826 protein-coding genes, 12 tRNA genes, 6 rRNA genes, 3 other RNA genes, 44 pseudogenes, 1 riboswitch and 1 other annotated feature (2 of these 893 cut by a window edge) are annotated in these 922,746 nt (G+C 43.5%); of the genes and pseudogenes, 386 read left to right on the top strand and 505 right to left on the bottom strand.

The genetic code is table 11. The annotated features are described in order from the left end of the window. The 3 genes in view from mrdA to rlpA are tightly spaced (at most 16 nt apart) and all read left to right on the top strand, a layout consistent with a single transcriptional unit that may run on beyond the window. Window positions 1-664: the 3' end of a peptidoglycan DD-transpeptidase MrdA gene (mrdA, locus tag Xish_RS13455; protein ID WP_244186053.1), read on the top strand. Its footprint begins 1,247 nt before the window's first position; only the last 664 of its 1,911 coding nucleotides appear in the window; its start codon lies beyond the left edge, outside the window; it ends in the stop codon at window positions 662-664. A gap of 16 nt (window positions 665-680) precedes the next feature. Next, a complete protein-coding gene (gene mrdB, locus Xish_RS13450) occupies window positions 681-1,793 on the top strand; it encodes a peptidoglycan glycosyltransferase MrdB (protein ID WP_099118273.1) in 1,113 nt (370 codons plus the stop codon). Between the two features lie 12 nt (window positions 1,794-1,805). Beyond that, window positions 1,806-2,756, top strand: coding sequence for an endolytic peptidoglycan transglycosylase RlpA (rlpA, locus tag Xish_RS13445; RefSeq protein WP_099118272.1), 951 nt, complete (start codon window positions 1,806-1,808; stop codon window positions 2,754-2,756). Here rlpA and Xish_RS18675 read toward each other — a convergent pair. Then, window positions 2,740-2,877 carry a hypothetical protein gene (locus Xish_RS18675; protein ID WP_167383269.1) on the bottom strand — a complete coding sequence of 46 codons (138 nt, stop codon included), beginning with the start codon at window positions 2,875-2,877 and terminating at the stop codon, window positions 2,740-2,742. The two genes, rlpA and Xish_RS18675, sit on opposite strands and share 17 nt — an antisense overlap. A gap of 56 nt (window positions 2,878-2,933) precedes the next feature. On the opposite strand from Xish_RS18675, the gene dacA reads away from it, so the two are divergent. After that, window positions 2,934-4,142 carry a D-alanyl-D-alanine carboxypeptidase DacA gene (gene dacA, locus Xish_RS13440; RefSeq protein ID WP_099118271.1) on the top strand — a complete coding sequence of 403 codons (1,209 nt, stop codon included), beginning with the start codon at window positions 2,934-2,936 and terminating at the stop codon, window positions 4,140-4,142. A 109-nt stretch (window positions 4,143-4,251) separates the two neighbouring features. Beyond that, a complete protein-coding gene (ybeD, locus tag Xish_RS13435) occupies window positions 4,252-4,515 on the top strand; it encodes a DUF493 family protein YbeD (RefSeq protein WP_099118270.1) in 264 nt (87 codons plus the stop codon). A 118-nt stretch (window positions 4,516-4,633) separates the two neighbouring features. Here the strand turns inward: ybeD and Xish_RS13430 are convergent, their stop codons facing one another. Continuing rightward, on the bottom strand, window positions 4,634-5,557 hold the full coding sequence (locus Xish_RS13430) for a siderophore-interacting protein (RefSeq protein WP_099118269.1): 924 nt from the start codon (window positions 5,555-5,557) through the stop codon (window positions 4,634-4,636). Window positions 5,558-5,746: 189 nt separating this feature from the next. Then, window positions 5,747-7,207: a TrkH family potassium uptake protein gene (locus tag Xish_RS13425; protein WP_099118268.1), complete on the bottom strand. Its 1,461-nt coding sequence runs from the start codon at window positions 7,205-7,207 to the stop codon at window positions 5,747-5,749. A 170-nt stretch (window positions 7,208-7,377) separates the two neighbouring features. Here Xish_RS13425 and lipB point away from each other — a divergent pair, with 170 nt between their 5' ends. From lipB to crcB, 3 genes are all read left to right on the top strand, one after another. Continuing rightward, the gene (lipB, locus tag Xish_RS13420; RefSeq protein ID WP_425275032.1) at window positions 7,378-8,025 is read left to right on the top strand and encodes a lipoyl(octanoyl) transferase LipB; all 648 of its coding nucleotides are present in this window, start codon (window positions 7,378-7,380) and stop codon (window positions 8,023-8,025) included. A gap of 118 nt (window positions 8,026-8,143) precedes the next feature. Then, entirely contained in the window at window positions 8,144-9,109 is a 966-nt protein-coding gene (gene lipA, locus Xish_RS13415; protein ID WP_099118267.1) for a lipoyl synthase, read from the top strand. 15 nt (window positions 9,110-9,124) lie between these two features. Continuing rightward, entirely contained in the window at window positions 9,125-9,511 is a 387-nt protein-coding gene (gene crcB, locus Xish_RS13410; protein WP_099118266.1) for a fluoride efflux transporter CrcB, read from the top strand. A gap of 60 nt (window positions 9,512-9,571) precedes the next feature. Here the strand turns inward: crcB and cspE are convergent, their stop codons facing one another. Together cspE and Xish_RS13400 are read right to left on the bottom strand one after the other, a co-directional pair. Continuing rightward, a complete protein-coding gene (cspE, locus tag Xish_RS13405; RefSeq protein ID WP_047769142.1) occupies window positions 9,572-9,781 on the bottom strand; it encodes a transcription antiterminator/RNA stability regulator CspE in 210 nt (69 codons plus the stop codon). 189 nt (window positions 9,782-9,970) lie between these two features. Beyond that, window positions 9,971-10,456 (bottom strand): methylated-DNA--[protein]-cysteine S-methyltransferase, encoded by a 486-nt coding sequence (locus tag Xish_RS13400; RefSeq protein WP_099118265.1) that lies wholly within the window; start codon window positions 10,454-10,456, stop codon window positions 9,971-9,973. A gap of 1,262 nt (window positions 10,457-11,718) precedes the next feature. Here Xish_RS13400 and proV point away from each other — a divergent pair. The 8 genes from proV (at window position 11,719) to emrB (ending at window position 20,081) form a co-directional block, all read left to right on the top strand. Next, window positions 11,719-12,921: a glycine betaine/L-proline ABC transporter ATP-binding protein ProV gene (gene proV / locus Xish_RS13395; protein WP_099118264.1), complete on the top strand. Its 1,203-nt coding sequence runs from the start codon at window positions 11,719-11,721 to the stop codon at window positions 12,919-12,921. Beyond that, window positions 12,911-14,092, top strand: a complete 1,182-nt coding sequence (gene proW / locus Xish_RS13390) for a glycine betaine/L-proline ABC transporter permease ProW (protein ID WP_099118263.1) — start codon at window positions 12,911-12,913, stop codon at window positions 14,090-14,092. Before proV ends, proW begins: the two co-directional genes overlap by 11 nt. Before the next feature lie 34 nt (window positions 14,093-14,126). Then, complete coding sequence (gene proX, locus Xish_RS13385) at window positions 14,127-15,095, top strand: glycine betaine/L-proline ABC transporter substrate-binding protein ProX (protein WP_425274997.1); 969 nt, start codon at window positions 14,127-14,129, stop codon at window positions 15,093-15,095. Window positions 15,096-15,296: 201 nt separating this feature from the next. Then, window positions 15,297-16,061 (top strand): AzlC family ABC transporter permease, encoded by a 765-nt coding sequence (locus Xish_RS13380; RefSeq protein WP_099118261.1) that lies wholly within the window; start codon window positions 15,297-15,299, stop codon window positions 16,059-16,061. Window positions 16,062-16,105: 44 nt separating this feature from the next. Then, window positions 16,106-16,441 carry an L-valine transporter subunit YgaH gene (ygaH, locus tag Xish_RS13375; protein ID WP_099118260.1) on the top strand — a complete coding sequence of 112 codons (336 nt, stop codon included), beginning with the start codon at window positions 16,106-16,108 and terminating at the stop codon, window positions 16,439-16,441. A 129-nt stretch (window positions 16,442-16,570) separates the two neighbouring features. After that, window positions 16,571-17,086, top strand: a complete 516-nt coding sequence (mprA, locus tag Xish_RS13370) for a transcriptional repressor MprA (RefSeq protein WP_099118259.1) — start codon at window positions 16,571-16,573, stop codon at window positions 17,084-17,086. A 229-nt stretch (window positions 17,087-17,315) separates the two neighbouring features. Continuing rightward, window positions 17,316-18,530 (top strand): multidrug efflux MFS transporter periplasmic adaptor subunit EmrA, encoded by a 1,215-nt coding sequence (gene emrA / locus Xish_RS13365; RefSeq protein ID WP_099118258.1) that lies wholly within the window; start codon window positions 17,316-17,318, stop codon window positions 18,528-18,530. Window positions 18,531-18,539: 9 nt separating this feature from the next. Continuing rightward, complete coding sequence (gene emrB / locus Xish_RS13360; protein ID WP_099118257.1) at window positions 18,540-20,081, top strand: multidrug efflux MFS transporter permease subunit EmrB; 1,542 nt, start codon at window positions 18,540-18,542, stop codon at window positions 20,079-20,081. Between the two features lie 97 nt (window positions 20,082-20,178). Here the strand turns inward: emrB and Xish_RS13355 are convergent, their stop codons facing one another. After that, window positions 20,179-21,228 carry a tRNA/rRNA methyltransferase gene (locus tag Xish_RS13355; RefSeq protein WP_099118256.1) on the bottom strand — a complete coding sequence of 350 codons (1,050 nt, stop codon included), beginning with the start codon at window positions 21,226-21,228 and terminating at the stop codon, window positions 20,179-20,181. Window positions 21,229-21,363: 135 nt separating this feature from the next. Here Xish_RS13355 and Xish_RS13350 point away from each other — a divergent pair, with 135 nt between their 5' ends. The 4 genes from Xish_RS13350 to Xish_RS13335 all read left to right on the top strand — a co-directional run bounded on the left by Xish_RS13350 (window position 21,364) and on the right by Xish_RS13335 (window position 26,771). Next, window positions 21,364-22,035, top strand: coding sequence for a tRNA-uridine aminocarboxypropyltransferase (locus tag Xish_RS13350; protein WP_099118255.1), 672 nt, complete (start codon window positions 21,364-21,366; stop codon window positions 22,033-22,035). 126 nt (window positions 22,036-22,161) lie between these two features. Next, window positions 22,162-24,804, top strand: coding sequence for a bifunctional acetate--CoA ligase family protein/GNAT family N-acetyltransferase (locus Xish_RS13345; RefSeq protein WP_099118254.1), 2,643 nt, complete (start codon window positions 22,162-22,164; stop codon window positions 24,802-24,804). A 204-nt stretch (window positions 24,805-25,008) separates the two neighbouring features. Continuing rightward, entirely contained in the window at window positions 25,009-26,367 is a 1,359-nt protein-coding gene (gene pssA, locus Xish_RS13340) for a CDP-diacylglycerol--serine O-phosphatidyltransferase (protein ID WP_099118253.1), read from the top strand. A 116-nt stretch (window positions 26,368-26,483) separates the two neighbouring features. After that, the gene (locus Xish_RS13335) at window positions 26,484-26,771 is read left to right on the top strand and encodes a YfiM family protein (protein WP_208614821.1); all 288 of its coding nucleotides are present in this window, start codon (window positions 26,484-26,486) and stop codon (window positions 26,769-26,771) included. Window positions 26,772-26,841: 70 nt separating this feature from the next. Here Xish_RS13335 and rrf (Xish_RS13330) read toward each other — a convergent pair. The 7 genes from rrf (Xish_RS13330) to rluD form a co-directional block, all read right to left on the bottom strand. Further along, window positions 26,842-26,957: ribosomal RNA gene (gene rrf, locus Xish_RS13330) — 5S ribosomal RNA — on the bottom strand. 81 nt (window positions 26,958-27,038) lie between these two features. After that, window positions 27,039-29,948 (bottom strand): 23S ribosomal RNA (locus tag Xish_RS13325). A gap of 188 nt (window positions 29,949-30,136) precedes the next feature. Further along, window positions 30,137-30,212: transfer RNA gene (locus tag Xish_RS13320), tRNA-Glu, on the bottom strand. Between the two features lie 83 nt (window positions 30,213-30,295). After that, window positions 30,296-31,838: ribosomal RNA gene (locus Xish_RS13315) — 16S ribosomal RNA — on the bottom strand. Together the 16S, 23S and 5S rRNA genes with 1 tRNA gene alongside form the textbook arrangement of a ribosomal RNA operon. Before the next feature lie 444 nt (window positions 31,839-32,282). Beyond that, window positions 32,283-34,856, bottom strand: coding sequence for an ATP-dependent chaperone ClpB (clpB, locus tag Xish_RS13305; RefSeq protein ID WP_099118251.1), 2,574 nt, complete (start codon window positions 34,854-34,856; stop codon window positions 32,283-32,285). A gap of 129 nt (window positions 34,857-34,985) precedes the next feature. Beyond that, on the bottom strand, window positions 34,986-35,717 hold the full coding sequence (yfiH, locus tag Xish_RS13300) for a purine nucleoside phosphorylase YfiH (RefSeq protein WP_099118250.1): 732 nt from the start codon (window positions 35,715-35,717) through the stop codon (window positions 34,986-34,988). A 4-nt stretch (window positions 35,718-35,721) separates the two neighbouring features. Continuing rightward, entirely contained in the window at window positions 35,722-36,699 is a 978-nt protein-coding gene (gene rluD, locus Xish_RS13295) for a 23S rRNA pseudouridine(1911/1915/1917) synthase RluD (protein WP_099118249.1), read from the bottom strand. A 147-nt stretch (window positions 36,700-36,846) separates the two neighbouring features. On the opposite strand from rluD, the gene bamD reads away from it, so the two are divergent. The 3 genes from bamD (at window position 36,847) to pheA (ending at window position 39,816) form a co-directional block, all read left to right on the top strand. Beyond that, window positions 36,847-37,569 (top strand): outer membrane protein assembly factor BamD, encoded by a 723-nt coding sequence (gene bamD, locus Xish_RS13290; protein ID WP_208614859.1) that lies wholly within the window; start codon window positions 36,847-36,849, stop codon window positions 37,567-37,569. Between the two features lie 446 nt (window positions 37,570-38,015). Further along, window positions 38,016-38,348, top strand: a complete 333-nt coding sequence (gene raiA / locus Xish_RS13285; RefSeq protein ID WP_099118247.1) for a ribosome-associated translation inhibitor RaiA — start codon at window positions 38,016-38,018, stop codon at window positions 38,346-38,348. Window positions 38,349-38,661: 313 nt separating this feature from the next. Continuing rightward, window positions 38,662-39,816, top strand: coding sequence for a bifunctional chorismate mutase/prephenate dehydratase (gene pheA, locus Xish_RS13280; protein WP_099118246.1), 1,155 nt, complete (start codon window positions 38,662-38,664; stop codon window positions 39,814-39,816). A gap of 47 nt (window positions 39,817-39,863) precedes the next feature. Here pheA and tyrA read toward each other — a convergent pair whose 3' ends face one another. Together tyrA and Xish_RS13270 are read right to left on the bottom strand one after the other, a co-directional pair. Then, complete coding sequence (tyrA, locus tag Xish_RS13275; protein ID WP_099118245.1) at window positions 39,864-40,985, bottom strand: bifunctional chorismate mutase/prephenate dehydrogenase; 1,122 nt, start codon at window positions 40,983-40,985, stop codon at window positions 39,864-39,866. A 5-nt stretch (window positions 40,986-40,990) separates the two neighbouring features. Further along, window positions 40,991-42,085: a 3-deoxy-7-phosphoheptulonate synthase gene (locus Xish_RS13270; protein ID WP_099118244.1), complete on the bottom strand. Its 1,095-nt coding sequence runs from the start codon at window positions 42,083-42,085 to the stop codon at window positions 40,991-40,993. A 545-nt stretch (window positions 42,086-42,630) separates the two neighbouring features. On the opposite strand from Xish_RS13270, the gene Xish_RS13265 reads away from it, so the two are divergent. Both Xish_RS13265 and Xish_RS13260 read left to right on the top strand, forming a co-directional pair. Next, window positions 42,631-43,974, top strand: coding sequence for an anaerobic C4-dicarboxylate transporter (locus Xish_RS13265; protein ID WP_099118243.1), 1,344 nt, complete (start codon window positions 42,631-42,633; stop codon window positions 43,972-43,974). Between the two features lie 100 nt (window positions 43,975-44,074). After that, window positions 44,075-44,959 carry an IS982 family transposase gene (locus Xish_RS13260; protein WP_099116568.1) on the top strand — a complete coding sequence of 295 codons (885 nt, stop codon included), beginning with the start codon at window positions 44,075-44,077 and terminating at the stop codon, window positions 44,957-44,959. 137 nt (window positions 44,960-45,096) lie between these two features. Here the strand turns inward: Xish_RS13260 and rplS are convergent, their stop codons facing one another. The 5 genes from rplS to ffh all read right to left on the bottom strand — a co-directional run bounded on the left by rplS (window position 45,097) and on the right by ffh (window position 48,620). After that, window positions 45,097-45,450: a 50S ribosomal protein L19 gene (gene rplS, locus Xish_RS13255; RefSeq protein WP_074023653.1), complete on the bottom strand. Its 354-nt coding sequence runs from the start codon at window positions 45,448-45,450 to the stop codon at window positions 45,097-45,099. A 65-nt stretch (window positions 45,451-45,515) separates the two neighbouring features. Beyond that, a complete protein-coding gene (trmD, locus tag Xish_RS13250; RefSeq protein ID WP_099118242.1) occupies window positions 45,516-46,268 on the bottom strand; it encodes a tRNA (guanosine(37)-N1)-methyltransferase TrmD in 753 nt (250 codons plus the stop codon). A 37-nt stretch (window positions 46,269-46,305) separates the two neighbouring features. Then, entirely contained in the window at window positions 46,306-46,854 is a 549-nt protein-coding gene (gene rimM, locus Xish_RS13245; protein WP_099118241.1) for a ribosome maturation factor RimM, read from the bottom strand. An 18-nt stretch (window positions 46,855-46,872) separates the two neighbouring features. Then, entirely contained in the window at window positions 46,873-47,121 is a 249-nt protein-coding gene (gene rpsP / locus Xish_RS13240; protein ID WP_074020141.1) for a 30S ribosomal protein S16, read from the bottom strand. Window positions 47,122-47,258: 137 nt separating this feature from the next. Then, a complete protein-coding gene (ffh, locus tag Xish_RS13235; protein ID WP_099118240.1) occupies window positions 47,259-48,620 on the bottom strand; it encodes a signal recognition particle protein in 1,362 nt (453 codons plus the stop codon). A gap of 198 nt (window positions 48,621-48,818) precedes the next feature. Between ffh and Xish_RS13230 the strand changes: the two genes are divergently transcribed. After that, window positions 48,819-49,610 carry a cytochrome C assembly family protein gene (locus Xish_RS13230; RefSeq protein WP_099118761.1) on the top strand — a complete coding sequence of 264 codons (792 nt, stop codon included), beginning with the start codon at window positions 48,819-48,821 and terminating at the stop codon, window positions 49,608-49,610. 53 nt (window positions 49,611-49,663) lie between these two features. Continuing rightward, complete coding sequence (locus Xish_RS13225; protein ID WP_099118239.1) at window positions 49,664-50,944, top strand: HlyC/CorC family transporter; 1,281 nt, start codon at window positions 49,664-49,666, stop codon at window positions 50,942-50,944. Between the two features lie 196 nt (window positions 50,945-51,140). On the opposite strand, the gene luxS is transcribed toward Xish_RS13225, so the two are convergent. From luxS to gpt, 19 genes are all read right to left on the bottom strand, one after another. Further along, complete coding sequence (gene luxS / locus Xish_RS13220; protein WP_099118238.1) at window positions 51,141-51,656, bottom strand: S-ribosylhomocysteine lyase; 516 nt, start codon at window positions 51,654-51,656, stop codon at window positions 51,141-51,143. 168 nt (window positions 51,657-51,824) lie between these two features. Beyond that, entirely contained in the window at window positions 51,825-53,384 is a 1,560-nt protein-coding gene (gene gshA / locus Xish_RS13215) for a glutamate--cysteine ligase (RefSeq protein WP_099118237.1), read from the bottom strand. Window positions 53,385-53,581: 197 nt separating this feature from the next. Then, window positions 53,582-53,658, bottom strand: a tRNA-Arg gene (locus tag Xish_RS13210). Between the two features lie 85 nt (window positions 53,659-53,743). Beyond that, window positions 53,744-53,820 (bottom strand) — tRNA-Arg (locus tag Xish_RS13205). Between the two features lie 86 nt (window positions 53,821-53,906). Further along, window positions 53,907-53,983 (bottom strand) — tRNA-Arg (locus Xish_RS13200). Between the two features lie 82 nt (window positions 53,984-54,065). Then, window positions 54,066-54,142 (bottom strand) — tRNA-Arg (locus Xish_RS13195). 7 nt (window positions 54,143-54,149) lie between these two features. Further along, window positions 54,150-54,242: transfer RNA gene (locus tag Xish_RS13190), tRNA-Ser, on the bottom strand. 404 nt (window positions 54,243-54,646) lie between these two features. Then, window positions 54,647-54,832, bottom strand: coding sequence for a carbon storage regulator CsrA (csrA, locus tag Xish_RS13185; protein WP_010845367.1), 186 nt, complete (start codon window positions 54,830-54,832; stop codon window positions 54,647-54,649). Between the two features lie 247 nt (window positions 54,833-55,079). Beyond that, complete coding sequence (alaS, locus tag Xish_RS13180; RefSeq protein WP_099118236.1) at window positions 55,080-57,707, bottom strand: alanine--tRNA ligase; 2,628 nt, start codon at window positions 57,705-57,707, stop codon at window positions 55,080-55,082. A gap of 339 nt (window positions 57,708-58,046) precedes the next feature. Further along, window positions 58,047-59,123: a recombinase RecA gene (gene recA / locus Xish_RS13175; RefSeq protein ID WP_074023644.1), complete on the bottom strand. Its 1,077-nt coding sequence runs from the start codon at window positions 59,121-59,123 to the stop codon at window positions 58,047-58,049. 103 nt (window positions 59,124-59,226) lie between these two features. Further along, complete coding sequence (pncC, locus tag Xish_RS13170) at window positions 59,227-59,730, bottom strand: nicotinamide-nucleotide amidase (RefSeq protein ID WP_099118235.1); 504 nt, start codon at window positions 59,728-59,730, stop codon at window positions 59,227-59,229. Between the two features lie 25 nt (window positions 59,731-59,755). Further along, complete coding sequence (gene lplT, locus Xish_RS13165) at window positions 59,756-60,952, bottom strand: lysophospholipid transporter LplT (protein WP_099118234.1); 1,197 nt, start codon at window positions 60,950-60,952, stop codon at window positions 59,756-59,758. Window positions 60,953-60,956: 4 nt separating this feature from the next. Continuing rightward, on the bottom strand, window positions 60,957-63,107 hold the full coding sequence (gene aas, locus Xish_RS13160) for a bifunctional acyl-ACP--phospholipid O-acyltransferase/long-chain-fatty-acid--ACP ligase (protein WP_099118233.1): 2,151 nt from the start codon (window positions 63,105-63,107) through the stop codon (window positions 60,957-60,959). A 128-nt stretch (window positions 63,108-63,235) separates the two neighbouring features. Next, window positions 63,236-63,766 carry a shikimate kinase AroL gene (gene aroL, locus Xish_RS13155; RefSeq protein ID WP_099118232.1) on the bottom strand — a complete coding sequence of 177 codons (531 nt, stop codon included), beginning with the start codon at window positions 63,764-63,766 and terminating at the stop codon, window positions 63,236-63,238. A 166-nt stretch (window positions 63,767-63,932) separates the two neighbouring features. Next, complete coding sequence (proA, locus tag Xish_RS13150) at window positions 63,933-65,186, bottom strand: glutamate-5-semialdehyde dehydrogenase (protein ID WP_099118231.1); 1,254 nt, start codon at window positions 65,184-65,186, stop codon at window positions 63,933-63,935. Window positions 65,187-65,215: 29 nt separating this feature from the next. Beyond that, on the bottom strand, window positions 65,216-66,319 hold the full coding sequence (gene proB, locus Xish_RS13145) for a glutamate 5-kinase (protein WP_099118760.1): 1,104 nt from the start codon (window positions 66,317-66,319) through the stop codon (window positions 65,216-65,218). A 146-nt stretch (window positions 66,320-66,465) separates the two neighbouring features. Then, window positions 66,466-66,867, bottom strand: coding sequence for a sigma factor-binding protein Crl (gene crl, locus Xish_RS13140; RefSeq protein ID WP_099118230.1), 402 nt, complete (start codon window positions 66,865-66,867; stop codon window positions 66,466-66,468). Between the two features lie 71 nt (window positions 66,868-66,938). Beyond that, complete coding sequence (gene frsA, locus Xish_RS13135; protein ID WP_099118229.1) at window positions 66,939-68,186, bottom strand: esterase FrsA; 1,248 nt, start codon at window positions 68,184-68,186, stop codon at window positions 66,939-66,941. Between the two features lie 15 nt (window positions 68,187-68,201). Continuing rightward, window positions 68,202-68,663, bottom strand: a complete 462-nt coding sequence (gene gpt, locus Xish_RS13130) for a xanthine phosphoribosyltransferase (RefSeq protein ID WP_099118228.1) — start codon at window positions 68,661-68,663, stop codon at window positions 68,202-68,204. Between the two features lie 260 nt (window positions 68,664-68,923). On the opposite strand from gpt, the gene pepD reads away from it, so the two are divergent. Then, window positions 68,924-70,384 carry a beta-Ala-His dipeptidase gene (gene pepD, locus Xish_RS13125; RefSeq protein WP_099118227.1) on the top strand — a complete coding sequence of 487 codons (1,461 nt, stop codon included), beginning with the start codon at window positions 68,924-68,926 and terminating at the stop codon, window positions 70,382-70,384. A 62-nt stretch (window positions 70,385-70,446) separates the two neighbouring features. On the opposite strand, the gene dinB is transcribed toward pepD, so the two are convergent. Next, window positions 70,447-71,502, bottom strand: coding sequence for a DNA polymerase IV (dinB, locus tag Xish_RS13120; protein WP_099118226.1), 1,056 nt, complete (start codon window positions 71,500-71,502; stop codon window positions 70,447-70,449). A 381-nt stretch (window positions 71,503-71,883) separates the two neighbouring features. On the opposite strand from dinB, the gene Xish_RS13115 reads away from it, so the two are divergent. Further along, window positions 71,884-73,122, top strand: coding sequence for a multidrug effflux MFS transporter (locus Xish_RS13115; protein WP_099118225.1), 1,239 nt, complete (start codon window positions 71,884-71,886; stop codon window positions 73,120-73,122). A 5-nt stretch (window positions 73,123-73,127) separates the two neighbouring features. After that, window positions 73,128-75,416 carry an ATP-binding cassette domain-containing protein gene (locus Xish_RS13110; RefSeq protein ID WP_099118224.1) on the top strand — a complete coding sequence of 763 codons (2,289 nt, stop codon included), beginning with the start codon at window positions 73,128-73,130 and terminating at the stop codon, window positions 75,414-75,416. Between the two features lie 79 nt (window positions 75,417-75,495). Here the strand turns inward: Xish_RS13110 and Xish_RS13105 are convergent, their stop codons facing one another. Genes Xish_RS13105 through Xish_RS13090 form a run of 4 tightly spaced genes read right to left on the bottom strand, consistent with a single transcriptional unit; the run spans window position 75,496 to window position 80,179 of the window. Beyond that, window positions 75,496-77,523 carry a chorismate-binding protein gene (locus Xish_RS13105; protein WP_244186051.1) on the bottom strand — a complete coding sequence of 676 codons (2,028 nt, stop codon included), beginning with the start codon at window positions 77,521-77,523 and terminating at the stop codon, window positions 75,496-75,498. Window positions 77,524-77,570: 47 nt separating this feature from the next. Continuing rightward, the gene (locus Xish_RS13100) at window positions 77,571-78,203 is read right to left on the bottom strand and encodes an isochorismatase family protein (RefSeq protein WP_099118222.1); all 633 of its coding nucleotides are present in this window, start codon (window positions 78,201-78,203) and stop codon (window positions 77,571-77,573) included. A 24-nt stretch (window positions 78,204-78,227) separates the two neighbouring features. Then, a complete protein-coding gene (locus tag Xish_RS13095) occupies window positions 78,228-79,013 on the bottom strand; it encodes a 2,3-dihydro-2,3-dihydroxybenzoate dehydrogenase (RefSeq protein ID WP_099118221.1) in 786 nt (261 codons plus the stop codon). After that, window positions 79,010-80,179 (bottom strand): 3-deoxy-7-phosphoheptulonate synthase, encoded by a 1,170-nt coding sequence (locus Xish_RS13090; protein WP_099118220.1) that lies wholly within the window; start codon window positions 80,177-80,179, stop codon window positions 79,010-79,012. Before Xish_RS13090 ends, Xish_RS13095 begins: the two co-directional genes overlap by 4 nt. 525 nt (window positions 80,180-80,704) lie before the next feature. Here Xish_RS13090 and Xish_RS13085 point away from each other — a divergent pair. The 4 genes from Xish_RS13085 to Xish_RS13070 all read left to right on the top strand — a co-directional run bounded on the left by Xish_RS13085 (window position 80,705) and on the right by Xish_RS13070 (window position 87,921). After that, window positions 80,705-82,531, top strand: coding sequence for a non-ribosomal peptide synthetase (locus tag Xish_RS13085; protein WP_099118219.1), 1,827 nt, complete (start codon window positions 80,705-80,707; stop codon window positions 82,529-82,531). Continuing rightward, the gene (locus Xish_RS13080; protein ID WP_244186049.1) at window positions 82,521-86,897 is read left to right on the top strand and encodes a non-ribosomal peptide synthetase family protein; all 4,377 of its coding nucleotides are present in this window, start codon (window positions 82,521-82,523) and stop codon (window positions 86,895-86,897) included. The genes Xish_RS13085 and Xish_RS13080 overlap by 11 nt, the downstream gene beginning before the upstream one ends. Before the next feature lie 24 nt (window positions 86,898-86,921). Then, on the top strand, window positions 86,922-87,311 hold the full coding sequence (locus tag Xish_RS13075; protein ID WP_099118217.1) for a nuclear transport factor 2 family protein: 390 nt from the start codon (window positions 86,922-86,924) through the stop codon (window positions 87,309-87,311). A gap of 139 nt (window positions 87,312-87,450) precedes the next feature. Then, window positions 87,451-87,921: a MarR family winged helix-turn-helix transcriptional regulator gene (locus tag Xish_RS13070; protein WP_099118216.1), complete on the top strand. Its 471-nt coding sequence runs from the start codon at window positions 87,451-87,453 to the stop codon at window positions 87,919-87,921. Window positions 87,922-88,021: 100 nt separating this feature from the next. Here Xish_RS13070 and Xish_RS13065 read toward each other — a convergent pair whose 3' ends face one another. Beyond that, on the bottom strand, window positions 88,022-90,061 hold the full coding sequence (locus Xish_RS13065) for a choline transporter (protein ID WP_099118215.1): 2,040 nt from the start codon (window positions 90,059-90,061) through the stop codon (window positions 88,022-88,024). Window positions 90,062-90,270: 209 nt separating this feature from the next. Here Xish_RS13065 and betI point away from each other — a divergent pair, with 209 nt between their 5' ends. Genes betI through betA form a run of 3 tightly spaced genes read left to right on the top strand, consistent with a single transcriptional unit; the run spans window position 90,271 to window position 94,089 of the window. Next, complete coding sequence (betI, locus tag Xish_RS13060) at window positions 90,271-90,867, top strand: transcriptional regulator BetI (protein ID WP_099118214.1); 597 nt, start codon at window positions 90,271-90,273, stop codon at window positions 90,865-90,867. A gap of 36 nt (window positions 90,868-90,903) precedes the next feature. Beyond that, complete coding sequence (gene betB / locus Xish_RS13055; protein ID WP_099118213.1) at window positions 90,904-92,382, top strand: betaine-aldehyde dehydrogenase; 1,479 nt, start codon at window positions 90,904-90,906, stop codon at window positions 92,380-92,382. A 27-nt stretch (window positions 92,383-92,409) separates the two neighbouring features. Continuing rightward, window positions 92,410-94,089, top strand: a complete 1,680-nt coding sequence (betA, locus tag Xish_RS13050; protein WP_099118212.1) for a choline dehydrogenase — start codon at window positions 92,410-92,412, stop codon at window positions 94,087-94,089. Between the two features lie 122 nt (window positions 94,090-94,211). On the opposite strand, the gene Xish_RS13045 is transcribed toward betA, so the two are convergent. Together Xish_RS13045 and Xish_RS13040 are read right to left on the bottom strand one after the other, a co-directional pair. Beyond that, window positions 94,212-94,652 carry a GNAT family N-acetyltransferase gene (locus Xish_RS13045; RefSeq protein ID WP_099118211.1) on the bottom strand — a complete coding sequence of 147 codons (441 nt, stop codon included), beginning with the start codon at window positions 94,650-94,652 and terminating at the stop codon, window positions 94,212-94,214. Between the two features lie 185 nt (window positions 94,653-94,837). Beyond that, window positions 94,838-95,341 carry a hypothetical protein gene (locus Xish_RS13040; RefSeq protein WP_099118210.1) on the bottom strand — a complete coding sequence of 168 codons (504 nt, stop codon included), beginning with the start codon at window positions 95,339-95,341 and terminating at the stop codon, window positions 94,838-94,840. Between the two features lie 172 nt (window positions 95,342-95,513). On the opposite strand from Xish_RS13040, the gene Xish_RS13035 reads away from it, so the two are divergent. Beyond that, complete coding sequence (locus Xish_RS13035; RefSeq protein ID WP_208614819.1) at window positions 95,514-97,823, top strand: TonB-dependent hemoglobin/transferrin/lactoferrin family receptor; 2,310 nt, start codon at window positions 95,514-95,516, stop codon at window positions 97,821-97,823. A 131-nt stretch (window positions 97,824-97,954) separates the two neighbouring features. After that, window positions 97,955-98,470: a sigma-70 family RNA polymerase sigma factor gene (locus tag Xish_RS13030; protein WP_099118209.1), complete on the top strand. Its 516-nt coding sequence runs from the start codon at window positions 97,955-97,957 to the stop codon at window positions 98,468-98,470. A gap of 95 nt (window positions 98,471-98,565) precedes the next feature. On the opposite strand, the gene nqrM is transcribed toward Xish_RS13030, so the two are convergent. From nqrM to lpcA, 10 genes are all read right to left on the bottom strand, one after another. Further along, complete coding sequence (gene nqrM / locus Xish_RS13025; RefSeq protein WP_167383288.1) at window positions 98,566-98,739, bottom strand: (Na+)-NQR maturation NqrM; 174 nt, start codon at window positions 98,737-98,739, stop codon at window positions 98,566-98,568. 67 nt (window positions 98,740-98,806) lie between these two features. Next, window positions 98,807-99,790, bottom strand: coding sequence for an FAD:protein FMN transferase (locus Xish_RS13020; RefSeq protein ID WP_425275031.1), 984 nt, complete (start codon window positions 99,788-99,790; stop codon window positions 98,807-98,809). 161 nt (window positions 99,791-99,951) lie between these two features. Next, complete coding sequence (gene nqrF / locus Xish_RS13015) at window positions 99,952-101,178, bottom strand: NADH:ubiquinone reductase (Na(+)-transporting) subunit F (protein WP_099118207.1); 1,227 nt, start codon at window positions 101,176-101,178, stop codon at window positions 99,952-99,954. 15 nt (window positions 101,179-101,193) lie between these two features. After that, entirely contained in the window at window positions 101,194-101,790 is a 597-nt protein-coding gene (nqrE, locus tag Xish_RS13010) for an NADH:ubiquinone reductase (Na(+)-transporting) subunit E (protein WP_086107962.1), read from the bottom strand. 8 nt (window positions 101,791-101,798) lie between these two features. Next, the gene (locus Xish_RS13005) at window positions 101,799-102,428 is read right to left on the bottom strand and encodes an NADH:ubiquinone reductase (Na(+)-transporting) subunit D (RefSeq protein WP_074023613.1); all 630 of its coding nucleotides are present in this window, start codon (window positions 102,426-102,428) and stop codon (window positions 101,799-101,801) included. Further along, window positions 102,421-103,215, bottom strand: coding sequence for a Na(+)-translocating NADH-quinone reductase subunit C (locus Xish_RS13000; protein ID WP_099118206.1), 795 nt, complete (start codon window positions 103,213-103,215; stop codon window positions 102,421-102,423). The genes Xish_RS13005 and Xish_RS13000 overlap by 8 nt, the downstream gene beginning before the upstream one ends. Continuing rightward, the gene (locus Xish_RS12995) at window positions 103,208-104,446 is read right to left on the bottom strand and encodes an NADH:ubiquinone reductase (Na(+)-transporting) subunit B (protein WP_099118205.1); all 1,239 of its coding nucleotides are present in this window, start codon (window positions 104,444-104,446) and stop codon (window positions 103,208-103,210) included. Before Xish_RS12995 ends, Xish_RS13000 begins: the two co-directional genes overlap by 8 nt. Before the next feature lie 3 nt (window positions 104,447-104,449). Beyond that, window positions 104,450-105,793, bottom strand: coding sequence for a Na(+)-translocating NADH-quinone reductase subunit A (locus Xish_RS12990; protein WP_099118204.1), 1,344 nt, complete (start codon window positions 105,791-105,793; stop codon window positions 104,450-104,452). Between the two features lie 482 nt (window positions 105,794-106,275). Beyond that, window positions 106,276-107,043 (bottom strand): class II glutamine amidotransferase, encoded by a 768-nt coding sequence (locus Xish_RS12985; protein ID WP_099118203.1) that lies wholly within the window; start codon window positions 107,041-107,043, stop codon window positions 106,276-106,278. A 47-nt stretch (window positions 107,044-107,090) separates the two neighbouring features. Further along, window positions 107,091-107,672, bottom strand: a complete 582-nt coding sequence (gene lpcA, locus Xish_RS12980; protein WP_074020173.1) for a D-sedoheptulose 7-phosphate isomerase — start codon at window positions 107,670-107,672, stop codon at window positions 107,091-107,093. A gap of 253 nt (window positions 107,673-107,925) precedes the next feature. Here lpcA and fadE point away from each other — a divergent pair, with 253 nt between their 5' ends. Continuing rightward, window positions 107,926-110,373: an acyl-CoA dehydrogenase FadE gene (fadE, locus tag Xish_RS12975; RefSeq protein WP_099118202.1), complete on the top strand. Its 2,448-nt coding sequence runs from the start codon at window positions 107,926-107,928 to the stop codon at window positions 110,371-110,373. Window positions 110,374-110,441: 68 nt separating this feature from the next. On the opposite strand, the gene lysA is transcribed toward fadE, so the two are convergent. Further along, the gene (lysA, locus tag Xish_RS12970; protein WP_099118201.1) at window positions 110,442-111,719 is read right to left on the bottom strand and encodes a diaminopimelate decarboxylase; all 1,278 of its coding nucleotides are present in this window, start codon (window positions 111,717-111,719) and stop codon (window positions 110,442-110,444) included. 132 nt (window positions 111,720-111,851) lie between these two features. Here lysA and Xish_RS12965 point away from each other — a divergent pair, with 132 nt between their 5' ends. Beyond that, complete coding sequence (locus Xish_RS12965) at window positions 111,852-112,781, top strand: LysR family transcriptional regulator (RefSeq protein ID WP_099118200.1); 930 nt, start codon at window positions 111,852-111,854, stop codon at window positions 112,779-112,781. Here the strand turns inward: Xish_RS12965 and Xish_RS12960 are convergent. Next, window positions 112,764-113,678: a LysR family transcriptional regulator gene (locus Xish_RS12960; RefSeq protein ID WP_099118199.1), complete on the bottom strand. Its 915-nt coding sequence runs from the start codon at window positions 113,676-113,678 to the stop codon at window positions 112,764-112,766. The two genes, Xish_RS12965 and Xish_RS12960, sit on opposite strands and share 18 nt — an antisense overlap. A 140-nt stretch (window positions 113,679-113,818) precedes the next feature. On the opposite strand from Xish_RS12960, the gene Xish_RS12955 reads away from it, so the two are divergent. Continuing rightward, window positions 113,819-114,703 (top strand): MBL fold metallo-hydrolase, encoded by an 885-nt coding sequence (locus tag Xish_RS12955; protein WP_099118198.1) that lies wholly within the window; start codon window positions 113,819-113,821, stop codon window positions 114,701-114,703. A gap of 211 nt (window positions 114,704-114,914) precedes the next feature. Here the strand turns inward: Xish_RS12955 and Xish_RS12950 are convergent, their stop codons facing one another. Continuing rightward, complete coding sequence (locus Xish_RS12950; protein WP_244186047.1) at window positions 114,915-115,388, bottom strand: prepilin peptidase; 474 nt, start codon at window positions 115,386-115,388, stop codon at window positions 114,915-114,917. A gap of 321 nt (window positions 115,389-115,709) precedes the next feature. Between Xish_RS12950 and rsmE the strand changes: the two genes are divergently transcribed. The 4 genes from rsmE to ruvX all read left to right on the top strand — a co-directional run bounded on the left by rsmE (window position 115,710) and on the right by ruvX (window position 118,503). Beyond that, a complete protein-coding gene (gene rsmE / locus Xish_RS12945; protein ID WP_099118197.1) occupies window positions 115,710-116,441 on the top strand; it encodes a 16S rRNA (uracil(1498)-N(3))-methyltransferase in 732 nt (243 codons plus the stop codon). Window positions 116,442-116,450: 9 nt separating this feature from the next. Further along, on the top strand, window positions 116,451-117,410 hold the full coding sequence (gshB, locus tag Xish_RS12940; RefSeq protein WP_099118196.1) for a glutathione synthase: 960 nt from the start codon (window positions 116,451-116,453) through the stop codon (window positions 117,408-117,410). Between the two features lie 107 nt (window positions 117,411-117,517). After that, entirely contained in the window at window positions 117,518-118,081 is a 564-nt protein-coding gene (locus tag Xish_RS12935) for a YqgE/AlgH family protein (protein ID WP_099118195.1), read from the top strand. Continuing rightward, on the top strand, window positions 118,081-118,503 hold the full coding sequence (ruvX, locus tag Xish_RS12930; protein WP_099118194.1) for a Holliday junction resolvase RuvX: 423 nt from the start codon (window positions 118,081-118,083) through the stop codon (window positions 118,501-118,503). Before Xish_RS12935 ends, ruvX begins: the two co-directional genes overlap by 1 nt. A 105-nt stretch (window positions 118,504-118,608) precedes the next feature. Here ruvX and Xish_RS12925 read toward each other — a convergent pair whose 3' ends face one another. Next, entirely contained in the window at window positions 118,609-119,640 is a 1,032-nt protein-coding gene (locus Xish_RS12925; protein WP_099118193.1) for a type IV pilus twitching motility protein PilT, read from the bottom strand. A 22-nt stretch (window positions 119,641-119,662) separates the two neighbouring features. Here Xish_RS12925 and Xish_RS12920 point away from each other — a divergent pair, with 22 nt between their 5' ends. Genes Xish_RS12920 through hemW form a run of 5 tightly spaced genes read left to right on the top strand, consistent with a single transcriptional unit; the run spans window position 119,663 to window position 123,598 of the window. Next, a complete protein-coding gene (locus Xish_RS12920) occupies window positions 119,663-120,358 on the top strand; it encodes a YggS family pyridoxal phosphate-dependent enzyme (RefSeq protein WP_099118192.1) in 696 nt (231 codons plus the stop codon). A 57-nt stretch (window positions 120,359-120,415) separates the two neighbouring features. Further along, entirely contained in the window at window positions 120,416-121,237 is an 822-nt protein-coding gene (proC, locus tag Xish_RS12915; RefSeq protein ID WP_099118191.1) for a pyrroline-5-carboxylate reductase, read from the top strand. Between the two features lie 32 nt (window positions 121,238-121,269). Then, complete coding sequence (locus tag Xish_RS12910) at window positions 121,270-121,833, top strand: YggT family protein (RefSeq protein ID WP_099118190.1); 564 nt, start codon at window positions 121,270-121,272, stop codon at window positions 121,831-121,833. Between the two features lie 48 nt (window positions 121,834-121,881). Further along, window positions 121,882-122,475 carry an XTP/dITP diphosphatase gene (locus Xish_RS12905; protein ID WP_099118757.1) on the top strand — a complete coding sequence of 198 codons (594 nt, stop codon included), beginning with the start codon at window positions 121,882-121,884 and terminating at the stop codon, window positions 122,473-122,475. Next, window positions 122,468-123,598 carry a radical SAM family heme chaperone HemW gene (gene hemW, locus Xish_RS12900; protein ID WP_099118189.1) on the top strand — a complete coding sequence of 377 codons (1,131 nt, stop codon included), beginning with the start codon at window positions 122,468-122,470 and terminating at the stop codon, window positions 123,596-123,598. The genes Xish_RS12905 and hemW overlap by 8 nt, the downstream gene beginning before the upstream one ends. 49 nt (window positions 123,599-123,647) lie before the next feature. Here the strand turns inward: hemW and Xish_RS12895 are convergent, their stop codons facing one another. Together Xish_RS12895 and Xish_RS12890 are read right to left on the bottom strand one after the other, a co-directional pair. After that, the gene (locus Xish_RS12895) at window positions 123,648-124,199 is read right to left on the bottom strand and encodes a LeuD/DmdB family oxidoreductase small subunit (RefSeq protein ID WP_099118188.1); all 552 of its coding nucleotides are present in this window, start codon (window positions 124,197-124,199) and stop codon (window positions 123,648-123,650) included. Continuing rightward, window positions 124,196-125,494 carry a 3-isopropylmalate dehydratase large subunit gene (locus Xish_RS12890; protein ID WP_099118187.1) on the bottom strand — a complete coding sequence of 433 codons (1,299 nt, stop codon included), beginning with the start codon at window positions 125,492-125,494 and terminating at the stop codon, window positions 124,196-124,198. The genes Xish_RS12895 and Xish_RS12890 overlap by 4 nt, the downstream gene beginning before the upstream one ends. A 223-nt stretch (window positions 125,495-125,717) precedes the next feature. On the opposite strand from Xish_RS12890, the gene Xish_RS12885 reads away from it, so the two are divergent. Further along, on the top strand, window positions 125,718-126,635 hold the full coding sequence (locus tag Xish_RS12885) for a LysR family transcriptional regulator (protein ID WP_099118186.1): 918 nt from the start codon (window positions 125,718-125,720) through the stop codon (window positions 126,633-126,635). 88 nt (window positions 126,636-126,723) lie between these two features. Here Xish_RS12885 and Xish_RS12880 read toward each other — a convergent pair whose 3' ends face one another. The 3 genes from Xish_RS12880 to Xish_RS12870 form a co-directional block, all read right to left on the bottom strand. Further along, on the bottom strand, window positions 126,724-127,503 hold the full coding sequence (locus Xish_RS12880; RefSeq protein WP_099118185.1) for an L-threonylcarbamoyladenylate synthase: 780 nt from the start codon (window positions 127,501-127,503) through the stop codon (window positions 126,724-126,726). Window positions 127,504-127,543: 40 nt separating this feature from the next. After that, window positions 127,544-128,029: a YbhB/YbcL family Raf kinase inhibitor-like protein gene (locus tag Xish_RS12875; RefSeq protein ID WP_099118756.1), complete on the bottom strand. Its 486-nt coding sequence runs from the start codon at window positions 128,027-128,029 to the stop codon at window positions 127,544-127,546. 236 nt (window positions 128,030-128,265) lie between these two features. Next, entirely contained in the window at window positions 128,266-129,210 is a 945-nt protein-coding gene (locus Xish_RS12870) for a siderophore ABC transporter substrate-binding protein (RefSeq protein WP_099118184.1), read from the bottom strand. Between the two features lie 223 nt (window positions 129,211-129,433). Here Xish_RS12870 and Xish_RS12865 point away from each other — a divergent pair, with 223 nt between their 5' ends. Continuing rightward, on the top strand, window positions 129,434-130,195 hold the full coding sequence (locus tag Xish_RS12865; RefSeq protein ID WP_099116796.1) for an IS5 family transposase: 762 nt from the start codon (window positions 129,434-129,436) through the stop codon (window positions 130,193-130,195). A 37-nt stretch (window positions 130,196-130,232) separates the two neighbouring features. Here the strand turns inward: Xish_RS12865 and Xish_RS12860 are convergent, their stop codons facing one another. The 4 genes from Xish_RS12860 to trmB form a co-directional block, all read right to left on the bottom strand. Beyond that, on the bottom strand, window positions 130,233-130,970 hold the full coding sequence (locus Xish_RS12860; RefSeq protein WP_099118183.1) for a DUF2884 family protein: 738 nt from the start codon (window positions 130,968-130,970) through the stop codon (window positions 130,233-130,235). Window positions 130,971-131,007: 37 nt separating this feature from the next. Next, on the bottom strand, window positions 131,008-131,934 hold the full coding sequence (gene glsB, locus Xish_RS12855) for a glutaminase B (protein WP_099118755.1): 927 nt from the start codon (window positions 131,932-131,934) through the stop codon (window positions 131,008-131,010). A gap of 89 nt (window positions 131,935-132,023) precedes the next feature. Beyond that, window positions 132,024-132,350, bottom strand: a complete 327-nt coding sequence (locus Xish_RS12850) for a YggL family protein (protein ID WP_099118182.1) — start codon at window positions 132,348-132,350, stop codon at window positions 132,024-132,026. Then, the gene (trmB, locus tag Xish_RS12845; protein WP_099118181.1) at window positions 132,350-133,069 is read right to left on the bottom strand and encodes a tRNA (guanosine(46)-N7)-methyltransferase TrmB; all 720 of its coding nucleotides are present in this window, start codon (window positions 133,067-133,069) and stop codon (window positions 132,350-132,352) included. Before trmB ends, Xish_RS12850 begins: the two co-directional genes overlap by 1 nt. A 243-nt stretch (window positions 133,070-133,312) precedes the next feature. On the opposite strand from trmB, the gene mutY reads away from it, so the two are divergent. The 7 genes from mutY to Xish_RS12810 all read left to right on the top strand — a co-directional run bounded on the left by mutY (window position 133,313) and on the right by Xish_RS12810 (window position 140,071). After that, the gene (gene mutY / locus Xish_RS12840; protein WP_099118180.1) at window positions 133,313-134,353 is read left to right on the top strand and encodes an A/G-specific adenine glycosylase; all 1,041 of its coding nucleotides are present in this window, start codon (window positions 133,313-133,315) and stop codon (window positions 134,351-134,353) included. Window positions 134,354-134,379: 26 nt separating this feature from the next. Then, window positions 134,380-134,652, top strand: coding sequence for an oxidative damage protection protein (locus Xish_RS12835; protein ID WP_099118179.1), 273 nt, complete (start codon window positions 134,380-134,382; stop codon window positions 134,650-134,652). A 110-nt stretch (window positions 134,653-134,762) separates the two neighbouring features. Continuing rightward, a complete protein-coding gene (gene mltC / locus Xish_RS12830) occupies window positions 134,763-135,836 on the top strand; it encodes a membrane-bound lytic murein transglycosylase MltC (protein ID WP_099118178.1) in 1,074 nt (357 codons plus the stop codon). 162 nt (window positions 135,837-135,998) lie between these two features. Then, window positions 135,999-136,074: transfer RNA gene (locus Xish_RS12825), tRNA-Phe, on the top strand. Between the two features lie 165 nt (window positions 136,075-136,239). Beyond that, window positions 136,240-137,511 carry a tyrosine-type recombinase/integrase gene (locus tag Xish_RS12820; RefSeq protein WP_099118177.1) on the top strand — a complete coding sequence of 424 codons (1,272 nt, stop codon included), beginning with the start codon at window positions 136,240-136,242 and terminating at the stop codon, window positions 137,509-137,511. A gap of 139 nt (window positions 137,512-137,650) precedes the next feature. Then, window positions 137,651-137,857 (top strand): helix-turn-helix transcriptional regulator, encoded by a 207-nt coding sequence (locus Xish_RS12815; protein WP_099118176.1) that lies wholly within the window; start codon window positions 137,651-137,653, stop codon window positions 137,855-137,857. Between the two features lie 108 nt (window positions 137,858-137,965). Further along, window positions 137,966-140,071: an AAA family ATPase gene (locus tag Xish_RS12810; protein ID WP_099118175.1), complete on the top strand. Its 2,106-nt coding sequence runs from the start codon at window positions 137,966-137,968 to the stop codon at window positions 140,069-140,071. A gap of 305 nt (window positions 140,072-140,376) precedes the next feature. Here the strand turns inward: Xish_RS12810 and Xish_RS12805 are convergent, their stop codons facing one another. The 5 genes from Xish_RS12805 to Xish_RS19195 all read right to left on the bottom strand — a co-directional run bounded on the left by Xish_RS12805 (window position 140,377) and on the right by Xish_RS19195 (window position 143,428). Further along, a complete protein-coding gene (locus Xish_RS12805) occupies window positions 140,377-140,583 on the bottom strand; it encodes a PAAR domain-containing protein (protein WP_099118754.1) in 207 nt (68 codons plus the stop codon). Between the two features lie 15 nt (window positions 140,584-140,598). Further along, window positions 140,599-141,465: an IS982 family transposase gene (locus tag Xish_RS12800; protein WP_099118174.1), complete on the bottom strand. Its 867-nt coding sequence runs from the start codon at window positions 141,463-141,465 to the stop codon at window positions 140,599-140,601. An 83-nt stretch (window positions 141,466-141,548) separates the two neighbouring features. Then, a complete protein-coding gene (locus Xish_RS12795) occupies window positions 141,549-142,883 on the bottom strand; it encodes a reverse transcriptase domain-containing protein (RefSeq protein ID WP_099118753.1) in 1,335 nt (444 codons plus the stop codon). Between the two features lie 10 nt (window positions 142,884-142,893). Continuing rightward, window positions 142,894-143,025, bottom strand: coding sequence for a hypothetical protein (locus tag Xish_RS19200; RefSeq protein WP_279625630.1), 132 nt, complete (start codon window positions 143,023-143,025; stop codon window positions 142,894-142,896). A gap of 271 nt (window positions 143,026-143,296) precedes the next feature. After that, entirely contained in the window at window positions 143,297-143,428 is a 132-nt protein-coding gene (locus Xish_RS19195) for a hypothetical protein (protein WP_279625629.1), read from the bottom strand. Window positions 143,429-143,578: 150 nt separating this feature from the next. Here Xish_RS19195 and Xish_RS12780 point away from each other — a divergent pair, with 150 nt between their 5' ends. Continuing rightward, entirely contained in the window at window positions 143,579-144,676 is a 1,098-nt protein-coding gene (locus tag Xish_RS12780; protein ID WP_099116261.1) for an ISAs1 family transposase, read from the top strand. A gap of 252 nt (window positions 144,677-144,928) precedes the next feature. Here the strand turns inward: Xish_RS12780 and Xish_RS12775 are convergent, their stop codons facing one another. Genes Xish_RS12775 through Xish_RS12750 form a run of 6 tightly spaced genes read right to left on the bottom strand, consistent with a single transcriptional unit; the run spans window position 144,929 to window position 152,304 of the window. Then, window positions 144,929-145,726: a hypothetical protein gene (locus tag Xish_RS12775; RefSeq protein WP_244170944.1), complete on the bottom strand. Its 798-nt coding sequence runs from the start codon at window positions 145,724-145,726 to the stop codon at window positions 144,929-144,931. Between the two features lie 24 nt (window positions 145,727-145,750). Next, complete coding sequence (locus Xish_RS12770; RefSeq protein ID WP_099118173.1) at window positions 145,751-147,646, bottom strand: lipase family protein; 1,896 nt, start codon at window positions 147,644-147,646, stop codon at window positions 145,751-145,753. Further along, window positions 147,646-148,446 (bottom strand): DUF4123 domain-containing protein, encoded by an 801-nt coding sequence (locus tag Xish_RS12765; RefSeq protein WP_099118172.1) that lies wholly within the window; start codon window positions 148,444-148,446, stop codon window positions 147,646-147,648. The genes Xish_RS12770 and Xish_RS12765 overlap by 1 nt, the downstream gene beginning before the upstream one ends. Before the next feature lie 5 nt (window positions 148,447-148,451). After that, complete coding sequence (gene tssI, locus Xish_RS12760) at window positions 148,452-150,482, bottom strand: type VI secretion system tip protein TssI/VgrG (protein ID WP_244186045.1); 2,031 nt, start codon at window positions 150,480-150,482, stop codon at window positions 148,452-148,454. After that, window positions 150,463-150,669, bottom strand: coding sequence for a hypothetical protein (locus Xish_RS12755; RefSeq protein ID WP_099118171.1), 207 nt, complete (start codon window positions 150,667-150,669; stop codon window positions 150,463-150,465). Before Xish_RS12755 ends, tssI (Xish_RS12760) begins: the two co-directional genes overlap by 20 nt. Window positions 150,670-150,702: 33 nt before the next feature. After that, the gene (locus tag Xish_RS12750) at window positions 150,703-152,304 is read right to left on the bottom strand and encodes a type VI secretion system baseplate subunit TssF (protein WP_244186037.1); all 1,602 of its coding nucleotides are present in this window, start codon (window positions 152,302-152,304) and stop codon (window positions 150,703-150,705) included. Between Xish_RS12750 and Xish_RS19010 the strand changes: the two genes are divergently transcribed. From Xish_RS19010 to Xish_RS12730, 4 genes are all read left to right on the top strand, one after another. Next, window positions 152,291-153,916 carry a DUF637 domain-containing protein gene (locus Xish_RS19010; RefSeq protein ID WP_244186036.1) on the top strand — a complete coding sequence of 542 codons (1,626 nt, stop codon included), beginning with the start codon at window positions 152,291-152,293 and terminating at the stop codon, window positions 153,914-153,916. The genes Xish_RS12750 and Xish_RS19010 overlap by 14 nt on opposite strands. Window positions 153,917-153,994: 78 nt before the next feature. Further along, the gene (locus tag Xish_RS12740; protein WP_099116347.1) at window positions 153,995-154,756 is read left to right on the top strand and encodes an IS5 family transposase; all 762 of its coding nucleotides are present in this window, start codon (window positions 153,995-153,997) and stop codon (window positions 154,754-154,756) included. Beyond that, complete coding sequence (locus Xish_RS12735) at window positions 154,753-155,019, top strand: hypothetical protein (protein WP_099118168.1); 267 nt, start codon at window positions 154,753-154,755, stop codon at window positions 155,017-155,019. Before Xish_RS12740 ends, Xish_RS12735 begins: the two co-directional genes overlap by 4 nt. 6 nt (window positions 155,020-155,025) lie before the next feature. After that, entirely contained in the window at window positions 155,026-155,457 is a 432-nt protein-coding gene (locus Xish_RS12730) for a hypothetical protein (RefSeq protein ID WP_141553982.1), read from the top strand. 261 nt (window positions 155,458-155,718) lie between these two features. Here Xish_RS12730 and Xish_RS12725 read toward each other — a convergent pair. Beyond that, a pseudogene (locus Xish_RS12725) lies at window positions 155,719-156,520 on the bottom strand (IS5 family transposase). A gap of 84 nt (window positions 156,521-156,604) precedes the next feature. On the opposite strand from Xish_RS12725, the gene Xish_RS12720 reads away from it, so the two are divergent. Continuing rightward, window positions 156,605-157,294, top strand: coding sequence for a DUF769 domain-containing protein (locus Xish_RS12720; RefSeq protein WP_099118166.1), 690 nt, complete (start codon window positions 156,605-156,607; stop codon window positions 157,292-157,294). A gap of 9 nt (window positions 157,295-157,303) precedes the next feature. Beyond that, a complete protein-coding gene (locus Xish_RS12715) occupies window positions 157,304-157,657 on the top strand; it encodes a DUF596 domain-containing protein (RefSeq protein WP_099118165.1) in 354 nt (117 codons plus the stop codon). Between the two features lie 339 nt (window positions 157,658-157,996). Here the strand turns inward: Xish_RS12715 and Xish_RS12710 are convergent. The 15 genes and pseudogenes from Xish_RS12710 to Xish_RS12645 form a co-directional block, all read right to left on the bottom strand. Further along, a pseudogene (locus tag Xish_RS12710) lies at window positions 157,997-158,134 on the bottom strand (DUF4277 domain-containing protein); the annotation flags it as partial. 159 nt (window positions 158,135-158,293) lie between these two features. Then, window positions 158,294-159,211, bottom strand: a complete 918-nt coding sequence (locus Xish_RS12705; protein WP_099118163.1) for an integrase domain-containing protein — start codon at window positions 159,209-159,211, stop codon at window positions 158,294-158,296. A gap of 914 nt (window positions 159,212-160,125) precedes the next feature. Further along, entirely contained in the window at window positions 160,126-160,752 is a 627-nt protein-coding gene (locus Xish_RS12700) for a DUF6445 family protein (RefSeq protein WP_099118162.1), read from the bottom strand. Between the two features lie 82 nt (window positions 160,753-160,834). Beyond that, entirely contained in the window at window positions 160,835-161,395 is a 561-nt protein-coding gene (locus Xish_RS12695; protein ID WP_244186034.1) for a GNAT family N-acetyltransferase, read from the bottom strand. Between the two features lie 197 nt (window positions 161,396-161,592). Further along, a complete protein-coding gene (locus Xish_RS12690) occupies window positions 161,593-162,915 on the bottom strand; it encodes an MFS transporter (protein ID WP_141553981.1) in 1,323 nt (440 codons plus the stop codon). A 6-nt stretch (window positions 162,916-162,921) separates the two neighbouring features. Further along, window positions 162,922-163,587, bottom strand: coding sequence for a TfuA-like protein (locus tag Xish_RS12685; protein WP_099118160.1), 666 nt, complete (start codon window positions 163,585-163,587; stop codon window positions 162,922-162,924). A gap of 3 nt (window positions 163,588-163,590) precedes the next feature. After that, entirely contained in the window at window positions 163,591-164,745 is a 1,155-nt protein-coding gene (locus Xish_RS12680; RefSeq protein ID WP_167383268.1) for a YcaO-like family protein, read from the bottom strand. Beyond that, complete coding sequence (locus tag Xish_RS12675; RefSeq protein WP_099118158.1) at window positions 164,726-167,758, bottom strand: carbamoyltransferase C-terminal domain-containing protein; 3,033 nt, start codon at window positions 167,756-167,758, stop codon at window positions 164,726-164,728. Before Xish_RS12675 ends, Xish_RS12680 begins: the two co-directional genes overlap by 20 nt. Before the next feature lie 54 nt (window positions 167,759-167,812). Continuing rightward, on the bottom strand, window positions 167,813-168,646 hold the full coding sequence (locus Xish_RS12670; RefSeq protein ID WP_099118157.1) for a multinuclear nonheme iron-dependent oxidase: 834 nt from the start codon (window positions 168,644-168,646) through the stop codon (window positions 167,813-167,815). Beyond that, window positions 168,643-169,227: a hypothetical protein gene (locus tag Xish_RS12665; RefSeq protein WP_099118156.1), complete on the bottom strand. Its 585-nt coding sequence runs from the start codon at window positions 169,225-169,227 to the stop codon at window positions 168,643-168,645. Before Xish_RS12665 ends, Xish_RS12670 begins: the two co-directional genes overlap by 4 nt. A 1-nt stretch (window position 169,228) precedes the next feature. Next, a complete protein-coding gene (locus Xish_RS12660; protein ID WP_099118155.1) occupies window positions 169,229-169,489 on the bottom strand; it encodes a ubiquitin family protein in 261 nt (86 codons plus the stop codon). Window positions 169,490-169,507: 18 nt separating this feature from the next. Continuing rightward, window positions 169,508-170,596, bottom strand: coding sequence for a molybdopterin-synthase adenylyltransferase MoeB (gene moeB / locus Xish_RS12655; RefSeq protein WP_099118154.1), 1,089 nt, complete (start codon window positions 170,594-170,596; stop codon window positions 169,508-169,510). Window positions 170,597-170,697: 101 nt separating this feature from the next. Beyond that, window positions 170,698-170,820, bottom strand: coding sequence for a hypothetical protein (locus Xish_RS19190; RefSeq protein WP_255430643.1), 123 nt, complete (start codon window positions 170,818-170,820; stop codon window positions 170,698-170,700). Window positions 170,821-171,012: 192 nt separating this feature from the next. Continuing rightward, window positions 171,013-171,561, bottom strand: a pseudogene (locus Xish_RS12650) (IS630 family transposase); the annotation flags it as partial. A 6-nt stretch (window positions 171,562-171,567) separates the two neighbouring features. Next, window positions 171,568-171,771: an IS3 family transposase gene (locus tag Xish_RS12645; RefSeq protein WP_099118153.1), complete on the bottom strand. Its 204-nt coding sequence runs from the start codon at window positions 171,769-171,771 to the stop codon at window positions 171,568-171,570. A gap of 94 nt (window positions 171,772-171,865) precedes the next feature. Here Xish_RS12645 and Xish_RS12640 point away from each other — a divergent pair, with 94 nt between their 5' ends. Then, the gene (locus Xish_RS12640; protein ID WP_099118152.1) at window positions 171,866-172,900 is read left to right on the top strand and encodes an IS110 family RNA-guided transposase; all 1,035 of its coding nucleotides are present in this window, start codon (window positions 171,866-171,868) and stop codon (window positions 172,898-172,900) included. A 209-nt stretch (window positions 172,901-173,109) separates the two neighbouring features. Here the strand turns inward: Xish_RS12640 and Xish_RS12635 are convergent. The 6 genes and pseudogenes from Xish_RS12635 to xerC (Xish_RS12615) all read right to left on the bottom strand — a co-directional run. Next, window positions 173,110-173,898: pseudogene (locus Xish_RS12635) on the bottom strand (DNA primase); the annotation flags it as partial. Window positions 173,899-173,925: 27 nt separating this feature from the next. After that, window positions 173,926-174,618, bottom strand: a pseudogene (locus Xish_RS12630) (tyrosine-type recombinase/integrase); the annotation flags it as partial. Between the two features lie 313 nt (window positions 174,619-174,931). Then, window positions 174,932-175,018: pseudogene (locus Xish_RS19405) on the bottom strand (RHS repeat-associated core domain-containing protein); the annotation flags it as partial. Between the two features lie 103 nt (window positions 175,019-175,121). Then, window positions 175,122-175,385 carry a hypothetical protein gene (locus Xish_RS18665; protein ID WP_167383194.1) on the bottom strand — a complete coding sequence of 88 codons (264 nt, stop codon included), beginning with the start codon at window positions 175,383-175,385 and terminating at the stop codon, window positions 175,122-175,124. Between the two features lie 397 nt (window positions 175,386-175,782). Then, on the bottom strand, window positions 175,783-175,911 hold the full coding sequence (locus tag Xish_RS19185) for a hypothetical protein (RefSeq protein ID WP_279625626.1): 129 nt from the start codon (window positions 175,909-175,911) through the stop codon (window positions 175,783-175,785). A gap of 29 nt (window positions 175,912-175,940) precedes the next feature. Then, the gene (xerC, locus tag Xish_RS12615; RefSeq protein WP_099118151.1) at window positions 175,941-177,014 is read right to left on the bottom strand and encodes a site-specific tyrosine recombinase XerC; all 1,074 of its coding nucleotides are present in this window, start codon (window positions 177,012-177,014) and stop codon (window positions 175,941-175,943) included. Between xerC (Xish_RS12615) and Xish_RS19180 the strand changes: the two genes are divergently transcribed. After that, window positions 177,013-177,147 carry a hypothetical protein gene (locus Xish_RS19180; RefSeq protein WP_279625627.1) on the top strand — a complete coding sequence of 45 codons (135 nt, stop codon included), beginning with the start codon at window positions 177,013-177,015 and terminating at the stop codon, window positions 177,145-177,147. The two genes, xerC (Xish_RS12615) and Xish_RS19180, sit on opposite strands and share 2 nt — an antisense overlap. Window positions 177,148-177,232: 85 nt before the next feature. Here Xish_RS19180 and Xish_RS12610 read toward each other — a convergent pair whose 3' ends face one another. Next, window positions 177,233-179,947 carry a CHC2 zinc finger domain-containing protein gene (locus tag Xish_RS12610; protein ID WP_099118149.1) on the bottom strand — a complete coding sequence of 905 codons (2,715 nt, stop codon included), beginning with the start codon at window positions 179,945-179,947 and terminating at the stop codon, window positions 177,233-177,235. Window positions 179,948-180,077: 130 nt separating this feature from the next. Here Xish_RS12610 and Xish_RS12605 point away from each other — a divergent pair, with 130 nt between their 5' ends. Next, window positions 180,078-180,419, top strand: a complete 342-nt coding sequence (locus tag Xish_RS12605; protein ID WP_341865771.1) for a helix-turn-helix domain-containing protein — start codon at window positions 180,078-180,080, stop codon at window positions 180,417-180,419. Window positions 180,420-180,495: 76 nt separating this feature from the next. After that, window positions 180,496-180,816, top strand: coding sequence for a SymE family type I addiction module toxin (locus tag Xish_RS12600; RefSeq protein ID WP_099118147.1), 321 nt, complete (start codon window positions 180,496-180,498; stop codon window positions 180,814-180,816). An 89-nt stretch (window positions 180,817-180,905) separates the two neighbouring features. Here the strand turns inward: Xish_RS12600 and Xish_RS19005 are convergent, their stop codons facing one another. The 5 genes from Xish_RS19005 to xerC (Xish_RS12580) all read right to left on the bottom strand — a co-directional run bounded on the left by Xish_RS19005 (window position 180,906) and on the right by xerC (Xish_RS12580) (window position 183,806). Beyond that, window positions 180,906-181,313, bottom strand: a complete 408-nt coding sequence (locus Xish_RS19005; RefSeq protein ID WP_099118146.1) for a hypothetical protein — start codon at window positions 181,311-181,313, stop codon at window positions 180,906-180,908. Continuing rightward, window positions 181,310-181,768, bottom strand: coding sequence for an enterotoxin A family protein (locus Xish_RS12590; protein ID WP_244186030.1), 459 nt, complete (start codon window positions 181,766-181,768; stop codon window positions 181,310-181,312). Before Xish_RS12590 ends, Xish_RS19005 begins: the two co-directional genes overlap by 4 nt. Window positions 181,769-181,913: 145 nt before the next feature. Then, window positions 181,914-182,177 carry a hypothetical protein gene (locus Xish_RS18660; RefSeq protein ID WP_167383194.1) on the bottom strand — a complete coding sequence of 88 codons (264 nt, stop codon included), beginning with the start codon at window positions 182,175-182,177 and terminating at the stop codon, window positions 181,914-181,916. 397 nt (window positions 182,178-182,574) lie between these two features. Further along, entirely contained in the window at window positions 182,575-182,703 is a 129-nt protein-coding gene (locus tag Xish_RS19175) for a hypothetical protein (protein ID WP_279625626.1), read from the bottom strand. A gap of 29 nt (window positions 182,704-182,732) precedes the next feature. Beyond that, on the bottom strand, window positions 182,733-183,806 hold the full coding sequence (gene xerC / locus Xish_RS12580; RefSeq protein WP_099118150.1) for a site-specific tyrosine recombinase XerC: 1,074 nt from the start codon (window positions 183,804-183,806) through the stop codon (window positions 182,733-182,735). Between xerC (Xish_RS12580) and Xish_RS19170 the strand changes: the two genes are divergently transcribed. Further along, window positions 183,805-183,939: a hypothetical protein gene (locus Xish_RS19170; RefSeq protein ID WP_279625627.1), complete on the top strand. Its 135-nt coding sequence runs from the start codon at window positions 183,805-183,807 to the stop codon at window positions 183,937-183,939. The genes xerC (Xish_RS12580) and Xish_RS19170 overlap by 2 nt on opposite strands. Before the next feature lie 85 nt (window positions 183,940-184,024). Here Xish_RS19170 and Xish_RS12575 read toward each other — a convergent pair whose 3' ends face one another. Beyond that, window positions 184,025-186,739, bottom strand: coding sequence for a CHC2 zinc finger domain-containing protein (locus Xish_RS12575; protein WP_099118149.1), 2,715 nt, complete (start codon window positions 186,737-186,739; stop codon window positions 184,025-184,027). A 130-nt stretch (window positions 186,740-186,869) separates the two neighbouring features. Between Xish_RS12575 and Xish_RS12570 the strand changes: the two genes are divergently transcribed. After that, window positions 186,870-187,211: a helix-turn-helix domain-containing protein gene (locus Xish_RS12570; protein WP_341865771.1), complete on the top strand. Its 342-nt coding sequence runs from the start codon at window positions 186,870-186,872 to the stop codon at window positions 187,209-187,211. A gap of 76 nt (window positions 187,212-187,287) precedes the next feature. Further along, window positions 187,288-187,608: a SymE family type I addiction module toxin gene (locus Xish_RS12565; protein WP_099118147.1), complete on the top strand. Its 321-nt coding sequence runs from the start codon at window positions 187,288-187,290 to the stop codon at window positions 187,606-187,608. Between the two features lie 89 nt (window positions 187,609-187,697). On the opposite strand, the gene Xish_RS19000 is transcribed toward Xish_RS12565, so the two are convergent. From Xish_RS19000 to xerC (Xish_RS12545), 5 genes are all read right to left on the bottom strand, one after another. Then, on the bottom strand, window positions 187,698-188,105 hold the full coding sequence (locus tag Xish_RS19000) for a hypothetical protein (protein WP_099118146.1): 408 nt from the start codon (window positions 188,103-188,105) through the stop codon (window positions 187,698-187,700). After that, entirely contained in the window at window positions 188,102-188,560 is a 459-nt protein-coding gene (locus tag Xish_RS12555; protein WP_244186030.1) for an enterotoxin A family protein, read from the bottom strand. Before Xish_RS12555 ends, Xish_RS19000 begins: the two co-directional genes overlap by 4 nt. Window positions 188,561-188,705: 145 nt before the next feature. Next, entirely contained in the window at window positions 188,706-188,969 is a 264-nt protein-coding gene (locus Xish_RS18655; RefSeq protein WP_167383193.1) for a hypothetical protein, read from the bottom strand. 397 nt (window positions 188,970-189,366) lie between these two features. Next, window positions 189,367-189,495 (bottom strand): hypothetical protein, encoded by a 129-nt coding sequence (locus Xish_RS19165; RefSeq protein ID WP_279625626.1) that lies wholly within the window; start codon window positions 189,493-189,495, stop codon window positions 189,367-189,369. Window positions 189,496-189,524: 29 nt separating this feature from the next. Further along, window positions 189,525-190,598: a site-specific tyrosine recombinase XerC gene (xerC, locus tag Xish_RS12545; protein WP_099118144.1), complete on the bottom strand. Its 1,074-nt coding sequence runs from the start codon at window positions 190,596-190,598 to the stop codon at window positions 189,525-189,527. Here xerC (Xish_RS12545) and Xish_RS19160 point away from each other — a divergent pair. Next, window positions 190,597-190,731 carry a hypothetical protein gene (locus Xish_RS19160; RefSeq protein WP_279625625.1) on the top strand — a complete coding sequence of 45 codons (135 nt, stop codon included), beginning with the start codon at window positions 190,597-190,599 and terminating at the stop codon, window positions 190,729-190,731. The genes xerC (Xish_RS12545) and Xish_RS19160 overlap by 2 nt on opposite strands. Window positions 190,732-190,816: 85 nt before the next feature. Here Xish_RS19160 and Xish_RS12540 read toward each other — a convergent pair whose 3' ends face one another. Next, a complete protein-coding gene (locus Xish_RS12540; RefSeq protein WP_099118143.1) occupies window positions 190,817-193,531 on the bottom strand; it encodes a CHC2 zinc finger domain-containing protein in 2,715 nt (904 codons plus the stop codon). Between the two features lie 97 nt (window positions 193,532-193,628). On the opposite strand from Xish_RS12540, the gene Xish_RS12535 reads away from it, so the two are divergent. Together Xish_RS12535 and Xish_RS12530 are read left to right on the top strand one after the other, a co-directional pair. Then, complete coding sequence (locus Xish_RS12535; protein ID WP_099118142.1) at window positions 193,629-194,027, top strand: helix-turn-helix domain-containing protein; 399 nt, start codon at window positions 193,629-193,631, stop codon at window positions 194,025-194,027. A gap of 74 nt (window positions 194,028-194,101) precedes the next feature. Then, window positions 194,102-194,422, top strand: coding sequence for a SymE family type I addiction module toxin (locus Xish_RS12530; protein ID WP_099118750.1), 321 nt, complete (start codon window positions 194,102-194,104; stop codon window positions 194,420-194,422). Window positions 194,423-194,518: 96 nt separating this feature from the next. On the opposite strand, the gene Xish_RS12525 is transcribed toward Xish_RS12530, so the two are convergent. The 5 genes from Xish_RS12525 to xerC (Xish_RS12510) all read right to left on the bottom strand — a co-directional run bounded on the left by Xish_RS12525 (window position 194,519) and on the right by xerC (Xish_RS12510) (window position 197,304). After that, window positions 194,519-194,785: a hypothetical protein gene (locus tag Xish_RS12525; RefSeq protein WP_099118141.1), complete on the bottom strand. Its 267-nt coding sequence runs from the start codon at window positions 194,783-194,785 to the stop codon at window positions 194,519-194,521. Window positions 194,786-194,795: 10 nt separating this feature from the next. Then, window positions 194,796-195,284, bottom strand: coding sequence for an RHS repeat-associated core domain-containing protein (locus tag Xish_RS18995; RefSeq protein WP_141553980.1), 489 nt, complete (start codon window positions 195,282-195,284; stop codon window positions 194,796-194,798). A gap of 127 nt (window positions 195,285-195,411) precedes the next feature. Continuing rightward, on the bottom strand, window positions 195,412-195,675 hold the full coding sequence (locus Xish_RS18645) for a hypothetical protein (protein WP_167383193.1): 264 nt from the start codon (window positions 195,673-195,675) through the stop codon (window positions 195,412-195,414). A gap of 397 nt (window positions 195,676-196,072) precedes the next feature. Then, entirely contained in the window at window positions 196,073-196,201 is a 129-nt protein-coding gene (locus Xish_RS19155) for a hypothetical protein (protein ID WP_279625626.1), read from the bottom strand. A gap of 29 nt (window positions 196,202-196,230) precedes the next feature. Continuing rightward, entirely contained in the window at window positions 196,231-197,304 is a 1,074-nt protein-coding gene (gene xerC / locus Xish_RS12510) for a site-specific tyrosine recombinase XerC (protein WP_099118144.1), read from the bottom strand. Between xerC (Xish_RS12510) and Xish_RS19150 the strand changes: the two genes are divergently transcribed. Continuing rightward, a complete protein-coding gene (locus Xish_RS19150; protein ID WP_279625625.1) occupies window positions 197,303-197,437 on the top strand; it encodes a hypothetical protein in 135 nt (44 codons plus the stop codon). The genes xerC (Xish_RS12510) and Xish_RS19150 overlap by 2 nt on opposite strands. Window positions 197,438-197,522: 85 nt before the next feature. Here Xish_RS19150 and Xish_RS12505 read toward each other — a convergent pair whose 3' ends face one another. Continuing rightward, window positions 197,523-200,237 carry a CHC2 zinc finger domain-containing protein gene (locus Xish_RS12505; RefSeq protein WP_099118143.1) on the bottom strand — a complete coding sequence of 905 codons (2,715 nt, stop codon included), beginning with the start codon at window positions 200,235-200,237 and terminating at the stop codon, window positions 197,523-197,525. A 97-nt stretch (window positions 200,238-200,334) separates the two neighbouring features. On the opposite strand from Xish_RS12505, the gene Xish_RS12500 reads away from it, so the two are divergent. Next, window positions 200,335-200,733: a helix-turn-helix domain-containing protein gene (locus Xish_RS12500; RefSeq protein WP_099118142.1), complete on the top strand. Its 399-nt coding sequence runs from the start codon at window positions 200,335-200,337 to the stop codon at window positions 200,731-200,733. A gap of 74 nt (window positions 200,734-200,807) precedes the next feature. Further along, window positions 200,808-201,128, top strand: a complete 321-nt coding sequence (locus tag Xish_RS12495; RefSeq protein WP_099118750.1) for a SymE family type I addiction module toxin — start codon at window positions 200,808-200,810, stop codon at window positions 201,126-201,128. 96 nt (window positions 201,129-201,224) lie between these two features. On the opposite strand, the gene Xish_RS12490 is transcribed toward Xish_RS12495, so the two are convergent. The 7 genes from Xish_RS12490 to gloB all read right to left on the bottom strand — a co-directional run bounded on the left by Xish_RS12490 (window position 201,225) and on the right by gloB (window position 213,201). Beyond that, window positions 201,225-201,491, bottom strand: coding sequence for a hypothetical protein (locus tag Xish_RS12490; RefSeq protein ID WP_099118141.1), 267 nt, complete (start codon window positions 201,489-201,491; stop codon window positions 201,225-201,227). A gap of 10 nt (window positions 201,492-201,501) precedes the next feature. Further along, window positions 201,502-206,220: an RHS repeat-associated core domain-containing protein gene (locus Xish_RS12485; protein ID WP_099118140.1), complete on the bottom strand. Its 4,719-nt coding sequence runs from the start codon at window positions 206,218-206,220 to the stop codon at window positions 201,502-201,504. Window positions 206,221-206,230: 10 nt separating this feature from the next. After that, entirely contained in the window at window positions 206,231-206,587 is a 357-nt protein-coding gene (locus Xish_RS12480) for a DUF4150 domain-containing protein (RefSeq protein ID WP_099118139.1), read from the bottom strand. After that, window positions 206,580-207,797, bottom strand: a complete 1,218-nt coding sequence (locus Xish_RS12475) for a DUF2169 family type VI secretion system accessory protein (protein WP_099118138.1) — start codon at window positions 207,795-207,797, stop codon at window positions 206,580-206,582. Before Xish_RS12475 ends, Xish_RS12480 begins: the two co-directional genes overlap by 8 nt. A gap of 14 nt (window positions 207,798-207,811) precedes the next feature. Then, window positions 207,812-210,067, bottom strand: a complete 2,256-nt coding sequence (locus Xish_RS12470; RefSeq protein ID WP_099118137.1) for a type VI secretion system Vgr family protein — start codon at window positions 210,065-210,067, stop codon at window positions 207,812-207,814. 974 nt (window positions 210,068-211,041) lie between these two features. Further along, window positions 211,042-212,373: a murein transglycosylase D gene (mltD, locus tag Xish_RS12460; protein WP_099118135.1), complete on the bottom strand. Its 1,332-nt coding sequence runs from the start codon at window positions 212,371-212,373 to the stop codon at window positions 211,042-211,044. Window positions 212,374-212,445: 72 nt separating this feature from the next. Further along, window positions 212,446-213,201 (bottom strand): hydroxyacylglutathione hydrolase, encoded by a 756-nt coding sequence (gloB, locus tag Xish_RS12455; RefSeq protein ID WP_099118134.1) that lies wholly within the window; start codon window positions 213,199-213,201, stop codon window positions 212,446-212,448. A gap of 52 nt (window positions 213,202-213,253) precedes the next feature. Between gloB and Xish_RS12450 the strand changes: the two genes are divergently transcribed. Continuing rightward, entirely contained in the window at window positions 213,254-213,970 is a 717-nt protein-coding gene (locus tag Xish_RS12450) for a class I SAM-dependent methyltransferase (protein WP_099118133.1), read from the top strand. 8 nt (window positions 213,971-213,978) lie between these two features. Here Xish_RS12450 and rnhA read toward each other — a convergent pair. Further along, a pseudogene (gene rnhA / locus Xish_RS12445) lies at window positions 213,979-214,511 on the bottom strand (ribonuclease HI). Window position 214,512: 1 nt separating this feature from the next. Here rnhA and dnaQ point away from each other — a divergent pair. From dnaQ to Xish_RS12410, 6 genes are all read left to right on the top strand, one after another. Beyond that, the gene (gene dnaQ, locus Xish_RS12440; RefSeq protein ID WP_099118749.1) at window positions 214,513-215,262 is read left to right on the top strand and encodes a DNA polymerase III subunit epsilon; all 750 of its coding nucleotides are present in this window, start codon (window positions 214,513-214,515) and stop codon (window positions 215,260-215,262) included. A gap of 138 nt (window positions 215,263-215,400) precedes the next feature. Then, window positions 215,401-215,477: transfer RNA gene (locus tag Xish_RS12435), tRNA-Asp, on the top strand. 386 nt (window positions 215,478-215,863) lie between these two features. Then, window positions 215,864-216,772: an oxygen-dependent coproporphyrinogen oxidase gene (gene hemF, locus Xish_RS12425; RefSeq protein WP_099118131.1), complete on the top strand. Its 909-nt coding sequence runs from the start codon at window positions 215,864-215,866 to the stop codon at window positions 216,770-216,772. Window positions 216,773-217,020: 248 nt separating this feature from the next. Continuing rightward, window positions 217,021-218,094 carry a M4 family metallopeptidase gene (locus Xish_RS12420; RefSeq protein ID WP_099118130.1) on the top strand — a complete coding sequence of 358 codons (1,074 nt, stop codon included), beginning with the start codon at window positions 217,021-217,023 and terminating at the stop codon, window positions 218,092-218,094. A 230-nt stretch (window positions 218,095-218,324) separates the two neighbouring features. Then, window positions 218,325-219,383 (top strand): M4 family metallopeptidase, encoded by a 1,059-nt coding sequence (locus Xish_RS12415; protein ID WP_099118129.1) that lies wholly within the window; start codon window positions 218,325-218,327, stop codon window positions 219,381-219,383. 234 nt (window positions 219,384-219,617) lie between these two features. After that, complete coding sequence (locus tag Xish_RS12410; RefSeq protein WP_099118128.1) at window positions 219,618-219,809, top strand: protealysin propeptide domain-containing protein; 192 nt, start codon at window positions 219,618-219,620, stop codon at window positions 219,807-219,809. A 244-nt stretch (window positions 219,810-220,053) separates the two neighbouring features. Here Xish_RS12410 and der read toward each other — a convergent pair whose 3' ends face one another. From der to trmJ, 21 genes are all read right to left on the bottom strand, one after another. After that, on the bottom strand, window positions 220,054-221,550 hold the full coding sequence (gene der, locus Xish_RS12405) for a ribosome biogenesis GTPase Der (protein ID WP_099118127.1): 1,497 nt from the start codon (window positions 221,548-221,550) through the stop codon (window positions 220,054-220,056). Between the two features lie 162 nt (window positions 221,551-221,712). Beyond that, entirely contained in the window at window positions 221,713-222,885 is a 1,173-nt protein-coding gene (bamB, locus tag Xish_RS12400; RefSeq protein ID WP_099118126.1) for an outer membrane protein assembly factor BamB, read from the bottom strand. A 16-nt stretch (window positions 222,886-222,901) separates the two neighbouring features. Then, window positions 222,902-223,522 (bottom strand): YfgM family protein, encoded by a 621-nt coding sequence (locus tag Xish_RS12395; RefSeq protein ID WP_099118125.1) that lies wholly within the window; start codon window positions 223,520-223,522, stop codon window positions 222,902-222,904. A gap of 14 nt (window positions 223,523-223,536) precedes the next feature. After that, complete coding sequence (gene hisS, locus Xish_RS12390) at window positions 223,537-224,814, bottom strand: histidine--tRNA ligase (RefSeq protein WP_099118124.1); 1,278 nt, start codon at window positions 224,812-224,814, stop codon at window positions 223,537-223,539. 103 nt (window positions 224,815-224,917) lie between these two features. After that, complete coding sequence (ispG, locus tag Xish_RS12385; RefSeq protein WP_099118123.1) at window positions 224,918-226,039, bottom strand: flavodoxin-dependent (E)-4-hydroxy-3-methylbut-2-enyl-diphosphate synthase; 1,122 nt, start codon at window positions 226,037-226,039, stop codon at window positions 224,918-224,920. Between the two features lie 92 nt (window positions 226,040-226,131). Further along, complete coding sequence (rodZ, locus tag Xish_RS12380; protein WP_099118122.1) at window positions 226,132-227,139, bottom strand: cytoskeleton protein RodZ; 1,008 nt, start codon at window positions 227,137-227,139, stop codon at window positions 226,132-226,134. A 116-nt stretch (window positions 227,140-227,255) separates the two neighbouring features. Further along, the gene (locus Xish_RS12375) at window positions 227,256-227,618 is read right to left on the bottom strand and encodes a fimbrial assembly protein (RefSeq protein WP_244186025.1); all 363 of its coding nucleotides are present in this window, start codon (window positions 227,616-227,618) and stop codon (window positions 227,256-227,258) included. Window positions 227,619-227,746: 128 nt separating this feature from the next. Next, window positions 227,747-228,925 carry a dual-specificity RNA methyltransferase RlmN gene (gene rlmN / locus Xish_RS12370; RefSeq protein WP_099118120.1) on the bottom strand — a complete coding sequence of 393 codons (1,179 nt, stop codon included), beginning with the start codon at window positions 228,923-228,925 and terminating at the stop codon, window positions 227,747-227,749. A 242-nt stretch (window positions 228,926-229,167) separates the two neighbouring features. After that, window positions 229,168-229,596 (bottom strand): nucleoside-diphosphate kinase, encoded by a 429-nt coding sequence (gene ndk / locus Xish_RS12365; RefSeq protein WP_099118119.1) that lies wholly within the window; start codon window positions 229,594-229,596, stop codon window positions 229,168-229,170. A gap of 326 nt (window positions 229,597-229,922) precedes the next feature. Further along, window positions 229,923-230,177: a hypothetical protein gene (locus tag Xish_RS12360; RefSeq protein ID WP_244186023.1), complete on the bottom strand. Its 255-nt coding sequence runs from the start codon at window positions 230,175-230,177 to the stop codon at window positions 229,923-229,925. A 132-nt stretch (window positions 230,178-230,309) separates the two neighbouring features. Further along, the gene (locus Xish_RS12355; RefSeq protein WP_099118118.1) at window positions 230,310-230,738 is read right to left on the bottom strand and encodes an enhanced serine sensitivity protein SseB C-terminal domain-containing protein; all 429 of its coding nucleotides are present in this window, start codon (window positions 230,736-230,738) and stop codon (window positions 230,310-230,312) included. Between the two features lie 90 nt (window positions 230,739-230,828). Further along, window positions 230,829-232,124 (bottom strand): aminopeptidase PepB, encoded by a 1,296-nt coding sequence (gene pepB / locus Xish_RS12350; RefSeq protein WP_099118117.1) that lies wholly within the window; start codon window positions 232,122-232,124, stop codon window positions 230,829-230,831. A 156-nt stretch (window positions 232,125-232,280) separates the two neighbouring features. After that, window positions 232,281-232,475 carry a Fe-S cluster assembly protein IscX gene (gene iscX / locus Xish_RS12345; protein ID WP_099118116.1) on the bottom strand — a complete coding sequence of 65 codons (195 nt, stop codon included), beginning with the start codon at window positions 232,473-232,475 and terminating at the stop codon, window positions 232,281-232,283. Between the two features lie 14 nt (window positions 232,476-232,489). Then, entirely contained in the window at window positions 232,490-232,825 is a 336-nt protein-coding gene (gene fdx, locus Xish_RS12340) for an ISC system 2Fe-2S type ferredoxin (RefSeq protein ID WP_099118115.1), read from the bottom strand. A 2-nt stretch (window positions 232,826-232,827) separates the two neighbouring features. Then, complete coding sequence (hscA, locus tag Xish_RS12335) at window positions 232,828-234,675, bottom strand: Fe-S protein assembly chaperone HscA (RefSeq protein ID WP_099118114.1); 1,848 nt, start codon at window positions 234,673-234,675, stop codon at window positions 232,828-232,830. Window positions 234,676-234,798: 123 nt separating this feature from the next. After that, a complete protein-coding gene (gene hscB, locus Xish_RS12330; RefSeq protein ID WP_099118113.1) occupies window positions 234,799-235,320 on the bottom strand; it encodes a co-chaperone HscB in 522 nt (173 codons plus the stop codon). Between the two features lie 42 nt (window positions 235,321-235,362). Then, complete coding sequence (gene iscA, locus Xish_RS12325; protein WP_099118112.1) at window positions 235,363-235,686, bottom strand: iron-sulfur cluster assembly protein IscA; 324 nt, start codon at window positions 235,684-235,686, stop codon at window positions 235,363-235,365. 78 nt (window positions 235,687-235,764) lie between these two features. Further along, entirely contained in the window at window positions 235,765-236,151 is a 387-nt protein-coding gene (gene iscU / locus Xish_RS12320) for a Fe-S cluster assembly scaffold IscU (RefSeq protein WP_099118111.1), read from the bottom strand. 24 nt (window positions 236,152-236,175) lie between these two features. Next, window positions 236,176-237,390, bottom strand: coding sequence for an IscS subfamily cysteine desulfurase (locus Xish_RS12315; RefSeq protein ID WP_099118110.1), 1,215 nt, complete (start codon window positions 237,388-237,390; stop codon window positions 236,176-236,178). A 62-nt stretch (window positions 237,391-237,452) separates the two neighbouring features. Beyond that, entirely contained in the window at window positions 237,453-237,953 is a 501-nt protein-coding gene (gene iscR / locus Xish_RS12310; RefSeq protein WP_099118109.1) for a Fe-S cluster assembly transcriptional regulator IscR, read from the bottom strand. A gap of 214 nt (window positions 237,954-238,167) precedes the next feature. After that, a complete protein-coding gene (gene trmJ, locus Xish_RS12305; protein WP_099118747.1) occupies window positions 238,168-238,905 on the bottom strand; it encodes a tRNA (cytosine(32)/uridine(32)-2'-O)-methyltransferase TrmJ in 738 nt (245 codons plus the stop codon). 124 nt (window positions 238,906-239,029) lie between these two features. Between trmJ and suhB the strand changes: the two genes are divergently transcribed. Further along, entirely contained in the window at window positions 239,030-239,833 is an 804-nt protein-coding gene (suhB, locus tag Xish_RS12300) for an inositol-1-monophosphatase (RefSeq protein WP_099118108.1), read from the top strand. 80 nt (window positions 239,834-239,913) lie between these two features. Here suhB and Xish_RS12295 read toward each other — a convergent pair whose 3' ends face one another. Both Xish_RS12295 and glyA read right to left on the bottom strand, forming a co-directional pair. Beyond that, on the bottom strand, window positions 239,914-241,155 hold the full coding sequence (locus tag Xish_RS12295) for a 3-phenylpropionate MFS transporter (protein ID WP_099118107.1): 1,242 nt from the start codon (window positions 241,153-241,155) through the stop codon (window positions 239,914-239,916). A gap of 90 nt (window positions 241,156-241,245) precedes the next feature. Beyond that, window positions 241,246-242,499 carry a serine hydroxymethyltransferase gene (gene glyA, locus Xish_RS12290; protein ID WP_099118106.1) on the bottom strand — a complete coding sequence of 418 codons (1,254 nt, stop codon included), beginning with the start codon at window positions 242,497-242,499 and terminating at the stop codon, window positions 241,246-241,248. 345 nt (window positions 242,500-242,844) lie between these two features. Here glyA and hmpA point away from each other — a divergent pair, with 345 nt between their 5' ends. Continuing rightward, window positions 242,845-244,050 carry an NO-inducible flavohemoprotein gene (gene hmpA / locus Xish_RS12285; RefSeq protein ID WP_279625659.1) on the top strand — a complete coding sequence of 402 codons (1,206 nt, stop codon included), beginning with the start codon at window positions 242,845-242,847 and terminating at the stop codon, window positions 244,048-244,050. 136 nt (window positions 244,051-244,186) lie between these two features. Here the strand turns inward: hmpA and glnB are convergent, their stop codons facing one another. The 6 genes from glnB to purL all read right to left on the bottom strand — a co-directional run bounded on the left by glnB (window position 244,187) and on the right by purL (window position 254,591). Next, window positions 244,187-244,525, bottom strand: a complete 339-nt coding sequence (gene glnB, locus Xish_RS12280) for a nitrogen regulatory protein P-II (protein ID WP_045971762.1) — start codon at window positions 244,523-244,525, stop codon at window positions 244,187-244,189. 15 nt (window positions 244,526-244,540) lie between these two features. Continuing rightward, window positions 244,541-246,163 (bottom strand): NAD+ synthase, encoded by a 1,623-nt coding sequence (locus Xish_RS12275; RefSeq protein WP_099118746.1) that lies wholly within the window; start codon window positions 246,161-246,163, stop codon window positions 244,541-244,543. A 172-nt stretch (window positions 246,164-246,335) separates the two neighbouring features. Further along, window positions 246,336-247,673: a two-component system response regulator GlrR gene (gene glrR / locus Xish_RS12270; protein WP_099118104.1), complete on the bottom strand. Its 1,338-nt coding sequence runs from the start codon at window positions 247,671-247,673 to the stop codon at window positions 246,336-246,338. Window positions 247,674-247,675: 2 nt separating this feature from the next. Then, window positions 247,676-248,548: a two-component system QseEF-associated lipoprotein QseG gene (gene qseG / locus Xish_RS12265; protein WP_244186021.1), complete on the bottom strand. Its 873-nt coding sequence runs from the start codon at window positions 248,546-248,548 to the stop codon at window positions 247,676-247,678. 5 nt (window positions 248,549-248,553) lie between these two features. Next, window positions 248,554-249,993 carry a sensor histidine kinase gene (locus Xish_RS12260; RefSeq protein ID WP_099118103.1) on the bottom strand — a complete coding sequence of 480 codons (1,440 nt, stop codon included), beginning with the start codon at window positions 249,991-249,993 and terminating at the stop codon, window positions 248,554-248,556. Between the two features lie 710 nt (window positions 249,994-250,703). Continuing rightward, the gene (gene purL / locus Xish_RS12250; RefSeq protein WP_099118744.1) at window positions 250,704-254,591 is read right to left on the bottom strand and encodes a phosphoribosylformylglycinamidine synthase; all 3,888 of its coding nucleotides are present in this window, start codon (window positions 254,589-254,591) and stop codon (window positions 250,704-250,706) included. A 266-nt stretch (window positions 254,592-254,857) separates the two neighbouring features. On the opposite strand from purL, the gene mltF reads away from it, so the two are divergent. Then, window positions 254,858-256,381 (top strand): membrane-bound lytic murein transglycosylase MltF, encoded by a 1,524-nt coding sequence (gene mltF / locus Xish_RS12245; RefSeq protein WP_099118101.1) that lies wholly within the window; start codon window positions 254,858-254,860, stop codon window positions 256,379-256,381. Between the two features lie 69 nt (window positions 256,382-256,450). Here the strand turns inward: mltF and Xish_RS12240 are convergent, their stop codons facing one another. Together Xish_RS12240 and Xish_RS12235 are read right to left on the bottom strand one after the other, a co-directional pair. Continuing rightward, the gene (locus Xish_RS12240) at window positions 256,451-257,299 is read right to left on the bottom strand and encodes a hypothetical protein (RefSeq protein WP_141553979.1); all 849 of its coding nucleotides are present in this window, start codon (window positions 257,297-257,299) and stop codon (window positions 256,451-256,453) included. A gap of 89 nt (window positions 257,300-257,388) precedes the next feature. After that, a pseudogene (locus tag Xish_RS12235) lies at window positions 257,389-257,616 on the bottom strand (transposase); the annotation flags it as partial. A 577-nt stretch (window positions 257,617-258,193) separates the two neighbouring features. Here Xish_RS12235 and Xish_RS12230 point away from each other — a divergent pair. Together Xish_RS12230 and Xish_RS12225 are read left to right on the top strand one after the other, a co-directional pair. Further along, on the top strand, window positions 258,194-260,137 hold the full coding sequence (locus Xish_RS12230; RefSeq protein ID WP_099118099.1) for a hypothetical protein: 1,944 nt from the start codon (window positions 258,194-258,196) through the stop codon (window positions 260,135-260,137). Between the two features lie 238 nt (window positions 260,138-260,375). Further along, window positions 260,376-261,986 (top strand): hypothetical protein, encoded by a 1,611-nt coding sequence (locus tag Xish_RS12225; protein ID WP_099118098.1) that lies wholly within the window; start codon window positions 260,376-260,378, stop codon window positions 261,984-261,986. Between the two features lie 120 nt (window positions 261,987-262,106). Here the strand turns inward: Xish_RS12225 and tnpA (Xish_RS12220) are convergent, their stop codons facing one another. Then, window positions 262,107-262,562 (bottom strand): IS200/IS605 family transposase, encoded by a 456-nt coding sequence (gene tnpA, locus Xish_RS12220; protein WP_099118097.1) that lies wholly within the window; start codon window positions 262,560-262,562, stop codon window positions 262,107-262,109. Window positions 262,563-263,036: 474 nt separating this feature from the next. Between tnpA (Xish_RS12220) and Xish_RS12215 the strand changes: the two genes are divergently transcribed. Both Xish_RS12215 and Xish_RS12210 read left to right on the top strand, forming a co-directional pair. Next, window positions 263,037-264,983 (top strand): hypothetical protein, encoded by a 1,947-nt coding sequence (locus tag Xish_RS12215; RefSeq protein ID WP_099118096.1) that lies wholly within the window; start codon window positions 263,037-263,039, stop codon window positions 264,981-264,983. Between the two features lie 292 nt (window positions 264,984-265,275). After that, window positions 265,276-266,781 (top strand): hypothetical protein, encoded by a 1,506-nt coding sequence (locus tag Xish_RS12210; protein WP_099118095.1) that lies wholly within the window; start codon window positions 265,276-265,278, stop codon window positions 266,779-266,781. 138 nt (window positions 266,782-266,919) lie between these two features. Here Xish_RS12210 and tadA read toward each other — a convergent pair whose 3' ends face one another. From tadA to Xish_RS12180, 6 genes and pseudogenes are all read right to left on the bottom strand, one after another. Next, a complete protein-coding gene (tadA, locus tag Xish_RS12205; RefSeq protein ID WP_099118094.1) occupies window positions 266,920-267,414 on the bottom strand; it encodes a tRNA adenosine(34) deaminase TadA in 495 nt (164 codons plus the stop codon). Between the two features lie 48 nt (window positions 267,415-267,462). Then, on the bottom strand, window positions 267,463-268,116 hold the full coding sequence (locus Xish_RS12200; RefSeq protein ID WP_099118093.1) for an HD domain-containing protein: 654 nt from the start codon (window positions 268,114-268,116) through the stop codon (window positions 267,463-267,465). A gap of 146 nt (window positions 268,117-268,262) precedes the next feature. Continuing rightward, complete coding sequence (locus tag Xish_RS12195; protein ID WP_341865758.1) at window positions 268,263-269,084, bottom strand: DNA-3-methyladenine glycosylase 2; 822 nt, start codon at window positions 269,082-269,084, stop codon at window positions 268,263-268,265. Window positions 269,085-269,254: 170 nt separating this feature from the next. Next, window positions 269,255-269,902, bottom strand: a complete 648-nt coding sequence (locus Xish_RS12190; protein WP_099118091.1) for a hypothetical protein — start codon at window positions 269,900-269,902, stop codon at window positions 269,255-269,257. 167 nt (window positions 269,903-270,069) lie between these two features. Continuing rightward, on the bottom strand, window positions 270,070-270,231 hold the full coding sequence (locus tag Xish_RS18990; protein ID WP_244186019.1) for a helix-turn-helix domain-containing protein: 162 nt from the start codon (window positions 270,229-270,231) through the stop codon (window positions 270,070-270,072). Between the two features lie 52 nt (window positions 270,232-270,283). Further along, window positions 270,284-270,692: pseudogene (locus Xish_RS12180) on the bottom strand (transposase); the annotation flags it as partial. Window positions 270,693-270,855: 163 nt separating this feature from the next. On the opposite strand from Xish_RS12180, the gene Xish_RS12175 reads away from it, so the two are divergent. The 3 genes from Xish_RS12175 (at window position 270,856) to Xish_RS18640 (ending at window position 271,999) form a co-directional block, all read left to right on the top strand. Next, on the top strand, window positions 270,856-271,125 hold the full coding sequence (locus tag Xish_RS12175) for a hypothetical protein (protein ID WP_099118090.1): 270 nt from the start codon (window positions 270,856-270,858) through the stop codon (window positions 271,123-271,125). Continuing rightward, on the top strand, window positions 271,100-271,633 hold the full coding sequence (locus tag Xish_RS12170; RefSeq protein WP_099118089.1) for a hypothetical protein: 534 nt from the start codon (window positions 271,100-271,102) through the stop codon (window positions 271,631-271,633). Before Xish_RS12175 ends, Xish_RS12170 begins: the two co-directional genes overlap by 26 nt. A gap of 228 nt (window positions 271,634-271,861) precedes the next feature. Then, a complete protein-coding gene (locus Xish_RS18640) occupies window positions 271,862-271,999 on the top strand; it encodes a hypothetical protein (protein ID WP_167383267.1) in 138 nt (45 codons plus the stop codon). Here Xish_RS18640 and Xish_RS19400 read toward each other — a convergent pair. Further along, window positions 271,953-272,153, bottom strand: a pseudogene (locus Xish_RS19400) (hypothetical protein); the annotation flags it as partial. The gene Xish_RS18640 and the pseudogene Xish_RS19400 sit on opposite strands and share 47 nt — an antisense overlap. Next, complete coding sequence (locus Xish_RS19145) at window positions 272,095-272,217, bottom strand: hypothetical protein (RefSeq protein ID WP_279625624.1); 123 nt, start codon at window positions 272,215-272,217, stop codon at window positions 272,095-272,097. The pseudogene Xish_RS19400 and the gene Xish_RS19145, both read right to left, overlap by 59 nt. Before the next feature lie 57 nt (window positions 272,218-272,274). Here Xish_RS19145 and Xish_RS12160 point away from each other — a divergent pair, with 57 nt between their 5' ends. Further along, window positions 272,275-273,174, top strand: coding sequence for an IS982 family transposase (locus tag Xish_RS12160; RefSeq protein ID WP_099116351.1), 900 nt, complete (start codon window positions 272,275-272,277; stop codon window positions 273,172-273,174). A gap of 77 nt (window positions 273,175-273,251) precedes the next feature. On the opposite strand, the pseudogene Xish_RS18415 reads toward Xish_RS12160, so the two are convergent. Further along, window positions 273,252-274,418 (bottom strand): annotated as a pseudogene (locus Xish_RS18415) (IS3 family transposase). Between the two features lie 79 nt (window positions 274,419-274,497). On the opposite strand from Xish_RS18415, the gene Xish_RS12140 reads away from it, so the two are divergent. Next, complete coding sequence (locus Xish_RS12140; protein WP_244186017.1) at window positions 274,498-274,800, top strand: phage tail fiber protein; 303 nt, start codon at window positions 274,498-274,500, stop codon at window positions 274,798-274,800. A 158-nt stretch (window positions 274,801-274,958) separates the two neighbouring features. Here the strand turns inward: Xish_RS12140 and Xish_RS12135 are convergent, their stop codons facing one another. The 3 genes from Xish_RS12135 to smpB form a co-directional block, all read right to left on the bottom strand. Next, window positions 274,959-275,471, bottom strand: coding sequence for a hypothetical protein (locus tag Xish_RS12135; RefSeq protein ID WP_099118086.1), 513 nt, complete (start codon window positions 275,469-275,471; stop codon window positions 274,959-274,961). An 891-nt stretch (window positions 275,472-276,362) separates the two neighbouring features. Then, window positions 276,363-276,726, bottom strand: a transfer-messenger RNA (tmRNA) gene (ssrA, locus tag Xish_RS12130). 49 nt (window positions 276,727-276,775) lie between these two features. Beyond that, window positions 276,776-277,258, bottom strand: coding sequence for an SsrA-binding protein SmpB (gene smpB, locus Xish_RS12125; protein ID WP_099118085.1), 483 nt, complete (start codon window positions 277,256-277,258; stop codon window positions 276,776-276,778). A gap of 157 nt (window positions 277,259-277,415) precedes the next feature. On the opposite strand from smpB, the gene Xish_RS12120 reads away from it, so the two are divergent. Together Xish_RS12120 and Xish_RS12115 are read left to right on the top strand one after the other, a co-directional pair. Beyond that, on the top strand, window positions 277,416-277,850 hold the full coding sequence (locus Xish_RS12120; RefSeq protein ID WP_074025116.1) for a type II toxin-antitoxin system RatA family toxin: 435 nt from the start codon (window positions 277,416-277,418) through the stop codon (window positions 277,848-277,850). Then, entirely contained in the window at window positions 277,843-278,133 is a 291-nt protein-coding gene (locus Xish_RS12115; protein WP_099118084.1) for an RnfH family protein, read from the top strand. Before Xish_RS12120 ends, Xish_RS12115 begins: the two co-directional genes overlap by 8 nt. A 54-nt stretch (window positions 278,134-278,187) precedes the next feature. Here the strand turns inward: Xish_RS12115 and bamE are convergent, their stop codons facing one another. The 3 genes from bamE to nadK all read right to left on the bottom strand — a co-directional run bounded on the left by bamE (window position 278,188) and on the right by nadK (window position 281,309). After that, a complete protein-coding gene (gene bamE / locus Xish_RS12110; protein ID WP_099118083.1) occupies window positions 278,188-278,532 on the bottom strand; it encodes an outer membrane protein assembly factor BamE in 345 nt (114 codons plus the stop codon). A gap of 112 nt (window positions 278,533-278,644) precedes the next feature. Continuing rightward, on the bottom strand, window positions 278,645-280,318 hold the full coding sequence (recN, locus tag Xish_RS12105; protein WP_099118082.1) for a DNA repair protein RecN: 1,674 nt from the start codon (window positions 280,316-280,318) through the stop codon (window positions 278,645-278,647). Window positions 280,319-280,430: 112 nt separating this feature from the next. Continuing rightward, the gene (nadK, locus tag Xish_RS12100) at window positions 280,431-281,309 is read right to left on the bottom strand and encodes an NAD(+) kinase (RefSeq protein ID WP_099118081.1); all 879 of its coding nucleotides are present in this window, start codon (window positions 281,307-281,309) and stop codon (window positions 280,431-280,433) included. A 125-nt stretch (window positions 281,310-281,434) separates the two neighbouring features. On the opposite strand from nadK, the gene grpE reads away from it, so the two are divergent. Then, window positions 281,435-282,016 (top strand): nucleotide exchange factor GrpE, encoded by a 582-nt coding sequence (gene grpE, locus Xish_RS12095; RefSeq protein WP_099118080.1) that lies wholly within the window; start codon window positions 281,435-281,437, stop codon window positions 282,014-282,016. A 65-nt stretch (window positions 282,017-282,081) separates the two neighbouring features. Here the strand turns inward: grpE and ung are convergent, their stop codons facing one another. Continuing rightward, window positions 282,082-282,762, bottom strand: coding sequence for a uracil-DNA glycosylase (ung, locus tag Xish_RS12090; protein WP_099118079.1), 681 nt, complete (start codon window positions 282,760-282,762; stop codon window positions 282,082-282,084). 319 nt (window positions 282,763-283,081) lie between these two features. On the opposite strand from ung, the gene grcA reads away from it, so the two are divergent. Together grcA and Xish_RS12080 are read left to right on the top strand one after the other, a co-directional pair. Continuing rightward, a complete protein-coding gene (grcA, locus tag Xish_RS12085; protein ID WP_099118078.1) occupies window positions 283,082-283,465 on the top strand; it encodes an autonomous glycyl radical cofactor GrcA in 384 nt (127 codons plus the stop codon). Between the two features lie 187 nt (window positions 283,466-283,652). Then, the gene (locus Xish_RS12080) at window positions 283,653-284,711 is read left to right on the top strand and encodes a Tle-like phospholipase domain-containing protein (protein WP_244186016.1); all 1,059 of its coding nucleotides are present in this window, start codon (window positions 283,653-283,655) and stop codon (window positions 284,709-284,711) included. A gap of 76 nt (window positions 284,712-284,787) precedes the next feature. On the opposite strand, the gene srmB is transcribed toward Xish_RS12080, so the two are convergent. Next, window positions 284,788-286,128, bottom strand: a complete 1,341-nt coding sequence (srmB, locus tag Xish_RS12075; protein ID WP_099118077.1) for an ATP-dependent RNA helicase SrmB — start codon at window positions 286,126-286,128, stop codon at window positions 284,788-284,790. 142 nt (window positions 286,129-286,270) lie between these two features. Between srmB and trmN the strand changes: the two genes are divergently transcribed. The 12 genes from trmN to acpS all read left to right on the top strand — a co-directional run bounded on the left by trmN (window position 286,271) and on the right by acpS (window position 296,758). Continuing rightward, complete coding sequence (trmN, locus tag Xish_RS12070) at window positions 286,271-287,026, top strand: tRNA(1)(Val) (adenine(37)-N(6))-methyltransferase TrmN (RefSeq protein ID WP_099118076.1); 756 nt, start codon at window positions 286,271-286,273, stop codon at window positions 287,024-287,026. Window positions 287,027-287,305: 279 nt separating this feature from the next. Then, window positions 287,306-287,881, top strand: a complete 576-nt coding sequence (gene rpoE, locus Xish_RS12065; protein WP_099118075.1) for an RNA polymerase sigma factor RpoE — start codon at window positions 287,306-287,308, stop codon at window positions 287,879-287,881. A gap of 45 nt (window positions 287,882-287,926) precedes the next feature. After that, the gene (rseA, locus tag Xish_RS12060; RefSeq protein ID WP_099118074.1) at window positions 287,927-288,574 is read left to right on the top strand and encodes an anti-sigma-E factor RseA; all 648 of its coding nucleotides are present in this window, start codon (window positions 287,927-287,929) and stop codon (window positions 288,572-288,574) included. Further along, window positions 288,574-289,536 carry a sigma-E factor regulatory protein RseB gene (gene rseB, locus Xish_RS12055; RefSeq protein WP_099118073.1) on the top strand — a complete coding sequence of 321 codons (963 nt, stop codon included), beginning with the start codon at window positions 288,574-288,576 and terminating at the stop codon, window positions 289,534-289,536. Before rseA ends, rseB begins: the two co-directional genes overlap by 1 nt. After that, complete coding sequence (gene rseC, locus Xish_RS12050) at window positions 289,536-290,000, top strand: SoxR-reducing system protein RseC (protein WP_099118072.1); 465 nt, start codon at window positions 289,536-289,538, stop codon at window positions 289,998-290,000. The genes rseB and rseC overlap by 1 nt, the downstream gene beginning before the upstream one ends. Window positions 290,001-290,229: 229 nt before the next feature. Continuing rightward, window positions 290,230-292,026 (top strand): translation elongation factor 4, encoded by a 1,797-nt coding sequence (gene lepA, locus Xish_RS12045; RefSeq protein WP_099118071.1) that lies wholly within the window; start codon window positions 290,230-290,232, stop codon window positions 292,024-292,026. A 22-nt stretch (window positions 292,027-292,048) separates the two neighbouring features. Beyond that, window positions 292,049-293,020 (top strand): signal peptidase I, encoded by a 972-nt coding sequence (lepB, locus tag Xish_RS12040; protein ID WP_099118070.1) that lies wholly within the window; start codon window positions 292,049-292,051, stop codon window positions 293,018-293,020. A gap of 228 nt (window positions 293,021-293,248) precedes the next feature. After that, entirely contained in the window at window positions 293,249-293,929 is a 681-nt protein-coding gene (gene rnc / locus Xish_RS12035) for a ribonuclease III (protein WP_099118069.1), read from the top strand. Beyond that, a complete protein-coding gene (era, locus tag Xish_RS12030; RefSeq protein ID WP_099118068.1) occupies window positions 293,926-294,831 on the top strand; it encodes a GTPase Era in 906 nt (301 codons plus the stop codon). The genes rnc and era overlap by 4 nt, the downstream gene beginning before the upstream one ends. A gap of 9 nt (window positions 294,832-294,840) precedes the next feature. Next, on the top strand, window positions 294,841-295,578 hold the full coding sequence (gene recO / locus Xish_RS12025) for a DNA repair protein RecO (protein WP_099118067.1): 738 nt from the start codon (window positions 294,841-294,843) through the stop codon (window positions 295,576-295,578). Window positions 295,579-295,646: 68 nt separating this feature from the next. Then, the gene (gene pdxJ, locus Xish_RS12020; RefSeq protein WP_099118066.1) at window positions 295,647-296,378 is read left to right on the top strand and encodes a pyridoxine 5'-phosphate synthase; all 732 of its coding nucleotides are present in this window, start codon (window positions 295,647-295,649) and stop codon (window positions 296,376-296,378) included. Then, on the top strand, window positions 296,378-296,758 hold the full coding sequence (acpS, locus tag Xish_RS12015; protein ID WP_099118065.1) for a holo-ACP synthase: 381 nt from the start codon (window positions 296,378-296,380) through the stop codon (window positions 296,756-296,758). The genes pdxJ and acpS overlap by 1 nt, the downstream gene beginning before the upstream one ends. A gap of 2 nt (window positions 296,759-296,760) precedes the next feature. Here acpS and Xish_RS12010 read toward each other — a convergent pair whose 3' ends face one another. The 11 genes and pseudogenes from Xish_RS12010 to Xish_RS11960 all read right to left on the bottom strand — a co-directional run bounded on the left by Xish_RS12010 (window position 296,761) and on the right by Xish_RS11960 (window position 308,782). Then, window positions 296,761-297,021, bottom strand: coding sequence for a YfhL family 4Fe-4S dicluster ferredoxin (locus tag Xish_RS12010; RefSeq protein ID WP_099118064.1), 261 nt, complete (start codon window positions 297,019-297,021; stop codon window positions 296,761-296,763). 15 nt (window positions 297,022-297,036) lie between these two features. Beyond that, window positions 297,037-297,165, bottom strand: a pseudogene (locus Xish_RS12005) (IS1 family transposase); the annotation flags it as partial. A gap of 171 nt (window positions 297,166-297,336) precedes the next feature. Further along, window positions 297,337-298,608 carry an MFS transporter gene (locus Xish_RS12000; RefSeq protein WP_099118063.1) on the bottom strand — a complete coding sequence of 424 codons (1,272 nt, stop codon included), beginning with the start codon at window positions 298,606-298,608 and terminating at the stop codon, window positions 297,337-297,339. 291 nt (window positions 298,609-298,899) lie between these two features. After that, the gene (locus tag Xish_RS11995) at window positions 298,900-299,475 is read right to left on the bottom strand and encodes a flavoprotein (RefSeq protein WP_099118062.1); all 576 of its coding nucleotides are present in this window, start codon (window positions 299,473-299,475) and stop codon (window positions 298,900-298,902) included. 34 nt (window positions 299,476-299,509) lie between these two features. Then, the gene (locus tag Xish_RS11990; protein ID WP_099118061.1) at window positions 299,510-300,352 is read right to left on the bottom strand and encodes a metallophosphoesterase family protein; all 843 of its coding nucleotides are present in this window, start codon (window positions 300,350-300,352) and stop codon (window positions 299,510-299,512) included. 43 nt (window positions 300,353-300,395) lie between these two features. Then, complete coding sequence (locus tag Xish_RS11985; RefSeq protein ID WP_099118060.1) at window positions 300,396-300,860, bottom strand: group II truncated hemoglobin; 465 nt, start codon at window positions 300,858-300,860, stop codon at window positions 300,396-300,398. A gap of 72 nt (window positions 300,861-300,932) precedes the next feature. Then, window positions 300,933-301,802 carry a GNAT family N-acetyltransferase gene (locus Xish_RS11980; protein ID WP_099118059.1) on the bottom strand — a complete coding sequence of 290 codons (870 nt, stop codon included), beginning with the start codon at window positions 301,800-301,802 and terminating at the stop codon, window positions 300,933-300,935. 36 nt (window positions 301,803-301,838) lie between these two features. Beyond that, complete coding sequence (locus tag Xish_RS11975) at window positions 301,839-302,975, bottom strand: acyl-CoA dehydrogenase family protein (RefSeq protein ID WP_099118058.1); 1,137 nt, start codon at window positions 302,973-302,975, stop codon at window positions 301,839-301,841. A gap of 2 nt (window positions 302,976-302,977) precedes the next feature. Further along, a complete protein-coding gene (locus tag Xish_RS11970; RefSeq protein WP_099118057.1) occupies window positions 302,978-303,727 on the bottom strand; it encodes a thioesterase II family protein in 750 nt (249 codons plus the stop codon). After that, a complete protein-coding gene (locus Xish_RS11965; RefSeq protein ID WP_099118056.1) occupies window positions 303,717-305,366 on the bottom strand; it encodes a GMC family oxidoreductase in 1,650 nt (549 codons plus the stop codon). Before Xish_RS11965 ends, Xish_RS11970 begins: the two co-directional genes overlap by 11 nt. Continuing rightward, entirely contained in the window at window positions 305,363-308,782 is a 3,420-nt protein-coding gene (locus Xish_RS11960) for a non-ribosomal peptide synthetase (RefSeq protein WP_099118055.1), read from the bottom strand. The genes Xish_RS11965 and Xish_RS11960 overlap by 4 nt, the downstream gene beginning before the upstream one ends. An 888-nt stretch (window positions 308,783-309,670) precedes the next feature. On the opposite strand from Xish_RS11960, the gene trxA reads away from it, so the two are divergent. The 3 genes from trxA (at window position 309,671) to Xish_RS18635 (ending at window position 310,350) form a co-directional block, all read left to right on the top strand. Then, window positions 309,671-309,991 carry a thioredoxin gene (trxA, locus tag Xish_RS11955; protein WP_099118054.1) on the top strand — a complete coding sequence of 107 codons (321 nt, stop codon included), beginning with the start codon at window positions 309,671-309,673 and terminating at the stop codon, window positions 309,989-309,991. A gap of 94 nt (window positions 309,992-310,085) precedes the next feature. Further along, complete coding sequence (locus tag Xish_RS19395) at window positions 310,086-310,226, top strand: FAD-binding protein (protein WP_425274996.1); 141 nt, start codon at window positions 310,086-310,088, stop codon at window positions 310,224-310,226. Then, a complete protein-coding gene (locus tag Xish_RS18635; RefSeq protein WP_167383266.1) occupies window positions 310,213-310,350 on the top strand; it encodes a hypothetical protein in 138 nt (45 codons plus the stop codon). The genes Xish_RS19395 and Xish_RS18635 overlap by 14 nt, the downstream gene beginning before the upstream one ends. A gap of 64 nt (window positions 310,351-310,414) precedes the next feature. Here the strand turns inward: Xish_RS18635 and Xish_RS19140 are convergent, their stop codons facing one another. Continuing rightward, window positions 310,415-310,540 carry a hypothetical protein gene (locus tag Xish_RS19140; RefSeq protein ID WP_279625623.1) on the bottom strand — a complete coding sequence of 42 codons (126 nt, stop codon included), beginning with the start codon at window positions 310,538-310,540 and terminating at the stop codon, window positions 310,415-310,417. Between the two features lie 351 nt (window positions 310,541-310,891). Here Xish_RS19140 and Xish_RS11945 point away from each other — a divergent pair. Then, a pseudogene (locus Xish_RS11945) lies at window positions 310,892-312,265 on the top strand (PTS transporter subunit EIIC); the annotation flags it as partial. A gap of 83 nt (window positions 312,266-312,348) precedes the next feature. Beyond that, window positions 312,349-313,749, top strand: coding sequence for a glycoside hydrolase family 1 protein (locus Xish_RS11940; RefSeq protein WP_099118051.1), 1,401 nt, complete (start codon window positions 312,349-312,351; stop codon window positions 313,747-313,749). Between the two features lie 286 nt (window positions 313,750-314,035). Here Xish_RS11940 and Xish_RS11935 read toward each other — a convergent pair whose 3' ends face one another. Next, a complete protein-coding gene (locus tag Xish_RS11935) occupies window positions 314,036-316,288 on the bottom strand; it encodes a TonB-dependent receptor domain-containing protein (RefSeq protein ID WP_167383265.1) in 2,253 nt (750 codons plus the stop codon). Between the two features lie 253 nt (window positions 316,289-316,541). Continuing rightward, complete coding sequence (gene tal / locus Xish_RS11930) at window positions 316,542-317,495, bottom strand: transaldolase (RefSeq protein ID WP_099118049.1); 954 nt, start codon at window positions 317,493-317,495, stop codon at window positions 316,542-316,544. Window positions 317,496-317,666: 171 nt separating this feature from the next. Here tal and yaaA point away from each other — a divergent pair, with 171 nt between their 5' ends. Next, complete coding sequence (gene yaaA, locus Xish_RS11925; protein WP_099118048.1) at window positions 317,667-318,443, top strand: peroxide stress protein YaaA; 777 nt, start codon at window positions 317,667-317,669, stop codon at window positions 318,441-318,443. A gap of 48 nt (window positions 318,444-318,491) precedes the next feature. Here yaaA and thrC read toward each other — a convergent pair whose 3' ends face one another. From thrC to thrA, 3 genes and pseudogenes are all read right to left on the bottom strand, one after another. Further along, entirely contained in the window at window positions 318,492-319,784 is a 1,293-nt protein-coding gene (thrC, locus tag Xish_RS11920; RefSeq protein WP_099118047.1) for a threonine synthase, read from the bottom strand. Between the two features lie 2 nt (window positions 319,785-319,786). Continuing rightward, on the bottom strand, window positions 319,787-320,737 hold the full coding sequence (thrB, locus tag Xish_RS11915) for a homoserine kinase (RefSeq protein ID WP_099118046.1): 951 nt from the start codon (window positions 320,735-320,737) through the stop codon (window positions 319,787-319,789). After that, a pseudogene (thrA, locus tag Xish_RS11910) lies at window positions 320,719-323,192 on the bottom strand (bifunctional aspartate kinase/homoserine dehydrogenase I). Before thrA ends, thrB begins: the two are co-directional and overlap by 19 nt. Before the next feature lie 26 nt (window positions 323,193-323,218). Further along, window positions 323,219-323,334, bottom strand: a sequence feature (Thr leader region). Between the two features lie 705 nt (window positions 323,335-324,039). On the opposite strand from thrA, the gene arcA reads away from it, so the two are divergent. Further along, window positions 324,040-324,756: a two-component system response regulator ArcA gene (gene arcA, locus Xish_RS11905; RefSeq protein ID WP_099118045.1), complete on the top strand. Its 717-nt coding sequence runs from the start codon at window positions 324,040-324,042 to the stop codon at window positions 324,754-324,756. Window positions 324,757-324,872: 116 nt separating this feature from the next. Here arcA and creA read toward each other — a convergent pair whose 3' ends face one another. Beyond that, a complete protein-coding gene (creA, locus tag Xish_RS11900) occupies window positions 324,873-325,349 on the bottom strand; it encodes a protein CreA (RefSeq protein ID WP_099118044.1) in 477 nt (158 codons plus the stop codon). A 442-nt stretch (window positions 325,350-325,791) separates the two neighbouring features. Here creA and robA point away from each other — a divergent pair, with 442 nt between their 5' ends. After that, a complete protein-coding gene (gene robA / locus Xish_RS11895; RefSeq protein ID WP_099118043.1) occupies window positions 325,792-326,673 on the top strand; it encodes an MDR efflux pump AcrAB transcriptional activator RobA in 882 nt (293 codons plus the stop codon). Here robA and gpmB read toward each other — a convergent pair. Further along, window positions 326,670-327,317 carry a 2,3-diphosphoglycerate-dependent phosphoglycerate mutase GpmB gene (gpmB, locus tag Xish_RS11890; RefSeq protein ID WP_099118042.1) on the bottom strand — a complete coding sequence of 216 codons (648 nt, stop codon included), beginning with the start codon at window positions 327,315-327,317 and terminating at the stop codon, window positions 326,670-326,672. The genes robA and gpmB overlap by 4 nt on opposite strands. A gap of 54 nt (window positions 327,318-327,371) precedes the next feature. Here gpmB and yjjX point away from each other — a divergent pair, with 54 nt between their 5' ends. Beyond that, on the top strand, window positions 327,372-327,899 hold the full coding sequence (gene yjjX, locus Xish_RS11885) for an inosine/xanthosine triphosphatase (protein ID WP_099118041.1): 528 nt from the start codon (window positions 327,372-327,374) through the stop codon (window positions 327,897-327,899). 82 nt (window positions 327,900-327,981) lie between these two features. On the opposite strand, the gene trpR is transcribed toward yjjX, so the two are convergent. Both trpR and sltY read right to left on the bottom strand, forming a co-directional pair. After that, on the bottom strand, window positions 327,982-328,305 hold the full coding sequence (gene trpR / locus Xish_RS11880) for a trp operon repressor (RefSeq protein ID WP_099118040.1): 324 nt from the start codon (window positions 328,303-328,305) through the stop codon (window positions 327,982-327,984). A 54-nt stretch (window positions 328,306-328,359) separates the two neighbouring features. Then, on the bottom strand, window positions 328,360-330,279 hold the full coding sequence (gene sltY / locus Xish_RS11875; protein ID WP_099118039.1) for a murein transglycosylase: 1,920 nt from the start codon (window positions 330,277-330,279) through the stop codon (window positions 328,360-328,362). Between the two features lie 264 nt (window positions 330,280-330,543). Between sltY and ettA the strand changes: the two genes are divergently transcribed. Continuing rightward, window positions 330,544-332,211 (top strand): energy-dependent translational throttle protein EttA, encoded by a 1,668-nt coding sequence (gene ettA / locus Xish_RS11870; protein ID WP_099118038.1) that lies wholly within the window; start codon window positions 330,544-330,546, stop codon window positions 332,209-332,211. Between the two features lie 88 nt (window positions 332,212-332,299). Here ettA and Xish_RS11865 read toward each other — a convergent pair whose 3' ends face one another. The 4 genes from Xish_RS11865 to serB form a co-directional block, all read right to left on the bottom strand. Continuing rightward, entirely contained in the window at window positions 332,300-333,028 is a 729-nt protein-coding gene (locus Xish_RS11865) for an ATP-binding cassette domain-containing protein (RefSeq protein ID WP_099118037.1), read from the bottom strand. A 675-nt stretch (window positions 333,029-333,703) separates the two neighbouring features. Continuing rightward, window positions 333,704-334,930, bottom strand: a complete 1,227-nt coding sequence (nadR, locus tag Xish_RS11860) for a multifunctional transcriptional regulator/nicotinamide-nucleotide adenylyltransferase/ribosylnicotinamide kinase NadR (RefSeq protein WP_099118036.1) — start codon at window positions 334,928-334,930, stop codon at window positions 333,704-333,706. 564 nt (window positions 334,931-335,494) lie between these two features. Next, complete coding sequence (gene radA, locus Xish_RS11855; protein WP_099118035.1) at window positions 335,495-336,877, bottom strand: DNA repair protein RadA; 1,383 nt, start codon at window positions 336,875-336,877, stop codon at window positions 335,495-335,497. A 39-nt stretch (window positions 336,878-336,916) separates the two neighbouring features. Further along, window positions 336,917-337,894, bottom strand: a complete 978-nt coding sequence (serB, locus tag Xish_RS11850; protein ID WP_099118034.1) for a phosphoserine phosphatase — start codon at window positions 337,892-337,894, stop codon at window positions 336,917-336,919. 116 nt (window positions 337,895-338,010) lie between these two features. Here serB and Xish_RS11845 point away from each other — a divergent pair, with 116 nt between their 5' ends. Next, on the top strand, window positions 338,011-338,676 hold the full coding sequence (locus tag Xish_RS11845) for a YtjB family periplasmic protein (RefSeq protein WP_099118033.1): 666 nt from the start codon (window positions 338,011-338,013) through the stop codon (window positions 338,674-338,676). A 7-nt stretch (window positions 338,677-338,683) separates the two neighbouring features. Here Xish_RS11845 and Xish_RS11840 read toward each other — a convergent pair whose 3' ends face one another. The 4 genes from Xish_RS11840 to metC all read right to left on the bottom strand — a co-directional run bounded on the left by Xish_RS11840 (window position 338,684) and on the right by metC (window position 342,393). Further along, window positions 338,684-339,001 (bottom strand): hypothetical protein, encoded by a 318-nt coding sequence (locus tag Xish_RS11840; RefSeq protein ID WP_099118032.1) that lies wholly within the window; start codon window positions 338,999-339,001, stop codon window positions 338,684-338,686. A 319-nt stretch (window positions 339,002-339,320) separates the two neighbouring features. Next, entirely contained in the window at window positions 339,321-340,151 is an 831-nt protein-coding gene (dkgA, locus tag Xish_RS11835; RefSeq protein ID WP_099118031.1) for a 2,5-didehydrogluconate reductase DkgA, read from the bottom strand. Between the two features lie 227 nt (window positions 340,152-340,378). Further along, window positions 340,379-341,050, bottom strand: a complete 672-nt coding sequence (locus tag Xish_RS11830) for a DedA family protein (RefSeq protein ID WP_099118030.1) — start codon at window positions 341,048-341,050, stop codon at window positions 340,379-340,381. Between the two features lie 149 nt (window positions 341,051-341,199). Beyond that, window positions 341,200-342,393, bottom strand: a complete 1,194-nt coding sequence (gene metC / locus Xish_RS11825) for a cystathionine beta-lyase (RefSeq protein ID WP_099118029.1) — start codon at window positions 342,391-342,393, stop codon at window positions 341,200-341,202. A 465-nt stretch (window positions 342,394-342,858) separates the two neighbouring features. On the opposite strand from metC, the gene exbB reads away from it, so the two are divergent. The 4 genes from exbB (at window position 342,859) to Xish_RS11805 (ending at window position 344,991) form a co-directional block, all read left to right on the top strand. Further along, entirely contained in the window at window positions 342,859-343,830 is a 972-nt protein-coding gene (exbB, locus tag Xish_RS11820) for a tonB-system energizer ExbB (RefSeq protein ID WP_099118028.1), read from the top strand. Window positions 343,831-343,836: 6 nt separating this feature from the next. Next, the gene (gene exbD, locus Xish_RS11815) at window positions 343,837-344,262 is read left to right on the top strand and encodes a TonB system transport protein ExbD (protein ID WP_099118027.1); all 426 of its coding nucleotides are present in this window, start codon (window positions 343,837-343,839) and stop codon (window positions 344,260-344,262) included. Window positions 344,263-344,448: 186 nt separating this feature from the next. After that, window positions 344,449-344,709 carry a type II toxin-antitoxin system RelB/DinJ family antitoxin gene (locus Xish_RS11810; protein WP_099118026.1) on the top strand — a complete coding sequence of 87 codons (261 nt, stop codon included), beginning with the start codon at window positions 344,449-344,451 and terminating at the stop codon, window positions 344,707-344,709. A 6-nt stretch (window positions 344,710-344,715) separates the two neighbouring features. Continuing rightward, window positions 344,716-344,991, top strand: a complete 276-nt coding sequence (locus Xish_RS11805; protein ID WP_099118025.1) for a type II toxin-antitoxin system YafQ family toxin — start codon at window positions 344,716-344,718, stop codon at window positions 344,989-344,991. A gap of 43 nt (window positions 344,992-345,034) precedes the next feature. Here Xish_RS11805 and Xish_RS11800 read toward each other — a convergent pair whose 3' ends face one another. The 6 genes from Xish_RS11800 to Xish_RS11775 all read right to left on the bottom strand — a co-directional run bounded on the left by Xish_RS11800 (window position 345,035) and on the right by Xish_RS11775 (window position 349,248). Beyond that, window positions 345,035-345,424, bottom strand: coding sequence for a cytidine deaminase family protein (locus Xish_RS11800; RefSeq protein WP_208605027.1), 390 nt, complete (start codon window positions 345,422-345,424; stop codon window positions 345,035-345,037). Between the two features lie 46 nt (window positions 345,425-345,470). Next, window positions 345,471-345,731, bottom strand: coding sequence for an HPr family phosphocarrier protein (locus tag Xish_RS11795; protein WP_099118024.1), 261 nt, complete (start codon window positions 345,729-345,731; stop codon window positions 345,471-345,473). 72 nt (window positions 345,732-345,803) lie between these two features. Next, complete coding sequence (locus tag Xish_RS11790; RefSeq protein ID WP_099118023.1) at window positions 345,804-347,243, bottom strand: glycoside hydrolase family 1 protein; 1,440 nt, start codon at window positions 347,241-347,243, stop codon at window positions 345,804-345,806. An 11-nt stretch (window positions 347,244-347,254) separates the two neighbouring features. Next, a complete protein-coding gene (locus tag Xish_RS11785; RefSeq protein ID WP_099118022.1) occupies window positions 347,255-347,596 on the bottom strand; it encodes a PTS sugar transporter subunit IIA in 342 nt (113 codons plus the stop codon). 29 nt (window positions 347,597-347,625) lie between these two features. Next, on the bottom strand, window positions 347,626-348,870 hold the full coding sequence (locus Xish_RS11780) for a PTS transporter subunit EIIC (protein WP_099118021.1): 1,245 nt from the start codon (window positions 348,868-348,870) through the stop codon (window positions 347,626-347,628). Window positions 348,871-348,933: 63 nt separating this feature from the next. Continuing rightward, a complete protein-coding gene (locus Xish_RS11775; RefSeq protein WP_099118020.1) occupies window positions 348,934-349,248 on the bottom strand; it encodes a PTS sugar transporter subunit IIB in 315 nt (104 codons plus the stop codon). A 190-nt stretch (window positions 349,249-349,438) separates the two neighbouring features. Here Xish_RS11775 and Xish_RS11770 point away from each other — a divergent pair, with 190 nt between their 5' ends. The 4 genes from Xish_RS11770 (at window position 349,439) to Xish_RS11755 (ending at window position 355,091) form a co-directional block, all read left to right on the top strand. Then, entirely contained in the window at window positions 349,439-351,376 is a 1,938-nt protein-coding gene (locus Xish_RS11770; RefSeq protein WP_167383264.1) for a BglG family transcription antiterminator, read from the top strand. Between the two features lie 415 nt (window positions 351,377-351,791). After that, window positions 351,792-352,448, top strand: coding sequence for an SGNH/GDSL hydrolase family protein (locus Xish_RS11765; RefSeq protein WP_099118018.1), 657 nt, complete (start codon window positions 351,792-351,794; stop codon window positions 352,446-352,448). A 12-nt stretch (window positions 352,449-352,460) separates the two neighbouring features. Further along, the gene (locus tag Xish_RS11760) at window positions 352,461-353,504 is read left to right on the top strand and encodes an acyltransferase (RefSeq protein WP_099118017.1); all 1,044 of its coding nucleotides are present in this window, start codon (window positions 352,461-352,463) and stop codon (window positions 353,502-353,504) included. A 438-nt stretch (window positions 353,505-353,942) separates the two neighbouring features. Beyond that, a complete protein-coding gene (locus Xish_RS11755; RefSeq protein WP_099118016.1) occupies window positions 353,943-355,091 on the top strand; it encodes a porin in 1,149 nt (382 codons plus the stop codon). A 44-nt stretch (window positions 355,092-355,135) separates the two neighbouring features. Here Xish_RS11755 and rdgC read toward each other — a convergent pair whose 3' ends face one another. Further along, window positions 355,136-356,047: a recombination-associated protein RdgC gene (rdgC, locus tag Xish_RS11750; RefSeq protein WP_099118015.1), complete on the bottom strand. Its 912-nt coding sequence runs from the start codon at window positions 356,045-356,047 to the stop codon at window positions 355,136-355,138. 168 nt (window positions 356,048-356,215) lie between these two features. On the opposite strand from rdgC, the gene mak reads away from it, so the two are divergent. The 5 genes from mak (at window position 356,216) to Xish_RS11730 (ending at window position 363,218) form a co-directional block, all read left to right on the top strand. Then, window positions 356,216-357,121, top strand: a complete 906-nt coding sequence (mak, locus tag Xish_RS11745; protein WP_099118014.1) for a fructokinase — start codon at window positions 356,216-356,218, stop codon at window positions 357,119-357,121. A 113-nt stretch (window positions 357,122-357,234) separates the two neighbouring features. Then, window positions 357,235-359,205, top strand: coding sequence for a bifunctional 2',3'-cyclic-nucleotide 2'-phosphodiesterase/3'-nucleotidase (locus Xish_RS11740; protein WP_208614856.1), 1,971 nt, complete (start codon window positions 357,235-357,237; stop codon window positions 359,203-359,205). Window positions 359,206-359,289: 84 nt separating this feature from the next. Continuing rightward, window positions 359,290-359,430 carry a hypothetical protein gene (locus tag Xish_RS18630; RefSeq protein WP_167383263.1) on the top strand — a complete coding sequence of 47 codons (141 nt, stop codon included), beginning with the start codon at window positions 359,290-359,292 and terminating at the stop codon, window positions 359,428-359,430. A gap of 457 nt (window positions 359,431-359,887) precedes the next feature. After that, a complete protein-coding gene (locus Xish_RS11735; protein WP_099118013.1) occupies window positions 359,888-361,522 on the top strand; it encodes an ABC transporter substrate-binding protein in 1,635 nt (544 codons plus the stop codon). Between the two features lie 73 nt (window positions 361,523-361,595). Then, window positions 361,596-363,218, top strand: coding sequence for an ABC transporter substrate-binding protein (locus Xish_RS11730; protein ID WP_099118012.1), 1,623 nt, complete (start codon window positions 361,596-361,598; stop codon window positions 363,216-363,218). Between the two features lie 267 nt (window positions 363,219-363,485). Here the strand turns inward: Xish_RS11730 and Xish_RS11725 are convergent, their stop codons facing one another. Both Xish_RS11725 and sbcD read right to left on the bottom strand, forming a co-directional pair. Continuing rightward, window positions 363,486-367,166: an SbcC/MukB-like Walker B domain-containing protein gene (locus Xish_RS11725; RefSeq protein WP_099118011.1), complete on the bottom strand. Its 3,681-nt coding sequence runs from the start codon at window positions 367,164-367,166 to the stop codon at window positions 363,486-363,488. Between the two features lie 17 nt (window positions 367,167-367,183). Beyond that, window positions 367,184-368,401 (bottom strand): exonuclease subunit SbcD, encoded by a 1,218-nt coding sequence (sbcD, locus tag Xish_RS11720; RefSeq protein WP_099118010.1) that lies wholly within the window; start codon window positions 368,399-368,401, stop codon window positions 367,184-367,186. 307 nt (window positions 368,402-368,708) lie between these two features. Here sbcD and phoB point away from each other — a divergent pair, with 307 nt between their 5' ends. Together phoB and phoR are read left to right on the top strand one after the other, a co-directional pair. Further along, entirely contained in the window at window positions 368,709-369,398 is a 690-nt protein-coding gene (gene phoB / locus Xish_RS11715) for a phosphate regulon transcriptional regulator PhoB (RefSeq protein WP_099118009.1), read from the top strand. 19 nt (window positions 369,399-369,417) lie between these two features. Further along, entirely contained in the window at window positions 369,418-370,713 is a 1,296-nt protein-coding gene (gene phoR, locus Xish_RS11710; RefSeq protein ID WP_099118008.1) for a phosphate regulon sensor histidine kinase PhoR, read from the top strand. Window positions 370,714-370,740: 27 nt separating this feature from the next. On the opposite strand, the gene Xish_RS11705 is transcribed toward phoR, so the two are convergent. After that, window positions 370,741-371,502, bottom strand: a complete 762-nt coding sequence (locus tag Xish_RS11705; protein WP_099116347.1) for an IS5 family transposase — start codon at window positions 371,500-371,502, stop codon at window positions 370,741-370,743. 569 nt (window positions 371,503-372,071) lie between these two features. On the opposite strand from Xish_RS11705, the pseudogene brnQ reads away from it, so the two are divergent. Continuing rightward, window positions 372,072-373,333 (top strand): annotated as a pseudogene (gene brnQ / locus Xish_RS11695) (branched-chain amino acid transport system II carrier protein). A 94-nt stretch (window positions 373,334-373,427) separates the two neighbouring features. On the opposite strand, the gene ggt reads toward brnQ, so the two are convergent. From ggt to Xish_RS11680, 3 genes are all read right to left on the bottom strand, one after another. Then, the gene (gene ggt, locus Xish_RS11690; RefSeq protein WP_099118007.1) at window positions 373,428-375,188 is read right to left on the bottom strand and encodes a gamma-glutamyltransferase; all 1,761 of its coding nucleotides are present in this window, start codon (window positions 375,186-375,188) and stop codon (window positions 373,428-373,430) included. Between the two features lie 200 nt (window positions 375,189-375,388). Then, the gene (locus Xish_RS11685; protein ID WP_099118006.1) at window positions 375,389-375,991 is read right to left on the bottom strand and encodes a peroxiredoxin C; all 603 of its coding nucleotides are present in this window, start codon (window positions 375,989-375,991) and stop codon (window positions 375,389-375,391) included. 182 nt (window positions 375,992-376,173) lie between these two features. Next, entirely contained in the window at window positions 376,174-376,761 is a 588-nt protein-coding gene (locus tag Xish_RS11680; protein WP_099118005.1) for an acyl carrier protein phosphodiesterase, read from the bottom strand. 119 nt (window positions 376,762-376,880) lie between these two features. Between Xish_RS11680 and queA the strand changes: the two genes are divergently transcribed. The 13 genes from queA (at window position 376,881) to pgpA (ending at window position 388,051) form a co-directional block, all read left to right on the top strand. After that, window positions 376,881-377,954 (top strand): tRNA preQ1(34) S-adenosylmethionine ribosyltransferase-isomerase QueA, encoded by a 1,074-nt coding sequence (queA, locus tag Xish_RS11675; RefSeq protein ID WP_099118004.1) that lies wholly within the window; start codon window positions 376,881-376,883, stop codon window positions 377,952-377,954. 380 nt (window positions 377,955-378,334) lie between these two features. Beyond that, on the top strand, window positions 378,335-378,637 hold the full coding sequence (locus tag Xish_RS11670; protein WP_099118003.1) for a hypothetical protein: 303 nt from the start codon (window positions 378,335-378,337) through the stop codon (window positions 378,635-378,637). Then, window positions 378,634-378,987, top strand: coding sequence for a hypothetical protein (locus tag Xish_RS11665; RefSeq protein WP_074021394.1), 354 nt, complete (start codon window positions 378,634-378,636; stop codon window positions 378,985-378,987). Before Xish_RS11670 ends, Xish_RS11665 begins: the two co-directional genes overlap by 4 nt. A gap of 247 nt (window positions 378,988-379,234) precedes the next feature. Next, window positions 379,235-380,359: a tRNA guanosine(34) transglycosylase Tgt gene (tgt, locus tag Xish_RS11660; protein WP_099118002.1), complete on the top strand. Its 1,125-nt coding sequence runs from the start codon at window positions 379,235-379,237 to the stop codon at window positions 380,357-380,359. 139 nt (window positions 380,360-380,498) lie between these two features. Further along, window positions 380,499-380,837: a preprotein translocase subunit YajC gene (yajC, locus tag Xish_RS11655; protein WP_074021392.1), complete on the top strand. Its 339-nt coding sequence runs from the start codon at window positions 380,499-380,501 to the stop codon at window positions 380,835-380,837. A 28-nt stretch (window positions 380,838-380,865) separates the two neighbouring features. Continuing rightward, window positions 380,866-382,713, top strand: a complete 1,848-nt coding sequence (gene secD, locus Xish_RS11650; RefSeq protein ID WP_099118001.1) for a protein translocase subunit SecD — start codon at window positions 380,866-380,868, stop codon at window positions 382,711-382,713. A 10-nt stretch (window positions 382,714-382,723) separates the two neighbouring features. After that, window positions 382,724-383,692 carry a protein translocase subunit SecF gene (gene secF, locus Xish_RS11645; RefSeq protein ID WP_099118000.1) on the top strand — a complete coding sequence of 323 codons (969 nt, stop codon included), beginning with the start codon at window positions 382,724-382,726 and terminating at the stop codon, window positions 383,690-383,692. A 122-nt stretch (window positions 383,693-383,814) separates the two neighbouring features. Next, entirely contained in the window at window positions 383,815-384,264 is a 450-nt protein-coding gene (nrdR, locus tag Xish_RS11640; protein WP_099117999.1) for a transcriptional regulator NrdR, read from the top strand. A 44-nt stretch (window positions 384,265-384,308) separates the two neighbouring features. Next, entirely contained in the window at window positions 384,309-385,415 is a 1,107-nt protein-coding gene (gene ribD / locus Xish_RS11635; RefSeq protein ID WP_099117998.1) for a bifunctional diaminohydroxyphosphoribosylaminopyrimidine deaminase/5-amino-6-(5-phosphoribosylamino)uracil reductase RibD, read from the top strand. Between the two features lie 87 nt (window positions 385,416-385,502). Then, window positions 385,503-385,973: a 6,7-dimethyl-8-ribityllumazine synthase gene (gene ribH / locus Xish_RS11630; protein WP_074021384.1), complete on the top strand. Its 471-nt coding sequence runs from the start codon at window positions 385,503-385,505 to the stop codon at window positions 385,971-385,973. 29 nt (window positions 385,974-386,002) lie between these two features. Next, window positions 386,003-386,419 (top strand): transcription antitermination factor NusB, encoded by a 417-nt coding sequence (gene nusB, locus Xish_RS11625; RefSeq protein ID WP_074021383.1) that lies wholly within the window; start codon window positions 386,003-386,005, stop codon window positions 386,417-386,419. Window positions 386,420-386,520: 101 nt separating this feature from the next. Next, window positions 386,521-387,567 carry a thiamine-phosphate kinase gene (thiL, locus tag Xish_RS11620; protein ID WP_099117997.1) on the top strand — a complete coding sequence of 349 codons (1,047 nt, stop codon included), beginning with the start codon at window positions 386,521-386,523 and terminating at the stop codon, window positions 387,565-387,567. After that, a complete protein-coding gene (gene pgpA / locus Xish_RS11615; protein ID WP_099117996.1) occupies window positions 387,560-388,051 on the top strand; it encodes a phosphatidylglycerophosphatase A in 492 nt (163 codons plus the stop codon). The genes thiL and pgpA overlap by 8 nt, the downstream gene beginning before the upstream one ends. Before the next feature lie 33 nt (window positions 388,052-388,084). Here the strand turns inward: pgpA and pcp are convergent, their stop codons facing one another. From pcp to Xish_RS11545, 13 genes are all read right to left on the bottom strand, one after another. Next, window positions 388,085-388,732: a pyroglutamyl-peptidase I gene (gene pcp, locus Xish_RS11610; protein ID WP_099117995.1), complete on the bottom strand. Its 648-nt coding sequence runs from the start codon at window positions 388,730-388,732 to the stop codon at window positions 388,085-388,087. A 23-nt stretch (window positions 388,733-388,755) separates the two neighbouring features. After that, a complete protein-coding gene (locus tag Xish_RS11605; protein ID WP_244186127.1) occupies window positions 388,756-389,772 on the bottom strand; it encodes a DUF979 domain-containing protein in 1,017 nt (338 codons plus the stop codon). After that, window positions 389,769-390,497 carry a DUF969 domain-containing protein gene (locus tag Xish_RS11600; RefSeq protein WP_099117993.1) on the bottom strand — a complete coding sequence of 243 codons (729 nt, stop codon included), beginning with the start codon at window positions 390,495-390,497 and terminating at the stop codon, window positions 389,769-389,771. Before Xish_RS11600 ends, Xish_RS11605 begins: the two co-directional genes overlap by 4 nt. A 300-nt stretch (window positions 390,498-390,797) precedes the next feature. Further along, window positions 390,798-391,478: a helix-turn-helix transcriptional regulator gene (locus Xish_RS11595; protein WP_099117992.1), complete on the bottom strand. Its 681-nt coding sequence runs from the start codon at window positions 391,476-391,478 to the stop codon at window positions 390,798-390,800. A gap of 252 nt (window positions 391,479-391,730) precedes the next feature. Next, complete coding sequence (locus Xish_RS11590) at window positions 391,731-392,615, bottom strand: IS982 family transposase (RefSeq protein WP_099116568.1); 885 nt, start codon at window positions 392,613-392,615, stop codon at window positions 391,731-391,733. Further along, window positions 392,599-392,850, bottom strand: coding sequence for a hypothetical protein (locus Xish_RS18625; protein WP_167383262.1), 252 nt, complete (start codon window positions 392,848-392,850; stop codon window positions 392,599-392,601). The genes Xish_RS11590 and Xish_RS18625 overlap by 17 nt, the downstream gene beginning before the upstream one ends. A gap of 706 nt (window positions 392,851-393,556) precedes the next feature. Beyond that, window positions 393,557-394,735 (bottom strand): MalY/PatB family protein, encoded by a 1,179-nt coding sequence (locus tag Xish_RS11580; RefSeq protein ID WP_099117991.1) that lies wholly within the window; start codon window positions 394,733-394,735, stop codon window positions 393,557-393,559. A 1-nt stretch (window position 394,736) separates the two neighbouring features. Beyond that, entirely contained in the window at window positions 394,737-396,176 is a 1,440-nt protein-coding gene (nhaC, locus tag Xish_RS11575; RefSeq protein ID WP_099117990.1) for a Na+/H+ antiporter NhaC, read from the bottom strand. A gap of 38 nt (window positions 396,177-396,214) precedes the next feature. Beyond that, window positions 396,215-397,216, bottom strand: coding sequence for a LacI family DNA-binding transcriptional regulator (locus Xish_RS11570; protein WP_099117989.1), 1,002 nt, complete (start codon window positions 397,214-397,216; stop codon window positions 396,215-396,217). Window positions 397,217-397,345: 129 nt separating this feature from the next. Beyond that, on the bottom strand, window positions 397,346-398,020 hold the full coding sequence (locus tag Xish_RS11565; protein WP_099117988.1) for a helix-turn-helix transcriptional regulator: 675 nt from the start codon (window positions 398,018-398,020) through the stop codon (window positions 397,346-397,348). Window positions 398,021-398,390: 370 nt separating this feature from the next. Next, window positions 398,391-399,617 carry an MFS transporter gene (locus Xish_RS11560; RefSeq protein ID WP_099117987.1) on the bottom strand — a complete coding sequence of 409 codons (1,227 nt, stop codon included), beginning with the start codon at window positions 399,615-399,617 and terminating at the stop codon, window positions 398,391-398,393. A gap of 17 nt (window positions 399,618-399,634) precedes the next feature. Continuing rightward, window positions 399,635-401,722: a 2OG-Fe dioxygenase family protein gene (locus Xish_RS11550; protein WP_244186014.1), complete on the bottom strand. Its 2,088-nt coding sequence runs from the start codon at window positions 401,720-401,722 to the stop codon at window positions 399,635-399,637. A 53-nt stretch (window positions 401,723-401,775) separates the two neighbouring features. After that, window positions 401,776-402,945 carry a KamA family radical SAM protein gene (locus tag Xish_RS11545; protein ID WP_099117986.1) on the bottom strand — a complete coding sequence of 390 codons (1,170 nt, stop codon included), beginning with the start codon at window positions 402,943-402,945 and terminating at the stop codon, window positions 401,776-401,778. 176 nt (window positions 402,946-403,121) lie between these two features. On the opposite strand from Xish_RS11545, the pseudogene Xish_RS18985 reads away from it, so the two are divergent. Then, window positions 403,122-403,360 (top strand): annotated as a pseudogene (locus tag Xish_RS18985) (IS1/IS1595 family N-terminal zinc-binding domain-containing protein); the annotation flags it as partial. A gap of 452 nt (window positions 403,361-403,812) precedes the next feature. Here the strand turns inward: Xish_RS18985 and dxs are convergent. The 3 genes from dxs to xseB all read right to left on the bottom strand — a co-directional run bounded on the left by dxs (window position 403,813) and on the right by xseB (window position 406,981). Continuing rightward, on the bottom strand, window positions 403,813-405,678 hold the full coding sequence (gene dxs, locus Xish_RS11535; protein WP_099117984.1) for a 1-deoxy-D-xylulose-5-phosphate synthase: 1,866 nt from the start codon (window positions 405,676-405,678) through the stop codon (window positions 403,813-403,815). 108 nt (window positions 405,679-405,786) lie between these two features. After that, entirely contained in the window at window positions 405,787-406,719 is a 933-nt protein-coding gene (ispA, locus tag Xish_RS11530) for a (2E,6E)-farnesyl diphosphate synthase (protein WP_099118739.1), read from the bottom strand. A 4-nt stretch (window positions 406,720-406,723) separates the two neighbouring features. Then, window positions 406,724-406,981, bottom strand: coding sequence for an exodeoxyribonuclease VII small subunit (gene xseB, locus Xish_RS11525; protein WP_074022853.1), 258 nt, complete (start codon window positions 406,979-406,981; stop codon window positions 406,724-406,726). Window positions 406,982-407,211: 230 nt separating this feature from the next. On the opposite strand from xseB, the gene thiI reads away from it, so the two are divergent. Next, window positions 407,212-408,660 carry a tRNA uracil 4-sulfurtransferase ThiI gene (gene thiI, locus Xish_RS11520; RefSeq protein WP_099117983.1) on the top strand — a complete coding sequence of 483 codons (1,449 nt, stop codon included), beginning with the start codon at window positions 407,212-407,214 and terminating at the stop codon, window positions 408,658-408,660. Window positions 408,661-408,743: 83 nt separating this feature from the next. On the opposite strand, the gene yajL is transcribed toward thiI, so the two are convergent. Together yajL and panE are read right to left on the bottom strand one after the other, a co-directional pair. Next, a complete protein-coding gene (gene yajL / locus Xish_RS11515; RefSeq protein ID WP_099117982.1) occupies window positions 408,744-409,340 on the bottom strand; it encodes a protein deglycase YajL in 597 nt (198 codons plus the stop codon). Continuing rightward, complete coding sequence (gene panE, locus Xish_RS11510; protein ID WP_099117981.1) at window positions 409,303-410,214, bottom strand: 2-dehydropantoate 2-reductase; 912 nt, start codon at window positions 410,212-410,214, stop codon at window positions 409,303-409,305. Before panE ends, yajL begins: the two co-directional genes overlap by 38 nt. A 126-nt stretch (window positions 410,215-410,340) precedes the next feature. On the opposite strand from panE, the gene Xish_RS11505 reads away from it, so the two are divergent. Further along, window positions 410,341-410,832, top strand: a complete 492-nt coding sequence (locus tag Xish_RS11505; protein WP_099117980.1) for a YajQ family cyclic di-GMP-binding protein — start codon at window positions 410,341-410,343, stop codon at window positions 410,830-410,832. Between the two features lie 80 nt (window positions 410,833-410,912). Here Xish_RS11505 and Xish_RS11500 read toward each other — a convergent pair whose 3' ends face one another. The 9 genes from Xish_RS11500 to Xish_RS11460 form a co-directional block, all read right to left on the bottom strand. Beyond that, complete coding sequence (locus Xish_RS11500) at window positions 410,913-412,280, bottom strand: MFS transporter (RefSeq protein WP_099117979.1); 1,368 nt, start codon at window positions 412,278-412,280, stop codon at window positions 410,913-410,915. 142 nt (window positions 412,281-412,422) lie between these two features. Next, on the bottom strand, window positions 412,423-413,307 hold the full coding sequence (gene cyoE, locus Xish_RS11495; RefSeq protein ID WP_099117978.1) for a heme o synthase: 885 nt from the start codon (window positions 413,305-413,307) through the stop codon (window positions 412,423-412,425). Between the two features lie 12 nt (window positions 413,308-413,319). Further along, entirely contained in the window at window positions 413,320-413,652 is a 333-nt protein-coding gene (locus Xish_RS11490) for a cytochrome o ubiquinol oxidase subunit IV (RefSeq protein WP_099117977.1), read from the bottom strand. Beyond that, entirely contained in the window at window positions 413,652-414,263 is a 612-nt protein-coding gene (locus tag Xish_RS11485) for a cytochrome o ubiquinol oxidase subunit III (protein ID WP_099117976.1), read from the bottom strand. Before Xish_RS11485 ends, Xish_RS11490 begins: the two co-directional genes overlap by 1 nt. Next, window positions 414,263-416,245, bottom strand: a complete 1,983-nt coding sequence (cyoB, locus tag Xish_RS11480; RefSeq protein WP_099117975.1) for a cytochrome o ubiquinol oxidase subunit I — start codon at window positions 416,243-416,245, stop codon at window positions 414,263-414,265. Before cyoB ends, Xish_RS11485 begins: the two co-directional genes overlap by 1 nt. A 4-nt stretch (window positions 416,246-416,249) precedes the next feature. After that, on the bottom strand, window positions 416,250-417,215 hold the full coding sequence (gene cyoA, locus Xish_RS11475; RefSeq protein WP_099117974.1) for a cytochrome o ubiquinol oxidase subunit II: 966 nt from the start codon (window positions 417,213-417,215) through the stop codon (window positions 416,250-416,252). A 350-nt stretch (window positions 417,216-417,565) separates the two neighbouring features. Beyond that, entirely contained in the window at window positions 417,566-418,333 is a 768-nt protein-coding gene (locus Xish_RS11470) for a nucleoside-specific channel-forming Tsx family protein (protein WP_099117973.1), read from the bottom strand. A gap of 278 nt (window positions 418,334-418,611) precedes the next feature. After that, on the bottom strand, window positions 418,612-420,141 hold the full coding sequence (gene ampG / locus Xish_RS11465) for a muropeptide MFS transporter AmpG (RefSeq protein ID WP_099117972.1): 1,530 nt from the start codon (window positions 420,139-420,141) through the stop codon (window positions 418,612-418,614). A 71-nt stretch (window positions 420,142-420,212) separates the two neighbouring features. Beyond that, a complete protein-coding gene (locus tag Xish_RS11460; RefSeq protein WP_099117971.1) occupies window positions 420,213-420,800 on the bottom strand; it encodes a lipoprotein in 588 nt (195 codons plus the stop codon). A gap of 249 nt (window positions 420,801-421,049) precedes the next feature. On the opposite strand from Xish_RS11460, the gene bolA reads away from it, so the two are divergent. The 9 genes from bolA to Xish_RS11415 all read left to right on the top strand — a co-directional run bounded on the left by bolA (window position 421,050) and on the right by Xish_RS11415 (window position 431,624). After that, a complete protein-coding gene (bolA, locus tag Xish_RS11455; protein WP_099117970.1) occupies window positions 421,050-421,373 on the top strand; it encodes a transcriptional regulator BolA in 324 nt (107 codons plus the stop codon). A gap of 395 nt (window positions 421,374-421,768) precedes the next feature. Further along, window positions 421,769-423,073 (top strand): trigger factor, encoded by a 1,305-nt coding sequence (tig, locus tag Xish_RS11450; protein ID WP_099117969.1) that lies wholly within the window; start codon window positions 421,769-421,771, stop codon window positions 423,071-423,073. Between the two features lie 272 nt (window positions 423,074-423,345). After that, window positions 423,346-423,969, top strand: coding sequence for an ATP-dependent Clp endopeptidase proteolytic subunit ClpP (gene clpP / locus Xish_RS11445; protein ID WP_074019295.1), 624 nt, complete (start codon window positions 423,346-423,348; stop codon window positions 423,967-423,969). Window positions 423,970-424,112: 143 nt separating this feature from the next. Then, window positions 424,113-425,384: an ATP-dependent protease ATP-binding subunit ClpX gene (clpX, locus tag Xish_RS11440; RefSeq protein WP_099117968.1), complete on the top strand. Its 1,272-nt coding sequence runs from the start codon at window positions 424,113-424,115 to the stop codon at window positions 425,382-425,384. Between the two features lie 208 nt (window positions 425,385-425,592). Further along, the gene (lon, locus tag Xish_RS11435; RefSeq protein WP_099117967.1) at window positions 425,593-427,947 is read left to right on the top strand and encodes an endopeptidase La; all 2,355 of its coding nucleotides are present in this window, start codon (window positions 425,593-425,595) and stop codon (window positions 427,945-427,947) included. A 242-nt stretch (window positions 427,948-428,189) separates the two neighbouring features. Continuing rightward, window positions 428,190-428,465 carry a nucleoid-associated protein HU-beta gene (gene hupB / locus Xish_RS11430; RefSeq protein WP_167383261.1) on the top strand — a complete coding sequence of 92 codons (276 nt, stop codon included), beginning with the start codon at window positions 428,190-428,192 and terminating at the stop codon, window positions 428,463-428,465. Between the two features lie 174 nt (window positions 428,466-428,639). Then, window positions 428,640-430,520 carry a peptidylprolyl isomerase gene (gene ppiD / locus Xish_RS11425; RefSeq protein WP_099117965.1) on the top strand — a complete coding sequence of 627 codons (1,881 nt, stop codon included), beginning with the start codon at window positions 428,640-428,642 and terminating at the stop codon, window positions 430,518-430,520. A 163-nt stretch (window positions 430,521-430,683) separates the two neighbouring features. After that, window positions 430,684-431,067: a ComEA family DNA-binding protein gene (locus tag Xish_RS11420; RefSeq protein ID WP_099117964.1), complete on the top strand. Its 384-nt coding sequence runs from the start codon at window positions 430,684-430,686 to the stop codon at window positions 431,065-431,067. Between the two features lie 149 nt (window positions 431,068-431,216). Continuing rightward, on the top strand, window positions 431,217-431,624 hold the full coding sequence (locus tag Xish_RS11415; RefSeq protein ID WP_099117963.1) for an acyl-CoA thioesterase: 408 nt from the start codon (window positions 431,217-431,219) through the stop codon (window positions 431,622-431,624). Window positions 431,625-431,699: 75 nt separating this feature from the next. On the opposite strand, the gene queC is transcribed toward Xish_RS11415, so the two are convergent. Together queC and Xish_RS11405 are read right to left on the bottom strand one after the other, a co-directional pair. Beyond that, entirely contained in the window at window positions 431,700-432,398 is a 699-nt protein-coding gene (gene queC, locus Xish_RS11410) for a 7-cyano-7-deazaguanine synthase QueC (RefSeq protein WP_099117962.1), read from the bottom strand. Between the two features lie 32 nt (window positions 432,399-432,430). Continuing rightward, entirely contained in the window at window positions 432,431-433,483 is a 1,053-nt protein-coding gene (locus tag Xish_RS11405) for a PLP-dependent cysteine synthase family protein (protein WP_099117961.1), read from the bottom strand. A 122-nt stretch (window positions 433,484-433,605) separates the two neighbouring features. Between Xish_RS11405 and Xish_RS11400 the strand changes: the two genes are divergently transcribed. The 5 genes from Xish_RS11400 (at window position 433,606) to amtB (ending at window position 439,447) form a co-directional block, all read left to right on the top strand. Further along, window positions 433,606-434,079, top strand: a complete 474-nt coding sequence (locus Xish_RS11400) for an Lrp/AsnC family transcriptional regulator (protein WP_099117960.1) — start codon at window positions 433,606-433,608, stop codon at window positions 434,077-434,079. Between the two features lie 56 nt (window positions 434,080-434,135). Further along, complete coding sequence (locus tag Xish_RS11395) at window positions 434,136-435,884, top strand: SmdA family multidrug ABC transporter permease/ATP-binding protein (protein ID WP_099117959.1); 1,749 nt, start codon at window positions 434,136-434,138, stop codon at window positions 435,882-435,884. Beyond that, window positions 435,877-437,646, top strand: a complete 1,770-nt coding sequence (locus Xish_RS11390; protein WP_141553978.1) for a SmdB family multidrug efflux ABC transporter permease/ATP-binding protein — start codon at window positions 435,877-435,879, stop codon at window positions 437,644-437,646. Before Xish_RS11395 ends, Xish_RS11390 begins: the two co-directional genes overlap by 8 nt. Window positions 437,647-437,814: 168 nt before the next feature. Next, a complete protein-coding gene (glnK, locus tag Xish_RS11385; RefSeq protein WP_099117957.1) occupies window positions 437,815-438,153 on the top strand; it encodes a P-II family nitrogen regulator in 339 nt (112 codons plus the stop codon). Between the two features lie 13 nt (window positions 438,154-438,166). After that, a complete protein-coding gene (gene amtB / locus Xish_RS11380) occupies window positions 438,167-439,447 on the top strand; it encodes an ammonium transporter AmtB (RefSeq protein ID WP_099117956.1) in 1,281 nt (426 codons plus the stop codon). Between the two features lie 79 nt (window positions 439,448-439,526). Here the strand turns inward: amtB and tesB are convergent, their stop codons facing one another. Further along, window positions 439,527-440,381, bottom strand: a complete 855-nt coding sequence (tesB, locus tag Xish_RS11375; protein ID WP_099117955.1) for an acyl-CoA thioesterase II — start codon at window positions 440,379-440,381, stop codon at window positions 439,527-439,529. Window positions 440,382-441,003: 622 nt separating this feature from the next. On the opposite strand from tesB, the gene ffs reads away from it, so the two are divergent. Further along, window positions 441,004-441,100: signal recognition particle sRNA small type (gene ffs, locus Xish_RS11370), an RNA gene on the top strand. A gap of 88 nt (window positions 441,101-441,188) precedes the next feature. Here ffs and Xish_RS11365 read toward each other — a convergent pair. The 4 genes from Xish_RS11365 to Xish_RS11350 form a co-directional block, all read right to left on the bottom strand. After that, window positions 441,189-441,392 (bottom strand): HHA domain-containing protein, encoded by a 204-nt coding sequence (locus tag Xish_RS11365; RefSeq protein WP_047766794.1) that lies wholly within the window; start codon window positions 441,390-441,392, stop codon window positions 441,189-441,191. A gap of 47 nt (window positions 441,393-441,439) precedes the next feature. Then, a complete protein-coding gene (gene tomB / locus Xish_RS11360) occupies window positions 441,440-441,808 on the bottom strand; it encodes an Hha toxicity modulator TomB (RefSeq protein WP_099117954.1) in 369 nt (122 codons plus the stop codon). A 642-nt stretch (window positions 441,809-442,450) separates the two neighbouring features. Next, complete coding sequence (locus Xish_RS11355) at window positions 442,451-445,600, bottom strand: efflux RND transporter permease subunit (RefSeq protein ID WP_099117953.1); 3,150 nt, start codon at window positions 445,598-445,600, stop codon at window positions 442,451-442,453. 14 nt (window positions 445,601-445,614) lie between these two features. Next, complete coding sequence (locus Xish_RS11350; RefSeq protein WP_099117952.1) at window positions 445,615-446,814, bottom strand: efflux RND transporter periplasmic adaptor subunit; 1,200 nt, start codon at window positions 446,812-446,814, stop codon at window positions 445,615-445,617. A gap of 142 nt (window positions 446,815-446,956) precedes the next feature. Between Xish_RS11350 and acrR the strand changes: the two genes are divergently transcribed. From acrR to mscK, 3 genes and pseudogenes are all read left to right on the top strand, one after another. Next, window positions 446,957-447,607, top strand: a complete 651-nt coding sequence (acrR, locus tag Xish_RS11345; RefSeq protein ID WP_141553977.1) for a multidrug efflux transporter transcriptional repressor AcrR — start codon at window positions 446,957-446,959, stop codon at window positions 447,605-447,607. A gap of 16 nt (window positions 447,608-447,623) precedes the next feature. Beyond that, window positions 447,624-447,803, top strand: a pseudogene (locus Xish_RS18980) (DsrE family protein); the annotation flags it as partial. Between the two features lie 26 nt (window positions 447,804-447,829). Further along, window positions 447,830-451,267: a mechanosensitive channel MscK gene (mscK, locus tag Xish_RS11335; RefSeq protein ID WP_099117950.1), complete on the top strand. Its 3,438-nt coding sequence runs from the start codon at window positions 447,830-447,832 to the stop codon at window positions 451,265-451,267. Window positions 451,268-451,343: 76 nt separating this feature from the next. On the opposite strand, the gene rsmS is transcribed toward mscK, so the two are convergent. Both rsmS and priC read right to left on the bottom strand, forming a co-directional pair. After that, on the bottom strand, window positions 451,344-451,508 hold the full coding sequence (gene rsmS, locus Xish_RS11330; protein WP_099117949.1) for a pleiotropic regulatory protein RsmS: 165 nt from the start codon (window positions 451,506-451,508) through the stop codon (window positions 451,344-451,346). A 20-nt stretch (window positions 451,509-451,528) separates the two neighbouring features. After that, entirely contained in the window at window positions 451,529-452,071 is a 543-nt protein-coding gene (priC, locus tag Xish_RS11325) for a primosomal replication protein PriC (RefSeq protein ID WP_099118737.1), read from the bottom strand. A gap of 202 nt (window positions 452,072-452,273) precedes the next feature. On the opposite strand from priC, the gene apt reads away from it, so the two are divergent. The 9 genes from apt to Xish_RS11280 all read left to right on the top strand — a co-directional run bounded on the left by apt (window position 452,274) and on the right by Xish_RS11280 (window position 462,682). Next, window positions 452,274-452,825 carry an adenine phosphoribosyltransferase gene (gene apt, locus Xish_RS11320; RefSeq protein ID WP_099117948.1) on the top strand — a complete coding sequence of 184 codons (552 nt, stop codon included), beginning with the start codon at window positions 452,274-452,276 and terminating at the stop codon, window positions 452,823-452,825. Window positions 452,826-452,931: 106 nt separating this feature from the next. Then, entirely contained in the window at window positions 452,932-454,872 is a 1,941-nt protein-coding gene (gene dnaX, locus Xish_RS11315) for a DNA polymerase III subunit gamma/tau (protein WP_099117947.1), read from the top strand. A gap of 48 nt (window positions 454,873-454,920) precedes the next feature. Beyond that, window positions 454,921-455,250: a YbaB/EbfC family nucleoid-associated protein gene (locus tag Xish_RS11310; RefSeq protein ID WP_099117946.1), complete on the top strand. Its 330-nt coding sequence runs from the start codon at window positions 454,921-454,923 to the stop codon at window positions 455,248-455,250. Continuing rightward, window positions 455,250-455,858 carry a recombination mediator RecR gene (gene recR, locus Xish_RS11305; RefSeq protein WP_099117945.1) on the top strand — a complete coding sequence of 203 codons (609 nt, stop codon included), beginning with the start codon at window positions 455,250-455,252 and terminating at the stop codon, window positions 455,856-455,858. The genes Xish_RS11310 and recR overlap by 1 nt, the downstream gene beginning before the upstream one ends. 201 nt (window positions 455,859-456,059) lie before the next feature. Continuing rightward, the gene (gene htpG / locus Xish_RS11300) at window positions 456,060-457,949 is read left to right on the top strand and encodes a molecular chaperone HtpG (RefSeq protein WP_167383285.1); all 1,890 of its coding nucleotides are present in this window, start codon (window positions 456,060-456,062) and stop codon (window positions 457,947-457,949) included. A 170-nt stretch (window positions 457,950-458,119) separates the two neighbouring features. Further along, window positions 458,120-458,767 (top strand): adenylate kinase, encoded by a 648-nt coding sequence (adk, locus tag Xish_RS11295; protein WP_099117943.1) that lies wholly within the window; start codon window positions 458,120-458,122, stop codon window positions 458,765-458,767. Window positions 458,768-458,972: 205 nt separating this feature from the next. Next, complete coding sequence (hemH, locus tag Xish_RS11290) at window positions 458,973-459,938, top strand: ferrochelatase (RefSeq protein WP_099117942.1); 966 nt, start codon at window positions 458,973-458,975, stop codon at window positions 459,936-459,938. A 140-nt stretch (window positions 459,939-460,078) separates the two neighbouring features. After that, window positions 460,079-461,191: an LPS O-antigen length regulator Wzz(fepE) gene (gene wzz(fepE) / locus Xish_RS11285; protein WP_099117941.1), complete on the top strand. Its 1,113-nt coding sequence runs from the start codon at window positions 460,079-460,081 to the stop codon at window positions 461,189-461,191. A gap of 183 nt (window positions 461,192-461,374) precedes the next feature. Then, entirely contained in the window at window positions 461,375-462,682 is a 1,308-nt protein-coding gene (locus Xish_RS11280; RefSeq protein ID WP_099117940.1) for an inosine/guanosine kinase, read from the top strand. A 78-nt stretch (window positions 462,683-462,760) separates the two neighbouring features. Here the strand turns inward: Xish_RS11280 and ybaL are convergent, their stop codons facing one another. Both ybaL and Xish_RS11270 read right to left on the bottom strand, forming a co-directional pair. Next, complete coding sequence (gene ybaL / locus Xish_RS11275) at window positions 462,761-464,473, bottom strand: YbaL family putative K(+) efflux transporter (RefSeq protein ID WP_099117939.1); 1,713 nt, start codon at window positions 464,471-464,473, stop codon at window positions 462,761-462,763. A 233-nt stretch (window positions 464,474-464,706) separates the two neighbouring features. Continuing rightward, window positions 464,707-465,924 (bottom strand): MFS transporter, encoded by a 1,218-nt coding sequence (locus tag Xish_RS11270; RefSeq protein WP_099117938.1) that lies wholly within the window; start codon window positions 465,922-465,924, stop codon window positions 464,707-464,709. Between the two features lie 241 nt (window positions 465,925-466,165). Here Xish_RS11270 and ushA point away from each other — a divergent pair, with 241 nt between their 5' ends. Continuing rightward, window positions 466,166-467,833: a bifunctional UDP-sugar hydrolase/5'-nucleotidase UshA gene (gene ushA, locus Xish_RS11265; protein WP_099117937.1), complete on the top strand. Its 1,668-nt coding sequence runs from the start codon at window positions 466,166-466,168 to the stop codon at window positions 467,831-467,833. Between the two features lie 254 nt (window positions 467,834-468,087). Here the strand turns inward: ushA and Xish_RS11260 are convergent, their stop codons facing one another. The 5 genes from Xish_RS11260 to copA all read right to left on the bottom strand — a co-directional run bounded on the left by Xish_RS11260 (window position 468,088) and on the right by copA (window position 473,076). Next, window positions 468,088-468,393, bottom strand: a complete 306-nt coding sequence (locus Xish_RS11260) for a hypothetical protein (protein ID WP_244186010.1) — start codon at window positions 468,391-468,393, stop codon at window positions 468,088-468,090. A gap of 89 nt (window positions 468,394-468,482) precedes the next feature. After that, the gene (locus Xish_RS18620) at window positions 468,483-468,650 is read right to left on the bottom strand and encodes a hypothetical protein (protein ID WP_167383260.1); all 168 of its coding nucleotides are present in this window, start codon (window positions 468,648-468,650) and stop codon (window positions 468,483-468,485) included. 161 nt (window positions 468,651-468,811) lie between these two features. Beyond that, the gene (ybaK, locus tag Xish_RS11255; protein ID WP_099117936.1) at window positions 468,812-469,288 is read right to left on the bottom strand and encodes a Cys-tRNA(Pro)/Cys-tRNA(Cys) deacylase YbaK; all 477 of its coding nucleotides are present in this window, start codon (window positions 469,286-469,288) and stop codon (window positions 468,812-468,814) included. Between the two features lie 81 nt (window positions 469,289-469,369). Next, a complete protein-coding gene (locus tag Xish_RS11250) occupies window positions 469,370-470,182 on the bottom strand; it encodes a TraB/GumN family protein (RefSeq protein WP_099117935.1) in 813 nt (270 codons plus the stop codon). Between the two features lie 140 nt (window positions 470,183-470,322). After that, entirely contained in the window at window positions 470,323-473,076 is a 2,754-nt protein-coding gene (gene copA / locus Xish_RS11245) for a copper-exporting P-type ATPase CopA (protein WP_099117934.1), read from the bottom strand. Window positions 473,077-473,155: 79 nt separating this feature from the next. On the opposite strand from copA, the gene cueR reads away from it, so the two are divergent. After that, window positions 473,156-473,560, top strand: a complete 405-nt coding sequence (cueR, locus tag Xish_RS11240; RefSeq protein WP_099117933.1) for a Cu(I)-responsive transcriptional regulator — start codon at window positions 473,156-473,158, stop codon at window positions 473,558-473,560. Here the strand turns inward: cueR and Xish_RS11235 are convergent. From Xish_RS11235 to tesA, 5 genes are all read right to left on the bottom strand, one after another. Beyond that, complete coding sequence (locus Xish_RS11235; RefSeq protein WP_099117932.1) at window positions 473,551-474,012, bottom strand: NfeD family protein; 462 nt, start codon at window positions 474,010-474,012, stop codon at window positions 473,551-473,553. The two genes, cueR and Xish_RS11235, sit on opposite strands and share 10 nt — an antisense overlap. Before the next feature lie 18 nt (window positions 474,013-474,030). Next, entirely contained in the window at window positions 474,031-474,960 is a 930-nt protein-coding gene (locus Xish_RS11230) for an SPFH domain-containing protein (protein WP_099117931.1), read from the bottom strand. 49 nt (window positions 474,961-475,009) lie between these two features. Further along, window positions 475,010-475,888, bottom strand: coding sequence for a co-chaperone YbbN (locus tag Xish_RS11225; protein ID WP_099117930.1), 879 nt, complete (start codon window positions 475,886-475,888; stop codon window positions 475,010-475,012). A gap of 71 nt (window positions 475,889-475,959) precedes the next feature. Next, on the bottom strand, window positions 475,960-476,739 hold the full coding sequence (locus tag Xish_RS11220; RefSeq protein WP_099117929.1) for an SDR family oxidoreductase: 780 nt from the start codon (window positions 476,737-476,739) through the stop codon (window positions 475,960-475,962). 67 nt (window positions 476,740-476,806) lie between these two features. Beyond that, the gene (gene tesA / locus Xish_RS11215) at window positions 476,807-477,439 is read right to left on the bottom strand and encodes a multifunctional acyl-CoA thioesterase I/protease I/lysophospholipase L1 (protein WP_208614855.1); all 633 of its coding nucleotides are present in this window, start codon (window positions 477,437-477,439) and stop codon (window positions 476,807-476,809) included. Between tesA and ybbA the strand changes: the two genes are divergently transcribed. Both ybbA and ybbP read left to right on the top strand, forming a co-directional pair. Next, a complete protein-coding gene (ybbA, locus tag Xish_RS11210; RefSeq protein ID WP_099117928.1) occupies window positions 477,410-478,096 on the top strand; it encodes a putative ABC transporter ATP-binding protein YbbA in 687 nt (228 codons plus the stop codon). The two genes, tesA and ybbA, sit on opposite strands and share 30 nt — an antisense overlap. Further along, a complete protein-coding gene (ybbP, locus tag Xish_RS11205) occupies window positions 478,093-480,525 on the top strand; it encodes a putative ABC transporter permease subunit YbbP (protein WP_099117927.1) in 2,433 nt (810 codons plus the stop codon). Before ybbA ends, ybbP begins: the two co-directional genes overlap by 4 nt. A gap of 154 nt (window positions 480,526-480,679) precedes the next feature. Here ybbP and Xish_RS11200 read toward each other — a convergent pair whose 3' ends face one another. After that, complete coding sequence (locus Xish_RS11200) at window positions 480,680-481,957, bottom strand: MFS transporter (RefSeq protein WP_167383259.1); 1,278 nt, start codon at window positions 481,955-481,957, stop codon at window positions 480,680-480,682. Between the two features lie 608 nt (window positions 481,958-482,565). After that, entirely contained in the window at window positions 482,566-483,054 is a 489-nt protein-coding gene (locus Xish_RS11195) for a hypothetical protein (protein WP_099117925.1), read from the bottom strand. A gap of 787 nt (window positions 483,055-483,841) precedes the next feature. Here Xish_RS11195 and Xish_RS11190 point away from each other — a divergent pair. Further along, window positions 483,842-484,825 (top strand): quinone oxidoreductase, encoded by a 984-nt coding sequence (locus Xish_RS11190; RefSeq protein WP_099117924.1) that lies wholly within the window; start codon window positions 483,842-483,844, stop codon window positions 484,823-484,825. Window positions 484,826-484,849: 24 nt separating this feature from the next. Here Xish_RS11190 and dusA read toward each other — a convergent pair. Then, window positions 484,850-485,886, bottom strand: a pseudogene (gene dusA, locus Xish_RS11185) (tRNA dihydrouridine(20/20a) synthase DusA). Window positions 485,887-485,973: 87 nt separating this feature from the next. On the opposite strand from dusA, the gene Xish_RS11180 reads away from it, so the two are divergent. The 3 genes from Xish_RS11180 (at window position 485,974) to Xish_RS11170 (ending at window position 489,696) form a co-directional block, all read left to right on the top strand. Then, window positions 485,974-487,065: a tyrosine-type recombinase/integrase gene (locus Xish_RS11180; protein WP_099117923.1), complete on the top strand. Its 1,092-nt coding sequence runs from the start codon at window positions 485,974-485,976 to the stop codon at window positions 487,063-487,065. Between the two features lie 618 nt (window positions 487,066-487,683). Further along, entirely contained in the window at window positions 487,684-488,418 is a 735-nt protein-coding gene (locus tag Xish_RS11175; RefSeq protein WP_244186008.1) for a phage tail protein, read from the top strand. A 246-nt stretch (window positions 488,419-488,664) separates the two neighbouring features. After that, a complete protein-coding gene (locus tag Xish_RS11170; RefSeq protein ID WP_244186007.1) occupies window positions 488,665-489,696 on the top strand; it encodes a hypothetical protein in 1,032 nt (343 codons plus the stop codon). Window positions 489,697-489,800: 104 nt separating this feature from the next. Here the strand turns inward: Xish_RS11170 and Xish_RS11165 are convergent, their stop codons facing one another. The 3 genes and pseudogenes from Xish_RS11165 to Xish_RS11155 all read right to left on the bottom strand — a co-directional run. Beyond that, window positions 489,801-491,183: a phage tail fiber protein gene (locus Xish_RS11165; RefSeq protein WP_099117921.1), complete on the bottom strand. Its 1,383-nt coding sequence runs from the start codon at window positions 491,181-491,183 to the stop codon at window positions 489,801-489,803. A 26-nt stretch (window positions 491,184-491,209) separates the two neighbouring features. Then, the gene (locus tag Xish_RS11160) at window positions 491,210-492,004 is read right to left on the bottom strand and encodes a phage tail tip fiber protein (RefSeq protein WP_425275029.1); all 795 of its coding nucleotides are present in this window, start codon (window positions 492,002-492,004) and stop codon (window positions 491,210-491,212) included. 278 nt (window positions 492,005-492,282) lie between these two features. Next, window positions 492,283-492,723: pseudogene (locus Xish_RS11155) on the bottom strand (host specificity protein J); the annotation flags it as partial. A 39-nt stretch (window positions 492,724-492,762) separates the two neighbouring features. Here Xish_RS11155 and Xish_RS11150 point away from each other — a divergent pair. The 9 genes from Xish_RS11150 (at window position 492,763) to Xish_RS11100 (ending at window position 496,005) form a co-directional block, all read left to right on the top strand. Further along, window positions 492,763-493,095 (top strand): zinc-finger-containing protein, encoded by a 333-nt coding sequence (locus Xish_RS11150; protein WP_099117920.1) that lies wholly within the window; start codon window positions 492,763-492,765, stop codon window positions 493,093-493,095. Beyond that, window positions 493,092-493,505, top strand: a complete 414-nt coding sequence (locus Xish_RS11145; protein WP_099117919.1) for a hypothetical protein — start codon at window positions 493,092-493,094, stop codon at window positions 493,503-493,505. Before Xish_RS11150 ends, Xish_RS11145 begins: the two co-directional genes overlap by 4 nt. Beyond that, window positions 493,498-493,683 (top strand): hypothetical protein, encoded by a 186-nt coding sequence (locus Xish_RS11140; RefSeq protein ID WP_099117918.1) that lies wholly within the window; start codon window positions 493,498-493,500, stop codon window positions 493,681-493,683. The genes Xish_RS11145 and Xish_RS11140 overlap by 8 nt, the downstream gene beginning before the upstream one ends. Before the next feature lie 138 nt (window positions 493,684-493,821). Continuing rightward, complete coding sequence (locus Xish_RS11130) at window positions 493,822-494,097, top strand: hypothetical protein (protein WP_167383258.1); 276 nt, start codon at window positions 493,822-493,824, stop codon at window positions 494,095-494,097. Next, entirely contained in the window at window positions 494,090-494,626 is a 537-nt protein-coding gene (locus tag Xish_RS11125; RefSeq protein ID WP_099117915.1) for a phage N-6-adenine-methyltransferase, read from the top strand. The genes Xish_RS11130 and Xish_RS11125 overlap by 8 nt, the downstream gene beginning before the upstream one ends. Next, a complete protein-coding gene (locus Xish_RS11120) occupies window positions 494,623-494,847 on the top strand; it encodes a hypothetical protein (protein WP_099117914.1) in 225 nt (74 codons plus the stop codon). Before Xish_RS11125 ends, Xish_RS11120 begins: the two co-directional genes overlap by 4 nt. A gap of 2 nt (window positions 494,848-494,849) precedes the next feature. Continuing rightward, the gene (locus Xish_RS11115; protein ID WP_099117913.1) at window positions 494,850-495,428 is read left to right on the top strand and encodes an HNH endonuclease signature motif containing protein; all 579 of its coding nucleotides are present in this window, start codon (window positions 494,850-494,852) and stop codon (window positions 495,426-495,428) included. Window positions 495,429-495,602: 174 nt separating this feature from the next. Beyond that, a complete protein-coding gene (locus Xish_RS18615; RefSeq protein WP_099117911.1) occupies window positions 495,603-495,815 on the top strand; it encodes a hypothetical protein in 213 nt (70 codons plus the stop codon). Continuing rightward, window positions 495,808-496,005 carry a MerR family transcriptional regulator gene (locus tag Xish_RS11100; protein ID WP_099117910.1) on the top strand — a complete coding sequence of 66 codons (198 nt, stop codon included), beginning with the start codon at window positions 495,808-495,810 and terminating at the stop codon, window positions 496,003-496,005. Before Xish_RS18615 ends, Xish_RS11100 begins: the two co-directional genes overlap by 8 nt. On the opposite strand, the gene Xish_RS11095 is transcribed toward Xish_RS11100, so the two are convergent. The 3 genes from Xish_RS11095 to Xish_RS11080 form a co-directional block, all read right to left on the bottom strand. Beyond that, a complete protein-coding gene (locus Xish_RS11095; RefSeq protein ID WP_099117909.1) occupies window positions 495,991-497,226 on the bottom strand; it encodes a tyrosine-type recombinase/integrase in 1,236 nt (411 codons plus the stop codon). The two genes, Xish_RS11100 and Xish_RS11095, sit on opposite strands and share 15 nt — an antisense overlap. Window positions 497,227-497,686: 460 nt before the next feature. Beyond that, a complete protein-coding gene (gene rimI / locus Xish_RS11085; RefSeq protein ID WP_099117908.1) occupies window positions 497,687-498,130 on the bottom strand; it encodes a ribosomal protein S18-alanine N-acetyltransferase in 444 nt (147 codons plus the stop codon). Further along, a complete protein-coding gene (locus Xish_RS11080; protein ID WP_099117907.1) occupies window positions 498,099-498,509 on the bottom strand; it encodes a DNA polymerase III subunit psi in 411 nt (136 codons plus the stop codon). Before Xish_RS11080 ends, rimI begins: the two co-directional genes overlap by 32 nt. A gap of 130 nt (window positions 498,510-498,639) precedes the next feature. On the opposite strand from Xish_RS11080, the gene rsmC reads away from it, so the two are divergent. The 3 genes from rsmC to Xish_RS11065 all read left to right on the top strand — a co-directional run bounded on the left by rsmC (window position 498,640) and on the right by Xish_RS11065 (window position 500,089). Further along, the gene (gene rsmC / locus Xish_RS11075) at window positions 498,640-499,653 is read left to right on the top strand and encodes a 16S rRNA (guanine(1207)-N(2))-methyltransferase RsmC (RefSeq protein WP_099117906.1); all 1,014 of its coding nucleotides are present in this window, start codon (window positions 498,640-498,642) and stop codon (window positions 499,651-499,653) included. Window positions 499,654-499,869: 216 nt separating this feature from the next. Further along, window positions 499,870-499,956, top strand: a tRNA-Leu gene (locus Xish_RS11070). 46 nt (window positions 499,957-500,002) lie between these two features. Then, window positions 500,003-500,089: transfer RNA gene (locus Xish_RS11065), tRNA-Leu, on the top strand. Window positions 500,090-500,133: 44 nt separating this feature from the next. Here the strand turns inward: Xish_RS11065 and Xish_RS11060 are convergent. The 5 genes and pseudogenes from Xish_RS11060 to Xish_RS18965 all read right to left on the bottom strand — a co-directional run. Then, entirely contained in the window at window positions 500,134-500,367 is a 234-nt protein-coding gene (locus Xish_RS11060) for a DUF1435 family protein (RefSeq protein ID WP_099117905.1), read from the bottom strand. Between the two features lie 161 nt (window positions 500,368-500,528). Beyond that, a complete protein-coding gene (gene phoA / locus Xish_RS11055; RefSeq protein WP_099117904.1) occupies window positions 500,529-501,962 on the bottom strand; it encodes an alkaline phosphatase in 1,434 nt (477 codons plus the stop codon). Window positions 501,963-502,079: 117 nt separating this feature from the next. Then, window positions 502,080-502,418 (bottom strand): annotated as a pseudogene (locus Xish_RS18975) (aldehyde dehydrogenase family protein); the annotation flags it as partial. Beyond that, window positions 502,408-502,698, bottom strand: coding sequence for an aldehyde dehydrogenase family protein (locus Xish_RS18970; protein WP_425275027.1), 291 nt, complete (start codon window positions 502,696-502,698; stop codon window positions 502,408-502,410). The pseudogene Xish_RS18975 and the gene Xish_RS18970, both read right to left, overlap by 11 nt. Window positions 502,699-502,734: 36 nt before the next feature. Further along, window positions 502,735-503,014: pseudogene (locus Xish_RS18965) on the bottom strand (IS982 family transposase); the annotation flags it as partial. 58 nt (window positions 503,015-503,072) lie between these two features. On the opposite strand from Xish_RS18965, the gene Xish_RS18610 reads away from it, so the two are divergent. The 5 genes and pseudogenes from Xish_RS18610 to Xish_RS11020 all read left to right on the top strand — a co-directional run bounded on the left by Xish_RS18610 (window position 503,073) and on the right by Xish_RS11020 (window position 506,704). After that, a complete protein-coding gene (locus Xish_RS18610) occupies window positions 503,073-503,228 on the top strand; it encodes a hypothetical protein (protein WP_167383257.1) in 156 nt (51 codons plus the stop codon). Between the two features lie 23 nt (window positions 503,229-503,251). Beyond that, window positions 503,252-503,659 (top strand): DUF2000 family protein, encoded by a 408-nt coding sequence (locus Xish_RS11040; protein WP_099117903.1) that lies wholly within the window; start codon window positions 503,252-503,254, stop codon window positions 503,657-503,659. A gap of 406 nt (window positions 503,660-504,065) precedes the next feature. Next, a complete protein-coding gene (locus Xish_RS11030; RefSeq protein ID WP_099117901.1) occupies window positions 504,066-505,049 on the top strand; it encodes a quinone oxidoreductase in 984 nt (327 codons plus the stop codon). 81 nt (window positions 505,050-505,130) lie between these two features. After that, window positions 505,131-505,431 (top strand): annotated as a pseudogene (locus Xish_RS19390) (IS982 family transposase); the annotation flags it as partial. Between the two features lie 451 nt (window positions 505,432-505,882). After that, window positions 505,883-506,704: an AraC family transcriptional regulator gene (locus tag Xish_RS11020; protein WP_099117900.1), complete on the top strand. Its 822-nt coding sequence runs from the start codon at window positions 505,883-505,885 to the stop codon at window positions 506,702-506,704. A gap of 44 nt (window positions 506,705-506,748) precedes the next feature. Here the strand turns inward: Xish_RS11020 and Xish_RS11015 are convergent, their stop codons facing one another. From Xish_RS11015 to Xish_RS10975, 9 genes are all read right to left on the bottom strand, one after another. Continuing rightward, complete coding sequence (locus Xish_RS11015; protein WP_099117899.1) at window positions 506,749-507,339, bottom strand: LysE family translocator; 591 nt, start codon at window positions 507,337-507,339, stop codon at window positions 506,749-506,751. A 14-nt stretch (window positions 507,340-507,353) separates the two neighbouring features. Beyond that, the gene (locus Xish_RS11010) at window positions 507,354-508,118 is read right to left on the bottom strand and encodes a thioesterase II family protein (RefSeq protein ID WP_099117898.1); all 765 of its coding nucleotides are present in this window, start codon (window positions 508,116-508,118) and stop codon (window positions 507,354-507,356) included. After that, window positions 508,118-508,513, bottom strand: coding sequence for a cupin domain-containing protein (locus Xish_RS11005; RefSeq protein ID WP_099117897.1), 396 nt, complete (start codon window positions 508,511-508,513; stop codon window positions 508,118-508,120). The genes Xish_RS11010 and Xish_RS11005 overlap by 1 nt, the downstream gene beginning before the upstream one ends. A 12-nt stretch (window positions 508,514-508,525) precedes the next feature. After that, entirely contained in the window at window positions 508,526-509,137 is a 612-nt protein-coding gene (locus Xish_RS11000) for a LysE family translocator (protein WP_099117896.1), read from the bottom strand. Between the two features lie 309 nt (window positions 509,138-509,446). After that, the gene (locus Xish_RS10995; RefSeq protein WP_099117895.1) at window positions 509,447-509,653 is read right to left on the bottom strand and encodes a phosphopantetheine-binding protein; all 207 of its coding nucleotides are present in this window, start codon (window positions 509,651-509,653) and stop codon (window positions 509,447-509,449) included. 19 nt (window positions 509,654-509,672) lie between these two features. Further along, a complete protein-coding gene (locus tag Xish_RS10990) occupies window positions 509,673-510,605 on the bottom strand; it encodes a chlorinating enzyme (protein ID WP_099117894.1) in 933 nt (310 codons plus the stop codon). A gap of 33 nt (window positions 510,606-510,638) precedes the next feature. Continuing rightward, entirely contained in the window at window positions 510,639-512,186 is a 1,548-nt protein-coding gene (locus Xish_RS10985; RefSeq protein WP_099117893.1) for an amino acid adenylation domain-containing protein, read from the bottom strand. A 33-nt stretch (window positions 512,187-512,219) separates the two neighbouring features. Then, window positions 512,220-513,221, bottom strand: coding sequence for a 4-hydroxy-2-oxovalerate aldolase (gene dmpG / locus Xish_RS10980; RefSeq protein WP_099117892.1), 1,002 nt, complete (start codon window positions 513,219-513,221; stop codon window positions 512,220-512,222). Then, window positions 513,218-514,108 (bottom strand): acetaldehyde dehydrogenase (acetylating), encoded by an 891-nt coding sequence (locus tag Xish_RS10975; RefSeq protein ID WP_099117891.1) that lies wholly within the window; start codon window positions 514,106-514,108, stop codon window positions 513,218-513,220. The genes dmpG and Xish_RS10975 overlap by 4 nt, the downstream gene beginning before the upstream one ends. A 389-nt stretch (window positions 514,109-514,497) precedes the next feature. Between Xish_RS10975 and Xish_RS10970 the strand changes: the two are divergent. After that, window positions 514,498-514,584: pseudogene (locus Xish_RS10970) on the top strand (IS1 family transposase); the annotation flags it as partial. Window positions 514,585-514,717: 133 nt separating this feature from the next. Here Xish_RS10970 and Xish_RS10965 read toward each other — a convergent pair. The 3 genes and pseudogenes from Xish_RS10965 to Xish_RS10955 all read right to left on the bottom strand — a co-directional run bounded on the left by Xish_RS10965 (window position 514,718) and on the right by Xish_RS10955 (window position 517,953). Next, window positions 514,718-516,210 (bottom strand): annotated as a pseudogene (locus tag Xish_RS10965) (aldehyde dehydrogenase family protein). Window positions 516,211-516,224: 14 nt separating this feature from the next. After that, window positions 516,225-516,605: a cupin domain-containing protein gene (locus Xish_RS10960; protein ID WP_099117890.1), complete on the bottom strand. Its 381-nt coding sequence runs from the start codon at window positions 516,603-516,605 to the stop codon at window positions 516,225-516,227. A 46-nt stretch (window positions 516,606-516,651) separates the two neighbouring features. Beyond that, on the bottom strand, window positions 516,652-517,953 hold the full coding sequence (locus Xish_RS10955) for an NAD(P)/FAD-dependent oxidoreductase (protein ID WP_099117889.1): 1,302 nt from the start codon (window positions 517,951-517,953) through the stop codon (window positions 516,652-516,654). A 445-nt stretch (window positions 517,954-518,398) separates the two neighbouring features. Between Xish_RS10955 and uriH the strand changes: the two genes are divergently transcribed. Continuing rightward, window positions 518,399-519,349 carry a uridine-preferring nucleoside hydrolase UriH gene (gene uriH / locus Xish_RS10950; RefSeq protein ID WP_099117888.1) on the top strand — a complete coding sequence of 317 codons (951 nt, stop codon included), beginning with the start codon at window positions 518,399-518,401 and terminating at the stop codon, window positions 519,347-519,349. Window positions 519,350-519,413: 64 nt separating this feature from the next. Here uriH and Xish_RS10945 read toward each other — a convergent pair whose 3' ends face one another. Continuing rightward, window positions 519,414-520,190, bottom strand: a complete 777-nt coding sequence (locus Xish_RS10945; protein ID WP_099117887.1) for a sulfite exporter TauE/SafE family protein — start codon at window positions 520,188-520,190, stop codon at window positions 519,414-519,416. Window positions 520,191-520,468: 278 nt separating this feature from the next. Beyond that, window positions 520,469-520,639: a helix-turn-helix domain-containing protein gene (locus Xish_RS10940; protein WP_341865756.1), complete on the bottom strand. Its 171-nt coding sequence runs from the start codon at window positions 520,637-520,639 to the stop codon at window positions 520,469-520,471. Between the two features lie 211 nt (window positions 520,640-520,850). On the opposite strand from Xish_RS10940, the gene Xish_RS10935 reads away from it, so the two are divergent. Next, entirely contained in the window at window positions 520,851-521,063 is a 213-nt protein-coding gene (locus Xish_RS10935) for a helix-turn-helix domain-containing protein (protein WP_099117885.1), read from the top strand. 39 nt (window positions 521,064-521,102) lie between these two features. Here the strand turns inward: Xish_RS10935 and sugE are convergent, their stop codons facing one another. Further along, complete coding sequence (gene sugE / locus Xish_RS10930; RefSeq protein ID WP_099117884.1) at window positions 521,103-521,417, bottom strand: quaternary ammonium compound efflux SMR transporter SugE; 315 nt, start codon at window positions 521,415-521,417, stop codon at window positions 521,103-521,105. 203 nt (window positions 521,418-521,620) lie between these two features. Continuing rightward, a complete protein-coding gene (efp, locus tag Xish_RS10925) occupies window positions 521,621-522,187 on the bottom strand; it encodes an elongation factor P (RefSeq protein ID WP_099117883.1) in 567 nt (188 codons plus the stop codon). Between the two features lie 40 nt (window positions 522,188-522,227). Between efp and epmB the strand changes: the two genes are divergently transcribed. Beyond that, window positions 522,228-523,256: an EF-P beta-lysylation protein EpmB gene (gene epmB / locus Xish_RS10920; RefSeq protein ID WP_099117882.1), complete on the top strand. Its 1,029-nt coding sequence runs from the start codon at window positions 522,228-522,230 to the stop codon at window positions 523,254-523,256. A gap of 168 nt (window positions 523,257-523,424) precedes the next feature. Here the strand turns inward: epmB and Xish_RS10915 are convergent, their stop codons facing one another. The 4 genes from Xish_RS10915 to Xish_RS10900 all read right to left on the bottom strand — a co-directional run bounded on the left by Xish_RS10915 (window position 523,425) and on the right by Xish_RS10900 (window position 526,532). Further along, the gene (locus tag Xish_RS10915) at window positions 523,425-523,766 is read right to left on the bottom strand and encodes a DUF4156 domain-containing protein (RefSeq protein WP_099117881.1); all 342 of its coding nucleotides are present in this window, start codon (window positions 523,764-523,766) and stop codon (window positions 523,425-523,427) included. Window positions 523,767-523,877: 111 nt separating this feature from the next. After that, a complete protein-coding gene (gene groL, locus Xish_RS10910) occupies window positions 523,878-525,524 on the bottom strand; it encodes a chaperonin GroEL (protein WP_099117880.1) in 1,647 nt (548 codons plus the stop codon). 61 nt (window positions 525,525-525,585) lie between these two features. Beyond that, on the bottom strand, window positions 525,586-525,879 hold the full coding sequence (locus Xish_RS10905) for a co-chaperone GroES (RefSeq protein WP_074020370.1): 294 nt from the start codon (window positions 525,877-525,879) through the stop codon (window positions 525,586-525,588). A gap of 131 nt (window positions 525,880-526,010) precedes the next feature. Then, window positions 526,011-526,532 (bottom strand): FxsA family protein, encoded by a 522-nt coding sequence (locus Xish_RS10900; protein ID WP_099117879.1) that lies wholly within the window; start codon window positions 526,530-526,532, stop codon window positions 526,011-526,013. Between the two features lie 332 nt (window positions 526,533-526,864). On the opposite strand from Xish_RS10900, the gene aspA reads away from it, so the two are divergent. The 8 genes from aspA to Xish_RS10860 all read left to right on the top strand — a co-directional run bounded on the left by aspA (window position 526,865) and on the right by Xish_RS10860 (window position 536,511). Continuing rightward, window positions 526,865-528,289: an aspartate ammonia-lyase gene (gene aspA / locus Xish_RS10895; RefSeq protein ID WP_099117878.1), complete on the top strand. Its 1,425-nt coding sequence runs from the start codon at window positions 526,865-526,867 to the stop codon at window positions 528,287-528,289. 139 nt (window positions 528,290-528,428) lie between these two features. After that, window positions 528,429-529,730, top strand: coding sequence for an anaerobic C4-dicarboxylate transporter (locus tag Xish_RS10890; protein WP_099117877.1), 1,302 nt, complete (start codon window positions 528,429-528,431; stop codon window positions 529,728-529,730). A 209-nt stretch (window positions 529,731-529,939) separates the two neighbouring features. After that, the gene (locus Xish_RS10885) at window positions 529,940-531,712 is read left to right on the top strand and encodes a protein-disulfide reductase DsbD (protein WP_099117876.1); all 1,773 of its coding nucleotides are present in this window, start codon (window positions 529,940-529,942) and stop codon (window positions 531,710-531,712) included. A 24-nt stretch (window positions 531,713-531,736) separates the two neighbouring features. Next, a complete protein-coding gene (gene dicD, locus Xish_RS10880; protein WP_099117875.1) occupies window positions 531,737-532,309 on the top strand; it encodes a division control transcriptional repressor DicD in 573 nt (190 codons plus the stop codon). A gap of 129 nt (window positions 532,310-532,438) precedes the next feature. Continuing rightward, window positions 532,439-532,514: transfer RNA gene (locus tag Xish_RS10875), tRNA-Phe, on the top strand. A 165-nt stretch (window positions 532,515-532,679) separates the two neighbouring features. Then, a complete protein-coding gene (locus Xish_RS10870; protein ID WP_099117874.1) occupies window positions 532,680-533,951 on the top strand; it encodes a tyrosine-type recombinase/integrase in 1,272 nt (423 codons plus the stop codon). A 139-nt stretch (window positions 533,952-534,090) separates the two neighbouring features. Further along, complete coding sequence (locus Xish_RS10865) at window positions 534,091-534,297, top strand: helix-turn-helix transcriptional regulator (RefSeq protein WP_099117873.1); 207 nt, start codon at window positions 534,091-534,093, stop codon at window positions 534,295-534,297. A 108-nt stretch (window positions 534,298-534,405) separates the two neighbouring features. Beyond that, window positions 534,406-536,511 carry an AAA family ATPase gene (locus Xish_RS10860; protein WP_099117872.1) on the top strand — a complete coding sequence of 702 codons (2,106 nt, stop codon included), beginning with the start codon at window positions 534,406-534,408 and terminating at the stop codon, window positions 536,509-536,511. A gap of 218 nt (window positions 536,512-536,729) precedes the next feature. On the opposite strand, the gene Xish_RS10855 is transcribed toward Xish_RS10860, so the two are convergent. The 6 genes from Xish_RS10855 to Xish_RS10830 all read right to left on the bottom strand — a co-directional run bounded on the left by Xish_RS10855 (window position 536,730) and on the right by Xish_RS10830 (window position 543,812). Beyond that, on the bottom strand, window positions 536,730-537,002 hold the full coding sequence (locus tag Xish_RS10855; RefSeq protein ID WP_099117871.1) for a colicin immunity domain-containing protein: 273 nt from the start codon (window positions 537,000-537,002) through the stop codon (window positions 536,730-536,732). Further along, entirely contained in the window at window positions 536,999-538,813 is a 1,815-nt protein-coding gene (locus Xish_RS10850; RefSeq protein WP_141553976.1) for an S-type pyocin domain-containing protein, read from the bottom strand. The genes Xish_RS10855 and Xish_RS10850 overlap by 4 nt, the downstream gene beginning before the upstream one ends. A gap of 20 nt (window positions 538,814-538,833) precedes the next feature. Further along, window positions 538,834-539,547 carry a DUF4123 domain-containing protein gene (locus Xish_RS10845; protein WP_244186125.1) on the bottom strand — a complete coding sequence of 238 codons (714 nt, stop codon included), beginning with the start codon at window positions 539,545-539,547 and terminating at the stop codon, window positions 538,834-538,836. Between the two features lie 68 nt (window positions 539,548-539,615). After that, on the bottom strand, window positions 539,616-541,622 hold the full coding sequence (locus tag Xish_RS10840) for a type VI secretion system Vgr family protein (RefSeq protein WP_099117869.1): 2,007 nt from the start codon (window positions 541,620-541,622) through the stop codon (window positions 539,616-539,618). A gap of 44 nt (window positions 541,623-541,666) precedes the next feature. Next, entirely contained in the window at window positions 541,667-543,424 is a 1,758-nt protein-coding gene (locus Xish_RS10835) for a type VI secretion system baseplate subunit TssF (RefSeq protein WP_099117868.1), read from the bottom strand. Between the two features lie 100 nt (window positions 543,425-543,524). Further along, window positions 543,525-543,812 (bottom strand): hypothetical protein, encoded by a 288-nt coding sequence (locus Xish_RS10830; RefSeq protein ID WP_099117867.1) that lies wholly within the window; start codon window positions 543,810-543,812, stop codon window positions 543,525-543,527. 673 nt (window positions 543,813-544,485) lie between these two features. Between Xish_RS10830 and Xish_RS10825 the strand changes: the two genes are divergently transcribed. The 3 genes from Xish_RS10825 (at window position 544,486) to Xish_RS18605 (ending at window position 546,479) form a co-directional block, all read left to right on the top strand. Further along, window positions 544,486-545,355, top strand: a complete 870-nt coding sequence (locus Xish_RS10825) for an integrase domain-containing protein (protein WP_099117866.1) — start codon at window positions 544,486-544,488, stop codon at window positions 545,353-545,355. Window positions 545,356-545,610: 255 nt separating this feature from the next. Continuing rightward, window positions 545,611-545,880, top strand: a complete 270-nt coding sequence (locus Xish_RS10820) for a helix-turn-helix domain-containing protein (protein WP_099117865.1) — start codon at window positions 545,611-545,613, stop codon at window positions 545,878-545,880. Between the two features lie 431 nt (window positions 545,881-546,311). After that, entirely contained in the window at window positions 546,312-546,479 is a 168-nt protein-coding gene (locus Xish_RS18605) for a hypothetical protein (RefSeq protein ID WP_167383256.1), read from the top strand. Window positions 546,480-546,516: 37 nt separating this feature from the next. Here Xish_RS18605 and Xish_RS10815 read toward each other — a convergent pair whose 3' ends face one another. From Xish_RS10815 to Xish_RS10790, 6 genes are all read right to left on the bottom strand, one after another. After that, entirely contained in the window at window positions 546,517-547,545 is a 1,029-nt protein-coding gene (locus Xish_RS10815; RefSeq protein WP_099118731.1) for a tyrosine-type recombinase/integrase, read from the bottom strand. 79 nt (window positions 547,546-547,624) lie between these two features. Further along, window positions 547,625-548,656, bottom strand: a complete 1,032-nt coding sequence (locus Xish_RS10810) for a TraI domain-containing protein (protein ID WP_099117864.1) — start codon at window positions 548,654-548,656, stop codon at window positions 547,625-547,627. A gap of 228 nt (window positions 548,657-548,884) precedes the next feature. After that, entirely contained in the window at window positions 548,885-549,574 is a 690-nt protein-coding gene (locus Xish_RS10805; RefSeq protein WP_099117863.1) for an N-6 DNA methylase, read from the bottom strand. Between the two features lie 101 nt (window positions 549,575-549,675). After that, the gene (locus Xish_RS10800) at window positions 549,676-550,599 is read right to left on the bottom strand and encodes a DUF1281 domain-containing protein (RefSeq protein WP_099117862.1); all 924 of its coding nucleotides are present in this window, start codon (window positions 550,597-550,599) and stop codon (window positions 549,676-549,678) included. An 89-nt stretch (window positions 550,600-550,688) separates the two neighbouring features. After that, the gene (locus Xish_RS10795) at window positions 550,689-550,997 is read right to left on the bottom strand and encodes a TA system toxin CbtA family protein (protein WP_099117861.1); all 309 of its coding nucleotides are present in this window, start codon (window positions 550,995-550,997) and stop codon (window positions 550,689-550,691) included. 16 nt (window positions 550,998-551,013) lie between these two features. Further along, window positions 551,014-551,424, bottom strand: coding sequence for a hypothetical protein (locus tag Xish_RS10790; RefSeq protein WP_244185998.1), 411 nt, complete (start codon window positions 551,422-551,424; stop codon window positions 551,014-551,016). Here Xish_RS10790 and Xish_RS18960 point away from each other — a divergent pair. Both Xish_RS18960 and Xish_RS10780 read left to right on the top strand, forming a co-directional pair. After that, a complete protein-coding gene (locus tag Xish_RS18960; protein ID WP_341865770.1) occupies window positions 551,375-551,695 on the top strand; it encodes a transposase in 321 nt (106 codons plus the stop codon). The two genes, Xish_RS10790 and Xish_RS18960, sit on opposite strands and share 50 nt — an antisense overlap. A gap of 26 nt (window positions 551,696-551,721) precedes the next feature. Then, complete coding sequence (locus tag Xish_RS10780; protein WP_099117860.1) at window positions 551,722-552,009, top strand: hypothetical protein; 288 nt, start codon at window positions 551,722-551,724, stop codon at window positions 552,007-552,009. Window positions 552,010-552,226: 217 nt separating this feature from the next. On the opposite strand, the gene Xish_RS10775 is transcribed toward Xish_RS10780, so the two are convergent. The 7 genes and pseudogenes from Xish_RS10775 to Xish_RS10745 form a co-directional block, all read right to left on the bottom strand. Further along, window positions 552,227-555,409, bottom strand: coding sequence for a type III restriction-modification system endonuclease (locus Xish_RS10775; protein WP_099117859.1), 3,183 nt, complete (start codon window positions 555,407-555,409; stop codon window positions 552,227-552,229). 10 nt (window positions 555,410-555,419) lie between these two features. Next, window positions 555,420-557,255 carry a site-specific DNA-methyltransferase gene (locus Xish_RS10770; RefSeq protein ID WP_099117858.1) on the bottom strand — a complete coding sequence of 612 codons (1,836 nt, stop codon included), beginning with the start codon at window positions 557,253-557,255 and terminating at the stop codon, window positions 555,420-555,422. A 45-nt stretch (window positions 557,256-557,300) separates the two neighbouring features. Beyond that, the gene (locus tag Xish_RS10765) at window positions 557,301-558,092 is read right to left on the bottom strand and encodes a hypothetical protein (protein ID WP_099117857.1); all 792 of its coding nucleotides are present in this window, start codon (window positions 558,090-558,092) and stop codon (window positions 557,301-557,303) included. Beyond that, the gene (locus Xish_RS10760) at window positions 558,079-558,555 is read right to left on the bottom strand and encodes a DUF4391 domain-containing protein (protein ID WP_099117856.1); all 477 of its coding nucleotides are present in this window, start codon (window positions 558,553-558,555) and stop codon (window positions 558,079-558,081) included. Before Xish_RS10760 ends, Xish_RS10765 begins: the two co-directional genes overlap by 14 nt. Before the next feature lie 157 nt (window positions 558,556-558,712). Beyond that, window positions 558,713-559,060, bottom strand: a complete 348-nt coding sequence (locus tag Xish_RS10755) for a phospholipase D-like domain-containing protein (protein WP_208614818.1) — start codon at window positions 559,058-559,060, stop codon at window positions 558,713-558,715. 5 nt (window positions 559,061-559,065) lie between these two features. After that, window positions 559,066-559,303, bottom strand: a pseudogene (locus tag Xish_RS10750) (HTH-like domain-containing protein). 130 nt (window positions 559,304-559,433) lie between these two features. Beyond that, window positions 559,434-559,706, bottom strand: a pseudogene (locus Xish_RS10745) (phage integrase central domain-containing protein); the annotation flags it as partial. 148 nt (window positions 559,707-559,854) lie between these two features. Between Xish_RS10745 and Xish_RS10740 the strand changes: the two are divergent. Further along, on the top strand, window positions 559,855-560,172 hold the full coding sequence (locus tag Xish_RS10740; protein ID WP_099117855.1) for an IS630 transposase-related protein: 318 nt from the start codon (window positions 559,855-559,857) through the stop codon (window positions 560,170-560,172). Here Xish_RS10740 and Xish_RS10735 read toward each other — a convergent pair. Next, a pseudogene (locus tag Xish_RS10735) lies at window positions 560,169-560,829 on the bottom strand (helix-turn-helix domain-containing protein). The gene Xish_RS10740 and the pseudogene Xish_RS10735 sit on opposite strands and share 4 nt — an antisense overlap. A gap of 45 nt (window positions 560,830-560,874) precedes the next feature. On the opposite strand from Xish_RS10735, the gene Xish_RS18600 reads away from it, so the two are divergent. Continuing rightward, entirely contained in the window at window positions 560,875-561,090 is a 216-nt protein-coding gene (locus Xish_RS18600) for a hypothetical protein (protein WP_167383254.1), read from the top strand. Between the two features lie 288 nt (window positions 561,091-561,378). Here the strand turns inward: Xish_RS18600 and Xish_RS10730 are convergent, their stop codons facing one another. Then, the gene (locus Xish_RS10730; protein WP_099117854.1) at window positions 561,379-562,296 is read right to left on the bottom strand and encodes an integrase domain-containing protein; all 918 of its coding nucleotides are present in this window, start codon (window positions 562,294-562,296) and stop codon (window positions 561,379-561,381) included. 310 nt (window positions 562,297-562,606) lie between these two features. Further along, window positions 562,607-562,753 (bottom strand): hypothetical protein, encoded by a 147-nt coding sequence (locus tag Xish_RS18595; RefSeq protein ID WP_167383253.1) that lies wholly within the window; start codon window positions 562,751-562,753, stop codon window positions 562,607-562,609. 486 nt (window positions 562,754-563,239) lie between these two features. Here Xish_RS18595 and Xish_RS18400 point away from each other — a divergent pair. After that, window positions 563,240-563,521: pseudogene (locus Xish_RS18400) on the top strand (IS66 family transposase); the annotation flags it as partial. Between the two features lie 44 nt (window positions 563,522-563,565). Here Xish_RS18400 and Xish_RS10725 read toward each other — a convergent pair. The 5 genes from Xish_RS10725 to Xish_RS10695 all read right to left on the bottom strand — a co-directional run bounded on the left by Xish_RS10725 (window position 563,566) and on the right by Xish_RS10695 (window position 566,313). Then, window positions 563,566-563,979: an Imm63 family immunity protein gene (locus Xish_RS10725; RefSeq protein WP_099118730.1), complete on the bottom strand. Its 414-nt coding sequence runs from the start codon at window positions 563,977-563,979 to the stop codon at window positions 563,566-563,568. Window positions 563,980-564,394: 415 nt separating this feature from the next. Then, window positions 564,395-564,748: an immunity 8 family protein gene (locus tag Xish_RS10715; protein ID WP_099117853.1), complete on the bottom strand. Its 354-nt coding sequence runs from the start codon at window positions 564,746-564,748 to the stop codon at window positions 564,395-564,397. Beyond that, complete coding sequence (locus Xish_RS18590) at window positions 564,745-565,479, bottom strand: TNT domain-containing protein (protein WP_167383252.1); 735 nt, start codon at window positions 565,477-565,479, stop codon at window positions 564,745-564,747. Before Xish_RS18590 ends, Xish_RS10715 begins: the two co-directional genes overlap by 4 nt. Then, window positions 565,476-565,967 carry an IS630 family transposase gene (locus Xish_RS10700; RefSeq protein ID WP_244186112.1) on the bottom strand — a complete coding sequence of 164 codons (492 nt, stop codon included), beginning with the start codon at window positions 565,965-565,967 and terminating at the stop codon, window positions 565,476-565,478. The genes Xish_RS18590 and Xish_RS10700 overlap by 4 nt, the downstream gene beginning before the upstream one ends. A 22-nt stretch (window positions 565,968-565,989) precedes the next feature. Beyond that, window positions 565,990-566,313: an IS630 transposase-related protein gene (locus Xish_RS10695; RefSeq protein WP_099116405.1), complete on the bottom strand. Its 324-nt coding sequence runs from the start codon at window positions 566,311-566,313 to the stop codon at window positions 565,990-565,992. Window positions 566,314-566,689: 376 nt separating this feature from the next. Between Xish_RS10695 and Xish_RS10690 the strand changes: the two genes are divergently transcribed. After that, window positions 566,690-567,562 carry a phosphorothioated DNA-binding restriction endonuclease gene (locus Xish_RS10690; RefSeq protein ID WP_099118728.1) on the top strand — a complete coding sequence of 291 codons (873 nt, stop codon included), beginning with the start codon at window positions 566,690-566,692 and terminating at the stop codon, window positions 567,560-567,562. A 57-nt stretch (window positions 567,563-567,619) separates the two neighbouring features. On the opposite strand, the gene potD is transcribed toward Xish_RS10690, so the two are convergent. From potD to Xish_RS18585, 5 genes are all read right to left on the bottom strand, one after another. Further along, entirely contained in the window at window positions 567,620-568,672 is a 1,053-nt protein-coding gene (potD, locus tag Xish_RS10685; RefSeq protein WP_099117852.1) for a spermidine/putrescine ABC transporter substrate-binding protein PotD, read from the bottom strand. A gap of 143 nt (window positions 568,673-568,815) precedes the next feature. Continuing rightward, complete coding sequence (potC, locus tag Xish_RS10680; protein WP_099117851.1) at window positions 568,816-569,595, bottom strand: spermidine/putrescine ABC transporter permease PotC; 780 nt, start codon at window positions 569,593-569,595, stop codon at window positions 568,816-568,818. Next, window positions 569,592-570,452 carry a spermidine/putrescine ABC transporter permease PotB gene (gene potB / locus Xish_RS10675; protein WP_099117850.1) on the bottom strand — a complete coding sequence of 287 codons (861 nt, stop codon included), beginning with the start codon at window positions 570,450-570,452 and terminating at the stop codon, window positions 569,592-569,594. The genes potC and potB overlap by 4 nt, the downstream gene beginning before the upstream one ends. Beyond that, window positions 570,436-571,551: a spermidine/putrescine ABC transporter ATP-binding protein PotA gene (gene potA, locus Xish_RS10670; protein WP_099117849.1), complete on the bottom strand. Its 1,116-nt coding sequence runs from the start codon at window positions 571,549-571,551 to the stop codon at window positions 570,436-570,438. The genes potB and potA overlap by 17 nt, the downstream gene beginning before the upstream one ends. Before the next feature lie 283 nt (window positions 571,552-571,834). After that, window positions 571,835-572,011 (bottom strand): hypothetical protein, encoded by a 177-nt coding sequence (locus Xish_RS18585; RefSeq protein WP_167383251.1) that lies wholly within the window; start codon window positions 572,009-572,011, stop codon window positions 571,835-571,837. Window positions 572,012-572,212: 201 nt separating this feature from the next. Here Xish_RS18585 and Xish_RS10665 point away from each other — a divergent pair, with 201 nt between their 5' ends. From Xish_RS10665 to Xish_RS10655, 3 genes are all read left to right on the top strand, one after another. Beyond that, on the top strand, window positions 572,213-573,382 hold the full coding sequence (locus Xish_RS10665; protein WP_099117848.1) for an MFS transporter: 1,170 nt from the start codon (window positions 572,213-572,215) through the stop codon (window positions 573,380-573,382). Window positions 573,383-573,453: 71 nt separating this feature from the next. Next, on the top strand, window positions 573,454-573,888 hold the full coding sequence (locus Xish_RS10660) for an acetyltransferase (RefSeq protein WP_099117847.1): 435 nt from the start codon (window positions 573,454-573,456) through the stop codon (window positions 573,886-573,888). Window positions 573,889-574,246: 358 nt separating this feature from the next. Continuing rightward, entirely contained in the window at window positions 574,247-575,185 is a 939-nt protein-coding gene (locus tag Xish_RS10655) for a VirK/YbjX family protein (protein WP_099117846.1), read from the top strand. A gap of 32 nt (window positions 575,186-575,217) precedes the next feature. Here the strand turns inward: Xish_RS10655 and Xish_RS10650 are convergent, their stop codons facing one another. Continuing rightward, window positions 575,218-575,814, bottom strand: coding sequence for a GNAT family N-acetyltransferase (locus tag Xish_RS10650; protein ID WP_099117845.1), 597 nt, complete (start codon window positions 575,812-575,814; stop codon window positions 575,218-575,220). Between the two features lie 339 nt (window positions 575,815-576,153). Here Xish_RS10650 and Xish_RS10645 point away from each other — a divergent pair, with 339 nt between their 5' ends. Beyond that, the gene (locus Xish_RS10645; protein WP_099117844.1) at window positions 576,154-578,175 is read left to right on the top strand and encodes an oxidoreductase; all 2,022 of its coding nucleotides are present in this window, start codon (window positions 576,154-576,156) and stop codon (window positions 578,173-578,175) included. An 88-nt stretch (window positions 578,176-578,263) separates the two neighbouring features. Here Xish_RS10645 and sstT read toward each other — a convergent pair whose 3' ends face one another. Continuing rightward, a complete protein-coding gene (gene sstT / locus Xish_RS10640) occupies window positions 578,264-579,508 on the bottom strand; it encodes a serine/threonine transporter SstT (protein ID WP_099117843.1) in 1,245 nt (414 codons plus the stop codon). 627 nt (window positions 579,509-580,135) lie between these two features. Here sstT and Xish_RS10635 point away from each other — a divergent pair. After that, window positions 580,136-580,804 carry a DedA family protein gene (locus Xish_RS10635; RefSeq protein ID WP_099117842.1) on the top strand — a complete coding sequence of 223 codons (669 nt, stop codon included), beginning with the start codon at window positions 580,136-580,138 and terminating at the stop codon, window positions 580,802-580,804. 240 nt (window positions 580,805-581,044) lie between these two features. Here the strand turns inward: Xish_RS10635 and Xish_RS10630 are convergent, their stop codons facing one another. Next, complete coding sequence (locus Xish_RS10630) at window positions 581,045-581,788, bottom strand: hypothetical protein (RefSeq protein WP_099117841.1); 744 nt, start codon at window positions 581,786-581,788, stop codon at window positions 581,045-581,047. A 160-nt stretch (window positions 581,789-581,948) separates the two neighbouring features. Here Xish_RS10630 and Xish_RS10625 point away from each other — a divergent pair, with 160 nt between their 5' ends. From Xish_RS10625 to Xish_RS10610, 4 genes are all read left to right on the top strand, one after another. After that, window positions 581,949-582,254, top strand: coding sequence for an ElaB/YgaM/YqjD family protein (locus tag Xish_RS10625; RefSeq protein ID WP_099117840.1), 306 nt, complete (start codon window positions 581,949-581,951; stop codon window positions 582,252-582,254). Window position 582,255: 1 nt separating this feature from the next. Beyond that, window positions 582,256-582,657: a phage holin family protein gene (locus Xish_RS10620; RefSeq protein WP_099117839.1), complete on the top strand. Its 402-nt coding sequence runs from the start codon at window positions 582,256-582,258 to the stop codon at window positions 582,655-582,657. Continuing rightward, on the top strand, window positions 582,650-582,943 hold the full coding sequence (locus Xish_RS10615) for a YqjK-like family protein (RefSeq protein ID WP_099117838.1): 294 nt from the start codon (window positions 582,650-582,652) through the stop codon (window positions 582,941-582,943). The genes Xish_RS10620 and Xish_RS10615 overlap by 8 nt, the downstream gene beginning before the upstream one ends. A 192-nt stretch (window positions 582,944-583,135) precedes the next feature. Further along, a complete protein-coding gene (locus Xish_RS10610) occupies window positions 583,136-583,531 on the top strand; it encodes a DoxX family protein (protein WP_099117837.1) in 396 nt (131 codons plus the stop codon). A gap of 129 nt (window positions 583,532-583,660) precedes the next feature. Here the strand turns inward: Xish_RS10610 and Xish_RS10605 are convergent, their stop codons facing one another. Next, on the bottom strand, window positions 583,661-584,557 hold the full coding sequence (locus Xish_RS10605; RefSeq protein WP_099117836.1) for a LysR family transcriptional regulator: 897 nt from the start codon (window positions 584,555-584,557) through the stop codon (window positions 583,661-583,663). Between the two features lie 112 nt (window positions 584,558-584,669). Between Xish_RS10605 and Xish_RS10600 the strand changes: the two genes are divergently transcribed. Then, a complete protein-coding gene (locus tag Xish_RS10600; RefSeq protein WP_099117835.1) occupies window positions 584,670-585,374 on the top strand; it encodes a pirin family protein in 705 nt (234 codons plus the stop codon). Between the two features lie 57 nt (window positions 585,375-585,431). Here the strand turns inward: Xish_RS10600 and rnpB are convergent. Further along, window positions 585,432-585,818: RNase P RNA component class A (gene rnpB / locus Xish_RS10595), an RNA gene on the bottom strand. Between the two features lie 42 nt (window positions 585,819-585,860). Beyond that, window positions 585,861-586,751, bottom strand: a complete 891-nt coding sequence (gene rsmI, locus Xish_RS10590; RefSeq protein WP_099117834.1) for a 16S rRNA (cytidine(1402)-2'-O)-methyltransferase — start codon at window positions 586,749-586,751, stop codon at window positions 585,861-585,863. Between the two features lie 64 nt (window positions 586,752-586,815). Between rsmI and Xish_RS10585 the strand changes: the two genes are divergently transcribed. From Xish_RS10585 to dolP, 4 genes are read left to right on the top strand one after another with little or no spacing between them, the layout of a single operon-like run. Further along, window positions 586,816-588,612: a penicillin-binding protein activator gene (locus tag Xish_RS10585; RefSeq protein WP_099117833.1), complete on the top strand. Its 1,797-nt coding sequence runs from the start codon at window positions 586,816-586,818 to the stop codon at window positions 588,610-588,612. 35 nt (window positions 588,613-588,647) lie between these two features. After that, window positions 588,648-589,031, top strand: a complete 384-nt coding sequence (locus Xish_RS10580; protein WP_099117832.1) for a YraN family protein — start codon at window positions 588,648-588,650, stop codon at window positions 589,029-589,031. A 51-nt stretch (window positions 589,032-589,082) separates the two neighbouring features. After that, window positions 589,083-589,673: a DnaA initiator-associating protein DiaA gene (gene diaA, locus Xish_RS10575; protein ID WP_099117831.1), complete on the top strand. Its 591-nt coding sequence runs from the start codon at window positions 589,083-589,085 to the stop codon at window positions 589,671-589,673. A gap of 11 nt (window positions 589,674-589,684) precedes the next feature. Further along, a complete protein-coding gene (dolP, locus tag Xish_RS10570; RefSeq protein WP_099117830.1) occupies window positions 589,685-590,260 on the top strand; it encodes a division/outer membrane stress-associated lipid-binding lipoprotein in 576 nt (191 codons plus the stop codon). Between the two features lie 21 nt (window positions 590,261-590,281). On the opposite strand, the gene mtgA is transcribed toward dolP, so the two are convergent. From mtgA to arcB, 3 genes and pseudogenes are all read right to left on the bottom strand, one after another. Continuing rightward, window positions 590,282-591,034 (bottom strand): monofunctional biosynthetic peptidoglycan transglycosylase, encoded by a 753-nt coding sequence (mtgA, locus tag Xish_RS10565; protein ID WP_099117829.1) that lies wholly within the window; start codon window positions 591,032-591,034, stop codon window positions 590,282-590,284. A gap of 4 nt (window positions 591,035-591,038) precedes the next feature. After that, window positions 591,039-591,692 carry an isoprenoid biosynthesis glyoxalase ElbB gene (elbB, locus tag Xish_RS10560; protein WP_099117828.1) on the bottom strand — a complete coding sequence of 218 codons (654 nt, stop codon included), beginning with the start codon at window positions 591,690-591,692 and terminating at the stop codon, window positions 591,039-591,041. A gap of 145 nt (window positions 591,693-591,837) precedes the next feature. Further along, a pseudogene (gene arcB / locus Xish_RS10555) lies at window positions 591,838-594,271 on the bottom strand (aerobic respiration two-component sensor histidine kinase ArcB). A 665-nt stretch (window positions 594,272-594,936) separates the two neighbouring features. Here arcB and gltB point away from each other — a divergent pair. The 3 genes from gltB (at window position 594,937) to Xish_RS10540 (ending at window position 601,644) form a co-directional block, all read left to right on the top strand. Then, window positions 594,937-599,394 carry a glutamate synthase large subunit gene (gltB, locus tag Xish_RS10550; RefSeq protein WP_099117826.1) on the top strand — a complete coding sequence of 1,486 codons (4,458 nt, stop codon included), beginning with the start codon at window positions 594,937-594,939 and terminating at the stop codon, window positions 599,392-599,394. 10 nt (window positions 599,395-599,404) lie between these two features. After that, window positions 599,405-600,823: a glutamate synthase small subunit gene (locus Xish_RS10545; protein WP_099117825.1), complete on the top strand. Its 1,419-nt coding sequence runs from the start codon at window positions 599,405-599,407 to the stop codon at window positions 600,821-600,823. A gap of 374 nt (window positions 600,824-601,197) precedes the next feature. Further along, window positions 601,198-601,644 carry a hypothetical protein gene (locus Xish_RS10540; RefSeq protein ID WP_244185994.1) on the top strand — a complete coding sequence of 149 codons (447 nt, stop codon included), beginning with the start codon at window positions 601,198-601,200 and terminating at the stop codon, window positions 601,642-601,644. 127 nt (window positions 601,645-601,771) lie between these two features. Here Xish_RS10540 and sspB read toward each other — a convergent pair whose 3' ends face one another. The 5 genes from sspB to zapE all read right to left on the bottom strand — a co-directional run bounded on the left by sspB (window position 601,772) and on the right by zapE (window position 605,542). After that, the gene (gene sspB, locus Xish_RS10535; RefSeq protein ID WP_099117823.1) at window positions 601,772-602,269 is read right to left on the bottom strand and encodes a ClpXP protease specificity-enhancing factor; all 498 of its coding nucleotides are present in this window, start codon (window positions 602,267-602,269) and stop codon (window positions 601,772-601,774) included. A gap of 3 nt (window positions 602,270-602,272) precedes the next feature. Then, window positions 602,273-602,914, bottom strand: coding sequence for a stringent starvation protein SspA (gene sspA, locus Xish_RS10530; protein WP_099117822.1), 642 nt, complete (start codon window positions 602,912-602,914; stop codon window positions 602,273-602,275). Between the two features lie 426 nt (window positions 602,915-603,340). Then, window positions 603,341-603,733: a 30S ribosomal protein S9 gene (gene rpsI, locus Xish_RS10525; protein ID WP_045959780.1), complete on the bottom strand. Its 393-nt coding sequence runs from the start codon at window positions 603,731-603,733 to the stop codon at window positions 603,341-603,343. Between the two features lie 15 nt (window positions 603,734-603,748). Then, window positions 603,749-604,177, bottom strand: coding sequence for a 50S ribosomal protein L13 (rplM, locus tag Xish_RS10520; protein ID WP_011148147.1), 429 nt, complete (start codon window positions 604,175-604,177; stop codon window positions 603,749-603,751). Window positions 604,178-604,414: 237 nt separating this feature from the next. Further along, window positions 604,415-605,542, bottom strand: a complete 1,128-nt coding sequence (gene zapE, locus Xish_RS10515) for a cell division protein ZapE (RefSeq protein ID WP_099117821.1) — start codon at window positions 605,540-605,542, stop codon at window positions 604,415-604,417. A gap of 349 nt (window positions 605,543-605,891) precedes the next feature. Between zapE and zapG the strand changes: the two genes are divergently transcribed. From zapG to degS, 3 genes are all read left to right on the top strand, one after another. Further along, window positions 605,892-606,290, top strand: a complete 399-nt coding sequence (gene zapG / locus Xish_RS10510; RefSeq protein WP_099117820.1) for a Z-ring associated protein ZapG — start codon at window positions 605,892-605,894, stop codon at window positions 606,288-606,290. Window positions 606,291-606,593: 303 nt separating this feature from the next. After that, the gene (locus tag Xish_RS10505) at window positions 606,594-607,973 is read left to right on the top strand and encodes a Do family serine endopeptidase (RefSeq protein ID WP_099117819.1); all 1,380 of its coding nucleotides are present in this window, start codon (window positions 606,594-606,596) and stop codon (window positions 607,971-607,973) included. A 160-nt stretch (window positions 607,974-608,133) separates the two neighbouring features. Further along, a complete protein-coding gene (gene degS, locus Xish_RS10500; protein WP_099117818.1) occupies window positions 608,134-609,195 on the top strand; it encodes an outer membrane-stress sensor serine endopeptidase DegS in 1,062 nt (353 codons plus the stop codon). Between the two features lie 55 nt (window positions 609,196-609,250). On the opposite strand, the gene murA is transcribed toward degS, so the two are convergent. From murA to mlaF, 7 genes are all read right to left on the bottom strand, one after another. Further along, window positions 609,251-610,513: a UDP-N-acetylglucosamine 1-carboxyvinyltransferase gene (gene murA / locus Xish_RS10495; protein ID WP_099117817.1), complete on the bottom strand. Its 1,263-nt coding sequence runs from the start codon at window positions 610,511-610,513 to the stop codon at window positions 609,251-609,253. Window positions 610,514-610,570: 57 nt separating this feature from the next. Next, window positions 610,571-610,825: a BolA family iron metabolism protein IbaG gene (gene ibaG, locus Xish_RS10490; protein WP_074020576.1), complete on the bottom strand. Its 255-nt coding sequence runs from the start codon at window positions 610,823-610,825 to the stop codon at window positions 610,571-610,573. Between the two features lie 154 nt (window positions 610,826-610,979). Continuing rightward, entirely contained in the window at window positions 610,980-611,330 is a 351-nt protein-coding gene (gene mlaB, locus Xish_RS10485; protein ID WP_099117816.1) for a lipid asymmetry maintenance protein MlaB, read from the bottom strand. Between the two features lies 1 nt (window position 611,331). After that, complete coding sequence (gene mlaC / locus Xish_RS10480; protein WP_099117815.1) at window positions 611,332-611,961, bottom strand: phospholipid-binding protein MlaC; 630 nt, start codon at window positions 611,959-611,961, stop codon at window positions 611,332-611,334. A 33-nt stretch (window positions 611,962-611,994) separates the two neighbouring features. Then, window positions 611,995-612,507, bottom strand: a complete 513-nt coding sequence (gene mlaD, locus Xish_RS10475; RefSeq protein ID WP_099117814.1) for an outer membrane lipid asymmetry maintenance protein MlaD — start codon at window positions 612,505-612,507, stop codon at window positions 611,995-611,997. A 4-nt stretch (window positions 612,508-612,511) separates the two neighbouring features. Next, entirely contained in the window at window positions 612,512-613,294 is a 783-nt protein-coding gene (mlaE, locus tag Xish_RS10470; protein ID WP_099118727.1) for a lipid asymmetry maintenance ABC transporter permease subunit MlaE, read from the bottom strand. Between the two features lie 10 nt (window positions 613,295-613,304). Further along, the gene (gene mlaF, locus Xish_RS10465) at window positions 613,305-614,108 is read right to left on the bottom strand and encodes a phospholipid ABC transporter ATP-binding protein MlaF (RefSeq protein ID WP_099117813.1); all 804 of its coding nucleotides are present in this window, start codon (window positions 614,106-614,108) and stop codon (window positions 613,305-613,307) included. Between the two features lie 232 nt (window positions 614,109-614,340). Here mlaF and Xish_RS10460 point away from each other — a divergent pair, with 232 nt between their 5' ends. The 13 genes from Xish_RS10460 to rnk all read left to right on the top strand — a co-directional run bounded on the left by Xish_RS10460 (window position 614,341) and on the right by rnk (window position 624,857). Further along, a complete protein-coding gene (locus tag Xish_RS10460; RefSeq protein ID WP_099117812.1) occupies window positions 614,341-615,318 on the top strand; it encodes a calcium/sodium antiporter in 978 nt (325 codons plus the stop codon). Window positions 615,319-615,353: 35 nt separating this feature from the next. Continuing rightward, window positions 615,354-616,322 carry an arabinose-5-phosphate isomerase KdsD gene (gene kdsD, locus Xish_RS10455; RefSeq protein WP_099117811.1) on the top strand — a complete coding sequence of 323 codons (969 nt, stop codon included), beginning with the start codon at window positions 615,354-615,356 and terminating at the stop codon, window positions 616,320-616,322. A gap of 37 nt (window positions 616,323-616,359) precedes the next feature. Further along, a complete protein-coding gene (gene kdsC, locus Xish_RS10450; protein WP_099117810.1) occupies window positions 616,360-616,923 on the top strand; it encodes a 3-deoxy-manno-octulosonate-8-phosphatase KdsC in 564 nt (187 codons plus the stop codon). Window positions 616,924-616,941: 18 nt separating this feature from the next. After that, on the top strand, window positions 616,942-617,535 hold the full coding sequence (lptC, locus tag Xish_RS10445; protein ID WP_099117809.1) for an LPS export ABC transporter periplasmic protein LptC: 594 nt from the start codon (window positions 616,942-616,944) through the stop codon (window positions 617,533-617,535). Next, window positions 617,516-618,064, top strand: a complete 549-nt coding sequence (gene lptA, locus Xish_RS10440; protein WP_099117808.1) for a lipopolysaccharide ABC transporter substrate-binding protein LptA — start codon at window positions 617,516-617,518, stop codon at window positions 618,062-618,064. Before lptC ends, lptA begins: the two co-directional genes overlap by 20 nt. A 6-nt stretch (window positions 618,065-618,070) precedes the next feature. Beyond that, entirely contained in the window at window positions 618,071-618,796 is a 726-nt protein-coding gene (gene lptB / locus Xish_RS10435) for an LPS export ABC transporter ATP-binding protein (protein WP_099117807.1), read from the top strand. A gap of 69 nt (window positions 618,797-618,865) precedes the next feature. Next, entirely contained in the window at window positions 618,866-620,305 is a 1,440-nt protein-coding gene (gene rpoN / locus Xish_RS10430) for an RNA polymerase factor sigma-54 (RefSeq protein ID WP_099117806.1), read from the top strand. A gap of 38 nt (window positions 620,306-620,343) precedes the next feature. Further along, on the top strand, window positions 620,344-620,631 hold the full coding sequence (gene hpf / locus Xish_RS10425) for a ribosome hibernation promoting factor (RefSeq protein ID WP_099118726.1): 288 nt from the start codon (window positions 620,344-620,346) through the stop codon (window positions 620,629-620,631). A gap of 177 nt (window positions 620,632-620,808) precedes the next feature. Beyond that, entirely contained in the window at window positions 620,809-621,276 is a 468-nt protein-coding gene (gene ptsN, locus Xish_RS10420; protein ID WP_099117805.1) for a PTS IIA-like nitrogen regulatory protein PtsN, read from the top strand. Window positions 621,277-621,316: 40 nt separating this feature from the next. Continuing rightward, window positions 621,317-622,168, top strand: coding sequence for an RNase adapter RapZ (gene rapZ / locus Xish_RS10415; RefSeq protein WP_099117804.1), 852 nt, complete (start codon window positions 621,317-621,319; stop codon window positions 622,166-622,168). Window positions 622,169-622,185: 17 nt separating this feature from the next. After that, window positions 622,186-622,458, top strand: coding sequence for a PTS phosphocarrier protein NPr (gene npr / locus Xish_RS10410; protein WP_099117803.1), 273 nt, complete (start codon window positions 622,186-622,188; stop codon window positions 622,456-622,458). 549 nt (window positions 622,459-623,007) lie between these two features. Then, on the top strand, window positions 623,008-624,240 hold the full coding sequence (alr, locus tag Xish_RS10405) for an alanine racemase (protein WP_099118725.1): 1,233 nt from the start codon (window positions 623,008-623,010) through the stop codon (window positions 624,238-624,240). Between the two features lie 206 nt (window positions 624,241-624,446). Continuing rightward, window positions 624,447-624,857 (top strand): nucleoside diphosphate kinase regulator, encoded by a 411-nt coding sequence (rnk, locus tag Xish_RS10400; protein WP_099117802.1) that lies wholly within the window; start codon window positions 624,447-624,449, stop codon window positions 624,855-624,857. 50 nt (window positions 624,858-624,907) lie between these two features. Here rnk and pmbA read toward each other — a convergent pair whose 3' ends face one another. Then, window positions 624,908-626,251 (bottom strand): metalloprotease PmbA, encoded by a 1,344-nt coding sequence (pmbA, locus tag Xish_RS10395; protein WP_099117801.1) that lies wholly within the window; start codon window positions 626,249-626,251, stop codon window positions 624,908-624,910. A gap of 197 nt (window positions 626,252-626,448) precedes the next feature. Here pmbA and yjgA point away from each other — a divergent pair, with 197 nt between their 5' ends. Together yjgA and Xish_RS10385 are read left to right on the top strand one after the other, a co-directional pair. Next, window positions 626,449-626,985 carry a ribosome biogenesis factor YjgA gene (yjgA, locus tag Xish_RS10390; RefSeq protein ID WP_099117800.1) on the top strand — a complete coding sequence of 179 codons (537 nt, stop codon included), beginning with the start codon at window positions 626,449-626,451 and terminating at the stop codon, window positions 626,983-626,985. 274 nt (window positions 626,986-627,259) lie between these two features. Further along, complete coding sequence (locus Xish_RS10385) at window positions 627,260-627,997, top strand: class I SAM-dependent DNA methyltransferase (RefSeq protein WP_099117799.1); 738 nt, start codon at window positions 627,260-627,262, stop codon at window positions 627,995-627,997. 122 nt (window positions 627,998-628,119) lie between these two features. Here Xish_RS10385 and Xish_RS10380 read toward each other — a convergent pair. Together Xish_RS10380 and Xish_RS18955 are read right to left on the bottom strand one after the other, a co-directional pair. Continuing rightward, a pseudogene (locus tag Xish_RS10380) lies at window positions 628,120-628,956 on the bottom strand (PfkB family carbohydrate kinase); the annotation flags it as partial. Window positions 628,957-629,065: 109 nt separating this feature from the next. Next, window positions 629,066-629,254 (bottom strand): annotated as a pseudogene (locus Xish_RS18955) (IS1-like element transposase); the annotation flags it as partial. A 636-nt stretch (window positions 629,255-629,890) separates the two neighbouring features. Here Xish_RS18955 and Xish_RS10365 point away from each other — a divergent pair. Both Xish_RS10365 and Xish_RS10360 read left to right on the top strand, forming a co-directional pair. Continuing rightward, entirely contained in the window at window positions 629,891-630,103 is a 213-nt protein-coding gene (locus Xish_RS10365; protein ID WP_099117796.1) for a branched-chain amino acid transport system II carrier protein, read from the top strand. Further along, window positions 630,100-631,413: a sodium-dependent transporter gene (locus Xish_RS10360; RefSeq protein ID WP_099117795.1), complete on the top strand. Its 1,314-nt coding sequence runs from the start codon at window positions 630,100-630,102 to the stop codon at window positions 631,411-631,413. The genes Xish_RS10365 and Xish_RS10360 overlap by 4 nt, the downstream gene beginning before the upstream one ends. Before the next feature lie 246 nt (window positions 631,414-631,659). Here the strand turns inward: Xish_RS10360 and Xish_RS10355 are convergent, their stop codons facing one another. The 3 genes and pseudogenes from Xish_RS10355 to Xish_RS19385 all read right to left on the bottom strand — a co-directional run bounded on the left by Xish_RS10355 (window position 631,660) and on the right by Xish_RS19385 (window position 635,501). Continuing rightward, complete coding sequence (locus tag Xish_RS10355; RefSeq protein ID WP_099117794.1) at window positions 631,660-634,782, bottom strand: autotransporter outer membrane beta-barrel domain-containing protein; 3,123 nt, start codon at window positions 634,780-634,782, stop codon at window positions 631,660-631,662. 342 nt (window positions 634,783-635,124) lie between these two features. Then, window positions 635,125-635,310 (bottom strand): annotated as a pseudogene (locus Xish_RS18950) (enterochelin esterase); the annotation flags it as partial. A 59-nt stretch (window positions 635,311-635,369) separates the two neighbouring features. Further along, window positions 635,370-635,501 (bottom strand): enterochelin esterase domain-containing protein, encoded by a 132-nt coding sequence (locus Xish_RS19385; RefSeq protein WP_099117793.1) that lies wholly within the window; start codon window positions 635,499-635,501, stop codon window positions 635,370-635,372. Between the two features lie 241 nt (window positions 635,502-635,742). On the opposite strand from Xish_RS19385, the gene Xish_RS10340 reads away from it, so the two are divergent. Then, window positions 635,743-636,237, top strand: a complete 495-nt coding sequence (locus Xish_RS10340) for a TIGR00645 family protein (RefSeq protein ID WP_099117792.1) — start codon at window positions 635,743-635,745, stop codon at window positions 636,235-636,237. Window positions 636,238-636,297: 60 nt separating this feature from the next. On the opposite strand, the gene Xish_RS10335 is transcribed toward Xish_RS10340, so the two are convergent. The 5 genes from Xish_RS10335 to Xish_RS10315 all read right to left on the bottom strand — a co-directional run bounded on the left by Xish_RS10335 (window position 636,298) and on the right by Xish_RS10315 (window position 640,858). Then, window positions 636,298-636,783, bottom strand: a complete 486-nt coding sequence (locus tag Xish_RS10335; protein ID WP_099117791.1) for a tellurium resistance protein TerW — start codon at window positions 636,781-636,783, stop codon at window positions 636,298-636,300. Window positions 636,784-636,930: 147 nt separating this feature from the next. Then, on the bottom strand, window positions 636,931-637,857 hold the full coding sequence (locus tag Xish_RS10330; RefSeq protein ID WP_099117790.1) for an HpcH/HpaI aldolase/citrate lyase family protein: 927 nt from the start codon (window positions 637,855-637,857) through the stop codon (window positions 636,931-636,933). Next, the gene (locus tag Xish_RS10325; protein WP_099117789.1) at window positions 637,857-638,936 is read right to left on the bottom strand and encodes a cysteine protease StiP family protein; all 1,080 of its coding nucleotides are present in this window, start codon (window positions 638,934-638,936) and stop codon (window positions 637,857-637,859) included. Before Xish_RS10325 ends, Xish_RS10330 begins: the two co-directional genes overlap by 1 nt. Continuing rightward, window positions 638,929-639,702, bottom strand: coding sequence for an HAD family hydrolase (locus Xish_RS10320; protein WP_099117788.1), 774 nt, complete (start codon window positions 639,700-639,702; stop codon window positions 638,929-638,931). Before Xish_RS10320 ends, Xish_RS10325 begins: the two co-directional genes overlap by 8 nt. Next, complete coding sequence (locus Xish_RS10315) at window positions 639,695-640,858, bottom strand: phosphoribosyltransferase domain-containing protein (RefSeq protein WP_099118724.1); 1,164 nt, start codon at window positions 640,856-640,858, stop codon at window positions 639,695-639,697. Before Xish_RS10315 ends, Xish_RS10320 begins: the two co-directional genes overlap by 8 nt. Before the next feature lie 342 nt (window positions 640,859-641,200). Here Xish_RS10315 and Xish_RS10310 point away from each other — a divergent pair, with 342 nt between their 5' ends. From Xish_RS10310 to Xish_RS10285, 6 genes are all read left to right on the top strand, one after another. Beyond that, window positions 641,201-641,788, top strand: a complete 588-nt coding sequence (locus tag Xish_RS10310) for a TerD family protein (RefSeq protein WP_099117787.1) — start codon at window positions 641,201-641,203, stop codon at window positions 641,786-641,788. Then, complete coding sequence (locus Xish_RS10305; RefSeq protein ID WP_099117786.1) at window positions 641,788-642,948, top strand: TerD family protein; 1,161 nt, start codon at window positions 641,788-641,790, stop codon at window positions 642,946-642,948. The genes Xish_RS10310 and Xish_RS10305 overlap by 1 nt, the downstream gene beginning before the upstream one ends. Before the next feature lie 31 nt (window positions 642,949-642,979). After that, window positions 642,980-643,435 (top strand): tellurite resistance TerB family protein, encoded by a 456-nt coding sequence (locus Xish_RS10300; RefSeq protein ID WP_099117785.1) that lies wholly within the window; start codon window positions 642,980-642,982, stop codon window positions 643,433-643,435. Window positions 643,436-643,461: 26 nt separating this feature from the next. After that, window positions 643,462-644,490, top strand: a complete 1,029-nt coding sequence (locus Xish_RS10295; protein ID WP_099117784.1) for a TerC/Alx family metal homeostasis membrane protein — start codon at window positions 643,462-643,464, stop codon at window positions 644,488-644,490. Between the two features lie 53 nt (window positions 644,491-644,543). Continuing rightward, complete coding sequence (locus Xish_RS10290) at window positions 644,544-645,122, top strand: TerD family protein (protein ID WP_099117783.1); 579 nt, start codon at window positions 644,544-644,546, stop codon at window positions 645,120-645,122. Between the two features lie 629 nt (window positions 645,123-645,751). Then, window positions 645,752-646,102 carry a SymE family type I addiction module toxin gene (locus Xish_RS10285; protein ID WP_099117782.1) on the top strand — a complete coding sequence of 117 codons (351 nt, stop codon included), beginning with the start codon at window positions 645,752-645,754 and terminating at the stop codon, window positions 646,100-646,102. A gap of 60 nt (window positions 646,103-646,162) precedes the next feature. Here Xish_RS10285 and Xish_RS10280 read toward each other — a convergent pair. Further along, window positions 646,163-646,387 (bottom strand): annotated as a pseudogene (locus Xish_RS10280) (SDR family oxidoreductase); the annotation flags it as partial. Between the two features lie 102 nt (window positions 646,388-646,489). Here Xish_RS10280 and Xish_RS10275 point away from each other — a divergent pair. The 5 genes from Xish_RS10275 to Xish_RS10255 all read left to right on the top strand — a co-directional run bounded on the left by Xish_RS10275 (window position 646,490) and on the right by Xish_RS10255 (window position 652,097). Beyond that, the gene (locus Xish_RS10275; RefSeq protein ID WP_244185992.1) at window positions 646,490-646,825 is read left to right on the top strand and encodes a DUF3761 domain-containing protein; all 336 of its coding nucleotides are present in this window, start codon (window positions 646,490-646,492) and stop codon (window positions 646,823-646,825) included. Window positions 646,826-647,420: 595 nt separating this feature from the next. After that, window positions 647,421-648,194, top strand: coding sequence for a protein bax (locus tag Xish_RS10270; protein ID WP_099117780.1), 774 nt, complete (start codon window positions 647,421-647,423; stop codon window positions 648,192-648,194). A 160-nt stretch (window positions 648,195-648,354) separates the two neighbouring features. Continuing rightward, the gene (locus Xish_RS10265; protein ID WP_099117779.1) at window positions 648,355-649,776 is read left to right on the top strand and encodes an MBOAT family O-acyltransferase; all 1,422 of its coding nucleotides are present in this window, start codon (window positions 648,355-648,357) and stop codon (window positions 649,774-649,776) included. Next, window positions 649,763-650,899 carry an SGNH/GDSL hydrolase family protein gene (locus tag Xish_RS10260; protein ID WP_099117778.1) on the top strand — a complete coding sequence of 379 codons (1,137 nt, stop codon included), beginning with the start codon at window positions 649,763-649,765 and terminating at the stop codon, window positions 650,897-650,899. Before Xish_RS10265 ends, Xish_RS10260 begins: the two co-directional genes overlap by 14 nt. Continuing rightward, window positions 650,886-652,097 (top strand): SGNH/GDSL hydrolase family protein, encoded by a 1,212-nt coding sequence (locus Xish_RS10255; RefSeq protein ID WP_099117777.1) that lies wholly within the window; start codon window positions 650,886-650,888, stop codon window positions 652,095-652,097. The genes Xish_RS10260 and Xish_RS10255 overlap by 14 nt, the downstream gene beginning before the upstream one ends. A gap of 73 nt (window positions 652,098-652,170) precedes the next feature. On the opposite strand, the gene gntU is transcribed toward Xish_RS10255, so the two are convergent. The 3 genes from gntU to gntR all read right to left on the bottom strand — a co-directional run bounded on the left by gntU (window position 652,171) and on the right by gntR (window position 655,278). After that, window positions 652,171-653,508: a gluconate transporter gene (gene gntU, locus Xish_RS10250; protein ID WP_099117776.1), complete on the bottom strand. Its 1,338-nt coding sequence runs from the start codon at window positions 653,506-653,508 to the stop codon at window positions 652,171-652,173. Beyond that, a complete protein-coding gene (gene gntK, locus Xish_RS10245; protein ID WP_099117775.1) occupies window positions 653,505-654,062 on the bottom strand; it encodes a gluconokinase in 558 nt (185 codons plus the stop codon). Before gntK ends, gntU begins: the two co-directional genes overlap by 4 nt. A 220-nt stretch (window positions 654,063-654,282) precedes the next feature. Then, the gene (gene gntR, locus Xish_RS10240) at window positions 654,283-655,278 is read right to left on the bottom strand and encodes a gluconate operon transcriptional repressor GntR (RefSeq protein WP_099117774.1); all 996 of its coding nucleotides are present in this window, start codon (window positions 655,276-655,278) and stop codon (window positions 654,283-654,285) included. Between the two features lie 270 nt (window positions 655,279-655,548). On the opposite strand from gntR, the pseudogene Xish_RS19380 reads away from it, so the two are divergent. The 6 genes and pseudogenes from Xish_RS19380 to Xish_RS10215 all read left to right on the top strand — a co-directional run. Next, window positions 655,549-655,779 (top strand): annotated as a pseudogene (locus Xish_RS19380) (IS1-like element transposase); the annotation flags it as partial. A 119-nt stretch (window positions 655,780-655,898) separates the two neighbouring features. Next, window positions 655,899-656,417 (top strand): annotated as a pseudogene (locus tag Xish_RS10235) (IS982 family transposase); the annotation flags it as partial. A 557-nt stretch (window positions 656,418-656,974) separates the two neighbouring features. Continuing rightward, window positions 656,975-657,973 carry a 3-oxoacyl-[acyl-carrier-protein] synthase III C-terminal domain-containing protein gene (locus tag Xish_RS10230; RefSeq protein ID WP_099117773.1) on the top strand — a complete coding sequence of 333 codons (999 nt, stop codon included), beginning with the start codon at window positions 656,975-656,977 and terminating at the stop codon, window positions 657,971-657,973. Further along, complete coding sequence (locus tag Xish_RS10225) at window positions 657,970-658,989, top strand: NAD-dependent epimerase/dehydratase family protein (protein ID WP_099117772.1); 1,020 nt, start codon at window positions 657,970-657,972, stop codon at window positions 658,987-658,989. Before Xish_RS10230 ends, Xish_RS10225 begins: the two co-directional genes overlap by 4 nt. Continuing rightward, window positions 658,982-659,788, top strand: a complete 807-nt coding sequence (locus Xish_RS10220; RefSeq protein WP_099117771.1) for an MBL fold metallo-hydrolase — start codon at window positions 658,982-658,984, stop codon at window positions 659,786-659,788. The genes Xish_RS10225 and Xish_RS10220 overlap by 8 nt, the downstream gene beginning before the upstream one ends. Continuing rightward, window positions 659,785-661,056: a F390 synthetase-related protein gene (locus tag Xish_RS10215; RefSeq protein ID WP_099117770.1), complete on the top strand. Its 1,272-nt coding sequence runs from the start codon at window positions 659,785-659,787 to the stop codon at window positions 661,054-661,056. Before Xish_RS10220 ends, Xish_RS10215 begins: the two co-directional genes overlap by 4 nt. A gap of 296 nt (window positions 661,057-661,352) precedes the next feature. On the opposite strand, the gene nadS is transcribed toward Xish_RS10215, so the two are convergent. Both nadS and Xish_RS10195 read right to left on the bottom strand, forming a co-directional pair. Next, window positions 661,353-661,661, bottom strand: coding sequence for a NadS family protein (gene nadS, locus Xish_RS10200; protein ID WP_099117769.1), 309 nt, complete (start codon window positions 661,659-661,661; stop codon window positions 661,353-661,355). A gap of 1 nt (window position 661,662) precedes the next feature. Further along, window positions 661,663-661,994 (bottom strand): annotated as a pseudogene (locus Xish_RS10195) (type II toxin-antitoxin system RelE/ParE family toxin). A gap of 374 nt (window positions 661,995-662,368) precedes the next feature. Between Xish_RS10195 and Xish_RS10190 the strand changes: the two are divergent. Further along, on the top strand, window positions 662,369-665,488 hold the full coding sequence (locus tag Xish_RS10190) for an inverse autotransporter beta domain-containing protein (protein WP_099117768.1): 3,120 nt from the start codon (window positions 662,369-662,371) through the stop codon (window positions 665,486-665,488). A 231-nt stretch (window positions 665,489-665,719) separates the two neighbouring features. Here the strand turns inward: Xish_RS10190 and Xish_RS10185 are convergent, their stop codons facing one another. Further along, window positions 665,720-667,000 carry a bifunctional O-acetylhomoserine aminocarboxypropyltransferase/cysteine synthase gene (locus Xish_RS10185; protein ID WP_099117767.1) on the bottom strand — a complete coding sequence of 427 codons (1,281 nt, stop codon included), beginning with the start codon at window positions 666,998-667,000 and terminating at the stop codon, window positions 665,720-665,722. Window positions 667,001-667,412: 412 nt separating this feature from the next. Between Xish_RS10185 and Xish_RS10180 the strand changes: the two genes are divergently transcribed. From Xish_RS10180 to Xish_RS10140, 9 genes are all read left to right on the top strand, one after another. Beyond that, entirely contained in the window at window positions 667,413-667,694 is a 282-nt protein-coding gene (locus tag Xish_RS10180; protein ID WP_099117766.1) for a type II toxin-antitoxin system TacA family antitoxin, read from the top strand. Then, complete coding sequence (locus Xish_RS10175) at window positions 667,691-668,212, top strand: GNAT family N-acetyltransferase (protein ID WP_099117765.1); 522 nt, start codon at window positions 667,691-667,693, stop codon at window positions 668,210-668,212. Before Xish_RS10180 ends, Xish_RS10175 begins: the two co-directional genes overlap by 4 nt. An 80-nt stretch (window positions 668,213-668,292) precedes the next feature. Beyond that, window positions 668,293-669,264, top strand: coding sequence for an Rpn family recombination-promoting nuclease/putative transposase (locus Xish_RS10170; RefSeq protein ID WP_099118723.1), 972 nt, complete (start codon window positions 668,293-668,295; stop codon window positions 669,262-669,264). A gap of 189 nt (window positions 669,265-669,453) precedes the next feature. Beyond that, on the top strand, window positions 669,454-670,242 hold the full coding sequence (locus Xish_RS10165; protein WP_099117764.1) for an SDR family oxidoreductase: 789 nt from the start codon (window positions 669,454-669,456) through the stop codon (window positions 670,240-670,242). A 38-nt stretch (window positions 670,243-670,280) separates the two neighbouring features. Then, window positions 670,281-671,525: a styrene monooxygenase/indole monooxygenase family protein gene (locus Xish_RS10160; protein WP_099117763.1), complete on the top strand. Its 1,245-nt coding sequence runs from the start codon at window positions 670,281-670,283 to the stop codon at window positions 671,523-671,525. Window positions 671,526-671,540: 15 nt separating this feature from the next. Beyond that, entirely contained in the window at window positions 671,541-672,080 is a 540-nt protein-coding gene (locus tag Xish_RS10155) for a flavin reductase family protein (protein ID WP_244185988.1), read from the top strand. A gap of 40 nt (window positions 672,081-672,120) precedes the next feature. After that, complete coding sequence (locus Xish_RS10150) at window positions 672,121-672,921, top strand: cyclase family protein (RefSeq protein ID WP_099117762.1); 801 nt, start codon at window positions 672,121-672,123, stop codon at window positions 672,919-672,921. Further along, the gene (locus Xish_RS10145; RefSeq protein ID WP_099117761.1) at window positions 672,918-674,519 is read left to right on the top strand and encodes a phytoene desaturase family protein; all 1,602 of its coding nucleotides are present in this window, start codon (window positions 672,918-672,920) and stop codon (window positions 674,517-674,519) included. The genes Xish_RS10150 and Xish_RS10145 overlap by 4 nt, the downstream gene beginning before the upstream one ends. Window positions 674,520-674,578: 59 nt before the next feature. Beyond that, window positions 674,579-675,475 carry a SphA family protein gene (locus Xish_RS10140; protein WP_099117760.1) on the top strand — a complete coding sequence of 299 codons (897 nt, stop codon included), beginning with the start codon at window positions 674,579-674,581 and terminating at the stop codon, window positions 675,473-675,475. A 149-nt stretch (window positions 675,476-675,624) separates the two neighbouring features. Here the strand turns inward: Xish_RS10140 and Xish_RS10135 are convergent, their stop codons facing one another. Next, window positions 675,625-675,915: a type II toxin-antitoxin system Phd/YefM family antitoxin gene (locus Xish_RS10135; protein WP_099117759.1), complete on the bottom strand. Its 291-nt coding sequence runs from the start codon at window positions 675,913-675,915 to the stop codon at window positions 675,625-675,627. Window positions 675,916-675,992: 77 nt separating this feature from the next. Further along, window positions 675,993-677,105 carry an AraC family transcriptional regulator gene (locus Xish_RS10130; protein WP_099117758.1) on the bottom strand — a complete coding sequence of 371 codons (1,113 nt, stop codon included), beginning with the start codon at window positions 677,103-677,105 and terminating at the stop codon, window positions 675,993-675,995. 350 nt (window positions 677,106-677,455) lie between these two features. Between Xish_RS10130 and Xish_RS10125 the strand changes: the two genes are divergently transcribed. The 9 genes from Xish_RS10125 to Xish_RS10085 are packed head-to-tail and all read left to right on the top strand — an operon-like array spanning window position 677,456 to window position 688,344. Further along, on the top strand, window positions 677,456-679,615 hold the full coding sequence (locus Xish_RS10125; RefSeq protein ID WP_099117757.1) for a thiamine pyrophosphate-dependent enzyme: 2,160 nt from the start codon (window positions 677,456-677,458) through the stop codon (window positions 679,613-679,615). Window positions 679,616-679,630: 15 nt separating this feature from the next. Continuing rightward, window positions 679,631-681,169 (top strand): indolepyruvate oxidoreductase subunit beta family protein, encoded by a 1,539-nt coding sequence (locus tag Xish_RS10120; RefSeq protein WP_099117756.1) that lies wholly within the window; start codon window positions 679,631-679,633, stop codon window positions 681,167-681,169. Between the two features lie 23 nt (window positions 681,170-681,192). Beyond that, window positions 681,193-681,612, top strand: a complete 420-nt coding sequence (locus Xish_RS10115) for an acyl-CoA thioesterase (RefSeq protein WP_099117755.1) — start codon at window positions 681,193-681,195, stop codon at window positions 681,610-681,612. Between the two features lie 50 nt (window positions 681,613-681,662). After that, window positions 681,663-684,023 (top strand): bifunctional salicylyl-CoA 5-hydroxylase/oxidoreductase, encoded by a 2,361-nt coding sequence (locus Xish_RS10110; protein WP_099117754.1) that lies wholly within the window; start codon window positions 681,663-681,665, stop codon window positions 684,021-684,023. 9 nt (window positions 684,024-684,032) lie between these two features. Then, complete coding sequence (locus Xish_RS10105) at window positions 684,033-685,172, top strand: cupin domain-containing protein (RefSeq protein WP_099117753.1); 1,140 nt, start codon at window positions 684,033-684,035, stop codon at window positions 685,170-685,172. A gap of 3 nt (window positions 685,173-685,175) precedes the next feature. Beyond that, window positions 685,176-686,087, top strand: a complete 912-nt coding sequence (locus Xish_RS10100) for a fumarylacetoacetate hydrolase family protein (protein ID WP_099117752.1) — start codon at window positions 685,176-685,178, stop codon at window positions 686,085-686,087. 18 nt (window positions 686,088-686,105) lie between these two features. Continuing rightward, window positions 686,106-687,095, top strand: a complete 990-nt coding sequence (locus tag Xish_RS10095) for a carbon-nitrogen hydrolase family protein (RefSeq protein ID WP_099117751.1) — start codon at window positions 686,106-686,108, stop codon at window positions 687,093-687,095. After that, window positions 687,092-687,847: a maleate cis-trans isomerase family protein gene (locus Xish_RS10090; protein WP_099117750.1), complete on the top strand. Its 756-nt coding sequence runs from the start codon at window positions 687,092-687,094 to the stop codon at window positions 687,845-687,847. Before Xish_RS10095 ends, Xish_RS10090 begins: the two co-directional genes overlap by 4 nt. Continuing rightward, on the top strand, window positions 687,844-688,344 hold the full coding sequence (locus Xish_RS10085; RefSeq protein ID WP_244185980.1) for a MarR family winged helix-turn-helix transcriptional regulator: 501 nt from the start codon (window positions 687,844-687,846) through the stop codon (window positions 688,342-688,344). The genes Xish_RS10090 and Xish_RS10085 overlap by 4 nt, the downstream gene beginning before the upstream one ends. Window positions 688,345-688,416: 72 nt before the next feature. On the opposite strand, the gene Xish_RS10080 is transcribed toward Xish_RS10085, so the two are convergent. The 15 genes and pseudogenes from Xish_RS10080 to mreB form a co-directional block, all read right to left on the bottom strand. Next, window positions 688,417-689,511 (bottom strand): DUF4056 domain-containing protein, encoded by a 1,095-nt coding sequence (locus Xish_RS10080; protein ID WP_208614850.1) that lies wholly within the window; start codon window positions 689,509-689,511, stop codon window positions 688,417-688,419. 35 nt (window positions 689,512-689,546) lie between these two features. Next, window positions 689,547-690,698 (bottom strand): BamA/TamA family outer membrane protein, encoded by a 1,152-nt coding sequence (locus Xish_RS10075; protein ID WP_099117749.1) that lies wholly within the window; start codon window positions 690,696-690,698, stop codon window positions 689,547-689,549. Next, entirely contained in the window at window positions 690,698-691,711 is a 1,014-nt protein-coding gene (locus Xish_RS10070) for a hypothetical protein (RefSeq protein ID WP_099117748.1), read from the bottom strand. The genes Xish_RS10075 and Xish_RS10070 overlap by 1 nt, the downstream gene beginning before the upstream one ends. 187 nt (window positions 691,712-691,898) lie before the next feature. Then, a pseudogene (gene cas2e / locus Xish_RS10065) lies at window positions 691,899-691,991 on the bottom strand (type I-E CRISPR-associated endoribonuclease Cas2e); the annotation flags it as partial. A 233-nt stretch (window positions 691,992-692,224) separates the two neighbouring features. After that, a complete protein-coding gene (locus tag Xish_RS10060; protein WP_099118719.1) occupies window positions 692,225-692,623 on the bottom strand; it encodes a bleomycin resistance protein in 399 nt (132 codons plus the stop codon). A 344-nt stretch (window positions 692,624-692,967) separates the two neighbouring features. Beyond that, the gene (locus tag Xish_RS10055) at window positions 692,968-693,237 is read right to left on the bottom strand and encodes a barstar family protein (protein ID WP_099117747.1); all 270 of its coding nucleotides are present in this window, start codon (window positions 693,235-693,237) and stop codon (window positions 692,968-692,970) included. 4 nt (window positions 693,238-693,241) lie between these two features. Continuing rightward, complete coding sequence (locus tag Xish_RS10050) at window positions 693,242-693,610, bottom strand: ribonuclease domain-containing protein (protein WP_099118718.1); 369 nt, start codon at window positions 693,608-693,610, stop codon at window positions 693,242-693,244. A gap of 83 nt (window positions 693,611-693,693) precedes the next feature. Further along, window positions 693,694-695,139 carry a metalloprotease TldD gene (tldD, locus tag Xish_RS10045; RefSeq protein ID WP_099117746.1) on the bottom strand — a complete coding sequence of 482 codons (1,446 nt, stop codon included), beginning with the start codon at window positions 695,137-695,139 and terminating at the stop codon, window positions 693,694-693,696. Between the two features lie 18 nt (window positions 695,140-695,157). Continuing rightward, the gene (nit1, locus tag Xish_RS10040; protein ID WP_099117745.1) at window positions 695,158-696,006 is read right to left on the bottom strand and encodes a deaminated glutathione amidase; all 849 of its coding nucleotides are present in this window, start codon (window positions 696,004-696,006) and stop codon (window positions 695,158-695,160) included. Beyond that, window positions 696,003-699,815, bottom strand: a complete 3,813-nt coding sequence (gene yhdP / locus Xish_RS10035; protein ID WP_099117744.1) for an AsmA2 domain-containing protein YhdP — start codon at window positions 699,813-699,815, stop codon at window positions 696,003-696,005. Before yhdP ends, nit1 begins: the two co-directional genes overlap by 4 nt. A 72-nt stretch (window positions 699,816-699,887) precedes the next feature. After that, a complete protein-coding gene (gene rng / locus Xish_RS10030; protein WP_099117743.1) occupies window positions 699,888-701,357 on the bottom strand; it encodes a ribonuclease G in 1,470 nt (489 codons plus the stop codon). Then, entirely contained in the window at window positions 701,354-701,941 is a 588-nt protein-coding gene (locus tag Xish_RS10025; RefSeq protein WP_099117742.1) for a Maf family protein, read from the bottom strand. Before Xish_RS10025 ends, rng begins: the two co-directional genes overlap by 4 nt. Window positions 701,942-702,018: 77 nt before the next feature. Beyond that, entirely contained in the window at window positions 702,019-702,507 is a 489-nt protein-coding gene (gene mreD, locus Xish_RS10020; protein ID WP_099117741.1) for a rod shape-determining protein MreD, read from the bottom strand. After that, window positions 702,504-703,504, bottom strand: a pseudogene (gene mreC, locus Xish_RS10015) (rod shape-determining protein MreC). The gene mreD and the pseudogene mreC overlap by 4 nt, the downstream one beginning before the upstream one ends. 108 nt (window positions 703,505-703,612) lie before the next feature. After that, on the bottom strand, window positions 703,613-704,656 hold the full coding sequence (gene mreB, locus Xish_RS10010) for a rod shape-determining protein MreB (protein ID WP_099117740.1): 1,044 nt from the start codon (window positions 704,654-704,656) through the stop codon (window positions 703,613-703,615). A 463-nt stretch (window positions 704,657-705,119) separates the two neighbouring features. Here mreB and acuI point away from each other — a divergent pair, with 463 nt between their 5' ends. The 11 genes from acuI (at window position 705,120) to fis (ending at window position 713,587) form a co-directional block, all read left to right on the top strand. Further along, window positions 705,120-706,094 (top strand): acrylyl-CoA reductase (NADPH), encoded by a 975-nt coding sequence (gene acuI, locus Xish_RS10005; protein WP_099117739.1) that lies wholly within the window; start codon window positions 705,120-705,122, stop codon window positions 706,092-706,094. Window positions 706,095-706,249: 155 nt separating this feature from the next. After that, window positions 706,250-706,702 (top strand): type II 3-dehydroquinate dehydratase, encoded by a 453-nt coding sequence (gene aroQ, locus Xish_RS10000; protein WP_074020503.1) that lies wholly within the window; start codon window positions 706,250-706,252, stop codon window positions 706,700-706,702. A 27-nt stretch (window positions 706,703-706,729) separates the two neighbouring features. Then, on the top strand, window positions 706,730-707,188 hold the full coding sequence (gene accB, locus Xish_RS09995; protein ID WP_099117738.1) for an acetyl-CoA carboxylase biotin carboxyl carrier protein: 459 nt from the start codon (window positions 706,730-706,732) through the stop codon (window positions 707,186-707,188). A 13-nt stretch (window positions 707,189-707,201) separates the two neighbouring features. After that, window positions 707,202-708,551: an acetyl-CoA carboxylase biotin carboxylase subunit gene (gene accC, locus Xish_RS09990; protein ID WP_099117737.1), complete on the top strand. Its 1,350-nt coding sequence runs from the start codon at window positions 707,202-707,204 to the stop codon at window positions 708,549-708,551. Between the two features lie 173 nt (window positions 708,552-708,724). Then, window positions 708,725-708,973 (top strand): AbrB/MazE/SpoVT family DNA-binding domain-containing protein, encoded by a 249-nt coding sequence (locus Xish_RS09985; RefSeq protein WP_099117736.1) that lies wholly within the window; start codon window positions 708,725-708,727, stop codon window positions 708,971-708,973. 2 nt (window positions 708,974-708,975) lie between these two features. Next, entirely contained in the window at window positions 708,976-709,314 is a 339-nt protein-coding gene (gene mazF, locus Xish_RS09980; RefSeq protein WP_099117735.1) for an endoribonuclease MazF, read from the top strand. 116 nt (window positions 709,315-709,430) lie between these two features. Further along, window positions 709,431-709,673, top strand: a complete 243-nt coding sequence (locus Xish_RS09975; protein WP_099117734.1) for a YhdT family protein — start codon at window positions 709,431-709,433, stop codon at window positions 709,671-709,673. After that, complete coding sequence (panF, locus tag Xish_RS09970) at window positions 709,663-711,108, top strand: sodium/pantothenate symporter (RefSeq protein ID WP_099117733.1); 1,446 nt, start codon at window positions 709,663-709,665, stop codon at window positions 711,106-711,108. The genes Xish_RS09975 and panF overlap by 11 nt, the downstream gene beginning before the upstream one ends. Before the next feature lie 26 nt (window positions 711,109-711,134). Beyond that, window positions 711,135-712,016 carry a 50S ribosomal protein L11 methyltransferase gene (gene prmA, locus Xish_RS09965; RefSeq protein WP_099117732.1) on the top strand — a complete coding sequence of 294 codons (882 nt, stop codon included), beginning with the start codon at window positions 711,135-711,137 and terminating at the stop codon, window positions 712,014-712,016. Window positions 712,017-712,299: 283 nt separating this feature from the next. Further along, a complete protein-coding gene (gene dusB, locus Xish_RS09960; protein WP_099117731.1) occupies window positions 712,300-713,283 on the top strand; it encodes a tRNA dihydrouridine synthase DusB in 984 nt (327 codons plus the stop codon). A gap of 7 nt (window positions 713,284-713,290) precedes the next feature. Continuing rightward, the gene (fis, locus tag Xish_RS09955; RefSeq protein ID WP_010847912.1) at window positions 713,291-713,587 is read left to right on the top strand and encodes a DNA-binding transcriptional regulator Fis; all 297 of its coding nucleotides are present in this window, start codon (window positions 713,291-713,293) and stop codon (window positions 713,585-713,587) included. A gap of 314 nt (window positions 713,588-713,901) precedes the next feature. On the opposite strand, the gene Xish_RS09950 is transcribed toward fis, so the two are convergent. Further along, window positions 713,902-714,159 carry a helix-turn-helix domain-containing protein gene (locus tag Xish_RS09950; RefSeq protein ID WP_099117730.1) on the bottom strand — a complete coding sequence of 86 codons (258 nt, stop codon included), beginning with the start codon at window positions 714,157-714,159 and terminating at the stop codon, window positions 713,902-713,904. A gap of 539 nt (window positions 714,160-714,698) precedes the next feature. Here Xish_RS09950 and Xish_RS09945 point away from each other — a divergent pair. The 3 genes from Xish_RS09945 (at window position 714,699) to Xish_RS09935 (ending at window position 716,602) form a co-directional block, all read left to right on the top strand. Continuing rightward, window positions 714,699-715,493, top strand: a complete 795-nt coding sequence (locus Xish_RS09945) for a hypothetical protein (protein WP_099117729.1) — start codon at window positions 714,699-714,701, stop codon at window positions 715,491-715,493. Between the two features lie 271 nt (window positions 715,494-715,764). Beyond that, the gene (locus Xish_RS09940; protein WP_099116405.1) at window positions 715,765-716,088 is read left to right on the top strand and encodes an IS630 transposase-related protein; all 324 of its coding nucleotides are present in this window, start codon (window positions 715,765-715,767) and stop codon (window positions 716,086-716,088) included. Continuing rightward, a complete protein-coding gene (locus Xish_RS09935) occupies window positions 716,057-716,602 on the top strand; it encodes an IS630 family transposase (RefSeq protein WP_341865764.1) in 546 nt (181 codons plus the stop codon). Before Xish_RS09940 ends, Xish_RS09935 begins: the two co-directional genes overlap by 32 nt. Window positions 716,603-716,613: 11 nt before the next feature. Here Xish_RS09935 and Xish_RS09930 read toward each other — a convergent pair. From Xish_RS09930 to Xish_RS09915, 4 genes and pseudogenes are all read right to left on the bottom strand, one after another. Then, window positions 716,614-717,438: pseudogene (locus tag Xish_RS09930) on the bottom strand (IS982 family transposase); the annotation flags it as partial. A 66-nt stretch (window positions 717,439-717,504) separates the two neighbouring features. Continuing rightward, window positions 717,505-717,681 carry a DUF1643 domain-containing protein gene (locus tag Xish_RS19135; protein ID WP_099117728.1) on the bottom strand — a complete coding sequence of 59 codons (177 nt, stop codon included), beginning with the start codon at window positions 717,679-717,681 and terminating at the stop codon, window positions 717,505-717,507. Continuing rightward, window positions 717,668-718,159 (bottom strand): IS630 family transposase, encoded by a 492-nt coding sequence (locus tag Xish_RS09920; RefSeq protein WP_244186112.1) that lies wholly within the window; start codon window positions 718,157-718,159, stop codon window positions 717,668-717,670. Before Xish_RS09920 ends, Xish_RS19135 begins: the two co-directional genes overlap by 14 nt. 22 nt (window positions 718,160-718,181) lie before the next feature. Next, the gene (locus Xish_RS09915) at window positions 718,182-718,505 is read right to left on the bottom strand and encodes an IS630 transposase-related protein (protein ID WP_099116405.1); all 324 of its coding nucleotides are present in this window, start codon (window positions 718,503-718,505) and stop codon (window positions 718,182-718,184) included. 562 nt (window positions 718,506-719,067) lie between these two features. Here Xish_RS09915 and Xish_RS09905 point away from each other — a divergent pair. The 8 genes from Xish_RS09905 (at window position 719,068) to Xish_RS09870 (ending at window position 726,791) form a co-directional block, all read left to right on the top strand. Continuing rightward, entirely contained in the window at window positions 719,068-720,105 is a 1,038-nt protein-coding gene (locus Xish_RS09905) for an IS630 family transposase (RefSeq protein WP_141553971.1), read from the top strand. Window positions 720,106-720,322: 217 nt separating this feature from the next. Next, window positions 720,323-721,084 (top strand): IS5 family transposase, encoded by a 762-nt coding sequence (locus Xish_RS09900; protein WP_099116347.1) that lies wholly within the window; start codon window positions 720,323-720,325, stop codon window positions 721,082-721,084. A gap of 627 nt (window positions 721,085-721,711) precedes the next feature. Next, window positions 721,712-723,241, top strand: coding sequence for an amino acid adenylation domain-containing protein (locus tag Xish_RS09895; protein ID WP_141553970.1), 1,530 nt, complete (start codon window positions 721,712-721,714; stop codon window positions 723,239-723,241). A 4-nt stretch (window positions 723,242-723,245) separates the two neighbouring features. Beyond that, window positions 723,246-723,500, top strand: a complete 255-nt coding sequence (locus Xish_RS09890; protein ID WP_099117725.1) for a phosphopantetheine-binding protein — start codon at window positions 723,246-723,248, stop codon at window positions 723,498-723,500. Window positions 723,501-723,528: 28 nt separating this feature from the next. Continuing rightward, a complete protein-coding gene (locus Xish_RS09885) occupies window positions 723,529-724,470 on the top strand; it encodes a chlorinating enzyme (RefSeq protein ID WP_099117724.1) in 942 nt (313 codons plus the stop codon). Window positions 724,471-724,482: 12 nt separating this feature from the next. Beyond that, window positions 724,483-725,169 (top strand): alanyl-tRNA editing protein, encoded by a 687-nt coding sequence (locus tag Xish_RS09880; protein ID WP_099117723.1) that lies wholly within the window; start codon window positions 724,483-724,485, stop codon window positions 725,167-725,169. Continuing rightward, window positions 725,159-726,070: a DMT family transporter gene (locus Xish_RS09875; protein WP_099117722.1), complete on the top strand. Its 912-nt coding sequence runs from the start codon at window positions 725,159-725,161 to the stop codon at window positions 726,068-726,070. The genes Xish_RS09880 and Xish_RS09875 overlap by 11 nt, the downstream gene beginning before the upstream one ends. Then, the gene (locus Xish_RS09870) at window positions 726,063-726,791 is read left to right on the top strand and encodes a thioesterase II family protein (RefSeq protein WP_099117721.1); all 729 of its coding nucleotides are present in this window, start codon (window positions 726,063-726,065) and stop codon (window positions 726,789-726,791) included. Before Xish_RS09875 ends, Xish_RS09870 begins: the two co-directional genes overlap by 8 nt. A 108-nt stretch (window positions 726,792-726,899) precedes the next feature. On the opposite strand, the gene Xish_RS18580 is transcribed toward Xish_RS09870, so the two are convergent. Further along, a complete protein-coding gene (locus tag Xish_RS18580) occupies window positions 726,900-727,151 on the bottom strand; it encodes a hypothetical protein (RefSeq protein ID WP_167383250.1) in 252 nt (83 codons plus the stop codon). Window positions 727,152-727,295: 144 nt separating this feature from the next. On the opposite strand from Xish_RS18580, the gene Xish_RS09860 reads away from it, so the two are divergent. Continuing rightward, window positions 727,296-727,847: a LysR family substrate-binding domain-containing protein gene (locus Xish_RS09860; RefSeq protein ID WP_099117719.1), complete on the top strand. Its 552-nt coding sequence runs from the start codon at window positions 727,296-727,298 to the stop codon at window positions 727,845-727,847. Between the two features lie 175 nt (window positions 727,848-728,022). Here the strand turns inward: Xish_RS09860 and Xish_RS09855 are convergent, their stop codons facing one another. Then, entirely contained in the window at window positions 728,023-743,673 is a 15,651-nt protein-coding gene (locus tag Xish_RS09855; protein WP_099117718.1) for a non-ribosomal peptide synthetase, read from the bottom strand. Window positions 743,674-746,033: 2,360 nt separating this feature from the next. Here Xish_RS09855 and Xish_RS09845 point away from each other — a divergent pair. Beyond that, on the top strand, window positions 746,034-746,336 hold the full coding sequence (locus Xish_RS09845) for a helix-turn-helix domain-containing protein (protein WP_099117716.1): 303 nt from the start codon (window positions 746,034-746,036) through the stop codon (window positions 746,334-746,336). A 100-nt stretch (window positions 746,337-746,436) separates the two neighbouring features. On the opposite strand, the gene Xish_RS09840 is transcribed toward Xish_RS09845, so the two are convergent. Next, a complete protein-coding gene (locus Xish_RS09840; protein ID WP_099117715.1) occupies window positions 746,437-746,910 on the bottom strand; it encodes a MarR family transcriptional regulator in 474 nt (157 codons plus the stop codon). Between the two features lie 140 nt (window positions 746,911-747,050). Between Xish_RS09840 and Xish_RS09835 the strand changes: the two genes are divergently transcribed. Further along, complete coding sequence (locus tag Xish_RS09835) at window positions 747,051-748,277, top strand: MFS transporter (protein WP_099117714.1); 1,227 nt, start codon at window positions 747,051-747,053, stop codon at window positions 748,275-748,277. A gap of 56 nt (window positions 748,278-748,333) precedes the next feature. On the opposite strand, the gene Xish_RS09830 is transcribed toward Xish_RS09835, so the two are convergent. From Xish_RS09830 to ftsY, 5 genes are all read right to left on the bottom strand, one after another. Then, window positions 748,334-749,467 (bottom strand): glycerate kinase, encoded by a 1,134-nt coding sequence (locus Xish_RS09830; protein WP_099117713.1) that lies wholly within the window; start codon window positions 749,465-749,467, stop codon window positions 748,334-748,336. 130 nt (window positions 749,468-749,597) lie between these two features. Further along, window positions 749,598-750,455 carry an RNA polymerase sigma factor RpoH gene (gene rpoH, locus Xish_RS09825; RefSeq protein ID WP_099117712.1) on the bottom strand — a complete coding sequence of 286 codons (858 nt, stop codon included), beginning with the start codon at window positions 750,453-750,455 and terminating at the stop codon, window positions 749,598-749,600. Window positions 750,456-750,668: 213 nt separating this feature from the next. Continuing rightward, the gene (ftsX, locus tag Xish_RS09820) at window positions 750,669-751,643 is read right to left on the bottom strand and encodes a permease-like cell division protein FtsX (RefSeq protein ID WP_099117711.1); all 975 of its coding nucleotides are present in this window, start codon (window positions 751,641-751,643) and stop codon (window positions 750,669-750,671) included. Continuing rightward, complete coding sequence (ftsE, locus tag Xish_RS09815) at window positions 751,636-752,301, bottom strand: cell division ATP-binding protein FtsE (protein WP_099117710.1); 666 nt, start codon at window positions 752,299-752,301, stop codon at window positions 751,636-751,638. The genes ftsX and ftsE overlap by 8 nt, the downstream gene beginning before the upstream one ends. 6 nt (window positions 752,302-752,307) lie before the next feature. Further along, window positions 752,308-753,855, bottom strand: coding sequence for a signal recognition particle-docking protein FtsY (ftsY, locus tag Xish_RS09810; protein ID WP_099117709.1), 1,548 nt, complete (start codon window positions 753,853-753,855; stop codon window positions 752,308-752,310). A 227-nt stretch (window positions 753,856-754,082) separates the two neighbouring features. On the opposite strand from ftsY, the gene rsmD reads away from it, so the two are divergent. From rsmD to Xish_RS09790, 4 genes are all read left to right on the top strand, one after another. Next, window positions 754,083-754,661 (top strand): 16S rRNA (guanine(966)-N(2))-methyltransferase, encoded by a 579-nt coding sequence (gene rsmD, locus Xish_RS09805; RefSeq protein ID WP_099117708.1) that lies wholly within the window; start codon window positions 754,083-754,085, stop codon window positions 754,659-754,661. Window positions 754,662-754,702: 41 nt separating this feature from the next. Further along, a complete protein-coding gene (locus Xish_RS09800) occupies window positions 754,703-754,984 on the top strand; it encodes a DUF1145 family protein (protein ID WP_099117707.1) in 282 nt (93 codons plus the stop codon). 213 nt (window positions 754,985-755,197) lie between these two features. Next, on the top strand, window positions 755,198-755,824 hold the full coding sequence (locus Xish_RS09795; RefSeq protein WP_099117706.1) for a lysoplasmalogenase: 627 nt from the start codon (window positions 755,198-755,200) through the stop codon (window positions 755,822-755,824). Window positions 755,825-756,015: 191 nt separating this feature from the next. After that, on the top strand, window positions 756,016-758,370 hold the full coding sequence (locus tag Xish_RS09790; protein WP_099117705.1) for a zinc/cadmium/mercury/lead-transporting ATPase: 2,355 nt from the start codon (window positions 756,016-756,018) through the stop codon (window positions 758,368-758,370). Between the two features lie 191 nt (window positions 758,371-758,561). Here the strand turns inward: Xish_RS09790 and tusA are convergent, their stop codons facing one another. Then, a complete protein-coding gene (tusA, locus tag Xish_RS09785) occupies window positions 758,562-758,816 on the bottom strand; it encodes a sulfurtransferase TusA (protein ID WP_099118717.1) in 255 nt (84 codons plus the stop codon). A 166-nt stretch (window positions 758,817-758,982) separates the two neighbouring features. On the opposite strand from tusA, the gene Xish_RS09780 reads away from it, so the two are divergent. After that, window positions 758,983-759,651, top strand: a complete 669-nt coding sequence (locus tag Xish_RS09780; RefSeq protein ID WP_099117704.1) for a 7-cyano-7-deazaguanine/7-aminomethyl-7-deazaguanine transporter — start codon at window positions 758,983-758,985, stop codon at window positions 759,649-759,651. Window positions 759,652-759,850: 199 nt separating this feature from the next. After that, a complete protein-coding gene (locus Xish_RS09775; protein WP_099117703.1) occupies window positions 759,851-760,951 on the top strand; it encodes a glycerol dehydrogenase in 1,101 nt (366 codons plus the stop codon). Between the two features lie 129 nt (window positions 760,952-761,080). Here the strand turns inward: Xish_RS09775 and Xish_RS09770 are convergent, their stop codons facing one another. Beyond that, a complete protein-coding gene (locus Xish_RS09770) occupies window positions 761,081-761,395 on the bottom strand; it encodes a long-chain fatty acid--CoA ligase (RefSeq protein ID WP_244185976.1) in 315 nt (104 codons plus the stop codon). A 978-nt stretch (window positions 761,396-762,373) separates the two neighbouring features. Here Xish_RS09770 and glpT point away from each other — a divergent pair. Both glpT and glpQ read left to right on the top strand, forming a co-directional pair. After that, window positions 762,374-763,726: a glycerol-3-phosphate transporter gene (gene glpT / locus Xish_RS09765; protein ID WP_099117702.1), complete on the top strand. Its 1,353-nt coding sequence runs from the start codon at window positions 762,374-762,376 to the stop codon at window positions 763,724-763,726. 579 nt (window positions 763,727-764,305) lie between these two features. Further along, window positions 764,306-765,382 (top strand): glycerophosphodiester phosphodiesterase, encoded by a 1,077-nt coding sequence (gene glpQ / locus Xish_RS09760; protein WP_099117701.1) that lies wholly within the window; start codon window positions 764,306-764,308, stop codon window positions 765,380-765,382. A gap of 77 nt (window positions 765,383-765,459) precedes the next feature. On the opposite strand, the gene epmA is transcribed toward glpQ, so the two are convergent. Then, complete coding sequence (gene epmA / locus Xish_RS09755; protein WP_099117700.1) at window positions 765,460-766,437, bottom strand: elongation factor P--(R)-beta-lysine ligase; 978 nt, start codon at window positions 766,435-766,437, stop codon at window positions 765,460-765,462. Between the two features lie 571 nt (window positions 766,438-767,008). On the opposite strand from epmA, the gene frdA reads away from it, so the two are divergent. From frdA to frdD, 4 genes are read left to right on the top strand one after another with little or no spacing between them, the layout of a single operon-like run. Further along, a complete protein-coding gene (frdA, locus tag Xish_RS09750; protein WP_099117699.1) occupies window positions 767,009-768,805 on the top strand; it encodes a fumarate reductase (quinol) flavoprotein subunit in 1,797 nt (598 codons plus the stop codon). Further along, complete coding sequence (locus Xish_RS09745; protein ID WP_099117698.1) at window positions 768,798-769,532, top strand: succinate dehydrogenase/fumarate reductase iron-sulfur subunit; 735 nt, start codon at window positions 768,798-768,800, stop codon at window positions 769,530-769,532. Before frdA ends, Xish_RS09745 begins: the two co-directional genes overlap by 8 nt. 14 nt (window positions 769,533-769,546) lie before the next feature. Next, window positions 769,547-769,942: a fumarate reductase subunit FrdC gene (frdC, locus tag Xish_RS09740; RefSeq protein WP_099117697.1), complete on the top strand. Its 396-nt coding sequence runs from the start codon at window positions 769,547-769,549 to the stop codon at window positions 769,940-769,942. A 16-nt stretch (window positions 769,943-769,958) separates the two neighbouring features. Then, on the top strand, window positions 769,959-770,312 hold the full coding sequence (gene frdD, locus Xish_RS09735) for a fumarate reductase subunit FrdD (protein WP_099117696.1): 354 nt from the start codon (window positions 769,959-769,961) through the stop codon (window positions 770,310-770,312). 79 nt (window positions 770,313-770,391) lie between these two features. On the opposite strand, the gene Xish_RS09730 is transcribed toward frdD, so the two are convergent. From Xish_RS09730 to Xish_RS09715, 4 genes are all read right to left on the bottom strand, one after another. Beyond that, window positions 770,392-772,482, bottom strand: coding sequence for a TonB-dependent receptor domain-containing protein (locus Xish_RS09730; protein WP_099117695.1), 2,091 nt, complete (start codon window positions 772,480-772,482; stop codon window positions 770,392-770,394). A 96-nt stretch (window positions 772,483-772,578) separates the two neighbouring features. Then, complete coding sequence (locus Xish_RS09725; protein ID WP_099117694.1) at window positions 772,579-774,357, bottom strand: acetyl/propionyl/methylcrotonyl-CoA carboxylase subunit alpha; 1,779 nt, start codon at window positions 774,355-774,357, stop codon at window positions 772,579-772,581. Further along, window positions 774,354-775,955 carry a 5-oxoprolinase subunit B/C family protein gene (locus tag Xish_RS09720; protein ID WP_099117693.1) on the bottom strand — a complete coding sequence of 534 codons (1,602 nt, stop codon included), beginning with the start codon at window positions 775,953-775,955 and terminating at the stop codon, window positions 774,354-774,356. Before Xish_RS09720 ends, Xish_RS09725 begins: the two co-directional genes overlap by 4 nt. 43 nt (window positions 775,956-775,998) lie before the next feature. After that, complete coding sequence (locus Xish_RS09715; RefSeq protein WP_099117692.1) at window positions 775,999-776,766, bottom strand: LamB/YcsF family protein; 768 nt, start codon at window positions 776,764-776,766, stop codon at window positions 775,999-776,001. A gap of 401 nt (window positions 776,767-777,167) precedes the next feature. On the opposite strand from Xish_RS09715, the gene Xish_RS09705 reads away from it, so the two are divergent. Next, window positions 777,168-777,821, top strand: a complete 654-nt coding sequence (locus Xish_RS09705) for a GntR family transcriptional regulator (RefSeq protein ID WP_167383249.1) — start codon at window positions 777,168-777,170, stop codon at window positions 777,819-777,821. Between the two features lie 70 nt (window positions 777,822-777,891). On the opposite strand, the gene rrf (Xish_RS09700) is transcribed toward Xish_RS09705, so the two are convergent. The 4 genes from rrf (Xish_RS09700) to Xish_RS09685 all read right to left on the bottom strand — a co-directional run bounded on the left by rrf (Xish_RS09700) (window position 777,892) and on the right by Xish_RS09685 (window position 782,888). Beyond that, window positions 777,892-778,007 (bottom strand): 5S ribosomal RNA (rrf, locus tag Xish_RS09700). Window positions 778,008-778,088: 81 nt separating this feature from the next. Continuing rightward, a 23S ribosomal RNA gene (locus Xish_RS09695) occupies window positions 778,089-780,998 on the bottom strand. Window positions 780,999-781,186: 188 nt separating this feature from the next. Continuing rightward, window positions 781,187-781,262 (bottom strand) — tRNA-Glu (locus Xish_RS09690). Between the two features lie 83 nt (window positions 781,263-781,345). Further along, window positions 781,346-782,888, bottom strand: a 16S ribosomal RNA gene (locus Xish_RS09685). Window positions 782,889-783,473: 585 nt separating this feature from the next. Here Xish_RS09685 and purH point away from each other — a divergent pair. Together purH and purD are read left to right on the top strand one after the other, a co-directional pair. Next, window positions 783,474-785,063, top strand: a complete 1,590-nt coding sequence (purH, locus tag Xish_RS09680; RefSeq protein ID WP_099117689.1) for a bifunctional phosphoribosylaminoimidazolecarboxamide formyltransferase/IMP cyclohydrolase — start codon at window positions 783,474-783,476, stop codon at window positions 785,061-785,063. Between the two features lie 31 nt (window positions 785,064-785,094). Continuing rightward, window positions 785,095-786,393, top strand: a complete 1,299-nt coding sequence (purD, locus tag Xish_RS09675) for a phosphoribosylamine--glycine ligase (protein ID WP_099117688.1) — start codon at window positions 785,095-785,097, stop codon at window positions 786,391-786,393. Between the two features lie 41 nt (window positions 786,394-786,434). Here purD and Xish_RS09670 read toward each other — a convergent pair whose 3' ends face one another. From Xish_RS09670 to Xish_RS18575, 7 genes are all read right to left on the bottom strand, one after another. After that, window positions 786,435-787,109, bottom strand: coding sequence for a DUF1481 domain-containing protein (locus tag Xish_RS09670; RefSeq protein ID WP_244185974.1), 675 nt, complete (start codon window positions 787,107-787,109; stop codon window positions 786,435-786,437). A gap of 41 nt (window positions 787,110-787,150) precedes the next feature. Continuing rightward, window positions 787,151-787,423 (bottom strand): nucleoid-associated protein HU-alpha, encoded by a 273-nt coding sequence (gene hupA, locus Xish_RS09665; RefSeq protein WP_010848914.1) that lies wholly within the window; start codon window positions 787,421-787,423, stop codon window positions 787,151-787,153. Between the two features lie 185 nt (window positions 787,424-787,608). Then, a complete protein-coding gene (locus Xish_RS09660) occupies window positions 787,609-788,199 on the bottom strand; it encodes a YjaG family protein (RefSeq protein ID WP_099117687.1) in 591 nt (196 codons plus the stop codon). A 76-nt stretch (window positions 788,200-788,275) separates the two neighbouring features. Next, a complete protein-coding gene (gene nfi, locus Xish_RS09655) occupies window positions 788,276-788,953 on the bottom strand; it encodes a deoxyribonuclease V (RefSeq protein ID WP_099117686.1) in 678 nt (225 codons plus the stop codon). 4 nt (window positions 788,954-788,957) lie between these two features. Then, window positions 788,958-790,022: a uroporphyrinogen decarboxylase gene (hemE, locus tag Xish_RS09650; RefSeq protein WP_099117685.1), complete on the bottom strand. Its 1,065-nt coding sequence runs from the start codon at window positions 790,020-790,022 to the stop codon at window positions 788,958-788,960. A 106-nt stretch (window positions 790,023-790,128) separates the two neighbouring features. Beyond that, a complete protein-coding gene (gene nudC, locus Xish_RS09645) occupies window positions 790,129-790,896 on the bottom strand; it encodes an NAD(+) diphosphatase (protein ID WP_208614817.1) in 768 nt (255 codons plus the stop codon). 30 nt (window positions 790,897-790,926) lie between these two features. Then, window positions 790,927-791,121, bottom strand: a complete 195-nt coding sequence (locus Xish_RS18575) for a hypothetical protein (protein ID WP_167383248.1) — start codon at window positions 791,119-791,121, stop codon at window positions 790,927-790,929. Window positions 791,122-791,124: 3 nt separating this feature from the next. Between Xish_RS18575 and Xish_RS18935 the strand changes: the two are divergent. Further along, window positions 791,125-791,540 (top strand): annotated as a pseudogene (locus Xish_RS18935) (transposase); the annotation flags it as partial. A 157-nt stretch (window positions 791,541-791,697) separates the two neighbouring features. On the opposite strand, the gene Xish_RS09635 reads toward Xish_RS18935, so the two are convergent. The 12 genes from Xish_RS09635 to Xish_RS09580 all read right to left on the bottom strand — a co-directional run bounded on the left by Xish_RS09635 (window position 791,698) and on the right by Xish_RS09580 (window position 803,377). Beyond that, window positions 791,698-793,161, bottom strand: coding sequence for a carboxypeptidase M32 (locus Xish_RS09635; protein ID WP_099117684.1), 1,464 nt, complete (start codon window positions 793,159-793,161; stop codon window positions 791,698-791,700). Between the two features lies 1 nt (window position 793,162). Then, window positions 793,163-794,308: an outer membrane protein assembly factor BamB family protein gene (locus tag Xish_RS09630; RefSeq protein WP_099117683.1), complete on the bottom strand. Its 1,146-nt coding sequence runs from the start codon at window positions 794,306-794,308 to the stop codon at window positions 793,163-793,165. Window positions 794,309-794,367: 59 nt separating this feature from the next. After that, the gene (gene arsH, locus Xish_RS09625) at window positions 794,368-795,039 is read right to left on the bottom strand and encodes an arsenical resistance protein ArsH (protein ID WP_099117682.1); all 672 of its coding nucleotides are present in this window, start codon (window positions 795,037-795,039) and stop codon (window positions 794,368-794,370) included. Between the two features lie 86 nt (window positions 795,040-795,125). Then, window positions 795,126-795,908 carry an ABC transporter permease gene (locus tag Xish_RS09620; protein ID WP_099117681.1) on the bottom strand — a complete coding sequence of 261 codons (783 nt, stop codon included), beginning with the start codon at window positions 795,906-795,908 and terminating at the stop codon, window positions 795,126-795,128. Between the two features lie 4 nt (window positions 795,909-795,912). Next, entirely contained in the window at window positions 795,913-796,719 is an 807-nt protein-coding gene (locus Xish_RS09615; protein ID WP_099117680.1) for an ABC transporter permease, read from the bottom strand. Beyond that, the gene (locus Xish_RS09610; protein WP_099117679.1) at window positions 796,703-797,698 is read right to left on the bottom strand and encodes an ABC transporter ATP-binding protein; all 996 of its coding nucleotides are present in this window, start codon (window positions 797,696-797,698) and stop codon (window positions 796,703-796,705) included. Before Xish_RS09610 ends, Xish_RS09615 begins: the two co-directional genes overlap by 17 nt. After that, window positions 797,698-798,552, bottom strand: coding sequence for an amidohydrolase family protein (locus Xish_RS09605; protein WP_244185973.1), 855 nt, complete (start codon window positions 798,550-798,552; stop codon window positions 797,698-797,700). The genes Xish_RS09610 and Xish_RS09605 overlap by 1 nt, the downstream gene beginning before the upstream one ends. Window positions 798,553-798,686: 134 nt before the next feature. Then, window positions 798,687-799,583, bottom strand: coding sequence for a hypothetical protein (locus Xish_RS09600; protein ID WP_099117678.1), 897 nt, complete (start codon window positions 799,581-799,583; stop codon window positions 798,687-798,689). A 26-nt stretch (window positions 799,584-799,609) separates the two neighbouring features. Next, the gene (locus tag Xish_RS09595; RefSeq protein ID WP_099117677.1) at window positions 799,610-800,566 is read right to left on the bottom strand and encodes an aldo/keto reductase; all 957 of its coding nucleotides are present in this window, start codon (window positions 800,564-800,566) and stop codon (window positions 799,610-799,612) included. Window positions 800,567-800,577: 11 nt separating this feature from the next. Beyond that, complete coding sequence (locus Xish_RS09590) at window positions 800,578-801,591, bottom strand: TauD/TfdA family dioxygenase (RefSeq protein ID WP_099117676.1); 1,014 nt, start codon at window positions 801,589-801,591, stop codon at window positions 800,578-800,580. 125 nt (window positions 801,592-801,716) lie between these two features. Continuing rightward, a complete protein-coding gene (locus Xish_RS09585; protein ID WP_099117675.1) occupies window positions 801,717-802,130 on the bottom strand; it encodes a VOC family protein in 414 nt (137 codons plus the stop codon). Beyond that, window positions 802,127-803,377 (bottom strand): tetratricopeptide repeat protein, encoded by a 1,251-nt coding sequence (locus Xish_RS09580; protein WP_141553968.1) that lies wholly within the window; start codon window positions 803,375-803,377, stop codon window positions 802,127-802,129. The genes Xish_RS09585 and Xish_RS09580 overlap by 4 nt, the downstream gene beginning before the upstream one ends. A gap of 698 nt (window positions 803,378-804,075) precedes the next feature. Here Xish_RS09580 and Xish_RS09575 point away from each other — a divergent pair. The 8 genes and pseudogenes from Xish_RS09575 to thiH form a co-directional block, all read left to right on the top strand. Beyond that, window positions 804,076-804,553 (top strand): annotated as a pseudogene (locus Xish_RS09575) (transposase family protein); the annotation flags it as partial. A gap of 102 nt (window positions 804,554-804,655) precedes the next feature. Next, window positions 804,656-806,038: an amidase gene (locus tag Xish_RS09570; protein ID WP_099117674.1), complete on the top strand. Its 1,383-nt coding sequence runs from the start codon at window positions 804,656-804,658 to the stop codon at window positions 806,036-806,038. Between the two features lie 141 nt (window positions 806,039-806,179). Continuing rightward, a riboswitch (TPP riboswitch) is annotated at window positions 806,180-806,303 on the top strand. Between the two features lie 147 nt (window positions 806,304-806,450). Continuing rightward, on the top strand, window positions 806,451-808,427 hold the full coding sequence (gene thiC / locus Xish_RS09565) for a phosphomethylpyrimidine synthase ThiC (protein WP_099117673.1): 1,977 nt from the start codon (window positions 806,451-806,453) through the stop codon (window positions 808,425-808,427). Beyond that, window positions 808,411-809,085 carry a thiamine phosphate synthase gene (gene thiE, locus Xish_RS09560; protein WP_099117672.1) on the top strand — a complete coding sequence of 225 codons (675 nt, stop codon included), beginning with the start codon at window positions 808,411-808,413 and terminating at the stop codon, window positions 809,083-809,085. Before thiC ends, thiE begins: the two co-directional genes overlap by 17 nt. Continuing rightward, entirely contained in the window at window positions 809,079-809,864 is a 786-nt protein-coding gene (locus Xish_RS09555) for a HesA/MoeB/ThiF family protein (protein ID WP_099117671.1), read from the top strand. Before thiE ends, Xish_RS09555 begins: the two co-directional genes overlap by 7 nt. Then, a complete protein-coding gene (gene thiS / locus Xish_RS09550) occupies window positions 809,861-810,076 on the top strand; it encodes a sulfur carrier protein ThiS (RefSeq protein WP_099117670.1) in 216 nt (71 codons plus the stop codon). Before Xish_RS09555 ends, thiS begins: the two co-directional genes overlap by 4 nt. A 20-nt stretch (window positions 810,077-810,096) precedes the next feature. Then, window positions 810,097-810,867 (top strand): thiazole synthase, encoded by a 771-nt coding sequence (locus tag Xish_RS09545; RefSeq protein ID WP_099117669.1) that lies wholly within the window; start codon window positions 810,097-810,099, stop codon window positions 810,865-810,867. Beyond that, window positions 810,864-811,988, top strand: a complete 1,125-nt coding sequence (gene thiH / locus Xish_RS09540; protein WP_099117668.1) for a 2-iminoacetate synthase ThiH — start codon at window positions 810,864-810,866, stop codon at window positions 811,986-811,988. Before Xish_RS09545 ends, thiH begins: the two co-directional genes overlap by 4 nt. An 18-nt stretch (window positions 811,989-812,006) precedes the next feature. Here thiH and Xish_RS09535 read toward each other — a convergent pair whose 3' ends face one another. From Xish_RS09535 to malT, 6 genes are all read right to left on the bottom strand, one after another. Next, window positions 812,007-812,606 carry a DUF1349 domain-containing protein gene (locus Xish_RS09535; RefSeq protein WP_099117667.1) on the bottom strand — a complete coding sequence of 200 codons (600 nt, stop codon included), beginning with the start codon at window positions 812,604-812,606 and terminating at the stop codon, window positions 812,007-812,009. Between the two features lie 14 nt (window positions 812,607-812,620). Beyond that, a complete protein-coding gene (locus Xish_RS09530; protein WP_099117666.1) occupies window positions 812,621-813,772 on the bottom strand; it encodes an MFS transporter in 1,152 nt (383 codons plus the stop codon). Between the two features lie 130 nt (window positions 813,773-813,902). Continuing rightward, on the bottom strand, window positions 813,903-814,559 hold the full coding sequence (locus Xish_RS09525) for an HAD family hydrolase (protein WP_099117665.1): 657 nt from the start codon (window positions 814,557-814,559) through the stop codon (window positions 813,903-813,905). Window positions 814,560-814,584: 25 nt separating this feature from the next. Continuing rightward, on the bottom strand, window positions 814,585-815,646 hold the full coding sequence (locus Xish_RS09520) for a zinc-dependent alcohol dehydrogenase (protein ID WP_099117664.1): 1,062 nt from the start codon (window positions 815,644-815,646) through the stop codon (window positions 814,585-814,587). Then, on the bottom strand, window positions 815,640-816,893 hold the full coding sequence (locus Xish_RS09515; RefSeq protein ID WP_099117663.1) for a class-III pyridoxal-phosphate-dependent aminotransferase: 1,254 nt from the start codon (window positions 816,891-816,893) through the stop codon (window positions 815,640-815,642). Before Xish_RS09515 ends, Xish_RS09520 begins: the two co-directional genes overlap by 7 nt. 236 nt (window positions 816,894-817,129) lie before the next feature. Then, entirely contained in the window at window positions 817,130-819,844 is a 2,715-nt protein-coding gene (gene malT, locus Xish_RS09510; protein ID WP_099117662.1) for an HTH-type transcriptional regulator MalT, read from the bottom strand. Window positions 819,845-820,212: 368 nt separating this feature from the next. Between malT and malP the strand changes: the two genes are divergently transcribed. Both malP and malQ read left to right on the top strand, forming a co-directional pair. Beyond that, window positions 820,213-822,657 carry a maltodextrin phosphorylase gene (gene malP, locus Xish_RS09505; RefSeq protein ID WP_099117661.1) on the top strand — a complete coding sequence of 815 codons (2,445 nt, stop codon included), beginning with the start codon at window positions 820,213-820,215 and terminating at the stop codon, window positions 822,655-822,657. 9 nt (window positions 822,658-822,666) lie between these two features. After that, complete coding sequence (gene malQ, locus Xish_RS09500) at window positions 822,667-824,808, top strand: 4-alpha-glucanotransferase (protein ID WP_099117660.1); 2,142 nt, start codon at window positions 822,667-822,669, stop codon at window positions 824,806-824,808. A 95-nt stretch (window positions 824,809-824,903) separates the two neighbouring features. On the opposite strand, the gene malG is transcribed toward malQ, so the two are convergent. The 3 genes from malG to malE form a co-directional block, all read right to left on the bottom strand. Next, a complete protein-coding gene (gene malG / locus Xish_RS09495) occupies window positions 824,904-825,794 on the bottom strand; it encodes a maltose ABC transporter permease MalG (RefSeq protein WP_099117659.1) in 891 nt (296 codons plus the stop codon). 12 nt (window positions 825,795-825,806) lie between these two features. Continuing rightward, window positions 825,807-827,363: a maltose ABC transporter permease MalF gene (malF, locus tag Xish_RS09490; protein ID WP_099117658.1), complete on the bottom strand. Its 1,557-nt coding sequence runs from the start codon at window positions 827,361-827,363 to the stop codon at window positions 825,807-825,809. Between the two features lie 90 nt (window positions 827,364-827,453). Further along, window positions 827,454-828,653 carry a maltose/maltodextrin ABC transporter substrate-binding protein MalE gene (gene malE / locus Xish_RS09485; protein WP_099117657.1) on the bottom strand — a complete coding sequence of 400 codons (1,200 nt, stop codon included), beginning with the start codon at window positions 828,651-828,653 and terminating at the stop codon, window positions 827,454-827,456. 436 nt (window positions 828,654-829,089) lie between these two features. Here malE and malK point away from each other — a divergent pair, with 436 nt between their 5' ends. Genes malK through malM form a run of 3 tightly spaced genes read left to right on the top strand, consistent with a single transcriptional unit; the run spans window position 829,090 to window position 832,468 of the window. Then, complete coding sequence (malK, locus tag Xish_RS09480) at window positions 829,090-830,199, top strand: maltose/maltodextrin ABC transporter ATP-binding protein MalK (RefSeq protein WP_099117656.1); 1,110 nt, start codon at window positions 829,090-829,092, stop codon at window positions 830,197-830,199. Window positions 830,200-830,234: 35 nt separating this feature from the next. Further along, window positions 830,235-831,497 carry a maltoporin gene (locus Xish_RS09475; protein ID WP_099117655.1) on the top strand — a complete coding sequence of 421 codons (1,263 nt, stop codon included), beginning with the start codon at window positions 830,235-830,237 and terminating at the stop codon, window positions 831,495-831,497. Next, window positions 831,497-832,468 (top strand): maltose operon protein MalM, encoded by a 972-nt coding sequence (gene malM / locus Xish_RS09470; RefSeq protein WP_099117654.1) that lies wholly within the window; start codon window positions 831,497-831,499, stop codon window positions 832,466-832,468. Before Xish_RS09475 ends, malM begins: the two co-directional genes overlap by 1 nt. A 199-nt stretch (window positions 832,469-832,667) precedes the next feature. On the opposite strand, the gene Xish_RS09465 is transcribed toward malM, so the two are convergent. From Xish_RS09465 to fkpA, 18 genes are all read right to left on the bottom strand, one after another. Then, complete coding sequence (locus Xish_RS09465; protein ID WP_099117653.1) at window positions 832,668-833,951, bottom strand: polysaccharide deacetylase family protein; 1,284 nt, start codon at window positions 833,949-833,951, stop codon at window positions 832,668-832,670. A gap of 106 nt (window positions 833,952-834,057) precedes the next feature. After that, window positions 834,058-838,281, bottom strand: a complete 4,224-nt coding sequence (gene rpoC / locus Xish_RS09460; protein WP_099117652.1) for a DNA-directed RNA polymerase subunit beta' — start codon at window positions 838,279-838,281, stop codon at window positions 834,058-834,060. Window positions 838,282-838,442: 161 nt separating this feature from the next. Then, window positions 838,443-842,471, bottom strand: coding sequence for a DNA-directed RNA polymerase subunit beta (gene rpoB / locus Xish_RS09455; RefSeq protein WP_099117651.1), 4,029 nt, complete (start codon window positions 842,469-842,471; stop codon window positions 838,443-838,445). A 391-nt stretch (window positions 842,472-842,862) separates the two neighbouring features. Continuing rightward, complete coding sequence (rplL, locus tag Xish_RS09450) at window positions 842,863-843,228, bottom strand: 50S ribosomal protein L7/L12 (protein WP_045972989.1); 366 nt, start codon at window positions 843,226-843,228, stop codon at window positions 842,863-842,865. A 63-nt stretch (window positions 843,229-843,291) separates the two neighbouring features. Continuing rightward, a complete protein-coding gene (rplJ, locus tag Xish_RS09445) occupies window positions 843,292-843,789 on the bottom strand; it encodes a 50S ribosomal protein L10 (RefSeq protein WP_099117650.1) in 498 nt (165 codons plus the stop codon). Window positions 843,790-844,125: 336 nt separating this feature from the next. Then, window positions 844,126-844,827: a 50S ribosomal protein L1 gene (gene rplA, locus Xish_RS09440; protein WP_099117649.1), complete on the bottom strand. Its 702-nt coding sequence runs from the start codon at window positions 844,825-844,827 to the stop codon at window positions 844,126-844,128. 3 nt (window positions 844,828-844,830) lie between these two features. Continuing rightward, a complete protein-coding gene (gene rplK, locus Xish_RS09435; RefSeq protein ID WP_074020842.1) occupies window positions 844,831-845,259 on the bottom strand; it encodes a 50S ribosomal protein L11 in 429 nt (142 codons plus the stop codon). Between the two features lie 215 nt (window positions 845,260-845,474). Next, entirely contained in the window at window positions 845,475-846,020 is a 546-nt protein-coding gene (nusG, locus tag Xish_RS09430) for a transcription termination/antitermination protein NusG (protein WP_045959649.1), read from the bottom strand. Window positions 846,021-846,022: 2 nt separating this feature from the next. Then, window positions 846,023-846,406, bottom strand: a complete 384-nt coding sequence (secE, locus tag Xish_RS09425; RefSeq protein WP_099117648.1) for a preprotein translocase subunit SecE — start codon at window positions 846,404-846,406, stop codon at window positions 846,023-846,025. 335 nt (window positions 846,407-846,741) lie between these two features. Then, entirely contained in the window at window positions 846,742-847,926 is a 1,185-nt protein-coding gene (gene tuf / locus Xish_RS09420; RefSeq protein ID WP_099117318.1) for an elongation factor Tu, read from the bottom strand. Window positions 847,927-847,996: 70 nt separating this feature from the next. Then, a complete protein-coding gene (fusA, locus tag Xish_RS09415; protein WP_099117647.1) occupies window positions 847,997-850,105 on the bottom strand; it encodes an elongation factor G in 2,109 nt (702 codons plus the stop codon). A 93-nt stretch (window positions 850,106-850,198) separates the two neighbouring features. Next, entirely contained in the window at window positions 850,199-850,669 is a 471-nt protein-coding gene (gene rpsG, locus Xish_RS09410) for a 30S ribosomal protein S7 (RefSeq protein ID WP_099117646.1), read from the bottom strand. A gap of 98 nt (window positions 850,670-850,767) precedes the next feature. Then, window positions 850,768-851,142, bottom strand: a complete 375-nt coding sequence (gene rpsL, locus Xish_RS09405) for a 30S ribosomal protein S12 (protein WP_010848548.1) — start codon at window positions 851,140-851,142, stop codon at window positions 850,768-850,770. 214 nt (window positions 851,143-851,356) lie between these two features. After that, window positions 851,357-851,644: a sulfurtransferase complex subunit TusB gene (gene tusB / locus Xish_RS09400; protein WP_099117645.1), complete on the bottom strand. Its 288-nt coding sequence runs from the start codon at window positions 851,642-851,644 to the stop codon at window positions 851,357-851,359. 19 nt (window positions 851,645-851,663) lie between these two features. Beyond that, a complete protein-coding gene (tusC, locus tag Xish_RS09395; protein ID WP_099117644.1) occupies window positions 851,664-852,023 on the bottom strand; it encodes a sulfurtransferase complex subunit TusC in 360 nt (119 codons plus the stop codon). Between the two features lie 33 nt (window positions 852,024-852,056). Continuing rightward, window positions 852,057-852,452 (bottom strand): sulfurtransferase complex subunit TusD, encoded by a 396-nt coding sequence (tusD, locus tag Xish_RS09390; RefSeq protein WP_099117643.1) that lies wholly within the window; start codon window positions 852,450-852,452, stop codon window positions 852,057-852,059. Window positions 852,453-852,465: 13 nt separating this feature from the next. After that, a complete protein-coding gene (locus Xish_RS09385) occupies window positions 852,466-853,203 on the bottom strand; it encodes a helix-turn-helix transcriptional regulator (protein WP_099117642.1) in 738 nt (245 codons plus the stop codon). Window positions 853,204-853,680: 477 nt separating this feature from the next. Beyond that, window positions 853,681-854,445 (bottom strand): FKBP-type peptidyl-prolyl cis-trans isomerase, encoded by a 765-nt coding sequence (gene fkpA / locus Xish_RS09380; RefSeq protein ID WP_099117641.1) that lies wholly within the window; start codon window positions 854,443-854,445, stop codon window positions 853,681-853,683. A gap of 245 nt (window positions 854,446-854,690) precedes the next feature. On the opposite strand from fkpA, the gene Xish_RS09375 reads away from it, so the two are divergent. Further along, the gene (locus Xish_RS09375) at window positions 854,691-854,909 is read left to right on the top strand and encodes a SlyX family protein (protein ID WP_099117640.1); all 219 of its coding nucleotides are present in this window, start codon (window positions 854,691-854,693) and stop codon (window positions 854,907-854,909) included. A 125-nt stretch (window positions 854,910-855,034) separates the two neighbouring features. Here Xish_RS09375 and slyD read toward each other — a convergent pair whose 3' ends face one another. Both slyD and Xish_RS09365 read right to left on the bottom strand, forming a co-directional pair. Beyond that, window positions 855,035-855,571, bottom strand: a complete 537-nt coding sequence (gene slyD, locus Xish_RS09370) for a peptidylprolyl isomerase (protein WP_099117639.1) — start codon at window positions 855,569-855,571, stop codon at window positions 855,035-855,037. Between the two features lie 143 nt (window positions 855,572-855,714). Next, window positions 855,715-855,918, bottom strand: coding sequence for a YheV family putative zinc ribbon protein (locus tag Xish_RS09365; RefSeq protein WP_099117638.1), 204 nt, complete (start codon window positions 855,916-855,918; stop codon window positions 855,715-855,717). Between the two features lie 250 nt (window positions 855,919-856,168). On the opposite strand from Xish_RS09365, the gene Xish_RS09360 reads away from it, so the two are divergent. Next, window positions 856,169-858,118 (top strand): ABC transporter ATP-binding protein, encoded by a 1,950-nt coding sequence (locus Xish_RS09360; RefSeq protein WP_099117637.1) that lies wholly within the window; start codon window positions 856,169-856,171, stop codon window positions 858,116-858,118. 334 nt (window positions 858,119-858,452) lie between these two features. Here the strand turns inward: Xish_RS09360 and Xish_RS18795 are convergent, their stop codons facing one another. Beyond that, window positions 858,453-859,346: a LysR family transcriptional regulator gene (locus tag Xish_RS18795; protein WP_208614816.1), complete on the bottom strand. Its 894-nt coding sequence runs from the start codon at window positions 859,344-859,346 to the stop codon at window positions 858,453-858,455. Window positions 859,347-860,635: 1,289 nt separating this feature from the next. Here Xish_RS18795 and murQ point away from each other — a divergent pair. Beyond that, on the top strand, window positions 860,636-861,541 hold the full coding sequence (murQ, locus tag Xish_RS09340) for an N-acetylmuramic acid 6-phosphate etherase (protein WP_208614849.1): 906 nt from the start codon (window positions 860,636-860,638) through the stop codon (window positions 861,539-861,541). 29 nt (window positions 861,542-861,570) lie between these two features. Further along, entirely contained in the window at window positions 861,571-863,037 is a 1,467-nt protein-coding gene (gene murP / locus Xish_RS09335; protein ID WP_099117634.1) for a PTS N-acetylmuramic acid transporter subunit IIBC, read from the top strand. Between the two features lies 1 nt (window position 863,038). Here murP and Xish_RS09330 read toward each other — a convergent pair whose 3' ends face one another. Continuing rightward, window positions 863,039-863,644, bottom strand: coding sequence for a LysE family translocator (locus Xish_RS09330; protein WP_099117633.1), 606 nt, complete (start codon window positions 863,642-863,644; stop codon window positions 863,039-863,041). A 107-nt stretch (window positions 863,645-863,751) separates the two neighbouring features. Here Xish_RS09330 and Xish_RS19375 point away from each other — a divergent pair. The 5 genes and pseudogenes from Xish_RS19375 to crp form a co-directional block, all read left to right on the top strand. Beyond that, window positions 863,752-863,913, top strand: a pseudogene (locus Xish_RS19375) (transposase); the annotation flags it as partial. A gap of 343 nt (window positions 863,914-864,256) precedes the next feature. Further along, complete coding sequence (locus tag Xish_RS18385) at window positions 864,257-864,943, top strand: hypothetical protein (RefSeq protein WP_141553966.1); 687 nt, start codon at window positions 864,257-864,259, stop codon at window positions 864,941-864,943. A gap of 271 nt (window positions 864,944-865,214) precedes the next feature. Then, window positions 865,215-865,433, top strand: coding sequence for a YheU family protein (locus tag Xish_RS09315; protein ID WP_099117630.1), 219 nt, complete (start codon window positions 865,215-865,217; stop codon window positions 865,431-865,433). A 66-nt stretch (window positions 865,434-865,499) separates the two neighbouring features. Beyond that, window positions 865,500-866,369 (top strand): phosphoribulokinase, encoded by an 870-nt coding sequence (locus Xish_RS09310; RefSeq protein ID WP_099117629.1) that lies wholly within the window; start codon window positions 865,500-865,502, stop codon window positions 866,367-866,369. Window positions 866,370-866,794: 425 nt separating this feature from the next. Next, window positions 866,795-867,427, top strand: a complete 633-nt coding sequence (gene crp / locus Xish_RS09305) for a cAMP-activated global transcriptional regulator CRP (protein ID WP_004240730.1) — start codon at window positions 866,795-866,797, stop codon at window positions 867,425-867,427. 63 nt (window positions 867,428-867,490) lie between these two features. Here crp and Xish_RS09300 read toward each other — a convergent pair whose 3' ends face one another. The 3 genes from Xish_RS09300 to ppiA form a co-directional block, all read right to left on the bottom strand. Next, entirely contained in the window at window positions 867,491-868,708 is a 1,218-nt protein-coding gene (locus Xish_RS09300; RefSeq protein ID WP_099117628.1) for an aspartate aminotransferase family protein, read from the bottom strand. Window positions 868,709-868,829: 121 nt separating this feature from the next. Beyond that, window positions 868,830-869,405, bottom strand: coding sequence for an aminodeoxychorismate synthase component II (locus Xish_RS09295; protein ID WP_099117627.1), 576 nt, complete (start codon window positions 869,403-869,405; stop codon window positions 868,830-868,832). Window positions 869,406-869,682: 277 nt separating this feature from the next. After that, window positions 869,683-870,249, bottom strand: a complete 567-nt coding sequence (ppiA, locus tag Xish_RS09290) for a peptidylprolyl isomerase A (protein ID WP_099117626.1) — start codon at window positions 870,247-870,249, stop codon at window positions 869,683-869,685. Window positions 870,250-870,553: 304 nt separating this feature from the next. Here ppiA and darT point away from each other — a divergent pair, with 304 nt between their 5' ends. From darT to yihA, 3 genes are all read left to right on the top strand, one after another. Next, window positions 870,554-871,204, top strand: a complete 651-nt coding sequence (darT, locus tag Xish_RS09285; RefSeq protein ID WP_099117625.1) for a type II toxin-antitoxin system toxin DNA ADP-ribosyl transferase DarT — start codon at window positions 870,554-870,556, stop codon at window positions 871,202-871,204. Beyond that, the gene (gene darG / locus Xish_RS09280; RefSeq protein WP_099117624.1) at window positions 871,201-872,262 is read left to right on the top strand and encodes a type II toxin-antitoxin system antitoxin DNA ADP-ribosyl glycohydrolase DarG; all 1,062 of its coding nucleotides are present in this window, start codon (window positions 871,201-871,203) and stop codon (window positions 872,260-872,262) included. The genes darT and darG overlap by 4 nt, the downstream gene beginning before the upstream one ends. 141 nt (window positions 872,263-872,403) lie before the next feature. Beyond that, window positions 872,404-873,027: a ribosome biogenesis GTP-binding protein YihA/YsxC gene (gene yihA / locus Xish_RS09275; protein WP_099117623.1), complete on the top strand. Its 624-nt coding sequence runs from the start codon at window positions 872,404-872,406 to the stop codon at window positions 873,025-873,027. A gap of 84 nt (window positions 873,028-873,111) precedes the next feature. Here yihA and spfP read toward each other — a convergent pair whose 3' ends face one another. The 5 genes from spfP to Xish_RS09255 all read right to left on the bottom strand — a co-directional run bounded on the left by spfP (window position 873,112) and on the right by Xish_RS09255 (window position 878,610). Then, a complete protein-coding gene (gene spfP / locus Xish_RS19470; protein WP_438361642.1) occupies window positions 873,112-873,159 on the bottom strand; it encodes a small protein SpfP in 48 nt (15 codons plus the stop codon). Window positions 873,160-873,489: 330 nt separating this feature from the next. After that, window positions 873,490-876,282, bottom strand: a complete 2,793-nt coding sequence (gene polA, locus Xish_RS09270; RefSeq protein WP_099118712.1) for a DNA polymerase I — start codon at window positions 876,280-876,282, stop codon at window positions 873,490-873,492. A gap of 409 nt (window positions 876,283-876,691) precedes the next feature. After that, the gene (gene dsbA / locus Xish_RS09265) at window positions 876,692-877,315 is read right to left on the bottom strand and encodes a thiol:disulfide interchange protein DsbA (protein WP_099117622.1); all 624 of its coding nucleotides are present in this window, start codon (window positions 877,313-877,315) and stop codon (window positions 876,692-876,694) included. A 17-nt stretch (window positions 877,316-877,332) separates the two neighbouring features. Further along, a complete protein-coding gene (locus Xish_RS09260) occupies window positions 877,333-878,322 on the bottom strand; it encodes a serine/threonine protein kinase (protein ID WP_099117621.1) in 990 nt (329 codons plus the stop codon). Between the two features lie 18 nt (window positions 878,323-878,340). Continuing rightward, window positions 878,341-878,610 carry a YihD family protein gene (locus tag Xish_RS09255; protein ID WP_099117620.1) on the bottom strand — a complete coding sequence of 90 codons (270 nt, stop codon included), beginning with the start codon at window positions 878,608-878,610 and terminating at the stop codon, window positions 878,341-878,343. A 145-nt stretch (window positions 878,611-878,755) separates the two neighbouring features. Between Xish_RS09255 and mobA the strand changes: the two genes are divergently transcribed. Next, entirely contained in the window at window positions 878,756-879,358 is a 603-nt protein-coding gene (mobA, locus tag Xish_RS09250) for a molybdenum cofactor guanylyltransferase MobA (protein WP_099117619.1), read from the top strand. After that, window positions 879,355-879,903, top strand: coding sequence for a molybdopterin-guanine dinucleotide biosynthesis protein MobB (mobB, locus tag Xish_RS09245; protein WP_099117618.1), 549 nt, complete (start codon window positions 879,355-879,357; stop codon window positions 879,901-879,903). The genes mobA and mobB overlap by 4 nt, the downstream gene beginning before the upstream one ends. 24 nt (window positions 879,904-879,927) lie before the next feature. On the opposite strand, the gene lsrG is transcribed toward mobB, so the two are convergent. From lsrG to Xish_RS09230, 3 genes are read right to left on the bottom strand one after another with little or no spacing between them, the layout of a single operon-like run. After that, window positions 879,928-880,227 (bottom strand): (4S)-4-hydroxy-5-phosphonooxypentane-2,3-dione isomerase, encoded by a 300-nt coding sequence (lsrG, locus tag Xish_RS09240; RefSeq protein ID WP_099117617.1) that lies wholly within the window; start codon window positions 880,225-880,227, stop codon window positions 879,928-879,930. A gap of 4 nt (window positions 880,228-880,231) precedes the next feature. Continuing rightward, window positions 880,232-881,113: a 3-hydroxy-5-phosphonooxypentane-2,4-dione thiolase gene (gene lsrF, locus Xish_RS09235; RefSeq protein WP_099117616.1), complete on the bottom strand. Its 882-nt coding sequence runs from the start codon at window positions 881,111-881,113 to the stop codon at window positions 880,232-880,234. A 46-nt stretch (window positions 881,114-881,159) separates the two neighbouring features. After that, on the bottom strand, window positions 881,160-881,360 hold the full coding sequence (locus Xish_RS09230) for a hypothetical protein (protein ID WP_099117615.1): 201 nt from the start codon (window positions 881,358-881,360) through the stop codon (window positions 881,160-881,162). Window positions 881,361-881,698: 338 nt separating this feature from the next. Between Xish_RS09230 and Xish_RS09225 the strand changes: the two genes are divergently transcribed. The 4 genes from Xish_RS09225 to Xish_RS09210 all read left to right on the top strand — a co-directional run bounded on the left by Xish_RS09225 (window position 881,699) and on the right by Xish_RS09210 (window position 885,168). Then, window positions 881,699-881,815 carry a sugar-binding domain-containing protein gene (locus Xish_RS09225; RefSeq protein ID WP_141553965.1) on the top strand — a complete coding sequence of 39 codons (117 nt, stop codon included), beginning with the start codon at window positions 881,699-881,701 and terminating at the stop codon, window positions 881,813-881,815. Window positions 881,816-881,892: 77 nt separating this feature from the next. Next, complete coding sequence (lsrK, locus tag Xish_RS09220) at window positions 881,893-883,485, top strand: autoinducer-2 kinase (RefSeq protein ID WP_167383246.1); 1,593 nt, start codon at window positions 881,893-881,895, stop codon at window positions 883,483-883,485. 121 nt (window positions 883,486-883,606) lie between these two features. Continuing rightward, on the top strand, window positions 883,607-884,617 hold the full coding sequence (locus tag Xish_RS09215) for an AAA family ATPase (protein ID WP_099117612.1): 1,011 nt from the start codon (window positions 883,607-883,609) through the stop codon (window positions 884,615-884,617). Beyond that, window positions 884,614-885,168: a hypothetical protein gene (locus Xish_RS09210; protein WP_099117611.1), complete on the top strand. Its 555-nt coding sequence runs from the start codon at window positions 884,614-884,616 to the stop codon at window positions 885,166-885,168. The genes Xish_RS09215 and Xish_RS09210 overlap by 4 nt, the downstream gene beginning before the upstream one ends. 160 nt (window positions 885,169-885,328) lie before the next feature. Here the strand turns inward: Xish_RS09210 and gorA are convergent, their stop codons facing one another. Together gorA and Xish_RS09200 are read right to left on the bottom strand one after the other, a co-directional pair. After that, entirely contained in the window at window positions 885,329-886,681 is a 1,353-nt protein-coding gene (gene gorA, locus Xish_RS09205; protein WP_099117610.1) for a glutathione-disulfide reductase, read from the bottom strand. Between the two features lie 205 nt (window positions 886,682-886,886). Beyond that, window positions 886,887-887,729 carry a 23S rRNA (adenine(2030)-N(6))-methyltransferase RlmJ gene (locus tag Xish_RS09200; RefSeq protein ID WP_099117609.1) on the bottom strand — a complete coding sequence of 281 codons (843 nt, stop codon included), beginning with the start codon at window positions 887,727-887,729 and terminating at the stop codon, window positions 886,887-886,889. Window positions 887,730-887,973: 244 nt separating this feature from the next. On the opposite strand from Xish_RS09200, the gene Xish_RS19465 reads away from it, so the two are divergent. Next, window positions 887,974-888,192, top strand: a complete 219-nt coding sequence (locus Xish_RS19465) for a YopJ family acetyltransferase (RefSeq protein ID WP_483050727.1) — start codon at window positions 887,974-887,976, stop codon at window positions 888,190-888,192. After that, window positions 888,189-888,650, top strand: coding sequence for a helix-turn-helix domain-containing protein (locus Xish_RS09195; protein ID WP_244185971.1), 462 nt, complete (start codon window positions 888,189-888,191; stop codon window positions 888,648-888,650). The genes Xish_RS19465 and Xish_RS09195 overlap by 4 nt, the downstream gene beginning before the upstream one ends. A gap of 190 nt (window positions 888,651-888,840) precedes the next feature. On the opposite strand, the gene Xish_RS09190 is transcribed toward Xish_RS09195, so the two are convergent. Beyond that, window positions 888,841-890,451 carry a cyclic peptide export ABC transporter gene (locus Xish_RS09190; protein ID WP_099117608.1) on the bottom strand — a complete coding sequence of 537 codons (1,611 nt, stop codon included), beginning with the start codon at window positions 890,449-890,451 and terminating at the stop codon, window positions 888,841-888,843. Window positions 890,452-890,953: 502 nt separating this feature from the next. On the opposite strand from Xish_RS09190, the gene Xish_RS09185 reads away from it, so the two are divergent. Further along, a complete protein-coding gene (locus tag Xish_RS09185) occupies window positions 890,954-892,051 on the top strand; it encodes an ISAs1 family transposase (protein ID WP_099116261.1) in 1,098 nt (365 codons plus the stop codon). Between the two features lie 191 nt (window positions 892,052-892,242). Beyond that, a complete protein-coding gene (locus Xish_RS09180) occupies window positions 892,243-892,668 on the top strand; it encodes a DUF1090 family protein (protein WP_099117607.1) in 426 nt (141 codons plus the stop codon). Between the two features lie 29 nt (window positions 892,669-892,697). Here Xish_RS09180 and Xish_RS09175 read toward each other — a convergent pair whose 3' ends face one another. From Xish_RS09175 to Xish_RS09165, 3 genes are all read right to left on the bottom strand, one after another. Continuing rightward, on the bottom strand, window positions 892,698-893,234 hold the full coding sequence (locus Xish_RS09175; protein ID WP_244185967.1) for a hypothetical protein: 537 nt from the start codon (window positions 893,232-893,234) through the stop codon (window positions 892,698-892,700). A gap of 617 nt (window positions 893,235-893,851) precedes the next feature. Continuing rightward, window positions 893,852-894,271: a hypothetical protein gene (locus Xish_RS09170; RefSeq protein ID WP_099117605.1), complete on the bottom strand. Its 420-nt coding sequence runs from the start codon at window positions 894,269-894,271 to the stop codon at window positions 893,852-893,854. Window positions 894,272-894,419: 148 nt separating this feature from the next. Continuing rightward, window positions 894,420-895,193 carry a glycoside hydrolase family 19 protein gene (locus Xish_RS09165; RefSeq protein ID WP_099117604.1) on the bottom strand — a complete coding sequence of 258 codons (774 nt, stop codon included), beginning with the start codon at window positions 895,191-895,193 and terminating at the stop codon, window positions 894,420-894,422. A gap of 154 nt (window positions 895,194-895,347) precedes the next feature. Between Xish_RS09165 and Xish_RS09160 the strand changes: the two genes are divergently transcribed. Continuing rightward, complete coding sequence (locus tag Xish_RS09160) at window positions 895,348-896,109, top strand: IS5 family transposase (RefSeq protein WP_099116347.1); 762 nt, start codon at window positions 895,348-895,350, stop codon at window positions 896,107-896,109. Window position 896,110: 1 nt separating this feature from the next. On the opposite strand, the gene Xish_RS09155 is transcribed toward Xish_RS09160, so the two are convergent. The 3 genes from Xish_RS09155 to Xish_RS09145 are packed head-to-tail and all read right to left on the bottom strand — an operon-like array spanning window position 896,111 to window position 897,918. After that, complete coding sequence (locus Xish_RS09155; protein ID WP_099117603.1) at window positions 896,111-896,656, bottom strand: hypothetical protein; 546 nt, start codon at window positions 896,654-896,656, stop codon at window positions 896,111-896,113. 21 nt (window positions 896,657-896,677) lie between these two features. Further along, a complete protein-coding gene (locus Xish_RS09150) occupies window positions 896,678-897,466 on the bottom strand; it encodes a DUF4123 domain-containing protein (RefSeq protein ID WP_099117602.1) in 789 nt (262 codons plus the stop codon). After that, window positions 897,463-897,918 (bottom strand): hypothetical protein, encoded by a 456-nt coding sequence (locus Xish_RS09145; RefSeq protein ID WP_425274995.1) that lies wholly within the window; start codon window positions 897,916-897,918, stop codon window positions 897,463-897,465. The genes Xish_RS09150 and Xish_RS09145 overlap by 4 nt, the downstream gene beginning before the upstream one ends. Before the next feature lie 236 nt (window positions 897,919-898,154). Between Xish_RS09145 and Xish_RS09135 the strand changes: the two genes are divergently transcribed. After that, window positions 898,155-898,463 (top strand): AAA family ATPase, encoded by a 309-nt coding sequence (locus Xish_RS09135; RefSeq protein WP_099118711.1) that lies wholly within the window; start codon window positions 898,155-898,157, stop codon window positions 898,461-898,463. Here Xish_RS09135 and Xish_RS09130 read toward each other — a convergent pair. From Xish_RS09130 to Xish_RS09120, 3 genes and pseudogenes are all read right to left on the bottom strand, one after another. Next, window positions 898,436-898,843 (bottom strand): annotated as a pseudogene (locus Xish_RS09130) (ISAs1 family transposase); the annotation flags it as partial. The gene Xish_RS09135 and the pseudogene Xish_RS09130 sit on opposite strands and share 28 nt — an antisense overlap. 159 nt (window positions 898,844-899,002) lie before the next feature. Continuing rightward, on the bottom strand, window positions 899,003-899,392 hold the full coding sequence (locus tag Xish_RS09125) for a hypothetical protein (protein WP_099117601.1): 390 nt from the start codon (window positions 899,390-899,392) through the stop codon (window positions 899,003-899,005). Window positions 899,393-899,409: 17 nt separating this feature from the next. Continuing rightward, entirely contained in the window at window positions 899,410-900,195 is a 786-nt protein-coding gene (locus tag Xish_RS09120; RefSeq protein ID WP_099117600.1) for an S-type pyocin domain-containing protein, read from the bottom strand. On the opposite strand from Xish_RS09120, the pseudogene tnpA (Xish_RS09115) reads away from it, so the two are divergent. After that, window positions 900,194-900,463 (top strand): annotated as a pseudogene (gene tnpA / locus Xish_RS09115) (IS200/IS605 family transposase); the annotation flags it as partial. The gene Xish_RS09120 and the pseudogene tnpA (Xish_RS09115) sit on opposite strands and share 2 nt — an antisense overlap. 163 nt (window positions 900,464-900,626) lie before the next feature. After that, window positions 900,627-901,664, top strand: coding sequence for an IS630 family transposase (locus Xish_RS09110; protein WP_141553946.1), 1,038 nt, complete (start codon window positions 900,627-900,629; stop codon window positions 901,662-901,664). Between the two features lie 70 nt (window positions 901,665-901,734). Here Xish_RS09110 and Xish_RS09105 read toward each other — a convergent pair whose 3' ends face one another. The 17 genes from Xish_RS09105 to tssF form a co-directional block, all read right to left on the bottom strand. Further along, on the bottom strand, window positions 901,735-901,995 hold the full coding sequence (locus Xish_RS09105) for an immunity protein (RefSeq protein ID WP_099117598.1): 261 nt from the start codon (window positions 901,993-901,995) through the stop codon (window positions 901,735-901,737). A gap of 18 nt (window positions 901,996-902,013) precedes the next feature. Continuing rightward, window positions 902,014-902,997 carry an S-type pyocin domain-containing protein gene (locus Xish_RS09100; protein ID WP_279625656.1) on the bottom strand — a complete coding sequence of 328 codons (984 nt, stop codon included), beginning with the start codon at window positions 902,995-902,997 and terminating at the stop codon, window positions 902,014-902,016. Window positions 902,998-903,056: 59 nt separating this feature from the next. Next, window positions 903,057-903,557 carry a DUF4123 domain-containing protein gene (locus tag Xish_RS09095; RefSeq protein ID WP_099117596.1) on the bottom strand — a complete coding sequence of 167 codons (501 nt, stop codon included), beginning with the start codon at window positions 903,555-903,557 and terminating at the stop codon, window positions 903,057-903,059. Next, entirely contained in the window at window positions 903,554-904,993 is a 1,440-nt protein-coding gene (tssI, locus tag Xish_RS09090; RefSeq protein WP_244185964.1) for a type VI secretion system tip protein TssI/VgrG, read from the bottom strand. Before tssI (Xish_RS09090) ends, Xish_RS09095 begins: the two co-directional genes overlap by 4 nt. 40 nt (window positions 904,994-905,033) lie before the next feature. Continuing rightward, a complete protein-coding gene (locus Xish_RS09085) occupies window positions 905,034-905,357 on the bottom strand; it encodes a type VI secretion system baseplate subunit TssF (RefSeq protein WP_167383192.1) in 324 nt (107 codons plus the stop codon). After that, window positions 905,296-906,693, bottom strand: coding sequence for a VasL domain-containing protein (locus Xish_RS09080; protein WP_099117594.1), 1,398 nt, complete (start codon window positions 906,691-906,693; stop codon window positions 905,296-905,298). The genes Xish_RS09085 and Xish_RS09080 overlap by 62 nt, the downstream gene beginning before the upstream one ends. A gap of 82 nt (window positions 906,694-906,775) precedes the next feature. Then, window positions 906,776-910,387 carry a type VI secretion system membrane subunit TssM gene (gene tssM / locus Xish_RS09075; RefSeq protein WP_099117593.1) on the bottom strand — a complete coding sequence of 1,204 codons (3,612 nt, stop codon included), beginning with the start codon at window positions 910,385-910,387 and terminating at the stop codon, window positions 906,776-906,778. Beyond that, window positions 910,384-911,820 carry a type VI secretion system protein TssA gene (gene tssA, locus Xish_RS09070; protein ID WP_099117592.1) on the bottom strand — a complete coding sequence of 479 codons (1,437 nt, stop codon included), beginning with the start codon at window positions 911,818-911,820 and terminating at the stop codon, window positions 910,384-910,386. Before tssA ends, tssM begins: the two co-directional genes overlap by 4 nt. Window positions 911,821-911,825: 5 nt before the next feature. Continuing rightward, window positions 911,826-912,494, bottom strand: coding sequence for a type VI secretion system-associated protein VasI (vasI, locus tag Xish_RS09065; RefSeq protein ID WP_099117591.1), 669 nt, complete (start codon window positions 912,492-912,494; stop codon window positions 911,826-911,828). Beyond that, the gene (locus Xish_RS09060) at window positions 912,491-913,288 is read right to left on the bottom strand and encodes a Fis family transcriptional regulator (RefSeq protein WP_099117590.1); all 798 of its coding nucleotides are present in this window, start codon (window positions 913,286-913,288) and stop codon (window positions 912,491-912,493) included. Before Xish_RS09060 ends, vasI begins: the two co-directional genes overlap by 4 nt. Beyond that, complete coding sequence (gene tssH / locus Xish_RS09055) at window positions 913,288-915,987, bottom strand: type VI secretion system ATPase TssH (RefSeq protein ID WP_099117589.1); 2,700 nt, start codon at window positions 915,985-915,987, stop codon at window positions 913,288-913,290. The genes Xish_RS09060 and tssH overlap by 1 nt, the downstream gene beginning before the upstream one ends. Before the next feature lie 9 nt (window positions 915,988-915,996). Then, window positions 915,997-916,764, bottom strand: coding sequence for a type IVB secretion system protein IcmH/DotU (icmH, locus tag Xish_RS09050; protein WP_099117588.1), 768 nt, complete (start codon window positions 916,762-916,764; stop codon window positions 915,997-915,999). Between the two features lie 2 nt (window positions 916,765-916,766). Continuing rightward, window positions 916,767-918,119: a type VI secretion system baseplate subunit TssK gene (tssK, locus tag Xish_RS09045; protein WP_099117587.1), complete on the bottom strand. Its 1,353-nt coding sequence runs from the start codon at window positions 918,117-918,119 to the stop codon at window positions 916,767-916,769. 2 nt (window positions 918,120-918,121) lie between these two features. Continuing rightward, window positions 918,122-918,676, bottom strand: coding sequence for a type VI secretion system lipoprotein TssJ (tssJ, locus tag Xish_RS09040; protein ID WP_074024608.1), 555 nt, complete (start codon window positions 918,674-918,676; stop codon window positions 918,122-918,124). Beyond that, on the bottom strand, window positions 918,660-919,955 hold the full coding sequence (gene tagH / locus Xish_RS09035; RefSeq protein ID WP_099117586.1) for a type VI secretion system-associated FHA domain protein TagH: 1,296 nt from the start codon (window positions 919,953-919,955) through the stop codon (window positions 918,660-918,662). Before tagH ends, tssJ begins: the two co-directional genes overlap by 17 nt. A gap of 5 nt (window positions 919,956-919,960) precedes the next feature. Further along, entirely contained in the window at window positions 919,961-921,013 is a 1,053-nt protein-coding gene (gene tssG / locus Xish_RS09030) for a type VI secretion system baseplate subunit TssG (protein ID WP_099117585.1), read from the bottom strand. Then, window positions 920,977-922,746, bottom strand: partial view of a type VI secretion system baseplate subunit TssF gene (gene tssF, locus Xish_RS09025; RefSeq protein WP_099117584.1) — the 3' portion only. It continues 63 nt past the right edge of the window; only the last 1,770 of its 1,833 coding nucleotides appear in the window; its start codon lies off the right edge, out of view — the gene reads right to left on this strand; it ends in the stop codon at window positions 920,977-920,979. Before tssF ends, tssG begins: the two co-directional genes overlap by 37 nt.

Genomic DNA, 922,746 nt, shown 5'->3' with positions numbered 1-922,746 from the left:
ATTCACTGGTATCGATCTGAAAGAAGAAAATCCCGGCAATATGCCTACCCGTGAATGGAAACTCAAACGCTATAAAAAACCGTGGTATCAAGGCGATACGATTTCCGTTGGTATCGGTCAAGGATACTGGACTGCAACCCCTATGCAGATGGTAAAAGCCTTAATGACTTTAATTAACGATGGCGTAGTGAAAACACCCCATTTCTTGATGAATACTCGCGTTAATGGCGAAATGCAACCCTACCTGCCCCCAGTCAGCGAACCTATTGGGGATATTCATTCTGGGTATTGGGAAATTGCTAAAGATGGTATGTATGGTGTTGCCAATGCTCCAAATGGCACAGCGCGCAGAGCTTTTGCCGGTACACCATATAAAGCGGCCGTTAAATCAGGTACTGCTCAGGTTTTCAGTTATGAAACCTACAATGCGAGTAAACTTGCTGAACATTTACGTGACCATAAGCTAATGATTGCTTTTGCGCCTTATGACAACCCGACGGTTGCCGTTTCCATCATTCTTGAAAATGGGGGATCTGGGCCGCCTGTTGGCACTATTGTTCGTCAAATTCTGGATCATATTTTACTCAGGGACAACAAAAACGCCTCTCCTGCCAGCTCCTCTGCTGAAACAGGAGTCAATCAAGCTACCCAGAACAGAAACTAATTAATTGAGTAACACCATGACAGACTCATCAAACAAGGTTCCTTTCTGGACCCGACTACATATCGATATTCCATTACTGCTATGCGTTCTGGCATTACTGGTCTACAGCCTTTTCATTATGTGGAGCGCCAGTGGGCAAGACATTGATATGATGGAACGAAAGATAGGACAGGTCATCATGGGGTTGATTATGATGCTTGTCTTGGCTCAGGTTCCTCCACGCATGTACGAAAATTGGGCGCCTTATCTCTATATTGTCTGTGTGGTTTTGCTCATCTTCGTTGATGTTTTTGGGCAGATTAGTAAAGGAGCGCAGCGCTGGCTGGATCTGGGCATTGTACGTTTCCAGCCGTCAGAAATTGCCAAAATCGCGGTACCTTTGATGGTGGCTCGTTTTATGAACCGAGATCTCTGCCCACCTTCGCTGAAAAATACGGGCATTGCGCTAGTTTTGATCTTTGTCCCTACTCTACTGGTAGCAGCACAACCCGATTTAGGCACCTCTATCCTGATTGCCTCTTCTGGGATATTCATCCTATTTCTGGCGGGAATGAATTGGAAACTCATTGGCATTGCCGTTTTACTGCTTGCCTGTTTCATCCCAATCTTGTGGTTCTTCCTGATGCATGATTACCAACGCGCCCGCGTTATGATGCTATTAGACCCAGAAAGTGATCCATTGGGTAAAGGCTACCATATCATTCAGTCCAAAATTGCTATTGGCTCAGGAGGAATGTTTGGAAAAGGCTGGTTACAAGGCACTCAATCACAGTTGGAATTCCTGCCGGAGCGACATACCGACTTTATTTTCGCCGTTCTGTCGGAAGAGCTGGGATTAATTGGCGTCCTGGTTTTGCTCGTTCTCTACTTGCTGGTTATTATGCGTGGATTGTTTATTGCCACCAAAGCGCAGAACACATTTGGCCGAGTCATGGTCGGAGGGTTAGTACTGATTTTCTTTGTCTATATTTTTGTCAATATCGGCATGGTAAGCGGTATCCTGCCGGTAGTCGGTGTTCCCCTGCCGTTGATTAGTTATGGGGGATCAGCATTAATTGTCTTAATGGCGGGGTTCGGCATTATCATGTCGATACATACGCATCGTAAATTATTGTCCAAAAGCTTATGAGGAAGAAGTTTCATGCGTCAACAATGGCTTATACTTAGCATCGTAGCTGTACTAATATCAGGTTGTACCATAACCGATAACAATCGGACATCTTCTCTTCCCCCTGTTCCGACTCGTGATGTTCTGGGCGCTGAGCCTCAATATGAGCCTTACCATCCAAGTGCCAATCGAGATTATCAGCGGGACGGGCAAACCTATCACATCGTGCAAGATCCTGCTCACTTTACTCAGACAGGCTATGCCAGTTGGTTCGGTGAAGAATCCAATGGAAAACTGACAGCAATTGGTGAACGGGCGAGTCCCTATGCTTTAGCGGCAGCACACCCGACACTCCCTATTCCAAGTTATGTTCGTGTCACCAACTTAAGCAATGGACGCATGATGATTGTCAGGGTCAATGATCGAGGCCCTTACAATAAACCTGGAAAAATCATTGAATTATCTCATGCAGTAGCAGAGCGGCTCAATTTGATGCCACAAAGCAAAGTGAAATTGGATGGCATTCTCGTTTCACCTGATGGTTCACTTTCCGGTTTGGGAACCGAAGGAGCAACGATTGTTAAAAAAAGCTTTGCCTTACCTGAAAGACCTAATCTTATTTCTCAATCTCAATCATCAGCGCCTCCTGCTGTAATGAGCAACTCTGTTGACGAAGATACAGTGAAGCAGTCAGCGGCTGAAAATACAACGAACCAGCCTGTCACGCCATCTTCCACTACATTACCTGCTCCTGAACCAACAAACGGTTACATGGTGCAAGTAGGCGCAATCAGTGCTGAACAAAAGGCCAAAGAATGGCAACAATCATTGAGCCAGCGCTTTAATGTTCAAGGGCGTATTATCCAATTTGGTAACGTCTATCGCGTCCAACTGGGGCCATTCAATAGCCGCCAGCACGCTATGGAATTACAAAAAAAATTGACAGATCAGATGCATCAATCCTCGTTTATTGTTGCTCCCTGATCCATGCGCCACAATCACGATAACGCGAGATAAATAGCATCACCACCTGCTGATATTTTCCTGTCAGCAGGCAGATAAATCTGCTGTACTCAATTTTGTTTAATGTCAGCTTTTTTTTCATTTGTTATTATGTCACTTATTATCAATCCCTCTCTCACGGATGTTATCTAATCAATCATGAAATACATAGTTACTTCCCGTTTTATTAAAAGAGCCACGTTAGGCATTGTTCTGGCTGCCAGCGTTTCCGCATCTGCCTACGCGGATGATAATTTCAAAACCATGATCCCTGGTGTACCAGAACTGGATTCAGAAGCCTATATTCTGATTGATTACAACTCAGGAAAGGTATTAGCCGAAAAGAATGCAGATATCCGCCGCGATCCCGCAAGTCTGACCAAAATGATGACCAGCTACGTTATTGGTCAGGCCATCAAATCAGGAAAAATCAAACCGGAAGATATCGTTACTGTAGGTAAAGATGCCTGGGCAACGGGTAATCCGGTATTTAAAGGTTCATCTTTGATGTTTTTAAAACCGGGTGATCAAGTTTCTGTCGCTATGCTTTCCCGCGGTATCAACTTGCAATCTGGCAATGATGCATGTGTTGCTATGGCTGATTATGTGGCAGGCAGCCAAGATGCATTTGTCAGTTTGATGAATCAATATGTGCAAAATTTGGGGTTGAAAAACACCCATTTTCAAACTGTTCATGGTTTGGATGCCAACGGTCAATACAGCTCTGCCCATGATATGGCTTTGATTGGCCAGGCACTCATCCGCGATGTGCCAGATGAATACGCTATCTACAAAGAAAAAGACTTTACTTACAATAACATTCATCAGCCTAATCGTAATGGTTTGCTATGGGATAAGAGCCTGAGTGTCGATGGCATCAAAACAGGCCATACCAGCGGCGCAGGATATAACCTTGTTGCTTCTGCTACCGAAGGCAATATGCGCCTGATTTCTGCGGTGATGGGCAGCCCAACCTCCAAAGGGCGTGAAACCGACAGCAAAAAATTACTGACCTGGGGTTTTCGTTTCTTCGAAACGGTTTCACCACTGCAAGTTGGTAAAGAATTTGCGTCAGAGCCAATTTGGTTTGGTGATACTGATAAAGTCCAACTGGGTGTTGACAAAAATGTTTACCTGACTATTCCCCGTGGCCGTTTGAAAGATCTGAAAGCCAGCTATGTATTGGACAATACCGAACTGCATGCACCGCTTGCTAAAAATCAAGTTGTTGGAACTATCAACTTCCAGCTTGATGGTAAAACCATTGAACAACGTCCACTAGTTGTGATGCAGGAAGTAAAAGAAGGGGGCTTCTTCAGCCGCATGATTGACTACATCCGACTGATGTTTCATCACTGGTTTGGCTGATCTCTTGAAAGCCAGATATTGAGCCTATATTAAATCAGATATCGTTAAAAATTAGCACGCCACGGCAAATCAACCTCTATGCCGTGGCAAATATATTTTAGGAGCGCCCATGAAAACAAAATTAAATGAACTGCTTGAGTTCCCCTGCTCATTCACCTACAAAGTGATGGGTTTGGCTCAAGCTGAGCTGGTGGATCAGGTTATTGAAGTGGTTCAACGCCATGCACCGGGCGATTACTCCCCTGTCGTGAAACCCAGCAGCAAGGGCAACTACCATTCCGTGTCCATTACCATCAATGCAACACATATTGAGCAAGTGGAAACGCTGTATGAAGAGTTAGGCAATTTGGAATTGGTACGCGTTGTGCTGTAATCATTCCTGCTTCTAGGTTTGTGAAAAAGAAACTCACATTCGCACTCAAACCAATGCAGCCAAACCGATATACTGCTGTCGGGCAGACAGCAGTATACACATTGACTTTCAAAATGATTCAGGAATGATTATCTTTCGGAGACTTAGCCCAATACGCCATAAAATTAATTAATGTCCGATCCAAATGACATTCTTGCAGCAAATAGCGGCGTAGATTTTTTACAACAGAGGATTCCGCTGCAACCCAACCATAAAAATGGTTAGCCTGATCTCCATTTTCAGCCTTTTCCCATATTGTGCCATCTGGTGCAACAGTTTCAGTCAAGGGCTGTTCTTCAATCAGCGCTGATGTCGGCAGGATAATGTGTTCACGTACTGCCTCCAGCAGACGTTCGCCATATCTATACCCTCCTTTAACCTCACGAGGCAACCAAAATACATCGGCGAATTTATATTGCGCTATATTAATGCAATCCTCTGACTTGGGAACTTCAAAAAATGCCTGTACATCAGGTGGATTCTCATTTAGTGATAGTTCCTCAAGTATCCCCAATGCCGCAGGTAAAGCCGTCTCATCCGCAATCAACAACACCTGACGAACCTGTGCCGGCGGCTTCCACTCGCAGCCATCTGCCCCATTTATTGAGCCAGCATTGGAATCAACTTTCGGGGCGACAATCTGTAAAGGAGCGCCTGGATTAGCCTGCTTCAACCAATTGGATACCGGCGTATTTTTACCATGTAAGACAAACTCTACATCCATCTCATTATCTTCGATGCGTAGCGCCCTTAATGTGTATGTTCTCATTACAGGACGTTCTTCTTTAGGGATAGACATGTAGTTACTGTACCAGTCTTTTCCCTCTTTTATCTGTAATGAAGGATTACTTGCCTGAGGGAATAATAGCTTAATTCGTTGATCAGGTGCATGCTGCCGCATTTTATGCACTTCAGAACCTTCGAAAACACAACGCAGAATAGAGGGTGATATCGTAATACGTTCTTTCAAGAACAAGTTAAAAATAGAGTAAGTTGAAGACATAATATTATATTAACAAACAGGTTTGTTATCCCCTTGATTGATAAAATATTATACAACTTAGATCAGGTAGTAATTCAAATCAATATAATAATGATAATTATTTCTATTAACCATTAAGGATATTCCGAAACGACCGTCAATATTTGCAAAACAGAAACCTAAAAAATGATAAATGGGAGAAATTATCACTCAAAAACGCCAAAACGCTTTTGAACATAAAATCAGTATTGGGTAAATTTCCAGCCTTCCCAACAACATAGCTGCACACATCATCCATTTCGCTATAGGATCAAGATCACCGAAGCCTTGCACCGTCGCGCCATATCCTATCCCCATGTTATTAATACAAGCAGCAACAGTGGCAAATGAAGTTATCAAATCATAACCAAGCAAATTCAATGCCCAGATAAAGAAACAACTAAAAAAAACATAGAGGAAAAAGAACCCCCAGACAGAGCGCAGAACTCTTTCCTGAACTACAGATTTGCCAATTTTAATCGTCGAGATGGCATTTGGATGAATGAGCTGGTTAACCTCACTCACACTCTGTTTTGCCAGGATCATAAAACGGAGGGCTTTAATACCTCCGCACGTTGAGCCCACACAGCCACCAAAAAAACTCACTGCCAGCAATAGTAATATTGTATGGGGAGGCCATTGAGCGTAATCAGAAGTCGCCAAGCCATTATCCGTCATCATGGAGCTGGTCATGAAAAAACCGTGAACAAAGGCTTCTGTTACGCCATACATGCCTGAACGGTATAATTCTAACCAGATAATGACAACTATCGCCGCCAGTACCAGTAAGAAAAATTGTAATTCAGCATTTTTTAGCAACGGTTTTAAGCTCCTGCGCGTCAGGGCAACAAAATAGAGCGTAAAATTGACTGCTGACAGAACTGAAAAAATGCCTCCCACCATTTCAATGGCTGCGCTGTCGTAATAGCCAAGACTCTCATTGCGGGTAGAAAATCCCCCCAAAGAAACCGTTGAAATACCATGACAGATAGCATCAAACCACGACATTCCTGCCCCCCAGAAACTGGCCGAACAGAGTCCACCCAGTAACAAATAGACTACCCACAAGCTCTTGGCACTGTCCGCAAGCCGTGGAGTCAACCGCTCTTCTTTGAAAGGACCAGGCATTTCTGATTGATACAGTTTAGCGCCACCAATGCCCAATAAAGGCAAGATGGCAACGGCAAGGACGATGACACCCAAGCCACCAATAAAATTAAGCTGAGCGCGATAATAGAGCACGGACTTAGGCAGGGATGAAACATCATTCAATACTGTAGCTCCGGTGGTTGTAATGCCAGATATTCCTTCAAACATTGCATCCACTAGATTAATGTTTAAACTTTTGTCAAGCACAAAAGGCAACGCACTAAGCAATGAGAACAACAACCAAAAAAGTACAATGATAAGAAATCCATCTTGCGTACTCGGCTGCGCCTTGATTTTACGGGTAAAATACCAGCCTATTCCACCTGTAACCAAGCCAATGACAAATGTCTCAAAAAAAGCAAAAGCACTTTTTTCTTTATAAAACAGAGCCACAAAAGTCGGTAGCAGCATTGAGAGGCTATAAAGGAGCACCAGAAAACTACAAAGATGCCCAACAATCAGAAATTGGTTTTTTTTGACCATTTGTTAGCTCAAAAGGGGATTAAAGGGGAAATCGTCAAAACATATAACTATGATAATATAAAATAAAAATATATTCGTCTAATTAACAATATTATTGTATTAAGGCATTCTCAAACTGGTGGGAATCATCTTACAGCGTTATACTGGCGGGCACTTTTTGTTAATGAATGATGAAATTTCCATTGCAACATAACACCGTTATTTTACGCCAGTTAGGCATTCAGCCCTACGAGCCGGTTTCTGATGCCATGCACCAGTTCACCGAGCAACGTACAGCGGAAACACCTGATGAAATCTGGCTTGTCCAACACGAAAAAGTATTTACGCAAGGTCAGGCCGGCAAAGCTGAACATATACTTGCACCTGGTGATATCCCTGTCGTCCAATCAGACAGGGGGGGACAGATCACTTATCATGGCCCCGGACAGCAGGTCATGTATGTTTTGATTGACTTGAAACGGTCAAAAATTGGGGTGCGTCAATTGGTAACCTCAATCGAAAATACCGTAATCGAAACGTTAGCCCATTTTGGTGTGGGATCATCTGCCCGCCCTGATGCTCCCGGAGTTTATGTCGCAGGTAACAAAATATGTTCCCTTGGGTTACGTATTCGAAAAGGATGCTCTTTCCATGGTCTGGCACTGAATATTGCAATGGACTTGCAACCATTTTTACGCATAAATCCTTGTGGTTATGCAGGAATGCAAATGATCCAACTCAGTGACTTCGTCACCGGAGTGACCGTTGAAGATGTACAACCCATTCTGGTGGAAAAATTCTGTCAGATCTTGGGATTCCAACTCATCGACGAAAGATGATATAATTTTTTAACATTTTTCAAAAAAATTTGAATGGATTTATTTGCCTCGATATTTTTCTCATCACCATCAGGCAGTAAGTCAAAATCTGAAGAATATAACTGGAACCAGCACGATTATGAGTAAACCAATTCAGATGGAACGTGGTGTCAAATACCGCGACGCAGACAAGATGGCTTTGATCCCTGTGAAAACAATCGCCACAGAACGTGAAGCACTCTTGCGTAAACCTGAGTGGATGAAAATCAAACTTCCTGCGGATTCCAGCCGCATTCAGGGTATCAAAGCGGCAATGCGCAAAAATGGGTTGCATTCTGTCTGTGAAGAAGCTTCCTGCCCTAACCTCGCTGAGTGTTTTAACCACGGAACCGCCACTTTTATGATCCTTGGCGCCATCTGTACTCGTCGCTGCCCATTCTGTGACGTAGCCCATGGTCGCCCAAATGCACCTGATGCCAATGAACCTATCAAGCTCGCACAGACTATCCAGGATATGGGGCTGCGCTATGTCGTTATTACATCTGTTGACCGTGACGATTTGCGTGATGGTGGTGCACAACATTTTGCTGACTGTATCACGGCTATTCGTGAAAAAAGTCCATCAATTAGGATTGAAACTTTAGTACCAGATTTCCGCGGTCGTATGGATCGTGCGCTGGAAATTCTGACAGCAACTCCCCCTGATGTGTTCAACCACAATTTGGAAAACGTGCCACGGGTTTATCGTCAGGTTCGTCCCGGTGCTAACTATGACTGGTCATTGAAATTGCTGGAAAAATTCAAAGAAGCACATCCAGAAATCCCGACTAAATCAGGCTTAATGGTGGGATTAGGCGAAACCAACGAAGAAATTTTAGAAGTCATGCGTGATTTGCGTAGCCACGGTGTCACCATGCTGACATTGGGACAATATTTACAACCGAGCCGCCATCACCTGCCAGTGCAGCGTTATGTCAGCCCTGCTGAATTCGATGAAATGAAAGAAGCCGCGTTAGCAATGGGCTTTACCCATGCTGCCTGTGGCCCGTTTGTTCGCTCTTCTTACCATGCTGACTTGCAGGCCAAAGGCATAGAAGTCAAATAATCTGTAGCCACCATCATGATGAATATTATATTTGCTGTATTTATTGGTGGTGGCCTGGGTAGTGTACTACGTTGGCTCATCAGCATCCGCTTGAACACTCCTTCTTCCCCGATTGCCGTTGGTACGCTGACGGCTAATTGTGTTGGCGCATTTATCATTGGATTGGGTTTGGCCTATTTTAACAAAGCCACACATCTCGATCCGATTTGGAAACTTATGCTAACGACAGGGTTTTGCGGTGGGCTAACGACCTTTTCCACCTTTTCTGCTGAGGTGGTTTGTCTATTGCAAGCAGGAAAAATAGGTTTGGCACTGCTCAGCATTTTAGCGAATGTGACCGGTTCATTGTTGATGACAGCACTTGCTTTTGCGGTCATAAACAAAGATCTTATAACTGTCTAAAATTTAATAAGATAAAAAAACCCGTTATCAAAACGGGTTTTCAGAATACGGGATTCGAAATTAGATTGCGACAACGTTTGCAGCAGATGGACCTTTCGCACCCTCAGTAATTTCAAACTCTACTTTTTGGCCTTCAGCCAGAGTCTTGAATCCGCTAGACTGAATGGCGGAAAAGTGTACAAAAACATCTTTACTACCATCTTCTGGAGTGATAAAACCAAATCCTTTGGATTCATTAAACCACTTAACGTTACCTTTAATTTTTGACATTAAAACTTACCTTTAATAAAAAAGACACGAACTCTGTGTCACGTACAGTACAGCAAATAATATAGTCCACTGTCTGCAACATAGATCACGAAACATATAACCGAATGTAAAAAAACACACTTTTTGTTTAATTACATTGATTGATTTTATACGCCAATGGTGATTTCACAAATAAATTAGCGTTTTATTTTAATTCTGTTTACTTTTCACCTTTCTATTCTTTTCATGATCAAGTAACCACCTTTTGATGTCCAGCCCACCGGTATAGCCAACCAATTTACCATCATGTCCAATCACGCGATGGCAAGGCACAATTAATGAAATAGGGTTGCGTGAATTTGCCATACCGACTGCACGACAATAATTTACCGATCCCAACGTGAGTGCCAATTGTTTATAACTCCACATTTCGCCATAAGGAATTTTACAAAGTTGCTGCCAAACACGTTGTTGGAATTCAGTTCCCTGCATACTTAAAGGAACAGTAAACGTTAGTCGTTTCCCTTTAAAATATTCCTGCAACTCTTTCGCGCACTGCTTGGTTATCACACTCTTCGATTCTAATTCTTTCTTTTCATTGACGAAATAGATACTAGTTACTCCTTCATCGTCCGCAGTGATATGTACATAAGGCTTAGGAAATCCTTCTGGAGTATTCTGGTAATGATGATACATAAACTACCTCCATTTAATTTATTATTAAAAATTTCAGTACTAGCCTAAATCTCTCATTCATCAATTTGCAATGATGAATTCGGTTACACATCTGACAATTTGATAAAGAAATCATCGCACCCTCTGACAATTAAAATTATGGCTCTGCCAATAAGTTATGACATTTTATTTTTAATGTCACCCATTTAAAAAATATTAAAACACTACATATAGATAAAAAAATCAAACAAAACACTATATACAATATAATTTTCATAATTAAATTATCTCAATATTATATAAATATGTTAATTTTTATTATCATTAAATAATATAGCATCCAGAAATTTTACTAGAAGTGTTATCATTTATGGCAAACATAACGGTATGCCATTGGTCGATTCCAAGTTAGAAAACCACAATCGAGAACTAATTCACCTAAAAGAGATACACTACACTGTTGCCAATCAACTCAATGGTGAGAAAAAGCCAGTTATATCCAAGTATTAACAACGTTCACTCACAAACTGTGTGAAGATCATTTTACTGTCATTCAACCCTCTGATTCTTTTCATAATATTGATAATTTTCTATTCCTGGCGTGGTGAAATGGCGAATCAAACACAATGAATTTCAATTTGTTATTTCATCAATGAGTAGATATTAAATTCCATATCTATTAACACGTTGTTTAATATAAAAACGCATTAAAAAATGTTCTGAAAATATTCAAAACATAGAAAATATATAAAACAAATATCGAGCACTGGATTTTAATTCCACACTATGTAGTTAATCAATTATAAAAAACAATAAATACAAATGACATATGCTATTGTTATAGCATTATTTACATATCGAAAAACTCCATTTTAAGTCTTAAAAATTGAATTACACTCACTCATAAAAAAAATATATTATGATGTTAATTTAAACATATCAATTTTTCATGGGTTTTCCCATGATTAGAATATTCGCCATTACATACTTAAAGAAAGCATAAAAACCATTATAATCAATGCAATACCCCCAAGTAAATTAACCCATAATGATGACTTTTTTGTTTTCTGAAAAAACTATTTACACAATTGAATTTCATTAAATTAATATTCAAAAATTCACCTCAGCATCCCAATATTATGTCATGGTAAAATATAATTTTTTATTAATAATGCTAAATAAAGGGTTGCCAGTGCATTTTAATATGTTAGGGTATATGTTGGTAAAATATCAGCGGAGTAATTGAACGCAATATATCATCAACAACAGGAAAATATTATTCCATGACTGTTAAACTTGAAGTTAAGAATCTCTATAAAATATTTGGTAATAATCCTGAGCCAGCATTTAAGTTATTAGCATCTGGTCTCAGCAAAGAACAAATACTTGAAAAAACAGGTCTCACCGTCGGTGTTCAAGATGTCAATCTGGCCATTGAAGAAGGCGAAATATTTGTGATCATGGGATTATCTGGTTCAGGTAAATCCACATTAGTACGTCTTCTCAATCGTCTGATAGAGCCTACCAAAGGCCATGTACTTATTGATGGCGAAGATATTTCCACCATCACAGAAACTCAGCTAAGGAATGTTCGCCGCAGCAAGATCAGCATGGTCTTCCAGTCTTTTGCTCTGATGCCGCATTTGAACATTTTGGAGAATACGGCGTTCGGTATGGAGCTTGCCGGCGTTCCCAAAGAAGAGCGCCATCAAAAAGCACTTGAAACGCTACAACAAGTCAATCTCGAAAGCTACGCTCTATCCTATCCCAATGAACTTTCCGGTGGTATGCAGCAACGTATTGGGTTAGCCAGAGCTTTAGCTAACAATCCCGATATTTTGTTAATGGATGAAGCCTTCTCGGCTCTCGATCCTTTAATCCGTGCCGAAATGCAAGATGAGTTACTGCGCTTGCAAGGGGAGCATCAACGTACTGTTGTTTTTATTTCCCACGATTTGGATGAAGCAATGCGTGTCGGTGATCGCATAGCCATCATGCAGGATGGGATTGTCGTTCAGGTCGGCACGCCTGATGAAATTATGAACACCCCCGCTAATGATTATGTCAAAACATTCTTTCGTGGTGTGGATGTTGGACATGTCTTCTCAGCCAAAGATATTGCCCGCCGCCGGCCAGAAACATTGCTTCATGCCGCGACAGGTTTTGGCCCCCGCTCTGCATTGAAAGTGCTGGATAATGAAGACAGAAATTATGGCTATTTAATCGAAAAAGGTCAGAAGTTTATTGGCGTAGTATCTGTCAATTCCTTGCAACAAGCATTGGCAGAAAAGAAATCCATTGAGCATGCCATCTTGGAAAAACCAACTGCCGTTTCGGCAGATATTCCGCTGAACGAATTGATATCCACTGTCGCGCAATCTCCCTGTGCCGTTCCTGTCATAGATGACAATAGTCGTTATTTAGGTGTCATTTCCAAAGGAATATTGCTACAGGCCTTAGATAAGGAGGCTCCCAATGGACAATAACTCCCCACAGACAGTCACTGAACCCTCCAACAGCAGTGATCCTTGGATGGACAGTGGCACCGTTGCTCCTTCATCAAACCACGACTGGCTGAGTACGTCTGCAACCCATGTTCCTCCAGAACACTTTAGTTTTATGTCACCTTTTCAACATAAGCTAATTCCGTTTGACTCATGGGTGACCAATATCATCGATTGGGTTGTCGTACACTTCCGGCCTGTTTTTCAAGTCATCCGCGTTCCAGTCGATTTTGTCCTCAGTGGTTTTGAACAGTTCCTGACAACATTGCCTCCTCCCATCACCATTTTGTTTTTTGCTCTACTGGCCTGGCAAGTTGCTGGTGCAGGAATAGGCATTATTTCTTTAATTTCGCTGATCATGATTGGTGCAATTGGGGCATGGTCAGAAGCGATGATAACCATGGCTCTGGTGCTAACCGCCCTACTGTTCTGCCTTGTCATTGGGCTTCCTCTTGGGATCGGATTGGCTCGCAATGAACGGCTAGCCAAAATTGTTCGCCCCTTACTGGATGCCATGCAAACCACCCCTGCTTTCGTTTATCTCGTTCCCATCGTAATGCTGTTTGGCATAGGTAACGTCCCCGGTGTCATCGTTACCATCATTTTTGCGTTACCTCCCATTATTCGCCTGACAATTTTGGGAATAAAACAAGTTCCATCAGATTTAATTGAGGCCGCCAGATCGTTTGGGGCAAGCCCACGGCAGATGCTGTTTAAAGTTCAACTGCCGTTGGCGATGCCTACAATTATGGCAGGGGTGAATCAAACATTGATGTTAGCGCTTTCTATGGTCGTTATTGCTTCCATGATTGCGGTTGGCGGCTTGGGGCTGATGGTATTACGCGGTATTGGCCGTCTTGATATAGGATTGGCAGCCGTTGGCGGCACCGGAATTGTTATTCTTGCCATTATCCTTGATCGCTTGACTCAATCCTTGGGTAAAGACCATCGAACCAGAGGAGGGCGCTGGTATCACTCTGGGCCAATAGGATTACTGCGCCTGCTTTTTCTCTCAATCCGCTCAATTAAGAAAAAAAACGCTCATCAAAACCCTGCCCATCAAAATAATACACCCAAAGCAATATCCGACCTGGCAACAAAAGGAGGAAGTCACCATGCGCATAATCACCTTATGCAAAGAGATCATGAATAAGGGGAGAATTTTTGCCGCGCTTCTCATGATATTCATGAGTCTCTCATTATCCTCAATAGCATCTGCCACTGATCTTCCCGGCAAAGGTATCAGTGTACAACCGCTACAAAGTACAATCAGTGAAGAAACATTTCAGACATTGATTGTCTGCAAGGCCTTAGAAAAACTCGGCTATGATGTCAAACCTATCAAAGAAGTTGATTATAACGTCGCTTACACCTCCATTGCTTCTGGTGATGCTACATTTATGGCCGTCAATTGGGTGCCGCTCCATGATGCCCCATACAAAGCTGCCGGAGGAGATAACATCTTCTATCGCAAGGGAAGTTATGTTGTAAATGCGGCTCAAGGGTATCTTATTGATAAAAAAACCGCAGAAAAATATCACATCACCAATATCGCTCAATTAAAAGATCCTAAACTTGCCAAACTGTTTGATAGTAATGGGGATGGAAAAGCAGATTTGACAGGCTGTAACCCTGGATGGGGGTGTGAAAGAGCGATCAATCATCACTTAATTGCTTATGGATTGAAAAATACCGTGGAACAAAACCAAGGCAATTATGCGGCTATGATGGCTGACACTATTGCCCGTTATCGGGCAGGTAAACCTATCCTTTATTATACCTGGACACCTTACTGGGTGAGTGATGTACTGAAACCTGGAAAAGATGTCGTCTGGCTTCAAGTCCCCTTCTCTGCTACCGGTGAGGGAGAAACCATCAGTACTCAGTTGCCTAGTGGCCGTAACTATGGCTTCCCCCCCAGTTCCATGCATATCGTGGCGAACAAAGCGTGGGCAGAAAAGAATCCTGCTGCGGCGAAACTTTTTGCTGTTATGACCTTACCTATTGCTGATATCAGTGCTCAAAATCAGTTCATGCATAACACTAAAATTTCAGAAGCTGATATTGAACGCCAGGCTGAAAACTGGATCAAAACACATCAGAAAACGGTAGATGGTTGGCTAAAAGCAGCCAGAAAAGCCGTTCACAAGGCATAAATTAACCTTTCCTTCATCCTGCACCTGGGTAGCTATGAAAATATTAACAAAACTCACAGCTATCCAGTATACACTCCTCTATCATTATCAACTCCTTTGTTCTCAATGATATTATTTAAATAATTTATATATTTTATATTTTCACTTTCATCATATTTTGTTAATGTTGTTTTATCTGTTAACAAAAAAATAAAATACTCCATGCCAATGTCTGATAAATCTGCGTCTGATATACCAATATCTGATACTTCAGAATTCGGGAATACTCTACCAAACAAGGCTTCTTCCTTTAAAGACGGTATTTGGGACAGTCTTCCAATCGCCATTGGTTATATTCCCATCTCTTTTGCATTTGGTTTGAGCGCCACTAAGCTGGGATTTACTCCCATAGAAGCCATATTTTTTTCATGTGTCATTTATGCAGGCGCCAGCCAGTTTGTCATCACTGCTTTACTGAGTGCAGGAATGTCATTGTGGTTTTCTGCGCTAACCGTAATGGCAATGGATATCCGCCATATTTTGTATGGCCCAGCCTTACGTTATCGCATCAAACAAAAATTATCGGAAAAGAAAACTGTTATTTGGGCATTTGGCTTGACTGATGAAGTTTTTGCCGCAGCAACAACCAAATTAATTAAAGACCAGCGGAGTTGGAGTGAAAACTGGATGGTCGCCATTGCAATATGTTCCTGGCTCTCTTGGGTACTGGGCACCGTAGCCGGAGCTATATTGGGTAATGGTTATTTGAGTTCTTATCCAGCTATTGAAGCGGCCATGATATTTATGCTTCCGGCTCTATTCTTAAGTTTTTTGTTAGCATCTTTCAAAAGAGAAAATACCTACTGTAGTATCGCTGCTTTACTAGGCGCATTAATGGGAATCACATTTTTTTCAATCCCTATCGCCATTCTTGCGGGGATCATCAGTGGATGTTTAGCAGCACTTCTGCAAACTAAAAATGCATGATTAATACCTTACATAATTAATATATTACATAATTAGCTCATTATATGATTGATAATAAAATACTTCTTATCGGACTCATTGTAGGCACTGCCAACTTTTTATTCCGCTATCTTCCTCTGCGTCTGGGTACCAATCGCTCACCGACAGCAAAAAAAGGAAAGATGAGCATCATACTCGACAGTATTGGTATTGCATCAATTTGCTCACTCCTTATCGTCTCAAGCATTCCTGACGTCATGAAGGAACACAACAAATTTTTTCCAACTTTAATTGGCTGCCTAACCATTTGTCTGTTTTTCTACAAAACTCGAAGCATCATTATTTCAACACTGTCTGGTGCCGTAGTTTTTGGAATAATATTCAAAGTATTTATGAATTAGGTATCAATATTAAAAGAAATATGATGATAATAAATAACTATAATTGCTAAATTTAACTTTTAATATAGTATTTGTATGGTTTTTAACAAAAGTTACTTTACCGGTTGAAACTAATAAGGTATCTAAACAATGGAAAGTTCATTCACTCCCACAGAAGAGTTACTTAATTGCCGTGTAGCACAGCAAAAAAGCTTGCCCTATCAAGAGATATTACTGACTCGTTTATCCATGCATGTCCAGAGTAAGCTTCTGGAAAATCGCAACAACATGCTGAAATCACAAGGAATCAATGAAACCTTGTTTATGGCTCTGATGATTCTGGATACCAAAGAAAGCCGTAGCATTCAGCCATCAGAACTTAGTGCTGCATTAGGCTCTTCCCGTACAAACGCAACCCGCATTGCAGATGAATTAGAAAAACAGGGCTGGATAGAGAGAAAGGAGAGCCATAATGATCGTCGTTGCCTCCATCTTCACCTCACAGAAAAAGGTTCAATTTTTTTGAACAGTTTACTTCCACCACAGCATGAGTGCCTGATTAAACTTTGGTCTATTCTAGATTCTGAGGAGAAAAAACAGTTAGAAAAATTGATGAGAAAAATTTTGGGGCAATTAGATAATATTGGGGATTGTTTAAGTAAGTGATTGCCCTTCTTCTGGGTGGTTTTGAACCAAGAAAACATGTTATAGCAACATGACCTAAAAAAACTTTTCTATTAGCCTGTATCATTAGATACTTCGTATGGCTAACTATTACCTTCAGGTAATACTTAAACCCATATCGTTCATCTCTTCCAGTAGTGTAAGCGCACACTACTGGAAGCGTGTTTCGTCCTGTCGAGCCACAAGTTAAAAACAAATATGGGGACTCTCCATGAATATTAGTGAGAAAGCACAACTTCCGTCTAGCGAAAAACAATCTCCTGAAAAGGTGAAAACAAAAAATAGTACTAATAAACAGAAACGCCTCCGTATCATTACGTTATTGACGTTTTTTTTCCTTATACTTGGCGCTGGTTACACTATTTACTGGTTTCTCACTTTACGTCACCACCAAGAAACTGATAATGCCTATGTTACAGGTAATCAGATACAAATCATGTCGCAAATTGCGGGCAGCGTCGTGACTGTCAATTTTGACAATACTGATTTTGTCAAAAGTGGTCAGTCTCTCGTCCGGCTTGATCCCCGTGATGCCGAATTAGCTTTGGAAAGAGCTAAAAATGAATTAGCCAATACTGTCCGAGTCACTCACCAACACCTGATCGACAGTGAAAGATATCAAGCTATCATTGAGCTAAAAAAAATTGCACTCAGAAAAGCCCAACATGATCTTAATCGACGGGAAATATTGGGAAATCAAGATTTAATTGGTAAAGAAGAATTGCAACATATGCGTGAAACTGTCTCTGCTGCCCAAGCGGATTTGGATGTCGCAATAGCTCAATATAAAAGCAATCAAGCCATTATTCTGGATACTCCGCTGGAAAAACAGCCAGCTATCGAAAAAGCGGCCTCCGATGTCCGTGATGCCTGGCTCGCCTTACAGAGAACCAATATTGTCAGCCCGGTTGATGGTTATGTCGCTCGTCGTAGTGTTCAGGTAGGTTCTCGTATCAATTCAGGAACACCATTGATGGCAATTGTAACCACCAACAATATGTGGATTGAGGCTAATTTCAAAGAAACCCAACTGGCAAATATGCGGATTGGACAGCCAGCTAAAATCATCAGTGATTTCTATGGTGACAATATTGTCTATACCGGCAAAGTTGCAGGTATCGATATGGGCACCGGTAGTGCCTTTTCCCTATTGCCAGCGCAAAATGCCAGCGGAAACTGGATTAAGGTTGTACAACGCTTGCCTGTCCGTATTGAGCTTGATCCTAAACAATTAAAACAACATCCCTTGCGAATTGGGTTATCAACAAAGGTCATCGTGGATACAACGAACACTGATGGAACTGTTCTGGCAACCACCGAACGTACCCTTCCGGCCTATCAGACCAATGCTTTGACGATAGATATGGCCCCTGCAAACAAAATAGTTACTGACATTATTAATAGTAATGCGGGAAATCAAATTTAAGGGGGGATCATGGTCACAAGAGAACCGCTTGCAGGTACGAAACTCGCCCTTTTGACCATTACTCTTGCAATGGCGACGTTCATGCTTGTTCTCGACTCTACCATTGCCAACGTCGCCATACCGACGATTGCTGGTAATCTGGGTGCGTCAAGCTCACAAGGGACATGGGTGATTACTTCCTTTGGTGTCGCAAACGCAATTTCCATTCCAATTACCGGTTGGCTGGCAAAACGTATTGGTGAAGTGAAATTGTTCCTCTGGTCTACCGCTATTTTTACGCTTTCATCCTGGCTGTGTGGTCTTTCCAATAGCCTCAATATGTTGATTTTTTTCCGTATTATGCAAGGGCTGGCCGCAGGTCCCGTACTCCCTCTTTGCCAGAGTTTGTTACTAAATAATTATCCACCAGCGAAACGGAACATGGCATTAGCTCTGTGGTCAGTGATGATCGTTGTTGCCCCCATTTGTGGACCTATTCTTGGCGGCTATATCAGTGATAACTACCATTGGGGATGGATATTTTTTATCAATATCCCCCTTGGTATCGCAATTATCTTCGTCATCATGCAGCTATTGCGCGATCGGGAAACAAAAACAGAGATCCGCCCGATCGACGTGACAGGGCTGTTTTTGCTAGTCATTGGTGTAGGCAGCCTGCAAATTATGCTTGACCAAGGCAAGGAACTTGATTGGTTCAGTTCCAATGAGATTATTGTTCTGGCTATTACTGCCATTATCACACTGATTTTCCTGATTATATGGGAACTGAACGATGATCATCCAATAATCGATCTATCCTTGTTTAAGCAACGTAATTTTTCCATTGGTACATTGAGTACGAGTCTCAGTTTCATGATGTACTTTGGTACAATTGTCTTACTGCCGCAACTATTGCAAGAGGTTTTCGGTTATACCGCAACCTGGGCTGGCTTTGCGGCTGCGCCTGTAGGATTGCTGCCACTGTTACTGTCACCGGTTATTGGCAAGTTTGGCCATAAGATGGACATGCGCTATATCGTGATATTCAGTTTCATCATATACGCTATTTGCTTTTACTGGCGAGCATATACCTTTGAGCCGGACATGGATTTCGCTGCCGCTGCATGGCCTCAATTTGTTCAAGGACTTGCCCTGGCATGTTTCTTTATGCCGTTGACAACTATTACATTATCCGGATTAGAGCCAGAACGAATGGCCTCAGCTTCCAGCCTGTCAAATTTCACCCGTATATTGTCGGGTTCAATCGGAACATCCCTCACAACCACAATGTGGACACAACGTGAATCGATGCATCATTCGAACCTTACAGAGTACATCAACCCATATAACCCTAATTACCAGCAAATACATCAGCAATTAGCTCAATTGGGCATGAATGATGAACAAATATCAGCTTATCTGGCAAAACAGATCACTCATCAAGGGTTAATTATCTCTGCCAATGAAATCTTTTGGCTTTCAGCGGGTATATTTCTTGTTTTGACATTATTGATCTGGCTGGCAAAACCGCCTTTTTCTGCCGGAGGTAAAGATCACGGGGGAGCGCATTAAACTTGTTACATTGAATCTAGTGATCTTAACGGGAGTGAGTACTCCCGTTAAGAAAAATGCCACAATAACTTAATAAATAAAGGAAATAAGGTTCTGTCTATCTAGCCAGAGCCTTATTCTGACGCCACCATTCCGCCAGCATAATACCAGTTGCAACAGAAACATTCAGGCTTTCTACCCGACCCGTTCCGCCAATAGAAAGACGGATGTCACCATCTTGCCAAATGCTGTCACTTAATCCGTCACTTTCCTGCCCCAATACCAAAACCATTTTTTCTGGTAATGTTGCTTGTGCCAGTGTTGCGCTACCTTTATGACTTGATGTGGTCACAATTGTGTAGCCTTGGTTGCGAAATTTATTCAGCGTAGCCGTGAACCCATCCGCATCAATGCCTTTGATGTGTTCAGCGCCTCCTTCTGCTGTACGAACAGCGGCACCTGATTCCAGCATCGCTGTATCCTGTAAAATCATACCCTGCACACCAAAATGCGCACAACTACGCATGATTGCACCGAGATTATGTGGATTACCTACGTTTTCCAGTGCCAGCACACAATCTTTTGCTGGTGCCTGTTGCAAATAGGTTTCCGCATCCAAACCATTGCGTTTCTTAATCAGGAAACATACGCCACCGTGATGTTCTGTACCTGATGCCTTGGATAGTTCTTCGTTGTCAACTACATGGTAAGCTTTGCGATTTGCCGCCATCCATTTCAAAGCATCGCGGAAACGCGGAGTAACTGATTGAACAAACCAGGCTCGAACAATCGCATCAGGGCGGTTCTGGAACATTGCCTGACAAGCATTTTCCCCATAGATGCGAGTTTCCTCCAAACGCTGACGACGAAGCTGCTCAGGATCAATGCTGCTTTTGCCGCTAATACCTTGATGCTCTGATTCAAGAAATTCACTCTCTGGACGGGAGACTGTTCTCCACGGAGAACGATCACCTGAGCGCTCTGGGCGTTCATTGCCACGACGGCGGTCACCCTGATCACGCCCTTTACCAAACGGACGGTTATCACTCTTACGGCTGTCACTGTTTTTACGACGATCTCCGCCTTTACGGTTATCGTTATTGTCCTCACTATTGCGGACATACATTACTTTGACTTTGCCGTTCTTACCACTATAGGAATCGTTCATTTATTTCTCCAACTGCGTTATGGCGCGAAGATTACCCGATGTAAGCGCCCGAAGCTACCTCTGGTAACGACAATCCATTAAAATATCCGCTAATTTTTTTACTGATTTTATCCACGAACATGTTTGAGTTCTTAAATGAGAAATAACAACGCCGTTTATCAGCTTCGCCAACGTCGCCTTGCCCGCTCTACCCGCCCTTTTCTGGCAAGGGGATGCCGAGTGCAGCGTTGCCTGCATTGTTTATTACCCCAAAAAAAATGTCTGTGTGAAATGATTTCATCTGCAAATGCAGAAAGCCGCTTCTGTCTCATTATGTTCGATACTGAGCCTATGAAACCCAGTAATACGGGAAAATTGATTGCAGATATTCTGCCCGATACACTGGCTTTTCTTTGGTCTAGAACAGAGCCTGATCAACAACTGCTTGAAGTATTGCGTGATCCAACCCGACAACCCTACCTGATCTTCCCAGACAGTTATGCTACGCCTCCTCGTACGGTGTATCAGACGCTCCCCGCTAACCAAAAACCACCGCTGTTCATTATATTGGATGGCACTTGGCCAGAAGCAAGAAAAATGTTTCGAAAAAGCCCATATTTGGATGATATTCCTCTATTGTCTATTAATAATATTGCCAAAATGGACTATTTACTTCGGATACCCTCCAGAACAGAACAACATTGTACTGCCGAAGTCGCGGCTACAGCACTAGAATTGGCAGGAGATATTAAGGCGTCACAATCATTATTGAACCATTTCAACCACTTTCGTAAACAATATCTGGCAGGAAAGTCTAATCATCTGTAGGGATAACTCACAGTAATGCTTGACAATCCGCGCTAAAGTGACTGATGGTGGCTAAAGTTATTCATAGTAATTGTTTAATCAACAGTGATTGTTTATTGATGTGATAACTGATAAGGAACTCCAAGAATGAGCCAGCGCGGACTTGAAGCATTGTTACGCCCTAAATCTATCGCCGTTATTGGTGCTTCTGAAAAGCCAGAAAAAGCCAGTTCAGTGTTGATGCGAAATTTGTTAATGGGTGGATTTACAGGACCTATTCTCCCCGTAACACCAAATAAATATGCCGTTCTGGGTGTGTTAGCCTATCCTTCTATCGATAAATTACCATTACCTCCTGATCTGGCTGTACTTTGTACTCATCACAGTCGCAATTTGTCTTTACTAGAGCAACTGGCTCAACACGGATGCAAAACCGTCATTATTTTATCCTCCCCGCCATCACAATTTACTGAATTGAAACAGTACAGCCAAAAACATCATCTTCGAATTCTGGGACCAAATAGTCTTGGCATCTTAGCGCCCTGGAGCGGGCTAAATGCCAGTTTTTCGCCAATCCCTATTCTTAAAGGTAAACTGGCTTTTATTTCACAATCAGCCGCGATATCTAACACTATTTTGGACTGGGCCAATCACCGTAATATTGGTTTTTCGTATTTTATTGCTTTGGGTGACAGTGTTGATATTGATATTGATGACTTACTCGACTTTTTAGCAAGAGACAGTAAAACCAGCGCCATTTTGTTGCATCTCGAACATATCAGTGATGCCCGCCGTTTTCTTTCTGCTTCCCGAAGTGCTTCACGCAATAAACCTATTCTAATCGTGAAAAGCGGCCGTACCCGGCAAGTTCAGAAATTACTAGGAGAACAACAAAATTTCGATGCTGCTTATGACGCAGCAATTCAACGTGCCGGATTACTGCGTGTACAAGATACACATGAAATGTTCTCCGCAGTGGAAACATTGAGTTTTATGCGGCCATTGCGCGGAGAACGTTTATTAATCGTCAGTAATGGTGCAGCACCTGCAGCAATGGCGTTAGATGAGCTAGTAAGGAGAACTGGTAAACTCGCTATATTAGGTGAGGAAATGATCAAGAGATTGTCTGGTATACTTCCTGATACGCTGCTTTTACGTAACCCATTGGATATCGGTGATGACTCCTCCACCGAACGATATATTGCCGCACTCAGGTTACTTTTAGATAGTCATGATTATGATGCCTTATTGTTAATCCACTCTCCTAGTGCCATATCTTACAGCCAGACTACAGCGGTCCGGGTTATACAAACCATTAAAGAGCATCCCCGTGGAAAATGGCTTCCTATTTTCACTAATTGGTGCGGAGAATATTCTTCGTTGGAAGCCCGACGCCTGTTCAGTGAGGCAGGTATCCCGACTTATCGGACGCCAGAAGGTGCCATTACCGCCTTTATGCATATGGTGGAATATCAGCGAAACCAAAAACAATTAAAAGAAACACCATCCTTGCCCATTGGCATCACATCGAATACGGCTCGAGCCCATGAATGTATACAGAAAGCGCTTGATAACGGAAATATCCAACTGGATACCCATGAAGTACAACCTATCCTCGATGCTTACGGTTTAAATACTTTACCGACTTGGATCGCCCATACCAGTGATGATGCGATCAATATCGCAGAAAAAATTGGCTATCCCGTGGCATTAAAACTTCGCACCCCTGATATTCCACATAAATCAGAAGTTCAGGGAGTGATGCTTTACTTGCGCAACGCTGATGAAGTTAAAGCCGCCACACAAGCGATTATTGAACGTGTTAAACAAAACTTCCCGCAAGCCAGGATTCATGGTTTATTAGTACAAAGCATGGCTAATCGAGCTGGCACCCAAGAGCTGAGAATTGCTATTGAACAAGACGAAATATTTGGTCCTTTAATCATGCTAGGCGAGGGAGATATTGATTGGATGCATGAAACTCAGGCGGCTGTCGCCCTTCCTCCCCTTAATATGGCACTCGCCCGTTATTTGGTTATTCAGGCAATTAAGAGCGGTAAAATAAAATCTGGTGGTTCACTTTTGCCGTTAGATATTCTTGCTCTCAGCCAGTTATTGGTCAGAGTCTCTAATCTTCTGATCGATTGCCCTCAAATTACTCGTATGAATATCCACCCACTGCTTGCATCAGGCAATGAGTTTACTCTACTGGATGTGACAATGGAGTTGATGCCAGTAACAGGTGATCCCCGCAGTAGATTGGCTATCCGGCCTTATCCTAATGAACTAGAAGAAACTATCTATATCAAAGATGATTTTGAATGCTTGCTGCGACCAATCTTGCCGGAAGACGAACCTTTACTTAAAGCATTTATTGGCCAAGTAACAAAGGAAGATCTTTATTACCGCTATTTCAGTGAAATTAGCGAGTTTACGCATGATGATCTCGCAAACATGACCCAAATTGATTACGACCGAGAGATGGCATTCGTGGCGATCCGCCACCCAGCAACAACACCTGAAATTATTGGTGTCGCTCGTGCTATGGCTGATCCCGATAATATCGAAGCTGAATTTGCGATATTAGTTCGATCAGATCTCAAAGGGATTACGTTAGGCTATCAGCTTATGGCTAAACTGATTAATTATACAAGAGAACATGGTATTCAGGCACTAACAGCCATCACTATGCCTGAAAATCGCAATATGATCCAACTTGCGAAAAAACTTGGATTTAGCATTGATATACAGTTAGAAGACGGCATTGTTAATCTTATGTTAAAACTCTAGCAAAAAATAAATTCAATATGCATATTGTGATGAGTGATAAAAAATGCTCACTCCGTGATAGATCGCACACTCTTAAAGCAATCAGCTCAAGAGAGTTAATTCATACTCACAATGAACCAAACTAATGGTATCATCGCCAGATCATTTTGATTCATACACCTTATGATGGTAGTAATTCCATCTAGACTAAGAGAAAAACGCACTGTGATGTTGTCCAAATTTAAACAAGCAAAACACCAACAACACCTTGCACAATTGCCTAAGCTACCGCAATCAGTTGCTGACATTGAGACACTTTATGAATCTAAAGTGTTTCGCAGCACCTTATTAGGACATATAGAAAATGCCCAAAAGCATATTTATATCGCAGCATTATATTTAGAAAATGATGATGCAGGGCGGGATATTCTGACTGCATTATATGAAGTCAAACAAAAACGCCCTGAGCTGGATATAAAAATTTTGGTCGATTGGCATCGTGCCCAACGTGGTCGCATTGGTGTAGAAGCCGCGGCAACAAATGCAGATTGGTACTGCTCTATGGCTGAAAGCTATCCTGATGTCACTATTTCCATTTTGGGCGTTCCAGTGAATACACGTGAAGCACTGGGGGTTTTACATCTGAAAGGCTTTATCTTTGATGATACGGTTATTTATAGTGGCGCCAGTATTAATAATGTCTATCTACACCGCCATGAAAAATATCGTTACGATCGTTATCATCTGCTACATAATGCAAAACTTGCCTCGGTCATGAAGCAATTTATCGATGACAGTATTATTAATGCAGAAGCCGTAAAAAATCTAGCCTGCTACAATCGTCCTCGTAGCCTTGAAATTAAAAATTTGATCCGCCAATTTCGTACTTCATTAAGAAATGCCGAGTACCACGTTGAAAATCAAGCATCAAATGAGGAATTAGCGGTAACCCCCCTTGTAGGATTAGGCAAAAAGAATCTTCTGAACAAAACAATTTGTCATCTTATTTCTTGTACTGAAAACAAGCTGGTTATCTGTACACCTTATTTCAATTTACCAGCAGTGTTAGTACGTGCAATATCTCGCCTGCTCCGCCAGGGAAAACAAGTTGAGATTATTATTGGAGACAAAACAGCTAATGATTTTTATATTCCACCAGAGGAACCATTTAAGATCATTGGTGCGTTGCCTTATCTGTATGAAATTAACTTGCGTAGGTTTACTAATCGGCTGCAAAAATTTATCGATAACCAGCAATTAACTATCCGGTTATGGAAAGATCAAGATAACACTTATCACTTAAAAGGGATCTGGGTTGATAATAAATGGCAATTAATTACTGGTAATAACCTTAATCCTCGCGCATGGGGATTAGATCTGGAAAATGCCATTCTTATTCATGATCCCCACCAAGAGATGAGCGAGCAACGCGCAATAGAGTTGGATTGCATCCGTACTCATACAAAAGTGATTCACAGTTATCAGGAACTAGAAAGTATCCAACTCTATCCTGTTAAGGTACGCAAACTGATACGACGTTTGCGTCGTATTCGAGTGGATCGATTAATCAGTAGGATACTGTAGAATAGATAAATAATTATCGTTTTTTTAACCCCTCTCGCTATTGCCAGAGGGGGATTTTTGTATCTTATTTATCAAACGACTATGATTTAAAAAAATAAATCATGGCGTGAATTACGATGAAAAAAAACATCATCACTCTGATACGAAATATATTAATAATTTCTCCTATCCTCTTGAATACTTCTTGTTCCAATATACGTCAGGCAAATGACAACTGGACAGGAAAAGACAAAGTACAACATTTTTTATTTTCTGCAATTGTAGCTGCCGCGGGCAATGCTTATGGTGATCGTCAACATCGGGGGCATCGCGAAAGTGCACAATTTGGTGTATTACTATCCGTTAGTATTGGTGCAATAAAAGAGCTTTATGATAGCCGTCCATCAGTAACAGGCTGGAGTTGACATGATATGACGGGTGCTGCAAACGCAAAAAAGCCATCCGGTGACGGATGGCTTCTCTGGCAAAATAGATGTCTGGCAGTTCCCTACTCTCGCATGGGGAGACCCCACACTACCATCGGCGCTACGGCGTTTCACTGCTGAGTTCGGCATGGGGTCAGGTGGGACCACCGCGCTCTTGCCGCCAGACAAATCCTGTTTTCAATCCCGAACAAGCTGCTTTCTCTCTGAAACTGTCTTCTCTCATGCCCAAAACACCTTCGGTGTTGTCAGGTTAAGCCGCACGGTTCATTAGTACTGGTTAGCTCAACGTCTCGCAACGCTTACACACCCAGCCTATCTACGTCCTCGTCTCGAACGTTCCTTCAGTGTCCTCAAGGGACAAGGGAAGACTCATCTTAAGGCAAGTTTCCCGCTTAGATGCTTTCAGCGGTTATCTCTTCCGCACTTAGCTACCGGGCAGTGCCATTGGCATGACAACCCGAACACCAGTGGTGCGTCCACTCCGGTCCTCTCGTACTAGGAGCAGCCCCTTGCAATCTTCCAACGCCCACGGCAGATAGGGACCGAACTGTCTCACGACGTTCTAAACCCAGCTCGCGTACCACTTTAAATGGCGAACAGCCATACCCTTGGGACCTACTTCAGCCCCAGGATGTGATGAGCCGACATCGAGGTGCCAAACACCGCCGTCGATATGAACTCTTGGGCGGTATCAGCCTGTTATCCCCGGAGTACCTTTTATCCGTTGAGCGATGGCCCTTCCATTCAGAACCACCGGATCACTAAGACCTACTTTCGTACCTGCTCGAGCCGTCACTCTCGCAGTCAAGCTAGCTTATGCCTTTGCACTAACCTCACGATGTCCGACCGTGATTAGCTAACCTTCGTGCTCCTCCGTTACGCTTTGGGAGGAGACCGCCCCAGTCAAACTACCCACCAGACACTGTCCGCAACCCGGTTCACGGGCCTACGTTAGAACATCAAACATTCAAGGGTGGTATTTCAAGGATGGCTCCGTGCAGACTGGCGTCCACACTTCACAGCCTCCCACCTATCCTACACATCAAGGCTCAAGGTTCAGTGTCAAGCTATAGTAAAGGTTCACGGGGTCTTTCCGTCTTGCCGCGGGTACACTGCATCTTCACAGCGAGTTCAATTTCACTGAGTCTCGGGTGGAGACAGCCTGGCCATCATTACGCCATTCGTGCAGGTCGGAACTTACCCGACAAGGAATTTCGCTACCTTAGGACCGTTATAGTTACGGCCGCCGTTTACTGGGGCTTCGATCAAGAGCTTCGCCTTGCGGCTAACCCCATCAATTAACCTTCCAGCACCGGGCAGGCGTCACACCGTATACGTCCACTTTCGTGTTTGCACAGTGCTGTGTTTTTATTAAACAGTTGCAGCCAGCTGGTATCTGCGACTGGCCTCGGCTCCGGGCGCATGTCCCTTCACCTAACGCCAGCGTGCCTTCTCCCGAAGTTACGGCACCATTTTGCCTAGTTCCTTCACCCGAGTTCTCTCAAGCGCCTGAGTATTCTCTACCTGACCACCTGTGTCGGTTTGGGGTACGATTCAATGTGACCTGATGCTTAGAGGCTTTTCCTGGAAGCAGGGCATCTGTCACTTCAGCACCATAGTGCCTCGTCATCACGCCTCAGCCTTAAAGCACCCCGGATTTCCCTGGGATGCCAGCCTACACGCTTAAACCGGGACGACCGTCGCCCGGATGACATAGCCTTCTCCGTCCCCCCTTCGCAGCCACACCGAGTACGGGAATATTAACCCGTTTCCCATCGACTACGCCTTTCGGCCTCGCCTTAGGGGTCGACTCACCCTGCCCCGATTAACGTTGGACAGGAACCCTTGGTCTTCCGGCGAGCGGGTTTTTCACCCGCTTTATCGTTACTTATGTCAGCATTCGCACTTCTGATACCTCCAGCAAACCTCACAGTTCACCTTCTCCGGCTTACAGAACGCTCCCCTACCCAACAACACCTAAATGTCGCTGCCGCAGCTTCGGTGCATGGTTTAGCCCCGTTACATCTTCCGCGCAGGCCGACTCGACCAGTGAGCTATTACGCTTTCTTTAAATGATGGCTGCTTCTAAGCCAACATCCTGGCTGTCTGAGCCTTCCCACTTCGTTTCCCACTTAACCATGACTTTGGGACCTTAGCTGGCGGTCTGGGTTGTTTCCCTCTTCACGACGGACGTTAGCACCCGCCGTGTGTCTCCCGTGATAACATTCTTCGGTATTCGCAGTTTGCATCGGGTTGGTAAGTCGGGATGACCCCCTAGCCGAAACAGTGCTCTACCCCCGAAGATGAATTCACGAGGCGCTACCTAAATAGCTTTCGGGGAGAACCAGCTATCTCCCGGTTTGATTGGCCTTTCACCCCCAGCCACAAGTCATCCGCTAATTTTTCAACATTAGTCGGTTCGGTCCTCCAGTTAGTGTTACCCAACCTTCAACCTGCCCATGGCTAGATCACCGGGTTTCGGGTCTATACCCTGCAACTTAACGCCCAGTTAAGACTCGGTTTCCCTGCGGCTCCCCTATTCGGTTAACCTTGCTACAGAATATAAGTCGCTGACCCATTATACAAAAGGTACGCAGTCACCCTGATAAATCAAGGCTCCCACTGCTTGTACGTACACGGTTTCAGGTTCTCTTTCACTCCCCTCGCCGGGGTTCTTTTCGCCTTTCCCTCACGGTACTGGTTCACTATCGGTCAGTCAGGAGTATTTAGCCTTGGAGGATGGTCCCCCCATGTTCAGACAGGATACCACGTGTCCCGCCCTACTCGTTGAGCTCACAATAGGCATGTCTTCGGATACGGGGCTTTCACCCTTTACTGCCGGCCTTTCCAGACCGTTCTCCTGACACGCCTATCGCTGATGGCTCTGGGCTCCTCCCCGTTCGCTCGCCGCTACTGGGGGAATCTCGGTTGATTTCTTTTCCTCGGGGTACTGAGATGTTTCAGTTCCCCCGGTTCGCCTCCTTACCCTATGAATTCAGGCAAGGATAGTGCAACGGATTGCACTGGGTTTCCCCATTCGGACATCGCCGGCTGATAGCGCTTCATATCAGCTCACCGGCGCTTTTCGCAGATTAGCACGTCCTTCATCGCCTCTGACTGCCTAGGCATCCACCGTGTACGCTTAGTCGCTTAACCTCACAACCCGAAGGTGTCTTCGGACTGGAGTTTTTGAGAGACTCATCAATGTTATCGTTTAACAACATTGATTGTTTCAAATTTTCAGCTTGTTCCAGATTGTTAAAGAGCAATGATTGCTAAACCGGCTCACCAGCCCGCTTAGCAATCATTTGAGGCATCGTCTTTCACCCGATACCGGAGCAAAGTGGCGTCCCCTAGGGGATTCGAACCCCTGTTACCGCCGTGAAAGGGCGGTGTCCTAGGCCTCTAGACGAAGGGGACTTCAAGTCTTCTTCTCAGACGCTTGCTCATACTGCATTTCATCAGACAATCTGTGTGAACACTCACATTTCACCATCATTGGTTAAGGAGGTGATCCAACCGCAGGTTCCCCTACGGTTACCTTGTTACGACTTCACCCCAGTCATGAATCACAAAGTGGTCAGCGCCCTCCAAAAGGTTAAGCTACCGACTTCTTTTGCAACCCACTCCCATGGTGTGACGGGCGGTGTGTACAAGGCCCGGGAACGTATTCACCGTAGCATTCTGATCTACGATTACTAGCGATTCCGACTTCATGGAGTCGAGTTGCAGACTCCAATCCGGACTACGACAGACTTTATGAGGTCCGCTTGCTCTCGCGAGGTCGCTTCTCTTTGTATCCGCCATTGTAGCACGTGTGTAGCCCTACTCGTAAGGGCCATGATGACTTGACGTCATCCCCACCTTCCTCCGGTTTATCACCGGCAGTCTCCCTTGAGTTCCCACCATAACGTGCTGGCAACAAAGGATAAGGGTTGCGCTCGTTGCGGGACTTAACCCAACATTTCACAACACGAGCTGACGACAGCCATGCAGCACCTGTCTCACGGTTCCCGAAGGCACTTCCGCATCTCTGCAGAATTCCGTGGATGTCAAGAGTAGGTAAGGTTCTTCGCGTTGCATCGAATTAAACCACATGCTCCACCGCTTGTGCGGGCCCCCGTCAATTCATTTGAGTTTTAATCTTGCGACCGTACTCCCCAGGCGGTCGATTTAACGCGTTAGCTCCGGAAGCCACAGCTCAAGGCCACAACCTCCAAATCGACATCGTTTACAGCGTGGACTACCAGGGTATCTAATCCTGTTTGCTCCCCACGCTTTCGCACCTGAGCGTCAGTCTTCGTCCAGGGGGCCGCCTTCGCCACCGGTATTCCTCCACATCTCTACGCATTTCACCGCTACACGTGGAATTCTACCCCCCTCTACGAGACTCTAGCCAACCAGTCTTAGATGCCATTCCCAGGTTAAGCCCGGGGATTTCACATCTAACTTAATTGACCGCCTGCGTGCGCTTTACGCCCAGTAATTCCGATTAACGCTTGCACCCTCCGTATTACCGCGGCTGCTGGCACGGAGTTAGCCGGTGCTTCTTCTGCGGGTAACGTCAATCGCAAGGTGTATTCAACCTTGCGCCTTCCTCCCCGCTGAAAGTACTTTACAACCCGAAGGCCTTCTTCATACACGCGGCATGGCTGCATCAGGCTTGCGCCCATTGTGCAATATTCCCCACTGCTGCCTCCCGTAGGAGTCTGGGCCGTGTCTCAGTCCCAGTGTGGCTGGTCATCCTCTCAGACCAGCTAGGGATCGTCGCCTAGGTGAGCCTTTACCCCACCTACTAGCTAATCCCATCTGGGTTCATCCGATGGCGTGAGGCCCGAAGGTCCCCCACTTTGCTCCAAAGAGGTTATGCGGTATTAGCCACCGTTTCCAGTGGTTATCCCCCTCCATCGGGCAGATCCCCAGACATTACTCACCCGTCCGCCGCTCGCCGGCAGGAAAGCAAGCTTTCCCCCGCTGCCGCTCGACTTGCATGTGTTAGGCCTGCCGCCAGCGTTCAATCTGAGCCATGATCAAACTCTTCAATTAAAAGTTTGATGCTCAAAGAATCTTACTGTTAGTTCGTAATGAATTAACTGTCAGTCACTCTTCAAGACTTTAATCTTTTTTTGCCTTTCGGCTGAGATAGTGTCTTGCGAGTGCCCACACAGATTGTCTGATTAATTTGTTAAAGAGCATTGGCAACCGGCCGTTTCTGCCGGGTTGCGAGGCTGCGTATCTTACGCTTTTCGCCTCCAGAGTCAAGCGATTATTTTCGCTTTTCTCTGCGGCCGTCGTGGCTTGTTTCAGCACATCGCCGGTCAGTGGTGGCGCATTATAGGGAGTTTTCTGGGGCTGGCAATAGTTATTTTAAAAAAAAGCCCCAACCGATTATTTATCACTCAAAAACCCCTGATTTGGTCTTTTTATAATCTACAAAAAGAAAAAAGAGGTGTAAAAAACACCTCTTAAAAACTTTCTACATAATCAATATCATTGTATTGCAACAATACGATTGTCTTCTAACTCTAAAGTCACTAATTTACCTGGAATCAATTTGCCAGAAAGAATTTGTTGGGCCAGCGGATTTTCAATCTCTTGCTGAATAGCCCGTTTCAATGGCCGAGCTCCATATACAGGATCGAAACCAGCTTCGCTTAGTTTTTCCAGTGCTTGAGATGTTATCTCAACCCGATAACCGTGCTCTTCCAAACGCTGATATAAACGTTGCAATTGAATACTTGTAATAGATTTCAGATGCTCTTTTCCTAATGGGTGGAACACAACAACTTCATCAACACGGTTAATAAACTCAGGTCTGAAATGATGACCAACTACTTCCATCACCATATTTTTCATACCTATATAATCCAATGTACCAAAGCGTTCTTGAATCATATCGGAGCCTAAGTTGGAAGTCATAATCACAACTGTGTTACGAAAATCAACTGTTCTTCCCTGACCATCAGTCAAACGGCCATCATCCAATACTTGCAACAAGATATTGAAAACATCTGGATGAGCTTTTTCTACTTCATCCAACAAAATGACAGAATAAGGACGACGACGCACTGCTTCCGTCAAATACCCACCTTCTTCATATCCAACATATCCGGGAGGCGCTCCCACTAACCTTGAAACTGCGTGTTTTTCCATAAACTCCGACATATCAATGCGCACCATGGCATCATCACTGTCGAACAAGAAATTAGCCAACGCCTTACACAATTCTGTTTTACCCACCCCAGTCGGCCCCAAGAACATGAAAGAACCGATTGGACGATTGGGATCAGATAATCCCGCTCTGCTACGACGAATTGCATTCGATACAGCTTCAACAGCTTCATCCTGCCCTATTACGCGCTTATGCAATTCTTGCTCCATGCGCAGTAATTTATCTTTTTCACTTTCCAGCATTCTGGATACAGGGATCCCTGTCCAGCGTGCGAGTATTTCAGCAATTTCAGCATCTGTAACTTTGTTACGCAGCAACTTCATATGACGATTTTCTGCTGTTGTTGCTGTTGCTAGGCGTTTTTCCAATTCCGGAATTTTTCCGTACTGAATTTCAGACATTTTAGCCAAGTCACCGCTACGGCGAGCTTTTTCTAATTCAATACGGGTATTTTCTAATTCAGCCTTGATATTTTGGGTGCCACTAAGTTCAGCCTTCTCCGCTTTCCACTCTTCTTCTAATTCAGAATATTCACGTTCTTTTTCTGCCAATTCTTCGTTTAGCATCTCTAAACGTTTTTTACTGGCATCATCAGATTCTTTTTTCAGTGCCTGCTGCTCAAGTTTTAACTGAATAACGCGGCGCTCAAGGCGATCCAATGCTTCTGGTTTAGAATCCATCTGCATACGCAGGCTTGCCCCTGCTTCATCAATCAGATCAATGGCTTTGTCAGGTAGCATACGATCAGAAATATAGCGATGAGATAGTGTTGCAGCCGCCACAATTGCTGGATCAGTGATTTGGACGTGATGATGCAATTCATATCGCTCTTTCAATCCACGCAAAATAGCAATCGTATCTTCAACCGTAGGTTCTGCCACATAAACTTTCTGGAAACGACGTTCTAAAGCCGCATCTTTTTCTATATACTGACGATACTCATCAAGTGTTGTTGCCCCAACGCAATGCAATTCTCCACGAGCCAGAGCGGGTTTTAACATGTTACCGGCATCCATTGCGCCTTCGGCTTTGCCTGCCCCTACCATGGTATGCAATTCATCAATAAACAGAATGACTGAACCTTCCTGTTTGGTAAGATCGTTCAAAACACCTTTCAAACGCTCTTCGAATTCACCACGGTATTTAGCACCGGCTAATAACGCCCCCATATCAAGTGACAGAACACGTTTGTTTTTCAGACCTTCTGGAACTTCACCATTGACAATACGCTGTGCCAAACCTTCAACAATCGCGGTTTTCCCAACCCCTGGTTCACCAATAAGAACAGGATTATTTTTGGTTCTACGTTGCAACACCTGAATAGTTCGACGAATTTCTTCATCACGCCCGATCACAGGATCTAATTTGCCTTGTTCGGCTCGTTCAGTCAGATCAATGGTATATTTTTTTAATGCTTGACGCTGATCTTCTGCACCTTGCTCATTCACTTTTTCACCACCACGCATTTGTTCTATTGCCTTAGTGATTTTATCCTTGGTTGCACCAGCAGTTTTCAACATGTCACTTAGTGTTCCACGTTCTTCTATCGCTGCCAGGATAAAGAGTTCAGAAGAAATAAAGTTATCGCCTGATTTTTGTGCCAGTTTGTCACACAAATTTAAATAACGTCCCAATTCGCTGGATACCTGCACATCTCCACCATTGCCCTCTACTTTTGGCAATCGGTGCAGAGCCTGATTCAGTTGATTATTGAAGCTTCCCGTATCCACCCCTGCCGAGGCTAATAAGGGACGTACTGAACCGCCTTCTTGATTAATTAATGCACTCATCAAGTGGAGAGGTTCGATGAATTGATTATCACGCCCTAATGCGAGGGATTGGGCGTCAGCGAGAGCAAGCTGGAATTTATTGGTAAGACGATCCAGACGCATAACACCTCCAATACTGGTCAGAATTTGCTACTGGAGACTAGATAAGGTCATTCCTTAAATATTCAAGGTTTTCTGAAAAGTTAATTGGAAACTTACCGCTATACGCCAAAGATCGTCCTGTAAAATAGGTTATCGCAACCAGATTAAAGTTGCCATTCGCCCTGTATTACCATCACGACGATAAGAGAAAAAGGTTTTTTCCTCCGTGACAGTACATGCGGTTCCACCAAAAATCTCTGTGATTCCTACTGACTGCAACTTTAATTTAGCCAGTAAATAAATATTTGCCAGAAATTTATCACCATAAGGCGTGAAAGCTTGTTCCAGATCAGGATTGTTCGTAATGAAAGTTTCTCTGACCTCACTTCCTACCTCAAATTTTTCAGGGCCAATAGCAGGCCCCAACCATGCACAGATCATGTCAGGTTTTGCGCTAAATCGAGACACGGTATTTTCCAACACTCCGGCACATAACCCGCGCCATCCTGCATGGGCTGCTGCGACTTCATCACCAGAAATGCTGCAAAAAAGAACTGGCAAACAATCTGCGGTCATCACAGCACAAACCTGACCAGGTATATTCGTGTAAACGGCATCGGCCTGATTATTCACCAATGGCTGACCATCAAGTGTGATAACATGTGTTCCGTGTATTTGCTCCAGCCATGTAGGTTGCTGCGGCAATTGGGCATACTCAACCAATAGCGTTCTATTCCGCTCCACATATTCTGGAACGTCCCCGACATGATTACCCAGATTCAAGCTATCATATGGAGGATGGCTTATTCCGCCAAAACGGGTAGTACTGCAAGCACCGACATTATCAGGCTGTGGCCAATCAGGAAAAATCAGTGGTGTCATTTACCTACCAATCCATCTCGTCTTTGAAAGTCTCAGCATCCACTTTCATCAATTCAATCAATTTAACCATATCGTCCGGTAATGGGGCATGCCATTCCATCTCAATTCCAGTGATCGGATGGTAAAGACGTAACATGGTTGCATGCAATGCCTGGCGATCAAAATTGCGCATCACTTCGCGAAACTCATCAGAAGCCCCTTTTAAGGGACGAGGGCGTCCACCATACAGAGGATCACCCACCAACGGGTGTTTTACATGTGCCATATGCACACGAATTTGGTGTGTTCTACCTGTCTCTAAACGCAGACGCAAACGAGTATGCGCTCGGAAATGCTCCATAACGCGATAATGGGTAACGGCAGGTTTTCCCATAGGATGTACTGCCATGTGTGTCCGTTTTGTTGGATGGCGGGAAATGGGTTCTTCTACCGTTCCTCCAGCCGTCATACGTCCCAAAGCAACCGCTTCATATTCACGGGTTATTTCACGTAATTGCAAAGATTCTACCAAACGGGTTTGTGCCGGCACGTTTTTTGCCACAACCATTAGCCCTGTTGTATCTTTGTCAAGACGATGAACAATGCCTGCGCGGGGTACATCTGCAATTTCAGGATAGTGATATAGCAAGGCGTTCAACACTGTACCGTCAGGATTACCTGCTCCCGGATGAACAACCAAATCACGTGGTTTATTGATTACTAAAATATCATCATCTTCATAAACAATATTCAGTTCGATATCCTGAGGCTCCCAACGTGCATCTTCTTCAATGATAGCATCAACGAAGATTTCTTCACCGCCCAGAACTTTTTCTTTTGGTTTGTTAATTAATTTACCATTAACTTGAACTTTATTATCCAAGATCCACTCTTTTATACGTGACCTGGAGTAATCAGGGAACAATTCAGCCAACGCTTGATCTAAACGTTGACCAAGCTGAGATTCAGCGACTATTGCATTAAGTCGGATTTGTTGTGCCATATATAACTTCTATATTTTACGTTGAGTTTTGACGGCGAAGCCGTTTCATTTAAAATAGTGTGCTATTGTAACCCCATATTTTGCCGGGAGCTTCACGGACAGTCTCCCAGAAAACACTCAGAGGATAATCAACACGTGATGATTCGCATGAAATATCTGGTGGCAGCGACCACATTGAGCCTGGTTCTATCTGGATGTTCCAGCAATAAGGATGCTGTTCCTGATATCCCGCCATCTCAAATTTATTCAATTGGGCAAGAAAAGCTGCAAGAAGGTAACTATAAAGCGGCTATCAAGCAATTGGAATCCCTTGATAACCGATATCCTTTTGGCCCGTACTCTCAGCAAGTTCAGCTTGATCTTATCTACGCTTATTACAAATCAGCGGAATACCCACTGGCTCTCGCATCCATTGACCGTTTCATGCGCCTGAATCCAACCCATCCTAATATCGACTATGTACTCTATATGCGTGGTTTGGTCTCGCTAGCTTTGGATGACAGCCTATTACAAGGCCTTTTCAGCATTGATCGATCGAATCGTGATCCTGAACATGCCCGTGCTGCATTCCGTGATTTCAACCAACTGGTGCGTTATTATCCAAACAGTCAGTATTCAACTGATGCGACCAAACGGTTAGTATTCCTCAAAGAACGTTTAGCCAAATATGAACTTGCAGTTGTGCAATATTACACTAAACGCAGTGCTTACGTAGCTGTCGTCAATCGGGTAGAACAGATGCTACGCGACTATCCTGATACTAATGCAACTCGGAAGGCTCTCCCTTATATGGAGTTAGCTTATAAAGAATTAGGATTGGCGGCCGAAGCCAATAAAGTAGCACAGCTCATCGCTGCCAACCCCGTATAAAACCTCATCCCATCAAATTTGAAGAGGTGATCGAAAACAGTAGCCAAATGGCTACTGTTTTTTTGTCTATTGTTTTTTCTAATAGCGAAGTTGCCAGGAATATCAATGCTGGAAATGTAATTTATTCTGTTTAGCCAACAAACTGAACGCACTAGCACACTGTGATCATATTTGGTAGCCATGTTTGGCTATATCTGCATTATTTTCACCTTGAAAACAACGCATATTTTGTGACTATAACGCAATTTAATAATTCCATAACTGACAAATAATGGCGTATAACTCCTCCTTCCGCAACAAATATTATCCATATCTTTTCTGGTCATCACAATTCTGTCACTTACTGCCAAAATCACTCAATAAAAGTGATTTAGATCATTCTTTTTATGCAAAATGGCGCTATGCTGAATACATCAAAGACGGAGTAACATCAAAGAGGTAACTATATGTTAGTGAACATTACCAGCAAACAAATGGAAATTACCCCCGCAATTCGTAGCCATGTAGAAGACCGTCTAAGTAAGTTGAGCAAATGGCAAGTCAATCTAATCAGTCCACATATCGTACTATCAAAAGAACCACAAGGATTCTTGGTTGATGCCACAATTGGTACACCGAATGGTACGTTAGTGGCTAGCGCCAAACATGAAGATATGTACACGGCAATCAATGATCTGTTGACAAAATTAGAACGCCAACTCAATAAAGTGCAGCATAAAGCAGAAGCTCGCCGTGCAGACAATAGTGTTAAAGAATCCAATCTCAACTTAGAAGTATAACCATCCCTGATTTTTGTCCTAACGCGCTCAATGGGCGCGTTTTTACTGCCTGTTGACACTCCAAGCTAAATAAGTTAATTAAAATACATTATTGAAACCATAAGATAATGTGCTAGCAGGCTAAATGATTATCAAACCGTGCTTCTTATTTTTCTTTTTTTCACCTTCTCATTAGGAGGTTGATTCGTTTCAAAGAAAATTTCAGAAGACGAATAAGAGCCTCCCATTAACAGGGAGGTTTTTTGTTTTACTGATCATAAAAATATCCACGACGCACAGGCTATACTCATAATAAGAATGTCAGGAACATACTATGGAACGAGATTTAGTTAGTTTACGAAAAGAAATTAGCCATATTGATGCAGAATTGCTGGATCTGCTTGCTAAACGCCGACAATTAGCCAGTGACATCGCCCAGACAAAACTGCACGATAATCGCCCTATCAGAGATAAAAATCGTGAACGAGAATTATTGAACATATTGATTGAGAAAGGAAAGTTACGCGGATTAGATGGGTTTTACATTACCCGATTATTTCAGATGATCATTGAGGATTCTGTTCTTACGCAACAGGCGTTATTACAGCAATATCTGAATCAAACACCTTACGATTCCGCCCGTATTACTTTTCTGGGGCCAAAAGGTTCATATTCTCATATTGCAGCTCGACAATTTGCTGCCCGTCACTTTAATCAGTTGGTTGAATGCAGTTGCCACAAATTCTCAGATATTTTCTCACTGGTTGAAATTGGTCAGGCTGATTATGGCATCCTGCCACTGGAAAATACCAGCTCAGGGGCAATCAATGAAGTTTATGATTTATTACAACATACCTCTTTATCCCTTGTTGGAGAGATAACCCTGCCAATCAACCACTGTCTATTGATTGCCGGACAAACTGACATTTCAAGGATAAAAACCGTTTATAGCCACTCTCAACCTTTTCAACAATGTAGCCAATATCTCAATAAATATCCTGACTGGAATATTATCTACTGTGAAAGCACTGCCGCTGCTATGCAAAAAGTAGCTGAACTTAACTCACCAGAAATAGCCGCATTAGGCAGTGAGGCAGGAGGTACTCTCTATGGATTACATGTTTTAGAAAATAACTTGGCAAATCAGCAAGAGAATAGTACTCGTTTTATTGTTGTTTCCCGCAAATCTATTGACGTGTCCGAGCAAGTTCCGGCTAAAACTACTTTCATTATGTCAACCGGACAGCAAGCAGGAGCGCTGGTTAATGCTCTTATTATACTAAAGAAACATGATATCCCCATGCGTAAATTGGAGTCTCGCCCAATAAATGGTAAACCGTGGGAAGAGATGTTTTACATTGATGTGCAAGCCAATCTGCGCTCCATAAAAATGCAACAAGCATTGAAAGAACTGACAGAAATCACTCGCTTTCTGAAAGTGTTAGGATCTTATCCATCAGAAAATGTCATTCCTATTGATCCTATCTAAAGTAAAAAAACAAAACCGGATGGAAACATCCGGTTTTAAAATAAGATTTATACTCGGTTATCACTAGCCTGCTGCAAAAGCACTCGACTTTCCTTCATAAATCGGGTTGCTTCATTGCCAAACCAATCACTTATCTGGTTAAAACTCGCAATAAAAGCTGATTTATCTTGATGTTCCAATATTTCCAGAGCCTGCCCGAAGCTTTGGTAATATCGACGAATAAGTGCAATGTTTTCAGGGCTAGACATAATAATATCAGCATATAGTTGGGGATCTTGGGCGAATAACCGTCCTACCATCGCAAGCTCTAATCGATATATCGGTGAAGACAGTGAAAGCAATTGCTGTAAATCGATATCTTCTTTTGCAAGATGCCGTCCGTAAGAGAAGGTAGTGAAATGACGCAGCGCCTGGATGAAGCCCATGTTTTTATCATGTTTCTCCGCGGTGATTTGATGCAATCTCGCTCCCCATACCGATATTTGTTCCAAAAACCATTGATACGATTCTGGATAGCGTCCATCGCAATACACAACCACCTGCTTAGCAAAGCTACCTACATCTGGCCCAAACATAGGGTGCAACCCTAAAACAGGCCCTTGATGTACTTCAAGCATCGCATTTAATGGTCTTTGCTTAATTGAGGCTAAATCAACTAAAATACACTGCTCTGGTAAAGGAGGTAATCGACGAATAATCTTCTCTGTCAAATGGATGGGAACACTGACAATGACCATCCCAGCTCCGGCCAATATATGTCCGGCGTTATCCCAATCACCGGCTTCAAGCACCCTGATTTCATAGCCAGACAGCGTCAACAATCGACTGAATAATCTCCCCATTTTTCCTGAGCCACCTACAATAACCACAGGCCCCAAATGAGTACCGAGTTTTTTAAAGCCTTTGTTATTTTCACTGACATAAGACTCACGCATAATACGGCGTAAGATATCTTCAATCAAATCAGGCGGAACTCCCATATTTTCCGCCTCCTGACGACGGGAGGCCAACATAGCTGCCTCCCTATCAGGTGCATAAATTGGTAAACCAAGCTGACTTTTAACTTCACCAACTTTCGCTACTAAATTCATTCTTTTTGCCAGCAAAGATAATAAGGTTTTATCTACCTCATCAATTTGAGTTCTCAGTTGTGATAATTCTGCCGTCATATTGATTATCCTGCTTTTTCCATTATTACATTTCGATTAGCTAAATGCGGAGCAATTTGTTGGTGCAGCTTTCTCAATATGTGCTCCGTAGTTTGCCAGCTAATACAAGCGTCAGTAACCGAAACACCGTATTTCATTTCAGAGCGAAGCTGTTCAGAAGATTGATTGCCCTCATTGATATGGCTTTCCAACATAATCCCAATAATGGATTGATTTCCAGATATAATCTGTTCGGCAACAGAATCTACAACGATACTCTGGCGACGAAAATCTTTATTGGAATTACCGTGACTGCAATCAATCATCAGTGATGGTATCAGCCCTGCTTTAATCATTTGGTTTTCACAATCAGTAACATGTTTTGCACTGTAATTCGGCTCTACGCCGCCACGCAATATCACATGTCCATTCGGATTACCCTGAGTTTGTAGCAAGCAAACTTGGCCTGATTGATTTATCCCCATAAAGCGGTGAGGCATTGCCGCTGCTTTCATGGCATTAATTGCGGTATTCAAATTACCATCTGTGCCATTTTTAAACCCGACTGGTACAGACAACCCTGATGCCATTTCACGATGAGTTTGAGATTCAGTTGTTCTGGCACCAATTGCTGACCAACTAAATAAATCCCCTAAGTATTGTGGATTATTGGGGTCAAGTGCCTCATTAGCCAAAGGCAATCCCATTTCTACCAAGTTTATCAATAGACGACGAGCAATATGTAGCCCCGCATTCATATCAAATGACCCATCCATATAGGGATCACTAATCAACCCTTTCCAACCAACGGTTGTACGAGGCTTTTCAAAATAGACACGCATAACAATATACAGACAATCACTCAATTCAGCAGACAGCGCTTTCAAACGGCGGGCATAATCCAGAGCAGCATCCACATCATGAATTGAACATGGACCACATACCACTAATAAACGAGGATCACGATGCTGAATAATATCAGCAATGGTATTACGCGCGTTTGTGATGGCATGGAGATCATGGCTATCCAACAGGTATTTCTGTTTCAACTCTTTTGGAGTAATAAGAACTTGTTCATCAAGGATATGAACGTTATTCAGAGCGTCTTTTTGCATGATCATTTCTATCTACCTTGTCTGTTTAATGTTTGTCTAAGTGTCTGGTGAATAACATACCATGCACAGTAAAGAATACAATACAAAAAACGTAAACAACCATCATAAACGTAAATTTTAATTTACATTAAAATATTATAAAGGCTATTGGTAGTATGGATATCCTAACAAGCCATTGAATTTTATTTTCACACCAAAATATATAAATAATTTTTAAAGTTAACTCATTGTTAATCTTGATTTACAATAACACAAAAACACAAATACCTTGTTAACCTATTGCAACCTGTTTATTACAAAAACAAATATCTTTAAAAATCAAATATTAAAAATAAGATCTCAATCTCATTTTTATATAAACATTCTAATAATATTAATATGTTCTTTTAATGTTTTTATAAAACTATAAAAAAATATTTATATAAAATCGCTGTACCCAATAGATCTCAAGCTATAACTACTAGCTTGGAAATGAAGGTATAAACCATGCAGATGTAAAAATCTGTACTACCAATTTTTATTTATTTTTCAATTAATTATTAAGGATAGATATGATAACGCTGCAATTTGCCATAATAATCATATGCTTATTGATAGGTACGCGTTATGCGGGAATGGGATTAGGGCTGATCAGTGGGATTGGGCTTTTTATACTGACATTTGTCTTTGGCCTGGAACCAGGTAAGCCCCCCGTTGATGTGATGCTCACTATTCTTGCTGTGATCGGCTGTGCATCTGTTTTACAAACAGCAGGTGGGCTAAATGTTATGATGCAATTTGCTGAACGCTTGCTGCGTCGCCATCCGCAACATATCACCATTTTGGCACCACTAACCACTTGGATGCTCACTTTTCTTTGTGGTACTGGTCATGTGGTTTATACCATGTTTCCAATCATTGGTGATATTGCCTTGAAAAAAGGTATTCGTCCTGAACGGCCAATGGCTATTGCTTCTGTCGCTTCTCAAATGGCAATCACCGCCTCTCCTGTATCTGTTGCCGTTGTTTCTTTGGTGTCAATTATTGCTGCCAGTCATGGTATTGGGCAGTCGTATGGGATCTTGGAAATTTTAGCTGTTTCAATACCAGCATCACTCACTGGGGTAACACTTGCTGCATTATGGAGCTTACGTCGAGGAAAAGATCTTGATCAGGACGAAGAATTTCAGGCGAAAATCAGAGATCCAAAGCAACGTGAGTTTATTTATGGTGGTTCTGACACACTATTGGATCAAATCTTTCCTAAGCAAGCTTATTGGGCAACCTGGATTTTCTTTGCTGCAATTGCCATCGTCGTCTTATTTGGTGCATTCACAGAATTACGTCCTGCTTTCGAAGCACAAGGCATATTAAAACCACTTTCCATGAATCTGGTGATCCAGATGATGATGTTAATTGCAGGTTCCATTATATTGATGACCTGTAAAGTCAAAACCAGTGAAATCGCCAATGGTGCCGTGTTCAAAGCAGGGATGGTTGCGATTTTCTCTGTCTTTGGCGTGGCATGGATGAGCGATACCTTCTTCCACTCACATTTAGGTGAATTAAAATTAGTTCTGGAAGATGTAGTTCAGGCACAGCCGTGGACTTATGCCCTTGTACTGTTTTTGGTATCAAAACTGGTTAACAGCCAAGCCGCAGCCTTAACTGCTATTGCACCAATGGGATTACAGCTTGGGGTTGATCCTAAGATTCTGATCGCTTTCTTCCCTGCTGCCTATGGCTATTTTGTTTTACCTACTTATCCGAGCGATTTGGCTTGTATTGGTTTTGACCGTTCCGGTACAACAAAAATCGGGAAATTTATTATCAACCACAGCTTTCTTTTACCAGGATTGATTGGCGTCAGTGGTGCGTGTACAGTAGGGTATATTTTAGTCAATACGCTGATGTAACTTACGCTAACCCGAATTCTGGATAAGAAATTGACGAGAAGCCTGTTCCAGGAGCAAAGTTTTGGTGCACACCGAAAACAACTCCGAGGGGGAACAGGCTATGGACAAGTTAGTTGAAATTTTCTGTGATGTCGATGATTTTTGCCGTTTTTTCATTCCTCAATGGGAACAATTTTGCCTTGAGAGTGGGCATCGTTTACGCCGCCGACAAGGTCATATGTATCCCAGTGAAATCATGACCATTTTGATCCTTTTTCATATGTCGCATTACCGTGATTTTAAAAATTTTTATTTGAAACATATTTGGCAATACCACCACCGCGACTTCGCCACTTTACTCAGTTATACCCGTTTTATCAGCGTTGCCCCTTCCGTTTTGGTGCCATTATGCAGCTATCTGACTCAATTAAAAGGGAAACCCACAGGCATTGCTTTTATTGATTCCACCAGTTTGAGTGTCTGCCATAACATTCGCATCCCTCGACATAAGGTCTTTGCGGGGATCGCACAGCGTGGAAAAAATTCAATGGGATGGTTTTATGGTTTCAAATTACACTTGGTTGTCAATCATCAGGGGGAAATTCTCGCGCTTAAAGTCACGGCCGGTAATGTGGATGATCGGGAACCGGTTCGCGAATTAACCACAGAATTAATGGGTTCTCTTTACGGCGATAAAGGTTATCTGAGTCAGGAATTGGCGGACGATTTAGCCAACAGCGGTGTCACTTTCATCACGAAAAAACGGCGTAACATGAAAGCCCGTATGCAAGCTGAGTGGGATAAGATAATGTTAAAAAAGCGTTTTATCATTGAAACGATTAATGGCCAATTAAAATTAATTTCTCAGATAGAGCACTCTCGCCACCGAAGTATAAGAGGATTTATGTTGACCGTTTTAGGTGGACTGATCGCTTACTGCCTTAAATTGAAAAAACCATCACTGAAAGTTTTCTACTCAGAAGACGCTGTTCCAATGATGGCTTAAGCAGAATTCGGGTTACGCTAGTAACGTAGTAACCCTTAATCTGGCTTACGACTGCAAAAATAAGTTTCCCGATTTAGAATGTAAAAAGGCCAGCATATAGCTGGCCTTTAATAACTTTCGGATGTAGCAAAAGCGTATTATTTTGCGTTCAGACGCTCTTTAATACGAGCAGCCTTACCAGAACGCTCACGCAGGTAGTACAGTTTAGCTCTGCGAACAGCACCACGACGTTTAACGAAAATGCTGTCTACGACTGGGGAGTGAGTCTGGAATACACGCTCAACGCCTTCGCCGTTAGAAATCTTACGAACAGTGAATGCAGAGTGCAGACCGCGGTTACGAATCGCAATAACCACGCCCTCGAATGTCTGCAGACGCTTTTTAGAACCTTCAACGACCCATACCTTAACTTCCACGGTGTCACCCGGACGGAATGAAGGTACGTCTTGCTTCATCTGCTCTTGTTCAAGTTGTTTAATAATGTTGCTCATAATAACTCTCTTACCCTAGGTAAACTGATATATCAAAGACACCCCTTCGGCGGGATATGTCTGGATTAATTCGTTGCCTGATCTTGATATTCCCGTTGGAATTCAGATAGCAACATCCTTTGCTCGTCAGTCAGAGCTAGGTTTTCTAGAAGTTCGGGCCTTCTCAACCAGGTTCGGCCAAGCGACTGTTTCATTCGCCAGCGATTAATTTCAGCATGGTTTCCCGACAGCAAAACTGGGGGAACTTCCATATCATCTAACACTTCAGGGCGAGTATAATGCGGACAATCCAACAGTCCATCAGCGAATGAGTCTTCTTCTGCCGATGCCTGACGCCCTAATACTCCCGGAATAAACCGTGATATTGAGTCAATCATCGTCATTGCAGGAAGCTCTCCCCCGCTAAGAACGTAATCACCGACAGACCACTCTTCGTCAATTTCGGTTTGGATGATACGCTCATCAATACCTTCATAACGCCCGCAAACCAGAATTAATTTCTCATTTGCGGCCAGTTCACAAACTCCTTGTTGATCGAGTTTGCGTCCCTGAGGTGAAAGATAAATCACCTTTGCACCATCACCTGCCGAAGCTTTAGCTGCATGAATGGCTTCCCGTAATGGTTGCACCATCATCAGCATGCCTGGACCACCGCCATAAGGGCGATCATCAACAGTACGATGCCGGTCGTAAGTAAAATCCCGCGGATTCCAGCACTCAATACTCAACAGGCCATTTTTTACAGCCCGACCAGTTACCCCGTAATCGGTTATTGCGCGGAACATTTCAGGAAACAGGCTAATAACCCCAATCCACATACTGCGTCCCACTCATTTAAACCGTCTTTACCGGAGATTAAAAACCAGGATCCCAATCTACCTCAATGGTTTTGGTAGCGAGATCGACTTTCTTGATAACCTGCCCATCAAGAAACGGAACCAGCCGCTCCTTGATACCGAATGCATCTTTCAGGTTTGCTTTTATTACCATCACATCGTTAGAACCCGTTTCCATCATGTCATGAATGGTTCCAAGGTTATAACCGGTTGTATTTATTACTTGGCAGCCAATAAGGTCTTTCCAGTAATAATCACCTTCTTCCAGTTCTGGTAACTGGCTACAATCCACTACAATTTCACAGTTAGTGAATAAATTTGCCGCATCCCGATCGTCAATGCCTTTGATTTTGACGATAATATCTTGGTTATGGTATTTCCACGCTTCCAGTTCAATGTGCTGCCACTGGCCTAAGCGTTGAATAAACCACGGTTGATATTCAAAAATGTCTTCGGTGTGTTCGGTGGAAGAAAAAACTCTGAGCCAACCACGAATGCCATATGCAGACCCTAATTTCCCCAATACAATTGGCTCAGCAGGGTGCTTTAGGCCAGATTGTTTGCTCATTGTTACCACCGCGACAGATTAAGCTGCTTTCTTAGCGTCTTTGATCAGTGTAGCAACACGATCAGACACGGATGCACCCAGACCAACCCAGTGTTCGATACGGTCTAGATCTAAACGCAGAGCTTCTGCTTTTCCTGAAGCGATTGGGTTGAAGAAACCAACACGCTCAATAAAACGACCATCACGCGCATTGCGGCTATCGGTCACGACTACTTGATAAAACGGACGCTTTTTTGCGCCGCCACGAGCTAAACGAATTGTTACCATAACATCCTCATTAGTTAGCAAAACAACCAGACTCCATCGAGGAATGGAGTCCGGTTGTCCATTTAAAAGCCCGAAAATTTTACTCACTTTGGCGCAAAAAGCAATCCAAAGAACATTTTCTTTCGCAACTTTGTTGATTATCGTCCCATAAATCCCGGTGGCAGCATGCCTTTCATGCCTCGCATCATTTTTGCCAGACCACCTTTCTTCATTTTTTTCATCATACGCTGCATTTCATCAAACTGCTTCAACAAGCGGTTGACATCCTGCACCTGTGTACCTGATCCCATCGCAATACGGCGTTTACGGGAACCTTTGATGATTTCTGGTTTTTCACGCTCTTTGCGGGTCATGGAATTAATGATGGCTTCCATTTTAACCAGAACCTTGTCATCCATTTGGGATTTGACGGCATCAGGGATTTGTGACATTCCCGGCATTTTGCCCAACATGCTGGCCATTCCGCCCATATTACGCATCTGTTTAAGCTGTTCAAGGAAATCGCTTAAATCAAAACCATCACCTTTTTTCAGTTTAGATGCCAATTTTTCCGCTTGGGTACGATCAACTTTACTTTCAAGTTCTTCGATAAGTGAAAGCATATCCCCCATCCCCAGAATGCGGGATGCAATGCGATCAGGATGGAAAGGTTCTAATGCATCCGTTTTTTCACCAACGCCGAGGAATTTGATAGGTTTACCAGTGATATGGCGGATGGAAAGCGCAGCACCGCCACGTGCATCACCATCTACTTTGGTCAGAACAACACCTGTTAATGGCAATGCTTCATTAAATGCTTTTGCTGTATTTGCCGCATCTTGCCCCGTCATTGCATCAACAACAAACAGGGTTTCAACAGGATCAATAGCCGCATGAACCGCTTTGATTTCATCCATCATAGCTTCATCAATATGCAGACGGCCTGCTGTATCGACTAACAATACATCATAGAATTTCAGCTTGGCATATTGGATCGCTTTATTGACAATATCAACAGGCTTTTCCTGTGGATCGGAAGGGAAAAAGTCAACTCCAACTGTTTCAGACAAGGTTTCAAGCTGTTTGATCGCCGCTGGTCGGTATACGTCAGCAGAAACAACCAAAACTTTTTTCTTGTTTTTTTCTTTCAGCAACTTACCTAATTTAGCAACGCTGGTCGTTTTGCCTGCACCTTGCAAACCAGCCATAAGAACCACTGCGGGAGGCTGTGTGGAAAGGTTCAGTTCACTGTTAACCTCTCCCATCGCCTTAACCAATTCATTCTGAACGATTTTAACGAATTCCTGACCTGGGGTCAGACTTTTGTTAACCTCATGCCCCACTGCGCTCTCTTTGACTCGTGCAATAAAATCACGCACGACAGGCAATGCAACATCCGCTTCGAGCAAAGCCATACGAACTTCGCGCAGCGTATCTTTAATATTATCTTCAGTCAGCCGCCCGCGACCGCTGATATTGCGCAATGTGCGCGATAGTCTGTCAGTTAAATTATCAAACATTGTCTCAGCTCAGATATCTACAAGTGGGTCTACCTGTAAGGCAAATTTCGCAAATTATAGCACGATGATTATGTGATCTCTGCAAAGAGATTCCCAAGTATAATTAACAATGGTTGGAGGCTACTCCTGCTAGCGGTATACTTAAATTTCAGTTTCAATCCATACCCAATGGATTTCATTGCGAAAACGATAAACGTTATGCTGATATTTTCAATTATTGCTTTACTTGCCTATCTCATTAGTCTGACGCTCATCGTGCCAGGTTTATTACGCCAACAAAACAGTTATCAAAAACTGGCACTTTCTTTTGCAATTGTAGCGTTAGTCGCTCACGCGATTGCATTAAAATACCAAGTTTTTCGTGTCAGCAGCGGGCAAAATCTTACGTTATTGAATTTAGGCTCAATTGTCAGTTTGCTTATGTGCATCATCATGACAGTTGTCGCTTTCCGTGGACGTGCATGGTTTTTACTGCCAATTGTTTACAGCTTCGCCATGATCAATTTGATACTGGCTAGCATGATGCCGGGAGAATTTATTACTCATCTTGAAGATAGTGTTGAATTATTTATTCATATTGGGCTGGCACTACTTGGCTATGCAACTTTACTCATTGCAGCACTTTATGCATTACAATTTGGTTGGTTGGATCATCAGCTTAAAAAGAAAAAACTCACATTTACCTCTGGTATTCCCCCATTGATGACAATTGAGCGGAAAATGTTTCACATTACCCAAGTTGGTGTAGTTTTACTAACATTGACGCTATGCACCGGCATCATGTATATGGATGATATTTTCAGTAAAGAAAATATCCATAAATCAGTTTTATCTATCGTAGCATGGTTTATCTACGTTATTTTGCTTTGGGGACATTATCATGAAGGATGGCGCGGCAGGCGTGTTATTTGGTTCAATTTGATTGGCGCATTTATTCTCACACTTGCTTTTTTCGGTAGCAGGTTATTGCAGGAAATAATGGTTTATTAATAAGTTAATTTATCTTCGCCAATTTGTTTCATTATATAGGAAGGAATTCTGTTTTGGAAAACGTCTCAACAAGTACACTGATTATAATTCTTGTTGTCATGGTTATTGTTTCAGCTTATTTCTCTGCTTCAGAAACTAGCATGATGACAATCAACCGATATCGCTTACGCCATTTGGCTAAACAGGGGAGTAATCCTGCACGTAGGGTTGAATCTCTGCTGCGTTATCCAGACAGGCTCATTAGTTTGATACTTATCGGCAATAATCTTGTCAATATTTTGGCGTCCTCCCTTGCTACTATCGTTGGTATGCGGCTTTATGGCGATGCTGGTGTTGCGATTGCAACAGGTATACTGACATTCATTATTCTCATTTTTTCTGAAGTGATGCCAAAGACCATCGCAGCGCTTTATCCTGAAAGGGTTGCATTCCCAAGCAGTTTCCTGTTACGCCCACTAGAAAAAATTATGCTGCCCCTTGTTTGGTCATTTAATAGGATAAGTTTGCTATTTATGCGCTGTTTGGGTATTAACACCGCTAATATTCGCAGTGATGCCGTCAGTAAAGACGAGCTACGCACAATTGTAAATGAATCAAATGCCAATCTTTCACGCCGCAATCAGGATATGCTGCTCTCAATATTAGATCTTGAGAAAGTTACCGTTGGTGACATTATGATCCCACGCAATGAAATTGTCGGTATTGATATTAACAATGATTGGAAATCGGTTATCAGGCAACTGACACACTCTCCACATGGACGCATTGTGCTATATCGAGACTCCCTTGATGATGCTATCGGTATGCTTCGGGTGCGTGAAGCCTATCGACTGATGATGGAGAAAAAAGAATTTACAAAAAGAACTTTACTCAAAGCCGCAGATAAAATTTATTTCATCCCAGTTAGCACACCATTAAATATCCAGCTTATTAATTTCCAACGTAACAAACAGAAAGCTGGTTTGATCGTTGATGAATATGGCGATATTCAAGGGTTAGTGACTGTAGAGGATATTTTGGAGGAAATTGTCGGCGATTTTACCACCTCCATGTCGCCAACTCTGGCAGAAGAAGTTCTTCCACAAAGTGACGGAACCGTTTTGGTTGATGGTACAGCCAATATCCGTGAATTAAATAAAGCTTTCGGTTGGGCACTTCCCGAAGATGGCCCAAGGACAATGAATGGAATGATTCTGGAAGTACTAGGTGAAATTCCCAAATTAAATGTTCAAGTGAAGATTAGTGAATACAATTTTGAGGTTCTTGCGGTACACGATAATGTTATCAAGCAGGTTCGTGTCACACCGATGAAAAAAGCACAGAACAAAGCATAAGATCTGATGAATAATCTAATCGTCGTCATACACTCAGGTTAAAAATATCCAACTTCACCGATGGGAAGAATTAAATTTTTGTTAATCATTATCTTTGTCTCCAGTTTTTTATACGTGGACTTTTAAATAATTAAGAAAAAAGAACACAGTACAGGGCTAGCAGAATAAGCTAGCCCTTCAACAAAATAAAGTGGGTTTAAACCTGAAGCTCCACAAGTTTTTCTTCAGGCAACACCAATTCATCGTTATAATTAACACGAACACCAGAATCAAGAATACGCTGAGCAATATCTTGAGCTTCTTTCAGTGAGTGCATTTCATATGTACCGCACTGATAAATGTTCAATTCAGGGATCTGGCTCTGATCTTGAACTTTTAACACATCTTCCATTGCAGCTTTCCAAGCCTCAGCCACTCTCGATTCTTCTGGAATACCGATCAAGCTCATATAAAAACCAGTACGGCATCCCATTGGAGAGATATCAATAATTTCAACACCATCACCGTTCAAATGATTGCGCATAAACCCCGCAAACAAATGCTCAAGTGTGTGAATGCCTCGTTCTGGCATTACTGCTTTATTAGGAACACAAAAACGTAAATCAAATACTGTGATAGTATCGCCGTGAGGCGTTTTCATTTTCTTGGCAACTCTAACAGCAGGTGCAGCCATACGAGTATGGTCAACTGTAAAACTATCCAATAAAGGCATAATACTACCTCCTGAGGTATCAGATTTTTTACGAAATTTTTTCAAATAAATGAAACCATTTCATTTGCGGCTGGTCATAAGATATGAAGACGCGCAAAATTGTTATCATCCCTATTCTCTAAGATATTTTATTTGGCCACCAATGGTGGCCGTTTTCTTTTTTAATGTTTAATGCCCTGCATGAAGTTGTAAATATTCTTCAAAACTCATGTTATCTTGCTGTTCAAGGCCATGCTGACGTGATACAGAAGCTTCACGTTCAACAGAAAAATTTTCATCATTCAAAATTGAATAATGTTCTTCAGTCAATTCACTATGATACTGGCCTGCCAGTTCCAACCCAAAACCTACTATCCCCTGAGATTTCATCTTGTCCAAGACACGCGCTGAAAACGTTAGTGATGGATCTTCAAACATATTAACCAATTCTTTACAAACTGATTGATATTGAGTTCCTGAACAGGCATCCAGAACCTCAGCAACTCGCTCTAAGTCCCTGAATAATTCTTGCCCTACGATCTTAAGCGGCTGTTGTTCAATCCCATAACCAAGGCCAATAGACAACCCAGGCTTGCGCCCTTCTAAGATAACCTTATTCCAGTTTCCACGGCAACATGCAAGTTCCTCATTTCCCATTTCAGGAGCATCAGCCAGAGCACACCATATCAAGAATAAGTCAAGAAAACGAATTTGCGTCTCATCAACCCCAATAGAGGAAAAAGGATTAATATCTAAAGAACGAACTTCAATATACTCTATACCACCTCTCAACAAAGCATCTGAAGGTGATTCTCCCTCTTTTGTGACCCGTTTTGGACGTATCGGTGCGTACAACTCATTTTCAATTTGAAGAACATTAGTATTGAGCTGTAAATACTTATTCCCTTTTTTGATACCGATTGTCGCAAATTCTTCAGATGGTTTATGAATTGCTTTCTTAAGTCCCTCTACATAGGTAAGGAGATGATTAAAAGTAATATTTAGATCACTTTGTGATTTATTGGTATACCCAAGATCACTCATCCTCAACGAAGTCGCATAAGGCAGATAACAAGTCCCTCTTTCTGTCTCCTCAAAAGATAATGCTGTATTTCGCCCACGTAAGAATGAAGAACAAATTGCCGGTGATGCACCAAATAAATAAGGGATCACCCAGCCGAAACGGTAATAATTGCGGATTAAACGGAGGTAACCATCTGAGATCTGCTCCTTTCCTGTTTCAGCGTCTTTAATACCTAACCATGCCTGCCAAAAACTCATTGGCAGAGAAAAGTTATAGTGCACACCAGAAATTGTTTGCATTAGTGCGCCATAACGGCTCTTTAATCCTTCACGGTACAAGGTCTTAAAGCGGCCCAAATTGGACGTACCATATTGAGCCAAAGTGATATTTTCTTCTTCGTCGATAAAACATGGCATACTTAAAGGCCACATTTTTTCATTGCTCAGATTCCGGGCGGTATAGATATGCAAATCTTTAAGGAAAGCAATGGTTCTATCTATATTGCTATCAACAGGGGTAATAAACTCCAATAGAGATTCAGCAAAATCAGTTGTAATCCATTTATGCGTTAAAGAAGCACCAAGTGATTTTGGATGCTCCGTCTTAGCTAAATGACCGTCTGGAGTAACACGCAATGTTTCACGTTCAATGCCACGACAAATACCATTTAATACGGTAGGGTTTGCCTCTAACCATGACAATGCTTTTGATACGTCCGGGATCAATTTGTCCTCCCGTGGAGTTGAAGAGATTATTACTAAAAGTTTACTTTATATGAAACAAGTCAAGTTGTCGCTGATTACATAGAGGGGGTAACGCACCACCGCACAAATTATAAACAGAATTAATGAAAAAATGTTATATTTGAACGGAATGCAAAAAAAGAAAAAACCCCATCCTTAATAAGGAAGGGGTTTTAATCTGGTGCATCCAGGAGGATTCGAACCTCCGACCGCTCGGTTCGTAGCCGAGTACTCTATCCAACTGAGCTATGGATGCGTTGTCAGTTTTCTATTTCTGCTCAGGCATGTTGATTGCCTGACTTGACAGAATTTTGATATCCCAAAATCAGGATATTTAAATATGGTGCATCCAGGAGGATTCGAACCTCCGACCGCTCGGTTCGTAGCCGAGTACTCTATCCAGCTGAGCTATGGATGCGTTGTCGGTTTTCTATTTCTGTTCAGGCGCTGTTGATTGCCTGACTTGACAGAATTTTGATATCCCAAAATCAGGATACTTAAATATGGTGCATCCAGGAGGATTCGAACCTCCGACCGCTCGGTTCGTAGCCGAGTACTCTATCCAGCTGAGCTATGGATGCGTTGTCGGTTTTCTATTTCTTCTCAGGCGCTAATGATTGCCCGACTAGAATTGAGATACCTAAAAAATCGCGGTGTTTAAACTGGTGCATCCAGGAGGATTCGAACCTCCGACCGCTCGGTTCGTAGCCGAGTACTCTATCCAGCTGAGCTATGGATGCATATTAATGGCGGTGAGGGAGGGATTCGAACCCTCGATGCAGCTCTTAACCACATACTCCCTTAGCAGGGGAGCGCCTTCAGCCTCTCGGCCACCTCACCATTTTTAAAACCTGCGACTTAGAATCTTTTGTTAGGCTCTTCGTCGCTGCGATGGCGCACATATTACTTTCCCTGCCTGATAAGTCAAACAGTTTTTCGCAACTTTTTTCCGTTTGGGCATTTAACACGCAAAACGCTTGATTTAACCCCTAAGAGATTGTTTTATCAACAGCGAAATAATCTAAAAACTGTTAAAATTTATGAAAATGATTATTCATCTCTATAGACTCATGAACGAGGCTTTTTCAACAGATAGAAAATAAAAAGACATGAGAGAATAGAATTAGAGTATCAAAAAGAGATAAACATAACAGGGCTAAACAGGAAAGCAGAAAGAAACAGAAAAAAGAAAGGAGTAGAGTAGCGCCCAGGTCTTAAAAAAAAGCATGGACGCCATTCTTGAATTAAAAAGTTGTAGGCTGGGATTTCTCCGCCTGAATCCGTTGATAAATTTCTTCACGGTGAACAGAAACTTCCTTGGGCGCATTTACACCAATGCGAACTTGGTTGCCTTTAACTCCCAGTACTGTGACTGTTACCTCATCGCCTATCATGAGCGTTTCACCAACTCGACGAGTCAGAATAAGCATTCTTTGCTCCTTGAAAATTTAAAAGAGTCGGGTCTCTAGGTTTCCCCGCTATTATCCATCAAACACCGTGAAAACGTAAAGCAATGATATCTACTTAAAGTATAAGCAGTTTTGAACACATTTCCTATATCTATAGGATAGCTAAAATATAAGTATGTGCCCAACATTTCAACAATTTCACAACAAAAAACATCCGGCACCATAAAAAAACACTTTCACGGTGCCGCTGCTGTCACGGCAATACCAACTATAACCGCAATGTTACCCACTCTTCTACACTGGCCAACGCAGAAGAAAGTGCGGTTACATCAGTCCCGCCAGCCTGAGCCAGATCGGGACGACCTCCTCCTTTACCTCCAACCTGTTGGGCAACAAAAGAGATTAAATCGCCTGCTTTTATTCTAGCAGTCAAATCCTTCGTTATACCAACAATTAGACTGACTTTATCACCAGTCACTGTAGAAAGCACAATAATTGCTGATCCTAACTGATTTTTCAGATCATCAACCATCGTTCTGAGCATTTTCGGCTCTATATCACCTAATTGAGTTACCAGTAGACGAGCGCCTTGGATTTCCTTGGCTTGATTAGCCAAAGAGGAGCTTTCCTGAGCTGCTTGCTGAGATTTCAACTGTTGCAACTCTTTTTCCAACTGTTTCGTTTTGTCCAGTGTCGTTTTCACTTTCTCATTCAGGCTACTGATATCACCTTTCACCAAATGAGCGATGTCTTGCAGTAAATCAGCCTGTTGATAGACAGAGTTTAGCGCAGTTTGCCCCGTGATGGCTTCAATACGACGAATTCCGGCTGCTGTACCTGATTCACTAGATATACGTAACAACCCTATATCACCTGTTCGGCTAGCATGAGTACCACCACATAATTCGGTAGAAAAACCTCCCATGCTAAGTACACGTACTTTTTCGTCATATTTCTCGCCAAACAGTGCCATAGCACCTTTCGCTTTTGCTTCTTCCAGCTCCATTAGTTCTGTAACAATTGGGGAATTTTTGCGAATCTCTTCATTCACCAAGTTTTCGACTTGACGGATCTGTTCTGGCTTCATGGACTCAAAGTGAGAGAAGTCAAAGCGCAGATATTTATCATTTACTAAAGAGCCTTTCTGGGCAACATGTTCTCCCAAAATTTGACGTAATGCCGCATGTAATAAATGGGTCGCTGAATGATTCAAACGGATCGCATCTCTGCGTGCCACATCAATTTCAGCATCAACTGCATAATTAATACTCAAACTACCGCTTGTCAACTTACCGATGTGACCAATTGCCTGAGCATATTTTTGTGTATCAACGACTTCGAATACACCATTGTCATTCAACAATTTACCCGTATCACCAACCTGTCCACCAGATTCAGCATAGAAAGCGGTTTTATCGAGTATAATAATCGCTTCTTCACCAGCATGAATTTGCTCAACAGCTTGGCCATTGCGGAAGATAGCGATAACAGTAGCTTGCTGTGAGTTATGTTCATAACCACAAAAATCACTGCGTCCATCAACTTTGATCAGCTCATTGTAATCTGTACCAAAACCACTGGATTCACGGGCGCGACGACGCTGGTTTTCCATCGCTGCACCGAAACCAACTTCATCAACTTTGATATTACGTTCGCGGCAAACATCCGCAGTCAAGTCAACAGGGAAACCATAGGTATCATACAAACGGAAAGCCGTTTCACCGTCGAGCGTATCACCAGATAATTTAGCCAGCTCTTCATCCAGCAACTGCAAGCCACGTTCCAAAGTACGAGCAAACTGTTCTTCTTCAGTTTTTAATACCTGCTCAACCAAAGCCTGCTGCTGTTTCAGCTCTTCACCAGCCGCCCCCATGAATTTAATCAGTGGTGCAACCAGCTTGTAGAAGAAGGCTTCTTTTGCCCCCAACATGTTGCCATGACGGACAGCACGGCGAATGATACGACGAAGTACATAGCCACGGTTTTCGTTGGATGGAATAACCCCATCGCAAATCAAGAACGCACACGCACGGATATGGTCTGCAACAACACGCAGAGATTTATTGGTAAGATCTGTTGCTCCTGTCACTTTTGCAACCGAAGCAATTAAGTTTTGGAATAAGTCTATCTCGTAGTTGGAATTAACGTGTTGCAAGACGGCTGTGATACGTTCCAGCCCCATACCGGTATCAACTGAAGGTTTTGGCAACGGTTCCATAGTGCCATCGGCATGGCGGTTAAATTGCATGAAAACGATGTTCCAAATTTCAATATACCTGTCACCGTCTTCTTCTGGGCTGCCTGGAGGGCCTCCCCAAATATGCTCACCGTGGTCGTAAAAAATCTCTGTACAAGGACCACATGGGCCGGTATCCCCCATTTGCCAGAAATTATCTGACGCATATGGAGCACCTTTATTATCGCCTATACGAATAATTCTTTCTGCCGGAACACCGACCTCTTTATGCCAGATGTCATAAGCTTCATCGTCTGTTTCATAGACAGTAACCCACAGTTTTTCTTTTGGCAGGTTAAACCACCCTTCACTGGTCAGCAACTCCCATGCGTATTTAATTGCATCTTGTTTAAAATAATCGCCAAAACTGAAATTACCCAACATTTCGAAGAAAGTGTGGTGACGGGCTGTATAACCTACATTTTCTAAATCGTTATGCTTACCGCCAGCACGAACGCAGCGCTGAGCCGTTGTTGCTCTAGAATAAGGTCTATTATCCAATCCCAGAAAGACATCTTTGAACTGGTTCATCCCTGCGTTGGTGAACAACAATGTTGGATCATTGGTTGGCACCAACGAGCTGCTTGGTACTATCTGGTGCCCTTTAGTATGAAAAAAGTCAAGAAACGCCTGACGGATCTCAGCGGTGCTTTTGCTCATAATTGTCCCGAAATCAAGCTGAAAAAACAGATCTATGAATGGTTAAGGTGATATATCGCACCACCATTTCAACTCACGAATAAATTAAAGTAGGGTTAAGATAGAGTGTCTTCCATAAGAAGTAAAATCCCATATAAATCCATTCGCCTTCCAGCATTGTAATTCGTCTAAGGATTTTCTGAAAGTCTGTTAGTGACACCTGTTTCAATACGCCTATTTCAAGGATGTTTATTTTCTTTATGAAAACAGGTGTAAAAAAAACCACACCCGATATGGATGTGGTTTTTAAAGGCCAAATTAGCTCTGCATTATGAATAAATACGGAAGTAGAATAATTAATTAAAATTCTTCGTTATTCACTTCTTCACCGTTGTCTTCATAATCAGTCACGTAATCCGTAGCTGCGCTACTGAACTCACCTGTATTATTCAACAGTAAATCACGCAATTTTTTATCCAGTTCGGATGCAATTTCGGGGTGTTCTTTCAAGTACATAGTGGCATTGGCTTTACCTTGTCCAATTTTTTCGCCACTGTAGCTATACCATGCGCCTGCTTTTTCTACCATCTTGTGTTTAACACCCAGATCAACCAATTCACCAAAAGTGTTAATACCTTCACCATAGAGAATTTGGAATTCAGCTTGTTTAAATGGCGCAGCAACCTTGTTCTTGACCACTTTCACACGCGTTTCGCTACCAACCACTTCGTCGCTATTTTTCACTGAACCAGTGCGACGGATATCCAAACGGACAGATGCATAGAACTTCAGCGCATTACCACCAGTGGTTGTTTCAGGATTACCAAACATCACACCAATTTTCATGCGGATCTGGTTGATAAAGATCAACAAGGTATTCGAGTTTTTCAAATTCCCTGCTAATTTACGCATCGCTTGGCTCATCATACGTGCAGCCAGACCCATATGAGAGTCGCCGATTTCACCTTCAATTTCTGCTTTTGGTGTTAATGCTGCAACCGAGTCGACAATAATTACATCAACAGCACCAGAACGTGACAAGGCATCACAGATTTCTAATGCCTGTTCGCCAGTATCAGGCTGAGAACACAACAGATTATCAATATCTACGCCCAGTTTTTTCGCATAAACTGGATCAAGAGCATGTTCGGCATCAATAAAAGCACAAGTTCTGCCTTCGCGCTGAGCAGCAGCAATAACTTGCAATGTCAGTGTTGTTTTACCGGAAGATTCTGGTCCATATATCTCAACAATACGACCCATTGGCAAACCACCCGCACCCAATGCAATATCCAGTGACAAGGAGCCGGTAGAGATGGTTTCAACATCCATTGAGCGGTTTTCACCTAAACGCATGATGGAACCTTTACCAAATTGTTTCTCAATTTGGCCCAGCGCTGCTGCTAGTGCTTTTTGTTTGTTTTCATCGTTAGCCATGTTTACTCCTTCGCAAGCAATGAAGGGGCTGCCTCACTGCTGATAAACTGTTTCTGATACCAAAGTGCCGTATGATTATACTGTATAATCATACAGCATCAAGCTAATTTTTTATGATTTCATCCAATACGATCTTTAAAGAAAAAATGACAGCTTGTAGACGTACAGCATTACGATCACCCGAAAAATGCTGACGATATGTTACAACCTGAATGTTTTCATTAACGTAAAAGGCAAACCCAAACCAAACCGTGCCAGTCGGTTTTTCTTTACTTCCCCCTTCTGGCCCAGCAATGCCACTGACAGCAACAGAAACGTCGGCCTTAGCAACGGTTAATGCCCCTGTAGCCATCTCTTTTACAACCTGCTCACTTACCGCACCAAATTGCGCCAATGACTCTGGCAAGACGCCCAGCATTTCATGCTTAGCATCATTACTGTAAGTCACAAAACCACGATTAAAATAGGCCGAACTTCCTGCGATATCTGTGATCACTTTAGCTATCCAACCTCCTGTACAAGATTCTGCACAGGTCACGGATAATTTTTTCTGTTTTAATCTCTTTCCGAGTTCAATACTAAGCTGATTCAGGATTTTTTCATCCATAACAGGCCTTCAATTCTATAAGAAATTAATTTTTCCGAAGCAGATCCCAAATCCATAGCCCCCCAATTGCCAAAGAAAGCAAGATACCAAAACCAATGCCAACAGTAACAACCGAGGCTCCCGACATAACGGAAACCGAATACAGCCCCAGCATTACCAACATAGCACTATTTTCGCCCAAGTTTTGCACAGCAACGGCTTTACCTGCTCCCATCGAATGCTTTCCATGTTCTTGTAATAGCGCATTTAATGGAACGACAAAAAGCCCACCAAATACTCCAAGGACGATCAAAATTAAGTAGGAAAATACGATTGATTGCTGAGTAGCAAAAAGAATCACCATGAGCCCAATTATGATCCCCGCTGGCATACAGCGACGCACAGTTTTCAATGTAATAAATCGCGCAGCTAAACCTGCGCCAACAATGATACCAATCGCAACTACTGCATTCATCAATGTAGGGATCGTATTGCCATCAATACCCAGTACAACAGGAACCCATGCGACTAACAGGAAGCGCAGCGTAATGCCAGCGCCCCAAAACAGGCTAGTACCTACCAGTGAAAAGCGCGTTTCCTGATTACGCCAAAGTGAAGCACAAACTATCATGAAATCCACCAACATTTTTTTAGGATCCCAACCCTTGCCTTCACGAGCCGCTGCCAAACGAGGTATAAAGAAATTAGATACGACCGCGGTGCCATACAATAAGGCACAAAGCCCTAATGCCAGTACCAAACTCACATCAGAAAGGAAACCGCCAGCAACTGAGCCAATCAGGATCGCTGCAATGGTAGAGGCTTCCATCATGCCATTGGCTTTTACCAAACGCCCACCATCTGTCAACTCCCCTAAGATCCCATACTTAGCAGGAGAATAGGCCGCAGCCCCAATTCCCACTAAGGTATATCCCAGAAAAGGATTCATATCGATACAGATGCTGATAGCACCAAGCAATTTGATACCGTTAGAGAAGAGCATGACACGCCCTTTTGCAAACCGATCAGCAATTTGCCCTACAAAAGGGGCAAATATGATATAAGTCAGGACAAAAACAATTTGCAGTGCTGGCCAACTCCATTCAGGATAAGACTCTGCTTTTAATTGAGCTAAGATAGCAAAAAACAAAGCATTATCAGCAAAAGCAGAGAGAAATTGTGACAACAATACTGCTTTCATTCCGCGGGATAGTAGCGGTTGTGTTTCTACAGTGACATCCATTTCCTTACTCCTGTTCAGCCATTTCTCTTAGGGTGACAAAATCCGGTTTGCCACTACCGAGCAAAGGAAGTTGCCGCACATAACGAATATCTCGTGGAACCGACAACTCAGGCATCCCTATTTCACGTGCCATTCCCAACATTCTATTTCTATTTAGATTGACATCGGTTGTGAACAATACCAGTGCTTCGCCTTTGCTTTGATCACTTCTGGTTGTAACCGCATGTAGAGCATCAGCAGAAACGTGAGAGGCTATTTGTTCCACAGCTTCGAGAGATACCATTTCCCCTGCAAGCTTAGCAAATCGTTTAACTCGTCCTTTGATCGTATAGAAACCCTCTTCATCAATAGAAACGATATCACCGGTATCATACCAGCCAATTTGATTATTCCCTTCTGCGTCTTCGGCAGATGGTGGTTCCAAACGGTCAGGGGCTTCAACTTTCAGATATCCTTTCATGACATTTGGCCCACGTAGCTGTAAGCGACCTCCCCTCTCAATACCCTGTATAGGCAGTAAACGGACTTCCATACCAGGTAAGATCCGCCCGACTGTCCCCGTTTTTGCCGCCATCGGAACATTGATTGCCACTACCGGCGCACACTCCGTCACGCCATAACCTTCCAGAATACGGATACCGAATTTATCTTGCCAAACTCGCTTAGTATTTTCTGACAGTTTTTCTGCTCCGGCTACCACATAACGCAGGCGGGCAAAATCATAAGGATGGGCAAAACGAGCATAATTACCCAAGAAAGTCGATGTTCCAAACAACACGGTACAATTACGGTCATAGACCAATTCAGGAATAACACGATAGTGTAGTGGGCTTGGGTAAAGGAATACACGACAGCCTGTCATTAATGGAGTAAATAGACCAACTGTTAGGCCAAAAGCATGAAACAGTGGTAAGGAAGACATAAAGCGATCCAGCGGAGTAAAATCAGCAACAGTTTTTATCTGCTCAACGTTCGCCAATAAGCTGGCATGGCTGTGAACAACACCTTTGGGTGCACCTTCTGAGCCTGACGTAAATAGGATCAATGCATCATCATCTGGCTTTTGTGAAATCAAAGTGGCTTTGGAAGGAAAAATCAAATGCCACAATATCCAAAGCTTATCTTCCCGCGTGATCGTCTCTTTCAAATCTTCGAGATATACCCAATTGGCTTCAGTCACCTGTTCTGGCAGATGAGTCAATTGCCCCTTTTCCAGAAATTGGCGGGATGTCACGATGGTTTTAATGGTTGCCGCCTGCATGGCATTCTTAATCCCGCTGCTTCCTGCCGTATAGTTCAAAAGAGCCGGTATTCGCCCTTTCAATGAAGCACCATATAGGGTAGCCGCCATCACAGTCGCATTTGGCAACAACAGGCCAATTCGCTCACCTTCTTGTGTAAAACGTTCTAAGATCCGGCTGATTCCCAATATTTTTTTCAGTAATGAGTGATAACTATCTTCTTTAAAATTCACATCTTCAATGCAGGGCTTAAAACGGCCAAACCGTTTTTGCGCAGTTAGGTAAGCGCTAAATAACGTCTCCTTTAGGTGCGTCTGCATTCTCACATCCATCATAATGGCGTGGAGATGTTCTCCTGCTAAACGACGTCGTGTTGTTGAATCAGGGGCATCCGGCATTGGCAGATCGACGGCAGGTAAAATTTTGAGGGTGATTTTCGGAAACCAATGTAGCTTCATAATTCCTTTTAACCGACCAAAAACCGTTTGTTCTGCCCCGTCAATTCGGATTGGTACTACTTTTGCTCCTGATTTCGCGGCAATAAATGCAGCACCATCGTAAATCTTCATAAGGGAACCAGTTACAGTGATCCTCCCTTCGGGAAAAATCACAATCGGGCGTCCTTTATCTACTTCTTTAACCAATGTCCTGACTGCCATTGGGTTGGTAGGATCCAGAGGGACAACATCCGCATAAGACTTGATAAATTTGAGAAAACCACGAGTCGCAATATTAGAATAAATAGCAAATACAGGCTTTATCGGCAGGAATAGCCCAATTAACAGGCCATCCAGAAACGAAACATGATTGGGAGTAATAATACATTTAGTGTGTTGTTGTAGCTGTTTGGTGTCACCTTCAATGGTAATCCTGAAAAGTACACGAATAAGTAACCGAATAAAATTTAAGAGCATATCCATATCTCAAATATAATTAATAAAATTAAAGTGAGTAAGCAGAATGATACTATAAGTTGTACGGGCAATTTGTTATATCAGATTTCCTTGTCAGTTAGAAAATAAACTTAAACATCGTTGATATATCAAATTAATTTGTTTTTCTGGTTTAAAATATAAGATTTAACGTGAGATACGATATATTCCGTTGTAAGATTGGCATCAACAATGAAACTGGCACACTCTTGGTATAGCTGTTCTCTTTCAACCAATATTCCCGCCATTTCTTCTATGATGGACTTCCCTGTTAGGCTAGGGCGCTGTGAGTTCTCTGGATTAAGGGATAATCTCTGCCCCAAAACTGTTGCAGATGCCTGTAAATAAATCACAATACCATTTTGTTGCATATATTGGCGATTCTCAAGCGACAACACCATTCCTCCACCTGTTGAAATGACACATTCACTCTGGCTGACTGCTTTCAACGTTTGGCTTTCTAATTTTCTGAAATGTTCCCAGCCATATTGTTTAACAAGCTCAGCGATCGTCATTTCATTGATGGTCTGGATACTTTCATCGGTGTCAATAAATTTATACGATAGCGCTTCAGACAACAACTTACCTATTGTCGTCTTCCCTGCACCTCGTGCACCTACGATGAATAGAGTTTGTTTCATTTCGTTGTTTTCCCGAAGAGTTTATAAGAATGAACCTAAACACAAAGTGTAGTAACTAAATATTTACACCAGTGTAAAAAGACATTTTTAATGGATCAAAAAGTCACACCTAAAATTAAGTGTGACCCAGCATAGTTCAATAAAATCTAATTAAAGTAGAATATAGTCAACTTCGAGGTAAATAATTACCATAACCAACCCATTTATACGTTGTCAGTGCATCAAGCCCCATTGGGCCTCGGGAGTGTAATTTCTGGGTACTGACAGCCACTTCTGCCCCCAGACCAAATTGCCCCCCATCGGTAAAACGCGTACTTGCATTCACATATACCGCGGCTGAGTCCACATGACGCACAAAATAATCAGCCTGCTGCAAAGATTCCGTCAGGATCGCATCAGAATGGGCAGTGCCATAAGTACGAATGTGCTCAATAGCGCGATCAATATCACTGACAATTTCTACATTCATATCTAAAGATAACCACTCATCACAGTAATCTTCCTCTGCCACTTCAACGACAGTTGCAGGCCCCTCTTGCAGCAATAGCATCGCTGATTTGCTGGCGTGTAATGTCACTCCCTGCTCTTTCATTTTGGTGCTCAAAACTGGCAGGAAATCGGCTGCTATTTTTTCATGTACTAATAATGTTTCCAATGAATTACAGGCACTTGGACGCTGAACTTTCGCATTAGTAATGATTTCCAGTGCTTTTTCAATATTGATGGTTTCATCCACAAATGTGTGACAAACACCAATACCGCCAGTAATCACGGGAATAGTCGATTGTTCCCGGCACAATTTATGTAACCCAGCCCCTCCCCTAGGGATCAGCATATCGACATAACGATCCATTTTCAGCAATTCAGCCACCAACTCACGATCAGGTTTATTGATAGCCTGAACCGCAGCAGCCGGCAATCCACTTTGTTCCAATGCCTGCTGTATAACTTTAACCATAGCTTGATTAGTATGGTGAGTTTCTTTGCCACCACGCAATATCACTGCATTACCTGTTTTCAGACATAACGATGCCACATCAATGGTAACATTCGGGCGAGCTTCATATATTACGCCGATAACGCCCAACGGCACTCGGCGACGGCTCAATTGCAATCCATTATCCAATAATTGCCCATCGATAACTTGCCCTACAGGATCAGCCAAACGGCAGACCTGGCGCACGTCACTAGCAATGGCATTCAACCGTTCTGGTGTTAGTAATAGCCGATCGAGCAGTGCTTCACTCATTCCCTGTTCACGAGCTTGCTTCATATCTTGCTGGTTGGCAGCAAGAATCTCTTCAATCTCTGCCTCCAACAAATCAGCAATGTGATTCAATGCTTGGTTTTTCTGGTTGCTACTCAATTGTGCCAACTGCCACGATGCTGCTTTGGCTGCTTTTCCCATCTGCTCTAGCATGGTGAAATCCTTAACTCACGATCAATTCATTAAATTACGATCAAATCGTCACGGTGAACCGCAACAGCGCCATATTCATAACCCAGTATCTGGCTAATTTGCTGTGAATGATGGCCTGCAATCAGGCGTAATGCATCACTGTTATAACGGCACACACCATGAGCCAAATCTTTGCCCGATAGACTGCGGATACAAATAACTTCACCACGGGAAAAATCACCTTTAACGTTTTTGATCCCTTTTGGCAGCAACGAACTGCCTTTCCCAACAATTGCTGCTTCCGCACCATGATCGACAATAATCTCCCCTGCCGGAGGTGCTCCAAAAATCCAACGTTTGCGGTTTTCCATCGGGCTAGTCAGACCATGAAAACGTGTTCCAACCGATTTTCCTTCAATAACATCAGCAATAACGTCTGGCTTATTACCGGCTGCAATAATAACATCAATGCCAGCCCGTCCGGCCACGCCTGCCGCCTGAAGTTTTGTCGCCATTCCTCCCGTTCCTAAACCCGAAACACTGTCTCCGGCCATCATTTTCAGCTCATCGCTGATATCATGCACTTCAGAGATCAATTTCGCATCAGGGTTACTACGAGGATCAGCGGTATAAAGCCCTGCTATATCGGTCAGAAGCAACAACTTATCGGCACTACCCAAAATTGCAGCCAGTGCAGAAAGATTATCATTGTCACCCACTTTAATCTCTGCTGTCGCAACGGCATCATTTTCATTAATAATGGGAACAATGTGATTATCAAGCAAAGCCTGAAGGGTATCCCGTGCATTCAGGAAGCGCTCACGGTCTTCCAAATCTGCACGGGTCAAGAGCATTTGCCCAACGTGAATACCATAAATAGAGAAAAGCTGCTCCCACAATTGGATCAGGCGGCTTTGCCCAACGGCTGCCAGCAATTGTTTTGAAGCAATCGTTGCCGGAAGATCAGGGTATCCTAAATGTTCACGCCCAGCGGCAATCGCACCAGAAGTCACAATAATAATGCGGTGACCTTTTTCATGCTGTTGAGCACATTGACGAACCAGTTCCACAATATGGGCACGATTCAAACGACGAGAGCCACCGGTCAATACACTCGTTCCCAGTTTTACAACCAATGTTTGGCTGCCATTCATCATATTTCTGCCATTACAGTTAATTTGAAAAAACGATTAGTTTAAAAAAAACCGAAGCTTAAAAAAACAATGTTCAGTTTTAACAGGAGAGAGGCGTTATGCCAACTGGCATAACGCAAAATTTAGCAAAAGCAGGTTAAAAAAAATCACGCTACCACTTGCGTTTGTAGAGTGGCGGTATTTTCAGAGGGGATCAATGTCAGTTTAAGAGTTTCAAAAGAATCAACCAGACGTTTATGGAATGCCTGTAAAGTTGATTCAAGGTGCTCCAGATCGGCCTTCTTTTTGATATTCATGACACTCCATTCGCCATGTTTATCGAATAAACCTATCTGATAGTTGTATACAAAACCTTGCTTCTGTTCTTCTAGCTCTAACCACCATCCCCAAAATTCACGTTTTTCCGGTGCCGCTTTAGCGCTGACACAAACAGCTAAACAGTCAAAGAAAAAATAACCATTTTGGCACTTTAATTCACGTACATACGGCCCTAATGCAGAAAAGCACTTTAACAACCTATTTTTAGAATAACTTGCAGGTAAAGTCATACAAAGGTCTCCTTATATACAGAACACCTTTGTATCAAACAATTAAAAAATATCAAGTGATAAATTTCGCTTTATAAAACTTTATCTTTCAACCATACGCTTATTTCGTGTAATGCTTTATTGAAACCACTATAAACTGATGTAGCAGAAATAGCCCGTAATGAACCATCCATTGATGACATAGCAATTAATTTCGAATCTTTCCTTGGGCTGAAAATATCATCTTCCCAATACACCGACAACATAGGCACAGTACAACGACGACCTAATAACCCTTGATTCTTCAATGAATAACATGCCAGTTCTGAACGCAATCTCTTTGCATCAACGTGATAAATACCTAAGCGACTAGCCAAGACGTCGATATACATTGACGGAATTTTCTGCTGTAATTTTTCATCATGCAGTAATTCATGCACAATCGGGCCGACTACCGATACGCCTTTAATCAGTTTCGGCTCCAGATAGGCAAGTCGAACAGCGATATTTGCCCCAAAACGAAAACCAAATACACCTACCCGAGTATGATCAATCCACGGCACGCTATTTAGCTGTTGTAAAACTTGTTGATGAAGTGCGCATGTATCCTGCGTCAAGGTAAATTTAGCGGAATAACCAACAGAAGGCATATCCACCGTTAACATGGCAAAACCAAGAGGCGAGAAGTGTTCACGAAACAATCGCCAGCAATCACTCTGTACATTATCGAGGCTGGCACAAACTAATATTGTCGGACAAGGTCCTTGTACATGGGAAGGCAGGTGCAATAATCCAGTAACACTTTTCCCCCCTTCCAACTGGAATTCCAGCTTTTTCAATTCATAGTCAGAAAAACGCGCTGCGTTTTCATAGGCTTTATTAGCCAGCACAATGGCCTGATCTGCCAGCTCATCACCGCGCAAATGAGGATAAGCGGCAATACTATATAGGGTTGCAGCTTTTAACCAATATGCTCCGGCTTTTTCCGTATCTTCAGTACGCAATGCTTCCTGTTGCCAGTACATTGCCTGCTGAGACCACTCAAAGGCCCAGTTTCCTTTACGATAGCCGATCACAGTATCCAACAAATGTTCAGTACTGCGCTCGGCATCTGTCACGGCAATCCGACTGAGAACATCTTGAATTTCCAGCGGATTGACTCCCCTCCAGATCCAAGCGAGCCAATTAATCATGCGATACCAACGCTCGCGGCGCTCCCCACCAAGCATACTATCACTGGTAGTTACAGATTGTGGGTGAGTATATTTTACCAGTGTAGAGGTTTCCCGATGTTTAAACCGAGGCTTAAACAGCGATTCTGAAAGGTTTTTTTTCGTCATAACAAAAGAAAAATCTTACTGTTTGTCACAAACTGGTGGAACGAAAACGACGCCCATATCCCATGGCTGCTCAATCCATGTGTTTTGGGGAATGTCAATAACATAATCATCTACAAGAGGGCGACCGGCAGGTTTGGCAAAAATCGTGACGAAGTGAGCTTTAGGATACATTTCACGGATTGCCTGGGCAGTGCCTCCGGTATCAACCAGATCATCAATAACAATGAACCCTTCACCGTCACCTTCCGCTTTTTTTAGTATTTTCAACTCGCGCTGATTATCGTGATCATAGCTGGAAATACAGACAGTATCGACATGACGAATGCCCAATTCGCGAGCCAGTAACGCTCCCGGAACAAGGCCACCACGGCTAACGGCAATAATGCCTTTCCACTGTTCTACGGGAAGTAAACGTTGCGCCAATTGACGGGCATGTATTTGCAACATATCCCACGTTACAACATATTTTTCACTCATAAAGTTAGATCCTGGAGACTAAAGAATATTTCAGAAAAGCGTTTTTTTGCGGAAAAAAGGTTGCGCGAGATTATAGTGATTTGAACCAACAAAAACCAGTAAAAACAAGGTAAGCCCTCATTCTTACTGCCCATTGCTGGCAATAAAATGATATTCTCAAGCATAGCAGGATATTAGGCCAATGCAGATGACAAAAACGCCCTGATGTGTCAAACAGTACCACTTCCTTCTCATTAAGATTCAGTTACAGGAGATTCGCCGTGTCCGAATTATCAACGCTATCCCCACCCTCCTTATGGGATATTTTTGCCCAGATTTGCTCCATCCCTCATCCTTCCTATCACGAAGAGGCTCTCGCATCCCATATTATTGAGTGGGCAACAAGCAAAGACTTCCATGTAGAGCGGGATGAAGTGGGTAATATTTTGATCAGAAAGCCAGCTTCAAAAGGCATGGAAAACCGCAAAGCTGTTGTACTTCAAGCGCACCTTGATATGGTTCCACAAAAAAATAACGATACCCAACATGATTTCACACAAGATCCTATTTGCCCTTATATTGATGGTGATTGGGTTACGGCTGATGGTACAACGTTAGGCGCGGATAACGGTATCGGTATGGCTTCCGCTTTGGCGGTATTGGCGGATGAATCCGTTAAACACGGCCCATTGGAGGTTTTGCTGACCATGACTGAAGAAGCCGGTATGGATGGCGCATTTGGCCTGAAACCTGACTGGCTGCAAGCTGATATTCTGATCAATACCGATTCAGAAGAAGAAGGCGAAATCTACATGGGTTGTGCGGGCGGCATTGATTTTTTCACAACCTTACGACTGTCCCGTGAAGCGCTGCCAGATAATTATAAGACGCTGAAATTAACTATTAAGGGATTAAAAGGTGGTCATTCTGGTGGCGATATTCATCTTGGATTGGGTAATGCCAACAAATTACTGGCTCGTTTCCTGGCTGCGTATTCCAGTGAGTTGGATCTGAAATTAATTCATCTGCAAGGCGGAACCCTGCGCAATGCCATTCCTCGTGAAGGTTATGCCGTGATTGCTATTCCTGCTGATAAAGCCGAAAAACTCAATCAAATAAAAAGCAGCTATCTGGAGACATTGAAAAACGAATACTCCGTCGTTGAACATAAGCTTACTCTCTTGTTAGATGAAACCGAAACATCATCACAAGCGCTAACAGCAGATTGCCAGACTCGCTTCATATCCATGCTCAATAGCATGCCGAATGGTGTTATTCGTATGAGTGATGTAGCCAAAGGTGTTGTAGAAACTTCGCTGAACGTAGGCGTTATCACCATGGACGAAGAGAAAGCCGAGATTATCTGCCTGATCCGTTCACTTATCGAAAGTGGCAAGGTTTACGTTGCTGAAATGCTGCACTCGCTGGCAAAACTGTCTGGCGCAGAAACCGTGACAAGTGGCAGCTATCCGGGCTGGCAACCTGACGCCAATTCTCCAATCATGCATTTAGTACGTGAAACTTATCATCAACTCTTCGATAAGACGCCGAACATTATGGTGATCCACGCCGGTTTAGAGTGTGGACTCTTCAAAAAACCGTATCCTGCTATGGACATGGTTTCTATCGGCCCAACCATTCGGGGTGCCCATTCCCCTGATGAGAAAGTACACATTAAAAGTGTCGGTCAATATTGGCAGCTACTCACTGCAATTCTAAAAGCTATTCCGGCTAAAGAATAATAGAAAGTTATACTGCCTCTCCCCTGCCATCTGCTTGTGGGGGAGATTGTGTTTTTTACACCTTACCATTCCAATAAAAGCTGGCGTTCCAGTTGTGGGTTTTGTAATGTCACATGCAGACCTACCAACCTGACTCCTCGCCCTTCCCTGCGTGTTTCCCAAGCCTGCCTGGCTATTTGAATCAGATCGTGTTTATCCAACATAGGGTGGACATGTTCCTGTGTTGTCAATTGAAAATCATCAAACTTTAATTTGATACCTTGGCGGGCAATGCGGAGATCAGGCTTTACCTTTTCCAGCCGTTTTTTCAGCTCAGGATAAAGTTTTTCAATCAGCTCCACACATTCATGCCATTGATGGATATCCTGCGCCAAAGTTCTTTCTACCCCAACCGATTTACGCAAGCGTTCCTGTGTAATTGGTCTTTCATCAATACCGTGACAGCGTTCCCAAAGTGACAATCCAAACTTACCCAAACTTTTTATTAGTATCAGCTTGTCATAACGTTGCACATCAGAACAGGTTTCCAATCCCATGTCTGATAAACGCTTGGCTGTGACTTTTCCGACACCAGGAATTTTGCGTAATGGCAATGAGTTAACAAAAGCCTCTACTTGTTCAGGAGAAATAACATATTGCCCATTGGGTTTATTGATATCAGAAGCAATTTTGGCTAAAAACCTGACGGGTGCAACGCCTGCGGAAGCGGTTAACTGCAATTCATCAAAAATTATCTGACGAATTTCTTGAGCAATCAACGTGGCAGAACCGTGACAATAATGGCAATTCGTCACATCCAAATAGGCTTCATCTAAAGAAAGAGGTTCAATCAATTCAGTGTAACGGGAAAAAATTTGGCGGATATGTTGAGATATTTCTTTATAATGCGCCATTCTGCCAGGAATAACTTTCAATTGGGGGCAAAGCTTTAATGCCATGGCGGTGGACATCGCACTATGCACCCCAAAACGACGGGCAGGGTAATTTGCCGTGCTAATTACCCCCCTTCGATCAGCGCTCCCGCCAACTGCAACCGGAATATCGCGAAGGGAAGGATTATCCCGCATTTCGATGGCAGCAAAAAAGCAATCCATATCAATATGAATAATTTTTCGCATCTGCTCTCCCCATGCCAAACAACTGTATAAATATACAGAAAGAGATCATGAAACTCTAGCTAATTTTTCAGCAAAAATTCAACAAATTGATTTCTTGGATATCCTTATAGGATAAAAATAATTTCCATTTTGAAATCAAATTTACCCTAAGCCATAGATTTTATGCTATCTTATATTACGATGAAAATGACAACAAAAAACAATAAATATAATAAATAACATATTCTTACAACAATTACCTCATCTAATCAAAAAGGTTGAATAGGATTCAATATCGCATGGATTTTGTCAGCACCACGAAGAGTATAATTTCTATTTTGAAATCATTTTTTTGCGGTGTTATAGTCTTCATAATATTTTTATTATCCGAGATGAATGACAGTGAAAAAATCAGAAAACACAATAAGTAACAGTTATTTAAATCAAACCGCTTCACCTAACCAAAAGAGTGAACTGGGATTCAAACTTGTTCTGGTTCTGGGAATGTTGAGTGCCATTGGCGCTCTTTCAACCGACATATACCTTCCTTTATTCCCCGCCATGTCACATGCACTAGTCACGACTCAGGCTGGTATTCAATTAAGTCTAACTTCCTTTATGGCGGGTCTTGCAATTGGACAATTAATCATTGGTCCCTGGTCGGATGCTATTGGCAGGAGAAAACTGTTATTAGGTGGCATGATTTTGCTAACTGTAGCATCAATTGCTTGTTCATTATCTGCAAATATTGAGATGTTAATCATTAGCCGCTTTTTTCAAGGTGCTGGTGGCGCATCAGGTATTGTTCTGACACGAGCCATTGTTTCCGACCTCAGTTTCGGTAACAAAGCCGCTTACTATTTCAATCTAATGCTGGCAATACAAGGTGCAGCACCAATAGTTGCTCCATTGATAGGAGGAATTGCTGCTTATTTCCCGTGGCAGGTTGTATTTATCTTTATGGCGGTTATTTCACTGATAATTACCACCTTAACGTTCGTTTATGTACCGGAAAGTTTACCGGATAAATCAGCATCTGGTGGCAATAAGAACAGTCTGGTTAAGCAATTTTTAAAACTGTTCAAAAATAGAACCTATATGGGATATACCCTAATATTCTCCTCTACTTTTGGGGCACTGTTTGCCTATATTTCAGCATCACCTTTTATATACCAGTCCATGTTTAAATTCAGTCCTGGATTTTTTTCCATTGTATTTGCGATTAATGCCGGAATTATGATGTTCAGCAGCATACTGAGTGCCCGATGGGTTGAGCGGTTCGGTGCCAGAACGCTTGTCATAATTGGTGTTGTAACCACTTTCGTCTTAGCTTGTTTGCTACTGATTGTGAATTATCTCAGCCTCTATCAGCTTGAGTTAACGACGGCAATTTTCATGATGCTTATGTTTACGATGGCATTTATTTTTGGCAATGCAGCTAGTTTAGCATTAACAGCAGTTCCTGATGTAAGAGGGGCTGGCTCTGCTATCCTCGGTGCTCTTCAATTTGGCGCGGCTTCTTTGACGGCATTTTTAACTGGTCTTGGCAAATCTGTGTCTCTGTTTCCTATATCTATTGTATTAATCGGCTGTGGGATTATCACTCTCTTTTCCCTGATGTTAGTGCGTGTAAGGAGATAAATGAAATGAGAAATCATGAACAAAACACTATTGTAATTCGTGGTGCAAGGCAAAATAACCTTAAGAGTATTGATTTACGTATTCCTAAGAATGTCATCACTGTGTTCACTGGTGTTTCTGGTTCAGGTAAAAGCTCTCTTGTATTCGGTACAATTGCTGCGGAATCCCAAAGACAGCTCAATGATACTTTTCCGCCTTATATTCGGCATCGGTTACCGTACTATGGTCAGCCTGATGTCGATGAGATAAATAACCTTACCACCGCGATTATCATTAACCAAAGGCGGATTGGGGAAAATGTCCGCTCGACGGTGGGTACAGCATCAGATATTTATACTTTATTGCGCCTTTTGTTTTCCCGAATCGGTAAACCCTTTGTCGGGTATTCCAACATTTTCTCTTTCAACCACCCATCAGGTATGTGCCCCAATTGTGAGGGGCTGGGCATTGCCAGTACGATAGATGTAAAAAAACTGCTGAATGAAGACAAATCTCTGAATGAAGGTGCAATCGCATATTCCTCATTTGCACCAGGCACCTGGCGGTGGCGCCGATATGTTCATTCGGGGTTGTTTGATAATAATAAGAAAATCGCCGATTATTCGACAGAAGAACGCCAGCTTTTGCTTTACGCGGATAACATTGCACCGACCACCCCATCCCCTGACTGGCCTAAATCTGCCCGATTTGAAGGACTCATTCCCAGATTCACGCGCAGTTATCTTGTAAAAGATAACAAAGAGTACCAAAGTGAAGAATTTCGGAATATTGTTTCAATGAAACAGTGTCCTGCCTGTCATGGACAGAGACTTAATAAACAGATCCTGTCATGCTCAATTCAGGGTAAAAGTATCGGTGATTGTGTCGATATGCCGATTATAGCGCTGAGCCAGTTTATCGCAACACTGGTTGCTCCTTCAGTGAGCACGCTAATTGATGCCTTAAAAGAACGTTTAGCCTCAATGTGCTCTGTCGGTCTGGGATATCTAAACCTTAACCGTTCAACCCCAACATTATCAGGTGGAGAGTCGCAACGATTAAAAATGGTGCGACATTTAGGCAGCAGTCTCACCGGAATGACTTATATCATTGATGAACCCAGCACCGGATTACATCCCGCCGATATAGCAAAACTTAATACACTGATTCAGCAATTACGTGACAAGGGCAACACTATCTTGATGGTCGAACATGACCCGGATGTCATTAAAATCGCAGATCATGTCATTGATTTAGGCCCCTGTGCAGGTGATAACGGTGGAATTATCACTTATCAGGGCAATCTGAGTGGGTTACGAGCCTCTGGCACATTAACAGGAAAATATCTGTCTCAAACAACCCGCCTTAATCGAAATCCCGAAAAACCACTTGGTTATATCTCTGTCAGAAACGCAACACTACATAATCTTAAAGAGATATCGATAGAGGTTCCGCTGGGAATAATGCTTGCTGTCAGTGGCGTAGCAGGCTCCGGAAAAAGCTCCTTAATTATGGGAGAGGTTGTTCCTCAATGTACAAATGCGGTTGTTATCGACCAAAAACCCATTCATACCTCGAAACGCTCACATATTGCATCGTGGAGCGGTATTTTTGAACACATCCGAGAGCGTTTTGCGCTGGCTAATCACGTGGATAAATCGTGGTTTTCCCCCAATGCGAAGGGCGGATGTCCGGAATGCAAAGGATTAGGCGTGATTGAAACCGATTTGGCTTTTATGGATTCGATATCCTTGCCTTGTGAAGCTTGTCAGGGGCAAAAATTCAATAAAAAAACTTTAAATTATAAATATAAAGGAAAAATGATTGTTGAACTCATGAATATGAGTATTACTCAGGCAACAAATTTTTTTGCGGGAGACAGCCAGATCCAACCCACATTAGAGAATATTCAGAGTGTCGGGTTAGGTTATATGCGCCTCGGTGAATCGCTTGATCACCTGTCTGGGGGAGAGTGTCAAAGACTGAAACTGGCATCTTACCTTAACAATAAAGGTGACGTGTATGTCTTTGATGAACCGACAACCGGTCTTCATCCTTCTGATGTGGAGGTACTTATTACGTTGTTTCGCCGCCTTGTCGAACAGGGAAACTCTGTTTTGATCATTGAACACAATATAGAAGTTATTGCAGAAGCGGATTGGATTATTGATTTAGGTGAAGGCGCAGGGACTGAGGGTGGTCAGGTGATGTTCAGTGGCACACCACAGGCGATGTTTGAAGAGGGTAATTCATTGACCGCAGATTATTTACGTCAACATTGTCGCTCAATAAAACCAGAAAAAATAAAATGCTAATTAATTAAGCGGGACAACCAAGTGTATTCTTCAGCATGTTACATAGATTGTCCCAACAAAGACTCACGATCCTTTTCTTTTAACACATTGATTTTTTAAAAAACTCACCTTCACATCCTATAGAATTATTAATCATCCAATTATAAATAGGAAATGCATCAATAGTTAAAAATGATTCGTTATGGAACTGTATTGATGCCACATTATTAGATTTCAATGCAATAATTTCACTTTTACCTAATCGTTCAAGATAAACCAATCGATTATATTTTGGCGTAAACCAGTGCGGTAATTTGTGCATCGCGGCAAAACTATTATAAAACCCGACATGACAGGTTATATGCTCAATGGCTACTTTATATTGCATTCCTTGTCGTGTTTTGGGAAGCCGTTTGATGGGCAAACCAAATTCAGCACAAATAAGTTGATGCCCCAGACAGGTTCCAATTAGTGGTAAATTCTGTTTTAAACGATTTGTAATCAATGCCCGTCCCGTTGCCATCTTGTCATGACTGACAGCGTTCGGGTCTCCTGGACCTGGACCAATAAACAGAATATCTGTTTTACCTGAATTCATTAATTGCGGCAAACGTGCCCCAGACTCAGACCATGAAACGATCGTTACATTATGCCCGATATAACGTAACTGGTAAGCAATCATCTCAGTAAATGAGTCCTCCATATCAATGAGCGTAATGGAAGGAAGACAATTGGGTGCCAATGCTATTTTTTTAGAATTATCTAACCAGAAAGAAGAAACTTTATGATTACGCTGCTGTAATATTGCAACGATATTACTCAACACAGGTTCAGATAATTGGGTACTAATGGTTGAATTAATGTTTTTTTTCTCATCAAAAAAAGAACTCATTAAACCTCTCAATTTTGCTTTGGTCTCTTCAGCTTCATTTTTCGGAGTTGAATCACGAACAATTGTTGCTCCTGATGTTAATCGGAAATGCCCATTTTTTGTAATATCAGCCGCGCGGATTAATATAGTGGAATCCAGATAGCGTTGGTTATTCTTAACACCAATCATACCGATAACACCACTGTAATAACCACGACCACGCTTTTCCCTGCGCTTAATGACCTGAGACGCATTTTGCACTGGGCTTCCAGTAACGGTTGGTGCAAACAACGACTCTTTCAGGATAGTTTGAATTGTTTGTGATGTTGAACCACGGATAAAATATTCCGTATGTGCAACCTGAGACATCATCTTTAATTGGGGACCAATCACCGTAATATCACTATCACATATACGGCTCATCATTTTCAGTTCTTCATCAACAACCATGAAAAGTTCATTTTGTTCCTTTTTGTCATCAACGAAGTAGTACAAAGCCTGTTCTATCTCTTTTTCTGGATATTTTAACGTGCCACTTATTGGATTCATGGTAACATCTTTACCATCCACCATAATATGTTGCTCCGGACTGCTACCGACAAAATAGCGGTCACCGGTATAAACAATCCATGTCCAATAAGAACCACATTCATTTATCAATAATTGATTAAATAGTGAGAGTACATCTTGTAATGAAAAATCTTCAATATCACCTTCTAAACTTCTCGATATAACGAAATTACTGCCTTCTCCGGCACTAATCTCATCATTGATCACCTGTTCTACAATCTGACTGTAATCCTCGTCTGTAACATCGAAATGTATATTAGCCGCTTTTATTGGCTTGCTACCCTCAATAAATCCCCAGTTATTTATTTGATAACGAGCTTGCGTCTCGACGTTCATGATAAGGACCGGTTCGTTGTCGTTATGGCATGCAAATCCCTTTTCAGCAATCTGATTGAATGGAATGATAATTAATTGAGAAGCGCTTAGCTCTTCAGCCGAAGTGATATCCACTGTGCAAAAACTGTCTGATTTCAATGAAAGAGTCGGTTCTAAAGAAATTGTATCTAGTGCTGAGAGTGAATGGCTGTATTCTATTTTCCCCTCAAGTAATAAAAACGAATCCTTAGCATCAGATAATGGGCGATAAATACAGGCAAAAGGTTTATTCGCCTTTATTAAACGGCTAAAGAGATTTTTCGCATCCTCTGATTGCAGATCTCCCTGTGGTAATTCTTTCAACAACATCATTCCCCCTTAGAATCTGTCTTATCAGGCTTTTTAGTTTCCCTGACGTATTATTTTCTTAGATTTGCAATGATTTGTTCCGTCGATGCCACTACGGCACATATTTCTGCTGCCATCTTCAATGCCTGGTGATGTTTTTCCTTTGAAAAATCCGCCACAGCATCTGAGACCAAGAAGGTTTCGATATCATGTGAATAAGCATCAATCGCGGTAGTCAGACATCCTATATGGGCATATACTCCACAAATGATCAGTTGATTGCGGTTCAAATCCCTTAAATGGTGTAACAGATTGGATTTAAAGAATGCACTGTAACGCCACTTAGTCAGTACAGTTTCATCTTTAGTGGGTGTCAGAAGCGGAATAATTTCCCGATGTTCATCTATTGCTTGCATGCCTTCACCCCATATATTTTTTAATAATCCGCGTTGTTCTGGCGTCATGCTGCCGGGCTGAGCGGTATAAAACACGGGAATATTAAAATTTCTGGCAACACTCAATAGCATACAGATGTTACTAATTACCCCATTTATCGGACTGGTTTCAGCCTCAAAAAAATCTACAAAGTATTTTTGCATGTCATGGATCAACAAAGCTGCGCGATGCCTATCTGGAAGCCAATTTGCTGTAGATTTGGGTAAATCAGCATCATTAGGCAATGAGTACGATAATATCTTTTCCATGTTATATCCCTTGCTGGCTATTCACTAACAGCTACCTAATGCCGCTCCACCATCTACCAGTAAAGTCGATAACGTTGTTTGACTGGATTCTTCACTTAGATAGAAACAAACAGCGGCGGCAATTTCGTCTGGTGTAGCAATCTTGCGTAGTGGGATACCAATGCGAAATTGATCTGGATTACCGTACAATGTGTGGCTTTTATCGGCTTCATTTTCCCACATACTACGCAGCATTGATGTATCTGTTGAGCCAGGAGCAACGATATTGCACCGGACGCCAAATGGAGCTATTTCTAACCCAAGTGCATAGGTAAAGGCTTGAGCAGCCGCTTTTGAAGCACAATATGCGGCCATCATTGCCCTGGGTACTCGTGCAGCATTTGAAGCAACAGTCACGATGCTCCCTTTTTTCTGCTCCTGCATATAACTGGCTGCGGCTTTGCTGACATTGAATACCCCCGTCGCATTAACAGCAAAGATCCGGTTCCATGCATCAATATCGGTGTTTTCAACAGCGGCATGGTGCAATACACCAGCGCCATTCACCAAATAACCGATGGGTCCGAGTTGATTTCTGATGGCAAGAAATGCGCTGTCAACTTGTTGAGGTTCCGCAACATCCACAGGAAAACCGATAATGGATTGAGAATATTCATCGCTAAGCCTGTCCACCAGAGTTTGTAACGCCCCTGCCTGTTTATCAATAAGCGCTAAGATTATTCCCTTCGTCGCCAATCGTCTGGCGATGGCTTCACCGATACCACCACATGCGCCGGTAATCACAGCAACATATTTTTTGTCAAATGTCATAATGCCTCCTGATTAATTGCCCATTGTTTAATAAGTTCAACTGCCTGTATTTTGTTCAATCGTGGATCGCATACGATGTTCGATAATTCGGATTCTTTAGGATTGAAACCGCAACCAAAACACTCAGCGATATCTTCAGCCGTTGTTTCTAAATGAATGCCTGCACAACAAGCATGACGCTTGGCTAACTGGATTTGAAAACTAGCCACTTCATCCACCATCTCGTCAAAAATTCGTTGTTTATTTCCATTCGCTGTTTTTGTTGTATTTCCATGCATGGGATCACACATCCAAAGCACGGGGATACCTGTCTCCAATACCGCATCAATAAGAGGACCGAGTTTATGAATATGTTTATGGCCAAAACGGGTGATAAATGTCAGTCGCCCAGGGATTTTTTGGGGATTGAGTTTTTTGCATAATCCAGTGATTAAATCAGGAGAGACTTTATCGCTGATTTTGCATGCTACCGGGTTATCTATATTTGATAACATCTCAACATGAGGGCTATTTAAATCAAGGGTACGAATGCCGATCCAAGGCCAATGGGTACTACCAAGATATCTCTGTCCATCAGGTGTAGTTCTCAACTGAGAATGTTCGTAGTCTAACAATAAGGCTTCATGGCTTGTCCAGACCTGTAAATTCATATCAGGTCTACTTCGAATGTAATCATCAATCGTAGACAGGGTTTGTGAAGCTGCGTGATAACTGATTAACATCCGTTTGGGATCATTTATTCTGGCATCTGAAACAGGCTCTGGACTATTTATACTGTCGCCACGCCATACAGGTAACGTAGTATTGCGATATTTTTCAATTGCATTAGAGCGCGGTTTTGCATATTGACCCGCGATGCGGCCAACTGTGATCACAGGCTTATTCAGTAAAGTAGAAAAAATGTTTGATAATTCATGTAATAAATCAACTTTTGGAACAACCGATTGTTGATCACATTCGATAATCCGTTCAGCACAATCACCCATTTGAATTATTACCGCTTTGTGTAACCAAACTTTTTCCAATTGATTATAAAAATGTGTCAATTTTTTATAATTAATTAATGGTGGTAGCCTCAATAACTCTTTTTTTATGTAGGACAATGTTACCAGATTGTTCCAAATCGGTTGCTGCCATGAAGAGCCAATAATTTCTAATGTATCCATCTAACTAATACTCCACTTCTAATGAAGGGTAAATTAATAATTCACAATCGAGAGCATATTACTATTAATAACCAGGGCAGTTGCATGAACATTTTTAAATAAAGCAAAGGAAACAAATACGCCCTTAGCTTGTATTTAAATTAAAATGATAAATTTTTACATTGAAAGAGATACAGTTCTATATAAATAGATAGCCATCGATCTCGCGCTGTTCATCATCCGTAATTTACATGTATTATGTCAACTATTTAAATGAATCCATTACTCAACATTTTAATAAGATATTGTTTTTAATGGATTTAAATTTAATGACAACAAAAATACAAACAACATGATTTCTTTTTGTAAACCATTTGACTGTTTTTAGGATTACACTGTAGACTTTGTTTCATCAGTATCTTAGGCAATAGAAATAAACAAAAATGAGTGCACATTGATCAAGATCATTTTTCGAAGACTTCTTAAAAGAGTTATTTAATATATCTTCATTGTTTTAACTCATATAAATATAATGAGGTTTACTACATGATTGAAAAACAGGTTGAACAGTTTCGTACTATACCAAATGCTCTTGGTGAAATAGTAAAGAAATATCCAAATAAAACCGCGTTAATATTTAACTTCGAAACATTATCATATTGTGAAGTTTGGCAACAATCAGCGCAGGTAGCATTTGTTTTACAAAAAATGAAGGTAAAAAAAGGAGATAAAGTAGCAATTAAGATCACTCGCAGCCTTGAATTATATCTGGTGCTGATAGCGGTAATTCGGTTGGGGGCGGTTATTGTTCCGTTAAGTAATGTATTTAACAATAACAGCCCAGAGCAGTATATAGCAGATTGCATCAAGACCGCTGACATCAGTTTACTGATTTCAGATTCTGATAACGCTGAAAGAACTAAATTTAAAACATCGGGTTCACAAGTAACTTACTCATTTATCTCTATAGAAAACATTTTTTCTCAAGCCCGTGATTTAGATTACATACCGACAAGATTTGAAACTATAACCGAAACGTTAGTTGCGACAGACCCAGCAATGATATTGTTGACTTCGGGCTCAACAGGAAAACCAAAGAGTGTGATTATCCGTCATTGTGGGTTAACCCGCCTGGCAATCCCTATCAGCCAGTTAGGTAATACAAACAATGACCGTTATTTGCAGCTAGCAGAGCTGTCATTTGCTGCAAGTGCCAATGAAATTTGGATAAGCCTTCTGACTGGAGCCACACTCGTTGTTTACCCAAACGATGTCCCTGATTTAGCCGAAATCGATAACATTATTAGTCATCAGCATATTTCTATTCTTTCCTTATCTGGTGGGCTGTTCCGGTTATTTGTAGAAGTTTCTCCTAATACTCTACATAAACCTGATTGTGTCATCGTTTCAGGTGATTTTGTTAATCCCAGACTGTTTTCAATGGCAGCCAAGGCAGGTAAGGGGCGTATATTCAATGGTATGGGATGTACGGAAAATTCAGCTCTTACTTCTGTCTATCAGGTGTTACCAGATGAAATACTGGATGCTGATTCCCCCGTTCCTGTTGGTTACCCATTGCCTCTCGTCAATATGGTCGTGCTGAATGATAATTTAGAAATTTGTGCTCCAGATATACAGGGAGAACTTTGTATCAGTGGCGCAGGGCTTGCGGAAGGATATTCAGATCTTGAATTAACCCATGAGCGTTTTGTCTGGCTGGATCTTAATGGTCATCATGAGCGCTATTACCGCACTAATGACCAAGCTAAAAGAGATAAATCCGGCAATATCACACTACTGGGGCGCAGTAACCACATGTGTAAAATTCGTGGTTTCAGGGTCGAAATCACCGGAGTGGAACATACTCTACGTTCACATCCTCAAATAGAAGATGTCATTGTAACTATAGAGCAAACGGATAATGAGCCTCTATTACATGCCTGCTATCTGAGTAAGTCAGGTTCTCTATCTAACATCAATCTTCGCGAATTTATGAAGTCAAAGCTGCCGTCGTACATGGTTCCAGAACGGTTTACACATGTTAATTCTTTGCCAATGAATAAAAATGGTAAACGCGACCGAAATCAAATGGCTCAGCTTATTGTTAATGGGATGCACAAACAACGCGATGACAACATAGAATCCAAAATTCTCTCAATATGGCAAGAGATCACGGGTTATAAGAACCTTGACCCAGCAACTTCGTTTTGGGAACAGGGAGCAAATTCTCTTCACCTAATCAAATTAGCCTCTCTTGTCAGTAAGGCACTTGATATTCCTGTTTCATCTGCCGATGTGTTTTCAGTGAATAGTGTCGAAAAATTAGCAGCCCAGTTTGGAAAAGATGGCCTGGAGAGCAGCAATGGACAATGAATCATTGAACAAAGCCGTAAAGGATATATTGGATAACAAAACATATATACCCAGTACACAAGGGCAAAAAGGGTTATGGTTACTTGATCAGGTGCTGAGCCAACCTGAAAGCTACAATATTCCATTACTGATAGAAATAGAGACTCAGTTAGATCACCGTTTACTGGAAGAGGCAATCACTCAATTTGTTGAAGTCACTCCAGTTTTACGCACACACTTTACATTTAATCAAGATCAGCTTTATCAAGTCATCGAACAACCCTATCACGTTCATATTACGCACAAAACTATCACTGAGGTGAATCACCCAGAAGCAGTTATTCAACAAATGGCGTCAAAACAATATGATTTGGCAAAAGGACCGTTATTCGATATCTGTTTGATAACAGGGGAATTAAAACGGTGTTGGTTGGCGTGTTGTTTTCATCATATTATCGTTGATGCACCATCAGTGACTATTTTTATCAAGAATATTCTCACATGTTATGCGCATTTGGCTGAAAACAGAGAGTTTCATTATCGGAAAATCAGTGCTGATTACTTGGAGTTCACCCAATGGCAAAAAGAACAATTAGCCAAACCTGAAATTTCCATCATGAAAAACTATTGGAAAGAAGTACTTACTCCGTACCCTTCTATGATAGATCTCCCAACTGATTACTCCAGAAAAGAGTACAAAGGAACCAAAGCAGGTTATCGTCATTTGCAACTTAGCCATGATGACACATTGAAAATATCGAAGCAGGCAAGAAATCTTGCAATGACTCCTTTCATGTATATGACGATGTGCTGGCAGTTTTTGCTGTATCGTTTATCTGGTCAAAAAGATATCACCATTGGTATCCCTTTTGCGCTACGGGATAACAGTGAATTTGAAGAAACTGTAGGATATTTGGTTAATACTTTACCGTTCAGATCTCATTTAGATTCAGGTAGTACAGTGAATCAGTTTGCAGTATCAATTCGTAACCGCTTTATTCAGGCACATTTTAATAAGCAATTACCATTTACTGACATTGTTGCAGATGCAGGCCAGAACTTTGGCTTAGATAACCCTGTTTTTCAAACATTACTTGTCAATCTTGATACTATCAATGATGCATTTCAAGATTTCCCTTACTCAATAAAGATCACTGAACAGTATATTCAATCCGCTAAATATGATTTAACCCTATTTGTCGAAACGGGTACATCTCATCGTTTAATTATGGAATTTAATGCCGAGCTATTTGAAGGCAGCACCATTCAATATTGGCTGGAGCTATACAGACAAACCGCTTTATGTATGGGTGAGTGGGGTGAAAAAACGTTAAGTGAAGTTGAAATACTCACTCAAGATGAACAGCTATCCATAGTAAATCGTTCAAGTACTCCATTCGCTGATATGAACAACCCATGTTTTATTGGTGAAATAGAGGAATATGCAAAAATTCATCCGAACAATACTGCATTAATAACACGTCACGGTCACTGGACTTATGGCTGGTTAAATCATCGCGCCAACCAGCTAGCTGAATTTATGCATACCAGTTATACCATCAGCGTTGGTTCACGAGTAGGTTTATTACTAAACCGAAATGAAGATTCTATTGCCGCTTTACTGGCCGTTTTGAAAACGGGGGCATCTTATGTTCCCATTGACCCAAATTATCCCCAGGAACGTATTGAATATATGCTGCGGGACGCAGCAGTGGATTGTATCGTAACCATCCGTGAGTTTGTCACAACATTATCTGCGACCATCCACAAAGTCGTGTTAGATGAAACGGTATTTATACGGGATGTTAACTGGCAATCAGTGCAACGCAAACCGGAAGATGAGTTATATGTCATTTACACTTCGGGTTCAACAGGACAACCCAAAGGAGTGCGTTTACTGAATAAGACACTGTCCAATCTTCTTACATGGCAAAAAGAAATCACTATTTGTGGTGAAGGTGATTGCACACTTCATTATATGTCTTTGTCTTTCGATGTTTCTATACAGGAAATATTTGGCACTTTATGTACTGGTGGAAAGTTATATATCGCAGATGAAGAGGAACGTAAGGATCTGCATCATTTGCAAAATGTCATTGAGTTAAACGAGATCCGCCGGGCATATTTTCCCTATGTAGCACTTCAGCATTTGGCTCAATTAACCGTCACGAATAAAGCCCAACTATCAATGCTTGAGGAAGTCTACTCAACAGGTGAACAACTGGTTCTTACCGCTGACATTAAACAGATGTTTAATGCCAACCGAAGACTGATTAATCTTTATGGCCCTTCAGAAAGCCATGTTTGTTCCGCTTATGTCATGCCAACAGATATCTCTTTGTGGGGAGACAGTGCATCAATAGGATATCCGCTCCCCGGATTTACCCTGCTTGTATTAGATAAACACAAACGTATGGTTCCCGCGGGTGTCGCAGGCGAACTTTGGATTATCAGCGATTTTCTTTCCCCAGGTTATCACAATAAAGATTATGAAACTCAAGCACGATTTTTAACCGAAAACTGGCCTGGTGCACTGAGCCAACATGCTTATAAATCGGGTGATCTCATAAAACTAAAATCCAATGGTTCATTTACATACCTGGGTCGTCTGGATAATCAGTTAAAAATTAGGGGATTCCGGATTGAACCATCAGAAATAGAAGCCGTTATCAATTCATTGGATGGAGTGAAAGTCTCTGCGGTTATTGGAAAAGAAATATCAGCAGATAACAAAATATTGGTGGCTTTTATCGTCACAATTGTGCCATTAGAACGTATTGAACTGCTGACTAGATTACGTAGCTATCTACCGGATTATATGATCCCAAATGAGTTCGTATTTTTGACCGATCTTCCAACTACTCCTAGTGGTAAAATTGACCGAAAAGCACTACATCACATTGAAATATCTAAAATATCGGATGATGTTGAAAAAAACAATATTGAAGAGGTTCTGACTTCAACCGAACAAACAGTCAAATTACTCTGGCAAAAAGTTTTTCCGAACCGAGTCATTAAACTAAGAGATAATTTCTTCAACATCGGAGGGCATTCACTATTAGCAACACAGTTAGTGTATTTACTACGCAAACAATTTAATGTCGATTTCCCGCTCAAATTACTATTCAATACTCCTACCTTACGCGACATGGCCGTTTCGGTTGATACCTATCTGAATAGTGATAAAAAATCAAATAATGAAATAAAAAGTACATTTATTAACGATGCTTTCGTCCAACATGATTGGACGGATACACGCCAATTAACCCCATCAATAAGCGGTGATATATTACTCACAGGCGCCACTGGTTTTTTAGGTATCTATCTGCTTCGCGCTTTACTACAACAACCAACGAGTAAAGTCATTTGTTTAGTCAGAGCCACCGATAATAGTGCAGGATTGAACCGTATCATAAAAAATGCTCATTGTTATGGTATCGATCATGACATTGATTTTTCACGTGTTGAAATTGTGGTGGGAGATATTGCCAAGGCGAAATTTGATTTAACTGAGGCAGAATATCAGTCATTATCAGAAAGAGTTTCTAAAATATATCACGTAGCTGCTCATATTAATTTTGTTCTCCCATACAGTTCTGTTAAGGGAACGAATGTCGATGGTATCGTGGAAGTCATTGATTTTTGTTGTCACCACGAGCGTAAGAAACTGGAGTATATTTCTACTATTGCCGTATTTGCACCGGACTATCCTAAACAACCAATCACAGAAGATAGCCTTCCTGACTACCCAAATTCACTGTCTATCGGTTATACCCAAAGTAAATGGGTAGCTGAGCAATATGTACAGCAGGCCAGAGATCAAGGTGTTGATATCAATATTTATCGGATAGGACGTATATCAGGTGACAGTGTTACCGGTGCATGTCAAAAAGACGATTTTTTATGGCTACAAATTAAAAGCTTTATCCAAATGGGAATTGCACCATATCCTGAATTGCTACGTACTGATTTATTGCCAGTTGATTTCGTCAGTCAGGCCATTGTGACATTATCAACCGCTAATAAGATACATGAGCAACAAAACTTCCATTTATTTCATCCGAAAGGCACTGATTTTACCCCAGCATATCAGGCTATCAAACAAACAGGACATGACATCACAACGGTTTCTGAATCAGCATGGTTAGAAAAACTCGGACACATGGTTGTCAATGGTGATGATGTAGCGCTGGGTTCACTGATCCACCTTTTTAAAGAAGATGCTCTGAATATTGGTCATAGCACCTATAACAACCAAAGCACACACGAGGCCATTAACGCCTTGGGTCTCGATTTTCCAGATATTAATGTCAAAACTTTCTCAAAATTAATCTCTTATTTTATGGATAAAGCAAGCATACCGTCATATAAACCTGAAAGTAAGTAACCCGTAAAACACTAAGGAGAAATAATGTTTAAAGTTGTGTTCGATAAATATATAGAAGCTGTTTTGGAAAAGTCACCAACAAAACTTGCGGCTCTATTTTGTGACGATGGTATCCTGAGGTTACCATTTCGCACCAGTCGCGATACTATTGAGAGCCAGTCACTGATACTTGAGCATTATTCAGCAAGTTTTGGTCAGGCGCCTCTGATTTTTACTTCTGTTCAGGATGTAGAACTGTACCCTACAGATAATCCTGATATTTTTATCGTTGAATATCGCTTGAATGGTAAGACGTTGCCACATAAGAAAGATTTCTATTGCTTATATGTTAATGTGTTTAAATTGAACAACGGTAAAATTAAAGAATTACACGACTATGAGGATGTTCTTAACCGAGCAGCTATTTTCTCTTGATTTTGACTGTTCATAATCGTAAATAAGTGGATATTTACGAGCCTGCCCTATAAAAATCATTTTCCGTTATAAAATTTTATTTATGGGACAGGCGATTAGCTCGGTTTTTTATTCAACATTCAGGTTATAAAGAGTCCACATGAAAACAGATAATCAAGATACTTATGATACTACCGTAACACCTTTTGAAGATGCATTGAGCAGGCTTCAGTGCGTTCTTGTTGCGAGAAGAACCATTACAAATCCTGAGGGTATTTCATGGGCGCAATATGATATTTTACATTTACTTCGACAATATCAGCCGATGAATCCTACGGTGATTGGCGAAAAGCTCGGTTTTACTCGCTCTAAAATATCTAAGATTCTGAGATTGCTAAAAGATAAAGAGCTTATTAAACAAGAAGCAGGGGAAAGCGATAAACGCGAGCTGGTCACTAAATTGAGCCCAAAAGGGCTAAAATTTTTGCAACGAGCCGAGTCCAGCAGACATAACATGGCTGATATTGTAGCGTCTAATATGTCCCAAGGGGAAATCGCCATATTTACAGAACTTTGCCATCGTGCCGCCGATCTTTTGTATGCACAAACACCCGTTCGTGATGAAGATTAAACATTAAGAAGAGAAAATCACGTTTCACAGAAACTGGCTTGAAACGTGATATCGGCTAAATCACTTTACGAAGGCGACGTTTATTTCATATGTTTGTTGATTACCCACTAGGAAAAATCAATGTCTGCCCCGGCGCTTCTCGGTTCAAGTGAATAAAATTCAGATGTTTTTCATAGTGATCAAGAATATCGCTAATAATTTGCTCTTTCGTATAGTCCATCAAATCATTGCCCTGCGTTCCTTCCATAAGAAAAGTTTCTAATCGGTAATAGTAAGATTTGCCCGATCTCGCTCGATAGGTAAATCCAGGCACAGAGTAACGTCGTGGCCAGATTTGATAGATGAAATTCTGTTCATCACCTAAATCAACAATCAATTCTAGTGGATTCAGTCGCTTGTTTTCTTTGGCTGGCAGTGCATTAAACTGCACTTTCGCACCACGCATCACCAACTCTTTAGCAACCTCCAGCATAGCCGGACGACACACCATATCCAGCATTCGCTGGGTGTTTTTCGTGCCAGGAAAATGCATCATGCGGCCGAGGCGCTGCTTCCAGTTCAATGAACCATTGTCATGGATAAGCGTAGGGGATGTATTGTGCAACGAACTGGCTTTGCGGAAATCTTCCACCCGCAAAGACTTATATAGCCCTGCCATCACAAAGAAGATCACAAAACTAAACGGCAACCCCATAATGACCGTGGTATTTTGCAAAGCAGAAATGCCATCAGTCATGAGTATCCCTAACGTTAATACACCAATTGCCACAGACCAAAAAACACGCAACCAATTCGGAGCATCATTATTAATATCACTCAGATTAGAGGTGAAATTTCCTAGCACTAACGAGCCAGAATCCGCCGATGTAACATAAAAAAGTAGTCCGGTAATGGTGGCCACAGAAGCACTAAATGTGAATGCCGGATAAAGTGACAGCAAATTGTAAAAACCTTGTTCTGGGTGTTGTAACACTGTCTCCGCTAATTGACGATTACCATGAAGAATTTCATACAACGCACTGTTACCAAAAATCGATAGCCACAGCAGTGTAAAAACAAATGGAATGACTAATGTTCCCATCACAAACTGACGTATGGTTCTGCCACGGGAAATGCGCGCCAAGAATAATCCGACAAACGGCGACCAGGCCACCCACCATGCCCAGAAAAATAGCGTCCAGTTATTCATCCATTCAGTTGGACGTTCAAACGCAAAACTGTTCAGCGTCATGCCCATGAAACGGCTGATATAATCCCCGATATTCTGCACTAATCCGTTAAGCAGAAACTCAGTATCGCCCATAAACAAAATGAACAAGACCAAGCCGAGCGCCAGCAGGACATTTAATTCAGACAAAAATCGAATGCCTTTGTTTACGCCAGAAGTCACAGAGATAATGGCTATCACCACAGATAATAATATCAAACCGCCCTGAACCCCCAATCCTTGCGGTAACCCGAAAAGAACTTTCAGTCCATAATTCAACTGCACAACGCCAATTCCCAGCGTCGTTGCGATACCAAAAATTGTCCCTATTACTGCCGCAATATCTACCACATGACCAATTGAGCCTTTAATGCGGTTACCGAAAATAGGATAAAGTGCCGAACGGATAGTCAAGGGTAAATTATAACGATAACTAAAATATCCTAGTGCAATTCCCATCAGAGCGTACATAGACCAGCCCGTCAGGCCATAATGGAACAGTGTCCACACCATCGCCTGACGAGCTGCTTCAATCGTTTCTCCTTGACCCGTTGGCGGTCGCATGTATTGCGTAACAGGTTCGGCCACAGAGAAAAACATCAAATCAATGCCAATCCCAGCGGCAAACAGCATAGCCGCCCAACTCAGCAAACTGAATTCCGGCTTAGATTGCTCCGGTCCCAATTTGATTGAACCGAAACGGGAAGCCGCAACAAAAACAACAAACACAATGTAAAGTGTCGCGGCCAGTAAATAGTACCAACCAAAAGTTTTAGATACCCAATTTAGTGTATTTTTTATCCAAACGCTTGTTGCATCTGTGAAAAAAATAGTGAACAGAGAAAATGCAATAATCAGTCCGGCAGAAGTAAAAAAAACGACAGAATTCAGCGTATCTTTCTGGGTGTTTTTTGGACTGTCTTGTGTATTCATAGGCAGTTCCTGAAATTAATAGCATTGAAACACGTGAAAAGCTTAAACCACATAACAACTTGAATTAAATACAAAATTTAAAACACATTAAATAAAATAGCTCCTTTATTGTAAAATTATTGTGATAAAACATATTTAATTTTGATTGAACATTCAATTAAAAAAAAGTTTAATACTGTCCGAATAATTGATTTTCTGAGCATAAAATCATGCCAAAAATTGGAATGCAGTCGATAAGAAAGCAACAACTCATTGATGCAACATTAATCGTTGTAAATGAAGTTGGAATGCAAGAAGCAACTATTGCGCAAATAGCCCGAAAAGCGGGAGTTTCCAACGGTATTATCAGTCACTATTTCAAGGATAAAGACGGCTTACTGGAAGCGACCATGCATTATCTATTGCATCAGCTAAAAATGGCTGTAGCACGCCGATTATGCCTGCTCGATAACGCAACTCCCGCGCAAAGGTTGAAAGCTATCGTCGAAGGGAATTTTGATCCCAGCCAAATCAACAGCGCAGCAATGAAAACCTGGTTAGCATTCTGGGCGAGTAGCATGCATCAACCGAATTTGTATCGGTTACAACAAATCAATGAGCGTCGTTTGTATTCCAATCTTTGTGTTGAATTTAAACGTACCATGCCAAAAGCAGAAGCACGGCTGGCAGCGCAAGGTCTTGCGGCATTGATTGACGGCATTTGGCTGCGGAGTGCACTAAGCCGGAAGGCTTTTGATATAGCAGGGGCATTCAAAATTACTATCGATTACATCGAACAGAAACTCGAACTATCTGATAAGCCCTGACTTATCACCTAATAGATAGACGCTTAAGGAGAATCTATGACCCACTTTGGATTACAAAAACTTTATATCCACGGTGCTTATGTAGATAGCACCAATCCTGATAATACAATTTTTGACGCAATTAACCCAGCTAATGGCAAAGTTATTGCTCAATTTCAGTCTGCCACAGAACAAGATGTTGATTTGGCAGTTGAAAGCGCCAAAAAAGGACAGAAAATCTGGGCCGCCATGACTGCGGTGGAACGTTCACGGATCTTACACAAGGCGGTGAATATCTTGCGTGAACGCAATGATGAACTGGCTGAATTGGAAACACTGGATACCGGCAAACCCTTTTCTGAAACCCAACAGGTTGATATCGTCACAGGCGCCGATGTACTGGAATACTATGCTGGTTTAATTCCGGCTCTTGAAGGCCAGCAGATCCCATTACGTGAATCCTCGTTCGTGTATACGCGCCGTGAACCATTGGGCGTCGTAGCAGGTATCGGTGCATGGAACTACCCTATTCAAATTGCCCTTTGGAAATCAGCCCCCGCTCTGGCTGCCGGCAATGCCATGATCTTCAAACCCAGTGAAGTCACTTCTCTCACCGCCTTGAAGTTGGCTGAAATTTATACCGAAGCCGGTTTGCCAAATGGTGTTTTCAATGTCTTGACTGGCACCGGCCATGAAGTCGGGCATTATCTGACTGTTCACCCTAAAATCGCCAAAATATCTTTTACCGGTGGCATTGTGACCGGTAAAAAAGTTATGGCAAATGCGTCAGGTTCAACCCTCAAAGAAGTCACAATGGAATTGGGGGGCAAATCTCCGCTGATCATTTTTGATGATGCCAATCTGGATCGTGCTGCTGATATTGCCATGATGGCAAACTTTTTTAGTTCAGGTCAGGTTTGCACGAACGGAACACGGGTTTTTGTTCCCAAAACCTTGCTACCACAATTTGAAGCAAAAATTCTTGAACGTGTTAAGCGCATTCGCATTGGTTCGCCTCTCGATCCCAACACTAACTTTGGCCCTCTGGTGAGCTTCCCACACATGGAGTCTGTTTTACGCTATATCGAAAGTGGCAAAAACAGTCATGCCCGTCTGCTTTGTGGCGGCAAGCGCCTGCTGGAAGGCGAACTGGCGAAAGGTGCATTTGTTGCACCAACCGTATTCAGTGACTGTACCGATGATATGTTGATCACACAGGAAGAAATATTTGGACCCGTGATGTCTATCCTGACTTATGAAACAGAAAATGAAGTCATTAACCGAGCCAATAACACACATTATGGCCTCGGTGCTGGATTAGTCACCAAAGATATTTCCCGCGCACATCGCGTGATCCACCAGCTAGAAGCAGGGATCTGCTGGATCAATACCTGGGGAGAATCTCCGGCAGCCATGCCTGTCGGCGGCTATAAACATTCTGGTATTGGTCGGGAAAATGGGCTGGTTACACTACAAAATTACACGCAAACCAAATCAATACAGGTGGAATTAGGTAACTTTGAATCCCTATTTTAATTCACGCCTGAAACAGAGGAGATAACAATGGTTTTTGATTACATTATTATCGGTGCTGGTTCAGCGGGTAATGTACTTGCAACTCGTTTAACGGAAGATCCTAATGTGACGGTTCTGCTACTGGAAGCTGGCGGGCCAGATTATCGATTTGACTTCCGTACTCAAATGCCAGCAGCTCTGGCATATCCCTTGCAGGGAACCCGTTATAACTGGGCTTATGAAACCGATCCCGAACCTCACATGAATAACCGGCGCATGGAATGCGGGCGCGGTAAGGGGTTGGGTGGATCATCACTTATCAATGGCATGTGCTACATCCGTGGTAATCCGCTGGATTTTGATCATTGGGCAACACAATCTGGTCTGGAAGATTGGACCTATCTTGATTGCCTTCCCTATTTTCGTAAAGCTGAATCAAGAGATATTGACGAAAATGACTATCATGGTGTCGATGGGCCTGTCAGTGTCACGACACCCAAGGCAGGTAATAATGAACTCTTTCACGCTATGGTAGAAGCAGGTATTCAGGCGGGTTATCCACGTACTGACGATCTGAATGGCTATCAGCAGGAAGGGTTTGGTCCAATGGATCGCACCGTTACCCCTCAGGGACGCCGCTCCAGTACAGCCCGTGGTTATTTAGATCAAGCACGATCACGCCCCAACCTCACTATCATGACCCATGCTTTGACTGATACCCTTGAATTTAAAGGAAAGACAGCCGTTGGCGTCAATTTTTATCAAGGCAATAGTTCAAATTTAACATTGGCAAAAGCACGTAAAGAAGTTTTACTCTGCGCGGGTGCGATCGCATCTCCACAAATTCTGCAACGTTCAGGTATTGGCCCCGAAGAAATATTAAATGATCTTGGTATTCCTGCGGTGCACGTGTTGCCAGGCGTTGGACAAAACTTACAAGATCACCTTGAAATGTACTTGCAATATGAATGCCTCAAACCTATCTCCCTCTATCCCGCATTGAAATGGTATAACCAACCCCAAATTGGTGCTGAATGGTTATTCAAAGGGACAGGTATTGGTGCCAGCAACCAATTTGAAGCAGGTGGCTTTATTCGTACCCACGAAAAATTTGCCTGGCCAAATATTCAATTTCACTTCCTGCCCGTTGCGATTAACTACAACGGCAGCAATGCTGTCAATCAACATGGTTTTCAAGCTCATGTCGGCTCTATGCGCTCACCAAGTCGGGGGCGAGTTAAAATTAAATCACGGAACCCGCGTCAGCATCCGAGTATTTTATTTAACTACATGTCAACAGAACAAGATTGGCAGGAGTTCCGGGCTGCTATTCGCATTACGCGGGAAATTATGGCGCAACCAGCGCTGGCGCCATATTGCGGACGTGAAATCAGCCCAGGTGTTGAAATTCAAACCGATGAACAGTTAGATGCCTTTATTCGTGAACATGCTGAAACTGCATTTCATCCATCATGCAGTTGTAAAATGGGGACAGATGAAATGGCGGTTGTGGATGGTCAAGGACGTGTGCATGGCATTGAAAATTTGCGGGTGATTGATGCCTCTATCATGCCGACAATTATTACTGGTAATTTAAATGCTACAACGATCATGATTGCTGAAAAAATTGCTGATAAAATCAGGGGAATTTCTCCTCTGCCCCGCAGTCAGGCAAACTATTATGTTGCCAATGATGTTCCTGTCCGCCAACGAGTAAAAAACAGTTAATCAAAATGCATTTTCACAAAAACTGAATAAATCACTAATATGGGAAATTGAGGTATTCACGTAATATCATTTGAACCCTCATTTTTCCCGTATTTATATTACCCATAGCAATAATTATCTTGTTACGATATTAAATTCAAAGTCATAAAGATATGTTCTGCACCTTCTTCCAAATAAATCCCGCCCTGAACTTGATAACCGAGGCTTTCATAAAATGGCTGAGCATGGCATTGTGCAGATAAAACGAGAGTCTCAATGTTATTTCTTCTGCCATAATCTTCAATAAATTCCATAACTTTACGACCTACTCCCTGACCGCGATAGTGTCTCAATACTGCAACACGCCCAACTTTGAGTATGTTATTATCTTTCAGGATCGCCCGTAATACGCCTATTGGTTTTTCACCATCAAATACTACCACATGCAAAGCGATATCATCATACTCATCAATATCAATCTCTGCATCAAATCCCTGTTCATCCGTAAATACTTGTTTGCGAATGGCAAATGCTTGCTGAATTAATTCGGAATTCTGTCTTCCTGTGCTATATTTTATTTCCATTACCATACCCTGATTATAATTTACAAAGTCTACATCTAACCTGCTTTTAGATAGATAAGCAAGTCAAGTTAGGATAAGAAATCAAGACTTGGTTTAGATTGAAAATAATAAGGGTGACCATTTTTAGATCACCCTTATGATGCAATTCACTTTATACCAATAATATCTTGAATTAAGAAGATAAATTAATTTTCTTCTTTTTTATCACCATCATCTTTAAGACCATTGCCTTTAAGGTGATTAATTAAATCATCCGCCTTTTTATCAGCCTCAGACTTTATTTCTTCCGTCTTCAACTTCATGGCACCTGAAAGCTGATCGAGTTTATCATTAGCCTGATGCTGGATATCATCCGTTTTCGCTTTCATAGCCTCCATCACATCACTCGCTGTTTTAGTCGCTTGATTCTGTATATCCGTTACCTTGGATTTCATTTGTTCAGCGGCTTCATTAGATTTATCAATCAAACTATGGTCTTCACGTGAAGCATTTTCCTTTACCTCCTGTGATTTTGCTTTTGCATTATCCGTTACATCCGTGGCTGTTTGTTCAGTCACAGTTTTCTTGTGCACTGCGCTTTCTTCCGTTTGCTGTACTGGATCTTCCGCTTTTTTAGATGCGTCATCACAACCAGCAATCAGTGCCACGATACCTGCCAGGATCAGAGAACCAAGGATCTTTTTCTTCATTGACGAACCCCTTACACTAAGGAAATTTGACTTAAATTTCACCATCGTATGGTATGCTTTCCAAAACCCCATAAGCAAATAAAAATAATTCTCATTTTTATTTGCCTTTTTTGATTTATCAGGTGACTTACTACATTGAAAATATTTCACTTGATCATATTTCAGGAAATTTATGGCAAATAATAGTCAAAAATTAGAAAAACGCCCAATCGCTACCATGATTCAGAAAATTTTAACAGGTACACTTTCAGGGACATTAATATTAGGAGCGGCACTTTCCAGCACTGCTTACGCGATCGAAGATCCCAAAGAGCAAAAATCTGAAAAGAAAAATGAGGTGATAAAATTACCCACACTTTCCGTTGTTGAGAGTTTACACAACAGCACCAGTGCGGGAAGTTCAGTACTCAAAAAGGCGGATATTGACCGAACCCAGGCCGATAATGTTGCTCAGTTACTCGAGCAGCTTCCTGGTGTTTCAATGGCCGGCTCTCCGCGTCCCGGCGGGCAAACGCTGAATATCTGGGGCATGGGCGACCAGGAAGATATCAAAATCACTCTGGATGATGCGCCAAAAGGATTCGAAAAGTATCGTCAGGGTTCCGTCTTTATTGAGCCTGAGTTAATCAAACGTGTCGAGGTTGATAAAGGGCCACACAATTTACTCAACGGAAATGGTGGATTTGGTGGTTCGGTCAAACTTGTGACAAAAGATGCGAACGATTTGTTGCGCCCTGATGAAGATTGGGGTGGCTTTGTCAAACAAAGCTACCACACGAATGACAGGCAGTGGATCAATAGTGGCGCAATATATGGCAGAGATCCTAACGGTTTTGCTGATGGATTGCTCTATGTGAGCAAGCGCAATGGGCACAATATTAAACGCCCTGATGGTACACGTTTTGAGTTTTCACAAAACAACCAAACATCTTATTTATTGAAAACCAACTTTTATCCCAGTGACGCTCACACGGTAAGTTTATCTGCTATGCGATCTGAATCAGATGGCTGGCAACCTTGGGCAGCTAAACGAGATAAAATGAATGTTCCTTCAGCCTACGATATAGAAAAATATGGTTGGGATGGTGCATGGAAGAGAAAACTCGTTTTTCGTAATCAGATTGATCAAAACTACACTGCCAAGTGGAATATCGCTCCAGAGGACAATCCTTGGCTGAACCTGACGATGATTTATGCTTATTCAAAAACTAAGCAAAATGACCATCGTCCAGAAAATGTCATAGCTAATTACAGCTCTTCCATGGGAAACAAAAGCTGGGTTGATTACATCGATAATCTGGTTGATATCAACAATAAAAGCGTATTCTCAACAGGTATGATTGAACACGAATTACTGGTGGGCACTCGCTTGCATAAAAACGAACGCAATGTGCTGATGTTCGATAAAAGCAAAATAAAGTATAAAAACTATAACTATGGTTATTATCAGCCAGGCTATATGCCTGCTGGCGATCAATTCACTTACAGTTTCTATATTCAAGATTCCCTGAAAATAGGCAACGTCACCGTCACACCGGGTGTTCGCTATGATCATGTCAAAAATAGGGGTAAAGAAAATAACGCATCCATATACAACGATAAATCACCAGAAATCAATCATGACTATAGCAGTGTAACCTATACTGGCTGGTCACCCCATTTGGGCATTTTGTGGCAAACCAATAAAAATCTTTCACTGTTTGCTGATGTCAGCCGTACATGGCGTGCACCAGTAGTTGATGAACAATATGAGGTACAAGGGATCGGTAGTCTTAGAGGCTCAAGCCGTAATCTCGATGTTGAGAGAATGACAGGGATACGCCTTGGTGCAATTCTCGACTTCAATAATGTGGTATTTGAAGATGATAGCCTACAAATCCGTACCACCTTATTCCGCAACCGTGGTAAAGATGAGATCTTTAAAAAACGTGGAGTTTACTGTAAAGCCCAAGCTGATGGCTTAGTACCGTACTACAACTGTGAAAAACCACAAGCAAACTATCGCAACCTGTCAGGATATACCATCGAGGGGCTGGAAATAGAAACCTTCTATGACAGCCGCACACTCTTCGGAAAATTATCTTTCTCTACAATGCGTGGCCAGCGTGATACTTCTATGCGCGATCCATGGTCAGAGCATAAAACCTGGCTTGTAGAAATACCACCAACTTCTGCACATGCCATGTTAGGGTTCAAGCTCCCACAATGGCAGATGGTAATGGGATGGAAAGGTGACTTTATCCGTAAGCAAGATCGTTCACCAGAAGATAAAGAGCCACTGGTTAAAAATTGGTCACTACCAAAGAGCAGTGGTTATGCCTTGCACGGTCTGTTTGCAAGCTGGCGCCCTGATTTTATCAAAGGATTTGAAGCACGAGTCACTATCGATAACCTGTTCAACCGTGATTACTCTCCGTACTTAGGAGAGGAAGTCTCAGGTATTGGCCGGAATTATAAATTCAGCATTTCACAGCAATTCTAACTGATACTTAACCCTCCAATACCTAACCCTCTTACCTTAAGAGGGTTAGGTTTCCAAACGCTGCATTGACTTCCTCTCATCAAATACAAATAATAACCATTATCAGTTATATCCTATCAGGCAATATCATTATGGCGGTGCAAAAAAGCACATTTAAGCACAATCAAATCACCCAGAAACTCTATACCGATTACCATCATTGGTTATGCAACTGGATCAGACAAAACAGTGCTTATCCCAATCAGGCTGAAGATCTCGTTCATGAGGTCTTCATCAAATTGATGCAATCTTCGGATCTGGAAAATATCCGCCAGCCAAGAGCTTTTTTAATGACAATAGCACGCAGAACCCTCTCCAATTACTGGCGCAGGAAAAAACTGGAAGACAATTATCTGGACTATGTCAGTGAACAACCTGAAATCTCAGCCAATTCTTCTGAGAATCAACTTATGCTGTTAGAACAGTTAGAAAAGATAGATAAGACTCTGGATGAACTTCCGGCAAAGGTTCGGCAGACATTTCTACTCACTCAACTCCAAGGCTTGCGTTATAAAGAAGTTGCGGAAAATTTGGGTATCTCAATAAGCTCAGTGAAAAATTATTTGCAGCAAGCCCACAAGGAATGCCACCTTTTTAATACACATTGAACAGTCATCCCTGAACAAACAACAAAAAACCCCGCTGTTTATCTGGCAGCAGGGCATTTTTTCTAACAACAAAGTTGCTTGACGGTAAAAAAATATTAAAGAATACGATGCTTCTCCAACTGTGCTTGACGGGCAGTTTCCCTCGCCATGCGTTTTTTACGAGCATCGCAAGGTTCAGGACAATCACACACTTTTTCTACGCCGATGCTTCCCAAGCCACCACAGCTTCCTTGAATGCTTTTGCGCTTAAAAATATAGCCTAACGCCATGCCAGCAAAAGCCAGCAAGAAAAAGATAAAAGTGGCAATAAAGACTTCCACCGCCTTTCCTCCTTTCTTATTTCTTCTGTAAGTATGCCTTCTTAAAGGCGGTATTATAACGCTCTTCAAAACCGTCTTTGGTTTTAACAATCATAAAGACCGGAATATTCAGCTTCTCAGCCACTTCCATGCCCTTCTCTGGTCCGAGTACATCTAAGCCTGTAGAAAAGCCATCAGCGCTCATACAAGTCGGTGCTATCACGGTAATTGAAACCAAATTATGTGTTATCGGCCTGCCGGTTTGCGGATTAATGGTGTGAGAGTAGCGCACGCCATTCTGTTCAAAATAGTTGCGGTAATCACCTGAGGTTGCCACAGACATATTACCTGGTTCAATGATCTCCTGAGCATTTTGAGCCATGCCACTATCCGATGGTTTTTCAATCGCTATCCGCCACGGGTTTCCTTTGCCATTGTTGCCCGATGTGCGAACTTCCCCCCCAATATCAACCATGTAATTTTTGATGTGATGAGATCCCAGATACTCAGCGACAACATCAACACCATAACCTTTGGCGATGGAAGAGAGGTCAACATACAATTCAGGAATGGATTTAATTAAGTTATTACCTTCAACAGACAAATTATCGATCCCCGTCCAGGCTCGGCGAGTTTTTAATTCTTCATCCGTCGGCGCTTTGGTAATACGCCCTTCTGGCCCAAATCCCCACAGGTTTACCAGTGGACCAACCGTAACGTCCAGTGCACCTTCTGTCAGCTTATTGATCCGAATAGCTTCTTTGACCACTTTCGCCGTAGCGGCAGATACTGGAAAAGGCTTGTTCACTTCACGGCTTTGATTAAAACGACTCAATTCAGAATTTGGTCGATAAGTGGACATCTGATCGTTGACTTCTTCCAGCAGACGATCAATCTCTTTTTGCAAGTTTTCGGGGGCAGGTGCAGACGAGTCAGCAACATATTTAACGGAGTAATAAGTCCCCATCGTCTGCCCATTCAGGTTTTGCTGTTCTGAGCCACCACATGCCACCAGCATCATGGTCGTAAACAGCAATGCCACCCAGTTGATCATTTTTTTATTCAGCATAACTTACTCTTTCTGGCTTATTTTGGCTCTTTCTGAATCGTCAGCGCCCACATTTTGTGGGCGCTTGTCGTTAAATCATGTTAGCTGCAACCCCAAATTTATTGGGTATACCATCAGCCACCGAAATCATCCAGCATGATATTTTCATCTTCTACGCCAAGGTCTTTCAGCATTTTAATCACCGCAGCGTTCATGACCGGAGGCCCACACATATAGAATTCACAGTCTTCGGGTGCCGGATGATCTTTCAGGTAGTTTTCATACAGGACATTGTGGATAAAGCCGGTATAACCATCCCAATTATCTTCCGGCAGAGCATCTGACAGTGCCACATGCCATGTGAAGTTCTCATTTTCTGCTGCCAATTGATCAAAATCTTCGGTATAAAACATTTCACGCTTAGAACGCGCACCATACCAGAAAGAGATCTTACGCTTAGAGCTTAACCGCTTAAGCTGGTCGAAGATATGAGAACGCATTGGCGCCATACCCGCGCCACCACCGATAAAGATCATTTCTGCATCAGTATCTTTCGCGAAGAATTCACCAAATGGGCCAGAGATCGTTACCTTATCACCTGATTTCAGCGACCAAATATAAGAAGACATAATACCCGGAGCAACATCTGGGTTTCTTGGTGGTGGTGTTGCAATACGCACGTTCAGCATGATAATGCCGTGCTCTTCTGGATAGTTCGCCATTGAATACGCACGAATCGTTGGTTCTTTGACTTCAGAGACATAACGGAACAGATTAAATTTATCCCAATCTTCGCGATATTCCTCAGGGACATCATAATCAGCATAACGGGCGACATGGGGAGGGCATTCTATCTGAATGTAACCACCAGCACGGAATGGAACCACTTCCCCGTCAGGAATTTTTAGCTTCAATTCTTTAATGAAAGTGGCCTTGTTATCGTTGGAGATAACTTCACACTCCCATTTCTTAACACCAAAGATTTCTTCTGGCAGTTCGATTTTCAGGTCTTGTTTAACATTGACCTGACATGCCAAACGACAACCTTCTTTAGCTTCACGTTTGTTGATGTGGGAAAGTTCCGTTGGCAGGATATCACCGCCACCTTCCCTGATTTTCACGCGGCACTGACCACAGGAGCCACCACCACCACACGCAGAGGAAACGAAAATTCCCTGGTTGGAAAGCATACTCAACAACTTGTCACCGGCGGGAGCAGAGAAACTTTTATCCTCATCGCCATTGATTTCAACTTTAATATCCCCAGTGTTCACTAACTTAGATTTTGCGAACAAAATCATTGCTGTCAGTACCAACACAATCAGGGTAAACATGACTACGCCTAGAATGATTATATCCATGAATTCTTCTCGCCTTTATAGCTGCACACCGGAGAAGGACATAAAGCCCAATGCCATCAAACCAGTGGTGACAAAGGTGATCCCCAATCCTTTCAGACCTGCCGGAACATCCGCATATTTCATTTTTTCACGGATAGCAGCCATCAGAACAATTGCCAGCATCCAGCCCATACCTGAACCGAAACCGTATACGATGGACTCCCCGAAGTTATAGTCACGCTGTGCCATAAATGAAACACCACCGAAAATCGCACAGTTCACTGTAATCAACGGCAGGAAAATGCCCAACGCGTTATAAAGTGCCGGAACATAACGGTCTAATATCATTTCCAGAATTTGTACCAGTGCAGCAATTACCCCGATAAAAGTAATGAAATTCAGGAAACTCAAATCCACCCCATCCATCAGTGCCCCGTCACGGAGTACCAGATTGTAGACGAGGTTATTGGCAGGCACGGAAATTCCCAATACAACTGTTACAGCCACACCAAGGCCAAAGGCCGTCTTAACATTCTTTGATACCGCCAAAAACGTACACATACCGAGAAAGAAAGATAACGCCATATTCTCGATAAAGACGGCGCGGACAAACAAACTAATATAATGTTCCATTTTGTTTGTTACTCCTTCTCAACCTGCGCAGGTTTCAGAGTCCGCAAACCCCAAATCAACATGCCAATAATGAAGAATGCACTCGGTGCCAGCAGGAATAAGCCATTCGGCTGATACCAACCGCCATTCTTGACAGATTCCAGCACCGTAACACCGAACAATTTTCCTGAACCAAACAGTTCACGCAGGAAACCAACCAGCAACAGGATGACGCCATAGCCCAAACCGTTACCGATACCATCCATAAAACTTTCAACGGGTGGTGCTTTCATGGCATAGGCTTCAGCACGTCCCATAACAATACAGTTCGTGATGATAAGACCAACAAACACCGATAACTGTTTGGAAATTTCGTAGGCATAAGCCCGCAAGATCTGGTCTACGACGATAACCAGAGATGCAATAATCGCCATCTGTACGATGATCCGCACACTGCCAGGGATGTAGTTACGAATTAATGAAATGAAAAAGCTGGAAAACGCTGTTACCAGCGTAACTGCAAGGGTCATGACTAACGCAGTTTCCAATTTGGTGGTAACAGCCAGCGCTGAACACACACCCAAAACCTGCAATGCAATTGGGTTATTATCAAACAGAGGCCCAAGCAGGACGCGTTTTATTTCTTTACTATCAGCCATCTTTCAAGGCTCCCTCACGTACTTTTTTCAGGAACGGGCCAAAGCCGTTATCACCCAGCCAGAAATCAAACATGTGCTGAACACCGTTAGAAGTCAGGGTTGCTCCAGACAGCCCATCTACACCGTAAGGGTTATCACCTGCACCGCCACGGACTATCTTAAGTGCCGGAATACCTTGCGGGTTATAGAGTTTTTTACCTACCCACTGCTTGCGCCATTGTGGGTTATCAACCTCACCTCCCAAACCTGGGGTTTCACCATGAGAGTAGTAAGTAATGCCGTGGGATGTGACACCATCGATATCAATGGAGATAAAGGCATACATCATTGACCACAGGCCAGAACCATATATTGGCAGAACCAGTTCCGTCGTTTTGCCATTTTCATCTTTAACCAGATAAATTTCTGCCATATTGGCACGGCGGCGGATCTTCGCCAGATCCTGCTCAGGTAACAAAGCAATACTGGTTTCGTCACTGCGCAGGGCATTATTCAGGTCAAAGTTGCCACGGCTTTTTGCCAACGTTGCAGTTTTCAAATCAAGCAACTCAGGCTGAATACGGCTGCTATAGATTTCTTTAATTTCTGCCGTTGTCATGCCAGGTTTTAGCAAACCAGCCACATCCAAAATATTACGCTGCTTATCCAGCAGCTTCTGCTCCTGTTGCTGCGCTTTCAAACCTACGGCTGAACCAGCAACTACAATCGAACATACAAGGCACAACACAAAAACAACGAGGAATGTTCTGCCGATGCTGTCATTATTTTTTGGTTTATCATTAGCCACGGGCTTTTCTCCGCTTAATATTGGCCTGTACGACCAGATAATCGAACAGTGGCGCGAACAGATTAGCGAACAAAATCGCCAACATCATTCCTTCCGGATAGGCGGGGTTTACGACTCGGATCAAAATACACATCGCACCGATCAGAATACCGTATGCCCATTTCCCCTTATCCGTAAACGCTGCGGATACAGGATCAGTCGCCATAAAGATCATACCGAAAGCAAAGCCCCCCAGCACCATATGCCAGTACCACGGCATAGCGAACATTGGGTTAGTACTAGAACCAATGGTATTAAACAGGTAAGACGTTGCAATCATACCGATCATCACACCAGCAACGATGCGCCATGAAGCGATACGCGCGAACAGGATGATGGCACCACCGATGAAAATCATCAGCGTAGAGACTTCACCAATTGAGCCAGGAATGTTACCAATAAAAGCGTCCATCCAGGTGGTTGGTTGACCGGTAATAGTATTTATCAGGCCATGACTACCCGCTGTAGCCCATTGGGACAAAGGTGTTGCCCCTGAGAAACCATCAGCCGCAGTCCAAACCAAATCACCTGAGATTTGGGCGGGATAAGCAAAAAACAGGAAAGCACGTCCCGCCAAAGCAGGGTTGAGGAAGTTACGTCCCGTACCACCAAAGATTTCTTTCGCAATGACTACGCCAAAAGTAATCCCTAAAGCCGCCTGCCACAATGGCAGTGTTGGTGGAACAATCAATGCAAACAGAATGGAGCTGACGAAAAAGCCTTCGTTAATCTCATGCTTGCGGATAATGGCAAACAAAACTTCCCAGAAGCCACCCACGACAAAGACAACCGCATAAATTGGCAGGAAGTAGCTTGCTCCCAACAGCATTTTACTGCCCCACCCCGCATCCGGTGTTAATGACGCACCAAGATACTGAGCAAGTGCATAATGCCAGTCAGAAGCCAGAATCTGCTGTAAGGCATCGCCATTGTATAAATGAGTCAGAGCAGGTATTGCCTGATTCCCGACATTATACATGCCCCAAAACATTGCGGGAAAAACAGACAGCCACACCAGGATCATCATACGCTTGAGATCGATGGCATCACGGACATGGGCACGGCCTTTCGTCACTGTGCCCGGCGTATAGAAAACGGTGCTCACTGCCTCATAGAGAGGATAATACTTTTCCAGTTTGCCACCGGCCTCAAAGTGGTGCTCTACTTTTTCAAATAAATTTTTCAGGCCCATGAATTACCCTTCCAACTCAATCTTAGCCAGCACTTCACGCAGTACTGGACCGTACTCATATTTGCCGGGGCAAACATAGGTACACAATGCCAAATCTTCTTCATCCAGCTCCAGACAACCCAGCGCCTGAGCGCTATCAGAATCACCAGCAAGCAAGTCACGCAGTAGGTGAGTTGCCATAATATCCAGTGGCATGACACGCTCATAGTTGCCAATTGGCACCATGGAACGTTCCCCGCCGTTTGTCGTGGTTGAGAAAGCAAAACGTTTCTTTTTCAGGAAGTGACCGATGGTGGTGCGGGTGATAGAGAATTTATTAATGCCTGGCGCGATCCAGCCGAACAGCTCTTTTTCCCGCCCTTCTGCAAGCACAGAAACTAACGAATGGAAACGGCCGAGATAATGGCGAACATCATCTGATTGTATACCGCACAATACGGAACCAGAAATAATACGGTTTTCACCCTCTTTCAACTGATTTTGCGTCAATTCCAGCAAATCAGCCCCCAACCGAGTACGTACTAAGCGCGGTGATTTAACCTGTGGACCTGCCAGAGACACCACACGATCAGTATAAAGCTCACCTGTAGTAAACAGCTTACCGATAGCAATAACATCCTGATAACCCAGATGCCAAACCGTTTTTTGGGCACTAACAGGTTCAATGAAGTGAATATGCGTACCCACCAAACCGGCAGGGTGTGGACCCGCAAATTGGTTATAGGTGATTTGAGTGTTATTTCTCACTGTTGGAATATTTCCAGCGCTGTGGCAAACGTGGATTTTTCCCTCTGTCAATGTTGACAGAACATTCAGGCCATCAACAAAAGCCTCTTCCTGAGTTGCAATAACGACTAGTGGGTCAGCAGCCAATGGCTGGGTGTCCATTGCTGTGACAAAGATTGCCTTTGGTGTGGAACCGGGGACAGGGGTACGGCTGAAAGGACGTGTACGCAACGCTGTCCACAATCCTGATGTAAGCAGGTTTTTCTCTACTTGTTCACGACTCAGGCCAGTAAGTTCAGCACGCTCGTAGCGTTCAAATGTGACTTTCTCATCGCCACTCACTTCAATAACAACGGATTGCAAAACACGACGTTCACCACGCCCGATGGTGACAACTTTCCCGCTCGCGGGACTCGTGAAAACAACACCTGGATTCTTCTTATCTTCAAAAAGAATTTGCCCTTTTTTGACATGCTCACCTTCCTTAACCAGCATAGAAGGACGCATTCCAACATATTCTTCACCCAGTAAAGCAACATGGCGAATTGCTGGACCATCTTCTATAACTTGGGCAGGCGCTCCTGCTATCGGGAGGTCGAGTCCTTTTTTAATTTTAATCATAAGATTTGCACAAGTTTATCAGTTAAATCATATACTACAGACTACCTTGCGGTATTCCCGTGAGGTAATGCAGCGACTCTAGTAATACAAAAAACCTTGAGCAATATATGTCTCAAGTTATTCACTCCGATAATCGTTACAAAGTTTCTCTTAATTTTCACCGGCGTAATTCTAACATCTCCCCCACTGACTGTCTGACTAATCAAGTGACTTAGTTCAAGCAAATAAGAATAATTTCTCTGCTAAACCGTCAATTGCTCGATAAAGGCGAGTGTTTCTATCACTTTTCCCTACGTCATGGCAATTTTCAATCAAAAAGTAACTTCACAAGGGCAGAGAGTTTGATAAATCAAAAAGATATTCTGGCAGGAATCTAATGGAAGCTGCACCAAAATAATATTCCTGCCACAGTGAGCGTAATAGGCGGGCGATATGTTGTTAACGTAAAACCTGAAAACCGGTCGCCCTTTTGGAGCAGCGTATCAAACTACTCTCTCTCCAAGATGAAACAGTACGTAATTACCCGATTCAATACGGTGCCAAACCTCATTACCGGTTAAAGGTTGGGTAGCTATCACTGACACGACATCCCCAGACTGAGTGTGCTGCTGAAAATCAATTTCAACATCCTGATCAAGCAACTTAGCCCTGCCGAAAGGAGCACGACGCGTAATCCAATGCAGTTGAGTTGAACAGTAAGCCATAACAAACTGCCCATCTGACAACAGCATATTGAAAACACCTTTTTCCCTCAGTTGATCAGCCAAAGAAGCAATAAATTTAAACACCGCAGGCCAATTGGCAGGCCGTTTAGGATATTTCAACGATAATTGATGTAATATCCAGCAAAACGCCCATTCACTGTCCGTTTCACCCACCGGCCGGTAATTTCCCGTTTTCAGTTTATGGTGTCCCTTAAGTTGACCATTATGGGCATAAGTCCAATACCTTCCCCACAGTTCACGGGTAAACGGGTGAGTATTGGCCAAGGAAACATTACCGCTGTTTGCCTGACGAATATGGGCCACAATGACTTCTGATTTGATCGGATAGCCCTGTACAAATTGAGCTACAGGGGAATGACAACTAGATTGGTGATCTTTAAACGTTCTGTACCCCAATCCCTCATAGAAGGTGATCCCCCAACCGTCCTTATGCGGACCGGTATGCCCACCACGTTGAATTAGACCACTCAGACTAAAAACGATATCTGTTGGCACGTTGGCATTCATGCCAAGTAATTCACACATTGCCTACCCCTAGCCTACTCCCAACGCCGATTACTGACGAACAGCAATCAGGCTTTTACCATTTCTTTTTCAATCAATTGAATCAAGATATGAATCACTTTGATGTGAATTTCCTGAATACGATCTGCATAACCAAAATGTGGTACTCGAATCTCAACATCTGCCGTGCCTGCCATTTTTCCGCCATCTTTACCAGTCAGCGTAATGACTTTCATCCCTTTAGCGCGGGCGGCTTCAACGGCTTTAATAATGTTGCCAGAGTTTCCTGAAGTCGAAATGCCTAGCAGCACATCACCTTTCTGGCCGACAGCTTCAACATAACGGGAAAATACATAATCATAACCAAAGTCATTGCTCACGCAGGATAAGTGACTAGGGTCAGAAATCGCAATGGCCGGATATCCCGGACGGTTTTCACGGTAGCGGCCGGTCAATTCTTCCGCAAAATGCATGGCATCACAATGCGAGCCACCATTACCACAGGAAAGTACTTTTCCTCCTGCCTTAAATGAATCAGCCAGCAAAACCGCCGCTTTTTGAATGGCATCAATATTTGCATCATCATTGAGGAAGTTAGCCAACGTATCTGCGGCTTCGGATAATTCACTGCGGATCAGTTCTTGATACATGTAATTCATACTCCTGAAAAGTCTTCGGGATTAATAATGTCAGTCAACAAGTGTAACGGATTCCCCTATTTGAAAGAAGATATCATCACATCTTGCAAGAATTATCGTTTGCAAAACTAACACGACTTTGTGAGCCAGATTGTAATTAAGATGTAAATATATTGATAAATGCATTTTCCTCATCTAAAAAAGAAGGACACCATAACAGGTCAGACCTCTGACAACTCAACCTGAGATTTACAGGAGTTTTACTATGACCGCTTTCAGCATTATCTTATTTTTAGTCTTGATTGGCGGGCTTTGTTATCACAAAGTCAGCCTGACTCTCAGTAGCTTACTGCTTGTTGCCTATACGTTCGTTATGGGTATCACTGGCCTTTGGAGTTACTGGCTGCTGCTACCACTCGTCATCGTCCTATTTCCTCTTGTGTTTACACCTGTACGTATATCTTTATTCTCTGCGCCTGGCCTAAAAGCCTTCCGTAAGGTTATGCCAAGCATGTCCAAAACAGAGAAAGAAGCCATTGATGCAGGCACTACATGGTGGGAGGGAGATCTATTCCGTGGTAATCCTGACTGGCAAAAACTGCATAACTATCCAAAGCCGCAGTTAACGGCTGAAGAACAAGCTTTTATTGATGGTCCGGTAGAAGAAGCCTGCCGCATGGCAAATGATTTCCAAATCACCCACGAATTGGCTGATTTACCACCAGAGCTTTGGGCATACCTGAAAGAACACCGTTTCTTTGCCATGATCATCAAGAAAGAATATGGTGGCCTGGAATTTTCCGCTTACGCTCAATCTCAGGTATTGCAAAAACTGGCCGGCGTATCAGGTATTCTGGCAATTACTGTTGGCGTACCTAACTCCTTGGGGCCAGGTGAATTGCTGCAACACTACGGCACAGATGAACAGAAAAAACGTTACTTGCCGGGTCTTGCCCGTGGTGAAGAAATTCCCTGCTTCGCCTTGACCAGCCCGGAAGCCGGCTCAGATGCCGGAGCTATCCCTGATACCGGTGTGGTCTGTATGGGTGAATGGCAAGGTGAACAAGTTCTTGGCATGCGCCTGAATTGGAATAAACGTTACATTACCCTTGCCCCTATCGCTACCGTGCTGGGACTGGCATTTAAGCTGTATGACCCTGACCATCTGCTGGGCGATACTGAATCACTGGGAATTACCTGTGCTTTGATCCCAACCAATACACCAGGCGTAGAAATTGGTCACCGCCATTTCCCGCTGAATATCCCATTCCAGAATGGTCCAACCCGTGGCAAAGATATTTTCGTTCCTATCGACTACATCATTGGTGGGACGAAAATGGCAGGCCAGGGCTGGCGTATGCTGGTTGAATGTCTGTCTGTTGGTCGTGGTATTACTCTGCCATCCAACGCAACAGGGGGGTTGAAAAGTGCAGCTATGGCAATTGGTGCTTATTCCTATATTCGCCGTCAATTCAAGCTACCCATTGGTAAAATGGAAGGTATCGAAGAGCCACTGGCACGTATCGCGGGTAACGCTTATTTGATGGATGCGGCCGCAACCATGATCACCAGCGGTATCATGTTGGGCGAAAAACCTTCAGTTCTGTCTGCTATCGTGAAATACCATTGTACACATAGAGGTCAACGTTCTTTTATTGACGCTATGGATATCGCTGGTGGTAAAGGCATCTGTCTTGGGCCATCTAACTTCCTTGCCCGTGGCTATCAGGGTTCCCCCATTGCTATCACCGTTGAAGGGGCGAATATCCTGACCCGTAGTATGATTATCTTTGGTCAGGGTGCAATCCGTTGCCATCCTTATGTATTGGCTGAAATCGCCGCAGCAGAAAGCAACAATGTGAAACACTTTGACAAGGCTTTGTTTGGTCACTTAGGTCATATTGCCAGCAACACGCTGCGCAGCCTGTGGTTGGGTATTACCAAAGGCAGAACAAGCCGTTCACCAGTCAATGATGCTACTCGCCGTTACTACCAACAGATCAATCGCCTAAGTGCCAACCTTGCCCTGCTCTCTGATGTTTCAATGGGGGTGTTAGGTGGCAGCCTGAAACGCCGTGAGCGCATGTCAGCGCGTCTGGGGGACATTCTGAGCCAAATCTTCCTGGCTTCTGCCGCTTTGAAACGCTATGAAGATGAAGGACGCCAGAAAGAAGATTTACCCTTGCTCCAATGGGCAGTAGCAGATAGCCTGAATCAAGCTGAACAGGCCATGAATGATTTGCTGCGCAATTTCCCTAACCGTCTGGTTGCAGGTTTAATGCGGGTAATTATCTTCCCATTGGGACGCGCACATACCGCTCCATCCGACAAATTGGATCACAAACTGGCTCAGATATTACAGACTCCTTCCGCAACCCGCAGCCGGATTGGACGTGGGCAATATCTGACACCCAGTGAACACAACCCTCACGGATTACTGGAGGAAGCGTTGCACGATATCATCGCTGCAGAGCCAATCCATGTTCGCCTAAGCCGCGAAGCCGGCAAAAACCTGAGCTTCACCCGTCTGGATAAATTGGCTGAACAAGCATTGGCAGAGCACAAGATCACTCAGGAAGAAGCCGATATCCTGAAGCGCGCTGAAAACAGTCGACTGCGTTCAATCAATGTTGATGAGTTTGAGCCGGATGCATTTGCTGTCCCCTATTCGGCAAAAAAGTCTGAAAGTCAGCGTCAAAATAAAGCTGCCTGATGCTGACCAAAAAACCTGATTAATGCAAATATGGGATAAGAAACGGGGCACTAACGCCTCGTTTTTATTTAAATGGATTCTAGAGATAACAGCTCTTCAATTGTCTGACGACGACGAATCAGGCGAACTTCTTCCCCAGTAAACAAAATTTCAGGGATCAAAGGACGGCTATTATAATTTGAAGACATAGAAGCACCGTAAGCACCGGTAGCGTGAAAAAGCAGATAATCCCCGACGTTAACATGAGGCAACATACGTGACACAACCTCCCCGCCTTCCAATTGAGTAAACACATCACCAGATTCACATAGCGGCCCCGCGACGATAGTTTCTAACAATGTCGTTTCTAACGATGTGGTTTCCGGTAGCGCATTTACCGGCAACACAGAAATAGGGTGATAACTGCCATACATCGCCGGACGCATTAAGTCATTAAAACCAGCATCCACTAGCACATAGTGTCGATTACCCATAGACTTAACCGCCCGTACTTCCGCCATCAAGATCCCTGATTCAGCAACCAAAAAACGGCCAGGTTCAATTTCCAGCCCAACATGATGCCCCAGATGCTGCTCAATACGTTGACGAGCCTCATGCCACAAGCTGTAATAATGTTCAGTATCGACTGACTCTTCACCATCCTTATAAGGAATAGATAAGCCACCGCCTGCGGAAATGGCTTGAATATCCTCCCCGCACAGCATGACCTGTTCCACCATAGCATTACAGACATTGGAAAGATGCTGATAATCCACCCCTGAACCAATGTGCATATGCAGCCCCACTAATTTCAAACCATATTGATGAATTTTTGCAATTGCCAGAGGGAGATCCTGAAACCAGATCCCATGTTTACTATTTTCGCCGCCGGTATTCGTCTTTTGGCTATGCCCATGCCCAAATCCGGGGTTGATGCGTAACCACACCGGATGACCAGACTGACGTTCACCAATTTGTGCCAACATATCAATAGAACCAACATTGACCGGAATATCCAGTTCAATAACACGCGACAATGTTGCTTCATCAATCACATCCGCCGTGAACACAATCTCTGATTTATCACGGCCAGGTATAAAACCGGCATAAAGTGCTCGCTCAATTTCACCTAATGACACCGCATCAACTTTCACCCCCTGCTCTCTCATCAAGCGTAAAATATGGGTATTGGAACACGCTTTCTGTGCGAACCGAATGACGTCAAATAGTTTTAATTTTTTGATTTGTTTGATAATGCTATCGCCATCATAAAGCCACAATGGTGTTCCGTACTGAATTGGCAAACGGAGTAGATTGTCAGGGGTAAAATGTTTCCCTGAGCCATGAGTAAAAGTCGATATAGTCATTGAAGTACCCCATAAAATCAGCAGATCCTTCATTATTGACAAGAATAAAGCAGGAAGAAAAATATCTATTTAGCCACATTCTATTCATTTATGATATCGTTATGTCTATTTTTCACTCACAGAGACTAAGGCATGCACTCCTGCTCATGGCGACACATTGAAATTTTTCATGCTGTAATGACCACTAAGAACCTGACTGATGCGGCATTATTACTGAAAACATCCCAGCCAACCGTCAGCCGTGAACTGGCTCGCCTTGAACAATTATTAAAATTTAAATTGTTTGATCGAATCAAAGGACGCCTGTTTCCCACTGCACAAGGATTACGGCTATTTGAAGAAGTTCAGCGCTCTTATTATGGACTGGAAAGAATCATCAACGCGGCTGACAGTATCCGGCAATTTGAACAGGCGCAATTGTCCATCGCTTGTCTGCCAATGTTTTCGCAGTCTCTACTGCCAAAAACCTGTTACAGCTTTATCGAACGCTATCCTGAAGCCAAACTGACCATCATTCCGCAAGAGTCCCCCCTATTGGAAGAGTGGCTTTCAGCACAGCGCTATGATATTGGTTTAACCGAACATTTACAGACACCGGCAGGTACTGAGCGAGAAACGTTGATAACTTTAAATGAAGTTTGTGTTTTACCCATTGATCACCCGCTCGGTCAAAAATCACTACTCACGCCAACAGATTTTCACAATCAAAAATTTATCAGCCTTTCGATCACAGACAGTTACAGACAGCTTATTGATACCCTCTTTACTGAGCATCAAATCAATCGCAAGATGGTAATGGAAACCCATAGCGCAGCCTCTATTTGTGCCATGGTTAACGAAGGCATTGGCATATCCATCGTCAATCCACTAACTGCATTGGATTATTTAAATAACAACGCAAAAATTTGTATTCGGCCATTCAGTATCGACATTCCATTCACAGTCAGTTTAATCAAGCCCATACATCGACCATCTTCAGAACCCGTTGAAGCTTTCATTACCCATTTAAAACAGCAGGTTGCACTATTTCCCGAAAAATTGACACTAGCGTTTCAACATTAATTGCTGCCAATGAAGTGATGTGGCAAACCAATCCACCAGAAAATCCAGCAGTACCCGCAAAGGCGCTGGCATATTCTGGCGGCTGGTATAAATGCCATAGATCCCCATTGCTTGAGGTTGGTAATCAGGCAACAACTCAACTAACTGCCCTGACATCAAATAAGAGGAAACTGAATAGTAAGGCTGCATTGCAATTCCTGCTCCCTGCAAAGCCGCCTCCATTAATACGGTCGATTCATTGGCACTTAACGTACCGCTGACGGGGATGGAATAGTGCTCATGCTGTTTTTCAAATACCCATAAACTTTTGCCAAAAAAGTTATAGGTCAGGCAGTTATGTGATGTTAAATCCGCAGGATTATGGGGAATAGATTTTTCCGCTAAATAAGAAGGTGCAGCACAAACAACGGAATGGCAAGTCGATAATGGACGAGCAATCAGATTTGGTTCCAGATTATTGGTAATACGGATCGCCAAATCAATACGTTCTTCTATCAAATTGACAACTTTATTATTCATTTGCAAATTGACAGCAATATGTGGATACATTCGCATAAATTCAGGAATAGCAACTGCCAACGCACTGATAGCCAACGATTGGGAACAGCTCACACGCAATAATCCTCGCAAGGTTTGTGCCTCCAACGCTTGTTGTACAGGCATTTCTTCTACTAATTCCATTAACTTAAGGCTGCGTTGATAAGCACTCTCACCCGCCGAAGTGAGGCCAATTTTGCGCGTTGTACGGTGTAATAAGCGAACTCCCGCCCACTTTTCCATCTCAGCCAAATATCGCGATACCATCGCCCTCGACATATCCAACCGTTCTGCTGCTGCGATTAGGCTACCTTGCTCAACAATCGTAACAAACACCTGTGCTGCGGTGATCCTATCCATTTCGTCTAACCTATTTTTCGCTCTAATTCGATCGATTTATGCAACAAATAGTTGCTTGTTATGCGGTTTTTAAATCGGAATATGCAACTTATCATACATGCCATTCAAGCAAATAAGCATTTTGATATAGGAATTCGACGATGGCTCGCAAAACAACATTAAATATTGCTCTGGCGGCAACACTTTCCTTGGGAATGGCATCACTGGCTCAAGCAACTGATCTCAAACTAGATGTCTACAATTCAGGTGAGAAAGGTGTCTTCCCCGTTTCTTCTGAAATTATTAGTGGTGATCATGAAGTTGTTCTGATCGATGCCCAATTTAAGAAAAATGATGCACAAGAGCTGGTAAAAATGATCCAGCAAACAGGCAAAAAACTAACAACGATCTATATCAGCCAATCCGATCCTGATTTTTACTTTGGTCTTGATGTGATCACCGAAGCTTTCCCAGATGCCAAAGTCATCGCATCACCAGAAACCATCAAAGCAATCAATGAAACCAAAGATGGCAAGCTGGCTTATTGGGGTGGAATTCTTGCAGACCAGGCACCCAAAAAGATCGTCGTACCAGAGCCACTGAAAGGAAATTCTTTCACTGTTGATGGTGAAAAACTGATTGTTGAAGGCTTAGATGGCCCTGCCGCAGATCGTACTTTTGTCTGGGTTCCTAAACTGAAAGCGGTTGTTGGTGGTGTGACTGTTTCTGACAACATCCATGTATGGATTGCGGATACCCAGACCAAAGCGTCACGCCAACATTGGCAGCAGACATTAGATCGCATCAAGAGCCTGAAACCTAAAGCTGTTGTACCAGGCCACTATCTGGGGAATTCATCCATGACGTTGGATTCAGTAACTTTTACACAAAATTATCTGACCACATTGGAAAAAGAGTTACCGAAAGCAAAAGATTCCAATGCACTGATTGCAGCCATGAAAAAACACTATCCCGATCTGGCTGACGTATCCAGCCTTGAACTCAGTGCCAAAGTATTAAAAGGCGAAATGAAGTGGCCTCAGTAAGTTGAAAATATCACGGGCGTTGCAAATCGTAGCGCCCGTATAACAATATTTGAAACATCACCTTAATGAATTTTCTCTATTTAATTTTAATGGTCAAAATTTATTAAATAAAAAATGCCTGGTATCAATTATTGAGATCATAACCTACTGTAGATTAGGCTCCTGTTCTCTCCGCCACTTTTTATTTCTTTCTCCACTTTGCAAATTAATACTATACTCTACCAACACCATACCCCAGCAATATTATCGCAGATAAACATAAATAAGGCCCAAATGCGATAAATTCAGGAAAAGATTTTCTTTTCACTCCAATTATTACAAACCCAAACAATCCAGATAATGAAGCCATCAGCATCAATATTGGTATCATTTCCACACCCAACCAGGCACCGATTGCCGCGGTTAATTTGAGATCGCCATAACCTATTCCTTCCTTATTTAATATATATCGACATAACCAATACAAAAACCACAAAAAAAGATACCCTGATATGGCACCGTATATTGCGCTATTTATCGAAATAAAATTACCATCAATATTAACCAAAAGCCCAATCCATAATAGAGGAAGAGTAATAATATCTGGCAAGCAATATGTTTTAAAATCGATAACAGCCAATAACAATAAGGTACTACAGAAAAACATAATTATTATGTAATCTACGTTAATTAAAATATAACCCATCCTTCTTTTAATCTATGAAAAATTAAAATCCATTTATAAATAACATCCTTGTTACCGTCTTACTCCCTTATTTCCTGACCTCAATCAGGACAAGATGAATACTAATTTTTTATTCCGGTTATTGGCAATAAAAATTTAACTAAAAAAGCAATTACAAAATAAATATGCGAACCAGCTCGCAAGGAAATCTCTTGTATTCCTAAAGCCAAGAGATAGCTTGATCACGCAAACAACGCTCATTTATCATGGCCATAAATCAACTTTGTTATATGGCTGTTTGCGCCATGCCGGAAGAATCCGGGAAAAGAAGGAAAGAAAAATATGCGAATACCCCGCATCTATCATCCTGAGCTACTCGCAACAGGAGCGGAAATTTATTTGAGTGATGATGCAGCCAATCATGTTGGTCGCGTGCTCAGAATGAGTAACGGGCAAGCATTACAACTCTTTGATGGCAGTAATCAGACTTTTGATGCAATAATCACGGAAGCGAGTAAAAAAACAATTAGAGTGACTATCCTTGATGGCAGATTATCTGATCATGAATCACCATTGAATCTGCACCTTGGGCAAGTCATGTCCCGTGGTGAAAAAATGGAATTCACAATCCAAAAATCCGTGGAGCTTGGTGTCAACACGATTACCCCACTCCTGTCTGAACGTTGTGGCGTCAAACTGGATACCGAAAGGTTAGAGAAGAAATTGCAACAATGGAAAAAAATAGCCATTTCTGCCTGTGAACAGTGCGGACGTAACCGGATCCCTGAAATCCGCCCCGTTATGTCACTTGAAAGCTGGTGCGCAGAAAACGATGGCAGCCTAAAATTGAATCTGCATCCCCGTGCCAGCCATAGCATCAATACCCTTCCGCTTCCGGTGGAAAAAGTACGTCTGCTGATTGGGCCTGAAGGGGGATTGTCTGCTGAAGAAATAGAAATGACAGCAAAATATCAGTTTACTGATATCCTGTTAGGACCTCGTGTTCTGAGGACAGAAACTACGGCACTCACTGCAATTACCGCATTGCAAGTACGTTTTGGTGATCTGGGTTAAGGAGAAAAAATGATCAAGCTCGGTATTGTGATGGATCCTATTTCATCCATCAACATCAAGAAAGACACTAGTTTTGCCATGCTGCTGGAAGCACAAAAACGCGGATGGGAAATTCATTATATAGAAATGCATGATCTCTACCTGCATCAAGGAGAGGCTCGCGCCCACACACGTTTGCTCACGGTAGAAGAAAATCCCCAACAGTGGTATCAGTTTGGTAGTGAGCAAGAAATAGCTCTCGATACCTTGCAAGTTATTTTGATGCGCAAAGATCCACCTTTTGATACTGAGTACATCTATGCGACCTATATTCTGGAAAGAGCAGAAGCCAAAGGCAGCCTGATCGTTAATAAGCCCCAAAGCCTGCGCGACTGTAATGAAAAGCTGTTTACTGCCTGGTTCCCGGAATTGACACCCGATACGTTAGTCACCCGCAATGCCAAAAAATTACGCGAATTCCATAAAAAACATAGCGATGTTATTTTTAAACCTTTGGATGGTATGGGAGGCGCTTCCATCTTCCGTTTAAAACAAGATGACGCCAATGTAGGCGTTATTATTGAAACGTTGACTGAACATGGCACTCGTTATTGTATGGCACAAAATTTCCTGCCTGCCATTAAGGATGGGGATAAACGCGTACTGGTTGTTGATGGTGAACCTGTGCCTTATTGTCTTGCCCGTATTCCGGCTCAAGGGGAAACCCGTGGTAATCTGGCGGCAGGCGGCCGTGGAGAAGCACGCCCATTGTCAGAAAGCGATTGGGCAATTGCCCGCGCAGTTGCTCCTGTATTAAAAGAAAAAGGATTAATTTTTGTTGGGCTGGATATCATTGGCGACCGTTTAACTGAAATCAACGTAACCAGCCCAACCTGTGTACGTGAAATAGAAGCGGCATTTCCAGATATTTCTATTACTGGCATGCTGATGGACGCGATCGAAAAACGATTGGAAAAACAGATAGCATAAAAGGCCGAATAACATTCGTTTCCTGACAACATTTGCCATTTATAATGAGAGCCCACATACTGTGGGCTAGTCATTCTTATATTGCCAAAATAATTATCAGAAAACACATGAATCTACAGCATCATTTTCTTATTGCCATGCCTTCACTCTCTGATCCTTATTTCAATCGTTCCGTAGTTTATATCTGCGAACATGATCAAAATGGGGCAATGGGATTAATTATTAATAAGCCGATAGATCGCGTTTCTATCCAAAGTATCTTGCAAAAGTTAGATATCTCTCCTGAGGATAGAGACAATACTATCAATCTCAATCAGCCAGTGATGGCTGGCGGGCCTCTATCTGAGGAACACGGCTTTATTCTACATACGCCACAATCAGGGTTCAGTTCCAGTATTCAGATTTCTGAACACACTATGATCACGACATCCAAGGATATGCTGGAAGCTCTGGGTACATCACGCCAACCGAAAAATATTTTAATGACCCTTGGATACTCAAGTTGGGAAGCAGGTCAGTTGGAAAGGGAAATTATGGAAAACAGTTGGCTGACTGTCAGTGCTGAACCATCCCTGATTTTCAATACTCCTATCGCAGATCGCTGGAGTGAGGCGGCTTCTTTACTGGGAATTAATATTTACAATCTTGCCTCACATGCAGGACACGCCTGATGAAAAATCGCACAATTATTGCTTTCGATTTTGGAACTCGCAGTATTGGGGCTGCCATCGGGCAAGAAATCACAGGTACTGCCAGAGCATTATCCTCTTTCAAAGCCAACGAAGGTTCCCCCAATTGGGAACTCATCGAGAAACTCCTTAAAGAGTGGCAGCCTGATCTGGTCATTGTTGGCCTGCCACTCAATATGGATGGCACAGAACAACCGGTTACTGCACAAGCCCGTAAGTTTGCCAATCGCATACATGGACGTTTCGGCGTACAGGTTGAACTGCATGATGAACGATTGACCACCGTGGAAGCACGTTCTCATCTGTTTGATCACGGTGGCTACAAGGCTCTGAATAAAGGCAAGGTTGACTCCACTTCTGCGGTGATTATTCTGGAAAGCTGGTTTGAGCAGCAGTATAACTAACAGCCATATCAGTCATATCAGTCATATCAGTCATATTCGTAATAGCCATACTCATTATTCAGCATGGCTGTTACCACACGCGGTTTACCTTAAAAAGCGGTTTATCTAAAAAACATTTGCCAGATTGTCCCCCCTCTGTTCTGCCAACAGCCCCAGAGCGCTACGTTGTTGTCGGCTTTGCTCGTAAGTTTGCATACCACAAGCCGCACCAGTCTGCATTAATGATGCTATTTGATGATTTTTGCCTTCTCTTATTAAATGGCTAATAGCCTGATTTACAACCAAAACTTCATGGAGAGCCACTCTACCACCCTTTTGGGCTGGGAGCAGTTGCTGAGAAATAACGGCCTTTAAACTTCCAGCCAACTGACTACTAATCCAGCCTTTTTCTTCTGCAGAAAAAACATCAACCAAGCGGTCTATTGCCTGAATGGCACCACGGGTATGCAGCGTCGACAAAACCAGATGCCCTGTTTCAGCCGCTGTTAATGCCAGCCGAATCGTCTCTTTATCGCGTAATTCTCCCAACAAAATCACATCAGGATCTTGCCGTAATGCACTTTTCAGTGCTGTTTGATAATCAACAACATCCTTACCAATCTCCCTTTGTTGTATCAGGCAGTTTCGGCTTTGGTGAATAAATTCTATCGGATCTTCCAGCGTGATAATGTGTTTACAAACATGGCTATTCAAGGCATTAATCATGGCTGACAGCGTCGTCGTCTTACCGCTTCCCGTTGCGCCAGTCACTAATATCAATCCACTCATCTCCTGCAAAATAAGTTGCTGGATGATATCAGGTGCATAGAGTTGTTCTAATGTCGGACATGTGTTTGCAATCACCCGCAATACTAATGATAAATGAGACTGTTGATAGAACAAATTTCCCCTGAGCCGCTGTTTATCTGGCATGGTTACCACAAAGTCGACATGACCGTGCTTTTGTAACTGCTGTTTCTGCACATCTGATAATATTTTCTCACTCCATGCTATCAGGGTATCAGCTTGAATCTCTGCCAATTGTTTTTGTGGATATAACACACCGTGGATACGCAAAATCGGAACTTGCCCGACACAAAGATGCAGATCCGAAGCATTATGCTTTACACTAAGGGACACCCATTTTTCCATATTCATTTTTTTATCTCCTGAGTCAATTATGAACAATATCGAACAAAATCTTCACGATGTCAGGAACCGCATGACGCTTGCAGCGCAAAAATGCGGGCGTTCTCCAGAAGAAATTACTTTACTTGCAGTCAGTAAAACCAAGCCTGTGAGTGCCATCGCAGAAGCTATAGCCAATGGGCAACGGGAATTTGGCGAGAATTACGTGCAGGAAGGGGTTGAAAAAATTCAACACTTTAATAGCCGTGACGATTTAGTGTGGCACTTTATTGGCCCATTACAATCTAACAAGAGTCGTCTGGTTGCAGAAAATTTTGATTGGTGTCATACCATTGATAGATTAAAAATAGCCCAACGCTTAAGCGAACAACGTCCTGGAAACATGCCACCTCTTAATATCCTGATCCAAATTAATATCAGTGGAGAAGAAAGCAAGTCAGGTATTTTGTTGGAAGAATTAACCGAATTGACCACAACTATTAATGAATTACCTAATCTGGTATTACGCGGATTGATGGCAATACCGGCACCAGAAAGCAATGTTGAACGCCAAATAGCCGTTTTTCGCCAAATGGAACATGCATTTATTGAACTGAAAGCGCAATATCCCCAAGTCGACACGCTATCAATGGGCATGACGGATGATATGGACGCAGCTATTACGTGTGGTTCTACACTGGTCAGGATTGGAACGGCAATATTCGGTGCTCGTCAATACAGGGCTTAATATAGAAAATCACCTTTCGACACCTAAAATTCACCAATTAATAGACGAGATTATCTAATGGAAAATCGTAAAATCACCTTTATTGGCGCAGGCAATATGGCTCATGCCATCATTGCCGGATTAGTCAGGAAAGGTTATCCTGCCGAACTCATCACTGTCTGTTCTCCAAGGACAACTCGCCGTGATGTACTGGCAAAAGAATATGGTATCAACAGCCAAAGCGATAATATCCGTTACGCACAAGAAGCCGATGTCATTGTTCTAGCGGTTAAACCGCAAATGATGGCGGAAGTTTGTGGATCACTGCATTCGCATGTTGATTTCCGTGAAAAACTCGTTCTTTCTATTGCAGCGGGTATTCCAGTTTCCCGTTTTTACACACTCTTGCAGGATAACCTCAATATTATCCGTATCATGCCAAATACCCCTGCACTTGTCGGACAAGGGGTCAGTGGACTGTTTGCGCCTGAGCATATTGAGCAAGCTGATCGCGAGTTTGCGGCATCGTTAATGAGCAGCGTTGGAAAAGTGTGCTGGGTCAATGATGAAAGTGGTATCAACGATATCATTGCCATTGCAGGCAGTGCCCCAGCTTATTTCTTCCTGTTCATGGAATCGATGCAACAAGAAGCGGAACGTTTGGGTTTTGACAGTGAAACTGCCAGAGAACTAGTCCTGCAAGCAGCCATAGGTTCAGCTAAACTTGCTGAAACGCAAAAAGATCTTCCTTTTGCTATCCTGCGTGAGCAGGTAACATCTAAAGGCGGTACAACGGCTGAAGCATTGCGCATTTTTTATGAAGGTAAGCTGCCTGAAATTGTGTCCAATGCCATGCAAGGAGCCATCCGCCGTGCACAGGAAATGGAAAAATTATTTTAATTCAATTGGTTTAATTCAATCAGGGCTGCTACATGCAATTCTTAAACTTCGTCTTTTTCACCGTTCTGGATTTATATATTGCTGTTTTACTGCTACGTGTCTGGATGCAGTGGGTACGTTGTGATTTTTATAATCCATTCTCACAATTTATCGTTAAAATTACCCAACCTGTGGTGCGCCCATTACGCAGAGTCATTCCTGCCATTGGTCCCATTGATACCGCGTCCGTGCTTCTTTCCTACCTGCTGATTATTATCAAAATCTTGTTGCCGATATGGTTAGCCACAGGGCAATTTCTAGTCCCTTCTGGTGCTATCTTCTTGTTTAGCGTGATTGAATTACTGACTGCTGCCGGTAAGCTCGTATTTTGGTTAGTGATCGCTCGCGCGTTATTAAGCTGGATCAGCCAGGGACGCAACCCTGTGGATTATGTCCTGATTCAATTGACTGAACCACTAATGGCACCTATCCGCCGTATTATCCCTTCTATGGGCGGCCTTGATTTCTCTGCCATGATTGTCATTCTTATTCTCTATGCACTGAATGCCCTACGCTACGATGTAATGGGGTGGCTGGCTTCAATATTTGCAGGTTAATTAGATACGTAGATTAATTGGATATACAGGTTAATAAAATAAATGGCAATGCAAAAAGTTGTTCTCGCCACGGGAAATGCAGGGAAAGTACGTGAATTGGCTGATTTATTAGCTGATTTTGGCTTAAACATCGTGGCTCAAACCGAATTAGGTGTGGATTCAGCCGATGAAACAGGCCTCACTTTTATTGAAAACGCAATCATCAAAGCTCGCCATGCGGCAGCAGTGACGGGTTTACCTGCGATTGCCGACGATTCGGGGTTATCGGTTGACGCATTAGGTGGCGCACCAGGCATTTATTCCGCTCGCTATGCAGGCAGTGATGCCTCCGATCAAGCGAATCTGGAAAAATTATTGCAAGTCATGCACGATGTACCTGATGAAAAGCGTCAGGCTCAATTCAATTGTGTACTGGTCTTCTTACGCCATGCAGAAGATCCTACCCCTCTGATATTTCACGGCCGTTGGTCAGGTATGATCACCCGTGAACCGGCTGGAAAAGGCGGTTTTGGTTACGATCCCGTTTTTTATGCACCTGAATTTAACTGTACAGCAGCCGAGCTAACTCGTGAGCAAAAAAATACCGTTTCACACCGTGGGAAAGCATTAGCAATGTTATTGGAAGCCATGCGTAATGCTTAAATTGCCACCTCTGAGTCTTTATATTCATATTCCTTGGTGCGTGCAGAAATGTCCTTATTGCGACTTTAATTCACATGCCTTAAAAGGAGATGTACCGCATCAGGAATATGTTGATCATTTATTGGCAGATTTGCATGCGGATTTACCAATGATTAGTGATCGTGAGGTATCGACGATTTTTATCGGTGGAGGAACGCCTAGCCTGTTAAGCGCTGAAGGTATGCAACGATTGCTCGATGGTGTCAGGGCTTCACTGCCACTCTCTCCGCAAGCAGAGATTACGATGGAAGCCAATCCGGGAACTGTTGAAGCCGATCGTTTCAGTGCCTACCAGCAAGCGGGGATTAATCGCATTTCCATCGGCATCCAAAGTTTCGGTTCAGATAAGCTCATCCGCTTAGGGCGTATCCACGGCCCGGAAGAGGCCAAACGGGCAGCTAAATTGGCTGACGGGCTGGGATTACGCAGTTTCAATCTGGACTTGATGCATGGCCTGCCTAACCAAACACTCAATGAAGCATTGAATGATTTACGTCAGGCTATTGAGTTATCGCCCCCCCATCTGTCCTGGTATCAGCTCACGATTGAACCCAATACCAGTTTTGGCTCTCGCCCTCCGGTTTTACCGGATGATGATGCACTCTGGAATATTTTTTCCCAAGGCCATCAATTACTGACAGAAGCGGGTTATCTGCAATATGAAACTTCGGCCTATGCCAAGCCCGGTTATCAATGTCAGCATAATCTTAATTACTGGCGTTTCGGGGATTATTTGGGGATTGGTTGCGGCGCACATGGCAAAATTTCATTTGCAGATGGCCGTATTCTCCGTACCGTGAAAACTAAGCACCCACGCGGTTATATGCAAGGGCGTTATTTGGATCAACAAAATCAAGTGGATAATGAAGATCGTCCATTTGAATTTTTCATGAACCGTTTTCGCTTGCTGGAACCGATGCCACGCCAGGATTTCAGTGATTTCACCGGATTACCGGAAAGTACTATTCGCCCGCAAATTGACGAAGCACTGGCGAAAGGCTATATCACTGAAAGCGACACACATTGGCAAATCACTAAGCACGGGAAGCTGTTCCTGAATTCCTTACTTGAGCTGTTTCTTTAGAAAAAAACTAAAACTGCACCTTAAAATTCAAGGGTGCAGTTTTTTCATATTATTTAATTCTGCCAGTCGCACGAGCGTAAGAAAATAGCCCACCAGCAGATACGATATTGGCAAGTTCACCAATCGGATCAGTGCGATATTTTTCCCCGTCTTTCAACAGAATGACGGTCTGGTTTTCAATATCAATCTCAATACTGTCTCCCGTGACTAATTTGTCACACAAGCGCTCTTGGGCAGCAACAGGCAACAACTGTCCGGTTGAAACACAATTGCGGAAAAATATACGGGCGTAAGATTGGGCAAGCACCACCTTCACGCCAGAAGCACCCAATGCAGCAACAGCGTGTTCACGCGAAGATCCACAGCCAAAATTCTGCCCTGCCACAATAATCGGATATTTGGCTTTTCCCTTGGTTTCATCAATGAAAGGCAGTGATCCTTCCGGTAATCCACACATCGCCAGTGAAGCCAGTTGAGCGTATCCTTCAGGCGTGGAAGGATTAACCTTGAGATATTCGGCTGAAAGAATCTGGTCAGTATCAATATTATCGGTCAATACATAAACCTCACCCCGAATGATATTTTCCTTTAACTCGCTCATAAAAACTCCTCAGGATTTGTTATGTGACCAGTAATAGCCGCCGCGGCAACAGAATAAGGGGAAGCAAGATAAATATTGGCACGTTTATGCCCCATTCTGCCGACAAAATTGCGATTGGTGGTAGATATAACTGATATTGGATCATTGACGCGGCCAAAAGTGTCTGGCGGTCCACCACAACAAGCTGCGCACCCTGATTCAGCAGAAAGTTTCACTCCGGCATCACTTAAAATCTGGTAGACAGAAATGCCATCAATTTGGGTTGTAATCGTTTTATGAAAAACTTCTTTTGTTGCAGGTACTGCGTAAGTCGGGATTGTCACTTTATGCCCTTTAATAACACGGGCTGCCGCAACAAAATCTTCCAGCTTGCCACCGGTACAAGAACCAATATATGCCTGAGAAATGGCGACATTGGCTACCTGATCAATAGAAACGACATTATCCGGTGAATGAGGTTTAGCAATTTTTGGCTGCATTGTGGAAACATCAATATTTAACATACGGCTGTATTGCGCATCCTCATCAGGATAGACAATTTCAAACGGGAGATTATTTCTTTCCGCTAAATAATCCAAAGTCGCCTGATTGGGAACCATAATGCCATTTTTAGCCCCACACTCAACGACCATATTGCAAATCGTCATGCGCTCTTCTACCGATAACTCATCAATAACGTTACCACCAAACTCTATCGCCTGATAGGTCGCACCATCGACAGTTAACTCTGACAATACAGATAAAATCATGTCCTTAGCCAAAACATGCGCAGGCTTGGTTCCGGTAAAATTGACCCGAATGGTTGTTGGCACCTTAAGAGGGATCTCTCCCGTCCCTAACGCATAAGCGGCATCAGTAATCCCTAACCCAATGGCAAATGCTCCAAAAGCACCCGCCGTCACCGTATGGGAATCTGTGCCCAGTAATACTTCACCGGGACGGGTATGTCCCCCTTCTGCCAGTCCTATATGACACACACCTTTATAATTGGGCGTTCCAACGTCATAAAAATATTTTATATTCTGTTCAGCGGCAAATTCACGCATCACCCGAATGTTCTGATTGGCTTGTGAATCAGCCGAATAGACAAAATGGTCTGGAATTAAAATAAAGCGTTCAGGATCCCATATCTTTGCATCTTGCCCGAACTCCTTTTTAAATACGCTGGCTACACCTGGCGTACAGGGATCGTGAGACATCAGAATATCCACTTTCGCCCAAACCACTTCACCCGGAGTGACTTGTGCACGCCCACTTGCCCGTGCAAGAATTTTTTGTGTAATAGTTTGGCTCATCTCACATTGCCCTCCGAAAGATTAAAACAGACTCAATAGGCTGTCATCCTAACAAGATTACGACTCCTTAACGTAGGGAAATACCATCATATAGTTCACTGTTTCCATTATGGGACAGTTGTTCACAAAATGGGAAACTCTTACCCATTGAATCTGGCATATCACTATAGGATATGTGATATGTTATAGGACAGTTCCCAAGCGTAAATCATCAGGTTATTGCATGAATAATATTGAGAATCTTACTTCAATGGTGATCTTTGCCCGTGTTGTAGAGACACTGAGTTTTACCGAAGCAGCAAGATCGTTAAGGCTATCCAAATCTTCCGTTAGCCGCGAAATTGCACAATTAGAAGTAAGACTAGGCACCCAATTACTCAACCGTACTACACGTAAAATTCAAGTAACAGAAGTCGGAATGAGTTATTACCAATACTGCCACCGGATCCTTACCGAAGCCCAAAATGCTGAACATTTTATCCGTAATTTCCATGAAGAGCCGATGGGAAGTTTACGTTTGATTGCTCCGGTATCCTTTGGTAGCCAATGTATTGTTTCTGCCCTGAATCACTTTATCGCCGGAAATATTCATATCAGTGTTGATCTAGAACTGACCGACAGAACGATTAATATGGAAGAAGATCAATGCGATATTGCGATTATCATCGGGCGCCAAATGCCACAATATCCCCTTGTTATGCCCTTAATTGATATTACTTGGGGACTTTACGCAACCCCAGACTATATCAGCCAATTATCTCCAATAGAGAAACCCGAAGATCTTCCTCGTTACGATTATCTGCTATTTCGTGGCCCTGCGCATACTATTTCCCTGCCATTCCGTAAGGAAAGAAATAAACAGGATATTGAAGTACGCAGCCGATTTCGCATCAATAACAGTGTGGCATTAATGAGCTCCGCTCTGGCCGGAGCTGGTATTGCTTATCTTCCCGATTATGTTACCCATGAAGCGGTGGCAGAAGGGAAATTAGTGCGACTCCTCCCGGAATGGAACATGGATATTTATCAGGCATGGATACTGTTTAAATCAGAAAATACGCTATCTTCGCGTGTGCAACAGTTTGCAAACTCTTTGCAACGCAAGCTAAGGCAAGATTTGGAGAAAGGAAAAAAAGCGTAACGACAGATATCAATGCGGGTACAACAGCACCCGCCAAAGATATTATCTGTCAGAGGTATCAATAGCCATTACTATGAATCAACAATAATTAATAGTAATTACCGTGACGATAATCCCAGGTAGTAAAAATGTCGGACATTATCGCCATAATTTTATGTACATCCAGCCCCTTACGGATTAATACCGGACATGGGGTAATATCGCGCTGCCCCTGTTGCAGAGGAACTAATTGACCATTTTCGTCTACCATTGAAACCATCACACCTTGTTCATAACGGGTTTGTTCGGTTTCATTTGGCTGAATAGATTTAACATAGTCATTGGCGGAGATAATCAGATCAGCGCGTTCTTCTATCCTCTCACCGATACATTCAACCAGTCCGCGGTTCCCCTTGCCTGATGGGTTCGCTGAGCTGGCAAAAGAGAACTTGCCATATTTTTCCCACAGTTCTTTTGCCAGGATTTCACCAGGTTTGCCAAATTTAATGACGAAACAGCTCGTACCACGTCGATCCATCATCAGTTCCTTAGAACCATCATCTGGAATACGGGCTATTGCTTCTTCTTTCCACGGCAAGATACAACCTAACAGTACGTCTTCATCCCAATGTCTTTGATAAAGTTCTTCAATTTCCTCGTTAAGCTGAGCCAGCTCTTTCAACTGCTCCAAAGAACCACATAAAACAACACCGGGCTTGTTACGATTACGCAGCTTAGCCTCAAATTTACGCTCCAGACCTTGCGCATCAGAGGTCATGATAATGTAGCCAACTTTGGTTGGGCAAACTATCATGCCTCCGTCATTAGCGAGGATCTCTACCGCTTCCGGCTGTAACCCATAGTTCCATTGAATTTTTTTGCTGCTCATATTGATACCCCTTACTGGAAACGGAAGAATGATTAATCGGTTAACGCTGGTAGTAGCCGGTAATAGAAGTTGTTGCCAGGGTATTGGCCTGGATCATAAAACGCGCAACGGCATTTGTTGTTTCAGCATCAATTCCCAGTTTCTTTACCGATAAGGCATGTACAGTGAAAATATAGCGATGGGCTTTATCTCCCACAGGTGGACAACAACCACCAAAACCAAACAAGCCATAATCATTTCTGCTCTGAATTGTACCGGTTGGTAATTTGCTACCATCGCTCTGCCCTGCATTTGCAGGTAACGTTTGTGTTTCAACGGGAATATCAAAAGCGACCCAGTGCCAGAAGCCACTACCCGTTGGTGCATCAGGATCATAGACAGTAATCGCAAAACTTTTGGTTTCGGCTGGTGCGCCTGCCCAGGTAAGTTCGGGGGAACGGTTATCACCATTGCCATCAAATTGATTAAATTCATGCTCTTTTTTCAAGAAATCATTATTCTTAAATTCAGTTGAACTAATAATCATGCTTATATCCCCCATTGAATGCCTTTTGAAATATCCTAACGTAGATTTTCTGTACCGCAAGGCCAAACCATCATTTTGCTTGATTGTTTCAGTTTAGGAATAATAAGTGAGTTGCGGCGATAAATAGAGAATAGAATTACCCCGAAATCTCACTATTCAGATCTCAGGGTAAAGGCAGAAAAAAGGAATTTTAATTTTGCGAAATTACAATATTGAGAAATTACAATATTGAGAAATTACAAGGCATCAGCTACTGCATTTACTTGTCGCGTCATACTGTCCACCCCACCACCAGACAAGTACCAGAGGTCAGACTGCAAGTATACTATCTTGCCGTTTTTATAGGCATTAGTTGACTTAACCTGATCATTTTCAAATTGATCTTTTTCCAGTTTACCTGCACCAATGGCTTCACTACGGTCGATAATAAAAATCACATCAGGGTTTGCTTGTGCAATCATTTCCGCTGTGACAGAGCGACTTTTATCTTTGTCTGATTTAGCAGGCAATACTGCACGAGGTGCTTTAATGACGTTGTAAACAATAACTTGATTATTGGGATATAACTCACCCGCATTATGCAGTAATACCAATACCTTGCTACTCGCTGCCTTCGCTTTTTCCTGAGCGGATGTAATCGTTTTTTCTAAATAAGCAGATTGAGTTTTAACATCATCCTGCTTATTAAATAACTCACCTAATAATTTAAAATTATTATCAACGGATGGAAGATAATTTTTACTGTCTGTACTTAAATCTACAGTTGGTGCAATTTTTGCCAAGCGATCATAAAAAGCGCCCTGACGTCCGGTAATGACAATCAAATCGGGTTTTATTTCTGCCAATTTTTCCAAATTTGGCTCTTTCATTCCCCCTGCATTGTGCATACTGGCAGGCACACTATTACGCACATATTCAGGCAGGTTATTAATAGGTAAAGCAACTACGCGATCAGATAGACCCAGTTTCACCATCGAATCGTAAGTGCCGAAATCGAACAAAACAACTCGTTTTGGATCCTTTTTAACCTGAGTTTCACCAGAAAGATGCTTCACCGTAACATAATCACCAGACTGGGCTATTACTGAATTTGGTGTAAATAGCTCCGATGGTTGACTGAATGCAAAGTGGCTGGTGGCAGAAAACAGTGATGCAATAACAATTGGCAGGATTTTTTTCATTGTTACACCTAAATTAAGCCTATTAACAAAAGGTGGCTTGCATTCTAGGTGGCAACATTAATATGTCAATAAAATAAGAATCAATTTCATATTGATTCTTATTTATCTTAAATAATTTTTCTTGGATAGATATAGGGCGTGTTGATGTTTTGTGAGGGATTATTAAACAGCATGATGATTTGGTATAATTACTTTCGCCAAAAAACAACCAGACCTCACCATCATGCCGCGAACTATGTTAACAGATCTCCAATGGAATAAGCTATCTGCGTTAATGCAACATGCGGGTTGGATTTATCACAAACCTGAACACCGTTTGACCGTTGAAGGCATTCTTTACCGAATGAGAACGAGCGTTCCCTGGCGCGATTTACCGCCAGAATTCGGCAAATGGAATAGTGTCTTTCAACGTTTCAATGCGTGGTCAAAGAAAGGGGTTTTACAGCTCATTTTCAAGTGGTTATCTGGGTTTGCTGATAGGGAATGGTTGTTTATTGATGGGAGTATCGTCCGTGCTCATCAGCACAGTGCCGGAGCGGCTTCAGATGATGATGAGGCGATTGGCAAAAGTTGTGGTGGACGTTCAACCAAAATTCATTTGGCCGTCGATAGTTATGGCTTGCCTGTTCATTTTGAATTGTCCGGGGGACAAGTGCATGACATTGTTCATGCTGAAAGTTTAGTCGAACAATCGCCCCCTTCGGACTTTGTGATAGCTGACAAAGGGTACGACAGTCAGGCTTTCAGAAATCATATTGAACAGCAAGGAGCAACGCCGATTATTCCCTACCGGAAAAATAGCCGAAAATCGGATAAACAGATTGATAAATGTTTATATCGTTATCGTCATTTGGTGGAGAATGCGTTCGCTAGGGTTAAACATTTTCGTGCAATAGCAACAAGATACGATAAGCTTGAACGGAATTACGCCAGTATATTGGCTCTGGCGTTTATCATTGTCTGGTTGCCCATGTGGGTTGAATGAATTATGACCTTAAAACATCAACAGACCCTAGTATGATTTACTTAATAGCATTCATAAAGCTAATGCGCTGTTGCTCTAAGTTACTGGCTTTACTACATACTTGCTCTTTTAAACGCTTCAACTCTTGTTCCTGCTTTTTCCATTCTGCATCAAAACCATTTTGCATGCCGCCTAACCCACCGAGGAGAGACATTAACATCTGTTTGCCGTCACCATTTTGATCGCTATTCTTACGGCTCATTTCGTTAATGCTATCCTGCAAAATACCACCAAGGCTCTGTTCAATGAGTTTTTTACCTTCAGGCTCTACCTGTTTAACGGCCTGAGCATTAAAGGCAAAACCATTAGCACGGGTTTCAATCACGCTATCAATTTGTTTAATGAGGCCTGATTCCAATTGAGATAAACGGATACGGATATTACTTTCCTTACCCATTGTTTCGATCACCACTTTGTCCAGCGACTGGCGTGCATTCGTCAAATGACTTAACGCTTCTTTCTTAACCCAAGGCAAATCCTGACGGATAGTCTGTTGATATTGCAGGGCTTTGCTGCGTTGTTCTGTACTTAACGATAACATCTTACCATCTCTGGTTATGGAGCCATCGGGTAATATTTTTAGGTTTCCACTCGCCCCTGTGATCTGGACAGAATTTGGCGTGACAATAATGTCATCATTAAGCGTCGAATGACATTCAGAATTCGCCTGTGCCTGAGTCACAATGACTTGAGACGCAAATAGCAATGATGCAACAATCGTGATCCTGCGTAACATACTTTCTCCTGGTTTCTAAGGTTAAAACACAGACAAATTAAAAAATAGAACGGCCAATACGCCCAGCTAATTTTTCCAGTGCTGCACAACCTGCCAATGAGTTGCCGGATTTATCCAGTTCAGGTGACCATACTGCAACAGTGAATTCTCCTGGAACCACACAGATAATGCCGCCACCAACACCCGATTTTCCGGGCATACCGATCCTGAAAGCAAACTCGCCAGAACCATCGTACATACCACATGTCAACATAAGCGCATTAATCTGGCGAGTTTGTCGCAGGCTTAAAATTTGTTGGCCGGAACCAATCATACGTCCTTGATTAGCCAAATAAATAAAACATTGAGCCAATTCAACACAATTCATTTTCAAGGCACAATATTGGAAATATGTTTGCAGAACCGTAATGACATCATTTTCAAAATTACCGAATGATTTCATCAGGTAAGCTATCGCAGCATTACGACTGGAATGATCCATTTCTGAACGGGCAACGATATCATCATAACAGAGACTTTTTTGCTCAGTGAGGCTGCGGACAAACTCCAGCATTCTATGTTTAGGTGCACTCAAACGAGATTGCAGCATATCGCAAATAATCAATGCCCCCGCATTAATAAAAGGATTACGGGGGATCCCCTTTTCCAGCTCCAACTGTACCAGTGAATTAAATGGCTGCCCCGAAGGTTCCGTCCCCACCCGTTGCCAGATATCCTCTTCCTTATAACGTGTCATCGCCAATGTCAGGCTCAACACCTTAGAAATGGATTGGATGGAAAAGCGTTTTTCTGCATCTCCCGCTTTAAAAACCTGCCCATCGACCGTACAAATGGCCATCGCCAAATTGTTTGCCGGAACTTCCGCCAGAGCAGGAATATAATCAGCTACTCTTCCTTGACCAATCAAAGGGCGTACTTCTTCTAAGATATCTGCCAACAACGAATTAGAGAACCTTACCTTCACCACTTTTTCTCCAGACAAACAGGGACCCCAAGGAGCCCCTGCATACAGCGCTATTTTTTACGTAATACGCTTTTTTTATGCAACGGCGATCAATCCCACCATACATCAAATAATTCTGATGTGATAACGTCTTCCATACCGCGATCTTTCAGCCAATTCTCAACCAATTGGCGATGCTCTTCCGTACATTTGCCGATTTTTTGCAGGCAGACAATACCTTCCCATTGCAAATAACCGCTGGCATCCAGAGCAAGGCCATTTGGCTCGATCAATTCCTCAATCAAGGCATCAACTGTGCTATCGACAACCTCAACGGAGGTATCAGTCGGAAAATTCCACTTTACTGAAAAACCCAATTCTTGAAACTCATCAATACGCAATTTTTTACGCAGACGACGACTACGGTTTTTAGCCATTACTTTATCCTCTCAAACATGAGATCCCATACGCCATGACCTAACCGCTGACCACGTATCTCAAATTTCGTGACCGGACGCGACTTAGGACGTGGCACATAATCACCACTTTCCGATAAGTTGTGATACCCTTCAGCTACGCGCATCACCTCAAGCATATGCTCCGCATATGGTTGCCAGTCGGTTGCCATATGGAAGACACCACCGATTTTCAACTTACTTTTAATTAATTGAGCAAATTCAGGCTGCACAATTCGACGCTTATTATGACGTGCTTTATGCCACGGATCAGGGAAAAAAAGCTGCACCATTGCCAAACTCTGATCTGGGATCATGTTATTCAACACTTCAATGGCGTCATGGCACATCACGCGCAAATTACTGAGATTTTCCTCTTCGGCGGATGCCAGGCACGCCCCAACTCCCGGCGCGTGAACTTCAATACCAAAAAAGTTTTTCTCTGGATTTTCGCTTGCCATTGCGACCAGTGATGCGCCCATACCAAAACCAATTTCCAGTACAATGGGAGCTTCGCGGCCAAAGAGCGCTTCCATATTGAACATTTCTGCCTGATAGTCCACCCCCATCTTCGGCCACACATTATCAAGTGCTTGCTGCTGGCGACTCGTTAATCGTCCTTGCCGACGCACAAAACTGCGGACACGGCGCAATGCCCTGCCATTTTCATTATATTCCGGTGAAATTACGTTATTTATCATGGTACTTTTTGTCAGTTTTAAAAGCCTGTTTTCAGGCGTCTGGGACTTTACATACCGCAGAATTGCCCAAAGAGAGCGCAATTATGCAAAGATGGCTGATTTTATCAAGTTCAGTGTCCATAAGCACAACTTTAATGCTATGTTGCGTAACGCTTCGAAACAAAGTTCGGGTTTACACTGCGGTTACACTATGTTGCAATCCCGCTTACGAAACAATTACCAGATATAAAGACAATTATTCTAATGATGGAAGCTGAGCAATTTTCGCAGGTCGTACTTGAGTGGTATCACCGTTATGGTCGCAAGACTCTGCCTTGGCAGTTGGAAAAAACGGCCTATCATGTCTGGCTTTCAGAAGTGATGCTGCAACAAACCCAGGTCGCGACGGTCATTCCCTATTTCCAGAAATTTATTTCACGTTTTCCCGATGTTGCCTCTTTGGCTACTGCGCCTCTGGATGAAGTTCTCCATTTATGGACGGGTTTGGGATATTACGCACGTGCCCGCAATTTGCATAAAGCGGCACAACAGATTGTAACGTTACACAAGGGCAAATTCCCGACGACCTTTGATGATGTCGTTGCCCTGCCCGGTGTAGGGCGTTCGACTGCCGGCGCCATTCTTTCCCTGTCTCAAGGCAAGCATTTCCCTATTCTTGATGGTAACGTGAAGCGTGTTTTGGCTCGCTGCTACGCTGTTGGTGGCTGGCCGGGGAAAAAAGAAGTTGAGAACCAGTTATGGGATATCAGCACGCGCGTGACTCCTAAGCAAGGTGTCGAATATTTTAATCAGGCAATGATGGACTTGGGTGCTATGGTCTGCACCCGCAGCAAACCAAAATGTGAGTTCTGTCCATTGAATACAGGGTGTATCGCTTACGCCAATCACAGTTGGGCAAACTATCCGGGGAAAAAACCGAAACAAAGCATTCCTGAAAAAACAGCCTACTTTTTATTAATGCAACATGGCGATATGGTTTGGCTGGAGCAGCGCCCACTTTCTGGTATTTGGGGGGGATTGTTTGCTTTCCCACAATTTCCTGATCAGGCATCATTGGAACAATGGCTGAAAAACTCAGGCATTTCTCACAGCAAACTTGAACAACTGACCGCCTTTCGCCACACATTCAGCCATTTTCATTTAGATATCGTTCCTATTAGAATCGATATTTTAACTTTTGATTCCTGCATGGATGAAAGTAAGGGACTTTGGTATAACTTACGCCAGCCGGCAACTATTGGATTGGCAACTCCCGTTGAGTACCTTTTGCAACAACTGGGTTAATTTACCCACTATTTTGAGGATTAATTATGAGCAGAACTATTTTTTGCACTTTTTTACAACGAGAAGCGGAAGGTCAAGATTTTCAGCTCTATCCAGGGGAATTAGGCAAGCGTATTTTCAATGAGATTTCGAAAGAAGCCTGGCAACAATGGATGAGTAAACAAACCATGCTGATTAATGAAAAAAAACTCAATACCATGAATCCAGAAGATCGCAAACTGCTTGAACAAGAGATGATGAAATTCCTGTTTGAAGGACATGACATTAAAATCGACGGTTATACACCTCCGGAACAATAATATTGCTACTCTATTAGTATAGATTGGCATAATAGGAGCCATTTTGTATGGCTCTAATCATAGACGAACCCTCAATATCCAACAGCATTAATATCCAACGGCATTGTAAAATGAAAAGACTGCTGGCTCTGATCCTCCTCGCTCCGCTTTTAATTTCCTGCTCTAGTAAAAAAGACGTTGAATACAGCGAAGAATATGTAAAAGACACCAATGGATTCGATATTTTAATGGGACAATTTGCCCACAATATCGAAAATATTTGGGGTTTGCAGGAAGTATTAATCGCAGGCCCAAAAGATTACGTTAAATATACAGATCAATATAAGACCCGCAGCCATATCAATTTTGAGACGGGAAACATTACGATTGAAACCATTTCCCCGATTGAACCCGCTGAACATTTACGCAAAGCAATTGTTACGACTTTGCTGATGGGAGATGATCCTGGAACTATTGATCTTTATTCCGACGCCAATGATATTCAAATTAGCAAAGAACCGTTCCTATATGGGCAGGTTTTAGATAATAGCGGCGAACCTATTCGTTGGGAATGGCGCGCACGTCATTTTGCTAATTATCTGATCCAAAATAAATTGCAAAAACGCCAATCGGGATTACACATTATTTGGTCAGTCACCATACAGTTAGTTCCTAACCATTTGGACAAACGCGCCCATAAATATCTTCCTATCGTTCGCAAAGCATCCATAAAATATGGCGTTGATGAATCCCTAATCCTTGCCATCATGCAGACTGAATCCAGTTTTAACCCTTATGCCGTCAGCCGTTCTGATGCCTTGGGGCTTATGCAAGTAATGCAACACACTGCTGGACGGGATGTTTTCAAGATGCAAGGAAAATCAGGCCAGCCTAGCCGCAATTATCTTTTCGATCCTGAGAACAACATTGATGCCGGCACTGCCTATCTATCAATATTGCAAAATACATACTTAGGGGAAATCAAAAACGCAACTTCGCGTCGATATGCTGTTATCACGGCTTACAATGGCGGTGCAGGCAGTGTATTGCGCGTATTTTCCAATGATAAAAAGCAAGCAGTTCAAATCATCAATTCAATGGAACCTGGTGATATTTATGCAACTCTAACCAATAAACATCCTTCTGCTGAATCACGTCGTTATTTGATAAAAGTGAACAGTGCACAGAAAAGCTATCGCAGGTAGTTGATAACAAGCTCGTTGATAAAAGAAATAGCAGATGGAGAGGCGCCCCCTCTCCATTTTGTTTAAATTTATAGCTTATCGTGTGAATTAAAAGCATATAAACAAATTTATGCAGAAAGTGTTTGACGGATTAGGCTGAATACGGTTTAATGCGCCCCGTTAGCCCGGATAGCTCAGTCGGTAGAGCAGGGGATTGAAAATCCCCGTGTCGGTGGTTCGATTCCGCCTCCGGGCACCACTTCAACTTCCAGTGAAGTCCAGCCCAGTCAAACAATTCTTAGCAAATCCTGCAAAATCAACATCCATTCTTATTTTTAGGTCTAGTTTCGTCTGTTGCAATCAAGATGCAGCGAAGGGCATAATTCGGGGCACTTACCGTTCGATTACAAGGATGCCCTTAATAATGAAACTAAACGCTCGGCAAATCGAAACTGCAAAGCCCAAAGAAAAAACCTACAAACTTGCCGATGGCGGCGGTCTCTATTTAGAAGTCTCTTCACGCGGCTCGAAGTACTGGCGGATGAAATATTATCGTCCGACCGATAAGAAAGAAGACCGACTGGCGTTTGGTGTCTATCCAGCAGTATCGTTAGCCGATGCCCGCGCTAAACGGGATGAAGCCAAAAAGCTGATGGCACAGGGCATCGACCCCAAAGCAGAGAAAAAAGGCACACCAACACCCGCCAAAGTTAACACCTTTGAACAGGTCGCCCGTGCATGGCACGCCAGCAACAAACGCTGGGGCGACAGCCACCGTCAAAAAGTGCTGCGCAGCCTTGAGCAGTCTATTTTCCCGCATATCGGCGCCCGCGATATTACCACATTACGTACCAGCCAGCTTTTAGCCCCCGTCAAAGCCATTGATGAACAGGGTAAACACGATATCGCCCAGCGGCTGCGCCAGCGTGTTACCGCCATCATGCGTTATGCCGTCCAGAACGATATTCTGGAGTCCAACCCGGCTAATGATATGGCAGGTGCACTCACCACCACCAAATCCCGTCACCATCCCGCCCTGCCCCATGAATGTTTACCTGACTTTCTGGCTCGCCTGTCTGCCTATCGCGGGCGCCTGCTGACCAAGATCGCAGTAGAACTGGCGCTGCTGACGTTTGTCCGCTCCAGCGAACTGAGATTTGCCCGCTGGCAGGAAATCGACCTTGAAAATGCGGTGTGGAAAATTCCCGCCACACGAAAACCCATCAAAGGCGTTCGTTTTTCTGAGCGCGGCATGAAAATGAAAACGGATCACCTTGTCCCATTGAGCCGTCAGGCTGTTTCGCTATTCAAAGAATTGCACGTACTGAGTGGCAACTGCGAAGTGGTATTCCCCAGTGATCATGATACTGCGAAAGTTATGAGCGAAAACACGGTTAACAAGGCATTACGGGCGATGGGCTACGACACTCAAACCGATGTCTGCGGGCATGGCTTCCGCACAATGGCGCGCGGTGCAATGGGTGAATCCGGCCTGTGGAGCGATGACGCCATCGAACGCCAGCTCAGCCATATCGAACGAAACAACGTGCGGGCGGCGTATATTCACACTTCTAAACATCTGGACGAACGGCGGCTGATGGTGCAGTGGTGGGCGGATTATCTGGATGCGAACCGGGAAAAAGCCATTACACCGTATGACTTCGCCAAACCACTGCGTGACAGAAAAAACCGCTAGTACAATTTGCAACCCGTTAATTTTCATCGGGAGAAAAACAATTAACGCTGTTCATTAAGTCTTGCTTTTTAAATAATCCGCCTGTCATCAAACAACGTCCACGATGACATTTCAGGGACTGGGTAACAGGAGAAGTGACATGACAATGGCAGCATTGAAAACAAGCCTGATTCGTTTGCCAGAAGTGCAACGCAGAACGAGTTACAGCAAAGCATGGATCTACAAACTGATTAGCGACGGAGAATTCCCGCAGCAGGTCAAAATCGGCCCACGTTCAGTGGCTTTTATTGAATCAGAGATTGATGACTGGATCGCCCAGCGTATCGCAGAATCACGGGCGGCATAACACAGAAAAGAAGATGACATAAGACACGTAACATAAAAACACAACGCCCCGAAGTGCGACCAACACTACGAGGCGTTTCACCAACAACCATTAAGCAAGGTAAAAATGATGGCTGATACACAGCATACCCAAACTCGTCCCAAATTTACAGTTCAAAAAACATCAGGCAGCCAAAAACCGCTTGATCTTATCCAAACCGTCAAAACCTCGGCTATGTATTCCTGGCAAAATCTGTTGCCCGCTTGTGGTATTGATATCCCCGTAAAGGGAAAACATGGCGCTTGCCCTATTTGCGGTGGTACTGACCGTTTTCACTTTATCGATGATCACCATCATGGCAACTGGCATTGCCGCCAGTGTGATACCCCGAACTATGGTGATGGGCTTGATTTGGTGGCAAGAACCAACGGGATCTCTGTTATTGAGGCGGCAAAAGTTGTCGCTAACGTACTGGCACTACCTTTGCCAGCTCCCAAGCCAGCCAAAGCAACCCATTGTCCAACACAACCGATTGCCGAAAGAGTAGCGGCACTGATGGCGCAAACTGTCGTGGGGCAATCGCCTTATCTGGCTGCAAAGGGTCTGCAACATCTTGATCAGCGGCTACTGTTTGATAATTCGACAGTGCTGGTACTGACAGCACTGGATAAACAAGTCACCGGTGCGCAGATCATTAAACCCAATGGCGAGAAAAAATTCTTCCCCGGTAGCCAGAAAAAAGGGGCGTTTATTCCCTTGACAACGCTGGAAGAGCATCCGGAGACGGTAATTATTACCGAAGGTTACGCCACAGCACTCACGGTTAGCCAGCTCTATAAAGGCACTGTTCTGGCGGCGCTGGATGAGGGCAATTTATCTTCTGTTGCCAAAGCCATTCGGGAACGCTGGCCGGACACCAAAATCATTATTGCCGCAGATAATGACTGGCATCATCCTGACGAACTGGATAAAAACGGCAAACCCAAAGTGAATGTCGGCAAGATCTCAGCAGAAAAAGCGGCGCTGGCGGTGAATGGTTGGATTACGTTACCACCGACAGAACATAAAGCCGATTGGGATGATTATCGCCAGCAATATGGCATTGTGGCAGCAAAGCAGGCATTTTGTGAGGGCTTATTTCAGGTAAGAGAACCGATGAACAGTGACGCAATAGAACCCCGTCGTTATGGCAATGTTGAAAGCATTTACCCTAATCGTAAAACAAAATTACCGTTATCAATCGGCTCAGAAGGCTTTGATGCCCAGCTAGACTACGTGGTTAAAGGTATTATTCCGGCACATTCCTTATGCAGCATTTACGGAGCTAGCGGGTCATATAAAAGTTTTCTGGCGGGTGCATGGGGTTGTCACATTGCCACAGGTAAAGCATGGGCAGGAAAAAAGGTTGCGCAGGGTTCTGTGCTGTACGTGGTCGGCGAAGGCGGGATTGGTGTGCCCCGGCGCATCAAAGCATGGGAAATCGTTAATGGTCAGACGGTTAAAAATATGTATCTGATCAATACGCCAGTCTTTCCGGCCTCGCCTGCCGAAGTGCATGAACTGGTGATTGCCGCCCAACAAGTTGAGTCTGAAACAGGTGAACCGGTACGCCTGATTATTCTGGATACTCTCGCCCGCTGTTTTGGTGGTGAGGATGAAAATGATTCAAAAGATATGGGCGCGTTTGTCCGGGGCTGTGATGAACTGAAAGCTAAAACAGGGGCAAGCATTCTCGTGGTTCACCATTCCGGCAAAGATGAAAGCAAAGGCGCAAGGGGTTCCAGTGCCTTTCGTGCTGCGCTGGATGTTGAATACCGGATCAATCGGGAAGGGAAAAAAGGCGGTGCACTGGTTATAACCTGCACCAAAATGAAAGATGCCGAAGAGCCGGAAAACAAAGCCTATGACATGCGTGTGGTTGAACTCTTTACCGATAAAGACGGTGAGGATATTACCTCACTGGTTCTGGTTGACAAGCCGCGTGATCCGGTTGAAGAGGACAATATTGAACACATTCCCAATAAAACAGATAACCACACAGCACTATGGCAGTGCATTCGATCGCGCACTGCCCTGAAAGAGCCTTGCAACGTTGCCCTTGTGCGTGATGATTTAAAGGCGATGGGAGTGAATGTGAAGAATTTCAGCCGCTGGTTAACCAAGTTAGAACATGATGGACTCATTACCCGCAGCGGGCAGGAAATAACCATTATCAACCAAAACAATGCAGACTAGATAGTGAGTAAAAAAATGAGGAATTACGAGAAAATAGATTGTGATACTCACCGTATTCCTCATTTCTCGCGCATATATGTAGAAAAAGCGAGGAACATTAATTATATTGATTTTTAAAGATAAATTAATCTCCATTCCTCACCTATTTTTACCCTGAGGCAAATAAAAAACGAGTAGAGAATTGAGGAGCAAGTGAGGAATTAAATTGTTTTTTGGCAGGTGTTTTTCGGCTCTCCGTGTTACCGGGCTAATACATTAGCCCGGTAACACGGAGAAGACAAGCGCAGCGCGTCAGTGTGGTTTTATTAAGCGAGAAACTCTTTCTGGCTGGCAATCAGTTTAGCACCACATGCCGTGTGCATTCCTTCGACTGCAATCGCTTTTCCATTATTTTTTAAATTCTCACTGCCCTCGATAATAGGAAAAACTCCCTCGCATTTTGGGCACTCAACTAAATCTGTTTCTCCGGCAACGGGAATTCCTTTGTAAGTATAACCACCTACAGTGGTAATTAACCCGAATTCTGCTTAAGCCATCATTGGAACAGCGTCTTCTGAATAGAAAACTTCCAGTGATGGTTTTTTCAATTTAAGGCAGTAAGCGATCAGTCCACCTAAAACGGTCAACATAAATCCTCTTATACTTCGGTGGCGAGAATGCTCTATCTGAGAAATTAATTTTAATTGGCCATTAATCGTTTCAATGATAAAGCGCTTTTTTAACATTATCTTATCCCACTCAGCTTGCATACGGGCTTTCATGTTACGCCGTTTTTTCGTGATGAAAGTGACACCGCTGTTGGCTAAATCGTCCGCCAATTCCTGACTCAGATAACCTTTATCGCCGTAAAGAGAACCCATTAATTCTGTGGTTAATTCGCGAACCGGTTCCCGATCATCCACATTACCGGCCGTGACTTTAAGCGCGAGAATTTCCCCCTGATGATTGACAACCAAGTGTAATTTGAAACCATAAAACCATCCCATTGAATTTTTTCCACGCTGTGCGATCCCCGCAAAGACCTTATGTCGAGGGATGCGAATGTTATGGCAGACACTCAAACTGGTGGAATCAATAAAAGCAATGCCTGTGGGTTTCCCTTTTAATTGAGTCAGATAGCTGCATAATGGCACCAAAACGGAAGGGGCAACGCTGATAAAACGGGTATAACTGAGTAAAGTGGCGAAGTCGCGGTGGTGGTATTGCCAAATATGTTTCAAATAAAAATTTTTAAAATCACGGTAATGCGACATATGAAAAAGGATCAAAATGGTCATGATTTCACTGGGATACATATGACCTTGTCGGCGGCGTAAACGATGCCCACTCTCAAGACAAAATTGTTCCCATTGAGGAATGAAAAAACGGCAAAAATGGTGAGTAGACCTGCCCAGTCACCCGGGCAGATCCCTCCTCAGAACCGGACATGCAGAACTACCGCATCCGGCTCCCGACAGACCCCAGTCGTCACACCTATTCAGCAAGAATTGAACATTGAATGGACTTTCCAGCTTGAAGGATAACCCAGCACTTTCAGGATCAGAGTCAGCTTTTCCCACGTTAGCCCCCGACGCCCTCCCTTCCGGTTAAACCATCTGTAGAGTACCCGCCTGCTTTGGTAGATAAATTGCCCGACTCGTCTCTGGTTATCAGAAATACCGTGATAATTTATCCAGCCTTTGATAACCCTGATGACGATGGTCAGAACACGCCTTTTGTCAGGTGTATTCAGGTTCTTCCAGAGGAAATCCCTGAGTCCCTTCAATTTGGCGGCAAATCGGTCTTTTCGACTGGTCAACTTCAGTCGCCAGAAACCCTTTCGCGATACCCCCCAATAGCAGGTAAATCCCAGAAAGTTAAACGTAGGTAAGCGTCCGCCAGACTGGTTAGCTCTCATTGCTGCAACGTGACCCGCCGGAATTAATTGCGATTTGTCACTGTGCAACGCCAGACCGTATTTACTCAGTCGTTTCGGTAATATCTTATAAAAGCGTTTTGCCTCACTCAGGAACTCAAAGGTAAACACCCTATCATCAGCGTACCTTACCATTTCTGCCCGACCATGAATGTGTGAACGGCTGATTTCATCAAACCATTCATCTATCACATAGTGCAGGTAGATATTGGCAAGTATTGACGATACGATTGACCCTTGGGGACATCCGCACACATTGTCGGATATCTGTTTACCCTCGATAACGGGTGCCGTTATTAAGACCTTGATGAGTCTGAGGAAACGGCGATCTGATATCTTCTTCCGCAGTAAATTCATCAACTCAATATGAGGTATCGTGTTAAAGTACTGTCGGATGTCAATTTCCACAACCGCCCCATTCCAGTTACGGTATGTTTGCTGTTGTAGTGCCTTCAATGCCGCATGACAATTTAATCCCGGCCGAAACCCGTATGAACACGGCAGAAACAGCGGCTCATAAATTTGGCTGAGAATATCACTGACCGCAAGTTGCACCAGTTTGTCCTCTATGCACGAAATTGCCAGTGGCCGTTGACTACCATCCTCTTTCGGGATCTGCGTGATTCTGGCGGCTTTCGGGCGATACGTCCCTCTGCGTATTCGCAGGATGAGATTGTGAATATTCCCATCAAGATGTTCACCGTAAGCGGATTTTGTCATGCGATCAATACCTACCGCTTTATTCCCGTCAAGCCGTAGGAATTGTCCTTTCAGCATGTCACTGTTCAGCAGATGCCCTAAATTATTGAACACTTGCTGTTTGTTACAGGCTGATTTCTTGCCTATACGCTCAAGTTTTGTTAACCATGGTTGTCCGTCGTTGCTGTGTACGGTCATTGTTTCCCTCTCACGTTCGATCTGTCTGCCAGCCCTTCGCTCCGCGATCATTACTCGTTTCATTACTACTATGGCTGACTCCGACTTCCTGATACCCCTCTCTCAGGCCTTGTGTTTTGGCACTTGTGCCCGATATACTCATTCCCTTGAGAGGTGTCAGGATCTCCTGGGTTCCGCACTGTTCTCTACGACGCCTGAGACTCCGGTGTGTGCTTCTGACTGGAAAAAAAATCGCCAGTGTGCCCATTCAGAAACTATTGCCTGCTGGTTCGACGATACCATCGGCACAACACAATCAGTGAATTTCGGAGTTATCACGTTCACCTATTGGTTTCGGCTCGAATGTTTCGCTGTCTACGCTTCATCTCCTTTGTTACCGCCGGAGATGCAAGACTCGCTACGTAGTGATCTGGCTAATCTTCTACGACGGGACTTTCACCCGCAAGAAACAGTGCAGCTTTTCCCAGCGCACCATCGACATCACAGAAAATTTCAACTAACTTGTCCATAGCCTGTTCCCCCTCGGAGTTGTTTTCGGTGTGCACCAAAACTTTGCTCCTGGAACACAGGGTGAGATCTCATATATTTAGTAAGGCTATTTAGGTTAAATAAAGACCAGAATATAACTTCTTATAGCTCTTTCTCTCATTAAAACGATAAGATCACGCTATTCCATAAAAATAGCGATCGTAATAATGAGTATTTTTAACTTTATCAGTAAGATCGATGACCCGCGTTCTGATATCAATAAAAAGCATGAGTTAATGGATGTGATTTTTTTGGCTTTTGCAGCCGTGTTATGCGGGGCTTCTGGCTGGAAAGCGATTCAAGAGTTTGGTGAGATACAAATTGAGTGGCTTAAAAAATATACGCGCTTTACTCATGGCATTCCTCGTCGTCACTGTATTGCTAATATTATCAAAATGATAGAGCAGGATGCACTGGTTGAAGCCTTTTATGACTGGATCAACCAGCGCCGGGTCAAGGCAGGGAGAAGCCTTATCGCTATTGACGGAAAAACGATGAGAGGCACTTGCAAAGGCACCCTGTTTGAAGCCCTCCATGTGGTCAGTGCTTATGATGTCGAGTCCGGTGTTGCCCTATATCATCGGGTCGCAGAAAGTAAAGGGAAAGAAGGCCCAGTCGCAAGGCAACTCATTGAATTATTGGCGCTTGATGGGGCTGTAGTCACGATGGATGCCCTGCATTGTCAGAAAGAAACCCTTGAGTTAATTACCCAACGAGGCGGCGATTTTATTGTGGGTGTCAAAGGTAATCAAAAAAGTCTGGCTGAGTTTGTTAAATCCCATTTTGCTGCACATTATGAAAGTCATGAACTTGTTGAATTTACAGAAAAAAGCAGTGGTCATGGACGAGAGGAGTTCCGTCATGTTATGCAAATTAGTGCGACGTTGTCAGAAGAATTTCAGGCAAAATGGCCTTCAATACAATCGGTTATCGAAGTGGTCAGTGAACGAAGTGTGAAAGGCCACCCCCCTCACCGTGATTCACGCTGGTATGTCAGTTCACTCCCTTTAGATGCGGAGCTAGCGGCCACGGCAATAAGAAAGCATTGGTCGGTGGAAAATGAGCTGCACTGGGTTTTGGACGTCACTTTTCGGGAAGATGCAATCTCGCTGAAAGATCCTGATGGGGCGGCACAAATGGCCCTTTTTAATCGAATTGCATTAAATGTGATTAAACAAAATACCAGTATAAAGGACAGTCAGGCCGCTAAACGCCGAAGAGCAATGTGGTCAGCGGAATTCCGTAGTCAGCTTATATTTGATTAAACTTAATACAAAGTGGAATCCCGCCCTGTCCTGGAACAGGCTTCTCGTCAATTTCTTATCCAGAATTCGGGTTAATTACTTTTCCACCGTGATCGGTGGTGTCGTTTAATAGAATAACGGCTTTGGTTGCCATATTGAACCTCATGTATGAAAAAATTAGTTATCAATGATTGATATCAACCACAACATCAGAAACTATAAATAAATCATGGAATGTTCTGATGCTGAGGTGGTTTTAATAAATATTAATTACTATTCCAATTGGGATGTATTATTTATTTTCCAATAATCAATAGAATCCCTATCTAAATCAACCTTACCATCAGGATATTCAACTCTGGATGGTTTATTACCTCCTGGTATAATAATTTTTGGCATTTTAGTTTCATCTAAAGTTGGTATGTATTTTATTTTCCATTCATTTTTTTGCTGTAGAATTAATTCAAAAAAGGTTAGTTCCCTCCCAGAATAAAGACCTATTTGATTAGTATTACCTGTAACAAAACTTTTTCTTAAGACTGGATAAATAGTCGGCCTATAATCAATGATATTTTCGAATTTTTTCATGTCACTAGGTTTTCTTGCACCATTGATATATACATTTATTCCAGCCCTACCTCGCGATACAGCATTCTTCATCAGATGGCTAACGTTAGTATACTCAATAGCTAATTCAATATTATCAATCTGCCATTGACACCAACCTCCACCATTAAGAGGTATTTTTTCTTTAAAATAACCTGTTACAGGATCTACTAAAATATTAAATCTGTTCCAGTGATATTTAGGTAGGTGATAGAGTGTTCCACCTGCGGTATTATGAGTCGCAAGACACCTATTTGAAGCATAAATACTGTCTAAATTAGGTTTCGTATTTGGAGGAGCAATACCTTCAACTGTAATCCATTGATTTTTTTCAGGTGGTGAAAATGGTTCAGACTTATCTTTATAAGTCTGCCAGTAACTTGAAATAGTATTAGATATGAATTCACATCCTGTTAAGCACAGGACAAGTGGTAATATTGTTAATAGTCTGAATATTAATTTCATTATTAGCCTCATATTATCCTTTTATCATTTCTCAGAGTAACGTTGTAAGGCTATTGGGCCTCTTTTATCGTTTTTAGTTACTTCTAGAGTTATCATTAATTGATTATCTATTTCTCTTAAGAAATAATATTCTCTGATTTTTTTTCTTTGAAATACTGCGCGAATCGAATGCGGTTCACTTTCAAGAAATGATAAATCTTCCTGCTTCCTTTGCAATTTTTTATCCGGTGAAAGAGTGCACAGTTCTCGCAATCTCTTATCAATATATTCAGCATATAAGGCGCTACTATGGTCAAGAAGGCCTGTCCCACGCTTGCCTGTAGGATTTTCGTCACCTTGAAAAAATGAACGTACCTCTTGCTCTCTGTATTTATCTACTTTGGTCTGTTGTTCAATAAATTCTTTAGTCTCTTTTCTGGTTTTTTCATTTAACTCCGGAAGTAAATACAGTTTTGACTCTGAATTAGGGAGAGCATAAAAGTAAACTAATTTACCATGATGTAAAAAGGACTCATCCTCATGGTTGAGGAATTTGATACTTTTTGCAAAAAGCCAGCTAGCAGGTATTATTGAACCAATAGGTGTATCAAATACCTCGATTGTGTACCCTAAAAATTTAGAATCAGTTTGAAGAGCTATATTATCCATATCTTTTTTAAAGGGTACAGAAGGAACGAAATCATCTTCATTAACATGACGATAGTGAATAATTTCAATGAGTTCCTGCACTGCACTTTGGGTGAATAAACGCGGCATACCGTAGGTATAAAGGCAGGGATTATAGGATTTGAGTTGTGCGCTATGTAACAAGGCGAGGGCACCACCCAAACTATGACCGCAGACGAATAGTTTTTTATTTTGTGTTAACTCAATGATATGTTCAAATACTGTTTTTCCATCGTCTCTTTTAGGTACTTGGATTTCTGTGACAAGATGGAAGGCATCCCAAAAACCTTTATGAACTTTCCCTTTTTCGCTAAAACCACTACATACACCTTGAGGTGTACAGCCTAATTCTAGCGGCTGGAATGTTCCATCTGTGAGAAGATCCTTTGTTTCCGTCATTTCAGTACCACGCCATCCAATAATAACTTCCTTCTTGTTTGCTACGTAAAAAAGTTGGGTGTGACCCTGAGGAATTTTTTGTTTATTTGAGTCAATGTAGACGACCTCAGTATAGCGATCACTAAATGGAACATCATAAACCACTGGGGAAAAAGATTGGTCATTGACCCTATGAGGTGAACGTGACAGATCGAGCAACTGTTTTTGGAAGAGGTTTGTGACTGAACCTAAGTAATTTTCAGTATCTTCGGCATAAGTTAATATACTCATTAGTGAGAGGTTATAAGCATTAACTAATGAATAGTCTTTTTGATGATGTAACAACAAAGACCATGCCCTAAATGGACATATTTCAATAACATAGCGATATTCGCCTAAATATGATGGATAAACTTCAAGGCCCTGTGGTTCACTATCAGGAAAATGGTAGCTTGGAAGAGGATTTTCTTCTTTCCATTTTTCGATAACTGGCATTTTATCAACCAATTCACCAATCTTTGCATAATGATACTTGCGGCCTGATTCCAAGCTCTCTTTAAAAACTGGTGAAATGGCTTTCATGGCTTCGGTAGAGCGAGTGTATTCACTGTTACGCTTCGTTCTCAGTGGGCGTTTTTCCATTTCATCGGCAAGTTCTTGCCCACTGAGAAATAAACGTAAAGGGGAAGCCAATAATTGTTCTTCCCGGATCATACCATTTCCGTCTGTTATTCCTTTGCGCGTGATTTTTCTATTTTTTAATGTATAGGGCATATTGGCTATGGGTTTATTATGTTCATCGACAAGCTGAATTTCTATTTTGTTCTTTAACATGGCCTGACAATCATGACAATAAATCGAATTTGCATTACTCATCAATCTTTCTCCTGTTCTTTTTCTTGTACCATCGCCAACAGATAATCCTGACCAGAGATTTTCTCAACGTATTGGCCCGCTTCAATTCTTTGCTGCAACCACTGTTCTATTCGTAGTTCCAGACTACCCACAGGCTGATCCAGTTGTTTCGCCATTTCACCGTGGTTTTCCCATAAATCATCATAAAGTGAACTACTTAACACTTTCAGACCGTAAGGGGATCGCAACCAGACTGTCAGCAGGTGTTCACCCAGAGTAAACGGGATTTTACTGTTACCTTCACCACAGGCTTCGGGACGGCAAAACCACATCGGCTGTGGTGTGTCGATCATCAGTTCTGTCACCGGTGATAACATCAGGGACCAGTCGCTGACCGTGAAAGCGGGCACCATCGCACCGAAAACGCGGGCGTCCATGATGCGAAACAGCACCTGTTCGCCATTCATCATCACTAACTGGCGGTGTTGCCAGTGAACAAGCTGCTTCTGCCACGACATAGTGCTGCGGTACGCCCAGCCCCAACTGTTATCACTGAGTGCGTGGCGATCTAGTATTTCCCCTATCTGGAATAACCCGTGGCTTTTTGCCTGTACCAGCCATGGGCTTTGTTTCAACATCTTGTGCATTGGTGTACCACTGTAGAGCGGAAATGCTTGTTCGACCCAATCATTGCGATAAAACTGATCGATCGGATTGGGTTGCGCCAGAGAATTGAGAATAAAGAATACCGGGGCATCATTGGGTTTATTCAGCCATGCCTGCCAGCTTGTTGTAGTTTCTGTCATCGTCTCTTCCGTCATTATGATTATTCCTTTTTGGCGGGTTTAATCACCGGACTGACATCCTGCTGAGCCAGTAATGGGCAATATGGATGAGCCGGAAATTCCACCATTGGCAATGGCTCCACCCCCTCCGGTAATTGCAGTGAAACCCCGCGCCCGCTGCCGCCTGAACCTTGCCCAACATTAATCGGTGAGCAGAGAATGCCGCCCGGTGTGACTTTCAGAAAACTGCCGCCCACTTTCAGGGTGATTTCGGCTGCCGCTTCCAGCACCACTTTGCCGCCGCTTTTCAGATGGATTTCCTGTCCGCTGTCAATGACGGTCGCATCCCCGGTCTGAGTATGCTGGCTGCCGGCAATCCGGTGGGAGACATCCCCTTCGGTGGTGATTTTGCGCGAACCGGCGACCTGATGATGGTCATCGGCGCGGATATCGTGGTAACGGTTGTTATCGATGCGGCTCTTCTGGTCATGTTTGATATGCCAGTAGGCATCGTTTTCGATATGTGCAGTCAGGTCTTTCTGGCCATGGAGATAGATTTCCTCACTGCCTTTCGCATCCTCAAACCGCAGTTCATTAAAACCTTTGCCTTTGTGGGTTTTGGTTCTGAAGGTCGTGCGGGTTTTCTGCGCCGGTAAATCCAGTGGCGGGCGGTTCAGGCCGTTATAAACACAGCCGGTAACAATCGGCCGATCAATATCCCCGTTGAGATAGGAAATAATCACTTCCTGTCCGATACGCGGGATGGCCATAAAGCCAAAACCGTTGCCGTTCCAGCCATGTGCCACCCGTACCCAGCAGGAAGCACCGTCATCCGCTTTGTCATAGCGGTTCCAGTGGAAATGCACTTTGATAGCCCCATCTTTATTGACGAAGATTTCTTCCCCCTCAGGCCCAACGACAGTGGCGGTTTCATCACCATCAGCCTGTGGTCTGTAATGGAACGGCGGACGCCAGTCGGCGAGACCATCAATAAAGCTGAAGTGATTACTGAGCGTTGTGCCATCACCACTGCTATCGCCCAGTGCCTGCGGGCAGCGACCGTGATGGCTGATACCGACAATCTGCCAGCGGGCATTGAGCGGCAGGTGTGGGTGACTGATGATTTCGAAGATTTTGCCCGGCATCAGTTTGATGCAGTTGCTGCTGCCGCTGCCGGTCTGTTTCTGGTTATCCAGCGCGTCATGGCGGTATTTGAGAAACGGTTTGGCGGCGGCATCTTTCTGAAAACGGCCGTAACTTTCAAACACGGTATAGGGGGTTTGGGTGCCAAAATCGCGAAACCCCTCGCTGCTTTGCATATGGGAGAGGTGATAGCGGGGATTATCGTAGTTAAAATCTTTGTGAAGGCTGCGTTGCGGACTCATCCCGACACCCAGTCGTACCTGATAAATCGTATCTGTACCCAGCGCGGTTTCCGGTTGCGGGCTGTAAGTCAACGGCAATCCCGCAGTCATGCCTAAATGGCTGTCGCTGAAAAACAGGGTTTCATCCTCGAACCAGAAACTGATGCCTTCTTCTGCTGCCAACCGGCTGAAAAAGGCATAATCCGACTCCCGCTTCTGGGTAACATATTCTCTGTCCTGATGGGGATCGTAGAGTTTCGAATCGGCCCGGACTTTATGTTTTTTCAGTAAGCCACTCAGAATGGCCGGCACATTTTGCTGATGGAAAATACGGCTCTCCTGATTCAGCGTCAGACACCAGAGTGCCGGGCGGACGGTGACGCTATAGAGCGTCTTATTGCCGTCGGTGCCGATCCAGTCCGCGTGGGAGATGATCCCGGTGATTTTGCGTTGCAACAATGGGCCGTGAAAAATTTGCAATACCGCTTCCTGCATCAGCAGCGACGTTAACTTAATCTCTGTCAGTGGCTTAAAGGGATTCAGATTACCGGCTCTGACCAGCGTCAGGTTCAGGGTAAACAGCTCAGATAATCCTTCCTGAAGGGAAAACTCCCCTACGCTGAATGTCCCTTCGGGCAATCCTGCTATCTGAAAAGTAAAGCGTAATCCACTTTTAGCGATGGGAAGTCTATCTGTAATATTCATCATGTTTTGTGGTGCTCCTTGTTGTAATGGGATGATGGCTTACATCTCTGCGCGTGTTGCCCGTTCTGACCAGTGTCAGATTGAGGGTAAAGAGTTCGGATAATCCTTCCTGTAGAGAAAATTCGCCAACCGCAAAGGTGTCTTCCGGCACACCCGCGATACGGCAGGTAAAACGTAATCCACTTTTCATTTTTTATTCCTTATCGGTTATGACATGCATGCCTTACATGGCCGGGCGTAATCCATCGACATGCCAGAACTGCCATAGCACTTCACTGTTGTCCGGCGTAAAAATCTCCAGCATGACAAACGAAGATTGGGTGATAAAACAAGCCAGCGCCTGATTGATTAACCGGCAGAAGCGATACATTTCTCCCTGATTACGATAACAATCAGGGTTCAGCATCAGTGAGAGTAAATGCCCGCGAATGGGGCGCCCCCGCCGCATCCGGTCAGTCAGACTCTCTTCCACCTGTACAATGCCGTCAATGTGTTGCTGGAACTGACGGCTCAAGGGGCGATGGGTGTCAGCATACGGGTCAAACAACCGGAGAAACTGTTTCAGGCTGTCGGTGGCAAACAGCATCATCGGTGGGCTGGAAAGACAGGAGAGCAGCGGCCAGCCGTTATTTTCCTGTAACAATGGCGGATAATCAGTGGTGACCGGCGTGATATTGTGGACGCTGAGATGAGACGGCGAATTTTCTTGCGTCACGGTAATTACGCCTTGTTCCAGCCTCAGTGCCTGCTCATGGTAGCCGATGAAAGAGCACGAGACAGCAATATCCGGCAGATTGTTTGCCGGATTGCCGGCCAAATCAAAAAAGCACAGCCGATGTTGGATACTGCCCAGAAAATCAGATTCAGTCTGGAGCTGGTAGTAAAACGTGTCGGGCTGTGCATCGTCATCGAAAAAACGCCCGGCGGGAACAAACTGCTCAATCGGCAGCCAGTGATAAGGTGTGCCACGCTGCTCACTGTCTTCGGGCTGCACCACCACCTGAACCTCCCGCAGCCTGTACAAGCACACTGATCCCCCCAATGGCAGCGGATAGCAGTGATTACCGGCTTCCAACCGGACAGGCGGGCTGGTCTGGTTTTCCAGATGGATCGCCGGCACACAACCCAACAAAAATGCCCCCTCGACATCCTCCAGTGGCAATTCACCCCCGAAACGCAAAATCAGCTCAAACGTGCCATCGTCATTCAGCGGGACTTTTGCGCAACTGCTGCTGATATCCAGCGTGACAAAGTTATACAGTTGGGATAGTGCATAATATTCCACCAACGGTTGCAGGCCGGAATACGTATTTTTGGGCACAGGCAGCACCGGACTATCAAGCAGATCATGCCAGCCATAAGGAAAACCGCGCAGCTTTCGCTGCTTGCCCTGCGTGTTCAGGCTGACCTCACAAATATGTTGATCCAGCCACAGACTGAGCTGGGCGGCCTTTTCGGTGTCAGTGCCGAGGAAAAAAGATAAGGCTCCGCTTTGCCAGACCGGGGATGCCGTGCCGGTCTGGCACAGGGTCAGGATGATTTCACTGTGAGTGCCCGTTTTCCTGACTGCGCGCTCCTGGACAATCAACGGTTCAATATGCAAAGGACGGCAGGTTTTAAAGTTGATCAACTGCCCGTTAAGGCTGGCAGACACCGATGTACTGATCGGGATCTCGGCAGTGCCCTGATGTTCATCATCCGTGGGCGTAAATTGTACTATTGTCGTCGGTGGAATAGGAGACAGGGCTAACGGCCAGATACGGGAGAGAATGCCGTGAACAATTTCGGGCAAATTATTTGAAGATGCATTGGTGAGGCTCGGCAATACCCCGGGAACCGAATGGCTGAAAGATCTGCGCAATCGTAATGACGTTCAGTGGAGCATGGTTAAGGATGCTTATAGTAGTTGGGACAAGAAAAACCAGAGCCTGAATCCGGTTGTTGGCGCTGTGATTGCGATTGCCGTCGCAGCGGTAACAGCAGGCTCTGGTATGGCTGCCTGGGCGGGAGGGGCTGCGGTGGGAGCGACCGGGGCAACCGGTGCTACGGCGAGCGCAGTTTATGGGGCAACTTATAGTGGCATGATAGGGCTGACTTCGCAGGCAGCAGTTGCCTTAGTTGAAAACCAAGGCAATCTCTCCAAGACACTGGCAGCGCTGGCAAAGCGTGATTCCATAAAATCTCTCGTAACAAAAATGGCGATGGGGGGAGCATTGGCTGGCCTGGATCACTCAATGGGATGGGGAAACATCGCAGGAGAGACCGGGGTTGTTGATCCCGCAAAAGCCCAGCTTCCTTTGGTGAATAATGACTGGATTAAGGTAGCCCAGCGTGTTGCCGCGCATTCCGTCGTGAGTTCAACACTGGGAACAGCCATGAATGGTGGCAGTTTTACGGACAATTTGAAGACGGCATTTTTGAACAATATTGGGGATCAAATTCAGGCGCAAGGGGCCAAACTGGTTGGTGATAACGGGGAAATTTTAGGGCATGCGGGCAAGACGCTCAGTCATGCTGTTGTCTCAGGGATCAGTGCAGAAATTGCAGACGGGGATGTTAAAGGGGCTGTCGTCGGGGCTTTGGCGGCGGAATTTGCTGCAATTACAATGGAAAACAGGTTGTTTGAACCTGAATTCAAAAATGAATCAGCACGTCAACTTCATAAAATTCAGGAAACCCTTGTGGAAAATAAGGTTAAACTTAATACGGCCAAATTTATTGCCGCATTGTCGGGGGCATTAATCAGCCGTACCCCTGAAGGGGTTTATCAGGCAGCTAACACCGCAGAACTGGTTTATCGCAATAACTGGACTGAACATATGTGGTCTTGGCTGGCGCTTGAAAACCAAAAGGACATGCTAGCGGCAGCAAAAGGAGATAAAGCCGCTGCTGAGCGCGTTACAGCCCGACAGGATGCTGCGATTGCTGTGACGGCCGCGGCAGCAGGTGGCTATGCTGCCACTTTTGGCGGTACTCTGCTGGTTGCTAGCTCTTCGCGAATGGTACAGGCAGGGATTGCAGCTCTTGAAGGCTGTAAAGTGGGTTTGGCTTTGTGTCTGAACAAGGTGGGAATTTTTGTTGCGGATACCGTGGCGCCAGAGGCTGCTATAGGAACAGGTGTGTTGACTGGCGTAAAAGTATTAAGTAGTTCCCAAGACGGTGCGAGGAATCTGGCTGAAGGGTTAACTCATGCTTCAAAATCACTGCTGAAAAAGGAAAAACCAAATACCAATGCTTTAACTAGCTTGATAGAAAAAGAAAAACAATATATTGAGGTGCGCCCAGGTCATAAGCAGTCGGAAATTGATGTCGGAAAAGACTTGGGAAGCGGTTGGCGTGGTCAAGTGTCTTTCAAAGACGGTAAAGAGGTTCCTTATGGTACTAAGGGCAGTGTTCGCCCTGATTGGTGTTATAACAATATTTGTAGGGCGTGTTGATGTTTTGTGAGGGATTATTAGATAGCATGATGATTTGGTATAATTACTTTCGCCAAAAAACAACCAGACCTCACCATCATGCCGCGAACTATGTTAACAGATCTCCAATGGAATAAGCTATCTGCGTTAATGCAACATGCGGGTTGGATTTATCACAAACCTGAACACCGTTTGACCGTTGAAGGCATTCTTTACCGAATGAGAACGAGCGTTCCCTGGCGCGATTTACCGCCAGAATTCGGCAAATGGAATAGTGTCTTTCAACGTTTCAATGCGTGGTCAAAGAAAGGGGTTTTACAGCTCATTTTCAAGTGGTTATCTGGGTTTGCTGATAGGGAATGGTTGTTTATTGATGGGAGTATCGTCCGTGCTCATCAGCACAGTGCCGGAGCGGCTTCAGATGATGATGAGGCGATTGGCAAAAGTTGTGGTGGACGTTCAACCAAAATTCATTTGGCCGTCGATAGTTATGGCTTGCCTGTTCATTTTGAATTGTCCGGGGGACAAGTGCATGACATTGTTCATGCTGAAAGTTTAGTCGAACAATCGCCCCCTTCGGACTTTGTGATAGCTGACAAAGGGTACGACAGTCAGGCTTTCAGAAATCATATTGAACAGCAAGGAGCAACACCGATTATTCCCTACCGGAAAAATAGCCGAAAATCGGATAAACAGATTGATAAATGTTTATATCGTTATCGTCATTTGGTGGAGAATGCGTTCGCTAGGGTTAAACATTTTCGTGCAATAGCAACAAGATACGATAAGCTTGAACGGAATTACGCCAGTATGTTGGCTCTGGCGTTTATCATTGTCTGGTTGCCCATGTGGGTTGAATGAATTATGACCTTAAAACATCAACAGACCCTAGTATCGAAGTGAAAAACTATAATATTGGCGCAAACACAAATAATCTGATTAATAATGTTGTACAACAGGCAGTTGAAAGACAAAAAAATCTCCCTGCTGGAATGAAACAACTCATTGTTATTGATATTCGAGGGCAGGTTGTGTCAGAAGCGAAACGGTATGAGATTATTCAAGATATTATCCGAAAATCCAACGGGGTTCTTGGGACACACTCCATCGATTTTAAACGGTGATCATATATGAAACATATAGGATTTCATGGCGGTTGTACTATGGTAGAGCTTGGCTCAAGCTCTGATATGGTTGAATTTTTCAATTTGTTGAATCAAAGTGTTGATGATATGGGAGAGCAAAAACTATTATCTCAGTTTTATCTTCGTTACCTTCCTTTTGAAGATTTAGATAATATGTTGTCATTAATAAAAAATCAGGATAATTTCTCTGGAAATTTATTAAAAAATTTTCAAAATTATTTTGAAGGGCTTGAGGATTGTATAACCTCAGCCCAGGGGTTTTATGAGCACTTTGGCGTTTACAGACCCGTTAAGATAATTGTGACAGATATTCCATATTGTATGACGGAGATACATAGGCCGCTTGAGGAATATGATTCTTTGAATTCAGATGATTCCCCATTCTGGTTACGCTATGAAGAAAAATCAGCCATATAAAGAGGGGAGATCATAACAATTAACTTTTTTGACTAAAAATCGGGTTATTTGCAACAAGATCCCCTATGACGATAGGCTTACGACAACTGGCGCCTAATGTAAACAAAAGGCGTCAGTTTATTACAGTTCAATAAGGCGGTAAAAGAAGCCTTTATTCAGAAACTGCAACAGTATACTACTGCTATTGGTGGACATATATTAGTCGCCGGCTCTGCAAGATTGCTCACTGCGGGGCGTGTCGCTCTTCAAAGCTGTAACAGCCTATTCAGTATTTTTTCTGCGCAGCAACACGACGAGAAATGCCAGATTGACGAACTGAAGGCTGGTATTCAAATATCTCTCACAGTTCTTCCACAATCGTCGACATTTTTCCAGCCAACCAAATGAACGTTCGACAACCTATCGCTTGGGTATCACCTGGAAAGTATGCAATTCACTACGTTTGGCAATTTCGACAGTCGCGCCGAGTATATGATGCACGTTCTCAGCGAAGGCTTCTCCCGTATAACCACCATCGGCTAAAACATTTTTCACCCAACTGAGTGACTTTTTGTGCCGCGTAAAAGCCTCCAGAGCCCCTTTTCTGTCCGTGACATTTGCCGTGGTGATGGTTATTGCGTGAGGTAAACCTTGAGTATCTACCGCGATATGGCGTTTGATGCCAGACACTTTTTTACCGGCATCATAGCCTTTCTCACGCGCTGTATCTGTGTTCTTAACGCTTTGTGCGTCGACGATCACAAACGTCATGTTAGCGTTCCGACCAGAGTTGATACGGGCCTCGCCAACCCGATTTTTTTAATGCCTGCTCCAGCAGGCTAGGTTCTGTTTCTGACGGTTTCTCTTTCCAGAGTTTGAAATAGTAATACACGGTACTTTTGCTGGGGAAATCACTGGGGAGCATATCCCACTGACAACCGCTCTTGAGGATATACAGCAGGGCACAAAACACCTCATACACATCGACTTTCCGAGGACGCGTACGTTTTCGGCTGCTGAGCAACAAGGGTTCAATTTTTTGAAAGGCTTCTCGGCTGATATCACTCGGGTAGGTTTTTCTCATTCCGGCAGGTCACTTATATAGGCACTTATCTTATTTGGGCGGACAGAATACAGGAAAAACAATTACGTTCAAAAAAGATTCCGAATGGGCTCTAAGGCCAATCCTTTGTTATGCCTGAACCAGGCGTCAATTGCAGCTCTTGATGCAGCAGCACCCGAAGCTGCTATAGGTACGGGTGTTTTGACAAGTAGCTCCATCTTGGTTCTGGGCAAAAGCAAAGAGAGCACGCGTGCACTGGCAAAAGCCCTGAATGAATCAGGAGAAACTTTCTCAAAGACGGGTAAATTAGAAGGGAAATCGGTCTCCCAGATCGTTCAGGCTGAAATTAAGAATGATGCGCTGTCAAAACCGACTCTTGATGCCCTGGAATCAATCAAGAGAACACACAAAGAAAACGTGTTTAAAATTTTTGACAGGAACAATACTGAAAGTGAGTTGACGGTCTTTGGACAGAAATTTAAACAAGTGTATGGTGATGGGGGAAGCAACGCATCAGGTACTGTTAAAGTGTTTGAAACCCAAAAATTGACTGAACAGAATATCCGCGCTTATGCTGAAAGTTTAACAGGTGGCGTACCTCTTACGCAAGTTCCTAATAAAACTGGTGTTTATTTTGCTAAGCTTGCTGATGGTAGCACAATAAACCTGCGTGCAGTTTCAGCCAGTGCAGATAAAACCAAGGCACGCTGGACAGTTGATATTATAAAAGATAAACAATTAGGACAGTATCACGGCAAAATTGAAGACATTACGGTAGAAATAAAGTTTAGGTAAGGGGGAAACATGTTGTTTAGCGTAAGCCAGTATAAATTATTTCTGGAAGCATTAGAAGGAAGCTCTCCCGGTACTGTATGGTCTGCAATGAGTGCAAAGAATTTTGGCAAGCCTGATTTTTCTTATAAGGATAAACAAGACTATTTTCTCGAGTTTCTTGAGTTACTCTTAAAGAATGGCAGGATTAAGCTCGCCAAGCATGGTGAATTTCTGGCGGGCACTATTGATGAACAGTTAACCCGATTTCGGGTAGCTTTCCCTGAAACGGAAGAAGAATTATATGATGGGCTATGGTTCGTTTTTGAGGAGTGTCCGGGCGGGATAGTGTGGATTTTAGAAAGCGGTGAGCTGTATTGGACGTAATTTTTTCATTGAGTGATTATAAATAGTCTGTGTATCAGTTGGATTATCAATTCCAGCCATAATATATTGAATTGAATGAGTGACAGTTTTTCAAATCAAGCTGTGTGGATGAAAATATCCCACAGCTTTCTTTTTGTGTGAAAGAATTATAATTATCTGATGATCTCACTTTATTCCCCCACCTTCTGGTTAGTATACTTTCCTAATAAACCAGATTTTTTTGCCAAACCAGAAGATAGTACTACCGTAAATCCAATAGTACTATCGAACCAACTAACACTGAATTTAAGGTCATGCTCTCAATGATTAGATATTGTGATATGCTCCAGCGCCGCATACATCGCCGTGAGAAACGTGGTGGTCAGCGTATTTGGGCATGATGGTTTCAATCATGCGGGGCAACCTTAGCTCATGGCAAAAAGCAAAAATAATTCCAAGATGCTCAAGGAGCTGAATGACAGGCTCTGGCGTAGACATCGCATTTTTCCGGTAAATAGAAGAAATGGATCAAAAATGAATATTGCCGTCAATCATTCAGCATCACTGAGTGTAAAAAATATGATGAAAGTCACACTATATTTAAATCATAAAATTAGTGCGGAATGACGGATAATTTCTTTGGCAGGAAAAAACGCATTATTCAACCTCGTCGTTCTGATAATACACCTGCCGGATATAGCGCCCGCGCCCATCGCCATGCCCTAAATCCATCGCGACCAGGGCCAGCACCTCTCGAGTGCTGAATCCCTGAGCTTTGTAATGTTCGCCGGATTGCTGGGCAAAATGGTAGCGCATACTGTGTGGCGCTTTATTGCCCGTCAGCCCGGCACTGCGGACAACGTACCGGTAACGATCTATGGCCTGCGTGATCGTCGGTTTATCAATCAGTTTGCCGCTGTGTGGATGCATTTCGCGCTCAGCGTAGGCAATGGCGTATTGCAGCGCTGCCCGATCCAGTATCACCGTTGGCCTCGGATGCCCGCCTTTGGTGCCAAACACCACCCGCACAGACGTCTGCCCGTTTTCCAGCGCTTTTTTCCAGGTCGCTAAGGACTTATAGGCTTCTACCGCTTCTTTGGTACGCAGTCCCAGCACCCAGGCCAGTTGCATCACTGCCGCCACGCGCCGATCTTTTTGTTCGACCTGCTGAAAGATTTCTCTGAATGCGGCTGGTGTCAGAGCAGCTTTTGTTCCCTTACGGCGGGTGTTTGCAATTCCCAGCGCCCGGTTGTTCAGCCGCGCATTGTCGGTGGATGCCAACTTGTGTTTTCCGGCCCGCTCCAAAATCATGCGCAGTGCCGACATCTCATTTTGCAGGGTTCGGTGGCTGATAGGGCTGGCTTTGCGTTCAGCAATATAGCGCTCAATGTGTCGGGTTTTCAGGCTGTCCATCTGCCGGAGCCTGATGCCATTGTCTTTCAGAAAGCCAAGAAACTGTCGGGCAATCCGCTCACGATCGGCCACCGTGGCAAAACTCCCACCCGCTTGCCGGGCGTGGGTAATAAATTCTTTTCTGAACCGCTCAATTTTTGAACGTGCTGATTTCTGCGCCATTCCCGCCTCTCCTGCTAACTTGCCGTGTTTTTATTCATTTTTAAACAAATCCCTGCATGTCGGTTCAGGTTCACCGTTCCGTGGTTCGCCAGACAATGTGTAGCAGAGCGAGGGTTATGTTAAGTTTTTGCAGGAGTTCGCTACGTGCTCAGCACGGCGGTGGCATACTCCCCGTTCAGTGCCTGATTCATTCAGGATGAACGCCTCATTATCTTGACGTGATGAATTTCTCCTTAATTTTTACTGCATCAGCCTGCAATCAGGCAATGGGTTGAAAATCCGATTAGACGATCGTTTATCAATCAAACAAAATGGCGGTTAATGGTCTGTTTTGAGTGGTTTCACTGAGTAATGCGGGGTTCAAATCGGCCGTAGAGTCAGGCTCTACGTGCTCTGGACGTTGGCCGCTTTGCGGGACGTTTATCGAGCATTTAATCAGCGTATAGGTAAAAATCGTACAGAATAAATTGAGATTGTGAATATGGCAGGAGCTATTGCTCTGCATGAATGAAAAGCCGGTGCATAACGAGACCGGGAAACTTTCACCGCTAGACGATAGGTTAGGTGTCCGGCGATATCTACTTCCAAAAGTGTGCAGATGTACCGCAATTATGCTCTCCCTTTCAGGCTACAGGAGTTTTTCGCCACCAAATGGATGATCCTTGCAGACGATGAATCATTAATAAATAGGTTATACTGTATCGGTTGAATTGAGCGAGGTCAAATTTTTTTCAATGATGGGGAGTGGAAAAAGCACCATTATTTTTTGATGGAAATGACTTAGCCTTTGTTAATAATCTCAACATACTTTTGGTCTTTATAAGATTATCATTCCACTACACACCATTTTTATTAAATTAGCATCGATGATTTGATTATATTTTCATAATGCAAAAATTCAATCACACTAATATTTATTTATCATAGGTATAAAATTCGAAATGTTGAGTTAATCTACCAGTTTCCATAGAGTCACCAAAAATTCCAGTGGATCCATGAAACACTCTGGCCATAATAATTACAGCACGATTAAATCGCATTGGAATTTCACCAATTTTATCCCAATTATTATCATCCTTAAAGTACGAAAGAACTCTCTTATGAAAATCATCGCCAACGGTAGGGAATCCTTTACTTTGAATTACAGTTTTATTAAAAAAAACCTCTCCTGTTTTTTTATGTTTATAAAAAGCAACCCCTCCTTGGCAAAGAACGTTAGGTGTTAGATATATAATTCCTGAATATTTCTGTTGATCTACATGGACATTATCTAGACGTTTTTTATTATCATTTGCAACAGCAATGCGAAATTTTCCCTGTGCAAATCCATCCGATTTAGGACAGGGGGCACTGACATCTTCATTTATGTATGACATGAGAGTATTTCTAACTATTTCCCAATTTCGTTCAGATGTAGCCTCCATTCCTGGATACGTAGCTCCATTTTTTTGTTTATAATCAAGTGTAAGTGCATGCTTTCTGATTTCAATGGGATTATGATAAAAATCATCGATTACAATAATACTTTGTGATTTTAACATTTTATCACTCCAAAATTAAGAAACACTAATTGCTTTGGGAAAACTAACATGTGTGATTTTTACATTGAAAAAATAATTATAATTAATCTTCAAATACAAAAGAATTCAATACATGATCTTGCCATACTCCATTTATCTTAAGATATGATTTGGCATAACCTTCTTTAATAAACCCAATTCGTTGTAATAAATGAGCACATCTATCATTAGTTGGAAGGTGATTAGCCATTACGCGATGTAGTTGATATTTATTTCTGATATGTTTTAATGATTCTGTTAAAACTTCACGCATCACACCTTTACCCTCAAAACTAGTATCAATTGAGAAACCAAGGTGGCATGCTTGAAAAACCCCAAAAACGAAATTAGTAAAATTGATATTTCCAACTATATCTGATGAATTTTTGGGAGTAAATACAAGTGAAACTCCTTTATTTTCCTCTTGCAGATTCACAGTTGATCGAATACGCTTTTTCACTTCATTTAATTCGTAATATTCGCAAGTCCTTAATGGCTCAAATGGTGCTAATCTATCTTTATTATTCACCAAATATTTCTGAAAGGCATTAGCCATTTCTTCATTGATGTAGTGAATATCCATTTGTTTGGTACTAAATGATGTAATATAATTACTTTTATGCATAATACTTTCCTATTAATTGCGTAATTAAGGATGGTTACTAGAGTTATGTAAAATTAATTAGTAAAATAAATAGTCATAATAAAATAGTTCCTCAAGACAAAATATATACTTAAATATTAAAGGCGATAAAGAACAGGCTATTGTCATACTCTATAAATTAGTTGAAACATAGTCAAAAATTATAGCTAATTTCTTGATTACAAAGCAGGGTTTTCAGTATCTATTTGTGGGGTGATTTTTATATAGAACGTCAAAAGTCCTCCTATCAGTGCAATCACTGCTATTTCTAACAAGATATATGGTGCAGGCTCTGCACCAATACCAGCAAAGGTTAAATAGACAGAATAAGCACCATATAATATAATTACAGTACCTGTTGCGAGACTCAAAGAAAAAGCTCGGATTTCCTCAGGTAAGCGGGCAAGAAAATTACTGATCGCCACGTCTTGACCAATAGTCACGGTCGTTCTAAAAAACAAAACATACAAAATTAATGCTAAAATGCCATTGAAATAAAGATAAAGAAGATAACAAAATCCTGAGAGTATCATCAAACTGACGAAAGAAATCATAATCATCGTATTATCTGAGAACTTTGCGGCTACACGTGGAACTATCACACCTTTAATATAATGAGCTACATCAAATGATATAATAAACAAAAACAAAGGAATTAGATAAGCTCTTTCAACCTGCATTATATTGTATTCTCTGAATTCAGAAATCATGAGATAAGTGTGAACATGAATCATAGAGAAATTTAGAAGAATTATTACTATAGAAAGTTTCAAAAAAATCAAACATTGAGTATGTGATAATTCACGCATATATACAATAAAGTGACGTAATGTACTTTTACGCCTGATGTGAGCGTTCTGCTTTCCGAGATTTTCATGCATACCGTTCAACTGAGGAAAACACCATAGCCATATTCCTAAACCAATAAACATTATAGTTGGAATAAATAATATAATTTCAGCATGTCCTATAGTCCGGTAAAGCACTAATAATAGCAATAAAAAAAGAACAGGAACGATAGAAACAATTTCTTTACCATATCGTTGAGAAAGCAGAAGTGCTTTTGTACGTAGAGTGCGTTCTTCACCATGTTTAATGATTTGATAATCAATCAAATCCTGTAACATTGCTTGATAAGCACCAGAAATCAAAGACATCGCGATGGCACTTAAAAAAGAACTGATAATAAGTAATGTAATTTGATTATCGATATTATCTGCCGTTGCGAGTGACCAGTACAATACAAGCAGGGCAATAGCATTAAACCAGTTCCCTAAAGCAACTGTTTTAAAATGACCTAATCTATCAGCCAGCAATCCAGAAGGGACTTCAAGGAAGAGAGATGAATAGAATGCAATAGAAACACGTAATGAAACCGCTGTACCAAACATACCACCTAAGCTTCCTACTAATAAATGACTAATTTGATTTGATGTTGATTGCATTGCACGCGATATGCTATCTAGATAACCTATGTTTTTTAACCAATTTTGATTTTTCATTTCTTATTACTCACATTTGGCCAAATAAAATTTCACTAAATAATCTATTGCTAATCTGGCATCTTGTTTTTTAGGGTGCATAGTGTCGTCTTTAAATAAAGAATACAGCTGCGCTATGTCTAAATGTGGAGCAATCTTAAACATGGCATCAATCACCCGATCAATGTAGCGTTCGTACCAAATGATTTGTCGTACCAAAGCCATCATCTGACGTTTTTGTAGTGAACTTATCTGCCCTTCTGCCATCAGATAGCAAGCAATATATTCTATATGCACATAAGAGAGCGTGATTTCCTGATAATTATCCGTGTGATATCGCAGAGCCACATCTGCATCTGAGTGATAATACCCGAATAGATATCCCTGAAATATTTGCCCTATTCCTACCATTCCTTGAATGTAGCAGTCTGCAGCGCGCAATGCTCCCATGCTGGAACTACCGAGTAGTATTCCTCCTGCGTTGATAAAATTTAAGCACTCCACTACAGTAATCGACATATTGCTACCAAAAAGGCCATCTGTAATCAGAACCGGCCGACCACTTCCTGACAGCTCCAGTAAATCTCCTGTCTGGATTGGTGGGCGAAATTCAATTATTGCGTCATAACGCTGATCACAGGGTAAGGAAGAACCACCAAATACAACTGGTTTTTGTTTACGAGCAAATAGCACGATTTATTTCCTCCTTCCCGGATTAACATGCCAATCAAATAGCCCTGGAATAATAGCTTTTACCGTATGAAAAGGTACATCGGGCAGAGATAAATCCGTGATATAAATCTGTTCCTTTCCTTCCTCCGCTAGCTTTTGGATTAAAAACTCGGTAGCAGAAGCCAGTGCTATCGGGACATTCTGCTCAGTCGATATATTCACCATTTTATAATGCTTGCGAAATAATTCGCGCAGTACGTAGAAACGTGAATGATTAAAGAAGTTCTTATCATCATACTTTTTCTGCTGACGGCTTAAATCTTCTCGTGAAGCCTGTAAACAGACTACTAGCCCCTGAACTGCTTCCATTAGTGCAGCATCCAGAGCTAGTGTTTCAGTAAATCCAGAGGCGGAACCGGCAACCATAAATTTTGGTCCCATATTGGTTGGATCGTATAAAGCTACATAATAAGTCGGTATCGTACCGTGGATACGTAAGGCGAAACTTTCATACCCTTTGTCAGATAACGATTGCCATAAAGCTTTTGTCGACGGATAATTGATGCTTTCAGGATCTATAATATCTGCACAAATACTCGATAAACAGTTTTGGTAAAATCGGGATGTAATATTGCGTTCAAAGGATTCTAATATAGCAAAACAGATCGCTTCTTCTAAGGTGCCACCACACGCCAGTCCCGAGGTGTGAGCGTGTATATTTACCCGTTGAGCATCCGAACCATGATAAGGAAACTGTACTTCTACAGCAGGTAATAAAATTTCTTTTCCAGTTTGCAACTCGTATCCTGGTATCCAGTCTTTGATATCATACTCTGGATCAAATCCCAGTTGCCGCTGTATGAGACGGTCATAATAATGCGTATTTTGGTGAACAATCAGATCATCACACCAACAAGCACAGTGGCGTTCATAGGCCTCCATTAATGCGCTACAGGTGGCTGTATATAGATTTCGCCCTTTTCCTTGGGTGGTTGATATTTGTCCTTTTTTCAATGTAGTACGAACTGCATTTACTATACTTATGCCAGCAATATCCACAAATTCACCAACAGAAGCTAAGCGCGAGATTCCCAGTTTCTTACGTAATGGTAAAATTAATTTCAGTGCCTCTCGGGTAGAGTAACGGCGAAACCCTAATTCAGTGATGGAGATCGTCACACTCAAATTCCTCAGTAAAATCACGTGCAATATTAAGAAATTTCAATCGAACATAGTGCATCACTGCTTTCCTTAGCTCAGGGCTTAACTCATCATATACAGCTTGGGTATCCGCCAGAGACATTTGCTTCACTAATAGTAAAAGAGCCTGATATAGCGAGGCAGTAATAATTTGATTATTACCTTGGTATTCGTGGCTTATTATATGACGCAGTTGATTTTTCTCTAGACTGCTTTTTAAGCTACAACCAGGGCTCAAACATAACAATCCTGGAACTACTTCTGGAGTAAACGATGGAGCGAATAGTTCGACTATATAGTCACCGAATACCACCGCATCAATATGGGTGGAAAGCAACATTTCGATTGCCTGTTCTGCCCGTTCTACGATAGGTTTTCCACGAACATTAAACGATGTATTCAGTAAAACGGGAAATCCAGAAAGTTTGCCAAATGCGGAGAGCAAAGCATGGATTTCTTCATTATCATTGACAGACACTGTTTGTACACGTGCTGAACCATCTACATGCGCGATAGCGGCAAGTTGCTCCCGGTATTCAGGACGAACTGGCAGCACTTCAAGCATATATTTATAGTCACCTTCACCTTCGAAATAACGACTCAGGTGCTCAGTAGCAACCATCGGCGCAAAAGGACGAAAATCCTCACGGAACTTCACCCAGCGATTGATGAATTTCCATGTATCCATCGAGCAAGGGCTAGCTAGTATTGAACGGGCACCCAACGCACGTGGACCAAATTCAGACCCTTTAGTACAGGAGTAGTAACCAATGATCTGTCCCGCATGTAACCGTTCGGCTAGTGTAACAGTATCAATAGGTTTCACTATTACCCTATCAGCAAATAAGTTAAGGGCTCTGGCAATATCTTCATATCTGTAAACTTTTCCCAGATAATCGTGATTAAAAGCATCACTAAGAATTCGGTTATGCCTTTTATAATAAGCAGCATTAGCGGCACCGATAGAAATACCAGCATCATGTTGAGCTGGGAATAAATAGAAATCACGTAATTGAAAGTTCTGACGCACCTTATAGTTCACTACAGAATTTAGAGCAACACCTCCTGTCATGACAAGAGGTTCATTATTAGTTATGTGGTAATGCTCTAAGCGAGAAAAAATCCCTTTTTCCAGAACGAGTTGTACCGAAGCGGCCAGATCTGCGTAATCCATCACGTTAAGTGTTTTCTTGCTAAATTTTTGCTTCCAAGTATAACCAAAAGAAATACCCTGCGGGCTTTCAATCGCAATCTCCTCAGCAAATTTTGGTATACCATAAGGTGCAAGCCCCATTAATTTTCCAGAAGCGTGCCAAGAATTAAAAACAAGTTGGCTCACAGAGGCATAAGCCTCGCCCAATGAGCGACTTCCAGTTCGAATATTAAATGATGGGCTGTATTCACGGGCTAGCAGCGTATATCCATTTTCACAAAAGGTATAATGAGAAACTACATGCAATTCCGGTTTATACTCTTTAAGTCCAGCATTTAAGTACTCAGAAAACTCTTGCCCAGAGATGAGTAAATCATTTTGTCCTACGACACTACCTCCGGAACCATCCGCTACCACTACATTTCCTCTGGAAAACTTTGACCCCGACCAAGCGGCAAATGCGTGACACAGATGATGGCTAACAACTACAGCCTCTGGAGAGAAGGGGTCAAACAACGAAAAATCTGTACTACAAACAGGCTGATTTAGCCCGATATACTCCGGAGTCATTGATTGAATATTATAGGCAAAACAGCTTACATCTTCCCGCATTAAACCAGCGGCATTCAGACAATAATCTACAGCTAAAGTAGTATTGAGGGATTGGCTTCCATCGTGTTTGACACGGGTTAAACGCTCAAGCTGAATTCCATAACGAATTTTTCCGTTAATCATCACACAAGCAGAAGCATCGTGACTTGCAGAGATACCAACAATAATTTCATCGTCAGGCGCGACAAGTAGTTGCGAGCTAATACATTTTATTACCAGTGTGTTCTGACATGCTACTGTCACATGATCGAGACGTCCTACAACGCATACTGTAATATTAAGGGGGGATTTTTCAAGCAAATGAGCTGGTATTAATAATGTACCTCTTTGCCCTACAATTTCTTGACCATTGATTACGGTTGTCAGGCGTGTTTGTCTGGCAATGGACGCTTGATAAGAAACGACCAATGCAATTTGATTGTTTCTGACGGATGTGTTTGGAGTAAGCGTAAGCAGTATTTCTGCTTCCTTCGAACGCTTCAAAGGAATACTCCATGTTTGAGGCATACATTTTTGCTCTGATACATCATCAAAAAGATATCTACCTTGAAATGCTTGGCTCATGCAAATCATGGCTGCATGTAAAGCATGGCGATCATAGACCATTTGATTTCTTTTTAGCCACGAATGAAGTTTTCCAGCCAGACTGGCGAGATAGACTACTGCCGCAGAGGTACCTTTTGTTGTGGTTAGTGCCCCTTGTTCGTCGTAGGTGGAATAGTCACATTCTTTGACCAAAAACTCGATATTACCCCATCCTAAAGGCGTCATACCTGGAATACTGCCATTATGGCATAATAATCCTACGCCAATAGTTTCACTGCATGACCCAGGAAAACGCTGGCGACCAAAATCATGGCCTACAGAAGCCAAAACATAAGGAGCTAGTGCTTTATCATGGAATGTAGATAATGAGGTATGAATATCTGTAATATATTCATTCTCTGGCAGAGAGTATGCATGTGCTTCTATAGGGCAGATGCCAAAACGCTCATATATATGAGTGCGCAACTCTGAATATCCTTGCTCAAACGCATCCAAGTAGCTGGCTGATATTAAATCCAGAGAGACTTGTGTTGTCCATGGAAAAGGTATTTGTGATAAAATATTAGCGATTTTAGCGGTATGATTATGTAAATTATTCTGTTGAGAAACGTCATTAAGCTTGGATAACTGATTTTTTTTAGCACTATCGATAAGAAGAATAGATGTTTTATCATTTTCCATATACTCATTACCTTTAAATTTGCAACAACCTGATTATCAGCTCTGTTTGTTTATTCAGAATGAAGGGATAAACGCCATTCGTTGACAAATATCTTCAATATTCTGTAAATCTATACGGATCACAATTGGAGTAATTCCCACCCCTAACTCATATGTCACAGCTTTCAGATTTGGGCACTGAGCTAGTGCCTGTTCCAACAGTGGGAAAACACTATCAACAATTGGTTCAGAGTGTGTATCACGGTATCTCCATGAATGGTTTGGGTGTACACTCCCCCCAGCAATATGAATTTCGTTCACTGAGGTCAATGGAAGGCTAGCTAATACATCCGGTGGCTGTAGATCACAATAAATGGCATATGAAAATACGTGGCTGATGTCTAAAACAATATTACAGTCTGTCGCATCAACTAGCCGATGGAAAAACTCACCTAAAGCCATTTCTCCTGCAACAATGCTGAAAGAAGGTATTTCCGCAGAAAAAGGAATACTGGAAACAGACTGAATCGTTTTCACACCTTCAATTGCCATAGAAAGAACGGATTCACAAAGTACTGGCGCAGCAAAATAAGGTAAGTTGTAAGGGCCAATATTCCAGATACCGATATCTTCCAGACACCAGTATGCCTGGAGAGTCTCACTAATGGCATTTTGCCTTACAAGCACATCAGAGCGTAATCCATCAATACCTGCTGGCTCCATTCCAGAAAAATGATGAATGATAGGATATTGAGGATATTTATTACGAAAAGCTTGTGCAACATCCTCATTAGGTATGGCCACGACAGATAAATGACTAATTCCGTTTTGCGCTAATTGTAATAATTTAGTTAAGTCATAACCATAATTATGTGTATAATCAATTCCTAACCCTACTCGTGCATTCATACAACCTCCCGACAGGATAATGCCACTTTGCCACTTTCGTTATGAAAGCGAAGCTTAGCTAATTTATTTTTAAAAATTATTTCCTTGAGAGAATTTATTGTATCTAATTTAGATAGAGTAAAATAACGATCACAGTTAATTTCTTCTGTTATGGATTTTTCATTGTTTCTGGAAATTGTAGAACTCCATGGTGAGTTTATCATTCCAGTAGAAATGCCAGAATAAATACCATCAATAAGAAAAGGAATTTTTTCTTCTTCCATCAAATCTGCATTTGTATAAACAAAGTAGCAAAAGCTTTCAATCAATGTTCTACTATTCCAATTCCAGAAACTATCCGAATCACAATATAAATTTACAAGCTTAAGGAAAAAATCCTTACTAAAAAAGCGTGGAGAAAAATGCATATCTGCATAAAGTACTGTACGTAAATTTCTGCGACGAGCAGCCCGCTCAACTACCAGTCTGTCGTGATCCATTGTAGAATGGATATAATGATACTCTTTTTCCGCGCCTGTAATACAACAATGATCACTATATAGTAGTGATACGTAGGCTTTTTGTAATAACTTAGCATCCATTTCATCCTCCTGAAATAGCTATTTCAAAAGACAAAATGTCACCATCATTTAATGAAGGGTTACTCTCTACTGACATGACATTATTTATAAAAAGAGTAACGAAAGGTTTAAGTTTAAGATTATCGTCTTTAGATATCGCAATCAAAGAAAAAATATCGATATGTTTCTCCTGCATCTCTTTTAATATTTCATAAAGATTATTTGCTGAGATAATAATCTGTCTATTTCCGCTAACAGATTCAGGAAATGATATAGTAATCATATTAATTCCTTCAATTATTTATTGGTTTTGACACAAACAGTCAGTGCGTCTCTTGGTCACTAATAATTGATATTTATTATTTAACAAATCAAGTTTCAATAGCTTTCCATCTAATGTATCACCTATATTTAGAATAACTTTCAATGCTTCATTTGCCTGATGTAATCCTAAAATACCTGGAATAATTCCAACTACACCATTCTCAGAGCATGAGGGGGACAAAGTTGTTGGTGGAGCTTCGGGGTAGATACAGCGGTAGCAAGGAGAATAAGGTTGAGTACGTGCCATTACATGGCCTGTAAATCGTTGTACGGCAGCAGAAATTAATGGTTTATTTGCCTTTACTGCAGCATCATTTATCGCATAACGAGCATTAAAGTTATCTGTACAATCGATGATTATATCGTAATCCTCCAGAATAGGCTGAATATTCTTGGTATTAATGGCAACATCTATGATTTTTATTTTGATGCCAGAATTTAATGCTTTTAGCGTATGAAGGGCTGATTCAACTTTTTTCTTTTGTAACATCGTTTCATTATGGATAACTTGCCGTTGTAGGTTACCTAAATCGACGATATCGTGATCAACAATGGCAATTTCACCTACCCCAGCGGCTGTCAAATAAAGCAGACAAGATGAACCTAGTCCCCCTGCTCCAATGACCAGTATTTTAGACTTCATGATTTTTAATTGTCCATGAAGTCCAATATCTTTTAAGGAGATATGACGCGCATATCGGTTTTTCTCGGTTTGGCTTAAGATTGTGGAGGGTTGTTCTACAGAATTACCTCCTGCTTTCCATGCTTCGAAACCACCCTCAAGAGAATATATATTAACGAAATTCAGTGCAATTAAGCCCAATGCAGCGTATTTTGAACGAAGCCCACTAGCACAAAACAGAACAATTGGATGATCTAGTTCAACTTGTCTGTTTTTTAGCTCAATTTCCAAAAAACCTCGTCCTAGGGTTAATGCTCCGGGAATTGTGCCATTAGCAAATTCATGGCTTTCCCGAACATCCACCAATAGAAAGCTATTAAGTTCTTTTAATGCATTAATTGTTATTGTTTCAACATCTTGAATATCACCCATAATATTGCTCATATTAAAGTCTGTTTTTAGATGAAAAACTAATTTTAATTAAAATTATATGGTTAAGAATTTTAGTCGTGATTTAGACATGGCCGCATCGCGGCCATGTAGTATTATTCTTGCCACTCTTTGTTGGAAACTACACCTGTAATATCTAACAACAATTCATTTTCCGCATCGGAATTTTCTGCATTCAGTTCGGCTACAGCAATTTCCAATTCTTGAGCTTTATCCATTTTATTTTCCTTCTATATATGTTTGTAAGAGTGTAAAAAATGTCAATATACGCACCATTTTACATTTTATGTTGCGAACAAAACCCATGTTAATTTAATGTGTTTTTTTGTCAAAAAAATGTTCTATCTTGTATATGAAATATTGATAAATGATAACGGCATTTCTGATATTGGCTAAATAACTTTTCATAATTATGAGAGTTTCATATTTCCTATCCCTTTCCATTGATTTGCTGAAGCGGCATTTAAAAAAAACTTAACTCTTTTGATCAGCATCCACATATATTGGCAACAATGGTTCCGTGTGACGGTTTCATGCAATGATTGCCATAGCCGCTCTATTTTATTCAGCCAAGGAGAATAAACCGGAAGAAATAACAATCTTACTGTCAGGTTTTGCTTCAGCCATTCCTTGACCAGCCGACTTTTATGAATGCTGTAATTATCCAAAATAAGGGTCAGCGTTTTTGCATGACGGTGACATCTTTTTAACTCTTCTAACATATTGATAAATAAATAAGAGTTTTTCCTGCCAGAACCCGTGTAAAAAATTTCGTGCGTTTGGCTATCAAAACAGCCGGCAAAGTAATATTTTTGGTTCTTTCCCGGTGTGATAATCCGTTTTTGTTGGCCTTTAAGATACCAGTCTGAACCTATTTTAGGATTGAAATGAATATCCACTTCGTCTTCATAAAACACGGGATGTTCTTTTGATGCCCCAAGTAATGCCTGGTTAATTTGTAGCGGTCAAGAACTTCCGGACACCATTTTAGCCTGCTCCCATTGCTTTTCGTATTCAACGGGAGAAATGCCCCCATTAAAACTATGGGGGCGAATGTAATTATAATATCCGCCAAAATATTTCGTGATATCCCGTATTGCATCATGGATATCCAGATAGCCTTCCGGAGGGACCCATTCGCTTTTCAGACTCCGGAATACCCGTTCCATCGGCGAATTGTAGTGATGTGATGGACGCCCCCTTTTTCAGCAGCAAATAGTGCCATCTTTTTTTCCGATGCACTGAATTTCGGGAGAACATCTCATGAATGCGATTAAAGTCATTGGCATTGACCTCGCCAAAAACGTTTTTCAAGTCTGTGTCTGGATGGCGGACGGTTCTGTCGCCTCGAACCGAAAAATTTCACGGCAAAAATTGCTTGATACTGTGCGCACTTTTTCGCCAGGAACCCTCATTGCTATGGAGGCCTGTGCAACTTCTCACTATTGGGGCAGAACCCTTCAGGCGATGGGATTTATCATCAGGCTTGTGCCGACCCAGCATGTTAACGCTTTTAGCCATCATCAAAAAAATGATGCCAATGATGCACTGGCTATCGGCGAAACGGCCTGCCGACCCGGTCTCCATTTTGTTCCGGTCAAGACGGTGGAACAGCAAGATATCAAGGCACTGCGCAGTGCCCGACAACTCATGGTGGAACAACGTACCGCACTCGCCAACCAGATTCGGGCTTTCCTCGCTGAGGAGGGGGTGATCGTTCCTGCTGGTATTCAGAAACTGCAACAGTACCTGCCTGAGATTCTAGAAGAGGAGAGCCATGAGCTGTCCTCTGTACGACGACGTTTGCTTCAGACTTTGGGGGAAGACCTACGGGATCTGAACATTCGCATTCATGAAATGGATAATGAAATAGCGGCACTTTCTCGTCAGCAAAGTGGTTATCACCATCGGCTCACGATCCCCGGCGTCGGTCCTCTTATTGCAGCCGCCTTCGTGAGTGAAGTCAGTGCGCCCCAATTTGCCAATGGCCGGCAACTTTCTGCCTGGTGTGGCCTGGTTCCCCGACAACACAGTTCAGGTGGAAAAAACCGGCTGTCTTCCCTGAGCAAAAATGGAAACCGTCATCTCCGAACGTTAATTATCCACGGTGCTCGTGCCGTGATGCGCTGTGTCCAAAATCGTGATGATTGTCTGGGAGAATGGTTGAGAAAACTGATTGCCCGATGCGGGTTTATGAAAGCCACGATCGTTTTAGCCAACAAACTGACCCTGATTATCTGGCGTGTTCTGCGGGATGAAGTGGATTTTAATATGCAAAAAGCTTTTACTATTAATTAATTGAGCAACAAAAATAGACGCATTATCGAGTTTGCAAACACTGATGAGAAAACGGCTACCGTCCCTGTCATAGCCTGAGTTATACCAAGGTAGTGATATACCGGTGTAGTGATAAGGAAACAGGGTGCGGATGACATCATGGCGCGGATAAATGAGTCCATAATGACGCCGGATATATGGTCGCAAACCGTATCAATTTAGTGCTTGCACATCGTCAGTTCACCATCCGACTGCAACAACTTCAACGCATAGGCCGCCTGCCGCACCCCCTCTTCTTCGGCGATAGCGAGGATTTTATGCTGGAGATGGGTTTCCCCCAGATAGAACAGGCTTTGCCCGGTCATGGCGCTGTACTGGATGCGCTCCTCCTCGGGGATCAGGTTCAGCACCGCCTCCATCAGTGAGGATTTGCCGGCGGCGCTGCTGCTCTGGATAAGTACCGCTAACGGTTTGGGTAACTTTCGGCTCACTGCCGCCAAAAAACCGGCCAGCAAGTTAGTGGATTCGCCGACCACACCGCAGGCCGCCAAGTCAGTGGTGATACGGGCCGTCAGGTACGGATCTTGCAACAAGGCCAGTGCCGCTTCCCGCTCTGCGATCCCCATTTCAGGTACGCGGGGTTCGGTGCCTTTGGCCGGCTGCTGCTGCCATTGTTCGACCGCCAGTAACACCTGCCCCAGTGCCCGCCGGAGGTCGCCTTCGGCCAGTCCCAGCTCAGCGGCAGCCAGCCGGGCATAACTGTTGCGTGAACGCCCGCTCATCAGATCAACCCCGTCGGCGAACAACACGCCGCTTTGCCTGTCCAGCACCTGCGCATTGAGCTTCATGGCAACCGCGCCCGCTTTGACCGCACCCAGCCCGCGCAGGCACCATTGCTGTGTGCCGACTGACACGCGCAGCTCGCCATGCTCACCGGACTCACAGACGACATTTGGCATCACACCGGACGCAGGGTCAGCGGCTAAAGGGGAAGCGGGGGCTGGCGCGGTGTCCGGCTCAGGCGTCTGCCCCAGACTGAGCGGCCTGCCCTTTTGCGAGATAAACAGGTAACCGCTGTCATGGCTGTCTGCCAACTGTGGCCGAACCTGCACCAGATAGCGTGTCAGCCAGCCCAGTGCCCGACCGCCGATGGGCACCACCCGGTCTTTATGGCCTTTGCCCTGATTAACCACCACGACCCCGCGTTCGACGTCGATATCACCCCGCCGGAGCTGGCGCAGCTCCATGCGCCGGAGGCCGCTGCTCCACAGCACTTCCAGCATCACCCGGTTGCGCAGCCCCAGCACGCTCTGGTCGTCAAGGCTGTCCAGCACCTGCGTGGTTTCCCGTTCACTCAGTATCTGGGCAGGCAGCCGCTTCTCTTCTTTCGGCAACACCATCTGTTCGGTCGGGTTGTAGAGGATGTGATGCCGTTGCAGTAGCCAGCGGAACCACAGCCGCAGGGCGATTAACCGTTCACGCTGGCCGTTATGGCTGTAAGGCTGGCCATCGCCCTTGCGGTAAGCCCGCAGGTAGCGCTGCCAGCTTTCCAGTAATACCAGCGTCACCTGTGCCGGATACTGCACGCTGCGCTGTCCGCACCAGTCCACGAACGGTAACAGCCGTTCCCGGTAGCTTTCCCGTGTGCGCGGGCTTTTTCCCTGTGCGACCAGCGTATCGAGGTACGCGTCCAGTTGCGCCCGTAAGGTGGCGTGCAGGGGATTAGGTGGGTTTGTCATGCGGATCCTCCTTCTTTTTTGTTGTATGGGTAGCGAAGAGAGCTGTACGGACGGAACAGTGTTTTTTGGCTGATGCCGACCACTTTGAGGGGAAGCCTTGCTCTATCTGCCTTTGCCGGGATTTAACCATCCCGACTACCTGCCGACAACAAGCCGACTGACAGGCGACCGACTGGGCTTTAACCCCGACCGGATAACGTTATACTGCCCGCTCAGGGAACAATAAGGCCACTCAGGTGGGCGGTATCGCTGTTCCCCCTTGAACCCTGAACACAGTGACAGTATCTTTAGGCTCCCCTTTATTTCCAACCCCGCCTGCCAGACCGTAAGGATCTACCCACTTTGTCGGATTATGCACATACGAATACGGGTTAAACCCGCCCATCAGCCCGATGGGGTCTTAGGGCAGGTTCCGGTGCGGTTATACGGTTTTAAGCGATTTTTTCCTTATCTGTCAGCTTGTTAAAGAACCCCTTTTACCCGTTCCGCCCATTCCCGCGAACCTAAAATGCCGAAGTGCACTTTTGCCCTGTTTTTACGTTTGCCCCGCGGTGCAGTATAGCGCCCCTTTTTCTGATTGATGGGCTGAACAGCTTGTTTTTGTGATGTTTTTCACGGCAACGGGCGAACGTCGCCCAACTGGCTTGGGCGGCGGGCGGCCGTTCTGCGGGGGCGGGTGGCACAGAACCCGCAAGCGGCGCCCTGCGACGCTCCCAGACACGGAAGCCGAAGGTTGTGTTCGGTTTTGCTGAGGGCACTTTACTCAAGGGAAGCCCCCTCCGGGGGCTGCACGGGGCGAAGATGGCGAGCACGGCAACGAGCAAGGCGCGCAGCGACTGCGAGCCGCGCGCAGACAATGCAGCGGGGTCGGGGCGGGGGAGGTAAAACAGCGGAGGCCGCAGGCCGACCTGCCTACAGGGCTGTTGGCCTGAACAACACAAGGCCGCTAAAGAAGACGCTGTTTTGGCCGGACGGGGGCACGGTGTTTTGGTCTGGCGCGGTTTTTGGCAGGGATCGGCTCAGAAGTCTAGAGCAGAAGGCGCCAGCCTTGTGCGGTGCACCCCGCGATGCCGATAAGCGGGGGCGAAGACATAATGCAGATTAGGCGATGTGAGCCGCCCTTCGGCGGTTGGCGGGACACGGTGGCCGCACGGCGAATTTCGCCTAATCTCCCTGCATTATGTTAAATGGGCTTTGGGCAGCCGGCACTGAGTGGTTGGGGACACCGTGGCCGCCGCTGACCATTGCCCATTTACCCCCGCCGGCACCGCAGCCTCCGGGCAGTCCGGCCACGGTCTGCCCCTGCACGGAACCCCGCAGGCTCAACGGGGATTATCGGGCTGTCCGGTACGCTGTGGTTTCGGGTCTGTGCCAGATTCTCCGCGGGCACCGCCTGAGCTGCACTCTGGCGGTTCGGTAGGGTTGTCTGCGTCCGGTTGGGTCTGGGGGGCACGCTCGGCCGGATGGGTCTGGCTGTGCACCTGCCTGAGCTGTTTGATGGCGACCCGCGTATACACCTGGGTGGTGTTGAGTTTCTCATGCCCCAGCATCGCCTGGATATGGCGGATATCCGCGCCATTGTCCAGCATCTGCGTCGCCATGGAATGCCGGAACAGGTGACAGGCGCCCGGCTTGTCTAGCTGTGCCTGATGGCGGATGGCCTTGCCGGCGATTTGGGTCAGGTGCCCCAGACTGAGCGGCCTGCCCTTTTGCGAGATAAACAGGTAACCGCTGTCATGGCTGTCTGCCAACTGTGGCCGAACCTGCACCAGATAGCGTGTCAGCCAGCCCAGTGCCCGACCGCCGATGGGCACCACCCGGTCTTTATGGCCTTTGCCCTGATTAACCACCACGACCCCGCGTTCGACGTCGATATCACCCCGCCGGAGCTGGCGCAGCTCCATGCGCCGGAGGCCGCTGCTCCACAGCACTTCCAGCATCACCCGGTTGCGCAGCCCCAGCACGCTCTGGTCGTCAAGGCTGTCCAGCACCTGCGTGGTTTCCCGTTCACTCAGTATCTGGGCAGGCAGCCGCTTCTCCTCTTTCGGCAACACCATCTGTTCGGCCGGGTTGTAGAGGATGTGATGCCGTTGCAGTAGCCAGCGGAACCACAGCCGCAGGGCGATTAACCGTTCACGCTGGCCGTTATGGCTGTAAGGCTGGCCATCGGCCTTGCGGTAAGCCCGCAGATAACGCTGCCAGCTTTCCAGTAATACCAGCGTCACCTGTGCCGGATACTGCACGCTGCGCTGTCCGCACCAGTCCACGAACGGTAACAGCCGTTCCCGGTAGCTTTCCCGTGTGCGCGGGCTTTTTCCCTGTGCGACCAGCGTATCGAGGTACGCGTCCAGTTGCGCCCGTAAGGTGGCGTGCAGGGGATTAGGTGGGTTTGTCATGCGGATCCTCCTTTTTGTCGTGGCCGCTGTCCGGCAGTACGGTATGACGGGGAAGTTTTATGATATTGCCGGAACAGTGATTTTTAATATTGTCCAACTTGCGGGCTGTCAGCCCTGTCTGGCTGCGGCCTGATAGCCGTTTTATCTCCCCCAACTTGAGGCCAACCTGAACCCAACTTAGGGGCAACTTGCCTTGTTTTCAGCCCAACTTGCACTGATCATACCGGCACGATCAGGCCGCTTAAGTGTGCGCTGTTGCCATCACCGTCCCAGAGCAGTTCGTATTGCAGCAGATGCCCGCGACTGCCGCCGTGGATCAGCAGGTATTCCATCTCAGCCAGCCGCTGGCAATGCACTTTAAGCTGATTGTCGCTCCAGTTCGTGTAAGCCCGGATATCCCGCCGGGTAAAGCGAACGGCATTCAGGGCGCACTGCTGCCCTGCCGCCATCTCGTTCGCCATCTGCCGGATCAGCAATAACAGCTTGCGCGTCTGCGGCGGCATTTCGTCCAGTGTCCGGCCTAAGATTTCATGCGCCAACTGATTGGCGAGCCGGATATCGTCTTTGCTCACTTCAATGTATTCCAGCGTTTTCCCGCGATGTTCTGCCGTTTTGATTTCCCGCTGGTACTGGTGCAGCAACGCTATGCTCTGAATGAGCGTCAGGTATTTCATATGGTCACGGCGGGTACGGGTTTTGTCTGACAGGAACGTCAGTTGCGACGCATACGGATTGACCACATTCAACGGCTTAAGCAGCCGCTGGGCGTTCTGGTGAAGCTGCATCAGATAGTCCCGCTCGTTCCCGGCCAGCAAGCCTTCGAGCGTCTGCTTCTGGCGCTGCAACGCATGGATGGCTTCCGTCTGTTCACGGGATTCATTGACCGTCAGCACCAGACAGCGGTTGAGCAGCTCTTCATCCACATCAATGGCGGTGGTGGTCAGCATCAGCATCACCGGACCTTTGACGGTATAGCTTTTGGTGACGAGGTTGCCGCTCGCCTCATCCTTGCCGGTGCTGGCCATCGTCAGTTCACCATCCGACTGCAACAACTTCAACGCATAGGCCGCCTGCCGCACCCCCTCTTCTTCGGCGATAGCCAATATTTTGTGCTGGAGATGGGTTTCCCCCAGATAGAACAGGCTTTGCCCGGTCATGGCGCTGTACTGGATGCGCTCCTCCTCGGGGATCAGGTTCAGCACCGCCTCCATCAGTGAGGATTTGCCGGCGGCGCTGCTGCTCTGGATAAGTACCGCTAACGGTTTGGGTAACTTTCGGCTCACCGCCGCCAAAAAACCGGCCAGCAAGTTAGTGGATTCGCCGACCACACCGCAGGCCGCCAAGTCAGTGGTGATACGGGCCGTCAGGTACGGATCTTGCAACAAGGCCAGTGCCGCTTCCCGCTCTGCGATCCCCATTTCAGGTACGCGGGGTTCGGTGCCTTTGGCGGGCTGCTGCTGCCATTGTTCGACCGCCAGTAACACCTGCCCCAGTGCCCGCCGGAGGTCGCCTTCGGCCAGTCCCAGCTCAGCGGCAGCCAGCCGGGCGTAACTGTTGCGTGAGCGCCCGCTCATCAGATCAACCCCGTCGGCGAACAGCACGCCGCTTTGCCTGTCCAGCACCTGCGCATTGAGCTTCATGGCAACCGCGCCCGCTTTGACCGCACCCAGCCCGCGCAGGCACCATTGCAGTGTGCCGACTGACACGCGCAGCTCGCCATGCTCACCGGACTCACAGACGACATTTGGCATCACACCGGACGCAGGGTCAGCGGCTAAAGGGGAAGCGGGGGCTGGCGCGGTGTCCGGCTCAGGCGTCTGGCGCCCAAGTGCCACCGTATCCGCCACACCCTGCATCGGCACGGCGCTGTCAAGCAGCAGCGCAAAGGCGGTTTCCGGCTCAGCCACCTGGCACAGATATTCGTTCGCATCCCTGCCCGACGGGAACACCACGCGCAGGGGCGTGATCCCTTTGGCCGCCAGTGCCGCCGCCAGTTTGACCGCGGCATCATTGCCGGCGCTGTCATTATCGAAAGCGATCAGCACCTGCTTAATGCCGTACTGTTCAAAGGCTTGCCAGTGATCAGCCGTGACGCCATGCACCCCATAGGCCGCCGTCACATTGCGCTGCCCCGTCACCCAGAACGACATCGCATCAATCAGCGATTCACACAGGATAAGCGTTCGGGAGGCACCCAGCGCGGCTTCATTCCAGACGCCGTTGTGTGCCCCCGGCAGGTACAGATGGCGGATGATGGACTGGCGCAGGTCGTCGCCGATTTTGCGCCCGTACAGTTCGTGGATTTGCCCCTGTGCATCCATCACCGGCACAACCAGCGAGCCGCGCAGGTGCTCCCGCCCGTTCTCCCGCAGCACGCCGATGGCTTGCAGGCGGCGGCGAACCTCTGCCCCGGCCTTGTATTTACTGGCTGGCAGACGGTAAGCGAGCGTTCGGTTGGCAAAGCCCAGCTTAAAATGGCTGACCAGTTCAGGATGGTTGAGCCGCCGTTTGGACAGGTACGCTTGTGCCTCCGGCGCATTCAGCAACGTATGGTGATAAAACGCAACCACCCGTGACAGCAGCACCTGCTGCCCGATGGCATCACCGGCCAGCTCTTCCGGCTGCACCAGCGGCTCCACGGCCGGATTGTGCCCCAGCACGGCACGCAGGCGCTCCACGGCATGGCGCAGGCTCAGACCCTCGGTGTGCATGACCCAGTCCAGCACCGACCCGCCCGCATCACAGCCAAAACAGTGGTAGAGATTTTTCGCTGGAGTAATGACCATCGAGGGCGTTTTCTCCTCATGGAACGGGCACAGCACGGTCATGTCTTTGCCGCGCTTAAACAACTGCCGCCCCTGCTGCTCGATGATGGCAACTAAGGGAACGGCGGCTTTCAGGTGCTGTAATTCTGCGTCGGGGATGCGAGCCATAAAGTGACCTTCCTAAAATTGCGTCAAGATTCCATTGCTCTTTTATTTAGTATCCGATAAGATACCAATATAAAGCAAGCATTTTTTGGGGGATAGAATGAAGGCAAATTTCTCTGACTGGTTTAATTCAATGAGTATTGCTAACAGACTCATCACCCTTCGTAAGCAAAAAGGCTTATCACAACAGGCATTAGCGGATGCTATCGGCATTCATGTAACACAGATAAAACGCTATGAGGGCGGGATTTCGTTACCGTCTCTGGAAGCGGTTAAGAAGATAGCGCAGACACTGCGAGTCACGACAGATTCACTGATATTTGAAGACGATGAGCTACAACCTGATAGCGATTTAGCCCTACAGTTTCAGGCTATCAACAATATGCAGCCGGAACAGCGGCAGGTGATAAAAGAAGTACTGGAAGGGATGATCATTAAGTATGAAGCTGAACGCTGGTCTTCCAAGATGAAGTAAAAACGATTAACGCAACGTATTCGGGCGGGCACCCGAACACGCTGCTAACCACAAGCAACTAACAAGGAGTTGAATGATGGCTAAGGCGCATTCTAAGCAAAACCGTGCAGTAAATAAAGCCACAAAAACAGAACGTTATTACACCGTGGGATACGTGCCGCAAAATGACAAGGCCAGTGCCCCGCCGGCAATACACCTTAAGGGGCAGTGGCTTAAGGCAGCAGGGTTTGATATTGGTGGCACACTCACCGTCAAGATTATGGAGGGCTGTCTGGTGCTGATCCCCGACAGTGACGAGACTAACAGCCTCAAACAGCAATACCAGCGCCAGCGAGAGCAAATCAGTGAGATTAAGCTCAAAATGCGGGAGCTGCTTGGCGACTACACAAGCCGCTAAGGGCAGGGAATGAGTAGCTCTTAAAAAGAACAAAGCCGGAAGATCTTGGGGATCTTTCCGGCTTAATCTACGCTAAAAAATCAGTTATTTTATTGTAGTGATTCAAACCATTGATAATGAAATATTGCTTGCTCTTCTGGGGTAACACCAACATCTTTATCATCAAAATCAAATATATGAACAATATCTTCAGGTAAACCATGTTGACCCAACGTAGTCTCATAAGCCACTTTACCTAAACCCATATCTCTCTGCATTGCAGAAGGAAACACATTTTTTTTTGCCCCTTTGCAAAGAAAAACTATATCTTTTAATTGGTTTCTTAAATCTATAAAGCATGAAAAATAATCAGTGTCATTTGATTCTGCCAACTGATTGTTATTATGAAATATTCTTAAACAACAATGCCTATCAGGAGAAGTAATCAAATGTAATTCAGCTTCTTCTTTTTTCCCATTTATTATTATGTTGATTTTTCTTTTATCAGCGCCTGTCATTTTCCATACCTCTTTGGATTTAAAATAGTATAATCCCACATCTCACCATCTGCATTAACTGCTCTTGCACCTAATATATTTTCAGATTTAACCCCACCAGGCATTGCAATTTCTACTTCCCCAGGATACGGCGATTTTGAACCTAGCACCTTGTTTACATCTATACCATGATTAGTTTTCATGGTGTACATATAGCCGCTTTTGCTTCCATAATCTGTTGCAAAACCAATAGTTTTACTCGGATCAATAGTGGTACTTATAAAATTGCTTGGAGGATTTTTATTATCTAATGCGTGCAGATACAAATCATTGCTTGGACCTCGTGTTTCAAATCCTTTATCAAAAATTTCAGTGAAGCTTCGTGTATCTCCGCGATACGTTATAAGGTAATCACCTTTATTGCCAACCCCGCCTGCCAGCCCATACGGATCTACCCACTTCGATGGATTATGCACATATGAATACGGGTTAAACCCGCCCAGCAGCCCGATGGGGTCTTAGGGCAGGTTCCGGTGCGGTTATACGGTTTTAAGCGATTTTTTCCTTATCTGTCAGCTTGTTAAAGAACCCCTTTTACCCGTTCCGCCCATTCCCGCGAACCTAAAATGCCGAAGTGCACTTTTGCCCTGTTTTTACGTTTGCCCCGCGGTGCAGTATAGCGCCCCTTTTTCTGATTGATGGGCTGAACAGCTTGTTTTTGTGATGTTTTTCACGGCAACGGGCGAACGTCGCCCAACTGGCTTGGGCGGCGGGCGGCCGTTCTGCGGGGGCGGGTGGCACAGAACCCGCAAGCGGCGCCCTGCGACGCTCCCAGACACGGAAGCCGAAGGTTGTGTTCGGTTTTGCTGAGGGCACTTTACTCAAGGGAAGCCCCCTCCGGGGGCTGCACGGGGCGAAGATGGCGAGCACGGCAACGAGCAAGGCGCGCAGCGACTGCGAGCCGCGCGCAGACAATGCAGCGGGGTCGGGGCGGGGGAGGTAAAACAGCGGAGGCCGCAGGCCGACCTGCCTACAGGGCTGTTGGCCTGAACAACACAAGGCCGCTAAAGAAGACGCTGTTTTGGCCGGACGGGGGCACGGTGTTTTGGTCTGGCGCGGTTTTTGGCAGGGATCGGCTCAGAAGTCTAGAGCAGAAGGCGCCAGCCTTGTGCGGTGCACCCCGCGATGCCGATAAGCGGGGGCGAAGACATAATGCAGATTAGGCGATGTGAGCCGCCCTTCGGCGGTTGGCGGGACACGGTGGCCGCACGGCGAATTTCGCCTAATCTCCCTGCATTATGTTAAATGGGCTTTGGGCAGCCGGCACTGAGTGGTTGGGGACACCGTGGCCGCCGCTGACCATTGCCCATTTACCCCCGCCGGCACCGCAGCCTCCGGGCAGTCCGGCCACGGTCTGCCCCTGCACGGAACCCCGCAGGCTCAACGGGGATTATCGGGCTGTCCGGTACGCTGTGGTTTCGGGTCTGTGCCAGATTCTCCGCGGGCACCGCCTGAGCTGCACTCTGGCGGTTCGGTATGGTTGTCTGCGTCCGGTTGGGTCTGGGGGGCACGCTCGGCCGGATGGGTCTGGCTGTGCACCTGCCTGAGCTGTTTGATGGCGACCCGCGTATACACCTGGGTGGTGTTGAGTTTCTCATGCCCCAGCATCGCCTGGATATGGCGGATATCCGCGCCATTGTCCAGCATCTGCGTCGCCATGGAATGCCGGAACAGGTGACAGGCGCCCGGCTTGTCTAGCTGTGCCTGATGGCGGATGGCCTTGCCGGCGATTTGGGTCAGGTGCCCCAGACTGAGCGGCCTGCCCTTTTGCGAGATAAACAGGTAACCGCTGTCATGGCTGTCTGCCAACTGTGGCCGAACCTGCACCAGATAGCGTGTCAGCCAGCCCAGTGCCCGACCGCCGATGGGCACCACCCGGTCTTTATGGCCTTTGCCCTGATTAACCACCACGACCCCGCGTTCGACGTCGATATCACCCCGCCGGAGCTGGCGCAGCTCCATGCGCCGGAGGCCGCTGCTCCACAGCACTTCCAGCATCACCCGGTTGCGCAGCCCCAGCACGCTCTGGTCGTCAAGGCTGTCCAGCACCTGCGTGGTTTCCCGTTCACTCAGTATCTGGGCAGGCAGCCGCTTCTCCTCTTTCGGCAACACCATCTGTTCGGCCGGGTTGTAGAGGATGTGATGCCGTTGCAGTAGCCAGCGGAACCACAGCCGCAGGGCGATTAACCGTTCACGCTGGCCGTTATGGCTGTAAGGCTGGCCATCGGCCTTGCGGTAAGCCCGCAGATAACGCTGCCAGCTTTCCAGTAATACCAGCGTCACCTGTGCCGGATACTGCACGCTGCGCTGTCCGCACCAGTCCACGAACGGTAACAGCCGTTCCCGGTAGCTTTCCCGTGTGCGCGGGCTTTTTCCCTGTGCGACCAGCGTATCGAGGTACGCGTCCAGTTGCGCCCGTAAGGTGGCGTGCAGGGGATTAGGTGGGTTTGTCATGCGGATCCTCCTTTTTGTCGTGGCCGCTGTCCGGCAGTACGGTATGACGGGGAAGTTTTATGATATTGCCGGAACAGTGATTTTTAATATTGTCCAACTTGCGGGCTGTCAGCCCTGTCTGGCTGCGGCCTGATAGCCGTTTTATCTCCCCCAACTTGAGGCCAACCTGAACCCAACTTAGGGGCAACTTGCCTTGTTTTCAGCCCAACTTGCACTGATCATACCGGCACGATCAGGCCGCTTAAGTGTGCGCTGTTGCCATCACCGTCCCAGAGCAGTTCGTATTGCAGCAGATGCCCGCGACTGCCGCCGTGGATCAGCAGGTATTCCATCTCAGCCAGCCGCTGGCAATGCACTTTAAGCTGATTGTCGCTCCAGTTCGTGTAAGCCCGGATATCCCGCCGGGTAAAGCGAACGGCATTCAGGGCGCACTGCTGCCCTGCCGCCATCTCGTTCGCCATCTGCCGGATCAGCAATAACAGCTTGCGCGTCTGCGGCGGCATTTCGTCCAGTGTCCGGCCTAAGATTTCATGCGCCAACTGATTGGCGAGCCGGATATCGTCTTTGCTCACTTCAATGTATTCCAGCGTTTTCCCGCGATGTTCTGCCGTTTTGATTTCCCGCTGGTACTGGTGCAGCAACGCTATGCTCTGAATGAGCGTCAGGTATTTCATATGGTCACGGCGGGTACGGGTTTTGTCTGACAGGAACGTCAGTTGCGACGCATACGGATTGACCACATTCAACGGCTTAAGCAGCCGCTGGGCGTTCTGGTGAAGCTGCATCAGATAGTCCCGCTCGTTCCCGGCCAGCAAGCCTTCGAGCGTCTGCTTCTGGCGCTGCAACGCATGGATGGCTTCCGTCTGTTCACGGGATTCATTGACCGTCAGCACCAGACAGCGGTTGAGCAGCTCTTCATCCACATCAATGGCGGTGGTGGTCAGCATCAGCATCACCGGACCTTTGACGGTATAGCTTTTGGTGACGAGGTTGCCGCTCGCCTCATCCTTGCCGGTGCTGGCCATCGTCAGTTCACCATCCGACTGCAACAACTTCAACGCATAGGCCGCCTGCCGCACCCCCTCTTCTTCGGCGATAGCCAATATTTTGTGCTGGAGATGGGTTTCCCCCAGATAGAACAGGCTTTGCCCGGTCATGGCGCTGTACTGGATGCGCTCCTCCTCGGGGATCAGGTTCAGCACCGCCTCCATCAGTGAGGATTTGCCGGCGGCGCTGCTGCTCTGGATAAGTACCGCTAACGGTTTGGGTAACTTTCGGCTCACCGCCGCCAAAAAACCGGCCAGCAAGTTAGTGGATTCGCCGACCACACCGCAGGCCGCCAAGTCAGTGGTGATACGGGCCGTCAGGTACGGATCTTGCAACAAGGCCAGTGCCGCTTCCCGCTCTGCGATCCCCATTTCAGGTACGCGGGGTTCGGTGCCTTTGGCGGGCTGCTGCTGCCATTGTTCGACCGCCAGTAACACCTGCCCCAGTGCCCGCCGGAGGTCGCCTTCGGCCAGTCCCAGCTCAGCGGCAGCCAGCCGGGCGTAACTGTTGCGTGAGCGCCCGCTCATCAGATCAACCCCGTCGGCGAACAGCACGCCGCTTTGCCTGTCCAGCACCTGCGCATTGAGCTTCATGGCAACCGCGCCCGCTTTGACCGCACCCAGCCCGCGCAGGCACCATTGCAGTGTGCCGACTGACACGCGCAGCTCGCCATGCTCACCGGACTCACAGACGACATTTGGCATCACACCGGACGCAGGGTCAGCGGCTAAAGGGGAAGCGGGGGCTGGCGCGGTGTCCGGCTCAGGCGTCTGGCGCCCAAGTGCCACCGTATCCGCCACACCCTGCATCGGCACGGCGCTGTCAAGCAGCAGCGCAAAGGCGGTTTCCGGCTCAGCCACCTGGCACAGATATTCGTTCGCATCCCTGCCCGACGGGAACACCACGCGCAGGGGCGTGATCCCTTTGGCCGCCAGTGCCGCCGCCAGTTTGACCGCGGCATCATTGCCGGCGCTGTCATTATCGAAAGCGATCAGCACCTGCTTAATGCCGTACTGTTCAAAGGCTTGCCAGTGATCAGCCGTGACGCCATGCACCCCATAGGCCGCCGTCACATTGCGCTGCCCCGTCACCCAGAACGACATCGCATCAATCAGCGATTCACACAGGATAAGCGTTCGGGAGGCACCCAGCGCGGCTTCATTCCAGACGCCGTTGTGTGCCCCCGGCAGGTACAGATGGCGGATGATGGACTGGCGCAGGTCGTCGCCGATTTTGCGCCCGTACAGTTCGTGGATTTGCCCCTGTGCATCCATCACCGGCACAACCAGCGAGCCGCGCAGGTGCTCCCGCCCGTTCTCCCGCAGCACGCCGATGGCTTGCAGGCGGCGGCGAACCTCTGCCCCGGCCTTGTATTTACTGGCTGGCAGACGGTAAGCGAGCGTTCGGTTGGCAAAGCCCAGCTTAAAATGGCTGACCAGTTCAGGATGGTTGAGCCGCCGTTTGGACAGGTACGCTTGTGCCTCCGGCGCATTCAGCAACGTATGGTGATAAAACGCAACCACCCGTGACAGCAGCACCTGCTGCCCGATGGCATCACCGGCCAGCTCTTCCGGCTGCACCAGCGGCTCCACGGCCGGATTGTGCCCCAGCACGGCACGCAGGCGCTCCACGGCATGGCGCAGGCTCAGACCCTCGGTGTGCATGACCCAGTCCAGCACCGACCCGCCCGCATCACAGCCAAAACAGTGGTAGAGATTTTTCGCTGGAGTAATGACCATCGAGGGCGTTTTCTCCTCATGGAACGGGCACAGCACGGTCATGTCTTTGCCGCGCTTAAACAACTGCCGCCCCTGCTGCTCGATGATGGCAACTAAGGGAACGGCGGCTTTCAGGTGCTGTAATTCTGCGTCGGGGATGCGAGCCATAAAGTGACCTTCCTAAAATTGCGTCAAGATTCCATTGCTCTTTTATTTAGTATCCGATAAGATACCAATATAAAGCAAGCATTTTTTGGGGGATAGAATGAAGGCAAATTTCTCTGACTGGTTTAATTCAATGAGTATTGCTAACAGACTCATCACCCTTCGTAAGCAAAAAGGCTTATCACAACAGGCATTAGCGGATGCTATCGGCATTCATGTAACACAGATAAAACGCTATGAGGGCGGGATTTCGTTACCGTCTCTGGAAGCGGTTAAGAAGATAGCGCAGACACTGCGAGTCACGACAGATTCACTGATATTTGAAGACGATGAGCTACAACCTGATAGCGATTTAGCCCTACAGTTTCAGGCTATCAACAATATGCAGCCGGAACAGCGGCAGGTGATAAAAGAAGTACTGGAAGGGATGATCATTAAGTATGAAGCTGAACGCTGGTCTTCCAAGATGAAGTAAAAACGATTAACGCAACGTATTCGGGCGGGCACCCGAACACGCTGCTAACCACAAGCAACTAACAAGGAGTTGAATGATGGCTAAGGCGCATTCTAAGCAAAACCGTGCAGTAAATAAAGCCACAAAAACAGAACGTTATTACACCGTGGGATACGTGCCGCAAAATGACAAGGCCAGTGCCCCGCCGGCAATACACCTTAAGGGGCAGTGGCTTAAGGCAGCAGGGTTTGATATTGGTGGCACACTCACCGTCAAGATTATGGAGGGCTGTCTGGTGCTGATCCCCGACAGTGACGAGACTAACAGCCTCAAACAGCAATACCAGCGCCAGCGAGAGCAAATCAGTGAGATTAAGCTCAAAATGCGGGAGCTGCTTGGCGACTACACAAGCCGCTAAGGGCAGGGAATGAGTAGCTCTTAAAAAGAACAAAGCCGGAAGATCTTGGGGATCTTTCCGGCTTAATCTACGCTAAAAAATCAGTTATTTTATTGTAGTGATTCAAACCATTGATAATGAAATATTGCTTGCTCTTCTGGGGTAACACCAACATCTTTATCATCAAAATCAAATATATGAACAATATCTTCAGGTAAACCATGTTGACCCAACGTAGTCTCATAAGCCACTTTACCTAAACCCATATCTCTCTGCATTGCAGAAGGAAACACATTTTTTTTTGCCCCTTTGCAAAGAAAAACTATATCTTTTAATTGGTTTCTTAAATCTATAAAGCATGAAAAATAATCAGTGTCATTTGATTCTGCCAACTGATTGTTATTATGAAATATTCTTAAACAACAATGCCTATCAGGAGAAGTAATCAAATGTAATTCAGCTTCTTCTTTTTTCCCATTTATTATTATGTTGATTTTTCTTTTATCAGCGCCTGTCATTTTCCATACCTCTTTGGATTTAAAATAGTATAATCCCACATCTCACCATCTGCATTAACTGCTCTTGCACCTAATATATTTTCAGATTTAACCCCACCAGGCATTGCAATTTCTACTTCCCCAGGATACGGCGATTTTGAACCTAGCACCTTGTTTACATCTATACCATGATTAGTTTTCATGGTGTACATATAGCCGCTTTTGCTTCCATAATCTGTTGCAAAACCAATAGTTTTACTCGGATCAATAGTGGTACTTATAAAATTGCTTGGAGGATTTTTATTATCTAATGCGTGCAGATACAAATCATTGCTTGGACCTCGTGTTTCAAATCCTTTATCAAAAATTTCAGTGAAGCTTCGTGTATCTCCGCGATACGTTATAAGGTAATCACCTTTATTGCCAACCCCGCCTGCCAGCCCATACGGATCTACCCACTTCGATGGATTATGCACATATGAATACGGGTTAAACCCGCCCAGCAGCCCGATGGGGTCTTAGGGCTGGTTCCGGTGCGGTTATACAGTTTTAAGCGATTTTTTCCTTATCTGTCAGCTTGTTAAAGAACCCCTTTTACCCGTTCCGCCCATTCCCGCGAACCTAAAATGCCGAAGTGCACTTTTGCCCTGTTTTTACGTTTGCCCCGCGGTGCAGTATAGCGCCCCTTTTTCTGATTGATGGGCTGAACAGCCTGTTTTTGGGCAGTTTTTCACGGCAACGGGCGAACGTCGCCCAACTGGCTTGGGCGGCGGGCGGCCGTTCTGCGGGGGCGGGTGGCACAGAACCCGCAAGCGGCGCCCTGCGACGCTCCCAGACACGGAAGCCGAAGGTTGTGTTCGGTTTTGCTGAGGGCACTTTACTCAAGGGAAGCCCCCTCCGGGGGCTGCACGGGGCGGAGATGGCGAGCACGGCAACGAGCAAGGCGCGCAGCGACTGCGAGCCGCGCGCAGCCAGTGCAGCGGGGTCGGGGCGGGGGAGGTAAACCAGTGGAGGCCGCAGGCCGACCTGCCTACAGGGCTGTTGGCCTGAACAACACAAGGCCGCTAAAGAAGACGCAGTTTTAGCCGGACGGGGGCACGGTGTTTTGGTCTGGCGCGGTTTTTGGCAGGGATCGGCTCAGAAGTCTAGAGCAGAAGGCGCCAGCCTTGTGCGGTGCACCCCGCGATGCCGATAAGCGGGGGCGAAGACATAATGCAGATTAGGCGATGTGAGCCGCCCTTCGGCGGTTGGCGGAACACGGTGGCCGCACGGCGAATTTCGCCTAATCTCCCTGCATTATGTTAAATGGGCTTTGGGCAGCCGGCACTGAGTGGTTGGGGACACCGTGGCCGCCGCTGACCATTGCCCATTTACCCCCGCCGGCACCGCAGCCTCCGGGCAGTCCGGCCACGGTCTGCCCCTGCACGGAACCCCGCAGGCTCAACGGGGATTATCGGGCTGTCCGGTACGCTGTGGTTTCGGGTCTGTGCCAGATTCTCCGCGGGCACCGCCTGAGCTGCACTCTGGCGGTTCGGTATGGTTGTCTGCGTCCGGTTGGGTCTGGGGGGCACGCTCGGCCGGATGGGTCTGGCTGTGCACCTGCCTGAGCTGTTTGATGGCGACCCGCGTATATACCTGGGTGGTGTTGAGTTTCTCATGCCCCAGCATCGCCTGGATATGGCGGATATCCGCGCCATTGTCCAGCATCTGCGTCGCCATGGAATGCCGGAACAGGTGACAGGCGCCCGGCTTGTCTAGCTGTGCCTGATGGCGGATGGCCTTGCCGGCGATTTGGGTCAGGTGCCCCAGACTGAGCGGCCTGCCCTTTTGCGAGATAAACAGGTAACCGCTGTCATGGCTGTCTGCCAACTGTGGCCGAACCTGCACCAGATAGCGTGTCAGCCAGCCCAGTGCCCGACCGCCGATGGGCACCACCCGGTCTTTATGGCCTTTGCCCTGATTAACCACCACGACCCCGCGTTCGACGTCGATATCACCCCGCCGGAGCTGGCGCAGCTCCATGCGCCGGAGGCCGCTGCTCCACAGCACTTCCAGCATCACCCGGTTGCGCAGCCCCAGCACGCTCTGGTCGTCAAGGCTGTCCAGCACCTGCGTGGTTTCCCGTTCACTCAGTATCTGGGCAGGCAGCCGCTTCTCCTCTTTCGGCAACACCATCTGTTCGGCCGGGTTGTAGAGGATGTGATGCCGTTGCAGTAGCCAGCGGAACCACAGCCGCAGGGCGATTAACCGTTCACGCTGGCCGTTATGGCTGTAAGGCTGGCCATCGGCCTTGCGGTAAGCCCGCAGATAGCGCTGCCAGCTTTCCAGTAATACCAGCGTCACCTGTGCCGGATACTGCACGCTGCGCTGTCCGCACCAGTCCACGAACGGTAACAGCCGTTCCCGGTAGCTTTCCCGTGTGCGCGGGCTTTTTCCCTGTGCGACCAGCGTATCGAGGTACGCGTCCAGTTGCGCCCGTAAGGTGGCGTGCAGGGGATTGTGTGGGTTTGTCATGCGGATCCTCCTTTTTGTCGTGGCCGCTATCCGGCAGTACGGTATGACGGGGAAGTTTTATGATATTGCCGGAACAGTGATTTTTAATATTGTCCAACTTGCGGACTGTCAGCCCTGTCTGGCTGCGGCCTGATAGCCGTTTTATCTCCCCCAACTTGAGGCCAACCTGAACCCAACTTAGGGGCAACTTGCCTTGTTTTCAGCCCAACTTGCACTGATCATACCGGCACGATCAGGCCGCTTAAGTGTGCGCTGTTGCCATCACCGTCCCAGAGCAGTTCGTATTGCAGCAGATGCCCGCGACTGCCGCCGTGGATCAGCAGGTATTCCATCTCAGCCAGCCGCTGGCAATGCACTTTAAGCTGATTGTCGCTCCATTGGGTAAAGTCGCGGATATCCCGCCGGGTAAAGCGAACGGCATTCAGGGCGCACTGCTGCCCTGCCGCCATCTCGTTCGCCATCTGCTGGATCAGCAATAACAGCTTGCGCGTCTGCGGCGGCATTTCGTCCAGTGTCCGGCCTAAGATTTCATGCGCCAACTGATTGGCGAGCCGGATATCGTCTTTGCTCACTTCGATGTATTCAAGTCGTCTGCCGCGATGCTCTGCCGTTTTGATTTCCCGCTGGTACTGGTGCAGCAACGCTATGCTCTGAATGAGCGTCAGGTATTTCATATGGTCACGGCGGGTACGGGTTTTGTCTGACATAAAGGTCAGTTGGTGCGCATACGGATTGACCACATTCAACGGCTTAAGCAGCCGCTGGGCGTTCTGGTGAAGCTGCATCAGATAGTCCCGCTCGTTCCCGGCCAGCAAGCCTTCAAGCGTCTGCTTCTGGCGCTGCAACGCATGGATGGCTTCCGTCTGTTCACGGGATTCATTGACCGTCAGCACCAGACAGCGGTTGAGCAGCTCTTCATCCACATCAATGGCGGTCGTGGTCAGCATCAGCATCACCGGACCTTTGACGGTATAGCTTTTGGTGACGAGGTTGCCGCTCGCCTCATCCTTGCCGGTGCTGGCCATCGTCAGTTCACCATCCGACTGCAACAACTTCAACGCATAGGCCGCCTGCCGCACCCCCTCTTCTTCGGCGATAGCCAATATTTTGTGCTGGAGATGGGTTTCCCCCAGATAGAACAGGCTTTGCCCGGTCATGGCGCTGTACTGGATGCGCTCCTCCTCGGGGATCAGGTTCAGCACCGCCTCCATCAGTGAGGATTTGCCGGCGGCGCTGCTGCTCTGGATAAGTACCGCTAACGGTTTGGGTAACTTTCGGCTCACCGCCGCCAAAAAACCGGCCAGCAAGTTAGTGGATTCGCCGACCACACCGCAGGCCGCCAAGTCAGTGGTGATACGGGCCGTCAGGTACGGATCTTGCAACAAGGCCAGTGCCGCTTCCCGCTCTGCGATCCCCATTTCAGGTACGCGGGGTTCGGTGCCTTTGGCGGGCTGCTGCTGCCATTGTTCGACCGCCAGTAACACCTGCCCCAGTGCCCGCCGGAGGTCGCCTTCGGCCAGTCCCAGCTCAGCGGCAGCCAGCCGGGCGTAACTGTTGCGTGAGCGCCCGCTCATCAGATCAACCCCGTCGGCGAACAACACGCCGCTTTGCCTGTCCAGCACCTGCGCATTGAGCTTCATGGCAACCGCGCCCGCTTTGACCGCACCCAGCCCGCGCAGGCACCATTGCAGTGTGCCGACTGACACGCGCAGTTCGCCATGCTCACCGGACTCACAGACGACATTTGGCATCACACCGGACGCAGGGTCAGCGGCTAAAGGGGAAGCGGGGGCTGGCGCGGTGTCCGGCTCAGGCGTCTGGCGCCCAAGTGCCACCGTATCCGCCACACCCTGCATCGGCACGGCGCTGTCAAGCAGCAGCGCAAAGGCGGTTTCCGGCTCAGCCACCTGGCACAGATATTCGTTCGCATCCCTGCCCGACGGGAACACCACGCGCAGGGGCGTGATCCCTTTGGCCGCCAGTGCCGCCGCCAGTTTGACCGCGGCATCATTGCCGGCGCTGTCATTATCGAAAGCGATCAGCACCTGCTTAATGCCGTACTGTTCAAAGGCTTGCCAGTGATCAGCCGTGACGCCATGCACCCCATAGGCCGCCGTCACATTGCGCTGCCCCGTCACCCAGAACGACATCGCATCAATCAGCGATTCACACAGGATAAGCGTTCGGGAGGCACCCAGCGCGGCTTCATTCCAGACCCCGTTGTGTGCCCCCGGCAGGTACAGATGGCGGATGATGGACTGGCGCAGGTCGTCGCCGATTTTGCGCCCGTACAGTTCGTGGATTTGCCCCTGTGCATCCATCACCGGCACAACCAGCGAGCCGCGCAGGTGCTCCCGCCCGTTCTCCCGCAGCACGCCGATGGCTTGCAGGCGGCGGCGAACCTCTGCCCCGGCCTTGTATTTACTGGCTGGCAGACGGTAAGCGAGCGTTCGGTTGGCAAAGCCCAGCTTAAAATGGCTGACCAGTTCAGGATGGTTGAGCCGCCGTTTGGACAGGTACGCTTGTGCCTCCGGCGCATTCAGCAACGTATGGTGATAAAACGCAACCACCCGTGACAGCAACACCTGCTGCCCGATGGCATCACCGGCCAGCTCTTCCGGCTGCACCAGCGGCTCCACCGCCGGATTGTGCCCCAGCACGGCACGCAGGCGCTCCACGGCATGGCGCAGGCTCAGACCCTCGGTGTGCATCACCCAGTCCAGCACCGACCCGCCCGCATCACAGCCAAAACAGTGGTAGAGATTTTTCGCTGGGGTAATGACCATCGACGGCGTTTTCTCCTCATGGAACGGGCACAGCACGGTCATGTCTTTGCCGCGTTTAAACAACTGCCGCCCCTGCTGCTCGATGATGGCAACTAAGGGAACGGCGGCTTTCAGGTGTTGCAACTCTGCTTCGGGAATGCGAGCCATGTCTTAATCCTTTAAAATGCGTCAAGGTCATTATTGACCTATATAATACAGGTCAATATAATACTTTCAAGCCCAACACTAAAAAAGGACACTTATCATGATGAACAAACACATTAACTGGCTTTGTTCATTTATGACTGATTTTGGTAAACGCCTTGCCACACTGCGCAAGGCCAGACAGCTTACACAGATAGAACTGGCGAATTTGCTAGATATCCAGCCCCGGATGGTCGGACGCTGGGAGCAGGGACAGGTTAAGCCCCAGTTTGATTACATCATTAAACTGGCGCAGTTACTGGAAGTCAGTATTGACCATTTACTGCTGGGTGAAGAAGGTGCAATCGCTCCCGTTTTTGATATTAAAAACAAGAGGCTAAAAGAGTTGTGTAAGCAAGTTGACGGGTTAAAAGCAGAAGATCAGGATGTGATTTGCCGCATTCTGGACATGGCAATCACACAAGAGAAAATTAAACAGGCAATTAATGTAACACGCTGAGATTTAACGCGTTCTGGCTGTGTTGGAGCACAACCAAAACGCTAACCATAACCAACTATTGGAGGTAGTTAATGATGGCTAAGGCGCATTCTAAGCAAAACCGTGCAGTAAATAAAGCCGTAAAAACAGAACGTTATTACACCGTGGGATACGTGCCGCAAAATGACAAGGCCAGTGCCCCGCCGGCAATACACCTTAAGGGGCAGTGGCTTAAGGCAGCAGGCTTTGATATTGGCGGCACACTCACCGTCAAGATTATGGAGGGCTGTCTGGTGCTGATCCCTGACAATGACGAGACTAACAGCCTCAAACAGCAATACCAGCGCCAGCGAGAGCAAATCAGTGAGATTAAGCTCAAAATGCGGGAGCTGATTGGCGGCTACACAAGCCGCTAAGGGCAGGGAATGAGCAGCTCTTAAAAAGAACAAAGCCGGAAGATCTTGGGGATCTTTCCGGCTTTTTTATCATAGATCTTTAATTTAAACAATGAGCTATGAGTTTATATATTTATCTATCTCTTTTTCACATGCATACATTAGGTTAAGCACGGGATTGTCGTAATCACTATAGATTTCTAGATACCCTCTAGTCATATTTTTCACAATATTGGCTTTTAACTCTCCTGACTCTAAAGATAAAAGCGTTTTTTTATAAAGAGTTATAATTGAGTCCAGATTGTTCTCCTGCCTAGATTTTTTTAGTTCTTCCAAATCAAAAATTACATTTTCGATTAAATTTATTAATTCTTTTTTATTCATATTGTTATCTCTATTTTGATGGAATGCCTCTTGTATTTTTTATCCAAGATGGATCCCAATCTCTGGGCAGAAGAATTTGTGTTGCTTCTCCCTTAAGAACTGCTCCAGATTTCATTGTTTGCGGTGCAACTTGGCCCACATGGAGTGTTGTTCCTTTTGGAACCAATATTTGGGCTTCAAATTGTCGGGTATTTTTCCATTCGGGCAAAAGAGCCGCATCGATTTTAGCTTGTATACGGTTAGAAGCTGGAAGATCTGATACGAATGAGCCACCCGGTTTAGCATTACCACCGTAAACGCGATATACATATGTATCTTGAGTTGTGACGACAGTTTTATATTTCCCGTCTTTAAAAGAATCAACTATCCACTGATCTAATGGAGCTTTTTCAATCTCCTTATAAGATTGATTTGAAAACAATTTATCGCAGTCTTTACCCGCTAACCCGAACGGGTCTACCCATCCTGCCGGATTATGCACATACGAATACGGATTCACGCCCCCCATCAGCCCGATGGGGTCTTAGGGCTGGTTCCGGTGCGGTTATACAGTTTTAAGCGATTTTTTCCTTATCTGTCAGCTTGTTAAAGAACCCCTTTTACCCGTTCCGCCCATTCCCGCGAACCTAAAATGCCGAAGTGCACTTTTGCCCTGTTTTTACGTTTGCCCCGCGGTGCAGTATAGCGCCCCTTTTTCTGATTGATGGGCTGAACAGCCTGTTTTTGGGCAGTTTTTCACGGCAACGGGCGAACGTCGCCCAACTGGCTTGGGCGGCGGGCGGCCGTTCTGCGGGGGCGGGTGGCACAGAACCCGCAAGCGGCGCCCTGCGACGCTCCCAGACACGGAAGCCGAAGGTTGTGTTCGGTTTTGCTGAGGGCACTTTACTCAAGGGAAGCCCCCTCCGGGGGCTGCACGGGGCGGAGATGGCGAGCACGGCAACGAGCAAGGCGCGCAGCGACTGCGAGCCGCGCGCAGCCAGTGCAGCGGGGTCGGGGCGGGGGAGGTAAACCAGTGGAGGCCGCAGGCCGACCTGCCTACAGGGCTGTTGGCCTGAACAACACAAGGCCGCTAAAGAAGACGCAGTTTTAGCCGGACGGGGGCACGGTGTTTTGGTCTGGCGCGGTTTTTGGCAGGGATCGGCTCAGAAGTCTAGAGCAGAAGGCGCCAGCCTTGTGCGGTGCACCCCGCGATGCCGATAAGCGGGGGCGAAGACATAATGCAGATTAGGCGATGTGAGCCGCCCTTCGGCGGTTGGCGGAACACGGTGGCCGCACGGCGAATTTCGCCTAATCTCCCTGCATTATGTTAAATGGGCTTTGGGCAGCCGGCACTGAGTGGTTGGGGACACCGTGGCCGCCGCTGACCATTGCCCATTTACCCCCGCCGGCACCGCAGCCTCCGGGCAGTCCGGCCACGGTCTGCCCCTGCACGGAACCCCGCAGGCTCAACGGGGATTATCGGGCTGTCCGGTACGCTGTGGTTTCGGGTCTGTGCCAGATTCTCCGCGGGCACCGCCTGAGCTGCACTCTGGCGGTTCGGTATGGTTGTCTGCGTCCGGTTGGGTCTGGGGGGCACGCTCGGCCGGATGGGTCTGGCTGTGCACCTGCCTGAGCTGTTTGATGGCGACCCGCGTATATACCTGGGTGGTGTTGAGTTTCTCATGCCCCAGCATCGCCTGGATATGGCGGATATCCGCGCCATTGTCCAGCATCTGCGTCGCCATGGAATGCCGGAACAGGTGACAGGCGCCCGGCTTGTCTAGCTGTGCCTGATGGCGGATGGCCTTGCCGGCGATTTGGGTCAGGTGCCCCAGACTGAGCGGCCTGCCCTTTTGCGAGATAAACAGGTAACCGCTGTCATGGCTGTCTGCCAACTGTGGCCGAACCTGCACCAGATAGCGTGTCAGCCAGCCCAGTGCCCGACCGCCGATGGGCACCACCCGGTCTTTATGGCCTTTGCCCTGATTAACCACCACGACCCCGCGTTCGACGTCGATATCACCCCGCCGGAGCTGGCGCAGCTCCATGCGCCGGAGGCCGCTGCTCCACAGCACTTCCAGCATCACCCGGTTGCGCAGCCCCAGCACGCTCTGGTCGTCAAGGCTGTCCAGCACCTGCGTGGTTTCCCGTTCACTCAGTATCTGGGCAGGCAGCCGCTTCTCCTCTTTCGGCAACACCATCTGTTCGGCCGGGTTGTAGAGGATGTGATGCCGTTGCAGTAGCCAGCGGAACCACAGCCGCAGGGCGATTAACCGTTCACGCTGGCCGTTATGGCTGTAAGGCTGGCCATCGGCCTTGCGGTAAGCCCGCAGATAGCGCTGCCAGCTTTCCAGTAATACCAGCGTCACCTGTGCCGGATACTGCACGCTGCGCTGTCCGCACCAGTCCACGAACGGTAACAGCCGTTCCCGGTAGCTTTCCCGTGTGCGCGGGCTTTTTCCCTGTGCGACCAGCGTATCGAGGTACGCGTCCAGTTGCGCCCGTAAGGTGGCGTGCAGGGGATTGTGTGGGTTTGTCATGCGGATCCTCCTTTTTGTCGTGGCCGCTATCCGGCAGTACGGTATGACGGGGAAGTTTTATGATATTGCCGGAACAGTGATTTTTAATATTGTCCAACTTGCGGACTGTCAGCCCTGTCTGGCTGCGGCCTGATAGCCGTTTTATCTCCCCCAACTTGAGGCCAACCTGAACCCAACTTAGGGGCAACTTGCCTTGTTTTCAGCCCAACTTGCACTGATCATACCGGCACGATCAGGCCGCTTAAGTGTGCGCTGTTGCCATCACCGTCCCAGAGCAGTTCGTATTGCAGCAGATGCCCGCGACTGCCGCCGTGGATCAGCAGGTATTCCATCTCAGCCAGCCGCTGGCAATGCACTTTAAGCTGATTGTCGCTCCATTGGGTAAAGTCGCGGATATCCCGCCGGGTAAAGCGAACGGCATTCAGGGCGCACTGCTGCCCTGCCGCCATCTCGTTCGCCATCTGCTGGATCAGCAATAACAGCTTGCGCGTCTGCGGCGGCATTTCGTCCAGTGTCCGGCCTAAGATTTCATGCGCCAACTGATTGGCGAGCCGGATATCGTCTTTGCTCACTTCGATGTATTCAAGTCGTCTGCCGCGATGCTCTGCCGTTTTGATTTCCCGCTGGTACTGGTGCAGCAACGCTATGCTCTGAATGAGCGTCAGGTATTTCATATGGTCACGGCGGGTACGGGTTTTGTCTGACATAAAGGTCAGTTGGTGCGCATACGGATTGACCACATTCAACGGCTTAAGCAGCCGCTGGGCGTTCTGGTGAAGCTGCATCAGATAGTCCCGCTCGTTCCCGGCCAGCAAGCCTTCAAGCGTCTGCTTCTGGCGCTGCAACGCATGGATGGCTTCCGTCTGTTCACGGGATTCATTGACCGTCAGCACCAGACAGCGGTTGAGCAGCTCTTCATCCACATCAATGGCGGTCGTGGTCAGCATCAGCATCACCGGACCTTTGACGGTATAGCTTTTGGTGACGAGGTTGCCGCTCGCCTCATCCTTGCCGGTGCTGGCCATCGTCAGTTCACCATCCGACTGCAACAACTTCAACGCATAGGCCGCCTGCCGCACCCCCTCTTCTTCGGCGATAGCCAATATTTTGTGCTGGAGATGGGTTTCCCCCAGATAGAACAGGCTTTGCCCGGTCATGGCGCTGTACTGGATGCGCTCCTCCTCGGGGATCAGGTTCAGCACCGCCTCCATCAGTGAGGATTTGCCGGCGGCGCTGCTGCTCTGGATAAGTACCGCTAACGGTTTGGGTAACTTTCGGCTCACCGCCGCCAAAAAACCGGCCAGCAAGTTAGTGGATTCGCCGACCACACCGCAGGCCGCCAAGTCAGTGGTGATACGGGCCGTCAGGTACGGATCTTGCAACAAGGCCAGTGCCGCTTCCCGCTCTGCGATCCCCATTTCAGGTACGCGGGGTTCGGTGCCTTTGGCGGGCTGCTGCTGCCATTGTTCGACCGCCAGTAACACCTGCCCCAGTGCCCGCCGGAGGTCGCCTTCGGCCAGTCCCAGCTCAGCGGCAGCCAGCCGGGCGTAACTGTTGCGTGAGCGCCCGCTCATCAGATCAACCCCGTCGGCGAACAACACGCCGCTTTGCCTGTCCAGCACCTGCGCATTGAGCTTCATGGCAACCGCGCCCGCTTTGACCGCACCCAGCCCGCGCAGGCACCATTGCAGTGTGCCGACTGACACGCGCAGTTCGCCATGCTCACCGGACTCACAGACGACATTTGGCATCACACCGGACGCAGGGTCAGCGGCTAAAGGGGAAGCGGGGGCTGGCGCGGTGTCCGGCTCAGGCGTCTGGCGCCCAAGTGCCACCGTATCCGCCACACCCTGCATCGGCACGGCGCTGTCAAGCAGCAGCGCAAAGGCGGTTTCCGGCTCAGCCACCTGGCACAGATATTCGTTCGCATCCCTGCCCGACGGGAACACCACGCGCAGGGGCGTGATCCCTTTGGCCGCCAGTGCCGCCGCCAGTTTGACCGCGGCATCATTGCCGGCGCTGTCATTATCGAAAGCGATCAGCACCTGCTTAATGCCGTACTGTTCAAAGGCTTGCCAGTGATCAGCCGTGACGCCATGCACCCCATAGGCCGCCGTCACATTGCGCTGCCCCGTCACCCAGAACGACATCGCATCAATCAGCGATTCACACAGGATAAGCGTTCGGGAGGCACCCAGCGCGGCTTCATTCCAGACCCCGTTGTGTGCCCCCGGCAGGTACAGATGGCGGATGATGGACTGGCGCAGGTCGTCGCCGATTTTGCGCCCGTACAGTTCGTGGATTTGCCCCTGTGCATCCATCACCGGCACAACCAGCGAGCCGCGCAGGTGCTCCCGCCCGTTCTCCCGCAGCACGCCGATGGCTTGCAGGCGGCGGCGAACCTCTGCCCCGGCCTTGTATTTACTGGCTGGCAGACGGTAAGCGAGCGTTCGGTTGGCAAAGCCCAGCTTAAAATGGCTGACCAGTTCAGGATGGTTGAGCCGCCGTTTGGACAGGTACGCTTGTGCCTCCGGCGCATTCAGCAACGTATGGTGATAAAACGCAACCACCCGTGACAGCAACACCTGCTGCCCGATGGCATCACCGGCCAGCTCTTCCGGCTGCACCAGCGGCTCCACCGCCGGATTGTGCCCCAGCACGGCACGCAGGCGCTCCACGGCATGGCGCAGGCTCAGACCCTCGGTGTGCATCACCCAGTCCAGCACCGACCCGCCCGCATCACAGCCAAAACAGTGGTAGAGATTTTTCGCTGGGGTAATGACCATCGACGGCGTTTTCTCCTCATGGAACGGGCACAGCACGGTCATGTCTTTGCCGCGTTTAAACAACTGCCGCCCCTGCTGCTCGATGATGGCAACTAAGGGAACGGCGGCTTTCAGGTGTTGCAACTCTGCTTCGGGAATGCGAGCCATGTCTTAATCCTTTAAAATGCGTCAAGGTCATTATTGACCTATATAATACAGGTCAATATAATACTTTCAAGCCCAACACTAAAAAAGGACACTTATCATGATGAACAAACACATTAACTGGCTTTGTTCATTTATGACTGATTTTGGTAAACGCCTTGCCACACTGCGCAAGGCCAGACAGCTTACACAGATAGAACTGGCGAATTTGCTAGATATCCAGCCCCGGATGGTCGGACGCTGGGAGCAGGGACAGGTTAAGCCCCAGTTTGATTACATCATTAAACTGGCGCAGTTACTGGAAGTCAGTATTGACCATTTACTGCTGGGTGAAGAAGGTGCAATCGCTCCCGTTTTTGATATTAAAAACAAGAGGCTAAAAGAGTTGTGTAAGCAAGTTGACGGGTTAAAAGCAGAAGATCAGGATGTGATTTGCCGCATTCTGGACATGGCAATCACACAAGAGAAAATTAAACAGGCAATTAATGTAACACGCTGAGATTTAACGCGTTCTGGCTGTGTTGGAGCACAACCAAAACGCTAACCATAACCAACTATTGGAGGTAGTTAATGATGGCTAAGGCGCATTCTAAGCAAAACCGTGCAGTAAATAAAGCCGTAAAAACAGAACGTTATTACACCGTGGGATACGTGCCGCAAAATGACAAGGCCAGTGCCCCGCCGGCAATACACCTTAAGGGGCAGTGGCTTAAGGCAGCAGGCTTTGATATTGGCGGCACACTCACCGTCAAGATTATGGAGGGCTGTCTGGTGCTGATCCCTGACAATGACGAGACTAACAGCCTCAAACAGCAATACCAGCGCCAGCGAGAGCAAATCAGTGAGATTAAGCTCAAAATGCGGGAGCTGATTGGCGGCTACACAAGCCGCTAAGGGCAGGGAATGAGCAGCTCTTAAAAAGAACAAAGCCGGAAGATCTTGGGGATCTTTCCGGCTTTTTTATCATAGATCTTTAATTTAAACAATGAGCTATGAGTTTATATATTTATCTATCTCTTTTTCACATGCATACATTAGGTTAAGCACGGGATTGTCGTAATCACTATAGATTTCTAGATACCCTCTAGTCATATTTTTCACAATATTGGCTTTTAACTCTCCTGACTCTAAAGATAAAAGCGTTTTTTTATAAAGAGTTATAATTGAGTCCAGATTGTTCTCCTGCCTAGATTTTTTTAGTTCTTCCAAATCAAAAATTACATTTTCGATTAAATTTATTAATTCTTTTTTATTCATATTGTTATCTCTATTTTGATGGAATGCCTCTTGTATTTTTTATCCAAGATGGATCCCAATCTCTGGGCAGAAGAATTTGTGTTGCTTCTCCCTTAAGAACTGCTCCAGATTTCATTGTTTGCGGTGCAACTTGGCCCACATGGAGTGTTGTTCCTTTTGGAACCAATATTTGGGCTTCAAATTGTCGGGTATTTTTCCATTCGGGCAAAAGAGCCGCATCGATTTTAGCTTGTATACGGTTAGAAGCTGGAAGATCTGATACGAATGAGCCACCCGGTTTAGCATTACCACCGTAAACGCGATATACATATGTATCTTGAGTTGTGACGACAGTTTTATATTTCCCGTCTTTAAAAGAATCAACTATCCACTGATCTAATGGAGCTTTTTCAATCTCCTTATAAGATTGATTTGAAAACAATTTATCGCAGTCTTTACCCGCTAACCCGAACGGGTCTACCCATCCTGCCGGATTATGCACATACGAATACGGATTCACGCCCCCCATCAGCCCGATGGGGTCGGGCGAGATGTACTGCGCAGTCTCCGGCGAATAATAGCGGAATCGATTATAGAATAAACCCGACTCCTCATCAAAATATTGGCCTAAAAACCGGAAGTTGCAATTAACATGATAATCCGCATGACCGGAGCCAATCGCCTGAAAACGGTCTGACTGCCCCCACGTTCGTAGCCGCTGCGCCCATACCAGTACTCCTTCCTCATTGAGCATCTCGCGCGGGGTGCCCTGATGGTCACTGACAATATAGTGTAGCTTGTCTTGCTCAAAACGCGCTGACGGTGTCAGTGCGCCCGGTTCGTAGAGCCAGCGGATACGCTGCCCCTCTGCTGGAGAACCATCTGCATACAGAGGCGTTTCCTCGATAAGCTGGTCGCCGCTCCACAGGTATTCCTGCCCCATGATGGCATCGGCTCTCGGTGCCAAATCCGGTTTGCCGGCCAGCCACAACTGTAAATTCGCCGCAGCCAGTTTACCATCGTGAATTTTCAGTTTCTGGATACGCCGCCCAAAAGCATCATATTTATACTGCCAGCGGGAGCCATCCGGGGTTTCACAGTGGGTGAGCTGGTTTTGGGTATCCCAGCGGTAACGCCAGATTTGCGGGCGAAAGCCGTCATGCTGTTCGGTTTTTTCCACCAGACGACCATTGTCATCATAGCGATAACGGATATCCCCTTGCTGCACCACGCGCCCGGCTTTCTGCCGCTGCGTAATTTGTGCCATCGCGCCGTAGGCATCTACAGGCAGGTGTTGGTTCAGATTGCCGTTGGCATCATAGGTAAATTGCTCTTCATGCGGACGCGCGCCGTCGAACAGGGTATGCAGTATCTGATCGTTAGTATTGTAACGATAGCGGGTTTGTCCCCAGCGACTGTCGTCAATCACCCGCACATTATGGGCGCGGTCATATTGCCAGCTCCGGTTGACAGCGGTGGCCTGTGGCGGGAAATACGGGTCATTCTGCGCCAGTGTTTCGCGAAACAGTTTAGTGGCCTGTCCCGCCGATTGGTGCGCCAGCAGGCCGGTAGCCGTGTAGCGGCTGGCGAGGATAAAGCCGTCAGCACTTTCACGCACCGTTTCCCGTCCCAGCACATCATACTGGAACGTAAGCGGCGTATGCTGGTTGAGCTGAAAGTGATCCAGATTACCCAACAAGTTATAACCGAAATGCAGGGTATTGCCATCAACACTTTCGCTGATTGGGCGCCCTGTCAGGCTATCCCATTCCCTGATAATTTCCCGTCCATTGATACGTTCGCAGACAGGCAACCCCGTGGCCTTGTCATACTCATATTCCACCACTGCATCGTCATTAGTCGCTTTCACCAACTGGTGACGGATGTTGTATTCGTAAGTGGTCGTAGCTTTAAGTACCAACTTGTCATCTTCCGGCTGCCAGCTTTCCTGCCTGACCAGCAAGCCCGTCGCAGAATAGTGCCAGCGAAGCTGTTGACCATCGGGATACTGCACTTGCGTGCGTCGTCCCAGTTTATCGTACTGATAATCAAGGGTACGCCCGGTAAAATCGGTTTCCCTGATGATTTGCCCTGCGGCATCCCGCTCATAGCGATAGGTTTCACCGGTGGAGGCGGTGACAGAATTCAACCGGGTCAGGCGGTCATAACCAAAGCGTAATACTGTGCCATCGGGGCGGGTCACCTGCGTCAGCAGGTCAAACGCGCCATAGGTGTAGCGGGTGGTACGGCCTTCGCCGTCAGTGACCGCCACCACGCGCCGCTCGCTGTCATAGGCCAGTTGCTGAGTCGTGCCGTCCGGCAGTTCTATTTCGGTCAGGCTACCGTTCAGGCTGGCATGGTCATCGCTGTAACGGTAGTGAGTCTGCTGTTTGAAGGCATCAGTAAGCTGACGCAGTCGCCCCAGTTCATCCAGTTGCAGGCCGGTGGTCTGGCCGTCCGGCGTCATCACCGCCGCCAGTCGCTGTTGTTCATCATAGGCGTAGTGCCACTGACGCCCATCCGGCAATAAGCGCTGACGTAATTCCCCGTGGATGCCGTATTGGTATTCTTCCTTGTGCCCCAGCGGATTAGTCAGTGCCGTCAGATTGCCTTGATCATCATAGTGAAATTGCCAGCGTTCACCGGTGGGCTGGACACTTTCGATGAGCTGCCCGTGTTCGTCATAACCGTAAGCAAAAGTATCGCCGGTCGGCAGCTTCACTTCGGTCAGCGCACCATCAGGGTTGTAATCGAATGTAGTCAGCCCGCCAGCCCGATCGGCTTCCCAGATGATTTGGCTGTGACGCCACTGGCGGCGGGTAATACGCCCCAGCGGGTCAACCTCACGGATCACCAGTCCGTTGTGATCATAGTGGTATTGGGTTTCACCGCCTTCGGCATCCCGATAGGTGGTGATACGTGCCTGATCGTCATAGTGGAAATGGTCACACCAGTAACCTTGGGAGGATGCGGTGCTGAGTACTCGCCCTTGTTCATCATAAGTGAGGCTTAAATCGGTCTGGTCGGTATCGTGCCAACGGATCATCCGCCCCTGCGCGTCATACTCATGCCACAGATGGTTATGCTGGAACGCGTCACATTCATGCAGGTAACCTTGCGGATCATAGTGACAGGTTACCAGCCGCTGCTGTTTCTGCGGTTCGAGATAATCCACCGTCTGGATGTGTTGCCCCTGATAGCCCAGCACCAGCCGGAAACCATCCGTGCGTGTGATTTCGATCAGTTGCGATTGTTTATCGTAGATAAACTGGATCGCGTTCTGGCGGCGATCAGTGATGGCGGACAGTTTGCGGATATTCCCGACGGCATGATTGAAATGGTAGGTAAGCTGGGACTGACGATCAGTGAGTTGCAGTTCGCCCGTCAGCTCCCCCGTTAACACGTAATGCGGAATATGCTGGTTACGGGCGAGGACTTGATCTTCCGGCGTGGTGAAATCGTAGATCACGCCGTCTGCATCGGTAAAATTCACCTTGCCGTCGCTCAACACTAGCTGGCGCGACCAGTCATCTGCCCATTTCGTCCCAAACAGGCCGCTGAATTTGGCGGTGGAGCGATAAGTACGGGTCAGGGTGATGGGCAACAAGCCGGGAATGGCAATCACCGGCCAGACTTGCAGGAAGTCACCGGTGGCCACATCCACAGGCTCGCCTTCTTTCGTACACGTCCCGTTACAACTCCCTTCTTTGTTGCTGGATTTGTTATCAACGGGGTCTTTTTCGGTTTTTTTGGAGTTAGCTGGCGTGGAGTTGGTGGTTTCCGACGACTGGCCTTTGATTTTGGCACCGGCTGCACTTTCGGCGGATTTGGTTTCTTTACTCACCCCCTTGGTTCCAGCTTTGGCTGCGCCTTTTGCTGCGTTTTTAAGTATCCCAGCCCCTCCCATAGCGATACTACCGATATCAAAAGCGAGGGCTCCCCCTTTTTCTGCATCGCTTTTCATTTCCATCTTAATTGCATCAGCATTGACCGCCGCCACGGCCTTTTGCTGAATTTCAGAAATGCCAACAGGAGAGCCGCCCATATATTCCCAGGTTTTTTCGGCGGCAACGGCGGGAGCCGTTGCGACGATCACCATCCCTTTGCCAAGCAATTCCCCCATTTCAGGGATGGTATTCCAGAGCGCTTTTCCTGCCCCGATAGCTGCTTCCCCTGGATTATTCCAGGCTTCTTCCAAATTATGTTTACTCTCATCAATCCATTGGTTGACGTCATCGGCAGTTTCCTGAAACCAGTCAACAGTTTTATCCCACATGCCTTTTTCTGCCTGCGCTTCAGGCTTAACAGCAGGATTAGCCTCATGCGGGGGAGAGCCAGCTTGGGGTGCTTGCCCTACAATGGTTCCTATCGTATTCCCTTCTCCGGTCGGACTATCGTCTCGAGGCTTTTGGGGTAAGGCGGCGTTGGGTTCGGGATAGTCGCTTGCTTCCTTTTCTTCTTCTTCCCATTCTTTCTTTGGAAATTCACCACGTTTGAATTTTTCAACGGTCTCTTGAGCCGTTTTCTTAAAATCCTGAGCGGTCAAATCAGCGTCTGCCTGATTATAGTAAACGTCTAATTCCGGATCGTCGCCGTAATCACCGTAAAAGAACGAACTTTGCCGATATAACGTATCCGCATTACTTAACGCTTTTTCTGCCTCAGCCTGCGTGCGAATGTTAAATTCTTTACAATATTTTTCGGCTCTGACATCGATGCTATCCGGTGTGACGAGTATCGTATCTGACATGGTTCCCTCCTTATGCCCCGTTCATCCAAAATTTATCCCCGTGACGCAGCACCAGCTTATTACCCGCTCGTACCGTGCGGGTATGCTCCTGTGGATGGCATTTGCCGCCCACAGTGCCACTTTTGACGCCATTTGCCACGCCGGCTTGGTCGCCAAGGGTTTGTGGCACAAAGCTCTGGGCAAATACCACCACCGGCTGGCCGTTGGCGCGCACGGTTTTCTCCGGGGCTGAGCTGTCTGCCAGTTTCGCCACCACCGGATAGGGGATCGGGGGTGTAGAGGATCCCATCGGGGTTTTGCACACGTCCGGCAGCATGCCGACAATCATCCAGCTACCCGCAGTGCGGGCGAGGTAGTTATCAGCCATCCATTTTCTCCTCTTCCAGTGGGGCCAATTTGAGCAATGGTGCATCAGGGTTAATTTCAAACCGCGCTTCAGCCACTCTCACAGGTATATCAGCTTTGAAGCTCAGCCGGCAGGTCATGTGTAACGTTTTGGCTTCGCTGTCGAGTATTAACGTATCCATACGCATTGGCACAGGCAGCAGTATGCCGTTGTGCATTCGCAGCAGGATAAAAGGACGATGCCCCGGCAGTCTGACATGCAAGTTTCCGTCAGGTGTCAGGCCGCTCAGAGTGAGGGTGATATCAGTGTCCGGCCAGTCAATCTGCTGGTCAGTCGGCGCGCCGTTCCAGTAACCGAAATCAAAATCTTTCGGCAGATAAGGATGACGATGTGCCAGCCAGTCGGCATCGTAAGTGCCGGCTAACTGGCGGCGGGGCAACCACGGGCGACCGATAAAGCCCATGCCCTGGGGCTGACAGGCCGGTGTATCGGACGGTAACGTGCCATTCAGTTGCGCGGCAAAATGCTGAGCGGTGAAAGGTGCATCCGACCGGATAATGCGCGGTGCTGAGTAACGGGTGAGTCGTTTGGCGTTGGCATACCACGGGGTGATAAACCCCGTTCCCAGCGGATTGGTTTCACAAACGGCATGAGCAACCGGTGCATTTTCCCCATCTGGATGTTGTTGGCGCTGTTCGGGTGTCAGCCGATCACTTTCCTTGAGGTGTTCGCTCGTTTTATCATCTGCCTGAATTTTGCACTCGCCCCCATAGGCATAGCGATAATCCAGTGGCAACGTGGTAAAAGGTTTTGGTTCAGTCAGTTGCCAGTTGCCGCTGGCATCACGAATAAATTCCCGTTCGCCGGTTACGGTCAAAGTTTTGTCGAGCAGGGGCTGGCCCTGCTTGTTTTTTACCTCCAACCGTACGGGAAATTCGCGACAGGGACGGCCATCAGGCGCATACGCGGTGCCGTTAACAATCACGTCACAGCGCGGCTTAAATGGAGCAAGATCACTTTCCTGCAACACCTGCGAAGCATTCATCTGCCCACGGTATTCATCCTGTAAACACAAGGGCGGGGCGGGCAGTAATTCAGCGACATATTCCCCCAGCCCAGTAGGCATCAGTTGGTAGCCGATTTTCATTACCGCAACATGATGCTCGGTATCTTCGACATCCAACATCGAATAGTTCATCACCGCAAAGGAGGTCAGGTTACGAAATTCCATCTCAGTCTGTCCTTTTAGTTCAGGTCGATATCTTTACCGGTGATTTGTATCGGGCCACTGGCTTCAAATTTGAACTCACTGCCTTGCAGGGTGATTCTGCCCTTGCTGTCCATACGCAGGAGGCTGGCTCCGCATTTCAGCTCAATCACATCACCGGCATTGATAGACAAAGTATTGCCGACCACAACGGATTTATGGCTACCGACCTGCTCAGTTTGGCTTATGCCAACGGTGGTATTCATGCTGGCTCCTACAGTCAGGGCATAGACCATACCGATGGTTTCCGTACTAGTCATTTTCACCATTTCTTTTTTGTGCTCATTGACCTTGATGATCTGGTTTTTCTCCACCGTTTCGCTGTGATTTGCCAGTACATGAGTATCACGATTGTTGAGCACTTTGGTGTACATGTCTTTCTGCGCGTGCAGTGCCAGCCGTTCACTGCCCTTGGCATCCTCAAACAGCAGTTCGTTATATCCCTGCCCTTTGTGGGTTTTAGAGCGGAACGCCATCTGGGTTTTACTGCCCGGCAAGGCTCCCGGTGGGATGTTGCTGGCATGGTATGTACGCCCGATGACTATCGGCTGATCAGGGTCGCCGTGCAGGAAGTCCACCACCACTTCCTGTCCGATACGCGGGATGGCCAGCATGCCCCAGCCCTGACCCGCCCACGGCTGGCTGACACGTATCCAGCAGGAGCTTTGGTCGTCGCTCTTACCGTACCTGTCCCACGGGAATTGCAGACGCACACGCCCGTACTGGTCACAGAAGATTTCTTCACCGGCCGGACCGACCACCTTAGCGATTTGTGGACCATCAATCACCGGTTTGGGCAACGGTGCCGGACGCCAGTTCTGGTTCTGGCGAATGAAGGTGAAGTGGCTGTTCAGCGTCGTGCCAGAGCCAGAGCCAGAGCCAGAGCCAGAGCCAGCCGTTTCCAGTGCCTGTGGCTGGCTGCCGCTGTGGGTAGTGGAGACAGTCTGCCATGACTGGTTCAGGTCTTCCCGTGGATGGTTATCAAGAATGAACAGTTTGCCCGGTTGCAGGGCGATGGCATTGCCGCTGCCCTGCCCAGTCACGGCGTCACTGCGCAGTGCCTCCAGCCGGTAGCGGGTAAAATCCTTGCCATGCGCTTCGTCTTTGAAGCGACCCGGATAGTCGTAGTGCTCATAGTACAGTTGTTGCAGATTTTCATCCCGTATCTGCTGGTTAAATTCCGCCGGCCAGGCAGGGTTCTTGAAAGTGTAATCCTTAAGCTGTACCTTCGCTGGGCGCACCTGAGCGCTGTGGGTCAGGCTGCTGACCGCCGGTTCGCCCAGCGTACTGCCTTCCCCCGGCTGATAGGGTAGGCGGATGCCCGGCGGTACTGAACCACAGTCATCGGCGAATACCAGCGTATTGCGCCCGTTACTGCATTCGAAGAAGTAGAAAATACCCTCTTCCGCCGTCAGCCGTTGCAGGAAATCGAAATCGCTTTCCTGATACTGCACACAAAATTCGCGCTCCGGGTGCGGGTGGCGCAGGTTGAACACCACGTCACGGATGCTATGCTCCTTAAGGATTTTGGTAATGATGCCGGTGATGTTGAGTTGCTGAAAGATGCGCGAGTTCTGCCGCAGGGTAGTGCGCCACAGATCTGGTCGGATACTCATCCGGTAAGTGGTTTGGTGCAGGCCGGTGTTGCCCTGTTCAAAGCGGGTGACGATGCCGGTGACGCTGCGCTGTTCGACACCATTCTGCAAAATGCTCAGTGTCGCTGTGCGGTCAAGCACCAGTGGGAAGTCAATGGCGGCGTCGGCGCTCGCCAGCCCTACTTCCAGCGCAAAGGGGTGCGAAAAGTGTTCGTTCAGGCTGAAGTCGGTGACGACAAAGGTCTGAGTCGGCAGGGTGCCCGCCGTCAAGGTGAACAGCAGGCCGCTGGGATCGGCTCCGCCGCCCAGCCCTAATTGCTGGCCGATTTGCTGCAATATTTTGCCTGCCGTCGTGCCACCCGCTGCGGCTTGGACTGCCAGTCCGGCTTTTTGTCCCTGTCCGCCGGCAAAGCCACCGCCCATTCCGCTGATCATGCTACCAGCACCAGAGCCACCGACCGCCTGGCCTGAACGTCCGGCAAAACCGCCCCCCATGCCGCTGATCATACTACCAGCCGCGTGATTGCCCGCGTTCGTCAGCAGGCCTTTGGCTTGTTTTGCCCTTTGTGTGGCTTGCTGTCCTGATTCCAACAGCGCATTTCCTTTCTTCAATTTGGTGAGGTGTTTTTTCACTGACATGGTGTATCTCCCTGAGATAATGACGGAGCGTGATGGAATAGGCTATCCCGCCTGATAGCAACACAGACCATCACATTCGGGCACAAGATTTCAATCTCACTCACATTGTCCCTGACAAATTTGATAATTAAGGGCGCGAAACGCTGTCTTGCGATAATTTGAAGGGACGTTGTTGACCGAATACATCGGCTAATTCGTGGTGAATAAAATGGGGGAAATAATAAATAACGAATGAGTAAAAACCAAATTAAATCCAATGAAATAAAAAGCGGTATCTGACAATAACGGTGTAAAAAGTTAAAATGATTGCCGTTGAAAAATAATATCTTGAGATAGTGTATATGATTAGTGTATCTAACCGATTAATATTTATCCGCAAAAGATGATTTTTCCATAACATGATGAAATAAAAATAAAAAAATAGGCAGCGGTTTTGACAAAATCATGATCATTGCTATTCCATGAGCTAGATCACAAAAAATCTGTTTTTTAGAGGTGAGATTTTTATTTTCTGTCTTTTTATTTAATAAAAAAGAGCGCGGTAATGAATGATATATTTTCATTGAATATATAAACGACATCTATTAATTCAAATGAAAGTAAATGTTGTGATGAACTAAATCCTAAATGGGAATAGACAAATTAATATCTGGTATATTTAGCAATGTGATAATTAAGTCAGTCCAAAAATGATATCTATGCATTGAAGTCAACTGTTGGTACTATCAACCGCATGGCACTATAATCACGACTTGCTGTTTCGAGACAGGGAGTGGACGTTAATGGATATACAGAAGGGAATAGGAGATACTCTTTTATTTTGATAAAGGTATTAGGCAGATTATTTATATTTTATTTTAATGATGACAATTTGTATTTCCTCTTTCTTGGTTCTTATTATCATTTTATTGGTCAATGCAATAAATTCCCTATCCGTTGGGACAGGGAACGATATATTGGAGAGATAAACTCCCTTAATTAAGATAAAGCGTCAGAGCTATACCTGGTTTTATCTCTTTGATTTTTAGGTTTTTATTCCAACTAATTAAATCATTAAGATTCACACCATGACGTTTAGCAATACTGAAAAATGAATCCCCTTTACGCACACGATAGGTAACTGAACCACTGTTATCTATTCTCAGTACTTGTCCAATCTGGAGCCGATCAGCCGTTTTTAAGCTGTTTAGTTTTTGCAACTCTCGGTGAGTAGTATTGAAGCGCTTTGCGATCGCGGACAATGTATCTCCTGCACGAACGGTATAGTGGCTCTGTTGCTGTAATTTATGTGTATTGTGTTTGACCGTCTGGCGGATGTCATTCAAGACGTTTTTATCTGCCAAGGATGCCTTAAATTGATTAACATTCTTCATGGGTAGCATGATGTAATGCGGTCCATAAGGAGATGTCATACCTTGTTTATAGCCTGGGTTATATGCCCTGATTGACGTTAATGATAGCCCTGATAATTCAGCCGCTTGTGACAACATGATTTGTTGCCCTACATCAACCTTTGCCAGTGCATGCTGGTTGTTAGGCTTAGGAAGTTTGAAACCAAACTGTTCGTTATGGCGAATGATATTACTCAGTGCCAATATCTTGGGAACATAGTGCATTGTTTCCCGTGGCAGTGACAACGACCAGAAATCGGTTGGTTTCCCTTGTGCTTTATTGTCTTTGATTGCACGTATAACCCGGCCTTCGCCACTGTTGTAAGCGGCAATGGTCAAAAGCCAATCCCCATTGAATCGTGTGTTGAGATACTCAAGCATATCAAGAGCGACGGTTGTTGATGCCGCAATGTCACGACGGGCATCGTACCATTTATCTTGTTTCAGCCCATAATAACGGCCAGTACTTGGGATAATCTGCCATAATCCTGCCGCCTTGGCGTAGGAAGTAGCATGGGGGTCAAAGGCACTCTCCACTATAGGCAGCAATACCAGCTCCATTGGCATATGTCGATTATCAAGTTGCTCAACTATCCAGTAAATGTATGGTTCTGCACGCAATATTACATTTTGGATATGACCCTTGTGTTTCAAATAGTAATTTTGTTGTTCGCTCACCCTGCTATTATCAGGAATTTCCATCTTCAACTCATCGCGAATATGTCCCCACAAATTTTGCTGGGCTGTCGGACTCATCCTCCAGTTTGCAGTATCTTCTGGTTCTGCAATACCGCTTGTTTTCTGATTCGTTGAAGACATCTTCTGTGCTTGTTGCTGGGAAGGAACCTTTGTTTGCAGGCTCGATTGACACCCAGCAAGAAGAACAGAGGTGAACAAGATTGCTTTTGTCTTCATGTTCTTTTCTGATGCTTGCCTAAAAGGTGAGCAATAATACTGGCCTATTACGTAGAAGACAACCCAATAAAATTAAAATCGATCTTTATAAGACCTTAATTGCTGAAAAATAGCAGAAAGTGGTATTGAATTAGGTTTGATACCGATATTTTTTTGTAAATCAACATCGTGACAATTTAAAAAAACATTGATTTTTTTCTCTGTTTGTAAATTTGTTGGGATCGTTGCCTGGTTATTTTCACGTAATTTAAGAATTTTTTGATAGTAATTGTGAATAATTGGATTGTCAGGTAATACTGCTTTTGCAAATTTCATATTTGCCGCCGTGTATTCGTGAGCACAGCAGATCAATGTATCATCGGGCAATAATGAAATTTTCTCCAGAGAGGAAAACATTTGTTCGGCTGTACCTTCCAATAGACGGCCACAACCGCCGGAAAACAGAGTATCTCCACAAAACAGATAGGGAGCCTGATAGAATGCAATGTGACCAAGTGTATGCCCTGGCAATTCTATGACTCGGAAAGAAAAACTTCCTATCTCAACGGTATTATTTTCATAGACAATGTGAGTTGTTCCTTTGTCTTGTGTTTCTTCAGGGCCGTATACGGGTAATTCAGGATAGTGCTTAAGTAGCCCAGGAACTCCGCCAACGTGATCATGATGGTGGTGTGTCAGCAGAATCGCAGCGGGAATAAGTTGATTTGTTGCTAGACTATCAATGACAGTCTGTGATTCAGCGGGATCGATAATGACACAATGTTTGTTTTCATCACAAAGTAACCAAATGTAGTTATCTGAAAGGGCTGGTATCCTGATAAGCTCCATTATATGCCTCATTTTCATAGTAGGTTTATAAGTAGGTTGAAAGGAAGACGACATGCAATCAGCGCGTTCAATCAAGCAAATAACACTCCCTGCTTCTTGGGCTGAATTACCGTGGGGAGAATATTACCGTATCGCTCTGGAACGTCAATTGGAACCGTGGTGGTCCAAAATCTTTGGTTTTCATTTAGTGAAAATCGGTAACTTAAGCGCTGAAATTGATACTCGTTCCTGTTTGGTCAGCCATCAAGTCAACATAGGGTTACAAGGGCAAAATATGGATGTCATTACTGATCCCAATCACCTCCCTTTTGCAACTAAATCTGTTGATGCCTGTTTGTTGGCGCATATGTTGACTTATAGTATTGATCCACACTGGCTTTTGAGAGAAGTTGATCGGATCATGATAGATGATGGCTGGTTGGTTATCAGTGGTTTTAATCCAGTAAGCATATTAGGTTTCAGGAAAATGATTGCCCCGATATATCATCGGCAATCTTGCAGAACCCAAATGTTTTCAATGTTGCGCCAATTAGATTGGCTACGTCTTCTTAATTATGAAGTTATTCATCATGCTAATTTTCACGTTTTACCGTGGCATAGCGGAAAGCGTTTTGATAACTCCTGTATGTCAATATTTGGTTGTTTGAATGTGATTATTGCCCGCAAACGGACAATACCGTTGACATTAAACCCCATGCGGGCAACATTGATGAAACCAAGATTCAATAATGCGTTGGGGGCAGCAAAAAATATTCACCGACGCTATTAATTGACGGGCTAATTTTCACTTTCGATATAGCCATCATCTGTTTGAGTCGGGTTATTAGCGGCTGTGCGAGCCAGCTCATCACACTGTTCATTCTCCCGATGTCCGGCGTGACCTTTAACCCAACGCCAATCAATGTCATGCAGCGAGATAGCTTTATCTAGCCGCTGCCAGAGATCGACATTGAGAACAGGAGATTTGTCGGCTTTTTTCCAGCCACGTTTTTTCCAGTTATGGATCCATTGAGTGATCCCTTGACGCACGTACTGGCTGTCCGTCGTCAGGATTACGGGACAGGGACGTTTGAGTGCTTCCAAGCCTATTATGGCTGCCATTAATTCCATTCGGTTGTTGGTTGTACGAAAATAACCGCCACTCAAGGTTTTTTCTTGCTGTTGGTAGCGGAGTAAAACGCCATATCCGCCAGGACCAGGATTGCCGAGGCAAGAACCATCGGTGAAAATTTCTACCTGTTTGTTCATTTTTGGTAGACTATTCCTATATTGTCTTTAATCAAAAATCTAAGTCTGACACAAAAAAACATTATGAGCACTGCTATTACCCGCCAAATCGTCCTCGATACCGAAACAACCGGTATGAACAAATTAGGTGTTCACTATGAGGGACACAATATCATTGAAATTGGTGCCGTAGAGGTTATTAACCGTCGTTTGACAGGACGCCATTTTCATATTTATATCAAACCGGAACGGTTAGTTGATCCCGAAGCATTTGAAGTTCATGGGATCAGTGATGAATTTTTGCAGGATAAACCGAAATTTGCGGATATTTCTGATGAATTCATTGAGTTTATCCGTGGTGCTGAGTTGATTATTCATAACGCAACGTTTGATATCGGCTTTATGGATTATGAATTCAGTAAACTGAATCGAAATATTCCACCAACTGCTGAATTTTGTAGCATTACAGATAGCTTGATGTTGGCGAGAAAACTTTTCCCTGGCAAGCGTAATAACCTCGATGCGTTGTGTGAGCGTTACCATATCGATAATGCCAAACGTACTCTTCACGGGGCATTGCTCGATGCCGAGATCCTGGCTGATGTTTATCTGGCAATGACAGGTGGTCAGACATCATTGGCTTTTTCGATGGAAGGGGAAACATCAGGTAGTGCTCAAGTTGCCGAAATCCAGAAAATTACTCGCCCACAGACAGAGCTGAAAATTGTTTATGCTTCCGATGAAGAATTAATTCAGCATGAATCTCGTTTGGATCTGGTGGAAAAGAAAGGAGGAAGCTGTCTTTGGCGGGTAAAACCTGAGCAATTACATTGATAAAAGAGTCGTAAAATGGGGATAAATGCTTTGCTTGGATTAAAAACTGTGCAAGCGAACCATTTTGTTATAAAAAGCGATTGACGGATTTTACTGTAGCCCGTATTATCAGCCCCGTTCTCAACCAGAACACCCCGCGGTGCGGTAGTTCAGTTGGTTAGAATACCGGCCTGTCACGCCGGGGGTCGCGGGTTCGAGTCCCGTCCGCACCGCCAGAATCTATAAGCCCTGAGTTTTTGACTCAGGGCTTTTTCTTTTTGCAGTACCTTTCAAACCAGCTTATAAAAATACGTGGTCAGTGGTGTGTTCCATCAGTTTTTCCACTTCAGCGCGGTGCAGGTCCTCCTTTTTCTTGCAGAGGGAAAGTTGCACTGAACCTACGAGTTTCCATTGTCTAGCGCGACAAGTAGTACTGACCTCGTTTTATTGATCACACATTCACCCTTATTCTTTCCTGTCTTTTCTTTTACACTGTTCTTATCTTATGTCTTGTTTATAGGTTTGTTCAGCGTTCTATATATAAACAATTGCATAAATAAACAAAAAAACTCGTCAAAAAATTAGAGTTATTTAAATAATATCAAATAGTTATAATTTAATTATGAATATACCTAATATATATCAAGTTAAGAATTTTTTCCTCTCATTACAGGATCACCTTTGCAAGCAGCTAGAACAACTTGATGGTCAATCAACCTTCATGGAAGATTGCTGGCAACGAGAAGATGGTGGCGGCGGAAGAAGCCGTGTATTAACGGAAGGTAAGGTTTTTGAAAAAGCCGGTGTGAATTTTTCACATATTTCAGGAGCTTCAATGCCCGCTTCTGCTACAGCTCATCGTCCTGAATTAGCAGGTCGCAGTTACCAAGCGATGGGCGTTTCTCTTGTCATTCATCCACTTAATCCCTATGTCCCAACCAGTCATGCAAATGTACGTTTCTTTATTGCTGAAAAAGAAGGTGAGCCTCCTGTATGGTGGTTTGGCGGTGGCTTTGATCTCACGCCTTTTTATGGTTTCAAAGAAGATGCTATTTATTGGCACACCGTTGCCAAAAATTTATGTCAACCGTTTGGTAGTGATGTTTATCCAAAATATAAAAAATGGTGTGATGATTACTTTTTTATTAAGCATCGCAATGAACCGCGCGGCATTGGTGGCTTGTTTTATGATGATCTAAATACGCCTGATTTTGATACCTGCTTTAATTTCACGCAAGCTGTCGGTAATGGATTCTTATCTGCCTATTTACCTATTGTAGAACGAAGAAAAGATATAACTTGGGGCGATCGTGAAAGACAATTCCAATTATATCGTCGAAGCCGCTATGTTGAATTTAATCTTGTCTGGGACAGGGGAACGCTTTTCGGCTTGCAAAGCGGTGGAAGAACTGAATCTATATTAATGTCCATGCCCCCATTAGTACGTTGGGAATATGGTTACTCTCCAGAAACCAACTCCCCTGAATCTGAATTATATACTTCATTTCTGATCAAAAAAGATTGGGTTTGACAATTACAAGCAGGAATACAAGGAAATTTTCTTTATTCCTGTTTTACTTATTTATTTTAAAAAATTCAACCTGAAAAAAATGGATTATTTATCATAACACTGATAAAAATATTTATTATCTCTCATTAGCAATACCCTGATATAAAAAGTCAATGCTTATACTAATGACTCGCTTATTAATTACGGCTAGTATTCAATCCTGACCAGAAAAACGAACACAATATCTAACAACAAAACAGGATATTATTATGAGCAATAATCAAACCAATATATACAGCTTAATTCCTCCATTTATTCTGGAGTATATCTCTGATGATTGTGATACATATACTAATCAATATGTATTAAAGACATTAGATCATGTTTATCAATTAATGAATGCTCCTGCCGAAGAGACAATTTCTCAACAAGATAAGCAGGAAACTAAAACAGAAATTAACGATAAGCTGCATCGCACTATTTATAATGCTAAAAACAAAGATGATTTTCCAGGAGAAGAGTTATCTCGCAGCGAAGGTATGCCAGAGAGTTCAGATGATTCAGTTAATGAAGCTTATGAATATCTTGGTAAGACTCATGAATTCTATAGAAAAGTTTTCGGTCGCAATTCTCTTGATAACAAAGGAATCAAGTTAGTTGCTACAGTACATTATGGAAAAAATTATCTGAATGCATTCTGGACCAGAAAACAAATGGTATTTGGTGATGGTGATGGAAAATATTTCAATCGCTTTACCTCTGCCATTGATATTATAGCTCATGAGTTAACCCACGGTGTCATCGAGAGCGAAGCGGGGCTGGACTATATCTACCAGTCTGGTGCACTTAATGAATCCATCGCAGATATCTTTGGCATTATGGTAAAACAATATGTTAATAACCAAAAAGTCGATGAATCCAATTGGTTATTAGGTCAAGGTTTACTGGGGCCAAAATTTAATCCAGAAAATAAATCCGAGGTTGGCTTACGCACCTTTATTAATCCCGGAAGCGCATTCTCAGGAGATAAGCAAGTTGGTCATATGGATCAATATGAAGATCTTCCCTTTTTCGTTGATAATGGCGGCGTTCACATATATTCAGGCATTCCTAACAAGGCATTTTATTTGGTGGCGATGGAGTTGGGAGGCTATGCCTGGGAAAAAGCAGGAAAAATTTGGTATGAAACGCTACTGGATAAGCGTTTATCTTCAGATACAGATTTTGAAGATTTTGCCAAACTGACGATTGATAATGCTGAAAAATTATTCAACAAGAAAACATCAGAGATTGTTAGTCAGGGTTGGAAAGAAGTTGGTGTTCTATTTTCCAAAGAAAAATGAAATTAATATTAATAAAATACTAATTCATATTGGGTGCAGTAACATTAAGATAATCCTAAAATAAATAATAAAGGGTTAAGGACGATCCTTTATTATATTCATAAATTAATATGTCATAACCCAACAAAAAACACCTTCCGTTAGTAGAAAATACCATCATTTAGATTAATACTTAATTAAAGTCCCTAGAGATAAAATATACATAACATCTAAAAATCGGGGGTATTATTATGCGTAATAATCAAAAAAAACTAAATAAATCCGGTATCATTCCACCCTATTTATTAGAACATGTTGTTAAAATTTGCGGCCAAACCGATAAAATGTGCATATTAAAAACATTAAATCATGTTTACAATTTAATGAATAGCTCTGCTGAAATGGACGTTTTATTTAATGAGTATCAACCAGGTTATAATGATAAATTAAATAGAACTATTTACGATGCTGAACATAAGGATCAATATCCAGGAGTTAAATTAATTTTAAGCGAAGGAATGGCAGGAGTTGATGATATTGCAGCCTTTGAGGCTTATAATTATCTTGGTAAAACATATGAGTTTTACAAAGAAATTTTTGACCGTAATTCTATTGATAATAAGGGTCTTAAATTAGTTGCTACTGTTCATTACCAAAAAAACTATATGAATGCATTTTGGGATAATAATCAAATGGTTTTCGGTGATGGTTACTCCCCTTATTTTCACTGCTTCACCTCCTGTATTGATATTACTGCTCATGAACTCACCCACGGAGTAACTGAAAGTGAAGCAAATCTTGATTATGCCTATCAATCGGGGGCATTAAATGAATCCATCTCAGATGTATTCGGTATTATGGTGAAACAGTATGCAAATAACCAAAAAGTCAACGAATCTGATTGGTTGATAGGTCAGGGAATATTTGGCCAAGCACTTAATCCAGACAATGATCCTAATGTTGCCTTGCGCTCATTCAAAAATCCCGGGACAGCAAACCCGAAAGATAATCAAGTCGACCATATGGATCAATATCAGGATTTATCCTTCAGAGACGATAACGGTGGTGTCCACAAATATTCTGGTATTCCCAATAAGGCGTTCTATTTATTGGCAACAGAATTAGGAGGATATTCATGGGAGCAAGCTGGAAAAATTTGGTATAATACATTATTGGATAAACAATTATCCCACAAAGCCAGTTTTAATGATTTTGCACTACTAACTGTTGATAATGCTAAGGTATTATTTGGTAAGAAAATTTCGGATATTGTAACTCATTCATGGAAACAAGTCGGAATTTTACTCTAAAAGTTGTAATATTCCTCTAATCATCCAAGACCAAGGAAGGTCTTGATTACATTTATATATTTATCCTCAATTTGACTAAACTAATTATCTTATCTATTCATGTCATATCATAAAAACTCATATCATAAAAAATTTACATCTTTAGTAGTGACTAACATAGGTAGTTTGGCTACTATTTGGATTAGGCTAATTATATGCCAACACGATAACATACAGACAAAATAGGGCATTACCATGAGTAATAATCAAACAAGAAAACAAAATATAATCCCCCCTTATTTATTGGAGTGTATTGCAAAATCCTGTGATGATAATGATAAAAAGTATATTTTGAAAACATTAGATCATGTCAATAAACTCATGAAACAATCAACCAAAGACGACATTCTAAACTCTGAAGGTGAACCTTTACTATGCAAAAAATAAAAAATCTGAACCCTAAAAGTAGTGTTACTCTATGATTTACAATATTTTAATATAAAAAATAAAAATACCTAAATTAATAAAAGAAAATTTACAACAAACTTTTTGATAATCTTAAAATATTTCCATAACTAATTATATTAGTTTCTGAAATTATTCCCACCTCTACTATTGTTAAATTATTCTTTATATATAAAATAATAAAGGGCTGTTTTTAGCCCTTTATTTATATCATTTTTTTAAATAATTACCTTTTTTTCAGATGTTCCATTAAACGCTTACGTTTACGGAGCTGAGATGCCGTTAATGTATTTTTCTTGTCCGCATAAGGGTTAGCGCCTTCTTTAAATTGGATACGGATAGGTGTTCCCATCACTTTCAAAGAACGGCGGAAGTAATTCATCAAATAACGTTTATAAGAATCAGGTAAATCTGTTACCTGATTACCGTGGATAACTACAATAGGTGGGTTATATCCACCAGCATGGGCATATTTCATTTTCACCCTGCGACCACGGATCATTGGCGGCTGGTGATCATCTTCTGCCATGCGCATTATACGGGTCAATAAGGAAGTACTAACGCGGCGAGTTGCACTTTCATAGGCTTCCAGAATTGACTCAAATAAATTCCCAACACCACTACCATGTAGTGCAGAAATAAAGTGAATGCGGGCAAAATCAACAAAACCCAAACGCAGCTCAAGCATATCTTTGACGTGATCTCTGTCTTCCTGACTCATGCCATCCCATTTATTGATGGCAATAACCAGAGAACGGCCACTGTTAAGAATAAAACCAAGTAGAGAGAGATCTTGATCAGAAATGCCTTCACGAGCATCTACTATCAGTAACACCACATTGGCATCTTCAATCGCTTGAAGCGTTTTAATCACAGAGAATTTTTCAACCGTTTCAGTGACTTTCCCACGCTTACGAACGCCCGCTGTATCAATCAAAATATATTCACGGCCATCACGCTCCATGGGAATATAAATGCTGTCACGGGTCGTACCAGGCATATCATAAACGACAACACGCTCTTCGCCCAAAATACGGTTGGTCAATGTGGATTTCCCCACATTAGGACGGCCAACAATCGCAAGTTTTAGAGGCAAAGTTGTCGGATCAAATGCCTCCTCCTCTTTTTCTTGTTCAGCAGAAGCATCCAATTCGGCTTGCTCCATTTCTGCCCAATAAGCTGCGTTAGCCTCTTCTTCCGTTAATTCAACTTCTTCTTCCGTTTCTTTTTTATCAGAAAATGGCAACAACACTCGTTCAATCAATTGTGTTACACCACGGCCGTGAGAAGCAGCGATGGAATAAACATCCCCTAAACCTAGTGAATAAAATTCAGCTATAGAGGTATCAATATCGATACCATCGGTTTTATTCGCCACCAAAAAAGTTGCCTTTTCACGGCTACGCAGATGCTTGGCAATCGAGTGGTCAGCAGGCATCAATCCCGATCTGGCGTCAACCATAAATAGAACAATGTCCGCCTCTTCTATGGCCATAAGGGATTGCGTAGCCATATGCGTTTCTACGCCGTCTTCCGTACCATCGATACCACCTGTATCAATGATGATGAATTCTTGCCCTTCAACCTCTGCCCGTCCATACTTACGATCACGGGTTAAGCCAGGGAAATCCGCTACCAGCGCATCTCTGGTTCGGGTTAATCGGTTAAATAAGGTGGATTTTCCAACATTGGGGCGCCCAACCAGCGCAACGACAGGTATCATTTTCTTGATGCCTCATGACTAGATTTAAATCGATATCCCGCTGAAAGTAACGTCTCAATATTGTTCATCACAGCAAGATACAAAGATACTAAAAAGACGAAACGGCCCCTGTTATGATCCAGGAGCCGTATATTTCGTGTTATTTAAAACACGCTCTGAAAGTTAGCGGGTATACAGATAAACAGTACCGTCCTTCGCTTGCAGCATCAGTTTATCGCTGGCAATAACCGGACGACTCAACAAGCCGGAACCATCAACCTTATTCTGCGCCACGAATTTGCCATCAGCCATATTCAACCAATGCAAGTAACCTTCAGCATCACCAACAACCAGATAGCCATTGTACATTTCCGGTGCTGTCAGGTTACGGTGCAAGAGATCATTTTGCGACCATAATGTCACACCATCACTCTTGCGCAGGGACAAAATACGATCATCTTGATCAACAATGAAAATGTTGTTGTCAGTGACCACCATATCATGCACCGATCCCAGATCACGTTTCCAGATTATCTGGCCTGAACGCATATCCATTGCCACCAAATTGCCGTTATAAGCTATCGCGTAAATAACATTGTCTGAAATGACCGGAGTCATATCAACATCATTCAGGCGATCTATTTCGGTAGAACCTGTTACCTGAGAAATACGCTGTTGCCAAATTAATTGCCCCTCAGACAGCAGAACCGCACTAATACGACCATTGTCACCACCTACAATAGCCGCACCATAGGCCACGGCAGGAGCGGATTCACCACGGACGGATAACGAAGGTGTATCCATGTTAACTGACCAGGCAATACTACCATCGGTTTCGTTTAATGCCTGCAACATACCGTTGCCGGTATGAATCAAGACAAAACCATCACTCACTACAGGGCGGGACAACGCTTCGCCAGCAACCGTTGACTCCCATTCAATCTTACCATCCGTTACATCCAATGCGATGATTTTCGCCTTTTCTGTGCCGACATACAGACGATCACCGGATACCGTCAAACCACCAGAAAGCAGTGCTGGCAAACGGGATGACAATAGACCTGCTTTTTCTGACAGATCCGTTGCCCATATCTCTTTGCCGCTGTCTATCTCAAATGCCTTGACAACACCATGACGGTCAGCAACATAAACTGTTGAACCCTGCCAAGTCGGTGCTAAACGAGAGTAATACTCGCCCGTGCCACTCCCAACGGACTTATCCCAAACGATATGGGGTTTGAATTGATTTTCAACCTTCGGTAACGGTGACATTGTTACCGTATCCTGTTCACTTGAACAACCTGCCAGCAGAACAGAAGCAACCAGCCCAACCAAGAGTGTTTTTCGAAGCTGCATTATCAAGTTGGCTCCCTTAGTTGGATAAATTATCAAGTTTGATTTTCATAAAATCCTTAATTACTTGCGGGCCATCAAGTCCAAGCCCCGTGGAATAGGCTGCACGTGCGCCAGCAGTATCCCCTTTTTTAGCCAGAATATCCCCACGAATATTCTCAACCATAATCTGCCAACCTTTGCCTTTGACCAAATCCAACGTTTTCAATGCAACATCTGTTTTATCTTCCGCCAATTGAACACGAGCCAGACGAAGGTTAGACAATGCTTGCATGTTTTCATCTTGGGCTTTACCGGATGCCGCTAGCAAATTTTTCTCTGCCTGAGTTAAATCATTCTTAGCAACAGCCTGTTTTGCCAGTTCCAGATCAGCCATAACACCATAAACATTGTTCGTCTCATTAGCGAACTTTTCTACGGCAGCAACATTTTCTTTCGACCCCGACGCCAGTGATTTGTTCAATTCTTCAAATACTGCCGCCGTATTATGTAATTGGTTAGTTTGATGAGTCTGCCAGTAACGCCAACCCAACAAAACACCAACGCCTAACACGAGGCCAACAGCAAGGTATTTACCGTTGGCAGAGAAAAAACGCTTGATCGCGTCAACTTGTTCAGTTTCTGTAGTATAAACTTGCACTAGAGTCTCTCTCCTTAGCCTAACAGTTCGCTCAAACGCGCTGCGACCGCTTGTTGTGACAACGTTTCTTGTTCACCGTTACGTAAATCTTTCACTGTAATATTACCGGCCTGAATTTCATCTTCTCCCAGAATCAAGGCAACTTTGGCTCCGTGTTTACTCGCACGTGTTAACTGTTTCTTAAAGTTACCACCACCGTGGTTGGTCATTAAACGTAATTCCGGCAGTTGATCACGGATTTTTTCGGCCAATATCAATGCTGCTTGCTGACTACCTTCACCAAAGGAAGAGAAATAAACATCGGCAACGGTCAGATCAGCAACAAAGTCAGGATTAACTTCCTGCACTAATAAGACCATGCGTTCCATGCCCATTGCAAAACCAACTGCCGGTGTTGCCTTACCGCCCAATTGTTCAACCAAGCCATCGTAACGACCACCAGCACAGACGGTTCCCTGTGCACCCAATGCTGATGTCACCCATTCAAAAACAGTACGGTTGTAATAATCAAGGCCACGAACCAGACGCTGGTTAATACGGTATTGGATCCCTGCACTATCAAGTATCTGACACAGTCCATCAAAGTGCTCTTTTGACTCGGCATCAAGGTACTCAAACAACTCCGGTGCATCATTTAAAAGTTGCTGAATTTCAGGGTTTTTAGAATCCAATACACGCAATGGGTTGGTATACATGCGGCGTTGACAATCCTCGTCCAGCTTCTCTTTGTGTTGTTCAAGGAATGCTACCAGCGCCTCACGATAATTTGCACGGGCTTCTAATGAACCAATTGAGTTCAATTCAAGTGTGACGTGATCAGCAATGCCGAGCTCGCGCCACCAACGTGCTGTCATTAAAATAAGTTCAGCATCAATATCTGGCCCTTGTAAGCCAAACACTTCAGCACCTAACTGATGAAATTGACGGTAACGGCCTTTTTGTGGGCGCTCATAACGGAACATTGGTCCGATATACCATAAGCGCTGTTCCTGATTGTACAGCAGACCATGCTGAATACCGGCACGGACACATCCTGCGGTATTTTCTGGGCGCAGGGTCAAGCTTTCACCATTGCGATCGTCAAACGTATACATCTCTTTTTCGACAACATCGGTTACTTCCCCAATTGCACGTTTGAATAACGGGGTCTGCTCTACAATCGGTGTCCGAATTTCGCTAAAACCATAACCTGACAGCACACGCTTTATCGTAGATTCAACTCGTTGCCAGATGGCCGTTTCAGCAGGAAGACAGTCGTTCATGCCACGAATAGCTGGGATATTTTTTGTCACGTTTTATCTCTTATTAATATTTATATAATGCCGTCGATTATAAAAGCGAACACTTGCAAGGTTCAATCTGCAAGCAAGTCTATATGCTCATATCCCCAATAAATTACTCATCAAGCTGATTGATGTTGATTCGGTTCTTAGCATCAAGGATAGCTGCCTTCGCCCTAATTTTCGCCTCAAGTTGATCAATCAAGTTATTATTGTCAAAACGCTCTTTTTGACGAATGCCATCTTCATAAAAGCCGCTTTTTGTTTTCGCGCCCGTTACACCAAGCGTTGAAACTTCTGCTTCCCCTGGGCCATTCACGACACAACCAATGATAGAAACATCCATTGGGGTGATTAAATCTTCAAGACGCTGCTCAAGAGCATTCACTGTACCGATAACGTCAAATTCCTGACGTGAACAAGTTGGACAGGCGATGAAATTAATGCCGCGTGAACGAATACGCAATGCTTTCAGAATATCAAAACCGACTTTAACTTCTTCCACTGGGTCTGCGGCCAACGAAATACGCAGCGTATCGCCAATTCCTTCTGACAATAAAATGCCAAGACCAATTGAGGATTTCACCGCACCAGCACGAGCGCCTCCTGCTTCCGTAATGCCCAAATGCAACGGTTGATCAATTTGTTGTGCCAGTAAACGGTATGCCCCAACCGCCAGAAAAACGTCAGAGGCTTTGACACTCACCTTAAATTGGTTAAAGTTCAGACGATCAAGAATATCCACATGACGCATCGCCGATTCAACCAACGCTTCTGGTGTAGGCTCACCATATTTTTCTTGTAGATCTTTTTCCAGCGATCCACCATTAACTCCAATGCGAATCGGAATGTTATTATGACGGGCACAATCCACAACCTGACGAATACGCTCTTCGTTACCGATATTGCCAGGATTGATTCGCAGACAATCAACACCATATTCTGCAACTTTTAATGCAATGCGGTAATCGAAATGAATATCGGCAACAAGAGGGACATTGACTTGCTGTTTGATGGACTTGAACGCTTCGGCTGCATCCATTGTTGGAACAGATACCCGAACAATATCAACACCTACACGCTCTAACGCCTTAATTTGATTAACTGTCGCTTCAACATCTGTTGTTCGTGTGTTAGTCATTGATTGCACGGCAATCGGTGCGCCATCCCCGATGGGAACATTACCGACATAAATACGTGTAGATTTACGTCTTTTTATCGGTGATTCATTATGCATTTTTTACATTACTCCCCTACATCCCTGTATTTTTGTTTATAAGATTTACAACTATGCTGTGGTGAATAACTCTGCCAAAACAGTTAGGACATTTATTTCAATGTCAGTTTAGCCGGAATGCCTTTCTTCACGAAGGAACTCAGATCCACAGGTTTTCCCTGAAACTGAATCTTAACTTTGGCAGGAGCGCCAATATTCACCGAGTAAGGTAAATTACCGGAAAGTTTTAGACTATCCCCTTTCTTTTTAGTGCCACTAAACAATATCTTACCTTTAGCGTCTTTGACTGCCAGCCAACATTCATCGCTGAAATCTATCACTAACTCATTGTTGCTCGCCGTACTGATACTATTTATATCGGTCGATGACGGACTCACAACCGCACTATTCACTTCTGCATTGGCAGGAGTTGTATTTTCAGGAGTTGTATTGGTTGCAACCTGATTTGTTGCTGTGGATACCGGTGCACTGGAGGATCCTGGAGCCTTGCTGTTGACTTCTGTACTACTTGCCTCTGCCGACGATGTTTTTGAAACACCAGATTGATCAGTCGCTACAGATTGATTTTCTTTAAGAGGCACTACATTATTTTCCCCGGCATTTGGAGCCAGCCGGTCATTTTCAGAACCTGACTGACTATTATTTTGAGAGATTGACTGTGTGACCATTGAAGACAGTTCTGTTTGTTGTACTTTATAGTTCTGCCACCACCACAGGAATGTCATTCCCAGCAATACAATAATAACAACCCATGTTATCTTCATTAACCAACCATCGCGTTTCTTGCGTTTTTTTCCCGCCGAAAAACTTTGCATAGGTGCCGTTTTTATGGCTCTGGAAGGGATCTGTTTATCCAAGGTACTCAAGATGTCAGATTCAGACACCTGAACCAATTTTGCATAGGCGCGAACATACCCACGAAGGAAAGTTGGTGAAATATTGGGCGGGATATTATCTTCTTCAATATCACGAACAGTGGACAGTTTAAGACACAAGCGATCTGCCACAGTTTGCTGAGAAAGCTCATGTTTTTCACGAGCCTGACGCAGGATCTGACCTGTTGTCAGATTGGCTTCTTCTGGATAAGTTTCAGTCTTCATTAGCAAGGGATACTGGTACTGTTCTGGGTTAACGAATTTACACAAATTAAGTAATATGTTCTATTAACTTAATTTATGTAGCGAAATAATCTAAATATTGCGTTTAACGCAAAAAATCATTTATCACAACTATAACGGTCTGTGCTGCTTTTCATATTTTCTATGACCAATTGTTCAGCTTTTTTATACTGTTTTTGTTCACAAAGAAAATTATGATAGTGACGTACTACGGTATCACTTTCAGCCGCATACTGCATCGCCATTCTGTAATGCTGACTGGCGGTTTCTGGACGGCCTGCATATTGTTCATGCAGTGCCATCCCCAGATGTGCCTCTGAATGATGAGGTTCCGCCAGCAAGATTTTTTGAAAATGATATTTAGCGGCCGGTAAATTTCGTTCCGCCAAATAAGCCTTTCCTAGCTGCAATCGTGTATCTATGGCAACAACCCGATGCGCGCGATGTGTTGATTGTTCCACACACCCCGTTAACAGGACAAAACAAACTATAGACCAAATTATTGATTTCCGTATCATACCATCTTCATTTATAAGGATATGTTAAACTTTGCCAGATTTTTAGCCACTAATCGATATTAAACCAAAAATTAGACTGTTTTTACCTGAATAGGTTCGCCTGCCTGACGTTTTTTCATGGTTCGCTTGGTTCTGTCAATGACATCACCGGCAAGCTGCCCACATGCAGCATCAATATCATCTCCCCTCGTTTTACGCACGATGGTTGTAAAGCCGTATCCCATCAGCACTTTGGCAAAACGATCGATTCTGCTGTTTGAGCTGCGTCCATAAGGTGCACCTGGGAACGGGTTCCACGGGATCAGGTTGATCTTACTGGGAGTATCTTTCAGACATTCGGCCAATTGATGCGCCTGCTCAACACTATCATTGATATGGTCAAGCATCACATACTCCACCGTAACACGTCCCTGATTAGCATTGGATTTTGTCAGATAACGACGCACTCCTGCTAAGAACTCTTCAATATTGTACTTGCGGTTAATGGGTACAATTTCATCACGAATGTCGTCAGTGGGTGCATGTAAAGAAATTGCCAGTGCAACATCTATCATATCTCCCAGTTTATCCAGTGCAGGAACAACACCGGATGTCGACAATGTCACTCGGCGTTTCGACAAACCAAAGCCGAAGTCATCCATCATGATTTCCATTGCGGGCACAACATTGCTCAAATTGAGTAATGGCTCTCCCATCCCCATCATCACTACGTTGGTAATGGGACGGCGACCGCTGGATTTCAGGGATCCTATAATCTTAGCTGCGCGCCAAACCTGACCAATAATCTCAGACACTTTCAGGTTACGGTTAAAGCCCTGCTGAGCCGTAGAACAAAATTTACACTCTAAAGCACATCCCACCTGAGATGAAACACACAATGTCGCGCGATCATCTTCTGGGATATAAACCGTTTCAACCTGTTGATCACCTACAGTAATCGCCCATTTGATAGTGCCATCAGCAGAGCGTTGCTCTTCTGCAATTTCTGGTGCTCTGATTTCGGCAACTTGTTGCAATTTCGTCCTGAGCACTTTGTTGATATCAGTCATCTGCTCAAAATCGTCATAGCAATAATGGTAAATCCATTTCATGACCTGATCGGCACGAAAAGGTTTCTCTCCCATATCGACAAAAAATTGACGCATTTGTTTACGGTTAAGGTCGAGCAAATTGACTTTACCGTTTTTCTTTTCAGGCGTGACAGATACGACGGAAGTTACAGGTGATACGGTTTCGTTAAGTTGGGACATTGTTACATCGCCTCGTTGTTACACTTTCGGCTCTATGCTGATTTTGTTTCAGCATTAAGTTTTCATGCGGTGACTGCCAATTCAATGATCATTCATTCCCTTTGAGCAAGATCGGATTAAAACCATCGAGCCATATTGAATGGACATTGAAATAAAATAATAAACGCCCCACTGAATTAGATCAGCGGGGCGCATCATTGTACAAACTTTACTGTTTATATGCTATATGGCAGCGAAAAGCTTTAGACACGAGGGAAAATTTCATCATCACTGAAAAAGTAAGCAATTTCACGATTCGCAGATTCGGTAGAGTCTGAACCGTGAACCGCATTTTCAGTAAAGCTATCTGCGTAATCTGCACGCAGAGTACCCGCTAATGCGTTATCAGGATTAGTAGCACCCATTAGATCGCGGTGACGTTGAACGGCATTTTCACCTGCCAGAACTTGTACCATAATTGGGCCAGAGGTCATGAACTCCACCAGGCCATCAAAGAAAGGACGTCCTTTGTGTTCAGCATAAAAACCTTCCGCTTGTTCGCGCGTCAAATGCAACATTTTGGCCGCGATAATTTTAAACCCTGCACTTTCAAAACGGGCATAAATAGAACCGATAGCATCTTTCTTCACTGCATTGGGTTTAATAATGGAAAAAGTACGTTCAATTGTCATTGCGTAACCTCTTTGGCACTTTCAACGATGATTCATTTTAATTTTTACGCCCCTAACAAAACTGAAGGGCAATTCTACCCTGTATCAGACAGGGACAAAAATAGGCGTTGATTATAGGAGGAGAGTTTCTGCTTGCCTACAAAAAACACAACTTTTTATTAAAACTTTCTTAGCAAAAATATCATTTTTTAGCATAAATCACATTTTCGCTTTGTTATACACGATGAAAATAACTATTTTATAAAATAATGCCCGTTCAGACGATTAAATCCCAAACAGGCATACTGACCAAGATCATTGAATTAGTGTTTCTCACTCCATATCAATTATAAAACCGTCTCGGTTACACATTGAATAAAAGGCTTAACTTCCTCAGCTCTTTTCTTGCTTATATCCTGTTTACTTTCATCAGAGACTATAAATTTTCCTGTGAACTTTTCTTTAGGATCTTGGGTAGTTTTATCTGACGTAGCAACAATACTGATAGTATATTTGTGTCCCGTCGGTAGCAGGTCTGCACACTCTTTCAGCACTCCCTGACGGGAAGATCCTTGATCTGTTATTTTTTGATTATCCGTCATTGATGTATCAGCAAACGAAGCAGGTATGTAAAATGTGCTCAGCAACAAAAACAAAAAAACATGGATAACACCATGCTTTTAATGAAAAATAATTATATTTAATACCTGATATATCCAAGAGGTTTTTAGTAGTTATTGATTAACAACCGGAATGGTATCACGCAGCCAACTACCTAATTTTCGCTGATAAAAAGGCTCGGTATGATGAATCAAGAAATGGCTGATGCCCCCTTCTTGTTCATCAAGCAGGCAAAAATCGACTGATTCATCCTCATCAAGATATTTGCAAGCCAGTTCACCGGCTTCCTGAATCAACAAATTAGTCTCATTTTCGGTCAATGTTACACTGAATTCCAACCCAATTAATACATTAGGTTTTTCATCCACATTTTTATCATGGGCCATAACTAAAAAAGCCTGCCGAACAGGTTTGTGCTGTTTAAATAAGTCAATGAGTGACTCAATAAGCTGAGTCGGCTGTTCTTCTGGCTGACTTAGAGTAATAAGGCTTCCGCCAGGAACCTCTATTTCAGTAGCGATAGATCCATTTAATAAGCTCATGAAAATCTCCGACGGTACTGTTTGAATTGAAGTTAAGGTTATCGATAAATTCAACAAAAGCTCCCCCCACAAGAGGAGCTGTGTTTCAGTTTATTGTGCTTTTGTCAGCAATAAATTGGCAATGGTGCGTACACCATATCCCGTTGCCCCCGCAGCCCATTGTTCAACAGAAGATTTACGGTAAGTTGCTGAACAATCAATATGCACCCAGCCTTTTTTGTAATTTTCGACAAAGTGTGACAAAAATGCTGCTGCGGTACTTGCTCCTGCCGAATGTGCCGGTGACGAAATATTGTTCAGATCCGCAAAGTTGGATGGCAATTGGCTACGGTGGAATTCAGCCAGTGGTAAACGCCAGAACAATTCATTTTCCTTATCGGCAGCCGCCAATAAGTCAGATACCAGTTGATCATCAAAGCTCAATACTGAGTGGTAGTCATTTCCTACTGCGGTTTTCGCTGCGCCCGTCAAGGTAGCTGCATCAATAATCAGTGGGGCTTTTTCCGCGCTGGCATCAATCAAACCATCAGCCAGAACCAGACGCCCTTCCGCATCTGTGTTCATCACTTCAACAGTTTTACCATTGCGATAGTGAATGATATCGCCCAATTTGAAAGCATTACCACTCACCATATTATCTGCAATGCTCAGGAACAGTTTTACACGATGCTTTAAACCACGGCTGATTGCCAGAGCCAGTGCCCCTGTCAATGTTGCAGAGCCACCCATATCCGATTTCATGGAATCCATAAAATTGGAAGGCTTGATGCTGTATCCACCGGAATCGAAGGTAATGCCTTTACCGACCAGACAGGCAAAGACAGGCGCTTTTGCATCTTTTGTTGGGTTGTAATCTAATGCCAAGAACACGGGATCACGAGAAGAGCCACGCCCGACGGTATATACCCCCGCATATCCCTGTTCACGCAACTCATCCCCTTTGATAATGCGATAACTAACGGCATCACCCGCTACTCCGCACAATAAATCAATAGCTCTCTGGGCAAGTTGTTCTGGCCCCAAATCTTCCGCTGGAAGGTTGATGGTATCACGCACCCAATCAATGAATTTAATCCGTCTTTCTAGCTCCTGTTTTTCCGCCACAGGGAGTTGTGGCCATTCAATTGCGCGCAATCCTTTAGGTGAGCGAAAGCCCAGCCAAAATGACCAACTTTTTTCCAGATCCCAACCATCACCCACTAAAGCAATATTGCGAATTCCTTGCCCGTCAATTTTACGCCCAGCACGTTGAATGGCGCCCAGCTTGCCATTGCCTTTCAGATGGATGGTGATCCCCTGCTCACTTGAGCTAATTAGTGCTTTTTCACCCCAGCAAGCGTTAGCTGGCTCATAAGACAGTGTTATTGGCATGATTTGTTTTGTCATTTTTTCTCACTTCTTATCTTATTTTTTCACTGTTTCACAGTGAGGGTTTATAAAAAAACTGGCAATTGCCAGTTTTCCACTAAATACAGACTATGCCAAACTATTGAGCAAGAATCGGTGAGCTTGCGCTATTTTTTACCTTGGGTAAATTTCACCCTATTCATATTCATCCAACCACACCAATAAGATAGCTTCCAATATTTTTTCGTTGGATTTCTGTGGATCATCATCAAAACCATCCAGCTCACAAATCCATTCATGCATGTCAGTGAAACGCACTGCTTTTGGGTCTAAATCAGGAAATTTATCATACAGTGCTTCGCCAATATCACGACTGTCAGACCATTTCATTTTCTGTTCTCCTGTCAGTGTTCGCGCGCATGGTTAATGGTGTATTTAGGGATTTCAACGACTAAATCCTCATCGACAACTTTGGCCTGACAGCTCAAACGGCTTTCAGGCTCTAATCCCCACGCCTTATCCAACATGTCATCTTCCAGTTCAGAGCTTTCTTCCAGTGAATCAAAGCCTTCCCTGACAATACAGTGACAAGTAGTACACGCACAGGATTTTTCACAGGCATGTTCAATTTCAATACCATTACGTAATGCAACGTCCAGAATTGATTCGCCTTCCTTCGCTTCTAATACTGCCCCTTCAGGACAAAGTTCGTTATGAGGTAAAAATACAATTTTAGGCATAATTAAATCTCATCCACAGAATGACCCGCCAAAGCCCGGCGGATTGATGTGTCCATACGGCGTGCTGCAAATTCCTGCGTTTGCTTGTCCAATTGTTTTATTGCACTTTCAATCGCGTCAGGGGAGGTTCCCTGAGCACTTTCAATTAATACTTGTACGGCAGCATCAATAGAAACCTGCTCTTCTTGACTCAATAAATCCGCATCTTTTTCCAATGCACTGGTTAAACTTTCCAGCATTCTAGCTGCTTCTACTTTTTGTTCAGCTAATTTGCGTGCCTGAACATCCTCCTGTGCATTAGACATGGAGTCTTTGAGCATATGGGCAATTTCTTCATCCGACAAACCGTAGGAAGGTTTCACCTGGATAGAAGCTTCAACACCCGTGGATTTTTCTAATGCACTGACGCTCAACAAGCCATCCGCATCAACCTGAAAGGTCACACGAATGTGTGCACCACCAGCCGGTAATGGCGGAATGCCACGCAGTGTGAAACGCGCCAGTGAACGGCAATCATTGACCAGTTCTCTCTCGCCTTGCACCACATGGATGCTCATCGCACTTTGACCATCTTTGAAAGTGGTAAATTCTTGCGCTTTCGCAACTGGGATAGTGGTATTACGCGGAATGACTTTTTCAACCAGCCCGCCCATTGTTTCCAGGCCAAGTGACAGCGGGATAACATCAAGTAACAGCATTTCGCTGTCTGGCTTGTTCCCCACCAGAATATCGGCCTGAATTGCAGCGCCAACAGCAACCACTTTATCTGGATCGATAGAGGTTAATGGCTCGCGGTCAAAAAATTCGCCTACCATGCTACGTACCAATGGCACTCGCGTTGAACCACCAACCATGACAACTTGCAAAACCTCGTCAACCGTCACTCCGGCATCTTTCAGCGCCCGACGGCAGGAGAGTAATGTGCGTTTGACTAAAGGGGAAATCAATTCGTTAAATTCGGTACGGGTAATACTGCCTTGCCAGTTAGCAATATCGATTTCCACCCTATCAGTTTCGCTCAAGGCAATTTTGGTTTGGGTAGCGATATCCAACAATTGACGCTGCAATCCGTGGTCGTTATCGTTGATCCCAGCCTGTTCACGTATCCAATTTGCTAACAGCGAATCAAAATCGTCACCACCCAGAGCAGTATCTCCCCCCGTTGCCAGCACTTCAAACACCCCTCGGCTAAGGCGAAGAATAGAGATATCAAATGTTCCGCCACCAAGATCGTAAACGGCGATTATCCCCTCTTGACCGGAATCAAGACCATAGGCAATGGCTGCCGCAGTGGGTTCATTCAAGAGACGAAGAACATGCAAGCCCGCTAAACGAGCGGCATCTTTCGTGCCTTGACGCTGGGCATCATCGAAATAAGCCGGAACGGTTATTACAACACCATCAAGTTTACCATCCAAGGTTTCTTCTGCCCGTTGCGCCAACGATTTCAATATCTCAGAAGAAACCTGAATAGGATCGACTAGCCCCGCTACGGTGTTGATCAATGGCAAACCATTTTCACTGGCCTGGAACTGATATGGCAGGTTAGGATAGCGCTGTTGGACATCAGCCAAAGAGCGTCCCAGCAACCGCTTAACTGAACTGATTGTATTGGCAGGATCAGATGCAGCCAGTTGACGCGCCTGCCAACCAACTAGAATCTCTTCTTTGCGATACTGTACAACAGAAGGAAGTAAGTGACGGTTATCACTGTCTGCCAATGTTTCCGCCTGACCGCTACGGACGGTCGCAACCAGAGAGTGAGTTGTGCCAAGATCAATCCCCGCAGCCAGCCGGCGCTGGTGCGGGGCGGCAGATAAACCCGGTTCGCTGATCTGTAATAAAGCCATATGTGCCCCTATAAATCTATATCAGCATAAATCTATATCAGCCGAAATTTATTCAACTGAAATTCATTCAGCCAAAAATCATTCTAAACAATACGATTCAGCTAAAAGTCAGTCAAAAGTCCGCTAAAAATCATCCAACAACCGCTCTTCCAGTTGTTCAACCTGCTGTTGCAATTTATCCAGAAAGCGTAACTTACGGACTGTATCGGCTGCAATTGACCATTCGGCAGCGTTGAGTTGCTGTTCCATCTGCTCACTGCGTGTTTTAATCATTTTATTCAAGCGAGATGAAAAATCGTTCAATTTTGCTTCTGAATCCACACTATGCCCAATGGCATCAAGCTCTTCACGCAATTCCAATTGCTGCATCAAAAAAGCCGTATCCTGCATCGTGTGCTGTTCATTGGATAGATCAAACCCTTGCTGAGACAGCATATATTCTGCGCGTTTCAGGGGATGTTTTAGCGTCTGATAACCATCGTTAATGGTCGCAGCTTGTTGGAGTGCCAGCGTTTTTTCACGTTCTGGCTGGTTGGCAAAACGATCAGGATGAAACTGGCGTTGCAATTCCTGATAACGGGTCGTCAACTGTTCGCGATCAATCGCATAACGAGCAGGCAACCCAAATAAAGTAAAGTAGTCCATAAGTTACTCTTGGTTTCGCAAAATGCGGGTCAAAAAATAAGGTTAAACGTGGAAACTTTCTCCACAACCGCATTCGCTGGAAACATTGGGATTGTTGAATTTAAAGCCTTCATTCAGCCCTTCTTTAACGAAATCCAACTCAGTACCATCGAGGTAAAGGATACTTTTACCGTCAACGATGACTTTCACGCCTTTTTCTTCAAAAACCTGATCTTCTTCATTTATTGCATCAGCAAATTCAAGTACATATGCCATACCAGAGCAGCCGGATGTTCTCACTCCCAAGCGCAACCCGACACCTTTTCCTCGATTAGCAAGAAAAGCCGAAATACGTTGGGCTGCACTTTCTGTCAGAGAAATTGACATACAATACCTCACTTTAAAACCAGTAAAGGTGGATATTGCAGCAATATCCACCAGAATTATTTTCTTTTTGTAAAAAAGTTATTTGGCTTGGCGCTTGCTCTTGTAATCAGCAATAGCCGCTTTGATAGCATCTTCTGCCAAAATAGAACAATGGATTTTTACTGGTGGCAGTTCTAACTCTTCAGCAATCTGCGTGTTTTTAATTGCCTCAGCCTGTTCCAACGATTTACCTTTCATCCATTCCGTTACCAAAGAACTGGATGCAATTGCAGAGCCGCAGCCATAGGTTTTGAAACGTGCGTCTTCAATGATGCCAGCATCGTTGACTTTGATTTGCAGTCGCATGACGTCACCACAAGCGGGTGCCCCAACCATGCCACTACCCACTGTCGGATCTTCGTTATCGAATGAACCAACATTACGTGGGTTTTCATAGTGATCAATTACTTTATCGCTGTAAGCCATGTCGTTACTCCTGAAAACGTCTGATTAATGATGAGACCATTCGATGGTGCTAATATCTACTCCCTGCTTGAACATTTCCCACAATGGAGAAAGATCACGCAAGTGGCCAATCGCGTTGTGAATCAACTTGATTGCATAGTCTATTTCTTCTTCTGTGGTAAAACGTCCCAAAGAGAAACGAATAGAACTGTGCGCCAGTTCATCATTCATGCCAAGTGCACGCAGGACATAAGAAGGCTCCAGACTCGCTGAAGTACATGCTGAGCCAGAAGATACTGCCAGATCTTTCAGTGACATCATCAAGGATTCACCTTCAACATAGTTGAAGCTGACATTCAAAATGTGTGGCGCTCCCTGTTCCAAATCACCATTCAGGTAAACTTCTTCAATATCTTTGATACCGTTCCACAAGCGCAAACGCAAACCACGCAGGCGCTCTGCTTCTGATTCCAGCTCTTCTTTCGCGATACGGTAAGCTTCGCCCATGCCAACGATCTGGTGAACAGGTAATGTACCTGAACGCATACCGCGTTCATGGCCGCCGCCATGCTGTTGTGCTTCAATACGCACGCGAGGCTTACGGCGAACATACAGCGCACCAATTCCCATCGGGCCGTAAAGTTTATGGGCAGAAAAGGACATCAGATCAACTTTTAGCTGGCTGAGGTCGATAGGCAATCTACCAACACTTTGGGTTGCATCAACATGGAAAATGATGCCACGGCTGCGGCATAATTCACCAATGGTCATGATATCCTGAACAATGCCAATTTCGTTGTTGACATGCATGATGGAAACCAGAATTGTGTCTTCACGCAGGGTGGCTTCCAACTCTTTCAGATCAATCAGGCCATTGCTCATTGGCGCCAGATAAGTGATCTCAAAACCTTCGCGCTCTAACTGGCGGCAAGTATCTAAAACCGCTTTATGCTCAGTTTTGCTGGTGATAATGTGCTTGCCTTTCTTCTGATAAAATTTTGCAGCACCTTTAATTGCCAGATTATCTGATTCTGTCGCACCTGAAGTGAACACGATTTCACGCGGATCTGCGCCAACTAAGTCAGCAATTTGATTGCGCGCGATATCAACCGCTTCTTCAGCCTGCCAGCCAAAACGGTGTGAACGGGAAGCTGGGTTACCGAAGACTCCGTCAATAGTCAAATAGTTCATCATCTTTTCAGCAACACGTGGATCGACTGGTGTTGTTGCTGAATAGTCCAAATAAATGGGTAATTTCATTGCTCACATGCTCCGTAAGACACTTTTAATACTTTCATTGCCACATAAGTATTTGCCGCAAGTTACGCACGCAGATTAACGTTAATCGTTTCTTGAAGTCTGCCGTTAGGGCCAGGGGTACGGCGCTTATCGCTATCTTGACGATCAGCAACATCCAATACTTCTTGGTTATTTACTAATTCTTCTAAACTGATGCTGCTCAGGAAGCTTGTGATGCGATCACTAAGGTCACGCCATAAGGTATGGGTTAAACACCGATCGCCACCTTGACAACCTTCTCGCCCCTGACAACGAGTGGCATCAACGGATTCATCAACAGCAGAAATCACTTCGGCAACGAAAATTTCACCGGCATTTCTGCCTAATAAATAGCCGCCACCTGGACCACGGACGCTAGAAACCAGACCATTTTTACGCAGGCGGGAAAACAACTGCTCAAGATAGGAAAGGGAAATCCCCTGACGTTCGGAAATATCGGCTAACGGCACCGGTCCTTCTTGTGAATGCAACGCCACATCTAACATGGCTGTTACCGCATAACGTCCTTTTGATGTTAGTCTCATAACAAAAACTCCGTGGTGAAATATGGATGAAATTGTGGCATTCCTGAGTATTTTAGTCAACTATTTAACCGAGTAATTTAGTCAACTATTATTTGGCTGCCTTTCACTTTTTTTCACCTACTTTTTCACCTACCTATCTCTGACTTTCCCACTGCTATCCGCGATTTTGTCCAACGATATTGATTTTCTACGCTATTTTTTAAATCGCATCAGTTTATTTTTTGTTCCATTTTTCCATAGACGTCAATATACCACGCAAGATATTCAGCTCTTGGGTTTCTGGCCGTGCACGGGTATAAAGACGTCTTAATTTATTCATGATCTGGCCTGGATGCGCTTTGCGAATAAAACCAGATTCTTTCAATACCTGTTCAAGGTGCTGATAAAAACGCTCCATATCTTCAACAGGTGGATATTCTACTTCTTCGTGCTCTGGAGACGTTATTTCTTCTAATTGTTTTTGAGCCACAAGGTGTGCCATGCGAATTTCATAGCTAACCAACTGAACCGCCATCGCCAAATTCAATGAACCGTATTCCGGGTTGGTTGGAATATAAAGGTGGTAATGACACTTTTGCAACTCTTCATTCGTCAAGCCCACTCGTTCACGGCCAAAGATAATAGCAACCGAAGAGTGGCTGGCGGTTTCGACACAACGTTCACCACATTCACGTGGCTCAACCATTGGCCAAGAGAGGGTTCGGGAACGAGCGCTGGTTCCAATGACCAACTCACATCCTGCCAATGCCTCATCCAATGTATTCACGATCTTTGCATTGCCGATAACATCACTTGCACCGGCTGAAAGTGCAATCGCGTGAGAATCAGGCTGGACGAGGGGATTGACCAAATACAAGTTGGTTAATCCCATTGTTTTCATGGCCCTAGCGGTTGACCCCATGTTTCCCGTATGGGAGGTTTCTACCAGAATAATGCGGATATTCTCTAACATAACGGCTTTTAAATTCATTATAAGAGCCGAATATCTTAACACAGCATTAGTCATTTTGACGAACTACTGCTATACTGCGCGCCGATTTGTTTCCGTTCTTTAAAATTCTGGTGGAAGATACCCCATGCATCCGATGCTAAATATCGCTATACGCGCTGCACGTAAGGCCGGCAACTATATTGCCAAAAGCTACGAAACTCCTGATGCTGTTGAAGCAAGCCAAAAAGGCAGTAACGATTTCGTTACCAATATTGATCGTGAAGCAGAAAAGCTGATCATTGACATCATCCGTAAATCTTATCCTAAGCATACGATTATCACCGAAGAAAGTGGTGAACATTTAGGAGAAGAAGGCGATTTCCAATGGGTTATCGATCCGCTGGATGGCACAACCAACTTTATTAAACGTCTTCCCCATTTTGCTGTTTCCATTGCCTTACGTATTAAAGGCCGCACAGAGGTATCCGTCGTTTACGATCCAATGCGCAATGAGCTGTTCACTGCAACTCGTGGTCAAGGCGCCCAATTAAACGGCTATCGTCTGCGTGGTACTAATGCTCGTGATCTGGATGGAACTGTCCTTGCCACGGGTTTCCCATTCAAAGCCAAGCAGCACACTATCCCTTACATGAATGTACTGGGTAAATTATTTGAGCGCTGTGCAGATTTCCGACGCACGGGTTCTGCGGCACTGGATATGGCGTATGTCGCTGCCGGACGTGTAGATGGTTTCTTTGAAATTGGCCTGAAACCGTGGGATTTCATGGGCGGTGAATTATTAGTACGTGAATCCGGTTGTATTGTCACTGATTTTGTTGGTGGCCATAACTACGTCAGCTCCGGCAATATCGTTGCAGGCAGCCCACGTATCGTTAAAGACATTCTATCTGAAATGCGTGAAGAATTGACTGAAGCATTGAAACGTTAATACGTTGATTATAAATTAAATATAATTTGAGCAATGTTGTTTTAGGGCACCTGTCAGGTGCCCTTTTTCTTGTCCTTGAATCAGTGTGGAAGCACGCGCGCTTCAACATTGGGTCTCAGGAACAGAGCCGGTAATGCCACCAGTGCCATAACCCAAAATATGCCACTTCCTATATATTCATACATGAAACCAGCAATCACACTCATAACAGCAATTCCGCCCCCCATTGCTAAAGCAGAGTAAGTTGACTGCAACCGAATGATTTCATTTTCTTTTCTGGCACCAATAAAACGCATCGCAGCCAAATGGCAGACTGTAAAAGTACCACAATGCAGGATTTGAATAATAATCAGCACCGATAATTCGGTTGAAGTTCCCATTAGCCCCCAACGAACGACACCACAAATCCCTGACAGCAACAGTAAATTACGGGCACTCCAACGGCGGAACAGTTGCTTACTGAAAGTAAAGATAACAACTTCAGCCACTACGCCTAACGACCAGAGATAACCAATAGCTGATGGGGAATAACCCGCCTGTTCCCAATAAATGGAGCCAAAACTGTAGTACCCTGCATGGGCAGCTTGCAATAACGTCACACAGATTAAAAACTGCCTCACTGATTTTTCGGATAAAAGCACTTTAAGAGAAACGGCTTTCGTATTTGCGGCCTTAATTTTACCTACCGGCATAATGGAAGGTTTCAACATCATTCCCAATAACATGGTTGTGATGCTGAATATCAAAAAAGCCAGAATAATACGGTGTGTTCCAAATAAATCACAGCCAATCCAATGATTTAAACTGTCAAATGATATATTCCAGCCAAAATTCAGGCTGCTGATTGAGAGATTTATACCATTGGCAGACATCAATATGCCCGTCAACGACGAACTAATAATAAAGGCAATCGAACCCCAAACTCTTACTTTGCCATAATCAAATGTAAATTGTTTTTGCCATGTTCCCGCTAAAGCATCTGATAAAGGGACTAGCGGAGAGAAAAATAAGTTGAAACCAACCATAACAAAAAAAAGCCACATCCAATGGCTACTCACTACAAAGCTCATGGCAAAAAACAATGCCAGCAATGAGAGAAAACGTAATGCGTTAATTAACTTAGAAGGGGTTTTTACCATAGGAGATATAACTAAGCTGCCGATAAAACGTGCAATCAATCCGACACCTAACAATATTCCTATCATTGAGGCTTCAATACCTTCACCTTTTAACCAGACTGCCCAAAAAGGCAAAAATATGCCAAAAGAGAAAAAGTAAGTGAAATAGCCCAATCCTAGCCAAAATGTTGATGGAACAACCATCAAAATGCCCCCCATTTTCTTAATGCAAAAAACCCGCTCAAAACTAACGTCATGAGTCGGGCTTATTACTAATACTACATTTTATTTAAATTATGCGTAAACCGGATATTTTGCGCAGATATTCAATACTTTTTGCTTAACACTTTCTATGGTCGCTTCATCGTTGATGTTATCCAGCACATCACACATCCAGCCAGCCAGCTCACAGGTTTCAGCTTCCTTAAAGCCACGGCGGGTAATTGCAGGTGTCCCGATGCGGATACCAGAAGTGACGAATGGGCTACGTGGATCGTTAGGTACGCTGTTCTTGTTCACCGTGATATTGGCTCGTCCTAATGCTGCATCCGCATCTTTGCCAGTGATGTCTTTGTCCACCAGATCCAGCAAGAACAGGTGGTTTTCAGTTTCCCCTGAAACCACTTTGTAACCACGTTGCAGGAAGACTTCCACCATCGCTTTCGCATTCTTGGCGACTTGATGCTGGTAGGCTTTGAATTCAGGCTCCATCGCTTCTTTCAATGCCACTGCCTTACCGGCAATAACGTGCATCAACGGGCCGCCCTGAGAGCCAGGGAAAACAGAGGAATTCAGTTTTTTGTAAAATTCTTCATCGCCGCCCTTCGCCAGAATCAAGCCACCACGCGGGCCAGCCAGCGTTTTATGCGTGGTTGTTGTCACAACATGCGCATGAGGAACAGGGTTTGGATAAACACCCGCTGCTACCAGACCTGCCACGTGAGCCATATCAACGAATAGATAAGCACCGATTTCATCGGCAATCTCACGCATCTTCGCCCAGTCCACAACACCGGAATAAGCAGAGAAGCCACCGATGATCATTTTTGGCTTATGTTTTTGTGCCTGGGTACGAATATCGTCGTAATCGATTTTACCTTTTTCATCAATACCATAGGGTACGATGTTATAAAGTTTACCAGAGAAGTTAACAGGAGAGCCGTGAGTCAGGTGACCACCGTGCGCCAGATTCATCCCTAAAACCGTATCGCCAGGTTTTAGCAGTGTCATATACACCGCAGCGTTTGCCTGAGAACCAGAATGTGGCTGGACATTAGCATAATCTGCACCAAACAGCGCTTTTGCGCGGTCAATTGCGAGTTGTTCAACGACATCAACATACTCACAACCACCATAGTAACGTTTACCCGGATAACCTTCCGCGTATTTGTTAGTAAGCTGAGAGCCTTGTGCCTGCATTACTCTTGGGCTGGTGTAGTTTTCAGAAGCAATCAATTCAATGTGTTCTTCTTGACGACAAACCTCCTGTTCCATCGCTTGCCACAGTTCGGGATCGTAATTCGCAATATTCATTTCACGTTTTAACATTTGGTTCTCCTGACTCAGCTACATCTCTAAAAAAATACCCCTGAGGGCCAGAATGGCACACAGTGTAAACTCTTTTTATCGAATGAGATAGTCTTGACAAAATAAATTACGCAAACGTTTGCATTATACCTTGGTAGCCCATTAGAAGCTAAATAACCTGCTGTTTCCTGAATGATTACGGATTTATTGCTGATATTTGTGATCCTGGTCGCGATTCACTTTAATTAAAATTCTACTTTTTTGATTTAAGGAAAAATAATTATCTTTTCTCATTCTGGTATATTCCCAAACCCTATAAGTTGCATTTAAAATACAACTTATAAATTTCAGCATTATGTGAAAAAAATTCAGGAGATCCTCATGCTAGATAGTCAGGTTATCGCAACCATAAAATCGACCATTCCGTTAATTGTTTCTACAGGCCCTAAGCTAACTGCACATTTTTACGAACGTATGTTCAAGCATCATCCTGAATTAAAAGATATTTTCAATATGAGTCACCAGATCAACGGTGATCAACGTGAAGCACTTTTCAACGCCCTTTGTGCTTATGCTGGCAATATCGATAATCTGTCAGCACTCTTACCTGCCGTAGAAAAAATCGCTCATAAACACACCAGCCTCAACATTAAACCTGAGCATTATCAAATTGTCGGTACACATCTTCTGGCAACAATTGATGAAATGTTTCATCCTGGTGAGGAAGTTCTCAACGCTTGGGGAAAAGCCTACAACGTGTTGGCTAATGTCTTTATCAATCGGGAAGAGGAAATTTATCAAACTGGTGGATCTTTGGAGGGCGGTTGGCGTGATCTACGCCCGTTCCGTGTTAGCCGGAAGCAGTCACAAAGTGATGTCATCACCAGCTTTGAGTTTGTGCCTGTTGATGGTGGCAAGGTCATGGATTATAAGCCAGGGCAGTATTTGGCGGTCTATATAGAAGATCCGGCATTTGAAAATCGTGAAATCCGCCAATATTCTCTGACTGCCGCACCAAACGGAAGTAGTTACCAGATTGCCATTAAACGTGAACTTCAGGGCAAGGTTTCAAACCACATGCACGATAAGGTACAGGAAGGAGATATTCTGATGCTGGCAGCACCACACGGTGATTTCTTCCTCGATGTGCAATCTGATACGCCAGTCACTCTGGTTTCTGCCGGAGTTGGTTTGACACCGATGATGAGTATGCTGCAACACCTGCATAACCATAATCACGCTGGCTCAGTAAATTGGTTCCATGCCGCAGAGCATGGCGGCCATCATGCTTTTGCCAATGAAGTGAATGAAATTTCCCAATCCATGCCGAATTTGCAGGCACAAGTTTGGTATCGTGAACCAAGGGATGAAGATCAGAAAGGCATACATTACCAATATACCGGACTTATGGATTTATCTCTCGTGAAGGAGGCAGTAGTGGTAGAAGGGATGCAATTCTATTTCTGTGGGCCAGTGGCTTTCATGCAAAATATCGCCAGACAGTTACTGGCAATGGGCATTGATGAGCAACATATCCATTATGAATGTTTTGGCCCACATAAAGTCATTTAATGCGGCTTACCTAATATACAGGATAAGTGATAACGGATTAAAAACCGGACATCTCCACACGCCATCCCCCATTAGGGTGTGGGATAACTGAGAATATTTCCGTTATCACTTTTTTCAGATGATTTTAGGGGCTTGATTAAATTGCTTCTTCGTCCTGCTCACCAGTACGGATACGCACAACACGGGCAACATCGAAAACAAAAATTTTGCCATCGCCAATTTTGCCGGTTTGTGCAACCTGCATGATTGTTTCGACGCAGGTATCAACAATATCATCCGGTACGACAATTTCTATTTTTACCTTTGGCAGAAAATCCACCATATATTCTGCGCCGCGATACAGTTCAGTATGTCCTTTCTGACGACCAAACCCTTTTACTTCTGTCACAGTCATACCAGTGATACCTACTTCAGCCAGAGCTTCACGCACGTCATCCAGCTTGAAAGGTTTGATAATTGCATCAATCTTTTTCATGAAGTTTTCCTGTTATTACCAGTTTTTACGCCCGAAACCAGAAGTAATCGGGTAGCGCCGGTCTTTACCAAAATCACGCTGCGTTATGCGTGGGCCAATAGGTGCCTGACGACGTTTATATTCATTGATGTCAACCAATCGGATCACCTTACGAACAATAGCTTCATCAAAACCATCAGCGACGAGATCAGCCACCGATTTATCTTTTTCAACATACCCTTCGAGAATAGCATCCAGTACGTCATACGGGGGCAGACTGTCCTGATCCAGTTGATTTGGTGCCAACTCCGCTGATGGTGGACGATCAATCACACGCTGAGGAATAGCTGGGGATACTGTATTACGATATTTAGCCAATGCAAATACCATCGTTTTAGGTACATCTTTCAATGCATTAAAGCCACCAGCCATATCGCCGTATAGGGTTGAGTACCCTACTGCCGATTCACTTTTGTTACTGGTGGTCAATACCAGGCGGCGACGCTTATTAGACATTGCCATCAAAATAACTGCGCGGCAACGTGCCTGTAGATTCTCTTCTGTCGTATCTTTTTCTGTTCCCGCGAACATCGGTTCAAGCTGAGCCATAAACGCATCAAACATAGGTTCGATGGAGACAACGTCAAATTCAACTCCCAGCAATTCGGCTTGTTCTCTGGCATCGTGAATACTCATTTCTGAGGTGTAGCGGAATGGCATCATAACCGCCTGCACGTACTCTTTCCCCAAAGCATCCACAGCAATCGCCAATGTCAGCCCTGAGTCAATCCCGCCAGACAAACCAAGCAAAGCGCCTTTAAAACCGTTTTTCTTAACATAATCACGTACAGAAAGTACTAACGCTTTATAAACCTGCGCCAAAGGTGGCAATTGCGGGATCGGATTTGCCATTGGTTCAATATTCATCTCATTGAAACGGCATTGCTCAACCTGTTCCTCAAATGCCGCCATGCGATGGGTTATTTCGCCATTGGCACCAAAGACCTTAGAACAGCCATCAAAGATGAGCTGGTCTTGCCCGCCCACCTGATTGAGATAGATAATTGGCAAATGAGTACGCTGGCAGTGAGACTCAATTAATGTACTGCGGATATTCGGTTTTTCACGATTATAAGGAGAGGCGTTAATCGACAAGATGATTTCTGCACCCGCCTGTTTCAGGGCATCAATTGGGGCGTCAAACCACAAATCTTCACAAATCAATAAACCGAGGTTATAACCCTTGAATGGTATAACACAGTTTCGATCACCCGCTTTGAAATAACGCTCTTCATCAAAGACACCATAATTTGGCAGTAGTTGTTTGAAATAGCGTGCCACAATTTTTCCTTGCCAAAACAAGGAAAGTGCGTTGTAGAGTTTGCCATCCTGTTGCCACGGATGCCCTACCAAAATACCAATCTGAGAGCTGGCTTCTTGCAAACGTACCAATTGTTCGTGACAACGCTGATGTAAATCAGGGCGGAACAACAAATCCTCAGGAAAATAGCCAGACAGTGCCAGCTCAGAAAACATAACCAGATCAGCGCCTTTTACCTGCTGCTCCTGAACTGTCTGCAACATACGCTCACTGTTGCCTTCAATGTCTCCTACCAACCAATTTAACTGGGCAAGGGCAATATTAAGAGTACGACTCATAGAATGCGGCTCTCCTGGGCCATAAATCATCTATCTGCCTTACTGGGTTTCAGCAGCAAAGCAACTCAATCTTTATACCCTGTGTTTTTAAGCTGCCTGTATTTAGCAATTTGAAACTTAGCGGGGTATATAATTTCTGCTTAGTGTAAGAATTTCTGGGGTAGCAGAAAAGTTATTCCTTAAAATCGTTAGCATCCAACTCGTGGCGTGCCAGCAACTTATAAAATTCTGTCCGATTACGCCCTGCCATGCGAGCCGCATGAGTGACATTACCTTTAGTTATCTGCAACAATTTACGCAGATAATTCAGTTCAAACTGCCCACGAGCTTCCACAAATGTCGGTAATGCCGTATTTTCCCCTTCCAATGCCTGGATAACCAGAGCATCACTAATGACCGGCGCCATCGTCAATGCCACACACTGTTCAATGACATTGACTAATTGACGAACATTACCCGGCCAACTTGCTGCCATCAGGCATTTCATGGCCGTGGTGGAAAAGCTACGAACAAAAGGTTTATGGCGTTTGGCAGCTTCACGTAACAGATGATTAGCCAATAGAGGAATATCTTCTGCACGTTCGTTCAAAGCGGGAATTTTCAAATTAACCACATTTAATCGATAGTAGAGATCTTCCCGAAACTCGTTACGCTGCATGGCCTTAGGCAGGTCGCGGTGAGTGGCAGAAATAATTCTGACATCAATATCAATATCCCGATTACTCCCCAACGGGCGAATCTTACGTTCCTGTAACACTCTCAAAAGCTTAACTTGCAACGCCATCGGCATATCACCGATCTCATCAAGGAATAATGTTCCGCTTTGCGCCGCTAAAAATAACCCTTCTCGGCTGCTAACGGCGCCCGTAAATGCGCCTTTGGCATGGCCAAATAATTCAGATTCAAGTAATTGCTCAGGCAAGGCACCACAGTTAATCGCAATAAAAGGCTTCTTCGCTCTGGGACTTACCCGATGAATAGCCTGAGCCAGAACTTCTTTACCGGTTCCACTTTGCCCGTTAATCAGAACACTCACGTCAGATTGAGCCACCATCTTTGCCTGTTCCAATAGACGCAACATCAGAGGGCTTCGGGTGACAATTTTTTCGCTCCATTGCCCATCAATGGCTGGCGTTGATAGTTCCAGCGCATTATCAATGGCTTTGTAAAGGGCGTCACGATCAACAGGCTTGGTCAGGAAGCTAAATACACCTTGCTGCGTTGCTGCCACGGCATCAGGAATAGAGCCATGCGCCGTCAGAATAATAACCGGCATACCGGCATGCTGTTTTTGAATCTCTGCAAACAGTGCCATACCATCCATTTCATCCATGCGTAAGTCACTGATTACTAAATCTACTTTTTCTCTCGCTAGTATGCGTAACGCCTCATAACCACTTTCCGCAGTCGTGACACGAAATCCTTCGCTGGTTAAACGCATTCCCAATAGTTTTAGCAAGCCAGGATCATCATCAACTAAAAGAAGATGGGCGGAATTACGTACCGTCATTACTATTCAGCTCCTTTTTCTTTTGGCTTGTTTTTTGAAGGATTGGCTTCCGCTTTAGTATCTTCGTCTGTTGCGGGTTTGTCTTTCGGTTCTGCGTTATTATCCGATGAAGTATTCGTGTTAGGAGTAACAACACTACTTTGTTCTTGTTTACGGGAGGAAAGTTGGCGTTCAATATCGGTCAGATTTTCCAGTTTGCGGGACATGGAATGAAGCTCATATTCTAAACGTGCTTGTGTTTCTTTTAAGCGATCAATTTTATTATCGCTGTCAAACTGGAAGCGCTGGAATTTAGATTTTTCTTCAGCAAGATTAATTTTCAGATATTGCTGCTCACGCCACAATTGAAGTAATGGCCGCAAAGTGGCAGGGAATTGGATACTATACCGATTAAAGTTTTCCACCATTTTCCGGCGTTCAGTTAATACAGAAGTCGCCCTGCCAATTAAAATACTTTGCTTAAGCACTTGATGCCAATTAGCCGGAATATCTGGGGTAAACCGTTTTGCCATCTCACGAGCTTCTGTTGAAGACAACCGCTCTGAGCAATCAATAAACCTCAGCCAATAAAGCCCATTTTCCAGCGCTGCTGGTTTCGTGATATCCCAGATTGAATCACAATCCTTAAGACGATAATCCGCAACATTCGGTTCTGGCAAGATAGATTGCGCCAGGGTTGCCAAATTGTCTGAATCACTGGTTTTAACGCATCCTGCCAGTAAATAGGGAACAAACAATAGCAATATGGCTCGAAAGCGCAGGGTGGAAGCACGTGCCAGAATAGATGACCTAACAGCCATTTTTTTCATTGGCTTAGTCACAAGATTTCGCTGTTCCATCTCCGTCATAAAGCGGTAAGTAAACCTGTTATACATATTATTTAGTTATTCCCTGCGGTTAATGGCAGTTCGATTCGAAAACATACATCAGAAAAGTCAGAGTCTACCAAGCAAAGCTTTCCCTGCATCTGTTTAATGCAATCTTGCGCGATACTCAAGCCAAGACCACTTCCTTTAACTGCCCCTTTTCGTTGTAATTTTCCTTGGTAAAATGGCTCGAAGATCATACTTTTCTCTAACTCTGGGATGGGCGTTCCTGTATTGGCAATGTCAATTTGAAGGTTTTTTCCCACTTGCTGACTAGAAATCCAAATGTTACCGGATTCAGCGCCATAGTGCACTGCATTGGAGTAGAGATTATCAATCACCCGTGTCAATAAGTCAGGCTCCGCCCAACAATAATCCATATCCAATTGAATTTCTGTATGAATATTTTTTGCCCGTGCCGGCAATTGATGTGATGATACGACACCATCCACAATTTCTTTTAAAGAAACGATCTGATGTTCGGCAGCACCATCCGCTAATTTACGGTTATATTCAAGCAATTGCTCAATGAGTTGCTGCAAATGCTTACTACTACTATCCAAAATACTGACAACTTCTTTTTGGTCTGCCGTCAGAGGCCCTGCAATTTCATCAGCCAATAGCTCCGTTCCTTCACGCATACTTGCCAGAGGAGTTTTCAGTTCATGGGAAATATGGCGTAAAAACTCATGGCGCTGAGACTCTAGCCAAGATAAACGCTCACTTAGCCAAATAATACGTTGAGCCAATGAGCGCAATTCCCGTGGCCCTTTAAAGGCGTCAATCTGATTTTCCAATGATTGCCCTTCTCCGAGCCGATTAATCATCCGCTCAATGCCTTTTACCGGACCAATGATCATACGTGTAAATAAGGCTATCAAGAAAGCACTTAGCAAGAATAAAATGAGGCTTTGCCAACCGAAAAATTGTCCTTTATCAGCGATATCTTTTTGCAGTTGTTCACCACGACTGAAAATAATATTACGGGTTTCCTGTACCAAAAGATTATTAGTCCTGGAAAATTCTTCAAGTAGTTTAGATGCAGCCGCTTCTGGTGCTCCATTACTACATGAAATTTTGCTCAAGCCTGATAATAATTCATTAAATTTCTTCGTATATTCCGCATTAGCCAGCATTGCCATCTGATTACCGAGCATATTCATGTATTGCCGATATTGACGTTGATAAAGCTTTTCTAGCCGACTATCACCTAATACACAGTATTGGCGGTAACTACGCTCCATCTCAAGAGCTACTCCAACCATCGCTTCGCTACGGCGAGCATCCGCCAAAGTTGAACGATTGATCTCAGCCGCCTGAGTACTAAGCTGATCAAGACTTTGGTAAGCCTGATAAGCTAAAACTAATAGTGGTAATAAAACCAGCCAGAAAGCCATGACAACCAATTGGCGCAATGAGCGTGGAAATAAACGCCATTTTTTCAAAGAAATCATCTCATAACCTGTAATGATATTGATGCTACAGTTACTTTTATTTTCTTATTGAAAATGGTCAGAATAATAGTTGAAAACAGAAGATAATTGAAATAACAGGTAATTAGAATATGCGGATGCATACTTAAACATGATGGACAGGCATAACCTACGATAATGATGGCGGGACAGTAATTTTTTTTACCATCCCGCCAGTGAGGAACCTTCATGCTAGTCAATGAACATGTAGGTGGTGCCTCACTCCACGTGTCGCCCTGTGTTTGATAAGGCCCGAAGGCGAGTATCATTGAGTTGGACGGTAGGCACCTTACTTTGGCATCATTCCGGGCTTTATGTGGCATGTTTCCACCTCATTGCGGGCCGACATAAAAAGATGAATGAGCAACTGCTTCATATTATGCACATTACATGCCAACTCGCAAAATTATTTTTACCTAATTGATATTACTGAAAATAAATAAAAATATATACTTATTGCATTTTATTATCGGTATTTCTTCATATTTGATAAGTCTTAGTGTCGCCTATTTATGACACCTCACTCCAGGAAAATATTTTTCAATTTATATCAATCAATTAAGCGTCTCCTTTTTGAGACACCATAAAGCACTGTTGTCGCGATATAGAGACAGTGTCATAGATAATGATTAATAATGCCAAAGCGCAAAGTAAAAAATAAAGGCTCTGATGAATTTTCAGAGCCTTTTCTGTTAACCTAACTGTTTGCGTACATTACGGAAAATACGCATCCACGGGCTATCTTCTCCCCATTCTTTAGGATGCCAAGAGTTGCTAACCGTGCGGAATATCCTTTCAGGATGAGGCATCATCACCGTGACTCTTCCATCAAGACTGGTCACAGAAGTAATACCGTTTACGGAACCATTTGGGTTAGCTGGATAGTTTTCTGTCACTGAACCGTAGTTATCCACAAAACGCAATGCGACCTGCTGGTGCTTTTCAAGCTCCATTAAACTCAGGTTGTTTCTAAACTCCACCAGCCCTTCACCATGAGCCACCGCGATCGGCAAACGAGAACCGGCCATATCTTTCAGGAACAGTGAAGGGCTGTTTGCCACTTCCACTAAGCTAAAACGGGCTTCATAGCGTTCTGAACGGTTACGGACAAAGCGCGGCCAGTGTTCTGTACCTGGGATCAATTCATGCAGATTAGAGATCATCTGACAACCGTTACACACACCTAATGCCAGCGTATCCGGCCTTGCGAAGAAACTGGCAAAATCATCACGTACCCGTGAATTAAACAGAATGGATTTCGCCCAACCTTCACCCGCGCCAAGCACATCTCCATAGGAGAAGCCACCACAAGCAACCAAAGTCTGGAATTGATCTAATGTGATCCGACCATCCAATAAGTCACTCATATGAACATCTACCGCCTCAAAACCTGCTCGGTGGAATGCTGCTGCCATCTCAACATGAGAGTTAACTCCCTGTTCACGCAATACAGCAACGCGCGGGCGCACTTGTTTTGCAATATAGCAAGCCGCAATATCTTCCGCGGGGTCGAAAGTTAATTTCACATTCAAGCCAGGATCATCCACATCCTGTTTTGCCTGATGTTCTTGATCTGCGCACTCAGGGTTATCACGCAGACGCTGCATTTGCCACGTTGTTTCTGCCCACCATAAGCGCAATGTGCTGCGTTTCTGACGATAAACTTCCATATTGCCACTGGAAATCACAAAATCATCACCAGCCCTGGCTTTACCCAGATAGTGCACACATTCATGTAATCCATAATCTGCCAACAGGTTTTCAATTTGCTCTCTGTCAGTTTCACGAATTTGAATTACCGCCCCCAGTTCTTCATTAAATAATGCAGCCAGAATATCTTCATCAAATGCACTGATATCAGCATACAAACCGCAATGGCCTGCAAAAGCCATTTCAGCCAATGTCACCAATAGGCCACCATCCGAACGGTCATGATAAGCCAGCAATTTTTGTTCTGAAATCAAATGTTGGATCGCATTAAAGAAACCCGCTAATTGCTCAACACTGCGAACATCTGCGGTTTTATCCCCAAGTTGGCGATAAACTTGAGCCAATGCCGTTCCGCCCAACGCATTTTGCCCTTTACCCAGATCGATCAGCAGCAACGCATTGTCATCTTGCGTAGATAATTCTGGTGTCACAGTACGACGAACATCTTCTACCCGAGCGAACGCACTGATAGCCAATGAAAGTGGTGAAGTCATTTCACGCTCTTCCCCGTTTTGACTCCAGCGGGTTTTCATTGACATCGAATCCTTGCCAACCGGAATGGTCAGCCCCAAGGCCGGACACAACTCTTCGCCCACGGCTTTGACAGCCGCGTACAAGCCCGCATCTTCACCAGCATGGCCTGATGCTGACATCCAGTTAGCTGATAACTTCACGCGTTTCAGATCTTGTACATAGGCGCAGGCAATATTGGTCAGTGCTTCACCCACCGCCATACGTGCCGATGCCGCAAAATCCAACAATGCAATCGGCGCTCGCTCACCCATTGACATGGCTTCGCCATAATAGCTGTCCAAACTGGCGGTAGTCACTGCACAATCTGCGACCGGGATTTGCCAAGGGCCAACCATTTGGTCACGGGCAACCATACCGGTTATGGAACGATCTCCAATCGTAATCAGGAATGTTTTTTCCGCCACAGCAGGCAAATGTAAGATGCGTTTTACCGCTTCTGCCAGCTCAATGCCCTTGCGAACCAAATTTTGCCCTTGAGCCTGCAAAACTTGCACATTTTTTTGCATCTTTGGCGTCTTACCGAGCAATACATCCAGCGGCATATCGATTGGCTGATTATCAAAATGGGTGTCATTCAGCAGTAAATGCCGTTCTTCCGTTGCTTCCCCAACCACAGCATAAGGAGCACGTTCACGACGACATATTTCTTCAAACAGGGCTAACTGCTCTGGTGCTACAGCCAAAACATAACGTTCCTGGGATTCATTGCACCATAACTGCAAAGGATTCATGCCGGGTTCATCATTAAGAATATTGCGTAACTCAAAACGCCCGCCTCGACCGCCATCATTGACCAATTCAGGCATGGCATTTGACAAACCACCCGCCCCGACATCATGGATAAATAAAATCGGATTTTTATTCCCCAACTGCCAGCAACTATCGATAACTTCCTGACAACGACGCTCCATCTCCGCATTGTCACGCTGCACAGAGGCAAAATCCAGGTCAGCATCAGACTGACCCGATGTCATTGAAGATGCCGCACCGCCCCCTAAACCGATATTCATGCTTGGCCCACCCAACACAATCAATTTTGCGCCGACCGGAATATCCCCTTTCTGAATATGTTCTTCACGGATATTCCCGATCCCGCCCGCCAGCATGATGGGCTTGTGATAACCACGTAACTCTGTACCGTTATGGGAAGAGACTTTTTCTTCATAGGTTCTGAAATATCCTAACAATGCCGGACGCCCAAATTCATTATTGAACGCCGCCCCTCCTAATGGACCTTCCAGCATGATATCCAACGCACTGACAATACGATCAGGTTTACCGAAATCCTCTTCCCACGGCTGTTCAAATCCAGGAATTCTCAAGTTTGAAACCGAAAAACCGACCAGTCCGGCTTTCGGTTTAGCACCCCGTCCGGTTGCACCTTCATCACGAATTTCACCACCAGAACCCGTTGCCGCACCAGGCCAAGGCGAAATTGCGGTTGGATGGTTATGAGTTTCCACTTTCATTAAGATATGAGCAGGCTCTTGATGGTAGTCATAAACACCGGTTATAGCGTCGGGGAAAAAACGGCCAACATGAGAACCTTCCATAACCGCCGCATTATCTTTGTAAGCAGAAAGCACGTAATCTGGCGTCTGTTCAAACGTGTTTTTGATCATTTTGAACAAAGACTTGGGTTGAGTCTGACCATCAATAACCCAGTCTGCATTGAATATCTTATGACGACAATGCTCAGAATTTGCCTGGGCAAACATATACAGCTCAACATCTGTTGGATTGCGTCCCAACTCCTGAAAAGCTTTCAACAAATAATCAATTTCATCTGTAGCCAGAGCCAGCCCTAGTTCAATATTTGCCGATTCCAGTGCTGCCCGTCCCGATTGCAAAATATCAATCTGTTTTAATGGCGCCGGTTGCTGATGAGAAAACAGGGCTTCGGCTTGTTCGAACTGAGTGAAAACATTTTCCATCATGCGATCGTGTAATAATGCTGACAACGTGTGCCATTGCCCATCATCCATGCCAACACTCTGAATATAATAGGCAATCCCCCTTTCTAAACGGACAATCTGGTTCAGTCCACAATTATGGACAATGTCCGTCGCTTTCGATGACCAAGGGGATATTGTGCCTGGACGAGGTGTGACTAAGATTAATTGTCCTTTAGGCTCAAGTTCGGCCAAAGAGGGGCCATATTTTAATAGCTTATTTAATTTCTCTCGTTCATCTCTCGTGATTGGGGCATTAACTTCTGCAAAATGTACATATTCTGCATAAATGTTGGTAACAGGGAGATGTTGATCTTGACACTGGGAAAGGAGCTTAGTGATACGAAATGCTGATAAAGCGGGTGAGCCACGCAGAATTTCCATAATAATAGGTTCTCTCATCTTAGAAGCAAAGCCTGACTGATGCCTCAGGGGAAACTGCAAGCATTATAGAGGAATGTTTCCTCTGACGAAACCGTTTGCGTGGTTATTTATCCACCCTGTAATACATTCAATAAAGTGCCAAAATTGGTTTAATAGGGTTGCACATCCCTCCTTTGTTACGCAAAATTCTCGATTACTGGAAATTTAACCATGCTATTATCTTACACTTCGCACGGTTCCCAATCGTTCTGTAAAGAGATAACTATTTGAATAACATAAAGATAAATTATTTTGTTATCGTAATTATCGCGCTCCTCTCTGCTGCCATCATTGGCCTCAATATCAATTGGCCCAACAAACAGCAGGAGCAGATAAACAAAATTCTGGCACGAGGAGAGCTACGGGTGAGTACCATCAACTCTCCTCTGATCTCTCTTAACAGCAAAAACGAACCAACAGGATTCGACTATGAATTAATCAAACGGTTTGCCGATTATCTGGGGGTTAAACTTGTCATTAAGTTTCGTCCCAACATTAAGCAACTTTTTGACGACTTGGAAAACGATAAGGCAGATTTCCTGGCTGCCGGGCTTATCTACAATAAAGACAGGCTAAATCAAACACGCACTGGCCCTGCCTACGCTTCAGTTATACAACAACTGGTTTATCGCAAGGGGACGACACGTCCACATTCGTTTGGTGATCTAAAAGGCAAATTCATCATCACGGCAGGTTCAGCCCATATAAGCGAACTGAAAAGGTGGAAAGAGAAGTCTTATCCTGAGTTAACCTGGGAAGAAACACCACACAAAAATACACAGCAATTGCTCGAACAACTTTCTGAGGGAAAAATCGACTATACAATCAGTGATTCCCTCAGTTTAGCTTTGCAACAGCGTATTCATCCCAATTTAGCAGTTGCGTTTGATGTCAGTGAAGAGAATCCGCTGACCTGGTATTTAAAGCGCAATAGTGACTATAGTCTCTACTCCGCTATGCTCGATTTTTTCAGTATGTTGACTGAAAACGGTATCACATCACGGTTACAAGAAAAATATTTCAGCCATATCGGTTCATTCGATTATTTCGATACGATTTCCTTTATTCGCGCCATCGATAAACTTTTACCAACCTATCAGCCAATTTTTCAACAATACGCAGGATCACTTGATTGGCAATTAGTAGCAGCTATCGCATGGCAGGAGTCACATTGGGATCCACAAGCCACTTCACCCACTGGCGTGCGTGGTTTGATGATGCTTACGCGCCCGACAGCAGAATGGGCTGGAGTTCACGATCGGCTGGATCCAGAAGAGAGTGTCAAAGGAGGAATGGCTTATCTGGGCTATCTGATGGAACGTTTGCCAAAAACCATTCCTGAAGATGAACGCATTTGGTTTGCCCTTGCAGCTTACAACATGGGATATGGGCACCTTCTTGATGCCCGTAAATTAACCGCTGCGCAAAAAGGTAATCCAGACAGTTGGCTGGATGTTAAAACGCGTCTTCCTCTGCTCAGCAAGAAAAAATACTACGCCAATACGACATATGGTTATGCCCGTGGCTATGAAGCTTATCGCTATGTTGAAAATATTCGACGTTACTATTTGAGCCTGGAAGGATATCTGAGGGCAAAAACCAACCGCAGGAAAGCCGAGGGAAGTGAAGCACCAACAGATACCACCATAATCAACACTCCCCAAGCGGAAAAGGTTAAAACCGACATGGCTGACATTGAAAGTAATCATGCGGAAAACAATAACAAATTTAAAAGTCAAATTGGAGAATAAGAGGCGTTTTACAACTATCACAGACCACAAAAATGGCTTGAAAGGTAAAACGCCTTATAAGATAAATAATTAGTGATTAACGCTGCTATCAGTGTCACTTCCCATATTAATATCAGCAAGAATTTCCGTAATGTGCCAATAGTCTTTACTCTGATCTTGTCTCAAAAAATATTGGTGCCCATCAATAGAGAATGGAATTAAATATTGATAATGAGTATCCCATTGACCTGTTTGTTCAGTACTTGCATCAGGTACTCCTTCTTTAGGAATAGACATATACATAAAGATCCAATAATTAGAGCAAAATCCATGACCTATGTAATAATAATGATCACTGCCAATAAAACATGGAAACTGCGGATTGTAATAATTATTCCAAACATCAGAACCAGCTAAATTACCTATCTTTCCATTTTCATTGAATTCATAAGTAAAAAAAGAAAGATTAGAGCTTGTATGGATGTATATATATTCTTTCCCTTCCATTGAAAAGAAAAATGTTGCCCCGTAGAAATTATCCCAACCATCTTTTTCTATTATTGTTCCCATTTTTCCATTTTGAAGTATTTCTCGTATAATATAAGGAAATTTCCCTTTATTATCTTTATCTTTATCTTTATCTTTATCTTTATCTTTACTATGGAGATAAATAAATTGTCCACCGCCTATTTTATAAGCAAACCCGACATCATAATCACTATCCCAATAGCCACTATCTATGACTTCTTTGTGTCCTTTTTCATCTAGTTTTGCAATTATCCAATAGGAATTATATGTATTTTTTGACGTATTAATAAAATTCTTGGCTAACCCAAAAATATATTGCTCTTTCCCAAGCACAAAAGGAAACATTAAATCATAAAAATTTACCCACTTTTGCCCAGTGGAAGTTTGATCTCCTTGTTGTCCACCTGCCATCAATTGATGCACAGTCACTAGATAACTTTTCATAATTATGAGAGTTTCATATTTCCTATTCCTTTCCATTGATTTTTTTGAAGCTGCATTTAAAAAAACTTAACTCTTTTGATCAGCATCCACATATATTGGCAACAATGGTTCCGTGTGACGGTTTCATGCAATGATTGCCATAGCTACTCTATTTTATTCAGCCAAGGAGAATAAACCGGAAGAAATAACAATCTTACTGTCAGGTTTTGCTTCAGCCATTCCTTGACCAGCCGACTTTTATGAATGCTGTAATTATCCAAAATAATGGTCAGCGTTTTTGCATGACGATGACATTTTTATAGGCTAGGCATACCTCCCAAGCTTTTTCAGATAAGCAAGTTTCTGATCCCACCAATATTTATAGTTTATAGTTTATAGTTTATAGTTTATAGTTTATAGTTTATAGTTTATAGTTTATAGTTTATAGTTTATATAATGAATTCGGTAATTTATATAAATGGGGGGATATTCGGTGATACATCAGGAATGGATAAAAATAAAGCCACTATTGTAGTGTAAGACACCCGTTCTGCTAGTCGAAGTAAATACAGAATTTATGATTTTAACAAAAATACCTTGAAAACAATTACTTACAGGTAATTGTTTTATCTTATCAAGGTAAGATAATATAAAACGAAACAAGGCTTATAAAATATAATAAAATCTTGCCAATGAAAAAAATTATCAACTGATAACTTTTTTTCATTGGTTTTTTATTTTTTATACGACTATGTTGAGCATCAAAGTTGAAATGATTACATAACAAGTAATTTTAAAATTATTTTCATGTAGTAAGTTTTTTTAACGGAATAAAATTAATACAATCTATTAGTAGTAATAATAATAATTCGAGGTGATAAAATGACGGCTAATACTCATATGGATATTTCACTTAAACCGACTGATGATTTATTTATAGGTCAGCAAAGGGAATTTACAGTAACATTAATATCGGATACAGGTATTGATACTGATAAGTCTATAACAGTAAAAAAAGTCAGTAAAAATATAAAATTTGATCAAGATGTTAGTAATCCGATTAAACTTGTTTATGGGGATAAAAGTCTCACTGCAACTGCCGATTTGAGTTTTACGGTGCTTGAGACGGTAGGAAACAACCCAGTATATGATGGTGATAATATTACATTTGAAATAGATACTGATGCAACATCGAATGGAACTGAATTTAATAAAGTGCCTTTCTCAGGCAAAGCTAAGACAGTAAATAATAATAAAATGGAGATTTCAATTAATCAGAAAGCAGATTTAGTGATAGGCCAGAGGGTGAGTTTTACAGTAACATTAAGTGCAGATCAACTTATTTTACCAGACAAACATGTTACTATAAAAAATGCCAGTAAAAATATAAAATTTGATCAGGATATTAATAATCCTATTGCACTTATTTACACAGACGGTTATAAAAAAGCATCTTCCCAATTAAATTTTACTGTGGAAGATCCAAGTGGCGGAACAGTACAAGATGGTTCTGAGATTAAGTTTGAAGTTCATACTGACGCAGCGACTATTGAAGGTGATTTCAACTTTATAGGATTTATAGGCAAGGCGAATGAAATTGATGTTGGCTCGTTAGCTCTTTTTGTTGAACACCCTATCCTACAGATGCAATTAGATGGAAGTCAAAAAAAATACACACCAGTACATGCAACGTTAAAAAATAAAAACACACAGAAATCATTAAAATATACTCCTGTATTTATCACGTCACAACAGCATAATAAAATGGAAGAATTTACCTTTAAGGATGCTGAAAATAACAATATTATTGTCATTGAAAAAGCAGGGCCGAATAAAGGAATTATTATCACTTCAAATGAAAATGGAGTAATAAAATTTAATCTCCATCTTAAAACTTCACTCGTAAGTGTACTTAATTTATCTACTGTTATTTTAAGTAATATAATTAATATTTCGGTCGCAGCTAAGAAAGCAATTTATGCTATTAATTATAAAGCACCGGGTTATCTTAATTCTATAGGTATGCCAAGTATTGAGGGTAATACCCCTGAAGGATTAACAGCACATACTACAGACCCTAATTTCCTAACATCAATAAGTAGCTATGATGGAGTAGAAAATGGTGATATCGTTTTATTTTTTGTTAACGGAAATTATAGTGGGCAGTTTATAACTATCATAGATCAAAAGAAACAGTTAGATAATTATAGTATAGCACTTCCTTATGCCATTTTTAAACAAGGTGAAACATCTGAATTTTCTTATACCGCAGTCAAATTGAATGGCGATGCATTTTATTCTGAACCAATACCAGTAACTTATTTAGGTGGTATTCCTTACGAAGCTAACCAGAATGTTAGTAGAAATTATGAACATTGTTTAGTTCATACCAGTATTGGTGTTGGCCCTGATAATATTATCCCAACTTATAATGGTGTTGCTTATGCCAGCATTATGCAATATCCCGGCCATAAACATAATGGATTATTTATTGAAATTGTTCGTTCTAATATTCAGAATCCTGCTTTAACAGTAAATCCAGTTCCATTAAGTGTAACGGATTTTACTTTAAATATGTATATAGATTCACCGAATAGAAATGTAATGTTAACTTACTACACACCAATTACATTGGATAACATTGGTAGTGATGGTAACAAAGATTCTATTTTCTTCCAGATTCCTTATAAGGATTTGGCTGGTGTAGAATATGGAGGGCTTAGTTTTGATTATCAATTTTACCTAGATGAAAAATTACAGTATGGTGTAGTTTGGAATGGATCTATTGATACCTATGCTGCTCCAGAAGGCGTAAAAAATCACTGATAGTTCAAACTATATAATAATATACTTATTTTAATTCTTATACTTTATAAATTATATATTCCGCATCTACATGTAAATTTTAATTCATTTTAAATATAAAGAAAAATTATAAATAAGGTGCGGAATGCTAGATTAATATTTACTGTATTAATAACTCTAGAAAAAATGAAATAATACGTTTATTTGCATTACTAATGTTTGTCTGTATTTAATATAAATTAAAACATGAGGCGGTAGAATGATAAATAACAGAATGGAAATTTCAATTAATACCAAAGCTGATTTAGTGATATACCAAAGCGTGAGCTTTACAGTAACATTAAGTTCAGATCAATCTATTTTAATGGATAAAACGGTTACCATAAAAAATACAAGTAAAAATATAAGATTAGATCAAAAAAATCCTATCCCCCTTATTTATACAGACGGTAATAAAAAAGCATCTGCCCAATTAAGTTTTACTGTAGAAAATCCAAGTGGTGCGCCTATACAAGATGGTTCTAATATTATATTTGAGATTCATACTGATGCAACGACTAGTGAAGGTGATTTCAATATTGTAAAATTTGCGGGTAAGGCGAATGAAATTGATTTAAATTCATTGACACTTTTTGTTGAACAACCTTTCTTACAAATGCCGCTAGATGGCGAAAAACCGAAATATACGTCAATATATACGATTTTGAAAAATAAAAACACCCAAAAAGTATTGGTAGGAACACCAATATTTATTACATCACAACAGCATAATAAAATGGACGAGTTTAGTTTTAAAGATGAAACTAACACAGTTCCTCTCTTTCTTGAAAAAGTAGGCCATACTGAAGGATTAACTATCACATCGAATAATAACGGGTTAGTGAAATTTTATCTGTACCCTAAAACAACACTAGTAAGTGTAGTTAGTTTATGGAGTTATATTTTAAGTGATGTAGTTAATATTAGAAGTGAAGCTAATAAATTGATTTATATAATTAACTATAGTGAACCAACTTTTTTAAACTCTATAGGTACACCCGATATTTTGGGTTATAGCCCTAGCGGTATATATGCAAATTCAGGACTATCATATTTCATGATATCTATAAGTAGTTATAATCAAGCCTCACCAGGTGACATGATTTTATTTTTCGTTAAAGATTTGGATACTAAAACTACTAATTTTACTGGTTACTCTGCGGTTATTGAAGATCCAAAGAGTCAATTAGATAAATATAGTATAACATTGCCATATTCAATTTTTAAACAACAAGCTAAACCATATGAATTCTCTTATATTGTAGTTAAAAAAGGAGGTGATGCTTTATACTCTGAAACCTTACCAGTCACTTATTTAGGTGGCGTTCCTTATGAACCTATTACAGGTGTTAAAAGAGAATTTGCACCTTGTATAGTTCATGCCAGCATTGGTGCTGGGCCAGATGACATATTACAACCTGATTGGGGTAATTATATTAATTATGACGCCATAATGAGATATCCTGGATATAAATACAATGGATTATTTATTGAGATTATACGTTCTAATAATATTAGTCCTAATGCAGAGACAAATCCCGTCCCATTAGATATAACAGATATTACTCTGACAATGTATATCAATTCAGACAATAACAGTTTCCAAAAATCTTACACTAAACAAATACTCTTATCTCAAATTGGCGGTACTGGCAATGGTAATCCTGACTCTATTTTTTTCCATGTTCCTTACGATGATATCTCTGGTATAGAAGGTCATGGTTATATATATTTTGACTATCAGTTCTATCAAAATCAATTATTGAAACATAGTGTAACATGGACTTCAAATATTGAAACAACCGCAGGCCCTGGTGAAACAGGTAATTAATTAATCATAACCACCCGTATAACGGGTGGTTTGCTCTTGCCCTATAAGGGCTTGTTACCGACTGCGCCTAAATGACGCTGCTTTCTCTTCGTTCAAGCTAAGTGTCTTTGCTGCTTTGGCCTACCCCTTGAAGGGGTCTACATGCTCTTTACTACTCAATTTATCCGAGATTAAATCCGACTTTTCTTGCTCTCTGATATACTTTTGAATTGTCGCTTCATTTAGCCCTACCGTACTGACATAGAACCCTTCCGCCCAAAACTTTCTGTTGCCAAATTTATATTTTAAATTGGCGTGTCTATCAAAGATCATCAACGAACTTTTACCCTTCAAATATCCCATAAAGCTTGAAACGCTTAGCTTTGGTGGAATACTCACCAACATATGAACATGATCTGGCATGAGATGACCTTCGATTATTTCCACACCTTTATACTTACAAAGGTCTCTGAGGATCTCTCCCACACTTGAACGAATATTATTAAAAATCACTTTCCGTCTATATTTCGGCGAAAAGACGATATGGTATTTACACAGCCACTTTGTATGCGCTGAGCTTTGTGCTTTAATGCCCATAAACACCTTTCCTTATTTGAGTTACGAGTATTAGCTTGAACATCTATATCGTAGCGGAAAGGTGTTTTTCTTGGTATAACCTTTGAACTCCACCCGCAAAGCGGGTGGTTTTATGTTTAAGACGCTAACGCGACTTAAACTGGCTAAAGCCATAACAAAACATCATAACCACCCGTATAACGGGTGGTTATGATGTTGCCTTGATAAGATAATATAAAACGAAACAAGGCTTATAAAATATAATAAAATCTTGCCAATGAAAAAAATTATCAACTGATAACTTTTTTTCATTGGTTTTTTATTTTTTATACGACTATGTTGAGCATCAAAGTTGAAATGGTTACATAACAGGTAATATTAAATTTATTTTAAATATAGTAATTTTATTTTTAATAACCATTTCCATAGTAAATTTTTTAAACGGAATGAAATTAATATAATCTATTAATCGTAATAATAATCCGAGGTGATAAAATGACGGCTAATACTCATATGGATATTTCACTTAAACCGGCTGATGATTTATTTATAAGTCAGCAAAGGGAATTTACAGTAACATTAATATCGGATACAGGTATTGATACTGATAAGTCTATAACAGTAAAAAAAGTCAGTAAAAATATAAAATTTGATCAAGATGTTAGTAATCCTATTAAACTTGTTTATGGGGATAAAAGTCTCACTGCAACTGCCGATTTGAGTTTTACGGTGCTTGAGACGGTAGGAAACAACCCAGTACATGATGGTGATAATATTACATTTGAAATAGATACTGATGCAACATCGAGTGGAATTATATTTAATAACGTGAATTTCACAGGCAAAGCTAAGGCCATGAATAATAAAATGGAGATTTCAATTAATCAGAAAGCAGATTTAGTGATAGGCCAGAGTGTGAGTTTTACAGTAACATTAAGTTCAGATCAACTTATTTTACCAGACAAACATGTTACCATAAAAAACGCAAATATAAAATTTGATCAAGATATTAATAATCCTATTAATCTTAGTTACATAGACGGTCATAAAAAAGCATTTGCCCAATTAAGTTTTACTGTGGAAGATCCAAGTGGTACGCCTATACAAGATGGTTCTCAAATTATATTTGAGATTCATACTGATGCAGCGACTAGTGAAGGTGACTTCAACTTTATAGGGTTTATAGGCAAGGCGAATGAAATTGATGTTGGCTCGTTAGCTCTTTTTGTTGAGAAGCCTTATTTGCAAACACCGCTTATCAGTAATAGCAAACCATTAGAGAATAATTTCACGCCAGTATACACGACTTTGAAAAGTAAATCTGGGAAAAAATTAGTTGGTACGCCTATATTTATTACATCCGTAGCTGCACATAAAATGAACGAGTTTAATTTTAAGGATGCTGGCAATATTGATATTATTCCTGAAAAGATTGGACCTAATGATGGGATAATGCTCACTTCAGATGGTGATGGCTTAGTTAAGTTTTATCTACATCCTAAACTAGCATTGGTAGGTACAGTTGAGTTAAAGGCTATTATTCTGGATAACATTGAATCTTTGGCTAAGAAAATAATCTATATAGTTAATTATATTGAACCAGGTTATATGAATTCTATAGGAACACCTGATATTTTTGGTTATGATCCCAGTGGTATATATGCAAATTCAGGACTACCATACTTTATGACATCAGTAAGTAGTTACGATACAGTATCACCAGGTGATACAATTTTATTTTTTGTTAAAGATTTACAGGCCAATAACCTTAAGTTTACTGGTCATAAGCTGCTTATTTCGAATCCTAAAAAACAGTTAGATCAGTATAATATAAAAATTCCTTATTCAATATTTGAACAACAATCTAAACCATATGAATTTTCTTATTCTGTAGTTAAACCAACAGGGGATACCTTATATTCTGAAACACTACCAGTCACTTATTTAGGTGGTGTATTCTATGAACCTGAGCCAGAAGTTAAGAGAAGCTATGATATGTGCATAGTTCATCCCAGCATTGGTGTTGACCCCAATATTGCTATACCACCTGTTAACAGTATTGGTTATGATAACATTATGAAATATCCTGGGTACACCTATAATGGATTATTTATTGAGATTATACGCTCTCAAGGTAATGATTCTAAAGCGAAATTGAATCCAGTTCCATTAGATATAACAGATATTACTCTAAACATGTATATTAATTCAGATAATAAAAATTTCACTAAATCTTATACCAAACAGATTGATTTAAAAGAAATAGGTGGCCCAGGTAATAAAAACTCTATTTACTTTCATATTCCTTATGATGATATTATCGGTATTAATTGGAGGGGTAATATCAGTTTTGACTATCAATTTTTTAAAGATGAAATTATTCAGTATAGTGCTGTTTGGGACGGATATATTGGTACTACACCACCCCCTGGTTCTAATTAATTGAAATATAAAGCAAGCATAATGTAATTTTATAAAAAAATTAACAAAAATGGCCTTGTATTCTAGTGAGTAACTGAACATAAGATAGTTCCTTATTCCTCATATATCGAGGAGTAAGGGAGTGTTTGGTAGTTTTATAAATTTAATTATATCCTTTAGTTTATATACATATTAGACATTGAATTAAATAGCTTTGGTAAGGAAGTTTATTTCCGATAGCATAAATAATTATGGGGTCTGGCCAGCACAGAAAATAAATAAAAAACATAAAATATATGAGAGGAATAAATATATGTCTAGTGATATGACTTTTTCACTGCCAGAAAAGGGTAATTTAATCATAGGGCAGAGTTTTTTGTTTACAGTGAAATTATTATCTGATGAGATCATAGATAGCAGTTCAACAATTTCATTTTTTAATAATAAAAACATTTCTATACCAACTGAAGATATTACCTTAACTCTGGAGAGTGATAATAAAAAGGCTACGGCAACAGTGACTCTTACTGTAATTAATTCTATAGCAGAAAATGAAGAGATTTATTTTAGTGTAAAAACATCATTGAATGGTGTTCAGCAAAAAACATTGCAATATATCTCAAAAGAAATTTACCCTGAGTCATTGAAATTAATCGTGGATAATGAATTCTTATCAGTACCAGCGTCATTTAATAGTTCTCAAATAGGTACTGTATCAACTAAAGTACATACAATTATCAAAGATAAAAATGGGAGTCCATTATCAGGAATTCCGATTTTTATAAAAAGCAGGATATTTGATCAGCTAGAAGAAGTATATATTTATGCTAATGATGGAAGAACTAAAATAAATATTCAAAAACTTTCTCTTTATTCTGGTTTTTCTATAAACTCAGATAATGAAGGGAAGGTGGAATTTTACATATCTCCTATTAAGCCATTACCATTAATTATTTATTTGTCTTCAATAATAAAAATACCAAGCGACTTTTCTGTTTCTGATAGCATTATTTTTATCATTATTGATGATGATGTGGGGTATGATCAACAACCACCTGAAGTGGTTACTGCTATTGACGGTAATTTAACATCGGAAGGAGAAAGAAAATTTTGGATAGATATAACGCCATGTAAAAATTATAAAATTGATGATTTCTTATTGTTTAATGTTAATAGTGAATACAAGTATTACGCTAGAGCCATTGATATAAATGGAGACAATCAATGTTTAATTAAATTGCCATACTTTATTTTTCAGGAAAATAAACCATCACAACTTTCTTATCTTATAATAAGAGGGAATGGAGATACTTTAGCTAAATCCTATCCTGTAAGTGTTACTTATCGAGGAAGACCAAATAAACCGTGGAAAGACATTGATAGAATATATGAATCCTGTAAGGTTTATTCTAGCTTCGATGTGCTTATAGAACAAGATGGCGGTATAAATAATCAAAAAATATCTAACCATACAAATAACCAAGGTGATGCGGGTTTATTTGTCACAATAACAGGAACTAATGATAATAGTGATAATACTAAAGTAAAACTTGGTTCAGAAATTATTCTGACTTTATATATTAACTCTAAAAACAAAACAGTAACTTATCCTTTTAAAAATACAATGCCATATCAACCAGATAATGAAGATGGAAAAACAGCAGTATTGAAGTTTAATATACCTTATGACCTATTAAATAATAATTTGGCATTTCCTGAACATGATGGAGAAATCTTCTTTGATTATCAGGTTGGTGATGATAATGATAGAGATGTGACATATGGTGGTATTTGGTCCGGTCATATTGTTACATTTTAAAATATAATAATGTGGAAACGATATTAAAAAAAAGAATTCAATAAAATTACTTATTGAATTCTTTATTTATACTAGTCGCGACTTGATCTGTCAGTCGAAGCCAGAGCACTCACATATAACTGACTATGGCATTTCCTGTTACTGAGCTTTCATTTTTTTCAACGCCTTATGCTGCTCCCTGCGTTGTTTAAAAAAAGCACTCAACATAGTGGAGCACTCTTCCGCCAACACACCACCGGTAATCTCAATTTGGTGATTCATGCCTGGATGACGCAAGATATCAATCAATGATCCCGCTGCTCCCGTTTTCATATCGCTGGCACCATAAACTAACCGTTGTATCCGGCTGTGTACCATCGCACCTGCGCACATGACACAAGGCTCTAAAGTGACATACAGTGTCGTATTCAACAGACGATAATTCTGCAATTGTTCCCCGCCCCGCCGTAACGCAAGAATTTCTGCATGGGCGGTGGGATCGTGGTCAGTGATTGGATGGTTAAATCCCTCAGCAATCACCTTATTATCTGCTACCAATACAGCACCAACTGGAATTTCGCCCTTTGCTTGCGCTTGCATTGCTAAATCTATTGCCCGACGCATCCAATATTCATCACTAAAATTTTCTGTCACTGCCCATTCTCTTACTTATAAAAATTTCGCCTATTATACCCAGTCCTCTCAATCCGCTACTTCAACCTGAATCTCATCAAGAAAATCATCAAGGAACATTTTCATTCGCTCAGTCCTTTCACTCGCCATTTTTCTACCTGATACAGTCTGAAATCCTGATTCAATTTTAAACAACTTAGTAAAGAAATGATCGATAGTATAAGCCTTATCATTATATTCGCGCTGCTTTGCCAGTGGATCATAAAGGTCATACAATGAAGAACCCATACGGCCAGCGGTGTAAAAACAACGCCCAACACCAATCATGCCAATAGAGTCCAGCCGATCCGCATCTTGCACAATTTTCGCTTCCAATGTTCTGGGAGATAAACCTGCTGAAAAACTATGCGCTTCAATCGCATGGCAGACAGCATTAATCTCCTTCTCGTCCCATGCCAAATCTTTCAGTATTAATGCTGCTTTTTCTGCTGCCATGCGTGAGGCAAGATGTCGGTTTGGTGCATTTTTTTCAACACTCACACAATCATGCAATAGCACAGCGACAAACACTAATCGCAAGTTACCAGATTCCGCTTCACAAATTTGTTTGGCATTTCGCCATACCCGATGAAGGTGAGCAATATCATGCGCACCATCATCACCTTCTATTGCCATAGGTAAAAGCTGTTGCGCCAAATCTTCAAACGGTGAAAAAGATAACATAACCAAAATCTCTCCTATTTCCCCAAACCAGTCCGCTGACTACACTCAAATCACCGAATCATGATGAATCCCAACTTGTAATCCATGTTCTTGCCAGCCGTCTTGCTGCTTGACGAAAAACACCTGACAAAGAAGTTGGAATGATATTAATATCCACTACTGGATTGCTGTTGCCATAAATGCGCCCCCACCAACGCTTTCCAGGGAGAAAAACCTGCCAGCCATTTTTCTGCCTGTTCCGCACTCACTTTTTCTTTTTGGCTGAGCAAATATTGGAGATTACGCCTGACGGCAACATCGCCATGTAGTGAACCATCCAGATAATTGAATCCTCGTAGCAAGGCATAATTAACTGTCCACATGCCGATGCCCTTGATAGCAAGCAAGCTATCTGTCAGCCGTTTCACCCCATTTTCTCCCTCTGGAATATTTAGCTCCAATACCCCAGAGTCAATAAGTTGGCAAACATTCAATAAGGCATTGGCTTTACCTACAGAAAAACCACACTGACGGAGATTATGCTGTGAACATTGCATCACTTGCTTATAATTAGGGTAACACAGTAACCCAGAAGAGTGCTGAATCCCCACTGCCTGAATAAAACGTCGTCTAATGGAAATTGCTGCGCTTAAGCTAATTTGTTGCCCGATTATCGCCCAATTAAGCGCTTCAAAAGGTGTCGCAGACTGATAAATGCGTAAGCCCGCTTGCCTGCTAACCAATTCCCCAATAACAGGATGATCTTGATAGATAGATTCGAATATATCAACGGGTTGTTTCAAACCAAGCATATGGGAAGCTAGCGTCGATAATGCTTGATGTTGTGAAGAGCAATCGTTACCACCATCGATATCAAGCTGTATTTTTGCCTTATTCTCTTCTATTATGATTGTCAAAAGGGCGGGTTTTTCATGCCAAATAATCCCTTTTTTAATTTTATTCTGTTTCACGATTTCAGAAACCCCCATTTCATCCCTTTGGTGGAAGGCTAAAAAATCTCTCGAGTGATAATTGTTAGGTAATATAATTTCAGTTAAACAGCTTGCTTTCATTTAGGTAGCTCCAGAAGACAAACAGAATTAAGCCCACTGTCTAACAGATTTCAAATTTGGATACAATGACAATCAACAAACCCAGTCTACAAAATAACATCATCGATTTTATATTTCATTAACTCTTCATTTAATTTTCGGATTTGATATTTGGATGGGCTTAACATTAATAAATAGATACCAATCCCCATAAGTAATATCATACTTAAAACAACCAAAAAGAAATCTAAAGCACTGCCGATAGTATTATTCAGAGTATCAACTTTAAATAGGAATACAACCAATACAACAAATGCTAACGTGAAAAAATAAGTTGAAAATATCTTTTCAAAACAATAAGAAAAATAATAAGAGGTACTAATGTTAACTTGAACTACGCCAGAATTTAAGACAGTGCATGTTTTTAATTTTTTAAGGAGATCTATATATTCCGATCCCAACCCACCTTGTTTCAACTTGATAAATATACTTCTAAATTTATCAGATTTTATTTTTGTAACATCAAACATTATCTCAGATGCAATTTCATATTTAATATAATCTTTACTCAGCTCATCTAAATAAGCATTGTATTCATTGAGATATTTTATGTATTTTATTGCCCTTCTCTCTCTGAAAACACTCACATCTGCATAAAGCTTCTTTAATACAGACAGAATAATACCAATAAAAGTCCCGATAGTTCCCAAGACCTTCACCATATCATTACCGTACTTTACGATGTATTCAAGCATGTTTTTACTCTAAAGAATTTAAAACATACTTAAGTATATACCATGATAAAAGTTGCATTTGGGGCGGCGCTTTATCATACAGGAGTTGCTGAATTTTTTCTTCCTGAATGGGGGTCAATAGGCGTTTTTCCATGAGGTGGCGACCACGTTGACCTTGCACTAGGGCCTCATTGCCCCTTTTTCCAGGCTCTGACCCAAATACAAATCGTGTTGTAGTTAATACCTAAAGCGGCGGCAATCGTCTGCCGTGAAACGCCTTCCTGATACATCCGTATCACGAGTTGTCGGTTATATTGCTGTATCTCAGGTGAGAGTTGTCGATTAGCCATATCTCATCCATAAGAAAAAGCAGGGATTTTATCACAATATCTAATCATTGGGAGCATGACCCTCAAACACCTTATGCCGGGGAATACGGAGGTTATGACACACGCGCAAACTGGTAGAATCGATAAACGTTATCCTCGAGGGTTTTTCCTTTGAGTTGAGTCAGATAACTGCACAAGGGTATCAAAACGGAAGAGACGACACTGACAAAACGGGAATAACTGAGCAAGGTGGGAAAATCGTGATGATGATATATCCAAATGTGCGCCAGATAAAAATATTTAAAATCAATGTAATAAGGCATTTTAAAGCAGATCAGGATGGTCATGATTTCACTGGGATACATGAGTCCTTGTCTGCGACGCAGGCGGTATCCGTTATCGAGACAGAACTGCGTCCATTAAGGGATAAAAAAACGACAAAAGTCGTCGACATCGCAGAAAATTTCAACTAACTTGTCCATAGCCTGTTCCCCCTCGGAGTTGTTTTCGGTGTGCACCAAAACTTTGCTCTTGGAACAGGCTTCTCGTCAATTTCTTATCCAGAATTAATAAAATGGACACCTCTCCTAAACGGCTTCAGTGAGCCATGCTGAATATATCAGCAAAAACATAAAGAGGTGTCCAATGGAACAAGTAGGCGCACATAATCCCGCACGTCATGAACAAGAATATATATCTAATAATAAATTATTAGATGATCGTCCGAGAAAATCTAAATCATCTGGCAGGGTTAATCCTGATGCCGCTGTTAGCTCACCCAAAGGTGATAAGTGGGGAGCAGCCGAAAACCTGATTGCCACCGAGTGGATTTTCCAGAAGGTGCGGATATCAGTATTACAAAATATATACCGTCAGAAAGGAGAGTGTTATGGGATGGTATCGACATTATTTTAACGATATTTATAAATTATCCTTACAGGAAGCGGTAACAGGTAGCGTGAAGCTTGTGGTCAGTCATGATGAACAATATCATTATTTTTTGGATATACCGAAAAACCAGTCAGGCCCCAGGCTTAATATTTTTGGACATGGAGACCCCAATAGAGCTTCTTTTCAAGGACACTCTGTAGAACGTCCTTTATCTGGTACTGAAATTGCAGGGTTTCCTTGCCGAGAGAAATTACCTCATGCACAACCTTTATCACCAAGCGACCTCGCAGAAAGTATCAAACCACTAATTTTAAGCTATTGCATCCGAAGTATTCGGTTAGTTGCGTGCTATACCGGAAGAACAGGCTTTGCTAGGGCGTTATCTCATTTTACGGGGTTACCTGTTAAGGCTCCAATGCACCATGTTGATGTGATGGAATTTGTTACTACGGGTCGTTACTGGATAATAAAACCACAAGAAGAGTTAGAGGGAGCGGAACGAAATTTCCGTTGGTTTGGGCTTCATCAATAACCACTGTAGTGTATTCGGAATGAGCCATCGAGCGAGAACATCCAATAATACTATATAAATCAGGTGGTTAATCTAATCATCAGCGAAAAAGAGAGCATCCCCACGAAAGATGGGTTTGATGGTTTCATTCAACTACCGATGATTTTCAGGTAGTTCAAAATCCTAGACTGGCGGGATATTTAGATGAATATTCCAAGGCTGCGCATGGCGTGGCTTAGGAGAAAACGCATGAAATATTACGTTCATACTAAAACTGATAATCAGGGTGATCATGAGGTGCACCGTGAAGGATGTAATCGTATGCCACTAGATGAAATCGTCAATTTATTGAAATGTAACGCGATGCTCGACTTTGACATCCTATAACGTTGGCTTGTTGAAGCCAGTCGCGTTGACTTTTACCTTGTTTAAAATTGGCAAAAATACCCAATGTCTGAGAAAGCAGTTTTCTGGCAATTAGATTACTCAAATGCCACAAATCCCGTGCCCAGCACTTCTCGATAGCAAATTGTCCAGCGAGATTCGCTCAAAATAAAAATAAGATTAACGCGATGCTCGACTTTCGAGGTGAGTTGAAATGACATAGCCACTCCTTTATAACTTTAAGTCGCCAAACTGAGAGAAATAAAGGAACAAGGGCTATGTCACAGCAAGATTTTATCATTTGGGTGTTTTGTTGGGTAGACGATAATTTAACAGCGTTACAGCAAGGCACACGATTGAGGAGCCGGGGGATCCCACCTAAGTTGAGTGATGCGGAAGTCATCGCGATGGAAGTGATTGGTGAATTCTTAGGATTTTCAACAGATAAAGGCATTTGGACGTATTTTTGTACCCACTGGCGCGCATGGTTTCCGGGGTTAGGTTCACGCGCTAACTTTGCCAAACAAGCCTCTAATCTTTGGGTTGTCAAACAAAAACTGCAAGAAAAGCTGGCGAGATTATTGGGCGCGTTCGACAAGCCGGTACATATTATCGACGGATTTCCGCTGTCCGTCTGTGGATTCAAAAGAGCAAAAGGCAGTGCCAACTTTAAAGGACAAGCCGATTATGGGTACTGCGCCGCCAAAAACGAAACTTACTACGGCTTTAAAGGGCATCTTATGATAGATGAAACCGGCGTGGTAACGGGGTTTACGCTGACACCCGCCAATGTCAGTGAGCGTGAAGCAACCTGGGATGTAATCGGCCCGATAAAAGGCTATTTGCTGGGTGATAAAGGGTATTTAGGTACTGAATTTAAACAAGAAATGAAAAAAGAAGGCATTGAAATGATAACCCCGGTGCGTGCCAATATGGATGACCCTGTCCCCAGAGAGACGAGAAAGCGCATTAATGCCAGGCGACGTTTAATTGAAACCGTCATTGGCCAACTCGCCGGGCAATTTGCTATCGAAAAGTGCTGGGCACGGGACTTGTGGCACTTGAGTAATCGAATAGCCAGAAAACTGCTTTCTCACACGTTGGGTATTTTTGCCAATTTTAAACAAGGAAAAAATCAACGCGACTGGCTCCAACAAGCCAAGGTTATAGGGTGTTAAAGTCGAGCATCGCGTTAAGATTAAGGAATATTAAAAAAACCTGTCGCCATTTTGCCGCCATTACCAATCTGTAGCGGTCAAGAACTTCCGGACACCATTTTAGCCTGTTCCCATTGCTTTTCGTATTCAACGGGAGAAATGCCTCCATTAAAACTATGGGGGCGAATGTAATTATAATATCCGCCAAAATATTGCGTGATATCCCGTATTGCATCATGGATATCCAGATAGCCTTCCGGAGGGACCCATTCGCTTTTCAGACTCCGGAATACCCGTTCCATCGGCGAATTATCATAGCAGCAGCCCCGGCGGCTCATGCTTTGGATAATCTGGTTTCGCCAAAGTAAGCGGCGGAACTTTTTGCTACTGTATTGACTGCCTTGGATGCCCTTCTATATGGCGCGTTTCCAGCGCATGACTCAGTGCCCGACAGACCAACTCTGCATCCGGTGAGGAAGAGATGGCCATGCCCACCACGCGGCGGGAAAATAAATCCATCACCACCGCGAGGTAACGCCAACCTTCCTGCGTACGAATGTACGTGATGTCCCCGCACCACCGGGTATTTGGGCTAGCCGGGGCAAAATGCTGCTGCAAAAAATCCGGCGACGCCACGTGCTCTTTCCCCGGTGGACGATAACGGTGGGCCCCCGGCTGACGACTTTGCAGGCCGCATTCTTGCATGAGCCGGCGAGCCAGCCAGCGCCCAACCGGGGTGCCTTCATTGATCAGCAAGTGGCTCAGGGAGCGGCTGCCGATGGCCCCCCGACTTTGGTTATACAATTACAATTCACGGGTCCGGATGCGCAGCCGCAGACGCTCTGTATCGACCGGACGTTCTCGCCAATCGTAATAGGCGCTGCGTGACACCTTAAGTGCCAGACAGAGTTCCGTGACCGGCCATTGGGCACTCAGCCGTGTGATCAACGAATAGCACCACTGCGTATCTCGCTCATCAACACGGCCGCCTGCTTTAAAATTTCTTTTTCCATTTCCAGACGCCTGACCTGTTTTTCCAACGCCTGTATCTGGCGTTGTTCGGGCGTTAAGGCTTTACCGGCAGGCGTTACCCCCTGTATTTCGGCCTTATACTGGCGGATCCATTTTCTCAAGGTACTGGCATCAACGGCCAGTGAACGGGCGATATCAATAACCCGTTGATGATGGAGAACAACCTGCTGAACCGCTTCCAGCTTAAATTCAACGGAATAGTGGCGTTTGATCGGTTTCAATTTCATTGTCATACCTCATTGTCATGTTAATAACATTAGCAGGCTTTTGAGGTGTCCGAGATCTTTATACCACTATAATCTCATCAAAAACGTGCTGGGGTTTAATGCTGATGCGGCATGGGGCGGTGTTGATGGTGGGGTTGAGATACCGCTGTGCAAAAATAAATTGCCGTTGATTTGGGTGGATTACAAAGTTCTGCCCGATGGCGCCATCAAATTAATGACCTACCATCGAGAGCACACCAGCGCCCCCACATTCGCCAGAAATACACGAGAGGGTTACGTTGACGGTGACCCGATTGATATCCCCATCGGTCGGTCTATATCTGTCCGTGTCCAGATGCCAGAGAATTCTATCTGGAATCAGCAACAAAGATTATCTGAGTCAAAATAATATAGGGGCACTATGCCCCTTATGCCAGTAGATTCGGTGTGGAATGTGAGGTGGGGGAGGTAGAGGTTGTCACTGATAGTGATCAGGCTGAATAGATGGAATAAGGGAATAATTAACCCGCAGAAAATTGCGGGTTAAGATAATTAATTGGTTAATTGTTATCTATGAAATTTAGTTTTACTAAATTTAGAATCAGGTAGCAAGCGCCTAACATATGGTAACATCAAGTATCGTAATTCTTCTGGGGGTTTGTAGTGCCCACTAGCATTTGACCACATTAATAGTTCGCCTCGATGAAACGATAAGATTCCTGCAAAACGAACAAGCTTTCTGTAGCTTATGGAGGTGTGCCCGTCAACTGCATCATGCCAATGATAATTAGCATCTCGGGCACTTTTTGCACAGTATATGGTGTATGGATCATCAGCAGAAATAATAAATATATATCTACCATCGGCAAGCTTTGCATTTTTAGTAATATAATTTATTAAAAAATATTGTTCAGTTTTCTCTAGAGAGTAAAGTGCTTCAGGTTTAGCCGGACGTTGTAACTCTTTATTTTTTTGTACAGAAAGTAATGTTTCTGAATTTGTCATGTTGTGTTTACTTGATAGAAAGCTCTCAATGAGCTCTTTAAATGTTATTTCATCATCTTTATCACTATCATTCATAAAAACCCCTATCAGTAACAGAGAAACATAACAACGGACACATAAATATTCATATTTTATGCTGGCTATATAACACCGCATAGATATAGTTTACATGCATTACTTATATCATAGATAAACAGATTAGTACGCTATAACTCCCACCCCGCCTGATATCACTTAATTCTCTCCGTTGGATAACATTAGTTAAATCAATCAATTATCTAAATAGGATAATTCTCCTCTTTTAACTCATTGATTCTTCCATTCATCCTCACTTTGGCTCAACCATTACGGAAATCCCAATAGTTGATTTGCGTGCTGGGCAAAAGGATTAAACGTATTGATTTTATTACTTTTACTGGTCGACAACCCCGCTTTCCTTCCGCTTCAAACGGAGGTGTGGGATTTAAAAGCCCATTTATGTTAAAGGGCGGATTTCTGTCCTATAGTGATAGTAGCTTTGTTTCCCACCCCCACCTTGGAGCCAACCTCAATTTCTTTAGTAAAAAACACTCACCTGCCAAATATCATCAAAAAATTTGAATATTTAAAAATACTGTTTATACGTACAGAAATGAACTAGTTCAGCGGGGAATTTTTGCAGTAAATTTCTTGAATAAAATAATGATGACCATTCTTCAATACGAAATCTAGAGAGAACAATCCGAGGGGAAACCAAACCCAAAACAGGCAAAAGTGGCGTGTATTTTTGTTACACTTTTTTACAAATAGAAATATATTCGCTGCGAATAAAAAACACCTCAGAAGGGGAGTCTGAGGTGTCTTAAATTTAACTCCACGTGCATTTCACGTGCACTTTGAAGTCCTTTTACTGTCATGACAGTGACCAATCAACTTTTCTAACTTACTGTTTTTCAAGTTGTTGTCCCTACACTGTCCCACCAAATTTGGTGGAGCTGGCGGGAGTTGAACCCGCGTCCGAAATTCCTACATCCTTGGTACTACATGCTTAGTCTGGTCTTTACATTCGCTTGCCAGCTGCGGACAGACACGCCACTAACAAACTAGCCTGATTGGATTTAACGCTTCAACCCCAGGCAGGGCATCCACGCGATCTCTTTTGGGTTTGACCTCTCTTGATCCCCGTCCTAAGAGCGAAGGCTAGGGAGAGAGGGCTCTGCGCAGGTTATTAAGCTGCCAGTGCGTAGTTTTCGTCGTTTGCGACTATTGTTTTGCGGCTTTTTACGAGGCCAACCGCCCCTCGGCATGCACCTTGGGTTTCGCGAATCCCGTCGAATCCAGAATCAGCCCCAAGTGTATAAAAACAAGTATATCAGAATATTGAGTGATAATGCCAGTGATTAACGCCCAGAATTCTTCATAATTCTCGCTTTGTCTAATTTCCACTCACGTTCTTTGATGTCTGAACGTTTATCGTGCGCTTTTTTGCCTTTTGCAACGCCAATTTTGATTTTGCACCAGGCATTTTTCCAATACATGGAAAGTGCGACGATGGTGTAACCTTCCCGATTGATTCGGCCATACAATGAATCAAGCTCGCGTTTGTTAAGTAGTAGCTTGCGTGATCGTGTCGGATCACAAACTATGTGGGAAGAAGCAACGTTTAAGGGCGTAATCGTGGCACCAAAAAGATAAGCATCACCATCTTTGAGCAAAACATAACTCTCACTGATGTTAGCCTTGCCAGCGCGCAGTGATTTAACTTCCCAACCTTGTAGGGATAAGCCTGCTTCAAATTCTTCCTCAATGAAGTATTCGTGGCGGGCTCGCTTATTCATGGCAATTGTTGCCGAACCGGGTTTGTGTGCTTTTTTCTTTGTCATAATGCGTTGTATTATACTGTATGCGTTAGTGAAAGAAATCTCTTCTGTATGATATTTAGCGATAAGTGCGCATTTATTGTACTAAATGTCATCGGGTTTTTATTTAACCATGTTTAAGTGATACTATTCAGCGCTGTTATGTTTTACAGGAAATGATATGCCACAGATTAGTCGCTCTGCGCTAGTGCCTTACAGCGTGGAACAAATGTATAAATTGGTCAACGATGTGACATCTTATCCAGATTTTTTACCAGGATGTGTGGGTAGCCGTGTAATAAGCAGTAGCAATAATGAAATGACGGCTTCCGTTGAGGTCTCTAAAGCAGGGATCAGTAAGACGTTCGTAACGCGCAATACGTTATTTGATAATCAACGTATCAGTATGCAGCTTGTTGATGGGCCTTTCCGTAAGTTAATGGGAGGGTGGCATTTTATTCCGTTAAGTGAAGATGCTTGCAAGGTTGAGTTGCATCTCGATTTTGAATTTACTAATAAGTTGATTGAATTGGCCTTTGGCAAGGTATTTAAAGAGCTGGCTGGTAATATGGTTCAGGCTTTTACTCAACGTGCACGTGAGGTCTACAGTGTCTGAGATTAATATCGAAGTCGTTTATGCTCTGCCTGAACGGCAATATCTTCGTAATGTGAAAGTACCGCAAGGAGCAACCGTCGAACAGGCGATTGTAACGTCTGGTCTTTTGACATTACGTAATGATATCGATTTGGCTAAAAATAAAGTTGGTATTTATAGCCGTCCTGCCAAATTGACTGATACCTTGGAAGAGGGGGATCGTGTAGAGATTTATCGCCCTCTGGTTGCTGATCCAAAAGAAATGCGCCGTAAACGAGCAGAGCGCGCGAAAAACAATGCGTGATAATGTCTATTTATTCGCCAGACTATCCGCTGGCGAATAAATAAAATACACACTTCACTGATTCTCTGGTAGTGATTTTTCATCCTTGATATCAGTTAGCACACCTTGGTTATCAAAGGTAAGTGTCAGGGTTTCCTGAGTTGCTTTCCCATGGCCTGGTTGTTGGCGGAATACGTAATACCAGGTTTGACTCCCAAACGGATCGGTCAGCATTGGTGTTCCCAAAGTGTAAGAAACTTGCTGCTGAGTCATTCCCTTATGGATTTTTGATACCGCAGCCGGCGTAAGGTAGTTTCCTTGATTAATATCAGGGCGATAAACAATTCGCTCAAACATAGAGCAACCCGCAGTCAGCATAACAAGAGATACAGTAGCGGCAGTCAACAATTTACAGCGCATAGTAATTACATTCCTTTAGGCGTTAGGCCTTCGATAATAATAAACATTAAAGAGATTGAAAACCTCTATGCATTTACCTATGACTGCAATTATACAAGAAAGTTGTCTCAATTTATGCCGCTAACAGCTCTTTTGCATTGGCCAAAGTATTTTTTGTAACCTCACTTCCCGCCAGAAGCCGTGCCAGTTCTTGAAGTCGTGCTTTTTTATCTAATAGTTGCATTTGGGTTTCAGTTTCTTCTCCATCTGTTTGTTTGCTGACATAAAAATGTTGATGTCCGCATCCGGCAACTTGAGGTAAATGGGTGACGCACATAACTTGGGTCGATTCTCCCAATTCACGTAGCAAACGCCCGACAATTGCCGCTGTTGAGCCACTGATACCTACATCGACTTCATCGAAAATCAGCGCCGGAGTTTCCATTTTTTTCGCCGTAATAACCTGAATTGCCAGTGCAATACGGGAAAGTTCACCACCTGATGCTACTTTTGCTAATGGTTGGTGAGGCTGCCCGGGGTTGGTTGTGACATTGAATTCAACTTTGCTGGCTCCATCAATGTTTAAGTGCTCTGCTTCAAAAGTAACATCAATGCTAAAGCGACCATGAGGCATAGAAAGTTGGTGCATACTGTTCGTTATCAGTTGGCCTAATTCTGCGGCATATTTTTGGCGAACATGGTGCAATTTTTCTGCCACAGTCAGGGCTTGCTGGTAATGCAAGCTGACAAGTTCACTAAGGTGGGCACAATCATTTTCCTGCAAAGATAATTGATGTTGTTCTTCCAATAATTGTTGATGTAATGCAGGTAATTCTTCTGGTGCAACATGGTGTTTACGAGCCATGCTGATTTGTTGGGAAATTTTCTGTTCCAGTTCGAATAAACGATTAGGATCCAGTTCCAGTTGATCGCTGTAATGACGTAATTCGTCACTCACTTCATTGATTTGGATCGCCGCTTCTTCCAACATATTAAGCAGACCACTGAGTTTGTGATCCATGCTGGCAAGTTCTGTCAGTTCACTACGAGCATAGCTGAGAAGGCTAACAATGTTCTGTTCATCATTGTCACTTAAAATTTGGAGGATATTTTGGCTAACAGATAAAAATTGCCCGCAGTTTGCCAGCCGTTTGTATTCACTATCCTGTTCTTGATAATCACCTGATTGTGGTGATAGTTCGTTTAGTTCTTTTAGATGATATTCCAGCAACTGCTGGCGTGAGCTCCGCTCAAGAGCTTGTTGTTGGAATTGGGAGAGAGCCTGACAGCTTTGACGCCATTGTTGGTAAGTTTGTTTCATTTCGTGTTGAAGTTCGAAATCGCCCGTATAAATATCCAGTAAGCGCCTTTGGTGACGATTTTCTAACAACAGTTGGTGGGCATGTTGCCCGTGGATTTGGATCAGATGAGAACCCAATTCACGTAATTGAGAAAGTGGTACAGCCGTACCATTGATAAAACCGCGAGAGCGCCCATCAGCGGTAATAGTACGACGCAGCAGGCACTCATTGCCATCATCAAAACTTCCATCAAGCTGGTGATCTATCAGCCATTGGCGGGCAGAAGGGGCATCAGCCAGTGAAAAACGGGCACAAAGATCGGTACGTTGAGCGCCTTGACGAACCATGTTAGCTTCGCCTCGATTGCCAAGACATAAACCTAGTGCATCAATCGCGATGGATTTACCCGCTCCGGTTTCACCTGTGATTGCCGTCATTCCTGAACGGAAATCAATTTCAAGTTCGCGAACGATAGCAAAGTTACTGATGGTCAATTGAGTTAGCATCGTGTCCCTCCTTCTTTTTACTGTATATAAACACGTTACTGTATAAAAACATGTCTGTGCTTCCATACAGTATAAACTGGTTTTTTATACAGTAAAATAGGAAAGTATGTTTTTAGAACATTTTTTTCGACCAGCCCAGTTTTGTACTCAGTGTATTGAAGTAGTTGTAATCTTTTGGATGAATTAGATGCAGATTATAGTCACTGCGTTTGATGATCACTTCTTCACCATCTTGGATTGGCAGGGCAATTTGGCTGTCACAACTGACTTCGTAGTCATTGCTGTTTTGGGCAAATTTCAGGCGAATGCTGCTTTCACTGCTGATAACGAGAGGGCGTGCCGAGAGCGTATGTGGAAACATCGGCACTAGCACGATAGCATCTAAGTTTGGCGTTAATATAGGTCCTCCGGCAGACAGTGAATAGGCCGTAGAGCCAGTGGGTGTTGCTATGATTAAGCCATCTGAACGTTGAGAAAAAGCAAAACGTTCATCAATATATACTTCGAACTCAATCATATGGGCAACTTTACCTGGATGTAGTACGACTTCATTTAATGCAGTACTACGGCGGGATTTATGCCCTGCTTTTGTCACTTGTGCTTCAAGCAGAAAACGTTTTTCGTCTCGATATTTGCCACCTAAAACTTCGGAGAGTTGCTGCAAAGCATTATCGGGATCTAAATCGGTTAAAAAGCCCAAATTGCCTCGATTGATCCCAATGACTTTGATGTCATAACGTGATAACACTCTGGTTGCACCGAGCATATTGCCATCACCACCGACAACAATCACAAGATCGGCAATTTTACCAATTTCTGTCAATCCTCCGGTCTGAGCACCATTTAAATTAATATCTTTCGCGACCTGTCTATCCACAATGACGCAATAACCTTTAGATACCAGCCAGTGGTACAGCACTTCATGGGTGGCCAGTGCTTCAGGGTGACGTGGACGACCGACAATACCGATGCATTTGAATTCATTATTCATTGCTGTTATTTCCTTCAGCATATGGTTTTGCCCTCACAATAATGATTGTTCCCTTGAATCCCGCGTTTTGATCCCCATAATAAAGCTCAAATGGCGAAGATAATACAAAATACGCGGAGATATTCATGAGTAGTAAAGACCAAAAAGTACCTGATGAGCAAGTCGCAGAAAATACAGAAAATGTATTAGAGCAACAAATAAATGCGGAACAGGCAGATGCGCCAGAGACTGAAAATGTTGTTGATCCGCGTGTTGCTGAGTTGGAAGAACAACTGAAACAAGCTCAGGCTAACGAACGTGATGCTTTGTTGCGTGCGCGTGCTGAAATAGAAAATATTCGCCGCCGTACTGAGCAGGATGTAGAAAAAGCACATAAATTTGCATTGGAAAAATTTGTCAATGAACTTCTGCCAGTTATTGACAATTTAGAGCGTGCATTAGATGTGGCTGATCGTACCAATGAAGCGCTACTGCCAATGGTTGAAGGTATTGAACTGACGCTGAAATCTTTTATCGATTCAGTGGGTAAGTTTGGTGTTGAAGTGGTCAGTGACACTAATGTCCCTTTTAATCCAGAAGTGCATCAGGCGATGACCATGATGGAATCCGATCAGCATGAACCTAATCAGGTTATGTTGGTGATGCAGAAAGGCTATACCCTGAATGGTCGTTTATTGCGTCCTGCAATGGTTGCTGTTTCTAAATAAGATTACGGTATCTCGTGATGCAATGCCGCCACAGGAAAGGCGGCATTTTTGTAGGTTAAGATCGGTTATTGGGGCAATTGAGGCTCCCAATCTATTGGAGATAATCCTTGCGTTTCCAATAAGTGGTTGGTCTGTGAGAAATGTTTACAGCCTAAGAAACCACGATGAGCAGATAAAGGAGAAGGATGGGGAGCTTTTAATACATGATGGCGTTGGGCATCAATGAAATGGCCTTTTTTCTGTGCATGAGATCCCCAAAGTAAGAAAATGACGCCGTTGCAATGTTCATTGATTGCTGCAATAACTTTGTCAGTGAACGTTTCCCACCCTAAATGAGCATGGGAATGTGCGTTGCCGCGCTCAACGGTGAGTACGGTATTGAGCAATAATACCCCCTGTTTTGCCCAACTTATCAAACAACCGTGATTTGGGCGAGTAAATCCAGCAATGTCTGATTCCAGTTCTTTGTACATATTAACGAGAGAAGGTGGCGCAGGAATACCCGGCTGTACCGAGAAAGCCAAACCGTGGGCCTGATTCGGGCCGTGGTAAGGATCTTGCCCTAAAATCACCACTTTTACATCAGCCAATTCGGTATAGCGGAATGCGTTGAAAACATCTGTTTGAGGTGGATAAATAGTTTTTCCAGCCTGACGTTCATTGGCAACATAAGCCAATGTATCAACAAAATAAGGCTGTTTCTTTTCATTGCCGATGACATCGTGCCATGTGAGAGGTGCGGACATAGCCAATCCCTTTCTAGATGATTATCAAATGGCTTAAGCTTACCGATTCCCTTGGGATAGGGAAACCCTCAGATCCCAATACACACTTAATTCCCAGAATAAAAAGCTATTTTTATAAATTTTTTTGAAAAAACATGAAAATAATTTCATCCAACTTTGCTATAAAAGATAATTAAAAACATAACGTTATGAATTTACCATCAGTAACCTTATGAAATTAGTTGATTGCAATCAAAGAATCTTCTCATTTGTGCTGGTATACAAGAAATTAGGAATGATGGTTGATTAAATAACCAAGATGATGATGTTGGAGGTATAAATGATTACTGGGATTCAAATTACCCAATCTGACAACGCTACATTGATGAATTCTTTTTGGCTGTTGGATGATGAAAAAAATGAAGCGCGTTGCATATGTGCCAAAGCAGATTACGGTGAAGGACAGATTGTTGCCAAAGAGGAATTGGGGCAATTTGAATATCGTGAGATCCCGTTGGAAGTCAAGCCGACTGTGCGTGTAGAAGGCGGACAACATTTGAATGTTAATGTTCTGCGCCGCGAAACGCTGGAAGATGCGGTAAAACACCCCGAAAAATATCCCCAGCTTACAATTCGGGTATCTGGTTATGCTGTGCGTTTTAATTCTCTGACTCCAGAACAGCAACGTGATGTTATTGCTCGTACTTTTACAGAAAGCTTGTAATTCTTGTCTCAGGCAAAAAATCTAAAGGGAGAGTTGATACTCCCTTTTTTTATTCCCATGTTTTTATTATGTGAATTTATTTTGTTAAATAAAAATTAAATTTGTTTTAATCTTGTTAAAAATTCTGCCGATAGAGAGTTTGGGCGTTTAAACCACACCAAATTTAAATAATCTGTAGGAGAATTTTATGACTTTATCAGTTGATACTAGTTTTTTAAGTAATTTAGGATTTTATTCCTTACAAAAAAATGCTCTACAACCTCAGTCGAATTCTTCAGCTCAGTCACCACCTGACAAAGTTGATCACATTTCTTCCCCAGGCATTTCTCTTTCAGAAAATACCAAACAGGCTAATGCGCTCTATCAATCATTGGTTAATCAATCATTGGCTAATAATTTAAATGCCAGTGCGATGGCAGCCCCTGAATTGAAAGCCAATGATATTGCAGGGAAACAATCTAAATTGGTCGATTATACCTTGACGCTGGTTACCCGTGATGTTTATCGACAAAGTAGTTTAGGGATTGGCGATTATGTGCGCCTATCTGATGAGGATTTATCAAAATTAGGCATTGAACCAGACACACTGAATGATTATTCAACAGGATTCCAGGCCGGCGTATACCATAATAAGGGGTTATATATTGTCTCTTTCACTGGATCGAATGAATTAAAGGATTTCGTGGTAAGTATTCGCCAAGGGCTTGGTTACAATGAAAAACAATATAGTCAAGCCGTAGAATTGGCACATAAGGCGTTAGAAATATTTGGTGAAAATGTCATTTTCACAGGGCATTCATTGGGGGGTGGATTAGCAACCGTGGCTGCATTGGCAACAGGAAAACCAGCAGTTATTTACAATTCTGTTAGTGTTTCTGACTCTACATTGAAACATATGGGAGTCTCACCCGAAGTCGCTCGTGAATTGGCTGACAGCGGCTTGATTCGCCATTATACCGTCCAACATGATTGGCTGGGAAACTTACAAAAAACATTACCAATTCGTCAACCGATGGGGCACGAAATAGAGCTTAATTATGAATATGAATTGGAGAGCATATGGGATGTCATGCTGCCTAATCGATATGGCTTCCATACTTTTAAGGCACATTTTTTGGAGGCTGTTCTCGAATTGATGGCGGAACAAAAGCCTTGGTTAAATAATGCTAATACACTGTTAGCGTCAACTGATGTTACAGATATAGATACCACATCGCAGCAAAGTGAGCAGCATTATACTGTGTAATATTTAGCGCTCAGTCTACCGGAACATGGACGAAGTCATTGTATGGTTTCGCCCATGTTCTACAATCAGTTATTAATTAATCGTTGCTGGATTCAGTTAATTCTGGTCTAGGATTGCCAGAAGCAGCACGACGTTTACCGATATTTTTTTTGTCGCGATGACGAACTTTCACACGGTTTTTCTTCGCTTCGTCGGTTTTCTTCTTCTCTTTGCGTTTTACTAACACTTTTTTGGATGGTTTATAGCCCTTTTTATCGCTTGGCGCTTTGGTTTGTGGGCGAAGCTCATCAACCACCCGTATTTTCATAGGTTCGTTGAGGTAACGGCTGATTTTACCCAAAAGGAGATGATCGTGTGCTTCAACCAGAGCAATGGCTGTTCCTTTACGACCTGCGCGGGCAGTACGACCAATTCGATGCAAGTAAACATCTGCGGTGCGAGGCAAATCGAAGTTAAAGACGTGGCTGACATCCTCGATATCTAATCCACGGGAAGCAACGTCGGTTGCGACCAGAACTTTGACTTTACCATCATTCAAGCGTTTTACAGCATCTGTACGCTTGGCTTGCACCATTTCACCTTCAAGGAAACCCGCTTGAATGCCTGCCTGGTTCAGCCAATCGACAAGTTCGCGGACACGCTCTCGTTTGCGCACGAAAACAATGGACTTAGTCACTTCAGGTTGCTGGAGAAGGTGGCACAGAATGGCTGTTTTATGCTCTAGCGAATCAGCCCGATAGTAAAATTGCTGAATTTTCTTGCGCTCACGGCGGGAAGGTTCGGCATCGATCTCAACAGGATCAGTTAACAGGCGCTCGGCAAAATCACGGATGGATTCCCCTTCCAAAGTTGCGGAGAATAACAACGTTTGTTTGCGCCAGCGGGTTTCACCAGCTATCGTTTCGACATCATTGGCGAATCCCATATCCAACATACGATCAGCTTCATCAAGGATTAGCGTTTCCACTGCGCGGCAGTCGAAATTTTCTTCTTTGATGTATTGCAGCAGACGCCCGGTCGTTGCGACAACAATATCCTGATTCTCACTGAATACTTCCGCGTGATTCATATAGGCAACACCACCAGTGATTGTAGCGATGTCCAAATGTGTATGGGCCGCCAGTTCTTTTGCCTGTTCTGCAACTTGCATTGCCAGTTCACGGGTTGGCGTCAAAATCAGGATACGCGGAGGCCCTGATTTTTTGCGGGGAAAATCCAATAAATGTTGTAATACCGGCAATAAGTAAGCGGCGGTTTTACCTGTACCGGTCGGTGCTGAGCCTAATACATCACGTCCGTCCATAGCCGCAGGAATGGCTGCTGCCTGAATGGCAGTCGGGCGTTCATAGCCTTTGTCGTTCAGTGCTTCAAGCAGGGAGTCATCAAGTTCGAATTCGGAAAAGTTTGTCGCAGTCATCATATACCTCTATTTGGGCCGCCGATTATAAACAGGTTAAGCACATTGTTCATCCTATAAAAGCGTCCAATGAGTCGGTTGCTTTTATCCGCCGGCCATAAGATTTATGCTATGACCCATTCTAATTTCAGTAGATATAGTCATGGCATTAAGAAAGAAACCCGCTTTTCGCCGCGGTGGTTTTACATTTAAACAGTTTTTTGTTGGGCATGATAAATGTGCGATGAAAGTCGGGACGGATGGTGTGTTGTTGGGTGCCTGGGCGCCAGTATATAACAGGACAAGATGTCTGGATATTGGATGTGGCAGTGGTTTGATTGCATTGATGCTAGCCCAGCGTACACAAGACAATACCATGATTGATGCGGTGGAACTGGATGTTCTTGCTGCAATGCAGGCAGTGGATAATGCACAGCAATCACCTTGGTCTTCCCGTATTTCGGTACATCAGCAGGATATTCATGATTTCGTACAACAAAATAAGTCACGAAAAATTAGTTCCCAATACGATTTAATTGTTAGTAATCCACCTTACTTTGAACCTGCTATTTCATGTCGAAATGAAGCTCGCAATCAGGCTCGCTATACGGAATCATTGACACATCAGGGATTGTTGGCGTGTGTACAGGCATTGATTACGCCGACAGGATTATTTTGTCTGGTATTGCCTTATAAAATTGGTGAACAATTTGAAAAAATGGCATCAGGTTTAGGATGGTTTACCCATTTTCGAGTCAATATTCGAGACAGGCAAGATAAGCCGTTGCATCGGCTATTATTGGGATTGTCACAGCAAGAACAGGACGTCCAAGTGAGTGAACTAACGATTCGTTCTTCAGATGGCGCATATACAGATGACTTTCGTCAATTAGTAACAGATTTTTATCTTTATTATTGATGATGTTAGCACTATTGAGATGGTGAATTAAAACTTTCGGTATAATAAAACAAAGGTTTTCTTTTTCTCAGATTAAAATAACGTACCCTGTAAAATAGCGGCTATGATTTAGAAAAGTGCAATACGAAAAGAACAGGTGGTTGTAATTAAAATTACAACTAAAGTTGAACTTCACAGTGAACTAATACTCAAAGTCATGCTTGTTCGGGAAATCAGAACATCATATTGGTTTAATTTAAGTATAAATGTGGAGTTTTACCTCAGGAGAGTGAACCTCGGATGAGCGAGCAGTTAACGGATCAAATGCTGATTGAACGCATTCAGAAAGGCGATCAAAAAGCATTTAATTTGCTGGTGATCAGATACCAGCACAAAGTAGCGAGCCTGATTGCTCGTTACGTACCTCAAGGCGACGTTCCTGATGTTGCTCAGGAGGTTTTCATTAAGACTTATCGGGCACTGTCTTCTTTCCGAGGTGATAGTGCATTTTATACATGGCTGTACCGTATTGCCGTTAATACTGCGAAAAATTATTTAGTTGCTCAGGGACGTCGTCCGCCATCCAATGATCTGGATGCCAATGATGCAGAAAATTATGATACGTCAAGTTCATTAAAAGAAATTTCGAACCCTGAGAATTTAATGTTGTCTGAAGAATTAAAGGAAGTGGTTTTCCGCACTATTGAATCACTTCCAGAAGATTTACGAATAGCGATTACATTGAGGGAGTTGGATGGATTGAGCTATGAAGAGATAGCCGACATCATGGAATGTCCTGTAGGCACTGTGCGTTCACGAATTTTTCGGGCAAGGGAAGCAATTGATAATAAAGTTCAACCACTAATCCAACAATAAATAGTGGAAACAGTGGGACAAAACAATATTGAAGGGTACTTTGGCATGCAAAGAGAAAAACTTTCCGCATTAATGGATGGAGAAGCTCTTGATAGTGAAGTAGTTCATTTGATCTCTGAAGATGCGGTCATGCAGAAACAGTGGGAACGCTATCACCTTGTACGTGATGTGCTGCGTGGTGATGTGGGTGATGTATTGCATTTAGATATTGCGAATCAAGTTGCGTTGGCGCTTGAAAAAGAACCCATTCATATTAATCCAGCGGCTGTTCTGGAGTCTCAGCCAAAACCTGAAACATGGGCTAGTATGCCATTCTGGCATAAAATGCGCACATGGAAGAGTCAAATTGCACAAATTGGTGTTGCAGCTTGTGTATCGCTGAGTGTGATTATCGGTGTCCAGCAGTATAATAGCGATAGCAGTGTTGAAACAGATAACCAATTTGAGGCGCCAGCCTTTAACACATTGCCGGTGATGGGTACAGCCTCAACGGTTGGCTTAGCAACTCCAGCCGAAGAAGAAACTTTCGGCGGTGATCTGAGTATGCAAGTGCGGGAAAGCAATAAACGAATTGATGCGATGTTGCAACAATACGAACTCGCTCGGCGCATTCACTCTGGAAAAAATTATGGTGTTACTCAGGCCAATCAGATTCATGAAGGGCGAACGCCACAACAGTCACAACAGCAGTGATGAAACGTACTTGGGTTGTCGTTTTTTTATTGGCGAGTAGCCTGATAAATCCTTTAAAGGCCTCAGCGCAACAAAGTCACGCTGAGGCTTTGTTACAGGATATGAGTAAGGCAGTTAAAACGCTGAATTATGAGCTTGGCTTCATCATTTTAGAGCAGCAATTTCTCGTTCCCCTGCGTTACCGTCATGCCATTATTAATGGACAGGCTATTGCCCAAATCATACAAATGGATGGCTCACGCAGAGAAATTATTCAGCGCGGTGACCAAATAAGCTATTACGAACCTGGATTAGACTCATTTAGTATCCGTGGCTCTCATATTGTCGATTATCTTCCACCGATCATCTTTGCCGATTTTACCCACTTGCAAAAATTTTATCGTTTTATTGATGCAGGCAGCACGAACATTGGCGATCACCCTGTGAATTTTATTCGCATCATATCGAAAGATAAATCCCGCTATAACTATAACCTTCTGATTGATGAGAAAAATCATCTTCCTCTGTTAATAGACTTATTGGATAAAGATAATAAAACAGTCATTGAGCAATTCCGTGTCGTGTCATTAACTGTGAATGACTATATTAAAACGGAACTGAATGTCATTACTGATCTGAAATTACCTCCTATGTTACTCATTCCTTCTGCTGATAATAAGTTGAAATTTAATTGGCTGGCTAGAAAAATGCCTGACGGTTTTAAAGAAATTTCACGTAACAGCCGGAAGCTATCAGAGACAGAATGGTTAGAATCCATCATGTATAGTGATGGATTATTTAGTTTTTCTGTAAATGTCGTGAATTCAGATAAAAAAGTTGCTGATGAACAACCATTTCGACAAGGCAGAAGAACGGTTTATACTTTGGCCAGAGGCAAAAACAGTATAACAGTCATTGGTGAGCTTCCTTTCGCAACAGCCGAACGAATTGCAGCCAGCGTGACGTTTACGGGAGAAAACTGATGGTTAAAGAATGGGCAACGGTTGTCCGTTGGCACAAAGGTCGGGCACTATTACGTTATGGCTCATCTTCAGGCTGCGGTAGCTGTCAGGCCAAAACAGCTTGTGGTTCTTATTTACTGGAAAAGATAGGGCCTGAAAGCATCCACCAGTTGGAACTGGAAATTTCTCAACCACTCCAGTCGGGACAAAAGGTTGAAGTAGGTATTCCTGAAAGCAGCCTGCTACGTTCAGCTATGCTAGTTTATTTGACGCCATTGCTGGGATTATTTTTGGGGGCAGCACTTTTCCAATTTTGGACGATTGACCAATTATGGATCTGTTTAGGAGGAATGGGTGGTGGAATTGCTGGTTTCTTCATTGCTCGCAAAATTGCTGCGTATTGGGATAATTTGCAAGCATACCAACCTGTTGTGTTACAAATTGGTTTACCTCCTGATTCGATTAAGGTTCTACAGCAAGAATAATCTGTTTTACCATACGAGTTTCAACTTTAATTTATCATTACTGAAAACGATTGAGTCATACTGAAAACGGCAGGCATGGCTAAATTTTCACGGGTTTGGTTTTCACGGGCTTGGCATGTAGAATACAGCTCCTCAGGCCAGTGGCCGAACCAATAAACTGTCGCTTTATGTCCATCAATGTGTCCATAGGCGAATGATTCAGAAATATTAAGGCAAAAAAGATTTAATAATGAAGCAAATAAGAAATTTCTCCATTATCGCCCACATTGACCATGGTAAGTCCACGCTATCTGACCGGATTATTCAAATCTGCGGTGGTCTGTCTGATCGCGAAATGGCAGCACAAGTACTGGATTCAATGGATCTTGAGCGCGAACGTGGGATCACAATCAAAGCACAAAGTGTAACCCTTGATTACAAGGCAAATGACGGACAAGTCTACCAATTAAACTTTATCGATACGCCAGGGCATGTTGACTTCTCTTACGAAGTTTCCCGTTCACTGGCTGCTTGTGAAGGTGCCTTGCTGGTTGTTGATGCAGGCCAGGGGGTTGAAGCCCAAACATTGGCTAACTGCTATACCGCCATTGAAATGGATCTGGAAGTCGTTCCAGTTCTGAATAAAATTGACCTCCCTGCGGCTGAACCAGAACGTGTTGCTGAAGAAATCGAAGATATTGTGGGTATTGATGCAACAAATGCGGTTCGTTGTTCTGCAAAAACGGGAGTGGGTGTACAGGATGTCATTGAACGTCTGGTGAAAGAGATACCGCCACCAGAAGGCGCTCCTGATGCTCCATTGCAGGCTCTGATTATTGACTCATGGTTTGATAATTACCTTGGTGTTGTTTCACTTGTCCGCATTAAAAATGGTACATTGCGTAAGGGTGACAAAATTAAGGTAATGAGTACCGGACAGGTATACAATGCTGACCGTCTGGGTATCTTCACTCCGAAACGCATTGATCGTGATGTGTTGAATTGTGGCGAAGTAGGTTGGTTGGTCTGTGCCATCAAAGATATTCTGGGGGCGCCAGTTGGGGATACACTGACAACAGCCCGTCAGCCTGCGGAAAAAGCATTGCCTGGTTTTAAGAAGGTTAAACCGCAAGTTTATGCCGGCCTGTTCCCAGTAAGTTCTGATGACTATGAAGCATTCCGTGATGCGTTGGGTAAACTGAGCTTAAACGACGCTTCATTGTTCTATGAGCCAGAAAGTTCAACTGCGTTGGGCTTCGGTTTCCGTTGTGGCTTCCTCGGCTTGCTGCATATGGAAATCATTCAGGAACGTTTGGAACGTGAATATGATCTTGATTTGATCACAACGGCTCCAACAGTTGTTTATGAAGTTGAGACAACCAGTGGTGATATTATCTATGTTGATAGCCCATCCAAGTTGCCGCCATTAAACAACATTAATGAACTGCGCGAGCCGATTGCAGAGTGTCACATGTTGTTACCGAAAGAGTACCTTGGTAACGTTATTACACTTTGTGTAGAAAAACGTGGTGTACAAACAAATATGGTTTATCACGGTAACCAAGTTGCGCTGACTTATGAAATTCCAATGGCTGAAGTTGTTCTGGATTTCTTTGATCGCTTGAAATCAACATCTCGTGGTTACGCTTCACTGGATTATAATTTTATCCGCTTCCAGGATTCAGACATGGTTCGTGTGGATGTCTTGATTAACGCTGAGCGTGTTGATGCTCTGGCGTTGATTACTCACCGTGACAACTCGCAATACCGCGGGCGTGAGCTGGTGGAAAAAATGAAAGAGCTGATCCCACGTCAGCAATTTGATATTGCCATTCAGGCTGCCATTGGTACTCACATTATTGCGCGTTCTACCGTTAAGCAATTACGTAAAAACGTCTTGGCGAAATGTTATGGTGGTGATGTCAGCCGTAAGAAAAAGCTATTGCAGAAACAGAAAGAAGGTAAAAAACGCATGAAGCAGGTCGGAAATGTTGAACTGCCGCAGGAAGCCTTCTTAGCGATTTTGCATGTTGGCAAAGATAATTAACACAAGGTCGTAAGGAGTTTAAATGGCTAACACTTTTGCCTTGGTATTAACGTTAGCAACGTTAATTACCGGTATTCTTTGGTGCATAGAGCGATTTAAGTTTGCACCCGCACGTAAGAAAAAACTTGCCCACATTCAGGAACAGGCGACAGGTGCAGAAGCTCAGGAAACTTTGGCTAAAGAACTTAACAAGCCTTCATGGTTTGAGACAATTGCCTCTGTCTTTCCAGTGTTAGCCATTGTGTTGGTGCTGCGCTCTTTTGTTTATGAACCTTTCCAGATCCCTTCTGGTTCAATGATGCCGACATTGCTGATCGGGGATTTCATTCTGGTTGAAAAATTTGCTTATGGTTTAAAAGATCCGATTACGCAAACAACCTTAATTAAGACTGGTGAGCCTAAGCGTGGGGATGTTGCTGTTTTCAAATATCCGAAGAACCCAAGCATAGATTTTGTAAAACGAATTATTGGCTTGCCTGGGGATAAAATTGTTTACGATTACGTCAATAAAGAGCTTCAGGTTTACCCTGGCTGTGGCTGGAATACGGAATGTAAGGGGGATTTACCTGTTACTTACCGGAATGTGTTCCCAAGTGAATGGACAATAAAAGAAGATGTGACACCAGAAGGCTTTCGTATAAGTGGTGTTTATCAAGTTCCTGTTGATGAACCAATAGGGCCGTACACTCTTCGTCAGGACGAAAGAGTCGAAATTTTAGGTGATGTGTCACACCATATTTTGACTATCCCTGTAATACGACGCTTCCCAGGTTTCTCTCAAGAAGGTTTGCCTGCGGGTACTTGGGTCGTTCCTAAGGGGCAATATTTTGCTATGGGTGATAACCGTGACAACAGTGATGATAGTCGTTCATGGGGATTTGTACCGGAGAAAAATCTGGTAGGCCGCGCAACTGCCATTTGGATAAGCTTTGAAAAGCAGGAAGGTGAATGGCCTACTGGCGTGCGTTTCAGCCGAATTGGTGGAATTCACTAATATTTATATATTAGCGCAGCATTAATTTATCTCTCAGTGTAGAATATTCTTTCAAACGAGATGACTGGCTCCTGAAGGTGGTGAATGCTTTGGGAGCTAGTGCAAACGCAACAGTTTTGTAAGGCATACAACAAGGTAACTTGCTGATTGTATTATTACAAATTGTATTGCCTCACAGGTCTGTTGCGTGTGCTTTTATTTGATGAATTCTAACTGAATTGGTAGCACATGAACCCCATAATAGCGAACCGGTTACAATATAAGCTAGGATATAGCTTTAAACAGCACGATTTGTTGCTTCAAGCGTTGACTCACCGCAGTGCCAGCAGTAAGCATAATGAACGTTTGGAATTTCTTGGTGACTCAATCCTGAGTTTTGTCATTGCTAATGCCCTTTACCATCGTTTTCCCCGTGTTGATGAAGGGGACATGAGCCGCATGCGAGCAACATTGGTGCGTGGTAATACTTTGGCAGAACTGGCCAGAGAATTTGAGTTAGGCGAATGCCTGCGTTTAGGGCCTGGTGAGTTAAAGAGTGGAGGACATCGTCGCGAATCCATTTTAGCGGATAGCATTGAAGCCTTAATCGGCGCTATTTTTCTTGATAGCGATATTCAGACAGTCGAAAAGATTATCCTGAATTGGTATGAAACCCGTTTGAATGAAATTAGCCCAGGCGATAAGCAAAAAGATCCTAAAACACGTTTACAAGAATATTTGCAAGGGCGTCATTTGCCGTTGCCTGCATATCTGGTTGTTCAAGTTCGTGGGGAAGCACACGATCAGGAATTTACAATTCACTGTCAGGTCAGTGGATTTGAACAACCTGTCAGAGGAGTCGGTTCCAGTCGCCGCAAGGCAGAGCAGGCGGCTGCGGAACAAGCATTAAAACAACTGGAGCTTGAATGAGCGAAGAAAAAAACTATTGCGGATTCGTTGCAATAGTCGGTCGGCCCAATGTTGGTAAGTCAACATTATTGAATCAGTTATTAGGTCAAAAAGTATCTATTACTTCCCGTAAACCTCAAACGACGCGGCATCGCATCATGGGTATCCATACGGAAGGGGCTTACCAAACCATCTATGTTGATACACCAGGTCTTCATATTGAAGAAAAACGTGCGATCAACCGTTTAATGAACCGTGCAGCGAGCAGTTCTATTGGTGATGTCGAACTGGTTATTTTTGTTGTGGAAGGTACGCACTGGACACCTGATGATGAAATGGTAGTGAATAAATTACGTCATTTGCGTTGTCCTGTATTACTGGCTATTAATAAAGTGGACAATGTGACGGATAAAACCATTCTTCTGCCACATATCGGTTTTCTTAGCCAACAGATGAATTTTATCGATGTTGTGCCGATTAGCGCCGAAAAAAGCATGAATGTTGATACTATTGCTAAAATAGTGCGTGATCATATACCACAGGCAGAACATCACTTCCCGGAAGATTACATTACAGATCGTTCACAGCGTTTTATGGCGTCAGAAATCATCCGTGAAAAACTGATGCGTTTTTTAGGTGATGAACTCCCCTATTCTGTGACAGTGGAGATTGAACAATTTGTTACTAATGAACGTGGAGGTTATACAATCCACGGTTTAATTCTGGTAGAACGTGATGGCCAGAAGAAAATGGTAATTGGTAATAAAGGCAGCAAAATCAAGAAAATTGGCATAGAAGCTCGTCAAGATATGGAAAAGCTGTTCGATATGAAAATCCACCTGGAATTGTGGGTAAAAGTGAAATCCGGTTGGGCTGATGATGAACGGGCGCTGCGTAGCCTCGGTTACGTTGACGACTTATAAGGCTGATTTGTGGACGGCTGGCAGAGAGCCTTTGTGCTTCATGGGCGCCCTTATAGTGAAACCAGTTTATTGCTGGATTTTTTTACTGAAAATGAAGGGCGGGTACGTGTCTTAGCAAAAGGGGCACGCAGCCGTCGCTCCAGTCTAAAAGGTTGCTTGCAACCTTTCACCCCGCTGCTTATTCGTTGGAGCGGACGGGGTGAAATCAAGACATTAAGAGATGCAGAGCCTATCTCACTGGCTCTCCCCTTAACGGGAAGTGTGCTTTACAGCGGTTTGTATGTGAATGAGCTCTTGTCCAGAGTTCTTGAGCAAGGAACGGCATATCCCGCGCTTTTTTTTGCTTACCTCCAGTGTTTACAAGCTCTTGCAGCAAGTGAATACACACCAGAATGTGCATTACGTCGTTTTGAATTAGCGCTACTAACCAATATAGGATACGGTGTAGATTATCTTCACTGTGCAGGAAGTGGTGAATCTGTATCAGATACCATGAGTTACCGTTATCGTGCAGAAAAAGGGTTTATCGCCAGTTTAGTTATGGATCATTACAGTTTTACAGGTTATGAACTCAAGGCGTTGGCAAGTGGCGAATTTCCCGATCAGGCGACCTTGAAAGCGGCGAAGCGTTTTACCCGCATTGCTTTGAAACCTTATCTGGGGGGAAAGCCGTTAAAAAGTCGTGAGCTGTTTCGCCAATTTATACGTAAAAAAACTGATAATCCCAACAAGAAAAATGAAAACTAAAGTAAGCCACTTTTTCGTGATGAAGAGTGTAGACTTTATTGAATATTATGTTATTGCAGGAGCTAAAAATGGCTGAGGTATTGTTAGGTATCAACATTGATCACATTGCAACCTTACGTAATGCCCGTGGGACACAATATCCCGATCCCGTTCAGGCTGCATTTGTTGCAGAGCAAGCGGGTGCAGATGGTATAACGGTTCACCTGCGTGAAGATCGCCGCCATATTACTGACAGAGATGTTCAATTATTAAAAGAAACTATCCAAACTCGTATGAACCTTGAAATGGCGGTAACAGATGAAATGGTGGGGATTGCTTGCCAAATCAAACCTGTTTTCTGTTGCTTAGTACCTGAAAAGCGTCAGGAGGTCACAACCGAAGGTGGATTGGATGTGTTTGGGCAAAAAGAGCATATTGCTGCGGCGGTTAAGACTTTATCAGAAGCAGGGATTTTGGTGTCTTTATTCATTGATGCAGATCACCAACAAATTGATGCTGCTGTCGAAGTTGGGGCACCATTTATTGAGATTCACACTGGTGCGTATGCAGATGCAGAGGGTGAGATACAGCAGGAAAAAGAATTTCAGCGTATCAAAGAAGCCGCAACCTATGCAGCCGCTAAAGGGCTTAAAGTCAATGCAGGCCACGGCTTGACCTACCACAATGTGCAGCGTATTGCAGCCTTACCTGAAATTTATGAATTGAATATAGGGCATGCCATTATTGGCCGTGCTGTATTTAGTGGCTTACCTGCGGCTGTTGCGGATATGAAAACTTTATTGCGGGAAGCACGCCGTTAATGGCCATTCTTGGATTAGGCACAGATATTGTTGAAATATCTCGCATTGAAGAAATTGTCGGGCGTTCAGGTGAGCGTCTGGCAAGGCGTATTCTGAGTGATGGGGAATGGCAGCAATATCAAAAACATAACCAGCCTATCCGCTTCCTTGCAAAACGGTTTGCTGTCAAGGAAGCGGCAGCTAAAGCATTTGGAACCGGCATCCGTAACGGACTGGCTTTTAACCAATTTGAAGTGATTAATGATCCTCTGGGAAAACCCACTTTAAAACTTCATGGCGAGGCAGAAGTGCTGGCTGACAAACTGAAAGTAAAATCTATACATGTCACACTGGCAGATGAACGACGTTATGCCTGTGCGACGGTGATATTGGAAAATTAAATTCAGATCTTATCAGCATGATGTAAGAGCACAAACTTATCCCATAACTGCTCTTCGGTTTCCTGATGGTTAGGGTCAAGGATAATAGTGTTCGTAATCGGGCAAACAGTTTGGCAAGTTGGCTTTTCGTAATGCCCGATACACTCGGTACAGCGTTCAGGCTCAATTTCGTAGATCTCTGCACCCATTGTGATGGCCTGATTAGGGCATTCGGGTTCACACATATCACAATTAATGCAGCGTTTGGTAATTAGTAGTGCCATTTCAACTTCTTTCCGTTATTTTCTGTCAATAAAAGTCCCGATAACTTTGTCATGCATCTCAGGGGATTTTGAATAGCCGAGTGTTTTACGGTTCAATCGTTTAATTCTGTTGCGAAGTGTAAGATTTTCACGCTCGATACGTTGTCCCGCATCGCCTTTACCGTGCTTTTTGACGAATTCTGTTTGTTGACAAAATCGACATTTTACTTCAATCATCGCCATTTAATTTCTCCGAAAAAAAGGGAGTTATATACCACCATCAACGGATTGAATGCGTGACCGTATATACTGTTACCGTCATTCCCATCTGCTTTTTCATATCGATTTTTTCCGCAAGTAAAACCCTAAGAAAAGGCCAACAACCGATAAGGTCATCATGTAGTAGGCCGGTGCCAGTGAGGTGTAGGTCAGTAGCAAAGTGACGAATATCGGCGTCAGTCCACCAAAAATGGCATAAGCCAAATTATATGAAAATGAAATGCCACTGAACCTGACTTCTGGCGGATAGCTTTTTACCATGACAAAAGGAGTTGCGCCAATCACACCCACAGCCAGGCCTGCGAGGGAATAAGCTCTAAATAGTTTAAGCGGTTCATGGCTGATATTGTGGTAGAAAAACCAGGTTGTGGCAGCTAATAGAATGCAACCGATAATCAGCACGATACCTGCACCCCATTTATCGCATAAATATCCTACAGAAACACAGCCAATCGCCAATGAGATGATCGCCAGACTGTTTGCTTTTAACGTTAGTGATTGTTCCAGATTAAAGACTGTCTGCATATAGGTTGGTGTCATCAAGATAACAACGACAATTCCTGCGGAAAGCAGCCATGTCAGCAGCATGGAAATAGAGATGGCGCGTTTGTGATTAAAGACGATAGTTTTTAGTGGTAACTCTTCTGACAATGCTTTGCGTTCCTGCATTTCCTTGAAGACAGGGGTTTCATGCAGCCAACGGCGTAAGTACATGGCGCATAAACCGAAAATGCCTCCTAAGAAAAATGGCAGGCGCCATGCCCAATCCAAGACTTCTTGCCTGGAATAAATTGCAGTAATAATAGTTGCGACGAGAGAACCAAATAAAATCCCCAAGCTCAACCCTGCCGTTAAAACACCACAGGCAAGTCCAATGCGTTTATGGGGAACATGCTCTGCTACAAAAACCCAGGCTCCGGGCACTTCTCCACCAATCGCCGCTCCCTGCATAACCCGCATCAGTAACAGCAGGATAGGGGCAGCAATACCTATAGCATCATAGGTGGGCAACATACCGATGGCCAGTGTTGGTACGGCCATCATCAATATGCTGAGTGAAAACATTTTCTTTCGCCCAATGAGATCGCCAAAATGAGCCATGACTATCCCACCTAAAGGTCGAACCAGATAACCCGCAGCAAAAATACCAAATGTTTGTAGTTGTCTGAGCCATTCAGGTATATCCGCAGGGAAAAAGAGTTCCCCAAGCGCAACAGCAAAAAAGACAAAAATAATAAAGTCGTAAAATTCCAGAGCGCCACCTAAAGCCGCTAAGGACAGCGTTTTATAATCTTGTTTATTTAATGGGCGATTGTGATGTTGTGACATAAGTTACCGATTTATAGTTATAAAATGGGATTTAAGGTGATTATTTTCAATGTCTTTGCCAGATACAAAAATAGATGAAAATAAAACGGATGCTATATTAAAAGATATTTATTCTGCAATTTTTAAAGAGAGCCTATTGTAGTGATATGTAGTTTAGAGGCAAACAGAAGAGGAATTTATGTCTCTATATCAGGGGAGAATTTGAAGAGTACCCATCCAGTCCACATGTTGGATAGCTTTTTGTCAATTAAGGGGCGGAGTACTCTTCCACAACTGTATTAATCTCAGAATTTATTTTGGCAGATGTTGTTTCAGTAGCGAAATAACGGTTTCAATATCCGGTAATGAAGGATGCCCAACCATTCGTTGTAGTGAAACATCAAAATTTTCGTGCCATACGGGTTCAATAACGTGGTAGCCATCATCACGTAATTGGGTGATATTGCGACGTGTTGCTTTTTTTTCCCACATCACGTGTCCCATGACTGGAAAAAACAGCACAGGAAATGTGGAGGCCAGAACCACAGTTGTTAATCGATTGGTTGCACCACCACAAGCAGCAGTTGCAAGCGTGTTAGCCGTTGCAGGTAAAATGGCCATAATGTCATGATCCGCGACAATGCGTGAAGGTTTGTCTGTTGGCCAATCGTGTGGCATCTCTCCGCTAATGATCCGATCGGCATAGAGAGCTACGGTTGAGGCGGGTAAAAAGGTGGTGGCATTGTTTGTCATCAATACTGTTAATGTACAGTTGAACGCCGCCTTAATTGCTGAAAGATATTTGGGGAGGAGGGTGATATCTACTGAACCGGTTGCCCCAATTAAGATCCGAGGTTTTATCTGTGGAATTATTTCATCATTTTTCATCGGTAAATTAGCCTTTTATTATAAAAATAGATGGTTAGCTATACGCGTTAGCGTTCTCCAGCAACCCGTCTAGTTGTACTAAGTAAGAGCTTCTGCCACGCTCTTGCCATTCCCGCGGATATCCCAAAGAGACTTCCAAATGAGCAACATCCTGAATATATTCGAGATTAGGAATGTGTAAGTGTCCATATACCACCATCCGCACCCCTGTTTTTGATGCCCATTGGTGTGTTTTTTCACTGCCACACCAAATGGAAAATTCGCTGTTGCGTAAGGATTCGAGCGGCTTACGGATGATAGGAAAGTGGCTTATCAGTACGATATCTTCGCCATCTGGAATGGTGTTTAAGCGTTTTTCGGTATATTGGATACGTTCCCGACACCAATCGGTAATAGTTCTGTGGGGATAAGTTTTCAGGAAGAACTCGTCAGAGCTGATGACACCACAACGACGAGCGCGCTCTATGGCCTGTTCCGCTGTATAGTCGCAGGTATTTCTAAATGAATAATCGTATAAGGTAAAAACAGGGGCAATGGTAACCGTTGTACCATTCCCCATGTGGTAATGCCGAAACTCATCTTCGGGGGTGAGTACGTTATGCTGCCGGCAGATATTGACCAGATGTTCATAACGCAGTACGCCAGGCAACTTTAATTGATCTTTTGGTGTACACCAGAGTTCATGATTTCCTGGCGTCCAGACGACCTGAGCAAATCGTTGGGAAAGCATACTGATGACCCATATAAAATCTGACTCCTGCTCTGCAATGTCGCCAGCCAGTAGCAGCCAATCGTCAGGTGTCGATGGCCTGAATGATTCGACTATTGCTCTATTTGCTGCATGAGATACATGCAAGTCACTGACGGCCAACAGCATAAGCTCACCTCTCTAAAACTTTACCTATAAGTTTTTGTAAAAATCAGGGAGTTCCTGGAGGAGCTTCTCCCCATCCCCATTTAGGTACGGTTTCTCGACGTGAAGGGGCGGCATTGGGTTGAGAATTGGCCTCAGCCCTGCGTGAACCCCATTCGATGTAACCGGCGAATGCTGCGCGAAATTCAGGATCAGAAGGTAAGCCGATTTCATCAGCAGATTCCATCAACAACTCTACCCATCTCTTTCTTTGTTCAGGTTGGATGCTTCTGCCTCTGTGACGGCTTATCATAACTTTGAAGCCACCACGATCTTTGGTATAGCGATTTTCTCCACCGAGTACTTCTTCCAACCACATGGCGACGTGACCAGGGTGATCGGATTTCATATTTTTAAACAGCGGAGCAAGTAGTTCATCTTTTTCAACCTTGGCGTAAAAGGTGTCCATGAGTTTCATGAGCACCTCACGGCCTCCCATCCATTCAAATAAGGTCGGTGTTTCATTTGCCATAACATAACCTCTCATATGAATATATTTATTGATGATGTTGCGACTCAGGTAACGGCTATTTGTTGATACCCATTACCCTAACTCCAAAGACGCAATGGCCTTGACCTTATCCAGCCGCCCCTTTGGTATGAGATTGCCTTTGTACATTCTGTATGTGTTAAATAGCCCCCTTAGCCCATATTCGTTAGCCAATTGGAGAAATTCGTTGTTATCAGTTTCTGGAACATCGGCCGATACAGGTAAACCATCAGGGATCTGAGCGAATGCGGTAAGAGCTAATGTTTCAACAACTTCAGCGTTATCAGCGAGAAAAGGGCCTATTCGGTAGCCATTTTGAGATCGCCTTATACCAATGACACCGGAAATCCCTGTTCTGGAATAAGTACAAAATCCATAACGTTCTTTTCCCCAGAACCAATTAGCAAGTAATGCCTCTCGATAAACACCAGTGCATTCAGCATCATATTTAATGACTTCATCAATATTGGCTGGCGTAATCAGAATAGCGCCCGCTGGTGGAGTGATTTTTTGCTTGATAAGTCCAGAAAGCCGGACATTACGGTAATGGATGGCAAATCCTCTTTTTTCGTAGAGCTGCGTTCTATCCCAGTTACCATCACAGCCAATTGTGCGGTGTTTTGCATAGTCCATCCCCCGTTTCCATATTTTTCCGGCGCAAACATGATTGCGGAATTCGGGTTTTATGATGAAATTGCCACCGAACGAATAAAAATCTGAATAATTCACTATCGACATTGATGCGATGGGTTGAGCACCACGATAAGCAATAAAAAAAGCCTCTGGATCTACCTTAAAGAAACAGGCTGCATCATCCACATTCATATCCCAGTTTTCGGCATTTGCCCAATTAAGAATGATAGAGTTCCATTGACTGACGTTGACGGATTGAATGAGACACGACTTACTGTTCATCTTATTCATAACCAATATATCCTCTCCACCCGCGTGTACTATGCTTTAAAGTCCAATCGATTTGCTGATGATTTCTTGCAGCACTTCACTGGTTCCACCGTAAATAGTTTGGGCGCGGCTATTCAGCCAATTCTTGCCAGCAATGGAATCGCGCATGTAACCCAAGCCGCCGTGCAATTGCAGGCAACGATCTGCCACTTTCATTTGCAGTTCGGTCGTCCACCACTTGATGCGGGCGGCATCTACTAAACTGAAAAGCCCCTGATTAAAGAGATCGATAGCGTTATCCAGGTAGATTCGGGCAATTTTTACTTCGGTATCTAATTGCGCAAGAATAAAACGGTTGTATTGGAAGGAGCCGATCGGTTGATTGAAGGCTGTTCTTTCTTTCACATATTCCAGTGTGCCCTGCAATATATGTTCTGCACTGGCAACCGCCACGGTTGAGATGCTGAGGCGTTCACGAGGCATTGCTGACATAAAGTAATAGTTACCGAGGTTTTCACGGCCAATCAGATTAGTGACAGGAACCTTACAGTCATGGAAAAAGAGTTCAGCCGTGTCGCTGCCATTCCAGCCAATTTTCTTTAATGGCTCTCCTCTGGTGAATCCGGCCATATCCCGTTCTATTGCCAGTAAACTGATCCCCTGGCCTTGTTGCCCCTCTTCTGTTTTCACCGCGACAACGATCAGATCTGCATTGATACCATTGGTGATGTAAGTTTTGCCGCCATTAACCAGATAGTAATCACCTTGCCGTTTAGCCACAGTTTTGATGTCTGCTGTATTGGAGCCTCCACTCGCCTCCGTCATGGCAATGGCTGCAACTCGTTTTCCACTACACAATTCTGGCAGCCATCTTTTTTTCTGTTCCTGATTACCGAGGGCAAAAATGTAGCTGGCAACAATATCATTGTGAGCAACGATGCCTGGTACAGTGATGCCTGCTTTGATGAGTTCTTCTGTCAGAATGACCGCAAACCGATAGTCGTTTTTACCCAGTCCACCAAACTCAGGGCTGACACTCATACCTAATAATCCTGACTGGCCTAATTTCTCCCAAAAGGTGCGTTCAACCAGCCCATTCTCTTCCCACTTTTGGTGCTCAGGGGCAATTTCACGCTCAAGGAATTCACGACAGGATTTCCGGTAATTATCAAAATTATCAATCTCAATACGCATATTTACTCCAGATTCTTTGTCAGTCTATTTGCTTGAGTTAGCAATATTTGTCTGATGACATCCCAGTGGTGGTACACAGCAAAGTGATCCCCTTCAATATGGATGAGTGAAATATCGTCAGAGGTGTAATTTTTCCAGTCTTCCATGTCTGCCAAAGTGACATAACTGTCTTGAGTGGCGGAAATCAGCACCAGTGGATAATTCACCTGTATATTGGCAAGCCGGGGAAATTGACTGCGTATCAGGTAATCATTGCGCAGTTGCCGGATAATGGGTTTTATCAGCGCAGGTTCGTTCAAGATTGCTGCGGGCGTTCCTTGATCCGCTTTGGTTTTCTGAATCAATTGTTCATCTGTCCATTTATGCCGTTCATCGTTGGGTTGACGATGGGGAGGAACAGAACTGGATACCACGCCAAATAAAGGAGAAGTGCCATAGTTTTTCATGATCGCCTGACCTACAGCGATACTTAGCACGCCACCAAAGCTATGACCAAAAGTGATCCATTCCGTGATACCTTGTGCTTGTTTCTGCTGGAAATCAGCCCAAATATCTGATGCCAGTCGTTCAATCAGGGCCTCAAGATCGTGAATTTCAGGCTCTTTAGCCAGATAACCACGACCAGGGATCGCAACGGGTTGTAAGATCGCAGACTGAGTGACCATGAGATCAGTTAGCCAAGGGCGATAAATTGCTGTTGTTGCTCCTGCATGGGGAAAGGCATAAATCACCCGTCTGCAATTAGTTACCATTTGTCCTCCGCTCGCTGGTGGCTTCTCTCTCTATTAAAAAACTGACAATGCGTTCAGCCGTCATAATGGTTGTCAGATTCGTTGGCATAGAGGGAATGGTGGGGAATAGAGAAGCGTCAGCAACTGTCACCCCCGTAATGCCATGTACTCGGCCATCTTCTTGCGTGGCGCTATCAGGGTCATCATGGGCACCCATTCTGAGCGTTCCAGACGCATGCCAGCCTGGATTAACCAGGTTTTTGATTGCACTGGTCATGATTTCATCGTTATAAATCATGGAGTCAGACCAAAATTGGATGCCATCAAGGAAGGTATCCACTTTCGTGTGGCGTAAAACCTGCCAAATTTTACGTACTCCCCCGACGAGGCGTGCGATATCTGATGGGGAACGGGTCAATGGCAGATCAATTTGCGGTAATACCGTGGGCGTGGCGGAATTGATGAAAACCCGTCCTTGAATCTCTGGGCGCATCAACATGACGGAAGCGCCAACCAGCATTGGATAAGCAACGCGATCTCTGAACCCCGGTACGGTGTCACTGGCGACATTGTTCAGCAAGCCAATTTGCACATCGACTTTTTCGTCATAATCACTTCTAATGCGGGCAGCAATTTGCCGCCACGGTAGTCCTGTGGTACAGACACCAGCTTTAGGCAGTGCCCAGAGCACCACCGAAGCATGGTCAGTTAGATTTTTGCCAACGGCGGGGACTTGCGCAACAACAGGGATACCTAATCGGCTCAGGTGTTCTGGATCACCCACGCCTGAGCGCTGTAATAATGTTGCTGAGCCAATTGCGCCAGCGCAGAGAACAATTTGTCTGGCCTGATAAACCTGCTCTTCTCCCGCCTGAATGATCCTTACCCCTGAGGCGACCGTGCCGTTAAAAACGATCTCCGTGACCTGGGCATCTGTCATCACATGCAGATTTTCTCTATTCAGGACAGGTTCAAGGTATGAACGATAAACATCGACTCGTTCTGCGCCGTTAACAACATTAGCGGGCACAGGGCCGACGGCGGGATCTTCACCGATATTGAGATCATCGACGTAAGGTACACCAAATTGTTCGCAGGCATGGGCAAAAGCCATATCAAGTGGATGTATCTCGCTATTTTTCGGTCTGCGCAGACACATTGGTCCCTGTGAACCGTGGTTATCATTACCGATATAATCAATATCATTCTCCAAATGCTTAAACCACGGCAGAACTTGTTCCCAAGACCAATTAGGGCAACCCATTTGAGTCCACTTATCAAAATCGCTCGGAAATCCTCGCAGGGCAATAGCACCATTGACGGCGGAGGAACCCCCAAGGACTTTCCCCACGCGATAATTGAACGGCTTGCGCTCTTTGTGTTTGCGAGTTTGCTGTTTGTTATTTTGCCCATAAGCAGGAGAAGCCATAAGAGCGGCGAACTGATCATCATTGCGCACATTGGCTTCGTAATCCCAGTTATATCCTTCCAGCACCAGCCTTGACGCATCTCTGAGTGGACTGACAGGGTTGTGTACATCAGATGCGTGGCCCGCTTCGATCAGCAGTACGGACTTCGTGCTATTTTCAGACAAGCGAGAGGCTGCCACGCATCCTGCTGAACCACCGCCTACCACGATATAATCATATGCTTTGGTCATAGCTCATTCACCGCTTGAGATTGGACGATGGTTTCGATGATGCGAGAGAAAGACTGAATATTAGAATTCATGAACAGCCCTTCGATGATGTCCTGTTCACCAACTGGGGTAATATTAAATTCCTGTCTCAGTGCACTCAGTAAACCAACGGCATGGAGTGAATCACCGCCAATATCAAAAAAGCCATCAGTGACATCAAAATCATCGTGTTGAAGTTGTGCTTGCCAGAGTTTCAGGATCTTCGCTTCGATCTCATTAGCGGGTGCAACCGGAGCATCTGCATGTTCTTCGGAATCAGACCAGGGAATAGGCAGCGCTTTACGGTCAATTTTTCCATTACTGGTTAATGGCATATGGGGTAATAAGATGTAATAACTGGGCACCATATAAGAGGGCAAGGTTTTGCGGGCTATTTCCCTCAATTGATCCTGAAAATGGGTCGGCTCATCCAATGTTTCTAGCGCCTCAGGCACAACATAGGAAACGATATGTCGTTGTCCGGTTTTAGCATGAACGGGAGCATCAATGACGACATGGCTGGCATTTTTGTGAGCCAGAAGGCAGGCTTCAATTTCACCTAATTCAATGCGATAGCCATTGATTTTTACCTGATTATCTTCGCGCCCTAAAATTTCTATTAAACCATCGGCAATATATCGTCCTAAATCTCCTGTTCTGTACAGCCGTTCACCTGTGACGGGATGGGTAATAAAGCGTAGTGCCGTTTTTTCTGCATCACCCAAATAACCTTGAGTCACTCCGTCTCCACCAATATAGAGTTCTCCGGTTACCCATTTGGGGCAGGGAAGAAGCCAGTTATTCAAAACATGGAAAGTTTGATTTGCCAGCGGCTTGCCATAAGGAATGCTTTTCCAGTTTTTATCAATTTTTTCAATTGGATAGTGTATCGACCAGATAGAGCCTTCCGTCGCTCCACCGAGACTCATGATCGCAGTATTTGGCAAACTTTCCCGAATACGTTCAGGGAGATCGACCGGTATCCAGTCTCCGCTCATAAGGATTAGCCTTAATTGGGTTTCGGATAGTGCAGAACCATTTCTGTCTACCAATACTTTCACGGGAGCAGGAACACTATTCCAGATCGTAATTTGATGTTTGATCAGCATGTCTAGCCAGACTTTGGGGTCATTAGCCGTTTCTGGCATGGAAAAAATCACCTTTCCTCCTACACCTAATAGCCCGAAATAGTCATAGACAGACAAATCAAACCCGGCAGGCGCGATAGACAACACAACATCTTTTTCTGTTATCTGGAATTTATGGTTAATATCAAATACGGTATTGGCGGCATTACGGTGGGAAGCCATTACCCCTTTCGGCTCTCCTGTTGAACCAGAGGTAAAGATGACATAGGCTAAATCGTCTAATCCTTGCTCTGAAGATATGGAAGACCAACGTGCCGTAGTCACTTGCTCTGTATCCATCGCCTTGGGTATAGAACACTCATCCAGATTGATACGAAGTAAATGTGTAAATTCATCATGTGCAAAAACAGTACTGTCAGTGATAATTCCTTTGGCTGAACAGCGGTTGAGCAAACTCATCCGACGTTCCGCAGGAAGCTGAGGATCAATGGCTACGTAGGCCGCACCTGACATAAGAACACCCAATAAGCCAATAACTAATTCTGGGCTTTGTGGCAGGGAAACAGCGACAATATCATTGGGATGAATTGGAACAGAGGCTCGGAGTTGTTGTGCTACTGCATAGGCTCTGTTGGCCATTTCTGCATAGGTAATTTGTTTTTCGCCCTGAATAAGCGCAATTGCATTGGGAAATTTGCCAGCAGCCTGCAAAATCATCTCATGCAGTAGTTTGAGATCAAATTCGGTATCCGTTGCATTGGCTTTCGTTCTTTCCATTAAATCTGAGGCAGGCAATTTCACCCGTGGTGTGTTTTCATCCCATACTGAATCGTCTTCTGCACAAGTCGTTATCAGCGCCAGATACGCATCCAACATGGTTTCCACCATGCCATCAGGGAATAGTTCATTGACTGTATTCCAGTTAATTTGCACAAGATCATCAACACGAACAATCTGGTTTTCTAACCAGACTTGTGGGGTTTGATTACTGCTATAAACTTGGTTCGCTTCCGTCCAACCGGGATCTGTCACGACATTATCCAAATTAGCCGTCAGGGTATTGCTAAATACTACGGGGGCGGTTGCTGCTCGGTTGCCATGATTTCGGCGGGTCAGCTCTCTTAAAACTTGAACGCCATTGTAAGAACAGTGCCAGCGGTTCGTCATCAAATCAGTCTGGATTTGTACCAAACGATCATTGAGGCTTTCTTCTCCTGTTCCTCCAATTCCCAGTAACATGGGTTGCAGGAAATTGCCGACAACATTTTCAATGCCATCAAAATAGGGGCGACGTCCAAATTGCGTGACAGTCAGTGTAAAAATTTGACGTTTCGACCATTGACGAAGCACTTCTGCGTACATACCGAGAAGTATCGTTTCCAATGTTAATTTGCGTAATTCCGCTTTTTTTCTAAGCGCTAATAATGTTTCAGCAGGAATTTTTCGGCTATAGCGTTTGAATACAGGTGGAGATATTATCTCTGGCGCATTTTTTAATGGTAATTCCGGCGGTTGGGGCAAATGTTCTAGTTGTTGTTCCCAATAAGTTTTATCGCGTAATCCTTGTGGCTGTCCCTGTAGATAACGTTCTAATTTGATATAATTGGGGAAATTTATATTGTCAGGTAGAGCAGGAAGCTTATGGCCTTGATAAACTTGCCACCAGTCACGTAATACCAAACGGACACTATGAATATCGACAAACATCAGGTCGAAATAAATATGCAGACGGGTAATATCATCATTAAGTATTGTTGCCCGTATATCGAATGTAGGTGCTTTATCGACCGGTAATAATTGCATTTCCATTTCCTGTCGAAGTTTTGCCAGCATATTATCTTTTTCTGACTCTGACCACTTTCTACAATCCTGAATAGGAATGATGTAATTTAATGGCGTGGGCAGAATTCGCTGTTGTCCATCTAACGATAAAGTTGCCCTTAACATAGGGTGATATTCAATGATTTTGTTTAATGCATCATTTAATAAATTGATATCTAATGAATTAATATCTAATTCAGTATATAGACAACTGGTTAATCCTCCTAGTTCCAGTCTGGGGTTACGCCCAATTAAATAGGCATATTGAATATCGGTTAATGGAAAATCTTCTGTCTCAATCGTATCTTCTTGTAGCGTTACAGGAATGATAATATTTATTAATGGCAATCTGTTTTGAAGTATTCCATTAACCTGCTTTTTCAAATTTGATAGCTCTACTTCTAAGTTTTTATTTTCTGGTTTATATAATTCAGGGGAGTTAGAAGTTTCTAATCCGCACTCTTGTAGTGCCTGAAGAAAATTTTGCATGCATTATCCCTTGTATTTGATTGATAAGTTAACTTATGTTTTTCTGAGGTTGTTTTTTATCTTTGAAATAAAATAGTGCTGGGAATAGGTTGGAATTCTTAACAAAGAATATTTTTACAATTCACCAGTTTATTTTTGTGAAAATAAACATCATTTACTATCAAATTAATATATTGACTCGTGAGTTTAAAATAAAAACAGTGCATATTCAGACGCCTCATTAATCTTAGTAAGATGTTTAGTTTTATTGACTGGTTTGCTTTCACGCAAAAATAACATGTTTATAACTAAATGTAATATCAAATAATAATATTTTATTAACGATTATTGTTATGTGAAATATATGGATACTGATCAAATTCAAATTGGCAGTCGCATAATAATTCCTGACGCATAACCAAGTTGTTAATCTCCTGTAGGCAAATTAATAACTTTAAGGCAACATATCATTGAGTTATTTTTTTATTTTTTAATAGTTATTACATGAAATCATTGTGTTTATGATTAGCAGATCCTCCATTGGATTTTTCTCTGGTTAAAGTTATCAATCGGAATTTATCTGATTGATTTTTTTATCATTATGTTTATCCAATATCGAATGAATAAATTTTTTGTGATTTATTTTAAGTATTTCAATAACTTATTGTTATTAATTGATAGACTATACCTATCTTTCTGATAGGAAAAGATCTATTGATCTAACTATAATATTCAATATAATAATTGAATTAAGGGTGTTCGAGTATTCTGAGTTAGCAATTATCTTTTACATGGATTCATAAAATGAGTGTTCCAATATCAAAGTTAACAAATATACATGCGCATACCCCCACATTTCATTTATAAGCTGTATTTTAGCAACTTAAAAATTTTTACTGAGGATTCAATATGAATACATTAATTGAATTAACCGAAGATAATTTTAGTAGTGTAGTCAGTTCTAAAGGGATCTGTGTTGTTAGATTCTGGGCACCGTGGTGTGGACCGTGTCGTGCGGTAGCTCCAACATTTAATCAATTATCGATTGATATGAAAGATAGTGCTATTTTCGGGGAAATCAATATTGATGATGCCAATAATATCGCTATGAAATATGGCATTCGCAGCATACCAACGACATTAGTATATAAAGATGGGCAACCTGTAGATTCTCTTGTTGGTGTCGCTTCATTATCACAATTTAAGAATATGGTTTCTCAACATTTGTAGTTCAGGTTGAGTTAAATTTGAGGAGCCTGCCTTACCTAACAGTCCAACCCAATATCATAATTTGCTTTTAATTAGTAAAACAAAGGAGCATTTAATGCCTGTTTATGCGAAAGTATTAATTATAGGAACTGGTTCTGCTGGGTATACTGCTGCGATATATGCAGCCAGGGCAGGTCTTTATCCTGTAGTTTGTCTCCGGTTTGAAACTGGGTGGGCAATTAATGAATACCACTGATATTGAGAATTGGTCAGGAGGGACAACAGGCCCTGAACTGATGTCAAGAATGGATAAGCATGCGAAAGAGTTTATTCCAGAAGTCATTAATGACCATATAGTTTCAATTGATTTTCTGGATTAGCCTAATAAGTGGTTGTTTTATGGCTATAGGTCATAATCCGAATACAGTTTTTTTGCAAAATAAATTAAAGCTGAATAATGCTAAATCGATTCCTGTCAGATATATCTTTGCCATCTAAAAGTGAAAAGAATGTCTCAATATCTTCCAATAACTGCCTAATATCTGGAATAATTTTCTCTTCATTTTTCACTTCGAATATATCCTGTATGTAAATACTATCCCCTAAAGCCCAGCCATCATGTGCTCTGAATCGTCTCAAGCCCGTCGGTTTAAAAAAGGATTTTCGGGTTGGAAAGAGGCCGGAATGAGAATTGAGACAAAGTCTTAATAAATATCTAGCGATCACAATCACATTTTTTCTGATCGAAAATTGAGCTGGCATTAAAAGTAAATAAAATCAAAAACGGATTGTTACTGCGTAGATAGGAAAAACCTGGCATCGGCTTTCTCCACGGTATAGAGACTGACGTTGTCAGGTTTTTTTCATCTGTAGCCAATAGATTTTGCAAGCACAGGCAGTGCGGAAAACGAGGGAAGTGGCATGACATACCTGATATTGACCCAAGAAATCATTGCAGGTGTTGGTGGTAAAGAAAATATTGTCAGTCTCGTTCATTGTGCGACTCGGCTGCGTTTTAAACTACGAGATCGTACACTCGCCGATATCAATAAACTAAAAGCCCATCCTGATATCATTACAGTTGTCGAAAGTGGAGGACAATTTCAGGTTGTGATTGGTAATCAAGTCAAAGAGGTATATCAGGTTATTCAACAAGTGTTGGCATCTTCTGATGAAACATCCTCAAGGCCAGATCCAACTGGCAAGCGAGATAATTTATTTAACCATTTTATCGATATTATTTCGGGTATCTTTACCCCATTCTTAGGTGTAATGGCAGCTTCTGGGATCTTAAAAGGCTTGCTTGCAGTTGCCATTACATTTCATTGGCTGACATCTGACAGCGGTACTTATCGTATTTGGTATGCAGCCAGTGACTCGCTGTTTTACTTTTTTCCTTTATTACTTGGCTATACTGCGGGTAAAAAATTTGGGGGTAATCCATTTATTACAATGGGAATTGGCGGAGCCTTGGTACATCCCATGATCATCTCTGTTTTCGAGGGATCGATGGTTGCTGGCAGCGTAACTGAATACTTTATGGGGATCCCTCTCTCATTTTTGAATTATAGCTCTTCTGTGATCCCAATTATTTTTGCCTCTTGGATAAGTTGTAAAATCGAGAAAAAATTAGATGCACACCTGCCTGCCACTATCAAAACTTTTATTACCCCCCTTGTCTGTCTGATGTTGATTGTTCCGCTCGTGTTTATTGTTATTGGGCCAGTGGCTACATGGTTAAGTCACTCATTGGCTTATGGCTATCAAACCGTATATGGATTTGCTCCGGTTCTGGCAGGAGCCATTATGGGCGCAATCTGGCAAATCTGTGTCATCTTTGGTCTGCACTGGGGATTCGTACCCATTATAATCAATAATTTAACTGTTTTGGGGTACGATACTTTAACCCCGCTGTTGTTGCCTGCCGTCATGGGGCAAACGGGAGCGGCATTAGGCGTTTTTTTACGTACCCGCGATGCTAAATTAAAAATGCTATCAGGCTCTGCGACTACCGCAGGTATATTTGGTATCACTGAACCCGCCGTTTATGGGGTGACCCTACCTTACCGGCGGCCGTTTATCTTTGGCTGTATTGCTGGTGCGATGGGAGGCTCTGTTATTGGTTATTGCCAAAGTGCCGTCTACTCAATGGGACTGAGTAATATTTTTACCTTCACACAAATGATCCCGTCATCAGGAATCGATAATACCGTATGGGGGGCAATGATTGGCACATTGCTGGCATTTATTATTGCGACCATTTTGACGTGGATGTTTGGTCTGCCTGCTGTTACCAATCCGCCTACAGAAGACAATACCGATAAAAACCAGTCTGAATTCCCACAAGCCTTTTAAATGTCCATGAGAGGAGGGTTTGCATGAAACAGTTTCCAACGCATTTTTTATGGGGAGGCGCAATTGCTGCCAATCAAGTTGAAGGTGCTTATTTGACGGATGGAAAAGGTCTTTCCACTTCAGATGTTTTGCCGCAGGGGATTATTGGCCCTGTTGTTGAACGTGATCCTTCGGATGAAACGTTATATCTCAAAGATATTGCTATCGATTTCTATCACCGTTACCCCGAAGATATCGCCTTGTTTGCAGAAATGGGATTTAAATGCTTACGTACCTCCATTGCCTGGAGCCGGATTTTTCCGCATGGGGATGAAAATCAACCCAATGAAGCGGGATTGGCATTTTATGATAGGTTGTTCGACGAAATGACCAAATATGGCATTCAACCTTTGATTACATTATCTCACTATGAAATGCCGTGGACGTTAGTCAAAAAATATGGCGGGTGGGGGGATCGCAGACTGATCGTATTTTTTGAACACTACGCGCGCACGGTATTGACTCGCTACCAGAGTAAGGTGAAGTTATGGCTGACATTTAATGAAATCAATATGTCGCTGCATGAACCGCTGACAGGTGTCGGACTGCCGAGAAACAGCACTCAGTCAGAGATCTATCAGGCTATTCACCATCAATTGGTTGCCAGCGCTAAGGTAGTGAAATTGTGCCGAGAAATCATTCCTGATGCCCGGATCGGTAATATGTTGCTTGGTGGTTTGATGTATCCATTAACCTGTAAACCAGAAGATGTATTGGCAACACTTCAGCAAAATCAAAAGTGGTTGTTTTTTGGCGATGTCCAAAGCCGTGGGAATTATCCTGGCTATATGTTGCGTTATTTTCGTGAGAATGGCATTGAACTTACTATTACAGAACAAGATAGGCATGATCTGAAAAATACCGTCGATTTTATCTCATTTAGTTATTACATGAGCGGTTGTACAACCGCAGATGAAGCGGAATACCAGAAACAACGGGGCAATATCCTGAATATGGTGGCTAATCCTTATTTGCCTAGTTCAGAATGGGGTTGGCAGATAGATCCCCTTGGTTTGCGCACTATATTGAATTTACTGTGGGATCGCTATCAGAAACCCTTGTTTATTGTTGAAAATGGCTTGGGTGCGAAAGATACACTGGAAACGGATGGCAGTATTCGGGATGACTATCGTATTCAATACCTTAAAGAGCACCTTATCCAGGTCAGAGAAGCGATTGAAGATGGTGTGGATATTATGGGCTATACCAGTTGGGGGCCGATTGATTTGGTCAGTGCTTCAAAAGGGGAAATAACCAAACGTTACGGTTATATCTATGTTGATCAAAATGAACAGGGGACAGGTACGTTGGAACGACGTCGTAAGAAGAGCTTTTATTGGTATAGGCAGGTGATTGCCACCAATGGCAGTAGCTTGAGTGAATGATTCTATTCTTGATTCATAAGGTTCTGAGTCTGTTCAGAACCTTTATGGCCTTCAATTATTGATAGCAAAAATCAGTATGTGGACTTTTAACGACGTGCAGATAAAGGTGCTGTTGCGGGGTTGCGGTAGAGCAGATGAAGCAAAGTTATAAAATCATTCTGTACTGCTTTAATCATAGCCTGAGGAGTCTACCATTCTGTTTTCTTTAACAAAAACTTTAATCGTTCCTCAGGCACTTAGTTTCCTTTCTTAAGCAGAGTTCGGGTTATTAAATCAACTTTTTTGCTCAAAAAGTCGCTGTTATACCTAACCTGAATGTACGACCAGGAGAAGGAATATAACCCACATTAATTGGTTGTATATAATATCTGTCAAAAACATTATCCACAGTAAAATCTGCGATTATGTTTTTATTTATAACTAGTGAACTTCTAAAATCAACGATTGTTGCTGGTTTATAGTCAACTGGTGCTAACAATGGAGCAGAACCTCGTCCAACCTTAGCGGTCGGTATCGCTCTTTTATCAAAGTAAGATATTCTTCCACCAATAGACAGTTTGTTGTTAAGGAACCCTTGATTTATATCTAGTGAATAGCTTTTTTTAGGCGGAATATGGTTTGTCGCATAATCAGATGGAAGGTTTTCATTAACACATCCTTTTTCTTTCTTACAAAACTCAATATTTGTATAGTAATTTGCTGATGCTTTTACTGTAAAAGCCTTAATCTTATAGCTTGTCTCCAGTTCAATTCCTTCAAATTTTGCCTTATTGATATTATCAATATGCATTGAAAATTTATCCCATTGCCAGCTACGACTAATATAATTATCAATATTAGAGTTAAAATATCCGACACTCAATTTTAATTCATCATTTGCTATTAAATTTTCAAAGCCAAATGCAGACCCTATTTCAATATTTTTCATGGTTTCATGCTGTAGATTATTATCAGCTTTCATAAAAAATCCATTTGTCCCTTCAACTAGTGAAGGAAATCTTGGACTTTGAGAATAACGGCTATACAGCATTATTTGTTTTATTGGCCTATATTCAACTCCGAAACTATATCCATAAGCAGTTTCATCTTTAGGTATTGATGGGGTATCACCTTTATCTTTTAATGAATAGCCTTTATGTTCAAGAGAAGATAATAAATTAATTTTATTGGTTAATTCATACTGCCCATTAACAAAAATACGGTATTCTTGTCTTGTCCCTTCTCGCTGGTGAGGATGCTGAGACCAAAAACCTTTGGCTGGCCCTGTTTTTTCGGTAAGATAACTCCCTCCCAGAAGTACATTTGTTGGTTTATTATACATGTAAAGTTCTAAGTTATTAGAAAGGTTAATCCCCCATGTATCAGATTTCTTTTCATCACCTAATGTATTTTGGGATGTTTTAGGTCTGTCTTTTAAATCTAAATGCCATAGAGAAAAGTTCAGATCAATTAATGGGTTATTTGATTTCCAATTATAACCAAGTTTATATCTTGCTAAACGAACATAAGCATTTGGTCCTTGTGATACTGGGACCGTAGTTCCTTTATCTATAGTTGTTGTATCTGCAACATATGTTTCACCAAACGTACTGTCATATAGACTGTAAACAGCACTAACTCTGTGCTCATCATTAATCCATGCGCTGGTTTTTAATAAATAAGAACGTGTATTCTCTGATGTATTAGGTACTGCTGCACCTTTAGGATAAATGGTATAACCAGCATCTTGGATAGTTTCGGCTGTTACAGGGCAAGGAGCTATATCGTCATTATCATCATAATACTCATCCGGACATAAATACCCAGGCAACGTATAATTATCTGTACCAAATCCTTTTTTTCCTGAATGATAATTCCCTCTGATGCGTTTTGATACCCCAGCTAAAAACTCGAAATTTTCATCTGCATAAGCAACCACCACACTTCCTGTGTTGTTTTTTCCATTAAATATGTTTTCTTTTTTTGGAGATGGCTCGTCATTCCATGTGTAATTATTATAGTTTGAGTGGTTACTTAAAATACTACCTTTTAGGCGTATACCAAAGTTATCACCTGGAATTAATATATCAGCAGGAGATATTGTTTTCATATTTACAGTACCGCCTATCCCTGTAATACCAGAACCACCATAAAATCCTTTTTTTATATCTACTTCACCGATGAAGTCTGGATCAATATAAGTACGGTTAGATACCCCCTGATAGCCTCGATATAAGGCTGTTTGATTTATAGTATCATCCACACTAGTAGAAATTCTTCCTTGGCCTTGTAAACCTCGAATATTGACATCTATTGCTCCTGATGATCTAGATTCACCAGACAGGACTCCCGACGTACTTTTAAATATATCAGCAGGATTAATGATTATTTGTTTATTTAATTCCTGACTATCTAGTAATACTTCATTACTCTTCTTTAAGTCTAATGAAGAATAAACATACAGAGTATCGCTTGAATGATCGGTAGTTGATTCATTCGTAGCGAAAGAGTAAAGCGGGCTGACTGCAAAAAGCGTTATAAAAAAGTGTGGGTTATTCATAAAATTACTACATTTGTTGATAATAATAACTATTATCATTATGCATTAATAATGATCTTTGAACAACTTATCTTTAGGGAGGACGGGGCGAGGAGGAGGAGGAGGAGGAGGAGGAGGAGGAGGAGGAGGAGGAGGAAGTTGGTTTGATGGCAAGGCAAAAAAACAAACCCCATTAATTTTGAATGGAGTTTGTCGTTAGTTTAAGGCAACCAATTAATCGCCTTTGTGCCAGAAAAAATAGCGTATTGCTAGATTACAGCAGCTCAGCGATCATACTCTCAAGTTTGCCCTGATCTACTGCAAACTTACGGATACCTTCTGCCAGTTTTTCAGTTGCCATTGCATCCTGGTGGTGGTTCCAGTAGAACTCAGCTTCAGTCATTGGCGCTGGACGCTCTTTGATTTCGCCTTCATAACCCAGTTTACGCTCAACCTCGCCTTCTGTCTCAGACAACTCTTTCAGCAGTGCGGGAGAGATTGTCAGGCGGTCACAGCCAGCCAGCGCCAGAATTTCACCAGAGTTACGGAAACTTGCACCCATCACAACCGTGTTGTAGCCGTGCTCTTTGTAGTACTGATAAATTTCAGAAACAGAAATTACACCTGGATCTTCATGTGGTGCGAATTCTTTCTTGTCACCATTGGCTTTGTACCAGTCAAGGATACGGCCAACAAATGGAGAGATCAGATAGGCACCTGCTTCTGCACAAGCACGCGCTTGGGCAAAGGAGAACAGCAATGTCAGGTTACAGTTGATACCTTCTTTTTCCAGTTGTTCAGCAGCACGGATACCCTGCCATGTAGAAGCCAGTTTGATCAGAATGCGATCATTGCTGATGCCCGCTTCGTTATACAGTTTGATCAGGCGTTTTGCTTTCGCTACGCTGGCTTCGGTGTCATAAGACAGACGTGCATCAACTTCAGTAGAGATGCGGCCAGGGATCAATTTCAGAATTTCCAGACCAATATTGACAGCCAATTTATCGCCGGCATCAATAATTTGCTGTTCGCGGGAGTCGCTTTCACCACGTGCCCACTCAATAGCGTCATCAATCAGTTGGCGATATTCTGGAATTTGAGCGGCATTCAAAATCAGGGAAGGATTGGTAGTCGCATCTTGCGGCTGATACAGTTTCATCGCCGCGATATCCCCGGTATCTGCTACTACTGTTGTCAGTTTACGCAGGGAAGTCAGTTTATCGGTCATGTTTAATATCTCATCGTTATACGTAAAATCGTTGGCAATGTTGCCTCGCCATCTTGTGATAATAACATGACCAAGCTCGGCTGTAAGGTAGGAAAATCTTATCACTGAGATTCTCCCCTCTTCATTCTTTTTTGCTAAAGTGGGGAAGGTCTGGATTATTAGGAAAAAATAATGCTTATTACCATTTCACCTGCGAAAACACTCGATTATGCAAGTCCACTCGCAACAGAAAAGTTTAGCCAACCACGATTATTGGCAGGATCTCAACAGCTAATCGAGATTTGCCGGACGTTAACACCCGCGCAAATCGGCAGTTTGATGAGTATTAGCGATAAGTTGGCGGGACTAAATGCTGCTCGTTTTGCAGAATGGCAGCCCGATTTCACGCCAGAAAATGCCCGTCAGGCGATTTTGGCATTTAAAGGTGATGTTTATACCGGTATGCAGGCTGAAACGTTCTCTGCTGACGATTTTGATTTTGCCCAAACCCATTTAAGAATTCTATCTGGCCTGTATGGAGTTTTGCGTCCTCTCGATTTGATGCAGCCTTATCGTTTGGAAATGGGAGTTAAGCTGGAAAATCCCCGCGGTAAAGATCTGTATAAGTTTTGGGGCGATTGTATTACTGAAAACTTGAATGCTGCACTGGAACAACAAGGTGATGATGTTCTGGTCAATCTGGCATCAGATGAGTATTTCAAATCGGTGAATACTAAAAAGCTGGCAGCCAGAATTATCAAACCGGTTTTTCTGGATGAAAAAAATGGCAAATATAAGGTCATTAGTTTCTATGCTAAAAAAGCTCGTGGCTTGATGAGCCATTTTATCATTAAGAACCAACTGACCGATCCAGCTCGGCTAGTGGAGTTCAATCTGGAAGGATATGCTTTCGATGAACCCCTCTCTAAGGGAGATGAATTGGTGTTTAAGCGTTCTGAGCAGAATTAATTTTCGATGTCCCTCCACCCGTAAATGGGGGGAGGGATTAATACCGGATTATTTTGGTGCTCTTGCCATCAAAAATTCACGTAACGTTGAGAAATCAGCAGGCATAAAGTGGGATAATAAATCCAGATCTGCGCGCTCAGCTAACGCTTGTGGCAAGGATAATGGCTGGCCGAGTGTTGCTTCGACGCTTTCCTTAAATTTGGCTGGATGAGCAGTACCCAAGAATAAGCCATATTCCCCTTCTTGTAATTGATCACGCAAAACACGATAAGCGACGGCCGCATGTGGTTCGGAAATATAGCCTTTTGCCGCCAGTTCACGCATGGTGCTTTGAGTGATTTCATCATCCACAACCCCATTTGCTAGTTCACTCAGTGCCCAACTTTTGCGTTTGAACAATTCTTCAATGCGCGGCCAGTTATTAGGTTGGCTGACATCCATTGCATTGGAAAGTGTCGGAATGGTCTGATGTGGCAGCCACTCACCCTCCGCTAAATAACGAGGAACGGTGTCATTAACATTGGTTGCCGCGATAAAACGTTTTACCGACAATCCCAGCGATTTTGCCAGTAGCCCCGCGGTTAAATTACCAAAATTGCCACTTGGGACGGAAATAACTAATTGTTCGCGTTTTTCTGCTGGGATTTGCGCAACCGCTTCAAAGTAATAACAGATTTGAGCCAGCAGACGGCTGATATTGATTGAGTTAGCAGAATTGAGATGTAAAGCCTGTTTCAATTCTTCGTCATCAAAAGCTTGCTTGACCAATGCCTGACAAGCATCGAAATCTCCCTTGATAGCAACCGTATGGATATTGCCACCCAGAGTACAAAAAAGTTTTTCCTGCAATGAACTGATCTTGCCTTCGGGATAAAGGATCACAACCTGTACGTTATTCAATCCATAGAAAGCATGAGCGACTGCGGCGCCAGTATCACCGGATGTTGCAGTTAAAATAGTGACGGGCTTGTCTCCTGCAATCTGGGCAAGAATTTGTGCCATGAAACGGCCGCCAAAGTCTTTGAACGCCAGTGTCGGCCCGTGATAAAGCTCCAATGAAGCAATGTTATCTTCGACAATCGCTACAGGGGCAGGGAAAGCAAAAGCATTTTTTACGCGGGTTGCCAATTGCTCTGCGGAAATTTCATCGCCGATAAAAGCAGAGAGGATGCGTTGGCTACGGCTGACAAAATCTAATTTCAATAAGTCATCAATTTCATTACGGCTGAATTCTGGCAAATCCTGTGGAAAAAAGAGGCCTTGCTGTTTACCTAATCCTTGCTTTACCGCCTGTGAAAAACTGACCTGCTCGCGGTTGTCTTTTAAGTTATATAATTTCATGGTTACTTTACCTGTCGTGCGCCTGCGAGATCCAGACGGCAAATGTGTACAAAGCCTTCATCATTCTGTACGTAATGTTGTTGCAGCCAGTGTGCAACCTCTTCTGCTACAGCTATTTCGTTACAAATTGCAAAAAGTGTCGGGCCGGAGCCGGAAATGCTACACGCCAGCGCCCCTAATTTTTTGACTGTATCACGTGCATTGGCAAATCCTGGTAAGAGTTGTGTACGATAAGGTTCTGCTACAACATCTTGCATTAATTTGGCAGCCAGTTCTGATTGCTGGGTATGGCAGGCATGGATAAAACCAGCAAAGTGACGTCCATGCTCAATGATATCCTTACGGGCATAGTGATTAGGCAAAATTGCACGGGCTTCTGCTGTCGATACTTTGATGCCAGGATAAGCCATTACCCACAGCCAATCATCAAATGTGGGAACAGGCAGACAGGTGGTCTCTTCCTGAGATAATATCAATTGCAATCCCCCCAAATAGCAGGGAGCGACATTATCATAATGAACACCACCGGAAATACGCCCTTCTAATTCTCCCATCATGTCCAATAACTGGTGTTGGTTAAAGGGGCGGCTAGCATATTCATTCAATGCCACTAAAGCGGCGACGACAGAGCAGGCACTGGAACCTAATCCCGAACCGATTGGCATATTTTTCTCTAATGTCATGGCAACGGGCAGTTCTTTTCCCAACCGCTGACAAAAAATCTGCCAGCATTGGTAGACGATATTCTGTTTGGGATCGTCAGGTAATTTGCTAACAAATCGCCCTTTATTATTCAGACTGAAGCTTTCAGCTTCACTTACGGAGACACAATCCCCAAGTAATGAGCCATCAATGGGAGAAACTGCTGCGCCGAGCACATCAAATCCGACGCCAACATTCCCGATAGAGGCAGGCGCATAAACCCTGATAACCATTAAACCCCCAATTTCCATGACAGAGTACGTAATATATCAGCAAAAACGCCGGCTGCCGTTACATCATTTCCTGCGCCATAGCCTCGTAGTACCAGCGGAATGGGTTGATAATAACGGGTATAGAAAGCCAGAGCGTTTTCGCCATTTTTGACCTTATAAAGTGGATCGTTGCCATCAACAGCGACAATTTTCACTGTACAACGGCCTTGTTCAATCAAGCCAACATAACGTAATACTTTCCCTTGTTCTGCGGCTTGTTCCGCACGTTGGCTAAACTCCTGATCCAGTTGTGGTAAACGTTGCAGGAAACTGTCAACATCGCCACTGGCGTCGAACGAGATGGGTAAAACAGGATCAACATGGATATCTTTTAGTTCCAGTTCATAGCCAGACTCTCGTGCTAAGATCAGCAGTTTTCGGGCAACATCCATACCAGAGAGATCATCGCGTGGATCGGGTTCAGTAAAACCTTGCTCTTTGGCCAGCATGGTCGCTTGTGAAAGCGTCATACCTTCATCCAGCATCCCGAAAATATAGGATAAAGAACCCGACAGGATGCCACTGAACTGCACTAATTCATCACCGGCATTAAGCAAATTTTGTAAGTTTTCGATAACAGGCAATCCAGCACCTACGTTAGTGTCATACAGGAACTTACGTTTCGATTTTTCTGCGGCCTGACGGATTTGGTGGTAATAAGCCATCGATAAAGTATTGGCTTTTTTATTTGGGGTAACGACGTTAAAACCGTCGCTGAGGAAGCTCGTATACTGTTCCGCAATCGACTGATTGGAAGTACAATCCACAATGACTGGATTCAGGAGATGGTACTCTTTTTCAAGACGGATCAGACGACTCAAACTAAAAGGCTCAGTGGCTTCTGAGAGTGCCTGCTGCCAGTTATCCAGACAGATGCCTTGTACATCAGTCAACAAAGCGCGGGAATTGGCAATACCACAGACGCGTAGATCGATATGTTTCTGTTTGAGCCAGGTTTGCTGACGGCGTATTTGCTCGATCAACGCACTGCCTACTCCCCCACACCAACAACAAAGACCTCAACGACTTGAGCGGTGTTAAACAGCATTTGGTGACAGAGACGAACCGCCGTAGTCGCAGCATTATTTTCAATGACAGCAGAAATAGAACGTTCAGAAGAGCCTTGTGCAATAGCAACAATGTTGATATTGGCGCGAGTCAATGCGGAAAAAAAGCGGGCAGATGTACCTGGCTGAGTACGCATACCATCACCAACAACAGAGATAATGGCAAGATTGTCGATAGCGTCAATGGGATCAAGCACACCATCTTTCAGCTCCAGATAAAACTCTTCTGTCAGCGCATTGTGTGCTTTTACCCATTCTTTTTGTGGTACACAGAAGCTGATACTGTATTCTGACGAGGATTGCGTGATCAATACAACAGAAATACCTTTGCGTGACATGACGGAAAAGATCCGCGCCGCCATCCCGACCATACCCTTCATTCCTGGGCCGGAAACGTTGAACATCGCCATATGATCCAGATTGGTGATGCCCTTGATCGGCATGTCTTGATCTTTTTGTCCATCATCAATGAGTGCATCGCCAATAAAAGTACCAGGCACATTGGGGTTGGCGGTGTTTTTTATCAGGCAAGGGATTTGAAACTGGGCAATAGGGGCGATAGTTCGGGGATGAAGGACTTTCGCACCAAAATAAGACAATTCCATTGCTTCTTGGTATGACAGACTTTTCAGCAAGCGAGCATCTTTCACCGCCCTTGGATCACAAGTATAAACACCGTCTACATCAGTCCAGATTTCGCAACAATCGGCACGCAGGCATGCTGCCAGTACTGCGGCTGAATAGTCGGAGCCGTTGCGCCCCAGCACAACCAATTCGCCATTTTCATCGCCCGCAGTGAAACCCGCCATCAGGATGATATGGTCAGCAGGAATGTTAAGTGCTGCAATGCGTTTGGAGGATTCATGGATATCGACGGTGGATTCGAGACAATGCCCATGTGCCAAAAGGTTTTTGACCGGATCAATGACAGTCACTTTATGACCACGAGCCTGTAGCACGGATTCCATGATGGCAATCGACAGTTTTTCGCCACGACAGATCAGGGATGCATTAATGCTATCTGGACATTGTTTTAATAAAGAAATACCGTGGAGAGTCTGTTTAAGGCTGGCAAGCTCACGCTCGACTAGCCCTTTCAGGCGCTCATAATCAAACCTTGGTTGTTGCGCTTTCAATCCTGACAACAAATCAGCAAAGATTTGGGTAGCATCGCTCATATTAGAAACAATATCTTGTCCTGCAACTGTTTTTTCAATCATTGCCACCAGATGGTTTGTGATTTTTGCTGGTGCAGAGAGTACTAAGGCAACTTGCCCAAGGGATAACTCATTTTCGGCGATATCTGCAACACTCAGTACACACTGGTGATTCGCAACTGAGGTTCCGCCAAATTTCAATACTCGCATTAACGTTCTTCTCCTGATTTCTGTCCCAAAAAAAAGCCCGTATCTTGTGGGATACGGGCTCAATGTTGTTTTATGTGTATGCGTCAGCCCGCACCGCAACTCATGGTTCCGGTGGTAATCGTGGTTGTAGTAATGGTTATAGTGGTGTTTGCAAGAACCATTTTTTTCGGGCTGATGTAGTGCATAGTTTCCTGTCTGTCTTTTCGATTTACTTGACCCCCTATTGGTTAAATTAAATTGTGGTCAATGTCAAATATTTTTTATGGCAAAAGAAGAAAAAAACATCATTTTCCGTATCGAAATTATTCAAAATATAACCCAAATGGCAAATCATTATTTGGTTAGTTAGGTTATTTATTAGCATTTAATTTTACAAAAAACATATTTTGTAATTATTTTGTCTTTATGATAAAAACGTATCATCTGGATATTTTAGTGTTGAGTGAATCTCTGCAAGCACTCACAATATTTCAACATCCATTAACATAATTTATTCAATTTAATAACAAATAATCTGGATTAAAATTAACAATTACAATTAATGTTAACGTGCTACAATTGATTTTGATATGTATCAACAAAAGTTAGTTTTTTTAGAAGGCAAATGCATTACTAGCTGTTATATTGCTGTTAATAGACTAATATAGAAGCCTCGTTGAAATTGGGTTTTTTCGGGTATGTACCCTCTAGGAAAGCGACGTTAGTTTTTAGCGTAAAACATATCAAAACGTTTATTTCGGGCATAAGCTGGTTTTCTGTCACTCAGAACAAGATCAGCATATTTTCTTTTAATAATAACAGCTTGTGTCATACAGATTCTGTTTTTTAGCGATTTTAGGTAGCAACCATGCAAACCCCGCACATTTTGATTGTTGAAGACGAAATTGTCACACGTAATACCCTTAAGAGTATTTTTGAAGCTGAAGGGTATGTTGTTTATGAAGCCAATGACGGTTCAGAAATGCACAATATTCTGTCAGATAACGATATCAATTTAGTCATTATGGATATCAATCTGCCAGGTAAAAATGGGTTACTGCTTGCCCGTGAATTACGTGAGCAGGCAAATGTTGCGTTGATGTTCTTAACAGGCCGTGATAATGAAGTGGACAAAATTCTTGGTCTCGAAATCGGTGCTGATGATTATATAACTAAGCCATTTAACCCACGCGAATTAACCATTCGTGCACGTAATTTGCTGTCGCGGACAATGAACCTGAGTCATCCAGGTGAAGAGCGCCGCCAGGTTGAAAGTTATAAGTTCAATGGATGGGAGCTGGATATTAATAGCCGCTCTTTGGTTAGCCCGCTGGGAGATCATTACAAGCTGCCGCGTAGCGAATTCCGTGCGATGCTCCATTTTTGTGAGAACCCAGGAAAAATTCAAACCCGTGCAGAATTGTTGAAAAAAATGACGGGTCGCGAATTGAAACCTCACGATCGTACTGTTGATGTTACTATCCGCCGTATTCGTAAACACTTCGAATCGACACCGGATACTCCAGAGATCATTGCGACCATCCACGGTGAAGGTTACCGTTTTTGTGGTGATTTAGAAGACTGATTAATGCCTTTTTATAGGTATATATTCTACATACCGTATCTATCAAAAGCCCCGTATGTCTTATGGCATCAGGGCTTTTCTTTCTTTTGGCTGGTATTTTCCTTAGGATGAGTTATTCACTCTTTCCACGGCATAATCGGTACAGCACTGATTGCATTTTTAGGGGAACCATCGATCACCTTGTCAGAATAAGTTAAATAAATCAGCGAATTACGATTGGAGTCATAGAAGCGTACAACCTGCAATTTTTTAAATACCAAAGAAGTGCGTTTTTGGAAGACAACTTGCCCTTTCTTTGGCGATTTTTTTATCTTATCTGCTAATTCAATCGGGCCAACTTGCTGGCAGGATATGGCTGCATCAGATGTATCTTCTGCCAATCCCAACCCTCCCTTGAGTCCTCCCGTTTTGGCTCTGCTCAGATAACAGGTGACATTTTTAACGTCAGGATCATCAAAGGCTTCTATCACTATCTTGTTATCAGGGCCAAAAAATTTGAATACTGTGTCAACAGAACCGATCTCTTCCGCATGCAGAGCTACCGGAGAAAAGAGTAAGGTAGCCGCTATCGCTATTTTCTTCATTGTTGCCATATTTAAGTCCACTTGAATTAAATAAATACAGTGAAAATATCTATCATTCACATATAATGTAGCGAAATAAATTTTAATTAAATCATTTCCAACATAAATGTATCTGTAATGGAAAATCGTGGCATTATAGCTGAATATGCACCAAAACGAGTAAGTAATGGTCTTTAAGAAGTTATGCTATTGGAATTAAGTCGACATCCAGTACGTCAGCATGAAATATATTTCACATTATTATTCAACATGTTAAATAATTCACCAAGACAATGCTTGACATATTACCGATTCTACTATTAATTTATTCCAAGAAAAAACTTGTTTAATTCATTGATGGTTTGTTGATAGCATCAATGTAATAATTAATATGCCTAATGGAATAATCTTGGCATAAGTTGTTTTTACATTTATATGATTTTCTTTTCGTCTTAATGACTGAGGGAGATGTATGGATCAAACCAACATCATTCGAGACTTGCTGCATTGGGTGGATAATAATCTGGATCGTCCATTGTCTCTTGATAACGTTGCAGCAAAAGCAGGTTACTCCAAATGGCACTTGCAGCGCATGTTCAAGGAGGTTACGGGCCAGGCAATAGGTTCTTATATCCGTGCGAGAAGATTATCCAGAGCCGCCGTGGCATTACGCTTAACCAGCCGCCCTATCTTGGATATCGCTTTGCAATATCGCTTTGATTCTCAGCAAACGTTTACACGAGCTTTCAAAAAACAGTTTGACCGAACACCAGCAGCCTATCGTCGAAGTGAAGAGTGGTGTGCAAAAGGAATATGTCCTCCTATTTTGCTCGATAACAAACCTCTGCCAGAGCACAAATTTGTCACGCTGGAAGAAAAGTCACTTATCGGCACTGAGCACACTTGCAGTTATATGCTGGAGCAGTGGTCAGAATCCTGCAAGAATATGCGTCATGACTTTTGGATTAACTATCTACAGGATGCTGAGGTATTACCACCGAGACTTTATGGATTGCACCATACGACCCTTAGTATGGAGAATGAAGATGAACAGACGGTGTTCTATACCACAGCGATAGAGCCAGAATACGCCACCTTTGATACCAAAGAGAGTCGCCCAGTCGTCTTGCCTGGCGGAGATTATATTTCATTCAGTTATTTTGGTGATAAAGAACAGTTACAAGAGTTTCTTTTTACAATTTATGGTATCTGTTTGCCTACACTCAATATCACTCGCAGAAAGGGATACGATGTTGAGCGATATTACCTTACCAACCTTGAGTGGAAAAATCTTGAGGATGAGTCCCAAAATCATATTGTGGAATTTGAGTATCTCATCCCAATTGAGCGTTAACCTTGTAGTTCATCCAAGGCGGGCATATCCAGATGTGTGATATCGCCCGTTGTTTCCACTATCCAACCTGGAGCCAGCCACGGGCTATCCTGATAATCCACCCGTGAGATAGAACAGTTTCTCAGCCGCAGACGACGTTCTGAATTAGCCGGAAGCCCCAGAATAGAACCGATCAAACTGACGAGTGCGATTCCATGACTGACCAACAGCGGACGGCTACCCGCAGGCAGATTCAAACAATTTTCCAGAGCGGCACGCATACGGGTAGACACTTCATACATTGATTCACCTTCTGGAACCCGCCCATTTGGTGTACCATCAACAAGACTTTTACGCCAAGATTCTTCTTCTGGTGTGAGGGAAGTTAGTTCGCGATTTTCTAGAACACCCATGTGTAACTCTCGCAGGCGTGGTTCCAGTATGACGTCGCAGCCACAGGCTTTCGCGATGATTTCTGCTGTTTGGCGTGTCCGACCAAGGTCACTGGTGATAACATGGGTAATGTTTTCTGATTTAACTCTCAGCGCGACCAAGTGAGCTTGGCGCCGACCAGTTTCAGTCAAAGGACTGTCAGATTGCCCCTGAATACGACGAGCCACATTCCATTCGGTTTCGCCATGACGAACAAGATAGACCTGTAACATAGTTATTTTCCGTTATACTGCATCATGAAATAGTTCAAAGGATAATTTATTTATATGTACCACGTTATTGCAGCAACAACTAACCCTGCGAAAATAAAAGCGATTAGCCTTGCATTCGATGATGTTTTTGGCCCAGGCACTTACCATATAGAAGATGTCAATGTAGACAGTAGTGTACCTCAGCAGCCCATTGGTAATACTGAAACTCGCACAGGTGCTCGTCATCGAGTTATGGCCGCTCGCCAGGTTCGGCCAGAAGCTGATTTCTGGGTTGGGGTTGAAGCTGGAATTGAAGATGACATGACGTTTGCCTGGATGGTTATTGAACATAAACAAATTCGGGGAGAATCGCGTTCCGCCAGCCTGATGTTGCCCGAAAAAGTTTTGGAAGGCATTCGTAAAGGACGCGAACTTGGCCATGAAATGGCTGATGTAACTGGCGTCAATAATATCAAACAGAAAGGTGGTGCGATTGGCTTTTTTACCAATGGTATTCTGACGCGTACCAGCGTTTATCACCAAGCTCTGATATTGGCTCTTGTGCCTATCCATCATGAAATTTACAAAGAGTCGAATAACTAACCTTAACGGTACGTAGTTGTTGGGGGCACGAGTGGACGGCCCCCGCTGCATTATTTAATCTGTTATTTTATCGTGGCTATTGTCAATCAGTTAGTAGCTGATCTGCCAGCCATTTCTTAACATGAGCTGGGGCATTCTTTAAGCTATTGGAACCACGTGTAATTGTCGCAATACCCACGCCTAGCTCATTTTTCAGTTCGCGCTGGTTCATTTGCCCACGCATCAATTCCTGAATAATCCGAACCCTGGTTGATAAAGCGGTACGTTCATCGGGAGTCAATAATAGCTGTAAAATAGAATGTTGCAAATTTTGTTCAAATGCTATTTTTAACAACTCAACCAAAGTGAGCCAGTCATCACCATTTTCCGGGGAAAGCGCCGGATCAATCAAATGATTTTGTGCCATAATCAACTACCATACTATTTAACTAGTACAGTAGCATACCATATTTATCTTAAATTAATAACGCCTTTGCCATTCCGCATTTGTCAGCACATTTGGCACTTTCCCCATAAAATTATGGTAGAACATGTCGTAGGCAAGAACATTTTTGACATAAGAGCGTGTTTCTGCAAAAGGAATGCTCTCAATAAAGGCAATTGGATCGATTTTTCCAGCAGTGTTAGCTAACCAACGTTCAACATTCGCAGGGCCGGCATTATAAGCGGCGCTGGCAAGAATACGATTATTGTCAAAACGCTGATAGACCGACTCCAGATAAGCAGTACCAATTTTAATATTCGTAATCGGGTTCATTAATTGATTACTGCTGGCATAACCCTGAATTTTCTTACTCTTCACGGTATGTTCAGCGGTTTTGGGCATGATCTGCATTAATCCACTAGCCCCTTTGGAAGAACGAGCCTGTGGATCCCAGGCACTTTCCTGACGGGCGATTGCCATAGCATAACTTGGTGAAATATTTTTATCTGACGTGAAATGGGCAAATTCATTTTTCCACGCCATTGGAAAACGTTCTTCAAGGTGATCCCACATTTTCCCCGTAATGGTAGCTTGTACACTGAATGAAGGCCAGTGCTGCTCAAATGCATAACGGGCTAACTGTTCTTGTTTCACGCGATCTTGTGAAGAAACCAGAAGGAGCCATTCTGAGCGTGCCAGATTATCCATATTCCAATACAACAACTCTCGGATACGCTTAATTGTTGGCATATTGGCAATGGAACGATCGGGTCTCTCTGATTTATTGATGATCAGAGGATAGGAAATATGTAATTTTTGAGCTGCTACCATGGGATAAAAACCACGATGTTCGGTCAGCTTACGTAATATGGCTTTGCCTTCTGCGCTTTTCCCTCGATTGAGCAAAATAATAGCACTCCAATATTGCCACTCATCTTGTTGCAACGCTTTTTGCGGCAGCAATGAAATCCATTTTTCAAACCCAGCATGATCGCTATCCCTCAATGCCAAGCGGGCACGTCTCTCAATCAATTTGATAGAGTGTGAATGGCGAATGGTATCATCCCGCCATTTTGCCTGTTCTGGGGTGATGTCTCCCATCAATTGCCATGCGACGATATCTTTTAATTGCTGTCGTTCGACGTCATCCATCTTTTGTGAGCGGGAAAGTGTAGGGATGCTTACTCTGGCAAGTTCAGTATTTGAACGGGCAAATCGGGAAAAGTTCGTTATGATAACGGAGCGGGTGAATTCGGTAGGTGTGGTAGTTGTGGCGAATTTCTCAACGAATGTTGGATCATGTTGTAGCTTCAGTAAATTCGCGCTCAGGCTCTGATAACGCAATGGCAAGCGTTTGGCAAGATAGGCAACAAGTGTGGCATTATTGGCTTTCATTGCTAATTCGATACGTTGCAAAATTAAATTTGCAGACAGGTATCCAGCTTGATCCCAGGCAGTGAGTAGCTTGTTGCAACGATCAGGCAATGAGCTGCCGTTGAGCCAAATTTCTTGGGCGCCTTGCCAGGCGACTTGTTGGTGTCCCGTTGCCCATTGTGCAAAATAATAATCACAGCGCTCTGCAACTGTATTTGGAGGATTGGGACTAAATGCCAGAAGACTGTTCCAATCACCATTGTCTGCCAGTATATTGATAAATCGAGATGCCAGAGAACGTGCTGGTGGCAAGGTAGGGTGAATATTAATAAAATTCTGAACTTGCTGAGGAGTGGTAGTTGCCAGATCCTGAGATAATTGACGATATTCCAGATATGGATACAAGGGATAATTTTTCAGCGTTGGCATCAGACGCGTCACTTCTGCCATATTTTTGGTATCCCATGCCTGTTTTATTTCTTGATATCGCTGACGTTGGGCATCCAAAGAATCAGCATGTGCCGCTCCAGCAACAACAGAAACCATACTCACAGTCATTACAAAATGCTGCCACTTACTCATTGCCACATACCCCTTCGGAAGACTACTATCAGTGCCCAAATGCCCTGAGCCTACATGCTTTGCTCAGGTGCGTTGTCCAAGTGAATTGTTAAGATGCTATGTAATTATAATCATATTATTGATGTGAATTATTACAATTGTCATAACAAATAGAAAATGCTGAAAAAGTGCTATTTGACAAGAGGATAGGTAAAATAAGCCATCCAAGCTCGATAAATATAAACGCTTTTTAAAATTTCTTGATTAATCAAAAGGTAAACTACATTGGCTCAATATGTTTATAGTATGCATCGGGTGGGAAAAGTTGTTCCCCCCAAAAGGCATATTCTGAAAAATATTTCTCTGAGTTTTTTCCCTGGAGCAAAAATTGGTGTTCTCGGCCTTAATGGCGCCGGTAAATCGACTTTACTGCGCATCATGGCGGGTATTGATAAAGATATTGAGGGGGAAGCTCGTCCACAACCGGGTATTAAAATCGGTTATCTACCGCAAGAACCCAAACTTAACCCTGAGCATACAGTTCGTGAAGCAGTAGAAGAGGCTGTTAGCGAAGTTAAAAATGCTCTGACTCGTCTTGACGAGGTTTATGCAGCTTATGCTGATCCAGATGCGGATTTCGATAAGCTGGCAAAAGAGCAAGGAGAGCTGGAAGCGATTATCCAATCTCATGACGGGCACAATCTGGATAATCAGCTTGAACGAGCGGCTGATGCCCTACGTCTGCCTGCATGGGATGCCAAGATTGAACACCTGTCCGGTGGTGAGCGTCGTCGTGTGGCAATTTGCCGTCTGTTATTGGAAAAACCAGACATGCTGCTGCTTGACGAGCCAACTAACCACCTTGATGCTGAATCTGTTGCATGGCTGGAGCGCTTCCTGCACGATTACGAAGGCACAGTGGTTGCGATCACCCACGACCGTTACTTCCTTGATAACGTTGCTGGTTGGATCCTGGAGCTTGACCGTGGTGAAGGTATTCCGTGGGAAGGCAACTACTCTTCATGGCTGGAACAGAAAGATGCACGTCTGGCACAGGAAGCAGCGTCAGAAGCGGCACGCCGTAAATCCATTGAGAAAGAGCTTGAGTGGATCCGCCAAAACCCGAAAGGACGTCAGGCAAAAGGCAAGGCTCGTTTAGCTCGCTTTGAAGAACTGAGTAGCGTCGACTACCAGAAGCGCAATGAAACCAGCGAATTGTTCATTCCACCCGGCCCACGCTTAGGTGATAAAGTACTGGAAATCACTGATCTGACCAAATCTTACGGTGATCGCGTTCTGATCGACAATTTGAGCTTCTCTCTGCCGAAAGGGGCGATTGTTGGGATCATCGGCCCGAACGGGGCGGGTAAATCAACCCTGTTCCGTATGTTGTCCGGTCAAGAACAACCAGATTCTGGCTCAATTACACTGGGTGAGACGGTTAAATTGGCTTCTGTCGATCAGTTCCGCGATAACATGAATGACAGTAAAACTGTTTGGGAAGAAGTTTCTGGTGGTCAAGATATCATGCGCATCGGCAACTTTGAAATTCCAAGCCGTGCCTATGTCGGACGTTTTAACTTCAAAGGCGTAGATCAGGGCAAACGTGTTGGTGAATTGTCTGGTGGTGAACGTGGTCGTCTGCATTTGGCTAAACTGCTACAAGTTGGCGGCAACATGTTACTGCTTGACGAACCAACCAACGATCTGGACATCGAAACTTTGCGTGCATTGGAAAACGCCCTGCTGGAATTCCCAGGCTGTGCAATGGTTATTTCCCATGACCGTTGGTTCCTTGACCGTATCGCAACCCACATCATAGATTATCAGGATGAAGGGAAAGTTACCTTCTTTGAAGGAAACTTCAGCGAATACGAAGATTACAAGAAGCGGACTATGGGGGCGGCAGCACTGGAGCCTCACCGCATTAAATATAAAAAGATCAGCAAATAAGCTAGCCAAAAAATAAACTTGGTAGAAAAAACGGCCTGATATCAGGCCGTTTTTTGTTAATGGTAACTAACTAGTTATTATTAATATATTAAGACACCAAAACTCGTCGTTCCAGCGTGGATTCATAAGTCTTAGTAGCTTTTCCACTGGCTAAAGTGATAACGCTATCTGCATGTTGAATCAGGCGTCTATCTTGGGAGGCAATGACAACTGTACCTTTCTGTTCATGGGCAATAAATTTAAAGATATTAATGAACGTCTGAAACGCCCGACTCTCTAAATTGCGTGTTGGGTCATCTGCAAATAAATATTCAGGTCTTCTGACTATGGCTTTCGCCATTGCAGCCAATTGTTTCTCGTTTTCAGACAATTCCCCTGGATAATAACGGCTTTTATCGCCTAATTTCACAATATCCAGCGATTTTTGCGCGATTTTTTCTGCTTGTTCGCGGTCAAGTGACAATCCATAAGACGTTGATAATAACAAGTTATCTAATAGAGTAAGTTCACTAAATAAGTTGAAGTCTTGGAAAATAAACCCGCTACTTTCATGATGAAATTTTCCTAATTCTGTATCATTCATTAGTTTCAACTTGTTATTATTAATTAATACATCTCCTTGATCTGGTTGTAACATACCCGATGCAATCGACAACATTGTACGGTTAGTCGCTGCCTTCGGCCCTGTTATCAAAGTAATTTCACCTGGTATAATAGAAAATGTGATATTTGAAATCATTTCATGATTAACTGTAGCGCCAGTTAAACCATATGAAATATTGATAACCTCAATCGATTTAAATTGATTCAAGTTCATATTCTCAACACAATTAGGTTAAAAGATTAAAGCTTTTTCCTTAAACATATGCTGTCTAAATTTATTCGTAATAACACTGATTCCTTATGGTATTGTAAGAATAAAAATAGTCTAGATGTGGAAACATCTTCACCAAGGATATACTCATCTTATGTCAATTATTATTTACAATGACTATCTAATAAATGAGATGTTTCTTAGTCTTGGAATAAAAAGTCAAGAATATTAATAAATTATGCTTAAGGTAATAATAAAAAAATAAAAATAGCATAAATTCTTCTATTTTTATTCCACTTTTATAATAAGGGAAAAGTCATTTTATATTTCGTTAATATTTTAATGTTATTTGTTATTACCTCCGCTATTGATAAAAACACCTAGAGTATTTGTGGTTTTTTTAGTAACTAATAAATTTTATATTTATAAATCAATGAGCCTGTTCATTAAATGACTTATTCCCCTGTAATTCAAGTCAAAACAGTAAAATTAAAGTATCAAAAAATATTATTATCACAATTTATTTTATTACATTTGTTAAAATAACCAAAGTAAACATTTAACTCATTGTTAAGGTAGGATAATTATAATTAAATAAAGATTACACTAAATAATAAATTACTATCAATCAATCGTGACAATAATATAAGTGTAATCTATTTTATATAAAAAGGTTATTTATTCCATTAACATCTGTTGAACTAATTCAACACAATGTAGAAAACGTTGATCATAGTCCGGTGAATTGACACAAACATAATCGATATTATTTTTTTTCAACAAACTTTCAAGCAAATGTTGAAATTCTTTGCGATCTTGCTCGCTGCCCAAACTTCTTAAACCATCTGCAACCCACGGTGTGTTGTTTTCTAAAAGAATAACTAAATCAAAGCGATATTCATCAATCATCGCCTGTACAAAAGGATGTTCTTTTCCTTCGTAGCGTTTGCAAAATGCTTGTGTTGTCACAAAATCAGTATCGATAAATACAACTTTATTGGCATATTTAACTGAAAAATCAATGTATTGAGCATGACCTAATGCAATTTTATCATAATCTGAATACTGCAAAGCCATTTCGTCTCCTCCCAGATGGGAAAATACGTATTCACGCCCATATTCCCATGCACTGGTCGTGTTAAACATGTTGGCCAGTTTATTCACTAATGTGGATTTTCCGCTCGATTCTCCGCCGAGAATAGCCACTGTACGTACAAAGAATGGCTTTACTTCTGTCGGAATATATTCCCAATAACGGAAAGGAGCCTGACGGATTTGGCTACCACTAATATTCATAAATGAGCGTTGTGGGTCGATAAGCACAGTTTCAATACCGAAATATTCTTTATAGCGAGGAACATCCTGTGCTTCGCTGGAATAGATGTAATTAAGATTGATGTTTTTTGCTGTCAAAAACGACTGAACACTTTGACTCCACGCTTTCCAGCCATTTGGGTAAGGCTCCATTCCTTGCTCATCAAATGCATGAATATGAATATTTTTCTGATACTTGAATGTTTGCAGCAACCATCTCAGACGGTCACTTACAGTAGGTTGTTGAGACATTGAACTGTTGATGAATAGTTCACGATCTCGCACTTCGTCATAGCAAAGAACAACATGTAACTCATCAACCTGACTGGATGCTCGTTGAATCAAATAAATGTGTCCAGTATGTAATGGGTAAAATTTACCAAACACAATTCCGACTGTTTTCTTTTCCACGGGATACGCTAACCCTAAATATTGATGAAGAGAAGCCAACTTGTGTGCACTAGGACTTTTTATCTTGTTATTAATAAGTTGGCTCAGGTAGCCTTTGGTCATTCCGCTGGCATCAGCAACCTGTTGTAAGGTGTAACCAGCCTGTTTTATCGCCTCTTTTAAATAATCAAATTGACTCATAAAACCTCCCTTTGGTTTAGTATACTAAACAAAATAGCATGCTCATTGTGAAAGGTAAAAACAAAATTGGTTGTTTATTGATTGTTTGGGATTAAATCCCGTTATCTTGACTATAATAAGTGTTTAAAATTGGATAATTAGATATTTATTTTAAATAAAATAGCCAAATGCTAAATTTATAGTTAAATAATAAAAATAAATGACAATGGTGTTTGTCCAATTTTTATTGGATATATTGCTTGGTTTGATTCACTGTATCAATATTTACATAACCATTTGCGGTTTAAATTCCACCAACACCTGACCATCAATAAATCATAAAGTGTGGTGAGAATAGAGAATTTTAAATAATATAGCATCTAACTGTTTGATTTTTTATTTAAATAAAATGAATAAAAATATTTTCCTATAATTTTATTATCCGCCTTGTTTGATGTGCGATGGCAAGCGAGAAAATATTCTGGCAAATTAGGAAAAATACCCAGATTGCTGTTTAATAGATTTCAAGCGGCAACTTGAAATCTATTGGTTATATAGATCTAAAAGGAATAAAAAGAGTATTCCTTAATCCAGCTCATCCAGAACAGATAACGCATCCGCCAGTTTTTTGACGCCAAATACTTTCATTTCAGGCAGTGATTTTTTGGGCATGTTAGCGTGGGGAACAATGGCTCGTTTAAAACCGTGTTTAGCGGCTTCTGAAATACGTTCTTGTCCACTGGGAACGGGACGAATTTCTCCTGCCAACCCTACTTCTCCAAATACCACCAGATCACGAGGCAAAGGCCGATCGCGGAAGCTGGAAACCAAAGAGAGTAATAACGCCAGATCAGCACTTGTTTCTGTTACTTTTACCCCACCTACGACGTTCACAAAAACATCTTGATCAGACATTTGTAAACCACCATGCCGATGCAGGACGGCAAGTAAAATCGCCAGCCTGTTTTGTTCAAGCCCTACTGCTACGCGGCGTGGGTTTGACATCATGGAGTGATCGACCAATGCCTGAATTTCAACAAGCAAAGGGCGAGTACCTTCCCATACAATCATGACCGAGCTACCTGAGGTAATTTCATCACCACGACTCAGGAAAATGGCAGAAGGGTTACTGACTTCCCGTAACCCCTGTTCGGTCATTGCAAAAACGCCTAGTTCATTAACAGCCCCGAAACGGTTTTTATGGCTACGCAGGGTACGGAAACGGGAATCAGTTTCACCATCCAACATGACGGAACAGTCTATACAGTGCTCGAGAACCTTGGGACCCGCCAAAGTGCCATCTTTTGTTACATGCCCGACCATGATAATGGCAACGCCACGTGTTTTAGCGAACCGTGTCAGGTAGGCTGCGGTTTCCCTGACTTGAGCAACACTGCCTGGTGATGATTGAATATCTGCTATGTGCATGACCTGAATTGAATCAATCACCATGAGTTTGGGTTGTTCTTGCTCTGCGACCAGACAAATCTGCTCGATACTGGTTTCTGACAGCATATTCAGTTGATCTGTCGGCAAACCCAGCCGATGTGCTCGCATCGCCACTTGTTGCAATGACTCTTCCCCTGTTACATACAGGGTTTTCATCTGGGTTGATAATAGGCACATAGTTTGTAAGAGCAGGGTACTTTTCCCTGCCCCTGGGTTACCGCCAATCAAAATGGCACTGCCGGGAACTACACCACCACCGAGAACACGGTCAAACTCTTTAAAGCCAGTTGAAAAACGAGGCAATTCTTCCAAACTGATATCAGAGAGTTTCTGTACTTTACTGATCCCTGCGTTTCCGGCATAGCCACTAAGGCGTTCATTACGGGGTGATGAAGTTGAGGCTAAACGTACTTCCGTAATGGTATTCCATGCGTGACATGCGGTACATTGCCCCTGCCAACGGGGATAATCCGCACCACACTCGTTACAGACAAATGCCCGTTTTGCTGCTTTTGCCACTTTGTACTCCCTTAAGGTAATGACTTTTGCCTATGGGCATTAGCGTTCTTCGTGTTTCAAACCACCGCTCAACACACACAGGACGCCCATTAAATCTGCATGTCGGATAGCAACTTTGGCCTGGACGTAAACTTTTGGCTTAGCATGATAGGCGATCCCCAACCCCGCCTTGCGGATCATTTTCAGATCATTGGCACCATCTCCAATAGCGACAGTTTGGCTCAGAGGAATATTTAGTGTTTTTGCCAATCTTATCAGGGTGGTTGCCTTGTATTTCGCATCGACAATCGGTCCTTTGACCTTACCGGTCAGCTTGCCATTTTTTATTTCCAGTTGATTAGCGACTGCGTCAAAAAGGCGTAACTGCTGGCGCAGATTATCGGCAAAGAAAGTGAAACCACCGGAGGCAATCGCAACATGCCAATCCAATGACTGTAATTTGCGAACCAGACTGGTTAGCCCGGGCATAAGCGGAAGTGTTTCCATCACCTGCTGCAAGATTGATGCATCGGCACCTGCTAACTGAGCAACTCGCTCGCGCAGACTTTCTGAAAAATCCAATTCGCCTTGCATCGCCCGCTCTGTGATTTCCGCCACTTTATCACCAACGCCGGCCAGACGGGCAATTTCATCAATGCATTCAATCTGGATAGCGGTAGAATCCATATCCATCACCAATAAACCAGGTGAACGGAGGCGGGGGATCTGCCCCAAGGGAACGACATCCAAACGGCACTCATCTGCCTGACGTTTAATGCGAGGCGAAAGGCTACCGGCAATACGGACAACCTGATAATCATCGATCCGCCATGAAGAAACCACCACAATGGCGGCACCCAATCGGTGCTGGAACTCGCTGATACGCTGTTTATCCAAACCACGTCCATACAGCAACCAGCCGCTATCTCCTGCCCTGTAATCCAAAGGCATGACTTCATCACCACTGAGGGATAAGGGTAATCCGGGCCATTTATGGAGCTCATCCGGTAAATAGCGATAGGCCAGATTATTAGACATGAACATTGACTCCTGTAATTCCATATAATTTGGTGCAGGCAAAAAACGCTTTTCAAACTATCCTATCATTACTGCATCTGGCAACATGTGCTTTCTGAGCATGGGATGAGATAACTATGATAAAACCGAAGCTAAAAATTAGACTGCACAAGACGGCGATTATATTAATATGTATAGCACTGCTGGTGCTGCTGATGCAGGGCGTTTCCTATTTCAGCCGTTCTCAACAACAGGCGCATATGGATCAATTTGAAGATCTAGCGAAAACATTGGCAAAGCAGGTCGCATTCAGCTTGTCTGATTATATGGAGAATGGTAGCAAAGATCTTAATAATAAAAAGATTGTAGCTAACTTAGATTACTTGACCAGCAATAGCCGCATTTTAGATGCTAGTGTCTATCTGGAGAATGGCACACAGATAGCACGCAGTGGTGAACCGATTTCTGTTCGTGAACGATTATCGTTAGAAGGCAAAAAATCCAATAGTTATTTCAACCAACAAATTGTTATGCCGATACCAGGGAAAAATCATCCAAAAGGTTTTCTTCGCCTGACATTGGATACACACCGACTGGCAACTGAGGCCAAACAGGTCGATAACACAACTAACTTACTTAGAATAATGCTCCTGTTATCTTTAGCGATTGGGTTTATTCTGGCTCATAACTTGCTGAAATTATATCCTAGTCGCTGGCAACAATCCCCTTATCTGCTGACTGCTAATACGAAACTTTCTGATGAAGCAGAAAATGAAGAGCAAGGTGATGAACCCCAACGGTAATGTGATATTACCGTTGGTTATTGTGCGGATAACTTTCCTCATTATCAATATTCTTCCCATAGTATCGCTTGAAACAAATGGAATAGAGTATGCCGTGTAGAAGCGTAATCATGACTGCGCCATAAAACACAATCGGCTGATGGGCAACATTAATATGCACAACCGGAATATTGTTAAAACGAAAGATATACATATGAAAGGCCATAGCTACGATTGCAAGTAAGATCCCCGCTGCGTTGTAGTGGATCCGGTGTGACAGCAGGAACCACTTTAAGGCGAAGAAAAAAGGGATAAGCATTAATAAAGAAATAACTATGTAAATCATTATCATTTCCTTAAGTTCTTTGTCTGGAACGTTGATGTAAATATACGGATTGATGCTGTCATAAACACGTTGCGTGTTTCAATTATCTATTTAATACGCCTGTTATTTAGCGTTGTGAAGTAAGTCTATAACATAGTTCATACATAAATAGTAAACATGGTTATTATTAATATTTCTGATTTAATTGATAAATTATAGTGTTGTATGAAAAGGATTTTATTCAGGTTATGTACCTGAACCCTGCTGAAGAACAGAGTTCAGGCTCGTTGAAATGGATTGAGTGAAATGGGCAGATGAATCTATGGGATGGTTTTCCCTGCTAAAATTGATTATAAGTATCGGGATTTGGACCTATCCGTTTCCCAATATCCAGTTCAGCCATAGCTGTTAAGTCTTCTTTTTCCAGCCTGAAATCAAATACATCAAAATTTTCTTTAATGCGGGCTGGTGTAACAGATTTAGGAATGGCAATCATGCCGCATTCAAGATGCCAACGAATGACAATTTGCGCTGGAGTCTTGCCATATTTAAGTGCCAGACGTTCAACCAGTGGAGAATTAAAAACGCCTTTTCCGCCCCGTGATAACGGACTCCAGGATTCGGTTGTAATATGGTGGGTAGCATTCCATGAGTGAAGTTGTCGCTGTTGCAGCAAGGGATGCAATTCAATTTGGTTGATGACAGGAACGACACCTGTTTCCTGTATTATTTTTTGTAAATGCTCGATATGAAAATTACACACTCCAATACTGCGAGTCAGACCTGTTTCTTTCAGTTCAATCAGTTGCCTCCATGCATCAACATAATGATCCTGTTCGGGAACAGGCCATTGAATGAGATAGAGATCAACATAATCTAACTGTAACTTGTCCAGACTCTCTTGTAATGCCGCACGGGCATCCAGATGGCGATCATTCCAAAGTTTGGTAGTGATGAAAATTTCTTCGCGTGGGATATCAGTTTCCTGCAAGGCTTTCCCCACACCTTCTTCGTTATGAAAAATTGCTGCTGTATCAATGGAGCGATAACCGGATTCTAATGCGGTATGGATAGACTTAACAACCTGTTCATTACTTGCTTTCCAAACGCCAAGCCCCAATTGTGGCATGTGATTTCCATCAGCGAGTTTAATAATTGTCTGCTGACCCATTATTACCTCCTTTAGTTAATGAGGTTGTCCATCCCATTCAGGACAAGTTATTCAGCATGTAAAAGTTGAGCACAGCTTAAATAATTGGTAGTCACAGTACCTGTCGGAATGGACTCTGGTTGTTCAATTATTGAGTTGATAATCCAGTCAGATGATAGTTAAGTAAATAAAAAATCAAGTAAATAGAAAAATAGCGTTTTTGCGATGGTGTTAAAACGATAAGCACGTTATTTGTTTTTCTTTGCGGCTCCTTTCTTATGACGCCAATACATCAGCAAAGAAGCTGACAAGCCACTGATCAACAAAATGACAGGCAAAATCATCAAAATGTTCATGACCATATCTTGATGTGCTTTAACGAAAGGGATTTGGTTCAGGATATAGCCAAAACCCACGATAATAATGACCCATAAGAAGCCACTTAACCAGTTAAAAAATTGAAAGCGTTTATTATTTAGGCCAGAAATGCCGGCAAATGTTGGCAGGAGAGTGCGAACAAACGCTAAAAAGCGTCCGATAAGCAGAGCAGACAGACCGTGTTTAGAGAATAACATATTGGCACGTTGGCGATATTGTAAGGGAAGTTGAGCCAGCCAGTTTTTGACAATACGGGTATGGCCGAGCCAGCGTCCCTGCAAATAACCCAGCCAACAGCCCAGACTTGCCGCGATGGTTAGCAGAACTACCGTGGGAATGAAACTCATGACACCTTTGGCAATTAAAGCACCGGAAAGAACCAACAGAGTATCACCGGGTAAAAAGGCGGCTGGCAGTAGTCCGTTTTCCAACACTAGCGTGACAAAAAGGACGCCATAAATAACCCAGATGACATCTGGATTGGCAAGTTGGTTAAAATCATGATGCCAGAGTGCATGCACAATCTCGCTTAACGTTTCCATTGTTTATCCTGTGATTTTTGCGAGTAAAATGATCTGCCTCAGTGTACCGCAAAATGATGAGATAGGGGGGGATTTGATTCAGCATTAAGGGAAACCGTGGCTATCTGCTAATTCGCAATAAAGAGATAGCCATCATTTAAAAGTGAAAGTTAACGAATTGCCAAACGTGCAAAACCGGCTTCCAGATCATCAATCAAGTCTTGTCGATTTTCCAGTCCAATATGGAGACGGAATAAGGTGCCCGTTTTTTGCGGCGAAGGGTATTGACGCAGTCGTTGCAGCATTTCTGGTTGAATTCCCAAAATCAATGACTCAAAACCTCCCCATGAAAAGGCCATCTTAAAATGACTCAGATTATCGAGATAATCTGCAAGTTGTTGAGGTGTAAGCTGGATATTCAGGAGAAAAGAAAATAGTCCGCAGGAACCAGTGAAATCGCGCTGAAAGAACTGATGCCCTGGGCAAGAAGGCAGGGCAGGGTGATAAACTTCGGCAACTTCCGGCCGCTGCGCAAGCCATTTGGCAATTTTGATGCTGTTTTCTTCGTGTTGTTTTAAACGAACCGCTAACGTGCGCAGCCCTCGGTTTGCCATGTATACCGTATCGGGATCGGCAATTTGCCCCAGCAGGTAAGATCCTTCCCTAAGCTGATCCCAACATCGTGCATTGGCAACCGCTGTACCCAGCATTCCGTCTGAATGGCCAATAATATATTTGGTGGCTGATTGGATAGAAATATCGATACCAAACTCCAGAGCCTTAAACAGTACGCCAGCCGCCCATGTATTATCGATAATAATGACAATCTCAGAATTGACTTGTCGAATAGCCCGCACGATGGCAGGAATATCTTGCACCTCCATCGTCAAAGAGCCAGGTGACTCAAGAAAGATAACTTTGGTATTAGGTTGAATCAGTGAAGCAATGTTTTCTCCGATCATAGGATCAAAATAATCGGTGGAAATTCCCATTTTTTTCAAAACATGATGGCAAAATTCTTGTGTAGGTTCATAGGCAGTACCTGTCATTAAGACATGATCACCGGTTGCCACAAATGCCAGAATTGAATGGGTAATAGCTGCCGTTCCGGAAGGATATAGTGCACAACCGGCACCGCCTTCCAGCTCAGACATCGCTGTCTGGAAGGAAAAATGCGTCAGTGTGCCACGGCGCCCATAAAATAACTCACCCTTATCACGGTTTTTCAAGGCTTGCTTTAAGTCTTCAACGGTATCAAAAATGACAGATGAAGTGCGTTGAATCAATGGATTAACGGCACCTTGCGTATATCGTTTCTGTCTTCCGGCACTGACCAATAAAGTTTCTAGTTTTTTTTCTGTCATGGCATCATTCCCCAAGTTATTTCTTGCTTATATCTAAATAGAATCGCTCAAATAATGATTAGAAAGTTAAAAGATTTGGGGCGGTTTTACCAAAGAGATTCGCGCAACTTGACGAAAATTCAAGGTGAGCAGGCGATAGTAAATCAGGATCGATTAACGAAGGAACATCATTAAGTGGTACTTTTTTGTTAAATAGTAATGATAATTACTATCAAATCGCCAAATGTCTGATATCATTTGTAGCGGACTTTTTCCTCTCTTGAGGTAAAAAGCCTGAATCAAGGGGTAAATGAAACCTGTATCTTCCCGAATGCACCTTGCTGTGCAGTTATTAAGCGGTAAGGGGGCGGAGATACAAGGTTGAAAAATGAACCATGACTCAGGAAATATTAGGATTAGCAAGATGAGTAAACGCGATTCACTGCTAAGTAACAGAATCTATAAGAAAGAGAGTAAGGCTAACTGATGCGTAATTTGACAGCTTCTATTCTATTGGCACTCGGATTAACAAGTTCAGCATGGGCTGATACGACACCAGCTCCGCCAGAAAATCAGGCTGCTGCTCAGGTAGCTGCTCCGGCAACACCAGCATCTTCCGCAGCTTCACAAGCGATTGAATCAACAACCGACGCACCATCAACTTCAGATGCGCAAACCATAACGGCTACAGAAACCGTGACGACTGAAGAAACGGTTATGGCACCCATTGAAGAAATTTCTGACAATCTGTCCGGTGGTTTTGCAACGGATCTGTCTGTTTGGGGCATGTACCAAAACGCAGATGTGGTAGTAAAAACTGTTATGGTGGGATTGGTGATCGCTTCTGTCATTACATGGGCATTGTTTTTCTCCAAAGGTACAGAACTCTTAATGGCTCGCCGCCGTTTACGTAAGGAGCAATTGACTTTGGCTGAGGCTGCCAATCTGGATGTGGCAGTGAAAATTGCCGCAGATTTTGGTAATCGCAGCGTCAGCCGTCTGTTATTGAATGAAGCACAGTCGGAGCGTGCTCTGTCTGCTGACAGCATTGACAAGGTTGGAACCAAAGAACGTACTTCGTTCCGCATGGAGCGAGCCGTCGCAGCAATTAGCCGTCATATGGGGCGTGGTAACGGTTACTTGGCGACCATTGGTGCCATTTCTCCATTTGTGGGACTGTTTGGTACTGTCTGGGGGATCATGAACAGTTTTATCGGCATTGCTCATTCACAAACGACTAACCTGGCCGTTGTTGCACCAGGGATAGCAGAAGCACTGTTAGCGACAGCATTGGGGCTGGTGGCTGCGATCCCTGCGGTAGTGATTTATAACGTCTTTGCCCGTGTTATTTCATCATACCGTGGTCAGGTGGGTGATATGGCAGCTAAGGCAATCTTGTTGCTGGGGCGTGATCTTGATTTGGCTGAAAGCAGAACAGAAAAAGCAGAAGCAAGGTAATAAATTATGGCAATACGTCTTAATGAAGATTTAGACGATAGCGGCGAACTGCATGAAATTAACGTTACGCCGTTTATTGACGTGATGTTAGTGCTGCTGATTATTTTCATGGTGGCAGCGCCATTGGCAACGGTAGATATTAAAGTTGATTTACCAGCATCAACCGCTAAACCGCAACCACGACCAGAAAAACCGGTATTTTTGACGGTGAAAGCAGATAAGCAGTTGTATGTGGGAGAGCAGGCGGTTGATCGTGATAATTTGTCTTTGGTATTGGATAAAACCACACAATCCAATAAAGATACGACAATTTTCTTCCAAGCCGATAAAACAGTGGATTATGAAACTCTGATGAGCGTCATGGATTCTCTGCGCAAGGCGGGTTATCTCAAAGTGGGATTAGTGGGGATGGAATCAGTTTCCGCACAATAACTTTTCTTTGCTTACCCAAAATATGAACTGCCCGAATCGTTAATCGGGCAGTTTTGGGAAGTTACTCTCATATTATCTCCTCTGATAATTTTAATTTTGCCTCTATAATTTTTGATCAAGTTACAGATTTGATTATGTATCTCAATTGAGCTACAGTATGTTTATTAACCAACTCAGGGATTCAACATGGCTGCAAATGCATTTGTTCGTGCTCGTATAGATGAAACACTAAAAAATGAAGCTGCTGAAGTGCTGGCTAGCATGGGTTTAACTGTATCTGACTTAATTAGAATTACTTTGACCAAGGTAGCAAAAGAAAAGGCGTTACCGTTCGATATGCGTATTCCTAATGCACTGACTGCAAAAACCATTGCTGATAGTGAAAACGGTATAAATATCCATAAAGCGAAAGATGTTGACGAGCTATTTGACAAATTGGGTATTTAATGAGCCATGAAGCAGCGGGAAATTGAATATTCAAGTCAATTCCAACGAGATTTGAAGCTGGCTCAAAAGCGCCATAAGGATATGAACAAGTTAAAAGATTTAATGAAACTCTTAATTAACAATGAGCTACCTTTGCCAACTATATACAAAGATCATCCTTTGCAAGGGAATTACAAAGGTTACAGGGATGCTCATATAGAGCCTGATTGGATTCTTATTTACAAACTTACTGATAGCCTGATTAGATTTGAAAGAACAGGAACGCACTCCGATCTATTTTAACTGGAACTGCCCGAATCGTTAATCGGGCAGTTTTGGGAAAGCACTAATATTGATTCTTCCAGTCAAAAGGTAATAGTTCACTAAGAGATAAAACCTTTTCTTGCGAGACTTTTACTTCTGCATGGATATTCTCTGGGTTTATCTGGCTGATAAACTCTCGGCACCGGCCACAGGGAGGAATGATATTACCATGCCGGTTGACAGCAATAATCCTGATTATCTGTGTTTCACCTTGCTTTATCATCTCAGCGATGGCACAGTGCTCTGCACAAAACCCCATAGAGCAAGCAGTATCAATATTAATTCCAGTATAAATATGACCAGATTTACTTTGAATAACAGCACCTACATGACCATATTTAATATATTTATTTAATTGAGTTGGGGATATTAGGCGATGTGCCATATGCTCCATTTTGTCAAAAGAAATCATAAAATACTCCTTACTCATGATTAAATGGATTAATAAAGTATATAGCTCAGTCTTTTATATTACGAATAAACTCAATAACTGATTGTGCCATCGCCTTCTCATTATCACCTTCAACCCGAATAATTACTTCCATACCACTTTTGATTCCCATCGACATCACTTTAAACATGCTTTTTAGATTCGCACTTTTATCTCCCCTGATAATTTCAATTTTGCCAGTGTAATTTTTGACAAAATTACAGAGTTGAGCACAAGGCCGCGTATGCAACCCTGAAGGAGCAGTAACAACCACCGGATATTCAATCATAAAAATTACCTGTTTATATATTCTCTATCTTTCAAGCGAAAATTTTGCAATTTATTAGGTATAGAAATAAGATCAGGATTTTTTTAACGAACCACCACGGGTTTGAATAACATTCTGATACCAGTAAAATGAATCTTTTTTATAGCGGGAGAGATCTTTAATGTCTTTGTCTGTCCGATTAACATAGACAAAACCGTATCTTTTTTTATAACCATTGCTGGTGGAAAGCAAATCAATAAAGCTCCACGGATTATAGGAAATCACTTTAACTCCATAATTCATTGCTCGCTTAATGGCATTAATATGTTGTTGAATATAATTAATGCGATAATCATCATGAATAGCGCCATCAGATTCCAGCTTATCATCGGCACCAAAGCCATTTTCTGTGATCATCAAAGGTTTCTGATAACGAGTGTATAAATCACGCAAAAGATATTCCAATCCAATTGGGTCAACTGCCCAATCCCAGTCTGTTGTATCAAGATGTGGGTTTTTATGGATTTGATAGAAATTCGGCTGAATTTCATGCCCATCTATTTGCCCTTTAATGCCTGTTGGATTAAAGCCATCCATGCGTCGTTGAGCACCTTTTTCTGCGGCGGCGGCAGCATGACTGCAATAGTAATTAATTGCCAGAAAATCAGAATAACCTTCTTTAATCAACTCCATATCACCGACTTCGATATGCGGTGCCAGGCCATGATTTTTTAGATAAATTAGGGCTGATTGATTATAGTGCCCTTTCAGGTAGATATCTGTGAAGTAGTAATTACGCAGATCATTGGCATTTTGAGCAGCTAAATTATCTTCTGGTTTACTGGTGAGTGGATAAATGGCGGAATATCCTAAGGCAGCACCGACCAAGCCGTTGGGAACCCATTGATGAACCAATTTGCAGGCAATAGCATGGGCAAGATTCATATGATGATTAATCTGATATTTGATTTGTTCATCATGCAGAAAGTGTTCTGGAATCAGACACTTTTTCGTCCAGAATTGTACAATAATACTTTGTTCATTGATGGTTAACCAATATTGAACTTTCTTGCTAAATTCTTTGATCACAAATTCCGCGTAATAAGCAAAATCTGCCACACTTTGCCGATTAATCCAGCCATGATATTTTTCAACCAGCGCCATCGGCATATCATAATGGTATAGTGTTGGAATCGGTGTTATTCCATTTTTTAACAATTCATCGATAAGGTTATGATAAAATTCCACTCCTTTATCATTAACTTTTCCGATGCCATCCGGAAAAATACGCGACCATGCAATAGAAAAACGGTAAGATTTCAAACCGAGCTCTTTCATTAATGCAATATCTTCTTTATAGCGGTGGTAATGATCACTGGTTATATGGGTATCGGCAAAGCCTGGATTATTATTAATGACATCTTGCTGTGAAAGTTTCTTACCGTATGTTTCCGCAGCACCTTCAACCTGATAAGCACTGGTTGATGCGCCCCAAAGAAAATTCTCTGGAAATAACTCATTATTTTTTATCATGATGTTTTCCTTTATTGACTTTTGTTAGTGATATTATGAATAAATTCATAAAGGCCAATTATCTCTTTTCGCAGATTAAGCTCACTTCGTATGGTCATTAACGTATCTTGAGCATGGATAAACAGTAGATCTAAATAAAAACTTTCCCCTTGAGTCTCTTTTTGAATAATCTCAGTTTGTGCATGATGAGCAGAGAGCATCATTTTTTTGGCTTTCTCCAGATATAAATAGGCATTCTTAAAATCACCAATATGAGCATATTTAATGGCTTCTTCACTTTTTTCTCTTGCATTACCTGCATTGAGAATAATTTCCAGAGCAACGGGGGTTAAAATATTGTCCTCACGATTCATTTTTAAACTTCCTGATGAAATTAAACAATTCAATCTTGTTTACTTGTATTAGCACTTTCTTCCTCAATACGTTTTTTTTCATAAACCTTAAAGAAGGGATACCAGGTGATAAGGAAAACGGCCATAAGTACCACATAACAAATAATCGCTCGCCAGTCTTCCGTAATGATGACACTGGAAAATGGAGCCGGTATTTGACCAACTTGAATCATTTTCGACGGTATATTCAGCCAATCTGAGCGCATGAAAATCCATACGATAATTGGACTGGTAATTGCATTGATCCACATTGGTAGCATCAAGAGTGGATTAAGGACAATTGGCGTACCAAATACCAACGGTTCGTTAATATTGAAAAAAGAAGGACCAATACAGATATAGCCTGTTGTTTTTAGTTCTCTGGATTTTGAAAACAGCATTAAAAGATTCAATGCAAGTGTTGCACCTGTTCCTCCCATGGTAATTAACGCGGCGGTAAATAGGGTTTCATAAGTCACGATATTTGTGGCTGGCTGACCAGCAGCGACCAGCGCAATATTGGCAGTGATCCCAAGCATGAAGATTGGCATTTGCAGACCTGTAAATGTCCAGACGGAAATGCCCATAGACATGGCTATCGCAGGAATCAGCGCCATGAGAATAAAGCCGGGCAGGGTTTGCCCGAATGCAGCGATGGGAGAAAAGAGCGATAATAGTTTGGAAAAAACATCAATATCAAAAGTGAAGACCAACAATGTTCCACTGCCAATGGAAATCAGTATGGGAATAATCGCATGTATCCAACCGACAACGAAATCAGGTAAAGCACTCTCTTTCAATAATCCTAACTTGGTATATAAATGAAAGAGATAAGAAACAAATAGTCCGGTGATAATGCCTAATAATATTCCCGCTGGGCCAAAGCGATCAAAACTGACGAGCATATTACCATCGGTAAATTCTGGCTTAATGAACATCATGTAAACACAAATCGAAGTGAGTCCGGCAATAAGCGTATAGCGAAAGTGATACAGCTTCTCCATCATTTGATTTGCAATCATAAAAGCCGTAATTAAACCGAGCATTCCAAAAGAATAATTGGCAATCTTGCCAAGATCGGGCAAAAACAAAAAATAAGAACGAAATACGTTATAAAAAAAGATAAGTGAACCGGCTAAGATAAAAGGGATGTTTTTTTGCATTGCCCCAGAAATTGCTGCTACCCAAGGCCGTTTGGTAAAATTTTGCATAGCAGGTGCAAATGAGTCAGATAACCAAGACATAAATGCTTGCATTTTGTATCTCTCTTTAATTTTTACTCTAAAATTCCCTGGTGAAATTTAATTTAAATAATTAAGTTAGTTTTTTAGGGTATTTATCGCCAAATCAAGTAATGCTTTACCATCTAATCTTCCATAGATTTCTTGTGGTACCACCATGACAGGAATATGATAACGGTCGGCATGTTTCTGAAACTCTTTTTGCTGTGAAGCATAGTGTGGCCCAAGGAATAAAATATCGATTACAGAAAAATACTCTGCGACTTCACTTTCACTTCTGGCTTCAACAGTGACAGGGATGTCTTTATCTTTTGCTGCATTGCGGGTTCTGGTTGCCAGCATTCCGCTAGAAATACCTGCCCCGCAGCATAACATAATAAATATCTTTTTCATGTAAACCTCTTGTTATTGAGTAGTTCATTGATTGCTATTTTTTATGTGGATACACTCTCTACCATTTTTCTTGTATATTCAAATTAATATTTGCACTCATAGAGGGCAGGTTTTTATTTTTAAATGAAAATATTAACAGTAATATTAAATCATTATTTTTAATTTTATAGTTATTGTTATGGGTATTGTTATGTTAAGAATTAAACTGAAAGATTTATTAGAACACCTATTAACTCAGAAGAACCCTGTTTCAGCATTAAAATTATCTCAAATCTTGGCGGTATCAATAAGATCTGTAAAGAATTACGTTGCAGAAATTAATGGACTGCATGAACAAAAAATTATTATTTCCAGTCGTCAGGGGTATTTGTTATCACAAAATTTATTGTCACAAAATATAGTAAAACAGTTAAATTTACAGAAGAACAGTTTGCCCAAAACATATCAAGAAAGAGCAAACTTTATCATTAAAGCAATCTTGTTATTTAAGAGGAGCAGTAATATATATGACCTAAGCAATGATTTATGTATAAGTGATTCTACGTTAAAGGCATTAGTATATAAGATGAATACATCATTTCAACGCTTCAACGTGAAATTTTTATGTAAAAACAATAGTATTGAAATATTAGGCACTGAACATGATTTAAGAAAATTAGTTTCTTACACGATCTTTGAACAAACGAGCTATCGTTTTATTGACTCAAAAGTATTGGAAAAAATATTTGAGAGAAAGCAAGTTAAAGATGTTATTGAAATAATGACCAACGTTTTTGATAAGTGGGAATTGTATCTTAGTGATTTTTCGTATACTAATCTTATTTTACATTTTCTGATACTGATAGAACGTTTGAAAAAAGGCAGGTATCTGGAGAATCGGGCATTACCTATAGAAAATAGTGATCTAAGATTGATCTCAGATGAATTATGCGACAAGCTTCAACTTTGTTTTGAGATTTTTATTCCTGAAAATGAAAGAAGATCTTGCTATCTTTTTTTGAAAACCAATACAAACCTTAATAAGATAGATAATGAAATTATTGACTTAGTTGGCGTTAAACTTTATCAATTTACCCGGAAGTTAGCTGAATCTGTGCAAGAAAATTATCTGATTGATTTGGCTTCCGATGATTTTATCTCTTTGCTGTCCTTACACTTGTCAGGGCTACAAACAAGGTTGAAACATAAAATTTACACTAAAAATCCCATGCTGGAAATAATCAAAAAGGAGTGCAGAATCGTTTTTGATATTGCTATCTTCATTTCTTTACAGTTAAATAGATATTTCAATAATAAATTGAATGAAGATGAAATTTCCTTCATTGCATTACATGTTGGGGCGGAGTTTGAACGGAAAAAAAGAAATATTACTAAAATTAGAACCGTACTTCTGTGTCCGAGTTATCGTGGAATTGAAAATAAAATTTACCATCAACTATTACGTGATTTTGGTGATGAAATAAATATTATTAAGATTATTTCACAGCCTGCTGAATTGGAAGGTATGGCATTTGAGTTATTGATTACGACAATAAATTTTTCGCCAGAGCGATATTATGAAACTGTTTACATCTCACCTTTTCATTTAAGAGATAAGCATTCTGAATTAATGGAAAAAATTGACACAGCCAATGCAAACCGGAAAAAGGCAACGTTAATCAGAAATATTGATTTATTCTTTGATCCTGAACTTTTTCTTTTTAATCCTAATCTTCGCAATCGAGATGAACTTATAGAAATAGTTTGCCAGAAAATGTTAGCGAAGGGCTATGTTGAAGCTGATTTCATCAACTATGTGTATGAGCGTGAGAATGCCTCTTCGACAGCATTTGGCATTTTCGCATTACCTCATTCGATAAAACTGGATGCGGTGAAAACCTGTATCGCTGTAGTCATCAGCCCAAAAGGTATACGTTGGGGAAAATATGAACGTGTGCATGTAGTATTTTTGAGTGCAATAAATCGGGTAGACAGGACATATTTTGCTGAGAGTTATGATGCATTGTTGGATATCTTCAATCACGATGGCGTTATTGGTGCACTTGGTAAAATCACTGATTTCGAAAAGTTTCAAGATATTTTAATTGAAGATCATCATCATTACATCACCTCATTACCAATAGGGTGAGAATTTAGCCTCGCAATATAATATGTTGAAATAAGTATTATTGACAAATAAAAGGCTGGGAATAGGTATTTTCAGCCTTCATTTTGACAAATATATATTTGTCAAAAGTGTTAATATTTAATTATTTTATAATATATTCGTTTTATATTTTCATTGGTTATTAACTTGTTACTTAAAATAAACTTACACCTGTTGTTTTTTTGCCTCTGCAACATCTTGATTAATTATCAACCGAAACTTCATCAATAATATTTATAAAAAATTACAGAATGATAAGTTGCACACAATCTTTTACGGATTTAACTGTTAATTTCTTTATTGCGGGCAAATACTGTGATGTGGGTATCCTTTTTTCTGGGGAAGATACCTCCAGAAACAACCCGATCATCATTCCAGAAAAAGCAAAGGAAAAGAAATGTCTTATATTCAATCTCATTTGGCGGGGCAAGTTTGGTTCTCACTTGGAGACAGCATAACAGAAAGAGGGTGGTATCAACCCATCGTGACTGAAATGTTAGGGCTAAGAAAATTTGTGAATTACGGCATTGGAGGAACATGTATAGCTCAAAAAGATAAAAATGATAGTTCTGCTATTTGTTTAAGATATAAAGAAATGGGAAACAACCCAGACATCATTACCATATGGGGAGGGGTTAACGATTTTGGCTATAATTTTGGTTCTTATGGAGGAATAGAAATAGGTGACAGTAAAGAAAAAACACCATTAACATTTATTGGCGCTATGCATTTATTGATGACAGGAGTCACAAAGCAATACCCATTATCAAGGATAGGGTTCATCATAACAACACCTGTCTCAATAGAAAGAGGCATGAACAAGAAAAATTTGAAAGGATACTATTTATCTGATTATTGCAATGTTTGCAGAGAAGTGTGTGAAAGCTACTCTATCCCGTATCTGGATTTATTGAAAAACTCCGGTTTTAATGAGGAAAATATAGATATCATGACCAGTAATAGCTCAGGTACAGAGTCCGATGGACTGCATCCATCAAAAATAGGCATGACAAAAATAGCACCTAAAATTGCAAACTTTATGTTATCAATTTAAGAGGAGTTTTGCATGAGAGTTCTAACCATCGATTTATTGAAAATAATTTCTATATTTTTCGTTGTAGTATCTCACGTCACATTATTCTTCTTGTTACGTTATGAGAATGACGTGATTTTATATTTGTATAGACAAGCAGGTCAATTGGGTGTTTCGTTATTCTTTATGTGCAGTGGTTATTTTTTACTAAATAACAAACATGAAAACCAAACAACTTATGTAATTAATAAGGTTAAGAAGATTTTAATTGTATTGTTGTTTTGGTTATCCTTTTATTACATCTATGATAATTTCTTTATTAGTAAATTCACAACAATTACTACTGTCAGTTTTTTAAGCTATGTTAATGTTAGCAGATTTATATCAGATGCTACTCATTTATGGTTTATTTTTGCAATAATCTCTTTGTATATACTAACTCCATTGATACGGAATTCATTTAATCCAGAAAACGCTAAAGGTCTTATAAAGATAATAATTATAATTTTTGTTATTTCCAATTTTACATTATTGAATGCATTGACAGATTATAAATATCACTTTTCCATCGTGCCCTTTGATATTTTACTTCCATTCCAGGTTGAAGGACTTCTCAGTTTCCTGATTGGAGGGTATATAGGGCTTACTAAGCCTAAAATAAAACCTTTCTCCTTTAAACATATAATTCTGTTAGTATTCTCCATCATCTCATTAATTTTACTTTCTTTTATATCGCTCAGGACAGGGATGGCTTTCTTTTATGGGAAGTTTTATAATATCTTTCTCCAGATCTCTTCCGTATGCTTATTTTTATTCTTGGTTAATCTAAGTGTAAGTAAAATATCAAGCATAACAGGAGATATTAGCAAAAACATACTAGGCATATATCTCGTACATAATATTTTTGTTGTTGAAATACACAATGATTTTATCCATAAATTCTTGTTGAAGGAATTTCATTACGTAAATATATATGTTTATATAATAGTGTATTCACTACTCGCTTTTGTTTTGTCATATATGTTATGTGTTTTATTGAGAAAATCCAAGATAACTTCGTCAATCATAACTATTTAATATTATGAATTGATAGGTGCAGAATATTTCCCTGTCGAGGAAGCGCGATAGTATAATACTGGTGACCCTACCGGCAGGGGCGATAGATAATTTTCTGCCATTTTTCGTAGACGGATCCATTTTTTATTACACATCTCATTATTTATAACTTACTGTTTTTAATTAACTATTATCATAATTGATAGTGTTGGGTTATAGAGAGTATCCCTATAATGTGACACTCTTCACAGGATGGCATTTTTTGCTAATTATTGTTAGCAAAAGGTTTCGTTAAATTTTATTATCATCATCACTTGTTACAAATTTAACACTTATTTAACCAAAACAAGTAAAATATTCCGCCCACCTGATTATGTATTATTCCAAAGAAAGTCGTTTTTGGAATATGGACCTCTTGGCGGTAGCTAAATAATAACAAGATGAGTGAGGATTATGATAATGATAACACGCAACGCAATAGCAATGGCAATTCCGGTACTTCTCATTACAGGAGCAGCGAATGCTGCTGAAATTTATAATAAAAATGGTAATAAAATAGATTTGTATGGAAAGGCAGATGTTCAAAGAATTTTCTCCAAATCAGATGCACAGTCTGGTGATGGTTCTGTCGGTCGTATCGGTATTAAAGGTTCAACCCAAATTACGGATATCCTGACTGGCTTCGGGCGCTGGGAATTCAACATGGGTGCTAATGGCACAGAAGTAGAGAGTGGGGCAAATACCAGAACACGTTTGGCTTTCGCCGGACTGAAATTTGGCGAATATGGTTCGCTGGATTATGGGCGTAATTATGGTGTCGTTTATGACGCCAACTCATGGACAGATGCATTGCCAGTATTTGGTGGTGACTCTATGGCGGCTACCGATAACTTCATGATGGGGCGTTCAACAGGCTTATTAACCTACCGCAACACTGACTTTTTTGGTTTGGCGAATGGTCTGAATTTTGCCTTGCAGTATCAAGCTAAAAATGATGGCAGTACTAAAAATAGTCGTAGCGATGTTGCAAAACAAAATGGTGATGGTTTTGGTCTTTCCAGTACTTATGATTTTGGTAATGGCTTTAATATTGGGGCATCATACGGTAACTCTAACCGTACTTCGGCACAAAAACTGGGTTCTGATGCGGCTAAGGTTCTGGCAAAAGGGAATAAAGCCGAAGCATGGATCGTCTCTGCCAAGTATGACAAAGATAATGTCTATCTGGCGGCTATGTATGGTGAAACCCGTAACTTAACCCGATTTGGAAGTGCTGTAGATAACCATACGATGTTTGCCAATAAAGCTCAAAATATTGAACTGACGGCTCAGTATCAGTTTGATTTCGGCTTGCGCCCCTCTGTCGCGTTTGTTTATTCCAAAGGTAAAGATTTGGGTCATGACCTGTCTGACAAGAGCATATTGACAGACAAAGATTCTGAAGATTTGGTGAAATATGTTTCAGTCGGTGCCTTCTATGATTTCAATAAAAATATGGGCACGTACGCGGAATATCAATTCAACCTATTGAAAGACAATGATTTTACCAAGAAAGCGCAAATCAGCACTGATGACGTCTTTGGTGTTGGTTTGGTTTATCGCTTCTAATTGTATTGAACTGCCTCAATCGGTTTGAGGCAGTTCATTTTTGATTACCTTTCGGCCTCGCCGCCCAGCGCATCAATCGTATTTTTGATTAGCGCACTGAGTTCCCCTGTCATTAAAGTAAAATCAGCATCGAATCGTTGGGCAACATCTTCACGATCGATATCATCATTTTGCTCACGTAAAGTTTCACTGAATTTGATGCGTTTGAATGAGCCGTCATCTGACAGCATAAACTGAATGCGTTCTTCCCAATCTAAGGCCAACTTAGTAACATATTTGCCGGATTCAATATGCGCCGCAATTTCGTCTGAGACCAAATCCTGTTTCTTACAGCGAATGACTCCGCCTTCTTCAAGAACGGCTTTTAGCTCGGCTTCATCCATCAGGGCATAACCGGTAGGAAGATCACCTGAACGTACCCATTTAGTTAAGGTCATTTCAATAGGATCAGTGAAAGTCAACGGCACAACCGGCAGAGAACCCAATGTTTTTCTCAGCAATGCCAGATTATCTTCAGCACGTTTTGCGCTGGCGGCATCAACGATGACCAAATGGTTGACGGTATCGATCCAAATATAGGTTTGGCTGAAACGGCTGAATGCCCTTGGCAACAGAGTATGAATGACTTCATCTTTCAATGAATCTTTCTCTGTCTTTTTCAGTTTGCGGTGTTGTTCACCTTCCAGACGGGCTATTTTGGCTTGTAATTCCTGCTTAATTACCGGAGAAGGCAGCATTTTCTCTTCTTTGCGTGCGCAGATAAGAATTTGATTGCCAGCAGCATGGGTTAATGCTTCACCGTGAGCACCCATTGGAGAAACCCAGCCCGTTTTCATCATATCCTGGCTGCCACATGGGGTGAATGCCAATGGACTTAATTGTTTTTCCAGTTCATCCGCCGAAAGGGAGAATTCTCGGTTTAAACGGTAAATCATTAAATTTTTGAACCATAACATGCAGTTACCCCATATTGTTGCTCATTGTGACAAAGGTCATCTTAAAATATAAGGGAGCATGATAACGAATCATATGACGAAGCCCTAGAACTTCATTCGTTTCATATAATCACTGCCTTATTCTCATATAATAAAAAACGTCATCCCGCTAAATAGGAAAAGTAAGCTATGCGTATAGGAATTGATCTCGGTGGAACCAAGATTGAAGTGATTGCATTAGGCGATCAAGGGGAAGAGTTATTTCGCAAACGGGTAGATACTCCCTGCAATGATTATCAGAAAACATTGGCAGCCATCGTTAGGTTGGTTATTGATGCGGAACAAACAACCGGACAGCAAGGAACCGTGGGAATTGGCATTCCTGGTGCAATTTCGCCTTTTACCGGAAAGGTAAAAAATGCCAACTCAGTTTGGCTGAATGGAAAGATATTGGATAAGGATATTGCCACTTTGCTGGGGCGTGAAGTGCGTATCGCTAACGATGCCAATTGTCTGGCTGTGTCGGAAGCCACAGATGGTGCGGGTGAAGGAATGCCAATGGTATTTGCCGTTATCATTGGAACAGGTTGTGGCTCAGGCATTGCATTTGAGGGACGGGTTCATGCTGGTGGCAATGGATTGGCAGGGGAGTGGGGGCATAATCCATTACCGTGGATGGATGAAGAAGATCGCGTATATCAGGATGAAGTACGCTGTTTTTGTGGCAAACCAGGATGTACTGAAACATTTGTATCAGGCACCGGATTTATGACGGATTACTTCCGCTTGAGCGGAGTGCAGAAAAAAGGCCATGAAATCATAGAGGCTTTAGCACAGGGTGATGAGTTCGCGGAGTTGGCGATGCGCCGTTATGAAAGGCGTTTAGCACGGGCGCTGGCACAGGTGATTAATTTATTGGATCCGGATGTCATTGTACTTGGCGGTGGCATGAGCAATGTTGATCGTCTTTACCAGACGTTGCCCGATTTAGTTAAAGAGTGGGTTTTTGGTGGAGAGTGTGCAACACCAATCAGAAAAGCCGTGCATGGTGATTCCAGTGGTGTACGTGGTGCAGCTTGGTTATGGCCTCAATGATACCGTATTTTTGCAACGATAGAGGGCACCAATATATCTAAGAAAATTTCAAGTTGCGCGTCATCGTGAAGAAAGCGCTAAAAAGTTAATTAGTTATCAAGGGGAATAGCATGATGAAAAATATGTTGAAAAGGAAGAACGTGTTGAAAATGTCAACCTTGGCAATCTTGGTGGCATTCAATGTGAACGCGGCAACCGTTGATTTGCGGGTGATGGAGACCTCGGATATTCACAGTAACTTGATGGATTTTGATTATTTTAAAGATAAATCCACGGAACAATTTGGTTTGGTTCGTACTGTGAACTTAATTAAGTCGGCCAAAGCGGAAACAACCAACGCGATCTTGGTAGATAACGGTGATTTGATCCAAGGCAGCCCACTTGCGGATTACATGGTGGCAAAAGGGTTGAAACAAGGGGAGATTCATCCGGCCTACAAATTGATGAATACTATGGGCTATACCGTCGGTAACTTTGGTAACCATGAATTCAACTTTGGATTGGATTACCTGAAACAGGCCATCGACGGTGCTAAATTCCCTTATATCAATGCCAATATCATCGATGCCAAAACCGGCAAAAACTACTTTACGCCTTATATTATCGTTGATACTCCAGTTAAAGATCGCGAAGGCAAAGAGCACACGATTAAGATCGGTTATATCGGTTTTGTGCCACCACAAATCAGTATTTGGGACAAAGCCAATCTCAATGGCAAAGTGGTTGTTAATGACATCACTGAAACGGCGAAAAAATTCGTCCCTCAAATGAAAAAAGAGGGCGCAGATCTGATTATCGCCATTCCGCATTCCGGTTTTTCCCAAGACCCTTATAAAGCGATGGCAGAAAACTCGGTTTACTACCTGAGTGAAGTTCCCGGCATTAATGCCATTATGTTTGGTCATGCTCACGGCGTGTTCCCAAGCAAAGAGTATGCTGGCATCAAGGGGGTAAATGTCGCTAATGGAACGATTAATGGCGTTCCTGCCGTCATGCCAGGACAGTGGGGAGATCATCTGGGTGTTGTTGATATGGTGATCAATAACGATAGTGGTGAATGGAAAGTCGAATCGGCTAAGGCGCAAACCCGCCCTATCTATGACAAAACCCATAAAAAAGCATTGGTTGAACGTGATAATAAACTGGCTGCCATCATTGAAAAAGATCACTTGGGAACTCGCAAATTTGTAAGTAAATTCATTGGCAAAGCTTCTGACAACATGTATAGCTATCTGGCTCTGATCCAGAGCGATCCAACTGTTCAGATCGTCAATGATGCGCAGGTAGATTACACCAAACGCTTTATTCAAGGTGATCCAAATCTGGATGGGCTGCCTGTTTTAGCGGCAGCAGCACCTTTTAAAGTTGGCGGACGTAAAAATGCACCGGCCGATTTTGTGGAAGTGGAAAAAGGTGATCTGACTTTCCGCAACGCGGCTGATTTGTACCTCTATCCCAATACATTAGTAGTAGTGAAAGCAACGGGGGCGGATGTGGTCGAATGGCTGGAGTGTTCGGCGGGCATGTTTAACCAGATTGATCCAAATTCCACTAAACCACAAGCATTACTGAACTGGGATGGTTTCCGTACTTATAACTTCGACACCATCACGGGGGTTAACTACAAGATAGACCTGACTCAACCCGCTAAATATGACACCGATTGCCAGCTCATCAATAAAGGGGCGAACCGTATCAAAGATGTTACTTATCAGGGTAAACCGATTGATCCAAAAGTCACTTTCCTGATCGCCACCAATAATTACCGTGGTTACGGTGGCAAATTCGCTGGAACCGGAGAAGATCATATTGCATTTGCTTCACCGGATGAAAACCGCGCCGTTTTGGCTTCTTACATTTCCAGAATAACTAAAGAAAAGGGCATAGTATCAACCCAGGCTGAAAACAATTGGTCATTTCTGCCAATCAAAACAGATAAAAAATTAGATATACGTTTCGAAACTTCACCATCAGAAAAAGCGGCGAAATTTATTAAAGAACATGCCCAATACCCGATGAAATACTTGAAAAATGATGATACTGGTTTTGCCATCTATCAAATTGATCTGACAGATAAAAAATAAAACTTACTGAATTTAATGGTATTAATGCCTGCTCACCTGCATAGCAAACGGGCAGGCAAACCCTAAATATTAAGAGATAATAAAATGAATTATAAATTACTTCCAATTGCGATTGGTGTTATTGTGGATGTCCGTGTTCTGGGACTGAATGATTTTCATGGCGTACTGCAAGCATCTCAATGGCGCTATCCGTGCGCCTATCGCTATGAGAGCAAAATAATGTGACGGAGATAAAAGATAACACAGTTCGGCGTAGATAAAAGTAATAGATCAAAGATACTGTAAAGGTTGTTTGAACCAGATCATAAGTGCAACGCTAATCATTACGTGTTGCACTTCTGCATTGGAGTAAATTTCAAATTACTCGAATAACTTACCCAATATAATCATCTTCATATCGGTAATAATTATAAGGTAATAGTAATAAGGTAATAGTGATATATGTATTGATTATTTAATAATGAAAACAATTATGGAGACCACTAATATGTATAAAATGCAACAACTTTTCCGAACCCAGTTCTTTAGATCCACATAAGTCTGAGGGAAGTAGTGAGTTTGATATCTTGCGAGATTTTTTTCAACGTTTAGTTGATACCGATAAAGTTAAATAAAGTCATAATTTAAATAAGAATGGCATCGTAATGTAATTATAAAAAAGCAATTAATGGAGATTTAAAATATGAAAAATATCATGGCGGGATTAATGAAAAATAAGCTCTTCCAAATTCTTACCTGCTCGATGGGAATACTATTAACAAACATCACACCCTCTTATTCTGCCGTGGTTCCACCAGGAACGCAATTAGCTGAAAAACAAGAGATTGTGCGCAACAACGGCTCTTTCCCCGCCTCTTTAGACGTACATAAAGTAGAAAGCAATGTTGAATTGAATATTATCCATGATTTCTTTGATGGTTTGGTTTATACCGATAGAAAAGGTCATATCGAGCCAAGATTGGCTGAACGTTGGGAAACGAATGACAACCAAACCTGGTTATTTCATTTAAGAAAAGGCGCTAAATGGTCTGATGGCTCGCCGATTACCGCTCATGATGTAGTATTTAGCTGGCGACGTCTGCTTGATCCAGAAATGGGTTCGCCTTATAGCAGCTATCTTGGAACAGCACACGTGGTTAATGCAAACGACATATTACTAGGCAAGAAAAAAACGGAAGAACTCGGAGTGAAGGCGTTGGATGATTTCACATTGGAAATGAAACTCGATAAACCCGTGGCTTATTTCTTGCAAATGCTAACCCACCCAATTTTGGTTCCAGTGAGTGAAAAAGCGGTTAAAAGATATGGTGACAAATGGACACATCCCGATGTTTTTGTTGGCAGTGGAGCATTTAAGCTATCTGAGTGGAAAGTGAATGAAAATGTTATTGGTGTCAGGAATCCCCATTATTGGGATGATAAAAACACGGTAATTAATAAAGTAACTTATCTTGCTATCACATCAGAAAAATCGGATTTAAACCGCTATCTTGCTGGTGAAATTGATATGACTATGACCATTCCTCTGGATTCCTTTGCATCATTAAAGAAAACATTGGATGATCAAGTTCATATTAATTCTATGCTCAGTACTTACTATTATGTGTTTAATACACAAAAAGCGCCGTTTAATGATGTCAGAGTCAGAAAAGCCTTAAGTTTAGCCATAGATAGAGATGTGATTGCTGATAAGGTATTAGGCATGGGGCAACTACCTGCTTATGATATTCTGCCCCCTAATATCGGTGGTACCACATTAACACCACCAAAATATGCCTCCTGGACACAGGAGCAGCGGATTAAAAAAGCCAAGGAATTGTTGAGCGAAGCCGGTTTTAACGAAAAAAATCCGCTCAAATTTAACTTGCTTTATAACACGAGAGAATCTCATAAAAAACTTGCCATCGCTGTCACTTCAATGTGGAAACAGAACTTAGGTGTTCAAGCCAGCCTACAAAACCAAGAATGGAAAGTGATGTTGGATAATATGCACCAGAACAAGTTTGATATTGTCAGATATGCCTGGACAGCGGATTACAACAGCCCTATGTCTTTTTTGGATACTTTCCTGACAGGAAGTAGTCATAATATACCACAGTATGCTAATAATGCTTTTGATCAGGCAGTGATTAAAGCAGGTGAAACCAATGATATTGCTTATTACCAAAAAGCAATGGACATTTTTAATAATGATACCCCAGTGATACCTATTTATTATTATGTTAGTAATCGCCTGATAAAGCCTTATATTGGTGGATTTTACGTTACCCCAATGGATTATATTTCGACAAAAGATCTCTATATTATTAGACATTGATTATAAATCAATACGCTGTAGAAAAATGTCGTAGTTAAATATAAAAAACAAATACGGTTATGAAGGATTCAATATGAACAAAATAACGATGAATAAAAAGATAAAAGTTCTCTCTTTGGCTATCTCTGCCATGTTTGGGAATATAGCAATATCTTATTCCGCTATTGTTCCTGAAGGAGTAAAACTGGCCGCTAAGCAGGAAATTGTGCGTAATAATGGTTCAGAACCCGCTTCATTGGATACACATAAAGTTTCAAGTGATGTCGAGTTTAATATTATTAATGATTTTTTTGATGGTCTGGTTCAGGTTAATAATCAGGGCAATATTGAGCCAAGATTAGCAGTCAGTTGGGAAACTAATGATAATAAAACCTGGATTTTTCATTTAAGAAAAGATATTAAGTGGTCAGATGGCTCACCCATTACGGCTCATGATGTGGTATTCAGTTGGCGGCGTTTGATTGATCCCGATACTGTTTCTCCTTATGGAAGTTATCTTGAAAATGCTGCTGTAATAAATGCAAATCAGGTATTGACGGGTAAGAAAAAAACGGAAGAGCTTGGAGTAAAAGCGTTGGATGACAAGACGCTAGAGGTGAGACTGGATAAACCTGTCGGAGATTTTCTACAGATGCTGACTCATCCTGTTATGTTTCCAATAAGTGAAAAGGCAGTAAAGCAATATGGTGATAAATGGACCAGACCAGCAGTCTTTGTGGGAAGTGGCCCATATAAACTCTCTGAGTGGGTTGTCAATGAAAAAATAATCGGAGTCAGAAATTCCCTATATTGGGATAATAAAAATACAGTGATAAATAAAGTTACTTATCTGCCTCTCTCTTCAGAAAAAGCAGATTTAAACCGTTATCTGGCGGGAGAAATAGATATTACCAGTACTATTGCCGCAGAATCTTTTCCATCACTGAAAAAAACATTGCCTGATCAGGTACGTATTTCTCCTAAAGCTACCGTCTATTTCTATGAGTTTAATAATAAAAAGCCGCCATTCAATGATGTCAGAGTCAGGCAGGCACTGAGTTTAGCCATAGATCGCGATATCATTGTGGATAAGATATTGGGACAGGGACAATTACCCGCTTATACAATGCTCACGCCAAATATAGGAGGTTTTAATTTTGAACAACCTGATTATGCTTCCTGGACTCAGGTGCAGCGTATTACTAAAGCGAAAGAATTATTGAATGAAGCTGGATTTAATCAAAATAACCCTCTTACCTTTAATCTGCTTTATAACACTCAGGAAGGACATAAAAAAATTGCCATTGCAGTGAGTTCAATGTGGAAGAAAAATCTTGGTGTAAATGCTGCTTTGCAGAATCAAGAATGGAAAGTCATGTTGGATAATATGCATCAGGGAAAATTTGATATTATCCGACGGGCATGGATTGCTGATTATAATAGTCCGATGACATTTTTATCCATATTTTCATCTAATCAAGTTAAAAATACATCCATGTATAAAAATGCTGAGTTTGATAAGTTAGTGGAAAAAGCAAGCAGTAATAATGCTAAAGATTATTATCAGCAAGCATCAGATATCTTAACCAAAGACTTACCTGCTATCCCAATTTATTTTTATGTAAACCATAATATGGTTAAACCTTATGTTGGCGGATTTAATATTAATACAAGAGGTGAATATTTCACGAAAGATCTTTATATCATCGAACATTAATAACCGTAGTAGTTCGTGACATCTGTTAAAAGGAAAAGTAAGGATTGCTTTTCCTTTCAGGGTAATACTATTTATGAATTGGCAGTAGATTAGGCTAACAGTTCATCTTTGAGCTACTATGCAGTAATTTGAAAAATATTGTCGTATAAATATATAGATATAAACACATCGTTATAAATACAGTATTTCTTTATATTTTTCCAGAAGTTTATTTAAACACTTGTAGATATATTTAAATAAACTTCAATATCAATTTGATTTCCAGGTTTAAACCCGAAATTCTGCAGCTAATTGACTGAAACCCAATCCATTCCTTTTTTCCACTTTGATCTGAACAGGGATTCGCTCTTTTAATGCATCTACATGGCTAATTATTCCAATAGTTTTTCCTGATGCATTAAGGTGATCCAGGGCATCCAAAGCGATATCCAGGGTTTCAGGATCAAGCGTGCCAAACCCTTCATCAAGGAACAGGGATTCTATTTGTGTCTTGTTACTCACTAGATCAGACAAGGCAAGTGCGAGAGCAAGGCTGACAAGGAAACTTTCTCCTCCAGAAAGTGTTTTGGTATCTCTCATGGCTTCCGCTTGCCAAGTGTCAACGACTTGTAATTCCAACCCGCTGTCATCTTTGCGTTGCAAGTAGTAGCGTCCATGTAATTTTTCCAATCGGATATTTGCCAGATGTACGAGATGATCCAATGTCAGACCTTGAGCAAAACGGCGGAATTTAGCACCATCGGCAGAGCCAATGAGATTATTGAGATAGCTCCAGTCATCATATGTTTGTTGTAAGAGTGCGATCTGTGCCAGTAACTCGTGTTGGTGTTGGCGGCGAGTTGCATCACTGTTTAATAGGGTTCTGACTTCACCTTGTTGTTGATTATTTTGTTTCAATTTAGCCGTAACGTCGGTCAATATGACGGATAATTGTTGAGGTTCATGTTGATTAAGCAATTGAGGCTGCGTTTCTATATGTCGCTGTAAGGCCACTTCTGATTCATGATGCCGTGTTTTAGCTTGCAATTGTTGCTGTTCAAGTTTTTCTTGTAATTGTTGTAATTTTTCCCGCTGTTCCGGTTCCAATAAGGCATGTTCAAAGGATGATTGATCGGGAAAGCCTTGCTGTTCTAAGCCTGTTCGGAAATGGCTGGCTGCAAGTTTGGTGTTTGCTTCGGCAGTGGTGTGGCTTTTTCCTATTTCACTGGCAGCACCGATTAATTGGCTCATTTTGTTTTGCAGTGTTTGCAGATGGAAAGTGGCATGTTTGTAGGCGATTTCCAATTCATTGTTTTTTTGCTGCAAAGCCTGACGAACGACAATGATGGATTGTTCACCAAATAAACGCTGACGTTCCTGATGAGTTTGTTCTAATAACTGCATTTGCCGCTGCTGTTGTTCATTCAAAGTATGAAGATGAATGGAGAGCTTATTTTTTTGTTTGTCTAGTTCCTCCAGTTTGCTTTGCAAGGCTGCTTGTTCTTTTTGTAGTTGCTGCCACTTTTCTCGTGAATCGTGATAGTTTTTTAATTCTTGTTCACGCTGTTGCAGCCAGTTTTCTGTTTCATGAGAGGCAGGAAGGGCGAAAGGTGTTGATTGTAATTCTGTGTTTAACTGTTGTGCTGTTGCTGCATAGTCGGCTTCTATCTGTTGAGACTCTGCTGTCTTTTCTGCCAATTGTTTTTGCGCTGAATCCTGTTTGAACTTTTCCAGTTCAATACTTTTTTCACAGGCTTGGTATTGCTCTCGGTTGGCAGCAAGTGCTTTTTCGGCTGTTTGATAGTTTTTCTCTGCCTGTAATAGTACTTCCTGTTGAGCTTGGTGTTGGTGATAAGCAGACTGTCGTTGACTGATAAAGTGATTAACCGTCTCTGCCTCCACCGGTAATTCTGTAGCTTGTAACTGCTGGCAATGGTATTCCCATTGTTTAACCAGTTCCGTCAATTTAACATGATATTGTGCAATATTTTGCTGCAATTGTTCGCCATGCTGCTGATGAAGCTGTTGTTTTTGCTGTAGAGTTGTACGATTTTCTTGCAGTTGTTCAATCTGTTGGCGCAGGGTTTTCAAGCGCTCTTCTGAATGTGGTAAGGCAATATTCTGGTATTCATCGATTAAAGGATGATGAACTGAACCGCAAAGCGGGCAAGATTCACCTTCTTTTAATTGTGCCCGTTCTTTTTCCAGACTGACTATCCGCTGTTCCAAACGAATTCGATTAGTGAGATCGTCATAATGTTGTTGCTTGTCTGCCAATTGTTGGTTGAGAGTTGCTATCTGCTCAGGTAAGGCTTTTACCAATACCTGAGATTGGATCAATTGGTTTTGATCCGTTGAGATCGCGGTTTGTAACTGCTGGATCTGAGGAAGCAAGATCTCTAGTTGGTTCTGTGATACCAATTGTTTCTGATAATTTTTTAAATTTTGCTGCAATTGTTCCAATGGGTACTTTTGCTGCAAAGTTGTGAGTTGGTTTGCAGCATCGGTAAAGCTGTTGCGCAATATTTGGCTCTGTTCATACTGTTTAGCCAACTCTGCATTCAATCTATGTAAATAATCGGTTGTATGGGTAAGCTCGGAGGTAATTTGTTGAGTGTTCTGGGTAAGCTGGTCTATTTTTTCTCGTCGCTCTTTCTGGCGGGTGAATAGCTGTTTCCATTCTGGTAGCTTGCTGTCCAAATTATGGTAATAAGGATGCTGCTCATAGTAGGATCCCAAGATCTGTTGTTCGTTATTTAAGGCTGCCATTCGCTCCTGTGTGGCTTGGTATTGGGATAAGATGTCTGTGAAATCACGGTTTTGTCCGGCGATTTCTTGTTCAAGTTTCAGCAGATCTTTAGATTGAATATCAATTTTATGATCGAGCGGCATAATTTGCTCTGAGATGAGCTTTTCTTGCTGAGTTTGATATTGTTGATGCTCTTCCCGCATGCTTTCCAACTGTGTCAGTTGCTGTTCGGCAGGTTGTAGCATTTCAAGTTGTTGTTGGCGCTCATGCTCTATTTTTGTGCGTTGTTCCGTGAGCTTCTGCTTTTCATGGATAGCTCGGTTTTGTGCATCCCATAATGGACGAATTTTTTCTGCTGGCTCACCGGCAGCAAGTTGTTGCAATTGGGGTTGTGCTTCTTGAATAGCTTGCTCAGTTTGTTGCAAAAGTGAAGCATTGCTCACCAGTGATTGTTGTAGTTCATCCTGTCGTAACAGCCACTGCTCGGCTGTTTGCAATGCCTTCACTTGTTGGCTGAGTAAGGTTTCTTCTGCAATAAGTTGTTGTTGTTGGTTTTGGTATGCTTGTTGTTGTTCTGACGTGAGTAATTCAATGGAAGAGGCTTTAGCCTGCTGAATGTTCAGCTCAGATTGTGCTTCTTTATGGCGTTGGTAAATTTCCTGGGACAAAATGCCGTAAATTTCTGTACCGGTTATCTCTTCCAGTAGATCTGCCCGATCTTTATCTGGTGCATTTAAAAATGCGGCAAAATTCCCCTGCGATAAAAGTATGGATTTGGTAAAACGGCTAAAATCCAGTCCAGTTATTTCGGCAATTTTTTCTTTTTTCTCTGGAATTTTATCAGCCAGAATTTTCCCCTCCTTTTTGAGAGCCAATTCTCCTTTTGGGGGTTGGAGTTTGCCATTTGCTTGGTTGCGAGCACGGCGCTGGCTCCAAAATGCCCGATAAGCAATGCCTTTGACTTCAAATTCTACTTCAGCAAGGCACTCTGCGGTATGGCGGGTCATTAATTCATTTTGCGAGGCAGAAATGGTGTTGAGCCTTGGTGTTTCATGATAAAGGGCAAGGCAAATGGCATCCAATAAGGAGGTTTTTCCTGCACCAGTTGGGCCGATAATGGCAAATAATCCATTGCTGGCAAATGGTTCTGCCGTAAAGTCAATTCTCCATTCACCTTGCAGGGAATTGATATTTTTCAGCCGTAAGCTAAGAATTTTCATGGCATGTTCTCTTCATGTTATTGCTGAGAAATATCGTCCAGCGTTTGTTTAAACAGAGTGGTCAGGCGTTGTTTTTGCGCAGGATCGTCGATTTCAGCCAGCGCCAAACGACGTTCAAAGACTTCATCTACGCTTAGCTCGGTAAGTGTTTCTTTATTTTGTGCAGACAGTGACAGTTGGCGAGCGCTTTTGCTACGGCGTAGCAGAATGATCTCAACAGGCAGGCCTTCACTTAGGGTCTGAATGCGTTTTTGGATATCGGGCAGGTAATCTTGGGTTGCGACTTCAATATCCAGCCAAACCGGCCTCTCTCCTTGGTATTCCCTGAAAGAGTGTAATTGCTCTTCGATTTGTTTCAAATTACCACGAATAAGCTGCATAGGCTGATAATGTGGTATCGGTAACAGTGTGATGCTATCGAGTTTGCCTGATTTAAAGTCTACTAAGCAGACGCTTTTCTCCTGTCCCACTTCATCAAAACTGAGCGGAAGAGGGGAGCCGCTATAGCGGATATGCTCTGATTTACCGATGACTTGCGGGCGATGGATATGCCCCAGTGCAATATAGTCAGCAGGAGGGAAGGATTGTGCGGGGAAGGCCTCTAATGTGCCAATGTAAATATCGCGCACGGAATCCGTAGTGGAAGCACCGACTGTAGTGAGATGACCTGTGGCAATAATCGGTAATGGCTGGCCGAGCTGCTCCCGTAATACACAGGCTTGCTGGAAGAGCTTGTGATAGTGTTCGGTGATGGCATCCTGTAACGCCTGCTGTTTTTGTGCGCCAGATTGCCCCGCCTGACTATTGATGATATCCCGTGGACGCAGATAGGGAATAGCGCAGAGAATCGCTCCTGCATTACCATCTCTGTTATTCAGGATCTTTATCTGCTGTGCTATATCTTCGGTTTCAGCATTAGCAATGACGATGGTATTCAGGTAAGAGAGAAGGGATTTTGATTCGTTGAGTGTGGCAACGGAATCATGATTTCCCCCGAGAATAACAAGTTGGCAGCCTGTGGGCTGTAGTGCCACAATGAATTTGTTATAAAGTTCGCGTGCATAGCTGGGTGGGGAACCTGTATCAAAAATATCGCCGGCAATAATGAGTGCGTCGACTTGATGTTGTACGATCTTTTCAATCAGCCATTGCAAAAAATGTTTATGTTCAGCGGCGCGGCTTTTCGTAAAGAAATATTGGCCAAGATGCCAGTCAGATGTATGAATAATTCGCATGATTTTCCCGCCGTTGCCCTAATTGTTTTCTAGCCCGTTACTTCTCGCCTGTTGCAAGTGCAAATTATAATGGCAGCGTGAAGAATGTCCTGTGTAATTCGGTATCCTTTACTGAATTTTCGAGCTACTTCGCATCCATGATGAAATATAACCAAGGTGCAAGATTTTCTTTGGGAACCAATTTGTCTTTTGCTGATTGAGAAGTCTGGGTTTTAATAAAAGTGTCATAAAATTGACGCATAATATTTTGACGCATAATGTCTTAAGGTGAACATCGCTGACTTGAATGTTATTCGCAGGATTAACCATGGTTAAACGTATTTTGGTCGTTGAAGATGAAGTACCGATTCGTGAAATGGTTTGTTTTGCACTGGAGCAAAACGGTTATCAGGCCATTGAAGCCGAAGATTACGATGCAGCAATAAGGCGTTTGTCTGAGCCTTATCCTGATTTGATATTATTGGACTGGATGCTTCCTGGGGGATCGGGAATTCAGCTTATCCGACAAATGAAGCGGGATAATAATACTAAAACGATCCCTGTCATTATGGTCACGGCTCGGGTGGAAGAAGAAGATCGGGTAAGTGGTTTAGATGTTGGAGCCGATGATTATATCACGAAGCCTTTTTCACCTAAGGAATTGATTGCCCGAGTTAAAGCTGTTTTGCGTCGCATGTCACCGATAGAGGCGGAAAACTTTATTGATATGGATGGATTGATTCTAGATCCATCATCTCACCGCGTTTCCAGTCAGGGACAAGATTTGGAAATGGGGCCAACTGAATTCAAGCTTCTCCACTTTTTTATGACTCATCCTGAGCGTGTTTATAGCCGCGAACAATTACTCAACTATGTGTGGGGAACAAATGTTTATGTGGAAGATCGTACGGTTGATGTACATATCCGACGGTTACGTAAGGCGTTGGAGATAGGGGATCACGCTAAGATGGTACAAACAGTGCGTGGTACAGGTTATCGCTTTTCTACCCGCTATTGACTGTCTGGAGTAAAGTCACGTGCTTGAGCGTTTATCTTGGAAAAAATTGATATGGGGGCTTGTGCTTTTTTGCTTGCCCGCTGTTGTTTTGTCTCTTTTTATTGGCCACTTGGCATGGTTGCTGGTTACTGCTCTGTTTTTAGCTCTGGTATGGCATGGCTACAATTTGCTGAAATTATCCGATTGGTTATGGTTGGATCGCAATATGTTACCGCCTGTCGGTCGTGGCGGCTGGGAACCTATCTTTTATGGTATTTACCAGATGCAGCAACGCAATCGCAAACGGCGTCGTGAACTCGCATTACTCATCAAGCGCTTTCGTAGCGGGGCTGAATCATTGCCGGATGCCATTGTGATAATGACCACGGAAGGTAACATTTTTTGGTGTAATCGTCTGGCTCAACATTTACTAGGGTTCCGCTGGCCTGAGGATAATGGTCAGCATATTTTCAACTTACTTCGTTATCCTGAATTCAGTCGTTATTTCACAGCAAATGATTTTTCCCGCCCTCTGTCCATTGAATTGAATAACGGCAATATAATGGAATTTCGCATTATGCCTTATTCTGAGACTCAATTATTGATGGTTGCGCGCGATATTACCCAAAAAAGACAGTTGGAAAATGCCAGACGGGATTTTTTTGCCAATGTGAGCCATGAACTCAAAACACCACTCACTGTACTGCAAGGTTATCTGGAAATGATGGAGGATCAGACGTTCGGCAGTCAGATAAATCAGAAAATCGTTGGTACGATGCGGGAACAGATACGAAGAATGGATGGTCTGGTCCATCAACTGTTGCATCTTTCCAAAATTGAAGGGGGGCCACAAGTGGATATGAATGAAGTTGTGGGTGTTCCCAACATGTTGAGAATATTGCAGCGGGAAGTCTTGGCCTTGGGAAATGAGCAGTACGATATTGTGTTTGATATTGATGAAACACTGAATGTGTTTGGTAATGAAGAGCAACTGCGTAGTGCTATGTCCAACCTTGTTTATAACGCGGTTAGACATACCCCTGTAGGAACACGGATTGAAGTAAGTTGGCGAAACGTTTCTCAGGGTGCTTTGTTCAAGGTGAAAGACAATGGCGGTGGGATAAGTACAGAACATTTACCCCGCCTGACAGAACGTTTTTATCGCGTCGATCGTGCCCGTTCGCGTCAAACTGGGGGAAATGGGTTGGGCTTGGCGATAGTGAAACATGCATTGCAGCACTACAATACTCATCTCGATATTTCGAGCACTTTAGGGAAGGGTTCAGTTTTTAGTTTTTTGTTGGCGTCTCGGCTTATTGTTTCTGCCAAAAAATAGGGTCTGTTGATGTTTTAAGGTCATAATTCATTCAACCCACATGGGCAACCAGACAATGATAAACGCCAGAGCCAACATACTGGCGTAATTCCGTTCAAGCTTATCGTATCTTGTTGCTATTGCACGAAAATGTTTAACCCTAGCGAACGCATTCTCCACCAAATGACGATAACGATATAAACATTTATCAATCTGTTTATCCGATTTTCGGCTATTTTTCCGGTAGGGAATAATCGGTGTTGCTCCTTGCTGTTCAATATGATTTCTGAAAGCCTGACTGTCGTACCCTTTGTCAGCTATCACAAAGTCCGAAGGGGGCGATTGTTCGACTAAACTTTCAGCATGAACAATGTCATGCACTTGTCCCCCGGACAATTCAAAATGAACAGGCAAGCCATAACTATCGACGGCCAAATGAATTTTGGTTGAACGTCCACCACAACTTTTGCCAATCGCCTCATCATCATCTGAAGCCGCTCCGGCACTGTGCTGATGAGCACGGACGATACTCCCATCAATAAACAACCATTCCCTATCAGCAAACCCAGATAACCACTTGAAAATGAGCTGTAAAACCCCTTTCTTTGACCACGCATTGAAACGTTGAAAGACACTATTCCATTTGCCGAATTCTGGCGGTAAATCGCGCCAGGGAACGCTCGTTCTCATTCGGTAAAGAATGCCTTCAACGGTCAAACGGTGTTCAGGTTTGTGATAAATCCAACCCGCATGTTGCATTAACGCAGATAGCTTATTCCATTGGAGATCTGTTAACATAGTTCGCGGCATGATGGTGAGGTCTGGTTGTTTTTTGGCGAAAGTAATTATACCAAATCATCATGCTATCTAATAATCCCTCACAAAACATCAACACGCCCTAGCTTCATGAAAAAATAATAAGTTAAATGAAAGTTCAATGGTAATAATACGGATAAAAAATGGTGCATTAATCGCCATGAATGAAAAACGTACAAATCATATAGTGTGTATTCAATGATAGATAACAATAATCACTGATTTTAAAAATTAGTTTAGAATATTATTCTGGTTTTTGGTTTACTGCTTGCCTTTTTACGATATAAAAGTTTTACTTGGAAGCAGTTGTTGGCGATTCTAGCTGTAATTACTATTATCACTCTGCATCTTGCGATTATCAGTGAAGCTCATGTTGATCACTGACTATTAAATCAGAAACCAGTTTCGCCAGTGAAAATTCAAGTGCTTGCGATAGTTACTGTCGCAGATACATTTCTTTTGGCAATAATATATTAATAATCATTATGGCATATCGTTTATCATCGAAGGATATTTGGGCATTAGGCTTTATGACCTTTGCCCTGTTTGTTGGTGCGGGAAATATTATTTTTCCACCTATGGTTGGCTTGCAGGCAGGCGAGAATGTTTGGATCTCAGCAGCCGGCTTTTTGCTAACCGCTGTTGGCTTGCCCGTTATTACTGTCATTGCTTTGGCAAAAGTAGGGGGGGAATTGAAGCAATCAGCGCACCGATTGGAAAAACTTCGGGTCTGATTCTGGCAACTGTCTGCTATTTAGCTGTCGGCCCTCTGTTTGCGACTCCCAGAACTGCAACAGTTTCTTTTGAAGTGGGTATTGCACCACTTACCGGAACAGGTGAGTTTCCTCTACTTATCTATAGTGTGATCTATTTTGCACTCGTGGTACTGATTTCATTGTATCCGGGCAAACTACTGGATAACGTTGGTCATATATTGGCTCCAATTAAAATCGTGGCGTTAGCCATTTTGGGAGTTGCAGCAGTGTTGTGGCCGGCAGGTAGTCCTATTCCTGCTATTGAAACTTATCGGGAAATTCCGTTCTCAAATGGCTTTGTCAATGGCTATTTGACAATGGATACACTGGCCGCAATGGTATTCGGTATTGTTATTGTCAATGCAGCCCGTTCCAGAGGGGTTGAAGCGTCTTCTCTGTTGACGCGCTATGCCATGTGGGCTGGCTTGATTGCTGGTCTTGGCTTGACGCTGGTATACCTCTCTTTGTTTAAACTTGGGGAAGGTAGTGGCACATTAGTACCTACAGCAGAGAATGGCGCTGTGATTTTGCACGCTTATGTCCAAAATATTTTTGGTAACTACGGCAGCTTCTTCCTCGCGCTACTGATTTTTGTAGCCTGTATGGTGACTGCTGTTGGTTTGACTTGTGCTTGCTCGGAATTTTTCAGCCGTTATTTGCCATTATCCTACCGTGCTCTGGTATTGATTTTAGGCACATTCTCCATGCTGGTTTCTAACATGGGCTTAAGCCACTTGATTAAGTTCTCAATTCCAGTACTGACGGCAATTTATCCACCTTGTATCGCGCTGATATTGCTGAGCTTTACAATCCGTTGGTGGAATAACTGCACACGAATTTTGGCTCCTGCCATGTCTATCAGCTTGCTGTTTGGCATTTTGGATGCAATAAAAGTTTCTGAGTACTTATCCCATTTACTGCCTGAATGGGCGAAGCATTTGCCCCTGGCGGATCAAGGTTTGGCTTGGTTACTGCCTACTTTGCTAACGATTGTTGTGTGCGCCATTTACGATCGCATCGTAGGAGGCGTAAAACTCCCAAAGTATGAAGTGCAGACTGAAGAGAAGTAAAAATAAAGTTTGTTTATGATATAAATGGCGTTATTGGATGATAAAAGGGTGAGCCGCTGAAAACAGCTCACCTTTTTTGTTGATATATTCTGGACTAATAACCAATAGCAGCACCCGCAGGTCGCCGTACATCATTAGAGCCGTAGAGGTAGCCTTCACGGACAATACCCGATAAGGCTGAATCATTGCCTGATGATTGTGGCGTCACACCAGCAGCACCCGGCAATCCAATCATGATTAATTCTGCTGCCCCCCAAGGGGTCTGCTCCACCATTTTATAGCCCATTTTCTCCAGTAAATTCAGGGTATCTTTCGATAAACCCCGTTGCTCATAATAGACTTCGTCAGGTAGCCATTGATGGTGCATGCGTGGGCTGTTGACAGCTTCTTGTGGTGGCATATTGAAATCAATGATATTCAGGGCCGTTTGTAGTGTGATGGAGATAATACGCGATCCCCCGGGAGACCCTAAGACCAGAAATATTTTGTCATCTTTGGTCACAAGTGTTGGACTCATTGATGATAGTGGGCGTTTACCAGGAGCGATTGAGTTGGTTGCACCTTGCACTAGCCCGTACAGGTTTTTCTCACCGACTTTCGTTGTGAAGTCGTCCATTTCATCGTTAAGGAAAAAGCCTGTTCCTGGCGCAATGACCACAGCACCAAAACGTCCATTGATAGTGTAAGTGGTGGATACTGCGTTACCTTCTTTATCTACCACAGAATAATGCGTGGTTTCTGGTTTTTCATGAGGGCCAATGCCCGGCTGAACATTTACTGAAGGCGTGGCTTTGTTGGGTTGGATCTCTTTTCTGATGGATGCAGCGTAGCTTTTGCTCAATAGGCGATCAAGTGGGTTGTGGATAAATGCCGGATCGCCCAGATAGGTATTTCTATCCATATAGGCGTGACGCATAGCTTCTGTCAAGGTATGGATATAAGCCGCAGAGTTGAACCCCATAGATTTAAGATCATAACCTTCAATGATGTTTAATATCTCACATAACGTAACTCCACCGGAGCTTGGTGGTGGAGACGAGATAAATTTGTAGCCACGGTAACTACAGGTGACGGGAGCCGTTTCTGTAATGTGGTAATTGGCAAAATCCGCTGCGGTAATAATTCCGCCTGCTTTTTTTGATGCTTGTTCAACTAATTGGGGAATTTTGCCGTGATAAAAAGCATCCGGTCCATGTTTGGCAATCATATCAAGTGTGTTGGCTAAATCGGTTTGAATAAGCCTGTCTCCTGGTTCAAATGGCGTGCCATCTTTGCGCAGGAAAATACGAGCCGCTTCTGGATTTTGAGCGAAACGCTTCACTGTAGTATCCAGAATGTCGGTATCGCCACGAGTTAGAATATAGCCTTCGCGTGCCAGTTTGATGGCGGGCGCCATGACTTGTTCGCGGGTCAAAGTGCCATATTTTTTCAATGCCTCTTCAAATCCCATGACTGTGCCTGGTACACCAATTGCTTTATAGCCATACAGGCTGGCACCTTTGATAACATTTCCATCTTTATCCAGATACATATCAGCGTTAGCCGCAGCAGGGGCTGTTTCACGGAAATTAATGAAAGTATCTTTTCCATTGGCGAGATGGATAGTCATAAAACCGCCACCGCCAATATTGCCGCAGCAGGGATTAACTACTGCCTGGGCATATCCAACGGCAACCGCAGCATCAATGGCGTTCCCGCCCATTTTGAGAATATCTATGCCAGCCTGGGAAGCAAGATGCTGTGAACTGACAACCATGCCTTGTTTGGCTTCAACAGCAGGCTCAGTGGCAGAATAAAGGGGGGTGGAGATCAGTAGAGTTACGGCGATAAGTGGAATTTTCCATGCTTTGAACATGAGTTGTTCTCCTGAGGATAGGCCAGTTTGTTACTGGTCAACTGTTAATGGAGTTGTGTGAATGTAATATTTTTGTTGTTAATACGCGATTCACCTTATCTAAAGCTCAGGATTTTTGAAAGTAAAAAACCAGCCGACTGGGCGGCTGGTTTGGAATGCTTCATAACATTATGTTATGAACCGATTGAATCCTAACGGGATTACAGCTTATCTGCGTTTTTGGTCAGGTATTTTGCTACGCCTTCAGGTGAAGCGCCCATACCTTCTTCGCCTTTTGCCCATTGTGCCGGACAAACTTCGCCGTGCTCTTCATGGAATTGCAGAGCATCTACCATACGCAGCATTTCATCGATGTTACGGCCCAGTGGCAGATCATTAACCACTTGATGACGGACAACACCATTTTTGTCAATCAGGAAAGAACCACGCAGAGCAACGCCCGCTTCTGGGTGCTCAATACCGTAAGCTTTCATGATGTCACGTTTGATGTCAGCGACCATTGGATATTTGACTTCGCCGATGCCGCCTTCGTTGATTGGAGTTTTACGCCATGCGTTGTGAACGAACTCAGAATCGAAAGATACACCGATAACTTCAACACCACGTTTTTGGAATTCTTCATAGCGATGGTCGAAAGCAATCAGCTCAGAAGGGCAAACAAAAGTGAAATCCATTGGCCAGAAGAAAATAACAGCAGGACGGCCATTCAGGTGTTTTTTCAGATTGAAGTTATTAACAATTTCACCGTTGCCGAGAACTGCGGCAGCCGTAAAGTCAGGGGCTTGGCGGGTGACTAAAACCATAATTGACTCCTGTGATTTTAAAAGATGTTATATAAAAACGGGTTACAGCATAAGGAATTAGGTTATAGCAATAAAGGATAAAATACCAATTAATATAATAGGTTTTAACTATCAATAGTCGACTTTTAATTCCTTTTGGACTACATAAGATAAGACTATTTATGAAAAACTCAAGGCAGTTGCTACTCAAACAGACACTTATTTGACGCGAGTGCCATCATCTCTGGGTAGAACTGGCAAAATAGTGATTCAAAATCAAGGTAATGATTTTCTATGTCCTGATACGATCCAGCCAGTGCGGATAATTTTGGCCGCCTGCGTGCCATGTTTTGCAAGACATTGGCGATGCATGACATATCGGCATAACGGATGAGCAAGTTCTGCGACCAGAGGTAGTTGTTCAATTCCTGAAATTTTTCAGGAGTTGAAGCGAGATGAGGTTCTATATTGTTGTGGGCAATATTAACAAATTCGGGTAGGGAGTAATTTTCTTCAAACTTGTCCCAATGCTGAGAAAGAAAATGATCCCAGATGATATCAAGGGTAATAGGGGCAACGCGACGATATTCTTTGCGAAATAATTTGCGTGCTTCCACGACAAGTGGATGCTTATCCGTAAGGCTGTCTACCCGACGGTGCATACGGATACCCGCTACAATATCAGAACTGAATGCGCCTTCTGGAGAGCCACGGACAAAATCTGCCATCAAATTCCCCAATAAGGAACTTTCCGCCAATGCAGCTAAATGAAGGTGTGCGAGAAAATTCATAGTGAGAGTATACAGTAAAGAATGCACCGTAATATAGTTAAACCAGATGCTTCTTTGTTGCACCCTTGCGCTTGCAGCACTAGACTAGTCCGCCTGTTTTTTTGAATGATACAGATAAAATGCGTGTCGCTGATTTTACATTTGAACTGCCAGAAGAGCTAATTGCTCACTATCCCCAGCCACAGCGAAGTGCTTGCCGCCTGCTTTCCCTTGATGGTGAAACCGGTAATCTGACGCACGGTGTTTTTACTGATGTGCTGGATAAGCTGGAAGCTGGAGATTTGTTGGTTTTCAATAATACCCGCGTTATTCCTGCGCGCCTGTTTGGCCGCAAAGCGACGGGGGGAAAGTTGGAAGTTTTAGTCGAAAGGATGCTGGATGATAAGCGAGTGCTTGCTCACGTTCGTGCTTCCAAGGCACCGAAAGAAGGCACTGAACTGATCCTTGGTGAAACTCAGGATATTAAGGCAACGATGCTGGCGCGTCATGATACTTTGTTCGAAATCCGTTTTGATGATGAGCGTGATGTATTGACCATTTTGGAGCAAATTGGTCATATGCCTTTGCCGCCTTATATTGCTCGTCCTGATGAAGATGCGGATCGTGAGCTATATCAGACAGTCTATAATGAACGCCCAGGCGCAGTGGCAGCACCAACTGCCGGATTGCATTTTGATGAACCTCTTTTGGCTGCCTTACGTGAAAAAGGCATTGAAATGGCCTTTGTCACCTTGCATGTTGGAGCCGGTACTTTTCAACCTGTACGAGTGGAAACCATCGAAGATCATGTAATGCATGCCGAATATGCGGAAGTGCCACAGGATGTCGTGGAGGCAGTACTGGCATGTAAGGCGCGAGGCAACAGGGTTATTGCTGTAGGTACAACATCAGTTCGTTCACTGGAAAGTGCCGCGAGAGCTTGTCAGAATGGGCTGATCGCGCCATTTTTCGATGATACCCAAATCTTTATCTATCCTGGATTTGAATATCAGGTTGTAGATGCACTGATCACCAATTTCCATCTGCCTGAATCCACACTTATCATGCTGGTTTCTGCGTTTGCCGGTTATAAGAATACTATGAATGCCTACAAAGAAGCGGTAGCAGAGAAATATCGCTTTTTTAGTTATGGGGATGCCATGTTTATTAATCGCAATAAAATAGCAGCAAAAGAACGGGTATCAGAAGAGTGAATGCCAGAAGAAACGGTGCCCATATAAATTAAGTGCTTTGCAATAAAAGATTTTAAAATCAAAATACTCTTCATTTCAGCCAGTTACTAGCCTTAAATGCTGTTGCTGGCTGCCATAATTATTGGGCTGTGCCAAGAATGTGACAGCGCCGCTATATTTGGCTAAACCTAAACAGGACATCTACTGCTTCACAGTTTTATACTTACCTATGGGATTCCTTAGATAATTTGTATATACAAAAAATTTTAATTTTGGTATTTATTTTATCTATTAATTACAATATATTAACTAGTTATTCATGAGTCTGTTTGAGTTGTTTTGATCTGTTTTGTGGTGTATTGTGTATATACAAATTAACCATAGGTTAAAGACGCTGTCATATGAAGTTCTTAATATCATCAAATATCAGATTGAAGTTAGCAGGTAAGAATCCACCTGTTAATGAAGAGGATATACTCCAGTGTTTTTCTAATCGGGTTGGGCGTTTTCTTGAGGATACAAGAGAAGACAACAAAACCGACCCGCCAACTAAGTGGTTTATATCTGAAACTGATTACGGTGTTAAATTAAAGGTAGTCTTTATTTATTACCCTGATAAGGGGGTAGCTATAAGAACAGCCTATGCACCTAACGAAGATGAATTGAGAATTTACAGAAAATACGGCCTAGGAACAGAGAAATGAGCAGACAAACTGATAAGCGAACAGACCTGATAGCTTCTACTGATGAGGCATGGGAAAGCGGTGAGCTTGGTTGCAGTGAGGCTCACGTTAAAGTATCTGATGATATCACGGAAGAACTGATTAATGAGGCACTAGACTTACAGCCAATTTCAATCAGGTTAAATAAGTCTCTGATAGAAGACCTGAAAATGATAGCTGATCTTAATGGATTAGGTTATCAGCCGTTAATCCGGCAGGTTTTAAATCGTTTTGTTAATAGTGAGAAAAAACGGATACTGACAGAAGCTCACAGCAAGGCGATGAAAAATGAAAAAAGAAAATCAGCAAATAAGCGCCATAAGGTCGCTTAACAGACATAAATAGTTAACCCGACCCGCTCGCGCGGGTTTCTCATTTCTAACGCCGCTTAACTGCGGTTTTTTTATGCGAAAGTTCGGAGTGGAATGTGATGCAGGTTCGTGCCCAAGAGCAAGGTTAAATTATAGAAATTGACATACTGTATATCACAAGGCTGGCGTGTACAGTGGCTTCATTAGTGTTTAGAATGCATCATTTTATGTCAAGCATCAGACTGTCTTTCTGATGTCTGGAGGTTAAGTGAAATTTGAGTTACAAAAGACGGATGGGAATGCCCGTCGTGGTCGTTTGATTTTTGATCGTGGCGTTGTGGAAACTCCAGCATTTATGCCCGTGGGAACTTACGGCACGGTAAAAGGTATGACACCGGAAGAGGTGGAAGAGACGGGAGCGCAAATCCTGTTGGGGAACACTTTCCACCTTTGGTTACGTCCGGGACAGGAAATCATGAAGTTACATGGTGACCTGCATGACTTTATGCAGTGGCAAGGCCCTATTCTGACCGATTCTGGCGGTTTTCAGGTTTTCAGCCTCGGCGCCATGCGTAAAATCAAAGAAGAAGGGGTTCACTTCCGTAATCCAATTAATGGAACGCCTGTTTTTCTAAGCCCTGAAAAATCCATGGAAATCCAATATGACTTGGGTTCCGATATTGTCATGATTTTTGATGAATGTACGCCATATCCTGCTGATTGGGATTATGCGAAGCGTTCTATGGAAATGTCATTGCGCTGGGCTGCCCGCAGTCGTCAACGGTTTAACGAACTGGGCAATAAAAATGCCTTGTTTGGCATTATTCAAGGCAGTGTTTACGAAGATTTGCGTGATGTTTCCATAAAAGGGCTGGTGGAAATCGGTTTTGATGGCTACGCTGTAGGTGGCCTTGCCGTCGGCGAACCTAAAGAAGATATGCATCGCATTCTGGAACATGTTTGCCCGCAGATCCCGCAGGATAAGCCTCGCTATTTGATGGGCGTCGGCAAGCCGGAAGATTTGGTTGAAGGTGTGCGTCGTGGTATCGATATGTTTGATTGTGTGATGCCAACACGTAACGCCCGCAATGGTCATCTGTTTGTGACCGAAGGGGTTATTAAAATCCGCAACGCCAAACATAAAGAAGATACTTCTCCGTTGGATGAGCATTGTGACTGCTATACTTGCCGCAATTATAGCCGTGCATACCTCCATCACCTTGATCGTTGTAACGAAATTCTTGGTGCAAGGCTGAATACGATACATAATTTAAGGTATTATCAGCGTTTGATGGCTGGCATTCGTCAGGCCATTGAAGAAGGCAAACTGGAACAGTTTGTTGAAACGTTTTATCAGCAGATCGGTAAACCCGTTCCGCCGTTAAATATATAATTTATCGTGACTAATCAGTCTCAATATGTGTAGCATATTGGGCTGGTTTTTGATCGAGCCACTGTCGATTTTCAATAGCTATGTTTTCAATAGCCATATTTTCGACAGTAACATTTTCGATAACAATGAGGGAAATTTGATGAGTTTTTTTATTTCTGAAGCTGCGGCAGCTACTGGTGCATCAGCGCAAGCTCAGGGAAGCCCATATTCTCTGATTATCATGCTGGTTGTTTTCGGTTTGATTTTCTATTTCATGATCCTGCGTCCACAACAAAAACGCACCAAAGAACATAAAAAATTGATGGATTCCATCTCCAAAGGGGATGAAGTACTGACTTCTGGTGGTCTGGTTGGTCGTGTCTCTAAAGTGTCTGATACCGGTTATGTTGTTATAGCCTTGAATGACACCACAGAAATAACTGTCAAACGTGACTTCGTTGCTGCCATTTTGCCGAAAGGTACAATGAAGGCTATTTAATTTTCCGATTTTCCCGAAGGGAACTGCCGTGTTGAACCGTTATCCTTTGTGGAAGTATCTGATGCTGATCGCTGCGATCCTCATCGGTTTGCTTTATGCACTTCCCAACCTTTATGGTGAGGATCCGGCTGTACAAATCACTGGCGCGCGAGGCATCGCCGCCAGTGAAAAAACGCTGGACCAAGTCCGTAATGTTTTAGAAAAAGATCAAATCAAGAGCAAGTCCATTGCATTGGAAAATGGGGCAATTCTTGCTCGTTTCAGTAGCACTGATGTGCAGCTTCGTGCCCGTGAGGCGTTGGTTGCTGCACTAGGTGAACAGTATGTTGTTGCACTGAACCTCGCGCCTGCAACGCCTGTCTGGTTAAGAGCCGTCGCCGCTGAACCGATGAAACTGGGACTTGACCTGCGTGGTGGTGTTCATTTCTTGATGGAAGTGGATATGGAAACCGCGTTAGGGAAATTGCAGGAACAGAACATTGATGGCCTGCGTTCTGAACTGCGTGATCAAGGTATTCCTTATTCTACTATCCGCAAAACGGATAATTATGGCGTCGAAGTGCGTTTCCGTGATGACGATGCACGTTCTAAAGCAGAAAACTATCTTGAACCTCGTCACCGTGATTTGGTGTTCTCCAATGAAGCAAACAGCACGCTGAAAGTGGTGATGAGCGATGAACGTCTGCGTGAAGCCCGTTCTTATGCGGTACAGCAGAACATCACTATCTTGCGTAACCGTGTCAACCAATTAGGAGTTGCGGAACCTCTGGTTCAGCGTCAAGGTGCAGATCGCATCGTGGTTGAACTGCCTGGTATTCAGGATACTGCCCGTGCGAAAGAAATCCTCGGTGCAACTGCAACACTGGAATTCCGTCTGGTCAATACCAATGTAGACCAAAATGTCGTGCAATATGGCCGCATTCCGGCTGATTCAGAAGTGAAATATACCCGTGATGGCAATCCTGTTGTGCTGTACAAGCGCGTTATCCTGACAGGTGACCATATTACCGATTCGACTTCCAGTGCAGACGAGAACGGTTATCCGCAGGTGAATATTTCCCTGGATAGCGCTGGTGGTACAGCGATGTCTAATTTCACTAAAGATAATCTGCACAAGCCAATGGCAACGCTGTTTGTGGAATATAAGGACAGCGGCAAGAAAGATGCCAACGGACGGGCAATTTTAGTTAAGCAAGAAGAAGTTATCAACGTTGCCACTATTCAGGCGCGCTTGGGTAACAGTTTCCGCATTACTGGCATTAGTAATCCGACTGAAGCTCGTCAGTTATCCTTGTTACTACGGGCAGGGGCGTTGATTGCACCAATCCAGATTGTGGAAGAACGTACGATTGGGCCAACTTTGGGCTTACAAAATATTGAGCAAGGTCTTGCAGCTTGTTTGTGGGGGCTGATTGCTTCTGTCGTATTTATGGTGATTTATTACCGCAAGTTTGGCCTGATTGCGAGTTCTGCGTTGTTGGCGAACTTGGTGCTGATCGTCGGTATTATGTCCTTGTTGCCAGGGGCGACACTGACTATGCCAGGAATTGCGGGTATCGTCTTGACCCTTGCCGTCGCCGTGGATGCGAACGTATTGATCAACGAACGTATCAAAGAAGAGTTGCGCAATGGCCGTACGGTACAGCAGGCAATCCATGAAGGTTATAAAGGGGCGTTTTCCAGTATCATCGACGCAAACCTGACTACGCTGATTACTGCCATCATTTTGTATGCAGTGGGGACTGGCTCGATCAAGGGCTTTGCGATCACCACCAGTATTGGTGTGGCGACTTCGATGTTCACTGCTATTGTGGGAACACGTGCAATCGTAAACTTGCTGTACGGTGGCAAGCGTATCAATAAGTTGTCAATTTAAGGAGCACGTTGTGGCACAGGATTATACTGTTGAACAATTAAACTATGGGCGTAAAGTTATCGACTTTATGCGCTGGGACAACGTTGCCTTTGGAATTTCGTTCCTACTGTTGATCGCTTCCATCATTATGATAGGGAGTCGTGGGTTTAACTGGGGGCTTGATTTCACCGGTGGTACGGTTATTGAGGTGAAACTGAGTAAACCGGCGGATCTGGATAAGATGCGTGAGAGCCTGAGCCAGCATGGTTTTGCTGATCCACTTTTGCAAAATTTTGGCAGCAGCCGTGATGTGATGGTTCGTATGCCACCTGTGGAAGGTAATGCAGGGCAAGAACTTGGTAATAAGATTATCTCGGTAATTAACCAGGATATTGATAAAGATGCCACCGTTAAACGTGTGGAGTTTGTTGGTCCAAGTGTGGGAAATGAACTGGCACAGACCGGAGCGATGGCGTTATTGATTGCGCTGATCAGTATCCTGATTTATGTCGGTTTCCGCTTTGAGTGGCGTCTGGCATTGGGGGCAGTGATTGCGCTTGCGCATGACGTGATTATTACTCTGGGTATCCTGTCGTTGTTCCGTATCGAAATTGACCTGACTATCGTTGCGTCGTTGATGTCCGTTATCGGCTATTCATTGAACGATAGTATCGTTGTGTCGGATCGTATCCGTGAAAACTTCCGTAAGATACGCCGTGGTACATCGTATGAAATCACTAACATTTCCCTGACCCAAACCTTGAGCCGTACCATCATGACTTCCGCAACCACATTGTTGGTTGTATTGATGCTGTACATTTTTGGTGGTGAAATGTTGAGGGGCTTCTCACTGGTCATGTTAATCGGTGTTTCTATCGGTACAATCTCTTCTATCTATGTTGCTTCAGCGCTGGCTTTGAAATTGGGTATGAAGCGTGAACATTTGATCCAGCAGAAAGTTGAGAAGGAAGGGGCAGATCAGCCTTCCATTCTTCCTTAATTATTTTGCCTGATCGAGCACTGATATCGCTTAAACACCCTGTGAGTACTTACTGACAGGGTGTTTTTCGTCACCACTTCAAGGTACACTGTTATCCCTTCGGTTAACTGTCAGGAAACGATATGCATTGCCCATTTTGCGCAGCCGTTGATACTAAAGTTATTGATTCCCGTCTGGTAGGGGATGGCTCACAAGTGCGCCGTCGCCGTCAGTGCCTGGAATGTCATGAACGCTTCACTACGTTTGAAGTTGCAGAACTGGTGATGCCGCGAGTCATTAAAAGTGATGATATTCGAGAGCCTTTCGACGAAGAAAAATTGCGTCGTGGAATGCAGAAGGCACTGGAAAAACGCCCTGTCAGCTCTGATGATGTAGAAACAGCAATTAACCATATTAAATCACAAGTACGGGCAACAGGAGAGCGTGAAATTCCGTCCAAAATGATTGGAAACTTTGTCATGGATGCGCTGAAAAAATTGGATAAAGTGGCTTATATCCGTTTTGCCTCTGTTTACCGCAGCTTTGAAGATATTCGCGAATTCGGTGAAGAGATTGCCAGACTACAAGACTAAGGGCTGTAATTTTTATTAAAAACCAGAACACAGACTAACCGCCTATGACACTTGATGAAATATATATGTCCAGAGCGCTGGAGCTGGCGTATCAGGGACGTTTTACAACATCCCCGAATCCGAATGTAGGCTGTGTCATCGTTAAGGATGAGCAGATAATCGGGGAAGGTTTTCATGCACGAGCGGGTGAACCTCACGCAGAAGTTCACGCCCTGCGCATGGCCGGTGAAAAAGCTAAAGGTGCTACCGCTTACGTTACCCTTGAACCGTGCAGCCATCACGGTAAAACCCCCCCTTGTGCTGATGCTTTGATTGCCGCAGGTTTAAGCCGAGTTGTGGTAGCGATGCAAGATCCTAATCCTCAAGTTGCTGGACGTGGCTTGTATAAATTGCAGCAAGCCGGAATTGCCATTGAACATGGTTTGATGATGGGACAGGCGGAATCCTTGAATAAGGGTTTTCTTAAACGTATGCGCACAGGGTTCCCGTACCTGCAATTGAAACTGGGGGCATCATTGGACGGTCGGACTGCATTGGCATCAGGGGAAAGCAAGTGGATTACCTCACCTGAAGCCCGCCAAAATGTGCAGAAATTACGGGCGCAATGTAGTGCTATTTTGAGTTCCAGCGCAACGGTATTGGCAGATGATCCTTCTCTGACTGTCCGCTGGAATGAACTGGATGCAGAAACACAAGCTATTTATCCGCAAGAATTGCTCCGCCAACCCATCCGTATTATTACGGATAGCCAAAATCGTGTCACTCCACAGCATCAGGTAATACAGCAACCAGGGGAATGTTGGTTAGCACGTACTAAGCAAGATCAGGAAAAATGGCCTGATAATACCGAACAGATTTTATTGCCAGCGTATGGTGACGGTGTTGATTTAGTATTGCTGATGATGCAGCTTGGTAAGCGCCAGATAAATTCTGTTTGGGCGGAATGCGGCCCTGCTTTAGCTGGGGCTTTGTTATCGCTAGGATTGGTAGATGAATTGATCCTTTATATTGCACCTAAGGTATTGGGAAATAGTGCCCGTGGATTGTTCGATATCCCTGAATTGCAAAAATTATCGGATGCTCCTGAATTTTCTCTGTTTGATGTTCAACAGATTGGCCCTGATGTGCGTCTTCGCTTACGACCGAACTAGGTGTTTTGATTTTGGGATTGCCCTAAATCAAAAATAATGTGATAAGATCCGCCCCCCTGCGGATCTTAATAAGATATAAGGAAGGCTATGAACGTAATCAAAGGTGTTGTTGCAGCTCCTGAAGCTCGCATTGCCATTGCAGTTGCCCGCTTTAACAACTTCATTAATGACAGCCTGCTGGAAGGAGCTGTTGATGCGTTAGAACGCATCGGTCAGGTTTCTTCAGACAATATCACCGTAGTATGGGTGCCAGGTGCTTATGAATTGCCATTGACGGTCAAAGCGCTGGCTGAATCCCGAAAATATGATGCGGTTATTGCTTTAGGTACTGTTATCCGTGGCGGAACAGCCCACTTTGAATATGTTGCCGGTGAATGTAGCTCAGGCTTGTCCAGCGTGGCAATGTCCAGCAATATTCCTGTTACATTGGGTGTTCTGACAACAGAAAATATTGAACAGGCGATTGAACGCGCTGGAACTAAAGCGGGCAATAAAGGTGCGGAAGCTGCCTTGACCGCATTGGAAATGATCAATGTAATCAAAGCCATTAAAGGCTGAACTTTTTAGTTTTAATTAAGGGGAATTTTGTGAAACCTGCTGCTCGTCGTCGTGCTCGTGAATGTGCTGTTCAGGCAATTTATTCATGGCAATTATCCAAAAACAGCATTGCTGATGTTGAATTGCAGTTTCTGTCAGAGCAGGACGTATCCGGTGTTGATGTCACCTATTTTCGTGAATTGCTGTCCGGGGTAGCAGTCAATGCTACAAAATTGGATGCTTTGATGGCGCCTTATCTTTCCCGTCAGCTTGAAGAGTTAGGTCAGGTAGAAAAAGCCATTTTGCGCGTGGCAATGTTTGAACTAAGCTTTCGTGATGATGTTCCCTACAAAGTGGCTATTAATGAAGGCATTGAACTGGCAAAAATATTTGGTGCTGAAGATAGTCATAAATTCGTGAATGGGGTGTTGGATAAAGCTGGCCCGGCAGCACGTAAGAAAAAGTGATTGCTTGCCAGGAGTTCCCCATTATAACTCAATGATTTTACACATGAGGCCGGAAATCCGGCCTCATGTGCTCATCGTTGGTCACTTTTTGGAATTCTATTATGGCATGTGGTGAATTTGACCTCATTGCACGTTACTTCAATCGCCCTCTCATCCGCCGACGTGATGTAAACCTAGGGATTGGTGATGATTGTGCACTGATGACCGTTGCTGATAAGCAAGAATTAGCGGTAACAACAGATACATTGGTTGCTGGTGTCCATTTCCTTCCTGAGATCTCACCGGAAGATTTGGCGTATAAAGCACTGGCTGTCAATATCAGTGACTTAGCTGCCATTGGGGCAGATCCCGCTTGGGTATCGTTGGCGTTAACGTTGCCTGACGTCAATGAGGATTGGTTAAAACGGTTTAGTGATAGCCTGTTTGAACAATTGAACTATTACGGTATGCAGTTGATTGGTGGGGATACGACAAAAGGTCCCATGAGTTTAACGCTAACCGTGCATGGATTAGTGCCGGCTGGCAGGGCGCTGCGTCGTGCTGGTGCAAAGAACGGTGATTGGATTTATGTCACCGGAACATTAGGTGACAGCGCCGCAGGGCTTGCCTTGTTGCAAGAACACTTGGTCGTGGAAGATCCTGCGATCCACCATTGGTTGGTTAAACGTCATCTCCGTCCGCAACCACGCGTTTTGCAGGGGCAGGCTCTGCGTGATCTGGCTTCTTCCGCGATTGATCTGTCCGATGGATTGATTTCTGATCTCAACCATATTCTGAAAGCCAGCCAATGCGGTGCGCGTATTAATCTGGATGCGCTGCCTTATTCGGAAGCGATGCAACAATATGTTCCCGCTGAACAGGCGTTGACGTGGGCGCTGAGTGGTGGGGAAGATTATGAGTTGTGCTTTACTGTACCTGAGCTAAACCGTGGCGCGTTAAATATGGCATTGGCCCATTCGGGGGCAAGTTTCTGCTGTATTGGGCAAATCAGGCCAGAATCAGAAGGCATCCGCTATTTTAACAATAACAAAGAAATTGAGTTGGATCTGAACGGCTTTGACCACTTTAAAACGGATAAAAAACCGGTAGTACCTTGTCCGACTGCACATCAGGAAGAAAACGATCAAACGGAGGGAACACATGGATGATGCAAAACGCCACTTAAAAATGAGTAATCCGTGGCATTTATTGGCTACGGGATTCGGTAGTGGCTTATCGCCGATTATACCGGGCACAATGGGCTCAGTAGCGGCGATCCCTTTCTGGTTACTGTTGGTGCAGTTACCGACATGGGGAATTTGGTTGACTATTGTATTGGGAACTGTCATTGGCTGTGTGATTTGCCAGAAAGCTGCCGATGCCATGAATGTGGAAGATCCTGGTTGTGTCGTCTGGGATGAATTCATTGGAATGTGGATCACACTAATGGCAATCCCTGTACTCAACTGGCAATGGATTTTAGTTGGTTTTGTGGTATTCCGCATTTTTGATATGTGGAAACCGTGGCCGATTCGCTGGTTTGATCGCTATGTGAAAGGTGGTATCGGCATTATGCTGGATGACATTATCGCAGCAATTTTTGCGGTTATTGTCATCTGGCTGCTGAATTTCTACCAACTGTTCCCCTTCTAAGTTAAATAGCCACTGGGATTCAGTGGCTATTTTTCAGTTTGTTGCCCCGCCTGAGATAGTAATATCTGTTTCATTCCTTAATGCTGACTCAATGGCGATTTTCAAGGCTGCGGTCACCATCTCTACAGCCATACTTGGTGCCCCAGAATGCCTTGTGGCCTGCTCAGGTAAATAAGGGACATGGATAAAGCCGCCACGCATAGCAGGGGGACGTTGGTTCAAATAGTGCAGCAAACCGTACATAACATGATTGCAAACGAAGGTTCCCGCTGTTTGGGATACGGTTGCTGGAATTCCTGCATTATTTAATTCATTGGCTATTGTCTTGATGGGTAGGGTAGAAAAATATGCCGACGGGCCACCGACAATGACAGGGGTATCAATGGGCTGTTGGCCTAAGTTATCAGGAATACGGGCATCGTTAACATTGATTGCGACGCGTTCTACACTGATATTTGATCTGTTTCCCGCTTCCCCAACGGAAATCACTACTTCTGGTTTAACGAGTTCAATTACCGCATAGAGTTGTTCCAGAGAAATGTCGAAAACGCAAGGTAGTTGGCAAACTTCAATATTTGCACCTGCAATTTGACATCCCTGTAATGGCTTTACCGCTTCCCATGATGGATTGATGGTTTCACCACCGAAAGGCTCAAAGCCCGTGACTAAAACAGTTTTCATGGCAGTTCCTTATCGTTGTTTTATCAGAACATGAGGAAATAGAGCAAAAATACATTGGTAAGCAGTAAAACGCACCCTGTGGGGATTTGTGCCTTAATAACGGCATTTCGATCAGGTAGTTCCAATAGGGCTGCCGGAACAATATTGAAGTTTGCTGCCATGGGTGTCATCAACGTACCACAATAGCCGGAGAACATACCGATGGCAGCCATAACGGCAGGATTGCCACCGTGCTGTAAGATCAAAATGGGAATACCAATACCGGCAGTAACAATGGGAAAAGCCGCGAAAGCATTACCCATAACCATAGTCAGCAGAGCCATCCCAAATACATACGCTACCACAGCGATAAAACGATTATCGACCGCAATATAATTTTCGGTTAGGTAGGAAATCACCGTACCTATGCCGGCGGTAGTAAACAGTAATCCAAGCGTAGCCAGAAGTTGTGGCAGGATGAATACACAACCGATGGAGTCAAGCAGGCGGCGAGTCTCCTGTATTGGCTGTGTTATGGCATCGCGGCTTATGCGTAATGCCATAACTAATCCTATCAGGCAGCCGAGGGTAATTGAAAAGAGTGTCACCAGGGTTGAATGATTTCCCTCACCAAAGACTGCTTGTTGTAAGCCTGGAATGTGGTTAAACATCAACACGCCAATGATTGTGACAACGGGGATCAGCAGGACGGGGGAAAATAGTTTATTACCAAGACGATCAGCGCCTTTCAGCCGTTGTGCTGGGGTACTTTGATGATAATTTCCCAGTTGAACTCCACCAAATCCTGCCAATAGTGCCATAAAAACGACCAGCGCACCGATACTAATATGGGCAATTCTTTGGGCATAAGCTTCATCGCTGATCCAGATAGCTATTATATGATGACTCCATTTCCCCATCAGGAAGATTAAACCGTAAAGCGCCCAGAAAAGACCAGTAGTTAAACGGCGAGGATTAGCTTTATCACGCCATGACATGATAGCGACAGCCATCAAGAGTACGCCTGCCAGCACATAGAGATATTGTAATTGAAACATTATTTCTTCTCCTTGTTGTGCAGTATGGTGTGATTTAACGCATTCAGTTCGTTGGCAATTCGATAATCAAGGCGATATAACCGAACTGAATGGATTAGAAAAGCACAAATGGCAGTAGGAAGCCCCCAAAGGGCGATATGTAGTGGTTCGGTGTGAATACCTCCTGATTCCAGCATAAAATTGTGCATAAAGATAACTGCCCCGAAAGCGACAAAAATATCCTCCCCGAAAAACAAGCCGGTATTATCTGTTGCTGCGGACATAGCGCGAATGCGGTGGCGAACTGAATCCGGCAACTCTCCATATTGATTTTCAGACGCCCCTTCTGCCATAGGAGCCAAGAGGGGACGAACCATTTGCGGATGACCGCCTAAACTGGTTAAACCTAATGCGGCAGAGACTTCTCGTATAAACAGATAAACAATCAATAAACGCCCGGTTGTCGCCATTTTGATATGAGCAATGGATTTCTGGGCTCGTTCTTTTAGACCGTGCCTTTCCAATAGGCCAATGATGACTAAAGGGAACAGGATGGTCAGTGTTAAAGTTAGGGTATTAACAAACCCAGAACCTAGCTTCTCCAAAATATCGGCTATCGGCATGTGGGCAGCGATCCCCGTAACAAGGCCAGCAAGGGTGACAACCAAAACCGGATTAAATCTGATAACAAAACCGATGATGATGACCACGATCCCGATTAGGGGCCAAAAGTTGATGGTTTGCTGCATATTTTATTTCCCCTATGGATAAGTATGTTGTTGCTTTATTGTGGGTTCATGTATGCTTATTGTTAATTTATTGATTTAATATTGTTGAACAATAAATAAACTTCGATTAACAAATAAGCAAATAAAATTCGCAATAGGTTGTAAAAATGGAATGCAGATCACTTCTTGGATGAAAAAAGCGTTTATTGGATGAGAAGATTTGTTAATTGGCTTGGAAACCCAAAGGGATAAAACCGATATCCGTGATACCGTATGGGCATTAAATATCGGTATTAACGTGGTGGCTATGACATTTGAAATTCAAACAAAAAGTCGACTTTCAGGACGTAAAAATCTTTCTGGCACATAGAGATCGAAATTATTAAAGCGACAATATTCCTCCAATTGTTGAGCAGAGCTAACACCCGCTTTTTTATATATTTGAGCTGTATAGTTTTCGACAGTACGATAAGAAATATTTAATATTCTACCAATTTGTTTACTGGTATATTTGTGCAAAGAGAGAAAAATAACATCCCATTCCCGTTGGGTAAATAACTGAGTTGGTGGTTGAAACATAATAGAAGCAGGGAGCTTTCCATGATATAAGCGAGTTAATGAATAATCTTGGGCTTTCCATAGGTGATATATAATTCCTATACATTCCCCATTTTCGTGATAAAACGGTGATTTCTCGCAAAAATAAGAGGATAATGTCTTTGTTTCGCCCCAAATATGGGTTTCAAGAGAAATATATGATTTTTCATCTTGCATGACCTTTTGATCATGATGAATATATGCCTTCGCAAATTCAGCACCATCCCAAGGAAGTTCGTCATCGTAAAGCCCTTCAAAATCAAATGAATCAGAAAATCCCTTAATCGAGCTTAACGCTTTGTTACCGTAAACAAAGCATGAATTTTTATCTTTTATTCCCCAGGGATCATTACTTATTGCTAGTGTATTAATTATTTGAGGTGAAATAATGGGTTTATTACTCATATTATTATTCCTTTGTTAAATTTTGAGCATAAAAAAATCAGTCTATTTCTCTACTACCCACGGTGATAAATCTTGCAGGAATATAGCGATCAAATTTCTGTTCTTTGCAGAAATCCTTAAGATCTGTATGGCTTGAAAGATTAAACTTTTGGTAAATTGACTTTATATAATCCACAGTCTCGCCCATGCTTATCATTAATTCCTTACTGATACTTTTTTTATCCTCTGAACGTAAGATAACCCGAATTCTGCTTAAGCCATCATTGGAACAGCGTCTTCTGAGTAGAAAACTTTCAGTGATGGTTTTTTCAATTTAAGGCAGTAAGCGATCAGTCCACCTAAAACGGTCAACATAAATCCTCTTATACTTCGGTGGCGAGAGTGCTCTATCTGAGAAATTAATTTTAATTGTCCATTAATCGTTTCAATGATAAAACGCTTTTTTAACATTATCTTATCCCACTCAGCTTGCATACGGGCTTTCATGTTACGCCGTTTTTTCGTGATGAAAGTGACACCGCTGTTGGCTAAATCGTCCGCCAATTCCTGACTCAGATAACCTTTATCGCCGTAAAGAGAACCCATTAATTCTGTGGTTAATTCGCGAACCGGTTCCCGATCATCCACATTACCGGCCGTGACTTTAAGCGCGAGAATTTCCCCCTGATGATTGACAACCAAGTGTAATTTGAAACCATAAAACCATCCCATTGAATTTTTTCCACGCTGTGCGATCCCCGCAAAGACCTTATGTCGAGGGATGCGAATGTTATGGCAGACACTCAAACTGGTGGAATCAATAAAAGCAATGCCTGTGGGTTTCCCTTTTAATTGAGTCAGATAGCTGCATAATGGCACCAAAACGGAAGGGGCAACGCTGATAAAACGGGTATAACTGAGTAAAGTGGCGAAGTCGCGGTGGTGGTATTGCCAAATATGTTTCAAATAAAAATTTTTAAAATCACGGTAATGCGACATATGAAAAAGGATCAAAATGGTCATGATTTCACTGGGATACATATGACCTTGTCGGCGGCGTAAACGATGCCCACTCTCAAGGCAAAATTGTTCCCATTGAGGAATGAAAAAACGGCAAAAATCATCGACATCACAGAAAATTTCAACTAACTTGTCCATAGCCTGTTCCCCCTCGGAGTTGTTTTCGGTGTGCACCAAAACTTTGCTCCTGGAACAGGCTTCTCGTCAATTTCTTATCCAGAATTCGGGTTAAGATAAGAAAAAGAATTCCCCACTCAATGGTTGTCAATAGATGGCCAGGTGGTGTGAACTCCAGTGTTGTTGGAATAGCCTTATCGCAGTAATAAGAAGTGGAAAAATCTTGATTGGCGATCTTTTGCTCCCCAAGGATCAATGCTTTTTTCCCACATGCGAATTAATTGCGTTGTGATATTATTTGATTTTTTCATATTTTATGCACTAACTATTATGTTATTATTTTAATTGGTTTTTTTATCATATTTGAAATAAGTCACCATATAATATGGCACAACTATCACCCAGTCAAAGATTGGATGTTCATTAGTTTTAATATAGTCATTGTTAATATGAAAAAATAGGATTTTATCAATTTAAAATTTAATGCATGTTACGTTAAACTGATAAAAATGGACGGTATTGTAAACACCCATAATTATTAACATGAAATTAACATTTTAATATTGACTAATTGAAGATAAGTGTTAAATTCTATTTGTTTTTCCTAAGGTAAAAGATGTTCATTAAAGTATTTCATACGCTTCCAATATGCCAAAAAATAACTAAACTCTTTAAGCATGTTATCGATTATAAAAATCTATACGATATCTGTTGTTCTATTTTTAGTGTTTTTTGCCAGCGCCATCTCCAGGGAACAGTCTGTAATAATATAAAAATAAATATTAATAGGATATAAACATAGTAATTTGAATAACTAAAATAAGGAAAAAAATCAAGTGTATATTTTAGTCAATGGTTAGGGTTGATTACCTGAAACTTTTCTGGTGGAAAGTTTCAGGTATGATTATAGAATTAAAACAAGAGTAATGCTTCGGCTACCTTTTTATTTTTATGCATTAGCTTTATGTTGTTAACTGAGACAAACCACTAATAGCCTTTTCAAGGTATTGACGAGGACAACCTAAATTTATTCGGATAAACCCTTTTCCTCTATCACCAAAACTGTATCCCATTGAAACGGCTATTTTAGCTTTTTGTATTAATAGCTGTTGTAAGGTGTTATCATCCAGGCCTAAATTGCGACAATCCAGCCAGGCCAAATATGTACCTTCCGCTTTAGTCATTCGACACCAAGGAACAGAAGACGCCAAAGCCTGTTCGAACCAATCACGATTTTCAGCCAGATAATCTTGCAGTGTATCAAGCCATCTATCCCCATACTGGTAAGCTGCTGTAGCCGCAGTCATAGATAATGAATTAAATACATCTAACCCGTGAGCGTTTAACCGATCATTAAAAGCTTGTCGGAGAGTGGGATCTGGAATAATAAAATTTGATATACGCAGAGATGCAAGCCCAAACGTCTTACTGGCTGAGGTTGCTGCAATCACATGGCTATGCCATTCACTTCCAAGATGCAATATTGAGGTGAATTTTCCCCAAGGTAAAATTAAATCAGCCCAAATTTCATCGGAAATTACCGTCGTGCCGTATCTTTTGCAGAGTATCAATAGCTGGAGTAGTTCATCACGATCCCAACAGCGGCCAGTAGGATTGTGCGGGTTACATAGCAACAGCAAAGGTGGTCTGTGTTGTTCCAATATGTGTTCTAGATGGTCATAGTCAATTTTATAGCCTTCGGGGTCTTCAAGTAGTGGATTTTCAATAACCGCTCTGCCGTTCATAGTAATAATTTTGGCAAATGAAGAATAATAAGGCCCTTGTACAATGACGCCTTCCCCTGGTTTACTCAGCATTTGTATCAGTAAAGCTAATCCAGGTATGACACCTTCTATTGATGTGAACCAGTCCTTGTGTAAAGTCAGCTTATGACGCCTTGAAAACCAGTCTATTGCAGCCTGATAGTAGAGAGCGTTGCGTTCACTATAACCGAAAATACCGTGATCAATTCGGGAGGATAGAGCTTGCAGGACTTCTTTGGGACACTGAAAATCGAAATCAGAAACCCACATTGGTAGCAAGTCCGTTTCATTTAAATGAAGGTAACGATCTAAAAAATCCCACTTAACAGAATCTGTATTATGGCGATCAATTATCTGGTTGAAATCAGGTGATTCCACGTTAAATTTCCTTTTTCTTTGGGGCGTTTTCCGCTGGGGTTCTTGCAATACCGAAACCAGTAAAGCCATAAATAAGAGCCAAAAAGACGGCTGCATAACACTGGATTGCCCAAGGTAGTAGCTCAAGCGTACTGACACCCAATGTTGTAGCCATGTAAATGCCCGCAGAAGTCCAAGGGATCAGTGGTTCGACGACTGTACAACCATCTTCTATGGTTCGTGATAGATTTTTGTTATCCAGTCCCATCCGGCAATAAGCTCCCTTAAACAGTTCTGCCGGAATGAGAAGAGCCAGTTTTCCATCACAGGTTGCGCCAGTTAGCAGAATGGTTGTGGATAGGGTTGCAGCAATGAGTTGGCCGGTTGTGCGAACAGCTTGCAGAAGCCGATTAATAATAATAGTTAACGCGCCAGTGAGTGTTAACGCGCCAGCAAACGCGAATGCACAGAATACAAGTAGTATGGTACTCATCATTGAGAACATGCCACCGCGATTGAGCAGGCGGGGTACATCACTAACGATTCCAGTGATGCTGTGTCCCTGATCAGAGAACATGGAGAGATTGAAACCATCAATTAATGCATTAAGGCCTTGTTTAAGGGTGAACCCCTGAAGACCTATGCCGATTGCAATAGCCAATATACAGGCAGCCAGCATGGTTGGTATCACTGGGCGTTTTGTTATGGCTCCCCACAACACCAGTATTGGAGGCAAAATCAGCAACAAATTGAAGTGATACAGACTTTCAAGAGAGTGCAGGATTTCTGTGATTTTTTCGGGGGTTGCTACGTTACCCGTTAAGCTCGTATGACCAGCAATAAAATAAACAATAGTGGCTAAAATAAAGCTTGGGATAGTGGTGTACATTAGATGTTGAATATGACTGTAAAGATCAGTATCAGCAACGATTGCAGCGAAATTAGTTGAGTCAGATAACGGTGAAATTTTATCACCGAAATACGCACCTGAAACAACCGCACCCGCTGCCGCAGCTAAAGACACATCAAGGCCAGCGGCTACTCCCATTAAGGCAACGCCTACTGTTCCGGCTGATCCCCATGATGTGCCAGTGCAAACTGAGATTAAGCTTGTGATAAAGAAGGCGGCAATGAGTATGTATTGCGGGCTAATCAGCTTTAATCCCCAGTAAACCATATAAGGTATGGTTCCACTGAACATCCAGGTGCCAATTAAGCCACCAACGCAAATGAGTATCATGATCACTGGCATTGCTTTGGCTAGCTTTGCCACAATGGCATCAATAATGTCATTCCAGCGATAGCCTTGCCAATATGCCAAAGCTGCTGCTATTGCTGCTGAAACAAGCAATAAAGATTCGATACGTAGACCGAGTTGACCATAGCCAATAATTAGCAGCAGGAGCATTGCTGCAATTGGCATTATAGCGAGTCCCAGATTCAGCTTTTTCTTATCATCCATATCAAAATCCCAGTCTTATTTACCTTATTTAAATAAAATTATTTTATTGAAAATACGGAGTCTCTTATGACGAGTTCCGCCGAGAACATATTCATTTGTGGGGGTGGCTCTTTTTTAGCACTGAGTTGTAAGGCGAGATTTGCCGCTCGTTGAGCCATTTTTTCAACCGGATTGTGCACAGTCGTTAAGGGCGGATAGAGATATCGGGCAGTGATGACATCATCAAATCCAATAATTGATAGTTGCTCAGGTAAGTTGATTTTCCGCCGATGCAGGTATCTCATCATACCCGCCGCCATAACATCATTGAATGTAATTGCCGCAGTAAAGTTAATGCCGCTGCATAAGAGTTTTTCTGCTGCTTGTTCCCCCCCTTCTTCGTTAAATGGGACGCTAATAACCCAATTGCCAGGGACGGTGATACCGGCATTAGTCATTGCGGCATAGTATCCTTCTAAGCGGAGCCTTCTGTCATCGATAGGTAAATCTGCCGTTACACAAGCAATTCTGCGATGACCATTTTGGAGAAGATAGTCAGTTGCAGTTTGAGCAGCGCTGACATTATCTAACCAGATACACCGATTAGCGATGGCCGGAAGATATCGATTGATAATCACTAATCCTGGTGTATGAGCCGCATAACGTAATATATCTGCATCGCTCATTCTGCTGATATGGGCAACTATTGCTTCACATCCTTGGTTGATTAAAAAATTCAGGGCAGATTTTTCGAGTTCAGCTTGGTGCCCGCCACTACAAACCATGAGTTTGGCTTCTTTTTTTCGAGTAATTTTTTCAACGCCACGAGCCAAGAGAGAAAAGAAAGGATCAGCCAAATTACCAGTCAGTAAGCCCAGCATATTTCCGCATCTTTTCGCTAATGCAAGTGCGGCAGAATTACGGTGGTAGTCGAATTCACGCATCGCTTTTTCTACCCGTTCGCGGGTGACCGGTTCGACATAAGCTGTATTATTAATGACACGGCTAACAGTGGCTACAGACACGCCAGCTCGATGTGCTACATCTTTCATCGTGGCCATGCTGCTTCCTCAGCAATTATGTAAGATAAATATGAAATGGGATCATATTCCAATTTATTTAAACTCTCATGAAGGCCTAAATGACCCTCGTGAGTAAGCGGCAGAGGATTTATCACGTAGATATCACTCCTAATATAGCAAAACATGATCTATAGATTTTAAATAGTTAGGTGGGATATAGAGGTCATAATTACTCTTTTCACAAAGAACCTTCAATTCAATCGCTGAACTAATTGAAAATTTTTCATAGATAACATTAAAATACCTTTCCAGGGTACGATATGAAATTTTCAGCTCGTTAGCAATATCTCTATTACTAACACCACGACAGAACAAAAAAACTATCAGCCACTCCTTCTCTGTCAATATATTGTTAGGCGGGCTAAGGTTAATAGAGATAGAAATGTCATTTTTAATGTAATAATGGACTGAAAAATGATTTATTTCTTTAGCGTGACCAATTATTCCGATACATTGATTATTTTCATCCATTAACGGGTATTTTTCACAGAAATAGGGTCTTAGCTGTTGATCATTATGTTGAAAATAAGCTCCGACAGATGATATTCGTTGCATAGATTGTAAAACCTTACGATCATGTTCTTCAAATAGGTGAACAAGATGGTTAAATGGTGTCAGTAACTCTTTTTCAGTATATCCTGTAACATCGAACTGTTCAGGTAAGTTATTTAACGTCATAAACGCTTTATTTGCATATATAAAACTAAGCTTTTTGTCTTTTACAAACCAAGATTCATGACTTTTGTTCCACATATTTGTTAACTGAGGAGTGATTTGACTCATATATAACCTTCAATAGTGACATATCCGTTATTTTTCAAGTTACTGCTTTGTTAGCTTCACTCACCCCTCAATCATTTCCCTAATCACGATTTTCCTAATTACATAGGTAGCAATCTATATGTTTTTAGATTTTTCCCTGTCGCCGCGAGGTAACTCGAACGCTATTCATCGGTTTTGAACTGATTGTTGTGAACAAAATAACGCATTTATTTCAGTTGGAATGTGAGAAGGGTTTGCTATTCATGTAACCGGTTTCATGGAGTGTAAAAATGTGACTTTAGTAGCTTTTTTTTACTTGTTTATTACTGGAAAAAATCAGCACCGTAGGATAACGATTCCCAATCGGTGCTGGTTATCCGATTTGCAATAATTACACTTTGCTTGTAGTAAAACGCTGTACCCACAACAAGACCAGAACTAATACCGTCAGTGGCAAGCCGTGGAATATTAGAATGACAATGGCAGGTGGCAGCCAGACATAGAACGGGGCGACCAGCAACATTCCTATTCCAAAGCCCGTCATCTGTACCAATGTCAACAAACTGAAAATCGGCAGACGTAAACTTTCCGGTTCACTTTGTGCCCGAGATATTAGGCTCACTTCCGCGATCCCGTCTCCCATTCCTGCCCAGATTGCAAATAGCAATAGCCAGAATACGCTGTTTTGTTGGAAAGTGAGGATAAATCCAGTCGACATCAGGGCGACACCGATAAAGAATAGTTTCTCCATCTTTAATCGGTTGCGGCTGCGTAGCAGGTGGCTGGCTAATCGCGCGCCACTGAATTTTCCTATCGCCCAAGTTGCCAGCAGTAACCCCATGGTGGTACTGGCGTTATCAGGAGTAAGGAGTTTCGAAATGATGGGAAAACCTACGTTATGGGCAGCGCTACCCAATGTATCTGCCAGACTGAGAAATAGCATGCCTGCCAGCATGGGAGCACTGCGCAAACCGTGGCGCAACTCACGCCATTCGTTACTTAGTTCTCTTGATAGTTTCTGCTCTGGCAAGGAGAGGAAACGCAGGGGCATAATCAGGATCGCCGCCAGCAGATAAGTAATGATGTTGACGGTAAATACCATTTCATAGCCGCTGCTTGCGACCAGAAGCCCCGATACAAGGCTGCCAAATACTGCTCCCGTAGCGGCAACAGAGGTAAGCCAGGAATTGGTTGATATGCGTTGGGAGGTATGAACCCAATATGGCAGTTGGCTGTTTAGCCCGATAGCAAACATTGAATTGCCGAAACCAATGCCGAAAGCGATAACCGGTAAGATCAGTAGTTGCTGTGATGTGGGGATCACCAATAACAAAAACAGTAAAATGACACGTACCAGATCAAAAAAGACCAGCGGCCATCTGCCTGTAAATCGTCTGAAAAATGGGGTTCCAATCAAGCTGGCAATGATACCGCCAGCAACCCGACAAGCAAGAAAAATACTGACGTGCATAACGCTGTTACTAAGCAGATAGACATAAGTGGAAAGTGCCACCATATTCAGGAATGCGCCAAAATCAGAAACGAATCGAGCACTGACGATCAATAAGGCATTTAGTCTAGACCAACGCAAATTCAAACTATTTTCCTGGCTTGACATTATTATTCGCTCATTTGTTATTCAGGGATCTGCCGGAAAGTTACCAACAACAAATCCCGAAATGCCTCATTTGTAGGAGATATTTGTCGAACATTGCTTGCCCGATGATAAAGTTGTTTATCGTTTATTGCGAGTGTTTCAAGAAAATGCTCCATTACGGTGTGTAATAAGGGTGGGGCTTCATTGGTGGTTGCGTGAATTTCGGAAATCACCGGCTCTGTGTTGTAGCTTTGGATAAAGTGCATAAAAATCCAATCCTGGCCATCCTGATGAATTCCTGAGGTTGTCGGGCTATCTTTACCGGCCTGCGCTTTTACCCGAAACTGGTGGATATCAATCGCATAGTGGTGTTCTTTCGTTAATTGGTCCCTCAGAATCGCCATATCTGTTGCAAGGACACTTTGCATGATGGGATGGGTGATAAATGCTTCTTTAGCATAGCTGAGTTGATTAGCACCTTTTTTGTATTCAATGTCATAGGTGATGGAAGAACGGTATTCGGTGTCTCGATTTAGTTGAAGTGGATCCCTGCCATCAGGACGATAATAATAGCGCAGAATACACCTTTCCCTATGGGTATAGTCTTTAAAGTTCTGATCCAGAACCAATTCATTCCAATAATCTTTAAAGGTTTTTATTTCTTTTGGATTGCAGGAAATAAGCTTACTGAAATGTGGAATATGACAATAATGTTCATTCATCAAACGTGCCGATATATTTGCAATTTGCATATCCTGGCTGCCTTTGGGAATGGGATGAATAATGGGATGAACGTGTTCTAACATTTTCTGGTGTAGTGCATAGGCATCGGACACATCGTCTACTTTTGCCCAGCACCTGAGCAAGTAATGTTCTTCAGTTTCTGCGTTGATGTAGTAATCAGTGGGTTGGGAAATACATTCGATCACGTTTGGATGATTTTTCATGTGTTCGATGTTTTTAATGCCTTGAAAATACCCGCTCTTGTCTGGGTACATGGCTAGCATCGAATAATGCTGTTTAGCTGTTGTCGCTCGTTGTTGGGCTAGGCTTATCCGCGTATCAATGCCCTGTTCTTGTAAGAGAATGGAGAGATATAGCTGGTACGGATCGAGTCCTGCGATATCACGAAAGGATGAATTCACAAATAGCCCACCAAGGCGTGGATTAATCTCAATCACCACCGGGCCATCTTTGGTCATACGGAATTCAAGATGAGCAATGGCATAGTTCAATCCGACGGCTTGTATGCAGGTTCTGGCATAGTCCCTAATCTGTTCTTGCTCTGCGGGGGAAAATGATACCGGAGGGCAAATCAGCAAGTTTTCCAGTACGGTGTTTTCTTTTTCCGTTAGGATCAATTTTTCATTGATCAATACCGGATGTATTTTATTCTGGCTGATAACACATTCGACAGTGCCTTCCACGCCATCAAGATACTCTTCCAATAGCAGGCTTTTGCCCGGTATGTTGATATGTTTCTCACCCGCTAAAGTAAAACATTCCTGCTTATTTCCCATAAAATCGATATAAATCGAGTGGTCATAGTGGGTTGTCAATGCGCGATAGTGCGCTTTAAGTTCAGGCCAATCATGACATTTTTTGATAAAGGCTGAAGCGGCTCCAAATGGAGGCTTTGCAATTAAGGGATAGCCAATTGTTTTAGCCTGTGAATAGAGTTCTTCTTCGGTGTTGCACAAGGCATGGCGTATTGATCTGACACCATATTTTTGCAGAGTCTGGCGCATCAAGAACTTGTTGTTGCAGACTGTAATCGCAGAAGCAGGCGCATTTGGCAGGCCAATATTGTGACAAACTTCAGCAACAATGCAACCAACTTGGCCGTAAGTAGATGCCTGGCCTGCATAACATAAAATACCTCGCAGAGTGTAAGTCTGCTGCAAGGTAGTGACAAGATCCTGTAAAGCATCTTGTGTCAGTGATTCTAAGTAAAAAACATCATCGCTATCAGTATAGAGACGTTCTGTGTGTTGGCGCCCTTTCAGCGCTGCCGTTAGGCAATTCATTCCCATCTTTTTTGCTGCGGCGAAATGGGGTTCCCGATATTTATAGAGTGGAATTTGGGCATCATCGATATCAACAAACAAAATTGCGTTTGGTTTCATTTGGCATCCTTGAAATAAATAGGTTTTATCATTTGCTGAAAGTAATCAGTAAATTAGTTATCCAGCCATTCACATTGTTCTCGTTGCCAGTTGATAAATCGGTAATAACGTTTGCCATTAATGGATTCAAAATAAGGCATTTCTTCTAGGTTAGTGAATAAAGGCACGGTGAATTTACCTTTCATATGTGGCAGAACGTATTCCGGTAAAGCGATATTGGAAACCCGACGCTTGAGTTTGCGCATAATTGAGATGGCATCGTCGATTGAGGCTTTGTATTCCGAAGAGCCGGGAGAGAATGGCATAAAATGGTAAAGGTAGTAAGGTTTCACGCCTATGCGATATAAGTCGATAAACAATTTGTGGAGGATTTCTTCGCTGTCATTGATGCCACGCAGGAAAGGCATATTGGAAAACACGATCGGTACTACGTTTTGAATGCGGCGCACCGCAGCCTGAAACTCTTCACTTAACTCCAGGGGATGACAGATATGGACACCAAAGGCATTAACACGGTGCTTTTTCAGTGTTTCGATTAGCGCATCGGTAATACGGTAGGGATTGAATGTCAGAGCCCTGGAATGAACACGGATTAACAGGTCTTCTCTGATTTCCCTGATAGCGGACAGCGATTCATCTAATTTATTATCTGTCAGCATCAAGGGATCGCCACCGCTAAGAATGACTTCTTCCACAGAAGGGGTATTTTTGATGTATTCAAGGGATTGTTGGAAGGAAGTTCGACTAGCGTTTGATTTACCTGAATCAACTTTCAATGTCCTTAGTGCTTCAAAGCAAAATTGACAATAGGAGTTACAGGCATTCACCATGCGCAAGATCACTCGGTTGTCATATTTATGCTGGCAAATGGGAGTCTTCATTTCACTATTAAGTTCCCAATTTTCAGATTCCCCATCATAGCCATTGAGCTGCTCTTCATTCCAAAAGGGAACTACTTGCCGCCAGAGGGGATTTGTTGTGATATCGTCAGATTGGTTGGTAGCTAATATCTGGCGGAGATAATAGGGCGTGATTTGGATTTTTTGGCCTTGTAAATTTTGCTGAATGCGTCGGGTTATTTCCTCACTCCATCCACCACAAGCAATACGTAAAGATTTTTCATCACGTATTGCATTTTTTTGCTGCCAGCGCCAATCAGTCCAGTTTTCATTAGAATCAAACAGAAAGTTCTGTGAATGAGGTACAATATTGATAGTGTTCATTAAATTAACCTTAAATTTTAACTTTATGTTTTATTACCTTATTTATATTTCATAACCATTTTAATGGTGTTTTTATTATCACATTTATTTTTATTGTAATTAATAGGGGTTATTTCAGGAGTGAGAGGAATATCGTGAAATGACTGTATTAAATATTGGTATAATTGATTAATTAAAAACACGGGATTGGCAAAGGTGGGCACCAACGTTATCGCTGTGTATCCTGTCATCGGACTTTCCAGCTCGATTATGCTTATCGAGCCTGTGAAGCCGGAATAAAAAAACAAGTCGTTAATCTTGCCATAGCCCTGCATATCAGCATTAATACTGTCGTATGCGTTTTAAAAAACGCCAGCCACGATATGTAACAACTTTACCAATGGGTGAAGTTGAAATTGAATTTATCTGTGAAGTTTGCGTATATAATAATATAAATATATTAATGCAAAATGGAAATAATATATAAAAATTTTTCTTTTTCGTTAATATTTAATAGCGGTACTTGTTGCAGGTTAAATTTATTTAACGTGTATTAACTATCATGAAATTGATCCAGTGGCAAAATATATTTGTCAAGTGATGTAATCAATATACTTCTATTATGAAATAACTTCGTACTCACTTTGCTCCTGTTTTTTTCTACACAACTACTTAACTTGTAGGAATAAGACTTCTCAATTCCTACTCTTAATCAGAAATGAGCTGGTGTATAACTTATCTAATGGGAAGTGAGGAGTGGCTGCATCTGGTTGTCATTATCGACTTGCATTCAAGGAAACTTATTGATAGTCGATAGGTGATTGTATGACTGGCACAATAAGGAAAAAACGGATGAATGACTGAAAAATCCTCACCCGTTCTTATCAGCTATTTAGCCAGATATTTCTCGATATTATTTTGAATACCCGCCGCATCCAGCCCTAAATCAGCATGAAGTTCTTGCTGCGTTCCTTGTGGAATAAAGTTATCCGGTAAACCCAGATTCAATACGGGAACTGATAATTTTTCCTGCATTAGTAGTTCGTTAACACCACTGCCTGCTCCCCCCATAATGGCGTTTTCTTCCAATGTCACCAGCAGCTCGTGGCTGGCTGCAATTTCCAGCACTAGCTCTTTGTCTAGCGGTTTGACAAAACGCATATCCACAACAGTTGCATTCAGGTTTTCAGCCGCTTGCAGCGCATAGGATAATAGTGTGCCAAAGTTCAGGATCGCAATGCGCGCTCCCTGACGGCGGATTATACCCTTGCCGATTGGCAATGTTTCCAGTGGTTGGAGTTCAGCCCCTGTCCCTGTACCGCGAGGATAACGAACAGCAGCAGGACCTGCTTGATAATGATATCCGGTATGCAGCATCTGACGGCATTCGTTTTCATCGCTGGGTGCCATAATCACCATATTCGGGATACAACGCAGGAAGGAAAGATCGAATGCCCCTTGGTGGGTTTGACCATCTGCACCGACAATGCCGCCACGGTCGATGGCAAACAAGACAGGCAGGTTTTGGATGGCGACATCGTGGATCACCTGATCATAAGCGCGTTGCAGGAAGGTGGAATAAATGGCGACGATAGGTTTGTAGCCGCCAATAGCCAAACCTGCGGCAAAAGTGACGGAATGCTGTTCGGCAATCGCAACATCAAAATATTGTTCAGGATATTCGCGGGAGAAACGCACCATGCCGGAACCTTCTCGCATGGCAGGGGTGATCGCCATCAGTTTTTTATCATGGGCGGCTTCTTCACACAGCCAGTCACCGAAGATTTTGGAAAATGTCGGACGAGTATCTGCGCTTTTAGGCAAAGAACCCGTCGAGGGATCGAATTTGGGGACGGCATGCCAACTGATAGGATCCTTTTCCGCTGGTGCATAACCACGACCTTTTTTAGTCATGATATGCAGGAATTGTGGCCCTTTCAGTTCACGCATGTTTTTCAAAGTTTGGGTTAGTGCCAGTACGTCATGACCATCAACAGGCCCGATATAGTTGAACCCAAGCTCTTCGAACAGCGTTCCGGGCACAACCATACCTTTCAGATGTTCTTCCGTTTTTTTCAATAACTCTTTGATAGGAGGCAGGTTGGAAAAAACTTTTTTACCACTTTCACGCAAGGTTGTATACAGTTTGCCTGACAGGAGCTGTGCCAGATGGTTATTCAATGCCCCCACGTTTTCAGAGATAGACATTTCGTTGTCATTGAGAATAACCAGCATGTCGGGATCGATATCGCCGGCATGGTTCATGGCTTCGAAAGCCATGCCCGCAGTAATGGCTCCATCTCCAATAACGCATACTGTCTTACGGCCTTTACCTTCGTGTTTAGCAGCAATAGCCATACCTAAGCCAGCACTAATTGATGTGGATGAGTGACCAACACACAAGGTGTCATACTCACTTTCTTCCCGCCAGGGGAAAGGATGAAGGCCATTTTTTTGGCGAATGGTATCAATGCGATCACGGCGTCCGGTTAAAATTTTGTGTGGGTAAGCCTGATGACCAACATCCCAGACTAAATTGTCAAAAGGAGTTTTATAAACATAGTGGAGTGCGACGGTTAATTCGATAGCGCCAAGGCCGGAAGCAAAGTGACCACTGGAGCGGCTGACACTGTTCAGCAAAAATTGACGCAGTTCATCGCATAACTTTGGCAAAGTTTCTTTGGGTAGCAGGCGAAGCTCCTCTGGAGTTTCTGCCAATGCCAATGTTGGATATTTCGCTATATCAATGCTCATGCTATGCCTGTGTAAAATGCTATATCCGTTAGAAGTTGAATATTAAGAACCCTGTTATTATCAGTGTGTAATTTCTGGGTTCATCCCGTAAGGCGCTTTACCGGTTTTTTAGCTGTTTCTCTCAATGATAAAACCAGCCAATTTCTTTAAGGTTGTGGTGTCATATGACCGTTTTTCCAGTTCTGTAAGGGCGCTGAGCGCTTCTTCATACAGATCCCTGGCTTTTTGTTGGGCTTGTTCTAAACCTAATAATGCAGGGTAAGTATTTTTGCCGAGCTGCTGATCGTTGCCCTGACGTTTGCCGATAACTTCAGTATTGCCAATGACATCCAGAATATCGTCATGGACCTGAAATGCCAGGCCGATGGCTTGGGTATATTGCTCTAGCAAAGGCAGTACTTCACGGCCACGTTGACCTGCACTATAAGCAGCCAATCGGACGGCTGAACGTATTAATGCACCTGTTTTATGTCGGTGGATTTGTTCCAGAGAAGCGAGATCGATCTGTTTACCTTCTGCTTCCAAATCCAATGATTGCCCGCCACACATGCCGGCAAAGCCACTGGCGCTTGCCAATTCAGCGATCATAGCAAGGCGGTCGGACAAAGCCACATTGGGCATATCCTGTTTTGCCAGAATCTCAAAGGCGAGTGATTGTAATGCATCACCGGCTAAAATAGCCTGACTTTCACCAAATTTGATATGGCAGGTAGGCTGCCCACGACGTAAATCGTCATTATCCATTGCGGGTAAATCATCATGGATCAATGAATAAGCATGAATGCACTCTATCGCGATGGCGGCGGCATCAAGACTCTTTTTGGGGAGGCCAAGCATTTCTCCCACGCAGTAAACTAAAAATGGACGCAGCCGTTTTCCACCCAGCACCGCGCCATATTGCATTGCTGTGCCTAACGGGCTGTTTAAAAAGGGCAATGAAGAAAATATTGCTATCAGTTTGTCATTAATATGTTGCTGACAATCGAGCAGTTTTTTTTCAAAAAATTGCTCTTCAAAAGGAGCCTTATAGTGTTCAGACATAAATTTACTCAGCATCGGACGAAAATTCATCAAGAGGCGATTGTGCATCATGGTTCAGTAAAATTTGCACTCGTTGCTCCGCCTGTTGGAGCGTTTTCTGTCCTTGTCTTGCAAGTTGAATACCACGTTCAAATTCATTCAACGCATCTTCTAATGGGAGTTCTCCGGATTCCAGCCGAATCACAATTTCCTCCAGCTCTTTAAGAGAGTCCTCGAATGCTGGCATTTTTTCGGTTGCTGATGTTTGATTTGCTTTAGACATAATGGCTTAACATATGATTATTTAACGAATTACAGCAAAGCAAGTTCGTTACAGAATTGCAGAGTACCCTACTACACCAAGAAAAATAAATCATGTATTACCACTATATTTTTTACAGGTGACATAGCCAGATGGGTGTTATACTCTGCGCCCTATCCAACTGAACACTTAAGAACAATCATTGATATTGTTTGTGATAGTTCAACATTGAATGACTACTATATCTTACTATGAAGTTTATCATTAAATTATTCCCAGAAATTACGATTAAGAGCCAGACCGTCCGGTTGCGCTTTATTAAAATTCTTGCCAGCAATATCCGCAATGTTTTGAAGACGTTCGGAGAAGGTATTGCTGTTGTCCGCCATTGGGATAATATCGAAGTTCGGGTTAAGGATGATAACCTTGGTGCGGAAATTTGTGACGCACTGACACGTATTCCCGGTATCCACCATATCCTGCAAGTAGAAGAGCGGGATTTTCGTGACCTGCATCATATTTTTGAGCAAACTTACGAAACATACGGCCATTTACTGCATGGTAAAACATTTTGTGTTCGCGTAAAGCGTCGTGGTAAACACAATTTTACATCCAATGAAGTTGAACGCTATGTCGGTGGTGGACTGAATCAACATATTGAATCAGCCAAGGTGAAACTAACTAAGCCTGATGTCACCGTGAATCTGGAAATTGATCAGGATAAGCTGGTTTTGGTTAAAGCCCGTCATGAAGGGATTGGCGGGTTTCCTATCGGTACGCAGGAAGATGTACTGTCACTCATTTCCGGTGGATTTGATTCCGGCGTTTCCAGTTATATGTTGATGCGTCGTGGCTGCCGTGTGCACTACTGTTTCTTTAATCTCGGTGGCGCAGCCCATGAAATTGGCGTAAAGCAGGTTGCCCATTATTTGTGGAACCGGTTTGGTAGTTCGCATAAAGTCCGTTTCGTTGCTGTCAATTTTGAACCTGTTGTGGCTGAAATTCTGGAAAAAGTTGACGACGGGCAAATGGGCGTTGTGCTGAAAAGGATGATGGTCAGGGCAGCGTCCAAAGTTGCAGAGCGTTATGGCGTACAGGCGATCGTAACCGGTGAGGCTCTGGGGCAAGTATCCAGCCAGACCTTGACTAACTTAAGGTTGATTGACAATGTTTCAGATACGTTGATCCTCCGCCCCCTGATTTCCCATGATAAAGAGCACATTATTAAGCTGGCTCGTGAGATTGGTACCGAAGATTTTGCCCGTACTATGCCAGAGTTTTGTGGGGTGATATCAAAAAGTCCAACCGTGAAAGCCGTTAAAGCCAAAATTGAAGCAGAAGAAAACAATTTTGACTTTGAGATCTTAGAACGAGTGATTAGCGAAGCCCAGAATCTGGATATCCGCCAAATTGCAGAACAAACCAGCGAGCAAGTGGTGGAAGTAGAAATGGTATCCGCACTTTCTCCTGATGATGTATTGTTAGATATCCGTTCCCCCGATGAACAGGATAATTGTCCGTTAAATATCGGTGGTATTGAAATTCAATCATTGCCTTTCTATAAACTGGGCACCCAGTTTGGTGATCTGCCGAAAGAAAAAACGTATCTGCTTTATTGTGAACGTGGTGTGATGAGCCGTTTACAGGCACTTTATCTGCGTGAACAAGGCTTCGACAATGTGAAAGTGTATCGCCCTTAATTTGTTCCTAAAGAACCAGGCTGCTTACGGAACTGATCCAATAGGCAGCCTGTGTTGTATCTCTCCTTTATAAGGTGAGATGATTATTGAATGTTTTGGTAATTATTAATGCCGGCCGGTAAAACGAGTTGGGCGGCAACTTCTGCGGCTTTTTCTTTTCCTTTCAACAATTCAATCAGTTTCAAGGCGAAGTCAAAAGCAGTGGCAGGCCCTTGGCTGGTCAGTAAATTAACCCTTTCGTCAAAATAAACTCGTTTATCAATCCATTTTTCTGGTGCAATTTTATCCTGCATACTGGGATAGCCGGTCATATTTCCGACAGGAAAAAGTTGATGATATTCCAATACGATCGCCGGAGAAGCACAGATTGCCGCAATGATTTTTCCCTGACTTTGTGCCGCTCGAATTTTTTCTACTACCAGTAAGCTGTCACGAAAACATTCTGCACCTTTTATGCCTCCCGGCAGAATAATGGCATCAAAATCTTCGTTAACGACATTAACCAAGGGGACATCAGCAACGATTTTAACGCCGCGTGAGCAGGTTAATGTAAGGGAGCCATCGGTTTCCGCGCTGGCTACAGTAACATTAACTCCCGCCCGAACAAGTAAATCAATCGTCGTGGCAGCCTCGGTTTCTTCACTACCGTGGGCGAGACAAATAAGGGCTGAGGCACTCATATTCTTCCTCCTTGCGTTTAATGTAATGATAAACAGCACTATTTTCTGCAATTGATAAACCGTGAACACGAGCCCGACGCATTAAAAAACCGGTAATGTAGTCTATTTCTGTATGTCGCTGTGCCCGTATATCTTGCAGCATGGATGAGTAATTTTCAGAGGTTTGCTCAATTACGTTCATGACGTAATCAATCAAGGTTTGTTTGGTTGTATGGATACTATCATGTTCCATAACCTGGTAAATTTCGCCACATAATGTCTGAATTTGTGTCTGGTGATGCCGTAAGTCACCATTTTTGCAATCATAGATGACTGTGAGGGGATTAATGACACAGTTGACGGCAAGTTTCATCCAACTGATGGCATGTATTTCATTGTGCCATGCTACATCGGGCAGGGCACTGTGTAAAATATCGGCCAGATTACTGAGCTTGGCAGCATTGGCTGTTATGGCACCAATATGAGTCATTCCTTGTGACTTATAGTGCACAATACTATTTTTTCGATAGGCTCCGTGCGTCGTTACACCAAGTAAAATGGGGTTGGATAGAGACCTGAATTCTTCTTGGGTTCCCATTCCATTGTGCAATAACAGGATTGGACAATGGGGGGGAAGCTTGTCCGCAAGGTGATTGACTGCGTCAGAAACTTGCCACGCTTTTAAACAAACGAGGAGTAACTTGCTTTCAGCAAGGTGTTTTTCGTCGTTGGCAGGAAATTGTTGATTAAAAGCCCTGCCATTAAAGTTTTCGATCTGGACGGAAATAACACGCTGTGGAACCCTTAGCCATCCCTGAACACTATGATTTTGTTGAGATAGGGCGGCAAGCCACAGTTTACCGATAGCGCCACAGCCAAGAACGGTTATTTTCATATTTCTTCCTGATCTGAAAATAGGGTAGTTGCAAAAAGATAGCTGAACTTCCCGAGTATAGAGCTTTTGCCAATAATGGAAAGCGGTTATCATGCCGATTTATTGATTAGCTGGAGGTGACGGGGAATGCCATCATTTGATATTGTTTCTGAAGTTGATATGCAAGAAGTTCGCAATGCAGTAGAGAACGCACAGCGGGAGTTAAGTAATCGTTGGGATTTTCGTAACGTTCCCGCGAGTTTTGAATTAAACGAAAAGAATGAATCGATCAAAATTGCCAGTGAATCTGATTTTCAGGTGAACCAACTCGTTGATATTTTGCGTGAAAAGTTTGCTAAACGTGGAATTGATGGCTTTGTAATCAATATTCCTGAAAATATGGTTCATAGCGGCAAAACGTACAGTGTGGACGCAACTTTGCTGCAAGGTATTGATACACCGTTAGCGAAAAAGATTGTGAAGTTGATTAAAGACAGCAAGTTAAAAGTACAGGCTCAGATTCAGGGTGAGCAAGTGCGGGTAACCGGTAAAGCGCGCGATGATTTACAAAGTGTCATTGCGTTAGTGCGCGGTGCAGAATTGGGGCAGCCTTTCCAATTTACTAATTTCCGCGATTAATTTTTGTCATTATCACTAATAGTGAATAATTAATCATAGTACGGTGTTTGATAACACCGTACTTGTTATAAATACCCAAGCTATTTATGGGATAATACAAGCTGTTCTAACTGTTCACGATTAGTTAGTTTAGTATCGACTTTGATATACGCACTGAGTTCTTCCGGTGCGATGACAACATCTTTTACGCCGGCTTGCGCCAATATCTTTTTCTCCAATATCTCAGAGTTGTTTAGCTGTTCTGGCAAGATGAGCCTGATACTACTGACATAGGGTGGTTGCCGCAATGTCAGACTGATAATAAACCAGAATGCGGTCAGTGCGATGCCACCTATAAAGACGAGCGATGCACCTTGCCATTCGTAAAGCATTCCTCCAAGGAAACCTCCCAAAGCAACGCCAAGGAATTGGCTGGTAGAGTAAACCCCCATCGCTGTACCTTTGTAACCCGCAGGTGCTTCTTTGCTGATGAGTGAAGGCAAAATAGCCTCCATGATATTAAATGCAAGAAAGAAAATCTGAATGCCTGCAAAGATCCCCCAAAGATGCGATCCCTGAGACCATAAAACGGCTTCAGCTATGAATAGCATACCTATACACAGCAAAAATACCTGTTTCATACGACGTTTTGTTTCTGCGTAGATAATGAAAGGCAGAACGGCGACAAAAGAGATAAGTGTAGTAATTAAATATACTTTCCAGTGTTGTTGTGGAGGAAATCCCACTTTTTCCATAATAAGGGGAAGGGCAACAAAGCTCGACATCAATAAGGTATGCAGGCAGAGAATACCAAAATTGAGTTTTAACAGTTGCGGATCTGAAAGCACACGCTTGAAGCTGCCGCGTGCGATACCCGATTCGCGATTTAGCAAATGCTTGTGTGTATTTGGTACGGCAAACAGAGTGATAAGTATCCCGCAGCCAGCAAGGATTGCAATTGCCCCAAATAAACCATTTAAACCGATTTGGTGGGTAATAATAGGGCCAGCAACAATTGCAAAGGCAAATGTAATGCCGAAACTAATGCCGATAAATGCCATTGCTTTTGTTCGATTCTGCTCACGAGTCAGATCTGAAAGTAATGCCATGATAGCGGCGGATATTGCCCCTGTGCCTTGCAAGGCTCGCCCGATAATGATCCCCCAAATAGAATCGCTTAAGGCGGCAATAACACTGCCTAATGCAAAGATGAGAAGCCCGCCAATGATTAAAGGTTTCCTGCCAATTTTGTCTGATAAAAGCCCAAATGGGATCTGAAATATTGCCTGAGTTAAGCCGTAGATGCCAATGGCAATCCCAATAAGAGCTTCAGTCGCATCACGTAGTGCTAAACCATAGGTCGTCAGAACAGGCAGAACCATGAACATGCCTAACATGCGCAGGGAGAAAACAGAACCTAAGCCCCATGTTGCCCGAAGTTCAAGCGGAGTCATTTTATTATCGTTCATGGATACCTCAAAAAAATCTGGTATGACATTTCAATTAGGTGAGAGCAAACGAAAAAGAAGCGCTTGTAACCGAATAAGTTGTCATTGAATAGAGATAAAAGAAAGGAAAAAAGATGGCAGGGTAAACCCCGCCATCTAAATATTACCAGACATAAGTCAGTAGGTTTTCTGGAGATGCTGTTGAATCTACAGACATCATGACGCTTAATGACATGATAGCGACGATAGAAAACAGAAATAACTTACGGGCCCAAATACGGTCATTAGAGGTTTTATAACCTGATAATGCCATACCCAACCACCAGATACTCACTGCTGCCGCTACGATAAGGTATTTATAACCCGCATAGCCACTGAGAGTCAGCATCAACGTGGCAACCATAAAGGCCAGAATGTACAGGGTGATATGATTTTTCGCGACGGAAATACCTTTAATCACGGGTAATACTGGAATATTGGCCGCCTGATAATCTTTGAGCCGAAAAATAGCAATGGCGTAAGAGTGAGGCATCTGCCACAAGCTGAAGATCAACAGTAAGATCAACGCGCCAGTATCAAAGTGTCCCGCTACTGCACAGTAACCAATCACAGGAGGTGCTGCACCTGACAAGCTACCAACCAGCGTGCCATAAACAGATTTTCTTTTCATGTAGAGGCTATAAACCCCAACATAAATGATAAACCCGATAAGAGCTAGCTGCATTGCTAAGGCATTGGCTGCTACATAGAGCAGCACTATGCCAGCAATACCTAACACTGAGGCGTAAATCAGGCTGATTTTCGGATCGATAAGCCCTTTCACAAGGACCCTTTCTTTCGTTCTTTCCATGATACGGTCGATATCGCGGTCGATATAGTTGTTGAATACACAACCTGATGCTACCACCAGCGATACCCCGACCATCGTTGCAAAGAACAAGGGGTAATCTATTACGCCCTTGGAAGCGAGTAGAAAACCACCAATCGCAGAAATTAGATTTCCGAAAATAATTCCTGGTTTGGTCACTTGCAGGTATTGCTTAATCATTCAAATCAACCCTTAATCAACCATCATATTGATGTTCAGGTTGTACATAATCCACAGGGAGCCAACAACAACGATAGCGATGACCAAGAGTGTGAATATTAAGGCAACTAGGTTCCAACGCTCTTCAGATGATGTATTCATATGCAGGAAGCAGATGAAATGAACAAAAATCTGAACGACAGCCATGGCGAGGACTGTCACCAGAATTGTGCTGTGTGAAGCCGTGCCATCCATCACCATCCAGAATGGGATCACGGTCAGTATGACTGACAGAACAAAACCAATCATATAGGTTTTGAAGCTACCGTGGCTGGCACCGGAATGAGAAGTATTTGGATGACTCATTACATAGCTCCCATCAGATAAACGACAGTAAATACACAGATCCATACAACATCAAGGAAGTGCCAGAACAGGCTCAGGCAGTTCAGACGCATACGGTTCACATCAGTCAGGCCACGACGTGAAACTTGAACCATCAGAGTAATGATCCAAATCAGACCGAAGGTAACGTGCAGACCGTGAGTAGCAACCAGTGCAAAGAAAGCAGACAGGAATGCACTACGGTCAGGGCCAAAGCCTTCTGAAATCAGTTTATGGAATTCATACACTTCCATTGAAACGAAGCCAAGGCCAAGCAGGAAGGTAATGAATAGCCACAAATTAACCTGAGCAACTTTACCTTTGTTCATGCTCAGCATGGCGAAACCATAGGTGATACTACTAAATAGCAGCAGGAAGGTTTCTACCAGTACAAATGGCAGTTCAAAAATATCCTTACCAGACGGCCCCCCCGCAGTGCCATTAACTAACACTGCATAGGTAGCAAACAGACTTGCAAACAGAACCAAGTCACTCATCAGGTAGACCCAGAAGCCAAATACCTTGTTGGCTCCTGTATCGTGGTGCCCATGAGCATCATGGGCGGCTGTGTTGTTAAGGGTTTGAGTCGACATTATTTCACACCTGCCTTTCTCAGTTCTTCATAACGCTGATTTTCAACTTTCTCGACGTCGGCTACAGGGACGTAATAATCAACGTCTTCGTCAAAGCTTTTCACGATGCAGCTAATGATGATGCCAGCGAAGCTTGCAATAGCCATCCACCAGATATGCCAGATCAAAGCAAAGCCTAAGGTCAGACAGAAAGCACTAATGATTACACCGGCACCGGTATTTTTAGGCATATGAATTTCTTCATATTTAGCCGGACGCTTATATTCAGTGCCTTTTTCTTTCATATCCCACCATGCATCACGAGTCTGAATGTGTGGAACCTCAGCAAAATTATAGAATGGAGGTGGAGATGAAGTTGACCATTCCAGAGTACGGCCACCCCACGGGTCACCCGTCAAATCACGGTTTTGGTCACGGTCACGGATACTGACGTAGAACTGGATAACCTGACACAGAATACCCAGGGCGATTAAGACAACGCCACCTGCGGCAACAACCAGCAGAGGGTGGAATTCAGGGTTGATATCCTGGCTCAGACGACGGGTCATACCCATAAAGCCCAGTGCGTACAGCGGCATAAAGGCAACGAAGAAACCAGTGATCCAGAACCAGAATGCACGAACACCCCATTTTTCATTCAGCGTGAAACCGAATGCTTTCGGGAACCAGTAAGTTGTACCTGCGAAGCAGCCGAATACCACACCACCGATGATGACGTTATGGAAGTGGGCAATCAGGAAAAGACTATTGTGCAGAACAAAGTTTGCGCCAGGTACTGCTAACAGAACACCTGTCATACCACCAATGGAGAAGGTGACTAAGAAGCCAACAGTCCACAGCATTGGGGTTTTGAATTCAATACGACCACGGTACATGGTGAACAGCCAGTTGAAGATCTTAACTCCAGTCGGGATGGAGATAATCATCGTGGCGATACCAAAGAAGGCGTTGACATTCGCGCCAGAACCCATGGTGAAGAAGTGGTGCAACCATACAATGAACGACAGGATGGTAATAACGATCGTCGCCCACACCAGAGAGGTATAACCAAACAGGCGTTTTTTCGAGAAGGTTGCAGTAACTTCGGAGAAAATACCAAAGACAGGCAGCACCAGAATATAGACTTCAGGATGGCCCCAAGCCCAAATCAGGTTGATGTACATCATCATGTTGCCGCCCATATCGTTGGTAAAGAAATGGGTGCCCAGATAACGATCCAGAGTGAGCAACGCAATGGTCACTGTCAGGATTGGGAACGCAGCAATAATAAGGATGTTGGTGCACAGTGAAGCCCAAGTGAAAACAGGCATTTTCATCATGGACATACCTGGTGCACGCATGCGCAGGATGGTCACGAAGAAGTTAACGCCTGTCAGCAATGTACCGACACCAGAGAGCTGAAGACTCCATATCCAGTAGTCAACACCGACCCCCGGATTGTACTCCAGACCAGATAGCGGTGGGTATGCCAACCAACCGGTTTGTGCAAACTCACCAACGCCCAGAGAGATGTTGATCAGTGCGACACCGACAACAAATAACCAGAAACTCAAAGAGTTCAGGAATGGGAATGCAACGTCACGAGCGCCGATTTGCAGAGGAACAACAATGTTCATCAGACCGACAACGAAAGGCATCGCCATAAAGAAGATCATGATAACGCCGTGAGCGGTAAAGATCTGATCATAATGGTGCGGGGGCAGGAAACCGGCTTCACCCGCGGAAGCCAAGGCTTGCTGTCCACGCATCATGATGGCATCAGCGAAACCACGGAGCATCATCACCATGGCAACGACGATGTACATGACACCAATTTTCTTATGGTCAACGCTGGTTAACCATTCACTCCAGAGCCATTTCCATTTACGGAAATAAGTCAAGGAACCAACAACTACCAGTCCCCCAAGCAGGATCCCCAACAATGTCACCACAATAATGGGTTCATGTAATGGGATCGCATCCAGTGTTAATTTTCCCCACATGCCTTTATTCCTCAACACCTGAATGAGCCGGCTGACTCATATTCATATTATGACCCGCAGCTTCACCATGTTCTGTTTTGCCGTGACCAGACATACCAAACATACCACCATGGCCCATGTCACCCATGAATTTGGCGATAGTCTCTTGGAACAGTTTTGGTTTTACGCTTGAGAAGTATTCAACTGGATTGTTTTGGCTAGGTTTAGCCAAGTCGTTGAATGCTTGTACGGTATCCAGGGTTTTCGGTGATGCTTTAACTTTCTGCACCCACTCTTCAAAACCTGCACGATCATCCGTCGCTGTTGCAGTGAATTTCATGCCTGAGAAGCCATGACCACTGTAACTTGCTGAGAATCCATCGTATTTACCCGCTGAGTTAGCAATCAGGTGCAATTTTGTCTGCATACCTGCCATTGCATAAATCTGACCACCCAACTGTGGAATGAAGAAAGAGTTCATCACAGAGTCTGAGGTGATTTTGAAGTTAATTGGAACATTTTTAGGGAATACAATTTCATTTACGGTTGCGATACCCTGTTCCGGATAGATGAACAGCCATTTCCAGTCAAGGGAAATAACTTCAATCGTCACCGGTTTTATATCACTGTCCAATGGCTTATATGGATCGAGTTCATGTGTCGTTTTCCATGTAATCGTTGCCAAGGTGATGATAATCAGGATAGGCACGGTCCAAACGACAAGCTCAATTTTATTTGAGTGTGCCCAGTTTGGACGGTAAGTTGCAGATTTATTGGCTTCCCGGTAACGTAAGGCAAAAATGATTGCCATTACAATAGCCGGTATAACAACGATCAGCATCAGGCCAAACGCTGTCAGTATCAGCGTTTTTTGCTCGGCGCCGATCGCCCCTTTGGGATTCATCAATACCATATCACAACCACCTAGCATTAACGTGGCTGCGAGTAGTGACGATAACCCAATAGTTTTTTTGTATTTCATAAGTCTCATTGAGCGACCCCAGATAACAAAAGCTTTATTGTCGTTTCATCAGTGCGGGCATTCTACGGTAAGGTTACCGGAGTGTAAACAATTGTAATAGAAGCAGGTTGGCTTGTGGGCTTTTTATGTTAGAGGGATCACATGTGATTCTAAATTTAACAAAACGTTAATTTCGGCTGGTTATCTTAACCAAAAAATCAAAACAGACAATTAATTTCAAATAACCCTCTATTTTAAAAAGAAAAAATATGATAAAAATCAAAGAAAAATTACTGAAATATACTTTGTTATTGATAGGATAACTATTATTTATCGGTTTCAATGAGCAGCGCCAGGCTGCTCACCGATTAAACTAGTTGCTAGAAGTTATATTTTACACTATAAACAATACCATCCTGCAAAAAGTCTTCTCCCAGTTTGTTATCCGCATAACGGTATTGAATTCCGGTTGTAAAAGAAGGATGTGGAGTCCACCATAGTGCAATAGCACCGTTAATGCCTTCGCGTCCGCCGTTGCCATAACGTTCGTTGCGGTTCAATTCAATTTCATTCCAGTTTGTAACACTGAATTTTTGATCCCAAAGATTGAAATCGTATCCAGCAACCCAGCCTACGACATAACCGTTATTGCCTGAATAGAACGTTTGGTCAACATAATGCAGTGCGACAAAAGGTTTAAACCATAAGCCAGCAATATTAGCATTATAGCCTAATCCATAGAGTGTATTAACTTCATGGAAGTTGCCACCATTTGCTTTGCCTGGCAATGAATAAGTTCCATAAACATGACCATAAAGGTTGAAACCCGTATCACCCAGATAGAAACGACCTGTTGTCTTGAAAGTATAACGCTGGTTATCACCTGGTTGGGCTGTTTTACTGTTAAAAGGATTCTCTAAATCGGCGAAACCGTAGAGTTCGCCCCAGCTAAATCCTGCTCCACCTTCCAGTTCTAAATAAGCAAAATCATCCTTATGTGAGGTTTGTCCGGTTTTATGAGTGGTATGTTTGCTCCAGTCAAGGTAATTCATGCTGACATTGCCAAATCCCCACTGGTATTCCGCGCTGGCTGAAGCAGAAACTAAGGCTGCGGCAACTGCGGTGAGTGTCAAAATACGTCTTTTCATAAATTCCCTTTATATGGTTTTAAGGTGGTTAACGATATTTCGAATAGTTCGAAATAATATGCGTTCAAATAATAATATTTGTTAGTTTAAATATAAATAATTCCACCTTGAAAAAGATGCTGTTCAGACCACAGAATTGTGTTTTTTTACTCTTCTTGTGAAGTTTGTCACTATCTAAACTGGATAAACCAGCAATATAAACTGGTGACAGAAGGCTGAGCTTTGTCAGCCTTCTGCTGTAGGCAGGTGTGAAAAAGGCGTTGAACAGGTACAGTAAACTAAGCGAGCCTACTTTTCTTTAAAGCCAAATAATCTAATATTCCACCTAAAAGAAAGCCCAAGGTTCCAATGATTCCCCCCCAGGATAACAGTGGAGATATCCACTCACCAACTTCATGCAGACATTGTATATATTCTGGCGATATAGTGTACACCAGAGGGACTAAATGAATGATGATAAACAGTACGCTACTGATAATTAACCAAACTATGAACATCAGGGCGGCCAATATCATGATACTAAAAGCGAATTTATAAGCGTTTTTGAATAGTGTTCGAGGTAAAAAATCATCATTTTTCTGGGTATAAGCCAGTGTTTTGCGGCAGACGAACAACAATACAAGCCCCGGTAATCCGATAATAACAGAAAATAGATAGAACATTGGCCAACCATAGGCTTCTGCAAACCACCCTGCTACCGGGCCAACATAAACTCGGCCAACTGCTGATAATGCAGAAAGCAACGCGAACTGTGTTGCTGAAAATGATTTATTACATAAGGTCATTAGAAGAGCAACAAAAGCCGCTGTTCCCATACCACCACAGATATTTTCCAGAAAAATCGCCGCTCCCATTAGGTAAATGTCTTTAGGGGTCACGGCAAGTATCCAATAACCGAAATTTGAAACGGTTTGAAGAATGCCAAAGATCATCAGGGCACGGAACAAGCTTAGCCGATGCATCAAATAACCGCCGTATAATGCGCCGACAATGGTTGCAGCGAGTCCGAGGGTTTTATTGATCATACCGACTTCGGCCGGATTGAAACCGACGCCACGAATAAGGAAAGGTGTACTGAGTGAGAGAGCAAAAGCATCTGCCAGTTTGTACAGCACAATCAGTAGCAGGATAAGCCAGGCATTGTTGCGGTTGAAAAAATCAAACAATGGCTCGAATACCGCCTGATGTAGTGTTTTTGGTGGTGCTGTATTGATTTCCGGTTCTTTGGCTGTAAGCGTGGCATAAACGCCAATCAACATCAGGCCAGCCATAACCCAATACATACTTTGCCAACCAATATAGGTAGCGAGTAACAAGGCTAATCCACCGGAAACCAGCATAGCTAACCGATAACCCAGTACGGAAATAGCGGCACCTGATCCTCGTTCTTCCTGTGATAATAAATCGGTTTTATAGGCATCAAAAATAATATCTTGGGAGGCTGAGAAGAATGCAACAGCAACCGCCAATGCAGCAAGCCACCATAAGTGCTGGGAAGGTTGAAGAAATCCCATTGCTGCAATACTGACGATCAACAAAAGTTGAGTGGCGAGCATCCACCCCCGTCTGCGTCCTAAAAAGGAGGGGGTATATCGATCCATCGCGGGTGCCCAGAGAAACTTAAAAACATAGGCTTGACCAACCAAAGTGAAAAAACCGATAGTTCGGATATCGACGTTTTCGACAGTCATCCATGCTTGTAATGTTCCAGCCGTGAGTGCAAGAGGCAGACCTGAGGCAAAGCCCAGTAATAGAAGGGTTCGATAGTTGCGTAATGCAGATAGGTTTAAGTAACGATGGTTAGTCATGAGCCTCCCAAAATTTTCTGCATACTATCCAATGTTGTCAGAATTAGGCAGAAAGTTTATTCATTGTCCTGTTAATGGACGCTTTGTTTAATAAATGCACTGATTGACGCATCCTGAGCCATGTCTGCGATCACATCAGATAAGACAGTATTTACTGCATCAGCAATTTTAGCGTTTGTTGCTGTCAGTGGTCCTTGAGCACTGTAGCTGGTGCGATAATTTTTGATTTGTTTACTACCATCTTGAGCATAAACAATGATAGATATTTCAGCTTTTGCTGAAATATCATGACGAAGGCTACCTTCTTTCACATTGGCATAGAGTTGATTGACAACGACCTGCAAATTGGCATTAGCGGGAGAACCAATCATATAGCCACGAGCTGCCATTTGCTTTTCCAATGCTTCTTGCAGTAAGAAGCGTAAATCGCGGGAAGGAACCAATGTAACTAATCGCGCATTACGATTAATTTGCGCCAAAGCTTGAGATTGACGATGATCGACCCCACTAATAGTGATAGTGATCGCTTTCATGGTTGGATCGGCTGGTGGCAGAGTAATTTTGGGTTGAATGGCTAAGGTGTTGCCTGAGTCTGCACAACCAGATAACCCAGATAAAAAGAAAAGCGTAATCAATGGAATAAATATTTTCTTCAGCATTTAGGTTTTCTCAATTTAAGATTCGGATACTCAATATTAATACGGGTAGTTTAAACCGCCGTAATCATAGCATTGCCATGGGGAGCGGCATATCCCTGATGATTGAAACACGATTTGCAATATCGTGAGAAATACCTGATGTAAATTCTGTTAAAGAGATTTGGTTATTTCGATGTTATAAATCACGGGAAATAATCTAGAATCAAAGATGTGGTTGATAAATAACCTTTGGTGATTTAGGAGAATGGGATGGTTCGTCAAGAAATAGAAACAAAGTTACAGGCGGCATTTAAGCCTTCTCATCTGGAAGTAATCGATGAAAGTTATCGTCATAATGTGCCTGCGGGCTCTGAAAGCCATTTTAAAATTATTATTATAAGCAATGAATTTGTTGAACAAAGAATACTGAATCGCCACCGCTCAGTATATAGCGCCTTGGCTAAAGAATTAGAGGAAGGTGTACATGCTTTGGCACTTCATACTTATACGGAAAAGGAGTGGGCAGAACTAGCAGACACTGTTTTGGCTTCTCCAGCGTGTCGCGGAGGAAGTACGACAACATCAAATTTGTGATTTTTTGAGCTAATCTCATAGCTTATTTGTCTCTACTTTAATTAATCCAAATTTAATTTTAGCTGACAGCCTTCGGGCTGTATTTTTGTTTATATGCATATTGCATAAACGATAGCATCATAAACAGTATAATGATGTAGTTATTAAGCAACGTTTATCACATAAGTCAACGAATCACGCATGCTTTTGTCTGCAATTCTCGACTCATCCTGTCTGCGTCGCTATAATGCTGCGTCTAAATTTTTAGAATGGTTTCGGGACGCTTCTGATCACAGGGATTCTCGGTTTTTTAATGCGACCGCCCCGGTTCTTAAAGAGTACTGCAATCAGCTTGTTTTAAGCCTTGCAGTCATTCTGAAGTTGACCGAGCACTATGATTTTTTTGAGGTAACAAGATGCAAGTTTCTGTTGAAACCACTCAAGGCCTTGGGCGTCGTGTGTCAATCACCGTTCCTGCTGCCGATATCGAAAAAGCAGTTGACAGTGAACTGGTTAATGTAGCAAAGAAAGTCCGTATCGACGGTTTTCGTAAAGGCAAAGTGCCAATGAATATCGTGAAGCAGCGTTATGGCGCTTCTGTTCTTCAGGATGTTCTGGGTGATCTGATGCAGCGCAATTTCATCAATGCGATCATTGAGCAGAAAATCAATCCAGCAGGCGCACCAAGCTACAAACCGGAACAGTTTAAAGACGGTGAAGACTTCACTTACGCAGTTGAATTTGAAGTTTATCCTGAAATTGAGCTGAAAGGTCTGGAAGAAATCACCGTTGAAAAACCTGTTGTTGAAGTAAAAGATGCAGACGTTGACAACATGCTGGATACGCTGCGTAAACAGCAGGCAGATTGGAAAGAAATTGATGAAGCAGCGGCTGCGGAAGATCGCGTGACTGTTGATTTCACGGGTTCCATTGATGGTGAAGAGTTCGAAGGCGGTAAATCAACTGATTTCGTTCTGGCAATGGGCCAGGGTCGTATGATCCCAGGTTTTGAAGATGGTATCGTTGGTCACAAAGCAGGTGAAGAATTTACTATCGATGTGACTTTCCCAGAAGATTACCATGCAGAAAATCTGAAAGGTAAAGCAGCGAAGTTCGAAATCAACCTGAAAAAAGTTGAACAGCGTGAACTGCCAGAGCTGACAGAAGAGTTCATCAAACGTTTTGGTATTGCTGATGGTACGGTTGAAGGTTTACGCACCGAAGTTCGCAAGAACATGGAACGTGAACTGAAAAATGCTGTTCGTAACAACATTAAAACTCAGGTTCTTGATGGTCTGGTTAAGGCTAACGAAATTGAAGTTCCTGCGGCTGTTATTGATAGTGAAATTGATGTACTGCGTCGTCAGGCTGCCCAGCGTTTTGGCGGCAGCGAAAAACAAGCTCTGGAACTGCCACGTGAACTGTTCGAAGAGCAGGCTAAACGTCGCGTTGTTGTTGGTTTGCTGTTAGGCGAAGTGATCAGCAGCAATGAGCTGAAAGTCGAAGAAGAACGCGTTACTGCGTTGATCGAAGAGATGGCAGCAGCTTATGAAGATCCGAAAGAAGTTGTTGAATACTACAGCAAAAATAAAGAAATGATGAACAACATTCGCAACATTGCTCTGGAAGAGCAGGCTGTTGAACTTGTTCTGAGCAAAGCTAAAGTTTCTGAAAAAGAAACCGGCTTTAATGATCTTATGAACCAAAATCAATTGGCATAAGTTTCATTCATTGATTGCCTGAGATGATGAAACCTCGCACTCAATGAAGTGAACCTAAGTAAACCCGCAGGCGATGCTTGCGGGTTTTTTTTATTGTTCTTGAAAAAAACAGATTTAACCTCATATCCTTTCTTACTATTATGTAAGAGCTTACTACTTTTTATAGGGGAAAAATCCCCTTGTGAGTTAACTTTGGATCATGGTCATCATCGCTTATCTCAAGTAGAATCAGTTATGAATGGCACCAGCGTGAGTTCTATTAGGAGACGGAAATGTCATACAGTGGCAAGCAAGATCAATATGCACCTAACATGTCTTTGGTGCCGATGGTGGTTGAACAAACAGCACGTGGCGAACGTGCATTTGATATCTTCTCCCGCTTATTAAAGGATCGTATTATTTTTCTGACTGGACCTGTTGAAGATCATATGGCGAACTTGATCGTTGCCCAAATGCTATTCTTGGAAGCAGAAAACCCAGAAAAAGATATTCATTTATATATCAACTCACCTGGTGGAGTTATCACGGCAGGCATGTCTATTTATGATACGATGCAGTTTATCAAACCAGACGTGAGCACTATTTGTATGGGGCAGGCCTGTTCAATGGGAGCATTCCTACTGACCGCTGGAGCAAAAGGGAAACGCTTCTGTCTGCCAAATTCCAGAGTTATGATTCACCAGCCATTAGGTGGCTTCCAGGGACAGGCAACTGACATTGAGATCCATGCGCAGGAAATACTCAAGGTTAAAGCGCGTATGAACGAATTGATGGCGCAACATACCGGACAGCCACTTGAGAAGATCGTTAAGGATACAGAACGCGATCGTTTCTTGTCAGCTGAAGAATCCGTAGAATATGGGTTGGTTGATAGTATATTCACCCAGCGCAGCTAATTATTAATAATTACTTTATTACTCCGATGCTACCTTATTCTCTAAGCGTTTTTTGATATTGACGCCAAGTTAGGCGGAGTAATAGCGTTTTTTCTGTTATGCCGGACAGACTGGGATAACAGTTCATAAAGTGAGGTTGACTGATGACAGATAAGCGCAAAGACGGTTCAGGAAAGCTGCTGTATTGCTCTTTCTGCGGGAAAAGCCAACATGAAGTACGGAAATTAATAGCCGGCCCGTCAGTGTATATCTGCGATGAATGTGTCGATTTATGTAACGATATCATTCGCGAAGAAATTAAAGAGCTGGTACCACATCGTGAGCGTAGTGCATTACCTACCCCTCATGAAATTCGCCAACATCTGGATGATTATGTTATCGGCCAGGAAACAGCGAAAAAAGTGTTAGCAGTTGCGGTTTATAACCATTACAAAAGATTACGTAATGGTGATTCCACAAACGGTGTGGAACTCGGCAAAAGTAATATTCTGTTGATTGGCCCGACAGGTAGCGGTAAGACGTTGCTAGCAGAGACATTAGCTCGCTATTTAGACGTTCCGTTTACTATGGCTGACGCCACGACATTAACCGAAGCAGGTTATGTTGGGGAAGATGTAGAAAATATTATCCAGAAACTTCTGCAAAAATGTGACTACGATGTGCAGAAAGCACAACGTGGTATCGTATATATTGATGAAATAGATAAAATTTCCCGTAAATCTGATAATCCATCAATTACTCGCGATGTATCAGGAGAAGGGGTTCAGCAAGCCCTGCTGAAACTGATTGAAGGCACTGTGGCCGCGGTTCCTCCTCAAGGTGGTCGTAAGCATCCACAGCAGGAATTCTTGCAAGTTGATACTTCCAAGATTCTGTTTATCTGTGGTGGTGCGTTTGCCGGTTTGGATAAAGTTGTCAGCCAGCGTTTGAATGTCAGTTCAGGTATTGGTTTTAGTGCTACAGTTAGGGGTGAATCAGAGAAAGCCACAGAAGGTGAATTGCTGTCTCAGGTTGAACCGGAAGATTTAATTAAATTTGGGTTAATTCCTGAGTTTATTGGTCGTCTGCCAGTAGTGGCAACACTGACTGAGCTTAATGAAGAAGCATTGATCCAGATCCTACAGGAACCGAAAAATGCGCTGACCAAACAGTATCAGGCCCTGTTTAACCTTGAGGGTGTTGAACTGGAATTCAGAAAAGAAGCCTTGACTGCCATAGCGAAAAAAGCAATGGCCCGTAAAACGGGTGCCCGTGGTCTTCGTTCAATTGTTGAGGGTGTTTTACTGGATACAATGTACGATCTGCCATCGATGGAACATATAGAGAAAGTTGTCGTTGATGAAACGGTTGTTGAAGATAACTCCGCACCATTATTGATATATAGCAAGCCGGATGCCCAAGTTTCTGGTGAGTGAAGAAAGTGGGGTTGGAAGTATTGATTATCAATATGCATTGAAAAAACAAAATGAGGGGGTTCTCCCTCATTTTGTTTTTTGCAGATATAGGCTATTGAATGTTAGATTCCTGTCCCCATATATTTTGTATTCTTTGAAGTGAAACTCGTGAAAACCGTGTTTCACGAGATTCCTAAAACTGGCGAAAGCTAAACGAAGAGAGAGCTCTATGAATCCTGAGCGTTCCGAACGCATAGAAATCCCTGTATTGCCTCTGCGCGATGTAGTGGTTTACCCACATATGGTGATCCCTCTGTTTGTTGGGCGTGAGAAGTCGATTCATTGCCTGGAAGCAGCAATGGAGCATGACAAACAAGTCATGTTGGTCGCGCAAAAAGAAGCATCTACTGATGAACCGGGGATCAATGATCTTTTCTCCGTAGGTACAGTGGCTTCTGTTTTACAGATGTTAAAATTGCCAGATGGCACAGTGAAAGTTCTGGTTGAAGGCTTGCAGCGTGCTCGCATTACCACCTTGACGGATAATGGCGAGTACTTCTATGCACAAGTTGAACACCTTGAATCCCCTGACGTTGATGAACGTGAGCAAGAAGTTCTGGTAAGAACAGTGATTAACCAGTTTGAAGGTTACGTCAAACTGAATAAAAAGATCCCGCCAGAAGTATTGACATCGTTGCACAGTATTGAAGATGCGGCAAAATTGGCAGATACCATCGCTGCACATATGCCTTTGAAAATAAATGACAAACAGACAGTTTTAGAAATGTCTAATGTTGTTGAGCGCATTGAATATCTGATAGCTATGATGGAATCAGAAATCGATCTGTTACAGGTAGAAAAACGTATCCGTAATCGCGTTAAGAAACAGATGGAAAAAAGTCAGCGCGAGTACTACCTGAATGAGCAAATGAAAGCGATCCAGAAAGAATTAGGTGAGATGGATGATGCACCTGATGAATATGAGACGCTGAAACGCAAGATCGAAGATGCGAACATGCCGAAAGAGGCACGCGAAAAAGCCGAAGCTGAATTGCAGAAATTAAAGATGATGTCTCCGATGTCGGCTGAAGCAACGGTTGTTCGTAGTTACATTGACTGGATGGTGCAAGTTCCCTGGGTCTCACGCAGCAAGGTGAAAAAAGATTTAGTCAAAGCTCAGGAAGTGCTGGATACAGACCATTATGGTTTGGAGCGTGTCAAAGAGCGCATTCTTGAATATCTTGCGGTACAAAGCCGTGTTAGCAAGCTTAAAGGGCCAATACTTTGCTTGGTAGGGCCTCCAGGTGTGGGAAAAACCTCATTAGGTCGTTCTATCGCCCGTGCAACTGGGCGTAAGTATGTGCGTATGGCATTGGGTGGCGTACGCGATGAAGCAGAGATCCGTGGTCATCGCCGTACCTATATTGGCTCCATGCCGGGCAAATTAATTCAAAAAATGTCCAAGGTCGGGGTTAAAAATCCGCTGTTCCTGTTGGATGAAATCGACAAAATGTCATCCGATATGCGTGGCGACCCAGCTTCAGCATTGTTAGAAGTGCTTGATCCTGAACAAAACGTCGCATTTAACGATCATTACCTTGAAGTTGATTACGATCTCTCCGATGTCATGTTCGTGGCAACATCTAACTCCATGAATATTCCTGCCCCACTGCTGGATCGTATGGAAGTTATTCGTCTATCGGGCTATACCGAAGATGAAAAACTGAATATTGCCAAACGTCATCTGTTACCAAAACAGATCGAGCGTAACGCGCTGAAGAAAGATGAATTGACTATCGATGATGGTGCAATTATTGGCATTATCCGTTACTACACTCGTGAGGCTGGCGTTCGTAGTTTGGAACGTGAAATCTCTAAATTGTGTCGTAAGGCGGTCAAAGCATTACTGATGGATAAAAAACTTAAGCACATTGAAATTAATGCAGATAACTTGAAAGATTATCTGGGTGTGCAGAAGGTGGATTATGGCCGTGCTGATACAGAAAATCGAGTTGGTCAGGTAACTGGTTTGGCGTGGACAGAAGTGGGTGGTGATTTGCTGACAATTGAAACAGCCAGTGTACCAGGTAAAGGTAAGTTGACTTATACCGGTTCATTGGGTGAAGTGATGCAGGAATCCATCCAGGCGGCATTGACAGTTGTTCGTGCGCGTGCTGATAAGCTGGGTATCAGTTCTGATTTCCATGAGAAACGTGATATTCATGTTCATGTACCAGAAGGGGCGACTCCAAAAGATGGCCCAAGTGCAGGTATTGCAATGTGCACCGCATTGGTCTCTTGCCTGACGGGTAATCCAGTTCGTGCTGACGTCGCCATGACAGGGGAAATTACTCTGCGTGGTTTAGTTCTGCCAATTGGTGGCTTAAAAGAGAAACTGCTGGCAGCGCATCGTGGGGGAATTAAAACAGTTTTGATCCCAGATGACAATAAACGAGATCTGGAAGAGATCCCACAGAATGTGATCCAAGATTTGGAGATCCATCCCGTTAAGCGTATAGAAGACGTTTTATCTATTGCTTTGCAGGAACCCGTATTTGGCGCAGAAGTAGTATCACTGAAATAGCACAAAAATAGTGAGCTAATCCAAGAGCTGTGCACAAAATTCAGGTTGGTGAGTAAATTCAGGCTTGCCAGCCTTTTTTTGTGTCATTAAGTTAGATTAGTCTAATTATCTGATTAAAAATTTTGCTGTTCCATGATTTCTTGCTAATACTGGAAAAGGATTGATATAACGGCATAACTGCCGTGTTATCTGTTGTAAATCGTTTACTGTAACGATAGTAATATTAAATGGGGATGATGAGAGTGAATAAGTCACAACTGATCGACAAAATTGCTGTTGATGCAAATATTTCTAAGGCAGCAGCCGGACGCGTAGTAGATGCATTCATTTCTTCCGTATCTGGTGCATTGAAAAACGGTGATGATGTCGCTTTAGTGGGGTTCGGTACATTTACTGTACGTGAGCGTGCGGCGCGTACAGGGCGCAACCCCCAGACAGGCAAGGAAATCAAGATCGCAGCAGCAAAAGTACCTGCTTTCCGGGCTGGAAAGGGTTTAAAAGATGCAGTTAATGGTTAATGAGCCGGAAACAGGCTCTGGTTTTTGTTATTGCAATAAACTTCAACTGACTAGGGCGTGTTGATAGGCTAGAATATAAGCGCATCAATTGATTGGTGCGCTTTTTTTCTCTTAGCGTTTGAATTGTCGTAATATGACAGTTTCTTTTTCACTAAAGCGGAGTTTTACGTCTTTATGATGGACAACCTACGCACGGCGGCGAACGGTCCTGTGCTCAAAATTGTGTTGGCTCTAATTATCCTGACTTTCTTGGTGACGGGGGTAACCGGTTACCTGTCAAGCGAAAGTGGTAATTATGCTGCCAAAGTGAATGGCCAAACCATTAGTCGTTCTCAGCTAGAGCAGGCATTTTTACAAGAAAAAAATGCTCAGCAGGAAAAGCTGGGAGATGAATTCTCAACTTTGCTAAGCGATGAACGGATGTTACAACAGCTTCGGCGCCAATCATTGGAGAAACTTATCAATGCTACTTTGATTGAACAATATGCCCGTAAGCTGGGTTTATCAGCAAGCGATAATCAAGTTGCACAGGAAATACGTAACCTACCGTTTCTCCAGACTGACGGTCAATTTGATAACAACAAATATCAGGAATATTTAAGCTGGCTTGCTCATTCAAACATCAGCCCTGATAGTTTTGCGGAACAGGTTCGTCAGGATCTGATCAATCATCAATTAAATCAAATTGTTATAGGTGCTGAAATTGCATTGCCGCCAGAAATAAAACAGGAAGCGGCATTACTTTTGCAAGAAAGAACAGTGCGTTTCGCGACTCTTGAATTGAAGTCAATTGAAGAGAAGCAAACAGTTACCGATGAAGAGCTGAAAAAATACTATGACGCAAATAGTAAAAATTTCACTGTGCCGGAAAAAGTAAAAATCAGTTACATAAAAATGGATGCAGCTAATGAGCTGAAAAATGTCACTGTATCTGATGCTGATATTGAAAAATATTATAAAAACAACCTGGCAAAATACACTAAGCCTGAACAGAAGAAGTATAGCTTTATTCAACAGGATTCAGATTCTGCCGCCAAATCGGTTTTGGATGAGTTAAAAAAAGGGGTTGATTTTAATCAATTAGCGTTAGAAAAATCGACTGACAAATTTTCTGCTCAAAAGGGTGGTGATTTGGGATGGATGGAAGAAAACTCTTTACCTAATGAGCTCAAATCGGCGAATTTGACACAGAAAGGGCAACTTTCTGATGTGGTCAAATTATCTAATGGATATGCAATTTTCCGTTTAGATGATATCAAGCCTCAGGAAGTCAAACCGTTGGCGGATGTAAGCTCTGAAATAGAAAAAATTGTTAAGCAGGAAAAAGCGGTTGATGCGTTCTATGCATTACAGAGAAAAGTGAGTGATGCTGCCGCGAATGATAATGAATCTTTAGCAGCAGCGGAAAAAGCAGCGGGTTATCAAGCTGTGATCACTGACTGGTTTGATCGCGATCATGTTCCGACTGACATTAATTTCAACCAAGTTGTTCAGGCTATTTTCTCTGGCAATTTGATTGATGACAAAGGAGCGACAGGCGTTAATTCTGATGTCATTTCGGTTGAAGGTGACAGAGCTTTTATTCTGCGTGTTGACGACGTGAAGCCTGAGACAGTTCAATCGTTTGAACAGGCTAAACCTGAAGTTACTGAATTGGTGAAACGTCAGAAAGCAGAAAAACAACTTCAAATTGAAAGTGATAAGTTATTGGCTGCTCTGAAAGAAGGCAAAGGTGAGCAAGCATTGAAGGCTGCGGGAATTCAGTTTGAGCAACCTACCGTGATAAAACACCTGTCACAAACCAATCAAGCTACCGACGTGGCATTCACTTTACCTCACCCTAAAGAGGGTAAGCCTGTATATGGGTTAGCTCAAGATGAACTGGGCAACGCTGTGCTTATCCAGTTAGATAAAGTGGCTCCGGGATCTGTTACAGATGATCTGCTCAAACAATATATGGCGGGTTATCAGTATCAGACAGGTAATATCATGCTGGAGTCACTGATAATGAATTTGCGTGATTATGCGGATATCAAATTCGGTCAACTTGAATAAAATTGCGAAGTCACTCGCATCTGTTTTTGCAAAATAGTAATTGAAAAAGGCCACTTTCGTGGCCTTTCGCATATTTAAACCTTGCCTGTTGCCCAGAAATATTGTTGTGGCAATCTTTCTCTCACCAACAAAACATGCATCAATAAAACATGGAGAGATTTACATGAAATATTTAAGGATATTATTCAATTCACTTATGATGGCATTTTGTATCAGCATACCGTTAACTCATGCAGCTACCGTTGATGAATCTACTGATAAAATAGTGAAACAATCTGTTAAAACCACCGTTGAAGACAATAAGGTGGAAGAAGGAGCAGAGCAAGTTTCAGGCCAGCAGATACAAGGAAAGGGTGTTGTTAATATTAATACCGCAAATGCTGAAGAATTAGCGAAAGAACTCAATGGGATTGGAACTAAAAAAGCACAGGCGATTATTGAATATCGTGAAAAATATGGTCCTTTTACAGCAATAGAACAATTACAGGAAGTACAAGGCATTGGTCCGATTTTTATAGAGAAAAATCGGGATAAATTGACTTATTAAATGGTCAGGCCCTCTTGTGAATTAGCGGTAATTTAATCAAGAGGGCTGTGATATCGATCAAGAATAATTGATCAAACGTTATTGTGATTAAATTGTTTTGCTATTGTTACACTTTATCTGGTCGGATGAGTGTAAGGAAAAAAATAGCGATGAGCACGATTATCAAAGTCAGAGGTTACCATATTGATCTTTTCCAGCATGTAAACAATGCTCGTTATTTGGAATTTATGGAAGCAGCTCGCTGGGATCTACTTACTGAAGATGACACGCTGGAGTGGTTAAATCGTAAAAATATTGGTTTTGTCGTGGTGAATATCAATATTAATTATCGTCATCCAGCAATGATTACGGATGAACTGGAAGTGAAATCTTCGATGCGAGAGTTACGTAACAAAAGTGGTACATTTTTTCAAGAAATTATACGCCGGAGTGATAATCAAATTATTGCAGATGCTTTGACTACATTTGCTTGTATTAATTTGAAAACGCAAAGAGCATTAGTTTTAGAAGGTGAATTACGAGAAAGGATGGAAGCATATAAAAACAATGCAGGATAGTTTTTAAGATAAAAATGTTGAATGAGAGGTTCATGGAACCTCTCACGGATAACACTACTGAGGTAAAATTTTTGACTAACTGAGATGTGTTTTGGATTTCATATCTAACATTGTGGTCTGGGCATTGCTTAAATAATGGTTTAGTCCTTTAGCCCTGAGGTGGCAGGCAGCGCATTCACCGCACCCATCGCCCTGAACCCCGTTATAGCACGTAAGGGTTTTATTGCGAACAAAATCCAATTTTTGATAATAATCTGCCAATGCCCAAGTTTCCGCCTTGTTTAACCACATTAGAGGAGTTTCGAAACGGATATCACGAGCGATACCTAGACTGACTGCTTTATTGAGAGCCTTGACAAATTCATCACGGCAATCTGGGTAACCCGAAAAATCCGTTTCACAAACGCCAGTAATAACGCTTTCAGCTTCAACCTGATAAGCATAAATTGCCGCCAGAGTTAAAAATAAAATATTACGGCCTGGCACAAAAGTACTTGGGAGGCCATTTTTTTCACTTTCACTGAAATCAGGTACAGGAATATTGTCTCTTGTCAGGCTGCTGATTGCGAGCTCGTTCAATAAAGTCACATCAAGTACTTTGTGGGCTGCGGCACCCAATTCTTTGCTTATGTGACATGCTACATCAATTTCAGCACGGTGACGCTGTCCATAATCAAAGGTGACACAGTGAACTTCGTCATATTGACGGAGTGCTTGAATTAAACAAGTGGTGGAGTCTTGCCCACCACTGAATACAACAACGGCTCGTTTCATGATACCTGCCTCTGTAAATTGAAGGAGATATGTTACTCATAACCGTTTAACTTGGGTAGTTGTGCTAGATACTGTGTGACATCACCAATATTATTGCGAACCCACTCTGGATTGTAATAAGTATCAAGGTAGCGCTCTCCACTATCACAAAGTAGTGTCACAATTGCTCCTTGTTGGTTGTTATCGTGCATCTTCTTGGCGAGTTGTAAAGCTCCCCAGACGTTAGTTCCTGTTGATGCTCCAGTTTTTCTGCCAATTAATTTTTCAAGCCAATAAATGGTAGCAATTGTGGCAGGATCGGGAACTTGGATCATGTCATCGATAACCGTAGGAATAAAAGAAGGCTCTGCGCGTGGGCGGCCAATCCCTTCTATTTTGCTGCCAGTATTTCCGCAAATATCACGGCGGTTCTGATGGTAGCAATCGAAGAAGACGGAATTTTCTGGATCGACAACAATAAGTTTAGTGTTATACCCCTGATAGCGGATATAACGACCAAGTGTCGCAGATGTACCACCTGTTCCTGCACTCATAACGATGTAAGTTGGTTCAGGAAAAGGTTCTAATTGCATCTGGCGGAAAATACTTTCTGCAATATTATTATTTCCTCGCCAGTCAGTTGATCGTTCGGCATAGGTAAACTGATCCATGTAATGGCCATTAAGCTCTTTTGCCAGGCGTTCTGATTCTTGATAAATCAAGGCGGAATGCTCTACAAAATGGCATTTACCGCCATAGAATTCGATCTCTTGAATTTTGCGTTTAGCAGTACAGGAAGGCATAACTGCAATAAATGGTAAACCAAGTAAGCGGGCAAAATAAGCTTCCGAAACAGCAGTACTTCCAGATGAAGCTTCAATAATCGGCGTTCCTTCCTGGATCCAACCATTAGTAAGAGCATAAAGAAATAGGGAACGTGCCAGCCGATGTTTGAGGCTACCAGTGGGATGAGTGCTCTCATCTTTGAGATAGAGATGAATACCCGGAAATATTGGGGTGGTAAGACGAATGAGATGTGTATCAGCGCTGCGTTGATAATCAGCTTGGATAGCTTTTATGGCATTTGTAGCCCATAAAGACGACATAAATTGACCCTAAATAATAATACTGTAGTGGTATATAGATTACCCTTACATTCGGAGAAATAGATTGTTATTTTTCTGAAATAATCCGTTATATTTGGGAAATATTTCTATAGGATTTAGATATGTTAGATAAAATAGATCGTAAGCTACTGGAACTGCTCCAACAGGATTGTAGTTTATCCTTAAACGCACTGGCTGAAGCCGTTAATTTGACTTCGACACCTTGCTGGAAGCGCCTTAAACGACTTGAAGATGAAGGTTATATTGTTGGCAAGGTTGCCTTGTTAAATGGGGAAAAACTCGGCTTGGGTTTGACAGTGATAGTGATGATTAAAACTCAACAACACAGCAGTGAATGGTATGAACAATTTGTCTCCTTTGTAAAAGAGATGCCAGAAGTCTTAACATTTTATCGAATGGCTGGTGAGTATGATTACCTGATGCACATAGAAGTTGTTGATATGAAAAGTTATGATCGTTTCTACAAACGCATGGTAAATGGGGTATCTGGTTTGATTGACGTTACTTCTAACTTTGCTATGGAAAAGATCAAATATACAACGGCGCTGCCAATACTAGATTCAATAACATCATAAAGATCCCTTTGGTCGGTAGGTGCTAATTCTTTCATTTTTACCTTGGGAATAAATGTGTGAGATTATTTTCACAATTAAGCTGGTATTTTATTAGTGAGTGGCGGCGCTATTTAGGGGCTGTCATTTTCCTCGTTGTGATTGCAGTGCTACAACTTATTCCCCCCCGCTTAGTTGGGTCTATAGTTGATGGCATTAGCACAAAAACAATGACCTTCCGTCAACTATTGATATGGCTGGGGCTAATGCTGTTCATTGCTTTGGCAATTTATGGTCTGCGATATGTTTGGCGTGTATGGTTGTTCGGAGCTTCTTATCGGCTAGCTGTTAAACTGCGTAGTGACTTCTATTGGCGCCTGAGTAGCCAAAATCCTGAGTTTTATTTACGTCATAGAACAGGCGATCTTATGGCTCGCGCAACAAATGATGTGAACATAGTTGTTTTTGCCGCAGGTGAGGGAGTCCTTACTCTGGTTGATTCCTTAGTCATGGGATGCTCTGTCCTAATTGTAATGAGCGTAAATATTAGTTGGCAACTAACATTGTTATCACTAGCGCCGATGCCCATTATGGCTTTGGTGATTCAGCATTATGCGAATCAGCTTCATCATCGTTTTAAATCTGCGCAAGGCGCATTCTCTGCCCTAAATAATCATGCACAGGAAAGTTTGACTGGTATCCGTATGATAAAAGCATTTGGGCTGGAGGAGCTGCAATCCAATCAGTTTGAAGAAGTGGCTATTGATGCTGGGCGTAAGAATATGCATGTTGCACGTATAGATGCACGTTTTAATCCCACCATTTTCATTGCTATCACTATTTCAAATCTCCTGGCTGTTGGTGGAGGGAGCTGGATGGTGGTGCATGGTTCCATGACCCTTGGTGAATTAACCAGTTTTGTAATGTACCTGGGATTGATGATCTGGCCTATGTTGGCATTGGCATGGATGTTCAACATTGTCGAGAGAGGAAGTGCCGCTTATGCACGTATCCGCAGTTTATTGCAGGAACCACTGGTAACCGAAGATGGCATGTTGTCTTTGTCTTCAGAGCGGGGGAGTTTGCAGGTAAATATCAACAAATTTATTTATCCTCAAAGTGATAAACCTGTTTTAGAAAATATCCATTTCCAACTAGAACCTGGTCAGTTACTGGGACTTTGTGGATCAACGGGAGCAGGGAAGAGTACTTTATTGACTTTATTGCAACGGCAATTTGATGTAACCGATGGAGAGATTCTTTTCCAGTCAAAAAATATCTCTACTCTTCGCATGGAAGAGTGGCGTTCACGATTGGCTATTGTCAACCAAACACCTTTCCTATTTTCGGATACGGTTGCAGGTAATATTGCGCTGGGACGGCCTGACGCAACCCAAAAACAAATAGAAGAAGTTGCTCGTTTAGCGAGTGTACATGATGATATTTTGCGACTGCCTCAAGGTTATCAAACGGAAGTTGGCGAGCGCGGAGTGATGCTCTCTGGGGGGCAAAAACAGCGTATATCCATTGCCAGAGCCTTGCTGTTAGATACGGAGATTTTGATCCTTGATGATGCCCTGTCAGCCGTTGATGGGCACACGGAACACCAGATTATGAAAAACCTTAGCCAATGGCGGCAACAGCGCACCGTTATTATCAGTGCACACCGACTGTCGGCATTAACGGAAGCAGATAATATTTTGGTTATGCAACATGGCACGATTGTACAACAGAGCCGGCATAAGCAGCTTATTGCCCAATCAGGCTGGTATTCCGATATGTACCATTACCAACAACTAGAAGCTGCATTGGGTGGAGAAAATGACTAAAACGCATATAGGTAAACCATGGCCATCGTTAAAACGCTTGCTTTCTTACGGTAAAAATTACCGCAAACCGATTCTAATTGCTGTATTGATGTTATGGATTTCTGCATTGGCAGAAGTCAGTGGACCTCTGTTTGTAAGTTATTTTATTGACAATATGGTTGCAACGGGGAATTTACCGCTCGATATTGTCGGTGGACTTGCGGCACTATTTTTGATTTTGCAGCTTATTGTTGCCGTTCTACACTATTATCAAACGTTATTTTTTAATCAGGCATCAGTGGGAGTGGTGCAGATGCTTCGTACTGATGTGATGGATTCAGCATTACGTCAACCATTAAGTGCTTTTGATAATCAACCAGTCGGACAACTGATATCCCGCGTAACAAACGATACTGAAGTCATTAAGGATCTGTTTGTTAATGTGATTCCGATGGTATTTCACTGTATTGCACTAATTGGTGCCATGTTGATAGCCATGTTTATTTTAAATTGGCGTATGGCATGTGTTGCGATCTTAATATTTCCAGCAGTTTTTCTTGTAATGGTTATCTATCAGCGTCTTAGTACCCCAATAATTAGGCGGGTTCGCGGTTATCTGGCTGACATTAACGATGGCTTTAATGAAGTCATTAACGGAATGAGTGTAATTCAACAGTTTCGTCAGCAAGCTCGTTTTGGTGAGAAAATGTTGGCTACCAACCGGGCACATTATCAGGCTCGTATGCAGGCTTTAAGGTTAGATGGCATCTTATTAAGGCCATTATTGAGTTTCTTCTCTGCTGCAACATTGTGTGGTTTGCTGTTATTGTTTGGCATCAAAGGTACTGAGGCTATCGGGGTTGGTGTACTGTACGCCTTTATTAACTATCTTGGTCGATTGAATGAACCACTGATTGAGTTGACTTCACAACAATCCGTGTTGCAGCAAGCCGTAGTTTCAGGCGAACGTGTTTTCGAACTGATGGATAGCCCACAGCAGCAATATGGTAATGATTTGCGAGCGTTAGAAAGTGGCAGAATTGATATTGAAAACTTAAATTTTTCCTATCGCAGTGACAAACTGGTCTTGAGTGATATTAACCTGCATGTTCCATCACACGGATTTATGGCTTTGGTCGGGCATACAGGGAGTGGAAAAAGTACCTTGGCTAATTTGATTATGGGGTATTATCCGTGGCAAAACGGTGAAATTTATCTTGATGGGCGCCCCATCTCTTCGCTTTCTCACGCAGTGCTGCGTAATGGGGTAGCAATGGTGCAGCAAGACCCCGTTGTTCTGGCTGCTTCATTTCTCAACAATATCACATTAGGGCGGGATATCAGCGAAGAGAAAATATGGGAAGTATTAGAATTGGTTCAATTAGCTGACTTTGTTCGTAATTTACCAGATGGTTTGAATTCCTTTTTGGGAGAACAAGGGAATACACTTTCAGCAGGCCAAAAACAGCTTTTAGCAATGGCCAGGGTTTTAGTGCAAACGCCACAGATCCTTATTCTGGATGAGGCAACGGCAAATATTGATTCTGGGACAGAGCAATCAATACAGAGAGCTTTAAGAATGATCCGCCAAAAGACGACATTGGTGGTGATTGCTCATCGTCTTTCAACCATTACTGAGGCTGATTCCATATTGGTGCTATATCGTGGTGCAATTGCTGAGCAAGGTCAGCATCAACAACTATTGGAAAAGCGTGGACGCTATTATCAAATGTACCAGCTCCAGCAAGTTGGTGAGACGTTGAATGAATCAGTGCACGTTTAATGTGCATGTTTAGCATGCGTATAGGGAGCAGATATATTTTCTGTTCCCTTTTTTTATCCCTTCTTTAAAAAGATTTTCGATAACAAACTGATTACACATCATTTTTAACTTTTGGCATATTCATTGCTTATATCCCCTTGTACAGACGTAGCGAAAAACGAGGGAAATATGAAACTTATCACCATCATCATAAAGCCATTTAAGTTGGAGGAAGTGAGGGAAGCACTTGCTGATATAGGTATACAAGGTATGACTATAACAGAAGTAAAGGGCTTTGGACGTCAAAAAGGTCATTCTGAACTTTATCGAGGTGCTGAATACAACGTTAATTTTTTGCCCAAAGTTAAGATTGATATTGCTACCAATGATGAACGAGTTGAAGAAATTATCCATGTTGTTCAGCAGACTGCTTTTACCGGAAAAATGGGGGATGGAAAAATATTTCTTTTTGAATTACAGCATGCCATCCGGATCAGAACGGGTGAAACGAATGATGAAGCACTGTAAATGAGGGTGAAAAATGAAGAATAAATTTTTATCCGTAGTGTTTATTGCAGCTAGTTTTCCTTCGTTTGCTATTGCTGCGGAAAATAATTTCAATAAAGCAGATACGGTATTTATGTTGATAAATACGATACTTGTACTTTTTATGACAATACCCGGCATTGCCCTATTTTATGGAGGATTACTACGCAGTAAAAATATTTTGTCACTAATGTCACAGGTGATTGTCAGTTTTTCATTAGTTTGTGTGCTTTGGATTATTTATGGGTACAGCATGACCTTTGAGGTAGGCAACTCTTTTTGGGGTGGTTTTGGTCAGGTTATGTTGAAAAATATATCCATAACCGATCTAACTGGTAGTTTTTATCAGTTAATTCATGTTGTTTTCCAAGGTGCATTTGCGTGTATTACTGTTGCTTTGGTGGTGGGAGCATTATGTGAAAGAATTCGTTTTTCTGCATTACTGATTTTTAGTGTGTTATGGCTGACAGCGTCTTATATCCCTATGGCGCATATGGTATGGGGTGGTGGCTGGCTCGCTCAGGATGGAGCCTTGGATTTTGCTGGCGGGACTGTCGTTCATATTAATGCAGCAGCAGCAGGATTGGTTGGTGCTTACTTACTTGGGAAGCGCTCAGGCTTTGGGCGGGAAGCATTTAAACCTCATAACCTACCAATGACCTTTATTGGAACATCGATCCTTTACATCGGATGGTTTGGCTTTAATGTAGGCTCGGCTGGTGAAGTAAATGCTATCTCGGCGATGGCTCTGGTTAATACGCTGGCAGCAACGGCGGGATCGGTGTTGTCATGGGTTTTCTGTGAGTGGCTATTTCGCCAGAAACCTTCACTTTTAGGCGCATGTTCTGGGTGCATTTCTGGTTTAGTGGTCATTACGCCTGCTGCTGCAACAGTTGGCATTGGTGGTGCGTTAGTGATGGGGTTGATTGCAGGTATTGCTGGCTTATGGGGTGTGGTAATACTGAAGAGATGGTTACGTGTTGATGATGTTTGTGATGTGTTCGGGGTACATGGAGTATGTGGCATTGTCGGTTGTTTATTGACTAGTGTTTTTACCGCATCTGCTTTAGGTGGAACAGGGTTTGCTGAAGGAATGACAATGCTAAGACAGTTCAGTATTCAGGCTATTAGTATATTGGTTTGTATAGTTTGGTCATCAATAGCTGCTTATATTTCATTTAAGATCGCTGATAAGCTGGTTGGGTTACGTATTAGTGTTGAGTCAGAAAGAGAAGGACTTGATATTACTTCACATGGTGAAAGTGCTTATAACTGAGCACTTTTATTTGTTTGCAAATAGGTATGCCGTAGTAACGGAAAAGTTAATTACGGCATACGGCTATTGATTCAATTCATCATAGCTTACGAATTACGCCCTCTTGAACCGCAGATGCGATAAGCACGCCTGCACGGTTATAGATATGTCCACGGACAAAACCACGCGCTCCTGATACTGATGGGCTTTCAATTGAATAGAGTAGCCAGTCATCCATATTGAAAGGACGGTGATACCACATTGAGTGATCAATCGTGGCTATTTGCATATTTTTCGCCATGAATTTGACGTCATGGGGTTGTAGTGCCGTAGGGAGAAAATTGAAATCTGATGCATAGCCCAGCAAACAGTGATGAATGAATGGGTCTTCTGGCATTTTTCCGTTGCTACGGAACCAGACATAACGCACAGGGACTTGGAATGAATGATGGGGTAGATTTTGAAGAGGAACGAGCTTCATTTCCAAAGGTGGAGTGGAAATCATTTTTTTTAACTTCGTCGGGAATGAGTTAACCATTCTTTTTACAACTTCTTCTTGGGTATCTAACTCTTCAGGATAAGGAACCAGGGGCATAGTATTTTGATGTTCAAAACTTTCTTCATGACCTTGAAAGGATGCTGTCATGTAGAAGATGGGATGACCATTTTGTATTGCGCTGACGCGGCGGGCACTGAAACTTTTTCCATCACGCAAGATTTCAACATCATAAACAATGGGCTTATGGCTATCACCAGGTCGTAGAAAATAGCTATGAAAGGAGTGGAGCATCCTATCATCCCCGACGGTTTGTTTTGCTGCATATAGCGCTTGGCCTATTACTTGTCCACCGAAAACTTGAGGAAATCCTAAGTCTTCACTTTGTCCTCGGTAAATTCCTTCTTCTATTTTTTCTAAATGTATCAAGTTAATTAAGTTTTGTAATGCTTGACTCATAACATGCCTTTATTTTTTTAAGAACATTTGAAAACTATAAATGAGAAGTGATAGATAATAAGTTTTTATTTATTTGAAAATAAATGGATTAAGCTGTAAATAAAATTTACCTTGAGTTTTTATTTTAGTTGAAAATTATCACTGTTAATTTTATCAATGTTTATCAAATAATGCGAACGTATTGTTTTGTAGATTTATCTTTTGATTTGTATCATTATTTTTATTTTAAATACTAAAGGCAGGGAAATTATTATTTAACTTAGGTTAAGGTTGTGAAATTATGTGATTTTTATATGGCATAGCAATGATTCATTAGTGTTATTAAATATATCTGCTGTTGGATTTGTTTGTTTACTGTACGTCTACTGTGAGTTATAGCTTGAACAACATGCTATAGGTATTCTGTTAAGTAAAATTATTAAAGAATAGAATAACTAAAGCTTAAATAGTAGATAGGGAAATTTTCAGTGTCATAACTTTGATTTCCGACACCATCTTTGGTGGTTTTTGCAACGTTATGGGTAATAAACAAGCACTCAAATGAAGTTGCCTTGCTATTTCATAATGTTTGAAAGATAATGACCACCGCTTCGAAATTTGAAGCTAATGTCAATGGGGGCTCTGTTGGTTCTCCCGCAACGTTAACTTGTTAACTTGGTCAGGTCTGGAAAGAAGCAGCCATAGCAAGGGATGCGTGTGCCGGGATGTAGCTGGCAGAGCCCTCACCAATTTCAAGCTCATTATGAGCTGTCCTGTCAGCCGATAATAGCTACCGGCTCAAGTCACTTTCTATCTGAACACTACAGCTTAGCGGACAAATTTCCAAACAGACGATGGGATTTTATCATAGAGCTTATTCATGGTAAGTTCGGCCAAACGGTGATCAGCCGCAGAGTAGAACAATTCGAGTTCATCTTCCGAAAGCTCGTATTTATTTTTTTCAATTACACGCTCCAGTGTTTCAATAGAAGTGCATTTCCTTAAACGCATCAGATAGTCAGTTTTAGTCATAATCGCCTTATCTTATTTGGTATAAAAAATAGTTAGAAATATATTTATCAGATTTTGCTTAGAGCAGCGTTCAAATCATGTAACAGAACATTAGTTAAGTGTTCGTTTGTTTTTTGCCATTTTGTAAGTTCAAGAAAGCTTATCTTATCACTTCCAAACAAATTATATGTTTCATCTAGATAATCATCAATTAAGGTACTCAGAGTGTGATTGTCTGAGTATTTAATTTTAAAGCTCCAGACAAAAGCTGCTATGTGTTCAATCAATTCATTCAGTTTTAAACTTTTCTCGGAGGTCAGGTCATGAATCCAATGATTATCAGTGCGATTCAGGACGGAAAAAGCCTCATGAATTAAATTTTCACATAAGTATTTTAATTCAGCAATATCATGCCTTCTTGGTGAATATTCATCCATAATCACCTCCGTAAACGATGCACAGCTTATTTGAACTAAGGCTTATACATGCTAATTATTATAGTCATTCTTTTAGAATAGAGCCTATCAAAACATGATTATTATTTATTAATGTTAGTGCTCTATTTTACGTATCTGCCAACTAGATTTTTTAACAGTGGTTCATTTACATTTAGTTACGACAAAAATACTAAATTCTGACAAAGCCTCGTTTTTTGCAAGCGCTAGCATTCTACTATGAAGGATAGTCATATCCACAGCATATACTGTGAAATATATTAAATTACACTAATACAGTAGATACTGTAGCAATAGCACAGCTATCATTATAGGCGATTGTATTGCGACTTTCAAAATCAATATAACGTCATTATTACATATGTCACCATCGAGATGGAACACTTTTTACCATTAAAGGTGTAACCAAGATAAAAACAAGGAAAATTACCAATCTATCTTCTGTTTATTATAAAAAACAGAAAATGTTGTCTTTTAAACCTATCTTGTCATTCATAAGTATTTATTTTAATTAGACTATGAATGAGTTTTAACGCAGATATTGTCATCTTGTAATTTGTTGTTCGAAGGATTTTTAGCTGTTAAAAAGGCCACTTATGTGGCCTTTTTAACAGGGTTGAATTTTTAGTGAGGGGTTGAAGTGTGTTCAAACTCCTCATTTTTTTTCGTAAACCGCCGCTTAATGACAACGAAAAATACAGGGACAAAATAAATTGCCAACGATGTAGCTGCAATCATACCACCCAATACTCCTGTGCCTACGGCATTTTGGGCGCCTGAACCTGCGCCATTACTCAATACCAGAGGCATAACGCCAAGCATAAAGGCTAAAGACGTCATTAGTATTGGACGCAATCGCATTCTGGCAGCTTCAAGAGTTGCTTCTATTAAGCCCTTGCCTTCTTTTTCTATCAAATCTTTGGCAAACTCTACGATAAGGATGGCATTTTTCGCAGACAGCCCGATAGTCGTTAATAAACCAACCTTAAAGTAAACGTCGTTATCCAGTCCACGTATTGATGTTGCCAGCAATGCACCGATAACCCCCAGAGGGACGACTAGCATGACTGAGAACGGCACAGACCAACTTTCATATAATGCTGCCAGGCAGAGGAATACAACAATTAATGACAGCGCATATAGAGCAGGAGCCTGATTACCGGATAGACGTTCCTGATAAGACATTCCGGTCCAATCATAACCAATTCCTGGAGGTAACTGTGATGCCAGTTGCTCCATAAGAGCCATTGCGTCACCAGTACTTTGACCAGGTGCTGCTTCTCCCACTATTTCCATAGAAGGAAGACCATTGTAGCGTTCCAGACGTGGTGAACCATAAATCCAGGGATCTTTTGATGCATCTATGAACGCAGAAAATGGCACCATTTTTCCATGGTAGTTACGAACATACAACTTGCTGATATCGCTTGGTAACATACGGTAAGGAGAATCAGCTTGGATATAGACTTTTTTGACTCGACCACGGTCAATAAAGTCATTGACGTAAACACCGCCAAACATCGTGCTCAGGGTTGAGTTGATGTTTGTTGTGGATACAGCCAAGGCTTCTGCTTTTTCCTTATCAATATAAATACGATATTGTTGTGTGTCATTTTGCCCATTAGGGCGGACACTCGCCAGCATATCTGGATGTTGTGCAATCATACCAAGTAATTGATTACGAGCTGCTGTCAATGCAGCATGTCCCAAATTTCCTTTATCAATTAACTGGAAGTCAAATCCACTGGCAGAACCCAACTCTACAATTGAAGGAATATTGAATGCAAAAACGAGAGCTTCCTTGATTTGAGCAAAATTCGCATTTGCTCGAGCAACAATGGCCGGAACCTTATCTTTCGAGTCCTTGCGTAGCTCCCAATCTTTTAAGCTGATAAATGCCAGGCCAGTATTTTGCCCTTGACCACTAAAACCAAAGCCATTAACTGTAAATACAGACTTAACAACATCTTTTTCTTTGGTATAGAAGTAGTCATTGATCTCATCCAGTACCTTTTGTGTCTGTTCCTGAGTGGAGCCTGGCGGTAATTGAACCAACGCCAGTAAAACACCCTGATCTTCTTCTGGCAAGAAAGAGGATGGCAGATTCTTAAATATCCAGGCCATGCCGGCAATCAATATGACATAGATCACCAAGTAACGCCCTGTGCCACGTAACATCCGGCCAATACTATCAGTATAATGATGTGTACTCTTTTCAAACAGACGGTTAAACCAACCAAAGAATCCTGTGTGAGTGCCATGTCCGCCTTTAGCAACAGGTTTGAGCATCGTCGCACACAGTGCCGGAGTCAGGATTAATGCCACCAGCACAGACAATATCATTGCTGAAACGATCGTGATTGAGAATTGGCGGTAAATCGCTCCTGTGGAACCTCCGAAGAATGCCATTGGTACAAATACAGCGGAAAGTACCAGTGCGATACCGACCAGAGCACCTTGGATCTGCCCCATTGATTTTTTAGTGGCTTCTTTCGGTGATAGCCCCTCTTCCTGCATAATTCGTTCGACGTTTTCCACTACCACAATGGCATCATCCACGAGCAAGCCTATGGCAAGTACCATAGCGAACATGGTCAATGTATTGATGGAATAGCCAAACGCAGCAAGAATGGCAAATGTACCAAGTAATACAACCGGAACTGCAATGGTTGGGATAAAGGTAGCTCGGAAGTTTTGCAGAAACAGGTACATAACGATAAACACTAACAGAATGGCTTCTGTCAATGTTTTCACCACTTCGAAAATAGAAATTTTAACGAATGGTGTGGTGTCATATGGATAAACAACAGTCAACCCATGCGGGAAGAAAGGTTGCATCTCATCCAGTGCTTCTTTAACAGCCTTGGAGGTATTCAAGGCATTGGCACCTGATGCTAGTTTGATACCAATCCCTGATGCTGGTTTACCATTGAAGCGACCAATGATACTGTAATTTTCAGCGCCCAATTGAACGGTAGCGACATCATGCAAGCGAATTTGTGAACCATCGGGATTCATGCGCAGCAAAATTTTGCCAAATTCTTCTGCCGAATTCAGACGAGTTTGTGCAATGATCGAAGCATTCAAGCGCTGACCTGGAACCGGTGGTGTCCCTCCTAATTGTCCGGCAGCAACCTGATTATTCTGAGCCCTGATTGCACTAATAACATCCTGAGTAGTGATTTTATAGTTGAGCAGCTTGTCAGGATTGAGCCAGATACGCATGGCATACTGCGTACCAAAGAGTTGTGTTTCACCCACGCCAGCAACACGGCTCAATGTATCTTTAACACTGCCCCCGATATAGTCAGCGATGTCATCTTGAGTCATGGAACCATCTTGAGAGATGAAACCAGCCACCATCAAAAATGAACTGGTGGTTTTATCAACACTAACACCTTGTTGCTGAACTTCTTGAGGCAATAGTGGCATTGCCAATTGCAGTTTATTTTGAACCTGAACTTGCGCGATATCTGGATCTGTGTCTGCTTCAAAGGTCAGCATGATATTCATGTGTCCCGCAGAATCACTGCTGGAAGACATGTACACTAGGTTATCGATACCATTCATATTCTGTTCAATAACCTGTGTTACAGTATTTTGTACTGTTGTTGCGTCAGCTCCTGGATAACTTGCTGAAATAGAAATAGTAGGTGGAGCAATGGCAGGATATTGCTCCACGGGTAATTTCATGATTGCCAGTAGGCCAGATAGCATAGTGATAATCGCTATTACCCATGCAAAAATTGGCCGTTCGATAAAAAACTTAGGCATGAATCACCGACTCCTTATTGAGGCTTTTTTGCAGACTCAGCTTGATTAGCCGTAGGATTAGCATTCAAATCTATTTCCGTCGGCTTGACCGTTATTTCTGGTGCTATTTTCTGCAATCCTGTGACGATTACTTTATCTCCAGCTTTCAGACCCTTTGTCACCAACCACTTGTTACTAATTGCCTGAGTAGCGTTGATATTGCGCAATTCTACTTTGTTATCTTTATCTACAATCAGTACGGTTGCTTGACCACGAGGTGTTCTGGTAACAGCTTGCTGAGGAACCAAAATCGCATTTTTGCGCACACCTTCTTCTAACTTGGTGCGAACAAACATACCTGGCAATAATTCTTCATTCGGGTTTGGGAACACAGCGCGCATAGTGATAGAGCTTGTTGTTTCGTCAACCGTCACGTCAGAAAACTCCAGGTAACCTTCTTGGCTGTATTCTTGCCCTGTGTCAGTTATTAGGCGGATTTTGGTCTTTTTGCTCTCTTTTTGAACTGTTCCTTTTGCAATTTCATTTTTGAGGCGCAGATAGTCGTCACTTGATTGAGTGATATCAACATAGATAGGATCTAACTGCTGAACAATCGTCAGAGCTGTTGGTTGACCCGCAGAAACCAGTGCTCCTTCTGTGACGGTAGACTTACCCGCACGCCCAGAAATAGGGGAGGTTACCTTGGTGTATGCCAGATTGATTCTGGCATTTTCCAATGCAGCCTGAGAGGACTGAACATCTGCTTTTGCCTGAGCATATTCTGAATTTGCTTTATCAAATTCCTGTTTACTCACGTATTGTGTGCCTAGCAAGGATTGATAACGTTCAACGGTTAAGCGGGAAACATTCTCATTGGCTTGCGCTCTGGCTAAGCTTGCTTTTGCTTTGCTATATTCTGCCTGATAAGTCGCTGGATCTATTTGGTATAACGACTCACCAGCAGCCACATCACTTCCTTCTTTATAGTTACGTTTCAGTATGATGCCGCCGACTTGGGGGCGAACCTCGGCAACACGATAAGACGAGGTGCGGCCTGGCAATTCTGTGATGACCGTTAGAGGTTCTGCCTTCAGCGTTACGATACCAACTTCAGGAACATGCTGGCCTGCAGCCCCTTGCTGTGTATTTTTATTGTCATTGCATCCTGAAAGAATGAAACTACCTGAAATTACCAGTAATGTGGCCAGAGGCAAAACTCCCCTGTTTTTTCGCATAAGTAAACCTCAATTTTTCAATGTTGATTCGTTAATCTAACAAGTGAAATCATTACTTCGTTGGTTAATGAGTGCTATAGTACAAACATACATGAATGTATGTAAATCAGCCTCGGTCAAAAACAAAGTTTATGGCACTAAAATGGCACGAAAAACTAAACAGCAAGCAAATCAAACTCGTCAGCAAATCATAGATGCTGCGATAAAAACCTTTTCTGAGCGTGGTGTTTCTGCTACCTCGCTATCCGATATCGCAACTGCCGCTGGTGTAACGCGCGGAGCAATTTACTGGCACTTTAAAAATAAAACAGATCTACTTTCTGTTGTTTGTAGAATGCCAGAGCATAAAATAGACGAACTAGAGAAAGAGTATCAATCAAAATATCCTGATAATCCACTTATTGCATTGAGATATTTATTAATTTCCATGTTAAGAATGATGATTGATGATTATCAGATTCGTCAATTAATGGAAATTTTTTTCCATAAATGTGAATTCGTTGGAGAAATATCTTCGCTAGTAGAGGATATTCGGGAGATCTGTATTTCCGATCACAAGAAGATTGAAAAAATGTTATTTGCTTGTATTCAGTCTGGAGAACTGCCCTATAATCTTGATCTTAGGCGTTCTGCCATCATGTTGAGAGCATTGATGACAGGGATATTTGAGAACTGGTCATTCTCACCGGATAGTTTTAATATTCAAGAGCAATCAGCTCATTTGGTGGATAGTTTCATTGATACACTTAAATACAGCCACCATTTACGGAACAGCGAAGAAAACAAATTTTGAACACGGCGTCCGCAGAGAACTGAAATTGTTCTTAATGTCTGATGCTGTAGCCGCGGGTTTGGCCTGGCAAGCGCCTAAAGAAAGCTATAATTTAAAACAAATGCTGGAAATTTTGATGGCACAAAGTGTCGACGTTAGATTGATCAAAACCTGTACTGATGCCAGAGAAATTAGCGAACTGACATTGGTTGATGGCGCGGCAAATGATGAGTAGATGAGTTCATGGTTTCAGTTAACCGATATTTGGGTGTTTTACTTAATAAGGGGAGTTTGTGTAACAAATTCTCTGCAATACGTTTCTCCGCTATACTGTTTTTTTTCCTGTTACCTCTCTTTTTTTCGGTAAATGCGGCTGCCGGCAGCGATGTTCCAACCCGTAATGATATTCAAAATCAACTTAAGTTCCTGACAGAACGTAAGGAGCATACCGTTGAAGAAAAGATATCGATAGCTGATTTGGAAAAGTCGCTCTCTTTCTTCGATAAAATAGACCAATTGAAGCTAGATTTCGCTCTACTCAGGAAAAATGTGCAAAATGTGCCACAAAAATCACATCAAATTACGGCTGAACTTGAAAATCTAAAAAATAACGATCAGCAGGATGCATATCAGCAGTCACTAGAAACACAGTCCTTAAAGCAGCTCGAATCTAAACTGAATAGCACATGGTATAATTTGCAGCAGGCACAGGAAAATCTTGCCAGCTACAACAGCCAGTTGATTGGGCTACAAACTCAGCCAGAACGCGTGCAAAATGCGCTATTCCGTAACATGCAAAGATTGCAGCAGATTCGCAACCAACTCAATAATGCATTGACTGAACAGTCAGAATTGAGCCTTACCCGGATAGAATTATTGCAGGTAGAACAACTTTTTTTGACTCAGCAAAATGAGTATCAAAAAGAATCTCTACAAGCAAATACTCAGTTACAAGCACTTTTACAGCGGCAACGGGATTATACAACTCGCCAAATTGAACAGTTGGAAAGTAATGTTCAGTCTATTCAAAATGTGATGAGTGGAAAGCGCCTGATTCTTTCTGAAGAAACCGCGAAAGAAGCGCAAACTAAGGATGGTAAAAATTTACATATTCAAGATAACTCATTAGTTCAGGCAGAAATTGAACATAATCGTGAACTGAGTAAACAGTTGATTGCAGCAACACGTGACAATAACCAACTGGCACAGAAAAGTATTCGTATTAAAAACTTTCTGGAGCGAGCCATCCAATCAGAGCGTAATCTTAAAGAACAAATAAAGGTATTACGTGGCAGCCTATTGTTATCACGGATCCTGTTTCAGGAACAGTTGAAAATACCACAGGATGTGCTGACAAAAGATTTACCAACGAAAATAGCAGATTTACGCCTAGAGCAATTTGAAATTAATCAGGAACGAGACCGGCTCTGTCAAGGGAATGACTATGTCAATCATTTATTGAGTAATAACCATTACCAAATAAAAAATGCATCCAATGGAATGGTGGATGAAATACATAATGCTATCAACCAGATATTGGAAGTGCACTGTGAACTTTTAGAGCAGCTCAATAACCAGTTAGGAAATCAGATTACTCATGCCATTAACTTGCAAATGGATCAGCAACAGTTGTTGGATGTTTCTGAATCACTAGAGCAAACCCTTGTCCAGCAAATCTTTTGGGTTAACAGTAACAAACCAATGAATGTGGTGTGGTTGAAATCCTTGCCCGAACTCATTCAAGAAGAACTAAGTCATCTGGAAATTCGCTTAACGCTTAACGGACTGATTACGGGGCTAAAAAACTCTATTCATTTCGTTATTCCTCTTGTATTAGTTGGCCTGTTTTTACGCTGGCAAACCAAAAGCATTAACGAACAGTTGAAAAAAATATCGGGCGAAGTGGGACAGTTTCGTCATGACAGTCAACTACATACCCCATTGGCACTGATGCTGACATTAATTAAAACGTTACCACTTGCTTTTATCATGTTGGCGATAGGTTATTGGTATTCGAAATCAGGTGATGATTTTGGGGATTTGATTTGGGGATTTTCCCGTCAATTGGCGCTTTTTTGGATTATGTATAGTTGCAGTTATCAGATCCTAGTGAAAGATGGAATTGGGGAACAGCATTTCTCTCTGGACAGTGCGGTTTGTCACTTATTCAGAAAAAATCTTGTTCGTCTGTCAATAACACTATTGCCTATTTTGTTCTGGATAACATTGGGGGCTAAATACCCTTTGCGGCTGTCTGATGATGTTATTGGTCAGTGTACAGTATTGATCTGCCTGTTCTTTGTCTTCCTGTTTATTTTTCCATTCTGCCGCTATGTATGGCGCGAAAAAAGCTCACATGTGATCCGTACCATTGTAGTGACCGCATTGACTTTTGCCCCGCTGGTTCTGATGGTATTGATGGTATCGGGATATTTCTACACAACTTTACGTCTGGCAGAACGTTGGCTCTATAGTTTGTATTTACTGTTTCTCTGGCATATCAGTTATCAAGCCTGTTTGCGTGGATTAGGAATAGCAGCGCGTCGCATTGCCTATCGACGTGCTGTTGCTCGCCGTCAATCCCTAACGAAAGAAGGGGCAGAAGGTGAAGTAACGGAAGAACCCCCAATGGCTTTAGATCGCATTAATCAGCAATCATTGCGTTTAACTACCATGGTGCTGTTTCTGATTTTTTTAGGTGCATTTTATTGGATTTGGTCTGATCTGGTGACCGTATTTTCTTATCTTGATGGGATCAACTTGTGGCAGTACAGCACTACAACAGAGCTGGGCAATGTCCTGAATCACGTGACTTTGAAAGACTTGGTACTTTCAATAGCGATGTTGGTCATTTCTTGGGTCATGATGAGAAACTTGCCAGGTCTGCTGGAAGTATTGGTGTTATCCCGCTTGCAGTTGCAACAAGGCTCTTCGTATGCCATTAAAACGATACTGACTTACCTAATCATTGGCGTCGGCGGAATTACAGCATTAGGAACATTGGGTGTTTCGTGGAATAAATTACAATGGTTAGCGGCGGCACTTTCGGTTGGTTTAGGCTTTGGTTTACAGGAAATCTTTGCCAACTTTGTTTCGGGTTTAATTATTTTGTTCGAACGCCCTGTCCGTATTGGCGATACAGTAACGATAGGGAATTATTCTGGCTCTGTCAGTAAAATTCGTATTCGTGCGACGACGATTACAGATTTTGACCGCAAAGAAGTGATTATCCCTAACCGGGCATTTGTGACGGAACGTCTAATTAACTGGACACTTTCCGATACCATTACACGGATTATTATTAAGGTTGGTGTTGCATACGGCTCTGATCTTGATAAGGTCAAAGAGGTTTTGTTAAAAGCGGCAAGTGAAAATGCCCGCGTAATGAGTGAGCCAGGGCCACAAGTCTACTTTATGAATTTTGGTGCCAGTACATTGGATCATGAATTGAGGCTTTATGTTCGAGAATTAGGTGATCGTAGCCGTACTGTAGACGAAGTTAACCGCAATATTGATAAATTATGTCGGGAAAACAATATCAATATTGCATTCAATCAGCTAGAAGTTTACTTACACAATGGGCAAGGTGATAGTTTGCAAGAGGTACAGAAGCCATTGAATGATGAGAACTATCGGTCAGATAAAAAATTTTCATCTGGTGATAAACCATTTTTACCTTAAGCCATTTTCTAGTTTGTTTTTGTTTAAATTGTTTTTCGTTTAAACAAGAAGCCTGAGGAGTAAGCATTAATTAAGCTTATTCCTCAGATTTCTGTGCCTGTTTTTTCAATTTTTCCTGAAGATCGTGTTGGACAATTTCTAGTGCTGCCAATGCGATATCAGGAGAAATTTCGTTACATTCAAGCAGATAAATAAGATCTACTGCCAGTTGTACTTCAGGTGGTGCTTGTTCTAGAGCCATAACGGCTTCTTCCTTTGTGATTAGATTGAATGCTCTTGCTTTTCTATCGACTTCTCGATCCGCATTAATGCCTGACGACAGCGGGCGAGCCTACCAGCCAAGGCGGCAATTTCTTTTTGCAGTTTGTGCTTATTAGTCAGTGTAGTTTGTTTGTTTAACTGCAATTCCCTGTCATCAATCATTGCCATTAAACGACGTTCATAATCTTGATGTTCTGCCAGACGTTGATAAAGATCTTGTTCTTGTGTTCGGCGCCCAAATTTATCTTCTTGTTTTCGTAGAGTTTGGGTTGATATCTCACGTTTAAGTGCCTCAATTTGTGTTACTAAGCGCTCGGCAAGAAATTTCACTTGTTCAATTCGATAATCGCTTACACAGGCTTTCAACTGTTCCATATTTTGTCTGATTTCTTGCAGGTATCCACTGAGTTTATTGCTGCGGTGGTGGAATAATACTTGATCAAAACGGGCGGTAGAAAAAGGGATATCAGGCAGTAAAGCGAGTTCTTTTTCCAGAATATTGACTTGTTTTTCAAGTGCACTTAATAAATTTTGTAGGCCCATAAGCATCTCATTATCATTGATAATCTGTCTGTTAAAGCTTTTAATTAGCTTCGCAAATCCGGTTGCCATAACACCGCATTTGCTAAGATGAAGCTTGACTTACGTCAACAAAATATAAGCAGAGACTTGCTCAGTAGTTGCTTTTTTTCGGCAGTTTGAATAGATTTTACCGTTTTCTTTTTAAATCTGGCTGGCATTGATTATGACCGCTAACGCACAACAACTGCAATTAATTAAAGATAGTATCGAAACAATCCCTGATTATCCAAAAGCGGGAATACTTTTTCGTGACATTACCACATTGCTCGATAATCCAGTAGCTTACCAAGCTACGATAGATTTATTGGTGGCTCGTTATCAGAATAAAGGCATCACGAAAATTGTGGGTACTGAAGCACGTGGTTTCTTATTCGGAGCGCCTGTGGCACTGCGTCTGGGAATTGGTTTCGTTCCTGTTCGCAAAAAAGGTAAATTACCGCGTGAAACACTGAGTGAAACTTACGATCTGGAATATGGTACAGATACATTAGAAATCCATAAAAGCAGTATGCAGGACGGGGATAAAGTTCTGGTTATTGATGATCTGCTTGCAACGGGAGGCACCATCGATGCGACTGTTCGCCTGATCCGTCGTCTGGGTGGTCAAGTTTATGAAGCGGCATTTATTATTGGATTGCCGGATTTAGGTGGCGTTGAACGTTTGAAAAAACAAGGCATTGATAGCTACACCATCGTTGAATTTCCCAGCCACTAATTATTCTTTTTTTGCATTATTGACACATATTGATATATCAGCCTCGCCGTTAGTGGTGAGGCTGTGCTAGCATGATAGGCAGTCATGTTCAATTTCCTCGGTATTCATGAGCTATCAGGTACTTGCCCGTAAGTGGCGCCCACAAATATTTTCTGACGTGATTGGTCAGCAACATGTGCTGACTGCATTGGCGAATGGTCTCGAACATCAACGCCTTCATCACGCTTATCTTTTTTCCGGCACTCGTGGCGTGGGAAAAACTACTATTGCACGTTTGCTGGCAAAAGGACTGAATTGCGAAACGGGTATAACCAAGACTCCATGTGGTCAGTGTACTAATTGTCTTGAAATTGAACAGGGACGGTTTGTGGATCTGATTGAGATCGACGCTGCTTCCCGAACAAAAGTAGAAGATACCCGCGAATTGCTGGACAATGTCCAGTATGCGCCTGCCAGAGGTCGTTTCAAAGTTTACCTTATTGATGAAGTTCACATGCTTTCCCGCCATAGTTTCAATGCATTGTTGAAGACATTGGAAGAGCCACCGGAACATGTGAAATTTCTTCTGGCAACAACCGATCCACAGAAACTGCCAGTGACTATTCTTTCACGCTGTTTGCAATTCCATCTTAAAATACTCGATGTGGATCAAATTAGTAGCCAATTGGAACATGTCCTTAATGCAGAGCAAATAGAAAGCGATGCTCGTTCCCGTCAGCTACTTGCCCGTGCAGCGGATGGCAGTATGCGTGATGCTCTGAGCTTAACGGATCAAGCTATTGCCCTTGGTGGAGGGAAACTGACATCAGATATCGTCAGCCAGATGCTGGGAACGCTGGACGATGACCAACCATTGGCGATGATTGAATCGCTGGTGCGTGCAGATGGTCAACAAATGATGGCTCTGGTGGAACAAGTCGCAACTCGTGGCGTAGATTGGGAAAACCTGCTGGTTGAAACACTATCGCTGTTGCATCGGATTGCTATGCTCCAGCTATTACCCCAACAACCTGCAAGTGATCCTTCTTCAATGGAAGGGCGGTTACGTTTACTGGCCAGATCAATTTCTCCGACTGATTTGCAGCTTTATTACCAAGCGTTACTGGTAGGGCGCAAGGAGCTTCCTTATGCGCCAGAACGACGGATGGGAGTTGAAATGGCATTATTGCGTGCCTTGGCTTTTCATCCAAAAACAGTCACTGAAGAAACATTACCACCTGCGGTGGAACACCCTGTAGCGCCACAATTTTCTTCAAATAATGAAACAAATGAACGCGCTGAGCATGAAATACCACCACCGATGGGCAATGAGTCCTCCATTGCAAACAGCCCAACCGCGAAACTATTGCAAGCGAAAAATTCGCTGACTCGTCAAGGAAGTACGCTACCAAAAAAGCCTGAGCCGGCAGAGTCTGCAAAGGCAAAGCCGGCAAGTTCGGCGCTGGAGCGGTTGGTGATGGTGGCAGAACAGCGGTCTCAATCTCATATCCCTAAAACACAGCAGCCTAAGCCGGTTAATCCGGTAAAAAAAGAAGCTTATCGCTGGCGGGCAACGAATACTGGAGAAGAAAAACAGCACCCAACTGCGACGCCAAAATCGATCAAAGCGGCTTTGGAGCACGAAAAAACAGCAGAGTTGGTTGAAAAGCTGGCCAGTGAATCAAAACAAAGAGATCCATGGGCTGCGGAAATTGATAAACTGCATATTCCAAAATTGGTCCAGCAGGTAGCACTGAATGCATTTAAAGAACAGCTTGATGAAAATCGTCTTTGTCTGCATTTACGTTCAAAGCAGCGTCATCTTAATTCAGCATCGGCTCAGAAAGCGTTGACCGAAGCATTAAGTGAATTGCATGGAAAACCTATTGAACTCATTATCATTGAAGATGATAATCCTGCGGTAAAAACGCCTCTGGAGTGGCGGCAAGCCATTTATGAAGAAAAATTGGCACAAGCGCGTCAATCCATTATTTCGGATAAAACGATTCAAACACTTCAGCAGCTATTCGATGCAGAATTGGATGAAGAAAGTATCCGGCCTGTTTAACTGCCGTAGTGTATTTTTATGCTGTGGCTATAGCGAAGAGAGAGAATTATGTTTGGTAAAGGTGGTTTGGGCAATTTGATGAAACAGGCCCAGCAGATGCAAGAAAAAATGCAGAAAATGCAAGAAGAAATTGCAAATCTGGAAGTTACAGGCGAATCTGGCGCGGGTCTGGTAAAAATCACTATTAATGGTGCACATAACTGCCGTCGGGTTGAAATCGATCCAAGTTTAATGGACGATGACAAAGATATGCTGGAAGATCTGATCGCAGCGGCATTCAATGATGCAGCTCGTCGTATTGAAGAAACTCAGAAAGAAAAAATGGCCAGTGTTTCCAACGGAATGCAATTACCACCTGGGTTTAAGATGCCATTCTAATGCAAACCAGTCCTCTTCTTGAATCCCTGATGGAAGCCCTGCGCTGTTTGCCTGGTGTAGGCCCAAAATCTGCACAGCGGATGGCATTTCATCTATTGCAGAGAGATCGCAGTGGTGGGATGCGACTAGCACAGGCATTGACGCGAGCGATGTCTGAAATTGGTCACTGTCAGGATTGCCGGACATTCACGGAACAGGAACAGTGCACAATTTGCGCCAATCCCCGTCGTCAGCAGAATGGTCAGATCTGTGTAGTGGAAAGTCCCGCGGATATTCATGCCATCGAACAAACGGGTCAGTTTGCGGGACGTTATTTTGTCCTGATGGGGCATTTATCGCCATTGGATGGTATTGGGCCAATGGATATTGGTTTAGATCGTTTAGAAGAACGCTTATCTTCTGAAACCTTGTCAGAAATCATTCTGGCAACTAATCCAACTGTCGAAGGAGAGGCAACGGCAAACTATATTGCAGAAATGTGCTCTCAATATAGTGTGACAGCCAGCCGAATTGCTCACGGTGTTCCAGTGGGGGGCGAACTTGAAATGGTGGATGGTACAACACTGTCTCATTCGCTGGCTGGCCGTCAAAAAATCACAGATTTGTGATTTTGTTCCCAGTGAATGGGGGATTTTAATGGATGGTGGTATGATTATGCCGCCGTCCATAGCCGATTTACCCACTTATCAAATTAATTTTACATTCTTCTTGTTGTCTTAACTTGAAACTTTCCATATTTATCCCCATTTGATGATCATCGTCCGATTTTACATATCTGAACTGGATTTAGATTGAGGTAATAAATGAGTATGAAAGATCAAGAAACCCGTGGATTTCAGTCTGAAGTCAAACAACTGTTGCAATTGATGATCCACTCTCTCTATTCCAATAAAGAAATTTTTCTCCGTGAACTGATTTCAAACGCATCTGATGCGGCTGACAAATTGCGCTTCCGTGCATTGTCGGCTCCTGAACTGTATGAAAATGATGGTGAATTGCGTGTTCGTCTGGCTCTTGATAAAGAACAGAAAACGATCATCATCAGCGATAATGGTATCGGCATGTCCCGTGATGAAGTGATCGATAATCTGGGAACGATTGCAAAATCAGGTACTAAAGCATTTCTTGAATCCATTGGTTCTGATCAGGCAAAAGACAGCCAATTGATTGGTCAGTTCGGTGTCGGTTTCTACTCTGCATTTATTGTCGCTGACAAGGTCACCGTACGTACTCGTGCAGCAGGGGCTCCCGCTGAACAAGGTGTATTCTGGGAGTCAACAGGAGAAGGTGACTACACCGTTGCCGATATTGAAAAAGCAGAGCGTGGTACAGAAATCACCCTGCATCTGCGAGATGAGGAAAGCGAGTTCCTTAATGACTGGCGTCTGCGTTCTATCATTGGCAAATATTCTGATCATATTGCCTTGCCAGTTGAAATCGAAACCCAAACTAAAAACGAAGAAGACGACTCAGTTACCGTTACATGGGAAAAAATCAACAAGGCTCAAGCGCTGTGGACTCGTAATAAAGCTGAAATCAGTGATGAAGAGTATCAAGAGTTTTATAAGCACATCTCCCATGATTTTACTGACTCCCTGATTTGGAGTCATAACCGCGTTGAAGGTAAGCAGGAATACACCAGCCTGCTATATATTCCTTCCCAAGCACCGTGGGATATGTGGAACCGCGAACATAAACATGGCCTGAAACTCTATGTACAGCGTGTATTCATCATGGATGAAGCTGAACAATTCATGCCAAATTACCTGCGCTTTGTCCGTGGTCTTATCGATTCCAACGACCTGCCATTGAACGTTTCTCGTGAAATTTTGCAAGATAGTTCAATCACACGTAACCTACGCAGCGCGCTGACTAAACGTGTATTACAAATGTTGGATAAACTGGCAAAAGACGACGCAGAAAAATATCAGACCTTCTGGCAGCAGTTCGGCCTGGTGGTGAAAGAAGGTCCAGCCGAAGATGGCGCAAACAAAGAAGCTATTGCTAAGTTACTGCGCTTTGCTACAACTCATAATGATAGCTCCGCTCAAACCGTTTCTCTGGAAGATTACGTTGGCCGTATGGCAGAAGGGCAGGAGAAGATTTATTACATTACAGCAGACAGTTATGCTGCGGCGAAGAATAGCCCACACTTGGAACTATTCCGTAAGAAAGGCATTGAGGTTCTGTTGCTGTCTGACCGTATTGATGAATGGATGATGAGTTACCTGACTGAATTTGATGGTAAATCATTCCAATCTGTCAGCAAAGCTGATGAATCCCTAGACAAACTGGCGGATGAAAACAAGGCTGAGCAAGAAGAAGCAGACAAAAAACTGGAGCCATTCATTGAGCGTGTGAAGACGCTGCTGGGTGAGCGTGTGAAAGATGTGAAACTGACCCATCGTCTGACAGATACTCCAGCTATTGTAACCACTGACACCAATGCGATGAGCACCCAAATGGCGAAGCTATTTGCAGCAGCGGGCCAGACTGCACCAGAAGTAAGTTATAACTTTGAGCTGAATCCAGAACATCTTCTGGTTAAGAAAGCGGCTGATATTGATGATGATACTCAATTTGCTGACTGGGTGGAATTGCTATTGGATCAAGCACTATTTGCTGAACGTGGCACATTGGATGATCCAAACCAGTTTATTCGTCGTATGAATCAATTATTATTAGCTGAAAAAGCTTAAATTTATTAAGATAATGATAAAAACCACGCTTCATTTTTCTCTGAAGCGTGGTTTATTTTTTTAGTTAATGCGGAAACGTTTACCTGTTTTCTTGAGCCATCCCCCATTCAAATGGTATGGTGGTACGTTTTCTTTAAATATGAAAAGCAAATAGCAAGGGGATTTACGCAATGCGTATTATTCTACTGGGCGCGCCAGGCGCCGGTAAGGGGACTCAGGCACAATTTATCATGGAGAAATATGGGATCCCCCAAATTTCTACAGGTGACATGCTGCGTGCTGCGGTAAAAGCTGGCACCGAATTGGGTTTGAAAGCAAAAGAACTGATGGATAATGGCAAGCTGGTCACTGATGAGCTGGTCATTGCTTTGGTTAAAGAGCGCATCAAACAAGATGATTGTCATAATGGCTTCTTGTTGGATGGGTTCCCACGCACTATTCCTCAAGCCGATGCCATGAAAGAAGCGGGTATCAAGGTTGATTATGTGCTGGAATTTGATGTTCCTGATGAAATCATCGTTGAACGTATCATTGGTCGTCGTGTGCATGCGCTGTCAGGGCGTGTTTACCACATTAAATTCAATCCACCAAAAGTGGAAAACAAAGATGATGCCACAGGCGAAGAACTGACTATCCGTAAAGATGATCAGGAAGATACGGTCCGTAAACGTCTGGTTGAATACCACGCACAAACTGCACCCCTGGTTTCTTACTATCAGCAGGAAGCACAAGCTGGTAACACAAAATACTTCAGACTTGATGGCACTCGTCAAGTAGTAGAAGTTAGCGCAGAGCTGGTTAACATTCTGGGCGAATGATTGAGATTGAGGGATAATCCCCAAAAGACTTTGAGCTTTTGCTTGAAAGATAAGGGGATATCTCTTGAATTGTTATAACAGGCGGCCTTTATACCGCCTGACTTTTTCTCATTCACCTAGAGAAATTTACTCCATGAAATGTTACATGTAACTATCATTCGTGCTTTATACTAGATTGTCAGTCATTTTAATGGAGCTCTGAGGAATGAGTAGCAAGAAGTATGGTGTCCTATTAGTGAACCTTGGTACACCTGATGCGCCAACACCAGCAGCAATAAGATGTTATCTGGCAAAGTTTCTGAGTGACAGAAGGGTAGTTGATATCCCGCCATTTATTTGGAAACCTATCCTGAATAGTTTTATTCTTCCTTTCCGTTCTTCTCGAATTGCTAAGCTTTACCAAGAAATTTGGATGGAAGAAGGCTCTCCTTTATTAGTTTATAGTCGTCGTCAACAGAAATTGCTGGGTGAAAAGTTGGCGGATATCCCTATTGCTTTGGGAATGACTTACGGTTCCCCTTCTTTATCTCAGGCCGTAGAGAGTTTGTTACAACAAGGTATTGAAGCTCTCATTATACTGCCGCTCTATCCTCAATATTCCAGTACAACTTCGGCAGCGGTTTTTGACGGGATCAGTAAAATATTACAAGAATATCAGACAATTCCTAGCCTGCATTTTATCCGTAGTTATGCCACACATCCTGCCTATATTGCAGCACTAAAGGAAACCATTGAACAGAGCTTTGAAAAGCATGGCCAGCCTGATCGGTTAATTATTTCCTATCATGGTATTCCTGAACGTCTGGCAAAGATGGGTGATATTTATCCACAAGATTGTAAGGCGACAACTAAACTGTTGAGCCAGGCACTGAATTATCCAGCAGATAAAATTGTGATGACATACCAGTCGCGTTTTGGTTATTTACCGTGGTTATCTCCTTATACAGATAAAACCATGGCTTCATTACCGAGCCAAGGTGTGGAACATGTCCAAGTAGTATGTCCGGGGTTTGCGGCAGATTGTTTGGAAACGTTGGAAGAGATTGAGCAACAGAATAAAATTATCTTTTTAAAAGCTGGCGGGAAAAAGTTTGAATATATCCCCGCACTTAATGATAATGACGCCCACATTTCTTTGCTTGAAAAGTTGGTAAATAGTGTCATGAAATAACTTGCAATGGCTGGTTATGGGTAGACATTGATTGTCGTATGATTTTAAAGTTATGGGTTTTTAACCGATGAGTACGATAAGCGAAAAAAAAGCTTGTATATCAAAGAAAAGCAAAATTATTTGGATTGGACATAGAGATAATGAGTAATAAACCTATTAAACACCCCGATTTTTACCAAGAAAATGCAAACTATTATCCTCCAGCGCAGGAGGACGAAATTGATTTGTTTGAACTATTTTCTGTCATCTTCCAATCAAAATATTTGATCATTGCAATATCTCTCACTTTTGCAATTATTGGTTTCGGTATTGCATCATTTTTACCACAAAAATGGACTAGTACAGCCGCTGTAGTGAAACCGGATCTAGAAGAGTTTCAGCCATTAAAAAATGCGTTAACGGATTTACATGTTCTGAATATAGATCCTAAGGTGACAGAAGGATCAATGTATAAGCGGTTTATTGAAAACTATAATTCACGTGTATTGCGTGAAGAATATTTAGTTAATACCGATTACTTTAAGGCTTTGCTCGCTAAGGATAATCATCATTCTGAGCAGGAAAAAAGAAAACTGATCGAGACAATTGTCAATAAAAACATCGAGATGACTTTACCTAAGAAAGAGAAAGATGATGAAATTATCGATGAAGTCAAACTCTCTTTCAGTGCAGGTAATGCAGAAGATGCTTACAATCTATTAAGTGGCTATATCAAATTCGTCTCTTCAGTGGTTCGTGATCAAGTGAAAGAAGAACTGGTTGATATGGTACATCAGAAACTGGAATACTCACAAAAGCTTTATGCCCTCGATTTGGAACGTATCGGCAATATGCGCAGCGTAGATATTGAGCGATTGAAGTATGCGATTTCTCTTGCCGATTCTGCCGGGATTAAAAAGCCAGTATCAAATGGCGGCTCTATGATCAAGGATGACCCAGATTATTCGATTGCGCTGGGTTCTGATGCACTGCAACGTAAGTTACAGATTACTGAAGGAATTACTGATCCAACTAAAATTGATGCGGACCTGCGTAACCGCCAGTTGTATATTAAAAATCTGGAAAAAGTGAATGTGAATACAGTTGATTTTATACCATTCAAGTACATGCAGGAACCTTATGAGCCAACATCAAAAGATTCACCTAAGCGTTTGCTGATTTTGATTGGAGCAGGCTTTATCGGGTTTATTTTATCTATCATGTATGTTCTGTTGCGTCACATGGTACGTAGTCGCCAGAAACAAGAAGCTTAATATTATTGATAACTCATATATGTTATCAATAATATTCTGATAGCTAACGTTTCGACAGCCAATGTTGTAATAGCATTGGCTGTCTTTATTCCTGACGCGGTATTTTTTATTTCTCTCCGGTATTGTGACACACTGTATTATGCTAACATGCCGCATATTTTGGCTTTACAGCAGTAATTAATCATGAAATTCCCTGGTAAACGCAAATCTAAACACTATTTTCCTGTCAGTTTAAGAGATCCTCTGCTCCATCCCATTAAAGAGATGGATACCGAAAATAATCAAGCCTACATTGTTGGTATTGACCAGACATTGGTTGATATTGAAGCCAAAGTCGATGAAGATTTTATCCAACGTTATAACCTAAGCCAGGGACATTCGTTAGTTATTGAAGATGATGTAGCCGAGGCTCTTTACAAGGAGCTGACAGAAAAGGATCTTATCAGCCATGAATTTGCGGGTGGCACTATCGGCAATACTTTGCACAACTATTCAGTGCTGGCTGACGATAAATCTGTCCTGCTTGGTGCGATGTGCAATAACATCCAAATAGGAAGTTATGCATATTGTTATCTCTGCAATACATCCAGTCGTATGGATTTAAATCACCTTCAGGGAGTCGATGGCTCAATTGGCCGCTGTTTTACCTTAGTGACAGAAAATGGTGAAAGAACATTTGCTATTAGCCCAGGATTAATGAACCAGCTTCGTCCAGAAAGCATTCCTGAACATATTATTGCGGAAGCGTCAGCTTTGGTGATCACCGCTTATTTGGTGCGTTGTAAACAGGGTGAGCCAATGCCGGAAGCAACGATGCAGGCCATTGAATATGCGAAGAAATATAACGTACCTGTTGTATTAACGTTAGGAACAAAATATGTCATTGCAGATGATCCGCAGTGGTGGCGCGATTTTCTGGCTGAACATGTTTCTGTGGTTGCAATGAATGAAGATGAAGCTTATGAATTGACAGGTTTCAGCGATCCTTTATTAGCGGCTGACATGGCACTAAATTGGGTGGATTTGGTGTTATGTACCGCTGGGCCTGCTGGATTGTATATGGCGGGTTATACTGAGGAAGAACACAAGCGCCAAACATTGCATCCTCTGTTACCTGGTGCGATTGCAGAATTTAATCGTTATGAATTCAGCCGGGCGATGCGTAAGGTGGATTGCCAAAACCCAATGCGGGTTTATTCCCATATTGAACCTTATATGGGAGGGCCTGAAAAAATCATGAATACCAATGGTGCTGGGGATGGCGCATTATCTGCATTGCTGCATGATATCACTGCCAATAACTATCATCGCATGAACGTACCGAATTCCAGCAAACATGCGCGCTCTTATTTAACCTATTCTTCTTTGGCTCAGGTATGCAAGTACGCGAATAGAGTGAGTTATCAGGTATTAAGTCAGCATTCTCCGCGTCTAACTAGGGGGTTGCCGGAGAAAGAGGATAGTCTGGAAGAATCTTACTGGGGACGTTGATTCTACCAAGCTAATATATTGTTTTAATTATTTTTATTGGATATCCCATGTTATGGGGATATCCTTTTGGCTCGTAAGTTATGTTGATGATAGGCGCGCTGGCGAATGAACTGATGGTGGCTCTATTGGACAACCTTCTTCATATTCAGGTAATGCATCAGCCATTGCCCGTGCTATTTCATGTTCACCAATGATAATGTGGTTAGTGCCGCGCTCCGTAATGTAAGTAACTTCATCATCATAATGTGCTCGAACAATGATATTGATATCTGGCCTGATTTCTCTGACATTCGCAACAATTTCACCAGATTCATAACCATTGGGGATTGTCAGGAATAAAATACAAGCACAATCGAGCCTTGCCAGAGCCATAATCTCTTTATTGACGGCATTACCTATTACGGCACTGATACCCATTTCGCCTAACTCTTCAAAGCGGGCGCGTGTATCTTCAATCACCACGACGGGAAAATTTTTTTCTTGTAAACGCTGACAAAGCTGATTTCCCACTCGGCCATAACCCACGACAATAGCGTGACCACAAATATCGACAGGAATTTGGGTTTCTTCTTCCAATGTTTCTTCGAGTAATTGTTCTTCGATGGTTTCTGTTTTTTCCAAATAGCGATCCAGTAAACTGAATAGAACAGGATTCAGCATGATTGAAATGATGGCACCAGCCAGTACAAGGTTACGGGCTTCCCCATCCAAGAATCCCAGCGTGACACCAAGCCCAGCGAGAATAAAGGCAAATTCACCAATTTGGGCGAGACTGGCTGAAATGGTTAAAGCTGTGCGTCGTGAATGCCCAAACATTCTGACCAGTAGCATGGCAGCTAATGATTTGCCAATGATAATAATGGCAAGGGTTCCTAAAATTGCCAGAGGCTGTTGGAGTAAGACCATAGGATCAAACAGCATGCCAACGGAAACGAAGAAAAGAACCGCGAAAGCATCCCTTAACGGTAAAGTGTCTTGCGCAGCCCGATGACTTAATTCTGATTCATTCAGTACCATACCTGCGAAGAAGGCACCGAGGGCAAATGAAGCATCAAATAATGTCACTGCACCATAAGCAACACCTAGTGCAATGGCAAGTACAGCCAGTGTAAATAGTTCACGGGAGCCTGTCCCAGCAGTTTTCGCCAGTAACCAGGGAATGACACGCCGTCCGACGAAAATCATCAACAAAATAAAGACAACAACTTTTCCAACTGTGAGAGATATCTTTAACAGCAATTGACCCATATTGGCGTTTTGGTTATCCATAATTCCGGCTGCGGCGGGAAGCAGGACTAACGTCAGCACCATAGCCAGATCTTCAACAATTAACCAACCAATGGCAATTTGTCCTCTATGACTATCAACGAGCTGTCGTTCTTCTAGTGCCCTGAGTAATACCACCGTGCTGGCGGTAGACAGGCAAAGCCCAAATACAATACCGTTGAGCAATCCCCAATCAAGTAGCATTGATAATCCAGTGCCTAATAAGGTTGCAACTGCAATTTGGGCGATAGCACCGGGAATGGCAATTGATTTGACGGCTAACAAATCCTTAAGTGAAAAATGTAGACCGACACCAAACATCAGTAAGATCACGCCAATTTCTGACAGCTCTGGAGCTAAAGATGTATCGGCAACAAAACCAGGAGTAAAAGGACCCGCTAGTACACCTGCTACGAGGTATCCTACCAGAGGTGAGATCCTCAGGCGTTGCGCAAGCATGCCAAACAGATAGGCAAGAACAAAACCGCCAACAATGGTCGTGATAAGAGGTGTCGAATGCTCCATCAAGGCTCCTTCTGGGTAGCGAGTATATAAATTTTGTAGTTAGGTGAGGTAATAATATATTTTATAAATAATTAAAGGTTATAAAGAAATATATTGAGTGGTAAAAAAGAGAATGATCTACATAAATACTATTTTAATGTAATTTTATGTATACATTGCCATTATTTACGCTAGTTTACAAAGAAAAAGAGCATCATAAACATGATGCTTATTCGGGGTTTTTCTTATCTTTTTTAAGTGTTCTTTTCTATATTTGGCAAGAATAGCGTAAAAATACCAAGAAGTGGTAGAAAAGCACAAATTTTGTAAACCAATTCTATACTGGTTTTATCTGCAACATAACCAAGTACGGCAGCCCCGATACCACCCATACCAAAAGCCAGGCCAAAGAACAGACCTGCAATCATGCCTGTTTTGCCGGGAATAAGCTCTTGGGCATAGACTAAAATAGCAGAAAATGCAGAGGCCAATATGATGCCAATAATAACCGTTAATATGCTTGTCCAGCATAAGGAGGCATAAGGTAACAACAGGGTAAAAGGTGCAACACCAAGAATTGAACCCCAAATGACATATTTCCGACCTATCTTATCTCCAACGGGCCCCCCAATCAGGGTACCTGCCGCTACGGCAAATAAAAATATAAATAGGTGGATCTGGGCATTTTGCACTGATAAGCCAAATTTCTGTATCAAGTAAAAAGTGTAGTAGCTACTGATACTGGTTAGGTAAAAATACTTGGAGAAAACCAGTAACAGAAGAATGGCAAAAGAATTTATGATAGTTTTTCTAGGCAGCTTTGGCAGGGAATTAGCACGAGAAGACAGCGGGGTTATAACCCGATGCTGCACCTTATACCACTGGCTGACTTGCAAGAGGATTACGATAGCTAACAATGCTGTCAGGGAAAACCAACCGACGTTTCCTTTGCCGTAAGGCGCAATGAAAATAGCGGCTAACAGTGGACCCAATGAACTCCCTAAATTTCCCCCTACTTGAAATAAAGATTGTGCCAGACCATGACGTCCACCTGAAGCCATGCGCGCGACTCGTGACGATTCTGGATGAAAAACGGATGATCCTGTACCGACCAGTGCGGCGGCTATTAAGATAATTGAAAAACTTTCAGCATAAGCTAATAGAAGCAAACCAGATAGAGTAAATCCCATACCGATAGGCAGTGAATAGGGCTGTGGATGTTTATCAGTATACAAACCGATAAGAGGCTGCAATAAGGATGCTGTTACTTGATAGGTCAGCGTTATCATTCCAACCTGAATAAAACTGAGGCTGAATTCAGATTGCAGCAGTGGATAAATAGCCAGAATCAACGATTGAATCATATCATTCAGCATATGGGATAAGCTGATGGCACCAAGAATTGAAAAAACTGTCTGATGTGTTTTTGTTGGTGATGTTGGAAAAGAGGTTGTTTTACTTTTTTCACTCATATTTATTCGCTTATCAATGTCATTATCAACAAAGTGTGTAGGGGAGTTTTTTTAGGCTTGTTGAGTCACTGTTTAATTTTCACACCATAATACATCTTAGATAATTCACAAAATTTTTATTTATATCTATATAATTTGACCGCAATTTCAAAAAGGTGACATCTTTTAAGCCGCGGCTTGAAAGGAGTGAATCATCACTAACATATAACCAATAGAATTTTAAAGTACATGGAGATATCCCATGAAATTATCATTTAAAGCGTCAGTATGTGCCCTTGCTGTTTCTCTATCATTGGCACCGCTAATTGCAAACGCCTGGGAAAAAGATAAAACCTATGACATTACCATCTTGCATACTAATGATCATCATGGTCACTTCTGGCATAACGATTATGGTGAGTATGGTTTGGCAGCCCAAAAAACGGTGGTAGATTCCATTCGTCAGGAGGTTGCCAAGAAAGGGGGGAGCGTATTGTTATTGTCAGGTGGTGACATTAACACTGGCGTACCGGAATCGGATATGCAAGATGCTGAGCCCGATTTTAAGGGCATGAATCTGGTGGGATATGATGCAATGGCATTAGGAAACCATGAATTTGATAAGCCTCTGAATGTCTTGTACCAGCAACAAAAATGGGCAAATTTTCCATTTCTCTCTGCCAATATTTACCAAACCAGTACAGGTAAGCGTCTATTTAAGCCATATGTCATTTTTGATAAACAAGGCGTGAAAATAGCTGTTCTTGGCCTGACAACCGATGATACTGCGAAAATAGGTAATCCAGCTAATTTTCCGGATGTTGAATTCCACGTTCCTGCTGAAGAAGCCAAAAAAGTTATCGAAGAGCTGAAAAAGAATGAAAAGCCAGACGTGATTATTGCGGCAACCCATATGGGACACTATGACGATGGTCATCATGGCACGAATGCACCGGGAGATGTTGAAATGGCACGCAGCCTGCCTGCGGGTTATTTGAATATGATCGTGGGTGGACATTCACAAGATCCGGTGTGTATGTCTGCGGAGAATAAGAACTATAAACAAGTGGATTATGTTCCAGGTACACCTTGTGCTCCCGATCGCCAAAATGGCACATGGATTGTTCAGGCTCATGAGTGGGGGAAATACGTAGGACGGGCTGATTTTCAATTCCGTAATGGTGAATTCAAGCTGGTTCATTATCAATTGATCCCTATTAATTTAAAGAAAAAAGTGACCAAAGAAGATGGGAGTACGGAGCGTGTTTACTATACGCATGAAATTAAACAAAATCCTGAAATGCTCAATTTGCTGACACCTTATCAGGATAAGGGCAGCCGGATACTTAATGTAAAAATAGGTTCAGTAGATAAAAAATTAGAAGGTGATCGCAATAAGGTACGTTTCGTTCAAACAAATATGGCACATCTTGTATTGGCTGCCCAGATGGAACGAACAAACGCTGATTTTGCAGTAATGAGCGGTGGTGGAATTCGTGATTCAATTGAAGCAGGAGATATTACTTACAAAGATGTCCTGAAAGTTCATCCATTTGCTAACCAACTGGCTTATGTAGATTTCAAAGGTAGCGAAGTTTTGCCGTATTTGACGGCTGTTGCAAATATGGAAAAGGATTCTGGCGCCTATGGGCAGTTTTATAATGTGAGTTTTGTGAAGAATGGTAAGGATATCAGTGATGTAAAAATTGGTGGTAAGCCATTGGATTCAAATAAAACTTATCGTATGGCGACGTTGAACTTTAACGCGATTGGAGGAGATGGTTATCCACGGATTGATAATTTGCCTGGTTATGTTGATACGGGGTTTGTCGATGCTGAAGTATTGAAAGGATATATTGAAAAACACTCTCCATTAAAAGACTCTGATTATGAACCGAAAGGTGAGATTCGTATAAATAATAACAACTGAACAATAGATTGTTGTTAGTTATCTGCATAAAAAGACCATCTAAAAGACAGATGGTCTTTTGTTTATTATCAATAAGAAATGTTATGCATAATCTATAATAGGAACGGTTAAAGATTAATAATAATCTAATTATTAAATAGCATAGTAATTAATGAATTATTTTCTCCTTTGGTTGGTAGTTTTTCAAGTCCATGTTTCATATATAACGCTATGAGTTGAGGGGTATTTTCACACTCTAATGCAATAATCCTTCCTCAAATTAATGTTTTTGAAATGTTAATGATATTCTTTGCGTAAAGAAAAATATCTTTAAATCCTATTGGATTTTCATTTAATGAAAAATTTTTAGCTACTTGGCCAATCAAGTAAACTTTTATTGTGTTAGCATTTTTACTGATACCATTAAGTTTTTTTATTTTGGTTTTTGAAATAGCAAAATTGTTTACTAATAACTCCTTAAAGGTTAATGAGAAATAAGCAAGAATCAAACCATTATCATCCAGGATAAGATAAGTCCTGGTTACATCAGCTTGTTCGAATCTAATTGATTTCAAATGCAAAAATGACTCTACATCGCGATTTTTGGGACAGGAAAAGGAGAGTAAATATTTTTCTGTCCGGTCATTACCAAAATCTGATAATATCTTTCTTAGAGTAAGAATTTTCGTTTTAATATCTCTATTGCCTCCTTTTGCTCTGCTTCAAAATCTATTTTTTCAAAATCATCCTTTGGTTTTCTTCTATTAGCCCTTCTAAGCATTTTAATTGCTTTTGGATCAGTGATAACCATTTGTCTAAAAAATGATGAGGTGGCCATTTTATTCCTCTTCTATTTAAATAAACTAAGTTAATTGAAATGGTAATTAATGATTTTTGCGCTGTGAGGAAAGTATATCGGCATTATTACTTATCACAAGGCCCTGTTTTAAAGAAAACAGAGCCAGCTCGAAAAAATTCAACGGGAGTTGCAATCAATTTTCAAAATTTAGCAATTTCAGCAAATGAACAGTTAAGTAATCGGCATAAATCTGTGGGGGACAATTCAATATCTAAACCACGTTTTCCACCAGAAATAAATAGAGTTGGCAAGGTTTGTGCCTGACTGTCAATCACAGTAGGTAGACGTTTTTTTTGCCCTAATGGGCTAATGCCACCCACTAAATAACCCGTTACCTTTTGTGCCAGTTGGGGTTCAGCCATATCTGCTTTCTTGGCCTTGAAAACTTTAGCCACCTTTTTCAAATCGAGTTGCCCTGAGACAGGGGTCACAGCGACAGCAAGATTTTTGGGATCGCCATTTAAAGAAACCAACAATGTCTTAAAAACCTGATTGGCATCTAAACCGAGTTTTTTCACCACTTCATCACCAAAATTATGTTCATTAACATCGTGGACATAAGAGTGAAGTTTGAAATTAATTTTTTGTTTTTCTAGCAAGATAACAGCGGGAGTCATATTTTTTCCTATAACGATCAATTTATAACTGCTTATCTGTAATAAATGGGGATTTTCGAATGAAACAGGCAAATGAAGCTACTATGTTTGTGGTTTTACCAACATCTGCCGTAAGTTATTCTCGCCGTGAAGGTGTAAGGCGCCTACTGCAACCAAATATTTTCCTGCCGGTAAACGATGTAATTGCTCACTCCATTGACGGTTGCGTTCAGACATTAGGGTTTGATAAATCTCTTCGCAGAATGTCATTGGTATTACCTGATTTTGTTTCTCAGATTTGTAATTCATCCACCAACTAATCATAGTTTGTAAAGCACGGGCATTGGTATGCCAATGGACAATGGTATCTTCTAATAAAGAGATCCCCCCGTTTGGCAAATTGGTGAGAAGGTTAACTTGTGCATCAGTTCCTTCCAACTCGATAATGGGTTTATTGATCGCTTTTGCGCTGTTCAATAATTGATAATCGATACCATATTGAGAGTGTAGCCCTAAATATTGGGCTTGAGCAGTCTGTAATATTAATGCAATCTGCCATGATGATAACGGATCCAGCAGTGTGACAGCATGTTGAATTTCTTGGCAATAACGTTGTAAACAATCAAAATTTTCGGGCGATAAACGTTGTGACAACGGGATCTGCTCAGGAAACGTTTCCTTGAAAGGACTATTAGCCTGAGTGATATCTGCTTCGACAATCAGCGCATCTGCTTGCGCTAATTGCTCCAGCAATACCTCAGAAAGTGGGCACATATTTTTAGTACCCATATGAATGCTGCCAACAATATGTAGCTGTTTGTTTTTATTTAAATTGATGTCAAAAGCAGGATAGGGATAATGCCGTTGGGAATTGAATCCCAATATATTACTGAAATATGTCATTAATTTTCCCATATTGCATACTCCAATAGCTGACATTAGGCAGTATGCTAACCTGTTCATAGCCAACAAGAAAGAGGGAAAAGTGCAGGATGAAAAGCTAAACGGAACATGTTTAGCTTTTCATGGGGAAAATAAAATTTTCTGATATTCAGTCAGGATTTAGGCTTGAAGCGCAATAAGCGATTGGCATTACTGACGACAGTAATAGAAGACAGCGCCATGGCGGCTCCTGCAACGACAGGGTTTAATAAAGTGCCCGTGAAAGGGTATAAAATGCCGGCTGCAATTGGAATGCCCAAGGTATTGTAGACAAATGCCCCAAATAGGTTTTGCTTCATATTACGCAATGTGCCGCGAGATAATTCAACTGCATCAGCAACCCCATGCAAACTTTGGCGCATCAGGGTAATTGTTGCAGTTTCTATAGCGATATCACTGCCGCCTCCCATCGCAATGCCGACATCCGCTTGCGCCAATGCAGGAGCATCATTAATGCCATCACCAACCATCGCCACTTTTTTGCCTTCTGATTGAAGTGCCTGAATAGCTGCTGCTTTGCCATCAGGTAGAACACCGGCAATAACTTGGTCAATACCTGCTTCTTGTGCGATAGCATTCGCCGTAGTCGAGTTGTCCCCTGTTAACATAACCAAACGGTAACCTTGGTGATGTAAGCGTTGCAGGGCAGAAACCGTGTCTTGGCGCAAGGGATCGTGGATGGAAAACAGGGCAGCGATTTGCCCATTAGCTGACAGGATAACGGGAGTGATGCCTTTTTCTGCCTGTGTCGCAACAAGTGGCTTTAATTCTGCTGTTTCAATTTGATATTGTTCAAGTAATTGTTGATTCCCCAATAGTAGCGTGACGTCTCCAATTTCTCCTTTAACACCCAATCCTGCGAGGGTACGGAATGTTTGCAAGTCGGGTAATTTTTGTCCTGCTACTTTCAGCAAAATGGCCTTTGCCAGAGGGTGATTTGAACCATTTTCCAAGGCACCAGCCCATAGCAATACTTGCTCTTCGGTGAAACCATTAAAGGTATGGATCGCTGTCACCTGTGGCATACCTTCCGTTAAAGTGCCGGTTTTGTCGAAAACAATCGTATCCAATTGGCTGGCATGTTGCAGGGCATCAGCATCACGCACCAATACCCCGAATTCGGCAGCCCTTCCCACCCCAGAAATGATGGACATGGGGGTTGCCAGCCCAAGAGCACAAGGACAGGCGATAATCAAAACCGTGGTCATGATAACCAGTGCATACATGACTTGTGGGGCGGGGCCGACAAAATACCAAATTGCACCAGCGATCAGGGCGATTGCAACGACAATAGGCACGAATATTGATGATATTTTATCGGCCAATTGGCCGATTTCAGGTTTACTACTTTGTGCCTGACGAACTAGTTTGATAATACGTGCCAAGGTTGTTTGGCTGCCAACTGCATTAGCTTTAAACAATACCTTACCATCCTGAACTACGGTGCCGGCATGGACGGTATCGCCGGTTGTTTTCTGCTGAGGAATGGGTTCACCTGTCAGCATGGCTTCATCCAACCAAACTGTACCTTGAATAATTTCACCATCGACCGGCACACGTTCTCCTGTTGTCAGGCGCAATATCATATTGGGCATCACATCGGTCAGTGGCACTGTTTTTTCACCTTCAGTAGTAACTATCCGCGCTGTTGGTGGTGTTAGATCCAATAATCGCTCAAGGGCTTTGGAAGAGCGTTGGCGAGCGCGTTGTTCCAAGGCATGGCCAAGATTGATCAAACCGATGATCATGGCACTGGCTTCATAATAAAGATGACGAGCTTGGGGAGGAAAAATGTCTGGCCATAAATTGACGCTAATTGAATAAAGCCACGCTACACCAGTACCCAGAGCGACAAGGGTATCCATTGTTGCACTGCCATTTTTTAGGCTTTGCCACGCATTGCGATAAAAATGTCCGCCTGCAAATACCATGACAACCAGTGTTATCAAACCAATCGTTAGCCAAATGGCATGGTTTGCTGGTGTAAGTATCATATTGTCGCCTATCATTCCCCACACCATGACAGGCACTCCAACCACTAGCGCAAGGGCTGATTGCCAGCGAAAACGGCGCATATTCGCTTGTGCCACTTGTTGTTGGCGTTCACGACGCTCTGTTTCATCCTGAATAACCTCAGCGCCATAACCCGCCTTGAGCACAGCTTCAACTAAGGCGTTTGGTGATGCATGACCTGTGACCAATGCGCTTCTTTCTGCAAGATTGACTCTGGCATGTTCCACACCATCAACGGATTGCAGGGCGTTTTGTACTTTGCTGACACAACTGGCACAGCTCATGCCATCCAGCAGAAGTTGGATACTGTCACTATTATTATCACTCGCATCATTTTTGTTGTTGTGATCAACGGAGGTTATTTCTACCGGAGTCGGAGATGTTGCCGCTGCCAAAGACTCCGGAGTCTGTGGAACATGTATTGCCAGCGGCTCAGTTTTTGGGAAATCGGCTTCCGTTGCTAATTTAGCGTGATATCCGGTTTGTTCAACAACATGAATTAAAGCACTGCTATCTGCTGTACCATAGATTTTTGCTGTTTGGGTATCAACTTCTGTGGCGATCACACCTTCCACAGTTTCTAATGCTTTTTGTGTCTTACCGGCACATTTCATGCAATTTAAACCTGACAAACGTAATACAACATCAGGTTGGATGGCAATCTTCGCTTGATAATCTTCCGCAACAATAGCGGCAATCAATTCATCAGATGAAACATTACTGATAATTTTGGCATAATTGAGGCTCACATCTGCCAGTTCAACGCCGGGTATTTTTTCCAGAGCTTTTTTGACCCTGCCGACACAATGCATACAAGTCAGGCCTTGAAGGGCGAGAATGGTGGTTGTGGACATAAAAATATCTCCTGATACAGAGTGATATACTTATCATTAAGGCTAAACCTTCCTGCAAGGGGAAGGTCAAGGGGAAATTATGAATATCAGTGAAATTGCCCGTAAGACCGGTTTAACCAGCAAAGCGATCCGGTTTTATGAAGAAAAAGATCTTATTACTGTGCCCAAACGAGGAGATAATGGCTATCGTTACTATCAGCAAAGGCACATCGACGAACTGATGCTTTTGCGTCAGGCGAAAGAAGTCGGGTTTACGTTGGAGGAGTGTCGCGAATTGCTGAGACTATTTCACAATCCTGACCGTCACAGTGCAGATGTAAAAATGGCGACGTTGCAAAAGGTGGCAGAAATAGAAAAAACGATGTTGGAATTGCAAAAGATAAAGGAAAAATTACTGGCATTGGTGGCTGAATGTCCGGGAGATGATGGGGCTGATTGTCCCATCATTGAGCATTTATCTGGCTGCTGTAAACATCACGGGTGATGGGGAACTGGTCTCACCTTTAATGTGATTCCGTCAACGGCGATGACTTCAACTTCGGTATTGGCTGGAAGCTCTTGGTCACAGTGAACGCGCCAACTGCCATCAGCCAGTTTGACTCGCCCAAAGCCGTTTTCGGTATCTGTGATTAAACGGGTACGTAATCCAATCAACTGGTAGTTTTTCTGATTGAGTGATTTATCACTAGATTGGCGTGGGCGATGGCGTAGCCAGCTACGCCATGCAATAACAGAAAGCAAGGTCAAGACAGCGAACAGCGTGCCTTGCAGTTCCCAACCCATATTAGGGAAAACCCATGTGATCAGGGCAACAACGACGGCTGCACTTCCTGTCCACAATAGATATCCCCCTGTTCCCAGTAATTCCGCAATCAGAAGCAGGCCACCAAAACAGAGCCAAAACCAGGCTGGCTGAGTAGCAATCTGTTCAATCATGGTTATTATCCTGTATGGTTATTTATCCTGTTTGCTCTTCTTGCTTTCGGTAATTAATTCAGCAATACCACCAATAGCGCCCATCAAATTGCTGGCTTCCAGTGGCATCATAATAACTTTGCTGTTATTTGAGGCACCAATATTGGTAAGAGCGTCAGTATATTTTTGGGCAACGAAGTAGTTAATTGCCTGCATATCCCCATTCGCAATCGCGTCAGAAACCATTTTGGTTGCACGCGCTTCTGCTTCTGCGGCACGTTCACGGGCTTCTGCCTGAAGGAAGGCTGACTGGCGCTCACCCTCTGCTTTCAGGATTTGCGACTGTTTTTCCCCTTCCGCTTTCAAAATGGCTGCCTGACGAATACCTTCTGCCTCAAGAATATCGGCACGCTTGGTACGCTCTGCTTTCATTTGCGCGTTCATTGCCGAGATCAACTCTTTAGGTGGACGTACATCGCGGATCTCAATACGCGTGATCTTCACACCCCACGGGTTAGTGGCTTCATCAACGATTGTTAACAATCGGCTATTGATGGAATCGCGTTGAGACAGCATTTCATCGAGTTCCATTGAACCCAACACAGTACGGAAGTTGGTCATGGTCAGGTTGATGATAGACAGTTCCAGATTACTGACTTCATAGGCAGCACGCACGGGATCAACAACCTGAATAAAGCAGACGGCATCAATGGTGACATTGGCATTATCGCGAGAAATAACTTCCTGCGATGGGATATCCAGAACCTGTTCCATCATATTGATTTTACGACCGATACGATCAACGAATGGCATGATAATATGCAGGCCAGGCGTTAATGTACGGGTATAGCGTCCAAAGCGCTCAACAGTCCATTGATAACCTTGTGGAACGGTTTTGACGCAAGTAAAAACGATAGCAACCGCAATAACGATTAAAATAGGTACAGCACCAAAAGAGAGTAAATCCATCACAATTTCCTTATTAACGTTAATTATGGGATATATAAGTTTTATTTACTTAATAGAGTAAAGAGTATACATGACGACGGTATTTAGATGCCAGAACATCTCCAGTACCTAGTGCAGAGAGAATATCCATCATCGTTTTTTTCACTGCACCATCGGCAGCAGAGAGATCCTTCTTCAGAAAACTAAATAACAATTCCAGGGCTTCTTCATTACGACCAACTTCGTGTAATTTCGAAGCCAGTTGTACGGCTAATTCTGCATTTTCTGGCTGAGTTGCCAACTCTTGTTGCAATTGTCGAATCTCAGGTGAATCAGCAGCCTCTTTCTGGGATTTAAGATCTTCAAGTAACTCATGATAGCGTTCATCTTGTGCTTCTAATGGAATGATATCCATTATTTTTTGGGCCTCTTCAAGATGATTGAGTGAAAGGTTCACTTGGGCCAGCAATAGGGTAATTTCGGTATCTTGCGGATTTTCTTGATGGATTGCTTTCAGTAAAGGCAATGCCTCCTGATCCTTACCTTCTACAAGTAGCTCGTTAACTTGCTCTAATGGTGATTTTTCCATTTGAGGAAGAAGAGTGGCAAAAATTTTCCTGATAGCTTCATCTGTCTGAATGCCTTCAAAACCCTGAACAGGGCGAGCTTCTTGTACAAACAGCACGGTAGGCAAGCCACGCACCCCAAACTGTGCCGCGAGATGGGGAAATTGGTCACAATTGACTTTAGCCAGAGCGAATTGCCCTGCATATTCATGGGCTATTTTATCAAGCGTGGTTTCTAATTCATGGCAATGTAGATCCTGTGGAGACCAGAAGTAGAATACGACAAGCTGGTTAAGTGAGTGCTGGACAACTTGGGCAATATTCAATTCATCAATATCAATGATGTGGTCAGTATTGTTGTTTGTGTTCACGGTTGGTTCCATGGGATTTTTCTCTGAGTCGTTGTAAGGTGATTACATGAATAAATAAGACTTGTTTGTCCGTTTTTCAATGTCTATTTACTTTGCCAGCGCAAGATCCTGTCGAGCCATCTCTCAGGGAGTAGACGGCGCATCATTTTTACTACATGAGTCAATAACGTAACGGAATAGCGTAATTTCGGGTTGGGGCTTTCCAACGCATGAATGAGTTTAGAGACGACATCCTCCGGCATCAGCGTGAAACGACGGGCAAGGCCTGGATTCTCAACCGGTTGATCCTGTTGTGTTTGATTAACATTGTGAGTAAAGCGGGTATGGATTGGACCAGGCTCTATCAGGCTGATCTTAATATCTGTTTTTGCCAATTCCCCACGTAAGGCATCTGACCATGCTTCAAGAGCATATTTACTGGCGGCATATGCTCCACGGCCTGGCGTTGAGATTAATCCCATAACAGAACTGGTCTGGACAATCCTCCCTGCGCCATAAGCGCGTATAGCGGGCAGTAGCAGGCATGTTAGTTGGTGGGTGCCAAAGAAATTGGTGGAGAACTGTTTTTCCATCTGTTCGCGAGAGATGCTTTCCAATGGGCCGTATACACCAAATCCCCCATTATTGAATAGCCCAAACAAACGACCGTTGGTTAATTCGATGACTTTCCTGGCGGCACACTCTACGCTTTCTTTATCATCTAAATCCAATTCGATGGGTTCGAACCCCAATTCACGCATATGTGCCAAATCAGAGGGTTTGCGGCAGGCTGCGAGTACACGGTAACCACGCTGGTGGAGGGTTTTGGCCGCGGCTAACCCGATCCCACTAGAACATCCAGTAATAAAAATGGTTTTTTGCATAACTTTACCTGTTCACCTGCATCAATTTATGGAAATAAATGATTTACTGTTAAGAAACATTCTTTACTTAAGGAGAGTTGATGTATGCCGACAATTTGTTGGACATCCAATCAGCAATAAAAGTCTGTGCGGCTTGATTAGGATGTAGCCCGTCATCTTGCATCCATTCTGGTTTGATAGCAACGCGCTCCATGAAAAATGGCAGCAGAGGAATCTGGTTGCGTTCAGCAAGCTCAGGATAAATTTTGGCAAAGGATTCGGTATATCGTTTTCCGTAATTAGGTGAAATTCGGATTTGCATTAACAACGGTTGTGCGCCGGCTTGTTTAATTAAAGTAATGCCCTGCTGCAAATCTTGTTCTATGTTTTGAATGGGAAAACCACGCAATCCATCATTCGCACCAAGCTCTATCAAAACCCATTTTGGATTGTGCTGTTTCAATAATTCAGGCAAACGTTCAAGCCCTTGTGCTGCGGTATTACCACTAATACTGCCGTTAACAATGACCGTTTTTTTGCCGACTTGTTGCCACTGTTTTGCCATCAGTGCAGGCCATGATTGCTCAACTGGCAAACCATATCCGGCACTGAGGCTATCACCTAATATTAGCAGGGTATCTGCCGCCACTGCTCTGGCACTGCATAGCACCAACAATAAAAGGAAAAATACATGGCTGTAGAAAGTATTCTTGAAGTTCATCATCTCACTAAACATGTAGGTCAAGGGGAACAGGTAATTAATATATTGCAAGGTATTGAGTTAGTTGTCGAGCCAGCACAGACAATTGCCTTAATTGGTGAATCAGGTTCCGGCAAATCAACGCTTTTGGGCATTATTGCCGGATTGGATGATGGCAGCGAAGGAGAGGTTCACCTGTTGGGGCAAAATATCAGTAGTATGAATGAAGAGCAGCGCGCGCAATTAAGGGCAGAAAATGTAGGTTTTGTTTTTCAGTCATTTATGTTGATCCCTACTTTGAATGCATTAGAAAATGTCCAGCTTCCGGCACTATTGCGTGGTGAATCGGAAAACCAAAGTCGCGAAAAATCCATTGAGCTGCTCGAACTGTTGGGGTTAGGAAAACGCCTGAAACACATGCCGTCCCAACTTTCGGGGGGAGAACAGCAGCGGGTGGCTTTGGCTCGCGCGTTCTGTACCCGCCCCAAGATTCTGTTTGCCGATGAACCAACGGGTAATCTTGATCGCCAGACAGGGGATCGCATCGCCGATTTGCTGTTTTCCCTCAATCATGATTATGCCACCACGTTGATTTTGGTAACACACGATAGTCAACTTGCAGCGCGTTGCCAGCGTCGTTTACGTCTGGTAGATGGAAAATTGCGGGAGGAAGCATGATCTGGCGCTGGTTTTGGCGTGAATGGCGTACCCCCTCTCTCCTGATCGTATGGTTATCCCTGACTTTAGCGGTGGCCTGTGTGTTGGCATTAGGGCGTATCAGTGATCGCATTGATCAAAGTGTGCATTATCAAAGCCGTGATTTTCTGGCAGGTGATCTTGTCTTAAGGGCTTCATATCCCGTTGATGAAACTTGGTTGCAAAGGGCACAAGAACAGGGATTGACATTAAGTCGCCAAATCTCATTTTCGACCATGACATATGCGGGAGATATTCCGCAACTGGCTCAGGTGAAAGCCGCAGATGAGCATTATCCACTATATGGCGAACTGGAAACCAATCCGCGTGGGTTAAAGCCAGAAAAAGGTTCTGTGTTGGTAGCGCCACGATTGTTGACACTATTGGGCGTCAAGGTTGGGGATAATATTGATGTGGGAGATACCACGCTGCATATTCGTGGGGAATTATTGCAAGAGCCTGACAGCGGTTTCAATCCCTTCCAGATTTCTCCCCGAATTTTAGTCAATATTGATGATGCTCAGGCAACCGGAGCGATTCAACCTGGCAGCCGTTTGACTTACCGTTATATGTTTGCGGGTTCTCCTGCCGCTATCCAATCATTTCAGCAATTCGTTGAACCGCAACTAAAAGCGGATCAACGCTGGCTGACATTGAAACAAGATAATGGTGTCATGGCACAATCTATTGAGCGCGCCCAGCAATTTTTACTGCTGTCAGCTTTGTTGACACTACTGCTTGCTGTAGCGGCAATGGCAGTTTCCATGGCACATTACTGCCGTAGCCGACATAACCTGATTGCTATCCTGAAAACATTAGGAGCAGGGCGTTGGGCCTTGCGTCAATGGATCATTGGACAATGGTTAGTGATATTGCTTGCCGCCATAGTGGTAGGTTCCATTTTAGGAGTGGCTTTTGAATCTGCATTGATTCGAATTTTGGCAGGAATGCTACCTAAGATATTACCGCCAGCAGGAATGTGGCCGTGGGTATGGGCAATAACGGCCTTGTTTGGCATTGCTGTACTAGTGGGTGCTCGTCCTTATCGCCAACTTATGGCTACTCAGCCTTCACGGGTATTGAGAAGTGATGTAACGGCATCCATCTGGCCATTGCGTTACTATTTGCCTGTACTGGCATTAATAATAACAGGAGGACTGGTATTACTGGCAGGCACTAAGCCTTTGTTATGGTCACTGTTAGCAGGAGTACCGATTGTCGCGTTGTTTTTGGCGTTACTGGGGTGGGGAGGATTATGGCTACTGCGTCGCGTAACGTTTCGTCAGTTAAGCCTGCGTCTGGCGGTCAACCGGTTACTGTGTCGTCCCTTTCAGACCATGACCCAATTGGCGGCGTTTTCCCTGTCATTTATGTTGTTGGCTTTGCTAATTATGGCAAGGGGGGATTTATTGAACCAATGGCAACAACAATTACCACCGGATAGCCCTAATTATTTCCTGATTAACATGACCCAGCCACAAACGGCTCAAGTTAATGACTTATTAGCTAAATATCAGGTAAAACCGACCGATTTTTACCCTGTGGTATTGGCACGTTTGACGGAAGTGAACGGACAATCTGCGCTGGAATGGGCGAATGAAAAACACCCTAATAGTACTACCGTGCGTCGCGAACTGAACTTAACATGGAAGGCAGAACTGCCGCCTTTTAATACCTTGATTGCGGGAACATGGCCGCCAAAACCAAACGAAGTTTCTATAGAGCAAGGCGTTGCTGAACGGTTGCAAATTAACTTGGGGGATAAGCTCACATTCACCGGAGATACCCGAACGTTTCATGCCACAGTAAGCAGTATTCGCAAGGTGGATTGGGAGAGCATAAATCCAAATTTCATTTTTATTTTCGCCAAAGAGACGTTGGAAAATCAGCCCAGAATGTGGTTAACCAGCTTTCATTATGAAGGAAATGGAAGGCTGTTAACGGAAATTAACCGCCATTTTCCGACCGTTAGTATGCTGGATATCGGTTCGATACTCAAACAAGTACAAGGCATCTTGCAGCAAGTTAGCAAGGCACTGGAAATCATGGTTGTTTTGGTGATGATTTGTGGCGGATTGTTGTTATTGGCACAAATTCAGGTCGGTATGAGCCAACGACAACTTGAATTGGTGGTATACCGTACATTGGGCGCGAGCAAAAAACTTTTGCGGCGTACATTATGGAGTGAATTTGCCCTGCTTGGGTTTATGGCCGGTTTGGCGGCGGCATTTGGTGCAGAAATCGCACTTTGGTTGTTACAGACTCAGGTCTTTGGTTTTCCGTGGCAGCCACAATGGCAGATGTGGTTCCAGCTTCCCATCGTCAGTAGCTTACTGCTGTCATTATGTGGTGGTTGGTTAGGAATCAGGCTATTACGCAGGCAAGGGCAATATCAGCGCTTACCTGCGTAATTTTCACTCCGCTGATAAACCTCTTTGGTTTATCAGCGATCTATTTGACCAGATATTATCAGGCAAATTCTTCTCTTAACTTGGTTTCGGCAATCTCAGCCATCATTGTGATGGATTCAACCTTGTTTGTCCGTTATTGCAGTTCATTTTTACCTTATTCAGTAGATCGGGTATTTTCAACCACGCGTTTTCTCATTTTATGAGCCGGTGGTTTCATCATTAATGTTACGGCAAGAACAACAAATACGGGGAGGGCAATAATCAGGAATGCAGAGGTAAAACTGCCTGAATAATCTTTGATAGCACCCGCAAAAAAAGGCGCCAGACAAGCCAGAGTGGATATCAGGTTCATGATAGAAAACAGTTCCAGATAAGGCTTGCGGCCAAAGTAGTTAGCGAGTAAGACACTGGAGGCAAGGAAGGTCATGCCATATCCCATCCCGACGCACACCGTGAACGCAATCAAGAATAGCCATGACGAGGCAATACTCAAAGCAATTAAGCCAAGAATAATGATAGCCAGACTACCTATCAGTAATTTCTTCGGATCTATCCATTCCCCGACTGCGCCCCCGATCAATCTGGAAAAGGCATTGATAAAGGCCATTGTACTGAGTAATCCTGCGGCGATGGCTTCGCTGAAACCATTTTCGATAATATGGGCAACCGCAAAACTGTTGACGGTAATGCCACACCATAAAAATGCGGTGTAAGTTGCTGCAATCACATAAAATTGCCATGTCCGTAGTGCCTGACGTGCGGTCCAACGTTGCCTAGTGCGATAAATACTGGGAGTATCCTGATTGCTATGTTTCTGGTTTACGGCCTTGGCGTGAGCAACTTCCCGTTTACCTTCCCGAAGAATGATAATCGTCAGGATAACGAAGATGGAGAGGATAATGGCGGAAATCATCCAATGCATTCGCCATGTTCCCCAAATGCGGCTTGCCAGAAAGTAGATCCACGGGCCAATTACCCCACCTAGTCCACCTATCGTGAAGTAGAAACCAAAAGCCAGGGATTGTTTCTCATATAGTCGTGAAATCACATAGGTGCCTGGTACTGTCGCCAGAAAAGTAAAACCGACACCAATTAAAGCCGTACCAAGAAAATACGATGAAATAGCGTATGTGTGATAAAGATTGTAGAAACCCGCTAAAAAAATCAGCAAGCCGATAAACAGGGTAAAGCGAACGCCAACTCTGCGGATAAATATTGTTGGCAGAAAACTGGATAGCCCGCAAGTCAGGCCAAGCAATGTGAATCCTAGCCCTGCATTTGTCCAACTCCAACCTAGTTCATTAATCATACTCGGCAGGACAACACCCAATGACGTAAAGGTTGTTGCTGTGGATAAAAAATAGACTATGCCTAAAAGTATCAGCAAAAACCACTGATAAGTACGCCCGAATTTGTCGTGTTGAATGGACATTGTGACCCCATCAAGGATATAAACGATTAAAAGCGGCTCTATTTTATGTGTTTATTAGAAAAAGCTGTATCGAATAAACACACTATAGCTAAATTGACTCATGAGAAAGCCAGATGTATCTTTCGCCAATCAAAGCTGATACCGGGGAAATAGTCATATTTTTTAAGTTATTGGTTTTGGCTATCCATTGAGCAAAAAGCATATTCTTTAATGAACCATAGGACAGATCATACCCTGTGATTTTGCTGGCACTGAGATTTGGCACAAACTTATAATAATAGGTGTTACTGCCGCCTTTTTAGAATGCAGCGCTGTTTTTTATTTTTATAAGGTTTTATTTCATATCTTCTTATGCAAGAGTACACCAAAATTATTTAATTATAATTAAATAAAATACATAAATCGTGATAAAAACATTGAGATTAAAATAATTTCATCTTTAGCAAAAGAGGTTAAAAATGTGTCCGGTATTTCTTGACCGCTACATAACAACCGCGGTGGCAGGGATACAACAGTGGTTCACCACCGCGGAATATTATCATGGGTTGTCACATTTGCATCAGATGTTTTGCAATATTCCAACACAATGCCGATTGGCTAAACTTTCCTCAGTTAATTGTCATGGTTAGCTGTTGCTTGTGCTTAGCGGCTAGTCCATCCTTACAAGCCTGTTCACTACCGTCACAGGTAAACTTAATTGGAAGCTGACATATTGGATATGTTTTTAAAAAAAAGGTTCGCCAGACGTTATCTATATCATCGTTACTATGGTCAAATATTACACCGCAGTGGATTGTATTAGAACCTTGAGAATAATCAACAGACCAGACAATATCTTTTGTGTGATCATAGCAACCGCCAAATAGATTATTACTATCTTCTACATCAAAGGAGATATCTTTTTGAGGTTTTAATTTAATGGGAGATGGTCCAGTATCATACATGCAGTCGTAGTTTGTACGTGTAATAGTCACTTCGGCAGTGTTACTATTGTTTATGAAATGCATATTATAATACGCAGAAGAAACAGCGTTGTTTGCAAAAAACATACTGATCAAACATAAACTATATGCTGTGTGTTTTTTAAGTGATTTCATTTTATTTTTCCTCCATATTAATAATAAAATGGGCAGCAAGGCTGAAAGTTTAAAAATAGTTATATATCTTATGGATTTCAAAATTAATCGCAGACCATTTCGATGCAACTTGAAAAACTACGGGGATATTCATCTCCGATACTTTTAAGTATAGCAGGGATAAATGAAAATAAAGTTTGAGTTTGCTTTTTTAATTGGCAGATATGATATTTTCTTTGTTTGATAAAGTTTATTTGTTTTTTGTCAGGAATAATTCTTTATTTAAAGAGAAATGACTTTAGAAGTATATTATAAAAAATATATAAATTATCATAATGATGAAAAATTCATATTTCCTGTTCATTTCCATTAATTTGCTGAAGCGGCATTCAAGAAACTTTTAACTCAAGGTAAGATAATGAACATTCTTTAATCAAAAACAAATCTATTGATTCGAAAGAATAGCTGTGATCTTATACTCTCTTTTTGAGAGAGAAAACCATGCACTTTGACCTTTTTAACTTCAAGCTAGGAAAGAGGCTAAAAATGTGTTCGGTATTTCTTGACCGCTACAATACGCAGTGTGCTGCAAGAGGGGAAAAACGTCAATAAATACTGTAACGACATACAGTCTAATGATTAATTATTTAATATTTATATAAAAATAATAATCATGGACAAACTTCAAAACACAAAGTAAATATATATAGCCTGTAAGGGCTTCAAATATATTAACGCGATTTGCGGTTCTTTCATTGCAAACGCACAAGGCTGCTCCCAATATTTCTAACATAATGAGAGAGTTACTATGGCAAAACACATCGAATTATCCGCCATTGGCGGCCCAGAAGTACTCCGATATTGTGAATTTACACCTACTGACCTTGCTCCTGATGAAGTACAAGTCGAAAACAAAGCCATTGGCATTAATTATATTGATACCTACATACGCAGTGGCTTATACCCACCAGCCAGCCTGCCCTGTGGCTTGGGAACAGAAGCCGCTGGTATTGTCACTCAAATTGGCTCCAGTGTGACATCAATTAAAGTCGGTGATCGAGTGGTTTATGCTCAGTCAGCCTTAGGTGCTTACAGTGAAATACACAATGTTTCTGAAAGTAAGTTAGCACTGTTGCCGGATGAGATCTCGTTCGAGCAGGCTGCTGCATCATTTTTAAAAGGCTTGACTGTTTACTATCTGTTCAATTTAACACATAAGCTCCGGGCAGGAGAAACCATTTTATTTCATGCCGCCGCCGGTGGTGTTGGCTTGATTGCTTGCCAGTGGGCAGAAGCACTGGGTGCGAAGTTGATTGGAACAGTAGGTTCAGACGAAAAAGCGATGCTCGCCAAAGCAGCAGGTGCATGGCAAACCATCAACTATCGTCGCGAGAATATTGTTGAACGTGTTTTGGCTATTACTGGCGGAGAAAAAGTTAGTGTCGTATACGATTCTGTTGGCAAAGAGACATGGCTGGATTCACTGGATTGCCTGAAACGACAAGGTTTGATGGTCAGTTTTGGTAACGCTTCAGGGCCGGTAACTGGAGTAAATTTGGGTATCCTCAATCAGAAAGGTTCACTATTTCTCACCCGCCCTTCTCTTAATGGCTATATCACTACCCGCGAGGAGTTGGCAAAAGCCAGCAAGACACTGTTTGATTTAATTGCCAGCGACAAAATCAATGTGGACGTCCCAGAAAACCAGAAATTTCCACTGAGTGAAGCGGTAAAAGCTCATCAGACACTGGAAAGCCGTGCAACCCACGGTTCCAGCTTATTGATCCCATAATATCAGACAAAACACCTGAGCGGATTACATCCGCTCTGTTACCATTTCCAATGCTTTCTCTACAATCATAATATCAGCGCCCGGCTTATGGGCGTTTTCACTTAAATGACGACGCCACTGGCGTGCCCCAGGAATTCCTTGGAAAATCCCTAAAATATGGCGGGTGATATGTCCTAAATAAGTGCCTTTTGATAATTCTTGTTCAATATAAGGATAAAGCGCCTTAACCGCATCAACCGTATTGGTCACTGGAATTGTTTGGTCAAATAATTCACAATCCACATGTGCCAGAATGGAGGGATTTTGGTAGGCTTCTCGCCCAACCATCACACCATCCATATACTGCAAATGCTGTTTGGCCTCTTCCAACGATTTAATACCGCCATTAATTGATAGCGTCAGTTGTGGAAAATCTTGTTTCAATTGATAAACACGCGGGTAATCCAAGGGTGGAATTTCGCGGTTTTCTTTCGGACTTAAACCAGACAGCCACGCTTTACGCGCATGGATAATAAAATTATCACAATTGCTGTTTTTCACGACAGTATCAATGAAATCACACAGAAACTCGTAGCTATCCTGTTCATCAATTCCGATGCGGGTTTTAACCGTAACAGGGATATCCACTACATCCTGCATTGCCTTAATACAATCAGCTACCAGCGCCGCTTCTCCCATCAGACAAGCACCAAAACGACCATTCTGCACACGATCAGAAGGACAACCCACATTCAGATTGATTTCATCGTAACCCCTTTCCTGCGCGATCTTGGCACACTGCGCCAATGCTTGAGGATCACTGCCCCCAATTGCAGTGCCAATGGATGTTCTTGCTCGTTATAGGCCAGATAATCCCCTTTGCCATGAATAATCGCGCCTGTTGTGACCATTTCCGTGTAAAGCAGCGCCTCTTTGCTTAATAAGCGATGGAAGTAACGACAGTGGCGATCTGTCCAGTCCAACATGGGGGCAACGGAGAAGCGGGAAGACTTAAATATTCTCGCGTTCGTTGATATTACAGTGAATTCATTATATTTTTGTATCTGTATATTTTCGTGCATTTCAGGCTATTTTGGGCTATTTTTGAATTATTAGCACCCCAAACAGAACCCCATTAATTTGGGGACCTGAATAGGAGAGTATTAAAGATGGCCTACTATAGCATAGAAAAGCGCCCACGCGCAGATGGCACTGTTCGCTATCGTTGCACTGTTGGTGTTAAATCTGGTGGTAAATACATCTATAGAGAGAATCGCACATTCGGAAAGCAGTCTCACGCTAAAACATGGGGTGCTCAGCGAGTGGCTGAACTAGAACAAAACGGAATTCCCACGCAGAACGATGCCGAGAATTTAACAGTCGGTGATTTGCTGTACAAATACATCAATGATCCAGCTTTGGGTGGGAAAGCAGGAAGAACTAAAAAATATGTATTAGATATGCTCTTAGATAGTGAATTAGCGAAACTAGCACTTTCAGAGCTATCAGTTAGTCATGTCATTGAGTATTGCAAACAAAGACATTCTACTGGTGTTACTCCGTCAACCATTAATCATGATGTTAGTTATTTAACATCAGTATTAAAATCAGCCAAGCCAATCTATAACATAGACTATGTATCAAATCCTGCATATGAAGCACGTCCTTTACTAACTCAAATGGGGTTAATTGGAAAGTCTCAACGTCGTAGTCGAAGGCCTGCGCAAGATGAGATCGATAAGCTTATTATTGGATTACGTAAACGCAGTAATCATAGAGAAGGTAAAATACCCTATGAAGATATCTTAAATTTCTCAATTTTAAGCTGCATGCGCATAGGCGAGGTCTGCAAAATCAGATGGGATGATGTAGACGAAAAACAGAGATCTGTTGTTGTAAGGGATAGAAAAGACCCAAGAAAGAAAACGGGAAATCACATGTCTGTTCCGTTATTGGGGGAGGCATGGGAAATAATTCAACGTCAACCAAAAACAAGTGAACTAATATTTCCTTACAACGCCAAAAGCGTAACAGCAGGATTTCAGAGGGTCCGCAACGCCCTAGGCATCGAAGACCTCCGTTACCACGATCTACGCAGAGAAGGAGCAAGCCGCTTATTTGAAGCTGGCTTTTCCATTGAAGAAGTGGCGCAGGTCACCGGACATCGTTCACTGAATGTATTATGGCAGGTGTATACGGAACTGTACCCACAATCGTTGCATGAAAAATTCAATAAACTAATGCAGCAGAAAGAAGAGTAATCCCAAGGACAGCAATCCGCCCTTTAACATAAATGGGCTTTTAAATCCCAATTAACAATGTTGATTAGGATTCTCGGCTCACAGACGACCTTTTTTGGAATTTTCCAAATAAGTCTCGTAGTCATTATGTTCAGTGAAGAAGAAGGAACCTCCGAAGCTGGTGGCTCCTTAAACTAAAGAGATCCCTGTAGTTAATTTCCCCAGAATAAAGTTAAACAAGTGCACTGCTGCGATTTCAAATGACGGCTGTGAGCGGTATTTAATCGCTCCGTTTGAAACGGAAGAAGCCAAAAAGACGGGAAATCCCACCCTTAGCTAACATGTTGATTTTGCTCATTTCTCGCTCAGGGCAAGAATTCTGGTTCTCTGACAGAAATAAGAGATATCAAGGGGTTAAGTTAAAGGGGGTAATTATCCTTTTTAAATGCTAGGTTTTATCAGTCAGCCATAGGCAAATAGATTTTGTTAATATGCTATCTGCCATTCTGTGCCATTCTAACCCAAGAAGTCCTATCCAGTATTGATGAACCGATTTTATTGATGTTCACGGGCGGAGTAGTATCCCACCGCCTTCATGTTACTTAGCAATTGTATTGTTGATGAAATGAGGGAATGAATATGCAAGATAAAAAGCCTGACGTAATAGCCTTAGACGATGATGGCCTTGTTGTCGTTGCAACACCGGAATATGTCAAAGATTCAATCAAAGAAGCTATTGAAGAACACGCCCAAGGCCGCGATCACCCATATGCAACTCAGACAGAACCGGGATTCGTTACGTTAAGTAATGATGTTAGCAGCGACAATGAAATGACCGTGGCAACATCCAAAGCGGTGAAAGAAGTGTATGATTTAGCTAATACAGCCAATCAAAATGCCAATAATGCAAATGATAATGCTAACTTAGCCTTGCCTGTTGGAGTTCCCGTTCCTTGGCCGACAGAAACACCACCAGAAGGTTGGTTGATGTGCAACGGTGACTCATTTGATATAGCAAGATATCCAAAACTTGCTATTGCTTATCCATCTGGTGTGCTTCCTGACTTACGCGGCGAGTTTATTCGTGGCTGGGATGAGAGGCGTGGAATAGATAACGGGCGCCAGATTTTATCGGAACAGACTGATGCGTTGCAAAATATTACAGGATCACTCGGAATGGTAAAAGGGGTTGAGGCTCCGCGCGCGAATGGAGCTTTTCAGGCGAGATTTAATACGATTGACTGGGCAGGGCATAACGTAGGATCATTCGCTGCAAACGGTGATTGGAGTTTTGATGCATCTAGGGTTGCTAGAACCGCATCAGAAACCCGCCCCCGCAATATAGCCTTCAATTACATAGTCAGAGCCGCTTAATTCCGAGCAATAGTCTAACCCGCAACTTCCTGCGGGTTTATTATGTCAACCTCATCAATAATAACCACAAGATACAGTTTTAATTTGAAATATATTTTTTATCACATTTCGATAAATTAGCTTTCTTTTCACTTCACAGATTAGGAATATTCCGATCACATATTAGGGGAAGTGATTTAATATCATGAGCCACTTCACCAATGAATAATAAAAGACAAGAAATAGAACTAATTGAAGGGGTAATCAATGGGATCTCAGCAGGCCTTTACCATAAAATCAGAGGATGATTTTTATTCATTTATCAATACGATGATGAGTAAAGAAAACCTTGACTCAGATCAATTTGATTTTCCTGATATAAAATTCATTGGCTGGCCAACTATTAATATTAATGTAAAAGGGGACCCCAGCCGATACAAATCATCCATTACCGCATCTATGCTATTTGGCATCGCTTCATTAACAGAAGAAATCCAAAGGGCGTATGCTGTAGTTAGATATGGCTCGCAGAACCTACAAAGATTAACGAATGCAGATAAACAACTACTTGATATAGTTTATCATATTAGCGAAGGTTCCAGCCAAGCTAACGGAACCACAGAACACTTAATTAACGGAGCGTCCAGCGTGTTTAGAGCAGCGATAGGCAGAATGACAGGAAGACAGGCATTATGTGCTGTTGTTGTCACCATCATTGCTTGCAGTACGGTTGGATGGAAATTAATCGATGAATACTGGAAAACACAAAGAGCTAGCGCCACAATTCAGGCTGAGCTAGTGAAAGCGTCAACTGGAGCTGTTGTTGAGTCCCAAAAAAATGCTTTGGAATTATTGAAAACTGGCCAGACATCAACCAGCAGAGAAATATTAGCACACGGAAGTGATGGGCAGGCTAAATTCTTAAAGCAACTATCACAGGATGTTACTGTTGAAAGTGTTTCTATAGGAAACAGAATTATCAATCGCGAGCAATTAAATACGTATAATCAAAGGCAATCGATTGATAGAGTGAAGATCACAAAAACTGACGAATTTTACATAAAAGGAGTAAGTAGAATCGGTCCTCTCAACCAAGACATTAGCATCACTGTTACTAACGCAAATACAGATGATACCTTTGTAATTAAAACAACCAGTGATGTCACCACTACAAATGAATTGAAAGAATTCACAGATGCAGTAGCTCAAGAGACGTTACTTACAATAAACTATGTTGAAATCAGAGAAAATAATCATATTTCTGTAGGACAGCTTATATCAATAGTTCCTAAAAGCTAACCTTACTTTAGCCCTCCCTTCGAGGGCTTTTTCCCATCACGTCCCACCCCCCCCCTCACATTCCACACCGAATCTGCTGGCATAAGGGGCATAGTGCCCCTGTATTATTTTGACTCAGATAATCTTTGTTGCTGATTCCAGATAGAATTCTCTGGCATCTGGACACGGACAGATATAGACCGACCGATGGGGATATCAATCGGGTCACCGTCAACGTAACCCTCTTGTATATTTCTGGCGAATGTGGGTGCGCCGATGTGCTCACGATGGTAAGTCATTAATTTGATGGCGCCATCGGGCAGAACTTTGTAATCCACCCAAATCAACGGCAATTTATTTTTGCACAGCGGTATCTCAACCCCACCATCAACACCGCCCCATGCCGCATCAGCATTAAACCCCAGCACGTTTTTGATGAGATAGACGCCCTCGGACAGACGTTCAACCGTCGCGCCTTCGGATTCGTCGTTAGTGGTGAATTTACCGGTCGGGTGGATTTGGATAATAGGGGAACCTTTTTTGAGGTAACCGCTACCATCAACGGTGGTATTGCCTGTTGTCCAGACAGTATGATCTGACCAGGTATCGCCACTAATATACCTGACAATCCGCATCGCATCCGCACCAAAGTTAGGGAATATCAGATACTGCTGGTTTCCTTCATTCCAGCGCAGTTTGATGAATGAACCCCATTGTTCATCCTGATGTGACTTAGGCGTGTAACTGTAAAATCCCGTGGGTTGATCCCCGGCAATATTCCAAAGATAACCTGCATCATTGTTACCAAATAAATCATGGGAACCCACACCAAAATCACCCTGCTTGATAATCTGAGTACCGCCATACTTCAACTGCCCATCATCCTTGAGTTCCAGATACTTATTGGATTTGGAGTTCCCGACATAAATATCATTATCGCTTTTTCCCAACCAACCCTGCTTACTCTCATCCCCCACCATTATCCAGTTCCCGGACGAATGGATAACTTTTTTCACTAAATCCTGCGTGTCCGTCAAGCCAAGGTTGCCCACAAACGCCGATTTATTTGGAATATCCGCTCCGTTCTTGTTCTTATCCAGCATCGCCGCCTGCAATGCCCGTATCGACTGCAACGATACTGTTTGGCCATTCGGCAAGGTCACGTTGATTGTCCCATTCTGTGACATCCATTTGTCCATGTTCTGGAGGAACTGGATGATATAGCTGTTAATCGCCACCATGTGCCTGACCCCATCCGAAATGGAATTCGGAACGGTGGTCTGAATCTGGTATTTTACGTTATTCAGGGTGACGGGAATGGTATCGACCAATACCAGCTCGGTATCGGAGTTCACCGCTTGAATCATGTGGATTAAATTGTTGTTGCCTGACCGGATTAATATAATCTGTCCAGAGGCAACGCCGTTGATATTCGCTATAAATTGCGTGCCCGTGCCGCGGACAATAGCCGAGCCGGACACGGTGCTAATAGTGCCTGCATAGTACATGGTTGTGGTTCCTGAGAATGAATTGGTTATGCTTTGAATGCCAGAATAGTTATCATAAATGCATCCCCTTCTTGGTAATATTGAATTGCCCCGGGTACGTTTTTCGGTAATACTCCATAGCCTGTAATAACTGACGGAACATAACCACTCACAGAAATATAGCCATTAGAATACCCGCCCATGCTAGTCGCATATGTCCTCGCCCGACATATTGTGTTCCCATTTAACGCCACCCACGCCTGTTTGCTTGATTTTGCTGAAATTTGCAATGCGGGAATGACAACAACACGATCGAACGGTGACGGTGGTATAGTCAGACTCCCTTCATACATTGTATAAACTTTCACAATGTCGCCAACGATATTATTAACTGACAATGTTCCTTTGATTTTGCAGTCCTCTTCGATGGTGACATTCCTTAGTGAACCTGATGTCGCGTTAATCTCGCCCCTCGCCTTGATATTACCAAACTCAGCAAAACCGGATTTATCAATTTTCCACCCCGCCCGACCCGCAGTATAATCTCTGGATTGGATGTAATTGCCGATTTTGGCGTTAGTAATGCTGCCATTTTCGATAAACCCGTCCCTGATAAACACCTGACCGTTCTTCACCGTCATAAACGGTTCTAATTTGCCGTTAGCTGGGTTAAAAAACGCAAAGTTGTTGGCAGAAAACCCGATATACGATTCCAGATTGCCATTCTTGAATTCACCGCTAATCACCATGCCACCTGCGTTATATTTTGTGCCGTTGCGGTTAATGGTGATGTTGACGCTGTGGATGGCGTAACCGGCATTCTGACTAAACTCCGCCTGCATTTTGCTACTAATTACCGCTGACTGATCTTTAAACTGAGCCTGTGTACGCTGCTCACTCTCAGCCAGAGCCGAATCCACTTTCGTAATGGCCTTTTTGTTTTCTAGTACACTCGCCTTAATGTCGTTCTGTATTTCCGCTTTCACCTCAGTAATTTGTTGCGCCCACGCAGTTTGTGAGTCAGCAAATACCCGATCCAGACGTTTGATTTCGGCTTTGTTCTCCCCATCCTTCACCATAATTTGATAGGCATTCTCTTGATTGGCCACCCCGTTAATCAGGGCAGCTTCGGCCTGATAGTCCAGTTGATCTTGCAAGCGCTTACCCTGTCCAGCGTGATATTGCGTCCATTCACCGAACTCACGCGCCCACCCAATACACGGCCGGAAAACATTTCATCGGCTACCCCGATGATGTAACCAGGCAACGGGATTTTGCCATCCAGTCCCACCGTAAACGTGACCATCCGGTCATATTCGTTGGTGAGCAATACCCATTTACCACGCCGTTGTGCCTCACTTTGGCGGGTACACCCATCCTCTTGTGACTGGATATAGACATTGCAGGTGTGGCGCGGCTCTTGTCCTCCTTTACCATCAGGCACGAGCTGATCACAGTATTGCGCAACGCGGTACAAATCCCATTTTGCCAGACTCAGGTTTTCAGTCTTAACCCGTGTACCGATGCTGAACCGATCATTGATCATCAGGTCGTACAATATCCCATTCCGACACACTGCCGATATTGTGGCAGGCATGTGATGATTGAACATCACCTGAATGTTTTTAAGCGCATCCACGATAACCGCTGGCCTTGGTTATATCACTGCTGGACATGTGGTGCGCGTGTCAGTATTCATCCGGAAACCGATATCCCAATGGGGTCACTGGCGGATAAGAAAACCCGACAGGCCAGAGCATCGGCACATCGGTATTTCGATGATGTCGTGAGGAGTCGTAATTTAGAGCGCACGGAAGCGTATCAATGGTTAGCAAGTCAATTGGACATCAGTTTCAACACCTGTCACTTCGGCTGGTTTGATACTGATATGTGTAAGAAAGCAGAGAGTATATGCAGGAGGTTTAGGCAATGACAGATTACAAATCACTATATGAAGCAAGCCAAAAAGAGATTGAAATCCTTAAAGAAAAAGCAGGTATTACATGGAGCGGAATTCCTATTTCTGAAATTAAAATGCCAGAAATTGCAGGTGACAAGCAAATTATAGAAGCTACTGTTTGGACAGAATTAGACTGTGATCCAAAGAATGGTGAGTTTTCAATTTATATCAAACCATTAAATGGTTCAGCAATTGATAGTGATACGTATGAATTAGTTCATCAAGAAATATACGAGTCTATCTGTAATGGGTCATTGAAAATAAAACCAGAAACTGACTATAGGGTTATATGTTATGAATCTGGTGAGCGTTGCGATGTATTTTGGGGTAAACATTTCATATTACTACCAAAAACTATAATTACGGAGAAATGGGATGACTAATTCAGATTTATGCAGAGAAGCGTTTGAGAAATTTCTTTTAACTGAGTTTCGTTATTCTGAAAATGCATTAGAAAAAGATAGTAATGGGGATTATTTTAACATGCCAGCCCAGATTTATTGGGAAGCATTTAAGGCTGGATGGGAAGCATGTAATGATATTACCCACCCCAACAAATAGCGAGAAATAATATGGATATCATCGACGCAGCGAATGAATTAAATGAGCTGAATATATCTCATGCCCTCCAGAACAGACCACCAGCATTAACCAGTGTCAACGGTATGTGCAGATGGTGTGAGACAGAGGAAGCAACACATGGGGCATTCTGTAGCAGAGAGTGCGGAGAGGATTATGGGCGGGATAGGCGGAAGAATGACAAATACAAACAATGACGACGAAATTCTACAAATACCCAGATATCTATTGCATGAATTGGTTGCCGAATATGACTCAATGGTCAGGCAGTATAAAGAAACATACAAAGGTTATGTAGATATTACAGGTTCCAGATGGAATCTGGAATTGGAATTATATATGAAGCCGTTAAATGAATCCAAGAAAATATTAGGATGGGAAATAAACGATGAGTGATTTCGGAGGCAGTAATACACCCAAAGAACTTCGCGACCTCTGGCAAACCCCACTTCCGTTATTTTTAGCTCTCGATTTAGAATTCAGATTTTATTTAGATGCCGCCGCCGATGCTCAAAACACCCTGTGCGCCCATTATCTCACGGAACGAGATAATGCACTGGAATGTGATTGGGTGAGCTACGGTTCTATATTCTGTAATCCACCCTATTCTAATATTACGCCGTGGGTAGAAAAAGCGGCGATTGAATGCCAGAAGCAATTACAACCAATCGTTATGTTAGTCCCTTCTGGTACTTCTGTGGGTTGGTTTAAATTAGCAAGAGAAACAGCGGATGAGGTCAGATTAATAACAGGTGGCAGGATTTCATTTATTCCAGCGAACTTAAAAATAAAAGTCAGCAGGAATACAAAAGGTTCCATGTTTTTAATATGGCGACCATTTATTACTCCGCGCAAGTTAATAACTACTGTAGATAAAGAACACCTATTCAATATAGGTAATAACGAAATAAGGAAAATGGCATGAAAAACAAATTGGAAGATTTGAATAACCATTTGTTCGCTCAATTAGAGCGGCTATCTGACGAAGATATCCTGAATGAACAATTGGAAATAGAATTTCGCCGTGCAAAATCTATTTCAGACATCGCTACTCAGATAGTCAATAATGGTAAACTGGCGCTTGATGTTAAAAAAGCCATCGGTAATCAAGATGTAGATTCTCTACCTAAATTTCTAGGTGGGTAAAAATGGCTCATAAATACACTGATAAAATGAAAAATTGGATGAGGATTTATTACGGCTTGCCAGTGCCAGAGCTGACTGCTAAATTCAATGAACACTTCTCTGTTAATTACTCCAATAAATCAATTCACAATTTCAGAAAACGATTAGGGTTACGCACCGGACGAACGGGACAATATACAAAAGGTAATATACCTCATAATGCGGGAACCAAAGGATTAATGAAACGTAATTCAGGTTCATTCAAATCAGGTAGTTCGCCTCATAATACCCGTCCAATAGGGTCTGAACGAATTAACAAGGATGGTTATATCTATATAAAGGTGGATAGTCCTAAAATATGGAGACCGAAACATCAAATAATATGGGAAGAGCATCACGGTGAATTACCAGCAGGAAGCATTGTTATTTTCAAAGATGGGGATAAGAAAAATTGTCATATCGATAATTTACTTATGGTTACCCGTCGGGAAAATGTGATTTTAAATAAATTTTACCCCAACACACCTGCTGAGTATAAACAAACCACTACGTATTTAGCACGTATAATGATAGCGATTAATAATAAAGAGAGAGTGATATGAAAGTAACAATTGATGTACCAGATAGCAAAGACATTCCGTTAGCTATCGGCGCAGTTCAGGACCATTTAAAATCACAAGATCGGGAAATAAATATAACCATCCCTTTTTATACAAATACGGGTCGCTCAGGTCGTATCAGAGAATCACATAAAGGCAATATCACGTGTCGTATCTATGACTAGTGAGTTCGAGAACGCAAGGAGGAAGGTGGCGAGGGATTGCCTGAAAGAATTAACCGCCCTGCCCAAATACGACGATACCGCAGTAACCGCAATTCTCGATAAGTACACACCCAAATTTAAACCACTCAACCACATGAAGTTCAGCGCTAAATCAGTGCTGGCGTATTATGTGCGAGTTATTCAGAAGGAGATGAAGGATGAGTAATTTTATGGATACAGAAGAAATCGCAAACTTATTCAGGAGATCTAAATCTACTATCCAACGGTGGAACAGCATCAATGGTAAGACTGGTAAAAAATATAAGCCAGACTTCCCAGACCCAGATGTAAAATCTTGTCCCAACCTCTGGGCTAAAGACAAGATCATGAAGTTTGCAGGACTATCCGGCGATTAATAAAGATACCTTATCATCACCATATACGATAGTTTCAACTTTCGCCCACCATAAGCCATAGGCTTTCCTTTGTTCAGCTATATAGTAACTTTTATCATACACCTGCCAAACACCCGGTAATTTGTGACCTAACATAATTTCAGCAACATGGGGGTCGGTAAAATCAGAAAAGTTCGTTCTGGCGGTTCTTCTTAAGTCATGGAGAGACCAATGTGGGAATTGGTAGCCTAACTTTTTCCATGCAAATCTCATTAAATTGTATGGCAAAGAACTTAATGAGCTTCCTCTTATCTTTTCATTACTTTTATCTTTTGTTATTAAATATTTTGACCCTTTACTCATACCCATTAATTGCCTAATCATCTCTTCTGCTTGAGGGATGATTGGGCGAATTAGCGGCCTTCCCGTAGAAGAGCCAGTTTTATGGCTTTCTGGCGGAATGGTCCATAACTTGTTATCAAGATCAAAATGACTTATTTCAGCATTAATCAATTCACCAAGCCTACAAGCAAAAAGCAGCAGTAATTTAACAAGTAGTTCATATTTTAATGATGCTCTTGATTTTTCTAATGCATGGAACAGAATTTTTATTTCTCCATCTTCCAGCACTCTAGTTCCTTCTCGCTTACTAACCCCTAGATCCTTCCCCGTCATCTGCATCAGAGGCTCACCGAGTATCAATTGCCTCTTTACTCCCCACTTGTGGGCTTGCTTTGTATTTATGAGTATTCTGTCAGCTATTGATTCAGAGTGTACGGCTAGCCCTTCCAATAACTCTAACCAATCATGTAATGTGGTTAAACTGTGCGGCCTATTACCTATTTTTGGAAAGACATGCAGCTCAAAAGAGCGGATTATCCCCACAGCATCTTTTTTGTTTTTTACGCAATATGCCTCATGCCATTTCCTGATAATCCCCTCATTTGTTTCTTCGGTGAAAGCAGTTATTTTTTGCTGCTTTTTTACAAATCTAGGGTTACGATTGGATTCAATTTCCCCCTTGAGCCTAACCACCTCATCTCTGGCATCTTTCAGAGTTGTTGCCGGGTACGTGCCAATATCGACTCTTTCGCCTTTACCACTCCACTGAAATCGAAATTGGAAAATCACCTTTCCTTTTGGGGTGATCCTGACAGATAAACCGTCTCTATCCGATTTAACTATCTGTTTATCCCTTTCTTTCCCAACAACAGACCTAAGCCACGTATCTGATAGCGCCATAACCCACCTTGTACATAATTTTATGCGTCAATGGCTTGTTATAGCATTATGTACAAAACTCTGTACATAAAATTATGTACAACACTCGAAGCGAGTTAGATTCATTTGAAAATAGTCAGAACAAAAATAACACCAAGCTGACCACTTTTACTGAATTGAAAACGGAAAAGTAAGAAAATATGAAAACAGGTGCAAACAATTAAAAACAGATAAAACCAGATCAATGATTGGGGTGAGAAATTATTGCAAAAGTGCGCCGTTTCGCGACTTCCTGCTGAAATGAGGAATTTGACATCAATTAGAATCTTCTGGTTCGTAGGCGGATTGATATCACTTGGAAAGCGCCTCCTGATGGCGCTCTACTTGCAAATCCGTCGTGTTAATCGTGATTGGCGTTTATTTTCGCTGAACTTGGATTTATAAACAATCAGTGATTTTTGGGCTTATTATCCAAATCAACTTAAAACAACGGCAATGCCATAATAATGGCATCTTCCTTACCTGCCGCAGTCGGATAATAATTCTTGCGGATGGAAACTTCATTGAAGCCCATATCTTCGTATAAACGAATAGCAGTCTGGTTAGAACGTCGCACCTCAAGCCACAATGTATTGATCTGTTTTTCAGGTAATATGTTGATGAGATACGCCAACAATGCCCTGCCATAGCCCCGTGATTGATATTCAGGATGAATAGCGATATTAAATAGTGTTGCTTCATCCATGACATACTGTGTTATCGCAAAACCGATAATCTGGTCATTCTGCGTTATCTTATAGTTGAGATAACGTTCTCCCTGATTGGAGTAAAAGGTTTTTTCACTCCACGCAAATGTATGACTGGCCTGCTCTATTTGAAATGCAGCGGGAAGATCAACGGGAGTTAATAGAGAAATATTCTTCATAATGGTAAATTTGTTGCCAAAGAGCGCGTTTTGCATTCCCATCAAGAGATAAGTCATTTAATGCTGGGCTTCTCAAAGAAATCCCTTGTACTGGTAAGGTAATATCAACCCCCAACAGCCAGCTTGGGCAGTAGATTGATCCCGAAAGTAGCTCAACATCTTTGGTCGTGATGCAATATACCGATGAGGCATCGATCCCCATGGCTGTAAAAACATCAGCAAACAATGAATGACTTAAGTCAATGTGATCATGACTAATGATCAATAGACGGGTTGAATCAGGGATGAGGACAGATAATTCGCCTTGCAAAGCCATCGGGCTACGCAAAACCCATTGGGTAATCCCCAGGCGGGAAAGTAATCTGTCACGCTTTGTCATCGTGTTTTATTCCATCTGCCATAAAAAAATAACAGGTAATATATTATCAGAGGGCTTATTCCTGCGCCAACCAGCTTGCCAATACTGCCCGCTGATATTCAAATAAAGATTTATAAGGAGCTATACATAGATGTCAGTATTAACCCCGGCCAGCGAAGTTATCCTGCGCCATCATGAACAATTTCGCTCTCGTCATCTGCTCTTTGCCGGTGATCTTCAGGATAACCTGGCAACGGAAATCGAAGCTGCAAGTGTGCGTGTGCATACTAACCAATATCACCACTGGCAATCGCTGATCCGTCAGCTTGGTGACAATGCCTGGTTTGGCCTTATAGCGGACAGCACATTTATCAGTGGATGTGATACGCTGATTTATTATTGGCCAAAAAGCAAACAAGAAGCGCGTTTCCAACTACGCAACCTATTTTCTATCCTGCCATCCGGTACTGATATCTTTATTGTGGGTGAAAACCGTAGTGGTGTACGCAGTATTGATAAGTTAATGGAAGGCATCGCTACTTTCCGCAAAATGGATACAGCACGCCGTTGCAGCCTGTTTTACGGTCAATTGAAAAACCAGGTTCAGTTTGACCAAAACAATTGGTGGAACAGTTATCAGGTGGAAGATGTCACCGTCAATACGCTGCCCGGCGTATTTAGTCAGGATGATTTAGATATCGGCAGCCGTCTGCTGCTTTCTACTTTCGATGCCCCTATCTCTGGCAGTCTGTTGGATTTGGCTTGTGGTGCCGGAGTACTGGCTACCGTCTTGGGTAAAAAGAACCCCGATTTGTCCCTGACATTAAGTGATGTCAATGCTGCCGCCATCATATCAAGTAAAGCGACCCTGCAAGCCAATAAGCTGACAGGCAATGTAGTCACAAGTAATGTGTATTCTGCCATTGAGGAAAAATTCGACTGGATCATTTCTAATCCTCCCTTCCATGATGGCCTGAAAACCAACCTGGTAGCGGCTGAAGATATGATCCGCATGGCACCAAATTATCTGAAATCCGGTGGTAAATTGCGGATCGTTGCAAACGCTTTCTTACCTTACCCTAATCTACTGGATAATGCTTTTGGCAGCCATAAAGTCATTGCGCAAACAGGTAAATTCAAAGTATATCAAGCGACTAAGAAATAACTGGGGTAGAAAACGCAATTCCTGTGTTGCCTGCCCAAATTTAACGGGCGGGCAATCGCTATTTTCGAACATTTTATTTTTACCTTTGCCAAATACATCGACATGCCGATTTTTACACCAATCACGCGTTTTCTCCCTAAATAATGATTGACGCCAGCCATAAAATCTCTAGAATGCGCCCCCATGCTATTCGTTTAAGCGATAGTATCTGAATACGCGAGGGTGGCGGAATTGGTAGACGCGCTAGCTTCAGGTGTTAGTGTTCTTACGGACGTGGGGGTTCAAGTCCCCCCCTTCGCACCAAATCAGATAGTTATCAATTAAACAAATTAGATAAATGGCAGTACCTGCGAGGGTGGCGGAATTGGTAGACGCGCTAGCTTCAGGTGTTAGTGTCCTTACGGACGTGGGGGTTCAAGTCCCCCCCTTCGCACCACTGTTACATTTTTCTTCTCTTTCTCGTTGTATCCCCAATCTTCCTTAATGTCCCAGATAGCGCAAGCAGGCGAACAGACTGCATATAACGGCAATACCGGCAGGTATTAGTAGAAAATGACGCGCATTACGATGCAGTAACAGAACAAGTGTCAGCAGCATGGCGGCTTGAATGACAAACTTAAATTGTTCTATTCTTGCACCGACTATTTCCAACACTGATACAATCACTACCGATGCGATCAGGCTGGATAACAGTAATCCCCAAAATCCCGTCATACCTTATCCCATCATGTTTTGGCAAAAAACAGTTTTAACTTCCACTTTGCGCTAAACATAGTCAGCCACCCACTATAACAATAATGATTCTCAATACCCTATATGGTAGCGAATTAATCACAAGTTGAAAGTCAATGACAGGGATTATAAGCAAGATATGATTATTTTAGCGCCATTGCATCACGTATGGTAAAGAACAGATCGGTCTGATCAGTCAAACCAACAACATTGGCTGCGTGTGGACCATAAGCGGCAACACGTAGCTGTGTACCGGTATGTTCCTGTCTATCTCCTTCCGAATTACCATAGTTTACGGTCATGATTGCGCCATCTTTTGTAATCAGCGATCGAGTCAAGCCGGGTGATTTGACATCAGGCTCAATGATTTGGCTAGCATGTGCATGATCAGCAGTCACAATCACCAAAGTATTGCCCTGCTCTTTGGCAAACTTAAGGCCAACTTGTACAGCCTTATCCAAGGCTACTGTTTCACCAATTTGTGCACAAGGGTTGGCATTATGATCCTGTTTATCAATCGAAGCGCTTTCCACTTGCAGAAAAAAGCCATTTTCATTCTTTTTCAGTAAATCAATCGCCTTTTCTGTCATTTGCTCCAATGTAGGTGCGTTAGGATCTAATTTAACATTCACTGCACATTTCACTGGCTTTTCATTGATATTACCGTGATAAACCGCTTTTGGCCCTTCCCAGGTGACATCCATATTTCCATCATGGAATAAGCCCAACAAGGGTTGTTGTTGATTAGCATCTTTGACGGCGGCTAATGACTTCTCATCTGTTACCCATTGGTATCCCTGCTCCAATGCTTGTTGCTGCAATGTCTTCCCTTTATTGGCGTCAGCTCTCGATTGCTGGGTAAACGATTTTGCACCACCTCCCAAGGTGACATCTGCACGTGCGGTCAGCAATTGTTCAGTGATAGATCCTTTACCTCCATTTTCCAGAGCATCTGAGGTGCAATACTTTGAAGTTTCTTTAGGGCCGTAGCAGTTACGATGCGTAATATGGGCGTATAAAGCTGCTGGTGTTGCATCCTGAATTTCGGCCGTGGTGATATTTCCCGTTGCCTTGCCGTTCTTTTTAGCCAGCGCCAAAAGAGATTGATGAGGGTTGCCAAAGACATCAATTCCCAATGCCCCATTATAGGTTTTTACTCCTGTTGCCCAGGCCGTGGCAGAAGCCGCTGAATCTGTAACATAGTTGGGTTTCTTCGTCTCCTTGTTTAATGAGTAGTGGGTATATTGCCCCGTGAATGGCAAGGCATCTATCCCTTTAAAGGAACCACCGGCACCTTCGGCATAATTACGGGCAATGGTAATTTCAGAATCCCCCATACCGTCGCCGATAAACAGGATCACATTTTTAGCTCTGTTATTGCTTAATGCAGCCTTAAGCGCTTCAGTTTGATCTTGGGTGAGACGGCGGGCACCGCCAAATTCGGTCATATTGCCTTGGGCTGCACGCTGTTGCGCCATAATGTGATTTGAATCGCCAACAGCCCATACAGGCACTGTAATTCCTGACATCAATACAACCACTGTAGCAAGCAGATTTTTTTGATGATTACGTGACATAGGGTTTTCCTTGCAATCAGATGAATAGGATAAAAAAATCATCATGTTGAGTTGCTCAGATAATAGATATGTCACATGACAATTATTTGAACCTATGGTGACATTATTATGTATCCATCAATAACGCACCATGACTGATTTCAGCTCTGTGTAATGTTCAATAAATGCACTGCCAAACTCACGCCCCATTCCTGAAGACTTCATTCCCCCGAACGGAACCGCAGGATCGACGAACGTATGCATGTTGATCCATAACATCCCCGCTTCAATGCGAGGAATTATACGCATCGCCTTGCTCATATCATTCGTCCATAAGCTGGCAGACAGGCCAAATGGCGTTGCATTCATCATCGTAATTAGCTCTTCCTCATCATCATAACTGAGGAAAGTACCAATCGGCCCAAATGTCTCCTCGTTCATTAATGTGTCTTCAACACGATTGGCTTTAATCACTGTTTTTTTGTAATAGATCAGCCAGCCGATTCAAACAATTTCCTCGCTCCAAAGGAGAAGTTTGAGCCCACACGCCGTGAAAAGCGGCTGAAGCTGCCTGCATTGCCTGATTAACTTCGGTATCTCCACCTTGATTAACCGTGGCTATTACTTCACCAGAAGCCGGGTTAACAATGGAGAAAATTTCATTTTCCTGACCAAGAACAGAGACTCCATTAATATAATGGCCGTGAGAGCGCTGCAAAAAAGTGGTAACAGACTCCAGCAAATTAATTTCACTCATCATCTTTCCCCTGTCTAGTCAGACAATTGCCCATTTATACAAGCCATATAATCGCGCCAGTTTTTCTTGCAGTTTTTGTTTAACAACCCAAAGGTTTGAAGCCTGTTTAGCAAAATTGGCCCGTGAGCCCAGTCCCGGAAACCATTCGCGCCAGTGATGATTAAAGTATGTCCAAATGCCTTTATCTGTTGAAAATCCTAAAAATTCACCCACCACTTCCATCGTGATGGTTTCTGAATCGCCTACCTTGCTGTAACTGCGTTAAATTGTCATCTACCCAACAAAACACCCAAATGATAAAATCTTGCTGTGACATAGCCTTTTGTTCCTTTATTTCTCTATTTTTGACGACTTAAAGTTATAAAGGAGCGGCTATGTCATTTCAACTCACCCTAAAAGTCGAGCATCGCGTGAATTTATTAAAGCACAATAGCTTTGCCCAGCGCACTGTCCATTTCACTATGACCTGCACCGATGCACAAACGTACAAGACAAATATCCTATCGTTAATTAAATATACTGTCACATAACAACACGTAGAGAGATGTTTAAGATGTTTGATACGAAAATTGCCTTTATAGTGCGGGATGACTTACAAACGTGGCAAAAACTGAATGTAGTTGCATTCCTCGCAACGGGTGTTGCCTCATCGGCATCTGAGATTATAGGTACCCCATATATCGATTCTTCTGGTCATAAGTATGGGAGTATGTCTGGACAACCTATGCTTATTTTTGGTGCTGATCTTAAGGCACTTCAAAGTGTTCATAGGAAAGGCTTGGAGAGAGATCTACTTTTAGTTCCTTACGTCTACACAATGTTTTCAACAGGTCATGATGAAGCGAACCGTGAGGTTTTTTTAGCAGAAGATGCTGATAATATGAATTTAGTTGGCCTTGCTGTGTATGGTTCAAAAAAATTTGTAGATAAAGCAATAAAAGGACTATCTCTTCATAAGTAACTATTATGGTTCTGGCGCATTAATCTCTGTCTGGATAATATGGTATTTTTTTATTAGGGAAACTGGAGATGGCCCTGACTCAAAATGCGTTCAAGCTCCTGCATTAGCCTGTTGATATCAGGATCCAGTGCGTTCGAGGGGATCTGACCTACATCTTGAGACGTAATCTGGAAGCAACGATGTCTAAGTGGGAGATTGCCATTTATCATTCCACGTTCTCTCGTTAAGTTCACCGTTTGGTTCCGTTGATTGTTAAACGCTATCAGCGGAGCAAGCCTGAGGTTGGGCATCGGTGGCGAATGGATCAAACGGATATCAAAATCAAAGAACAGTGGAGCTAGCGCAGCCACCAACAACGTACCGTAACCTGAAAAACAATAAGTATAATATAATTAGAGACTTATTCATGGCAAAACATATCGTGTTCTCCGTTAACGGAGGCCCTGAAGTACTCCAATATTGCGAATTTACCCCTGCTAACCCAGCTACTGACGAAGTGCAGGTTGAAAATAAAGCCATTGGTATTAACTATATTGATACCTATATGCGCAGCGGGTTATACCCAACAGCTAATCTGCCCAGCGGTATCGGAACCGAAGCGGCAGGGATTGTCACCAAGATTGGAACCGAGGTAACCTCTTTTAAAGTTGGCGATCGGGTGGTTTATGCACAATCAGGGCTTGGTGCTTACAGTGAAGTTCATAATGTGGCAGAAAGCAAATTAGCACGGCTGCCGGACGCCATCTCGTTTGAGCAAGCTGCTGCATCATTTTTGAAGGGACTGACTGTTTATTATCTTTTCAGACAAACCCATAAAATTCAGGCAGGGGAAACGTTTCTGTTCCATGCCGCAGCGGGAGGAGTGGGGCTGATTGCCTGCCAGTGGGCAAAAGTATTGGGTGCTAAATTGATTGGTACAGTTAGTTCGGATGAGAAAGCAGCTCTCGCCAAAGCCGCGGGAGCATGGCAGACCATCAATTATAAGCGCGAAAATATTGTTGAACGCGTATCGGAAATCACGGCAGGGGAAAAAGTCAGCGTCGTTTATGATTCTGTTGGCAAGACTACATGGCTGGATTCATTGGATTGCCTGAAACGACAAGGCTTAATGGTCAGTTTTGGCAATACTTCCGGCCCAGTGACTGGTGTTGATTTGGGAATACTTAACCAGAAAGGCTCGCTGTTTGTAACCCGCCCAGCGTTAAACGGCTACGTCACTACCCGTGAAGAGCTAGATGAAGCGAGTAAAACGTTATTTGAGCTGATTGCCAGCGGAAAAATCAATGTTGACGTGCCTGAAAACCAGAAATTCCCGCTCAGTGAGGTAATCAAGGCACACTGCATGCTGGAAAGTCGCGTTACTCATGGTTCCAGCCTGCTTATTCCTTAATAACCTGAGCTTCGCTTAAGAAGGGAACTAAAGTGCCTGAGGCACGTGCTAAAGAAAACAAAATCGTGGAGACCCTCAGGCATGTCTAATTTAGAAGAACTTTACTGTTGCATCGATGACTTTTGCCAAAAATTTATGCCTCTCTGGCATCAACTGCTCATTGAAAACGAATTACGTAAACGGCACCGCGAAGCGTCCCTTTCTCTCAGCTCTATCAGCGAAGTCATGATGATCCTCATTCTATTCCATATGAGACATTATCGTGATTTTAAAACTTTTTACAATAAACATGTAAAACAATACCTTACCGACATCCCCCCCGAATTAATCAGTTATACTCGAATGCTCACTCTGGAGAAAAGGGCACTGATTCCTTTTCTTACGATAAAGCGCGTTTCCATTTTTATCCTAACAGTGCAGGTGGAAAGTTGTTTACCTAGATCAATACCGATAAGTGCTGTACTGTTCATGATGATGGCCTCTTCTAAAAGAAAAACACACTGTCAATTTACTGCTATAGGGTGGGAGAAGTCATCTCACTACACATCCTAATGACCGCGTATGGTATAAGCGATAATTCAGCCGATTTATCACAATCGCCGGTAATATAATATCTTATTTCATAACTATATAATTTTGCTTGCTTTTCATGCCAAAATCTACAACCGCTATGCTGCATAACGTGTGCCACTGAGCGTGACGTTCCCGTAACCAATTCACTTCTTAACTACCCGATCATTACTCCATGTAAGGTATTGTAATTAGAATAGGAATTTATTAAAAAATAGTGATTTTTTAATTATTTTACAATATAACTGTCATATGGAGTTAATATGTATGGATTGGCTACATCACGAGATTGGGTATACAGGGCACCCGATACTAGGAAAGTCGAAAGAATAGAAGCTTATTTTTTAAATCATGCCTATTCCCCTCACAGACACGACACCTATGCAATTGGAAAAACCTTATTTGGAGTTCAAAGTTTTCACTATCGTGGCCGCATGCAACACAGCCTTCCTGGTAACACTATTATATTGCATCCTGACGAAATTCATGATGGCGAGGCTGGAACTAGTGCTGGTTTCCATTATCAAATGATATATATTGAACCATCAATGATACAAGAAATAATAAAGGGAAAGCCATTACCATTTATAAAAAATGGGATAACCAAAGATCCTAATATTTTTAGGGCCACACACGCATTATTACAAAATATGGATTGCAGAATAGATCCTATGGAAGAAGATGATGCTCTTTATGATTTGGTTATCTCATTAGTTGAAGCAAGTGGAGCGCCTTTAAACAGAAAGAGAAATTTTGATTATTTCGCTGCGGAAAGAGCAAGAGAGTATATTCATTCAAATTTAGATAAAAATGTAACACTAGATGAACTTGAACGCAACACAAATCGTGATCGCTGGAGTCTTTCGAGAGATTTCAGGTTACTATTCGGAACCAGTCCTCATCGATATATGACAATGCGAAGGTTAGATGTAGTAAAATCCTGTCTAATTGTTGGAGAATCCATTACTGATGCTTCATTGATCGCAGGCTTCTTCGATCAAAGTCATATGGCAAGACATTTCACAAAAACATTTGGAATAACACCAGCACATTGGAAAAATGTAAATAAAGCAAAGTATATTTAAATAAATTAATTTGCGCCCTTTTTTGACAGGGCGCTTTAGATTTATTACGCCAATAAAGATAAAAACAAAATACAACTGAACGCCATAAGAATAACAGAAGCGACTTTATATATTATAAACAATAAGTTCTGAGAAGATTGTTTCCTTATTATTCCACCTAATGAAACCCATAAGAAACCGATAGGAATCACAATCATGATAAATAAAAAAATTAAAAAAGCGAATTCATTTATACTATTAAATGAATACTTAGGTATAAATAAACTAACAAATAAAATAGCTTTTGGATTTAGCGCTGAAGCTAAGACCATCTGTGGGAATGAGATTTTATGTTCATAATATGAAGTCCGACCATATGACCACACCTTAGTTGCCAAGTAAAATATGTAAAATGAACATAAAGCCTTAATTATTTCTGGAAACCAATACACACCTTTAAGTATAGTAGATAGAGATACTCCCCAAACTCCGATTGCCATAATATAACCAAAAACCTCAGCAATAATTAAAGGTGACGCCTTAAAAACACCATTTTTCAATCCTGAAACCAATAGCAATGTATTAGTTGGCCCAGGAATTAAAAGAACAAAACCAATTCCTGTTATCATTGTTAAAGTAGAATTTACCAAAATCATATTCAACTCCACATCTAACTTAGCTTTGCCTTTTCAAATGAAATAATATCATTCAATAATCCATAAAATTTAATAGGATTTTCATTCATGAAGAAATGCCCTCCTGGCAAGGTGAAAAACTTAAACTCACCACTTGTACATCTCTTCCATCCTTGCAAACTCTCAATTGAAACAGAAGGATCAGCATCCCCACCAATAGCATAGATAGGGATATTTACCATTTTATCTTCGGGCTCAATAATGCTTGAAGATAAAATAAAATCGCTACGCAGTAGTTTTAAAGCCATTGTACGAAGTTCTGGATCATTAAAGATAGTACGTGAAATTCCCCCTAAAGAAAGAATATATTCAATGAATTCTTTCTCAGATAACTGGGTAAGAGATTCATTATCAATTTTTTTGCTAGGAGGAATTCTAGCACAGCATATTAGAGACAATATTTTATTATTCCTGACAATTTTTGAACATTCTACTATAGTTTTATATGCTAATGCTGCACCTAAACTATATCCAAAAAAGATGGAAGGGCAATTAAGTAATGGTAACAATTCTGGTAATAGATCATTGATTAAAACATCTGCATCTAAGCATGGTTCTTCACCATATCGACTTTCTCGACCAGGTAAGTGAACTGGGCAAATTTCAACATCGGAATCAAAAAGTTCGTGCCACAAACGATATGATGAAGCACCTCCACCTCCAAATGGAAAACAAATAATTCTAAGTCGATTTTTTTTAACATCATCGAAATGTGAAATCCATTTATTTTTCTGCATCATTATTTTGAACCATTCTTTGTTGATGAAAAATAACAATTCCCTGTTGGAAGTTTCCAATCTTCACGTGTAGGAGTAAAAATATCGAAGTCAATTGTGTCTTCAATACATGTTGCATTATGTGGAATATTAGCAGGTAAATGTAAAACATCACCCGACTTTAAATCAACAACATGCTCTAAATCTTCACCATACTGAAACCGAATATGACCGGTTAATATCCAAGTAAATTGTTCATTTGGATGTGAGTGTGTTTGAACACAAGCACCAGATTTCATATAAAGTTTAACAATAGTTAATTCGTCACCATGAATAACTTGTCTTCCTATAGATTCTGAAACATTCTCTCTTGGTATATCATCCCAATTAACTAAGAAACTTTTAAATATAGAAGACATGATACACACACCTTATATTAAGTTAACACCGACAAAAAAATCATATGCCATAAAAATGGCAACAATAGCCAGCAGCACTCCCATTACTTTATTTATAATATTAAGCCAGGAATCATTTTTTATCTGTTTACCAATAACTACACCAAAGAATGAATAAAGTCCAGGTGCGCCTGCTCCACCAATTGAAATCAATACCGATACCAAAAATATCATTGGCCCTGTAATATGAGCAGCAGGATACATAATCGTAGTGACAGGTAAGACTACAAGCACGCCTTTGGGATTTAACACTTGAATCAAAAAACCATTCCAAAACGTCAGGGTTTTATCAGATCCAATGCTTCCATCTCCTTTATTCAATTGTATATTAGATGTCACCATTTTAAATGAAAGATAAAATGTATACAAAGCCCCAAGCAATGAAATATAAGGAAGATACTTATGAGAGATAATAGCTTCCCCTGCATACCCCAACAATATAAATAACGTTAACATTGCACAGCCTACGCCAATAAAAAAACCAATTGTTTTTTTAAATTGACCTGTTAGACCTGCATTCATACCCATAAAGTTAACAGGACCAGGGCTATACATTACACCAAGCGTATAAAGAAATATTTCCATAAAACCTCTCTAAGTTAATAGATTAAATCAATAAAAATCATTTAATTTACAAATTAAATATCACAAAAATATATTCCCAAAATAATAACAACCATCTGAAACTCAGTCCTATTTTTGTAAATATTTTATATCACAAACTATAGTATACATAGTCACTTATCATATATGTGAAAATTCTCTTAAAACACTAATCACATAACATATTAAAACAAACATAAAAAAATGAGACTCTCACTATTATGAAATGCTATTTAGTAAAAATTGCAACTTTCATGTATATTGAGCATGACAAGCTGCAATTTTCATACATTATTTTATATGGTTATATAAACTTTCCACTGTCAAATATCTGAACAAACTATCTATCGGAACATTTAAGTTCAATTCTGATATAAATCTTTTTCTTATTTTAGTCATAATTAAAGAATGACCTCCGACATCATAAAAATCGTCTTGCTCTGATAACGCTGGATAATTGAGCTCTTCCGAATATATTTTTTTAATTTTATCTTTCATAATTTAACCTTTTATTAAACTAAAATTTAACACCACGATTATTAGTAGTTCTGATTTTATTGTGTTCGTATCGATCCTCACCACTGACTAAAACTGTTGCATAGTTTTCAAGATTAAATGTTTCACCGTGAGCATTATAAGAATCTAGGTTTGGATAAACTCTGACATGTGTAGGCACATATCGACCAGAAATTGCCAAACGAGTTTCTCTGTCAGTAATATTAGGATGAGAGGCATGAGCACATGATGCTGTAAAAATAACGCATTCACCTGCATTAAGTTCCATATCGACGGGGTTAGCACCTTCTGGATCCCAAGAGGGATCAACCTTAAATTCGGAGAAATCATAACCAAAGAAACCTGTATCTGTTTCCATATGGCTATAGTCACCTGAGCGGCCAGTTTTTACATTCTTTTTCTCATCATAATAATATTTATAATGAGAACCTGGCAAAAATCGCATGCAAGCAGTTTCGATTTTTGCTGGAGTAAATGCAGTCCAAACCGTTAAATCAATAAATGCGTTCCAACTAGTTTCTGTAGGTACAATTAACGGATTACCATCAGTATAGCTATAGTCACGAACCTGGTGCCACTCAGTTCCAGTTGCACCTGGGAACTTTGCAAACCATTCAGAACGCCAGCAAAGAAGATCTGGACCAAGAATAGCCTTTAAGTATTTAACAATTGTTGGGTGCATGATATGTTTTGATAACTCAGGAATATCAAAATGCCTATCATAATTCATATTGTTGTCGTACAAAATATGAGAACGGTCATGATTAGCCAATCTGAGTGCTCGTAGAATTTCTCCTGCCTCTTCTGGCTCATAAAGTTTTATTGGCCCAATAAAACCATATTTTTCAAATTTAACAATATCTTCTTTAATATCCTCTGGAATTTCTGCATTTTTCGCTAGACCAGTTGTTGAGGCAAAATTATTACTATTCATTATATTTTCCCATTTCTTAGATTTGTCTTAAGTTCAAATTATTAAATTCGATAATGCGTTTCTATTCACTTTCCCATTTGTAGTCAAAGGAAATGAATCAAGCCATTGAAATTTATTTGGCAGCATGTGCTTTGGTAACTTATTAATGATGCCACTTTTTATTTTCTTTATTTCTGGCCTTAAAGCTTCATCCATATCTGTATAAAGAAAAATGCACAACCTTATGTCCGATTCATTTTCATGATATGGGACAACTATGGCCTCTTTAATTTCACTGTTACATGATTTCACGACACTTTCAATATCTGATAAATTTGTAAGGATACCTCTTATCTTTATCTGATTATCCTTTCTACCAATGCAAATAATTTCTCCATCGTTCCTTATTCTTGCGAAATCACCAGTGCGATATGCATTGACTAATTTTGAGTCAATTTTAATTTTTATAAATCTTTCTGAATTTAACTCACTATTATTTACGTAACCAGCACCAATACCATCTCCAGTAATCACTAACTCGCCAATATCTCCAATATTAACTGAATTTAGTTCTTCGTCTAAAACATATATATTACAGTTAGATACCGCTTCACCTAAAGGTATTCCGTTATTCAAATAGGAATTAAAGTTATTCATAGTATATGACGTTGCTACATCGGTACATTCTGCAACACCATATTGGTGAATAAAATTGCAGAGTCGGTTTTCATTTGCAGTCCAATTTGAAATTCGAGGAACAGAGAGAGCCTCGCCTCCAATAAATAGATGGCGTAGGGATGGCAAACTATTAATGTCTTCCCAAGCTTCAATAATAGAATAAAGAGAGCTTGGTGCAAGATGTAATGTTTTGGCATGGTACTTATTAATCAACTCACCTATTAATATAGGATCAAAGTGCTTACTTTCACTAATAATAAGAGTTGAACCTACATAAAGTGAAGATAACATGCTTCGTTGAGAAATATCAAAGCCAAATGAACTGACTAGTACATTCACAGATTCGCTATCTAATTTGTATTTTTTCTCAAACCAATTTAAAAGATTCGCCCAACCACTATGTTTTACAGCAACAGCTTTAGGTGTGCCAGTTGTTCCTGAAGTAAATACAATATAACAGATGTTATCCTCATCCATATCGATAGCCGGATTTTCATTAGAACAGTTTTTAATATGGCTAAATAAATCATCTGTCAATATTATTTGTTTTTTATCTGACCTAAAGTAATCATGCGTTTCGGAATTAGTAATAATATACCTTAAGTTATCTAGTTGGTTGCTAATAAGAATTAATCTTTCAGATGGATTCATGGGGTCGAAAGGAACATATGCCGCACCGATTTTTAATATAGCAAGGATGCATACCAACGTATTTATACAAGGATAAAAACAAATTCCAATACTATCACCTTTTTCAACACCTAAGGCTAGTAGATGATGAGACAATTTATTGGATAATTCATTTAATTCTCTATAAGAGACAGACCCACTACCCTGTATGACTGCGTTTCTATGTGGCGTCTTAAGAGCTTGCTCCTCAAACATTAAGTGAACTAACTTTGGTTGGAAAAAATCTATAGTCATTATTATACTCCTCACTCAGTTTTCAGATAGATACTAAGATTTATTATTCGAGAGTTTTATTGCCTCTTCTATGATTATATCTTCCTGACCTGCAATTAAATTTCGCCCTGATAAAGAACGATATAAATCAAATTCGTTTACGTTAAATTCTTTTGCTGCACGTTGAACATGGGGTACATAACCTGAGAATAACCCATATAATCCACTTGCAATATTAGAAAATTTAATGTGAGGAGTTTCGTGAGATATAATTTTAATTGCATCAGGTAATGTTTTAGTAATTATTTCAAATGAAGTGTTTATATCAAAGTGATAACGTTCCAAAACAGCAATTAAATTTTCAAGCTGAGTATTACCAGCCCCTGCGCCAAATCCCATAATACAAGCATCGATAATAGATGCTCCCTCTTCAGCTGCCGCTAAAGAATTTGCTACAGCCAAGCCTAAATTATTATGAGCATGAAAACCAACCTGTACGTTTAAATGGTTAACTAATGCCTTAATTCTTTCCCTGACCATTGTAGGAATATAATACCCAGCACTGTCCATCAAAATAATCCCATCAGCTCCGTATTTTTCCATTAAAGAAGCTTGTTCGATAAGAATTTCGGTGGTAGCCATGTGGGACATCATTAAGACGCCAAAAACTAGTTTGTTATTACTCTTACCCTGTTCTATATATCGTAATGTGGTATTTGCTTCAGTACAATGACTGGCAATTCTTAGAACATCTACTCCAACCGATACAGCATCATCTATGTCAGATGATTTGCCAAAACCAGGGATAAAATGAATTCCTAAAAGTGTTTTTTTTAGCTGACTACGTGCTGCAGCTAACATATCAATATCGCATTCTGCGGAATGACCAAGTAAACTTGATGAGGCCCCTAAACCATTGCCATGACCAACTTCCACTATATCTAAATGAGATTCTTCAGCTTTCCTTGCATATGCTTTTATCTGCTCGGTTGTCAACTGATGACGTACAGCATGGTTGCCATCGCGTAAAGTGGAGTCACTAATTAATATCTTCATAAGCAGATCTCATTTTTTAGGTTGAGCTTATATTCTGCAACAGAAATAGCTGCACAATTGATAATGTCTAAATTACCTGCATAAGACGGTAAGTAATCACCACTACCTCTGACACTAACATTAATTATAATTTCATCATTACGAATTATTGGTTCGTACTCCAACTGATAGCCTGGTATATAAGATTGGACAGACTTTATTATTTTTTTTATTTCTTCACTTATTTTTGAAAAACAATCATACTTTGCTTTTACGTATAAAGTCGTTTGCATGTATATTTCTGGTTTTGCCGGATTAATATTCAATATAGCTTTAACTGTTTGAGCACCTGAGAATTTTTTTAATGCACACTCTGTTGTTGTTATATATTCATCAATATTCTGTCTTGTAGCGAGACCTGCACTTTTGGCAGCAATCGTAGATACGACTTCTATATAATCAATATATTGAGAAAATTTTGATATTGCCCAAGCTATAGGTAAACTGGACTGTCCTCCACAAGTGATTAAATTTACGTTTTGTGCATTTTTAGTTTCATCTAAATTAATTGCCGGGACGCATAATTTACCTATTTTTGCTGGGGTTAAATCTATTGCAAATTTATTGTGCTCTGAAAATGTTTTGTTGTGATAGCTATGAGAAATAGCTGATGTTGCATCAAATACTAAATCAAAGTAATCAATATGTTCTTTTATAAATTCAATTCCGTCATATGAAACCTCAACACCTTCGTTTCGAGCTATTTTTATCCCTTCGCTATTCTTATTCCTTCCAACAACGAATGCAATTTCAAATTTGTTATTTTTTTTTATTTTATACATTAAGTCTAGTCCAATACTACCAGGACCGACTATTGCTATCCTTGGTTTTTTCGTTTCTTTATTCATCGAATAGGATATCCTTTAAAAAACTCAAATAATCACTGTTTTTGACAAACATTTACAGTGGAGGTAGTTCATTTTTTATAATGCTAAGCCTCTTTTTTTTATGTGTATTGTATGTTTGTGCAAAGTTGATCAATTGTTACTCTAATGTAGCGAATAACTGGTTTTATTATGCATTTAAATAAGAAAAATTTTAATTTAATACATTGATTTTATTTCAATAAAATTTTTTTGAATAAGTAGAACCTTTGCCAGATTACAAGAGATTTTGTCACATTAGGTCATGTTCGGGTAGAGTGGTGTCCGGAAGTTCTTAACCGCTACATATCAAGGCTTTTCGGCCAAATCCCTATCTTTTTATTTAGTGCAGAATTGATCACCTCCCCACAAATCGAAGGACGATTGGCTATTCCAAATCAAAGGAAATACACGATAAGGTGATAGGGAGTTTCATCGAACGTGAATACTATTCTTTATAGGGTGATCTAACTATTCGAGTCATGACCCAAAAAAGAGGTTCAGTTGATGAGTTGTTTACGGAGCATATTGAATATGTCAAGTTATGTTGATTTTGCTATGATTCCTTATTCCATTGGTGAGTTAACGCATCCATCAATAACGCACCATGACTGATTTCAGCTCTGTGTAATGTTCAATAAATGCACTGCCAAACTCACGCCCCATTCCTGAAGACTTCATTCCCCGAACGGAACCGCAGGATCGACGAACGTATGCATGTTGATCCATAACATCCCCGCTTCAATGCGAGGAATTATACGCATCGCCTTGCTCATATCATTCGTCCATAAGCTGGCAGACAGGCCAAATGGCGTTGCATTCATCATCGTAATTAGCTCGTCCTCATCATCATAACTGAGGAAAGTGCCAATCGGCCCAAATGTCTCCTCGTTCATTAATGTGTCTTCAACACGATTGGCTTTAATCACTGTGGGTGCGACAAAAAATCCCTGCCCCTCCAAAGCATAGCCTCCGTAGACAATTTCATTGCCTTCCTGACGCGCCGTCTCAAACATAGACAGAATTTTTTCGTAATGTTTTTTGTTTGCCAAAGGCCCAATTTCCGTCGATTCATCAAAGGGAGAGCCAATTTTCATTGCAGATAAACGTTCAGAAAGTAATGTCAAAACCGCATCCATGTGAGCGGATGGAATATAAAAGCGCTCCGCAGCCGCACAAATTTGCCCTTGATACACATATCCCGCCTCCAGTATGCCATCAACGATCTTTTCAACTGTCATATCAGACAGAAAAGCCGCTGCGTTCTTGCCACCAAGTTCCAGCGTTGTGCGCTTTAAACCCTGCTCCAAAGCCAATTTCCCCACGCTCATTCCGGTTGGAACAGAGCCTGTAAAAGTGACTTTAGCGCATTGAGGATGATTAATTAGTGAAGATCCAACACGAGCACCTGAACCATTGACGATATTGATCACACCATCTGGGATCCCCGCTTCTTTTGCCAGCTCCGCTACACGGAGCATCGTTAATGGGGTATATTCACTGGGTTTAAGCACAATCGTGCAACCACAGGCTAATGCCGCCCCCAATTTCCAGATCGCAATCATGATGGAAAAATTCCACGGAATAATGCCAACTACGACACCAATAGGCTCACGGAGAGTGAAGGCAGAATATTTTTCCCCGTTAAACGATGGCAATGAAACACTCAGTGTTTCGCCCGTGATTTTGGTCGACCATCCGGCAAAATAGCGTAAATAATCGGCGGATGCCCCCACATCCAGCATACGGGATAATTGAATCGGTTTACCGGAGCAGACACTTTCCAGTTGTGCTAACTCCTCACTATTTTTTTGTAATAGATCAGCCAGCCGATTCAAACAATTTCCTCGCTCCAAAGGAGAAGTTTGAGCCCACACGCCGTGAAAAGCGGCTGATGCTGCCTGCATTGCCTGATTAACTTCGGTATCTCCACCTTGATTAACCGTGGCTATTACTTCACCAGAAGCCGGGTTAACAATGGAGAAAATTTCATTTTCCTGACCAAGAACAGAGACTCCATTAATATAATGGCCGTGAGAGCGCTGCAAAAAAGTGGTAACAGACTCCAGCAAATTAATTTCACTCATCATCTTTCCCCTGTCTAGTCAGACAATTGCCCATTTATACAAGCCATATAATGTTTGACGAAACGTTCACTGGTGATTTCCCACAATACTTCACTCCCTTTTGCCGCAAACCACGAATCGCCTTTATGATATTCAACCATCACCCCAGTTTTGACATCAGTCAGTTTCACTGAACCTTCATACACCGTTGCCATCTCATCAAAGGGATAGGTCATTTTAAATTTGCCCTTAGTGCAGACAAAAATCCCACATGTCAGATTATCCGATGGTTCTCCGTGGATCATAGCTACACTCGCCTGCGGCTCCCCTTCTACCACAACAGACCCAAGATTAGTGACACTGCCAATTGACATTAATTCAGGAAGTGCTTTATCTAACAATAATGGCTTTATCATGATTTTTACCTTTAATTGTTACGTTCCAAAAATGTAAGAAGAAAAACTAACGACGCCCTTTCCAATAACCTGAAGTTTGGTGCCAGGTCTTACCGACAGAGAGCAGTACATTCCTCAGCTTGTCTTTCCCGATAATATTGATGTGTGGAATTGAACTGAGTAGCGAATAACGTTCCGAGCCTTCGCTCATTCCCTCAGCCAAAATTTTGCAGATGATGTGGCTCGGTGTTACACCAAAGCCTGAATAGCCTTGAACATAGAACACATTTTTATGCTGAGGCAGAGAACCAATTTGCGGGAACAGATTAGCGCTGCAACATAATGGCCCGCCCCATGCCAGTTCTACCTTCACATCTTTCAAGTAAGGGAAAGTTTTAAGCATGAGATTGCGATTCCATGCTTTTAAATCGGCAGGAATATACTCCATAAAATGTGTCGCACTGCCATATAACAGGCGATTTTCTTTGGTAACACGGTAGTAATCGATAACTGGGCTAATATCACTGTATGCCCCTCGAATTGGGCTGATCCTGTCAATTAAATCATCCGACAGCTCTTCTGTCATCAGTTGAAAGGCATAGGTGTTGATCGTTTTTCTATAAATAGTCGGTTCGAGTCCATCCAAAAAGCCATTACATGCCCACAGCATTTTACTGGCACGAACCGATCCTGTTACTGTGCGTACTGTTACTCTGGAACCATATTCTACGCTCACAACCTGACTGTTTTCGAAAATTTTAACACCATATTCAGTGGCAGCCTTGGCTTCTCCAAGTAGTAAGTTGAGCGAGTGAACATGCCCGCCTCCCATATGTTTTAACGCGCTGGTATAACGGTCTGAACCAATGATTTTTTTAACATCTGCACCGGTATAAAGCTCAATTTCTGTGTCAGGGGAAGCCGAACGAAATTCCTGTAACCAACTATGCAGGGTCTTATCATGTCGAGAATTCCAGCCAAGATAGGCATACCCCTGGCAAAAGTCAGCCTGAATATCATATTTGGCTATTCGATCACGAATAATTCCAGCGCCCAAATTACTGATTTTAAATATAGTTTCTAGACCATTTTTACCCACGTGGCGCTTGATCTTATCCAAATCATGGCCAATGCCTGTCATCACCTGCCCACCATTACGGCCTGTACCACCATATCCCAAAGTGCGACCCTCCAGAATAGCAATATTGGTGATGCCTTTTTCTGCCAGCTCTAATGCTGTATTGATACCGGAAAAACCTCCGCCAATGATAACGACATCAACATCCAAATCTTCTGTCAGCATTGGAAAACGAAGATCATATTTTTTCGTCGCCGTGTAATATGTTAATGAGTCAAGTTTATTATTCATGTTATACCCCATGAGCATCTGCTTATCCCCTGATGATGTAGGCAGGCAGTTACCTTGCTACTCCTTTTTCAGGGAGTGTTTATCACATTTTTTGAACATTAGTTGTTCAGGTGTATTAACAAAACAATAAAGAGCAAAATATTAATAAATTAACAAAAGTAGACATTCGTGTATTTCATGCCTGATATATATGAAGCATATGTACCTGAAATGCTCAAACCATTTGTTTCTTTCATGTTAATAAAGTCACAGTTTATTGGCATATTTATTAATGAATTGTGACTTTATTACGTTTCTATTTTGTGATGGAGTCGGAAAGAATTTTTTCTGTTAGTAAATTATCCTAAAAGTAAATATTTACATATGTACCTAATAGGTTTCGAGTTATGGTCGATAAAACAGCAACTTGAAAAATGAAGGGTATAATCACTGGAAAGGAATAAATATGCTACCGAAGAAAATCATCCTTGATTGCGATCCAGGGCATGATGATGCCATTGCTCTCCTGCTTGCCCACGGGAACCCCAATATTGAACTGTTAGCTGTAACAACAGTTGTTGGTAATCAAACCCTGAATAAAGTCACCCGCAATGCTCTTTGCGTTGCACGCATCGCCAACATTCATAACGTTCCCTTCGCAGCAGGTTGTCACCGTCCACTTGTTCGGGAGATCAATACCGCCCCAGATATCCACGGTGAAACTGGTCTGGATGGCCCTGTCCTTCCTGAACCTAATATGAAACTGGATGAGCGCCATGCAGTTGATCTCATTATCGATGTGATTATGGAAAATCCGCCCAAAAGTGTGACTTTGGTTCCAACGGCGGGTTTGACAAATATTGCCATGGCTGCACGCAAAGCACCGCAAATCGTTGAGCGTGTGAAGGAAGTGGTATTAATGGGAGGTGGTTATCATAAAGGAAACAGAAGTGCAGTTGCAGAATTCAATATCGTCATTGATCCAGAAGCCGCACACATTGTTTTTAATGAAAAATGGCCGCTGACGATGGTTGGTTTAGATCTCACTCACCAAGCGCAAGCAACACCTGAAATTATTGAGGCAATCGCCCGGATTAAGACTCATTCCGCCCAGTTCGTTTTGGATGCACTGAAATTTTATGGTGACAGGTATCGTGAACATCAGGGATTTAGCTACGCTCCTGTGCATGATCCCTGTGCTGTGGCCTATGTGATCGACCCAGATGTCATGACGACCCAAAAAGTCCCTGTTAATATCGAACTAATGGGAACCCTAACAACTGGAATGACAGTTGCAGATTTCCGCTTTCCACCACCTGAAGATTGCCATACGCAAGTTGCTGTCAAATTGGATCACGCCAAATTCTGGCAATTAGTGATTGATGCCCTGAAGAACATTGGTGAAACAATTTACTGATATTACTAATTTATTCTTTGGCTATTGGGGCGGAGAGATAGCTTCAATAGCCAAAGCATTTCTGTCAAATTAACCGGATGCCCATCAACATAGCGCTACATAAGATCAGGAACAATGTGGCATATTGCAATATCTTGTCAGACAAATGCTTTATCAAATATCTGGCAAAAGGGATAGCCAGTAAAGAACCTAAAAACAGCACCAACGCCAGTTCCCAATTCGTATGATCTCCATAAGCAAAAGCAGACGAGCCGGATAATATCATCGTGATAAAAAGGGAAACTCCGACCGCTTGTTTAATACTCATCTGCCCATAGCGTAACAATAGCGGCAATACCACTATGCCCCCACCAACCCCAGTCGCCCCAAGCACTAATCCAGCCCCTGTACCAGGCAGCAAGAAAGGCTTAATCAGCCCAGGTTGTAATTGTGTTTGGTTCATATGCAACTGCGGCTGACGTATTCGGCGGTAAAAAAGATAAAGGGAAAATAAGATAGCCAATAAAACCAGTAAATTAATTCCCCACTCAAGTTGTACCCGATTATGGCTTAAATAACTCAGCATTGTGACTCCATAACTGGCGAACACCGTACCGGGTATCATAATCAGCAGAATAATCAAAGATTGGCGTAAGGGAATATTGCCCATGCGGAAGTGCATATAAGAAGATGATATTTTCATCAGCATTGAAAGAAGATTAGCCGTCGCGACAGAAGCCAGTGCATCTAATCCAAAAAAATAGGTCAGGATTGGCAAAACTATCACTCCACCACCAACACCGGTAATACTGATAATCAAGCCAACAATCGCCCCAATCGCAAGTTCAGGGATAACTAACATCATTTCGTTCCCAGCTCAAAGATCATTTTCTTACCAAATTTCAGCAAAGACTGCCCATAATATGACAAAAATAAATATCATATTCAAAAATAGAATATATCTCTCAGTTTGGTACTAAGACCAAACGATAAGGGAATATGACTCTTTCAAGCCACCGCTTTATTTGGCTATAACTTTGCAACTGAAAGTAAAGAAGATGAAAATATAGGGGGTTGGTTGCTGAAAATTATCTTTCTAACAACCTGTATTTATTATATTTATTCTCTTAATAATGCGTTTTAATGGGGAGGGTGTATTACCCCAAAGTCAAATAATTCACTGAGTTCAATCTGTAATCCATTTGCTATCACATTAATAATTTCCAAGGTAGGATTCCTGACACCACGTTCAATGCCACTGACATAAGTGCGATCCAGTCCACACTTATCGGCAAAAGCCTCCTGTGACATCCCAGCTTCTCTCCTGAGATACCTAATTCTTTGGCCAAAAAGGGATCTGATGTTGTTCGATTTTTTCATCCGATAAGTATCGATTCATGTTACTTATCCGACCACGGACTATAAGTCACGTTTCAGCTAGAGTTATGCTATGATGTGTGACTTATAGTCTACTGAATACTCATTTACTTTTTAATTAAAAAGATAATTGGAGAGCTTAAGGATGGAAAAAAAAGACTGGCATTCTGCTGATATCATCGCTGAATTGAAAAAACGCGGAACAACACTGTCAGAAGTATCGCGAACAGCAGGGCTGGCGTCATCAACTCTTGCCAATGCATTGCAACGTCACTGGCCAAAAGGCGAACGTCTTATTGCAACAGCGCTAGGACGCACACCAGAAGAAATATGGCCTTCGCGTTATGAAAAGAAATAATTATAAACCCAGCACTACGCTGGGTTTATTTATAAGCAATCAGCTCGCCAGCTTTAAGCCAATAATACCTGTCACAATCAGGCCTAGGCTCAATATCCGAGCGAAATTCGCAGACTCTCCCAACACCATGATGCCGAAAATTGCCGTACCTACCACTCCAATGCCTGTCCATACAGCGTAGGCAGTTCCTGCCGGTAGATTTTTCATAGCATAGGCTAGCAATCCCATACTAACGATCATTGCGCTGATCGTAATTAAACTCGGCACCCAGCGTGAAAAACCGTGGGTATATTTTAAGCCCACCGCCCACACGACTTCCAATAAACCAGCAATCAGAAGGATCAACCAAGACATGTCGTTCCCTTTATATAATGGCAAGTGGGGTCGTCCCCGGTGAGATGACGTTTATCCAGGTCGTCCAGGATAACGGTAAGAAATGAAATTGGATTATAGCCATCTGATCTGATAGCCACAATGATAATACCCAACGAGTTATAACAAAAAAACCGCAACCTCTAGACGAAGAGGCTGCGGTTTTTTTAGAATAGCAAACGTGATTATTTCACGCGAGAAACGTATTCGCCAGAACGAGTGTCAACTTTGATCACTTCGCCGAGCTGTACAAACAGAGGTACTTTAACTACGGCGCCAGTGCTCAGGGTTGCCGGTTTACCGCCGGTACCAGCAGTATCACCTTTCAGACCTGGATCGGTATCAACGATTTCCAGTTCAACAAAATTTGGTGGAGTTACAGCGATAGGACGGCCATCCCACAGAGTCAGAATACATTCTGCCTGATCGATCAGCCATTTTGCACTGTCACCAACGGCTTTCTCATCCGCAGCCAACTGCTCGAAAGTTTCGTTGTTCATGAAGTGCCAGAATTCACCATCGTTGTACAAATAAGTCAGGTTGACATCCATGACATCTGCGCTTTCAACAGAATCTGTTGATTTAAAAGTTTTTTCCAGCAGTTTACCAGAGATCAGTTTACGAATACGAACACGGGCGAATGCTTGCCCTTTACCTGGTTTAACAAATTCACTGTCAAGAATAGCGCACGGCTCGCCATCTAACATGATTTTAAGACCTGAACGGAATTCATTGGTACTATAAGTAGCCATGGAGATCCTCTAATTTTTAACAAAATGGCTTAGCCAAAAAATGGCACACATTATAACCCATATTCACCCTGTCAGAGAAGCCTGGCTACAACAACTCGCGGATGTTATTACTGATCCCAATGAGTTATTACAACTATTATCTTTAAACACACACACGGAGTTACAAGAAGGCAATGAAGCAAAGCGCTTATTTCCTCTACGTGTGCCAAAAGCATTTGTAACACGGATGAAAAAAGGCGATCCCCATGATCCTCTTCTATTACAGGTTCTGACCTCACGGGAAGAGTTTGTTATATCCTCTGGTTTTTCTACTGACCCATTGGATGAACAACGTAGTGTGGTTCCGGGACTATTGCATAAATATCGCAATCGAGCCTTGCTATTGGTTAAAGGGGGCTGCGCGGTTAATTGTCGCTATTGTTTTCGTCGTCATTTTCCTTATTCAGATAATAAAGGTAGTAAAAGCAATTGGCTGCTCGCTCTGGATTATATTGAACAACACCCAGAGCTTGACGAAATTATCTTCTCTGGTGGTGATCCGCTAATGGCTAAGGATCATGAACTGGACTGGTTAATCAGTCGCCTTGAGTCCATTCCACACATTAAGCGGTTACGTATTCATACGCGTTTGCCGGTTGTGATCCCTGATCGAATCACGCTTTCACTGTGTGATCGTCTAGCACAAACTCGTTTGCAGGTGATCATGGTGACCCATATCAACCATGCAAATGAAATTGATGACGCGTTCCGCACAAGTATGATGCGACTAAAACAAGCTGGGGTAACACTGCTGAATCAAAGTGTAATGTTACGTGATGTCAATAATAACGCGGATACTTTGGCCGATTTAAGTAATGCACTCTTTGACGCAGGCATACTACCTTACTACATCCACGTTCTGGATAAAGTTCAAGGTGCCGCACATTTTCTCGTGGACGATGAAGAGGCAAAAGCCATCATGCGAGAATTATTAACTAAAGTTTCCGGTTATCTGGTTCCGAGTCTGACCAGAGAAATTGGTGGGGAACCAAGCAAAACACCGCTGGATTTAGGGCTGGCTCAAAACTAGTGACAGTTGCTGTGCCAATCGATTACTGATTAGGCCAATACTATCATCATTAAAGCTTTTCTAACTGGGCAATGCACAGAAACTAAATGTATACGCAACTCTTGGGTTTCGAAACATTCTTTCTGGGAATTGCCCGAACCATTTTCTACTAACCCCATCGATTAATATCTAGGGGCACTTATAGACCTGACCAACCATTTTGCTATCAAGAGGAACAAAACTCGCCAACAATCCCTCTGATGGACTATTTATGCCATAAATAACATTGCCACCCATTTCAGCCGCTTTATTACGTAAGTCATTGGCTGCACTGCGCATAGAACTGCTTTCATTGCTAACACCATTGAGCCAGTTGCTTTGAGTACCAGTAACTTCACCTAACCGTTGGCATTCACTATTTGGTTGTGTATCCACAAAACGCACATTAGCGCCAGCAGAGGTTAATTGGTGAGTTGTTGTGCACCCCGCTAATAGTAATACTGACGCACCCAACAAAATTTTAATTCGCATAACTTCCCTCATGGGTTATAGGAAAAAACAAAAAGGCGAGCAAGTTTCTCCTGCTCGCCTTTAAGGGCTTATCCTAACGGATGAATAATTCCATCATCAGGATGAACAGCACTACATCATGCCGCCCATTCCACCCATACCGCCCATACCACCAGCAGCACCTAAGTCAGCTTTGTCATCTTTAGGCAGTTCAGTTACCATTGCTTCGGTGGTGATCATCAGGCCAGCGATAGAAGCTGCGAATTGCAGTGCAGAACGGGTTACTTTAGTTGGATCCAAGATACCCATTTCGATCATATCGCCGTACTGTTCAGTTGCAGCGTTATAACCGTAGTTGTCTTTACCTGCTTTCACGTTGTTTACAACAACAGAGGGTTCTTCACCTGCGTTGTCTACGATCTGACGCATTGGCGCTTCCATTGCACGCAGTGCAACGCGAATACCAACGTTCTGATCTTCGTTGTCACCAGTCAGGTCAGTGATCGCGCTAGCAACACGAACCAGAGCAACACCACCACCAGCAACAACACCTTCTTCTACAGCCGCACGAGTTGCGTGCAGTGCATCGTCAACGCGAGCGCGTTTTTCTTTCATTTCAACTTCAGTTGCTGCACCGACTTTGATTACAGCAACACCGCCTGCCAGTTTAGCTACACGCTCTTGCAGTTTTTCACGGTCATAGTCAGAAGTAGATTCTTCGATTTGCTGACGGATCTGAGTAACACGCGCAGCAATTGCGCTTTCTTCACCTACACCATCAATGATAGTTGTGGTGTCTTTGTTGATAACAACACGTTTTGCCTGACCCAGATCTTCCAGAGTCGCTTTTTCCAGCTCCAGACCAATCTCTTCAGAGATAACAGTACCGTTAGTCAGGGTAGCGATATCTTGCAACATTGCTTTACGGCGATCACCGAAGCCTGGTGCTTTAACCGCAGCAACTTTCACGATACCACGCATGTTGTTAACAACCAGAGTTGCCAATGCTTCACCTTCAACATCTTCGGCGATAATCATCAAAGGCTTGCTTGCCTTAGCGACGCCTTCCAGAACTGGCAGTAGTTCACGGATGTTGGAAATTTTCTTGTCAACCAGCAGGATGTATGGGTTTTCCAGTTCAACAGAACCCGATTCTGGTTTGTTGATGAAATAAGGAGACAGGTAACCACGGTCGAACTGCATACCTTCAACAACATCCAGCTCGTCTTCCAGACCAGTACCTTCTTCAACGGTGATTACACCTTCTTTGCCGACTTTGTCCATCGCTTCTGCGATCAGTTTACCTACGGTTTCGTCGGAGTTTGCAGAGATAGTACCAACCTGTGCAATAGCAGTGGAATCAGAGCAAGGTACGGACAGTTTTTTCAGCGCATCAACAGCGGAAACAACGGCTTTATCGATACCGCGTTTTAGATCCATTGGGTTCATGCCAGCAGCAACAGCTTTCAGACCTTCGGTGACGATAGCTTGAGCCAATACAGTTGCTGTGGTGGTACCATCACCTGCCGCATCATTAGCTTTAGAGGCGACTTCTTTAACCATCTGAGCACCCATGTTCTCGAATTTGTCTTCCAATTCGATTTCACGTGCTACAGATACACCGTCTTTAGTGATGACAGGCGCACCGAAAGATTTATCCAGAACTACATTACGGCCTTTAGGACCCAAGGTCACTTTAACTGCATCAGCCAGTACATTTACACCGCGTAGCATTTTGCTGCGAGCATCATTACCAAATTTTACGTCTTTAGCTGCCATTGTGTCTTTCCTTTAAATTCATTCAATTAAGAAGATCTAAGCGTAATAATAAGATTCTCTATTACGCTTCAACAATTGCCAGAATGTCGCTCTCAGACATGATCAATACTTCTTCATTATCGATCTTTTCTGTTTTAACGCCGTAACCTTCATTAAAAATGACGGTATCACCCACTTTTACGTCCAGCGCCTTCACTTCCCCGTTTTCGAGAATGCGACCATTGCCGACTGCCAGAACTTTTCCACGGGTAGATTTGCCCGCAGCGGAGCCTGTCAAAACAATACCGCCAGCAGATTTTGATTCAACTTCTGTACGTTTAATGATAACGCGGTCATGTAATGGACGAATTTTCATTGATAGATCTCCTATAAATAAAGTCCATATCAGGTAAGAGGATTGATACCAGAACCCAACAGAACCAGTATCACGAAGCTACAAATTGGGGCTTGAAATCATGACTTCAAGGGTGGGTAGCAAAAATATTTTCATTTCTTATTGCGTTCGCTGCCAGATTCACCAGAATTCTTTTGCTCAGCGGATTTTTGGTCATCCAATATATGAGAAGCATCATCTTTCCTGCGTTCATATTCTCCCTCAAAAGTCTGCCCGTTCTGACCATGATTACCGGAACCATAAAAAGTATTTGGACGGTAAAACTTAATATGAGGCAATAACTTCGCTGTCAGAAATTTCTGTACCGGAGACAATAACAACAGTAATCCGAGAAAATCGGTGAAAAAACCAGGCAATATCAGTAAAAACCCAGCTATGACCAAAGAAACACTTTTAACAGCTTCTTGCGCAGGACTCTCACCTGCCGCGAGTTTTTGCTGCATAGAAATGAAATTCTTGATGCCCTGATTACGCACAAGGGATACACCAAGACAAGACGTAAGAATAACCAGTAACAGAGTCAACAAGACCCCAACTTCAGAGGCAATCCGAACAAACAGGACAGACTCGATGTAAACCAGAAGGCATATAAGGATAAGCGGGAGCCAACGCACGTGGTTCTCCTTTCATTATTATTGGGGGTTAGATCACATAATATGGTGTTAGATAACACATGTGGGGATAATCGTGATCGTTTTCAATACTTCAAACTCTTAACTTTTTCTCTCCGTAATCGTGACCTTAATCACACATATGCTATTTCATTAATAAAATAGCACTATAAAGTGATCCAGGTTCAAGGCATTTCTCACAAATCCACATATGATCGCGCCAGCAATTTCATGATAAGTGTCTAATATCAGGGAAATTGTTGTCGGCAACATTTTTTTCAACAAACACGTAATAGAACAGTCAAAAAACGTATCCAAATTTTAAGAAGGTTCTCATGTCAAACAACATTCGTATCGAAGAAGACCTGTTAGGTAAACGAGAAGTTCCTGCTGAAGCCTACTACGGTATTCACACTCTGCGTGCGATTGAAAACTTTTATATCAGTGACCGTACCATCAACAATGTGCCTGAATTCATCCGTGGCATGGTGATGGTGAAAAAAGCCGCGGCACTGGCAAACAAAGAACTCCATACTATTCCTGGAAAAGTGGCAGATATCATTGTCAAAGCCTGTGATGAAGTTCTCATTAAAAACAAATGTATGGATCAGTTCCCTGTTGATGTCTTTCAGGGTGGTGCCGGTACTTCATTGAACATGAACACTAATGAGGTGTTGGCAAATATCGGCCTGGAATTGATGGGGCATCAAAAAGGTGAATATGAGTACCTGAACCCAAATGATCACCTGAATAGAAGTCAGTCAACCAATGACGCTTACCCTACTGGCTTCCGTATTGCTGTTTATAACTCCTTGATGCACTTAATTGATTCCATCGAATTGCTGAAAGAAGGCTTCGACAAAAAAGGGGTTGAATTCGACGACATCCTGAAAATGGGTCGTACCCAGTTGCAAGATGCAGTTCCAATGACACTGGGTCAAGAATTCCGTGCTTTTTCCGTGCTGTTGAAAGAAGAGATCAAAAACATCAATCGCACGGCAGAGCTACTGCTGGAAGTGAACCTTGGCGCAACCGCTATCGGTACTGGCCTGAATACTGCACCAGGTTACCAAAAACTGGTCGTTGAAAAATTGGCCGAAGTCACAGGATTGCCTTGCCAACCAGCAGAAGATTTGATAGAAGCTACTTCTGACTGTGGAGCTTACGTTATGGTTCACAGCGCATTGAAGCGTCTGGCGGTTAAGATGTCCAAGATTTGTAATGACTTGCGTCTGCTCTCTTCCGGTCCTCGTGCTGGTCTGAATGAAATCAACCTGCCAGAATTGCAGGCTGGTTCCTCCATCATGCCAGCGAAAGTTAACCCCGTTGTGCCAGAAGTTGTTAACCAGGTTTGCTTCAAAGTCATCGGTAATGATACCTGCGTCACTATGGCAGCAGAAGCTGGTCAGTTACAGCTTAACGTAATGGAACCTGCGATTGGTCAGGCTATGTTTGAATCTATAGCTATCCTGAGCAATGCCTGCCGTAATTTGGTTGAAAAATGTATCAACGGTATTACTGCCAATAAAGAAGTCTGTGAAAGTTTCGTCTTCAACTCCATCGGGATCGTAACTTATCTGAACCCATTTATTGGTCACCATAATGGTGATATCGTGGGCAAGATCTGTGCTGAAACGGGCAAAAGCGTCCGTGAAGTCGTGCTTGAGCGCGGCTTACTGACCGAAACTGAATTAGATGATATTTTCTCCGTTGAGAACCTAAAACATCCAACTTATAAAGCAAAACGTTTTGATGACTAATTAATGATTATAATAACAAGTTCGTCTTAATTATTAAGGCACGCTATTCCAACCGGAAGCGTGCCTTTTTAATTTTCCGCAAACACAAACTATTAACCATAGATTTTCATAATACTAAATAAATGAAGGAGTATTTAACATGTTAGCCGTAGAATTAGCCATCGTTCTGCTGGCCATTTTTTTGGGAGCACGACTAGGGGGAATCGGTATTGGTTTTGCTGGTGGAATTGGTGTCCTCATCCTCGCCGCCATCGGTGTTAAACCAGGCAGTATTCCATTTGATGTTATTTCAATTATCATGGCCGTCATTGCTGCGATATCGGCCATGCAAGTGGCAGGGGGATTAGATTATCTCGTTCAGCAAACTGAAAAATTACTGCGTAAGAATCCCAAATACATCACAATCCTTGCACCAATCGTCACTTATTTTCTGACGCTATTTGCAGGCACGGGAAACATTTCACTGGCAACATTGCCCGTTATTACAGAGGTTGCCAAAGAGCAAGGCATAAAACCATGCCGTCCACTCTCTACTGCCGTTGTTGCTGCCCAGATAGGGATCACTGCTTCGCCGATTTCTGCGGCCGTGGTTTATATGGCGTCTATTATGGAAGGGCAAGGCATCAGCTATATCCACCTCTTAATGGTATTACTGCCTTCAACATTTTGTGCCATCATCCTTATGTCATTTATTATTTCATGGCTTTTTGATGCCAAACTGGCGAATGATCCTGTTTACCAAAAACGCCTTGAAGATGGTTTGATAGAAATGCGCGGTGCCAGCCAGATTCAAATCAAACCCAAAGCAAAATGCTCTGTTCTGTTGTTCCTGTTAGGTGTCGTGAGTGTTGTCATTTATGCCATTATCAATAGTCCAAGTGTCGGCCTGGTTGAAAAACCCCTGATGAACACCACAAATGCGATTTTGATTATCATGCTCAGTATCGCTACTCTCACCACCATTATTTGCTCCGTCGATACCGATGCCATCCTGAACTCAAGCACTTTCAAAGCAGGCATGAGCGCATGTATCTGTATCTTAGGGGTTGCATGGCTGGGGGATACTTTTGTTCAGGCCAATCTCGATTGGATCAAAGAAACCGCAGGCAGTTTGATTCACGCAAAACCGTGGCTGCTGGCAGTTATTTTCTTCTTCTGTTCAGCCTTGCTCTATTCACAAGCAGCAACTGCTAAGGCATTGATGCCAATGGCTCTGGCACTGAGTGTTACTCCATTAACAGCGATTGCTTCGTTCTCTGCGGTGTCTGGTCTGTTTATTCTGCCAACTTATCCAACACTGGTTGCAGCCGTGCAGATGGATGATACCGGAACCACTCGTATCGGGCGTTTTGTCTTCAATCATCCATTCTTTATTCCGGGAACTCTTGCCGTTGTATTGGCAGTCACATTCGGTTTCCTGTTTGGCGGTATTATCTTGTAACTTTACAATTTCGCTTGGTTGACATCGTTACTTCAGGGGCATACCAGCCCCTGAAACTTCCTTCCTTGCCTATCTTTTCCTGTCAAAAACCCAGTATTGTCTTAATATTGAACAAGTAACTTTCTGCTATGGCCGTCATCAGTTATAGTGCAGATTCTAATAAATTTCCCAAATCAAACTCACGATACAGGCAGGTTAAAGATTATCTTATGATGAAACGTATTCTTATGTTGTTTCTATTGTTCAGTAGCATCGCTCTGTCTCCTGACAAAGCTAGCGCACTGTTTGAGCAATCAGGGAAAAGTCTCTACCTTCCTGCTGAGCAGGCATTCATGTTTGATTTTCAGCAACAAGGAAATAAACTCACGCTGAACTGGGATATTAAATCCGGTTATTACCTTTATCGAAAACAATTCAACATCATTCCTAACCAAGAAACATCATTGGGTAAAATTACATACGCTAAAGGTGTAGATCATGAAGATGAGTTTTTTGGCAAGACAGAAGTCTATTTTCAATCGGCACAGATTGATATTCCCATTCTGTCTGCCACCAACGACAGCTCTCTCCAGGTCACATATCAAGGATGTGCAGAAGCGGGTTATTGTTATCCACCTGAGACCCTAAACATACCATTGCAAGCTGTTACTGCCTCCCCCCTATCAAGTAATGGAACCGCGATACCAACCAACATAGTTACAAATAAAGAAGACGTATCCTCACAAGCACCTTTGCAACAGGGAGATATATCATCCGAATCCCATGATGTGCCATTTTCGCCACTCTGGGCGTTATTAATTGGCATTGGCATTGCGTTTACTCCCTGCATACTGCCCATGTATCCGCTGATTTCCAGCATTATTTTGGGTCAAAAACGTCCTGAAAGCCTAAAAAGGATCTTTTGGCTCGCCATGAGTTACGTTCAGGGAATGGCGCTCACTTACACAATACTTGGTTTAATCGTCGCGGCGGCTGGCTTACAGTTTCAAGCTGCCTTGCAAAATCCTTACATTCTCGTAGGGCTGTCAGTGCTGTTTATCTTGCTCGCCTTATCAATGTTTGGTCTATATACACTACAACTTCCTTCTTCGCTCCAAACCCGCCTCGTAGATTGGAGCAACCAACAGCAAAGCGGCTCTTATATTGGTGTATTTGTGATGGGAGCCTTGGCTGGGTTAATCGCTTCTCCCTGCACGACCGCACCGCTCAGTGCTATTTTGCTTTATATCGCTCAAAGCGGTAATACATTGGTCGGCGGCTTGACCTTGTACCTCTATGCCTTGGGAATGGGCTTACCGCTTATCGCCGTCACACTATTTGGTCACAAACTCCTGCCACGCAGCGGCCCGTGGATGCAATACGTTAAAGAGGCTTTCGGATTTATTATATTGGCCTTGCCAGCCTTCCTGCTAGAACGCGTACTTGGTGACACATGGGGCATAAGATTGTGGAGCATATTGGCAGTATCTTTCCTCAGTTGGGCGTTCGCATTAACCTTAAACAGCAAAAACGGCTGGGTGCGGACTTTACAAGCCCTATTGCTAGTTTTGGCACTCATCGCTTCACGTCCTTTACAAGATTGGGTATGGGGAAACCCAGCGGCAGAACAGCAAAAAACCACTTTGCAATTTCAACAAGTCTCTGATTGGCAAGAATTAAGTCAAATTCTGACTGAAAATCATCATCGACCGATTATGTTGGATCTGTATGCTGATTGGTGTGTAGCCTGCAAAGAGTTTGAAAAATATACTTTCAGTGATCCACAAGTACAGGCACAATTAAGCCAATTTCTCTTATTACAGGCAGATGTCACGGATAACGCCCCAAAACAAAAAGAATTGTTGCAAAAAATGCAAGTCTTGGGACTCCCCACGATCTTGTTTTTCGATAAGGGAAAAGAGCTAACTGGTTCGCGAGTCAATGGATTTATGGACGCTCAGCGTTTTAACCAGCATGTACAACAATTACAACATCTACAATAAAAATAATCTGGAAGGAGAACCACCGTGCAACGTGAACATATGCTTAGCCATGTCCTGAATTTATTAGAGCAACATGGCCTGTCAGCGACACTAGAGACACTTTTAACTCCTTTTAATATTGAAACCGACCATATAAAACATTTTTGGCCTGATCGTGAAGCCTTGCTCTACGACTGCCTGCGCTACCACAGTCAGCAAATTGAAATCTGGCAGCGTCAAACCCTGTTGGATAATACCTTAAACCCTGAACAAAAATTACTGGCACGTTACGATGCCCTCAAGGAAAAAGTACGGGAACAGCGTTATCCAGGCTGTCTGTTTATTGCTGCCTGCAGCACTTTTCCTGACGTTGACCATCCAATCCACCAATTGGCCGAATTACAAAAACAAAACTCTTTCCATTACACGGAAGAATTATTACAACAACTTGATATTGACGACAGTAAGCAAGTTGCCCAACAGATGGAACTTATCCTTGAGGGGTGTCTTAGTAAGCTATTAGTGAAAAGAAACCTTGAAGATGTGATCACTGCAAAAATTTTGGCTCAAGATATTCTAACCATCGCAAAATGCCGAAAACATGGGGCATTAAGTTAATAAAAAGTGTCCCTAGCTGAATAACCACACCAAACTGGTATAAAAATACAGCAAACAATCAATTTCTATAGTTTTTTCGCAGAAAGTGTTTGACGGATTAGGCTGAATACGGTTTAATGCGCCCCGTTAGCCCGGATAGCTCAGTCGGTAGAGCAGGGGATTGAAAATCCCCGTGTCGGTGGTTCGATTCCGCCTCCGGGCACCACTTCAACTTCCAGTGAAGTCCAGCCCAGTCAAACAATTCTTAGCAAATCCTGCAAAATCAACATCCATTCTTATTTTTAGGTCTAGTTTCGTCTGTTGCAATCAAGATGCAGCGAAGGGCATAATTCGGGGCACTTACCGTTCGATTACAAGGATGCCCTTAATAATGAAACTAAACGCTCGGCAAATCGAAACTGCAAAGCCCAAAGAAAAAACCTACAAACTTGCCGATGGCGGCGGTCTCTATTTAGAAGTCACTGCTCGCGGCTCGAAGTACTGGCGGATGAAATATTATCGTCCGACCGATAAGAAAGAAGACCGACTGGCATTCGGTGTTTATCCCGCTGTATCATTAGCCGATGCCCGCGCTAAACGCGATGAGGCCAAAAAGCTGATGGCTCAGGGCATCGATCCCAAAGCCGAAAAGAAAGGCACCCCAACGCCTGCCAAAGTGAACTCGTTTGAAGAAGTCGCCCGCGCATGGCACGCCAGTAACAAACGCTGGAGTGACAGACATAGCCAAACAGTGCTGCGCAGCCTTGAGCAGTCTATTTTCCCGCATATCGGCGCACGCGATATTACCACGTTACGCACCAGCCAGCTTTTAGCCCCCGTCAAAGCCATTGATGAACAGGGCAAACACGATATAGCACAACGGCTACGCCAGCGTATCACCGCTATCATGCGCTATGCCGTCCAGAACGATATTCTGGAAACAAACCCTGCTAACGACATGGCCGGCGCACTCACCACCACAAAATCCCGTCACCATCCCGCACTACCCCATGAAGACTTGCCTGACTTTTTAGCCCGCTTATCTTCCTATCGCGGGCGCTTACTGACCAAAATCGCGGTAGAACTGGCGCTGCTGACGTTTGTCCGCTCCAGTGAGCTGAGATTTGCCCGCTGGCAGGAAATCGACCTTGAAAACGCGGTCTGGAAAATTCCCGCTACACGAAAACCCATCAAAGGCGTTCGCTTTTCTGAGCGCGGCATGAAAATGAAAACGGAGCATATTGTGCCCCTGAGCCGTCAAGCAGTCTCGTTATTCAAAGAATTGCACGTACTAAGTGGTAACTGCGAAGTGATGTTCCCAAGCGATCATAATTCCGCGAAAGTCATGAGTGAAAACACCGTCAATAGTGCGTTACGCAATATGGGCTACGACACCCAAACCGATATCTGCGGGCATGGCTTCCGCACAATGGCGCGCGGTGCAATGGGCGAATCCGGCCTGTGGAGCGATGACGCCATCGAGCGTCAGTTAAGCCATATCGAACGAAACAACGTCCGGGCGGCGTATATTCATACATCCAAACATCTGGATGAACGGCGGCTGATGGTGCAGTGGTGGGCGGATTATCTGGATGCGAACAGGGAAAAGCCAATCACACCCTATGACTTCGCCAAACCGCTGCGTGACAGGAAAAACCGCTAGTACAATTTGCAACCCGTTAATTTTCATCGGAAGAAAAACAATTAACGCTGTTCATTAAGTCTTGCTTTTTAAATAATCCGCCTGTCATCAAACAACGTCCACGATGACATTTCAGGGACTGGGTAACAGGAGAAGTGACATGACAATGGCAGCATTGAAAACAAGCCTGATTCGTTTGCCAGAAGTGCAACGCAGAACGAGTTACAGCAAAGCATGGATCTACAAACTGATTAGCGACGGAGAATTCCCGCAGCAGGTCAAAATCGGCCCACGTTCAGTGGCTTTTACTGAATCAGAGATTGATGACTGGATCGCCCAGCGTATCGCAGAATCACGGGCGGCATAACACAGAAAAGAAGATGACATAAGACACGTAACATAAAAACACAACGCCCCGAAGTGCGACCAACACTACGAGGCGTCTGACCAACAACCATTAAGCAAGGTAAAAATTATGGCTGATACACAGCATACCCAAACTCGCCCCAAATTTACAGTTCAAAAAACATCAGGCAGCCAAAAACCGCTTGATCTTATCCAAACCGTCAAAACCTCAGCTATGTATTCCTGGCAAAATCTGTTGCCCGCTTGTGGTATTGATATCCCCGTAAAGGGAAAACATGGCGCTTGCCCTATTTGCGGTGGTACTGACCATTTTCACTTTATCGATGATCACCATCATGGCAACTGGCATTGCCGCCAGTGTGATACCCCGAACTATGGTGATGGGCTTGATTTGGTGGCAAGAACCAACGGGATCTCTGTTATTGAGGCGGCAAAAGTTGTCGCTAACGTACTGGCACTACCTTTGCCAGCTCCCAAGCCAGCCAAAGAAACCCATTGTCCAACACAACCGATTGCCGAAAGAGTGGCGGCACTGATGGCGCAAACTGTCGCCGGGCAATCACCCTATCTGGCTACAAAGGGTCTGCAACATCTTGATCAGCGGCTACTGTTTGATAATTCGACAGTGTTGGCACTGACAACTCTGGATAAAAAAGTCACCGGTGCGCAGATCATTAAACCCAATGGCGAGAAAAAATTCTTCCCCGGCAGCCAGAAAAAAGGCGCGTTTATTCCCTTGACAGTGCTGGAAGAGCATCCGGAGACGGTAATTATCACCGAAGGTTACGCCACAGCACTCACGGTTAGCCAGCTCTATAAAGGCACTGTTCTGGCGGCGCTGGATGAGGGCAATTTATCTTCTGTTGCCAAATCCATTCGGGAACGCTGGCCGGACACCAAAATCATTATTGCCGCAGATAATGACTGGCATCATCCTGACGAACTGGATAAAAACGGCAAACCCAAAGTGAATGTCGGCAAGATCTCAGCAGAAAAAGCTGCCCTTGCGGTGAATGGTTGGGTCACATTACCGCCTACAAAGCATAAAGCCGACTGGGACGATTATCGTCAGCATCATGGTAATGAGGCAGCAAAGCAGGCATTCAGTAAATATTTGTATCAAGTGGGGAAATCAATGAACAGTCACGCAACAGAAAACCACAATTATCACAATGTAGAAACGCTTTATCCAAAGCGTAAGACAAAATTACCCCTATCCGTTGGCTCAGAAGGATTTGACGCTCAGTTGGACTATGTTGTTAAAGGTATTATTCCAGCACATTCCTTATGCAGCATTTACGGAGCTAGCGGGTCATATAAAAGTTTTCTGGCAGGCGCATGGGGTTGTCATATTGCCACGGGTAAGCCATGGGCAGGTAAACAGGTTGCTCAGGGTTCTGTGCTGTACGTTGTCGGCGAAGGCGGGATTGGTGTGCCCCGGCGCATCAAAGCATGGGAAATCGTCAACGGTCAGGCAGTTGAAAGTATGTATCTGATTAATACGCCGGTTTTTCCGGCCTCGCCTGCCGAAGTGCATGAACTGGTGATTGCCGCCCAACAAGTTGAGTCTGAAACAGGCGAACCGGTACGCCTGATTATTCTGGACACCTTAGCCCGCTGTTTTGGCGGCGCTGATGAAAATGATTCAAAAGATATGGGCGCGTTTGTCCGGGGTTGTGACGAGCTGAAAGCTAAAACAGGCGCAAGCATTCTCGTGGTTCACCATTCCGGCAAGGATGAAAGCAAAGGCGCAAGAGGTTCCAGTGCCTTTCGTGCGGCGCTGGATGTTGAATATCGGATCAACCGGGAAGGGAAAAGAGGCGGTGCGTTGGTTATCACCTGCACCAAAATGAAAGATGCCGAAGAACCGGAAACCAAAGCTTATGACATGCGCGTAGTTGAACTTTTTACCGATAAAGATGGTGAGGATATTACGTCATTGGCGCTGATTGACAGACCACGTGATCCGGTTGAGGAGGAAGAAATCGATCATGTTTCCAATAAGACCGATAATCATACAGTATTGTGGCAGTGCATCCGGTCTCGTACCGCCTTAAAAGAGCATTGCAGCATTGCCCTTGTCCGTGATGATTTAAAATCTATGGGCGTGAATGTGAAGAATTTCAGCCGCTGGTTGACCAAGTTAGAGCAAGAGAGATTGATTATCCGCAATGGACAGGAACTTAGCATTGTTAACCAGAATAATGAAGATTAAAAAGTGAGTCATAAAGTGAGGAGCGGTGAGGAGAGGGATTTTACTGCTCACCGTTTTCCTCACTTTTTTCGCATATATATGGAAAAAGTGAGGAGAAAAATGAGGAGCAGGTGAGGAAATATTTTTTCTGGCAGGTATTTTTCTAGCTCTCCGTGCTACCGGGTTAATGTATTAGCCCGGTAGCACGGAGATGACAAGCGCAGCGCGTCAGGTGTTATTTAATCAAGATTATATTTATGCAAAATAGATTTAACCTTCAGTCTTAACTCATTTTCATCAAATTCAGAAGGTCTTCTATCTGAATCAGGATTATACATATCTGCAAAACAAAATATTGAAGAGCTAACCTCATCAACTTTTTTGCCATCAATTACTAATTGATTATTATCTCTTTCATCCATCCATAAAGAAATGTATCTATCTGTAAACTCATCAGCATCAATGTCATGAGCACAAAAATATTTAGCAAGGTTAATCAATTTTAAACTCATCTTAAGGTATCCTTTTCAATATAATTTTCATATTGTGCAGTTCCTGGACTTAATTTCCAACAGGATAAGAACATTCCATCATTCCCTATTACTACAACATTATTTGTTTTAGTATTAAAAAAAACTTTACTGCCATTTTCTAACAAATATGTTCCTTTTTCGAAAGTTTCAGCATCGTTCAAATGTTCTTCAATGGCATCCCTAAACTGAGTTAATGTTTCTTTATTTTTTCTTGTACTGTCAATACCAAAATCTTTTGCATGTTTGAACTTTCGATCTAATTGGCGACGAGTATACTTATCTGAATCAAGCTCTTCAATTTTACTCAAATAAACATAAACCGCCGGCACGCCCTCAATCGGGAAAATCAGAATATAATCTCGGAAATCACTCTCCTGTACCGGTGTAGTCGTCTTCGTTGGCCCGCGGTCTGTTCCATCCGATATTGGCGTTTCTGTTTTGTTCCCCGCCATTTCATTCGGATCTTGCTGCGGGTTACCCATCACACCGTCCCGCCACGTTGGCTGCTCTGGGATTTCCAGGCCGGGTGTTTGACCGGTCATGCTCGGATCATCAAGCGGCACAGTGTTGACATTGATTGGCGTACCACGCTGGTTAAAATATTGAGGTAATTCCTGCGGTGATAATGCCTTATACATTGACGACGCGTTAGTGTACCAGACCAGTATAGGCGAATCCGCGCCATCCTCCCGAAATTCGTATGTTCCCGGTGCGGTTTGCTTCACGTGACGCACTTTAACCGTATCCATACCACTTCCTTCGCGGGTATGGTAACCAACCACCTTCACTTTTCCGCTCTTCTCATCCTCCACAAAACGATAGCGAACACGGGTCTCTGCACGGCCTTTTTGATCAGCCAGTTGTTTCAGTCTTTCGAGCTGGTGTTGAGCCGTGTCACTGTCAGCGCCAAATGCCCGTTTCAGAGCCCCCCAGGCTAACTGTGCCCGGTCCGTCGGTGTGGAAGAGACAATGGCGGCCATGAACAGCTTCTCTTTCTCAGAAATCAGTGGCGGAGCGCTTTCGGTTTCCCATGATCCATCGTTATTACTCGCCGTACCCACTGCCGCACCCAATGCCATCTGCGTTTCCATTGCCTGAAACACCAGCGGATGGGCTTGTGCCGGTGGCACCACTTGATCAAGCAGCCATCCTATCGGCACCATATACCATGGCGGCGTGTTTTTATCCTGCGCCGCAGAAGCCGTTGCGGGTGCCTGCGATGTGGGTGCTGGCAGGTAAACCTGCAATTGACCAAAATTGGCTGCGGGCTCGGTTTCTGTACCCGCATCGGTGCAACCCAAAGGTTGCAGGCAGGATTTTGCAAATACTGGTTTCACAATACGTTCGACGGCTATCACATGCCGGCGGTTATGTTCGGGTATCACCGTGATGCCCGGATATTCGCGGTCAGTGTAATATTTTGTTTGCAGGGCTTCTTCTGTCCAGCCTTCGATCTTCGGCAGTCCATCACTGAGTTCGCCCGGCATAATCGCGGGGGAGGAACCCGATGCTTTTTCATTTTTCACCGCTGCAACAGAATGTTTTTCAACCAATTGGTCGGCCAGTTTCTGCGCATTCACATGCAGGGTCATGGGCAACGGCGATAAATTTTCTTCCCGCAGAACCCCCTGACCATTCGTCACGCCATTGGCCTTGATCACCCCATCCCGGCTTTTCAGGTGATAGGGAATACCGATTAATGGCTTGCCCTGACTATCCAATAACTGAAATTCCAGCCAGTGTTTGAATGTATTGCAGGGAACACAATCTAATCTTCCTGTGTCACTCATTCGGTTAAATCCTTTATTGATTAAGTACGTTGTGCATCAATCTCGCTTCCTGCCAGAAAGTCATGGAGGGTCAGCGCCTGTAAACGTGAACCCTGTTGGCGGTGCTGACGCAGCCATTTTTCAAGGTCACGGATCAAAGTACCTTCGGGAGTATCCCGCTTCAGTGCCAGTTCGCCCTGTGCTTCCCACAGTTCATACATCAGCGTTTTTGCGAGTCCTTCCAGTGCAAAATCGGACTGTTCCCACGCGGCAATCAGGTGCGGCTCCAGTACAAAAGGGCGTTCAATCTGGCTGAACGGGCATTGTGTCGGTCGAAGAAAAACCGTCGGTTCAGGCATATCCACCATCAGCTCAGTGACCGGGTTAAGCAGAGATGTCCAGTCTGTCGGCTGCATCGCGGGCATCAATACCCGCAGAATACGCGTATCCATGAGCCGGAAGACGACCTGTTCATCCCGCAGGGTCACGAGCTGGTGACGTTGCCAGTGATCCAGTTGTGCCTGCCAGCCCGTATCGCTACGGTATGCCCAGCCCCAACTGCCGTCACTGAACGCGCGGTGGTCGAGCAGACGAGCAAACGTGGACAGACAGTCCATTTTCGGCTGAATAAGCCACGGTCCCTGCTCCATCAGGTGAGCAAGCGATGTACCGCTATACAGGGGGAAAGCCTGTTCAACCCAGTTGTTCACATAGAGCGTGTTGACAGGATTAGGCACCGAAAGCGGGTTGATCATCAGGTAAACTGGCGATTTGTCAGATCCGCCCAGCCAGGTTGCCCAGCTTGTTTTTTGGGTAGAATCAGTCATGACTGACCTCCCTGCGGGGATTTAATCACCCAGGCTGCATTCTCCTGAGCCTGCAATGCACAATATTTTTTGACCGGAAATTCCACCATCGGCAATGGCTCCACCCCCTCCGGTAATTGCAGTGAAACCCCGCGCCCGCTGCCGCCTGAACCTTGTCCAACATTAATCGGTGAGCAGAGAATGCCGCCCGGTGTGACTTTGAGAAAACTGCCACCCACTTTCAGCGTGATTTCGGCTGCCGCTTCCAGTACGACCTTGCCGCCACTTTTCAGGTGGATTTCCTGTCCGCTGTCAATCACAGTCGCGTCGCCGGTCTGGATATGCTGGCTGCCGGCAATCCGGTGGGAGACATCCCCTTCGGTGGTGATTTTGCGCGAACCGGCGACCTGATGATGGTCATCGGCGCGGATATCGTGGTAACGGTTGTTATCGATGCGGCTCTTCTGGTCATGTTTGATATGCCAGTAGGAATCGTTTTCGATATGGGCAGTCAGATCTTTCTGGCCGTGGAGATAGATTTCTTCGCTGTCTTTCGCATCCTCAAAGCGCAGTTCGTTAAAGCCTTTGCCTTTGTGGGTTTTGGTTTTAAACGTGGTACGAGTTTTTTGAGCCGGCAAATCCAGTGGTGGGCGGTTCAGGCCGTTATAGACACAGCCGGTGACGATGGGGCGGTCGATATCGCCGTTCAGGTAAGAGATAATCACTTCCTGCCCGATACGGGGTATCGCCATAAAACCAAAGCCGTTACCATTCCAGCCCTGAGCTACGCGCACCCAGCACGAGGCACCATCATCCGGTGGGTCATAGCGGTTCCAGTGAAAATGGACTTTAATCGCCCCGTCTTTATTAACGAAGATTTCCTCACCTTCCGGACCGACCACGATGGCAGTTTCATCGCCATCTGCCAGAGGCTTGTAGTGGAAAGGCGGACGATAATCATCCAGACCGGAAATAAAACTGAACTGGTTGGAAAGCGTGGTGCCTTCACCGGCATCATTTCCCAATGCCTGCGGGCAGCGACCGTGATGGCTGATACCGACCACCTGCCAGCGAACATTAAGCAGTTTATGGGGATGATTTTTTATCTCGAAAATTTTGCCCGGCATCAGTTTGATGCAGTTACTGCTACCGCTGCCGGTCTGTTTCTGGTTGTCCAGCGCTTCCTGCCGGTATTTTAAAAATGGGATGGCGGCGGCATCTTTCTGAAAACGCCCGTAACTTTCAAACACGGTATAGGGGGTCTGGCTACCAAAATCGCGGAAACCTTCGCTGCTGTGCATATGGGAGAGGTGATAGCGCGGGTTTTCGGGGTTGAAATCTTTGTGCAGGCTGCGCTGCGGACTCATGCCGACGCCTAACCGTACCTGATAAATCGTATCTACCCCATGCGCGGTTTCCGGCTGGGGCTGGTATTGCAGCGGTAAGCCAGCGGTCATACCCAGATGGCTGTCACTGAAAAACAGCGTATCATCCTCAAACCAGAAACTGATACCTTCTTCCGCGGCTAACCGGCTGAAAAATGCATAATCGGATTCCCGTTTCTGGGTCACATATTCCCGCTCCTGATGCACATCGTAGAGCTTCGAATCGGCTTTCACCCGATGTTTTTTCAGCAGGCTGTTTAAAATGGCCGGCACATTTTGCTGATGATAAATTCGGCTGTCCTGATTGAGCGTCAGCCGCCAGCAGGCAGGGCGGACGGTGACGGAATAGATTGTCTTATTACCATCGGTGCCCACCCAGTCCGCATGGGAGGTGATGCCGGTGATTTTGCGCTGCTCGGTTGCCCCGTGAAAGATTTGCAGTACCGCTTCCTGCATCAGCAGCGAGGCCAAATCAATCTCTGCCTGTGGTTTAAACGGATTCGGGTTGCCCGTTCTGACCAGTGTCATGTTCAGGGTAAAGAGTTCGGATAATCCCTCTTGCAGGGAAAACTCCCCCACAGCAAAAGTGTCTTCCGGCACACCGGCGATGTGGCAGACAAAGCGTAATCCACTTTTCATGTTAATGTTTTCCTTATGGTTGACGTCATGCGTTCCTTAATCGGTTACATGGCCGGGCGTAACCCATCGACATGCCAGAACTGCCATAGCCCCTTGTGACTGTCAGGGGTGAAAATCTCCAGCATGACAAACGAAGATTGGGTGATAAAACAAGCCAGTGCCTGATTGATTAACCGGCAGAAGCGATACATTTCTCCCTGATTACGATAACAATCAGGGTTCAGCGTCAGTGAGAGTAAATGCCCGCGAATGGGGCGCCCCCGCCGCATCCGGTCAGTCAGACGCTCTTCCACCTGTACAATGCCGTCAATGTGTTGCTGGAACTGACGGCTCAAGGGGCGATGCGTGTCAGCATACGGGTCAAACAACCGGAGAAACTGTTTCAGGCTGTCGGTGGCAAACAGCATCATCGGTGGGCTGGAAAGACAGGAAAGCAGCGGCCAGCCGTTATTTTCCTGTAACAATGGCGGATAATCAGTGGTGACCGGCGTGATATTGTGGACGCTGAGATGAGACGGCGAATTTTCTTGCGTCACGGTAATAGTATCTTGCGTTAATCCCAGCGCCTGTTCATGGTAGCCAGTGAAATAACACGAAACCTCAATGGCAGGTAAGTTGTTTGCCGGTTTACCGGTCAAATCAAAAAAACACAGCCGATGTTGGATCCTGCCCAGAAAATCCTGCTCGGTCTGGAGCTGGTAGTAAAACGTGTCGGGCTGTGCATCATCATCGAAAAAACGCCCTGCGGGAACAAACTGCTCAATCGGCAGCCAGTGATAAGGCGTGCCACGCTGCTCCCTGTCTTCGGGCTGTACCACCACCTGAACCTCCCGCAGCCGGTACAAGCACACCGATCCCCCCAATGGCAGCGGATAGCGGTGATTACCGGCTTCCAACCGGACAGGCGGGCTGGCCTGGTTTTCCAGATGGATCGCCGGCACACAACCCAACAAAAATGCCCCCTCGACATCCTCCAGTGGCAATTCGCCCCCGAAACGCAAAATCAGCTCAAACGTGCCATCGTCATTCAGCGGGACTTTTGCGCAACTGCTGCTGATATCCAGCGTGACAAAGTTATACAGTTGGGATAGTGCATAATATTCCACCAACGGTTGCAGACCGGAATACGTATTTTTGGGCACAGGCAGTACCGGACTATCAAGCAGATCATGCCAGCCATAAGGAAAACCGCGCAGCTTTCGCTGCTTGCCCTGCGTGTTCAGGCTGACCTCACAAATATGTTGATCCAGCCACAGACTGAGCTGGGCGGCCTTTTCGGTGTCAGTGCCAAGGAAAAAAGTTAATGCGCCACTTTGCCAGACCGGGGATGCCGTGCCGGTCTGGCACAGGGTCAGAATAATTTCACTGTGAGTGCCGGTTTTCCTGACTGCGCGCTCCTGGACAATCAACGGTTCAATATGTAAAGGACGGCAGGTTTTAAAGTTGATCAACTGCCCGTTAAGGCTGGCAGACACCGATGTACTGATCGGGATCTCGGCAGTGCCCTGATGTTCATCATCTGTGGGCGTAAATTGTACTATCGTCGTCGGTGGAATAGGAGACAGGGCTAACGGCCAGATACGGGAGAGAATGCCGTGAACAATTTCGGGAAAATTATCTTCCAGCTTGTCCCGCAGATTGGCAATCAAAAACGCAAAGGCTTCGAAAACACGGGCAATATCAGGGTCATGAGAGGAAACCAGAAACTCAGCCAGATGCGGTGACTCTTTCGCGATGTGCTCAGCCAGCTCTCTCAGGTAAGCGCGCTCTTTTAGATAAAGCGATTCTTTGTTGTTTTTCATTGAATTTAACTTGTGTTTTATCAATTAGGCTTCAGTATCATGCTGAATCTCAGCGAGATAAAATGCATAGCTGAACAGAAAAGCACATTTATTCTACACATTAATCAATCAAATTAATTAACGAATTAAATCCAGTTTTTGGCTGGTGCTGGCAGAATATAGGGGGATCATCGGCATATGCACGGTAATTCAGGCAAAAATCAGGCTGGCAGGAATCCTTAACGGTTTGACTCTCGCCTGTCTGACCGTTAATATCTTTCTCTACAAAAATGATCCCTCGCCTGTCAGGATCGCCTTCGGGTGGCGAATGAAAACTCCCGTAGCCTGCAAGGGAGAGCAAGCATTGCGGTACATCTGCCCACCTTTGGAAGCAGATATTGTCAGACATAAACCCCTTGTCTGATAATGAAGGTTTCTTAAACTAAAAATACGCCCAAAAGGTGTTGTTATCTTGTCGCCGAAGGGTGTTGAACGTGGGTTCATACACTGACTTTTCAAATCAACATAAATCCTGTTTATCTTCAATGAACAACTGGATGGCTTTTGCGCATCCGTTCATACTTTTATCTAGCCCTGTCTGAATTATTCAACAGACAATTGTTCTACCGCTAAACCATTAACGCATGACTACCGTTTGACATTGAATCTGGCGGCGTTTTGCTGTACCCGTTGGTATTTCAACACTTGCATAGTCTTTACTGATTGTTTGAAAACTCAAGGCGTCACTTTTTGCGGGTTACCGCTGAAAGTGACGCCGCAACTAAAGGGCAACACAACTCTGACAGGCTCACGCCTGCTTCACCACTCAGTGAATCTGACACTGCATTTTTAGATTGAAAAAGGAGAACTTGACGATATCGAGGCTGGCTTTTCGCCGGTGGGGATGACCTGTTCATACAGGCGGCAGTACCGTGTACTCAACCGATACCCCGCAATACCTCAACTTGCGTTCACTCTGGCGCACAGATATCGATCAAGGGCAAAGCAGGTTTTTCTGTTTTGCCAGAATGGTCGCGCGCCAGAGATTGCATGTTGTCAGGTATAGGTCGCGGGAGAAGCTAATGAGTCGATTGATTAAGGAATTAAAATTTTTTGCCCGGCAAGGCGGCGGCAGCCATAAGACCTGCCATGATCGCATTCAGATCGCCGAACGTTTGGGCGCGTTGTTATTGAGCCTGAATATTCAGGTGAAAAGCCTTAAGAATTTGAAAGCCAAGCATGTGGAACAGTATGTTGATGCCCGTTTGTCTCAGGGGATTGCCAAGCGAACGGTGCAAAATGAAATGGCTGCACTGCGTAATATCTTTCGCATGGCAGGTCGGGAGAAGCTGGAAACCTCGCCGCGTTTAAGCAATCAGGCATTGGGATTAAGCGGCACCAGCCGCGCCGGAACAAAACAAGCGATCCCTGATGCCACGTTTCAGGTTGTTTATCAGAAGGCACTAGAACGTGATGTTGGATTTGCCGTCACACTGAAACTCGCCCGATTGCTGGGATTACGTTCTCAGGAAGCGGTGCAATGCAGTGCTTCATTGAAAAGCTGGCGTAAACAGTTAGAGCAATCAGAACCGAAACTGCATGTTGTCTTCGGTACAAAAGGCGGCCGGCCAAGGCAAACCCGCGTACTGGATATCGCAGCGGTGAAAGAGGCTGTTGAACAGGCGATTGTTATTGCAGAACAACGTGGCGGCAGGTTGATTGATAAACCGGATCTCAAACAAGCCATGAATTACTGGCGGACGCATACCACAAAGATTGGTTTAACAGGCCGCTATTCTCCTCATAGTCTGCGCTATGCGTGGGCGCAGGATGCGCTTAATTTTTACCAACAAAAGGGGTTTAGCCGTCAGGAAGCAAGAGCACTGGTATCAATGGATTTAGGGCACGGTGATGGTCGCGGGCGTTATGTAGAGCGGGTTTATAGCTGTTAAACTTAGCCGTTCAGTTATTGAGTTAGATAAAACAATCAGTTAAAGTATTCCCGCCATTAGCACAATCTAATGGTCAAGGTTTAGCAGCCTTGTGCGCTTATACACTGGTAAGATGTTTTACCAGTGTGCCTGCATTCGCCTTTTCTATGGCGATTCAGGTGGGGGAGACTCACGTCTCGCCGGAGTAAGCGCCGGTCTGCTAACCCTGTCTGAATCGCCACCATCAATATTAATTAATGGAAAGGGGTAGCAGGAATGAATAATAACGTTAGGAATGATTGGCATCAGGCCGATATTATTGCTGCATTACGTAAGCGCGGTACAACCTTAGCGGCGGTCTCTCGTGAAGCGGGACTCAGTTCATCAACATTAGCAAATGCACTCAGCAGGCAGTGGCCTAAAGGCGAGTGGATTATCGCAAATTATCTCGGTATCCATCCCTCAGAAATCTGGCCAAGCCGTTATTTCGATTCTTATACTGGTGAATTATTAGAAAGGAAAGCCCGCTCTAAGCCACAGGAATAACCCGCTTCAATTTGTGATCGATGTCGTAAAAATGAACATTTTTTATATCAAGCCCTGAGTGTAAAATGGCAGCCCAATTTGACCATTTTTAACCCTCACGGCTTTTTTGCTTTAAGATGATTAAAAAGCGCACAATGAATGATATAAATAAGCAAAATCAGTTAGATAAAAAAGAAACGGTAAGCAAAAAAATCTGGGGGCATTAAAAGGGGCATAAAAGGAAAGTCAGGTTATAGACTTTGCATATTCAACGAGTTACAATGTTTTTCGATTCCGCCTCCGGGCACCAAATTTCCATGCGGGTTTGTCCTAGGTTATTAAATTTCCTGACAAAAGCGCGAAAAAGAATCAATAGTTAATTAAATGTTAAAGCCTAATCAGTTCAATTTGTACTGTTTAGTCGATAAGAACATTTAAGACAAGATGACAGGGTGGCTGTTTTATCAGTTGCCCTTTTCTTGTTTAAGGTAATGATTTCAGTAATTGATTCTGATGTCAAGTCAGGTGAAAACTTCACGACGGGATACCGGATCAGCATGAACGCTTTTTTCCATCCCATCACTGTTGATGCAGGGCAGCTCACGCTATCTCCTCCTTAATCCATCCTGCGATCTGCCCTGATTTTTTTAATCCGCTTTATTCCTTCTCACCGGCAGGCTCATCAGAACGATCGGTGTACAATCCCAGCTCCCGCTCCAGTGTTTTCCCCGTCACTTCCATATCGAGATCAATGTACTCCATCGTGGTCGCGACATTACGATGCCCCAGTAATCTTTTCACCAACGGCAGGTTCCGATCCGGCGCTTTCATCAGCGTCGTGGCCACGGTATGGCGAAAACGGTGAGGCGAGACGGCAAAATCACACTCCCTGGACAGCCGACGAAAGAAAGAACGGAGCTGTTGTTTTTCCCGATTGATATCATATTGGTAACGGGAAAGCCGGCTGGGGTGCGGCACACTTAACCGGCTGAGATCGAAAATTGGATCGTGGCCTTCAGCACCGGCAGCCATCGCCCTTGCCACGAGTTGTGCCAGCCAGGGTTTGAGTTGCGGAATAATCGGTATCTCCCATTCGCTGTGGTTTTTACTGCCTTCCAGCCCCAGTTCAATATAATTGCTTTCCAGGTTAATATCCCGCAGCCGCAGGTGCAGTAACTGGTTCTGGCGCATCCCCGTAAAGCGCAATGTCGCCAGCACGGTTGACCAATACCAGGTTGGGTACAGCGCACACCGCCCTCCCCGTGGCATCACGTCGGTTCTTTCTTCTTCCGCAAACTTCCCCATCAACAGGTTAATACGGGTTATCTGCGACTGACTCAAAATCTTCTTCTTTTTCTTCTCTTTTTTAACCACGGCGTGGTTAAACGGGTTGTCGGTGTGGGGCAGCAATTTTTGCGCCATACCGAAATTAAAAATCGCCCGCAGGTGGGCTACCTTATTGTTCCAGGTATGGCTCGACTGCTTTTTTTCCACCAGAAGATGGCGCCGCCACCGCAACACATCCCGGTGAGTGATCTGCGCCGGTGATACCGCTTCCCCCATAAACCGGATAAAACCCCGTGTGACCTTACGATAACTCCATTCGGTATCCGGTCGCAGGATATGTGAAAAAAAGTACTCTTCTAATAGCGCTTCCCAACTGAGGGGTTCTGCTGTGTGCAACATATTATTTTTTCCTCGGCTCATCCTGCCGTTTCCTGTCCAAAAACAATTCGCGGCAATAAAATAAAAATAACTGTTTGAATTATTTATCTTTAAATGATGAATGCAGGTGACTGTCAGGGGCAATACTTTCTTTCTCCCGTTTTGACCATTTGGTCAGTTTCGAGGCAGGGGGGTGACTTTTTCCCTGATTTTGCGGCGAAGACCCATCAGGTGACTGAAATAAGGATAATAATGTCAGGGTATCGTCAGAGGGAGATGGCAGCGGGCTTGTTATATCACTGACGGGAGGCGGAGATGCCGTTTCCGGCACAGAGTTACAGTCGGCAGAGAACGCCGTCTCCGTCACCGGAGACAGCGAAACCGTCGGTTTCACCCACAAAGGGGAATGAACCTGCCCGGCCGCATCCTGAAGTAAGGTATCTATCAGCGGAACAGTGGAGGGACGCCCATTGAGATGCTGCATCAGACAATGCCAGACTGCCGGTACGCTCACCAGCCACATCATGGCTTTTTCTGGTAACAAACAGGCAGCCAGCAACACTTCCTGCGGAACCGACGGTATGTTCTCCGGTGCGCGAAAACGGAAACGAAACGGTTTATCGGGGATACCCATGCCCGGTTGCCAGACATGCCCGTCTTCCAGTTCTCCTTCGAGCTGCCGCAATAACGGCAGGTGGTAAAACAACGCCGCCCAGAACACCACCGCCTGCCACAACAGGCTCTGTGCCGCCTGCGTTTCGGGTGCCGCCCCCGGTGGTAACAGATGCCCTTTCGCCAGCCGCACGGCACAGGTGGTAAATTGCAGCGTCAGGTCGGCAAATCCCCCTGCCCCTGACCAGTCACCTTCCGACGTAGCGGGTACTTGCTGGACACTGCCCAGTAATTGCTTCACCGGTGCAAGATAGAAACGCTGATACAGCCCTTCCGGCAAGGCACTGTTTTGCCATAATTGCTGAAGACACTGGCGGCGCAGGGGCGTTGCCAGTAACTCGTCAGCCGATTGCGGCCGGAAATAGCCCCGGCTGTCACGAATAGCGGCCGGTTGTTGCTCGGGGGATTTTTGCGGTGTGGCAGACTGGCGGGCAAAATGCGATTTAAAACGTTCAAACATGGTCTTTCCTCTTTCGGTTCAAATTGGGCTCAGTGTCGGTGGATCCCAATCGGAAACAAGGAGAAACTCTTTTTGCGAAAATGAAAATTAAACTGACCCGATTCATCCATGGATTCATTTACCGGGTCACTTTAATTCTAATTATAAATCAATGCATTAATACTACTCAAAAGTAAGAAAGCGCCCCGAAAGGCGCATGAGAACAATAGAATAAATACTGAGAAAAATTCAGGCTGCCTGTGGCTGTTGATGCTCCCGTAAACGGTTCGACCAGTTACCCAGATAATGTGCCGGTGTATAGCGGGTTCGCTGACTGCCGCCATCATGCAGGGCATTGCCAATGGTGACCGCGGCCGGAATGCCGGTCAGGGCAAGCTGGATGTAGGCCATCACCGCGGCCAGCGGATCAATATCAATCGCTGATACCCACAGACTGCATAACGGATCATGCCCCTGCGCTCTCAAGACGTCGGCAGCGGCCAGCGTCATACAACCCGCCCCACAGGCCGGCTCGTACAGGGTGACAAAGGGTTTCTCCTGCAAGCGTGCAGAGACATCCTGCAACTGCATCTCCGCCATCATTCTGGCCACGCACCAGGGGGTAAAAAACTGATTAAGTTCTTTATTACCTAAATCAAGCGCCATAAACACACTGCCCAGAAAATCACCGGGTTCCTGCGCCAGTCCCAGCACGGTACAGGAAAAGAGTTCTACAATCCGGTCAACATCCTCCCGTTCGTACTTATTGATGGTTTTCAGGTAATACTGCTCCAGCGCCTCACAATAATGGTATTTATTGTGAATGGCGGTCATTGCACAATTGCAAAAATCCTGAAAAACCTGATAACGACGGTGGTCACGTGCCGTCTGGTTAAACAAAGAAATAAAGTCTTTCTGATAATCGGGTTGAGATGCCATCACCTGTTTTCCCTGAAGAACAAAAAAAGAAAAAGGAAAACGCGTCCCGAAAGGGGAACGTGCTTCCCCATTCGGTTGGTATAGTTTAAATAAGCAATGCGTTACTGCCCAACGGCAATGGCCGGCACGGGCAGGTTCACCGCCCGTTTGTCATCGTTGACCAGATAAAGCGCAGGCCGGTTCTCCCGTCCTGACAGCCCGTTGCCACTGTCCACATGCTCACCCTGGTCATAGCAATCGTAACCTTTGAGGCTTCCTGACGGTTCGCTGTACCAGTGGCGGATTTCACAGTCAAACACCGATGACAGCTCGCCCATCAGTTCGGCCGACGGGGGTGCCCAGGGGGAATCAAAGCGCACGGTCAGGCTGCTGACATGCCGGCGCTCCCAGCGGACATGGTGACCCAACGGCCATTCCATACCGTATTGCGCGTCGTAAAACTGCGCCGGAGTCGCGATGCCTTTGAGCAAGCCACTGTTGCCGTTAATCTCGGTGGCAAGGCAGGTCGGCATTATCATCAGCATATCGCAGGGCTGCGCCGATTCAGGGTAAGTGTTCAGCTTATCCCAGCACGCGCCGATATCGATAGTTTCAGACCAGCCCACCATGCCAAACCAGTCGGTATACTGGCGGGTCAGGAGACGGGTGATAATGTCACGCGCCGGCGCCGGTACATTGTCCCAGCGCACCAGGCTGAGACAGGACTGGCGGTACAGGTTATCGGTCCGTTTAATGTTGTCACTGTTTAACGGCACATTATCCTGCAACAACTTAAGCCACTGTTCAAAGGCCAGGTTCTGTGCCGTCGGCGCCGCCGTGCCGCACACCAGTGCCGGGTAAGGCGCATAGGTTTGCGGTTTAGTCGGTTTCAGTATCCCCGCACAGCCGGCCAGAAACAGCCGCAGGCTTTGCTGTACCGCCTGGCGGTAACGGGGGGGTTCTTCCCCGCAGACCCATTGCTGCATTACGTCAATACACACCGACTTACCGGTGATGTCCAGTTGATTAGTATACCATTCTGCCATGGTCAGGTTCCTCATTGGATGAATAAGCATAAACCGGAGGAACCGCGCCATCAGGGCACCGCTCCCCCGATGGGTGATTGAAAAATAGGTTATTCGGGCTGTGACCCGGTGTCCTGACTGAGCAGCGTTTCGGTAATACCGCTGTCGAAAATCGCCCTCAGTTCATCATGAATACCCAGATACGGTGTACTGCTCTGGATACCCTGCGCATTCAGCCGGGTTAAATCGTATTTATCCACCAACGCATTGATGGCTTCAAAGGGCTGGACGCCACTGGCCATCAGTTCAGCCACCGTGTCAGCATCACACAGGGCCGTATCATTCAGGTTCAGGCCAAAATGCCGTTTCAGCAGCGTGCCGGCAATCACCTGCCAGACGGTTAAACGTAAAGGTGCCATAGTAATATCTCACACGTTAAATACTGACTGTCGTGCTGTGCCGGAGAATATCCTGCACTTCACGGCACTGTTGATAACGGGGCGAAACCCCATGCAGCGACAGTAAGTGCGCCTCATGCCACAATGCCCGGGCGGCCGGGATATTCTGCCAGCTCTGCTCAAATACCGCCGACTGACACAACTGCTGCTGTCGCTTTTCCAGTGACAGGCGCGCTGAGGCCAGCGTCACCGGCTGCGCCCAGACAATTTCGTCATAAAACCGGCCACCGAGCACTTTTCTGTCCCCGGCGTCATAAATCATGACGGTTAACGGAAAAAACACACACACCACCTGACCGGATGGAGTCTCCGACACCGGCCAGTCCCCCAGTAAATGGATAACCTTCAGCCGCTGCACCACCTCCATAACCGAGAAAGCTTCGCTCATTCTCGAAAATACCTTCGTCACCTTAAGCTTATTTACCGAGAATATTAATGCCGATGTTTTTTATACGTGGATGACGCAAGATTTGCTGCCAAAGCTTCCACACGGAGCAGTGATAGTGATGGATAATGCGCCTTTCCATAAACGGAATGACACGACACAAGCGATAGCAGACAGCAGATGTCAACTGGAATGGCTTCCCGCTTATAGCCCGGATTTGACACAAATGGGGCGGAGCAAAAGCGATAAGGAGGCAAAAAAGATGTTCAGTTGATGAGTTGTTTACGGAACATATTGAATATGTCAGGTTATGTTGATTCTGCTATAGTTGTTGAGACAGGTTTTTTACCGGAACAGAATGTATATAATAACCACCATCCACACAGTGTGGTTGAAAATGATGTCACCGAGAGAGTATCGGGCTCTCAATATGGCAAGCTAAAAATGTCCGTTTTAGTGGGGGCAACTACAACCAGTAAGCAAACAAAGCTGAAAAACAGATTTAGCGAGATCAATACCGAGAATTTTATGATACATGATGGACGCTCCCATAAAATGAATATGCTTATTTCATTTTGGTACAATTGACGCCATACGGGACGTCCATCTCATCAGATCGAGTTTGAGCTAATACAGCTGACAGAGAGGGCCGACTGGCGAACTGAATCTCGTACGGTTTATTCCAATGACTTCAAACTTTGCATCGGCCCAAACATACAAGTTGTTTAATGTTTTGAATTTTTTTGAATTCCATATCATTCTCATTCTGTAAAATTGGTAGCCACGATGTGACTACCCATTACATTTATTCTTCTAGGTGTGTTGCGAAAGTATCATAAGAATCAGCCTTGACGAACTTAGCAGGATTCTCAAGAGCATTACCCTCTTTATCTTTCGACAATGCTTCAAAGTGAGCCATACCACAGTTAATTTTTGCCTGTTCAGACGCTCTCAAATCATCGGAGAAGATACTAGATTTCGTTTCTACTACAAAGTAGAGCTGATCATCCATACCATCTTCTTTGTCGATTAAAACCGCCCAATCGGGGTTATAACTGCCTAGAGGGGTATCAATCTTGAACCAAGCAGGTAGTTTTGCATAAAGCTTAACATCAGACGATGCTTCAAGTTTTTCAGCAAATTCGATCTCTGTGTCTGAATCACAAATGATGTAGTCGTAAACAGACTTATTTGCTCCTACCATATTCTTGAGGTAGCCCGTGAGCTCTTCTTCTTGGAACAACTCTTGAGCATAATACTCTTCATCACCGATACGGTGGTAAGTAATACCATCGACAATTGCGAGACGCATTTGTTTACGGATCACTTCACTAGCCAGTTCGATAAAACGTTGAGGGTTATTCTTGAACGCTTCCAGTTTGTCACCTAAGCCAAGCAAGATTTGAACTACGGTCTTACGCGTTAGGTTTGTATTTGACTCTAGATAAGTCACAACATCAGGCAATTGGAAGTTTCTATTACGGTAGTATTGAATCTTTGACTCTTCATCAAATGTTTCAAGTTCCGCTTCTGTTATAGCAACTTTGACTTTCTTGTATTCAAATTTCGCACTCGCTACAGCGACTGACGCACAAATTTCTTTGATACATTTTTCAACTAATTCAGCAACGCTAAAATCTACTCTATAAGTCGTTTTATACTTAATACGATCCCAAAGAGCCTTAAAATCATCGCCAAGAACAACCTGCTTACCATTATCTTCACGCAGAGTTGCCGTCTTCTTCTCTTCATGCTTCTTAATGCTCAAGCCTTTAGACACTTTGGTGAGTGTTGCTAAAATTGCATCAGAGTATTCTTTTACACTGTCCGGAAGACTCACTGAGTTATCAGCTAGATCAGCCTTAAGTGAATCTTGGATCTTACCGTTCTTGTCGATGTAACCTGTATCGGCTAGATGTTGGTAGATCTCTTCTGATTTTTTAGCACCAAGAAACTCTTTTTTATCAAACTCCTTAGAAATAAGGATATTAGCAAATTGATGTTTTTCAATAGCACCAAACTTAATACCTTCTTCTTTCTCAATTTCTTTTTGAAGTTCTGATACAAACTGCTCGTAAGATTCGTTCGCCATAACAGTAAGAGTATTAACTTCAAAGCCGTAAGGAACACGTTCACCCGATTGATCTACTGCTAAACGCAAACCACGACCAATCTCTTGTCGTTTCTTCATTACCGAATTGGTTTCGTTCAACGTGCATATCTGGAATACGTTAGGGTTATCCCAACCCTCTTTCAGTGCTGAGTGGCTAAAGATAAAGCGTAATTTCTCATCAATAGAAAGTAGCTTCTCTTTATCTTTCATAATCAAGTTATAGGCTGATTCATCAGCAGCAGTTTTACCACCTTCACCATTAGCCGCTAACTTAGATTCAGCGAAAAGAGGACTTCCTGTTGCATCTTTTTTCTTGTCTTGAGCAAAATAGCCATTGTGAACTGAACTTGCCAATTCTTTTAAGGCTTGCTCATTCAAAACCAGCTTACCTGAACTATCCTTATCCCAAATAGACGGGTATAAGACACGATACTTTGGTTTTCTAAGTTGTTGAATGAACTCTTCTTCAAACCACTGTGCAAACTTACCTTGGATCGGCACACCATCTTTTGTATAGCCACGGTAGTTTGCTACTTTGTCGATAAAGAACAAGCTAAGAACTTTGATACCTTTCTGACTCATCACTTTAGAGTGATCCATTACATCAACGCCAGTAGTAATTTTTTTGAAAAATTTAAGTTCTTTTTCTAGATGTTCTTCAACAGTTTTAGAGATTTGCAAACGCTTGTAAGTGTCTTGATCAACTTCACCGATTGCTTGTCCTAGCTCGATAATGTCATCACGGCTTGTAAAATCGATATATTCATTACCTTCCTCACAATAAATGTCATTGATTACATATCCTTCGTACACTGTGCGACCACCTGAAGCTTCAAATAAATCCGTTCCACTCTTAACTGTTATTGTCTTACGTGGCTGTAACTTACCCGTTTTGGTTTGAGCATCAATCTCAACCTTCGCTGTGATTGGTGACTTTTTGTTATCGACACTAATCAACTTAATATAAGCTTGATTGTGATGGTCTTTAACTTCCAATGACGCAACTTCAATCTGTTTAACAAGCTGTCGAGCATAAGCATCAATCGAATCAAGCTTATAAAGTAAATTAAACTTTTCAGTCAGTGTTGCTGAATAACGGAATGTGCACAGAGGGTTTAAACTAGCAATTGCTTTTTTACGGTTCGCTGTAGATGCCACGGATTGAGGTTCATCAATCAAAACAACTGGATTAGTCGCTTGAATGAACTCAATTGGCTTCATACCGTTCAATCGATCATCGGTTCGGTGAATCAAGTTTGCAGTAGTTTCTTTCTCTGGATCAATGAAAGACTTACTAAAAGCGTCAATGTTGATTACCATGATCTGGATATAATCATTTGTTGCGAAGTTTCTTACTTGCTCACGCTTAGAAGAGTCGTATACAAAGTAATCATACTGGACATTCTTATACTCTTTTCTAAAATGCTCTTCTGTTATTTGCAGAGATTTATAAACACCCTCTTTGATCGCAACAGAAGGAACAACAATGATGAACTTGGTTAGTCCATGACGTTGATTCAGTTCAAATATGCTACGCAGATAAACGTAGGTTTTACCCGTTCCAGTTTCCATCTCAATTGTGAAATCGAGACTTGGAAGAGCTTGCTTTGATGTTTCAGTTTGCAATAATCCATTAATAATCTGGACATTTCGTGTGTTTTCGTACAATTCTTCTGGCAAAAGAGTAAGAGCGTTTGCAACACCAATATCATTGTTCTTTGCGAATAAGCCTAACTGCTCATTAGCAAGCGTATTTAATGAAACAGAAAAATTAGATTGGAATGTTTCCTGTCCTTCAAATATACCTACTACCGCATTAATCGCATCTTTTTGATGCGCTAGATCAGGATTAAACTTTATCTTCATTTCAGACATAATTTATCCCTTAAATGCTCTTAACATCTTCGATTCCAGCTTGTTTCAAGATCTGAATAGCATTGGTTTTAACTCTATCATCAGCAAAGCCTTCATCTTTGAAAACTACTTGAGTCGTTTCAGGGGCTAACTCAGCTTTCAGCTTGGCGATACCTTCTACCGTTTCAGTCGTGATTTCATCATCTAGGCAAACAATCAAAGCACCTGTACCAACTATAAAGACGGTTTTACCGTTCACAGTTTCAGTTTTTACTGGTGTGGTTAATTCATAGCCATATTTTAGGAAGATTTCATATAAAACATCTTCGCTAGAACGACCATCTTTGATTGACTTGGTAGCTTGTTGAAGCACTTGTTCTAGATTGTCAAAGTCTGCGTCCCAAGTTCTAATATTGGTAGAATCAAGTCTAAATTTCATTGGAATTTTATAACCAAGAGCTTTACTTGCTCTTGAAATTCTTTCGTAAGTAAAATCTGAAATAAACTTGAACTCACTTTTTCCTGTAGGTTCTGGTAATTGAACCGTTATAAATCGTCTTTTTCCATTATCTTTGCTATTTTTTTCCATCACAGCATGAGCTGTAGTACCACTGCCTGCAAAGAAATCCAAAATGATTGAATCTTTGTCAGAACCAATGTCGATAATTCTGTTAATCAGTGATACCGGCTTTGGTGTATCGAATACTTCTTTTGAATCTGGAAAGAGTTTTTTTAGCTCCTGTTTGGCTGTTTGATTATGCCCTACCTCTTCATAAGTCCATAGCGTTAGAGGTGTTACACCATCTTTTACTTCCGTTATAAATTTCTTTAATGAGGGGACATTGTTACCAGAAGCCCCAAACCAAATTCTGTTGTCGGCAACAAGTTCTGCAAACTTTTCTTTACTTACACTCCAACATCTTGATTCAGGCGGTGTTACAATACGTCCAGATGGCGTAGTTATTTCATAATCATTGTTGAGAGAGTAAGTTTTGACTGATAAATCAGTTGACTTCCAGTCACCACGAGGATCATTGTCAGGGTTTTTGTATGCCGTATTTTGTTTATCTGTCCTAGCTAATAAATTTGGTCGCCAGATACTTTTGTTTTTCGCATAGCAGAGTATGAAGTCGTGGTTATCGGACAACCATTTGGCATCATTTTGTGGAGAATATTTTTTCTGCCAAATTATATTATTAACAAAGTTGTCTTCTCCGAATATCTCGTCACATATTTGTTTAAGATTACTTTGCTCACCATCATCTATAGAAATAAATATTGCACCATCTTCTGATAAAAGGTTTCTCGCAAGCTTAAGTCTTGGATACATCATAGATAACCAATCTGAGTGATAGCGTCCTGATGTTTCAGAGTTTGTGCTTAACTTTCTACCAAACTCATCCAACTGACCTGTTTGCTTAAAGTAATTTGTTAAATTATCATGAAAATTGTCTTTATATACAAAGTCTTTGCCAGTGTTATATGGTGGATCTATATAGATCAATTTAATTGATTTATGATATGATTTCTGTAACAACTTTAAAACTTCGAGATTATCGCCTTCTACAAAGACATTATCTGAAAAGAAATCAGAGTTAAAATTCTCAAAAGAAGGTCTTAAAGTTCCATTCGATACTGTTTGTGCAATCTGCCTTGCTCTACTTTTCCCTGCCCAAGTAAAACCAAAACGTTCTTCTTTTTGATCGTATATTTTGGCACCATTTTCTAAAAGAAGAGATCTTAAAGTATCAAAGTCGATCACTCCTTCAGAAAACGCTTCTGGAAAGAGGTTCTTTATCTGTTGAATATTCATTTCTGTAACATTCAAACTAGATGCTTCTTCATTGCTTAATATAATTTTTTCCACATCAACCCCTCAAAACATTTACAAAGCCATTACAAAATATGCACATTACCTAACAGTCAATTTACTTAGCTTATCATTTAAGATGCCAATCTTTTGAAAAGAGTAACCTTCCAACAGAGGTGCAATCCACATACTTTTCCCAAAAGAACTCCAAGTGATGCCCTGATTTTTTTGAAGTCTCATATTGGTCTTCGTGATAATATCCTGAGAAAAGTTCCACCTTGATAAGATACATTGACTATACCGAAAATGTATCATTAATTTTTCATCTATTACTTTACAATTTTTTCTATCAAGAGTTGCCTCAACAACATCTCGATGCATTACTTGTAAGTTATGCAACTGAGTTTTTTCTAGTTCATAGTAAACCTGAGTTTCAATATCAGCAGTTAAATCTAAAGAAATTTGATTATTATTTAAGTTGAAAATCTTAAAATCTCTTCTTTGGATAGCACTATAGATATCATCACCCTTTGGTAATCTAGATGATTTTACAGATACGGATAATGCAAAGCTAGGGACAATTGTAGGTTCATCAGTCATGTTAGCCCAATGATTTAGTAATCTCTTATCCTTCGAAACTGCAACATCCCACCCGGGATCTGGATTTTTAAAATCATCGTTTCTAATCTGGTCATAAGCAATTGCAGCAAAACCCACTTCTCGGAGATACTTACACACTGCAATGGTTGCTACATCTCCCATTATTTTGTCATCTAAGGCTTCCGAGATACCTCTACTATTCATATTTGGTCTATCAATAGAGTTATCAAGCTTTTTACTTGCCCACTCAATAGCTGCCAGCCTATCATTGCCTATATCTTTATAAATTGGCATCCTTTTCACCTACTATAATTATATTTAAAATACTTGTTTTTAAGATTGACAATTCATCTTTAATATTTTTAGCTTTGAAGTTCAACGCTAACTTTTCTTTCATTTGCGTTTCATCCTTAATCTTCTTTTTTATGGCATTAAGTTCTAATTCAAGCTCTTTAATTTTATTAAGGATAAACTTTCGATTAACGTTAATCTCTTGATTAAAAGAATGACTCAATAAGTCATTCTTAAATATATGTGTATTTAGAGGGACATAAGTATGAGACAGGTGGCTTACTTCTAAATTTATAATCATAGAAATAAAATTCTGATACAGTTCAAAAAAATTGATGTTTGATACATTTTTCAGCGAAAAATCGTTCAAAAATTTGTTCTCATTGTTCTTCAAACTTCCAATGTTGAACCATTGACTATTGTAATAATGTTCAATGACCAATTTTGAATTATCTGCCTGACTGATTCGCTTACCCTATTGAAAAAACCAAGTAGCTCTTTCGCTTGTTCAGAGTTAGCGAGGCCGATCATATCAAAACCATTTGTCTCAGTTAGACCTATGCCTTGACCGTTAAATTGAGCACCATTAATCGCTACTGAGTTTGAAGATGAAGAAACGTGCATTATGTGTTGATGAACGCTCCTGCTTGTTTAACCAAACGCACAGCAACTTTTTCCTCTAACCAACGGGCAAACTCTTTTGCTATTGCTTTTTGGTTTAGCTGATTGCGGATTTTGTTTTCTAGTTCTGAACCATTGAGCGAACCAAAAGGTGAAGTGATGCTCTGAGCATCAAACCCTTTGGCTTGCGAGAAGAGCAATCGAGCCGAATCTATCTTATTTAAAGAATCTTTGAGATGATCAAAGGCGTAGATAGAAAAAAGCCCCATCATGACGGAAAGCTTATCATTCAGTTGAATCGTATCGGTAAGTGTATCTGAGACTTTGGTCGTTACGTTATCAATGAGCATAGTGATTAGATTTTCTCCGTAACTAGACCAGCAACTTTGAGTCGAATCGTAAGATTTCTCATCTTGCTAAACTCTGTGCCCGTAGCTAGGTTTAAGACCTAACTCTTCACAGAATTCTCTTGCTGTTATATTGCCTAACTCTTCAGCATACTTAATAGACTGTAAGTGAAGTTCAGCCATAAATCCGTTACGTGGAGCCGAGGTAAGAGCTTGCTTGATCTCTTCTATAATCACTTTGTTCATAATATACTCAATACGATTCATAGAAATGACCTTGGATTCTAGCAAAATTAGCTAAAATTGCTATCACCGAGAGAATATCATGCTCTTAATAGGGACAGTTAAAAATGCCCGTTTTAGTGGGGGCAAATACAATTCGGTGGAGTAATTCAGGTAAGCGTTTCAAATCAAGCGCTGGACGATAGACACGATTGCTTGAAGCAACTGCTCCTGCCATCTCCTGGGCCGGGTTGTAATCGCTCAAACCGCTTTGCACTGCATAACGCATAATCGCATTAGTACGCTGCTGAATACGTGAAGCCACTTCAAGACGTCCTATAGCCTCAACTACTTTGATAGGTACAAGAAGATCGCGCGTGCTAAAACTATCAATACTACGTTTGCCAATTTTTGCAGGGACCTTGTTTACCATTTTGTGTAATCGCCATTTCATTTTTAACTCGCTGCAATATTCTCTCGGAGACAGAATCTTCAATCTGCTGTGTGGATGATATAGCCAAATCATATTAATATGACATAATACCTAACCCCTAGACGACAAGGCATAACACGAGATGGGCTACAGCTTAGATTTTCGAAAGCGGGTACTGGCATACAAAGACAAGCATTCGTTGACTTTCGAACAAACGAGTGCCCATTTTGAAATCTCCATGCGCACCTTGTTTCGGTGGTGCAATAAGATAGAACCTTGCATGACCCGCGATAAACCCGCCACGAAAATCCCTGATGCGGTGCTCATTGCGGATGTCCAAAACTTTCCCGATGACTATCAATGGGAAAGAGCAAAACGTTTAGGTGTCTCACAATCGGCTATTCATTACGCCTTGAAACGGCTTCGGATCACCCATAAAAAAAACGTTATACCAATCTAACTTGAAGATGCAGGTTTTAAAATCTGAAAATTATCAGTCAGTCGAGTCGTGAGCTCTTTCGCTTTTTCTGGCAAAGTGACATGAAAAAAGTGACGAAGAGTTTCACGGAAGGTCTTCGCATCCGGAAAATAGATATTGTTACGCACTTGCTCATTCATATACTTCCACAATCGCTCTATCGGATTCCTCTTTCAGCGCCTTGTAGTCATCAATAAATTGTTGCTGTTTGTGCGCATCGAATTTATGAGGAACACCCTTGGGTTTTTTATAGCTGAAACCTTGCCGGTGAAGCCATTTTGTCATTCCGCCCACGCTGAAAGAAACCTGCCAACGGGCTTGGACATAGGCCACAATTTGGGTTGTGGTATGCATCAAATTGGCGGTCAAATAATCAATCAGGGCGGCGGTTTGTTCGGCAGAGAGATGGCTTTCAGAGCCGCCATTTTCTGGGGTGAGCTTTTCCTGCGCGATAAAATCTTTCAGGTGACGGCTGACCGTACTTTCATGAATACGCAAGGCCTGTGCAATCATCTGAGCAGTCCAACCTTCTGAGGCCAAAAGCACCGCCTTAATGCGATCACAGACTCGACTGTCGCGAGTAGTATCATGCATCAATTCAAGGGCGTGTTTTTGTTCTGGTGTCAGAGGAATTTTCATGGTTGCAAGCATGATCTGGTTTGAATAAGAAATCAAGCATCTTCAATGGCGATTGGTATAAAACACCCTCGCGCTGATCTTCAGGCGCGTCAGGCATTTGCCCACTCTAGTACGGAGAGTTTATCGATCACGAAAGAGTACTGCCCAACTTCTTTCCAACTCTCGTTGCCATTTTGGCCACAGCGTATTAACCACTTCCGCTGTTTCTCATATAACGTACCTTACATGGATTCACATATGTTCATCATACTGACACCCTAGCACTTACCCAATCTGTGGTTATCAGGAAGAATCTCCTCTCACGATTCGATTCCCATTCAGCCTTGTGGCCGAATTTCGTTACATTGTCGGATCCGCTGCTTTATTCAGAATCCTAGGGTCACCTGGTGATACAGGTGGTTCACTTCTCGTGGTGAACAACGCTTCATACGACTTCAGGTCGCACGGGCAAAAATAAGTTAGAGATAGATGATGAATGGTTAGCCAAATGTAAGATTCAGTTGTATTGCACCTACCATAAGGTCAGGTCGTGTATAAATCAGTACACTTTTATTCGCCCTCAATATTCCGGTAATACACCTGCCGGATATAGCGCCCGCGCCCATCGCCATGCCCCAAATCCATCGAGACCAGGGCCTGTGCTTCCTGCTCGCTGAAGCCCTGCGCGGTGTAATGTTCACCAGATTGCTGGGCAAAATGGTAGCGCATACTGTGTGGGGCTTTCTTGCCGCTCAGTCCTGCCCTTCTGACAATATACCGATAGCGATCTATGGCCTGGGTGATAGTAGGCTTATCAATCAATTTGCCGCTACGCCCGGCCTGCTCGCGTTCCGCATAAGCAATCGCGTGTTGCAGGGCTTCCCGATCCAGTATGACCGTTTGTCTTGGACGTCCGCCTTTGGTGCCGAACACCACCCGCACAGAGGTATGCCCGTTTTCCAGCGCTTTTTTCCAGGTCGCTAACGATTTATAGGCTTCGATTGCTTCTTTGGTGCGCAGCCCCAGTACATAAGCCAGTTGCATCACCGCTGCCACGCGCCGGTCTTTTTGTTCCACCTGCTGAAAAATTTCCCGGAACGCGGCCGGTGTCAACGCCGTTTTCATTCCCTTGCGGCTCGTCTCAGCGATACCCAATGCCCGGTTACTCAGGCGGGCATTATCGGGATCAGCCAGCTTGTGCTTTCCCGCCCGCGCTAAAATGGCTCGCAGCACCGACATTTCATTTTGCAATGTCCGGTGATTAATATGGTGAGCTTTCCGTTCAGCGATGTAGCGCTCAATATATTTCACCTTCAGGCTATCCATTTGCCGGAGTTTGATGCCATTATTTTTTAAATAATCAAGGAAATACCGGGCAATCCGCTCACGATCAGCCACTGTCACAAAACTTCCGCCCGCCTGTCGGGCATGAGTAATAAAGGCTTTTCTGAACTGCTCAACCTTTGAACGTGTCGATCCCTGCGCCATTCTCGCCTCTCCTGCTGCTTTGCTTGTGTTTTATTCATTTTTTGAGTCGTTTTTAAAACAATTCCCTGCGTGTCGGTTCAGGTTCACCGTTCCGTGGTGCGTCAGACAATGTGTAGCAGGGCGGAATTGTGTTGAGTTATTGCAGGAGCTCGCGGCGTGCTCAGCACAGCGATGACATGCTCCCCGTTCAGGGCCTGATCAGCTCAGGATGAACGCCTCATTATCTTGACGTGATGAATCTCTCCTTAATTTTTACTGCATCAGCCTGCAATCAGGCAGTGGGTTGAAAATCCGATAAGACGATCGTTTATCAATCAAACAAAATGGCGGTTAATGGTCTGTTTTGAGTGGTTTCACTGAGTAATGCGGGGTTCAAATCGGCCGTAAAGTCAGGCTCTACGTGCTCTGGACGTTGGTCGCTTTGCGGCGTCACTTGGTAATCGCTGCGCTTCAACACAAGTGACGCCGCGCAATATTGAGGACGTTTATCGTGATGAATTGAAAATACAGATAAATGTTGTACTGATGAGAATGGTCTCATTCAACGTAATGACAGGGCCTGTTTTGCTCTGTTGTGTGAATAGCCGGTGATGAATCACACCGGGAAACTTTCATCCTCAGACGATGGGTTAGGTGTCTGATGATATCTGCTTCCAAAAGTGCGCAGATGTACCGCATGACATGCACTCCCTTTCAGGCTACGGGAGTTTTACTTCGCCACTTAACGCTGATCCTTACAGGCAATGGATCATTAGTAACAGTTAAATACCTTATCGATTGGATTGAGCGAGGTCAAATGTTTGTTTGATGGTGAAGTGTGGAGGAAAAAAACATTATTTTCATGATAGAAACAATGGTAGTTTTCTCTGTTTATAATGTAGACAGGCTTGTGGGATGCTCATAATTAATATAACCTATACATTGACACTCTGTGCTGGTTGTGCTGGTGTGCTATCTGAATGATGGTCGGGTTCCGATAGACAACAACCGGACTGGAAAATACGATCCGGGGTGTGGTCGTGGGGCGAGAAAACAGGCTGTTTTCGGGTTCACTAGCCACAGGGCAGCGAGCAGCCATGGTGAGGTGATGAATTTGCTGGAAAGGGAATGGTATGGTCATGATCTCTGGGTCTGGTTACGTGATGCCTTGCACCGATTACCCATCTGGCCAAACAGCCATCGGTTGAATGAACGCCTGCTCTGGCCTGAGAAGCCATTTGGCTAAATTATGAACAAGGTTGGCCACGTTGAAATTCCGGATCTTTATCATTAATACTGCTTGTCGTCATAGGGACTTCTGGAAAGTGTTTCATCAATCTCATTTTGTGCTCTTAATTTCCATGCTGGCTTGAGTTCCCCCATAAGATCTACTATCATCGGAAAAGCAATACGTCTCCCGTCTCTATTTTCAATGCGATGTTTCAGTTCATATTGAAATGCTACTCCATGAACAAAATCAGACATGATCCAATAAAGCAATTCATCCAGTGATGAAGTTACTTTTCTGGAAAATTCGAATCCCCTTTCAGCATAAACATAATTATATTGATTATCGTCGAAAGTAATATGAGGTCTGCCATCTCCCGGAGATCCTGCAAAAATGTGTAGATCTCTATAGTGGAGATTGATTTTTGCGCCTAATTCATTAACTTTTTTTTGTATTTCATCAAACGAAAGCATCATTTTAGTCAACCTCATTAATATATTTATTCCTCAAAGTCTTGTTAGCTGATAAACCTAACAGCCTCAGATGTATGTGTAACAACTTTTGATGCAACATACTCCACCATATGTTCAGTAGCATGTCCGTGTATCCATACTTTTTTCCCGTTTGGTAATGACATTTCAAAAGATTTAGGAATCACCGATCCAGAATACATTGCTTGAGTACCTTTAATGGAGTTGAATGGAGGCAACTGTCCAACCGCTTGAATGAACTCCTGCCCTGGCCTGGGGAACCCGTTTAGCTAAATCCCACTTTGTTCTTATCTGACAAAGCAAGTTGAGATCACCGGACGGTTACAGTCTTACGATTATCCGACTCGTTGAGCACAATCGGCACTAAAAAGAAGCTCCCAGCTCATGGCCGGGATTCTTTTTAAGGTTGATAATCCTCATATTCCCAGGCAAAAACCCGGGAAAGCTTTTGGGCTATTTCCATCCAGTTATTACCTTCACATTGATCAATATAGTCAGTAATTGTCTTTGTGATTTCATTCAGATCATATTTACGTACCAGAAGCATATGCCGCATTAATTCGGGCTGCCATTTATTCTTGCATAGCCATTCAGGTGTACAGATAAGGACCTGATAATCATGTCCACCTGAGTTATCATCTGGTCCAATACAAAGATTTACCCATAACCCAAAAGAACTCTCTTCTTCAGGCTGATAATTATCTAAACTAAAATCAGCTGAATTAACTCCCATCGATTTTAATTGACCTTTCATTTTGTTACATCCATATGCCCATTACTTACTCTTTTACCATCTTTTAATATTTCAAAGTTAGCCTGTATACCAGTATTAGTAAACTCTGCCGGAGTATTTGGTTTTTCTTTGGGAAAACGGTAAACACGAGTACCATCAGCACTCACCCAACCTTTACCATCTGTGGTTAATTTAGCGCCATCACCTACCCATATTTTTCCTAATCGATCAGCTTCTTCCCGTGTTCCTGAACCAACAGAGAAGTTAGGATTTCTTGTACCACTTCCCTTAATTGCAGCCTCTAACCTCTGATCCTGTGAAGCAATATGATTGAGGTTTTGCTTCGTAAGATCCTCTTTCAATTTAGGATAAGTGGCGACATTTTCTGCACCGCTTGTAGTTTTTCCTACGGATTCCGATTTGGCTCCTTTATCAGCATTAGGCAGTGATTTCCCATCAAATTTCCCTGTCTTGGGTGATTTTAATCCCGTACTAACTTCTTTAATATATTTATTGTCTATAAGCCATTGCACGTTAACCCGTTCTTCAAGAGCAGGTAAAATTTGCATTCCGCCTCCCGGATGTTCAAAGGCTGGTGCGATTTTCCCCTGCAATACAGGTAAAGGTTTTATAACTTCATATTCATAGTATTTTTCAGCTCTTGCACCTGGTGCCAGTGCTCTTTGTTCATAAGGCGTTCCCTGAGGAGCTAAGAATGAACCATTAGGCTCACCATATAGCAGAATCATCATAACCTGACATATTCAATATGCTCCGTAAACAACTCATCAACCGAACATCTTTTTTGCCTCCTGATCGCTTTTGCTCCGCCCCATTTGTGTTCTATTGGGTTCAAATCCGGACTATAAGCGGGAAGCCATTCCAGTTGACATCTGCTGTCTGCTATCGCTTGTGCCGTGTCATTCCGTTTATGGAAAGGCGCATTGTCCATCACTATCACGGTGCCGTGTGGAAGCTTTGGCAGCAAATCTTGTGTCATCCACGCATAAAAAACATCGGCATTAATATTCTCGGTAAACAAGCTTAAGGTGACGAAGGTATTTTCGAGAATGGCACCAATGACGTTGATACGGCCTTTTGCGTGCCAGTCATGCGAACCAAAACAGCGTAACCCTTTTTCCGAATAGCCATGTTGACGTGGCATCGACTGAGCAAAACCACTTTCATCCAAATACACAATCGGCCTGCCAGCCCGCTCATAGTCGCTGATGCGCTCGATAAATACCTGACGAGCCTGAAGATCAGCGCGAGGGTGTTTTAACGTTTTTTTTATGGGTGATCCGAAGCCGTTTCAAGGCATAATGAATAGCCGATTGTGAGACACCTAAACGTTTTGCTCTTTCCCATTGATAGTCATCGGGAAAGTGTTGGACATCCGCCATGAGCACTGCATCAGGGATTTTCGTGGCAGGTTTATTGCGGGTCATGCAAGGTTCTATCTGATTGCACCACCGGAACAAGGTGCGCATGGAGACTTCAAAATGGGCACTCGTTTGTTCAAAAGTCAACGAATGCTTGTCTTTGTATGCCAATACTCTCTTTCGAAAATCTAAGCTGTAGCCCATCTCATTTTATGCCTTGTCATCTTAGGTTTAGATATTATGTCATATTGATATGATTTAGCTATAGTACCGACTCTCTGTGAACCTGGTAACCCGATCAGTCTATCGAGACTGTTGAATTAATGAGGACAGAGAGTGCGGATTTTCATCAGGGCTCACTGAAGCCGAATAGATGTTTGCGACTACGTTGTCAAAAAAATTTACTCACCCACTTGAATTAAATCGGTGTCCATATATCGGGTTAAGTAACTAAATGACATAAGTCTCAGATCACTTGTTAATTAAAACAAGCCTTTGAATAACGGTTACCAACACCTTGCCCTCTATGGCTTTTGCGAGCATGATCGCAATACCGTTACTCATTAATCAAACAGCTTACATGCTTACAATCAAACAACTCCAAGTCGCAATCTCAAACCTTTCTATTTGGCGCAAGGGTGATCAACGTGCACCACATAAGCCGTTATTGTTACTGTATGTGCTCTCTCAATATCAGAAAGGCCATGAACGACTGTTTGATTATGGGGAGGAGATCCACCAGCCATTACTGGAGCTACTTAATAACTTTGGCCCAAGACGCAAAAATCATTATCCCTCTTTACCTTTCTGGCGATTGCGTGGTGACGGGTTTTGGGAATTGCAAAATACTGAGCTTTGTACGCCACAAAAAGGCAGCAAGGAGCCACCAAAGCGTGAATTGATTGAATTTGGCATCAAAGGTGGTTTCGACCAACCAAGCTATCAGTTATTACGCAAGAAACATACTGTCATCAATAAACTGGCTCAACAAATCCTGAGTGAGCATTTCCCAGATAGCATACAGGAGCTGCTTGCCAACCAATTGGATTTCTCTTTAAGTGATATCCGCAAAATACGTGATCCCCATTTTCGTCAGCAAATATTGCGCGCCTATAACTACGAATGTGCGATATGTGGCTACAACTTGCGGCATGACAGTACTCCCGTTGGTCTGGAGGCTGCACACATCAAATGGAAACAATACGGCGGCCCTTGTACCGTAAACAACGGGCTTGCCCTTTGTTCGCTGCATCATTCAGCATTCGATATGGGTTCAATCAGTCTTGACAATAATATGCATTTACTGGTTTCAGAAAGTATTAATGGAGGCCCGATGGTAAGGCAACTTTTCTGGGATTTTGCAAAACAGCCAATACTGCTTCCCCTGAATAAAGACTATCATCCGTTGGAAAATTTTATCGACTGGCATCGCAACCAAGTCTTTAAAGAATAACCTTCAAGCATATTAAAAGGGAGCTAAAGCTCCCTAACAATTCAACCTGATTTCAGCTCACTGGCTTGCTTTCAATTTTTGGAAATACTCTTCGTACAGAATATTGGCATTGCCAACATCACTCTGCCATTCGCCTTTCTTGATCACCGCTTCATCTGGGTACAGGGTTTTGTCTTCTGTCATGGATTTTGGCAGTAATTTTTTCGCTTCCAGATTCGGCGTTGGGTAACCAATTTTCTTGGCAACCTGTGCCGCAATTTCAGGACGCAACAAGAAATCGATCAATTTCATCGCGCCATCGACATTCTTGGCATTCGCTGGAATCGCCAGACTATCCATCCAGAAAATTCCGCCTTCTTTCGGCCAGATAATCTCAACCGGTGTACCCGCCTGACGCGCAACATAAGCAGAGCCGTTCCACATCATACCGATATCCGCCTCGCCTTCCATAAATGGGTTGGCTGGGTTGTCAGAGTTAAATGCCAGTACATTGGGCATCAGTTTTCTCAGTTCCTGATAAGCGGCTTCAATCTCTTTTGGATCAGTGGTATTGCCGGAATACCCTAATTTCAGCAACGCCATCTGGAAGACTTCACGCGCATCGTCAGTCAGTACCAAGCTGTTTTTGTACTCTGGTTTCCAAAGGTCAGCCCAAGAAGAGAGGGACTTGGGATCAATATTCTCTTTATTGACGCCAATCGCCGTGGCGCCCCAAATATAAGGGATAGAATAATCGTTATTCGGGTCAAAAGACTTATGAAGCAGGTTAGGATCAAGGTTACGGAAGTTGTTCAATTTGCTGGTGTCGATTTTTTGCAACATCCCTTCTTTACTCATCTTTGAGACAAAGTAAGTGGATGGAACCACTATATCATAAGCGCCGTCTTTATAGGTTTTCAGCTTGGTGTACATGCTCTCATTGGATTCATAGGTGGAATAAATCACCTTAATCCCAGTCTCTTTGGTGAACTGGTTGAGCAAACCAGGCGGAACGTATTCAGTCCAGTTATAGAAATACAGCGTTTTGCCATCATCATCATCAGCGGCATTTACAGAGCCAATGTTTAATGCCATCATCCCAGCGGCCAAAAGATAAAACCACTTTTTCATATCATGTTTTCCACGCAGTGAGTGCGTTTAGTATCGTATATAGGTTCTGCGTGAACCTACCCCCCAAAAAACGGCTATTATAAAAGCCATATTTTGTGGGGTAAAGCCAGTTGTTACGTTGTAGATTGGTGCTTAAAAGAAGATTAAGACTTACCTGTGCGATCACGCATCACAAATTGGCTAATCAGCACTAAAACCAACGACATAAGTAATAAAATCGTTGCCAATGCGTTCACTTCCGGTGAAATTCCCACTTTTACCATTGAATAGATCTTAAGTGGCAAGATCTCATAGCTTGGCCCCGTCACAAATGAGGAAACCACCACATCATCCATCGATAGGGTAAAGCTCAGTAACCAACCTGCCATCACAGCCGGCATCGCCAACGGCAGGATGATTTTTCGCAGGATAGTCAATTCACCCGCACCCAGATCACGCGCCGCTTCCAGCATTTTGACATCGAAATCTTTCAGGCGCGAGTAAACCGTTATAACCACAAACGGCAAACAGAAGGTGATATGCGAAAACAGCAGCGACCAGAATCCCAACGAGACGCCGAGCAGCATAAACAGTACCAGCAAGGAAATCGCCATCACGATATCTGGCGACATCATCACGACAAACAGCATACCGCCAACAAACTTCTTGCCGCGGAATGAGTAACGATACAGAGCCACCGCAGTCAGAGAGCCAATCAAGGTCGCAAATGTGGCGGAAGTTACCGCCATCGTCAGGGAATGGCCTGCTGCTTGAAGCAGGCTATCATTGGAGAACAGTAAGCTATACCATTCGGTGGTAAAACCCTGCCAGCGAATGCCAAAGCGTGATTGGTTAAACGAACTTACCAACAGGATAATAATCGGGATATACAGGTAAGCATAAACGATGGTCATGAAGCCACCGCGCAACAGGCGTCCGATCATTCCAGCTCCACCTTCTTGTTCAGCAGCTTAGCCGCGCGATAATAAACCAACAACATCAGCCCCATTACCAGCGTCAAACAGATACTGGTTGCCGCCCCAAACGGCCAATCGCGGATATTGAGGAATTGGCTCTTAATCACGTTACCGATCAGCAGGTTCTTTGCCCCGCCCATCAAGTCAGCCACGTAGAACAGCCCCATCGCTGGCAACAATACCAGTAAACAACCGGCGATAATGCCCGGCATCGTCAGTGGCACAATGATGCGGATAAAGGTTTGCAATTTCCCCGCCCCCAAATCGCGCGCCGCTTCCAGACAAGATTTATCCAGCTTCTCAATACTGGAATAGAGCGGCATCACCATAAACGGCAGCAAGATATAAACCAGCCCCAATATAACCGCTTCAGGGGTATACATGATGCGCAACGGCTTATCGATAATCCCCACCCACATCAGAAAATCATTCAGATACCCGCGAGTACTGAGGAACATCTTCAAACCATAAATACGGATTAATGAGTTCGTCCAAAACGGTACGATCAACAGGAATAGCATCAGCGGACGCAGTTTCTTCGACATGCGAGCCAAGAAAAAAGCGAATGGATAGCCAATCACCAGACAGCAGAGCGTCGCTACAATCGCCATATTCAGTGAATGCAGCAGCACCTCGGCATACAGCGGATCGAACAATCGGGTATAATTATCCAGTGAAAATATCATCTGCACTAAATTGGCATCATCACGAGTCAGGAAGCTGGTTCCGATGATCATCAAATTCGGCAAAAAGACGAACAGCATCAGCCAAGATACGATGCCCGTAATGACGATATTCTGGAATAGTTTACGCGTCTTCTTCATCGACCAGCACAACCTCCCAGCTTTCTACCCAAGTGACGGCAATTTTCTGGTTCAGGGAATGGTCAACATCAGGATCGTCTTCGTTGAAGAATTCGCTTACCATGACCATCTTGCCATTTTCCATTTCGACCACGGAATCCAATGTCATACCCTTGTAGTTACGCTCACGAACATAACCAATCAGACCCGATACCTGCTCACCGTTGTTGATCTCTTCCACGCGCAAATCTTCCGGACGCAGCAACACGCTCAGTGTTTGCCCGACCGTCACCGGCAACGGCGTGAAAATATCGCACTCGTGACCTTCAACATTGGCGCGTATCCGCTGTTCATCAATACGATGCAACACTTCAGCATCAAAGATATTGATTTCGCCGATAAAGCGGGCAACAAACAGGTTTTTCGGCTCTTCGTAAATCTCACGTGGAGAGCCATCCTGTTCAATGCGTCCGTTACGCATCACCACGATGCGGTCTGACATGACCAGCGCTTCTTCCTGATCGTGTGTCACGAAGATAAAGGTGATGCCGAGCTTACGCTGGAGCGCCTTTAGCTCATTTTGCATCTGCTTGCGCAATTTGTAATCGAGCGCAGACAGCGATTCATCCAGCAGTAAGACTTTCGGTTTATTAACAACCGCACGGGCAATCGCCACACGTTGCTGTTGGCCGCCGGAAAGCTGGGTAGGTTTACGCTGGGCAAACTCTTCAAGCTGAACCATGCGTAATGCTTCCTCAACACGCGGAGCAATCTCTTTTTCCGGTGTTTTCTGCATCCGAAGTCCAAAAGCGACATTTTCAAATACGGTCATGTGAGGGAACAGGGCATAACTTTGGAAAACCGTATTAACATGACGGTGCTCGGCGGGAATATCGGTAATATCCTGCCCTTCCAATAAAATTTTGCCACTGTCTGCATCTTCTAGCCCTGCAATCAGACGAAGTACTGTGGTTTTGCCACAACCGGATGGCCCAAGAATGGTCAGGAACTCGCCATCATTGATTGTCAGATCGAGCTGTGAAATAACTTGTTTACCGTCGAAGCCCTTACTCAAGGCTTTCAATTCAACGAGTGGTGTCAGAGAGGTGTTCTCAGTCATTTATGCTATCATCTATCCCTTGGAATAATGCAGATAGAACCGCCACGGGAAAAGACTGTGTTAGCTAGCAGGAGACATCATTTCTCCGCTAAAGCTCAAAGCCAGTGGCGCCGGTTGAAAATACGAAGCGCGCATCATAAACGCAGTAAGCCCAAATTGAAAGCTGAAACAATGACAATATGTCATTTTTTATTACTATTTTATGAATGATAACGACGTGCTCTATTTTGCTCCGAATTTTACCGGATTGAAATAGTTGATCACAGGACGCTTTCAACCATTTTTAGGGCACATTGATGTTTAATGCAACATGCGGGTTGAATTTATCACAAACCTGAACACCGTTTACCCCTCCCCAATAGCCAAAATAAAAACAGGGGCTGATGCCCCCTAATACATACACCAGACTTCTTTCAGCTCCAACCATAACTTTCCTTTTTCCATAAATCTTTTCATTCATAAGTATCAGTTTTTCTCGTTGTATCTCTTTGTAAGAAAGGGCTATAGTCCGCACCGCTCAAGGTTATTGAGTGACTTACCTATACTGCTTAAATCACCAAGATATATTCCAGTCCTTGGCATATACCGTGACCGCCATTCGGCAAAAATTTGATGACAAGCAGCGCATTTCTGACTGATTTTTTATGTGGAGACGACAGTAGTGAAACTGCTGCGCAAGAATGACAGTGCATTGGTACCTGTCACCGGCTTGACTGTTTTTGCAATTGCTTCTGGTTACCTAATGAGCTTAATTCCTCTGTCGATGGCAAGTTTCAACATTGATACGGTTTATGCTAGTTGGTTAGCGAGTGCTTATTATGTCGGTTTATTAATCGGTTCAATGATGATTGAACCTGTTATTGCCAAAATAGGTCACCGTCTTTCTTTTATTGTTTTTTTGTTGCTTTTATCAGCGACTGTCATTGTATTACCTTTTTTTCCAAATAAAGAAATTTGGTTATTTGTGCGGTGCGTTGCAGGCGTGGCCGTTGCCGGTGTCTTTGTCGTGGTCGAATCTTGGTTATTGATCGGCGATAATCCCAAAGAGCGTGCCAAACGACTGAGCTTTTATATGACTTCCCTTTACGGGGGGACAACGGTAGGGCAATTATTGATTGGGTCTGTCGGCACTCAGGGAACGCTCCCTTTTATGGTGATTTCGGCACTGCTGTTTGTCGCGATTTTGCCTCCATTATTCGTGCGTCATGGTCAGCCTCCGACACTCCAACACCAAAGTGTATCGTTGAGAAAAATCAATAGATTCAGTAAACCCGCGATCGTTGGCTGCATGACATCTGGTATCGTTATGGGCACTATCTATGGTTTAATGCCTCTATCACTAAGCCAAAGTCATTTCAGTACTGATCAAGTCGGTGTATTGATGGCAGCCATTATTTTGGGCGGAATGGTCATACAACCGATTATCAGCAAGCTGTCCGTCATCATGAGCAAAACTTTTCTATTGGCAATGGTCTCATTACTGGGGGTATTTGCTGTAGGAATAACCTATCTCTTTGAACATTACATTGCCATGATAGTAGCATTGGCTCTTTTGGGAATGTCGTCTTTTGCGCTGTATCCCATTGCGATCACCCTTGCTTGTGACAAGCTGGATGCGTCCTATATTGTAGCGGCAAGCCAGGTCATGTTGTTAAGTTACAGTATCGGTTCCGCCATTGGGCCACTGAGCGCAAGCCATTTCATGCTACAGCACTACTTTAAAGCTCAGCACAATGGGTTGATGAGTTTCTTTTTCATTGTGTTATTGGCTACTGCGATTTATATGCTGCTGGCGAGCTTGCGCCGCAAAGATCGTGTATTAGCAAGCTAGTGAAAAAATAAGCTAGCCGAAAAAACATTCAACCTGAAACCAAAAACAGCAGAAAAATTTAGGGATATGAAATGAAAATACAACAAGCCACCAAAGCTGATTTTTTGACACTAATTCAGATTTGGGAAGCCTCTGTACTTGCTACTCATGATTTCTTGCCCAAGGCCATGATTGAGGTTTTACGCCCACAAATCCTTAACGATTATTTGCCCAGTCTCGCTGTTTATAAGGCGATAGATGAAAAAGATAATATCGTCGGATTTATTAGTACCGATCAACATCGAGTCGAAATGTTGTTTATTGAACCACAAGTGCGGGGAACAGGGGTCGGTAAGATGTTACTGCAATTTGCTATCAACGAATTACAGATTAACGAATTGGATGTAAACGAGCAAAATAAACAAGGCGTCGGCTTCTACCAATATATGGGATTTCAGGTATTTTCTCGTTCAGAGCTTGACGGCCAAGGGAATCCATTTCCTCTATTACATATGAAACTGGTTTGAAAAAATCAGAATGTTAAAAAATAATATATAAATAAGATAAATAAATAAAATAAAAATATAATTTAAGGAATAATGTATCAAATAATACTCTTTACTATAAAAATAAATAAATTTAAAGTAATGGCATGTTTTGTAAACATTTGAGTAGAATTTGATAGATCAATGATATAATGCAGTTTGTCTATTCCCATCACCTTTCAAGTTACAGCTTTGTCGGCTACGTCCACTCCCCTTAGTCACGTAGTGTTCTAAACACAGAGTTCGCTATATTCTTGGGGACTTGTTCTCTTGCCACCGTGCTACAACTTGAAATCCAGTGGGTATAAATATTTTTTATTTTTGTCGAGTTTGAGTATTAATGAGTAATTTACAACACCCTTCGTCTTCAGGAATAACGCTGTTTGCTAGTCTTATCGGAAAACGTACTATGCCTGGGATATATTGGCATTCCTCCAGCTACCGCGCTAAATTTGCCCTACGCAGTCTTATGACTCCTGTCTCTACATTAAAACTTTTGAATGGTATCACCAAGACGCCAAATTATTTGGATATTCTGAAAAAACAACCCAGTTGGCCTTGCAAATTGCATCGCCCATACTTAAGCATTAATTTTAAGCGCAACCAGATTGTCGGCGCCCTGAATGATCATTATCAAATACTATTCAAACAGTTAGAGTCTACTATTATTAGTCGGATTTTTGATGTTAATGCTTATTTACTGGCAACCATTCAAGGGAAAAATGAAACATTTCTGATATATGTTGATGCACTGGACAACCTGAATAAAGAAGGTGAACTCTCCCTATATATGACTACCGCGGAGAATGTCACTCTGGCCAAATGCGCTTTCACTTTATTAACGATTGATGGCAAACAGACACTCTTTATTGGTGCACTACAAGGGCCAACTAAAGGGGATAATTCTCTGGAGATTATCCGCCATGCGACTAAAGAATGTTATGGACTATTCCCTAAACGCCTGTTGATTGAGGCGATTTGTCGTTTTGCCGATCATATGAGTTGTGAACAAATCCTGGCAGCCAGTAACGAGACTCATATCTACCGTAGCATCCGTTATTGGCATAAAAAGAAAAATCAGATGGTAGCCGATTATAATTCTTTCTGGGAATCTCTAAGTGGTATCAGAAAGGAAAATAATGAATTCCATCTGCCATCATTCATAGAAAGAAAATCTTTAGATGAGATCCCCAGTAAAAAACGCGCCGAATATCGCCGTCGCTATCAATTACTGGATGAGCTGGAAAACAATATCAAGGCATCCCTGGAGACCGACTGATTTCCTGCTAGAAAGAAATACCAAGTAGACACTCAACGTGGCTTCGTCATTAACCATGTAAGATGCGTTTTAATGGCGGGCCATTCATTAAACAGAATGCTATAAACGCAAGTATCCCTTATCGAACCATCTTTGGCTCGTAAGTGATGACGCAAAATACCATCCAGTTTTGCTCCCAATCGTTCGATCGCCTTGCGGCTTTGGTGATTTAAAAAATGGGTACGGAGTTCCACGGCAACACATTCCAGTTCCTCAAATGCATACTGTAACAGTAAAAATTTTGCTTCCGTATTAATCGCAGTACGTTGAACAGAATGCGCATACCATGTAGAACCAATTTCCAAGCGGGGAATATTCGCATTGATATTCATATAAGTTGTCATACCAACTGCCATCCCCGTTGCGTTATTGATGACAGCAAAAGGCAACATGCTACCCTTGGCATGCAAAGTTAAACGACGTTCAATTTCAGCATGAACATTTGCGGGATCCGGTACACTGGCATACCACAGTCTATGTAACTGTCCATCCTCAATAGCACGAACAAATTCATCATGTCTGGTATGTGACAAAGGTATTAAAGTCACACTTTTTCCGGTTAACGTAACCCAATCTGTTATTTTTTTCATCATGATATTCCTCCATATTTATTTCTATCACACTGATTTTTACCAAAACTTAATTCCGCCATTCTTATTTATCATTGAGGAAGAATATATTCATAGTATGCATAGTTAAAAACATACGACAATCATAAATAGGGGGCATTTATCGCCCCAATAGATTTTCATTAAAGTGCCATTGAAGCTCTATTTCATGATATTTGTCACAATCAATTAACAAAGTAGTTCCAATAACGCGGGAACTGTCTAAATTTGATCATCATCTCATCCGACCACTTGGCTGTTTAACCCCATACGGAAAACAATAATATTTCTTGAGCTACCAAATATTTGATGGAGAATGCAATGAGCAATTACCCCCACCTGCTTGCACCGCTGGATTTGGGCTTTACCACGCTAAAAAACCGTGTATTGATGGGTTCAATGCACACGGGGCTTGAAGAACATCCCGATGGTGCCCAACGTCTGGCTCAATTTTATGCAGAACGCGCTGCGGGAGGAGTCGCACTGATTGTGACCGGCGGTATCGCACCAAACCCGCAGGGCGTTGTTGCTACAGGAGCAAGTGTCCTGAATAGTGAAGGCCACCTGCCCCACCATAAGTTTATTACAGAGGCGGTACATCAGGCTGGGGGAAAGATTGCCTTGCAAATCCTGCATGCCGGACGCTACAGCTACCAGAAAAATTCCGTTGCGCCTTCGGCTATTCAAGCGTCCATTAACCCCTTTATGCCCAGAGAAATGTCTGAGGGTGACATCCAGCAGACAATAAAGGATTTTGCCCGCTGTGCCCAACTGGCACAGCAAGCAGGCTATGATGGCGTGGAAATCATGGGTTCAGAAGGTTATCTCATCAATCAGTTTCTAGTCACACGCACCAATCATCGACAGGATAAATGGGGAGGGGCCTTCGAAAATCGCATGCGTTTTGCGATAGAAATAGTCAAAGCTGTCCGCGCTATTACTGGGAAAAATTTTATCATTATCTATCGCCTTTCCATGCTGGATTTAGTGGAAGATGGCTCTAATTGGCAAGAGATCGAACAACTGGCACGGGAGATTGAAAAAGCAGGGGCATCCATTATCAATACTGGCATCGGTTGGCATGAAGCCCGTATCCCAACAATTGCTACAATGGTGCCCAGAGCCGGATTTAGCTGGGTTACGCAAAAATTAATGGGGAAAGTTAGCATCCCTGTAATTACGACCAATCGCATCAACAATCCTCAGGTTGCCGAACAAGTTCTCAGTGAAGGCTGCGCCGATATGGTTTCTATGGCGCGTCCGTTTCTCGCTGATGCCGAATTCGTACTGAAAGCCGAACAAAACCGCGCTGATGAAATCAACACCTGCATAGGCTGTAACCAAGCCTGTTTGGACAGAGTTTTTGTCGGCAAGCTGACCTCTTGTCTGGTTAATCCACGTGCCTGCCATGAAACTGAATTCATTGCCACTCCGGTAAAATCCCCCAAAACCATCGCTGTCATCGGTGCAGGGCCTGCGGGATTATCCTTTGCTGTCACAGCAGCCAGCCGCGGACACCATATCACGCTATTTGAACGAGAAAACCAAATCGGCGGGCAGTTTAATATCGCCAAACAGATCCCCGGCAAAGAAGAATTCCATGAAACTTTACGCTATTTTGAACGTCAATTAGCATTGAATGGTGTCGAAGTACGCCTTAACCATACTGCAACTATCGAGCAACTTTCATCATTTGACGAAGTTGTCATCGCGACAGGGATTATTCCACGCCTTCCCGATATTGATGGTATTGAACATGAAAAGGTACTGACTTACCTTGATGTATTGAAACATAAACGGCAAGTCGGAAAACGTGTCGCCATTATCGGTGCCGGAGGCATTGGTTTTGATACCGCTGAATACCTGAGTCAAAACGGGCAAAGTACCAGCCTGAGCAGCCATGCTTTTAGCCAGGAGTGGGGCATTGATCGAACCATTATGCATAGGGGAGGATTACGCCCAGAAGGTGCACAGGTCGAGCGTTCCCCACGTAAAATTTATCTGCTGCAACGCAAGGATTCCAAGGTCGGAGATGGCTTAGGAAAAACTACAGGTTGGGTACATAAAACTAGCCTGTTAATGCGAGGCGTGACTATGTTAAACAGCGTTCAATATTTGAAAATTGATGATCAGGGATTGCATATCCGCCGTGGCGATGAACAACAATGTCTGGAAGTCGATAATGTGATTATTTGCGCAGGACAAGAGCCACTGAAAGCCCTCTACCAACCGTTACAAACAATGGGAAAAAGTGTACATATCATTGGTGGTGCAGATATTGCCGCTGAATTGGATGCGCGCAGGGCAATCGCTCAAGGAGCTCAATTGGCGCTTAAAGTGTAGATCAAATCTCAAAGCAAAAATGGTGATAATTTGTATTCAATTCATTATCACCATGCTTATGCCAACTACGCTTAATTCCAACTCATGATTAACGCTGCGCCAGTCGATCAGCCACTGTACGAGACTCTTCGGCCTGACAAGCGGCTGCGGTAAACAGCACATCGGTGGAAGAGTTTAGGCCTGTCTCAGCAGAGTCCTGCAATACTCCAATAATAAAACCTACAGCAACAACCTGCATGGCTATTTCATTGGAAATACCGAACATGCTACATGCCAGAGGGATCAACAATAATGATCCACCAGCAACTCCTGATGCTCCACATGCTGCAATAACAGAAACGACACTCAGAAATATCGCTTGAGGGATGTCTACGGGTATGCTCAGAGTATTCACTGCCGCTAATGTCAATACGGTAATCGTTACTGCCGCCCCCGCCATATTAATGGTGGCTCCCAAGGGGATGGAAACAGAATAAGTATCCTCACTGAGTTTCATGCGTCGGCACATTGCCATATTCACAGGAATATTGGCTGCTGAGCTACGGGTGAAGAACGCCGTTACGCCACTTTCGCGTAAGCAAGCAAAAACCAGAGGATAAGGGTTACGGCGGATTTTCCAAAAGACAATCAATGGGTTGACAATCAGCGCAACGACAATCATGCAACCAATTAATACGGCTAACAGGTGAGCATAACCGAGCAAGGTTTCAAAACCTGTAGTAGCAATTGTTGAGGAAACCAGTCCGAAAATACCAACAGGTGCCAGACGGATAACAACACGTACAAGTTGTGTCACTGCCCCTGACAGATCTTGGAGCAATACCTTAGTTGATTCGTTGGCATGACGTAAAGCAATACCCAAACTAATCGACCATGCCAGAATCCCAACGTAGTTTCCTTTTAATATCGCCTCAATCGGGTTAGCAACGATATTGATCAGCAATCCCCTTAAGACTTCAAAGATATTTGAAGGGGGTGACACATGAGTGTCATTCGTCACCAGAGCCAACGTTGATGGAAACAACAAACTACCAATGACAGCCACAACAGCGGCACAAAATGTGCCTACCAGATACAAGACCAGAATGGGGCGAATATTGCTTTTCTGACCTACCTTGTGGTTCGCTATCGAAGACATGACCAAGATCCACACCAAAACAGGAGCTACCGCTTTCAACGCTCCTACAAAGAGTGTCCCTAACAATTCAACTGACTTAGCTGCGGAAGGTGCCAGCCATGCCAGTACTATCCCTAGTATTAATCCGACAAGGATTTGTTTTACCAGACTTCCTTGTGCAATAGACTGTACAAAGCCTGTTTGTTGTTTTTTCATAGCTTTATCCATAGAGAACGACAAAGAGTAATTGATTGCAATATACAGATAACCTATCAATTGATAACAATTCGATTACATTTGTGTGATCGAAACTGCAATTTTCTCATCTAATACATCCTGAGATATTCATGATGTCATAGTCGTCACCACAAGAAATAAAAAATTAATCTATTAATTCAATCGATTACTAAAAATCGATTTCAACAATAAGCGCAGCTATTTATCTAAAATGAATAGCATAGCGAAATTACTTTCCACTATTAATCAAATAGCAAAAGTGAAATTAACTGACAAGAGATATCAATTTAGCCATTACACACGACAATTACTCGTTAATGCTATTTTGTAAAATTTCATCGGTCGATTAATTAATTGAAATATCTGAATGAATTAATTTTTACATTTAGGTAAATGTTCAATTGGTCAGCAAAATTTCCTGTCTCGATACTGCTGATTTTGTTAAAGTGTGCCAGTCGATCTTTATGCCATCTTGAAGGGATTTCGAGATCATTTTATGACACATGATATTAATGACTTTTGCTTACAACGTAGTTAATAGAAATTAACCATAAATGCACCATAAAAGTAAGATTTAATCCTTAATCCGTGTTTTAGGAACATTTGATGGAAATTGTAACAGACCTTATTTATGCACTCTGGCACCAAGATTACGAAACACTGGCTAATCCATCGTTGGTATGGGTAATCTACATACTACTATTTACCATCCTGTTTCTGGAAAACGGGATACTACCTGCGGCCTTTTTACCAGGCGATAGCCTGCTGATATTAGTCGGTGTTCTAATTGCAAAAGAGACTATGAGTTTTCCTATAACTTTAGTCATTCTCACCATCGGAGCCAGCCTCGGCTGCTGGATCGGATATCTTCAGGGGAAATGGCTTGGCAATACAAAATTGGTTCAGGGCTGGCTGTCACATCTTCCTGCACATTATCATCAACGTGCCCATAACTTATTCCATCGTCATGGCTTATCGGCTCTTCTGATAGGTCGTTTTCTTGCCTTTATCAGGACATTACTGCCAACACTGGCGGGGCTTGCAGGGCTAAAAAATGGACGTTTTCAAATATTCAACTGGCTTAGCGGGTTCATGTGGGTGCTTATTCTAACAACATTAGGTTATGCCCTTGGTAAAAGCCCTCTGTTCCGCCGATATGAAGAATATCTGATGAGTTTTTTGGTTTTGTTACCTGTGTGTCTATTACTCATTGGTTTAATTGGAAGCCTGGCTGTTATTTGGCGCAAAAAGCGCGCTAATAAACCTCTATCATAACGTTTTATTTTCCCTTTAGTTTCCCTGTGGTATGGTCGCGAAATATACCACAGGGAATTGATCTTTTGGTTCATCTAACTTTATCTATTCATCTTTGTCTCACAGCGACAGTCCTACTGTACTGCAGAACGCTTACTTGGTATAGCAGAACCAAAATAATATGACATAACGTTTTAGTATGAATGACAAGACTGCATTACTTATGAAGTAGGTAGGCTACGTCAAATTATGGTTATTCTGCTATATCTCAACCATATTACTTAGTCTATCGTTCGGGAGTATTGTGTTCTCCTTTTTGATGGTAAACTGAATTTTTCCACCTATACATTTTGCTCTTCGCAGAATCCGATAGGAGCAGAGAGGAATATCGATCCAGTTTTGGCTGGCACCGTTGGTTTGCTGGTAGGTCTGGTTTACCACGAACTCTACTTCGTCGGAATCTCTAAGTTTCAGCACATCAGGAGAAAATGGCCCGGCTGCATCATGGCTATCGGTGTTTTGACCAACCCAACCTTGCGTCTCGACAGCATTACCCACACCATAGTGCTCTCCCTGCCTACGGTAATCCTCGACCACATAGGGTTGTACACTATTGTCAGGGGCTTGCCAGTAAACCTTTTCGCGCACACGAACGTTTTTATGTCTCAGGTCTTCCAATACACCAGTACTGCTCGTCCAGATCAAATCGTGAATAATGTAGCCACCGGCACCTTTTCTCATGTTGAGTGTATGGAATCCGATTATCTTGGGAGCTAATAGTTCAAGCAACATAGGGCATTCTCTGATCAAATAGCTCCTCGTTTTTGAGTACTTCTTCCACCGTTCGGGTGATACTTTATTCATCACTGATACCAACTGTTCCACCCGGAAAGTATTCCCCCTACTGACCAGATTGACGACATCATGTAACTCACTATGTCGGATACGCTCATAGTGGGGGTTATCAGTTCTTAAAACTTTTTCAAATTCGGTAAACTGGAACATATGTTTCCTCCTGCAAACTCGTCTGGTTCACTGTCATTCAGCCAAAAAACATTATCACTTAATGTAAATCCGTGACAATTTTTCACCCACTTCACTTTCATCTCTTGATAAAAGCGTCTATGTTTGAAATTCATCCATCGTATATTTAAGGAGACAGGCAATGCCACAAAAGAAAAGCTCTGAAGATCTACGTGCTGAATTACAATCTCTTGCGGATACGCTAGAAGAAGTCCTCAATAGCTCCGGTGATAATTCAAAAGCAGAACTGGAAAAACTACGCAGCAAGGCAGAAAGAACGCTGAAAAATGCGCGTACTACGCTCAGTGAAGCTGGCGATAAGCTAGTAGGTCAAACGAAAGAAATTGCAGGTCATGCGGATAGTTATGTTCGCGAAAATCCGTGGGCTGGTGTCGGTATAGGTGCAGCAGTTGGCGTTGTATTAGGCGTTCTGCTTTCAAGGCGCTAACATGACACAGTCCCCTCACTCCAAAGGCCCAGGAAAAGGGCTCTTTGATACTGTACGGCGAGTAGCGGCAATTGCTGTTCACACAGTTGAAACTCGTATCCAACTCATTGCTGTTGAGTTGGAAGAAGGAACAGCAACACTAGTACAACTGCTACTGCTGGTAGGATTAACATTATTATTCGCGGGCTTTGGCCTGATGTGCCTATTGGTGCTGATATTCTGGGCCACCGATCCAGCCTACCGAATAACGGTAATAGCTATCACTGCTGGAATGTTACTGCTCCTCGCCGTTTTTAGTGCAATATGGACGATAAAAAAGGCTCGAAAACTGACCTTTCTTAACGCGACTCGAGCACAATTGCATGTTGACCGCAAAATGCTGGAGGATGATTCTCATGAATAAATCGGGGTATCACCAGAGAAAATTGCGAAAGCAGCAGTTATTAGAAGAGATCCAGCAACAACGACAATTAATTGCTGCATATAGCCGGAACTGGCTTGAAGTGGCACAACCATACGATAAGTGCTGGCAAACTCTTGTTGCTTTTAAGCCCTATGTCGCCATCGGTTCTGGCCTTGCCCTTCTTTATGGACTCCGCCACCCCAGGCAGGTTTATCGCTGGTCACGTCATATAATCAATATGTTAGGGATCATCAAAATCGTACGAAACACGTTATACAAAAATTAATATCAATGAATTTCCTTCAAAAAAACTGCATGAAATAGTTAATATTCCTTACTATCAACAAATAATCCCTCTCTTTAGAATACCTTCCATCAGATAATGATTAACAAATCGTGCTATTCAGTCCATTTTTTGGACAATAAAATCTAAACAGATACTTTTTTATCGCGACCTGCGGTATTTGAGGAGACAATCATGAAAAAATTTGAAGATAGTGGCCTATTAGTTTCCCGTATTTTAATATCCGTTCTTTTCATTATCGCAGGATATGGAAAATTAGGTGATGCCTATGCAGGAACGAAGGAGTTTATGGAAGCTATGCAAGTGCCAGGAATTCTCTTGCCACTGACTATCTTACTTGAACTGGGGGGCGGAATTGCTGTGATGCTCGGCTTATTGACCCGCACTACGGCTGTGTTTACATTTATTTTCTGTATTCTGACCGCGCTTCTGTTCCATAGCGACTTTTCAAATGGCATGAACATGACTATGTTTTTGAAAAATTTCTCCATCGGCGCAGGCTACCTACTACTGGCTATGATGGGACCAGGGAGATTCAGTATCGACCATGTAATGAAGAAAAACTGGTAATCGAAGAAAAACAGAGCATTACCCTTTTTATAGCCCCTTACGGTGTATTCGCAGTAAGGGGCTTTTGATATTCGCTACATTCGCTTTATTATCTTGGCGGCACACACCTTAACTGTTTTTTCACACAGGTTATTGCCTTGCAAACAATTTAGGAATTTCACGTAAACACCAAGACTTCGCTTCTCCCATACTATCACGCCGCCATGCCATGATAATGTTGGTTTCATGGCTGTATTCCGAACCAATCACCCGCAAACGACCTTCGGCAATATCTTGTTCAATCATAGGGTATGGCATGGTCGCCACTCCCAATCCGGCCAAAAGCGCCTGACGCTTATTTTCCAGTGAACTCACCGTCAAACGTGGTTGTTTATCCAATAACTTAACCGTCAACACCGGACGTTCCCTTGCCGTATCAGCGACAGCTATTCCACGATATTTCACCCGTGTGGCATCAGACAAGGGTTCGGGTTCATGATGAATAGGGTGATCTGCACTGGCAACATAGACATTGTTAATAGAATAAAGTGCCCGTGAATTCACTTCGGCGGAAGCCCTGAAATGAAGATCGGGTGCAATCACAATATCAGCATATCCTGTTTCCAGACGTTCCCAGGCACCTGCTAATACTTCCGTCATTAACGAGAGTTGTGTATTCGACTTCGCCGCCAATTTATCCACGAGAGGAAACAGCGATGCCATTGGGAACAACGCTTCACATACAATAGTCAGGTGTGTTTCCCAACCACGAGCGAGCGCTTCTGCATCGGCTGTCAATTTATCCGCAGCTTCAAGCAATAACCGCCCTCGCTCCAATAGCATCCGTCCAACATTAGTAAATTTCGTGCGATGACCAGAGCGATCAAACAGTACAACATCTAATTCCTCTTCCAATTTCTGCATGGTATAACTCAGCGCAGAAGGAACTCGCCCTAACTCATCTGCCGCCGCAGCAAAACTTCCCCGTCGGTCTATCGCATCCATTACCCGCAGGGATTCCAAAGTAAGCGCACGCTCTTTGCCCATATTTTTCTCAATCAGGAATTTTGAATATAGTCACCAGATTAACTGGCTAACATTTCAACGTCCAGATAATTAAGATCGACAGTCATAGATCTATGGTTAAAGAGATAACAGCATGATAATAATGAGAACAGCAAATCAATGCGGACAAGCCGATTATGGCTGGTTACGGGCTCGCTATACTTTTTCATTTGGTCACTATTTTGACCCAAAATTTTTGAACTACCGGACGCTGCGTGTTCTTAATCAGGAAGTTTTGGCGCCGAAAGCCGAGTTCCAACCCAAATCTTACCCCCATGTTGACGTCCTGAATATTATCCTGCAAGGAGAAGCCCAATATCGGGACAGTGAAGGCAATCACTTCCATGCACGCCAAGGGGACTGTTTGCTATTTTCTGCTCGTCAAGGGAACCGTTACAGTGAGCAAAATACCAACGATATACTCCCATTGACACGGCTACAACTCTGGCTAAATGCCTGTCCTCAGCAAGAAGCACAACCATTACAGCATAGAGTTCTGCCAAAAAATAAGCCGCTGACATTACTGGCCTCTCCTACGTCAGCAAACAATAGCATGCATCTGCGCCAACAAGCGTGGATAAGCTATCTCGCACTTAAACCTCATGACAGCCAAATTCTGCCTTTACGTGGTAAACATGCTTATCTGCAATCCATCAGTGGTAATGCAATAATTAATGGCAACCAAAGCAAGGATGTAAGGATTAAATGTGGGGATGGTGTATTTATTCAGGAAGAGCAGAAAGTGATAGTACAAGCGGGGACGCCATTTCAGGGACTGCTGATTGATTTGGCTGACTAGAAGTTCCCTATTTATAAAGAAAAAGCCCTATAAAGCATCTGCTCTATAGGGCAAAATCTATGAAGTTAACCGATAAGCCGGGTTCTGTCTTGGACAGCCATTCATCTAGGCCAGCACTTGCGCACTGGCTCAAGCAACCTACCCGGGTTCGGTACGGGCCGTACCATGCGAACCCCTATTTGGTCTTGCTCCGGGTGGAGTTTACCGTGCCACGAACTGTTGCCAGTCGCGCGGTGCGCTCTTACCGCACCCTTTCACCCTTACCTGATCCCAAAATTGCTTTTACAAACAAGATTGAGCCATCGGCGGTTTGCTCTCTGTTGCACTAGTCGTAGGCTTTCACCTCCCAGACGTTATCTGGCACCCTGCCCTATGGAGCCCGGACTTTCCTCCCCTTTACTTCTCCCGAAAGAGCGGTAAAGCAGCGACTGTCTGGTCAACTCCGGCGCGGATTATAAGAGGTTTAATATCCAATGTATAGGGTTTTCACACGTCTTCTGCAATTTGTCCCAAGGTCGTGTTTTGATCGAGTGAATAACGATATAAGGCATTTTTCTTCACACCGTGGATCTCTGCCGCCAATGCCGCCGCCTTTTTCAACGGCAGCTCTTTTTGCAATAATGCCAATGTCCGCAAGGCGTCCGGTGGCAAGCTATCCTCGGCAGGTTTATGATACCCTTCCACAATCAGAACCATTTCTCCACGGCGACGAGTTTCATCTTCCTTAATCCATGCCAGAAGTTCACCTGCGGGCATTCCTTGAATCGATTCCCATGTTTTGGTTAATTCTCGTGCCAACACGATATAGCGATCGGCACCCCATACTTTCACAATATCTTCTAAACTGTCCAACAGACGGTGTGTCGATTCGTAGAAAATCAGCGTTCGCGGCTCTTGCGCTAATTCACGCAGGGTATCCTGTCGTCCTTTACTTTTAGCAGGCAAGAAACCTTCATAACAAAAACGATCTGAAGGCAAGCCAGCAGCAGACAGTGCTGTAATTGCCGCACAAGGGCCAGGTAGCGGAACCACATTGATACCGGCTTCACGGCAACGGCGAACCAGGTGATAACCCGGATCGTTAATCAACGGCGTACCAGCATCAGAGACTAATGCGATGCTCGCTCCTTGTTCGAGTTTCGTAAGCAATTGATCTGCTTTTTGCTGTTCATTATGATCGTGAAGTGCGAACATGCGCGCATTAATGGCAAAATGTTGAAGCAACAAGCCAGTGTGTCGCGTATCTTCGGCTGCAATCAGATCGACATGTTTAAGAACTTCAAGAGCACGCTGAGTAATATCCCCCAGATTTCCAATAGGGGTTGGCACAACATACAGCGTGGATGTCGTAACCACTGCTCGATTGGTTTGATTCATTGTTTCATCCGAATGACCGATTTAAAATTGAGCCTCTTTGAAAAAAAACATCACTGGATACAGTATGCTTCCCTCAATTTTTGTGCGTTTAAAAACAGGTTTAATCTATACAGCACTGCTGTCAACTATGATTATTGCAGGGTGTACCATGCCCACACAGCAAGGGCAACCAACTTCTAAGCCTCAGGATAAGATCAGCGCAGAGATTAACCGCTACCAGACCATTATTGGCGCAGCACACAATCAACCAACGTTGGATGTTATCCGTGCTTATATCGCATTGGCATCCTACGCGCCAGATGACGCTGCCCGCCAGAAAAATCTCGATGAGACCTGGCAATTATTGACACAACTCTCCCCACAACAAATGAGTGAATTGGTGATTAATGCCAATGAATATACGTTGCAGGGCTGGCTTGATTTACTCAATACCTATCAGAACAATAAACAGGATCTCGATAAACTTCGCCTCGCTATTCACGATTGGCAAATCCGTTATCCAGACAACCCTGCGGCACACAGTTTACCTATTGCCCTGCAACAAATGCTACAAGAAGCCAGCGGCAACCATGCCACAATTGGGTTATTTCTGCCTTTGAGCGGTTCGGCCAAAATATTTGGTGATGCCATTCGCCAAGGTTTTCTTGATGCCCAAAAAGGATTACCAAAACCATCATTGCCACTGCCAGCAAATGCCACCGATCCAAGCGGTGCTGTTAACGCTGAACCATCTGCCAATCCTGAAAATGCCAACACGGCAGGCGCAGGGAACGGTGGTACTGCTGCAACTGAACCAGAAACAGGTGCGATCACAGATACAGCATCTCCGACAACGACAGCCGTTTCTACAATTAATGATGCTCCTGTCAATGATCAGACTATAAAAGTCTATGACACCAACAACCAGCCCCTTGCCGAGTTGCTGGAACAGGCTAAACAAGATGGTGTCACTCTGGTGATTGGGCCATTATTGAAACCCAATGTGGAACAATTGGCTCAAATTGAAACTCCGCTGAATATTCTGGCGCTCAATGAACTCGATATGCCACAAAAACGGCCGAATATCTGTTATTTCTCACTCTCTCCTGAAGATGAAGCGAGAAATGCCGCCATGCATATCTGGCAACAACAAAAACGCAGTCCCTTAGTGCTGATACCTCGCACTGAATTAGGTAACCGAGTTGTAAAAGCCTTTGCACAAGAGTGGCAAAAGCTGGGGGGGCAGACGGTATTGCAACAATCTTTTGGTACGCTGGATGAAATGAGGCGATCTATGAATCGCGGCATCGGCATTCGTTTGTCGGGTACGCCGGTTATTTCCACAACTCCAGCCACGGATCCTGTCGATGCCGTTTATATTGTTGCAGCAGCAAACGAATTGACACTTATTAAGCCAATGATCGATATGGCAATCAGCTCCCGTAAAAAGCCAGCACTCTATGCCAGTTCACGTAGTAATAAAGCAGGCTCAGGCGCTGATTTTCGTCTGGAAATGGATGGCATACAGTTTAGCGACATTCCATTGCTGACAGGCATTAATGTACCGTTAATGCAGCAGGCAGCCAAGAAATTCACCAATGATTATTCCCTGATGCGTCTCTATGCAATGGGTATTGATGCATGGTCACTGGCTCATCAATTTACGCAAATGCAGCAAGAAATGGAATTTCATTTGAGTGGTGCTTCGGGGGAACTATCCATAATGGATAATTGTACTATCCTGCGTCAGTTACCTTGGATGAAATTCAATAATGGTCGCATAACCCTTGAAAATGCCAATAGCACGGAAGGTCTCGATAACACAGGAAATACCAATAATATAGATGGAACGGCTCAGGGAGAAAGTCCCGGAAGTAAATAACTTTCTGTGATTAAAGATATCGTGGTCATTTCAGGATGAAAAAACCAACAGGCAATAGCTACACATTGGGACGCCACTATGAGCATCAGGCTAAACTGTTTTTGCAAAAACAAGGGCTTGTCTTTGTTGCTGAGAATGTAACAATTCGTGGCGGGGAAATCGATTTGATTATGCGTGACAGGCATACATGGGTATTCGTTGAAGTTCGTTTCCGCCGAAATGCGCAATATGGTGGTGCCATTGCTACAATTACCCAAAGTAAGCGCAAAAAGCTCTTGTATACAGCCGCTGTCTGGCTGTCCCAACGCAATGAATGTCTGGAAACGGCCTCATGCCGCTTCGATGTTTGTGCAATAACAGGACAGAAATTTGAATGGCTGAAAAATGCCTTCACCCTGAATGAGAGTCTATTTCAATAGATCCTCAATTTTCTCGCTAAATAAATAATTCCAATATACATAGGTCATAACGTGCTGGATAGAATTAAAGTCTGTTTTACAGAAAGTATTCAAACTCAGATCGCAGCAGCAGAAGCATTACCCGACGCTATATCACGCGCCGCGATGATGATGGTTCAATCACTGCTGAGCGGCAACAAAATTCTTTGCTGTGGGAATGGTGGCTCTGCCGCAACGGCACAACGTTTTACCGCCAGCATGATCAATCGCTTTGAAACGGATCGACCAAGTCTGCCAGCCCTGTCGTTGAATACTGATAATGTGGTGATCACCGCTATCGCCAACAGTAAACAGCCTGACGAAATCTACGCCAAACAAGTCAGAGCCTTGGGACAAACTGGAGACGTCCTGCTTGCTATTTCTACACACGGGAACAGTCGAGATATTATCAAAGCGGTAGAAGCCGCTGTTACGCGTGATATGACTATCGTTGCGCTGACAGGTTATGATGGCGGTGAACTGGCGGGCTTACTAGGCCCTCAGGATGTTGAAATACGCATTCCCTCACATCACAGCGTCAGGATCCAAGAAGTTCATATGTTGACAATCAACTGTCTGTGCGACTTAATCGACAACACGTTATTCCCTCATCAGGATGAATAAGGAGCCAAGTAATGCGGTTATTTTCTCTATTATTGGTATGTTTCAGTGCAATGTTGTTACAAGGATGTATTGGTGCCGCCGTCGTAGGTTCCGCAGCGATTGCCACAAAAGCCGGTTCAGATCCACGAACCATTGGCCAACAAGTTGACGACACCACGCTGGAAGCCCGTGTCAGCAACGCTATCAGCAAAGACCCACAAATTAAGGCACAAGCCCGTGTGGTCGTGACGGTGTATCAAGGCAAGATCCTTTTAACAGGACAAAGTCCCAATACGGCACTGGCTGAACGGGCAAAACAGATTGCTTCAAAAGTGGAAGGCACTGATGTGGTATATAATGAGATCCGTCAGGGTAATCCTGTTACATTGAGTACAGCATCCACTGATACTTGGTTGACGACCAAAGTACGTTCCAAAATTTTAACCAGTGATGCCGTGAAGTCATCCAGCATCAAAGTGGTGACAGAAAATGGTGAAGTCTTTTTGTTTGGTATCGTCACCCAACAAGAGGGGGCTGCGGCTGCGAAAATTGCCAGCGAAACCAGTGGCGTAAAACGTGTAACAACTGCATTTACTTATCTGAAGTAAAAACCATCAAGGCGGCATTGATCAATGCCGCCCGATTTCACATCTTGTACTCGACTCCCACCTCAAGTTATTTTGCTTTAAGTAATTCATTCCCCCCATTAACTGCATTTGCCGCAAAATCCATTGCTGACGTTGCAGTATGTATCTGGAAGGCGCATTGACTTTATAACGACGAGGGTTTGGCAATACCGCAGCAAGCAATGCAGATTCAGTAGCTGTTAATCGGCAGGCAGGCTTGCCAAAGTAATGCTGAGCCGCTTCCTCCACACCAAAAACACCGTTGCCAAACTCAGCAATATTAAGATAAACCGTTAAGATGCGTTTCTTTGACCAGAGTAATTCCAGTACGGTGGTCATTCCCGCTTCTAATCCTTTTCTTACCCAACTACGACCTTCCCAGAGAAATAAATTTTTGGTTGTTTGCTGAGAAATTGTCGATGCTCCTCGAATTCGCTTTTCATATTTTGTGTTATATGCCATAGCAGTTTCGATAGCCTCAAAATCAAATCCCCAATGTTTTGGGAATTTTTGATCTTCTGCTGCAATGACAGCTAGCGCCATATAAGGTGAAATATGATCCTGATCCATCCACGAGGAACGAGAAACATAAGACAAATTAATTGACATTAAAGCAGAGACTTGTCTCTCTATCATCACCATAGAAAACGGCACTGGCAAAAATGAAAAGGCAATTACAGTAACAAACCACAAAACCGTGATCAATATGGCAATTCTTTTCAGCCAGCGCCACAATATTAAAAAAGGATTTCTCATCCTGTTACTCAATCATTTCCAATATTTTTCTAACCAATTTATCAATTCCTTTTTCTGCCTGAGCCAAAGATTCAGCGAGCATATAAGCGGGCGTTGTTATAATTTTGTTTTCAAAATCAATGACAACATCATCAACAGTGCACTCCACATGTACTCCACCCATTCTCTCTATTTGAGTCACAGTTTCTGGATCATTACCGATGGTTACTTTTATCGGTTTACCTAATATTTTAGGTACCATAACAGGGGCAATACATATGAAACCCATCGGTTTACCTTGCTGATGCATATTTCGCACTATACTCAATAATTCTTTATTTATTTCACAATCTGATCCTTTGGATGCGAAATTACATAAGTTCTTGGCCGCACCAAAACCACCAGGAATAATGAGCGCATCCAGCTCATCAATATTAACTTTGGATAAAGGCTGTATATTTCCGCGTGTTATGCGAGCCGACTCTTCCATCATATGGCGGTTTTCTTGTTTCTCCTCTCCGTTAAGATGATTAATAACATTATGTTGCACTTCATCAGGCGAAAAAAAAGACACTTTGGCACCAAAACGGCTTAAAGAGAGCATAGTGAGAACTGATTCGTGGATTTCACTTCCATCGTACACACCACATCCACTTAATATAACGGCAACAGATTTCATATTCCTCTCCATTTGTAGTAGATTAATGCTTAACCCCTTAGAGGGTTAAACACCAATCTTCATCACAGATTTTAATGAATCTTGTAACAAAAATTCTTATCTTTGCTATGTTGGTACTTGTATTCTATGTGAAAGAATTCTTTAATTACCCGCATCGAAAACAAACATTAGATAAGCGGGTAAACAAGTTTCCCTGGTGTTGGCGCAGTATTAGCGCACCCCAACTTCGGTTGGGGTTATTTTTTTGTAACGCTTGATAGCCAATTTCTTAATATTTCTATATCTTGCTTCCATTCCAACTTTAACTCATCCACCCATTCCTGAACATTATCCCACCATGCAGGTAAATCCGGTGACTGGATCTGCTGAGCCAATTGCTGCAAATGGCGCAATCCTACTGAGCCAGCCGCTCCCTTGATCTTATGCGCCTCCTCCGTAATACCTTTTTGATCTCTGGCAGTCATATTGGAATCCAGCAAGGCAAGGTAATTTGGCATCATGGTTTCAAAAATAACCAGATTGTCTGTGATCATTTTTGGTCCAACCAATTCGATATATTGGTTAAGCATCTCCGTATCCAGCCGTTCTTCATCCTGATTCACAAGGTCAACTTCAACTAAGGTGCTGTCAGAATCAGATCCCTTACCCCAATACTTTTCAATCACGGCAGTCAATGCTTTGACAGATAACGGTTTATTGAGAACATCATCCATGCCCGCATCAAGGTATTCTTTTTTATCCTTTAATACATTGGCCGTCAGCGCGATCAAAGGAGGCAACGATTGGGAAGAGTAACGTTGGTGTAATTGGCGGGAAATATCCAACCCCGTCATATCCGGTAATTGGATATCCAGTAACACTAAGTCATATTCATCAGGATCAAACATTGCCAGTGCATCATAGCCATTCATGGCAACATCCACACTATTCCCCAATTTCTCTAGTACAGAACGGGCTACAATGACATTCAATTCAATATCTTCTACCAGTAAAATATTCAGTGCCGGCAGTGGCATAGTATCTTGTTCGGCCTTCCCTTCTGGATGTTCATCCATAGTCGGGGCGACGACAGACAAGGTAAAGCAAGAACCTTTGCCTAACGTACTTTTCACCACAATGTCACCTCCCATACTAAGGGCAAGGCGCTTCGAAACAGCAAGGCCAATTCCGGTTCCGGTTGCAGGGTGCCCACCAGCGCTGTCTTTAACCTGATAATACATGGCAAAGATTTTTTCCAATTCGTCAGAAGGAATACCAATGCCGGAATCCGTCACTTCAAAGAATAGGCGTTCCTCTTCTTCTTCACGCCAGATACGCACTTTAATTTCGCCTTCAGGCGTAAATTTCACGGCATTACTAATCAGGTTCCACAAAATTTGTCGCAAGCGGGTTCCATCAGTCAGCACTTTTGTTGGTAGTGGCAACTCTGGCTCTAGAACAAATTTAATCCCCTTCGGCTGCGCTAATAAACCTGAAATATTCTCTAAATCTGTCATGAAGCCAGTAAAATCAACCGGTTGGTTATCAAGTTGGATTTTTCGGCGCTCAATTTTGTCTAACTCTATAATATCATTGAAAATATTACCCAAGGTAATGGCACTGACATGGATTGTTTCCAGGTACTTACACTGCTCCGGTGTTAAGTCGGTATCCATCAGAATTCGGCTCAAGCCCACAATGCCATTTAAAGGCGTACGAAGCTCGTGGCTAATCGTAGAAATAAACGTTGTCTTATCCCTGCTGGCGTTTTCCAATGCGTCCTGATAGCGTTTACGCTCCGTTATATCGCGCCCAAATCCCATTAACCCATGTCGCTTGCCAACGCGATCATAAAATGGGACTTTCCTGAGTTCAAAGCAGGCCTTGCGTCCATCGGGGTAAACTAACCATTGCTCGTAGGTCAGGGAGACATTGTGGCGAAATACTTTTTCATCGGTTTCCATCACTTTGCTGGCAATTTCTTTATCATAAACATCGGTCGGCGTCAGGCCGATAAGCTGTTTTTCGCTTTTGCCAGTCAGCAATTCCATCGCCCTATTACAACCGGAAAATTCATTATCTTCATTGCGGTAATAAACTAAGTCAGGAGAAGCATCCAGAAATGAACGCAACAGTACCGATTGTTGCTCAAGCTCAATCTGGGTTTTTTCACGCTGTTCCATTTCCAGTTTGAGTTTATCCAACAAAACCAAATGGGCTTTTTCTGCCTTCTCTCGGTCGCTAATTTCTTGGTTCAATTGGTCGATGTTTTCTTTGAGTTGTAGGTTTAATTTCGCATCACGCTGACGCATTTCTTCAAGTTTTGCGACCAGACTCGATAAGCGCTGGCGGGATTCCTCAAGCTGTTCTACTACAATGGAAAGAAAATAAACTGCCCAGGGGGTAATTAATAAACCAAAAAAGATGGATCGAATTAAATCAATACCTTGTACTTCCCCATGAAGTACAAATGTCACCGCCATCTGCATTGCCATCGCAAGAACAACTAAAACTGATGCAAGTAATATAGAAAAACGTACCAACCCCAGCTTCATCATCAAATCTACATAATATTGGGCAAGTCCTCGAATCAGCTTCATAACAGCTCCCAGTAAAATCTTTTCCAGTAAAGTTACTAGATTGAATCATAAAGTAAAAGAACCCCAACTTCGTTACGGGATATCACTTTTAATTTTTCAAGAAGAATAAAAATGAGAATAATAGGAATAATTATGCAAATAAATTTCACCATCTTTATTTTGATTAAAAAAACACCTATCACTTCTTCTTGCAAACCAGAAAATACACAATATAAATCCAATTTAATCTAGGGATTTAGATAAAAATACCAAAATAGTTGCATTTTAAAGCATATCCAAAATAGATAATGTGGTGATTTTAGTGATATAACTCACATCATTTAAGAGAAATGATCTTAGTCACAAAATACAAAAATCCGCTATTTACCCATAAAAATCAAAAAAATAGATGAAAAATATCAGTAAAAAACGCGATTTAACACGATTTGACCAACTCTGTTTTTACCGTTAAGTTGGGAATTCGCTGAAAATCACCTGTCAGATGATCCTCTGGCTCATATTTATGCAGTGATAGATAACATAACATCATTTTGATTCACCGCTTGTTAATGCCAATAAAACAAGTGGTGTTTTACTGAGGGCGCAAATTAGACGTCTGTAAAAAAATATATATCGATAACCTCGCGAGTGATGTGAGAGTCGGACAGAACTTGGGGAGCTTTACAATGTTGTATGATAAATTGCAGGAAAAAGATAACTGTGGCTTTGGATTAATCGCACATATTGAAGGAGAGCCAAGCCACAAAGTGGTACGCACGGCCATACATGCACTGGCTCGGATGCAACACCGAGGCGCAATTCTGGCGGATGGAAAAACGGGTGATGGCTGTGGTTTGTTAATGCAAAAACCAGACCGTTTCTTTCAAATGATCGCCCGCGAGCAGTCATGGCGGCTCGCTAAAAATTATGCCGTCGGTATGTTGTTTCTAAGCCAGGATGCTAAAGTCGCCCAATTATGCCGTGATATTATTGAAGAAGAATTACAACACGAAACCCTATCCATTGTTGGTTGGCGGGAAGTGCCTATCAATTGCGATATCCTGGGTGATATTGCCCTATCAAGCCTGCCTCGCATTGAGCAAGTTTTTATCAATGCACCTGCCGGATGGCGAGCGCAAGATCTGGAACGCCGCTTGTTCGTTTCCCGACGCCGCATCGAAAAACGCATCACCGACAATGACTTTTATATTTGCAGCCTGTCCAATCTGGTTACGGTTTATAAAGGGTTGTGCATGGCTGCGGATTTACCGCGTTTCTACCCCGATTTAGCCGATTTGCGTATGGAATCTGCCATCTGCTTGTTCCACCAACGCTTTTCAACCAATACCGTTCCCCGCTGGCCGTTAGCACAACCCTTTCGCTATCTGGCTCACAATGGGGAAATTAACACCATTACGGGAAACCGTGAATGGGCTAAAGCACGCGCCTATAAATTCCGCACACCATTGATCCCTGACTTATATACTGCTGCACCTTTTGTGAATGAAACCGGCTCCGACTCCAGTTCACTGGACAACATGCTGGAACTGTTTCTCAATGGCGGTATGGATTTAATCCGCGCAATGCGTTTGCTCGTTCCACCGGCATGGCAGAATAACCCTGATATGGATGATGATCTGCGTGCGTTCTTCGATTTTAATTCCATGCACATGGAGCCTTGGGATGGACCGGCTGGTATCGTTATTTCTGATGGGCGTTATGCCGCTTGTAATTTAGATCGCAATGGCTTGCGCCCTGCCCGCTATGTGATTACCAAAGATAAGCTGATTACCTGCGCTTCTGAAGTTGGTATTTGGGATTACCAACCTGATGAAGTCGTCGAGAAAGGCCGAGTCGGGCCAGGTGAGTTAATGGTTATCGATACCTATGAGGGTCGCATTCTCCACTCTGCCGAAACTGATAATGATTTGAAAAGCCGTCACCCTTATAAAGAATGGTTAGAAAAAAACGTCAAGCGTTTGATTCCCTTTGAAGAGTTGCCGGAAGAGCAGGTTGGGCAGAGAGATTTAGATGATCGCCTGTTGGCAACTTATCACAAGCAGTTTGCCTACAGTCATGAAGAGTTGGAGCAAATTATCCGCGCCCTCGGTGAGAATGGCCAAGAAGCGACGGGCTCCATGGGCGATGACACACCGTTTGCCGTACTTTCCAGCCGTCCTCGCATTATCTACGACTATTTTCGCCAGCAATTCGCCCAAGTCACTAATCCTCCCATCGATCCATTACGCGAAGCCCATGTGATGTCGCTGGCGACCCGCATTGGGCGAGAAATGAATGTCTTTTGCGAAGCGGAAGGGCAGGCTCATCGATTGTGCTTTCAATCACCAGTTCTGCTTTACTCTGATTTTGTACAACTGACAACACATCAGGAATCCTATTATCGCGCTGATACGCTGGATTTGACTTTCAATTCACAGGAAATCACCCTGAAACAGGCTGTATTAGCTTTATGTGAAAGAGCAGAAGAACTTGCCCGCAATGGTGCTGTGTTGCTGGTACTGTCAGATCGCAATATTTCACCTGAACGAGTCCCCATTCCTGCGCCAATGGCAGTCGGTGCGATCCAACACTGTCTGGTTGAGAAGAACCTGCGCTGCGACACCAACTTGATCGTAGAAACCGCCAGTGCACGTGATCCACATCATTTTGCCGTGTTGATTGGTTTTGGCGCTACCGCTGTTTACCCTTATCTGGCTTATGAATCACTGGGAAAAATGGTGGATGATGGCACAATCAATGCGCCATATGCCCGCGTGATGCTTAATTACCGCAATGGCATTAATAAAGGGTTGTATAAGATTATGTCCAAAATGGGCATTTCTACTATTTCTTCTTACCGTTGCTCTAAATTATTTGAAGCCGTCGGCCTGCATTCCGACGTAACAAATATCTGTTTCAATGGTGTTGTCAGTCGTATTGGCGGGGCAGATTTCAGCGATTTTGAACAAGATCTGCGTAATCTTTCCAAACGTGCATGGCTACAGCGCTATCCTATTGATCAAGGTGGGTTGCTGAAATATGTCCATAATGGGGAGTATCACGCGTATAACCCAGATGTTGTCAGCACATTGCAGGCTGCTGTTCACAGTGGTAACTACAGTGATTACCTGAAATATTCCGAACGGGTCAATGGTCGCCCCATTACAACATTGCGGGATCTGCTAGCCCTTTCCCCTAAAGGCGATCCTATCAATATTGACGATGTAGAACCCGCAGAAGCTCTGTTCAAACGTTTTGATACCGCCGCCATGTCCATTGGCGCACTCAGTCCTGAAGCTCATGAAGCACTGGCAGAAGCGATGAATACACTAGGGGGTTTTTCTAATTCTGGCGAGGGTGGGGAAGATCCTGCGCGTTATCATACAAATAAAGTTTCCCGCATCAAGCAAGTTGCTTCTGGCCGATTTGGGGTTACACCCGCGTATCTAGCCAGTGCCGATGTGATCCAGATAAAAGTCGCCCAAGGGGCAAAACCCGGGGAAGGGGGCCAATTGCCAGGAGATAAGGTCACGCCTTATATTGCCAAATTGCGCTACTCCGTCCCTGGAGTGACCCTGATTTCGCCACCACCCCACCACGATATTTACTCCATCGAAGATCTGGCTCAATTAATTTTCGATCTGAAACAGGTAAATCCAAAGGCACTGATTTCCGTCAAGTTAGTTTCAGAGCCTGGCGTCGGCACCATTGCTACAGGTGTCGCCAAAGCCTATGCCGATTTGATCACTATTGCCGGTTATGATGGCGGCACGGGTGCCAGCCCGCTTTCTTCTGTCAAATATGCGGGTTGTCCGTGGGAACTGGGACTCGTGGAGACCCAACAAGCGCTGGTTGCCAATGGATTACGCCATAAGATCCGCCTTCAGGTTGATGGCGGCCTGAAAACGGGGCTGGATATTATCAAGGCGGCTATTTTAGGGGCAGAAAGTTTCGGTTTTGGCACTGGTCCAATGGTTGCTCTCGGCTGTAAATATTTGCGCATCTGTCACTTAAATAACTGTGCCACTGGTGTCGCTACGCAGGATGAAAAACTACGCCAATCTCACTATCACGGCCTGCCAGAAAGGGTTATTAACTATTTCCGCTTTATTGCGCAGGAAACACGCGAATTGATGGCGCAATTAGGGGTGAAAAAATTGACGGATTTGATTGGCCGAACAGATTTGCTGGAAATACTTGAGGGAATCTCTGCCAAGCAAAGTAAGCTTAATCTGGAACCATTGCTGGAAACGGCAGCACCTCATACCGGCAAAGCATTACATTGCACAGAAAGTAATCCTCCTTTTGACCAAGGAACGCTAAATAAATTGATCGTCACCCAAGCTATGCCTTATGTGGAAAGCTCGCAAAGCAAAACGTTCTATTTTGATATCCGAAATACAGATCGTTCTGTTGGTGCCTCTCTCTCTGGTGAAATTGCGGCTCGGTATGGCGATCAAGGGCGGGCTGCCGATCCTATCAAATTGCATTTCAATGGAACGGCCGGACAAAGTTTTGGCGTCTGGAATGCTGCCGGTGTCGAACTGACTTTAATCGGCGATGCCAATGATTATGTCGGTAAGGGAATGGCTGGTGGCTGTATTGCCATCCTGCCTCCTGTCGGCTCAGCCTTTAAAAGCAATGCAGCCACTATTATCGGCAATACCTGCCTTTATGGTGCAACCGGCGGGAAACTCTTTGCTGCCGGACATGCCGGTGAACGTTTCGCGGTACGTAATTCAGGCGCCATCACCGTTATTGAGGGGATTGGCGACAATGGTTGTGAATACATGACTGGCGGGATCGTCTGTGTCCTCGGCAGCACTGGCGTAAATTTTGGCGCAGGCATGACAGGTGGATTTGCTTACGTACTTGATGAATTTGATGACTTCCGCCAACGCGTCAATCCAGAACTGGTAGAAGTTCTCTCAATAGATACTCTTGCTATTCATAAAGAACATCTGCGGGGACTAATCACCGAACATGTCCGTCTGACAAACTCTCAACACGGTGAAAGCATATTGGAAAATTGGTCTCAATGGGTCAATAGATTTGCTTTAGTTAAACCTAAATCCAGTGATGTCAATGCGTTATTGGGGCACCGTAGCCGTTCTTCTGCCGAATTGCGGGTTCAGGCACAGTAAGGAGTTAATCATGAGTCAAAATGTTTATCAATTTATCGACTTACAACGTGTCGATCCTCCTAAGAAATCATTGAAAATCAGAAAAATAGAATTTGTTGAGATTTATGAACCATTTTCTGAAATACAGGCACAGGCACAAGCAGATCGCTGTCTTTCTTGTGGTAACCCATACTGCGAATGGAAATGTCCGGTACATAATTACATCCCAAATTGGCTGAAACTCATCAATGAAGGGCGCATCATCGAAGCAGCAGAATTATCCCACCAGACTAACAGCCTGCCGGAAGTCTGTGGGCGGGTCTGTCCGCAAGATCGCCTGTGTGAAGGTGCTTGTACCCTGAATGACGACTTTGGTGCTGTCACTATCGGCAACATTGAACGCTATATTAGTGACACAGCTATCGCAATGGGCTGGAAACCGGATCTGTCGCATGTCATCCCAACCGCTAAACGTGTCGCCGTGATTGGGGCCGGACCAGCAGGATTAGCCTGTGCAGATGTCCTGACACGTAATGGTGTACAAGTAGTGGTCTACGATCGCCATCCTGAAATAGGCGGCTTGCTCACCTTTGGCATTCCCGCCTTTAAACTGGAAAAAGAGGTGATGATCCGCCGCCGTGAAATATTTTCCGGGATGGGTATTGAATTCCGTCTCAATACAGAGATAGGCCGAGATATCACGCTGGCTGAACTCACCAAAGAATTTGACGCTGTATTCCTTGGGGTGGGTACATATCAATCCATCCACGGTGGACTGGAGAACGAAAACGCTGACGGAGTGTATGACGCCTTACCTTTCTTAATCGCCAACACTCGACATTTGATGGGTTACCCTTCTCTGCCTGAACAGCCTTATGTTGATATGAAGGGTAAACGTGTTCTGGTACTGGGGGGCGGGGATACAGCAATGGACTGTGTCCGTACTTCAATTCGCCAAGGTGCGACCCGTATTATCTGTGCCTATCGGCGGGATGAGGAAAATATGCCTGGCTCTCGTCGTGAAGTAAAAAATGCTAAAGAAGAGGGGGTTGAGTTTCGTTTTAACCTGCAACCCATTAGCGTTGAGATTAATGGAGCAGGACGGGTTTGTGGTGTCAAGGTGGTGAAAACACAACTGAGTGCCATAGATGAAAAAGGCCGTCGTCAGGCTGAAATTATTCAAGGTTCCGAATTTTTGATAGAAGCCGATGCGGTGATTACGGCATTTGGTTTCAAGCCTCACGCCATGAGCTGGCTGGATGGACATCAAGTCAAGCTCGATCAAAAAGGCCGTATTATAGCGCCTGGAACCAGTGATCTGCCTTTCCAGACCAGTAACCCTAAAATATTCGCAGGCGGGGATGCTGTACGTGGTTCTGACTTGGTAGTGACCGCCATTGATGAAGGCAGAAAAGCCGCTTTCGGTATCCTCGACTATCTTGAAATCTAATATTTCATTCTTTTTTCTAATAACTTCTCCGACCTTTTAGTCGGAGAAGATCCCCAAAAATAAAAAACCCAACATTTTTTTATTTTCTTTTACTACCTGATTACTTGTATTTTTGGGATTTATGCGACTATTCTTATACCTTAAAGTTAAATATATCGATTTAATCTCCTGCTCATTATAGCAATACAGTAATAGTGCAATACCGTAATACAGCAATAAGGTTTATTTTTTTCGACAATAAAATTGCTTAGCAAAACTGATTAAATAGACATGAAATAAAAGACCATTAAAGTGATAATAATAGGTAGAAATATATGCGCTTACTCACCCAGATACTCTGCTTCTCTTTTATATCCTTAACAAGTTTGCCCTCAATGGCCAGATTCTCTACTCCTGCTGAAATTATGCAGCAAGTGCAAGAAAGAGGAGTAAATTCTGTTGTAGCAGAGATAAACGCAGAACATGAACAGGACAAAATTATCCAGAATATTGCGACGGGTGATAAACAATGGCTTCAAGTTGCTTTTAAGCTATCCCCTAATATCCACCAAAATTTTTCCCGCCAAATTACTCAGGCTTTATCTGTTGCTTTAACTGAAAATCCTGTAGAAGTATTGTCACTGATACAATCACATCGTTCCCTTTCATTCACTGATATCTGCGATACACCTCCAACGATCAGAGGACTCAGCCAACAAAAAGCATTTACCAAGAAAATGATAGATAGCCTAAGAGTTGTGGAAAAATCTAATAGGGGAGAAAACCAATATAGTATCGAAGCTTGTATATGGGAATTTGAGAAAGCGCTTAGTTACATGTAGAACTAATATTCTAAAAATAAAGGAGATCAATGTCTCCTCTATTTTCATCTCTAACGAAGCCCCTCACCTTCCAAACTGCGGTTTTACTGTCTGCAATTTGAAGTCTATTGGGTATAAGCTTTGACAATTATTTCACGACGCGCAAGGCTGGGCGGCCTTTTGGCGGTTGAGGTGGTTCGTCATCTGGCGAATCATCATCATGAGAAGCTTTTCTATCACGCTGACTAGTATGGAGAAGCACCAGATTATCCGCTGCTGGCATATCCGTTTCTTCTGACTCGGTATTATCCACGTCATAGGCTAATTCTGGCTCAAACATCATTCCTGCGCCATTTTCACGGGCATAAACCGCAATCACAGCCGCCATTGGGACAGTCACTTGACGACCAACACCACCAAATCGGGCATTGAATCTCACTTCATCGTTCGTCAATTGCAAATTGCCAACCGCTCTCGGCGAGATATTCAAAATAATTTGCCCATTTTGTGCATATTCCATCGGGACGTTAACGCCATAAAAGTTAACATCCACAACAATATGCGGGGTCATGTCATTATCCAACAGCCATTCATAATGTGCCCGCAATAGATAGGGGCGGCGTGGAGACATTCGAGTCATCTCCATATATTAACTCCGTGATTGTAAACGCATTTCACGTTCAGCTTCCGTCAATGAGGCCAGGAATGCATCACGTTCAAATACACGTTGCATATAGACTTGAAGATCTTTGGCACCTGGTCCTGATAGCTCAACTCCCAAGACAGACAAACGCCACAGCAGCGGAGATAAATAACAATCCACCAAGCTGAACTCTTCACTCATGAAGAAAGGCATTTCTCGGAAAATGGGCCCAATCGCCAGTAATTCTTCAGCAAGCTGTTTACGTGCAGCATTCGCTTCCTGAATACTTCCTTCCTGAATTTTGTACATCAGGGAATACCAGTCTTTTTCAATTCTATGCATCATCAGACGGCTGGAACCTCGTGCGACAGGATACACAGGCATGAGTGGTGGATGCGGGAAACGCTCATCCAGATATTCCATAATGATGCGAGAATCATACAGGGTCAGCTCACGATCGACGAGAGTAGGAACAGATTGATAAGGATTCAAATCAATCAAATCCTGAGGTAAATTACCCGATTCAACGTGTTCAATCTCTACGCTGACCCCTTTTTCCGCCAGCACAATTCTCACTTGATGGCTAAAAATGTCGGTCGGGCCGGAAAACAGAGTCATTACCGAACGTTTGTTGGCAGCGACAGCCATGAAAACCTCCAAGTTTATCTAAAAAAAGGAACGAACAGCCCTTCCATAAACAGCGGCTATTCTCGCTCATATTCTCATCCTGTTTCGCACTTATTATCCGAGGTTATCCCCCTTTATTTTCTGGCAACAGCTTATTGGCTGTAACAAGAAAATCTCTTGGGATATATTTTACCTCTGCCAAATCGGGCAAACTCATGGATAAGGCAAAAAATTGTTATTAGTCTACCAGATTTTGCACATTTTGTGGGGAAGTACATTGAGATTTAATGATGAAATATTAGAGTCTGGGAATTAATTTCTCAAAAATGCTATTTTTTTACTAAAAATAGAGAATTATAGAAGAGTAAAAGTCTGAAAGAATAAAAAACCCGCCATAAAAATGACGGGTTTTTAACTTTAACCCATTGCCACAGTTGTGGCAATAAATTAACGTTTGGAGAACTGTGGACGACGACGTGCTTTGCGCAGACCCACTTTTTTACGTTCAACTTCACGAGCATCGCGAGTAACGAAGCCAGCTTTGCGAAGTTCAGAACGCAGAGTCTCGTCATAAGCCATCAGTGCACGGGTGATACCGTGACGGATTGCGCCTGCCTGACCAGAAATACCACCACCTTTAACAGTGATGTACAGATCCAGTTTGTTCAGCATATCAACCAGCTCAAGTGGCTGACGAACAACCATGCGTGCAGTTTCACGACCGAAGTAAACTTCGAGGCTGCGTTGGTTGATTACGATGTTACCGCTACCTGGCTTAATGAAGACACGAGCGGAAGAGCTTTTGCGGCGACCAGTGCCGTAGTATTGATTTTCAGCCATTGCCTATAATCCCGATTAAATGTCCAGAACTTGTGGTTGCTGTGCCGCGTGGTTGTGCTCGCTGCCCGCGTAAACTTTCAGTTTACGGTACATTGCACGACCCAGTGGCCCTTTTGGCAGCATGCCTTTAACCGCGATTTCAATGACACGCTCAGGACGGCGGGCAATCATCTCTTCAAAGGTCGCTTGCTTGATACCACCGATGTGGCCAGTGTGGTGATAATAAATTTTGTCAGAACGTTTGTTGCCGGTTACAGCAACTTTTTCTGCGTTAACAATAATGATGTAATCACCAGTATCAACGTGCGGAGTGTACTCCGCTTTGTGCTTGCCGCGTAGGCGACGAGCTACTTCAGTTGCAAGACGGCCTAAAGTTTTGCCATCTGCGTCAACAACATACCAGTCGCGTTTTACGGTTTCTGGTTTAGCTGTAAAAGTTTTCATTAAAGCTTACCCAATTATAAGTTACACGTTGGTGAACACTCGATGTTCAGAAACTGTTTTTGAGGTTCACACGACTCATGTCCAGCAAACCTACCCCTTCGAATAGCCTATGCCGGCACTAATGCAAGTTTTTTGGGAAATAAAAAATCCTGCTGTAACGTGGGGTCGCAAGATTATAGAGAACTCATCATAAAAAATCGACCCCAAATTCAATAATTATCCTAACGGACAAAGAAATCAGGGCAAATGTGGCAGTTTCAGGTATTCCTCACTTTGCATTTCCTGCAATCGAGATAGACAACGTTGATATTCAAACGTCAACAACTCGCCTTGATAAATCTGTTCCATCGGCGCGTCAGCATTAATGATGAGTTTCACTTGACGTTCATAGAATTCATCTACCAAGGCAATGAAACGCCGAGCAGCATTTTCATTCAATGTTGTCATAATCGGCATATCGTGCAACAAGACAGAATGATAAATCTTCGACAAGGCAATATAGTCCAGTTGACTACGCGGATCTTCACACAACGTTTTGAAATGGATTGCCAATACGCCATCAACACTCCTGATTACAGGCATGTCGCGATGATTGATCTCCAATATTGGATTCGGCTCCCCTTCTCGTCCAACTAAACGCAGGAACATATGGCGCATCTCTTGTCGATTTTTTTCTGATAATGGCGTCAAATAGAGATGAGCCTGTGTCAGTGTCCGTAGGCGATAATCTATCCCAGCATCCACATTCATAACATCACAATACTTTTTGATCTGCTCAATGGCTGGCAGAAATCGCGCACGCTGCAATCCATTGCGATATAACTCATCAGGTGGAATATTGGATGTCGCCACCAAAGCAATTCCCCGTACAAACAAAGCTTCCAGCAATGTGCCGAGGAGCATAGCATCCGTAATATCGGACACAAAAAATTCATCAAAGCAGAGTATATCCGTCTGTGCTTTGAAGCCATCCGCAATGATCTCCAAAGGATCTTCATGTCCTTGTAACGTTGTTAACTCTTCATGTACCCGTAGCATGAAACGGTGGAAATGGAGACGCAACTTTCGCTCAGTCGGTAAACTCTGGTAAAACATATCCATCAGCCATGTTTTGCCACGCCCGACACCTCCCCACATATAAAGACCCTGAACAGGCTGGCATCGTTCAGAAGATGGCCGACCAAACAACTTGCCCAATATACCTTTCAATCCACTGGCTTGCGGAGTATGGCTCAGTTGAACATTGATGAGGTCACGATGAATGATATCAAGGCGTTCAACAGTCTTACGCTGTACTTCGTCAGGTTGATACTGACCATCAGACAATGCTGATTGATAGAGAGATGAAGGTGTAATCGGTGACATGAAAATGACAATCCTTAAAATTTTTTATTCTCAGTGTGTATCGTAATTTACGGGTAAGAACTATGCCAATTCCTACTGATTCGAATCAAGATGCATACTTTTGGATAAGAACCTTGCCTACATACTTTGGTAAATCTGTATAAAATTAATATATTAGATTACAGATAAATTAATTAATTAATAATCAATATTCCACTCTGACTAAATTAACGGTTATAGTGGTCATCATGAACCAAGAGCCTATCCCAATAGTTGTATATCCTTGCAAACAGAACTGCCTAATGGGATAAGGCTCTAGAACATTGCAAAAACAATATTGCAGAATAACGATGTTACTAAAGGAGTTGCCATGACTTGGGAATATGCCCTGATCGGATTAATTATCGGTTTTATCATCGGCGCGCTGGCTGTCCGCTTTGGTAGTTCAAAGCTACGCCAACAAAATGCACTACAAGCTGAATTGGAGAAAAATCGGACTGAATTGGAAGAATATCGCAAAGAACTGGTCAGCCATTTCGCCCGTAGCGCTGAATTACTTGACAATATGGCACGCGATTACCGTCAGTTATATCAACACATGGCTAAAAGTTCCAATGAACTGATGCCCAATATGCCCGTACAGGATAATCCTTTCAATTATCGTCTGAGCGAATCCGAAACCGAGAAAAATAAAGTGACTGCTAACATGCCTCCACGGGATTATTCTGAGGGTGCATCTGGCCTATTCCGTCCGACTCAGGATAAATAATTAATGCACTTTGCCGTGGTAACAATAGCTACCACGGCTCCCTTTGGTGACCTTCATCCAAGGGAAAGATTTTTGTTTTTTTATTTTTGATACACGTAAATACCTGTAAAGAAACCCATTGAAAAGACTTTATTAGTGAACTTTGCTGAATAATTGAGAGTCATAACAGCATTGACACAATGATGCTTAAGACCTATCTAACCCTCAGGAATAAGTGATTTCCACAGTAGCAATTCTCCTGACAGGATAGGTCTTTTAAACACAATTTCCTTTTCTAGCTTAGGTATGTAAGAGAACGTATTCATGAAAAGAAAAAATACATTGCTTAGCGCACTCGCTATTAGTATCGGACTGTCTGTAGCTTCAGTTCCAATGGTAAGTAATGCAGCCCTACCTGCTGCAATAACTTCTCAAGAATTACCCAGTCTTGCTCCCATGTTGGAAAAAGTGCTGCCTTCTGTTGTTACGATTCATGTTTCAGGTACAGAGGTACAAAACCAACAGCTTCAATTACCTGAAGATTTTCAGTTCTTCTTTGGGCCGGCTTTTCCCCCCCAAGAACCAAGAAGCCGCCCATTCACGGGTTTAGGCTCAGGCGTGATTATTGATGCTAGCAAAGGTTATATATTAACTAATAGCCATGTCATTAATAATGCAAATAAAATACGCGTTCAATTAAATGATGGCCGTGAATTCTCAGCAAAACTCATTGGACGTGATCCACAAACTGATATTGCACTTTTACGAGTGCAAGATGCCAAGAATCTGACAGCCATCAAGTTTGCCGATTCCGACCAATTGCGCGTTGGAGACTACGCAATTGCAATCGGTAACCCATTCGGATTAGGGCAAACTGTCACATCTGGGATCATCTCCGCTCTTGGCCGTAGTGGCCTTAATCTGGAAGGTCTGGAAAACTTTATCCAGACCGATGCCCCTATCAATCGGGGTAACTCCGGTGGCGCATTGATTAACCTGAAAGGTGAATTGATTGGTATTAACACCGCTATCATCGCACCAGGCGGCGGTAACGTGGGTATTGGTTTTGCCATCCCTAGTAATATGGCCAAAACCCTTTCCGCACAGATTATTGCTCACGGGGAAGTTAAGCGCGGCATACTCGGTATCAAAGGCACCGAGATGACAGCAGACATTGCCAAAGCACTCAACGTTGAAGCACAGAAAGGGGCATTCGTCAGCGAAGTTATCCCTAAATCGGCCGCCGCTAAAGCAGGTATTAAATCAGGAGATGTCCTGATTTCCTTTGATGGTAAGAGAATTAACAGTTTTGCTGAACTACGTGCGAAGATTGGTACAACAGCACCGGGCAAAGAAGTCAAAATTGGCCTGCTGCGCAAAGGGAAGTCGCTTGAAGTCACCGTTATCCTGGATAACAGTGATGGCGAGCCAACCAAAGCTGAAAAACTGAGTATCGCCCTGCAAGGCGCAACCCTGAGCAATAGCACGATAAAAAATACCCAAGGCATCAAAGTAGATTCGATTATCCCGAACTCACCTGCTGCAATATCAGGTTTACAGAAGGATGACTTAATTATTGGTGCCAATAATGTGCGTGTACGGAATATCAGTGAATTACGCAGGATCACTGAAGAAAAGCCTTCTGTTATCGCATTAAACGTCTTACGTGGTGACGATAATGTTTATCTCTTACTGCGTAATTAATCTATTGAGTATGAAAAATACCCCTTATATCCAATAGATTTCGAGTTGCGGCACAACCCAGCCGCAACTTGCAAGATGAAACGACAGACGCAGGGTACTGCTGTGTCTGTCCACTTCTATGCTATTCTTCTTTCAATCAATTACTACTCTGAATAATGTCATGCTGATCAAGTTATTGCGTTCTATACTCATAGGATTATTGATTGCCGCTATTTTGCTGGTCGCGATACCATCCCTGCGCCCCAGTGGTTTGAAAAATTTCCTGAGCGATAACAGCAGTAGCGATAAGATATCCAGTTTTAGCAAAGCAGTCCGTCGGGCTGCGCCTGCTGTAGTCAATATTTACAGCAGCAGCATGGGCAGTTTTTCCCAAGAAAGCAGGGAACTCTTTCCCTTGGGTTCCGGTGTCATTATGAGTGAACAGGGCTATATTCTCACTAATCGGCATGTTATCAATAAAGCAGCGTCTATTATTGTCGCCTTGCAAGATGGGCGCTTTTATGAAGCACTGCTCGTCGGCTCAGATGGTCCAACCGATCTGGCAGTGTTAAAAATCAATGCCACAAACCTTCCGGTGATCCCAATTAATTCTAAACGAGTGGCTCATGTAGGGGATATCGTGTTGGCTATCGGCAATCCGTACAACTTGGGACAAACCATTACACAAGGCATTATCAGTGCAACTGGACGTGTCGGCCTTAGCCCAACACGTCGCCAGAATTTCCTGCAAACAGATGCATCAATTAACCAAGGTAATTCCGGTGGCGCTTTGGTCAATACGTTAGGTGAATTAGTTGGCATCAATACGTTGACGTTCGATAAGTCTGAGTTTGGCTCAACACCGGAAGGATTGGGATTTGCCATTCCAACAAAACTGGCAACCACAATTATGCAGAAATTGATCCGTGATGGCCGAGTTATTCGGGGATATATAGGCATCACCGCCAGAGAATTACCCTATATTCGCTCATCAGGCAGTAATATCAATCAAATTCAGGGATTACGTGTTTTTCAGGTCGCACCTAATGGTCCGGCTGAAAAAGCGGGGATCAAAGTGGGAGACATCATTACCAGTGTTAATCACCAACCCGCCATCTCACCTGTGGAAACAATGGATAAAGTTGCGGAAATTCGTCCGGGCAGTGTTGTTCCTGTCACGGTTCTACGCGACGGAGCTTCCCTCACACTTAACGTCACAATCGATGAGTTTGATGGCTACTAATCTTTTCTCGCCCACCTCACCCACAAGGTGGGCGAAAAAGAATATCTAATTCTGTTTAGCCGGTTGTCTTAATACGCTCAATATTTGCTCCAAGACCACGTAGCTTATCTTCAATATGCTCGTAACCCCGGTCAATATGATAAATACGATCTACGATTGTCGTTCCTTCAGCAATGCAACCCGCCAATACCAAACTTGCAGAAGCACGCAAATCCGTCGCCATTACCTGAGCACCCGATAATTTTTCAACACCGTGACACAGTACTGTATTGCTCTCAATCTCAGCCCGTGCCCCCATGCGAATCAACTCAGGGATATGCATGAAGCGATTTTCAAAAATGGTTTCGGTGATCATTCCTGCGCCATCCGCAACCATATTCAATAGGCTAAATTGCGCCTGCATATCGGTTGGGAACCCCGGATGTGGTGCCGTCCGAAATGTCACAGCTTTCGGCTGCTGGCCATGCATATCAAGGCTAATCCAGTCGTCTCCTACTTTGATATCGGCTCCTGCTTCACGCAACTTGGCTAAAACAGCATCCAGGGTATCAGGTTTCGCATGACGACAAACCACCTTACCGCGTGAAACCGCCGCAGCGATCAAGAAAGTGCCCGTTTCGATACGATCAGGCAGTATACGATGAACACCACCACCTAAACGCTCAACGCCCTCAATCACAATGCGATCGGTGCCTGCACCTTTGATTTTTGCTCCCAGTATATTGAGAAAATTAGCCGTATCTTCAATTTCAGGCTCCCGCGCAGCGTTTTCAATGGTAGTTGTTCCTTCTGCCAGTGTTGCCGCAGTCATGATAGTAACCGTTGCCCCGACACTGACCTTATCCATGACAATGCTGGCACCTTTCAAACGGCCATCCACAGTGGCTCTGACATACCCTTCATCCAGCACGATTTTTGCGCCAAGCTGCTCCAGGCCAGAAATATGGAGATCAACAGGGCGAGCCCCGATAGCGCAGCCGCCAGGCAAAGAGACCTGCCCCTGCCCGAAACGTGCCACCAACGGTCCCAGTGCCCAGATGGATGCTCGCATTGTCTTAACTAGTTCATAAGGGGCACAATATTCATTGACTCCACTGGCATCAATAAAGACAGATCCATTACGTTCCACTTTTGTTCCCAAACGATTAAGCAATTTGATCGTGGTATCAATATCTCTCAATTCAGGAACGTTCTGTAGTTCAACTGGCTCTTCTGCCAATAACGCTGCAAACATAATTGGTAAGGCGGCATTTTTTGCCCCGGAAATAGTCACCTCTCCCGACAGGCAGGTAGGCCCTTTCACACGAAATTTATCCATCTGTCATGATTCTCTTATTTAATTCAAAGTGTGCTGTTCGCGGCGAGGCAAACAGCTTTAAAGTCCCTGAAGCTTACGATCACGCTGCCATTGTGCAGGTGTATAGGCTTTGATTGACAACGCATGAATGCGGTTATCAGCGATGTATTCCATCAAAGGAGCATAAACAGCCTGCTGCTGTTTTACTCTGCTCAGACCATCAAAAAATGCGCCAACAGCAATAACCTGAAAATGGCTGCCGTCACCACTAACAATAACTTCATCAAGTGCCAATTTTTCCATCAGCACTTTTTTGATTTCATTTGTATCCATAAACTTGCTCACACTCGTCGTTAGAAAATAGTGTCGTTAAATAAAAAAATAATAGTAGATGCTCATCCTAAAGGAATACAGGCAACTCTTAAACCAAGAAAAACGCCCCTGTAAGTTGATAGCTTACAAGGGCGTTGATGATCAAAAAAAGGAATTACACCTTAGACTGATTATCGTCCAGAAGAGCTTGCAGTCCATACAACGTTATCAACGTACTCAGACGTTCACCTATGCCTGAAAAGGTCAGTGGCGTGCCACGTTTCTGGCATTCCCCCTTTAATTGGATAAACAGAGCCAATCCCGTAGAATCTACACGGCTCAGTTGGGAGACATCAATATTGTCAATGCCCTCCAGAATGTGCTCTTTTTGTTGCCAAAGCGGCAGCAGACTATCACGATCCAATGTGCCTTGCAGAAACAATGTATTACCGGCTTTTTCCCAGCTAACAGTTCCCTGATTGACGTTTCCGTTAATCATGCCGTTATCAAAAGTCGTTTTTTCCATATCACTTTTTCTTTTCTAAAGTGATCGGGGCTTTCGCACTGATAGCCAATTGTTCTGTCAGAGCATCAATGCCTTTATGACGCAGGATATCCGCCCATTCATTCTGTTTGGTCGTGATCATACTCACGCCTTCTGCGATCATGTCATAAGCCTGCCAATAACCTGTCTTACTGTTTTTACGCCATTGGAAATCTAGACGAACTGGCGGCTGCCCATTAGGATCGGTAATCGTGACACGAATGGCAACTATTGTCTTATCACCCAACGGCTGTTCTGGTGCAATCTGATAATCTTGTCCGTGATACATCGCCAAGGCCTGACCATACGCCTGCACCAGATAGGATCCAAATGCCTTGAAATAAGCATCACGCTGCTCAGGTGTCGCTTGTTTGTAGTAAGGCCCCAGAACCAGTGCTCCTGCATATTTTATCTGCACATAAGGCAGCAATTCTTGACGCACAATCTGGCGCAAAACTTCTGGATTGGCCTGAATCTGTGGTTGCTCGTTCTTCAAACGGCTAAACGTTTTTTCCGCTGCATCTTTCATCAATGCATAGGGGTTGGTTTGATCTGTAGCGCTGGCCAATGGCGCAACCACCAGCAACGCAACCATAAGTAATCGTTTAAACATAAATATTGTTCCTCCTAAATAGTGGATTGCTGGTTAGTGTGCCTGTTCAGATATCGAAGCGGATTTTTCCTGACTTCCGCCACTATTTTTATACAAGAACTGCCCAATCAAATCTTCAAGTACCATCGCCGGCTTGGTATCTTCAATACGATCGCCATCTTTCAACATGGTAGTGCCTAAATCAGGATCATCAAAACCGATATTGAGAGCAACATATTGCTCTCCCAATAACCCTGAAGTTCGGATAGAAAGCGAACTGGTATTGGGAATATTGTCGTATCGAGTGAAAATATCCAGTTCAACTTGTGGCGTATAAGTTTTGTGATCCAACCAGATCTTATCCACACGACCAATCACGACTCCGCCAACTTTCACTGGTGAACGGACTTTCAGGCCACCAATATTGTCAAATGTGGCATAGACACGATAAGTTGGCTGGCTGCCGAAAGATCGAATATCTGCAACTTTGAGGCATAAAAAAATGATTGCAGCCAACGCAATCAAGACAAAAACACCCACCCAAATTTCATTTTTCTTGCTTTGCATCGACTTAGTTCCCAAACATCAGTGCTGTCAGCACAAAATCCAAACCCAATACCGCCAACGACGCATGCACTACTGTGCGCGTCGTCGCCCTGCTGATCCCTTCCGATGTCGGGATAGCATCATAACCATTGAATAGTGCAATCCAGGTTACCGTAATAGCAAAAACGACACTCTTGAGAAAACAGTTGAGTAAATCTTTTTGCCACTCTATCGCAGACTGCATGGATGACCAGAAAAAGCCACCATCAATACCTTTCCAATCGACACCTACTATTGCACCACCCAGTATCCCCACAGCAACAAAGATCAAGGAGAGCAAAGGCATGCTGATAAAACCCGCCCAAAAGCGAGGGGCAATAACTCGGCGCAGCGGGTCAACCGCCATCATCTCCAGACTGGAAATTTGTTCAGTGGTTTTCATCAGGCCAATTTCTGCGGTCAAAGCTGAACCCGCTCGCCCTGCAAACAGTAGTGCGGTTACCACAGGTCCCAGTTCACGCAGCAGTGACAGCGCCACCATCATGCCAAGGCTGCCTTCCGCACTAAATGTGGTCAAAACCAGATAGCCCTGCAAGGCCAACACCATGCCAATAAATAATCCTGAAACTACAATGATCAGAAGAGACTGGACACCTAAGCTATACAGTTGCTGGCGCAACAGTGTCCATTGTTTGGCAGGCTCTGGCTTACCAATGATTGCATTGAACAGCATAAAGCCCGCACGGCCGAATGAAGCCGTAGCCTCAATCGCACGTCGGCCCATTGCTGCTAATGTCCGTGTTAACATCAACATTCCATCATCCTAATAACTCAGTTTTATAATCCCCGGCTGGGAAACGGAAAGGCACAGGCCCATCAGCAATACCATCAAGAAATTGACGTACCCGCTGATCCTGCTTCATTCTCAATTGATCTGGAGTACCTTCTGCGATCACCCTTTTCTCAGCCACAATATAAGCATAATCGGCAATACTCAGTACTTCAGGTACATCGTGGGAAACAATGACACACGTGACCCCCAGTGCATGGTTCAATTCATCGATCAACTTTACCAAAACACCCATCGTGATAGGGTCTTGACCGACAAAGGGTTCATCAAACATGATTAAGTCAGGATCGAGTGCAATCGCCCTTGCTAATGCCGCTCTTCTTGCCATACCGCCAGAAAGTTCCGATGGCATCAAATGTGCAGCGCCACGCAGTCCCACCGCTTCCAGCTTCATCATCACGGTTGTGTGAATCAACGTTTCAGGCAGTTGGGTATGCTCACGCAGAGGAAAAGCCACATTGTCAAAAACATTCAGATCAGTGAACAATGCACCTGACTGAAATAACATGCTCATTTTCTTGCGGGCAGCATAAAGGTGTGGGCGGGACAATGCCGGAATATTATCGCCATCAAACCAAATTTCACCACGTTCAGGGCGAATTTGCCCCCCGATCAAACGCAGCAACGTAGTTTTTCCTATACCAGAAGGTCCCATAATAGCGGTAATCTTTCCTTTCGGAACGGTCAGATTAATATCAGCAAAAATCGGGCGTTGGCCTCGAGTGAAATGCATTCCGCAGATCTCGATAAGATTTGCTGTTTGTTGACTCATTATTGATAGCCCCTAACCGTTAATAGAACTGTCTTCATAACTGTATTTAAATAATTAATAATGCATACTACAAAAAATTGCCCAACTTTGCGTTAGCAAAGTTATGACAAATTTTACTTTTTATCGCTTGATCGTCAGAATGTATAAGTCTAGCTGAATAAACATTCCATGATTTAAAAATCAACCATCATTGGCGTTATGCTCAGAATAAAACTTATTTAAGGGACACACCATGTTTCTGACAATTGTACTGCTCATTACCGGGTTGATTTTACTGGTGTATGGTTCTGATAGATTAGTTTATGGTGCGGCTGTTTTTGCCCATGCTATGAAAATCCCCCCTTTTATTGTCGGCCTGGTTATTATGGGAATAGGAACCTCGCTGCCAGAACTGATGGTATCTGTCACGGCAATTTTGGATGGACAACCAGATATGGCCATAGGCAATGCCATTGGTTCTAATATTACTAACCTGTTGCTAATTACGGGAGCAGCAGCTTTCATTAAGCCAATCAAGGTAAAATCAGAAATTCTGCGACAAGAAGTTCCCCTCATGTTGGCGATCACTGCATTTGCAGGGTATTTGCTGTCCAATGGATACCTGAGCCGACTGGACGGTATTCTTTTAGTGCTTGCCGCTCTTTTATTCATCTCACTGATGATAAAAATGACCGCTTTCTCCCAACACAATGGGATTGATAGTTATACCCAGGAAAGAAATTCAGAATTGCCGGTCGAAGGCAACAAAGGAATTGCGCTTCTTTGGGTTGTTTTGGGGTTAATTATTCTTCCTATTTCTACCCGCATGGTGATTGATAATGCAACCGTTATTGCGCGCATTTATCATGTTAGCGAACTGGTGATTGGCCTGACAATTCTTGCCGTGGGAACCAGCTTGCCTGAACTTGCCACCGTCATTGCAGCGGCCATCAAAGGCGAGAGTGACATGGCAATGGGCAATATTGTTGGCTCGAACGTCTTCAATGCCACCCTTGTCTTGGGGGTTCCCGCCATACTCTCCCCTAGTGCTTTTTCACCTCCAGCATTTTCTCGGGATTTTTGGGTCATGATGGCAGCGAGTATACTATTTACGGTATTTTGTCTGGGAAGAAAGCATCGATTGAACCGATTGAACGGCATCTTGCTACTAAGCTGTTTTATCGCTTATTTTGTCGTACTTTTTGTTTCTAATTATTACGGTACTGAGTAATTGCCGATTGAATGGGAAAAGAGTGGGAAGTAAAAATGCCTAAAATCGATTTTCAGCAAGCAGGTAAGCAAGTATTACATATTGAACTTGAAGGGCTGGTTGGCCTGGAGCAATACATTAATGACGATTTCAGCCAAGCCTGCGAATTAATGTTTAGTTGTGAAGGAAAAATCATTGTGATGGGGATGGGGAAATCCGGTCATATTGGGCGGAAAATCGCTGCGACATTTGCCAGCACCGGTACACCTTCGTTCTTTGTCCATCCTGGCGAAGCCAGCCACGGCGATCTTGGTATGGTAACAGCAAAAGACATCGTGTTGGCTATTTCCAATTCCGGTGAATCAAATGAAATTCTGGCGTTAATTCCCGTACTCAAGCGACAAAAAGTCCCGCTCATCTGCATGACAAATAATCGCAACAGCAACATGGGCAAAGCCGCAGATATTCACCTGTGTATCAAAGTGCCGCAAGAAGCCTGCCCATTGGGGTTAGCCCCTACGACCAGCACCACCGCCACACTCGTTATGGGAGATGCATTAGCTCTTGCACTCTTGCAAGCCCGTGGCTTTACGGCTGAAGACTTCGCCCTTTCCCATCCTGGTGGAGCACTCGGACGCAAACTTTTGCTACTGGTCAGTGATTTAATGACCACGGGTAATGACATTCCCCGCGTTCCCCGTACAGCGACTCTGCGCGAGGCTTTGGTGGAAATCACCCGCAAAAAATTGGGCATGACGGTTATTTGTGATGATGACATGCAGATCCGTGGTATTTTTACCGATGGCGATTTGCGCCGTGTTTTCGATATGGGTATCGATTTAAACAATGCAAAAATTTCTGATGTCATGACTGCCGGCGGTATTCGTATCAAACCCAATGCACTAGCGGTTGATGCCTTAAACCTAATGCAATTACGCCACATTACCTCACTATTGGTCACAGAAGATGACAAATTACTGGGAGTACTACACATGCACGATCTTTTGCAGGCCGGTGTTGTTTAAAACATAAACATAACATCAATCTTAAGAGAATTTCTTAATGAGTCAAAAAGAGTACCTGGACACCTGTTATGGCCCAGTTAACAAATCAATTATCGAAAAAGCCCGTCAAATCCATCTCTTGATTTGTGATGTTGATGGCGTGATGTCTGATGGACTTATCTACATGGGCAATGCAGGCGAAGAACTGAAAGCCTTTAACGTTCGTGATGGTTATGGCATCCGTTGCTTAATCACCTCCGGTATTGAAGTTGCTATCATTACTGGGCGTAACGCAAAATTGCTGGAAAATCGGGCAAAAACCTTAGGTATTACACATCTTTACCAAGGACAACACGATAAGGTTTTGGCGTATAAGGAACTGTTGGATAAACTAGCGTTGCAGCCAGAACAAGTCGCCTATATTGGTGATGACCTTATTGACTGGCCTGTCATGGCACAAGTTGGATTATCTGTTGCAGTTGCTGATGCCCATCCATTACTGTTGCCAAAAGCAGATTATGTGACTCAGATTGCCGGCGGTCGTGGTGCAGTCAGGGAACTTTGTGATTTGGTGCTCTTCGCGCAGAATAAACTCGAAGATGCCAAAGGGTTATCCATATAAATTAAAATTGAAAAAAGAATGAGCAAAATTCAATCCTGGCTGATCGCAATATTGGCACTGATCGCGCTTGCGCTGATCGGCTGGAATTTATCGAATGTAAATGATGATACCTCATCAGCAATTGTGGATGATGGTTATCCGACTTATCAAACACAGGAAGCCATCACTTTTGTTTATGATCCGGCAGGTAAGCTTACTTACAAGCTGGTTGCTGACGATGTTCAAAACTATACGGAAGCCAAACTGACTTGGTTTACCAATCCTGTATTGACAACATTTGACCCTAATGGCAACCCTGGAACCCCGATAGCGACATGGACAGTACGCGCCAATAAGGCCAAGCTGACCCAAGATAAAATGCTCTATTTGTACGGGGATGTCCAAGTGGATAGCCTGAACGATGCGTCACAATTGCAGCGGATCACAACAGACAATGCGATCGTCAATCTGACAACCCAGGACGTCGCATCCGATGACCGAGTCACTCTTATCGGTGTCGGTCTTAAATCTGTTGGCATGAAAATGCGTGGCAATCTGCGAAACAAAACTGCTGAACTGATTGAAAAGGTGACCACTCAATATGAGATTCCACATGAACAACCTAATCCGTAATTCCGTTATTGCCAGTACACTTTTTGCTGTCAGCCTGCCCGTACTGGCCTTAAAAGATGATACAAAAAAACCCATTACCATTGACTCAGAAAGGCAGTCACTGGATTTAACCGGAAACATTGCCACATTTACGGATAATGTCATCGTAAAACAAGGCACTATCGACATTCATGCTGATAAAGTCGTTGTTACCCGCCCGGAAGGGAATTCTGACAAGACAGTTATTGAAGCATTCGGTAATCCTGCCACTTTTTACCAATTGCAAGATGATGGTAAGCCCCTCAAAGGCCATGCATCAAAGATGCGCTATGAGATGGATAAAGAACTGGTCACCCTAACGGGAAACGCCTATCTTGAACAGCTAGACAGCAATATCAAAGGCGATAAAATCACTTATCTGGTACCAGAACAACAAATGGAAGCCTTTAGCGATAAAGGTAAACATGTCACTACCGTCCTGTTACCTGCCCAGCTACAAGAAAAAGGCTCAGGTGTTAACGGCGCTGACGCTCAGAAAAAGGGTAAATAACGACCGATGGCAATACTAAACGCAGAAAATCTGGCGAAAGCCTATAAAGGCCGCAAGGTTGTTGAGAACGTCAGCTTAAACGTGAAATCAGGGGAGATTGTTGGCTTACTTGGTCCTAACGGGGCAGGTAAAACGACGACTTTCTATATGGTGGTTGGCATTGTTCCACGTGATGCTGGTTCTATCACCATTGACGAAGAAGATATCAGCCTGCTGCCCCTGCATGAGCGTGCACGCCGTGGGATAGGTTACCTGCCTCAGGAAGCTTCCATCTTCCGTCGTTTGAGTGTATTCGACAATTTGATGGCGGTACTGGAAATCCGCAAAGACCTGACTCAAGAACAGAGAAAAGAGCGTGCAGAAGAGTTGATGGAGGAATTTCACATCTCTCACCTGCGTGATAACCTTGGACAATCACTTTCCGGTGGTGAACGCCGTCGTGTGGAAATTGCCCGTGCACTGGCTGCCAATCCCAAATTCATCCTGTTGGATGAACCTTTTGCCGGCGTTGACCCCATTTCCGTACTGGATATTAAAAAGATCATCCAACACCTGCGGGATTACGGGCTGGGTGTACTCATTACTGACCACAATGTCCGTGAAACACTGGATGTCTGTGAACGTGCCTATATCGTCAGCCAAGGTCATTTAATTGCCCACGGTTCCCCAAATGACATCCTGAATAACGAGCAGGTCAAACGCGTCTATTTGGGTGAAGGTTTCCGCCTTTAACTCTTATCCTTCTATCAGGTGCGATTCAAGGAACTATTCAAGCTCGATTAAGGAGAAAGTGGTAACGCTATGAAGCAAAGTTTGCAACTCAGGCTCAGTCAGCAATTGACGATGACGCCACAGCTCCAGCAAGCCATCCGTTTGTTGCAACTATCTACGCTTGAGCTTCAGCAAGAGATTCAGCAAGCTTTGGAAACCAACCCGCTGCTTGAACAGGATGACATACATCAGGAGGTGGAGAATCAAGCGCTTTCTGATGCTGACACTGAAATTATGGATACCCGTGAAGCACTTGAACAGAAGGATATGCCGGAAGAGCTACCACTGGATGCCAGTTGGGATGAAATTTACACCGCTGGCACACCTTCAGGAACTCACAGTGATTATAGCACTGATGATTTCCCCATCTATCAGGGAGAAACCACTCAAACCCTGCAAGATTACCTCACGTGGCAAGCAAGATTGACGCCATTTACTGAAACGGATGCTGCCATTGCCACTGCAATCATTGATGCCATTGATGACACCGGATACCTGACGATTTCCATCGAAGAGATCCTGACCAGCATTGGTGATGATGAGCTGACGTTGGCAGAGGTCGAAACCGTCCTCAAACGCATACAACATTTTGATCCAATCGGCGTTGCTGCTCGTGACTTACGTGAATGCTTGCTTATTCAGCTTTCTATGCTGCCGCCAGAAACACCTTATCTGAATGATGCCAAACTTATTGTCAGCAACTATCTGGAACTACTGGGTAACCGAGACTTCCGTAATTTATTACGTCAGAGCAAATTAAAAGAGAGTACCCTGAAAGCGGCAATTGATATCATTCACTCACTGGAACCAAAACCTGGTCTGGTCGTTAATACCGGTGAATCCGAATATGTTATTCCAGATATATTGGTACAGAAAGAAAATGGAAGCTGGCAAGTCAGGCTAAATACCGATAGCATTCCCCGTCTGCGTATCAACCAACACTACGCAGCACTGGGGCAACGAGCCAACAATGAGAGTGACAGCCTGTTCATACGCAATAACTTGCAAGAGGCCAAATGGCTGCTCAAGAGCCTCGAAAGCCGTAATGAAACATTGCTGAAAGTTGCCCGCTGTATTGTTGAACGGCAACAAGATTTTTTTGAGTATGGTGAGGAACACATGAAACCTATGGTACTGGCTGATATTGCCTATCAGGTTGACATGCATGAATCCACCATTTCCCGCGTGACGACCCAGAAGTACCTGTATAGTTCACGCGGGATTTTTGAGCTTAAATATTTTTTCTCCAGTCACGTAAACACCGACAGTGGCGGTGAAGCCTCTTCTACTGCAATACGTGCTCTGGTGAAAAAACTGGTCGCGGCAGAAAACCCGTCCAAGCCACTGAGTGACAGTAAATTGACCAGTATACTCGCTGAGCAAGGTATTCAAGTGGCTCGCCGGACTGTCGCAAAATATAGAGAGTCGTTATCCATCCCGCCTTCAAACCAACGTAAAAAACTGGTTTGAACAACACAGAGAAGGAAAACACTATGCAACTCAAAAACATGCAACTCAATGTTACAGGCCACAATATTGAAATCACAGATGCACTTCGCAACATTGTGAACACTAAATGCAGCAAATTGAATCAATATTTCGATAAGATTAACCTCATTCAGGTCATCCTCCGAGTGGAAAAGGTGCAAAGGATCGCCGAAGCTACGGTGTATGTTAATGGCGGTGAGTTGCATGCCAGCTCAGAACATGAAGACATGTATGCAGCAATTGATATCTTAGTAGATAAGCTAGCGCGTCAATTGACCAAACACAAAAGTAAATTGAGACAACATTAATCGCTTTTAGGCAACGGGGCTGTCATAAAATTATCACTGTTCTATCTATAACACCTTCTATAACGCCCTATAGTGCTATGTACTTAGTGCGATCTGTAGAACGGTTTTAGCGCAGTGCATTAATACCGGATGCCTCATCAGGCATCCGGTATAACAAGGCCCTAAGTGAATAAAGAAATGAACAACGAAACAGATTTACCACTAAGCTCAGTGCTTTCATCCGAATGTACACGCAACAATGTACCTTGTTCGAGTAAAAAGCGCGCCTTAGAGATTATCAGTGAGCTGGCATCAAAACAGCTTGGCGTGCCGGAAAATACCGTATTTGAGGCTATTCTTTCGCGCGAAAAAGTAGGCACAACAGGAATTGGCAGCGGGATTGCGATCCCTCACGGCAAATTGAATAAAGAGTGTTCGGATAATGCCGTTGGAGTATTTTTGCACCTGGAACAACCCATTACCTTTGACGCTATCGATAATCAACCTGTTGACTTGCTGTTTGCTTTATTGGTGCCATCAGACCAGTGTCAAACCCATTTACACTCACTATCATTGATTGCAAAGCGCCTTGCAGATAGAAATCTCTGCCGTCGCCTGCGCTCAGCGCAGAGTGATGAAGAACTGTATAAAATTATTACTGAATAAATAGCGATTATAATTATAAACATTTAGGGGGAGTCACCTCATGGTGCTGATGATAGTCAGTGGTCGTTCAGGTTCTGGGAAATCTGTTGCTTTGCGTGCACTGGAAGATATGGGTTTTTATTGCGTAGATAACCTGCCTGTTGTATTGCTGCCAGAATTGGCAATCACACTGGCTGAACGTGATATTTCGGCTGCGGTTAGCATTGATGTCAGAAATATGCCGGAGTCGCCAGAAGTTTTTGAAGAAGCCCTGACGCAATTGCCCGACAATTTTTCGCCACAGCTACTGTTTCTTGATGCGGATCGTAATACCCTGATCCGCCGCTACAGTGACACCCGTCGTTTACATCCACTCTCCAGCAAAAATCTGTCACTGGAAAGTGCAATTGACCAAGAGAGCGATTTGCTTGAACCCCTGCGATCACGCGCGGATTTGATTATTGATACATCTGAAATGTCCGTTCACGAACTGGCGGAAATGCTCAGGACACGTTTATTAGGCAAACGGGAGCGAGAATTGACCATGGTGTTTGAATCCTTTGGTTTCAAACATGGTATTCCCATTGACGCAGACTATGTTTTCGATGTGCGCTTTCTGCCAAACCCTCACTGGGACCCTAAACTGCGTCCAATGACCGGTTTGGATCGTCCTGTGGCTGCGTTTCTGGATCGCCATACAGACGTTCATAATTTTATTTATCAGACCCGTAGCTATCTTGAGCTTTGGCTACCTATGCTGGAAACCAATAATCGCAGCTATCTGACTGTCGCTATTGGTTGCACAGGCGGTAAACACCGTTCAGTCTATGTAGCAGAGCAATTGGCTGATTATTTTCGTTCCCGTGGCAAAAACGTGCAATCACGCCATCGTACACTGGAAAAACGCAAATAATATGAATAATACAAGCCATGACCGTCAGACAAAAACTTGAAATTAAAAATCGACTGGGAATGCATGCCCGGCCTGCGATGAAGCTGCATGATTTGGTACAACAGTTTCAATCAGAAGTGATCCTGCGCAATAGCAGTAACTTACAGGCCGAGGCTCACAGTGTCATTGCCATGCTGATGCTGGATTCTGAACAAGGCAGCCATATTGATATTGAAGTCAACGGGCCGGATGAACAACAAGCACTGTCTGCCATCATCGAACTCTTCAACGCGGGATTTGACGAAGAGTAGCACCTTTCTACTAAAGATATTGTCTCGAATGGCTCTTATTGGAGTAACTTGAATCCCGATTTATTTCTTGATATACGACAGATAATTATTCCTTTCATTATAAAACAACATCTTACCCAATTTTTGAAATCAAGCATTAATGACAGCACACATAATCAATGTCAGGACTTGGCTTAAATATTCCCATATTGCAAAAAAGAAACCTCTTTCGATCTGACTCTACAGAGCAAACAGTTAGAGAGCGCTTCGAGGTGGTGTGTCCTTGATCCTATTTTCAAGGTAAACGCAACATCAGTTATTAAAACCAACCAAAGGTAAAAAATCATTAATATAATCTGTTTATTAAACATTCACAGAGGATAAAATCAAGATGATATAATCATTAAATTAGATAATTAATCTAACTATTTATAAATAGTGTGATATAGATAATAAATGTTAGCTTTCAATAGGTTAACCATGTGAAATTAAATTAAAAAAAACTTATTATTAAATCGCAATTACATGCAGAACATTATGCATACAGCCCCTAAACTGGAGATTCACTTCATGCGTTTTAATAAAACCACACTGGCAATTCTTCTTGGTTTTAGCCTCTTTCAAGGTGTTGCCCAAGCAGCACCTGTTCTCTCTTTAGATAATACTCATGCAGAAAGCATCGCCAAAACGAATAACGCTTGGGTTGAAATCAATACCGCGACCTTCGAAAATAATATCCACACTCTGCAAAAAAAACTGAATAAAGGCACAAAAATGTGTGCGGTTTTGAAAGGTGATGCTTACGGTCATGGCATCGACCTGCTGATGCCATCCATCATCAAAACTGATGTGCCTTGTGTAGGTGTTACCAGTAACGAAGAAGCCCGTATCGTGCGTGAGAGCGGCTTTAAAGGACAACTGATACGTGTCCGTACGGCTGACATAGCTGAAATCGAAAGCACACTGGGCTATAACATGGAAGAGATAATCGGCGATCTGGATCATGCCCAAGCCATCGATACGCTGGCAAAAAAACACGGTAAAGAAATTCGTGTTCATCTGATGCTGAACACAGGTCTTATGAGCCGCAATGGATTGGAGATGAAGACTGAGCAGGGCAAACAAGACGCTCTGAAAATTGCTCAGTTGCCTAATCTGAAACTGGTCGGCATGATGAGTCACCATGCATTCACTAATATGGACGCTATCCGTGACAGTATTAATAACTTCAAAGAACAAACTTCTTGGCTGATCAAAACAGCAAACCTGAACAGAGACGAAATCACTCTGCACGCATCAAGCTCTTTTGCCTCACTTAGCATTCCTGAAGCTCAATTCGACATGGCTCGCGTTGGCAGTGCGCTGTACGGCATCCTGACCACCAGCCATCCAGAGTTCAAGCCCTTAATTCAAATGAAAACTCGTGTTGCTTCTGTTAAAACATATCCTAAAGGTAATGGTGTCGGTTACGACAATACTTACATTCTGCAACGTGATTCCAAGCTCGCTAACTTGCCTGTGGGTTTCTCTGATGGCTTTAGCTCTGCCCTGTCAAACAAAGCTTATGTCCTGATCAACGGTCACCGTGCACCAGTTGTCGGTAGCGTTTCCATGAATACTGTGATGGTTGATGTTACTGACTTACCAGAAGTGAAGAGTGGCGATGAAGTGGTCATTTTCGGTAAACAAGGTAACGATGAAATCACCCAGTCTGATATTCAGAAATGGGGCGGAATGCATGTTGTTGAGTTTTCTTCCATTTGGGGTGAAACCAACCCACGGATCGTAACCACCGGCTTATAATTTGCGCTTCAAATAATAGCAGGCTGTTCTTTTCCTCCATTGTGGATAAGTCTTGTTTCATTAGCAAGGTAAAACAGTTCGTGATCATGATCTCTTTATTTTCACGGCAGAACAGCCTAATATCATTTCAATTACTTTGAAAATAACACCCCCCCTCCTTGTGATGTGGGGTGTTATTTTGTATTGAGCTTAATTTGGAGTGTGGTATGAAAAAACCTAAAATCATTATCAATGAATTAGATGCTGAGCGTTTAGATGCTCTGTTGGAACAATCTGCTTTTGCTAATACCAGTATCGCAGATGCCTTAAATGAAGAGCTGGATAGGGCAGAAATAGTGGCGCCGGTAGATATTCCAGCCGATGTTGTCACCATGAACAGTGAAATTCGCTTCATTGATTTGGGCAGCAATGAAGAACGTGTTCGTACGCTGGTCTACCCTGCCGCCCTGCAAGACAGCACCAAACATCTGTCCGTTATGGCGCCTTTGGGTGCGGCTCTTCTGGGTTTGCGGGTGAATGATGAAATAAAGTGGAAATTGCCAAATGGTGAAACAACCCGAATAAAAGTATTAGAAATACTTTACCAGCCAGAAGCTGCAGGAGAATATCACCGCTAATTTCCAGCCAGCTCAGTCACACCGAACTGGCTGCTGTTAATTGAGTATCCCTATTGACCGGCGATACTCATTTCCGGCAACAACACCGAACCACACTGAATATTGCTACGTGTTTCGATATCATTACCGATTGTCACCATATTTGCCCACATATCTTTCAAATTGCCTGCAATGGTGATCTCACTAACAGGATATTGGATTTCGCCATTCTCAACCCAAAAACCAGATGCTCCGCGAGAGTAATCCCCTGTCACCGCACTAACGCCCTGCCCCATCAGCTCAGTGACGATCAGGCCAGTGCCCATTTCACGTAACAAGCCAGCAAAGTCCAGCCCCTGACCTGCTATACGCCAGTTATGAATTCCACCTGCATGACCCGTGTTCATCATTCCCAACTTACGGGCAGAATAGGAAGTCAACAACCACGTCTGCAAAACGCCGTCCTTAACAATATCACGTGGTGTTGTGCGCACACCTTCACTGTCAAATGGCGTTGAAGCTAACCCACGCAGCAAATGCGGCTGTTCTTCAATCGTCAGCCATGAAGGCAAGATCGGTTTGCCAAGGCTATCCAACAAGAAAGAAGATTTACGATAAATGCTGCTACCGCTGATAGCGCCGACTAAATGACCGAACAACCCCGTCGCCACCTCTGCAGAAAAAATAACCGGCGCTTTCATGGTTGATAATTTACGCGCACCCAGACGAGAAAGCGTTCGGCGAGCACACTCCTGGCCTACCCACTCAGGCGATTTCAACTCGTCTAAATGGCGGCTCACGGTATAGGCATAATCGCGTTCCATATTGCCATCTTGCTCGGCAATCACACAGCTTGACATAGAATGACGGCTGGAGCAGTAGCTTTGCAGCATCCCATGACTATTACCAAATACCCGAATACCATAATGGCTGTTGAAACTTCCACCTTCAGTATTGGTAATACGCTCATCTGCCTGCAATGACGCTTGTTCAGCGCGGGCTGCCAACTCAATGACCTTATCTGTATCCAGATCAGCGGGATGGTAAAGATCCAACTCAGGAGCCTCAAATGCTAATAACGCTTTATCGGCTGGACCGGCATAAGGATCAGGCGAAGTATAATGCGCAATATCAATAGCGGCCTGCACAGTACGGGCAATCGCCTCTGGGCTGAGATCCGTTGAAGAAGCGCTGCCTTTGCGCTGTTGGTGATAAACCGTGATCCCCAGTGCGCCGTCACTGTTAAACTCAACATTTTCGACTTCACTAAAACGGGTACTGACGCTAATCCCCGTTGTTTTATTGACCGCGACTTCTGCAGCATCACAACCGGATTTAGCCAACTCCAGTGCATGGGCAACCGCATCTTCCAGCAGCTTACGCTGCTCTGCGATTTGTTGATTAGTGACTATCATTAATTAACGTAATCCAATGAATTAAAGAGAGAATTCGTCAGAAAAAATGCCTGTTTCCGGTTCATGACACGAATGTCGAGTGGTAATCAGGCAATTTTCCCAGTTACAATACACAATATTAGGATGTTAACACCCACCGGACGATAGGTCATGCTCCAAAACGTACCTTATCCGGCCTTTTTAGAAGGAAAACAATTATGGCAAAGCAGCCTGAAGATTGGCTCGACAATTATCCTGCTGAAGAGGAAGAAGAAGAGATAATCTGGGTCAGTAAAAGTGAAATCAAGCGGGATGCTGAAATCCTGAAAAAATTGGGAATGGAACTGGTTGAACTGAGTAAAAGCCAACTGGAACGAATTCCACTGGATGAAGATTTGCTGGCAGCTATTGAGTTGGCACAGAAAATCAAACGGGAAGGACGTCGCCGTCAATTGCAGTTAATTGGTAAGCTGCTGCGTGCCCGCGATCCTGAGCCTATCACCACCGCATTAGACAAACTGAAAAACCGTCACAACCAGCAAGTCGTTGTTTTACATAAACTAGAAGAATTGCGTGACAAATTGCTTGAAAATGATGATGCTTTTGAAGAAGTTATCGCACTGTACCCACATACTGATCGCCAGCAACTTCGCACATTGGTTCGTAATGCGAAAAAGGAGAAGGCAACTAATAAGCCCCCGAAATCCTACCGTCAAATTTTCCAATATTTGAAAGAGTTATCGGAATCCATGTAATCCATCTTTACCGCCATTTCGTTAAGAATTGGCGGTTATTTCCTGCCTCATCAGGGCACCGTAGATATCCCTCAAGACGTCGATACCATGATGGACTAGTTCGGGGAAATGTTTTTAAATATAGCAACATCTGATTATTCTTGATTTAATTCAAACGGATTGTTTATCGTGTAAAATTAATCATGTTACAAAAATAATTATATCTAATGATTTAATGATATTTTATCTTTATAAAATAGTACCCTTATTCTATTTTTTATCAGGAGCCATAATAATGGAAGAAAAAGCAAGCTATGATTCAATTGGAGAATATTACGAACAGTTTTCCAATACGGTAGCCCAGAGACAATCTGAGCTTCGGGATATACTTAACATGGTCGGTGAGATACAAGGAAAGTCAGTTCTGGATCTAGCTTGTGGGTATGGTTATTTTGGGCGGGAATTGCACCAACGCGGGGCTTCAAAAGTGGTTGGCGTCGATATCTCTGAAAAAATGATTGAACTCGCTAAAACCAAATCAAAACTGTATGGTGATAATATTGAGTTCCATGTACAAAATGTATGTGAAATGAAATTAGATAAAAAATTTGATATCGTTATCGCCGCTTTTTTATTCCACTATGCTGAATCCACAGAAGAACTGGAAACGATGTTTCAAGCAGCCGCTGAGCATTTAAAACCTTCCGGCAAATTAATTGCTTATATGGCATCACCTGATTATAGGTTAGAAAGCGGAAATTGTGAGAATTATGGTTTTAAGATTTTGAGCGAAGAGCCGTGGAAAAATGGCTTCCGTCACCAGGCAGAATTTCTGTCAACCCCCCCTAGCCCTTTCACGTTTTATCGTTGGAGTCGTGAGAGTTATGAAAAAGCGCTGAAAAAAGCAGGGTTCGCTCATTTTAGCTGGAAAAAACCAACGGTCTTAAACCGCGATTTAGTGCGTTATCCTCAAGGTTTTTGGGATAATTACCTACAAAATTGTGTCCATACCGGACTTATTTGCCAGTTTTAAGCTTACTCCCCATTCCTCTCGCATTACGATTGAATTTAATTCAATCGGATATAAATAGACATTGAAAAAGATGCCGGCTCTAGCCACAATACTAATATGCTAATTTTTTATTTTTGTGATATTTATTGGTTATTCATCATTGCTATTGGATCTAATAGCAGTAATTTATCAACAGCAAATGGAGACAAGGTTAGTGAATGTGTTAATTCAGTAGATAGGACAAGTGCAGCGCAGCGTTGGGCAAAATATACACTTTCCTTAAAATCCGTACCTGCTAACGCACAATGAACTAATCCCGCCATCATTGCATCACCGGAGCCCGTGTTATTGACAATATCAACAGGAAATGCCGGGGAGTGACCAGATATATAATCTAACTCACTGTAGTAAACACCGTCAGAACCCATACTTAAAACTATCCGCTGTACCCCTTGTTCATGAAACCATGATGTGACCAACTTAGCCTCTTTTATTGAGTTAATTTTAATACCACTGATTTTTTCTGCTTCCAGCCGATTGGGTCTGATAGTATGAATATATGATAGCCAGTTACGTACTATGCCCGCCTTATATGACGAGACAGGATTAACAAATATGGGCACATTACCTGAGTTTTTAAATAACCATTCCAGAGTATCCTCTCTCAAATTGCAGTCGATATTCAATATGCCTGCCCGCTCAATGAGAGCTTTAGATTTATTGAGCAACTCAGGTGTGAGTTTCTTCAAAATATCCATATCACTCACGGAAGTGTACGGTTCACCATGACTATCAACTATTGAATGATAAATCGAAGTTCTTTCATCACTGAGTTTATGAGAATGGCTAAGATCAACACCGGCTAACTGGGTTTCTCTAAACAGTCTTTTTCCATATGAATCATCACCAAAAACAGAAATTAAATAACTATCATTCTTTAACGCGGCAATATTATGCGCCACATTTCGGGCAACACCACCTAGCGTATATTTTGTTAATTAATCAAATAAATGAAATATTTTTTTCATCATAAAAACTAATATTTATATTTGACTAACCCAAGTTCTGGTCATGTATTAAATATAACGGTTTTCTACTGCGATCGCCAAAAACATGGGCACTATTTGTTTTAGGCGGGGGTTCCCAAGCATACCAAAGCCAGCGTCGTTACGTTTCGGGGCGTGAGGTTTTTAACGTTTTCATGACGGTGGCGGTTGCGACTTTCAGGATCCGAGTGGTGTCTCGAATTCCTCCGTTATTCATTGCTATGTCGACAATCTACTCTTTGAATGCGGGACCTTTTTTCTTGAAAAGAAGATATAGAAAAAATTTAATAAATATATTAATAATGATATGGATGCTTTAGAATAAACTGTAAATTATATTAAATTTATTATTTTTAGAAATAAAAACACTATAAAATATAATGTTTTATAAAAAATAACTTTTATGATGAAAAAATATCTTCGTTAAAATTAAAAAAGACAGAAAAAATAAACTTAAGGATGATTTATATCTCTAATAATAGGGCATAACCCTGCTTTGTAGAAAAAATAATCATCAAAAATGTTGATAATTTCTCACATTCAATACGATTTTATTGATAGATTTCGATATCTGTTATGTGTTATTTTTATGCAAAATAAAGCCCCCGCCACAAGCAGTAATTGTAGGGAGTAATAATTTTTGACACCTCACAAGGTATTAATCCATGTCTTTTAGCACTTAAAAGTTTTACTTGGGGGCAATTTGGGCGATTCTGGCTGTTATTACCACTATTATTCTGTATCTTGTGAGTATCAGTGAATATTGACTGTTAAATCAGAATCCAGTTTCACCATCGGAAATTAAAGTAGTTGTAATAGTTACTATTACATTCGCAATTATTTTTACAACAATAAGTTAACAATTATTATGACATACCGTTTATTATCTAAATATATTTGGGCATTGGGTTTTATAATCTTTGCCCCATTCGTCTGGGCAGGGAATATTATTTTCCCATCTATGTCTATGGTTGGCCTGCAAGCAGGTAAACATGTTTGGAGCGCTGCTGCTGGTTTTTTGCTTATGGCTGTGAGCCAGGGTACATGTGCTGACACTGTATCGGTTCGGGGGTTAGCATGAGTCAACAATGGACATCCCGTCTGGGGCACATATTAGCAGCAACCGGTTCTGCCGTTGGCATTGGCGCCATCTGGAAATTCTCGTATGTTTCAGCAACAAATGGTGGCGGTGCATTTCTGATTGTATTTTTATTGTTTAGCTTTGTGATTGGGTTAGCGGTTCTGTTAGCTGAAAATATGATGGGAAGCAGTACAGGTGAAGTAGCTGTTAATGCATTTAAAAAATTACTTGGTAAACACTGGGGATGGGTTGGCTTTATCGGTATATTCAGTTCATGGTGTATCTATAGCTTCTACAGTGTTGTCGGTGGTTGGACCATAGGTTACGCAGTGATGGCAAGTACAGGAGAGTTGAATATTACAGACATCTCTCAACTGACCTCTATTTTCACCAATTTCATCAGCAATCCATGGTGGCCGATAATAGCACATCTGGCATTTTCAGGACTAACCTGCTTCGTGGTGTTATCTGGTGTGCAAAAAGGTTTGGAAAAATCAGTTAAGATCATGATGCCAATGTTATTCTTGATCATGATATTGTTAATTATTGTCGGCATCCGTTTGCCAGGTTCATCAGAAGGATTAAAATTATTCTTATATCCAGACTTTAGTAATTTGACCGGAAAGGGTGTTTTAGATGCGCTAGGGTTGGCATTTTTCTCACTGTCTATCGGTTTAGGTATCCACATTACGTACAGTTCCTATTTGCCTAATAATAAAGGTATTGCTAGATCGAGTATCTGGGTTGTTATCCTCTCCTGTTTGGTTTGTGTATTGGCTGGTCTGATGATTTTTCCTGCTTTGGCCGCTGCTGGCTTAAAACCAAATGCGGGGCCCGGATTAACGTTTATGACGATGCCAATTTATTTCGCCAGTTTGCCAGGTGGCTCAATCTTAGCAGTCACTTTCTTTTTATTGTTGTTAATGGCCGCACTGACCTCATCAATTTCATTACTTGAGCACATTGTTGCTTATGTCCAGACGCGTTTTAAATGGTCGCGTCGTAAAGCAAGCTTAATAGTCACCGCATCGATTATGTTAATGGGGATCCCTGTTTCATTATCTTTTGGGCCTCTAAGTCACGTCACATTAGGTGGCAAAACCATCTTCGATATGCTGGACTTTATTACTTCCAATGTCCTAATGCCGATATTCGGGATTATCATTTGCCTCGTATTTGGCTGGTCACGTAAGGTCAATGCACTAATACCAGATAATATGTCATCGCGGAACCGTCTGTGTTTACTGTTTATATGGCGATATGTCGGTCCCTTATGTATCGGAGTGATTTTGGTACACGGGCTTATTTGATTGTGCTAGGTGTTGGTGCTAAATCTTCAGAAACGCCAGATACTCAAAATAGTGGATACGATGAGGCAACTCATCAACTGAATGAAAGCGTCTGAATGGACGCTTTATTATTGTTTGTGAAATTCTCACTGTTTTTTGCTTTAAGATGCTGATAAAAATACATGAATTTTTGGCTATCTCGCGGATTATGGAGCCAGTATTTACTGACTCCACATCTTTTACCAGATAATTATCTTCCACCTATCATCAGAATTGCCATCTAAAACCGACATTCATACTATTATCCTGGTGACTGCTGGAGAGCAATCCACTGTAGCCAAGCGTGAATGAGACGTTATTACTTGCACTCATCTCCGCATTCGCTTTTAACACCACACCATCACGAGAGGCAGGCACGCTGCGAGTCACAAATGTTGTGTTGCTGCCACGGAACGATAAACCTGTTGCCCGTTCACGCTCACCGTATTGATGCTGCCAACCTAATTCTCCATTCAGGGTAATCGAAGAACCCCATGAAGCCTGCCAGCTATGATTGGCACGTAATCCTAATGTGGAGAGAATTGCTTCAGTATGTTGGCTGTTACCATGAAGTGCGGCGGCGGCACCGTCCTCGTTAATGCCTTCATTGCGGAAATTGACGTAAGCCAGGTTAACGAATGGTTCCAAATTCACAGCCTCTGCCGGCAGATGGTAAGCCAGTTCTGCGGATAATTGTGTTGTTCTTCCACTGTACTTGGCATTTTCACTATCACGCTGACTGCCATAGCGAATAGAACGTTTGGTATCAATACGGTGCCACGTAAACCCACTATTGGCGCGCAAAACAAAGTCACCAAATTGACGGTCACCATAAAGAGCGAGGTGATAGTTATTGCTGTCAGCAGTAGCACTGTTACCACCATCAAGGGAAGTACGGGTGTAACCAGTAGCAATACCAAGACGACCGTATTCATCAATAAGAGTATCAGCACCAAGGAATAAACCATAGTTGGAAGACTGATAGCCCGTTGCATTCGCTGTACCTGAAGCGTGGCTCCATGCACTAAGCAGTCGAACCCATGCACCGTTATTATCACCATGAATATCGGGCGAAGATGAACGGCCTTCGGCCTGACTCAAACGAGAGTTCAAGGTATCGCGCAAATAACGGCTATCATTGACCAACTGGGACGCGATATCAGCGTGGACTTGCCCATCAAGCTGGCGGAACGCAGATCGGGCTTGCTCCGCAGAACGACTGGCTAAAATACTTTCGTAAACCGGATTACCCATACCAAGAGTATCAGCGGCAACAGCCACTGCACGTTCATTTTGTGTCTTGGCAAAATCTGCAAAAGCAGCCTCATTACGTCCAATATGGAGAGTGACTTCACTCGGCTGATAAGACAATCCAGCACCAAGGAAGAGATAATTCGGGATGACATCATCAAAGCGACCATTGATATTCTGCTTCGCACTCAGAATCGTGTATCGCTGACCAGTCAGGCTTCGCGCATCTTCAAAAGAAAGCAAATTACCCGTATTTTCAAGAGAAACGCTGACTTTTCCTCCATCAATCTGTGCACTTTTTTCAACTTGAATTTTGTCACTGCGTCCATCGGAAGCGATTTCAACCGCGTAATGAGAACCAGGTTCAAAGGTGATTTTTTCGGCAACCTTAAGTGTACCCATCGAGTTACCTGGTGCTACAGTACCGCCACGCTGCACATTGAGCGCACCCACCGTACCATTCCCACCAAGAATGCCACTTTCCATTACTGAGACAGTAGAAGAGACACTGCCGCTAACGTTTAGTAATCCCTGTTTGACCAGCGTTGGACCAGAATAAGTATTTTGGCCACTGAGAGTCAGTGCACCTCTACCTTGTTTGGTTAACCCACCATGACCACTGATATCATTGCTCCATTGATCCTGAGCACACTGAACCGCATCACAGACACGTTCAGTCGGTTTACCCTTATCGAGCACAGCACCTACACCCGGAATATCAGCGATAAACTGCCCCTTACCGTAGGCCACTCCGTCAGGATCTGGAATACGGAATTTTTCAGGAATATCTTCTGCGGTATAGAACATGCCAGGGCCGTTTATTGCTTTACCGAGATTGATCAATCCCCAGCCGTAAAGTTCATCAATGCCCTTTTCCCCTATATCAGTAGCCGTAGTACGAAGCACGGAGGTAACTTGATCGCCGGACATATATGGGAAACGCTCCATCAATACGGCAATACTACCACCAGCATGTGGCGCAGCCATTGAAGTTCCTCTGTAACTGTCATAGCCGGTAGTAATATCATCTATCCCTGTTCCCTTAATCACTGAGCTATATATCCAGCTACCAGGTGCACTGACACAAAAACTGGCCGTATAGCCACAGCGGGAGGAAAAATCGCTGATGGAATAAGGCACGCTATTGGCACTATTTGGATCTTTTTGCAAACTAACGACTGTCAACCAGTTTGGTGCAATTTCTGGCACAAACCAAGCCAAACCCGCGATAGCATCTGGATTACTATAGTTATAACTATTACCAGCGGCAAAAATTGTCACAATGCCGCTACGAGCAGCATCAATTGCACCCTGATATGCACCACCAGATTTGGTACCCAAAATCGGTTTTATTTCATCAAATTGTTTCTGAGCCTCAGCTAAAGTAAAATGGGCTGCATTCGGATCTTTCCCACCTCTCTCAAGCTCCCTGTCAATACCAATCCCCCAGCTATTGTTAATGATGCGAGCGCCGCTGTCTCTCAGTGCATTCCAACCAGCCTGATAAACTCCACCATCATTGCCCAAGATAATGCCATCTTCAGGACCGGGATCACCGTTATCCGCACTGAGTATTTGGGCATTATAGGCCACGCCATGCATCTCTTCGCCATCTCGGTTACCCGCTGCTATGCCTGCAACATGGACACCATGTGTTCCTAGCATCCCGTACCTATCCACGGACGGCGTGCCATCATAGGTGAATGGATCGCCTTTATTCACCGGAATATAGGGATCGGTATACTCACGTATCCCAGAAGTCACTAAGTTAGTGATCTTGTCTTTTCCCATAAACTCCGGATGCCTGGCATAAACGACCTGATCGAATATTCCTAGTTTGATCCCTTTGCCGGTATAGCCTCTGGCATAGGCTTCATCAGCGTGAATTGCACCAAGCCCCCATTGGCTCAAAAACTCACTGGAACGCCAACTGGCGGGATCGCCACTTCGCCCTGTCTCAACATAATTTTTCGCACAGGCTCCTGCGCTGGCCGCAGCCAAGCAGCAAGCTATAACGTGATGAAGCACTCGTGGTTGGGTTTTGACTGATAAACGCGTGGAAGTCAGAGTGTTCCAAGGAATTTTGTATCTCTTATTCATTTTAGTCACCATCCATTGTTGATTTGCAAAAATGCCAGCTCTTATGTTTTTTATTGTGTAGGCGGGTTGAAACCATCAAGGCGATAGCTGTCTAAAAAGCAGAGATAAACTAAAAAGGCGTGCTGGTTTTTAGATTGTTATCAAAAGAAAGCGGGTTTAATCAAAGCCATCACCTACACGATTTACATCACCGATGAACACCATAAAATGCCACATTTTATTAACTTTCATTAATATAAATTTTAACCAAAAAACAATAAATTGTGTTATACACAGGTTTTTTTGTTCCAAGTTCATCTCTAGTTATCATCAATTTTGAGTTCCAATAATTGGTTTATCGTATCATTTTTCAGCTAGCAGCCAACTTAGGCCATCAATTAACCCACCTCGCCAGCACAACACATCATGTCCACCATTAAACACGCGATAATTCACGTTGTGCCCTGCTCCCTGCAACGCTGCATACATTTGAGTATTTACAAAATAGATATTTGCTTCACGGGAACCCGCTTCCTGAAAGATTTTTATGTGGGAGGCAAATGTGCATCAGTGACAGGTATAAAGCGATAGCTCTCTCTCCAGTTACCTTAAAGATTCACTGACCAATACCAGATATCTGTTTCAGGCAATCGTTGTAGGTTTTGTGGCTGTGGGCGACGATAATCAGTGATGCCATTAATATCAATGTATTGAGAATGACCAGTAACTTGCGTATACAAGCAATGATGGTGACTTTATTATGTTTGCCTTAAATCTCAAATGCAGTGGTGTCCTGCATAGGTAAACCACACTGGTGCAATAGCAAGGCATAAACTATCACTGATTGACGTAGACCGTAGCCATTCACTATTTTCTGACAGTGTATAGTTCATCATTGAACACTTAGCTGTGATATGTATTTCATAGCTTTCACACTCTTGATCTATACTATCGCCCCTTTTGTAACACATAAAAAACACAATGGAACGCTTTCTCGAAAACACAATGTATGCCTCTCGCTGGCTACTTGCACCGGTTTATTTCGGTTTATCATTGGCATTATTTGCCCTTGCGGTTAAATTCTTTCTGGAAATCATGCATATCCTGCCGAATCTTCTTTACATTACAGAGTCCGACCTAATCCTGACGTTGCTTTCCCTGATTGATATGGCTCTGGTTGGAGGATTGTTGGTAATGGTGATGTTTTCTGGCTATGAAAACTTTGTTTCCAGTCTAGATATCCACGAAAGCAAAGAAAAATTAAGCTGGCTGGGGAAAATGGATGCGACCTCACTTAAAAATAAAGTTGCAGCCTCAATTGTTGCCATTTCCTCCATTCACTTGCTACGCGTCTTTATGGATGCCAAGAATGTGCCGGATAATAAGCTTATGTGGTACGTCATTATCCACCTCACCTTTGTTTTATCCGCGTTTGTAATGGGATATCTGGATAAACTTACGCGCCACAATCATTAAGCGATTACAAGCAAACCAACAATCATCGCCCTGATGCCAGTTGAACCCAACCGGCTGGCATTACGGAATTCGCCTTTTCGATGAACTTCCTTTCGTGGTCTCTTTTAGCAATTTTTCAATAAACTTATCCACAACCATTTCAACGATATCACTTCTGGTTGTTTCCAGACGGTTAGCCAGGCTATCAATTTTCCTGATAACAGACATCCTTAAAGAAAGAGAAACTGGCTTTTTTTTCTCTTTATCAAGAAAAACATGGCTGGTGGCTTCTTCGGATTTAAAACTGAGATGCTGGGCAAGGAGTTCTTCAATCCTCTTTACATCTTTCCTGACCAGAATTCCCTTATCAACTAACTGATAAGTATTGCCCATTTTGCTAAACCGGATATCCGCACAGTAAAGATCCCTCAATTCTCGCAATGCACGTGTTAATGTTGGCTCAGAACAATTCAGTTCCCTAATGATCCTAATCTTACTAACCGGTTTACCATGTGAAAGTAATAAAGTTAATTTGAAATTTCTAAATTGTTTGGGACTAAGCAGCATTTTTTATTACCACGCCATAGATAGCAAACCCTAAGCTCTCTATTGTTAACTACAAAAATAACTTTCAGCATAGCTACTATCACAGGTAAATCAATATCAAAACGAATGAAAAAAAAGCCTTACCAATATTTTCGTCCGCTTAAAATCCTATGCTGCCTCAGGAGGTTCTATACCATAATGCTCTGCCCGTTCGAGAATACTCATTGCCCAGCGTTGATGGGTGGCAGGTTCACACATCACTCCCTGCGATTTGAAAACAGCTTTGCCGGAATTAAGAATAGTCAGCGCTTCAGCATGATCATGGGCACTAACCATCAGCGCTCGCTGGATGCATGTAATCTGCCTTGGGTGTATGGCCGTTTTTCCCACCAAACCGTGAGCAATATCTAACTCCAGCTCTTTCTCAAGTAATCTCAAATCATCAATATGCTCACAAACCGGTGCAGTCAGGGCAAATCCCCGCGCAACAAAAACAGCAACCAACATCTTAATAACGTATCCCATCGGCCCATCATACAGGGTGAAATTACGGGAGCGCCGCAGGGACATGACATTCATCAGATCATTACCGCCAATACGCAAGGCAATAATGCGATCCTGACAAGGGTGTTTTTTGAGAATGTCCGCAAGCTGGTTCATTTTTCGAACATCAAACACCTCTTCACTCTCCAATGTTGGCATAATGCACAGATGGGTTGAGTTAATAACATCCCACCAGCCGGACAACGAAGCATAGGTAAATTTTGGCAAAACCAGCCCATCAATGGCACTGAGATCCACATTGGCAACCAGATAATTCGCCATCTTTTCATCACGCGGACGGATAAAAATCAGGGGACGATAGCGGTCGATATTGGAAGAAAAGATATCTGCTTCTGCCAATGTTTGCATAACCTTTTGGAGATTTTCGAGGGCAATGGGAATATCCTGTTTACTGACGGCATCTTCCAGGCAAATAACCAGCGAACGCAGATCAGGTATCCTATTCTGTAACACAATTTCTGCAATATCTTGACGGGTGGCTGGCATATACAGAGTTGCGCCGAGCCGATGCGGAGAAAGGATTGGTTTCATCACGCCACCTTCTTAATGATAGTCACAGCACGATATTGACCGATTAGGTCACCGACTTCCGTAATAACCACATTTTTTTGGCGTGCCAAATGAACCAACAGCCCAACATCAGGATCATCCTGAGAACGAACGAGTACATGTTCTGGCACACGTCTTAATACTGCACGAGTTGCTTCTGCAATGCCAGGTTTAATGCGGTTAATACTGTCAATCTGGTATTTTTCAGCAAGACGGGAAATCACCGTTTTGCTTAATTGCTGCAAAGCGGTTTTTTCCTGCGGCAACCAAACCGCTTCTGGGATAGCAGCCCAATTCAATCGATTACGACAATCAGCGACAGTGTCCACCAATAAGCGACTGCACTCAAACTTGAGCAGGTGATCACACTGCACACAACCGTGCAACCCTTCTTCATGCCAGATCGAACGTGATATCAATCCCGATACCGGCGCTCCCATAATACCGAAAGGGATTAACCAATCATCATCGCTGGCTGCCAGCCACGAACAGCCACAAGGATCAGCCAATACCACCAGACGTGGGATGCCTGAATAACCATCCCGCCCTGCCAAAGATCGCGACAGTTCTGTGGTAATCGCGCCTTTACCAGTCCAGCCATCAACAAATACCACGCCATCCGTGCCATGTTGCTGCTCAATATACGATAGCGCTGTATTATCAATACCACGATCCCGAATAATGCTGATGCCATAATGATAAGAACGCTTGCCCATTTCCTTGAGCGTTTGATGCAACATTACCCCCAAAGGAACGCCGGCTCTGACCAAACTGACCAATACAATCGGCGTATCACCAAAGCGGGATACCAGAGCTTTGGCAAGCATCACAACGTCTGTCGCCAGACGAACTGCCCCTTGTCCAAGTGCTTTATCAAACAGTTCAAGGTGATAAGACGTAGGTTCTGGTTCTTGACTTAACATATCTGAATAATGGCGAGCACCAGACTGAATCAACTGCTCCTTAATATCCACTGGTGTCATCTCAATTTGAACAGGTTTTAGCAGGAATTGAACATCATCAGAAGCATAACTCCCAGAGAAAGGAGGAAAGCTATTCATTATTTACAGCTCCAAATAAGGCGGTCATCAATGTGTCAGTAAGCTGGCTTTGCTGAGGCATACCAAACCAATCACACAATTGCATAAACCGGTGATCGCTCAGACTATCTCCCAGGCCAATAATCGGGAAAGCGCCTCTCTCAGCACGAAGCCTTTGCAAAAGGTGATGAGTTGCCAATCCCTTGTCAACACACTTTGGCAACACAGTAAGATTGTTATTATTTTGATGAAAATAAAAGTTTTGATGGAAATGACTTTCTTGAGCCAACGTTTCAGCCAGTATATTAAGCTCATTCAACCTATCGTGATTGCGGTGCTTGATGATCAGGAAAACCGGTACATCACCGTACTCATAGTCGATGCGTACCCAGGCATCTATAGCATAAGATGTCATTAAACGTTGGCTCAGACGCTCCAATTCACACAATTTATCCCGATATGACAACAATTCTGGCAATATGCACGATTGCCAAAGCCCATCAACAGAACCTTCTGGTGTAAGGATCACCGCACCGTGCGAAACAATACACCAGGAACTGAAAGGGATCTGCACGCGGCTAAGCTGTTCTGTATTTCTGGCAGTGACTGGAATAACTTCGGCATAAGCCAACAACCAATCAACCAGCATGGATTGTTGTTCGGTCATATAGCTATGGGGAAAACATTGTCGATCCAATGCACCAACGCGAAAAGATCTTTCCTTCAGCTTGCGACGAGATTGAAATAACGTGTCATCAAGATCAGTCAAAAATACAGGCTTAATCATATCCAACGATCTCGACAACCGGAGAAATACGGGCAAGCTGCGCCATCAACGCCGGATCAGCGGACATTTTTGGGGTTTCAAGGCAAAGTAATATCCGATCAAATTTTTGGTGTGCAACATTATAGAGAAAATTCGGGATGCCAAGCCCGTAGTTATCCATAAAAGCCATGACAGATTGGATGGCATGACCGTAAGAGATTGGAGAGCGAGTTGTCGAGCCAAATACCACTGATGCCCCTTCCAGCTCAAGCCGTTCAGCCAGCAGGAACGGTTGCCAGACAAATTCACTGGAACCCAATATCAGCATGTTTTCGCCCGCTTTGGCATTGATTGTGGCACCAATGTCACACTGGATCTCATCTAATCCCAACCGCCCCCAGCTCTGTGGGCCTATGATGTTGATTTCTCCCCTGGCTGTAACATTGACCTGAGGCATCACCGGCACTGGGGCTGATACATCTGCTTTCCACTGCCAATTCCCTTCAACCAGTGAAACCCCAGAAACCGGCAATGGGCAGCGTTTTACGACCGATTTTCCACTCCAATCCGTCAATGTCACGGTGACAATATGTTCAATATGCCCAAGCCCTGCATGACGCAGTGCATCCAGCAAATTAAGGAACGTGTTACCCGTGGTTGCTTCATCATCAATCAGAACCAGAGTCCGGGCATTTATCACCCGTTGACGCAGATGGTTTTCTGCTGGCCAATAAATCAGGTGATCCGTAGCATGACTGTGATTTTCCTTAAACTCACACAATAAATCCCCATCAACCGGATGGCGTGTCGAAGTCAAAAATACAGGCTGATCGACTTTGTGTTTCGTTTCCTGAAATACTCCGGCTGCTAACCCGACAGCCGTTTCTGCCATGCCAATATATAGAACAGGGCCAGGAAGATTAGTGGGGAACCGTGCAGATAATTGCTGATAAATCGAACGCATGAGCGATGGCTTGACTGGAATATGCCGCCCCAAGACTTTACTGACAAACAGGAATGCTCTTTTAGGATTACGGCGTTCAGCGATATCAAACAGGGTTTCCAGAGATGCTGTGCCGCGCGATGCCGTCACCGTCAATGTCCCGCTGTTTAATTTTTTTTGGTAAACCTGTTTTTCATCAGCGTGTTTTTTATCAACATCGATGTCACTCAACATTGTCATGGAGATGCCTTTTCAAAAATTTCAGCCTGAGCCAATACAGTAACTTTCAGCATGTGTTTTAATTCGGTGAAATATACGTCGCAGTCTAGAGTCTCAAATAAGTATATGTCAATCATATTATGATTCTTTAGATCAGAATTTGTTTGACTTTTCCGCATGGAAAAGAAATCATACCAAACGAAATCAGACTGTTGTCTATCATACAGTTAACATCCAGATAGACCTGTTTACGGGAGTCATAATATGACAGATTTAAGCTATCTATTTGTCATATTATGATTTTTTTAATCCGTGAAATTACCGTGATTCACCGACAAACAGAATGAGGTGTCATTAATGGTTTCGTTAAGCAAAAATCAGTCAGTTTCGCTCGCCAAACAGAGCGCATCACTGGCTAAAATGGATTTTGGTCTGGGATGGGATCCTGTGGCCAAGAAGAAAGGCTTTCTGGCGAGTTTATTCAGCGGTGGCAGTGATGAAATTGATCTGGATGCAAGCTGTATTCTGCTTGATAAATCTGGCAATGCCATCGATACAGTGTGGTTTGGTCAACTAAAATCAAAATGTGGTTCTGTACAACACACTGGCGATAACCTGACTGGTGAAGGTGATGGCGATGATGAGGTTATCCGCGTCAACCTAATCAAACTTCCCACCAATGTCGAATATCTCGCATTTACTGTTAACAGTTTTCGTGGGCAAACCTTCAATGACGTCGAAAACGCCTTTTGCCGCGTCGTTGACCAAAGCGGCAAAGAAATAGCTCGCTATCAGTTGAATGAGCAAGGTGCCCACACTGGCATTATTATCTCTTCCTTGCGCCGCAACGGCGGTCAGTGGGATTTCACGGCACATGGCGTTCCTTGTCTTGGACGTACTATTGACGCGATGTATCCGCAGATCGTTGAAACGGTGGTGCGCTAATGAATCTGACACCTGGGGGTAATGCCCCCGTTCCCAATCAAACGGTTACTGTACGGGTTTTATCGGGTTCAGCCGTTGATGTCTCTGCTTTCCGCCTGTATTCAGATGGCAAAGTTAAGGGCGACCCAGATATGGTGTTCTACGGTCAGCCGGTCAATGATGACAACACCATTCGCCTGACTGGCGGTAACATCAATACTTCATTCGATGTCAACTTGCCTGCATTGAGCCAGCATGTCCAGAAAGTTGCGTTCACCGCAACTTGCGACGGTAACCAAACGATTTCCAATCTGCGCAACCTTTCCATTCGGGTCGAACTGAACAGCAACGTGATTTTGCAGGGAGATGTTGAAGTACAAGGCCGTCCAGAGGCTGCCTTGATCCTCGGCGAACTGTATCGCCGCAACGGTGAATGGAAATTCCGTTTTATTGCCCAAGGCTTTAATGGCGGTCTCAAACCACTGGCTGAGCATTTTGGTGTGGATATTATTGATGATGCACCAACTTCAACACCTGCTTCGCCATCCATTTCACCGGCTCCAAATACTGTTAATTTGAGTAAGGTTTCTCTGACCAAAGAAAAACCGGCCATCAGCCTTAGCAAACGCGACAATTACGGCGAAATTCGCATCAATCTGAATTGGAGTCAAAATTCTTCCTCCTCAAAAGGCCTATTACAAGGCATGTTCGGTGCAAGCAAAAATGTGGATTTGGATCTCGGTGCATTCGTCCGACTGCAAGATGGAGAAAAAGACGTTATACAGGCACTAGGGAATCGCTTTGGCGCTTACCGTTATGAGCCATATGTAGAATTACAGGGTGATGATCGCACCGGCCAGGTGCGTGATGGTGAATGGCTTCACGTCAATGGATTTGAATGGAAAAACATCCGTGAAGTGTTGATCTACGCCTTTATCTACGAAGGCGTGCCTGGCTGGGATAAAACCGACGGTGTAGTCACAATTTATGTTCCTGACCAACCTCCCATTGAAACGCGTATGACAGAAGGCAACAATCACAAAGGCATGTGTGCTATTGCCCGCCTTGTTAATGAAAATGGTGTCATCAAAGTAGAGCGCATCAATCAATATTTCAGCGGGCATAAAGAGATGGACAGGGCGTTTGGTTGGGGCTTTAGCTGGACATCCGGCAAAAAATAATTCTCTATTTTACCAATAAGTGGAGGGACTCATGTCCTTTTTAAACAAAATCAAATCAGCGTTCAACGCAGGCCGAGAAGAGCTAACCACTCAGGTTGGTCGCTTCAAGAACAGAAAGTTCATGGAAGGTACAGTAGCAGTATGTGCACACGTTGCTATGGCGAGTAATGGTGTCAGCGCAGAAGAAAAGCAGAAAATGATCGGGTTCATCAAAAATTCCCCTGAACTGAAAGTATTCGATACCTCCGAAATTATCGAATTCTTTAACAAACTGGTCAGCAGCTATGAGTTTGATGCTGACATTGGCAAAGGTGAAGCTATGAAATTCATCATGGCTCTAAAACAGCAACCAGAAGCGGCACAACTCGCTTTACGCGTCGGGATTGCAGTCGCTAAGAGTGATGGTGATTTTGATAACGACGAAAAACAGGCTGCCCGTGAAATTTGCTTAGCCCTTGGCTTTGCACCGGCTGATTTCGAACTGTAATCGCAGATATTTAAGAGGCTTACTTCATGGTATCCACGCACATTGGTTTTCCGATGGAAACCGTTGCTGTATTTATTATTCTGTCGGTTGGTGCGCTCTTTATCGACCTCTTTATGCATCGTCATGATAAGCCGATTTCGCTACGCAGTGCCGCCCTTTGGTCTATTTTCTGGGTCGCAATTGCCTTTGTTTTCGCGGGCTTCCTGTATGTCCATCACGGCGCAGAAGCAGCGAGTCTGTTTGTCACGGGCTACGCACTGGAAAAAGTGCTTTCCGTCGATAACCTGTTTGTCATCATGGCCATTTTCTCTTGGTTCGCTGTCCCAGACCGCTATCGCCACCGAGTTCTGTATTGGGGAATTATCGGTGCGATTGTCTTCCGTGGTATTTTCGTTGCCATTGGGACAAGCCTGCTGGCGCTTGGGCCGTGGGTTGAAATCGTATTTGCGGTTATCGTTGGCTGGACAGCGGTCATGATGCTGAAAAGCGGTGGCGATGACGATGAAATCGAAGACTATTCGCAGCACCTTGCCTACCGTCTGGTGAAACGCTTCTTCCCAATTTGGCCGAAACTACGCGGACATGCTTTTGTACTGAATCAAACGGAAGTGGATGAGGAATTGGCTAAACCAGAAAACGCCGATGTGAAAGTGGGGCGGGCGAGCAAAGCCGCACTTTATGCTACACCTCTAATGCTGTGTCTGGCAGTGGTTGAGCTGTCTGATGTGATGTTTGCCTTTGACTCTGTACCTGCGGTAATTGCAGTCAGTCGGGAACCATTAATTGTGTACAGCGCCATGATGTTTGCTATCTTGGGTCTGCGCACGCTCTACTTTGTGCTTGAAGCATTGAAAAAGTATCTGGTGCACTTGGAAAAGGCAGTCATCGTTTTACTGTTCTTTATTGCCATAAAACTGGGTCTAAATGCCTCTGAGCATATATTCCACCACGGCTATTCAATTTCAGCTACAAGTAGCTTATTTGTGGTAATTGGCGTACTGGCAGCCGGTATTCTTGCCAGCCTGCTGTTTCCGCAAAAAGAAAATGCAAGCTAAATCCGTAAAATCTAGATAACTAATACGACGTAATAAATAGTGAGGAAATAACAATGGGTGTATCTCTTTCTAAAGGCGGTAACGTTTCTCTGAGCAAAGAAGCGCCAAGCATGAAAAACGTTCTGATCGGTCTCGGTTGGGATGCTCGTGCAACTGACGGACAAGACTTTGACCTTGATGCCTCAGCGTTCCTGCTGGCGGCAAACGGCAAAGTTCGTGGTGATGCAGATTTCATTTTCTACAACAATTTGAAATCGTCTGACGGCTCCATCATGCACACTGGCGACAACCAAACAGGTGAAGGAGATGGCGATGACGAATCACTGAAAATCAAACTGGATCAAGTTCCTGCTGATGTAGAAAAAGTGGTGTTTGTAGTGACTATCCATGAAGCACAAGCTCGTCGCCAGAGCTTTGGTCAAGTTTCCGGTGCCTTCATCCGTCTGGTTAACGATGACACACAAGTTGAAGTCGCTCGTTATGACCTGACTGAAGATGCATCTACTGAAACCGCTATGCTGTTTGGTGAACTGTATCGCCATAATGCAGAGTGGAAATTCCGCGCAGTAGGCCAAGGCTATGCTGGTGGTCTGGCTTCTGTTTGTGCCCAGTATGGTATTAATGCTGCTTAATTTGGGTGTTGTTCAATTAAGTATTTCAGTGTAAACCTTGAATTAGGATCACTGAGATTAAAAGCCCTGCTTGATAATATCGGTAGGGCTTTTTATTGTTTTATCTGTTTGTTTATAATCCATTGCCCAAAGCCTGAGCAAAAAATTAATTATCAGAAATATAGGAATTGTCATACAAATACTTCTGCCATTTTAATGTGAAAAAGTTATGTAATATATTTAATTTTAATATTCCAATTTAAAACTCTTTGGCATTTTCACGACATATCATGTCAATTTTTATAAAAGGGTACAGGATCAAAAACATAACCTATCAAATAAACCACAGACTAAAGTTCCTTATTCATCCCTTTAATAACACAGAAAATCACATAATTATTTACAGAGTTATTTTTTGTTCTAACTTCAGGGATGCATTTCAAAATGGATAAATATCCAGTCATTTTTTGCGAGTTGCTTCGCAAAGAACAACATTACCGATGGCATATTAGCCAACTAACCGCTAGGGTAGATGTCGATTACTAACAATGAATGCTATTTAGATGAAAAACACGTATGAATTCGCGGTGCAGTGCGGGCGAAGTGCTGATAGAGTATCGCAGTATATCCATAACACAGGGAACGTACAAATGAACCTTCATGTTTCATTTCGCCATTCTGACATTGATATCCCAGAATTAATACTGAACGGCAGTGCTCTCAGCGATGCGGGATTTACTGCAAATGAATTATTTCATATCTCACAGTTTTCCAATGGCGTTATTATTTCTCTTGTTGATTCTAACGCAGATTTAGCTATATTAATCAACGAAATGGAAAATAACCCATACCAAGGGATCGACAATATTCGTGAAAATGGTGAACTTTATATTGCTGGGGAGTGGCTAACGATCAGCAATTTAGTGGAACAACCTATTAACATTGAAATGCAACCTGGCAAGATTATTCTAAAACCTAAGTTGATGGAAATATTGGCTTAAGATCAATTGTCACTATAAAAATAGCTTTCCATCAATTAGCCGGAAAAATATTAAAAAATATTCCGGCTGTCCACCCCGTTTCATAGGTAAGGAATCTTTGATTCTTTCAACTCGCCCAGGCTCTCCACCATCGGCATGCATTTCGGTATAAATGAATCCAGGGCGCACAGCATTGACTCTGATCCCCTGTGCAGCTACCTCTTGCGCCAACCCAATTGTCAGAGTATCAATGGCACCTTTCGATGCCGCATAATCAACGTATTCATGGGGAGAACCCAGTCGAGTTTTTTATTCTCTATCGTTAAATTTGCAATCATAACATTCAAAACTATACTCCAAACTGCAAGAGTAGATTTCAGGTTTCAGTACTCTAATCAGAGGAACTATATGATGAAAAGCTTGAAGTTATCAGTTGCAGCATTACTGGTGTTGTTTTCAAGTGCAACGCTTGCAGCGCCAGCAGTATCAACCTCAGCCGAGGTCGCTTCAAAAACGGCAACGGCAGTAGAACAAAATGTTAAATCAGCAAAAAACAAAGTTAATTCATTAGAGAAGAAAGTTACCAAAAAAGCAAAAAAACAAAAAATATCAAAGAAGAAAAACAGAAATAGCTTATCTAAAAAAGGCGCTAATACAGCTCTTTGTAAAGATGGTAGCTATAGTAAGAGTAAATCCCGTAAAGGAGCCTGCTCTCGCCACGGTGGTGTTGCTAAATGGCTATAAAGTTTTGTTGATTTTTTATCATATTCAATTAGGGGGCTTCGGCTCCCTAATTCTTTTAAAACAATTCACGCCCCAAATCAGAAAATAATTTCATCATCATGATGTTAATTGACATATTTTATTCAACAAAAAATATTACTTTTTATGATGTATCAATGTCATTTTCTAATACTGAAATTCAGATGAAAAACTTAAAATAAGCCAGAAAAACAGATAATAAAGCATGAACAATAAAATAATTTACAATAACTACAATAAAGCAAAATTTCACCCCCAAAAGATAGCTAAGTTAAACTGGGCAATATCTAATTAATAACATACAGTTAAGTAAAAATAAGTCATTAATTGAAGTTGAATAAACAGGCAATAGAACACCATAAGACATAATATAAATAACACTTTTCACCAGATAAAATCATAATGTTTATTACATTAATTTACTCTGAAAAATAAAAAATATAGATATTTGTCAGTAGGGTGCTAATATTCGTTATAGAAACGAAACTTATGAATGACGAATAACAGTAGCTATATATTGTTTGCTCTGTTAATATTCGTTTAATTTTTATCCAGAGTAATAAAAAGAGGAGAAGCAATGCCCTCTCTAATGATGAGGACAAGTGCGGTCTTCGCTTTCTTTATCTCATTAATCTTTATCGGTCTGAGCCATGCCTCAACCAGTACCTCAAAAATGCAAGAGTATTCTCACAATGGCATGCAGGTAAGTTTGCCTGATTTGCGACAATACCCTTCAGGTACACCTCGGAAGAAAGCGTTTTTAAATATTATTGTCCCTGTAATTGATAAACATAATCAAAAGATTATGCAAGACCGCAAATGGCTCCTGTCACACCAAAAGAATCATCATTGGTCTGTACAGGATAGTAATCGATTGAAAAAGATCTGCATGGATTACAAAATGACCTGTAATTCACCAAAACAGGTCAATTGGAATAAGCTGATAAGTCGGGTTGACATTATTCCTACCCATTTTGTTGCCACTCAGGCAGCGGCTGAATCGGGTTGGGGAACGTCAGAACTTGCCAAAAAAAATAATAATCTGTTTGGAATGCGTTGTAGTTCTTGCAGCAAAACGAAAGGAAAAATTAAAGGTTATTCAGTTTACCCTACCATTAATGCTTCCGTTATTGCCTATATGAAAAACCTGAATACGCACCGTGCTTATGAGTCACTGCGTTCTTCACGTGCAAAGCAGAGAACAACACAAGAGCCACTGAATACCGGTAAGCTGATTGATAATCTCAATGGTTATTCTGAACTGGGATCTGACTATAATCGCTATTTACACCGAGTATTTAATGGCAACAAAAAGCTGATTTCACAGGCTCAGGAATTAGCTATCCAATAGCACACTCCCAACAATCCACTTTGTATTAGTTACAAGGTGGGTTATTTTTTTATAATCTATCTCCATATTATCTACTGTAAACATCGATAAATTCCATACTATAATACCCTTCAGAATTACATTCTTTCTTTCAACGATGAATGGTTAACCAGAGCCTAATATGAATTTTTTCTCTTTTGAGTTCCTCGGATCGTTTGTTATTCTACTGGTTGTCTATTGGCTTTTACAAAAAGCTCCCAGGCTACAGAATGGCGTGTTAATTTTAGTTAGTTATTTATTTGTATTCTCTTTTACAGCAAAATTCGCCTATATTTTACTCGCCTATACCCTATTTATTTACTTTTTGGCGAATATTCTTAGTCGTTATTTATCTAACAAGATCATATTCACGCTATTGACATGCGGGATCATCGGCTGTTTTATTGTTTTCAAATATTATTCTTTCTTTCAGGAGTCGATTCAACAAGCATTGGCTAATGTTGGGATCAACATAGAATTGCCTGTACTTGAATTACTGATGCCGCTAGGTTTGTCATTCTATGCGTTCCATTCGGTTAGCTATGTTGTTTCGGTATGCAAGAAAGAGCTATCCGCAGCACCATTGCCTGATGTGATTTTGTATCTTTGTTTTTTTCCCAGCATTATCGCCGGACCGATTAATCGAGCTAAAGACTTCTTGCCACAGATTCAGGCAACATCCAGAGTTATGCTGGAACCATTGAAGGCAATATTATTGATTGCTCTCGCCATCGCAAAACTCTTTTTGCTTAGTTCTACTCTTTCTGAGTGTCTTGTAAATCCTGTTTTTGAAGATCCGAATAGCCATCATGCAGGACAAATCCTTGTGGCAATTTATGCTTATGCCTGGAATATCTACTTTAATTTTTCCGGCTATACCGACCTTGTCACAGGTATCGCCCTGTTATTAGGTTACAAAGTACCACGCAATTTCGATGCCCCTTATCTGGCTGAAAACTTACAGGTATTTTGGCGACGCTGGCATATCAGCCTGTCAACATTCATCCGTGATTATGTCTACATTCCATTAGGTGGTAACAAAAAAGGCGTATTGCGTAAAAACCTGAATATGTTCATTGCTATGGTGATTTCTGGCCTATGGCATGGTGCTGGTATTAGTTTTATTATTTGGGGAGCTATTCATGGATTGGGATTAATTCTGCAAAATATTAAAAATTCCCTGTTCTCAGCCTCAAAGAAACAGAGTGAACCACAAACCAGAAGCGCGATTACACTATTTTTATCTCGTGTGGTGACATTCCATTTTGTCTGCTTTGCATGGATCTTTTTCCGTAGCCCGACATTTAATGATGCTCTGGTGGTATTAAATCAACTGTTCTCTGGCGAAACATTTGCATCCCTGTTATCCAGCAGTTTTTTATTAATGGTTTTCTGGGGATTCTTTATTATCTATCCCTGGTTGGTGAATTTCAGAAATAAAATTGAAAAAAATTATGGCCTGATTTCCTGGGTTTATTACCCAATTCCCTTAGCCCTGATCCTTACTTTGGTCTTTATTTTATCACCTTCAGGAATGCCAGGATTTATTTATGCCAACTTCTGAATTTACACCTAATCTTAAAAAAGTCGCACAAGTGATTTGTATCGTGGTTTTAACCAGCTTAATGCTCATTTGGCTTAATCAGGGATCGTTAGATAATTTCTGGCAACAGAAATATCACCGCAATAGCCCCTGGACATCTCTCAAAGGGGGATCATGGTGGGATTTGGGGAATAATGTGCAGCAAGGTGCAATTGCTGCCAGTAAGACTTTTATGACATATGCACAGGGCAAATATCAAAATAGCCCGTCAACAACCATGAATATTGATCACAGACCAACAGTATTTCTCCCTGATTTTCAGGTTGGCTTGCGCTTTCTGGAAGGTTATGTGTATCCCATCGAAAATCTCTCTTTCACTTTTCCTGAGTTGCTGAACAATAATATTAAGCTCGTTCAGTCTTCTTTACCGTCAAATAATTCAGTAGAAAATCCGGTTGTCGAAATTGCCCAGAAAACCCACGTCAATCTGAGTCTAAAAGATAAGGTGTTATTTGCCGGTGATTCAATGATGCAGGGGGTAGCGCCACATTTGAAACGTCGGCTGTTTCAACAATATGGTATTTCCAGCATTAATTTAAGTAAACAAAGTACAGGATTGTCTTACCCTGGTTTCTTTAATTGGCCAAAGACTATCAGTGATACACTGAGAACCCACCCTGATATTAAATTGGTAGTGATATTTTTAGGTCCAAATGATCCGTGGGATATGCCCTCAGGGCACGGAGGGCCTTATTTAAAATTCGCCAGTGAAAATTGGGAGGATCTTTATCGCCAAAGAATTGAAACTATCTTAAACGACGCTCACCAACATCAAGTTGATGTTATTTGGGTTGGGCCACCTAATATGCGTCAGAAAAAACTTTCCAACAATATGTCTTACCTCAATAAACTGTATCAAAATGAAGTAGAAAAAAGAGGAGAGATCTATGTTGCAGTTAATGACATATTCAAATATCAATCAGATAATTATTCAGACTATATTGGCGATGGCAGTAACACCATCAAACTCCGCAGCGGAGACGGTATTCATTTCAGTTTGAAAGGGCAACAAGCCATTGCGGATTATCTATTTTCATTGATCACATTTACTCAGGAGCCAGTTAAAGAAAATGCAACCATTTAACATGTTCCGTGGATTTTATCGGATAGTGGGTGCAAGTCTGGCTATCGCGCTCTCAATAAGCCTATTATCGTGCCGAGGGGAAAAATCCACACCTTCATCAGAACACCAAACAACACGCATGCATCATCAGCAACAATTGACGAATTTTGGTGATCCCAATTTTGCGCTATTGACAGATAAATTGCATCACAGCGATACTCGCCAACTCCATTTTGTTCAATTGGGTGATTCACACACTGCTGCCGATTTCTTTACTGGTAAGTTACGCAGCTTATTGCAGGATCGTTATGGCGATGCTGGGCCAGGCTTGGTTTCCCCAATGAGCATTCCCGGCCAGCGTAATGCCTTAATACAATTTACTGAGGATAAAACTGGTTGGTGGCTTTCAAGCAGCCGCAAGGAGAATCGGGCAGATTATCCACTGGGTGGATTTATCGCTATTCCAGAAAGTGCCAGCAGTAAAATACAGCTCAATTCTTCTTCCGCTCGTGGCAAGTACTGGCTGAGTGTGCTCTATCAATCCCATACCGCAACTCAAATCAAAACGCCATTTAGCGCCATCAACTTACCTGCAACCCAAAGTGAATGGCATTTCTCACCGGAACAGAGTATCAGTTTTCCCATCAATCTCTATCCACAGGATACACAATTAAAAATTGGTGGCTGGCTGATAAAACGTCAAATCCCTGGCATTATGTTATCCGCATTGGGCATTAATGGTGCCACCATTAATATGCTGGATAAATGGCAACCTCAATGGATTGATACTCTGGCGCAGATAAAACCGGATATGGTCATTCTCGCTTATGGTACCAATGAGGCCTTTAACGATTCACTGGATTTGGTTGCTTATCAGAAGGATTTGACAGCTAAAATACAAGACATCCGTAGAACCATACCGCAAGCTGTTATCCTGCTGATTGGGCCAAACGATTCGCTGAAAAATAAAACCGCAGCAAGCTGTGAAGAACAACAACCAGCCTTACTTGATAATGTGATTAAAATTCAAAAGATTGTCGCTAAACAACAACATACTCTGTTTTGGGATTGGCGGGAATATATGGGTGAACCATGTTCAGTCAGAGAGTGGGAACAACAAAACCTCGCACGTCCTGATTACATTCACCTCTCCGCAGCCGGTTATGAACGCAGTGCTGAAGCGCTTTATAAGCAGTTTATGGGGTTGGTTGAACAGTAAATCAAAAGTACAAGAGATACGAGAGGCATATTGAGAGTTTTCTATATGCGTCTCGTACCTTATTTTTACCCTATCACAGCATAGCGAAATAGATCATACCAACTATCGCGCCGGTTGTGCCGAGAATAGTTTCCATTATCGTCCAGGTTTTCAGGGTTTGCGCTTCTGTCGCACCGGTAAATTTACCAAACAGCCAGAAGCCAGAATCGTTCACATGACTAAAAACCAAAGAGCCACCGGCAATACATACTGACAACGCCGCCATTTGCGCACCAGAATAGCCCAGTTCGCCGATCACTGGCAGAACCAACCCTACTGTGGTTAAACATGCGACAGTTGCTGATCCCTGGATCACACGCACCGCACCCGATAAAATAAAACATGCCTGCGCGATTGGCAGACCAGCACCGACCAACGCATTACCTAACGCAGGGCCAACACCTGAATCCACTAACACTTGTTTAAAGACACCGCCCGCTCCCGTTACCAGCAGAATAATTCCCGCAGGTTGAATTGCCGCGGAGCACACTTCCATAACTTTCTCTTTGCTCATACCGCGACGGATCGCCAGCCCGTAAATTGCCACCAGACAAGCAAGCAAAATCGCAGTGAAAGGATGACCGAGAAATTCCAGCCAATGGTATAGCGTAGATTGTGGTTCAACAAAACGTGCACCAATAGTTTTCAAGCCCACCAATATCAATGGGAACAATACCAATGCCAAACTGAACCCAAAGGAAGGCATCTGGCTTTTACCAATACTTGGCGTGCTCAAATCTTTGGGTAAATCCAGCGTCACATATTTGCTGATAAAGTTACCGTATATCGGACCCGCCAATAACATGCCAGGAATGGCGGCACTCAGGCCAATCAGGATCATCCAACCAAAATCAGCGCCCATTTGGGAAGCCAGCACCATCGGCGTTGGCCCCGGAACCAAAAACGCGGCCGCTGCCGCAACACCGGCAAACAATGGAAGTGCCAGTTTCACGACATTGCCATTGGTGCGACGCGCAACGGCAAATACCACGCCAATCAACAACACAACTGCCACATCAAAAAACAGTGGCAACGCACAGACAAGTCCGGCAACACCCAATGCATAGTTAGCTCGCTTTTCACCAAAGCTACCCAGCAGTTTCACGGCAATTTGGTCAAGCGCACCTGTTTCATGCAGGATTTTGCCAAACATTGCACCGAGAGCCACAACAATAGCAAGGAAACCCAACGTACCTGCCATGCCGTTTTGCATTGTCTGGGTGATTTTCTCCAGCGGCATACCGGAAAAAATCCCCGCTCCCATAGAAACCAGCATCAAGGCAATAAAAGCATGTAATCTGGCTTTCATAACCAGAAATAGTAACAGGAGAACAGAGCCGACGGCTGTCAGAACCAGAGTTACGGTGCTCATGAATGCCCCTCACTATCACGGTTAATAGATTGGATATGGTCAATCGCTTTAATCGTATTTTTGATGACTTCATCAAGATCAGGTTTGATATCAATGTGATGGACATCCTTTTCATCACTGTTCGGCTCTTCCAGTGTCTCAAATTGAGAAATTAGCATTTGTGGTTTGAAGAAATGCTCCTTGCGGGCTTTCAGGCGGCTTTCGATTAAGCCAAAATCTCCTTTCATATAGAGAAATGACAGGTTTTTATTGCCATCACGCAGCATATCCCGATAGCTTTTTTTCAAGGCAGAACATACAAGCAAGGAGATAGGGTTGGTGCGCTGCATGGCAAAAATGGCGTCATTGAGTGCCTTCAGCCATGGCTGACGATCATCATCATTCAAGGCGTAACCCTGTGCCATTTTTGTAATATTGGCGCGGGGATGAAGGAAGTCCCCATCCAGAAACGCAGCCCCCAGTTCACGGGCAACACCACTGGCAACTGCGGATTTACCGCTACCGGATACCCCCATCAATACAAAAATGTGGTTTGGCTGTTGGGTATCACTCATATCAGACTCCTTTACACAGATCTTACTGCTTATATATTTATTTGATTTTTATTAAAAAATAAAAAAAGAAATATTACCTAGTACATGTTACCGGTAATGAATTACCGGTAACATTAGCAGCGGAGCAGGATACTGAGCAATCAATCAGGATCACCAAAGAAGGAAAATGTGAGACTTATCGCAATTGAAAATGGGAAAGCGTCATTTTGATCCACAAAAATTAAACACTTTCGCCCAATGAAAGGGTAAACCCAACATCTACTTGAGTTTGTTCCAACGTCTCTCCCCTCAAACGAGCAAGCAAGGATTCTGCTGCCTTGCGTCCCATTAAGTCACGAGGGGTCAGCACGCTGGCAAGTCTGGGAGTCATTACCTGACCAACATCATGACCATGAAAGCCAGCTATCGCAATCTCTTCCGGTACTTTGATCCCCTGTCGCTGGCACTCGAAAATCGCCCCGATGGCGATATCATCATTCGTACAAAACAAGCCATCGATTTCAGGATATTTCTGGCAGGACTCCTGCAAAAGCTGCGCACCTAATGAATAAGAAGAGCTGACTGGTGTCATCATTTTTCTCGGTTGAAGCCCGGCACTGTGCATCGCTTTTTCGAACCCTTGTAAACGGATCATCGTTCGCTCATCCTGCCGCGCACCAAGATAAATAATGTTTTTGCAACCGCGTTCGATCATCGCCATCGTCATCTGACAAGCCGCTGCAAAATTATCGATCCCTACAGCAATATCAAGGCAAGGCGATACGCTGTCCATCAATTCGACAACAGGTATTCCAACTGTCTGTAACACCTTCAACGTTTTGGGGGTATGTGTGCGTTCGGCCAGAATCAGGCCATCAATATTGTAGGCAAGCAAGGAAAGCAAACGTTCTTCTTCTTTCTGGGCAGAATAACTATAGTGGGCAAGCATGGTCTGATATCCATTGCGATCAGTCACATGCTCGATGCCCCGAATAACTTCAGCGAAGACCTGATTGGTCAATGAAGGAAGCAAAACACCTATTGCGCGACTGGTAGAATTGGAAAGGATATCTGGCACTCGGTTAGGGATATAACCTAGTTGTTCCACAGCTTCCGCTATTCGTTTTCCCAAGGCTTCAGAAACCTGATCGGGATTACGTAAAAAACGGCTAACTGTCATTTTTGTGACCCCAACGAGATCGGCAACATCTTGTAAAGCTGGGCGCTTCTTCTTCATTATTTTCAACGTAATGCCATCAGTTATTGATAGGTACAGAGGAATAACTCGCGGTTTTAACATATTTATACATCATTACAACACGCTTTCTAGTGAAAAATGCCAATATACTCGCATTTTGTTTAGCAATAATTGCTAAAATTGTGATGACTTACACGCTCTTGAATGAATATTCCAGCAAGCTTAAGGCATAATCTCAACAGCGCGTAGGTCATGCTCCCAATAGTTAGATATTGTAATAAACTCCCTGCTTTTTATTCTGGGTGAGATATGACTAAAGTTGATGTGGTTTGTCGTTATTGTCATAAAACAGACGAGGTTAAAGGGCACGGAAAAGGGCGTACTGGGCATCCCCGCTATCACTGCTATGCTTGCCGTAAAACCTTCCAATTGAACAGTCGGCATTAACACGGTCATTCGCACATTAAAAAGCTCACACCAAGGCAAGTCACTACGCTGCCGCTTTCGGACAGTGAGATCCATATTGTCTGTGAAATAGATGGTGCGCTGGGAAAAGCTGCACTGTTTCTTGCGGGTGAAAGTCCCGTCGTAGAAGATTAGCCAGATCACTACGTAGCGAGTCTTGCATCTCCGGCGGTAACAAAGGTGTAGCGGTCAAGAACTTCCGTATTCCCCGAAATAAGGTTTTCAAGGGCGTAGCCCAACGCGGGAAAACCTCAATGGGGTGGTTCTATGGTTTCAAATTACACCTGATTGTTAACCATCACGGTGACATTCTGGCACTTAAAGTGACGCCGGGTAATGTCGATGATCGGGAGCCTGTTCGTGAATTATCAAAAGAGTTAACGGGTTCTCTTTATGGTGACAAAGGTTATCTCAGCCAGGAATTGGCGGATGATTTAGCCCAAACCAGCGTCACTTTCATCACGAAAAAGCGCCGAAATATGAAAGCTTACATGCAATCTGAGTGAGATAAGATAATGTTATCAAGGCGTTTTATTATCGAAACAATTAATGGGCAATTAAAGACAATTTCTCAAATAGAACATTCTCGCCACCGAAGTATAAAAGGATTTCTGTTGACCGTTTTAGGTGGCCTGATTGCTTATTGCCTTAAATGGAAGAAACCATCACTGAAAGTTTTCTACTCAGAAGAAGATTTTTCAGTGACGGCTTAAACAGAATTGGGGTTAGTTACTTAAATTAGTGTGATTATTATTCTGAATAAATGCTTCTTATTCAGAATAATAAACCCGGTATTTTTACTTTTAAAAGATATATATTGAAAATTTAACACCTTCCTTTTTATTAAAAAACAAAAACATTAAATTAATATTAATTGGAAGTTTTAGGGTGATTGTATTCATTTAGTTAATTAATGAAACAAAAACCAAAAATGACTATTTTCCATTTGATAAATCAAGTTGGTTTATTTTTCAATTAATATTGACTTTTATTTTACATATAGACAACAAACTCTATGATTAAATCTCATAGTATCTTTTATGCATTAAAAAAATTTAATGGCATTGGAATAAAAAAATAAAAAAACTTTTTACTTTTCATGTGAATGCATTGAATGTTTCAATTTAATAATATGATGTGTCATAAATATACACTTCCTGTTTAATCAGCTATCTGATAAATAATAATTTATTCTCACCCTATTCAGAATTTAATTTATATCCTGACAATAAATTTAAACAAAAAATTAACACTTGGAAGTAATAAAAAAATGAAAAACCCAAATGAACTGATCCCATTGAAGATCATTGCGTCTGGTATTGCTTTACCAGAAAATAAGGTGTACTCCTCCGATTTAGATTTGAAGCTCAATAAACCGAAAGGTTTTGTAGAAAAACATTCTGGAATCGAGTATCGCTATCATTCGGATTATCAAGCATCCCCAGCTAAATTAGCCGCCGATGCATTGCATGATACGTTAAAAACACATCAAATCTCGCCGAATTCAATTGATCTGCTGATTTCAGCTTCTGCCATTCCGATCCAAGCCTTACCTTATTCCGCTGCACATATTTTAAAAGAAAGTCAATTAAAGGCTGGCACGGCCTGTTTTGATATTAATTCAAGTTGTGTGAGTTTTATTTCTGCGTTGAGTGCTGCCAGTGGGTTGTTGGCAACCCGACAGTATCAGCGTATTGCTATTGTCTCCGCAGAAATGGCTTCCCGTGGCATTGACTGGTCACATCAGGAATCTTCGCTGATTTTTGGTGATGGGGCGGCTTGTATTATCGTTGAACGAGGGGATGGGAAAAGCGGGATTGTGACCTACCAACATGAAACCTACCCGGAAGGTCTCGAATTATGTGAGATTCGGGCTGGCGGAACCCGTAAAAACCTTCGTACAGGTATGGAAGACAGTGATTTTCTGTTCCAGATGCAGGGCAAGCCGCTGTTTAAACTGACCGCTTCATTAATTGAAGATTTTACAGAGCGTGTACTGGCGAGCGCCAATCTTGACATGTCTGATATTGATACTGTGATACCGCATCAGGCAAGCCATTTAGGGCTGAAACATATTCGCAAGCGGTTGAATATCAGGGACGAAAGATTTGTGAATATCTATCGTTATCGCGGTAATCAGGTGGCGGCATCCATTCCAAGTGCTTTGCATGAAGCTATGATGACAGGTCGTTATTATAGTCGTGATTATGTCATGTTGCTTGGTACGGCAGCAGGTCTTTCATTGAGTGAGATGATATTAAAACCATGAAAATTCTTGTAACCGGAGCAACAAGTGGTTTAGGTCGTAATGCTGTTGACTACCTGTTATCCCACGGGGAAACAGTGGTCGCGACCGGACGTAACCAGCAGGCAGGAACATTGTTAACTTCATTGGGCGCAGAATTTCGTCGCGCTGAACTGGCGACTTTAACGGTAGATGAGGCAACCGAATTAATGTCAGATTGTAATGCAGTCTGGCATTGTGCCGCTAAATCTTCTCCCTGGGGCGATCCTGATGAGTTTGAACGTATCAATGTGGCTGCAACACAGACGTTGGCACAGGCAGCAGGAATAGGTGGTATCCAGCGATTTGTCCACATTTCCACTCCCGCCGTGTATTTTAATTTTTCCCACCAACAACATATTACCGAAAGTCAGCGTAGCCAGCATTTTGCCAATGATTATGCCCGAACAAAATTTTTAGCCGAAGAGAGCATACGCCAACTGATCTGCCGTTACCCTGACACAACTTATATTATCCTGCGCCCCCGTGGGTTATTTGGCGCGCATGACAGGGTGTTGTTACCGCGTTTACTGGCTCAGGTTAAAGCCAGCAAAGGTGTTATGGCCTTGCCTGCGGGGGGAAGAAATGCTTTGGATCTCACTTACGTAATGAATGTTGTCCATGCCATGTCACTCGCGACTCAGCGCGAAGGCTTACAAAGCGGGGCGATATATAACATTACCAATCAACAGCCACAGCCATTGGCGAAGATCTTAGGGCAGTTATTTGACGAGATGCAGTTTGATTACCAGATCAAATCATTGCCTTATCCACTTCTGTATGGCGTTGCGACAATACTGGAAGGTATTGCCATGCTCACCCGAAAAGAGCCGTTGCTGACGCGCTACGGTATCGGAGCAGCTTATTATTCGATGACATTGGATAACTCAAAAGCGCAAGAAGAGCTGGGTTATTCGCCGATTTATACCATCGAAGAAGGCATTCATTTAACGGCCAACTGGCTAAAACAGACAGACCAGCAGACAGGTTTACATGGTTAAGATTCAGGTTTTTGAAGCGGGATATTGTACTCATCCTGGCTGTGTGGCATTGAAAGGTGCCAGTTTTCGCGTATGTAAATTCCCCGCGCGTGCGTGGTTGCTGGAGTGCAATGATAAGCGCTGGTTATTGGATACTGGCTATGCCAACCATTTTTACGATCATACCCGCAGTGGAATTATTCGATTATATCGCACGGTTACACCGGTTTACTTTGACACCAAAGATTCATTAGTGATGCAACTAAAAGAGAAAGGAATTCAGGCACATGATATCGATGGCATCATCATTTCTCACTTTCATGGTGATCATATTGCCGGATTACGGGATTTTCCGCAGACCAAATTTATCTGCTCAGGGGCAGGTTGGCAGCAAACCCGCCACTTACGGGGTTTTGCTGCGCTGAAAAAAGCCTTTGTGCGAGGGTTAATTCCGGAAGATTTCGAATCCAGAGTCAGTTTTTATGAGGGGTTTGAAACTCGCCCGTTGCCAGAAGAATTGGCGGTATTAGGGGAAGGTTATGCGGTGCCAGAGAGCCAGCAGCAGATATTTATTGTTCCACTACCCGGCCATGCGGCAGGACATCTTGGCCTTTGCGTATTAACTGAACAGGGTTGGATATTGCTGGCGGGAGATGCCGCCTGGTCTCCCACCAATTACCGTGAACTGCGTGGGCCTGCAAAGTTGGCGAATATCATTATGGATGACAGCCGGGCTTATTACGAGACATTGCATAAGCTGCACCACGTTGACCAAAAACAGATCCCTATCCAGCTATGTCATGAAGGAGATTTGGCATGATATTTAAAACGCTTTGGTACTATTGGCGAGCCAGAAAACGGTGGAAATTTGCCAACCGACAGCAGCTTGAACAACATCAATGGCGAGAATTGGCGAGATTCAGGCATCAGATTCTGGCGAAAAGCCCTTATTTTTCCTTATACGGTGATTTACCGCTGGCAGAATATCCGCTTATGAATAAAGCCATCATGATGGAAAATTTCGACCAGATGAATACGGCCGCTCTCAAGCGCGATGAACTTTTGGCATGTGCACGGCTAAGCGAACAATCACGAAATTTCAAACCAACAGTCGGCAAATTCAGCGTTGGCATGTCATCGGGTACATCAGGGCAGCGAGGTATTTTTGTTGCCAGCCCGAAAGAGCGGAGCATCTGGGCAGGAACCATGCTTGCCAAAATGCTGCCAAATGGCTTATTCCACGGTGAGCGAGTGGCACTGTTCTTACGGGCGGGGAACAATCTCTATGATAGTGTCCAGAACCGTTGGATATCCTTCCGTTTTTTTGACTTGTTCGCTGACTTTAATCAGCAAATACAAGCGTTAGCGGAGTATAAACCAACGATTATCGTGGCACCGGCTCAAGTATTGCGTGCGCTGGCATTGAAGCTCCAACAAGGCGAAACATCATTGCCGTCAGTTAAAGTAATCTCGGTGGCAGAAGTGCTGGAGCCGCAAGATCGCCAACTATTGAAAACCGTATTCAGGGAAGTGGGCGAAATTTATCAGGCAACGGAAGGCTTTCTGGCGTGTACTTGCTCGCATGGGACGCTGCATCTTAATGAAGAGTTTCTGCATATTGAGCCAAAATGGATCGATGAATCGCGTTTTAACCCGATCATTACCGATTTTACACGGGAAACCCAACCCATTGTGCGTTACAAGCTTGATGATATTTTAGTGGTGAAGAAAACCCCATGTGCTTGTGGCAATCCTGCATTGGCGATAGAGCGCATAGAAGGACGCAATGATGATCAGCTAATTTTACCTGCGCTGGCAGGGGAAACAGTGAGTATATTCGCTGATCCTTGTTCGCGGATCATTGCTAATACTCTGCCGCTAACCAGTGATTATCGGCTAACTCAGACTGAGTGGTTGCTGACATTGGAAGCGGATTGTGCTGTTGAGGTTCTTCGGCACTGTCAGTCAGCGCTGTCAGATTATTTTGCCAAACAGGGCGTTGCTATCGATAAAATTGAGTGGCAGTGCGTATCACAAACGATATTACCGGATCTGTTTAATAAGCGCCGCCGAATTATTAGGAAGTGAAACTGCACAATCTATTTGTCCCTATAACAGTATGATTGCAGGTCATGCCCGCTCATCAGGTGAGGTTCTTGTGACAAATAGTACCCGTGAATTTGAACGAGTTTTGGGCTCAAGAATCATTCTTCCAACAAGCCCTCTTCAACGGTTTTACCACTTTCTACTTCTGCGATTGCTTGGTTTAAGCGGCTGCATTTTTGGGGCTTGTCATCAAATAGGCCATAAAAGGGATAGTGTAGTAGGCATCAGTTTACCGCCATTATTTTAGTACTAAATCGGGAGTTCCTTTGGATTCCTATTTAGTACTTGTGACATATCGGCAACTCAATGGTAGTCAAAGCCTTATAGAAATTAGGGTTTTCTTGGATGATAGCTAACACCTTTGCCGCAAGCCCTGTCGGATTTCGGCGCTTCTGTTCCCAACTCTTAATGGTATCAATGCTAGTACCTAAAGCTTTTGCCATCTCTGCCTGTGAAATATTCAGTTGAGCACGGATCGCTTTAACATCGGCAATTTCGTATCGAGTCACACGCTCTGCGGCTTTATTACCTTTTTTAATTTCAACTGCTTCTTCAAGGGATGTTTTCAACTCGTCAAAAAAATTCATGTTACACCTCATCTTTTAGTAATTTTGTTAGTTTTTTCAGTTCTGCTTTTTCGGCATCCGTTAAGCTATCTTTCTTACTTTTCGGATAAGCCATTACTAGATAGATAATATCTTCAGTTGCTAGAAGATAGATAACTCTGGCACTACCGCTTTTTCCCTGTGAGCCTATAGCCATTCTGAGTTTACGTAACCCCCAGTACCACGTATTAGATCACCTTTCTCTGGTAACTCGATAAGCTCTCGTTGCAGTTCTTTAAGTTCATCATCAGTAGCAATTTCCTGTATCTGTCGGGTAAACATACTTGTTTCGATAAATTCTATAGCATGACTCACCGGCAAACCTCCTTTACGAGAGAGTACATAGTACCCCTGCAAATCTAAAATTACCCGCATAACTTACAAATTTATTCCATCCTTTAATCGCACTACTGATTCCGCTTAAATTGACATTGAATAGAATATCAATAATGCGGTATTAAGAACCCATATTTTATTGTGTGTCCAGCGTAACTTCTTATTCTGATTCGAACCTCATATCATCATTTTCCATCCAAAATAGAAAGTAATAACTATATTTTATCAATTCATAACAATATTTCATTAAGCAGATTGGTAATAAGTCACCTAACTTATCTTAAGTGCACAAAAAGATTAATTTTTATTCTTATTTCGTGTTGGGACATCAAATATTCCATGAGGTACTTTATATGGGCTCATATAATAGTAATAAGTCTATCAAGTGGTTTTTCTATATAGGCTCTCTGTGTTTGCCATTTATCTCAATGAATACATTGGCGATAGGTGAAAAAAACACGGAACAAAAAGCGCAGAAAGTGGCAAATACAAATAACTTAAATGAGAGAGGAGGTGAAACGGCTGGTTTAATTGCACAAAATCTTCAGACGGTGGGGCAAGTCTTGTCGTCTTCCCCTTCCCAACTGACCGAGCAGGCGAAAGCCTACGCGTTAGGAAAAATCAACGGAACAATATCCAACGAAACCCAGCGATGGTTATCACAGTTTGGTACTGCCAAAATTAATTTTGGCCTCGATAGAAAAGGCAAATTGGATAACGGCTCCTTGGATCTGTTGCTGCCGATCTATGACAATAAAGCCGACTGGCTGGTTTTCTCCCAATTTGGTTATCGTCATAAAGACAGCCGTCATACCGTGAATGTTGGTCTGGGCGGACGTTATTTCACACCCAACTGGATGTATGGGTTGAATACTTTCTATGACCATGATGTCACCGGTAAAAACCAGCGTCTTGGGGCAGGAGCAGAAGCCTGGACAGATTATGTCAAACTTTCTGCGAATAGCTACTGGCGCCTGACAGACTGGCGTCAATCATTGAAAGAGCAGGATTGGGAAGAGCGCCCTGCTAACGGTTTTGATCTGCATGGCGAATTCTATTTACCCGCTTACCCCAATCTGGGGGGTATGTTAGGTTTTGAACAATACTTTGGTGATAACGTTGTGCTGTTCAATCGTGACAGCAAACAGAAAAACCCCAGTCTGGGACGAGTTGGCCTGAATTATACGCCGATCCCACTGATAACAATGGGAGTGGATTACAAATATGGCGGCAGCGGGCACAGTGAAACCCTGTTTCAGGCCAACCTGAATTATCGGTTTGGGATACCTATTGGTGATCAGTTCTCGCCGAGTAGTGTTGCTTCGATGCGTACCCTGGCAGGTAGCCGCTATGACTTAGTGGAAAGAAATAACCATATTGTTCTTGATCACAGGAAGAAATCACAAGAACTGCAATTGATGCTGCCGGAGAATGTTATCGTGGGTTATGGCTTACAAAAATGGCCAACCCCAATACAGGTGGTAGCTAACGAAAAATCACGAGTTAAACGCATAATATGGCAGTCAGATGAGGCATTTCAGAAAAATGGCGGCAGTGTTTCCGCTGTGGGTAACGGTAATGAACTTATTGCCCTTGTATTGCCTCAATATGTTCCCAATGGCCAGAATACTCATACGATCAATATAATTGCGGAAGAAAATAACGGTAAGCTTGCCAAGCCCGCACTTTTGAATGTGACCGTACAGCCTTTTGCAGTCAAACAATTTAAGGCTGAAAAATTAGCACCTTCAGCCAATAGTGATAAGAACGGTTATAATTTACTGGCAACGCTCGCGCATGGTGTAAACGATAGCGATATTATTCGCAATGCTTCGTTTGATGATGTTATCTGGTCTCTTGAGCCACAAGATAAGAGTGTGACTCTGGATTGGAATAAACCGAGCGAAACCAATGATCAGGGGCAATTGCAGGCAACGGTAACCACTTCTCAGCCGTTGAAAGATGTGAAAGTTTTCTTAGAAATGCCCGGCATGCCCAAAAAACAGATTGGTACTATTGGTTTTAGCGGATTGATTTCTGACTTTAGCGTTAAATCTGTCAAGCCGTTGGTCAATGGACCTGTTCTTGCAGGAGATAATGGTTATACCTTTACGGCCACTGTAAAAGATAAAGCGGGTAACCCACTGCAAAACTATCAAGTGGAGACTAAATGGTATCCTGAGCAACTGGCGGATGGCATGAAATGGACATCCGTGCAAGACACAACGGATGCCGAGGGACGGTTGTTTGCGACCTTAACCAGTGCCATGCCTATGCAAGATGTGAAAGTCGGCGCCTCCATTGATGGTGGTAAAACGACGACATACGCAGAGAATCCGGTGTCTTTCATCGGTGACATTAAGATTGATGGGATTGAAGTCACACCGACTGATGACCTCAATAGTGACGGAAAACAGGCTTATTTCTATAAGGCTAAAGTGACCGACGCCACCAATAATGCCATACCTCATCTGACCTTAGGTCATGATAAGGTGATTTGGGATGTAGATAAGAACGGCCAGTATGACCACAGTAAGCTGCTGAAAGAAGGTACGCTGGTGTTCGGAAACCAAAAATTGACCACGGATGATCAGGGATATTTAACCGCAACCCTGACCAGCTCTGTTGGTCTTGATAAGGTCAAGGCCAAGCTGCAAGTGGTGACGAGAAATGGAAAACCGGAAGCAGTTGCTAACACTATCGTAAACTTTAAATCGTTGGAGAAGCCTGTTGGGCTTTATGTTTATAATCGGTCTAATCCAAAAGTCGATAAATTCTTTAAGAGTGATGAGAATGGACCTCATAACCTCTTCTCCCACTTACATGCAGAGCTACGAAGTGATCCAGCTAAGCCTATTATTGATCCTAACCTTGAAGAAGCACAATATGAAGTAGTCTCAGGAAAAGCATCTAATGGCTATAGTCTTCATAAGAACTCTCAGGGAATATTACCGTTCACTTTTGATATTTCACTGAATTTAGAAATGGTGCCGACGAAGTTCAGGGTGACTGCAACTAACAAGCAGACGGGAGCAATCCGTACCTACACTTATACAATAAAACCTTTGCGTTATTTTATGAATACAGAAACTGCAACCCCAAAAACAACGCAATGTGAGACGTATTTGTCGGCTGGTGGGCAGCCGCAAAAAAGCATGTGGGATTTAGCATCAGTCAGAGTGACAGATTTGTGGCCATTATCTTATACAGACCCCACAAATCCTAATTACGATGTCCATAATGAAAAATATGGCACAACGTTACTTGAAGAGTTTTCCAATATCATGGATTGGAACTTGATAGAGAAGGGCAATCCTAATGCAAACATTCTACTGGTATATAATAACTTACATTACAATGCACGAAACACTGATGGGTTTACTGGGTTTGATATAAATAAACTTGAAATGACTTCTATAACTTCTGCGGGTAGAGCAGATGTTGGAAGTGTACTCTGTCTTCTTAGGAATTAGAAACAAATCAATGAGATAAGTAATAAAAAACAGGCTCAATACTCTTGAGCCTGTTTTTATTAGATTAGGCGCTGTGATTAAGTCTTTTACAATCCATGTAATTTAGGATCTAAAACATCTATGCCTCTGTTGCCAATCATTTTTTAATTGATCCGCCCCTTAAACACAGGCTCAAAAATTACTGAGTAAGACATTTGCAGTATTCTGGTATCACCGCTTTTAGCAACGATTTTACTGCGTCTTTGCTGCCTCCAGCGCTTGTGCGAGATCGGCAATAATATCATCACTATGTTCGATACCGATGGATAAGCGAATTAAATCACGTGAAACGCCCGCTTTTACCATTTCTTCATCATTTAGCTGACGATGGGTTGTTGAGGCTGGATGACAAGCCAGAGATTTGGCATCACCAATATTAACCAAACGAACAATCAATTGCAGGGCATCGATAAAGCGTACACCTGCATTTTCCCCGCCTTTAATGCCGAAAGACAGAATAGACGCTGGCTTGCCCCCCATATAACGGATAGCCAAATCATGTTCAGGATGTGCAGGTAATCCCGCATAGTTCACCCAAGATACCTGAGGATGTTTTTCCAGATATTGTGCGATTTTCAGGGCGTTTTCAGTATGGCGTTCCATACGCAATGCTAATGTTTCCAGCCCTTGTAACATCAGGAAGGCATTGAAAGGCGATAATGCTGCACCTGTGCTACGCAGTGGTCCAACACGGCAGCGAGCGATAAAGGCAGCAGCACCAAAATGTTCTGTATAGGTTATACCGTGATATGAAGGATCTGGTGTGCCTAAAACGGCAAAACGATCCTGATGCGCCGTCCAGGGGAATTTGCCTGAATCGACAATCATCCCACCAATTGAGGTGCCATGTCCGCCAATATATTTGGTCAGGGAATGGATGATAATATCGGCACCATGCTCAAATGGTCGGCATAAATAAGGCGTTGCAACGGTATTATCGACAATAAGCGGAATGCCGTGCCGATGGGCAATATCGGCCAGTACTTGAATATCAATAATATTTCCGCTTGGGTTGGTGATGGATTCGCAATAGACGGCTTTGGTTCTTTTATCGATTAGGGTGTCAATGACAGCGAAATTGTCATGGTCAACAAAACGGGTTTCAATCCCCATATTTGGGAAACTGTGTGCCATCAGGTTATAAGTTCCGCCATACAATTTTGCGACAGAGACAATATTATCCCCGACCGTGGCAATGGTTTGTATGGCGTAAGTGATTGCCGCCATGCCCGAAGCGACCGCCAGCGCCGCAATTCCGCCTTCTAACGCGGCGACACGTTTTTCCAATACATCATTGGTGGGGTTCATGATGCGGGAGTAAATATTACCTTCCACTTTTAAATCAAACAGATCAGCACCATGTTGGGAATCATCAAAAGCGTAGGAAGTTGTCTGGTAAATTGGGACAGCAACGGCTTTGGTTGTTGGATCGGGTGAATAACCTGCATGGATGGATAAAGTTTCTAATTTCATTGTCATTTCCTGTAATTAAGTGAAGGAATACTGAAATGTTTGAGACTGACAATCAAAATTACAAAATAGCACTATAAATAAGCAATATCATAAAAAAATCTCAATGGATATCAATTTGATATTAACTGAGAAAAGAGGTTTATTTTTTCAACGTCATGTCAACCAGCCATCACTATGACCTACGTATTAATAAACCAATATGACTCACATTTATTGCATTTATTGCATTTACCCGATTTTCTTACCGAAACTATCTATATTTTAAACGGCTAACATATAAAGAAGGCTACGCCGGAGCGTCGCCTTGGGTTTACCAACACAGTCTTGATTGGCCTCTTTTATGGCTTATTTCATGATATTTTCATTGATATATACGGCAATGTGCCGTACATTTTGTTCAGGAGGTAAGCATATGGCTACTACAAATACAGTTAGATTTGAAGCAAGGATCAGCCCAGAACTACGTACATTATTAAAACGAGCAGCAGAGATTCAGGGACGCACTATGACTGATTTTGTTATCAGCGTTATACAGGACGCGGCTACACGAACCATTGAACAATCTAACATCATTCGACTGTCGCTTGAAAATCAGGAGAATTTCGCTAAGGCTCTGATTGATCCTCCAGAACCTAACGCAGCAATGAATCGTGCGTTTGAGCGAAATAAAAAGTTGTTAAAGGAATCACAATGAGTAATAGCGATAAGCCATTTTTCATTACTCAGTTAGACGATAGCATTAGTATAAATCGGTCAGAATTTAATAGTGAGTCAGCTCCGATTAATCGATATTTTCAAAAACAAGTAACACAAGATATACGTCGCCGTATTACCACATGTTATGTGGCAATTGACACAACGACTAACTCTGTCGGAGGATTTTATACACTGGCTGCGGGAACAGTATTGCTTAATCAATTGCCACCAAATATAGCGAAAAAATTACCTCTTTATTCTATGGTGCCGGTAGTAAAAATGGGAAGGCTGGCTGTCGATCAAAAATATACGGGGCAGGGGTTAGGGGGCGCTCTATTGGGTAATGCACTACTGAGAGTAGCGAACGAGCTGACAATAGGTTCGTATGCACTGACAGTGGATGCAAAAGACGCTAAAGCCGCTGAATTTTATACCTATCATGGATTTATTGAGTTACAAAATGAGCCGTTAATGCTATTTTTTCCGTTAGTTAATGTCGCCCCAAAAAGTACATAATAAAATTAATTATCGAGTTATGAAATGGGTTTAATATCGGTATAAGTTATTGTTAAAATTAAGATATCGACCTAAACATGATGAATAAAAAGACCACCACCATACCCCATGACGCGGCTTTCAAGGGGTTTATGACCCAGATTGAAAACGCCAAAGATTTTTTTGACATTCATCTGCCGGAAAAAATCAAACAACGGTGTGACCTGAGTACATTAACATTAACCAATTCTTCATTCATTGACCGGCAGTTGCGTTCGAGAATGTCGGATGTCCTCTATTCGGTGAAAACGCAACAGGGGGATGGTTATATATATGTCCTGGTTGAACATCAGTCTACCCCAGATAAAATGATGGCGTGGCGAATGATGCACTATTCGTTTATGGCCATGAATCAGCATCTTCAACAGGGAAACAAGGAACTGCCGCTGGTTGTGCCCGTTTTGTTTTACCACGGTGATCGCAGCCCTTATCCTTTCCAGCAAATCTGGACACAATGCTTTTCGTTATCAGAATTGGCAGAAGAGCTGTACTTTAATCCGTTTCCGCTAGTCGATGTGACGGTGATTGATGATAACGAACTGGTGAATCATCGCAAAATCGCCGTGATGGAACTGGCAATGAAGCATAAAAATTTGCGGGAAGGATTTAAGGTCGTGACCACACTATTGGCACAGGTTTTGAAACACAATTATAATAGTGACCACGATGTGGCTACTATCCTTAATTACCTGTTTAATACGATGGATTCACCGCATTTTGAACAGGTAATCCAGCAACTGATTGAACAAACAGAGAGTCATCAGGAGGTGATTGTGAGTATTGCGCAACGATTACAGGAAAAAGGCCGGAAAGAAGGTGTTCAACAGGGCATTTTACAGGGGGTTCAACAGGGCCTTCAACAGGGGGTTCAACAGGGGCTTCAACAAGGTAGAGAAGAGGCTCAACGTCAGCGATTAGAAATAGCGCGTAACCTGTTAAAAAACGGTGTCAGTATCGAGCTGATTATGGAAACGACCGGCCTAAGCCGTGAAGAACTGCTCTCCCTGCAATAATCCCTCACTTTAATCTCTTTTTCGTATTTTCTTACCCGCATTTTTGGGGCGGGTAAGATGTCAAATCTGCACTGAATGGCTATTTTCTGCATATAGCGGCTACTTGCATCTCCCTATTTCACGTAATGATACCCCTCATGATTTATTGATTAATCACTCTGGTGGGCATATGACAAAAGGGGAATCCTTATGCAGGGCTTAAATAATAAAGTCGCTATTGTCACTGGTGGGGCTACCAAAATTGGGGCAACCGTTGCCAAGGTATTGAGTGAATATGGGGTTAAGGTCGCGATCTTTGATATTGATCAGGCAGGCGGGAAGAAAGCGGCCTGCCTGCAACCGGAATCCATCCGTTTCTGGCATGTCGATATTACGGACGACAAACAACTTTCTCAGTCAATACATGAAGTTGTTGCTTATTATGGTCGTCTGGATTACCTCGTCAACCTTGCAGCCACTTATCTGGATAATGGTGCCGATGCTGGCCGTGAAACATGGCTGACAGCCTTGAATACCAATGTGGTCAGTGCTGTTCTGACCGCCCAATTTGTCCGGCCTTATCTCATTGCAGCGGGAGGCGGCGCTATTGTTAACTTCACCAGCATTTCCTCTTCTATTGCCCAGACCGGCCGCTGGTTATATCCCGCCTCGAAAGCCGCATTACTGCAAATCACCCGTAGCATGGCAATGGATTATGCTGCTGACCATATCCGCGTTAATTCGGTTTCACCAGGTTGGACCTGGTCACGGGTTATGGATGAACTAACTCAGGGGAAGCGCCAGAAAGCCGATGATGTTGCCGCAGATTATCATCTGCTTGGTCGTGTCGGTGATCCCGAAGAAATTGCGCAGGTCGTGGCATTTCTCTTATCAGATTTGGCGAGTTTTGTAACTGGTGCGGATTATGCCGTTGATGGTGGTTACTCAACAATGGGACCAGAACAAGCGAAACCCGCTATTCCACGGTTGGCGGAATAGGTTCAGTTCCGCCATCCCAAACAAAAGAGGAAAATACTATGCGTCGTATCGCTATCGTCGGAGGTGGCCAAGCTGGACTGCCTCTGGCCCTTGGTCTGCTTGACAAGGGCTACCAAGTCACTGTAGTCACCAACCGCACGCCTGATGATGTTCGCAATGGTCGGGTTCTGTCAAGTCAGTGTATGTTCGATTCTTCTTTGCAATTTGAACGTGATTTGGGATTGAATCAGTGGGAAACACAATGCCCGCACGTTGAAGGTATCGGTTTCACCGTGCCCCATCCCGAAATTCCCAATGACAAGGCAATTGAATGGCGTTCCCGACTCGATAAATATGCACAGGCTGTCGATCAACGTATCAAAATGCCATTTTGGCTGGAATTATTTGTTTCGCGTGGTGGTAATCTGGAAATTAGCGATGTGGGGGTTGCAGAGTTGGAGCGCCTGTCTGCCAGCCATGAGCTGGTCATTCTGGCGGGCGGAAAAGGAGAGATTGTAAAATTGCTGGAACGCGATGCTTCACGTTCTCCCTACGATAAACCTCAGCGCGCACTGGCATTGACCTATGTGAATGGTATGTTGCCAACCCCTGAATATTCCCGTGTTTCTTTTAATCTGATCCCTGGTGTAGGGGAATATTTCGTTTTTCCTGCCCTAACCCTAAATGGTCCCTGCGACATTATGGTGTTTGAAGGTATTCCAGGGGGAGCAATGGATGGCTGGCAAGAGGCCAGAACACCGCAGGCACATCTGGCCTATAGCAAGCAGATCCTCAAAACTTTCCTGCCGTGGGAGTCGGAACGTTGTCAGCATGTGGAGCTGACCGATGAAAATGGCATTCTGGCGGGCCGTTTTGCGCCAGTGGTGCGTAAGCCAGTGCTGACTTTGCCTTCTGGTCGCCAGGTTTTTGGACTGGGGGATGCGGTGGTGACGAATGATCCGCTGACTGGGCAAGGTTCGAATAATGCAACAAAAGCCTGCAAAGTCTACTACGAGGCCATTCTTGCCCATGGTGACAAACCGTTTACGGCTGAATGGATGCACGACACGTTTGAACAATTCTGGAAATATGGTCATTACGTTGTGGAATGGACAAACAGCCTTCTTGTCCCACCAAAGCCACACGTTCTGGAATTATTAGCAGCAGCCCAGCGCTTGCCCGCACTCGCCAGCACAATTGCCAATGCTTTTAACCATCCTCCGGTACTGTTTCCATGGTGGAAAGATGCCCATTCCTGTGAAGAATACATCCATTCACAGATGATTGAAGAAATTCGGGCATAAACGGGGGAAATGAATATGAGTATAAATACCCAAATGCCACTGTTTATGAATGAATGGGGTGCAACTGAGTTTGAAACGAGATCCTTGCGTAAGCTGTTGGGAAAGTACCCGACCGGTGTTGCCATTGTCGCGACGCGCACTGCTGAGGGGCGTAATGTGGGGTTGACTATCAACTCATTTGCTTCACTTTCACTGGAACCGCCTTTGGTGCTCTGGAGTTTGGTTAATCATTCACCTAATCTGTCTGTGTTCCGTGACTGCGAATATTTCACCATCAGCATCTTGAGTTATGACCATCAGGAATTGGCCCTGCGTTTTGCGAGTTCGGGGGTAGAAAATAAATTTCAGGGTATTCCGGTACAGGAAACGCCTGAAGGTATCCCTTCGATTGGGGGAGCAATAGCAACGCTGGTTTGTGCCAATCACCAACAAACGCATCTTGGCGATCACTTGCTGGTGATTGGTCAGGTCAAACGAATTGCTAGTGTCGAAGGTAAACCATTGGTTTTTCACGGCGGCATGTTTACCGGTCTGCATGATGTTCACGGAATATAAAAAATGATTCTGTTAGCAAACATTCAGGAGAACATGATTAATGAATAGTCCGTTAAGTGCGTTTGTCACTGCGTTAAATCAGGGCAATGTGAAAATCATCGACCTTACGCAAACATTGACCTCGGATTTTCCGGCCTTGCAGTTGCCTGCCCAATTTGGGCAAGTCTGGGCATTCAATATAGAACGCATTTCTCACTATGACGAGAATGGTCCAGGTTGGTACTGGAACAATTTTAGTTGTGGTGAGCATACCGGAACGCATTTTGATGCGCCGATACATTGGGTAAGCGGTAAAGATCACCCAGATAACAGCGTTGATACCATTCCTTTGGAGAATTTTGTGGCGTCTGCTGTGGTAGTGGATGCCAGCCAGCAGGTGGCACAAGATCCAGACTGGATATTGACGGTTGAGTTTTTACAATCCTGGGAGGAGCAGCATGGGCGTATTCCTGCCGGCGCATGGTTGCTGTTCAGGACAGATTGGTCAAAACGATCGGACGATCCGGCTCGTTTTCTCAATATGCATGATGATGGTGCCCATACGCCAGGGCCAAGTCAGGAAGCGGTGGAATGGCTGATTCATGAGCGGGATATTCGAGGGTTTGGGGTCGAAACAATCAATACGGATGCCGGCCAATCCTACAACTGGCCGATAGCTTATCCTTGTCATACCTTGATGCACGGAGCGAATAAATATGGTTTGCAATGTTTGAAGAACCTCGATTTGTTGCCGCCAACCGGCGTGGTGATTATTGCCGCACCGCTCAAAATTGGCGGAGGGTCGGGAAGCCCGCTGCGTGTGCTGGCATTGGTTGACTCGTTCTCTGGAGAGATACCATGATAGGTTCCAAGCCACAAGTGATTATTGTCGGCAGTGGCATAAACTCGTTGGTATGTGCCGCTTTGTTGGCAATATGGGGTAAGTCGGTCTTGGTACTGGAACGCAATGCGGTACTTGGCGGCTGTATTCGCACGGAAGAACTTTTTTCCGGTTATACCCATGATGTGCTCTCTTGCTGGTATCCGCTGTTTTTGGGCAGTCCAGCCTATCAAGCGCTTAAACCTGCTTTGGAAAAGGCAGGCTTGGAATTTCTGCAAAGTGATTATTCAACGGGATTGGTTCAACCCAATGGCAAGGGAATTGCCTTAAAGCGGGATATTCTGGCCTCAGCCTTGCGGCTTGATGACATTGCAATGGGTGACGGAGAGACATTGATTCGCATGGCACAGCAAATCCTCCATGATGATGCCGCGTTGATCTTTGGCTTATTAGGGCAAAATCCCTATGGTTTCGGGATACTCAAATTGCTGTTTTCTGAGTGGCGCAAACGCGGTATTGATGGATTGACTGAATTTGCCGGCAATTCAGTGGAAACTTTCCGGCGCTGGGCTGAACGTGAATTACAGTCTGATTTTAGCCGCGCTTTGCTGGCGCCGTGGGTATTGCATACGGGGTTGGGACCGGATGATGCCAGCTCCGCTTTGATAGGTAAGCTTACCTTTGCTGCTGTGGTTGCCGGCGGGATGCCGGTGGTAAAAGGCGGCAGTTTGCGCATTGTAGAAGCGCTAACAGGGATCATTGAGCAACACGGCGGCCAGCTTATCACTCATGCTAACGTTGACCGCATCATCACCCAAGAGCAGGGGAACAAGCGCCGAGCTTCTGGTGTTATGGTTGCAGGGCAGATTTATCACGCCAGTGAGGCTGTGGTCTGCAATGTGACACCCCAACAACTTTATGGTCACTTGCTGGATAAGGTTCCCGATACTCTCCTGCAACGGGCGCGGAACTATCGTTATGGCCGCGGGGGAATGCAGGTTCATTTTGCGTTGAATTCCCCTCCTCCGTGGTGTGAGCATGAATTGCGCCATGTACCACTTGTTCATTTAACAGAGAGTATGGAACAAGTCTGTTTATCCGTGACACAAGCCAACAACGGTTATCTGCCGAGCCATCCGACACTGGCAATCGGTCAGCCAACAGTTCTTGATCCTTCCCGTGCCCCAGCAGGGGGATGGATCTTGTGGATTCAAATGCAGGAGTTGCCGACACAGCTAAAAGGCGATGCTGCGGGAGAAATTCTTATTCCCGCCGATGGTAAATGGAATGAGGTTATCCGCGAAGCGGTTGCGGATCGTGTACAGGCTCGTCTGGAAATGGTGATGCCTGGTTTTTCATCCTCAATTGTTGGCCGCAAAGCCTATTCTCCGGCGGATTTACAGACATTGAATTGTAATTTATCAGGGGGCGATCCCTATTCAGGTATTTGTTCACCTGACCAATTTTTTTGGTTACGTCCATTTGCCCCTGCGCAAGGTGCAAAGGCGCATCAAACCTCTGTCAGTAACGTGTTTCACATTGGGGCTTCAACCCATCCTGGCCCCGGACTCAGTGGGACTTCCGGCTATCTTGTCGCCCGCCGGCTTGCGCGACGCTGATCAAAGTAGCCAATCATTTCATTTTTTATCGATTCATCTCTTACAGAGAGGAGGATTATATGACGTCAAAATTCAGACGGCTCATTTATGTCGTAGTTTTATCTCTGCCAGCAATACTAAGCACGCCGGCTATGGCAACAGAGGGCGGTGTTGGCGCTTATCCTGATGGCTTGGATAATTATTTGTCCGGTGCTTTACCACCAGCAGGCATTCATGCCCTGTTTTATGGTGGCAATATTCACTATAACAAGCTTAAGGGAAATCACGGCGATGTGATCCCTGTTCCTGGTTTTAAAGTCAATGTGAACGTCCTTGCTCCTCGCTTGGTTTGGGTGACTGAAAATCAGGCCTTTGGCGGCCAACTGGCTTATCATGCTATCGTGCCGTTATTAGATGTCACCGCTAACGCTGCTGGTCAACATGACAACAGCAAAGGAATAGGGGACATCACCTTTGGCCCTGCCTTGGGTTACCATCCCGCGCCGGATTTGGCTTATGTTATTGGCTTGAATATTAATGCGCCGACAGGCCACTATAGCCGCAATGATCTTGCTAATCTGGGAAAAAACTATTGGACAGCTCAGCCTGTCTGGGCGATCAGTTATTTCCCTGTTAGTGGCATCAATGCAGATTTAAAAGTGATGTATGATGTCAACTTCCGTAACAAAGACACCAAAACAACTTCCGGTCAGGCACTTCATGCCGATTATGCACTGGGTTGGGGCGTTGGCAACGGGCTGGTGGTGGGCGTTGGCGGTTATGCGTTTCAGCAGGCCACTCATGATAGTGGGGCAAATTCCGCACAAGGTAAAGCAAGGGCGGTTGGCTTTGGTCCTTCTATTCGCTATGCCAATGATAAAGGCTGGCTGGTTACTTTGAAGTGGCAAAAAGACTTTATCGTCAGTAATCGCCCATCGGGTTCCCAAATTTTCTTAAAAGCAGCCATCCCATTTTAAGGCTGTATCTATTTTATATAGAGTCATATAGGGAAATAAAATGATACGGTTACAAATAAAAATAAACGCTGCTCATTAATATGGGTAGCGTTTATTTTTATACATTAGCTATGTCAAATAAATAATCACATTAAAATACGAAAAACTTCTCAGTTTATTGACGATGCATTGCTTGAAATGACGTTATTTGGTTCTAAAGAATATTTTCCTTCGAACATATCAACAATTTCGGCGCTGTTCATGTCGTCAAAATTGTCGGGAACACGACCTTTGCCTTTGAGAAAACCTAATTTGCACTTAGGCTTCTCTTCTCTGTATGCGATGACTTTAACCAGTGCATGACCATTTTTAGCTATCACCACTGGATCTCCAGTGCGAGCAACTTTCCGGATAATTTTGGACAGGTTAGTTTTCGCATCGCAGATGTTAACCTTTTCCATAGCATTACCTCTTGGTGTGTAAATATTGAGCATGTCTGTTTTTATTGGTTTGGTCAATTTGGTTAACTAATATCACTTTATCCACGTTTCAGGCTTTCACTCGGCGTCTCACCATAGCGGGCTTTATATTCTGCGCTAAAGCGTCCCATATGAGCGAACCCCCAACGCAGGGCGGTGCCTGTGACGCTGGCGGCCTCTCCTGCCAGAAGTTCTGAGCGGACATGTTCCATGCGCAGGTCACGTAAATACTGCATCGGGCTGATATTCAGAAACTCCTTGAAACCAGCATACAAACTGCGCAGGCTGACACCTGCCACTTGAGCGAGCTGCTCTGCGGTTATGGGTTCGTGGGCATGAGCCTGCAAATATTCTTGTACTCGTCGTACATGCCGTGGGCGAATGGAACATCGGCGGTTAGTGGGTGTTTCACTGTAATTATGTTGATGGGTGGACAGCAGAGTAACGGAAATCAATTGTTCTATTTGGTTGGTAATCAGTTTATGTTGCAGGATGTCGGGCACTTGGGTAGTGCATTCCAGCAGATACGGCATCAGACAGCGCCATGCCTGGCAGCGTTGCCACTCAAATCCCAGCTCAAATACCAGCGGTTGATCCACAGGGTGTCCCAATTGACCAACCAGCGTTCTTTCCAGCAAGGAGCGGGAGATCCTGACCATAAACTGATCATTATCGGTATTCCAGCGCATAGAAGTGTGTTGATTTGGGCTGAGAATGGAAGCCAGATTGGGAGTGGAAACAAGACACTGGTCGCCGCTTTCAATACCAGCGCAGCCAGACAGCGGCATCTGGATGAGAAAGAACGAATCCAATTCCCCTGGGATGATTTCAACGTTGGTACCATAACGCAATCGGCTCATGGAAATATCCCCAAGTGGAATATAGTGCATTCTGGCATCCAGTTTTTGATTACTGCCCAGTATAGTTAGCTGATGAGGCTGCATTACCCGTCCGACCATAGATTTAACTTCATCAAGATCGTTGGATGAAAAAAGCAAATGTTCTGGCGAATTAAGATGCGCCCCAATTTTTGTTATTGCATATTTGGGATCTGAACAGTTTGAAGATGAATATCTTGATTCTGTTCTTCTAAAATCAGTGTGCTTTGATTCAGTATTTTTAGAGCCAGTATTTTTAGATTCAAAATAGTAGCGAGACCACGAATTACTCATAATTTCAGATACCTCTAGCCAATCATATAATTGCTATGGTGTGTGAGATATCCCGCTAATAACGTGTTTATTCCCTGTTTTGATTATTCGGGATATAAAAAAATAACCGTATTAACCTTATTCAATATTCAATTGTCTGCTAACAGTATCCATATATTGTTTAAATGAAATATATATGATTATGAATATATTTATGATGGGCACTGGCCATTGTTATTTATCCATCTGCTGCGCACTTTATCCAATCACCGCATAAATCACAATTACATGACAAATCATGCATTGACCATTAACGAATACCCGCATTACATAAAAGATAACTAAAAAGGCGTAAAGCATGTGAGGTGAACATGGCTGAACGATCATTTATCGAGGAAGTGAAAAAATTACGTCTGGATCAGGGCGAAGTTTTCAGTGGTGAAGGCATACTTGCCGTGACAAAAGCCCTGCTGGAATCTGGTGTGGCGTATGTAGCCGGCTATCAGGGGGCGCCAATTTCCCATCTGATGGATGTGTTGTTAGATGCGCAGGATATTTTATCTGAATATGGCATTCGCTTTGAAAACAGTGCCAGTGAAGCCACTGCTGCTGCAACGCTTGCCGCTTCCGTGAATTATCCACTGCGTGGAGCTATCACGTTTAAATCAACGGCTGGCACGAATGTTGCCTCGGATGCGTTGGCAAATCTGGCATCGGGAGGTGTGGTGGGGGGAGCACTGATTATCGTCGGTGAAGACTATGGTGAGGGTTCTTCCATTATGCAGGAACGTAGCCATGCTTTCGCCATGAAATCCCAGATCTGGTTACTCGATCCACGCCCCAATCTGCCTTCAATTGTACAGGCGGTGAAGATGGGATTTGAGCTATCGGAAGCCAGTAATACGCCAGTGATGTTACAAATGCGTATTCGTGCCTGCCATGTGCATGGTCGGTTTGTGTGTGAGAAAAATCGTTCGTCAACGTTCATGATTCAGAATGCGCTGGAAAATCCGACGCGCGATCTCAGCCGTATCGTTTTGCCGCCCGCCAGTTTTCTGCATGAGAAAGAGAAAGTACAAGATCGCTGGCCTGCGGCCGTGCGCTTTATTCAACAGCATAATCTGAATGAATTTTTCGCCGAGCAGGCTGATGATGTCGGCCTTGCCCTGCAAGGTGGATGCTATAACACCGTGATCCGTGCCTTAAATTTGCTTGGATTGGCGGATGTTTTTGGCAATAGCCAAATTCCGCTGTATGTCATGAATGTCGCCTATCCGTTGATCGATGAAGAGTTTGAACGTTTTTGTCATGGCAAGCGGGCAATTTTAGTGCTGGAAGAAGGTCAGCCCAATTTTGTAGAGCAGAATGTCGCTAATATTTTGCGCCAGTGTGAGATAGAGACTCGATTACATGGCAAGGATTTACTGCCAATGGCGGGAGAGTATAACACGGCTACCGTGTTGTCGGGACTCCGTGCTTTCCTTGAACGTTACGGCAAAATTACTGTGGAAAGTGCGGTGTCTGCCTGTCAGGTACGTATCCCCGCCGTGACCTTACCGATAAAAGATCCTCTGGAAGATGCGGTTCATACCCGCCCACCCGGATTTTGTACCGGTTGCCCAGAGCGCCCCATCTTTACAGCGATGAAGTTGATTGAACGGGAACTGGGGCAACATCACATCAGTGCCGATATCGGTTGTCATTTGTTTGCTATTTTGCCGCCATTTAATTTGGGCAATACCACGATGGGGTATGGATTAGGCGCTGCGAGTGCGGCAGCACTGAATACACCGGTGGCGAATAAGCGGGCAATCGCAGTGATGGGGGATGGCGGGTTTTGGCATAACGGCTTAACCAGTGGCATAGCGAATAGTGTTTTTAACCGCAGCGACAATCTGACCATCATTGTGGACAACAGTTATACCTCCGCGACCGGAGGGCAGGATATTCCCTCTTCAACAGCGTTAAATCCCCATCGCAGTACCGGCCATAACATTGAAAAAGCCGTCAAGGGTGTTGGGGTGAAATGGGTACGCACGCTCAAACGTACTTACGATCTCAAAGCTATGATGAATACCTTACGCGAGGCACTGACAACAGGTGAACACGGGCCAAAAGTCCTGGTCGCACAGAGTGAATGCATGTTGAATAAACAACGGCGCGAGAAGGTAAAGATCAAGGGAGCGATTGCGGAAGGAAAACGGATCGTCCGAGAACAATTTGGGGTTGATCCTGATACATGCACAGGCGATCACTCCTGTATCCGTCTGTCAGGTTGTCCTTCTCTATCGATTAAACCGAATCCTGATCCATTGCGTACCGATCCGGTGACAACAGTTTTAAATAGCTGTGTGGGCTGTGGGTTGTGCGGGGAATTATCTCACGCGGCAGTGTTGTGCCCCTCTTTCTTTAAGGCACGGATCATTATCAATCCCAATCGTTGGGATCGGCTGATCCATCGTATTCGCAATGGGCTTATCGGCTATTTGCAACGTCGTGATGTTAAACGTCGTCATCAATATGATTTTTAACAAGGGGTTATACCTATGTCAGTATCCACTCATTCCTCGCTAACGAACTCACCTAAACAGCCGATCAAAATAGCTATTCTGGCGATGGGAGGTGAAGGTGGCGGTGTACTGGCCGATTGGATCGTGACGTTGGGGGAAGAGAATGGCTATTTCGCCCAAACGACTTCCGTACCCGGCGTAGCTCAGCGGACTGGGGCAACTATTTATTATGTTGAGTTGTTCCCTGGTGCTGATGATCCCGATGTGCCGACACCTGTGTTGGCGCTGATGCCGACTGCCGGTGATGTGGATATTGTGCTGGCTTCGGAATTGATGGAAGCCGGACGTGCTGTCCAACGTGGTTTGGTAACACCGGATCGCACTACGCTTATCGCATCAAGCCATCGGGTATTTTCGATGGAAGAGCGTTCGGCAATGGGAGATGGGCGCGTGGATAGCGGGGTATTGATCAGGCAATCCCGACAAGCTGCTTTGCGTTTTATCCATTTTGATATGGCGAAGATGGCAGAAAAAAGTGGCAGTGTGATCAGTGCAGTATTGTTTGGGGCGCTCTGTGGTACGGAGACTTTGCCCTTTAACCGTAATCAGTTTGAAGCGGCGATCATCAAAAAAAACGTGGGGATAAAGCCCAGTCTGCAAGCCTTTAGTTTGGGATTGAGTCGGGCACAATCGGCGGCAGAATCAAAGACGGCCGAAAAAACGGCTCCAGAAATCCCTTTATCAAACAATAAAGCCAATGCCCTGCTGTTACATATCCGGCAAAAGTTCCCTGCCTGTACCCATAACATTGCCATAGAAGGTATCAGGCGCCTGATTGATTATCAGGATTTAGCCTACGCCCGTTTGTATCTTGATCGATTGCAAAGCCTCATTGAACAAGTGGTGAAACCTGATGAGCGATTACTGAATGAGCAATTATTGCATGAAACAGCCCGCCATTTGGCGTTGTGGATGGCTTACGAAGACACCATGCGGGTGGCAGATCTCAAAATCCGCGCCGGTCGATTCGAGCGTGTCAGTAAAGAGATGCGAGTGAGGGATGGTCAACTACTCGAAATTAATGACTTTATGCATCCCAGAATGGAAGAAATTTGTGACACCTTGCCGGCAAGTATTGGGCGCTGGTTATCTCGTCCTCATGTCGTCAATCGTATGTTGGCGAAATTATTCAGCCGTGGGCGTGTGATTACTACCAGTTCCATGCGGGGATATTTGTTGCTTTATCTGCTGGCGAGCTGGCGTCGTATGCGCCGCTATACGCTGCGCTTTCAGCATGAAACGGGACGTATTGAAGAATGGCTACGGCGAATTGAAGTGGCCGCAAAGCGCGATGCCGAACTGGCTGTGGAAATCGCCCAATGCCAGCGTTTGATCAAGGGATATGGTGATACTTACTCTCGTGGATTAAGTCATTTTCAAACCCTGATGAACATTGTTGATCACCATCCGCATGACTTATCTCCTGCCAGCCTGCGGCAACTACGTGAAGCTGCATTAGCGGATGAGCAGGGTGATCGATTACGCGAGTGCCAACAGCGTCTCTCTTTATATTAAAGAATTTACCTAAGGAGCCTGCAATGAGCCTGCTTAGTTTTATACAACCCCATAAGATCCGTTTTTCTGAATGTGATCCGGCGGGGATTGTCTTCTATCCCCAGTATTTTGTGATGTTCAATAATTTGCTGGAAGAGTGGTTCGATGAATTAACGTCAATGGGATATGCCAATTACATCGCCAAACACCGTTTTGGATTACCGACGGTTCATCTGGAGGCGGAATTTAAGGCCATTAGCAGAATGGGTGATCAGGTTTGGCTGGAGTTAGGTGTTGAGAAAATTGGTAAAAAATCATTGACGCTGCTTCAACGCTGCGTCAGCAAAGAAGGTGAATTGAGGATGAGAGTCACTCAGACTTATGTCACCACTTCACTGGATACCCATCAAGCTATTCCGATACCCGACGAATTTTACTATGCGCTAACTGAACAAATACCTTAGCCAAATAGGCGATTGCGTGGGGTAGATATCGTGCGGCAGGAGAATAAATTATGAATGTAAGAGGTAAGAATGCAGTAATCAGTAAAAATACAATTACTGTCAGTGGTAAGAATATTGTCTGTATTGGTGGTGGACCGGCTGGATTGTATTTCGGTCTGCTGATGAAGTTACAAAACCCTGATAATCATGTCGTAGTGATCGAGCGTAATCGTCCGTATGACACCTTTGGCTGGGGAGTAGTATTTTCGGATGCAACGTTGGAAAACCTGCATCAGGCTGATCCTGTATCGGCTGAAATTATCAGGAAGGAGTTTAGCCGTTGGGATGATATCGATATCCATTTCAAGGGAACCGTAAATCGGAGTGGTGGTCATGGATTTATTGGCATTGGCCGTAAAAAACTCCTGAATATCCTGCAAGACCGCTGCCACGAAGTCGGGGTTGAGCTGCTGTTTGAAACTCAGGTTGAGGATGAGCAGGAGATTGCTCGCAAATATCATGCCGATTTGCTGATTGCCTCTGATGGGATCAATAGCCAGATCCGCACGCGTTATGCCGAATATTTCCAGCCTGATATCGACCAACGCCATTGCCGTTTTGTCTGGTTAGGGACACATAAAGTTTTTGCTGCGTTTACGTTTCTATTTGTGGAAACCGAATATGGCTGGTTTCAGGTTCACGCCTATCAATTTCAGGAAGGACTATCGACTTTTATTGTCGAAACGACGGAAGAGACCTGGCTGGCTGCGGGTATCGACAAAATGTCACAGGAAGAGGGCATTGCCTATTGTGAAAAGATATTCGCCCCCTGGCTGGATGGGCATAAATTAATCTCCAATGCAACTCATTTGCGGGGGGCTGCCATTTGGATACGTTTTCCTCGGATAATTTGTGCTAATTGGGTGCACTGGATCAAACCAGAGGAAGAGAGCGGCAAAAATATTCCGATTGTATTAATGGGTGATGCCGCCCATACCGCCCATTTTTCCATTGGCTCCGGCACAAAATTGGCCTTGGAAGATGCGATTGAACTGGCAAACAACTTGAAAGCCCATCAGGGGAATTGGCAGGCGGGTTTATCCGATTATCAGCAATCGCGCAGCGTAGAAGTGCTGAAAATCCAGAATGCCGCCCGCAATTCAACGGAGTGGTTCGAAAATGTTGCACGTTATGAAAGTTTTTCACCCGAACAATTTGCTTATTCATTGCTGACACGTTCACAGCGCATTTCCCATGAAAATTTGCGCTTGAGGGATCGGGCATGGCTGGAAAATTATGAGCGCTGGTTTATCCAACAATCCCATCCAGTTTCATCACTGACTCCACCGTTGCTGACACCTTATCAGGTACGAGGCGTGAACCTGAAAAATCGGGTGGTTGTCTCTCCTACCCTGTTGTATAGCGCCGTGGAGGGGATACCTGGGGCATTCCATCTGGTTCACCTTGGTAGCAGGGCATTGGGCGGTGCGGGTTTGGTGATCGCTGAAATGACGGCAATTTCTCCGCAAGCACGTGTCACTCCTGCTTGTACAGGGTTATGGAACGATCAGCAGGTACAGGCATGGAAGGCGATCACCGATTTTATCCATCAACACTCTGACACGCTGATAGGCATTCAACTGGGACATGCAGGGAGACGGGGATCAACCCAACTGGGGTGGGAACAACCTGATCACCCTTTGCCAGAGGGTAACTGGCCTTTAGTTTCAGCATCGGCCTTGCCCTATTTAGTTGGGATTTCACAAGTGCCGGCGGCGCTCACTAAAGCGCAAATGGCAGAAATTATTGAGCAGTTTATTGCAGCAACCCACCGCGCCACCAAAGCAGGCTTTGACTGGCTGGAGATTCAGGCCGCACACGGTTATCTGCTCTCCAGTTTTATCTCCCCGCTGACTAACCAGCGCGATGACGAATATGGCGGCTCGCTGGAAAACCGACTTCGCTTCCCGTTGGCCGTTTTCAAGGCGGTACGTGATGTTTGGCCGGCTGATTTGCCAATATCTGTGCGTATTTCTGCCACGGACTGGGTGGAGGGGGGAACAACGGTTGACGAAGCCGTAGAAATTGCCCGTCGTTTCCGTGCAGCCGGAGTGGATATGGTGGATTGTTCCACAGGGGAAGTTTCTGCTGAGCAGCAGCCGGTTTATGGCCGCATGTACCAGACACCGATGGCTGATCGCATTCGTAATGAAGGAAACGTGCCGGTTATTGCGGTCGGAGCGATTACCGATGCGGATCAAATCAACGGCATTATCGCTTCGGGTCGTGCCGATCTCTGTGCCTTATCCCGCCCATTCTTATCTAATGCAGCCTGGCTACTGCATGAATGCGCCAGATATGGCTGGACGGGTATCGATTGGCCGAAACCTTATCTTTACGGCAAAGCACAATTCATTAGAAAACAGCTCTAGGAGATATCCATGTCTCAACAAGAAAATATCCAAACTCATGATCAATACAGGGAAGATATTCTCGGCCGTGCCAATGTTGCCGATAGCCCTGAATTGCTGGCGTATTACAGGGAGTTGGTTAAGTACAAGACAGGGGCACTCTGGACAATCGCCAATAAAATAGAACCTTGGCAACCTCAATCAGCATCAGTACCGGTACTTTGGCGTTACCGTGATCTGCGTGAATACGTTCTAAAATCGGCTGATTTAGTCACACCGGAAAAAGCGGGTCGCCGTGTGGTTTATCTGAACAATTCGGGAGAATCAGGAGCCTCTACCGCTGTCGGCTTGCTCTATTCCGGCCTCCAGACGATGCGCCCAGGTGAAGCGGCATCGGCACATGCCCACTCCTCTTCTGCTTTGCGTTTCATCATGGAAGGACGTGGCGCTTACACCATTGTTGATGGCCAAAAAATGTCGTTGGGAGCGAATGATTTCGTCTTAACCCCTAATGGCACCTGGCATGAGCATGGTGTTGATCCTGATGGCTCACAATGTATCTGGCAGGATGGTCTGGATATACCCCTGGTTAACATATTGGAGGCGGGTTTCTATAAGGTGCATCCTGATCTGTGTCAAGCGGTGACTGAACCAGTGGATTCTTCCATTGCACTCTGGGGTGCCCCTGCTTTGCGTCCACAGAATGTTGGCTGGGATAAACCTTATTCTCCGCTGTTCAGATACCAATGGGAGCCAACTTATGAAGCCTTACAGCGTTACGCTCATGTTTCAGAGGGATCACCTTTTGATGACATTCTGATGCACTACTCCAATCCGCTAACAGGTGGCCATGTGATGCCGACTCTCGGCGCGAGTATGCAGTTGTTGCGCCCTGGTTTTGTCGGCAAAGCACATCGGCATACTGGCAGTTTCATTTATCAAGTGGCGAAAGGAAAAGGTTATTCCGTGATTGATGGTCAACGATTTGACTGGCAAGAGCGGGATATCTTCTGCGTGCCTTCATGGGCATTTCATGAGCATGTGAATACTTCACAAACCGATGATGCTTGCCTGTTCTGCTTTAATGACTTACCTGTCATGCAGGCATTGCAATTGTATTACGAAGAAGCCCTGTCTGATAACGATGGGCACCAACGAGTGAGAGGATAAGAGATGCGTTTAATCACTTACCGTTCAGAAGTTACGGCTGCTGCGAGATTAGGTGCGATAGTCAATAATCACGTAGTAGATTTGGCAAAATTGGCCGCCCATACAGGGAATAGATTACCGGATAACATGCTGGAGTTTATTGATCTGGGACCATTGGCGGTGAGCAGCACAACAGCGTTATTAGATTCATTTAAGGGGTTTTGGCCTACGGGGGTTTCACTGCCATTGCAGAATGTGAAAATTCTCGCTCCCATTCCTCGTCCACGAAAAAATATTTTTGGTATTGGCTTGAACTATGTTGAACATGTGGCCGAATCCAACCGTGCTCTGGACACGGCAAAAGATCTGCCAAAAGAACCCGTTATTTTCTCTAAACCCCCAACTACGGTGATTGGCCCTGGCGACGCGATTGAGCATAACAGTGAGATCACCCAGCAATTGGATTGGGAAGTGGAGCTGGCGGTGATTATCGGGACACGTGCCAAAGGCGTATCGGAAACGGAGGCATTAAAATATGTTTTTGGCTATAGCCTGATGATCGACATGAGCGCCCGTGATTGCCGTCGGGCAGGGCAGTGGATCTACTCCAAGGGGCAGGATACCTATGCGCCTTTTGGCCCTTGCATTGTCACTGCGGATGAAATACCCGATCCTCAGGATCTGGCGCTGAGCCTAAAAGTCAATGGTGTGACCAAACAGGATTCCAATACCCGCCATATGTTATTCAAGGTTAATACCCTGATTGCAGATATTAGCAAAGGCATCACGCTGGAGTCGGGGGATATCATTGCCACAGGCACACCGGAAGGTGTTGGGGCGGGGCGAGATCCGCAAGAATGGCTGTGGCCAGGGGATGTGATTGAAGCGTACCTTGAAAAGGTTGGTCATTTGCGTCACTCCGTGATTGCGGTGTAAATAAAACAGGAGCCTGATATGCTGAAACTTCCTAAGTTCAAGGCGGCTGCGGTACAGGCTGCTCCTATCTTTCTGGATACAGATGCGACCGTTGAGCTCGTTTGCCGCCTGATCCAAGAAGCGGCAGAGAAGGGAGCCAGTTTGGTGGCGTTTCCTGAAGTGTTTGTTTCAGGTTATCCCTATTGGAATTGGGTGATGAACCCGATACAAGGCAGTCCGTGGTTTGAAAAACTGTGCAAATCAGCCATTGAAGTGCCAGGGCCGGAGATCAACAAAATTGCACGGGCGGCGGCGCGTCATCACATTCATGTTGTCATTGGGGTTAATGAACGCAATCCTAACGGCATTGCAACACTCTATAACACTCTGGTGACCATTTCTGATGAGGGGCACATTCTGGGGCGTCATCGCAAGCTGGTGCCGACATGGGCGGAAAAACTAACGTGGGCAAATGGTGATGCAACTTCGTTAAAGGTACATGATACCCGCATCGGCCCATTAGGTGTGCTGGCCTGCGGCGAAAATACCAATACATTGGCGCGTTTTTCCTTGTTATCTCAGGGCGAATTGGTACATGTTGCCAGTTATATTTCCCTGCCGGTTGCACCACCGGATTATGATATGGCAGAAGCTATCCGTTTACGGGCGGCAGCCCACTGTTTCGAGGGCAAGGTGTTTACCCTGGTCTCCTGCTCCACGATTTCGCCGGAAATTGTAAAAGCGATGTCGGCCTGCCATCCTGAAGCCGAAGAGTTGCTGGCACGCCCTAATAGTGCATTTACCGGAATTATTGGGCCGGATGGGCGAGTGATTGGTGAACCCCTGATTGATAAAGAAGGGATCGTCTATGCGCAGATTGATTTGAATCGCTGTATTCAGCCGCGGCAAATGCACGATATCACAGGACATTACAATCGATTTGATATCTTCGATCTAAAAGTGAACCGTCGTCCGATGAAGGCGATCCGGTTTACCGATCTGCCATCCGATCAGGAGGATCTCCCATGAATAACACACAGCATTTTAGAGTGGGGCTGATTGTGCCTTCTTCAAATACGACAATGGAAACAGAAATCCCCGCTATCCTGCGTGCTCGTGAAGCGGTAAGCCCTGAACGTTTCACCTTTCATTCCAGTCGTATGAGAATGAAAACGGTCACAAAAACAGAACTGGCGGCAATGGATGCAGACAGCGATCGCTGTGCGCTTGAGCTGTCGGATGCGGCCGTCGATGTACTGGGTTATGCCTGTTTAGTGGCGATTATGAGCATGGGACAGGGATATCACCGAATCTCTGAAAAGCGCCTCCATCTACGGACAGAGGAAAATGGCTATCCCGCCCCCGTTGTGACCAGCGCGGGGGCATTGGTGGATGGATTACATGCTTTGCGGGCGAAACGTATCTCCATATTGACGCCCTATATGAAACCGTTGACCCAGTTAGTGATTGATTACATCGAAAATGAGGGCATTGAAGTTATCGACAGCATTTCGCTGGAGATCCCCGACAACCTTGCGGTCGGACGACAAGATCCCCTCGCACCCGTAGAGATTACTAAGCGCCTGAACAGCAATGTGGATGTTATCGTTGCTTCCGCTTGTGTACAAATGCCTTCGCTGGCGTCAGTACCGCTGATCGAAGATCGGGTGGGATTGCCTGTTATTTCCTCATCTGTGGCGACAACTTACATGATATTGAAACAGCTAGGGCTGAATACATACGTTCCGAGATTTGGCTCACTGTTATCAGGAAAATATTGATCGAGATACAAAAGGTTGTTCAACTTATGCCAGATGCAAAAGTCTTTGTTGACAATTACTTGCCTGCCTTACTTGGGCAGGCATGGATGCTGGTCTCTTCTGAATTCCATAATGTCGTCGAAGCGCAAGGGTTATCAGTGCTGGAGTGGCGAGTGTTATCGGCGTTGGCGGGAAGCGGTTCGATTGGCATCAGCCTTCTGGCACAAAAAACGGTCAGTAAACAGCCGACTATCACCCGTGTCTTGCAGCGTCTGGAATTACAGGGATATGTCGTGCGTTTTTCCAATGGTGGCGGTGATCGTCGTGTTACATTGGCAAGTTTGACTGAAACAGGGAAAAAAGTGGTAGAAGGATTACTGACCGAGGCGGAATCACACGAAAAAAGTGTGCTGGAGCCACTGGGCGATAGCAAAAGCCAGCTATTGAAAGAGGTTTTGCAGGAGCTAATTAAACGACATACACCAGTACGTGGCATATTAGGGGAGTTTGGTAAGTAGCTAGTATGGAGCATTATGAGGAATATACCGGTTAATTAGGGCATATCCCCCATATATAGAGATGGGGTGGGCTTATTTAATGAGCAACTGCTTCTCATCTTCCCGTTGGGCATTTTCCGCCAGTATTTTAAAATCTCTTACTGTCCAATATTGCTTTGGAACAGGCAGGTTTTTCATCTCATTGGTTGGCCATAGCTGAAATTCAGCCAGTTTATCCAACGAAAAATGCTGATAATGCTCAGGCAGAGACAGGCGCTGGGCAAAGTTCTCTTTACCGAAAGGCATTAATGGGTAGCGGTTGTCTTGGATATCATAATTCCGGTGTAGTACTAAAAACTTCTCAGGGATGCGTTGATAACTGTTCCACCACAAACCATCTACGCTATCAAACATCTCCTTTGTGCCTGATTTGGGATAATCCCCAAGTTCATGCAAGGCTATCGGCAAGATCTTAGCCATTGAGTTCGAAAACTGTGCTATAGAAGAAGCGTGGCCTTCCAGAATCAGTGTCAGAGCCAACCGTGCACCCAGCAGGTTGGAATAGAGATCTTCCGGAGAAAAAGCCGAAATACCCTCTGAAAATCCAGGGACTGATTGATAGCCATACCATTGCGCTATTTCATGCCAGGCCGCAAGCTGAAAAGCGAGTTTAGCGGCCAAATAAGCACTTAGCGTATAGCGCCCAGCAGGATCTTCCGGCGGCGTAAAAGCAAAAAAATGAATTTTACGGGCTGCAAGTTCATTACTCAGGGTTAATTTCCACTCTTGACCAAGATGGGCGTAAATCTGGCTGAACAGATAAAGCGTATAATCTGCGGTATCCCTCACATGGGAGATATCAATAAACCCTCCCTGATGGGTATAGAGCAGACCAACTTTTTCATTGCTTATCCCCAATAATGCAGCACTGGCACCAATAACACTGTCATTATAGTGATGATCACCCAGTTTCTTGGCTTCTACAATATTGTCGATGTCGTAGAAGGGAATGGGGATATTCCAGAGTTGGGCTTTAAGGTTATAGCCGAAAGCACAGCAGGCCCTTAAACCTTCTGGCGGAGTAATGGGAGGTAATGCACCCCAATTTTGCTGTGATTGTTCATGGGTATCACTGATAAGGACAGGTTTTATCGAATTAACAGATTGTGGCTGATTTTGGCATGCCATCAATAAAAAACAGAGGCAGAGTGTAATTAATAATCTCAAAACGCTTCCCCAACCTGAAAATAGAACCCAGTGCTGCCCTTGCCGACACCAAAATCTAATCTGACATTCATGCGTGGTTTAAACTCAAAACGATAGCCAACACCCACAGAAGGAAGCCAATGTTTTTTTCCCAATTGTGAGGGGGAATCTCCCAACGTGCCGGTGCCTATCCAGCCGACCACACCGTGGCGCCAGTCAAGTTTATACCGTAACTCTAACTGCGTGGTGAAGATATTGTTGTCACGATAACGCCCTTCATAATATCCGCGCATTCGCTGACCGTTGCCAAGCAGTGATAGCTGGTTCCACGGTACATCACCTGTGCTGAAACGGGCATAGTTATCAAAGGCCAGCACTGTCTTTTCAGATAACTGATGATAGGCCGAGAACTGAAACTGGGCGGTATGGAAACGGTGATCGCTGCCCAATTCTGGGGAAAAATAGGTATAAACGATGTCAAACACCTGCCCGTGCCACGCATTAGGCAAAAAATCCCGCGTGTCATAACTGAAATGAGCACTTATACCGGAGCTTATCACGGAACGACCACCGACAGACTGCGCAAAATACCGTTTGGCACCACTATCTGGATCACTGGCATTGACGGATGAAAAATTCCAGCCTAATCCCATATAGGTGGCGTCAGTGATGCGATAGAGGAGGCGCGGGTGAATAGCAAATTCCTGCGAACGGTACTTCTCTTTGTTGTTGTCATTTTTACCGGCATCATAACCCTTACCCCAATAGTAAGTTGGCGTGTTATTCAGTGTACCGGAAACGAATAACCGCCATTGGTCATTGGCAAGAAAATTGTAATTGGTAAAGTTCAGGCCAAACGCACCGGTAGATGAAGCAAAGCCACTGAGTCCTAATGAAGAGTTTTGGCTGATGTGGTCTAAATGGTCAGGGCGGTACAGACCGACTACGGCAACACCAATCCCAATACCCATTTCAGGGGTGTAGAAAGGACCGGGCAATACGCCCCAGTCAATTTTTTTGCGCTCATCAAAATGGTTGTTGCCACCTAATTGGTTTAACCAGCCATCTATTTTTTGCCGATCGGGCAGGATATCAGCGTGTGCCGATGAAATGGTAAAAATAAACAGGCTGGAAATGACCAGCCTTTTGAGTATTGCGAGGTTAAACATTAAAAGCGGAACTCACCGGAGATAAAGAAGCTGTTACGGTTGCCGAAACCGATTTCTGACAGGATATTGAAATTACGGGTGACTTCGATACGTGCACCAACGGTATTGTTCCACTTATGGGCTAGGTGTTGTTTGACATCGAATTTGACATTTGTATCGTTTTGAATGGCGCTAATTAATTGGAATTCAGGAGGTAAATCAAGCCCGATGACATCACCTTTAAAACGTTGGGTAATATCTTGATACATAGCTCCAATCCAAATTTGTGCTTTTGTATTTCCTTGACCAGCAAATAATGGTTCAAAGCTAAACTCATAGCCAATGCGTGGTGTAATAACGAAGGCATTGATATCGCCATCCAAAATATCAAATTTGGTGCGGGTATAATTAGCATCTAATGTGGTAAAAAATTGCTTGTACCCACCAGCAAAGGTTACACCAGCGCCAAACGTTTTCCCTTTAAAGTTCAATTTAAAAGGAACATTTTCCCACGATGGCTCTCTGGGTTCCTCGAGATCTTCAGGCTCAAATGAAGGTAGATAAATGCTGTCTAGATTGGTTTTTGAAGTCCCTTTGGTTTTTCCATAAACACCATAGACATTCAGGAAAGGTAACACCCAAGAATCCAGTTTAAGCATATGTGTTTCGTTTTTTTCCCGAGTCTTCCCGGCATTAATAATTGTTTTTCCAAAGAAATCTTCATACTTGGGATTACTGAATTCAAATTTAATGCTATCTACAATAACATCCTGTCGCATATTCATATAACCATAGCTAACACCAAACGGTTCAGGTAAGTCGTAGCCTTTTGCGCGAGCAACATCACCCCAAATTGGCAGAATACGAGATCCCGATTTAGTCGATTGGGATAAGCTACCGTCATTATTTGTTTGCTGAACGCCAGATTCAGATACGGTTAACGAGAAAAGCGGGCGCTCACTATCTGCATAGCTATAGGGGATCGCCAGGCACAGCGTCGCGACTAACAATTTGCTGATGTTAGTTAAGTTCATAAGTAAATTTGCTTCCTATTTATTTTAGTATCAGATTGTTTGTAAATTGAACAGGGCGGAACGAAAAGGCGCGTAGACTATCATAGGTTTTTTGGGTAATCAATGAATTATGTTTGTAGATAGAATATCGCACGATTTGGAGTGTTCGTTTGTTTTATCATCAAATAGAACAGTTTTTACCTCTCCCAAATATGCATAAATTAACCTCCAGCAACCAAATAGCCAAACGCCCTCGTAACCGAGGAGGAACGGCTTCTGTTACGATAACCGTCGTACTCATCTTTATTGGCTCCTGTTTCCAATGTCACCGATGGATACCGGTTCAGGAATAGCGGGAGGTTGTGCATCAGCAGGAAGGGGTGTCCTACGGAATAGATGGTATTTTTCTTCGGAATAGGGATTTTTTTTTGGCTTTGCCCCAATATCCTGTGAGGTAACTAAAATTATTTATTAAATTGGGCAGATTTTTACGTGGAAATAAAATTATAATCAAATCACGTTAATGAATTGTTATTAATTTTCTTTGTGTTCTATATATTGGCTAAATCGAAGTAAATAACCATCTGGATCTTGAACGAGAAATTCCCTCTGACAGACATTGGTATCGCCTATACAGTAATAATTATCTTTCAGTGGACGATAAAGTTCTATTTTGTGAATTACAAGATTTGCCAGAATTGACTTAACATCATCAACTTCAATTTGTAAATTAATGCCGCGCCCTAATGGTTTATTGAGTTCTCCGGTATTCCAGCCATTATCATGAAATGCTTCCAGCATTAATTGTGCCTCACCTAAACCCAAATAAACAAAATCGGGTTCTTCTCGTCGAATTAATATTTCGAAGCCCAATATTTTCTGATAGAAATCGAGTGAAGCCGAAAAATCGCTTACAGTAAGCTCTGGCACCATGCGATTCCAATAAGTTGTTTCTGTTACATTGTTAGCGTTCAAAAAATTTTCCTGAGTGATTATATTATTTTAATATAGCGAACTGTTTAAAAAATTATTTAAACTCACTACGTTAACAATCATTTGGGAGAATCTATCCTATTTTATATTGTGCCATCACTAACATTTTGTCTTATATTGAATATTGATCACATTTAAAATCACATGAAAAGGTGGTGATCAAAATTTCTCCGAAAAAATGGCAATTATAAAAAACTATCAACGGGTTGGATACGTGATCTAATAAGCCAAAAGCCGCCTGCATCGTCGCAAGCGGCTTAAAGAACTTCAACAAAAGAGAAAATTCAGTCAATCACATTAAACCGCAATTCCCCTTCCAGCTCTTCTTCGGCTTCTTCTAACAACAATATTAATGCCGCAAAACGCGTTCTTTTTTGCGGGGTCACGTGGATAAAATTAATCTCAACAGGTAACTGAATATAGCCAGTCACTACATCCCACAGTGCGTCTAAGTTGGCACCAAAATCATCCCTAAGCTCGAAACGCTGTTTGAATTCAGCATAGAAAGCACTTAGATCGGGGATTTGGCTAAAGTCGAATTCCACCTTTTTCATATCATTACTCCAGTCGGGTAAAACTGTTGTAGTGATCAACCGTTAAATAAATAAGGCCATCATTAGAATAGAGCAATCTGTCACTTCCCCTGTGTCCACACCGATAATTTACATCTGCTTCAAACCAGTGGCGACCAGATTTTGTTGGTAATTTATTTTCACGGTTAGAAAATTTATCACCACCGATTGCTCTGTCCGGTAACACTTCACATAAATTACCTGCACGGGCGTTCCAGCCAAGGCGACGAGCCTGTTTCTTCGTAATGTAATAGTCTGGCAATGTGTGAGGCTGGCGCAGGTAGTCCGCAACACGGGTCTGTTCAGTCAGAACATCAATCTGTTCTTTCTCTGAGTTGGCAAAGACGGTATACATGACAGCCAAAGCCAATAATACCGCCGCCAGGATGCTCTTTTTCACGATGACCTCAAGCTATGCGTCTATTACTCAAGAAATTATCAGGCTGTTCCGCCTACGGTCAGGTTATCCAGTTTCAAAGTTGGTTGCCCAACACCCACTGGTACACTTTGGCCTTCTTTACCGCAAACACCGACACCTTTGTCGAGAGCTAAGTCATTTCCAACCATTGAAATTTTTTGCATGGCTTCAATACCAGAGCCAATCAAGGTTGCACCTTTTACTGGTCTGGTGATTTTGCCGTTTTCAATCAAATAGGCTTCCGAGGTTGAAAAAACAAATTTACCCGATGTGATATCCACCTGACCGCCGCCGAAATTGGGTGCATACAGCCCACGATCCACACTGGCGATAATGTCTTCTGGTGTGGAATTCCCTGCCAGCATGTAAGTATTGGTCATACGTGGCATCGGCAAGTGTGCATAGGATTCACGGCGACCGTTACCCGTCGGAGCCACACCCATTAAGCGGGCGTTGAGTTTATCCTGCATGTAGCCTTTCAGAATGCCATTTTCGATCAGGACATTGTATTGCCCCGGAACACCTTCATCATCAATAGCCAGTGAACCACGGCGCCCTTCAAGTGTGCCGTCATCCACTACGGTACAGAGCTCTGAGGCCACTTTTTGCCCAACTTGTCCAGAGAAAACAGAAGTACCACGACGGTTAAAATCTCCTTCCAGACCGTGCCCCACCGCTTCATGCAACAGAACTCCCGGCCATCCAGCCCCCAATACAACGGGCATAGTGCCCGCTGGTGCTGCAACCGCCGATAAGTTGATCAGTGCCATGCGAACCGCTTCACGAGCAAACTGCTCTGCCAGAACCTGACCATCTTCGGTGCGCAGGAAATATTCGTAACCATAACGCGCTCCACCACCGCTGCCGCCACGCTCACGCTTACCATCTTCTTCCACCAATACACTGACAGAAAGGCGTACTAATGGGCGGATATCTGCGGCCAATGTACCGTCGGTCGCCGCCACCAGCACGTGTTCATAAACACCTGTCAGGCTAGCACTCACTTCTTGTACACGGCGATCTTCCGCACGTGCAATTTGATCAACACGGTGCAACAAAGCAATTTTTTCTTCACGGCTCATGCTCTGCAAAGGATCAGCTACCGGATAAAGTGCCTTATGCGCCACGGCACCTAACGTATGCGAAATGCCATTACCCGTTTCCCGTACAATGCTGCGCGCAGCCTGAGCGCTTTGCTGCAACGCATTCAATGTGATTTGATCTGCGTAAGCAAAACCTGTTTTTTCTCCGCTGATTGCGCGAACTCCCACACCTTGATCAATATTATAGGAGCCATCTTTAATGATGCGGTCTTCCAACACCCATGTTTCATGATAACTGGATTGGAAATAGAGATCGGCATAGTCCAGACGCCGTTCCGCCAATTGACTCAGTACCGAAAATAAATCTTGATGATTCAAATTATTAGCAGCCAGTAAATGTTCACTGACATAAGTTAAACTCATATTGATTACTCTTTTATCTTAATCTGTATTCTTTTTTATCAAAGAAGTCAGTTGTGGACGGAAGCGATTGTGTTTCACCACTTTTATCTGCTCACGCATGTGAGTCAAACTATCCCGACGGATATTAAGCTGTAATGCGCTGACGGTCAGAGGATTTTTCTTGATAATTTCTCCCCAGCCACTGACCGCCATTGTGTGTCCCCATGTCCTGCGAGTGCCATGTACACCAACCTGTGCCGGTGCCAAAATAATACATTGATTCTCGATAGCACGGGCTCTCAGCAATGGTTCCCAATGCGCCTTACCTGTCAAGCGGGTGAAAGCAGCCGGAACGGAAATAATCTCAGCCCCCTGTTCGCGCAATGCCTGAAAAAGTCCCGGAAAACGCAGATCATAACAGATAGTCATCCCCAGTCGACCAACCGGTGTATCGACAACGGTAATATGTTCCCCACGCTGGTAAATCGTGGATTCATTATAGGCACCGTGTTCATCGTTGATATTGACATCAAACATGTGAATTTTGTCGTAACGTGCCCTGATTTCGCCTTGATCATCAAACAGCAAACTACTGCTGGTGATACGAGTGGGATCTTCCCGACTGGTAAGAGGCATAGAGCCAATCAACAGCCAAACACCGTAACGTTGTGCTATTTCGCTTACGGCCTGTTGCAATGGCCCACTTCCCTGCGTTTCTGCATGTGCGCGGTAGGTATCGGCATCAGCGAATAACAGGGCATTTTCTGGTGTCAGAACCAGTTTTACTGTTTCTGGTAATTGCTTAATCTGCTGTTCAATTTGCGCTAAATTGTGTTTGACATTCGTTCCACTGCATAATTGTAAAAGAGCTATATTGACGTTTTTCATGGCCCTTTATTCTCCTTAAGCTGACGTAAAACTTCATCAATTTTAGGCTGTTCGAGGCTGCCCGTTAACCGATAGCGAATCACCGATATCTTGCTCCATAGCGGTCGCAGAGCTTTTGTCGCGGCAAAAATTGCCGCACCAGCCACAGGATTGACGGCAAAAGCCGTTGCGACGCCCACCGTTGTCGAAATTTCTGGCGTAATGACCAGTGCCATATCGATCTGGCGACGAACGAGATCGGTCTGTCCTGTAGCATTAATATCCGCTGCCAATCCATCGATAAGAAAGTTATCGGTATACACGACACCGTTTTTTACCGTTGCGTCACCACGAATGGAATCAAAGTTGAAATCATTACTGAATGTATCACTAAAATCCAATTGTAATTTACGCAACAACGCATCAAAGCTGATAAGCCTGAATAATTGCGCAGCTCTGCCGCCTCCCAATTTGGCGATAGCCCCTTTCTTCATGTCTCCGGTCAGCGTGCCATTCAGTGTCTTGAGATCAGGCTGCCACGGGACATTTTGCCATTTCAAATTGAAACCAAATTTGAAAGGCGCATCCACAATCGGGACGATAAAGCCCAAATAAGCCGCCATATCATCGAATTTTTCACCTGATAGTTGCCCTTTGATATGGCTAGAACTTCCGGTATGGTTTTCATACCAACGCCCGGATAATGTCAGGTTTCCGGCACTATTTTCCAGTTGCCCATTGGTCAAAATCAGAGAATCGCCTTCTGGCCTAATCGATCCAGATACTTTGCCGAGTTTTAAACCTGCAACCCAGCATTCTGCACATTTGACATCCAATGCAGGCCAACTGTTCAACGCATAATGGGGGACTGAAGCCTTATCTGACATTAACCTTTTATCATCGTTTGACGAACCTGTAGCAAACAGGGGATCGTAATAAAGATAATTGATTGATGCCTTCATTGGCTTATGCTTTGCAATCAGAAGATTGCCATTAATCTCTTTCCCCTTTGCACTCACAATAACTTCACCGTTTTGTTGCATGATATTGAATGTGAGTTGATTCCAACGCTGTCCAGCAATATTCAGTGCAGGCAATGCAATTTCAAATACATTTGGCCACAGAAAACCCTTTTCTTCCGATGGCTGCCAATGCAAAAGTGCAAACAGCGCCAATAATTTTTCACCATCAATGGCAGGCAAGTTTAAGGCCAACAATGATTTTTTCGGCAGAGCAGGAATACCCATATTATCGGTTTGAAAAATACCCCGCTGCAATTTGACATGAGCTTCTTCCAGCCTCCACTGGGTATTGAATGCATATCGCTTACCCATTGATCCTTTGATCTGGAGCTGGTTCATATCACCTTCTGCATGGAGATTAACCCTATTCCACTCCTTCAGAGATTCTGTGTCCAGTATTGGTAATTTACTGTTCAAGTGTGACAAATCTGCATTAACTGCAACACGATATTTCACCTTATTTCTTGTCTCACCAGCAGGTAGCGTAACATTGACGTCTCCCTGCCAGTTCAGCGTTCCAGATAGTTTGTGGCGAATTTCCGCAGGAAGTTCTGGTAATGCCTTTGCCGCCCAATGCGAATCCAGTTTCACATCGACCTGATAATGTTTTGCCGAGTCTTGGGTAGAAAATTTCAGGGACAAGGGATTTCCTAGCCAGTTAGCAGATAATGTCTCACTTTTTAAGTTACCATTGTCAAAGCGAAATTTGCCATTGAGATGCGCCATTTCGCTATTCAATGGCTTAATGAACAGATGGGTATCTTTCAGCGCTACTTCCCCGCTTGCCGCAACTTTCCCATGCTGCAAGGGAATATCCATATGGAGTTTTCCATCCACCCTGCCACTAAGTTGCAAGTTCTCTAGTGCGCTACCAATTGTGTCTGCCATCGGGCTGTGGTTGAAGTAATCATGGATACTCTTCCCATCGCCAGAGAGCGCAGCGTCAATAAACAGCTTATCCTTGCCGTAATCAGGGATCACTGCCGAAACATGAGACGCTTCCACTTTTCCCAAATGCGTTTTCTGTGCCAGCATCCACAATCCGTTATTCTGGAAATTCAGATCGATATTCAAATCAAACAGCGCCGGCCAATCAGGTTGATATTGAAAGGTTGCATGACGTAGCGGTACAAATACCTGAAATTGACCATTGTTCTGTTTAAATGGGAAATCATGAGGATCACCATGAAAAACCAAGGTCGCATTATCAACCTTTCCCTTGATCAAGGAAGCGGTCAAATAGTCTGTCAGAGATCCCCCCATTAGTGGTTTGGGGAAATAGCGCCATGCTTCACCCAGATCATTGGCTCGAATTCCAGCTAACATGGCCAAAACAGGGGGTTTGTTATGGGGTTTTAGATAATGGAAATTTCCATTGAGCCATAGCGATTTGGCCTGCAAATCCAGCCCCTGGCTCCATACTTCCATGCCATTTTGATCATTTTGCCAAGATACCTGCCCTTCACTGCTGGCAATCTCAAGCGGTGCCTGAAACATATTGCCATAATCAATGGTGCTGTTTTTTAATGCAAAATTGAGCTTTCCCCACTGTTTATTCCCTTCTAACCTGCCACTGAATTGGTCGATAGAAGGCAGTTCTTTCCAACGTAACCAGCTTACATCCCGCCATTTCAAACGAATTCCCATATCATCGGGAAGCGCGGGGGTGATATCGAGGGCAAAATTGTCAATCACTCCCTCTGGCTGTCGGTGCTGCCAATCTTTGACGGTATCCGGTGTCACAAAAGAGAGTATAGGCAATATCCCATTTAAGTATTCAAGCTGAATATTTTCGGCACGAACACGCCAGTGATCATTATCCTGATATTGCTGTGACTGCTTAACATACAGTGTCGCAAGCTTCCCTTCTGGCCACCGTTGCCCATCAGTTTTCAGGCTTGCCAAATTTGGCGCTTCAAATAACCAGCCTTCCCCCTGGCGACGCATTTGCACAAGGAAATCATGCACTTCAAGCTGATGGTTTTCATTTCCGACATGCCAATTAGCTCCACCCTGCTTAAGCTGTAAACGTCCACTATCAATCCGCCCATTTTTTAAGGTAATCCAACTGGCTAAACTGAAATGGGCATTATCCAATCCTGTATTATCCCTCAACCAACGGCTTAACCACAGTCGCATATCGATATCATCGGCCTGCCAATAAACTGTGCCATTATCCAAAATCCCATCGTTATCTTTCAGGTCAAGCTTCACCTGAACAATACCTTCTTGCCCATTGATCGAAGAGAGGCTCACACTGCCTTGTGCCCGATGGCGGTTATCTTTATTCAGCCAGGTTAGCTGCGGTAATAGTAAATCCGCTTTTTCACCAGAGGGTGTCAAAAAGGTTAACCGACTGTCATGTAAATCAAAATGGTTGAATTGTTCAAGAAACAGGGTAGATAGGCTATCTGGCTGAGAAAACCTGTTTTCTCCCTCTTTTCCAAATAAAGGTTTATCGTAATTTATCTGAAGCTGGTAAAAGGACAGATCACGAAAATGCCAGCGCCGTTGTAAAAGTGAACGCCAGACATCCAAAGAAAGTATGACCTTTTTGGCATGAATATCGACATCTGCCGTTTTCGCGCTGATATCACGGATTTCCAGACTAGGACCAAAAGGTTCCCAATGACCTTTTATGTAACCAATATTGACAGGAATGTCTGTTACGTCAGCAATTTTTCCGACTAATTGCTGACGATATTCATTGATATGTGGCAGGAAGAAACGCAACCCGCTGACAAGCAAAGCCACAATGATAATGACTATTGCGGCTGTCGCTAATAGTATCCCCGGCAGTCGCTTCACTCATTTCTCCTTGGTTGCCAGCGCAATTTCTCTGCAATTTACAAATTAACTCATACAAATTAAAATCTTGCGTTACATCATAATGACGTCAAATTGCTCCTGGCTGTAACGCTGTTCTGTCTGAACCTTGACCTGTTTACCGACAAAAATCTCCACCTCAGCCAGTGCGTGGGACTCGTCCCCTTTTAAGGCTTCACTTACGGCTGGTGAGGCATAAACCAGAAAACGATCAGCATCAATTGCACGATTGACTCGTACAATTTCACGCAAAATTTCATAACAGACAGTTTCGACGGATTTTACCGTACCGCGCCCCAGGCACGTTGGACAATAATCACACAAGATATGTTCAATACTTTCTCGTGTACGTTTGCGCGTCATCTCAACCAAACCCAATTGTGAAAAACCATTGATGGTTGTTTTCACCCTATCTTTGCTTAATGCCTGTTCCAGGGAAGCTAATACGCGGCGGCGGTGTTCTTCATTACCCATGTCAATAAAATCAATGATAATGATGCCACCCAAATTACGGAGCCTTAATTGTCGGGCGATTGCCTGTGTTGCTTCGATATTAGTATTAAAGATAGTCTCTTCTAAATTACGATGCCCAACAAAAGCACCGGTATTAATATCAATTGTCGTCATGGCTTCTGTCTGATCAATGATCAGATAACAGCCTGACTTTAATTCCACCTTACGTTCCAGCGCCCGTTGAATTTCATTTTCCACGTCGTATAGGTCAAATATAGGCTGATTTCCCTGATAATGTTCCAGTTTAGCGTTCATTTCAGGAATATATTCATCAATAAATTCCTGCAATTGGAGAAATGTTTGACGGGAATCGACTCGAATGCGATCAAGGGAAGCACCAACAAAATCACGTAAAACACGCTGTGCCAGTGCTAATTCACCATATACCTTATTTTTGGTGATATTGCGCTTCTTGCGTTCAATCACTTTACTCCACAGGTGCTTCAAAAACGCGGCATCCTGTGCCAGTTCTTCTTTTCCCACGCCTTCAGCGGCCGTGCGGATAATAAAACCCCCATGCTCATCACAATACTCCATGACGATGCTTTTTAGGCGTTCACGCTCTTCTTCGCTTTCTATACGCTGTGAAACCCCCACATGTGATGCCCCTGGCATAAACACCAAATAACGTGACGGTAAGGTGATATCCGTTGTCAGACGAGCACCTTTTGTCCCCAGAGGATCTTTTACTACCTGAACAAGTAAATCCTGCCCCTGACGCACCAATTCAGCGATGTCCCTGACATGAAAATTCTTCCGCTCTTCGCCAGCAATACACTCAGTATGAGGCACGATATCCGAAGCATGCAAAAAAGCCGCTTTCTCCAACCCAATATCGACAAACGCTGCCTGCATACCCGGCAAAACCCGACTCACACGCCCTTTATAAATGTTGCCGACAATGCCCCTTTTGGCTTCCCGCTCAATATGAATTTCTTGTAATATACCGCCATCAATATAAGCAACCCGCGTTTCGGATGGTGTTACATTGACTAATAACTCTGCTGTCATGAATACTCCTTCCCATCAGCTAACGCTAAAAATCGTGTGATTAATTCACACGTTTCCACCAGTGGCAAGCCGACAACAGCGTGGTAACTGCCATTAATTTTTCTGACAAAACAACCGCCTTTACCTTGAATGCCATAAGCACCGGCTTTATCCATTGGCTCTCCAGTTGCAATATATTCCTGTATTTCCCGTTGGGACAACTGGCGGAATATCACATCTGTAATAACTATCTCACTCAAGGTGTGCTGATTGTTCGATAAAGCAACAGCCGTCATTACTTGGTGGCATTGACCAGACAAAATGTTAAGCATTTCCGCGGCGTGTTGCTGATTTCGCGGTTTTTCCAAAATTTGGTGATTCAATACAACAAGGGTATCCGCCCCCAGAACGGGATAAGCGTGTGGTGCAATGGCTACGCCAGCTTGTGCTTTCTCTCTGGCTAATCGAGTAACATATTGCTGTGGTGACTCTCCTTCACGCCATTTTTCTTCGACCTGAGGTGCCAGAATTTCAAAGTTAAAATCCAATAATTCCACCAGCTCACGCCGTCTTGGAGAGCCAGAAGCTAAGTAAATGGTTTTCATCGCGAATAATCCTTAGGAGTCTATCACGTCAGCTATTTTTTGTTATACGCCTTTGCCTTTAAATACAGGGTTCCACTTTAACGGACTAAAAATTGACGACGGATTTTCCGCATTAATAAGAATAGCCAAGGCCAGAGAATACCGTTGACCACCCCATTCCAGAACACTTCTGGATGAAAGAGGGTCTTTAGTAACAGAGCATGGAACAGAAAAACGCAGAGGTTCATCAATGTCGAAAGCCCGACCACAACCAGGGCTTGCTGCCAAAGCGCCATATTGCGGATAAGCTGGAATTTGAAAGCGACCAGAAAACCGATAATGCTAAATGCCAGCGCATGTGCTCCCAAAATACTTCCGTGTAACAGATCCGTAATAATCCCCAATACAAAGCCAGTACCAACACTGACTCGATGGGGAAGCGCAAGCAACCAATAAACCAGACACAACATCAATAAGGTAGGCCGAAACATAGAAAATTGTTCCGGCCACGGCATAATCTGTAGCACTATTGCAATCAGGAAAGATAACCAAATGACCCAAAGTCCCTGGCTATAGTATTGGCTCATTGACGATTTCCTGTAGCTGGTGATGTCGGTTTTTCCGCTGACGTTTCTGCTGATTTTGGTGCCAACAACTGCGGTGGCTTATCTGAAGGATTTGGCAACACCTGTGGTAACATCTGCATCAAACGTTCATTGGCAGCGCGGTAGACTTCCGAGGGTGGCAATGGCTCAGATGGATCATTATCCCCCCCCACAATAGTAGTAAATAACGCAAGCGCCGCAATTCAGCCAACGGACGAGCACGAATTACCGCATGAGCCCGCTGGTTATCAATTTTGACAGAAGAGACTACAGCCACAGGATAACCTTCGGGAAAACGCCCTCCCAACCCTGATGTCACCAATACATCCCCTACGCGAATGTCAGTATCACTTGGTAAAGGCTCCAGCAAGAGATCGTCTGTACACCCTGCTCCACCCGCGATAACACGAATGTCATTACGCAATACCTGCACAGGTATGGCATGAGAAGTATCACAAATCAACAATATCCGGCTGCTCAACTGACTCACGGAGGTCACTTGCCCCACTACACCTCGATCACTGATAACCGGCTGCCCCTCGTACACGCCATCTTTCACTCCTTTATCAATAACTATTTGGTCTCGGTATGGATCCATCCCCCCTGAAATCACCTGCGATACCATCATGTGTTCATCGTGACGCAAAGGCGATCCCAGCAATTCACGTAAACGGGAGTTTTCTTGTTTCAGTTGCCCCAACAGCAGTAATTTGCTGTCCTGTAAACGCAATTCATTACGCAGGGTTCGATTTTCCAGCTCTAGTTGATTGCGGTTGGCAAAAGATTCTGAGATACCGTCCAAAAACTGTCGCGGACCGTTGGCAAGAAAGTAAAAAGGACTCACAGCCGTATCCATGTAGCTACGGATTTTATTGAACACACCAAGGCGGCTGTCTACCACCATCAAAATAATGGCAACAATGATAGCAAAAAAGAGTCGTAGTTGCAGAGAAGGCCCTCTGCTGAAAATCGGCTTCATAAATGGCGTATTGTCGGGCTGCGTTGTTTCGTAAATAATAAAACTCTGGCGCAATCAGCAAGGAGGCTCCAATAAAACACGTCCACCTCCCAGCTCGCAGAGTTACTTTCAGTCTTCGCTGAACAGATCGCCACCATGCATGTCGATCATTTCCAGTGCCTTGCCACCACCACGGGCAACACAGGTCAGTGGATCTTCAGCAACAATAACAGGAATTCCGGTTTCTTCCATCAGCAAACGATCAAGATTACGCAGCAACGCACCACCACCAGTCAGCACCATGCCACGTTCAGAAATATCGGAAGCCAACTCTGGTGGGCACTGTTCTAAAGCGACCATCACAGCACTTACAATACCTGTTAATGGTTCTTGCAGAGCTTCAAGAATTTCATTGGAATTCAGAGTAAAGCTGCGCGGTACACCTTCCGCAAGGTTACGGCCACGCACTTCAATTTCACGCACTTCATCCGTTGGATAGGCAGAACCAATTTCATGTTTGATGCGTTCTGCCGTTGCTTCCCCAATCAGGGAGCCATAATTGCGACGAACGTAATTAATGATGGCTTCATCAAAACGGTCACCACCAATACGTACAGAAGAAGAATAAACAACCCCATTAAGGGAAATAACTGCAACTTCAGTGGTTCCCCCACCAATATCAACGACCATTGAACCCGTCGCTTCGGAAACAGGCAAACCAGCACCGATAGCAGCCGCCATAGGCTCTTCAATTAAAAATACTTCCCGCGCTCCTGCACTTTGGGCAGATTCGCGAATGGCGCGACGTTCAACTTGCGTCGCTCCGACAGGTACACAGACCAACACGCGCGGGCTTGGACGCATGAAGCTGTTATTGTGAACTTGCTTGATAAAATGTTGCAGCATTTTTTCGGTAACATAAAAATCAGCAATAACCCCATCCTTCATGGGACGGATAGCTGCAATATTACCCGGAGTACGTCCCAGCATCTGTTTTGCTTCCAGCCCTACTGCTGCAACACTTTTTGGTGAACCGGCTCTGTCCTGGCGAATAGCAACGACAGAGGGTTGATCCAATACTATTCCTTGGCCTTTGACATAAATAAGGGTATTGGCAGTACCCAAGTCAATGGACAAATCGTTGGAAAACATGCCACGAAATTTATTTAACATAACGAAAGGATAATCCTGCAAGCTGGGGACGGAGATTGTCCGTCTACTCTACCAACCACATGAAGCAGCGACAAGGCGCATAATTAACTACTTTTACTACTTCAATAAAAGTGGCCACGTTATTCACATCAGAAATACGATATTCTACGTTACTTTTCTCTAACGGAGCAGAAAAAAACTGCATAAAAATGGGCTAATTCAGCTAATACACCAAAAAACAACATGACAGAGAAAGTCCCAAGACGAAATAGTTCATTAATTATAAAAACAATAGATGAATTTGGTGAGATATCACAACATTGTTGACTGCTCATTTCAGTACATCAGGTTTTATCTATATTGTAGTAACGCAAAATTGTAGTAATACAAAATTGCGGAGGTGCCAAATTGTGGTAATACCAGAATCGTGGTAATGCTAAACAGGTAATAATGTCAAATAGATATCTATCAAGAGAGGATGATCATGAAAGCTTTATTACTGGAACAACACGAAACATTATCAGCATCTATTCAAAATATTGATGCATCTCAATTACCATCGGGTAATGTGGTCGTTGATATCCATTGGTCAACACTCAATTACAAAGATGCCCTTGCCATCACCGGCAAAGGGAAGATTATCCGCCAATTTCCGATGGTGCCTGGCATCGACTTTTCTGGTGTTGTTCATCATTCCGAAGATCCCCGTTTTCACGTCGGGCAGCATGTTTTACTGACTGGCTGGGGCGTGGGAGAAACACACTGGGGAGGGCTGGCAGAACAAGCGAGAGTCTCTGGTGAATGGCTGACCCCTCTGCCGTACGGATTAAGTACCCGACAAGCAATGATCATCGGCACGGCGGGTTTTACTGCCATGTTATGTGTCATGGCGTTGGAACAAGGGGGCGTAACACCTGAAAGCGGAGAAATTGCCGTGACGGGAGCCAGTGGTGGTGTTGGTAGTACAGCAATAACTTTGCTGTCACAACTGGGCTATTCCGTCACTGCGGTTAGCAGTAAACCCGATAGTCAAGATTACCTGCTCTCACTGGGAGCAAAAGCGGTTCTGTCCACCAGTGATTTCAACCATCCATCACGTCCATTAGAAAAACAACGTTGGGCAGGTGTGATAGATACCGTAGGTGGTACGGTATTGGCTACCTTGCTGGCACAAGTTCGTTATAACGGTACAGTAGCTGCCTGTGGCATGGCAAGTGATAGTCAACTACCCACGAGCGTAATGCCATTTATTCTGCGTAATGTTCGTTTGCAGGGTGTGGAATCTGTTACTGTTCCTGCTTTGAAACGCCCTGCCATTTGGCAGCGTTTACAAGAGCAACTGCCCGATTCCTTTTATCGGCAAACCGCTAATGAAATTACATTAGACCAAGTGCCCGAATACGCCAATAAGTTGATAAACAATCAAATTACGGGCAGAACAGTCGTAAAAGTACGCTGATAAGACCAGTATTTAGCTGCTAAATGCCACGATATGTTTATAATGTCGGGCTTTATCGCCAAATTTACAATTCTAGATATCAGAAAGAGATGACAAACCGTTAACATCGAGTTATCTTGGTCGATTGTTGACAGATTGCCGGAGATACCCGCACAATGGCAGACAAGTTTCGCATTTTACTCTTGAATGGTCCTAACCTGAACCTGTTGGGAACACGAGAGCCAGAGACCTACGGCAAGTTAACGCTTGATAACATCGTTAACAGACTGTCAAAAGAAGCTCAGCAATCGGGGGCTGAATTATCCCATCTGCAATCCAACGCAGAATCTGAACTGATTGAGAGAATTCATTCTGCGCGGGGCAATACGGATTTTATTTTAATCAACCCTGCGGCATACACGCATACCAGCGTGGCATTGCGCGACGCACTTCTGGCGGTAGATATCCCATTTATTGAGATCCACCTTTCCAACGTGCATGCCCGCGAGCCATTCCGTCACCACTCGTATCTTTCCGATATTGCAGTAGGCGTCATCTGCGGATTAGGGGCGGATGGTTACAGTTTCGCATTACAGGCAGCGGTCAACCGCTTGTCAACATCCAACTAATTGACTTAAAAGTACGGAACCACACTCATGGATATTCGTAAGATAAAAAAATTGATCGAGCTGGTTGAAGAATCTGGCATTTCTGAACTGGAAATTTCTGAAGGTGAAGAATCAGTACGCATCAGCCGGACAACAACAGCTACGGCAATGCCTATGACTCAGCAATATATTTCTGCACCTGTTCAGCAACCAATGCAAGCCGTTGCACCAGTAGCAGCACCAGTCGTCGCTGATAAACCTGCTGAAATTAGCGGTCACATGGTTCGCTCCCCAATGGTGGGTACGTTCTACCGTTCACCAAGCCCAGATGCGAAACCTTTCATTGAAGTCGGCCAGCATGTTAATCAGGGCGAAACCCTGTGCATCGTTGAAGCGATGAAAATGATGAACCAGATCGAAGCTGACAAAACTGGCGTAGTGAAAGCGATTCTGGTTCAAGACGGTCAACCTGTTGAATTCGACGAGCCACTGGTCGTCATCGAATAACGAGGCGCACCCCATGCTTGAAAAAATTGTCATTGCTAACCGCGGTGAAATTGCACTGCGTATCCTGAGAGCCTGTAAGGAACTTGGGATCAAAACCGTGGCTGTGCACTCTGCGGCAGACCGTGACCTGAAGCACGTCCTGCTGGCGGATGAAACCGTCTGCATCGGTCCGGCCGCCTCAGCAAAAAGTTACCTGAATATTCCTGCCATTATCTCTGCGGCGGAAATCACCTGCGCACAGGCAATCCATCCGGGTTATGGCTTCCTGTCTGAAAACGCCGACTTTGCCGAGCAGGTCGAGCGTTCTGGCTTTATTTTCATTGGCCCGAAAGCGGATACCATCCGTTTGATGGGAGATAAGGTTTCCGCTATCAGCGCCATGAAAAAAGCGGGCGTACCTTGCGTTCCTGGCTCTGATGGCCCATTGGGTGACGATGCCGAGAAAAACAAAACCATTGCAAATCGCATCGGCTATCCGGTGATTATCAAGGCATCGGGCGGCGGCGGCGGTCGTGGTATGCGCGTTGTACGCAGCGACAAAGATCTGGAACAGTCCATCGCCATGACCCGCGCAGAAGCCAAGGCAGCTTTCAACAACGACATGGTATACATGGAGAAATTCCTTGAAAACCCACGTCACGTTGAAATTCAAGTTTTGGCTGATGGTCAGGGCAATGCGCTCTATCTGGCTGAACGTGACTGCTCCATGCAGCGCCGCCACCAGAAAGTAGTGGAAGAAGCGCCAGCACCAGGCATTCCTTCAGAGCTACGCCGCAGCATCGGTGAACGTTGTGCCAATGCCTGTATTGAAATCGGCTATCGCGGAGCGGGTACATTTGAGTTCTTGTACGAAAACGGCGAATTCTACTTTATTGAGATGAATACCCGTATTCAGGTTGAACATCCAGTGACTGAAATGATCACTGGCGTTGACTTGATTAAGGAACAGCTACGTATCGCCTCTGGTTTGCCACTGTCCATCAAACAGGAAGATGTCGAAATCAAAGGTCATGCGATCGAATGCCGTATCAATGCAGAAGATCCGAAAACCTTCCTGCCAAGTCCGGGCAAGATCACCCATTTCCACTCACCAGGTGGATTTGGCGTGCGTTGGGAATCCCATATCTATGCGGGATATACCGTGCCGCCTTACTATGATTCCATGATCGGTAAGCTTATCACTTACGGCGAAACCCGTGAAGTAGCCATTGCGCGTATGAAGAACGCACTGGCCGAGCTGATTATTGATGGCATCAAGACCAATATCGATCTGCAACTGGCAATCATGAGTGACGAGAACTTCCAGCAAGGCGGAACCAATATCCACTATCTGGAGAAAAAACTAGGCTTACATGATAAGTAAGGTTTTTCTGACGCTTATTTAACGTTTTTTGCTTTGAATGAAATCCCATCTTTTATAGGTGGGATTTTTTTATGTCTTGAGAGAAGATGGGAAAATAATGTGGTTGAATATTAATCTAATTCGCCTTATATTGTATCAACAATGTTGATACTTAATGAAAGTGAGGTCTCGTTATGGCTAAAGTTACCCTGAAAAAATGGGGCAATAGTACATCTGTACGATTACCACTAGCAATTATGGAATCTGCCAAATTGCACGCCGATGATGTTGTTGATGTGAGCGTTGATAACCAGGGAAGAATTATTATCATTCCTGTTGAACCGGAAATGACATTACAGGCATTAGTTTCTGGTATTACTGAAGAAAACTTGCATCCTGAAATCACTTTCGGACGTCCTGTAGGGAAAGAACAGGTGGAATGATAATGGAAAAAAAATATATTCCAGATGCGGGTGATATCGTTTGGATCGATTTTGACCCTCAAGCTGGACACGAACAGGCAGGACGCCGACCAGCACTGGTTTTGAGTCCTGCCATTTATAATGAAAAAACCAGCTTGTTATTATGTTGCCCGATGACCACAAAAGTAAAAGGTTACCCATTTGAAGTTATCATCGATAATGATGATATGCCAAAAAGCGCTGTACTCTCAGATCAAGTGAAAAGTATTGATTGGAAGGAAAGAAATGCGGTTTATAAAGGTCGTGCCCCCATTGCCGCTTTGTCGCTCGCCAGAGCAAAACTTAAGGTGTTAATCGGATAATCAAGGGGTTTGGCGGAATTCGATGACCGCCTAACCAACCACTTTTCTCCTGAATAAATCTACGCATTACCGTACAATTCCCCCATATTGTTTCATATAAATTACCCGGAGAACGAATGGACGGACGATTTGTTCAATCCCACAAAGAAGCACGCTGGGCAGTATTCCTGACGCTGGCTTATCTTGTTGGCTGGCTGCTGTGTGCCTATTTACCCAGTGATGCCATCGGCTTAACTGGCTTGCCTCGCTGGTTTGAACTGGCTTGCTTGCTGCTACCCACCTTATTTATCATCCTCTGCTACTTGATGGTGAAGTTTATATTCAAGGACATGCCACTGGAGGATAGTGATGCAAAGTGAAGTCATTCTGCCTCTTGTGGGATATCTGGCATTGGTTTTCATACTCTCAATCTATGCTTATCGCCGCCGGCAAACAGGGGAATTCCTAAATGAGTATTTTCTCGGCAACCGTTCTATGGGTGGTTTTGTATTGGCAATGACCATTACAGCAACTTATATCAGTGCCAGCTCATTTATTGGTGGCCCTGGTGCCGCTTATAAGTATGGTATCGGTTGGGTATTACTATCACTGATCCAACTGCCTGCGATATGGCTCTCGCTTAGCGTATTGGGGAAAAAATTTGCTATCCTCGCCCGCCGTTACAATGCGGTCACACTTAATGACATGCTATATGCACGCTATCAAAGCCGTTTTCTGGTCTGGTTTGCCAGTGTAAGCCTGCTGGTCGCTTTTGTCGGTGCCATGACAGTACAATTCATTGGCGGTGCTCGTTTACTGGAAACAGCCGCTGGCATCCCTTACGATACAGGGTTATTGATTTTTGGTGTTTCCATTGCCCTCTATACCGCGTTTGGTGGGTTCAGAGCCAGCGTCCTCAATGATGCCTTACAAGGGATAGTGATGCTGCTAGGAACCGCATTATTGCTGGCAGGCATTATCTATAAAGCCGGTGGACTGTCAGCAGCGGTCACGACACTGCGTACCATTGACCCAAATTTGGTTTCTCCTTACGGTGCCGATAATATCCTCACTGGGCCATTTATGGCCTCTTTCTGGGTATTGGTCTGCTTTGGTGTCGTCGGGCTACCACACACTGCGGTGCGCTGTATCTCTTATAAAGACAGTAAAGCCGTTCACCGCGGTATTATACTTGGCACGATAGTGATGGCGTTCCTGATGTTCGGCATGCACCTTGCCGGAGCCCTTGGTCGAGCCATCATTCCTGATCTGACTATTCCCGATCAAGTGATCCCAACCTTAATGATTACGGTACTGCCTCCTGTTGCTGCCGGAATTTTTCTGGCTGCACCAATGGCTGCGATTATGTCCACCATTAACGCCCAACTACTGCAATCTTCGGCCACTATCGTCAAAGATCTCTATTTGAATCGGTTTCCACACCAGATCAGTCAGGAGAAAAGGCTGTCATGTATTTCCAGCTACTCCACCCTATTTTTAGGGGCATTACTGCTGCTGGCAGCATGGCGCCCACCTGAGATGATTATCTGGTTGAACTTGCTGGCATTTGGTGGATTGCAAGCTGTTTTCCTCTGGCCACTGGTTCTGGGGTTATATTGGGAAAAAGCCAATGCCCAAGGGGCGATCAGCTCAATGCTGACTGGTGCGGCTAGTTATACAATGCTTGCAACTTTCAATATTCAGCTTCTTGGTTTTCATCCTATCGTGCCATCGCTATTACTGAGTTTACTGGCATTTTGGATAGGAAATAAATTCGGCGTGATTGGCGCTAAACGATTACATTTCACACAATAACGTGATTCACAAAACGAGAATTTTTTATGCCTTGGATACAATTAAGATTAAACACCACGGGACAACAAGCGGAAGCGTTAGGCGATGAGCTGATGGAAAGTGGCGCCGTATCAGTCACCTTTCAGGATAGCCACGATACCCCTATTTTTGAGCCTCTGCCGGGCGAAACGCGTTTATGGGGGGATACCGATGTTATCGGCCTGTATGACGCTGAAATGGATATGAAAGCGGTTGTCAGCCAATTGGAACAGCTTCCACAACTGGGTAAGGACTTCATCCACAAAATTGAACAACTGGAAGATAAAGATTGGGAGCGTGAATGGATGGATAACTTCCACCCCATGCGCTTCGGTAAACGTCTGTGGATCTGCCCTAGCTGGCGCGAAGTACCCGAACCAGAAGCCGTCAATGTGATGCTTGACCCTGGTCTGGCCTTCGGGACAGGTACTCACCCAACGACCTCCCTCTGCCTGCAATGGCTGGACGGTCTAGACCTGACCGGTAAAACCGTCATCGACTTCGGTTGTGGCTCAGGCATATTGGCCATCGCAGCCCTGAAACTGGGCGCGAAACACGCTATCGGTATTGATATCGACCCACAAGCCATTCAAGCCAGCCGGGATAACGCCGAACGCAATGGGGTATCTGACCAACTAACCCTCTATCTGTCTAAAGATCAACCTAAAGATCTTGAATGCGACATCGTGATTGCCAATATCTTAGCCGGCCCACTGCGTGAACTTGCCCCTGTCATCGGCTCACTGCCTAAATCTGGTGGATTATTGGGCTTGTCTGGTGTTCTGGCTAGCCAGGCTGAAGGGGTTGCTCAGGCCTATGACAATGAATTTATTATTGATCCAATAGCTGAACAAGAAGAATGGTGTCGCATCACAGGGATTAAAAAATAACCACCTGATACCTATTGAAAAGCGAGATTATCCACTAAAATGATCACCCAGGAGGTCAATTGGTGGTAATCCGCTCTGTTTATGATTAGAAATATCAGTAATAACAAATTTCAACAATAAAATGTAACTATTTGTTATTTAACAATAATAAACCAAATTTAAAAAATCAACTGGAAAAAATCCGGTATAAATGTCGATTCGCTCAAAGTTTGGCCTTTCATATCTTGTGAAAAATGCGTAATATACGCGCCCTTAGTCACAGTTGACCACTCTTTCTTCGTCTATGCGTATCGGACAATACCAGTTGAAAAACTGTCTTATTGCAGCTCCTATGGCAGGCATAACAGATCGCCCGTTTCGATCTCTTTGCTACCAGATGGGAGCAGGAATGACAGTCTCAGAAATGCTTTCTTCCAATCCTCAGGTTTGGAAGACGGATAAATCTCGGCTACGTATGGTTCATAGCGACGAACCCGGAGTGCGTTCTGTACAAATAGCCGGTAGTGATCCCGATGAAATGGCGGCAGCGGCGAAAATTAACGTCGCCAATGGTGCTCAGATCATCGATATCAATATGGGGTGCCCAGCTAAGAAGGTGAATCGTAAGCTGGCAGGCTCTGCATTACTGCGCTATCCGCAACTGGTTGAAAAAATCCTTTCTGCGGTAGTCAATGCAGTTGATGTACCTGTCACTTTGAAGATCCGTACAGGATGGTCACCGGAAGAACGTAACTGTGTAGAAATTGCCCAATTGGCCGAGCGTTGTGGTATTCAGGCTCTTGCGATACATGGCAGGACGCGAGCTTGCCTGTTTAATGGTGAGGCCGAGTACGACAATATTCGGACAGTTAAGCAGACTGTTGCCATTCCAATTATTGCCAATGGCGACATTACTGACCCGCTAAAAGCCAGAGCAGTGCTTGAATACACCGGGGCTGATGCCCTGATGATAGGCCGCGCTGCTCAGGGAAGACCCTGGATCTTTCGGGAAATCCAGCATTATCTGGAAACGGGAGAATTGCTGTCACCGATGCCCCTTGGCGAAGTGCAGCGTTTCATGAGCGAGCATGTACGAGAACTGCATGATTTTTACGGTCAAGGCAAAGGAGTTCGTATTGCACGCAAGCATGTATCTTGGTATCTCAAGGAACATGCCCCTGATGACCAGTTTCGGCGCACATTCAACGCCATAGAGGATGCCAGCGAACAGCTGGAGGCGTTGAAGGCATACTTCGAAAATTTTTGCGTAAATAAAGAAAAGAGCTGACAGAACTATGTTCGAACAACGCGTAAATTCTGATGTACTAACCGTTGCTACTGTAAATTCACAAGATCAGGTAACTCAAAAACCTCTGCGTGATTCAGTTAAACAAGCACTGAAGAACTATTTTGCTCAACTGAACGGTCAAGACGTTAATGACCTGTATGAGCTGGTACTGGCTGAAGTAGAACAGCCACTGTTGGACATGGTGATGCAATACACCCGTGGCAACCAGACTCGCGCAGCACTGATGATGGGAATCAACCGTGGCACTCTGCGTAAGAAACTGAAAAAATACGGCATGAACTAATCCTAGTCTAGTAACATGTTGTTAAATCGGCACTTTTTACTATGTAGAAAGTGCCTTTTTACTTAGAATTACCCCACCGATTACCCCACCGAAAAATCCTCAGCACAAAAACTCACAGAACAACATGAGTACCAAAGAAAAATAAGAATTAGATGTGTTATAGAGGTCAGTACACCAAACGTTCCAACCTTGTGAAAAGTTACGATGTATTTCGTCTGGAAGCATTGAGATGAAAGTTACAGATGTTTCTACCAGTGAGAAGATACCCCGCTACGGCTATCTTCCCGATGATTTTCAAATGGAACTGATTATTTTTATGATTTATCCCGAACCTTGCGTTCAATCAATTCACCATACGAATCAAAATAGCGGCTGGGCCAGATTTCAGATGGGTGTATTTCGAGATAGTTAGCGATGATCCATTCGCCTTTCGGCCACGGTCTGCTGAGCGTATTTGCCAATGTAGATGAGCTGAGACCAGATGCACGAGAAACAGCCGCTAAAGTTGTACCACGTTTACGCAGTGCAGCAATAATATCGGCTTGATGCCAATCATTTTTAACATTATTCATTCCTGCTACCCCTTCCATTAATTGAAAAAAATTGATGGTGGCGATTCAGACAGGGTTTGCAGACCGGATGTATCCAACCGGTGAGGTCGAAACCTCCCCTGCCTGAACCACCATTGAAAAGGCGATAGCAGACACACTGGTAGAAATTTCCTACCAGTGGGATACATTCAAGGCTGCAAAACCTTGACCATTGGATTTTGCCAATGGCGGGGCTACTTTAACTGATTGGTTTATCGGACTCAATAAGCGAATCAGTATAAATACTTAACTTTTTGCGTTATATGCTGTTAAATGAGATCTGGTACCTTGCTACTCTGAGTTCAGGTAAATATGATAGTCAGCTTAGTGCCAGAAGCGGACACATACTAATGTGCAAGTGCTTTATTTTACGGGGAGTTGGTCAAATGTTTTGATTGGTGCTGCATGTGCAATTTCTGTTATATAAAATTAGATTCCTTAAATCAATCCGTAAGTGAATAGCACTTTAAAATGCACTTATCAGTTATATAGAAATATTAATCCAAAAAAGGATATTGATTATGCCCAACAATCGTGATGATTTCTCGGCGACAACAAAAAGAATCCTCGCAGATCGCGTCGGATGGATTTGCTCGTATCCTAAATGCGGACAGAGCACATTAGGCCCAGCCTCTCAGTCAGAAGATGAGAAAATAAATAATGGCATAGCAGCTCATATTTGCGCCGCATCTCCAGGGGGACCAAGGTATGACACATCTATGTCCCCAGAACAGCGTAAATCGATTAATAACGGAATTTGGATGTGCCGTAATCACGGTAACTTAGTTGATGCTAATTATAGTGAATATACGGTGGAGAAGCTTCGCTCTTGGAAAAATCTAGCAGAAGAAGCTGCTTACAGAAGACTTTCCCAGCCAACCCAGCACTCTCAGGTTAGCTACTCCTCTCATGATTTGAAGACACTTAAAATCTACACTAACCTATTCAACTACGAATACATACAACAACTTAAAAGCGAGTTATTTAGAGCAAAAGTACCCACAAAACTCATGGACCCTATTTATGACTGCATGTATTTCGTAGACAATCCAACCTATTCCTTTAACGCAACAGATTTAGAAGACATAAGACAAGAGCTAAATAATAAGGTGTTTTCTTTCAATCGGCATTTTGGTGCGGAGTCAGCAGGTACCATAGACTATTATGATTACATTGATCTGAACTTAGTTAGGCAGCAATACCCAGATCGCGTAGATTATTATGTGGAATATATTGAGCGCACACAAAAACTTGCTTATGAAGTTACTGAAGTCGCAATGAAATTTTTGAATATTCAAGCGAGGGTTGGAGATTAGTTAATCGCACTTTTCTACAGGACACTGTCAGATAAAATAGCAACTACTCCCCTAAAAGATGTGGTATCTAGCCTTCATAACATTTAATTTCAATTCTATATTATTATAACTAAATTAACGCGATGCTCGACTTTAACACCCAATAACGAGAGTTTGTTGAAGCCAGTCGCGTTGTTTTTTTACCTTGTTTAAAGTTGGCAAAAATACCTATAGCTAAATCATATCAATATGACATAATATCTAAACCTAAGATGACAAGGCATAAAATGAGATGGGCTACAGTTTAGATTTTCGAAAGAGAGTATTGGCATACAAAGACAAGCATTCGTTGACTTTTGAACAAACGAGTGCACATTTTGAAGTCTCCATGCGCACCTTGTTCCGGTGGTGCAATCAGATAGAACCTTGCATGACCCGCAATAAACCTGCCACGAAAATCCCTGATGCAGTGCTCATGGCGGATGTCCAACACTTTCCCGATGACTATCAATGGGAAAGAGCAAAACGTTTAGGTGTCTCACAATCGGCTATTCATTATGCCTTGAAACGGCTTCGGATCACCCATAAAAAAAACGTTAAAACACCCTCGCGCTGATCTTCAGGCTCGTCAGGCATTTATCGAGCGCATCAGCGACTATGAGCGGGCTGGCAGGCCGATTGTGTATTTGGATGAAAGTGGTTTTGCTCAGGCGATGCCACGTCAACATGGCTATTCGGAAAAAGGGTTACGCTGTTTTGGTTCGCATGACTGGCACGCAAAAGGCCGTATCAACGTCATTGGTGCCATTCTCGAAAATACCTTCGTCACCTTAAGCTTGTTTACCGAGAATATTAATGCCGATGTTTTTTATGCGTGGATGACACAAGATTTGCTGCCAAAGCTTCCACACGGCGCCGTGATAGTGATGGACAATGCATCTTTCCATAAACGGAATGATACGGCACAAGCGATAGCAGACAGCAGATGTCAACTGGAATGGCTTCCCGCTTATAGTCCGGATTTGAACCCAATAGAACACAAATGGGGCGGAGCAAAAGCGATCAGGAGGCAAAAAAGATGTTCGGTTGATGAGTTGTTTACGGAGCATATTGAATATGTCAGGTTATGATGATTCTGCTATAATGTGTGAGCAAGCAGCTTTCTGGCGATTCGATTGCTCAGATGCCACATATCCCGCGCCCAGCACTTCTCGATAGCAAATTGCCCGGCGAGTTGACCAATCACAGTTTCAATGAGACGCCGTTTGGCATTGATGCATTTTCTCGTCTCTTTGGGAACAGGGTCATCCATATTGGCTCGCACCGGCGTTATCATTTCAATGCCTTCTCTCTTCATTTCCTGTTTAAATTCAGTGCCTAAGTATCCTTTATCACCGAGTAAATAGCCGGTTATTGGCGCGACCAAATCCCCGGCGGCCTCACGCTCGCTGACACTTGCCGGTGTGAGTGTAAACCCTGTCACGATGCCGATTTCATCGACCAGCAGATGTCCTTTAAAGCCGTAGTACGTTTCACTCTTGGCGGCGCAGAAGCCATAATCGGCTTGTCCTTTAAAACGTGCACAACCTTTCGCGCGTTTAAAGAGGCAAACGGGCAGAGGAAATCCATCAATAATATGCACCGGCCGGTCGAACGCACCCAATAATATCGCCAGTTCCTCTTGCAGTGGTTGTTTAACAAACCAAAGATTCGAAATCTGTTTAGCAAAATTGGCGCGTGAACCCAGCCTCGGAAACCACTCGCGCCAGTGGCTATTAAAGTATGTCCAAATGCCTTTATCTGTTGAAAATCCTAAAAATTCACCCACGACTTCCATCGTGATGGCTTCGGCATCGCTGAGTTTAGGCGGAAAGCCTCGGCTTCTGAATCGTGTACCTTGCTGTAATTCTGCTAAATTTTCATCTACCCAACAAAATACCCAAATGATAAAATCTTGCTGTGACATAGCCTTTTGTTCCTTTATTTCTTTTGGTTTGGTCACTTAAAGTTATAAAGGACGGGCTATGTCATTTCAACTCTCCTCGAAAGTCGAGCATCGCGTAATAGTATTATCATTAATCTCATGGTCTGCGGTGGAAGGATTTAGACCAATAAACATAACGTTAGGTTTACTTTCATCCCATACTCGCCATAGGTCATATCGATACAATCCATCTTCTGATATAGCAGAATCATCATAACCTGACATATTCAATATGCTCCGTAAACAACTCATCAACCGAACATCTTTTTTGCCTCCTGATCGCTTTTGCTCCGCCCCATTTGTGTTCTATTGGGTTCAAATCCGGACTATAAGCGGGAAGCCATTCCAGTTGACATCTGCTGTCTGCTATCGCTTGTGCCGTGTCATTCCGTTTATGGAAAGGCGCATTGTCCATCACTATCACGGTGCCGTGTGGAAGCTTTGGCAGCAAATCTTGTGTCATCCACGCATAAAAAACATCGGCATTAATATTCTCGGTAAACAAGCTTAAGGTGACGAAGGTATTTTCGAGAATGGCACCAATGACGTTGATACGGCCTTTTGCGTGCCAGTCATGCGAACCAAAACAGCGTAACCCTTTTTCCGAATAGCCATGTTGACGTGGCATCGACTGAGCAAAACCACTTTCATCCAAATACACAATCGGCCTGCCAGCCCGCTCATAGTCGCTGATGCGCTCGATAAATACCTGACGAGCCTGAAGATCAGCGCGAGGGTGTTTTAACGTTTTTTTTATGGGTGATCCGAAGCCGTTTCAAGGCATAATGAATAGCCGATTGTGAGACACCTAAACGTTTTGCTCTTTCCCATTGATAGTCATCGGGAAAGTGTTGGACATCCGCCATGAGCACTGCATCAGGGATTTTCGTGGCAGGTTTATTGCGGGTCATGCAAGGTTCTATCTGATTGCACCACCGGAACAAGGTGCGCATGGAGACTTCAAAATGGGCACTCGTTTGTTCAAAAGTCAACGAATGCTTGTCTTTGTATGCCAATACTCTCTTTCGAAAATCTAAGCTGTAGCCCATCTCATTTTATGCCTTGTCATCTTAGGTTTAGATATTATGTCATATTGATATGATTTAGCTATATAAGCGCACTTTTGATTTCCACTACCATTGCCTCAGTTATTTTCTCCTAATGATAAATTACTAAAATTTTCCCCAATTTTACATACGGGATAATCTCAAATGTAGAACCTCACCGTAACCTTATCGTTTATCCTTGACGTGAATTCAGCGATGCCCAGCACAACCAGGCACTTTTTACCTAACCCAGTCAGGTTTGGTGTGGCGATGTGACCTTCATCTGGGCAAGTATTTCCAAATGTGCGCCAGATAAAAATGTTTAAAATCACGGTAATGCGACATGTGAAAGCGGATCAGGATAGTCATGATTTCACTGGGATTCATGTGCCCTTGTCTGCTGCGCAGACGGTATCCGTTACCCTCACTGTTTAATTGTTTTTGTGAGGGTATTTTACTTAATAGAAATTATTACGAAAGAAAGCCACATTTGTTACATTACATATATACCAATCGCCATTGAAGATGCTTGATTTCTTATCCAAACCAGATCATGCTTGCAACCATGAAAATTCATCTGACACCAGAACAAAAACACGCCCTTGAATTGATGCATGATACTACTCGCGACAGTCGAGTCTGTGATCGCATTAAGGCGGTGCTTTTGGCCTCAGAAGGTTGGACTGCTCAGATGATTGCACAGGCCTTGCGTATTCATGAAAGTACGGTCAGCCGTCACCTGAAAGATTTTATCGCGCAGGAAAAGCTCACCCCAGAAAATGGCGGCTCTGAAAGCCATCTCTCTGCCGAACAAACCGCCGCCCTGATTGATTATTTGACCGCCAATTTGATGCATACCACAACCCAAATTGTGGCCTATGTCCAAGCCCGTTGGCAGGTTTCTTTCCGCGTGGGCGGAATGACAAAATGGCTTCACCGGCAAGGTTTCAGCTATAAAAAACCCAAGGGTGTTCCTCATAAATTCGATGCGCACAAACAGCAACAATTTATTGATGACTACAAGGCGCTGAAAGAGGAAGCGGGGCAGAATGAACCGATCCTATTTATTGATGCGGTGCATCCTTCACAGTCCACAAAGCTCAGCTATGGCTGGATGAAAGCAGGAAAAAATCAGGTAAAAGGGATCGAAACCACCGGCAGTCGTACCCGTCTCAATATTCTGGGCGCCCTGAATTTACAACGGATTGAAGACACCGTGATCCGTGAATATCCGCGCATCAATGCCGAAAATATCGCCTATTTCTTCGGTGCGCTCCGAGAAACTTACCCGCTTTCGCAAAAAATCCACCTCATTCTGGATGGAGCGGGTTACCATCGAGCCGAGTTGGTGAAAGATATTGCGTATGTCCTGAATATTGAATTGCATTACCTCCCGCCTTACAGCCCAAACCTCAATCCGATAGAGCGATTGTGGAAGTATATGAATGAGCAAGTGCGTAACAATATCTATTTTCCGGATGCGAAGACCTTCCGTGAAACTCTTCGTCACTTTTTTCATGTCACTTTGCCAGAAAAAGCGAAAGAGCTCACGACTCGACTGACTGATAATTTTCAGATTTTAAAACCTGCATCTTCAAGTTAGATTGGTATATATCACAATGGTCATACTCAGAGTAAAACTCATGAATTTTCATTATTGATCTACCTTTAATATAACCACATTCTCATAATTACCCGCCAAGACGTCTAGCCGCATCCGGTCAAAGGTTAGGGCGTGTTGATGTTTTGTGAGGGATTATTAGATAGCATGATGATTTGGTATAATTACTTTCGCCAAAAAACAACCAGACCTCACCATCATGCCGCGAACTATGTTAACAGATCTCCAATGGAATAAGCTATCTGCGTTAATGCAACATGCGGGTTGGATTTATCACAAACCTGAACACCGTTTGACCGTTGAAGGCATTCTTTACCGAATGAGAACGAGCGTTCCCTGGCGCGATTTACCGCCAGAATTCGGCAAATGGAATAGTGTCTTTCAACGTTTCAATGCGTGGTCAAAGAAAGGGGTTTTACAGCTCATTTTCAAGTGGTTATCTGGGTTTGCTGATAGGGAATGGTTGTTTATTGATGGGAGTATCGTCCGTGCTCATCAGCACAGTGCCGGAGCGGCTTCAGATGATGATGAGGCGATTGGCAAAAGTTGTGGTGGACGTTCAACCAAAATTCATTTGGCCGTCGATAGTTATGGCTTGCCTGTTCATTTTGAATTGTCCGGGGGACAAGTGCATGACATTGTTCATGCTGAAAGTTTAGTCGAACAATCGCCCCCTTCGGACTTTGTGATAGCTGACAAAGGGTACGACAGTCAGGCTTTCAGAAATCATATTGAACAGCAAGGAGCAACACCGATTATTCCCTACCGGAAAAATAGCCGAAAATCGGATAAACAGATTGATAAATGTTTATATCGTTATCGTCATTTGGTGGAGAATGCGTTCGCTAGGGTTAAACATTTTCGTGCAATAGCAACAAGATACGATAAGCTTGAACGGAATTACGCCAGTATGTTGGCTCTGGCGTTTATCATTGTCTGGTTGCCCATGTGGGTTGAATGAATTATGACCTTAAAACATCAACAGACCCTAGTGGAAGGGATGACAGAGCATTTATAGGGTGACAAAGGCTATTATCGCAAGTCCTATGTAATGATTTAGAAGCAAAAGAATAACTATAGCGATGCTCAGGCAATTGCTGAAACCTGCCAGCATGGTACGAGACGTACGGTGAGAGTAAAAAGCCTTGAACAGCGAGATGAGCAAACTCTTTTGAAAATGCGGCAACTTGTGGTAAGAGAAAAAAACGCAACTGCTCAATCATATCCGTGGATTGCTGGCTAAATAAGCTTTAGTAAAATCACTGATGTTGAAAGGTTTCGCGATATTTTAATTAAAGACAAACACAATTAAAGACACAAATCTCCAGAAGCATAATGATTATGTAACTGGGATCTTTGCTTCTTATGTTTCCAGCGAAAATTTAAATTTTCGCGTTTTTGATCTGGTTTATAAATTGTTTAAGAGCTATCTTTTAGTGTTGTTGTGTTAAATGGAACAATAATAAATTTAATATGCATGTCATATTTCTGATTCTTATAAAAATAATATTTTAATTGTCACTAATAATGAATGTGAAAAAAAATTACAGGTCTTTGTTAAAGCAGTTTTTACTATAGGAGATTTTCTGTGATCGAGTCTTTATCAATGGAATGTAATAAAAAAACGATGTTAAGCCGATTTTTTATTGCTGCTAAAAAATATCCAAAAAAAATAGCAATTAAAGAAAACCAAAGGGAACTGAGTTACCACGGACTACAAAATTTTATTATAAATATATCTAATGAATTGCGAAATAGAGGAGTTAAACCAGGTGATAAAGTCGCTGTAGCACTTTCTCACTCTGTAGAATTGATAGCTACTTTATTCGCAGTGCAATGTGTTGGGGCAGCATATATTCCAATTGATAAAAAAGCACCTAAAGAAAGAAATCATTTAATTATTAATGACGCCTGTCCAGTTTTAATCATCAATGATGATAGTTCAATTTTACATCATAGATGTAGAACAGAAAATATTAATTTTATGATTAATGCTACACCAACATCTATGGTGTATGACGAATCATTATCACAAGAAATTGCGTATATAATATATACATCTGGAACTACTGGCTACCCAAAGGGAGTTCCAATTACTCACGAAAACTTACTCTCATTATTTAATGCAACAGAATGTTTTTATCGTTTCAATGAGACTGATACTACACTTTTATATCATTCTTATGCATTTGATTTTTCAGTATGGGAAATTTGGTCTGTTTTAGCATATGGTGGCAGGTTAGTGATACCAGATGAAGAGACGCGAATAACGCCATATAAGTTGGCTAAATTAGTTAAAGATGAAAAAGTTACTCTACTAAATCAAACTCCGACAGCGTTTTCTATTAATTCCCAGGCCCTTGCTGAATTCAGAATGGAAGAATTATCATTACGTTTTATTATCTTCGGAGGAGAGAGGTTAAACTTTCAAACATTGAGAAATTGGTATCAACAGTTTGGTTTGAACTCACCTCAATTAGTTAATATGTATGGTATTACTGAAACTACAATTCACGCCAGTTGGCATGTTGTTAATGAAAATGATTTAGAAAATTTTGAATCCACTATAGGATATTTATTACCTGGATTCGATTATATCATCCGTCCAATAAGTAATGATAGTGTAACTACCGAAAGTGGTGAGCTTTTATTATCAGGTAATCAAGTAACTAAAGGATATTTAAATGATGAGACTAAGAGCAAAGATAAGTTTATCTGGTTAGAGATCAATGGTATTTGGCGTCGATATTATTGTTCTGGTGATTTAGTCTCTTATAACGAGCGAGGTGAATTAGTTTATTGTGGTCGACGTGATCAGCAAGTTAAAATAAATGGTTATAGAATTGAAATTGGAGAGATTGAATCTGTTCTCGCTAGATATGAAAAAATAAATGATATTTCAGTAATGGCTTCATATTCTGAAGTTAGTAGTGATTATTTGATTTGTTTTTTCACTTCTTCCGCACCAGCAAAAGAATCCATTGGAGCTTTAACAAATTTAGCAAAAGAAAACTTGCCAATATATATGAGACCATTACGTTATAGAAAAATAGAAACTATGCCTAAAACGATTAATGGCAAAATTGATAAAAAACTAATTTTAAATTATTTGGAGTAAATAAATGAAAGATACCAATATGTTAACTGATGAAAACAATATTAAGTTAAAGGCATTAGATAGATATCTTGCCTTATTGGAAAGTATGCTAGAAAAAACAGTTAAATCTAATGATAATTTTATTGATGTTGGTGGTCATTCCATGATAGCAATCTTATTAAATGAGAAAATAAAAAATGAATTTAGTTTAATTTTGTCTATGGAGAAGCTTTTTAACGCCACGCTGAATGAAACATTTATTGAAGCTACTTATATATAAATAATCAATTTAAAATAGGAGGTTTTTTATGTATTTTAAACTTAATAAAGAGCAGTTAAATAATTTTCATAAAAATGGATTTATTGGTCCGTTAACCATTTATTCTCAAGAAGAAGTGAATAAAGTGTGGAATGATGTACGCCGCCAACTTCCTGATCGTAGTTATGCTGCATATCCTACTGATTCATATGGGGCCGTAACTAATATTTCGAACTACGATCGCCACTTAGATCTTAACTTGCTTAGTCAACATATCATCCATCCTAAAATAGTTACCCCTGTTTCGAGTATTTTAGGAGATGACGTTTTATGCTGGAGAACTGAGTTTTTCCCAAAATATCCAGGAGATGAGGGGACAGATTGGCATCAAGCTGATACTTTCGCGAATGCCAGTGGTAAACCTCAAATTTTATGGCCAGGAGAAACAGAAGAACAGTTTGGTAAAGGAACATTAACGGTTTGGACTGCATTTACAGATGCCACAATTGAAAATGGTTGTTTGCAAATCATTCCTGGTACTCATGTCAAGATGAATTATGATGAAACTAAATCAATGGAATATCAAAGCGATATTGTCAATAGTTTGACTAAGGATGGCATTCATCGTGGTTTTTTTGGTTACGATTATCGACAATTGCAAATTAAACCAGACTGGAAACCCGATGAAACACAAGCAGTTTCTCTAGAAATGAAAGCCGGTCAGTGTGTGATCTTCTGGTCCACATTGATGCATGCCTCTCATCCAAATATGACTAAAGATAATTTCCGTATGGGGTTTGTAGCCCGTTATGCTCCCAGTAATGTTGATATCTATCCCAATACTGACCATGTTTACGAATATGGTGGAAATATACCTCTTGATAAATTTGGTTGTGTGATCGTATCAGGAAAAAATCGTAATAATAACAATCGGGTCATTTCTCATAACTTACGTGGACAACCGTTTACTCCATTATTGGCACAATCATAAAAGGCATTTTTTATGACACAAATTCAGCGCTATCTGGACGATACATATTGTTTTTTCTGCACGAGCGAAATAATTGCGAGTGGTTCCGATGATTGGGGGAATTGGTTTATTCTAAAAGAGAATATTTTTCATCCACAAGGCGGTGGTCAGCCGTCTGATATTGGGTGGGTGAATGATATAGCTGTCCAGATCAGGAAACAACCTACTACCGGTCAGGTAGCTATATATCCTGAATTACCTCTTCGCTGTTCGCTAGGAGATAAAATGATATCCAAAGTTTCGGTCGCAGATCGTATTTCTCACGCAGCATTACATACTACTGGTCATTTACTGGACTGGGAATTGCGCCAATATGGTTGGATAGCAACTAAAGGTCATCATTTTCCTGGAGAGTCACGAGTAGAATTTTCTCCAACAGGAAACCAAACCATACCGTTACATCAATTACCATTACAGGATATTGAAGCAGCTATTAGCATTAAATTATCTGATGGTAAGCAAGTAAAGACTTGGTATGAAGGCAACATCCGTTTGTGTTTAATTGAAGACACCGAGCCTACCTCTTGCGCTGGTACACATGTTGATAATCTTAAAAAAATCAATGAATTTTCGATTAAGTCAGCCAAAGTCAAAAAGGGGATTTTGCGTATCAGCTATGACGCCAGCCATATTTTTTTGAGGTCAAATCATGCCTCATAATCGATTATCGAATACAAGACTATATCTTTTAGATTTGGGATTACTGGTTATTGCCCTGTCTTGGGGGGCGAGTTATTCCCTGATGCAGCTCATCATTCAAGCTGGTATCACTGTGCCACTGTTTCTAATGCTTCGTTTTGCTTTATCTGTACCTTTTATACTTATTGGTGCTCAAATACGCTTGCGTAAAATTACTCAAGGGGAATTAGTTAACGGCTTAATATTTGGTTGTTTATTGTATGCCATTTTGACGCTGGAAACGTTAGGAGTGAAATATACGACAGCGGCTAATGCCGGATTTCTTATTGCATTATCGGTAGTAATAGTACCGTTCTTTGAACGTGTGTTTGGAAAACGTAAGCAAAGTAAATTGATTTACTGTACATGCATCTTGTCTTTAGTTGGTGGAGGAATATTAAGTTTTGCCAATACGGGTAATTTCGGAATTAATAAGGGAGACGTGCTAATCCTGCTTGCTGCTTTGATTCGTGGTTTCCAAATTTTCATGTTTGGTAAACAAACAGAATGTGAATCCTATTCATTGATTAATATCACTCTGATTGAGTTGGTCACCGTCGCTCTATTAGGGTTCATTTTTGTTTTAACCATTGAACCCACTTCATTGCGCTTTATCCCTGCGATCTCTCTTAATGCCTGGGGATACATTTTATTTTTAAGTGTGATGGCAACTGCCTTTGCATTCCTCATGCAACTTTATGCTGCCAAAACAACAAGTCCGACACGAGTAGGATTAATTTTGTCTCTGGAACCCGCTTTTGCGGCTCTGTTTGCCATCATACTGATGGGGGAATCTATTGGTATTTTAAAAGGTATAGGAGGAGCGATTATTGTCCTTTCAGCTTTATTAGGGCGTATTGCAGAAGGGAGGCATTATGAATAATCAACGTCCTCAATTAGTGATGTTTCATCATGCTGGCGGTAATTCATCTATATTTTCGGATTTTGCCAAACGTTGTTTTGATGATTTCAACGTTATTCAACTTGAAATGCCTGGGCGGGGGCGTCGTCGTCATGAACCATTATTATATTGTGCTGATCATGTTATTGAGGATTTTGCACCGCAAATCCCAACTCAAGGTGATATTGTTTTATTTGGGTATAGCTTAGGGGCATATATTGCCTATGTAATGGCTGCATATTGCCGTAAACTATCACCTAAAAGAAACATTATCTTGGTAGTGATTTCTAATGAACCTATACATTGTCGTCGAAAATTCTCCTTAGAGACTGGGGAATTTACTCGTCAACAATTGCTAAAATTTACTACAAAATTAGGTCAGCTTCCTGAATGGTTACGGGAAGAATCTGCAATGTTACAAAGTTTTTTAAATGTATTGAAAGCAGATTTATGTGTTGCTAATTCAATTAGTGCAAAATTGTCTTCTCCATTGAACGATATTCCAATTTTAGTGGTTTATGGAAATAATGATCCATTATTGCCAATTCCTCCTTTACGTTGGCGGGAATGTACTCAAAAAACATTTAATATTATTGAGGTATCTGGTGATCATTTTATTTTGTCTGAACAAGAGACTCAGATATACAAAATAATGAAGGATTTTCTTGATAAAGTGGCATTTGATCGTCAACCATCAGGGTAAAATGCTAGCGGCCAAAATGACCGCCGATAATCAAAATGCTTTATTATTAAAGCGAACAATTCAATTGAGGATCTAAGATATCGATTACTTAGCTAAGATTTCATCAACCTAACATACAGCTTTCTCCGTAAATGTTTTACTGATGGAATTGTTAGAAGGGATCATAGCAATAATCAGTATGGACAGAACAATTGCCGCACCTGCGGTAATGAATAGTGCATGAAGTGATAAAGCGGACACCATCCAAGATCCCAATAAAGCACCAATACCGATTGCTCCGTTAAAAAACGAAACATACACCGCAGATGCAGGAAATGTTTTATCACCAGCCAAACGGAGCACCCAGGTTTGTAAGCCCACGAAAATCCCAGAAATTGCGACTCCCCATAAAACTATCGCTATCAGAATATCTGTGCGGGATAATAATTCTGCTCTGATACCTAAGTTCAAAAGAACAATGCCGATCAGCAAAGCAGACAGTGTGACGGTAGTTTTAAGGTACTTATGATAGGAGATGAAATTGACACACAGCATCTGGTCTCTAGCCAGCTCTTGCATTTTCTCTCAAAAGATAAAATGGATCTTGTTATTATAGGAGAACAGAGCCTACATAATGAATATGATTTTCAATTTTACTGGCTCTATCGTGAACCTCTTCTGCTGGCAATGCCGTCCTCTCATCCTGGTAGTCTAAAAGAAAAAGTGTCTCTTACAGATGTTTCAGATCTCCCCCTTTTTTGGTTTTCAAGAAATGCAAATCCCGTTTTTTACGATAAATGTGAAAATTATTTTCAACAATTACCTTTCCTATTAAAAAGATGTAAAGAACCTGATGACTCACTGGTCATGCTTTCCAGTATTTCAAGAGGAAAAGGCATAGCATTAATGCCCCGCTCTATGTGTATTTTTAATCAAAAAGGACTTTGTTACAGAGAATTAGATGAAGTCGCTGCTCAATCCTTGAATATTGATGTTTATGCGGCAATACGTAAGCATGAAACCAAAGAAATAGTCATTAATGGCTTAAACAGTTTACTCAATAGGAAGGGAGTGTGACTGCAAAAATGAAATTTTGCTCAGTGATGACTAAATGTCAAATTATGCCAAGAACACCCGCCCCGCTTCTTATCGGTTTAATAATAAAAAGCGGGGCGGGATTTTATGGCTTACCAGATAAATATCTTTAACCAGACAATATCGCCGTCAATAATCGCTTGCTATTTCTGCCATATCACTGACATAACACCTCCTCCGCTTCACAATTCATTGCCAACGCCATACTTAGGGCTTTAGCCAAAATGGTTTTATTTTTACTATCCTCCATCAGGCTAAAGTGGTCGCCCGGTACAGATGTTAGCTGGAGCAAAGAATCAGGCATGACCTGCTTCCAGCCTAACGACGGTTCCATACTAAAGGAAGGTAATTCGGCTTCCGTAACAAAAGGGAGCTGCGGATAAGACTCTCTTGCATAAAATTGGTGGAGCGTTATCGCCAATGCTTGTGGCTCATATTCCTTGACCATTTGCATATAATTTACCATCTGCTCCCAACGTTTTGCGATCAAGTCAGGACTCAGGTTTGCCGGATAGAGTTCCAGTTCCTGCGCCGCGGCAATAAATTGCACCAAATTCAGTTTATCAATTCCCTGATGCAATACCGCAATTTCCTCTTCATGTTTTCCCCCCGACTGTTTTGCCAGTTCAGCAAGAAATTGGAGTTTTGGTTGAATGACCTGCCGCCTGAAACAATGAGGGGCTGGCGTATCAATCAAACCCAGGAAATCGACGGTTTCACCGGCATGCAAAAGTTGTTGGGCAATGGCATAAGCCAGTACACCACCAGAAGAGTAACCGTAGATCCGGTATCGGCCTTCCGGTTGAACCGCTTTCATAAAGGTGATCATTTTGGCGGCCAGCGCTTCAATAGTCGATATCTGCTCTTCATTGATAGACGGCCAAGGTAATGCATAAATCGGATAGCCGGACTGAATATGTTGAGCCAATCCAAAAACATAGGAGTAATCATCCATGCCGCTAGGCACAAAGAATAGCGGCGGTTCCGTTCCAAATGGCCGCACAGGTATCGCACTGCTTTGCGGCTGAGATAGTGGATCTAATGTGATTTTTGATGCCAGTTCAGCCAGCACAGGGCATTGGAATAGGTTATTTAATGTACACATCAAACCACGACCGGCGGCAAGGTTTATCATCCGCATAGCAAGCAGCGAGTGTCCACCCAAGGCAAAGAAATTGTCATACCGGCCTATTTGCTCAATCTCCAGCAGCTCACACCAGATGGCAGCCAATGCGATCTCAACCTCTCCCTGTGGCGCTTCATAGGCTTGATGAGCAAAGGCATTCTGATCAGGGTTCGGCAGTGCCCGACGATCCAGCTTACCGTTAGGGGTTAGAGGAAATGCGTCCAGACGTACAAAAGCCGCCGGCACCATATAATCAGGCAAAATAGCACTCAGATGTTCACGCAACCGAACAGCCAATCCGTTATCTTCTTCCGCCGCGACATAAGCGATCAGGCGTTTATCCTGCCCATCCCCCAGAGCCAGTACGATAGCTTCACGCACCGCCGGATATTCTATCAATCGAGCTTCGATCTCACCCGGTTCAATACGGAATCCCCGGATTTTAACTTGCTGATCGTTACGGCCAATAAATATCAGGTCACCATCCGGCAAGTAACGGGCTAAATCTCCGGTTCGGTACATCCGTGCTTCCGGTGTCTGATTAAATGGGTCAACCAAGAAACGTTCAGCGGTCAGATCAGGACGGTTGAGATAGCCACGCGCGACACCATCACCACCAATATACAATTCCCCTACCGCTCCCAATGGAACCGGCTGGCCGCAGGCATCCAGCAGATAAACACAGGTGTTGGCCGTCGGACGTCCAATAGGCGTTAATACATCGATATAATCTGCCGGACAATGCCAAGTGGTGGCACATACCGTGATTTCTGTCGGGCCATAAGCATTGAACAACGTGGCTCGGCCACACAGTGACTGGAGCAGTGCCGCACTGGGAGCTTCGCCACCCAGTATCAGTGTTGGTTTTAGGTTTATCTCCGGTAAATCCGCCCCATCCCTCAACAGAGCCGGTGTCAGGCAGGCATGAGTCACCGCCTGTTCTTCCAGATACTGCCACAGGCGGCGCGGATCCTGACGAACCGTATCGGCAGGAATATCCAAGGTGGCACCACCACACAATGCCATCATGATTTCCCAGACGCTGGCATCGAAACCAAATGAGGCGAATTGCAACATTCTGCTATGGGGATGAATGTCAAACTGGCTGATTTTATCTCGGATAAGGTTGACTAACCCACGATGTTCAACCATCACCCCTTTCGGCATACCGGTCGAGCCAGAAGTATAAATCACATAGGCCAGATGCCGTGAAGTTAACGCAGGAGTCTGCGGATTGTTGTCTGGCTGGTCAGGCAGGGTATTCGGGTCAAGTACGGTTAATTTCGCCAGTGCTTTTTCACCCAGTGCGGCACGACCGGTATTATCCGCCAGTACCACCAACGGAGCGGCATCATCCAGCATATACGCCAGACGATCTGCCGGATAGGCGGGATCCAGTGGTACGTAAGCGCCACCCGCTTTCAGGACTGCCAATAGCCCCGCAACCCTTGATGGTGCACGTTTCACACAAATCGCCACCCGTTGATCAGGCTGCACACCCAGTTCGATTAATTGGTGAGCCAGCCGGTTAGCATAGCCGTTCAGCTCCGCATAACTGAAAATTTGTTCTTCATAGATCAACGCCGTGGCATCAGGGTTTTTCTCCACTTGTTGTTCGAACAGTTGATGAATGCACAGTTGGTCAGGATATGCTGTTTCAGTTGCGTTCCAGGTTTTCAGTAATAAATTTTTTTCTGTCTCAGGCAGGATTTCCAGCATCCGCACCGGCGTTTCTGGAGCCTGTTCAAGGGCTTCCACCAAACTTTCCAGCGCCCGTTGCATATAACCACAGACCCGCTCCGGATCAAATGGCTGGACAATTTGCGCGGTTAAACCCAGCGCTTCACCAAAATCTTCCACTGACAGCGTAAACGGATAATTGGTTCGCTCCTGTGCGCCAAGGAATTCAACACCATCCATGATTTCATTCGAAGCCGTTGGCAATGCGTTGTGCCGATAGTTCAGCAAGGTACTGAACAGTGGGGTTCCGCCTTGTACTCCACTGCAACGTTGAGCCAGCGCCAGTGATGCATGCTCATGTGCCAACAATCCCGCCAGCCAGCGATGTGTCACCTGTACACTGTCCTGTACCGGTGTATTATCTATATCCAGCCGTAGCGGCAAGGTATTGATAAACAATCCCATGCCATTGTCTGCACCTTCACCGGCTGCCATGCGCCCGAACAATACGGTGCCGAATACCACTTGTTCCTGTCCGCTGGTACGCGACAACACCTGCGCCCAGGCCAGATGACACAAGGCAGCCAGGCTAACGCCCAGACGCCGTGCCTGACTGCGTAAACGTTCGTTCAGCTCTGCGGTCAACATCTGGTGCGATTCTGTGATTTGCGAACCATCATGATGAACCTCTGTCAATCCGAACGGCAACGTAGGCTCATCCACCTCAGCCAACATGTCGGTAAAGAAGCGAATATGCTGTTTCTGGCTTACCCCCAGCCGCGCCTGCGCCACCAGATTGCGGAAAGGTGCCGGCGCAGGTAAATCGTTTTCCTGCCCATCAAGATAGGCCTGAACTTCGTTGCTCATCACATCCAACGCGGTATGGTCACCAATCAAATGATGCATCAGTTGCAGTACAATCCAGCGACCATCGCTCTCCGGTGCCACGACAAAACGCAGCAACGGCGCCTGTCCCAAATCAATACGATATTGGCGCGGATCGAAATGTTGAGCTAACTGGTCGCTGACTGATCCGTCGGCAGGATCCAGTGTCAATTCAGTCACTGATAATCGCACTTGACGGCAAACCACCTGAGCAGGAACAGATAATCCTTCCCAGATAAAAGCAGTACGCAGGATGTCATGGCGATCAATGACCTGTTGAACCGCAGCCAGATAACAATCCAACAAAGGACGATCAGCAAAAGCCATTCGACCCGCCAGCAAATACGGGTCACCTTCGTTTGCCAATAGATGGTGGAACAAAATGCCGTCCTGTAACGGCGACAACGCATAGATATCCTGAATATTGGTAATCCCGCCCGGAACCTGTTCGATAATGCGATCAATCTCAGGCTGAGTGAGATCAATCAACGGTAACATTTCCGGTGTCAGCTTCGTCGTTGCGGGCGTAATGACGTTGGCAGGCACACATTCGTCCTGATTCAGTTTCAAAGTTTGGGCAAGTTCAGACAATACAGGAGATTGGAACAGGTCACGTATTGCCAGTGTAAAACCCAGATTACGCAAACGTTCGACCATGCGTACCGCGAGCAATGAATGACCACCCAATGCAAAGAAACTGTCATACCGGCTTATCTGCTCAACGCCCAGTAGGTCATGCCAAATCGCGGCGAGGGCGGTTTCCGTTTCCCCTTGTGGTGCCGCGTAAATCTGGCGGGCAAAGGCTTCTTCTCCTGGCATCGGTAGCGCCCGACGATCCAGTTTGCCGTTAGGTGTCAGCGGAAATGCGTCCAGACGTACAAAGGCCGCCGGCACCATGTAATCAGGCAATGACGCGCTCAGATGTTCACGCAGACGATTAACCAATCCATCATCTGCTTCTGCCGTTTCTACTACTTCTGCCGTTTCTACTACTACATAAGCAACCAGACGTTTCTCCTGCCCATCACCCACTGCCAATACTTGTGCTTCACGTACCGCAGAATGTTCTGTCAGCCGGACTTCAATTTCCCCCGGTTCAATCCGGAAACCACGGATTTTAATCTGCTGATCGTTACGGCCAACAAATACCAGATTGCCATCCGGCAAGTAGCGAACCAAATCTCCGGTTCGATACATACGTGCATTGGCTGCGCCACTAAATGGATCAGCAAGGAAACGTTCACTGGTCAGTTCAGGGCGATTGAGATAGCCACGTGCAACACCGGCACCACCAATATACAGCTCACCTACTGCTCCCAAGGGCACCGGCTGACTGAGGGCATCCAGCAAATAAACACAGGTGTTGGCCGTCGGGCGTCCAATCGGAATGAATCCCCCCTGATAGTTTGATGGACAACGCCAAGCAGTGGCACAAACGGTAATTTCTGTCGGGCCATAGGCATTGAATACCGTTGCCCTGCCACTCAGTGCCTGAAGCAAGGCCACACAGGGAGCCTCACCGCCCAGTATTAGTGTTGGCTTGATGGTCATCGCCGGTAAATCAGCCCCATCCCGCAACAGGGCAGGTGTCAGACAAGCATGCGTTACCGATTGCTCTTCCAGATACTGCCACAGGCGGCGCGGATCCTGACGAACCGCATCGTCAGGAATAGCCAGACTGGCGCCACCGCATAATGTCATCATAATTTCCCAGACACTGGCATCGAAACCAAATGAAGCGAATTGCAACATCCGGCTATGGGAATGAATGGCGAACTGAGTGATTTTATCCCGAATAAGGTTGACCAACCCGCAATGTTCAACCATCACTCCTTTCGGCGTCCCCGTCGAGCCAGAGGTATAAATCACATAAGCCAGATGATGGGCGGTCAATGCAGCGATTTGTGGGTTATGATCCGGTTGATCGGTATCTGGCTGATCAGGTAATGAGTTCGGATCAAGAACAACTTGCTGCGAAAGTATTTGCTCATTTAATACTGAGCGTCCGCTATTATCTGCCAATAAAATAGCCGGTGCAGCATCGGTCAAAATATGGTGCAAACGCTCACCCGGATAAGCGGGATCTAGCGGCACGTAAGCCCCCCCTGCTTTCAATACTGCCAACATCCCCACTATCCGTGCCGGTGAACTTGCCATGCAAATCGCCACCCGTTGATCCGGCACGACACCCAGCGCGATAAGCTGATGCGCCAGCCGGTTAGCACGGATATTCAATTCCGCATAGCTAAGAGATTGGTTTTCATATACTAACGCTGTGGCATCCGGTGCATTCTCCACCTGTTGCTCAAACAATTGATGAATGCACAGTTGGTCAGGATAGGTTGTTTCAGTCGAATTCCAGGTTTTCAGCAACAATGTGCGCTCAGTGGCTGGCAGGATTTCCAACCTCTGTACTGGCATTTCCGGCGCCTGTTCAAGCGCCTCAGTCAGGCTCTCCAGAGCCTGCTGCATATAATCACATATCCTTTCGGGATCAAATGGTTGCACTACCTGAGCAGTCAGCCCCAAATCGGAACCACCATCCTCTACCGATAACACAAACGGATAGTTGGTTCGCTCCTGTGCCCCCAGAAATTCAATTCCGTTGATGATTTCATCCGGCGTCACCGGTTGTGTATTGTGTCGGTAATTCAGCAGCGCATTAAACAACGGTGTCCCACTGGCTACCCCGCTGCAACGTTGAGCCAGTGCTAGTGATGCATGTTCATGCGCTAATAATCCAGCCAATCGGGTGTGGGCGGCCTGTACACTCTCCTGCACCGGCGTTTCATCCATATCCAGCCGTAACGGCAGGGTATTAATAAACAATCCCATGCCATTGTCGGCACCTTCGCCAGCCTGCATACGCCCGAACAACACCGTGCCAAATACCACTTGTTTCTGACCACTGGTACGCGACAACACTTGCGCCCAGGCCAAATGACACAGTGCCGCCACACTGACGCCCAAACGTCGGGCTTGATGACGCAAACGGTTATTCAGTGCAGGAGTCAGCATTCTGTGCGATTCCGTCACCTGCGAGCCATCATGGTGTACTTCCGTCAATCCGAACGGTAGCGTCGGCTCGTCTACCGCCGCCAGCATATCGGTAAAGAAACGGGTATGCTCCGTCTGGCTGGTGCCCAACCGAGCCTGCGCCACCAGATAACGGAAAGGTGTCGAAACCGGCAAGCTGTTCCCTCGTCCGGTAAGATACGCCCGCACTTCACTGTTCATCAATTCCAATGTGGTATGGTCGCCAATCAGGTGATGCAGTAGTTGCAGCAGGATCCAGCGGCCATCAGTATCCTGAGCAATAACAAAGCGCAACAACGGAGCCTGACTCAGGTCAATACGATACTGGCGTGGATCAAAACGTTGAGCCAGTTGATCACTGATCGAACCGTCAGCCGGATTAAGTGTCAATTCTGTGATAGATAAGGGAACTTGGCGACAAACTACCTGAGCCGGAGTGGATAATCCCTCCCAGATAAAAGCGGTACGCAGAATATCATGGCGGTCAACCACCTGTTGAACCGCGGTCAGGTAACGATCCAGCAAAGACCGATCCGCAAAAGCCTGTTGGGTTATCAGAAGATAAGGATCGCCTTCGTTTGCCAGCAAATGGTGGAATAAAATGCCATCCTGTAGCGGTGACAAGGCGTAGATATCCTGAATGTTGGCAATCCCGCCAGGAACTTGTTCCACTATGCGGTCAATCTCCGGCTGAGTCAGATCAATCAACGGCAACATGTCTGGTGTCAGCGTAATCATATCCGGTGTAATGCCGTTGTCAGGTACTCTGATTTCACAATGTTGAGCCAGAGACTGAGCCAAAACACTGAGTGTCGGCTGCTCGAATAGCGTTTGAACCGATACGCCCAACCCCATACGCCGCAGACGTTCAATCATCCGCACAGCAAGCAGTGAGTGACCACCCAGCGCAAAGAAACTGTCGTGCCGGCTAATCTGCTCAACCTCCAGCAATTCACTCCAGATAGCGGCGAGCGCGTGCTCAATTTCGCCTTGCGGCGCTTCGTAAACCTGACGGGCAAAAGCATGTTGATCAGGCGCCGGCAACGCTTGGCGATCCAATTTTCCGTTCGGCGTCAACGGAAAAGTATCCATACACACAAAAGCCGCCGGTATCATATAGTCAGGTAAAATAGTACTCAGATGTTCACGCAAACGGGCAGCTAATCCGTGGTCTTCTTCCGCCACGATGTAGGCGATCAAACGCTTATCCTGACCGTCACCCAACGCCAGTACCAACGCTTCACTCACCAATGGATGTTCGGTTAGGTGCGCCTCAATTTCTCCCGGCTCAATACGGAAACCACGGATTTTCACCTGTTGATCATTACGACCAGCAAACACCAAATTGCCATCCGGCAGGTAACGGGCTAAATCCCCAGTGCGATACATACGGGCATCAATGTCATCACTAAACGGATCCGTCAGGAAACGTTCGGCAGTAAGCTCAGGGTGATTGAGATAGCCACGGGCTACACCCACACCGCCAATATATAACTCACCTACTGCGCCCAGCGGCACCGGCTGACCGTGTTTGTCTAACAGATAGAGACGTTTGTTAACTGTCGGTTTACCGATGGGGATTAATCCCCCCGTATAGTCTGACGGGCAATTCCAAATAGTGGCGCAAACGGTGATTTCCGTCGGGCCATAAGCATTGATCAAATCCGCCCTACTGCACAATGTTTGAAACAAGGCGGTAGCCGGTGTTTCTCCTGCAAACATTAATGTGGGTTTTATGGCTATTTCCGGCAAACCGGTGCCATCGTGGAACATGGCTGGTGTCATGCAGGCGAGTGTTATTCCCTGTTCTTCCAGAAAATGCCAGAGACGGTGCAGATCTTGCCGGATTGTTTCAGGTGGAATAACCAGCATAGCCCCACTGCTCAACGCCATCATGATTTCCCAGACGCTGGCATCGAAGCCAAATGAGGCAAACTGCAACATCCGGCTGGTGACACCAACATCAAACTGAGCAATTTGTTCCAGCGTCAGGTTAACCACACTCTGATGTTCAATCATCACCCCTTTCGGTCTGCCGGTAGATCCGGAAGTGTAGATCACATACGCCAGATGCCGTGAGGTGAGTTCAGGAACCTGTGGGTTACTGTCCGGCTGATCTGGCAGGGCATTTGGATCGAGTACAGTGAACATCTTCAGTGCTTCTTCACCCAGTGCCGCCCGTCCAATACTATCCGCCAGCAAAATAGTGGGTGCAGCATCAGTGAGCAAATAAGCCAGACGTTCACCCGGATAAGCCGGATCCAACGGTACATAAGCACCACCCGCTTTCAACACCGCCAGCAATCCCACTATTCTCTCCGGTGAGCGTGTCACACAAATGGCTACCGGCTGGTCGGGTACTACCCCTAATGCAATCAGTTGATGCGCTAATCGGTTGGCGCGGGCATTTAATTCAGCATAGTTGAGTGTCTGGTTTTCATACTTTACTGCTATGGCATACGGCGTTCTCTCCACCTGTTGCTCAATCAACTGATGAACACACAACTGTTCAGGATACGGCGCTACGGCCGCATTCCAGGTTTCCAGCAATAATGTCCGCTCAGTGGATGACAAAATATCCATAGTCGTGACTGGTTGATGAGGATGACTCACCATTGCCCGCAATAGGGCCTGCAAATAACCGACCTGTCTTTCAATCGTTTCAGGGTTGAACAGAGCCGAAGAATAATTCAGTTCCCCAACAACTTCACCCGCCTTCTCCGTCAATTCCAGTTGCAGATCGAATTTAGCAATATCGTATCCCTGTACGACTGGCGTCACCGCTAATTCCGGTAGTTGCCACTCTTCTGTATCATTCTCCTGCCAGGCAAACATCACCTGAAATAACGGGGTATGTTCTGGTCTGCGCGGCGGTTGTACGATCTCAACCACCTGTTCGAAAGGCAGATCCTGATGCTCTTGTGCTTCCAGTATCGTCTGCCGTACACGCCGGAGTAGTGTGACCATATCCGGTGTACCGGACAAATCAATGCGCAATGCCAGAGTATTGACAAAGAATCCGATCAGCGGCTCGATCTCCCGCCGGTTGCGGTTGGCGCTTGGTATACCGATCACCAGATCATCCTGACCGGACAGACGTGACAATAATGCCGCCCAAGCGGCCAGCAATGTCATAAATAATGTAGTGCCGTGTTGTTGTCCTAGCTGTTTCAAGGCCTGTATCAGCGCGGCATCAATCTGCACAGGTATTCGGCCGCCGGCAAATGATTGTCGGGATGGACGGGGGCGATCTGTCGGCAATTCCAGCAATATCGGGGCATTAGCCAGTGTGCGGCGCCAGTAATCACTCTGCACCCGCAATCCTTCAACAGAAAATACCTTACGCTGCCAGACAGCATAATCAGGATATTGAATAACCAGCGAGGGCAAGGGATCAGGCTGTTCATGCAAGCAAGCGGAATAAAGGGCGCTCAGTTCTGATTTCAGTATGCCAAAAGACCAGCCATCAGACACAATGTGATGCTGAGTCAGTAAGAAAACGTAATCCCTATCCGTCCGTTGTATCAGCGCGCAACGGATTAAGGGACCACGGGCAAGATCAAACGGCGTTTCTGCTTGCTGTGCGCACAGAAGCTTAAATTGTTCATCTATTTCAGGCACGCTACGCAGATCGTATTGTTTCATCGGCAAGCCGGATCCCGCCGGCAACAATTCAACCTGAGGCTGACCGTCAGCCATGATAAAAACTGAACGCAGCGCTTCGTGACGGGCAAACAGACGATTTAACGCCTGCTGCCAAGCGGCAATATTAAGCTGACCATGCAAATGCAGTGCCAACGGAATATGATAGGTATCACTGACGCCATCAAACTGAGCCAGAAACCACAAACGCTGTTGGGCGAATGACAGTGGTAAAGCACTAGCACGGGATACGGGAATAATCTCAGACAATTTATTCCTTCCCTCATTGCGTTGGGCGCTAATCCTCTCCGCAAAGGCCGCGAGTGACGGTGACGTAAATAAAGCAACCAGCGGCAATTCAACACCGAAAGCGGCGATACGATTCATGACCCGTACCGCTAACAGTGAATGACCACCCAACGCAAAGAAGTTGTCATAACGGCTTATCTGCTCAACGCCTAATAATTCACTCCAGATAGACGCCAATGCGGTTTCTATCTCTCCTTGTGGTGCTGCGTAAACCTGACGGGCAAAGGCATTCTGCTCCGGCGCCGGTAACGCCCGACGATCCAATTTGCCGTTTGGTGTCAGCGGGAAGGCGTCCAGACGCACAAAAGCCGCCGGCACCATATAATCAGGCAAAATAGCATTCAGATGCTCACGCAAACGGGCAGCCAATCCGTTGTCTTCTTCCGCGACAACGTAGGCAACCAAACGTTTATCTTGCCCGTCATCCAGCGCCAGTACCCACGCTTCGCGCACCGCAGGATATTCTGTCAACCGAGCTTCGATTTCAGCCGGTTCGATCCGAAATCCGCGGATTTTAACCTGCTGATCGTTACGGCCAACAAATACCAGATTGCCATCTGGCAAGTAGCGAACCAAATCTCCGGTGCGATACATTCTCGCATCAATTGCATCACTAAACGGGTCAACCAGAAAACGCTCATCAGTCAGATCAGGGAGATTGAGATAGCCGCGTGTCACGCCGACACCACCAATATACAGCTCTCCCACTACCCCCAATGGCACTGGCTGACCGTAGTCATCCAGCAGATAAATTCGGGTATTCGCCGTTGGACGCCCAATAGGCGCTAACGCCTCGGTATAGTTTAACGGACAACGCCAGTGGGTGGCACATACGGTAATTTCTGTCGGACCATAGGCATTGAACAGTGTGGCCTGACGGTGCAATGTCCGAAGTAACGTCGGGCTGGGCGCTTCACCACCCAGTATCACGGTCGGTTTTATCGTCAACGTCGGTAAATCCGCCCCATCCCGTAGCAGAGCCGGCGTTAAACAAGCGTGCGTCACCGCTTGTTCTTCCAGATAATGCCAGAGGCGGTGCGGATCCTGACGAACCGTGTTGGCAGGAATGGCCAAACAGGCTCCACCAGCCAGCGCCATCATGGTTTCCCAGACACTGGCATCGAAACCAAATGAAGCGAACTGCAACACGCGATTACCGGAATGAATACCAAACTGGACAATTTTATCCCGAATAAGATTGACCAATCCACGATGTTCAACCATCACCCCTTTGGGCACGCCGGTAGAACCAGAGGTGTAAATCACATAGGCCAAATGACGGGAAGTCAGCTCCGCTACCTGCGGATTGCTATCCGTTTGATCAGGTAAGGAATTCGGATCAAGCCGACTGTTCGGATCAACCAAAGTCAACCCGACAAGCGCTTCCTCGCCCCCCAACGCTACCTGTCCGGTCTCATCAGCCAATATTATTGAAGGCGCCGCATCATTCAGGATATGCGTCAGACGTTCCCCCGAATAAGCTGGCTCCAGAGGCACATAGGCACCACCGGCTTTCAACACCGCCAACAAACCCACCACCCGCGCCGGTGTGCTTGCCATGCAAATCGCTACCCGCTGATCCGGCTTGACTCCCTGTGCTATCAATTGATGGGCCAGTCGGTTAGCATCAGCATTCAATTTGGCATAGCTAAGGGTTTGTCCTTCATACACTAACGCTGGGGCGTCAGGCGTTTTTTCTACCTGTTGTTCAATCAACTGATGGATACATAACTGTTCAGGATACGGTGTTTCAGTTGCGTTCCAGGTTTCCAGCAATAATGTACGTTCCGTTTCAGGCAAAATGTTCAGTGCCCGTACCGGTGTTTCCGGTGCCCGCTCCAGCGCGTCTGCCAGACTTGCCAACGCTTGTTGCATATAACCACATACCCGATCCGGCTCAAACGGTTGTACTACCTGCGCAGTCAGCCCCAGAGTAGAACCCCCGTCCTCGACCGACAGCACAAACGGATAGTTGGTTCGCTCCTGTTCACCCAGGAATTCGATACCCGCTATCGCCTCATGTGGGATCAACGGCTGCTCATTATGCCGGTAATTCAACAAGGCGCTAAATAGTGACGTGCCGCCGGCTACCCCACTGCAACGTTGAGCCAGCGCCAGTGAAGCATGCTCATAATCCAGCAATCCAGCCAGCCGGGACTGTGCCAATCGTACACTGTCGTGCACCGATGTATCATCTATATCCAATCGCAGCGGCAATGTGTTGATAAATAACCCCATTCCACTATCAGCCCCTTCCCCCGCCGCCATGCGTCCGAACAGTACAGTGCCAAACACCACTTTATTCTGTCCGCTGGTTCGAGATACCACCTGCGCCCAAGCCAGATGACACAAGGTTGCCACACTGACGCCCAGCCGTCTTGCCTGCTGACGAAGGCGGTCGTTTAACTCTGGCGATAACATCCGGTGCGATTGTGTGACCTGCGAACCATCACGATGTACCTCGGTTAGGCCAAACGGCAGCGTCGGCTCATCCACGTCAGCCAGCATGTCGGTAAAGAAGCGGGTATGCTCTGCCTGATTGACATTCAACCGAGCCTGCGCCACCAGATTGCGGAAAGGCACCGGTATCGGCAAATTGTCATCCTGTCCGGCAAGACACATCTGCACTTCGCGATGCATCACTTCCATTGTCGTATGGTCGCCGATCAGATGATGCTGCAATTGCAGCACATGCCAGCGTCCATCGGTTTCCTGCGCTATCACAAAGCGCAACAATGGCGCCTGACTCAGATCAAAACGATACTGACGTGGGTCAAAACGGTGAGCCAATTGCTCACCCACTGATCCATCAGCCGGATGCAAGGTCAGTTCAGTGACCGATAAAGGCGCTTGACGCCAGACCACCTGCACCGGTGCAGATAATCCCTGCCAGATAAATGCAGTCCGCAGGATATCATGGCGATCAACCACCTTTTGTACTGCCGCCAGATAACGATCCAGTAGCGCCCGATCAGCAAAAATCATCGGATAGGCCAGCAGATAGGGATCACCCTCCTTCGCCAGCAGATGATGGAACAAGATGCCGTCCTGCAACGGCGACAGGGCATAGATATCCTGAACATTAGCGATCCCATCCGGCACCTGTTCAACAATACGGTCAATCTCAGACTGGGACAAATCAATCAGCGGCAACATTGCCGGTGTCAGCGCAGTAGTTGCTGGGGTAATGGTATTCGGCGGTATCACTACAGCCTGATGTTGCTCCAATGTCTGGGCCAGTTCCGACAGCACCGGATACTGGAACAGATTACGGGCGGCCAGTGTCAATCCCAGACTGCGCAGGCGTTCAATCATCCGTATGCCAAGCAAAGAATGACCACCCAGCGCAAAGAAACTGTCATATCGGCTAATTCGCTCAATACCCAGCAATTCGCTCCAAAGGGTCGCCAGAACAATCTCCATCTCTCCTAGCGGCGCTTCATAAACCTGACGGGCGAAGGCGTCCTCCATCGGTGCCGGCAACGCCCGACGATCCAATTTACCATTCGGTGTCAAGGGAAATTCATCTAAACGCACAAAGGCCGCTGGTATCATATAATCCGGTAATCGCGTACTCAGGTGTTCACGCAGGCGAGCGGCTAATCTGTCACTTTCCTGAGTCAGTACATAGGCAACCAGTTGTCTGTCCTGCCCCTCGCCTAACGCCAGCACCACAGCTTCACGTATCGCCGGATATTCCACCAGCCGAGCTTCAATTTCCCCTGGTTCAATTCGGAATCCGCGGATTTTCACCTGCTGGTCGTTACGGCCAAGAAATTCCAAATTGCCGTCTGGCAGATAGCGAGCCAAATCTCCGGTTCGGTACATACGTGCATTCGGTTTATCGCTAAATGGATCGGTGAGAAAGCGTTCAGCAGTCAGTTCAGGGCGATTAAGATAACCGCAGGCCACCCCGTCCCCCCCGACATAAATCTCACCGCTCATCCCTAATGGCACCGGTTGACCATCAGTATCCAGCAAATAAATCCGTGTATTGGCAATGGGTCGCCCAATAGGAATAGAAGCCGTACCCGATGCTAACGTGTGAATAAGGTAGGTTGTGGTAAACGTGGTTCCCTCACTCGGACCGTAGGCATTCAATAATTTTTGTGGCGGATTCTTATCCAGCACTTGAGCAATAACATGCGGATCGAGGACATCTCCCCCGACCAGTAGCATTTTGAGTTGAGGTAGCACCGGAGATAGCTCCTCCGCCAACCGGTTAAACAACCCGACACTCATCCACAAGAGCGTAATACGATGCACCTGTAATGCCTGGACAAAATCTCGCGGTGTCAGCAAGGTGGTATGATCAATAACGACCAGCGCAGCACCGTTGAGCAACGGTGCCCAAATTTCGAAGGTACTGGCATCGAAAGCCGGATTAGCGGCGAAAGCAATCCGGTCATTGGGTTCGATGTCAGCATAGCCATTATTGATAACCAGCCGGACGACAGCCCGATGGGGCACGATAACCCCTTTTGGTATACCAGTCGAACCGGAGGTGTACATAATATACGCAGGTTCGGCACTGGTACTTGATAAATCAAGATTACGATGTTCTTCTTCCCTGATCGGTTCTGCTTCACAAGCAAGACGGAGCCGTGGAATAACCAATTCAGACGGGATCTCCGTTTGCCTGTCAGTCAGTAACAATTTGGCAGCACAATCGTTTATCAACCAGATTTTCCGTTCATCCGGTACGTTGGGATCGACAGGGACATAAACCGCTCCAGCCTTAAGGATAGCTAACTGAGCCACTACCAGTTCCACTGAGCGTTCTAACAGGATCGCTATATGGTCATTCAGACAAATCCCCTGTTCAACCAGTTGATAAGCTAGCCCGTTGGCTCTGGCGTTCAGTTCTCCATAGCTCAGGATCTGCTCCCCAGCGATTAACGCAGTGGCGGCCGGAGTTTTCTCTGCTTGTTGTTCAAATAACTGATGAATACATACATAGTCAGGATATGGGGTTTCCGTGGCGTTCCAGATCTCCAGTAACAGGGTACGTTCAGCCTCCGATAACCCATCAAACTTTCGCGCAAATATGTCATCACTTACCTTTTCTGATGACACGCTGACTAACCCAGTTTCAAGGATATTTCCCTTTCTGGTAATGCTGTCTTTCATCTGCTTACTACCTCAACGAATTTATTGGATATTTGAAAACTGTTATTCCCAGCAACCGTCACAAATATTTTTCTTTTACTTTTCGGAGAAATAACAACGGACATGCCAAGCATCGAAAGATACTTCGGCAATATTTTCTCTCAGGCGCTGGATGTCATAGTCCGGTTAATAACTGCACAACCTAAAATTAGGTGACAATAATTTTCCAGACAGCGGAATAAATGGTTCATTGGATGAACCAGAAGAAGGTATTCCATTTTTTATTAATCGGTTCTAAATTCCACAACTAAATAAAAAATGGATCTATTGAATATATCTACTGGCATGAATGCAAAGTCCTTGCTGTATTTTTCCATTTAGTATTAGTATTTAGATGAAATCATTTCAGATGAAATAATTTTTTACGTTTATAAATAGCCTTTAACAACTTATTTTATAATAATCAAATTACACAACTAATGTAAATCCAAACGCTAATTATAGTTAATGACTAAACAAAACCATTTCAAATAAATAATAATTCCATTAAAATAATTTCAAATAAATATTAATTCTCGTACAGGGCTTAATAAAAGAATCGACAAATTTTAGATTGTTTTCGGTTTTATTCCATAAATCAGTCCATCGATTCACTTTCATGTTTCCGGTCTGATACGAAATGCGATAACTGAACCACGAAGATAAACATGAAGATAAACATGAAGATAAATAAGTCATTACGCCATTCAGAAAAGTCAATAAGTGGCATCTAACGTGCACTTGCTGTTTTCTGTCCGGTATCGTTTTATGGTGGTATCAATGCTATTTTGGCGGTTGCAGGAGGAGTTTTTGCTATTTCAGCGATGAATTATCTTTTTCTTAAATCACATAATATCAGTGTTAAAGATAATATCAGCTTCAAACTATTGATTGATTATAATAAGAAGGGAGCGAAAGTCCTTTGATGAAATAAAGAGCTTTTGCATTTATTTGAATTAACATAGGTGATAAATCTAATATATAACGCTGCTTTGGTAGTCAGTGAAGCGGTAATTCTTGAATAATTCCATATCGCTGAATGATATTTCGGTACTTTACAATTCCCAGCAGTAATTGCGACAATCTTAGCATTCTTTTTTTGTTCCCCTATGTGTCAGGCATTTTGGAATATCAACATTAGGAACAATTTCTTTTTGTGCAATGATTTCGTCTGGCATGTTAATGACGTTTTCTATCGTTATTTTTTCTAATTTTAATGCGCTATGCCGAAAAAACCCTTCAATGCCGTTTTTTTCTATAGTTAAACCATCGGAGAAAATTAGAATACAACTTGATAAGAAAACCGCTTACTAAGAAAAATATATATACTATTGTTTTTATTATATAAGTGATAAATATCACTCAGTATCACGTAAGGATACTGCTGCCGTTTTCAAAAAAGTCAAAAATGCGAGTGAACTTCATTTTTAGGTGAATTTAAAGTCTATTTAGTGGAAAAGGTAATAGTAAATAATATTTTTAATGAAAAAATGGTAGATCACCTGAAATAATTCACCAAAACATTAAAATAATTTTACATAAGCCAAATTGATAGGATTTTATTAAAAAACAAAACATTTTATACCAAACTGTCTAGTTTAGATTTATAATCTGTATGGATGGTGTTAAGTGGAATTAAATTTCGGATATGGAATGTTTTTTAAACATTAGTTCTGTAAAATCTGGTAATACTTGACTGGCATCAAGTAACGTTTTTTCACCATTAATATTATTGTGACGTAACAAAATATGCGAATAACAAAAAAATTCATATATTATAATTACTTAAGTATAATGATTTGTAGTATATAATGAAATTTGACTTAGGTTAAATTATGTAGGATTATGTTTACAGTTTGGTATATTTTGTTCAGTTTGTAACCTCACAAAGATCATCAACAATAATGGAATATATCTATAAATATGAGATTAGGTAAAAATTTACCACTTTTTGCATGTTTACATTAATTAATCAATTAAAAACCAATAAAAATCAATAAAATAATTTTTTTAAAAATAAAAAATACCATAAAATAAAGCCCAGGAACATGTTGGCTATTTTTCATGCGGTTAGAATAGAGGATTTGTTTAAGCTGCATCGGTAACTCAAACGAAAAATATGCAGAGGTAGCCATAAAAACAGGGATGGCAGAAACAAGATGAGTATCAGAAAACAGAAACGGCAAATCAGGTGATAACAAATAGGCATACCGTGAACGGCAGTGGCTCCGTCAAGGCAAACCCTATTTTACGAACAACTAGCAGAGCAAAATCGAACTCATTCTAAGCTCCAGCAATTCTTCTTGATGACGTCATAATTTAATGATTAAAAAGGATAAGATATGAAAGATGCAAACCCATTAGTCGGACAACGTATTCAGATCAAAAGGAAAGAACTGGGTATCACTGCTACAGCATTAGCAAAGAGAATTGGCCTCAGTCAACAGCAACTTTCACGTTACGAAACAGGAGTGAATCGGATCAATCTAACTCATCTCGTTGATATTGCTAATATATTTAGCACACCAATTGAATGGTTTTTCCTGGATTGCAAACCAGACAAGAAAGAGGAAAATACTGTTAATAAAATTACGGATCAATATATTCCCATTGCCGAGACAATTATAGGCAAGAATGGCTGTTAAATGAGGCAAGATGAATTCGTCAGAAGCCTGTTGTGTTACTGATTTCAATTATTCCATTCAGGCTTCTTATTCTTGTCATGCCACTCTATATTGCGGCATTTCATGATCGAGAATGCCCCATTATATGCGATATATCGGTAATAAATCGCTTAATGGTGATCAACTCTTCTGGCGAATAGTTTTCCAACATTTGCAACCATCTTGCTTCTGCTTGCTGATGTAGTTTTTCATGAGCAGCAAAAATTTGTTTCCCTTCGTCAGTGAGACTGAAATAGGTCTCTTTCTGGTTATCTACCATTTTCAATCTTTCAACGATAGAGCGCTGAAGAAGTTTTGCACAGATTTTCGAGATCGCACCCTTAGTCATTCCCAGCGCTTGGCTGATATTTGTAATATTTAATAATACCGATTCTCCGATACACTGGATCACATGTAATTCAGACAGTGAATAGCCACTCAGCCCATATTCACGAAGTGTTTCTTCATTATTCCTTCTCTTAGCATCGTCTCTTAGATGTATCAAGTGGTTAACTGCGGCAAGGATCTCACGTTGGTGAACTATACTGTTATTCATTTACGACTTTTCCAAAATAATGTTTCCAAGGAAAATATTTTTGGCATCATAACAAAAAAAGCAGAAAAAGATCTTTACAAAATCTCCCTATTTATTAATCTCACACATTGTTTCCTTGGAAACAATGTGGAGAAAAAAAGATGAATAGATTTAACCTAAATCGTAATGTAAAAATGATCTTCTACCTAGTATGCTTCAGTGCTCTGTCAGGCTCTCTCGCACAAAATATTTATGCTCCTGTTATTCCTGCCATACAGGAATTATTTAATGCCCCTCTGCCTTTAGTAAACCTGACTGTATCAGCATTCACATTTGCTTTAGCTATTATGCAAATCGTGTATGGTCCATTAGCAGACAGTAAAGGCCGAAAAGCTATTTTACTTCCTGCTCTTACTATTTCCGTTATTGGATCTGTTGGTTGTGCAATGGCTTCCGATATTTATTGGCTGATTGCCTTTCGAATAGTTCAGGCTATTGGGATTGCCGCTATTCCTGTGATTACAGCGACAATTATTGGTGATCTGTATGAAGGGCAACATCGTGCCAAAGCCATCAGTACTTCTCAGATGTTGTTAACGCTGACGCCTGCTTTGGGGCCATTACTCGGCGGCTATTTAACCGAATTAAACGGATATGTTGCAATTTTCCAATTTGTTGCTGTTATTGGTGGGTTAATACTTATCAGTAATTTGCTTTGGTTGCCCGAAACTAAACCCGAAATTAAGCCAGAAAATAAGCCAGAAAATAAGCCAAAACAGTCAGCAAATACCAAAAGGGTGCTCTTGCAGTTCAGTCAGATTTTATCAGATCGCATCGCGCAATCCGTTTTCTGTATTGGCTTTATGCTGTTCTATTGTTATTTCTGCTTTTTGACTTTTTTACCCATCATCTTAAACAATGAATATGATTTCAGCCCTGCTGATATTGGTTGGATGTACATTCCCATTTCATTGGCAATGATTGTTGGCAACTATAGCTATCGTTTACTCCATCATCGGTTATCTAAGATAAATGGCCTGATTATCAGCAGTTTGCTAAATCTGGTTTTAGTCCTGTTATTTTCCATCACATATCAATTCGGCATTCCCACGGTAATCATTGTCACGGCTTTATACGGTTTCACTCTGGGAATATCGATACCTACACATGCCACTCTACTGCTAGCAACATTTGTGGAAGAACGGGCAACTGTGATTGGACTGTATAATTTTATTCGATATATGGGAATGGCTATTGGTCCAATGGTTGGCAGTTTCTTGTTATTCAATAACCGCTATGAATGGATATTTTTAATGGGAGCGTTGTTATTTGCGGTATCTATCGGTTTCACTACCATGATGACTCAACAGCACAGTAAACGGCGATAGCGCTCATAAAACAAGGAAGAAGACTACCAAATTAAAAAAACTAAAAAATGTAGTATTTAATGGGAAATAGCCCAAATCGCTGCAATATTCCGTGCCGTTACCTGCAAATTATCGGCACCATTGGCAAGGGCATCAGCAAGGGAACAAGCCTCCGGTATGATGGAAAAGACTGCATCCAGCCCATGTTGATGTACAACATGATAATCTCGGCTCATTCCCCCAACTAACGCAATGGTGGGAATGCCAAATTTTTTCGCAACGCGGGCAACACCAATGGGGGTTTTACCGTATATGGTCTGGCTATCCAGACGCCCCTCCCCCGTAATAACCAGATCCGCACCCTGAATCGCTTCTTCCAGTTGCAAGGTTTCAATAACAATCTCAATACCTGACTGTAATCTTGCCCCCAGACATCCCAATAAAGATGCGCCCATCCCTCCAGCCGCGCCAGCACCAGCAGCATCAATCACGCTTTTTCCCGTTAAGGATTCTATTTTCATACCATAATGACGCAATGCAGAGTCTAACGATTTAACCATCTCCGGTGTCGCGCCTTTTTGTGGGCCAAATACCGCTGATGCTCCCTGCTCACCACATAATGGGTTATTCACATCACAAGCCACGATAAGTTCAATTTGCCTGAGACGTGGATCAAGATGCGTTAAGTCAATACCTTCCAGCCGAGTTAATGCCGCACCGCCGAATGGCAGAATACGACTGTCACCATCTAATAAATTCGCACCAAGTGCATGCATCATACCTGCGCCACCATCGTTGGTTGCACTGCCTCCAATGCCTAAAATCAGTTTGTGTACCTCTTGTTCCAGCGCAGCCAAAATTAATTCTCCCGTTCCATAACTTGTCGTTATCAAAGGGTTACGTTGTTCTATTGGCACCAAATGCAAACCAGAAGCGGCAGCCATTTCAATCACCGCGGTTTTTCCATCGCCAAGCAAACCAAAGAATGCCTTAACAGGTTGCCCCAAAGGATCAGTGACAGTACATTCGATACGTTTTCCTCCGGTTGCAGCCACCAGTGATTCTACTGTCCCTTCTCCGCCATCAGCCATAGGCAGCTTGATATAGTCTGCTTGTGGATAAATTTCCTTAAATCCCCGCTCTATTGCCTGCGCCACCTGCAAGGCATTCAGGCTTTCCTTAAATGAATCAGGGGCAATCACAATTTTCATAATGGAATTTCCTCGGCTCTCTGACACTGATGGTTATTTTGCTGTTCACTGCTAACTATCTTGTGCGCATAAAAAAAGCGATAAACAAATTATCGCTTTTTAATCCAGAAAGTTTTACTCAGCTAAGAAATCACGCTTCAATCGCCAGTCGCAATTTCTTCATGGCATTTTTTTCTAGCTGTCGAACACGCTCAGCAGATACACCATATTTATCTGCCAATTCTTGCAAGGTAGTTTTATTGTCATCATCCAACCAACGAGAACGAATGATGTCTTGGCTACGTTCGTCCAGCCCTTCCATCGCTACAGAAAGTTTATCCGCAGCGTGAGTTTCCCAGTTATCTTCTTCAATGCCATCGGCAAAGTCAGAAGCCCTATCTTGCAAATACAGCACCGGAGCCACAGGATGACTATCAAGATTGTCATCATCAGAAGACATATCAAATGCCATATCCTGCGCTGACATACGGGATTCCATCTCTCGGACATCTTTGCTGGTCACGCCCAATTCTTTGGCAACCAGTTCAATTTCATCCTGATTGAACCATCCCAGACGTTGTTTAGCCTTGCGCAAATTAAAGAACAGTTTACGCTGCGCCTTTGTCGTTGCGACCTTCACAATACGCCAATTACGCAATACATATTCATGGATTTCTGCCTTAATCCAGTGAACAGCAAAAGAAACCAGACGCACACCCACTTCTGGATTAAATCGACGAACCGCTTTCATCAGGCCAATATTACCTTCCTGAATTAAATCCGCCTGTGGCAGACCATAACCGGCATAACTGCGGGCAACATGAACAACGAAGCGCAGGTGAGAAAGAATCAGCTTTTTCGCTGCATCCAGATCTCCCTGGTAATGCAGCCTTTCTGCCAGTTCCTTCTCTTCCTCTGCAGAAAGCATAGGATAAGCATTGGAAGCACGGATGTACCCTTCCAAACTACCTTGTGGAACTAATGCCAAAGTTTGCATTTCTTTTGTCATTCAAATTCTCTCAAAATTAGATCCAAATTGATGGCCTTTTTAGGTTTGCCTGAGTTAACCAATAAGGTTTATTCAAGCCAAAACGGCGTCTATTTTACCACCATCGAGATCATATTCAAATCGTCTCAGTTGTGTGGATATCAATACAAAACCATAACTGTGACTTTGACAACAATTAACCCCATCAGTTCACTGGCAAGTCCAGCAACACCTTTATTCCGGCCTAAAACGACGTAAATGCTGAATTGTCGCAAACCATGCAGCAATCCAGCCAATCATACCCGAAATAAGCACTAATAAGAGTGATTCATCCCACTCCAAACCATGCAATATAAAGCTTGTTCCAAAAATACTTGCCACTTCCGTGACTACATTGGAAAGTTTCCACACCAGCAGGGAGGAGAGGATCAGGGAGAATATTGCTCCCAAAATTCCCAATAAGGCTCCACCATGAAGAAAAGGACGCAAAATAAAACCATCCGTTGCCCCAATCAGCTTCATAACATTAATCGTCTCACGACGGCTAAAGATGCTCAGCCGGACACTATTACCAATGACCAAGAGCAGCGCAACCACCATCAAGATACCTATCACGGCAGCAATTCTGCCAACAAGGTTAGCCAATGCGGTCAAGCGGGCAAACCAGCTATCATCCATCCTGACGTCTTCAATGCCTTTAATCTGCGCAACTTGATCTTGCAATGTTGTTAGCGCCTGAGCGTCCTGAAAATTCAATTTAGGAGAGACTATAGCAACTGCCGGCAGCGGGTTTTCCTCCAGCAGATCTAGTGCGCTGGCAAAGCCTGACCATGCACGGAATTCGTTTACGGCTTCGTCACGGGAAAGGTAATTTACCGATTTCACGCCATCCATGCCTTTCAACTGATCAATTACCTGTTTGACGCTATTGTCATTCAATGACTTATCCAAATAAACCGTGAGTTGTGGGATCGGATACCACTGCATCACAGCTTGATCGACATTTTTCCAAACAATATAAAACACACTCGGCAAGGTCAGGGAAATAGCTATTACCATAACAGTCAGCAATGTTGCCAGTGGTTGGCGGAGCATATCGGACAGAGTACTTTTCCACGCATAACGCCACTGTACATGCCATCCCCCTTTTAGTGACTTGGATTTTGGGGACTGTATTTTTTTCGCTGAATGACGGACATGCTTAGCCATGATGTCCTCCTTGCATGCGTCCCTGATTTAGGGTCAAGATACGATAATGTCTTCGTTCAATGAGGGAAGTATCATGGGTAGCCATCAGAACCGTCACACCAACTCGGTTAAATTCTTCAAACAGACGCATGATCCCCTCTGATAATGCCCCATCCAAATTTCCCGTTGGTTCATCCGCCAACAAGACTGTTGGCTTATTCACCACTGCGCGGGCGATACCTACACGCTGTTGTTCTCCTCCAGAAAGCTGAATGGGGAAATTTTTCGCTTTGTCCAGTAAGCCGACCTTATCCAACGCCGCAGATACCCGTCGACGAATGTCTTCCGAACTTGCTCCTGAGATGATCAGCGGCATAGCGACATTCTCATATATGGTGCGATCCAAAAGCAGATGATGATCCTGAAAAATCATGCCGATCTGACGGCGTAGAAATGGGATTTCTCTGGATTTTAGTCGGCTGATGTCATGGCCAGAAAACCAAATATGGCCTGCGCTGGGGCGTTCGATACCACAGATAAGTTTTAAAAGAGTACTTTTACCGGCTCCTGAGTGACCGGTTAAAAATGCCATTTCTCCTGGAAGCAGGTGAAAATCCACCCCTTGCAGCGCCTGCCGCCCTCCCAGATAGGCTTTACTGACCTGTTCAAAGCGAATCATTGATAGTTAATCCTCTCGGGCAAAAAGAGCCTCAATAAAATCGTCTGCCTTAAATGGACGGAGATCTTCAATGCCTTCACCCACACCAATGTAGCGGATTGGGATCTCAAATTGGTCGGCAATCGCGAAAATAACTCCGCCTTTCGCAGTACCATCCAGTTTGGTCAGTGAAATACCCGTCAATCCCACAGCTTCATGGAATAGTTTAGCCTGACTTACGGCATTTTGACCTGTGCTTGCATCCAGAGTTAGCATAATTTCATGAGGAGCTTCTTCGTCCAGTTTTTTCATCACTCGAACGATTTTTTTCAGCTCTTCCATTAAATGAGATTTATTCTGCAAACGCCCTGCGGTATCTGCGATCAGGACATCAATACCTTTAGCTTTGGCTGACTGGATAGCGTCAAAAATCACTGAAGCTGAATCTGCACCCGTATGTTGGGAAATCACAGGGATTTTGTTGCGCTCTCCCCAAACCTGTAACTGTTCTACTGCGGCTGCTCGGAAGGTATCCCCAGCCGCCAGCATGACGGATTTGCCTTGAGAGTGATATTGACGTGCCAATTTACCAATCGTGGTCGTTTTACCAACACCATTCACTCCCACCATCAGAATGACATAAGGTGATTTGCCTTCGATCTCCAGCGGCTTATCAACTTTCGCCAGAATGGCTGACATCTCTTCTTTCAGTTTAGAATAAAGTGCCTCCGCATCTTTCAACTCTTTACGGCTGGCGTGCTCTGTCAGGTTAGTAATAATCTTACGGGTAGTTTCAACGCCCACATCTGCAATTAATAACTGTTCTTCCAGCTCTTCAAACAGATCATCATCAATTTTCTTGCCACGGAATAGTCCTAAGAAGCCGGAACCAAGATTTTGACGAGTTTTAACTAAGCTGCGTTTCAGACGAGCAAAGAATCCTTCTTTAGTTGGCCGCTCTTGTTCCTTAGGTAATGCCACCTGTTCTTCTGCCTGACGAGCCAACTCTTCCGCTAAACGTTGCTGCTCCGCTTCTTCCGCTAAACGCTGCTGCTCCGCTTCTTCTACCGCGCGACGAGCGGCTTCTTCCGCTAAACGCTGCTGCTCTGCTTCTTCTGCTGCGCGACGGGCGGCTTCTTCCGCTAAACGTTGCTGCTCCGCTTCTTCTGCTGCGCGACGGGCGGCTTCTTCCGCTAAACGTTGCTGCTCCGCTTCTTCTGCCGCGCGACGAGCGGCTTCTTCCGCTAAACGCTGCTGCTCTGCTTCTTCTGCTGCGCGACGGGCGGCTTCTTCCGCTAAACGCTGCTGCTCCGCTTCTTCTGCCGCGCGACAAGCGGCTTCTTCCGCTAAACGCTGCTGCTCCGCTTCTTCTGCTGCGCGACGGGCGGCTTCTTCCGCTAAACGCTGCTGCTCCGCTTCTTCTGCCGCGCGACGGGCGGCTTCTTCCGCTAAACTCGGTTGTTCCGCTTCTTCCGCAGCCACTCTTTCTTGTTCAGCTTGTTCCTCTTGCTGCTTCTTATCTTGACGACCAAGTCCAAACCAAGAGAAGAAACCTCTTTTTTTCTCTTTTGCCATCGGCCACTACACTCCTCGCGGTTAAGTTAGATAGGTGCTGTTATATCTACTGAGATAGGTTCTAACGATAATTAATCCAGTCTAACATTTTCATCACACCACAACACATATCTATAGAGGATTTCGTGGTAAATTAATCAATGGATATCTCCGTTTTCACTCACTTTTTGTCTTCGCCAGATATCATTTAACAGCGTCGGATGACAAATATTTAAGTTATGTAAATTATGACTAAAAAACCACAGAACGCGTCTTTGGGACAAATCCGCATTATTGGCGGAAAATGGCGCGGGAGAAAATTGCCGGTTCCTGATAGTGATGGCCTGCGTCCAACAACAGATCGCATCCGCGAGACACTTTTTAATTGGCTTATGCCAGTGGTTCAGGGTGCTCGTTGTCTGGATTGCTTTTCAGGTAGCGGAGCGCTCGGATTTGAGGCTTTATCTCGTTATGCAAGTCACGCTACCTTAATTGAATACGATCGCAATGTCGCGAAACAACTATCGGCTAACTTAGCCCTACTGAAAGCTGAAAATGCCGATGTAGTACAAGGTAATGCACTACAATACCTTAACGGCACCGGAACACCGTTTGATGTAGTTTTCCTCGATCCTCCATTCCGCAAGGGGATGTTGACTGAAACAATCAATTTATTGGAAGCCAATGGCTGGCTAGCAGAAGAGAGTTGGATTTATGTTGAGGCAGAAGCAGAATCTGCTGCGACAGAAGTTCCCCCAAACTGGCAACTGCATCGGGAAAAAACCGCCGGACAAGTTGCTTATCGGTTATATATTCGCCATCAGTAATCTGGTGTTTGAATGACTTAAACACGATTTTGGAGTCGATGATGTTTATTCTATTAGGAAGAGCGATCATGATCTTAGTTTGGGGTATCATGATCTTCAATTTGTTTCACCCATTCCCTAAGCCATTGAGATATTTTATGGATATTGCAATGGTATTTACGGTAATCATGCATGCTTTTCAGTTACTGCTGCTGAAAAACTCCCAGCCTAAAGATCAAAATCTGTCTGGTTTTCTCCAGACCAAGATCTTCTTTTTTGGTGTCTTTGAATTATTGTCTTGGCAGAAAAAACAACAAAAAGAGAAACAACGGGAGAAAAAATAACTTCACATACCCCGTGACTCATCTTATTTTCTTCCTTCGTCAATGAGTAATTAGCTTAATTTACTCATTGACGTTCTTTGTTTTTGATAATAAAACGTTAATTGTTCGTTAATAATGAATTAATATCGATAAATCAAGATATTCTTCGCACCAACCCCTCATAAATAAAATTGCCTGACAAAACAGGCTTTGAACTTTAAGGAAAGGAAAAATATGAGTTGGCCATTTCTTGCGGTGTTTTTTTCTGGGTGGTTATATATTGATGCTGCCTATCGTGGCACCAACTGGCAGCAATGGGTTTTCCGCCCTGTCACTATGCTGCTTCTATTATTATGGGCCTGTCAGGCACCCAATCTTGAGGTTTCAGGTTACCTTATCATTGCGGGGCTTCTTATTGCCCTGCTCTCTGATGCGCTTCGTATGCTTCCTAGTAAGTACCTACTCTTCTCATTTATCACGCTGTTCCTGAGTTACCTGTTATATACCATCAGTTTTGCCTTACATATGGGTTTCAGTTTCTTCTTCCCGCTGCCTGTGATCCTACTGGTCGTTGGCATTGTGGTCATACTGACAGTCTGGACTCGTCTGGATAATATGCGTTGGCGGGTGGTAGATAGCTTTGTTATGGCACTACTGATGGTTTGGGTTGCCGGAGAACAATATTTTTCCCTCAGCAACGACAGCCGATTTTCTGTCATTGCTGGCGCAATCCTGCTACTCCTCGCACACAGTATCAATATCATTGCCCAGTATCGCTTCCCTTTTAAACTGTCAAAAGCGATTGTTGCTACCTGTGGTTTTATCGGACATTTTTTGATTATTCGTTCACTCTTCCTATGATAGCTTACCCTTACTAACCAAGAGGTTGAAGCGCAAATAACATCAAGAGGAAGGACATTGATAATGAGACCTTATTTCTAAATAGCACAAATCATCAAAAGAATTCCTCTATTAAATTTGACTCTGGAGTTCACTCCAAAGTGTAGAGTTAATGCTAATGATTAAAATTAGCTCTCGTTAAGAGGTCGCCTATGTTAACCACGTCCAAAAAACATAAGCAATCACAGCACAATTCTTTATCTTTCCAGAAAGATGAACACCAAAATATCGCCAATAATGTAAGTGGGCATTCACATCAACATCACAGCCACGAGCATTCACATAACTCTCCTGCGACAAATCATAGCCATTCTTGTTGCTCTACTGGCACTGCGCATTCTCATGAAAGTAGCAGCGCACACTGTTCACACGATCATGCACATGCCATACGGGACAACGCTCTCATCGAATTAACAGCGAGACAGCGTTTTAATTGGACTATTCAGGGTATGGATTGCCCGAGCTGTGCAGGAAAGATCGAAAATGCCGTGAAAAAATTGCCAGAAGCCAAGCAGGTCAAGGTTCTGTTTGCAACAGAGAAACTGGTGGTCGATGCCGATACTGATATTCGTGCTGCTGTTGAACAAGCGGTAAAACAAGCCGGTTTTGAAATCAAGGAGGCAAGTTCGGCATCTAAATTGCCTCCAGAGGTCAATCACTGGAAGACTTTTTCCCCCATCTTGATTCTGGCCGTCTTGATGTTCGTTAGTTGGGGAATATCAAAAATCAATGCTCCCACAGGGCAGGTCGCTTTTATCATCACTACATTAATTGGGCTATATCCGGTAGCAACCAAAGCCATCAAGCTTATCCGTTCCGGCACACCTTTTGCCATTGAAACTTTGATGAGTGTTGCTGCCATTGGTGCCTTGTTTATTGATGCCACCGCAGAAGCGGCAATGGTTATTCTCCTGTTCAAATTGGGGGAAATCCTAGAATCCTATGCCGCCGGACGCGCACGTCGTGGCGTCAGTGCTTTGATGGCATTGGTACCTGAGCAAGCTTTACTGATTAAAGATGGAAAAAAGGAAACAGTGCCAGCGGCTGATCTGCGGCCAGGTGATATCATTGAAATCGCCCCAGGTGCTCGCTTACCTACCGATGCCGAACTACTCAGCCCATTTGCCAGTTTTGATGAAAGTGCCCTGACCGGTGAATCTGTTCCGGTTGAACGACAGCAAGGAGAGAAAATCGCCGCGGGTTGTCTTTCTGTCGATAGCGCTGTACAGATGAAAGTGATCTCGGAACCTGGTCACAGTGCCATTGACCGCATCCTGCAACTGATTGAAGAAGCAGAAGAACGCAGGGCACCGATTGAACGCTTTATCGACCGGTTCAGCCGCATCTACACGCCACTGATTATCTTGTTCTCAACATTGATGGTATTGATCCCACCACTGTTTTTTGCCGGCTCATGGGAAACTTGGATCTATCGTGGCCTGACTCTGCTGTTAATTGGTTGTCCTTGCGCTCTGGTCATTTCGACACCTGCCGCCATTACTTCCGCACTGGCCGCCGCAACCCGTCGCGGTTCCCTAATCAAAGGTGGGGCTGCCCTGGAACAACTTGGTTCAGTGCGCACAATTGCACTGGATAAAACCGGAACTTTAACCGAAGGAAAACCACAGGTTACTGAAATTGAGCCGGTAGACAATATCAGTGCAGAAACGTTGCTGGCACTGGCTGGTGCCGTAGAAAGTGGCTCCCATCACCCACTGGCAAAAGCTATTTTGCATGCCGCAGAAAATAGAGACGTGACAATTGTTGAAGCTGAACATCGTAAGGCACTTGCAGGAATTGGCGTAGAAGGGCAATTGTCGGGACAGAGAATTCTCGTCGCAGCCCCTGGAAGATTGTCGGAAAATACCTTGTCCGAGCAATGGAAACAGAGAGTCACTGAGCTGGAAAACAGTGGAAAAACAGCGGTTGCTGTCACTCGGAACGGGCAATTTATGGGACTGATAGCAATGCAAGATACCTTGCGTCAGGATGCCATAGACGCTATCCGTATCCTGAAAAAACAAGGTGTCGAGGCAATAATGCTAACAGGAGATAATCCCCGTGCAGCAGCAGCCATCGCGAATCGGCTGGGCATTGATTATCGCGCAGGATTGTTGCCTGAAGATAAAGTGAAAGCGCTCACAGAGTTGAACCAAAAACACCGCACCATGATGGTCGGCGATGGCATCAATGATGCCCCAGCCATGAAAGCCGCCAGTATCGGTGTTGCTATGGGCAGTGGTACTGATGTTGCTCTGGAAACAGCCGATGCTGCCCTGACGCATAATCGACTGACTGGTTTACCTGAAATTATCGCTTTGTCTCGAACAACCCATTATAACATCCGTCAAAATATCACCATTGCGTTAGGTTTAAAGGCGATATTTCTTATTACGAGCCTACTGGGTATTACCGGACTATGGATGGCGGTACTGGCCGATTCGGGAGCTACTGCATTAGTAACAGCAAACGCAGTTCGGCTACTGAGGAATAAAACGCAGAAATAATACATGAAACAAATCGAAAAGGTGCATGTTAATACTCTGCACCTTTTCAAAATTATCATGAATGACATAAGATTGCTATTAAAGGAAAAAGAAATATGGCATCCAGCGAGGTGATAAATTGACCAAACGCCATATCTGAAGCCTAGCACAGTCCATTTTTTCTGCCAGTTAATGATATAAACTTTTCTCAATTAAACAGAATCTTTGCTTTTCCTGAGCAGGTATCGATAAGGAGTTTGCACTGTTTCCTGGGCGATCAACGCATGATCCATAAAGCGACAGAACCCCGGAATATCTCTGGTTGTTGCCGGATCATCTGCAATGATCAACAACGTCTGACCAGCGGTCATATGACGCACTGTCTTGCGTACCATCATTACTGGCTCAGGGCAACGTAATCCCAACGTATCAAGTGTCTTGTCGGGATTGGCAAAAACATCGGACATAACAATCTCTGTAGGTTCAAACAAGCTATGGCAATAGATTATATTATAAAATATCGTCAACTGCCGTACTTTACTTTTATTACGTAATAAACGTATGATCCGGCAACCTGAGCTCAGGTACATTATTTTTTGGGTTCCCTCACCCCATTCACCAAAAAGGTACAATATGCTGCAATTGACTGCGCAACAGCGAGCCACTGCATTGATTTGGCTTTCGCTTTTTCACATTTTGATCATTACTTCCAGTAACTATCTGGTGCAATTACCCGTCTCCATTTTTGGTTTTCATACCACTTGGGGAGCATTTACATTTCCCTTTATCTTTCTGGCAACTGATCTGACGGTACGTATTTATGGTGCGCCATTGGCTCGACGGATCATTATTTCCGTTATGCTGCCCGCATTACTGATCTCTTACCTGATTTCAGCGCTGTTTTTTCAAGGAACCTGGCAGGGATTCGGAACATTGGGCACCTTTAATGTGTTCGTCGCCCGTATTGCCGCCGCTAGCTTTATGGCCTATGTGCTTGGTCAGATATTGGATGTTGGTGTATTTAATCGTCTTCGCCGGAAAAGCCGCTGGTGGATAGCGCCGGCTGCCGCCATGTTTTTCGGTAATATGTTAGATACACTGGCCTTTTTCTTTATCGCGTTTTACCGCAGTACGGATGCATTTATGGCAACACATTGGGTAGAAATTGCGTTAGTGGATTATGCCTTCAAGCTGTTTATCTGTATGCTGTTCTTCCTGCCCGCTTACGGCATCCTGTTAAATTTGATCCTGAAATACTTTTTCGCTCAAACAGAAGTTAAGACTCTGATCAAAACTAACTAAAAAATGTCACCCTGACTGACTTAATCAGGGTGTCAATTTTCCCGATAATATTTCCTCTCAAATCACTCATTTCCTGATTTTACTCATAACTTCTCTGTATATTTTGCCGTATAGTGTTGGATAGGCAGTTCGTAACCTGCCCTATAACTTGTATTGTGACACTCTATGCCTAGTTTCCAGTAAAGAAGGAATATTTCTTATGCTGAAAGTGATCCAGTCTCCATCCAAATATATCCAAGGACCAGGTGCGCTATCTCACATTGGTCGATACACCAAAATGCTTGCTGACCACGTCTTCGTGATTGCCGATAATTTCGTGATGAACCTTATTGGGGATACCGTCAGCAAAAGTCTAGAAGAACACGATGTGACCAACCATTTCGAACTTTTCAATGGTGAGTGCAGCCGTAGTGAAATCCATCGCTTGTCTGCCATTTTGTTGGAACAGCAATGTCAGGCTGTTATCGGGATCGGGGGAGGAAAAACGATTGATACTGCCAAGGCTGTTGCATACGAATCCAAAATCCCCGTGATTATTTCCCCTACCCTTGCTTCAACAGATGCACCAACCAGTGCCCTTTCTGTTCTTTATACTGAACTCGGTGAATTCGACAGCTATCTATTCTACCCACAAAATCCAAATATCGTGCTAATGGATACCAATATCATTGCCAAGGCACCGGTTCGCCTGCTTGTCGCAGGTATGGGAGATGCGCTTGCCACCTACTTTGAGGCACGAGCCAGTAGTGCAGCACACAAACCAACTATGGCTGGCGGTGCAACATCCACTACCGGTTTGGCGTTGGCAAAACTGTGTTATGAAACCTTGCTGGCGGAAGGTTACAAAGCAAAACTGGCGGTAGAAGCCGGCGTCAGTACACCCGCAGTTGAAAATATTGTGGAAGCCAATACCTACCTCAGTGGCATTGGTTTTGAAAGTGCAGGATTGGCAGCGGCTCACGCTATCCACAATGGTTTTACCGTGCTGGAAGAGTGTCATCACCTCTACCACGGCGAAAAAGTCGCGTTTGGAACCCTGACACAATTGATCTTAGAAAATAGCCCAAGTGAAGAGTTGGAAACCGTGCTTGATTTTTGTGTACAAGTCGGCCTGCCGATCACATTGGAGCAATTGGGTTTGCGTGATAATGAGAAATTGCATCAAAAAATCATGCAAGTCGCTATCGCAAGCTGTACTGAAGGTGAAACTATTCACAATATGCCATTTGCAGTGACACCAGAACAGGTTTACGCCGCCATTTTGGCCGCAGACCAGATGGGCAAAGATTGGTTGTATTAAATGATGGCGAAATTAACTGGACTGTTCTTGGGCGGGAATTCCCGCCCTAAAGGTTTTACCAAAATAGAGTCAGATATGATGAATAATATAACGTGTGCTACGGTTAGCAGCAATTCCAGGACTGAAATATCAAAAGAGAACGTCGTCAATGCCGACATTGCTACCCATTTTGGCGCCGTAATGAAGCAAAACATGTGCCGCATTCTCAATGCATTGTTCCAACTGACCAAATGTCAACGTTTCATGGGGATCAGAAACAACTATCTCATTGGGTATACTTTTTGCCAACTCAGCTAACCGAGAAGGAACGTTCTTAAACCATGGTTTTAGTTCTGCTGTCATGTGACTGATATTACGATTGAATTCAAGTCCAACAGCAGGAGAGTTTTTTTGCCCAGTAGTAAATGCTGTGTGTAATATTGCCTTGTGTGTGTAAGTATTCATAATGATGCTCTCATTCTTAGCCTCATTGGTTTCATCACTTTTCATGATGAATAGAGGCATCAATGCTGGTAGTCGTTATCTTCCAATTTTTGTCTGTATTCAGTATTTTCAAATACCTTATGTTGACACTAACTGGATCGGAAAAATAAACTGAAAAAATTCATTTCGAATTTAATAAATATATTAATTAGTATTAATTTGTAATATTTTGTTAATTAAACAATCAACTTAAATAAAGCCAATCATGATTTGGAAGACAGAGTGTATTACGCCTATGCAATCCGCAACCAATTTTAATTAACATATTGATATTATTATATTTAATTCAATAAAATAGTCATCCAATCCTACATGAAACCACTCATGAGCACGAATAACCATTTGTAGTAATATCCATCATTTTGAATTTTAATTTCAAACATTTTATTTATAACTGTGTTATAAAAAATGCAAAGCATGTAAATAAAAAACAAACCACATGAACAAATAAGAATATTATTTAAAACATCTTTAGGCAAATAGCACACAATTTGTTAAAAGATGCAGACAGAAAGAAACCAACAGTTATTTATTAAATAACTTTTATAATAGGAACGTTTGTGTGGGTTATATTTAGCTGGCTTTTGCATGATGACTACATCAGATATATTCCCCTAATAATAATGAGCTTTTATCTGGTCGAGTATATATACAAATTTGAAACGTGCAAAAATAAAAAATAACCAAAAAGGTCGTTTATTGTGATACCTATCACACTAACATAAATAAATTGTCTTCAAAAAAAGTGCTAAATCACTCAAAATTATCGACTTTGCGAAATTATATCTATATGTTAGCGACACCTCACAGTCATACAAGGTTGTTTTCAGCTAATATTAGCTTCGATATAGAAAATAAATAGCTAAAATTTTTCGTTTAACGCCATCACTGCTTGATGGTGGTGATTCGCTCATACAAAAGTCACGTGGAGACAAAAATATGTTAAGTATTTTCAAGCCGGCGCCTCATAAGGCTCGGTTGCCTGCGCAGGAAATAGATCCACTCTATCGTCGCTTGCGCTGGCAAATTTTTATAGGGATCTTTTTCGGATATGCAGCTTACTATCTGGTAAGAAAAAACTTTGCTCTCGCCATACCTTCCTTGATCGAACAAGGCTTTTCTAAGGGGGATCTTGGCTTTGCACTGTCAGGTATATCAATTGCGTACGGATTCTCAAAGTTCATCATGGGTTCCGTTTCCGACCGCTCGAATCCACGTGTTTTCCTGCCTGCGGGTTTAATACTGGCGGCAGTAGTCATGTTATTTATGGGCTTTGTGCCGTGGGCCACTTCCAGCATTGCTATCATGTTTTCTCTGCTGTTCCTCTGCGGCTGGTTCCAGGGAATGGGTTGGCCTCCTTGTGGACGTACTATGGTTCACTGGTGGTCACAGAAAGAGCGTGGCGGAATTGTTTCTGTCTGGAACTGTGCCCATAACGTTGGCGGAGGCGTGCCACCATTGCTGTTCATGTTGGGTATGGCCTGGTTCAATGACTGGAAAGCCGCATTTTACATGCCAGCCTTTGCGGCTATCATCGTGGCAATAATCGTTTTCGCTTTAATGCGCGATACACCACAATCCTGTGGCTTACCCGCAATCGAAGAGTACAAAAACGACTATCCACCCGACTATACGGAGAAAAACGAAAAAGAACTGACCGCAAAAGAAATTTTCATGCAGTACGTTTTGCCGAATAAATTGTTGTGGATGATCGCTATTGCCAACGTATTCGTCTATCTACTGCGCTACGGTATTCTTGACTGGTCACCCACTTACTTGAAAGAAGTGAAAGACTTTACCATGGATAAGTCTTCCTGGGCTTATTTCCTGTATGAGTACGCAGGTATTCCAGGTACGCTGCTGTGTGGTTGGATGTCTGACAAAGTATTTAAAGGCAACCGTGGTGCCACTGGCGTATTCTTCATGACCCTTGTCACCATCGCCACTATTGTATTCTGGCTGAACCCAGCAGGTAACCCTGATATTGATATGCTCTGTATGCTGGTTATCGGCTTCCTGATTTACGGGCCAGTGATGCTAATCGGCCTGCATGCCCTGGAATTGGCTCCGAAAAAAGCGGCAGGAACAGCCGCCGGCTTTACCGGTCTGTTTGGTTATCTGGGGGGCTCAGTTGCGGCCAGTATCATCGTCGGCTATACCGTTGACTATTTCGGTTGGGACGGCGGCTTTATGGTTATGATCGGCGGTAGCATTCTCTCTGTTATTCTGTTGTTGTTTGTTATGTTAAGCGAAAGCAAACATAAGCAGGAAATTGCTCGTCAGAGCCAGTGATTAACTGAAAGGCGCTGATTAATAACCCTATCAATCGCAGTACAACTACTTTATTGTACTGCGATTCTATAGATTATAGGACAATGAAGCATGTATGCATCGTTAAATACGTTGCTTAATTTCACTTATGAATATTTTCTTTATATCCATGCTGTATGAATAATCTTTTGATTTAGTATTTTCAAGATGTTCAATCTGAATCACAAGAATTACGGGTATATTAAGATGATTATGCAATCCATATTTTATACGCTCTATCTTATATTATATAAACTAATGTTTTTCCAATAATTCATTCATTAGCAATAAAGAAATCACTCTAAATCATGGAATTATTCATTTAATGACAACCAGAATAGGACGGGATATAAACAGAACTGAGATAAAATTTTTTATGTCATAAAACTGTGACATACTACTAATAAAATTAATGTTTAATATTGTGTTATATCATTATTTTCTATAAAAAACGGCTTGAATGATCAGCTTATTTTTCTGGCTGCTGACGAACAATCAGTAAAACGGTAAGTCACATAATTTCTTGTTTAAGATATTTGTTAGAATAAATGGAGAATCTCAATGCAGACCCCTATTAAGGCAATTATGGCCGGTATTCTGTTAGCATCATCCATGTCAGGCATTGCACATGCAGCAGATAAAATCGTTATCGCCCATCGTGGCGCTAGTGGTTATTTGCCTGAACACACATTACCTGCCAAAGCAATGGCTTATGCACAAGGTGCGGATTATCTTGAGCAAGATCTGGTCATGACCAAAGATGACCAGCTTATTGTACTGCACGATCACTATCTTGATCGCGTAACGGATGTCGCAGAACGTTTTCCAGACCGCGCCCGCGCTGACGGTCGCTATTATGCCATCGACTTTACCCTGCCAGAAATTAAGTCACTGAAATTTACTGAAGGTTTTGATATTAAAGATGGTAAAAAAGTCCAAAGCTATTCTGGACGTTTCCCAATGGGTAAATCAGATTTCCGCATCCATACCTTTCAGGAGGAGCTTGAGTTTATTCAAGGCCTGAATAAATCCACGGGCAAAGACATTGGCATTTATCCTGAAATCAAGGCGCCGTGGTTTCATCGCCAGGAAGGCAAAGATATTACCAGCAAGGTGCTGGAAGTTCTAAAACAATATGGCTACACCAAAAAGAGCGATAAAGTTTATCTGCAATGTTTTGATGCCAATGAACTCAAACGCATCAAAAATGAGTTGGAGCCGAAACTGGGAATGGATCTGAAGCTGATTCAGCTTATTGCTTACACCGACTGGAAAGAAACGTACGAACAAAAGTCAGACGGTACATGGCAGAATTATAGCTATGACTGGATGTTTAAACCTGGCGCGATGAAAGAAGTAGCAAAATATGCTGATGGCATTGGCCCTGATTACCATATGCTTATCGCCAGTGATTCTACGCCAAGCAACATTAAATTAACGGGCATGGTGAAAGAGGCTCATGCCAGTCATCTGGCGGTACACCCATATACCATTCGTATCGATCAATTGCCAAAATATGCCACCAGCGGCAACCAATTGTTTGATATCGTTTTCGACAAGGCGAATGTCGATGGAGCATTCACCGATTTCCCAGATTTAGCAGTGAAGTTCCTGAGAAAGCATCACGAGCATAAATAATTAGTGTAAATAGCGTAGAAAAACAGAAGGGCAGTCCTGGACTGCCCTATGACTATAGCATCAGATAAATGATTTTGTTACGAGATCCCCACAGGAAAAGCAATAACTTCATTAATCCGCTCAGCACCTAATGCCAGCATAATCAGACGATCCACCCCTAATGCTACGCCAGCACAATCAGGCATTCCGTGAGCAAGGGCAGCAAGCAGGTATTCATCAATCGGTTGCACCGGCAAGCCCATCGCTTCACGCTTACGGTTATCCTGTTCGAAACGAAGACGTTGTTCATTGCTATCGGTCAGTTCACGAAAGCCATTCGCCAACTCCATTCCTTTAAAATAGACTTCAAAACGCTCCGCAACACGGTGATCTTCCTTGCTGATTTCTGCCAATGCCGCTTGAGATGCTGGAAAATGGTAGATAAACGTTGGTTTTTCAATACCAATCTGAGTTTCTACGCCCATAACAAAAAGTAGTTGCAATAAGGTATCCCGATCTTCTTCCTGATCAGCGATATTACTAAGATCGAGTTTCGCCGCCACTTCACGCAATTTTTCTTTACTTGCAGTCAGGGGATCAATATCCAGATATCGCATAAAAGCCTGTTGGTAAGAAAGCGATTCAGCACTTTCACAATCCAGGATCTGTTGTAAAAGATCATCTACTTCATTCATCAGGCGATACATGTCGTAGTGCGGACGATACCATTCCAGCATGGTGAACTCTGGATTATGATGACGACCCGCTTCCTCATTGCGGAAACTTTTTCCCATCTGATAAATAGAACCGCTGCCGGCTGCCAGCAAACGCTTCATGTGGTATTCAGGGCTAGTCATCAGGTACAAAGTCAAGCCATTTGCCGCCCCCGGCCCAACGAACTGTGTCTGGAAAGGTACCAGATGAACGTCGGTGACAGTCGCCTGACTCATGGCAGGCGTTTCAACTTCCAACACCCCACGATCTGCGAAAAAGCGCCGTATTTCTGCTAAAATCTTTGCCCTTTTCAATAAGTTGGCGATAGGGGCACTTGGCTGCCAATTCGCGTTTTCGTTCATATTTCTATGACTCCAAAATAAAACAAAACGCGCAGTTTACCTTCATCACGCGTACCAGACAATTCATTGTCTTCAATTTCTTTATCCCCTTATTCTTTATATACTTAATTTTTTAATTTGTGCTCTTGTTAACTCTATTCGTTATCCATTTATTTATATCTAAGAATTCAGTTTTTAGTGTAACTGATGGATTCGCATAATTAAGCATCCAGTTATTCATTGAAATTGCTTAATATACTGGGTAAGTTTCCAATTTTTGTCTTATTGCATATCCCTATATTCTGTCTTATCTAACTTAAAATCGTATTTTAATAATCCACATCAATAAAAAGCTCTTATTACCCAAACTTATTAAATTAATCATTTATTTTTAACATAAATAATATTAATGAAATTAAGACCTATTAACATGCAACCTTAAAATACGTAAAAGCCTGTCTCAGATCACGTTTTACAGGCAAAATCCGACGAAACCCGTATCCATATCAAATTTACCCCCTACACTATTCGCTATAATTAAACCATATAAAAAATAGTAGATTGACTCCCACTTGAACAATGGAGAAGAGCAGTGCAAACCTTCAATGTTGACCTCGCGATTATCGGAGCCGGTGGTGCAGGGCTACGAGCTGCCATCGCTGCTGCTGAAGCTAATCCCCAGCTCAAGATCGCCTTGATCTCAAAAGTTTACCCCATGCGTAGCCATACGGTGGCCGCAGAAGGCGGGTCTGCCGCAGTCACCCAATCACATGATTCCTATGATTTTCACTTCAATGACACGGTATCCGGTGGTGACTGGCTGTGTGAGCAAGATGTAGTTGAATATTTCGTCAAGCATTGTCCAACAGAGATGATCCAACTGGAACAGTGGGGCTGCCCGTGGAGCCGCAAGGATGACGGTTCCGTTAACGTCCGTCGTTTCGGGGGCATGAAAATTGAGCGCACATGGTTTGCCGCCGATAAGACCGGTTTCCATATGCTCCATACACTGTTCCAGACTTCACTCAAGTATCCACAAATCCAGCGCTTTGATGAGCATTTTGTCCTCGATATTTTAGTGGATGAAGGACAAGCACGCGGATTAGTTGCACTGAATATGATGGAAGGGACGAAAGTTCAAATCCGCGCCAATGCGGTCATTATGGCGACTGGCGGTGCCGGACGTGTATACCGTTATAACACTAATGGCGGCATTGTCACGGGTGATGGCATGGGAATTGCGTTCCGTCACGGCATACCATTACGTGATATGGAATTTGTGCAATATCATCCTACCGGCCTGCCGGGTTCCGGTATTTTGATGACCGAAGGATGTCGTGGTGAAGGCGGGATTCTGGTAAACAAAGATGGCTATCGTTATCTACAGGATTATGGCTTAGGGCCTGAAACACCACTTGGACACCCTGAAAACAAATATATGGAATTAGGCCCACGTGACAAAGTCTCCCAAGCGTTCTGGCACGAATGGCGGGCAGGCCGCACTATCGTCATGCCGCGGGGTGATGTCGTGTATCTGGATTTACGTCATTTGGGTGAGAAAAAACTGCTCGAACGCCTGCCTTTTATCTGTGAACTGGCAAAAGCCTATGTCGGTGTTGATCCGGTCAAAGAACCCATCCCTGTTCGTCCAACGGCACATTACACCATGGGCGGAATCGAAACGAATCATCAGTGTGAAACGCGCATCAAGGGGTTGTTCGCTATCGGGGAATGTGCTTCCGTTGGTTTGCATGGTGCAAACCGCCTCGGCTCTAACTCGCTGGCTGAACTGGTTGTATTTGGCCGCCTGGCCGGTGAAGAAGCCGTCAAACATATCCAGGAAGTGAAACCCGCCAATAATAGCGCATTGGATGCCCAATCTCGTGATGTTGAAGATAAACTCAATAAGTTGCTGAATCAAAAAGGCGGTGAAAACTGGGCGAAAATCCGCGATGAACTGGGCACGTCAATGGAAGAAGGCTGCGGAATTTATCGTACACCAGAGTTGATGCAGAAAACTATCGATAAAATTACCGAACTGAAAGAACGCTTTAAACATATCGAAATTAACGACCGCTCCAGTGTATTCAATACTGATCTTCTCTATACCATTGAATTAGGATTTGGTTTAGATGTTGCTGAATGTATGGCGCATTCCGCCATGAATCGTAAAGAATCACGTGGCGCTCATCAACGCCTTGATGAAGGCTGTACCGAACGTGATGATGAGAACTTCCTGAAACATACACTGGCGTTCTATAACCCAAAAGGTGCCCCGCATCTGGAATACAGTGAAGTGAAGATCACCAAATCTCAACCCGCGAAACGGGTTTATGGGGGTGAGGCGGCTGCACAAGAGAAAAAACAGAAGGAGCAAGCGAATGGCTGAGATGAAAAACCTGAAAATGGAAGTCATGCGCTACAACCCGGAAATTGACAGCAAACCGCATTTTGTCACTTATGACGTGCCTTACGATGAGCAAACTTCACTGTTGGATGCGTTGGGTTATATCAAGGACAATCTGGCGCCTGATCTCTCTTACCGCTGGTCTTGCCGTATGGCAATCTGTGGTTCCTGCGGCATGATGGTAAACCGTGTACCGAAACTGGCATGTAAAACATTCCTGCGCGATTATGCTCAAGGAATGAAAGTCGAGGCACTGGGCAATTTTCCCATTGAGCGGGATTTAGTTGTGGATATGACTCACTTTATTGAGAGCCTGGAAGCTATTAAGCCTTATATTATTGGCAATGATCGTAAACCCACCGATGGTCCGAATGTGCAGACACCAGCCCAGATGGCGAAATACCATCAGTTTTCTGGTTGTATCAATTGTGGCCTGTGCTACGCCGCCTGTCCTCAATTTGGCTTAAATCCTGAGTTTATTGGACCTGCTGCGGTCACACTGGCACACCGCTATAACCTTGATAACCGCGACCGTGGCAAGAAAGAACGTATGCCACAAATCAACAGTGACAATGGCGTCTGGTCTTGTACTTTTGTCGGGTACTGTTCTGAAGTGTGTCCGAAACATGTTGATCCCGCCGGTGCAATTCAGCAGAGCAAGGCAGAAAGCGCCAAAGATTTCCTTATTTCCATGCTGAAACCACAATAAGGGAGGAGAGAATAATGACGACAAAACGTAAGCCTTATGTGCGCGGTATGGAATCTCATTGGTGGCGTAAACTTGGCTTTTATCGCTTCTATATGTTGCGTGAAGGAACAGCCATTCCCACTGTTTGGTTCAGTATCTTAGTCCTTTACGGTCTGTTTGCCCTGAAAAGTGGCCCTGAAAGCTGGGCGGGATTTGTCTCTTTTCTGCAAAACCCACTGGTGCTACTGATTAATATCATCACTCTGCTGACTACCTTGCTGCATACCAAAACCTGGTTTGAGCTGGCTCCCAAGGCACTCAATATCATCATCAAGAATGAAAAAATGTCACCAGAGCCGATTATCAAGCTGCTATGGGTGATCACGATTATTGCCACCGCCGTAATTCTCGGCATAGCACTGTTTTTCTAATCCCAAGGAGGATCTGATGAATCAAGTACCTAAACGTTCCGATGAACCGATTTTCTGGGGTCTGTTTGGTGCCGGTGGTATGTGGAGCGCGATTGTTGGACCAGCAATTATTTTGCTATTAGGGATCTTACTGCCACTAGGAATAGCACCAGAAGCGCTTTCTTATGAACGTATCCTGACATTTTGCCAGAGTTTTATTGGCCGCATCTTTTTACTGCTGATGATTAGCCTGCCTTTATGGTGTGGTTTGCACCGCCTGCATCATGGTATGCACGATCTGCAAATCCATGTTCCCGCCAGTAAGTGGGTATTTTATGGGACAGCCGCGATTTTAACTGTTATTGCTCTGATTGGGGTTTTTAGCCTGTAATTGAATTGGAAAACTATTCTGGAAAAAAGTCTGCGGATAAACCGCAGACTTATTACGAAAGGTATTTAAGACATTTCTATTAGAACTTATAAGAAATTGTCGCTTTATATGTGCGGCCTTTTTCTTCTTGTCCTTGGTAACTCTTCAAATAATAAGAGTGTTCGTTGTGACGTTTGTCGAAGACATTATCAATGCCAAACTGGAGTTCGGTATTTTTAAATGCTCCGGTTTTTGGCGCCCAGGAAATATACATATTACTTACGCCATATCCCTGTTTATGTATATCAACAATAATGGCTTCTTTCTTATCATTTGTGTCTTTACCCTTTGAGTTCTTTGACAGAACAAAGCGGGTATTCCAACCTAGTTCAATATCTGTTTTATCAAACAGATAACTACCACCTACAGTGATAGAATCACCTACTGACGGTTCAAACTCTAACCCTTTGGTAAAGGATTTATCAAGCAACTCATTACCTTCAATAATCTTGTTATTGACTTTGGCATAAGTGGCTTTTAAAGATAAATTATCCAATTTATAGCCAGTCGCTAACTCAAACCCTTGCAGTCTGGCTTTCGGGATATTATGTAATTCATTCTTGGCTAAAGTTGTAGACAGGTTTTTAAAGTTTGTTTGGAATACTTTACCTGATACGATCAACGAGTCTTTGTCAGCAAAAATATTCGGATAAGAACCTGCCAATCCTGTTTCCAGATTGTAACCGGTTGTGGCTTTCAGGTTATTGCTATGGTTGGATAATCCCATCAGCTCTTTGCCCAATGGACCTCTAAAGAGTTCGGTATAATTGGCAAATAATGTTGTGGATGCCCCAAGCTCGTATTTTAAGCCAAGTGCTTTTGAGAAGCGAGCATAAGTTCTCTCAAACGATTCACGCTGTTTATCAATCGTTTGGTATTTATAGTGATCCCATCTGATGCCCGGTATAACATGGAAATCGGCAAGCTGGATATCATCCTCTAAATAAATAGATGATGAGTTTGCTTTTTCGATTTCTTTTTTATAAGCATTTTCATCGACATCCGTGTATCTCATTCTGGTATCAAAATATTCATATCCATAGGTTAAAGAGTGGGCTAACTTCTGGGTATCAAAACTAGAAGTATTACGAACCTTAATACCTTGGGTTTCAACAATACTATTGAATCCTTGACCTTTACCGCTTACAGGCTTCATATGGGTAGAAGTTTGTTTAGTATGATAAGCGGATAGTTTTAAATCAATCAGGTCATTATCAACTGGCGCATATCCATAAAGGATACTGTGGGTATCACGATCAATAGCGTACTTCGCTTTATTCCCTTTATTTACACCCTGACCAAAATTCAATCTAAAATTAGTTACTGCATCATTTTTATAATGTTCTTTTGATACATTAATATACTGCTCATCTGTCAGATTGAATTTTGCTTTTAATAAGTAATTAAATAACCGTCCATCTGTCGGGATTGAATCTCTCCCTGCGCTATCTCTGCCTGACTTGGAGTCATGCATATTGCGATGGGTAAAATAACCTAATAAATCAGCAGCACCCAATCTACCATAGGTCGCTAAGGATTGTTGGAATTCAGAACCATTGCTGGAGTAGTTTAATTTTCCTTTAGCGCCAAAGAGTTGTCCTGGCTCTAACAGATCACCGGCATCAACAGTCTCAAATTTTAATGCACCACCAATAGCACCCGTGTCGTAGGTAATACTGTTACTACCAACCTTGATATCAACCTGCTTTAACATTTCAGGATCGATGCCGTAATTTCCTGAATGGTGGAAGTGATATCCTTCTTGCCTTGCACCATCAATCGTCACGTTGATGAATTGATCATCCATGCCACGGATTTTAAAGCGTTGCCCTAAAGCGCTAGGGTGACCAGCTTGTACACCCGGTACATTCTTTAAGATCTCACCGACACTTTGTGCTTGTTTAACCCTGATTTCATTACGACTGACTTTTCTATCTTCTGATGCTTCATGAGCATTGTTATCCGCAATAACAACCAGTGTATCGCTGGTGTTAGCCGATTTTTTAGTCGAGCTTTCAACATTTGCGAATGCGTTGGTAGAGATAGCAACTGTCAGCATAGATGCGGACATTAAAGGAACACACAGGCCACTTTTCGCCAGGCTAGCGTAAATTTTGGTAATTTTAGACATTTATTTTCAAGCAAAAATACTATTGAGAAGAGTTATTATTTACATTTCCATTCCAAATGTAAATAACTTTAAAGACAAGTAAGGGTACATTTATGACTAATCGATGTTAGCCAGAACACTCTCCGCATCCTGATAGTCCCCTGCTTTCGCACAAAATGTGATTTTTCCTGCACGATGAGCATTGATTTGTACCTCCATTTTCATGGCTTCCATCACTGCAATCACATCGCCTTCACTGACCTGCTCACCTTCTTTTACCATCCAACAATGCAGCATACCGGAAATAGGGGCTTTTACCTGACGGGGATCTTCTGGCAATTTTTCATTTATGACAGACAGCGAAAATTGCTGTTCACCCACAGGGGTTAAATGCGTCAATCCTGCCAATAGATCCGGTGGCAATCCCAATTCATGCCTGCGTCTATCGATCTCAATAAAAGTGCGGGTAATATTTTTATCTTCAAATGGAAGCTGGCGTAGAGAAGCTTCTAGTTCATTCACAAAATCTGTTTCAATCCAGCGGGTATGGACATTAAATTTATCACCAGAAATAAAATCAGGATGAGCCATTACTGCTTGATGGAAAGGTAAAACGGAGGCTACTCCACTGATTTTAAACTCTTTCAATGCCCGACGTGCCCGAACAATGGCCTGTTCTCTGGTCGCCCCTGTGACAATTAATTTTGCCATTAGTGAGTCAAAGGTTGCCGGAATTGTGGAGCTATTAATTACACCAGAATCCAAGCGAACACCTGGGCCAGAAGGTGGGATAAATTCAGTGATTGTGCCAGATGTTGGCAGGAAACCTTTAGCCGCATCTTCCGCATTAATGCGAAATTCAAACGAATGTCCTCTTGGGATAGGCGTTTCCTGAATGCTTAATGGATAACCTTCCGCTATTCGCAACTGTTCGATAACCAGATCAATGCCCGTTGTCTCTTCTGTCACTGGGTGTTCCACTTGTAAGCGAGTATTTACTTCCAAGAAAGAAAGTGTGCCATCTGCGCTCAGCAAAAATTCTACTGTTCCAGCGCCAGCATAATTAGCTTCTGCGCAAATGGCTTTTGCTGACTGATGAATTTGTTCCCTTTGTTCCTGTGTTAAAAATGGTGCAGGCGCTTCTTCCACTAACTTTTGGTTACGACGCTGTAAAGAGCAGTCACGGGTGCCAAGTACCACAACATTACCCTGTTTATCCGCAATCACTTGAGCCTCAATGTGACGCGGTTTATCCAAAAATTGCTCAATAAAACATTCGCCACGACCAAATGCCGCTGTCGCCTCACGTACCGCGGAATGGTAAAGTTCTGCCACTTCATCCATGCGCCAGGCCACTTTTAAGCCTCGGCCACCACCGCCAAAAGCCGCTTTGATAGCAATCGGCAAGCCATGCAGTTCCGCAAAAGCAACAACTTCCTGTGCGTTTCTGACGGGTTCGGATGTCCCAACAACCAACGGTGCTCCCACTTTCTGGGCTATTTTGCGCGCCTTAACCTTATCTCCCAGCTCATCAATAGTTTCAGGGTTAGGACCAATCCAAGTTAGGCCAGCATCAATCACGGCCTGAGCAAATTCCGCTCGCTCAGACAAAAAACCGTAACCTGGATGCACCATCGTCGCTCCAGATCGCTTTGCGACATCCAGCAAACGAGGGATATTGAGATAAGTTTCTGTAGGGCTATTACCTCCCAAAGCATAAGCCTCATCAGCCAGTTGAACGTGTTGTGCGTTGATATCGACATCCGCATAGACAGCGACCGTCTGAACCCCATAATCACGGCAAGCTCGAATGATCCGAACAGCAATCTCTCCACGGTTGGCAATCAGCACTTTCTTATTAATATTGTTATTTACATTGTTCACAGTGGTGTTCATGGCAAATCATTACTCCCTTGAATTTCATGGAATTGGCTGATGGGGTTGAACCGAATTTTGGCATTAATCGGGATCTGACCAGCAAGATCGAGATGATAATCGGCGACTGAAGCGATAACCGGATATCCTCCGGTCAATGGATGGTCAGCTAAAAAGAGTACCGGCTGTCCACTGGCAGGAATTTGTATCGCGCCTGCACATGTTCCTTCGCTAGGTAATTCTTGTCGCTTAACACGCGATAGTGAACACTCACCATTTAGCCTCAGACCAATTCGATTGGATTGAGGAGTTACCTGCCAAATTTGTTTGCTCAATAAGTCGATGGATTCTTGCGTAAACCAGTCTGTACGAGGGCCGAGTAAGATATCCAATACCACGATTTCCTCTTTATTTGGCATGTCAAAAGCCGGAGTTTCGGAGACAGATAGCGCTGCGCAGTGAGAGGTTTTACCAACGGATAATTTATCGTTTATTTTTAACGGAGCAGGCCCGATATTGGAGAGTGTATCAAATGAATGGCTGGATAAGATGGCAGGGATAGTGAAACCTCCACGTGCCGATAAATAAGAACGCATACCCGCGACAGGAGTACCTAATGAAATTTCGTCACCATCATTGAGATCGATCGGTTGGTAAGCATTCACACGGAATATTTCACCCGACGACGTTGTGATTTCTATTGGGCATGGCGCTCCTGTCATTGCAATCAGCATCTGCCCATGCGCAATCGCCTTAAATCCGCCCTGCACGATTTCCAGACAAGCCCGATCAGAGGAATTACCAACAATGCGGTTTGCACTACGCAAGGCACTTTTATCCATTGCCCCAGATTCTGAGATCCCCAATTTTGCCTGACCAACACGCCCCAAATCTTGAAATAAGGTTTGTAATCCCACAGACAAAATTTCTAGATGACAAGAAGTGACTGAAACAGGTACTGCGATATGACTACCAGAGGTTTCAGGTAAACTGATTGTGGCGGAGCGGTGCCCAGCATCTCGAAAATTAACACGGTAACCTGGTTGCAATAAGGCGGGAGATGATCGGGAAAGATCCCACATACGTTCAGTCGTAAGACCGATAATCTGCCATCCTCCGGGACTCATCTGCGGATAAATGCTACTGAATTCCCCTGCTAATGCAACAGCCCCCGCCGGAATACGCGTTCTGGGTGTTGTTCGACGAGGTATATTCCATTGCGAGGTATTCGATACCATATAGGCAAATCCAGGGGCAAATCCAGTGAAAGCTACGGTATATTCATTTTCGGTATGTTGCTGAATAACTTCCTGAACTGTACATCCCAATATTTCTGCAACCAGCGCAAGATCGTCACCATTGTAATGCACAGGAATTTCTATTCTTTTTCCCGTTGCAAGACTGCGTTCCTGCAAATCTCGCCTACCGATTTCTGCCGCCAATTGTTGGCTTGAGATTTTTGTCGGCCAAAAACGAACCATCAGCGTTCTCGCCGCCGGAATAATTTCTTCGATTCCCCAAATTGGTGACATATTCAGTGAATCAAGCAGAGCTAGCGTTTCTGCCAATCCGCTCAATTCAACCATGATGGTGTTGCTATTAACAGGTAAAAAACGCAAGGCTATCTCCAAAAATAACCAACCATATCAATGTGATCCATACTTATGAATGAATAAACGGCTGAATGGTAATTCCCGCCTGCTGCAAAACTGTTTTTACCTGTTTTGCCATCTCTACCGCACCAGGAGTGTCACCATGCACACAAATTGAATCCGCCTGAATCAAGATAAATTTACCATCAATTGATTCAACGCCTCCTTCTGTCACCAATTGCAACATGCGTTGAGCAACGAGATCCGCATCATGAAAAACAGAACCCGTTTCACGACGGGAAACTAATTCACCTTGTGAGGTATAAGCACGATCAGCAAACGCTTCCGCTATGGTTCTCACCCCTCTTTCCTGAGCTAATTTGAGAATGTTTGATCCCGCCAAACCAACCAATGCAAGGTTAGGATCTATCGCCAGAATACCTTCAATAACAGCAATTGCCTGATATTCGTCATTCGCGATCGTGTTATAAAGTGCGCCATGAGGTTTGACATAACTCACCTTGGTACCTGCGGCCGCAGCTAATCCTTGTAAGGCTCCAATTTGGTAAATAACATCAGCAGTCAGTTCATGGCTGGCTATATCCATTTTACGCCGCCCAAAGCCAACTAAATCAGGATAAGAAACATGGGCACCTATCGCTACATCATTTTTCTGCGCAGATTTCAATGTTTGCAGAATTCCAACCGGATCACCCGCATGAAAACCACAGGCAACGTTAGCACTACTGACGATACCCAATATTTTTTCATCGTTTCCCATGCGCCATTGACCAAAACTTTCACCGAGATCACTATTTAAATCGATCGTTTTTATCATGATGATTTCCTTAGGCTGACTTCAAAAACGCAAAATTCCACCATTTCCGACATCATTGTATTTATCGTTTTCTAAATAACATCCTGTTGTAGAACTAAATAAGAAAAATTGTTTGATTAAAATGAATTTATTGTTGAACAATAAATAAGATTTGCTGAGGAAATAAGCAAATAAAATTATATTATCGATCTTCAAAATCCAATATGGATCACTTTTTTAACATTTTTTGTCGACTTTATCGCCAAAACGCACAATTTAGGTGCAATAGGCACAATAATATTGTCCTGTTTTGGTTCAATGGCTGTAGCTTGCTGGTTATCAGAGGATATGTGAAGATTCGCTTTCGTATACGCTTTGAAGGTGTTTATTATCTTGTAAGCCATTAAACTTAACTGATGACTATGAAAAAAAACCATTCTCCCCAAATTTTGAGCAAAAGAATCGCTGAAACCATCAGAAATAAATTGGTTGCTGGGGAGTTATTACCTGGACAACGACTATCAGAAGCTGCATTAAGTGAACAGCTTACAATTTCGCGAAATACATTACGTGAAGTGTTCCGCCTTCTCACGCAAGAAGGACTGCTGAAACATGAACCTCATCGTGGTGTGTTTGTCGCAACTCCCGATATTGCGTCCATTATTGATATCTATCGAGTTCGGCAGTTAATTGAATGTCAGGCACTTGCTCAGGCTTATCCAATGCACCCCAGTGTTGCCAAAATGAAACAAGCCGTTGAAGCCGCTCAACAATGTCGAAAACAACAAGATTGGGTTGGTGCCGGAACAGAAAATATGCACTTTCATGCCGCGATCGTAGAATTAACTGATAGTGATAGATTGATCGCTTTCTATCACAATATCTCCGCAGAACTTCGTCTGGCTTTTGGTATTTTAAATGATCCTGAGCTTTTGTATGTGCCTTATATCGATAAAAACGCGCATATTCTGGAACTACTCAATTCAGGAAAAAATGAACAAGCAGCTAAGACAATGAAAAATTACCTAGAATTATCAGAAAGGGCAATATTGGCTGCTTATGCGCGCAGGAAATAACCAAAAATTATAAAATAACCAAACGCAAAAAAGCCATCCGGTGACGGATGGCTTCTCTGACTGATTGAATGTCTGGCAGTTCCCTACTCTCGCATGGGGAGACCCCACACTACCATCGGCGCTACGGCGTTTCACTGCTGAGTTCGGCATGGGGTCAGGTGGGACCACCGCGCTCTTGCCGCCAGACAAATCCTGTTTTCAATCCCGAACAAGCTGTTTTTTCTCTGAAACTGTCTTCTCTCATGCCCAAAACACCTTCGGTGTTGTCAGGTTAAGCCGCACGGTTCATTAGTACTGGTTAGCTCAACGTCTCGCAACGCTTACACACCCAGCCTATCTACGTCCTCGTCTCGAACGTTCCTTCAGTGTCCTCAAGGGACAAGGGAAGACTCATCTTAAGGCAAGTTTCCCGCTTAGATGCTTTCAGCGGTTATCTCTTCCGCACTTAGCTACCGGGCAGTGCCATTGGCATGACAACCCGAACACCAGTGGTGCGTCCACTCCGGTCCTCTCGTACTAGGAGCAGCCCCTTGCAATCTTCCAACGCCCACGGCAGATAGGGACCGAACTGTCTCACGACGTTCTAAACCCAGCTCGCGTACCACTTTAAATGGCGAACAGCCATACCCTTGGGACCTACTTCAGCCCCAGGATGTGATGAGCCGACATCGAGGTGCCAAACACCGCCGTCGATATGAACTCTTGGGCGGTATCAGCCTGTTATCCCCGGAGTACCTTTTATCCGTTGAGCGATGGCCCTTCCATTCAGAACCACCGGATCACTAAGACCTACTTTCGTACCTGCTCGAGCCGTCACTCTCGCAGTCAAGCTAGCTTATGCCTTTGCACTAACCTCACGATGTCCGACCGTGATTAGCTAACCTTCGTGCTCCTCCGTTACGCTTTGGGAGGAGACCGCCCCAGTCAAACTACCCACCAGACACTGTCCGCAACCCGGTTCACGGGCCTACGTTAGAACATCAAACATTCAAGGGTGGTATTTCAAGGATGGCTCCGTGCAGACTGGCGTCCACACTTCACAGCCTCCCACCTATCCTACACATCAAGGCTCAAGGTTCAGTGTCAAGCTATAGTAAAGGTTCACGGGGTCTTTCCGTCTTGCCGCGGGTACACTGCATCTTCACAGCGAGTTCAATTTCACTGAGTCTCGGGTGGAGACAGCCTGGCCATCATTACGCCATTCGTGCAGGTCGGAACTTACCCGACAAGGAATTTCGCTACCTTAGGACCGTTATAGTTACGGCCGCCGTTTACTGGGGCTTCGATCAAGAGCTTCGCCTTGCGGCTAACCCCATCAATTAACCTTCCAGCACCGGGCAGGCGTCACACCGTATACGTCCACTTTCGTGTTTGCACAGTGCTGTGTTTTTATTAAACAGTTGCAGCCAGCTGGTATCTGCGACTGGCCTCGGCTCCGGGCGCATGTCCCTTCACCTAACGCCAGCGTGCCTTCTCCCGAAGTTACGGCACCATTTTGCCTAGTTCCTTCACCCGAGTTCTCTCAAGCGCCTGAGTATTCTCTACCTGACCACCTGTGTCGGTTTGGGGTACGATTCAATGTGACCTGATGCTTAGAGGCTTTTCCTGGAAGCAGGGCATCTGTCACTTCAGCACCATAGTGCCTCGTCATCACGCCTCAGCCTTAAAGCACCCCGGATTTCCCTGGGATGCCAGCCTACACGCTTAAACCGGGACGACCGTCGCCCGGATGACATAGCCTTCTCCGTCCCCCCTTCGCAGCCACACCGAGTACGGGAATATTAACCCGTTTCCCATCGACTACGCCTTTCGGCCTCGCCTTAGGGGTCGACTCACCCTGCCCCGATTAACGTTGGACAGGAACCCTTGGTCTTCCGGCGAGCGGGTTTTTCACCCGCTTTATCGTTACTTATGTCAGCATTCGCACTTCTGATACCTCCAGCAAACCTCACAGTTCACCTTCTCCGGCTTACAGAACGCTCCCCTACCCAACAACACCTAAATGTCGCTGCCGCAGCTTCGGTGCATGGTTTAGCCCCGTTACATCTTCCGCGCAGGCCGACTCGACCAGTGAGCTATTACGCTTTCTTTAAATGATGGCTGCTTCTAAGCCAACATCCTGGCTGTCTGAGCCTTCCCACTTCGTTTCCCACTTAACCATGACTTTGGGACCTTAGCTGGCGGTCTGGGTTGTTTCCCTCTTCACGACGGACGTTAGCACCCGCCGTGTGTCTCCCGTGATAACATTCTTCGGTATTCGCAGTTTGCATCGGGTTGGTAAGTCGGGATGACCCCCTAGCCGAAACAGTGCTCTACCCCCGAAGATGAATTCACGAGGCGCTACCTAAATAGCTTTCGGGGAGAACCAGCTATCTCCCGGTTTGATTGGCCTTTCACCCCCAGCCACAAGTCATCCGCTAATTTTTCAACATTAGTCGGTTCGGTCCTCCAGTTAGTGTTACCCAACCTTCAACCTGCCCATGGCTAGATCACCGGGTTTCGGGTCTATACCCTGCAACTTAACGCCCAGTTAAGACTCGGTTTCCCTGCGGCTCCCCTATTCGGTTAACCTTGCTACAGAATATAAGTCGCTGACCCATTATACAAAAGGTACGCAGTCACCCTGATAAATCAAGGCTCCCACTGCTTGTACGTACACGGTTTCAGGTTCTCTTTCACTCCCCTCGCCGGGGTTCTTTTCGCCTTTCCCTCACGGTACTGGTTCACTATCGGTCAGTCAGGAGTATTTAGCCTTGGAGGATGGTCCCCCCATGTTCAGACAGGATACCACGTGTCCCGCCCTACTCGTTGAGCTCACAATAGGCATGTCTTCGGATACGGGGCTTTCACCCTTTACTGCCGGCCTTTCCAGACCGTTCTCCTGACACGCCTATCGCTGATGGCTCTGGGCTCCTCCCCGTTCGCTCGCCGCTACTGGGGGAATCTCGGTTGATTTCTTTTCCTCGGGGTACTGAGATGTTTCAGTTCCCCCGGTTCGCCTCCTTACCCTATGAATTCAGGCAAGGATAGTGCAACGGATTGCACTGGGTTTCCCCATTCGGACATCGCCGGCTGATAGCGCTTCATATCAGCTCACCGGCGCTTTTCGCAGATTAGCACGTCCTTCATCGCCTCTGACTGCCTAGGCATCCACCGTGTACGCTTAGTCGCTTAACCTCACAACCCGAAGGTGTCTTCGGACTGGAGTTTTTGAGAGACTCATCAATGTTATCGTTTAACAACATTGATTGTTTCAAATTTTCAGCTTGTTCCAGATTGTTAAAGAGCAATGATTGCTAAACCGGCTCACCAGCCCGCTTAGCAATCATTTTAGGCACCGTCTTTCACCCGATACCGGAGCAAAGTGGCGTCCCCTAGGGGATTCGAACCCCTGTTACCGCCGTGAAAGGGCGGTGTCCTAGGCCTCTAGACGAAGGGGACTTCAAGTCTTCTTCGCAGACGCTTGCTCATACTGCATTTCATCAGACAATCTGTGTGAACACTCACATTTCACCATCGTTGGTTAAGGAGGTGATCCAACCGCAGGTTCCCCTACGGTTACCTTGTTACGACTTCACCCCAGTCATGAATCACAAAGTGGTCAGCGCCCTCCAAAAGGTTAAGCTACCGACTTCTTTTGCAACCCACTCCCATGGTGTGACGGGCGGTGTGTACAAGGCCCGGGAACGTATTCACCGTAGCATTCTGATCTACGATTACTAGCGATTCCGACTTCATGGAGTCGAGTTGCAGACTCCAATCCGGACTACGACAGACTTTATGAGGTCCGCTTGCTCTCGCGAGGTCGCTTCTCTTTGTATCCGCCATTGTAGCACGTGTGTAGCCCTACTCGTAAGGGCCATGATGACTTGACGTCATCCCCACCTTCCTCCGGTTTATCACCGGCAGTCTCCCTTGAGTTCCCACCATAACGTGCTGGCAACAAAGGATAAGGGTTGCGCTCGTTGCGGGACTTAACCCAACATTTCACAACACGAGCTGACGACAGCCATGCAGCACCTGTCTCACGGTTCCCGAAGGCACTTCCGCATCTCTGCAGAATTCCGTGGATGTCAAGAGTAGGTAAGGTTCTTCGCGTTGCATCGAATTAAACCACATGCTCCACCGCTTGTGCGGGCCCCCGTCAATTCATTTGAGTTTTAATCTTGCGACCGTACTCCCCAGGCGGTCGATTTAACGCGTTAGCTCCGGAAGCCACAGCTCAAGGCCACAACCTCCAAATCGACATCGTTTACAGCGTGGACTACCAGGGTATCTAATCCTGTTTGCTCCCCACGCTTTCGCACCTGAGCGTCAGTCTTCGTCCAGGGGGCCGCCTTCGCCACCGGTATTCCTCCACATCTCTACGCATTTCACCGCTACACGTGGAATTCTACCCCCCTCTACGAGACTCTAGCCAACCAGTCTTAGATGCCATTCCCAGGTTAAGCCCGGGGATTTCACATCTAACTTAATTGACCGCCTGCGTGCGCTTTACGCCCAGTAATTCCGATTAACGCTTGCACCCTCCGTATTACCGCGGCTGCTGGCACGGAGTTAGCCGGTGCTTCTTCTGCGGGTAACGTCAATCGCAAAGTGTATTCAACCTTGCGCCTTCCTCCCCGCTGAAAGTACTTTACAACCCGAAGGCCTTCTTCATACACGCGGCATGGCTGCATCAGGCTTGCGCCCATTGTGCAATATTCCCCACTGCTGCCTCCCGTAGGAGTCTGGGCCGTGTCTCAGTCCCAGTGTGGCTGGTCATCCTCTCAGACCAGCTAGGGATCGTCGCCTAGGTGAGCCTTTACCCCACCTACTAGCTAATCCCATCTGGGTTCATCCGATGGCGTGAGGCCCGAAGGTCCCCCACTTTGCTCCAAAGAGGTTATGCGGTATTAGCCACCGTTTCCAGTGGTTATCCCCCTCCATCGGGCAGATCCCCAGACATTACTCACCCGTCCGCCGCTCGCCGGCAGGAAAGCAAGCTTTCCCCCGCTGCCGCTCGACTTGCATGTGTTAGGCCTGCCGCCAGCGTTCAATCTGAGCCATGATCAAACTCTTCAATTAAAAGTTTGATGCTCAAAGAATCTTACTGTTAGTTCGTAATGAATTAACTGTCAGTCACTCTTCAAGACTTTAATCTTTTTTTGCCTTTCGGCTGGGATAGTGTCTTGCGAGTGCCCACACAGATTGTCTGATTAATTTGTTAAAGAGCATTGGCAACCGGCTGTTTCTGCCGGGTTGCGAGGCTGCGTATCTTACGCTTTTCGCCTCCAGAGTCAAGCGATTATTTTCGCTTTTCTCTGCGGCCGTCGTGGCTTGTTTCAGCACATCGCCGGTCAGTGGTGGCGCATTATAGGGAGTTTTCTGGGGCTGGCAATAGTTTTTTTGAAAAAAATTTTCGTTTGATTAATTACACAGCAAAACACCATCTTATACCCATATACACATAGATTTATCCACAAAGAGATATTTTGATAAAATTTATCGAGCATCGCGCAAACGTTTTCGTTACAATTTGCGCAGGAAAAATCACCAAGTGTTTTTTTCAAATTGTTTTGAAATGTTATTGCAGAAACCCTTTTTTCTATCAATCAGTGGATTTTTCCCAATAACACATTCTTGTTTTATGAAATTCAAGGGATCACACCAATGCAACAGCTTCGTCCAATCCGTCGTGCCCTGCTGAGTGTTTCTGACAAAGCGGGGATTATTGAATTTGCTAAGGCTTTATCCAATCGCGGTATCGAACTGCTTTCAACGGGAGGCACTGCTCGTCTACTGGCCGAAGCAGGATTGAATGTCACCGAAGTTTCTGACTATACAGGCTTCCCTGAAATGATGGATGGACGTGTCAAAACACTTCACCCTAAAATTCATGGCGGCATCTTGGGTCGACGTGGACAGGATGATGAAGTCATGGCACAACACCAGATTTCACAGATTGATATGGTGGTCGTTAATCTTTATCCCTTTGCTCAAACCGTAGCAAAACCGGATTGTTCTCTGGAAGATGCCGTAGAGAATATCGATATTGGCGGCCCAACGATGGTTCGCTCCGCTGCTAAAAACCACAAAGATGTGGCGATTGTTGTCAATAGCCAAGATTATGACAAAATTATTGAGGAGATGGATAACAACCAAAATTCACTGGCACACGCCACTCGCTTTAATTTAGCTATCAAGGCATTTGAACATACCGCCGCGTATGACAGTATGATTGCCAATTACTTTGGCAAATTGGTTCCACCCTATTATGGCGAAGCCGACCAGCCATCAGGACATTTCCCACGCACACTGAATCTGAATTTCATTAAAAAGCAAGATATGCGTTATGGAGAAAACAGCCATCAAGACGCAGCTTTCTATATAGAAGAGCAAATCGCAGAAGCTTCGATTGCGACGGCAACCCAGTTACAAGGTAAGGCACTCTCTTATAACAATATTGCGGATACCGATGCCGCATTGGAATGTGTAAAAAGCTTCTCTGAACCTGCCTGTGTCATTGTCAAACACGCTAACCCTTGTGGTGTTGCGATTGATAGTGATATCCATGCCGCTTATGACCGCGCTTTTAAGACCGATCCAACTTCCGCATTCGGTGGCATTATTGCCTTTAACCGTGAACTCGATGCCAACACCGCTCAGGCCATTATTAAACGTCAATTTGTTGAAGTCATTATTGCGCCTTCTATTAATGAAGCGGCACTGCCAATTCTGGCAACAAAACAAAATGTCCGCGTCTTAGCGTGCGGAAAATGGCATTCGCCTGTTGCCGGCCTGGATTTCAAACGCGTCAACGGCGGTTTGCTGGTACAAGATCGCGATTTAGGTATGGTGACGAAAGATGACCTGGTTGTTGTATCCAAACGTCAGCCAACGAAGCAAGAGATGCAAGATGCCCTGTTCTGCTGGAAAGTCGCTAAGTTTGTCAAATCCAATGCGATTGTTTATGCCAAAGATAATATGACAATTGGTATTGGCGCCGGACAGATGAGCCGTGTTTATTCTGCCAAAATTGCCGGTATTAAGGCAGCAGATGAGGGATTGGAAGTTCAGGGTTGCGCTATGGCTTCAGATGCATTTTTCCCATTCCGTGATGGTATTGATGCTGCGGCCGCTGTGGGTGTGAGCTGTATCATCCAACCTGGTGGCTCTATTCGTGATGATGAAGTCATTGCCGCTGCCGATGAACACGGTATCGCTATGATTTTCACTGGCATGCGCCATTTTCGCCATTAATAGCTTATGTCTTATTAAATAGGAGGCTCAGATGAACATATTGGTTATTGGCAATGGCGGAAGAGAACATGCATTAGCCTGGAAAGCAGCACAATCACCTCTGGCAAGCAAGGTTTACGTCGCACCAGGTAATGCGGGTACCGCATTGGAAGCTAATTTAGAAAATGTGGACATTGCCGCAACAGATATTGAAGGATTGCTGGCATTTGCCCAAGATCATGATATTGGCCTGACCATTGTTGGGCCTGAAGCGCCATTGGTTATCGGTGTGGTTGATGCTTTCCGGCAGGTGGGACTGACCATTTTCGGTCCAACAAAGGCTGCAGCTCAATTGGAAGGCTCCAAAGCTTTCACCAAGGATTTCCTCGCACGTCATCACATACCTACAGCGGCCTACCAAAATTTCACAGAAATTGAACCTGCACTGGCTTACTTAAAAAAAGTAGGCGCTCCTATCGTTATCAAAGCAGATGGTTTGGCTGCCGGTAAGGGTGTGGTAGTTGCCACAACCATGAAAGAAGCACAAAACGCCATCAAAGACATGCTGGCGGGTAATGCTTTTGGCGATGCAGGCCACCGTATTGTCATTGAAGAATTTCTGGCTGGAGAAGAAGCCAGCTTTATTGTCATGGTAGATGGCAAAAACGTGGTCCCTATGGCAACCAGTCAAGATCACAAGCGCGTAGGGGATGGAGATGCAGGGCCGAATACCGGAGGAATGGGGGCTTATTCACCCGCGCCGGTAGTCACGGATGAGATCCACCAACGCGTGATGGAAAAAATCATCTATCCTACCGTGGCAGGAATGGCGGCTGAAGGTCATACCTATGTTGGTTTCCTTTATGCGGGATTGATGATTGATAAACAGGGTGAACCGAAAGTGATCGAATTTAACTGTCGATTTGGTGATCCCGAAACCCAACCTATCATGATGCGTCTACGTTCTGATTTGGTCGAACTATGTCTTGCCGGAGCCAAAGGCCAGCTAAGTGAAAAAACCTCTGAATGGGATGATCGTCCCGCCTTAGGCGTCGTGCTGGCGGCGGGGGGTTATCCGGCTAACTATGCCAAAGGTGACGTTATTAGCGGGTTAGAGAAGGAATCAGATGCTAATGAATCTGACGTCGATGAGAAAGTCTTCCATGCCGGGACAGCACTTAAGGATGAGAATATTATCACCGCAGGAGGACGTGTCTTATGTGTGACTGCCTTAGGTCACGATATTGCCGACGCCCAGAAAAAAGCTTATCTGAAAGCCGGACAAATTCACTGGGAAGGGTGCTTTTACCGTAAAGATATTGGCTACCGAGCTATTGCACGCTTGAAGTAGACCAGAAAATAACCCAACCTCCACCGACGGAAGTGACAGAATTACAGCTTATCTTTCGTCGGTTCCCAACGACAAAAATTATCATTGGCGACCAACAATAACTTTTTCCCTTCAGACGAATCCAACCATGCAATAGTCAGTAAACCGGAGCTATTGCTTTGCCTTTCTTCAAGCCATCTCTGCGCGTGAGGCTCAAATTCAATGAATAATTGCTTTCCTGAACACGTGGTAACTTGTCCATTCTGCCAATGCCCTTGTAACAACTTCACCTTATCTGCAATTAAAGTGTCACTGATTTTTTCTATCTGCTTGGCATTAAATTTCAGACGAGACACATCGTCATCGGACAACGGTTCATTACGTTCTTGTAATTGCCGGAGCTTAAAAATGACAGAATTATCTTGGGAGATACGTAACGTCTCTACGATGGGTGGATTATCAAACACATTGCGGCGGATTTGCCACAAGCTGCCATGCCGATATTCGTAGAAAGTAACTATGGTATCTTTATTATGAGGGGTTTTATTGTGGTAAGGGCTGTAAACACTCATGATAACCTGAGGTTTACTGCTTTGATCGTTTAAACGCCATAAACGAATAACACCGTTGTCAGTTACAAAACCGCTGGCACTGAAAAGAGGTGTTGTTGGCTGAATCGAACAGGCGCTGAGCAAAGAGATGACCCCTAATGCTAACAGCCCCTGTAGAATCAACAAAAGGGGTTTATTTTCCCCTCTTATCTTTTTTCGCAATTCGATTACTTAACTGCGTCTTTCAGTGCTTTACCAGCGGAGAAAGCAGGCACGTTTGCTGCTGCGATTTTAATTTCTTTACCAGTCTGTGGGTTACGACCAGTACGTTCTGCACGGTGATTAACTTTGAAAGTACCAAAGCCTACCAACTGCACTGCATCGCCATTTTTCAGAGATTCAGTAATTGCATTCAAAGTTGATTCCAGAGCGGCTTTAGCCTGAGTTTTGGTCAGGTCTGCGCCTGCTGCAATTGCATCAACTAATTCAGTCTTATTCATAGATTATCCTTACAGTGTGTTTATCGTTTGCAAAGCATCGAGTGCGACGGATATGCCGATTTGACAGCACCCCTGCATACACGCACCGATAGCCACTTCTTTTCGCCCCCCAATGTAGAACAGAGTGAGGGCAAATGTGAAGTCTTTAAATACGGTAAATCAAGCACTAAGTCACGTTTTATGCGTTATTGCGCCAGATTTATACCGATATTGCTAACCCCCATCTCACGGAGATCAGCCTTTAATCCTTTAATTAATTCGATGTCCCGTTCTTCGCAATTTGCCAACAAACGGTAAATCTCCCATTGAATGTCCCATTCTTCCTCAATGGCTGGTAATACTTTTAACTCATCCTCAGTCATTTCCCTACCGGCCTGCGTCATTTCCAGCATAGCAACAGTACGGATGGATATTTCGCTGACGGCTATTGCATGTTCTAACGTCGAGCCACTCAGACGAGAATGAATTACTTCACTCAATGCAATGCACGCATCAATCGCTGGATACACACCATAAATATCATAATCTTCTGATGATGGGATAATGGTTTCCAGTTTTTCCAGCTGATTATCAAAATTCACTTTTGCATCTTTAACGACCAAGATTTCCCACACTAGCTCCATAATGCGGCGATATTGTACAGGGTCTGCAAACCCGCTTTGGCAACAAAATGCCTGATAATTTGGATACATCCGCTCACATAGACTAGCCATAAAAGTCAAATGTTGCCAACTTTCGAGCTTCTCCAACCGCAGGTGGATCGGGTTTCTTAACATTGGTCGTTACTCATAATGCCTAATTTGCGTCGAAGTTTACCTGAAAATCAAGAATATCCACACTTTTCCGCCACAATTATAGATTTTTCTGTATTATTTGCCTAAAAAACACTCTATTTGAGGCAATCCCGTCCGCCCAACGGGTGGGTTCAGGCAGTTTATAACCCTTCATACACTGCTCAACCCAGAAGACAGCACTGTCAGTACTGATCCTATGCCCAAGGGAAATATAGAGCGGATTACATCTTTTTTTACTTCTCAATACGACACCAATTTGTTCACCGTGATCCATCAATGGCTGACGGTTTCCCTGAACTTCTCCTACCAGCGCATGTTCACCACACAAACGGCTTTTTGCCACCCCAATTGTGGGAATATCCACTAATACCCCAAAATGGCTGGCAATACCAAAACGACGAGGATGGGCAATACCCTGACCATCCACCATCATCAAATCAGGCCGCAAACTTAATTTTTTCCATGCAGCTATCAGTGCAGGATATTCACGAAATGAGAGTAAACCTGGGATATAGGGAAGTACCGTATCAATTCTGGCAATTTGGTATTCGACCAATTCTAGTGAGGGATATTGCAATACCGCAATAGCGGCACGCGTCACCATACCGCTTTTTTCAAACCCAACATCAGCACCCGCAATGAACCTTGGCGTAAGAGATGTAGAAAAAGCATCATGGTGGATAACCAGCCGTGATTTCTCTATTTGTTCCTGACGTAATGCCTTTGTATTAATCATAGAATCATTGATGGTATTTTACTGAAAGCCTATGTACTGCTTCAACAAATGCCCCTGCATGCTCTGGCGGAACATCCTGATGAATGCCATGCCCCAAGTTGAAAACATGCCCACTACCCACACCAAAATCTTGTAAAATTGTCGAAACTTCTTCTTCAATTCGTGCTGGCTGAGCATATAGCATGGAAGGGTCCATATTACCCTGCAAGGCAACCTTATCTCCAACGCGCCGACGCGCATCGGCAATATTCGTTGTCCAGTCCAAACCAAGAGCATCACATCCTGTTGCTGCCATCGCCTCAAGCCACTGCCCTCCCCCTTTGGTGAACAAGGTAACAGGTACTCGACGCCCTTCATGTTCGCGGATCAATCCATCAACAATTTTATGCATATATTGCAAGGAAAATTCCAGATAATCACGATGAGACAAAGCCCCGCCCCAAGTATCGAAAATCATGACAGATTGAGCACCTGCTTTTATTTGCGCATTCAGATATAGAATAACGCTGTTTGCCAATTTATCCAGCAACATATGCAATGTAGCAGGCGCCGTATACATCATGGCCTTAATCTTGGTGAAAGCTTTACTGCTTCCTCCCTCAACCATATAAGTTGCCAATGTCCACGGGCTACCAGAAAAACCGATCAAAGGAACTTGCCCTGCCAATGCCTTACGAATAGCACGCACTGCATCCATAACATAGCCTAACTCCAGTTCGGGATCAGGCACTGGCAATTTTTCTACATCAGCATGACTGAGAATCGGAGAATGAAAACGTGGCCCTTCCCCCGTTTCGAAATACAGCCCCAACCCCATCGCATCAGGAATAGTCAAAATATCGGAAAATAGGATAGCTGCATCTAGTGGAAAGCGGCGTAAGGGCTGGAGGGTGACTTCACAAGCCAATTCAGTGTTTTTACATAACGAGATGAAATCCCCCGCAGCCTGACGCGTCGCTTTATATTCAGGTAAATATCGACCGGCCTGACGCATCATCCATACCGGTGTGATATCGACGGGCTGACGCAATAAGGCACGCAGATAGCGGTCGTTTTTCAACTCATTCATGACAAGCTCCATTGATTAATTTATGCACGACAAACACATGAGAAAACTGGCGCAGTTTAACATGCCTGAATTTGAACTTCTGGCATAACCTCCAATAACGTGATGATTACTGATGACGGCATAATGCAACCGTATCTTCAATTAAACGGCGGGCAATCGTATCAGGGGGAGGAATCAAGGGAAGGTTATCATAACGATACCAATCTGCACTGATAAGTTCGACGGGGTCAACATTGATTTCACCGCTCTCATAATCAGCCAGAAAGCCCACCATCAATGAATTCGGGAAAGGCCACGGCTGGGAAGTAACATAACGCAAGTTACGGATCTTAATTCCGCTCTCCTCCATCACTTCACGATGCACAGCCTCTTCCAGAGTTTCCCCCACTTCAACAAAACCGGCCAGTACGGTATGAACCCCATTGCGATGACGCTGATGTTGTGCCAGCAAAATATGGTCATCACGGCGAATACCGACAATGATACTAGGCGCTATTTGTGGATAGTAATGTTCATGGCAATGGTTGCACAAACAGGCCCATTCACGCTGACTATGCTGCATCTCCTGACCACAATAACCACAATAGTGATGTGAACGATAAAACTCAGCCAATTGCACACCACGCCCGACCAATTGAAATAACTTATCATTCTGAGCAGCAACTAAACGGGGAGAGGACATATCTGAAGCCATTTTCTGACGCACCAACCAAACCGTTTCCCCTAACCACTCACCGATAGGTTGTGCTATATGGCCTTGCAATGCCCACTGATTGGCCGTACCTAAAGGTAATTCCCCTTGTGGTAGCCAAACCCGATTTTCAAGACTAACAATCCACCAGCCTTGTTCTCTACCTGTCAGTTTTTGTTGCATAATCTGTTCCATCGTTAGTTATGTGATTTATTACGTCTTCAATCTTGTGATACTAACCGCATTGGTGAATACTCTTCTTAAATAGGAGTCACAGTAATAAACTCCTGCTCCCAAAAACGGGGTTTTTACTGGGTGCATATCACCCACAACCTGAAACAGATAACCGATTACAACAGGGACGGGCTGACCTCGTTTATCGGTAAACGGCTGGTTTTGCTCTACCATAGTGTATCTGCTATTAATGAAGCCTTAGCCACGTGCAACCGCGATAACCCCGTTTTCTATTAAGATGAGGTGGATATCGATATCAACCCGAAAATCGGGGCCGATTGAACCTTGAAAGGGCAACGGAAAAAAGTGGTGACGCCGGGAAACAATGGTAAACATTGTCTGGCAGGCAAACCATCACACTCATTCTGGACTACAACACTATTCACAAAAGCCGCCGGACGCAACTTCGGCTAAAAAACAATCTTAAATTCAACCTGTTACTCCATCCTGTCTACTCGCCTTGAGTCAATGTGATTGAGAAACTTTGGCACGCTTTACATGAAACGATAACACGCAACCACAAGTGCAGATATATGTGGCAACTGCTCAGATAGGTTAAGCATTTTATGGATACGGTATCACCGTATCCCTGAAGTGGGCATGGAATAGCAAAAATGCAGCACAATTAAGATCAGCTATTTAGTATAGGTTTTCACTCTCAAAAGGGAGTATAAGATCACAAGTGCTTTATTCGAAGCAACCTACTTTTTGGGTTAAAAAACATTCGCAATCTTGCCCTGCATTTCAGGATCACTGGTTCAATCTTTCCACCAAATTATTAATAAAATCATTAGCACTGAGTGATTGCCCACAACTTGATATAATAAGATCTTCAAAATCAAAATAAGAACCTTTACTATATATCTTTTCACCTAGCCATTTTTGTATTTTGTTAAATTTACCTTGACTTATTTCTTTTTTAATTAAAATTTCCTTTTGTGCTTTATTAAATAACTGTGCAGAAATGACACCCCCAATTAAATAGCATGGAAAATAGCCAAAAAGACCAATTGCCCAGTGAATATCTTGCCATGGGCCTTCATAGCTATGAGGTGTTATACCGAGATATAAATTATATAAATAGCGCCATCTATCATTTAACTCTTTAACAGATAAATTACCCGAAATTAACTCCTTTTCTATTTTATACCTTATAATAATATGTGCTGGATAAGTAAAATCATCAGCGCTAACACGTATACCGCTTCTTTTAATTTTATTGAAATTATTCTTTAAATTATCTTTATTAAAATATTTCAGATATCCAAATTCTTTTTCTAGAATTTCAGATAAGTACTCCAAATATTCTTTTGAGTGACCAATTTGTTTTTCAAAAAAAAGAGCTATTCCTTCATGAAAACACATTCCTCGAGAATCACTAACAGGTTGCCCACGAAGTTTTTTTGGTAATCTACTTTCATAAGATGCATGTCCCATTTCGTGCATAATTGCTGAAATGCTTAATATAATATCATCTGGTTTGAAATAACTGCAAATTCTTATATCACCAGATATTCCACCAGTAAAAGGATGTGTGCTCTCATCTAACCTCCCAGTACTAAAATCAAATCTCATTTCAGACATTAATTCCTTTATAAATTTTATTTGTTGATTGACAGGAATCACTGGCCAATTATCTTTTTCTTCTACGAGATTTTTTCTTATAGATAAAAAATCTTTTGTAAATAATTCTATTTGATTGAATATAGGGACAATTAAATCATCTCTTAATCCTGGTTGTTGTTGTTCTAATAGTACATCGTAAGCACTTAAACCTAAACCATCACCTAATAAAAATGCCATTTCTCTTGTTAAGGTAACAACTTCTTCAAAATATTTTTCAAGATATTCCTGATCATATTGATTGGTTCTAACGCGCCAATGTTTTTCACATTTTGCGGTTTCTTTAGCAAGTTTATTAATAATATTTTTAGGTAATTTTTTTGCTATATTATGTAATCGAAATATCTCTCTTATATTAGCTTTCTGCCAATCATTGAGTATACTATTATCAATATAGTTTAGAAGCTCTATAATTTCATCACTTGCCAGTATCTCATACTGCATTGTACTGAGTAGAGATATTTGTTCTGATCTCAATAGATGACTACGTTTAGGTATCATCGTCCTACTATCCCATTGGAGGATCATGCTGGCACCATACAATAAGCTCCATTTATTCATTAATTTTTCTAATTTTCTATAATATTTCACTTCAGGATTCCTCCCACTTATAAATATATGCTGTATTCCAGTGTGAACCAATAATTAAATATCCGTCTTCAATAATTAAAGGTGATGAATGTATACCGGTTGGAGCAGTAATTTTCCAACGAAATTCCCCATTTAAATAGTTATGGCAATGTAGTGATTCTGAAAAATGGTTAGAATCATCACTTGTACCCACAAATATTGGGTCGCCATTAGGGAGGGAAGAAAACGGAGTATACACAAAACGGGTTCCTACATAATATTTCCATAAAATATCGGTAGTCAAAAGATTAATACCATAGATATTTTTATCATCACTACCTACAGTTGCTATATGTTTGTATCCAATGGATGGGCAAGAAACAACAAACCCTTCTGTTTGATGTATTGCACGTATTTCTCCTGTAGTAATATCAAAAATAATAATTTGACCATTCTCTTCAGTACCTATAATACCTGTGTTAATGCTATAATCTAAAGCAGCGCTCCCTTCAAATCTTCCTTCATTTATAATTTTCCAAAGTGTGGCTCCGAATCTGTTAAGGCAAATTAATGTCTTGTTAGTTCCAAAAATAATATTTCCTTCAATAGTTAAAGCTGGTGAGCTATAGATGTCATCTATAACCCCTTTTTCAAAATCTCGTTTCCATAGTAATTCCCCATTATTTATATTGATAGCATACATAGAGTGATCATAACTTCCCGCATAAACAATTCCAGTATTTTCATCTATTGTTGGTGTAGAATGGAATGCGTCAGTAGCATTGAATTGCCATAAGCAATGTCCATGGGAAGATATCATTCTCAGAGTAGAATCTTCTCCACCGATAATAAAATCACCGTTTTTTGTTACTGCCGGAGAACTATAAATAGGACCGTTTGTTTTTAACCGCCAAATTTTTTCTAATGTATTCAGGTGATAGCAATAAATATATCCATCATAACAACTTACAATGAATTTATTATTTCCAATTTCCCCAGGAATACTCCATACACGCTCATTAAAAGCTAAAACACCACATAATTTAGGCTGTTTTGTATAATCGTATCGTATAGTTGACCATGCTTTTTTGATACTTCTTAATGATTGTTTGTTTTTATACCAAGTGTTTTTTAAATGTAAATTAAATATAGTAGGATCATATGTCATTATTATTCCTTATATGAAAACATTATCTTCATTAACTGGATGCATATAAGTATATTTTATTATTCATTTCTCTCTGAATATCTATTTATAAAATATTGGCGTGAATCACGCAATGTTAAAGTAAATTTAAGTAATTCCTCCATAACATCTACAAGTTTATCGTAATAACGTGATGCTTTCATTCGACCTGTATCTTCAAATTCAAGAAAAGATGTTGGTACAGATAAATGATTAGGAATAGTGAACATCCTCATGTGCCTACCTATTATTCGCAGTTGATTAACAACATTAAAAGATTGAGTTCCTCCATTTACCTGCAATACTGCTAATGTCTTACCTTGCGTAGGGCATGATAGACCTGTTTCCAAAGTAACCCAATCTATTTGTGATTTAAATACTGCACTAACGGAACCATGATGCTCTGGTGAGCACCAAACTTGACCTTCTGACCATTGCATTAATTGCTGCAATTCTATAACTTTATAATGAGAATCAATAACAGTATCTGGTAAGGGCAGATGATAGGGATCAAAGATCCTAGTCTCCGCTCCTAGAGCATTAAGTAAAAGGGCTGCTTCTTGAATAAGTAAGCGACTAAAAGAGGGGATTCTGTTAGAACCATATAAAAGTAAAATACGTATTTTATGTGAGGATTTTATCTGTTTATCTAACAGTTCTGGAGAAATAATATCTGGTAACTTGTTATTTAAATTTGATAATATATTAGTCATAAAACTTTCCAATAACTCAATTTTATTAATTCTAATGTTATATAGATAACTATACGAAATAGAATTTAAAATCTATAAATCATGAATTAACTACTAGCACTACTATATTTTGAAATCGCTTTCAACCAGAAAAAACGAGTTAAAATAAGAGTGAAAATAGCACATAATAAAGCCAATAATAATATTTTCATTTCTAATATTCCTAAAGCTGCCTGAGCGGGTACATTACTAACAAAGAAAACAGGCAATAAAAAAGTTAACAAAAAACGTAAAGCTCCAGGATACGCACTCACCGGAAAACGCCCAACATCCATTAATGAATAACAAATAACCCATACGTCTGACACTTTAGTGAACCAAAAAGCAATCAGATTTGAACACATAAACAGGGAATAAAAAATACAAGTACCTAACAGCATGGCAAAATTAAATTGCAAGAAATTAAAAATAGTTAACACATTCTGCTGGTGCATGGCAAATAATACTACTGCATAGCCAACAATAAAATTAGCACCATCCCATATATTAAAACGATGAAAACTAATAAAAAACTGGGTATCAACAGGACGAGTGATAATCAAATCCAAATCTCCTCGTCTGATATATTCAGAAAGAGAATGCACACTTGGAAATAACCAACTATCTATAAAAGATTCAATAATCAGTGTCACTCCTAATAAAGCAACCATTTGATAGTAAGTCCAGCCTCCAACCTGAGATACTTGACCAAAAAAACCGGTCAGCACTAATAATGCCAGTAAACAAGAAAGACTAGAATTTATTAAATTCACTATCGCATTGAAACGAAATTCAAACTCCAGCAAAAAAGAATGCCTCAGTAAGACTAAAAATAATAAAATGTATCTCATTATATCAAGCTCCAGATGCTGAATATCTTCTCAGCCCTGCATTCCATAATAATATTCTGAAAAATGTCAATAGAATAACCCAGAATAACTGTACGCCAAACCCAACCAACAGGAGAAAACCATCCAATTTTCCCAATATTATCTGAACAGGAAAATCTAATGCTGAGGAAAAAGGTAATAATTTCAACCAAAATGTGATACTTTCTGGATATAAATCAAGTGGAATTAACACTCCGCCTAAAATGGTATAAAGTGCCCAAAGCAGTGGATCGAATGCCATAGAGTTATTGATCCAAAATGCCAGTAATCCAAGACAATAATAAAGATGAAATATAATAATCCACGCAAAAGCAAGAGCTGGAATAAAAGTCAGTAAATTGACAATATCTAAACGATAAAAATTACCTGTCAATAAAATACCTAATACAAAGACCAGTGAAATAATCGGCCCTCTGACCATCATCTCACCTGTATGATCAGATATATAACTATAGAGAGGAGAAACTGGCCGCAATAACAGCATTGATAATTCTCCCCTTCGAATATCACTATCTAAACGCCGCATAACCCAAATTGCTGTCAACTGGCGAACAAGATAGATTGAAAGAAAATAAATCGCAAAATCACTTGCAGTATAACCACCGACATCCCCTTCTTTTGCCAATCCCAGCCAAACAAACATGACAGCTATAGGCATAACTCCACCTAATAACCAAATAATTGATTGGGCACGATAGGCAACCACTCTTGAGAAAGACAAACCAATGAGTACTCGCCATAACAATAGGCTTCTCTTAATGCGCTTCAACATTATTTTCACCGTATGAAGATAAATATCTTTCTAAGACTTTTTCGATTGGCTCATCGTGAATAGAGATATCAAGTATTATTTTTTCTTCCATTAGCTTTGCCACCACAGAAGGAAGTAAATCACGTTCTACAGTCAATTCAATACTCTGCTCATCAGCAGAAGATAAATTAATTAAAGATCTTAATTCTGGTCTTATTGGCCCTGAAATGATTGCCTTCAATATTTTCTTTGGTGAGCGTTTTTTTATTAAATGTGATAACTTTCCGTCATAAACAATCTCACCAGAGTTAATGATAATAACCCGTTTAGCAAGAGCTTCAACATCTGCCATGTAATGAGATGTCAAAAGAATGGTTGCATTATTTATCTGATTATAATGTGCAATAAATTCACGAACTGAACGTTGCATATTGACATCCAGCCCAATCGTCGGCTCATCTAAAAATAATACAGATGGCTTATGCAATAATGATAGAGCAAGTTCACATTTCATCCTTTCACCCAAAGATAAATGGCGAACCGGTCTGTCGATAATGGAATTAAGAGAAAGCATATCCACAAGTTGATCACGATATTTTAAAAAATCTTTTTCGTTAATAGAATAAATAACTTTATGTAGTATAAAAGAATCATTAGGTGTTAGATCCCAAGCCAGTTGCTGTTTTTGTCCTGCTACAAATGATATGGATTTTAAATATTCGTTCTTACGTTCATAAGGCGTATAGCCCAATACGCTAACATGCCCTGAAGATGGTTTAATAACTCCTGTTAACATTTTCATTGTGGTTGTTTTTCCTGCTCCATTAGCGCCAAGAAACCCCACAATTTCACCTTTATCAATAGAAAAATCTATTGATCTTACTGCCTTTACTATCGCGTATTCTCTTTTAATGAATGATTTCAAACTGCCTAACAGGCCTGGATTTTTAGTATAAATCTCGTAGGACTTACATAAATTATTTACCTGAATAATGGACATTATTTGAATTTTTCCGTTTGGTATTTTGACACACATATTAATTGCCCATCAGATCCTTTTTCCATTACGAATCCATATAATTTGAGGGCATTATCACAAAAAACATCTTTCCAAGCTTGTTCCGGGATCCCTTGTCGGAAAATATCGATATAAGATTTTAAATCTACCATAGGCCAGCCAGAACCGAAAATTAATTTTTTAGAAGAGCCAAGATAATCCATTATCCAAGATAATGGATATGATATTAGTCTTTTTGCCCGTTCGTCAGGACATGCCCTTGTATCGCCATCAATCAATGATGAACCTTCCAGAAATACATTATTATTTTTAGCAGCAACAACGGCCGCGCTCTGAAACCAGGGGTTACCCGCATGTACTAAAACAAAATTAACATTCGGATAATCAACAGCAATTTCATCAAAAGAAACAGGATCAGCATATTTAACCTTAGCATGCCCCCAGCCGGGATCTCCACTATGAAACATTATCGGTACATTTAATTTTTCAGCAAGAGTATAAAGTGGTTGAAAAAGTACATCAGATGCATATCGATGTATAAAACCAACATTAATTTTTATTGCGAAAGCCTTGCCAGAAATAATTTTTTCTTCAATTATATCAATATTATAATTTAAATTCCTGACAACAGCACAATGGTAAATTTTATGTTTACTTAAGTCACCATAATTTTGTGAAGGTGTTGCAGAATCTGATAACGCACCAACAAAATTGATCCCACTTATTGCTTCCTTAAAGGAATCTAAACTCGCTGTTATTCCACTAAAATGGTCTGGCATTCCTTCAAATTCGGTATGAATATGAGCATCAAATAGATTAATTTCAAATTCTTTCATTTTATCCTCAATTAAAAAATTTATGTTATAATCGAATCAGTATAACTTGACACAATCTACAAGTTCCATAATCATACTGCCTTGTCATTAGAATTTATGATGTTATGTCATATTATTTTAGTTCCACTATAGCTTTACTCCAGTAACCGCTGATTAATACTAGCGGAATAATCAAATACACTATTTCCTTTTACGATATGTAAGGCATATCCTAAGTTAGAATCAACTTTTGTATAAAAACCTTCTTTGGTATAATCTTCTATAATAAATCCTCCCTCTTTTAAATAGTTAAATGATATTTCTATATCAGAAGATAAAAGTTTTACAGCACCTAATCTTGCTCCCTGACTCTCATCCAAATTAGGTCTGACACCAAAATAAGCATAAAATTCATCAGGATGTAACCAATTTAACTGCTGTAAACCTGTTGATAATGAACTTCCTTTAGATTCATAGCAGTCTCCTATCAAAGAAAGAAAGTGATACCAATATTCTCTATCTTCAAGCGGTGTATGTGTACAAAAATAAAAACCACTAATTCCATAAATGTTATTTAACCCATAATTTACTTGAGACCATGTAGGTTTTCTTAAAAGATATTGTATAAATTGAAAATAACATCCGGGTGTATAACGCTCAGAAATATCTAAAATAGCCCATGCCGCTTTTTCCCATCCTGGGATATTAGGAATCATATATCTGACCTTATCAAGATCATGATAAGATTCTTTCAGTTTATTTTCACAATTATTAATATTTCCTGTTGCAGCAACAAGAGCATAAGGATAACCAAACTTTGATGCCCGCAATTCGGTTGCTCGGCAAGAGGATTCAAATTGATTCTGATTTATAACTTCAATTAACTCCAAATAACAACCTGTAAAATGAATAAAAATGCTCTCTTTTCCACCATCATGTTGTATACAGTTAGAACTCACCAAAAAGCCAGAGCGATTTAACAAAGAAATGGCCTTTTGTCTCTTTTCTGTCGAAAGAATACTATAACAATGGTCTATCAAAGCAATTGTCACACATCCTCTCCTTTTCCTAAATATTCCTAAACCTGATTAAGATCTGCAATATCTGTATTTAATAAAGAAATATCGACTGACGCTAATATTACTTTCAATTGTTCGATGCTATTAACTCCCACTACAGGCGCAACCACACCAGGTCTTTGCATCAGCCATGCTAGTGCAACTTGGGTACTATTTATTCCATTTTTATCTGCAATAGATTGGACAAGATGCAAAATTTCCCAATTTCTATTGTTGTCATAAAGTTTTCTTACATCTTTTTCTCTGAAAAATCCATCACTCATACTTCCTTGATGATATTTTCCCGTCAAAAAACCTTTAGCTAGAGGTACATAAGGTAACATTCCGATTCTTTCTTCCTTACATAGCTCCATCAACTCAGATTCATATTCACACTTTTCTAGAAGATTATATTTATTTTGTATTGTTACATAAGAAGCATAACCTCGCTTATCACTCAAGCCTAAAGCTTTCATCAATCTCCAAGCTGAAAAATTCGAACAACCGATATAGCGTACCAAACCCTTTTTAATTAAGTCATCCAAAGTCCTCAGTGTTTCTTCCATGGGAACATCAAAATAATCATCATGTACTTGATAAAGATCAATATAGTCAGTATTCAGACGTTTAAGTGATTGTTCAACTGCTTTGATAATATATTTCCTTGAAATACCTTCATTATTTGGTTTATCATTCATCGGAGCTGAGAACTTTGTTGCAATGATGAGATCATCTCTCTTTGAATAAGATTTTAACCATCGACCAATAAAGGACTCTGATAATTCACCGCCACTATTCCCATTAGGAAGATAAATAGGATAACAATCAGCAGTATCAATAAAATTTCCACCATGCTCAGTAAATACATTTAATATTTCGCAGGCTTCCGTTTCATCAACCCATCGGCCAAATTGTTGTGTACCAAGACATATGGCTGAAACATAAGCGCCACTATTTCCAAGTGTTTTATATTTCATAGGAATAACCGTTACTCCAAGTCATAATCAAAACGAGGTCTTTTACCTTCTTGAGGAGAGATCCCTCCTCGACCACCAGCACCTTCAGGATGAACAGCAAGTTCAGGCCGTATGGAACGGAAATTTTCACACGCCAGCCATACCCTATACATTAACCTTTTTTTCGCTGGATCTTTACTATCTTTAAATGCAGTGCGTGAATGCAGGAAAAGGTAATTATTGAAAAAGAGCATATCTCCTTTTTCAAGTGAGGTAATCCAGCAAAAATAAGAGGATGTAGATAATTCATCAATATAATCAATAGCTTTATTTAAAGGCAATGGTATTTTTTCCTTCCGTGCAAATGCCGTCGCAAGCATATTAAATCTTAGGTATCTAATACTAAGATCTCCATTATATTCAGAAAATATAGGAACATTATGCTCTGTGATTTCACTGGCTCCCAGAGGATGTTCATTCAGACGATGATACGGGTATCCTGTATATAAAGCGGGTAATAAATCAGGTCTAGTTTTCTTAATCGCTTCATGTAGTGCCAATGCACTGGCAAATTTGCTTTGCCCTCCCTGTTGCGCTGGTCTAACACAAAGCATGCACACCATATCTGGTTGGTCTGTATGCATAAACAATTCTTCTTTATTTCTATAACCCCGGGCATCAGGATCGATATGCGTCATATCTTCTACTCGCCCGAGAATATCTCCCATCACACTTTGAGAAACAGGTGTTCCCATCAAACTACAAAACCGCAAAAAACGTTCACCTAATTCCGTTTCATTTAGTTCATTAATAAGCATTCCTTTTAATATAACAATTCCATTCCCATTTTTGATTCGTTCATAAATATCGGTTGCTAGTTTCTTTAATTCACTATCGACATAACTATGTTCTATTTCTTCATGAGATAATTCAAACATTATTCTGCTTACATTATGTTCATCCAATTGAATAACACATTGTGAGTATATTTCATTATTGAACTTATCACTAATTTTTCTAAATATTTTATTTTCTTCATTTAGCATATCTTTCACCTTTTAAATATTCCTCTGACAACTCAACATTTTTATTTATATACTATCCTCATCTTTCAAGTTACAGCTTTGTTGGCTGCATCCTGAAATCTGTAGGGTATATATGTTGTTGCTATTCATGGATCAATTCCGCCACCATTGAATTCAGAAATTTCTATTTTATAGCCATTAGGATCAAGAAAGTAAACAGAACGAGATGAATGATATTGGATAGTGTCGCCATCAGGTAATTTCACGTTATGAGATTTTAATTTCTGTAAAACAGAATCAAAATCATCAACAATAAACCCAACATGAGTAATTTCCAATCCCGCATTTTTAATGCCAGCTCGGTCAGCATATTCATGCAAACACAGGTATAATTTATTTTTATTTCCCAAAATAACCCAGCGAACCATCCTCCTCAATCCAGCTTCCTTCTTTTCAAATCCGAATACATCTTCATAAAAACGGATACTCTCATCAAGGTTAGCTACTTCCATTTGAATATGATCAAAGCGTGTTACATTAATTTGCCTTATTTCATTCATACTATCATCTCTTTATGTTTAGATGTGAGAAAACCTTGCTCATCCCAACTATTGATGAATTCACGAAAATAACTTTTAGATTCTAAATCATATTTTGATGATACCCGGTAACCAGATATCCCTGATGAAATGTTTGTTTTATCCATTGTAAGAACGTTTTTAAAACTATTAATTGCTTCCTGATGATCACCAAGATATTCATGACATACACCAATCATATATTCATTAAAAGCTACTCTCGGCAAACCTATCTGTTTTGCATTTTGGTATTGTTCTAGTGCTTTAGAATATTTATTTTGTTTCAGGTAAACCTCAGCAAGTTCTTGATAGTTAACTGACCAGTATGGATCAAATGTAACAAGCTCCAGAGCGTATTCTTCTGCTATATCCCATTGCTTGCTGACATACATCATTTCTTTAATTGATGATTCTAGCACTGTCTTTTTCGCTGTCTCAGCGAGTACTGTCTCTAATTCATTTTCTGGTTCAAGTATATCAGAAAAATGCTGAGATTTTAGCATAATGGAACGAGTCTTAGGTATATCGTTTATTGCCGCAGGTACCATTGCATATGCACGATAAAATGATGAAAGTGCTAATTTAGCTTTAAATGTTTTACGCTCAATAATTTTTTCTGAAATAAATTCTCCACACTGTTTAAACCATTCGTAAGTCTGTAAATCAATTGTACCTGTTTTTAAATACCAAACTATAGCTAGGGAAGCAGCCTCAAGAATGTTTTCTTCAGATATATTCTTATCTTCAATAATCTGCTTTATTCTTCCAAATAAGTCTGAGCAATCACTCCCTGACACTAAACGATTACGGACAATAAATGATGTAATAAAATAAGTTATTTTCTGTTCTGGTTGAAGTTTTTCAGGATTTACTATCGATAGGATATCCTGAGCTAAATGATACCGTGCCGTTGTGATAAGTGCTCTCGCCAAATTTACTTTTTGTATATCTGGTAAATAAACTTTCATAGAGAGCAGCCATTGTAAAGCATTACCCGGACCTGCACACTCATAATTAAAACAGGTGACATCTACGTAGGGAATATTTGCAATCTGAGCAATCTCTTTCAGAAATGAATACTCCATTGCTTGAGTAATTACATACCCATTCATATCAAAATTATGATTTGTTAAAGCTAAGCAGGTTGCTTTAGACCAAATACTTTCTTTATATTCTCTTCTATTATAATGCAGAGCTGCCTCTATTAAAGACTGAGATCCAGAATACATATTATTCTCCAATTTTTTATTTTTGACAGTGTAGTAGAAACGGACGAATGCTAATTTATTCGTCCGCTCTAAACACTTACCTACAATGTGTTATTCTAATGGCTAAAAACAAAACATTGCAGGATTTATAGTTAAATCAATACTTGTGTAATTAATCATATCTTATCTCCTTTAAATTCAACATATAATGCAAACATTATCATAACAATAACAATCAATTGTTACCATTAGAAACAAAACATTGCAGGGTTTATAGTTAAATCAATACTTGTATAATTAATCATATCTTATCTCCTTTATGAAAATATATATCACAACATAGTAATATGTTATCTAGGATATTATTAGGTAGTGCTTTATCTTATTAACTCTTAACATTGAATAAGAGTTAGCTCAATTCAAACATGAACAAAAAATAATGTCAACACACATATAAAACAAAAAAAATAAATAACACTGACTTTCCACGTTTAAATAATAACATTAAATGAAATTGAAACTTGAAATAATTATTTTTCGTATAATTTATTTGATACCATAATGCGACCACATATAATTAATTTTATATGTATACCATAGTATTTTGATACATATAGATAACTGATTACCATGATAAAATACTAAGATCCTCTCCCAATAAATAGGAGATATTTTATATTATAACCAGCTCGTTTTTTAATTTAAGAAGATATTTATTCATGAATAAGAAATCGATAGCACAATGGTTCATTTCTTATGAACTCTGGCAGGTAATAGAACACCTGCTGCCCCTACATAAAACCCATCATCCTTTGGGATGCCAGAGTCGCCGGATTTATAACCGCGCTGTCAATGGAATGCCCTTAATGCCATGCTACCGGAATTTGTTCTTCAAGCAGTGCTCATAGCCGTTTTCAGGAATGGGTCACTGCAGGCATCTTTGAGCGACTCTAGCAAAATGGCTTGCTCGCCAGTGAAAAAATAGGCGCTATCGATTGGAGCACATTAGTACTGGGTGGTTGTTTAGCTTAAAAAACTGGCTGTAACCCGACAGACAAAAGAAAGCAAGAGATCAAACGAAGTCTGCTCACTTATGGCTGTTGTTCCAGTTAATGTCCATGATATCAAACTATTATCGCTACACTGGAAGGTTTGCAAATAGGACGTCGTGGTTATGACACTAAACTCCACATGGATATGGAAGAAACCATCACTAAAAGTTTTCTATTCAAAAGAAGATTTTTCAATGACGGCTTAACGTAAACAAAATTCAGATTAATTATATGGCAGAAGTCAAATATGAGTGAATTACATTATCAGGATCTGTTGACAATAGGTCGACGTATTCAATCACGAGAAATTTCTTCAGAAGAAGTCACTCGAGAACTACTTAACCGTATTGAGCACCTTGACTCTACCCTTCATAGCTATTTCATTGTAATGGAAAAATCAGCAATAACGGAGGCTCGAATGGCCGATGAAGAGATTGCACGTGGTGAGTTCCGTGGATCACTACATGGAGTTCCTGTGGCAGTAAAGGATTTGCTGTGGGCTAAAGGCGTGGTGACAACACACGGTATGCCTCTGGTTAATCAATTCATCCCTCTAGAAAATGCAACTGTGGTTGAGCGACTACGTACTGCAGGTGCTATTCTACTCGGCAAGTTAATCCAAACTGAAGGTGCTCTTTTCGAACATCATTCACAATTCACACCTCCCATTAATCCTTGGCTAGAACAACTCTGGTCTGGTGCTTCTTCCAGTGGCCCAGGTGTTGCTACCGCAGCAGGGCTTTGCTATGGTTCCATAGGTACAGATACTGGTGGTTCTATTCGCTTTCCTTCTGCTATCAATGGCATTACTGGTATTAAACCCACATGGGGGCGTGTCAGTCGCTATGGTGCATTTGAATTGGCAGCATCGATGGATCATATTGGCCCAATGGCCAGGAACGTGGCTGATGCTGCGGCTATGCTACAAGCCATTGCTGGACGTGATCCGAAAGACCCTACCTCTAGCACACTCCATGTACCAGATTATTTAGCGCTGATGACCCGTGGAGTGCGTAATATGCGTATCGGTGTCGATGTTACTTGGGCATTAGATCGCGTAGATGAACCCACAAGATTAGCGCTAACTAAAACGCTCGACCATTTCATCAAATTAGGGGCGAAGCTAGTAGATATTACTATGCCTGACACTCTTCAAGCCGCACAAGACTGGGATCCGATATGCTCGATTGAAGCTGCTGTAGCACATGAAAAAACTTTTCCGTTAATGAGGAAGCAATATGGCTCCGGTATTGCGGAACTATTAGATCTTGGTCATAGTGTTAATGCTCTCGACTATCAGAAATTGAGATCGCGTAGAGCAAACCTTACAGGATGCATCAACGGTATTTTCGAATCGGTGGACGTTATATTCTCACCAGTAATAGCAATTGCAGACTTAACTCATAAAGTAATGGACATTTTGGGACAAGGTAACGATATGTCATATTACACTAGCGCATTTAATTTTACTGGTCACCCCACGATCACGTTACCTTGTGGCCGAACCAAAATTGGGACACCAATTGCATTCCAAATCGTTGCTCCACATTTTGATGAAGTTACGATGATACAGGCTGGCTGGGCTTATCAGCAAGTCACTCATTGGCATAGTCTTCATCCACCTATTTGATGAATCTTTGTGGAAACAAAAATCAAACCTGTTCCCTTTGTCATTAAGAAAATCGCCACTGCGTTTTGGAATGCAAACTACGATAGAGACTGCCCCTAATTTTAGGTTGTAGTTTTTATAATCCCCTTTATACTCTGGGGTGTTTTCTTGTCGGAGTGCCTAGTGTTTACCTTGCATCATGTAAACACAGGCTGAGACCGTTAATTCGGGATCCGCAGAACCTGATCGGGCTAATACCCGCGAAGGGAACAAGAGTAATCACCCCGCTGCCAGTCATCGTACATTTATGCAAATACATGTACAGACCCCAAACAGCATCAACCATTACTCCCTGCGAGCTCCAGACAAGCAATTTTCTCAACTTAAGCCTGATCAACAATGAGACAGGCGATAACACAGTCAGGAATTTGCTATGTCTAAGTCCAACGATATCGTTATTTCGAATACTGTTATTCCAACGGCGGATATTTCGCCAAAAGCCCATCCCGCAAGGCCACGCAAGGCTCAGCGAGACGCGGCTCAAGCATTTATTCATTCCGTTCAAGGCATCACTTTCCCCAATTCAAAGCGCATTTACCTTGAAGGCTCACGTCAAGATATTCAAGTGCCGATGCGTGAGATCCAACTTTCTCCCACATTCATTGGTGGCACAAAAGAAAATCCCCAATTTGAGGAAAACGAATCCGTTCCCGTTTATGACACTTCCGGCGCTTACGGCGATCCGGCGGCCATACTGGATGTCGAGAAAGGCTTACCTAAACGCCGCCAACCGTGGATTGATGAACGCAATGATAGCGAGCCTGTTTCGGTTCTCAGCTCCGATTTCACGCAACAGCGCCTTACTGATGCCGGATTGGATCACCTGCGCTTTCATCATCGTCCGCATCCACTAAAAGCCAAATCGGGCAAACGGGTTACCCAGTTACACTATGCACGCCAAGGGATCATCACACCAGAAATGGAATTTATCGCACTACGCGAAAATATGGGGCGTGAGCGTATTCACAGTGAAATCTTGCGCCAGCAACATGCAGGGCAAAGTTTTGGTGCCAACTTACCGGAAAACATCACACCGGAGTTTGTCCGTCAGGAAGTTGCTGCCGGTCGTGCGATTATTCCCGCTAACATTAACCATCCTGAATCTGAGCCGATGATTATTGGCCGCAATTTTTTGGTGAAAGTGAATGCCAATATCGGTAACTCCTCCGTCACATCCTCTATTGAAGAAGAGGTGGAAAAACTGATTTGGTCTACCCGCTGGGGCGCAGATACCGTGATGGATCTCTCCACCGGACGCTACATCCACGAAACCCGCGAATGGATACTGCGCAATAGCCCAGTTCCGATTGGGACTGTTCCGATTTATCAGGCACTGGAAAAGGTCAACGGCATCGCAGAAAATCTGACATGGGAGATGTTCCGCGATACCTTGCTGGAACAAGCCGAGCAAGGCGTGGATTATTTCACTATTCATGCGGGTGTACTGCTGCGTTATGTACCAATGACCGCCAAACGTCTGACCGGCATTGTTTCCCGTGGCGGCTCAATTATGGCGAAATGGTGCCTTTCCCATCATCAAGAAAATTTCCTCTACACTCACTTCCGCGAAATCTGTGAAATTTGTGCGGCCTATGACGTATCCCTCTCTTTAGGGGATGGATTACGTCCCGGCTCAATTCAGGATGCTAATGACGAAGCACAATTTGCAGAACTGCATACCCTCGGTGAACTGACTAAAATCGCATGGGAATACGATGTTCAAGTCATGATTGAAGGGCCAGGGCATATCCCAATGCAACTCATTCGCCGCAATATGACGGAAGAGCTGGAGCATTGCCACGAAGCCCCATTCTATACATTAGGGCCACTAACGACCGATATCGCCCCAGGTTATGACCATTTCACCTCCGGCATCGGCGCCGCCATGATTGGCTGGTTTGGTTGTGCCATGTTGTGTTATGTCACTCCCAAAGAGCACCTCGGTCTGCCTAACAAAGAAGATGTCAAACAGGGGCTAATTACTTACAAAATCGCAGCACATGCGGCTGATCTTGCCAAAGGCCATCCGGGTGCACAAATTCGTGACAACGCTATGTCGAAGGCGCGCTTTGAATTCCGCTGGGAAGATCAGTTCAATTTAGCGCTTGATCCTGACACTGCCCGTGCTTATCACGACGAAACCTTACCGCAGGAATCCGGCAAAGTTGCCCACTTCTGTTCCATGTGTGGACCAAAATTCTGCTCAATGAAAATTACGCAAGATGTACGCGACTATGCCGCAAAACTGGAGCAGGCTGCGGGTATGGAACAGATGTCCGAAGAGTTTCGTTCCCGTGGCAGCGAACTCTATCACGGTGCTGAGGAGGTGGCGCGTGAAAAATCAGCCTGATATCCCAACACTCCCACAAGCCCCTTTTGCCTCAACCGTGCCCCGATTGGGGCTTTATCCGGTGGTGGACTCCCTGATGTGGATTGAGCGATTACTGGAAGCTGGTGTCAGAACCCTGCAATTGCGCATCAAAGACCAGCCGGAAGAACAGGTAGAAAAAGATATTCAGGCCGCCATTGTGCTTGGACGCCAATATAACGCCCGTTTGTTCATTAATGATTATTGGCGTTTGGCAATCAAGCATCATGCCTATGGCGTTCATTTGGGGCAGGAAGATCTCGATACTGCCGATCTCAATGCCATCCAGCAAGCCGGATTGCGTCTGGGCATTTCTACTCACGATCAACAAGAGCTGGCGCGGGCAAAATCCCTGCGCCCCTCTTATATCGCATTAGGACATATCTTCCCTACCACCACGAAAGAGATGCCCTCATCGCCACAGGGTCTTGCAGCATTAAAACGTCAGGTGGAGAGCACACCGGAATATCCTACTATCGCCATTGGTGGCATTTCTCTGGAACGAATACCCGATGTGGTGGCAACAGGAGTCGGTGGCGTGGCACTGGTCAGTGCCATTACAAAAGCGAAAGATTGGCGACAGGTAACAGCCAGATTACTTCATCTGGTTGAAGGGCAAGATCGGGGGATTTTATGTTAAACGACCAAGAATTTATGCGTTACAGCCGCCAACTATTGCTGGAAGACATCGGCCTCGAAGGGCAAGAGAAACTAAAAGTCAGCAAAGTGCTGATTGTCGGTCTTGGTGGATTAGGATCACCGGCTGCACTCTATCTCGCGGCAGCGGGGGTGGGAAACCTTTATCTGGCAGATGATGACAAGTTGCATATCTCAAACCTGCAACGCCAGATCATCTATCGCAGTGCAGATGTCCCTGCCAACAAAGCCCAATTAGCAGCAAAACAACTGGCTGAGCTAAACCCGCAAATCAATATCACTGCACTAACTGTGCGGCAAAATCGTGACTCTTTGGTTAATGCTGTCAATCAAGTCGATCTGGTTTTGGATTGCTGTGACAACATGGCAACTCGCCATGCCATCAATGCCGCCTGTATTGCAGAAAATAAACCTCTCATCAGCGGCAGTGCCGTCGGCTTTAGTGGGCAATTAATGGTATTGACTCCTCCTTACCAGCACGGTTGCTACGCCTGCCTCTATCCTAATCAAGAAGAACCTCACCGAAATTGCCGGACAGCCGGTATCTTAGGCCCTATCGTTGGAGTCATCGGCACCTTGCAATCATTGGAAGCAATAAAAATGCTGGCAGGTCTTCCTTCTTCCTTAAATGGAAAACTCCGGCTGTTTGATGGCAAACAGCAAAGCTGGAGCACATTACAGCTTACTCGCTCATCACAGTGCCCAATTTGTGGCGCTACCAGACAGGCTGATAAAAAACGGTCAGGAAAAGAAGTCGCATGAACATTATTGTCAACGATCAGTCAATGACACTGAACGCACCTATGACAGTGCAACAATTACTGGAACATCAATTGTCGGAACATATAGAACACACGCAATCAGGTACAGCTTTGGCTATCAATCAAACCATTATTCCGCGTTCAGAGTGGCAAACCCATCAGATTAATGACGGGGACATCATTTTGCTGTTTCAGGCCATTGCTGGTGGCTGATATTGCCGGAGGTTAATTTTATGTTAAAAATTGCAGATACACCCTTCCAATCCCGCCTATTTACCGGAACAGGCAAGTTTGCCAATGCAGGATTAATGATCGACGCGATCCGTGCCTCTGGCAGCCAACTGGTAACAATGGCAATGAAACGCATCGATCTTCACGGCAATAATAACGATGGCATTCTTGCACCACTGCAACAATTGGGCGTCAAACTGCTACCCAATACCTCTGGAGCTAAAACCGCAGAAGAAGCTATCTTCGCCGCTCGCCTCGCACGGGAAGCGTTGGGAACTCACTGGATTAAATTGGAGATCCACCCCGATGTAAAATATCTGCTGCCTGATCCCATTGAGACACTAAAGGGGGCAGAACAGCTAGTCAAAGAGGGATTTATCGTTTTGCCCTATTGTGGTGCTGATCCTGTCCTGTGCCGCCGATTGGAAGAAGTCGGCTGTGCTGCCGTTATGCCATTAGGTGCCCCTATCGGCTCAAATAAAGGATTACTGACCCGCGATTTTCTACAAATTATCATCGAACAGGCCAACGTGCCGGTTGTTGTAGATGCAGGGATTGGAGCACCGAGCCATGCGCTGGCCGCCATCGAAATGGGGGCAGATGGTGTACTGGTCAATACCGCCATCGCTGTTGCCCGCAATCCCGTTAAGATGGCTCAGGCATTCAAAACGGCCATTGAAGCCGGCGAACTCTCACATCAAGCAGGCGTAGCAAGCCAAAAATCCCACGCTGAGGCTTCCAGCCCGCTGACCGATTTTCTGGGGATATTATGACAAACCGAACATTTAGCCAGCGCTGGCAACAACTGGATTGGGATGACATCACCCTACGCATCAACAGTAAAACATCACAGGACATTGAACATGCACTAAACAGTGCTCGCTTGACATTGGATGACTTTATGGCTCTGCTCTCCCCTGCTGCACTGCCTTATCTTGAGTCACTTGCCCAACGCGCACAACAACTCACACGTCAACGTTTTGGTAATACCGTGGGATTTTTTATTCCACTCTATCTTTCCAATCTGTGTGCCAACGACTGCACTTATTGTGGTTTCTCCATGAGTAATCACATTAAGCGCAAAACGCTCAATGAACAGGAGATCGAAGCAGAATGCCTTGCGCTGAAAACACTGGGGTTTGAGCATATTCTGCTGGTGACAGGGGAACATCAAAACAAAGTGGGTATGGATTATTTTCGCCGCTATCTTCCCTTGATCCGTCGTCATTTCAGTTCTGTCTCAATGGAGGTTCAGCCATTGGCGCAAGAAGAATATGCTGAACTGAAAACATTGGGGTTGGATGGCGTAATGGTCTATCAGGAAACCTACCATCAACCCAGTTATCAACTGCACCATTTGAAGGGCAAAAAGCAGGATTTCCATTGGCGACTGGAAACACCTGAACGCCTTGGACGAGCGGGAATAGATAAAATTGGGCTAGGTGCTCTGATTGGGCTATCCCACAATTGGCGAACCGATTGTTATATGGTAGCGGAGCACCTCCTTTTTCTGCAAAAACAGTTCTGGAAGAGTCGTTACTCCATCTCCTTTCCACGACTGCGTCCCTGCGCAGGCGGCATAGAGCCGGCTTCATTAATGAATGAAGCCGAACTGGTGCAACTGATTTGTGCATTCCGCCTGCTGGCACCGGATGTCGAGCTTTCGCTGTCCACCCGTGAATCACCGTATTTCCGCGATCACGTTGTTCCTCTCGCGATCAACAATATCAGTGCAGGTTCAAAAACCCAGCCAGGCGGTTATGCTGATGAACACCACGAGCTGGAACAATTCGCTCCCCACGACAATCGTTCTGTTTTTCAGGTCGCCGAAGCCTTGGTCAAATCAGGTTTACAACCCATCTGGAAAGACTGGGATAATTACTTAGGTCGATGATTTTCGATAAATAGAGATCTAACTTAAATCATGCAGGTGCTTTTTCAACGATGATGTTAGCCTGAACTCTGAAAACCTCACCTGCAATCCTTCCCGTTCCGGTGAGCAGCACATCGCCCCGACAAAAATACGCTTATTATTATCAACCGTAAAAGGAGACAACCTCAGTAACGGCCATATCACACCATCGGTGGAATATTGCAGCCTGATAGCCCCCTCACGGTAAGTCAGTCGTAACCAGAACTTATTGGGATTGCCAGGGAAAACCCCCATTGCCCAGTCAGAACAGCCATTGGTTAATACACTGCCGATGGTTGCCTGCCCATCAGAATGTTCAACACCCGCTTTTAGCCAATGTTGCTCATCCACCAATAACATCACACCCGCCTGATCATATAACTGTTCAAACTGGCCTTCGATACAAAACTGAAAGGTAAAGCCTTCTTCAAGGTTAAAATCATCAATATAGCTACCAAAGACATGGCCACTATGACGCTGAAAACCATACCATGTATCACGCCAGAAATCGGTTTTATTGTCCGTCATGACATGAAGTTCATTACCCTGACACTGCCATGAAGCAGGCTCATTCAACCAATGACATTGCTGCAAATTCATCAATATTTACCCTGTTATTCTTTAGTAGGATTAATCAAACCATACCCCGCTAACAATGAAAGGGAAAGTAAAGCAATACAGGCAAAAGCACCGTGCAGTGTTACCTGATGTGCCAAACCGCCAATAATGGCCGGTCCAAGCAAGATCCCTGAATATCCCATTGTAGAAACGGCAGATACCGCCAGCGCATCAGGCATCACTTTTTGACGGCCCGAAGCGGTGAAGAACATTGGCGCCAAATTGGATAATCCTGCCCCTATCATCAGAAAAGAAATTCCCAACTGGGTCGTGCTGGATGCCAAATAGATCAGAACAAAACCTGACGTCGCTAAAATCGCACTGCCTAAAAACACGCGCCGATATCCACAGGCTGCAATAATTTTATCACCCAAAAATCGCCCCGTAGTCATGGTAATGGCAAACAGTGTATAGCCAAATCCGGCCTGATGACTGCTTATATTATGTACGCTGCTTAGCAAGATCCCACTCCAATCCAGCATGGAGCCTTCCATCAAGTAAACGACAAAACAAAGAGAGCCAATCAGGATAACAATGCCACGCGGTAAGGCAAAAAACGGGGTATCTTCCGTTTCCGTGTTATCCAGCATGCCATACCATGTTGGCAACAATAGCAGAATAACGAATATCGCTACGCCAATGGTGACCTGCAAAGGTAAGATCCCCAAAAACAACAATAGGCTGACAGTTCCGGCGCCCGCAATCCCACCTAAGCTGAACAATGCGTGAAAGCCCGACATAATCGGCTGATGTACTCTTTTCTCAATATTAACCGCATGAATATTGATAACTACATCTGTTGCCCCAATTCCCACACCGAACACAAACAAGGCATAAGCCAGTGTCAGTGGGGTTGAGAGCACACTTAAACTCGGCAATATCAAAACAGCCAATAAAGCAAAAAAGGTAAAAACCCTCCGGCAGCCAAAGCGGGTTGCCAACATTCCCGCGATGGGCATCATAATAAAAGAACCAATACCAAACACCAGTATCAGTAGCCCCATTGAACCATCATCCAGACCTAGCCTTTCCTTCACCAATGGGATCAGCGGCGCCCAACTCGCAATACTGAACCCCGCAATAAAAAACGAAATTCGCGTTGCTATGATAGGTTGCTTTATTGAAGAGACTGCATATTCTTCAGACAAATTGACTCCTCCAAACCATACCTTTTAAAACCATACCTTTTAAAACCATACCCTTTAAAACCATACCGTTTGAACAACGCTTTCCGTCAGTTTTGGCGGAAAGCGCCAAATATGGTTTTTCAATAAAAAATCATTTTATATTCAGCCCTGAAAACTGCGGAATATCTGTTAATTTCTCAATGACGCGGGAAGCTTGCCCATACTGCTCTGCCACTGACAGAGCATGGGGCCAGGCATATATCCACGGAATACCCGCCTGTTTTGCCGCTGCGATCCCCAAATCCGTATCTTCAATCACCAACGTTTGCCGAACATCCATCTTCTTCAATTTCAGCATAGCCAAATAAGGATCAGGGAAGGGTTTCGTTCTTTCGACATCATCACCAGAAATCAAGGCAGGTGGTTTATGTAGCGCCAGTAAACTAAGATTTGCCAAACACACATGGCGCGGCGCGGTAGAAACAAACCCAAAATTAGTGCCATTTTGTTGCAAGGCTGCAATTAAGTCAGTGATCCCCGGACGCAAGTAATGTGCAGACAATTTTTCTTGGTAACGCGAAATAATTTTTTCTGTAACACTTTGCTGCATTGCGGAAGGAAGGCCAACTTTATCCAACGTTTCCGCCAGACTTAGCCCGAGCAATTGCTGAGGTTGGATATTATTTATTTGAGCAGATACCTGCTCGCCCAATACATCACCTAATACATCAAGCAATACGTCAAAATGCAGTTGTTCACTATCGACAATGACTCCGTCGATATCAAAAATGACATTGCATCTATTCATCGAAATCGTCCTTCAAAACAATTCATTATTTTAGGTCAGAAATACGAATCAATACCTTACAGTTTGGTGTATTGAGAGGAACTTGGGTTTTCGACGCAATATCACAGCCAACCGTCAGAAAAGCCTGGTGGTAATCTTTGAAATCAAAGATCTGGCTAATAAAACGTTCCACAGGGATAACGCCATCACGGATCATGGCATAGGCACGTTCGAAACTGTTATTCAGCGAATCGATGGAACCTATCACTGAAAGACTTTTATCTGCAATTTTCATAATGTCCAAATTGGCATGTTTGTCTTTCAAAGCCACATTCAGTAACTTACCTCCTGGTGCCAGATGGTCAAAAACATATTCGGTCAATTGCCCTGTTGTATCCACACACAAATCAATCAGAGCCGATGTATTGCCATATTCCTGAGTCAGAGCTTCATCGAAGTTAGAGTACAACGGGCATTCTGGCGGCAAATTATTTCTTGCAAACTGAATTCGGCTCTCATTCTTTTCGACCATAAAGGCTTTTACGCCCCGTTCATGCAGCGCCCAAATGTATAACATCCCCATAGGGCCAGCACCTGCCACTGCCGCACGAATATTAGTGTGAGTGATCCCTAATTTATCCACGCCGGTGAGTGTGCAACTTAGTGGCTCAGTCAGCGAGGCTTCTTCCATACTGACATGATCATCCAGTTTGATGAGCAAATTTTCTTTTGCCAAATATTGACCGGCAAACGCGCCATCATAAGAGACTCCGGCTTCTGTTCCCAATTTTCTCTCACAATGATTGGGGCTGCCTGTCTGGCACATCCGGCAATGGCCACAAAAGTAAGTTGGATTGACGACAACCCGATCTCCCACCTGAAACTGAGTCACACCGCTGCCAATTTGGGATACCACGCCCGTAGTTTCATGACCCAACGTGGTTCCCGATATTGCAACAGGATAAGCACCAGTAATAATTCCCACATCCGTGCCACAAATACCACACACGGCAATATCAACAACAACATCATCGGGTTCAATGCAAGACAAAGCTTCAACTTGCTGAATTTCAACATCCCAGGCTTGATGATATTTAAGTGCTAACATGATACTGCCCCCTTACGTACCGGTGCGATCGCCGTTAATTCTGAGAAAGTCAGATCCAGTTTATGCAGAATTTCTGCCAAATGTTCCTGTGTACAAATCAGTGGTGGACGAACTTTGATTGCTCTTCCTTTGCCATAACGGGAACCACGCAAGATCAAGTGATGACGATTGGCAGTGGCGATGGCCTGTGCGGCAAACTCTGGGGTTGGTGTATCAAATCCATACATGTATCCCACACCTCTTACTCCCGTGATCTCTGGATATTGATGCTGTAATTTCAATAAACCATCACGCAAATAAGCTTCATTTTGTTGCACATTTTCTAAAACGTGCTCATCTTCAATAATATCGATAATTTCGTTGAGAGCGACCAAAGAGAGCGGGTTAGAACCAGAGGTACTGGAATGTTCAAATGATTCCAATATATCCAATGAACGACGCATCAATACACCACCAGTGGGAATACCGATTCCGCCAGCTCCCTTGGCAAAAACGATAATATCTGGCTCCAGTGCTTTAGCGTAACCCGTTGACGCAAAGAACGTACCCGTGCGACCAAAACCTGTTTGCACTTCATCTGCAATAATGATGATGCCATGTTGATGACAAATGTCCCTGATCCTCTGGTAGAAAGCCACAGGGAAAACCATGTTTCCGCCATTCCCCTGAATCGGTTCAATAATCAGACATGCAATATTGTCATTAGAGCCTAACTGAATAAACTGCTCTAAATCGACAAATTGCTCTCCACTCGGCTGTGATTGCCCTGCCAGAACACTGGCTGGTGCAGGAATTTTTATCGAGCCATCAATATTTATATGGAACTCTTTAATTCTGAAGGCATTACCGGAAATTTGTGCAGTTGCAAGAGACTGCCCATGATGGGCAAGAAAGAGCGAAATAACGCCTGAGCGTCCCGTTGATTTTTGTGCAATGCGGATAGCACATTCAACAGCCCCCGATCCGGAAACATCTCTCAGCCAGATGCGATCAACACCTTCAGGTGTATATTTAATCAATTTACTCAAAATATATTGTGACATTTCACGTGTATAAGCCGAGCTCAAATGTGTACATCTGTCAATTTGTTGTTTGAGTTTTTCAGCAATCCGATTATTCGTATAACCGAGCGGCAAATTAAACGTTCCTGATGCCGCATCAATATATTTTTCACCATCAATGCTCAAATAAGGGCCATGACCAATAAAACGAGAAAGCATGCTTTCAAGCTGGTTTTTGTTTTCCATAATGTCTCACCACTATTAGTTACATTAAACGACTAGTTTTATAAAACAACGAAAAGCCATACCTACTGTGATGAGACTAGATTAAGCACATCCAAATTTTATTTCGATCACGAAAATACCATAAAAAATATTAAGCAAATTTAAAATTTAATTTAAATCTGAAAAATCATATGATTATTCACTAATATTTATTAATTATATTAAATGCAGAACAAATCACATTTAGAAATTAATAACTAAACGCCCAATCCCATCATTTGCATTAATTTCTGAGCCTGCTGAATAGCCTCTTGCCGATGAGTAATTCCCATTTTTTGATATAAATTACGTATATGGGTTTTTATCGTAGTCGCTGCCACATCCAGCTCTGTAGCAATTTGATCATTGCTGTAACCAGAATAAATTAACCCCAACACCTGCCATTCACGCTGAGTCAGTGGACTATTGCGGATAAGTTCAGGCACGTCAGGATGAGTGAGCAATTGTTCTACAAACGTTTCATCAAAATGGGCAAATTTATGCCGGTGCTGGCGATTGATTTCTCGCAGAATACGTTGAGCTCTATGCTGTTCCATTTCAGGCAAGATATTCAATTGGATAAGCTGGCGCAATTGTAAAGCCATCAACTCACCTTCAATAACAAAATGGCTGATGAACCCTGTGCAATTCGCTAAATTCAAGGCTTCTATCAAAACATCCTGAGCCTCAGCCTTGCGTCCAAGCTGCCAATAAAGCAAATTACACAACAGAAGATTACGGTTCAAATCGCTGACCAACACCAATTTTCTGGCATATTCATTCAATTTCACCAAAATAGATTCAGCTTCTTCATACTGATCTAATAAGATTTTGGCTCGTGCAATATTGCGCCATTGATTTTGATTAAAATGGTTACAAAAGCTCTCTGGCCGTTCTGCCTGTGCTAACCATTGGATCAAGGAATTGCTATCTTCCAAAGTCTGCCAAATAATGACACGCAACTCGTCAGTATTCGTTCTCCAATCGCGGTGATACTGCCCATTACTCAGTAAGTTTTCGCAGCGGGCTAAGTAGCGGCGAGCATTATCGATATCACCTCGCACCAAAGAACATTTCGTTAGTTGGGTAAGACATTGTAACTGCTGCTGTGGCTGGTAATTGTCCAACACTTCCAACCCTTGGCGAGCAGCCTCTTCTGAGTCATCAATACGAGCCCAACACCACAAAAGTTGTGAACGGATCCTCAATAGAAACTCATGCATCGGCAACTGTTCCAGATGCTGTTCACGGATCAAATCAAAAGCATGGGACTGGGTATCATAAGCGGCCTGCAAATAACCTTGTGCCAGCAAAATTTCACTTTGTTGTAATAGCGCCCATAAAGCATAGTGATAAACATGGCACAGGCGGGCAAGTTGCTCCGTTTGCTTCATTAATGCTAATGCACCGACCAACTGACCACTGCAATGCAATACTTCTCCTTTTACTGACATCGCTACAATACGGCCATATTGATTATTTGGAAGTAAGTTAGCCAACGCCTTTTCAGCCAAAACATCAGCATCAGCGGGTCGTCCATCATTCATCGCCACTTGCGCTCTCAGGGCATCAAATTCTGCCAGCAATTCCGGCTCAATGGCGATTTGCTTCTGCTTTAGTGATTGTTCTGCCTGATTCAATAATGCATTTACCTCATAGTAACGATGCTGGCTTTGCGCCAGCCACGCTTGCAACAGAACAAGACGAGGACTTTCCAGCAACTGTTCATATGGCAGTGCATTCATGCACTCTTCCAATAGGGAGAGTTTGCTGTGATTAAATAACTCCCACGCATGTTGCAACAAAATATCACGCAATAAGATAGTATCTCCTGCTGCCAGAGCATGATGAATAGCCTCCCCCGGATATCCCTGCATCAGCCACCCTTTTACGGCCGCTCTATGTAATTCGGGTAATTGGGTTGCCATTTCCCATTGGCAACGTTGGCGCAGAAATGAAGCAAACAAGGGATGAAAACAGAACCACTCTCCAGAATCATCCATGCGCTGGATAAACAATCCTTGGCGTTCAATGTCTTCCAAACGTTGCTGACCATTTTCTTCTCCCGTCAGACAAATAATCAGACCATCATTCATGGAACGCAAAATAGAACTATGCAGCAAGAAACTCCGCGTCTTCTGATCCACTCGATTTAAAACCTCGTCCACCAGATAATCAGCAAGATGACCGGCATTAATCCCTGAAAGGCGCTTTGCTGAAATTTCCGTTGCATTGCCGGATTGGCGGGCAGAAAGGGCTATCAACTGCAAAGCTGTTGCCCACCCAGCAACGTCATTGCATAACTGTTTGCAGTGTTCAGAATCCAATGGATTGGCTAACCGCTTGGCAAAAAATTGCTGTGTTTCCAGATAATCAAAAGCCAACTGTTGGCTATCAATCTCCAATAACTGTTCACGCACACGTAAATTGGCAATTCCCAACGATGGCAAATGGCGTGATAGAAGCACCAAGGTTAAATTTTCTGGTTGGTGGCGGAGAAAAAAGCGCATTGCTTCATGGATAAGCCCATTCACTATCAGATGATAATCATCGATCACCAGAGAAATAGGTTGCTGCCATTCTCCAAGCTCAATAAATAATTGTGCAAACAATGCAGGTAAACTGGCATATTGATGTTTCTGAGCCAGTACTTCACTTTTCACACAGTGCCCCTGCGTTGCCTGCTGAATGGCTGCAATCAAATAGCTAGCGAAACGTTCTGGCTGATTGTCACTATCATCAAGAGAATACCACCCTAGATGTTCCTGTTCGGCAGCCCATTGTGACATCAAGGTAGTTTTACCATACCCTGCGGGACTGGTTACCAATACCAGTCGATAATCCTGAATTTCATTGAACTTTTCTAACAGACGCTCCCGCATAACCATATTATTGAGTCGAAGGGGGCGACTGAGTTTCGATGGGATAAGCATTAAATTTCTCCCCTCACACGCAATGAATAAAAGCAACGAATAAAACTGATACCTGAATTCTTTTTGACACTATTAAGTCACTTACACATTAGCATTCATTTACGATCAACAAATGTAGAGAAACGCCCATCTTTTGCAAACAAGTTGATTAATTTCATTGTGTTAAATTGCACCTTGTCACATTCTTTGGTTGCAACCTTGCTATTTCTCTATGAAATTGCGAAAAAGCTCGAAAGAAATAGCTACGCCCTTGCGCTCCTCCCCCGCGAATATTTTCACAGGATGATGTTTCCCAAGCCACTAACCTTCAGCATATCCCCGTAAATAATTCTCCAAACTTTCCTCAGTTAGTGACAGGATGCAACGCCATGCAATTATCTACATTAAAATCATCTACATTAGATAAAAATCTGAAACTCGATAAAGCCTTATTTCAAGCCGCACTGACACGCCAATGGCAATCTTTCGGTCTCAGTTCAGCCCAGGAAATGACTCCACATCAGTGGTGGCAGGCCATTAGTGCAGCGGTATCTGAATTACTCCCCCTAGCCACTCAGCAAAACCATGCCAATCCATCCTCTGACAGCCAACGTCATGTCAACTATATCTCGATGGAATTTCTGATAGGCCGACTGACAGCCAACAACCTGTTAAATCTTGGTTGGTATGACGATATTCAGTCTTATCTGGCAGAAGATGGCATCATGTTGAGTGACGTGCTGGAAGAAGAAACCGATCCCGCATTGGGCAATGGTGGGTTAGGGAGGTTAGCAGCCTGTTTTCTCGACTCAATGGCGACAATCAATCAACCTGCTACGGGGTATGGTCTCAATTATCAATATGGTCTTTTCCGCCAGTCCTTTAAAGAGGGACAACAAATTGAATCACCTGATAATTGGGAACGCGAGTCCTATCCGTGGTTTCGCCATAACACGCAATTAAAAGTTAGCGTCGGTTTTGGTGGCGAAATCGTGACAACTGCTGATGGCCATGAAAATTGGGTTCCTGCGTTTACTCTGATGGGTGAAGCATGGGATTTACCCGTGCTTGGGTATCACAATGGTGTAACCCAACCGCTTCGCCTATGGCAAGCAGCTTACGATAACCCCTTTGATCTGTCACTTTTCAATGATGGGGAGTTCCTGCACGCCGAACAACAAGGCATTGAAGCCGCCAGCCTGACTAAGGTTCTCTACCCGAATGATAATCATCAGGCCGGTAAACGACTGCGTTTGATGCAACAATATTTTCAATGTGCTTGTGCCGTAACCGATATTCTGCGCCGCCACCAACAAGCAGAGCGCAAAATAGAAGAACTGGCACAATACGAAGTTATCCAGCTTAACGATACTCACCCAACTATCGCAATCCCTGAAATGATGCGTCTTCTGCTTGATGAATACCAGTTAAGTTGGGAAGCAGCCTGGGAAATCACGGGAAAAACTTTCGCCTATACCAACCATACTTTACTGCCCGAAGGCTTAGAACGTTGGGATGAGCAACTAATTAGCGATCTTCTGCCACGCCACCATCGCATCATTCAGGAAATCAACCGACGCTTTAAAAAAACCGTTGAACAAGTCTGGCCTGATAATCAACAAATCTGGGAAAAATTAGCGGTTATTTATGACAATCAAGTCAGAATGGCTAACCTCTGCGTTGTCGCCTGCTTTGCCGTCAACGGAGTCGCAGCCCTGCATTCATCCTTGATCGTGACAGATTTATTCCCTGAATATCACCAACTATGGCCAACTAAATTCCACAACGTGACGAATGGTGTAACTCCACGTCGTTGGTTAAAACAGTGTAACTCCGCACTCTCTTCATTAATTGACCAAACATTGGGCTATGGGTGGGTAAATGATCTTGCCACCTTGAAGCAACTCGAACCTTATGCCGACGATACTGCCTTCCGTGACACCTATCGAGCCGTTAAGCAAGACAATAAAATTCGCCTGTCCAATTATGTCAATAAGGTCATGGGACTGAAGATTGATCCCCATGCTATCTTCGATATACAGATAAAACGTCTGCATGAATATAAGCGTCAGCATCTGAACCTGCTCCATATCTTGTCACTTTACCGACAGATTCAGGAAAATCCGGCCTTAGATATCCATCCCCGTGTGTTCCTGTTCGGTGCCAAAGCCGCTCCCGGCTATTATCTGGCGAAAAACATCATCTCTGCCATCAATCATGCCGCTGAAAAGATTAATCATGATCCGATCGTCCGTGATCGCATTAAGATCGCTTTTATTCCTGATTACAACGTTTCTGCTGCGGAACTGATGATCCCAGCGGCCGATGTGTCAGAACAAATATCTACAGCGGGCAAAGAAGCCTCCGGTACAGGCAATATGAAATTGGCCTTAAATGGCGCACTCACCATCGGAACACTAGACGGCGCGAATGTCGAAATTGCTGAACAAGTCGGAAACGACCATATCTTTATCTTCGGCAAGACCGTAGAAGAAGCTAAAGCGTTACTAAATAGCGGCTATAATCCACAAGCTATCCTTCAACAGGATCATCATCTAAAAGGTATCCTTGGTTCCCTCGCTAATGGTGAATTCAGCCACGGGGATACGCACGCATTTGATCTTATGTTACATAGCCTGACTGACGGTGGTGACCCTTATTTAGTGTTGGCTGATTTCGCCTCTTATTGCCACGCTCATAAACAAATTGACACTCGATATCGCGATGCCCAAGGCTGGACGCGCAGTACTGTACTAAATACCGCTCGAATGGGTAACTTTAGTTCTGATCGCGCTATTCAGGATTATCAACAACGCATCTGGAAAACCAAATAGGGATTAAGTATGGAAAACAAATGCCTTGATGATTTGGCAACTGAAGCCGGCATTGCCAGCGAATATATTAATGCCTATGGAAAACCACAGGCGATCCCTGCTGAAATCAGGCATCGAATATTGGAAGCGATGGATACAAATATACCGGTCGAAAGGCCGGTTTCCCATTTAGAGGCTTCCTTTTTACCTAATGTGAAAGTGGTTATTCAGGGACAAATAGTGACTTTGCCCCTGAAAGAGGGGCATCATTATCAATGGCAGATACACACTGAGCAAGGTGAAGTATTTCATGGTCACTGCCAGCATCAACTCCCTTTACCATCCGATCTTCCCTTGGGGTATCACACACTGAGCCTGGTGCCGAAAGTGGAACCAGAGAATCACTCTCAGTACTCTATGCAACTTATTGTTGCTCCTGAACGCTGTTACGAACCTGATGCCATAACACGTGGGGAAAAACTCTGGGGTGCTTGCGTTCAGCTCTATACCCTGCGATCAGAAACAAATTGGGGAATTGGTGATTTTGGCGATCTGAAATATATGTTGCAAGAACTGGCACAGCGTGGTGGTGCCTTTATTGGCCTGAATCCTCTTCATGCTATATATCCTGCAATGCCTGAAAATGCCAGCCCTTACAGCCCATCATCCCGCCACTGGCTCAATATCATCTATATTGCCGTGGATCAGGTTGAAGACTTTAATGATAGCGCCGAAGCACAAGCGTGGTGGCACTCAACGGAAACACAAAGCAAACTCCAGCAAGCCCGTCAGACGGAATGGGTCGATTACACTACAGTCATAACGCTAAAAATGGCTGCATTGCGTCTGGCTTATCCGCAATTTACACTCCGGCTTGACGATGATCCTCAACAAATTGCTTTCCAACAGTTTGTAAACAAAGGGGGGGAAAATCTTTATTTTCAAGCTGTTTATGATGCCCTACACCATAAGCTATACGGGGAAAGTCATATTTATTGGGGCTGGCCGGTATGGCCGGAAGAATATCGTGAACCGGAAAGTGATGCGGTTAAGGCATTCTGTCATTCACATCCACAGGAAATAGCTTTTTTCCTTTGGCTGCAATGGCTGGCTGATACCCAGCTTGCCGAGTGCTTCACTACCAGCCAAACCAATCACATGCCGATTGGTATTTACCGTGATCTTGCCGTTGGAGTAGCGCAAGGTGGTTCAGAAACCTGGTGCAACCGAAGCATCTATTGCACTAAGGCATCTGTCGGAGCGCCCCCCGATATTCTGGGACCACGGGGGCAAAACTGGGGGCTTCCGCCAATGAACCCCCATGTATTACAAGCACAAGCCTATCAACCTTTCATCGAATTACTGCGTAGCAATATGCGTCATTGCGGTGCATTGCGTATCGATCATGTGATGTCTCTGCTCAGACTCTGGTGGATACCACAAGGAGAAACTGCCGATAAAGGCGTTTATGTCCATTATCCGGTTGATGATCTACTGGCAATATTGGCATTGGAAAGCCAGCGCAATCATTGTTTAGTGATAGGCGAAGATTTAGGAATTGTACCGGAAGAAATTATCGATAAATTACGAGACAGAGGTGTTTATTCCTATAAGGTCTTTTATTTCGAACGCAATGAGCAAGGTGAATATCGTTCTCCCGATGAATATCCCGTGCAAGCAATGGCAACCATTACTACCCATGACTTACCTACCTTGCGTGGATTCTGGCAAAACGAAGATCTCACCTTAGGAGAATCCATCGGTTTATACCCTGATAAAACCCTTCTTGCCGATTTATATTCGGAACGCAAACGCTGTAAGCAAGCATTATTAACCAGTTTAAATCGTCACGGCTATTTACCAGAAGGATTACCCAAAACAGATACCCCCTCCTTATTTCAGGACTCAGTATCACTGGCAAAAACTGAACATCCGATGTCACATGCTATAAATCAAGGTATCCATCGCTATATAGCCCGTAGCGCCTGTGCTTTATTAGGATTACAACCTGAAGATTGGCTGGATATGGAACGCCCTGTTAATATCCCTGGTACAACAGAGGAATATCCTAACTGGCGACGAAAACTTACTTCCACGTTGGAAAATATGTTTGCGGATACCCATATCAACCATCTGTTACAAACAATCGGAGAGTGCCGAAAACAGGGTTAATAACTTAATGAAGTTACAGCTATTTACCTAAATTACAACCCAGTAGCAAGAAAACATCCCCAATCATATATAGCTAAATATGATTGGGGAGAGGATCAACCTTTCACTCCTCCCGACGTTAATCCACCGACTAACCAACGTTGGGCAAATAAGAAAACTGCCGTGATAGGAATAGCGGAGAGTACAGCCGCAGCGGCAAAGTCGCCCCAGAGATAGTTCTGTGGATGAAGATATTGCTGCATTCCCACAGCTAATGTGTAATTATCCACATCACGTAGTAGCAGAGATGCAACAGGTACTTCGGTAATCACACCAATAAACGACAAAATAAATACCACAGCCAATATAGGCACAGAAAGTGGCAACAGTATCAAACGGAAAATTTGCCACGATGTCGCGCCATCCAGCATGGCTGCTTCTTCCAAAGAACGATCTATCGTTTCGAAATAACCTTTTATCGTCCATACATGCAAAGCAATTCCGCCCAGATAGGCAAAAATCACCCCACCGTGGGTATTGAGACCAAGGAAAGGAATATATTCTCCTAATCGATCAAACAAGGCATATAGTGCCACCAAAGAAAGTACTGCCGGAAACATTTGAAAAATTAACATTGCTTTGAGTAAAGTGCTTTTTCCACGAAAGCGCATTCGCGCAAATGCATACGCGCACGTCGTTGATAGTGCTACAATTCCAGTAGCAGTAATGAAAGCAACCTTTACAGAGTTCCAAAGCCATTGCATGACTGGAAATGGAGGAAGCGTGATGTGTCCATCAGCAGATTCCACGCTATAACCAAATGCCAATTTCCAGTGTTCCCATGAAATAGTATCTGGGATCAGGTTACCCGTAGCAAAATTACCCGGACGCAAAGAAATAGCAATGACCATCAGCAGAGGGAACAAAATCATGGCAATAAAAGCCAGCATTAATATATGTGTTCCCCATACCCGCCATCGCTGCGATTTGGGTTGTACCATCGCCATCGTATTTTCTCCTTAATCAAATTTCATGCGGGCAGTTTTCAAATTGATGATGGCTAATGCACCTACCAATAAGAAGATCAATGTTGCAATTGCTGCTGCCAGACCAAAATCCTGTCCACCCCCACCTTCAAAGGCGATACGATAGGTATAATTCACCAAAAGATCGGTATGACCCGCAGGTGTCGATGTACCAATATGATCAGGTTTACCATTGGTTAACAGTTGAATCAGGACAAAGTTATTGAAATTAAAAGCAAAGCTGGCAATCATTAACGGGGTCAATGGTTTAATCAATAATGGAAAGGTAATTTTGGTAAAATTCTGCCACGCTCCTGCACCATCAAGCGCCGATGCCTCATAAAGATCATCAGGGATAGATTTCAGCAATCCCATGCAAAGGATCATCATATAGGGATACCCCAACCACATATTTGCGATAATCAACATGGTTCGAGCGAGTGTCGGATCTGTAAACCAATCCGGTTTAATACCAAACAATCCATTTAGCACCAGATTAATTTCACCAAAACTTTGGTTAAATAATCCTTTGAAAATCAGAATGGAAATAAACGAGGGCACAGCATAAGGCAAAATAAGCAGTACACGGTAAATCGCTCGTCCCTTAAGCGCCTCCCACTGTACAACACAAGCGAGAACCATTCCCAGGGTAACCGTCAATGCCACTGTCACTAGGGAGAAAACTATTGTCCAGACAAAAATGGACAAAAAAGGTTTTTGAATACCTTCATCCTGTATCACCCGTAGAAAGTTTTTCCAACCGATAGACACTGTGAATCCAGGGCTTAATGTTTCATTAGTCCATTCTCCCTCAGCATTAATGGATTGGTAGAATCCTGTATCCATATTTGGTCGATATAGTATGCCAGTTTGTCTATTTGTCAGTGTAATCCCATCTTCATCAAGGGAATAAAGAGGGTTTATCGCAGAGAACTGGCGCAAAGAACTCATTCTCAGTTTACTGCCATCAGGAAGAACAACTACCAATTGGTTCAACGCCTGCCGATACTGAGTAATAGTACGCAGTGTCGCAGCATTGCCTTCAAATTTTTTCTCCTGTTCATGGAGAGGCAGGCTGATTTCTTCCGCTCCCGCAAGAGAAAAAGGCTCAGATATCAATAGACTATTACTATCAGGAACGTTCAAAGCCAGGATCCATTGTTCAGATGCCGGATAGAGTTTGAAATTAAATGGCTCCCCTGTCTGATAATGGCGACTCATTAATACCGTTTGGGCACGCTCAAATGTCAATTGGTTAGTACTGCTATAATTTGTAAAAGCAATAGCAATCGTACAAATAAGTGGAAACAGTATAAATATCCCTATTCCAGCAATTCCAGGGTAGGTATAGCGCCAAACATAAGCCTTTCGGTTGGAAAAAACATAAATACCACTTCCCAGTAATACCAGTGTTACCATAGCAAACAGGTACTCTCCCTGTGCGTACATCAGCACAATCAGATAACCTGTAAAAAGTAGGCAAAAACCTACCATAAACCACTTCAGGGCAGGATGCTGCCACCATACTGTCTTTTCTAATGTCGCTGACATCTTGCACTTCCTGTTACCAAAAATTGTGATTATCCAACACTTATCACAATAAGGGCTAAGGCTCCTTAGACTTAGGAGCCTGTCATTCGTTTATTTTGTCATTCTTGTTTCAGCATCATTAAGCGCATCATCTATCGTTTGACGCCCACTGATAGTGTTAAGAACAGCGCTACGCATTGCGTACCAGAAGCTACTCATTTGGGAGATATTTGGCATAATTTCGCCGTTTTGAGCATTTGCCATCGTGGCAGCAATACGTGGATCTTTCGCCAGGATCTCCTGATAGGATTTCAAAGCTACCGCTCCCAACGGTTTATCTTTGTCGATCATCGCCAACCCTTCATTGGTTAGCAGATAGTTTTCCAAAAATTCTTTCGCTAACTCTTTATTAGGACTGGCCGCATTAATTCCCGCCGTTAAAATGCCCACAAAGGGTTTAGAGGGTTTTCCTTTAAAAGTGGGTAATAGGGTAACACCATAATTAATCTTACTTTTATCTACATTCGCCCACGCCCAAGGGCCATTAATCGTCATTGCGGTTTTGCCTTTATTAAAGGCAGCTTCAGCAATGGAATAATCGATATCTGCATTGAGATGTTTGTTTTTGACTAAATCAACCAGAAATTTCATTCCCGCTTTAGAGCCTGCGTTATTCACTCCACTGTCTTTAACATTATAAGTACCATTCTCTGCCTTGAAGGCATATCCTCCATCAGCAGCAATCAGTGGCCAGGTGAAATACGGCTCCTGCAAATTGAACATGATTGCGCTTTTATCTTGCTTTTTCAGTTCATTATCCAAGGCAGGGATTTCTTCCCATGTTTTAGGAGGAGATTTAATCAGATCTTTATTGTAGATAAGAGAAAGGGCTTCAACTGCGACAGGGTATCCTACCAATTTTCCATCATAACGAACGGCATCCCACGTAAAGGGAAATAGCTTGTCAATAAACGATTTATCAGGAGTAATTTCAGTAACTAACCCTGATTGAGCATAACCACCAAAACGATCATGTGCCCAGAAAATAATATCCGGTCCATCTCCACTAGCTGCAATTTGGGTATATTTTTCTTCCAGTTTGTCTGGATGCTCAACAGTGACAGGAATTCCCGTTTCTTTTGCGAATTTTTCACCAACCTGTGCCAGTCCGTTATAACCTTTATCACCATTGATCCAAATGACCAACTTTCCTTCTTCCGGCTTTGCGAAGGCCGAAGCAGACAATACACATGTTGTTAAAACGGAAAGCATCAGGGTACAAGCCCCTACTTTTACAATATTCTTGGTCATCATTCCGCCTTTTTCATTTGTTAGTTATTTGTTAGTTCAAGATAATGCTCTTTGTTACATCGCGATAAAATGACACCAGTGTGCAATCAATATAAGAAAGACTCATCCTCCCCTGTTCTACGCCTCATACTGTATGAATGTGAGCTTGCTTACAAAAACAATTAAAATCAGAACGTTAACACTAATACGTCATCTTTTTTTGAGATTTAAGTCACATCTTATCTAGCAATTTTCTTCTTCCTTTCTTAATCACATTAAGCTCGTCCTCCTGACTCCTCCACCATCAAAAACTCTGGGATGGAGGATTCTCGCACCTGTTATTTTATACACAATCTTGCCATCAGTTTTTTACGCAGTTTCTCACTACGACATAAGAAACGAAGACAAATAAGAAACAAACAGAAAACTGAGACGGCCAATCCGAGGGAGGGAACAAATGTCTAGCGTCACATTCCGCAATGTATCTAAATCATATGGTGAAATTGTCATCTCCAAAGATCTGAATCTTGATATTCAGGAAGGGGAGTTCGTCGTATTCGTCGGCCCGTCAGGATGTGGGAAATCAACGTTGCTGAGAATGATCGCGGGATTGGAAGATGTTACATCCGGTGATTTGCTGATAGACGGAAAACGGATGAATGATGTCCCGCCAGCCAAACGTAGCGTCGGTATGGTTTTTCAATCTTACGCGCTATATCCCCATCTCTCTGTTGCAGACAACATGTCATTCGGCATGAAGCTGGCGGGTGTCAAAAAAAGCGATATTCAAACGCGAGTGCAACAAGTTGCAGAAACCCTCCAGCTTGCACACCTATTGGATCGTCGTCCCAAGGCACTATCCGGCGGTCAACGCCAGCGAGTCGCCATTGGCCGAACTCTCGTTGCTGAACCCAATATCTTTCTGCTGGATGAACCTCTTTCCAATCTGGATGCTGCCCTGCGTGTACAGATGAGAATTGAAATTTCACGTTTACACAAACGACTACAACGTACAATGGTCTATGTAACGCATGATCAAACCGAAGCCATGACGCTGGCAGATAAGATTGTTGTTCTGGATGGGGGCAATATTGCTCAGGTTGGTAAGCCACTTGAAATTTATCACTATCCTGCCAATCGCTTTGTCGCAGGTTTTATTGGTTCACCAAAAATGAATTTCCTGCCAGTAAAAGTTTCAGCGATTGCTGTTGATCAGGTACAGATCATCCTGCCTAACGGCCAGCCTGTTTGGTTACCGGTTGAAAGTAAAGGACTAACTGTCGGTAGTAATGTATCTTTGGGGATTCGCCCCGAACATCTTTTGCCTAATGATGTAGCCGATGTTACGTTAGAGGGGACAGTACAGATCGTGGAACAACTGGGGAATGAAACCCAAATTCACATCCGCATACCTGCCATTCATCAAAATTTGGTTTACCGCCAACCTGATATTGTTCTCGTAAAAGAAGGAGCTGATTTCACTATCGGATTAGCACCTCACCGATGCCATCTTTTTCGTGAAGATGGCACCGCATGTCAGCGTTTACATAAAGAACCCGGAGTCTAGATCCGCGGCCATAAAAAAATAACAGGAGAATTATTATGCGTATATTGTCTCTCTCATTGGCTATGCTAACTACAGGTTTATTATCAACACAAGCTATTGCTGTTGACTTCCATGGCTATGCCCGTTCAGGCATTGGCTGGACAGGTAATGGTGGTGAGCAGAACTGTGCCAAAGTCACCGGAGCGTCGAGTAAATACCGTCTTGGCAACGAATGTGAAACCTATGCTGAACTTAAGTTAGGACAAGAATTATGGAAAGAAGGTAATAAAAGTTTCTATTTTGATACCAATTTAGCCTATTCCGTCAATCAGCAAAAAGACTGGGAAGATACCAAGCCTGGTTTTCGTGAAGTCAACGTGAAAGCAACCAATATTATTGATTGGCTGCCTGGTTCAACACTATGGGCCGGTAAACGTTTCTACCAGCGTCACGATGTACATATGATCGACTTCTATTACTGGGATATTTCTGGTCCTGGTGCAGGATTGGAAAATATTGATCTTGGTTTTGGCAAACTTTCCTTCGCTGTAACCCGTAATACAGAAGAAGGAGGTTCATATGGATGGATTGATAATAAACGCAAAGACGCCCCAAATACTTCAAATGACATTTTTGATATACGGTTAGCCAACTTACCTGTTAATGCTGGCGGTACACTGGAGTTTGGTCTTGATTATGGGCGTGCAAATACACGTAAGGGATATCAGCTTGAAAGACAAGCGCCTAAAGATGGTGTAATGCTAACTGCCGAACATACCCAAAGCCTGTTAGGTGGTTTCAACAAATTTGTCTTACAGTACGCAACTGACGCTATGATTTCCAGCGGTAATGGACGTTCCGAAGGTGCCACTGTAGACAATAACGGACATATGCTACGCATTCTGAACCATGGAGCCATCAGTATCACCAAGAAATGGGATCTCATGTATGCTGCCATGTATCAAGACATTGACCGCGACAATAACAATGGCAACACATGGTACACCGTAGGTGTCCGCCCAATGTATAAGTGGACACCGATAATGAGTACCTTAATGGAAGTGGGTTATGACCATGTGAAGTCACAACGCACCAAAGCAAACAATGATCAGTTCAAGATCACTTTGGCTCAACAGTGGCAAGCTGGTGACAGTATCTGGTCACGCCCTGCTATCCGTTTATTCACCACTTACTCCAAATGGAATGAAAAATGGGGCTATGACAATGGCACTGCCTACCACGATACACCAGTACATCAATTCAGTCGTGGGAACAGCGATGAGTTTACATTTGGTGCCCAATTTGAGGCTTGGTGGTAATGAAAAAACAATTACTCTTACTTTGTCTCAGTGCCCTGCTCTGCAACATGATTCCGGCGAGTTATGCTACACCAGATACCGCACGGTCTGACACAGTAAAATCCGGTACAGCAATAGCTAATAGGGCAAAATCTGGCATAGAAACAACCAATGCTGCGCCAACGTTGTCTTTGCCAACCTTGCAGAAGTTACAGTGGCAGCCCGTTAATGCTCATGGCACTCAGACTATTATTCTTGATAGCACATCACAGCAGCTTAATGATGGACATATCCAAGGTGCGGTAGCCACATTTTCCTTACCGGCCAATCAAGGCTCATTGGAAATCACGCTGAACAGTCTGATAAAAGATAAGCAGGTATACTCACCGAATGTTTTAGTCTTCGATGAACAACTCCGTCCTGCGGCCTTTTATCCAAGCCACTATTTCCGCTATCAACAACCAAGTATTATGTCCACCGACAGGCTTGAAGGAGTGTTAAAGCTGACTCCGGCATTGGGGCAACAGCGAATCTATTTGCTGATTTACACCACTCGTTCTGATTTGCAAGCTTCGACACAAATGGTCGATCCTGCTAAGGCTTATGCTAAAGGTGTCGGTAATTCTGTGCCGGATATTCCAGATCCAATCGCTCGTCATACAGAAACAGGTACATTAACGTTAAAAGTGCAATCAGAAAGCAACGCAGGCAATATCCTGATAGGCCAGGTATTTTCTTCACCTGCACCTAAACCAGTCATAGTCGGTTCTACACAAACAGTATCTACATCGCCGATAAGAACAACCCCGACTGCTGACCCAGTAGTTAAACCTGTACTGAACGATACTGAACGGTATTTCAATGACGCAATCAAAAGAGCTATTCACAATGGTGATGTTGATAAAGCACTGAAACTGTTAGATGAAGCAGAACGACTTGGTTCTCCAACTGCACGGGAAACTTTTATCAAGACGATAAAAAACAAAAAATAAATTTATTCATCAAATAATTATAGCGAGATATTTAACTTAAGAGCCTAAGGGAATAGGCTCTTAAAAGATACAAATTCATTATCCTTCTCGGATGAATTTTCATTGCATAGCATTACCAACGTCATACTTACTTAAAGTAATCCATAATCTTAGAATGCTCCCTTGCTATTTAGCAATTAAATGATTTTACATCCTATATTCAATTATTAAGCGTTCCTAAAGGCATTAAATAGGGTTTATTAGCAATCATTTTTGCCATTTTTTCAATCGGATCTGTTCGCAATATATATAATCGTTTCAAAGAAAAGGGATTATCCCCTAACTTAACTTTGCCCTTTACCGTGGTGACAGCCAAATGAAATCCAGCTTGTTTGGCCGCTTTCATTGCCTTTGGATTATATCCACCAAAAGGGTAAGAGAGATAAAGTACATGCGGATTAAATTGTGATAGTGCCCGTCTGGAATGTTCAAAATCATACAGGATATTGTGATACGACCGGCTGTACAGGATGGGGTGTTTATTTTTTGCCAAACGGTGTAAGAAATGAGTATGAGATTGAAAATCAAATACATCTTTCATGGCATATAATTCAGAAAGGCTCAGGAATTGCAGGCTATCAGGCTCCCATTTCTGCGGATGGCGTTTCACACGGGATGAAATAATAAAGAGTGTCGCTTTCTGACCATTCTCTTGCAAAATTGGATAAGCATAACGATAAACGGATTTCAGTCCATCATCAAAGGTCAAGCCAACCACTTTTGCCGGCAAGTTAATATCGCTATTTAGGTAATCTTCTAATTCATAGAGTGAAATTGTGATATAACCTGCCTGCCTCAAATAAGCCATCTGTTCGCGAAAAGCGGTCAGAGATGTGGTTGTTGAAGTATGTCGGAAACGTTTATTCTTCTTATCCAGAAGAATATGATGATAAGTTAATAAAGGAATGCCATTGTCCAGTTCAGCATCCTGATCACTAATATAACCCAGTCGACCGCCTAAATTAATTTCGTACCAAGTATGGTGGGAAAGATCTTGTAATTTGTCTAAAATCGGATAACGGAGATTTTCCATCAAAATTGCAACTGGCTTGCTATCCATATCAGGTGCGCTATGAATTCGAACTACCTTAAAAACCATCAAGTTTTGGGAGACTTTTTTGTGAAGAGTATTAAAAGGATCACTGGGAAATACAGATTTCTTAATTTCCTTTAAATTCTCTTTGGCTACATAACCTATCCCATTACAAAAATGAAATGCATAATAATCCCTCTCTCCTTCTTCAGAAACTTTAAAGGCTTGTCCTTGTTTTAATAACCCTACCTTGATGAAGTGTTCACCTACCCAAGAATAGATTTCACTGTCTTTAGTTACCTCCATGTATCGATAATGAGGAAAGTCGTGATACTGTGATAAAGCTGGATTGGAAAAACAGACCAAAAGCGTTAAGAAAATCATTGCAATAATATAAACAATTCGTCTCATTTTAATTTTCCATCCAATAAAAAATGCCCTCTACCAAGAGAGGGCATTTCACAATTAGCGATATCGGTATTTAGCTATACTATAGGGTATGCTATGCATCACGATATCACTCGTTATTGCTGCTACCAAAACCTGCATTCAACAATTCAGCAAGGTTTGCAGTGGCTTCGTCAACGCTAACTTGTGGCGCTTCAACCACTTCGTTTTCTTGACGACGGCGGATACGATCCTGATGGTAAGCATAACCTGTACCCGCAGGGATCAAACGACCAACGATAACGTTCTCTTTCAAGCCACGCAGTTCATCACGTTTACCAGCAACGGCTGCCTCAGTCAGAACGCGGGTTGTTTCCTGGAACGATGCCGCAGAAATGAAGGATTCTGTTGCCAGTGATGCCTTGGTGATACCCAACAGATCACGCTGGAAGATAGCTGGTACTTTGCCATCCAGCTCCAGTTTGCGGTTCGAAACCTTAACGCGTGCGTATTCAACCTGCTCACCTTCAAGGAATTCGGAACTACCCGCATTCGCAATAGTTGCTTTACGCAGCATCTGACGAACGATAACTTCAATGTGTTTATCGTTAATCTTAACGCCTTGCAGGCGGTAAACTTCCTGTACTTCGTTAGTGATGTAACGAGCAACCGCGTGAACACCACGCAGGCGCAGAATGTCATGTGGAGATTCTGGACCATCGGAGATCACGTCACCACGTTCAACAACTTCACCTTCGAACACGTTGAGCTGACGCCATTTAGGGATCATCTCTTCGTAAGGTTCACCACCATCCAGTGGGGTAATTACCAGACGGCGCTTGCCTTTGGTTTCTTTACCGAAGGAAACGATACCGCTGATTTCTGCCAGGATAGCAGGCTCTTTCGGACGACGAGCTTCGAACAGATCCGCAACGCGTGGCAGACCACCGGTGATATCTTTAGTACCGCCAGATTCCTGAGGAATACGCGCCAATGTATCACCCGCAGAGATGGACATACCATCTTCCAACTGAACAATCGCTTTACCCGGCAGGAAGTACTGAGCAGGCATATCTGTACCTGGGATCAGAACATCGTTACCTTGGGTATCTACGATCCTCAGTGCTGGACGCAGGTCTTTACCGCTACCGGTACGCTCCGCACTATCCAGAACGACCAGTGAAGACAGACCAGTCAGCTCATCCGTCTGACGGGTAATGGTTTGACCATCAACCATGTCGTAGAACTGGATAATACCGGATACTTCACTCACGATTGGCATGGTATGTGGATCCCAGTTCGCAACGGTTTCACCGCCGGTTACTGTCTCACCATCACCTTTCGTCAATACCGAGCCGTAAGGTACTTTATAGCTCTCTTTGGTACGACCGAAATCGTCGATCAGGCGCAATTCGGTATTACGAGAAGTAATAACCAGTTTGCCTGCTGAGTTGGTAACAAATTTCGCGTTGGTCAGTTTCAGATGACCTTTGTTACGTACCTGAATACTGGATTCTGCTGCCGCACGAGATGCCGCACCACCGATGTGGAACGTACGCATCGTCAACTGTGTACCTGGTTCACCGATTGACTGTGCTGCGATAACACCGATCGCTTCACCTTTGTTGATCAGGTGACCACGAGCAAGGTCACGACCGTAACAGTTCGCACAAACACCAAAGTCAGTTTCACAACTTACTACGGAGCGTACTTTCACGCTGTCAACGGAGTTCTCTTCTAACAGATCACACCATTTTTCGTTCAGCAATGTGTTACGTGGAACCAGAATATCCGCTGTACCTGGTTTCAGGATGTCTTCTGCCGCTACACGTCCTAATACACGTTCACGCAGTGGCTCTTTAACATCTCCACCTTCGATAACCGGAGTCATCAGGATACCATCGAGAGTACCACAGTCATCTTCAGTTACTACCAAGTCTTGAGCAACGTCAACCAGACGACGGGTCAGGTAACCGGAGTTCGCCGTTTTCAATGCGGTATCCGCAAGACCTTTACGAGCACCGTGGGTTGAGATGAAGTACTGGAGTACGTTCAGACCTTCACGGAAGTTCGCGGTAATTGGGGTTTCGATGATGGAGCCATCTGGCGTTGCCATCAGACCACGCATACCCGCCAACTGACGGATCTGAGCAGCAGAACCACGCGCACCAGAGTCGGCCATCATAAAGATGTTGTTGAAAGAAACCTGCTGTTCTTCTTCACCGTTACGGTTAATAACCGTTTCAGTAGACAGATTTTCCATCATCGCTTTAGCAACACGTTCGTTTGCCGCAGCCCAGATATCGATAACCTTGTTATAGCGCTCGCCGGCAGTTACCAGACCTGACTGGAACTGTTCCTGAATTTCGGCCACTTCTGCTTCCGCTTCCGCGATGATGCCTTCTTTCTTCTCAGGAATGACCATGTCGTCGATACCTACGGATACCCCAGAACGAGCAGCGTAAGCAAAACCGGTATACATAGTCTGGTCAGCTAAGATAACTGTTGGTTTCAAGCCCAGTATGCGGTAACAGGTGTTCAGCATTCTGGAGATGGCTTTTTTACCCAACGGCTGGTTAATCAGTGAGTATGGCAGGCCACGCGGCACAATCATCCACAGAATGGCACGACCGATGGTGGTATCAACCAAACCTGTGTTGATAGTCACGTTGCCTTCGCCATCTCTCACTTCTTCTGTGATACGAACTTTGACACGGGCATGCAGAGAAGCCAGACCCGCACGATAAATGCGCTCTGCTTCTTTAGGACCGGTCAGAACCATGCCTTCGCCTTTCGCGTTAACACAGTCACGAGTCATGTAGTACAGACCCAATACAACGTCCTGAGATGGAACAATGATTGGTTCACCGCTCGCTGGAGACAGGATGTTGTTGGTAGACATCATCAACGCACGCGCTTCCAACTGGGCTTCCAGAGTCAACGGTACGTGAACAGCCATCTGGTCACCATCGAAGTCGGCGTTATACGCCGCACACACCAGTGGGTGCAACTGAATAGCTTTACCTTCGATCAGGACTGGTTCAAATGCCTGGATACCCAGACGGTGAAGGGTTGGTGCACGGTTCAGTAGAACTGGGTGCTCACGGATGACTTCATCCAGGATATCCCATACAACAGCTTCTTCACGCTCAACCATTTTCTTGGCGGCTTTGATAGTCGTTGCCAGACCACGCAGTTCCAGCTTGCCGTAAATGAATGGTTTGAACAGCTCCAGTGCCATCTTCTTAGGAAGACCACACTGATGCAAACGCAGGTATGGACCTACGGTAATTACAGAACGGCCTGAGTAGTCAACACGTTTACCCAGCAAGTTCTGACGGAAACGACCCTGTTTACCCTTGATCATATCTGCCAGGGATTTCAGAGGACGCTTGTTAGAACCGGTAATCGCACGACCGCGACGGCCGTTATCCAGCAGCGCATCAACCGCTTCCTGCAACATACGTTTTTCGTTACGTACGATGATATCTGGCGCAGCCAGATCCAACAGGCGCTTCAAACGGTTGTTACGGTTAATAACGCGACGATACAGATCGTTCAGGTCTGATGTTGCGAAACGACCGCCATCCAGTGGAACCAGTGGACGCAAATCCGGTGGCAGAACTGGCAGGACAGTCAGAACCATCCACTCTGGTTTGTTACCAGACTGAATGAAGGCTTCCAGCAGTTTAATGCGTTTAGTCAGTTTCTTACGCTTAGTTTCGGAGTTGGTTTCATTCAGCTCTTCACGCAAGACTTCACATTCGTTTTCCAGATCAATGTTTTTCAGCAAAGCCTGGATTGCTTCTGCACCCATTTTTGCATCAAATTCATCACCGAACTCTTCCAGTGCATCCAGATACTGCTCTTCAGTCAGAATTTGACTACGCTCAAGGCTGGTCATGCCACCTTCGACAACCACATAGGATTCGAAGTACAGGACGCGTTCAATGTCACGCAGAGGCATATCCAGCAACAAACCGATGCGGGATGGCAGAGATTTCAAGAACCAGATGTGAGCAGTTGGAGATGCCAGCTCTATGTGACCCATACGATCACGACGAACTTTGGTCTGGGTTACTTCAACGCCACACTTCTCACAAATCACACCACGGTGTTTCAAACGCTTGTATTTACCACACAAACATTCGTAATCTTTTACTGGCCCGAAAATACGCGCACAGAAAAGACCGTCACGCTCAGGTTTGAACGTACGGTAGTTAATAGTTTCCGGCTTTTTTACTTCTCCGAATGACCACGAACGGATCATATCTGGAGAGGCCAGAGCAATTTTGATAGCATCAAACTCTTCGGTCTTGGTTTGCGCTTTCAGAAACTTCAATAAGTCTTTCACGAAATGGCTCCTGTCGGAGTTAGACCTGTTAGGTGAGTGGCCCATGCCACTCCCCTCTATAACCAGTATAACCACTGGGACCAGTGTAACCACTGGCTGGTAAACCGCCCGACATTCTTATGTTTCAACATACGGCCGGGCAGTACCAGCGGGAAAATGATTTATTCGTCTTCCAGCTCGATGTTGATACCCAACGAACGGATTTCTTTCAGCAATACGTTGAAAGATTCCGGCATGCCTGGTTCCATCTGGTGGTTACCATCCACGATGTTTTTATACATCTTGGTTCGACCATTAACATCGTCGGATTTAACGGTGAGCATTTCTTGCAGGGTGTATGCCGCACCGTATGCTTCCAGTGCCCACACTTCCATCTCACCGAAGCGCTGTCCACCGAACTGAGCCTTACCACCCAGCGGTTGCTGAGTAACCAGACTGTAAGAACCGGTAGAACGGGCGTGCATCTTGTCATCAACCAAGTGGTTCAATTTCAGCATGTACATGTAACCAACAGTTACCTGACGCTCGAATTGCTCACCTGTACGGCCGTCGAACAAAGCGATCTGACCGGAAGTCGGTAAGCCACCCAGCTTCAACAACTCTTTGATTTCGGTCTCTTTTGCACCGTCAAAGACAGGTGTTGCGATAGGCATACCTTTTCTCAAGTTTTCTGCCAGACGCATCACTTCTTCATCGTTGAAGGTGCTCAAATCAACTTTCTGACGGGTATCATCACCCAGATCATAAGCTTTCTGGATAAATTCACGCAGTTTGGCAACTTCTTGCTGCTGTTTCAGCATTGCATTGATTTTGTCACCAATGCCTTTCGCCGCCATGCCCAAGTGAGTTTCCAAAATCTGACCGATGTTCATACGTGATGGTACGCCCAGCGGGTTCAGTACGATGTCCACTGGTGTACCGTTTTCATCGTAAGGCATGTCTTCAATCGGGTTGATCTTGGAGATAACCCCTTTGTTACCGTGACGACCTGCCATCTTGTCACCAGGCTGGATCTGACGTTTCACAGCCAGATACACTTTGACAATTTTCAGCACGCCTGGTGCCAGATCGTCGCCCTGAGTGATCTTACGGCGTTTAGCATCCAGTTTTTTCTCGAACTCTGCTTTCAGTTCGTCATACTGTTCTGCCAACTGCTCCAACTGATTTTGTTTTTCTTCATCAGCCAAGCCCAACTCTAACCAACGCCCACGAGGAAGTTTGTTGAGTTTTTCCGCTTCAACACCACCGGCAACCAGTACAGAGTGAATACGAGCAAACAGGCCAGCTTCGAAAATTTGCAGTTCTTCTGTCAGGTCTTTTTTAGCCTCACGCAACTGCATCTCTTCAATTTCCAACGCACGCTTGTCTTTCTCTACACCATCACGGGTAAAGACTTGTACGTCGATGACAGTACCAGAAACACCGTTTGGTACGCGCAGTGAAGAGTCTTTCACATCTGACGCTTTCTCACCGAAGATCGCACGCAACAGTTTTTCTTCTGGAGTCAACTGAGTTTCACCTTTCGGTGTCACTTTACCAACCAGAATGTCGCCACCTTTTACTTCCGCACCAATATAAACGATACCGGATTCGTCCAGTTTAGACAGCGCAGCTTCACCCACGTTAGGGATGTCGGCAGTAATCTCTTCAGGCCCCAGTTTGGTGTCACGAGACACACAAGCCAGTTCTTGAATGTGAATGGTGGTGAAACGGTCTTCCTGAACAACACGCTCAGATACGAGGATGGAGTCCTCGAAGTTATAACCATTCCAAGGCATGAATGCCACGCGCATGTTCTGACCCAGAGCCAGTTCACCCAAGTCAGTGGATGGACCATCAGCCAGGACGTCACCGCGTTCGACCAATTCACCCAAAGAAACACATGGTGTCTGGTTGATACAGGTGTTTTGGTTTGAGCGGGTATATTTGGTCAGGTTATAGATATCAATGCCCGCTTCACCCGCGTACATTTCATCTTCGTTAACCTTGATAACGATACGGGATGCGTCAACGTACTGAACCACACCACCACGTTTAGCAACAGAGGTTACACCGGAGTCAACCGCTACTGCACGCTCCATACCTGTTCCAACCAGTGGCTTATCAGCGCGCAGAGTTGGAACTGCCTGACGTTGCATGTTCGCACCCATCAATGCACGGTTGGCGTCATCGTGTTCAAGGAATGGGATCAGAGAAGCACCGACGGACACGATCTGCTGTGTCGAAACGTCCATGTACTGAACCTGATCACGGTTGAACAAGCTGGATTCATCGTAATGACGGCAAGTTACCAATTCTTCAACGAAGTGGCCTTCTTCATCCAATACGGTGTTCGCCTGTGCAATGACGTAGTTACCTTCTTCGATTGCTGACAGGTAGTGGATTTCATCAGTCACTACACCATCACGAACTAAGCGGTAAGGTGTTTCAAGGAAACCATACTCATTGGTACGCGCATAAACGGACAATGAGTTAATCAAACCGATGTTTGGACCTTCGGGTGTTTCGATTGGACATACACGACCGTAGTGAGTTGGGTGTACGTCTCGAACTTCAAAGCCTGCACGCTCACGAGTCAGACCGCCTGGACCCAACGCAGAAATACGACGCTTATGGGTAATTTCAGACAGTGGGTTGTTCTGATCCATGAACTGGGACAACTGGCTCGAACCAAAGAACTCTTTCACCGCCGCAGAAATAGGTTTGGCGTTGATCATGTCCTGTGGCATCAGGGTATCCAGATCGCCCAGAGACAAACGCTCTTTGACTGCACGTTCTACACGTACCAGACCAACACGGAACTGGTTCTCAGCCATTTCACCAACGGAACGGATACGACGGTTGCCCAAGTGGTCGATATCATCGACTTCACCTTTACCGTTACGGATATCGATGAGCTTTTTCATCACGTCGATGATGTCTTCTTTGCTCAGGATACCGGAACCTTCAACCTCTTCACGATCCAACGAACGGTTGAACTTCATACGACCAACCGCAGACAGATCATAACGATCTTCAGAGAAGAACAGGTTCTCAAACAGGTTTTCTGCGGCTTCGCGTGTTGGTGGTTCACCCGGACGCATCATACGATAGATTTCAACCAGTGCGCTCAGGCGATCATTGGTTGGGTCAACGCGCAGAGTTTCGGAAATGTAAGCACCGTGATCCAGATCATTAGTAAACAGGGTCTCGATAGATTTGTAACCAGACTGACTCAAACGAGCCAGCAGATCCAAAGAGAGCTCCATGTTAGCAGTACAGATGATTTCACCTGTGTTCTGGTCGATGTAATCTTTTGCGACAACTTTACCCGCGATATATTCAACAGGCACCTCAATACGGTCTACCTGATCTTTTTCTAACTGGCGGATATGACGAGCTGTGATACGACGGCCTTTTTCAACATAGACCTTACCGTTTGCTTCAATATCAAATGAAGCCGTCTCGCCACGCAGACGTTCTGGAACCAGCGTCATCTGCAATTTATTGTCGCGAATTTCAAAAACGGTTTTTTTGAAGAACAGATTCAGGATGTCTTCAGTGGAATAATTCATCGCGCGCAGAATAATCGAAGCCGGCAGCTTACGGCGGCGGTCGATACGCACAAACAGGTTATCTTTTGGATCAAATTCAAAATCTAACCATGAACCACGGTAAGGGATGATACGTGCGTTATACAGTACCTTACCGGATGAATGGGTTTTACCCTTATCGCTGTCAAAGAAAACGCCTGGGCTACGGTGCAACTGAGAGACGATAACGCGCTCAGTACCGTTGATAACGAAAGTTCCGTTATCAGTCATGAGTGGAATTTCACCCATGTAGACTTCTTGTTCTTTGATGTCTTTAACTGTACCTTCTGGCGCTTCGCGCTCATAGATTACCAGACGCAACTTAACGCGCAGCGGTGCGGAGAAAGTCACACCACGGATCTGGCACTCTTTAACATCAAAAACAGGTTCGCCAAGACGGTAGCTTACATATTGCAGCTCTGAATTGCCACTGTAGCTCTGAATTGGAAACACTGAGCGGAAAGCCGCTTCCAGACCATTTTGGCCTTCAGGATCTTGCTCGATAAATTTCTGGAACGAGTCAAGTTGGATAGAAAGAAGATATGGAACATCCAAAACTTGTGGACGTTTACCAAAATCCTTACGAATACGTTTTTTCTCGGTATAGGAGTAAACCATAGGGTTCCTCAGCTCGCTGATAAGTGACCCACTCTGTCCGCCCTTAAGGACAGCACGCTGCAACACTATTTTTTCGAACAGAAAATAGAATATTTTCCGTAATACCCATTACTATTACTCTTAAATCATTTCATTGCGTTACCTTACTACCGAGCTACCCGAGTGGATCGTAGCTGAGAACGCAGTATATTAAGGCGTCAATAGGAAGAAGTATTTTGGGTTTATTAGTAGCCAAACAGTGTGAAATGCTACTAACTCCCTACATCAGGCTGTTTCAGGTAGTCTGACAATAAAGCTAGCAGACAATACCCTTACAGCGCAAAAAGGCTGGCGATTAAAAAACCGCCAGCCGCCAGCCTTAAAAAATCAGGCTGCGAACTTCAAACAGATCTTACTTGATCTCAACAGAAGCACCTGCTTCTTCCAGAGATTTTTTCAGAGCTTCAGCGTCGTCTTTGCTGATGCCTTCTTTCAGAGCCGCTGGTGCGCTTTCAACCAGATCTTTAGCTTCTTTCAGACCCAGGCCAGTTGCGCCACGTACTGCTTTGATTACAGCAACTTTGTTAGCACCCGCGCCAGTCAGGATGACGTCGAATTCAGTTTTTTCTTCAACTGCTTCAGCAGCACCACCAACTACAGCTACAGCTGCAGCAGCAGAAACGCCGAATTTTTCTTCCATCATGCTGATCAGTTCAACAACGTCCATTACAGACATTTCTGCAACTGCGTCCAGAATTTGTTCTTTAGTGATAGACATAACAAGTGTTCCTAAAATTCAGAAAAAATTTATACGTTAAAAAGCAACGAAGGAAATAAGCAATTAAGCAGCTTCTTTCTGATCGCGTAGCGCAGCCAGAGTGCGAACCAGTTTGCCGGCAGCGGCTTCTTTCATGGTTGACATCAGGCGTGCGATTGCTTCTTCGTAAGTTGGGAGTGTTGCCAGACGATCGATATTTGATCCTGGGATAAACTCACCTTCAAAGGCTGCTGCTTTAATCTCGAATGCTGGGTTCGCTTTCGCGAAATCTTTGAATAAACGAGCTGCTGCGCCCGGATGTTCAAAAGAGAAAGCAATCAAGGTTGGACCAACAAACGCTTCTTTCAGGCACTCATATTCAGTGCCTTCAACAGCACGACGTAACAGGGTGTTACGTACGACACGTACGTTAACGCCAGCTTCACGGCATGCTTTACGCAGTTCAGTCATTTTATCTACGGTAACGCCGCGAGAATCCGCAACAACCGCAGACAGCGCGCCTTTGGCTACTTCGCTGACTTCAGCAACAATCGCTTGTTTGTCTTGAAGATTTAGTGCCATTAGCTTCTTGCTCCTGGATTAACCGGGAAAACCCGGAACTCACTTCACTCAAGCACAGAATGTGCCTGAGCGCTAAAACACGGTGAGCAGAATCCAGAAAATAATTTCATTTGGCTCTGTCACCGTCTACGCAGGATATTAAGTAATTACTTACGCCTGCGGTCTTGGACGGGGCTTGGATTAAGGCCAAGCTCCAACCGAAAATTTGTTATTTGCCGATACTGCCTTATTTTTCTAAGGTTGTGTGTTATAAAACACACTGATCAGGCAAATTTGAAGCGTCAGATTTTAGACAAATCTGACGCTAAGGTAAAGCGTTATTCTCAGCTTAAATCATTAAACTGATGCGCTCAGACTAGATTGGTCGATCGCAACACCTGCACCCATGGTAGTGGACAGGCTAACTTTCTTAACGTAAACGCCTTTAGCAGAAGATGGTTTAGCTTTTTTCAGAGCAACCAGCAGCGCTTCCAGGTTTTCTTTCAGTTTGTCAGCGTCGAAGTCAACTTTACCGATAGTGGTGTGGATGATACCGTTCTTGTCGTTACGGTAACGAACCTGACCCGCTTTAGCGTTCTGTACAGCTTCAGCAACGTTAGGAGTTACAGTACCTACTTTCGGGTTTGGCATCAGACCACGTGGGCCCAGGATTTGACCCAGTTGGCCAACAACGCGCATTGCATCTGGAGATGCGATAACAACGTCGAAGTTCATCTCGCCTTTCTTAATCAGTTCAGCCAGATCTTCCATACCTACCAGTTCAGCGCCAGCAGCTTTAGCCGCTTCAGCGTTTGCACCCTGAGTAAATACAGCAACACGTACTGAACGGCCAGTACCGTGTGGCAGTACAGTTGCACCACGGACGTTCTGGTCAGATTTACGAGCATCAATGCCAAGATTAACAGCTACGTCAACGCTTTCTACGAATTTAGCAGTAGCCAGTTCTTTCAGCAGAGTAACAGCTTCGTTGATGTCATATTGTTTAGTTGCATCAACTTTTTCACGGATAGTGCGCATGCGCTTGGTCAGTTTAGCCATTGATTAATCCTCCACTACCAGGCCCATGGAACGAGCAGTACCTTCGATTGAACGCATCATCGCGTCAACGTCAGCACCAGTCATATCCGCAGCTTTAGTTTCAGCAATCTCACGAATCTGAGCGCTGGTCACTTTACCAACTTTATCTTTGTTCGGTTTGCCGGAACCAGATTTGATACCTGCTGCTTTTTTCAGCAGAACAGCCGCTGGTGGGGTTTTGGTAACGAAAGTGAAAGAACGGTCTGCGTAAACAGTAATAACAACTGGAATTGGCAAGCCTTTCTCAATGCTTTCAGTTTTAGCATTGAACGCTTTACAGAATTCCATGATGTTAACGCCCTGCTGACCCAGAGCTGGACCAACTGGTGGGCTTGGGTTAGCCATACCGGCTGCAACTTGCAGCTTAACGTAGGCTTGTACTTTCTTAGCCATTTATCTTTTCCTCTATGTGGGTTTTATCGCCTCAAAATGAGGCTCCCCTGACGATTTTAACCCCGTCTAAAAGACCAGGTTACTTAAAACTATTACCTAACCTAATATTATCTAAGTATCATCTAAAAATGATGCCTGGATAAAAAACAAAAGGCGTAAAATTGTATGCTAATTTCACACCCTTTGCAAGCAAAGACGCTTACTTAATCACCAGATTAGACTTTCTCTACCTGGCTGAAATCCAGCTCAACAGGGGTAGCACGACCAAAGATAGAAACCGATACTTTCAAACGGCTCTTCTCGTAATCGACTTCTTCCACCACACCATTGAAATCTGCAAACGGACCATCGCTGACTCGAACCATTTCTCCTGGTTCGAACAGAGTTTTTGGCCGTGGTTTATCACCAACCTGTTGAAGACGATTCATGATCGCATCAACTTCTTTATCGCTGATTGGTGCAGGGCGGTCAGAAGTGCCACCGATAAAACCCATTACGCGAGGTACACTACGAACTAAATGCCAGGTTGCATCGTTCATTACCATCTGCACCAAGACATAGCCAGGAAAGAATTTACGCTCGCTTTTACGGCGTTGGCCACTACGGATCTCAACAACCTCTTCTGTCGGCACCATCACTTCGCCAAAAGAATCTTCCATCTCTTGTAATTTGATATGTTCACGCAGAGATTGAGCAACGCGACCTTCAAACCCAGAAAATGCCTGGATGACATACCAACGCTTTTTTGGGGATTCAGACATTTTTAAAACCTCAGGCCTGTAATAAATGAAACTAAACGCACCAGAATACCATCAAGCCCCCACAAAATAAGAGACATGACAGCCGTTACAACTGCAACAATCAAAGTCGTATGCAGTGCTTCCTGGCGAGTTGGCCAAATGACTTTACGCATTTCAATGCGGGCTTCACGGGCAAAGGCTAATGCAGCTTTACCTTTTACAGTCCACAATGCAACTGCTCCTGCAAGGGCAACAATAGCAACCACGGCTATCGCGCGCAGAGGCAGGTTATACTCTCGGTAATAGTAATTACCCACAATAGCAACCACCAGTAGCACTGCCACCAATAGCCATTTTGCTATATCAAGACCACGCCCGCTTTCTTGAGCATCGCTATTCGCACTCATAAACCAACCTGTAACTATATGTAAGTAACTATGATGTAAATAGATAGCCAGCTTGCCTCGCAAGAGCAAAACAAATCAGACCGACCCAAAGATAATTGTAATTGTATCTGACTCGGCACCATAATTCAGTAGGACTTTTTTATCTTAATGATATTTAAGCCCGTCCGTTGTATCAGAGCCTATCTCACCAATAATTAAGAATAGCAATGAAATGGCAATTCATCTGCTATTGATTATCTAATTATGAACAACTATTGATGAGATAGGTTCTTCTTAAGACAACGTATAAAAAGGGCATCTATCGATGCCCTTCCAAAATGAACACATTAAAAAAATTATGCGATCACTTTAGCAACAACACCGGCACCTACAGTACGGCCACCTTCACGGATTGCGAAACGCAGACCTTCGTCCATTGCGATTGGGGCAATCAGGTTTACTACCATGTTGATGTTGTCACCTGGCATTACCATCTCTACGCCTTCTGGCAGTTCGATAGTACCGGTTACGTCAGTGGTACGGAAGTAGAACTGTGGACGGTAACCTTTGAAGAATGGAGTATGACGGCCACCTTCATCTTTGCTCAGGATATACACTTCAGATTCGAACTGGGTGTGTGGGTGGATAGAGCCTGGCTTCGCCAGAACCTGACCACGCTCAACGTCATCACGCTTAGTACCACGCAGCAGAACACCTACGTTCTCACCTGCACGGCCTTCGTCCAGCAGTTTGCGGAACATTTCAACGCCAGTACAAGTGGTTTTAGTCGTTTCTTTGATACCTACGATTTCAACTTCGTCACCGACTTTAACGATACCGCGCTCTACACGACCGGTCACTACCGTACCACGGCCAGAGATGGAGAATACGTCTTCGATTGGCAGCAGGAATGGCTTGTCAATGTCACGCTCTGGCTCTGGGATGTAAGAATCCAGGGCTTCTGCCAGTTCGATAACTTTCGCTTCCCACTCTGCATCGCCTTCCAGCGCTTTCAGCGCAGAACCACGGATGATTGGGGTGTCGTCGCCTGGGAAATCGTACTGAGACAGCAGCTCACGGACTTCCATTTCTACCAGTTCCAGCAGCTCTTCATCATCGACCATGTCACATTTGTTCAGGAACACGATGATGTAAGGAACGCCTACCTGACGACCCAGCAGGATGTGCTCACGAGTCTGTGGCATTGGGCCATCAGTCGCAGCAACTACCAGGATCGCGCCGTCCATCTGAGCCGCACCAGTGATCATGTTTTTCACGTAGTCGGCGTGGCCTGGGCAGTCAACGTGTGCGTAGTGACGAGTTGGGGTATCGTACTCTACGTGAGAAGTAGAAATGGTGATACCACGAGCTTTTTCTTCTGGTGCGTTATCGATCTGGTCGAATGCACGTGCGCTACCGCCGTAAGTTTTTGCCAGAACGGTAGTGATTGCAGCAGTCAGGGTAGTTTTACCGTGGTCAACGTGGCCGATAGTACCAACGTTAACGTGCGGTTTTGAACGTTCAAACTTTTCTTTAGACACGACTCTATTCCTTAATACCGCTCCCCCGTCACAAAGATGAGGGAGCTTAAAAGATAGTAAACTCGAAAACTTATCTAGATTTGCGAGCTTCGATAATAGCCTGAGCGACGTTGCTAGGCGCTTCGTTGTACTTCAAGAACTCCATGGAGTAAGAAGCACGACCTTGGGTCTGAGAACGCAGGTCAGTAGCATAACCAAACATTTCAGACAATGGTACTTGAGCACGAACAATTTTGCCCGTAGCTATATCATCCATACCATCGATCATACCACGGCGACGGTTCAGGTCACCGATGACGTCACCCATGTAGTCTTCTGGTGTTTCCACTTCGACTTTCATGATAGGTTCCAGCAGAACTGGTTTCGCTTTCATGAAGCCTTCTTTAAATGCCATGGATGCAGCAATTTTAAAGGCGATTTCTGAGGAGTCAACGTCATGGTAAGAACCATCGAACAAGGCAACTTTAACGTCAACGATTGGATAACCAGCCAGAACACCGCTCTTAAGCTGTTCCTGAACGCCTTTGTCGACGCCTGGGATGTATTCTTTAGGAACAACACCACCAACGATCTCGTTCGCGAATTCGTAACCAGCACCACCTGCTTCCAGAGGCTCGATACGTAGCCAAACGTGACCATACTGACCACGACCACCGGACTGTTTAGCGTGCTTACCTTCCTGCTCAACAGAAGCACGGATGGTTTCACGGTAAGCAACCTGAGGTTTACCTACGTTCGCTTCGACGTTGAACTCACGACGCATACGGTCAACCAGAACGTCGAGGTGCAGCTCACCCATACCTGCGATGATAGTCTGACCAGACTCTTCATCACTGCTCACGCGGAAAGATGGGTCTTCCTGAGCCAGACGACCTAAAGCGATACCCATTTTTTCTTGGTCAGCTTTCGTTTTTGGCTCGATTGCAACAGAGATAACTGGCTCTGGGAATTCCATACGCTCCAGAATGATTGGCGCGTTCAGGTCACAGAGAGTATCACCGGTGGTGACATCTTTCAGACCGATAGCAGCAGCGATATCGCCTGCACGGACTTCTTTGATTTCTTCACGTTTGTTAGCGTGCATCTGAACGATACGGCCAAAACGTTCTTTTTTGTCTTTCACCGGGTTCAGTACGGTGTCACCAGAGTTAACAACACCAGAGTAAACGCGGAAGAAAGTCAGGTTACCCACGAATGGGTCAGTCGCAATTTTGAACGCCAGTGCTGAGAATGGTTCATCATCGCTGGAGTGACGCTCAGCCGGAGTATCTTTACCGTCTGGCAGCATACCTTTGATGGATTCAACATCAGTTGGGGCTGGCAGATATTCGACAACTGCATCCAGCATTGCCTGAACACCTTTGTTCTTAAATGCAGAACCACAGGTAACCAGGATAATTTCGTTAGCCAGAACACGCTTACGCAGAGCTGCCTTGATTTCTTCTTCAGTCAGCTCTTCACCGCCCAGATATTTGTCCATCAGGTCTTCTGATGCTTCTGCGGCGGATTCGATCAGGTTCTGATGCCATTCCTGAGCCTGCTCAAGCATGTCAGCCGGAATATCTTCGTATTCGAAGGTAATACCCTGATCTTCATCGTTCCAGTTGATCGCTTTCATTTTCAGCAAATCAATGACACCGGTGAAAGTATCTTCTGCACCGATTGCCAATTGCAGAGGAACAGGGTTAGCAGCCAGACGAGTTTTGATCTGCTCAACAACGCGCAGGAAGTTCGCTCCCATACGGTCCATTTTGTTAACGAACGCGATACGTGGAACACTATATTTGTTCGCCTGACGCCATACAGTTTCAGACTGTGGCTGAACACCACCAACTGCACAGTAAACCATTACTGCACCGTCAAGAACACGCATGGAACGTTCTACTTCGATAGTGAAGTCAACGTGGCCTGGGGTGTCGATGATGTTGATACGGTGTGGCTCATACTGTTTAGCCATACCAGACCAGAATGCGGTAGTCGCAGCAGACGTGATGGTAATACCACGTTCTTGCTCCTGCTCCATCCAGTCCATAGTAGCAGCGCCATCATGAACTTCACCGATCTTATGACTTACACCAGTGTAAAACAGAATACGTTCGGTGGTAGTGGTTTTACCCGCGTCAATGTGCGCACTGATACCGATATTACGGTAACGAGTTATAGGGGTTTTACGAGCCATTTTTTCCTCTCTCGTGGGCGTTCAATTTAGAGAACGGGTAGCCGGACAGCTACCCAGAACATATTCACTACCGATGGAATACCCAATAAGGGATTACCAACGGTAATGTGCGAACGCCTTGTTAGCTTCTGCCATACGGTGAACGTCTTCACGTTTCTTCACAGCAGCGCCTTTATTTTCAGCCGCATCAGATAATTCATTTGCCAGGCGCAGAGCCATGGACTTATCACCGCGTTTACGAGCAGCTTCAACGATCCAACGCATTGCCAGAGCATTACGACGAACCGGACGAACTTCAACTGGAACCTGATAAGTAGAACCACCAACACGGCGGGACTTAACTTCTACAGTCGGGCGCACGTTATCCAGTGCCAGCTCGAATGCTTCCAGATGATTTTTACCAGAACGCTGAGCCAGGGTCTCAAGCGCACCATATACAATTGCTTCTGCGACAGACTTCTTACCGTCTACCATCAGGATATTTACAAATTTGGCCAGCAGTTCAGATCCGAACTTTGGATCTGGCAGAATTTTACGTTGACCAATTACACGACGACGTGGCATGGAAATACTCCGTTTCGAATTTCAGGGTTGTCCAAAACTCTACGAGTTTATTTTGACATTAATGTGAAAAATGTTTGGCCTTACTTAACGGAGAACCATTAAGCCTTTGGCTTCTTCACACCGTACTTAGAACGACCTTGTTTACGGTCTTTAACACCGGCACAGTCCAGAGCGCCGCGAACGGTGTGGTAACGCACACCTGGCAAGTCTTTAACACGACCGCCACGGATCAGGATAACGGAGTGTTCCTGCAGGTTGTGGCCTTCACCACCGATGTAGGAAGAAACTTCGTAACCGTTAGTCAAACGCACACGACATACTTTACGCAGTGCGGAGTTTGGTTTTTTAGGGGTGGTGGTATATACACGAGTACATACGCCACGTTTTTGCGGGCAAGCTTCCAGAGCAGGAACGTTGCTTTTCACAACTTTCGAGCTACGAGATTTGCGAACCAGCTGATTAATAGTTGCCATTATTAAAAAAGCTCCTGGTTTTTTGCTTCGTAAACACGGATTTTACCCTCTCTCTGCCATTATGACAAAACAAGAGGACGCGGAATTTTATTGCTGACTTAACGAGGTGTCAAGAAATATACAGTTTTTCTATATCGGATCGATAAAGTGCCGCCGACAAAGCGCTGGGCTGGTAAAATTGCTGAAAAGTACCATTCAGATCTACCAATCACATCTACCAGGCAAAATTTTGCTGATGTTTCACCGTTAAGCTAACAAAGCCATTGTAATCAATCACCATTACACGGTCTGAAATTTGCTCAATCAGCCCCCGTGCATCAAGATCTTCCTTCAAAATATAGATGCCTGCTCCTGTACGGAGCAACTCAGCCAAATAACGGTTATCATTAATCCCCAATAACACACCATTTTGCATCAATAGAACATCATCTGTATCAGATACAAGGCCAAGCATTGCATTGAAGTCATTATAATAAGGTGAGCGACTGACAGTATATAGCATGTTACCCGCCTGAAATAGATTAAAATTTCAACACAAGATCATAACCCGCCAACAATTCTCGAATTGCGGCGGCAGAAAGAAGTTCAGCTTCCAGCACAAAATTATTTGTCGGGCTGCCTCCCCGAATCACCAGATCATCCAGACAAACGTAATATTTATCAATGTCATAAAGTGGCAAGACTTTAAAGGTTGAGATATAGTCACGAGCCAGAATTTTATTTGGCTGCTGATTGGCCAATAATTGGAATACTCCATCAGAAATAAAGAATACACCGATCTGCTCAGTCAATGCCGATGTCGCAAGCAGTGTATCCAGCCCTTCCCTGCCGGCAGAAGAGCCGTGAGGAGCTTCAGTAAAAACAAAGGCAATTTTTTTCATCGATACCCACGAAAATTGCAAACCTAAACAGCGCTAAAATTGTATGACACGATCACATAGCATCATCGCTTCTGCTAACGATCCCAACCCACTAAGTGCAAACCCTTCGGCTAAATTAGCGGCAGGTAGATTCAATTCACGGGCTTGCTGTTCATCTACGATACCACGCCGCAGTGCCGCTGCAACGCAAATAAACAGATCGAATTGATGTTGGACGGCCAATACCTGCCAGGCTCTGACCAAATCAAACTCATCATTGGCAGGAGCAACCAATTGATTGCCGTTTTGGACACCTTCTCGATAAAAAAACACGCTATGCAGTTTATGGCCTGAGGCGAGCAACGCCTGAGCAAATTGGTAAGCGCTGCTGGCTTGTTGAGTACCGTAAGCTGGCCCAGTGACCAGCAAACAATAAGACAGTGACGACATTCCTTCTCCGAAATTACTTCTCCGAACCAGTAAATTCACCATTTTTAAACTGGCGAATATAAAGATATACCGTATGTTTGGAGATATTCAAACGATCAGCAACCTGATTAATGGCATCTTTAATATCAAAAATACCTTTCTCATAAAGGTTCAGCACTACCTGTCTGTTTTTCGCATTATTGGAAACATTGCGATCAGCATTCACTTCTTCAATAGTGAATTCCAGAGTTTGTGCTACCAGATCATCCACAGAAGAGGCAAAATTGACGTTCGAAGCAACTTCATGCGTTTTTTCCGGGATAAAGGTCTGAATAATTTCAGAGAAAGGCACATCGAGGTTCATATTGATACACAAAAGCCCGATGACTCGACGCTGGCGATTACGGATAGCAATCGTTACAGATTTCATCAACGAGCCACTTTTTGCCCGCGTGAAATATGCCTTAGAAACGCTACTGTCTTCATCCGTAATATCATGCAGCATGCGCAACGCCAGATCGGTAATCGGAGAGCCAATTTTACGCCCTGTATGCTCGCCATTAGCTATTCTGACGGCTGAACATTTAAGGTCTTCCAGTGAATGAAGAACTATTTCACAATGCCCACCAATCAACATAGCCAGGCCATCAACAGCAGCTTCGTAAGATTTTAAAATTTCGTGATCAGTTTCACTAAACGATTGGTTTTCTAGCAAATCAATATCACTGTTATCACTAGAGATATTATCACCAGTTAATAGCGGGGTAGACATGTAATACACCATCCTTCAAATTCTGACTTTGCCTCACCAAAAAAATCTAGGGCAAGATTTATTATAAAATCACATTACTGCAACTCAGCACCTACTTTTGGTAAACACCTGTTGTTACAAACAAATTAAATAGCCTTATGTGATAAGTTCTAAAAACAAACAGTTAAAAATGTTTATTCTATATTCTATTCGAACTATTCAAAATAGTGACGTTAAAACCACATTGAACCGCCGTCAAGATCTTGCTGAGTATAGCGCGGAGTTCTATCACAGCTTTATGCTGAATTCACCTGAAATACGAAAAACAATATCTCATTTAATACCGTAGGAAATAATAAGCAAATAAATTTATTATTCTTTATCCATGCTCATTACTAATCAAATAGAGGTAAATATCAGCAGAAAATCGAAAGATGGAAGAAATATCTGATAAAGCAGGAGCCTTAAACTCCTGCTAATGTCCTTTAATTACAGGAATTATTTTGCCTTGGCAGCGGGCTTAATATCCAGTAATTCAACATTGAAAATTAAAGTAGAGTTAGCTGGAATTTTAGGTAAATTTGCCTGATCATAAGCCAGCTTAGGAGGAATAACTAATGTGATTTTTCCACCTTTCTTCACATGCTGTATACCTTCTTTCCAGCCTGGAATAACGCTGTCCAAACGAATTGTCAGCGGTTCTTTACGGTCATAAGAACTGTCAAAAACCTGACCATCGATCAAAGAACCTTTGTAGTTAACAACCACAGTATCGGTCTCTTTAGGTGCGTTACCAGCGCCTTCTTTTTCAATTTTATAGAGAAGCCCTGTTTTAGTTTCCACTACGCCCGTTTTCTTAGCAAACTCTTTACGATATTTAGCACCTTTTTCGCCATTTTCACTGGATTCTTTTTCTGCCTTGGCCAGCGCTGCACTTTTCACTTTAGATTCAAAAGACATCAGGGTTTCCTGAATCTCTTTATCAGTGAGTTTAGCTTTATTATTTAACGCATCTTCAACACCAGCCAGTAACTGTGCTTTTTCTATATTGATACCAAGTGTTTTCTGTTCTTTCAATGAGTTGGCCATGTAGCCCCCCAGAGAAGCACCCAGTGCATAAGAATTTTGCTGTTCTGCTGTTTTAAAAGCACTATTTAGTTTTACTTCGTCTTTGGTTTCAGTATTAGTAGCCAAAGCCTGAGGTACGCTAAATGCCACCGCCAGAGTTGTTGCCAGCAGAGTTGTTTTAAACAATGATTTCATCCTATTCTCCAATAAGTTTGGGTGGGGGTTACCATCAGCATAGGTCATAACGTTTACTATAACCGCCTAAGGAAACCAATGACAATATTTGCTATACCTTGCAATAAAAATCGTTGAGACAACATTAAAGCAAAGAGGTTTCGTAATACCCTATTTCACTGGATATACGAGCATGATAGTGTCATCTTGACCAAGTAATCGTTCCGTCATTTACATTAATTGATTCAGAGGCAGGAGGAAAGATAATGGAATTATCTAAATTTGAGCAAAGATTTGAACAACTGGAAACCAAGCTGGCTTATCAAGAAGCCACCATTGAAGAATTGAATCAGGAAGTGATAAAACAACAGATCGAAACTGACAAATTGAAAGAACAACTAAGGTTAATTGCTGAACGTCTGCAAACTCACCAGACATCCATCATTGCACCACTTTCTGAAGAAACACCTCCTCCCCATTACTGATATTCATCTGGAGAAATCTATGCCAAGGAAGGCTTAGACAAAAAAGAGAAGCGCTAATGTGCTTCCCTTTTCTGCTTACTGATGTTTCAGGTAACTAACGATTTTCAGTCAACCCTGATTCAGTTTTAGTGGCAGCTACCGCCGCAGCACTCATGCTCGTCGTGATCATGATCATGATGATGATCACCACAACCACCCTGGCCGTGTACATGGCCATGAGCTAATTCTTCTTCAGTCGCCTCACGGATAGCTACAATTTCAACATTGAATTTCAGATTCTGGCCAGCCAGCATGTGGTTAGCATCAACAACCACTTCCTCACCTTCTATCGCAGTGATTTCCACTGGAATAGGTCCCTGATCCGTGTCAGCCAGAAAACGCATACCAACTTGAAGATCATCAACCCCAACAAACACATCTTTTGGTGCACGCTGAACCAGATTGTCATCATACTGACCGTATGCATCTGCTGCTTCTACGCTAACATCAAAACGTTCACCCACCTCACGACCTTCCAGTGCTTTCTCTAATCCGCTGATTAAAGAACCACGGCCATGCAGATAGTCTAACGGTGCGCTCACCGAGGACTCATCAACTAAAACACCATCTTCTGTTCTTACTTGATAAGCCAGGCTGACCACCAAGTCTTTTGTTACTTTCATGACAACTCCTACATACCCGAGGGAAAAATCCGTGAGGGAAAATTTTTACTGCTCAAAAAATGCGGTTAATTGTAACGGAATTCTACGTTGCTGTACCTAGGCAATGGTAAAATTTATCCATAATTCGTTGTACGTACATTGAATTACTGCGGTGTAAAGATCCCAATGACCTGTTCCTGCTCTCTGATATGAGATGTGACAGTTTCATCCGTCTGCCTCTGTATATGACCACAATGGACACACTCAACAACATCAACCTTATTCTCCTGCCACATAGCCAACGTATCCTGTGATTGGCATTTTGGGCAAATCGCTCCCGCAATAAAACGCTTACGACTGATTGACATAATTCCCCCCTAAAACGTGTCAGAACACCTATTTTCCGCTACCATGCATACCAAGCACTTAAAATTGAACACATATACCCAATAGATTTCAAATTGCGGCACATCGATCACTATACGCATCAACGATCACTATGCATATCAATATACGATTGGTATGGGGAACGCAGTCAACAAAGCAGCAACTTGAAAGATGAAGGATATATAAATTTAACTATTAATTAACTTAACACATTATATATAGACGACATCTATGATTGTTTTCTCTTCACTGCAAATCCGTCGTGGCATTCGCGTCCTGCTGGATAACGCCAACGCAACCATCAATCCTGGACAAAAAGTAGGATTAGTTGGCAAAAATGGCTGTGGTAAATCTACCCTGCTTGCATTACTGAAAGATGAACTTCAGGCTGAAAGCGGTTCTGTCACATTCCCCAACAACTGGGCACTGGCCTGGGTTAATCAAGAAACCCCAGCCCTGGAAACGTCAGCGTTGGAATATGTAATCGATGGTGACCGTGAATTTCGGCAACTGGAACAAAAACTCAAAATAGCCAACGAACAAAATGACGGTCACGCCATCGCTCATCTTCATGGCTTGCTTGATACTATTCAGGCGTGGACAATCCGCGCCAGAGCCGCGAGTCTGCTGCATGGATTAGGTTTTTCCCAGACTCAGCTAGAGCAACCTGTAAGTTCGTTCTCTGGTGGCTGGCGTATGCGCCTCAATCTGGCACAAGCACTAATATGCCGCTCTGATCTGCTATTACTCGACGAACCGACCAACCACCTTGATTTGGACGCGGTTATCTGGCTCGAAAAATGGTTGAAGAGTTATACCAGCACCCTGATCCTCATTTCCCACGATCGCGATTTTCTCGATCCAATCATCGATAAAATTCTACACATTGAGCAGCAGGATCTATACGACTATACCGGCAACTATTCTTCCTTCGAACGGCAACGTGTGGCCAAACTTGCCCAGCAACAAGCACTATACCAAAGCCAACAGGAAAAAGTTGCTCATTTGCAGAGCTATATTGACCGCTTCCGTGCTAAAGCCTCTAAAGCGAAACAAGCACAAAGCCGCATCAAAATGCTGGAGCGCATGGAGCTTATCGCTCCCGCTCATGTTGATAACCCTTTCCATTTCAGTTTCCGCCAGCCGGACAACCTGCCAAATCCACTCTTAAATATGGATAAAGTCAGTGCCGGCTATGGTGAAAAAACAGTGTTGAATTCTATCAAATTAAATCTGGTGCCAGGTTCACGGATTGGTCTGCTAGGTCGCAATGGTGCGGGTAAATCCACGTTGATCAAATTGCTGGCAGGCGAGCTTGCACCTCAGCAAGGAGAAATTGCCTTATCGAAAGGCATTAAGTTGGGTTACTTCGCGCAGCACCAATTGGAATACCTACGGGCAGATGAATCTCCATTACAACATTTAGCCCGCATCGCTCCCCAAGAAACAGAGCAACAGCTTCGGGATTATCTGGGAGGATTTGGCTTCAAAGGCGATCAAGTGACCGATCCAAGCGGACGTTTTTCCGGTGGTGAAAAAGCGCGTTTAGTGCTGGCTCTGATTGTCTGGCAGCGTCCTAACCTCCTTCTGCTTGACGAACCGACCAACCACCTTGATCTCGACATGAGACAAGCATTGACTGAAGCACTTATTGATTTCGAAGGCGCTTTGGTCGTCGTCTCGCATGACAGACACTTACTGCGCTCTACAACAGATGAACTTTATCTGGTGCATGATGGCAAAGTAGAACTTTTTAAAGGCGATTTAGAAGATTACCAACAATGGCTAACTGAACTACAACGCCAACAAATGCGGGATGGACAGGAAAAATCAGAGACCGAATCTTCAGCGAATAGTACTCAAAATTACAGTGCCCAAGAGCGTAAAGATCAAAAACGGCGTGAAGCTGAATTCCGTAATCAAACGCAGCCATTGCGCAAGCAGCTTGCAGCCCTTGAAAAACAGATGGAAAAACTGGATGCGGTGTTGCTGGAATTAGAAGAAAAGCTGTCAGACAACACACTTTACGATAATGCTCGTAAAACTGAGCTAGCTGAATGTCTGCATCAGCAGACGAAAATAAAATCCAAACTGGAAGATACTGAAATGGAATGGTTAGATATTCAGGAACAGCTCGAAAAAATGACAACATTATTTAATGTAAGTCAAGAAATCAGTTAATTTTTCAGGTGTAAGCTTGTGGGGATAATCGGGTATTGTCATTCAATACCCGATTATTTCCTTCCCTTATCCCATCATTTATTCAGTACTGAAAATAGAGATCCCTGTTTACAAAGCAAAAATATAAAATTGCTTGCAAACAACTAAAATACTCGCAGTAAAAAATAATAAGTCATCTATTATGTAGAAGATTATTTATAATTAGAGATGCTTAAGAAGCTCATTCTCATTTTGTGCTCCTTACTGAGAACATTTTTACAAGTTACTCTCAATTTCTCTTATCATAAGAGACCAAATGAAAACTCGCTATATAAAACAAACAATAATCACTGAGTCATACATTAGCAACTAAGGTAGAAAAGTTTTCAGCATCCTCAATCAAAGCCTCATCTATGGATTTTGCCCATACCACACCAAGGTCAATTTTTTTATCTGTTTCAACAACTTCTAAAGAATTCATATAGTATTCAGGAATAGAGCTAATAATGCGTTTGGGTACACATGTATAGGCACTATTTTTTGCAATCATCTTTATTATCAACATGATATCATTTGTTTTTAATAGCAAATGCATATCGTTACCAGTATAAATAGGAAAAACATTAAAATAATCTGTTAACTCAACCACCTCTTTTTTTTCTGATGAATCTGTCGGAGTAACTCCATTTCCAAGCTTACTTAAAACTGCTCTAAATTTAGATACCAGATAACTCCCTTTCTTAAAGATATAAACCAACTTTTCGGTAAACACCTTTTTAGGTTCTAACTGAGCGCTAATAGATGATAGTGGCATCACTGCAATATGTAGCATCCCTGCATTCAGTAAACTTATCTGCTGTTCAATTGACAGTCCAGTCACCAATGACAGCACAACATTCCCTTTCTTTTCCACAATCTGCTTCTCTATTTGAGAATAATTATGGATAGGAAAACAAGAGCCGACGTATAAATGCCTGATCTTATCCTCTTTTGAATCGAAATGAACCTGACTTTTGAAGTGTTCATAGTGAATTAAAAACTTCCGGGCATTTTCCAATGTCTTCTGCCCAAAATCTGTCAACCTTGTTCCACTTGGTCCCCTTGTAAATAGTGATGCACCAAGAATATCTTCCAGCCCGTGGATTTTCTTCGTCAAAGCGGGCTGAGAAAGATAAAGCCTCTTAGAAGCCTTATGATAATTAAGAGTTTCAGCCAAAATGATAAAAGCTTCAAGATTGCGTATATCCATGTTCTTTAGCCCAATGATTGTTAAATAACTACAAAACATTACAGATTCATGGTGATAGCATTTTAACTTAGTGTTTTGCCAAAGGTTTTATCAGGTCAAATGGTCAAAATGTTAACTAATAAAATGTTAGTTAATAAGAATCAAATTCGCAAAAAATTTATTATTATTATGATTTAGTTTCATTAAAAAACAATTTCATAAGTAACTAACTATTTTAACAAAATAAACACTCTCTTGTTGTTAATAGTGTTTAACACTCTATTTCATTTTTTAAACTACAATATTATTAATATAATTGAGATTTAAAACTGATCTGGATACTGAACATCAAGCCATAAAATCACAAACTTTACCCATTGATGATCTGCTAAAGAAAATACCAAAGACCATGAAATCCAATATATAACACTACGAGCTTATTGAGTGAAAAATACAATTAACAAAAAATATATAAAAGTATATACACCTGGTTTACTCGTATAACGTAATAAATAGCAGTTCGTTCACACTCACTATATTACTAATAACGCATATATGTTTTACTTTTCTGGTCATTTTAATATTTACTCTTATTACGTGTTAATAATGAGATTGATTTAAAGTGTTAAATTAAATACAACAATAGTGATAACAACCATCATAAAACGAGTAAAAAATTCCGCTCATAAATGTGATATCAAAAAATAGCAATATAGCAATGGCAGGCTTTACATTATGTTTCTAGTGATAATACATGCTTATTCTTAACAAGTTTTTGATCTTTTTTATATCGGAATATTCTGTATTGATAGGTCATTTTATGGATAAAGTATTTTGATTTTTATCGGGCTAAATTTGACGTTAACTGTCGTTATTGCCATAAATCAGAATATGTCAAAGAGCATAGAAAAGGAAATGGCGATTATCACTGTTATAGCCTGCAAATTTGGAGTTAAAAAGCAGATTATGAATTTATTAATCATAAATTTAAAACCCCACACTTTAACCAATATAAAAAACAATGTTTACTTACGCTTAACATACATTAGAGAATTTTTGACCATTATGCATAATAAAAAATTACTATCATGTGATAAAAAAAAGTAATTTAATTATTTTTCCAGACGACTTTATTGAAAAAATTTAACGATAACCGAAGTGAAAATAATTAATTTATGTGAGTAATAGACATCAAATTGCCTCATGGTTTTTTTAATCTATTTTGAGTATATTTTATATTAAATGCTCAGTAAGATAATCTGACGCACATAAATCACTTCTTAGTTTCAATAAAATATGGCAGAAAAATGATGAAAATCGACTTGAGCAATATGATAACAGAGAGTCGTAACCCCGCCAGTACCCACATTGACCAGCTTTCAACTCTCGATATGCTGCGCGTCATCAATGATGAAGATAAAAAAGTGGCTATTGCTGTTGAAAAAACACTACCTCAAATTGCCAATGTGGTTGATAAAGTTGCCGAGGCATTTCGTCAGGGGGGGCGCTTAATCTATAGTGGAGCCGGCACATCTGGGCGCTTAGGTATCCTGGATGCCAGTGAATGCCCACCAACTTATGGTACAAAACCAGAGCAGGTAATCGGCTTAATTGCCGGAGGGCATCAAGCCATTCTGAAAGCTGTCGAAAATGCAGAAGATAATCGGCAATTAGGTACAGAAGATCTTAAGGCTCTACACTTTAACCCAAGAGATGTGCTGGTAGGGATCGCCGCCAGTGGCCGAACACCTTATGTATTAGGTGCAATGGAATATGCCAAATCAGTGGGTGCTACTGTCACCTGTATCAGTTGCAATCCATACAGCCCAATGGTGCAATTAGCTGATATTGCCATCACGCCCGTCGTGGGGCCAGAGGTGATAACAGGATCATCCCGCATGAAGGCAGGAACAGCACAAAAATTGATACTGAATATGATCACAACAGGCGCCATGATCCGTATTGGCAAGGTATATGGTAATTTGATGGTTGACGTAGAAGCTACCAATGCCAAATTAATTGAACGCCAGAAGAATATTGTCATGGCTGCCACTGAGTGCAGCAGAGAAATGGCAGAACATGCCTTAAACACCTGTGGTGGTCATTGCAAAACCGCCATCGTCATGATTTTATCGGGCGTCAGTGCCGAAGAAGCTAAAGCATTACTGGCTGAACACCAAGGGCTTATCCGGCCTGCTATCTCAACAAACCGATAATCTTTGCCTCTTTAGAAGGGGGGGTATCAATGGCTAGAATTCGTCAGGAAATATTGGCTGAAATACTCAACGCCATTGGCGGGGCAGGTAATGTTGTACGCTGTGGTAATTGCATGACTCGCTTGCGGTTAACTCTACGAGATGATTCACTTGCCGATATATTCAGGTTGAAGAAGGTTATTGGTGTTTTGGGTGTCATAGAGACCGATGACCAACTTCAAATTGTCCTTGGCCCCGGCAAAGCCCAAACAGCAGCAGAGATAATGAAAACACTGTTAAGTGATACACGCCATCCCTATGAGTCTGAACTTCCCTCTGCTAAACCCCATTCTGACACGCTAAAAGATATCGCCACCTCTAACAAAAAATATCTCAAAGAAAAACAAACTAGTTCAGTCCATAAATTTCTGGCTAAATTTGCTACTATCTTCACTCCCCTGATCCCAGGGTTTATTGCCGTTGGCCTGTTATTGGGCTTTGCTACTCTGTTGGAACAAGTTTTTATTAAAGAAGCCACTCATCCCAACGCTATATTGGTTGAGATGGTTGGCTATATGAAAATTTTCAGCAAAGGCATGTTCAGTTTCTTGGGTATCTTGATTGGCTACAATGCACAAAAGGCATTTGGAGGATCTGGGGTTAACGGAGCCATCATTGCTTCTCTATTTGTGCTGGGTTATAACGCCGAAGCTACCAGTGGTTTTTACTCTGGTATCAGTCATTTTTTTGGCTTCGCCATTGACCCTCGAGGCAATATTATAGGAATACTGATTGCCTGTATTCTCGGAGCCTGGGTGGAAAAGCAGATCCGCAAAATCATGCCATCAGATCTGGATATGATCCTGACTTCCACGATCACCCTACTGATTATGGGCGCTGTCACATTTATCGTCATTATGCCTGTCGGAAGCTATCTGTTTACCGTGATGTCATGGCTGTTCGTGAATTTGAATGGCAACCCGTTCGGTACAGCCATCTTGGCAGGGCTATTCTTAATCGCCGTGATGTTTGGTGTGCATCAGGGCTTTGTTCCCGTCTACTTTGCTTTGATGGAAGCACAAGGATTTAATTCCCTTTTTCCCATTCTGGCGATGGCAGGAGCGGGGCAAGTAGGCTCCGCACTGGCGTTATACATCAAAGCCCAAAAAGGTGCTTTGCTGCGCACTCAGATCAAAGGCGCCATCATCCCAGGTTTACTGGGAATTGGCGAACCCTTGATCTATGGCGTCACACTTCCCCGCGTCAAACCTTTTGTCACCGCCTGTCTCGGCGGTGCCGTAGGTGGTTTTTTTATCGGCCTGATTGCTTGGTGGGGATGGCCTGTCGGATTGAATAGCGTTTTCGGCCCTTCCGGGCTGGTTGCCCTGCCACTGATGACATCCAACAACGGCATCTTCACGGGCATGGCAATATATGGAGTCGGGTTAATCGTCTCTTATATCGCTGGCTTCACGCTAACGCTACTCTTCGGGAGCAAAAATATCGATTTGAGTTAGCTCAGCCAAACCAAATTAAAGGCACACAAGCGGCAGTCAGGCCCCCCATTGCGATATTGAATGTGAACCACGCGCGGCGGCTTTTCAGTAACTGACCAATCAGCGAACCAAGAACAAGCCAGATTACACCAGCAAGAGTATTGATGATTAACATCACGACACTGATAACAAAAATGGAATGGTTATATAGCTCTCCAGCCAGACTGTAACTACTGATTGCTCCCAATCCCATCAACCATGTTTTGGGATTCAAGAACTGCAATAACCAACCTTGATAAATTTTGATTGGCTTTCCTGACGATGTTGTAGTGTCCAACCGCTGATAATGCGAAGTGGCTGTTTTCCAGGCTAGCCATAATAAATACAGGCATCCGAGTATTTTCAGCCCCATATGTATTGCAGGATAAATCAATAATAACGCCGCAACACCAAACGCAGACAGCAGCAAAATTGTCTGCATTCCCAGAATAATGCCCAGACAAAGCGGGATAGAGCGGCGAATACCAAAATTAGCTCCCGATGATGTCAGTAACAAATTGTTTGGTCCCGGTGTAATAGCGGAAATAAACATAAATATACTAAGCGAGAATATCAGGCTTAAAGTCATGGGTAGATTCCCCTCCCACCCAGTTAGTTGACATTTCTTTTCAAGAAAGATAACAGTATGTTATTTCATATACAAGATAATAGGACTGTTGACGTTTTGCGAAGGATTATGACGAGCCTGAACATCATTTGACTTTGGAAGGCATTCTTTATCGAATGAGAACGAGCATTTTCTGGCGTGATTTATCGACAGAGTCCGACAAATGGAATAGTGTCTTTTCGCGTTTTGACGCCTGGTCAAAGAAAGGGATTTTACAACTAATTTTCAAATAGTTACATGATTTTCCGATAGGGAATGGCTGTTTATTGATGACAGTATTGTTCGGGGGACAAGTGCGTGATATTGTCCATGCTGAAAGTTTAGTCAAACACTCCCCCTTCGGACTTTGTGATAACTGACAAAGAGTACGATAGTCAGGCTTTCAGAAGTCATATTCCGATGTATCGCAGGCTCTCTTCCTTTGGCAGTGGAATATAAAAACAATCAGAAATTATTAAGAATAAATCACTAGACTTACTGAGAGAGGAAAGATTACACTCATTTAGCATAAAACACCAACATAAGTAAAATCTCACCATCAAAAAATTAAGATAATAATATAAGGAGAAAAAAATGCCATTCAATGCACCGTTTAGGCAAAAAATTTATCCTAGTGATCTTATTTATGGGCTAAGGGATGATAGATTTAAATACACTAAAGAATATTATGAATTTCAACTAATTGAACTAAAAATGAATCAGTACAGAGTACGACCTCGAATAATAGATGAGTATGTGATTCCAATAGACGCAGAGACAAAGATTGGCGGGCAGAAACAAAAAAACAGAATGACCTTGGGGAAAAAACAGCATTTCCAAAGTAACTTTATGTCATATCTTGATCAGCATCCTAAATATTGCACTACCCAAAAATCTTTGGCGGACATAGAAAAGGAAGAAAAAGAAGATGAAAAAATAGATGCTAACGCAATGTTACAATTCGGTAGAAAATGTAAGGGGGGATTATCTTGGATAACCATAAGCGATGACGAAATAACCAAAGATATGCATGTGCACTTTATTCTTGATAGTATAGACATGGAATGTGTAGTGCAAAAAAAAGCATACCCTAGTTCTTGGGGCACCGCGTCAGATATCACTGCGCGTGAGTTAAGATGGGTTTATAGAAATAGACATCTCTATCGGGTTCAACAAAAAATACAATTTTGGTTGAAGGGCAAACCTACTACTCCACCTTGGGAGGGCAAGGAAGGTGAGGCATTATGGAATCAATACATACCCAAAAATGAGCCATTTTGATGGTTTTATTGGTGATTGTGGAACCTTCAATATCCAGCAAGGCGAAAAGTTTGGAAATTGCAGTAATTTCGTTTGATTTATCAGATACTTTCACCTGACCAAATGGAATACCTTCCAAGGTCAAAGGGTGTCCAGGCTTGTCATAATCCTTCGCAAAACATCAACAGTCCTTAATCATGAAATCAATTCATTATGAATCCCAGACGATAACCCATTGGCAACGTCTAAATTTACCCGATGATGAATTACAGTATTCTCAGGAGCAACCACAATGATTATCCCGTGGCAACAATTGGAAGCCGATACACTCCACAACTTGATTGAAAGTTTTGTCCTGCGGGAAGGTACTGATTACGGTGAACAGGAAAAAACACTCGAACAAAAAGTGCAGGATGTAAAACGTCAGCTTGAACGAAGTGAGGTTCTGTTGGTATGGTCTGAACTACATGGAACCGTTAATATTTTGCCTAAAGAGATGTTCCGTCCGTAAAGTTCAGCTTACTTTATTCATTCTAATTGACTGATTCACCAGTTTTATTGCTTAAGGAGTCTGTTCATGTCTGCCAAACATCCCGTCATCGCAATCACTGGTTCCAGTGGAGCAGGAACAACCACTACCAGTGTCGCTTTCCGCAAGATTTTCCAACAATTTGACATAACAGCAGCACTGATAGAAGGGGATAGTTTCCATCGTTACACTCGTCCTGAAATGGATGCCGAGATACGTAAAGCAAGAGAACAAGGCAGACATATCAGCTACTTTGGGCCAGAAGCCAATGATTTCGGTATGTTGGAAAAGACATTCTTTGAATATGGTGAAACGGGTAATGGTCGCTGCCGAAAATATCTCCATACCTATGATGAAGCCGTCCCCTATAATCAATCACCAGGGACTTTCACACCGTGGGAACCTCTGCCATCAAATACGGACGTCCTATTTTATGAGGGACTGCACGGTGGTGTTCTCACGCCACAACATAATGTCGCCAGTCATGTGGATCTATTGATTGGCGTTGTGCCTATCGTCAACTTAGAATGGATTCAAAAACTCATCCGTGATACCGGCGAGCGTGGGCATTCCAGAGAGGCCGTCATGGATTCAGTTGTCCGCTCAATGGATGACTATATCCGCTATATCACTCCTCAGTTTTCACGTACCCATATCAATTTCCAGCGTGTCCCTACCGTTGATACCTCTAACCCCTTCTCTGCCAAGTCTATTCCCTCGCTGGACGAAAGTTTTATTGTGATCCGCTTCCGTGGCCTCACTCAAATTGATTTTCCTTATTTGCTGGCTATGCTTCAGGGTTCATTTATTTCCAGTATAAATACTATCGTCGTTCCAGGTGGAAAAATGGGGCTGGCAATGGAATTAATTATGGCGCCGCTTGTTAAGCAATTACTGGAAGGCAAAAAAATTTCGTAATTTAATCCTCATTTAATTTTTAATAAGACAGGTAACAAAAAATAATGTTACCTGTTTTATTTAAATAAACAGACCATTTTTGTGACAACATTTTTTCCTTTTATAAATGTAAAATCAATAAAACCAACTCTTCTGCCTGATTTCTGGTAATCTGACAGCCAGTTTAATATGCTGAAGCGATACAGGAGAAGACAGAAAAGCTTTCCTGTGTTACAAACAAGGTTACAAGCGTGGACTGGCAAGGTATATGGATTAAGATCAATATGCCTAATATTTTGACATCTTTATAATCCATATAAAATTCCCGCTTGTCAGTTTTTCAGCAGGTTAATATGTTAATCTATTGACTTTATAAAGCCAGCCTGAAGAGGAACTACCGTTTCTCACACTCATAAAGGCAGAAATAACAACAGAGGATAAAGCGAATGGTTCTCGGCAAGCCACAAACAGACCCTACTCTTGAATGGTTTTTGTCACACTGCCATATTCACAAATATCCATCCAAGAGCACGCTTATTCATCAAGGCGAGAAAGCAGAAACGCTTTACTACATTGTTAAAGGTTCGGTTGCTGTTCTAATAAAAGATGAAGAAGGTAAGGAAATGATTCTCTCTTATTTAAATCAGGGAGATTTCATTGGTGAACTTGGATTGTTTGAAGAGGGGCAAGAGCGTACTGCATGGGTGCGAGCAAAAAGTGCCTGTGAAGTAGCTGAAATTTCTTATAAGAAATTTCGCCAGTTAATTCAGGTCAATCCTGATATTTTGATGCGTTTATCTGCTCAGATGGCAAGTCGCCTACAAACCACTTCCGAAAAAGTAGGTAACTTAGCTTTTCTGGACGTTACAGGCCGTATCGCCCAGACGCTGCTCAATTTGGCCAAACAGCCTGATGCAATGACTCATCCTGATGGTATGCAAATCAAAATCACACGTCAGGAAATTGGGCAGATTGTGGGTTGCTCGCGTGAAACGGTTGGGCGTATCCTGAAAATGTTGGAAGATCAAAACCTGATCTCTGCACATGGCAAAACCATTGTCGTTTATGGGACACGTTAATTCCCGATAAACCAGAAACTATCAGCCAGTGTATTTGTTACTTCGCACTGGCTTTATTTACTGTTATTTGTTTAACCAACGGGATATTGCCATTTCCAGCCGCATCATGCCCTCTGTGATTTTATCTTCAGGAATGATCAATGATGGCGTAAAACGCAAGATGCTGTCTCCTGCACTTAATAACATCAATCCCATTTCAGCCGTTTGCTGCAATATTTCTCTGGCTTTGCCCTGATATTCAGCCTTCAATACGGCTCCAATCAGCAATCCTTTTCCACGAAACTCATGGAATATGCCATATTTTTGGTTTATCTTTTCCAGAGCATGAATGAACATATCATGCCGTTTTTCCACGCCCATCAGTACTTCTGGCGTATTGATGATATCCAGTACGACACAACCGACACTACAAGCCAATGGATTTCCACCATAAGTCGTTCCATGTGCACCCGTTTCCATTGCCGCCGCTATTGTATCTGTCGTTAACATTGCACTGATTGGGAAACCGCCTCCCAACGCTTTTGCTGTCGTCAAAATATCCGGCTGTACGTCATAATGCTGGTAAGCATATAACTTACCCGTGCGCCCCATCCCACTTTGAACTTCATCAAAAACCAACAAAGCCTGATGCTTATCACACAATTCACGCACCCCATGCAAAAACTCCATCGTCGCAGGCGTGATTCCTCCTTCTCCCTGAATTGGCTCTAAAACAACAGCGCAAGTGCGATCATCGATTTCTGCCCTGACGGCATCCAAATCGTTAAAAGGCACATGAACAATATCAGCAGGTTTAGGTCCAAACCCTTCGGCATATTTTGGCTGGCCTCCTACCGAAACAGTGAAAAAAGTACGTCCATGAAACGCTTGATGGAAAGCAATAATTTTCGTTTTATTGGGATGATGACGAGTAATCGCATAACGACGTGCTAATTTAAATGCCGCTTCATTGGCTTCCGCTCCCGAATTCGCGAAAAAGACCTTCTGGGCAAAAGTCGCATCAATCAATTTCTGTGCTAAGGTTAAGGCAGGTTCGTTGGTAAAAACATTGCTGACATGCCACAATTTTTCACCTTGCTGTTGCAAAGCATTCACCAAAGCCGGATGACAGTGCCCCAAAGCCAGAACAGCGATACCACCGGCAAAATCGATGTATTCTTTACCCTGTTGATCCCATACTCGGCTGCCTTGCCCTTTGACAGGAATGAAATTCGTTGGTGCATAAATAGGCAACATCACTTGATCATAGGTATTTCGGTTTACTGCTTTATTTTCTACCATTTCCCTCACCTTATTTTATATCTGCCATTTCCAAATGAAATAATAATCATAAAATATGAATAAAAAATCACTTAAGGGCAAATAAAAAAACAACATAATGAGGGAATGTGGAGATATCTGACTAATATTTGAGGAAATTATTCAACAATTCATGTCCCTGTTCACTAAGAATACTTTCTGGATGAAACTGCACGCCTTCCAGTGGCAAAGTACGGTGGCGTATTCCCATAATTTCATCTACGTCACCATTATGCTGACTCCAGGCCGTCACTTCAAATGAAGCAGGAAGCGTTTCTGCAGCAATGACCAAAGAGTGATAACGCGTGACCGTTAATGGACGATCTAATCCTTTGAATACCCCTTGCTGGCTATGGTGGATCAGGCTGGTTTTTCCATGCATTACTTCACGAGCTTTAACAACGCTCGCACCAAAAGCCTGACCTATTGCCTGATGTCCCAGGCACACACCGAGGATGGGCACTTTCCCTGCAAAATGTGAAATCGCTTCCAGCGAGATCCCTGCTTCATTCGGCGTACAAGGCCCCGGAGAAATGACTAAATGAGTAGGTGCCAAATCTTCGATATCTTCAAGCTGGATCTCATCATTACGCTTAACTAAAACTTCTGCCCCTAACTCGCAAAAATATTGATATAAATTGAATGTAAAAGAATCGTAATTATCTATTATTAGTAACATAGGAGTATATCCTACTGATTATTATAGTCTTATAAGTTGCCCTACCCCATTGGGGTATTATGCATTCTGTATAATAGTAAAATCAGGTAAAACAGTATCAACAACAATGGGGGACTCATCATACCACAGAAGCACGTTTAAAATAGTGATACGGCGAGCGCGTTACTATCATGCAGCAACCATGCAACAACGTAGAAAGGGGGGAGGGGAATAAAAACGGTACTCAAACAACCATTAATGATTATCCGAATACCGTATTATGTCTGTGTCCGGGCTGTTAAGGTTCAACCTTAGCAGACAAGATCACAATAGGTTTTACCGGTACATTTTGATAAGGGCCAACATTTTCTGTTTTGACTTGAGAAATTTTATCAACCACATCCATGCCTTTGACGACTTTGCCAAAGACTGCATAACCGAAGTCACGCTGCCCGTGATCGAGGAAAGCATTATCGGTCACGTTAATAAAAAATTGGCTGGTTGCGCTATCCTTATCTGCGGTACGTGCCATAGCAATCGTGCCACGAAGGTTACGCAGACCGTTATCTGCTTCATTTTTGATTGGTGCTTTGGTGGCCTTCTGCTTCATATCTTTTGTAAAGCCACCACCCTGGATCATAAAACCTGGAATAACGCGATGAAAGATAGTGTTGTTATAAAATCCCTCATTGACATACTCAACGAAATTCTTGGTAGTAATTGGTGCCTTATTGCCATCTAACTCAAGTTCGATTTCTCCAGCCGATGTTACCAGCTTCACGTGAGTTTCAGCGGCTAATGCTGGGACAGCTATCGCACTGATAGCACATGCAGTCATAAGCGACACAAAAATACGTTTAAACATTGATGGTTCCTTTATTTTTGAGGTCAACAATAAAACTCATAACAACAAAACTCATTAAGTGTAATTCCCAATGGAGTGAAGTTCCAACGATTTACCTACATTTACGAGTCATATGACTTTTATATTCGCATACTTAAACAAAGGTTATTTTGAGAATAACCCCCATATTGATACGCTTTCCATGTCAAAGTATAAAAATTGAAGATTGATGAACACTCGACAGTATGATCAGAATAATTCAAAATCTGTAAGCTCAGTTTCTTAAACTGCGCCTTCGGATATTTTTTCCAGAATGGTCACTAACATGAACTATAAAGAAAGATTGAATCCCGAAAAAGCGTTGATCTGGCGAATTATCCACAAAAATAACCTATTATGGATTCTTCAAAATGGTTTTTTCGCTGGAAATAGTAGCAATAAATCAAATAATTGGGTAGATATTGGTAATCCAGAACTCATATTGAAAAGGGCTAATCACCCTGTTCCCATTGCCCCAGGAGGAACACTAAATGATTATATCCCGTTTTACTTCACACCTTTTTCTCCTATGCTAAAGAACATACATAGTGGTTGGGGAGGAATAAAACAACGCCCTAATAATGAAATAATCATCCTTGTTTCCAGTTTGCATAAATTAAATAAATTAGATGTTCCCTTTGTTTTTACTGATAGCCACGCGTACTACATGTGGTCAAATTTTTACTCTAATGTTGCAGATCTAGACAAAATTGACTGGGATATTATCCAATCAAAAGATTTCAAAAGAGATCCTGATGATCCCGCAAAATTTGAGCGTTACCAAGCTGAAGCCCTTATACATAACTATTGCCCCGTAGAGGCTCTTATTGGTATCGTGTGTTATTCTGAAAAAGATAAGCAATACTTAGAAAAGTTAATTAAACAATCTGGTCATAATGTTCAGGTGATCGCAAGACCAGGGTGGTATTTTTCATGATTCATTATACAAAAGGCAATTTACTCGACTCTGATGTGGAAGCATTAGTCAACACAGTCAATACAGTAGGAGTTATGGGCAAAGGAATTGCTTTAATGTTCAAAGAACGTTTCCCTTTGAACATGGCTTTGTATAAAAAAGCTTGTAATTCTGGTGACGTTGAGACTGGAAAAATATTTGTTACTGAAACAGGAGAGCTTGTTCGCCCTCGCTGGATTGTTAACTTTCCAACTAAACAGCACTGGCGCTCCCCTTCTAAAATGGAATGGATTGTTGAAGGGTTAAGCGATCTTAAAGATTGGATAGTAAAAAATAACATCAAATCTATTGCAATTCCTCCTTTAGGGGCAGGTAATGGTGGTCTTAACTGGGATGACGTGAAACCAGCGATCGAAGTAGCACTATCACCTCTAAATGAGGTAAACATCTACATTTACGAACCTATTGCCAGATACCAAAATGTTAGTAAAAAAAAGGGAATTGATGCATTAACTCCTGCCCGAGCCATGATCGCAGAACTTATTCGTCGTTACTGGATACTAGGTATGGAGTGTAGTTTACTCGAAATTCAGAAGCTAGCTTGGCTGCTTTCTAGAGAACTTGAAAAACAAAGCCTTCCAGACATTCTCAAGCTTAAGTTTGAAGCGAAAAACTATGGACCATATGCCCACAACTTAACTCATTTACTCAATGCATTAGATGGTAGCTACCTTTGCTCTGATAAACGTATTCCTGATAGTGATCCACTAGATGTGATCCGATTTAATGATGCTAAAAAAGAAGAACTTCAGATTTATTTGAGAACCGAAGCTAAAGATTACTTATCCGTATTAGAAAAAACAGCAGAGCTCATTGAAGGATTTGAGTCGCCCTATGGCATGGAGTTGCTGGCTACAGTCGATTGGCTCTTATATAAAGAAAAATGTGATAGCAACATAGAATCAATTAAAAGGGGCTTGAGCCAATGGAAAGGTGGTGCTAAATGGGCTTCACGGAAACTATCATTGTTTGAAGATCGCCATGTCAATATCGCTATAAATAGGCTTGCTTCAATTTAAGTAAAAATAGAATAAATTAAAGAATCTAATCATCTGAATTAATAGGTTAAGCAGACTCATCAAGTTACGCCTGTCCACAAGCGGTTGCTCTCGGTATAATCACCGAGCTATTTTTGTGTATTCCTCAGGGAGATAACCATTTTGACCATCAAGAACTACAACTATCATATGACCCACTTTGTCACGAGTGCACCTGACATTCGCCACCTGCCTCAAGATACGGGCATTGAGGTCGCGTTTGCCGGCAGGTCAAATGCAGGTAAATCCAGCGCCCTGAATGCACTAACCCGCCAGAAGAGCCTTGCGCGTACCAGTAAAACCCCTGGCCGTACCCAGTTAATTAACCTGTTTGAAGTAGAAGAAGGTGTTCGTCTGGTAGATTTGCCGGGCTATGGTTACGCTGAAGTCCCAGAAGAGATGAAACGTAAATGGCAGAAAGCCTTGGGGGAGTATCTCCAAAAACGTGAATGCTTGCTAGGGCTGGTGGTTTTGATGGATATTCGCCATCCGTTGAAAGATCTGGATAGGCAAATGATCGAATGGGCGGTCGTGATGCAAGTTCCCGTCATGGTATTGCTCACTAAAGCCGATAAACTGGCTTCCGGTGCCCGTAAAAGCCAACTGGCGAAAGTTCGTCAGGAATTGGCCTCTCTGAATGGTGATATTCAGATCGAATATTTCTCCGCTCTGAAAAAAATCGGCACCGATAAACTAGAGCAAAAACTCAACCTTTGGTTCAATCAGCCTGCTATTGAGGCGGAGTAACATCCGCCCCTGCCTTACCACAGTTCCATAAATCGGACATAAAAAAACGCCCCAGTCAAAAGAGATGACTGGGGCAGCTAATATTCAGCTAAATCCGATTACGTGAAGTAAAAGGTCTGAAAGATAGAACATCTTACCTCTGTACCCTACACCGATAACTTTAACCTATTCTTTTCATCAAAAAAAGACTTTTTTGTAATTAATTTTCACCCATTACCTCGATTCAGCAGTTAATATTTAAGCAAATCAGGTTATTATGTCATCGTTTATGTAGTTTAATTACATATTTATGAGATCTAGATCTAATCTAAAACATAACTTAAATTCTTGTCATACGCCTCTTCGCAGCATAATTGAGACAAATTAAGTTCATTAAACAAGCAGCATTTCCATAAAAAACATGCAATAAAAAAAGAACCGAATTTCTGCGGCTCTTTTTCAATTTTTAAGATAGAAGGGACATCAGTGAGCCTGATCCCAATTATCACCAATTCCAATATCCACTTTTAACGGTACATCAAGCTGCATACTTTGTTCCATCAGCTCCCTGATTTTCTGCCCTGCTGTCTCCAGCTCTGACTCATGCACTTCAAATACCAGTTCATCGTGAACCTGCATGATCATATGTACATTTGGTTGTTCACTGACAATCCAGTTATCTACCGCAATCATTGCTAATTTGATGATATCCGCTGCCGTCCCCTGCATAGGTGCATTGATGGCTTCGCGCTCTGACGCCTTACGGCGCATGGCATTGCGCGATTGAATATCCGGCAGGTACAACCGACGGCCTTCCAACGTTTCGACGAATCCATGATCAGCCGCCTGCGCCCGTGTACGTTCCATATAAGCCAACACTCCCGGATAACGTTCAAAATAGAGATCCATATAGCGCTGTGCTTCACCACGCGGAATACCTAATTGGCGAGATAAACCAAACGAACTCATACCGTAAATCAAACCAAAATTAATCGCCTTAGCACTGCGACGCTGCTCGCTGGTCACTTGTTCCAATGATACACCAAACACTTCCGCAGCCGTCGCACGATGAATATCCTTACCCTGGGCAAAGGCTTCCAACAAGCCTTTGTCCTGTGATAAGTGCGCCATAATACGCAATTCAATCTGTGAATAGTCCGCAGCCATAATGCGGTAACCTTCCGGCGCAACAAATGCCTGACGGATACGGCGCCCTTCGTCATTGCGAACAGGGATGTTTTGCAAGTTTGGATCACGGGAAGAGAGGCGCCCCGTCGCAGTTACCGCCTGATGATATGAGGTATGAACACGATGTGTCAGTGGATGCACCATCTGAGGCAGTTTATCAGTGTAAGTGGTTTTCAGTTTTGCCAGACCACGATGTTGCAAAATCACCCTTGCCAATTCGTGGTGCTCTGCCAACTCTTCCAGCACTTCTTCATTGGTTGATGGTGCACCATTTGGCGTCTTCTTCAATACAGGCAAATTCATTTTTTCAAATAAGATGACTTGTAGCTGTTTTGGTGACGCCAGATTAAATTCTTCTCCTGCCAGTTCATACGCAGATTTTTCCAACTCATCCAAACGCGCAGTGATTTCCCTTGAATGTTCTGCCAACGTCTGGGCATTGATCAACACCCCGATTCTTTCCATACGGGACAACACCGGCACCAGTGGCATTTCGATTTTATGGAAAACTTTTTGCAGAGTTGGGGCGCCCTCTAATTGAGGGTACATAGCCTGGTGCAGCCTTAAAGTCACGTCCGCATCTTCTGCCGCATATTTTGCGGCTTCTTCCAGCGGGATTTGATTGAAAGTTAATTGCTTTTTGCCCTTGCCCGCAATTTCTTCAAATGTGGTGGTTTTATAGGCCAGATGACGATCAGCAAGGCTATCCATATCATGTCGCCCTGCTACGCTGTTCAAAACATACGATTCCAGCATGGTATCAAAAACAATACCATTTAAAGCAATGTCATAACGCGCCAAAACACCACGATCAAATTTCAGGTTCTGACCAATTTTAGGTAGATTAGCATCTTCCAGCAGCGGTTTTAATGCTGCGAGAACCTCATGCAGATCCAATTGCTGTGGCGCATCCAGATAATCGTGTCCTAATGGCAAATAAGCGGCTTCAACTTCTGATCCCCCCACTGCAATGGCAAAAGACATCCCCACCAGATTGGCTGTTAGGGTATCAAGACTGTCGGTCTCAGTATCAAAAGAGAATGCCGGAGCTTGTTTCAGCTTTTTAATCCATTCATCAAGGGATTGGCGCTCAAGGATAGTTTGATAATTTTCCGGTGAAATTTTAGCAGCGGCTGGAACAGCACTCACTGATTCTGACTTCGCGCTGGCTGCAACAGGTTTTTTCCCATTGCCTTCCAGCCAATTGCCATTCTGCACGTCACTAATCCACCGTTTGAATTCATAATGACTGAACAGAGTCAGTAATTCAGCCGTATCCGGTGGCACAATGGAAAGATCTAAACAACTCTTATCCAGTTCAACGTCGGTTTTGATTGTTGCCAATTGGTAGGAAAGATAGGCTACTTCTTTATGCTGTTCCATTTTACCCCCCAATGTCTTGGCTCCACGGAAACCGAGAGTGGCAATGTCATCAAGTCGGGCATAGATCTCATTCAATCCGCCAATACCCTGTAATAGCCCCAGAGCGGTTTTCTCCCCTACCCCTGGCACTCCCGGAATATTATCGGAAGAATCCCCCATTAGAGCGAGAAAATCGATAATCCGTTCAGGAGGAATACCATATTTTCCCTCCACCTCTTCTGGCCCCAAAATAGTGTTGGTCATGGTATTAATTAGTGTGATATTTGGCGTCACCAATTGCGCCATATCTTTATCACCAGTGCTGATCAGAACCGAACGCCCCTCTTTTTCAGCCTGCAAGGCTAATGTGCCGATAACATCATCAGCTTCAACCCCCGGCACAACCAGAATTGGCAGTCCCATTGCCTTGACCATTTTGTGCAACGGTTCAATCTGCAAACGCAAATCATCCGGCATTGGTGGCCGATGGGATTTATATTCAGCAAATAACTCATCACGGAACGTTTTGCCTTTGGCATCAAACACGACCGCCACATGACTGGGTTTATACTGCATAATTAAACTTCGCAACATGTTCAGCACGCCATACATGGCGCCGGTCGGTTCTCCCGAACTGTTTGTCAGTGGAGGAAACGCATGGTATGCACGATAAAGGTATGAAGAACCATCAACCAAAATCAGGGGATTGTCTGCTATCTGTGCCATAAAATTTTCTTCGTCGTTCTGTGGGATGAATAAAGAATAGAATGCCATACTGTGTCGTTCTAGACGAATTTTGCGGGAATTTTCTCGTACTAACTTGCATTTTATGGCAAATATTCTGGTAAGGACTCTGTGGATAACTTTGTGCACAAAAAAATGGCATATAAAACAGATTTATGTTTATTCCCACAAAGAGTGATAACAGAAGATAAAAAATCAATGAATTACGCGGAATATTAAATAAATATTACAACCGCTTTAAAATCACTGACTTGTGGATATTACCGGAGTTTATGTTATGAAAGGTGTTTTTTGGCAAGTATTGTGCCAACTCTCTTATGGCCGACACAATACCTAGATTATTTTATATTAATACTAGCGTTTTTGTTTCTTTACACCATTATCTTACGACTTATTTTTTGTTCACCAAATAGTTCACTACTTGAGAGAATTTCTGGGCGTAGTCCAAAGCTGAACGGGTGTCAATTCCACCATTGTTAATCAAGTACTTACCATTAACAAAAATCGCAGGAACACCGCGCAAGTTGAAATCCTGAGCTGCCTGACGCTCTTTAGCGGCTACCGACTGCACGATAAAGCTGTTCAGGGCTGCATCATACTCTTCACCAGATACTCCCGCTTTGATGAAAGCATTGCGGATATCTTCCTTACTATTGATGGTCTGGCTTTTCTGAATGCCATCAAACAAAATAGGCGTGACTTTATCTTCGATCTTCATGACAATGGCGACGGCCCAGGCATCGGTCAATGCTTTCCCCAAAGGTCCCAGAAAATCCACATGATAACGTTCATGGCTCACACCTGCCGGCAGGTTTTTCTCAACAGTGGCAGGAACATGATAAATATTTTCAAACTGATAGCAGTGAGGACAATAAAAAGAGAAAAATTCCACCACCTGAGGCTGATTCGCAACCGGATCTCTTAATTCGGTATACTGTTTGCCTTCAGAAAAACCGGAAGCGGATGCATTAAATGCCATGAACGCTCCCACCAGCGCTAGCCAAAATTTCTTCATAATGGTCTCCAAAAAAATTAATACATCGGGTTGAGCTGTAAAGGTGGCTCCTGTAACAGCCGGACTTGTTCAGAAAAAAGACTTACTTGCTTATGCCAAAAATCACTATCAGCCATCCACGGAAACGCTTTTGGAAAAGCCGGATCTTGCCAACGACGAGCAACCCAGGCTAAATAATAGACCATTCGCATCGCACGCAGAGGCTCTATTAATGCCAATGTCTTGGGATCAAATGCCATAAACTGATCATACGACTCAAGCAAGATATCCAATTGGATCAATCTTTCTTGCCGTGAGCCATTGAGCAACATCCACAAATCCTGAATAGCGGGACCATTGCGGGCATCATCAAGATCCACAAACCATGCTTCATCACGCCACAAGATATTACCAGCATGGCAATCACCATGCAGCCGCAATACCTGCCAGTTATCATGCCATTGGCTTGCCACTGTCTGATTCAATTCATCTAGTGCAGCCAGAAAATTCTGTTTATGTCGGGCGGGAATGAGTTCACATTCAGCCAAATATTGATACGGCTGATATAAATATTCATTCAGGTTAAGAGTGGGACGAGCAGAAAATATTTTTTTTGCCCCAATTTGATGCATTCTTCCCAGCAAGCGCCCAACATCTTCCAATTGGTCAAAACTATCTGATTCGTACTGACGCCCTCCCACACTGGGAAAAATGGCAAAAAAGAAACCCCCATAATTCAGCACCGTTTGCCCATCAAACATCAACGGTGTTGCCACGGGCAAATCAGCCTGTTGCAATTCATTTGCAAAATCATGTTCCTCCTGAATTTGCTGCTGGCTCCAGCGCAGGGGGCGATAGAATTTCACAACATAGCGTTTGCGGTTTTCATCCATGAACTGATATACCCGATTCTCATAGCTATTCAGTTCGGTTAGACCAGAATCAAGGTACAGGCCAGATTGCCCCAATGCATCCATGATTAAATCTGGCGTAATATTTTGGAAATTAAAAGCCTTCGGTTCCGTCACAACACAGTTCTCTCTTCATTAATCTTTAATAATACCCCGAGCACGCAACAACGCTGTCTTAAAATCTTCTTCATAATCTTTTTTCAACCCAGGGATTTCGGCATGGCTATCCGTACCGCGCATTTTCAGATGATAAATCAGAATATCATCCGTTAATTCAGACAACTGCCCTGTGAACCCCGCTTCATCAGCCAGTTTTTGCAACAGCGCTACCAGATTCAAATCCGGCTCATTTTTCCATACTGGATGTAAAAGTTCGATAACTTCATTGAGGCGGTGATACTTCATTTTTAGTTCCTTATAAATCACGATACAAATTAGCAGGGTTAATGGCTCAGAGAAAGCATTGGTCTGTCAATCAGCGTAAAGTTATACTGCCACCTCAAGCAGCATGGTTAGAAACATTTCATTGCCCAATATCAGGTAATTTAACATGACGCATCCAAAAATCAGTGGCGCAATTCTGGCGGGGGGATTATCCACCCGCATGGGGGGAAACGACAAAGGATTGCTGCAATTTAACAATGCGCCACTATACCAACACATTGCTACAAGATTGCAGCCTCAGGTTCATGAATTGTTGATTAATGCTAATCGCAATCTGGGGATTTATCACCAGAGTGGCTATCCCATCATACCGGATATCATTGCCGATTTTTCTGGACCATTGGCAGGTATGTTGGCGGTTTTAAAAAGTGCCATCCACGAATGGGTGATATTTGTTCCTTGTGATGTCCCTAATTTCCCTGAAGATCTGGTCGCAAAACTGTGGCACTACAAACAAAACGCTTGGGCTGCTTATGCACATGATTGCGAGCGTGCACATCCTACTCTGGTATTAATGCACCGCAGCCTAATCCCTCGTCTGGAAAGCTATCTCGCTTTAGGAGATAGAAAACTCACGTTCTTTATGCAGATGATTAAGGCAAAGGCGGTCTATTTTCCTAATCCCAACGCTTTTACTAACTTAAATACACCTGAAGAATGCCATAACTGGCAACACCGTCATTGGGAATGTCTTCAGGAGCCAGCATGAACCACAGCACTAACAGTATAGTACTGCCTATTCTGGGTATCACCGCTTATAGTGGAACCGGAAAAACAACACTATTAAAGCAAGTCATCCCACTGTTACGCCAGCAACATATCCGCGTCGGGCTAATCAAACATACTCATCACAATATGGATGTCGATAAGCCAGGCAAAGATAGCTATGAACTCCGCAAAGCGGGTGCTACACAAACGTTAGTCGCCAGCCAGCAACGCTGGGCTTTGATGACTGAAACCCCAGAGTTGCCGGAACCGGATCTTTACTACCTTGCCAGCCGATTTGATGCAAACTCGCTGGATCTGATTTTAGTTGAAGGATTCAAACAAGAACCAATCCCCAAAATAGCACTTTATCGAGATGGCCTGAATCATACCGTTGATGAGATCCTCGATCCCTATGTCATAGCAATTGCCAGCGATATTGCGCTGGTAACATCACTTCCACAACTTAATATCAATCAGCCAGAACAAGTAGCAGCATTTATTGCCAAATGGTTAAATCAGCCCTATTTTCCATTTCATGACAAGTGAAATCTCACCTGCTATACCTTTGCCTTACTTCCCTTCCGGCATCAAACCAACAAACGTCGTTTTTTTGCGGGGTTCAGTCATCAATGCTTCCAGTTTTTCGACACAGCGCAAGTAATGGGGGGTTTTCTTATGCGCCGCAACTGCCTCTTCATCAGTATAGGCTTCATAGATATAAAATCGGGTTGGGATATTTTCATCACGCAATACATCGAACCGTAAATTGCCTGGCTCTTTAACAGAACCGAGGTGATTATCCCGAAATACTTCGATAAATTCGTCTATTTTGTCAGCCCTAACATTAATTTCCACCAATGTGACATGCATATTATTACCCCTTGGCTTTCTCACTCAGGAAAAGCTCATAAGCCTGAGCCGGTTTCTCATTATGATGCACCACTGCTTGCACAGCTTTCAGCATCGCAACCGGTGCTTCCGACTGGAAAATATTGCGCCCCATATCCACACCAGATGCTCCTTGATCAATCGCCTGATAGCACATATTCAACGCATCCAGTTCCGGCAATTTCTTACCACCTGCAATCACAATCGGCACTGGACAGCCCGCCACCACTCGTTCAAAGCCGCTATCGACATAATAGGTTTTGATAATGTTCGCCCCTATTTCGGCGGCAATGCGAGTCGCCAGCGAGAAATAACGTTGGTCACGCACCATATCTTTACCGACACCCGTCACTGCCATTGTTGGCATGCCATAACGTGTTCCCTGATCCACCAGCTTAATAATGTTCTTGATGGATTGGTGTTCGTGCTCTGAACCGATATAAACCTGTGCCGCAACCGCACAGACATTGAGGCGAAGTGCATCTTCCATCGCCACCGCAACAGCTTCATTGGACAGTTCAGTCAGAATCGAGTTGGCTCCAGACGCACGCAGAACGACTGGTTTATTGGTTGCAGGCGGAACCTGACTGCGCAGGATACCACGGGTACACATCAACACATCGGTGTGTTCAAACAGCGGGGCGATGTTGATATCAATACGTTCCAGACCCGTAGTTGGACCTTGAAAATAACCGTGGTCAAATGCCAACATTACCGTTTTATTGGTAGTGGGATTGAAAATACGTGACAAACGGGACTGCATACCCCAATCCAGCGCACCACAGCCTTTCAGTCCAAACAGCGTGTTCTGTTGCGGTGTATTAATGCCAAAATCTTTACCATCTTTGATATCATCTAAATCTGCCATTTCTCCCTCCAGAAAGGTGTCAGGGGCTGCGTACTAGCCCCATGAATTAGAAATCGAACTGATTGATATTGTCTTTGGTGAAATCTTGATGTGCCTTAGTGGGAGCCAACACGAAATCAATCTGCTTTAACCCCATCAAGCCAGAAAACTGCTTACTGATCCCACGAGCAACTAAAAGCGGAGTATTGTTAGTTGGATTCAGGCAAGACGGATCATTGGTATTAGTGGCAGTATCGCTCTGTGACATCACGTACCTCATGAAATTTTAGGTTTGCGTTTCTGGCACCGATATGAAATTGAACACTTATTTATTTTAAAAACATTTTCTCAATACTCTAATGAAAAACTTAAGATTTTTTCAATAATCAGATCACATTTTGTGAAAAAATCAGATCTACATTTAAATATGTTCAAATTTTGCGATAAGACTCTAGTACATTAGAGATATTTATTCTTATTCTTTCTTCGTGGATAAAGAAATTATTATGTCGATCAAATTAAATAAGAAACAATCAGTATCAGAGAAAAGCGTATTATCCGAAGAAACCATCATGCATTCCGGCTATATCGGCGATGGAGCAATGGATGTTTGGCCGCAAAGGTGGTGTCGAAAAAGCAGACGCTATCGTTGCTGCACTGAAAGGGGGTTATACCAACTCATTGGTGACAGAAGAACAAACCGTGAAGGCAATGCTAACTTGATCGACTAATAATGCTTATATATCTATCCATTCCCTGTGCCATATCGAACAAAGATAACGACAGATGAGGATAGTATTATGAATCAACGCACTCATGCTCATCCATCAAGGAAGTATTTGATGGCGCTTGATGCCGGAACTGGCAGTATCCGTGCAGTTATATTTGATCTCGAAGGGAATCAGGTTTCCGTTGGACAAGCTGAATGGATACACCATCCTGTACCGAATATTACGGGTTCGATGGAATTCGATCTGAAAAATAACTGGCAACTGGCCTGCCAATGTATTCGACAGGCACTGCACAAGGCGGAATTGCCCGCCAATGCAATTCAAAGCATTGCCGCCTGTTCAATGCGGGAAGGTATTGTCCTTTATAATCGCGATGGCGATCCTATCTGGGCATGCGCCAATGTAGATGCCCGTTCCAGTCATGAAGTTAGAGAACTGAAAGAGCTTTACAATAATACCTTTGAATATGACGTCTACCGCTATTCCGGCCAAACATTGGCATTGGGGGCAATGCCGCGCCTGCTTTGGCTGGCACATCACCGTCCTAATATCTATCGACAAGCCAGTACCTTAACCATGATCAGCGATTGGCTGGCTTATATGCTCAGTGGCGAACTGGCCGTTGATCCCTCTAATGCGGGAACAACCGGCATGCTCGATTTAGCCAGCCGCGACTGGCGCCCAAGTTTGTTAGAAATGGCAGGACTACGCTCTGACCTCCTTTCTCCCGTCAAAGAAACGGGAACCTTGCTCGGCTATATCACGGAAAAGTCAGCGGCAGAATGCGGCCTGAACAGCGGCATCCCTGTGATTATGGGCGGTGGAGACGTTCAACTCGGCTGTCTTGGTATTGGTGTCGTTAAACCCGCCCAAACCGCAGTACTTGGCGGAACATTCTGGCAGCAAGTCGTCAACCTGCCTGAACCAATCACCGATCCAAACATGAACATCCGCATCAACCCGCACGTTATTCCCGGCATGGCACAAGCAGAATCCATTAGTTTCTTTACTGGTCTCACTATGCGCTGGTTTCGCGATGCTTTTTGCGCAGAAGAAAAATTACTGGCGGAACGACTGGGCGTTGATGCCTATAATCTGCTGGAAGATATGGCGGCAAGGGTTCCTGCCGGTGCCTATGGTATCATGCCGATTTTCTCCGATGTCATGCGCTTTAAATCGTGGTATCACGCTGCGCCATCTTTCCTCAATCTCTCGATTGATCCGGAAAAATGCAACAAAGCAACGCTATTTCGGGCACTGGAAGAAAACGCAGCTATCGTCTCGGCCTGTAACCTCGATATGGTTTCGGCTTTCTCTGGCGTCCAACCAGATTCACTGGTCTTTGCAGGTGGTGGCTCAAAAGGCAAACTCTGGAGCCAAATTCTATCGGATGTTACCGGCCTGCCTGTTCGCGTGCCAGTAGTTAAAGAAGCAACGGCATTAGGTTGTGCCATTGCGGCAGGCGTTGGTGCTGGCTTATATGATTCATTGCCCGCAACAGGAGAAAGATTGGTACGTTGGGAGCGGGAATACCAACCAAATTTGAGCCACCGTGAGGTTTACCAAAAAGCGAAGGAAGATTGGCAGGCAGTGTATGCAGACCAACTGCATCTGGTGGATAATGGGCTCACAACTTCATTATGGAAGGCGCCGGGGTTGTGATTTCCAGTTGTTATTTCCAGTTGTAAATGAAATTTGTAAGCGAAAATTGAGCAAGTGTAGCGGCTTGCTCAGTCATACTAAAGCCATTACTCTTACAAAAACAGCCGGATAGGAGTGCGCCATGTTTACCACCTTAGAATTAACAAATTTTAGTGCTTTTAAGCAGATTAAATTTGAATTTGTTTCTGGAATAAACATCTTTATCGGTGAAAACGGAACCGGTAAAACCCATTTAATGAAACTGTTATATTGTGTGCAACAAAAAGGGCACAATGCCGATGAGTTAAAACAGAAACTCGCGAATGTCTTTCGTCCAAGTGGTGGTAACGTTTCCAGACTAGTGGCTCGCCAAAAAGGGTCAACCAGTACATTGGTCAATATCACTTCACGTCGTGGTCTGTTTAAAGAAACATTTACCCTTAAATTCGACAATACACGTCATCATCTCTTCGAAGTAGAAGGTCAACTTAATTTATCTAAAGCACCTGTTTTTATTCCCGTAAAAGAAGTATTGTCCTTTGCTCCTGGATTTATTTCGTTATACGACAAATATGAACTGGCATTCGAAGAAATTTATTACGACATCGTAAAACAAGCTTACCTACCTGCTCGCAAAGGAATGCCACTTAAAGATGAGCAACCCTTGCTGGAATTAATTCGTAAAACAGTCGGAGGCCGTGTCAGTCTTCATGGAGAAGAATTCCAGTTAACTTCCGGGAATTCTAAATTAGAAATTTCTTTGATCGCTGAAGGCCATCGCAAATTAGCACTAATTTGGCAACTCATTCATAATGGCTCTCTATTCAGAGATAACACTCTGTTTTGGGATGAACCAGAAGCTAATCTTAATCCTTCTTTAATGCAGAATGTCGCGAAAATACTCGTAATGCTCGCCGAACGAGGTGTACAAATCTTCGTTGCAACACATAACTATGCTTTTTTGAAAGAACTGGAGTTTGCTAAGCAGCAAAACAGCCCTATACGTTATTTTGCTCTAGAAAGAACCAAACAAGATGGTGTAATAAAACATATGTTTGAACAATATAAAGATGTGACACCCAATAAGATTGCTGATGAATATTTACGTCTATATGACCTTGAAATTCAACATTCATTAGGGGATGCAAGATGACAGCACAAATGCATCCTGAGTGGATTGAAGGTGATCTGTATTTCGATTTTTCTAAAGCGCAATCAGTAAGAAAATTAGATAAAAAAGGTTCCGAGGGGCATGGTCTCAGTCACTTACTGAAATCCGTCGATTTTGTATTCGAATGGTCAAACCAACTTTGGTTAATAGAAATAAAAGATCCTGAAAATGGAGTGATCCCTAATCATCTTAAAGAAAAAGAACAAACAAAGTTCCGACACAAGCTGCAAAGCGACCACCTTATTAATAAAGAGTTATTTCCTAAGCTACGCGATAGCTTGATCTATCTCAGCTTAGAACAAGGCATAGTAGACAAACCTATGCAATATATCACTCTCATTGGTTTATCATCATTACAACCTGCCGAACTTGATGGTTTAAAACATAAACTTTGGCATACAGATTGGATAAAAGGCCCCGAAAGAGGATGGAAAAAATCTTTTAAAGTACATTGTATGACTGTACAACAATGGAACCGAGTATTAACTCAATGCCCAGTAATAAGAAAGAGCGAACTATCTGCCTCTCAATAATAAAAGCCCTAAACACAAGCCGCTGCCAACTCTGTCACCGTCAAACCCAAAAACCAATGAGGCAGAGCCAAAATCTATTGCAAACCACGCCCATAGAACGTGGTTTTCAATTAATCATAAAATCATAAGAATAAGAAAATGCTTTCCCTGCACCATCTTCCTATCTCATAGTCACAAACTCTTCCGCTGCCGTGGGATGGATAGCAACCGTATTATCAAAATCCTTTTTCGTTGCCCCCATTTTCAGCGCAACTGCAAAACCTTGCAGTATTTCATCCATGCCAAAACCGATGCCGTGGATGCCGACTATCTTTTCATTGGCTCCCATACAGACCAGCTTCATACGACATGGCTGACGGTGCTGCGTCACTGCGGTGTACATTGCGGTGAATGACGATGTATAAACCTTAACCTGATCTTCGCCATACTGAGCCTTTGCCTGTGGTTCCGTCAAACCTACGGTACCAATTGGCGGATGACTAAATACCACGGTTGGTATATTAGTGTAATCCAGATGCTCATCAGGTTTGTTATTAAACAGACGCTCTGACAAACGACGCCCTGCCGCAATCGCAACTGGCGTCAACTCCACCGCTCCTGTGTTATCACCAACCGCATAAATACCATTAACATTGGTGTTCTGATACTTATCGACTTGGATATAGCCTTTTTTATTCAGTTCAACACCTGTTGCGGCCAGATTCAGATTATCCGTCATCGGTTCACGACCAATTGCCCAGATTAGCGTATCAACAATCTGCTCCCGACCATCCTGCAATTTAACAGTCAGGCTACCATCACTATGTTTAATTACAGACTGTAATATTGCTTCTGTATGCAATGTTGGCCCTTCAGTTTTGATAACTTCCAACAATGTTTCCACAATCATAGGATCGAAAGAGCGCAAAGGTGCATGTTTACGAACAAACAGATGCGTTTCACTACCTAATGCATTCAAAACACCCGCGATTTCAACAGCAATATAGCCAGCCCCTACCACAGCAACTCGCCTCGGCATTTCATTAAGCTCGAAGAAACCATCTGAATCAATGCCATATTCAGCACCAGGAATATCTGGACGCACAGGACGACCACCTGTTGCTATAAGGATATGGTCGGCCGTGATTTTTTCGCCATTAACCTCGATAGTATGTGCATCAATAAAACGGGCGAATCCTTGAATAACATCAACTTTATTGTTATTCAATACACGTTCATATGACTGATGGATACGATCAATATAAGCAGTACGGCTGGCAATGAGTTTTTTCCAGTCAAAATGATTAACGGTGGTATCAAAACCATAATCGGGGCCATATTGATGAATAGATTCCGCAACTTGAGCAGCATGCCACATCACTTTCTTTGGTACACAGCCCACATTAACACATGTTCCACCTAATGCTTTTGCTTCAATCAGGGCACATTTTTGCCCATACATGGCTGCACGGTTAATAGAAGCAATACCGCCACTGCCACCACCAATTGCAATATAATCGTAATGTTTACTCATCTTAGGTCACTTCCGTCTAATCAATTAAGTTACTGCTCAAGTTCAACCTAACGTCATTATTACAAAAAGTTATCATTGACGGTGGGAGATTCTAACTCTTGCTGCCATAGGCCACGGCTATCTAGTAATATCGCGCCACAGTTTTTTCATAGGTAATCAATTGAATAACAATACATTTATAATGACGCCATATTGAACCTTTACCTTATTCGGGAACAATCCATTCCACTAAGGTATGTCCTGTTTCTTCAGGAACCAGTACCTGATGTAGCCAAGGTAATACGGCCTTCATCTGCTGTTCTAATTTCCACGGTGGATTAATGACGATCATGCCTGATGCCGTCATACCACGTTGATCACTATCAGGGCGCACACCAAGTTCAATTTGTAAAATCTTACGAATACCAGCGGCTTCCAGCCCCTTCATCAAGCGTTTAATCTGCTGACGCAGAACAACAGGATACCACAATGCATAAGTACCTGTAGCAAAGCGCTTATGCCCTTCCTGAATACCCTGAACGACATTCAGATAATCCGATTTCAATTCATAAGACGGGTCGATCAGTACAAATCCACGACGGCTTTTTGGCGGCAGTTTTGATTTCAACTGCTGAAAACCATCTTCCCGCAGAACACGGGCGCGTCTGTCGCGGGAGAATTCCGTACGTAACAGCGGAAAATCGCTAGGATGCAATTCACTCAGATTAAGTTCATCATGCTCACGCAATAAGTGACGGGCAATCAGCGGAGAACCAGGGTAATAACGCAAAGAACCCTGTGGATTCAGCGCCTTCACAACATCCATATACGCAGCCAATTCTTCGGGGATATCATCACGCTGCCAAATACGGGCAATACCTTCCAGATATTCTCCCGTGCGCTCGGCATGTTCTCTACTCAAATGATAGCGCCCTGCGCCAGAGTGGGTATCCAAATATAGGAAAGGTTTTTCTTTTACTTTAAGCGACTCAATGATCAGACTTTGCACTGTATGCTTTAACACATCAGCGTGGTTGCCGGCATGGAAACTGTGGCGATAACTTAACATTAATTTATTTCCTATTGATTTTTAATATATTTTAGTTCTACACAAGGTGAAAAAGTCATTTTATTACCCCACGCATACTCCACAATTCATTGCACGAGCACTAAAACACGACAAAGCATAGTAACAAAGTAAGTGCTGTCATCGCATCTTAAAAAGAGTAAATGTAGGTTAAAGGGTCATGTATTCAAGGTGTTGTTCTTCCATTGAACGTGAATATTATGTTCGAGGGGGATCAACGCTTTGAATACATGACCATAATGATTACTTCAAAAGTCATTTTGATGAAATCAAGGATATGAAAGCGAATAAGCAGCCAGGAAGAAGAGAGACATTGATAGACAGATATAAGCGCCATGAAGTAACCCGCACAATTGACGAAAAAAAACGTACCTACAGTAACTCTATTGAAGAAAAAAGGCTTAGTCTTGCTGAAGCGGTGCTACATTGGCTCGATGAGTCATGAAGAAAAATACTCGACAACTTTCACCTAAGATACAGCAATATAACCGACAATTCGTGATACGAATGTATCAGGAAGGCGTTTCACGGCAGACGATTGCCGCCGCTTTAGGCATTAACTACAACACGATTTGTATTTGGGTCAGGGCCTTGAAAAAGGGAGCAATGAGGATCTGGTGCAAGGTCAACGTGGTCGCCGCATCATGGAAAAACGCCTATTGCCCCCCATTCAGGAAGAAAAATTTCAACAACTTCTGTGTGATAAATCGCCCCCCAAATGCAACTTCCTTTTGCACACTGGGGACGTCGGGCTATTCAAGCCACATCTGCATCTGGCAGATGTGGCGGATTAATGTGGCCGAAAGAACCCTGACCGACTACCTGAAACGCTGGGGATTTACACCGCAAAAACCGTTTATTCGCGCCCCGTTGCATCATATAAAATTGAACCTTTTGCCTTAGAGAAAATTGCAGGAAAATTTCGGCAATAACTACGTACATCAGATTCTAATTTTCTAAAGATAGCGTTCGTCATATACATCCCTCATATAAAAAATAATTCGATATAAAAATGCTATAAACGGTCAAATTTATTTTCAACAAAAAATAAACATATGGACATCAACTTAATTTAAGCATCCATATAAACAATTTAGATATCTTTTATATTACCATCTTCTAATTTCACAACTCTATCTGCCATTCCAAAATAAGAGTCATCATGAGTAATAACAATAACAGTTTTTCCACGAGATTTTAATTCAGGTAATAATTCAGTATAAAAAACCTTTTTAAATACAGGATCTTGATCTGCTGCCCACTCATCAAAAATATAAACGGGGCGATCTTCCAAATAAGCCGAAACTAAAGCCAATCTTTTACGCTGACCCGTAGATAAATTGATGGTAGAAAATTTTCCATCGACGATTTTTACTTTATGGCCAATTTCTAATTTCTGAATATAGTGATTAGATTGCTCAGTAATTTGAGAATCTACAGTGAGCAGTTCTTGGAATAAGTGAAAATCAGAAAAAACCGCAGAAAAGAAACACCGATAATAACCATTATTAGTCGCATTCATTTCCACGCCATTTAATAAAATAGCACCTGAATCACATTGAAATAATCCCACCAGTAACATCGCCAATGTAGTTTTACCACTGCCATTACCGCCTATTATAAAAATAATCTCTTCACGATGTATTTTCAGATTTAGTGGCCCAAGTATAAATTGGCTATCTTCTGTATTGCTTGAATAATGATGAACAACATCCTGTAATTCAATTAATACTTTATTCTCTTTTACTTCTGAGAAAGGGTCAGGCATATCAGAATATACAGATTGAGATCCCTGCAAATCCTTATCTAATTGTTGCATTTTTTTCAGTGATACTTCTGCCATGCGTAAGTCAGGTATATCTCCCATAACTTCACTAATAGGGCCAACTAAAAAAAGCATAACCAAGACCACCGTGACAAGAACGCTTGGTTCAGACGGATACCAAATAGGCACTACAAAAACCATAAAACCAATTATCACGTAAAACATAGCATCTGTTGAATTTACTAACCATGCCCATCTGGCATGACCCTTTATAAATATTTTTCTTAGATTTTCAGCACCATGCATAATAACTTGATTAACAAATAATTTACCACGATTAGCATTTAGCTGAAGTTCTTTATTTCCATTGATAAGACTTTGAAAATTAAGATAGATTATATCAACCTGTTCTCTAACCTTATCCAGCATTTGAGAAGGTTTTTTCTCTAAAGTGTTAAATCCATACATCAGTATGACGAAACACACACTTAGGATTAAAAATAGCACCCAAGAGACCCAAGCCAAATAACTAAGGCATGCCACAATAAGAATGATATTACCAAGTAATACTGGTGCAACCCTACATGACTCCAAAAATACATCAATATCTTTTGTTAAAACAGCTAACAAACCATGACGCCCAAGTTCTTGCTGTTTTTTAAATGGTGTTCGCAATAGTTTATTACTGAGACTAATACGCAGTGATAATATTGCCGATTGAGTCAAATGTAGCAACGCAATTTCCGCAGTAGATTTACTAAAAAAATAGACTAAACATAATATAAAAAACATATATGAAACAGAGTGATCAGGAGATTCAATTGCTTTGCTAACCAGACTGACTAGTGAGGCTGCAGCACCTCCAGCTACTAATGCACTTACCATAGAAAAACACAATAATTTCCAGGAGTGAGCACAAAGATACCTAATTAAATTCATAACAATCTATTCTCATTATTAGTGTACTATCAATATAAGCATCAATTCCTTTCTGATTATATTTCATAAACGATCAACTTGGCTTTATTTATGTATTGAATAGCCCTTTATTTGGGTCATTCTCCCAATGATTAGATATTGTGATAAATTCCCTGCTTTTTATTCTGGGTGAGATATGGCTAAAGTTGATGTGGTTTGTCGTTATTGTCATAAAACAGACGAGCAGTGATGTGATGGACGCCCCCTTTTTCCGCTACAAACAAGGTCATCCTGCTATCCGGTGCACTGAGTTGCGGGAGAACACATCATGAATACGATCAAAGTGGTCATTTGTCGGCACTCAGAAAAATCAACGTTGACTCTGGTATGCGTGCAGGGTGAGATCTCATATATTTAGTAAGGCTATTTAGGTTAAATAAAGACCAGAATATAACTTCTTATAGCTCTTTCTCTCATTAAAACGATAAGATCACGCTATTCCATAAAAATAGCGATCGTAATAATGAGTATTTTTAACTTTATCAGTAAGATCGATGACCCGCGTTCTGATATCAATAAAAAGCATGAGTTAATGGATGTGATTTTTTTGGCTTTTGCAGCCGTGTTATGCGGGGCTTCTGGCTGGAAAGCGATTCAAGAGTTTGGTGAGATACAAATTGAGTGGCTTAAAAAATATACGCGCTTTACTCATGGCATTCCTCGTCGTCACTGTATTGCTAATATTATCAAAATGATAGAGCAGGATGCACTGGTTGAAGCCTTTTATGACTGGATCAACCAGCGCCGGGTCAAGGCAGGGAGAAGCCTTATCGCTATTGACGGAAAAACGATGAGAGGCACTTGCAAAGGCACCCTGTTTGAAGCCCTCCATGTGGTCAGTGCTTATGATGTCGAGTCCGGTGTTGCCCTATATCATCGGGTCGCAGAAAGTAAAGGGAAAGAAGGCCCAGTCGCAAGGCAACTCATTGAATTATTGGCGCTTGATGGGGCTGTAGTCACGATGGATGCCCTGCATTGTCAGAAAGAAACCCTTGAGTTAATTACCCAACGAGGCGGCGATTTTATTGTGGGTGTCAAAGGTAATCAAAAAAGTCTGGCTGAGTTTGTTAAATCCCATTTTGCTGCACATTATGAAAGTCATGAACTTGTTGAATTTACAGAAAAAAGCAGTGGTCATGGACGAGAGGAGTTCCGTCATGTTATGCAAATTAGTGCGACGTTGTCAGAAGAATTTCAGGCAAAATGGCCTTCAATACAATCGGTTATCGAAGTGGTCAGTGAACGAAGTGTGAAAGGCCACCCCCCTCACCGTGATTCACGCTGGTATGTCAGTTCACTCCCTTTAGATGCGGAGCTAGCGGCCACGGCAATAAGAAAGCATTGGTCGGTGGAAAATGAGCTGCACTGGGTTTTGGACGTCACTTTTCGGGAAGATGCAATCTCGCTGAAAGATCCTGATGGGGCGGCACAAATGGCCCTTTTTAATCGAATTGCATTAAATGTGATTAAACAAAATACCAGTATAAAGGACAGTCAGGCCGCTAAACGCCGAAGAGCAATGTGGTCAGCGGAATTCCGTAGTCAGCTTATATTTGATTAAACTTAATACAAAGTGGAATCCCGCCCTGGGTATGCGTGGGAGCCGAATAAGAAGAGAGAACTAATCTTACTATTGGGAGCATGACCCTTTTTTCGCCCTCTTCGTTGTAAATCCCCAGGGGGTTTCAGGATCAAATCGAGATCAGCGTATAAAATTTTGTATAAATAACCTCAAAATCTTAGGAATAATTCATGATGTCGAAAACATTGATCTTATCTGTATTGATCGTTTTCAGTATGAGTGCTGCCTATGCAAACCAAGGTAAAATGGGATGTGAAATTAAGAAAAAAACGTTGGAAAAACAGCTCCGGTATGCTCAAGCAGATAAAGATGAGCATTTGATAAAAGGATTAGCTCGCGCTTTGGAAAACATAAAAACCACATGTGCTCTGGAAGAATTTTTGCAAGAACAAAACAATAAGTCAGAAACAGCGAAAGACAATGCAAAAAATAATACAACAGGGAATTCAACTGACAAGAACAGTTCACCATCATTGAAACTGAAACAGCCAAGTAACAAAAATCAATCTCGCAAATCTTCTAAAAGCAACAAAGTAGACATAAGAAAAAATAAAGAAAATAGTGCAGGCCACATACAAAACACGGCCTGCATCTAAACCTGTATTTATTTTATCATCCAATAGATTTATAGCTCTTTCCCTCTAATTTGCTGAGCATTAGAGGGGAAGATATTGTAATAAATTTTATCACTCATAAGCGGTTCATTTTCAATTTTCACTGAAAGAATGGAATTATCTTTAGAAACAGCATAATAACTAAAATAATCGCCTTCTCTTTCATGGGGATAATAAAAATTAGGCTTAATAAATTTCTTCATATAAGACTCATCTGGTGGATGATACTCGTCTGAATAAATCACCTTTTGATCTCTGACAAAAATAATTTTATAAAAAAGGCTGTTTTCGTAATTAAACTTTGCCCCGATAATTTTTTCAATATCTTCCGGCGAAATGCCTTTGTCGATGATATACATTTTGTCCCAGTCAAAAGGAATAATTTTATTCATATCAATCAAACAGGTTGTATTTCTCTGGCAATGCTTATCGGCGTAAGCAATAATCCCTAACTTACTGTTTTCAAAAGAAAAAAATAAAATGACAATTCCCAGCATTAACGAAAAGATAATCATATTACTTTTGTTGACACCACGGAAAAACATCATTCCCCCCCTTCATAATCAAATTTGATATGAGAAAACGGCCTTGGGATTTTAATCTTTAAAATCAACTAATTGATATTATTCCCTATGAATTTTACAACTTCATTTTTATCGCCACATCTTACATCACGACACTGATAGATAAACACAGACAAAAAATTTCTCCATCTGCCTTTCCAACAGCAGTCTGATATTTTCGGAATTTACAATATATCATGAAGGTATATCTTGAATTATGGAGACAACACCACATCACTTATTACTTACAAGCGATTGTTATACAGGGACACTCTGGATGACTAAAAAGTATAGTAATTGTACCCGCGTTTTTTTTGATTTCAAATAGAAAAACATGGTAAGCAAATAATAAACCAGATAAATAGTTGCTAACGTGATTTTATGATAGTTTTAGAACGATCACGTGTGTCTGATTTGTTACATTAAGAAACAATAAGAAAGAGAAAGGAAATAACGGTAATTTACCGTCTGCTTCTGACAGCCAGCCATTGTCATATGATTAACATTAGCAGGCTTTTGAGGTGTCTGGGATCTTTATACCACTACAATTTATCCTATCCCAGAGGGGGGACATAGTAAAAATGTAACACAATTAGGATCAGCTATTTAGATTCATTCTTCCACTCATCGAAATTATTTATATCTTCACCAAAAATGCATGAATAAATAGGAGAATTATTGGTATTTTCGAAAAAGGTTATTAATTTACCATTAGGTTCTACCTGCGTAGCAATATCTTTACTTGTTCCTACCACAAATCTATTATTATCTGAATGAAATTCAATCATATTATATGATGGGTCTCTTTGCATATCTTGTATGTAGCTTTCTTTTATTTTTTTGGATGTTTCATTGGATATATATGATTCATTGTTTATTTGTAATTCTAGCTTTTCTCCTTTTTCAATAACAGATATTGTATTGTTGTCATCCGTTTCACAATAAAAAATAATGTCACTAGCTGACTGACCAATAGTAGGCAAACATAAAATACAGAGTAAAAATATGGCATTTTTTTTCATAATAAGCTTCATTCCTGTTAGCAAAAAAATTCATTAAAATCTGACAAGAATAGCACGTCAGTGATCCTAGTTTACAGGATGGCAACCGGCCACATTTAACTGGAAATGGCGATTACACAAAATCGTAAACAAGGTCCAAAAAAAGGTCTCATTTTCTCCTTCGCATTCTTCCTTTTTCTCCCATATTCTCTCTTTCTTCCTCCATTGCATTATCTCTTCCTTTCAACATCATGATTCTTCTGTTTATATAATTTAGGAGATTACGATTTTCTATTCCGTACATTTTTCTACTTAACTGTTCTGTTCTAAAAGGATTTGCAGTGATTAATTCCCGTACTCTTTCATAGCCTTTCAAAGCTTCATCTCTGTCCTTTGTCGATCCTTGTTGTCTTGTATCAGGGTCATGCCAGAGTCCCCAGGCAAATGAATAAACTTTATAATTGTAGATAGAACTACCATTAAATTCGAATCTGTCATTGTTTAGTAGTTGATTAAGATGCCCAGCCTTAAATACCCTAATTGCTTTTTTTAGATAATCTAATCTATCGTTATAACCATTGAATCCTCCATTAATAAGCGCAGTTACTTTGTTAAAATCGTCATCTCCAGCAGAGCTAGAAACGTTTTTGTATACGTTATAAAACCAAAATGCGGACAATACGCTATGTGGCGAAGATAGTAATTTATCCCTATCTTGTTTAGAAGATGTTACATTTTCTCCAATATAACGACCATAAGAACTATAGGTGTCCCGATATGTTAATTGCATAAGCCCCCGACCATACCAAGGATTATATGACTTATTTTCTCCCCCTCCTTCTTTCGTTACACTCAATCCCCCACTTTCATGACATATCTGAGCTAAAAAATGGGCTTTGCCGCGACATGTAGTAATACCAAATCTATTAAATCCCTGATTCAATGCATCTAAATTTTCTTCAAGTGTTGCTCGTGCTGTACGGGGAACTATTTCTTGCAGTTCACTTAGGGCGTGTTGATGTTTTGTGAGGGATTATTAGATAGCATGATGATTTGGTATAATTACTTTCGCCAAAAAACAACCAGACCTCACCATCATGCCGCGAACTATGTTAACAGATCTCCAATGGAATAAGCTATCTGCGTTAATGCAACATGCGGGTTGGATTTATCACAAACCTGAACACCGTTTGACCGTTGAAGGCATTCTTTACCGAATGAGAACGAGCGTTCCCTGGCGCGATTTACCGCCAGAATTCGGCAAATGGAATAGTGTCTTTCAACGTTTCAATGCGTGGTCAAAGAAAGGGGTTTTACAGCTCATTTTCAAGTGGTTATCTGGGTTTGCTGATAGGGAATGGTTGTTTATTGATGGGAGTATCGTCCGTGCTCATCAGCACAGTGCCGGAGCGGCTTCAGATGATGATGAGGCGATTGGCAAAAGTTGTGGTGGACGTTCAACCAAAATTCATTTGGCCGTCGATAGTTATGGCTTGCCTGTTCATTTTGAATTGTCCGGGGGACAAGTGCATGACATTGTTCATGCTGAAAGTTTAGTCGAACAATCGCCCCCTTCGGACTTTGTGATAGCTGACAAAGGGTACGACAGTCAGGCTTTCAGAAATCATATTGAACAGCAAGGAGCAACACCGATTATTCCCTACCGGAAAAATAGCCGAAAATCGGATAAACAGATTGATAAATGTTTATATCGTTATCGTCATTTGGTGGAGAATGCGTTCGCTAGGGTTAAACATTTTCGTGCAATAGCAACAAGATACGATAAGCTTGAACGGAATTACGCCAGTATGTTGGCTCTGGCGTTTATCATTGTCTGGTTGCCCATGTGGGTTGAATGAATTATGACCTTAAAACATCAACAGACCCTAGTGTAATATCTCTATTGCATGCACACTTTTTAACCATCCGTATTTCCAACACGTACCGCCGATTGAGTGGATGGGTTGACAGCCCTTGTAACGTCGAACCACGGAAATGATCTGAATTCTGTAATTCTTGTTCCTGCCATCCTTGAATTGTAGGATAGCCGTCACTGAGCATTCCCAATGTGATGTATTGATATTCATGTCCATCCGTTAAAGTCTTTGGTTTAACATGAGAATTGGCCTCTCCAGTTTTTGGGCGAGGAGTTCGTTTGACAATTTCATCCGCCAGTGGTTGTGCTGATATAGATAAGATGACAGGCATAGGGGGAAGATCTTCTTCACGTAATAAGCCATTACCATCCGTGGTACCCGTTCGCACAATACTTTTGTTTCCGCGACTTGTCAGTTTATAAGGCATCCCCGTTAATGGTTCACCCTGTTCATCGACGAGCTGAAATTCAATCCAGTGTTTCAGTATTTTTTGGCAATCAATGCAATTTGTCGGATCTAACGGCTTCATTCTTTTTTCCTTATGTTTTATTTATCCGTCAATAGGCTCGTTAAGGGCAATTTTTTGACTATCAGTCAGAAAGTGCTCAAGGGTTAATTTGTCCAGTTTACCGTTTTCGTCTCTCGCCTGTTTCAGCCATGTGACTAGGCTGTGCTGCAATTTCCCTTCAGGTTCATCCAGTTTCAGTGCCAATTCGGGGCTTTCTTCCCAAAGCTGGCAACCTAATGCATAAGCCAGATTATTAAGGGTAGAATCAGCGGAATAACGCGCTCCAACCAGATGATCACCCAGCACAAATAAATTCGTGTTCAGTTCCTGAGGGCAATTTTCTGGGCGGTAGTAGCAAACCGGAGCGGGTGTATCGATCATCAGCTCATTCACCGGTGTTAACAGTTCACGCCAATCCCCCGGTTTCAAAGCGGGCAGCAATGGTGTGAAAATACGGTTATCCATCAGTCGCAATACCACCACCTGACCATGTAGCAATACCTGCTGATGCAAACGCCAGTGTTCTAACTGAAATGACCACGGTAAGGTACTGCGATAGCCCCAGCCCCAACTGGCATCGCTGAATGCGTGTTTATCCAGCAATTGCGCCAGTTCCGGCAGGCACTTGGCTTTGGGTTGGATCAGCCACGGGCTTTGTTCCAGCATGGCATTCATCGGTGTACCGCTGTAGAGCGGAAATGCCTGCTCTGTCCAGTCGTTGAGGTAAAAGAGCTGGACGGGATTCGGTTTCGCCAGACTGTTGACCAGAAAATAACACTCGCCGCTGTCTTGCTGTGATAACCAGCTTTTCCAATTAGTCGATTCCATCATGCTTCCTCTGCTCCGGTGATAACCCAGTTTTCCTCTTGCTGCGCGAGAATGGCGCAGGGAGGCTTAGCCGGAAATTCAATGATCGGGAGCGCTTCCGCCATCGGGAGCTGCCCTACTTGTGCCAGTGGTGCCACCCCCTCCGGTAATTGCAGTGATACCCCGCGCCCGCTGCCGCCTGAACCTTGCCCAACATTAATCGGTGAGCAGAGAATGCCACCCGGTGTGACTTTGAGAAAACTGCCGCCCACTTTCAGGGTGATTTCGGCTGCCGCTTCCAGCACCACTTTGCCGCCGCTTTTCAGATGGATTTCCTGTCCGCTGTCAATCACAGTCGCGTCGCCGGTCTGGATATGCTGGCTACCGGCAATCCGGTGGGAGACATCCCCTTCGGTGGTGATTTTGCGCGAACCGGCGACCTGATGATGGTCATCGGCGCGGATAGCCGGACACAAAAATCATTATTGCAGCGGATAATGATTGGCACTCCCCCGACGAGCTGGATAAGAACGGTAAACCCAAAGTGAATGTCGGCAAGATCTCAGCAGAAAAAGCTGCACTTGCGGTGAATGGTTGGGTCACATTGCCGCCTACAAAGCATAAAGCCGACTGGGACGATTATCGTCAGCATCATGGTATTGAGGCAGCAAGGCAGGCATTCAGTAAAGGTTTGTATCAAGTGGGGAAATCAATGAACAGTCACGCAACAGAAAACCACAATTATCACAATGTAGAAACGCTTTATCCAAAACGTAAGACAAAATTACCCTTATCCGTTGGCTCAGAAGGATTTGACGCTCAGTTGGACTATGTTGTTAAAGGCATCATCCCAGCACACTCCTTATGCAGCATTTACGGAGCTAGCGGGTCATATAAAAGTTTTCTGGCAGGCGCATGGGGTTGTCATATTGCCACGGGTAAGCCATGGGCAGGTAAACAGGTTGCGCAGGGTTCTGTGCTGTACGTTGATTATAGGGCAACACCGGACTCGACATCATAAGCACTGACCACATGGAGGGCTTCAAACAGGGTGCCTTTGCAAGTGCCTCTCATCGTTTTTCCGTCAATAGCGATAAGGCTTCTCCCTGCCTTGACCCGGCGCTGGTTGATCCAGTCATAAAAGGCTTCAACCAGTGCATCCTGCTCTATCATTTTGATAATATTAGCAATACAGTGACGACGAGGAATGCCATGAGTAAAGCGCGTATATTTTTTAAGCCACTCAATTTGTATCTCACCAAACTCTTGAATCGCTTTCCAGCCAGAAGCCCCGCATAACACGGCTGCAAAAGCCAAAAAAATCACATCCATTAACTCATGCTTTTTATTGATATCAGAACGCGGGTCATCGATCTTACTGATAAAGTTAAAAATACTCATTATTACGATCGCTATTTTTATGGAATAGCGTGATCTTATCGTTTTAATGAGAGAAAGAGCTATAAGAAGTTATATTCTGGTCTTTATTTAACCTAAATAGCCTTACTAAATATATGAGATCTCACCCTTTAGTGTGAAGAGTAATGCAACATCCTACAATTATGAAAGATTATACAGCCTATTTTTTATTTCTCTTATTTTTGGAGTCAATGCAAAACAATCTTCCAACGACTCTTCATCTAACGACCAATAATCAATTAATTGTGAGTGATATTGATGGTTATTTGAAAGCAAGTTGAGCACATTTATAATTGACTCATCATCACAACGTACATTTTGAGTTAAAAAATCATTTGCAATATCTAACATTAGTTCCATTAGTATATTCTTTTCCATTTTAGAATAATTATTGTTTGAATAAGCAGTTATATATTTATTCAACCACTCTTTAGTTCGGTATTTTTCTGGTAATTCAAGCCCCCAATCTTGAGTAAATCTATCCCCTTTGGGTAATCCTAGATCTTTGCATATACGTTCTATTGTATTCATTATATTGTCCTTCTAATTTAATTCGGATGTGAAGAGTTATATGGAAATGATGTTCTAACAGAACCATCTGATTTTACAATCACTCTTGACATATTTGGTGTTATTTCTGTTCCATCAGGTAAATAACCTCTACCTTTTACAGTTGTTGGTAATGGGACATCGTGAACACCTGCTCCTTTCTGAGCTACTTCTGTAATAAAGTCTGCGGCGGCTTGATCATCAAGGTATTGTCCCACTTGATGACCTTTAGCTCTTGCACGGTCAGCTAATTGATTCGGTTTTAGCTTTTGACCATGTTCAGAAAAGGTATGACCATATGTAGGTTTACTTTTCGGGTTTCCCCATTTAAGTGAAACACTCAAATAAACATAAACCGCCGGCACGCCCTCAATCGGGAAAATCAGAATATAATCTCGGAAATCACTCTCCTGTACCGGTGTAGTCGTCTTCGTTGGCCCGCGGTCTGTTCCATCCGATATTGGCGTTTCTGTTTTGTTCCCCGCCATTTCATTCGGATCTTGCTGCGGGTTACCCATCACACCGTCCCGCCACGTTGGCTGCTCTGGGATTTCCAGGCCGGGTGTTTGACCGGTCATGCTCGGATCATCAAGCGGCACGGTGTTGACATTGATTGGCGTACCACGCTGGTTAAAATATTGAGGTAATTCCTGCGGTGATAATGCCTTATACATTGACGACGCGTTAGTGTACCAGACCAGTATAGGCGAATCCGCGCCATCCTCCCGAAATTCGTATGTTCCCGGTGAGGTTTGCTTCACGTGACGCACTTTAACCGTATCCATGCCACTTCCTTCGCGGGTAACCAAATACAGGTACAAAGTGCTAACAGGCGAAGTCGCTCTCCGAGTGCGAGAATTAGTCCGTCAGACATGTGAAGCGTTTGAAATTAGGATATTAGAAGATCTCGGCAAGGATCATGTTCATATACTAGTAAGTAGTCCCCCGACATTAGCGCCCTCAGAAATCATGAGGAGATGGAAGGGAAGGACTGCGAGTAAATTGTTTGAAGAGTTTTCGCATCTGAAGAAGCGCTACTGGGACCAACATTTTTAGGCCAGGGGCTATTCCGGACTTTCAGTCCGTTAATCACTAACCCACCGACTTGAGTCGGTGGTTGTTGAGTTATCATGAGAATACAAGATTTCTAATCTCCTATACCAATCGCCATTGAAGATGCTTGATTTCTTATTCAAACCAGATCATGCTTGCAACCATGAAAATTCCTCTGACACCAGAACAAAAACACGCCCTTGAATTGATGCATGATACTACTCGCGACAGTCGAGTCTGTGATCGCATTAAGGCGGTGCTTTTGGCCTCAGAAGGTTGGACTGCTCAGATGATTGCACAGGCCTTGCGTATTCATGAAAGTACGGTCAGCCGTCACCTGAAAGATTTTATCGCGCAGGAAAAGCTCACCCCAGAAAATGGCGGCTCTGAAAGCCATCTCTCTGCCGAACAAACCGCCGCCCTGATTGATTATTTGACCGCCAATTTGATGCATACCACAACCCAAATTGTGGCCTATGTCCAAGCCCGTTGGCAGGTTTCTTTCAGCGTGGGCGGAATGACAAAATGGCTTCACCGGCAAGGTTTCAGCTATAAAAAACCCAAGGGTGTTCCTCATAAATTCGATGCGCACAAACAGCAACAATTTATTGATGACTACAAGGCGCTGAAAGAGGAAGCGGGGCAGAACGAACCGATCCTATTTATTGATGCGGTGCATCCTTCACAGTCCACAAAGCTCAGCTATGGCTGGATGAAAGCAGGAAAAAATCAGGTAAAAGGGATCGAAACCACCGGCAGTCGTACCCGTCTCAATATTCTGGGCGCCCTGAATTTACAACGGATTGAAGACACCGTGATCCGTGAATATCCGCGCATCAATGCCGAAAATATCGCCTATTTCTTCGGTGCGCTCCGGGAAACTTACCCGCTTTCGCAAAAAATCCACCTCATTTTGGATGGAGCGGGTTACCATCGAGCCGAGTTGGTGAAAGATATTGCGTATGTCCTGAATATTGAATTGCATTACCTCCCACCTTACAGCCCAAACCTCAATCCGATAGAGCGATTGTGGAAGTATATGAATGAGCAAGTGCGTAACAATATCTATTTTCCGGATGCGAAGACCTTCCGTGAAACTCTTCGTCACTTTTTTCATGTCACTTTGCCAGAAAAAGCGAAAGAGCTCACGACTCGACTGACTGATAATTTTCAGATTTTAAAACCTGCATCTTCAAGTTAGATTGGTATATATTGAAAATAGCTTTATAACGAAATATATAAAGCTATTTTTTTAGAAAATTTTATTCCATTTAATCGATGTTATATTTATTAATTTTAATAAAATCCGGCTCTTCCCAATTTGGTCCTTTTATTACTTTTTTTCCGTTTTGAATTAATTTCCCTTCTTGAAATAATTTCATGTACGTATTCAATAAAATTCCTTCAGCAATAGCTTCAAAACGATACTGAACATACAAAAGATCTATAGTTTGATAAGATTTCTTTAGTGAAAGATACATCAGTGTATCTTCAATTGATTCATTTTCTATCATTTTTTTTATGTAGCTCATAGGGAAATCCACCATATATTAATAGTCTTCATGTTCTGCAGCTATTGCAATAGCTTCAGGAGTATACAAAGAATCTATCTTTTCATTGATCTTATAGTCTTCTAGTGTAGCTGTATGCGTATTATTCCATGTAATAAGATCATTAGCTCCATCAGGAACACCTAAAGCTCTATAACGCTCTAGCTCTCTTGTTTCATGTGTATAAAATCGCTTATCGTAATCAGTTATTGTAATTTCTCCAGCTAGAATTTTCTCTAAGCGTTCAATCATGATTTGGTTTTCAATAGATTCATCAAATCTGCTAGTATGCAGTTTAACTTTGTCAATACCTTCTTGTGTAATTTCAATATTTCTCCAATCTAAATCCTGAATAGGACCACCTGCTTTAGTTGGGTCATAAGAGCGGCCACTGTATTTACCTTTTTCCGTTCCACCATATGGACAGCTTAAATAAACATAAACCGCCGGCACGCCCTCAATCGGGAAAATCAGAATATAATCTCGGAAATCACTCTCCTGTACCGGTGTAGTCGTCTTCGTTGGCCCGCGGTCTGTTCCATCCGATATTGGCGTTTCTGTTTTGTTCCCCGCCATTTCATTCGGATCTTGCTGCGGGTTACCCATCACACCGTCCCGCCACGTTGGCTGCTCTGGGATTTCCAGGCCGGGTGTTTGACCGGTCATGCTCGGATCATCAAGCGGCACAGTGTTGACATTGATTGGCGTACCACGCTGGTTAAAATATTGAGGTAATTCCTGCGGTGATAATGCCTTATACATTGACGACGCGTTAGTGTACCAGACCAGTATAGGCGAATCCGCGCCATCCTCCCGAAATTCGTATGTTCCCGGTGCGGTTTGCTTCACGTGACGCACTTTAACCGTATCCATACCACTTCCTTCGCGGGTATGGTAACCAACCACCTTCACTTTTCCGCTCTTCTCATCCTCCACAAAACGATAGCGAACACGGGTCTCTGCACGGCCTTTTTGATCAGCCAGTTGTTTCAGTCTTTCGAGCTGGTGTTGAGCCGTGTCACTGTCAGCGCCAAATGCCCGTTTCAGAGCCCCCAGGCTAACTGTGCCCGGTCCGTCGGTGTAGAAGAGACAATGGCGGCCATGAACAGCTTCTCTTTCTCAGAAATCAGTGGCGGAGCGCTTTCGGTTTCCCATGATCCATCGTTATTACTCGCCGTACCCACTGCCGCACCCAATGCCATCTGCGTTTCCATTGCCTGAAACACCAGCGGATGTGCCTGCCAGCCCGTATCGCTACGGTATGCCCAGCCCCAACTGCCGTCACTGAACGCGCGGTGGTCGAGCAGACGAGCAAACGTGGACAGACAGTCCATTTTCGGCTGAATAAGCCACGGCCCCTGCTCCATCAGGTGAGCAAGCGATGTACCGCTATACAGGGGGAAAGCCTGTTCAACCCAGTTGTTCACATAGAGCGTGTTGACAGGATTAGGCACCGAAAGCGGGTTGATCATCAGGTAAACTGGCGATTTGTCAGATCCGCCCAGCCAGGTTGCCCAGCTTGTTTTTTGGGTAGAATCAGTCATGACTGTCCTCCCTGCGGGGCTTTAATCACCCAGGCTGCATTCTCCTGAGCCTGCAATGCACAATATTTTTTGACCGGAAATTCCACCTCCGGCAATGGCTCCACGCCTTCCGGTAATTGCAGTGAAACCCCGCGCCCGCTGCCGCCTGAACCTTGTCCAACATTAATCGGTGAGCAGAGAATGCCGCCCGGTGTGACTTTCAGAAAACTGCCGCCCACTTTCAGGGTGATTTCGGCTGCCGCTTCCAGCACCACTTTGCCGCCGCTTTTCAGATGGATTTCCTGTCCGCTGTCAATCACAGTCGCGTCGCCGGTCTGGATATGCTGGCTGCCGGCAATCCGGTGGGAGACATCCCCTTCGGTGGTGATTTTGCGCGAACCGGCGACCTGATGATGGTCATCGGCGCGGATATCGTGGTAACGGTTGTTATCGATGCGGCTCTTCTGGTCATGTTTGATGTGCCAGTAGGCATCATTTTCGATATGGGCAGTCAGGTCTTTCTGGCCGTGGAGATAGATTTCTTCGCTGTCTTTCGCATCCTCAAAGCGCAGTTCGTTAAAGCCTTTGCCTTTGTGGGTTTTGGTTTTAAACGTGGTACGAGTTTTTTGGGCCGGTAAATCCAGTGGCGGGCGGTTCAGGCCGTTATAGACACAGCCAGTGACGATGGGGCGGTCGATATCGCCGTTCAGGTAAGAGATAATCACCTCCTGCCCGATACGCGGTATCGCCATAAAACCAAAGCCGTTACCGTTCCAGCCCTGTGCCACCCGCACCCAGCACGACGCGCTATCATCGGGTTGGTCATAGCGGTTCCAGTGAAAATGGACTTTAATCGCCCCGTCTTTATTAACGAAGATTTCCTCACCTTCCGGGCCGACCACGATGGCGGTTTCATCGCCATCTGCCAGCGGTTTGTAGTGGAAAGGCGGGCGGTAATCATCCAGACCGGAAATAAAACTGAACTGGTTGGAAAGCGTGGTGCCTTCACCGGCATCATTTCCCAATGCCTGCGGGCAACGCCCGTGGTGGCTGATACCGACTACCTGCCAGCGAACATTAAGCAGTTTATGGGGATGATTTTTTATCTCGAAGATTTTGCCCGGCATCAGTTTGATGCAGTTACTGCTACCGCTGCCCGTCTGTTTCTGGTTGTCCAGTGCTTCCTGCCGGTATTTTAAAAATGGTTTGGCGGCGGCATCTTTCTGGAAGCGTCCGTAACTTTCAAACACGGTGTAAGGGGTCTGGCTGCCGAAGTCACGAAAGCCTTCGCTGCTGTGCATATGGGAGAGGTGATAGCGCGGGTTCTCCGGGTTGAAATCTTTGTGCAAACTGCGCTGCGGACTCATGCCGACGCCTAACCGTACCTGATAAATCGTATCTACCCCATGCGCGGTTTCCGGCTGGGGCTGGTATACGGCAGGTAAAACGTAATCCACTTTTCATTTTTTATTCCTTATCGGTTATGACATGCATGCCTTACATGGCCGGGCGTAATCCATCGACATGCCAGAACTGCCATAGCACCTTGTGACTGTCCGGGGTGAAAATTTGCAGCATGACAAACGAAGATTGGGTGATAAAACAAGCCAGTGCCTGATTGATTAACCGGCAGAAGCGATACATTTCTCCCTGATTACGATAACAATCAGGGTTCAGCGTCAGTGAGAGTAAATGCCCGCGAATGGGGCGTCCCCGCCGCATCCGGTCAGTCAGACGCTCTTCCACCTGTACAATGCCGTCAATGTGTTGGCGGAACTGGCGGCTCAAGGGGCGATGGATGTCCGGTCGCCTTGTTATCATGATTGTCCAGTTGTTCGGTCGCCTGACGCAGCCGATCATAACGACCAAGCAGGGCGTTAAAGCGGTCATCAATCCCTTTCAGCAATACCGGCGGGGGTATTTCCCCTTTGGCCGCATAGGCACCTAACTGGCGCAACTGTTCTTCCAGCGGAATTTCACTGCTGTGGCTGCGCTGGATGTCATAGATAGCCGTTTTCAGGTAGGACAGGGTGAAGCTGCCCCTAGTCCGCTCCTGCAACAGGATCTTATCCGCCAGTTGCTGGAGCTGGTCACGGGTGGTATTCCAACTCCCTGTCAGCGGTACACTATCAATACGGGCGACGACCTGCTGCTGCCATTGGCGGGTCACCTGCTGCTGAACCGGAGACTGTGGCCACCGCTGTTCCGCGGTTGCGGTCAAGGCACGGGCTGCCTCCCATGTCACTCGTGGTGAAGTCTCCGCCAGCCGTTCAAGCTGGCGGGCATAACCTGCCAGTTCAGGTTGGTATAGCCACGCCAGCCGGTCACCCGCGGGCTGATCGGTGATGGCATGGAGTTGTTGTTGCAGGGGTTTGTAGAACAACAGCCAGCAGCCCATCAACACCAATAAGCCCAACAAAGCCCCCAGACCAAAGCCCTGCCACGCACTTAGTCCCTGCGGGGGCTGTTCGGGAAACTGAACCCGTACTCGCGGTTGGTTGTCAGCCGCAGGCTGGGATTCATGGCGCAGTGGCGGCGGAGGCGGTGGTATTTCCGGTTCTCCTTCCGACTGAGACAGGTAAACCAGAGGAGGCATCTGCACCGGTTGCGCCACCGGTTTCGCCGCCTGACGGGGTTTCTCCAGTTTTTTCGCCGCGTTCTGGAAAAACCACAACAGGTTTTCCACTCGCGGCAGGCGTTTCAGGTCGGATTGCTGCAACCGATCGATAATGAGCTGGAGTGCCCGTTCAGCGCGGTAAATCATCCGCAGGTCGCTGGCGGCAAAATCAAGTTGGCGCAGTACACTGCTGGTACGGGCATGGAACCATTCCAGCAAGTCGGTGCGAACCTGTGGCTGAGGCGGCCACAAGGTATCCCATTCACTGACGATAACCCCTGCCAATAATTCACACCCCTCAGTGAACCCTGCCAGCTCATTTAAGTGCATCCGTGCCAGGGTGTAGTAAATCGCGGTTTGTAAATCGACCCCGTTGGTTTTGAATAACGTCAGGGACAGGGATTCGACCAACGGCCAGTTCACTTCCGGCTGTGCCGGATGGCTGGTTTTGTTGATTTCATCGCGGATAACGGCAAATTCTGGCAAATTCAGCGGACTGCCGCCCGCACGGATAATAAGATTTTCAGGATGCCCACTCATATTCTCGCTTTTCTCCTTAAAAAAAACCCTGCCCGAAGGCAGGGGAAAGTGTTGCTATCAAAGCTGACTCACTGCCGCTGCCTTAATAGAGGGTGTCTGGCAGTTTGAATTGACTGAACAGCCCACCCGCAAACGGGTTGTCCGATTCATCCACATAGATGCGATAGGTCATCTCGCCATTATCGACGCTAAAGCGTACATCAAAGAAGCCCGGCTGGACGTTGGTCAGCTTGCCGCTGTTAATCAGCCGCAACTGAGCCCACGGGCCGCTAAAGCTGACAGAGCGTGGTGCCTGATTGCTTTTCGCCGGCATCAGGGTCAGTTGGCTTTCCGTGCCGGCACGCATGGAGTTTGGCCAGACCAGACGTGCCACGTTGCTGCGACCGTGGGAATAGTCCACCAGTTGGCCGTCAAGGTTTAGCAAGGCACGGCGTTTATTGCCGGTCAGGCTCACCGGTTCAACTGCAAACTGGGTGCCGAGGCCGTTTTGTGGCGTAAAGAAGGTGGTGCGAATGCGGTTCGCCACTGCCAGTTGTTTCATAACGTCTGGACGGATCAGCATCTTGCCATCGGTACCCATGGTCAGGTTGTTCTCCACAAACGGTTTCAGGCTTTGCTGGTAGAAGGCATCCAGCGTCCCGCCCGGCCGGAAGAAGCGATCAAACTCGCTCAACGGCACTTCTTCACGGGCGTTCGGGTTGAACGGATAGCGCCCTGCCAGATAGGTTTTGTACTGCCTGACCACCGTGTCGTTCCATTCCACTTCCAGCGAGCGAACCGCTTCCATCATCACCACACGCCACGCCTGCTCTGCCAGTTCACCAATCCAGCGGTTCAGCGGCTCCGGCAGGTTCTTCGCCATCTGCTGCACTTCAAAAATGGCGTCGCTGTTGTTCTTGTCCAGACGCATTTGTACCGCCTGTAATGCAGCCTTACCCGGTACTGGTGAGTTCTGGATCGCCAGCAGGTAACGATGCAGAGCCATCAGTTTTTGATAGACACTTTGCAAGGTGCTGCCCTTGTCACCATGCTCAACCAGTACCCCCGTTTCCGGTGCAAAGTCACGGCTAATGCGGTTTAACAGGCGATAGTCTTCTTTCAACGTCAACGCCTGTTTTTCCTTGTCGCTCAATGAGGCGCTATTTATTATCGGTGGATTGGTGTTATCGCTCAGGATTTGCAGCGCCCGCTTGATGGGTTGCTCACCACTGATCACCTGTTCGATAGCACTGATGGCTTGTGGCAAATCATCAAAGTCACGCACTTCGAGGTTGTTCATCGCCGCCCGCCAGGTTGCGGTGTACTCGGCCACGTACAGCTCGGTAATTTCGCGTTGGATCCGCGACTGATCGGTATCACTGTACTTATCGTTCGCCGGTGATGGCGCCTGTTCGGCGTATTTATCCGGGCTGTTATTCTTGATGTTCAGCACCCAACTATCCATTGCCGTCAGCTCCACCAGCTCATTACCCTGCTGGACGAAGTAATCCATCAGGCCGTGGCGGGTCAGAAATTGCGGCACCACCAGCCGTTTTTCGTTGCTGGCCACAAACACGCTGTCAAAGCTTGGACCAATCTGGTCACGCAAGTTGATCGGTGCGGGCAGGGCGTCCTGAGCCTTGATGCGCAGGTTCTGGTACACTCGCTGGTTGACGGAGAGTGCTTTCAACTCCTGCTGAGCTTGGTGGATCGGTTTGACAAAGGGGACAAAGCGATCCGTTGCGTCCTGTTCGCCTTTATCTCGTTTGTCTTTCCAGTCAGTCCGCTCCAATGCGTAGTTCAGATGGGTCAACAACGCCTCTTGTACATCACGCTGGCCGTGGAATGCTTTACTCCAACGCTCACGCATGTATTGGGTCACCAGACCACTGTTACGTTTGCTGGCATCTTCCATCATGCGCATGACACGTAAGATCTCGAGTTTTTCTTCACTGCCTGCCGGTGCCTGATTTAAGTCATCCAGCAATCCCTGCATCAAGGCCGGCAGGAAACGTTGTTCCAATAGTTTCAGGTAGGTGCCTTCTACATACGGCCCGACACCTCCTCCCTGATATAACGCCATATCGGTCAGGAAGGATTTGTTTTCGTGATAGTTACCGTAAGCCAGTGTCGCATCCCTGATTGGGTTCAGCAGCGGTAACTGGAGGTTACCGTAATGGTCATCACCTTTCGGTGGTGGGACGGACAGGAAGTTTTTCGCCTGCGCTAACACTTCTTCACCTGCCCGATAGTTTTTCTGATAGAAGTAATGCCAGCCCCCCCACATCGCCAGAATGACCGATGCACTGACTACGGAGAAGGTATACAACTGACGACGGTTGCGGCTCAGCCAGATCCGGTTTTCGGCCGCCAGATTCGGCTCTGCCAACAAGACATCTTCGAACAGAGAATTTGTGAAGTACGGCAGGGTATCGCCCGTCGGCCAAGTAGGGAAGGCCTGCAATCCCAGATGATACTGAGACGAAGCAGATTGAGTGAACAAGTCATCCATCTGCCCCATCTGGTGCGCTGACGTCAAATAAACGCCACGTAAGGTTGGACGGTGGTGTTCGTCGTTATACAGAATATCTTCCAGCATCTGGACGATGTAGCTGTACAGTCCCTGAATCTGGCGGGTGAAACTAAACAGAGCGCTGCGCTGGTTCGCGTCCACGTTGTTTAGCATCATGTCCGGCATCGCCGAATTCAGGTTGTTCATCCACTGTTTCCAAAACTCTTCCAGTTCACTGCGCCACGCTTTTTCATCGCGGTTGTTAAGGCTGAAAGTCACGCCCAAAATCTGGTCGCGCAATTTACGATCCAGTGACTGGTACATCGCCTCAAAGCCGTGCAATAAGTCAATTTTGGTCATCACCAAATAGAGCGGTAACTGGCTGTGGAAAGTCAGGCGAATGTCTTGCAGACGCTGATGGATCTCCCTTACATAGCGTTCGCGCTGCTCACGGCTATCAGTCATCAGACGCAGGATATCCACGGTCAGGATAATACCGTTGAGTGGCTGGCGCTGACGGTTTTCAGCCAACCAGTTCAGCAATGCCTCCCACAGGCGGCTGTTGATTTGCGGTTTATCGCTATTAGGCGGGACTGGCTGGTCAATTAACTGACCTTTCGGATCGATGATGACCGCTTTTTCCCCCAACCAGCAACGCAGCATCAGGGGCACTTCTCCATCCTGACGCAAATATTCCGGTGCCGCGATTTCGGATAGTTTATAACCTTCCTTTATCAGTGAGGTTTTACCACTTTTCTGGCTACCGACGATGATGTACCACGGGCGTTCATACAGGTAATTGTACGAATCCAGATGGCGTTGCAACTGGGATTTCCAGTGTTCGAGATAACGATCTTGATGTTCAATATCCACCCGTACCGGATCAACCACTTTCAGTTCAACATCAAGGTTCAGTTTTTCCAGTGTCCGCAAGCGACGCCACACCTTCATGCCAACCCAAAACACCACTACCATGATAATGATGACTGTCGCCAGCCAGCGCGCCGCGAGGCTTTCCAGTGGATAATCGTTGCGGAGTTTCCATTCCGGCCCCCACCACCAGACCGCAATTAACAGCAAGCAGGGGATCAGTGCCAGAACCAGTGCCATCAATGCCTTGAGGCGAGGCAGAGATTTAAACTTTGCCAGTGTCGGCAAAGCTGATTTCAATGGAGCCAAAGATGACAAAGAGGGCCATTTCATGGGTTAACACTCCTGTTTGAAGCCGTATCCTTGAGAGGAGAAGGGAGTTTTTCAGCTAATGAAGCCAGCAGGCTGGGTTCCCATTGAGTAAGTTGCATGTGTTGTCCCGTGTGTAACAAATTCCGGTAATGCTGTTGAGCCAGCGCTGTCATGCCAGCTTCTTCAAGCAATTGGGCATTGAGCAATTGACCATAAAATTGATCCCGTGGCTCCGTTAACTGTTGCTGGTGTTCTTCCAACATTTTTAGGGCTGCTTCCAATCCCTGTTGCTGGAAACATTGCCAGATAACTTCCTGATCAGCAGAAATGGAACCCGTGCCCGTTGCCACAGGTTCAGGCGCAAGCCAGTCGAGGGTTTCAGGGGAGATAAACGAACTCATGTCAGAAAAACTTAAGGTTTTCAGCACGGGCAACCGTTCCAGAAAGGCATTAAGTTCATCACGAATGGTCTGGGCGACATCTCCATACCCCAATTGCAATGCGGCTTGTGCAGCAATGGCATGGCCATCCAGCCAGTAAGGGGCAAGCGTCAGACTTTGCTCGATTTGCTGGAGCAATTTGTTGTCCGCCATCGGTAATTTCGCCAAATAATCAGCAGTACGATCGGCGGAAGTTGGTGCCAATGGGGTCTTGCCGGTCGCACTCGCCATCGGTGCGGTGGTGATGGTGTGCCATACCGCATGGCGGCGCAGGGAATAACCAACCGGCAATTCGGGATACCGTTCACACAGCAGATCGGCAACCGTCATTAAAGTCTGTTTCCACGCTTTTTCGCTCGAACTGTTAACGTCTACTTCTGGCATCGTTGCCACTTGTGGCGCCTGCCCCACAGATTCAGCGGGAGATGAAACCGGCGTTGCAACAGAAACGGGTTTTGTCTCCACAGGTGCGGCTTCTGGCTGACGGTTGTAACGAATGCGCAGTTGGTCAATTTCTTTGGCAAGATCGGGTTCATTGGCATGCCAGCATTGGGCGAGATGTGCCAACGCCCCTTGTGCATCATCCCGCTCATTTTTGCTTGCATGTTCAATAAAGCTGCTTTGGGCGGAATCAAAACGCTTGAGTACTTGCTGCGCCAGCCGGCGTTTTAACTGTGGCTTGGTTGGCCAGGCTTTTTCCCAGTAGTTTTTGACATACCCAGCCAGCAGCTCCATGGCGAGGATCAGTTCAGCCGCGTTTCCGGCATGTTGCAGGGTACGCAGCAGATGAACCATCAGCCGGAAGTCTTTGCTGTTTTCCCCCAACAATTGCAATGCCTGACGCTGGATCTCTTCAACATCCAGCAAGCCATGTGACAGTGAACCAAACTTGATCATTTCGCTGTCAATGTATTCCCATGCAGGTTCGTTTTCTCCCAGTGCCTTGCCAATCTGTTCGTCGGGCAGGGGGGCTAGCAGGGAGCCAAACCAATCGAATTGTGTTCTGATATCCATGTCGATTACCAACGGCAAGCAGCACGTAATGGCTTCGCTGCCTGCTCCAACTGAGAAATGTTAAAGGTTATCTGGTTACCATTACTGCCCGTAATGCTCATCCGATCGTTGTCCATCAGGCGTTTGATTTCCTCAATGCCCGGTAAGCCACGGCTGGATTCCCACAAATAACCCTGCTCCCGCACGAACCATTCTGTACGGTACTCGGTTCTGTCTGTTGCCACAGTGACAACCCCTGACTCCACGGGTTTGGGCAGTGCCACCTGCAAGCGGGTGATACTGTCAATGCAACTCAGCATTAACACGGGACGTGGAGGTGGTACTCCAATCGCGGGCGTGGTCAAGATAATCGGTGCCGCACCGTTCTCTCCCTGCGTCACAATGAAACTGGTAGAGTAATCAGTGCGTTTCATCTCCTGTTCCATCGCTTGTCGCCATAAAGGCCCCATATTTTCGATGGGGATATGCACAGTTTTAAATTTGAGGTTATTCAACGCTCTGTCATAACATGCCAGCCGAATAAGAGGAGACGGCTCAAAACGGCATTTATGCAGTTCATCTAAATTTTGCTCTTCCTTTACCGCAACCACTTCCTTTGGTTCTGCCACTTCTGCAAGCTTGAGGTTCCCTGTCAATGAAGCGAGTAATGAACTGATAATTAAAACAATATTCATAATCTACACCCGTACTTAGCCAGTTTGTAAACCAACGACCGCTGGGGAATGCCCAGACTTTGTGCAATCAATCTGGTGTCGTTACCAAACTGACGCTGACGTTGAATCAACACGGCACTTTCAAATTCTTCTATGGCCTTTGGCAGATTATCGATATAACTGTAATCTACGGAGATACTGCTGACCGCCGCTGGTTTTTTCGATGCACTCAGGGAAGCAAGCAATTCATCCAATTGTTTTTCTTTTTGGCGTTGAACCTGAAATACCTGACGGATTTGGCGTAACTGTCCGCGCAGTTGTTCGAGTTCCTGCAATTTCTTCAGGCGGTGCTGCATGACATGGCAATAGATACCGAACATGTTTTCATTGTTGGTGAAAGGGTGGACATTTTCGGCAAAGATAGCGATCACACCACAAGCCTGTCCATTGCAGTCAAACAGGGGAATGCCGTACAACCCACAGTTATGCGGCAGTTCCGCAATAAATGTGCGGAAATGTGGATCGTCAATGCGTGCCCCGTGATTAAGGGAATCCCAAACAGTTGGGGCTCCCTTACGTAATACCTGTATCAACGGGTTATTGACGTCATTAATGTCCACTTGCAACCGGCGCGAACTGGTTTGTTGAGGTTCCGGTAAGTTGTAGCATTCCAACCTGTTTTCGTTGATGTTCAGCAGAAAAACCAACAGGGCATCAAAACGCGAGCTAAGGCTGACCTGCAAAAAATGGTCAACCAGTTGTTCTACAGTGTCATTATCCAATAACGCTAGTGCGCTCTTCAGCCGCTGTTTCATTATGCCGCCTCCTCAACCTCTGCGTGGAATTCATGTTCAATCACGGTTAAGCGAATGGCCTTGATTGGTGTACCCACGGCCATTTTCTGCAATAACAGTAATGACACTGGCGGTAGCAGTGCGCCATCAATGATGGACTCCAACATGCGAGCACCATTTTCCGCGCGGGTAGCACGTTGCAGGATCTCTTCGGATACCTCATCACTAATAGTGACTTCTGCGTTGAAACGTTGAGTCAGCAGGGTATCCAGCCGAGCCAGTTTGCCCTGAATAATGGTTTTCAGCGTTTCATGCCCCAACGGCAGGTAAGGGATCACCTCCATACGCGCTAACAGAGCTGGTTTGAAGAATGCTGCCAATTCAGGGTAAAGCAGGTCGTTGATCTGTGCTGGCTGCTCAGCATTGTCTACGATGGTTTGATAACCCAGATTTGACGTCAGGAAGAATACGACGTTTTTACAGTCGATGATGCGCCCTTCCCCATCCGCCAGTTCCCCTTTATCGAAAGCCTGATAGAACAGGTTCAATACGTCAGGATGAGCTTTTTCCACTTCATCCAACAAGACAACTGAATACGGTTTTTGACGAATAGCTTCGGTCAGTACACCCCCCTCGCCGTATCCCACGTAACCTGGAGGTGAACCGATCAGACGGGAAACCGTATGTTTTTCCTGAAACTCGGACATATTGATGGTGGTCAGGTATTGACGGCCACCAAACATCAGTTCCGCAATTTGCAGAACGGTTTCTGTCTTACCGACACCACTTGGTCCTACTAACAGGAATGCCCCAAGAGGACGCCCCGGACGGCGCAAATCCGCACGAGCTGTCAGTAAATGTTTGTGCAAGCACTGGATCGCAATTTTCTGCCCCTTGATGCTTTGTCCCAAGTGAGTAGGTAATTCAGTGACGATGGACAGTTCACTTTGTGATAAACGGTTCAATGGTACCCCCGTCCACTCGGCAATCACTGCGGCAATCTGCGTCTTATCCACATGTGGGGAAACCAGCGTTTGCTGCTGTTGTAGTTCTGCCAACTGGGTATTGAGATTCGCCAGTTTTTCGATCAAGGATAGTTCGTCGTCAGCTTCTTCTATTACCTCTGCTACCTCTGCTACCTCTGCTTCTTCTGCGGTTTCATCTTGTCCGGTCGCTTGATGTTTGTCCGCATTTTCGGCAATATCGTCAGCCAATAATTGGCTGCGCAGTTCGATAATTTGCTTCACCAATTCTTGCTGCTGTTGCCAGCGATTTTCCAGCTCAGTAAGTTGTTGTTGAACTTCTTGTTGCTGGTTTTGTAACTCCGCCAATCGCTCGACATGGATATTCAGCCCCATGCGTTGCTCCCTCTCCAACACGTCGATTTCCATTTGCATCTGGTGCAATTCGGTGGTTAACGAGGAGATTTGGCGCGGTGGTGAAGTCAGGTTAATGGCAACACGGGCACAGGCAGTATCCAGCACATCAATGGCTTTGTCTGGCAGTTGGCGGCCGGAAAGATAGCGATCACTCAATACCGCAGAGGCTTTCAGTGCTTCATCATCAATCAGCACACCATGCGCCTGTTCGTAGATAGCACGCAAACCGCGCATAATAACGGTCGCTTCATCTGCGGTCGGTTCAGAGACTTTCACCAGTTGGAAACGACGGGACAGCGCGGCGTCTTTTTCAAAATATTTCTTGTATTCACTCCATGTGGTGGCGGCGATGGTTTTCAGTTCACCACGAGCCAGAGCGGGTTTCAGCAAATTGGAGATATCCAATCCCCCCGCCTGGTTACCCGCACCGATCAGGGTATGGGCTTCATCAATAAACAGGATGATGGGTTTTGAAGATTGGCTAATTTCAGCCATGATGCCTTTGAAACGTTTTTCAAATTCACCTTTAACTGCTGCCCCTGCCTGCAATGCTCCCAGATCCAGTGTCATCAGTTCACTATTGCGCAATTTTTCCGGTACGCGATCGTCAATAATGCGCAATGCCAAACCTTCAATCAGGGCGCTTTTACCAACACCCGCCTCACCCACGACGATGGGGTTGTTTTTGCGGCGACGGCAAAGAATGTCGATCATCAGATCGATTTCATTATCGCGGCACAAAACCGGATCAAGCTTGCCCTGACGTGCCTGTTCGGTCATGTTTTGGGTAAAGCGAGCCAGCAAATTGTCGCTGTTTGCCGGATGTACGCCCTGCCCATCTTTATTACTGTTATCCGCAAAAGGCTGTTCAGCCGAGCCATTCGTCCATTCAGCAAAATTTTGGCGCACTAATTCGCGGTTGATACCAGCCAGCAAACGCGCAGTTTGTGGTGCCAAATAACGCAACGGGCTGAATAGCAACGCAATCAGCATAACGCCACTGCGTAGTTCGGAATGTTGCATCTCAGTAGACGCCAACAGCCAGCTATCCTGCAACCATTCCACCAGCATTGGGGAAAAATTGGGGTAGGCCTGTACAAGCGATTGATGGTGCGTCATTACCTGATCGAGCTGTTCTTTCAGCAGATCTTTATCGATATCTGCTTTACTTAGGATGAGTCGCACATCACTGAGTGGCGTATCGAGCATTTGCAACAGTAGTTGCGCAACCGTAATTTCAGGTTGTTGCTGGCTGACGCAAGATGCCGCAGCAGCTTCCAGTGCGTGGCGGGTCATCGGGTTTAAACGATTCACAAGGGTAGGCAGATCAATCTGGATCATGGCGACTTCCTATCTCAATAAGTTACTTAGCTGCTTTAATATGTCTTGGGTTTGATCACCGAGGCGAATGGCATAAAAGCTATAAATAGCCACCAGCAAGCCCACGCTAATCACAAACAGGTGCTTGATAGTCCATCGTCTGCTCAGGCGATAACGCGCATTACTCTCGTTGACGTTGACATACAGCGTGGTTGGCGGAGCATCCCCACGCAGTGAGTGAAGCTGTTGTTGCAAACGACGGAACAGGCGCTCGAAGTCATCGCTTTTCTGGGTACTCACTTTGTAGCGCCCGCGATACCCCAGGCAGAGGCAAAGGTAAATGAATTCCAGCAAATGCTGGTAGCGCTGAGCCTCTCCCATCAAACGCTCAAGCAATACAAAGACCTTTTCTCCTCCCCAAGTTTCATTGTGGAAGTGCACCAACAGTGATTGCTTCAACCAGCCATTTTGGCTATTCCAGCCGTGCCCCAACGCAGTTTCATCAATGAAGGTGCACAGTACGTAACGGAATGAAACAATCGCGCCGGGTTCATAACCCTTGGTTTGCAGATACTGCTCAATGGCTCGAATGTCAGTAACAACCTGTTGGTAAAGCTTGTCTGGAAGTGCCTGATCAGTCATATCCTGCAAACGCAAGACCATCCCCAGCAAAGGGGTGGCGGCATCGATCATTGGGTTGAGGCTTTCACCACGCAACGGTAGCTGATACTGGCGCTGAAACGTTTTCAGCGTTTCAGACTTTTCCAGTGACGGACTGTCAACATTGATATCACTCATGATTATTCCTTACCGCCCCTGATAGCCCAGAGCTGCATATCTAAGTCAGGGAAATCCCCTGATACGTGGAACGCGATGGAATTTCCTTGCAGGATCTCTTTCCACGCCGGACTTTTCTGATCCAGACGGAAGTAGGTATATCCAGAGTGATACGGCAACTGACGAGGCGCAGCAGACAAGGCAATCAATGGCACGCCCGGCAACTGAACGCTGACCAGATCGCGGATTTTCTCCATCGATGTAACTTTGGTTTGCTGGACGAACTGGCGACGCAACTGTTCCTGCGGTGTGCTGGCACTGATTGCCAGTACGAATTCGGATTTGCGCAACAAATCGTTGTCGTGAAGCGTTGCCACACGAATACCCCCTTCGTTCTGTTTCAGCGCAATCGAAGTTGCACGTGGGGTCAGAACCACGTTTAACGCATCACGAATTGCGTGCATCACATCCTGGAAGGTATCTGTCAGGTTATTGTGGTCATACGCCAATATATTTCCTGGCAGACGGCTTGCATCGGTGAATGTTCTCAACTCACCGCAAGTCTGGAGTAGCTCGGTATATAAATGCAGTGGGTGCAAAACGGTTTGTTTTGCATAATGGTTGAATAACGGCTGAACGCGGTTGAGTAATTGCAGCATCATGAATTCTGCTACATCCGCCACCCCTTGCTGACCTGGAGAACCAATGCGTTTCGCCAGTGTTCTTGAACGCTCTGTCAGCAGGCCATCAATTTCCACCATGAAACGCTTAAGTTTGTCAGCGACGAAGATAGACAAACAAGTCGGGACAAATTCGTTATCCAGAACAATGTTGCCATCTTTTTGTTTTTCTTTGATGCGGCATAGTGGAATCGTGGTGTAAGCACTCATGTCCTCGGAGCCTTGCATCAGAACTGGCGTCAATTGGGCCAGGTTAAGGGCAAAGGAATCACCGCCTTTGGTATGGAGATCACGGACGTCAGAGGGAAATTCACGATAACGCACCGCACTTTTTATTTCTGCATCCCGATCAGCAATTTCCCGAATAGTATCGCTGGACATTGGCAACGCCAGATAAATATCTTTGCTTTTCAGATCATTGACATTTTCGATATCCAACGGTTTTGGCAGTAAATCCTGGCTAGGCGCAGAAAAGACGGTGCCATCAGGCATAATGCCGCTGGCTTCGGTAATTCCGATACGTCCCAGTTTGAGCAAATCATCATTGATGCTCAGGGAGCTGAAACCGTGAGCATAAGGTGTTAATACTGAAACAAGGCTATGTGCCAGATAATCAATATGTTTTTGTTGTTGCTGAAAATGTTGTGGTTTGATGAATAATCCTTCGTGCCAAATCACCCGATTTTTACCTGGCATGATTACTCCTCCTCTTTTCTAAGTTCGACGTCGTTATTTCTGACATGCACCAAGATGTGGTAATGGCGACCGATGTCTTTTACTCGGATGATCTTTTTCCATTCAGATTGATTTGCATCTGCATAGTGAACGATGACACCGATGTAACGGTTTTTCTTTTCCAATGCTATCTGTTCCAGAGGCTTGTATTGCCCTGGCAACAGAGTGTAATCCTGATGATCGATATAGTTTTTCCCCAGTGCTTTTTCGAGTTTGTCGCTATCAAGCTGGTCATAGTCGGCTGCCAGAAAGCGTGAATCCTCACTGAGGTAAACCAAATTCATTTCAACAGGAGCCGCTTCTCCGCTTTCATTGGGGTTGATGTCGGGTTCGGCCAGCAATGTAATGTTGGCAACAGAAGCCTGCTCATCGGGTTTACCTACCGGTGTGGAAGGATCCCAAATGACCTGGCCCACTTTTTTTGTTGCGTTCCATGCACTGCTACAGCCGTTTAGTAACATCACTGACAGCAATAAAATCCCTACAGCCCATACACGGCGACTAGCGGAATGTGTCATTGCTGGATTCCTCCAAGCCCTGACGCAATGCGCGGTCATAAGCCTGCTCATACACCTCGCGGAATAATTTTTCGAATCCTTGTTGGCGACTGGAAGACAATTCGCGGTAATAGTTGGTGTACATTTCCCAAGCCCAGGAAGCATCTTTATTCCTGGCTTCGTTGCTACGACGATAGTGTGAGAAACGACGGAGCAATTGTTCTGGAGAAAAGGCTTCCAGCATGGTGTCTAGTGCGGCAGAAATAGCAGTACGGTTAGCCTGATAGTGTAATTGCAGGTTTTGCAGGCTTTCCGCTACGGCGGCCGGAGCGGAGAGGTGAACCGGACTTTTCTGATCAGAGAACATCACCTGCATGGTCGTGTCATAATCCATATTCAGGCGCAGCGGGTTATCTTCGATAGGCCGAAGCTGTTTATCACGTAACCCGTGTTGTTCACGCTGGAGAGCCAATAACCCTTCAATGGCCGCTTTCATGGTTTTGCCCATCTCTTGCAGAAAATCATTTGCCTGCTGACTGTCGTGCAAAGGCAAACGAGCTTCCAGACCACGCATGAGAGGGGTAATGGCGACATGGTCAACATCCATACTTTCATATTGTCTGTCGGAATCGATGTCCGGTAAATCAAGGAACTCCTGATCCATAACACTGCCTCGGTTATCAGAAATAGGGTTAGCAAATGGAGGGTTCTGGTAATGATCCGGTGGCAAAAGTTGTTCCGTATCATCAGCCTCAACCTTGGGTTTCAATGTGGTCAGGCTCTCGCTATCAAGTACCCGCAGTGGATCATCACTGAAACGATGCATAACCGTTGGCGCAATACCTTCATCGTTGGCAAACACAGATTTTTGTACGGGTGCACCTTCCATCATGGCATCCAATGGGTTGCTATAGCTGGAAACCAATGATTCGGGGGATATCATTGATGGATCAACGCGATCTGCCTCAGAAAAACTGATATGGCTCTTGATCGACAAATTACCTACTTTGATTTGATCGCCTTGTTGTAACAGGATCAAACCCGACTCAGGCGTCAAAGTTGCATTGTTGATTTGTACTGATTCAGCAAATACTTGCAGGCAAAATGCCCCATCCTGCCATTTAATGGCAAATTGTGACGGGCAGACATTGCCTTGCTGATCCTGCACAGACCAAAGGTGGCTTTCACTGCTACCGACCGTACCACCCTGTGTCGAAAACTGGCAGTTGGCGGCTTTACCACTTTCTAACTGTTCACTGTTAAGAACCCGCAATGAAAGGATTGGTTGATGTTTTTCCATGGTCGTTATTCCATAACTGAAATGATGACAGAGGGTTTCTTTTCCGGTTCACCGAGAAAACTAGTCCACCCCAAGTGGTTATTCTGCTTTGCCCCCAATACCATGCCGCTGACCTGATTTTCAGCCAGACTAAGACGTAGTTCCCAGGCAAACTGGCTGCGCATGACAAAAGATATGAACATCACCAACGGCAGATAGTTTTTGCCATCAGGCAGGAATGAAAGGAACCTATCACGAGTCAAGTCATTGATACTAAGCAAAAACTTACCGCTATAATCCCCAACCCAAGAACCAATGGTGAAGTTTTCTCCCAATACCGATAACTCGTTATCAACCGTTTTCAGTCCCTTATTGGTTCCCCCCAGACGGTTCTGCTGATCTACCGGGATAATGACTTTCCTAAATTGCCAGCCGTGCAGCGTAACGTCCTGCAAATCAAAACAGTGGGAAACAAGGCTGCATATGACTTCTGGCGAGCGTCCGGGACTTGCCAGTAATCCGGCGTACGCCAGCATCTTGCTGTGGTTGATGTTCAGCATCCGGCGGTTGACATCACTGCCTAACCCAACCAGAGAAAACATGCGTTGGGAAAAATTATCTTCTCCACCCTTCTTGAAGCAGATGTAATAGCGGTATTTCCGCCAAATTTGATGCAGGATCGTGATTAAACGGTGGTTGAAAATGTTGAGAAAATCCGTCAAACGGTTTTCTCCCTGGGCATCTTCCCATGCCAATGAATCCAGATAATAGCCAGGCATCGGGGACTGGCTGCCATGCAACCCCATAAAGGAAACTTCCAGTTCGAAGTATCCCTTTTTGGATTGCGTAAGCGAGATGATGTCCCGAGTCGGAAATGCCAGACTGGCACTGGAACGGAAGCGGACAGATTCCAGATCAGGGCGATCTGTCTCTCCGGTTTTATCCCACGCTACCGCCAACTGGTTAAGCAGCTCAACCAACTGGTAAAAGTTGTACTGTGAGATGTCCAATGCCAACGGTGTGGCAGGATCCTGTTCAGTGATTACATCAACGAGTGTTGACCTATCTGTACCGGCCATTCATAACATTCCTGATTATCTAAATTGATTACCTTCAACATATGAAACGCATTGACACTGGCATACAGTGAGAAAAATCGTGACAGGATCGTGCTAAACAGATAAAGCTCGCCTTCCGAGCTGAATGCTTGTTGCCGGATATACAGTGTTGAGCGCAATCCACGCACAGGCTGACCACGGAACAGACGATCTGTCGGCTCTGTTTCAATTTTTTCAATAGCATCAAGCCGTTTCTGCGATGAACGCTTGGACTGTCGGTTATGAATACTTGGGAAATCGTAGGTACGCAGCACCTGCTTTAGGGCATCCTTATCCAGCAATGACATATAGTTGAGCGACATATTTGACAGTAGTGACCAGTGTAAACCGCCATCCAACAAGGGATAGAGAGGCACTGACGGCCGCGTAATATTGCGGAATGTCGCAAATGACGGGCTGCCGATTGAAGGGTAATTGATGTCGCCAACCCGCAACTCTAAAGGCAATTCACGGTTGGTACAGGTCAATCTGATCGAAACGTTTTCTTTTAACTTGAACCTGAGTAAATCCGCCTCATCTCCCCGTACAAATGAGATAAAATGTTCAAGCCCCCTACGGAAAGGAGACTCTTTCACCCGAATACGGTAATAACGCATCGAATGTTCATCTTCGTTATCTATTTGATGATTGAAACTTTCAAACGGGGTATAAGCACGCTCACCAATACGAGCACGGCTGCGCTCACCATTTTCCCCTGTCAGCCAGCTTTCTACGCCATCAACCGAGAAAATGTCATAGTTATCTGGCAAGCTGTAACTGGCTTTCAACGGGTATTCAGTCTGGCTGCCATTGAGTTCAATCGCTTCACTGTCCATTGGGAACAGGTTAATTGCCGGCGTGCAATGCAGGCGAAAAGTGTCATGGCGAATCTTGGCTTCTGGTGGCAATGCCTGAGAAAAATGTAAATTCAGTTTGAAATCTTTGGCCTTGAGATCTTCCGGCAGTTTCGGGAAGCCTTTCACATCAAAAAACAGGAAGCTCTCCGCAAAACAGAAATATTCCTGCAAAATGCGATATCCCATATAGGCGTTTTTCGGGTAAGGCAATAACGCATCTTCCCGCTCAAATCCTACAGGCACAAAATCAAAATCTGGCAGGGGGATCACGGTATCGCCTGCCACCAGCTCTGCTTTTCTAAAGTAATAACAAAGCCAGAAGTAGAGCTGCGAAGTGGTATAGTTATCACCGCTCAAATAAAACCGCAGTTTGTCCAGTTCCAACTCATGCAGATTCAGCTCTGTTTTCGACGTAAAATTCAGGCCAATAATTCCGGTCTCATTACTGTTATTGACGGAAATATCATGGATGGAAAACGGAAAAAGCCAAACATCACGACAGAGGGTAAAGGTGCAGCGACCATGATCGTCTTTTTTGCTATCCGACTTTTCGTGCGAATAAATATCATCTTGAGTCGACAGCGAATGGCTCATAATCTGTGTGCCACGCTTGACCTGTGTCGCTTTCGTCACCACACTCTCATCGGGGGTATATTCGATGATGGTCATGCTGGGGGTTGGACGCAGATAATTCGGCCACAGCATATTGAGCAGACCATGGGTCAATTCAGGGAATTGATCATCAATCTTTGCCCGCAGATTGCCAGTCAGGAAGGCAAAACCTTCAAGCAAGCGCTCAACGTCGGGGTCAGAACCCTGTTCTGACAAAAATGCGGCAAGATGAGGGCGCTCAACTGC

Origin of the sequence: Xenorhabdus ishibashii (assembly GCF_002632755.1) — a bacterium.
In the GTDB taxonomy this organism is placed as follows: Bacteria; Pseudomonadota; Gammaproteobacteria; order Enterobacterales; family Enterobacteriaceae; genus Xenorhabdus; species Xenorhabdus ishibashii.
Note: the sequence above shows the minus strand (reverse complement) of the source record. Positions and strands in the feature narration are given on the sequence as shown.

Bases quoted from the DNA above. Each gene is read 5' to 3' on its own strand.
- mrdB (WP_099118273.1), top strand. From the start codon at position 681: ATGACAGACTCATCAAACAAGGTTCCTTTCTGGACCCGACTACATATC.
- rlpA (WP_099118272.1), top strand. From the start codon at position 1,806: ATGCGTCAACAATGGCTTATACTTAGCATCGTAGCTGTACTAATATCA.
- Xish_RS18675 (WP_167383269.1), bottom strand. From the start codon at position 2,877: ATGAAAAAAAAGCTGACATTAAACAAAATTGAGTACAGCAGATTTATC.
- dacA (WP_099118271.1), top strand. From the start codon at position 2,934: ATGAAATACATAGTTACTTCCCGTTTTATTAAAAGAGCCACGTTAGGC.
- ybeD (WP_099118270.1), top strand. From the start codon at position 4,252: ATGAAAACAAAATTAAATGAACTGCTTGAGTTCCCCTGCTCATTCACC.
- Xish_RS13430 (WP_099118269.1), bottom strand. From the start codon at position 5,557: ATGTCTTCAACTTACTCTATTTTTAACTTGTTCTTGAAAGAACGTATT.
- Xish_RS13425 (WP_099118268.1), bottom strand. From the start codon at position 7,207: ATGGTCAAAAAAAACCAATTTCTGATTGTTGGGCATCTTTGTAGTTTT.
- lipB (WP_425275032.1), top strand. From the start codon at position 7,378: ATGAAATTTCCATTGCAACATAACACCGTTATTTTACGCCAGTTAGGC.
- lipA (WP_099118267.1), top strand. From the start codon at position 8,144: ATGAGTAAACCAATTCAGATGGAACGTGGTGTCAAATACCGCGACGCA.
- crcB (WP_099118266.1), top strand. From the start codon at position 9,125: ATGATGAATATTATATTTGCTGTATTTATTGGTGGTGGCCTGGGTAGT.
- cspE (WP_047769142.1), bottom strand. From the start codon at position 9,781: ATGTCAAAAATTAAAGGTAACGTTAAGTGGTTTAATGAATCCAAAGGA.
- Xish_RS13400 (WP_099118265.1), bottom strand. From the start codon at position 10,456: ATGTATCATCATTACCAGAATACTCCAGAAGGATTTCCTAAGCCTTAT.
- proV (WP_099118264.1), top strand. From the start codon at position 11,719: ATGACTGTTAAACTTGAAGTTAAGAATCTCTATAAAATATTTGGTAAT.
- proW (WP_099118263.1), top strand. From the start codon at position 12,911: ATGGACAATAACTCCCCACAGACAGTCACTGAACCCTCCAACAGCAGT.
- proX (WP_425274997.1), top strand. From the start codon at position 14,127: ATGAGTCTCTCATTATCCTCAATAGCATCTGCCACTGATCTTCCCGGC.
- Xish_RS13380 (WP_099118261.1), top strand. From the start codon at position 15,297: ATGCCAATGTCTGATAAATCTGCGTCTGATATACCAATATCTGATACT.
- ygaH (WP_099118260.1), top strand. From the start codon at position 16,106: ATGATTGATAATAAAATACTTCTTATCGGACTCATTGTAGGCACTGCC.
- mprA (WP_099118259.1), top strand. From the start codon at position 16,571: ATGGAAAGTTCATTCACTCCCACAGAAGAGTTACTTAATTGCCGTGTA.
- emrA (WP_099118258.1), top strand. From the start codon at position 17,316: ATGAATATTAGTGAGAAAGCACAACTTCCGTCTAGCGAAAAACAATCT.
- emrB (WP_099118257.1), top strand. From the start codon at position 18,540: ATGGTCACAAGAGAACCGCTTGCAGGTACGAAACTCGCCCTTTTGACC.
- Xish_RS13355 (WP_099118256.1), bottom strand. From the start codon at position 21,228: ATGAACGATTCCTATAGTGGTAAGAACGGCAAAGTCAAAGTAATGTAT.
- Xish_RS13350 (WP_099118255.1), top strand. From the start codon at position 21,364: ATGAGAAATAACAACGCCGTTTATCAGCTTCGCCAACGTCGCCTTGCC.
- Xish_RS13345 (WP_099118254.1), top strand. From the start codon at position 22,162: ATGAGCCAGCGCGGACTTGAAGCATTGTTACGCCCTAAATCTATCGCC.
- Xish_RS13335 (WP_208614821.1), top strand. From the start codon at position 26,484: ATGAAAAAAAACATCATCACTCTGATACGAAATATATTAATAATTTCT.
- clpB (WP_099118251.1), bottom strand. From the start codon at position 34,856: ATGCGTCTGGATCGTCTTACCAATAAATTCCAGCTTGCTCTCGCTGAC.
- yfiH (WP_099118250.1), bottom strand. From the start codon at position 35,717: ATGACACCACTGATTTTTCCTGATTGGCCACAGCCTGATAATGTCGGT.
- rluD (WP_099118249.1), bottom strand. From the start codon at position 36,699: ATGGCACAACAAATCCGACTTAATGCAATAGTCGCTGAATCTCAGCTT.
- bamD (WP_208614859.1), top strand. From the start codon at position 36,847: ATGAAATATCTGGTGGCAGCGACCACATTGAGCCTGGTTCTATCTGGA.
- raiA (WP_099118247.1), top strand. From the start codon at position 38,016: ATGTTAGTGAACATTACCAGCAAACAAATGGAAATTACCCCCGCAATT.
- pheA (WP_099118246.1), top strand. From the start codon at position 38,662: ATGGAACGAGATTTAGTTAGTTTACGAAAAGAAATTAGCCATATTGAT.
- tyrA (WP_099118245.1), bottom strand. From the start codon at position 40,985: ATGACGGCAGAATTATCACAACTGAGAACTCAAATTGATGAGGTAGAT.
- Xish_RS13270 (WP_099118244.1), bottom strand. From the start codon at position 42,085: ATGATCATGCAAAAAGACGCTCTGAATAACGTTCATATCCTTGATGAA.
- Xish_RS13265 (WP_099118243.1), top strand. From the start codon at position 42,631: ATGATAACGCTGCAATTTGCCATAATAATCATATGCTTATTGATAGGT.
- Xish_RS13260 (WP_099116568.1), top strand. From the start codon at position 44,075: ATGGACAAGTTAGTTGAAATTTTCTGTGATGTCGATGATTTTTGCCGT.
- rplS (WP_074023653.1), bottom strand. From the start codon at position 45,450: ATGAGCAACATTATTAAACAACTTGAACAAGAGCAGATGAAGCAAGAC.
- trmD (WP_099118242.1), bottom strand. From the start codon at position 46,268: ATGTGGATTGGGGTTATTAGCCTGTTTCCTGAAATGTTCCGCGCAATA.
- rimM (WP_099118241.1), bottom strand. From the start codon at position 46,854: ATGAGCAAACAATCTGGCCTAAAGCACCCTGCTGAGCCAATTGTATTG.
- rpsP (WP_074020141.1), bottom strand. From the start codon at position 47,121: ATGGTAACAATTCGTTTAGCTCGTGGCGGCGCAAAAAAGCGTCCGTTT.
- ffh (WP_099118240.1), bottom strand. From the start codon at position 48,620: ATGTTTGATAATTTAACTGACAGACTATCGCGCACATTGCGCAATATC.
- Xish_RS13230 (WP_099118761.1), top strand. From the start codon at position 48,819: ATGCTGATATTTTCAATTATTGCTTTACTTGCCTATCTCATTAGTCTG.
- luxS (WP_099118238.1), bottom strand. From the start codon at position 51,656: ATGCCTTTATTGGATAGTTTTACAGTTGACCATACTCGTATGGCTGCA.
- csrA (WP_010845367.1), bottom strand. From the start codon at position 54,832: ATGCTTATTCTGACTCGTCGAGTTGGTGAAACGCTCATGATAGGCGAT.
- alaS (WP_099118236.1), bottom strand. From the start codon at position 57,707: ATGAGCAAAAGCACCGCTGAGATCCGTCAGGCGTTTCTTGACTTTTTT.
- recA (WP_074023644.1), bottom strand. From the start codon at position 59,123: ATGGCTAACGATGAAAACAAACAAAAAGCACTAGCAGCAGCGCTGGGC.
- pncC (WP_099118235.1), bottom strand. From the start codon at position 59,730: ATGGATGAAAAAATCCTGAATCAGCTTAGTATTGAACTCGGAAAGAGA.
- lplT (WP_099118234.1), bottom strand. From the start codon at position 60,952: ATGGATGTCACTGTAGAAACACAACCGCTACTATCCCGCGGAATGAAA.
- aas (WP_099118233.1), bottom strand. From the start codon at position 63,107: ATGCTCTTAAATTTTATTCGGTTACTTATTCGTGTACTTTTCAGGATT.
- aroL (WP_099118232.1), bottom strand. From the start codon at position 63,766: ATGAAACAAACTCTATTCATCGTAGGTGCACGAGGTGCAGGGAAGACG.
- proA (WP_099118231.1), bottom strand. From the start codon at position 65,186: ATGCTAGAGCAGATGGGAAAAGCAGCCAAAGCAGCATCGTGGCAGTTG.
- proB (WP_099118760.1), bottom strand. From the start codon at position 66,319: ATGAATGGCAGCCAAACATTGGTTGTAAAACTGGGAACGAGTGTATTG.
- crl (WP_099118230.1), bottom strand. From the start codon at position 66,867: ATGACTTTACCTGCAAGTTATTCTAAAAATAGGTTGTTAAAGTGCTTT.
- frsA (WP_099118229.1), bottom strand. From the start codon at position 68,186: ATGACGAAAAAAAACCTTTCAGAATCGCTGTTTAAGCCTCGGTTTAAA.
- gpt (WP_099118228.1), bottom strand. From the start codon at position 68,663: ATGAGTGAAAAATATGTTGTAACGTGGGATATGTTGCAAATACATGCC.
- dinB (WP_099118226.1), bottom strand. From the start codon at position 71,502: ATGCGAAAAATTATTCATATTGATATGGATTGCTTTTTTGCTGCCATC.
- Xish_RS13110 (WP_099118224.1), top strand. From the start codon at position 73,128: ATGAGAAATCATGAACAAAACACTATTGTAATTCGTGGTGCAAGGCAA.
- Xish_RS13105 (WP_244186051.1), bottom strand. From the start codon at position 77,523: ATGATGTTGTTGAAAGAATTACCACAGGGAGATCTGCAATCAGAGGAT.
- Xish_RS13100 (WP_099118222.1), bottom strand. From the start codon at position 78,203: ATGGAAAAGATATTATCGTACTCATTGCCTAATGATGCTGATTTACCC.
- Xish_RS13095 (WP_099118221.1), bottom strand. From the start codon at position 79,013: ATGACATTTGACAAAAAATATGTTGCTGTGATTACCGGCGCATGTGGT.
- Xish_RS13090 (WP_099118220.1), bottom strand. From the start codon at position 80,179: ATGGATACATTAGAAATTATTGGCTCTTCATGGCAGCAACCGATTTGG.
- Xish_RS13085 (WP_099118219.1), top strand. From the start codon at position 80,705: ATGATTGAAAAACAGGTTGAACAGTTTCGTACTATACCAAATGCTCTT.
- Xish_RS13080 (WP_244186049.1), top strand. From the start codon at position 82,521: ATGGACAATGAATCATTGAACAAAGCCGTAAAGGATATATTGGATAAC.
- Xish_RS13075 (WP_099118217.1), top strand. From the start codon at position 86,922: ATGTTTAAAGTTGTGTTCGATAAATATATAGAAGCTGTTTTGGAAAAG.
- Xish_RS13070 (WP_099118216.1), top strand. From the start codon at position 87,451: ATGAAAACAGATAATCAAGATACTTATGATACTACCGTAACACCTTTT.
- Xish_RS13065 (WP_099118215.1), bottom strand. From the start codon at position 90,061: ATGAATACACAAGACAGTCCAAAAAACACCCAGAAAGATACGCTGAAT.
- betI (WP_099118214.1), top strand. From the start codon at position 90,271: ATGCCAAAAATTGGAATGCAGTCGATAAGAAAGCAACAACTCATTGAT.
- betB (WP_099118213.1), top strand. From the start codon at position 90,904: ATGACCCACTTTGGATTACAAAAACTTTATATCCACGGTGCTTATGTA.
- betA (WP_099118212.1), top strand. From the start codon at position 92,410: ATGGTTTTTGATTACATTATTATCGGTGCTGGTTCAGCGGGTAATGTA.
- Xish_RS13045 (WP_099118211.1), bottom strand. From the start codon at position 94,652: ATGGAAATAAAATATAGCACAGGAAGACAGAATTCCGAATTAATTCAG.
- Xish_RS13040 (WP_099118210.1), bottom strand. From the start codon at position 95,341: ATGAAGAAAAAGATCCTTGGTTCTCTGATCCTGGCAGGTATCGTGGCA.
- Xish_RS13035 (WP_208614819.1), top strand. From the start codon at position 95,514: ATGGCAAATAATAGTCAAAAATTAGAAAAACGCCCAATCGCTACCATG.
- Xish_RS13030 (WP_099118209.1), top strand. From the start codon at position 97,955: ATGGCGGTGCAAAAAAGCACATTTAAGCACAATCAAATCACCCAGAAA.
- nqrM (WP_167383288.1), bottom strand. From the start codon at position 98,739: ATGGCGTTAGGCTATATTTTTAAGCGCAAAAGCATTCAAGGAAGCTGT.
- Xish_RS13020 (WP_425275031.1), bottom strand. From the start codon at position 99,790: ATGATGCTGGTGGCATGTGGTGGCTCAGAACAGCAAAACCTGAATGGG.
- nqrF (WP_099118207.1), bottom strand. From the start codon at position 101,178: ATGGATATAATCATTCTAGGCGTAGTCATGTTTACCCTGATTGTGTTG.
- nqrE (WP_086107962.1), bottom strand. From the start codon at position 101,790: ATGGAACATTATATTAGTTTGTTTGTCCGCGCCGTCTTTATCGAGAAT.
- Xish_RS13005 (WP_074023613.1), bottom strand. From the start codon at position 102,428: ATGGCTGATAGTAAAGAAATAAAACGCGTCCTGCTTGGGCCTCTGTTT.
- Xish_RS12995 (WP_099118205.1), bottom strand. From the start codon at position 104,446: ATGGGCCTGAAAAATTTATTTGAAAAAGTAGAGCACCACTTTGAGGCC.
- Xish_RS12990 (WP_099118204.1), bottom strand. From the start codon at position 105,793: ATGATTAAAATTAAAAAAGGACTCGACCTCCCGATAGCAGGAGCGCCT.
- Xish_RS12985 (WP_099118203.1), bottom strand. From the start codon at position 107,043: ATGTGTGAATTACTTGGCATGAATGCCAACGTGCCAACAGATATCGTT.
- lpcA (WP_074020173.1), bottom strand. From the start codon at position 107,672: ATGTATCAAGAACTGATCCGCAGTGAATTATCCGAAGCCGCAGATACG.
- fadE (WP_099118202.1), top strand. From the start codon at position 107,926: ATGACCGCTTTCAGCATTATCTTATTTTTAGTCTTGATTGGCGGGCTT.
- lysA (WP_099118201.1), bottom strand. From the start codon at position 111,719: ATGACTATATCGACTTTTACTCATGGCTCAGGGAAACATTTTACCCCT.
- Xish_RS12965 (WP_099118200.1), top strand. From the start codon at position 111,852: ATGCACTCCTGCTCATGGCGACACATTGAAATTTTTCATGCTGTAATG.
- Xish_RS12960 (WP_099118199.1), bottom strand. From the start codon at position 113,678: ATGGATAGGATCACCGCAGCACAGGTGTTTGTTACGATTGTTGAGCAA.
- Xish_RS12955 (WP_099118198.1), top strand. From the start codon at position 113,819: ATGGCTCGCAAAACAACATTAAATATTGCTCTGGCGGCAACACTTTCC.
- Xish_RS12950 (WP_244186047.1), bottom strand. From the start codon at position 115,388: ATGGGTTATATTTTAATTAACGTAGATTACATAATAATTATGTTTTTC.
- rsmE (WP_099118197.1), top strand. From the start codon at position 115,710: ATGCGAATACCCCGCATCTATCATCCTGAGCTACTCGCAACAGGAGCG.
- gshB (WP_099118196.1), top strand. From the start codon at position 116,451: ATGATCAAGCTCGGTATTGTGATGGATCCTATTTCATCCATCAACATC.
- Xish_RS12935 (WP_099118195.1), top strand. From the start codon at position 117,518: ATGAATCTACAGCATCATTTTCTTATTGCCATGCCTTCACTCTCTGAT.
- ruvX (WP_099118194.1), top strand. From the start codon at position 118,081: ATGAAAAATCGCACAATTATTGCTTTCGATTTTGGAACTCGCAGTATT.
- Xish_RS12925 (WP_099118193.1), bottom strand. From the start codon at position 119,640: ATGAATATGGAAAAATGGGTGTCCCTTAGTGTAAAGCATAATGCTTCG.
- Xish_RS12920 (WP_099118192.1), top strand. From the start codon at position 119,663: ATGAACAATATCGAACAAAATCTTCACGATGTCAGGAACCGCATGACG.
- proC (WP_099118191.1), top strand. From the start codon at position 120,416: ATGGAAAATCGTAAAATCACCTTTATTGGCGCAGGCAATATGGCTCAT.
- Xish_RS12910 (WP_099118190.1), top strand. From the start codon at position 121,270: ATGCAATTCTTAAACTTCGTCTTTTTCACCGTTCTGGATTTATATATT.
- Xish_RS12905 (WP_099118757.1), top strand. From the start codon at position 121,882: ATGCAAAAAGTTGTTCTCGCCACGGGAAATGCAGGGAAAGTACGTGAA.
- hemW (WP_099118189.1), top strand. From the start codon at position 122,468: ATGCTTAAATTGCCACCTCTGAGTCTTTATATTCATATTCCTTGGTGC.
- Xish_RS12895 (WP_099118188.1), bottom strand. From the start codon at position 124,199: ATGAGCGAGTTAAAGGAAAATATCATTCGGGGTGAGGTTTATGTATTG.
- Xish_RS12890 (WP_099118187.1), bottom strand. From the start codon at position 125,494: ATGAGCCAAACTATTACACAAAAAATTCTTGCACGGGCAAGTGGGCGT.
- Xish_RS12885 (WP_099118186.1), top strand. From the start codon at position 125,718: ATGAATAATATTGAGAATCTTACTTCAATGGTGATCTTTGCCCGTGTT.
- Xish_RS12880 (WP_099118185.1), bottom strand. From the start codon at position 127,503: ATGAGCAGCAAAAAAATTCAATGGAACTATGGGTTACAGCCGGAAGCG.
- Xish_RS12875 (WP_099118756.1), bottom strand. From the start codon at position 128,029: ATGATTATTAGTTCAACTGAATTTAAGAATAATGATTTCTTGAAAAAA.
- Xish_RS12870 (WP_099118184.1), bottom strand. From the start codon at position 129,210: ATGAAAAAAATCCTGCCAATTGTTATTGCATCACTGTTTTCTGCCACC.
- Xish_RS12865 (WP_099116796.1), top strand. From the start codon at position 129,434: ATGCCGCGAACTATGTTAACAGATCTCCAATGGAATAAGCTATCTGCG.
- Xish_RS12860 (WP_099118183.1), bottom strand. From the start codon at position 130,970: ATGTTACGCAGGATCACGATTGTTGCATCATTGCTATTTGCGTCTCAA.
- Xish_RS12850 (WP_099118182.1), bottom strand. From the start codon at position 132,350: ATGGCTAAAAACCGTAGTCGTCGTCTGCGTAAAAAATTGCGTATTGAT.
- trmB (WP_099118181.1), bottom strand. From the start codon at position 133,069: ATGATAAATAACGTAATTTCACCGGAATATAATGAAAATGGCAGGGCA.
- mutY (WP_099118180.1), top strand. From the start codon at position 133,313: ATGATGGAAGCTGAGCAATTTTCGCAGGTCGTACTTGAGTGGTATCAC.
- Xish_RS12835 (WP_099118179.1), top strand. From the start codon at position 134,380: ATGAGCAGAACTATTTTTTGCACTTTTTTACAACGAGAAGCGGAAGGT.
- mltC (WP_099118178.1), top strand. From the start codon at position 134,763: ATGAAAAGACTGCTGGCTCTGATCCTCCTCGCTCCGCTTTTAATTTCC.
- Xish_RS12820 (WP_099118177.1), top strand. From the start codon at position 136,240: ATGAAACTAAACGCTCGGCAAATCGAAACTGCAAAGCCCAAAGAAAAA.
- Xish_RS12815 (WP_099118176.1), top strand. From the start codon at position 137,651: ATGACAATGGCAGCATTGAAAACAAGCCTGATTCGTTTGCCAGAAGTG.
- Xish_RS12810 (WP_099118175.1), top strand. From the start codon at position 137,966: ATGGCTGATACACAGCATACCCAAACTCGTCCCAAATTTACAGTTCAA.
- Xish_RS12795 (WP_099118753.1), bottom strand. From the start codon at position 142,883: ATGACCGTACACAGCAACGACGGACAACCATGGTTAACAAAACTTGAG.
- Xish_RS19200 (WP_279625630.1), bottom strand. From the start codon at position 143,025: ATGAGTATATCGGGCACAAGTGCCAAAACACAAGGCCTGAGAGAGGGG.
- Xish_RS12780 (WP_099116261.1), top strand. From the start codon at position 143,579: ATGAGTATTTTTAACTTTATCAGTAAGATCGATGACCCGCGTTCTGAT.
- Xish_RS12775 (WP_244170944.1), bottom strand. From the start codon at position 145,726: ATGAAATTAATATTCAGACTATTAACAATATTACCACTTGTCCTGTGC.
- Xish_RS12770 (WP_099118173.1), bottom strand. From the start codon at position 147,646: ATGAGTAATGCAAATTCGATTTATTGTCATGATTGTCAGGCCATGTTA.
- Xish_RS12765 (WP_099118172.1), bottom strand. From the start codon at position 148,446: ATGACGGAAGAGACGATGACAGAAACTACAACAAGCTGGCAGGCATGG.
- tssI (WP_244186045.1), bottom strand. From the start codon at position 150,482: ATGATGAATATTACAGATAGACTTCCCATCGCTAAAAGTGGATTACGC.
- Xish_RS12755 (WP_099118171.1), bottom strand. From the start codon at position 150,669: ATGAAAAGTGGATTACGTTTTACCTGCCGTATCGCGGGTGTGCCGGAA.
- Xish_RS12740 (WP_099116347.1), top strand. From the start codon at position 153,995: ATGCCGCGAACTATGTTAACAGATCTCCAATGGAATAAGCTATCTGCG.
- Xish_RS12735 (WP_099118168.1), top strand. From the start codon at position 154,753: ATGAATTATGACCTTAAAACATCAACAGACCCTAGTATCGAAGTGAAA.
- Xish_RS12730 (WP_141553982.1), top strand. From the start codon at position 155,026: ATGAAACATATAGGATTTCATGGCGGTTGTACTATGGTAGAGCTTGGC.
- Xish_RS12720 (WP_099118166.1), top strand. From the start codon at position 156,605: ATGGGCTCTAAGGCCAATCCTTTGTTATGCCTGAACCAGGCGTCAATT.
- Xish_RS12715 (WP_099118165.1), top strand. From the start codon at position 157,304: ATGTTGTTTAGCGTAAGCCAGTATAAATTATTTCTGGAAGCATTAGAA.
- Xish_RS12705 (WP_099118163.1), bottom strand. From the start codon at position 159,211: ATGGCGCAGAAATCAGCACGTTCAAAAATTGAGCGGTTCAGAAAAGAA.
- Xish_RS12700 (WP_099118162.1), bottom strand. From the start codon at position 160,752: ATGTTAAAATCACAAAGTATTATTGTAATCGATGATTTTTATCATAAT.
- Xish_RS12695 (WP_244186034.1), bottom strand. From the start codon at position 161,395: ATGCATAAAAGTAATTATATTACATCATTTAGTACCAAACAAATGGAT.
- Xish_RS12690 (WP_141553981.1), bottom strand. From the start codon at position 162,915: ATGAAAAATCAAAATTGGTTAAAAAACATAGGTTATCTAGATAGCATA.
- Xish_RS12675 (WP_099118158.1), bottom strand. From the start codon at position 167,758: ATGGAAAATGATAAAACATCTATTCTTCTTATCGATAGTGCTAAAAAA.
- Xish_RS12670 (WP_099118157.1), bottom strand. From the start codon at position 168,646: ATGAATGCACGAGTAGGGTTAGGAATTGATTATACACATAATTATGGT.
- Xish_RS12665 (WP_099118156.1), bottom strand. From the start codon at position 169,227: ATGGATGCTAAGTTATTACAAAAAGCCTACGTATCACTACTATATAGT.
- Xish_RS12660 (WP_099118155.1), bottom strand. From the start codon at position 169,489: ATGATTACTATATCATTTCCTGAATCTGTTAGCGGAAATAGACAGATT.
- moeB (WP_099118154.1), bottom strand. From the start codon at position 170,596: ATGAGCAATATTATGGGTGATATTCAAGATGTTGAAACAATAACAATT.
- Xish_RS19190 (WP_255430643.1), bottom strand. From the start codon at position 170,820: ATGGATAAAGCTCAAGAATTGGAAATTGCTGTAGCCGAACTGAATGCA.
- Xish_RS12645 (WP_099118153.1), bottom strand. From the start codon at position 171,771: ATGGAACGGGTATTCCGGAGTCTGAAAAGCGAATGGGTCCCTCCGGAA.
- Xish_RS12640 (WP_099118152.1), top strand. From the start codon at position 171,866: ATGAATGCGATTAAAGTCATTGGCATTGACCTCGCCAAAAACGTTTTT.
- Xish_RS19180 (WP_279625627.1), top strand. From the start codon at position 177,013: ATGCGGATCCTCCTTTTTGTCGTGGCCGCTGTCCGGCAGTACGGTATG.
- xerC (WP_099118151.1), bottom strand. From the start codon at position 177,014: ATGACAAACCCACCTAATCCCCTGCACGCCACCTTACGGGCGCAACTG.
- Xish_RS12610 (WP_099118149.1), bottom strand. From the start codon at position 179,947: ATGGCTCGCATCCCCGACGCAGAATTACAGCACCTGAAAGCCGCCGTT.
- Xish_RS12605 (WP_341865771.1), top strand. From the start codon at position 180,078: ATGAGTATTGCTAACAGACTCATCACCCTTCGTAAGCAAAAAGGCTTA.
- Xish_RS12600 (WP_099118147.1), top strand. From the start codon at position 180,496: ATGGCTAAGGCGCATTCTAAGCAAAACCGTGCAGTAAATAAAGCCACA.
- Xish_RS19005 (WP_099118146.1), bottom strand. From the start codon at position 181,313: ATGACAGGCGCTGATAAAAGAAAAATCAACATAATAATAAATGGGAAA.
- Xish_RS19170 (WP_279625627.1), top strand. From the start codon at position 183,805: ATGCGGATCCTCCTTTTTGTCGTGGCCGCTGTCCGGCAGTACGGTATG.
- xerC (WP_099118150.1), bottom strand. From the start codon at position 183,806: ATGACAAACCCACCTAATCCCCTGCACGCCACCTTACGGGCGCAACTG.
- Xish_RS12575 (WP_099118149.1), bottom strand. From the start codon at position 186,739: ATGGCTCGCATCCCCGACGCAGAATTACAGCACCTGAAAGCCGCCGTT.
- Xish_RS12570 (WP_341865771.1), top strand. From the start codon at position 186,870: ATGAGTATTGCTAACAGACTCATCACCCTTCGTAAGCAAAAAGGCTTA.
- Xish_RS12565 (WP_099118147.1), top strand. From the start codon at position 187,288: ATGGCTAAGGCGCATTCTAAGCAAAACCGTGCAGTAAATAAAGCCACA.
- Xish_RS19000 (WP_099118146.1), bottom strand. From the start codon at position 188,105: ATGACAGGCGCTGATAAAAGAAAAATCAACATAATAATAAATGGGAAA.
- Xish_RS19160 (WP_279625625.1), top strand. From the start codon at position 190,597: ATGCGGATCCTCCTTTTTGTCGTGGCCGCTATCCGGCAGTACGGTATG.
- xerC (WP_099118144.1), bottom strand. From the start codon at position 190,598: ATGACAAACCCACACAATCCCCTGCACGCCACCTTACGGGCGCAACTG.
- Xish_RS12540 (WP_099118143.1), bottom strand. From the start codon at position 193,531: ATGGCTCGCATTCCCGAAGCAGAGTTGCAACACCTGAAAGCCGCCGTT.
- Xish_RS12535 (WP_099118142.1), top strand. From the start codon at position 193,629: ATGATGAACAAACACATTAACTGGCTTTGTTCATTTATGACTGATTTT.
- Xish_RS12530 (WP_099118750.1), top strand. From the start codon at position 194,102: ATGGCTAAGGCGCATTCTAAGCAAAACCGTGCAGTAAATAAAGCCGTA.
- Xish_RS12525 (WP_099118141.1), bottom strand. From the start codon at position 194,785: ATGAATAAAAAAGAATTAATAAATTTAATCGAAAATGTAATTTTTGAT.
- Xish_RS19150 (WP_279625625.1), top strand. From the start codon at position 197,303: ATGCGGATCCTCCTTTTTGTCGTGGCCGCTATCCGGCAGTACGGTATG.
- xerC (WP_099118144.1), bottom strand. From the start codon at position 197,304: ATGACAAACCCACACAATCCCCTGCACGCCACCTTACGGGCGCAACTG.
- Xish_RS12505 (WP_099118143.1), bottom strand. From the start codon at position 200,237: ATGGCTCGCATTCCCGAAGCAGAGTTGCAACACCTGAAAGCCGCCGTT.
- Xish_RS12500 (WP_099118142.1), top strand. From the start codon at position 200,335: ATGATGAACAAACACATTAACTGGCTTTGTTCATTTATGACTGATTTT.
- Xish_RS12495 (WP_099118750.1), top strand. From the start codon at position 200,808: ATGGCTAAGGCGCATTCTAAGCAAAACCGTGCAGTAAATAAAGCCGTA.
- Xish_RS12490 (WP_099118141.1), bottom strand. From the start codon at position 201,491: ATGAATAAAAAAGAATTAATAAATTTAATCGAAAATGTAATTTTTGAT.
- Xish_RS12485 (WP_099118140.1), bottom strand. From the start codon at position 206,220: ATGTCAGATACGATACTCGTCACACCGGATAGCATCGATGTCAGAGCC.
- Xish_RS12480 (WP_099118139.1), bottom strand. From the start codon at position 206,587: ATGGCTGATAACTACCTCGCCCGCACTGCGGGTAGCTGGATGATTGTC.
- Xish_RS12475 (WP_099118138.1), bottom strand. From the start codon at position 207,797: ATGGAATTTCGTAACCTGACCTCCTTTGCGGTGATGAACTATTCGATG.
- Xish_RS12470 (WP_099118137.1), bottom strand. From the start codon at position 210,067: ATGTCAGTGAAAAAACACCTCACCAAATTGAAGAAAGGAAATGCGCTG.
- mltD (WP_099118135.1), bottom strand. From the start codon at position 212,373: ATGAAGACAAAAGCAATCTTGTTCACCTCTGTTCTTCTTGCTGGGTGT.
- gloB (WP_099118134.1), bottom strand. From the start codon at position 213,201: ATGGAGCTTATCAGGATACCAGCCCTTTCAGATAACTACATTTGGTTA.
- Xish_RS12450 (WP_099118133.1), top strand. From the start codon at position 213,254: ATGCAATCAGCGCGTTCAATCAAGCAAATAACACTCCCTGCTTCTTGG.
- dnaQ (WP_099118749.1), top strand. From the start codon at position 214,513: ATGAGCACTGCTATTACCCGCCAAATCGTCCTCGATACCGAAACAACC.
- hemF (WP_099118131.1), top strand. From the start codon at position 215,864: ATGAATATACCTAATATATATCAAGTTAAGAATTTTTTCCTCTCATTA.
- Xish_RS12420 (WP_099118130.1), top strand. From the start codon at position 217,021: ATGAGCAATAATCAAACCAATATATACAGCTTAATTCCTCCATTTATT.
- Xish_RS12415 (WP_099118129.1), top strand. From the start codon at position 218,325: ATGCGTAATAATCAAAAAAAACTAAATAAATCCGGTATCATTCCACCC.
- Xish_RS12410 (WP_099118128.1), top strand. From the start codon at position 219,618: ATGAGTAATAATCAAACAAGAAAACAAAATATAATCCCCCCTTATTTA.
- der (WP_099118127.1), bottom strand. From the start codon at position 221,550: ATGATACCTGTCGTTGCGCTGGTTGGGCGCCCCAATGTTGGAAAATCC.
- bamB (WP_099118126.1), bottom strand. From the start codon at position 222,885: ATGCAGCTTCGAAAAACACTCTTGGTTGGGCTGGTTGCTTCTGTTCTG.
- ispG (WP_099118123.1), bottom strand. From the start codon at position 226,039: ATGCATAATGAATCACCGATAAAAAGACGTAAATCTACACGTATTTAT.
- rodZ (WP_099118122.1), bottom strand. From the start codon at position 227,139: ATGAAGACTGAAACTTATCCAGAAGAAGCCAATCTGACAACAGGTCAG.
- rlmN (WP_099118120.1), bottom strand. From the start codon at position 228,925: ATGTCCCAACTTAACGAAACCGTATCACCTGTAACTTCCGTCGTATCT.
- ndk (WP_099118119.1), bottom strand. From the start codon at position 229,596: ATGACAATTGAACGTACTTTTTCCATTATTAAACCCAATGCAGTGAAG.
- Xish_RS12360 (WP_244186023.1), bottom strand. From the start codon at position 230,177: ATGACGGATAATCAAAAAATAACAGATCAAGGATCTTCCCGTCAGGGA.
- Xish_RS12355 (WP_099118118.1), bottom strand. From the start codon at position 230,738: ATGAGCTTATTAAATGGATCTATCGCTACTGAAATAGAGGTTCCTGGC.
- pepB (WP_099118117.1), bottom strand. From the start codon at position 232,124: ATGACAAAACAAATCATGCCAATAACACTGTCTTATGAGCCAGCTAAC.
- iscX (WP_099118116.1), bottom strand. From the start codon at position 232,475: ATGAAATGGTCTGACAGTCGTGATATTGGCGAAGCACTGTATGATAAA.
- fdx (WP_099118115.1), bottom strand. From the start codon at position 232,825: ATGCCTAAAATTGTATTTTTACCTCATAACGAACTTTGTCCTGAAGGG.
- hscA (WP_099118114.1), bottom strand. From the start codon at position 234,675: ATGGCTTTATTACAGATCAGCGAACCGGGTTTATCTGCCGCCCCGCAC.
- hscB (WP_099118113.1), bottom strand. From the start codon at position 235,320: ATGGACTACTTTACTTTATTTGGGTTGCCTGCTCGTTATGCGATTGAT.
- iscA (WP_099118112.1), bottom strand. From the start codon at position 235,686: ATGTCAATTTCTCTGACAGAAAGTGCAGCCCAACGTATTTCGGCTTTT.
- iscU (WP_099118111.1), bottom strand. From the start codon at position 236,151: ATGGCTTACAGCGATAAAGTAATTGATCACTATGAAAACCCACGTAAT.
- Xish_RS12315 (WP_099118110.1), bottom strand. From the start codon at position 237,390: ATGAAATTACCCATTTATTTGGACTATTCAGCAACAACACCAGTCGAT.
- iscR (WP_099118109.1), bottom strand. From the start codon at position 237,953: ATGAGACTAACATCAAAAGGACGTTATGCGGTAACAGCCATGTTAGAT.
- trmJ (WP_099118747.1), bottom strand. From the start codon at position 238,905: ATGTTAGAGAATATCCGCATTATTCTGGTAGAAACCTCCCATACGGGA.
- suhB (WP_099118108.1), top strand. From the start codon at position 239,030: ATGCATCCGATGCTAAATATCGCTATACGCGCTGCACGTAAGGCCGGC.
- Xish_RS12295 (WP_099118107.1), bottom strand. From the start codon at position 241,155: ATGGTTGTTCCATCAACATTTTGGCTAGGATTGGGCTATTTCACTTAC.
- glyA (WP_099118106.1), bottom strand. From the start codon at position 242,499: ATGTTAAAACGTGAAATGAATATTGCGAATTACGATCCCGAACTGTGG.
- glnB (WP_045971762.1), bottom strand. From the start codon at position 244,525: ATGAAAAAGATTGATGCAATTATCAAACCTTTCAAGCTGGATGACGTG.
- Xish_RS12275 (WP_099118746.1), bottom strand. From the start codon at position 246,163: ATGAGTCGTACTCTTAATATTGCCCTTGCCCAGTTAAATTGGTTGGTA.
- glrR (WP_099118104.1), bottom strand. From the start codon at position 247,673: ATGACGGTACGTAATTCCGCCCATCTTCTTTTAGTTGATGATGATCCT.
- qseG (WP_244186021.1), bottom strand. From the start codon at position 248,548: ATGTATAACAGGTTTACTTACCGCTTTATGACGGAGATGGAACAGCGA.
- Xish_RS12260 (WP_099118103.1), bottom strand. From the start codon at position 249,993: ATGATTTCTTTGAAAAAATGGCGTTTATTTCCACGCTCATTGCGCCAA.
- purL (WP_099118744.1), bottom strand. From the start codon at position 254,591: ATGGAAATTCTGCGTGGCTCACCCGCTTTATCAGCATTTCGTATCACT.
- Xish_RS12240 (WP_141553979.1), bottom strand. From the start codon at position 257,299: ATGGCAGGTGGACAACAAGGAGATCAAACTTCCACTGGGCAAAAGTGG.
- Xish_RS12230 (WP_099118099.1), top strand. From the start codon at position 258,194: ATGACGGCTAATACTCATATGGATATTTCACTTAAACCGACTGATGAT.
- Xish_RS12225 (WP_099118098.1), top strand. From the start codon at position 260,376: ATGATAAATAACAGAATGGAAATTTCAATTAATACCAAAGCTGATTTA.
- tnpA (WP_099118097.1), bottom strand. From the start codon at position 262,562: ATGGGCATTAAAGCACAAAGCTCAGCGCATACAAAGTGGCTGTGTAAA.
- Xish_RS12215 (WP_099118096.1), top strand. From the start codon at position 263,037: ATGACGGCTAATACTCATATGGATATTTCACTTAAACCGGCTGATGAT.
- Xish_RS12210 (WP_099118095.1), top strand. From the start codon at position 265,276: ATGTCTAGTGATATGACTTTTTCACTGCCAGAAAAGGGTAATTTAATC.
- Xish_RS12200 (WP_099118093.1), bottom strand. From the start codon at position 268,116: ATGTTATCTTTTTCACCGTTTGAAGATTTGGCGCAACAGCTTTTACCT.
- Xish_RS12195 (WP_341865758.1), bottom strand. From the start codon at position 269,084: ATGGGGGTTTCTGAAATCGTGAAACAGAATAAAATTAAAAAAGGGATT.
- Xish_RS12190 (WP_099118091.1), bottom strand. From the start codon at position 269,902: ATGCTTGAATACATCGTAAAGTACGGTAATGATATGGTGAAGGTCTTG.
- Xish_RS18990 (WP_244186019.1), bottom strand. From the start codon at position 270,231: ATGGCTAATCGACAACTCTCACCTGAGATACAGCAATATAACCGACAA.
- Xish_RS12175 (WP_099118090.1), top strand. From the start codon at position 270,856: ATGGAACAAGTAGGCGCACATAATCCCGCACGTCATGAACAAGAATAT.
- Xish_RS12170 (WP_099118089.1), top strand. From the start codon at position 271,100: ATGGGATGGTATCGACATTATTTTAACGATATTTATAAATTATCCTTA.
- Xish_RS18640 (WP_167383267.1), top strand. From the start codon at position 271,862: ATGAAATATTACGTTCATACTAAAACTGATAATCAGGGTGATCATGAG.
- Xish_RS19145 (WP_279625624.1), bottom strand. From the start codon at position 272,217: ATGTCATTTCAACTCACCTCGAAAGTCGAGCATCGCGTTAATCTTATT.
- Xish_RS12160 (WP_099116351.1), top strand. From the start codon at position 272,275: ATGTCACAGCAAGATTTTATCATTTGGGTGTTTTGTTGGGTAGACGAT.
- Xish_RS12135 (WP_099118086.1), bottom strand. From the start codon at position 275,471: ATGAATGATAGTGATAAAGATGATGAAATAACATTTAAAGAGCTCATT.
- smpB (WP_099118085.1), bottom strand. From the start codon at position 277,258: ATGACAAAGAAAAAAGCACACAAACCCGGTTCGGCAACAATTGCCATG.
- Xish_RS12120 (WP_074025116.1), top strand. From the start codon at position 277,416: ATGCCACAGATTAGTCGCTCTGCGCTAGTGCCTTACAGCGTGGAACAA.
- bamE (WP_099118083.1), bottom strand. From the start codon at position 278,532: ATGCGCTGTAAATTGTTGACTGCCGCTACTGTATCTCTTGTTATGCTG.
- recN (WP_099118082.1), bottom strand. From the start codon at position 280,318: ATGCTAACTCAATTGACCATCAGTAACTTTGCTATCGTTCGCGAACTT.
- nadK (WP_099118081.1), bottom strand. From the start codon at position 281,309: ATGAATAATGAATTCAAATGCATCGGTATTGTCGGTCGTCCACGTCAC.
- grpE (WP_099118080.1), top strand. From the start codon at position 281,435: ATGAGTAGTAAAGACCAAAAAGTACCTGATGAGCAAGTCGCAGAAAAT.
- ung (WP_099118079.1), bottom strand. From the start codon at position 282,762: ATGTCCGCACCTCTCACATGGCACGATGTCATCGGCAATGAAAAGAAA.
- grcA (WP_099118078.1), top strand. From the start codon at position 283,082: ATGATTACTGGGATTCAAATTACCCAATCTGACAACGCTACATTGATG.
- Xish_RS12080 (WP_244186016.1), top strand. From the start codon at position 283,653: ATGACTTTATCAGTTGATACTAGTTTTTTAAGTAATTTAGGATTTTAT.
- srmB (WP_099118077.1), bottom strand. From the start codon at position 286,128: ATGACTGCGACAAACTTTTCCGAATTCGAACTTGATGACTCCCTGCTT.
- trmN (WP_099118076.1), top strand. From the start codon at position 286,271: ATGGCATTAAGAAAGAAACCCGCTTTTCGCCGCGGTGGTTTTACATTT.
- rpoE (WP_099118075.1), top strand. From the start codon at position 287,306: ATGAGCGAGCAGTTAACGGATCAAATGCTGATTGAACGCATTCAGAAA.
- rseA (WP_099118074.1), top strand. From the start codon at position 287,927: ATGCAAAGAGAAAAACTTTCCGCATTAATGGATGGAGAAGCTCTTGAT.
- rseB (WP_099118073.1), top strand. From the start codon at position 288,574: ATGAAACGTACTTGGGTTGTCGTTTTTTTATTGGCGAGTAGCCTGATA.
- rseC (WP_099118072.1), top strand. From the start codon at position 289,536: ATGGTTAAAGAATGGGCAACGGTTGTCCGTTGGCACAAAGGTCGGGCA.
- lepA (WP_099118071.1), top strand. From the start codon at position 290,230: ATGAAGCAAATAAGAAATTTCTCCATTATCGCCCACATTGACCATGGT.
- lepB (WP_099118070.1), top strand. From the start codon at position 292,049: ATGGCTAACACTTTTGCCTTGGTATTAACGTTAGCAACGTTAATTACC.
- rnc (WP_099118069.1), top strand. From the start codon at position 293,249: ATGAACCCCATAATAGCGAACCGGTTACAATATAAGCTAGGATATAGC.
- era (WP_099118068.1), top strand. From the start codon at position 293,926: ATGAGCGAAGAAAAAAACTATTGCGGATTCGTTGCAATAGTCGGTCGG.
- pdxJ (WP_099118066.1), top strand. From the start codon at position 295,647: ATGGCTGAGGTATTGTTAGGTATCAACATTGATCACATTGCAACCTTA.
- acpS (WP_099118065.1), top strand. From the start codon at position 296,378: ATGGCCATTCTTGGATTAGGCACAGATATTGTTGAAATATCTCGCATT.
- Xish_RS12010 (WP_099118064.1), bottom strand. From the start codon at position 297,021: ATGGCACTACTAATTACCAAACGCTGCATTAATTGTGATATGTGTGAA.
- Xish_RS12000 (WP_099118063.1), bottom strand. From the start codon at position 298,608: ATGTCACAACATCACAATCGCCCATTAAATAAACAAGATTATAAAACG.
- Xish_RS11995 (WP_099118062.1), bottom strand. From the start codon at position 299,475: ATGAAAAATGATGAAATAATTCCACAGATAAAACCTCGGATCTTAATT.
- Xish_RS11990 (WP_099118061.1), bottom strand. From the start codon at position 300,352: ATGCTGTTGGCCGTCAGTGACTTGCATGTATCTCATGCAGCAAATAGA.
- Xish_RS11985 (WP_099118060.1), bottom strand. From the start codon at position 300,860: ATGGCAAATGAAACACCGACCTTATTTGAATGGATGGGAGGCCGTGAG.
- Xish_RS11980 (WP_099118059.1), bottom strand. From the start codon at position 301,802: ATGAATAAGATGAACAGTAAGTCGTGTCTCATTCAATCCGTCAACGTC.
- Xish_RS11975 (WP_099118058.1), bottom strand. From the start codon at position 302,975: ATGCGTATTGAGATTGATAATTTTGATAATTACCGGAAATCCTGTCGT.
- Xish_RS11970 (WP_099118057.1), bottom strand. From the start codon at position 303,727: ATGGTAACTAATTGCAGACGGGTGATTTATGCCTTTCCCCATGCAGGA.
- Xish_RS11965 (WP_099118056.1), bottom strand. From the start codon at position 305,366: ATGACCAAAGCATATGATTATATCGTGGTAGGCGGTGGTTCAGCAGGA.
- Xish_RS11960 (WP_099118055.1), bottom strand. From the start codon at position 308,782: ATGCAAAATTTTCTTCAGGCACTACAAGAGTGCGGATTAGAAACTTCT.
- trxA (WP_099118054.1), top strand. From the start codon at position 309,671: ATGAATACATTAATTGAATTAACCGAAGATAATTTTAGTAGTGTAGTC.
- Xish_RS19395 (WP_425274996.1), top strand. From the start codon at position 310,086: ATGCCTGTTTATGCGAAAGTATTAATTATAGGAACTGGTTCTGCTGGG.
- Xish_RS18635 (WP_167383266.1), top strand. From the start codon at position 310,213: ATGAATACCACTGATATTGAGAATTGGTCAGGAGGGACAACAGGCCCT.
- Xish_RS11940 (WP_099118051.1), top strand. From the start codon at position 312,349: ATGAAACAGTTTCCAACGCATTTTTTATGGGGAGGCGCAATTGCTGCC.
- Xish_RS11935 (WP_167383265.1), bottom strand. From the start codon at position 316,288: ATGAATAACCCACACTTTTTTATAACGCTTTTTGCAGTCAGCCCGCTT.
- tal (WP_099118049.1), bottom strand. From the start codon at position 317,495: ATGACCGATAAACTGACTTCCCTGCGTAAACTGACAACAGTAGTAGCA.
- yaaA (WP_099118048.1), top strand. From the start codon at position 317,667: ATGCTTATTACCATTTCACCTGCGAAAACACTCGATTATGCAAGTCCA.
- thrC (WP_099118047.1), bottom strand. From the start codon at position 319,784: ATGAAATTATATAACTTAAAAGACAACCGCGAGCAGGTCAGTTTTTCA.
- thrB (WP_099118046.1), bottom strand. From the start codon at position 320,737: ATGGAAATTGGGGGTTTAATGGTTATCAGGGTTTATGCGCCTGCCTCT.
- arcA (WP_099118045.1), top strand. From the start codon at position 324,040: ATGCAAACCCCGCACATTTTGATTGTTGAAGACGAAATTGTCACACGT.
- creA (WP_099118044.1), bottom strand. From the start codon at position 325,349: ATGGCAACAATGAAGAAAATAGCGATAGCGGCTACCTTACTCTTTTCT.
- robA (WP_099118043.1), top strand. From the start codon at position 325,792: ATGGATCAAACCAACATCATTCGAGACTTGCTGCATTGGGTGGATAAT.
- gpmB (WP_099118042.1), bottom strand. From the start codon at position 327,317: ATGTTACAGGTCTATCTTGTTCGTCATGGCGAAACCGAATGGAATGTG.
- yjjX (WP_099118041.1), top strand. From the start codon at position 327,372: ATGTACCACGTTATTGCAGCAACAACTAACCCTGCGAAAATAAAAGCG.
- trpR (WP_099118040.1), bottom strand. From the start codon at position 328,305: ATGGCACAAAATCATTTGATTGATCCGGCGCTTTCCCCGGAAAATGGT.
- sltY (WP_099118039.1), bottom strand. From the start codon at position 330,279: ATGAGTAAGTGGCAGCATTTTGTAATGACTGTGAGTATGGTTTCTGTT.
- Xish_RS11865 (WP_099118037.1), bottom strand. From the start codon at position 333,028: ATGAACTTGAATCAATTTAAATCGATTGAGGTTATCAATATTTCATAT.
- nadR (WP_099118036.1), bottom strand. From the start codon at position 334,930: ATGAGTCAATTTGATTATTTAAAAGAGGCGATAAAACAGGCTGGTTAC.
- serB (WP_099118034.1), bottom strand. From the start codon at position 337,894: ATGTCTAATAATCTGGCCTATCGCTATTTACCGGATGAGCTCCATAAA.
- Xish_RS11845 (WP_099118033.1), top strand. From the start codon at position 338,011: ATGATAAAACCGAAGCTAAAAATTAGACTGCACAAGACGGCGATTATA.
- Xish_RS11840 (WP_099118032.1), bottom strand. From the start codon at position 339,001: ATGATTTACATAGTTATTTCTTTATTAATGCTTATCCCTTTTTTCTTC.
- dkgA (WP_099118031.1), bottom strand. From the start codon at position 340,151: ATGGGTCAGCAGACAATTATTAAACTCGCTGATGGAAATCACATGCCA.
- Xish_RS11830 (WP_099118030.1), bottom strand. From the start codon at position 341,050: ATGGAAACGTTAAGCGAGATTGTGCATGCACTCTGGCATCATGATTTT.
- metC (WP_099118029.1), bottom strand. From the start codon at position 342,393: ATGACAGAAAAAAAACTAGAAACTTTATTGGTCAGTGCCGGAAGACAG.
- exbB (WP_099118028.1), top strand. From the start codon at position 342,859: ATGCGTAATTTGACAGCTTCTATTCTATTGGCACTCGGATTAACAAGT.
- exbD (WP_099118027.1), top strand. From the start codon at position 343,837: ATGGCAATACGTCTTAATGAAGATTTAGACGATAGCGGCGAACTGCAT.
- Xish_RS11810 (WP_099118026.1), top strand. From the start codon at position 344,449: ATGGCTGCAAATGCATTTGTTCGTGCTCGTATAGATGAAACACTAAAA.
- Xish_RS11805 (WP_099118025.1), top strand. From the start codon at position 344,716: ATGAAGCAGCGGGAAATTGAATATTCAAGTCAATTCCAACGAGATTTG.
- Xish_RS11800 (WP_208605027.1), bottom strand. From the start codon at position 345,424: ATGATTTCTTTTGACAAAATGGAGCATATGGCACATCGCCTAATATCC.
- Xish_RS11795 (WP_099118024.1), bottom strand. From the start codon at position 345,731: ATGATTGAATATCCGGTGGTTGTTACTGCTCCTTCAGGGTTGCATACG.
- Xish_RS11790 (WP_099118023.1), bottom strand. From the start codon at position 347,243: ATGATAAAAAATAATGAGTTATTTCCAGAGAATTTTCTTTGGGGCGCA.
- Xish_RS11785 (WP_099118022.1), bottom strand. From the start codon at position 347,596: ATGAATCGTGAGGACAATATTTTAACCCCCGTTGCTCTGGAAATTATT.
- Xish_RS11780 (WP_099118021.1), bottom strand. From the start codon at position 348,870: ATGCAAGCATTTATGTCTTGGTTATCTGACTCATTTGCACCTGCTATG.
- Xish_RS11775 (WP_099118020.1), bottom strand. From the start codon at position 349,248: ATGAAAAAGATATTTATTATGTTATGCTGCGGGGCAGGTATTTCTAGC.
- Xish_RS11770 (WP_167383264.1), top strand. From the start codon at position 349,439: ATGTTAAGAATTAAACTGAAAGATTTATTAGAACACCTATTAACTCAG.
- Xish_RS11765 (WP_099118018.1), top strand. From the start codon at position 351,792: ATGTCTTATATTCAATCTCATTTGGCGGGGCAAGTTTGGTTCTCACTT.
- Xish_RS11760 (WP_099118017.1), top strand. From the start codon at position 352,461: ATGAGAGTTCTAACCATCGATTTATTGAAAATAATTTCTATATTTTTC.
- Xish_RS11755 (WP_099118016.1), top strand. From the start codon at position 353,943: ATGATAACACGCAACGCAATAGCAATGGCAATTCCGGTACTTCTCATT.
- rdgC (WP_099118015.1), bottom strand. From the start codon at position 356,047: ATGTTATGGTTCAAAAATTTAATGATTTACCGTTTAAACCGAGAATTC.
- mak (WP_099118014.1), top strand. From the start codon at position 356,216: ATGCGTATAGGAATTGATCTCGGTGGAACCAAGATTGAAGTGATTGCA.
- Xish_RS11740 (WP_208614856.1), top strand. From the start codon at position 357,235: ATGAAAAATATGTTGAAAAGGAAGAACGTGTTGAAAATGTCAACCTTG.
- Xish_RS18630 (WP_167383263.1), top strand. From the start codon at position 359,290: ATGAATTATAAATTACTTCCAATTGCGATTGGTGTTATTGTGGATGTC.
- Xish_RS11735 (WP_099118013.1), top strand. From the start codon at position 359,888: ATGAAAAATATCATGGCGGGATTAATGAAAAATAAGCTCTTCCAAATT.
- Xish_RS11730 (WP_099118012.1), top strand. From the start codon at position 361,596: ATGAACAAAATAACGATGAATAAAAAGATAAAAGTTCTCTCTTTGGCT.
- Xish_RS11725 (WP_099118011.1), bottom strand. From the start codon at position 367,166: ATGAAAATTCTTAGCTTACGGCTGAAAAATATCAATTCCCTGCAAGGT.
- sbcD (WP_099118010.1), bottom strand. From the start codon at position 368,401: ATGCGAATTATTCATACATCTGACTGGCATCTTGGCCAATATTTCTTT.
- phoB (WP_099118009.1), top strand. From the start codon at position 368,709: ATGGTTAAACGTATTTTGGTCGTTGAAGATGAAGTACCGATTCGTGAA.
- Xish_RS11705 (WP_099116347.1), bottom strand. From the start codon at position 371,502: ATGCCGCGAACTATGTTAACAGATCTCCAATGGAATAAGCTATCTGCG.
- ggt (WP_099118007.1), bottom strand. From the start codon at position 375,188: ATGTTCAAAGCATGGAAAATTCCACTTATCGCCGTAACTCTACTGATC.
- Xish_RS11685 (WP_099118006.1), bottom strand. From the start codon at position 375,991: ATGGTTTTAGTCACCCGCCAAGCCCCTGACTTTACGGCTGCCGCAGTT.
- Xish_RS11680 (WP_099118005.1), bottom strand. From the start codon at position 376,761: ATGAATTTTCTCGCACACCTTCATTTAGCTGCATTGGCGGAAAGTTCC.
- queA (WP_099118004.1), top strand. From the start codon at position 376,881: ATGCGTGTCGCTGATTTTACATTTGAACTGCCAGAAGAGCTAATTGCT.
- Xish_RS11670 (WP_099118003.1), top strand. From the start codon at position 378,335: ATGAAGTTCTTAATATCATCAAATATCAGATTGAAGTTAGCAGGTAAG.
- Xish_RS11665 (WP_074021394.1), top strand. From the start codon at position 378,634: ATGAGCAGACAAACTGATAAGCGAACAGACCTGATAGCTTCTACTGAT.
- yajC (WP_074021392.1), top strand. From the start codon at position 380,499: ATGAGTTTTTTTATTTCTGAAGCTGCGGCAGCTACTGGTGCATCAGCG.
- nrdR (WP_099117999.1), top strand. From the start codon at position 383,815: ATGCATTGCCCATTTTGCGCAGCCGTTGATACTAAAGTTATTGATTCC.
- ribD (WP_099117998.1), top strand. From the start codon at position 384,309: ATGACACTTGATGAAATATATATGTCCAGAGCGCTGGAGCTGGCGTAT.
- ribH (WP_074021384.1), top strand. From the start codon at position 385,503: ATGAACGTAATCAAAGGTGTTGTTGCAGCTCCTGAAGCTCGCATTGCC.
- thiL (WP_099117997.1), top strand. From the start codon at position 386,521: ATGGCATGTGGTGAATTTGACCTCATTGCACGTTACTTCAATCGCCCT.
- pgpA (WP_099117996.1), top strand. From the start codon at position 387,560: ATGGATGATGCAAAACGCCACTTAAAAATGAGTAATCCGTGGCATTTA.
- pcp (WP_099117995.1), bottom strand. From the start codon at position 388,732: ATGAAAACTGTTTTAGTCACGGGCTTTGAGCCTTTCGGTGGTGAAACC.
- Xish_RS11600 (WP_099117993.1), bottom strand. From the start codon at position 390,497: ATGCAGCAAACCATCAACTTTTGGCCCCTAATCGGGATCGTGGTCATC.
- Xish_RS11595 (WP_099117992.1), bottom strand. From the start codon at position 391,478: ATGAGTAATAAACCCATTATTTCACCTCAAATAATTAATACACTAGCA.
- Xish_RS11590 (WP_099116568.1), bottom strand. From the start codon at position 392,615: ATGGACAAGTTAGTTGAAATTTTCTGTGATGTCGATGATTTTTGCCGT.
- nhaC (WP_099117990.1), bottom strand. From the start codon at position 396,176: ATGGATGATAAGAAAAAGCTGAATCTGGGACTCGCTATAATGCCAATT.
- Xish_RS11570 (WP_099117989.1), bottom strand. From the start codon at position 397,216: ATGGCCACGATGAAAGATGTAGCACATCGAGCTGGCGTGTCTGTAGCC.
- Xish_RS11565 (WP_099117988.1), bottom strand. From the start codon at position 398,020: ATGAGTCAAATCACTCCTCAGTTAACAAATATGTGGAACAAAAGTCAT.
- Xish_RS11560 (WP_099117987.1), bottom strand. From the start codon at position 399,617: ATGTCAAGCCAGGAAAATAGTTTGAATTTGCGTTGGTCTAGACTAAAT.
- Xish_RS11550 (WP_244186014.1), bottom strand. From the start codon at position 401,722: ATGAAACCAAACGCAATTTTGTTTGTTGATATCGATGATGCCCAAATT.
- Xish_RS11545 (WP_099117986.1), bottom strand. From the start codon at position 402,945: ATGAACACTATCAATATTGTACCTCATTCACAGAACTTTCTGTTTGAT.
- dxs (WP_099117984.1), bottom strand. From the start codon at position 405,678: ATGAGCATTGATATAGCGAAATATCCAACATTGGCATTGGCAGAAACT.
- ispA (WP_099118739.1), bottom strand. From the start codon at position 406,719: ATGTCTGAACACTATAAGGCTCCTTTTGAAGAGCAATTTTTTGAAAAA.
- xseB (WP_074022853.1), bottom strand. From the start codon at position 406,981: ATGTCTAAAGCAAATCAAACATCAGCAACCGAAAAAATGCCAGCATTC.
- thiI (WP_099117983.1), top strand. From the start codon at position 407,212: ATGAAGTTTATCATTAAATTATTCCCAGAAATTACGATTAAGAGCCAG.
- yajL (WP_099117982.1), bottom strand. From the start codon at position 409,340: ATGAGTGCCTCAGCCCTTATTTGTCTCGCCCACGGTAGTGAAGAAACC.
- panE (WP_099117981.1), bottom strand. From the start codon at position 410,214: ATGAAAATAACCGTTCTTGGCTGTGGCGCTATCGGTAAACTGTGGCTT.
- Xish_RS11505 (WP_099117980.1), top strand. From the start codon at position 410,341: ATGCCATCATTTGATATTGTTTCTGAAGTTGATATGCAAGAAGTTCGC.
- Xish_RS11500 (WP_099117979.1), bottom strand. From the start codon at position 412,280: ATGAACGATAATAAAATGACTCCGCTTGAACTTCGGGCAACATGGGGC.
- cyoE (WP_099117978.1), bottom strand. From the start codon at position 413,307: ATGATTAAGCAATACCTGCAAGTGACCAAACCAGGAATTATTTTCGGA.
- Xish_RS11490 (WP_099117977.1), bottom strand. From the start codon at position 413,652: ATGAGTCATCCAAATACTTCTCATTCCGGTGCCAGCCACGGTAGCTTC.
- Xish_RS11485 (WP_099117976.1), bottom strand. From the start codon at position 414,263: ATGTCGACTCAAACCCTTAACAACACAGCCGCCCATGATGCTCATGGG.
- cyoB (WP_099117975.1), bottom strand. From the start codon at position 416,245: ATGTGGGGAAAATTAACACTGGATGCGATCCCATTACATGAACCCATT.
- cyoA (WP_099117974.1), bottom strand. From the start codon at position 417,215: ATGAGACTTATGAAATACAAAAAAACTATTGGGTTATCGTCACTACTC.
- Xish_RS11470 (WP_099117973.1), bottom strand. From the start codon at position 418,333: ATGAAAAGACGTATTTTGACACTCACCGCAGTTGCCGCAGCCTTAGTT.
- ampG (WP_099117972.1), bottom strand. From the start codon at position 420,141: ATGACTAACCATCGTTACTTAAACCTATCTGCATTACGCAACTATCGA.
- Xish_RS11460 (WP_099117971.1), bottom strand. From the start codon at position 420,800: ATGCTGAAGAAAATATTTATTCCATTGATTACGCTTTTCTTTTTATCT.
- bolA (WP_099117970.1), top strand. From the start codon at position 421,050: ATGGTTCGTCAAGAAATAGAAACAAAGTTACAGGCGGCATTTAAGCCT.
- tig (WP_099117969.1), top strand. From the start codon at position 421,769: ATGCAAGTTTCTGTTGAAACCACTCAAGGCCTTGGGCGTCGTGTGTCA.
- clpP (WP_074019295.1), top strand. From the start codon at position 423,346: ATGTCATACAGTGGCAAGCAAGATCAATATGCACCTAACATGTCTTTG.
- clpX (WP_099117968.1), top strand. From the start codon at position 424,113: ATGACAGATAAGCGCAAAGACGGTTCAGGAAAGCTGCTGTATTGCTCT.
- lon (WP_099117967.1), top strand. From the start codon at position 425,593: ATGAATCCTGAGCGTTCCGAACGCATAGAAATCCCTGTATTGCCTCTG.
- ppiD (WP_099117965.1), top strand. From the start codon at position 428,640: ATGATGGACAACCTACGCACGGCGGCGAACGGTCCTGTGCTCAAAATT.
- Xish_RS11420 (WP_099117964.1), top strand. From the start codon at position 430,684: ATGAAATATTTAAGGATATTATTCAATTCACTTATGATGGCATTTTGT.
- Xish_RS11415 (WP_099117963.1), top strand. From the start codon at position 431,217: ATGAGCACGATTATCAAAGTCAGAGGTTACCATATTGATCTTTTCCAG.
- queC (WP_099117962.1), bottom strand. From the start codon at position 432,398: ATGAAACGAGCCGTTGTTGTATTCAGTGGTGGGCAAGACTCCACCACT.
- Xish_RS11405 (WP_099117961.1), bottom strand. From the start codon at position 433,483: ATGTCGTCTTTATGGGCTACAAATGCCATAAAAGCTATCCAAGCTGAT.
- Xish_RS11400 (WP_099117960.1), top strand. From the start codon at position 433,606: ATGTTAGATAAAATAGATCGTAAGCTACTGGAACTGCTCCAACAGGAT.
- Xish_RS11390 (WP_141553978.1), top strand. From the start codon at position 435,877: ATGACTAAAACGCATATAGGTAAACCATGGCCATCGTTAAAACGCTTG.
- glnK (WP_099117957.1), top strand. From the start codon at position 437,815: ATGAAACTTATCACCATCATCATAAAGCCATTTAAGTTGGAGGAAGTG.
- amtB (WP_099117956.1), top strand. From the start codon at position 438,167: ATGAAGAATAAATTTTTATCCGTAGTGTTTATTGCAGCTAGTTTTCCT.
- tesB (WP_099117955.1), bottom strand. From the start codon at position 440,381: ATGAGTCAAGCATTACAAAACTTAATTAACTTGATACATTTAGAAAAA.
- Xish_RS11365 (WP_047766794.1), bottom strand. From the start codon at position 441,392: ATGACTAAAACTGACTATCTGATGCGTTTAAGGAAATGCACTTCTATT.
- tomB (WP_099117954.1), bottom strand. From the start codon at position 441,808: ATGGATGAATATTCACCAAGAAGGCATGATATTGCTGAATTAAAATAC.
- Xish_RS11355 (WP_099117953.1), bottom strand. From the start codon at position 445,600: ATGCCTAAGTTTTTTATCGAACGGCCAATTTTTGCATGGGTAATAGCG.
- Xish_RS11350 (WP_099117952.1), bottom strand. From the start codon at position 446,814: ATGCGAAAAAACAGGGGAGTTTTGCCTCTGGCCACATTACTGGTAATT.
- acrR (WP_141553977.1), top strand. From the start codon at position 446,957: ATGGCACGAAAAACTAAACAGCAAGCAAATCAAACTCGTCAGCAAATC.
- mscK (WP_099117950.1), top strand. From the start codon at position 447,830: ATGGTTTCAGTTAACCGATATTTGGGTGTTTTACTTAATAAGGGGAGT.
- rsmS (WP_099117949.1), bottom strand. From the start codon at position 451,508: ATGGCTCTAGAACAAGCACCACCTGAAGTACAACTGGCAGTAGATCTT.
- priC (WP_099118737.1), bottom strand. From the start codon at position 452,071: ATGGGCCTACAAAATTTATTAAGTGCACTTGAAAAACAAGTCAATATT.
- apt (WP_099117948.1), top strand. From the start codon at position 452,274: ATGACCGCTAACGCACAACAACTGCAATTAATTAAAGATAGTATCGAA.
- dnaX (WP_099117947.1), top strand. From the start codon at position 452,932: ATGAGCTATCAGGTACTTGCCCGTAAGTGGCGCCCACAAATATTTTCT.
- Xish_RS11310 (WP_099117946.1), top strand. From the start codon at position 454,921: ATGTTTGGTAAAGGTGGTTTGGGCAATTTGATGAAACAGGCCCAGCAG.
- recR (WP_099117945.1), top strand. From the start codon at position 455,250: ATGCAAACCAGTCCTCTTCTTGAATCCCTGATGGAAGCCCTGCGCTGT.
- htpG (WP_167383285.1), top strand. From the start codon at position 456,060: ATGAAAGATCAAGAAACCCGTGGATTTCAGTCTGAAGTCAAACAACTG.
- adk (WP_099117943.1), top strand. From the start codon at position 458,120: ATGCGTATTATTCTACTGGGCGCGCCAGGCGCCGGTAAGGGGACTCAG.
- hemH (WP_099117942.1), top strand. From the start codon at position 458,973: ATGAGTAGCAAGAAGTATGGTGTCCTATTAGTGAACCTTGGTACACCT.
- Xish_RS11280 (WP_099117940.1), top strand. From the start codon at position 461,375: ATGAAATTCCCTGGTAAACGCAAATCTAAACACTATTTTCCTGTCAGT.
- ybaL (WP_099117939.1), bottom strand. From the start codon at position 464,473: ATGGAGCATTCGACACCTCTTATCACGACCATTGTTGGCGGTTTTGTT.
- Xish_RS11270 (WP_099117938.1), bottom strand. From the start codon at position 465,924: ATGAGTGAAAAAAGTAAAACAACCTCTTTTCCAACATCACCAACAAAA.
- ushA (WP_099117937.1), top strand. From the start codon at position 466,166: ATGAAATTATCATTTAAAGCGTCAGTATGTGCCCTTGCTGTTTCTCTA.
- Xish_RS18620 (WP_167383260.1), bottom strand. From the start codon at position 468,650: ATGGCCACCTCATCATTTTTTAGACAAATGGTTATCACTGATCCAAAA.
- ybaK (WP_099117936.1), bottom strand. From the start codon at position 469,288: ATGACTCCCGCTGTTATCTTGCTAGAAAAACAAAAAATTAATTTCAAA.
- Xish_RS11250 (WP_099117935.1), bottom strand. From the start codon at position 470,182: ATGGGAAAATTAATGACATATTTCAGTAATATATTGGGATTCAATTCC.
- copA (WP_099117934.1), bottom strand. From the start codon at position 473,076: ATGTCCACAACCACCATTCTCGCCCTTCAAGGCCTGACTTGTATGCAT.
- cueR (WP_099117933.1), top strand. From the start codon at position 473,156: ATGAATATCAGTGAAATTGCCCGTAAGACCGGTTTAACCAGCAAAGCG.
- Xish_RS11235 (WP_099117932.1), bottom strand. From the start codon at position 474,012: ATGATTGAACAGATTGCTACTCAGCCAGCCTGGTTTTGGCTCTGTTTT.
- Xish_RS11230 (WP_099117931.1), bottom strand. From the start codon at position 474,960: ATGGATTTACTCTCTTTTGGTGCTGTACCTATTTTAATCGTTATTGCG.
- Xish_RS11225 (WP_099117930.1), bottom strand. From the start codon at position 475,888: ATGGAACCAACCGTGAACACAAACAACAATACTGACCACATCATTGAT.
- Xish_RS11220 (WP_099117929.1), bottom strand. From the start codon at position 476,739: ATGCAAAAAACCATTTTTATTACTGGATGTTCTAGTGGGATCGGGTTA.
- ybbA (WP_099117928.1), top strand. From the start codon at position 477,410: ATGGCTGTAGAAAGTATTCTTGAAGTTCATCATCTCACTAAACATGTA.
- tesA (WP_208614855.1), bottom strand. From the start codon at position 477,439: ATGAACTTCAAGAATACTTTCTACAGCCATGTATTTTTCCTTTTATTG.
- ybbP (WP_099117927.1), top strand. From the start codon at position 478,093: ATGATCTGGCGCTGGTTTTGGCGTGAATGGCGTACCCCCTCTCTCCTG.
- Xish_RS11200 (WP_167383259.1), bottom strand. From the start codon at position 481,957: ATGTCCATTCAACACGACAAATTCGGGCGTACTTATCAGTGGTTTTTG.
- Xish_RS11195 (WP_099117925.1), bottom strand. From the start codon at position 483,054: ATGAAATCACTTAAAAAACACACAGCATATAGTTTATGTTTGATCAGT.
- Xish_RS11190 (WP_099117924.1), top strand. From the start codon at position 483,842: ATGGCAAAACACATCGAATTATCCGCCATTGGCGGCCCAGAAGTACTC.
- Xish_RS11180 (WP_099117923.1), top strand. From the start codon at position 485,974: ATGGCCTACTATAGCATAGAAAAGCGCCCACGCGCAGATGGCACTGTT.
- Xish_RS11175 (WP_244186008.1), top strand. From the start codon at position 487,684: ATGCAAGATAAAAAGCCTGACGTAATAGCCTTAGACGATGATGGCCTT.
- Xish_RS11170 (WP_244186007.1), top strand. From the start codon at position 488,665: ATGGGATCTCAGCAGGCCTTTACCATAAAATCAGAGGATGATTTTTAT.
- Xish_RS11165 (WP_099117921.1), bottom strand. From the start codon at position 491,183: ATGTACTATGCAGGCACTATTAGCACCGTGTCCGGCTCGGCTATTGTC.
- Xish_RS11160 (WP_425275029.1), bottom strand. From the start codon at position 492,004: ATGCAGGCGGAGTTTAGTCAGAATGCCGGTTACGCCATCCACAGCGTC.
- Xish_RS11150 (WP_099117920.1), top strand. From the start codon at position 492,763: ATGATTGAACATCACCTGAATGTTTTTAAGCGCATCCACGATAACCGC.
- Xish_RS11145 (WP_099117919.1), top strand. From the start codon at position 493,092: ATGACAGATTACAAATCACTATATGAAGCAAGCCAAAAAGAGATTGAA.
- Xish_RS11140 (WP_099117918.1), top strand. From the start codon at position 493,498: ATGACTAATTCAGATTTATGCAGAGAAGCGTTTGAGAAATTTCTTTTA.
- Xish_RS11130 (WP_167383258.1), top strand. From the start codon at position 493,822: ATGGGGCATTCTGTAGCAGAGAGTGCGGAGAGGATTATGGGCGGGATA.
- Xish_RS11125 (WP_099117915.1), top strand. From the start codon at position 494,090: ATGAGTGATTTCGGAGGCAGTAATACACCCAAAGAACTTCGCGACCTC.
- Xish_RS11120 (WP_099117914.1), top strand. From the start codon at position 494,623: ATGAAAAACAAATTGGAAGATTTGAATAACCATTTGTTCGCTCAATTA.
- Xish_RS11115 (WP_099117913.1), top strand. From the start codon at position 494,850: ATGGCTCATAAATACACTGATAAAATGAAAAATTGGATGAGGATTTAT.
- Xish_RS18615 (WP_099117911.1), top strand. From the start codon at position 495,603: ATGACTAGTGAGTTCGAGAACGCAAGGAGGAAGGTGGCGAGGGATTGC.
- Xish_RS11100 (WP_099117910.1), top strand. From the start codon at position 495,808: ATGAGTAATTTTATGGATACAGAAGAAATCGCAAACTTATTCAGGAGA.
- Xish_RS11095 (WP_099117909.1), bottom strand. From the start codon at position 497,226: ATGGCGCTATCAGATACGTGGCTTAGGTCTGTTGTTGGGAAAGAAAGG.
- rimI (WP_099117908.1), bottom strand. From the start codon at position 498,130: ATGAAGAATATTTCTCTATTAACTCCCGTTGATCTTCCCGCTGCATTT.
- Xish_RS11080 (WP_099117907.1), bottom strand. From the start codon at position 498,509: ATGACAAAGCGTGACAGATTACTTTCCCGCCTGGGGATTACCCAATGG.
- rsmC (WP_099117906.1), top strand. From the start codon at position 498,640: ATGTCAGTATTAACCCCGGCCAGCGAAGTTATCCTGCGCCATCATGAA.
- Xish_RS11060 (WP_099117905.1), bottom strand. From the start codon at position 500,367: ATGACGGGATTTTGGGGATTACTGTTATCCAGCCTGATCGCATCGGTA.
- phoA (WP_099117904.1), bottom strand. From the start codon at position 501,962: ATGTCACGTAATCATCAAAAAAATCTGCTTGCTACAGTGGTTGTATTG.
- Xish_RS18970 (WP_425275027.1), bottom strand. From the start codon at position 502,698: ATGAGTGAAATTAATTTGCTGGAGTCTGTTACCACTTTTTTGCAGCGC.
- Xish_RS18610 (WP_167383257.1), top strand. From the start codon at position 503,073: ATGTCATTTCAACTCACCCTAAAAGTCGAGCATCGCGTGAATTTATTA.
- Xish_RS11040 (WP_099117903.1), top strand. From the start codon at position 503,252: ATGTTTGATACGAAAATTGCCTTTATAGTGCGGGATGACTTACAAACG.
- Xish_RS11030 (WP_099117901.1), top strand. From the start codon at position 504,066: ATGGCAAAACATATCGTGTTCTCCGTTAACGGAGGCCCTGAAGTACTC.
- Xish_RS11020 (WP_099117900.1), top strand. From the start codon at position 505,883: ATGTATGGATTGGCTACATCACGAGATTGGGTATACAGGGCACCCGAT.
- Xish_RS11015 (WP_099117899.1), bottom strand. From the start codon at position 507,339: ATGATTTTGGTAAATTCTACTTTAACAATGATAACAGGAATTGGTTTT.
- Xish_RS11010 (WP_099117898.1), bottom strand. From the start codon at position 508,118: ATGATGCAGAAAAATAAATGGATTTCACATTTCGATGATGTTAAAAAA.
- Xish_RS11005 (WP_099117897.1), bottom strand. From the start codon at position 508,513: ATGTCTTCTATATTTAAAAGTTTCTTAGTTAATTGGGATGATATACCA.
- Xish_RS11000 (WP_099117896.1), bottom strand. From the start codon at position 509,137: ATGGAAATATTTCTTTATACGCTTGGTGTAATGTATAGCCCTGGTCCT.
- Xish_RS10995 (WP_099117895.1), bottom strand. From the start codon at position 509,653: ATGAAAGATAAAATTAAAAAAATATATTCGGAAGAGCTCAATTATCCA.
- Xish_RS10990 (WP_099117894.1), bottom strand. From the start codon at position 510,605: ATGAATAGTAATAATTTTGCCTCAACAACTGGTCTAGCGAAAAATGCA.
- Xish_RS10985 (WP_099117893.1), bottom strand. From the start codon at position 512,186: ATGACTATAGATTTTTTCCAACCAAAGTTAGTTCACTTAATGTTTGAG.
- dmpG (WP_099117892.1), bottom strand. From the start codon at position 513,221: ATGAAGATATTAATTAGTGACTCCACTTTACGCGATGGCAACCATGCT.
- Xish_RS10975 (WP_099117891.1), bottom strand. From the start codon at position 514,108: ATGAATAAAGAAACGAAAAAACCAAGGATAGCAATAGTCGGTCCTGGT.
- Xish_RS10960 (WP_099117890.1), bottom strand. From the start codon at position 516,605: ATGATAAAGCCATTATTGTTAGATAAAGCACTTCCTGAATTAATGTCA.
- Xish_RS10955 (WP_099117889.1), bottom strand. From the start codon at position 517,953: ATGAATAATAAACTTGACTCATTAACATATTACACGGCGACGAAAAAA.
- uriH (WP_099117888.1), top strand. From the start codon at position 518,399: ATGCTACCGAAGAAAATCATCCTTGATTGCGATCCAGGGCATGATGAT.
- Xish_RS10945 (WP_099117887.1), bottom strand. From the start codon at position 520,190: ATGTTAGTTATCCCTGAACTTGCGATTGGGGCGATTGTTGGCTTGATT.
- Xish_RS10940 (WP_341865756.1), bottom strand. From the start codon at position 520,639: ATGTCACAGGAGGCTTTTGCCGATAAGTGTGGACTGGATCGCACTTAT.
- Xish_RS10935 (WP_099117885.1), top strand. From the start codon at position 520,851: ATGGAAAAAAAAGACTGGCATTCTGCTGATATCATCGCTGAATTGAAA.
- sugE (WP_099117884.1), bottom strand. From the start codon at position 521,417: ATGTCTTGGTTGATCCTTCTGATTGCTGGTTTATTGGAAGTCGTGTGG.
- efp (WP_099117883.1), bottom strand. From the start codon at position 522,187: ATGGCTACTTATAGTACCAATGAATTCCGTTCAGGTCTTAAAATCATG.
- epmB (WP_099117882.1), top strand. From the start codon at position 522,228: ATGGCACACATTATAACCCATATTCACCCTGTCAGAGAAGCCTGGCTA.
- Xish_RS10915 (WP_099117881.1), bottom strand. From the start codon at position 523,766: ATGCGAATTAAAATTTTGTTGGGTGCGTCAGTATTACTATTAGCGGGG.
- groL (WP_099117880.1), bottom strand. From the start codon at position 525,524: ATGGCAGCTAAAGACGTAAAATTTGGTAATGATGCTCGCAGCAAAATG.
- Xish_RS10905 (WP_074020370.1), bottom strand. From the start codon at position 525,879: ATGAAAATTCGTCCATTACATGACCGCGTTATCATTAAACGTACAGAA.
- aspA (WP_099117878.1), top strand. From the start codon at position 526,865: ATGTCAAACAACATTCGTATCGAAGAAGACCTGTTAGGTAAACGAGAA.
- Xish_RS10890 (WP_099117877.1), top strand. From the start codon at position 528,429: ATGTTAGCCGTAGAATTAGCCATCGTTCTGCTGGCCATTTTTTTGGGA.
- Xish_RS10885 (WP_099117876.1), top strand. From the start codon at position 529,940: ATGATGAAACGTATTCTTATGTTGTTTCTATTGTTCAGTAGCATCGCT.
- Xish_RS10870 (WP_099117874.1), top strand. From the start codon at position 532,680: ATGAAACTAAACGCTCGGCAAATCGAAACTGCAAAGCCCAAAGAAAAA.
- Xish_RS10865 (WP_099117873.1), top strand. From the start codon at position 534,091: ATGACAATGGCAGCATTGAAAACAAGCCTGATTCGTTTGCCAGAAGTG.
- Xish_RS10860 (WP_099117872.1), top strand. From the start codon at position 534,406: ATGGCTGATACACAGCATACCCAAACTCGCCCCAAATTTACAGTTCAA.
- Xish_RS10855 (WP_099117871.1), bottom strand. From the start codon at position 537,002: ATGAGTTTAAAATTGATTAACCTTGCTAAATATTTTTGTGCTCATGAC.
- Xish_RS10850 (WP_141553976.1), bottom strand. From the start codon at position 538,813: ATGAGTGACACAGGAAGATTAGATTGTGTTCCCTGCAATACATTCAAA.
- Xish_RS10845 (WP_244186125.1), bottom strand. From the start codon at position 539,547: ATGATCAACCCGCTTTCGGTGCCTAATCCTGTCAACACGCTCTATGTG.
- Xish_RS10840 (WP_099117869.1), bottom strand. From the start codon at position 541,622: ATGAAAAGTGGATTACGCTTTGTCTGCCACATCGCCGGTGTGCCGGAA.
- Xish_RS10835 (WP_099117868.1), bottom strand. From the start codon at position 543,424: ATGAAAAACAACAAAGAATCGCTTTATCTAAAAGAGCGCGCTTACCTG.
- Xish_RS10830 (WP_099117867.1), bottom strand. From the start codon at position 543,812: ATGTCTGACAATATCTGCTTCCAAAGGTGGGCAGATGTACCGCAATGC.
- Xish_RS10825 (WP_099117866.1), top strand. From the start codon at position 544,486: ATGAGTCGATTGATTAAGGAATTAAAATTTTTTGCCCGGCAAGGCGGC.
- Xish_RS10820 (WP_099117865.1), top strand. From the start codon at position 545,611: ATGAATAATAACGTTAGGAATGATTGGCATCAGGCCGATATTATTGCT.
- Xish_RS10815 (WP_099118731.1), bottom strand. From the start codon at position 547,545: ATGTTGCACACAGCAGAACCCCTCAGTTGGGAAGCGCTATTAGAAGAG.
- Xish_RS10810 (WP_099117864.1), bottom strand. From the start codon at position 548,656: ATGTTTGAACGTTTTAAATCGCATTTTGCCCGCCAGTCTGCCACACCG.
- Xish_RS10805 (WP_099117863.1), bottom strand. From the start codon at position 549,574: ATGGCATCTCAACCCGATTATCAGAAAGACTTTATTTCTTTGTTTAAC.
- Xish_RS10800 (WP_099117862.1), bottom strand. From the start codon at position 550,599: ATGGCAGAATGGTATACTAATCAACTGGACATCACCGGTAAGTCGGTG.
- Xish_RS10795 (WP_099117861.1), bottom strand. From the start codon at position 550,997: ATGGCACCTTTACGTTTAACCGTCTGGCAGGTGATTGCCGGCACGCTG.
- Xish_RS10790 (WP_244185998.1), bottom strand. From the start codon at position 551,424: ATGAGCGAAGCTTTCTCGGTTATGGAGGTGGTGCAGCGGCTGAAGGTT.
- Xish_RS10780 (WP_099117860.1), top strand. From the start codon at position 551,722: ATGTCAGGTTATGTTGATTCTGCTATAGTTGTTGAGACAGGTTTTTTA.
- Xish_RS10775 (WP_099117859.1), bottom strand. From the start codon at position 555,409: ATGTCTGAAATGAAGATAAAGTTTAATCCTGATCTAGCGCATCAAAAA.
- Xish_RS10765 (WP_099117857.1), bottom strand. From the start codon at position 558,092: ATGCCAATTTATAAAGATATAGGCAATGATAGGCTGGCAGCTATTGAG.
- Xish_RS10755 (WP_208614818.1), bottom strand. From the start codon at position 559,060: ATGCTCATTGATAACGTAACGACCAAAGTCTCAGATACACTTACCGAT.
- Xish_RS10740 (WP_099117855.1), top strand. From the start codon at position 559,855: ATGGGCTACAGCTTAGATTTTCGAAAGCGGGTACTGGCATACAAAGAC.
- Xish_RS18600 (WP_167383254.1), top strand. From the start codon at position 560,875: ATGGCGATTGGTATAAAACACCCTCGCGCTGATCTTCAGGCGCGTCAG.
- Xish_RS10730 (WP_099117854.1), bottom strand. From the start codon at position 562,296: ATGGCGCAGGGATCGACACGTTCAAAGGTTGAGCAGTTCAGAAAAGCC.
- Xish_RS10725 (WP_099118730.1), bottom strand. From the start codon at position 563,979: ATGATGCTTTCGTTTGATGAAATACAAAAAAAAGTTAATGAATTAGGC.
- Xish_RS10715 (WP_099117853.1), bottom strand. From the start codon at position 564,748: ATGAAAGGTCAATTAAAATCGATGGGAGTTAATTCAGCTGATTTTAGT.
- Xish_RS18590 (WP_167383252.1), bottom strand. From the start codon at position 565,479: ATGATGATTCTGCTATATGGTGAGCCTAATGGTTCATTCTTAGCTCCT.
- Xish_RS10695 (WP_099116405.1), bottom strand. From the start codon at position 566,313: ATGGGCTACAGCTTAGATTTTCGAAAGAGAGTATTGGCATACAAAGAC.
- Xish_RS10690 (WP_099118728.1), top strand. From the start codon at position 566,690: ATGCTTACAATCAAACAACTCCAAGTCGCAATCTCAAACCTTTCTATT.
- potD (WP_099117852.1), bottom strand. From the start codon at position 568,672: ATGAAAAAGTGGTTTTATCTTTTGGCCGCTGGGATGATGGCATTAAAC.
- potC (WP_099117851.1), bottom strand. From the start codon at position 569,595: ATGATCGGACGCCTGTTGCGCGGTGGCTTCATGACCATCGTTTATGCT.
- potB (WP_099117850.1), bottom strand. From the start codon at position 570,452: ATGAAGAAGACGCGTAAACTATTCCAGAATATCGTCATTACGGGCATC.
- potA (WP_099117849.1), bottom strand. From the start codon at position 571,551: ATGACTGAGAACACCTCTCTGACACCACTCGTTGAATTGAAAGCCTTG.
- Xish_RS18585 (WP_167383251.1), bottom strand. From the start codon at position 572,011: ATGAATGAAAAGATTTATGGAAAAAGGAAAGTTATGGTTGGAGCTGAA.
- Xish_RS10660 (WP_099117847.1), top strand. From the start codon at position 573,454: ATGAAAATACAACAAGCCACCAAAGCTGATTTTTTGACACTAATTCAG.
- Xish_RS10655 (WP_099117846.1), top strand. From the start codon at position 574,247: ATGAGTAATTTACAACACCCTTCGTCTTCAGGAATAACGCTGTTTGCT.
- Xish_RS10650 (WP_099117845.1), bottom strand. From the start codon at position 575,814: ATGAAAAAAATAACAGATTGGGTTACGTTAACCGGAAAAAGTGTGACT.
- Xish_RS10645 (WP_099117844.1), top strand. From the start codon at position 576,154: ATGAGCAATTACCCCCACCTGCTTGCACCGCTGGATTTGGGCTTTACC.
- sstT (WP_099117843.1), bottom strand. From the start codon at position 579,508: ATGAAAAAACAACAAACAGGCTTTGTACAGTCTATTGCACAAGGAAGT.
- Xish_RS10635 (WP_099117842.1), top strand. From the start codon at position 580,136: ATGGAAATTGTAACAGACCTTATTTATGCACTCTGGCACCAAGATTAC.
- Xish_RS10630 (WP_099117841.1), bottom strand. From the start codon at position 581,788: ATGTTCCAGTTTACCGAATTTGAAAAAGTTTTAAGAACTGATAACCCC.
- Xish_RS10625 (WP_099117840.1), top strand. From the start codon at position 581,949: ATGCCACAAAAGAAAAGCTCTGAAGATCTACGTGCTGAATTACAATCT.
- Xish_RS10620 (WP_099117839.1), top strand. From the start codon at position 582,256: ATGACACAGTCCCCTCACTCCAAAGGCCCAGGAAAAGGGCTCTTTGAT.
- Xish_RS10615 (WP_099117838.1), top strand. From the start codon at position 582,650: ATGAATAAATCGGGGTATCACCAGAGAAAATTGCGAAAGCAGCAGTTA.
- Xish_RS10610 (WP_099117837.1), top strand. From the start codon at position 583,136: ATGAAAAAATTTGAAGATAGTGGCCTATTAGTTTCCCGTATTTTAATA.
- Xish_RS10605 (WP_099117836.1), bottom strand. From the start codon at position 584,557: ATGGGCAAAGAGCGTGCGCTTACTTTGGAATCCCTGCGGGTAATGGAT.
- Xish_RS10600 (WP_099117835.1), top strand. From the start codon at position 584,670: ATGATAATAATGAGAACAGCAAATCAATGCGGACAAGCCGATTATGGC.
- rsmI (WP_099117834.1), bottom strand. From the start codon at position 586,751: ATGAATCAAACCAATCGAGCAGTGGTTACGACATCCACGCTGTATGTT.
- Xish_RS10585 (WP_099117833.1), top strand. From the start codon at position 586,816: ATGCTTCCCTCAATTTTTGTGCGTTTAAAAACAGGTTTAATCTATACA.
- Xish_RS10580 (WP_099117832.1), top strand. From the start codon at position 588,648: ATGAAAAAACCAACAGGCAATAGCTACACATTGGGACGCCACTATGAG.
- dolP (WP_099117830.1), top strand. From the start codon at position 589,685: ATGCGGTTATTTTCTCTATTATTGGTATGTTTCAGTGCAATGTTGTTA.
- mtgA (WP_099117829.1), bottom strand. From the start codon at position 591,034: ATGAGAAATCCTTTTTTAATATTGTGGCGCTGGCTGAAAAGAATTGCC.
- elbB (WP_099117828.1), bottom strand. From the start codon at position 591,692: ATGAAATCTGTTGCCGTTATATTAAGTGGATGTGGTGTGTACGATGGA.
- gltB (WP_099117826.1), top strand. From the start codon at position 594,937: ATGTTGTATGATAAATTGCAGGAAAAAGATAACTGTGGCTTTGGATTA.
- Xish_RS10545 (WP_099117825.1), top strand. From the start codon at position 599,405: ATGAGTCAAAATGTTTATCAATTTATCGACTTACAACGTGTCGATCCT.
- Xish_RS10540 (WP_244185994.1), top strand. From the start codon at position 601,198: ATGGCCAGATTCTCTACTCCTGCTGAAATTATGCAGCAAGTGCAAGAA.
- sspB (WP_099117823.1), bottom strand. From the start codon at position 602,269: ATGGAGATGACTCGAATGTCTCCACGCCGCCCCTATCTATTGCGGGCA.
- sspA (WP_099117822.1), bottom strand. From the start codon at position 602,914: ATGGCTGTCGCTGCCAACAAACGTTCGGTAATGACTCTGTTTTCCGGC.
- rpsI (WP_045959780.1), bottom strand. From the start codon at position 603,733: ATGGCTGAAAATCAATACTACGGCACTGGTCGCCGCAAAAGCTCTTCC.
- rplM (WP_011148147.1), bottom strand. From the start codon at position 604,177: ATGAAAACTTTTACAGCTAAACCAGAAACCGTAAAACGCGACTGGTAT.
- zapE (WP_099117821.1), bottom strand. From the start codon at position 605,542: ATGTCACCGATTACACCTTCATCTCTCTATCAATCAGCATTGTCTGAT.
- zapG (WP_099117820.1), top strand. From the start codon at position 605,892: ATGACTTGGGAATATGCCCTGATCGGATTAATTATCGGTTTTATCATC.
- Xish_RS10505 (WP_099117819.1), top strand. From the start codon at position 606,594: ATGAAAAGAAAAAATACATTGCTTAGCGCACTCGCTATTAGTATCGGA.
- degS (WP_099117818.1), top strand. From the start codon at position 608,134: ATGCTGATCAAGTTATTGCGTTCTATACTCATAGGATTATTGATTGCC.
- murA (WP_099117817.1), bottom strand. From the start codon at position 610,513: ATGGATAAATTTCGTGTGAAAGGGCCTACCTGCCTGTCGGGAGAGGTG.
- ibaG (WP_074020576.1), bottom strand. From the start codon at position 610,825: ATGGATACAAATGAAATCAAAAAAGTGCTGATGGAAAAATTGGCACTT.
- mlaB (WP_099117816.1), bottom strand. From the start codon at position 611,330: ATGGAAAAAACGACTTTTGATAACGGCATGATTAACGGAAACGTCAAT.
- mlaC (WP_099117815.1), bottom strand. From the start codon at position 611,961: ATGTTTAAACGATTACTTATGGTTGCGTTGCTGGTGGTTGCGCCATTG.
- mlaD (WP_099117814.1), bottom strand. From the start codon at position 612,507: ATGCAAAGCAAGAAAAATGAAATTTGGGTGGGTGTTTTTGTCTTGATT.
- mlaE (WP_099118727.1), bottom strand. From the start codon at position 613,294: ATGTTAACACGGACATTAGCAGCAATGGGCCGACGTGCGATTGAGGCT.
- mlaF (WP_099117813.1), bottom strand. From the start codon at position 614,108: ATGAGTCAACAAACAGCAAATCTTATCGAGATCTGCGGAATGCATTTC.
- Xish_RS10460 (WP_099117812.1), top strand. From the start codon at position 614,341: ATGTTTCTGACAATTGTACTGCTCATTACCGGGTTGATTTTACTGGTG.
- kdsD (WP_099117811.1), top strand. From the start codon at position 615,354: ATGCCTAAAATCGATTTTCAGCAAGCAGGTAAGCAAGTATTACATATT.
- kdsC (WP_099117810.1), top strand. From the start codon at position 616,360: ATGAGTCAAAAAGAGTACCTGGACACCTGTTATGGCCCAGTTAACAAA.
- lptC (WP_099117809.1), top strand. From the start codon at position 616,942: ATGAGCAAAATTCAATCCTGGCTGATCGCAATATTGGCACTGATCGCG.
- lptA (WP_099117808.1), top strand. From the start codon at position 617,516: ATGAACAACCTAATCCGTAATTCCGTTATTGCCAGTACACTTTTTGCT.
- lptB (WP_099117807.1), top strand. From the start codon at position 618,071: ATGGCAATACTAAACGCAGAAAATCTGGCGAAAGCCTATAAAGGCCGC.
- rpoN (WP_099117806.1), top strand. From the start codon at position 618,866: ATGAAGCAAAGTTTGCAACTCAGGCTCAGTCAGCAATTGACGATGACG.
- hpf (WP_099118726.1), top strand. From the start codon at position 620,344: ATGCAACTCAATGTTACAGGCCACAATATTGAAATCACAGATGCACTT.
- ptsN (WP_099117805.1), top strand. From the start codon at position 620,809: ATGAACAACGAAACAGATTTACCACTAAGCTCAGTGCTTTCATCCGAA.
- rapZ (WP_099117804.1), top strand. From the start codon at position 621,317: ATGGTGCTGATGATAGTCAGTGGTCGTTCAGGTTCTGGGAAATCTGTT.
- npr (WP_099117803.1), top strand. From the start codon at position 622,186: ATGACCGTCAGACAAAAACTTGAAATTAAAAATCGACTGGGAATGCAT.
- alr (WP_099118725.1), top strand. From the start codon at position 623,008: ATGCGTTTTAATAAAACCACACTGGCAATTCTTCTTGGTTTTAGCCTC.
- rnk (WP_099117802.1), top strand. From the start codon at position 624,447: ATGAAAAAACCTAAAATCATTATCAATGAATTAGATGCTGAGCGTTTA.
- pmbA (WP_099117801.1), bottom strand. From the start codon at position 626,251: ATGATAGTCACTAATCAACAAATCGCAGAGCAGCGTAAGCTGCTGGAA.
- yjgA (WP_099117800.1), top strand. From the start codon at position 626,449: ATGGCAAAGCAGCCTGAAGATTGGCTCGACAATTATCCTGCTGAAGAG.
- Xish_RS10385 (WP_099117799.1), top strand. From the start codon at position 627,260: ATGGAAGAAAAAGCAAGCTATGATTCAATTGGAGAATATTACGAACAG.
- Xish_RS10365 (WP_099117796.1), top strand. From the start codon at position 629,891: ATGACATACCGTTTATTATCTAAATATATTTGGGCATTGGGTTTTATA.
- Xish_RS10360 (WP_099117795.1), top strand. From the start codon at position 630,100: ATGAGTCAACAATGGACATCCCGTCTGGGGCACATATTAGCAGCAACC.
- Xish_RS10355 (WP_099117794.1), bottom strand. From the start codon at position 634,782: ATGAATAAGAGATACAAAATTCCTTGGAACACTCTGACTTCCACGCGT.
- Xish_RS10340 (WP_099117792.1), top strand. From the start codon at position 635,743: ATGGAACGCTTTCTCGAAAACACAATGTATGCCTCTCGCTGGCTACTT.
- Xish_RS10335 (WP_099117791.1), bottom strand. From the start codon at position 636,783: ATGCTGCTTAGTCCCAAACAATTTAGAAATTTCAAATTAACTTTATTA.
- Xish_RS10330 (WP_099117790.1), bottom strand. From the start codon at position 637,857: ATGAAACCAATCCTTTCTCCGCATCGGCTCGGCGCAACTCTGTATATG.
- Xish_RS10325 (WP_099117789.1), bottom strand. From the start codon at position 638,936: ATGAATAGCTTTCCTCCTTTCTCTGGGAGTTATGCTTCTGATGATGTT.
- Xish_RS10320 (WP_099117788.1), bottom strand. From the start codon at position 639,702: ATGATTAAGCCTGTATTTTTGACTGATCTTGATGACACGTTATTTCAA.
- Xish_RS10315 (WP_099118724.1), bottom strand. From the start codon at position 640,858: ATGTTGAGTGACATCGATGTTGATAAAAAACACGCTGATGAAAAACAG.
- Xish_RS10310 (WP_099117787.1), top strand. From the start codon at position 641,201: ATGGTTTCGTTAAGCAAAAATCAGTCAGTTTCGCTCGCCAAACAGAGC.
- Xish_RS10305 (WP_099117786.1), top strand. From the start codon at position 641,788: ATGAATCTGACACCTGGGGGTAATGCCCCCGTTCCCAATCAAACGGTT.
- Xish_RS10300 (WP_099117785.1), top strand. From the start codon at position 642,980: ATGTCCTTTTTAAACAAAATCAAATCAGCGTTCAACGCAGGCCGAGAA.
- Xish_RS10295 (WP_099117784.1), top strand. From the start codon at position 643,462: ATGGTATCCACGCACATTGGTTTTCCGATGGAAACCGTTGCTGTATTT.
- Xish_RS10290 (WP_099117783.1), top strand. From the start codon at position 644,544: ATGGGTGTATCTCTTTCTAAAGGCGGTAACGTTTCTCTGAGCAAAGAA.
- Xish_RS10285 (WP_099117782.1), top strand. From the start codon at position 645,752: ATGAACCTTCATGTTTCATTTCGCCATTCTGACATTGATATCCCAGAA.
- Xish_RS10275 (WP_244185992.1), top strand. From the start codon at position 646,490: ATGATGAAAAGCTTGAAGTTATCAGTTGCAGCATTACTGGTGTTGTTT.
- Xish_RS10270 (WP_099117780.1), top strand. From the start codon at position 647,421: ATGCCCTCTCTAATGATGAGGACAAGTGCGGTCTTCGCTTTCTTTATC.
- Xish_RS10265 (WP_099117779.1), top strand. From the start codon at position 648,355: ATGAATTTTTTCTCTTTTGAGTTCCTCGGATCGTTTGTTATTCTACTG.
- Xish_RS10260 (WP_099117778.1), top strand. From the start codon at position 649,763: ATGCCAACTTCTGAATTTACACCTAATCTTAAAAAAGTCGCACAAGTG.
- Xish_RS10255 (WP_099117777.1), top strand. From the start codon at position 650,886: ATGCAACCATTTAACATGTTCCGTGGATTTTATCGGATAGTGGGTGCA.
- gntU (WP_099117776.1), bottom strand. From the start codon at position 653,508: ATGAGCACCGTAACTCTGGTTCTGACAGCCGTCGGCTCTGTTCTCCTG.
- gntK (WP_099117775.1), bottom strand. From the start codon at position 654,062: ATGAGTGATACCCAACAGCCAAACCACATTTTTGTATTGATGGGGGTA.
- gntR (WP_099117774.1), bottom strand. From the start codon at position 655,278: ATGAAGAAGAAGCGCCCAGCTTTACAAGATGTTGCCGATCTCGTTGGG.
- Xish_RS10230 (WP_099117773.1), top strand. From the start codon at position 656,975: ATGAAAAACCCAAATGAACTGATCCCATTGAAGATCATTGCGTCTGGT.
- Xish_RS10225 (WP_099117772.1), top strand. From the start codon at position 657,970: ATGAAAATTCTTGTAACCGGAGCAACAAGTGGTTTAGGTCGTAATGCT.
- Xish_RS10220 (WP_099117771.1), top strand. From the start codon at position 658,982: ATGGTTAAGATTCAGGTTTTTGAAGCGGGATATTGTACTCATCCTGGC.
- Xish_RS10215 (WP_099117770.1), top strand. From the start codon at position 659,785: ATGATATTTAAAACGCTTTGGTACTATTGGCGAGCCAGAAAACGGTGG.
- nadS (WP_099117769.1), bottom strand. From the start codon at position 661,661: ATGAATTTTTTTGACGAGTTGAAAACATCCCTTGAAGAAGCAGTTGAA.
- Xish_RS10190 (WP_099117768.1), top strand. From the start codon at position 662,369: ATGGGCTCATATAATAGTAATAAGTCTATCAAGTGGTTTTTCTATATA.
- Xish_RS10185 (WP_099117767.1), bottom strand. From the start codon at position 667,000: ATGAAATTAGAAACTTTATCCATCCATGCAGGTTATTCACCCGATCCA.
- Xish_RS10180 (WP_099117766.1), top strand. From the start codon at position 667,413: ATGGCTACTACAAATACAGTTAGATTTGAAGCAAGGATCAGCCCAGAA.
- Xish_RS10175 (WP_099117765.1), top strand. From the start codon at position 667,691: ATGAGTAATAGCGATAAGCCATTTTTCATTACTCAGTTAGACGATAGC.
- Xish_RS10170 (WP_099118723.1), top strand. From the start codon at position 668,293: ATGAATAAAAAGACCACCACCATACCCCATGACGCGGCTTTCAAGGGG.
- Xish_RS10165 (WP_099117764.1), top strand. From the start codon at position 669,454: ATGCAGGGCTTAAATAATAAAGTCGCTATTGTCACTGGTGGGGCTACC.
- Xish_RS10160 (WP_099117763.1), top strand. From the start codon at position 670,281: ATGCGTCGTATCGCTATCGTCGGAGGTGGCCAAGCTGGACTGCCTCTG.
- Xish_RS10155 (WP_244185988.1), top strand. From the start codon at position 671,541: ATGAGTATAAATACCCAAATGCCACTGTTTATGAATGAATGGGGTGCA.
- Xish_RS10150 (WP_099117762.1), top strand. From the start codon at position 672,121: ATGAATAGTCCGTTAAGTGCGTTTGTCACTGCGTTAAATCAGGGCAAT.
- Xish_RS10145 (WP_099117761.1), top strand. From the start codon at position 672,918: ATGATAGGTTCCAAGCCACAAGTGATTATTGTCGGCAGTGGCATAAAC.
- Xish_RS10140 (WP_099117760.1), top strand. From the start codon at position 674,579: ATGACGTCAAAATTCAGACGGCTCATTTATGTCGTAGTTTTATCTCTG.
- Xish_RS10135 (WP_099117759.1), bottom strand. From the start codon at position 675,915: ATGGAAAAGGTTAACATCTGCGATGCGAAAACTAACCTGTCCAAAATT.
- Xish_RS10130 (WP_099117758.1), bottom strand. From the start codon at position 677,105: ATGAGTAATTCGTGGTCTCGCTACTATTTTGAATCTAAAAATACTGGC.
- Xish_RS10125 (WP_099117757.1), top strand. From the start codon at position 677,456: ATGGCTGAACGATCATTTATCGAGGAAGTGAAAAAATTACGTCTGGAT.
- Xish_RS10120 (WP_099117756.1), top strand. From the start codon at position 679,631: ATGTCAGTATCCACTCATTCCTCGCTAACGAACTCACCTAAACAGCCG.
- Xish_RS10115 (WP_099117755.1), top strand. From the start codon at position 681,193: ATGAGCCTGCTTAGTTTTATACAACCCCATAAGATCCGTTTTTCTGAA.
- Xish_RS10110 (WP_099117754.1), top strand. From the start codon at position 681,663: ATGAATGTAAGAGGTAAGAATGCAGTAATCAGTAAAAATACAATTACT.
- Xish_RS10105 (WP_099117753.1), top strand. From the start codon at position 684,033: ATGTCTCAACAAGAAAATATCCAAACTCATGATCAATACAGGGAAGAT.
- Xish_RS10100 (WP_099117752.1), top strand. From the start codon at position 685,176: ATGCGTTTAATCACTTACCGTTCAGAAGTTACGGCTGCTGCGAGATTA.
- Xish_RS10095 (WP_099117751.1), top strand. From the start codon at position 686,106: ATGCTGAAACTTCCTAAGTTCAAGGCGGCTGCGGTACAGGCTGCTCCT.
- Xish_RS10090 (WP_099117750.1), top strand. From the start codon at position 687,092: ATGAATAACACACAGCATTTTAGAGTGGGGCTGATTGTGCCTTCTTCA.
- Xish_RS10080 (WP_208614850.1), bottom strand. From the start codon at position 689,511: ATGGCATGCCAAAATCAGCCACAATCTGTTAATTCGATAAAACCTGTC.
- Xish_RS10075 (WP_099117749.1), bottom strand. From the start codon at position 690,698: ATGTTTAACCTCGCAATACTCAAAAGGCTGGTCATTTCCAGCCTGTTT.
- Xish_RS10070 (WP_099117748.1), bottom strand. From the start codon at position 691,711: ATGAACTTAACTAACATCAGCAAATTGTTAGTCGCGACGCTGTGCCTG.
- Xish_RS10060 (WP_099118719.1), bottom strand. From the start codon at position 692,623: ATGGTGCCAGAGCTTACTGTAAGCGATTTTTCGGCTTCACTCGATTTC.
- Xish_RS10055 (WP_099117747.1), bottom strand. From the start codon at position 693,237: ATGAAAAAGGTGGAATTCGACTTTAGCCAAATCCCCGATCTAAGTGCT.
- Xish_RS10050 (WP_099118718.1), bottom strand. From the start codon at position 693,610: ATGTATACCGTCTTTGCCAACTCAGAGAAAGAACAGATTGATGTTCTG.
- tldD (WP_099117746.1), bottom strand. From the start codon at position 695,139: ATGAGTTTAACTTATGTCAGTGAACATTTACTGGCTGCTAATAATTTG.
- nit1 (WP_099117745.1), bottom strand. From the start codon at position 696,006: ATGAAAAACGTCAATATAGCTCTTTTACAATTATGCAGTGGAACGAAT.
- rng (WP_099117743.1), bottom strand. From the start codon at position 701,357: ATGACAGCAGAGTTATTAGTCAATGTAACACCATCCGAAACGCGGGTT.
- Xish_RS10025 (WP_099117742.1), bottom strand. From the start codon at position 701,941: ATGAAAACCATTTACTTAGCTTCTGGCTCTCCAAGACGGCGTGAGCTG.
- mreD (WP_099117741.1), bottom strand. From the start codon at position 702,507: ATGAGCCAATACTATAGCCAGGGACTTTGGGTCATTTGGTTATCTTTC.
- mreB (WP_099117740.1), bottom strand. From the start codon at position 704,656: ATGTTAAATAAATTTCGTGGCATGTTTTCCAACGATTTGTCCATTGAC.
- acuI (WP_099117739.1), top strand. From the start codon at position 705,120: ATGAAAGCTTTATTACTGGAACAACACGAAACATTATCAGCATCTATT.
- aroQ (WP_074020503.1), top strand. From the start codon at position 706,250: ATGGCAGACAAGTTTCGCATTTTACTCTTGAATGGTCCTAACCTGAAC.
- accB (WP_099117738.1), top strand. From the start codon at position 706,730: ATGGATATTCGTAAGATAAAAAAATTGATCGAGCTGGTTGAAGAATCT.
- accC (WP_099117737.1), top strand. From the start codon at position 707,202: ATGCTTGAAAAAATTGTCATTGCTAACCGCGGTGAAATTGCACTGCGT.
- Xish_RS09985 (WP_099117736.1), top strand. From the start codon at position 708,725: ATGGCTAAAGTTACCCTGAAAAAATGGGGCAATAGTACATCTGTACGA.
- mazF (WP_099117735.1), top strand. From the start codon at position 708,976: ATGGAAAAAAAATATATTCCAGATGCGGGTGATATCGTTTGGATCGAT.
- Xish_RS09975 (WP_099117734.1), top strand. From the start codon at position 709,431: ATGGACGGACGATTTGTTCAATCCCACAAAGAAGCACGCTGGGCAGTA.
- panF (WP_099117733.1), top strand. From the start codon at position 709,663: ATGCAAAGTGAAGTCATTCTGCCTCTTGTGGGATATCTGGCATTGGTT.
- prmA (WP_099117732.1), top strand. From the start codon at position 711,135: ATGCCTTGGATACAATTAAGATTAAACACCACGGGACAACAAGCGGAA.
- dusB (WP_099117731.1), top strand. From the start codon at position 712,300: ATGCGTATCGGACAATACCAGTTGAAAAACTGTCTTATTGCAGCTCCT.
- fis (WP_010847912.1), top strand. From the start codon at position 713,291: ATGTTCGAACAACGCGTAAATTCTGATGTACTAACCGTTGCTACTGTA.
- Xish_RS09950 (WP_099117730.1), bottom strand. From the start codon at position 714,159: ATGAATAATGTTAAAAATGATTGGCATCAAGCCGATATTATTGCTGCA.
- Xish_RS09945 (WP_099117729.1), top strand. From the start codon at position 714,699: ATGCCCAACAATCGTGATGATTTCTCGGCGACAACAAAAAGAATCCTC.
- Xish_RS09940 (WP_099116405.1), top strand. From the start codon at position 715,765: ATGGGCTACAGTTTAGATTTTCGAAAGAGAGTATTGGCATACAAAGAC.
- Xish_RS19135 (WP_099117728.1), bottom strand. From the start codon at position 717,681: ATGTCAGGTTATGATGATTCTGCTATATCAGAAGATGGATTGTATCGA.
- Xish_RS09915 (WP_099116405.1), bottom strand. From the start codon at position 718,505: ATGGGCTACAGCTTAGATTTTCGAAAGAGAGTATTGGCATACAAAGAC.
- Xish_RS09905 (WP_141553971.1), top strand. From the start codon at position 719,068: ATGAAAATTCATCTGACACCAGAACAAAAACACGCCCTTGAATTGATG.
- Xish_RS09900 (WP_099116347.1), top strand. From the start codon at position 720,323: ATGCCGCGAACTATGTTAACAGATCTCCAATGGAATAAGCTATCTGCG.
- Xish_RS09890 (WP_099117725.1), top strand. From the start codon at position 723,246: ATGAAAGATACCAATATGTTAACTGATGAAAACAATATTAAGTTAAAG.
- Xish_RS09885 (WP_099117724.1), top strand. From the start codon at position 723,529: ATGTATTTTAAACTTAATAAAGAGCAGTTAAATAATTTTCATAAAAAT.
- Xish_RS09880 (WP_099117723.1), top strand. From the start codon at position 724,483: ATGACACAAATTCAGCGCTATCTGGACGATACATATTGTTTTTTCTGC.
- Xish_RS09875 (WP_099117722.1), top strand. From the start codon at position 725,159: ATGCCTCATAATCGATTATCGAATACAAGACTATATCTTTTAGATTTG.
- Xish_RS09870 (WP_099117721.1), top strand. From the start codon at position 726,063: ATGAATAATCAACGTCCTCAATTAGTGATGTTTCATCATGCTGGCGGT.
- Xish_RS09860 (WP_099117719.1), top strand. From the start codon at position 727,296: ATGATAGGAGATGAAATTGACACACAGCATCTGGTCTCTAGCCAGCTC.
- Xish_RS09855 (WP_099117718.1), bottom strand. From the start codon at position 743,673: ATGAAAGACAGCATTACCAGAAAGGGAAATATCCTTGAAACTGGGTTA.
- Xish_RS09845 (WP_099117716.1), top strand. From the start codon at position 746,034: ATGAAAGATGCAAACCCATTAGTCGGACAACGTATTCAGATCAAAAGG.
- Xish_RS09840 (WP_099117715.1), bottom strand. From the start codon at position 746,910: ATGAATAACAGTATAGTTCACCAACGTGAGATCCTTGCCGCAGTTAAC.
- Xish_RS09835 (WP_099117714.1), top strand. From the start codon at position 747,051: ATGAATAGATTTAACCTAAATCGTAATGTAAAAATGATCTTCTACCTA.
- Xish_RS09830 (WP_099117713.1), bottom strand. From the start codon at position 749,467: ATGAAAATTGTGATTGCCCCTGATTCATTTAAGGAAAGCCTGAATGCC.
- rpoH (WP_099117712.1), bottom strand. From the start codon at position 750,455: ATGACAAAAGAAATGCAAACTTTGGCATTAGTTCCACAAGGTAGTTTG.
- ftsX (WP_099117711.1), bottom strand. From the start codon at position 751,643: ATGGCTAAGCATGTCCGTCATTCAGCGAAAAAAATACAGTCCCCAAAA.
- ftsE (WP_099117710.1), bottom strand. From the start codon at position 752,301: ATGATTCGCTTTGAACAGGTCAGTAAAGCCTATCTGGGAGGGCGGCAG.
- ftsY (WP_099117709.1), bottom strand. From the start codon at position 753,855: ATGGCAAAAGAGAAAAAAAGAGGTTTCTTCTCTTGGTTTGGACTTGGT.
- rsmD (WP_099117708.1), top strand. From the start codon at position 754,083: ATGACTAAAAAACCACAGAACGCGTCTTTGGGACAAATCCGCATTATT.
- Xish_RS09800 (WP_099117707.1), top strand. From the start codon at position 754,703: ATGTTTATTCTATTAGGAAGAGCGATCATGATCTTAGTTTGGGGTATC.
- Xish_RS09795 (WP_099117706.1), top strand. From the start codon at position 755,198: ATGAGTTGGCCATTTCTTGCGGTGTTTTTTTCTGGGTGGTTATATATT.
- Xish_RS09790 (WP_099117705.1), top strand. From the start codon at position 756,016: ATGTTAACCACGTCCAAAAAACATAAGCAATCACAGCACAATTCTTTA.
- tusA (WP_099118717.1), bottom strand. From the start codon at position 758,816: ATGTCCGATGTTTTTGCCAATCCCGACAAGACACTTGATACGTTGGGA.
- Xish_RS09780 (WP_099117704.1), top strand. From the start codon at position 758,983: ATGCTGCAATTGACTGCGCAACAGCGAGCCACTGCATTGATTTGGCTT.
- Xish_RS09775 (WP_099117703.1), top strand. From the start codon at position 759,851: ATGCTGAAAGTGATCCAGTCTCCATCCAAATATATCCAAGGACCAGGT.
- Xish_RS09770 (WP_244185976.1), bottom strand. From the start codon at position 761,395: ATGAATACTTACACACACAAGGCAATATTACACACAGCATTTACTACT.
- glpT (WP_099117702.1), top strand. From the start codon at position 762,374: ATGTTAAGTATTTTCAAGCCGGCGCCTCATAAGGCTCGGTTGCCTGCG.
- glpQ (WP_099117701.1), top strand. From the start codon at position 764,306: ATGCAGACCCCTATTAAGGCAATTATGGCCGGTATTCTGTTAGCATCA.
- epmA (WP_099117700.1), bottom strand. From the start codon at position 766,437: ATGAACGAAAACGCGAATTGGCAGCCAAGTGCCCCTATCGCCAACTTA.
- Xish_RS09745 (WP_099117698.1), top strand. From the start codon at position 768,798: ATGGCTGAGATGAAAAACCTGAAAATGGAAGTCATGCGCTACAACCCG.
- frdC (WP_099117697.1), top strand. From the start codon at position 769,547: ATGACGACAAAACGTAAGCCTTATGTGCGCGGTATGGAATCTCATTGG.
- frdD (WP_099117696.1), top strand. From the start codon at position 769,959: ATGAATCAAGTACCTAAACGTTCCGATGAACCGATTTTCTGGGGTCTG.
- Xish_RS09730 (WP_099117695.1), bottom strand. From the start codon at position 772,482: ATGTCTAAAATTACCAAAATTTACGCTAGCCTGGCGAAAAGTGGCCTG.
- Xish_RS09725 (WP_099117694.1), bottom strand. From the start codon at position 774,357: ATGAACACCACTGTGAACAATGTAAATAACAATATTAATAAGAAAGTG.
- Xish_RS09715 (WP_099117692.1), bottom strand. From the start codon at position 776,766: ATGATAAAAACGATCGATTTAAATAGTGATCTCGGTGAAAGTTTTGGT.
- Xish_RS09705 (WP_167383249.1), top strand. From the start codon at position 777,168: ATGAAAAAAAACCATTCTCCCCAAATTTTGAGCAAAAGAATCGCTGAA.
- purH (WP_099117689.1), top strand. From the start codon at position 783,474: ATGCAACAGCTTCGTCCAATCCGTCGTGCCCTGCTGAGTGTTTCTGAC.
- purD (WP_099117688.1), top strand. From the start codon at position 785,095: ATGAACATATTGGTTATTGGCAATGGCGGAAGAGAACATGCATTAGCC.
- hupA (WP_010848914.1), bottom strand. From the start codon at position 787,423: ATGAATAAGACTGAATTAGTTGATGCAATTGCAGCAGGCGCAGACCTG.
- Xish_RS09660 (WP_099117687.1), bottom strand. From the start codon at position 788,199: ATGTTAAGAAACCCGATCCACCTGCGGTTGGAGAAGCTCGAAAGTTGG.
- nfi (WP_099117686.1), bottom strand. From the start codon at position 788,953: ATGATTAATACAAAGGCATTACGTCAGGAACAAATAGAGAAATCACGG.
- hemE (WP_099117685.1), bottom strand. From the start codon at position 790,022: ATGAATGAGTTGAAAAACGACCGCTATCTGCGTGCCTTATTGCGTCAG.
- nudC (WP_208614817.1), bottom strand. From the start codon at position 790,896: ATGCAACAAAAACTGACAGGTAGAGAACAAGGCTGGTGGATTGTTAGT.
- Xish_RS18575 (WP_167383248.1), bottom strand. From the start codon at position 791,121: ATGGTAGAGCAAAACCAGCCGTTTACCGATAAACGAGGTCAGCCCGTC.
- Xish_RS09630 (WP_099117683.1), bottom strand. From the start codon at position 794,308: ATGACATATGATCCTACTATATTTAATTTACATTTAAAAAACACTTGG.
- arsH (WP_099117682.1), bottom strand. From the start codon at position 795,039: ATGACTAATATATTATCAAATTTAAATAACAAGTTACCAGATATTATT.
- Xish_RS09620 (WP_099117681.1), bottom strand. From the start codon at position 795,908: ATGAGATACATTTTATTATTTTTAGTCTTACTGAGGCATTCTTTTTTG.
- Xish_RS09615 (WP_099117680.1), bottom strand. From the start codon at position 796,719: ATGTTGAAGCGCATTAAGAGAAGCCTATTGTTATGGCGAGTACTCATT.
- Xish_RS09610 (WP_099117679.1), bottom strand. From the start codon at position 797,698: ATGTCCATTATTCAGGTAAATAATTTATGTAAGTCCTACGAGATTTAT.
- Xish_RS09605 (WP_244185973.1), bottom strand. From the start codon at position 798,552: ATGAAAGAATTTGAAATTAATCTATTTGATGCTCATATTCATACCGAA.
- Xish_RS09595 (WP_099117677.1), bottom strand. From the start codon at position 800,566: ATGAAATATAAAACACTTGGAAATAGTGGCGCTTATGTTTCAGCCATA.
- Xish_RS09590 (WP_099117676.1), bottom strand. From the start codon at position 801,591: ATGCTAAATGAAGAAAATAAAATATTTAGAAAAATTAGTGATAAGTTC.
- Xish_RS09585 (WP_099117675.1), bottom strand. From the start codon at position 802,130: ATGAATGAAATAAGGCAAATTAATGTAACACGCTTTGATCATATTCAA.
- Xish_RS09580 (WP_141553968.1), bottom strand. From the start codon at position 803,377: ATGTATTCTGGATCTCAGTCTTTAATAGAGGCAGCTCTGCATTATAAT.
- Xish_RS09570 (WP_099117674.1), top strand. From the start codon at position 804,656: ATGAGTGAATTACATTATCAGGATCTGTTGACAATAGGTCGACGTATT.
- thiC (WP_099117673.1), top strand. From the start codon at position 806,451: ATGTCTAAGTCCAACGATATCGTTATTTCGAATACTGTTATTCCAACG.
- Xish_RS09555 (WP_099117671.1), top strand. From the start codon at position 809,079: ATGTTAAACGACCAAGAATTTATGCGTTACAGCCGCCAACTATTGCTG.
- thiS (WP_099117670.1), top strand. From the start codon at position 809,861: ATGAACATTATTGTCAACGATCAGTCAATGACACTGAACGCACCTATG.
- Xish_RS09545 (WP_099117669.1), top strand. From the start codon at position 810,097: ATGTTAAAAATTGCAGATACACCCTTCCAATCCCGCCTATTTACCGGA.
- thiH (WP_099117668.1), top strand. From the start codon at position 810,864: ATGACAAACCGAACATTTAGCCAGCGCTGGCAACAACTGGATTGGGAT.
- Xish_RS09535 (WP_099117667.1), bottom strand. From the start codon at position 812,606: ATGAATTTGCAGCAATGTCATTGGTTGAATGAGCCTGCTTCATGGCAG.
- Xish_RS09525 (WP_099117665.1), bottom strand. From the start codon at position 814,559: ATGAATAGATGCAATGTCATTTTTGATATCGACGGAGTCATTGTCGAT.
- Xish_RS09520 (WP_099117664.1), bottom strand. From the start codon at position 815,646: ATGTTAGCACTTAAATATCATCAAGCCTGGGATGTTGAAATTCAGCAA.
- Xish_RS09515 (WP_099117663.1), bottom strand. From the start codon at position 816,893: ATGGAAAACAAAAACCAGCTTGAAAGCATGCTTTCTCGTTTTATTGGT.
- malT (WP_099117662.1), bottom strand. From the start codon at position 819,844: ATGCTTATCCCATCGAAACTCAGTCGCCCCCTTCGACTCAATAATATG.
- malP (WP_099117661.1), top strand. From the start codon at position 820,213: ATGCAATTATCTACATTAAAATCATCTACATTAGATAAAAATCTGAAA.
- malQ (WP_099117660.1), top strand. From the start codon at position 822,667: ATGGAAAACAAATGCCTTGATGATTTGGCAACTGAAGCCGGCATTGCC.
- malG (WP_099117659.1), bottom strand. From the start codon at position 825,794: ATGGCGATGGTACAACCCAAATCGCAGCGATGGCGGGTATGGGGAACA.
- malF (WP_099117658.1), bottom strand. From the start codon at position 827,363: ATGTCAGCGACATTAGAAAAGACAGTATGGTGGCAGCATCCTGCCCTG.
- malE (WP_099117657.1), bottom strand. From the start codon at position 828,653: ATGACCAAGAATATTGTAAAAGTAGGGGCTTGTACCCTGATGCTTTCC.
- malK (WP_099117656.1), top strand. From the start codon at position 829,090: ATGTCTAGCGTCACATTCCGCAATGTATCTAAATCATATGGTGAAATT.
- Xish_RS09475 (WP_099117655.1), top strand. From the start codon at position 830,235: ATGCGTATATTGTCTCTCTCATTGGCTATGCTAACTACAGGTTTATTA.
- malM (WP_099117654.1), top strand. From the start codon at position 831,497: ATGAAAAAACAATTACTCTTACTTTGTCTCAGTGCCCTGCTCTGCAAC.
- Xish_RS09465 (WP_099117653.1), bottom strand. From the start codon at position 833,951: ATGAGACGAATTGTTTATATTATTGCAATGATTTTCTTAACGCTTTTG.
- rpoB (WP_099117651.1), bottom strand. From the start codon at position 842,471: ATGGTTTACTCCTATACCGAGAAAAAACGTATTCGTAAGGATTTTGGT.
- rplL (WP_045972989.1), bottom strand. From the start codon at position 843,228: ATGTCTATCACTAAAGAACAAATTCTGGACGCAGTTGCAGAAATGTCT.
- rplJ (WP_099117650.1), bottom strand. From the start codon at position 843,789: ATGGCACTAAATCTTCAAGACAAACAAGCGATTGTTGCTGAAGTCAGC.
- rplA (WP_099117649.1), bottom strand. From the start codon at position 844,827: ATGGCTAAACTGACCAAGCGCATGCGCACTATCCGTGAAAAAGTTGAT.
- rplK (WP_074020842.1), bottom strand. From the start codon at position 845,259: ATGGCTAAGAAAGTACAAGCCTACGTTAAGCTGCAAGTTGCAGCCGGT.
- nusG (WP_045959649.1), bottom strand. From the start codon at position 846,020: ATGTCTGAATCCCCAAAAAAGCGTTGGTATGTCATCCAGGCATTTTCT.
- secE (WP_099117648.1), bottom strand. From the start codon at position 846,406: ATGAGTGCGAATAGCGATGCTCAAGAAAGCGGGCGTGGTCTTGATATA.
- fusA (WP_099117647.1), bottom strand. From the start codon at position 850,105: ATGGCTCGTAAAACCCCTATAACTCGTTACCGTAATATCGGTATCAGT.
- rpsG (WP_099117646.1), bottom strand. From the start codon at position 850,669: ATGCCACGTCGTCGTGTAATTGGTCAACGTAAAATTCTGCCAGATCCA.
- rpsL (WP_010848548.1), bottom strand. From the start codon at position 851,142: ATGGCAACTATTAATCAGCTGGTTCGCAAATCTCGTAGCTCGAAAGTT.
- tusB (WP_099117645.1), bottom strand. From the start codon at position 851,644: ATGCTATATACTGTCAGTCGCTCACCTTATTATAATGACTTCAATGCA.
- tusC (WP_099117644.1), bottom strand. From the start codon at position 852,023: ATGAAAAAAATTGCCTTTGTTTTTACTGAAGCTCCTCACGGCTCTTCT.
- tusD (WP_099117643.1), bottom strand. From the start codon at position 852,452: ATGTCGTCACTGTCTTATTGTTTGCTGGTCACTGGGCCAGCTTACGGT.
- Xish_RS09385 (WP_099117642.1), bottom strand. From the start codon at position 853,203: ATGTCTACCCCGCTATTAACTGGTGATAATATCTCTAGTGATAACAGT.
- fkpA (WP_099117641.1), bottom strand. From the start codon at position 854,445: ATGAAATCATTGTTTAAAACAACTCTGCTGGCAACAACTCTGGCGGTG.
- Xish_RS09375 (WP_099117640.1), top strand. From the start codon at position 854,691: ATGGAATTATCTAAATTTGAGCAAAGATTTGAACAACTGGAAACCAAG.
- slyD (WP_099117639.1), bottom strand. From the start codon at position 855,571: ATGAAAGTAACAAAAGACTTGGTGGTCAGCCTGGCTTATCAAGTAAGA.
- Xish_RS09365 (WP_099117638.1), bottom strand. From the start codon at position 855,918: ATGTCAATCAGTCGTAAGCGTTTTATTGCGGGAGCGATTTGCCCAAAA.
- Xish_RS09360 (WP_099117637.1), top strand. From the start codon at position 856,169: ATGATTGTTTTCTCTTCACTGCAAATCCGTCGTGGCATTCGCGTCCTG.
- Xish_RS18795 (WP_208614816.1), bottom strand. From the start codon at position 859,346: ATGGATATACGCAATCTTGAAGCTTTTATCATTTTGGCTGAAACTCTT.
- murQ (WP_208614849.1), top strand. From the start codon at position 860,636: ATGAAAATCGACTTGAGCAATATGATAACAGAGAGTCGTAACCCCGCC.
- murP (WP_099117634.1), top strand. From the start codon at position 861,571: ATGGCTAGAATTCGTCAGGAAATATTGGCTGAAATACTCAACGCCATT.
- Xish_RS09330 (WP_099117633.1), bottom strand. From the start codon at position 863,644: ATGACTTTAAGCCTGATATTCTCGCTTAGTATATTTATGTTTATTTCC.
- Xish_RS18385 (WP_141553966.1), top strand. From the start codon at position 864,257: ATGCCATTCAATGCACCGTTTAGGCAAAAAATTTATCCTAGTGATCTT.
- Xish_RS09315 (WP_099117630.1), top strand. From the start codon at position 865,215: ATGATTATCCCGTGGCAACAATTGGAAGCCGATACACTCCACAACTTG.
- Xish_RS09310 (WP_099117629.1), top strand. From the start codon at position 865,500: ATGTCTGCCAAACATCCCGTCATCGCAATCACTGGTTCCAGTGGAGCA.
- crp (WP_004240730.1), top strand. From the start codon at position 866,795: ATGGTTCTCGGCAAGCCACAAACAGACCCTACTCTTGAATGGTTTTTG.
- Xish_RS09300 (WP_099117628.1), bottom strand. From the start codon at position 868,708: ATGGTAGAAAATAAAGCAGTAAACCGAAATACCTATGATCAAGTGATG.
- Xish_RS09295 (WP_099117627.1), bottom strand. From the start codon at position 869,405: ATGTTACTAATAATAGATAATTACGATTCTTTTACATTCAATTTATAT.
- ppiA (WP_099117626.1), bottom strand. From the start codon at position 870,249: ATGTTTAAACGTATTTTTGTGTCGCTTATGACTGCATGTGCTATCAGT.
- darT (WP_099117625.1), top strand. From the start codon at position 870,554: ATGAACTATAAAGAAAGATTGAATCCCGAAAAAGCGTTGATCTGGCGA.
- darG (WP_099117624.1), top strand. From the start codon at position 871,201: ATGATTCATTATACAAAAGGCAATTTACTCGACTCTGATGTGGAAGCA.
- polA (WP_099118712.1), bottom strand. From the start codon at position 876,282: ATGGCACAGATAGCAGACAATCCCCTGATTTTGGTTGATGGTTCTTCA.
- dsbA (WP_099117622.1), bottom strand. From the start codon at position 877,315: ATGAAGAAATTTTGGCTAGCGCTGGTGGGAGCGTTCATGGCATTTAAT.
- Xish_RS09255 (WP_099117620.1), bottom strand. From the start codon at position 878,610: ATGAAGTATCACCGCCTCAATGAAGTTATCGAACTTTTACATCCAGTA.
- mobA (WP_099117619.1), top strand. From the start codon at position 878,756: ATGACGCATCCAAAAATCAGTGGCGCAATTCTGGCGGGGGGATTATCC.
- mobB (WP_099117618.1), top strand. From the start codon at position 879,355: ATGAACCACAGCACTAACAGTATAGTACTGCCTATTCTGGGTATCACC.
- lsrG (WP_099117617.1), bottom strand. From the start codon at position 880,227: ATGCATGTCACATTGGTGGAAATTAATGTTAGGGCTGACAAAATAGAC.
- lsrF (WP_099117616.1), bottom strand. From the start codon at position 881,113: ATGGCAGATTTAGATGATATCAAAGATGGTAAAGATTTTGGCATTAAT.
- Xish_RS09230 (WP_099117615.1), bottom strand. From the start codon at position 881,360: ATGTCACAGAGCGATACTGCCACTAATACCAATGATCCGTCTTGCCTG.
- Xish_RS09225 (WP_141553965.1), top strand. From the start codon at position 881,699: ATGTTTGGCCGCAAAGGTGGTGTCGAAAAAGCAGACGCTATCGTTGCT.
- lsrK (WP_167383246.1), top strand. From the start codon at position 881,893: ATGAATCAACGCACTCATGCTCATCCATCAAGGAAGTATTTGATGGCG.
- Xish_RS09215 (WP_099117612.1), top strand. From the start codon at position 883,607: ATGTTTACCACCTTAGAATTAACAAATTTTAGTGCTTTTAAGCAGATT.
- Xish_RS09210 (WP_099117611.1), top strand. From the start codon at position 884,614: ATGACAGCACAAATGCATCCTGAGTGGATTGAAGGTGATCTGTATTTC.
- gorA (WP_099117610.1), bottom strand. From the start codon at position 886,681: ATGAGTAAACATTACGATTATATTGCAATTGGTGGTGGCAGTGGCGGT.
- Xish_RS09200 (WP_099117609.1), bottom strand. From the start codon at position 887,729: ATGTTAAGTTATCGCCACAGTTTCCATGCCGGCAACCACGCTGATGTG.
- Xish_RS09195 (WP_244185971.1), top strand. From the start codon at position 888,189: ATGAAGAAAAATACTCGACAACTTTCACCTAAGATACAGCAATATAAC.
- Xish_RS09190 (WP_099117608.1), bottom strand. From the start codon at position 890,451: ATGAATTTAATTAGGTATCTTTGTGCTCACTCCTGGAAATTATTGTGT.
- Xish_RS09185 (WP_099116261.1), top strand. From the start codon at position 890,954: ATGAGTATTTTTAACTTTATCAGTAAGATCGATGACCCGCGTTCTGAT.
- Xish_RS09180 (WP_099117607.1), top strand. From the start codon at position 892,243: ATGATGTCGAAAACATTGATCTTATCTGTATTGATCGTTTTCAGTATG.
- Xish_RS09175 (WP_244185967.1), bottom strand. From the start codon at position 893,234: ATGATGTTTTTCCGTGGTGTCAACAAAAGTAATATGATTATCTTTTCG.
- Xish_RS09170 (WP_099117605.1), bottom strand. From the start codon at position 894,271: ATGAAAAAAAATGCCATATTTTTACTCTGTATTTTATGTTTGCCTACT.
- Xish_RS09160 (WP_099116347.1), top strand. From the start codon at position 895,348: ATGCCGCGAACTATGTTAACAGATCTCCAATGGAATAAGCTATCTGCG.
- Xish_RS09155 (WP_099117603.1), bottom strand. From the start codon at position 896,656: ATGAAGCCGTTAGATCCGACAAATTGCATTGATTGCCAAAAAATACTG.
- Xish_RS09150 (WP_099117602.1), bottom strand. From the start codon at position 897,466: ATGATGGAATCGACTAATTGGAAAAGCTGGTTATCACAGCAAGACAGC.
- Xish_RS09135 (WP_099118711.1), top strand. From the start codon at position 898,155: ATGAACAGTCACGCAACAGAAAACCACAATTATCACAATGTAGAAACG.
- Xish_RS09125 (WP_099117601.1), bottom strand. From the start codon at position 899,392: ATGAATACAATAGAACGTATATGCAAAGATCTAGGATTACCCAAAGGG.
- Xish_RS09120 (WP_099117600.1), bottom strand. From the start codon at position 900,195: ATGGATACGGTTAAAGTGCGTCACGTGAAGCAAACCTCACCGGGAACA.
- Xish_RS09110 (WP_141553946.1), top strand. From the start codon at position 900,627: ATGAAAATTCCTCTGACACCAGAACAAAAACACGCCCTTGAATTGATG.
- Xish_RS09105 (WP_099117598.1), bottom strand. From the start codon at position 901,995: ATGAGCTACATAAAAAAAATGATAGAAAATGAATCAATTGAAGATACA.
- Xish_RS09095 (WP_099117596.1), bottom strand. From the start codon at position 903,557: ATGACTGATTCTACCCAAAAAACAAGCTGGGCAACCTGGCTGGGCGGA.
- Xish_RS09085 (WP_167383192.1), bottom strand. From the start codon at position 905,357: ATGATAACAAGGCGACCGGACATCCATCGCCCCTTGAGCCGCCAGTTC.
- Xish_RS09080 (WP_099117594.1), bottom strand. From the start codon at position 906,693: ATGAGTGGGCATCCTGAAAATCTTATTATCCGTGCGGGCGGCAGTCCG.
- tssM (WP_099117593.1), bottom strand. From the start codon at position 910,387: ATGAAATGGCCCTCTTTGTCATCTTTGGCTCCATTGAAATCAGCTTTG.
- tssA (WP_099117592.1), bottom strand. From the start codon at position 911,820: ATGGATATCAGAACACAATTCGATTGGTTTGGCTCCCTGCTAGCCCCC.
- vasI (WP_099117591.1), bottom strand. From the start codon at position 912,494: ATGAATATTGTTTTAATTATCAGTTCATTACTCGCTTCATTGACAGGG.
- Xish_RS09060 (WP_099117590.1), bottom strand. From the start codon at position 913,288: ATGAAACAGCGGCTGAAGAGCGCACTAGCGTTATTGGATAATGACACT.
- tssH (WP_099117589.1), bottom strand. From the start codon at position 915,987: ATGATCCAGATTGATCTGCCTACCCTTGTGAATCGTTTAAACCCGATG.
- icmH (WP_099117588.1), bottom strand. From the start codon at position 916,764: ATGAGTGATATCAATGTTGACAGTCCGTCACTGGAAAAGTCTGAAACG.
- tssK (WP_099117587.1), bottom strand. From the start codon at position 918,119: ATGCCAGGTAAAAATCGGGTGATTTGGCACGAAGGATTATTCATCAAA.
- tssJ (WP_074024608.1), bottom strand. From the start codon at position 918,676: ATGACACATTCCGCTAGTCGCCGTGTATGGGCTGTAGGGATTTTATTG.
- tagH (WP_099117586.1), bottom strand. From the start codon at position 919,955: ATGGAAAAACATCAACCAATCCTTTCATTGCGGGTTCTTAACAGTGAA.
- tssG (WP_099117585.1), bottom strand. From the start codon at position 921,013: ATGGCCGGTACAGATAGGTCAACACTCGTTGATGTAATCACTGAACAG.